General features: G+C 53.2%; 701 protein-coding genes, 5 tRNA genes, 5 pseudogenes and 2 riboswitches (1 of these 713 running past the window's edge). Of the genes and pseudogenes, 414 read left to right on the top strand and 297 right to left on the bottom strand.

Annotated elements, in window-relative coordinates:
- Positions 1 to 685 precede the first annotated feature (685 nt).
- The 3 genes from IE076_RS04740 (at position 686) to IE076_RS04725 (ending at position 3371) form a co-directional block, all read left to right on the top strand.
- Positions 686 to 1078, top strand: a complete 393-nt coding sequence (locus tag IE076_RS04740; RefSeq protein ID WP_189435556.1) for a cupin domain-containing protein — start codon at positions 686 to 688, stop codon at positions 1076 to 1078.
- A gap of 150 nt (positions 1079 to 1228) precedes the next feature.
- Positions 1229 to 1783, top strand: a complete 555-nt coding sequence (locus IE076_RS04735; RefSeq protein ID WP_209008818.1) for a GrpB family protein — start codon at positions 1229 to 1231, stop codon at positions 1781 to 1783.
- Positions 1784 to 2039: 256 nt separating this feature from the next.
- The gene (locus tag IE076_RS04725; RefSeq protein WP_189435554.1) at positions 2040 to 3371 is read left to right on the top strand and encodes an amidase family protein; all 1332 of its coding nucleotides are present in this window, start codon (positions 2040 to 2042) and stop codon (positions 3369 to 3371) included.
- 76 nt (positions 3372 to 3447) lie between these two features.
- On the opposite strand, the gene IE076_RS04720 is transcribed toward IE076_RS04725, so the two are convergent.
- The 11 genes from IE076_RS04720 to IE076_RS04670 all read right to left on the bottom strand — a co-directional run bounded on the left by IE076_RS04720 (position 3448) and on the right by IE076_RS04670 (position 13296).
- On the bottom strand, positions 3448 to 4713 hold the full coding sequence (locus tag IE076_RS04720) for an NAD(P)/FAD-dependent oxidoreductase (RefSeq protein ID WP_189435553.1): 1266 nt from the start codon (positions 4711 to 4713) through the stop codon (positions 3448 to 3450).
- A 56-nt stretch (positions 4714 to 4769) separates the two neighbouring features.
- Positions 4770 to 5480 (bottom strand): c-type cytochrome, encoded by a 711-nt coding sequence (locus IE076_RS04715; protein WP_189435552.1) that lies wholly within the window; start codon positions 5478 to 5480, stop codon positions 4770 to 4772.
- Positions 5477 to 6496, bottom strand: coding sequence for a c-type cytochrome (locus IE076_RS04710; RefSeq protein ID WP_189435551.1), 1020 nt, complete (start codon positions 6494 to 6496; stop codon positions 5477 to 5479). The genes IE076_RS04715 and IE076_RS04710 overlap by 4 nt, the downstream gene beginning before the upstream one ends.
- On the bottom strand, positions 6480 to 7745 hold the full coding sequence (soxC, locus tag IE076_RS04705; protein ID WP_189435550.1) for a sulfite dehydrogenase: 1266 nt from the start codon (positions 7743 to 7745) through the stop codon (positions 6480 to 6482). The genes IE076_RS04710 and soxC overlap by 17 nt, the downstream gene beginning before the upstream one ends.
- A gap of 39 nt (positions 7746 to 7784) precedes the next feature.
- Positions 7785 to 9467 carry a thiosulfohydrolase SoxB gene (soxB, locus tag IE076_RS04700; RefSeq protein WP_189435549.1) on the bottom strand — a complete coding sequence of 561 codons (1683 nt, stop codon included), beginning with the start codon at positions 9465 to 9467 and terminating at the stop codon, positions 7785 to 7787.
- A gap of 83 nt (positions 9468 to 9550) precedes the next feature.
- Positions 9551 to 10393, bottom strand: coding sequence for a sulfur oxidation c-type cytochrome SoxA (gene soxA / locus IE076_RS04695; RefSeq protein WP_189435548.1), 843 nt, complete (start codon positions 10391 to 10393; stop codon positions 9551 to 9553).
- A 27-nt stretch (positions 10394 to 10420) separates the two neighbouring features.
- Positions 10421 to 10750, bottom strand: a complete 330-nt coding sequence (soxZ, locus tag IE076_RS04690) for a thiosulfate oxidation carrier complex protein SoxZ (RefSeq protein ID WP_054665323.1) — start codon at positions 10748 to 10750, stop codon at positions 10421 to 10423.
- 21 nt (positions 10751 to 10771) lie between these two features.
- Complete coding sequence (soxY, locus tag IE076_RS04685) at positions 10772 to 11206, bottom strand: thiosulfate oxidation carrier protein SoxY (RefSeq protein WP_189435547.1); 435 nt, start codon at positions 11204 to 11206, stop codon at positions 10772 to 10774.
- 131 nt (positions 11207 to 11337) lie between these two features.
- A complete protein-coding gene (gene soxX, locus IE076_RS04680) occupies positions 11338 to 11796 on the bottom strand; it encodes a sulfur oxidation c-type cytochrome SoxX (protein WP_189435546.1) in 459 nt (152 codons plus the stop codon).
- 129 nt (positions 11797 to 11925) lie between these two features.
- On the bottom strand, positions 11926 to 12498 hold the full coding sequence (locus IE076_RS04675) for a thioredoxin family protein (RefSeq protein ID WP_189435545.1): 573 nt from the start codon (positions 12496 to 12498) through the stop codon (positions 11926 to 11928).
- A 60-nt stretch (positions 12499 to 12558) separates the two neighbouring features.
- Positions 12559 to 13296 (bottom strand): cytochrome c biogenesis CcdA family protein, encoded by a 738-nt coding sequence (locus tag IE076_RS04670; protein WP_189435544.1) that lies wholly within the window; start codon positions 13294 to 13296, stop codon positions 12559 to 12561.
- 78 nt (positions 13297 to 13374) lie between these two features.
- Between IE076_RS04670 and IE076_RS04665 the strand changes: the two genes are divergently transcribed.
- From IE076_RS04665 to IE076_RS04625, 9 genes are all read left to right on the top strand, one after another.
- A complete protein-coding gene (locus tag IE076_RS04665; RefSeq protein ID WP_244649589.1) occupies positions 13375 to 13743 on the top strand; it encodes a thioredoxin domain-containing protein in 369 nt (122 codons plus the stop codon).
- 55 nt (positions 13744 to 13798) lie between these two features.
- Positions 13799 to 14305 (top strand): GlcG/HbpS family heme-binding protein, encoded by a 507-nt coding sequence (locus IE076_RS04660; protein ID WP_189435542.1) that lies wholly within the window; start codon positions 13799 to 13801, stop codon positions 14303 to 14305.
- A gap of 154 nt (positions 14306 to 14459) precedes the next feature.
- Positions 14460 to 14807: an ArsR/SmtB family transcription factor gene (locus IE076_RS04655; RefSeq protein ID WP_209008817.1), complete on the top strand. Its 348-nt coding sequence runs from the start codon at positions 14460 to 14462 to the stop codon at positions 14805 to 14807.
- A 40-nt stretch (positions 14808 to 14847) separates the two neighbouring features.
- Positions 14848 to 15900 carry a YeeE/YedE family protein gene (locus IE076_RS04650; protein ID WP_189435541.1) on the top strand — a complete coding sequence of 351 codons (1053 nt, stop codon included), beginning with the start codon at positions 14848 to 14850 and terminating at the stop codon, positions 15898 to 15900.
- Positions 15901 to 16119: 219 nt separating this feature from the next.
- A complete protein-coding gene (gene pncA, locus IE076_RS04645) occupies positions 16120 to 16743 on the top strand; it encodes a bifunctional nicotinamidase/pyrazinamidase (protein WP_189435540.1) in 624 nt (207 codons plus the stop codon).
- Positions 16743 to 18035: a nicotinate phosphoribosyltransferase gene (pncB, locus tag IE076_RS04640; protein ID WP_189435539.1), complete on the top strand. Its 1293-nt coding sequence runs from the start codon at positions 16743 to 16745 to the stop codon at positions 18033 to 18035. The genes pncA and pncB overlap by 1 nt, the downstream gene beginning before the upstream one ends.
- A gap of 115 nt (positions 18036 to 18150) precedes the next feature.
- Positions 18151 to 19776, top strand: a complete 1626-nt coding sequence (locus IE076_RS04635; RefSeq protein ID WP_189435538.1) for an FAD-binding oxidoreductase — start codon at positions 18151 to 18153, stop codon at positions 19774 to 19776.
- A 122-nt stretch (positions 19777 to 19898) separates the two neighbouring features.
- Positions 19899 to 21557, top strand: a complete 1659-nt coding sequence (locus tag IE076_RS04630; protein WP_189435537.1) for a glycerol-3-phosphate dehydrogenase/oxidase — start codon at positions 19899 to 19901, stop codon at positions 21555 to 21557.
- A complete protein-coding gene (locus IE076_RS04625; RefSeq protein ID WP_189435536.1) occupies positions 21554 to 23092 on the top strand; it encodes an FGGY-family carbohydrate kinase in 1539 nt (512 codons plus the stop codon). The genes IE076_RS04630 and IE076_RS04625 overlap by 4 nt, the downstream gene beginning before the upstream one ends.
- On the opposite strand, the pseudogene IE076_RS04620 reads toward IE076_RS04625, so the two are convergent.
- Positions 23089 to 24350, bottom strand: a pseudogene (locus IE076_RS04620) (malonyl-CoA decarboxylase). The gene IE076_RS04625 and the pseudogene IE076_RS04620 overlap by 4 nt on opposite strands.
- A gap of 186 nt (positions 24351 to 24536) precedes the next feature.
- Between IE076_RS04620 and IE076_RS04615 the strand changes: the two are divergent.
- The gene (locus IE076_RS04615) at positions 24537 to 25217 is read left to right on the top strand and encodes a cupin domain-containing protein (RefSeq protein WP_189435535.1); all 681 of its coding nucleotides are present in this window, start codon (positions 24537 to 24539) and stop codon (positions 25215 to 25217) included.
- Between the two features lie 43 nt (positions 25218 to 25260).
- On the opposite strand, the gene IE076_RS04610 is transcribed toward IE076_RS04615, so the two are convergent.
- Positions 25261 to 26235 (bottom strand): alpha/beta hydrolase family protein, encoded by a 975-nt coding sequence (locus IE076_RS04610; RefSeq protein WP_189435534.1) that lies wholly within the window; start codon positions 26233 to 26235, stop codon positions 25261 to 25263.
- A 322-nt stretch (positions 26236 to 26557) separates the two neighbouring features.
- Complete coding sequence (locus IE076_RS04605) at positions 26558 to 27991, bottom strand: sterol desaturase family protein (RefSeq protein ID WP_189435533.1); 1434 nt, start codon at positions 27989 to 27991, stop codon at positions 26558 to 26560.
- 594 nt (positions 27992 to 28585) lie between these two features.
- On the opposite strand from IE076_RS04605, the gene IE076_RS04600 reads away from it, so the two are divergent.
- From IE076_RS04600 to IE076_RS04590, 3 genes are all read left to right on the top strand, one after another.
- Positions 28586 to 28756: a XapX domain-containing protein gene (locus tag IE076_RS04600; protein ID WP_054665304.1), complete on the top strand. Its 171-nt coding sequence runs from the start codon at positions 28586 to 28588 to the stop codon at positions 28754 to 28756.
- Between the two features lie 169 nt (positions 28757 to 28925).
- Complete coding sequence (locus tag IE076_RS04595; RefSeq protein WP_189435532.1) at positions 28926 to 29504, top strand: NADPH-dependent FMN reductase; 579 nt, start codon at positions 28926 to 28928, stop codon at positions 29502 to 29504.
- Positions 29505 to 30003: 499 nt separating this feature from the next.
- On the top strand, positions 30004 to 30654 hold the full coding sequence (locus tag IE076_RS04590) for a LysE family translocator (protein ID WP_209008816.1): 651 nt from the start codon (positions 30004 to 30006) through the stop codon (positions 30652 to 30654).
- 11 nt (positions 30655 to 30665) lie between these two features.
- Here the strand turns inward: IE076_RS04590 and IE076_RS04585 are convergent, their stop codons facing one another.
- Positions 30666 to 31508 (bottom strand): alpha/beta fold hydrolase, encoded by an 843-nt coding sequence (locus IE076_RS04585; RefSeq protein WP_189435531.1) that lies wholly within the window; start codon positions 31506 to 31508, stop codon positions 30666 to 30668.
- A gap of 203 nt (positions 31509 to 31711) precedes the next feature.
- Positions 31712 to 32554, bottom strand: coding sequence for an alpha/beta fold hydrolase (locus tag IE076_RS04580; RefSeq protein WP_189435530.1), 843 nt, complete (start codon positions 32552 to 32554; stop codon positions 31712 to 31714).
- Between the two features lie 542 nt (positions 32555 to 33096).
- Here IE076_RS04580 and IE076_RS04575 point away from each other — a divergent pair.
- The gene (locus IE076_RS04575) at positions 33097 to 35016 is read left to right on the top strand and encodes a beta-N-acetylhexosaminidase (RefSeq protein WP_189435529.1); all 1920 of its coding nucleotides are present in this window, start codon (positions 33097 to 33099) and stop codon (positions 35014 to 35016) included.
- 410 nt (positions 35017 to 35426) lie between these two features.
- Entirely contained in the window at positions 35427 to 35957 is a 531-nt protein-coding gene (locus IE076_RS04570; protein ID WP_189435528.1) for a DUF2799 domain-containing protein, read from the top strand.
- A gap of 165 nt (positions 35958 to 36122) precedes the next feature.
- On the opposite strand, the gene IE076_RS04565 is transcribed toward IE076_RS04570, so the two are convergent.
- Together IE076_RS04565 and IE076_RS04560 are read right to left on the bottom strand one after the other, a co-directional pair.
- On the bottom strand, positions 36123 to 36518 hold the full coding sequence (locus tag IE076_RS04565; protein ID WP_189435527.1) for a VOC family protein: 396 nt from the start codon (positions 36516 to 36518) through the stop codon (positions 36123 to 36125).
- Between the two features lie 60 nt (positions 36519 to 36578).
- Positions 36579 to 37346 (bottom strand): GntR family transcriptional regulator, encoded by a 768-nt coding sequence (locus IE076_RS04560; protein WP_189435526.1) that lies wholly within the window; start codon positions 37344 to 37346, stop codon positions 36579 to 36581.
- 363 nt (positions 37347 to 37709) lie between these two features.
- On the opposite strand from IE076_RS04560, the gene IE076_RS04555 reads away from it, so the two are divergent.
- The 9 genes from IE076_RS04555 (at position 37710) to nagA (ending at position 47530) form a co-directional block, all read left to right on the top strand.
- Complete coding sequence (locus tag IE076_RS04555; protein WP_189435639.1) at positions 37710 to 38588, top strand: carbohydrate ABC transporter permease; 879 nt, start codon at positions 37710 to 37712, stop codon at positions 38586 to 38588.
- Between the two features lies 1 nt (position 38589).
- The gene (locus IE076_RS04550) at positions 38590 to 39432 is read left to right on the top strand and encodes a carbohydrate ABC transporter permease (protein WP_189435525.1); all 843 of its coding nucleotides are present in this window, start codon (positions 38590 to 38592) and stop codon (positions 39430 to 39432) included.
- Between the two features lie 33 nt (positions 39433 to 39465).
- A complete protein-coding gene (locus IE076_RS04545; RefSeq protein WP_189435524.1) occupies positions 39466 to 40686 on the top strand; it encodes an ABC transporter substrate-binding protein in 1221 nt (406 codons plus the stop codon).
- Positions 40687 to 40749: 63 nt separating this feature from the next.
- Positions 40750 to 41850, top strand: a complete 1101-nt coding sequence (locus IE076_RS04540; protein WP_189435523.1) for an ABC transporter ATP-binding protein — start codon at positions 40750 to 40752, stop codon at positions 41848 to 41850.
- A gap of 9 nt (positions 41851 to 41859) precedes the next feature.
- Positions 41860 to 43044, top strand: a complete 1185-nt coding sequence (locus IE076_RS04535; RefSeq protein ID WP_189435522.1) for a Gfo/Idh/MocA family protein — start codon at positions 41860 to 41862, stop codon at positions 43042 to 43044.
- Positions 43044 to 44141 carry an SIS domain-containing protein gene (locus IE076_RS04530; protein WP_244649588.1) on the top strand — a complete coding sequence of 366 codons (1098 nt, stop codon included), beginning with the start codon at positions 43044 to 43046 and terminating at the stop codon, positions 44139 to 44141. The genes IE076_RS04535 and IE076_RS04530 overlap by 1 nt, the downstream gene beginning before the upstream one ends.
- A 1-nt stretch (position 44142) precedes the next feature.
- The gene (locus IE076_RS04525; RefSeq protein WP_189435521.1) at positions 44143 to 45078 is read left to right on the top strand and encodes an ROK family protein; all 936 of its coding nucleotides are present in this window, start codon (positions 44143 to 44145) and stop codon (positions 45076 to 45078) included.
- Positions 45075 to 46388: a class II D-tagatose-bisphosphate aldolase non-catalytic subunit gene (locus IE076_RS04520; RefSeq protein ID WP_189435520.1), complete on the top strand. Its 1314-nt coding sequence runs from the start codon at positions 45075 to 45077 to the stop codon at positions 46386 to 46388. Before IE076_RS04525 ends, IE076_RS04520 begins: the two co-directional genes overlap by 4 nt.
- Positions 46385 to 47530 carry an N-acetylglucosamine-6-phosphate deacetylase gene (gene nagA, locus IE076_RS04515; RefSeq protein ID WP_189435519.1) on the top strand — a complete coding sequence of 382 codons (1146 nt, stop codon included), beginning with the start codon at positions 46385 to 46387 and terminating at the stop codon, positions 47528 to 47530. The genes IE076_RS04520 and nagA overlap by 4 nt, the downstream gene beginning before the upstream one ends.
- Positions 47531 to 47553: 23 nt before the next feature.
- Here the strand turns inward: nagA and IE076_RS04510 are convergent, their stop codons facing one another.
- The 3 genes from IE076_RS04510 to IE076_RS04500 form a co-directional block, all read right to left on the bottom strand.
- On the bottom strand, positions 47554 to 48741 hold the full coding sequence (locus IE076_RS04510) for an HlyD family type I secretion periplasmic adaptor subunit (RefSeq protein ID WP_308936431.1): 1188 nt from the start codon (positions 48739 to 48741) through the stop codon (positions 47554 to 47556).
- A gap of 119 nt (positions 48742 to 48860) precedes the next feature.
- Positions 48861 to 51080 (bottom strand): type I secretion system permease/ATPase, encoded by a 2220-nt coding sequence (locus tag IE076_RS04505; protein ID WP_209008814.1) that lies wholly within the window; start codon positions 51078 to 51080, stop codon positions 48861 to 48863.
- A gap of 458 nt (positions 51081 to 51538) precedes the next feature.
- A complete protein-coding gene (locus IE076_RS04500; protein WP_189435518.1) occupies positions 51539 to 52456 on the bottom strand; it encodes a LysR family transcriptional regulator in 918 nt (305 codons plus the stop codon).
- Between the two features lie 91 nt (positions 52457 to 52547).
- Here IE076_RS04500 and IE076_RS04495 point away from each other — a divergent pair, with 91 nt between their 5' ends.
- From IE076_RS04495 to IE076_RS04475, 5 genes are all read left to right on the top strand, one after another.
- Positions 52548 to 53462: a Rossmann-fold NAD(P)-binding domain-containing protein gene (locus IE076_RS04495; protein ID WP_189435517.1), complete on the top strand. Its 915-nt coding sequence runs from the start codon at positions 52548 to 52550 to the stop codon at positions 53460 to 53462.
- A gap of 105 nt (positions 53463 to 53567) precedes the next feature.
- Entirely contained in the window at positions 53568 to 54308 is a 741-nt protein-coding gene (locus IE076_RS04490) for a glutamine amidotransferase-related protein (RefSeq protein ID WP_189435516.1), read from the top strand.
- A gap of 60 nt (positions 54309 to 54368) precedes the next feature.
- Complete coding sequence (locus IE076_RS04485; RefSeq protein WP_189435515.1) at positions 54369 to 55682, top strand: NAD(P)/FAD-dependent oxidoreductase; 1314 nt, start codon at positions 54369 to 54371, stop codon at positions 55680 to 55682.
- Between the two features lie 380 nt (positions 55683 to 56062).
- Positions 56063 to 56869 carry a 3-methyl-2-oxobutanoate hydroxymethyltransferase gene (panB, locus tag IE076_RS04480; protein WP_189435514.1) on the top strand — a complete coding sequence of 269 codons (807 nt, stop codon included), beginning with the start codon at positions 56063 to 56065 and terminating at the stop codon, positions 56867 to 56869.
- Between the two features lie 166 nt (positions 56870 to 57035).
- Complete coding sequence (locus IE076_RS04475) at positions 57036 to 57698, top strand: cysteine hydrolase family protein (RefSeq protein ID WP_209008813.1); 663 nt, start codon at positions 57036 to 57038, stop codon at positions 57696 to 57698.
- Here the strand turns inward: IE076_RS04475 and IE076_RS04470 are convergent.
- The 9 genes from IE076_RS04470 to IE076_RS04430 form a co-directional block, all read right to left on the bottom strand.
- Positions 57695 to 58513: a phosphodiesterase gene (locus IE076_RS04470; protein ID WP_189435512.1), complete on the bottom strand. Its 819-nt coding sequence runs from the start codon at positions 58511 to 58513 to the stop codon at positions 57695 to 57697. The two genes, IE076_RS04475 and IE076_RS04470, sit on opposite strands and share 4 nt — an antisense overlap.
- Positions 58514 to 59103: 590 nt before the next feature.
- Positions 59104 to 60111, bottom strand: coding sequence for a cytochrome d ubiquinol oxidase subunit II (gene cydB / locus IE076_RS04465; RefSeq protein ID WP_189435511.1), 1008 nt, complete (start codon positions 60109 to 60111; stop codon positions 59104 to 59106).
- Complete coding sequence (locus IE076_RS04460) at positions 60101 to 61510, bottom strand: cytochrome ubiquinol oxidase subunit I (protein WP_189435510.1); 1410 nt, start codon at positions 61508 to 61510, stop codon at positions 60101 to 60103. Before IE076_RS04460 ends, cydB begins: the two co-directional genes overlap by 11 nt.
- A gap of 245 nt (positions 61511 to 61755) precedes the next feature.
- Positions 61756 to 62178, bottom strand: coding sequence for a DUF805 domain-containing protein (locus tag IE076_RS04455; protein WP_209008812.1), 423 nt, complete (start codon positions 62176 to 62178; stop codon positions 61756 to 61758).
- Positions 62162 to 62545, bottom strand: a complete 384-nt coding sequence (locus IE076_RS04450) for a DUF805 domain-containing protein (RefSeq protein ID WP_189435509.1) — start codon at positions 62543 to 62545, stop codon at positions 62162 to 62164. Before IE076_RS04450 ends, IE076_RS04455 begins: the two co-directional genes overlap by 17 nt.
- A 136-nt stretch (positions 62546 to 62681) precedes the next feature.
- The gene (locus tag IE076_RS04445) at positions 62682 to 62915 is read right to left on the bottom strand and encodes a FeoC-like transcriptional regulator (RefSeq protein ID WP_189435508.1); all 234 of its coding nucleotides are present in this window, start codon (positions 62913 to 62915) and stop codon (positions 62682 to 62684) included.
- Between the two features lies 1 nt (position 62916).
- Complete coding sequence (gene feoB, locus IE076_RS04440; protein WP_189435507.1) at positions 62917 to 65259, bottom strand: ferrous iron transport protein B; 2343 nt, start codon at positions 65257 to 65259, stop codon at positions 62917 to 62919.
- Positions 65256 to 65576, bottom strand: coding sequence for a ferrous iron transport protein A (locus IE076_RS04435; RefSeq protein WP_209008811.1), 321 nt, complete (start codon positions 65574 to 65576; stop codon positions 65256 to 65258). The genes feoB and IE076_RS04435 overlap by 4 nt, the downstream gene beginning before the upstream one ends.
- A 142-nt stretch (positions 65577 to 65718) precedes the next feature.
- Positions 65719 to 67287, bottom strand: coding sequence for a bifunctional aminoglycoside phosphotransferase/ATP-binding protein (locus IE076_RS04430; RefSeq protein ID WP_189435506.1), 1569 nt, complete (start codon positions 67285 to 67287; stop codon positions 65719 to 65721).
- 303 nt (positions 67288 to 67590) lie between these two features.
- Between IE076_RS04430 and IE076_RS04425 the strand changes: the two genes are divergently transcribed.
- The gene (locus IE076_RS04425; RefSeq protein ID WP_189435505.1) at positions 67591 to 69264 is read left to right on the top strand and encodes a thiamine pyrophosphate-binding protein; all 1674 of its coding nucleotides are present in this window, start codon (positions 67591 to 67593) and stop codon (positions 69262 to 69264) included.
- A gap of 23 nt (positions 69265 to 69287) precedes the next feature.
- On the opposite strand, the gene IE076_RS04420 is transcribed toward IE076_RS04425, so the two are convergent.
- The gene (locus IE076_RS04420) at positions 69288 to 72008 is read right to left on the bottom strand and encodes a bifunctional acetate--CoA ligase family protein/GNAT family N-acetyltransferase (protein ID WP_189435504.1); all 2721 of its coding nucleotides are present in this window, start codon (positions 72006 to 72008) and stop codon (positions 69288 to 69290) included.
- 197 nt (positions 72009 to 72205) lie between these two features.
- The gene (locus IE076_RS04415; protein ID WP_189435503.1) at positions 72206 to 73036 is read right to left on the bottom strand and encodes a universal stress protein; all 831 of its coding nucleotides are present in this window, start codon (positions 73034 to 73036) and stop codon (positions 72206 to 72208) included.
- A gap of 448 nt (positions 73037 to 73484) precedes the next feature.
- On the opposite strand from IE076_RS04415, the gene IE076_RS04410 reads away from it, so the two are divergent.
- The 4 genes from IE076_RS04410 to IE076_RS04395 all read left to right on the top strand — a co-directional run bounded on the left by IE076_RS04410 (position 73485) and on the right by IE076_RS04395 (position 77672).
- Positions 73485 to 74504, top strand: a complete 1020-nt coding sequence (locus IE076_RS04410; RefSeq protein ID WP_189435502.1) for a C4-dicarboxylate TRAP transporter substrate-binding protein — start codon at positions 73485 to 73487, stop codon at positions 74502 to 74504.
- A gap of 147 nt (positions 74505 to 74651) precedes the next feature.
- The gene (locus IE076_RS04405; RefSeq protein ID WP_189435501.1) at positions 74652 to 75323 is read left to right on the top strand and encodes a TRAP transporter small permease subunit; all 672 of its coding nucleotides are present in this window, start codon (positions 74652 to 74654) and stop codon (positions 75321 to 75323) included.
- A complete protein-coding gene (locus tag IE076_RS04400; protein ID WP_189435500.1) occupies positions 75320 to 76687 on the top strand; it encodes a TRAP transporter large permease in 1368 nt (455 codons plus the stop codon). Before IE076_RS04405 ends, IE076_RS04400 begins: the two co-directional genes overlap by 4 nt.
- 94 nt (positions 76688 to 76781) lie before the next feature.
- Positions 76782 to 77672 (top strand): GNAT family N-acetyltransferase, encoded by an 891-nt coding sequence (locus IE076_RS04395; RefSeq protein ID WP_189435499.1) that lies wholly within the window; start codon positions 76782 to 76784, stop codon positions 77670 to 77672.
- Between the two features lie 367 nt (positions 77673 to 78039).
- Here the strand turns inward: IE076_RS04395 and xseA are convergent, their stop codons facing one another.
- A complete protein-coding gene (gene xseA / locus IE076_RS04390; protein ID WP_189435498.1) occupies positions 78040 to 79572 on the bottom strand; it encodes an exodeoxyribonuclease VII large subunit in 1533 nt (510 codons plus the stop codon).
- Positions 79573 to 79767: 195 nt separating this feature from the next.
- Between xseA and IE076_RS04385 the strand changes: the two genes are divergently transcribed.
- From IE076_RS04385 to IE076_RS04370, 4 genes are all read left to right on the top strand, one after another.
- The gene (locus IE076_RS04385) at positions 79768 to 80496 is read left to right on the top strand and encodes a 16S rRNA (uracil(1498)-N(3))-methyltransferase (protein WP_244649586.1); all 729 of its coding nucleotides are present in this window, start codon (positions 79768 to 79770) and stop codon (positions 80494 to 80496) included.
- 23 nt (positions 80497 to 80519) lie between these two features.
- Positions 80520 to 82355, top strand: a complete 1836-nt coding sequence (locus IE076_RS04380) for an adenylate/guanylate cyclase domain-containing protein (RefSeq protein WP_189435496.1) — start codon at positions 80520 to 80522, stop codon at positions 82353 to 82355.
- A gap of 145 nt (positions 82356 to 82500) precedes the next feature.
- A complete protein-coding gene (locus IE076_RS04375; RefSeq protein ID WP_209008810.1) occupies positions 82501 to 83346 on the top strand; it encodes a hypothetical protein in 846 nt (281 codons plus the stop codon).
- Positions 83347 to 83774: 428 nt separating this feature from the next.
- Positions 83775 to 84653, top strand: coding sequence for a LysR family transcriptional regulator (locus IE076_RS04370; RefSeq protein WP_189435495.1), 879 nt, complete (start codon positions 83775 to 83777; stop codon positions 84651 to 84653).
- Between the two features lie 135 nt (positions 84654 to 84788).
- Here the strand turns inward: IE076_RS04370 and IE076_RS04365 are convergent, their stop codons facing one another.
- The gene (locus tag IE076_RS04365; protein ID WP_189435494.1) at positions 84789 to 85112 is read right to left on the bottom strand and encodes a DUF1127 domain-containing protein; all 324 of its coding nucleotides are present in this window, start codon (positions 85110 to 85112) and stop codon (positions 84789 to 84791) included.
- 193 nt (positions 85113 to 85305) lie between these two features.
- Between IE076_RS04365 and IE076_RS04360 the strand changes: the two genes are divergently transcribed.
- Entirely contained in the window at positions 85306 to 86205 is a 900-nt protein-coding gene (locus IE076_RS04360) for a LysR substrate-binding domain-containing protein (protein WP_189435493.1), read from the top strand.
- A gap of 52 nt (positions 86206 to 86257) precedes the next feature.
- On the opposite strand, the gene IE076_RS04355 is transcribed toward IE076_RS04360, so the two are convergent.
- The 3 genes from IE076_RS04355 to IE076_RS04345 form a co-directional block, all read right to left on the bottom strand.
- Positions 86258 to 87196 carry a DMT family transporter gene (locus IE076_RS04355; protein ID WP_189435492.1) on the bottom strand — a complete coding sequence of 313 codons (939 nt, stop codon included), beginning with the start codon at positions 87194 to 87196 and terminating at the stop codon, positions 86258 to 86260.
- A 119-nt stretch (positions 87197 to 87315) separates the two neighbouring features.
- Positions 87316 to 87945 carry a hypothetical protein gene (locus tag IE076_RS04350; protein WP_189435491.1) on the bottom strand — a complete coding sequence of 210 codons (630 nt, stop codon included), beginning with the start codon at positions 87943 to 87945 and terminating at the stop codon, positions 87316 to 87318.
- A gap of 85 nt (positions 87946 to 88030) precedes the next feature.
- A complete protein-coding gene (locus IE076_RS04345) occupies positions 88031 to 89215 on the bottom strand; it encodes a Na/Pi symporter (protein ID WP_189435490.1) in 1185 nt (394 codons plus the stop codon).
- Positions 89216 to 89474: 259 nt separating this feature from the next.
- On the opposite strand from IE076_RS04345, the gene IE076_RS04340 reads away from it, so the two are divergent.
- From IE076_RS04340 to IE076_RS04320, 5 genes are all read left to right on the top strand, one after another.
- Positions 89475 to 90272, top strand: coding sequence for a transporter substrate-binding domain-containing protein (locus IE076_RS04340; RefSeq protein WP_189435633.1), 798 nt, complete (start codon positions 89475 to 89477; stop codon positions 90270 to 90272).
- Between the two features lie 176 nt (positions 90273 to 90448).
- On the top strand, positions 90449 to 91273 hold the full coding sequence (locus IE076_RS04335; RefSeq protein ID WP_189435489.1) for an amino acid ABC transporter permease: 825 nt from the start codon (positions 90449 to 90451) through the stop codon (positions 91271 to 91273).
- A gap of 152 nt (positions 91274 to 91425) precedes the next feature.
- Entirely contained in the window at positions 91426 to 92124 is a 699-nt protein-coding gene (locus tag IE076_RS04330) for a type 1 glutamine amidotransferase (RefSeq protein ID WP_189435488.1), read from the top strand.
- Positions 92125 to 92321: 197 nt separating this feature from the next.
- Positions 92322 to 93302: a DUF2332 domain-containing protein gene (locus tag IE076_RS04325; protein WP_189435487.1), complete on the top strand. Its 981-nt coding sequence runs from the start codon at positions 92322 to 92324 to the stop codon at positions 93300 to 93302.
- 272 nt (positions 93303 to 93574) lie between these two features.
- A complete protein-coding gene (locus IE076_RS04320) occupies positions 93575 to 95689 on the top strand; it encodes an acyltransferase family protein (RefSeq protein WP_189435486.1) in 2115 nt (704 codons plus the stop codon).
- A gap of 81 nt (positions 95690 to 95770) precedes the next feature.
- Here IE076_RS04320 and fbaA read toward each other — a convergent pair whose 3' ends face one another.
- Together fbaA and IE076_RS04310 are read right to left on the bottom strand one after the other, a co-directional pair.
- Complete coding sequence (gene fbaA, locus IE076_RS04315) at positions 95771 to 96841, bottom strand: class II fructose-bisphosphate aldolase (protein WP_189435485.1); 1071 nt, start codon at positions 96839 to 96841, stop codon at positions 95771 to 95773.
- Positions 96842 to 97215: 374 nt separating this feature from the next.
- A complete protein-coding gene (locus IE076_RS04310; protein WP_189435484.1) occupies positions 97216 to 98031 on the bottom strand; it encodes a heterodisulfide reductase-related iron-sulfur binding cluster in 816 nt (271 codons plus the stop codon).
- Between the two features lie 224 nt (positions 98032 to 98255).
- Here IE076_RS04310 and nfsB point away from each other — a divergent pair, with 224 nt between their 5' ends.
- Positions 98256 to 98912 (top strand): oxygen-insensitive NAD(P)H nitroreductase, encoded by a 657-nt coding sequence (gene nfsB, locus IE076_RS04305; RefSeq protein WP_189435483.1) that lies wholly within the window; start codon positions 98256 to 98258, stop codon positions 98910 to 98912.
- Between the two features lie 125 nt (positions 98913 to 99037).
- Complete coding sequence (locus tag IE076_RS04300; RefSeq protein ID WP_189435482.1) at positions 99038 to 99484, top strand: GNAT family N-acetyltransferase; 447 nt, start codon at positions 99038 to 99040, stop codon at positions 99482 to 99484.
- A gap of 55 nt (positions 99485 to 99539) precedes the next feature.
- Here IE076_RS04300 and IE076_RS04295 read toward each other — a convergent pair whose 3' ends face one another.
- Positions 99540 to 99938, bottom strand: a complete 399-nt coding sequence (locus IE076_RS04295) for a c-type cytochrome (RefSeq protein ID WP_189435481.1) — start codon at positions 99936 to 99938, stop codon at positions 99540 to 99542.
- A gap of 343 nt (positions 99939 to 100281) precedes the next feature.
- Here IE076_RS04295 and IE076_RS04290 point away from each other — a divergent pair, with 343 nt between their 5' ends.
- From IE076_RS04290 to IE076_RS04270, 5 genes are all read left to right on the top strand, one after another.
- Entirely contained in the window at positions 100282 to 101778 is a 1497-nt protein-coding gene (locus IE076_RS04290; RefSeq protein ID WP_189435480.1) for an FAD-linked oxidase C-terminal domain-containing protein, read from the top strand.
- Positions 101779 to 101807: 29 nt separating this feature from the next.
- Complete coding sequence (gene glcE / locus IE076_RS04285) at positions 101808 to 103007, top strand: glycolate oxidase subunit GlcE (protein WP_189435479.1); 1200 nt, start codon at positions 101808 to 101810, stop codon at positions 103005 to 103007.
- A 3-nt stretch (positions 103008 to 103010) separates the two neighbouring features.
- Complete coding sequence (gene glcF, locus IE076_RS04280; protein WP_189435478.1) at positions 103011 to 104330, top strand: glycolate oxidase subunit GlcF; 1320 nt, start codon at positions 103011 to 103013, stop codon at positions 104328 to 104330.
- 97 nt (positions 104331 to 104427) lie between these two features.
- Positions 104428 to 105384: an acetyl-CoA carboxylase carboxyltransferase subunit alpha gene (locus IE076_RS04275; protein WP_189435632.1), complete on the top strand. Its 957-nt coding sequence runs from the start codon at positions 104428 to 104430 to the stop codon at positions 105382 to 105384.
- A gap of 54 nt (positions 105385 to 105438) precedes the next feature.
- Positions 105439 to 105834 (top strand): VOC family protein, encoded by a 396-nt coding sequence (locus tag IE076_RS04270; RefSeq protein ID WP_189435477.1) that lies wholly within the window; start codon positions 105439 to 105441, stop codon positions 105832 to 105834.
- A 59-nt stretch (positions 105835 to 105893) separates the two neighbouring features.
- On the opposite strand, the gene hmpA is transcribed toward IE076_RS04270, so the two are convergent.
- A complete protein-coding gene (gene hmpA / locus IE076_RS04265) occupies positions 105894 to 107144 on the bottom strand; it encodes an NO-inducible flavohemoprotein (RefSeq protein WP_189435476.1) in 1251 nt (416 codons plus the stop codon).
- A 628-nt stretch (positions 107145 to 107772) separates the two neighbouring features.
- On the opposite strand from hmpA, the gene IE076_RS04255 reads away from it, so the two are divergent.
- Entirely contained in the window at positions 107773 to 108690 is a 918-nt protein-coding gene (locus tag IE076_RS04255; RefSeq protein ID WP_189435474.1) for an MBL fold metallo-hydrolase, read from the top strand.
- 82 nt (positions 108691 to 108772) lie between these two features.
- On the opposite strand, the gene IE076_RS04250 is transcribed toward IE076_RS04255, so the two are convergent.
- Complete coding sequence (locus IE076_RS04250) at positions 108773 to 109273, bottom strand: PEGA domain-containing protein (RefSeq protein ID WP_189435473.1); 501 nt, start codon at positions 109271 to 109273, stop codon at positions 108773 to 108775.
- Positions 109274 to 109514: 241 nt separating this feature from the next.
- Positions 109515 to 110225: a L,D-transpeptidase gene (locus tag IE076_RS04245; RefSeq protein WP_189435472.1), complete on the bottom strand. Its 711-nt coding sequence runs from the start codon at positions 110223 to 110225 to the stop codon at positions 109515 to 109517.
- Positions 110226 to 110674: 449 nt separating this feature from the next.
- Here IE076_RS04245 and IE076_RS04240 point away from each other — a divergent pair, with 449 nt between their 5' ends.
- The 3 genes from IE076_RS04240 to IE076_RS04230 all read left to right on the top strand — a co-directional run bounded on the left by IE076_RS04240 (position 110675) and on the right by IE076_RS04230 (position 112944).
- Positions 110675 to 111424, top strand: coding sequence for a protein phosphatase CheZ (locus tag IE076_RS04240; RefSeq protein ID WP_209008808.1), 750 nt, complete (start codon positions 110675 to 110677; stop codon positions 111422 to 111424).
- Between the two features lie 192 nt (positions 111425 to 111616).
- Complete coding sequence (locus IE076_RS04235) at positions 111617 to 112165, top strand: GNAT family N-acetyltransferase (RefSeq protein WP_189435470.1); 549 nt, start codon at positions 111617 to 111619, stop codon at positions 112163 to 112165.
- A gap of 128 nt (positions 112166 to 112293) precedes the next feature.
- Entirely contained in the window at positions 112294 to 112944 is a 651-nt protein-coding gene (locus tag IE076_RS04230; protein ID WP_244649585.1) for a DNA-3-methyladenine glycosylase I, read from the top strand.
- A 103-nt stretch (positions 112945 to 113047) separates the two neighbouring features.
- Here IE076_RS04230 and IE076_RS04225 read toward each other — a convergent pair whose 3' ends face one another.
- Positions 113048 to 113785 (bottom strand): hypothetical protein, encoded by a 738-nt coding sequence (locus tag IE076_RS04225; protein ID WP_189435469.1) that lies wholly within the window; start codon positions 113783 to 113785, stop codon positions 113048 to 113050.
- A gap of 592 nt (positions 113786 to 114377) precedes the next feature.
- Between IE076_RS04225 and IE076_RS04220 the strand changes: the two genes are divergently transcribed.
- Positions 114378 to 114572 (top strand): mannan-binding lectin, encoded by a 195-nt coding sequence (locus IE076_RS04220; protein WP_209008807.1) that lies wholly within the window; start codon positions 114378 to 114380, stop codon positions 114570 to 114572.
- A gap of 227 nt (positions 114573 to 114799) precedes the next feature.
- On the opposite strand, the gene IE076_RS04215 is transcribed toward IE076_RS04220, so the two are convergent.
- From IE076_RS04215 to hisS, 5 genes are all read right to left on the bottom strand, one after another.
- Positions 114800 to 115729 (bottom strand): reverse transcriptase family protein, encoded by a 930-nt coding sequence (locus IE076_RS04215; RefSeq protein WP_189435468.1) that lies wholly within the window; start codon positions 115727 to 115729, stop codon positions 114800 to 114802.
- Positions 115710 to 116015 carry a helix-turn-helix transcriptional regulator gene (locus IE076_RS04210; RefSeq protein WP_189435467.1) on the bottom strand — a complete coding sequence of 102 codons (306 nt, stop codon included), beginning with the start codon at positions 116013 to 116015 and terminating at the stop codon, positions 115710 to 115712. Before IE076_RS04210 ends, IE076_RS04215 begins: the two co-directional genes overlap by 20 nt.
- 681 nt (positions 116016 to 116696) lie before the next feature.
- Positions 116697 to 117662 carry an ATP phosphoribosyltransferase gene (gene hisG, locus IE076_RS04205; protein ID WP_189435466.1) on the bottom strand — a complete coding sequence of 322 codons (966 nt, stop codon included), beginning with the start codon at positions 117660 to 117662 and terminating at the stop codon, positions 116697 to 116699.
- Positions 117662 to 118783 carry an ATP phosphoribosyltransferase regulatory subunit gene (locus IE076_RS04200; protein ID WP_189435465.1) on the bottom strand — a complete coding sequence of 374 codons (1122 nt, stop codon included), beginning with the start codon at positions 118781 to 118783 and terminating at the stop codon, positions 117662 to 117664. The genes hisG and IE076_RS04200 overlap by 1 nt, the downstream gene beginning before the upstream one ends.
- Before the next feature lies 1 nt (position 118784).
- Entirely contained in the window at positions 118785 to 120308 is a 1524-nt protein-coding gene (hisS, locus tag IE076_RS04195; RefSeq protein ID WP_189435464.1) for a histidine--tRNA ligase, read from the bottom strand.
- Between the two features lie 260 nt (positions 120309 to 120568).
- Here hisS and IE076_RS04190 point away from each other — a divergent pair, with 260 nt between their 5' ends.
- The 7 genes from IE076_RS04190 (at position 120569) to IE076_RS04160 (ending at position 126561) form a co-directional block, all read left to right on the top strand.
- The gene (locus IE076_RS04190) at positions 120569 to 121717 is read left to right on the top strand and encodes a glycosyltransferase (protein ID WP_189435629.1); all 1149 of its coding nucleotides are present in this window, start codon (positions 120569 to 120571) and stop codon (positions 121715 to 121717) included.
- A gap of 85 nt (positions 121718 to 121802) precedes the next feature.
- Positions 121803 to 123308, top strand: coding sequence for a glycosyltransferase family 39 protein (locus tag IE076_RS04185; protein WP_189435463.1), 1506 nt, complete (start codon positions 121803 to 121805; stop codon positions 123306 to 123308).
- 81 nt (positions 123309 to 123389) lie between these two features.
- Positions 123390 to 124187: a ChbG/HpnK family deacetylase gene (locus IE076_RS04180; RefSeq protein ID WP_209008806.1), complete on the top strand. Its 798-nt coding sequence runs from the start codon at positions 123390 to 123392 to the stop codon at positions 124185 to 124187.
- Between the two features lie 220 nt (positions 124188 to 124407).
- A complete protein-coding gene (locus IE076_RS04175; RefSeq protein ID WP_189435461.1) occupies positions 124408 to 125097 on the top strand; it encodes a Crp/Fnr family transcriptional regulator in 690 nt (229 codons plus the stop codon).
- Positions 125098 to 125178: 81 nt separating this feature from the next.
- The gene (locus IE076_RS04170) at positions 125179 to 125592 is read left to right on the top strand and encodes a group III truncated hemoglobin (RefSeq protein WP_189435460.1); all 414 of its coding nucleotides are present in this window, start codon (positions 125179 to 125181) and stop codon (positions 125590 to 125592) included.
- A gap of 59 nt (positions 125593 to 125651) precedes the next feature.
- On the top strand, positions 125652 to 126080 hold the full coding sequence (locus IE076_RS04165) for an acyl-CoA thioesterase (RefSeq protein WP_189435459.1): 429 nt from the start codon (positions 125652 to 125654) through the stop codon (positions 126078 to 126080).
- 31 nt (positions 126081 to 126111) lie between these two features.
- Entirely contained in the window at positions 126112 to 126561 is a 450-nt protein-coding gene (locus IE076_RS04160; RefSeq protein WP_244649584.1) for a group III truncated hemoglobin, read from the top strand.
- Between the two features lie 25 nt (positions 126562 to 126586).
- On the opposite strand, the gene IE076_RS04155 is transcribed toward IE076_RS04160, so the two are convergent.
- Positions 126587 to 126967 carry a hypothetical protein gene (locus IE076_RS04155; RefSeq protein ID WP_209008805.1) on the bottom strand — a complete coding sequence of 127 codons (381 nt, stop codon included), beginning with the start codon at positions 126965 to 126967 and terminating at the stop codon, positions 126587 to 126589.
- A gap of 47 nt (positions 126968 to 127014) precedes the next feature.
- Positions 127015 to 127145: riboswitch (SAM-I-IV-variant riboswitch) on the bottom strand.
- A gap of 388 nt (positions 127146 to 127533) precedes the next feature.
- On the opposite strand from IE076_RS04155, the gene IE076_RS04150 reads away from it, so the two are divergent.
- Positions 127534 to 128775 carry a PQQ-dependent sugar dehydrogenase gene (locus tag IE076_RS04150; protein WP_189435458.1) on the top strand — a complete coding sequence of 414 codons (1242 nt, stop codon included), beginning with the start codon at positions 127534 to 127536 and terminating at the stop codon, positions 128773 to 128775.
- Positions 128776 to 128877: 102 nt separating this feature from the next.
- Here the strand turns inward: IE076_RS04150 and msrA are convergent, their stop codons facing one another.
- The 3 genes from msrA to IE076_RS04135 all read right to left on the bottom strand — a co-directional run bounded on the left by msrA (position 128878) and on the right by IE076_RS04135 (position 130599).
- Positions 128878 to 129507, bottom strand: coding sequence for a peptide-methionine (S)-S-oxide reductase MsrA (msrA, locus tag IE076_RS04145; RefSeq protein WP_189435457.1), 630 nt, complete (start codon positions 129505 to 129507; stop codon positions 128878 to 128880).
- 107 nt (positions 129508 to 129614) lie between these two features.
- On the bottom strand, positions 129615 to 130094 hold the full coding sequence (locus IE076_RS04140; protein WP_189435456.1) for a GNAT family N-acetyltransferase: 480 nt from the start codon (positions 130092 to 130094) through the stop codon (positions 129615 to 129617).
- A 34-nt stretch (positions 130095 to 130128) separates the two neighbouring features.
- A complete protein-coding gene (locus IE076_RS04135) occupies positions 130129 to 130599 on the bottom strand; it encodes a GNAT family N-acetyltransferase (RefSeq protein WP_189435455.1) in 471 nt (156 codons plus the stop codon).
- Positions 130600 to 130892: 293 nt separating this feature from the next.
- On the opposite strand from IE076_RS04135, the gene IE076_RS04130 reads away from it, so the two are divergent.
- Positions 130893 to 132269, top strand: a complete 1377-nt coding sequence (locus tag IE076_RS04130) for a sugar porter family MFS transporter (RefSeq protein ID WP_189435454.1) — start codon at positions 130893 to 130895, stop codon at positions 132267 to 132269.
- Positions 132270 to 132819: 550 nt separating this feature from the next.
- On the opposite strand, the gene IE076_RS04125 is transcribed toward IE076_RS04130, so the two are convergent.
- The 6 genes from IE076_RS04125 to IE076_RS04100 form a co-directional block, all read right to left on the bottom strand.
- A complete protein-coding gene (locus IE076_RS04125; protein WP_189435453.1) occupies positions 132820 to 133482 on the bottom strand; it encodes an NAD-dependent epimerase/dehydratase family protein in 663 nt (220 codons plus the stop codon).
- Positions 133483 to 133594: 112 nt separating this feature from the next.
- Positions 133595 to 134278, bottom strand: a complete 684-nt coding sequence (locus IE076_RS04120; RefSeq protein ID WP_189435452.1) for an HAD family hydrolase — start codon at positions 134276 to 134278, stop codon at positions 133595 to 133597.
- A gap of 123 nt (positions 134279 to 134401) precedes the next feature.
- Entirely contained in the window at positions 134402 to 136054 is a 1653-nt protein-coding gene (gene groL / locus IE076_RS04115; protein WP_189435451.1) for a chaperonin GroEL, read from the bottom strand.
- A gap of 64 nt (positions 136055 to 136118) precedes the next feature.
- Positions 136119 to 136406, bottom strand: a complete 288-nt coding sequence (gene groES, locus IE076_RS04110) for a co-chaperone GroES (RefSeq protein WP_189435450.1) — start codon at positions 136404 to 136406, stop codon at positions 136119 to 136121.
- Between the two features lie 377 nt (positions 136407 to 136783).
- On the bottom strand, positions 136784 to 137359 hold the full coding sequence (locus IE076_RS04105; RefSeq protein ID WP_189435449.1) for a hypothetical protein: 576 nt from the start codon (positions 137357 to 137359) through the stop codon (positions 136784 to 136786).
- Positions 137360 to 137532: 173 nt separating this feature from the next.
- A complete protein-coding gene (locus tag IE076_RS04100) occupies positions 137533 to 138933 on the bottom strand; it encodes a sigma-54 dependent transcriptional regulator (protein WP_189435626.1) in 1401 nt (466 codons plus the stop codon).
- A 494-nt stretch (positions 138934 to 139427) separates the two neighbouring features.
- Here IE076_RS04100 and IE076_RS04095 point away from each other — a divergent pair, with 494 nt between their 5' ends.
- Positions 139428 to 140780: an EAL domain-containing protein gene (locus IE076_RS04095; RefSeq protein ID WP_209008803.1), complete on the top strand. Its 1353-nt coding sequence runs from the start codon at positions 139428 to 139430 to the stop codon at positions 140778 to 140780.
- 42 nt (positions 140781 to 140822) lie between these two features.
- Here IE076_RS04095 and IE076_RS04090 read toward each other — a convergent pair whose 3' ends face one another.
- The 9 genes from IE076_RS04090 to IE076_RS04050 all read right to left on the bottom strand — a co-directional run bounded on the left by IE076_RS04090 (position 140823) and on the right by IE076_RS04050 (position 152415).
- A complete protein-coding gene (locus IE076_RS04090; protein WP_189435447.1) occupies positions 140823 to 142178 on the bottom strand; it encodes a M16 family metallopeptidase in 1356 nt (451 codons plus the stop codon).
- A gap of 11 nt (positions 142179 to 142189) precedes the next feature.
- Positions 142190 to 143599 carry a M16 family metallopeptidase gene (locus tag IE076_RS04085; protein ID WP_189435446.1) on the bottom strand — a complete coding sequence of 470 codons (1410 nt, stop codon included), beginning with the start codon at positions 143597 to 143599 and terminating at the stop codon, positions 142190 to 142192.
- Positions 143600 to 143785: 186 nt separating this feature from the next.
- Positions 143786 to 144526 carry a helix-turn-helix domain-containing protein gene (locus IE076_RS04080; RefSeq protein WP_209008802.1) on the bottom strand — a complete coding sequence of 247 codons (741 nt, stop codon included), beginning with the start codon at positions 144524 to 144526 and terminating at the stop codon, positions 143786 to 143788.
- 198 nt (positions 144527 to 144724) lie between these two features.
- Positions 144725 to 145231: a signal peptidase II gene (gene lspA / locus IE076_RS04075; RefSeq protein ID WP_189435444.1), complete on the bottom strand. Its 507-nt coding sequence runs from the start codon at positions 145229 to 145231 to the stop codon at positions 144725 to 144727.
- A gap of 27 nt (positions 145232 to 145258) precedes the next feature.
- Positions 145259 to 148192 carry an isoleucine--tRNA ligase gene (ileS, locus tag IE076_RS04070; RefSeq protein WP_189435443.1) on the bottom strand — a complete coding sequence of 978 codons (2934 nt, stop codon included), beginning with the start codon at positions 148190 to 148192 and terminating at the stop codon, positions 145259 to 145261.
- A gap of 340 nt (positions 148193 to 148532) precedes the next feature.
- A complete protein-coding gene (locus IE076_RS04065) occupies positions 148533 to 149507 on the bottom strand; it encodes a DMT family transporter (RefSeq protein WP_189435442.1) in 975 nt (324 codons plus the stop codon).
- A 162-nt stretch (positions 149508 to 149669) separates the two neighbouring features.
- Entirely contained in the window at positions 149670 to 150608 is a 939-nt protein-coding gene (locus IE076_RS04060; protein ID WP_189435441.1) for a DMT family transporter, read from the bottom strand.
- A gap of 124 nt (positions 150609 to 150732) precedes the next feature.
- The gene (locus tag IE076_RS04055) at positions 150733 to 151734 is read right to left on the bottom strand and encodes a bifunctional riboflavin kinase/FAD synthetase (RefSeq protein ID WP_189435440.1); all 1002 of its coding nucleotides are present in this window, start codon (positions 151732 to 151734) and stop codon (positions 150733 to 150735) included.
- 234 nt (positions 151735 to 151968) lie between these two features.
- Positions 151969 to 152415 carry a MaoC family dehydratase gene (locus IE076_RS04050; protein ID WP_189435439.1) on the bottom strand — a complete coding sequence of 149 codons (447 nt, stop codon included), beginning with the start codon at positions 152413 to 152415 and terminating at the stop codon, positions 151969 to 151971.
- A gap of 278 nt (positions 152416 to 152693) precedes the next feature.
- Between IE076_RS04050 and IE076_RS04045 the strand changes: the two genes are divergently transcribed.
- Both IE076_RS04045 and IE076_RS04040 read left to right on the top strand, forming a co-directional pair.
- Positions 152694 to 153077, top strand: coding sequence for a response regulator (locus IE076_RS04045; protein WP_054664680.1), 384 nt, complete (start codon positions 152694 to 152696; stop codon positions 153075 to 153077).
- Between the two features lie 180 nt (positions 153078 to 153257).
- The gene (locus IE076_RS04040; protein ID WP_189435438.1) at positions 153258 to 153929 is read left to right on the top strand and encodes a protein phosphatase CheZ; all 672 of its coding nucleotides are present in this window, start codon (positions 153258 to 153260) and stop codon (positions 153927 to 153929) included.
- Between the two features lie 180 nt (positions 153930 to 154109).
- Here the strand turns inward: IE076_RS04040 and IE076_RS04035 are convergent, their stop codons facing one another.
- Positions 154110 to 154964 (bottom strand): TIGR01459 family HAD-type hydrolase, encoded by an 855-nt coding sequence (locus tag IE076_RS04035; RefSeq protein WP_189435437.1) that lies wholly within the window; start codon positions 154962 to 154964, stop codon positions 154110 to 154112.
- A gap of 202 nt (positions 154965 to 155166) precedes the next feature.
- Between IE076_RS04035 and mutL the strand changes: the two genes are divergently transcribed.
- Positions 155167 to 157119, top strand: a complete 1953-nt coding sequence (gene mutL, locus IE076_RS04030; RefSeq protein ID WP_189435436.1) for a DNA mismatch repair endonuclease MutL — start codon at positions 155167 to 155169, stop codon at positions 157117 to 157119.
- A gap of 101 nt (positions 157120 to 157220) precedes the next feature.
- Here the strand turns inward: mutL and IE076_RS04025 are convergent, their stop codons facing one another.
- The 3 genes from IE076_RS04025 to IE076_RS04015 all read right to left on the bottom strand — a co-directional run bounded on the left by IE076_RS04025 (position 157221) and on the right by IE076_RS04015 (position 161831).
- A complete protein-coding gene (locus IE076_RS04025) occupies positions 157221 to 158528 on the bottom strand; it encodes a porin (RefSeq protein ID WP_189435435.1) in 1308 nt (435 codons plus the stop codon).
- A 772-nt stretch (positions 158529 to 159300) separates the two neighbouring features.
- Positions 159301 to 159861 carry a 16S rRNA (guanine(966)-N(2))-methyltransferase RsmD gene (rsmD, locus tag IE076_RS04020; protein ID WP_189435434.1) on the bottom strand — a complete coding sequence of 187 codons (561 nt, stop codon included), beginning with the start codon at positions 159859 to 159861 and terminating at the stop codon, positions 159301 to 159303.
- Positions 159858 to 161831, bottom strand: a complete 1974-nt coding sequence (locus tag IE076_RS04015; RefSeq protein ID WP_189435433.1) for a pseudouridine synthase — start codon at positions 161829 to 161831, stop codon at positions 159858 to 159860. Before IE076_RS04015 ends, rsmD begins: the two co-directional genes overlap by 4 nt.
- 511 nt (positions 161832 to 162342) lie before the next feature.
- Between IE076_RS04015 and IE076_RS04010 the strand changes: the two genes are divergently transcribed.
- From IE076_RS04010 to IE076_RS04000, 3 genes are all read left to right on the top strand, one after another.
- Positions 162343 to 162774, top strand: coding sequence for a nucleoside deaminase (locus IE076_RS04010; RefSeq protein ID WP_189435625.1), 432 nt, complete (start codon positions 162343 to 162345; stop codon positions 162772 to 162774).
- 65 nt (positions 162775 to 162839) lie between these two features.
- Positions 162840 to 164153: a tetratricopeptide repeat protein gene (locus tag IE076_RS04005; RefSeq protein ID WP_189435432.1), complete on the top strand. Its 1314-nt coding sequence runs from the start codon at positions 162840 to 162842 to the stop codon at positions 164151 to 164153.
- A 204-nt stretch (positions 164154 to 164357) separates the two neighbouring features.
- Positions 164358 to 165347, top strand: coding sequence for a tetratricopeptide repeat protein (locus IE076_RS04000; RefSeq protein ID WP_189435431.1), 990 nt, complete (start codon positions 164358 to 164360; stop codon positions 165345 to 165347).
- Positions 165348 to 165369: 22 nt separating this feature from the next.
- On the opposite strand, the gene yddG is transcribed toward IE076_RS04000, so the two are convergent.
- On the bottom strand, positions 165370 to 166260 hold the full coding sequence (gene yddG, locus IE076_RS03995) for an aromatic amino acid exporter YddG (RefSeq protein ID WP_189435430.1): 891 nt from the start codon (positions 166258 to 166260) through the stop codon (positions 165370 to 165372).
- Between the two features lie 230 nt (positions 166261 to 166490).
- Between yddG and IE076_RS03990 the strand changes: the two genes are divergently transcribed.
- Entirely contained in the window at positions 166491 to 167231 is a 741-nt protein-coding gene (locus IE076_RS03990; protein ID WP_189435429.1) for a helix-turn-helix domain-containing protein, read from the top strand.
- 148 nt (positions 167232 to 167379) lie between these two features.
- The gene (locus tag IE076_RS03985) at positions 167380 to 168576 is read left to right on the top strand and encodes a PLP-dependent cysteine synthase family protein (protein WP_244649583.1); all 1197 of its coding nucleotides are present in this window, start codon (positions 167380 to 167382) and stop codon (positions 168574 to 168576) included.
- A 64-nt stretch (positions 168577 to 168640) separates the two neighbouring features.
- Here the strand turns inward: IE076_RS03985 and IE076_RS03980 are convergent, their stop codons facing one another.
- The 4 genes from IE076_RS03980 to IE076_RS03965 all read right to left on the bottom strand — a co-directional run bounded on the left by IE076_RS03980 (position 168641) and on the right by IE076_RS03965 (position 173601).
- Entirely contained in the window at positions 168641 to 169456 is an 816-nt protein-coding gene (locus IE076_RS03980; RefSeq protein ID WP_280514288.1) for a class I SAM-dependent methyltransferase, read from the bottom strand.
- 179 nt (positions 169457 to 169635) lie between these two features.
- Complete coding sequence (locus IE076_RS03975; RefSeq protein ID WP_189435427.1) at positions 169636 to 171930, bottom strand: FdhF/YdeP family oxidoreductase; 2295 nt, start codon at positions 171928 to 171930, stop codon at positions 169636 to 169638.
- A 45-nt stretch (positions 171931 to 171975) separates the two neighbouring features.
- Complete coding sequence (fdhD, locus tag IE076_RS03970) at positions 171976 to 172728, bottom strand: formate dehydrogenase accessory sulfurtransferase FdhD (protein WP_189435426.1); 753 nt, start codon at positions 172726 to 172728, stop codon at positions 171976 to 171978.
- 27 nt (positions 172729 to 172755) lie between these two features.
- Positions 172756 to 173601 carry a patatin-like phospholipase family protein gene (locus tag IE076_RS03965; RefSeq protein WP_189435425.1) on the bottom strand — a complete coding sequence of 282 codons (846 nt, stop codon included), beginning with the start codon at positions 173599 to 173601 and terminating at the stop codon, positions 172756 to 172758.
- Between the two features lie 219 nt (positions 173602 to 173820).
- On the opposite strand from IE076_RS03965, the gene IE076_RS03960 reads away from it, so the two are divergent.
- Positions 173821 to 174588, top strand: coding sequence for a helix-turn-helix transcriptional regulator (locus IE076_RS03960; protein WP_209008801.1), 768 nt, complete (start codon positions 173821 to 173823; stop codon positions 174586 to 174588).
- A 309-nt stretch (positions 174589 to 174897) separates the two neighbouring features.
- Here the strand turns inward: IE076_RS03960 and purD are convergent, their stop codons facing one another.
- Entirely contained in the window at positions 174898 to 176178 is a 1281-nt protein-coding gene (gene purD / locus IE076_RS03955; RefSeq protein ID WP_189435424.1) for a phosphoribosylamine--glycine ligase, read from the bottom strand.
- 120 nt (positions 176179 to 176298) lie between these two features.
- Between purD and IE076_RS03950 the strand changes: the two genes are divergently transcribed.
- Together IE076_RS03950 and ubiA are read left to right on the top strand one after the other, a co-directional pair.
- Positions 176299 to 176787 (top strand): hypothetical protein, encoded by a 489-nt coding sequence (locus IE076_RS03950; RefSeq protein ID WP_189435423.1) that lies wholly within the window; start codon positions 176299 to 176301, stop codon positions 176785 to 176787.
- Between the two features lie 70 nt (positions 176788 to 176857).
- Positions 176858 to 177802 (top strand): 4-hydroxybenzoate octaprenyltransferase, encoded by a 945-nt coding sequence (ubiA, locus tag IE076_RS03945; RefSeq protein ID WP_189435622.1) that lies wholly within the window; start codon positions 176858 to 176860, stop codon positions 177800 to 177802.
- On the opposite strand, the gene IE076_RS03940 is transcribed toward ubiA, so the two are convergent.
- Positions 177799 to 178407: a DUF6101 family protein gene (locus IE076_RS03940; RefSeq protein WP_189435422.1), complete on the bottom strand. Its 609-nt coding sequence runs from the start codon at positions 178405 to 178407 to the stop codon at positions 177799 to 177801. The two genes, ubiA and IE076_RS03940, sit on opposite strands and share 4 nt — an antisense overlap.
- Positions 178408 to 178725: 318 nt before the next feature.
- Here IE076_RS03940 and IE076_RS03935 point away from each other — a divergent pair, with 318 nt between their 5' ends.
- The 6 genes from IE076_RS03935 to lpxK are packed head-to-tail and all read left to right on the top strand — an operon-like array spanning position 178726 to position 184218.
- The gene (locus IE076_RS03935) at positions 178726 to 180069 is read left to right on the top strand and encodes a TldD/PmbA family protein (protein ID WP_189435421.1); all 1344 of its coding nucleotides are present in this window, start codon (positions 178726 to 178728) and stop codon (positions 180067 to 180069) included.
- Positions 180056 to 180850, top strand: coding sequence for an inositol monophosphatase family protein (locus IE076_RS03930; RefSeq protein ID WP_189435420.1), 795 nt, complete (start codon positions 180056 to 180058; stop codon positions 180848 to 180850). Before IE076_RS03935 ends, IE076_RS03930 begins: the two co-directional genes overlap by 14 nt.
- A gap of 50 nt (positions 180851 to 180900) precedes the next feature.
- Positions 180901 to 181143 (top strand): DUF4170 domain-containing protein, encoded by a 243-nt coding sequence (locus IE076_RS03925; protein ID WP_189435419.1) that lies wholly within the window; start codon positions 180901 to 180903, stop codon positions 181141 to 181143.
- A 48-nt stretch (positions 181144 to 181191) separates the two neighbouring features.
- Positions 181192 to 181890 (top strand): lysophospholipid acyltransferase family protein, encoded by a 699-nt coding sequence (locus IE076_RS03920; RefSeq protein ID WP_189435418.1) that lies wholly within the window; start codon positions 181192 to 181194, stop codon positions 181888 to 181890.
- Positions 181891 to 181911: 21 nt separating this feature from the next.
- Positions 181912 to 183201: a 3-deoxy-D-manno-octulosonic acid transferase gene (locus IE076_RS03915; RefSeq protein WP_189435417.1), complete on the top strand. Its 1290-nt coding sequence runs from the start codon at positions 181912 to 181914 to the stop codon at positions 183199 to 183201.
- A 3-nt stretch (positions 183202 to 183204) separates the two neighbouring features.
- A complete protein-coding gene (gene lpxK / locus IE076_RS03910; RefSeq protein ID WP_189435416.1) occupies positions 183205 to 184218 on the top strand; it encodes a tetraacyldisaccharide 4'-kinase in 1014 nt (337 codons plus the stop codon).
- Here the strand turns inward: lpxK and IE076_RS03905 are convergent.
- The 5 genes from IE076_RS03905 to IE076_RS03885 all read right to left on the bottom strand — a co-directional run bounded on the left by IE076_RS03905 (position 184215) and on the right by IE076_RS03885 (position 190339).
- Positions 184215 to 184436 (bottom strand): DUF2093 domain-containing protein, encoded by a 222-nt coding sequence (locus IE076_RS03905; protein ID WP_189435415.1) that lies wholly within the window; start codon positions 184434 to 184436, stop codon positions 184215 to 184217. The two genes, lpxK and IE076_RS03905, sit on opposite strands and share 4 nt — an antisense overlap.
- A 170-nt stretch (positions 184437 to 184606) precedes the next feature.
- On the bottom strand, positions 184607 to 185971 hold the full coding sequence (locus tag IE076_RS03900) for an MATE family efflux transporter (protein ID WP_189435414.1): 1365 nt from the start codon (positions 185969 to 185971) through the stop codon (positions 184607 to 184609).
- A gap of 6 nt (positions 185972 to 185977) precedes the next feature.
- On the bottom strand, positions 185978 to 186400 hold the full coding sequence (locus IE076_RS03895; RefSeq protein WP_189435413.1) for a MerR family transcriptional regulator: 423 nt from the start codon (positions 186398 to 186400) through the stop codon (positions 185978 to 185980).
- Between the two features lie 146 nt (positions 186401 to 186546).
- A complete protein-coding gene (locus IE076_RS03890) occupies positions 186547 to 188325 on the bottom strand; it encodes a monovalent cation:proton antiporter-2 (CPA2) family protein (RefSeq protein WP_189435412.1) in 1779 nt (592 codons plus the stop codon).
- Positions 188326 to 188434: 109 nt separating this feature from the next.
- A complete protein-coding gene (locus IE076_RS03885) occupies positions 188435 to 190339 on the bottom strand; it encodes a monovalent cation:proton antiporter-2 (CPA2) family protein (protein WP_189435411.1) in 1905 nt (634 codons plus the stop codon).
- A gap of 283 nt (positions 190340 to 190622) precedes the next feature.
- On the opposite strand from IE076_RS03885, the gene IE076_RS03880 reads away from it, so the two are divergent.
- Entirely contained in the window at positions 190623 to 191372 is a 750-nt protein-coding gene (locus tag IE076_RS03880; RefSeq protein ID WP_189435410.1) for a transglutaminase-like domain-containing protein, read from the top strand.
- A 65-nt stretch (positions 191373 to 191437) separates the two neighbouring features.
- Here the strand turns inward: IE076_RS03880 and tldD are convergent, their stop codons facing one another.
- Positions 191438 to 192862: a metalloprotease TldD gene (gene tldD / locus IE076_RS03875; protein ID WP_189435409.1), complete on the bottom strand. Its 1425-nt coding sequence runs from the start codon at positions 192860 to 192862 to the stop codon at positions 191438 to 191440.
- 280 nt (positions 192863 to 193142) lie between these two features.
- Here tldD and IE076_RS03870 point away from each other — a divergent pair, with 280 nt between their 5' ends.
- Complete coding sequence (locus tag IE076_RS03870) at positions 193143 to 193721, top strand: DinB family protein (RefSeq protein ID WP_189435408.1); 579 nt, start codon at positions 193143 to 193145, stop codon at positions 193719 to 193721.
- A gap of 93 nt (positions 193722 to 193814) precedes the next feature.
- On the opposite strand, the gene IE076_RS03865 is transcribed toward IE076_RS03870, so the two are convergent.
- Positions 193815 to 194342, bottom strand: coding sequence for an invasion associated locus B family protein (locus tag IE076_RS03865; RefSeq protein WP_189435407.1), 528 nt, complete (start codon positions 194340 to 194342; stop codon positions 193815 to 193817).
- 550 nt (positions 194343 to 194892) lie between these two features.
- Between IE076_RS03865 and coxB the strand changes: the two genes are divergently transcribed.
- The 8 genes from coxB to IE076_RS03825 all read left to right on the top strand — a co-directional run bounded on the left by coxB (position 194893) and on the right by IE076_RS03825 (position 201884).
- Positions 194893 to 195786 carry a cytochrome c oxidase subunit II gene (coxB, locus tag IE076_RS03860; RefSeq protein WP_189435406.1) on the top strand — a complete coding sequence of 298 codons (894 nt, stop codon included), beginning with the start codon at positions 194893 to 194895 and terminating at the stop codon, positions 195784 to 195786.
- A gap of 83 nt (positions 195787 to 195869) precedes the next feature.
- A complete protein-coding gene (gene ctaD, locus IE076_RS03855; RefSeq protein ID WP_189435405.1) occupies positions 195870 to 197462 on the top strand; it encodes a cytochrome c oxidase subunit I in 1593 nt (530 codons plus the stop codon).
- A gap of 142 nt (positions 197463 to 197604) precedes the next feature.
- A complete protein-coding gene (locus IE076_RS03850) occupies positions 197605 to 198537 on the top strand; it encodes a heme o synthase (protein WP_189435404.1) in 933 nt (310 codons plus the stop codon).
- A gap of 23 nt (positions 198538 to 198560) precedes the next feature.
- Positions 198561 to 198716 (top strand): cytochrome c oxidase system small membrane protein, encoded by a 156-nt coding sequence (locus IE076_RS03845; protein ID WP_189435403.1) that lies wholly within the window; start codon positions 198561 to 198563, stop codon positions 198714 to 198716.
- 9 nt (positions 198717 to 198725) lie between these two features.
- Entirely contained in the window at positions 198726 to 199349 is a 624-nt protein-coding gene (locus tag IE076_RS03840) for a cytochrome c oxidase assembly protein (RefSeq protein WP_189435402.1), read from the top strand.
- A 56-nt stretch (positions 199350 to 199405) separates the two neighbouring features.
- On the top strand, positions 199406 to 200287 hold the full coding sequence (locus IE076_RS03835) for a cytochrome c oxidase subunit 3 (RefSeq protein WP_189435401.1): 882 nt from the start codon (positions 199406 to 199408) through the stop codon (positions 200285 to 200287).
- Between the two features lie 144 nt (positions 200288 to 200431).
- Positions 200432 to 200827: a DUF983 domain-containing protein gene (locus IE076_RS03830; protein WP_189435400.1), complete on the top strand. Its 396-nt coding sequence runs from the start codon at positions 200432 to 200434 to the stop codon at positions 200825 to 200827.
- Positions 200817 to 201884, top strand: coding sequence for an SURF1 family protein (locus tag IE076_RS03825; protein ID WP_189435399.1), 1068 nt, complete (start codon positions 200817 to 200819; stop codon positions 201882 to 201884). The genes IE076_RS03830 and IE076_RS03825 overlap by 11 nt, the downstream gene beginning before the upstream one ends.
- A gap of 65 nt (positions 201885 to 201949) precedes the next feature.
- Here IE076_RS03825 and IE076_RS03820 read toward each other — a convergent pair whose 3' ends face one another.
- Together IE076_RS03820 and IE076_RS03815 are read right to left on the bottom strand one after the other, a co-directional pair.
- Positions 201950 to 202435, bottom strand: a complete 486-nt coding sequence (locus IE076_RS03820; RefSeq protein WP_189435398.1) for a peroxiredoxin — start codon at positions 202433 to 202435, stop codon at positions 201950 to 201952.
- A 197-nt stretch (positions 202436 to 202632) separates the two neighbouring features.
- On the bottom strand, positions 202633 to 203493 hold the full coding sequence (locus IE076_RS03815) for a protein-disulfide reductase DsbD domain-containing protein (protein WP_189435397.1): 861 nt from the start codon (positions 203491 to 203493) through the stop codon (positions 202633 to 202635).
- Between the two features lie 191 nt (positions 203494 to 203684).
- Between IE076_RS03815 and IE076_RS03810 the strand changes: the two genes are divergently transcribed.
- The 6 genes from IE076_RS03810 (at position 203685) to IE076_RS03785 (ending at position 212096) form a co-directional block, all read left to right on the top strand.
- Positions 203685 to 204278: a YqgE/AlgH family protein gene (locus IE076_RS03810; protein WP_189435396.1), complete on the top strand. Its 594-nt coding sequence runs from the start codon at positions 203685 to 203687 to the stop codon at positions 204276 to 204278.
- Between the two features lie 191 nt (positions 204279 to 204469).
- Complete coding sequence (gene thrC / locus IE076_RS03805; protein ID WP_189435395.1) at positions 204470 to 205876, top strand: threonine synthase; 1407 nt, start codon at positions 204470 to 204472, stop codon at positions 205874 to 205876.
- Positions 205876 to 207147 carry a M16 family metallopeptidase gene (locus IE076_RS03800; RefSeq protein WP_189435394.1) on the top strand — a complete coding sequence of 424 codons (1272 nt, stop codon included), beginning with the start codon at positions 205876 to 205878 and terminating at the stop codon, positions 207145 to 207147. The genes thrC and IE076_RS03800 overlap by 1 nt, the downstream gene beginning before the upstream one ends.
- Before the next feature lie 64 nt (positions 207148 to 207211).
- The gene (locus IE076_RS03795) at positions 207212 to 207859 is read left to right on the top strand and encodes a GNAT family N-acetyltransferase (RefSeq protein WP_189435393.1); all 648 of its coding nucleotides are present in this window, start codon (positions 207212 to 207214) and stop codon (positions 207857 to 207859) included.
- Between the two features lie 72 nt (positions 207860 to 207931).
- Complete coding sequence (locus tag IE076_RS03790) at positions 207932 to 210850, top strand: EAL domain-containing protein (RefSeq protein ID WP_189435392.1); 2919 nt, start codon at positions 207932 to 207934, stop codon at positions 210848 to 210850.
- A gap of 187 nt (positions 210851 to 211037) precedes the next feature.
- Positions 211038 to 212096 carry a D-alanyl-D-alanine carboxypeptidase family protein gene (locus tag IE076_RS03785; RefSeq protein WP_189435391.1) on the top strand — a complete coding sequence of 353 codons (1059 nt, stop codon included), beginning with the start codon at positions 211038 to 211040 and terminating at the stop codon, positions 212094 to 212096.
- Positions 212097 to 212186: 90 nt separating this feature from the next.
- On the opposite strand, the gene IE076_RS03780 is transcribed toward IE076_RS03785, so the two are convergent.
- From IE076_RS03780 to ispH, 5 genes are all read right to left on the bottom strand, one after another.
- Complete coding sequence (locus IE076_RS03780; protein ID WP_189435390.1) at positions 212187 to 212471, bottom strand: PilZ domain-containing protein; 285 nt, start codon at positions 212469 to 212471, stop codon at positions 212187 to 212189.
- Positions 212472 to 212655: 184 nt separating this feature from the next.
- Complete coding sequence (locus IE076_RS03775) at positions 212656 to 213582, bottom strand: diacylglycerol/lipid kinase family protein (protein ID WP_189435389.1); 927 nt, start codon at positions 213580 to 213582, stop codon at positions 212656 to 212658.
- A 23-nt stretch (positions 213583 to 213605) separates the two neighbouring features.
- Positions 213606 to 214058 (bottom strand): ribonuclease HI, encoded by a 453-nt coding sequence (rnhA, locus tag IE076_RS03770; RefSeq protein WP_371871465.1) that lies wholly within the window; start codon positions 214056 to 214058, stop codon positions 213606 to 213608.
- Positions 214055 to 215020: a homoserine kinase gene (locus tag IE076_RS03765; protein WP_189435388.1), complete on the bottom strand. Its 966-nt coding sequence runs from the start codon at positions 215018 to 215020 to the stop codon at positions 214055 to 214057. The genes rnhA and IE076_RS03765 overlap by 4 nt, the downstream gene beginning before the upstream one ends.
- A 2-nt stretch (positions 215021 to 215022) precedes the next feature.
- A complete protein-coding gene (gene ispH / locus IE076_RS03760) occupies positions 215023 to 216018 on the bottom strand; it encodes a 4-hydroxy-3-methylbut-2-enyl diphosphate reductase (protein ID WP_189435387.1) in 996 nt (331 codons plus the stop codon).
- 30 nt (positions 216019 to 216048) lie between these two features.
- Between ispH and IE076_RS03755 the strand changes: the two genes are divergently transcribed.
- The 6 genes from IE076_RS03755 to IE076_RS03730 all read left to right on the top strand — a co-directional run bounded on the left by IE076_RS03755 (position 216049) and on the right by IE076_RS03730 (position 223335).
- Positions 216049 to 216816, top strand: a complete 768-nt coding sequence (locus IE076_RS03755) for a hypothetical protein (RefSeq protein WP_209008799.1) — start codon at positions 216049 to 216051, stop codon at positions 216814 to 216816.
- A 121-nt stretch (positions 216817 to 216937) separates the two neighbouring features.
- A riboswitch (glycine riboswitch) is annotated at positions 216938 to 217032 on the top strand.
- A gap of 197 nt (positions 217033 to 217229) precedes the next feature.
- Complete coding sequence (gcvT, locus tag IE076_RS03750) at positions 217230 to 218372, top strand: glycine cleavage system aminomethyltransferase GcvT (RefSeq protein ID WP_189435386.1); 1143 nt, start codon at positions 217230 to 217232, stop codon at positions 218370 to 218372.
- Positions 218373 to 218442: 70 nt separating this feature from the next.
- Positions 218443 to 218814 carry a glycine cleavage system protein GcvH gene (gene gcvH / locus IE076_RS03745; RefSeq protein ID WP_189435385.1) on the top strand — a complete coding sequence of 124 codons (372 nt, stop codon included), beginning with the start codon at positions 218443 to 218445 and terminating at the stop codon, positions 218812 to 218814.
- Between the two features lie 126 nt (positions 218815 to 218940).
- Positions 218941 to 220290: an aminomethyl-transferring glycine dehydrogenase subunit GcvPA gene (gene gcvPA, locus IE076_RS03740; protein ID WP_189435384.1), complete on the top strand. Its 1350-nt coding sequence runs from the start codon at positions 218941 to 218943 to the stop codon at positions 220288 to 220290.
- Positions 220287 to 221876, top strand: coding sequence for an aminomethyl-transferring glycine dehydrogenase subunit GcvPB (gene gcvPB, locus IE076_RS03735; protein WP_189435383.1), 1590 nt, complete (start codon positions 220287 to 220289; stop codon positions 221874 to 221876). The genes gcvPA and gcvPB overlap by 4 nt, the downstream gene beginning before the upstream one ends.
- A gap of 274 nt (positions 221877 to 222150) precedes the next feature.
- On the top strand, positions 222151 to 223335 hold the full coding sequence (locus tag IE076_RS03730) for a glycosyltransferase family 61 protein (protein WP_189435382.1): 1185 nt from the start codon (positions 222151 to 222153) through the stop codon (positions 223333 to 223335).
- A gap of 22 nt (positions 223336 to 223357) precedes the next feature.
- Here the strand turns inward: IE076_RS03730 and IE076_RS03725 are convergent, their stop codons facing one another.
- Positions 223358 to 224290 (bottom strand): alpha-1,2-fucosyltransferase, encoded by a 933-nt coding sequence (locus IE076_RS03725; RefSeq protein WP_189435381.1) that lies wholly within the window; start codon positions 224288 to 224290, stop codon positions 223358 to 223360.
- Between the two features lie 212 nt (positions 224291 to 224502).
- Here IE076_RS03725 and IE076_RS03720 point away from each other — a divergent pair, with 212 nt between their 5' ends.
- Together IE076_RS03720 and tyrS are read left to right on the top strand one after the other, a co-directional pair.
- Complete coding sequence (locus IE076_RS03720) at positions 224503 to 225201, top strand: HAD family hydrolase (RefSeq protein WP_189435380.1); 699 nt, start codon at positions 224503 to 224505, stop codon at positions 225199 to 225201.
- Positions 225202 to 225434: 233 nt separating this feature from the next.
- Positions 225435 to 226706: a tyrosine--tRNA ligase gene (tyrS, locus tag IE076_RS03715; protein ID WP_189435379.1), complete on the top strand. Its 1272-nt coding sequence runs from the start codon at positions 225435 to 225437 to the stop codon at positions 226704 to 226706.
- A gap of 64 nt (positions 226707 to 226770) precedes the next feature.
- Here the strand turns inward: tyrS and IE076_RS03710 are convergent, their stop codons facing one another.
- Together IE076_RS03710 and IE076_RS03705 are read right to left on the bottom strand one after the other, a co-directional pair.
- Positions 226771 to 227547 carry a hypothetical protein gene (locus IE076_RS03710; RefSeq protein WP_189435378.1) on the bottom strand — a complete coding sequence of 259 codons (777 nt, stop codon included), beginning with the start codon at positions 227545 to 227547 and terminating at the stop codon, positions 226771 to 226773.
- 211 nt (positions 227548 to 227758) lie between these two features.
- Positions 227759 to 228889, bottom strand: coding sequence for a site-specific DNA-methyltransferase (locus IE076_RS03705; protein WP_209008798.1), 1131 nt, complete (start codon positions 228887 to 228889; stop codon positions 227759 to 227761).
- A gap of 325 nt (positions 228890 to 229214) precedes the next feature.
- Between IE076_RS03705 and IE076_RS03700 the strand changes: the two genes are divergently transcribed.
- The gene (locus IE076_RS03700; RefSeq protein WP_189435377.1) at positions 229215 to 229823 is read left to right on the top strand and encodes a DJ-1/PfpI family protein; all 609 of its coding nucleotides are present in this window, start codon (positions 229215 to 229217) and stop codon (positions 229821 to 229823) included.
- A 52-nt stretch (positions 229824 to 229875) separates the two neighbouring features.
- Here the strand turns inward: IE076_RS03700 and IE076_RS03695 are convergent, their stop codons facing one another.
- Positions 229876 to 231099, bottom strand: a complete 1224-nt coding sequence (locus tag IE076_RS03695) for a glycerophosphodiester phosphodiesterase family protein (RefSeq protein ID WP_189435376.1) — start codon at positions 231097 to 231099, stop codon at positions 229876 to 229878.
- Between the two features lie 239 nt (positions 231100 to 231338).
- Between IE076_RS03695 and IE076_RS03690 the strand changes: the two genes are divergently transcribed.
- The 3 genes from IE076_RS03690 (at position 231339) to IE076_RS03680 (ending at position 234602) form a co-directional block, all read left to right on the top strand.
- Positions 231339 to 232847 (top strand): AMP nucleosidase, encoded by a 1509-nt coding sequence (locus tag IE076_RS03690; RefSeq protein ID WP_371871464.1) that lies wholly within the window; start codon positions 231339 to 231341, stop codon positions 232845 to 232847.
- 261 nt (positions 232848 to 233108) lie between these two features.
- The gene (locus IE076_RS03685; RefSeq protein WP_189435375.1) at positions 233109 to 233498 is read left to right on the top strand and encodes a tautomerase family protein; all 390 of its coding nucleotides are present in this window, start codon (positions 233109 to 233111) and stop codon (positions 233496 to 233498) included.
- A gap of 171 nt (positions 233499 to 233669) precedes the next feature.
- Positions 233670 to 234602: a DMT family transporter gene (locus tag IE076_RS03680; RefSeq protein ID WP_189435374.1), complete on the top strand. Its 933-nt coding sequence runs from the start codon at positions 233670 to 233672 to the stop codon at positions 234600 to 234602.
- A 12-nt stretch (positions 234603 to 234614) separates the two neighbouring features.
- On the opposite strand, the gene mutY is transcribed toward IE076_RS03680, so the two are convergent.
- Positions 234615 to 235670 carry an A/G-specific adenine glycosylase gene (gene mutY, locus IE076_RS03675; protein WP_189435373.1) on the bottom strand — a complete coding sequence of 352 codons (1056 nt, stop codon included), beginning with the start codon at positions 235668 to 235670 and terminating at the stop codon, positions 234615 to 234617.
- A 137-nt stretch (positions 235671 to 235807) separates the two neighbouring features.
- On the opposite strand from mutY, the gene IE076_RS03670 reads away from it, so the two are divergent.
- Positions 235808 to 236344, top strand: a complete 537-nt coding sequence (locus IE076_RS03670) for a DUF721 domain-containing protein (RefSeq protein WP_189435372.1) — start codon at positions 235808 to 235810, stop codon at positions 236342 to 236344.
- A gap of 36 nt (positions 236345 to 236380) precedes the next feature.
- Here the strand turns inward: IE076_RS03670 and IE076_RS03665 are convergent, their stop codons facing one another.
- Positions 236381 to 236866 (bottom strand): AprI/Inh family metalloprotease inhibitor, encoded by a 486-nt coding sequence (locus IE076_RS03665; protein WP_189435371.1) that lies wholly within the window; start codon positions 236864 to 236866, stop codon positions 236381 to 236383.
- A 520-nt stretch (positions 236867 to 237386) separates the two neighbouring features.
- On the opposite strand from IE076_RS03665, the gene IE076_RS03660 reads away from it, so the two are divergent.
- From IE076_RS03660 to IE076_RS03630, 7 genes are all read left to right on the top strand, one after another.
- Entirely contained in the window at positions 237387 to 238028 is a 642-nt protein-coding gene (locus IE076_RS03660; RefSeq protein WP_189435370.1) for a DsbA family protein, read from the top strand.
- A 93-nt stretch (positions 238029 to 238121) separates the two neighbouring features.
- Complete coding sequence (gene smc, locus IE076_RS03655) at positions 238122 to 241580, top strand: chromosome segregation protein SMC (RefSeq protein ID WP_189435369.1); 3459 nt, start codon at positions 238122 to 238124, stop codon at positions 241578 to 241580.
- A 197-nt stretch (positions 241581 to 241777) separates the two neighbouring features.
- Entirely contained in the window at positions 241778 to 242152 is a 375-nt protein-coding gene (locus IE076_RS03650; protein WP_244649582.1) for an AtpZ/AtpI family protein, read from the top strand.
- Positions 242153 to 242204: 52 nt separating this feature from the next.
- Positions 242205 to 242972, top strand: a complete 768-nt coding sequence (locus IE076_RS03645; protein ID WP_189435367.1) for a F0F1 ATP synthase subunit A — start codon at positions 242205 to 242207, stop codon at positions 242970 to 242972.
- A 73-nt stretch (positions 242973 to 243045) separates the two neighbouring features.
- The gene (locus tag IE076_RS03640; protein WP_054663458.1) at positions 243046 to 243273 is read left to right on the top strand and encodes a F0F1 ATP synthase subunit C; all 228 of its coding nucleotides are present in this window, start codon (positions 243046 to 243048) and stop codon (positions 243271 to 243273) included.
- A gap of 101 nt (positions 243274 to 243374) precedes the next feature.
- On the top strand, positions 243375 to 243926 hold the full coding sequence (locus tag IE076_RS03635; protein WP_189435366.1) for a F0F1 ATP synthase subunit B: 552 nt from the start codon (positions 243375 to 243377) through the stop codon (positions 243924 to 243926).
- A gap of 11 nt (positions 243927 to 243937) precedes the next feature.
- Entirely contained in the window at positions 243938 to 244423 is a 486-nt protein-coding gene (locus IE076_RS03630; protein WP_189435365.1) for a F0F1 ATP synthase subunit B family protein, read from the top strand.
- 111 nt (positions 244424 to 244534) lie between these two features.
- Here IE076_RS03630 and IE076_RS03625 read toward each other — a convergent pair whose 3' ends face one another.
- Together IE076_RS03625 and rnhB are read right to left on the bottom strand one after the other, a co-directional pair.
- Positions 244535 to 245212, bottom strand: a complete 678-nt coding sequence (locus tag IE076_RS03625) for an SDR family NAD(P)-dependent oxidoreductase (RefSeq protein WP_189435364.1) — start codon at positions 245210 to 245212, stop codon at positions 244535 to 244537.
- Positions 245213 to 245461: 249 nt separating this feature from the next.
- The gene (gene rnhB / locus IE076_RS03620; protein ID WP_189435363.1) at positions 245462 to 246115 is read right to left on the bottom strand and encodes a ribonuclease HII; all 654 of its coding nucleotides are present in this window, start codon (positions 246113 to 246115) and stop codon (positions 245462 to 245464) included.
- A gap of 1066 nt (positions 246116 to 247181) precedes the next feature.
- On the opposite strand from rnhB, the gene IE076_RS03615 reads away from it, so the two are divergent.
- Positions 247182 to 248534 carry a serine hydrolase domain-containing protein gene (locus IE076_RS03615; protein ID WP_189435362.1) on the top strand — a complete coding sequence of 451 codons (1353 nt, stop codon included), beginning with the start codon at positions 247182 to 247184 and terminating at the stop codon, positions 248532 to 248534.
- 16 nt (positions 248535 to 248550) lie between these two features.
- Here IE076_RS03615 and IE076_RS03610 read toward each other — a convergent pair whose 3' ends face one another.
- Positions 248551 to 249678 (bottom strand): PA0069 family radical SAM protein, encoded by a 1128-nt coding sequence (locus IE076_RS03610; protein ID WP_189435361.1) that lies wholly within the window; start codon positions 249676 to 249678, stop codon positions 248551 to 248553.
- A gap of 112 nt (positions 249679 to 249790) precedes the next feature.
- Here IE076_RS03610 and IE076_RS03605 point away from each other — a divergent pair, with 112 nt between their 5' ends.
- From IE076_RS03605 to IE076_RS03590, 4 genes are all read left to right on the top strand, one after another.
- The gene (locus IE076_RS03605; RefSeq protein ID WP_189435360.1) at positions 249791 to 250384 is read left to right on the top strand and encodes a glycosyltransferase; all 594 of its coding nucleotides are present in this window, start codon (positions 249791 to 249793) and stop codon (positions 250382 to 250384) included.
- 23 nt (positions 250385 to 250407) lie between these two features.
- Positions 250408 to 251106, top strand: a complete 699-nt coding sequence (locus IE076_RS03600; RefSeq protein WP_189435359.1) for a ceramidase domain-containing protein — start codon at positions 250408 to 250410, stop codon at positions 251104 to 251106.
- Positions 251107 to 251198: 92 nt separating this feature from the next.
- A complete protein-coding gene (locus IE076_RS03595) occupies positions 251199 to 253523 on the top strand; it encodes an NADP-dependent malic enzyme (RefSeq protein WP_189435358.1) in 2325 nt (774 codons plus the stop codon).
- Between the two features lie 134 nt (positions 253524 to 253657).
- Entirely contained in the window at positions 253658 to 254152 is a 495-nt protein-coding gene (locus IE076_RS03590; protein ID WP_189435357.1) for an Mpo1 family 2-hydroxy fatty acid dioxygenase, read from the top strand.
- 38 nt (positions 254153 to 254190) lie between these two features.
- Here the strand turns inward: IE076_RS03590 and IE076_RS03585 are convergent, their stop codons facing one another.
- Complete coding sequence (locus IE076_RS03585) at positions 254191 to 254361, bottom strand: hypothetical protein (RefSeq protein ID WP_189435645.1); 171 nt, start codon at positions 254359 to 254361, stop codon at positions 254191 to 254193.
- A gap of 108 nt (positions 254362 to 254469) precedes the next feature.
- On the opposite strand from IE076_RS03585, the gene IE076_RS03580 reads away from it, so the two are divergent.
- The gene (locus IE076_RS03580; RefSeq protein WP_189435356.1) at positions 254470 to 255381 is read left to right on the top strand and encodes a LysR substrate-binding domain-containing protein; all 912 of its coding nucleotides are present in this window, start codon (positions 254470 to 254472) and stop codon (positions 255379 to 255381) included.
- Between the two features lie 60 nt (positions 255382 to 255441).
- Here the strand turns inward: IE076_RS03580 and glyS are convergent, their stop codons facing one another.
- From glyS to IE076_RS03550, 6 genes are all read right to left on the bottom strand, one after another.
- The gene (gene glyS, locus IE076_RS03575) at positions 255442 to 257679 is read right to left on the bottom strand and encodes a glycine--tRNA ligase subunit beta (protein WP_189435355.1); all 2238 of its coding nucleotides are present in this window, start codon (positions 257677 to 257679) and stop codon (positions 255442 to 255444) included.
- Between the two features lie 204 nt (positions 257680 to 257883).
- Positions 257884 to 260160: a glycoside hydrolase family 3 C-terminal domain-containing protein gene (locus IE076_RS03570; protein WP_189435354.1), complete on the bottom strand. Its 2277-nt coding sequence runs from the start codon at positions 260158 to 260160 to the stop codon at positions 257884 to 257886.
- A 251-nt stretch (positions 260161 to 260411) separates the two neighbouring features.
- On the bottom strand, positions 260412 to 261368 hold the full coding sequence (locus IE076_RS03565; RefSeq protein ID WP_209008797.1) for a glycine--tRNA ligase subunit alpha: 957 nt from the start codon (positions 261366 to 261368) through the stop codon (positions 260412 to 260414).
- 356 nt (positions 261369 to 261724) lie between these two features.
- Complete coding sequence (locus IE076_RS03560) at positions 261725 to 261925, bottom strand: hypothetical protein (RefSeq protein WP_189435353.1); 201 nt, start codon at positions 261923 to 261925, stop codon at positions 261725 to 261727.
- A gap of 73 nt (positions 261926 to 261998) precedes the next feature.
- The gene (locus IE076_RS03555) at positions 261999 to 262859 is read right to left on the bottom strand and encodes a S49 family peptidase (protein ID WP_189435352.1); all 861 of its coding nucleotides are present in this window, start codon (positions 262857 to 262859) and stop codon (positions 261999 to 262001) included.
- A 194-nt stretch (positions 262860 to 263053) separates the two neighbouring features.
- Entirely contained in the window at positions 263054 to 264055 is a 1002-nt protein-coding gene (locus IE076_RS03550; protein ID WP_209008796.1) for a uracil-DNA glycosylase, read from the bottom strand.
- Between the two features lie 390 nt (positions 264056 to 264445).
- Between IE076_RS03550 and IE076_RS03545 the strand changes: the two genes are divergently transcribed.
- Complete coding sequence (locus IE076_RS03545; RefSeq protein ID WP_189435350.1) at positions 264446 to 266125, top strand: electron transfer flavoprotein-ubiquinone oxidoreductase; 1680 nt, start codon at positions 264446 to 264448, stop codon at positions 266123 to 266125.
- An 86-nt stretch (positions 266126 to 266211) separates the two neighbouring features.
- Here the strand turns inward: IE076_RS03545 and nadC are convergent, their stop codons facing one another.
- The 3 genes from nadC to nadA form a co-directional block, all read right to left on the bottom strand.
- Positions 266212 to 267075, bottom strand: coding sequence for a carboxylating nicotinate-nucleotide diphosphorylase (gene nadC, locus IE076_RS03540; RefSeq protein WP_189435349.1), 864 nt, complete (start codon positions 267073 to 267075; stop codon positions 266212 to 266214).
- A complete protein-coding gene (locus tag IE076_RS03535; protein WP_189435348.1) occupies positions 267072 to 268706 on the bottom strand; it encodes an L-aspartate oxidase in 1635 nt (544 codons plus the stop codon). The genes nadC and IE076_RS03535 overlap by 4 nt, the downstream gene beginning before the upstream one ends.
- 110 nt (positions 268707 to 268816) lie before the next feature.
- Positions 268817 to 269935 carry a quinolinate synthase NadA gene (nadA, locus tag IE076_RS03530; protein ID WP_189435347.1) on the bottom strand — a complete coding sequence of 373 codons (1119 nt, stop codon included), beginning with the start codon at positions 269933 to 269935 and terminating at the stop codon, positions 268817 to 268819.
- A 449-nt stretch (positions 269936 to 270384) separates the two neighbouring features.
- On the opposite strand from nadA, the gene IE076_RS03525 reads away from it, so the two are divergent.
- Together IE076_RS03525 and acuI are read left to right on the top strand one after the other, a co-directional pair.
- Entirely contained in the window at positions 270385 to 271647 is a 1263-nt protein-coding gene (locus IE076_RS03525) for an MFS transporter (protein ID WP_189435346.1), read from the top strand.
- Between the two features lie 130 nt (positions 271648 to 271777).
- Positions 271778 to 272773, top strand: coding sequence for an acrylyl-CoA reductase (NADPH) (gene acuI, locus IE076_RS03520; protein WP_189435345.1), 996 nt, complete (start codon positions 271778 to 271780; stop codon positions 272771 to 272773).
- Positions 272774 to 272886: 113 nt separating this feature from the next.
- Here the strand turns inward: acuI and IE076_RS03515 are convergent, their stop codons facing one another.
- From IE076_RS03515 to ygfZ, 5 genes are all read right to left on the bottom strand, one after another.
- Positions 272887 to 274044 (bottom strand): cell wall hydrolase, encoded by a 1158-nt coding sequence (locus IE076_RS03515; protein WP_189435344.1) that lies wholly within the window; start codon positions 274042 to 274044, stop codon positions 272887 to 272889.
- 505 nt (positions 274045 to 274549) lie between these two features.
- Positions 274550 to 275575, bottom strand: a complete 1026-nt coding sequence (locus IE076_RS03510) for an NUDIX hydrolase (RefSeq protein ID WP_189435616.1) — start codon at positions 275573 to 275575, stop codon at positions 274550 to 274552.
- A 20-nt stretch (positions 275576 to 275595) separates the two neighbouring features.
- Complete coding sequence (locus tag IE076_RS03505; protein WP_189435343.1) at positions 275596 to 276120, bottom strand: tyrosine phosphatase family protein; 525 nt, start codon at positions 276118 to 276120, stop codon at positions 275596 to 275598.
- Positions 276120 to 276761 (bottom strand): YfbR-like 5'-deoxynucleotidase, encoded by a 642-nt coding sequence (locus IE076_RS03500; RefSeq protein ID WP_189435342.1) that lies wholly within the window; start codon positions 276759 to 276761, stop codon positions 276120 to 276122. The genes IE076_RS03505 and IE076_RS03500 overlap by 1 nt, the downstream gene beginning before the upstream one ends.
- 49 nt (positions 276762 to 276810) lie before the next feature.
- Positions 276811 to 277653 carry a CAF17-like 4Fe-4S cluster assembly/insertion protein YgfZ gene (ygfZ, locus tag IE076_RS03495; RefSeq protein WP_189435341.1) on the bottom strand — a complete coding sequence of 281 codons (843 nt, stop codon included), beginning with the start codon at positions 277651 to 277653 and terminating at the stop codon, positions 276811 to 276813.
- A gap of 521 nt (positions 277654 to 278174) precedes the next feature.
- Here ygfZ and IE076_RS03490 point away from each other — a divergent pair.
- Entirely contained in the window at positions 278175 to 278915 is a 741-nt protein-coding gene (locus tag IE076_RS03490; RefSeq protein WP_189435340.1) for a class I SAM-dependent methyltransferase, read from the top strand.
- A 65-nt stretch (positions 278916 to 278980) separates the two neighbouring features.
- On the opposite strand, the gene IE076_RS03485 is transcribed toward IE076_RS03490, so the two are convergent.
- A complete protein-coding gene (locus tag IE076_RS03485; protein WP_209008795.1) occupies positions 278981 to 279646 on the bottom strand; it encodes a hypothetical protein in 666 nt (221 codons plus the stop codon).
- Positions 279647 to 279817: 171 nt separating this feature from the next.
- Between IE076_RS03485 and IE076_RS03480 the strand changes: the two genes are divergently transcribed.
- Positions 279818 to 280450 carry a LysE family translocator gene (locus IE076_RS03480; RefSeq protein ID WP_189435339.1) on the top strand — a complete coding sequence of 211 codons (633 nt, stop codon included), beginning with the start codon at positions 279818 to 279820 and terminating at the stop codon, positions 280448 to 280450.
- A 69-nt stretch (positions 280451 to 280519) separates the two neighbouring features.
- On the opposite strand, the gene IE076_RS03475 is transcribed toward IE076_RS03480, so the two are convergent.
- From IE076_RS03475 to IE076_RS03460, 4 genes are all read right to left on the bottom strand, one after another.
- Positions 280520 to 280795 (bottom strand): hypothetical protein, encoded by a 276-nt coding sequence (locus IE076_RS03475; protein ID WP_189435338.1) that lies wholly within the window; start codon positions 280793 to 280795, stop codon positions 280520 to 280522.
- A 262-nt stretch (positions 280796 to 281057) separates the two neighbouring features.
- Positions 281058 to 281549, bottom strand: a complete 492-nt coding sequence (locus IE076_RS22610) for a TIGR02301 family protein (protein WP_209008794.1) — start codon at positions 281547 to 281549, stop codon at positions 281058 to 281060.
- Positions 281550 to 281676: 127 nt separating this feature from the next.
- Complete coding sequence (locus IE076_RS03465; protein ID WP_189435337.1) at positions 281677 to 282090, bottom strand: NUDIX hydrolase; 414 nt, start codon at positions 282088 to 282090, stop codon at positions 281677 to 281679.
- Entirely contained in the window at positions 282087 to 282596 is a 510-nt protein-coding gene (locus IE076_RS03460) for a hypothetical protein (protein WP_189435336.1), read from the bottom strand. Before IE076_RS03460 ends, IE076_RS03465 begins: the two co-directional genes overlap by 4 nt.
- An 87-nt stretch (positions 282597 to 282683) precedes the next feature.
- Here IE076_RS03460 and IE076_RS03455 point away from each other — a divergent pair, with 87 nt between their 5' ends.
- Positions 282684 to 283451, top strand: a complete 768-nt coding sequence (locus tag IE076_RS03455) for an SOS response-associated peptidase (protein ID WP_189435335.1) — start codon at positions 282684 to 282686, stop codon at positions 283449 to 283451.
- Between the two features lie 86 nt (positions 283452 to 283537).
- Here the strand turns inward: IE076_RS03455 and IE076_RS03450 are convergent, their stop codons facing one another.
- Positions 283538 to 284950 carry an FAD-binding oxidoreductase gene (locus IE076_RS03450; RefSeq protein ID WP_189435334.1) on the bottom strand — a complete coding sequence of 471 codons (1413 nt, stop codon included), beginning with the start codon at positions 284948 to 284950 and terminating at the stop codon, positions 283538 to 283540.
- Positions 284951 to 285124: 174 nt separating this feature from the next.
- Here IE076_RS03450 and fabI point away from each other — a divergent pair, with 174 nt between their 5' ends.
- The 7 genes from fabI (at position 285125) to IE076_RS03415 (ending at position 293026) form a co-directional block, all read left to right on the top strand.
- A complete protein-coding gene (gene fabI / locus IE076_RS03445) occupies positions 285125 to 285937 on the top strand; it encodes an enoyl-ACP reductase FabI (protein WP_189435333.1) in 813 nt (270 codons plus the stop codon).
- A gap of 235 nt (positions 285938 to 286172) precedes the next feature.
- Complete coding sequence (locus IE076_RS03440; RefSeq protein WP_189435332.1) at positions 286173 to 286799, top strand: histidine phosphatase family protein; 627 nt, start codon at positions 286173 to 286175, stop codon at positions 286797 to 286799.
- Positions 286800 to 287202: 403 nt separating this feature from the next.
- Positions 287203 to 288522: an enoyl ACP reductase FabMG family protein gene (locus IE076_RS03435; protein WP_189435331.1), complete on the top strand. Its 1320-nt coding sequence runs from the start codon at positions 287203 to 287205 to the stop codon at positions 288520 to 288522.
- Between the two features lie 363 nt (positions 288523 to 288885).
- Positions 288886 to 289977 (top strand): chorismate synthase, encoded by a 1092-nt coding sequence (gene aroC / locus IE076_RS03430; RefSeq protein ID WP_189435330.1) that lies wholly within the window; start codon positions 288886 to 288888, stop codon positions 289975 to 289977.
- A gap of 247 nt (positions 289978 to 290224) precedes the next feature.
- Positions 290225 to 291544, top strand: a complete 1320-nt coding sequence (gene ribB / locus IE076_RS03425) for a 3,4-dihydroxy-2-butanone-4-phosphate synthase (protein WP_189435329.1) — start codon at positions 290225 to 290227, stop codon at positions 291542 to 291544.
- A 40-nt stretch (positions 291545 to 291584) separates the two neighbouring features.
- The gene (locus IE076_RS03420; RefSeq protein WP_189435328.1) at positions 291585 to 292133 is read left to right on the top strand and encodes a hypothetical protein; all 549 of its coding nucleotides are present in this window, start codon (positions 291585 to 291587) and stop codon (positions 292131 to 292133) included.
- Positions 292133 to 293026, top strand: a complete 894-nt coding sequence (locus tag IE076_RS03415) for a class I SAM-dependent methyltransferase (protein WP_209008793.1) — start codon at positions 292133 to 292135, stop codon at positions 293024 to 293026. The genes IE076_RS03420 and IE076_RS03415 overlap by 1 nt, the downstream gene beginning before the upstream one ends.
- Before the next feature lie 59 nt (positions 293027 to 293085).
- On the opposite strand, the gene IE076_RS03410 is transcribed toward IE076_RS03415, so the two are convergent.
- The 12 genes from IE076_RS03410 to IE076_RS03355 form a co-directional block, all read right to left on the bottom strand.
- Positions 293086 to 293376: a DUF1330 domain-containing protein gene (locus tag IE076_RS03410; protein WP_189435327.1), complete on the bottom strand. Its 291-nt coding sequence runs from the start codon at positions 293374 to 293376 to the stop codon at positions 293086 to 293088.
- A 53-nt stretch (positions 293377 to 293429) separates the two neighbouring features.
- Complete coding sequence (locus IE076_RS03405) at positions 293430 to 293693, bottom strand: hypothetical protein (protein ID WP_209008792.1); 264 nt, start codon at positions 293691 to 293693, stop codon at positions 293430 to 293432.
- A 211-nt stretch (positions 293694 to 293904) separates the two neighbouring features.
- Entirely contained in the window at positions 293905 to 295170 is a 1266-nt protein-coding gene (locus tag IE076_RS03400) for a class I SAM-dependent RNA methyltransferase (RefSeq protein ID WP_189435326.1), read from the bottom strand.
- 74 nt (positions 295171 to 295244) lie between these two features.
- Positions 295245 to 295976: a TlyA family RNA methyltransferase gene (locus tag IE076_RS03395; protein WP_189435325.1), complete on the bottom strand. Its 732-nt coding sequence runs from the start codon at positions 295974 to 295976 to the stop codon at positions 295245 to 295247.
- A gap of 228 nt (positions 295977 to 296204) precedes the next feature.
- Positions 296205 to 296807, bottom strand: coding sequence for an SCO family protein (locus IE076_RS03390; RefSeq protein ID WP_189435324.1), 603 nt, complete (start codon positions 296805 to 296807; stop codon positions 296205 to 296207).
- Positions 296808 to 296836: 29 nt separating this feature from the next.
- On the bottom strand, positions 296837 to 297310 hold the full coding sequence (locus IE076_RS03385) for a copper chaperone PCu(A)C (protein WP_209008791.1): 474 nt from the start codon (positions 297308 to 297310) through the stop codon (positions 296837 to 296839).
- A gap of 86 nt (positions 297311 to 297396) precedes the next feature.
- Positions 297397 to 297813 carry a hypothetical protein gene (locus IE076_RS03380; RefSeq protein WP_189435322.1) on the bottom strand — a complete coding sequence of 139 codons (417 nt, stop codon included), beginning with the start codon at positions 297811 to 297813 and terminating at the stop codon, positions 297397 to 297399.
- 38 nt (positions 297814 to 297851) lie between these two features.
- Complete coding sequence (locus IE076_RS03375; RefSeq protein ID WP_209008790.1) at positions 297852 to 299255, bottom strand: MFS transporter; 1404 nt, start codon at positions 299253 to 299255, stop codon at positions 297852 to 297854.
- A 111-nt stretch (positions 299256 to 299366) separates the two neighbouring features.
- Entirely contained in the window at positions 299367 to 301268 is a 1902-nt protein-coding gene (gene dxs, locus IE076_RS03370) for a 1-deoxy-D-xylulose-5-phosphate synthase (RefSeq protein ID WP_189435321.1), read from the bottom strand.
- A gap of 781 nt (positions 301269 to 302049) precedes the next feature.
- The gene (locus IE076_RS03365; RefSeq protein WP_209008789.1) at positions 302050 to 302301 is read right to left on the bottom strand and encodes an exodeoxyribonuclease VII small subunit; all 252 of its coding nucleotides are present in this window, start codon (positions 302299 to 302301) and stop codon (positions 302050 to 302052) included.
- A gap of 36 nt (positions 302302 to 302337) precedes the next feature.
- Positions 302338 to 303288, bottom strand: coding sequence for a histone deacetylase family protein (locus IE076_RS03360; RefSeq protein WP_189435319.1), 951 nt, complete (start codon positions 303286 to 303288; stop codon positions 302338 to 302340).
- A gap of 570 nt (positions 303289 to 303858) precedes the next feature.
- On the bottom strand, positions 303859 to 304848 hold the full coding sequence (locus IE076_RS03355) for an L-threonylcarbamoyladenylate synthase (protein ID WP_189435318.1): 990 nt from the start codon (positions 304846 to 304848) through the stop codon (positions 303859 to 303861).
- 267 nt (positions 304849 to 305115) lie between these two features.
- Between IE076_RS03355 and IE076_RS03350 the strand changes: the two genes are divergently transcribed.
- The 3 genes from IE076_RS03350 (at position 305116) to IE076_RS03340 (ending at position 308642) form a co-directional block, all read left to right on the top strand.
- The gene (locus IE076_RS03350; protein WP_189435317.1) at positions 305116 to 306894 is read left to right on the top strand and encodes an acyl-CoA dehydrogenase family protein; all 1779 of its coding nucleotides are present in this window, start codon (positions 305116 to 305118) and stop codon (positions 306892 to 306894) included.
- Between the two features lie 82 nt (positions 306895 to 306976).
- Entirely contained in the window at positions 306977 to 307714 is a 738-nt protein-coding gene (locus tag IE076_RS03345; protein WP_189435316.1) for a crotonase/enoyl-CoA hydratase family protein, read from the top strand.
- Positions 307715 to 307769: 55 nt separating this feature from the next.
- The gene (locus IE076_RS03340; RefSeq protein ID WP_189435315.1) at positions 307770 to 308642 is read left to right on the top strand and encodes an SDR family oxidoreductase; all 873 of its coding nucleotides are present in this window, start codon (positions 307770 to 307772) and stop codon (positions 308640 to 308642) included.
- A 104-nt stretch (positions 308643 to 308746) separates the two neighbouring features.
- Here the strand turns inward: IE076_RS03340 and IE076_RS03335 are convergent, their stop codons facing one another.
- Together IE076_RS03335 and IE076_RS03330 are read right to left on the bottom strand one after the other, a co-directional pair.
- The gene (locus tag IE076_RS03335) at positions 308747 to 309730 is read right to left on the bottom strand and encodes a DnaJ C-terminal domain-containing protein (RefSeq protein WP_189435314.1); all 984 of its coding nucleotides are present in this window, start codon (positions 309728 to 309730) and stop codon (positions 308747 to 308749) included.
- A gap of 170 nt (positions 309731 to 309900) precedes the next feature.
- On the bottom strand, positions 309901 to 310290 hold the full coding sequence (locus IE076_RS03330) for an RT0821/Lpp0805 family surface protein (protein ID WP_209008787.1): 390 nt from the start codon (positions 310288 to 310290) through the stop codon (positions 309901 to 309903).
- A 188-nt stretch (positions 310291 to 310478) separates the two neighbouring features.
- Between IE076_RS03330 and pdxH the strand changes: the two genes are divergently transcribed.
- Positions 310479 to 311105 (top strand): pyridoxamine 5'-phosphate oxidase, encoded by a 627-nt coding sequence (pdxH, locus tag IE076_RS03325; RefSeq protein WP_371871466.1) that lies wholly within the window; start codon positions 310479 to 310481, stop codon positions 311103 to 311105.
- Between the two features lie 306 nt (positions 311106 to 311411).
- On the opposite strand, the gene IE076_RS03320 is transcribed toward pdxH, so the two are convergent.
- Positions 311412 to 311582 (bottom strand): hypothetical protein, encoded by a 171-nt coding sequence (locus tag IE076_RS03320; protein ID WP_189435312.1) that lies wholly within the window; start codon positions 311580 to 311582, stop codon positions 311412 to 311414.
- 566 nt (positions 311583 to 312148) lie between these two features.
- On the opposite strand from IE076_RS03320, the gene IE076_RS03315 reads away from it, so the two are divergent.
- The gene (locus IE076_RS03315) at positions 312149 to 312874 is read left to right on the top strand and encodes an HAD family hydrolase (protein ID WP_189435311.1); all 726 of its coding nucleotides are present in this window, start codon (positions 312149 to 312151) and stop codon (positions 312872 to 312874) included.
- Between the two features lie 193 nt (positions 312875 to 313067).
- A complete protein-coding gene (locus tag IE076_RS03310; protein WP_189435310.1) occupies positions 313068 to 314000 on the top strand; it encodes a DUF1499 domain-containing protein in 933 nt (310 codons plus the stop codon).
- Between the two features lie 302 nt (positions 314001 to 314302).
- On the opposite strand, the gene IE076_RS03305 is transcribed toward IE076_RS03310, so the two are convergent.
- Positions 314303 to 315496 (bottom strand): MalY/PatB family protein, encoded by a 1194-nt coding sequence (locus IE076_RS03305; protein WP_189435309.1) that lies wholly within the window; start codon positions 315494 to 315496, stop codon positions 314303 to 314305.
- 62 nt (positions 315497 to 315558) lie between these two features.
- A complete protein-coding gene (locus IE076_RS03300) occupies positions 315559 to 316476 on the bottom strand; it encodes an MBL fold metallo-hydrolase (protein WP_189435308.1) in 918 nt (305 codons plus the stop codon).
- 339 nt (positions 316477 to 316815) lie between these two features.
- Here IE076_RS03300 and IE076_RS03295 point away from each other — a divergent pair, with 339 nt between their 5' ends.
- From IE076_RS03295 to IE076_RS03250, 10 genes are all read left to right on the top strand, one after another.
- Positions 316816 to 317784 (top strand): metal ABC transporter solute-binding protein, Zn/Mn family, encoded by a 969-nt coding sequence (locus IE076_RS03295; RefSeq protein ID WP_189435307.1) that lies wholly within the window; start codon positions 316816 to 316818, stop codon positions 317782 to 317784.
- A 1-nt stretch (position 317785) separates the two neighbouring features.
- The gene (locus IE076_RS03290) at positions 317786 to 318610 is read left to right on the top strand and encodes a metal ABC transporter ATP-binding protein (protein ID WP_280514285.1); all 825 of its coding nucleotides are present in this window, start codon (positions 317786 to 317788) and stop codon (positions 318608 to 318610) included.
- 9 nt (positions 318611 to 318619) lie between these two features.
- Positions 318620 to 319855, top strand: coding sequence for a metal ABC transporter permease (locus IE076_RS03285; RefSeq protein ID WP_189435306.1), 1236 nt, complete (start codon positions 318620 to 318622; stop codon positions 319853 to 319855).
- The gene (locus IE076_RS03280; protein WP_189435305.1) at positions 319855 to 320796 is read left to right on the top strand and encodes a metal ABC transporter permease; all 942 of its coding nucleotides are present in this window, start codon (positions 319855 to 319857) and stop codon (positions 320794 to 320796) included. The genes IE076_RS03285 and IE076_RS03280 overlap by 1 nt, the downstream gene beginning before the upstream one ends.
- A gap of 301 nt (positions 320797 to 321097) precedes the next feature.
- Positions 321098 to 322225 carry an extracellular solute-binding protein gene (locus tag IE076_RS03275; protein WP_189435304.1) on the top strand — a complete coding sequence of 376 codons (1128 nt, stop codon included), beginning with the start codon at positions 321098 to 321100 and terminating at the stop codon, positions 322223 to 322225.
- A 178-nt stretch (positions 322226 to 322403) separates the two neighbouring features.
- Positions 322404 to 323489: an ABC transporter ATP-binding protein gene (locus IE076_RS03270; protein WP_189435303.1), complete on the top strand. Its 1086-nt coding sequence runs from the start codon at positions 322404 to 322406 to the stop codon at positions 323487 to 323489.
- Positions 323482 to 324825: an ABC transporter permease gene (locus IE076_RS03265; protein WP_209008785.1), complete on the top strand. Its 1344-nt coding sequence runs from the start codon at positions 323482 to 323484 to the stop codon at positions 324823 to 324825. The genes IE076_RS03270 and IE076_RS03265 overlap by 8 nt, the downstream gene beginning before the upstream one ends.
- On the top strand, positions 324822 to 325658 hold the full coding sequence (locus tag IE076_RS03260; protein WP_189435302.1) for an ABC transporter permease: 837 nt from the start codon (positions 324822 to 324824) through the stop codon (positions 325656 to 325658). The genes IE076_RS03265 and IE076_RS03260 overlap by 4 nt, the downstream gene beginning before the upstream one ends.
- An 18-nt stretch (positions 325659 to 325676) precedes the next feature.
- Positions 325677 to 326165, top strand: a complete 489-nt coding sequence (locus tag IE076_RS03255; protein WP_189435301.1) for an SRPBCC family protein — start codon at positions 325677 to 325679, stop codon at positions 326163 to 326165.
- An 8-nt stretch (positions 326166 to 326173) separates the two neighbouring features.
- On the top strand, positions 326174 to 326890 hold the full coding sequence (locus tag IE076_RS03250; RefSeq protein ID WP_189435300.1) for a hypothetical protein: 717 nt from the start codon (positions 326174 to 326176) through the stop codon (positions 326888 to 326890).
- Positions 326891 to 326930: 40 nt separating this feature from the next.
- On the opposite strand, the gene IE076_RS03245 is transcribed toward IE076_RS03250, so the two are convergent.
- Positions 326931 to 327512, bottom strand: a complete 582-nt coding sequence (locus tag IE076_RS03245; protein ID WP_189435298.1) for a tetratricopeptide repeat protein — start codon at positions 327510 to 327512, stop codon at positions 326931 to 326933.
- A 465-nt stretch (positions 327513 to 327977) separates the two neighbouring features.
- Here IE076_RS03245 and IE076_RS03240 point away from each other — a divergent pair, with 465 nt between their 5' ends.
- The 9 genes and pseudogenes from IE076_RS03240 to IE076_RS03205 all read left to right on the top strand — a co-directional run bounded on the left by IE076_RS03240 (position 327978) and on the right by IE076_RS03205 (position 336958).
- Positions 327978 to 329345: an ATP-binding protein gene (locus tag IE076_RS03240; RefSeq protein WP_189435296.1), complete on the top strand. Its 1368-nt coding sequence runs from the start codon at positions 327978 to 327980 to the stop codon at positions 329343 to 329345.
- Between the two features lie 166 nt (positions 329346 to 329511).
- On the top strand, positions 329512 to 330531 hold the full coding sequence (locus IE076_RS03235; RefSeq protein WP_189435294.1) for a PstS family phosphate ABC transporter substrate-binding protein: 1020 nt from the start codon (positions 329512 to 329514) through the stop codon (positions 330529 to 330531).
- 138 nt (positions 330532 to 330669) lie between these two features.
- Complete coding sequence (gene pstC, locus IE076_RS03230) at positions 330670 to 332058, top strand: phosphate ABC transporter permease subunit PstC (protein ID WP_189435293.1); 1389 nt, start codon at positions 330670 to 330672, stop codon at positions 332056 to 332058.
- Positions 332051 to 332557, top strand: a pseudogene (locus IE076_RS23025) (DUF3333 domain-containing protein); the annotation flags it as partial. The gene pstC and the pseudogene IE076_RS23025, both read left to right, overlap by 8 nt.
- 630 nt (positions 332558 to 333187) lie before the next feature.
- A pseudogene (pstA, locus tag IE076_RS23020) lies at positions 333188 to 333898 on the top strand (phosphate ABC transporter permease PstA); the annotation flags it as partial.
- Positions 333899 to 334007: 109 nt separating this feature from the next.
- The gene (gene pstB / locus IE076_RS03220) at positions 334008 to 334754 is read left to right on the top strand and encodes a phosphate ABC transporter ATP-binding protein PstB (RefSeq protein ID WP_244649596.1); all 747 of its coding nucleotides are present in this window, start codon (positions 334008 to 334010) and stop codon (positions 334752 to 334754) included.
- Between the two features lie 36 nt (positions 334755 to 334790).
- The gene (gene phoU / locus IE076_RS03215) at positions 334791 to 335495 is read left to right on the top strand and encodes a phosphate signaling complex protein PhoU (RefSeq protein WP_189435289.1); all 705 of its coding nucleotides are present in this window, start codon (positions 334791 to 334793) and stop codon (positions 335493 to 335495) included.
- 130 nt (positions 335496 to 335625) lie between these two features.
- Entirely contained in the window at positions 335626 to 336321 is a 696-nt protein-coding gene (gene phoB / locus IE076_RS03210) for a phosphate regulon transcriptional regulator PhoB (RefSeq protein WP_189435288.1), read from the top strand.
- Positions 336322 to 336463: 142 nt separating this feature from the next.
- Positions 336464 to 336958, top strand: a complete 495-nt coding sequence (locus IE076_RS03205) for a hypothetical protein (RefSeq protein ID WP_189435285.1) — start codon at positions 336464 to 336466, stop codon at positions 336956 to 336958.
- An 84-nt stretch (positions 336959 to 337042) separates the two neighbouring features.
- On the opposite strand, the gene IE076_RS03200 is transcribed toward IE076_RS03205, so the two are convergent.
- Positions 337043 to 337600, bottom strand: coding sequence for a GcrA family cell cycle regulator (locus tag IE076_RS03200; RefSeq protein WP_189435283.1), 558 nt, complete (start codon positions 337598 to 337600; stop codon positions 337043 to 337045).
- 821 nt (positions 337601 to 338421) lie between these two features.
- Here IE076_RS03200 and IE076_RS03195 point away from each other — a divergent pair.
- The 3 genes from IE076_RS03195 to IE076_RS03185 all read left to right on the top strand — a co-directional run bounded on the left by IE076_RS03195 (position 338422) and on the right by IE076_RS03185 (position 341653).
- Positions 338422 to 339624 carry an aspartate aminotransferase family protein gene (locus IE076_RS03195; protein WP_189435281.1) on the top strand — a complete coding sequence of 401 codons (1203 nt, stop codon included), beginning with the start codon at positions 338422 to 338424 and terminating at the stop codon, positions 339622 to 339624.
- Positions 339621 to 340559: an ornithine carbamoyltransferase gene (gene argF, locus IE076_RS03190; protein ID WP_189435279.1), complete on the top strand. Its 939-nt coding sequence runs from the start codon at positions 339621 to 339623 to the stop codon at positions 340557 to 340559. Before IE076_RS03195 ends, argF begins: the two co-directional genes overlap by 4 nt.
- Positions 340560 to 340666: 107 nt before the next feature.
- Positions 340667 to 341653, top strand: a complete 987-nt coding sequence (locus IE076_RS03185; protein WP_189435277.1) for an Hsp33 family molecular chaperone — start codon at positions 340667 to 340669, stop codon at positions 341651 to 341653.
- Positions 341654 to 341862: 209 nt separating this feature from the next.
- Here IE076_RS03185 and IE076_RS03180 read toward each other — a convergent pair whose 3' ends face one another.
- Positions 341863 to 343227, bottom strand: a complete 1365-nt coding sequence (locus IE076_RS03180; protein WP_209008784.1) for an anti-phage deoxyguanosine triphosphatase — start codon at positions 343225 to 343227, stop codon at positions 341863 to 341865.
- 96 nt (positions 343228 to 343323) lie between these two features.
- Positions 343324 to 343974 (bottom strand): alpha/beta family hydrolase, encoded by a 651-nt coding sequence (locus IE076_RS03175; protein WP_189435274.1) that lies wholly within the window; start codon positions 343972 to 343974, stop codon positions 343324 to 343326.
- A 132-nt stretch (positions 343975 to 344106) separates the two neighbouring features.
- On the opposite strand from IE076_RS03175, the gene IE076_RS03170 reads away from it, so the two are divergent.
- The gene (locus IE076_RS03170) at positions 344107 to 344952 is read left to right on the top strand and encodes a sterol desaturase family protein (protein ID WP_189435272.1); all 846 of its coding nucleotides are present in this window, start codon (positions 344107 to 344109) and stop codon (positions 344950 to 344952) included.
- Here the strand turns inward: IE076_RS03170 and IE076_RS03165 are convergent, their stop codons facing one another.
- Positions 344953 to 345900: a transporter substrate-binding domain-containing protein gene (locus IE076_RS03165; RefSeq protein WP_209008782.1), complete on the bottom strand. Its 948-nt coding sequence runs from the start codon at positions 345898 to 345900 to the stop codon at positions 344953 to 344955. It lies immediately after the preceding gene.
- A gap of 151 nt (positions 345901 to 346051) precedes the next feature.
- Between IE076_RS03165 and IE076_RS03160 the strand changes: the two genes are divergently transcribed.
- Complete coding sequence (locus IE076_RS03160; RefSeq protein WP_189435271.1) at positions 346052 to 348121, top strand: glycosyltransferase family 2 protein; 2070 nt, start codon at positions 346052 to 346054, stop codon at positions 348119 to 348121.
- Here the strand turns inward: IE076_RS03160 and IE076_RS03155 are convergent.
- On the bottom strand, positions 348118 to 348561 hold the full coding sequence (locus IE076_RS03155) for a DUF1810 domain-containing protein (protein ID WP_189435269.1): 444 nt from the start codon (positions 348559 to 348561) through the stop codon (positions 348118 to 348120). The two genes, IE076_RS03160 and IE076_RS03155, sit on opposite strands and share 4 nt — an antisense overlap.
- A gap of 151 nt (positions 348562 to 348712) precedes the next feature.
- Positions 348713 to 348786: transfer RNA gene (locus tag IE076_RS03150), tRNA-Gly, on the bottom strand.
- A gap of 224 nt (positions 348787 to 349010) precedes the next feature.
- On the opposite strand from IE076_RS03150, the gene IE076_RS03145 reads away from it, so the two are divergent.
- The 3 genes from IE076_RS03145 (at position 349011) to apaG (ending at position 351115) form a co-directional block, all read left to right on the top strand.
- Positions 349011 to 349811, top strand: a complete 801-nt coding sequence (locus tag IE076_RS03145; RefSeq protein ID WP_189435267.1) for an ion transporter — start codon at positions 349011 to 349013, stop codon at positions 349809 to 349811.
- 176 nt (positions 349812 to 349987) lie between these two features.
- Complete coding sequence (locus IE076_RS03140; RefSeq protein ID WP_189435265.1) at positions 349988 to 350614, top strand: CDP-alcohol phosphatidyltransferase family protein; 627 nt, start codon at positions 349988 to 349990, stop codon at positions 350612 to 350614.
- 108 nt (positions 350615 to 350722) lie between these two features.
- Positions 350723 to 351115 carry a Co2+/Mg2+ efflux facilitator ApaG/CorD gene (apaG, locus tag IE076_RS03135; RefSeq protein ID WP_054663013.1) on the top strand — a complete coding sequence of 131 codons (393 nt, stop codon included), beginning with the start codon at positions 350723 to 350725 and terminating at the stop codon, positions 351113 to 351115.
- Positions 351116 to 351197: 82 nt separating this feature from the next.
- Here apaG and IE076_RS03130 read toward each other — a convergent pair whose 3' ends face one another.
- Positions 351198 to 351611, bottom strand: coding sequence for a tellurite resistance TerB family protein (locus IE076_RS03130; RefSeq protein ID WP_189435604.1), 414 nt, complete (start codon positions 351609 to 351611; stop codon positions 351198 to 351200).
- 266 nt (positions 351612 to 351877) lie between these two features.
- Between IE076_RS03130 and IE076_RS03125 the strand changes: the two genes are divergently transcribed.
- Together IE076_RS03125 and IE076_RS03120 are read left to right on the top strand one after the other, a co-directional pair.
- A complete protein-coding gene (locus IE076_RS03125) occupies positions 351878 to 353539 on the top strand; it encodes a lysine--tRNA ligase (RefSeq protein ID WP_189435263.1) in 1662 nt (553 codons plus the stop codon).
- A 33-nt stretch (positions 353540 to 353572) separates the two neighbouring features.
- The gene (locus tag IE076_RS03120) at positions 353573 to 354349 is read left to right on the top strand and encodes an SGNH/GDSL hydrolase family protein (RefSeq protein WP_189435261.1); all 777 of its coding nucleotides are present in this window, start codon (positions 353573 to 353575) and stop codon (positions 354347 to 354349) included.
- Here the strand turns inward: IE076_RS03120 and IE076_RS03115 are convergent.
- The 3 genes from IE076_RS03115 to IE076_RS03105 form a co-directional block, all read right to left on the bottom strand.
- Positions 354287 to 355360 carry a calcium:cation antiporter gene (locus IE076_RS03115; RefSeq protein WP_244649581.1) on the bottom strand — a complete coding sequence of 358 codons (1074 nt, stop codon included), beginning with the start codon at positions 355358 to 355360 and terminating at the stop codon, positions 354287 to 354289. The two genes, IE076_RS03120 and IE076_RS03115, sit on opposite strands and share 63 nt — an antisense overlap.
- 126 nt (positions 355361 to 355486) lie before the next feature.
- Positions 355487 to 356383, bottom strand: coding sequence for a thermonuclease family protein (locus IE076_RS03110; RefSeq protein WP_189435255.1), 897 nt, complete (start codon positions 356381 to 356383; stop codon positions 355487 to 355489).
- Positions 356384 to 356398: 15 nt separating this feature from the next.
- Positions 356399 to 357043 (bottom strand): S24 family peptidase, encoded by a 645-nt coding sequence (locus IE076_RS03105; protein WP_189435253.1) that lies wholly within the window; start codon positions 357041 to 357043, stop codon positions 356399 to 356401.
- Between the two features lie 300 nt (positions 357044 to 357343).
- On the opposite strand from IE076_RS03105, the gene IE076_RS03100 reads away from it, so the two are divergent.
- From IE076_RS03100 to IE076_RS03080, 5 genes are all read left to right on the top strand, one after another.
- Entirely contained in the window at positions 357344 to 357760 is a 417-nt protein-coding gene (locus tag IE076_RS03100) for a hypothetical protein (protein ID WP_189435251.1), read from the top strand.
- Between the two features lie 226 nt (positions 357761 to 357986).
- Positions 357987 to 358328 carry a DUF952 domain-containing protein gene (locus IE076_RS03095; RefSeq protein ID WP_189435249.1) on the top strand — a complete coding sequence of 114 codons (342 nt, stop codon included), beginning with the start codon at positions 357987 to 357989 and terminating at the stop codon, positions 358326 to 358328.
- Positions 358329 to 359435, top strand: a complete 1107-nt coding sequence (locus tag IE076_RS03090; protein ID WP_189435247.1) for a quinone-dependent dihydroorotate dehydrogenase — start codon at positions 358329 to 358331, stop codon at positions 359433 to 359435.
- 327 nt (positions 359436 to 359762) lie between these two features.
- Positions 359763 to 360365 carry an NAD(P)H:quinone oxidoreductase gene (gene wrbA, locus IE076_RS03085; RefSeq protein WP_189435246.1) on the top strand — a complete coding sequence of 201 codons (603 nt, stop codon included), beginning with the start codon at positions 359763 to 359765 and terminating at the stop codon, positions 360363 to 360365.
- A gap of 157 nt (positions 360366 to 360522) precedes the next feature.
- Complete coding sequence (locus tag IE076_RS03080; RefSeq protein ID WP_189435244.1) at positions 360523 to 361560, top strand: zinc-dependent alcohol dehydrogenase family protein; 1038 nt, start codon at positions 360523 to 360525, stop codon at positions 361558 to 361560.
- A gap of 69 nt (positions 361561 to 361629) precedes the next feature.
- Here IE076_RS03080 and IE076_RS03075 read toward each other — a convergent pair whose 3' ends face one another.
- On the bottom strand, positions 361630 to 362982 hold the full coding sequence (locus IE076_RS03075) for an MATE family efflux transporter (protein ID WP_189435242.1): 1353 nt from the start codon (positions 362980 to 362982) through the stop codon (positions 361630 to 361632).
- A 481-nt stretch (positions 362983 to 363463) separates the two neighbouring features.
- Here IE076_RS03075 and IE076_RS03070 point away from each other — a divergent pair, with 481 nt between their 5' ends.
- The 3 genes from IE076_RS03070 to IE076_RS03060 all read left to right on the top strand — a co-directional run bounded on the left by IE076_RS03070 (position 363464) and on the right by IE076_RS03060 (position 365660).
- The gene (locus IE076_RS03070; protein ID WP_189435241.1) at positions 363464 to 363850 is read left to right on the top strand and encodes a COG4315 family predicted lipoprotein; all 387 of its coding nucleotides are present in this window, start codon (positions 363464 to 363466) and stop codon (positions 363848 to 363850) included.
- Between the two features lie 249 nt (positions 363851 to 364099).
- On the top strand, positions 364100 to 364939 hold the full coding sequence (locus tag IE076_RS03065) for a histone deacetylase family protein (RefSeq protein WP_189435603.1): 840 nt from the start codon (positions 364100 to 364102) through the stop codon (positions 364937 to 364939).
- 157 nt (positions 364940 to 365096) lie between these two features.
- Entirely contained in the window at positions 365097 to 365660 is a 564-nt protein-coding gene (locus IE076_RS03060; RefSeq protein WP_189435239.1) for a TetR/AcrR family transcriptional regulator, read from the top strand.
- A gap of 28 nt (positions 365661 to 365688) precedes the next feature.
- On the opposite strand, the gene IE076_RS03055 is transcribed toward IE076_RS03060, so the two are convergent.
- Positions 365689 to 365961 carry a DUF6460 domain-containing protein gene (locus IE076_RS03055; protein WP_189435237.1) on the bottom strand — a complete coding sequence of 91 codons (273 nt, stop codon included), beginning with the start codon at positions 365959 to 365961 and terminating at the stop codon, positions 365689 to 365691.
- A 190-nt stretch (positions 365962 to 366151) separates the two neighbouring features.
- Between IE076_RS03055 and IE076_RS03050 the strand changes: the two genes are divergently transcribed.
- Positions 366152 to 367822 (top strand): GNAT family N-acetyltransferase, encoded by a 1671-nt coding sequence (locus IE076_RS03050; protein WP_189435235.1) that lies wholly within the window; start codon positions 366152 to 366154, stop codon positions 367820 to 367822.
- Positions 367823 to 368166: 344 nt separating this feature from the next.
- Here IE076_RS03050 and IE076_RS03045 read toward each other — a convergent pair whose 3' ends face one another.
- The 5 genes from IE076_RS03045 to IE076_RS03025 all read right to left on the bottom strand — a co-directional run bounded on the left by IE076_RS03045 (position 368167) and on the right by IE076_RS03025 (position 375084).
- Positions 368167 to 370380, bottom strand: a complete 2214-nt coding sequence (locus IE076_RS03045; protein WP_189435233.1) for a 3-hydroxyacyl-CoA dehydrogenase NAD-binding domain-containing protein — start codon at positions 370378 to 370380, stop codon at positions 368167 to 368169.
- 14 nt (positions 370381 to 370394) lie between these two features.
- Positions 370395 to 371603 carry an acetyl-CoA C-acetyltransferase gene (locus IE076_RS03040; protein ID WP_189435231.1) on the bottom strand — a complete coding sequence of 403 codons (1209 nt, stop codon included), beginning with the start codon at positions 371601 to 371603 and terminating at the stop codon, positions 370395 to 370397.
- Positions 371604 to 371624: 21 nt separating this feature from the next.
- Complete coding sequence (locus tag IE076_RS03035) at positions 371625 to 372263, bottom strand: glutathione S-transferase family protein (RefSeq protein WP_189435229.1); 639 nt, start codon at positions 372261 to 372263, stop codon at positions 371625 to 371627.
- Between the two features lie 100 nt (positions 372264 to 372363).
- A complete protein-coding gene (locus tag IE076_RS03030; protein WP_189435227.1) occupies positions 372364 to 374160 on the bottom strand; it encodes an acyl-CoA dehydrogenase C-terminal domain-containing protein in 1797 nt (598 codons plus the stop codon).
- 237 nt (positions 374161 to 374397) lie between these two features.
- Positions 374398 to 375084 carry an ArsR/SmtB family transcription factor gene (locus tag IE076_RS03025; protein WP_189435226.1) on the bottom strand — a complete coding sequence of 229 codons (687 nt, stop codon included), beginning with the start codon at positions 375082 to 375084 and terminating at the stop codon, positions 374398 to 374400.
- Between the two features lie 135 nt (positions 375085 to 375219).
- Between IE076_RS03025 and IE076_RS03020 the strand changes: the two genes are divergently transcribed.
- Together IE076_RS03020 and IE076_RS03015 are read left to right on the top strand one after the other, a co-directional pair.
- A complete protein-coding gene (locus IE076_RS03020; protein ID WP_189435224.1) occupies positions 375220 to 375540 on the top strand; it encodes an NIPSNAP family protein in 321 nt (106 codons plus the stop codon).
- A 28-nt stretch (positions 375541 to 375568) separates the two neighbouring features.
- Positions 375569 to 375877, top strand: a complete 309-nt coding sequence (locus tag IE076_RS03015; RefSeq protein WP_189435222.1) for an antibiotic biosynthesis monooxygenase family protein — start codon at positions 375569 to 375571, stop codon at positions 375875 to 375877.
- Positions 375878 to 376016: 139 nt separating this feature from the next.
- On the opposite strand, the gene IE076_RS03010 is transcribed toward IE076_RS03015, so the two are convergent.
- Entirely contained in the window at positions 376017 to 376463 is a 447-nt protein-coding gene (locus tag IE076_RS03010; RefSeq protein ID WP_189435221.1) for a MerR family transcriptional regulator, read from the bottom strand.
- A gap of 473 nt (positions 376464 to 376936) precedes the next feature.
- Between IE076_RS03010 and IE076_RS03005 the strand changes: the two genes are divergently transcribed.
- The 3 genes from IE076_RS03005 (at position 376937) to IE076_RS02995 (ending at position 383466) form a co-directional block, all read left to right on the top strand.
- Positions 376937 to 381595 (top strand): peptidoglycan-binding protein, encoded by a 4659-nt coding sequence (locus IE076_RS03005; RefSeq protein ID WP_189435219.1) that lies wholly within the window; start codon positions 376937 to 376939, stop codon positions 381593 to 381595.
- A 159-nt stretch (positions 381596 to 381754) separates the two neighbouring features.
- Positions 381755 to 382684 carry a sulfite exporter TauE/SafE family protein gene (locus IE076_RS03000; RefSeq protein ID WP_189435217.1) on the top strand — a complete coding sequence of 310 codons (930 nt, stop codon included), beginning with the start codon at positions 381755 to 381757 and terminating at the stop codon, positions 382682 to 382684.
- The gene (locus tag IE076_RS02995; protein ID WP_189435216.1) at positions 382681 to 383466 is read left to right on the top strand and encodes a TIGR02186 family protein; all 786 of its coding nucleotides are present in this window, start codon (positions 382681 to 382683) and stop codon (positions 383464 to 383466) included. The genes IE076_RS03000 and IE076_RS02995 overlap by 4 nt, the downstream gene beginning before the upstream one ends.
- A 76-nt stretch (positions 383467 to 383542) precedes the next feature.
- Here the strand turns inward: IE076_RS02995 and pdeM are convergent, their stop codons facing one another.
- Both pdeM and IE076_RS02985 read right to left on the bottom strand, forming a co-directional pair.
- Positions 383543 to 384214 (bottom strand): ligase-associated DNA damage response endonuclease PdeM, encoded by a 672-nt coding sequence (gene pdeM / locus IE076_RS02990; RefSeq protein WP_189435602.1) that lies wholly within the window; start codon positions 384212 to 384214, stop codon positions 383543 to 383545.
- Positions 384215 to 384282: 68 nt separating this feature from the next.
- Positions 384283 to 386811 carry a ligase-associated DNA damage response DEXH box helicase gene (locus IE076_RS02985; protein ID WP_189435214.1) on the bottom strand — a complete coding sequence of 843 codons (2529 nt, stop codon included), beginning with the start codon at positions 386809 to 386811 and terminating at the stop codon, positions 384283 to 384285.
- Between the two features lie 343 nt (positions 386812 to 387154).
- Between IE076_RS02985 and IE076_RS02980 the strand changes: the two genes are divergently transcribed.
- The 3 genes from IE076_RS02980 (at position 387155) to IE076_RS02970 (ending at position 389162) form a co-directional block, all read left to right on the top strand.
- A complete protein-coding gene (locus tag IE076_RS02980) occupies positions 387155 to 387547 on the top strand; it encodes a DUF6841 family protein (RefSeq protein WP_189435212.1) in 393 nt (130 codons plus the stop codon).
- Positions 387548 to 387891: 344 nt separating this feature from the next.
- Positions 387892 to 388512 (top strand): 2-hydroxychromene-2-carboxylate isomerase, encoded by a 621-nt coding sequence (locus IE076_RS02975; RefSeq protein WP_189435210.1) that lies wholly within the window; start codon positions 387892 to 387894, stop codon positions 388510 to 388512.
- Positions 388513 to 388658: 146 nt separating this feature from the next.
- Complete coding sequence (locus IE076_RS02970) at positions 388659 to 389162, top strand: hypothetical protein (protein ID WP_189435208.1); 504 nt, start codon at positions 388659 to 388661, stop codon at positions 389160 to 389162.
- Between the two features lie 83 nt (positions 389163 to 389245).
- Here the strand turns inward: IE076_RS02970 and IE076_RS02965 are convergent, their stop codons facing one another.
- Together IE076_RS02965 and IE076_RS02960 are read right to left on the bottom strand one after the other, a co-directional pair.
- Positions 389246 to 390115, bottom strand: coding sequence for an acyl-CoA thioesterase (locus IE076_RS02965; protein WP_189435206.1), 870 nt, complete (start codon positions 390113 to 390115; stop codon positions 389246 to 389248).
- Between the two features lie 69 nt (positions 390116 to 390184).
- Complete coding sequence (locus tag IE076_RS02960; RefSeq protein WP_189435204.1) at positions 390185 to 391150, bottom strand: alpha/beta hydrolase; 966 nt, start codon at positions 391148 to 391150, stop codon at positions 390185 to 390187.
- A gap of 125 nt (positions 391151 to 391275) precedes the next feature.
- Here IE076_RS02960 and IE076_RS02955 point away from each other — a divergent pair, with 125 nt between their 5' ends.
- Complete coding sequence (locus IE076_RS02955) at positions 391276 to 391758, top strand: secondary thiamine-phosphate synthase enzyme YjbQ (protein WP_189435203.1); 483 nt, start codon at positions 391276 to 391278, stop codon at positions 391756 to 391758.
- Positions 391759 to 391769: 11 nt separating this feature from the next.
- On the opposite strand, the gene IE076_RS02950 is transcribed toward IE076_RS02955, so the two are convergent.
- Both IE076_RS02950 and IE076_RS02945 read right to left on the bottom strand, forming a co-directional pair.
- The gene (locus IE076_RS02950; protein ID WP_189435200.1) at positions 391770 to 392132 is read right to left on the bottom strand and encodes a hypothetical protein; all 363 of its coding nucleotides are present in this window, start codon (positions 392130 to 392132) and stop codon (positions 391770 to 391772) included.
- Between the two features lie 147 nt (positions 392133 to 392279).
- A complete protein-coding gene (locus IE076_RS02945; RefSeq protein ID WP_189435198.1) occupies positions 392280 to 393992 on the bottom strand; it encodes a sodium:solute symporter family transporter in 1713 nt (570 codons plus the stop codon).
- 765 nt (positions 393993 to 394757) lie between these two features.
- Here IE076_RS02945 and IE076_RS02940 point away from each other — a divergent pair.
- Positions 394758 to 395432: a response regulator gene (locus tag IE076_RS02940; RefSeq protein WP_189435196.1), complete on the top strand. Its 675-nt coding sequence runs from the start codon at positions 394758 to 394760 to the stop codon at positions 395430 to 395432.
- 75 nt (positions 395433 to 395507) lie between these two features.
- Here the strand turns inward: IE076_RS02940 and IE076_RS02935 are convergent, their stop codons facing one another.
- On the bottom strand, positions 395508 to 399041 hold the full coding sequence (locus IE076_RS02935) for a PAS domain-containing hybrid sensor histidine kinase/response regulator (protein ID WP_209008779.1): 3534 nt from the start codon (positions 399039 to 399041) through the stop codon (positions 395508 to 395510).
- A 156-nt stretch (positions 399042 to 399197) separates the two neighbouring features.
- Between IE076_RS02935 and IE076_RS02930 the strand changes: the two genes are divergently transcribed.
- From IE076_RS02930 to IE076_RS02910, 5 genes are all read left to right on the top strand, one after another.
- Entirely contained in the window at positions 399198 to 399926 is a 729-nt protein-coding gene (locus IE076_RS02930; protein WP_209008778.1) for a hypothetical protein, read from the top strand.
- A gap of 533 nt (positions 399927 to 400459) precedes the next feature.
- On the top strand, positions 400460 to 401566 hold the full coding sequence (locus IE076_RS02925; RefSeq protein ID WP_189435194.1) for a two-component system sensor histidine kinase NtrB: 1107 nt from the start codon (positions 400460 to 400462) through the stop codon (positions 401564 to 401566).
- Positions 401567 to 401614: 48 nt separating this feature from the next.
- On the top strand, positions 401615 to 402223 hold the full coding sequence (locus tag IE076_RS02920; protein WP_209008777.1) for a response regulator transcription factor: 609 nt from the start codon (positions 401615 to 401617) through the stop codon (positions 402221 to 402223).
- Between the two features lie 172 nt (positions 402224 to 402395).
- The gene (locus IE076_RS02915) at positions 402396 to 402731 is read left to right on the top strand and encodes a response regulator (protein ID WP_189435192.1); all 336 of its coding nucleotides are present in this window, start codon (positions 402396 to 402398) and stop codon (positions 402729 to 402731) included.
- Between the two features lie 235 nt (positions 402732 to 402966).
- Entirely contained in the window at positions 402967 to 403689 is a 723-nt protein-coding gene (locus tag IE076_RS02910) for a Crp/Fnr family transcriptional regulator (protein WP_189435191.1), read from the top strand.
- A gap of 150 nt (positions 403690 to 403839) precedes the next feature.
- Here IE076_RS02910 and hemN read toward each other — a convergent pair whose 3' ends face one another.
- Positions 403840 to 405189, bottom strand: coding sequence for an oxygen-independent coproporphyrinogen III oxidase (gene hemN, locus IE076_RS02905; RefSeq protein WP_189435189.1), 1350 nt, complete (start codon positions 405187 to 405189; stop codon positions 403840 to 403842).
- Positions 405190 to 405403: 214 nt separating this feature from the next.
- Here hemN and IE076_RS02900 point away from each other — a divergent pair, with 214 nt between their 5' ends.
- From IE076_RS02900 to ccoS, 9 genes are all read left to right on the top strand, one after another.
- The gene (locus IE076_RS02900) at positions 405404 to 406510 is read left to right on the top strand and encodes an AbrB family transcriptional regulator (protein WP_189435187.1); all 1107 of its coding nucleotides are present in this window, start codon (positions 405404 to 405406) and stop codon (positions 406508 to 406510) included.
- Between the two features lie 353 nt (positions 406511 to 406863).
- Positions 406864 to 408519, top strand: a complete 1656-nt coding sequence (gene ccoN, locus IE076_RS02895) for a cytochrome-c oxidase, cbb3-type subunit I (RefSeq protein ID WP_189435185.1) — start codon at positions 406864 to 406866, stop codon at positions 408517 to 408519.
- Between the two features lie 14 nt (positions 408520 to 408533).
- Complete coding sequence (ccoO, locus tag IE076_RS02890) at positions 408534 to 409268, top strand: cytochrome-c oxidase, cbb3-type subunit II (RefSeq protein WP_189435183.1); 735 nt, start codon at positions 408534 to 408536, stop codon at positions 409266 to 409268.
- Between the two features lie 10 nt (positions 409269 to 409278).
- Positions 409279 to 409437: a cbb3-type cytochrome c oxidase subunit 3 gene (locus IE076_RS02885; RefSeq protein WP_189435181.1), complete on the top strand. Its 159-nt coding sequence runs from the start codon at positions 409279 to 409281 to the stop codon at positions 409435 to 409437.
- Complete coding sequence (gene ccoP, locus IE076_RS02880) at positions 409437 to 410312, top strand: cytochrome-c oxidase, cbb3-type subunit III (RefSeq protein ID WP_189435179.1); 876 nt, start codon at positions 409437 to 409439, stop codon at positions 410310 to 410312. Before IE076_RS02885 ends, ccoP begins: the two co-directional genes overlap by 1 nt.
- A gap of 172 nt (positions 410313 to 410484) precedes the next feature.
- Positions 410485 to 411885: a cytochrome c oxidase accessory protein CcoG gene (gene ccoG, locus IE076_RS02875; protein WP_189435598.1), complete on the top strand. Its 1401-nt coding sequence runs from the start codon at positions 410485 to 410487 to the stop codon at positions 411883 to 411885.
- A 121-nt stretch (positions 411886 to 412006) separates the two neighbouring features.
- Positions 412007 to 412534, top strand: a complete 528-nt coding sequence (locus IE076_RS02870) for a FixH family protein (protein WP_189435177.1) — start codon at positions 412007 to 412009, stop codon at positions 412532 to 412534.
- A 12-nt stretch (positions 412535 to 412546) separates the two neighbouring features.
- Positions 412547 to 414766 carry a cation-translocating P-type ATPase gene (locus IE076_RS02865; protein ID WP_189435175.1) on the top strand — a complete coding sequence of 740 codons (2220 nt, stop codon included), beginning with the start codon at positions 412547 to 412549 and terminating at the stop codon, positions 414764 to 414766.
- An 8-nt stretch (positions 414767 to 414774) separates the two neighbouring features.
- Entirely contained in the window at positions 414775 to 414963 is a 189-nt protein-coding gene (gene ccoS / locus IE076_RS02860) for a cbb3-type cytochrome oxidase assembly protein CcoS (RefSeq protein WP_189435173.1), read from the top strand.
- A 155-nt stretch (positions 414964 to 415118) separates the two neighbouring features.
- Here the strand turns inward: ccoS and hemA are convergent, their stop codons facing one another.
- A complete protein-coding gene (hemA, locus tag IE076_RS02855) occupies positions 415119 to 416396 on the bottom strand; it encodes a 5-aminolevulinate synthase (RefSeq protein WP_189435171.1) in 1278 nt (425 codons plus the stop codon).
- A gap of 302 nt (positions 416397 to 416698) precedes the next feature.
- Here hemA and IE076_RS02850 point away from each other — a divergent pair, with 302 nt between their 5' ends.
- Complete coding sequence (locus tag IE076_RS02850; RefSeq protein ID WP_209008774.1) at positions 416699 to 417208, top strand: response regulator; 510 nt, start codon at positions 416699 to 416701, stop codon at positions 417206 to 417208.
- An 80-nt stretch (positions 417209 to 417288) separates the two neighbouring features.
- Here the strand turns inward: IE076_RS02850 and IE076_RS02845 are convergent, their stop codons facing one another.
- From IE076_RS02845 to IE076_RS02835, 3 genes are all read right to left on the bottom strand, one after another.
- On the bottom strand, positions 417289 to 417471 hold the full coding sequence (locus IE076_RS02845; protein ID WP_189435170.1) for a hypothetical protein: 183 nt from the start codon (positions 417469 to 417471) through the stop codon (positions 417289 to 417291).
- 520 nt (positions 417472 to 417991) lie between these two features.
- Positions 417992 to 418066, bottom strand: a tRNA-Thr gene (locus IE076_RS02840).
- Between the two features lie 32 nt (positions 418067 to 418098).
- A tRNA-Thr gene (locus IE076_RS02835) sits at positions 418099 to 418173 on the bottom strand.
- Positions 418174 to 418423: 250 nt separating this feature from the next.
- Between IE076_RS02835 and IE076_RS02830 the strand changes: the two genes are divergently transcribed.
- The 8 genes from IE076_RS02830 (at position 418424) to IE076_RS02795 (ending at position 424336) form a co-directional block, all read left to right on the top strand.
- On the top strand, positions 418424 to 418579 hold the full coding sequence (locus IE076_RS02830) for a hypothetical protein (protein WP_189435644.1): 156 nt from the start codon (positions 418424 to 418426) through the stop codon (positions 418577 to 418579).
- A gap of 308 nt (positions 418580 to 418887) precedes the next feature.
- Entirely contained in the window at positions 418888 to 420177 is a 1290-nt protein-coding gene (murA, locus tag IE076_RS02825) for a UDP-N-acetylglucosamine 1-carboxyvinyltransferase (RefSeq protein ID WP_189435168.1), read from the top strand.
- Positions 420178 to 420383: 206 nt separating this feature from the next.
- Positions 420384 to 420830 carry a DUF2948 family protein gene (locus IE076_RS02820; protein ID WP_189435166.1) on the top strand — a complete coding sequence of 149 codons (447 nt, stop codon included), beginning with the start codon at positions 420384 to 420386 and terminating at the stop codon, positions 420828 to 420830.
- 126 nt (positions 420831 to 420956) lie between these two features.
- Entirely contained in the window at positions 420957 to 422252 is a 1296-nt protein-coding gene (hisD, locus tag IE076_RS02815; protein WP_189435165.1) for a histidinol dehydrogenase, read from the top strand.
- A 31-nt stretch (positions 422253 to 422283) separates the two neighbouring features.
- Positions 422284 to 422793, top strand: a complete 510-nt coding sequence (locus tag IE076_RS02810) for a UPF0262 family protein (RefSeq protein WP_189435163.1) — start codon at positions 422284 to 422286, stop codon at positions 422791 to 422793.
- A 2-nt stretch (positions 422794 to 422795) separates the two neighbouring features.
- Positions 422796 to 423227, top strand: coding sequence for an arsenate-mycothiol transferase ArsC (locus IE076_RS02805; RefSeq protein WP_209008773.1), 432 nt, complete (start codon positions 422796 to 422798; stop codon positions 423225 to 423227).
- Between the two features lie 172 nt (positions 423228 to 423399).
- Positions 423400 to 423618 (top strand): translation initiation factor IF-1, encoded by a 219-nt coding sequence (gene infA / locus IE076_RS02800; protein ID WP_008549604.1) that lies wholly within the window; start codon positions 423400 to 423402, stop codon positions 423616 to 423618.
- An 82-nt stretch (positions 423619 to 423700) separates the two neighbouring features.
- Positions 423701 to 424336: a Maf family nucleotide pyrophosphatase gene (locus IE076_RS02795; RefSeq protein ID WP_189435161.1), complete on the top strand. Its 636-nt coding sequence runs from the start codon at positions 423701 to 423703 to the stop codon at positions 424334 to 424336.
- 11 nt (positions 424337 to 424347) lie between these two features.
- On the opposite strand, the gene IE076_RS02790 is transcribed toward IE076_RS02795, so the two are convergent.
- Complete coding sequence (locus IE076_RS02790) at positions 424348 to 424707, bottom strand: hypothetical protein (protein ID WP_189435159.1); 360 nt, start codon at positions 424705 to 424707, stop codon at positions 424348 to 424350.
- A 382-nt stretch (positions 424708 to 425089) separates the two neighbouring features.
- On the opposite strand from IE076_RS02790, the gene yacG reads away from it, so the two are divergent.
- The 8 genes from yacG (at position 425090) to paaE (ending at position 432146) form a co-directional block, all read left to right on the top strand.
- Entirely contained in the window at positions 425090 to 425293 is a 204-nt protein-coding gene (yacG, locus tag IE076_RS02785) for a DNA gyrase inhibitor YacG (RefSeq protein ID WP_189435157.1), read from the top strand.
- A 346-nt stretch (positions 425294 to 425639) separates the two neighbouring features.
- A complete protein-coding gene (locus tag IE076_RS02780) occupies positions 425640 to 427238 on the top strand; it encodes a bifunctional metallophosphatase/5'-nucleotidase (protein ID WP_189435155.1) in 1599 nt (532 codons plus the stop codon).
- A gap of 178 nt (positions 427239 to 427416) precedes the next feature.
- A complete protein-coding gene (locus IE076_RS02775; protein WP_189435153.1) occupies positions 427417 to 428316 on the top strand; it encodes a PaaX family transcriptional regulator in 900 nt (299 codons plus the stop codon).
- A gap of 130 nt (positions 428317 to 428446) precedes the next feature.
- A complete protein-coding gene (paaA, locus tag IE076_RS02770) occupies positions 428447 to 429430 on the top strand; it encodes a 1,2-phenylacetyl-CoA epoxidase subunit PaaA (protein ID WP_189435151.1) in 984 nt (327 codons plus the stop codon).
- A gap of 12 nt (positions 429431 to 429442) precedes the next feature.
- Positions 429443 to 429730: a 1,2-phenylacetyl-CoA epoxidase subunit PaaB gene (gene paaB, locus IE076_RS02765; RefSeq protein ID WP_189435149.1), complete on the top strand. Its 288-nt coding sequence runs from the start codon at positions 429443 to 429445 to the stop codon at positions 429728 to 429730.
- Between the two features lie 7 nt (positions 429731 to 429737).
- Positions 429738 to 430496: a 1,2-phenylacetyl-CoA epoxidase subunit PaaC gene (gene paaC / locus IE076_RS02760; RefSeq protein WP_189435148.1), complete on the top strand. Its 759-nt coding sequence runs from the start codon at positions 429738 to 429740 to the stop codon at positions 430494 to 430496.
- A 14-nt stretch (positions 430497 to 430510) separates the two neighbouring features.
- On the top strand, positions 430511 to 431020 hold the full coding sequence (gene paaD / locus IE076_RS02755) for a 1,2-phenylacetyl-CoA epoxidase subunit PaaD (RefSeq protein WP_189435146.1): 510 nt from the start codon (positions 430511 to 430513) through the stop codon (positions 431018 to 431020).
- Between the two features lie 43 nt (positions 431021 to 431063).
- Positions 431064 to 432146: a 1,2-phenylacetyl-CoA epoxidase subunit PaaE gene (gene paaE, locus IE076_RS02750; protein ID WP_189435144.1), complete on the top strand. Its 1083-nt coding sequence runs from the start codon at positions 431064 to 431066 to the stop codon at positions 432144 to 432146.
- 94 nt (positions 432147 to 432240) lie between these two features.
- Here the strand turns inward: paaE and IE076_RS02745 are convergent, their stop codons facing one another.
- Positions 432241 to 432666, bottom strand: coding sequence for a PACE efflux transporter (locus IE076_RS02745; RefSeq protein ID WP_189435143.1), 426 nt, complete (start codon positions 432664 to 432666; stop codon positions 432241 to 432243).
- A gap of 104 nt (positions 432667 to 432770) precedes the next feature.
- On the opposite strand from IE076_RS02745, the gene IE076_RS02740 reads away from it, so the two are divergent.
- The 5 genes from IE076_RS02740 (at position 432771) to IE076_RS02720 (ending at position 438742) form a co-directional block, all read left to right on the top strand.
- Positions 432771 to 433268 (top strand): MarR family winged helix-turn-helix transcriptional regulator, encoded by a 498-nt coding sequence (locus IE076_RS02740; RefSeq protein ID WP_189435141.1) that lies wholly within the window; start codon positions 432771 to 432773, stop codon positions 433266 to 433268.
- Between the two features lie 319 nt (positions 433269 to 433587).
- Entirely contained in the window at positions 433588 to 434313 is a 726-nt protein-coding gene (locus IE076_RS02735; protein WP_189435139.1) for a hypothetical protein, read from the top strand.
- A 159-nt stretch (positions 434314 to 434472) separates the two neighbouring features.
- The gene (locus tag IE076_RS02730) at positions 434473 to 434949 is read left to right on the top strand and encodes a GNAT family N-acetyltransferase (RefSeq protein ID WP_189435137.1); all 477 of its coding nucleotides are present in this window, start codon (positions 434473 to 434475) and stop codon (positions 434947 to 434949) included.
- 375 nt (positions 434950 to 435324) lie between these two features.
- A complete protein-coding gene (locus IE076_RS02725) occupies positions 435325 to 436734 on the top strand; it encodes a bifunctional enoyl-CoA hydratase/phosphate acetyltransferase (protein ID WP_244649580.1) in 1410 nt (469 codons plus the stop codon).
- A gap of 115 nt (positions 436735 to 436849) precedes the next feature.
- The gene (locus tag IE076_RS02720) at positions 436850 to 438742 is read left to right on the top strand and encodes a PHA/PHB synthase family protein (protein ID WP_244649579.1); all 1893 of its coding nucleotides are present in this window, start codon (positions 436850 to 436852) and stop codon (positions 438740 to 438742) included.
- Between the two features lie 120 nt (positions 438743 to 438862).
- Here IE076_RS02720 and IE076_RS02715 read toward each other — a convergent pair whose 3' ends face one another.
- Entirely contained in the window at positions 438863 to 439540 is a 678-nt protein-coding gene (locus IE076_RS02715; protein WP_189435133.1) for an SDR family NAD(P)-dependent oxidoreductase, read from the bottom strand.
- A 128-nt stretch (positions 439541 to 439668) separates the two neighbouring features.
- Between IE076_RS02715 and IE076_RS02710 the strand changes: the two genes are divergently transcribed.
- Together IE076_RS02710 and IE076_RS02705 are read left to right on the top strand one after the other, a co-directional pair.
- Positions 439669 to 440415 (top strand): SDR family oxidoreductase, encoded by a 747-nt coding sequence (locus tag IE076_RS02710; RefSeq protein WP_189435131.1) that lies wholly within the window; start codon positions 439669 to 439671, stop codon positions 440413 to 440415.
- A 365-nt stretch (positions 440416 to 440780) separates the two neighbouring features.
- On the top strand, positions 440781 to 441503 hold the full coding sequence (locus IE076_RS02705) for a DNA helicase (protein ID WP_189435129.1): 723 nt from the start codon (positions 440781 to 440783) through the stop codon (positions 441501 to 441503).
- A gap of 67 nt (positions 441504 to 441570) precedes the next feature.
- Here IE076_RS02705 and IE076_RS02700 read toward each other — a convergent pair whose 3' ends face one another.
- Together IE076_RS02700 and IE076_RS02695 are read right to left on the bottom strand one after the other, a co-directional pair.
- Positions 441571 to 442194 (bottom strand): glutathione S-transferase family protein, encoded by a 624-nt coding sequence (locus IE076_RS02700; protein WP_189435127.1) that lies wholly within the window; start codon positions 442192 to 442194, stop codon positions 441571 to 441573.
- Positions 442195 to 442298: 104 nt separating this feature from the next.
- Complete coding sequence (locus tag IE076_RS02695) at positions 442299 to 443201, bottom strand: LysR family transcriptional regulator (protein WP_189435125.1); 903 nt, start codon at positions 443199 to 443201, stop codon at positions 442299 to 442301.
- A gap of 141 nt (positions 443202 to 443342) precedes the next feature.
- Between IE076_RS02695 and IE076_RS02690 the strand changes: the two genes are divergently transcribed.
- Positions 443343 to 443918, top strand: a complete 576-nt coding sequence (locus IE076_RS02690; protein WP_209008772.1) for a cytochrome b — start codon at positions 443343 to 443345, stop codon at positions 443916 to 443918.
- Positions 443919 to 443975: 57 nt separating this feature from the next.
- Here the strand turns inward: IE076_RS02690 and IE076_RS02685 are convergent, their stop codons facing one another.
- The 5 genes from IE076_RS02685 to paaG all read right to left on the bottom strand — a co-directional run bounded on the left by IE076_RS02685 (position 443976) and on the right by paaG (position 447841).
- Positions 443976 to 444524, bottom strand: a complete 549-nt coding sequence (locus tag IE076_RS02685) for a sugar O-acetyltransferase (protein ID WP_209008771.1) — start codon at positions 444522 to 444524, stop codon at positions 443976 to 443978.
- A gap of 100 nt (positions 444525 to 444624) precedes the next feature.
- The gene (locus IE076_RS02680) at positions 444625 to 445248 is read right to left on the bottom strand and encodes a TetR/AcrR family transcriptional regulator (RefSeq protein WP_189435122.1); all 624 of its coding nucleotides are present in this window, start codon (positions 445246 to 445248) and stop codon (positions 444625 to 444627) included.
- A 14-nt stretch (positions 445249 to 445262) separates the two neighbouring features.
- The gene (paaK, locus tag IE076_RS02675) at positions 445263 to 446576 is read right to left on the bottom strand and encodes a phenylacetate--CoA ligase PaaK (RefSeq protein ID WP_189435120.1); all 1314 of its coding nucleotides are present in this window, start codon (positions 446574 to 446576) and stop codon (positions 445263 to 445265) included.
- Between the two features lie 36 nt (positions 446577 to 446612).
- Entirely contained in the window at positions 446613 to 447044 is a 432-nt protein-coding gene (gene paaI / locus IE076_RS02670) for a hydroxyphenylacetyl-CoA thioesterase PaaI (RefSeq protein ID WP_189435118.1), read from the bottom strand.
- The gene (paaG, locus tag IE076_RS02665) at positions 447044 to 447841 is read right to left on the bottom strand and encodes a 2-(1,2-epoxy-1,2-dihydrophenyl)acetyl-CoA isomerase PaaG (protein WP_209008847.1); all 798 of its coding nucleotides are present in this window, start codon (positions 447839 to 447841) and stop codon (positions 447044 to 447046) included. The genes paaI and paaG overlap by 1 nt, the downstream gene beginning before the upstream one ends.
- A 385-nt stretch (positions 447842 to 448226) precedes the next feature.
- On the opposite strand from paaG, the gene paaN reads away from it, so the two are divergent.
- Positions 448227 to 449891, top strand: coding sequence for a phenylacetic acid degradation protein PaaN (gene paaN, locus IE076_RS02660; protein WP_189435115.1), 1665 nt, complete (start codon positions 448227 to 448229; stop codon positions 449889 to 449891).
- An 80-nt stretch (positions 449892 to 449971) separates the two neighbouring features.
- Here the strand turns inward: paaN and iolG are convergent, their stop codons facing one another.
- From iolG to IE076_RS02630, 6 genes are all read right to left on the bottom strand, one after another.
- Entirely contained in the window at positions 449972 to 450964 is a 993-nt protein-coding gene (gene iolG, locus IE076_RS02655) for an inositol 2-dehydrogenase (RefSeq protein ID WP_189435113.1), read from the bottom strand.
- A 109-nt stretch (positions 450965 to 451073) separates the two neighbouring features.
- Positions 451074 to 451907 carry a 5-deoxy-glucuronate isomerase gene (gene iolB, locus IE076_RS02650; protein ID WP_189435111.1) on the bottom strand — a complete coding sequence of 278 codons (834 nt, stop codon included), beginning with the start codon at positions 451905 to 451907 and terminating at the stop codon, positions 451074 to 451076.
- Positions 451904 to 452812: a myo-inosose-2 dehydratase gene (gene iolE, locus IE076_RS02645; RefSeq protein ID WP_189435110.1), complete on the bottom strand. Its 909-nt coding sequence runs from the start codon at positions 452810 to 452812 to the stop codon at positions 451904 to 451906. The genes iolB and iolE overlap by 4 nt, the downstream gene beginning before the upstream one ends.
- Positions 452813 to 452817: 5 nt before the next feature.
- Positions 452818 to 454650, bottom strand: coding sequence for a 3D-(3,5/4)-trihydroxycyclohexane-1,2-dione acylhydrolase (decyclizing) (gene iolD, locus IE076_RS02640; protein ID WP_189435108.1), 1833 nt, complete (start codon positions 454648 to 454650; stop codon positions 452818 to 452820).
- Entirely contained in the window at positions 454647 to 456587 is a 1941-nt protein-coding gene (locus IE076_RS02635; RefSeq protein ID WP_189435106.1) for a bifunctional 5-dehydro-2-deoxygluconokinase/5-dehydro-2-deoxyphosphogluconate aldolase, read from the bottom strand. The genes iolD and IE076_RS02635 overlap by 4 nt, the downstream gene beginning before the upstream one ends.
- Positions 456588 to 456705: 118 nt before the next feature.
- Positions 456706 to 457557, bottom strand: coding sequence for a MurR/RpiR family transcriptional regulator (locus IE076_RS02630; protein WP_189435105.1), 852 nt, complete (start codon positions 457555 to 457557; stop codon positions 456706 to 456708).
- Between the two features lie 367 nt (positions 457558 to 457924).
- On the opposite strand from IE076_RS02630, the gene IE076_RS02625 reads away from it, so the two are divergent.
- From IE076_RS02625 to IE076_RS02570, 12 genes are all read left to right on the top strand, one after another.
- Positions 457925 to 458851 (top strand): sugar ABC transporter substrate-binding protein, encoded by a 927-nt coding sequence (locus IE076_RS02625; RefSeq protein WP_189435103.1) that lies wholly within the window; start codon positions 457925 to 457927, stop codon positions 458849 to 458851.
- A gap of 63 nt (positions 458852 to 458914) precedes the next feature.
- Positions 458915 to 460021, top strand: coding sequence for an ABC transporter permease (locus IE076_RS02620; protein WP_189435101.1), 1107 nt, complete (start codon positions 458915 to 458917; stop codon positions 460019 to 460021).
- A 2-nt stretch (positions 460022 to 460023) separates the two neighbouring features.
- On the top strand, positions 460024 to 460803 hold the full coding sequence (locus IE076_RS02615; RefSeq protein WP_189435099.1) for an ATP-binding cassette domain-containing protein: 780 nt from the start codon (positions 460024 to 460026) through the stop codon (positions 460801 to 460803).
- Between the two features lie 117 nt (positions 460804 to 460920).
- A complete protein-coding gene (locus IE076_RS02610) occupies positions 460921 to 462033 on the top strand; it encodes a Gfo/Idh/MocA family protein (RefSeq protein ID WP_189435097.1) in 1113 nt (370 codons plus the stop codon).
- Between the two features lie 193 nt (positions 462034 to 462226).
- Positions 462227 to 462302: transfer RNA gene (locus tag IE076_RS02605), tRNA-Phe, on the top strand.
- 472 nt (positions 462303 to 462774) lie between these two features.
- Positions 462775 to 464340 (top strand): glycosyltransferase family 39 protein, encoded by a 1566-nt coding sequence (locus tag IE076_RS02600; protein WP_189435096.1) that lies wholly within the window; start codon positions 462775 to 462777, stop codon positions 464338 to 464340.
- A gap of 2 nt (positions 464341 to 464342) precedes the next feature.
- On the top strand, positions 464343 to 465326 hold the full coding sequence (locus IE076_RS02595) for a glycosyltransferase family 2 protein (protein WP_189435094.1): 984 nt from the start codon (positions 464343 to 464345) through the stop codon (positions 465324 to 465326).
- Complete coding sequence (locus tag IE076_RS02590) at positions 465310 to 466089, top strand: ChbG/HpnK family deacetylase (protein WP_189435092.1); 780 nt, start codon at positions 465310 to 465312, stop codon at positions 466087 to 466089. The genes IE076_RS02595 and IE076_RS02590 overlap by 17 nt, the downstream gene beginning before the upstream one ends.
- 97 nt (positions 466090 to 466186) lie before the next feature.
- Positions 466187 to 467080: a GNAT family N-acetyltransferase gene (locus IE076_RS02585; protein WP_209008770.1), complete on the top strand. Its 894-nt coding sequence runs from the start codon at positions 466187 to 466189 to the stop codon at positions 467078 to 467080.
- Between the two features lie 272 nt (positions 467081 to 467352).
- Positions 467353 to 467820, top strand: a complete 468-nt coding sequence (locus tag IE076_RS02580; RefSeq protein WP_189435090.1) for a nuclear transport factor 2 family protein — start codon at positions 467353 to 467355, stop codon at positions 467818 to 467820.
- 89 nt (positions 467821 to 467909) lie between these two features.
- Positions 467910 to 468695, top strand: coding sequence for a trypsin-like serine peptidase (locus IE076_RS02575; protein WP_189435089.1), 786 nt, complete (start codon positions 467910 to 467912; stop codon positions 468693 to 468695).
- A gap of 101 nt (positions 468696 to 468796) precedes the next feature.
- On the top strand, positions 468797 to 469330 hold the full coding sequence (locus tag IE076_RS02570) for a hypothetical protein (protein WP_189435087.1): 534 nt from the start codon (positions 468797 to 468799) through the stop codon (positions 469328 to 469330).
- A 41-nt stretch (positions 469331 to 469371) separates the two neighbouring features.
- Here IE076_RS02570 and IE076_RS02565 read toward each other — a convergent pair whose 3' ends face one another.
- Positions 469372 to 470046: a DUF6058 family natural product biosynthesis protein gene (locus IE076_RS02565; protein ID WP_189435086.1), complete on the bottom strand. Its 675-nt coding sequence runs from the start codon at positions 470044 to 470046 to the stop codon at positions 469372 to 469374.
- A gap of 351 nt (positions 470047 to 470397) precedes the next feature.
- Between IE076_RS02565 and IE076_RS02560 the strand changes: the two genes are divergently transcribed.
- Genes IE076_RS02560 through IE076_RS02550 form a run of 3 tightly spaced genes read left to right on the top strand, consistent with a single transcriptional unit; the run spans position 470398 to position 473788 of the window.
- Entirely contained in the window at positions 470398 to 471999 is a 1602-nt protein-coding gene (locus tag IE076_RS02560; protein ID WP_189435084.1) for a peptide chain release factor 3, read from the top strand.
- A gap of 14 nt (positions 472000 to 472013) precedes the next feature.
- Positions 472014 to 473057, top strand: a complete 1044-nt coding sequence (locus tag IE076_RS02555) for a class I SAM-dependent methyltransferase (RefSeq protein ID WP_189435082.1) — start codon at positions 472014 to 472016, stop codon at positions 473055 to 473057.
- A 29-nt stretch (positions 473058 to 473086) separates the two neighbouring features.
- A complete protein-coding gene (locus tag IE076_RS02550; protein ID WP_189435080.1) occupies positions 473087 to 473788 on the top strand; it encodes a pseudouridine synthase in 702 nt (233 codons plus the stop codon).
- A gap of 39 nt (positions 473789 to 473827) precedes the next feature.
- Here the strand turns inward: IE076_RS02550 and IE076_RS02545 are convergent, their stop codons facing one another.
- Entirely contained in the window at positions 473828 to 474718 is an 891-nt protein-coding gene (locus IE076_RS02545) for an AraC family transcriptional regulator (RefSeq protein ID WP_189435079.1), read from the bottom strand.
- A gap of 231 nt (positions 474719 to 474949) precedes the next feature.
- On the opposite strand from IE076_RS02545, the gene IE076_RS02540 reads away from it, so the two are divergent.
- Positions 474950 to 475090, top strand: coding sequence for a hypothetical protein (locus IE076_RS02540; protein ID WP_189435077.1), 141 nt, complete (start codon positions 474950 to 474952; stop codon positions 475088 to 475090).
- Between the two features lie 169 nt (positions 475091 to 475259).
- Here IE076_RS02540 and IE076_RS02535 read toward each other — a convergent pair whose 3' ends face one another.
- Entirely contained in the window at positions 475260 to 476519 is a 1260-nt protein-coding gene (locus IE076_RS02535; protein WP_189435075.1) for an AlbA family DNA-binding domain-containing protein, read from the bottom strand.
- A 313-nt stretch (positions 476520 to 476832) separates the two neighbouring features.
- On the opposite strand from IE076_RS02535, the gene IE076_RS02530 reads away from it, so the two are divergent.
- Together IE076_RS02530 and IE076_RS02525 are read left to right on the top strand one after the other, a co-directional pair.
- Positions 476833 to 477519 (top strand): potassium channel family protein, encoded by a 687-nt coding sequence (locus tag IE076_RS02530; protein ID WP_189435072.1) that lies wholly within the window; start codon positions 476833 to 476835, stop codon positions 477517 to 477519.
- A gap of 133 nt (positions 477520 to 477652) precedes the next feature.
- Positions 477653 to 477994: a carboxymuconolactone decarboxylase family protein gene (locus IE076_RS02525; RefSeq protein ID WP_189435070.1), complete on the top strand. Its 342-nt coding sequence runs from the start codon at positions 477653 to 477655 to the stop codon at positions 477992 to 477994.
- A 144-nt stretch (positions 477995 to 478138) separates the two neighbouring features.
- Here the strand turns inward: IE076_RS02525 and IE076_RS02520 are convergent, their stop codons facing one another.
- Entirely contained in the window at positions 478139 to 479959 is a 1821-nt protein-coding gene (locus IE076_RS02520) for an ABC-F family ATP-binding cassette domain-containing protein (protein ID WP_189435068.1), read from the bottom strand.
- A 384-nt stretch (positions 479960 to 480343) separates the two neighbouring features.
- Here IE076_RS02520 and IE076_RS02515 point away from each other — a divergent pair, with 384 nt between their 5' ends.
- From IE076_RS02515 to IE076_RS02500, 4 genes are all read left to right on the top strand, one after another.
- Positions 480344 to 481930 carry a peptide ABC transporter substrate-binding protein gene (locus IE076_RS02515; RefSeq protein ID WP_189435066.1) on the top strand — a complete coding sequence of 529 codons (1587 nt, stop codon included), beginning with the start codon at positions 480344 to 480346 and terminating at the stop codon, positions 481928 to 481930.
- 104 nt (positions 481931 to 482034) lie between these two features.
- The gene (gene oppB / locus IE076_RS02510) at positions 482035 to 482958 is read left to right on the top strand and encodes an oligopeptide ABC transporter permease OppB (protein WP_189435064.1); all 924 of its coding nucleotides are present in this window, start codon (positions 482035 to 482037) and stop codon (positions 482956 to 482958) included.
- Positions 482959 to 482970: 12 nt separating this feature from the next.
- Positions 482971 to 484098, top strand: coding sequence for an ABC transporter permease subunit (locus tag IE076_RS02505; RefSeq protein ID WP_189435062.1), 1128 nt, complete (start codon positions 482971 to 482973; stop codon positions 484096 to 484098).
- 9 nt (positions 484099 to 484107) lie between these two features.
- Entirely contained in the window at positions 484108 to 485733 is a 1626-nt protein-coding gene (locus tag IE076_RS02500; RefSeq protein WP_189435061.1) for an ABC transporter ATP-binding protein, read from the top strand.
- A gap of 54 nt (positions 485734 to 485787) precedes the next feature.
- On the opposite strand, the gene IE076_RS02495 is transcribed toward IE076_RS02500, so the two are convergent.
- Positions 485788 to 486855 carry a dipeptidase gene (locus IE076_RS02495; protein WP_189435059.1) on the bottom strand — a complete coding sequence of 356 codons (1068 nt, stop codon included), beginning with the start codon at positions 486853 to 486855 and terminating at the stop codon, positions 485788 to 485790.
- Between the two features lie 198 nt (positions 486856 to 487053).
- On the opposite strand from IE076_RS02495, the gene IE076_RS02490 reads away from it, so the two are divergent.
- Positions 487054 to 487368, top strand: a complete 315-nt coding sequence (locus IE076_RS02490) for a cupin domain-containing protein (RefSeq protein WP_189435057.1) — start codon at positions 487054 to 487056, stop codon at positions 487366 to 487368.
- A 58-nt stretch (positions 487369 to 487426) separates the two neighbouring features.
- On the opposite strand, the gene trhA is transcribed toward IE076_RS02490, so the two are convergent.
- Positions 487427 to 488071, bottom strand: a complete 645-nt coding sequence (gene trhA / locus IE076_RS02485) for a PAQR family membrane homeostasis protein TrhA (protein WP_189435055.1) — start codon at positions 488069 to 488071, stop codon at positions 487427 to 487429.
- A gap of 378 nt (positions 488072 to 488449) precedes the next feature.
- Between trhA and IE076_RS02480 the strand changes: the two genes are divergently transcribed.
- Positions 488450 to 489916, top strand: a complete 1467-nt coding sequence (locus IE076_RS02480; protein ID WP_189435052.1) for a helicase HerA domain-containing protein — start codon at positions 488450 to 488452, stop codon at positions 489914 to 489916.
- A 7-nt stretch (positions 489917 to 489923) separates the two neighbouring features.
- On the opposite strand, the gene IE076_RS02475 is transcribed toward IE076_RS02480, so the two are convergent.
- Positions 489924 to 490787, bottom strand: a complete 864-nt coding sequence (locus IE076_RS02475; protein ID WP_189435051.1) for a hypothetical protein — start codon at positions 490785 to 490787, stop codon at positions 489924 to 489926.
- Positions 490788 to 491011: 224 nt separating this feature from the next.
- Entirely contained in the window at positions 491012 to 491902 is an 891-nt protein-coding gene (locus tag IE076_RS02470) for a DMT family transporter (RefSeq protein ID WP_189435592.1), read from the bottom strand.
- 382 nt (positions 491903 to 492284) lie between these two features.
- On the opposite strand from IE076_RS02470, the gene IE076_RS02465 reads away from it, so the two are divergent.
- Positions 492285 to 494468, top strand: a complete 2184-nt coding sequence (locus tag IE076_RS02465; protein WP_189435049.1) for a malate synthase G — start codon at positions 492285 to 492287, stop codon at positions 494466 to 494468.
- Between the two features lie 72 nt (positions 494469 to 494540).
- On the opposite strand, the gene IE076_RS02460 is transcribed toward IE076_RS02465, so the two are convergent.
- The 3 genes from IE076_RS02460 to IE076_RS02450 form a co-directional block, all read right to left on the bottom strand.
- Entirely contained in the window at positions 494541 to 495203 is a 663-nt protein-coding gene (locus IE076_RS02460; protein ID WP_189435047.1) for a DUF1906 domain-containing protein, read from the bottom strand.
- Between the two features lie 125 nt (positions 495204 to 495328).
- Positions 495329 to 496786: an ATP-binding protein gene (locus tag IE076_RS02455; protein ID WP_189435045.1), complete on the bottom strand. Its 1458-nt coding sequence runs from the start codon at positions 496784 to 496786 to the stop codon at positions 495329 to 495331.
- The gene (locus IE076_RS02450; RefSeq protein WP_189435044.1) at positions 496783 to 497511 is read right to left on the bottom strand and encodes a response regulator; all 729 of its coding nucleotides are present in this window, start codon (positions 497509 to 497511) and stop codon (positions 496783 to 496785) included. The genes IE076_RS02455 and IE076_RS02450 overlap by 4 nt, the downstream gene beginning before the upstream one ends.
- 275 nt (positions 497512 to 497786) lie before the next feature.
- Between IE076_RS02450 and IE076_RS02445 the strand changes: the two genes are divergently transcribed.
- Entirely contained in the window at positions 497787 to 498710 is a 924-nt protein-coding gene (locus IE076_RS02445) for an EF-hand domain-containing protein (protein ID WP_189435042.1), read from the top strand.
- Between the two features lie 110 nt (positions 498711 to 498820).
- Here IE076_RS02445 and IE076_RS02440 read toward each other — a convergent pair whose 3' ends face one another.
- Together IE076_RS02440 and IE076_RS02435 are read right to left on the bottom strand one after the other, a co-directional pair.
- The gene (locus IE076_RS02440; protein WP_189435040.1) at positions 498821 to 500407 is read right to left on the bottom strand and encodes a SulP family inorganic anion transporter; all 1587 of its coding nucleotides are present in this window, start codon (positions 500405 to 500407) and stop codon (positions 498821 to 498823) included.
- A 635-nt stretch (positions 500408 to 501042) separates the two neighbouring features.
- A complete protein-coding gene (locus IE076_RS02435) occupies positions 501043 to 501888 on the bottom strand; it encodes a hypothetical protein (protein ID WP_189435038.1) in 846 nt (281 codons plus the stop codon).
- 1093 nt (positions 501889 to 502981) lie between these two features.
- On the opposite strand from IE076_RS02435, the gene IE076_RS02430 reads away from it, so the two are divergent.
- Both IE076_RS02430 and IE076_RS02425 read left to right on the top strand, forming a co-directional pair.
- Positions 502982 to 504157: an aminotransferase gene (locus IE076_RS02430; protein ID WP_189435037.1), complete on the top strand. Its 1176-nt coding sequence runs from the start codon at positions 502982 to 502984 to the stop codon at positions 504155 to 504157.
- Between the two features lie 206 nt (positions 504158 to 504363).
- Positions 504364 to 505386: an asparaginase gene (locus IE076_RS02425; protein ID WP_189435035.1), complete on the top strand. Its 1023-nt coding sequence runs from the start codon at positions 504364 to 504366 to the stop codon at positions 505384 to 505386.
- A gap of 38 nt (positions 505387 to 505424) precedes the next feature.
- Here the strand turns inward: IE076_RS02425 and IE076_RS02420 are convergent, their stop codons facing one another.
- The 7 genes from IE076_RS02420 to IE076_RS02390 form a co-directional block, all read right to left on the bottom strand.
- Positions 505425 to 506792 (bottom strand): TIGR03808 family TAT-translocated repetitive protein, encoded by a 1368-nt coding sequence (locus IE076_RS02420; RefSeq protein ID WP_189435033.1) that lies wholly within the window; start codon positions 506790 to 506792, stop codon positions 505425 to 505427.
- A 17-nt stretch (positions 506793 to 506809) separates the two neighbouring features.
- Entirely contained in the window at positions 506810 to 507808 is a 999-nt protein-coding gene (gene meaB / locus IE076_RS02415) for a methylmalonyl Co-A mutase-associated GTPase MeaB (RefSeq protein ID WP_189435031.1), read from the bottom strand.
- A gap of 160 nt (positions 507809 to 507968) precedes the next feature.
- Positions 507969 to 508289 carry a heavy metal-binding domain-containing protein gene (locus IE076_RS02410; RefSeq protein ID WP_189435029.1) on the bottom strand — a complete coding sequence of 107 codons (321 nt, stop codon included), beginning with the start codon at positions 508287 to 508289 and terminating at the stop codon, positions 507969 to 507971.
- A 167-nt stretch (positions 508290 to 508456) separates the two neighbouring features.
- Complete coding sequence (locus tag IE076_RS02405) at positions 508457 to 509218, bottom strand: potassium channel family protein (protein WP_189435027.1); 762 nt, start codon at positions 509216 to 509218, stop codon at positions 508457 to 508459.
- 154 nt (positions 509219 to 509372) lie between these two features.
- A complete protein-coding gene (locus IE076_RS02400) occupies positions 509373 to 510224 on the bottom strand; it encodes an SDR family NAD(P)-dependent oxidoreductase (RefSeq protein WP_189435025.1) in 852 nt (283 codons plus the stop codon).
- Positions 510225 to 510455: 231 nt separating this feature from the next.
- Complete coding sequence (gene scpA / locus IE076_RS02395; protein ID WP_189435024.1) at positions 510456 to 512621, bottom strand: methylmalonyl-CoA mutase; 2166 nt, start codon at positions 512619 to 512621, stop codon at positions 510456 to 510458.
- Positions 512621 to 514615, bottom strand: a complete 1995-nt coding sequence (locus IE076_RS02390) for a methylmalonyl-CoA mutase family protein (protein WP_209008768.1) — start codon at positions 514613 to 514615, stop codon at positions 512621 to 512623. The genes scpA and IE076_RS02390 overlap by 1 nt, the downstream gene beginning before the upstream one ends.
- A 762-nt stretch (positions 514616 to 515377) precedes the next feature.
- Here IE076_RS02390 and IE076_RS22785 point away from each other — a divergent pair.
- Positions 515378 to 516079, top strand: coding sequence for a LuxR C-terminal-related transcriptional regulator (locus IE076_RS22785; RefSeq protein ID WP_189435020.1), 702 nt, complete (start codon positions 515378 to 515380; stop codon positions 516077 to 516079).
- 114 nt (positions 516080 to 516193) lie between these two features.
- Here the strand turns inward: IE076_RS22785 and IE076_RS02380 are convergent, their stop codons facing one another.
- Positions 516194 to 516583 (bottom strand): hypothetical protein, encoded by a 390-nt coding sequence (locus IE076_RS02380; protein ID WP_209008767.1) that lies wholly within the window; start codon positions 516581 to 516583, stop codon positions 516194 to 516196.
- Between the two features lie 358 nt (positions 516584 to 516941).
- Here IE076_RS02380 and IE076_RS02375 point away from each other — a divergent pair, with 358 nt between their 5' ends.
- Together IE076_RS02375 and IE076_RS02370 are read left to right on the top strand one after the other, a co-directional pair.
- Positions 516942 to 518330 carry a dipeptidase gene (locus IE076_RS02375; protein ID WP_189435018.1) on the top strand — a complete coding sequence of 463 codons (1389 nt, stop codon included), beginning with the start codon at positions 516942 to 516944 and terminating at the stop codon, positions 518328 to 518330.
- Between the two features lie 94 nt (positions 518331 to 518424).
- Positions 518425 to 519006 carry an LOG family protein gene (locus tag IE076_RS02370; protein WP_189435016.1) on the top strand — a complete coding sequence of 194 codons (582 nt, stop codon included), beginning with the start codon at positions 518425 to 518427 and terminating at the stop codon, positions 519004 to 519006.
- A 35-nt stretch (positions 519007 to 519041) separates the two neighbouring features.
- Here IE076_RS02370 and IE076_RS02365 read toward each other — a convergent pair whose 3' ends face one another.
- A complete protein-coding gene (locus IE076_RS02365) occupies positions 519042 to 519905 on the bottom strand; it encodes a DMT family transporter (RefSeq protein ID WP_209008766.1) in 864 nt (287 codons plus the stop codon).
- Positions 519906 to 520125: 220 nt separating this feature from the next.
- Positions 520126 to 520788, bottom strand: a complete 663-nt coding sequence (locus IE076_RS02360; RefSeq protein WP_189435012.1) for a haloacid dehalogenase type II — start codon at positions 520786 to 520788, stop codon at positions 520126 to 520128.
- Between the two features lie 561 nt (positions 520789 to 521349).
- On the opposite strand from IE076_RS02360, the gene IE076_RS02355 reads away from it, so the two are divergent.
- Positions 521350 to 522219, top strand: a complete 870-nt coding sequence (locus IE076_RS02355) for a branched-chain amino acid aminotransferase (protein WP_189435010.1) — start codon at positions 521350 to 521352, stop codon at positions 522217 to 522219.
- Between the two features lie 55 nt (positions 522220 to 522274).
- Here the strand turns inward: IE076_RS02355 and IE076_RS02350 are convergent, their stop codons facing one another.
- Positions 522275 to 523465, bottom strand: a complete 1191-nt coding sequence (locus IE076_RS02350) for a YbfB/YjiJ family MFS transporter (protein ID WP_209008765.1) — start codon at positions 523463 to 523465, stop codon at positions 522275 to 522277.
- A 259-nt stretch (positions 523466 to 523724) separates the two neighbouring features.
- Between IE076_RS02350 and IE076_RS02345 the strand changes: the two genes are divergently transcribed.
- Positions 523725 to 524324, top strand: a complete 600-nt coding sequence (locus IE076_RS02345; RefSeq protein ID WP_189435006.1) for a superoxide dismutase — start codon at positions 523725 to 523727, stop codon at positions 524322 to 524324.
- Positions 524325 to 524391: 67 nt separating this feature from the next.
- On the opposite strand, the gene IE076_RS02340 is transcribed toward IE076_RS02345, so the two are convergent.
- From IE076_RS02340 to msrB, 5 genes are all read right to left on the bottom strand, one after another.
- Positions 524392 to 524808 carry a hypothetical protein gene (locus tag IE076_RS02340; protein ID WP_189435004.1) on the bottom strand — a complete coding sequence of 139 codons (417 nt, stop codon included), beginning with the start codon at positions 524806 to 524808 and terminating at the stop codon, positions 524392 to 524394.
- Positions 524809 to 524852: 44 nt separating this feature from the next.
- The gene (locus IE076_RS22600) at positions 524853 to 525221 is read right to left on the bottom strand and encodes a hypothetical protein (RefSeq protein ID WP_209008764.1); all 369 of its coding nucleotides are present in this window, start codon (positions 525219 to 525221) and stop codon (positions 524853 to 524855) included.
- A gap of 259 nt (positions 525222 to 525480) precedes the next feature.
- Positions 525481 to 525846 carry a hypothetical protein gene (locus IE076_RS22595; protein ID WP_209008763.1) on the bottom strand — a complete coding sequence of 122 codons (366 nt, stop codon included), beginning with the start codon at positions 525844 to 525846 and terminating at the stop codon, positions 525481 to 525483.
- Positions 525847 to 526058: 212 nt separating this feature from the next.
- The gene (locus tag IE076_RS02325) at positions 526059 to 528152 is read right to left on the bottom strand and encodes a S9 family peptidase (RefSeq protein ID WP_189435002.1); all 2094 of its coding nucleotides are present in this window, start codon (positions 528150 to 528152) and stop codon (positions 526059 to 526061) included.
- Between the two features lie 296 nt (positions 528153 to 528448).
- Complete coding sequence (gene msrB / locus IE076_RS02320; RefSeq protein ID WP_189435000.1) at positions 528449 to 528856, bottom strand: peptide-methionine (R)-S-oxide reductase MsrB; 408 nt, start codon at positions 528854 to 528856, stop codon at positions 528449 to 528451.
- Between the two features lie 255 nt (positions 528857 to 529111).
- On the opposite strand from msrB, the gene IE076_RS02315 reads away from it, so the two are divergent.
- The 8 genes from IE076_RS02315 to IE076_RS02280 all read left to right on the top strand — a co-directional run bounded on the left by IE076_RS02315 (position 529112) and on the right by IE076_RS02280 (position 535909).
- A complete protein-coding gene (locus tag IE076_RS02315; RefSeq protein WP_189434998.1) occupies positions 529112 to 531460 on the top strand; it encodes a putative monovalent cation/H+ antiporter subunit A in 2349 nt (782 codons plus the stop codon).
- Positions 531460 to 531876 (top strand): Na+/H+ antiporter subunit B, encoded by a 417-nt coding sequence (locus IE076_RS02310; protein WP_189434997.1) that lies wholly within the window; start codon positions 531460 to 531462, stop codon positions 531874 to 531876. Before IE076_RS02315 ends, IE076_RS02310 begins: the two co-directional genes overlap by 1 nt.
- Complete coding sequence (locus IE076_RS02305; protein ID WP_189434995.1) at positions 531876 to 532253, top strand: Na+/H+ antiporter subunit C; 378 nt, start codon at positions 531876 to 531878, stop codon at positions 532251 to 532253. The genes IE076_RS02310 and IE076_RS02305 overlap by 1 nt, the downstream gene beginning before the upstream one ends.
- Before the next feature lie 4 nt (positions 532254 to 532257).
- Complete coding sequence (locus IE076_RS02300; protein ID WP_189434993.1) at positions 532258 to 533844, top strand: Na+/H+ antiporter subunit D; 1587 nt, start codon at positions 532258 to 532260, stop codon at positions 533842 to 533844.
- Entirely contained in the window at positions 533841 to 534320 is a 480-nt protein-coding gene (locus IE076_RS02295) for a Na+/H+ antiporter subunit E (protein ID WP_189434992.1), read from the top strand. The genes IE076_RS02300 and IE076_RS02295 overlap by 4 nt, the downstream gene beginning before the upstream one ends.
- Positions 534317 to 534670 carry a cation:proton antiporter gene (locus IE076_RS02290; protein ID WP_189434990.1) on the top strand — a complete coding sequence of 118 codons (354 nt, stop codon included), beginning with the start codon at positions 534317 to 534319 and terminating at the stop codon, positions 534668 to 534670. The genes IE076_RS02295 and IE076_RS02290 overlap by 4 nt, the downstream gene beginning before the upstream one ends.
- A complete protein-coding gene (gene mnhG, locus IE076_RS02285) occupies positions 534667 to 535029 on the top strand; it encodes a monovalent cation/H(+) antiporter subunit G (RefSeq protein WP_189434987.1) in 363 nt (120 codons plus the stop codon). Before IE076_RS02290 ends, mnhG begins: the two co-directional genes overlap by 4 nt.
- 463 nt (positions 535030 to 535492) lie before the next feature.
- A complete protein-coding gene (locus IE076_RS02280) occupies positions 535493 to 535909 on the top strand; it encodes a Ros/MucR family transcriptional regulator (RefSeq protein WP_189434986.1) in 417 nt (138 codons plus the stop codon).
- A gap of 256 nt (positions 535910 to 536165) precedes the next feature.
- On the opposite strand, the gene IE076_RS02275 is transcribed toward IE076_RS02280, so the two are convergent.
- Positions 536166 to 536354: a hypothetical protein gene (locus tag IE076_RS02275; RefSeq protein ID WP_189434984.1), complete on the bottom strand. Its 189-nt coding sequence runs from the start codon at positions 536352 to 536354 to the stop codon at positions 536166 to 536168.
- 87 nt (positions 536355 to 536441) lie between these two features.
- Here IE076_RS02275 and IE076_RS02270 point away from each other — a divergent pair, with 87 nt between their 5' ends.
- Both IE076_RS02270 and IE076_RS02265 read left to right on the top strand, forming a co-directional pair.
- Entirely contained in the window at positions 536442 to 536810 is a 369-nt protein-coding gene (locus IE076_RS02270) for a helix-turn-helix domain-containing protein (RefSeq protein ID WP_189434982.1), read from the top strand.
- Complete coding sequence (locus IE076_RS02265; RefSeq protein ID WP_189434980.1) at positions 536794 to 537540, top strand: DUF6456 domain-containing protein; 747 nt, start codon at positions 536794 to 536796, stop codon at positions 537538 to 537540. Before IE076_RS02270 ends, IE076_RS02265 begins: the two co-directional genes overlap by 17 nt.
- Here IE076_RS02265 and IE076_RS02260 read toward each other — a convergent pair.
- A complete protein-coding gene (locus IE076_RS02260) occupies positions 537503 to 537934 on the bottom strand; it encodes a SufE family protein (RefSeq protein WP_189434979.1) in 432 nt (143 codons plus the stop codon). The two genes, IE076_RS02265 and IE076_RS02260, sit on opposite strands and share 38 nt — an antisense overlap.
- A 144-nt stretch (positions 537935 to 538078) precedes the next feature.
- Entirely contained in the window at positions 538079 to 538663 is a 585-nt protein-coding gene (locus IE076_RS02255; RefSeq protein ID WP_189434977.1) for a DUF5330 domain-containing protein, read from the bottom strand.
- A 526-nt stretch (positions 538664 to 539189) separates the two neighbouring features.
- On the opposite strand from IE076_RS02255, the gene IE076_RS02250 reads away from it, so the two are divergent.
- Together IE076_RS02250 and IE076_RS02245 are read left to right on the top strand one after the other, a co-directional pair.
- Positions 539190 to 540080, top strand: a complete 891-nt coding sequence (locus IE076_RS02250; RefSeq protein WP_189434975.1) for a peptidoglycan-binding domain-containing protein — start codon at positions 539190 to 539192, stop codon at positions 540078 to 540080.
- A gap of 33 nt (positions 540081 to 540113) precedes the next feature.
- The gene (locus tag IE076_RS02245; RefSeq protein WP_189434973.1) at positions 540114 to 540485 is read left to right on the top strand and encodes a DUF1491 family protein; all 372 of its coding nucleotides are present in this window, start codon (positions 540114 to 540116) and stop codon (positions 540483 to 540485) included.
- Here the strand turns inward: IE076_RS02245 and IE076_RS02240 are convergent.
- Positions 540474 to 541313, bottom strand: coding sequence for a hypothetical protein (locus tag IE076_RS02240; protein ID WP_209008762.1), 840 nt, complete (start codon positions 541311 to 541313; stop codon positions 540474 to 540476). The genes IE076_RS02245 and IE076_RS02240 overlap by 12 nt on opposite strands.
- Positions 541314 to 541770: 457 nt before the next feature.
- Between IE076_RS02240 and IE076_RS02235 the strand changes: the two genes are divergently transcribed.
- Complete coding sequence (locus IE076_RS02235; protein WP_189434972.1) at positions 541771 to 542673, top strand: hypothetical protein; 903 nt, start codon at positions 541771 to 541773, stop codon at positions 542671 to 542673.
- 13 nt (positions 542674 to 542686) lie between these two features.
- Here IE076_RS02235 and IE076_RS02230 read toward each other — a convergent pair whose 3' ends face one another.
- Genes IE076_RS02230 through IE076_RS02220 form a run of 3 tightly spaced genes read right to left on the bottom strand, consistent with a single transcriptional unit; the run spans position 542687 to position 546209 of the window.
- Complete coding sequence (locus IE076_RS02230) at positions 542687 to 543277, bottom strand: DUF1254 domain-containing protein (protein ID WP_189434971.1); 591 nt, start codon at positions 543275 to 543277, stop codon at positions 542687 to 542689.
- Positions 543274 to 543975: a DUF1214 domain-containing protein gene (locus tag IE076_RS02225; RefSeq protein WP_189434969.1), complete on the bottom strand. Its 702-nt coding sequence runs from the start codon at positions 543973 to 543975 to the stop codon at positions 543274 to 543276. Before IE076_RS02225 ends, IE076_RS02230 begins: the two co-directional genes overlap by 4 nt.
- Positions 543972 to 546209 carry a transglycosylase domain-containing protein gene (locus tag IE076_RS02220; RefSeq protein ID WP_189434968.1) on the bottom strand — a complete coding sequence of 746 codons (2238 nt, stop codon included), beginning with the start codon at positions 546207 to 546209 and terminating at the stop codon, positions 543972 to 543974. Before IE076_RS02220 ends, IE076_RS02225 begins: the two co-directional genes overlap by 4 nt.
- 124 nt (positions 546210 to 546333) lie before the next feature.
- On the opposite strand from IE076_RS02220, the gene IE076_RS02215 reads away from it, so the two are divergent.
- The 33 genes and pseudogenes from IE076_RS02215 (at position 546334) to IE076_RS02055 (ending at position 579369) form a co-directional block, all read left to right on the top strand.
- Positions 546334 to 546813: a YcgN family cysteine cluster protein gene (locus IE076_RS02215; RefSeq protein WP_189434966.1), complete on the top strand. Its 480-nt coding sequence runs from the start codon at positions 546334 to 546336 to the stop codon at positions 546811 to 546813.
- Positions 546814 to 547213: 400 nt separating this feature from the next.
- Positions 547214 to 547726, top strand: coding sequence for a hypothetical protein (locus IE076_RS02210; protein ID WP_189434964.1), 513 nt, complete (start codon positions 547214 to 547216; stop codon positions 547724 to 547726).
- Entirely contained in the window at positions 547659 to 548990 is a 1332-nt protein-coding gene (locus IE076_RS02205) for a DNA-packaging protein (RefSeq protein WP_189434962.1), read from the top strand. Before IE076_RS02210 ends, IE076_RS02205 begins: the two co-directional genes overlap by 68 nt.
- A gap of 181 nt (positions 548991 to 549171) precedes the next feature.
- Positions 549172 to 550350 carry a phage portal protein gene (locus IE076_RS02200; RefSeq protein WP_189434960.1) on the top strand — a complete coding sequence of 393 codons (1179 nt, stop codon included), beginning with the start codon at positions 549172 to 549174 and terminating at the stop codon, positions 550348 to 550350.
- Positions 550343 to 550531: a hypothetical protein gene (locus IE076_RS02195; RefSeq protein ID WP_189434958.1), complete on the top strand. Its 189-nt coding sequence runs from the start codon at positions 550343 to 550345 to the stop codon at positions 550529 to 550531. The genes IE076_RS02200 and IE076_RS02195 overlap by 8 nt, the downstream gene beginning before the upstream one ends.
- Positions 550532 to 550585: 54 nt before the next feature.
- Positions 550586 to 550816 carry a hypothetical protein gene (locus IE076_RS02190; RefSeq protein ID WP_189435643.1) on the top strand — a complete coding sequence of 77 codons (231 nt, stop codon included), beginning with the start codon at positions 550586 to 550588 and terminating at the stop codon, positions 550814 to 550816.
- Positions 550788 to 551213: an HK97 family phage prohead protease gene (locus IE076_RS02185; protein WP_189434956.1), complete on the top strand. Its 426-nt coding sequence runs from the start codon at positions 550788 to 550790 to the stop codon at positions 551211 to 551213. Before IE076_RS02190 ends, IE076_RS02185 begins: the two co-directional genes overlap by 29 nt.
- A gap of 85 nt (positions 551214 to 551298) precedes the next feature.
- On the top strand, positions 551299 to 552639 hold the full coding sequence (locus tag IE076_RS02180) for a phage major capsid protein (RefSeq protein WP_189434954.1): 1341 nt from the start codon (positions 551299 to 551301) through the stop codon (positions 552637 to 552639).
- Positions 552640 to 552735: 96 nt separating this feature from the next.
- Positions 552736 to 553308 carry a head-tail connector protein gene (locus IE076_RS02175; RefSeq protein ID WP_189434953.1) on the top strand — a complete coding sequence of 191 codons (573 nt, stop codon included), beginning with the start codon at positions 552736 to 552738 and terminating at the stop codon, positions 553306 to 553308.
- Positions 553305 to 553643 (top strand): phage head closure protein, encoded by a 339-nt coding sequence (locus IE076_RS02170; RefSeq protein ID WP_189434951.1) that lies wholly within the window; start codon positions 553305 to 553307, stop codon positions 553641 to 553643. Before IE076_RS02175 ends, IE076_RS02170 begins: the two co-directional genes overlap by 4 nt.
- On the top strand, positions 553630 to 554037 hold the full coding sequence (locus IE076_RS02165; RefSeq protein WP_189434949.1) for a DUF3168 domain-containing protein: 408 nt from the start codon (positions 553630 to 553632) through the stop codon (positions 554035 to 554037). Before IE076_RS02170 ends, IE076_RS02165 begins: the two co-directional genes overlap by 14 nt.
- Before the next feature lie 23 nt (positions 554038 to 554060).
- Complete coding sequence (locus IE076_RS02160) at positions 554061 to 554477, top strand: phage major tail protein, TP901-1 family (RefSeq protein ID WP_189434947.1); 417 nt, start codon at positions 554061 to 554063, stop codon at positions 554475 to 554477.
- A 10-nt stretch (positions 554478 to 554487) separates the two neighbouring features.
- Entirely contained in the window at positions 554488 to 554856 is a 369-nt protein-coding gene (locus tag IE076_RS02155; protein WP_189434945.1) for a gene transfer agent family protein, read from the top strand.
- The gene (locus IE076_RS02150) at positions 554853 to 555080 is read left to right on the top strand and encodes a phage tail assembly chaperone (protein ID WP_209008760.1); all 228 of its coding nucleotides are present in this window, start codon (positions 554853 to 554855) and stop codon (positions 555078 to 555080) included. The genes IE076_RS02155 and IE076_RS02150 overlap by 4 nt, the downstream gene beginning before the upstream one ends.
- Positions 555077 to 555622 carry a phage tail tape measure protein gene (locus IE076_RS02145; protein ID WP_189434943.1) on the top strand — a complete coding sequence of 182 codons (546 nt, stop codon included), beginning with the start codon at positions 555077 to 555079 and terminating at the stop codon, positions 555620 to 555622. Before IE076_RS02150 ends, IE076_RS02145 begins: the two co-directional genes overlap by 4 nt.
- A gap of 210 nt (positions 555623 to 555832) precedes the next feature.
- Positions 555833 to 556477, top strand: a complete 645-nt coding sequence (locus IE076_RS02140) for a DUF2460 domain-containing protein (RefSeq protein WP_189434941.1) — start codon at positions 555833 to 555835, stop codon at positions 556475 to 556477.
- A gap of 23 nt (positions 556478 to 556500) precedes the next feature.
- On the top strand, positions 556501 to 557388 hold the full coding sequence (locus tag IE076_RS02135; RefSeq protein ID WP_189434939.1) for a phage/gene transfer agent baseplate hub protein: 888 nt from the start codon (positions 556501 to 556503) through the stop codon (positions 557386 to 557388).
- A gap of 2 nt (positions 557389 to 557390) precedes the next feature.
- Positions 557391 to 557825, top strand: a complete 435-nt coding sequence (locus IE076_RS02130; protein WP_189435586.1) for a C40 family peptidase — start codon at positions 557391 to 557393, stop codon at positions 557823 to 557825.
- A gap of 17 nt (positions 557826 to 557842) precedes the next feature.
- Positions 557843 to 561727, top strand: coding sequence for a baseplate multidomain protein megatron (locus tag IE076_RS02125; protein WP_189434937.1), 3885 nt, complete (start codon positions 557843 to 557845; stop codon positions 561725 to 561727).
- Between the two features lie 137 nt (positions 561728 to 561864).
- A complete protein-coding gene (locus IE076_RS02120) occupies positions 561865 to 562158 on the top strand; it encodes a PepSY domain-containing protein (RefSeq protein WP_209008759.1) in 294 nt (97 codons plus the stop codon).
- A gap of 107 nt (positions 562159 to 562265) precedes the next feature.
- Positions 562266 to 562931 carry a response regulator transcription factor gene (locus IE076_RS02115; RefSeq protein ID WP_189434936.1) on the top strand — a complete coding sequence of 222 codons (666 nt, stop codon included), beginning with the start codon at positions 562266 to 562268 and terminating at the stop codon, positions 562929 to 562931.
- The gene (locus IE076_RS02110) at positions 562924 to 564345 is read left to right on the top strand and encodes an ATP-binding protein (protein ID WP_189434934.1); all 1422 of its coding nucleotides are present in this window, start codon (positions 562924 to 562926) and stop codon (positions 564343 to 564345) included. The genes IE076_RS02115 and IE076_RS02110 overlap by 8 nt, the downstream gene beginning before the upstream one ends.
- Positions 564346 to 564540: 195 nt before the next feature.
- Positions 564541 to 564996 carry an RT0821/Lpp0805 family surface protein gene (locus tag IE076_RS02105; RefSeq protein ID WP_189434932.1) on the top strand — a complete coding sequence of 152 codons (456 nt, stop codon included), beginning with the start codon at positions 564541 to 564543 and terminating at the stop codon, positions 564994 to 564996.
- A gap of 205 nt (positions 564997 to 565201) precedes the next feature.
- Positions 565202 to 566668, top strand: coding sequence for a hypothetical protein (locus IE076_RS02100; protein WP_189434930.1), 1467 nt, complete (start codon positions 565202 to 565204; stop codon positions 566666 to 566668).
- Positions 566669 to 566804: 136 nt separating this feature from the next.
- Complete coding sequence (ccmI, locus tag IE076_RS02095; protein ID WP_189434928.1) at positions 566805 to 567965, top strand: c-type cytochrome biogenesis protein CcmI; 1161 nt, start codon at positions 566805 to 566807, stop codon at positions 567963 to 567965.
- Between the two features lie 179 nt (positions 567966 to 568144).
- Complete coding sequence (gene ccmE / locus IE076_RS02090) at positions 568145 to 568618, top strand: cytochrome c maturation protein CcmE (protein WP_189434926.1); 474 nt, start codon at positions 568145 to 568147, stop codon at positions 568616 to 568618.
- A gap of 70 nt (positions 568619 to 568688) precedes the next feature.
- Positions 568689 to 570704: a heme lyase CcmF/NrfE family subunit gene (locus IE076_RS02085; protein ID WP_189434924.1), complete on the top strand. Its 2016-nt coding sequence runs from the start codon at positions 568689 to 568691 to the stop codon at positions 570702 to 570704.
- A 6-nt stretch (positions 570705 to 570710) separates the two neighbouring features.
- Positions 570711 to 571193 (top strand): cytochrome c-type biogenesis protein, encoded by a 483-nt coding sequence (locus IE076_RS02080; protein WP_244649578.1) that lies wholly within the window; start codon positions 570711 to 570713, stop codon positions 571191 to 571193.
- A 163-nt stretch (positions 571194 to 571356) separates the two neighbouring features.
- Positions 571357 to 572115, top strand: a pseudogene (locus IE076_RS02075) (alpha/beta hydrolase family protein); the annotation flags it as partial.
- A gap of 248 nt (positions 572116 to 572363) precedes the next feature.
- Positions 572364 to 573917: a Do family serine endopeptidase gene (locus IE076_RS02070; RefSeq protein ID WP_189434918.1), complete on the top strand. Its 1554-nt coding sequence runs from the start codon at positions 572364 to 572366 to the stop codon at positions 573915 to 573917.
- Between the two features lie 298 nt (positions 573918 to 574215).
- Positions 574216 to 574896 carry a response regulator transcription factor gene (locus IE076_RS02065; RefSeq protein WP_189434915.1) on the top strand — a complete coding sequence of 227 codons (681 nt, stop codon included), beginning with the start codon at positions 574216 to 574218 and terminating at the stop codon, positions 574894 to 574896.
- Positions 574880 to 576376, top strand: a complete 1497-nt coding sequence (locus tag IE076_RS02060; protein ID WP_189434913.1) for a HAMP domain-containing sensor histidine kinase — start codon at positions 574880 to 574882, stop codon at positions 576374 to 576376. Before IE076_RS02065 ends, IE076_RS02060 begins: the two co-directional genes overlap by 17 nt.
- Complete coding sequence (locus tag IE076_RS02055) at positions 576340 to 579369, top strand: bifunctional [glutamine synthetase] adenylyltransferase/[glutamine synthetase]-adenylyl-L-tyrosine phosphorylase (protein ID WP_189434911.1); 3030 nt, start codon at positions 576340 to 576342, stop codon at positions 579367 to 579369. Before IE076_RS02060 ends, IE076_RS02055 begins: the two co-directional genes overlap by 37 nt.
- A 70-nt stretch (positions 579370 to 579439) precedes the next feature.
- Here the strand turns inward: IE076_RS02055 and IE076_RS02050 are convergent, their stop codons facing one another.
- Both IE076_RS02050 and pepN read right to left on the bottom strand, forming a co-directional pair.
- The gene (locus IE076_RS02050; protein ID WP_189434909.1) at positions 579440 to 581815 is read right to left on the bottom strand and encodes a PAS domain-containing sensor histidine kinase; all 2376 of its coding nucleotides are present in this window, start codon (positions 581813 to 581815) and stop codon (positions 579440 to 579442) included.
- A gap of 193 nt (positions 581816 to 582008) precedes the next feature.
- The gene (pepN, locus tag IE076_RS02045; protein ID WP_189434907.1) at positions 582009 to 584645 is read right to left on the bottom strand and encodes an aminopeptidase N; all 2637 of its coding nucleotides are present in this window, start codon (positions 584643 to 584645) and stop codon (positions 582009 to 582011) included.
- A gap of 268 nt (positions 584646 to 584913) precedes the next feature.
- Here pepN and IE076_RS02040 point away from each other — a divergent pair, with 268 nt between their 5' ends.
- The 6 genes from IE076_RS02040 to IE076_RS02015 all read left to right on the top strand — a co-directional run bounded on the left by IE076_RS02040 (position 584914) and on the right by IE076_RS02015 (position 594326).
- Positions 584914 to 586089, top strand: a complete 1176-nt coding sequence (locus tag IE076_RS02040; RefSeq protein ID WP_189434906.1) for a CaiB/BaiF CoA transferase family protein — start codon at positions 584914 to 584916, stop codon at positions 586087 to 586089.
- Between the two features lie 171 nt (positions 586090 to 586260).
- Positions 586261 to 588051, top strand: a complete 1791-nt coding sequence (locus IE076_RS02035) for an adenylate/guanylate cyclase domain-containing protein (RefSeq protein WP_209008758.1) — start codon at positions 586261 to 586263, stop codon at positions 588049 to 588051.
- A gap of 137 nt (positions 588052 to 588188) precedes the next feature.
- Positions 588189 to 590090 (top strand): ABC transporter ATP-binding protein, encoded by a 1902-nt coding sequence (locus tag IE076_RS02030; protein ID WP_189434902.1) that lies wholly within the window; start codon positions 588189 to 588191, stop codon positions 590088 to 590090.
- Positions 590087 to 591994, top strand: a complete 1908-nt coding sequence (locus IE076_RS02025; protein WP_189434900.1) for an ABC transporter substrate-binding protein — start codon at positions 590087 to 590089, stop codon at positions 591992 to 591994. The genes IE076_RS02030 and IE076_RS02025 overlap by 4 nt, the downstream gene beginning before the upstream one ends.
- A gap of 134 nt (positions 591995 to 592128) precedes the next feature.
- Positions 592129 to 593157 (top strand): ABC transporter permease, encoded by a 1029-nt coding sequence (locus IE076_RS02020; protein WP_189434898.1) that lies wholly within the window; start codon positions 592129 to 592131, stop codon positions 593155 to 593157.
- Positions 593154 to 594326: an ABC transporter permease gene (locus IE076_RS02015; RefSeq protein ID WP_189434896.1), complete on the top strand. Its 1173-nt coding sequence runs from the start codon at positions 593154 to 593156 to the stop codon at positions 594324 to 594326. The genes IE076_RS02020 and IE076_RS02015 overlap by 4 nt, the downstream gene beginning before the upstream one ends.
- A gap of 124 nt (positions 594327 to 594450) precedes the next feature.
- Here IE076_RS02015 and IE076_RS02010 read toward each other — a convergent pair whose 3' ends face one another.
- The 5 genes from IE076_RS02010 to IE076_RS01990 are packed head-to-tail and all read right to left on the bottom strand — an operon-like array spanning position 594451 to position 600103.
- The gene (locus IE076_RS02010; protein WP_189434894.1) at positions 594451 to 595311 is read right to left on the bottom strand and encodes a polysaccharide deacetylase family protein; all 861 of its coding nucleotides are present in this window, start codon (positions 595309 to 595311) and stop codon (positions 594451 to 594453) included.
- Complete coding sequence (locus tag IE076_RS02005; protein ID WP_209008757.1) at positions 595292 to 596494, bottom strand: glycosyltransferase family protein; 1203 nt, start codon at positions 596492 to 596494, stop codon at positions 595292 to 595294. The genes IE076_RS02010 and IE076_RS02005 overlap by 20 nt, the downstream gene beginning before the upstream one ends.
- A complete protein-coding gene (locus tag IE076_RS02000; protein ID WP_189434892.1) occupies positions 596494 to 597621 on the bottom strand; it encodes a glycosyltransferase family 4 protein in 1128 nt (375 codons plus the stop codon). Before IE076_RS02000 ends, IE076_RS02005 begins: the two co-directional genes overlap by 1 nt.
- Positions 597618 to 598859: a glycosyltransferase family 4 protein gene (locus tag IE076_RS01995; protein WP_189435583.1), complete on the bottom strand. Its 1242-nt coding sequence runs from the start codon at positions 598857 to 598859 to the stop codon at positions 597618 to 597620. Before IE076_RS01995 ends, IE076_RS02000 begins: the two co-directional genes overlap by 4 nt.
- A 2-nt stretch (positions 598860 to 598861) precedes the next feature.
- Positions 598862 to 600103, bottom strand: a complete 1242-nt coding sequence (locus IE076_RS01990; protein WP_189434890.1) for a glycosyltransferase family protein — start codon at positions 600101 to 600103, stop codon at positions 598862 to 598864.
- Positions 600104 to 600357: 254 nt separating this feature from the next.
- Between IE076_RS01990 and IE076_RS01985 the strand changes: the two genes are divergently transcribed.
- The 8 genes from IE076_RS01985 (at position 600358) to ilvD (ending at position 611658) form a co-directional block, all read left to right on the top strand.
- Positions 600358 to 602949 (top strand): ABC transporter ATP-binding protein/permease, encoded by a 2592-nt coding sequence (locus tag IE076_RS01985; RefSeq protein WP_189434888.1) that lies wholly within the window; start codon positions 600358 to 600360, stop codon positions 602947 to 602949.
- 100 nt (positions 602950 to 603049) lie between these two features.
- On the top strand, positions 603050 to 603490 hold the full coding sequence (locus IE076_RS01980; protein ID WP_189434885.1) for a cyclic nucleotide-binding domain-containing protein: 441 nt from the start codon (positions 603050 to 603052) through the stop codon (positions 603488 to 603490).
- 26 nt (positions 603491 to 603516) lie between these two features.
- A complete protein-coding gene (locus IE076_RS01975; RefSeq protein ID WP_189434883.1) occupies positions 603517 to 604338 on the top strand; it encodes an MBL fold metallo-hydrolase in 822 nt (273 codons plus the stop codon).
- 86 nt (positions 604339 to 604424) lie between these two features.
- Positions 604425 to 605894 (top strand): adenylate/guanylate cyclase domain-containing protein, encoded by a 1470-nt coding sequence (locus IE076_RS01970; RefSeq protein WP_189434881.1) that lies wholly within the window; start codon positions 604425 to 604427, stop codon positions 605892 to 605894.
- Between the two features lie 111 nt (positions 605895 to 606005).
- Entirely contained in the window at positions 606006 to 606773 is a 768-nt protein-coding gene (locus IE076_RS01965; RefSeq protein WP_189434879.1) for an SDR family NAD(P)-dependent oxidoreductase, read from the top strand.
- A 184-nt stretch (positions 606774 to 606957) separates the two neighbouring features.
- Positions 606958 to 608298 carry an NAD(P)/FAD-dependent oxidoreductase gene (locus IE076_RS01960; RefSeq protein WP_189434877.1) on the top strand — a complete coding sequence of 447 codons (1341 nt, stop codon included), beginning with the start codon at positions 606958 to 606960 and terminating at the stop codon, positions 608296 to 608298.
- 17 nt (positions 608299 to 608315) lie between these two features.
- Positions 608316 to 609617, top strand: coding sequence for an NAD(P)/FAD-dependent oxidoreductase (locus IE076_RS01955; protein WP_189434875.1), 1302 nt, complete (start codon positions 608316 to 608318; stop codon positions 609615 to 609617).
- A 193-nt stretch (positions 609618 to 609810) separates the two neighbouring features.
- The gene (gene ilvD, locus IE076_RS01950) at positions 609811 to 611658 is read left to right on the top strand and encodes a dihydroxy-acid dehydratase (protein ID WP_189434872.1); all 1848 of its coding nucleotides are present in this window, start codon (positions 609811 to 609813) and stop codon (positions 611656 to 611658) included.
- Between the two features lie 84 nt (positions 611659 to 611742).
- Here the strand turns inward: ilvD and IE076_RS01945 are convergent, their stop codons facing one another.
- Positions 611743 to 612393 carry a peroxiredoxin gene (locus IE076_RS01945; RefSeq protein ID WP_189434870.1) on the bottom strand — a complete coding sequence of 217 codons (651 nt, stop codon included), beginning with the start codon at positions 612391 to 612393 and terminating at the stop codon, positions 611743 to 611745.
- Between the two features lie 236 nt (positions 612394 to 612629).
- On the opposite strand from IE076_RS01945, the gene IE076_RS01940 reads away from it, so the two are divergent.
- Positions 612630 to 612980, top strand: a complete 351-nt coding sequence (locus IE076_RS01940) for an ArsR/SmtB family transcription factor (protein ID WP_189434868.1) — start codon at positions 612630 to 612632, stop codon at positions 612978 to 612980.
- Positions 612940 to 613401, top strand: a complete 462-nt coding sequence (locus IE076_RS01935) for an SRPBCC family protein (RefSeq protein WP_189434866.1) — start codon at positions 612940 to 612942, stop codon at positions 613399 to 613401. Before IE076_RS01940 ends, IE076_RS01935 begins: the two co-directional genes overlap by 41 nt.
- Before the next feature lie 49 nt (positions 613402 to 613450).
- Here the strand turns inward: IE076_RS01935 and IE076_RS01930 are convergent, their stop codons facing one another.
- The 12 genes from IE076_RS01930 to IE076_RS01875 form a co-directional block, all read right to left on the bottom strand.
- Complete coding sequence (locus IE076_RS01930; RefSeq protein WP_189434864.1) at positions 613451 to 614275, bottom strand: ABC transporter permease; 825 nt, start codon at positions 614273 to 614275, stop codon at positions 613451 to 613453.
- Positions 614268 to 615035, bottom strand: a complete 768-nt coding sequence (locus IE076_RS01925; RefSeq protein WP_189434862.1) for an ABC transporter ATP-binding protein — start codon at positions 615033 to 615035, stop codon at positions 614268 to 614270. The genes IE076_RS01930 and IE076_RS01925 overlap by 8 nt, the downstream gene beginning before the upstream one ends.
- 64 nt (positions 615036 to 615099) lie before the next feature.
- Entirely contained in the window at positions 615100 to 616119 is a 1020-nt protein-coding gene (locus tag IE076_RS01920) for an ABC transporter substrate-binding protein (protein WP_189434860.1), read from the bottom strand.
- Between the two features lie 404 nt (positions 616120 to 616523).
- Positions 616524 to 618686 carry an anthranilate synthase gene (locus IE076_RS01915; protein ID WP_189434858.1) on the bottom strand — a complete coding sequence of 721 codons (2163 nt, stop codon included), beginning with the start codon at positions 618684 to 618686 and terminating at the stop codon, positions 616524 to 616526.
- A 286-nt stretch (positions 618687 to 618972) separates the two neighbouring features.
- Positions 618973 to 620127, bottom strand: coding sequence for an acetylornithine deacetylase (gene argE, locus IE076_RS01910; RefSeq protein ID WP_189434856.1), 1155 nt, complete (start codon positions 620125 to 620127; stop codon positions 618973 to 618975).
- Positions 620128 to 620199: 72 nt separating this feature from the next.
- On the bottom strand, positions 620200 to 621132 hold the full coding sequence (locus IE076_RS01905; RefSeq protein ID WP_189434854.1) for an ROK family protein: 933 nt from the start codon (positions 621130 to 621132) through the stop codon (positions 620200 to 620202).
- Between the two features lie 64 nt (positions 621133 to 621196).
- Positions 621197 to 621895, bottom strand: coding sequence for a class II aldolase/adducin family protein (locus IE076_RS01900; RefSeq protein WP_189434852.1), 699 nt, complete (start codon positions 621893 to 621895; stop codon positions 621197 to 621199).
- A gap of 72 nt (positions 621896 to 621967) precedes the next feature.
- A complete protein-coding gene (locus IE076_RS01895; protein WP_189434850.1) occupies positions 621968 to 623605 on the bottom strand; it encodes an ABC transporter ATP-binding protein in 1638 nt (545 codons plus the stop codon).
- A complete protein-coding gene (locus tag IE076_RS01890; RefSeq protein ID WP_189434849.1) occupies positions 623602 to 624486 on the bottom strand; it encodes an ABC transporter permease in 885 nt (294 codons plus the stop codon). The genes IE076_RS01895 and IE076_RS01890 overlap by 4 nt, the downstream gene beginning before the upstream one ends.
- Positions 624483 to 625430 (bottom strand): ABC transporter permease, encoded by a 948-nt coding sequence (locus tag IE076_RS01885; protein ID WP_189434848.1) that lies wholly within the window; start codon positions 625428 to 625430, stop codon positions 624483 to 624485. Before IE076_RS01885 ends, IE076_RS01890 begins: the two co-directional genes overlap by 4 nt.
- 193 nt (positions 625431 to 625623) lie before the next feature.
- Positions 625624 to 627135, bottom strand: a complete 1512-nt coding sequence (locus tag IE076_RS01880; protein ID WP_189434846.1) for an ABC transporter substrate-binding protein — start codon at positions 627133 to 627135, stop codon at positions 625624 to 625626.
- Between the two features lie 20 nt (positions 627136 to 627155).
- The gene (locus IE076_RS01875; RefSeq protein WP_189434844.1) at positions 627156 to 628469 is read right to left on the bottom strand and encodes an acetylornithine deacetylase/succinyl-diaminopimelate desuccinylase family protein; all 1314 of its coding nucleotides are present in this window, start codon (positions 628467 to 628469) and stop codon (positions 627156 to 627158) included.
- Positions 628470 to 628702: 233 nt separating this feature from the next.
- Here IE076_RS01875 and IE076_RS01870 point away from each other — a divergent pair, with 233 nt between their 5' ends.
- Together IE076_RS01870 and IE076_RS01865 are read left to right on the top strand one after the other, a co-directional pair.
- Positions 628703 to 630106, top strand: a complete 1404-nt coding sequence (locus IE076_RS01870) for a mannose-1-phosphate guanylyltransferase/mannose-6-phosphate isomerase (protein WP_189434842.1) — start codon at positions 628703 to 628705, stop codon at positions 630104 to 630106.
- Positions 630107 to 630213: 107 nt separating this feature from the next.
- A complete protein-coding gene (locus IE076_RS01865) occupies positions 630214 to 631725 on the top strand; it encodes a phosphomannomutase/phosphoglucomutase (protein ID WP_189434840.1) in 1512 nt (503 codons plus the stop codon).
- 126 nt (positions 631726 to 631851) lie between these two features.
- On the opposite strand, the gene IE076_RS01860 is transcribed toward IE076_RS01865, so the two are convergent.
- The gene (locus tag IE076_RS01860; RefSeq protein WP_189434838.1) at positions 631852 to 632742 is read right to left on the bottom strand and encodes a LysR family transcriptional regulator; all 891 of its coding nucleotides are present in this window, start codon (positions 632740 to 632742) and stop codon (positions 631852 to 631854) included.
- A gap of 190 nt (positions 632743 to 632932) precedes the next feature.
- Between IE076_RS01860 and IE076_RS01855 the strand changes: the two genes are divergently transcribed.
- Entirely contained in the window at positions 632933 to 634432 is a 1500-nt protein-coding gene (locus IE076_RS01855; RefSeq protein WP_189434837.1) for a CoA-acylating methylmalonate-semialdehyde dehydrogenase, read from the top strand.
- 48 nt (positions 634433 to 634480) lie between these two features.
- On the opposite strand, the gene IE076_RS01850 is transcribed toward IE076_RS01855, so the two are convergent.
- Positions 634481 to 634981 (bottom strand): hypothetical protein, encoded by a 501-nt coding sequence (locus tag IE076_RS01850; RefSeq protein ID WP_189434835.1) that lies wholly within the window; start codon positions 634979 to 634981, stop codon positions 634481 to 634483.
- A 444-nt stretch (positions 634982 to 635425) separates the two neighbouring features.
- Here IE076_RS01850 and cydD point away from each other — a divergent pair, with 444 nt between their 5' ends.
- Positions 635426 to 637231 carry a thiol reductant ABC exporter subunit CydD gene (gene cydD / locus IE076_RS01845; protein WP_189434833.1) on the top strand — a complete coding sequence of 602 codons (1806 nt, stop codon included), beginning with the start codon at positions 635426 to 635428 and terminating at the stop codon, positions 637229 to 637231.
- Entirely contained in the window at positions 637228 to 638967 is a 1740-nt protein-coding gene (gene cydC / locus IE076_RS01840; RefSeq protein ID WP_189434831.1) for a thiol reductant ABC exporter subunit CydC, read from the top strand. Before cydD ends, cydC begins: the two co-directional genes overlap by 4 nt.
- A 94-nt stretch (positions 638968 to 639061) precedes the next feature.
- Here cydC and IE076_RS01835 read toward each other — a convergent pair whose 3' ends face one another.
- The gene (locus IE076_RS01835) at positions 639062 to 640183 is read right to left on the bottom strand and encodes a saccharopine dehydrogenase family protein (protein ID WP_189434829.1); all 1122 of its coding nucleotides are present in this window, start codon (positions 640181 to 640183) and stop codon (positions 639062 to 639064) included.
- Positions 640184 to 640426: 243 nt separating this feature from the next.
- The gene (locus IE076_RS01830) at positions 640427 to 640906 is read right to left on the bottom strand and encodes an Lrp/AsnC family transcriptional regulator (protein WP_189434828.1); all 480 of its coding nucleotides are present in this window, start codon (positions 640904 to 640906) and stop codon (positions 640427 to 640429) included.
- 251 nt (positions 640907 to 641157) lie between these two features.
- Here IE076_RS01830 and IE076_RS01825 point away from each other — a divergent pair, with 251 nt between their 5' ends.
- Positions 641158 to 642195 carry a zinc ABC transporter substrate-binding protein gene (locus IE076_RS01825; protein ID WP_189434826.1) on the top strand — a complete coding sequence of 346 codons (1038 nt, stop codon included), beginning with the start codon at positions 641158 to 641160 and terminating at the stop codon, positions 642193 to 642195.
- A gap of 110 nt (positions 642196 to 642305) precedes the next feature.
- Here the strand turns inward: IE076_RS01825 and IE076_RS01820 are convergent, their stop codons facing one another.
- The gene (locus tag IE076_RS01820; RefSeq protein WP_189434824.1) at positions 642306 to 642956 is read right to left on the bottom strand and encodes a hypothetical protein; all 651 of its coding nucleotides are present in this window, start codon (positions 642954 to 642956) and stop codon (positions 642306 to 642308) included.
- A 287-nt stretch (positions 642957 to 643243) separates the two neighbouring features.
- Entirely contained in the window at positions 643244 to 643744 is a 501-nt protein-coding gene (locus IE076_RS01815; protein WP_189434822.1) for a MarR family winged helix-turn-helix transcriptional regulator, read from the bottom strand.
- 145 nt (positions 643745 to 643889) lie between these two features.
- On the opposite strand from IE076_RS01815, the gene IE076_RS01810 reads away from it, so the two are divergent.
- On the top strand, positions 643890 to 644768 hold the full coding sequence (locus IE076_RS01810; protein WP_189434820.1) for an EamA family transporter: 879 nt from the start codon (positions 643890 to 643892) through the stop codon (positions 644766 to 644768).
- A gap of 111 nt (positions 644769 to 644879) precedes the next feature.
- Here the strand turns inward: IE076_RS01810 and IE076_RS01805 are convergent, their stop codons facing one another.
- Positions 644880 to 645116 (bottom strand): hypothetical protein, encoded by a 237-nt coding sequence (locus tag IE076_RS01805; RefSeq protein ID WP_189434818.1) that lies wholly within the window; start codon positions 645114 to 645116, stop codon positions 644880 to 644882.
- A 421-nt stretch (positions 645117 to 645537) separates the two neighbouring features.
- A complete protein-coding gene (locus IE076_RS01800) occupies positions 645538 to 645822 on the bottom strand; it encodes a putative quinol monooxygenase (RefSeq protein WP_189434817.1) in 285 nt (94 codons plus the stop codon).
- A 111-nt stretch (positions 645823 to 645933) separates the two neighbouring features.
- On the opposite strand from IE076_RS01800, the gene IE076_RS01795 reads away from it, so the two are divergent.
- Positions 645934 to 646302 carry a winged helix-turn-helix transcriptional regulator gene (locus tag IE076_RS01795; protein ID WP_189434815.1) on the top strand — a complete coding sequence of 123 codons (369 nt, stop codon included), beginning with the start codon at positions 645934 to 645936 and terminating at the stop codon, positions 646300 to 646302.
- 81 nt (positions 646303 to 646383) lie between these two features.
- Here the strand turns inward: IE076_RS01795 and IE076_RS01790 are convergent, their stop codons facing one another.
- Positions 646384 to 646629: a hypothetical protein gene (locus IE076_RS01790; protein WP_189434813.1), complete on the bottom strand. Its 246-nt coding sequence runs from the start codon at positions 646627 to 646629 to the stop codon at positions 646384 to 646386.
- A gap of 198 nt (positions 646630 to 646827) precedes the next feature.
- Here IE076_RS01790 and IE076_RS01785 point away from each other — a divergent pair, with 198 nt between their 5' ends.
- Positions 646828 to 647859, top strand: a complete 1032-nt coding sequence (locus IE076_RS01785; RefSeq protein ID WP_189434812.1) for a phytanoyl-CoA dioxygenase family protein — start codon at positions 646828 to 646830, stop codon at positions 647857 to 647859.
- 76 nt (positions 647860 to 647935) lie between these two features.
- On the opposite strand, the gene IE076_RS01780 is transcribed toward IE076_RS01785, so the two are convergent.
- From IE076_RS01780 to IE076_RS01770, 3 genes are all read right to left on the bottom strand, one after another.
- On the bottom strand, positions 647936 to 649231 hold the full coding sequence (locus IE076_RS01780) for an MFS transporter (protein WP_189434810.1): 1296 nt from the start codon (positions 649229 to 649231) through the stop codon (positions 647936 to 647938).
- Positions 649232 to 649455: 224 nt separating this feature from the next.
- On the bottom strand, positions 649456 to 650400 hold the full coding sequence (locus IE076_RS01775; RefSeq protein ID WP_189434808.1) for an alpha/beta fold hydrolase: 945 nt from the start codon (positions 650398 to 650400) through the stop codon (positions 649456 to 649458).
- A 271-nt stretch (positions 650401 to 650671) separates the two neighbouring features.
- Positions 650672 to 651853 carry a hypothetical protein gene (locus IE076_RS01770; RefSeq protein WP_189434807.1) on the bottom strand — a complete coding sequence of 394 codons (1182 nt, stop codon included), beginning with the start codon at positions 651851 to 651853 and terminating at the stop codon, positions 650672 to 650674.
- Between the two features lie 351 nt (positions 651854 to 652204).
- On the opposite strand from IE076_RS01770, the gene IE076_RS01765 reads away from it, so the two are divergent.
- From IE076_RS01765 to IE076_RS01755, 3 genes are all read left to right on the top strand, one after another.
- A complete protein-coding gene (locus IE076_RS01765; RefSeq protein WP_189434805.1) occupies positions 652205 to 652933 on the top strand; it encodes a gamma-glutamylcyclotransferase family protein in 729 nt (242 codons plus the stop codon).
- Between the two features lie 437 nt (positions 652934 to 653370).
- Positions 653371 to 654453 (top strand): tRNA dihydrouridine(20/20a) synthase DusA, encoded by a 1083-nt coding sequence (dusA, locus tag IE076_RS01760; RefSeq protein ID WP_189434803.1) that lies wholly within the window; start codon positions 653371 to 653373, stop codon positions 654451 to 654453.
- Positions 654444 to 655265 carry a sulfite exporter TauE/SafE family protein gene (locus IE076_RS01755; RefSeq protein WP_189434801.1) on the top strand — a complete coding sequence of 274 codons (822 nt, stop codon included), beginning with the start codon at positions 654444 to 654446 and terminating at the stop codon, positions 655263 to 655265. The genes dusA and IE076_RS01755 overlap by 10 nt, the downstream gene beginning before the upstream one ends.
- 79 nt (positions 655266 to 655344) lie before the next feature.
- Here IE076_RS01755 and IE076_RS01750 read toward each other — a convergent pair whose 3' ends face one another.
- The 4 genes from IE076_RS01750 to IE076_RS01735 form a co-directional block, all read right to left on the bottom strand.
- Positions 655345 to 656043, bottom strand: coding sequence for a retropepsin-like aspartic protease family protein (locus IE076_RS01750; protein WP_189434800.1), 699 nt, complete (start codon positions 656041 to 656043; stop codon positions 655345 to 655347).
- On the bottom strand, positions 656028 to 656249 hold the full coding sequence (locus IE076_RS01745) for a DUF1289 domain-containing protein (RefSeq protein ID WP_209008756.1): 222 nt from the start codon (positions 656247 to 656249) through the stop codon (positions 656028 to 656030). The genes IE076_RS01750 and IE076_RS01745 overlap by 16 nt, the downstream gene beginning before the upstream one ends.
- 39 nt (positions 656250 to 656288) lie before the next feature.
- Positions 656289 to 657464 carry an alpha/beta hydrolase gene (locus tag IE076_RS01740; RefSeq protein ID WP_209008755.1) on the bottom strand — a complete coding sequence of 392 codons (1176 nt, stop codon included), beginning with the start codon at positions 657462 to 657464 and terminating at the stop codon, positions 656289 to 656291.
- 235 nt (positions 657465 to 657699) lie between these two features.
- Positions 657700 to 658518, bottom strand: a complete 819-nt coding sequence (locus IE076_RS01735; RefSeq protein WP_189434798.1) for an adenosylcobinamide-GDP ribazoletransferase — start codon at positions 658516 to 658518, stop codon at positions 657700 to 657702.
- Positions 658519 to 658806: 288 nt separating this feature from the next.
- Here IE076_RS01735 and cobT point away from each other — a divergent pair, with 288 nt between their 5' ends.
- Positions 658807 to 659835 (top strand): nicotinate-nucleotide--dimethylbenzimidazole phosphoribosyltransferase, encoded by a 1029-nt coding sequence (gene cobT, locus IE076_RS01730; protein WP_189434796.1) that lies wholly within the window; start codon positions 658807 to 658809, stop codon positions 659833 to 659835.
- A gap of 164 nt (positions 659836 to 659999) precedes the next feature.
- On the opposite strand, the gene IE076_RS22590 is transcribed toward cobT, so the two are convergent.
- The 3 genes from IE076_RS22590 to IE076_RS01715 form a co-directional block, all read right to left on the bottom strand.
- The gene (locus IE076_RS22590; RefSeq protein WP_209008754.1) at positions 660000 to 660356 is read right to left on the bottom strand and encodes a GFA family protein; all 357 of its coding nucleotides are present in this window, start codon (positions 660354 to 660356) and stop codon (positions 660000 to 660002) included.
- 86 nt (positions 660357 to 660442) lie between these two features.
- Complete coding sequence (locus IE076_RS22585) at positions 660443 to 660799, bottom strand: GFA family protein (protein ID WP_209008753.1); 357 nt, start codon at positions 660797 to 660799, stop codon at positions 660443 to 660445.
- Between the two features lie 50 nt (positions 660800 to 660849).
- Positions 660850 to 662373: an ATP-binding protein gene (locus IE076_RS01715; protein WP_209008752.1), complete on the bottom strand. Its 1524-nt coding sequence runs from the start codon at positions 662371 to 662373 to the stop codon at positions 660850 to 660852.
- Between the two features lie 231 nt (positions 662374 to 662604).
- Here IE076_RS01715 and IE076_RS01710 point away from each other — a divergent pair, with 231 nt between their 5' ends.
- From IE076_RS01710 to IE076_RS01700, 3 genes are all read left to right on the top strand, one after another.
- The gene (locus IE076_RS01710; RefSeq protein ID WP_189434794.1) at positions 662605 to 663249 is read left to right on the top strand and encodes a glutathione S-transferase family protein; all 645 of its coding nucleotides are present in this window, start codon (positions 662605 to 662607) and stop codon (positions 663247 to 663249) included.
- The gene (locus IE076_RS01705) at positions 663174 to 663863 is read left to right on the top strand and encodes a uracil-DNA glycosylase family protein (RefSeq protein WP_189434792.1); all 690 of its coding nucleotides are present in this window, start codon (positions 663174 to 663176) and stop codon (positions 663861 to 663863) included. The genes IE076_RS01710 and IE076_RS01705 overlap by 76 nt, the downstream gene beginning before the upstream one ends.
- Positions 663864 to 664101: 238 nt before the next feature.
- Complete coding sequence (locus IE076_RS01700; protein ID WP_209008839.1) at positions 664102 to 664590, top strand: Lrp/AsnC family transcriptional regulator; 489 nt, start codon at positions 664102 to 664104, stop codon at positions 664588 to 664590.
- Between the two features lie 67 nt (positions 664591 to 664657).
- Here the strand turns inward: IE076_RS01700 and IE076_RS01695 are convergent, their stop codons facing one another.
- The 10 genes from IE076_RS01695 to IE076_RS01650 form a co-directional block, all read right to left on the bottom strand.
- Complete coding sequence (locus IE076_RS01695) at positions 664658 to 665539, bottom strand: NAD(P)-dependent oxidoreductase (protein WP_189434788.1); 882 nt, start codon at positions 665537 to 665539, stop codon at positions 664658 to 664660.
- A gap of 145 nt (positions 665540 to 665684) precedes the next feature.
- Entirely contained in the window at positions 665685 to 666602 is a 918-nt protein-coding gene (locus IE076_RS01690; protein ID WP_189434787.1) for an ABC transporter permease, read from the bottom strand.
- On the bottom strand, positions 666599 to 667309 hold the full coding sequence (locus tag IE076_RS01685; RefSeq protein ID WP_189434785.1) for an ABC transporter permease: 711 nt from the start codon (positions 667307 to 667309) through the stop codon (positions 666599 to 666601). The genes IE076_RS01690 and IE076_RS01685 overlap by 4 nt, the downstream gene beginning before the upstream one ends.
- A gap of 78 nt (positions 667310 to 667387) precedes the next feature.
- On the bottom strand, positions 667388 to 668164 hold the full coding sequence (locus IE076_RS01680; protein WP_189434783.1) for a transporter substrate-binding domain-containing protein: 777 nt from the start codon (positions 668162 to 668164) through the stop codon (positions 667388 to 667390).
- Positions 668165 to 668419: 255 nt separating this feature from the next.
- Positions 668420 to 669196: a transporter substrate-binding domain-containing protein gene (locus IE076_RS01675; RefSeq protein WP_189434781.1), complete on the bottom strand. Its 777-nt coding sequence runs from the start codon at positions 669194 to 669196 to the stop codon at positions 668420 to 668422.
- A gap of 412 nt (positions 669197 to 669608) precedes the next feature.
- Entirely contained in the window at positions 669609 to 670385 is a 777-nt protein-coding gene (locus tag IE076_RS01670; RefSeq protein ID WP_189434780.1) for a transporter substrate-binding domain-containing protein, read from the bottom strand.
- Positions 670386 to 670647: 262 nt separating this feature from the next.
- Positions 670648 to 671892 carry a molybdopterin molybdotransferase MoeA gene (locus IE076_RS01665; protein WP_189434778.1) on the bottom strand — a complete coding sequence of 415 codons (1245 nt, stop codon included), beginning with the start codon at positions 671890 to 671892 and terminating at the stop codon, positions 670648 to 670650.
- A 106-nt stretch (positions 671893 to 671998) separates the two neighbouring features.
- Positions 671999 to 672640: a molybdenum cofactor guanylyltransferase MobA gene (gene mobA / locus IE076_RS01660; RefSeq protein WP_189434776.1), complete on the bottom strand. Its 642-nt coding sequence runs from the start codon at positions 672638 to 672640 to the stop codon at positions 671999 to 672001.
- 186 nt (positions 672641 to 672826) lie between these two features.
- A complete protein-coding gene (locus IE076_RS01655) occupies positions 672827 to 673318 on the bottom strand; it encodes a BLUF domain-containing protein (protein WP_209008751.1) in 492 nt (163 codons plus the stop codon).
- Between the two features lie 120 nt (positions 673319 to 673438).
- Positions 673439 to 675400, bottom strand: a complete 1962-nt coding sequence (locus tag IE076_RS01650) for a bifunctional 2',3'-cyclic-nucleotide 2'-phosphodiesterase/3'-nucleotidase (RefSeq protein ID WP_209008837.1) — start codon at positions 675398 to 675400, stop codon at positions 673439 to 673441.
- Between the two features lie 623 nt (positions 675401 to 676023).
- Between IE076_RS01650 and IE076_RS01645 the strand changes: the two genes are divergently transcribed.
- From IE076_RS01645 to IE076_RS01635, 3 genes are all read left to right on the top strand, one after another.
- The gene (locus IE076_RS01645) at positions 676024 to 677157 is read left to right on the top strand and encodes an Mrp/NBP35 family ATP-binding protein (RefSeq protein ID WP_189435575.1); all 1134 of its coding nucleotides are present in this window, start codon (positions 676024 to 676026) and stop codon (positions 677155 to 677157) included.
- Between the two features lie 178 nt (positions 677158 to 677335).
- Positions 677336 to 678271: a DMT family transporter gene (locus IE076_RS01640; protein ID WP_189434774.1), complete on the top strand. Its 936-nt coding sequence runs from the start codon at positions 677336 to 677338 to the stop codon at positions 678269 to 678271.
- A gap of 571 nt (positions 678272 to 678842) precedes the next feature.
- Complete coding sequence (locus tag IE076_RS01635; protein ID WP_189434772.1) at positions 678843 to 679013, top strand: Flp family type IVb pilin; 171 nt, start codon at positions 678843 to 678845, stop codon at positions 679011 to 679013.
- 76 nt (positions 679014 to 679089) lie between these two features.
- Here the strand turns inward: IE076_RS01635 and moaA are convergent, their stop codons facing one another.
- Entirely contained in the window at positions 679090 to 680124 is a 1035-nt protein-coding gene (gene moaA / locus IE076_RS01630) for a GTP 3',8-cyclase MoaA (protein ID WP_189434771.1), read from the bottom strand.
- A 189-nt stretch (positions 680125 to 680313) separates the two neighbouring features.
- Between moaA and IE076_RS01625 the strand changes: the two genes are divergently transcribed.
- The gene (locus IE076_RS01625) at positions 680314 to 680679 is read left to right on the top strand and encodes a gamma-butyrobetaine hydroxylase family protein (RefSeq protein WP_189434768.1); all 366 of its coding nucleotides are present in this window, start codon (positions 680314 to 680316) and stop codon (positions 680677 to 680679) included.
- A 33-nt stretch (positions 680680 to 680712) separates the two neighbouring features.
- Here the strand turns inward: IE076_RS01625 and IE076_RS01620 are convergent, their stop codons facing one another.
- The 8 genes from IE076_RS01620 to IE076_RS01585 form a co-directional block, all read right to left on the bottom strand.
- Positions 680713 to 681309 (bottom strand): L,D-transpeptidase, encoded by a 597-nt coding sequence (locus IE076_RS01620; RefSeq protein WP_189434766.1) that lies wholly within the window; start codon positions 681307 to 681309, stop codon positions 680713 to 680715.
- 361 nt (positions 681310 to 681670) lie between these two features.
- On the bottom strand, positions 681671 to 683305 hold the full coding sequence (locus IE076_RS01615) for a fumarate hydratase (RefSeq protein WP_189434764.1): 1635 nt from the start codon (positions 683303 to 683305) through the stop codon (positions 681671 to 681673).
- 182 nt (positions 683306 to 683487) lie between these two features.
- Complete coding sequence (locus IE076_RS01610; RefSeq protein ID WP_189434763.1) at positions 683488 to 684057, bottom strand: YceI family protein; 570 nt, start codon at positions 684055 to 684057, stop codon at positions 683488 to 683490.
- 21 nt (positions 684058 to 684078) lie between these two features.
- Positions 684079 to 684648 (bottom strand): cytochrome b, encoded by a 570-nt coding sequence (locus IE076_RS01605; RefSeq protein WP_189434761.1) that lies wholly within the window; start codon positions 684646 to 684648, stop codon positions 684079 to 684081.
- 97 nt (positions 684649 to 684745) lie between these two features.
- Positions 684746 to 685324 carry a YceI family protein gene (locus IE076_RS01600; RefSeq protein WP_189434760.1) on the bottom strand — a complete coding sequence of 193 codons (579 nt, stop codon included), beginning with the start codon at positions 685322 to 685324 and terminating at the stop codon, positions 684746 to 684748.
- Between the two features lie 316 nt (positions 685325 to 685640).
- A complete protein-coding gene (locus IE076_RS01595) occupies positions 685641 to 686144 on the bottom strand; it encodes a class I SAM-dependent methyltransferase (RefSeq protein ID WP_189434758.1) in 504 nt (167 codons plus the stop codon).
- Positions 686145 to 686237: 93 nt separating this feature from the next.
- Positions 686238 to 686786 (bottom strand): GNAT family N-acetyltransferase, encoded by a 549-nt coding sequence (locus IE076_RS01590; RefSeq protein ID WP_189434756.1) that lies wholly within the window; start codon positions 686784 to 686786, stop codon positions 686238 to 686240.
- Between the two features lie 66 nt (positions 686787 to 686852).
- Positions 686853 to 688328 (bottom strand): NAD-dependent succinate-semialdehyde dehydrogenase, encoded by a 1476-nt coding sequence (locus tag IE076_RS01585; protein ID WP_189434754.1) that lies wholly within the window; start codon positions 688326 to 688328, stop codon positions 686853 to 686855.
- A 463-nt stretch (positions 688329 to 688791) separates the two neighbouring features.
- On the opposite strand from IE076_RS01585, the gene IE076_RS01580 reads away from it, so the two are divergent.
- A complete protein-coding gene (locus IE076_RS01580) occupies positions 688792 to 689808 on the top strand; it encodes an Ldh family oxidoreductase (protein WP_189434752.1) in 1017 nt (338 codons plus the stop codon).
- Here IE076_RS01580 and IE076_RS01575 read toward each other — a convergent pair.
- From IE076_RS01575 to IE076_RS01565, 3 genes are all read right to left on the bottom strand, one after another.
- Positions 689805 to 694205 carry a translocation/assembly module TamB domain-containing protein gene (locus IE076_RS01575; protein WP_189434750.1) on the bottom strand — a complete coding sequence of 1467 codons (4401 nt, stop codon included), beginning with the start codon at positions 694203 to 694205 and terminating at the stop codon, positions 689805 to 689807. The genes IE076_RS01580 and IE076_RS01575 overlap by 4 nt on opposite strands.
- Before the next feature lie 51 nt (positions 694206 to 694256).
- The gene (locus IE076_RS01570) at positions 694257 to 696182 is read right to left on the bottom strand and encodes an autotransporter assembly complex protein TamA (RefSeq protein ID WP_209008750.1); all 1926 of its coding nucleotides are present in this window, start codon (positions 696180 to 696182) and stop codon (positions 694257 to 694259) included.
- A gap of 287 nt (positions 696183 to 696469) precedes the next feature.
- Positions 696470 to 697786, bottom strand: coding sequence for a UDP-glucose dehydrogenase family protein (locus IE076_RS01565; protein ID WP_189434748.1), 1317 nt, complete (start codon positions 697784 to 697786; stop codon positions 696470 to 696472).
- Positions 697787 to 698540: 754 nt separating this feature from the next.
- Between IE076_RS01565 and IE076_RS01560 the strand changes: the two genes are divergently transcribed.
- Positions 698541 to 699215 carry a response regulator transcription factor gene (locus IE076_RS01560; protein ID WP_189434747.1) on the top strand — a complete coding sequence of 225 codons (675 nt, stop codon included), beginning with the start codon at positions 698541 to 698543 and terminating at the stop codon, positions 699213 to 699215.
- Between the two features lie 58 nt (positions 699216 to 699273).
- On the opposite strand, the gene fliI is transcribed toward IE076_RS01560, so the two are convergent.
- The 3 genes from fliI to flgF are packed head-to-tail and all read right to left on the bottom strand — an operon-like array spanning position 699274 to position 702023.
- Positions 699274 to 700590: a flagellar protein export ATPase FliI gene (gene fliI, locus IE076_RS01555; protein WP_189434745.1), complete on the bottom strand. Its 1317-nt coding sequence runs from the start codon at positions 700588 to 700590 to the stop codon at positions 699274 to 699276.
- Between the two features lie 18 nt (positions 700591 to 700608).
- The gene (locus IE076_RS01550; protein ID WP_189434743.1) at positions 700609 to 701298 is read right to left on the bottom strand and encodes a hypothetical protein; all 690 of its coding nucleotides are present in this window, start codon (positions 701296 to 701298) and stop codon (positions 700609 to 700611) included.
- A complete protein-coding gene (gene flgF / locus IE076_RS01545) occupies positions 701298 to 702023 on the bottom strand; it encodes a flagellar basal-body rod protein FlgF (protein WP_189434741.1) in 726 nt (241 codons plus the stop codon). The genes IE076_RS01550 and flgF overlap by 1 nt, the downstream gene beginning before the upstream one ends.
- A gap of 320 nt (positions 702024 to 702343) precedes the next feature.
- Between flgF and motA the strand changes: the two genes are divergently transcribed.
- The 39 genes and pseudogenes from motA to IE076_RS01350 all read left to right on the top strand — a co-directional run bounded on the left by motA (position 702344) and on the right by IE076_RS01350 (position 734194).
- Positions 702344 to 703234 (top strand): flagellar motor stator protein MotA, encoded by an 891-nt coding sequence (gene motA / locus IE076_RS01540; protein ID WP_189434740.1) that lies wholly within the window; start codon positions 702344 to 702346, stop codon positions 703232 to 703234.
- Positions 703234 to 704199, top strand: a complete 966-nt coding sequence (locus tag IE076_RS01535; RefSeq protein WP_189434738.1) for a flagellar motor switch protein FliM — start codon at positions 703234 to 703236, stop codon at positions 704197 to 704199. Before motA ends, IE076_RS01535 begins: the two co-directional genes overlap by 1 nt.
- On the top strand, positions 704180 to 704827 hold the full coding sequence (locus tag IE076_RS01530; RefSeq protein WP_189434736.1) for a hypothetical protein: 648 nt from the start codon (positions 704180 to 704182) through the stop codon (positions 704825 to 704827). Before IE076_RS01535 ends, IE076_RS01530 begins: the two co-directional genes overlap by 20 nt.
- 158 nt (positions 704828 to 704985) lie before the next feature.
- A pseudogene (fliN, locus tag IE076_RS01525) lies at positions 704986 to 705240 on the top strand (flagellar motor switch protein FliN); the annotation flags it as partial.
- Between the two features lie 51 nt (positions 705241 to 705291).
- The gene (locus IE076_RS01520; RefSeq protein ID WP_189434732.1) at positions 705292 to 706323 is read left to right on the top strand and encodes a flagellar motor switch protein FliG; all 1032 of its coding nucleotides are present in this window, start codon (positions 705292 to 705294) and stop codon (positions 706321 to 706323) included.
- Between the two features lie 54 nt (positions 706324 to 706377).
- Complete coding sequence (gene flhB, locus IE076_RS01515) at positions 706378 to 707439, top strand: flagellar biosynthesis protein FlhB (RefSeq protein ID WP_189434730.1); 1062 nt, start codon at positions 706378 to 706380, stop codon at positions 707437 to 707439.
- Positions 707440 to 707499: 60 nt separating this feature from the next.
- Entirely contained in the window at positions 707500 to 707928 is a 429-nt protein-coding gene (locus IE076_RS01510; protein WP_209008749.1) for a BspJ family T4SS effector nucleomodulin, read from the top strand.
- A gap of 91 nt (positions 707929 to 708019) precedes the next feature.
- Entirely contained in the window at positions 708020 to 708472 is a 453-nt protein-coding gene (flgB, locus tag IE076_RS01505; RefSeq protein WP_244649577.1) for a flagellar basal body rod protein FlgB, read from the top strand.
- An 8-nt stretch (positions 708473 to 708480) separates the two neighbouring features.
- Positions 708481 to 708897: a flagellar basal body rod protein FlgC gene (flgC, locus tag IE076_RS01500; RefSeq protein WP_189435571.1), complete on the top strand. Its 417-nt coding sequence runs from the start codon at positions 708481 to 708483 to the stop codon at positions 708895 to 708897.
- The gene (gene fliE, locus IE076_RS01495; protein ID WP_189434729.1) at positions 708897 to 709253 is read left to right on the top strand and encodes a flagellar hook-basal body complex protein FliE; all 357 of its coding nucleotides are present in this window, start codon (positions 708897 to 708899) and stop codon (positions 709251 to 709253) included. The genes flgC and fliE overlap by 1 nt, the downstream gene beginning before the upstream one ends.
- A gap of 23 nt (positions 709254 to 709276) precedes the next feature.
- Complete coding sequence (flgG, locus tag IE076_RS01490) at positions 709277 to 710065, top strand: flagellar basal-body rod protein FlgG (RefSeq protein WP_189434727.1); 789 nt, start codon at positions 709277 to 709279, stop codon at positions 710063 to 710065.
- Positions 710066 to 710074: 9 nt separating this feature from the next.
- A complete protein-coding gene (gene flgA, locus IE076_RS01485) occupies positions 710075 to 710557 on the top strand; it encodes a flagellar basal body P-ring formation chaperone FlgA (RefSeq protein ID WP_189434726.1) in 483 nt (160 codons plus the stop codon).
- 4 nt (positions 710558 to 710561) lie between these two features.
- On the top strand, positions 710562 to 711686 hold the full coding sequence (flgI, locus tag IE076_RS01480; protein ID WP_189434724.1) for a flagellar basal body P-ring protein FlgI: 1125 nt from the start codon (positions 710562 to 710564) through the stop codon (positions 711684 to 711686).
- 78 nt (positions 711687 to 711764) lie between these two features.
- Positions 711765 to 712316 (top strand): MotE family protein, encoded by a 552-nt coding sequence (locus IE076_RS01475; RefSeq protein ID WP_189434722.1) that lies wholly within the window; start codon positions 711765 to 711767, stop codon positions 712314 to 712316.
- The gene (gene flgH / locus IE076_RS01470) at positions 712313 to 713023 is read left to right on the top strand and encodes a flagellar basal body L-ring protein FlgH (RefSeq protein ID WP_189434721.1); all 711 of its coding nucleotides are present in this window, start codon (positions 712313 to 712315) and stop codon (positions 713021 to 713023) included. Before IE076_RS01475 ends, flgH begins: the two co-directional genes overlap by 4 nt.
- Before the next feature lie 11 nt (positions 713024 to 713034).
- Positions 713035 to 713529 (top strand): flagellar basal body-associated FliL family protein, encoded by a 495-nt coding sequence (locus IE076_RS01465; protein WP_189434719.1) that lies wholly within the window; start codon positions 713035 to 713037, stop codon positions 713527 to 713529.
- Positions 713529 to 714284, top strand: a complete 756-nt coding sequence (gene fliP / locus IE076_RS01460; protein ID WP_189435570.1) for a flagellar type III secretion system pore protein FliP — start codon at positions 713529 to 713531, stop codon at positions 714282 to 714284. Before IE076_RS01465 ends, fliP begins: the two co-directional genes overlap by 1 nt.
- Positions 714285 to 714473: 189 nt before the next feature.
- Positions 714474 to 715700 carry a flagellin N-terminal helical domain-containing protein gene (locus IE076_RS22960; protein WP_189434718.1) on the top strand — a complete coding sequence of 409 codons (1227 nt, stop codon included), beginning with the start codon at positions 714474 to 714476 and terminating at the stop codon, positions 715698 to 715700.
- Positions 715701 to 715896: 196 nt separating this feature from the next.
- Positions 715897 to 716232: a hypothetical protein gene (locus IE076_RS01450; protein ID WP_189434716.1), complete on the top strand. Its 336-nt coding sequence runs from the start codon at positions 715897 to 715899 to the stop codon at positions 716230 to 716232.
- Positions 716233 to 716367: 135 nt separating this feature from the next.
- Positions 716368 to 718056 carry a flagellar basal-body MS-ring/collar protein FliF gene (gene fliF / locus IE076_RS01445; RefSeq protein WP_189434714.1) on the top strand — a complete coding sequence of 563 codons (1689 nt, stop codon included), beginning with the start codon at positions 716368 to 716370 and terminating at the stop codon, positions 718054 to 718056.
- The gene (locus IE076_RS01440) at positions 718053 to 718685 is read left to right on the top strand and encodes a FliH/SctL family protein (protein WP_189434712.1); all 633 of its coding nucleotides are present in this window, start codon (positions 718053 to 718055) and stop codon (positions 718683 to 718685) included. Before fliF ends, IE076_RS01440 begins: the two co-directional genes overlap by 4 nt.
- Positions 718686 to 718690: 5 nt before the next feature.
- Positions 718691 to 720391 carry a flagellar motor protein MotB gene (locus IE076_RS01435; protein WP_189434710.1) on the top strand — a complete coding sequence of 567 codons (1701 nt, stop codon included), beginning with the start codon at positions 718691 to 718693 and terminating at the stop codon, positions 720389 to 720391.
- Between the two features lie 29 nt (positions 720392 to 720420).
- Positions 720421 to 721629, top strand: a complete 1209-nt coding sequence (locus IE076_RS01430; RefSeq protein WP_189434708.1) for a MotC family chemotaxis protein — start codon at positions 720421 to 720423, stop codon at positions 721627 to 721629.
- Positions 721629 to 722960 carry a flagellar hook-length control protein FliK gene (gene fliK / locus IE076_RS01425; RefSeq protein WP_189434706.1) on the top strand — a complete coding sequence of 444 codons (1332 nt, stop codon included), beginning with the start codon at positions 721629 to 721631 and terminating at the stop codon, positions 722958 to 722960. Before IE076_RS01430 ends, fliK begins: the two co-directional genes overlap by 1 nt.
- A complete protein-coding gene (locus tag IE076_RS01420; protein WP_189434704.1) occupies positions 722917 to 723492 on the top strand; it encodes a transglycosylase SLT domain-containing protein in 576 nt (191 codons plus the stop codon). The genes fliK and IE076_RS01420 overlap by 44 nt, the downstream gene beginning before the upstream one ends.
- A gap of 89 nt (positions 723493 to 723581) precedes the next feature.
- Positions 723582 to 724847: a flagellar hook protein FlgE gene (locus tag IE076_RS01415; RefSeq protein WP_189434702.1), complete on the top strand. Its 1266-nt coding sequence runs from the start codon at positions 723582 to 723584 to the stop codon at positions 724845 to 724847.
- Between the two features lie 11 nt (positions 724848 to 724858).
- Entirely contained in the window at positions 724859 to 726298 is a 1440-nt protein-coding gene (gene flgK / locus IE076_RS01410; protein ID WP_189434701.1) for a flagellar hook-associated protein FlgK, read from the top strand.
- Positions 726299 to 726300: 2 nt separating this feature from the next.
- Complete coding sequence (locus tag IE076_RS01405; RefSeq protein WP_189434699.1) at positions 726301 to 727356, top strand: flagellin N-terminal helical domain-containing protein; 1056 nt, start codon at positions 726301 to 726303, stop codon at positions 727354 to 727356.
- 39 nt (positions 727357 to 727395) lie between these two features.
- On the top strand, positions 727396 to 727743 hold the full coding sequence (flaF, locus tag IE076_RS01400) for a flagellar biosynthesis regulator FlaF (RefSeq protein WP_054665161.1): 348 nt from the start codon (positions 727396 to 727398) through the stop codon (positions 727741 to 727743).
- A gap of 15 nt (positions 727744 to 727758) precedes the next feature.
- Positions 727759 to 728199, top strand: coding sequence for a flagellar biosynthesis repressor FlbT (locus tag IE076_RS01395; RefSeq protein WP_189434698.1), 441 nt, complete (start codon positions 727759 to 727761; stop codon positions 728197 to 728199).
- An 11-nt stretch (positions 728200 to 728210) separates the two neighbouring features.
- Positions 728211 to 728675 (top strand): flagellar hook assembly protein FlgD, encoded by a 465-nt coding sequence (gene flgD, locus IE076_RS01390; protein WP_189434696.1) that lies wholly within the window; start codon positions 728211 to 728213, stop codon positions 728673 to 728675.
- Positions 728676 to 728698: 23 nt separating this feature from the next.
- Positions 728699 to 728965 carry a flagellar biosynthesis protein FliQ gene (gene fliQ, locus IE076_RS01385; protein ID WP_189434694.1) on the top strand — a complete coding sequence of 89 codons (267 nt, stop codon included), beginning with the start codon at positions 728699 to 728701 and terminating at the stop codon, positions 728963 to 728965.
- A 132-nt stretch (positions 728966 to 729097) separates the two neighbouring features.
- The gene (gene flhA, locus IE076_RS01380) at positions 729098 to 731179 is read left to right on the top strand and encodes a flagellar biosynthesis protein FlhA (RefSeq protein WP_189434692.1); all 2082 of its coding nucleotides are present in this window, start codon (positions 729098 to 729100) and stop codon (positions 731177 to 731179) included.
- Positions 731176 to 731931 (top strand): flagellar biosynthetic protein FliR, encoded by a 756-nt coding sequence (locus IE076_RS01375; RefSeq protein WP_209008747.1) that lies wholly within the window; start codon positions 731176 to 731178, stop codon positions 731929 to 731931. The genes flhA and IE076_RS01375 overlap by 4 nt, the downstream gene beginning before the upstream one ends.
- Before the next feature lie 4 nt (positions 731932 to 731935).
- The gene (locus IE076_RS01370; RefSeq protein WP_189434690.1) at positions 731936 to 732340 is read left to right on the top strand and encodes a hypothetical protein; all 405 of its coding nucleotides are present in this window, start codon (positions 731936 to 731938) and stop codon (positions 732338 to 732340) included.
- Positions 732341 to 732402: 62 nt separating this feature from the next.
- Positions 732403 to 732897 carry a rod-binding protein gene (locus IE076_RS01365; protein ID WP_189434688.1) on the top strand — a complete coding sequence of 165 codons (495 nt, stop codon included), beginning with the start codon at positions 732403 to 732405 and terminating at the stop codon, positions 732895 to 732897.
- Entirely contained in the window at positions 732898 to 733350 is a 453-nt protein-coding gene (locus IE076_RS01360) for a hypothetical protein (protein ID WP_189434686.1), read from the top strand. It abuts the gene before it with no gap.
- A gap of 6 nt (positions 733351 to 733356) precedes the next feature.
- Positions 733357 to 733848, top strand: a complete 492-nt coding sequence (locus IE076_RS01355; RefSeq protein ID WP_189434684.1) for a hypothetical protein — start codon at positions 733357 to 733359, stop codon at positions 733846 to 733848.
- 22 nt (positions 733849 to 733870) lie between these two features.
- Complete coding sequence (locus IE076_RS01350) at positions 733871 to 734194, top strand: hypothetical protein (RefSeq protein ID WP_209008746.1); 324 nt, start codon at positions 733871 to 733873, stop codon at positions 734192 to 734194.
- A 61-nt stretch (positions 734195 to 734255) separates the two neighbouring features.
- On the opposite strand, the gene IE076_RS01345 is transcribed toward IE076_RS01350, so the two are convergent.
- Entirely contained in the window at positions 734256 to 734936 is a 681-nt protein-coding gene (locus IE076_RS01345; RefSeq protein ID WP_189434682.1) for a GntR family transcriptional regulator, read from the bottom strand.
- Positions 734937 to 735200: 264 nt separating this feature from the next.
- Positions 735201 to 735413, bottom strand: coding sequence for a SlyX family protein (locus tag IE076_RS01340; RefSeq protein WP_189434681.1), 213 nt, complete (start codon positions 735411 to 735413; stop codon positions 735201 to 735203).
- Between the two features lie 360 nt (positions 735414 to 735773).
- Between IE076_RS01340 and IE076_RS01335 the strand changes: the two genes are divergently transcribed.
- The 8 genes from IE076_RS01335 (at position 735774) to trpB (ending at position 745524) form a co-directional block, all read left to right on the top strand.
- Positions 735774 to 736217 carry a MerR family transcriptional regulator gene (locus IE076_RS01335; protein WP_189434679.1) on the top strand — a complete coding sequence of 148 codons (444 nt, stop codon included), beginning with the start codon at positions 735774 to 735776 and terminating at the stop codon, positions 736215 to 736217.
- A gap of 586 nt (positions 736218 to 736803) precedes the next feature.
- Entirely contained in the window at positions 736804 to 738393 is a 1590-nt protein-coding gene (locus IE076_RS01330) for an ABC transporter substrate-binding protein (RefSeq protein WP_280514283.1), read from the top strand.
- A gap of 128 nt (positions 738394 to 738521) precedes the next feature.
- Positions 738522 to 739532 (top strand): ABC transporter permease subunit, encoded by a 1011-nt coding sequence (locus IE076_RS01325; RefSeq protein WP_189434674.1) that lies wholly within the window; start codon positions 738522 to 738524, stop codon positions 739530 to 739532.
- A 3-nt stretch (positions 739533 to 739535) separates the two neighbouring features.
- Complete coding sequence (locus IE076_RS01320) at positions 739536 to 740435, top strand: ABC transporter permease subunit (RefSeq protein ID WP_189434672.1); 900 nt, start codon at positions 739536 to 739538, stop codon at positions 740433 to 740435.
- A gap of 2 nt (positions 740436 to 740437) precedes the next feature.
- On the top strand, positions 740438 to 741280 hold the full coding sequence (locus IE076_RS01315) for an ABC transporter ATP-binding protein (protein WP_189434670.1): 843 nt from the start codon (positions 740438 to 740440) through the stop codon (positions 741278 to 741280).
- A complete protein-coding gene (locus IE076_RS01310) occupies positions 741280 to 742107 on the top strand; it encodes a dipeptide ABC transporter ATP-binding protein (RefSeq protein WP_189434669.1) in 828 nt (275 codons plus the stop codon). The genes IE076_RS01315 and IE076_RS01310 overlap by 1 nt, the downstream gene beginning before the upstream one ends.
- Before the next feature lie 425 nt (positions 742108 to 742532).
- On the top strand, positions 742533 to 744116 hold the full coding sequence (locus tag IE076_RS01305) for an ABC transporter substrate-binding protein (RefSeq protein WP_189434667.1): 1584 nt from the start codon (positions 742533 to 742535) through the stop codon (positions 744114 to 744116).
- A gap of 190 nt (positions 744117 to 744306) precedes the next feature.
- Positions 744307 to 745524: a tryptophan synthase subunit beta gene (gene trpB / locus IE076_RS01300; RefSeq protein WP_189434665.1), complete on the top strand. Its 1218-nt coding sequence runs from the start codon at positions 744307 to 744309 to the stop codon at positions 745522 to 745524.
- A 50-nt stretch (positions 745525 to 745574) separates the two neighbouring features.
- On the opposite strand, the gene IE076_RS01295 is transcribed toward trpB, so the two are convergent.
- From IE076_RS01295 to IE076_RS01280, 4 genes are all read right to left on the bottom strand, one after another.
- On the bottom strand, positions 745575 to 745757 hold the full coding sequence (locus tag IE076_RS01295; RefSeq protein WP_189434664.1) for a hypothetical protein: 183 nt from the start codon (positions 745755 to 745757) through the stop codon (positions 745575 to 745577).
- 252 nt (positions 745758 to 746009) lie between these two features.
- A tRNA-Val gene (locus IE076_RS01290) sits at positions 746010 to 746085 on the bottom strand.
- 146 nt (positions 746086 to 746231) lie between these two features.
- Entirely contained in the window at positions 746232 to 747500 is a 1269-nt protein-coding gene (locus tag IE076_RS01285) for an MFS transporter (protein WP_189434662.1), read from the bottom strand.
- Positions 747501 to 747750: 250 nt separating this feature from the next.
- Complete coding sequence (locus IE076_RS01280) at positions 747751 to 748434, bottom strand: HAD family hydrolase (protein WP_189434660.1); 684 nt, start codon at positions 748432 to 748434, stop codon at positions 747751 to 747753.
- 238 nt (positions 748435 to 748672) lie between these two features.
- Between IE076_RS01280 and rpiA the strand changes: the two genes are divergently transcribed.
- The 9 genes from rpiA to gltX all read left to right on the top strand — a co-directional run bounded on the left by rpiA (position 748673) and on the right by gltX (position 759378).
- Positions 748673 to 749383, top strand: a complete 711-nt coding sequence (gene rpiA, locus IE076_RS01275) for a ribose-5-phosphate isomerase RpiA (protein WP_189434658.1) — start codon at positions 748673 to 748675, stop codon at positions 749381 to 749383.
- A 31-nt stretch (positions 749384 to 749414) separates the two neighbouring features.
- Complete coding sequence (locus IE076_RS01270) at positions 749415 to 749930, top strand: DUF2059 domain-containing protein (RefSeq protein ID WP_189434657.1); 516 nt, start codon at positions 749415 to 749417, stop codon at positions 749928 to 749930.
- A 164-nt stretch (positions 749931 to 750094) separates the two neighbouring features.
- The gene (gene gor / locus IE076_RS01265) at positions 750095 to 751474 is read left to right on the top strand and encodes a glutathione-disulfide reductase (RefSeq protein WP_189434655.1); all 1380 of its coding nucleotides are present in this window, start codon (positions 750095 to 750097) and stop codon (positions 751472 to 751474) included.
- A 101-nt stretch (positions 751475 to 751575) separates the two neighbouring features.
- Complete coding sequence (locus IE076_RS01260; protein WP_189434654.1) at positions 751576 to 752202, top strand: gamma-glutamylcyclotransferase family protein; 627 nt, start codon at positions 751576 to 751578, stop codon at positions 752200 to 752202.
- Between the two features lie 352 nt (positions 752203 to 752554).
- Positions 752555 to 753925, top strand: a complete 1371-nt coding sequence (locus tag IE076_RS01255) for a class II 3-deoxy-7-phosphoheptulonate synthase (protein WP_189434652.1) — start codon at positions 752555 to 752557, stop codon at positions 753923 to 753925.
- A gap of 162 nt (positions 753926 to 754087) precedes the next feature.
- Complete coding sequence (locus IE076_RS01250; RefSeq protein WP_209008745.1) at positions 754088 to 754612, top strand: response regulator; 525 nt, start codon at positions 754088 to 754090, stop codon at positions 754610 to 754612.
- A gap of 257 nt (positions 754613 to 754869) precedes the next feature.
- A complete protein-coding gene (locus IE076_RS01245; protein ID WP_189435566.1) occupies positions 754870 to 756537 on the top strand; it encodes an NAD+ synthase in 1668 nt (555 codons plus the stop codon).
- Positions 756538 to 756661: 124 nt separating this feature from the next.
- A complete protein-coding gene (locus IE076_RS01240) occupies positions 756662 to 757882 on the top strand; it encodes an MFS transporter (RefSeq protein WP_189434650.1) in 1221 nt (406 codons plus the stop codon).
- 131 nt (positions 757883 to 758013) lie between these two features.
- Entirely contained in the window at positions 758014 to 759378 is a 1365-nt protein-coding gene (gene gltX, locus IE076_RS01235; RefSeq protein WP_189434648.1) for a glutamate--tRNA ligase, read from the top strand.
- Here gltX and IE076_RS01230 read toward each other — a convergent pair.
- Complete coding sequence (locus IE076_RS01230) at positions 759341 to 760570, bottom strand: DUF2865 domain-containing protein (protein ID WP_189434647.1); 1230 nt, start codon at positions 760568 to 760570, stop codon at positions 759341 to 759343. The genes gltX and IE076_RS01230 overlap by 38 nt on opposite strands.
- Positions 760571 to 760806: 236 nt before the next feature.
- Here IE076_RS01230 and IE076_RS01225 point away from each other — a divergent pair, with 236 nt between their 5' ends.
- Positions 760807 to 761298, top strand: a complete 492-nt coding sequence (locus tag IE076_RS01225; protein WP_244649591.1) for a CreA family protein — start codon at positions 760807 to 760809, stop codon at positions 761296 to 761298.
- Positions 761299 to 762795: 1497 nt separating this feature from the next.
- Here IE076_RS01225 and IE076_RS01220 read toward each other — a convergent pair.
- Positions 762796 to 764616: a L,D-transpeptidase family protein gene (locus IE076_RS01220; protein WP_189434642.1), complete on the bottom strand. Its 1821-nt coding sequence runs from the start codon at positions 764614 to 764616 to the stop codon at positions 762796 to 762798.
- 277 nt (positions 764617 to 764893) lie between these two features.
- On the opposite strand from IE076_RS01220, the gene cysS reads away from it, so the two are divergent.
- The 3 genes from cysS (at position 764894) to rarD (ending at position 769339) form a co-directional block, all read left to right on the top strand.
- Positions 764894 to 766345: a cysteine--tRNA ligase gene (gene cysS / locus IE076_RS01215; protein WP_189434641.1), complete on the top strand. Its 1452-nt coding sequence runs from the start codon at positions 764894 to 764896 to the stop codon at positions 766343 to 766345.
- 260 nt (positions 766346 to 766605) lie between these two features.
- Positions 766606 to 768210 carry a citramalate synthase gene (cimA, locus tag IE076_RS01210; protein ID WP_189434639.1) on the top strand — a complete coding sequence of 535 codons (1605 nt, stop codon included), beginning with the start codon at positions 766606 to 766608 and terminating at the stop codon, positions 768208 to 768210.
- A gap of 187 nt (positions 768211 to 768397) precedes the next feature.
- On the top strand, positions 768398 to 769339 hold the full coding sequence (gene rarD / locus IE076_RS01205) for an EamA family transporter RarD (RefSeq protein WP_189434637.1): 942 nt from the start codon (positions 768398 to 768400) through the stop codon (positions 769337 to 769339).
- A gap of 99 nt (positions 769340 to 769438) precedes the next feature.
- Here the strand turns inward: rarD and IE076_RS01200 are convergent, their stop codons facing one another.
- Both IE076_RS01200 and IE076_RS01195 read right to left on the bottom strand, forming a co-directional pair.
- Entirely contained in the window at positions 769439 to 770332 is an 894-nt protein-coding gene (locus IE076_RS01200; RefSeq protein WP_189434635.1) for a DMT family transporter, read from the bottom strand.
- Positions 770333 to 770593: 261 nt separating this feature from the next.
- On the bottom strand, positions 770594 to 771184 hold the full coding sequence (locus IE076_RS01195; protein WP_189434633.1) for an LOG family protein: 591 nt from the start codon (positions 771182 to 771184) through the stop codon (positions 770594 to 770596).
- Between the two features lie 266 nt (positions 771185 to 771450).
- Here IE076_RS01195 and IE076_RS01190 point away from each other — a divergent pair, with 266 nt between their 5' ends.
- Together IE076_RS01190 and IE076_RS01185 are read left to right on the top strand one after the other, a co-directional pair.
- Complete coding sequence (locus tag IE076_RS01190; RefSeq protein WP_209008743.1) at positions 771451 to 772971, top strand: Ig-like domain-containing protein; 1521 nt, start codon at positions 771451 to 771453, stop codon at positions 772969 to 772971.
- Positions 772972 to 773212: 241 nt separating this feature from the next.
- Positions 773213 to 773654 carry the 5' end (the start) of an ABCB family ABC transporter ATP-binding protein/permease gene (locus tag IE076_RS01185; protein WP_189434629.1) on the top strand. The gene runs 1499 nt beyond the window's last position, so only the first 442 of its 1941 coding nucleotides appear in the window; it begins with the start codon at positions 773213 to 773215; the stop codon falls past the right edge of the window.

Genomic DNA, 773654 nt, shown 5'->3' with positions numbered 1-773654 from the left:
CATAGACGTCGCACCGAGAGCTATGAGCCGGTGTCCACAATCAGCCCCTAACATACAAGCCAGACAGATGAGCGTGGTGAAACCAATGGCACGACTTGTCAGGATTGAATGTCCAGCCTTTGCAATGCTGTAATGACGAAGCTGGACGCGAGCTCCTGTTTGGCTTTGTGTGCCGATCCGGGGCACAGTTGTTCGGGCGTTTTGGGGCTGAGAGGACCTTCAGCGCTAATCCGTCTATGCAGCGAGCTGATTGTTGGCTGGTGGCCCTGATCGGAAACCGCGTTTGCGTTGCTTTGTGGCGGTTTGCGTTCTTTGCGTGAAAATTGCGTTGGTTTGCGTTGCTATGTGCAGCTTGCGCTGCGTGGCGTGCTTGGTCGGGCTGGTTCACAGGATTGGCTGAGGGGGACATCTCTTTCCTGAGGATACTGCAGATAGATTTATCCCCGCGTTTAGACCGGTTGCCATCTGATGCCCTGTGCGGAGTTATCCTCCTGAGTGATACGCTCTTGATGGTGTGAGGTCCTGCGGGCAGTGTGTCTTGTCAGGATTGAACCTGGGCTCTTGTCGTGCTCTCTTTATGCCAACTCTCTTTTGTGAAATTTGCCGGTGAGAACGGACGCTGGAGAATTGTTTTGGCAGATCAGACTAGTGGAAGAGGGGGAATGACATTGGGAGGACGTTGGTGATGACGCTGTTGGATCATACCGGGCAGCCGCTGGAGGAGTGGCGGGATGGTGTGGTGACCAAGATGCGGGTTTCGGCAGCTGTGGGCGCACATCAGCTTTGTATCTTTGATCAGTGGTGTGATGTGGGCGCGGGGGCGCCGTTGCATTTGCATGCCGTAGAAGAACTGCTGGAGGTCATGCATGGTACCGCAGAGATCATTTGTGGCGAGGACGTTCATGTTGTCAGAGCGAACCAGAGTGTTTTGATAGCTGCTGGATGCCTGCATGGATTTAAGAATGTGGGGGATGGCAAACTACATGTGCGGGCGACGCTCGCTGCGCCGATCTTTGAAGCAAGCTATGAAGACAGTACTGAGGTTTCCCGTCGGTGGCTGCCTGAAAGCCGGTCGTGATGTGTAGGCTGTAAGTGCCTCGGCGTTCCGCAGGGAAGTTTAATAGATTCAGCTGACATCGACATTAAGCATTGACGTTTTGATATTGAGCAGTTCACTCGTGAGTGTAGCTAAACTGATTAAGAATGCTGAGTAGGAAATTCGATGAAAATGAGTTGGCGTTCTGATTTGGAAACCGGATTGATTGGTGGTCCAGAAAAGAGGGAAATCAAGATAGAGCGGTACAATCCGAGATGGCCTGAAATTTATGAGGTACATAAAGAAAAGGTATCAAAAGCGTTCTCAGGGATCGAGCATAGAACTGAACATATAGGCTCAACCTCAGTTAATGGGCTAGCTGCAAAGCCGATTGTAGATATGCTGGTCGTGATCTCAGACCCTGGTAATGAAAAGCTTTATCGTGAAGCGATGGAAAACCAAGGGTATCAACTGCGTGTCCGAGAGCCGGATTTTGATGAGCATCGTATGTTCAGGACGTTTGAGCAGGATGTACATATCCATGTATTTCCAGAGGGCTCTAAAGAAGTTGAGCGGTATCTGTTGTTTCGTGACCACCTTCGACGCCATGCAGATGTTCGAAGCGGATATGAAGCCTTGAAGCGTAAGCAAAGCGAGAAAAACTGGTCAGATATGAACGCCTATGCCGAGGCTAAAACGGAGTTTATTGAAACCATAATTTGCGAGGCCAAAAGAGGAGTCCAATAAAAGACGGCATGCAAATATATAGCATTGCTTCTCGTCTAATGGAGTATCGCTCTTCGATCAGAGCCGCCAAAGTATCGGTCATGATGAGGTTGATTTGCAATTCTGGATGATCTGCACGAAGCCCCTCTAGTCGCGGGATAAGCTGATGAAGGGCGAAGGGAACCGCAACATTGACCCTCAGTCGCTCACGAACCTCAGTCTTGCCAATATTTCTTGGTCGAATCCTTTCGCTGAAATTTGTGCAAGGAGTAGGCTCATGTCACTGGGTAACACCAAAGCTAGATGTTCCAGAGTGCTCCTGCGTGCGCAAGATCGCGTGGCAAGAAACATCGATCGTGTGATTGATATTGGTCCGGAAGAAGCCTCAAAGATTTTTACCAACTTCGATGCAGATGAGGTTGTGCGCTCCGCAGCTCGTTTGGATAAGGCTGTGCGCCGAGGCAAAGAGCGTGGTCCGTTATTTGGGACCACCATCTCCATTAAAGATCTGATTGATGAAGAGGGGAAGGTCACGACGGCTGGATGCAGCTATTACTGCGCAAATCCACCTGCTGCCAAGGATGCACCGTCTATACAACGACTAAAGGCTTCAGGTGCCGTCCTCTTCGGCAGAACCAATACCTCTCAACTGGCTTATTCCGGGATGGGCATCAATCCCGACTTCGGCACACCGGGTAACGCGATAGATCCCAGCCGCATACCTGGCGGCTCCAGTACGGGTGCGGCAGTTGGTGTTGCTCTGGGATTATTCGATGCTGGGCTGGGCAGTGACACCGGAGGATCAATCCGTATTCCCGCAGCATTTAACGGAGTGTGTGGCTTTAAGCCAACGGCCCGTACTGTGCCAATGAAAGGCCTCTTTCCGCTCTCACGGGACTATGACAGCATTGGTCCACTGGGTGGCAGCATCGAACTGTGTACTCAGATTTATCGTGTGCTGTCCGGACAAGTCCGGCCCCCAAGAAGCAACAGGAAGATCGGTGATCTTCGTTTAGCACTGATTGATCCCTACGTAACAGAAGGGCTTGATAAGCAAGTGGGGGAGGATTTTGAGAGGGTGTTGAACCGCCTTGGCGAGAAGGGAGCAAAGGTCGAGAAAGTCACGATTCCGGAAATTGTCGACGCAATTTGGGTCAACGAAATCTTCATCTATAACGATGGCTATGCCTTTCATAAAAAGCATCTTGAAGGTCTGAAGAGGTGTCTGATCCCTGAAAGTGTATCTTACTTGCTTGAGGCTCAGAAACGCACACCCGCCGAAGTTGAGGAAGCAAGGCAACTCAGAGCAAAAGCGATTGAGAGTTTTGAGCGCATCGCCCCACATTATGATGCCTTCATCTCTCCGACTTGCAGAACTGTAGCGCCGCCAATCAGCGAAGCCACAGCAGCGATGAACGCATCACACTTCGTGATCAAAGTTGCCCATAACACGATGATCGGCAACATGGTTGATGGATGTGCCGCGACCATCCCTATGCAAGAGCCAGGTAAACTCGGTACCGGGCTTATGGTTCTTGGAGCAGGTGGAAGTGATTGGGAGACCCTGGAGGTGGCAGCTCTCCTGGAGGATCTCCTGAAGTCTCACTAAGGCCATTGTCGATGATACACTTTATGTCCATAATCGCAAACGAGGCACCCCTTAAAGTGCCCCGCAACCGAAGCGCCTAGCCAAACATGTCCGCAGTCATGCCTGCGTACCACCCGAGGCTCTCCTCATAGGTCCGCCTCCGCAGAGCGTCGTCCTCGTTGTTTTGCGAGATGAAACCGTCCACCTTGGCGATCTTCTCATCTGTCGCCACGTAGCTGGCACCCACCTTGACGCCGTTGTCGGTGGAGATTAGTGACCAGCACGTGTTTGAGAACCGTGGTTTGAAGGCACGCGAGCCGGTGAGGGCATGGCGGATGGCCATGGCGGCGGCTTTGGCCTGACTGTTGGCCGAAAAACCCGACTTCGGCATGTCGCCGTTTTGGGTGGCATCGCCCAGCACATGAATGTTGTCATCCATCCGGCTCTGCAATGTGGCCGGAACGATTGGGCACCAACCCTCATCATTGGTCAGGCCTGCCTGCTGCGCAATGCCCCCAGCCTGCATGGCCGGGATCACGTTGCATACATCCGCTTTGATGGTCTCATCCTCCAGCACCACTTCCATAGTGTTAGGATCAACCCGCTGCACTCCGCCAGTAAACTCGTCTGTCAGCCAGTCCACCATGCCCGCATAGTGGTTCTCCCAGCCTTCCATGAAGAGGCCCTGCTTGGAGAACTTCTCTTTTGGATCAAGTATGAGGATCTTGGCAGTCGGGTTCCGCTGCTTCAACACGTGGGCAACCATGGAGACTCGCTCATAAGGTCCCGGTGGACAGCGATACGGGTTGGGTGGAGCGACCATAGCAAATGTTCCGCCCTCCGGCATGGCCTCGATCTGAGCTTTCAGAAGCTGTGTCTGGGTTCCGGCTTTATAGGCATGAGGCATCTTGGTCTGAGCGGTCACATCCCAGCCTTCAATCGCCTCTTTCACAAAGTCGATACCCGGTGACAGAACGAGACGATCATAGGAGATCGCATCTCCGCCTGCGAGCCGAACCTCTTTCTTCTCGCGGTCAACGGCTGAGGCCCAGTCATGGACCACGGTAACGCCATACTCACTGGCCAGCGTGCCATAAGAGTGCGCCAGTTTGGAAAGCGGCTGGAAACCGCCGATGGCCAGATTGGAGAAGAAGCAGGTGTAGTAGGTGCGGGAGGGCTCAATAAGGATCACCTCAATCGCACCAGCAGAATCCTTGGCGATGTAACGGGCCGCTGTCGCCCCGCCAGCTCCGCCGCCAATAATGACCACGCGGGGCCGCGTTTGCCCCAGCGCCACAGGGGAGGAGAGAAGTGCCGCACTTGCAGCTGCTGTCCCTAAAAAACGACGTCGGTTCAGTATCATATGCCAATTCCTCCCTAAAATGAACGTGAAGCGCGGGCCCGTAAAAGCCACAGTCTCTAATTTTGGTCCTTATAATAAGCAGCCAGCGCAGCAATCTCCTCCTCCGAGAGCCGCTTGGCGATCATCTGCATAACAGGGTGGGGCCGATGCCCCTTTTGATAGGCCCGTAGCGCAATCACAAAATCCGGCTGCGGCCATCCCGTGATGGAGGGGATGCCTTTGTCTGCTCCGCTGGATTGGTGGCAACTGGTACATTCACCAGACAGATACTCACCATATTCAGCATCGCCGTCCAGATAGGTCTCTTCGTGAAGGCTTGGGGCATCCTGTTGTAAAAGACTGGCAGACGCCTCTGGGATGTTGGCAGGGCTCACGGAGAACTGGCGTAGATACGCGAGCAGATCAGAGCGATCCTTCTCTTTTCTCATCCCCCGGTAGTTCATGCGTGTACCGGAAACGAGGTTCTTTGGGTTCTCTATGTAAATGTTTAGCGTGTCGAGCGTCCAACGCAGCCCATCCGCGCCCGCGCGCTTCATCGCCTTGGAGTACGTGGCACCGTCAACGCTGGCAGCTTTGCGGTCAAACACACCATTCAGGTGCGGACCGATGCGGTTCTTGGCGTCTTCGCCAACATCGTGGCAGCTCAGGCATGCATTAAACAAGCGTTCCCCACGCACAGCATCTTGTGCAGAGGCGACCGAAGCTGCCTCTGACAAGAAACCCAGAGCAAGAACGGCGGGTAGGAGAGCAGGTATCATGTCTCTCATTGGGAGTGGCTCTTTAGGTATTCAATGAGCGCAACGCGGTCTTTCTCCTTTTTCAGACCAGCAAACGCCATCTTGGTGCCCTTCACGAACGTCTTTGGTTTGGTGAGGAAGGCATCCAGGTTCTCATCGGACCAGACAAGGCCGTCATCATTCAGCTTTTTGAGCGCCTTGGAGTATTTGAAACCAGAGACCACAGCAGCTTGTTGACCAATGATACCATTGAGGATCGGTCCAACCCTGTTTTTTGCTTTGTCCCCCACCTGATGGCAGGCCTTGCACTTTTTAAAGACCTTCGCCCCTTTCTCAATGAGCGCATCATCAAGCGCAGCGATCACCGGTTCGGGATGTGAGACTGATGCCGATGCAGCTGAGACAGCCTCCGTTTCCGTTTCTGTCTCCTCCGGCGTCACATCCAACACCTGCGCCCGGGCGGTGATTTTCACATCTGCTTTACAGTCTGTCATGCAGACGTTGCGCTTTTTGAAGATCGGTGACGCTTCCCGGTCATCCATGTAAAAGCCGTCTTCGTTGGGCAGGCGAACGGAGGTGAAGTTCTCGTGGCTAAGCTCAAAGTCATCCTCCACCAGATCATTGGCATAGAGCAGAAACGCAGTGATGGCGTAAACTTCGTCCGGTTTCAGGGATTGGGCGTCACCAAACGGCATGGCGCGGTTCACGTAGTCAAACACGGTGGAGAGGTATGGCCAGTAAGAGCCGATGGTCTTGACTGGTCGGTCCGAGGTCAACGTATCGTCACCGCCTGAAAGAACCGGCCAGCGATCAACGCCCTCGGCAAAGTCTCCGTGGCAGACAGCGCAGCGCTCGGCAAAAATCTCGTCACCTTGCTCCACCGTGCCTCGTCCATCTGGCAGCCCCTGACCGTCCGGGCGCACATCAATATTCCACGCAGCCACTTCAGCAGGCGTTGCCGCACGCCCCAGATTGAACGAACCGGCTGTAGCAGAGCCAGTCAGCAACAATGTACCCGTTGCTAAGATACTAAGAAATTTCAACATTTTCCGCCTCCCCATTTTCGCGGAGGTGCCAGGTCTGGATTGCGTTGTTGTGGTAGATGGAGTTCTCGCCCCGAACAGCACGCAGTTCATTCTTCGTTGGCTGGATATATCCGGTGGAGTCGTGCGCCCGCGATTGCAGCAGCAGCGGCGTTCCATCCCAGTCGAACTCGAAATAGAACCGGTGCATGGACTTGTCGAAGCTCGGGCCGTCCAGTCTTGCTGCATGCCAGTTCTTTCCGCCGTCCAGCGTAATGTCCACGCGCGGAATGGTGCCGCGACCGGACCATGCCACACCGGTCAGCACCGTGTGTCCGCTTTTGTGCAGGAGAGGGGCCTGTGGGCTTGGATTGGTGATGACGGACTTGCAGTCCATCTCCCACGTAAACCGTCGCGCCTTACCGTTTGCCATCAGATCGGTGTACTTGGAGGTCTCTTCCCTGTGGTGCCACGGCTCGTCACCCACCTCGATGCGGCGCAGCCACTTGATCCACATGTTGCCTTCCCACCCCGGAACCACCAGCCGCAGCGGATAGCCTTGCTCTGGGCGCAGCGCTTCCCCGTTCATTTTGAAGGCCACAAGACAATCATCCAGAGCCTTTTCCAGCGGAATGGAGCGGGTCATGGCAGCTGCATCCGCCCCTTCCGGCATCAGCCACTTGGCGTTGGTCTTCAGGCCCGCTTCTTCGAGCAGCAGCCGAAGGGGAACGCCGGTATACATCACGTTATGGATCATGCCATGGGTGAACTGACAGCCATTGAGCTGCGCCCCGCGCCACTCCATGCCGGAGTTTGCGGCACACTCCAAAAAGTAGATACGGTTCTCACGGGGGAAGCGCATGATGTCTTCCATGGTGAACACCAGCTCCGTTTCCACCAGCCCGTTGATCATCAACCGGTGCTGAGCAGGGTCAACATGGGCCACTCCGCCATGGTGACGCTCAAAGCACAGTCCGTTGGGTGTGATGATGCCGTCCAGTTCGTGGAGCGGCGTAAAGTTGATGGAACTGATCCGGTCCGCAGTCAGCCACTCCACAGTGCGCCGCTTCACATGCGCCTCGTATTGGGAAGGCGCGCCATATGGCATGGCATCAACGCCATCACCCAGCTCCTGCATCCATGGCTGCAAGTTGGTGATAGCAGGGTCATCTGCTCGCGCCGGAACCGCAGCGCCAGTCAAGGCAGCTCCACTCAGCAAGGCCCCACCTTTCAGGAGGTTGCGGCGGGTAGGTGACTTTAGTCGTTCACTCATGTCAATTACTCGTCATCTGAAAATAGCTAAGGGTTCGCCTCACACGCCTGTAACGCGAACCGTAGAGTTGGGGTCCATGGTGATGGTGCCTTTGCGGCTGATGTAATCTTCCACCACCTGCCAGATCTCAGGGCCTTTCGTGTCCTGACCAACAGAGGCCCAGCCCGAAACCACATAGGTCTTGGCAGGATCAATGGCCTCGCCGGTCTTCAGCAGCGTCATGTTGGTAACGCGCTCGCCCACGGGCTTGGAAACGTCGATGGAGTATCCCATGCCGCCCACCCGCACCATGTCGCCGCCCTGCTGGTAGTAGGGGTCCGGATTGAACAGGTTGTCGGCCACGTCCTCTAAAATCTCATGCAGATACTGGCCGGTCATCTCCGTGCGGTATGCATTCGGGTAGGTCATACTGGTGGCGTTGTGGATGTCCTCGCGGGTGATGTTGTCACCCGGCAGCAACGACGGCCCCCAGCGGAAGCCCGGAGACAGCGCAATGTCCGCTTCCCGCTCCTCAATCAGCGCCTGACAGATTAGGTCATCCCACGTGCCGTTAAAGTTGCCTCGGCGATAAAGCAGGCTGTCCGTGGTGCCGATCACCTCTTCTAACTCTTCCCTGAAAGGCGCGCGCTCTTTCTCGATCAGTGCCGCCATCTCAGGGTCCGGCGCAATCACGTCCGCAAAAACAGGGATCAGCTTGTACGAGAAGTCCTTGATGCCGTTCTTGTCCACGTCCAGATCTAGACGCGACACAAACTTGCCGTTGGAGCCGGATGCGATGATCATAGTCTTGCCGACCTTCACCGGTTCCGGCACCGCATCGTGGGTGTGACCGCTCAGGATAACGTCAATGCCGGAGACCTGCTGAGCGACCTTACGGTCTACGTCAAAACCGTTGTGACTGAGCAGCACAACAACATCAGCGCCTTCTTGTTTGACCTGCTCAACCATCTCCTGAATGCGTGCTTCACGAATACCAAAGGAAAGGTTGGGGAACATCCAGCCCGGATTGGCAATCGGCATATACGGAAAAGCCTGTCCGATGACCGCAACCTTGGCCCCGCCACGCTCGAAAATCTTGTAGGGGTCAAACGCCGGTTCGTCCCACTCATTGTCAAAGATGTTGGCACCCAAAAACGGGAAGGGCAGTCCCTCGACGATCTCGTTCACGCGGTCAATGCCATAAGTGAACTCCCAGTGCGAAGTCATCGCATCGGGCCTCAACGCGTTCATCAGGTTGACCATGTCCTGACCTTCAGTCCGAAGCGCAGTCATGGACCCGTGCCACGTATCACCACCATCAAGGAACAGTGCATCAGGGCGTTCAGCGCGGATGGACTTCACAACGGTCGACACTCGGTCCAGCCCACCCATCTTGCCGTAGCTGCGGGCAAGTGAGACAAAGTCTTCAGAGGTGAGGGCATACGCTTGCGGTGTGCCACTCTCGTAGTTGAACGCGTTCAGCAGATCCTGACCGGTAATATGCGGCAGCAACCCTTTTTGCGCACCCACACCAATGTTCACGGAGGGTTCACGAAACCAAACGGGCTTCACCTGCGCATGACAATCCGTAAAGTGGATGATGGTCACATTGCCGGTGGTTTTAAAGTCCAGAAGTTGGTTCTGTGTCAGGGCCTGGCGCGCAGCCAAAACTGGAAAGTTACCAGCCCCATAAATAGCAGCTGCAGCGACACCAGCCTGCAAGAAATCACGGCGCGAGATCATCTCCGCACCCTCCGTAAGTTATTTCAATTTCAAAAACTGTGTTGGATGAGGAGGTTGCCGCACATCAGCAACCTCCTCATCGGTTAGTTGCGAACAGATGGTGTCTCCACGGAAAGCCCCATTCCGCGAGCTGCCACGTACGCTTCCAGAGCGATGAACTCATCACTGCCGCGCGTATAAGGGGTTGCTCGCACCTGATCCATGCAGCCTTTAAACCGGCGGTGAATGGAACCAAGCCCACCCCATTTCAGGCGGTACACAGGGAAACCGTTGACCTGCCCCTGACTCAAATGGTCAGCGCGGATCATGTTGCCGTAATTGTCTTCATGGCAGTTGGCACACGCCAGATCCAGCTGGCCAACGCGGGTGTAGTAAAGCTCTTCACCCTTCTTGATCCAGTCTGCCATCGGCCCATCGGTTTTCAGCGCAACCGGCATACCGCGTGAGGCCAGACCAATTAGCGCCGTCATCGCCAGCATCTCGGGGCTCTCCCATTTCCATGGTTCTGCGCCCTGATGTTTCTCGATGGAGGCGTTGATTAGCATTTCCAGCGTGGCAGGTTTGCCCATCTCCTCGTTCCAGCGTGGCAACTCGGCCCGCAGACCTGCAAGACTGTCAAAGCTTCCGTGACAATCCGCACAAGACTTGCTGGATGTTCCAGCAGGCTCTTCCCAAAGCTCCTCTGCATACTCAATGGCCACAAACGCAGGATTTTCAAAGTCATCCATTTGCAGGGTCTGAGTTTCAGCGGAGCGGAACCGCCAACCGGAAATAATCTCGGAGAGCGGATGGTCATCCGCCGCAGCCGTCGTTGTTGCTATGGTTTCCCCGTCGATAACAAGTTCGCGTCCGTCATCGGCAAGCGCAGCAGTGCAAAGCATGCCACCTAGAAGCCCCCCAGCGAGTAGTGAAACCGTCCTTTTCATACCCTTCTCCTCCCAAAGAATGGCCTCCTAGGCTGCCGTGATTGTCTTTTCCAGGTCGTAGACGGAGCCATCATCGTCGGTCCATTCAAAACGGACCACTCCGGTTTCCGGCACCCGCATCTGAAACTCGATGTAAGGGTTTGCAGAAACGGAGGGCTCCATGTTTGCCATGAACACCGGCTCGCCATTGAAGCTGGCAGCAAACTTATTGATGATCTTGCGCGGAATGGCCTCGCCGGTTTTCGAGTCCTTGCGCTGACCGGATTCCATTGGATGCGAGATCAGTGTCTTGATGGTTACGACCTCGTTTACGCTTGCCGTCTTAGGCACTTTGACGCGTGGTTTTACCTTTGCCATGTTGTTTGATGCCTTCTCTGATTAACCGCCACAGCCACCGATGGTGACCTTGACACTGCGCTTGGTTGTGATGGCGGACCCGTCCGGCATCTTGGCAACAGCGATAATGTCCTGCGTCTTCGCAAGGCGAATACGGGTCTTGGCTTCCTGCGCGCCGGAAAGGGCGCTGAAGTGGAACGTCGCCACACCCGGACTAGGGTTGCCGGTTGCAAGCAGCATGATGGAGGCAGCGCCCGGTGCTGACACTTCAATCGGAACAGTGTTTCCGTTCTCAGCAATTTCCGGCGCACCAATAGTAATGTCACCGTCTCCCGGCTGTGCACCACCGGTGAACTCCATAATCGCGTCTTGGAGAGCATCGCCCGCTGCAAAAGCAGGCTCGGTAAAGCGTAGTGTCGTCAGAGCGGCCACGCTTCCTACTGCCAAACCAAGCGCTTCACGTCTGGTAACAGTCATCTTTAAAAAGTCCTCCCTGGAGCGTACCTCCCACAAGGGCCGAGCGGTCTTGTGAAAGCGTACGCTTAAGCAATGGTTCTGGGCGTGCTGCACATCCGGTCAGACGCGCAGCACACGCAAGGCAAACGTGCCTACTCCTTCAACGTCACCAGATAAGCAACGATGTCTTCAACTTGTTCTGCTGAAAGAATGGTCTTTCCGGCAAACTTCTTAGCCACGCGGTTCAATCCCTCGGACTTGTAAAAAGCCGGCATGATCGTTCCATCCCCGAAGACTTCCTTCGAGTTCACAATGATCGCCCGCAATTCCGCTGGTGTGTAGGTATCCCCAACCCCGTCTAGGTAAGGCCCTATCTCTCCGTGGAATTGCTCTTTCGAAAGATCATCATTGGCGTGACAAGCAAGGCAGTTTCCCAGTTTCCGGTTGGCGAACCATTCCCGTCCCTTGGCTGGATCACCTGCCGCCCCGGTTAATGAAACCGGTACGGTTGCCTCGACAAATTGAACGTCACCTGGAGCAATCACTCCGGCAACGGCACTCCCTGAAATCAGCAGCGTTGCCGCCGCTATAGTTTTGGCAATCGCCTTCATTGCTCCCTCCCAATTACAGCGATTCAATATTTTCATGCTAATCAGATACGTAGAAACACTCAACTTAAAAATTCACATAATTGAATATGTTAATGTGTTGGCGTAGGCCTAACGAGTTGAATGACCACGCTATTCTGCTGCAGCTTTTTGTTTCAAAAACTCACGTGCATGAAATTTTTGAAAATGTTCGTCGCCCTCATAGCCCTTCTGTTTGACCCAGCGCAGCATGTTGAGGGTGGTCCATTTCCCAAATGAACCGGGCATGGTCTGCACAGAAGCAGTCCCTGCGGTTTGACCTTTTCCAACCTCTTCAGGCAAGAACAGGAAGGTGGGGGTGAACACAACGCCCCAACGACGGGCGATCTTTTTCTCGCTCTGGACTTCACCGTCAAAGTCCGTGACTTCCTCATCGCCAAATAGGTTCATCTGCACAACGAAATAGTTGTCTTCAATGTACTTGCGTACCTCCGGATCGGTGAAGACAGTCTCGTGCAATCGCTTGCAATAGATGCAGCCCCGCTGCTCGAACAAAAGCACCAGACGCTTACCTTCCTCATTGGCGCTGGCAAGGTCTTCTCTCATGTCTTTGAAGGTGAGGCGAAGCCATGGCTGTTTGTGAAGACCGTCCTCTCCGACCTCAGCAAAGCTCAGTGTCAGGCTGGCGATAACCATCGCAGCAGCAAGCAGCAGTTTCTTAAGCATCAATCCCTCCCACAACGTATCCTGCAAAATGCGGCTCTTGCTCTCCCAAGCGGATACGCGTCAGCTTAAAGATGTCAGGCCGGGTGCATACTCAATCATGAACCCGGCAATCCAGGCGATGGTGTTGGTCCCGATCAACACCGCAAAAACGATTAAAAGAACGCCCATGCCTTTTTCGATCGCTCCCAGATACTTCCGAAAACGGCCCATGAAATTCAGGAATGGTTTTGAAAAGACCGCTGCCAGAATGAAGGGCAGGGTCATTCCAACGCCATAAGCAAACAGGAGCAACATGCCTTGCGAAACATCATCACTGGCGCCAGCGGTAAATAAAATGGTTGCCAGCACCGGCCCAACGCAAGGCGTCCAGCCAAACGCAAACGCCAGCCCGACCACATAAGCGCCAACAATTCCAGCCGGAGCGGAAGAGCTGTCCAGGCGCGCCTCACGCAGAAGCATGTTCAGCCGGATGATGCCGATAAAATGCAGACCCAGCACAAAGATGACAGCCGCCGCGATGTAGCGCAAAACGTCAAACCAGTCGCGCAGCAACTGACCGAACACGGTCGCGGTCGCTCCCAGTCCAACAAAGATCGTCAGAATGCCAGCGGCAAAGAAGAACGACGTAAAAACAACACGGCGCTGGATAGCAGGTGTCACCCCGTCGCCGGAAAGTTCGTCCATTCCAATGCCGGCAATGTAGCAAAGGTAGAACGGAACAATCGGCAAAATACAGGGCGAGAGAAACGAAAGAAGCCCCGCACTTCCCGCAGCAATGAGAGTTAGATCTGGATACATATGGGCACTTGCTAAAAACATATTCTATTATTAGAATATTTAGATACGATCACTCTCAAAATGTCAATCGCGGATATTATGAAGAATTTTGGTTGGATCTCATGCGCCATTCTGGCCCTTGTTTTAAGCGCTTCTCAGGCCGCGAGTGCGGATAGGAAACTGCTCCTGGTTGAGGATGAGATTTGCCCGTGGTGTGAACGCTGGGAACAGGAAATCGGTGTGGCATACAGCAAGACGGAGGAGGGGCAACAGGCTCCTTTGCTGCGCATGGATATTGATGATGGCGTTCCAGACGGCATCACTCTCAAAAGCAAACCACGGTTCACGCCGACATTTATTCTTTTGATTGACGACACTGAGAAACAGCGGATTGAAGGCTATCCGGGTGAGGACTTTTTCTACCCCGCCCTGAACCAGATGCTTCAGTCGGCTCAGGAACCATATTGAGCCAAATTCATCTTCCCCGGTGGGGCCGGGGGCTTGTTTTATTTAGGGGAATTCCATGAAATCATTCATCACGGGAGCAGCACTACTGATGATGTCCGCGGGCTTCAGCAGCGTGCATGCACAGGACGAGACCGCCTTTGTCACCTTCAAGTCATTAAAGCCCGAAGTCGCCATGAAGCTTGCAGTTGCCACCATGGAAGCCTGCCGTGAGGGCGGCTATCAGGTCTCTGCCGTTGTGGTGGACCGCTTCGGCCAGACGCAGGCCACCATCCGCGATCGCTATGCAGGCGTTCACACTGTCAACACCGCTCGCGGCAAAGCATGGACCTCTGTCAGTTTCCGTAGTGCAACGCTGGAAATTCAGCAGGAGATCAAGGCCGGCAACCTTTCCGCTGGCTTGCGAGATATTCCCGGTGCCCTTGCATTGGGTGGCGGCCTTCCGATCGAATCCGCTGGCACGATCGTCGGCGGAATTGGTGTCTCCGGAGCACCCTCTCCAAAAATTGACGAGGAATGTGCGGAAAGCGGTCTGGAGGAAATCTCGGATTTACTCGACTTCTAAGTGGCTACTAAATGGGTGGCGCAGGCGATGGTTGAAAAACAAATGCATTCAGCGTATGCCACCACCTGATAGACGTGCTGCAGGTCAGCTTCACTTTTCCAGTGAGTGCTGATCTTGCCCAACCCGTTCGCAACGTTGTGCAGGATTTGGTTTAATGGCGATACCCATGATTGAGCGTGGGATGAAAGAAGAAGACATCGAGCGCATGCTGGGCCATGCCAAGGATGCAACTGATTTCCTGAAAGCATTGACACATGAAGGCCGATTGATGATCCTGTGTCATCTCGTTACGGGCGAAAAGTCGGTAACAGAGCTGGAGCAGCTTCTGTCGTCGCGTCAGTCTGCGGTCAGTCAACAACTTGCGCGTTTGCGCCTCGATGGTCTCGTAAACTGCCGAAGGGACGGAAAGGCAGTCTACTACAGCCTCAAGGACGAACGCGCAGCGCGGGTTCTGGACCTGCTGTTTGAATTGTTCTGCGCCGAAGACAACAACGCTTCTTAAACTAGCTGTTCCGGCATTTTGATCTTGGGGGAGGGATCAAATGTCCGAGGATATTCTGGCAACACTCGCAGGCCTTGCGGGTGGTGTTTTGCTTGGCCTTGCTGCACGTCTGGGCCGCTTCTGCACGCTTGGCGCAATCGAAGACGCCCTCTACGGCAAAGAGTGGCTGCGCATGCGCATGTGGGCCTTCGCCATCGCCACCTCCATAGCCGCAACGTTCCTGCTGGCCGATCAGGGCCTGATTACGCTCGAAGAAACCATCTACCTAACCCAAAGCTGGAACCCGCTGGCCTGTATCACTGGCGGCCTGATGTTCGGCTACGGCATGGCCATGGCAGGCTCCTGCGGCTACGGCGCACTCGCGCGCCTCGGCGGTGGTGACATGCGCTACTTCGTGCTCTCACTGGTAATCGCGATTTCCGCCGCCATGGCAGTGGGTGGCCCAACCGCATACCTGCGTGTCTTCCTGTTTCCGCCAGAAGTCTCGCAGGCCAGCGCAACCGGCATCGCGCACCTCCTTTCCGAGAAGATCGCGCTTTCCAAACTCACCATTGCTCTGATCATTGCAGGCGCTATCGCCCTGTTCGCGCTCGGCAACAAAGAGTTCCGCAACAGCCCAAAGGCGATCATCACGTCTTTGACTGTTGCACTCGCCATTATCTCCGGCTGGCTCGCAACCAGCTATCTGTTTGAAGAAAGCTTTGAGGAGATCGGCGTCGCCAGCCACTCCTTCACGGTTCCGGTTGGCGATACGCTTATGTATCTGATGACTGCATCTGGTGGTGGCCTTTCCTTTGCCGTTGGCTCAGTTGTAGGGGTCCTTGGCGGGGCTTTCCTCGGCTCGCTCATCAAAGGCCACTTCAGATGGGAAGCCTGCGACGACCCGCGTGAGCTAAGACGCCAGATCCTCGGCGGCTTCCTCATGGGCACTGGAGGCGTCATTGCCTTGGGCTGCACCATTGGGCAGGGCATCTCCGCCTTCTCCACGCTCGCGATCAGCGCACCGCTTGTCATGCTTTCTATCGTGGCAGGCGCCGCCATAGGCCTTCAGCAACTAGTCGTTGGTTTCCGCCTTGCCTTCTGGAAGCAGTAGTTAACTTATGCACATCAGCCCAACGGCAGGAACCCTATTGAGGAAATTAGCCGTCAAATAAGCCGCTTACCCTCAACCTGCCGCTCAAACCCGTATATTTTTCTTGAGTTTGCTGCAGATTATCGCAATATTCCGCGCTGGTCACTTAATGTACCAAAGCGTCTTCGCAGCGTAGCCTGTGAAACGGGCTAGACTTTTCATCGCAAACAGGAAGCAACCATGACACGACCGACAAACGAAGCTCTGATTATGATCGATATTCAGAACGATTTCTGTTCGGGCGGAGCTCTGGCTGTAGAGCGCGGTGAAGAGATCGTCCCACTGGTCAACCAGTTGCAGAACGAGTTCGCCGTCAAGGTCCTAACGCAGGACTGGCACCCGCAGGACCACAAGTCCTTTGCCGACAATCACGAGGGCAAACAGCCCTATGAGATGACTGAGATGCCCTACGGCCCTCAGGTTCTGTGGCCAAGCCACTGCGTGCAGGGCACCAATGGCGCTGCGTTCCACAAAGACCTGAAAAACGACAGCGCTGACCTCATCGTTCGCAAAGGCTTCCGTCCATACATCGACAGCTACTCGGCTTTCTTTGAAAACGACCACACCACCCCAACCGGTCTATGCGGCTACCTGCGCGAGCGCGGGGTCGATACCTTGCATATGGTGGGTCTGGCGACCGATTTTTGCGTACGTTTTTCAGCAGTAGATGCCGCCAAGCAGGGCTTCAACGTTATCGTCCATCTGGATGCCTGCCGAGCCATTGATCTGAACGGCTCTCTGAAGGAGGCGATGGATGAGATGCAAAGCCACGGGGTCACTTTTGCTGACGAGATGGTTGCATAATGATCGATATTGCCTCCCGCGTTTACAACCACAATTGGAAAATTGACCCGATTGTGCGGTCCCTTATCGACACCGACTTTTACAAGCTTCTGATGGCCCAATCGGTTTTTCTGAACAAGCCGGACACACAGGTCACCTTCAGCCTCATCAACAGAGCTCAGCACATTCCGCTGGCGAAGATCATTGATGAACAGGAGCTGCGCGATCAGCTGGATCACATCCGCACGCTCTCCCTGTCTCGTGGTGAGAGCACATGGCTGCGCGGCAACATGTTTTACGGCAAGCGCTCCATGTTCCGCGCCGAGTTTGTGGAGTGGTTCGAAAACCTGACCCTGCCGCCCTACCATCTGGAGGTCAAAGGCGACCAGTATGAGCTGACCTTCGAAGGGGACTGGCCTGCGGTGATGCTTTGGGAAGTCCCGGCGCTTGCCGTGCTGATGGAACTGCGCTCCCGCGCCGTGCTCAAAAACATGGGCCGGTTTGAGCTGCAGGTTCTCTACGCCCGCGCCATGACCAAACTCTGGCAAAAGGTCGAGCATCTGCGCACGATTGACGACTTGGCCTTAGCCGATTTCGGCACCCGCCGCCGCCATTCCTTCCTCTGGCAGGACTGGTGCGTGCAGGCAATGATGGAAGGTCTGGGCAAGAAGTTTGTCGGCACCTCCAATTGCCTGATCGCCATGCGCCGCGAGGTGGAAGCAATCGGCACCAACGCCCACGAATTACCGATGGTCTATGCCGCGCTGGCCGAAACCGATGAAGAGCTGGCCGAGGCACCTTACAATGTGCTGCGGGACTGGCAGGAAGAGCATGACGGCAACCTGCGCATTATCTTGCCCGACACATACGGCACGGAAGGCTTCCTGAATAACGCTCCGGAATGGTTGTCCTCATGGACCGGCATCCGCATCGACAGTGGCGACCCTGTCAAAGGTGCAGAAGCTGCCATCAATTGGTGGCAAGCCCACGGCGAAGATCCGACCAAAAAGCGCGTCATCTTCTCTGATGGCCTGGACGAAGATATGATCGCCCATCTGCAGCGCAAATTCCATGGCCGTGTCCGGTGTAGTTTCGGCTGGGGCACCATGCTCACCAACGACTTCCGCGGCCTTGTGCCCAATGACGCACTGGCGCCGTTTTCACTGGTCTGTAAGGCTGTTTCTGCCAACGGCAAACCAACCGTCAAGCTTTCAGACAACCCCAACAAGGCCATGGGTCAGAGCGAAGAAATCGACCGCTACAAGCGCGTATTCGGTGTCGGAGATCAAACCCGCCAGAAGGTGGTTGTGTAATCAAACGTATTTTAGATAATACTTAAAATAATCCAATGGCATAGTTTCCCCATGCGTTAACAGTGTGTACCATGCGTCAAACAAAATAGTTATACGTGTAGGGGAGCGTGCACAAATGAGAAGATGGAACGGTTGGGGCGATGACTCGCACCAGGCGCAGCTGGCCGATTTCGCAAAAGCCTTGCTTGCAGACATTTTGGGTGAGACACATCCACTCCCTGATGCGACAATGCAAGAAGCCATCAAGAACGTTCCAGAATCCCGCGCACCAGAGCATCCTCTGCTGGATAAGTCTCCTGAAACGCGCGTGAGACATGCATGTGGTCAGAGTTTCCCGGATTGGCTGGAAATGCGGAGCGGCAAGTTCGGTTCTGTCGCAGATGCAGTTGCATTCCCGGAGACCACAGAGCACGTTCGCGAACTGATGGATTGGGCGGCGGAAAAGGATCTGATCCTTGTCCCGTATGGCGGCGGAACCTCGGTCGTCGGGCATTTGGCATGTCCTCGGAGTGACAAGCCGCAGATCACCGTAGCGCTTACCCGCATGAATCGCTTGCTCGATTTCGACAAGGAAAGCCAGATCGCGACCTTCGGCGCAGGTGTGCGTGGTCCGGATTTGGAAGCCCAATTGGCAGCAATCGGCTATACTCTCGGGCATTTTCCGCAAAGCTTTGAGCTTTCTACAGTAGGCGGTTGGGTGGTCACTCGCTCCTCTGGTCAGCAATCTCTGCGTTACGGACGCATCGAACAGCTCTTTGCAGGTGGCATCGTTGAAACGCCGAAAGGCAAACTGGAAATCCCGAGCATTCCAGCTTCTTCCGCAGGCCCGGATCTGCGCGAAACCATCCTCGGCTCGGAAGGCACAATGGGCATCCTGACCGAGGTAAAAGTCCGTGTGACCCCGCTGCCGGAAGCAGAGCAGTTCTACACAGTCTTCATGCCGGATTGGGAAAGCGGTGTCGCTGCCGTTCAAGCCATCACGCAAGGGCGTATTCCGCTTTCAATGCTGCGTCTCAGCAACGCAAAAGAAACAGACATCATGCTGAAACTGGCTGTGCCTGAGAAGAAGCTCTCCAAGCTGAACATGCTCTTCAAGTTCAAGGGCCTGACCGATCAAAAATGTATGCTCACATTCGGTCTGACGGGCTCCAAGAAGCAAGTCGCAGTCAATGAGAAACTCGCAAACGTTCATCTCAAGCACCATGGCGCAAAGCGTGTCCTCTCTAAGATGCTGGGCGATAAGTGGCAAGAAAACCGTTACAAAGGCCCGTACCTGCGACATCCGCTGTGGGAGCACGGTGTGGCAGCAGACACGTTTGAGACCGCGATGGATTGGTCCGCTCTGCGCCCTTACATGAGCGAGATTGAGGATAAGGTCTGCAATGCGCTGAAAGAGCAGGGAATACCTGTGTTTGCCTACACGCACCTCTCACATGTCTATCCTCAAGGGTCCAGCGCATACACCACTTACCTGTTCCCGGTCGCCAGCTCCTATGAAGAAACCATGGAGCGCTGGAAGATCGTCAAGAAAGTTGCCTCGGAAACCGTGGTGGCCCATGGTGGTACCATCTCTCACCAGCACGGTGTCGGACGAGACCACGCTCCTTACTTGCCAGCGGAAAAAGGTGAGCTGGGCATGAGCACATTGAAAACGCTCAGCAAGCACTTCGACCCGGACGGGCGCATGAACCCGGGTGTTCTACTTGGTGACGAAGTCGCGAGTAGCACCGAACCTGCATGAAACTAAGCGTTCCTGCGAAGATCTGGGAGAGGTTTTCGCAGGAAGAGACGCGCGATAAAATGACTGGAGCAGTTGGCGTTTATGCGGAAACGCCAACTGCCTAAGGAATTTGAGGAGGGGCAATGGGAAACACGGGCCAATTCAGCAGAGAGCAAAAGCTCGCATCTGTGAAAGAGCGCAACAAGCCTTGGGATATGGTTGTTGTCGGCGGTGGCATCACCGGAGCAGGCGTTGCTCTGATGGCAGCAAGAAGTGGCCTTGATGTCCTGTTGCTAGAAAAGAAAGACTACGCGTGGGGCACGTCCAGCCGCTCCTCCAAGATGGTCCACGGCGGCCTGCGCTATCTTGCGCAAGGTGAGTTCGGACTGGCGCGCGAATCTGTACGCGAGCGCGAAAAGCTTCTGAAGGAAGCCCCCGGTCTCATCGAGAACCTGAGCTATCTCTTCCCGTTCCGCGAAAAACAATTCCCAAACCGCAGTGCCTTTTCGGTGATCTTGAATATCTACGGGTACTTCGCCAAAAAGCGCGACCACAAACATCTGGATCGCGATCAGACCATCGCAGCTCTACCCGGCCTCAAAGCTGAGGGCCTGCTTGGTTCGGCCCAGTACACCGATGCACTGACAGATGACAGTAGGCTGGTCCTGCGTGTTCTGGCTGAGGCGAGACGCTGTGGTGCAACCACGGTGAACTATGCTGCGGTGAAGACCGTAACGGCACAAGGAGAGGGCGCAAAGCAGCTTGAGATTGAGGACGCCGAAACTGGAGAGACACTGAAAATCTCCAGTAAGACCGTCGTCAATGCAACTGGCGTCTGGGCTGATAACCTGCGCGAACAACTAGGGCAGGCCAAGCGCATCCGCCCCTTGCGCGGCAGCCATATCGTCGTACCTTCCTGGCGCTTACCCGTTCACCAGTGCCTTGGCTACCTTCACCCGCAGGACAAACGCGGCGTCTTCATCTACCCGTGGATGGGCCGTACGGTCATCGGCACAACAGATCTGGACCATAAAGGTGATCTTGATCTGGAAGCTGCTATCTCGCCTGAGGAAGTGGACTATCTCCTCGATGGCGCCAACCACAACTTCCCCAGTGCAAAGCTGGCTGAAACAGATGTGATCTCCACATGGTCCGGCGTGCGGCCAATTGTTGGCGATGAAGGCGTGGACCCCAAGGAGCTGCATCCATCAAAGGCCAAACGCGATCATGTGGTGTGGGATGATAAAGGCGTCATCACAGTAACAGGCGGCAAACTCACCACCTTCCGCGTGATGGCAGGGCAGGTGCTGGAGGCGTGCACTCCCTATCTGGATGGCGCACAAACCTCAGGGCATTACGACTTTGTCTTCGACCCAAAACTGGCTGAGTTTGATGAAAAGAGCTTCCCGAACCTGTCCAGGTCAGACCTGAAGCGCCTTAGCGGCTTTTATGGCACCGATCTGCCAGCGCTTGCAGCAAACGCCTCAAAGCGTGATCTGTCACACGTCTCCGGCACAAACCGCCTCTGGGCAGAGCTGGACTGGGCTGTGCTGCATGAAGACGTTGTGCATTTGGATGACCTCCTGTTGCGCCGGACAAGAATTGGTCTGGTTCTGGCTCACGGCGGTGCGGAACTGGCGAACGAGCTTGAAACAAGGCTTCGAGAGAAGCTCGGTTGGTCCATGAATAAATGGCAGGAAGAGTGGTCGCGATACGAGCAGATCTGTCGCAAGCATTACAGCCTGCCATCTGCACGGGCCGCACAAACACAGGAATTGGCTCCTGAGGCGGTGACAGGATGACAGAAACACTTCTCGCCATTGACTGCGGCAGTCAGAGTATCCGCGCCCTGCTGTTCTCACCAGACGGCACGCTGCTCGCCAAAGTGCAAAAGCCGATCACCGAATATCGTAGTGACAACCCCGGCTGGTCAGAAATTGATCCGCTCATCCTCTGGGAACTGCTGGGCCGCTGCTGCCGTGAGCTCTGGGACGGAGGCGCCGATCCCGCTGCGGTGAAGGCGATGAGTGTCACCACCCAGCGCGGCACCCAGATCGCAGTTGATCAAAGAGGCAACCCTTTACGCCCTGCAATCACGTGGATGGACGAACGCATCGAAGACCGGCAAAAACCACTTCCGTGGCTTTGGAAAACGATCTTCGGCGTGGCGGGTCTGTCCCGTGCGATCAAAAGCGTTCGCAGTGAAGCCGAGGCCAACTGGATCGCAACGAACCAGCCGGATATTTGGAAAAAGACACACAAATTCCTGCAGGTCTCCGGCTACCTCAACTACAAACTTACTGACGTATTTCGCGATTCAACCGGCGCGCAGGTCGGCTACGTTCCCTATGACTATAAAAAACAGCAATGGGCCAGTAAAAAGCATTTCCTCTGGGACCTCTTCTCGGTCAAGCGCGACCAGTTGCCCGAGCTCATCGAGCCCGGAAAGCCCATCGGCTATGTGAGCGCTGAGGCCGCCGAGTACACAGGCTTGCCGGAAGGCTTACCGGTGATCTCTGCTGCTGCTGACAAAGCCTGTGAGGTGGTTGGCTGCGGAGCTCTGGACGCCTCCGTCGGCTGCCTGAGCTACGGTACAAGAGCCACAGCCACCATTCATTCCAAAAAGTACTTTGAGGTTGAACGCCCGCTGCCAGCTTATGCTGGCGGAATCCCGCAAATGTATACACCGGAGGCCTCCGTCATCCTGGGCTACTGGATGGTCAGCTGGTTTAAGGAAGAATTCGGGCACCCAGAGCAGGAAAAAGCCAAGGAGTTCGGCAGTCCTGTGGAGGTCTTCTTCGACGATCTGCTCAACAGCACGCCACCGGGCTCCCACGGCCTGACCTTGCTGCCGAAATGGGGCCGTGACAACGGCTCCTCCACGCCGATCAAAGGCGCAATTATCGGGTTTGGCGACAGCCACACCAGAGGCCACATCTACCGCGCGATCATCGAAGGCATCACGCTAGAACTGCATCGCGGCCTGAAGCGAATTGAACGTAAAAGCGGAGAGAAGATCAAGGTCCTGCGTGTATCCGGCGGCGGCTCCCAGTCAGATGCCATCATGCAGATCACCGCAGATGTCTTTGGCCTGCCAACCGAACGCCCACACACCTTCGAGAGCGCAGGATTGGGCGCGGCCATCGCGGCCAGTGTTGGCGTTGGCCTCTATCCGGACTTCAATCAGGCCATGAAGGCCATGACGCGGCAAAACGAAGTGTTTGAGCCAAACCCTGAAACGGTGCAGCTCTACAAGCAGCTGTTCGAGGAAGTCTATCTGGCTATGCCACGCAGACTTGCCCCGCTGAACAAGGCGCTCAGAAGGATTGTTGGCTAGGACCGTTTGTCCTTAAGCTGCGAATGTGTGTGCGTCGCTAGGGCTTTTGCCAGCGACTGCACGCGCTTTGATGCGACAATTTCTTTTTTATTCGCAAATACTTCGTGGTTCTGCGAGATCTTTTGCAGATCATAAAGGTAGTTGACCATCACGCCCGCCGATTTCCGCCTGCCATTTTCCGAGGTGTCCGCCCCCACATGCACCTCATGTACCAGCGCGCCGTTAAACAAATGAAACCGCGCCACCGGATCAAACGGCATATCATCCTCCCGCTTGGCCTCTAGCAGATAGTACGCTGCCAGCTCTTTTAACGCTCCGTCATCTTTAGGCAGATCCACTCCGTGGTGGTCCGCCCACTTGCAAAAGGTTGGCAAAGGAGAAAGCGTCACAAAGGTCTTCAACTGCCGCAGCTGACGAGAAAGATCCTGCACCACTTGCTTAATCAGCGAGTTACCAAAAGAGATACCGGCCAGTCCGCTCTGACAGTTCGAGATCGAATAGAACACCGCCGTGTCCACTTCGTCGATCGGAACAACCTCTCGCTCTTCTGCAAGCACCCGTTGAATGGAGGAGGGCACGCCTTTGGTCAGCGCCACCTCCACAAAGATCAGCGGCTCATCGGGCAGGGCAGGATGGAAAAAGGCAAAACAGCGCCGGTCTTCCGGTTGCAGTCGTCGGCGCAAATCATCCCAGCTATCAATGGCATGCACGGCCTCATGGGTGATGATCTTTTCCAAAATCTGCGCCGGACTATCCCAGTTGATCGGTCTCAATACCAGAAAACCCCGGTTGAACCACGAGTTGAACAAATGCCGAAAGTCCAGATCTGTTCTGGCAAGATCAGGTTCTTTCTTGATGAACCCCAGCAGGTCCCGGCGCATGGTCACAAGCTGATAGGTGGCTCCGGGCACCTGATTGAGGCGTCTGGCAGCTCCTGCCGCTTTGGCTCGGCAGCCCGAACAAGCTTTCTGTAGTTGGCTTCTGTTTTGGAAGCTTTATAGGCTGAAACAAGGCGTGCCAATTCCTCTGCATCAATGTCCATCTCGCTGTTTAGAAACTCGAAGAACGCCCGCTTCCCCGCAGGATTCGCGGTTGCATAGCCGTCGAGAATTTCGTGAGCAATCACGGCACCGGAAACTTCCCCCTGACTGCTCATCAAAGCCTTGCAAAGCTCGGTGAGTGGACGTTCGTCCCGCTTGCCCTTAAATACATACCGACGATCAAACAGTGGAGAAAGCAAATCTGCCAGCAAGCTCATGGTAAGGCGTCCCCTGGTTGCGCAGTGCAAAGTGCATAACTAAATTACCTCAAGCCTAGCAATCGACTGTGACAAACGGAATGCAACAAACAACTTAACGATGAAGTGATCCCTAACAGGACTCTCACATCTGTAATTGCGCAGGCAGAGTACCTAACTTGGGAGTAGTAGGCGATGGAGGGATCCATGAAGATCAACGGCGATTTTTCAAAACGAGTACTCGAATTCAGTGACGAAATTCAATGGATCGAGTCCCCTATAAAAGGCGTTGACCGCCGGCCACTTGACCGTTTAGGCGGTGAAGTTGCACGGGCGACCACTGTTGTTCGCTTTGCACCCGGCAGCCAGTTTTCTGAACATGTTCACACCGGCGGGGAAGAGTTCTTCGTTCTGGATGGAGTGTTTCAGGATGAGCATGGAGACTTCCCAAGAGGCTCCTACATCCGCAACCCGCCAGAATCCAAGCACACTCCCGCCTCACAACCCGGCTGCACCATCTTCGTGAAACTCTGGCAGTTCGACCTCCAGGATCGGACTCACGTGCGCACCGACACAAATAAACTGGGCCGCGTGAATGATGCTGAGCGTGAGGGTGTTGCCGTCTCCCCGCTGTTTCAGGACGAGCGTGAAAACGTACGCCTTGAGTACTGGCAGCCCGGCGTAAGCCATGCCGTAAACGCAAAAGGCGGTGCGGAAATCTTCGTGCTACGTGGCACAATCACAGAGGCCGGAGAAAATCTCCCCAAACACGCTTGGCTCCGCGTCCCAATCGGCTACGATCTCACCATCAAAGCAGGTGAGAAGGGAGCCAAACTCTGGATCAAGTCCGGGCACCTCCCCTATGTCACCGCGCCATTCACGGGGTAAGGGCGTCTCCCTAATCTGTCTCTAAAGCCGCGTTTTCTCGGGCCTAGTCAGGTACTTGCATACAAGGTGCTAGGCTTTCACGCGACAGCTGTTGCCCGACCCAACTGTGAGCCAGTTCCAGCACATCAGACATGCGCGATGTCCCGTCTGCATCAATCATAGAGTGATCGTAGCTGGAAAACTCTACGTAGGTGAGATTGCACCGCTTGGCATCCGCGAACCTGTCAGCAGTCATGCGAGCAGATTGAACAGCACTGGAACTATCCGCTGAACCATGGAGAAGGAGAAAGGCCGAGTTCGCCTTCAACATGTCGTCTACAGGCTTCCGATCAATTGCATCAGCCCAATAGCGGTAGCTGGATCCTGCCCATGTATCACTGCTCTCCGGATTTTCACGAGCATGGGCGAAGGCGGCATCAACAGCTGGCCATTCTGCCTCGGGAACCGAATGCCGACGCATTGTGTCCATGATGGAGTCCTGAACCATCTGACCAAACGTGACGCCGCCACCTGTAGAGATAAGGACCACCACATCAGCGTGTGATGGCTCTGCAAGGGCTGCCGCGACGCTACCGCCTTCCGAGCCTCCAATCAAAACAAGGTCGCCATCCCACCAATCGCTGGAATGCAGAGCGTTGATGATTTGCAGATAGTCGGCAATGCGTTGGGAAACACTATGCTTTGCATAGAACTCTGCCGAACACTCTTCGCTACCATCACCCGGATTTACGCCATACTTCTCAACCCTGAGTGCTGCAAAACCCGAAAAGACGGATCGCACGTGAGTAAGGTTTGCATTGTGATCAGCAGACGTACATCCAGAGCCCTGCATAAGCACAACCAATCCCACACCCTTCACAGCGGAGTCCGGAATATCCAGAATCCAATGAAGCGGACTGCCATCGGGGCGAGCAGTCGTGAACGTTTGAGCAAGTGAGACCGCCGAGGAGAGAAAAAAACCTACAGCGGAGAAAATAATAAAAGCTACGCAGTTCTTCCAAAGCGCATGGGGTTGCATCTCAATGCCTCAACAAGAATAAGTATCTATAAAACCTAATAAATCCAGTGAGCGATATGCTCTGTCTGCAATAGTTTAAACCTGAGAGAGCGACAAACTACGCATCATAAGAAGCTGCTGCGTAGAGCCCTAAACGCCTCAAGGATAGCCGCGCTTATAGTCTGATGGTTCCCTTCAACCTCGAAATTCTGCTCGCACATCGACGATAAAGACATCACTTCAGGCGCACCTGAGCCAAGGGTAGCGCACTCAAAAAAATGGGCAAACCCATGATAGTCCTCATGGGTTTGCCCTGATCGTGTTTACGGGGTAACGACCCGTCTTAAAGCTGCTTTTCCAGCCAGCTTCGGCTCCCTTCTTGCAGCGTGCTGCGCGCAGATAAGATGTTTGCAACATGCTCAGGGAAGGAGGAAAGCTCGTAGCTCAGTGTGTACTCCAGCTCGCCTTGTGTGCCATTGGTGTGCCAGGTCACGTGCTGCACAGCTGGCGTATTGCCACTCAACACAGCGGGCTTCTCAAGCCATGGAAGCGCAGAAAGCGTCGTTTCCTCAGGAACCTCAATCTGTGGAGGCGCGAGCTCCGCCAGTTCCAGTTTCTGTGAGACCTGCGTGGAAATAGGCAGCGTCCATAGTACAGTCAGGAACCAGAGCAGGGCAGGGACGCGAGCAACCTCTACAAGTCGCAGTTTGAACTTGCCCTCCAGGAACTGCGAGATCATCACCAACCCGGCTAGAATAAGCACGACCCCAAACGCCAGTTCCCGTGCGCTTAGCTGCGGGGACAGGAAGATGAACATTGTCACCAGCAACACCAGCAGCGCGAAGGATAAGCCGCAATAAAGCTTTGTCAGCGCAGATACTTCAGGATCAAATTTCGGACGGTTCTTAACCCCGGTTTTCTGCAGTTTCGTGGTTTTGCGGCGCCTGTCTTCAGGCCGCCAGCCTGTTGGCTTGAACCAAAGCCGGATTTTATCCCACCAGCTGCGGGTATGCAGGCTGTCACGAAACAGCATGGACCAATGCTGCAGATTTGCAGATACAGGGTTCCATGTTCTCAGCGGGGTTGTTGTGCCGTAGTGACAAGGATGCTCCGCTACCTCTGGTTGCCAGGTGCCAAACACACGGTCCCAAATCACCAGCGTTCCACCAAAATTCTTGTCGATGTAAATCGGGTTCTTGGCGTGGTGCACCCGGTGGCTTGATGGCGTGGAGAACACACCTTCCATCAGCGGAATACGATCAATCGCCTGCGTGTGCAGCCAGAACTGATAGGCCTTAAGCACAAGAAACTGCACAAGAAAGACCTCAGGCGGGCAGCCGAGGAACGCCAGCGGCAGGTAGAAAACCCAGGAGAAAGCATACTGAAACGCGCTCTGTCGCAGCGCAGTGGTCAGGTTATACTCCTCGCTCTGGTGATGCCCCACATGCGCGCCCCAAAGCACGTTGTAGGTGTGCGCGATGCGGTGGAACCAGTAATAACAAAAGTCCACCCCAAAGAAGAAAACGACCCATGTGAGCCAGCTCGTAGAGGCAAAATCAAACAGGCGATGGGATGACCACGCCCAGATAAATACCCCGAATGTAAAGGTTTTTAGCAGCGCATCTGAAACGAGCAGACATATGCCCATCGATAGGCTGGCAATGTTGTCGTTAAACCGGTGAAGATCCCGCCCTCTGATCCGCAGATAAGCATACTCTACCAGCATGAAAAACAGAAACAGCGGGATACCCAACGCCGTTATGTTATACTCTGCCATTTAATCCCCCCTCGCGCATTGCTGCCCAAGCCTTGGCAACCCGCGTAAAATACAACATGCATGCTTCTCAACGTCCGTCCCACTGTCGAAAAGCACAGGCAAACACAAGTAAGTAAGGCAGGTCGGCAGGATGCAGAGATAAGCCGGACCGCTCTTATGACTCATGTGTTGACTTTAACGTAAAGGCCGGTCGGCGGACTGACAACTTAAATTTATGCGTCTAGATCACAAATTGTCGCAAGATCCGAAACTGTATCCTTCAGGCTTTCAGCTGCGCTAACATGTCTGAGGATAAGATAATCTGCTGTATTCCCTAGAAGAATCAGCAATTACAGTGCGGCAACTGCGCACATTACATACAAAGTCTCTGCAAATTTTGTTTGAATTGCGCTAAGTTAATTGACAGGCAAGTAGGGGTGCCCTACTTAGCGGCCTTCAGATTTTCTACAGGGCCTACACCTGCGACTGAATTTGGTTACTCGCTTACGTACTGGGGAGTGCAAGAGTGAGTGAGTAAACTGTTCTTCGTGTGCCTGTAGTTTTGGGAATAACCGAGTTTTCTGAACAACAAAGAGATAATCACCAGGGGACCACATGACTGAGCTGCTTCTTTCAACACTTGCAGGTGTCATTATTGGCGCAATTTTCACCGCAATCAAACTGCCTATTCCAGCTCCGCCAGTTCTTTCTGGCTGTGTAGCAATTCTTGGCGTTTGGGGTGGACATCAGCTTGTGCTGCAGATTACGGAACGCTTCTTTTCCTAAAGCCCACACCCAAAAATGCCGCCGATTTTCCATCAGGAAGACGCGCATAAGGGATTTTGGGGCGAACTTTAAAAGCGGTGCTGTTTTTCAGCACCGCTTTTTTTGTGCTTGCACAATAAAGAAAGAGAAAGTTATATAAAAACAAAAATATTATTATATGGAGATTCCTATGAACATCCTTTTCATCTCTGGAAGCACCAGAGACGGCTCATTGAATAAGAGCCTGCTGGACGCTGCTGCGAAAGAGGCGCGCAAGTTGAACCACCAAACGGCCATTCTGCCGGACCAACTGGCATCTTTTCCCCTTTTTCATACAGAAATCGAAGCCGATCCCCTTATTCAGGACAGCCTCTTGGTTCTTCGCCAACAGATTGAAGCAGCTGATGTAATCCTGATCTCCTCACCAGAATACAATGGCTTCCACACCCCGCACCTTCACAACTTGTTCACCTGGGTGTCCAGACGCGCAAAAGGACAATCCCACTCTGTGCTTGAGGGAAAGATCATGGGTCTGCTTTCCGCCGCACCGGGCCAGTTTGGCGGCGTAAGAATGCTGCCGCGCCTGGCATCTTTCGCCGCTGATCACGGCTGCTGGGTGCACCCAAGATACGTGGCTGTTGGCGGTATGGCGTCCAAGACTGATGAGAACGGCCAGCTAACCTGCTCTGAAACAACCAAAAAACTGCGCAACCTGATTGATCAGCTCTGCCAGATGGCGACGCCCGCCCGCGTTGCAGAGCCAGCATAAGCATCCAGTCTACATCTGACGAAGAAGCAAACCCGTGTTGAACAAGGCCGGGTTTGCTGATGCCTGCCTGACTATCTTGCGAGCACTTTGAACAAACAATGGGCAGCAGTCTGGTTGCCATCACGAAAGCCAAAGATATTGGATAAAACTAATTTATCCATAAACGGCAATATCTTAGATATAATTAGGGGGCATCTCATCAAGTTGGCACACCCCTTGCTAAGGTACCTGCGTACATCCCTTAAAAGAAGTACGCAGCAACGAGAAAGTGCCCATATAGCGCGCGGAGAGGGGGCAGCCAAAGGAACTCACAATGCCACGTTTGGAGAGGCGGGCCTTTACCGAGGCTTAAGGCGAGTGAATTTCTGATCTGCGCGCCGGGGGGAGATGAAGCAGTAGGCATCTCCCCCTTTTCCTTTCGCAGTCTTGAATAAGTTTGCGTCGGTTTGTGCGTTGCTTTGCGTTCTTTATGTATTTCTAGCGTTGCAATGGACAAAACATGGAACTTCTCACATCTTTTGATGCTACTTTGGTGTTTGGGTTTATCGTCACCTTTATGGCGCTCAACTTCACCCCCGGTCCCGCGGTCCTGAAAGTGGTTGGTGACAGCATCTCAAACGGGATTGGTAAAACCCATGCCAGCATGGCGGGCGTGTTCGGTGCCAACCTTATGTACGCATTGCTCGCCGCTGCGGGCATGAGTGCGCTGCTGCTGTCTTTCCCGGTCCTGTTCGAGACGGTCAAATGGATTGGCGTAGCTTATCTATTGTATCTCGCATATGGCTCCTTCAAAGCAGCCCTCTCAGCCTCGCTGGGCGAAGCGAAAGAACGCAAGCCAGCTTCCGCGCTGAAACTGTTTCTCACCTCCTTCGCAATGCAGGGTGCCAACCCCAAATCGGTGCTGTCATTCGGCGCCATGCTGCCAGTATTTGCAGGGGAAGGTGAGGGCATGGCTGGGCGCATGATGGCGCTGGCCGTCTTCAATATCGCGCTGGAATATCCCGCCTTGCTATTTTACGCCTATCTGGGAACGCGCGCTTCAAAGTTTGCTGTCTCAGCCCGCTCCCGCGCGCTGATGGATGGTTTTGCTGGTACAGCTCTGACAGGGGCTGCCTACATGATCTCGAAAAGCACGCTGAAGACGCAGTAAAAACAGACGCCTCAGCTGTTCAGGAAGGCCAGTGCCTTTTCGTTGAACAGCTGGGGGTTCTCGAACATCAGGAAGTGGCTCCCACCATCGGCCTCACTGAAGACCTCAAGGGAGGCATTTGGCATAGTGTTGGCGATAAACTGTTGTGACGCCAGCGGATGCGTGCTGGTTTCACCTGTAAACAGTAAAGTGCGCTGGTGAATGTTGGGCAGAAGGGGGCGCCAGTCCTGCATCATAAGGTTCTCAATCAGAGAAGCAGCATACATTCGGGGCAACTTCAGGTTCTCCGCAGCCAGCTCACGCAAAGCAGCTTCACTGAGCTTGCTCGTGAACATCTTTCCAATAATCGCAAGGTGATCCTCAACAGTGCGTGTCTTGCGAACAGCGACCACCATTTCGTCGAGTGACTCCAAAGAGGGGTGAATAGCGCCTGCCTCTTCGATCTCTCGTTCTGTCCAGGAAGGCCGCGCCAACAAAGCAGCAGGCTCGTCAATAGAAATCAGACGACGCGGAGGACGCTCGGTCCCGAACATCGCCACATAATCCCAGAGCATCGCAACGGAAAGAGAATGCCCAACTGCATCGAAGTCGCGAAGGTCCAGCGCCTCCACTACATCAAACAGATCCTTGGCAAACCGTTCAATCCGATACCCATCTGCGGGCTTTTCCGATTCACCATGCCCCCGGTTGTCGAGCGCAATTACTGTGTGACTCTGGCAAAAGTCAGCAAACTGCCCTGCATACACGGTTGCGGTTTGACACCAACCACCCAGCAAGAGAACAGGTCGTCCATGCCCACCTGTCAGATAGGAGAGCTGCACGCCGTCACGGGTCTGTACAGTCTTGCGTTCCATGGTGGTTAGGGTCCTTCCAGCACCATCTTAAGAGGTGGCGAGGATGCTATTAGCCAACCGTTACGCATCCATGAAAAAGACCCATCAGGTGTTTTTAATAATACCTGTCCCGTCCAGTGCTCTGAACAACTGGTCCTGTATTTCACGGAGATGGCAGCTCCCCCGGTGGTACTCTCCATGAAAACCCAGTTACCTCTTGCTGCTCAGCTGTTCAGGAAGGCCAGTGCCTTTTCGTTGAACAGCTGGGGGTTCTCGAACATCATAAAGTGACTCCCCCGATCAGCTCTGCTGATTACTTCGAGTGAAGCATTGGGCATGCAACTGGCAATGAACTCCTGCGCGGCCAGCGACAAATTACTTGCTTCCCCACCGAACACCAAACTGCGCTGGTGGATGCTGGGAAGGATCGCCCGCCAGTCCTGCAACACATTGTTCTCAAGCAGATCGGCTGCGTGGTCTCGGGGAAATTTCAGGTTCTCAGCAGCCAGCGCACGCAAGTCTGTATCACTGACGGAGCTGGTGAACATTGCGCCAATGAAAGCAAGGTGATCGTCGACATTCTGTGTCCCGCGAATTACTCGTAATAGCCCGTCCAGCCCCTCCAGCGAGGGTACAAATGCGCCGGTCTCGGCAATCTCTTGCTCTGTCCAGGACGGTCGTGCCAGCATTGCACTTGGTTCGTCGATAAAGACTAACCGACGCGGAGAGCGCTCTGTATCAAACATGTCCAGATAGGCCCACATTAAAGAAACGGAGAGGGAGTGTGCCACCACGTCAAAGTCAGTCAGGTCCAGTGCCTCAATCACATCATAGAGGTCTTTGGCAAGCCGCTGCATGCGATAACCGCTCGGCGGCTTCTCAGATTCTCCGTGGCCCCGATTGTCGAGCGCATACACTCTATGGCTTTGCGTGAAGGCCTCAAACTGTCCGGCATATACTGTTGCTGCCTGCGACCAGCCGCCAAGCAAAATCACAGGGCGCCCCTGACCTCCTGTAAGATAGGAGAGCCGGACCCCATCACGGGTCTGCACGGACTTACGTTCCATGGTGGATAGGCTCCTTCCAACACCATTTCAACAAGTTGCCAGAATGCTAGTGGCCATCGGTTACGCATCCATGAAAAAGACCTGTCAGGTGGAATCGACCATACCAGTCCACCCGGAGCTCTGAATAACTGGTCCTGTTTTCTCGGAGGTCAGTGTGAGGAGGATAGCGCGGAGCCTGATGCAACACAGCCGCGAAAAATGTTCGAAAGCGAGAGCACCATGTATCCGGCAACATTGACGTTCTCTCAGGTGCTTAGCCCGCCCAAATTGTACAATATCGGGGACCCAGCTACACCCACCGGCATTTTTCAGATGAAACCATAATATGGGATAAGCGTTCCTCCAGAGGCTAATACCAATTCAAATTTCTGGATCCAGTTGTGGGCCAGAACGTTGACAGGGCAGGCCGGAAGAAAGCTATGCTCATGCTGTTTCTGATGGGGGGAAGGGGATCTTCCAACGGGGACACACAAACTCAGGCAGTCGAAGCATGCTTGGTGTGCGCACTGCAAATATCCTGAAAGTGGGGAGGAGGCGCGCCTATGGAAACTACTAACTGTGCTGATACGATAATCAGACTGGAAACATGGTGCACAGAGGACCGGCAGATCAACTGCATCCTTTCCGCGAGCGGCGATACCCTTATCTCCAACCACACCCTATGCTTCAGCATGCTCGCGCCTTGCGAGGTGGCCGAAGGTGCCAAACTGCGACGCATGACAGCAAGCTACGTTGAGCTGCACTTTGAGCAGGATGTGCTGGGAGCAGCGCAGTCACAACAGTTCTCGCTCAGATACGAGAACAATAGAACCCCCGCCAACCGCAGCTGGTTGCCCAAAGGCGCTTACCTGCGTTTGCAGGATGGCTGCATATTGCCAGTTGAAATCGTCGCGCGCGGGATCGACCCGAACTTTACCACCAAGCTACCCGAGCAACAGGCCAACCCATCGTCCCGCGATCTCATGCTGACCCCAACACCGCAAAGCTGGGAGCCCTCTGGTGATCAGCTGCATATGGGTGATGGTTACATGCTGGATGCTTCCTGGGATGCGGAGGAAGCGGCGACAAGTGTGCTGGCTGTCGAAGCTCTGGCACAGCGCAACAACATCGCCCCGTTCCTGTCGCAGAACGGCGTCCCGCTGCGCTTCATCAGAAAGCAAACTTTGGCAGAAGATGCTTATGAACTGACAATCTCACCAAAAGAGATCACCCTTGCCGCATCCACTGCTGCTGGCGTCTTTCACGGTGCAATCACACTGCTCAATCTTAAGCTGATCTGTGGCGGCACGATACCCTGCGGCCAAGTCACAGATGCCCCGCGTTTCGAATGGCGCGGTCAGCATCTGGACTGCGCTCGCCACTACTACCAGCCGGAAACACTGCTGCGCCTGCTGGACATGATGGCCTTACTCAAACTCAACCGCTTCCACTGGCACTTCTGCGATGATGAAGCCTTTCGTTTAGAGGTGGAAAGCTATCCGCAGCTCTGGCAACAATCCGGCCTGCGCGGGGAGGGCAGAGTTGTTCCGGGAGTTTTCGGTGGAACCGCTGGTCCGCAAGGGGGGACCTATTCGAAAGCCTTCGTCAAGGAACTGGTCGCCCATGCAAAACATCTGCACATCGAAATCCTGCCGGAGATCGAGGTTCCAGCCCACTCTTGGGCAGCACTTCAGATTCATCCGGAACTGAGAGATTCAGTGGATCAGAGCAACGAGGTCTCTGTTCAGGGCTACCTGAACAACACCATCAACCCAGCCCTGCCAGCAGCGTGGACCTACATGGAAGCGCTGACCAAAGAGGTTGCCGGTCTCTTCCCATTCGCCCACCTCCACTTGGGCTGTGATGAGCGTCCACCTGCTGCATGGACCAAATCTCCTGCCATCGAAAAGCTGAAAACAGAGCAGGGCTTTGCGACGGCGGATGATGTGCAAGGCTGGATGATGGACAAACTCGCTGCCTACATCCGCTCGTTGGGTGTCCGCCCTGCTGCATGGGAGGAAGCATCCAAAGGAGCAAACGGCGGCATTAACAACGATGCCATCCTGTTCTCATGGACACAGCAGGGGCCCGGACTGGAGGCCGCACGCAAAGGCTACTCCGTCGTCATGACACCTGCCGCTCATGCATATTGGGATTTAGCACCTTCTGCTGACTTCAACGAAATCGGCCTCAACTGGGCAGGCAACACCAGCCTTGCAGACAGTATCAACTGGGACCCGGTGCCAGAAAACGAACCGGAGTTGGAGCGCAAAATCATCGGCGCCCAAGGCTGTCTATGGTCAGAGGTCGTCCAACAAGATGCCAACATGGAAACCATGATGGCCCCACGCATTCTGGGCATCGCAGAAATCGGCTGGGCCACCCGCGCCAACAAACCTGATGCCGAGCAACTCACGCAAAAAGCAGCCTGCTACGCCAAGCTTTTCTCCGCCATCGGCTGGCATCAGGACGTGCGGGATTGAATAATTATGCTCCGCTCAGCACCTTGGAAGCGGGTCGTTTTCGTCTTAAGCGCTGCGCGCTCCCGCGGCGTTCCTTCATGCGATCGAGAACCTGATCCGCCAAGGCCATGGTGGCTTGGTGATCCTGATATTGAACAGGCGAGATGAAAGTATTGGGATAGCACACGACATCGTTGACTGAAGTTCCAGCACCCCTTCCCAAACAGAACTTAACAATTGAACAGGCCAAGACGCTCAAACTGATAACGAGAGGTGCAGCTGGTTGCAGTGTTTAGTAAAATATAGCGGGCAAAGATAATCTATAATTATTGTCCAGTTACTACGCGTTCTTCAACAATTCGCTTTCTGAGGGTTCATTGCTGCTACAGGAAGCTGCCTTTCTTACATACCTACAATTAAAGAGCGCACAAATGAAAACCATAATGGCTCTATCTGGCCTTGCCTTCGTTCTCGCGGCCTGTACGAGTACCTTCTCTCAAGCCGATTGCGAGGCAGGAGACTGGCGATCAATAGGCGATGCTGAAGCAGGACGTGGCCTACCCTCGGAAATCAACCGCCATATCGAGGCCTGCGCCAGATACGGCGTAACACCTGACAGGGCTGCCTATGAGCAAGGTCGGCAGTCTGGTTTGCAGCGTTACTGTACCTATAACTCGGGTATCTTTTGGGGTGAAAGAGGCGCCAAGTATAGTGGAGTATGCCCTGCGGCAACCGAAACAACCTTCCTGCAAGGGTATGCTTTTGGCACTGAATTACGCGTCGCCAATAATTACGTAAGCGACGCGGAAGATGCATTGGAGGAAGCACGCGAGAACCGGGATCGCCGTAGCGCGAGAGAAGCCCGACAAGATCTACGTGATGCACGCTTCAGACAAGATGTCCTGGAAGAACTCAACCCTCGCAATCCAACGAGCGTTTCTCCGTTTACCGGTTCTCAATAGACAGTCAGGCGAGTGCCAATACGGATATTTTTCTTTGGTTTTCGCAAAAAAATACCCACGAAAATGGCGAGTTAGAGCTTGGCGCGTGAATGCATACGAACGCACCAAGCTCTAGTGTATATGACTTGAGGAAGGTGTGGAACGCACTTAGCGAACTCCGATTTGCTATTTCTGTGCTGCGACGAACTCGACCTTTATGCGATCTGGGTCCTCAAGAAAGAGGGCATAATAATCCTCTCCGCCATTCGCAAAGGGGTACCTGTCATCGTAGAGCAAAACGACACCCTCAGCGATGCAGTGCTGCCTGATCATATCGACGTGTTCTCTGCTTTCGACTGAAAAAGCGAGATGGTTCAGCCCGACACCACAACGATGGTAGACGTGAGACTTATATTTGGGCGCGACCTGCACAAAGGTGAGATACGCATCATTCCCATTCGCAAGCGTAAACCCATCATCCCATACTGAGGTCTCTCTGTAGTTCAGATGGGAAAGAAGCTTTGACCAGAAATGCCGTGAAATGTTTTTATCAGAAACGTAAAGCTCAATATGATGCAACAAACTATGCTTCCTTTTAAATTGAAGGAAATCTCAATGGCTTTGCGCAGATATTAATAACCCCTAGGCACTACGCAATTCTGCGACAAAATCATAGATATCGCCGCGATAGACACCCGTGGTCAGCTCAATTACCCGTCCGCTGGGCAGGTAGGCGGTGCGGTCGATGTAAAGCGCTGCATCTCCGGGGGCCACTTCGAGCAGTTCAGCCTGTTCTTGCGTCAGTTTGCAGGCGGAAATACGCTGGATCGCACGAGAGGGGCGAATGCCTTGCTCAGACAAAACCTCATAAAGCGAGGTCACCACATCATCCGGGTTAGGCAAGAACTCGCTGGAGAGTGAACTGGTCTCCACGGCCATCGGAATACCATCCGCACGGCGCAAACGCTTGATGCGCACAACCTGCTCGCCGGATGCCAGACCAAGCGATACAATCTCCTCAGGTGAGGGCAGATAGGTTCCGCTTTCCAGAAGTTCAGAGGAAGACGTCATGCCGCGCCGCTGCATGTCCTCGGTAAACGAGGTCAAACGCGACAGTGATTGTTCCATGCGCTGCACCTTGGGTGCCACAAACGAACCGGACCCGCGACGCTGAATCACCAGCCCGTCTTCCACCAGCTGCCCAATCGCCTTGCGAATCGTTACCCGTGACAGGCCGGTCATCGCCGCCAGCTCTCGTTCCGCCGGCAACGTCGCTTCAGCAGGCAAATGCCCGTTTTTGATCGCAGATTCCAGATGGCGCTGCAGCTGCAAGTACCTCGGCCCTCCACTTTGATGGTGCCAGGACGTGGGAGAAAACAGCTCAGAATATTGGGTTTGGTTTATCGCCATAGTGCCAGTCAATCAAAGTTGCGCTTTGTGTTTTGATAAGACCTTTTTAAGACCAATGCAAATTTCGAAAGAGATAAAATTGCGTGAAACTCCCAATAAATCGCTGAATCCCGCCATGAAATAGGATTGAGGGTTTTGAGGTAGTAAAGTGGTAGACAAATGGATTTGTGTTGGTACTGTTTTAAGACTCGCAAAAAACGTGGTTCGTCTCCCTGGCGATAACAAGACGCAAGTGGCGAGTGACAGCCGATCACTTTTGGGAACTGGGGAGAGCGCATGACACATGCGTCTGGGGACACGCTGGCCTATCAGGGCGAGAGCCGCGGTCCATCACAAAAGCAACAAGCTAGATTGAACGGGCTGATGCGCTCGCAGGCAACCTTTGCTTGGGCTTTGATTGCACCGGCAGCACTGTATCTTATGCTCGTCGTGGCGTGGCCACTGGTGGAGACAATCCGCCTGTCGTTCACCAACGCCAATATTGGCGGTGAGGCTTATATCGGCACCGCCAACTACGAAAAACTGCTCAGCTCCCGCAAGTTCAGCCAGACGATTTCCAGAACCTTCTACTGGATGTTCCTGTCCGTCTCACTCAAGATCATTCTGGGCCTGATCGGCGCAACGCTGCTCAACGCAGCCATCCCCGGTCGCGCCCTGTTCCGCATGCTGGTCATGCCTCCATGGATTGTGCCGGTCGCCATTGGTTGTTTCGGCTGGCTGTGGCTCTACAACGGTCACTTCGGCATCATCTCCGGCGTTCTGCAATATATCGGCATTCTGGATGGACCCTTCGAGTTCCTCGCCTACAAAAACAGCGCGTTCTATGCAGCAGTAGTCACCGATGTCTGGGTCGGCCTGCCCATGGTGACCATCTTCATGCTCGCGGCCATGCAAGGTGTACCGCGTGATCTTTATGAGGCAGCCTATGTGGACGGTGCCTCCCGCTGGTACCGCTTCCGCCGCATCACCATTCCGCAAATCCTGCCAGTGATCATCACTATGTCTATCCTGTCGATCATCTGGACCTTCAACTCCTTCGAGATCATTTGGATCCTGACCGAAGGCGGACCCCGCAGCGCAACCACCACCCTGATCATCGATACCTACAAGATGGCCATCGCAAACTTCAAATTCGGGCAGGGGGCGGCACGGGCTGTCATCGTGGTGACACTGCTCAGCGTGTTCTCTCTGGTCTACCTGTTTGCGCTCCACCAGATCAAAAAACGTTTCGAGGCAGTCTGACATGATGGATCATTACTCACTGCCGCATAAGATTTTCCTCTACGTCTGCGTGGCGCTTTTCCTTGGCTTCATTCTGCTGCCATTCTTCGAGATGTTCATGACCTCCCTGCGGCCACTGGAGCATCTGTTCCGCTCACCCTACCAGTTTTGGTCCGACGACTTCTCGTTCAAAGCCTACGCCCAGATGTGGGTGACGGTGCCCATGCTGCCCCGCTACATCGCAAACAGCATGTTTATTTCCTTGTCGGTCACAGCACTGGCGCTCACGTTCATCATCCCTGCTGCCTACGCCTATGCCCGGTTTGATTTCAAAGGCAAAACGCTCAGCCTCGGCATCTTTCTGGCGGTCAACATGTTCTCAGGCGCTGTCCTGCTCATTCCGCTCTACAAGCTCCTGAGAACCTACGGCTTGCTAAACACCTACTTCGCCATGATTGTTCCGGGCGCCGCTTTTCTGGTGCCCATGGGCATCTGGCTCCTAAAATCCTATCTGGAAAAAATCCCTCGCGAACTGGAAGAGGCCGCCTTTATGGATGGCGCCAGTCGGCTTTACACCCTGCGCCGCGTGGTTCTGCCCTTGGCCGTTCCGGGCCTGATGGTGGTGGGGGTCGCCGTGTTCCTGTCTGCCTACGCACAGCAGTTCCTGTTCGCAATTACGTTCAACAGCGTCAAAGAGTTTATGCCTCTGCCAGCGGGCATTCTTGAGTTCATCGGTTTTCAGTCGGTCAAGTGGAACCAGATGATGGCAGCAAGCATTATTGGAATACTGCCCGTACTCGTAATTTTCTTATTTTTACAACGCTATCTGGTCGCCGGCCTCACAGCCGGCGCGCTTAAGGAGTGACTTTTTTTACTCTGGTTATCGGGAGGAAAAACCATGAGGAATAAATTGATTTTACTCGCAGCAGCAGGGGCTGGGGCAATGCTGGGCGCATCTGCAGCCCAATCTGCTGAGCTGCATTTCATCCGCTGCGGCGACAATGGTCTGGATCAGGACCGCCAAGTGATCGCAGAATTTGAAGCCAAGTACCCGGGCAACACCGTCAACATGGAAAGCCTGCCATGGGGAACCTGTCAGGATAAATCGTTGAAGCTCGCTGCCGCTGGTAGCCCGCCATCCGTTTCCTACATGGGCTCCCGCACGCTCAAGCAGCTGGCGGACAACGACCTCGTCGTTCCGGTTGCCATTTCCGAGGAGCAACAGCAGAGCTACCAGCCGGGTGTTCTGGGAACCGTAAGCTACCGCGACCAGTTTTGGGGCTTCCCGCGTGCATTCTCCACCAAGGGCCTCTTCCTCAACTGTGACATCTTCGAGGAAGCCGGTCTTGCCTGTGAAGCGCCGAAGACATGGGATGAGATGTATGAAACAGCTAAAATCATCAAAGACAAAACCGGAAAAGCTGGTGTGGGTCTCACGGGCAAAGACTTCGACAACACCATGCACCAGTTCCTCAACTACCTGTACTCCAACGGCGGTCAGGTGATTGATCCATCCACTAACGAAATCACGCTCAATTCCAAGAACACACTGGAAACGCTCAAGTTCTACGGCAAGCTGGTCGACGTTGCGCAGGACGGTCCAACCGCGTTCGAGCGGACACAGGTGCGTGACCTGTTCAACGACAACAAAGTCGGCATGTACATCGATGGCCCATGGGCACGCAGCCAGCATAAAGAAGGCATTAACACGATAGCTGCTGCAATTCCGGCAGGTCCAAGCGGTGTTAGCGGAACGCTCCTTATCACCGACTCCCTTGCCGTCTTCAAAGGCTCCGGCCATGAAGATCTGGCCATGGAATTCGCTCGCATGATGACCACAGGTGACTCCCAATACGAGCTGGACAGACCAGAAGGTTGGGGCCTCACCCCGATCCTGAAATACGAAGAGCTTGGCTACGAGAAGCCTTACTACATGGATGACCCATACTGGAAAGTCTTCATCGACCCGATCCCAACCGGTGGACCTGAGCCGCTGTTCGTGGACTACAAAGCGATGCAGACAACCATTAACTCCATGATTCAGGGCATCATCCTGAAGGACGACACAGCTGAAAATCTGGTGTCAATCGCCGCAGAAGAACTCGAAGAGTTCAAGTAAGCGCAACTCCGGAGAGGCTGGCTTCAGCCTCTCCCAATTCCAGACTGCGAGAAGACGAAGAGCATGGCCACGCTTCAGCTGCAAAACATAACCAAATCATTTGGACCAACACCCATATTGAAGGACGTCAACCTGTCCATCGAGGACAAGGAGTTCGTCGTTTTTGTTGGCCCGTCCGGCTGCGGAAAAACCACCTTGTTGCGCATCGTGGCAGGCTTGGAAATCGCAACAGAAGGTTCCATCATCATTGATGGAAAGGATGTGTCGAGGGACCATCCCATCGACCGTGGCATCTCCATGGTGTTCCAGAGCTACGCGCTTTATCCCCACCTCTCCGTGTTCGAAAACATCGCCTTCCCACTGCGCGTTGCCAAGCGCCCGGAAGAGGAGATCAAAGACCGCGTCCACAAGGCTGCCGCCATCCTGCAACTGGAAGAACGCCTGCAACACAAGCCCGGCCAGCTCTCCGGCGGTCAGCGCCAGCGTGTTGCCATTGGCCGCTCCATCGTGCGCAATCCCAAAGTCTTTCTGTTCGACGAACCGCTCTCAAACCTTGACGCAGCGCTGCGTGGGGACATGCGTGTGGAACTCTCAAAGCTCCACAAAAGCCTCGATACCACAATGATTTACGTAACCCACGATCAGGTGGAAGCCATGACTATGGCAGACCGCATCGTGGTGCTAAACGGCGGTGTTGTCGAACAGTGTGGCACCCCCATGGAGCTCTACCTGCACCCGCGCAACAAGTTCGTTGCTGGCTTCATCGGCCACCCACGAATGAACTTTGTGCCAGCAATGGTCAGTCGGGTGGACGACGACGGCCTCCATCTGCGGATTAATGAGCACAACACCATGTGCCTGCCCGTTGCAAGTGAGGGCATCAGGTCCGGGGACCATGTCGAACTCGGCATCCGTCCCGAACACATGCAGCTTGATGAGGAAGGGCCAATCGCCATGCATGTGGAAGTGTTGGAACGCCTTGGCGCCCACTCCATGGCCTACGGCAAGATCAACGGCTCCGACCCATTCTGCGCCTCTTTGCCAGCCATGGCAGAAGTGCGCGAGGGCACCACCGTGAGGCTCAGCATTAAACCGGAAAACGCCTACGTCTTTGATGAAAACGGGATTGCACTGCAGCGTCTGGGCGCGCTGCAACCTGCCTAGGAGAAACACATGCGTATCATTGTTGTTGGCATGGGCCTGCGCGCTGTCAGCGTTCTGGAACGACTGCAGGTCCACATGCCCGAAGCTGATGTCGTGGCCTATGTGGACCCCGAGCCCTACCAGATCGAACGCCTGAAAAACCACGAGGCAATCAACGCCTACAAAACGTTGGAAGACATGCTGGCGGGTGAGGAGGCCGACCTCTTGTTCGTCAGTTCACCAAACCATATGCATTTGGAGCACATTCGCCTCGGTCTGGAAGCAGGCATCCGCATCTTTGCCGAAAAGCCGGTGGTGATCTCCATGAGTGAGACCATTGAACTGGCAGAACTGCTCTACCGGTATGGCGCGGATCAGGTGCTTGTTGGTCTGGTGCTCCGCTACGCCCAGCACGTCAGAGACCTGCGCAAAGCACAGGCAGCCGGACAGCTCGGCTCTGTTGTCTCCATTGAGGCCAACGAACATATCGCGCCCTATCACGGTGCCTTCTTCATGCGCGATTGGCGCCGCCACTCCAAATACTCCGGTGGCTTCATGCTGGAAAAATGCTGCCATGATCTGGATATCTACAACATGGTCACCGGCTCCCGCCCATCACGTGTTGCCAGCTTCGGCGGTAGGAAATCCTTTGTCCCCGCCAACGTCCCCGACGAAGCTGCAGATACGCAGGTGTATCATGTGAAAGAGTCCATCTGGGAGGCGACTGAAGATCCATTCCGTTCCGATGGTGATATCGTCGATCATCAAACTGCGATCCTCGAATACGAGAGCGGTGCGACCATGGCCTTCCACACCAACATCAACGTACCAGACGAACACCGCCGGTTCTGCGTGATTGGCACTAAAGGTATGGCAGAGGGCGACTTCGTGCGCGGCTACCTGAAAGTTACGGACGCTCATACCCGCAGCACATTGATGGAAGAAGATTACACCAAATCCATCGACCGTCCCGGCGCCCACTACGGCGCGGACGACATGATGTGTCAGGATTTGTGCGCCTATCTGCGCGGTGAAATGGAGACCCTGCCAGTCTCCGTCGTTGATGCGCTGGAGGCAGGCGTTGCAGCCCTTGCACTTGATCAAGCGCGCACCACTGGTCAGGTCGTGGACCTGACGCCCTATTGGCAAAAGTTTGACAGTTTTAATCTGCGCAAAACCGCAGCAACAAAAACAGAAAAGACGGAATCAATATAGTGAGCAACTGGGCAACAACACGCGAAATCAAGGCGCAGCCACAAATCTGGACAAGCTGGGCGCAGGAACTTAGGGCCTCAATAGACGATCTGCGCGAGTGGGTTGCCAATTCCGGAGCCACAGAAATCTGGTTCTGCGGCGCTGGCTCATCCTCCTATCTAGGCGATATTCTTTGCAGAGCGCTGCATGTGACTTCCGTGCTGCCAATGCGTGCCATTCCCTCAACAGATCTGGTCAGCGCACCAGAAACGTTCAAACGCACAGGGGTGATCCCGCTGGTGGTGTCCTTTGGCCGTTCCGGCAACTCCACCGAGACCATCGGTACACTCGACCTGCTGGATGCACTCTTCCCGGCAGCTCCACGACTGAACATCACCTGCAACAAGGACAGTACACTGGCAACCCGCCAGCCTGCGTCAAAGGCCAGTCAGCGCGTAGTCGTATTGCCCGAAGCATGTCACGACAGCGGCTTTGCCATGACCTCCAGCTTCACCACCATGATCCTCACAGCCATGGCCGTCTTCGGGCAGGAAACACCGGAAGAATTCACCGCCAATATCCACGAGGTCAGCGAGGCTGCAACCGGCGTGCTGGCAGAAGCAGAGCAGCTGGCAGACAAACTCGATAGACCTCAGCGAGCCGTCTTCGTAGGCTCCGGCCCCCTCACTTTTGTTGCCCGCGAAAGCGCGCTTAAGGTTTTGGAACTGTCAGCCGGAAAAATCCCCTCCATCTGGGACAGCTCCCTCGGCTTCCGCCATGGACCAAAGTCCTTTGTCGAGGACCAGACCATGGTCTTCGTGTTCCTCTCCAACACCTTGCATTCCCGCCGCTACGACGAAGATCTGGCGGAAGAAGTGAAAGCGCAATTTGGTGAACGCACTGTCCTCACCATCGGCAACACCGAGGATGCAGATGTGCATATTCCATGCAAACTGTCGGACGGTTGGATGTCGGTCCTTCATGTGCTCATAGCCCAGTGGCTCGGCGTGGTTTGGTCAAACCAGCTTGGCTTGAATGTAGACAATCCGTTTGAAGGGCAGGGCACACTAACCCGCGTTGTCTCAGGCGTAAAACTCTATGACGTGAAAGAGGGGTGAAATGGTTCGGGCAGGGGGGATTGATCTGGGCGGTACCAAAATCGAAGCAACCGCCTTTGATGAAGGCTGGGCCGCCATCAAAACCAAACGCATTCCAACACCACAGGATTCCTACGAAAATCTGGTGGAGGCACTCTGCGAAATGGTCCTGTGGCTGGAAGAGACAGCAGGCTCAAAACACCTGCCGGTCGGCGTCGGCATTCCCGGCTTCCACTGCAAACGAACCGGCAAATTCCTTACCGCCAACCTGCTCGCATCAGGTCGTACCCTCCATCACGACCTGACCCAAAAACTGGACAGAGCCGTCACCTTTGAGAACGACTGCAACTGCTTCACCCTCTCCGAAGCCCTACTGGGTGCAGGGCGCGGCTATGCCAGTGTCTTCGGCCTGATCATCGGCACAGGTGTCGGCGGCGGCTACTGCTCAGGCGGCACGCTCATCTCCGGCCTTAATGGCGCCGCTGGAGAATTCGGCCACCTCGGCATTCCTTACGCTGCCATGAAGGACCTCGGTCTGGACGCGGTCCCATGCGGCTGCGGACGCACCGGCTGTTTTGAAACCTATCTCGCCGGTCCGGGAATGCGCCGCCTCGCCAAACACGTCATCGGCAAGCATGTGGATGCACAAGCCATCACCACCGCAGCAGCCGCGGGTGACCGGCAAATGCAGGAAGTCATGCATCTCTGGGCCCGCATCGCTGCAGAACTGGTCGCCACGCTCCAATGCACGGTTGACCCCGACTGCATCGTGATCGGTGGCGGCCTCTCCAGAATTCCTAATATCGACCGCATCATTGCCGAGGCGCTGCCGGGCCATCTGCTCAGCCAGACCGAGCCGCCGGATATCCGCATCGCAGACTACGGCGACAGCAGCGGTACTCGTGGGGCAGCCCTTGCTGCGCTTCAATCTCATGAGGAATTGGAGGCCGTGCCATGAGCAACCCGCTGCTCCAGGTCATCTCTGCCAACCGTGCAGGCGCCTGCGTAGCGCTCCCCTCCATCTGCTCCGCCCAGCCCGACGTCATCCTCGCCTCCGCGCTGCTCGTCGCCGAAAAAGATGCTCCCTTGTTGATTGAGGCAACCAGCAATCAGGTCAATCAGGACGGTGGCTATACAGGCATGAAGCCAGCCGAGTTCGTCACTCACGTCAAAGGTATCTGCGCTAAAGCAGGCCTGCCGGAAAGTGCCCTGATCCTCGGCGGCGACCACCTCGGTCCGCAAGCATGGCGGTCTATGCCCGCCGATCAGGCCATGGCCAAAGCCAAAGAACTGATGAAAGCCTATGTTGAGGCAGGCTTCACCAAAATCCATCTGGACTGCTCCGAAGGGTGTGCTGGGGAAGAGGCTCAGGTTGGAGATGAACTCAGTGCCAGCCGCGCGGCGCAACTTGCAGCCATCTGCGAAGAATACGCTCCGGACCCAAACCACCTCAACTACATCGTCGGTACAGAAGTGCCACCTCCCGGTGGTGCACGTGATGCCGCAGAAGCTCAGGGAGTTGAACCAACCCCGCCCGAACGAGCGGCTCAGACCTTGCAAATGCACTTCGAGAAGTTCAGCACGCTGGGCCTGCACGCCGCCAAAGAGCGGATCTGCGGTCTCGTCGTGCAGCCGGGTGTAGAGTTCTCCCCCTTCCATATTGACCACTTACCAGCGGACAGCGATACGACCTTACGTGCAGCTCTCGATCCGTTTCAGAACGTGGTGTTCGAAGCCCACAGCACAGACTATCAGCGCAGCAGTGCACTTCCCCGCTTGGCAGACATGGGCTTTGCCATCCTCAAAGTGGGTCCCGCGCTCACCTTCGCCTACAGGCAAGCGATCTACGCGCTCGACCAGATGCTCGACTGGCTGGAAGAAGACAATCGCACCGCCCCAAAACTCCCGAAGATACTGGAGGCGCAGATGCTGTCAGAGCCAAAGTACTGGCACGCTCACTATCACGGATCTGATCAGGATGTCCGCCTGCTGCGCCACTTCAGTTACGCAGATCGCATCCGCTATTACTGGCCTCAGGAAAAGGTACAGGACGCTCTTGAAACGCTCTTTTCTGCGCTTCAAACACATAGGATACCAGAGGTTCTGCAGCTTCAACTGTTTGCATCTCAAGCTGTTGAGCGTGCACAGGCTTTGCAGAGCCGTGGTTTTGGCATAGAGAAGGCGCTCGTGCTTGCTGAGATTCAGCAGGCATTGCAACCCTATTTCTTTGAAAGAGTTGAGATCCCTCAGCTTGAGGAGGCTCTATGAGCACCGCACCGGGCAATCAAGATATCTGGCTTTCGCCAGACCAGCTGTTTGACGGCCAGAACTTGCTGACCAACACCGCCGTTCATGTGGTGAACGGCGAATGCGCAGGCCTGTCGTCAACCGGAGACTTGCCCGCTGGTGCCACAGTCAAAAAGCTGTCAGGCCTCATCACTCCGGGTTTCTTTGACATTCAGGTCAACGGCGGCGGCGGCGTGCTCTACAACACCACGCCAACACCGGAAGGCTTGGCAACCATCGCGAACACCCATCGCCAGTTCGGCACCACGGCTTTGCTGCCAACGGTCATCACCGATGCTCCGCAAGTATTGGAAGACGCTGTCGAGGCCATGAAGGATGCATACGGCACCCACGGCATCAACGGCATCCACATCGAAGGCCCACACATCAGCGTGGAGCGCAAAGGCACCCACGAAGCCAGTTGGGTCCGCCCCTTTGACACCCGCACCTTGAAGCTGGTCCGCGAACTGCGTGACCGCAACATCCCGGTGCTGATCACTGTGGCACCGGAAGGTGTTGCCAAAGGGGATATTGCCACACTGGTGGAAATGGGCGTTGTGGTTTCCATCGGCCATACCAACGCTGGTGCAGCGGAGATCAAACCGGCTCTGGAAGAGGGCGCGACCCTCTTCACCCACCTGTTCAACGGTATGTCCCAGATGGTCAACCGAGAACCGGGAGCAGTCGGAACTGCCATCAACAGCACCGCCTATTGCTCGCTGATTGTAGACGGACACCACGTGGCCGACGACATGTTGCGCCTCGCTATCCGCGCACGTCCTGTCAAAGACCGCATGATCATCATAAGCGATGCCATGCCAACCGTTGGCGGACCGGATCGTTTTGATCTTTACGGACATCAGGTCTATCTGAAAGACGGTCAGCTCATCAACAAAGCCGGATCTCTGGCAGGCGCCCACATCACCATGTTGGAATCCGTGGCCCGCATGATCAATCAGCTTGAAATCCCTGCACAAGACGTGCTGCGTATGGCCATTTCCAACCCAGCTGCGCTAATGGGGCTCACTCAGTCTGTCGCCACTCTGCAATCAGCTGACCTGTCAGATCTCCTACTGATTGCACCAAGTGGCAACTCCGTCTCATTCCTCTCACAAATGCTATAGCAGGTGGGCTTAGCGCCGCTGTGTCACCGCTCCCGAAACGCCTCTGCCTTCACCTTGAGCAGCGGTTTGGCGATGTAGCTTAAAACGCTCTTCTCGCCGGTCAGAATATCAATACTGGCCGTCATGCCGGGCGTAATCGGAAGTGGGTGATTGTCTGATCCCAGATGGTTCTGCTTGGTGCGCACGATCACCTTAAAAAAGGCCTCCCCGCGTTCATCCTCTGACGTATCCGGGCTGATCCGCTCCAGGACCCCATCCAGACCGCCATAAATGGAATAGTCATAGGCTGTGATCTTCGCGCTCACATCCTGACCGGGATGAAGGAACGCAACATTCTGCGGGGGTATTTTCGCAGCAATCAGCAATGTGTCTTCCAGCGGAACAATTTCCACCAGTGGCTCACCCGCCTGAACCACCGCGCCAATGGTGCTCACATTGAGCTTGTTGATGACGCCGCGCACCGGCGCCACCAACGCACTTCGATGAACGCGGTCTTCTGCACCGCGCAGGCGCTCGTCAATGACGGCAAGCTCCGCCTTCGCCGCCGCAAGCTCCGACTGCGCATTGGTGGCAAAGGCAGTTTTAGCTGAGATGACCCGTTGCGTGACCTCTTGCTGGGCAGAGTGCGCACTTGCAAGCGTTGCCTCAAGCATTTGCCGTTCCCCATCAATGGTCGTGTACTGGCGCTTGAGACGCAGATACTCGATCTCCGGCAGAATACCGCGTTCATAAAGTCGCTGATTGATCTCCAGCTCCCGCGAAATGATGGTGAGGTTGGCAGTGAGCATGCGCGCCTTTGCGTCAAGCTGCTTCAGATCCTGCTCCTTTTGCGAAAACTGGCTCTGCAGCACAGCAACCTCGGCATCAAGTTGGTCCTGACGGGCTACGTAAACCTCCATTTCACGCCTCAGGAACGCTGCAACTTGGGAAGAGACATTTGACTGATCAAGCACAAGTTCGGCCTGATGAGCCTCAGCTGTCAGGCGTGCAAGGCGCGCTTGCAAAGCGTATTTCTTCTGCTGCAACTCCCCCAGCTGCGAAGCAAAGCCCGTGTTGTCCAGCCTGACCAGGACAGCGCCTTGCTCCACGATCTCGCCTTCATAAAACAAAACCTCAGAAACAATCCCGCGCTCCGGAGCCTGCACGATCTGCATCTGCCGTGAGGGGATCACCCGCCCATCGCCACGGGTGACTTCCTCCACATTGGCCAGTGCAGATCAGACGAACAAAAACAGCACAATACCTGCACAGGCAAGGATGAGCGTGCGGGAGCGCTTTGGGCTGTGAAACTCCGGCAGATCAAGGTGTTTGGGTGGCAGGTGAAGGGCTCTCATGCTCTGAGCCTTTCTTCAATCGGAACCTGCTGAGGGCGGGGTACATTCCGATAGCGCGGCTGCCGCATGGACTGTTTTACGTCTTCCGTGGGCCCGTCCGCGATGATGCGGCCCTGATCTAGAGCAATCAGCCGGTTGGTGAGCTTCAGCAGGGAAGGGCGATGTGTGCTGATGATGAGTGTTAGCGCTCTATTGTTGTAGTGCTGTAACCCCTGCAAAAGCCGCTGCTCAGAAGCAAGGTCCAGCTGACTGGAAGGCTCATCCAGAAACAGAATCTTTGGCTTGCGCAACAAAACCCGCGCCAGCGCAACGCACTGCCGCTGCCCACCGGAAAGTGCACTGCCATTTTCCCCCACAATCAGATTAAGCCCCGCCGGATGCCTGTTAATGAGACGGTCGAGCCCTGTCACATGGCAAACCTCATCAATCTCTTCATTGGAAAGATGCGGCAGGCCCAGACACAGATTGTCCCTCAAGGTGCCTTGAAACAGGGTGTTCTCCTGAGACAGATACCCGATGAAACCGCGCAGATCTGTCGGGTCAAACTGGCGCGTATCAATCCCGTCAATCAGCACCGCTCCCTCAGTGGGGTAACGGAGTCCGCTCATCAAGCGGCCAACCGTCGATTTGCCGGAGCCAACAGACCCCACCAGACCGATTGTATCTCCCGGCTCAATGGAGAAGTTGCAGTGGCTCAGGCTGGGTTTTTCACTCAGCGGATAAGTAAAGCTCACATTGTAAAACTGTACATCCCCCCGGCACCGCCGCAGGTTGGCCGTTGCTTTCCCCGATTGGCGCTCTGTGGGCTGGCTCAGCAAATCCTCAATCTGACGATAGCTGTGTAGCACCTGCCGAAAGCGGACCAGAGCAGCAGCGATGGAGGAGATCGGTGCCAGCACCCGCGAGGACAGCATCATGGCGGCGATAAGCCCGCCCATATTAACCGCACCCGCATCAACCCGGTACACGCCCCAGACAATGATCAGCACCGACACCATGCCCTGCACATATCCGGTCCCGACCTGAGCCAGATTGGACCAGTACCTGCTCTGCACCAGCATGTCGCTGCTGCGATCAACCGAATGTTCCCAGCGTGCTTGCATATGGGCTTCCGCATTCAAAGCGCGGATCGTTTCATGCCCGCCCAAAGTTTCCATCAGGATACTCTGCCGTTTATTCCCTTCTCGGCTGGAGGCTTGAACCGTGCGCTCAAGGGGCAACTGGGCCGCCAGATTAAGCAGGCAGACAAGGGGAACCGCGATCAATGGGATCCAGGCGATGGGGCCGACGATGAAAAACAAGATCCCGATGAAAAGCCCGACAAAGCAGAAATCGAGCAGCGCAATCAAAGCAGTTGAGCTGAAGAACTCACGCAGCTTTTCATACTCATGAACAACACCGGCATACTCCCCTGAGCTCTTGGTTTTGGCGGAAAAGTCGATGTTCAGCATCTGAGAGAAGATTCTTGAAGCAAGCCGTTGATCCGCCTGCTTGCCAACACTGTTGAGAATGGAGGACCGTGCCACCTTCAAAATGCAGTCGCCGATAAGGGCAACCACCACGCCAACCGTCAGCGCCCAGAGGGATGCCACGGCAAAATTGGGCAGGATGCGATCATAGACATTCATAATGAAGAGAGGGGAGGCCAGTGCAAGCAGATTGATCAGCAAGGTCCCCACTGCAACACTGCTATAGTCCGGCCAGAACCGGGTGAACTCGCGCCAGAACCAATGCGTGCCTTGCTCATGCACGCGTCCGCTGCCCTCCCGTGCATGAAGTGGCGAAAACAGGATCGCATAACCGGAGTAAGCCCTCTGCAGAATATCCAGACTGAGATACTGTGGTCGCTCTAGCTCTAGCGGGTCCAGCAGTTTGGCCTGTCGGGTTGTGCTGTCATAACCAATGAGCAGGCGCAGGGCTTTGTCATGAAACACCAGCAGACATGGCACGCTGCCACTTGAAATCTTGCTGAGAGAAATCTTCTGTTTTTGTGCCAGCAAACCGCAATTCTCCGAGGCCTTTTCGACCTGTGAGAACTGCAATCTCCCATTGATAAGCGGTAGTCCGGCAGTGATCGCTGTCTTGCTGAGAAAGTTACCGTGTGCGCGGGAGATGTAAGCGATGCTTTCAACCAGAGCGTCCAGCACCTCATGCATTGGATGGCTACCTTCCTCGGTGTTGAGGGCATGAGGGCTGGACAAGCGAAAATCACTCACGGTGCGCTCCCTTGTTGGACACTGACAATTTCACGTATCTTGATTTTTGAGGAGCCACGTTTAGATTGGTCTTCTAGCGAGAAGCAGAAAGACTAGGAGATACAACGCATTACAACTATCAGTCAGTCTTTCAGTTCTCGCCAGGAAGCTTTGGTGTTCCTGTAAGAACTAAGAAAACACCCTAGGTAAATTCTGGCAATCTCGGGAACTTGTACCGTCAAATAAAGGGGCAAAAATAGCAGGAGTATTTTTGCTGTAACGCTCGCTGTAAACTCCGCGCCCTTCAGGCTCAACACAAAACTATCTCGCGTTTTCCCAGCAACACACCCCTCTCATGCACCCATCCCTACTCGAAAGTGTGAGAGTGCCTGTGTGTACCGTAGGGGATAGTGGGATAATTGCCCTCGGAGCTGCTTCGCCCATGCATTCTTAGGGGCCAAACGCAGGTACAGCAGCACTCAGGGTCTGGAAGCCGCCAATTGCAACAGCTTAGGCAGGTGCTCCGCCAAAAAGTCGAAGAGCAACTTTATGCGTGGAATTTGGTTGAGAGTATGTGGAGAGGCCAGCCACACCGGCAAAGTGGGCAGGGGGACTTCCAGATTAAGGGCAATGATATCCGGATCGTCCCGGCTGATGCCCAGTTGACCAAACCCGATCCCGCAACCGGCGCGCACCATTTCCCAGTAAGCAACCTGATCGTCACAGCGAATGGAGAAGAAGTCGCGGTCAACCGCAAGCCCGGCCTCCTTCATGCCGCTCAAAATCAGGTCCGACTGGTCGTACCCGATCCAATCCAGCTCAAACAGCTCTTCTTGCATCTTGGGCATGCCAACGCGATCAATAAGCGCTCGGCTTGCGTAAAGGCCAAGTCGGGCCTCCCCAATCTTCTTGGCAACAACATCCAGCTGCGTTGGCCTAAACATGCGCACTGCAATATCGGCTTCCTGAAATAGCAAGTTTTGGGGGGTGTCCGAGGACACCAGATCAATCTGGATCTCAGGCGTGCGCTCGCGAAACGCAGCAATCAGCTTCGGCATCACATAAGTGGAGATCGTCTGACTGGCCGTGACCCGCACCGGCCCGGCACACCCACTTTGCTTGCGCTCCTCCGCGTGGATCAGAAACTGCGCTGCAGCGGCCTGCATAGCTTTAGCATGGGGCAACAGCACCTCACCATCCTGCGTTAGGCCAAGCCCGCGCTGATGGCGGTAAAATAACGAAACGCCAAGCTCCGCCTCAATGGCTTTCACCTGCCTCCCGATTGTGGGTTGGCTCTGGTTCAACCGCTGCGCCGCCGACGAAAGGCTGCCCGTCTCTGCAACAGCAACAAAGACACCGATAAGATCCCAAGAAAGATGATGGAGCACGTTATTCATAATTGAATATCATATCTGCATTTCATTCGAATTTACATAGAAAAGAATAGATCTAATATCGGATGTAATTGGTAATGAGCAGGAGCTGGATATGAGACCGATAGCTTTGATTTTGGGTGCCTCGGGAAGATTTTCGAAGAACATGACTACGCAGCTGGAAGCCGCAGGCTGGGAAACCCGCGCCTTTGACCGCGCAACCCAGAACATGAAGGAGGCAGCGTGGGACGTTGACGTCATCGTCAACGGTGCAAATCCGCGATACCCACTCTGGAAAACGGAAGTGCTTCCATTCACCCACCAAGTGATCGAAGCAGCAAAGCAGACCGGCGCCACTGTTCTCCTTCCCGGCAACAACTATTGCTTCGGGCCGGACATGCCCCCGGTGATTGGCCCGAACACACGGCAACGGGCGACCAATGAGCTTGGCCTGATCAGAATTGAAATGGAGCGCCTCTATAAAACCTCCGGCGTCCGTACTATCCTGCTGAGAGCCGGAGATTTTGTCGACACATCCGCCAGTGGAAACTGGTTTGACCTGATCATGGTCAAAAAACTGGCAAAGGGAAAACTCGTCTACCCCGGCAAAACCGATGTCCCCCACGCATGGGCTTATTTGCCCGATATGGCCCGCGCCGCCGTTCAGCTGCTGGAGATGCGTGAGAAGCTGAACACCTATGAGGACATCTCCTTCCCCGGTTACACATGGACCGGCAACCAGATGGGCAAAGCCCTCACAAGCCTGACCAACCACGAGGTGAGGATCAAGTCATTCGATTGGTGGATGATGAAGCTAAGCAAGCCGGTCTGGCCCATGGCAAAACACCTGCTGGAAATGCGCTACCTATGGGATGTGCCTCATTGGATGGAGCGGACCCGCTTTGATGAGCTGCTCCCGCACTTTCAAGCAACGCCGGAGAGCGAAGCGCTTGAGAAGGCCATCAGCCATCTGCCCGCATTACAGCCGAGCAACATAAGGCGACCAAACCCGCAGATAAGAGCGGCGTGAGAAACCGCCGCCAAGTGTTTGCAGAGGCAAAGCCGACAGGATATAACTGGGTAGTCCAACCAGACACTTTTCCGGCTTTTGCCTCTTGGAACTTTGGAGTGCTCTTTGACTTTTAAACTAGGTATTCTGGAAGTTGGCCGACCACCTGAGAACCTGCGCAACACATTCGGTGACTACCCGTCCATGTTCGAGGAGTTACTGAGGCCGCGCGGAGCCGACTGGCACTATATGTCCTATCCCGTGGTGGATGGTCAGCTGCCTCAAACCGTTCATGACTGTGACGGCTGGTTAATCACCGGCTCCAAGTATGGTGTCTATGATGACCTTGACTGGATCGGCCCGCTCAAGACTTTCTTGAAACAGGCCTATAGTGAGCATGTACCCATTGTCGGCATTTGCTTTGGACACCAGATCCTTGCAGAAGCGCTGGGCGGCAAAGCCGAAAAATCCGACAAGGGTTGGGGCTGTGGGGTCTTCACCTACTACGTCCTGCAAAGCCCGAACTGGATGCCCGAAGGTCTGACCAGCTTCTCCATTGAGGCCTACCATCAGGATCAGGTTGTGCGCTTGCCAGAAGACGGCGACGTCATCGCGTCCTCTGATTTCTGTGAGTTTGCCGCAATCGATTACAAGGGCAGGGCGCTCTCATTCCAGGGCCACCCGGAATTTTCCAGGGATTACACAGTGGCACTGTGCAACGAACGCCGCGGTGACACCCTTCCAGAAGATATTGCCGACCGTGCGATCGCCTCAAATGATGCTCCCATGCAAATCAGCGAGGTTGCGCACATGATAATAAACTTCATTCAGCAAGCAGCGGTTAGAGAGAAACAAGAGGAGCTCTAAACCCCGCTTGGGTTTACCTCTAAGGCTCGGGGCAACCTCCCGGGCCCTTCAGGATTTTATATGGCTATTTCGCGAGGCTTTTTGCACGCCAATGACAAGGCAGGCCAACACCCTGCCTCCTACTACGCAGCAACTGCAAACAAGCAGCTCTCCTTTCCCACACTGGAAGGTGAGCACAGCTGCGATGTGTGTGTGATAGGCGCTGGCTACGCGGGCCTGTCATCCGCCCTGCATCTGGCAGAGCGGGGCTATAAAGTCCATGTGCTGGAGGCGCATCGTGTCGGCTGGGGCGCATCCGGACGCAACGGCGGCCAGCTTGGCAGCGGCCAGAGGAAAGATCAGGGCGAACTGGAAAGCCTTGTTGGTCTGGAACGCGCCAGAGAACTCTGGGACCTTGCCGAGGCCGCTAAGTCTCTTGTGAAAGACCTCATCACCAAACACCAGATTGAGTGCGACCTGAAGCCCGGTGTTCTTCACGCAGATCACAAGCCATCCTATGTCAGCCACAGCAAGGCCTACGCGGAAAAGCTTGCAAAAAACTACGGCTACGAGCAGATCCGCTTTGTCGATAAAGCCGAAATCCGCGAGATGCTTGGCACGACTGCCTATCATGGCGGCACACTGGACATGGGTGCCGCCCACCTGCATCCGCTCAACTACGCGCTGGGTCTGGCGCAGGCTTGCCAGCAAGCGGGCGTTCAGATCTTTGAGAATTCAGAGGTACTGGAGAGTCACAAGGGCGAACCCGCCAGACTGATGCTCGCCAACGGACAGATCACGGCCCGTTACGTGATCTTTGCTTGCAACGGCTACATTGACAGCCTTGAAACCCGCGTAGCTGCACGGGTTATGCCCATCAACAACTACATCATTGCCACGCAGCCACTGGAGGAGGGGCTGGCAAAGTCTCTCATTGCCAATGATGTGGCCGTGGCTGATTCAAAGTTTGTGATCAACTACTACCGCCTGTCTGCAGACAATCGCCTGCTGTTCGGTGGAGGGGAAAGCTACAGCTTTCAGTTCCCGCAGGATATCAAAGCGTTTGTGCGCAAACCCATGCTGCAGATTTACCCGCAGCTTAAGGACATATCCATCGACTACGGCTGGGGCGGAACGCTGGGCATCACGCTCAACCGCATGCCGTACTTTGCAAGGCTCGCGCCCAACATGCTCAACGCCAGCGGCTTCTCCGGCCATGGTGTTGCCATGGCAACACTCGCCGGTCAGCTCATGGCAGAAACCATCGACGGACAGGCCAGTCGGTTTGATGTGATGGAAAAAGTCCCTACACACCTGTTCCCCGGCGGCCGCCACCTGCGCTGGCCGCTGATGGTCCTCGGAATGCTCTATTACAGTCTACGCGACAGGTTCTGATCCGGCCCATTGGAGCGTTTCTGCGACAGTTTAGAGATCACGGCCCTTCAACTGTGAATGGTACATACCGCACCAAAAGTCCCATTGGGTATCTCACAGTTATTTTATATTCTCAGAAAACTCTATATAAAGGCGCTGGCGCACATGTTGCACAGCGCAATCCGGATAGGCGAGTACCGGTTTTCGGAATTTAAGGCGCAAAGATAAAACTACCGCAAGCATAAGCAAAGATCGAAACTCAACAAGAATAAAGCCGACTGCAATGCAGGGCTCTACGGTCTTTTGCAAAGAGTACGCGCCATAACAAAGAATGAAAGCAGTTGGTTTGCTCCCAAGAAAGGGCCAGCTGCAAAGATTTAATATAACGGGCACCTAAAATCATGTCTCACACAGCTGCTATTCGGCGGAAAACCATTAAAGACATCATGAAGGCAAAGGGCCACCATAAGCTGGTTTGCCTGACCGCCTATACCGCACCTGTCGCGCAAATGCTGGACGAGCACTGCGACCTGCTGCTGGTTGGCGATAGCGTTGGCATGGTCCTGCACGGCTTGCCGGATACAACAGCCGTCACGCTGGATATGATGATCATGCACGGCAAAGCAGTGATGCGCGGCGCTCAAAATGCGCTTGTCGTGGTTGATATGCCGTTTGGTTCTTTTGAAGAGAGCCCTCAGGTGGCCTACCGCAATGCACTGCGTGTTATGCAGGAAACCGGCTGTCAGGCCGTCAAACTGGAGTACAACGCCGCAGCTCCGGAAACCATTCGTTTCCTCGTGGACCGCGGCATTCCGGTTGTGGCTCACATTGGCCTGCGCCCACAGTACCTGCATGTAGAAGGCGGCTACAAAGTCGCTGGCAAGAACGACGAAAGCCGCAAAGAGCAGCTTGAGTGCGCACGCAAGGTAACCGAAGCCGGCGCATTCTGCGTTGTGGTGGAAGGCACCAAGGACGAGGTCGCCCGCGAAATCTCCGACAGCGTCGCCATCCCCACCATCGGCATCGGTGCCTCTGTTGATTGCGACGGCCAGATCCTCGTCACGGACGATATGCTCGGCATGTTCGACAAGACACCCAAGTTCGTGCGCAAATACGCCCAGCTGAAATCCCAGATCGAAGCGGGTGTGAAGGCATACGCTGAGGACGTGCGCCGCGAGCAGTTCCCGGCTGAAGACGAAACCTACTAAGAACGAACAGATCCGCCGGAACCAGCAAATCCGGTTCCGGCGGATTTGCTCCTCAAAACTTGGAGATGTCAGGCTGTGACCGCTGCGTGATACTGTGCCGTTGCAGGTATCTCTGAGCTTGGGGGAGCGAGTTGTGCTTAGTCTGGTTGTAGGAGTTTTAGTGTGCGTGGCAGCCCTTGCTGCCTATACCTTTTGGGGTGTCCTTAAAATCCAGACGCCCACCAATGGACCTTCCGTCAAGTCCGAGGGACGTGCCGGCACAGCGCTGCTGATCATCGATGTCCAAAAGGACTTCACCAAGGACGTAGGATCCCGCAAGTGGGACCCGGATTATCTCCGCTCCCGCATCGAACAAATTAATGCACTGGGCGCACAGGCGCGCCGTGACAACTGGCCGATCATCGTCATTCGGCAGGTCTATGAGGGCTGGTACACCAACCTCCTCGTCCGGCTCCTTGGCGGGGGACTAGGCGCAAAAGGGTCTGATGGTCTCCAGCTGGACCCGCGCATCACCGTGGCACCCGACCTTGATCTGGAAAAATCATTAAGTGATGCCTTTGGTGAGCAGGCGCTCTCCGAGTACTTGAAAGCCAGACAAATCGATCATCTCGTCCTCACCGGTCTGGATGGCAACGCCTGTGTCAAAAACACAGCAATCGGAGCCATTAATCGCGGGTATCGTGTCGAACTCTATGACCCAGCAATCCTCGCACAAAACCAGAAAGCGTGGAAGCTGCAGAAGGAGGCCCTCCAGGAAATGGGTGCTGCTGTCTCGTGGGATCTTGTCGAGAACGAAGCGGAGGCCAGAGTTGAGAAAGACTCTGCCTAGTCAATTGGCTTGCCGTACTTGTCAAAGAAGGGGTGGCGCGGTCCATAATTGTCAGTAAAGCTCAAATGGTTGACCAGTTCACCATCGCGCCATCGGAAGATGCGCACAGCTGGCGGCTCCAGCATGAAAGTTGCTTCCCCGTCAGGTTCCAGATCAAGCGTCACCTGATGACCCGAAGCTGGACAGATGCTGACAGGAATCCCGTTCTTGAAAACCTCAATCGCCCGGTGCACATGCCCACACGCGATCTGCAGGATCTGCGGCTGGCCTGAAACCACCGGCCAGAAATCCTCGTCCGCTCGCATCAGCATCATGGCATCCATATGCAAAATACCGGTCCGGACGGGAGGATGATGCATGAACACCAAAGTAGGCTGGTCGTGGTGCGCCTCTAACTCCCCCCGCAGCCATACCTGCCGATCAACATCAAAGTGACCTTCCGGATGGCCCGGAACACTTGTGTCCAGCCCAATGATCCGGAGGCCCTCCCGCTCAATGGAAAACTGAAGCGGCCCGTCCGGCGAAACATAATCATGGTCAGAAAAAGCCGCACGCATCACATCCCGATCATCATGATTGCCAGGGATCACGTAAAACGGCATCTCCAATGGTGCAATCTCTTGCCGGAACAGCTCATACTCATCGCGCGTTCCCAGATCGACCAAATCCCCACTAATCACAACAAAATCAAGCTGCGGACGAAACGCATTCAGATGCGCAACTGCTGCCCGCAAAAAAGAGAGCGTGTCAGAATATTTGTAGGCGAACCTGCCACCAGCCTTGAGATGAATGTCGGTGAGCTGCGCGAAGATCATGAGCACTACTCCAAAAGGATGGGGTGTCTGTCACATTCAAACCATGTGACCGAATAAGCGGAGGTCAACGAGGCCGGAGCTCGGATCAATCAGGAAGGCCTCGAAGCGCATGTGAGCTTTTCATGAGAAAAGCGCACGGGCAACTCGTAAATCAAGCAGAGAAACACAAGGGTGAGGGCTGACGTGTGGCGCAACTTTGAGTTTCCCACATCTAAGCAACAGCTTGTTTCCCTTATTTTTGCCCGCATTGCGCAACAAATCGCCAAACTGCGGGTTTTGCCGCATTGAAAGGCCTCCTAAAACATATCACAGTGCACCCCTGAAATATGAGAGGCGAGTTTTCGGGAGATATTCGGCTCCAGACAAATTCGAGCCGTAGCGGAGGAGGAACCGCGAGCGGTTCATTGGGAGAAGGGCGTGCTATGGGGATAGCACGCCCTTACTGTTTCTAGCGTCCTGTCAGATGATCAGGCTTCTCAGGGCGTAAGACAGCACCGCGACGGACGCGACGCCTGCTACCCAAAGGGCCGCAAACCAAAACAAGCGCTTCCATAACGGTTGGTCGACTTCGCCGGTTTTATCAGGGCTCATTAGTGATACCCCTCCGTTGATTTGATCTTGCCGCGGAATACGTAATAGGCGTAGGCCGTGTAGGCGAGGATCATCGGGATAAGGATGACGGCTCCCACTAGCAGGAACTTAAGGCTACTATCAGGCGCAGCCGCTTCCCAAAGCGTGTAAACGCCCGGAACGATTTCCGGATAGATGTTGATCCCCAATCCCACGTAGGTCAGCAGGAAGAGCACCAACGAGGCAAGGAACGGTGTGTAATCCGAATCCCTCATCAATGCCCGCCACAAGACCAGTACAGTGATGGCAACAAGCAGCGGCACAGGGAACGTGTAAAGCAGATACGGGAAGCTAAACCACTTCACCATAATGTCCTCATTCAGGAATGGCATCCAAATGCTCACCAGCAACAGGAAGCCAACCAAGAGAATTGCAGTGTATTTGGAAAGACGGCGGAAGTGCTCTTGCGGCCTGCCTTCCAGTTTCATCACCAGCCATGTGGAACCCAGAAGGGCATAGCCTGAAACCACGGCCAATCCTGTCATGACGGAAAATGGCGACAGCCAATCCCACCAGCCGCCAGCATAGGTTCGGTCAACCACAGTGATGCCCTTCACAAGCGTGCCAAGCACCAACCCCTGGCAGAACGCGGCGACAAGAGACCCTGCGAAGAAGGACAGATCCCAGAACGGTCTGCGTTCTTCAGAGGATTTGAAGCGGAATTCAAAGGCAACGCCTCTGAAGATCAAACCGATCAACATGCCGATAATTGGTGCGTAGACCGCAGGCATGATAACCGAATAGGCCAGTGGGAACACAGCGAACAAACCACCACCGCCAAGAATGAGCCAGGTTTCGTTTCCGTCCCAGACAGGAGCCACACTGTTCATCATCAAGGTGCGTTCATCAGCATCTTTAGTGGTCGGGTACAAGATCCCGATGCCAAGATCAAAGCCATCCAGAACCACATAGGCGAAGATCGCTACTGCAATGAGAAAACCCCAGATTAGCGGATAATCAATCATCATGGGACCGATCTCCCTCGTTTGGTTGCAGGGCCTGCGCAGGTGTTATGCCTGCGGATCTGACCGGGACGCCTTCCTCAACGCCGTGACTTGTGTCAGGTGATTTGCCCATGGATCGGAAGATGTAGAAGATACCAACTCCAAAGACGACAAAGTACACGACCACGAACACGACCAGTGAGGCCCACACGGCAGGTGCTGCCACCGGCGATACCGAGTCAGCAGTCCTGAGTAATCCGTAGACAGTGTAAGGTTGACGTCCCACTTCAGTGGTTGTCCAGCCTGCGATGATAGCAATGAAACCAGTCGGCCCCATCACAATGGATGCCCGCTGAAGCCATTCGCTTTCATAGAGTCGCCCTCGGAAACGGGACCAAAGTCCCCATACGCCAACCAGCAACATCAGGACACCGATGCCAACCATGATGCGGAAGGAAACAAACACGATTGCTGCAGGTGGCCAGTCTTCCCGTGGGAAGTCGTTAAGGCCGGGAACTACACCGGTAAGGCTGTGGGTCAGAATGATACTGGAAAGATAAGGAACCTCGATCTTGTACTTTGTCTCGCCTGCTTCCATATCTGGCCATCCAAACAGAATGAGCGGGGCAGGGCCTTGCGAGTCAAAATGGCCTTCCATAGCTGCAACCTTGGCAGGCTGGTGCTCCAGAGTGTTCAGGCCGTGATAATCACCGGCAATCATCTGGATTGGTGTCACCACAATGATCATCCACATGGCCATGGAGAACATCACCTGCGCCGCCTCACTGAAGCGGTTGCGCAGCAGGTGGTAAGCGCCAACGGCAGCAACAACAAAGGCGGTCGTCAGGTAGGCAGCCAGCACCATATGAACAAGACGGAATGGGAAGGAAGGATTGAAGATGATTTCCAGCCAACTCGCTGGCACAAACTGGCCAATCTCGTTTATGGCATAGCCTGCCGGGGTCTGCATCCAGCTGTTCACTGAAAGGATCCAGAATGCGGAAAGTGCGGTGCCGATAGCAACAACCACAGTGGCGAAGAAGTGCAGCTTCTTACCCACGCGGTTCATACCAAACAGCATAATGCCAAGGAAACCAGCCTCCAGGAAGAAGGCCGTAAGCACCTCATAGCCCATGAGCGGCCCAATGACCGCCCCGGTTTTGTCTGCAAAGGCAGACCAGTTGGTGCCGAACTGATACGCCATGACGATGCCGGAAACGACCCCCATAGCGAAAGAAAGTGCGAAGATTACGAGCCAGAACTTAAAGACCCGCAAGTATACATCTCGTCCGGTCCATAGCCATAAGCCCTCAAGAACGGCGAGGAAGCTCGCCAAACCTATAGTAAAGGCGGGGAAAATGATATGGAATGCGATCGTAAAAGCAAATTGGAATCGAGCTAGATCAACTGCTATACTGTCCATGTGACCACCTGTCGATGGGATGTGCCGATTTTAGATCATGGAATTCCGTAGCGGAATACTATTAATAATTATGCTTTTTCCGCAGTCCATGACCAGTGCACCCCAAAAGATAGGGCACTTGTCTTTGATGTAGTAACTGTTTTCTTGAAAAAGTGAGTTGTATTAGGAGCTATGCACTACGCAAAGTGTCGCATAACCATTGCTTATGCCCGATCCGCTGCTGCCCTGTCCGGTTTGTATTCATTCTAATTCGAATATTCCGTCTTGCCCGGGAAGGACGGCTGCAAGAACCAGTAGATCAGCAGCAAAGCACCCAGAACCGGAACAAACACAATCAGCAACCAGTAGGCTGACCGATTAACGTCATGCAGCCGCCGCGCCGCTACAGCAACGTTCGGCAGGATCAGCGCAATGCCCATGATCGAGCTCAGCGGTGTACCATCCCGAACACTCCCGGCAGGCAATCCAAGTGCAGGTGCAACCACAAAGTAATCAATGAGGTGAGCTCCCACCATCACGATCGCGAAGAACAGCGCCCACCACCAGAACTCGGGGAGCGTTGCACGCCCCTCAAACTGTACATACTTCTCAAAGCCGGTCCTGATGGCGCGTCCAAAAGTCATCACATCCTCATAAGTTGGTTTGTTCGGCTCACTGATACTCGGCAAGCACTGTTTCCTCGGAGGGTCTCAGATGCAGGTAGAGCAGAAACAGCCAGCCAATGACCGGCACCAACCATAAGAACAGCCAGTAGCCTGAATAGTTCACGTCATGCAGTCGGCGCACTGAGACAGCGAGACCCGGCAGCAGCAGCACAATGGCAACAGCGGTGGCAAGAGGTGAAGGAATCTGCTGGCCATAAAGAGGTATGGCGCCGAAAATCAATTCGAATAGGAAGATGTCTATGCTGGTCGCCAAAGCGCTCATCAGGATGGAGAACAGCGCCCACCACCAGTACTCCGAGCGCGGCGCACGGCCATAGAATTTGGCATATTTTCTGAAGCAGGTTGTGATTGCGTCATGAAAGGTAACCACAGCACCCTCCTTTTTTGCAGAAAAGGCTAGGGCTGGGGTCCTCACCATAAAGTTGAGGAAACAGACGCAATGCAAGACAGGAGAGTAAGGAACCGGCCTTCACTCTCCTGTTTGTGTTTATTTGCTTAAGCAGATCTTATTTTTTGAGCCGATACTGAACCGTCGGCGCAAAGCTGCATCCCCCACAAGAGCTTGCACAACTGCTGGAGACGGAACTTGTAGAACACCCCACTTCTTCAATGCGCCCCAACGCTTTCAGCTGCGTGATCATGGCAAGAGCAAAATCACTCGAAATGTTCATCTGCTGCGCAATCTCGCCAACAGTAGCGCCGCCACGTTCTGCCAAAACACCTTCGACTTGGTGCAACATGTTACTCTGCCGCCTCCAATGCTGCCTGATGCGCAAGGGTGGTCTCCGCCTTCTGCCGCATGAAGATCAGCACACCGGCAATCGAGGCCAGCAACCCGATGATCCAGAGCGCCGAAGAGGTCGGATGTCGCGTAAAGGTACCAATTTGATAGGCCAGCGACGCACCTGAATAGGCCAGCAAGGTCGTCCAACCTGCTGCAAACAGCGCCCAGTTGCGACCGACCTCACGCCAGATGGTGGCCAGCGCCGCAGAGCAGGGGATGTAAAGCAGAACCGCAATCATGTAGGCAAACGCACCCACCTTGCCGTCAAAGTGCGCAGCAAGCGCCGTGAACAGACCAACCTCAACCTCTTGCTCTTCCGAGGCTGTCTCATAGCTGGATGTATCGCCAATATTGATACCAAGCGGGTCAAGCATCTGCGAGGTTAGATCCACAATACTGCTGGTAAAGGTTGCGATAGCGTCCTGTGCGGTCTCCAACGGAGCAGGAGCCCCTCCATCTTCATCCTGCGTGACATAAAGCGTCTGCAAGGTGCCAACCACTGCTTCTTTTGCAAAGATACCGGTGACAAGACCAACTGTGGCCGGCCAGTCATCCTCACTCAGTCCCATAGGCGAAAAGATCGGTGTCACTTCCTTGGAAACAACGGCCAGCACAGAGTTACCGTTGGCCTCGTTGCCAAAGTTGCCGTCGAAGTCGACAGAATTGAGAATGGTCAGAACCGCCACGACAGTAACAATGATCTTGCCTGCTCCAAACAGGAACAGCTTCAAACGGGTCCACACCAGCTTCATGACCTGCGCAAACTGTGGCATCTGATAGGTTGGCAGCTCAATAGCAAGGCTTGTGGACTGGCCTTTGTAGAACGACTTTGACAGAGCCCAGCCAGTAAAGATCGCAACACCAACGCCCAGCAGGTACAGTGCAAACACAATGTTCTGGCCATTGACCGGAAAGAACGCAGCTGCAAACAGCGCATACACCGGCAGGCGCGCACCACAGGACATGAACGGTGCCATCATGGATGTTACCACGCGCTCCCGTTCCGTCTCCAGCGTGCGCGTTGCAATAACGGCAGGCACTGTACAGCCAAAGCCCAGAATAAGCGGTAGGAATGCACGTCCCGGCAACCCGATCCGGCGCATCAACCCATCCGCGACCACCGCCGCACGGGCCATATAGCCACTTTGCTCAAGGAAAATCTGGCAGAGGAACAGCAGGCCGACGATCGGGGCGAACGTACCAACAGTCTGCAAACCTCCACCAATCGCTGTGATCAGCATTTCCAGCGCGCCGCGCTCAAGCCCGACAGCATAAAGCAGGCTCAGCGGCGCCTGAATAAACAGCGCGTCTCCCAATCCATCAAACAGGTCAATGAAGTAGGAGGAAACATTAATCGCGATGAAGAACATAACGTACATCGCGCTAAGGAAGACCACCGGCCCCGCCCACTTGGAAAGTACAAAGCGGTCAATCTTATCGGAGAAGCTTCGCACATCCTGCGGCTCAGGCAGCTCCATCAACTGGGAGAGCGAGTAGGCCCGATTGAAATAGCTCGTCGCCATCACCAGCTCGGTCGGGTCCTGCAGACGAGCAGCGCACGCCTCAGAGATATTGTGCGCTTTGGCAAGAACCGCCTCCGGCACCACTGCACGGGCCAGCTTGTCACCTTCCATCAAACGATGCGCCAAAGGCATGGACTGGGAGGAAAGCTCGGGCGCAAGGCTGGCAATCTCTTTCGCCAAGTCCTTGACCTGTTCAATCAGCTCAAAAGGATCAGTCAGCAGGCGGGAAGGGGCCTCCGGCGCACGCACCACAGTCGCCAACTCATCACGCAAGCCAGCCAAAGAATGCTCGTCGTGAACAGAAGTCGCGATAACAGGAATGGAAAGCGCAGCAGAAAGGCGGTCAGCCGCCGCTTGTAAGACACCCGCAGGCCACAGGTCCGCTTTGCTCATCACTGCAACGATAGGCACTTCAAACGCCAGCGCCTGCAGCAAAATGGCAAGCGAGCGTTCCAGCGCAATTGGATCAAGCACAACAGCCAGTGCGGCCGGGCGATCAGACAAAAGCGCCTGACGGGTGATCCGCTCGTCAATACGGTCATCTTCAGGAGAGGAAAGTGTTGCAACACCGGGCAGGTCCAGCAGCGCCAGTTGAATAGTCTGTGTTTCACAAATACCGGTCTTGCGATCAACCGTAACACCCGGCCAGTTGCCGATCACCTGACTGCGGCCAGTAAGCTTGTTAAACAGGCTGGATTTGCCGGAGTTGGCCGTGCCAAGCAAATGGACTTGTGGCTTGCCATCACAGTGGCAGGAGGAAGTACCGTGGCAGCTCATTGGCTGACCTCTTCCACCAAAATGGTGTCCGCCAGATCAACGCCTACTGCAACCCGCTGAGACCCGATGGATAGGATCCGCGCCCGCGTTCCGCAGCCTTCAAAAATTGAAACCGGGCGTTCACTGGTCAAACCAAGAGATCTCAGCTTCAAAGCATCCGCCCGGTCTTGTCCAAGGCGAACAATCTTCAGCTCAACGCCCGAGCGTGCCTCCGTCAGGCGTGTGGCCTGCACAGGTGGTATGAACGTTTCGCGGTAAGGGGCGAATGCTTCTTTATGAGGTGATTGCGCAAACGTCTCTTTGGCTAGCAAAGACATCCATGTCTCCAAAACTTTGTTTCTTGAAGACAAAAGAACTGCAATTGCGAATGACTTGCATTGACAACAATCAAATAGAAGGCAGCCTGCGGCAAATCTCAGCCGCAGCTATCACATTGTAATGATTGTAAAAAATAGGATATCAGTTAGGCGGCTGTAGCCCCGTTGCGCTACAGGCTTGTTCTAAAACAGTTTCTTTGGATTTGGCAGCATCCAGTTTCACCCAGTCGATCTCGCCCGCATCGTAAGTTTGCTGAAGGCGAACCACCTTTGCATCTGCGTCCGATGCGTCGCCGTGTCGCGACTCAACCCGGTTGATAAGCGTCTCCACGTCTGCTTCCAGCCAAAGGCCAATGAACTCCGCCCCGGTCTTTGCAGCAATCTGCTCAACTGAGTCTCTCTCTTCTTTCTTGCTGAACACCCCATCAACAATGACAGAGTGCCCGGCAGCCAGGACCAGTTCCGCGCGATGCATCAGCTCAGCATAAACCTTTGCCGAAAACTCGGGTGTGTAGCTGTCGTGACCTGCCTTCACCCTTTCCGGAATACCCAGCAACTCTTTGCGCAAAACATCCGTGCGCAGATGAACAGCCCCCGGCATCCGCCCAAGCTGCGGCGCCAGGCCTTGTGCTACAGTCGTTTTGCCGGTTCCGGAAAGCCCACCAATCACGCAGAGCACAGGCGGTGTCGGCTCAAGCGCGCGCTGGCAGATCTTGAAGTACTCCTCAGCCTGATGCTCCGTCTTGCTGCGAGTAGCCCCCTCCTGATGCAAAGAAGCAGCCGCAGCAATCTTGGCCCTGATGGCAGCGCGCATCATCAGGTAGAACCTGAGAACACGAATATCTTTCAGATGTTGTGGCTCCTGCGTCAGTTGCAGATAAGCATTGAGCACCACGTTCGCCGCCTCCGGCTCCTTCCGCTCACACAGGTCCAATAACAAGAACGCCAAATCATAAAGAACGTCGCCAGTTGCGATTGCATCGTCGAACTCGACAGCATCAAACAACATGGGCTTGCCATCAAACATCACAATGTTGGCAAGGTGTGCGTCTCCATGGGTGAGGCGAACAAGACCCAGTTCACCGCGGTTCTGGATAATGCCTTCGATAAACTGATGTTCCTTGCGGGCGGCCTTATCCAGTGCCAGTACTTCCTCAGCCGGAAAGAACTGCGGGAACTCCTGAAACGCGTCTAGGTTCTGGTTGGTATAGGCAAGCAGATCATCTATCCACGGCTGCGCTTCGCGTTGCGTCGTCCGGCTGTGCGCGTCCACCATGAGCTTGGCAAGATCAAGCGCGAGTTCCCTGCTGATCCCTTTTTCCTCAGCGATCCGGTCCAGCCCCAGATGCTCGTTGAAGCGGTTCATATGGACAACCCACTCAACCACTTCTCCCTGACCGGCCAGCTCCAGAGTTCCATCACGCTCAAGTGTAATCGGCAATGCGCTGCGATAGATCTGGGGCGCATACTGACTATTAAGGCGCATTTCTGCTTCACAGGCGCTCTTGCGTTTCTCAAGGCTGGAATAGTCGAGGAAGGGGAATTTCACATCCCGTTTCATCTTGTAGGCATCGTTCCCCACCAGAAACGCGATGTTCGCATGGGTATCAATGCGTTTGACCTCTTGCCCCCGGTGCGCAGCGGGTGAGGAGAAGAAGCGGATGATATCGCTTTGGGTCAGGGTATCCACGTCAAAACTGTCGGTGGTCATGGGTACACTCCTCGAAACTGCGCAAACCTGAATGTGTTGTGCACGCTCTTGTCGTAAATGCCAATCTATCAATCGGGCTTAGGACATATTCTGGGGCCGTGAATTTAGTATGAAGCTCCCTTAGGAAAAATGGAAAAGAACGCGAAGCGCGAAACCGCCTGATCTGTCATGCAGACCTCAATAATCACACTGCGATTTGCCCGGTTCATTCCCATTGGGAATAATAAAGGGAAATACTGCAGATTTGCACGGGCGCATAATCCGCGTATCTTCGCCCCAATTGAATTAGGACTGGAGTGAGGGATGAGCCAGACAAAACGGACCGGTGGTCAGTTAATCGTAGATGCGCTGGAAGATCAGGGCGCAGAACGTGTCTTCTGTGTGCCGGGTGAGAGTTATCTTGCAGTTCTGGACGCGCTGTACGATGCCTCTGTTCCAGTAACCTTGTGCCGTCAGGAAGGCGGCGCGGCCATGATGGCAGAAGCATGGGGCAAGATGACCGGTAAACCGGGCATCTGCATGGTCACTCGTGGCCCCGGTGCAACCAACGCATCAGCAGGCGTGCATATTGCGCAGCAGGATTCCACGCCCATGATCTTGTTTGTCGGCCAGATCGCCCGCGACATGCGTGAGCGCGACGCGTTTCAGGAAGTCAACTACCGCCAGATGTTTGGCAGCATCGCCAAATGGGTTGCCGAGATTGACCAGCCGGACCGCATTCCGGAAATGGTCTCCCGTGCCTACCACGTCGCCACATCTGGTCGTCCAGGTCCCGTCGTTCTGGCCCTACCGGAAGACATGCTGATCGAGCTGGCAGACGCACAGCGGGTTCCGGCCATGCGTCCGGTTGAAACCTATCCGTCCCCCCGTCAGATGGAAGAGTTCGGCGAGCTTCTGGAAGCCGCAGAACGCCCGTTCTTCATTCTTGGCGGCTCCCGCTGGTCAGAAGAAACCTGCGACACCTTCAAAGCCATTGCAGAAAAGAACAATCTACCGGTCGGTGCTTCCTTCCGTCGCCAGATGCTCTTTGACAATGGCCACGCCTGCTACGCAGGTGATGTCGGCATCGGCATCAACCCAAAGCTCAAGGCCCGCATCGAGAACTCGGATCTTATCGTTCTCCTCGGTGACATCCTCTCCGAGATGCCAAGCCAGTCCTATTCCATGCTGAACATCCCGGTCCCGTCCCAAAAGGTCGTGCACATTCATCCCGGCAGCGAAGAACTTGGCCGCATGTACGTGCCAACGCTGGGCATCAACGCAAGCCCCGCAGGCTTCTGTGAAGCATTGGCCGCACTTGAGGTAAAGCAGCAAGCTGGCTGGAAGGCACAGGTTGACGAAGCTCATGCTGACTATCTGGCATGGTCTGGTGCCCGCCCAACAGTGGCGGGTGATCTGCAAATGTCAGAGGTCATGGAGTGGATCGAGAACAATCTCGATGACACCACCATCTTCGCCAACGGTGCAGGTAACTACGCAACATGGGTGCACCGCTTCCACCGCTTCCGCAAATACAACACACAGCTGGCCCCAACCTGCGGCTCCATGGGCTACGGCCTGCCAGCAGCTGTTGCGGCAAAACTGAAGTTCCCGGAGCGTGATGTGGTTTGTTTTGCTGGCGACGGCTGCTTGCAGATGACTATTCAGGAACTGGGAACCGCTGTGCAGAGTGGCGCCAACATCATTGTGGTGGTCGTCGACAACGGCATTTACGGCACCATCCGTATGCATCAGGAGCGTGAATATCCGGGCCGTATCAGCGCAACCACCCTGCAAAACCCAAATTTTGCCGATGTGGCCAAGGCCTATGGCTTCCATTCAAGCACGGTGAAAACAGCTGATCAGTTCGGTCCGGCCTTTGAAGCTGCAAAAGCCAGCGGCAAACCAGCCCTGCTGCATCTGCATCTGGACCCTGAAGCGATCACACCAGTCCGCTCGCTGACGGAGATCCGTGAAGCGTCAATGGCTGCAAGTTAAACGAATATGTTGGAGGCGATGAGCTAACTCATCGTCTCCCGATCAAGGGTCGTCACATCCAAAGACACATCCGCAAGCGCATCATCATCCGGTGAGCGTTTCACGCGGAAGCCCAGATTGCGGCACATGTCCAGCATGGTGGTGTTCTCACGCAAAACCTCGCCTTTGACAGTCCGAATGCCATCCACCTTGGCGTAGCGAATAATCAGCTTCATCAGCACCCAGCCAAGTCCCATCCCCTTCAGACCAGACTGCACCATCACCGCATACTCACCCTCGGTGTGATCCGGGTTTGAGTGAAGTCGCACAACACCCAGTATATCGCCGGTCTCCGGATCAATAGCCGCAAACGCCATGGCTCGCGCGTAGTCAAGTTGCACAAGGCGGGCAAGGAACGTATGCGAAAACTCTTTGACCGGTGCAAAGAAGCGCAGCCGCAGGTCTTCAATGGAGACCTTCTCGAAGAACTTCTTCAGGATGCCTTGATCTTCAGGCCGGATTGGCCGGATCAAAATCGTCTTGCCATCCTTCAGTTGATGGGTGTGCTCCCACTCAACAGGGTAGGGCACGATAGACAGGCGTGAGGCTCCCTGCCGTCCCGGACGTTTGTCCGGAGCGCTGATTGCAACGCGCGCATCAAGCACCACAATACCATCTTCATCCACCACAACCGGATTGAGGTCCAGCTCGCGCACCTCGGGAAAATCAACCGCAATCTGAGAGAGCTTCACCAGCAGCTGCTCCACTTCAGAAACATTGGCCGATGGTCGGTTGCGGAAGCCCTTGAGCAATTTGGATGTGCTCGTGCGCGCCACCATCGCCTTGGCAAGGTTCAGGTCGATGGGCACCAGATCAATAGCCCGGTCGCCAATCACCTCAACCGATGTACCGCCTTTGCCGAAGACAACCACAGGACCAAACACCGGATCATCTGCAAGACCGGCATACGTCTCAAGACCAAACCGGCGTGTCACCATGGGCTGGATCTCAACGCCCGTAATCTCCGCATCAGGGTAAGAGTGCTGCACATTGCCCATGATCTTCTCAAAGGTCGCCTTCACACCCTCCACGCTGTCCACGCCAAGATGCACGCCGCCTACATCTGACTTGAACGTCAGATCAGGGCTGCTCACCTTCAGAACAAGCTGGTCGTGTTTGTCGAAAAGCACCTCCGCCACTTTGGCAGCCTCTTCAGCGGTTTTAACCAGATGCAGCTCCACCTGATTAATCGCATAAGCGCGCAGCAACTCTTTTGTCTGTAAAGGAGTAAGCCACTTCTGCCCGTTCGCCAGCGCCCCGCGGATTGTCTCTTGCGCCAAGCGCAGGTTCGGCTTGTAATCGCTGGGCAGACTGTCTGGCACCGCGGATAGATGGTCCTTGGCTTCCTTGTAGCGCACCAAATGCATAAAGGATCGGATCGCACCGGATGGGCTTGGATAACAGGGCACCCGCGCCTCATCCAGAACCTGTCGCGGAATATTAGAACCGCCCGCCAGCGTGGTCACAAACGCCTGATGCCTGCCAAGCCGTTTGCGGTCTTCCTTGGCAGCCTCGGCAAGCGCTTTGGCAACCAGCGAAAAGTCTTCAAACGCAGTGGGCGCTGCAATCGCCAGAACACCATCGGAGTTCGGATCCTGCAATAATGCACTGATGCCTTCTTTAAACTCCGCCGGACTTGCTGCTTCAGAAAGAACAAGCGGGTTGTCGGCACGCGCATCAGTACGGGTTAGTGAGACCAGCTTTTCTTTGGTCTTCTCACTGATGGGCGACAGCTTGCCGCCCACTTTGGCAAGACGGTCAGCGGCCAGAGTCGCCAAACTACGGCCATTCGCGATAATGGACAGGCGGCGACCTGCGGATGGAGCTACGCGGGTAATCGTCTCCGCGGCTTCAAACATCTCGTCAAGATCATAAACACGAAGCACACCGGCACGCTGCAAGGCGGCGTCATAAACAGAATCGCGCGTTGCAAGACGGCTGGAATGAGCCGTACCGGAAATATGATGTTGGTCACGGCTGGCACCACTGCGAATTACGATAACCGGCTTGGAGCGGGCCGCAGCGCGTGCAGCAGACATGAACTTGCGCGGGTTGGCAATCGTCTCAAGGTGAACAAGGATCGCTTTGGTCCGATAATCCATCGCATACCAGTCCAGCAGATCCGAGACATCCACATCCAGTCGGCGACCTAATGAGACCACACCGGAAAACCCGATGGAGTTCGCTTTGGCCCAGGACAGCGTGGTGTTGAAGATGGTGCCTGAACGGGAAATCAGCGCAAGTTCGCCTTTCAGCGCTTGCTCGCTGGTCAAAAGGGTCGAGAGCTTGGAATGGGGAGAGGCAATCCCCAGACTGCCCGGACCAAGAATTCGAATGTTGTAGGGATGCGCCGCTTTCAAGAGCGCATCAAGGTGCTCATCACTCCAGCTGTCAAAACCGCTCGCGGGAATGACCACCGCGCGCGTGCCTTGTTCGCCCAGCAGGTGAATATCGCGGGCGGCCGTTGTATGGTCCCCCAGCAAGATGCCAAGATCTGCAGTGCCATCCAGCTCTTTAATAGAGGCGACGGTCCTGAACCCGTCAGCTGTGGTACCCGGCAAGTTGACAAAGCTTTTGGGGCCCGAAAACCCGCTGTTCACAAGGCTGCCGATAAGACGCTGCAGGATCATTTCCTGTTTGCTGTTCGGACCAACAATGGCAACAGAACGTGGAGAGGTCAGGCCCTCTAGATTGCAGATTGTCATGGCACATTCCCCGTCAAACTCATTTGAGTTTTAGGTCTGTATAAAACGATGTTCAACTGAGACCAATGCCCGCATACCAGAGCTGATGGACAAGTGGTCTGAAAAAATAGAAGAGAGGTGCAGCAGTAAAGCGACACCTCTCTCCGTTTCTACGTGGGCAAGGATCGGGAGGCAAAATGGGGCGCCCGCCGATTGGATCAGTGAGCCATCAGAACCGGGATGGTCATGGAGTGCAGAATGTCGCGGGTTGCTCCCCCAATGAGGTACTCACGCATACGACTGTGGCCGTAACCACCCATCACCAGCAGATCCACTGCATTTTCTGAGACGTAGTTGAGGAGTGAATCACTGACACCGATTGGTGGGTTGTTGATCACGTCAACATTGATCTCCAGATTATGGCGAGCAAGGTAGGTTGCAATATCGGTCCCAGGCTCGCCTTCTGTTGGCTGGCCCTTGTTCACAATCACGATGGTGACCTGCTCGGCCATTTCCAGAATTGGAAGTGCTGCATGGACGGCACGGGCAGCTGTTGCGCTGCCATCCCAAGCGACGGTCACCTTCTTGGCCTGGAAGTTTCCTTTGGAAATGAAAGGAACTACCAGAGTAGGGACGCCGGATTCAAACAGCAAACCTTCGATCAGCATTTCGCGCATCGGTTCTGGCGCTTCAGGATTTTCCTGCCCAATCACAACCATGTCGCTCAAACGGCAATGCGCCATAATGGATTCTAGGCTTCCGCCAGTGACGATTTCTTCTATACGGGTTTCAGAAGAAATACCCGCCATATTGGCGTAACTTGCAAACTTATCGATAGAGGCTTTTGCCGCGTCGATGGCCTGAGTCTTTGCCACTTGCAGATAATCGGTTGGCATCGGCGCCGCCAGAAACCCCGGTACGATTGGCTCAAATGCCAATGCAAGACCAGTGGCATGTGCTCCTGCCTGACGGGCAAATTCCACAGCAACCTGAGATGCTGTTTGATCGCCGTTCAGATCAGTAATAGTGAGAATGTCCTTGATTGCCATGTGCCTGTCTCCTTGCCCTCTAATTATTAGCGGTATGGGAGGGTGTCCCTCGCAGAAATATTAGGTCGGTATTGCAGTTACTGCTTTGATCCTTGTCAACCTTAAACATTGGGATAAGGTTTTGAAAAATAATGTAGTTTCACTATTATTGTATGTTCTTGAGTGTAAGGTACCGCAGTTTCGCTTCCAATAGGTATACTTGTAGTCTTTATACTTTAGGCAAAGAAGAACGGAATGGTTTCGCAAAGGGCAGGTATTTCATAGACTTTCGTATTGTAAAGAACATTTGGACTACGAACCTGGGGGCATGTGAATATTCTTTATACTCTCGGATAACTAAGGTTTATTACTGATAATTTTATGTTATTTCTATAAACTAATAGAACTTAGGGAGGAGCTGTTTTCGTGCGCATTGCAGGGACAGCTACATATTATCGGGAGTAAATAAATGAAAAATATTAAGGTAGCGACCGCTGCACTCGCGGCAACGATGGGCTCTGCGTTCGTAGGCGAAGCTCTGGCCGCTGATGTGACCTGGAATGTCTCGTTGTGGGGGAAACGCCGTGCATTTACCGAGCACGTCGAAAAGCTCTCCGAAGAGGTGGCTGCACGCACAAACGGCAAGTTCGAAATCAAACTGCATTACGGTGGTGCGCTGTCCAAGTCCCGCGAAAACCTCGATGGCATCTCCATCGGCGCGTTTGAGATGGCTCAGTTCTGCGCGTCCTACCATGCAGACAAAAACCCGACTCTGACCACCACCGACCTGCCATTCCTCGGCGTGCCGGATCTGGCAACTCAGGTGAAGGTGGATTTTGCACTCTATGATCACCCGGCTGTTCAAAAGGATCTGGGCCGCTGGAATGCAAAGCTGCTCATGCCATCTCCAATGCCTCAGTACAACCTGCTGGGCAAAGGCGAAGCACCGACCAAACTCTCTGACTTTAAAGGCATGCGTGTACGCGCGCTCGGCGGTGTTGGCAACGCGATGAAGACTATCGGCGCTGTTCCAACCACCGTGACAGCTTCTGAAGCCTATCAGGCTATCGACTCCGGCACCGTTCAGGCCGTGGCGTTCGCGCCTCACGCCCACCTGTCCTTCAAAACGATTGAAGCAGGTAACTGGTGGACCAACAACCTGAACCCAGGCACCGTGAGCTGCCCGGTTGTTGTCAGCAAAGACGCCTACGACATGCTGTCACCTGATTTCCAAAAGGCACTGGATGAAAGTGTCGACCCTGCCATCCAGCACTATCTGGACACCTACGCAAAGGTCTACGACAAGTTCTACCCGTCGCTGGAAGAAAACGGCGTCGCGCAAATCACCTTCTCTGACGAAGAGCTTGCAAGCTTCAAGGCTGCTGCAGGTAAGCCAATCTGGGACAAGTGGGTCGAAGACATGTCTGCAAAGGGCCTTCCTGCTGCAGACCTGCTCGCGCTGGTCCAAAACACAATCGCTGGCAAGTAATTGCTTTAGCGAAGGCGCATCCAAAAAGGGGCGCGCCTTCGCCTTTTCCGGTGACCAATGCCCACTGGAAGAAAAGTTTAAGAGCCTGCTCCACAGTGATCTGCATGGGCGGGGTACAATGTTTCTCTTAAAAATCGGGCTGATAACATGTCCAAACCAAACGGCTCCACGTATCCCAAGTCGGATATGGCCTATCTCCGCTTTAATGGTGCACTGGGAAAAATCGAGAACCTGTTCAACCTCATCGCAGCTACCTCCATCCTTGTGTTGATGTTGCTGGCCGTGGTTCAGGTCGTTGGACGCAATCTGTTCAACCAGCCCGTGCCCGGCTTCATTGATATTACAGAACAGGCTATGGCCGTGTTCGCGTTCATGGGCATCGCCTATTGTCAGCGTGTTGGTGGCCACATCCGCATGGAACTAGTGGTCGGCGTGTTCAGGGGGCGTACCCAATGGATCGCCGAGTTCCTCGGAGTATTGGCAATCCTGCTTGTAGTATCCGTGCTGATCTACGGCTCCTATCTGCACTTCGACCGCGCATGGACCTTCGGCGACAGCACCATGGATATCGCGATCCCCACGTGGCCTTCTAAGTTTGTTGTGCCAGCAGCTCTGTCACTGCTCTGGCTGCGCCTTGTCTTGCAGCTCTTTGGCTACGCTCGCCTGGTCATCAACACGTCCGCATCAGTTCTCGACCTGCCACACGTGATGGACGCTGCGTCCCACGCGCAAGCCGAGATCGAGGAAACATTCCATTCCGCTGAAAACGGAGACGAGGGACCTGACTTGAACACACCTGCTCATGGAGGTGCATCATGACGCCGTTTGACATTGGCCTCATCATGACCGGGGTGCTCCTGCTCCTCGTCATCATTGGCGTCCGCGTCGCCTTCGCCGCTGCGTTCGTCGGCATTGTGGGCATGATCGCCATCTTCTCCATGCGCCTCGGGTTTGAACGTGGTTTTCTCACCGCCGCAAAAATGGCGGGCACCATCCCCCATTCCAAGTCGGTGACCTATGCGCTTTCCGTTCTGCCAACCTTCATTCTGATCGGCTTTCTGGCCTACTACGCAGGCCTGACAAAGCAGTTGTTTGAAGCCTCCAAACGCTGGCTCGGCTGGCTTCCAGGCGGACTGGCAATCGGAACAGTCTTCGCAACCGCAGGGTTTGCAGCCGTATCCGGCGCTTCAACCGCAACCTCCGCCGTATTCGCCCGTGTGGCTATTCCGGAAATGCTGGAAGCTGGATACTCCAAACGCCTCGCAGCAGCAGTGGTGGCGGCTGGCGGCACGCTGGCCTCGCTGATCCCGCCAAGCGCGATCCTCGTGATCTACGCGATTTTGGTGGAAGAGAGCGTCGGCAAGCTGCTCATGGCAGGCTTCCTGCCAGGCGTCGTTTCCGTCATCATCTACGCCGCGATTATCTATTTCATCGCTGCATGGCAGGGTGGGGCACCCGCAATCGGAACCTACAGCTGGAAACAGCGCTTTGAGTCTGTCCCCGGTACATTCCCGATCATCGGTGTGATACTGATTATCTTCTGCAGCCTCTACTTCGGCTTTGCAACACCAACCGAAGCAGGTGCCTGTGGCGCGTTTGTGGTGCTGCTGACGGCGTTCTATAAAGGCATGCGCACTAAGCAGCTTTTCCTTGCTCTTCACGAGACGGCGAAGCTGACGGTGATGATCTTTACGCTCATTTGGGGCGTGCTGGTTTACGTGCGTTTCCTCGGATTCGCTGGCCTGCCCGATGCCTTCCGTGAGTTTATCGTCGCGCTGGACTACCCGCCAATGATGATTATCGTCTGCATCCTGCTTGGTTATGCCGTGCTCGGCATGTTCATGGATGCAATCGGCATGCTGGTCCTGACCCTGCCAGTTGTCTTCCCGGCAATCATGGCACTCAATGGTGGTCTGGATGTCAGCGCTGCAGACAGCACACTCGGCATGTCTGGTGCAGCCTGTGCGATCTGGTTTGGTATCATCGTGGTAAAGATGGCAGAGCTCTGTCTGATAACACCGCCCATAGGACTGAACTGCTTCGTGGTCTCCGGTGTGCGTCCTGATATTCCGGTACAGGAAGTCTTCCGCGGTGCGACCCCGTTCTTTGTGGCGGATGTGCTGACGGTAGCAGTGTTGGTGGCTTTCCCGGCAATCATCACCTTCCTGCCATCCTTGATGTAAAACCGGGGATCAGTTGAGAGATTGGAAAACCCCGGTCGGTAGACCGGGGTTTTTTACTGCGTCATACTAAGTCATTTCAACAAAGAGCATTGCCATGAAAATTGAAAGATTATCCAGCCAACACAAACAGGCTGCCTGCCAGTTCTTGATGAACCATCCCTACAGCTCCATGTTTTTGCTGAGTAATATCGAAAAGGCGGGCCTTGAGTCCACTGGAGAGCCCTTCTCGGGAGAGTACTGGGGCGCTTTCGATGAAGCCGGCGAACTAACGGGCATTCTGGCACAGTTCTGGAATGGAAACCTCATGACACAAGCGCCGGATCCAATCGCCCTTGAGGCGCTGACTTCCCACCTCCTGCAAACCGTCGAGCGTCCGGTTGCTGGTTTGGTTGGCGAGAGCGAGCAGGCAGATTATGTCCTGAGTAAACTCAACCTCCCTGCCGATGCCTATAATACCAACCGGTGCGAAGGCCTCTATCAACTTGTGCTGAATGATCTCCAGCTGCCAATCAATGCACTAAGTGACCGGTTCAAGTTGATTGGTTCCAGCGAAGCGGACAGTTCCCTGCTGTTTGACTGGCTAAAGGAATATGAACTGGAAGCCTTTGGGCGTGCGCCTAGCGATGCGCACGACGAGCATATTCTCAACCGTGTTGCGCAAATGCAGAAAAGCGACAGTTCATGGGTCCTTTTGGATCGTGACCAGCCGGTTTCCTTGAGTGGGTTCAACGCCACACTTCCTGAGATCGTACAGGTCGGCCCTGTCTGGACTCCGCCAGAGCACCGCAACAACGGATATGCGCGCGTGATTGTGGCGCTTACTTTGCAGGCCGCACAGCAACGTGGGGTGCAAAAGTCAGTCCTGTTCACAGACAACCCTGCAGCAGCCAAAGCGTATGAGGCCATCGGCTTTAAGCAAAACGGCAGTTTCCACCTTGCTTTGCTCAAGGAGCCTATCGAGCTCACCGCCACAGCCTCGGTCTGAACACTGCACCGACGTGTGGTTGGGGCGAAAACCCCCAACTCTCTCGGATAGTGATTTCTGCCGAGGGTCGCTAGCATTCTATAACCCACCTTCTTTGCAAAGCAGCAGCGTGCGCCAGTCCACGCAATCGGAGGGATTAGGCACTCCGATCGTAGCAAAGCCTGGTGAAGGAGGTGGTAGATGGATGAAACTTGAACTCAGGTTCAAAATAGAAAAGGCACGGAACAGACTGGTCCTCTGGTTCCGCGCCATTCTAAAATAACCATCGGGAAAGGGGGCGTTTGCTCCCTTTCTCTCCCTCAATATAATCGTGATCCGTTAATCACGCAATAACTGGGATTAAGAGGGTAAACCTCCGCAACGCATCCTAGAACAAGCTGCCCTGTGTGCCTGGATCAATATCGCTCTTTTTCTTGCGTGCTGGTTTCTTGGCCTGCTTTGCCTTCGTCTGCGCCACATGCTCTTCCAGTGTTGACGCCAAAGGAGCCGCTGCAACGGTCTCAGTCGCAGGCTCTGCTACCGCTTTCACCACGCGGGGAGGCGTTGGTGTAACCCCACCGCCATCTGCAACAGCGCCAACGGTTCCGCCCTTCATCTCAAGCCGTAAAGCCTGTCCTGCCTGAACCGCCTGTGCACTTGCCAGCGGAATGCCGTTCTCATCACGCACCACCGCATACCCGCGCTCAATCACGCGCTCATAGCTTAGCGAACTCAAGAGCCCCGCTGAGTTGGAAAGACGCAAACGTTGCTGTTGCACCTGATTGGAAAATGCAGCCACTGCGCGGCCCTGCAAGGCCTGAAGACGCTCACGTCCCTGCGCAACTTGCCGTGCCAGCGTGATTGGACGTAATCCCGAGGCCACGGCTCTCAACGAGTTCCGGTGTATCTGCGTGTTCATCCGCAAGCCATGCTCAAGACGGCCAGCTACCATATCGAACCGCTGACGTGGCAAGGCAAGCAGATCACGCGGAGCTGGCAGCGCTGCACTTGCCGCGCGCAGCTCGGTCCGGCGCGATTGCACCAACCGCAATAGGCCGGTGGAAAGACGGCGAGATAGATCATCCACCTGCGCGGTCATCTCCGCCTTTACTGGGACAGCAAACTCCGCCGCACCGGTTGGCGTTGGTGCTCTTACATCAGCAGCCAGATCAATCAGCGTCCAGTCGGTCTCGTGGCCAACCGCAGAAATCAGAGGAATCTGTGACTCTGCAGCTGCCCACACCACCGCTTCATCATTAAAGCCCCAAAGGTCTTCGATAGAACCACCACCGCGTGCCACAATCAAAACGTCCGGGCGTGGAATAGCCCCATCGGCCTCAAGTGCGTTGAAACCGCGAATACCGGCAGCAACTTCAGCGCCGCAGCTTTCCCCTTGAACACGAACCGGCCATACCAGCACATGCAACGGAAAGCGGTCGCTGATGCGGTGCAAAATGTCACGAATAACAGCCCCGGTTGGGGAAGTGACAACGCCAATTACCTGCGGCATACGCGGAATGGCTACTTTGCGCTCTTCGGCAAACAATCCTTCCGCGGCCAGCTTGCGTTTGCGCTCTTCCAACAGAGCCATCAACGCACCAGCACCTGCTGGCTCAAGGCTATCAATCACCATCTGGTATTTGGACTGGCCGGGGAAGGTCGTGATCTTTCCCGTTGCGATGACTTCAAGACCCTGCTCAGGCTGTATTTTCAGGCGGGCTGCGTTGCCACGCCAGATAATGCCGGAAAGCACGGATTTATCGTCTTTTATATCCAGATAGATGTGCCCGGAGGCAGGTTTGCTCACACGGCCCAGCTCGCCCCGCACGCGGATATAGTCAAACTTGTCTTCAACGGTGCGTTTGATCTCACCGGAAATCTCGGAGACGGTATATTCAGCAATGTTGGAGCGTTCAGACAAGGTCAGGCTTCTTTCATATGCGGCAAACTCAAACCATTATCTCTTAATGTAGCCCACGACATTTGCAAAGGGGAACCGTGAGAACTGCTTCCACTTGTTGAGACATTGAGTTCTCACCAGCAAATCTTTAAGCGCAAAGTGGCATCTGCCCCGTGCTTGGCATATGGTGCGCCCATGTCACGCTATGAGTTTCGCATGCAACGTTTATTTGTCCACCCAGATCTCCGCGCTGGCCTCCATCTGGAGGCAGATCGCGCACAGGCCAACTATCTCCTCAATGTTCTTCGCATGAAGGAGGGCGGCGAGGTACTCGTCTTCAACGGCAAACATGGCGAATGGCGCGCGCAAATCCTGCCAACGGGCCGCAAGTCCTGTGAGCTGATCGTCACAGAGCAGGTGCGTGAGCAAACACCCATGCCGGATCTGGACTACCTATTTGCCCCGTTGAAACTCGCGCGGCTTGATTACATGGTTCAAAAGGCCGTGGAGATGGGAGCAGGGCGCCTGCGTCCGGTGATCACCCAGTTCACCCAGAACCCGAAGATCAAGCTTGAGCGTGTGGAAGCCAACACGCTGGAAGCCTGCGAGCAGTGTGGCGTGCTCTCCATACCGTCTGTGATGGAACCGGCCCCGCTCAAGAAACTACTTTCTACATGGGAGCAGGAAGAAGACGATCGCCAGATCATCTATTGTGATGAGGGGCACGGCTCCCATAACCCGCTCGATGCACTCAAAGATGTGCCAAAAGCCCCGCTTGCTGTACTCATCGGCCCCGAAGGTGGTTTTTCTGAAGAAGAACGTGCGCTCTTGCACAGCAAACCATTCGTGCATGACATCCCGCTAGGCCCCCGAATTTTGAGAGCAGATACCGCCGCAGTTGCAGCTTTAGCAGTTGTTCAGGCAAAATTGGGAGATTGGTTCTAAAGTATCTCCAGATGGAGGCCTGAATGGACCCAAAGAACGAGACTGCTGACTTGAAAAAGCAGCCCCAGGATGAGACCGCAGCAAACGTGGACCAGAAAAGATGGCGCTTGAAGATCTCGGCTGTCTTCAGCATTGGCGCTGCCATGCTGCTGGCCCTGATTGGCGGAACCATGCTGCTTTTTGTCTCTGACGCCACCAACCGTCAGGCCACCGCCCTGATGGGAGAAACCGGGGCTCTTATTGTCGAGCGCGGCCTGGAAGTCGTCGGAGACTTCTTTCGCAATGAAGAGCGTATGGGGTTGCTGGTGGCTGACATGCTGTCCAACCCAGTGGTCTACGCGGCCCCTGCAACGCTGCATGAGCAGTTGATTTCCATCCTGTCGCGGCAGACCAACATCAAGCGGATCTCTTATACGTTCCCAACCGGGCGCGAGATTTCCGTGCAGCTTAGTCAGGCAGATCAGCCCACCAAAGAAGACTTTGTCACCCCGCCCAATGAACGGGATATGGAAGCAGGCGACCTTCGCTGGGGTGCCCCCTATTATGATGAGGAGATCGGCGAAACATTCATGAATTTCGCCATCTACATCAGAAATCCGATCGACAACACCATCTCCAAGCTCACACTGGATTATCCCACCGCACTGCTGGGCCAGTTGATCTCGCGGATTAAATGGCGCGAGTCGCAGGTTCCCTTTATCCTGTACGGGCAGAACCTGGTGCTTGCCAGCTCGGAAGACGCGTTCAGTGATTTTGAACCAAGTGTCGCCAAACCCGTTCCCACGATCTCGGATCTTTCGGACACCCCCCTCAGCATGATTTGGGAGGAGGATGTCCAACGCAGGTCTTTGAGCACCAATTACAGCGCACACATTGATGCAACACCGTATGGCACCTACCTGTATCTCTACGATTCTCTGAGAAACGGCAGCCATCCGCCCATCGTTGTCGGTAGTTACGTGCTGGCCTCCGAGTTTAGCGAGCCCTTCGACAATCTCCATCGAATCTATATCGCAGCGACCGCCTTTTTGGCGGGTGGCGTGCTACTGATGTTCCTGATTGGCAGAAAGCTGGCCGGCCCGTTCATCGCGCTCGGCACGCAGGCCAATGCCATTCGGAACTTGCACATGGAGGGGCTGACGGCCCTGCCAAGGTCTCGCCTGAAAGAGGTGGATGAGGCCAATCAGGCGTTTAACTCTGCAGGCGTCGCGCTCAGTGCCTTCTCCAGATATGTGCCAAGAGATCTTGTAAGGGTTCTGCTGGAAAGCGAATTTGAAGGTCTGAACAGCACTGAACTGCGCGAGATGACGATCCTGTTCTCCGATATCGCAGGGTTCACAGGGGTTGCCTCCAAGTTGACGGCAGAAGAAACCACCTCTCTACTTAACACCCACTTTCAGGAGCTCGCCGACTGTATAGGTCAGACGCAGGGCACCATCGACAAATACATCGGTGATGGCTGCATGGCATTCTGGGGCGCTCCAGAGACCATGGAAAACCATGCGCAGGCCGCCATTGATGCCGTGCACCTCATCGCCAAGAGCCTGGGAGAGGAGCTTGAGAAAGAGGGTGGGGGCACAGACAAACCCCGGCTACGCATTGGAGTTCATACCGGAACCGTTGTTGTCGGTAACATTGGTGCAACCGAACGCATGAACTACACAGTCATCGGCGATGCGGTCAACGTGGCTGCCCGCCTGGAGGCACTTGGCAAAAAAGTGGACCCGGAGGCCAGAGTGATCGCCCTTGCCAGTGGCACAACCGTGATGAAGATGACCGACAACTCCAAGCCTCAGCACCTTGGTGAGTACCATTTGCGCGGGCGTGACGAGGCCGTCGATGTCTACCGGATTGTTTAGGTTTGCCCGCAGTATTGAACTCTGTTCAAACAAAAGTCTCCGCTTAGGCTTAATGCCTGCGGAATCCTACATGCAAAATTAGGGAACTGACGTTACGTCTACTGAATAATGTAACAGCCGCCAGAAGCTTGCGAGGGGAACCCTCATGTTCCAACAGTCAAATAGCAATATGTTTTCCCTTATGGAAACGCTCAGTCAGAACTATGCAAAGGCCTACAGGGACTATTGCGAAGCCACCCATGGGTTTATGCCGTTCATGCAGAAGAGTGGCAGTTCCGCGAGAAAATCCCAGGAAGACGGGGCAGATGATATGGCATTTCCATACATGAACTGGGCTGATCCCTCCATATGGAAGCAGATGCCCGGCATGCCGCAACAAGCTATGTTCTCGCAGTTTATGAATGCCTTCCCAAATGATCCAAACATGAACACGGCCATGCAGCGTCACTTTAGTCGCAAGAACATGATGAACATGGAAAGCTGGATGGAGCTCATGCCGGTTCTCATGCTGTTGGCTCAGGGCAACATGCTAAAGAACTATCTCGTCGGTCCGCAGCGCACCATGTTGGACGCTTTTCTGGAAGGATTTGCCAAGGGCAGTCCGGAACTGCATCGCGACACTGAAGAGGCCCGCAATCCGATTCTGGATGCGCAAGAAGCCTTCTGGTCTCAGATGATGGCTGCTTCAAATCCAATGATGTCCGCCACAAACCCCATGCTTGACTTCTGGACCAACGCCATGAAGGAAACAGGTACGCCGTCCGCAGCTACGAACGGGAACTCCGATAAGTCACGCGTTCAAAGAAACAGAAGCCAGAAGTCAGAGCAAGCTGCTGCCGCAAAACGAGCCAGCCAACGCTCTACCCAGTCGACAAAGAGCGAACCACACATGCCTACATTGACCGAGGGGCTGGCAGCGATGCAGCAGGCACAGGGAGAAGCGTGGCAGCAATATTGCAACGTTTTCTGGCCAACCCTCTCCCATAGGTAAGGGTTCTTCACAGATATTTGAGGATAACTTTTTGTGATGTAAATCACGAATTGAGGAAGTTGTTCCTCTGAAATTTCTCTGTCTCCATTTCCGTGGGCATGTCAGGACTAGCCTGATTGTCCACGGTGCGGCAAAATCACGTGTGTTCGTGGAGTAAACTTCCCTTTTAAGAAGAGAAATACTGGAATTGCTTTAGCCCGTACCTCCAAGTACGGCGTTTCAGCAGGATTTTTATTTGCGCTATAACGGTTTTGCAGAGTCAAAGCGAAAAATTCACTTGGATAAATTGCATTAATTATTGTGATGAATTGACGGGGACACGAGTAAACTGACCAATAACTGCGACAATAAAGTATTGTAATCACGCTCCCGGTTTCCTTTCCTCAGCTTTGCTGTATATTCATATCAAATTGTTATGGATTGGGGACATGACAGCACTACTTGATTTAGATTCCTTGCGAACTCTTGTGATGATTGCGGACACTGGGAGTTTCACAAGAGCCGCAGAAGAACTCGATAAAACGCAATCTGCAATTTCCATGCAAATGCGACGCATGGAAGATAAGCTCGAACGCACGGTCTTTCGGCGTGAGGGGCGGCATTCAAAACTGACAGAAGATGGTGAGCTGTTGCTGCGCCACGCACGTCAGATGCTCCGTCTCAATGACGAGACATTAGCTATGTTCTCGGAGCGTGAAGTAACCGGTAAAGTGCGTCTTGGTCTTGCGGAAGGCCTTGACGAAACTAGAACCGCAAAAATCATCTTCGAGTTTTCCAGAAACAACCCGAAGGCCGAGGCGTCCATCATTTGCGCGCCAGCAGCAGACCTTCGCAAAGCTCTGGATGCAGGCGAGCTTGATCTTGCGATCATTGGCAGCCTTGCTGATGATGCCGAAGAAGGTGAGGGCAGCGTGCTGTCCAGCGAACGCCTTGTCTGGGCAGCGGGAAGCAGCTTCAAACTTGCCAGCGAAAATGAACTGCCATTGGCTGTTGGTCTGGAGCAATGCCGGATTCGAAAAGCCGCTGTTGAAGCGCTGAAGGATGACGATCGTGCCTTCCGCATCCAGTACAGCTCAAGCAATCCGAGCCTTGTCGAAATGACAGCAGCAAGCGGGATGGCCATTACAATCCAGCCACGCTCGTCACTGGGCGCATCAGATGCAGGGCTGACCGAACTGGACGGCCTGCCAAATCTGCCGGATTATGTCGTGAAGCTGGTGCGCGCCAAGGAAAGTCACTTCAAAGCAGCAAATGCGCTGAGTGATCATCTGGCAAAGTCTTTTGAAAAGAACGCGGTTTCTGCTTAAGGCAAAACCATTGAACGTTTGCTTGCAAAGAAAAAAGGGCCCGCAAAACGCGAGCCCTTTTCCGTACCGGATGATGAAAATAATCTGGCGGCTCAATTAGGGGGTGAACCGCCAGCAGAGGCGTCCGGAAAAAAACTAAGCGCTTTGGCGGCGCTTCTCGATTTCAGCGCAGCGGCGTTCACTGGCACGCATACGCAGATGCCAGCTAGGGTCTTTGCCATCACCAACAGAAAGTGCACTGTGAACGTCATCGCGGGTAATGCCGATGTCGTCCAGCATGCGGTCTTCAAGGCGTACCAGCTCAAGCATAGCGCGGCGGTCCCGGTAGTGCTTCCATAGCTTCAGCGGTAATGCGGTCAGTACATGAAGGGTGTGCGCCAGTGTCAGCGGTGCAAAGGTGCCTGCATTAGCGCGGTTTGGGTTTCGGTATTCAGATGGGGTAGGGAATGCAAGCGTCATGGTACTACTCTCCCGTCAGGATAAGCGGCTCTGGCCATCCGGTGGAATTGCTATAATGGGTTGTTAAAAAAGGAACTGTTTCGTTCGGTAAAACGAATATCACCCAAAAGTTGCATCCAGACAAACGAATGTTTGCGATTGAAATACATTCAAGATCGTGATTGATTGATCGCAGTCAAATGGGAGGGGGCCCATGCCATATTCGATTGATGTGGATCAGCTAAGAACATTTCTGGCCGTAGCGGAGCTTGGGAGCTTCACCAAGGCCGGAGATGCAGTTCACAAAACCCAGTCCGCCGTTTCCATGCAGATGAAGAAACTTGAGGAACGGATCGGCCAGCCGATCTTTGTCAAAGATGGCCGCAACTCCAGAATCACCGAGCACGGCAGACGCCTCGTTGAATACGCAAGGCGTATGGTGGCCTTAAACGACGAAACCCTTTCTGCCTTCCACGAGCCGGAGATCGCCGGACGCATCCGGCTGGGACTGCCGGACGACTACGCCGAGCGGCTCTTGCCGCAGGTTCTGGCAGCGTTTAACCGGCTGAACCCTTGCATCAATCTGGATGTGGAATGCTCCAGCTCCAACGAAATTGGTCGGCGAATCCAGAAAGGCGAACTGGATGTGGGGATCGTCACGAGCGGTGATTGTACCACCGTTCCCGGCCAGATCGTGCGCCGGGAACCCCTCCAGTGGATAGGTTCTTTGGAGCATATCGTGCATGACCAGCGTCCGCTGCGGCTTGCCCTTGGGCCCGTAACGTGTTCGTGGAGGCAGCAGGCCGTCGCCGCGCTGGATCACCTGAATATTTCCCATCAGGTCGTTTACACCAGCTCCAGCGCAGCAGCCCTTGCAGGCGCCGTTAATGCCGGATTGGCAATCGCGATCCTGCCGACCAGTGCCTTGCGACAGGGCCAGCGCATTCTGGGTGAAAAGGAAGGGCTTCCGCCTTTACCGCCGTGCGACATCACCATCATCCGGTCGCAAGTGGCAATCGAGCCGGTTCATGACGCACTCTGCCACCACATCATGGCGTCTATTGGCAATGTCACGATGGAATATAACGATATGGAAGCGGAAGCCGCTGAATAAGCGGCTTCCTACATGGCTTCGTTATAAGGTCCGGTGCTTTAAAACGCCGGACCTATTTTTTCGCAGAGCGGCTAAGCACAATCCAGTTGCCACCCAGTGCAAACATTAGGCCAAGGATGGAGGTCACAGTCCATGTGTAGCCTTCCATCACCGTGGAAACGCCAAGCGCTACAACCGGGAACATCACAGTTGCGTAGCCCGCCCGCGCTGACCCGATCCGGCCCAGCAAGGTCAGATAGGCGCCAAACGCCACGATAGACCCGATGACAACCATATAGAGCAAGCTCCAGATGAACTCCGGCGTGTACGGAATCTGAAAGCTCACGCCTTGCGCCAGACCATTTGCACCAAGCAACAGCGTGCCATACACCATGCCCCACGCACTGGCGGAAATAACAGAGATCTTCTGTGCGCTCGCCTTGGCCGAGACAATGTTACCAAAACAAAAGCTCAGCGTGCCCAAGGCACAAAGACCCAGTCCGGCCAATGCTGCCAGATTCCAAGTGCTGCCCGAGATTTCCGGATAGAACATCAGGCAGATTCCGGAGAAGCCAAGAACGGCGCCCACCGCAAGCGTCCGGCTCACCTTTTGGCCAAACAGCACAAACCCAAGCACAATGTTAAACACTGAGGCAAGGGAGAACACCACGGACAGCAGCCCGGAAGGTATCTCCCGTGACCCGTGGTAAAACAGCAGGAAGTTGGTGGAGAACAACAACAAGCCAAGCGCTGCAAAGCTTGCATGGGCGCGCAGTGGGAAGTTCATCTTGTGACCGCGAAGGATTGCCCATCCCCACATTAGCACGGTGGCAAACAGGAAGCGCCAGAACAGCGCAATCTCAGGCGTGATCACTGCCTGTAACTTCAATGCGTACCAACTAAACCCCCAGGCAAGCACGGTGACGCCGTACAGCACCAAATCAAACAAACTAAGTGCCTGGGGCCGCTGAGAGATCGCCGTGCCTGCATCAATATCGCTCGCACTCGCCATGAAAACGTCCTATTATTTAAAAATTATCTAAGTTACGTCCTGCATGAAATCTGAAGTTCAAACAAATGAATAAACGTCATCAATTCATTTAAAAAACGAATGAATTGACCGCTCATATGTCAGCGTGATGAGTGAAAGGGACCCCAGCGCGGGCGATAACCATCCCGCAAAATCGCGATAATCTGCACCGGCGTAACCAGACTCACGCGCTCGGGCAGGGCAGTGGCCGCAGGCGTATACCCGTCAAAACTCCAGGACCACCAGCGCTGGTCTTTGAGTGCGATGAACCGCTCTCCATCTTGCACCAGTGTGCCCTCGGGCCAGTCATCACGCGGATCAATCAGCGGAAGCGGGCAGGGCGATGATTTGTGACCGCAGCGCTGCCCGTGCAACACGAGATCCATTTCATCAGAACTCGGGGCCCGCTCCAATCCCTCGCAGGTCTTCCAGTGTTCGGCAAAACGCCGTGCATCATCTCTGCGGCACAAAAAGCAAGGCCGATGACCAGCTGCTAGTGCAGTGACCTCGTCAAAGAAGAACAACTCCGTATAAGACTTGCCCCAAACATCCCGGTGCCAGTCCTTATAGGTGGTGGTGCAGCATATCCATCTGCGAGAGGCATGTGTTCGCCCAGTCAGCTTTTGCGTTTCTGGATCATGAATACGCCCGCCCCGATTGCCCATGAACATGCCACGGGCAGGAACAGCACACAGTTCACCATTGGGAGCAACACGGTTTTGCAAAGGCATAGCAACACACAATCTGGCAAAGAAATATCAGCTGCAGCCACCCCAAAAATACAGGACTGCAAGAGGAATGAAGTTTTAAGCCAGACTATCTGCTGAGCAGGAAGATGCCAAGAGCGGGGATCAGAAAGAAGATGCTCACCACATAGCTTGTCGCTACAACAAACCGGCGTGCACCCAAGTCTCCTACATATTCTGCTAGGCGCACAGGTAGATACCGCGTGAACGGGATGGAATAGATCAAAACCACACCCAGCACGTTATAAACAAGGTGTACGATCGCAATCTCTAAGGCCAGTTCCCGCTGCCCAGTCACCGCAAACGCCGCAAGAATAGCAGTCAGACAGGTGCCGATATTCGCGCCAAGCGTAAACGGATAAACCTGCTTGGTCGTCAGAACGCCGGACCCCGCCAAGGGCACAATCAGGCTTGTGGTGGTAGAGGAGGATTGCAACAACAACGTCGCAACCAATCCGGTGAAGATGCCGGAGGAGGGAGCAGCCGACGACACCTTCTCAGCCAACCGCCGCGCATGACCAGCAAGCAGTAGCTTGAGCAGCTGGCTTACAAATGTGATGCTGACAAGGAGCATCACAAACCCGATTGCTGCAATAGCAAGCCCATTCCATGGCTGAGCCAACCCAAAGGCCAGCTCGCGGATCTCGTCAATGAGAGGCTCTGTCAGGTAGTTGATGAAGTTGAAGTCAGCAGTCAACAGATTGTCAGCTGGATCTACGTCCATGAACAGATCACCAACCGCTGTTGCGGTCTTCTGCAAGAAACCAAATGCTAGCTCCAGGGGAAGGAAGATCAGAAGGCAAATCAGGTTAAACGCATCATGCACCGTGGCTGCACTAAAGGCTCGTTTGAAATCACTCCGGTCCCGCGCATACCCAAGGCTGACGAAGGTATTGGTGAGCGTGGTGCCAAAGTTGGCGCCAATCACTATGGGAATGGCAATAGAGATCGGCATGCCCGCTGCAACCAAACCAACCACGATAGAAGTCGTCACCGAGGAACTCTGCACCAGCGATGTGGTGAGAATGCCAACAAGCACCCCCGCAATCGGATTGGTGGCATAAGAGAAAATCCGCTCGGCAGTCTGATGACCAACCGCAATAAAGCCCGCTTCAATCAGGCCAACGGCGCAAAGAAGAAAATAAATCAGGAATCCGACGGAGATCCAGTTGAGCAAACTGATGCCCAAAGGCATGTGCTGCTCATCCTCAAGATAAGGCTCGTCGTTGTTCAGGGGATCTTTTTGCACCGACATATCCGTCTATAAAAGTTCACCACGACATTTCGCCGTATCTTCTGGTATCAGGTCATTCAGCCTAGGAAAGTACCAAGGCTTTCGTTGACCACGACTGCCTTTGCAGAGTAAATAACCCCGCCAACACCGGCATTTTACAGGTCAAACACCCGCATCCTATTGCTCACAGATCGGCTTGCTGTCAACATCCGTCGTGTGTGATTCTGCCATAATTTTCTGCGCGGTGACCAAATTTTGCTTGGAGGGGACAGGCTCGATGATGAAGAAATTTAAACTAGCAATAGCAACTCTTGCAGTTTCTGTCGGCTTTGGGGCAGCAGCTTCAGCAGCAGAACTGCCTGATCTGCAAGGCCGCACTGTTGTTGCTGTGACCGAAAATGCATACGCACCTTTGAACTTTGCAGACCCGAAAACCGGTGAGGGCATCGGCTGGGAATATGACGCGTTTAACGAAATCGCAAAACGGCTCAATATCAAAGTCGACTGGCGTCTGGCGTCATGGGACAGCATGATCGAAGCCGTGCGTCAGGGGCAGTTTGATGTGGGGATGGACGGCATCACCATCAACGATGAACGCGAAAAGCAGATTGATTTCAGCGATCCCTACATGACCTCCGAAATGTTCATGCTGGTGCGTGCTGATGAAGACCGTTTTGAAGATCCAAAAGCGTTCGCGGATGATCCGGACCTGCTAGTTGGCGCACAGCCGGGCACCACAAACTTCTACACAGCCGTTTACTCGGTTCTTGATGGAGACGAAAACAACCAGCGTATCCAGCTGTTTGAAACCTTCGGTGCCTCCGTTCAGGCGCTGCGGGCTGAAGATGTAGACATGGTGCTGATGGATGCAACCGCCGCAGCTGGCTACATGGGTGCTTCTCCGGACAGCTTCAAAATTGTTGGTGGACCAATTGGTTCAGAAGACTTTGGCTTCATCCTGACACCGGGCTCGGAGCTGCGCGAACCAATCAACGCTGCCCTTAACTCCATGCGCGAAGACGGCACCATTGATGCCTTGAACCAAAAATGGTTCTTCGACTATAAGTCCCAGCACTAAGAGACGGTCGATTGATCCTGGCGGGCACCCTGTGTCCGCTATTTTCTTTCAGGCAGGTGGCAGGCGTTCTCCGGCTTTGCAGTAATAAGAAGCCAGCCACACACACAGCCTCTGGCATGACGACGGGTTTCCACATCTCACCCGGAAACCCCAAAACGAGATTTAAAGGAAACGCGATGGGCAAGCGGTCTGCCACAAAGTCCAGAATGGACAAGCTTCCATGGTGGTTGCTCGCAGCATTTGTTCTTGCGGTTTTCTTTCTCTGGCTCATTGCTGCCGACGGTGACTACCGCCAGATTTTTGAGACCCTCTTCAGAGGCGTCGGCATTACCCTTTTCGTCACATTCGTTTCCTTCTTCATCGCCAGCATATTCGGGCTCATCATCGCCCTGGGCCGCGGCTCCAAGCACCGCGTGATCCGTGAGATGAGTTCGTTCTATACGGAGATCATGCGCGGCGTTCCCATGCTGGTGCTGCTGTTTTACATCGCCTTTGTCGGCGCCCCGCAAATGGTGGCGGCCTACAACTGGATTATGAGCCCGCTGATCGACTGGGAGATCATCGACAAGCTGCGCGTGCGGGACCTTTCCATGATGTGGCGCGCGATCATCGCGTTGTCCCTCGGCTACTCAGCCTTCATCGCAGAGATATTTCGCGCGGGCATTGAAAGCGTGGATGACGGCCAGTTGGAAGCAGGCCGTGCGCTGGGGCTTTCCCGCTGGCACACCTTCCGTTTCATCATCTGGCCGCAAGCCTTCAAGAACATCCTGCCGCCACTGGGCAATGACTTCATCGCGCTCATCAAGGAAAGTGCGCTGGTCTCCGTGCTTGGCGTGCAGGACATCACCCAGCTCGGCAAGATTTATTCGGCCTCCACCTTCCAGTTTTTCGAAACCTATAACGTGGTAGCCTACCTCTATCTGATCATGACAGTTTCGCTGTCTCTGGTGGTCCGCGGTCTGGAACGCCGGATGAAACGAGGCTATGAGAACGAAGCTTAGCGCGCATCTTTGAGCAGCACTCACAGGTGTCTGAAGAAATACAGTAGAAGCAGTTACTGGGTCGGTCGCGAAAAAGTCGAAATAATATCCAATCAGTGCTCTCGGAACCAAAGCCAAGCGCAGCAGGCAGCTGCACATAACAGGAAACTGGAATGACAGTTCTCGTCGTTGAAAACTGCGAAGGCGTAACGCTCGGGCTCTTGGGAGAAGCTCTTAGCGAGGCGAAAATGCCGACCGATCTGCGGGTCATGGCAGACGGCCATGCGCTGCCATCGGACATCTCAAAGTTCAAAGGCCTTGTTGTGCTGGGCGGCATTCAACATGCCAGAGCGGATGAGGAACTCCCATTCCTGAAGAATGTCTGCGATACAATTATTGCATTCGAAGACGCCGACAAGCCTGTGATGGGCATCTGCCTCGGCAGCCAGCTGATCGCCAGAGCCTTTGGTGGTGACAATATTCTGGGCAATCCAGTCGAAGCAGGTTGGTTACCGCTGCATCTTACAGACCAAGGCAGGCAAGACCCGGTCCTCTCAGCCCTTGGCGAAAATGATCGCATTTTCAGCCTGCATACCGACACCTTCACCCTCCCAGAAGGGGCAGTCCATCTGGCTTCCAGCGAGATGACACCCAATCAGGCCTTCAAAATGGGCCGGGCCACCTATGCAATGCAGTTTCACTTCGAGGCCTCTGTTGATTTGGTCAAGCATTGGGATGACCGTTTCAATGATGAAATCAGTGATTTGGTGCCAAACTGGCAAGAGATTATCAACGAGCAAGGTTCCCAACACGGCCCCAAAGCTGATGCCCTTGGCTTAGAAATCTCCCGTCGCTGGATCGCTCTCCTCTGACACCCGTTTGAAGCCACACCCGCCTGTATCAGGCCGAAATCCAAGCACATTGACCTACAAGTACGACTTATACTTCCGTCCTTTGAACTGTTGGGGTAGGGGCAGGAGCAGGACGAAGAAAAGCTGGTAATTAGTTGTATTTGTAAATTACAAACAACCTGAGGTAAGCTTCCCTTATATTTAACTGAGGGAATTGAATGACTGTATTATCTGAGAGACTTGAAGATCGTTATCTGGGTTTTGCTTCCTATGAGGCCAAAGACAATTCACCAACCTATGAACGATGGGCACACCGTGTCGCCGCGTCTCCAGAGTATCACGAATTCCTCGAAGCCTTGCCGCAATCCAAGCAACAACCCAACTTGCTCTTCGCCGCAATCAGATGGGTGACAGGCCGCGTTCCTGATACAGGCGAGCTAGAGGAGATCCTGCGCAATCATGCCCCTGCAATCCGGCAGGAAATGATGAACCGCAGCACGCAGACCAACGAAGCTGGTCGCTGTGCGATCCTTCTGCCACTGCTCGCTCGTCTGCCACAACCGATTGCCCTGATCGAAGTTGGCGCCTCTGCCGGTCTTTGCCTTTATCCCGATCATTACGCATATGACTACAACAGTGGCGCCCATCGGCTCGGCCAGGACCCTGCGATGCCTGATACGCCAGTGTTGCACTGCGCTGTGTCCGGAAACGCGCCTTTGCCAACACAGCGACCAGATGTGGTCTGGCGTGCCGGGCTGGAACTAAACCCATTAGACGTTCAGGATGACGACACTGTCCAATGGCTACAAACGCTCGTCTGGCCGGGGCAGGAGGCGCGCCTGAACCGCTTGCAAAAAGCAATCGGGGTCGCCAAGCAACACTCACCCCAGCTCATCAGAGGCGATTTGCTCGACGACCTACCAGCCTTGCTGGAGCAAGTTCCCACCGGTGCCACGCCCGTCGTCTTCCATAGCGCCGTCCTCGTCTATGTCGCCGACACCGACAAACGCGACGCCTTCGCCAACATGATGCTGGAATCAAACGCCCATTGGATCTCCAACGAAGCTCGCAGCGTTTTTCCCCGCTTCGCCGCAAAGGTCAACGAACCCCACCCCGCAGGCCGCTTCCTCCTCTGCGAAAACGGCGAGCCCCGCGCCTGGACAGGCCCCCACGGTCAGTCCATCGAGTGGATCGACTGAGGATACATTCCAGCTCATGAGCGCACAAAAAAAGCCCGGCACACATGTATCGGGCTCTTTTATCTCATAGAAGCTGGTCGGCTTATTGGTATAGGCTCCGGATGACGCAAAAACATCAACCGGCCTAGGTATCATGGCACAAGATACCCCACTTCCTTCCGAAATCTCAAATAACAGTAGCGGCATGCCGTTGCGCCAAAACCCTTCCATGATCGGCGGGCGAGCAGGCTCTGACTACCCAGTTCCCAGTCATTACTTAGGGTTTAAAGTTTGTGTCTGAGGGAACAAAATATCCGCACGAAACTCAAACTTCTGCGGGTACATCTGCCGAAATGTTAGATCAAAAGTCGACCGCCTTTAGAGCCGATATTGAAGGATTGAGAGGAATTGCCGTACTTCTGGTCGTTCTATTTCATTTTGATTTATTAGGATTGCAGTCTGGCTTCATTGGCGTCGATATCTTCTTCGTTATTTCCGGCTTCTTAATGATGCAGATACTGACAAATCCAAATTTCGTTTGGTTACCTACTGGGATTTTCGCCTTCTATACGAGGAGGTTTTGGAGAATAGCGCCCACATACTACGTCGTACTAATATGCATTCTAGGCCTGATAATTGCTCTTCCTACGGAACTGGATTTCGAAAAAATATCCACGAGACTAATTTTTGCTTCCCTATTTTCCTACAATATTTATGCTCCATCAGACACTGGTTACTTTGGAACAGAAGCTATCTTTAATCCGTTCCTTCATCTTTGGTCATTAGGAGTGGAAATTCAATATTACATAACGTGGCCGATTATTATTTTTCTTGTGCGCAATCAGCCAAGTATAATAAAAATTCTAACCGTTGTTGCCGTGGTGTTCATATCATTCATCATAGCGCAGATATTAATTATCAAAGACCCGGATGTCGCTTACTACTCATTCCCAACACGCCTTTGGCAGTTTGGATTTGGTGCTCTCGCTGCAATTGTAGCTACAAGAATACGCCTCGATGTAACGTCATTCTCTTCATCTGCAATACAACTTGGTTCTCTTGCGATTATTGGAGGTTTTGCATGGCTTGCTCCATCATCACTGCCATGGCCCGGATTGTATGCAATAATACCAACGCTTGCGTGTGCAGTTCTTTTAGTAGTTGGGAAGCAACCAGTTACATTTTCGGGGAATTTGCTAAATAGAGGCCCAGTTCGATTTCTCGGCGTTGTCTCATACAGTCTGTATCTGGTGCATTGGCCGGTCGTTGTTTATGGCAATACGCTGTTTGAAGATTTCGAAACTAGCCATTTAGTACGCACCGCTGGTGTTGCAATCTCGGTGGCGTTTGCATGCTTGTTTTATCTCATGATTGAGAAGCCGTTTAGAGCAATTGGTAAAAATGATTTTTCTCGATGGAGACCAGCTATTCCCATAGGAAGCCACGTTGTTATATTCGTATTTTCCTATGTGATTTCAAACGATAAGCTAATCACACTGATTATCCCTGAAAAGCTCGCCGCCGCTAGTCAAATGGACAAGGAGTATAAAGCGACCCTAAATAAGATATGCGACAATGCCGATACTGAACCGTGTCATTTTGGGGTGAAATCCAAATCTCCAACAGTCATCCTTTGGGGAGATTCGCATGCTCGTCATTTAGTATATGGTTTGGACAAAAAGTTTAAAGAAGAAGGTGTAGGCGCACTTCTTATTTCCAGCGCGGGCTGCGCACCGCTGATAGATGTTATTGTCCACAATAGAACTCCTTTTGAGTGTCGCCAAAGTAATAACCTAGCACTTACATACTTTGAGAATTCCCCAAAGTTTAAGACTGTGATTCTGGCTGCAAGATGGGACTACTATTCTTCGGCTGACGGATTTCGATTAACTAAAGGTATGGACGATGCTTCTGGCACTTCAGGCAACGACCTGAGTGTTTTTGCGCAACTAGCCTCTACAATTAAAAAAATAGAAGACCTCCAAAAAGATATAGTTCTCGTAACAGAGGTTCCAATTTTCCCTAATTACCGTGCGTATTTTGAATGTCGAAAGAGCTTTATACTTGGATTGCGAGGGCAAAACCGAAAATGCCGCATAGATTTCTCGAAACAACTTGAGACAGATAATAAGCTCAGAGCTATATCCGACCACTATGAAGCGGTAGACGTAATCAATCTTAAGCTCGCATTATGTATTGAGACTGCTTGTAGGGCTACGAATAAGAAAACGCTATATTATGCTGACGACAATCATTTGAACCTTGCAGGATCTGAATATGTGGTCCGAACTTCGTTTCGTGACATACAGACAGCAGCCAGTTTCTCTGATGTTGGGGCGGGATCGTTCATCAGAGAAATGGAGCCTGAGCAGGGGGGGCACGGTCAGGCGATAGAGGCGATCGACTGAGGTTACACTCCGGCTCTTAAGCGCACAAAAAAGCCCGGCACACCAGTACCGGGCTCTTCAATCTCATAGTAGCTATTCAGCTTACTGGCACAGGCTCTTGCCAACGCACTGAAGGTCTTCGCAAGCTTCCTTCAGGCGCTCAACAATGCCCAGCTCGCCCTCACGCAGCCACTTGCGTGGGTCGTACTGCTTCTTGGTTGGCGCACCGGTTTCTGGGTCGATCTGGTATTTGAACGCATTTGCGTTCGCTTCCACATACGCACCAACTTTTTCGGAGAACGCGAACTGTGTGTCGGTGTCGATGTTCATTTTGAACACACCATAGTTCAGGCTTTCTGTGATCTTGGATTTCTCAGAACCAGAACCACCATGGAATACCAGTGCCAGTGGGTTTTCACCCAGACCGTGAGTTTCGCTCACCAGCTTCTGGCTTTCGCGCAGAATCTCAGGGCGAAGCTTCACGTTGCCCGGCTTGTAAACGCCGTGAACGTTACCGAAGGATGCCGCCACGGAGAAGTGGCCGAGTGGGTTCAGGCGGTCATAGGCCTGCAGAACGTCTTCTGGCTGGGTGTAAAGCTTAGGATTGTCCGCGCCGATGTCTTCATCAGAACCGATACCGTCTTCTTCACCACCGGTCACGCCCAGTTCAATCTCAAGGCTCATTTCCAGCGGAGCCATCAACTTCAACAGGCGCTCGCTTTCAGACAGGTTGAACTCGATGTCTTCTGCAGAAAGGTCCAGCATGTGAGAGGAGAACAACGGCTTGCCAGTCGCCTTGTAGAACTCTTCGCCGTGCTTGATGAGCTCTTCCAGCCACGGGATCAGGCTCTTGTCTGCGTGGTCGGTGTGCAGCACAACGCCAACACCATAATGCTCTGCCAGAAGGTGCACGTGCTTAGCAGCGGCAACTGCGCCAAGCACTTTTGCCTTAAAGCTGTCCTTGATGCCTTTACCGGCATAGAACTGCGCACCACCGTTGGAGAGCTGAACGATAATATCTGTCTTATTAACAGCTGCTGCTTCAAGAACTGCGTTGATGGAGTCCGTTCCAACAACGTTTACCGCAGGCAATGCGTACTTGCCTGTCCGGCATGCTTCAATCAGGGTTTTGTAGTCTTCACCAAAGATGACGCCCGGCTTGAGCTTTCCCATGTTTATAGGCTCCTGTTTAACAGCAGATACTGCGCATTCCCGAAAAGTGGACACCGGTTCGCGGTCAAGAATACGCAAATCAAAACGCTTGAAGGGAGGTTAAGCACCTCTCTCTGTGAACTGGCAACAAAGCCGGACCGTGGCCTTGCCCAGTTGCCGCGCACACTACTCAGCTATAAGCCGAACTACAACATTTCTAAGGGCATTCTGAGGAATTAAATGGATTAAAGCGGTAAATAGCTGGCGTTTCGCCAAAAATCCGTTCCTGCGAAATTCGGTTTTTTCACAAGCTGGCTCCCTAGGCACAAGCTCAACTCATGGTTCAGCACGACCCTAGGGAATCGCAGGCCCTAGGGAATCACAAGACACGGGAATCACAGAACCGAGTGCCCCGCCATCGCACGGGCGCTCAGGCCAATCGGCATGGACTGCACATCTCCCGCCAGCACCTCAAGCACAGGCCGCAGCTCCATGGCAGAACCGTATCTGCGCAGCTGCGTTGAAAGCTCCATCAAAAGTGCCAGATCCGTGGAAACCAATGTACCGGCACCGCAAGAGCGAACTGCATGCAACAGACTGCTCAGATCGCCCCGTCCCAGTTCCGGAGAGATCGTCCCCTCCGGCGCACCTTTCACCTGAAAAGCACAGATCTGTGGCAGGTCCACAACGCTTACATGCTCCAGTTGCCCAAGCAGGACCCGTGAGGCAGCCTGACTGCCAAACAGGTTCGGCGCATCAGCAACATCAAGAAATGCAACCTTGCCCGCAAATCCCGGAAGGGTCTGCGGCAACTCAGGCGCGGCAAGCAGCAATTCGGAAACCTCAAAACATCTACGTGAGAAGTTTTGGGTGATCTTCGCCAGCTCCTCGGACTGCTCGCAAAGCAATGGTGTGTAGGCGTTCTCAAACACCTTGGCGCAAAACGGCGACAGCACCGCCACAAAATCATAATGACCAAACTGCGAAATCACCTGCTTGGCCAGATCCCGCGCATCCTCTGGCTCGTTGGAGCGCAGTGACAAAAGCCCGCAACAACTTTGAATGGTCGGTGCTTCAACGTCATAGCCCGCCTTTTCCAGCAGATGAACAGCAGCTTTGATGAGGGAAGGGCGGAAGAGATTTGTGGTGCAGGAAACAAACAGGCCGACCCGCGCATGTTTTTTGTATCTGGGGCGTCGTTGTCGGGCCATGAAAAGTGCGGTCCTGCAGGTTGTGAGCAATGCGTAAAACAAATCACTAAATTCTGCGTGCCACAATTTGAGGGGGACTTCAATGCACTCTATTGGGCAAGGGTCGCAGCGTTCATAGTATCATTTTTGTGCCTATGGGTAATTAATGTGCGTACTTGCCAAAGAAAAACTATTCGCTATGTTTCGCTTAAATAATGCTTAAAACAAGAACAAGGACATATAAAATGAACTTGAAGAACGTTGCACTGAGCCGCTACTCCACCAAAGCCTTTGACCCTTCAAAAAAGGTCACCGCAGAACAGTTTGATCATATTAAATCTCTGCTGCGCTTTAGTCCATCAAGCGTAAATACGCAGCCATGGCACTTTATCATTGCAGACACCGCTGAAGGACGTGAGCGTGTTTCCAAGGGTACACAGGGCATGTTCTCCTTCAACAACGAGAAGGTTCTCAACTCCTCCCACGTCATCGTATTCTGCGTTAAGACTGATATCTCCGACAAATATCTGGACCGTGTTCTGGAAGCCGAAGAAGAAGACAAACGCTTCGCTGATCCGGCCGTCAAAGAAACCGTCAGAAACGGTCGAGCAACCTTTGTAGGCATGCACCGCGACCAGCTGAAAGATGCTGACCACTGGATGGAAAAGCAGGTCTACCTGAACATGGGCACCGTTCTTCTGGGTGCGGGCGCAATGGGCATTGACGCTGTGCCGATTGAAGGTGTGGACGCGCAGGCGCTGAACGAAGAGTTCGGCCTGACTGAAAAAGGCTACCGTGCAGTTACGCTGATCGCACTCGGCCACCGTGACGAAAACGACTTCAACGCCGCCCTTCCAAAATCCCGTCTGCCAGAAGCCGAGCTCTTCACCGAACTGGCTTAAGCTGCTTGAAACGAAATGCCAAAAGGGGATGCATAATGCGTCCCCTTTTTTGCCTAAAATGCAATGCATCCTGCGGTTGAATATGATTCGCCCAGACTGACCAATACTTTTTCCAACGAGACAAAATGACCATCAGACCCTACTGCGATAAAGACTTCCCCGTAATTCTAGATATCTACGCAGCATGCAAATTGGATGAGCTGCGCTATGAGGAAAGCAGCTTCCAGTTGCTGCCGCTTGATCAGGACCCAAGGCGCTTAACGGGCTTTCGCACTTCTACAGTGCTGATCTATGAACAGGACCAGATCCTTGGCTATGCCGCCTACGATGGATCAGAGATAACAGCCCTGTTCGTGCACCCAAACGGGCGCGGCGCGGGCATCGGCCAAACGCTGCTACGAGACATGCTGGACAGGATTGAAGGGGAGGTCGTGCTTTATGTTGCCAAATCAAACCACCCGGCGAAACGGCTCTATGAGCGTCACGGGTTTGCGGTGACCGGGGAGTTCACGACCGATTATAACGGCACACCGGTTCAGGCAAACGAGATGCTGCGCAAGCTCCCAAAATAGACATCGCGCAGCAATAAGGGCCGCAAAATTGCGACCCTGATCTGCATGGTTCCAATTATTTCGTGGAGCCGTCTTTGTTGAACTGAGCAAGGTACGCAATTACGTCCTGACGCTGATCTTCTTTTCTAAGACCTGCAAAAGCCATCTTACCTTTAGGGATAACATTCTTTGGCTTTGTCAGGTAAGCATCAAGAGTTGCTGCATCCCAGGACTTGCCTTCTTCTTTACCTGCCAGAAGAGGCTTAGAGTACTTGTAGCCCGCAACTTCGCCCCAGCCAGCATCAACGACGCCGTTCAGAGTAGGGCCCACCTTGTTCTTTGCGTTCTCGCCTACAGCATGGCAAGCCTTACATTTTTTAAAAATCTTTTCGCCCTTAGCAACATCGCCTTGAGCGTATGCCACACCTGAACTCACCAGCAATGCAAGCGCTGCAACGACGCCAAACTGCTTCATATTATTATCCTTCCCACTAACTCACACAGATAACCGCGATTAAGAGAACAACATAGTATATCTCTTGGGGGAGTTCCCCCAGATTCGAAGTCACCTTCGTAGATATTGTTATGGCATATTGTCGCGGATATGAACGATGATAACGATAAACGACTGAAAATAATTTGTTTTGAGTCAAACTCCAGAAGAAACTGAATCTGCCCTTTTTCCTGGCTGCAATAGACTATATGCGGCTTTCCTCACTCACTGAAGTATGAGAGGCTTTCTTCACGTATTCGGTAAAAACGGTTAAGTTCGCGGCCCGGAGATAGCACTCCGAAACACGATGCAGGAGGGAGGCCTGATGGCAGCGATTGCGATGCCAAAACCGTCACAGGAGACACTCGAGAAGCGCTCGAAGATCGTGGCCGATTTGCAAAAAATCGTGCCCGGAGAAGGTGTTATTTGTGACCAGATAGAAATGCGCCCCTATGAGACGGATGCCTTTACAGCGTACCGCCAACTGCCTCTTGTGGTGGTCCTTCCGGAAACCGTTGATCAGGTATCAAAGGTCCTCAAATACTGCTACGACAATGATGTGAAGGTGGTGCCGCGCGGTGCCGGAACCTCTCTGTCCGGAGGTGCGTTGCCGCTGGAAGATGGCGTTTTGCTGTCTATGATGAAGTTTAATCGCATTTTGGAAATTGACCTGCAAAACCGCGCAGTTGTGACACAGCCGGGCGTGACTAACCTGGGGATTACCACCGCCGTGCAGGCCGACGGCTTCTATTATGCCCCCGATCCATCCTCCCAGATCGCCTGTTCCATCGGTGGTAACATCGCAGAAAATTCAGGTGGAGTGCACTCACTCAAATACGGTTTGACCACCAACAATCTGCTCGGATTAGAGATCGTTCTCATCACCGGGGAGGTCATCCGCCTTGGCGGCAAACACCTTGATTCGGAGGCCTACGATTTGCTGGCCCTGCTCACCGGTTCCGAAGGTCTGCTGGCAGTTGTCACGGAAGTCACCGTCCGCATTCTGCAAAAACCGGAGACCGCCCGCGCCGCACTGATTGGTTTTCCAACCTCGGAGACAGCAGGCAAGTGCGTCGCCGATATCATTGGCGCTGGCATCATTCCCGGTGGCATGGAACTCATGGACAAGCTCGCCATTGATGCCGCCGAAGACTTCGTTCACGCTGGCTACCCGCTGGATGTGGAAGCCCTGATGATCGTAGAGCTAGACGGCCCGGAAGCGGAAGTTGACGACCTGCTCAAACGTGTCAGCGCCATTGCAGAAGACAACGGCTCGTCCTATCTGCGCGTCTCGCAGTCAGAGGAAGAGCGCAATACTTTCTGGGCCGGGCGCAAGGCTGCATTCCCTGCAGTGGGCCGTATCTCGCCGGACTATTTGTGCATGGATGGCACCATCCCGCGCGCAGCACTCCCGCAAGTTTTGCAGGAGATGCAAAAGCTGAGCGAGAAGCACGGATTACGCGTGGCTAACGTGTTCCACGCAGGCGATGGAAACCTGCACCCGCTCATCCTCTACGATGCAAACCAGCCGGGAGAACTGGCCGCAGCAGAAGAGTTTGGCGCAGACATCCTGCGCCTCTGCGTTAAAGTGGGCGGTGTTCTTACCGGAGAACATGGCGTCGGCATCGAGAAACGCGATCTCATGCCGGAAATGTTCTCAGAGGATGATCTGAAACAGCAGCAGCGCATCAAATGCGCGTTCGATGAGAAGCAGCTTCTCAATCCGGGCAAGATGTTCCCGGTCCTGCACCGCTGTGCAGAGCTCGGTTTCATGCACGTGCATCGCGGCCAATTGCCATTCCCCGATATTCCGCGCTTTTAATTTGTGCGCCAGAAGAACAGGACGAAACCATGGGAGAGGGTTTCCACCCAACATCAGCTGAGGAGCTGGAGGCGGTCGTCAAATGGGCCGCCGCCGAGCGCACCCCGCTGGAAGTGATCGGCAGCGGCTCCAAGCGTAACTGGGGCAGGGCGGTGCAGTCCGCGCATACCCTGCGCACCGATGGCATCACTGGCATCATCGACTATGAACCGGCAGAACTGGTCCTCACGGTAAAAGCAGGCACACCCCTGCAAGAGGTTGAGAACCTGCTGAAAGACCACAATCAGGAACTGCCGTTTGAGCCAGCCAACCTTGGCAGTGTTCTAGGGGCCACCGCTCAGGCAGGCACCATCGGCGGTGTTCTGGCAACAAACCTCTCCGGCCCCCGCCGCCTGAAGGCAGGCGCAGCGCGTGACCATGTGCTTGGACTGGAAGCTGTCTCCGGCAGAGGCGAGATCTTCAAGGCAGGTGGGCGCGTGGTCAAAAACGTAACTGGCTACGACCTCGCCCGCGGCTTCTGTTCTTCGTGGGGTACACTAGCCATTGCAACGGCCTTTTCCATCAAGGTCCTCCCACGAGCTGCCAAGGAATGCAACTTTGTCCTGCTTGGGCTGACTGCGCAACAAGCATCCGAGGCTATGACAGAGGCCATGGGATCATCCGCAGAAGTCTCCTCCGCAGCCCACCTGCCTCAAGGCTTCTGCTCTCTTTCGCAAGAACACGCCATGACCCTGCTCAGACTGGAAGGCATCCCCGTTTCCATCGAGTACCGATTGGAAAAACTGCGCAGCATCCTGAAGCGCTTCCCATCGCAGGAACTCATCGAAGGTGAGGCCTCCCGCAAAACGTGGGGCGACGTGCGCGACCTCATCGGATTTGCAGGCAGCGACAAACCACTCTGGAAAGTCTCGGTTAGCCCAACAGCCGGACATCAGGTCATTGCCGAGTTGGAAAAACAGTTTGCCATCCGTTGGATGATGGATTGGGCCGGTGGCCTCGTCTGGGTGGAAATGCAAGGCGGAGAACCGCACGACGTTCCACTGCGCCAGATCATTTCCGAAAACGGCGGCGGCCATGCCACGCTCTTAAGAGCCAGCGGGGAGATGCGTGCGAGCATCGATGTCTTCCAGCCTCAGGCGGAGACCTTGATGGGCCTTTCCAAACGCTTGAAAGCCCAGTTTGATCCGCATAACATCCTCAACCCCGGCCGCATGTACGTGGGGATCTAGCTCATGCAAACCAACTTTACGCCAGACCAACTCAAAGACAGCGCCACTGCGGTTTCCGAACAGATCCTGCGCAAATGTGTGCATTGCGGGTTTTGTACCGCAACCTGCCCAACCTTCGTACTTCTGGGAGATGAGCTCGACAGCCCCCGTGGCCGCATCTATCTTATCAAGGACATGCTGGAAAACGACAGGCCTGCGGATGCCAAAACCGTCAAGCACATCGACCGCTGCCTGTCGTGCCTGTCCTGCATGACCACCTGTCCGTCTGGTGTAAATTACATGCATCTGGTTGACCATGCCCGCGTCCATATCGAACGCACTTACAAACGCCCGTTGCATGATCGCCTGCTCAGATCCGTGCTAGAGGCAGTCCTGCCCAATCCTGGCCGCTTCCGCTTCGCCATTGCTGCCGCGTTCTACGGTCGCCCGCTGGCTGGCCTCATGAAGAAATGCGGCGGAACGCTTGCCCGACTGGGCACCATGCTCGCACTCGCCCCAACAAAGGCAGCACTGCCGTCTCAGTTCGCTGATCAGACAACCGTCGCCCCAGAAACGCAACGGAAGGGCCGCGTCGCCATCCTCAAAGGCTGCGCCCAAAGCGTGCTCGCCCCCTCCATCAACGATGCCACCACCCGCTTACTCACCCGCCTCGGCTATGAGGTCGTCTTCCCAAAAGGGGAGGGCTGTTGCGGCGCGCTCGTCCACCACATGGGAAAAGAGGAAGCCTCCAACCAGCAGGCCAAAACCAATATCGATGTGTGGACCAAGGAGATGGAAGGTGAGGGGCTCGATGCCGTCATCATCACCACATCCGGCTGCGGCACCACTATCAAAGACTACGGCTTCATGCTGCGTGAAGACCCGAACTACGCTGAAAAAGCTCAGAAAATCTCGGAGATGGCCAAAGACATTACCGAGTTCCTGATTGAGCAGGACCTTGGCGAACCCCAGCTTGCGGAAGAACTCACCGTCGCCTACCACTCGGCTTGCTCCATGCAGCACGGCCAGCAGATCACATGGCAGCCCAAGAAACTGCTGCAGAACGCAGGCTTCACTGTCAAAGAGCCGCTGGAAGGCCACCTCTGTTGCGGCTCGGCAGGCACCTACAACATCCTGCAGCCCAAAATCGCAACAGCTCTACGCGACCGCAAAGTCGGCAATCTGGAAGCCACAAAACCTGACCTCGTCGCCACCGGCAACATCGGGTGCATCACCCAAATCTCGGGCGGCACCCAACTCCCGATCATCCACAGCATCGAACTCCTCGACTGGGCCTACGGCGGCCCAAGGCCAACGCAGCTGAATGAGTCCCGCAAGACGTAGAGATTCACGACACATCCCCTATATCCTTAGTGCTCGTTTAGATTGCAGATGCATAGTTGATCTGTTATCGAAGTGACTATTGCCGCTACGTAGGGTCATAATGTTTTACCTCGATTTTGAACAAAAGATTGCTAGTCTGGAAGGGCGCTTGACAGAGCTAACCCGAGTTCTGGATCAGGAACTCGCACCAGTTTCATCCGAGGCTGTTGCGCAGTTGGAGCGCGAGATTAAGGAAACAACGGATCAGCTCTATTCGAACCTAACACCTGCGCAAATTATCCAAGTGGCTAGGCATCCGCAAAGACCTCACGCGCTTGAATATATCAATTCTCTTTTTGATGACTTTACCCTACTGGCTGGTGATCGCGGATATGGAGACGATCGAGCTGTAATTGCAGGACTTGGTCGTTTTCGCGGATCATCGGTTGCAATCTTAGGGCAGGAGAAGGGGGCTGATACGGAAACGAGATTGCTTCACAATTTTGGAATGCCGATGCCAGAAGGGTATCGCAAAGCTATCAGAATAATGGAGCTTGCTGATCGTTTTGGATTGCCGGTTATAAGTTTTATTGATACCGCCGGAGCATTTCCAGGTGTAGAAGCAGAAGCCAGAGGTCAGGCTCAGGCGATCGCATCTTCAATTTCTGCTTGCTTGGATCTGAAGGTACCTAGCATCGCAGTGATAATTGGCGAGGCGATGTCGGGAGGAGCCATGGCAGTTGCCGCGATGAGCCGCGTCTATATGTTGCAATATGCAGTCTACAATGTGATTTCGCCGGAAGGCGCTGCATCGATCTTATGGCGCGACTCAACAAAAGCGCAGGATGCGGCAGAGGCAATGCAATTTACTGCGGACTCACTATTGAAGCTCAAAGTGATCGATCAAATAATTCCTGAATCTCTCGGCGGCGCGCACCGACATCCCAAAGAAGCAATTGCGTCCGTGGGTGACATCATTGAGGCAGGCCTACGAGAAATGTCTAATCTTTCACCGGACCAGATACATGCTGAAAAGCGTAATCGTTTCTTAGACATTGGTCGTGAGCTGGGGTGATTTAGCAACTTCAGTCAGGCGTTTCATAAGAGAGTCCTCAAAAGGAGCGTTTGCATGAATGAAGTCATTAAAAGCGAAATTGGTGCGGTATTCATTCCGGTGAGTGACATCGAAGCGTCACGGGATTGGTACTGTCGGCTGTTGAACCAACCCGTACATGGAGAAATCTTGTTCGGGCACCTTTTTGTAATCCCGATGCAGTCCGGGCCCGCGTTGGTTCTGGATAGCAAGAACTTTACTGGCCCACAGAACAGTAAGCCACTTTTCCATTTTAACTCCGACAGCATAGAGACAGCGCATGCCCATCTGTTGGCCATCGGTGCAAAGGACACCTCGCAGATACAAGAAGGTGGGTTCGTCACCTTCAAAGACCCGGATCACAACCTCCTGATGATTGCAGATGTTCCCCCTGCTGAACCTTACAAAGCGAAGGCGGTTGAAGCCGTCTGAGCGATGCCCCCGAGGTATCACTGCAGTAACCCCGGAGGCCAACTTGGTGTTTTAGCAGGCTACTGAGCTGCTTGTTTTATTGCTTCAAGTTCCTCGCGAGGACCAAAGAACTCAAAGTGGATTTGACTTTCCGGGACACGGCGGTTGTGCAACTCCCGAATGATCTCTGTCATAAAGGGGCTCGGACCGCAGAAGTAGTAGTCCGCATCAAAACCCCCAACCACAGATTCAAGCAGCGGTCCGTCTACGAAGCCAGTGCTTATTTCTTTTGAAAGAATCCGTTCCACGCCATCAGGTACAGGGTCGCTATAGCAATAGTGCACTTTTAGGTTAGGAGTGGCCTTGGCTAATTCATCTATAGTTTTTCCAAATGCGTGGCGTAACTCATGCAAATTGGCATGGATGAAGTAAGTTTTGCGATCCGGATTCGCTTCCGTCACTGCAAGCAACATGCTGAGAATTGGGGTTATGCCAACACCTGCGGCGAGCAATACAAGTGGGCGCTCGGATTTCTCAGCGGGATCAATAAAAAACTCACCGCATGGGGGCGCAAGCTCTACCACATCCCCCACATCGATAGAATTATGGAGCAGGTTCGATACGTAGCCGCTAGGTGTGCCTTCGACAGAGCCATCCTCACGCTTTACGCTAATTCGAAAGTAATCGCTGCCGGGTTTATTAGAAAGACTGTAATTGCGCATAGTGGTGCTGCCATTGGCGGTAGGAACGCGAACAGTAATGTATTGACCTGGCTTAAAGGTCGGGACGCTACCACCATCCTCTGGCTTGAAATAGAAAGACGTTATGACGTCACTTTCTTTTTCTTTTTTGATGACTTTGAATTTTTTGAAGTCTTCCCAACCACCTTCTGCATTTAATTGCTCACTATAGATTGTAGCTTCACGCTTTATGAGGATATCTGCAAGAAAATCATAGGCTTGCCCCCAAGCGTCTAGAACCTCAGGCGTCGCCACATCGCCCAGGACTTCCTTAATCGAGGCCAGAAGATTCTCGCCAACTATAGGATAGTGTTCCGGCTTAATACGCAATGACACATGCTTTTGTGCGATGAGTTCGACAGCACTGCCCAGAGCTTCGAGATTGTCGATGTTTGCTGCATAAGCACAAATCGCACCAGCCAAAGCTTTCTGTTGGTGTCCTGTCGCCTGATGCGCTGGGTTGAACAGGGTTAGAACCTCAGGATTGTGCGAGAACATCCGTTTATAGAAGTGCTGTGTTAATGCTTCGCCACCAGTTTGCAGAAGGGGAACGGTTGCTTTTATCGTAGCTATGGTTTTCTCGCTGACCATTATGATGTCCTGGCTGCTATAAGATGTAGGTCATATGCATGATTTAAATTACTCAGAGGTCAGGGAGGAAAATATGCGTCTAACAACATTCACAGATTACTCACTATGCACTCTGATAACTCTCACCACGCATGAGGAAAGACTTTGCACAGTCAAAGAAATGTCGACACAGTTTGGCGTAAATCAACACCATATGATGAAGGTAGCGCCTGATTGAGCCAAACACGGCAACAGGATCAGTAAAGGGGGCTAAAGTGGCGGAAATGCGCTATCTTTTGAGCCTGAATTGATGAATATCAGGGCAATTATGCGTCAGTTAGAAGTGGTTTCTGAGCTTGTCGAGTGCTTCAGTCGAGAATGACCTGACCGGCTCTACTCATCCCATCGGAACAAGAGATAGGGTGGCTCACAGGTTCAATGCTCCCGAGTGCCTTGGAAGTTTTATCTGACCGCAGGTTTTGGACAAAGCAAGAGCGGTTTCCAGATCCGAAGCCCCCGCACGCCTCACCGCCTCAGTCTTCGCGGTTCGCTGGTGTGCGTGTTAATACTGACATTAAAGATCCTTATTGGATCCCTATGTATCATCTGGTCTGATGATTGGTTTATATAAGATTATTTGGAGTATCTCGTGTCCTCACCAAACAAACCACATGGGCCAATCGCCCGCTTTGAACATCAAGTTCCGGGTATGCATCGCTTTAATTTGGGCAATTTCCAGATCACAGCGATACTTGACGCGCATACGACCCTAAAACGCGAAACTTTAATCAGCTATGATGGGAAGCAAGCGCAAGAAGCGCTCGGGAAATTATTTAGACCACTTCCCACCGATGGCTTCGTTATTCCCGTACACTGCTTTGTGATTAATACCGGTGAGAAACTGGTCTTGATTGACACAGGTGGGGGCGAGGGCTTTTCTTCCTCACCTTATTCATTGCACGACAACTTGGACCGCTCCGGATTTAAAGCGGACGATATTGACGTCATCATTTTAACGCACCTGCACGGAGACCATTTTGGCGGATTGACCACCAAAACCGGTGAGGCACGTTTCCCGAATGCAACTGTAAAGCTTCACAGGCTGGAATACGATTTCTGGCATGATGATAGTGAAAAAGAAAAGGCCTCTGACACGCCCTATGGCAGCAACTTTGACGCAGCCCGCAGTGCCATAGCACCCTACACAAAGCAGGCTGAGCTGCTGGAACAGGATGGCGAAATCCTGCCGGGTATTGAAACAATCCTTCTGCCGGGGCACACCCCCGGCCACATGGGCGTCATGCTGCGATCTGAAGGGAAGGAAGTCCTGATGTGGGCAGACCTCGTCCACCACACGGTGTTGCAACTCGCCAATCCCGATTGGTCAATGGCGTTTGATACCGATCCGGACCTGTCCCGTCAGACACGTAATAAAATCCTCGACAAAGTCTCCAGAGAACGCATAGCAGTACTCGGATCTCACCTCGATTTTCCGGGTTTTGGCCACGTAGCAAAAGAAGGAAAAGGCTACAGGTTCTACCCAGTCCCTTGGCAATACACTCTTTGATCACTGAGGTCTGCGGCCAATATCTACAACACTCCACCCGCAACTTTCCCTCTCAAGTCATCATGAGAGGGAAAGGCAGGCCTCATACACCGCCACCCCGCTCCATGACGTTGTCCTGATGTGATTTCTGAAGGTCCGCATAGCGTTGTTTGACCTGCGAAAGATCGCCCACCGGTGTTTCGGGATTTTCGGGGTTTTCTGGCTTAAGCTCAACGAGAACCGGATTGGGGTTGTGATTGAGCATTGCACCGGTGTATGCGTCCACACCGGCGCCAATAATGCCGCCAACCAGAACGTTGCCAGCCATCGAGGCAACCCCGGTACCGGCAACCTCTGTGCTCACATTTACCTTCTCGGTTTTGTAGCCTTCCTTGGAAACGGTCACGGCAAACTCCGTTTTGCGCGGAACCTTCAAGGTGCACGGTGAGGACGGGCAGCTCATGCCGATATTGGTTGCGATCTGTGCATCCTCCGGTGAGGCATAGACCTTAACGGTTTCGCTCGTTCCTCTGGTGACACTGCCGCATCCCGAAAGGATGAAGCCCGCGATAAGAAGCGATGCAATCAAGAAAAAATTCTTCATCTCGATAATTCCCACCTTTGCAAACAGAACCGATACCCTCGGCATCGTAGCGGGCATGCAATACTTACAAATCAAACTCTCACTGCATGTGTGACATTGATTGTGCGCTGTTTGCAGTCTCTGGCAATTACTGAAAATAAAGAAGTTAACACGACGACTTTAGGGGCAAAAATCCCTAGAGAGTGTTGCCCGCCCATCTTGCCGGTCAATCACAGACCGGCTCACATCCTCACAGGCACACTTAGCGCACATAAACCTTCGCGCCCACCGGAACCATGTTGTACAGCTCCGCCACATCTTCGTTGCGCATGCGAATGCAGCCGGAGGAGACAGCCTGACCGATGGTCCATGGCTCGTTGGACCCGTGAATGCGGTAGAGCGTGGAGCCGAGGTATAGAGCACGCGCGCCCAACGGGTTGCGCGGTCCACCGGGCATATAGCGCGGCAGGTTTGGCTGACGTTTCAGCATCTCTGCAGGCGGACGCCAGTCCGGCCATTCCCGTTTGCGGGTTACTTTGTGAACGCCCGCCCACTCAAAACCCGGACGCCCCACACCCACGCCATAACGCCGGGCTGTACCGTTGGATTGCACCAGATAGAGATACCGTGACGTGGTATCAATGATCACAGTGCCGGGGGCATGAGAGGTGGAGTAGGGGACCGTGGTCGGTAAGTACTGATTTGGAATGCGCCGGCTGTAGCGGTTCGATGTGGTGCGCGACCGCTTTTTCTTCTTGGCTGATCGCTTGATGTTCTGAACAGCCTTTGCCTGCGAGCGCGGGATCTTCATAACCCACGGATTGGAAAGGTCAGGGCTAAGCACAAGCGGCGGTGCGGACGCCCGTGGCTTATACTCCGCCTGTGCACCGGTTCCGAACGTACAAACCAGCCCACCCACACTCAATAAAGTCACAAGCCGGTTCGCTCTGCTTTTTGCTGATGCCCCAAACATTCCACGCTCCTTTGGACCTTGCCAACGCCCCCAATACCTGCCGAAAAAACTAGGAGTTGCAGCTCTAGCAATAGTTAAAATTATCAATGTAATTTATGCAAGTCAGATCTAGGGTTAATCAATTGTTACGGAGTTGGGCGCCTACATCCGCAGAACTCCCAATAAAATCAATGAGAAGAAATCTAAGGTAATAATTAACACTCTAGGAAGTATGTGAGTACTGGTCGGCGTGCAAAACCGCGAATCGTGACCATCAAAAAGATGGCTGCGAACGCGTCTTTTGCCACCGGAATTGCGTTTTATATCTGCAATTTAAAGCCTGCTTTCGTGAGCCCGTGCCAGTTTGCGAAGCAGCGGCGGAATACAAAAAAGAGCACATCGCCGGACAGGAGAAACGACGGTGTGTCCTTCATTAGGAAGCAGTTTTGCTTCAAGGGTTCGGGGTTCGGATGTCAGTTGTAAGAAAAACCTTTCGTGCAGAGACTCAGTTCGGAGCGCGCGGCGCACGTGGCGACGCAGGCGCTCCCATTCAGGACAATGGCGGAGAGTTGCGTCACCAACAGGTCATGGAAGAAATCGCCAGCCTGAAAGAGATGCTCTCCTCACCGGGAACCGACCCGCAGGAACTGTCCAGACGTGTTGCCGAGGAACTGCGTGAGGAAATCGGCGAGGCAGCCAAGCTTAAACGTGAGCTTGATGCCATTTATGAGGCCATCGCCGAAACCAAAACCGAAATCGCAGCCCTGCACAGCAAAGCCAGCGTTGACAATGACGAGCGTGGCCGCGTGACCATGGAGCTGGGCGCAATCGTATCGGGCACCGAAGGCGCGACAGAGCAGATCCTGACCGCAGCCGAGCTCATTGATCAGAACGCGGCAACTGTGATGCCCATGGTCCCAACTGAACATGAAGGGCTGGTGGGCGACATTCAGGAACAGGTGGTCTCCATCTTCGAAGCCTGTAACTTCCAGGACCTGACCGGTCAGCGCATCAGCAAAGTGGTCAACACACTGTCCTTCGTCGAAGAGCGCATCATCCGCATGATCGAGATCTGGGGCGGTATCGAAAGCTTCAAGGAAATCAGCGAACGTGTTGCAGCAGAAAGAGCCGATGATGCGTCAGCTCTGCTTCACGGCCCTGCGCTGGACGTGGAAGCGGGCACCGTCACACAGGACGACATCGACGCACTGTTCGACTGATCTTTTTCAACCAACAGACCTGCAAATGGCTTGCTATTCCGGCGAGCCAATGATTCATGGCTCAAATGAAATTACGTTAGATGATCTTCTTGAAAAGTTTGAGGATCGCTTAAAGGAAAGAAGCGACAACCCCGCTCGTGTAATTGACCTTGGTTGAGTTAGTATCCGCCGCAGATGCTTCGGGATAAGGCTATGGATAATCTTGATTTGGAACTTGAGCCGCTAAACTCTGATCATGCTCAGTCGATGTTTCAGGGTTTGAGTGACCCAGCTTTGTATACATATACAGACGACAGTCCGCCCGAGAGTGTTGATGCCCTTCGCGAAACATATAGGCGGCGGGAGTGTGGGATATCACCCGACGGTAGACAGCATTGGCTTAATTGGATCATAAAATCTCAAATCAGCGGGCAGTGTCTAGGATATGTCCAAGCGACTATTGATCATGAAGATGACAGAACCGAAATTGCCTATGTGGTTTTTCGGAAATACTGGAACCAAAATATTGCCAAACGCGCTGTAGCAATGATGCTGGAGCTGTTGAGACAGGATTGGCGACTGCGCCGTGTTGTAGCAGTAATAGATTCGCGTAACCACCCTTCGGTTCGTGTTGCGCGTGCCCTAGGATTTGCTCCCATTTCACGGAAATCTCCACAAGCTTCCAAATATGATGTCATCTACGAGCTATTGCCATGTCAGCACGAGCTCAAACATCTGGAAAGGTCATCGGATGTCGGGTGATCTTTTTCAACCAACAGACCTGCAAATGGCTTGCTATTTCGGCAAGCCAATGCTTTACATGAGAACATAACGTAAACATTTTCAGCGGAACCAACCCGCAAAGCAGATTGATCGAAAAGGGCAGGGCAATGGAGCAAAGTTCACCACCCATCGCTGAGGGACTCATTCGCGGCGAAGACGGAAAAGACCGCTGCTACTGGCATGGCGGAGACCCGTTCTACCAAGCCTATCACGACAATGAGTGGGGCCACCCTGTCACCAACGATATCCGCCTCTTCGAGAAAATTTGCCTCGAAGGCTTCCAGTCTGGCCTGTCATGGCTCACCATCCTGCGTAAACGCGAAAACTTCCGCGCCGCCTTTGCTGGCTTTGACTTTGAGAAGGTCGCCAAGTTCACGCAGGACGATATCGAGCGCCTTGTGCAGGACGCTGGCATCATCCGCCACCGTGGCAAAATCAATTCCACCATCAACAACGCCAACCGCGCTCTGGAAATGCGCGACGAGTTCGGCTCCCTCGCAGCCTATTTCTGGAAGTGGGAACCAACCCCGGACCAGCGACCGGAAGTATGCGACTGGGCAAGCCTGCGCCAGCTCGGCAAAACAGAGATCTCCACCGCCATCTCCAAAGACCTGAAAAAACGCGGCTGGTCCTTCGTCGGCCCAACCACCGTCTACGCCTTCATGCAAGCCATGGGAATGGTCAACGACCACGTAGAAGGCTGCTGCTGCCGCGAAGTGGTAGAGGCAAAACGAGAGGCATTGGTGAGGCCTGTATAGGGGGATACGCTTGGGCGCTGCGAAGCTGCAACAGCAACGAGGCAGTATCATTGCCACCTCGTTGCCTGCCTTGGAAATACCTTCAAATTTGCGGCTATCAAGACTAATTGTCTTGAGCGTTCGTGAGTTGCTCACGTTCTACACCGGCTCGAACTGCCACCTCGTACAAGATGAAATTGGCGGCATCGCGTGTCCATGGTTGGCCGGAGTCTGCGTCGTAATTATGGGGCATGGGGTATCCTTCAGGGCCAAAGGCGTTAATCCCCAAAGCGCGAGAGGTTTCAACAGTACGCAGATGATGTTCGTAAAAACCGACTACAACGGCGGTTCCCAAATTATCCGCCCCGCCTACATGCTGAACGACCTCTTCGGCAACACCTCTGGTACTCAGGTAAACCACGTCGCCATTATCGTTGATCAGCGGCTCAATTGAGACCAAATCTGCCGCTGGAATACGGTCACCAATTTCCTCGGCAATCTCCCACTGTGCATATACTGGCTTGTGGATCTCATTATAAATATCGACAACAACATCTGCCAGTTGCTGGTTCATCGGACCCGGTAAGCGATTGCCGTGGGCATCAAGGCGGTTTCCAAAGGCGTATGCGATAATGCTGTCTGCATCATCAATGTTGGTTACTGCCGGTTTCCACGTCAAAACCTCGCGCATCAAGAAATCGCTCAGTCTTGTCGCCTCTTCTGCACTTCCCAGTTGATCTGTCAGGCGGCTCTGGATTGCAGCTTCGAGTTGTTGGTCGGTGAGATTCATGTCCTCGGCATAGGCTGTGCCGACTATGGATACGGCGAGTAAGCTGCCGATGATCCAACTATTCCTCTGCATTCTCATTTTCCCTCACGGCCACTAAGTGGCTCTCACTTTAATCAGAATTACACTGGCCCGCTGCCCTGCCAACCAAAACCCTTTTATGGCTGCCCCTCTGCCGGGTTCCTCTAACGACCCGTCATAGGATTGAACAAGCGGCCCATTTGCCAGAAACCCCTAGATATCAATAAGTGAATCCGAGATATATGAGTGATAACCATTAGGGTTAGGGGATCTTTGAGGATTCAGGTAAGGCTCAGACAAATAACCAGCAAGAGACAGCAGCCACCAGACCGAGCGCGGCTAGAACGCCCATAGCACTCCGGTCACACCTGATCGCCATCCTCCGCCAAGTGGACGAAACAGAAATCTCCACCGCCAGCTCCCAAGACCAACCATGCGCTACCTTTCAACTGGGCCTTTTAATGGGGGGCGCTCATAACATAAATGTAACCTGCATTTGTTCGCGTTTGTGCCTGCATTCAGTTGAACTTCAGTTCTGATTGCACATCTAATTTGGGTGCGTATCTGTGCCTAGGAGTTCTAAACGACCTACCAAAAAGCCAACAAGAAAAGACCTCTGTTCATTGCTGCTGGTGTCGCCGCCGTTTTGTATGCTGGTCAGGCGTTTGCCTATACGGAAGATGTTGAGGCTGGTCCAATTTGGAATCAACTTGATGCCGAGGAAAAGTGCCCGCAGGTAGCGGCAGAGGCTGGAGGTACTTGGAACGGCCAATGGACGACAACAATACCCGGAGAGATGTCTGTTTGCGGCGTTGATTTCCCTGATGATCCTGATGATTAAACAGGCCGACGGCTCTTCTCAGTCTCCGCATCCAAGCCCCCACCAAGGGCAAAGGCTCTCCTTTTTAAAAGGTATCCACGCTCCACTTAATATGAGGGACGGACCGTCTGCCAATGAAGCGTTGCAGGTCTGCTAATTAGCCCCAAAGTAATGTGCATTCTGTTCGCGATCTGATCCTCAAGATGCCTGAAAATGCCATTGGGTGCTTATTAGGCCAGCTACAAACGCTACACTCGTTCCACCTGCCTCCGTTGCCCAAGTCTGCCTGATATTTGGTTATCCAAAACGGCTTGCGATGCCGGGTTTTTGGTGTGGGCGCGTTCCTTCTTTAACTCTGCAAGTCGCTTGAGTTGACGGTTAGGTAGGTGTGTTTTTCCTTGTTTCACAATGACGCCGGTTATGTCGGCAGGCGCATGAATCAGACTGATCTCTTTTGAGGGCTTTAAGAGAAAACCGTTAGCATGAATGATCTTCTTGATCTTCCAAATGAGCTCTTTTTTTATGATCGGACCAGATATGGTTATGTCATCGGCATAAAGGCTAAACTTACACGAATAAGAGGCAACCAAATCGGCGACCTTGAGCCACATATGACTGTTACCATAGTAGGCTAATATAGGACTGCTCGGAGACCCCTGTGGGAGACACTTGTTAAGAGTGGTTAGAGCAACCAAGATAGCAGTTACATCTCTTGAACATTCGAGATCTCGTCTAAAAAATCTCGCGACATTATTGGCTTTGCAGTTTGGGAAATAGTCAGCAACATCTAGCGACCAAAAAGCGGTTCCTTCAACGTGGTGAGATGCGTTTTCAACGTAGGATCGCCCCTTCACTGGGCTAAAAAGAAAGTCTGGAGCTTGGACTCGTGAAAGTAGGTCTGAAATCCGATTTTGCGTTGCTTTCAGTTTTGGTATCGGAATATCAATCGGCCTATATTCATCAGCATTCTCTGGAATATAGTTTTTCCAAGCATCAACCTCCTTATCTTTTTTTGTCTTATGCTTCCAGCGTCGGGTGTAAAGGTCTTGGCTTGTTGATAACGCCTTTAAAGTTTCCTCCGAAACTCTAAGAAGGGTACTAAGTTTTTTACGATTTGCGAGTCGAAAGAAGGGACTATCTCTCAGTTGATAGCCGTCCTTAAGCTGCGTCTTTCTCATTAGCTCTCCTTTCAACGAACCGCAAAATCTTGATAACTTTCCCTGCTATTTTTGATCGAGCTTTATCTCCGCTCTTGGCATTAGGCAGTTCTTCCGCAAAGAACATTATTGAAGAAACTGGTAAGTTGAATGTCTGAGCGTATCTTTCAATCAAATCGAGAGATGGCTTTTTATTGCCATTCTCAATCTCAGAGATATGTGATTTAGAGATACCCAATCGATTAGCCAGTTCGGTTTGTTTCAAATCATGAAACACTCGAATGAGTCTCAATGCCTCGTTGATCATGGCTAAGTCCTATCTTGTTTTAGACGTTAGGAGAGCGGCAGCTACCCGGACAACCAGATTATAAACCTGGCAATTTTATGGATAATAAAAGCCACTTTAAATGTGACTTTCAAAAAACGAGGATTGAGGAATTTCTTCCAAAACCTCTTCTGCCGCTGTCGCCGGTGTGTAATATCTGAAAGGGCCATAAGCCCTCCTTTCTGCTGGCCTCGGTGCAATACTCGGAATGAGCATTACTTGCCGAGGGTCCTCCCCAACAGAAAACGGAATCCGACGACTTATCCTAAAGCCTAGACCTGTTAGGGTCCTCCCTAACAGGTCTGCTTCCCACGCTCCCGTCCCGTCGTCCCATCGGGGGCTCCCGTCCGTCTGCGCTGGAAGTGGTAGAGAGATAACTCTCCGCGCTCAAACAATCTTAAGCTAGGTATGAGGACCTTCTTCCGTTTAACACCATAAGTAGATAGTTATTGATCATGTACTTTCAAGGGAAAAAGTTCGCTATGAGCGAACTTTTTTGAAAAAAGAGTTTAGGTGGGCGCATCCGCAAGGTCTCTCATGAGGCTAGAGTGGATAGAATCCCATACCAACGCAGAGAATCACCTAAAAAACGCAAACCAGCTCAATAAAAAACGCACTCTGGAGTGGAGTGCGTTTTTGTGTATTTTATCAGTGACTTAAGTCTTACTTGGCGACTTTTGCGGCCAGAGGCTCAAAAAGGGGATTAGCGGTGTGGAACACGTAGTCCAGCGGAGTGACCGTGACCATTTGTGCCCCTTCGGCGCGCAACTTATCCGCACATTCGGGAACCCTTGAGGACGGGCAGTGCAGTACCAGAGAAGAGCCTTCCACGCCAAACGGGGCGACGCATCCAAGCGCTGAAACCTTCTCCAGCACGCTGGCAGGATCGGCAACCACAGTTCGCATTTCTTTGAAGTTGTGGGCGTTGTCCTGTGCGGTGATACGGTCCAGCATCAGGCGCGCAGCCTGCAAGGCTTTCTCATCCCAATTGGCCGTCGTAGACGCCACAAGGTGAGCCTGAGAGCGGGCAATCACACCATCCTCGGGGATCTTCAGGTTGTTGGCCTTCAGCGTGGAACCGGTTGAGGTGATGTCCACCACCAGCTCCGCAGAACCAGCCGCAGGCGCCCCTTCTGTTGCACCAGCACTCTCCACGATGCGGTAATCCGCAATGCCTTTTTCCGCAAAGAACTGCCGCGTATGGTTCACATACTTGGTTGCAATGCGCAGACGGCGACCGTGCCGCGCCCGAAAATCGGAAGCAACATCAGCAAGATCCGCCATGGTGGTCACATCAATCCACGCGGTAGGCACCGCAATCACAACATCCGCATGGCCAAAACCAAGAGCGGTGATGATATGCGTCTTTTCCTCCGGGCGGTCGATGTTCTCGTTGACCAGATCCGTTCCGGTAATGCCGAAGTGAACGCTGCCAGCAGCAATCTCGCGGGCGATCTCGGAAGCAGACAGGAAGGCGATCTCAACGCCGTCCACGCCCTTCAAAGTGCCGCGATAGTTCCGATCGCCACCTGGACGCTTCACTTTCAAACCAGCACGCGCGAAGAACGCGTGGGTCATCTCCTGCAAGCGACCCTTGGAAGGAATAGCAAGAATAAGATTAGAGCTCATCAGTTTGCTCCCTCGCCAGCACGGTCCAGCCAGATAGTAAAGCCAACAGCAGGAACGGACTTTGGCGCGCCAAGGCGTTCAACCAGCTTGTTGTAGCGACCACCACCGATCACCTGTCCCAGATGTGCACTGGATTCATGGTGAATTTCAAAGACAAAGTCGGTGTAGTAATCAAGACGGCGACCAAAATCACCGGAGTACTCAAGCGTTGAAATGTCAATGCCACGCTCCGCCATCAGGTCGGTGCGCTTGGCAAGACGCTCAATGGAAGCATCCAGATCAAGGCCGGTTTCCTTGGCAAACCCGTGCAAGGTCTCAACCGCTTTTGCAGGGGGAGGACCGGAGACGTTCAGATACTCGGTGAGCCGCGCAATCACGTCCTTGTCGATGCCGGACCCGGCAGAAAGCGCAGCCTGCTCCATAAAGCGCTCCGCAATCTCGTGCGCGGTGCGTCCGCCCACAGCAGAGATGCCGGCAAGGGACAGGATGTCCTCAACAGCTGCCACAGCCGCTTCAGGATCACGGCCCTCAAGCGCCGCAAGGAAGCCCAGCTTCGCATCCGGTTTGGCTTCAGATCCGCCCATGCGCCCGATCACCTGATCCAGCCGATCTCGCTCGCCGAACACATCACGCAGACGGCGCTGCCAGACCGCAGGAATTTCAAGCGCTTGCAAAACAGCGGTGAACAGGCCCTCATCCCCCACACGAATGCGCGGGGAGGAAAGGCTAAGGCTGGAACACGCCTCAAGAGCAAGCGCCAGCATATCGGCGTCCGCCTGTTCCTGATCCGTGCGGCCAATGGATTCAACACCGGCCTGCATGGTCTCACCCAGCTGTCCGGGACGATGCCGGAAGATCTGTCCAACATAAGAGAACGCCGCAGTGCGACCCGGCTCACCTGTCTCCAGATAATGTCGGGCAATCGGAATGGTAAAGTCCGGACGCAAGCAAAGCTCTTGCCCGTCTTCCCCAGTGGTTAGAAAAAGACGCCGCCGTAGGTCTTCACCAGCCAGATCCAAAAAGATATCGGCTGGCTGCAAGATTGGCGGGGTCGCCTCTTCATAACCCGCATTCCGAAATAGCTGGCTCAATGCCAAACTGCGGTTATCCCCCAAGGTCATCTTAGTTATTCTCGCTCTGCTTTTTGCGATCATCTTCCTGCGCGGCGAGGAGTTTTGCAACTTCCGCTACCAAATCACCCCTCTTCACCGCAAACTGCGCAGGACGACTTTCACGCCAGGTTTTATTATCCTCAATCTCGGCAGAAAGGCGTTTACCTTCAATGAGATCCTTGATTTGCACTTCGCCTTCTTCACGCTCCTGAGAGCCCTGAATAATGGCACATGGTGAGTTGCGTCGGTCCGCATACTGCAACTGCTTGCCAAACTGTTTTGGATTACCCTGATACATTTCTGCACGGATACCTGCAGTGCGCAGCTCCTGCACCATGGCCTGATAATGTGCAATAGAGTCGATATCCTTGTCCATCACACAAACAACCACAGGACCAGCAATCTCGTCCTGACCCAGCTTACCAAGCGTGGTCAGTGCTGCCATCAGGCGGGAAACACCAACGGAAAACCCGGTAGAAGGCACTGGCTGGCTCATGAAGCGGGAAACAAGACCGTCATAACGGCCACCGCCACCAACTGAGCCAAAGCGCACTGGGCGACCTTTTTCGTCTTTCACTTCAAAGGTCAGCTCGGCTTCATAAACAGGGCCGGTGTAGTATTCCAACCCGCGCACAACCGATGGGTCGATCAGAACACGGCCATCGGTATAGCCAGCTGCATCAAACAGCTTGCCCATGGTCGCCAGCTCTTCAACGCCCTCTGCGCCCGATTTGCTGTCTGCAACCAAACCGCGAAGGTTCTCAATGGTTTGGTCGGTGGTTTCACCACCAGCTTCCACGAAGGCAATAACCTTTTCCGCTTCAGCATCACCAAGGCCAGCGCCCTTTGTAAAGTCACCGGAAGCATCCTTGCGGCCTTCACCAAGCAGCGCTTTCACGCCTTCAACACCAAGCCTGTCCAGCTTATCCACCGCACGCAGCACTGTCAGGCGTGTTTCAGCGTGTTCGTCACCGGCAAGGCCGATCACTTCCATCACACCGTCCAGCACCTTGCGGTTATTCACGCGGATCACATAGTCACCACGAGAGATACCAAGGCGCTCCATGGTGTCCGAGGCCATCATGCAGATCTCGGCATCGGAAGAAACGGAAGGCGCACCAATTGTATCCGCATCAAACTGCATGAACTGACGGAAACGACCTGGTCCAGGCTTTTCGTTGCGGAACACATAACCAGCGCGGTAGCTGCGGTAAGGCTTTGGAAGACTTTCGAAATTCTCGGCCACATGACGGGCGAGGGGCGCGGTCAGGTCATACCGCAGGCTCATCCATTGCTCGTCATCGTCCTGAAGCGAAAACACGCCAGCGTTCGGACGATCCTGATCCGGCAAAAATTTGCCAAGTGCATCAGTGTACTCGAACATTGGAGTTTCCACGGGCTCAAAGCCATACAGCTCATAGGTCTGCCTGATAACGGAGAGCATCTGCTCCATTGCCTGCAGTTCAGCTGGTCCGCGATCCACAAATCCGCGCGGTAAACGAGCTTTGAGCTTGGCACTTTTCTTTTTTGCCATGAGGCCGTCTCATCCATGAAATAAAAGGGTTGTTGCAAATGCTTCCCGCAGTCGGTCCCCAGAACGCGGCAAGGGAAGCATGCTGTTGCAAGTCTCCTAGCCCATTGAGCAGGGGAGAGCAAGGCGCGAAGCGGGTGCAATCCGGCGCAAATTTCCCAATCAATACTTGCAATAGTGTCAAGAGCGGCTAAGGTCGCCCGAAAAAATGGAAGGACCATTCCCATATGCAGGGGCAGGAAGGTCTGAACACTGGAGAAATGATGGTGTCAAACACCAATACTGAACAATCTGAAATCAGTAAGTCCGATAGCCGTGTCACCGGACCGGCAGAACTGACAGTTGTATTGCCAACTTATAACGAGAGCGAAAACGTTCCTATCGTGGTTGAGCTGCTCGATAAAGCGCTCGCTGGCGTCGCTTGGGAAGTTATTGTTGTTGATGATAATTCTCCGGATGGAACCTCGAAAGTAACTGCCGACATCGCACAAAGAGACCCGCGCGTGCGCATCATTCAGCGCATTGGTCGCCGGGGTCTGTCCGGTGCATGTATCGAAGGTATGCTGGCCTCCAGTTCCAAATTCGTGGCTGTGATGGATGCTGACCTTCAGCACGATGAAAGCTTGCTCCCTAAGATGCTCGAAGCGCTGCGTTCCGAGAACTACGACATCTGTGTGGCCTCCCGCCATGTGGAAGGCGGAGACGTGGGAGCCGGCTTATCCTCCATCCGTGCATGGGGCTCCAACCTAGCAAACAACCTGGCACGCAAGTTCCTCAAGGTGGAACTGTCCGACCCGATGAGCGGCTTCTTCATGCTGCGCCGGGACCGGTTTGTCGAACTCGCCCCGCACTTATCCGCGCAGGGCTTCAAAATTATGCTCGATATTGTCGCCAGCGGAAAAGGCGCCCTGCGCATCAACGAACTCCCCTTCATCTTCCGCGAACGCCAACACGGTGAAAGCAAACTCGATACCTTGGTAACCATGGACTACCTTGGTCTGCTGGTCTCCAAGATCTTTGACGACAAGATCTCTGTCCGCTTTCTCATGTACTCCATGGTAGGCGCAACCGGGGTCGTTGTGCACCTCATTGCCCTTAAGATGTTGCTGACCATAGTCGGAATGCCATTTGGCATTTCCCAGTTGGTCGCAACCTTCGTTGCGATGACCTCCAACTTTTTCCTCAACAACCGCCTGACTTACCGTGATCGCCGCCTGAAAGGCCTTGCCTGGGTCAGAGGCTTGTTCAGCTTCTATGTAATCTGTAGCTTTGGTATCTTGGCAAACGTTGGTGTTGCCGAGTTGATCTACACAAACCAGCCGATCTGGTGGTTTGCAGGGGCCGCAGGTGCTGTTATGGGTGCAGTTTGGAACTATGTTGTTTCCAACGCGCTGACCTGGCGCAAAGACTAGCGGAAAACGCCGGAAAAGTGGAAGTTGGTTTTCAGATGAACTAGGCTGGAAACCGAGGTTAAAGCCCTCAGAGGAAAGAACTTAAATGCAGGGAACTACCGCGGGAAAGCAGCTGGGCTTCTGGCTGCGCCCAACCAACCTTATTCTGATTGTGGCTGTGTTATCGTTGGCACGGCTGGCAACAGGCATGAATATCGATCTGGTTGAGGATGAAGCCTATTACCGTTTGTGGGGCCTTTATCCTGCGTTGGGATACTACGACCACCCGCCAATGGTTGCCTACTGGATCTGGCTGGGACAGGCTCTGTTTGGCGACACCGCGCTGGGTGTGCGTTTCATCTCCATCCTATCTTCTGCAATCGGCTCGCTCGTTCTCTGGCGCACAGCGAAAATCCTTTTTGACATGCGCGTTGCTGGCTGGGCAGTCCTGTTCCTCAACGCCAGCTTGCTGATTGGCGTCGGCTCACTGCTCGCCACACCAGATGCGCCCTCGGTGTTCTTCTGGGGCCTTGCGCTTTGGGGAATGGCTGAGCTGTCGGTTTCCAAAAACGCAAACTGGTGGATACTGGTTGGCATCTTCGCTGGATTGGGTCTGCTCGCCAAATATTCTGTGCTGTTTCTTGGCGCCGGAATTGTCCTCTGGCTGCTGTGGGTGCCTGAAAACCGCAGATACCTCCTGTCATGGCAGTTGTGGCTTGGCGGTGTATTGGCAATCGCGATCTTCTCGCCGGTCCTGTACTGGAACGAGCAGCACGAGTGGATTTCATTCGTAAAGCAGTTCGGTCGCTCCGTGCCAGAAAGCTATTCGGTCAAATATGTCGGTGAGTTCATCGGCGCAGTTGCAGGCCTGCTAAACCCACTTGTCTTTATCATTGCAATGGTTGGCCTCTGGCGCCTTCTCAAGCAAACGGTCAAGCAGGACAGTACCGCAAGCCTGTTGATACTAACCATTGTGCCGTTCCTGATCTATCTGTTCTTCCATTCCCTGCATTCACGCGTGCAGGGCAATTGGCCTGCACCGATTTACCCGACGCTTGCCATCTACGCAGCCGTCGCTGCCGCTTACCCTCCTGAGAATATTGGCCGCTGGTTCAAAGCGCTTGCACCAACGGCTGTTGTGCTTGGCTTCGTTATAACTGGCTTGGTCTATGTCCACGCATACACACCGCTCAACACCTCGCTGGGCCGCAAAGACCCGACGCATCAGATGCGCGGCTGGCAGGAAATTGGCGATGAAGTAGCCCGTTTGGCGCAGGCAAATAACATAGATTGGATTGCCACAACCAGCTACGGGATGACCGGTCGAGCCTCGAACATGCTCAAAGATACGGACCTTATGGTCTACGGAATTCCGGAGCGAATGCGCTACGCAATGATTCCCGATAATCTTCAAAACCCTGAATACAGCGATATGCTGTACGTAGCGGAAGAAAGAAGAGATCGCTCACAAAGTCTGGCGGAGAACTTCAATCAGGTTGAACTTCTGGAAACTATCCCCCGAGAGAATAAGGGATTATTCGGAAAAACGACCATTGAGAATATACGGATCTATCGGTTGTCAGGGCCCAAAGAGCCCCTGAAATCCAACTGAAACAGCTGAGATTCCGTTGCGTTAAATTTGCAGGCTTTGTTAAATGTACTCCTGAACCTTTGGGATTGGGAGATACGCGCGATGAAGCGCATCCTCTTGACGAGCTTGGAATTTGGGCAAAGCTACGGAGTTGACCGTGCGATCTGCGATCTGATCATCGCAGGCCGGCTGTCTGCCGTCGGCTGTGTTGTCACCGGCGAGATGTGGTCAAGGGAGTTCTATCAGCTGCGGGACGTGGTGGCATGGGCAGAGCATGAAACCATGGTCGGCCTGACTGTGACTCTCACAAAACCCGCAGGCCCGCTGACAGATTTTGGCCGCACCGTATTCGGAGACGTTTTCCCGGCCTCGTGGTGGTACTCAATCCGCAGTCCCATGAAGATGCTTCCGGAAGAAGCAATCGCCGCTGAGATCGCGGCACAGGTCGATTTGTTTGAAGAGGTCTACGCCCGTCCGCCAGCCTTTGTCGCCATTCAGGGCAACCTTGCGAAGCATCCTGCAGTCCATTCAGCACTGATCACCGTCCTGACCATGATGAAAGGGCGCGAGCCTGCACTGGTATTACCTGCCGGGGGAAGCCGTACAAGCAACTCCATTGCCAAACGCGCCTCAAGAGCGGGCTTGAAAGCAATCGCCTGCGGACCAGACTTGCCCATGGCCGATGAAGATACAGATCTGAGGGATTTTTTCTGGCACGGAATCAACGAGGCCCAGGATTCAGCAATGGTCCTGTGCCGTCCCTCCTATCCTGAAGAGCAGGCCAAACCAGTGAAAAAGAAAAGCGTGCGGCAAAGTTCGTCCCGGGAAAACCAGCTAAAGTTCCTCATTAGCGAGGAGTTTCCGTTTCTTTTGATGGAAAAAGATATCTTCTTATTCTAAGAACGATCTCTTCCTGCGGTTGAAGAGATCGTTCCTATTGAAATTGCCATAAACGTTGGGGTATTTATGATCACCCATAATTTGCCTAAAACCAAAGAATATCTCTGTGATCCCGGTCACAAAATGGCCGCATCGTAGATCTAATTAAAATCCTCAATTATATTGATGCAGCTTAAACTAAAAAACATCAATCAACGGTGCGTCAGGACCAAGTGGCAAGATGACCAAGTTCAAAGAACTCCTTCAAAACAGCTTCTCACTGTCTGGCTTGGCAGAGGAGCATGCGCATGGTCTCTCAGAGATCGCACAGCCCATGTCCTTGAAATCCGGCGCGGTTCTTTTCAAAGCTGGAGACCCAGGCAACGGTTGTTATGCAATCATTGAAGGCAGTATGAAGGTCTCGGTGGTGTCCGTAGATGGCAGCGAGCAGCTGCTCGCCGTACTCGGGCAGGGGTCCTTGGTTGGTGAAATTGCGCTGCTCGATGGCAGTGAGCGTTCTGCGACTGTTACAGCACTGAAGCCAAGCCAGCTCGCGTTTATCTCCAAAGCTGCATTCTATCGCTATGCCGATGAAAACCCGGCGGTCTACCGCCACATGCTCCAGATCGTAGCAACCCGCCTGCGTCGCTCCAACGATGCGCTCGCCGCGCGTTCGTTCTTGCCTCTCAATGGCCGTGTTGCCCAGACGCTTCTGCAACTCTCTGAAACCTTTGGCAAACAGGTCGATAACCACAAGATCCTGGTGCACTACAAAATTTCTCAGGCTGAGATCGCAAATATGGCTGGTGGCGCACGTGAGAACGTCAGCCGCGTCCTCAATGTCTGGAAACGGGAAGGCGTAATCAGCCGCCTCTCTGGATACTACTGCCTCGAAAAGCCGGAGGTGCTGCGCGCTGCTGCAGAGCTCTAGTTTCGGTTTTTGAGCACAAGCGACCAAAAACAACAAAAAAGGGCATGGGTCTTGTTTCGGCAGGGCTCCTGAAACACTGTGATGACCTATCAGCATTTTGACATTCGCCCACAGGATGAAGCCACACCAGTTCATCCTGACCTGACACATGCGCAAGTTCGTGCATTGATCGCCAGTCATTCAGAAAAACTGCGTCAGAGTGAAAAGCTTGCTGGCATCGTCCAGAATAATCTGAACTACGATTGGGATGATTACGAAGCTCAGGCAGTTCGGTTCTGGAGTTCTGCGCTTATGAAGGACATGAGCTATTCTGGCCGTCCAATCAGTGCATATCGTGATGCTGCAACGCAGGTATGCAGCGAAGATATTGCCAGTTGGCTGAATTTATTCGAAAGTGCTGTCGAAGAATGCGTTGCTGAGACCGCCAGGGCCAATACGATGAAATGTGCGACTCAGGTTGTTGATTGCTTTCATATGGCGATGATCCCTGCTTGAGTGATTATGCTTCGCCATGCATAGCATTTGGTTTGATGGATGGACGGAGCACTTAAGTTATGACTGATACACCGCAGGCTGCTGCAGAAGAGCAGCCGACTGGCGAGTTGACCACCCGCACTATGGCCATGCCGGCAGACACAAATGCCTCCGGAGATATCTTCGGCGGCTGGGTTGTCTCTCAAATGGATATTGCTGCCGGCATCGCCGCCAGTCAGTGCACCATGGAGCGTGTTGTAACGGTTGCGATAGACAGCATGACCTTTATCCGCCCCGTAAAAGTAGGCGATGTGATGTGCGTGTACACACGTGTGCTTCGCATCGGCAGAACCTCTGTCACGCTTGCCATTGAAGCCTGGGCACTGCGTCATCGCTTTGGCATCCGCGAAAAAGTAACAAACGCTCAGTTTACCTTTGTCGCTGTTGATGATGATGGCAAACCCATCGAAATTGCCGAGGAACAGCGGGCGAAGCTCAACAACGCATAACTGTGTCACAGAACAAAAAGAGGGAAACGCTGTGTCATCAAAAATTTCTGTTATGCCAGCACGCGAACGAACACCACTTGATCACTCAATCACACCAGCTCAGATCAACCAGCTGGTGGAGAGTTTTTACGGCAAGATCCGTCATCACGAAACGCTGGGGCCGATCTTTCTAAGAGAGATGGGTGACGATTGGGGACCTCATCTGGAAAAGATGAAGCATTTCTGGGCATCTGTATTGCTAAAGACCGGAAGTTACAAGGGCAAGCCTGTTCCAGCGCACACACGGATTGAAGGTGTCACCACCGAGAACTTCCATGAATGGATGGACCTGTTTGAAGGCGAAGTGAATTCGATCTTTGCTCCTGAGGCTGCTCCGCTCCTGATGGCAACAGCGCAGCGTATTGCTCAGAGCCTTTGGCTCGCAATGTTTGCAGACCCGTTCGCCAAGCCTCCTGCCAAATTCGGCAATCAGGCAGCCTGAACGCGGCCTTGAGTAGCTAACTCACTCAGCTTGGACTGCGCTTCTTTGCGCGCAAGGCATTCTGCCTGAAGTAGTCACGAAGTGCTTCCAGCTCCTGAGGGCGTCTGCGCACGGTATCCGCAAACAGACGCTCATCAACAACCGTATGACAGCCTTCCGCCCATAGCCGCAGCAGCGTTGCAAACCGGTCAGTGCGCTCGTCAGTGGAAAGGGGTGTATGAGCCTGGCGCGTACAGTTGGAAAGCAGGCGGCTCCGCAGCCCTTTTTCTAAGATCAGACAATCCAGCAAATAGGCAGCATTAAACTCGTCGGCCAGATGTTCGACGGCTTCCCTCAAAGATTGAGGCACATATTCAGATACATACGATTGCCATGCAGACTGTGGCTGACTAGCAAGATCAAACATTAAATCCTCCATCGGTTTCCCGAGGAGGACTGGCGCAAAATCCATAGAAACTACCGCTTGGTTGTTGCGAACGATGAAGACAATGTCCTCACTTCGAAACCACATCCCTTTTGGCGGAGACCACCTTGCCCGGTTCGGCAGGTTGGCGAGGGCGCCAGCCCTTCTCTTGATGATGCGTAGGATGTGGCACGAAAATGAGGCAATTTCAAGTGAGCACCTTTCTAAAGTTGTTTGTCCACACTTTCAAATTTCCATAGTGACGTATTCTAGCACCACAAAACGCAGCTTCCGCTAAGTGATTACCTTCAATTTTTGTGGTTGTATAAACCGAATTCCCGTCATATCTGGGTATTCTCCTCAGACTTTGAATGAGCGCATTATGGCGGCTCACACATGCAGATAATTCGGAATAATCTGATACGTTTTCTCAGTCAAATTTCATCGTGCATTCTTGCAAAAGTGAATGCTGGATTTCCGAAAAAAGATGCAGGAAAAGCGAAAGACTTGAGCGGCCCCGGAATATCTTTCTAACAAGGGGAGGCTCGGCCGGTGAAGGAGGAAAGTCCATGTGCTCCACGAAACCAGCGCTCTACGGGGTCCTGACAGGGTGCGCCTATGCCATGCTGCTCACCACATCGCTGGCCGCAACAATCACCGAAACGGTTGATGGGGTGCCCACTCAGTTTGAGGAGCAAACTGAAGATGGAATGGCCGCCCTTGGCAGTGTCGCTGACATTATCGTGATGCCGGATGGCTTCCACATCGAGCCGTATGCCCTTGTTCCAGATGCCCGTCATATGGCCGTTGCCGCCGATGGAAAAACTGTTTTTGTTGGAACCACCACGGACCAGGTCTGGGTCATCACGCAAGATGAAAACACCATGAAGGCTGCAGAAGTTCGCGAGTTCGCACCAAGCCAGTCTTTCATCCTCCCCAATGGCGTGTGTTTCACAGATGATGGCTCACTCGTTGTTGCAGAGCAGAACCGCGTTGTCAGTTTCCCCAATGCGCTGGAGAACAAGGAGCAGGGCGACCCAGAGGTGAAAATACTGGTCGGGCAGGGGATGCTTATCCCGCCTTCTGAAGAAAGCTTCAACCACTCCTCCCGCGTATGTGATCAGGGCCCGGATGGCCGCATCTATATTTCGCTTGGTCAGCCGTACAATGTGCCACCAAAAGAGAAGCTGAAACTCTACGACAGTCTGGGCATTGGCGGCATCATTTCCATCGATACAGAAGGTCTGGACCGTCAGGTCTACGCCACGGGCATCCGCAACTCGGTTGGTCTGGAGTTCAATCCAAACTCCGGCAATCTCTGGTTCACGGACAATCAGGTAGACGGCATGGGAGATGACATCCCGCCTGAAGAGCTCAACAAAGTCACCGAGCCCGGCAAAAACTACGGCTTTCCATGGTATGGCGGCGGAACTGTCCGCACGCACGAATATATCGATGAGCCTATCCCAGAAGGCGTCGTAGACCCGGAAGTTGAACTGGACGCCCACGCAGCCAGCCTTGGTATGATGTTCTATCAGGGCGATATGTTCCCTGAAGAGTACAAGGGCGGCATTTTCATCGCACAGCATGGGTCATGGGACAGGTCAGTCCCAATCGGCGCGCGCGTCGTGTTTGTGCCCATCAATGAGCAGGAAGAAGCAGGGGTGCCCAGCATTGTTGCCACCGGCTGGATTGACGCCAACGAGGCCTACCTTGGCCGTCCTGTTGATGTGGTGGAACTAGGAGATGGTTCGCTGCTGATCTCTGACGACTCCGCAGGCGCTATCTACCGTATGTACTATGAAGATTAGAGCGGCCCGAAGAGCGGCGCCAGCTCAATGCCGGAATAACTAACCTGCAATGTAATAGACCAGAGGAAACCCTCTGGTCTATTCAAACTCTATCATAAGCCCTTAGTGCTCGCCGGGAATACCTTTGTAAGCGTTAGGTCCCCAAACCTGCTTCACGCGCTGATCGCGGCCACAGCGATAGCGGTAGTACTTGTAGCGCAGCGGGTTCTTCTCATAATAGTCCTGATGATAATCTTCAGCGTCATAGAACGTGCTCGCAGCACGAATTGGTGTCACGATCTGCGCACGAAGCTCACCGGACTTTGCAAGCGCCGCCTTCGAGGCCTTCGCTTCTTTCAACTGTTCCGGCGTGGTTGCAAAGATGGTGGTTTGGTAGCTCTCACCACGATCGCAAAACTGGCCACCGGCGTCGGTCGGGTCCACTGAATGCCAAAAGGCCGTCAGTAGCTCTTCATAGGAAACCTTTGCCGGATCAAACGTCACTTCCAGCGCTTCTATATGCCCTGTACCGCCTGCCGAAACCTGCTTGTAGGTCGGGTTCTCGGTCCGGCCTCCGGTGTAGCCAGAGGTGGTTTCAAGTACGCCATCAATCTTGTCAAAGTCGGATTCGATGCACCAAAAGCATCCCCCTGCAAAAACCGCAGTCTCGGTCTCAGCAGCTTGCGCAGGCTGGCTGACAGCATAAAGCAAGGGCAGAATGGCAAGGGCCTTTGCAGCTCTACGTGCACTCATCTCAAATCCTTAAATCAGGTAATGGGTTGAAACTGATTAAAATTTAACAGGGATCGACACTGGGCCGAAATGAAGTCAGTTCAACTAAACGTCAAACCGCGCGAGCTTTATAGCCGCTTATCGAACACATCCAATCCATCTACATCTTCCTCTATGCAGACCCAACCTCTCGACTCGTAAAATTGTCTTAGCGGGCGTATCGCACAAAGATAAAGTCTATCGATGCCGCTGTTTTTTGCAAAGGTCTCCAACTCAGTAACCAGACGTGTCGCAACCCCTTTGCTCCGTTGTTCTGGTTGCACCAGCAATGCGGCAACCCATGGAGTGTATTGTGGGCGAGATTCGAGGTCATTCGAGATTAACGCAACAGAGCCCCAAAACTCTTCGCCCTCATGAGCGATAAAAGTTGATGGTACGGAAGTATGGTCAAGAGACTCTCGCGTCCTGTTGAGGATATGCGTCTGGGAAACGCCCTTGGCTTGCCACCCTTCCAGCCAAATACAATCAGCGGCAGTCTCCAAAAACTGGGGCTTCTCACTCAGCTCTGAAATAGCAAAACGCTCAGGGCGTAGATGGGTAACACTCATTAAATATATCCTAGTATCAAGCTTTAGTCCGCTCCTACAACAGATCCGCAGACATGTTCCAGCCAGTGACGTTAAAGCCAGCTTTGTCGTAGGCACGGATGGCCGCGTGATTGTCAGGGGCAACGCGAAGGCCAACGCGCGTCAGTCCCTCTGCTTTGAGCGTGCTTTTCAACGCCTCAAGCGCCTTGGACGCATATCCCTTTCCGCGATGGTCCGCATACACCATGAAGTCCATGATGAAGGCGGAGCCGTCATCGTGAAGCGCGTACCACAAAGAACCGATAGCTATGTCGCCAGCCTCAGTCTTGTTTACGATGCTGAGCAGCTTGTTCTGTTCAGTACTTTTCCCCTCAGGAAAGGCCTTTGACAAACCCTCACTGGCCAATCTGCGCGCAACCTGCTCATCCATCCTGCGATTTGCCACCAGATCCAGAGCATATTCAGAGATGGAAACTGCCTGAAACTCGTCAAAGCGGTCTGCGGGGAAGTCCTGAAGAACAATCATAGTAAGTCCTGAGTGATAAAGGGCGCGCGCTGCAAAATACCCTGCGCATAAGTATAGCTGGAAAGCTTAGTTGAAGGATAAGCCCTCGCAAAGCTTAGAGCAGTAATTTCCAACAAGCATAGCGCACGGCCCCCATCCCGTTGAAATGACTGGAAACAGGTATGAGACCTTTCTGGAAGGTGGCGAACCGTTAGTGGGGTCTTTTTAAAAACACTTCAATTCAAAGTGGTGTGTCCTCTGGTTGGTTAGAGCCCTGCGCCTATACTTTTCTTCAGGTCTAGAAAGGATTGCGCATGATTGTCCTTCTGGCAGGCATCGCGGTGCTATGCGGAATGCTCTACGGTTACAACGAGGGGGTCATCGCTGGCGCTTATGAACCAATTCAGGCGCAGTTTCACTTTTCTGCCTATTGGGGCGGCCTGCTGGTTGCCTCCCTGTCCATCGGTGGATTGATCGGCGCGTACCTCAGCGCCTATCTCAGCGATGCCTATGGCAGGCGGGTAACCGTCATCATCGCCGCCCTGCTGTTCATCACAGGAGCCGGATTATCTGGCATCGCGCATGACCTTTACCTGCTTACGTTCGCCCGCTCTCTCATCGGCATGGGAATTGGCTTGTCCTCAATGGCCGGCCCTCAATATGTCTCAGAAATAGCACCCCGTAAAATCCGCGGACGCTTGCTCGGGGCGTTCCAGTTCATGATTTCCTTCGGCATTCTGATTGGCTACCTGACCAACCTGATCACGCTGGATCTTGGTTATAGCGCTGAGACCATCAACCGTTGGCAGTTCATGTTCCTGCTCTCTGCCATTCCCGGCGCGCTCTTGCTCTACGGCATCTGGAGTGCACCAGAAAGCCCCCGTTGGCTCGTCATGGCCAACCGCTCGGACGAAGCCAGAGCAGTCTTTAAAAAGATTGAACCCAAACAGCCGCAGGACTGGGCCAAGGGCAACGTTAAAAGGATTGAAGAGGATCTCGCGGAAGTGGCGGACCAAAAAGGCGGCTGGCTGGACCTGATCAATTCTAGAAATCGCCCAATCACAAGCTTTACGGTCATAACCTTTCTTTTCCAGCAACTGAGCGGCATCAATGCGGTCATCCTCTACGCGCCGGAGTTGTTCGGCGATCTGGGTTTTTCCGAGGAGGCAAGCAGGCTCTCCGCCACCGTTGGTCTGGGCTCCGCACTGGCACTGGCCGCCGCTGCCAGCCTGTTTCTGATTGACCGTGTTGGCCGCCGCCCACTGATGGTCTACGGTTTGCCCGCCTGCGCGCTCTCCCAGTTCCTGATTGTCGGTGGTTTCTTAATGGAAAGCGAAATTGGCACCGCTCTTTCGGTGGCCGGTCTGTGCCTTTATGCGGTTTCCTACTCCCTCTCTATGGGGCCTCTGCCATGGGTATACATGTCAGAGGTATTCCCGAACTATCTGAGGGCCAAGGGAATGGTGATTGCAGTAACGGTCAACTGGGTTTTCACATTCATCGTGGTCTTCGGCTTCCCAAGACTGAACGAGCTCTTCACCATCAACGAGATCTTCCTGTTCTTCGCCATATGCTGCTGCATCGGAACCGTCTACGCCATCCGGCGCGCGCCGGAGACCAAAGACGTCTCACTGGAAGACATCTACGTTCTGTTCCACAAGAATGACGGAAAACCAGAGGCTCGCAATTAAGACGTCCAAGCACCAAATGCACCACATGGACGGCCATGTGGTGTTGAAGCTGGGTTCCCGAAAGTCGGGATGAGCAAGGCGAGCAGGCAACACCTGCGCTACTTGTTAGATATGTTTTTTCGGCATTGGCTGTCGCCTTGCCCGGGTTTTCTTTTGGTGAACTACGTCGCCTCTTTTGCCTATAAGGCACGATAGCCGGTTTCCCGGAAGGATAGTGGCTTATCCCGGCACGTTTCCGCCCCAAAACAGTTCCGCCGTCCTTGGCAAACTTGGCTGAGGCAAGAGGTTTCCCTCTTACAACACCCGCATTTGCCACCGCGTGATACCCTATATTCCTGGGCCCTTCCCCTCAAACCATGCGGTCACGTTTGAAGTTCGGTCACACCGGACCGCCGAAAGGTTCGTTACCTCTTCCGGCAGCCCCACCCAGCCCACGACACACTGACGGCCGGTCCGCCAGCAACCCGTCACGTGGGCATATGAAAAGCATAGAGGCGCTGCTGCCAAGGGGAATAAGTTTTCTGCAATTGTTGTGCGAGCGCCAATACCCTTAGACAGCTTTCGCTGCAATCTCATGGCTCTCCAGAACGCGAAATCCTGGCCTCTGCTCATCAGCATAAGCCACAAGTGCCCGCGCAACAGCTTTCCCCTCGATAGGGCGGTACTTGCGAAGTGCCCCTATCAGCAGAATCGAAAGACGCGGCAACACCGCTCCGGCAAGGCTTTCAGCAAAGCGATGCTCTGGCCGCTCCCCAAGCAGCACGGAGGGCCGCAGGATACTTGTGCTGGAGAAGGAAAGGGAGCGAACAGCCTCTTCAAGCTCACCTTTGACTTTCAGATAATAACTGGAACTGTTTGCAGCTGCTCCGATCGAAGAGATCATCAACAGCTGCTCCGCACCTGCCTCACGCGCCATGCGGATCAGATCAAACGTCAGCTGAAAATCGATCGCGTAAAACGCCTCTTTCGACCCCGCCTTTTTCTGCGTGGTTCCCAAACAGCAAAAGACATCCGTTACATTGCTTGGTAGCTGAAGAGAGGAAAGGTCTCTGAAATCGGTCAAGTGCACATGCAGCTTCTCATCGCCCCAACCAAGCTCCCGGCGCACAAGCACATGAACCTCGCTGTAAGACGCATCCGCAACAAGCAGTTTCACGACTTCCGAGCCGACAAGCCCGGTTGCTCCAAATACCAAAGCTACGCGATCTGTCATCCAACACCCCTCCAATTTCCAGCGGCCGCAGCATGGCAGAAGAACCTACGCTTTAAAAGGGGCAACCCGAGCTTCCCTGTGATCAGCAAAATTGGTGGGCTGCTTCATGCACTCAAGCTGATTGGCAGACTTCAATCAAATGCCACTGTAGATCTTTGAGTGAATGAATCACGAGCTCTGGCCTAAATTCTGTCTCTGCAGAAAGTAGAGCCCCATTATCGAACCAGGCAGCTTTGAGACCAGCTTTCTGAGCACCCAGAACATCAGCTTCGGGACTATCGCCAACAAATAGGCACTCCTGAGCTTCTACACTGAGTTGATCCAGAGCACGCTGAAAGATAGCGGTATCTGGCTTGCGCAATCCCTCACTCTCGGAAATCAGATAGGTGTCCACCATGCGGTCCAGATTGAGCGCCAGCAGGCTGCGCAGCTGAATATGCGTCTGGCCGTTGGTTATGATGCCGGTTTTTATGCCCAGTTTTGACATGGTGGCAAACAGAGTATCCATACCATCAAAGGCTTTCGCGTGCCGCCAGAAATGGCTCTCATAATCGTAGGCAAGTGCTTCAGCTGAGAACTTTGTGCTAGCCAAAAGCTCTTTGAGCAGTTGGCGATAGACCTCAACTTTCAAAACACGGCCTCGTTGATCCAATTCCAAAAACCTTAGAAGTGCCTGCTCAACGCCACAAGAATAGTTGAGTTCCAATCGCATAGCTTGGGCTCGGAAGAAGTCCCTCAAGGAACTGGTTCGGTCGAGGAGGGTTTCATCAAGGTCAAATACTATGGCTTTGTACATTGCTCAATCACGGGCTGGAAACTCAAAAAGACAAATAGAGGAAACTACTTAGCACGAGTTTAGACAACAAAAAAGGGCACCTCAAAAGGTGCCCTAATTCGTTTAAGCGTTAGTTGGCTTGGCTTAGAAGCCCATGCCGCCCATGCCGCCCATGCCGCCGTCCATTGGAGGCATTGCAGGGCCAGCGTCTTTCTTAGGCAGTTCAGCAACCATTGCTTCAGTAGTGATCAGCAGGCCAGCTACAGATGCAGCGTCCTGAAGAGCAGTACGAACAACCTTAGTTGGGTCGATGATACCAGCTTCAATCATGTTGACGTATTCTTCGGTCTGAGCGTTGAAGCCGAAGGTTTCGTCAGTAATGTTGTCCTGGATCTTGCCAACAACGATGGAGCCTTCAACACCAGAGTTTTCAGAGATCTGGCGAATTGGAGCTTCAAGAGCGCGCAGAACGATCTTGATACCAGCTTCAATGTCAACGTTCTCGGAAGATACTTTCTCAACAGCAGCTTTTGCACGCAGCAGAGCAGTACCACCACCTGGTACGATACCTTCTTCAACAGCAGCGCGTGTTGCGTTCAGGGCATCGTCGATGCGGTCTTTTTTCTCTTTAACTTCTACTTCGGTTGCACCGCCAACGCGGATAACTGCAACACCGCCAGCAAGCTTAGCAAGACGTTCCTGCAGCTTTTCACGGTCGTAGTCAGAAGAGGTTTCTTCGATCTGAGCTTTGATCTGGGAAACACGTGCTTCGATGTCTGCTTTGTCACCAGCACCATCAACAATGGTGGTGGTTTCCTTGGTGATGTTCACCTTGTCAGCAGTACCGAGCATGTCGATGGTTACGTTTTCCAGCTTGATGCCGAGATCTTCAGAGATCACAGTACCACCAGTCAGGATAGCGATGTCTTCGAGCATTGCCTTACGACGGTCACCGAAGCCAGGAGCTTTAACAGCAGCAATTTTCAGGCCACCGCGCAGCTTGTTCACTACGAGAGTAGCAAGTGCTTCACCTTCAACATCTTCAGCGATGATGATGAGTGGGCGGGAAGACTGAACAGCGCTTTCCAGGATTGGAAGCATTGGCTGCAGGTTGGAAAGCTTCTTCTCGTGCAGGAGAATGAGTGGCTTTTCAAGGTCAGCAATCATCTTCTCAGCGTTGGTGACGAAGTATGGAGAAAGGTAACCGCGGTCGAACTGCATACCTTCAACAACTTCAAGCTCGGTCTCAAGAGACTTAGCTTCTTCAACGGTGATAACACCTTCGTTGCCAACGCGCTGCATTGCTTCAGCAATGTCTTCACCGATCTGGGTGTCGCCGTTAGCGGAGATGGTGCCAACCTGTGCAACTTCTTCAGAAGAAGAGATGGACTTGGAACGTGCAGTCAGGTCTGCAACAGCAGCAGCAGTTGCCATGTCAACGCCGCGCTTCAGGTCCATTGGGTTCATGCCAGCAGCAACGAACTTTGCACCTTCTTTAACGATAGCCTGCGCCAGAACTGTCGCAGTTGTTGTACCGTCACCAGCAATGTCGTTGGTTTTGGAAGCAACTTCACGCACCATCTGTGCGCCCATGTTTTCGAACTTGTCTTCAAGTTCGATTTCCTTCGCAACAGAAACACCGTCTTTGGTGATGCGTGGTGCGCCGAATGCTTTATCCAGAACAACGTTACGACCTTTAGGGCCGAGTGTTACTTTTACTGCGTTTGCAAGGATGTCGACGCCTTTCAGCATCTTCTCGCGGGCGTCAGAACCGAACTTGACTTCTTTTGCAGCCATTTGTTTGTCTCACTTAATTCTTGAATTACAGAAGGGATCTAAGGGTCTCAACAGTGGCTTGGAATTAAGCCAGGATACCCATGATGTCGGATTCCTTCATGATCAACAGGTCTTCGCCATCGATCTTGACTTCAGTACCGGACCATTTGCCGAACAGAACGCGGTCACCAGCTTTAACGTCGATGGCAATCAGCTCACCGTTGTCTTTGCGTGCGCCTGCGCCAACAGCAACAACTTCACCTTCCTGAGGCTTTTCTTTTGCTGTGTCAGGGATGATGATGCCACCAGCAGTCTTTTCTTCAGACTCGATACGGCGAACGACAACACGGTCGTGTAGCGGACGAAACTTCATAATAGGCTCTTCCTCTCATACGCGAGCGCCCCTTTTAGGCAACGCCCGGACGCGAAGGTTAAAAACTTTGAGAGTGGGTGAAACCTCACGGCCCCACAATCATTAGCACTCCCAAAGGCAGAGTGCTAACAACCGGGAAATGATGTAGTTTCACCCTCTGATTTAGTCAAGGAGAGAGCGGCAAAAAAATTTTCTGAACTGCGAAAAATAGTAGAATACCGCGAGAAATTGGGGGAACCAGAAGGTGCTTTCAACTCAGATTAGACAAATGGACGGCCTGTGCTCTCTGCACATAATTTGTCTGTACCAAGACATAAGAAAAGCTGGCCTTAATATTAAAGCCAGCCTTTTATCTTTTAGAGCAAATTCATGCCCGGTCAGTTTTGAAGAGGAGACTCTTTCATCGAAAACGGAAGCTCGAAGCTACCCAATTTATCCGAGTTCTCGTCGTTGAACTGAACCTTCAGCACATACTCACCAGCTTGCAGCCCCTGCAGATTGAAGCTCAAGGAGGTCTGGTACTCACGGATCTGATTGAAGCTTTCCGAATGCAGTACAGTAAACCCGTCCTGAGATGCCAGCACCTGACCGGTGGTGTTGCGCAGCTCAAAGTCAACACTCAGATCAATCGCATACTTGTCGCCCATCTCCTTATGGGAGAAGCCAACCGGCTCGGCGTAGACCGTCAGCGGATCACCACTTTGGAACTCGGCAACCTCCAATGGCGTGTAAGAGCCGTAGCTGTCCGCTGGCAATGCGATGAATTTTGCAGCTGTGAAAGCGAGTGGTTGCTGCTGCCATGCAACGGCAGAAGCGGTCTGTGCAGCTGTAAAGTCAGCGCTCAGCACAGGCATATCTTCAGCAGATGCGACGCCGCCCAATAAAGCAGTCGCAAAAATGGAACAGGCTGCGGCTCTTGCGGAAGCCGACATCCCTCTCATTGTAAATGGCATTCTTAGCCCCCTAGAGCCTGCGGGTATAACATCCGCGGCACTCACCTGATTCTTGGCGGTGGTATAGCTGCTAAATCTAAGGGACACAATACTGCCTCATTTTCTGAGGCAGTAAAGCGACGTGTTGTGAAGGTATTCCTCTTGCAATGGTTAAGTATTTACCACGCAGAGTATTAGGCGCTGGCCCGTTCAGCCCAGGATTGCTTCTTCCGGTAGATCGTGGAGGGGCTGATTTCCAGAGCAGCTGCCGCCAGAGCAATGTTCCCGTCAAAAGTTTCCAGTGTTGTCTCGATGATTTGCTTTTCCTGAAACCACAATGGCTCGATTGAGCGGCCCAACGAAGGCGCTGCTTCTCTCTCGGTAAATGTAATGTCTGACAGAACCGGAACCGTTTGCTCACGCAGCAATGGGGAGAGCATGAGTTCAGTCACTTCCTCTCCGTCATTCATGACCACGAGTTGACGAATGACGTTCTCTAGTTCGCGCACATTGCCCGGCCAACTGTGCTGCAACAAAAGTGCTTCCGCATAAGTTGAAAAGCGCTTGAAACTGCGATTTTCCTCCGCCGCATACCTCTCAAGGAAGGTCTGGGCGAGCGCAGGTATGTCTTCGCGGCGCTCCCGAAGTGCCGGTAGTCGGATCGGCAGGACATGAAGGCGATAAAACAAATCCTCACGGAAGCGGCCAGCGGTAATCTCGGTCTTTGGATCTCTGTTGGTGGCACAAACTACGCGCAGGTCCAGCGAGCGCTGCTTGTGTTCTCCAACCCGCTGGATCGAGCCCGTTTGTAGGAAGCGCAGCAGCTTACTCTGCAGACAAAGTTCCATTTCGCCGATTTCATCAAGAAACAGAGTGCCGCCATCGGCAAGTTCCGCTGCACCCGCTCGCGCTTCATCCGCTCCGGTGAACGCACCACGGACGTGACCGAAGATTTCCGACTCCATCAAATTGGCGGGAATCGCTCCACAGTTGATTGCAACAAAAGGACCATTTTTTCGCGCTGATCTGTTGTGCAACGCCTGCGCGCAGAGTTCCTTTCCGGTGCCCGATTCTCCGGTAATGAACGCCGGTGCGCTGGATGTGGCCATCCGGTTGATCTGCGCATAAACGCTCTGCATACGGCTGGAAGACCCCACCAAACCTTCAAACTGAGTAGGGGCCTTTGCAGGCTTTGAGCCCTGAGCAACCTCAGGTTTCGCCGAAGCCGTTCGCGATGGCGTGGCTTTCTTGAAAACACCAAGGTGCGATTCAAGCTTCTCCAACAACATCTCGCTGGTGTACGGCTTGGTCAAAAAGTCATGTGCGCCATTGCGCATGGCATTCATGGCCCGACTAACAGACCCCTTGGCGCTGACCGCGATCATCACCGCATGCGGAGCAGCAGCAACAAGATCAGCAAGTTCAGCGTCGCCGCCTATGCATTCAAGGTCGACAATGATGATATTGATCGAGGTATGCCGCAAAAAGGCGACGGCATGATCCTTGCTGGCAAGGACATGCGCAGGTTGTCCGCAAGTGACATGCTTTGACAAAGCATTGCTGGTTTTACGAGCCTCTGCACGGTTGGTGTCCACGACACAGGCGTTCAAAAACCTATCGTTAGTTTTGGGGGATCCCATTGGCAGGCAACCTCAAAAATCAATACATCAGGCCGAAGTGCTTCGACACCTGCGAGTTTGTGCAAACAGGGTAAACAAACTCTTTTCGTTTTGAATCTTGATTGCATTATGCAGTTATTTTCTCCGCTTCAGAACGCGTTTAAGAGCTTTTCTGCCTAATAAAATGTCGGGGGAGTTCGATTTGTGTGTTCAACTTCTGCAGCGGACTATCGCAAAAATACAGCGCATCGAGGATATGGGCACCTTTATAGGCATTCATGCGGGGACAACAGGGGTTTTCCCTAGAAATATGATGGGTATAGGGTTCGAAGACCATCAGTAAATGCGGCAAAATTCAGGTATGTTTCTGGTGATTCGGACCAATAGGTACTCTTGAGGACATGACGCGTTTGGCGAACATTTCCATTTTGTTTTCTATTTCGGCCATTGCTGCCTCTTTGGGCACCGTAATGGTCTATCTTTTTGCGCGTCCGGTTGGTGAAGCCTTCACCGTTTCCTTGACGGCGATGTGCACCATGATCTTCATCCATTTCATGTTGACCCGCTCTCAGGAAAAGTCAGCGATGTCTGATGCGGTCGATCGCCTGGAAGAGCGCATAGCCGTCATTGATGATGATGTGGGCAATCTGGAAGGCCGTCTCACCGGTGTTGAGCACAACATCCCGCGCCGGACCCGTGAAGAGATTGATCCGCTGTTTGCCGAGGTGGAAGTCATCGGCTCCCTCGTAAAACAGATGGCAGAAGCCATGGCCGACATGGAAACCCGGATCGAGGATCAGGGCCTTGCCATTGAGGACCAGCGCGCCCAACAAGCCAAGCTCCAGCCGCAACCCGCACAGCGCCTGTCCGCACCGCAAGCGGCGAGGGAATCAGCTGCGGGCCGTGTGCGGCAGCCAGAGCCAGCGTTTGCGCCTGCTGCAGAGCAGCCCATGGCCTATGCTCAGGAACCATTCACTCAGCCACGCGCTCCGGAGATGAAGCGCCCGGCAGCCCCGCGCATGCACCATCCCAATGCAGCGCTGGCCGAGGAAATCCGCTCAAGCATCGAAGCGGGCAGGGTGGATCTCTACCTCCAGCCCATCGTGACACTGCCACAGCGCCGCGTGCGCTACTACGAAGCGCTGACCCGTCTGCGTAAAGCCAATGGCGATTCACTGGAGCCCATCGAGTTTCTGCAGGAAGCCGACCGCACTGGCCAGATGCCTGCCATCGACAATATCCTGCTGTTCCGCTCCCTCCAGATTCTCAAACGCTTGGCAACCCGCAACAGAGAAGCAGGTCTGTTCTGCAACCTGTCGCCAAGCACGCTGATGGACGAGAACTTCTTTCCCGGCTTCCTCGAGTTTGTGCGCGCCAACGATACTTACTCTGACCTGTTGATCTTTGAATTTTCACAGGCTGATGTGGCTGTCATGAGCGCGATTGAATATGAAAGTTTGGCAGCACTCGCGGAGCTTGGCTTCCGCTTCTCGGTGGACCGTATCACCGATCTGCGCATGGACTTCCGCACCTTGGCAGACCGTGGCTTCCGCTTTGCAAAACTGCATGCGTCCCGCCTGTTGCAGCATGAAGATGATCTGGCAAAGAGCAACATCCACCCTGCTGATTTTGGCAGCTTGTTGCAGCGCTACGGTATAGAGCTGATCGTGGATCATGTGGAAAGTGAAAGCGCCGTTCTTGAGCTTCTTGATATGGACATTCGCTGCGCACAGGGCTTCCTGTTCTCACCGCCGCGTCCGGTCCGCGCAGATGTGCTGCAAGGCGCACCAAACCCACGCTCTGTAAAAAGAGAGGCGAGCTGATTACCTCAACTCGCCTCCTTGATCTTTCGTTTTAGCTGGGAGCTAGCTCTCTGGTTCGCCGACCGTTACAAAGGTTGGCTCAATGCCATCAAACAGATCCTTGGCGACTTCCTGAACCTGTTCCAGTGTCACCGCTTCAACCATTCCATTGCGGTTGTCGATGTAATCGATACCCAGTTCTTGAACCTGAATACCGGTCAACTGACGTGCAATGCTACTGGAACTGTCAAAGTTGAGGGCATAGGAGCCTGTCAGGTAAGACTTTGCTTCCTCAAGCTCGGCAGGAGTCGGTCCACTATCTGCCATACGATGCATCTGTTGATTGATGATATCAACTGCTTCAGCCGCTCTGTCTGGCCGGGTGCCTGTCGACCCCATAAGCAGTGCTGTGTGCTCGTAAGGGATCAGATGGGAACCAACCGAGTAGGCCAGACCACGCTGCTCGCGGATCTCGTCATAAAGCCAGGACGAGAACGTACCCCCGCCGAAAATGTGGTTCATCACAAATGCAGGCATGAACTTTGGATCGTGACGCTCATAACCCGGCAAAGCGAACTGAATGGATGTTTGCGGGCTATCAAAATCAACATGAACGTCTTGATCAGTGGCTGGTTCAACATTCGGGATGTCAACTAGATCACCGGTCTCAGGCAAATCTGAGAAGACCTTATCCAACACCTCAGCCAGCTCATCAGCACTGATTGCACCAACAACACCAATCTTCAGATTGTCTTTCGCAAAGATCTTGGCACGCTGCGCTTTCAGATCATCCGATGTGAGCGCGGCAACCGTATCTTCCGTTCCCCGACTTGGCCGGCCATACGGGTGGTCAGGAAACAGCGTCTTGGACAGGGTCAGGCCAGCAAGAGCGTCCGGACGCAGCAGACTGCGGCGAATGCTTGCAACGGTCTGCGCCTTCATGCGCTCCAGCGGCCCTTCATCAAAACGTGGTTCATTGAGCGCAAGGCGAAGCATTTCAAAGGTATGTTCTTTGTTGCTCTGCAGGCTCTGGAACGAGCCATAGAAGAAGTCACGTCCGCTCTGGAAAGAAAGGCTCATGGTCAGATCTTCAAGGCGCGCCTGAAAAGCTTCTGAGTCGAGATCGCCCGCACCTTCGTCAAGCATGGTGCTCAGCAAATTGGTGACGCCCAGCTTGTCATCAGCGTCCTGAGAGCTGCCACCGGCAAACGCAAAGTTCAGTGCGATGATTGGAACAGTGTAGTCTTCCACCAGCCATGCAGTGATCCCATTGGGGCTTTCGACTTCCTGAATCTCAATGGCCTGACTGGTTTGAGCAAAGCCAGCAACAAACAAGAGTGTCAGCGCAAACAAGGCCAGCAGGCTTGCTGTCAAACGGGAAGCAGATGCAGGCGCTACGGTAAGTACTTTAGCATTCATGGAGTAGCCCCTTACTCTACGGTTTCTGGTGTCGCAGCAGGCATGAGATAGCTCGCCACACTTGTTTCACTAAGGTATTTTTGAGCAACGGCACGCACCTGATCAGGTGTCACCTGCGCAACCCGTGCAGGCCACGTCTGGACTTGCTCGACCGACCCTCCGGTGGTCAAAGCCGTTCCGAATATACGCGCCAGAACGTCCTGCTTGTCCTGCGCATAGATCGCGGAGGCCAGCATTGAGCGTTTGGAGCGGTCCACTTCTTCAGCGGTCACGCCGTTTTCAAGTACGTCATTCACGATTGCAAGAGCCTTGCCTTCCAGCTCTTCCAGTGCAACGCCATCTTTGGGAGCTGCATAGAGAATGAAGCGGGTGTCATCCAGCGCGGTGGATTGGTACCAGGCACCTGCACTGGTTGCCACGCCGTCATCAACCACCAGCGCTCTGTAGAGTCGGCTGTTGGCACCGCCACCCAGAATGTCTGAGAGAACTTCCAGCGCCTCGGCTTCATGGGGCAGTGCTGTCGTGGTGCTTGGGACCACCCAGCCATGCTGTAGTCTTGCCTGAGCTACCTGATCGCTTTGCAGGCTCACTTCCCGATCACCCGGCACGATCTGGACATGCGGACGATCACGGGAACCCGGATCCGCACGCTGTTCCACCTTGCCATAAGTCTCGTTCGCAAGCCTGAGTACATCGTCGGCGCTCACATCACCAGCCACAATCAGGATGGCATTGTTTGGTGTGTAGTACGTATCGTAAAAGGCGATTGCATCGTCTTTGTCCAGTTCTTGGATTTCATCCTTCCAGCCAATAACCGGCGTCCCATAAGGGCTGTTTGGAAACAGCACCTGATCGAAGGTTTCAGAAAGACGTGCCGACGGGTTGCGATCAACGCGCTGTGAGCGCTCTTCAAGCACCACGTCCCGCTCCGGGTTGATTTGTTCGTCGGTGAGGATCAGGTTGGCCATCCGATCGGCTTCATAGCCCATCACCATTTCCAGATGCTCTTTGGCGACCTGCTGATAGTAAGCCGTGTAGTCCTGCGAGGTGAACGCGTTCTCCTGCCCGCCTACCTGCGCAACCATGTTGGAGAACTCACCCTCTGGTGTATTTTTAGTTCCCTTGAACATGAGATGTTCGAGAAAATGCGCCAGACCCGATTTACCCGGATCTTCATCCGCAGCGCCAACGCGATACCACACCATATGCGTGACAATTGGAGCGCGTCTGTCCGGGATGACAACCACCTGAAGGCCATTGTCGAGCGTGGTTTGCGAAACTTCTGCTCCACCAATGAGGATTTTTGAAAAGTCTTCGATTGAAGCTTTGCCTGTCGTATCCGCAGCCACGGGCAATACTGGGCTTGCGAAAACAACGAGACCTAAAGCAAGGGCTTTAAGCGTGAGAGATCGACCAGTCACGTAGGGGCTCCCTTTAAAATGAGCAAGGACACAGCTCCCTTATGTATAGCGCGACTGTGGTTAATCTCCTCGTGAATTATTCGTAATCTCTTGCCGCTATAATGAAAAAAGTGCGAACACCGTCGCACCTTTTTCATGGTTTTTTAGGCATTTAAGAAAGCATAAGCTCCCGTTGAGCGGGTATTCTTAATACTTGCTCATATCAATGCGAGCGCCATCTTCAATCGCAGCAGCTTCACGTTTTTTGCGGACAATTTCGTCTTCGTCCACCTCCGGGGTCGCAAACGCAACGCCTTCAACAGGAGTGGAGTAGTCAACTGGTGGTTCGGTCAGATACTTGCGTGTTGGCGTACAGGTAGGATCTCCTGGGGCGCAGACCGGAGAGTCCGTTTGTTTGCCGCCACCAAGAAGTTTCTTCGCTTCCTGATATCTTTTGCCAAGGGCTGATAGCTCGCTTGGGGTCAGCTTGTCACCGTCAAGCAGCTGTTGCTCACGTTTTTCTGCTTCAAAATTGCGAGGACGTGCGGAAGCCTTCGCCACAGAAGGATGCCCGCGCATCTGTTCAATGCTCAGCGGCTCGCCCGGTTCAACTTTATAGAACGCGCGAATTTCTTCCAGCTCTTCCTTGGAGCGATCGACTGGCCAGTTGCTGGCGACCTCGGAAAGACTACGGGTATCAGGCTTTGGCAGGTTCCCACCCTGCGTCGGCATAACAAGTGGAGCGCGCTCTTTGTACTCGATATCAGGGTTCTTCTGAGATTCCAGTCCAACGGCGCTCATAACACCAGCCATCAAGCTTACATCGGTGGCTTCGGTATCTTCACTGAACTCACCATTGCCTGTCATGCAGGCAGACAGTGCCAAAGAGAGCCCGCAAACGAAAGTGGCCCGAACAACGAATTTTTTGCTACGGCTTTGCAATTTCATTACCCTTGTTTCCCGATCACCATCAATATGGTGTTTGACAGGCTTCACGGGTCATATGACAGCCTGCGAAATCTGTAGTCCTCATGAACGAGTGATTCCACCTTAAAACAGGAATCACAAAACCATGAAGGCCCTTAGTGTGTAGTTATGCCCAGAAGTACCCGATCGTCCCCACATATAATTGGAAATCGGGCGGTTCTAGGGCCGACTATCCTTATTTTTGCCAAGAAATAAAGTGTCGAACAGCAACCCGGCAGCGCCAATCACAATCCATGCATCAGCAAGATTGAAGACGTACCAAGAAAAATCCCCCACGTGGAAATAGATATAATCGACGACTTGGCCATAATAGAGGCGGTCGAAGCCATTGCTCAGAGCGCCCGATAAAACCAGCGCAAGGCAGAAGGCTTCCAGGCGGTTAGTCACCCGCGCACTCCAGAACCAGATAAAAATTGAAGCAAGCAAAGTAAAGACGGCTAGTCCCCAGCGTCCAATCTCGCTCGTCTGCTGGAAAAGGCCGTAGGAAACACCTTTGTTCCAGACCAGCACCAGATCAATAAACGGGCCCACCGAAATCGAAGGAACCCCGCCAATTGAAAAGTGACCAACGGCCCAGAACTTGGCGATCTGATCGACAACCAGACCGATGATCGCAATAAGCAGGACGAGGGAACTGTGATGTCCCCAGAACTTCAGTTTCTTCAAGGCTAATTCCCTCGTCACAGTGTTTGCTTAGACAGCAGTGCTGTCCAGTTCACGCATAGCATTTGCATCGCGCAAGGTCAGCTCTGGATATTCAGCATCCGTGCCAACTTCTGGAAGGATCTTCCAGGAGCGCGCGCACTTGTTACCCTCAGCCAGGCCCGGCACAACGCCTACACCAGCCACATCTTCCAGAGTGAACGCACCTTCCGGCGCACTGTCAGAAGACAGGTTCAACTGGGAGGTGATGCTGATTTCCGCCATGTCCAGACCATTCAGAGCAGCCATCAGGTCCGCGTCGGAAACGTAAACCGTTGGATGGGCTTCTAAGGAAGAACCAATCCGCTTTTCACGCCGTTCAATTTCCAGAGCACCCGTGATCACACGGCGAACCGCACGAACCTTGCTCCATTTCGCTGCCAGTTCGTCGTTTCTCCATGCAGAGGAAACTTCAGGGAACTGCTGCAGATGAACCGAGGTTGCTTGTTCACCATATCGGTAGGACCAGCTTTCTTCCATGGTGAATGGCAGGATTGGAGCCAGCCACATGGTCAAGTGACGGAACAACTGCTCAAGCACATAAAGAGAGGCTTTGCGTTTCTTGGAAGAAGGCGCATCGCAATACAGCGCATCCTTACGGATGTCGAAGTAGAACGCTGATAGCTCAACAATCATGAAGTTGAACAGGGTGGAGAAGATGCGTTTACTGTCGAACGCATTATATGCGTCACGAACCAGTACATCCAGCTCAGCCAGACGATGCAGGATCAGCTGTTCCAGCTCATCCATATCTTCAAGAGCAACTTCCTCACCTTCATAGTGGGCAAGAGAGCCGAGCATGAAGCGGAGCGTGTTGCGCATCTTGCGGTAAGCATCAACATTGGTCTTGATGATCTCAGGGCCAAGGCGCTGATCTTCCGCATAGTCAACAGAACCAACCCACAGACGCAGGATATCGGCACCGTACTGCTTGATGACGTCCTGAGGCGCAACAGTGTTGCCCAAAGACTTGGACATCTTGCGACCCTGCTCATCCATGGTGAAACCATGAGTGATCACAGCATCGTACGGTGCATGACCGCGTGTGCCACAGCTTTCCAGCAGGGAAGAGTGGAACCAGCCACGGTGCTGATCAGTGCCTTCCATGTATAGAACGTAGTCTTCGCCACCCAGACCCTTACGGTGTGGGTTCAGGTCTTCGCGGCGCTCCATACAGAATGCGTGGGTAGAACCGGAATCGAACCAGACGTCGAGGATGTCCGTCACTTTTTCGAAGTTGGCAGCATCATATGCATCACCAAGGAAGCGTTGTGTTGCGCCTTCTTCAAACCATGCGTCTGCGCCTTCCTTCTGGAAAGCGTCAAAGATGCGCTGGTTGACGGCCTCGTCTTTGAGAACCTCGCCGGTCTCCTTGTTCACAAACACGGTGATCGGCACACCCCAGGCACGCTGACGGGAAAGTACCCAGTCAGGGCGGGTTTCGATCATCGCGTTCAGGCGGTTCTGGCCGGTGGCAGGGACAAAGCGTGTCTCGGAGATCGCCTTCAGAGCGCGGGCGCGCAGAGTGTCGCCTTTTGCTTCTTCAGACAGTTCCTTGTCCATGTAAACAAACCACTGCGGTGTGTTCCGGAAGATCAAAGGAGCTTTAGAGCGCCAGGAGTGCGGGTAGGAGTGCTTTACGCGGCCACGCGCCATCAGCCCGCCAACCTCGGCCAGCTTTTCGATAACTGCCTTGTTGGTGGAGCCTTCCTTGCCTTTGCGGTCAAGGATGTACTTATCTTCAAACAGCGGCACATGCGGGTAGTAAGACCCGTCCGGCTGAACGGTCATCGGAACCTGCTCGGTGCCAGCTTTTGCAAACGCTTCACGGTGTTCCAGGAACATCTGGAAATCTTCCTGACCATGACCCGGCGCCGTATGCACAAAGCCTGTACCGGCGTCGTCAGTCACATGCTCACCAGGAAGCATAGGCACGTTGAAGTCGAAGTAATCGCCAGCACCTTCAGCACCGCGCAACGGGTGCGCACAGTACTCGATTGTGCTCACATCGACGTCAGAAACACGCTCATAAGCATCAACGCGGGACGCTCCAAAGACAGACTCAGCCAGCTTGTCAGCAATGATGAATTCTTCGCCAACCTTCGCCCAGTTGTCCTCAGCAGCCTCGGTCACCTTGTAGATGCCATAGCTGATGTCATGAGAGAAGGAGATCGCGCGGTTTGCAGGGATGGTCCAAGGAGTGGTTGTCCAGATCACCACCTTCTTGCCGATCAACGCTTCATTGCCGGAAACAACCGGGAAGGTCACCCAGATGGTGTGGGAGGTATGATCTTCATACTCCACTTCCGCTTCAGCCAGCGCGGTCTTTTCAACGATGGACCACATAACCGGCTTGGAACCACGATACAGCTGACCGCTGGTCGCAAACTTCATCAGTTCGTTCGCGATCACAGCTTCACTGTCGTAGCGCATGGTCAGGTATGGGTTATCCCAGTCACCTTCAATGCCCAGACGTTTGAATTCCTCGCGCTGAACATCAACCCATTTATCCGCAAACTCGCGGCATTCCCTGCGGAACTCGTTGATTGGAACAGCGTCTTTGTTTTTGCCTTTTTTGCGGTACTGCTCTTCAATCTTCCATTCGATCGGCAGACCATGACAATCCCAGCCAGGAACATAGTTCGCATCAAAGCCCTGCATCTGCATGGAGCGGTTGATGATGTCCTTCAAGGTCTTGTTCAGCGCATGGCCGATATGGATGTTGCCGTTCGCATAGGGAGGGCCATCATGCAAAATGAACTTTGGGCGGCCTGCGGATTGCTCACGCAGCGCCTTGTAAAGGTCCTGATCTGCCCATTTGGCAAGGATCTTGGGTTCATTCTTTGGAAGGCCCGCCCGCATTGGGAAATCGGTTTGAGGCAGGTTGAGCGTTTTCGAATAATCGCGGCTCATAGTATCGGTCATTTGGCAGTCCGCTTATGTGGGCATCTGTTTGCCCATAGGCATCTGGTAAAGCGCAAGAAATTGCGCAAGCTTGAAAAACCCGCCGCCTCTGCGACGGTTGGAGGTCTCCCGGTACTTCAGGGCGCCGACGGGCGTCTCAACTGAAGGCCGGGCCAATAATTCGAAATTGGCACACCTTGAAAGAGGTCAAAGGAGCAGTCCTGTTATTTTCAAACTTGGCTAACATAATGAGTGCTTTTAGCAGCGGTCATGCAAGGAATAAAGGGGCTCTGACAACAAAGCTCAATATTATCAGGGCCAGAAGCAATTATTCAGAAGGCCGGCAGGCGCCTCTTAAGCCTCAGTAATGTCGCTTCGGTGAATTCTCGACAAGCTCTTCGCTCAGCGCCTGGCGCTTTGTGGCGGTCCGCTCCCGATGCGCAATGTAAAGCCCGCCGCCTGCAATCAGAGCAACACCCAGCCATACAAACATGTCAGGAATGTCCCCAAACAGAACATAGCCAACGATTGTGGCGCTGATGATCTCGATGTAGCCGAGCGGAGCAAGGACGGATGCAGGCGCACGGTCAAACGCCTGAACAATAAAGCCATGCGCGAAGAACGAGATAATGCCCATCAGAATGAACAATGGCAGGTGAGATAGTTCCGGTGTGGTCCACGATGCACCCTCAAATCCCAGAAAGCTGGCAAGAACCACCAATGGCGTGAGCGTCAATACGCCAGCAATGCCAGCTGCAAGCTGGGTGCCAAGCAGAGAAACGCTGCCTGAAAGTTTGCGCGTCAAAACAAGGTAGACAGCAAAAGACGTTGCCGCCGCCAGTGGCAACAGGGCAGGCCACCCCAACGCGCTTGATCCTGGGCGAATGATGATCAGCGCACCAATCATCCCGACCACAACAGCAGCCCACCTGCGAACGCCCACCTTCTCTTTCAATACAACAGCGGATAGTACTGTCAAAATCATCGGCTGTACGAAGAAGATCGCAATTGCGTCGGCAAGCGGCATGTACTTAAGAGAGCTGAAAAAGAAGATCGAACAGACCGCCAGACATGCTCCGCGCACCAGTTGAATGCGGTTGACTTCCTTAATCAGAGAGCCAAAGGAGCGCCCCATGAAACCAGCAACCAAAAGAACAATCAGGGCCTGACAGAAAAAACGCCCGAGAGAGACCTCGACTGGTGAAATGAACGCGCTGAGGTATTTGGCTGTACCGTCCATCAAAGGCGCCAGCGACATGCCGGCAATCATAAACAGGATGCCATGCAATCCGGCATTGGAGGTATGACTGTCTGTCGAGACCGTTGTTGTCGTCATGTTGTTCTCGAAATCTGGGGGCACGCTGACATATCAGAGCCAGAGCTACGGGTAGGTGTCCATATTGACGCACTTGCTATCGTTTCGTGCAACCAAAACAATCCGTTGGCCTGAAGCTATTCAGTGCGGTTATCTAAAGAATACCTGTTCTGCCCCTCAACATTATGTGCGAGACGGCTTTCGCTCCGCATGCGCCAGTATCAGGCCACTACAAATCAGCAGGCCAACTCCCAACCAAACAAACTCATCCGGGATCTCGTTGAAGACCAGGTACCCGATGATTGTTGCAGAGATAATCTCCACGTAATTGATCGGCGCAAGAACCGAAGCAGGCGCTCTTTCAAAGGCTTTGACCAATAGAACATGCGCAAACAGACCGGCTCCGCCAAGGCAAAACAGAAACAAAACAGGCAATGTGAAACTGGCAGTTTGATCTGCAATGATCAGATCGCCGCCAAAGCCACTCAGCCCCGCGTAGATGATGATCGGCAGGATCAGGATGGTCCCGGCAAACCCGGTCGCAAACTGGATCGCCAGCTGCGAGGCTTGCCCGGAGAGCTTCCGCGTCAAAATGAGATAGCAGGCAAATGTGAACGCGGCTGCCAGCATGAGCAGGCTCGCCGGATGGAACACACCTGTGCCCGGCCGCATGATGACAACAACACCCGCAAAGCCGATCAAAACTGCTAACCAGCGTTTCGGACCAACCCGTTCCTTCAGGAGGACGGCAGACAACACCACCAGAATGACCGGCTGCACAAAAAAGATAGCTAGCGCATCTGTCAGCGGCAGAAACTTCAGGGCAAAGACGACAAAGACTGATCCCAGCGCCAACAGCAATCCGCGGCAGAACAGCGGAAGGGTGGTTTCTTTGAGTAGGCTGTACCAGCTGCGTTTCTGAAACAGTGCAATCACCAGAATGATGAAAAGCTGCACGGAAAATCGAAAAAAGGAGATGGTTAATGGTGAGAAAAACTCGGAAAGATACTTCACCACCCCATCAGTGCTCGAAAGAATGAGCAACCCGAACACCATCAACAACACGCCATGCAACACACTATCGGAGCCGCCTGTCCCGCCCCGTATGGTCACTGATGTCATGATGTCTCTTTCTGGGTTCTGGACCGAAGAGCACCCCGCACTTTGATTGTTCATTGTTGGGGGGTGTTCAGTAAATTGCGATTCAGGAGAGCATTACAGCGGCTTCGTTGACTGCCGCAACGCTCTAGGAATCGGTGTTAAGCATCTGATCCAGATGTGAAAGCGGTCGCATGGAAGCAATCATCGCGCGCGCTTCTGCACTATCCTGATCCATCTGGCTAATTAAGCCTTCAATGCCGTCAAATTTAAGTTCGGCCCGGATAAAGCCGATAAAGCAGACGGTGACCAGCTTTTCATACAAATCGCCGCTAAAGTCAAACACATGCACTTCAAGCAGTGGTGCGCCATCATCAAAGGTCGGGCGGCGACCAAAGCTCGCCACACCGTCATGCATCAGACCGTCAATCTTGACCTGAACCGCGTAAACGCCTTCCATCAACTCGCAATTATCAGCAAGCTTCAGGTTGGCAGTCGGATACCCCAACTCACGGCCACGCTTTTCGCCATGCTGAACGGTCGCCTCAACAAAATAGCGGTATCCCAGCAAACCATTCGCCGTCGCCAGATCACCCTTCGCAAGAGCCTCACGAATGCGGCTTGAGGAAATCACCTCGCCGCCTTCATCGCCTTCTGCTCCAACAATGGTCACCGTAAACCCATTGGTCTCACCAGCTTCGCGCAAAAACTCAGGCGTTCCCTGACGGCCTTTGCCAAAGTGGAAATCATATCCGGTGATGCTCTGCGAAATTCCCAGACGCTCAACCAGAATATTCTTCACAAAATCCTCCGCAGGCATACTGGCGAACTCTTTCGTAAAAGGCAGCTCAATCACACCATCCAGATGTTCCGCTTCAAGGATCTCTGCTTTGATGTGGCTTGGCGTCAACCGAAACACCGGCTGATCTGGCCGGAAGAACGTCCGCGGATGCGGCTCAAACGTCATGGCAAGGGCAGGGACGCCGCGCTTGGCAGCCTCATCCCGCGCTAAATCAAGTACAGCCCGGTGCCCGCGATGCACACCATCAAAATTCCCGATTGCGACAACACCGCCGCGCAGTTTGTCAGGAAACTGCGCTAGGTCGGTAATATGCTGAAAAGAATGCGCCTGTTTGACCGGCTCACCCATGAACTGTACTTCCCGCTAGAGCGTACTCCCGAAAGGCGGTTCCGGTTTTCGGATAAGAATACGCGTGAAAATGAAGATCCAGAGTCTGGTGCACAAATGCTTAGAGCGCAACATACTCTAAATTTCTAGAATTTTGCGAGACGGTGCCGTGTGGAGCCCGCCCCGTCAAGCTCTTCAGAGAAGGTTTGCTGGACCGGACACAAGAAACTGCAAGTTCTTCGCAGGAAATTTCAATTAAAGGGGGATATCCATTTCTGCCTGAGCAGGGACTTTCACCATTGCTTCCCCTTCCAGAACCACCTTGCCGTCCACCAGACATTTGCAATCCAGCCGCGCGCGGCAGCCCTTATCAATCAGCTCTGCAACGCTCACCCGAACCTCGATATCGTCGCCGATATACACAGGCGCGCGGAAATTTAAAGATTGAGACAAATAAATTGCACCTGGGCCCGGAAGCCGTGTGCCAAGTACGGCTGAGATAAGGCTCGCGGTATAAAGGCCGTGAGCAATACGAGTTTTGAATGGGGTTTTGGCCGCAAAGTGCTCTGACAGGTGGATCGGGTTTCGATCACCCGAAACCTCCGCGAAACCGACAATGTCCTGAGAGCTGACGTGCTTAACAAAAACTTCGGTCATGCCGACGGAAAGGTCTTCATAGGCAAGCGGACGGAGGCTGAGCATGGTGTTTCCTCGGATTAACCACAGGCATTATTGCCTGTAAAACGCGGAGAAAAGCTAGTAACCAGGCCCATAAAAAACAATTAGGCTTTTAGCATTATTGAAATCGTATTAGAGAAATTAACCTAACTATAACGTAGCGCGGTTAATTTCGCGAAGTTGAATTGGTGGGGACCCCTTTTTTGGAAGGACACCTGCGTCCGGTGTGACCGAACAATGTCGTGGTCGCCGTGAGTATAGCAGAGAGGCAACGGCAGCCTCTTGAGAATATGGAGTTGTACATGGCCCTTGATCTTCAGATGCCAATTTTGGTCGTCGATGATTATAAGACCATGATTCGAATCATTCGTAACCTGTTGAAGCAACTGGGCTTTACGGACATCGATGATGCGGCTGATGGCACTGAGGCCTACGAGAAGATGAAGCAGCGTCGCTATGGCCTGATTATCTCGGATTGGAACATGGAACCGATGACTGGCTACGAGCTGCTTAAGCAGGTCAGACAGGATGCGGCTCTGACGAAGACGCCATTCATCATGGTTACAGCTGAGTCTAAAACGGAAAACGTGATCGCTGCGAAAAAGGCAGGGGTTAACAACTACATCGTTAAGCCGTTTAACGCGCAAACGCTTAAGGGCAAAATCGAAGCGGTTTTCGCTGACTAATTTGCCTTGCGCACAATTTGAAGAACACGGGCTGGGGTGAGGACGCCTTATGGAATGCGCCCCAACCCTTCTGTGCACCCAACTGACCGATTTACAAGGTCGGGTAGAGCTCTGAACTGGCGGACAAGTTAGCTTGCTGGCGGAGACGTTCCCTACTTAGGTAAAGGGAAGAGTGTTGTTTTGAGCAAAATTGATATTCAGCAACTCATAGACTTTTTGGAAGAAAGCCGTGAGAAATCGAGCGAAGTTACACTCACTGATGTGATGGGTCTTGCCGAGGTTATGACAGGGTCAATGGGGGACATCATTGAACACGTCCAACCTGCGGTGACCTTGGAACTGGCAGAAATCGGCGCAGAAATTGCTCGGATGAAAGCCGAGATCAGCAAGCTTCGTGTCGCGGATATGAGAGATAACCATATACCTGAAGCTGGCCGGGAGCTGGATGCTATTGTTTCCTCAACCGAGGAGGCAACGCACACAATCATGGAAGCAGCTGAAGCCATCATGGCTGCTGACCCGGACGATACCCAAGCCTATCAGGACACCGTCAACAATCAGGTGATGGAGATCTTTCAGGCCTGTGCCTTTCAGGACATCACTGGTCAGCGCATCTCCAAGGTGGTTAATACGCTGAACACAATTGACGAGCGTGTGTCTAACTTTGTTGAGCGCTTGCGCCTCAAGCAGGAAATTGAAGATAGCCCTCTTGAAGAAACCGAGGAAGAGCGCCGCAAGCGTGAACTGATTCTTCACGGGCCTCAGCAAAAGGGCGAAGGTGTCTCTCAGGATGAGATCGACGCAATGCTCGGAGACGTACAGCAAGACGACATCGACAAGCTGTTCGCCTAACTTGATCGCGCTCGGCGAGTGGGCAACATCAGCCCTCAATAAAGAGGCAAAAGCAGTTTGCTCACTCAGAAAAGACGCAGACTGCTTTGCAATATATCCGGTAAGTTGATGCCGGCCTTCTCACAAGGCTCGATTAAAATCAAAAATCTGGTTCAGTTCCAAGCTAAAACCGCCGCACGATCACCAGTTCAGACGTTCCATAAAGCTGTGCACCTGCAGCCCTTCGTTCTTGAGCATAGTGCCAACCGTATTGGCACCACTAGACAGATCTGCTGCATGAATACCACCGGTTAGAAACAACGCGCTAATGCCCTGTGCGTTTGCGCCTCTGATGTCTGTCGGCAGACCATCTCCAATCGCTAGAACTTCGGATTTCTCAAGCGCTCTGCCCGCATGTGCATTAAGCTTGGAACACGCCATATCGTAGATCGGATGGTGGGGTTTGCCTGTAATAATGACCCGTCCGCCCATTTCCTCATAAAGCTTTGCCAGAGCGCCAGCACACCAGACCAACTTGTCGCCTTGTTCGGCAACAATGTCTGGGTTGGCACAAATGAGAGCCAGATCAAGCTTCAAAAGCTCCTCAAAATGGGAGCGGTAGTCCTCCGGCTCTTCCACCCGCCTGTCGTTCAGGCCTGAGCAAACAACAACATCCGCAGCCTCAGGCGCCACAAAGTCAAAGCTGCTGCCGTGAAACAAGTTATGATTCTTTTCCGGACCGATATGATAGACTTTTGCATGGTCCATGGCCCGAAGATCCGCCTGAACCACATCTCCTGACGAGACAATCGAATCGTAACAGGTTTCAGGAACACCCAAGCCCCGCAGGTGCTCTGCAATCTCATTGGCAGGACGGGGCGCATTGGTAATCAGCACGACAGGTCCGTTATAATGGGCCTTATACGTCTCAAGCGCTTCAATTGCTGCAGGATAAGAGCTCACCCCATTATGTAAAACACCCCAGACATCACATAGAATGCCATTGAATTGATCTGCGATCTGGCCAAGGCCGGTGATTGGGGATTGCTGCTTCATATGAGGTTCTCTTGGAGGAAACTTGGATACGCTCTTGAAAAAAGAGTAGACTTGAGCCAAATCCTCATAGCTTGAGCTGGCGGCGGCGGCAAGTAGATATCATCACCGCACCCCGCATTGATACTGGACGCAAATCTCTGTCACAAATTTGATTTGGATGCGCCATGTATTAAGCATGACAATGTTTTAAGACGGAGCGGTTATGGCGGTAAGACAACTTAGCGATACGACGATCAACAGAATTGCCGCTGGTGAAGTGATTGAGCGGCCAGCAAGTGTCGTCAAGGAGCTGGTTGAAAACGCGGTCGATGCCGGGGCTACGCGCATCGAAATCGTAACAGCCTCCGGTGGCAAAAGCCTGTTGCGCATAACGGACAATGGCGCCGGTATGACGAAGGAAGACCTGCAACTGGCAGTCCGACGCCATTGCACGTCAAAACTGCCTGAAGATGACCTCATGGACATCCGCACCATGGGTTTTCGCGGAGAAGCGCTGCCCTCCATTGGCGCGATCTCGCGGCTTGAAATCACAACACGCCATGTCTCCGAACCACACGCCTGGAAGATTGAGGTTGAAGGCGGTCAGAATCACGACATTGAACCGGCAGCCCTGAACTCCGGAACGCGAGTAGAAGTAAAGGATATCTTCTTCTCCGTGCCAGCACGTCTGAAGTTCCTGAAATCCGACCGCGCCGAAGCAACCGCAATCACAGAAATCATTAAGCGCATCGCCCTTGCCAACCCAACAGTGCGCTTCACACTCTCCGGTTCCGATCGCCGCCAGCTGGAGCTGCCAGCCTGTACGGGAGATGACGCAGATCTGGCCCGTATCGGCCAAATCCTCGGGGCCGAGTTCACAAAGAACGCCATGGAGATCGAGGCATTGAGAGAAGGTGTCCATCTTTACGGTTATGCAGGCCTGCCAACCTTCCATCGCGCCAACTCCCAGCACCAGTTTTTCTTCGTCAATGGCCGTCCCGTTCGAGATAAGTTGCTCTTAGGCTCCCTGAAGGCAGCCTATTCTGATGTGCTTTCACGGGACCGCCATCCAATTGTCGTGCTGAACATCGATCTCGACCCGCATCAAGTGGATGTGAACGTTCACCCGGCTAAAGCAGACGTGCGCTTCAGAGACGGCCAGCTCGTTCGCGGACTAATGATCGGTGCGCTTAAAAATGCCTTCGTACAATCCGGTTTCCGCGCCTCCACAGCTAACACCCAATCTGCCATCAACGCGATTCGCCCAATGGGCCAGAGCGCAGGCTTCAATATTCATTCAGGTGCATCAGTACATACACCCCAAGGCCACCGGGAAGCGCCACAAAACTATTCCTGGGAGCAATCCTCCTATCGGCCTGAGCAGCAGATGACAGGAGCTTGGAGTGCTACCGATATTCCAGAAGCTGGATCGAGCGAAACACAGCTAGGCCTGATGGAAGCAACAGCAACCTATACGGCTCCACCCGAGCATGGACTTGCACAGCCATCGGTAGGTGCACCAACTTACCATCAGGTTGATGCTCCTTCAGCTGATTCACGAGCTCACGTGCATGAGCTTCCCGAGGATCGCGAGAGTTTCCCGCTTGGAGCTGCAAGAGCACAGATCCACGAAACCTACATTGTCTCGCAAACCAAAGACGGGCTGGTGATCGTAGATCAGCACGCCGCGCATGAGCGTCTTGTCTATGAGCAACTCAAAGAGGATCTGGCAAAACGCGATGTATCGCGCCAAATGCTCCTCATCCCGGAGATTGTAGACCTGCCTGAAGAAGATGTCGCGCGTCTGGAAGAACGAGCACCCGAATTGGAAGAGGTCGGCCTTGTCCTGGAACGATTTGGTCCGGGGGCAATTGCGGTCCGAGAAACTCCGTCAATGCTCAGGCGGTTGAACATCAAGGCGCTGGTGCAAGACCTGGCGGATGACTTTGCAGAGTATGATAGCTCGACTCGCATTCGGGAAAAGCTGGATCTAGTGGCTGCAACGATGGCCTGCCACGGCTCAATTAGAGCGGGACGGAGAATGCGTCCGGAAGAAATGGACAATCTGCTTCGTGACATGGAAGCAACGCCAAAGTCCGGTCAATGCAATCACGGCAGACCAACATGGATTGAGCTGAAGCTCTCCGATATCGAGCGCCTGTTTGGACGGCACTAATTTTTAAAGCAAAAAAACCAGAAGGGGCGGATCAATGATCCGCCCCTTCCAGTTCGTATTCTCGACTACACTAGGTAATCGATGGGTTCTGACATGTGGCCTCAGAAGTCCCGTTGAACACGGAGTAGGATTGCAATGATGTTTTGGCCACCAAACTCATCAACTGGGACATCTTCAAACTGGTTAAAGTCCTCCTGGAAGATGAAGCCCCTATCAACGTTCCGGTAGGCAACCTCAGTACCAATTTCGAAGCCGCTTACAGGTACCCAACCGATCTTACCAACAACATCCCATTGGTCCTGGTTCGGCAGGAATTTCTGGTTAGCATGAGCGAAGGAAGCCTGAATTGCTGCATTCCACTCTGGAGTGAAGTCAGCTCGGAAGCCACCGGCAATGGACCAACCGGTAGCAAGGCCGTCCCCATCGGTAGTCAGATCTGTTCCGTCAAAGAGAATGTTCTGCCAGTCACTGTTAACGTAACCAAGTGCACCTTGCGCCCAGGTTGCCTGAATAACACCCTGGAAGCCGGAGAACCAGTTGGTGGTGAACCATGGAATATCAAATTCCACACCACCACCGACGGCCCATCCAAGTTTACCAGATGGGAAGGCTTCAAGAAAACGAACCTCGGTCAATGCACCCATGATCTGTGCTGAGCCCCAACCCTGATCAAGTCGGATGTTTCCAACAAGGCTTGGGAAGCGCATACCGCCGTAACCCTGGAAGAAGAAGCGTGGGTCTTGATATTCACCAACAAAGAGGTCTTGCTGACGAGCAGTCCTGTCTTCCACAGATATGCTGGAGGACAAGCCGTTACCCAGATCGAAGGTATAACCGCCGAGCCAGAGGTTTCGGTCAGAATACGCAACGGTAGTGATCGCACCATATGCATAACCGGTCCAGAAGTCATAGAAGGACTGTGCACGACCAATGGTCATACCGCCAAACTGCACGAACGCAAAGTCAAGCGTCGGAACAGTGTTATCCTGCTGAACTCCAAACGAACCGACCGGGTTATTCACGTTCGGATCTGAGCTGTCGGTTTGTATAAAGCCTGGCGTATCCACTGTCGCGAAGAAATCAATGTACGCGCGAAGCAGACCATATTCTGTTTGAGTGCGAGCATCGAAGCGGAGGTAACCACGTGCACGAGTGGATGTGTCATTTCTTGTCCGGTCAGACCAGTCACTTGGGCTGTCCCCAAAGTTATTGAAGCGGTATTCAGCACGAACACGACCTCGGATTCTCAAACAGGTATCAGTGCCTGGAATAAAGAAATATCCAATACCGTAGGCGTCACATATCTGGACGTATTCTACGGGCTCCGGCGCAACGGGAAGATCGGCTGCAAGGACCGGAGTGGCACTCATCATAAGCGCTGCTGCGGCGCTAGTTGTAAAGTGGCGCATAATTCGACTCCTATCGGGTTGAAACCCACTCCTCAAACAAGGTTAATAGACAAAACTACTTAAGGCGGCCCAGTGCTGCCTAAGCAAAACTGATTTTATTTTTGTGTACGCGAATTCCCTGCAGCAATTGATGCCAGTACATCCTTATAGATGCAACAATAACTCTCAAAATAACGTAGAGTTATCAAGCTAATCGAAACTGCTGTTTCATTCCTGCAACGCTTTTCCCCCTAAATAGGTAGATGTTACAAACTAAATATAGGGGTACATTTTAGCGAATTAAGTACCTGTTATTGTTCATTAAAAAGCCGCTACATAGATTCCAAAGGCACTCTTATATGCAACCTGCGTCTCTCGAATCAAAGCCTAGAGTGCGGCCAGTATCAGGATAAAGCCAAATTCCCTGATAAGTATAGTGGTAGTATTAGCAAGTATTAGTGGTAATTGGCTTGTTTGCGCTGTTTTGGGGAATTCTGCGTTCTTTTGAGGTTTGACGCGTTCCTATGTGAAGTGTGAGCCGCGCTCGCGTAGATCCTCACATTTCACGTCGCAGGTACCACTTCAGACCCGATCCGCCACAAACACCCCAGCCTCAGCCCGCCCGCCCGCTCCTCGCAGTACGACTCGGCCCAGAAGTGGCGCTGTTCACCGCCCCAACAAACCGGCACCACAGGGGGGGCGGGGAGGAGGACCATCAGCCCAACAAAAAAGGCCTTCCCGAAACCGTACCGGGAAGGCCTTTTGTTACTCATTATATATATGGCCCTCTGGCCTACATGCCGGTGTACCGCACAACGAGGATCTGACTGTCGCCTGCATGGCGCGCATCCAAGCCCTCAAATCCATCGGGGATCACCGGCGAAACACTTGCATCCTCTTCCCAGATGCAAAGCGCGCCTGCGTTGAGCCAGCCACCTGCCGCAGCACTCGCCAGAGCCTTCTCGCCCAGCTCGTTGCGGTAAGGAGGATCCAGAAACACCAGATCGAACGGTGCCATGGTGCCCACCTGACCGAGCGAGGTCGCATCCCGTCGTAGAATTTTTGTGGCGCCCATCAAACCTGTGGTCTCCACATTCCGGCGGATCAAACCACGCGGCTCAACTGCGTCCTCAACAAACACGCAGTACTTCCCGCCGCGGCTCATGGCCTCCAGACCAAGCGCGCCGGTCCCTGCAAACAGGTCCAGAACGCGAGCGTCCTGAACCGGATTGCCGTAGGAATGAGCGAGCACATTGAAAATGGTCTCTCTCATCCGGTCACTGGTAGGCCGTGTATTTTGTGTCTTGGGCGTAGCGAGTGCAGTTCCCCGGAAGCGTCCAGCAACAATTCTCACGATCTCTTGCCACCCTTGTTTCCGCGAGGTGCGCCAGAACGATCACCACCTGGGCGACCACCGCGCGCTTTATCTCCACCAAAGTTCTTACCAGAACGTGGGCCTTTGCTGAAGCCCGGCTTGCCACCATCACGGCCACCTTCGCGCGGACCTTTGCTGAAGCCACGCTTGTCGCCATCACGGCCACCTTCGCGTGGACCTTTGCTGAAGCCACGCTTGTCGCCATCACGGCCACCCTCGCGTGGACCTTTGCTGAAGCCCGGCTTGCCGCCATCACGGCCACCCTCGCGTGGTCCTTTGCTAAAGCCGCGCTTGTCGCCATCACGGCCACCTTCACGTGGACCTTTGCTGAAGCCACGCTTATCGCCGTCACGACCACCGTCACGCTTATCGCCGCGAGGTCCCTTATTGAAGCCGCCGCGCTTTTCATCGGAGGGCGCATCATCGCGGGAGCGACGGTTTGAGAAGCGACGCTCACCTGGTGTTGGACCGGTATCGCCGGAATAGCGCGCATTGTCTGCCGGGTTGAAGCCACCACCGCGACGGTCGTCACGTTTTGGAGCATCTGCCTCAGCCGTGCGTTTTTTGCCGCCATGGGCAACGTCGAAATCACCGCGTTTGGTGCGGGTGCCAAAACGACGCTCTTCTGGCTTGCGCTTTGCAGCGCTCTGCCTGCTATCGTCTTCGTCAAAACTTGGAGTGTAGGTATCTACGCTGCCATCAGCACTGAAGACACGGCGAGGTTTGCCGTATGAACCACGTTCGTTGCTGCCATAACGCGATGGGCCAGCCTGACGATCACGATCACCGAACGACTTACGCTCACCGCGATCCCGGTCGCCAAATGACTTACGCTCGCCGCGGTCACGGTCACCGAATGACTTGCGCTCGCCAAAGGTTGGCTTCACGCCAACGCGCTTGCGGCCACCAAACGGGTTCTGCTCAGAGCCCTCGCCATCCTTCTTGTCTCTGTCCTGACGCACGGGTTTTGTTTTGTTCTTGGCAAGAACAGCCGCCGCATCCTTGGCGCTGATCCAGCCAGCACCAGCTCCGCCAGAAGACTTTCTCTTTTTCTTCTGTTCGGCTTGCTTGCTCGTACGGGTATCCATCTGGTTGACGATAGGTGCGTCAAAGTCCAGATCGGCTTCAGAAACAAGGCGTTCGCCCAGCTGATCGCGCAGCACGCGGCCACGGATTTCCTGTACCTCGCTGTCACCAAGGTCGCCCAGCTGGAACGGGCCAAAGGAGATACGGATCAAGCGGTTCACGGAAAGATCAAGGTGTTCAAGAATACGCTTAACTTCGCGGTTCTTACCTTCGCGCAGGCCAATGGTCAGCCAAACATTGTCACCCTTTTCAGTGTCCAGCGTCGCTTCAATAGCGCCATAAAGAACACCGTCAATAGCAACACCGTCTTTCAGTGCATCCAGCTGCTCTTGAGTCACCTTGCCATAAGCGCGCACACGGTAGCGGCGCAGCCAGCCAGTGGCAGGCAATTCAATCACACGGGAAAGACCACCGTCATTGGTCAACAGCAGCAGACCTTCGGTGTTGATGTCCAGACGGCCAACAGTAACGACACGCGGCATGTCAGCTGGCAGAATGTCAAAGACAGTCTTACGGCCCTCAGGGTCTTTGTTGGTGGTGACCGTGCCCCGTGGTTTATGGAAGAGCCACAGACGGGTTCGTTCGCGGGTCGGCAAAGGCTTGCCGTCAACGATAACCTTGTCCTTCTGGGTCACGGTAACAGCTGGGGTGTCCAGCACTTTGCCATTCACGCTGACACGGCCTGCTTCAATCCAGGTTTCAGCTTCACGGCGAGAGCACAGACCAGCACGTGCCATTGCCTTGGCAATGCGTTCGCCCGAAACGGTCACTGTCTGGTTCTGTTTTTTTTCGCCGGAGGATTTCTTGGTCTGCTCGCCGGATTTGCGGGGGGAGCTAGTTGGTTTTTTACCGCTGTTTTTCATTGGCTCTTGCCCGGCGAACCGGGGCCTTTAACTTTCTACACTCTGCACAGATACACTGGATAAGCACACATAGGCGTCACCGCCTTGGCTGGCCAGCAGTCTGTCAGATGCCACACAATATTCGAATGTCGTTAGAGCGCATTCGGTTTGATTGGATCCAATCAGACGACAAGAATTCGCTCAAAAGAAAAGAAGTCGGACCACGCCGCGTGAATACATTCAAAACGCGGGCGTGTTCTAGGCACGGTCATAACCTAACCGGCGCCCGTTGGCAAAGGGGCAAAAGCAGATGATGGTTTTTTTTTCAATTTTGCGAAATCAACCACTCAGCCTCATTGACAAACGATCTTGGGTTGGGGGCAGAACAAAAAGCGGCTGGCTGGCAAACTGAGCGTGATGCACCACGTTATCTTTGGTTTTGCGGGTCTTTCTCGCAAAAACTGGCTTCCACTTCTCCGCCAGACGCACTAGCTTGACGCACATGAAGACACCCACATTGAAGTCCGACTATATGGATCTGGCGCTGGAGGAAGCCCGCGCAGCAGAAACGCGCGGCGAAGTTCCCATTGGCTGCGTTGTCGTCAAGGATGGAGAAGTTCTCTCATCTGCTGGCAACCGCACGCTGGAGCTGAACGACCCGACCGCCCATGCAGAGGTGCTGGCTATTCGCGAAGCGGGAAAGCAGCTCGGCTCCCAGCGACTGGAAGGCTGCGATCTTTACGTGACGCTGGAACCATGCCCAATGTGTGCAGCTGCAATTTCCTTTGCCCGCATCCGCAGGCTCTATTACGGGGCAGGGGACGCCAAAGGCGGCGGCGTAGACCACGGCGTCCGCTTCTACTCCTCCCCCACCTGCCACCACACCCCCGACGTCTACTCCGGTCTAGCCGAAACCGATGCAGCCGCAATGCTGAAGACGTTCTTTCAGGGAAAGAGGGATTAAATGGAGCCCGCGCCTTAACTGAGTTATGCTTTGAATCATTAGTTGAGGTTTAGAGTATTAGAATTATGCATTTCCGTTATCAAAAAATCATAATGCAGGCATGGCTCGTCTTCATTGTATGCCTCCATTCTTCTCACGTCTTTGCCGGTAACTTTGAAACTACCTTGGCATTGGCCAAGGGTGGGGGGGCTGATTCCCAAGTACGGCTTGGCGAGATGTATTTTGATGGGAAGGAAGTCCCAAAAGACTATGCTAAGGCGTTAAAGTGGTTTCGGTTGGCTGCAGATCAGGGAAATGCTAGTGCCCAGTTCAGTTTGGGGACGATGTACAAGAATGGTCAGGGAGTTCCTCAAGACTACACACAAGCAATTGCGTGGTATCGCCTAGCTGCTGAACAACAAAACGGTTTTGCACAAAACAACCTAGGTACCATGTATGAAGTTGGACAAGGTGTGCCGCAAGATTACGGTGAAGCTGTAAAGTGGTACCGGTTGGCAGCTGATGCCGGAGAGATGGCTGCGTGGTACAATCTGGGAAAAATGTACTACCTTGCGCAGGGCGTCCCGCAGAACTTGGAGACTGCAAGAGAGTTGTGGTTTCTAGCTGCAGCACAAGGACACATCGTTGCTCAACATAATCTCGGGTTACTTTACAACTACGGCATCGGTGTACCCGAAGATAAGAACGAAGCAATCAAATGGTACCGCCTTGCGGCGGATAATGGGTATGCTGACGCGCAGGTGAACCTTGGTGTGATGTATGATCATGGCGAAGGCGTACCAAAGAGTTATGCTGATGCAATGAAATGGTGGCGCCTTGCTGCTGCGCAAAGTCATAGATATGCCCAGTTTAATCTTGGACGCAAATATCTGTATGGAGAGGGTGTTGCAAAAGATGATGTTAAGGCAGTGAATTTGTTTCGTCTTGCAGCAGAACAGGGTTTAGCCGAAGCGCAGTTTCACCTTGGGATGATGTATGATGACGGTCGCGGAATCCACAAGGACCAAGTCAAAGCAAACGAATGGTATCTGCTTGCTGCTGAGCAAAACCACGCTGGTGCGCTCTATAATCTTGGGAAGTCATTTGCTGACGGTCAAGGTGTTCCTCAGAGTGACGCAGAAGCGCAAAAGTTTTGGTGGCTTGCAGCAGAGCGAGGCGACTTCAAAGCACAAAATGCTCTGGGAATACTATTTGTACAAGGCAGGATTGTGCAACAGGACTTTAAGCGTGCATACGTTTGGTTCTCAATCGCTGCAGCGAGCGGAAGCGATAACGCTCTGCAAAATATGAACAAAATCGCACAGGAACTTACATTACAGGAGTTTAACGAAGCTAAGCAGGAAGCAGCAGAATTTCTTGCTAAGATGAAAAGCGAATGAGGCTCTAGCTTCGTTACGTCCTTTAAGTTCCTGCCTTCATCAAACGCTGTGTTAGAAAAGACCTTCTTCCAGGGAAAGAGGGATTAACAATGTAAAATTCTGCCCTGCCTTTCCTCCGATAGCGCTTATATCTGCTGTGTTTACTATTGCTCTTGTTGAGTCTGAGTCTGGTTGCATTTCAAATGTTTGATTCAGGAAGAAAACATGCAGCGCGCCTATCTGATAATGGTATTGGGTGCCATTTTAGCCTCTGTACTGGGGCTTTCGGTATTCCATGTACCTGAACCTCACCTGCAAAGGGTGGAGGAGGAGATGCGGCGTGCGCAGGTCGACTTCTATTTCCTCATGGGGAGTTTGTACGCACGTGGCGTGGTTTTTGAGAAGAACCTCGCTGAAGCTGTTGAGTGGTATCGTCTTGCAGCAGACGAGGGCCACGCGAGAGCACAAAACACCTTAGGAGCTATGAACTTCCTCGGGGTTGACGGACAGCAGGATTATGAAAGAGCTGCAAATTGGTATCGCTTGGCGGCGGAGCAGGGGTTAGCCGAGGCACAATATAATCTCGGCCTCATGCACGAAAAGGGATTTGGCTTTCCGCAGAACTATGCTGAGGCAGTTAGATACTATCATTTGGCAGCCAAGCAAGGTGATGTGGCTGCGCAGACCAATCTTGGAACTATGTATGCCGAGGGCCGCGGAGTGCTACAAAACTACCGCGAGGCAGCAAACTTTTATCGCCTCGCTGCCGAACAAGGTTTTGAGGTTGCTCAACTTAATCTGGGTTTCTTGTACCAGAAGGGCAACGGTGTGCAGCAGGATTTCACCGAAGCTGCAAGATGGTACCGGCTATCAGCAGAACAAGGCAATGCGACCAGCCAGCTTAATCTTGGCATCATGCTCGCCAATGGGCAGGGTGTAGAGCAAGACTATCTCGAAGCCGCAATATGGTTGCGCATGGCAGCGACGCAGGGGCATGTTCCCGCGCAGATCAATCTGGGGGCCCTCCATGCAACCGGCATGGGAATGCCGCAGGATTACAAATCCGCATATGCCTGGCTTTCGCTGGCGGCAACATCTGGCAGCGCAACGGCACTACAAAGACGAGAGGAAGTGGCAAAAGTGCTGACTACAGAGCAGCTGAACCTCGCCAAGATAGAAGCTGCAACACTGATCATAAAGATGAAAAACAAATGAGGCACTTGCTTTACAGCCCCTCCTAAGCCGTCCGCTTCGCCGCAATCAGTGAACCACCTGCAATAGCAAGCGCAGCGACCACAATATTGGCTGCAAGAGTCCCTTCACCAAACACGATCAGCAGCAGTGTCGAGATCAGTGGTGCCCCATAGGCCAGCACGCCGAGCAGCTGAACATTGCCGTGCTTGACCCCAAAATCCCACGTATAAAACGCGATCCCGACTGGCCCCAAACCTAAGCCAATCACAGCAATGACCTGAGTCAGATTGGCAGGAACAGCTGTTGTCTCCCAGAGGAAATGCGAGAGCCAGCCCAATACGGAGGTCAAAGCGCAATAGCCGATCACCGCATCAGAGGAGGTGCTCTTGATCAAACGGCTCAGCACGGAGTAGCTGGACCAGATCAACGCGCACCCCGCAGCGGCCATATAACCGACCATATACTCCCACTGTAGATTGCCCGCAGTAGTGCCCCAGCCCAGCAGAACCCAATAGCCAGCCAGCGCAATAAATGCCCCCGAAATATGCCGTTTACTGATCATTTCACCGGGCAAAAACGCGGAAAAGAGTACGATGAGAAGCGGCCAGATATACGCAATCAACCCGGCTTCAACCGCAGGCGCATTCTGCAATGCAACGAAATAAAGCGCATGAAACCCAAACAATCCCCCCACACCCAGCAGCCAGGCGGAGAATGGTATCTTGAAGGCCGAACGCAGATCAGCCCTCCCGCTCAGCAACTTACCGGAGAGTATGAGCGTGGCGACCGTAAACGTCATAGCCAACAGCTGGAACGGAGGAAACTGATCCCCCGTAAGTTTCGTGAGGACCGCAAGAGTACCCCATAAGATAACAGAGATGCTCCCAATCATAGTCGCAGCGTTTGTCTTGCCTGCTCTCTGGTTCTGTAACATGTAATAATTCCGCCTGCACAAACGAGGGGCCAGTTGCCCCAAAAGATTCCACTGCCGTTCTGAAGCTCCCGGCAGAGCAGCGCAGATCATGCCCCATCACCGACCATTTACACTTAGGCAAATCAGGAAATTGATTTTCTTTTTGAGATTTGTGGGCCTACGCTGTATCCCTTATGGAGCTGTCAGCGTAACAAGCACCCGCACGATGAGTTGAGATCTGGAAGCAGAACATGTCGTTTCAAGCTGTTATCCGCGAATATGACCGGTTGGAACTCGGGCACCGCCACGCGTTCGCACAGGCCGTTATTCCGCTTCACGGCGAGATGAATATCGAGATTGGAGGCCGCTTCAGGGAGCTGAAGGTCGGCTCTGTCGGCCTCATCGCACCTGAAACCTTGCACGATAGCGAAACCACTTCCGGCAGCCGTTTCCTCATCATCGACGTGAGCGACAAAGCTGCCGTCTCCCGCTTCTTTCGCAATGCCCACGACAGCCAGCTTGATCTGTCCCCCCTCGCGCTCAACTACCTGAACTTTGTTGCGTCACTCACTGATACGTTCAAGTCCGACGCTGTTGGCGCCTCGTCTATCCTAAACACCGCCCTCGAACTGGCAACAGGCAGAGGAACAGAAGCAACTGCAGCTGGCGAAAGACTACACAGCGTCAAAGAACAGCTCACCGCACGCACAAAAATCTCGGAGCTTGCGAGGGAGGAAGGGTACTCGGTCAGCAGCCTGCAAAAGAAACTGAAAGCATCCTTCGGCAAATCCCCAAAACAGCTGCAACTGGAAATGCGGCTGGACAAAGCGCTGGACCTGCTTCGCTCCTCCAATCAATCCATCACCTCCATCAGCTTTCAGGTCGGCTACGAAAACGCATCCTCCTTCACGAACATCTTCAAAAAACACGTCGGCCTGACACCCTCACAATACAGAGCCCAATACCGCGCCTCCCTGACAAGCCACAACTGAAGCGCTCGCCGTCACAGCATAGCCTTTCTTTTACGTAAATCCTCCCATTTGCACCCTCCGCTTTACTCTCTGTTTTGTAACGGAAAGATCGATCCAACCCACTGGCAACGCAGCGGGTATACTTGCTGTGAGAAAGGTCTCCCGAAACATGGAGAGGGACCAAAGCAACGGCGGATCAGGTATCTATATGCTGGAATTCAACAGCCACACCAATCACCCCAAACCCTCAGAGCGAGAATGGGCGCTGCAGGCCATCAAGAACATCGAGGCTGACTACCGCCGCTCCGCCGACACCCACCTGATCAAGCTGAATATCCCCAAGCTCACCAAAGCGGGTATTGATCTCTACCTCAAAGACGAGAGCACCCACCCAAGCGGTAGCCTCAAACACAGGCTGGCGCGCTCGCTTGTCCTCTACGGTATCTGTAACGGCTGGATTAGGGAGGGTATGCCAATTGTTGAAGCCTCCTCTGGCTCAACGGCGATCTCGGAGGCCTACTTCGCGCAGCTTATCGGCAATCCGTTCGTCGCCATCGCCCCGAAGGCAACCGCTACCGGTAAGATCCGCGAGATTGAAGCGCTGGGCGGGGAGGTCCATCTGGTGGAGCCCCGCCAGATCTACAGGGAAGCGGAACGGCTCGCGGCAGAACTAGGCGGTCATTACGTGGACCAGTTCACCTATGCCGAGCGCGCCACCGATTGGCGCGGCAACAACAACATAGCGCAAAGTCTTTTTTCGCAAATGAAACTTGAGCGCTTTCCGGCCCCCAGATGGGTTGTTATGAGCGCCGGCACAGGTGGCACCACGGCCACCATTGGTCGTTACATCAGGCTCCATACGGAAGACTACGCCAACACCCAGCTCTGCGTGGTCGATCCGGAAAACTCGGTATTTCATGAGTTCTATCGCAATAGAGATCACAGCATCACCAGAAGCAAACCCTCACTCATTGAGGGGATCGGCAGACCAAGAGTGGAACCTTCCTTCCTACCGGATGTGATTGATCGCATGCTCGATATCCCCGATGCCGCAAGCATTGCAACAATCAGATGGTTGGAAGGCGTTATTCTGCGCAAATGTGGAGGGTCAACAGGAACGAACCTTTATGGGGCACTGGCGCTGGCAAAAGAGATGATGCAAAACGAAGAAGACGGCTCGATCGTTACCCTGCTTTGCGACAGCGGAGAACGCTATCTGGACACACTCTACAATGACGAATGGGTCGCCAGCAAAAAGCTTGATATCCTGCCTTATATGCAGAAACTGATTGATTTTACTGAGGTTGATGGGCACGCCAAAATCATAGGAACTTCTGCCCATTCATGCACGCCTCCTCTACGATGACCTGTGGGATGTAGCGGGCAATTCCTCCACATTATCTGATGTGTTTGTGTAACACGGAGCTGATCTATGGTTTGCGGCCAAAAACCTGCGGTATGTTTAGTGCCTGCTGGGACATTGAAGTATCAACGTTTTGGAATATGTCCTGCAAGTCTTCAATTTGCTGTTCACTTGCGATCCCTTTTTCCAGAAGACCAGACCGCAGCTCCTTGGAAAGCGCCAGATAAATCATCTCGAAATACTTTTTTTGGTTGGGCGTAAATACATAATTCTCCGCTCGAATGTTCCGAAAGCCAATTGACTCCATACTGGCGGGTAGACGGTGCCGCGTATAATACGGGTGCCCACCTGCTGCACGCACAAGTAACCATATCCAAATCGCAAATCGCTTTTGCCAACATTCAGTGTCTGTTCCGCGAACAGGTGTATATTCTTCTTCTACAAACAACCACCCAGAAGGCTTAAGTGCTTCAAAGAGTTTGGAAACTATAAAAGTTGGATCACTTAAATGCTTAAGTACGCAGCGAGCATGAATAAGATCATATTGCTCTGGTGAATAATCGAAATCAAAGGCATCGGTGCAAATAAAGCTGATATTCTGGATGTTGCGTGACTTGGCTTGCTCAGGCCCAAAGGCTAAAAGTTCCTCCGCAACATCAAAGGCGGTGACGTGTCCGTCGGGAAAGACTTCCTGAGCAAAGTAACAGGCGGTATCGCCAATGCCGCAGCCAACTTCTAGAACCTCCATGTCCGGCCTCAACGGTAACTCCGATAAGCCATGTTCCGTCGCTGGCTGCAAAACGTCGTTGAATAGCCTGTAACGCCAGTAAGAGCTTTTATCGCTCCCATGTGTGTAATGCGTAGGGGAAGCGGATAATGACATTTGCTAGTCCTATCGAAGCTTTTCTTTTTCATTTCTCGATAGATAGGTATTTTGGCGAGCCTAAGTCGGAAATACTATAAGAGCGACTTAGTCAAACGAACTTAGTTTGAATCTCGTCGGATGCCAGCTCTCTTGCTTCTTTCTCCTTCAATGGGCGAAACACTACACCTCCTGCAAAATCACGCCCGCCTGAGGGATTTTGAAATAGAAACAGGAACAGCCTTGCTGGTGGGCGTACCTGATTGGTCACCGGTTGAAGAGACCGGAACCAGAACATTCACCTCCGGAAAGTAGGAGGCAACACACCCCTCCGGTATGTCATAGGGCACCACCTGAAACCCTAGGGCCTGACGGGTCCGACCATCTTCGTTCATCCCGCGCAAATCTACCCTGTCACCCTTGGAAATGCCCGCCCGGCGCATATCAATCGGGTTCATGAAAACTACTTGCCGCCCACCGGAAATGCCCCTGTAGGGATCGTTGGACGTGTAAATGGAGGTGTTGAACTGGTCGTTGGCGCGCAAGCTTTGCAAGGTGAATGTAAGTTTTGAGGCTTTTGCGGTCTGCTGGGCTGAGGTCGCAAGTGGTAAAGAGCTGGCGGAAAACTCCGCCTTACCGGAAGCAGTCGCCCACCGCCGCCCCGCAATCGGGTTGCTCAGAGAAAAGCCACCGGGGGTTCGTACCCAGCCGTCAAATCCGGCAAACACGGGTAGAACCTCTTCGATCTTCTCTCGTATCTGGTCATAGTCATTTATGAGCTGGCTCCAGTTGATCTTCTGCGAGCCGAGCGTTGCTCTGGCAAGTCCGGCAACAATTGCCAGTTCTGACATCAGGAGATCAGAGGCCGGCGGATTGACACCAGAGGAGCTGCGCACTCTGGAAAAGATGTCTTCAATAGTCACCATCTGCTCCCCGGAACGTTGCTCATCACGCTCGCTGCGTCCAAGGCACGGCAGAATGTAAGACAGAGCACCAGTCATCAAATGGCTGCGGTTCAACTTGGTCGCAATGTTCACCGTCAATCGGCACTTCCGCAGTGCTTCTTCAGTCAGATCTGTATCCGGCGCCGAACGGGCAAAATTGCCTCCAAGACCAATGAAAACGCGCAGTTTGCGGTCATGCATCTGTTTGATGGTGTCCACCACATCCGTTCCGCGGTCGCTGGGCGGGTCAAAGGTGAACGCTTGTTTCAGAGCATCGAGGAGGTCCGCGCTGGGGCGAGAGGTTAGGCCCATACGTCGGATGCCCTGTGTATTCAAATGGCCCGGCATCGGACAGGCCCCGGCACCGGCCTTGCCCACATTGCCGCATAAGAACAATAGGTTCATGATCTCACGAATGGTCGCAACCGAGTGTTTATGCTGGGTAAGGCCTGTGCCCCAGGTGATGATGGGTTTGTCAGATTGCAGATAAATCAGTGCAGCTCTCTCAATCTGATCACGGGAAAGGCCGGACTGGTCCTCAATCTCTTTCCACGGCGTTAATTCCAGTGCCTTCTCATAGGCCTCGAAACCAGCGCAATGCTCATCAATAAAGACCCGATCGATCAGGCTGTGCGTGAGAATGCGCTCATAATCCCAGGCAAGAATGGCTTTCACCATGCCGCGCACCGCCGCCATGTCACCGCCAAGCTTGGGGGTAAAGAAGTGGCTCGCCACAGGGGAGGAGCCAAGCCGCATCATCTCAAGTGGGTTTTTTGGATCGGCAAATCGCTCCAGCCCACGCTCTTTAAACGGGTTAAAGGAAACAACATGGGCACCGCGCCGGGTGGCTGCGCGCAGCACAGGCAGCATACGCGGATCGTTTGCACCCGGATTGTGTCCAAACACAAAGATGGCATCGGCTTTGCCGAAGTCTTCCAGACTGACGCTCCCGCAGCTGCTGCCGATTGCTTCCTCCAGTGCAATGCAGCTGGCCTCATGGCACATGTTGGAGCTGGAGGGAAAGTTGGTGGTCCCGTAAAGACGACCAAAGAGCTGGTAGAGGAACGCCGCTTCATTGCTGGCCCGTCCGGAAGCGTAAAACACCGCCTGTTTCGGATCCTTCAGGGCGCGCAACTCAGCACCAATTTCCTTAAAGGCTTCCGCCCATGTAATTTCGCTGTAGCGATCAGTAAGTCTGTTGTACCGCAGTGGCGCGGTGAGGCGTCCCAGATCCTCAAGCTCAAAGTCAGAGAGTGTCCGCAGCTGGGAGACCGTGTAGTCCTGAAGCAGCGCTTCGGTGACCTTTTTGTCGGTCATCTCCGCAGCCACGGCTTTAACGCCGCTTTCGCAAAATTCGATGGAGGAGGTTTTTTCAGGGGCAGTCCAAGCACTGCCCGGGCCAACAAACCCGTCTGGCTGGTTGATTTGCCGAACGCTCTGCAAGGCCGGAAACAGCGAAGTGTTTTGCATCAAAGCCTGACCGCAACGCCACACTGCACCCCAGCCACCAACGGGAGCTGTTGATTTCTTTGCAATAATACTGTCGGACACCCCGGACTCCTCAGGCTCTTAAAACGCCATGAACTTGATGAGTCGTTAGCTATAGCGGGTGAAGCTGTATCCACGGTTGCAGCTAAATAGGTTTAAACAGTTCTCTTGTGCCAATTTGACCGCAAGATCGCTTGGCGTTGCCATAACCGCAAGGGTGCCTACACGGGCACTGACGGCCTTTTGCACCAGATCGGAGCTGCAACGGCTTGTTGTGATCACCAGATCAACCGGTTCACCGCTGCGGGCACCGGCACCAAGGGCCTTGTCCATGGCGTTGTGCCGGCCAATATCTTCCCGCACCGCCAGAATTTGATCCCCGCAGCACACGGCGGATGCATGCAGGCCCCCACCGTAAATACCATTGAGCGTCTGTTCGGCCTGCATAGCCTCAAACGTGGTGCTGATGCTCTCCGTCTTAGGCGCAGGTTGTGGAGAAAGCGGCGTAAGCGTGCGCAACGCAGCGCGGATGCTGTCAAGGCCGCATAGGCCGCAGCCGGAGGTACCCGTCAGCAGGCGCTTACGCTTGATGGCGGTGAAAAACGGTTCATCATCGATATCCAGATTGACACTGATCCCTTCCTCACCATGCTCGTGCAAGGTGAGGCCGTGAACCTCCTGAATGCCTGAAACAATTGTCTCGCTAATGGCAAAACCAACGGCGAAGTCCTCTAGATCTCTGGGGGTTGCCATAAACACGGCAAAGCCTTCTCCGTTCAGTGTCACCGCAACCGGCACTTCGGGAGGAAGCTTTCTGCTATCAGCAATTGATGCTTGCCTCTCAGGGTCCAGAATAGACAACCCAGGCTCCACTTCTTTCTGTTCTTTCTAGGAGATTAGGTAGTTCTCGATCTTCCGGTCAAGCTCAACCTTTACTTCTTCACGAAGCCCCGCGCTATCTTCGAGGATCTCACGCGCCTTCAAAAAATCAAGTACCTGATATTGCTTAATATTCGGGAAAATTGAGAGATCAGGTGGTCGCATTTTCAGTTTTTCCTGAGAAATGGTCTGCATCAGGATCTGAGTTGCACCGAATACACTCTCGGTTGCGCTGGGCGACTTGCGCTTTTCGGGTTTTCGGGGGGTGCCCACCACATCCACCGCAATGACAATGTCACAATCATCGGGCAGCACATCAAAGGGCAACGGGTTTACGACACCGCCATCAATGAGGACCGTGTCGTTGAGATGTACCGGCTTGAAGACAAAAGGAATGGCAATACTTGCAGCAACCGCATCAACCAGACTGCCTTTTGAAAAACGCACTTCCTCGGCTTTGTAGTAGTCAGCGGCAATCGCCTGAAACGGGATGGAGAGCTCCGAAAAGTCGTTCTTCAGCACTTCACCCACAAAGACTTCAAGCACACGTTTGGAGTTGAACTGACCGAAAGTGCTGCCAGCACCCAGCAAATCTGCAAAGCGCTTGGGCATACTCACTTCAACCAGCTTGCCCAGAACCTTCTTCCACTCGCCAAGCGTTTCCAGCGTGTAGGCCTCCAGCTGGTCACCACTCATCCCGCCCGCATATCCGGCACCAACCAAGGCGCCAATAGAGGTGCCGGTAATGGCGTGCGGAGTCAGCCCCATGTCATCAAGCGCTTGCAAGACAACAATATGGGAGAGGCCACGGGCACCTCCGCCGCCAAGGGCGAGACCTATCTTGGGAGTGCTCATCGAAGGTGTGTTCCTTGAATTGCTATCATTCGAAAATATAGGTTCTCTCCCTTGCTTTCCAATTGAAAATTGGAAGAAATACAACGATAATCATAGGCGACGTATATAGATAAACGATAGATGGGCGTTGGGGCAAACATATCGAATGTTTTGGTGCTGACAGTTAAACGTGCGGTTTAATTGGCTGATATGCTGCACTGCTCCAATCTTGCGGTGTAAATGATGAACTATTCTATGGGCTATCCGGCAGGCTTTGACCGAAACTTACTTCAGTTTTCTCAAGAGCTATGGAACTGTTCCACCGTGCAAGCCCGCTGGGAAGAGCTGACACTCTTTGCCGAAACGCTGGGCTTTGAAAAAGGCGCCTACATCATCGTGCCCAAAATTGAGGGCCGTGTGGAGGACCGTCAGCCAATCTGCCTGTCCAACCATGCGCGTGACTGGGTAGACCACTACAACACCAACCGCTATTACTTCAAAGACCCGGGTATGAGCCATCTGCTCAGCGGCAACCCGATAGATCAGCTTTGGACCGATTACACCATTAATCCAACTGATCTGGTTGATGACGAGTTCTTCAACGATGTTAGATCAGCGGGTCTGAAGTTCGGCGTGACCATTCCGCTCGATTGCTCCAACACGCAACTTGTCGGCGGCGCAAGCTTCGCCTCGTGCGAACGCACACAAGCCGCCTTTGATGCGCAGATGGCCGAGAGCTATGCAACCCTGAAGGGCGCAGTGCAGCTGTTCCATTCCCATGTGCAGGAGCCAGAAACTCTGGGTGAGTTCTTTGGGTTTACGCCTCGAGAGCATGAATGTCTGCTCTGGTTGACGGCGGGTAGGGCAAACAAAGAGATCGCGCACATACTCAATCTTTCTGAAAAGACCGTAGAGCACCACATCAAGCGCGCCTGCCAACGACTGCGAGTGACCAACCGCACGCATGCAGTCGCCCGCGCAATGACCTTTCAGCTGCTTTCGCCTTAAGCTCATGCGACTAAACGCCATGAGGGAAAATCCCCAATTGTTCTAAGCTAAGCATCTATGCATACTTAACGTCGCTGGAGGTTGCACTTTAGCCCCTGCATGACATCCATTGCGCTTCATGCAGTTGTTTGTGGTAGTTTATCGATTTGATCTGTTGGTTGGGTACAGGCTGTCGTGGCCCGACCGAATAGTGTAGATAAATTCAACTCCTCCGAAGCTTGCTTCGGAGGATTTTTTTTCACCTAGAGTCCCTGGTGAAACAAAAAGAGCGGCCATGTAAGCCGCTCTTCGTAAACTCAGCTAATTTGCTTAGCCCTGCTTCTCACGCTCAACAGCACGCCAGCCGATGTCTTGGCGGTAAAACCCTTCCGGCCAGTCGATTTTCTCAATGGCCGCGTAAGCTTTGTCGCGCGCTTCAGAAACCGTTGGTGCCCGTGCGGTGATGTTCAAGACACGCCCGCCGTTTGACAGCAGCTTGTCCTCAGCAGAAACCGTTCCTGCATGAAAAATCTCCACATCAGGATCAGCCGCAGCCTCTTCCAATCCTTTGATCTCGGTTAGTTTCTCATAGGAGCCCGGATAGCCCTTGGACGCCATAACAACCGTGATCGCAGGATCTTTGTACCACTCTGCATCAACCTGATCCAAAGTCCCCTCAGCACAGCCAAGCAGAATAGGAAGCAGATCGGTTTTAAGACGCATCATCAGGACCTGACATTCAGGATCGCCAAAGCGCACGTTGTATTCAATCAGCTTCGGCCCACCCTTGGTGATCATCAGACCAGCGTAAAACACGCCTTTGAACGGATGGCCCTGTGCCTTCATATCCGCGATGGTTGGGTGGATGATCTCCTTCATCACCCGCTCTTCCATCTCGCGGGTCATGACAGGCGCTGGAGAGTAAGCCCCCATGCCACCTGTATTTGGTCCTTCATCACCATCAAACGCCCGTTTGTGGTCCTGAGCGGTCGCCAGCGGCAGAGCATGTACACCGTCGGAAAGAACAAAGAAGCTTGCTTCTTCACCCACAAGAAACTCTTCAACAACAACCTCGGCGCCAGCATCCCCAAAGGCCCCGTCAAAGCAGCTGTCGACAGCATCAAGCGCTTCCTGCTCGGTCATGGCCATGATCACGCCTTTACCAGCTGCAAGCCCGTCAGCTTTGACAACAATCGGTGCGCCTTGTTCGCGAACATAGGCCTTTGCGGCCTCCGCATTGTCAAACCGGCCATATGCAGCGGTCGGCACGTTGGCCCGTGCGCACATGTCCTTGGTAAAGCCTTTGGAACCTTCCAGCTGCGCCGCGGCAGCAGAAGGACCGAACACGCGAATATCAGCATGTTCAATGCTGTCAGCCAGGCCATCAACCAGTGGCGCCTCTGGACCGACCACAACAAAATGGATGTCATGCAAACGGCAGAACTCGACAATACTGCGGTGATCTGTTGGATCTAGTGCAACACACTTGGCAAACTGTTCTATGCCCGCGTTGCCCGGAGCAACAAACAGCTCGTTGAGCACAGGAGATTTCGCCAAAGACCATGCCAGCGCATGCTCACGCCCGCCAGAACCGATCAGCAGAATATTCATTGAAGTAGACCCTGAAAATAAGAAGGGAACAGGTTCCCAGGTTGTGCGTCTAGAGTGTGATGCAGCCTGTAACATGAGTCACCCTGACAGTAAACGAACAACCGCCCCGGAGAGACCAAAATGCCCCGTCCATCAGTAGAACTCTTGCTGATCACCCCAATGTTCATGAATGAGTTCTTCGGGCTGCTCGCAAAGTGGGGGGAGCAGGACACGCTCTCTGAGCCGGTCCACTCACTGGAAGAAACCGCCCGTCGTCTGTTGGTTGACCCAAGCGCCGGGCAAGCATGGTTGATCAGGAGTGGAAGAAAAAGCTGCGGCTTTGTCCTTGTGAGCTATCGTTATAGCGTGCGGGCAGGGGGCAAAGTTGGCTTCATTGAACAGGTAGCGCTCGCTCCCGTGGAGGGGATTGAACGGCTTTTACCCTCGGTCCTACACGAACTGGAGGACGATCTGGCACGCAAATCCGTGGTGAAAATGGAAGTTTCTTTGAAGAGACCGGAGGGCAAGACCAGAAAACGGTTCTTCGAGGAGTTTGGCTTCTTGACGCAAAGTGTCGATCTGTTGGAAAAGACAATTCCATATGAGGAGGAATTTCCTCTCAGTTTCTAGAGCCAGTCTGGAGCCAGCGGCGAAAATGCGAATGAACGCAGCCAAGCTTCAGAACAACGGTGAGGTGGTAATGTTCAAGACCAAAGACACTGGACCAGTTGCAGATGCGGTAAAGCGTCATTGGGTTGATACGCGCCTGCCTGCGGGACTGCGCCCCTTTGCCCGTCTGGCAAGGTGGGAGCGGCCAATCGGCTGGTACCTGCTCATGTGGCCGTGTCTGTGGTCTCTGGCGCTTGCCTCCAATGTGGCAGGCTCTGCGATCCTCAATATCTGGTACGCGGTGCTGATGTTTATTGGCGCAGTGGCAATGCGCGGTGCTGGCTGCACTTATAACGACCTTGTCGACAAGGACATTGATGACAAGGTCGAGCGTACTCGTTCACGCCCGATTCCATCAGGTCAGGTCACCAGTAGACAAGCCAAGGTCTTTATGGTGTTGCAGGCGCTTGTGGGGTTTGTTGTGCTGCTGCAGTTCAACACCTTCACGATTATCTTGGGCATCTCTTCGCTTGTGATTGTAGCTGCGTATCCGTTTATGAAGCGCATCACCGACTGGCCACAGTTAGTGCTGGGTCTGGCGTTCTCCTGGGGTGCTTTGATGGGCTGGGCCGCAGTCTTTGGCAGCCTGTCACTAACGCCAGTGCTCCTCTATTGCGGCGGTATCCTCTGGACAATTGGCTACGACACCATTTACGCCCATCAGGACAAAGAGGACGACGCTCTGGTCGGCGTGCGCTCAACGGCGCGTTTGTTTGGCGAAAAAACCCGTCAGGCACTGGTCATACTTTATGGGGCAACCGTGCTTCTGTTTGCTGGTGCCTTCATGCTTGCAGGCAGCGGTCCACTTGCCTATGCGGGACTGGCGCTTGGCGCCTTCCATTTGCTCAAGCAGATCCGCACTCTTGATATCGATGATGGCGATCAGTGCCTTGAACTCTTCAAGTCAAACTCCACCTTCGGCCTGATCCTGTTTGTTGGACTGGTTCTGGATGGCCTCGCCACCTACTACATTTAGGTATTCCGGCGCCGCAAGGATGTGAAGCGACGGGAGCTGGCAAGAAATTTTTGCAAGGGTGTCGGCTTACCTGTTTTGCGCACAACAAGAAAACGCGGGCGCCGTTCTGTAAGCGCACGCAGCTTTCTGCGTGGTAGCGCCTCGCCTTGAGAGCAAGCGCTCAGCCCAAGGCGGGCCAGCTTGCAGGTACCATCGTCGTCTAGGGTCAACAGCGGAAGCGCGAGCGCATTTGACCACGCCTCCCAGTGATCTGCCGTGAGATCCATATCTGTATTCAGATAAAGGGGGATACTCAAGGCATGGTCGCGGTGTAGCAAAATGATCTGATAATCAAGTTCACCACTCATTTCATTTACGCTCACCTTGGCGGCGATACCTGAATAAGAGCCTAGCGGCACCGTTAGGGTGAGCGGAAGTCCGCCCATGTCCCGGCGGATCAGGACCTTGTCCGCATCAATGCGGATATCCGACCTGTTAACACCCGGAGTTTCAAGAAGATCATCAGGCAGGTTCGCTTGCATGCGAAACGGCAAAGACATACGCACACGATTAAGGCGGTTGTCGTTACTCGCATCTCCCGGAAACTGCGATTTGTAGTTGATCACGGAACTGCCCCTCCCTCCACAAAATGCGAAAGTTTCAAGTCATTTTCTCTTTAAACTAGATGAAAAATACAGTGTAAAATCTGCGTAACTTCTTAACTCGAATGGTTAAGAAACCCAGTTTTTTAAAAGGCTTAGCGAATCTCTGCTGAACTAGATAAAATTCTAACTATCATTATGCGGGCGCATTTGTCGGTCACGTTCGATCAGTCCAAGCACTGCAATTTCTGCGTACAGCCCTGCGATTCTTGGCGGGTATACTTGCTCTCAAGACAGGCACCCCCTAAACACAAAGGGCAAGACAACAGGAGGTCCGTGCGAATGTCTGATGCTATTGCCAACCCGAAGCTTGAAGAGCAGGCACTAAGCTTGGTGGAAGCCGCAAAAGCAGCGGGCGCCGATGCTGCTGATGCGATAGCAGTCACGGGCATGTCATTGTCTGCGTCCGTGCGCGAAGGCAAGGTAGAAGGCACTGATCGTGCAGAGGGCAACGAAGTCACATTGCGCGTATTCCTCGGCAAGCAAGTTGCCAGCATCTCTTCCAACGCAAGCGATGATCCAGCTGAACTTGCGGCCCGTGCGGTTGAAATGGCGAAAGTCACACCGGAAGACCCATATGCCGGTCTTGCTGAGCCAGAACGCCTCCTGAATGAGATCCCTCAGCTGGACCTGATTGATCCGCGCGACGTTAGCGCAGATGAGTTGACCAGAACAGCGCTGGAAGCTGAAGCTGCGGCAATGGCCGTGGACGGCGTCTCCAAGTCTGGTGGAGCCGGGGCAAGCTGGGGCCTCTCTGGTATTGTGCTTGCCACAAGTCACGGCTTTGTTGGTGCCTACCAGCGCTCCCGCTCCGGGTTCTCCATGACGGCTATTGCCGGGGAGGGCACCGGCATGGAGCGCGATTACGAATTCGATTCCCGAACCTACTGGGATGACCTGATGTCGGCGGAAGAAGTGGGTCGGCTTGCCGGTGAACGCACAGTACGCCGCCTCAATCCACGCCAACTAGAGACCCGCAAGGCACCAGTGGTTTATGAACCTCGCACCGCACGCTCCTTGCTTGGCCACTTTGCCGGTGCAATCAACGGCGCATCCATTGCCCGTGGTACAAGCTTCCTAAAAGACAAAATGGGCAAGCAGGTGTTTGGCAATGGGATCACCATCTCCGACGATCCCTTCAAAGCCCGTGGCGGTGGAACCGCGCCGTTTGATGCGGAGGGCACTGGTGCCGAGTACCTCAACATGATTGAGGATGGTATCTTGGGTCATTGGTTCCTGGATGGATACTCCGCCCGAGAACTCGGCCTGTCCTCCAATGGCCGCGCGCGCCGGTCCGGATCAACCACCTCGCCAGGCGCAACCAACCTGACCCTTCACGCCGGAGAGAAAACACCTGAAGAGATCTTGAAGGATATCGGCGAAGGTCTGCTGGTAACCGATCTGATCGGTCACGGAGCAAATGGTGTAACAGGTGACTACTCCCGTGGTGCCTCCGGCTACTGGGTCGAGAACGGCGAAATTGCCTACCCGGTTAGCGAAATCACCATTGCAGGCAACCTCAAGGACATGTTCCTGAATCTGACCCCCGCATCTGATCTGGATGAGCGATACGCAGTGGCTACACCAACCGTGGTTATCGAAGGACTGACGATTGCCGGAAGCTAATACATATAGCCTGCAAGAAGACCTGGAGCTGCTGGTAGCAGCAGCTCAACAGGGCGCCAAGATCGCTCTGTCTTATTTTGGAAACTCACCAAAAAGCTGGACCAAAGAAGGCGACACCCCGGTGTCAGTGGCAGATATCGAAGTCGATCAGTTCCTTGCCTCCAAGCTGCGCAACGCACGCCCCGAATACGGCTGGCTCTCCGAAGAAACCGAGGATGATCTCACACGTAAGGACCATGAAACGGTGTTTATCATTGATCCAATTGACGGAACACGTGCGTTTTTGAATGGTCGCGATGAATGGTGCCTTTCATTAGCGGTGGTGAAAAATGGTCGCCCGACTGTCGGTGTAATTTTTTGCCCTGTTCGCGATGAGCTCTACACAGCGCAAAAGGGTGGAGGAAGTTTCCTTAATCAGGAAAAAATTGCTATTTCAGATCGCTCAGACGTGACCGGAGCGTACATTGCAGGCCCCACCAGCTTTCTTGGAAAGGAAGGCGTAAAGCGTGAGCAGATTCGCTTTAGCCCTTATCTGGGCTCATTGGCCTATCGTTTTGCACTGGTCGCCTGTGGGAAATTGGACGCCGGTCTGGCACGTGCCAGAGCGCGGGACTGGGATCTTGCCGCAGCGGATTTAATAATCAGCGAGGCAGGTGGCCAATTGGTAGACCTGTCCGGATCAACGCTCTACTACAATAAAACGAAAACAAATCACCCCGGACTAGTGGCATCTTCTGCCAAATTGTTTAAAAGGCTTCAGGGAATCTCCGTAGGGGGCTAATCCCTATCGGGTTCCGGTCGGACTGTTTGTGAAGAAGGTGAGCGAACACCATGAGTGCTCAAGAAGAAAATCAACAGCTACTTCATCTCGTGTTTGGTGGCGAATTAGAAGATATCAGCAATGTTCGCTTCAAGGATCTTAAAGATCTGGACATTGTAGGGATTTACCCGAACTATGCAGAAGCACATGCTGCGTGGAAAGCAAAGGCACAAGGCACCGTTGATAATGCTCTGATGCGGTACTTTATCGTGCACATGCACCGCTTGCTTGATCCTTGCTCAGAAAACAAGTAAGTACTGCGCCTCTCGGCGGCTATGCCCGCGACAATATGGGCCTATGAAATGTTGAAAAAACTCGGCAAAAACCCGCTTGTAATTAAGCTGGTGGGTTATGCCATGGCGTATTACCTGCTTCTTGTGCGTAAAACGAGTAGTTTCACGCAGGACCCTCCTAATTACGTTCAGGACACCAAGGATCAGGTTCCGTACATCGTGTCTATGTGGCACGGTCAGCATTTCATGTGCCCCTTTGGCGTCCCCAAAGGCTGGGATGTGCGGGTGATGATTTCCCGCAGTGCCGATGGTGACATGCAGGCAATCTGCGTAAAGAAACTGGGGATCGGTCTGATCCGCGCCTCCGGTGCGCAACGTGCCTCACAGATTAGAAAGCGTGGAGGCATGCGCGGGTTCATGGAAGCGATGCGGGCACTCAAAGAAGGCGCCTGCGTCGCACTGACCGCAGATGTTCCAAAAGGTCCTGCGCGCAAGGTCGGAAAAGGGATTATTCAGCTGGCCAAGCACTCCGGTCGGCCAATTCTACCGTCAGCAGTCGCCACGAGTCGTCATTATGACCTTGATACTTGGGATAGGGCTTCTATCAATTTGCCGTTCAGCCGGATTGCGGTATGTTTAGGTGATTTTATAACAGTACCGCCTGATGCGGACGATGAAAAGCTTGAGGAACTTCGTCAGCTTCTGGAAGACCGGATGAACGAAGTGACTGAAAGAGCTTACGCAGTCGCCAAATCAGGCAAAAAATAAACACTGGCAGAACTGGGTCCCATGAGTTCAGTGATCTTCAGAGTCTATCAGGGTCTCGGTCGTCTGGCTGCGCCGCTGCTTGTTGGTTTGTACAAGCTACGCGCGCGCCAGGGCAAAGAAGATCAAAGCCGCAAGGGCGAACGGTTCGGGGTCTCCTCCAAAGCACGTCCTGCCGGAAATCTGATCTGGATTCATGCTGCAAGTGTGGGAGAGGCCAATGCCGTCCTGCCACTGGCACAGCAAGTGGTCGATGCTGGTTCAAAAGTCCTTTTGACAACAGCCACATTAACGTCCGCGCAGGTTGTTGAAGCGTCAGCCCCTGACGGTGTGATCCACCAATTTCTGCCCTACGACACCCGTGGCAACATCAAACGATTTTTGAACCACTGGACCCCGTGTCTGGCGATCACGGTGGAATCCGAAATCTGGCCCGCAACATTCCACGAGCTGGAAAAGCGCCAGATCCCGTTGATTATCGTCAACGGACGCATGTCCGAAAGCTCTTATGCAAACTGGAACCGAGTGCCGTCTTTCGCACGCTCTGTATTCGGAACCGTTGATTGTGTTTTGGCACAGTCTGATGAGGATGCACTACGGTTCAAGCAACTGGGCGCTGTGCGTGTCAGGGCCACAGGCAACATCAAATTCGACGGTAACATCCCGAGCTGTGATCCGTTAGAACTCGCTGCTTTCAAAAATCAGCTCGAAGGGCGCCCAAGATGGCTGGCAGCCAGCACCCACCCGGAGGAAGAGGCAGAGATTGCCAAGGCTCACAAAGAGCTGAAGCAGAAATTCGATCGCCTACTCACAATCATAGTCCCCAGACATCCAGTCCGCGCTAAGGAAATCCGCAGTGAGTTGGAGCAAATGGGGCTTGTTTGCGCGCAACGCTCCAAAAATGAAGCCCTGACCAACACCACCGACATCTATATCGCCGATACGCTTGGCGAGCTGGGATTGTTCTACCGCGTGGCACCAATTGTGTTCATGGGTGGCTCCTTCACCGCGGTTGGCGGGCACAACCTTCTGGAACCAGCTCAGGTCGGCTGTGCAATTCTCTCTGGTGTTCACACCCATAACTTTGCATGGATCTATCGCCATTTCGCGAAAGAAGGCGGCGTACTTCTAGTGCACAATGCCGCGGAGCTTGCAGCTCAGATTGAAACCTTGCTGATTAATCCAGATGAAGTTCAAAAACGCGCCGATGCTGCAAAAGCGCTAGTGGAATCCGGTCGTGGGGCACTGGCCGCTACCCAGCTTGAGCTGCAGCAATATCTGCCCGTAGCCCGCGCTGAAGTCGGGGAGGAGTGATCCATGAACGCTCCTGACTTCTGGTGGACTCAAGACGGAACATGGCAATCCAGACTTCTGAGCCCATTTGGCGCCCTTTATGGCTACTTGGCAACGAGGCGCTTCAAATACATCCCAAGGTACAAAGCACGCAAGCCTGTCATCTGCATCGGCAATTTCACTGCCGGCGGTACCGGCAAAACGCCTTTTGCGCTCGCGCTGAACACACTGCTGAAGGATGCAGGGCATAAACCCGGCTTTCTCCTGCGCGGGTATGGAGGAACCCACAAAGGCCCGCTGCTTGTTGAACCGGCCAAACATGCCGCCATGGAAGTTGGTGACGAGGCCCTATTGCTTGCACGCCGCGGCCCGACAGTGATCTCCGCTGACCGCACAGCTGGCGCTAAACTACTGGAGCAGCAGGACATCTCTGTCATCATCATGGATGATGGCTTCCAGAACCCGTCCCTGCACAAGGATTTCTCCATCGTCCTGCTGGACGCCAAGACCGGTGTTGGCAATTCCAGGTGCATTCCCGCAGGTCCTTTGAGGATGCCCTTTAAAAAGCAGTTGCAGCGGGTTGGTCTGTTGATGGTGGTCGGGGACGGAGAGGCGAGTGCTAAGCAGCAAGAGCAAGCTCAAAAAGCTGGTATTGATCTGATGCACGCAGCAATCCGGCCTGTCTCAGCAGATGCTCTGGAAGGAGAACGTGTTTTGGCGTTTGCAGGTATTGGACGGCCGGAAAAACTCTTCGCCAGTCTGAAGGAGGCCGGAGCAACAGTCGTGGAAACCATGGCCTTCCCGGATCATCACTATTTCACCAAGGATGATGCGCGCCTGATCCTGCGTGTTGCAGAGGAACAAGACCTGCTGCCAATCACCACCACCAAGGATTACGTACGCCTCAATGGCCGCGAAGAGCAGTCCATATCAAGGCTTGCAAATGTGGCAAGTGTTCTTGAAGTGGAAATGAAGATCGCGGATCCAGACGCTCTGCTCGAGCGCCTGACACATGTGCTTGAAACGGTGAAGGCTTAAGCCATCTGCCCGTTGTTCTCATAGGCTTTGAGGGCAGCTTCCGCGTCCACATAAGCTTCCTGACGCGATACACTCCAGTACTTGAGCTCTTCAAGCATGATCGTTTTGCCAGTGATCGCACACTTTACGAAGTTACCGGGTGATTTCACCTGATAATCACCATCCATGTAGCGGATACGTGCTTCTGTTGGAACGCGCGGTTGTTCAAAACGGTTCATTAGTTCTGCATCCAGAGTTGTTTCATTTTTTCCTTCTTACCGTCCAAACGCTAAAAAGGCTACTGCATATCATCGAAAAGTGGAAAGCGATTTTCCGTCAGAAAAGCGCCTCCCAAAATCTCTGTAATGCCAAGATTGGCTATCTTATCCGGTAAAACGCCGGGGGAGAATTAAGCAACGGCCAGCTTTTCTTGGCGGATTTTCTCAATCGTACGCCAGCACACATATTGTGCGAGAAAAGCAAAGACAACGCCGCCTATAGCCTGACCTGCCAACACACCATTTGCCTGATAAAAATACGCACCAACAATCGTGAAGGGGATCGTGCCCAGTGTCGCTCTGCCCCAGTTAAACAGCATGGAGTAAACCGGGAAACCCAGATTGTTAAAGACAGCGTTGGTAACGAACAGCGCCGCATTGAACAAAAAGCCTGCCGCTGCGAATGTGCAGAAGAAGAAGATCAGAGAAGCGCTGTCCCCTTCCGCGTTGAAAAACTGTACCAATTGTTCTTGCAAAACAAATAGTAAGCCCCAGGCTGCTAGTGTGTAGATCACGATCAGTACCAATGAATCCCTCACCACCTTGCCCAGTCGGTCAAATTCGAGAGCGCCAAAGTTCTGGCCAATAATTGGGCCAACCGCGCCGGAAAGTGCAAAGAGCGCACCAAAGGCAACTGGAATAATCCGTCCCACGATCGCAAAGCCAGCAACGGCACCATCACCAAACTGGGCCATTTCGGAGATGATCCAAGCACTCCCGGCAGGCGTGGCAAGGTTGGTCAACATGGCTGGGACTGCGACCTTGAACAGATCAACCGTATCTTTGACAGTCTTTGAGATCTCCGGCTTGCCGAACATACGGTGTTTGACAATCAGCAGGTAAAATCCTGCCACAACCATCACCACACGCGAGGTTACCGAAGCAAACGCAGCTCCGGTAAGCCCCATGTCAAATCCAAAAATGAGGATCGGATCAAGGATTGCTGTCACAAATCCACTGGAGAGCGTGACAAACATCGCCCCGCGTGCATCGCCAACTGATCTCAGCAAGGCGGAAAGCACCATGGCACCCACAAGGAACGGCATGGAGGGCACGACGATGTAAAGGAAGTGCACAGTGTATTCTAATGTGCGCCCAGTTGCACCAAGCAGCCGCGCAAAATCTTCGACGAATGCCAGACTGCCCGCGACAACCACAAAAGAGATTAGGGTCGAGATAATCAGGGACATGCTGGCAAGGCGGTACGCTGCCTTCGTATCACCTTGCCCAATGCGCCGGGAAACCGACGCACTCGCCGCGATGGAAAGCCCAATGCCGATTGCGGAGTTGAAGAACATGACCGTACCGGCGTAACCAATAGCAGCCGCCAGCTCTTCGATGCCTAACTGGGCGATGTAAAAAAGGTTTGCAAAATCAACGAGGAAAATGGCAATCAATCCGACAGAGCCGGTAGACGTCATCACCAGAACATGGCGCATGGTCGAGCCATAGGTGAACTTCGCATCGCGCGTGCCGGCAGTAGTTGTTCTGGACATAGAAACTCACTTTTTGCGATGCTGGTAGCAATCGCAGGAGAGGGCCTCAATGACCCTGCAATCATGTATCTTTCCGCTGGAACAATGTACCAGCATCTTTTTGAGCTCGGTTTGCAGGCTTTTCAGACGCAAAATTTTGTCTTCCACCTGGGCAAGATGAGCCCGCGCAATTTGGTCTGCACCCGCACAATCGTCTTCGGGGTGTTCCTTGAGAAGCATAAGGCTCTCAATCATCTCCAAAGAAAACCCTAGGTCGCGGCCATGGCGGATGAAGGACAATCGGTTCAGGTGCTCTTCGCTGTAACGACGCTGGCCGCCGCCCGTCCGTGGAGGTTCAGGAAGCAGCTTCTTCTGTTCGTAAAAGCGAATGGTCTGGACTTTAACGCCAGCCTTCACCGCAAGATCACCGATTGAGTATTCACCAGCCATGTGGAACCATTTGATTTAAAGTGGAACAGGCACGAAAGCAGTGCCGTAAATCACGAAATATGTAAAAGGAGGGTGGGCACACCCTTCGCATTACATGTGCTTCAAATGAGTTCTCGTCAAGTCTGCCGCCCCACGTCCTGATCTGCTTAGTCAGGATTGTCTGGTTTGTCTTTGTCGCGCGGGGTGCGTTGAAGCAGCATGTCAGAGCCTGCCATTTCGCCGCCAGCCAGCTGCATTGCAAGGCGTTCGTCGTCCCGCTTGCGAACATCACTCTCAACTTCATCAATGCGGTCAGCAGGCAGTCCGAGATATTCAAGAGCTTTACGCCCAAAGGTCAGGCTGGATTCAAACGTCTCGCGGATCTGGTAATCAACACCCAGTCGGGTAAGGTCCAGCGCATGCGCACGGTCGGTTGCACGGCAATAAAGAGCAGCGTTTGGAAACGCGGATCTGATTTGCAGGATTGCCTGCTTCATCACCTGATCATTCTCGATACAAAGGGCAATCAGCGTCGCGTTGTCGCCGCCAGCTGCTTTCAACACGTCAGGCCGCGTCGCATCTCCATAATAAACCTTGTATCCGTACTGCTGTGCCCGTTTGATGCGTTCCGGGTTGTTGTCGAGCGCTGTCACGGAAACACCTTCGGAGATGAGCATCTGACTGGCCGTTTGTCCGAAGCGTCCAAACCCGATGATCAATACACTTGGACAGGCGTCTTCAAAACTCTCGATCTTATTGCTCGTATCACCGCGCTTCTTCATACGCTCTGCGATGAAGTCGAGGCCAACTGCACCAAGAGGCGTCAGAAGCATAGTCAAGATAACAACCGCACTTAGGATGTTTGCAGTCTCTTGAGGCAGGATCGACGCTGCCGTCGCCGTAGCGAACAGCACAAAGGCAAATTCACCACCTTGCGGAAGTGTAACAGCAACGCGAAGCGCATCGGAATTTGAAGAGCCAAATAACCGGGAAAGACCCCATAGCAGCACGCCTTTGGCAAGCATCAGGACCACAACAGCCACCACAACGCGCTGCCAGTTTGCAACGATCAGATCCAGCTCCAGTTCCATACCCACGGTCATGAAAAACAGTCCCATGAGCATGGAGCGGAACGGCTCGATGTCCGCTTCCAGTGTGTGGCGATAGCTGGATTCTGCTAGCATCACGCCAGACAGGAAGGCCCCAAGCGCCATGGAGAGCCCAACCAGACTCATAAGGCCCGCACTGCCCAAAGCAACAAGCAAGGCAGCTGCAATCATTAGTTCGCGACCACCTGATGCGGTTAAGAGCCGGAACAAGGGAGAAAGCAGATAACGTCCGGCAAAGATCACAAAGCCAACCGCTGCAATCACTGTAACCACTTGGATGGCGATGGAAGTCCCTTGCACATCTGCATCAGCAGGGGCCAGAATGCTGACCATCGCAAGCAGTGGTACAATGGCAATGTCCTGAAGCAGCAGAATTCCGAAAGCCCGTTGGCCATATTTGGTGCTCAGGTGTCCACGCTCTTGTAGCATCTGCAACGCAAAAGCCGTCGAAGACAAGGCCAGACCAAGACCGGCGATCAGTGCCACCTGCCAGGTCATACCAAACAGCATGGCGCACAGGGTTAGCACGAAACCGGATATGAGGACCTGGGCCGTCCCCAGACCGAAAATGTCTCGCCGCATGATCCATAATCGAGCTGGTTCCAGTTCCAGCCCAATCACAAACAGCAGCAGTACGACACCCAGTTCGGCAAAGCCCAATATGCGTTCAGGTTCGTTGAAGAAGCCGATACCATAAGGCCCAATGGCAACACCGGCGGCGAGAAAGCCCACCACAGCGCCCAAACCAATCCGCTTGGTAATTGGCACAGCAATTACGGCCGCAGAAAGGACCACAATAGTTTCGATAAAGAACGGGGGGATGTGAGCTTCTGCCATTGATACCTGAAACGAAATTCAAATCACCAAAGAAATTTTTGCTGATTTACATCGACTCTGAGGGAAATACCTTAATTGTCCCTGAGAGGAAACAAGTTTTCCTGAAAACCTAGTCGGAACTGCGTTTGGATGTTGAATGTTTGTCAGAACTGTCAGCTTGCTCCTTCGCAGCCTGCCTGTCCGCTTCGGCCAAACGACGCGCTGGCTCGTTCAGTGCGGTCGATTCTGCCTTTGGCTTCCTCAGCGGTTTCACAGGTACATCCGGCAGCTTGAATTTCTTGTAACCGGAATAAAGCCCACCAACCTGCTGCAGTGCCAAAAGCTCAGCATCTCTGCGGCGCACATCCTTCAATATGTCGTGGGTCCGGTCCTCATCCTCCCCAAGTTCCTCCAGAATTTCCCGACCGAACTGAAAGGCGGACTCCAACGTTTCGCGCAACTGATAGTCCGCCCCAACGGTCACAAGCTGGATAGCATGACGGCGATCATGAGCGCGGGCAAAGATCTTCGCCAGCGGGAACTGTGTTTTTGCCATCCGTACGATCTGGCTGGTGGTCGCTGCCCGTTCGGTACACACCGCAATCACACTGGCATTATCCGCGCCCGCCGCCCGTAACACGTTCAAGCGCCGTCCGTCTCCGTAGAAAATCCGATAGCCAAACCGGGAGGCCTCCCGAATGTGCTGTGGGTCGGTATCAAGAACGGTCACGGTTGAGCCCTGCTCGATCAGCATCTGACAGGCCGTTTGTCCAAAACGCCCGAATCCGATCACCAGCACATTGGTGCGCTCGCCCCCCGAATTGGGAATATCCGGCTTAACGGGCTCAGGCGTAAGCTTGGCACCGAACCATTGCGTGAGACGGACGCTCAGGAGGGTTAGGGCCATGGTCAGAGAGATGATCGCAGAAAGTAGGCTGTTCTGGTGCTGGTTGAGCAGATCAACGGCGACAGAAGCCGAAAAGATCACGAACCCGAACTCTCCAGCCTGCGCCAGCAACCCACCGATTTGGAGACTGTTGTCAGACGTATGACCGGAAAGCCGCGCAACCGAGAACACGCTCAGGCACTTTACAAGCATGAGGCCAAGGCTGCAGGCCAGTACAGTCACCCAGTTTTGAGTGACAAAGTCCAGATCAATGGACATACCTACCGTGATAAAGAAGAAACCCAGCAGCAGTCCACGAAACGGCTCCAGATCCGCCTCAAGCTCATGCCGGAACGAACTTTCCGCCAGCATGACGCCCGCAATAAATGCTCCCAATGCGCTGGAAAGCCCAACCGCTTTCATCAGCGCAGCGGCCCCCAGAACGGTGAGCAGGGCGGAGGCCGTCATCATTTCCCTGGCCCCGATACGGGCAAATATGCGAAAGAGTGGCGTCAGCAGGAAGCGCCCGACGGCAACCAGCAGCAACACCGTCGAAGCCATAATCAGCGCTGTTTCCCAGCCCGCTCTGTGTCCGATCTCAATGGAGATGGGAGCAACAATGGCCATCAGCGCAAGGATTGGAACAATCATCATGTCCTGAAACAGCAGGATCGCCACGGAAGTTTGCCCCATCGGCGTAGTTCGATCGCCGCGCCCCTGCAGGATGCGCAGGGCAAGAGCAGTTGAAGACAGCGCTAAAGTGAGACCAATAATGAGGGACTTCTGCCAGGAGAGTCCAACCAGATAGATTGTCCCTCCGATCAGAAGAGCGGAGAACGCCACCTGTGCAGCACCAGAGCCAAAAATCTCCTTGCGCAACGACCAAAGTCGGCTGGGATTAAGCTCAAGCCCGATCAGAAACAGCAGCATAACAACGCCCAGCTCGCCTATTGGACGAAGCTCATCCGGTGTGCTGAACGGACTGCCAAGATACTGTCCAAATCCCCATGGCCCCAGGATTACACCAGCAATCAAATACCCCACAATCGTTCCAACGCGGATCAGCTTGGCAAATGGAACCACCAGGATCGCCATGCTTAGAAACAGCATAATGTCTGTCACAAAATCCAGTTCGTGGAGTGTGATCATGAAAGAATATGGCTCATTCTTGTTTCTCGCAGCGTATCTCCGAAGAGTGGAACTTGGCGTTGGAAACGGGATACGCGCGGCAATTCATGAAAAGAGAAGCTACAGACCCACCGTAAAATCGGCTTGAACGCATTAAGAACAAGCTATGTCAAATCGTCAGGACTCAAAACCTACAGGATTCAATAGAGGCGTGAGGTTACAGGAAAACAAAGGAAAAATTAGCACTTGAACCTACAGTGACTAGAGCCTTTACAGTCGATTCATTCTCGATTGGAGGCACAAAATGCTGGATCAACCCAACACACAATTAGAGTTCCTGCTTAAAGAAACCCCGCTGCTGGACTTCCACGCGCCGAGTATCCGGCAACTGGTGGACGAGCGTAAATGGATGGACTTGCCGGTCTTTGATCGCGCCGGCGCTGTCTATGACTTCGTGAGCAATGAGATAAAGTTCGGCTACAACAAAGCAGATAATATCCCGGCAAGTCAGGTACTTGCCGATGGAATAGGGCAGTGCAACACTAAGGGAACCCTGCTCATGGCGTTGATGAGAGCGGTCCAGATTCCCTGCCGCTTGCACGGCTTCACCATCCGTAAGGAGCTGCAGCGCGGTGTTGTGCCAGAACTGGCCTACCAAATCGCGCCAGAAGATATCCTGCACTCTTGGGTCGAGATCTACCTTGAGGACCGTTGGATCAATCTGGAAGGCTTTATTCTCGATGAGCCGTTCCTCTCAGCGTTGCAAAAGGAATTTGCCCTAAACCGTCAATCCCTGTGCGGCTATGGCGTTGGCACAACCTGCCTCAGCGCGCCTCAGGTCAACTGGCAAGGGCAGGATACCTACATCCAGAAGACCGGCATCAACAACGACTTCGGAACCTACAACAGCCCTGATGATTTCTACGCAGAGCACATGCAGGCCTTCTCGCTGCTAACAAAGCTGCTTTATGAAAACGTGATCCGTCACGTGATGAATCGGCGCACTGACCGCATACGCGCGGGCAAAGTCCCGAAAATCCCGCTGTCAGACTAAGCGCACCCAACAAAAAAGGGGCATCGCTGCCCCTTTGGAAAATCTGCAATAAAGAATGAGGCCAATCAGGTCGCCGTTCCGCCAATGGTCATCTCGTTGATGCGCATAGTTGGCTGTCCAACTCCGACCGGCACGCCCTGACCAGCCTTGCCGCAAGTTCCGATACCCGGATCCAGCTTCATGTCATTGCCAATCATAGTTACGCGAGTGAGCGCATCCGGACCGTTGCCAATCAACATCGCCCCTTTCACAGGAGCGCCAATCTTGCCGTTCTGTACCCGATACGCTTCCGTACAGGAGAACACAAACTTGCCGGAAGTAATGTCCACCTGACCACCACCAAAGGAAACAGCATAAATACCATCTTCAAGGCTCTCGATAATCTCATTTGGATCATCATTGCCCGCCTCCATGATGGTGTTGGTCATGCGCGGCAGTGGCTGGTGTGAAAAGGATTCGCGCCGACCGTTTCCGGTTGGCTCAACGCCCATCAAACGTGCGTTCTGACGGTCCTGCATGTAGCCAACAAGAATACCGTCTTCGATCAGAGTGGTGCGACCCGTCGGCGTGCCTTCATCATCAACGGAAAGAGAGCCGCGTCGCTTGGAGATTGTGCCATCATCAACAATGGTCACGCCTTTAGCCGCAACTTGCTGGCCCATGAGACCTGCAAATGCAGAGGTTTTCTTGCGGTTGAAGTCACCCTCAAGACCATGACCCACAGCCTCATGAAGCAAAATACCCGGCCAGCCATTGCCCAGCACGACATCAAATGTACCAGCGGGGGCAGGGATTGCTTCCAGATTGACCAGAGCCTGACGCAGCGCTTCATCAACCGCATGCTGCCAGCTGGTTTCAGCAACAAACTCACCAAATCCTTCGCGGCCACCTGAGCCATACGAGCCGCTTTCCTGCTTGTCGCCATCACCGGCAACAATGGAAACGTTAAGGCGTACAAGCGGGCGCACGTCCCGGATGCGGTGCCCGTCAGCGCGCAGAATATCGACCGTCTTCCAGCTGCCTGCCAGCGAAACTGTCACCTGCTGAACGCGCGTATCTTTCGCTCGAGCATAGGCATCAATCTCTTGCAGCAGTTGTACTTTCTCCGCAAAGCTCGGGCTTCCAATCGGATTTTCATCCGTATAGAGCTTCTGATTGGTGCGCGCTGGCGGCGCTGCATAGGTGCCGGAATGCCCACTCTGCACGGAGGCCACAGCGTCAGCAGCACGCTTAAGCGCAGTCTCGGAGATATCGTCTGAATGAGCGTAACCGGAAGCTTCTCCCACAACAGCGCGCAGGCCAAAGCCCTGACCGGTGCTGAAACTGGAGGATTTCAAGCGTCCATTATCAAACACCAATCCTTCGTTCTGGCTGTATTCCAGATAAAGTTCCCCATCATCGGCGCCTTTCAGCGCTGCCGCAGTAATCTGGCGCGCTGTCTCCTCGTCCAGTCCTGATGTCTGGAGAAGATCAATCGGTTTGTCGCTCATGGGTAAAACTCCGAAATAATGGATTTACCCTGTTGTGGCGAACAATCAGTGCAGTTTCAAGGCTTACTATTCAATAAAGGGGAGGGAAGGGCCATCGCTCCCAACAAATTGAGGGACAAGCTAGGTTGGAAAACTACGCTCTATTGCAAGCAGGATCTGCCTTCACAATATACCCACTTCCCATGTAGATTATGAAATCCGCGATGTGTCTCCACCCTTTAATCCATTGGGAGAGAACAGTTGGCGCAGTCTATCGAATTTCTAGTAATAAGATAATGTAATGACCATACTTCAATACTTTAGCGCACAGGCCAGAAACAATGCCTGGGCAAATTTCCGGCTTCTAACCAGCTGCCAAAGTCTCTCAAAGGAAGAACTGATCGCAGAGCGAACAAGTTTCTTTCCCACGATCTTGATGACCCTGAACCACAACATTACCGTGGATTGGTTCTACACTAGTGCTTTGGAAGGCAAGCCACTTGGCATCAATGCGTTTGAGCCTGAATACCCCTTTGAGGACCTTGCATCTCTCTTTGACGCTCAAAGAAAGAGTGACGCTAAGCTGGTCAAGCTTGTCGAAAGTTGGAAACCAGAAGACCTGTCTACTTTACGCACGCTACGAGATGACAAACCATGGCGAGAGCAAACTGATAGAATTCTGATGCACCTCTTTCAGCATCAAATCCACCACCGTGGACAGGTGCATGCCATGCTGAGTGGAACCTCTGTCAAACCGCCACAGTTGGATGACTTCTATTTGGGAAATGAGAGGGACCAAGCAGCGCGCAAGGATGATTTTGCGGCTCTGGGCTTTTCAGAGACCGACATCTGGCCTCAGCGTGAGTGGCAGGACAGCTAGGCAGTAAGAGTGACGGTCTGCCGAGACAAAAAAAGCCGAAGCGACTCACATCACATCGGCTTTCAATTCATGCTCTAAGAGAAGCTGAAGGGCTTATGGAAGAGCCGCCATCGCATCTTTCAAACCTGTCAGAGAAATCGGAATACCAATCCCTTCCTCCGGGGTTTCAAAGATGATGAAGGTCGCGGTCTCGCCATTTGTCAGCTGTTCGATCAGATCTGCTTCCAGGATCGCTTCGGAAACACAGCCGCTTGGCGCTGGCAGACAGCGCACGAATGGCATTCTGCCCACATCCTTGCCATCAACATTCAGGCCAAGCTGCATCGGCAGCAAAACGCCAAGTGGAGCAAGAACACGCAAAACAGTCGCCTGTTCGTCTGCCGTCTTCAGGATAATTGCTGTCAGGCCAACGGTCTCACGCGCAGAATCTGTCACACTTTGAATAAGAGCACACTGCTCCACGTTCGATCCGGGAGATGTGGCGCAACGCTGCTGCCAGTCACCATACTCGCCAGTGAGCTCGCCCAGTGCCTGTTGTGCATAGCTTGCTCCGGAAAATCCAGCGGTGCCCACCACTGTCGTCGCAACTGTTAAAACCAGTGCGCGTAAAAACTGCTTCAAAAACCCTTCCTCCAGTTCACCAGCTGTACAGGACCTGTTGTTATCCCGAGGAGCCAGCGTGGGGTGTTACCCTAATTATTGGAATACCGCTCCTGATGTCAAAGCGCAAACTGGCATTATTCGCTGTCCACGTCGCTGACGACGAAGGAGGGATTCGACTCACTATATTTACGACCAGTTAACGCTGTTTTTGGCCCATAAAACGGCAATTTGATGTGTGAATTTAGGCCGAAGCATAGAAATAATCGATTTTTGATATAAGGGAAAGTAACTAGGTGAAAACACCCCTAATGGTCGAAAATCCAATTGCATATGCGGATTTCTTATGTTTTTTGTCCACCACATTGATTCAAGTCAAATGATACTGCGACTTATAGTCGCTATAACCTAAGGTGAATCGCGTAGAAACCCGTATTGGGTTATTATGTCGCAGGTTTTCACGCAAGTGTGAGGATTGGTCGGACGGGCCAACGCGGGCACTCCACGTGTGTGGACAAGAAGAGGATTGCCGTTTCGGCGGCATTAAGAGGGACAGGGAGCGCAAGACGTGATGAAGCTCTTGAAGCATCACCTGGCGACCGTTGCCGCAATTGTGGCAATTGGGTTGGTAGGTTTTATGGCAGGTGCAGCCAGTGCAGCACAGCCAACGCCGTGGCAAATGGGCATGCAGCCTGCGGCGACGACAGTGATGGAAGATATTCGCTGGTTTAACGATTTTACCCTGGTAATTATGACCGGAGTTACGATTTTGGTGGCAGGATTGCTGCTCTTCGTGATCTTCCGGTTCCGCAAGAAGGCAAATCCAACGCCATCTCGCACGTCGCACAACACCACAATTGAGGTTGTCTGGACAGTAGTTCCGATCCTCATTCTGGTAATGATCTCAGTTCCATCTTTCCGTTTGCTCTTCAAGCAGCTTGATATCCCTGAATACGAAATGACCATCAAAGCGACTGGCTACCAGTGGTATTGGGGTTATGAGTATGCGGATGAGGGCATGGAAGATGTCGCGTTCGACGCTCTTATGATTCAAAACGATGAGCGTCCGGAAATCATGGCTGAAAAAGGCCTGACAGACGCTGAACTTCCTCGCCTTCTTGCGACGGATTACAATGTTGTTGTTCCAGTCGACACGACTGTGCGTGTTCAGGTAACAGCAGCAGACGTGATCCACTCATTTGCCGTTCCTGCATTTGGCATCAAGATCGACGCCGTTCCATACCGCCTCAACGAAACCTGGTTCCGTGCTGATAACACCGGCATGTTCTACGGCCAGTGTTCTGAGCTTTGCGGTAGAGACCATGCGTTCATGCCAATCGCCGTGCAGGTCGTGACCAAAGAGCAGTATGCGGCCTGGGCCGAAGCTGCGAAGACTGACGTCGACGACGCAAATACACTTCTCGCGAAAATGATTGCTGATGAGAAGAAGGTTGCATCCCGCTAAGCGGGGCCACTGATTTAGCCGCGTATGCGCGCGCCAAGGGCTGCTGCGCATATGAAGCAAGAAATATACGAGGGAGCACAACTATGGCTGCGTCTGAAACGCATGCACATGACCATCCAACCGGATGGGTGCGGTGGGTCTACTCCACCAACCACAAGGATATCGGTATCCTTTACCTGATCTTCGCGATCATGGCTGGCATCATCGGCGGTCTTCTGTCCATCGCAATGCGTATGGAACTGCAAGAGCCGGGAATGCAGTACTTCTCCGACCCGCACATGTTCAACGTCTTCACCACAGCGCATGCGCTGATCATGATCTTCTTCATGGTTATGCCAGCGCTCATCGGTGGTTTCGCGAACTATTTCGTTCCGATCATGATCGGCGCGCCTGACATGGCGTTCCCACGCATGAACAACATTTCCTTCTGGCTCCTGCCACCTGCGTTCATTCTGTTGATCCTGTCACTGTTCGTGCCGGGTCCTCCAGGTGCAAACGGTGTCGGCGGCGGCTGGACCATCTATCCTCCGCTGTCCACTTCCGGTCAGCCCGGTCCGGCTATGGACTTTGCAATTCTGGCGCTGCACGTTGCCGGTGCATCTTCCATTCTCGGTGCCATCAACTTCATCACCACCATCTTCAACATGCGCGCGCCTGGCATGACCATGCACAAGATGCCGCTGTTCGTTTGGTCCGTGCTGGTAACTGTTTTCCTGCTACTGATCTCCCTGCCTGTTTTGGCTGGCGCGATCACCATGCTGCTGACAGACCGTAACTTCGGCACCACTTTCTTTGAAGCTGCCGGTGGCGGTGACCCGATCCTGTTCCAGCACTTGTTCTGGTTCTTCGGTCACCCTGAAGTGTACATTCTGATCCTGCCGGCATTTGGCATCATCTCCCACATCATCTCCACCTTCTCGCACAAGCCAGTGTTCGGTTACATCGGCATGGCCTACGCAATGGTGGCAATTGGTGTTGTTGGCTTCGTCGTGTGGGCGCACCACATGTTCACCGTTGGTCTGTCTGCAGACACCCAGGCGTACTTCCTGTTCGCGACCATGGTGATTGCGGTTCCAACCGGCATTAAGATCTTCTCATGGATCGCAACCATGTGGGGCGGTTCCATCGAGTTCCGTACACCGATGATCTGGGCGATTGGCTTCGTATTCCTGTTCACCGTTGGTGGTGTGACTGGCGTACAGTTGGCAAACGCAGGCCTCGACCGCGCGCTGCATGACACCTACTACGTTGTGGCCCACTTCCACTACGTTCTGTCTCTGGGTGCTGTGTTCGCGATCTTTGCGGCCTGGTACTACTGGTTCCCTAAGATCTCCGGTTACATGTACTCCGAGTTCCTTGGTAACCTGCACTTTGCGCTCATGTTCATCGGCGTGAACCTCGTGTTCTTCCCGCAGCACTTCCTTGGTCTTGCTGGTATGCCACGTCGTTACGCTGACTATCCTGATGCCTATGCAGGCTGGAACATGGTCTCCTCTTACGGCTCCTACCTTTCTGGTTTTGCTGTGCTCATCTTCCTGTGGTGTGTCATCGACGCATTCGCAAAGAAGCGTGTGGCTGGCGATAACCCATGGGGTCAGGGCGCAACCACTCTGGAATGGACACTGTCTTCACCTCCTCCATTCCACCAGTTCGAGATCCTTCCAAAGATCAAGTAACTGAATGCGATTGACCGGGGGCGTGAATGCGCCCTCGGTTCCAGCCGAAGCACAAGACCCGGAAGTGCTCCATGTTCCGGGAATGAAACCAAGAAACGTAATACAACGACACCGGTTTCAATATCGCGATAGAGGTACAGGCATGACAATGCTGGATCAGACACAAGGGCTTCATGAAAACGCAACCGACCTGGGAGGTCGGGGAAGCGTTTCTGATTACATCGCGCTGCTCAAGCCGCGCGTCATGTCCCTTGTTGTGTTCACAGCAGCCGTCGGTCTGGTTATGGCGCCGGGCAACCAGCATCCGTTCCTCAGCTTTATTTCTATTCTCTGCATCGCCGTTGGCGGTGGTGCATCCGGCGCGCTGAATATGTGGTGGGATGCTGACATCGACGCTGTCATGTCCCGTACCAAAAAGCGCCCGATCCCGGCAGGCAAAATCACGCGTCAGGAAGCCTTTGCATTCGGTATGGTGCTTTCCTTCGGTTCCGTCCTCACACTTGGTCTGGTCGCGAACTGGGTGGCAGCTGGCCTGCTTGCATTCACCATCTTCTTCTACGTCGTCATCTACACAATGTGGCTCAAGCGCAGCACACCGCAGAACATCGTTATTGGTGGTGCTGCCGGCGCGCTCCCGCCAATGGTTGGCTGGGCAGCTGTCACTGGCGACGTCACTCTGGTCAGCATCGCGCTGTTCATGATCACTTTCACCTGGACACCGCCGCACTTCTGGGCACTGGCGCTGGTTAAAAACGGCGACTATCAGGATGCGGGCGTACCCATGCTACCGGTTGTTGCCGGAGAGACCGCGACCCGCCATCAGATTGTCCTGTACTCCCTGCTATTACTGCCGGTCGGTATGGCACCTTACTTCCTCGGCTTCGCCACTGCCTTCTACGGCGTCGGCTCTGCCATTCTTGGTCTGGTGTTTCTTGCCTATGCAATCCGTGTCTGGAAAGTTCGCGAAGGCGATGCTGCCAGAAAAGCAGCCATGTCTCTCTTCAAGTTCTCGCTGTTCTACCTCATGCTGATTTTCGCCGGGTTGCTCGCTGAGAATGTGATCGGTCTGGTCTAACGTAAAACTGGAAAGAGTAGAAAATGAACAAACACAACGAAGTTCTTTCTGAAGAGCATACTAAGACCCGCCGGGGACGTTCAGTGGCTCTCGCAGTCACACTGGGTGTTCTGGTTGCGATGTTTTACGTCATCACCATCGTGAAGCTCGGTCCGGGCGTCATCGATCGTCCAATGTAAGAGACGCAAATGACTGATCAAAAGCCTGAGACAACAGAACAGCGCGGAACAAAGCGCAGCAACGCAACAGTTGCTGTGATCTGTACCGGCGTGTTCTTTGGAATGGTCGGATTGTCCTTCGCAGCTGTCCCGCTCTACGAGCTTTTCTGTCAGGTGACAGGCTATGGCGGCACAACACAGCGTGCGGAAGAGGCTTCCGACACAATCCTCGATCGCGAGATCATCGTGAGCTTTGATGCCAACGTCGCTCCGGGTCTGGATTGGGATTTCAAACCGAAACAAAAGAAAGTCCGCGTGAAGCTGGGTCAGATGACCGAGATCATGTACGAGGCCCAGAGCCTTGCCAAACAGGTCTCCACCGGAACTTCAACATTCAACGTAGCGCCCTTCGAAGTAGGGGGCTACTTCAACAAAATTGACTGCTTCTGCTTTACCGAGCAACCGCTGGAGTCTGGAGAGTCAATCGATATGCCGGTCGTGTTTTTCATCGATCCGGAAATGGACAAGGACGAGAGCCTGAAGAATATCAAGGAAATTACCTTGTCCTACACATTCTTTGAGATGCCGAAAGACGGCGAAGAAGAAACAGCTGCAGTGGCTACTCCAAGCGACGCGGCCACTGATAAGCTTTAGGTCGCGAGACGGATCTGCCTCGGCAGAAGCGACCTTTTTGAAATGGGGAGAAAGATATGGCTGGTTCGAAAAACCACGATTATCACATTATCGAGCCAAGCCCGTGGCCATTTATCGGGTCAGTCGGGGCATTTATTCTGGCAATCGGCACAATTGCGTTTATGCGCGCCAGCAATGGCGAAGAGCTTGGCTTCTTGCCATACACCAACTCTGAGGGGCAGCTGGTTTATGGTATTGACCTAACCGGTTGGGGGCTGTTTGCCATCGGCCTGGCAATCGTGCTGTACACCATGTTCATGTGGTGGCGTGACACGGTGAAGGAGTCTCATGAAGGCCACCACACCCGCGTCGTGTCCTTGCACCTGCGCTACGGCATGCTGCTGTTCATCCTGTCCGAAGTTATGTTCTTTGTTGCATGGTTCTGGGCTTTCTTTGACGCGTCGCTGTTCGCTGGCGAAGCCGCGCAGTTTGGCCGTGTCGAGCACACAGGCGGCGTCTGGCCTCCGCAAGGCATCGAAACCTTCGATCCGTGGCACCTGCCACTGCTGAACACGCTGATCCTGCTGCTCTCCGGCACCACGGTGACTTGGGCGCACCACGCAATGGTTCACGGTGACCGTGAAGGCGTCAAGTGGGGTCTGATTGCAACCGTTGTTCTCGGTGTCATCTTCACCATTTGTCAGGCCTACGAGTATTCCCATGCTGCATTCGGGTTCTCTGACAACATTTACGGCGCCACCTTCTTTATGGCCACTGGGTTCCATGGCTTCCACGTGATCGTGGGCACCATCTTCCTGGCTGTATGTTTGTTCCGCGCACTGGCTGGCCACTTCTCCACCACTAAGCACTTTGGCTTCGAAGCTGCTGCTTGGTACTGGCACTTTGTGGATGTGGTCTGGCTGTTCCTGTTTGCAGCAGTTTACATCTGGGGCGGCTAAGCGCACTGGCATTCGCCGGAAGCGGGTCTGCAACCCGGACCAGAAAAGCGAAAAAGATAAGGGCGGCGCAAGCCGCCTTTTCTATATGTGCGACCAAGGTGCCGTGTAAGTGTTTCAAAGACACCTGTGTATACGAGGCTCCACATGCGTGAGAAGAAAAAGACAAAGCCCTATCTGGGTCTGACAGCCAATCCATTTTCCGCTGGTCTGCGCGGAAAATGTCCCAGGTGCGGGAAGGGGCCTTTGTTCCAGGGCCTGCTGAAGCTGCGCAAATCATGCTCCAACTGCGGTCTGGCCTATGACTTTGCAGATTCGGGAGATGGTCCAGCTGTCTTTAGCACTCTTATTCTGGGGTTTCTTCTTCTTGGTGGTGTTCTGTTAGTTGAGTTTAGATATGAACCGCCACTCTGGCTGCATTTGGTTATTTGGGTGCCCGTTACCGTTGTGTTCAGTGTCGCACTCCTGCGTGTCCTGAAAGGCCTTTTGATCGCACTGCAGTACTGGAACAATGCAGCGCCAGGAGAACTTGATGATCTCTGAAAGGCAGATTGCTGAGGCTTTACTTGATACAACGCCTGTGCACGAGCATGATGTCCAGTGGCGTAGCGATTCGGACCCGGCTCCCGAAGAGAACCCTCTCAATATTCGAACAGATAAAGATAATGTCGTGACTGATGATCAAACAGAACAGGAAGACGCTGGAGAAGCAAACGCAGCGAAGTCCGGGCTGATAGCATTCCTCAAGCGCTTTTGGCTTCTGCACCTCTGTGCTGCCGTGGGTCTGGCTATCTTGGTCAATCTGAGCTTGTGGCAGTTCAGTCGTCTGGACGAGAAGCTGGCGCTGATCGAACGCGCCGACGTGCGCGCCAATGAGCCGCCTGCTGCCGCTCCTAGGCCAGCTACATGGGAAGATCTCTCCAGTGACGAAATCGACTACATGCCTGTCGAGATCACTGGTCAGTTCATTATGGGTGAGTTGTTTTACTTCGACACCCTGACCCAGCCGAGAGGCCAGCTGGGTGGGCAAGGATACTTTGTCTACTCACCTTTCATCACCGATGAGGGGTGGAGTGTCTTGGTCAATCGCGGGTTTATTCCAATTGACCGTAAAGACTTCAGTACGCGCCTAGGGTCAGCCCCGCCACGCGGACACATAACCATCACCGGCCTTGCACGCCGCGCTGAAGTGGCAAGTGTGTTCTCTGCAGATGCGAACCTGGAGACCAATGAATGGTACGTACGCGAGCCAAAGGCCATGGCGGATGCTCTGGGCTTACCGACAGATCAGGCTGCACCCTACACAATCGATCTTCAGCAAACACTGAGCGTTGCCGGTAACCTGCCGCAGGCGGGGGAGACGCGTATGACATTCTCCAACAATCATTTGCAGTATGCATTCACATGGGCAGGTCTTGCTATCACGCTGGTCGGTGTCTACTTCGCCTTCCTGATCAAGGCATGGCGTGATCAGGGCAAAGTCACCTCTGGCATAGAAGGCGACGAGGAAGATGACGATGACTATGATGCTGAAGAAGAAAAGCGCAAAGCAGATCGCTTTAAGAGAATCTCCGATGCTGCCCGCTCAAAACACCGATAACCCTTATCGGTAATCGATAAAAAAGGGGAGCATGGCTCCCCTCAAATGTCTTTGGAAAGACCGTCTTAAAGCTGAGAAAGGATATTCTCTGCTGAGGAGATTGTTGCTTCTCCTGGGGACTCTTCAATGTTCAGCGAAGTTAACACGCCGTCCTTGACGATCATGGAGTAGCGCTTGGAGCGGATGCCCATTCCAAAGGCGCTCGCATCAAGCTCTAGGCCGATGGCCTTCGTAAATTCAGCGCTGCCGTCCGCAAGGAACTGAATCTTATCATCCGCACGTGAGTCCCGCGCCCAGGCTCCCATCACGAATGCATCATTTACAGAAACAACGGCAATCGTATCAACGCCCTTCGCCTTGATAGCCTCCGCATTGTCGATGAAGCCCGGCAGGTGGTTCAGGTGACAGGTTGGCGTAAAAGCTCCTGGAACAGCAAACAGTACCACGGTCTTGCCTTCAAACAGTTCGTCACTACTGACATTGACGGGTCCGTCTATACTTAGGGACTTGAATGTGGCAGATGGCAGTTTGTCGCCGACTTGAATTCCCATAGAAAATCTCCCCAATTCTCTTGCCTGTTGCGTATCTCCGAAGGTCCTGAGCGATGTTCGAAGTGAAACGCACGCATTACTCTGGATGACTGCATAGCAGAAGTCACGGGCTAACGTCAGCACCTTACAAGAAACGGGCTCTGGTTGCAGCTAGCGCTCTCGCATTAGCAAAGCAACCTGAGCCCTTAAATCTAATCCTACTGTGAAGGATCGGCTGGAGGAACCGGAACATTCTGGGTTTCCTCAAAAGCACCATCTTTGGTCACCAGCGTCAGGCGAAGCTCAAGGGTGCTCACATCATCCGGTAGTCCGTTGTAAGGCATGGTCCAATGAGCCTGACCATCCTTCACGCCCGTCAGCTTTGGTACGCCGTGATAGGAACCGGCCGGGCCCTCAATAAAGAGCTCTGGCGCTCCGTCGTCGGAAGCGACACTTGCGCTGACATTGACTTCGCGGTCCTTGCCTTCTCCAACAATTTCTATCTCTGGAAATAGGCTCGGCAAATTGCTTTGCGCAACGGGAACGGCTGCAAATGCATCGTTGATCAGTTCGTCTGCAACCTTATCCTCCAGTGTTGTGGAGGTTGGAAAGACGAGAGACACCTCAGCCTCTCCGGGAATGCAGATGTCCTTACAAATGCCAAAGGTCAGATGTGCATTCAAGATGGCAGGGCGACCGTCATTATCGCGCTTGACCAGCAGCGGCAGGACCACCTTCTCCGAGTAAATCACAGAAGTGGAAAATCCGTCGAAGTAAGCCTTTGGCGCTGGGAAGATCAGCTCTGCACTTTCCACGTTGACTGAATCGGTAAAGCTCGCTTCAGTTGGGATGCCGGCTTCCCCCGGATATCTCCAGTAGGTATGCCAGCCTTCTTCAAGGCGAAACTCAACGCCCGCACGATAGAGACCATCGGCGGAGGGCTCGCTTGCACGTATAAGGCGGACAGCGCCACCTTGAACAATGACCCATTCAGACACATTTGAAGACAAGGCGCTTGAAATGGAGGCTGACAGCACCGCAACAGCGATGAGGGTGGTTTTGAAGAATCTAGAAATCATAGGGTCTATTTAAACGGTCCCTTTTCAAATTCCCATTAAGATTGTCCCGTAGGCTATCAATGTTCCGTGAACAATCTCAGGTATTTTTCATTGAACATTGATCCTCGGAAAAATCCGTGAGTACTTATAATTTAATTGCCCCTACACTAACTGGCGGCAATCCGTTTGAAGCATGAGGAGCGCGCCCCAACATGTCTGGTGAAAATCCGGGTTACATTGACGGACAATATCTCATTGCCATGCCCACAATGGAGGATGGTCGGTTCGCCCATTCCGTAATCTACGTGTGCGCTCACTCGGAAGAGGGTGCAATGGGAATTGTACTCAACCAGCCGGCGCCTAACATCACATTTGGGCAACTTCTGGGCCAATTGAATATCATCGATGATGAGAACGACGACCAGGTGTCAATCGATATCGCTGACCGAAAGGTCTATCGCGGTGGTCCGGTTGATGCTGGGCGGGGCTTTGTTCTGCATTCCGATGATTATTTTCTGGAGGAAACCAGCCTCAAGATTGAGGATGGCGTTGTCCTGACCGCCACCGTGGAAGTCTTGCGTGCCATCGCTGCAGGCAAAGGCCCCAAAAAGGCTCTTTTGGCCCTCGGCTATGCCGGCTGGGCTCCGGGGCAGCTGGAGGCGGAACTGCAGGCAAACGGTTGGCTCACCTGTCAGACAGATCCCTCCCTGATCTTTGAAGGCGAGGGCGATCAGAAGTGGCATAATGCGCTTGATATTCTTGGCATCGATCCGGGAATGCTCTCCAGCGATATCGGTCACGCATGATCTTACGTGCCTAAACGACATTTCGCCGTGCAACTTCCTACAAATTCTGCTATTTCCCTGTGCGCACTTGAAATGCAAATGCGACAGTTTTGGGAATCTGCTTTCGGATTCCAGCTAAAAAACCTGAGTAATACCAAAGGGCTATAGCACAAAAATACCCTGATTCAGGTTGAGCGAGAAGGGATGTAACGGTGAGATATGTAAGTACGCGCGGCAATGCACCAGAACTCGATTTTTCTGAAGTGCTGCTCACGGGATTGGCACGCGACGGCGGTTTGTATCTACCAAAAGAGTTCCCACAATTATCTACTGAGGAAATTTCAGGATTTGCAGGGAAGCCTTACAGCGAAGTGGCGCTCAAGGTTATTGCACCTTTTGTCGGCGACTCTATTCCGCAAGACGACCTGAAACAGATGATCGACGAAGCCTATGCCAGCTTTGCGCATAAGGCCGTCACACCGCTTGTTCAAACCGCTCCAAACACATATGTGCTGGAACTCTTCCACGGCCCAACACTGGCCTTTAAAGACGTTGCCATGCAGCTTCTGGGCCGCTTGATGGATTATGTTCTGGCCAAGAAGGGCGCCCGCGCCACCATCGTTGGCGCCACATCTGGCGACACTGGCGGCGCTGCCATCGAGGCATTCCGTGGCCGCGAGCGCACTGACGTCTTTATCCTGTTCCCTGAAGGACGTGTCTCTCCTGTTCAGCAACGTCAGATGACCACGTCAACGGAAGCAAACATCCATGCGCTCGCGATCAAAGGTAACTTTGATGACTGTCAGGGCATTTTGAAAGACCTGTTCAATGACTTCTCGTTCCGCGAGCGTGTTGGCCTGTCCGGTGTAAACTCCATCAACTGGGCTCGCATCGTTGCGCAGGTGGTCTACTATTTCACCTCTGCCGTCTCTCTGGGTGCACCCCACCGTAAAGTTTCATTCACCGTTCCAACCGGAAACTTTGGCGATGTGTTTGCAGGCTACGTGGCCTCTCAGATGGGCCTGCCCATTGAGAAACTCGTAATTGCAACCAACACCAACGATATTCTGGCACGTACCCTGGAAACAGGCCGCTATGAAACACGCGGCGTTGTCGCCACCACGGCCCCGTCTATGGACATTCAGGTCTCCTCCAACTTCGAGCGCCTGCTGTTTGCAGCGAACGACAAGGACAGCGCCGCAGTGAAGGGACAGATGGACAGCCTCAAGCAGTCCGGTGGCTTCACTCTCTCGGAAAAAGCGCTCGGCTTTATCAAAGAGAAGTTCTCTGCAGGGCGCGCAAGCGAAGACGAAACAGCTCAGACCATCACTGACACGCTCAAAGAAAGTGGTTACCTATGCGACCCTCACACAGCGGTCGCACTCCACGTTTCCAAGCAGCACAATGATGGTGTTACCCCGATGATCGTGCTGTCCACAGCACATCCGGCTAAATTCCCGGCGGCAGTAGAAAGTGCATCAGGTATTCACCCTGAGCTGCCAGCTCATCTTGCTGATTTGATGGAACGCGAAGAGAAATTCTCCGTTCTGCCAGCAGATGCGCAGGAAATTGCGAAATTTGTTGAAGGCAATGCACGTGCCGTGAAAGCAGGCGTTTAATGGCGGTCAAACTAACAAAATTAGAAAATGGCCTGACTGTAGTTACTGATCAAATGGAATACCTCAAGACAACAGCTCTTGGGGTATGGGTTAAAGCTGGGTCCCGCTCCGAAGGCGAAAAGGAAAACGGGATTACCCATCTGTTGGAACACATGGCGTTCAAAGGCACCACCAGACGTAACGCGCGCGAAATCGCCGAGGAAATCGAAGCCGTTGGTGGCGAGATGAACGCTTCCACAAGTGTTGAGCATACAAATTACTACGTGCGTACGCTGGCCGATGATACCCCTTTGGGTCTGGATATCCTCTCCGACATCCTGCAGGATTCCATCATTGATGCAGACGAGCTCGTTCGCGAAAAACACGTTATTCTTCAGGAGATTGGTGCTGCGAAAGATGCCCCTGATGACCAGGTGTTCGACATTCTGCTCGAAACCGCATGGCCAAATCAGCCTCTGGGTCGGCCCATTCTGGGAACACCGGAAACAGTCACCAGCTTCTCCGTAGATGCGATCCGGCAGTATGTCGCCCGCAAATACACCGCTTCTGACATGGTACTCGCCGCTGCAGGTGCTGTGGACCATGAGGCACTTGTAGATCTGGCAAAAGCCAACTTCTCCAAACTGTCCAATGCCGCACCCGACAACGATTACACTGCCCAATATGTCGGCGGTGAGGGGGCTATCGCGCGCGACCTGCAGGAATTGCAGGTCATTCTTGGCTTCGAGGGCCTGCCTTACGAGCACGAGGACTATTACGCCGTTCAGGTGCTGGCCTCCATCTTGGGCGGCGGTATGTCATCCCGCCTCTTCCAGGAAGTGCGTGAAAAGCGCGGCCTTTGTTATTCCGTCTACGCCTTCCATTGGGCTTTCGCTGATACCGGCTTGTTTGGTGTGCATGCAGCCACCGGTCCTGAAGATGCAGCTGAACTGACTGAAGTTCTGGTGGAGCAGCTTAAGGAAATCATCAAGGGCGTGAGCGAAAAGGAAGTCTCCCGCGCGAAGGCTCAGCTGCGTGCCGGGTTGATGATGGCACTGGAGAGCCCGGCAGCTCGTGCAGGACAGCTGGCGCGTCAGGTTATGATCTACGGTCATCCGGTTGAATTGGCAGAACTGGAGCGCCGCCTGAACGCAGTAACTGCAGATCGTTTGAAGGTGCTCGCAAAAAGGCTATTTTCCTCGGATAATCCTACACTTGTTAAGGTTGGACCTGAGGCTCCTATGCTGAATTATACTGAGCTCAAAGAGCGTCTGGCAGGTATCGACGCATAAGCCTGTTGCAATTTCGGCGATGCTTTCGCCATAATAGCGCTGAAACAGAAAGGGGAGAGAAGCTGTGTCATTTTTTAGAGCAAGCACATCTCCCCAATCCCTTGCCACATTGACCACCCGCCGCCTCTATCTGCGCGCGCCAAACATGGCAGACTTCGCGCAGTGGGCCGATCTGCGGGCTCGCAGTCGCGATTTCCTACAGCCATGGGAACCCACGTGGCCCGCAGATGATCTCACCAAAACCTCCTTCCGCAAGCGCATGAGGCGCTATAACCAGAATATCCGCGAAGGCTCCCATTATCCGTTCTTTCTATTTAATCGAGATACAGACGAGCTGATGGGCGGCCTGAATCTGTCCAACGTGCGCCGCGGCGTCGCGCAGGCGACCTCTCTGGGCTATTGGATGGGGGAATCTTTTGCGGGAAACGGATTTATGAAAGAGGCTGTTGAGCGCATCTGTTGCTTCAGCTTCAACGACTTGCACCTACACCGGATCGAAGCCGCCTGCTTGCCAACCAATGCAGCCTCCAGAGCTTTGCTGACAAAGGTTGGATTCTCCGAGTTGGGCTACGCGCCCTCGTATCTTTACATTAATGGAATGTGGCAAGACCATATTTTGTTTGGCAAAATTCGGGATTTCACCCCTGCGCCTGCCCAAGTCTCGCCACAATCAGAGGCAGATGGGGATAAAATGCCTCTAACACATGCTTGAACCATGAAACTGACGCCTTGACGATGTAAGGATCTTGCTTAGGAATTCAGTTAATTTTGTGCTATCGTGGAGATGCCGGTGCAAGGGACTTGTTGTCAGCGCGTGCAGAACGTTATTCAGGCTGTTCTGTTAAGCGCTCTCCTGCTTATTGTGGCTGCATCGCAAGCCTTGGCTTTGGACGCAATTGTCGTTCCAGAAAATATTGATGCACTCGATCTGACCAGCTCCGTCGACATCTATCCCAACACCAGCACAAGCATTCAGGTCTCCACCGCACCCGACTCTGACGGCATCGTACGCCGCATTGAAGTGCGTTCCATTGATGACACCGCCAGTTCTTGGGCAGTCTTCGCACTCTCCAATCCGGGAGAGGAGCAGATCGACCGTCTGCTTGTGGCTCCTTACTACAAAATGACCGGTGGCGGCGTTCTGGCTCCAGATCTGGGCCAGCGCCGCATTGTGTCCCTGACACCAAGTCAGGGCATCCCACCAATTCGCGAGCGCAGCACAGAAGCCGATATCTACCGCATTACGCTGGATCCGGGTGCAAACGTAACCTTCATCGCGGAACTGAAGTCACCAAGCCTGCCGGAAATCCGTCTCTGGAAGCCGGAAGCTTACAAAGACAACATCAACGCCTACACGCTCTACCGTGGCATCGTACTCGGCATTGCAGGTCTACTGGCGCTGTTCCTCACCATCCTGTTTGTGGTGAAGGGCACGGTTCTTTTCCCTGCAACAGCAGCGCTGGCATGGGCGGTTCTGGTCTACTTGTGTATCGATTTTGGTTTCTGGAATTTGGTCTTCGGGCGAACGCTTGGAGATGACCAGCTCTATCGAGCCATGGCGGAGATAAGTCTCACGGCCGCGCTTGTCGTCTTCCTTTACGCCTATCTCGGTCTCAACCGATGGCACATTCATTACACCCATCTCGCCATCGGCCTGTTTGTCGTCGTCCTTAGTCTGTTTGGTTTGGCACTCTGGGACCCAACCATCGCAGCAGGCATCTCACGTGTTCTGATGGCTGGTGTGGCGCTCTCCGGTTTCGGGATAATCGTGATGCTTACCATCCGCAGGTTCGAGCGGGCGATTATGCTGCTGCCAACATGGTTCTTATTCCTTGCGTGGCTGTTCGCAGCCTGGATGGCAACCTCCGGCATTTTGCAAAGCGATCTGGTGCAGCCCGCTCTCGCAGGTGGTCTTGTCCTGTTCGTGTTGCTGCTCGGCTTCACCGTCATGCAGCACGCCTTTGCTGGCTCAGGCCTGTCACACAGCATCGTGGGTGACGTTGAGCGCCGTGCGCTCGCGCTCACCGGCTCTGGCGATATCATCTGGGATTGGGATGTAGACCGTGACAAGATCCACACCAGTGGCGGTCTTGAAGAAGCTTTGGGCATCAAACCCGGCCTGCTTGATGGTCCTGCTCGCCTGTGGCTGGAAATTCTCCACCCGCAAGACCGCGACCTGTTTCGTGGCACATTGGATGCGGTGATTGATCATCGCCGTGGCCGGGTCAATCAGGCATTCCGTCTACGTGGTGAAGATGGTCATTACCGCTGGTTCAAGATGCGCGCTCGTCCGGTGCTCGGCTCTGATGGCGAAGTGGTCCGCTGCGTTGGTACACTGCTGGACATTACCTCTCAGAAAACCGCCGAAGAGCGTTTGATGCACGACGCGGTGCACGATAACCTGACCGGCCTGCCAAACCGCGAACTGTTCATGGACCGCCTCGTGGCCGCGCTGGCACGTTCAAGAGCAGAAGGCAACGGGAACCCAACCGTCATCCTGATCGATCTGGACCGCTTCAAGCAGGTCAACGACAGCATCGGCCAGACCGCTGGCGACTCCATGCTGCTTACCGCAGCGCGCCGTCTGTCCCGTCTGATCAAGCCGCAAGACTCCCTATCGCGCATCACCGCAGATACCTTTGCAGTTCTGATGATCTCGGAGCAGGATGCAACCCGCATTGCAGCCTTTGCCGATGAACTGCGCAAGTCACTGCGCACACCTGTGACCTTCGGCGATCAGGACGTATTCCTGACCGCCTCGATCGGTGCCTCCATATACGACGGTGGTCTGGAAAAGGCGACGGACCTGATGCGCGACGCCGAGATTGCCCTCAACCACGCCAAGCGCCTTGGTGGTGATCGCATTGAGATCTTCCGCCCAACGCTCAAGCCTGTGGCCAGTAACACCCTTGCGCTCGACAATGACCTGCGCTCTGCGCTTGAAAAAGACGAGATCAAGGTCTTCTTCCAGCCCATCGTACGTCTCTCGGATAAAACCACGGCTGGCTTTGAAGCACTTGCACGCTGGGAGCACCCGACCCGTGGCCTGATCCCACCATCCGAATTCATTCCAGTCGCTGAACAAAGCGGCCTGATCAATGAACTTGGCCTGCGTGTGATGGAAAAGGGTGCTCGCCAGCTGGCGCAATGGCAGCGCGAGTTCAAACATGCGATGCCGCTGTTTGTGTCGGTCAACATCTCGTCCCGCCAGCTCCTGAAACCGGATCTTATCAACGACGTTAAAGCCGTTCTAGCTCGTACTGCGCTGACGCCGGGTTCATTGAAGCTGGAGCTGACTGAATCGTTGGTTATGCAGAACCCGGAATTCTCTGTTCAGGTTCTTGAGCGCTTGAAAGGCCTCGGGGCAGGTCTTTCACTGGATGACTTCGGTACAGGATACTCGTCCCTCAGTTACCTTCAGCGTTTCCAGTTCGACACCATCAAGATCGACCAGTCTTTCGTCCGCCCAAGCGGGCAGAGCGCTCGCCCGGTCATTCTGCGTACCATCGTGGCCCTTGGTCATGATCTTGGTATGGAAGTGGTTGCAGAAGGCGCTGAGACTGAATCTGATGCACTGGAGCTCTTCCAGCTTGGATGCGAATACGTTCAGGGCTTCCACTTCGGCCAGCCAATGCGCGCCGCTGAGGCAGGCCGCATGCTCAAAGAACAGTTCGCCCAACAGGACCGCAGCACTCAGAGCTGATAGAAAAAATGAATTGAGATTAGAGACTGGGGATCTTCACAAAAGATCCCCGTTTTTCTGCCTCGGTGCACGCTCTGATCAATCAGTTTCGTATTCCACTGTTTAATTCATCCGGTGACATATTCGCGGCATTTTTCTGAGGGTATCTGCGCAGACTTTCCTTTGCCAGTCTGAGACCCATATCCGTATGTTTTGCTTTCGTAATGCCCTTCGAAAATTCCCGGCCGCGCTTGGTCTGACCCTTATTACTTCTGCATATGCAGTGCCAGCTGCGGCTACGCCATCACTGGTGGTGAATCTGGACACCCAGCAAGTCCTTTATGCTGAAGATGCTGGCCACCCATGGTACCCGGCCTCGGTGACCAAGTTGATGACCGCTCTCGTCACCTTTGAAGCTCTTGCGAACGAAGAAGTTACTCTCAAATCGCCAGTGGTGATGTCACCAAGAGCGATGAGTCAACAGTCTTTGAAATCCGGCCTGAAGGTTGGAAGCACCATGACCCTTCAGGATGCGCTCTACGCCATGCTCGTCGGTTCAGCCAATGATGTTGCAGTGGCGCTTGCTGAAAGGGTTGCGAGTACTGAAGAGGCTTTTGTGATGCGCATGAATGCGCAGGCACAGCGCCTCGGAATGACTGCAAGCCACTTCGTCAACGCCAATGGCTTGTTCGATCCCGCTCAGCAAACTTCAGCCCGCGACCTCGCCATTCTGGCGCGTGAAGTCTACCTGCGTTTCCCGCAGTACCATGAGGTGTTCGCCACGTCAGAAGTCTTCATTGATAGGGAAGACCTCACCTCCAACAATGACTTGCTCACCCGTCTCCCCGGCACTGTCGGCATGAAGACCGGATTTGTATGTCCCTCTGGCCGCAATATCGTCGCGCTGACCGATAGAGATGGGCAGCGTTTGATGGCCGTTGTCCTTGGTGCAACAACCGGGCGGGAGCGCAGTGAGCGGGCAGCCAAGCTCTTAACCGAAGCAATGAATGGCGATCTAAGCCCGAATGGCAGCAACCTTCAAGACATGGTCAATGACCTGCAGAAGCAGCCCGAAGATATGCGCATGCGCGTGTGCAGTAACCAAAGTGCTGCCTATGAAGCAGAGCAAAACAAGCGCTATCCAATGGGAATAGGAAGAAACAAGAGTTATCTGACGGCATCGCTGGAACCCCAAAGGCACAGCATCCGCACTTGGCAAGCTTCTTTCGGTTTCCAGGCACCGCTACCACGCGCCAAGCCGGAATAATACCGTCCAAAACACCCAGTCATTGATTGAGAGTTTGCCGGAGGCTCATGTCGGAGCAAGCGACAGGCCTGTCTGAGCAGTAAGGCCCACTCAGAGTTTTGCAGGCTTCGAGGTGAACTTGATGCCTGCTTCATCACAGCGAAGCCAGACCACCTTGCCGACGAAGGACAGCTGGCGGGGCGGCACCTGAATTTTCACAATATCATTGGCAGTGAGCTTGCCCGTATTGATATGCAACCGGCAACCACTATTGCTGATGTCTTCAATCACACAGGATCGGCTGAAGTTCTCCGCAAACAGAACAGCAGGCCACCGACAGCCATGCCGCTTGTGGTCTCTGTTTTCTATCTCTAACAATTTCGGTCGAGGTATCATAAGACCATCGGCATTTACGTGGACGTGTGATTACTAGAACCGATAGTTTGGAAATAGCTGACTGTATTGTCAATTGAATTATGCGCAGATGTGTACAATCAGGCACGCAAATGCCTAGGCTAAGCGCTTCACATATCAACGCTAATGATTAAATAGGTGCGAAAGGAGTAATCCGGCTGTCTGCTCAGCCGGAGATGACAGTCAGCTCGCAATCACCGACAGACACTTCCAGCGGTGTGCCGCCAAACGGTTCTCCATCAATCTGAACCGCTGCTGCCCGGTACGCCTCAATGCGGGCAGTCTTGATGTTTCGGCACTCAACATTCGGCGATTTAGATACAGTGCCCGTAAGCAACCGGCAGGCGTATTTAAAGAGTGCCCAGGCACTGTCATCTTTAAAGGTGAGCAGATGTAGCTGCTTTTCCAGGATGGAGGCATGGGGCACCACGCGATGGGTCCCGGCATAGTATTGACTATTGGTGATCAGAGCCATGGCACAGTTCAGCTCTTCACCATCCGCTTGCACCTTGAAGTTCCCTTTACGCCGGGAAAAGGCAAGCTGTGCTGCAATGAAGAGATAGGCAAGCCGCCCATAGCGGCGCTTCAGGCGCAACGGGACCACATGCACCATTTCTGCATCGAACCCCGTTGAGGTAGACAGGAAGAACGGCCGCCCATTGGCGTAGCCGTTGTGCAGTTTTTGTGTCTTTCCTGCAATGATGGTCTTGGCAATCTCTTGGGGTGTCCGTGGTACATTCAATTCATGCGCAAGTATATTGGCAGTCCCGGACGGAATAATCGCCAGATGCGGCTTCATACCCCGGGCCAGCAGGGTGGAAGCGGCATCACTGACGGAGGCATCCCCGCCTGCAACCGCAAGAATGTCACTGTTAAGATCAGGATCGGCGCAGGTCTCGGCAATTTCACTTGCCCGTTCCGTCAGTTTCAGCTCCACCTTCATCCCCGCCGCCTCCAGACACGTCACAATCTCTGTGATGTTCTGCATACGGAATGATGTGGCGGTGGGATTGGCAAGAATAAGCACACGCTTGGCCTTGCGTGGCTTCGTTCTGGCCTCATCCAGTGGGGAAGGGGAAAGCGGTTTGTCCATAAACCTGTTCTGACCTTCCTGGCTTAAATGGACTTTTTGAAGGGCTGCATACCCTTACGTGCAAGTTCATCCGCACGTTCGTTTTCATCGTGCCCGGCATGGCCTTTAACCCAGTGCCAGGAAACATCATGACGTTTGGCAGCCTCATCTAACTGTTGCCAAAGATCGGCGTTTTTGACCGGAGAGTTAGAGGCCGTCCGCCAGCCTTTGCGTTTCCAGTTGTGCATCCACTGCGTGATGCCGTTTTTCACATAAGAGCTGTCCGTATAAAGATCGACGGCGCAGGAGCGCTTCAGGGAATCGAGCGCCTGAATCGCTGCCATCAACTCCATGCGGTTATTGGTTGTGTCAGACTCGCCCCCACACAGTTCTTTCTCATGCTCGCCAAAGCGCAGCAGCACGCCCCAGCCACCGGGACCGGGGTTGCCGGAACAGGCTCCGTCCGTCCAGGTCTCTACTCGTTTGATATCACTCATTTATCCAGCCCGTATGCGGTTGCATTGGATACCCCACGATGGAACCTGAGTTTGCGCAGGTATTCAAGTGGGTCTTTAGGGACGACCAGCGCACCTTCCGGCACAGACAGCCAATCGTAAAGACGGGTCAGCAGGAAGCGCAGCGCAGCACCACGGCACAGCAAAGGTAGATTGTCGAATTCCAGTTCACTGAAAGGACGCACACTACGGTAGCCTTCCAGTAGTGCCCGTGCCTTAGTCACGTTGAACATGCCATCCGGCTCAAAGCACCAGGCATTGATGCAGATCGCAACGTCATAGGCAAACGCATCATTACAGGCAAAGTAGAAATCGATCAGACCGGAGAGCTCCTTGCCCAGATAAAACACGTTATCGGGGAAAAGGTCCGCATGGATCACACCGCTTGGTAGCTCTTTTGGCCACAGCGCTTGTAGCTCGGCCAACTCTTCTGTCAGCTCTTCAGCAAGACCCGGCTTCACCTCGTACGCACGATCACGGCTTGCCTCCAGCAAAGGTGCCCAGCCATCAACACTGAGGGAGTTTGGCCGCTTAATCTCAAAGTCAGCGCCAGCCAAATGCATTTGCGCCATGCCTTTGCCCAGTTCAGCGCAATGCGCGAGCTGCGGCTTGCGTACCCACATGCCCTCAAGAAAGGTGACCATCGCAGCAGGACGTCCAGCAAGCTCGCCAAGCATCTGTCCGTCGCGGTCGATAAGCGGGGTAGGGCAGTTGAAGCCCTTGGCGGCAAGATGCTGCATCAGCCCAAGGAAAAACGGCAGATCATCCGGATTAACCCGTTTTTCGTAGAGCGTCAGGATGTAATGACCCGTCTCCGTATGAACCAGATAGTTGGAGTTCTCAACGCCCTCAGCAATGCCCTTATAAGAGAGCAGGTTGCCAATGTCGAAACGGTCGATGAAGGCGCCCAGCTCTTCATCGGAAACATCGGTGTATACAGCCATGACTATTGCGCCGAACTCGCTCCGCTAGGTGCGGGATTGGTCCGTAACTCTTTCGGTAGATTAAATGAAATGTTCTCTTCAGCGGTTGTAACGGTTTCCAGCGTCACATCAAAATGCTCACGGAAAGCGTCAACAATTTCTTCAACAAGGACTTCCGGAGCAGAGGCACCAGCGGTAATGCCAAGCGAGCGCACACCCTTAAAATCATCCCAGGAGATCTCTGCGGCTCTTTGGATAAGGACAGCCTTGTTGCAGCCCGCTCTCTCTCCAACTTCGCGCAGACGTTTGGAGTTGGAGGAATTTGGCGCCCCAACCACAATCATTGCCTCACACTGCGGCGCGATTTGCTTCACCGCATGCTGGCGGTTTGTGGTGGCATAGCAGATGTCATCCTTGTGCGGCTTCGCAATTGTTGGGAAACGCTCCTCAAGGATCTCGACGATTTCCTCGGTATCATCAACAGAAAGCGTCGTTTGTGATATCCACGCCAATTGTCTGTTTGTTTTCGGTTCAAACTGACGAGCATCTTCAGCGGTCTCAATCAGTGATACACGTCCGGCAGGCAGCTGGCCCATGGTGCCGACAACTTCCGGATGGCCTTTATGGCCGATTAGCAGAATTTCCCGCTCGCGCCGGTCGTGCAAAATTGCTTCTTTGTGTACCTTGGAAACCAGAGGGCAGGTCGCATCAAGGAAGAACAGATTACGCAGCCGCGCAGCTTCTGGAACAGACTTCGGTACACCGTGAGCTGAGAAAATAACCGGGCGGTCATCCACGGGAATTTCGTCCAATTCCTCAACAAAAACAGCGCCTTTGTTGCGCAATGACTCCACCACAAACTTGTTGTGAACGATCTCGTGACGCACATAAACAGGGGCGCCGTATTTCTCCAGGGCGAGGTCGACGATCTGGATCGCGCGATCAACACCGGCGCAAAAGCCGCGTGGAGCGCAAAGAAGAATTTTGATCGGTGCCTTGGGGGCCGGCGTAACCTGCATAGCGTATTCCTGAGTTTTGACTTTGAGCAATTGAAGGATGTTGACTGCTGCTGTCAAGAAAAAGAGTTTTTAATCGTGCACCATGAGCCGATTTTCTCCAAGATTCAGCCCATCAGCTTCCCCTACCGTGTTTCCGGGGACGGATGCATCTCGCCATTTGCGTTTTCGGCTGTTATAGAAACAAAAACTGCAGTTACATTTGGGATTCGTATGGTGGGCAATTTATTGGCTAAGACGCTGCTCAAAAACACAGGACGACTAATACTTCTGACAGGAATAGGCGCAACTCTGGCGGGTTGTGGAAGCTTTGGTTCATCAGATGCTGATCTGGAGGCCTCGTCAGCAAATCCGCCTGCTACTGAGAATACTTTTGACTTGTCAGTGCTTCAGGCGCCTGCCATCTGCCCCTCCTTGCAGGAACTTTCCGGAACAACCATTCTGGCCGTATATCCACGCGGACAGGAAAGAGCACCGGAGAACTTAAGCTATCAGGCAATCATCACGGATTCGGCGCGCACCTGTAACAAGTCCGGCGAAAACTCAGCAATGAAGCTGGGCATTGCAGGTAGCATCACACCAGGTCCAACCTGGCAAGGTGGCGAAGTTCTGCTGCCGATCCGTGTGGCCGTCACACACGATGTGGATGGCGAAGACAAGACGATCTACTCCAAACTCTTTAGCGTACCTGTCACCCTAGGCGCCGGTTCACCGTCAGCCACATGGGCATTTGTGGAAGAAGATATTATTCTTCCGAATGAACCGGGACAAAATGTCGTCTTTGGATTCGACGAAAAATAAAAAGTAGGGTAGTAAGACTTTACAGCTTGGCGTCACAGTGTCGCGCCAGCCTTTCTCGCTGTCACGTTGCAGCCAGCGAGAAAGAATACATTCGCCGGGTCTGAGGAGGGCTGGCGAATGACAGGGCTGTGCGGGAGAGAATAAGCCCAAACTGGATTTATCGCCGAAGGAGCAACCGCCCCGGAAACTCTCAGGCAAAAGGACCGCACAGTAAGCAACACTCTGGAAAGCAGTGCGCAGCGCCGCAGTCTTAAAGGATCGCGCGTTACGTTACTCACCGAAGGAGTAATCTCATTGGCCTGTGACGGCCAGTGGGGGAAATCTCTCAGGTTCTCGAGACAGAGGGGGCGTACGCGATCATTCCGTGAACAGGGATGGTCTTTGACGTGTACGCCACTGTCTGAGGGGACCTAATGGCTGATACTGCAGACCTGCTAAGAACACCGCTTTTTGATCTTCACACCGAGCTTGGCGCCAAACTGGTACCATTCGCGGGCTATGAGATGCCTGTACAATATCCGCTCGGCGTTTTGAAAGAACACCTCTTCACCCGTGAAAGCGCAGGCCTCTTTGATGTTTCCCACATGGGGCAGGCCTGGCTTGTCGGTCCGGACCACGCAACCACCGCAGCTGCACTGGAAGCACTCGTTCCTTCCAATATGAAGGAACTGAAGCCGGGTAAGCAGCGCTACACGGTTCTGCTCAACGACAACGGTGGTATCATCGACGACCTTATGGTCTCCCGCCCTCTGGCGGCAGAAGATGACGGACGCCTCATGATCGTCGTCAACGCTGCTTGTAAAGACAACGACTACAAAGTCATCGCAGCAGCTCTTCCTGAAAACGTAAAGCTTGAGATCGTAGAAGACCGCGCATTGATCGCTCTTCAGGGCCCAAAAGCCGCGGAAGTGATGGCGCTGCACGCGCCCGAAGCTGCGCAGATGGGTTTCATGGAAGCCCGACCGCTCGAGTTTGACGGTATCTCCGTTATCGCCTCCCGCTCCGGCTACACCGGAGAAGACGGCTACGAGATCTCCGTCCCTGCAGGTGCTGCCGAAGCCGTGGCAAAAGCACTGCTCGCAGATGAGCGTGTCAAACCAATCGGCCTTGGCGCCCGCGACAGCCTGCGCCTTGAGGCTGGTCTTTGCCTTTACGGTCACGACATTGACGAGAACACCACACCTGTTGAAGGCAACATTACCTTCTGCATGCAAAAGCGTCGCAAAGAAGCCGGAGACTTTCCCGGTGGGGACCGCGTGCTCAAGCAGCTCGCAGAAGGAACCGAAAATCTTCGCGTAGGTCTGCTTTTGGATGGCCGCGCTCCGGCGCGCGAAGGTGCGGAAATCCGCGTGCCAGGTACAGAAGAAATCGTTGGCCGCGTCACTTCTGGTGGCTTTGGCCCAACCCTGGGTGCACCGCTCGCCATGGGCTACGTCCCGTCCAGATTGGCAGCAATTGGCACCGAGCTGGAGATTCTGGTTCGTGGCCGCGCGCTCAAAGCCAAGGTTGCCGAGATGCCGTTTGTAGCGCAGCGCTACTACCGCAAACCGAAATAAGTCCGGCGCGGGCACCAAGCCCGCCCCATTCAAAGTTCAATCGACAAACGACAGTGTAGGGAACACTTAAATGAGCACATATTTCACAAAAGACCACGAGTGGCTGAAGGTTGAGGGAGACGTGGCCACAGTTGGTATCACTGACTTCGCGCAGAACCAGCTGGGTGATGTTGTGTATGTCGAACTTCCGGAGAACGGCAAAAGCGTTTCTCAGGACGATGAAGTTGCAGTTGTGGAATCTGTGAAGGCTGCCTCTGAAGTCTACGCACCAGTAGATGGCGAAATCGTTGAAGGCAATGAACTTCTCGTGGATGAGCCTGCAAAAGTGAATGAAGAGGCTGAAGGTGCTGCTTGGTTCTTCAAAATCAAGCTTGGCAATGCATCTCAGCTTGAAGGGCTGATGAGCGAAGCTGACTACAAGGCATTTGTAGAAACGCTTTAAGGCAAACACGCAAGCAACCAAACGCCGTTCGTCACCTGTCACGCCGAAAGCCGCGTGGCAGGAAATGGCAGAAGCTCTGATTGCTTTTGCCTCAACGTGCATCAGACAATCTGATGGAGAGGGAACATGCGGTATCTTCCGCTTTCAGACAACGACCGCGCCGACATGCTGGCGCGTATCGGCGTAGAGTCAATTGACGAGCTATTTGCCGATATTCCAGAGGCCGTTCGCCTTGAAGAACTGACAACCTTGCCCCGTCGCAAGACTGAATTGCAGGTCGAGCGTCAGCTCGGTGCAATGGCTAACAAAAATGTCAGTGCCGGATCACTCCCGTTCTTCGTCGGGGCAGGGGCCTACAAACACCATGTCCCAGCGACTGTTGATCATCTGATCCAGCGTTCCGAATTTCTAACCAGCTATACGCCGTATCAGCCAGAAATTACACAAGGTACGCTTCAGGCACTCTTCGAGTTCCAGACGCAGGTGGCAAACCTGACCGGAATGGAAGTTGCCAACGCCTCAATGTACGATGGATCCACCGGCACTGCCGAAGCCGTGCTGATGGCGCACCGTGTGACCCGCAAGAAAAAAGCGGTGCTCTCCGGCGGTCTGCATCCTCAGTACCGTGAAGTGGTTGAAGGCGTTTCCGCCAAACTTCCGGGTGCTTCTGTTGTGGCGCTCCCTGCTGATCCAACGGGTACAGAAGACATTCTGGCGCAGATTGATGACGAAACCTCCTGTGTGGTGGTCCAGTCTCCATCCTTCTACGGCCAACTGATTGATCTGAAGCCGATCGCAGAAAAAGCTCACGCCCACAAAGCGCTGCTGATTGCTGTGTTCACCGAAGTTGTCTCCCTTGGTCTTCTGGAAAGCCCAGGTGCTCAGGGTGCGGACATCGTGGTTGGCGAAGGCCAGTCCATCGGTAATCCGCTCACCTTCGGTGGTCCATACGTCGGCCTGTTTGCAACCCGTCAGAAGTACATCCGCAACATGCCGGGCCGTCTTTGCGGGGAAACAGTGGATGCAGAAGGCAAGCGCGGTTTCGTGCTCACGCTGTCCACCCGCGAGCAGCACATTCGCCGCGACAAAGCGACTTCCAACATCTGCACCAACTCTGGTCTGTGTTCTCTGGCATTCACCATCCACATGACCATGCTTGGCGGCAACGGCCTCGCGCGCCTCGCCCGCGTCAACCACATGAATGCAGTTGCTCTGGCAGATGCCCTTGCGGCGATTGATGGCGTTGAAGTTCTGAATTCCGCATTCTTCAACGAATTCACCATCCGTACGCCAAAGAACGCACACGACGTGATCGAAGCACTTGCAGAAAAAGGTGTTCTGGGCGGTGTTCCTGTCTGCCGTCTGGATAAATCCGGCGGAGATCTGGACAACCTGATCGTTGTAGCGAGCACCGAAGTGAACACCGATGAGGACCGTGCAGCCTATGCACAAGCTCTCAAGGAGGTATTGGCATGACTATGAACACTCAGGGACGTCCGACACGCTCTGGCGAAGCAAGCGAGCCAATGCCGCATCAGACCTTTACCGGCAACCGCGCACTGGATATGGAAGAGCCGCTCATCTTTGAGATCGGCCACATGGATAACTGTGGTGTGGATCTGGACGAGCCGGAAAACTTCACCCCGCGCCTTGGCAACCATATGCGCAGCGAAGTGGTGGACCTTCCAGCTCTCTCCGAGCCGGAAACCATGCGCCACTACGTGCGCCTGTCCCGCAACAACTACGCCATTGATGCAGGTCTGTACCCGCTGGGCTCCTGCACCATGAAGCACAACCCGCGCCTCAACGAAAAGATGGCGCGTCTGCCGGGCTTCGCCGACATTCACCCGCTCCAGCCAATCTCCACCGTTCCTGGTGCGTTCGAGTTGATCTCCGAGCTGGCCGACTGGCTGATGGAACTCACCGGCACGAACGCTGTGGCCATGAGCCCGAAAGCAGGCGCCCACGGTGAACAGTGCGGTATGATGGCGATCAAGCATGCCATCGCAGCCAAAGGTGAAGAACGCTCCATCGTTCTGGTTCCTGAAAGTGCCCACGGCACCAACCCTGCAACCGCAGCTCTGGTCGGTTACAAGGTTGTCTCAATCCCGGCGCGTGAAGACGGCACCGTCAGCGTGGATGCAGTGATCGAAAAGATCGAAGCCCACGAAGGTCAGGTGGCTGCTTTGATGCTCACCAACCCGAATACCTGTGGCCTGTTTGAGCCGGAAGTGATCGAGATTGCAAAAGCAATCCATGATGCTGGCGGTTACTTCTACTGTGATGGCGCAAACTTCAACGCCATTGTGGGCAAGGCAAAACCGGGTGATCTGGGCATCGATGCCATGCACATCAACCTGCACAAAACCTTCTCCACACCGCATGGCGGTGGTGGGCCAGGTTCTGGTCCGGTTGTGCTCTCAGATCGTCTGGCACCTTACGCTCCGCTTCCATTCATCCGTAAAAACGGAGAAGAGCTGGAAGTAGTTGAGACTACAGACCAGCTCAAGGGCGGTGAGCAACCATTTGGCCGTATGACCGCATTCTTCGGTCAGATGGGCATGTATGTGCGCGCCCTGTCCTACATGCTCTCCCACGGCTCCGACGGTCTGAAACAGGCATCTGAGGATGCCGTTCTGAACGCAAACTACGTGCGCGTTGGCCTGCAGGATCTCATGACGCTGCCATTTGGCGAAAACCCATGCATGCACGAAGTCCTGTTCGACGACAGCTTCCTGAAGGATACTGGCGTCTCCACGCTGGACTTCGCAAAAGCCATGATCGACGAAGGCTATCACCCAATGACCATGTACTTCCCGCTGGTCGTAAGTGGTGCAATGCTGATCGAGCCAACCGAAAGCGAAAGCCGCGCCTCTCTGGACCTGTTCGTTGCAACCATGCGCGATCTGGTCATGAGTGCAAAAGCTGGCAAAAAAGAGCGCTTTGAGGGAGCTCCCTTCCTGGCTCCGCGTCGCCGCCTTGATGAAACGGCCGCAGCGCGTAAACCAGTGCTGAAATGGGTCGCTCCGGAACCAACCAAAGTGGCACCAGAACTGGCCTGATAGCGCCGGTTTCGCAAAACCTTTAAGCCCGGCTCTTGCAAAAGCAGCCGGGCTTTCTCTTTGAACCCCCGAGATCACTCTCTACAGAAATTGATCTACCAGAATACGAGGATATTGGCAGGGTCCCTCGGGGTATACGTTCATTTGTGCGTTTGGTGCGTATTTCCGAAAATACCTCCAGTTTTCGGAGAAGATTATACGTGAAGAAGCGATAGAACTTTCTGCGGAAGTGCTGATGAACGTAGCAGCCTAGAGATGAACGGGTGAGGTAAGGATGCGCAAAGCACCGCGATGGCGTAGCTGGTTGCCAACGAGCCGGCAGCTTCGGTTCTCAATGCAAGCAGCCATTGCCAAGAACTTTCCGGCCATTGGTTACAAGTACAATTATTTCCCGGATAAGGCGATCCTCGATCAGCCCCCAAATGAGCTTCTGCTAACCGCAGACGAACGCAGCAAGCACGACCTGCCAAAAGACATCCTAACGTTCTTCAAAGAACATGGCGCGCTCGAACAGAAACGATCTGCTGGTCCACTCCCACCAGCAGGCCTCACGCGGCTCTTGCTTCACAAGCTCGTTGATACCATGGTTCTTGGCAGTACGGGCTCAACAGTCATAAAGGCCCAGAACCGTCAGGTGGAAGCCGCTGCGCCGAACAACATGCGCTTTGCCCAGCTAACGGACCGTACAATTGAAACGGCAGCCATCAACATGCTTGGTATGGCAGTTGGCCATCGCCACTACTACCACTTTCTGGCTGACGCGGCCTATCCGCTTATGTTCCTGCTGGAGCATCTGGAACCACGCACTTTCCCGCTCACACTTCTGGTGCGCGAAAACCTGCCCGAGTTTCAAAGAGCGTTCTACAGGCACCTGCTAAAAAAGACACCCCTGCTCCAACTGGAAGAGTGCAAAGCAAATGAGCGCATCCATTGCCAGACACTGTACCACTGCTTAGCGCAGATGAACTCCGAATTCCGTGTTCCACCAAGTGAGCAGGCGGCCTCCATGATCGCCGCTCATTATCTGTCGGCCTATAATTTACAAGCGGTAAGCGAGCCCACCCTGAAGCTGTACATCGCCCGCGATGACGCAAAAACGCGCAAAATCCTGAACGAGAAATTCCTCAAAGACCAGCTTGAGGCGCGCGGCTTCCATTCCATAATACCCGGAACTCTGGGCCACGAAGATCAGGTACAGCTGTTCAATGAGGCCAAGATCATTGTGGGAACCCACGGTGCCGGCCTGACAAATCTGCTGTTTTCCCAAGCGGGCGGTAAGGTGATCGAGATCTTCCCGGCGGACTACATCCAAAGCGCTTATGCATGGATCGCGCATCTGCGCGGATTAAGTTACGCCCCCGTGATTGGCGAGGAGAGCGGCGCACACCAGCATTTCTCTTTGTCTCAAAAGGCAATCGGGCAGATTCTGGACGAAATAGACGCCCACGGGTCGGTCTAGTCCCATCTACGGAAAGGAGACGTCATAACCGCTGCCAGCTGGGTGGAACAATCAGGCTGTCGTCCAGATTGGGGTTCTTGAACCATTTGAGCGGTGCAATCACATGCTTATCTTCGTTTCCATTGAGGAAAGCCGCCCACCAGCTAAAGGTGCTGTTCGCTGTAACAATATGATCGCAGGAGGACATAACCAGCAGGTCTTCGTGATCTTTTCCATCCTGCATCGGGTCAACAAAAACCACATTGTCCTGCTGTGGAACCACCTCCCGCGCTCGCTCCGGACTGTCGGAGAATACATAGAAGGTTAGCCCGGGAATACGTTCGCAAAGGAAATCCATCGCGCCTTTGTAATAACCAGCAGAGCACAATCCAAAGTTGCGCAAATTATGAGCCTGACTATAGTCGCCGTACCGCACATGCAGCGCAGCAGACGGGCCGGCGTTAATCCGCTGCTGTAGTTTCAATCGCTCCAGCACCATTGGCTGCTTTAATGTGATCTCGTCACGCAGCGGTTCTAGTATCGAAAACGGGATTTTCCATTTCTGCCAATACCCATCCAGATAGGCACTACTCTGCGTCAACACAGGAGCCTCGCCATCGCGAAGAAGCTCATCCTCGCGAATGTATCGCCGTTGATAAAACGGGTAGAACTTACGGCACAGTTTGACCGTTCGCCCAAAGGCGTGTGCAGGCCAAAGTACTGCGGACTTCTCGGATTCTGTGGCAGACAAACCCTGTATTTTTAACTGGTTAAGGCAATAGGAGCGATTGAAGTAGCGATCATACTCACTGTGGTCAAATCGGAGTTTCATCCCGGTTTCAAGAGCGATCTTTCGCCCCAGCGCATATTGAAAGAGCTGATTGCCAATGCCGCCGCGGATGCGGACAATCAAAGTGGGTTTGAGCTTGCGTCGCCCCGCAGCTCCAGACCTTCGTACCTGAGAATCAACTGACATACGTCCCCCGCTACACAAATCAGCTCATTTACCCCTCAGCCTAACGGAGCTTTGGCAAAGGCTCACTACTAGGTTTTTGGGAGTAAATCTTAGAGAGAGCTGCGAGATTACCTCGAGTTTACAAGAATAAGTTGTGGCGCAAGTCGAAATTATCATGAAAATGCCATGCTTGTCGGAAACTCTGTGACCGACCTAACCAACTGGATTTATTCATGAACTACGAATTGCTTATTTGGGATTGTGATGGCTGCCTGATCGACAGCGAGTGGATTGGCTGCAAGGTGGAGGCCGAAAGCTTCACGAAGGCGGGCTACCCGATCTCGACCGAAGATATGATTGCACGCTTCTGCGGAGTGTCCGCCGCTGAGGTCTTCGGACAGGTGAAAGCAGAGACTGGCCGCGATATTCGCCATCATGACGCTCTTTTAAATCAGGATGAGGCACTCAAAGCTGCCTTCGAGAAAGACTTGCTGCCAATCGCTGGCATCTACGACACATTGCATGAGTTGGACACATCATTCCCAAACCTGCAAATGTGCATTGGGTCCGGCAGTTCCATGGAACGTTTGGAATACACGCTCAAGCTGACCAACCTGCATGATCGCTTCGAGAACAAGTACTTCTCGGCAGATCTGGTGGAGAAGGGCAAACCTGCGCCGGATGTCTTCCTCAAAGCAGCAAGCGAGATGGGCGTCGCTCCGGAAAAATGTATCGTCATCGAAGACAGCCACCTCGGCCTTCAGGCCGCTCGCGCCGCTGGAATGGACGCTCTGGGCTTCACTGGCGCCACCCATGCCGACCAGAATTTGCACAACCGGCTGGAACAACAAGAGCCTCTGGCAATCTTCAATGATATGAAAGAGTTAGTGCGCCTCCTGAAGCAGCTGAATCTGCTTAATACCCCTGCCTGAAATCGGGTAATGAGCACAATCTGCTAAAATTTTCTTGACACAGACAGTCAGTTGCAGTCATACACTTGGGCATGAGCAAGAACCTGACCATCATTTCTGCAGTTTATTATTATGCGACCGACATATCGGCGGCCGCGTTCCTATAAACTCATGTAAAATTGAGGTCAGAACCAAAAGCCGCCGCGTAGGCGGCTTTCGTGTTTTAGCTCTCCTGCGCGGCGCAGGAGAGAATTATGAAACACACAGTCGTTGATACCACCCGTTGTTTTCGTCCTAAATCCGAAGCCCTTCAGCTGCTGATTGATCGCGGCTTCCTGCATCAATGCACCGATCTGGAAGCGCTGGACGAAAAACTGCAAGCAGGTCCCATCACCGCATACGCTGGGTTCGATGCAACAGGTGACAGTTTGCATGCTGGTCATTTGGTGCCGCTCATGGCCATGCGCTGGCTCCAAAAAAACGGTCACAGACCAATCGTTCTGATTGGCGGTGGCACGACGCGCGTGGGTGATCCAAGCTTCCGCACTGAAAGCCGCCCACTGTTGGATGATGAGCAGATTTCCCATAACCTTGCGGGCATCCGCGCAACTGTAGAGCGTCTCTTTGATCTTTCCGATGGGCAGGGCAAAGTCGTCAACAATGCTGAGTGGTTGGACGAGTTTCGCTTCCTTGAGTTCCTCCGGGACTTCGGTACCCACTTCACCGTCAATCGCATGATGACCTTCGACAGTGTCCGCTCCCGCCTTGAAGAACAGCAGCCACTTTCCGTGCTTGAGTTCTGCTACATGATGCTGCAAGCCGTTGACTTTGTTGAGCTTAACCAACGCTTCGGCTGTACATTACAGCTTGGCGGTTCCGATCAATGGGGCAACATTGTCAATGGCGTTGACTTAGGTCGCAGGTCCGGAAAGCATCTCTTCGGCTTCACCCAGCCGCTGCTGACAACGGCATCCGGCAGCAAGATGGGAAAAACCGCAGAAGGCGCGGTGTGGCTCAACCCGTCCCGCCTCTCCAGCTTCGGCTTCTGGCAGTTCTGGCGCAATGTGGATGATGCGGACGTTTCCCGCTTCCTCAAGTTGTTCACGGACCTGCCACTGGGTGAAATTGACCGCCTGTCCTCCCTGAAGGGGCAGGAACTCAACGAGGCCAAGAAGATACTGGCAACGCAGGTCACCGGCATCGTCCACGGTCTGGCCGCAGCCGAAGCTGCTCTCCAGCAGGGTGAAGCTTTGTTCGGCGGTCAGCAGGAGCTTACCCAGCCAACCCATGAGCTCCCATTGGCACTCCTGGCAAAGCCACTTGGCCTGTTGGATTTGCTGGTGAAGATCGGTTTTGCCGAAACCAACGGCGAAGCCCGCCGCCTCATCCGTGGCGGCGGCATCCGCCTGAACTCATCCATCGTTTTGGAAGAAACCCGGATGATCTCTGAAGGCGACCTAAAACCCGGCGAACGCCTGACCATCGCTGCTGGAAAGCGCCGTAAGGCCTTGGTGGAGTTTGTGTAATCGAAATGAAGATGGGGCAGTCACTGGTTAGTAGACCGCCCCAAACTATGGTGTGAGTAATTGATCAAACGAAACTGTTTACGAGTGCAACGATTGCTTGTCGCTGATCCGCTCCGGTTGCAAACTCATTGCGTTGGAAATATTCAACGTTAGTGCGGATCGGGATGTTTTGAATGAGATCGCCGACCTGAACATTATATGATTGTGCATGCTGCCCAAGAAGCATCAGTTTATCCAAGAAGCCGGGATAGTGTTCATCGTAGTAATTGATGATCCCATTACGGTGCACAATGGAATGACCGTTGTGGTGATACCCGTTTGGCGGACCTTGTTCATCTCGTTCGTCAAGAGGTTGGCCGTTGCGCGGATTCGACATCGCGGCTTCATTTGCATACCAGACAAATACTCCATTGTTTTTCTTGTCAACAATGCCGACCGGAGCGTTACCGTCTGCTAAGAGCATAAGGCTGTGTCTTACTGCATCGCCGGTGTTTCCGAGATTTTGCTCAAATTGACCGGGAACTCGAGCGAAGACACTCGCATGATCTGCTTCGAAGACAGCGAAACCACTTGGATGAAGGACCCTAAGGCGTACGAATATGCCGTTTCCGTCCATAAAATAGAGGCTCGGCAGCTGTCCAGGAATGAGATCTAAGTTTACATCAAGAGCCGCTGTTCCGAAGATGATGTTCTCTTCAGAAATAACTGCGCGAGGCATGTCGTGATGCGGCATGTTAAGTTCATGTGGCACGTCTTGTTCTCCGTTTCTTTGTTCTTGTTTGGAGAACGCCCGTCGCCGTTGCTTGATCATGTGCATCAGGAGTAAGCTATTGAGAGTCATGATGTCTCCTTCGAACGTTCTCGCTCAAAGGGACGGATGGGATTTCCATCTGTGATCGGGGAGGGCCTTCAGATCGGCATCATCCTTAACCAAACCATAAAAAAGCCCCCGCCGGTGAGGGCAGGGGCTAAGTTCATATGGATAAGAAGCAGGATCTGTGACAAACCCTGTGAGCCGCGAGGCAAGGTCGCCGCAGGAACTGTTGTGAACGCTACTTCGGCATCTGAGAGCGAACGACTTCCCGAAGGGCGTCGACCGGCTCAAGAGACTTGCCGCGTTTGATGTGCCAGAAGGTCCAGCCGTTGCAGGCTTGCTGACCTTGAACAAGCGCACCCACCTTATGGATGGAGCCGGAATGCTCGCCGCAGATCAGGGAACCATCGGCGCGAACCGTCGCCTTGAAGCGTCCACGGGCGTCGGTCAGTTCCGCACCCGGTGTCAGTAATCCGGTCTCCAACAGGTTGCCAAACGGAACTCGTGGAAGAGCGCGTTTACCTTGCGTCATTGCCAGGAAATCATCGTTGGCAGGTGTCACCCGGTCAATCCGTTCAGACGCTGCCTTGATGTAAGAGTCTTCACGCTCACATCCCACAAAGTGGCGGCCCAGCTTCTTGGCAACGGCGCCAGTGGTGCCTGTGCCAAAGAACGGATCGAGGATCACATCGCCCTGATTGGAAGTGGAAAGCAGCACGCGGTAAAGCAGGCTCTCCGGCTTCTGGGTTGGATGCACTTTGTCGCCGTTGTCGTCCTTCAAACGCTCATGACCAGTGCAGATAGGCAGCACCCAGTCAGACCGCATCTGAAGGTCGTCGTTAAACGTCTTCATAGCATCGTAGTTGAAGGTTGGCTTGCTCTCTTGTGAAGGGCACGCCCAGATGAGCGTCTCATGAGCATTTGTAAAACGTTTGCCACGGAAGTTCGGCATCGGGTTTGTCTTCAGCCAAACCACATCATTGTTGATCCAGAACCCAAGGTCCTGCATCACCGCACCTACGCGGAAAATGTTGTGATAAGAGCCAATAACCCAGATGGACCCGTTTGGCTTGAGCACGCGACGAACCGCCGTGAGCCATGCACGAGTGAACTCATCATAAGCTTTAAAGCTGGAGAACTGATCCCAATGATCATCACAGGCATCCACTTTGGAGTGGTCTGGTCTGTGCAGGTCTCCGCCCAGCTGCAGGTTATAAGGGGGATCGGCGAAAACCACATCCACGCTGTTATCCGGAAGCTTGTTCAAAGCCTCGACACAGTCGCCCTTGATAATCGTATCAAGCCAGTCTGGCTTGGAGGAAATATGGGGTGCCGTAACAGACACCCCTTCTTTACGCTGTACTCTCATTGCGACGCATCACCTCACGCAATTCATGAGTGCTATGGTTACTCACTATGGTAAACCAGAGGTTAATAGTGGATATGTTTTATTCTTTAAGAATCAACGCTTTATTTACAGATTCGCATATTCGCCCCGAAGTTAACTCCCATTAACATTTACCCGAGGATTCCCTTGGGTCAGTGGTTTATGAGGAGTTAAAATGGCGAAATTAGCGGGGCAAAATATTTTTCTGAGAGTCAAGCTTTTTCGCTAGTCAAAAGACCCTAGGTAAATTCAATGCGGGGACAGCGGGTAAATCGGTTAATCATTGTGGCAGGTCAGGAGGGGCAACATGAAGACGATTGGGGCAGTGATCTTTGAGGGCTTTGAGCTCCTCGACCTTTATGGTCCGCTGGAGATGTTCGCTCTGGCCGGCAAAGACCTCCAGATCCAGCTCCTCAGCCACGAGGAAGGCACGGTAAAAAGCGCTCAGGGACCAACGGCTCTGCCAGATGCAATGCTGACTAACCAGAGTGCCTACGACATCTTATTGGTGCCAGGAGGACCGGGAACGCGGGCGCTGGTGTCAGATACCTCATTTCTTGAGTTGATCCAAAAGGCAGCGGGCAGGGCAGAGCTGGTGCTCAGCGTTTGTACAGGCGCTGCACTTCTGGCCAAGGCTGGCCTGCTTGATGGACACACGGCTACAACAAACAAATACGCTTGGAGCTGGGCTATATCGCAGTCAGACAATGTGCGCTGGCAACGCAAAGCGCGCTGGGTTGAAGATGGAAAGTTCTTCACCTCATCAGGCGTGTCCGCAGGTATAGATATGAGTCTTGCGGTGATTGTGCGGCTTTATGGCAGGCAAACAGCAGAAAAAGCAGCGCTGTTTGCTGAGTATGTCTGGTCGGATGACCCGCACAATGACCCGTTTGCGCAAGCTCATGGCCTGATATGAAACGAAAGGCGCTCATAGGAGCACCCTCCTGGTGCCTGTGAATGTTGCGAGATCACTCAATGCCCATGCAGTTGGCGTAAAAGGTCACCGTGGCTGGCCAGTCAGAGAATACACCGCTCACCTTCACATCTTTTACAAGCACGTCCAGCAACTCGTAAACACTGCCTTCGTTGGTGATCGCCTCATTGATGCTGCTGTAGTACCAACCGCCTCCGTCATGTGAAAGCAGGCCAGAGCGCTCCATAGTCCAGGTAAAGATCTTCAGACCCGCCTCATTAGCTGCTTCTGCATAAGCAGAGGGCACGATATGCCCGTCTTCCAGTGTGACGAGCTTCCAAAGGGGAGGGCCGATATAGTTTACGCCCAGCTCTTTCAACTCGGTCATGGAGGGCTCAAAGGTTGCCGGGTTAGAGGTGTCGAACCCCGCCTGAGTGTACCGGCCATCAAGAAACACTGCTTGCGCACCAAACTCAGGCTCATTCTCAATCCAGTAAAGCACGTCATCCAGCCCGAAGGATTGCGGGAAGACGTCAGAAGGTGGAACACCAGCTGCTTTGTATTCATCAATCAGTTTTTGGGCAAAGTCCTCCCGCGAGAAACCATCAAACGGCATCTCAACGACTGGATCTTTCAGCTCTGGCGTAAACTTGACACCTTCCCCCTTGAATCGCTCAATCACCTCAGCATGTGTCATCACAGTGCCGCCAGCACCTGCGCCAGCATAAAGGTCTGTGCGCCAGTCAGCTGTGCCTTTCAGGAAGGCCTCAGGGGTTGTTGCCCGCGGGTTATGAGCACCCATCTTGCCATGCAAGCTTTTAAAATCGTCAAGCGTGATCTCGGAGGTTCGGCACTCGGCGGTCGCGTTCTCGCCGTCGGTCGCAGGCGCAAACGGCGTCACGCAGGTACCAGCAAGCGCAGTTGTGATGATATTGGTCGTTGTCGCCAGATCATTTTGCGCATGACGACAAACCAGCTCCTTGTCCTTGGTGAAGGTGACATCGCACTCCAGCTTACCCGCACCCATCAAAACGGCAGCACTAAAGGATTCAACCGTATGCTCAGGAAACTGGAGGGGAGCCCCCCGGTGCCCGATGGAAAGGCTGGAGGGTCTGGCGGGCTCATTGATACAGGCACGCAGCTGCGCTTTCAGCGGACTGTCGTTCATCTGCTCCACAAGGAAAGCGGGGCGTGGTCCCAGTTCGGCTGCAGCATTTGCACCAACACTAAGACACGCACTGGCGACAAAGCCAAGCGCGGCAGGACGAAGAAAGTGCATGAGAAAAAAGCCCTCCAGATCGCTGAATGCTTCTGCACGACGATTTTGCAGAGCAAGCGGAAGGTTCCAAGTGACTTTACCCCGTTAGGAATTGCAACTCTCTGCGCTGAGTTAGGGTTGATATAAGATGAAAATATCATCAGTCGCTAAAAAAATACTCGAATTTATATCTTGTTTGTCTTGACCATGTCGTAAACATTCCTCAAATATGTAGTGACACGAAAAAGGAGAAACCGAACGTGTCGACTATATCCGATAGCGACGTTGGGGTGGAAAGCCGTTCCATCCGTACGCCTGAAGCAATTGCCCCAAAGTCCTTTAAAGACGCCACAGAAGCTGTCAACCACCTGATCTATCTGTTTGATCGGGCGACTAGTTTTCTGCGCGATAATTTTAAATCCGCTGCCCGTGAACGCATGCCGGAAAATCGTGTCAGAGCATTTTATCCAGAACTGAGGTTTAATGTTTCCAGCCACTCTCGAGTGGATACACGTCTGTCCTATGGCTTCGTAGCCAGACCTGGCAAATATAAGACAACAATCACACGGCCTAAACTCTTCCGGCACTATCTGGAACACCAGATTGACCTGCTGATCAAAAATCATGATCTGGAAGTTGTGATTGCTGAGAGCGATCAGCCAATCCCGCTGCACTTTGCGTTCTATAACGGTGCGAATGTGGAAGACGCGATCCCGTCTCACGAAGAGCGTCCACTGCGCGATGTGTTTGATGTCCCTGATCTTGCTGTAATGGACGATGCCATTTCCAATGGCACCTACCGCGCAAAAGATGGCTTTGAGCCACTGGCACCGTTTACCGCGCCGCGCGTTGACTATTCGCTGCATCGCTTACAGCACTACACGGCAACCGAACCGCGTTACTTCCAGAACTTCGTACTCTTCACAAACTATCAGTTCTACATTGATGGTTTCGCGCAAATGGCGAAGCAACTGATCAATGACCCGAGCAGCGGTTACACCGCGTTTGTGGAGCCGGGCAACCTCATTACCTATGCAGGTGATAGAGAGCCCCGCGAAGGTGTAGCGCCTCCACGTCTGCCGCAAATGCCCGCTTATCACCTGCTGCGTGAAGATGGCTCCGGTATCACCATGGTGAATATCGGCGTTGGCCCGTCCAATGCTAAAACCATTACGGACCACATCGCCGTGCTTCGCCCTCATGCCTGGCTGATGCTTGGTCACTGTGCTGGCTTGCGAAGCAGTCAGCAGCTTGGTGACTACGTGCTGGCCCATGGTTATGTGCGCGAGGACAAGGTGCTTGATGCGGATCTGCCAACATGGGTCCCAATCCCGCCACTGGCGGAAGTGCAAGTTGCGCTGGAAGAAGCCGTTGAGAAAACCACCGGCTACACAGGTTATGACCTAAAGCGCGTCATGCGCACAGGCACCGTGGCTTCCATCGACAACCGCAACTGGGAACTGCGCGACCACCGCGAGCCGGTGCAGCGTTTCTCCCAGTCCCGTGCCATTGCACTGGACATGGAATCCGCAACCATCGCCGCCAACGGCTTCCGCTTCCGCGTTCCTTATGGAACCTTGCTTTGTGTTTCAGACAAGCCATTACACGGTGAGCTGAAACTACCGGGCATGGCAACGGATTTCTACCGAAAACAGGTAGATCAGCACTTGGAAATCGGCGTGAAGACCATGGAAATTCTGAGAGAGATGCCACTGGATCGCCTCCACTCTCGAAAACTCCGCAGCTTCATGGAAACCGCTTTCCAGTAAACGTCTGCTGTGACTTATAAGAACAAGAAAAGCCGGGTTTAAGCCCGGCTTTTTTGATTGAGGGTGTTGTTGACTTAGAAGAAGCATGCTGACAAAATTACCTAATGCTAATTCAGAATAAGCATCTAACTCCAAAAATCTAATCGTTATAATCTCTTCCTTGTGAGTAGTAGATCTGGCGTTCGCGTGCTTGCAATCAAGTGGTCTCGCTGCTGTTCTGCATCAAACTCATTCTGCCAAGATACTAGGAAAATTATCCGCATGCCATTTAACAAGATTCATGTTCCAAAAGCACTTCCGAGTGCAATGTGCCGTGCAATAAACGACCAATTACATCAAAGCTTAGTCACGACATGCGGTGTAAATCCCAGTGATGATTTTTGTTTGGTTTCTCGTTATGAGCCAGAAGACATGATGTTTCATCCAACCTTTCTTGGTGAAAGAGACCCTGCAGCAACCATTGTTATTGAGATTGCATTGTTGGGAGGCCGTTCAGAACAGCAAAAAGAGGCGCTTTATAAAGATATGCGTAAACGTCTCGGAGGGATTGGCTTTGATCCGAACAATTCTATTATGTTTCTTATCGAGAATAACGCTGTTGACTGGTCATTCAGCGAAGCAGGCTCTGTTAAATCTGTCTTAGGCCTTTAAGGCGTAACTCCGGTAAGAGAAAACGACTTCAACTCCGCTAACCAATAAGAGCTGGTTGGCAACTGGAAGAATAAAAAAGCCGGGTTTTAGCCCGGCTTTTTTGAGGCCTACTCAAGGTTGACAAATAGACCCGCGCTCTTCGATGCTGGCATGCAATTTGGGGGAAACAATATGCAGCGCGTGGCAATAGCAACTGAGCGGAACGATAACATCCCGCTTGCAGTTGCAACGATTATCTTCACCGTGTTGGTGCTGTCTTTGGGGGACGCTTTAATCAAGTTTTCCAGCCGGAATTTTGTGATCTGGCAGATCTTTGTTTTGCGCTCGCTGCTGGTCTTGCCTGTGCTTCTTGTTTACATGCGTCTGCGCAGTCCTGAGATCCTCACGATCCCGCCTGCGTTGGGTTGGGCGGTTTTGCGCAGCTTGCTGCTTGTGGGCATGTGGGTTGCCTACTATGTTGCTCTGCCGAATTTAGATCTTTCTATTGCTGCTGCTGCCTACTACACCCTGCCGATCTTCATAGTGCTCTTCTCCGCTATTCTGGTTGGCGACAAGATAAGCATTCTGGGCTGGCTTGCAGTTATTCTGGGGTTTGTTGGAGTGCTCCTCATACTCAGACCAAAAGCAGAGAACTTCAATCTGCATGCGTTACTACCACTTGTCTCCGCTGTGCTCTACGCCTTAGCTATGATCTTGACACGCACAAAGTGCCGAGCAGTGAACCCGGTGATGCTCTCTGTCATGCTCAATTGTTGTTTCATTGTCGTCGGGGCGCTGGCAGCCATCACAATCGTAATCTTCATGCCCGAGCCTCGTGAAGGATTCTTGCTGGCTCCTTGGACGCAAATGGCGAGTTCTGAATGGCTGTCTATTTCGTTGATGGCGATTGCAATTCTGGTGGGAAGCGTCGGAGCTGCAATAGCCTACCAAGCTGGCCCGTCTTCGGTCATAGGAACCTTTGACTTCGCGTATGTTGGCTTCGCACTCCTCTGGGGAGTGATCTTCTTCGCTGAAATGCCCGACGTCCTGTCTATCTTCGGCATGCTGCTGATCGTCGGGGCAGGGGGCTTGTCGCTTCGCCAATCAAAGGCAAGGACAACCTGACCCCGCGGCCAATCACGAAATCAACCCACCCACCTTAAGCGCCTTTTTCATTACCGTGGGCAGAGCCTCGCCTTCAAGCTCATGCTGCTCTGACCACCAATAGCCCTCGGGTTCTTCGTAGGTGGCAGGAGCCTGTGCTTGCCAGACGCTCATTTCCAGATGGAAGTGCGTGAAGGTGTGCTTCACATCCTTCTCCGTCCGCACCCAGTCCGCCTGAATTGGTGCAGCGGTCAGGTCTTCCAGCGCCGCATCGTCTGCCCAGTGCGTGGTGATGGGCTCGCTCATACCCGCAAGCAGGCCTTTATCCGCGCGCTTGCGCAAAAGAATGCGGCCACTCTCATCACTGAGCAGGAACGCCATACCCCGACGTGTCGGCTTCATCTTCTTAGGAGCCTTGCGCGGCAGCGTGTCGGCAATGCCTTGCTTGCGGCCCTCACAAACCTCCAACCACGGACAGATCCCGCAAGCTGGAGACTTGGGCGTGCAAACCGTCGCGCCAAGATCCATCATGGCCTGCGCAAAGTCTCCGGGGCGATCATGTGGCGTCATCTCCCCCATTAACGGCTTTACCTCCGCCTTGAGGGCAGGGAGCGTCGTGAGTAGCCCGTAGCGACGGGATAACACCCGTTCCACATTGCCATCCACCACCGCAGCATGCCGTCCAAAGGCAATGGTGGAGATCGCCGCAGCGGTGTAAGGACCGATGCCGGGGAGCTTCAAAAGCCGCTCTTCTTCCTCGGGAAAACGTCCATTATGATGCAATTGGACAAATTGTGCACACTTATACAGATTTCGTGCACGGGAATAATAACCCAGCCCCGCCCACGCTTTCAGGATGTCTTCTTCCTCTGCATTGGCCATGTCAGCAAGTGTCGGCCATGTCTTTATGAAGAGTTCAAAGTAACCTTTTACCGCTGCCACAGTAGTCTGCTGCAACATGATTTCGGATAGCCAGACATAGTAAGGGTCTGGTTTTACACCGGAAAGTATATCAGAAGGGGCGGTTCGCCATGGTAGTTGGCGAGAATTTCTGTCATACCAGTAAAGAAGAGCTAGAGTATCTTGCATGGTCTTGTGGGTTAACCTTGGTTTTGCTCCCCAAGTAATTGGGGTTCCCTTGGTAATTCATGGTACCGCGAAAAACGGGACTAATTTAAAACTACTATAAAGCAACGGTCATATATGTGCCTTAATCTCATGGCGTGATGAAGACGATGAAAGCAACTGCGCAAAATCGGGCTCCCAGAAGATCAAACCATCAGCTAAGCGAGCTGATCGGTAAGACTATGCACCCTGTTGCGCGTAAGCGTGGATTTGCCAGTGCTGATCTTCTCGCTGCTTGGCCTGAACTTGTCGGCAAGCAGTATCACGGAAAGGTACAGCCCGGTAGACTTATCTGGCCAAGAACCAAAAGCACCGATGGTGAGCCTGTAGCCGAACCGGCAACTCTTCTTGTCCATACCGATGGCGCCACTGCTTTATTCTTCACCCACGAAGCTCCTCAGCTACGAGACCGTATCAACGCCTTTCTCGGCTGGAATGCAGTAGGTCGTATCAAGGTCGTACAGCGTCCCGTCCTCCGTTCAAAAAAGACTACCCCCAAGCCACTTCGCGAGCTTTCCGAGATCGAAAACCGACGCATCGAGCAAAAGGTTGCAGATGTTTCTGATGAGCGGTTGAAGAGTGCGCTGGAAAAGCTGGGTAAGTGCATTGTTGCCCGCTCTCCGGCAGGCAACACCTGATCTTCCCATAATCTTCGAAAAAGCCCTGAGAAAAGCTTACTGGCTGACCACCAGATCGTGGCCCTTTGCAGTATAGCCCAGCAGCAAGTCAGGGCGTTCCATCAAAAGGTAGGCAGTAGTTGTTTCCTGTGCATCGCGCAGCTCAATGGTGTCCCCATTCACAGCCCACGCCGTCACACTGCTCAATTCTTCATTCATGCAGCCACTTGTTGCAGCCATTCCGTTAGGAAGGCCACGTGCTGCCGCTGCGGTGGAAGCCGCTGATGCTGTTTTGCTGAATTGAACGCGACACGACGCAGAGCTGCCACCGCTGCCTTCGCTCACCACCCATCGTGTGGAGGTCAGTGCACTGAGGTCGGCTGTGCCAGTATAGATTCCAATGTGCGTCGCAGGTATAGCGGCTACATCCGCTGTCGATTCCTGAGTAGTACTAGGTATAGCTTCGACGAAATCTTCAGATACAGAGGCTTGGCAGGCTATCAGTGGAGTGCTGAGAAGCATTAGTGCAGTCAAGCGCTTCATGGTATGTCCGTATATCTTGTTTCTGATTTCTATAAATCTTTAATAACTCAATAATGAGGCAAAAACAAAACAACTAATAAAATAATTGATGTTTTCCATGCATAATTCTTGTGGGTATGTAATGAGCCCAATGATTTAGACTAGGCTTAAATGTCAGGTCTGATCGCGTAGGAGAGTCCACTACAAGGAACCAAAGAGCGCAGGGCCACCTCGTATTTTTCGGTTAGCCTAAATCCCCCACCGCGAGCCTGTCAGAACGGCGACTTAACAAAATTTTGTATAAGTACGCACTATATTCTGTAGCTTCCAACAACTATTTGCCATAGTTTCCTGAATACCAAGTGTTGCTGGAAATCGAGCTGTGGGCAGGTAATGGTTTGCATGATTGTTCACCAGCTTGTGATCAGAGGTTCCTGACTCAAAAGGGTTATACTCGCAGCCAATCTCTGGCTGCCACTCGTGGATAACCGTGCTGGGTCAGCAGACAGGGCAACATCGATTTAAACTGGGATAGAAAAACGTGACACTCTCTCGCCGTAAGTTTCTTGAGCGCACCAGTGCTCTCACTGCTGCTTCTCTTGCATTCGCTGCCATGCCGACCGTTGCCTCTGCTCAGACCTATTCTGAAGCACAGCTGGACAAGGTCGGTCCATTGCCTGAACAGGCGATTGGCTCTCCGGACGCACCGGTAACAGTCATCGAATATGCGTCTTTGACGTGTGGTCACTGTGCGAACTTCCACAACACCACCTATAAAGAGCTGAAGAGAGAATACATCGACACTGGCAAAGTGCGTTTCATCTTCCGTGAATTCCCACTGGATACAGTCGCCGCAGCTGGCTTTATGCTTGCGCGCTGTGCACCAGAAGACAAATACTTCGACATTGTAGACCTGATGTTTGAAGAGCAGCGTAACTGGGCCTTCACCAATGACCCGTACAACGCCCTGTTGAGCATGGGTAAGCAGCTTGGTTTCACAGAAGATAGCGTGAAGGCTTGCTTGACGAATCAGGAAATACTAGACGGAGTAACGGAAGTTCGTGACTATGGCTCCAACACTCTGGGCGTAGATTCGACACCGACCTTCTTTATCAACGGTGAAAAGGTAAGCGGGGCACTCTCGTTTGACGAGTTCAAAACGTACGTGGACAAGAATCTGTAAAAGCAGCGGGCAGCCCCTTGGGCTGACGAACCTGCTCGCAGATCCATGCGCGTATGAACGCTTGCACCCTGTTGTAAGAGTAGGGGGCGCTCAATGAAGTTTCAGCGCCTCCGTATCCTCGGGTTCAAATCCTTTGTTGAGCCCATGGAGTTTGTCATTGAAGACGGCCTGACCGGTATTGTCGGGCCCAATGGCTGCGGTAAATCCAATCTGGTAGAAGCTCTGCGCTGGGTAATGGGAGAGAACTCCTATAAGAACATGCGCGCTTCCGGCATGGATGACGTAATCTTTTCCGGCAGCCTCAACCGGCCTGCCAGAAATACCGCAGAAGTCACCCTGTTCCTGGACAACTCAGACCGCACCGCTCCCTCAGGCTATAATGACAGCGACATGCTGGAAGTCACGCGCCGCATCGAGCGCGAGGCCGGCTCGGTCTACAAGATCAACGGCAAGGACGCTCGTGCAAGAGATGTGCAGCTCCTGTTTGCTGACGCCTCCACCGGTGCGCGCTCACCAGCCATGGTGCGTCAGGGACAGATCGGCGAGCTGATCTCCGCCAAGCCAACCTCACGCCGGAAAATTCTGGAGGAAGCAGCAGGCATCTCCGGCCTGCATAGCCGTCGCAAAGAAGCAGAGATCCGCCTGCGCGCTGCTGAAACCAATCTGGAACGTCTGGAAGATGTGGTCCTGCAGATTGAGGGACAGCTCGACGGCCTGAAACGGCAGGCCCGTCAGGCCACCCGCTACCGCAATCTCTCCTCCGAAATTCGCAAGGCCGAAGCAACGATCCTGTACCTGCGCTGGCAGGAGGCCTCCGCCGCGCTGGAAGCAGCCCGTAAACAATACGCCGAAGCCGAGATCGGCATGCGCGATATTGCAGGATTGCAAGCCTCCACAGCCAAAGAGCAGGCACTTGCAGCCCATGAGATTCCAAAGCTCCGAGAAGCAGCAGGCGGTGCCGCCGCCGCGCTCCAGCACCTGATCATCGCAAAGAACGATCTGGACTCTGAAGACCGCCGCATCAAGGAAAAGCTGACAGACCTCCAAGCCCGCCTTGCCCAGATGGAGCAGGATATCGAGCGCGAGGCCCGCCTTGCCAGCGAAAACACCAGTCATCTGGAAGAGCTGGAGGAGGAAAAACAGGAACTCCTCGAAGCAGCCGAAACCTTGGACGAGCGTGCGGAACATGCTGAAGAACTGGTGTTGATTGCCGAAGACAATCTCGATGCCAGTGAGATGAAGCACTCACGCATCACGCAGGATCACGCCAGCCTCCTCGCAACCCACAATCAGTTGGAAGGTCAGATCTCCGGCATCCGCCAAAAGAGCGCCCGCTTCAAGGAAGAAGCAGATCGCTTTAAAGCACAGCTGCAAGCTGTTGAGGGTGATATCAAAGCCGCCAGTGGACCGGGTGATAAGCGCGAAGAGCTGGAGATGGCTCTGGAAGAATTGGCAGAGGCGGAAGAAACCGCAGTTCAGGCTGAAGAAGCACTGGCTGCGGCTCGTGAGGCAGAGAGCAACTGTCGCGCCCCATTAAATGAAGCGGATTCAGCTCTCTCCAGATATGAGACGGAAGCCAAAACCTTGCAGGCCGTTCTGTCCGCAGGCCAAACCGGCGACTGGACGCCCGCCGTAGACAAGATGAGTGTCAGTCCGGGTCTGGAAACCGCCCTCGGTGCGGCTTTGGGCGAAGACCTTGATGCAGCAATGGAACCGGAAGCTCCTGTGCACTGGAGCCTGAGCGCAGGGCAGGGGGCTGACCCTGATCTACCAGCCGGTGCAACGCCTCTGTCTGACTATGTAAAGGCGCCCAGTGAACTGGCCCGCCGTCTGGCTCAGGTTGGTCTTGTTGATGCTGAGCAGGGTTTAACCTTGCGGAAAGAGCTGAAGGTTGGTCAGCGACTGGTCAGCAAGCAGGGTGATCTCTGGCGCTGGGATGGTTTGGTCATTGCAGCCGACGCGCCAACACCAGCAGCACAGCGCCTCGCTCAACGAAATCGCCTTGCCGAGCTTGAAGAACTCGTTGATCAGACAAGAGAGCTGGTCAGCGAGAAAAAACAAGCCCTCGAAACCGCAGCAGAACACAGGCGGCAGGCGGAAACGGCTGAGCAGGACATGCGCCAGAAGCTCCGCCTAGAACAATCTCGCATCATTGCATTGCGTGAAGAGCTCGCCGCAGCGGAGCGCGCCTTAACGGAACTCTCCGTGCGCAAGACAACACTCGAAGAGCAGCTCCGCCGCGCCAATGAGGATTTTGAGGAAACAGCCGCCTCACTGGAAGAAGCAGAAGCTGCCCTCGAAGAATTGCAGGACATTGAAGGTGTCTCAGCCGAGTTGGAAGCCGCGACCAAGGAAGTTTCCCAGTGTCGCAGTAAGCTCGCAGAAGCAAAAGGCGCCACGGATGCCTTGAAGCGCGAAGCCGAGCTACGGGCCAAGCGCCTCGAAACCATTGAGCGCGACCGCCAGAACTGGGTGCAGCGCGTGCAAAACGCCGACAGGCAGATCTCAGTCTTGCGCCAGCGCCGCGATGAAGCCGCCGAAGAGCGCATGATCCTTCTGGAAAGCCCTGAGGAAATTGAACTCAAGCGTCAGGATCTGCTCACCAGCCTCGCAAATGCGGAAGAAGCCCGCAAGGCAGCTGACGACAAACTGGCCGAAGGCGAAAAGCGTCAACTGATCGCCGACCAAAAGGCCCGCGAAGCCATGGAAGACCTCTCCGGAGCACGCGAACGGAAGGTTCGCGCTGAGGAACGCCTCGAAGCCGCAAAAGAACGCCGCGCAGAAATTGAGCGCCGGGTGGATGAGACACTGGAAGTCGCTGTCTCCCGCCTCCATGAGATGACCGGCCTCTCGCAGGACGCTCCACTACCGGATGCCGAAGCAGCTGAACGCAAGCTCGACCGCCTCAAGGCCGAGCGCGAACGTCTGGGCGGGGTGAATCTGCGTGCTGATGAAGAAATGCAGGAAATAACCGAGCAGCGCGACACGCTCATAAGCGAAAGAGACGACCTGATTGAGGCTATCAGGAAGTTGCGCACAGGAATTATGAATCTGAACAAGGAAGCACGGGAACGTCTGCTGAGCTCCTTCGATCAGGTCAACGACCACTTCAGACGCCTCTTCACGCACCTGTTCGGCGGAGGTACTGCAGAGCTGAAACTGGTGGATGCAGAAGACCCCCTTGATGCGGGTTTGGAGATCTTCGCACGCCCTCCCGGCAAGAAGCCTCAGACCATGACATTGCTCTCGGGCGGCGAGCAGGCGCTTACTGCTATGGCGCTTATATTCGCAGTTTTCCTTACAAATCCGGCCCCGATCTGCGTTCTGGACGAAGTGGATGCCCCGTTGGATGATGCCAACGTAGAACGTTATTGCGCGTTGCTGGAGAATATGACGCAAAACACCGAGACGCGATTCACGGTCATTACACACAACCCGATTACCATGGCGCGCATGTCCAGATTGTTTGGAGTGACCATGGCAGAAAGAGGGGTCTCTCAGCTGGTTTCAGTGGATCTTGAGATGGCTGAACGATTCACAGAGACGGCCTAAAATAGGGTACAATACGCCCTTGAATGCATCCTTTATACGTATTACCTGTTAGAAACTTCGAAAACATATTAAATATCAGGTATTTAGCTTAAGTGGCTCTAGCCTTGACACTGCACATCACGAGCATTATGGTGCCCCCGACTTTCAGGGGTCTACAGGGTCTTTGAGTTATCTGCAGCTATCTAGGAAGAATGAAGATGTCTCCCGAAGAGAACAAGCAGAGAAAACAAGGCATGAAAGAAACTGATCGTCACCTGTCTGAGCGGCTAGAAAAGCTCGGCAAAACGCTGGATACACACCTGGAAGAAACCTCTGTTAAAGAGGAGCCGAACAGGACCAGCGCAATGTCAGGTTTGTCACAGGCTTGGAAGATGTCTTCCGAGTTTATCGCTGCGATCTTCGTCGGGGGGGCACTCGGCTGGATGGCAGATAGCTGGCTCGGAACCAAGCCGTGGGGAATGATAATTCTCCTTATGCTTGGCTTTGCAGCGGGAGTATTAAACGTACTTCGGGAGGCGGGTAAAGTCGCCGGTCCTGAGAGACGGATGAACTCCGGCAAGAAGCAGGACTAACTAATTCATCGCGCTCTTGCGCTCGTAAATTGGCACTTCAGGGGTACTACCTGTGGCTGGAAATTCAGGCAACGCGATCGATCCGATCCACCAGTTTCATATCTCCAAGATTGTATCTATGGAGATTGGCGGTGTTGATTTCTCCTTCACCAACGCTTCCTTGTTCATGGTTCTGACCGTCGCTGTAGCGACCTTGTTCCTCGTTCTGTCTACCAACAGACGTGGCCTGGTCCCCAGCCGTGCTCAGCTCATGGCGGAAATGTCCTACGAGTTTGTTGCTGCCACCTTGCGAGGCTCAGCAGGCAATGACGGCATGCGGTTCTTCCCGCTCGTCTTTTCCCTGTTCATGTTCGTTTTCATGGCAAACATGCTCGGGATGTTCCCATACTTCTTCACCGTTACAAGCCAGATCATCGTGACCTTTGCGCTCGCAATGCTCGTGATTGGCACCGTAACGATCTACGGTTTCTACAAGCACGGCGCAGGCTTCCTTAAGCTGTTCGTCCCAAGTGGCGTTCCGGCAGGGGTTGTTCCTCTCGTTTCCGTGATTGAAGTTATCTCTTTCCTTTCCCGTCCAGTTAGCTTGTCCGTACGTCTGTTCGCAAACATGCTTGCTGGTCACATCACCCTGAAGGTTTTCGCAGGCTTCGTCGTAATGCTCACCGGTCTCGGTGCAGCAGGTGTCGCAGCTGCGGTCTTGCCGCTGTTACTCACGATTGCCATTACGGCTCTTGAGTTCCTGGTCTCCTTCCTTCAGGCCTACGTCTTTACCGTTCTTACGTGCATGTATCTTGCAGATGCGCTCCATCCGAGCCACTAAGTAACGTGTAGAATCCGGGTATTAAGCCCAAAACTAAGTCATAGACGAAATTTGCTAATTAGGAGCACTTGTCATGGACGCAGAAGCAGCAAAATACATTGGTGCCGGTATCGCCTGCCTTGGTATGGGTGGTGCAGCTCTCGGTCTCGGTAACATCTTCGGCAACTTCCTTGCCGGCGCACTGCGCAACCCATCTGCTGCAGATGGACAGTTCGGCCGCCTCATCCTCGGCTTTGCTGTGACCGAAGCTCTCGGCATCTTCTCCCTTCTCGTCGCACTTCTGCTGCTGTTCGCAGTATAATCGACGAAAACGATTAGAGCGTTTTATGCGTGACGGTCCTTACTCGTTAAGGGCCGTCTCCAAATCATAAAGCGTTACGAAGAGCGTTCACGGAGAAGTTGATGTCGAATACTCAAGGAAACCTGAATACAACTGCCGAAGTCGGCATTGTAGAGGACAGCGGTAGCTTTCCTCCATTCGACAGCTCGACTTACCCGTCTCAGCTGTTGTGGTTGGTTCTTTCCTTCGGCGTTTTCTACTGGGTAATGTCGAAAGTGGTTCTGCCACGCATCGGCGGTATTCTTGAAGATCGTCGCGATCGCATCGCAGGTGACATGGCAGAAGCATCCCGTCTCAAACAAGAGACAGATGAAGCCATCGCATCCTACGAAAGTGCTCTTGCCGACGCGCGCACCAAGGCCACTAACCTGGCTCATGAGGCACGCTCAAAGGTAAAAGCAGAGACAGAAAGCGCCCGCGCAGCGGCTGAAGAGCAGTTGGCAGCTAAGCTTTCCGAATCTGAACAGAGCATCTCCAGGATCACAGCTGAAAGCCTGACTCACGTTGGCGAAATCGCCTCCGAGACAACAGGCGAGCTTGTGAAGGCACTTATCGGCGGTCGTGCTCCAGCAAAAGCTGAAGTCACCAAAGCCGTTGATGCTGCACTTAAGTAAGGGGTGACAGAATGTTCGATGCAAGCCTTTGGGCACTCGTTGGTCTCATCCTCTTCTTTGTTTTGCTTTGGTACCTCAAAGTTCCGGGCAAAGTAGGTGCAATGCTTGACCAGCAAGCGGACAACATCAAGCAAGAGCTTGAAGGCGCCCGTAAGCTGCGTGAAGAAGCTCAGGCTCTGATGGCCGAGTACCAGCGCAAGCGTAAAGAGGCTGAAGCCGAAGCAGAACAGATCGTTGCTGACGCAAAAGTTGAAGCGGATCGTCTGGCTGAAGAAGCCAAGGTAGCTCTCGAAGAGATGATTGCACGTCGCACCAAAGCAGCTGAAGCGAAAATCGCTCAGGCTGAAACAAATGCGATTGCAGAAGTTCGCTCCCGCGCTGCAGATGTTGCAGCACAGGCAGCTGAAACCATCGTCGCTTCCAGCGTTGCCAAAGCGGAAGTTCAGGACAAGGTGCTCACAGAGAGCATCAAACAGGTTTCTGACAACCTGAATTGATCCTCAGAATTTCTGAAAAGAACATCAAAAAGGCTTCCGAACTTCGGGAGCCTTTTTTGTTTGGGTATATGAGCGGTCTGGCCGCAAGCACAGATCAATCTTCAGCAGTGCTCACTCCTCATAGATCATCTTGCGCGTCATGCCGCCGTCAATCGTCAGTGTCTGGCCTGTCATGAACCCGGCCCCACTCAGATAAAGCACCGCCTCGGCAATGTCCTCGGGCCGACCGACGCGCCCGACCGGATGTTGCGCATGGTCGCCTTCGCTCAAGTCAGCTCCATCTGAGATCCACCCCGGAGCAATCGCATTCACTCGCACCTTGGGCCCAAGAGAAATTGCCAGCGCTTGCGTGAGCGAAATGATACCGCCCTTGGCAGCCGCATAAATGAAGTCTCCCGGTTCGGACATGAAGGCACGCGTGGAGGCCATGTTCACAATGCAGGAACCCTCCGGCATCAACGGCAAGGCACGCCGGCTCATGAGAAATGTAGCTGTCAGATAGCTGTCCAGCGTCTTGCGCCAGTCATCCATGGTCGCTTCTTGCAGCTCCAACTGCAGACTGGTCGCCTGTCCGCCATTGTTGACCAGCAAGTCCACCTGCGGCCACCCAAGGTAGGCAAACGCTTCATCAACCGCCCGCTCATCGCTGATGTCACAGAGGACACCCACGGCATTGGTCTGGCCAACCTTAAGATCAAAACTGGCAACCTCCCAGCCCTCTGCAAGAAGGGCCTGACAGATACCCGTCCCAATCAAACCAGCCCCACCAGTAACAATCGCGCGTTTCATGGCCTACTCCAACTCTTGCATCAGCTCCCTCGTAGTCAGCCCAATACTTGGCGATAATAAGGGACATATGAAGGTGAAAGAGGCTCGGAACTATAAAAGGGGATGTGCTGTGGTCGTGGAATGATGCTTGCTGTAGGAACCCGAAGGGTACAATGCAAGAACGAAGTCCCGCTGCTCAAACCAGCAGGAACTCTTGGAACTTCGATCAGCGTCTGGGGAGAGCGTTCGCGCAAGGACCCGCAAATCGCCTCAACCCTCAATCATCTCCCGAATAGGCCGGAAGGAGCAGCGGTGGAGGGGGGTGACGCCGTGGGCTGCCAGTGCTTCCTGATGCTGCTTGGTGCCGTAGCCCTTGTGCTTGGCAAAACCGTATGCCGGATAATACTTGTCCATTTTCACCATCAGTCGGTCACGTGTCACCTTGGCGACGATGGAAGCAGCGGAAATAGCAAGGCAGCGGCCATCACCCTTGATCATGGCTTGCCCTTCCTGCGGCAGATGGTGTGGCACGTCTTTGCCATCGATGAAGAACCGTTTTACCGGAACAGTGAGCGAGCGGGCGCAGGTGCGCATGCCTTGCAGCGTTGCCTCGCGGATGTTGATCCGGTCAATGGTCCGCGCACTTTGCACGCAAACACTCACATCAGCCATCTCAAGGATCTGCTCAAAAAGCTCCTCGCGTTTGGCCTCTGTCAGCTTCTTGGAATCGTTCAGCCCCTCTGGCAGATTGTCGTAATCAAGACTGGCGGCAGCTATAACAACGGGACCGGCCCATGGTCCACGTCCTGCTTCATCTATACCAGCAAAACGCCCTTGCAGATCTTGCTCTACAGAGCGCTCAAAGCGCAGGTTAGGAGCATCAGGAAAGGCGATATCAAAGAGGGAATTTGCAAAATACGACATGCCCCTCTTTGCCACGCCGTCCATGAGCTTTCAACCATAACAACGAGGTCCGTCTACAGCGAGGAAAACGCATGAAAATTAAAGCCCGACGATTTGGGCATGCCGTCGTTCTTCCGGGCTGCTGCTTTTCTTTGCGCTGTAGGGAGGGAAGATGTTAGCTGCGCTCCTTGTTACAAGTGGCTGCTAATAGGGGGCTGTTATTGAGTCCCCATTTGATAAGGTGCCCAGAATAGAACCACCCCCTGCAATATAGCTTCCTGAAGTACCGTCCGCACAATTAATAAAACCGCCGCTGGCAAGACAAGCCGATCCTGCGGAGTTAATTACGGATATGGCGCCAGTTGGTTCGTCATTCACTCCCGTATCGCTATCATCATCTCTGTATTTGTGTCTGTTCTCAGCAGATACCTGCTGATAATTCGCATAGCCTCCGTTCTTTGCAATCACATACGCGGGGGCAACGGCTCCAGCGACACACCCAGATAATAGGACTAGAGAAGAAAACATTATTCCTTTTGATAGGACGTATTTAAGCACTGATGCTTGCTCCTCTTTTCTCGAAGGCCTAACTTCGCGGGAAATTACTTGGAAATGAACCAATTTCGATGACTAAGAGGGGTCTTATTCCCATCAGAACAGACCCAATGAAGGTCATTTGCTCAGCATTACTTTAGAAACATGCCGCGAGCATCTATATGGCTCTGTCACCTTAACAGGCAGTTCTTTTGTTCATGTCAATTAAAGACAATCCTCCTCGGTTTAGACTTCCGAGGCGGTGAAATTCTGAGCTCTGTGCTGATGGAAGGCAGTGTTGCGATCCAAAGAACGCGCCGAACTTGTTAGATTAAGTCGAAGACCTGGCTCCTAAATTTCCCGCTGATAGTGATTTGGTGTGGACCACATAGAGTTGAACGCCATCTCGCATCCCATTCAAAAGAACTTGGAGGTCCTCGAAGCAATCTTCAGAAAGCTAAAGCGGTTTGAGTGTATTGTACAAAGTATATTTACATACACTTGAGAGCTGAGATGAATAATGCCGCATGCTATAACGAGAATAGAGGGCACAATGTTCATTGCTTATCTTAGAAAGTCTAAGCATGGGTTCTGGTTTAGTCTCACGCTCTCTATTCTGACCTTGGGATCAATGCAGTCAATGAAGCCGGTAATTGCAGACGAATATGCGACAGCCGAAGAACTGGAACTGATGCAAGGTTTTCCTCCTCCGGTAGATAAGCGCGTCGATCGTTCAAATGCTCTGTTTACATCTCCCTATAATCGCTGGTCCTACCAAAACATGCGTAGCATTTACCCAACCGCTGGGATTAGGAATGCTGAGGTAGCCGTACCCGTGAAAACGGAAATCGATGCAGGCATTGAACACCTCAAAGTCATCAATCCGGATACCGGTAAGCCAGTGGACATGGAGATCTACTTTAAGGAAACCTACACGGATGCTTTTGTTGTTATCAAAGGAGACACAATTGTCTTTGAGGAGTTCTTAAATGGCATGACCGCTGATCAGGAACACCAGATGATGTCGGTCACAAAGTCGTTTGCCGGTCTGTTTGGCCTAATGGCTGCAGCAGAAGGCAAACTCAACGAAGATGATCTGGTAGTAAAGTATGTGCCGGAACTGGAACAATCGGGTGCTTTCGCAAACGCGACTGTTGGTCAGGTTTTAGATATGACCAATTCTCTGGATTTTTCCGAAGACTACGCCGACCCCACTTCAGGTATCGTCCAATACGCAAAAGTTCTGGGATTCATTGAAGCGACGGACGACGAGAGCCTCGCTGATAATATCTATGACTACCTGGCGTCTCTTCCCAAAGATTTCGACCATGAGCATGGCGATATTTTTCACTATCAAACACCCAAGACAGATGTGGTCAATTGGGTAACAAACCGAGCGACTGGGCGCTCCTTTCAGCAAGACCTCTATGACAAGTTATGGTCCAAGCTAGGAACCGACGGGAGTACATATGTTCTGTTAGATAAAAGCGGCACCCTATTTGCTGGCGGTGGGTTAAACGCAACGCCAAAGGACTTGGCAAGGTTTGCAATAATGATGCTCAATCAAGGGGAATTTAATGGGCAACAAGTGGTTCCTGCTGCTGTGGTGAGAGAGCTTGCAGAGGGAGGCAGTATTGAGGCCTTCTCGAACGGTACTGAATCCAAGGGGGTGATGGGTAATAAAGACTGGAGTTACCGGGCGCAGTGGTGGGTACGCCATACTCCAGGACATGAGGCTTTCATGGCCATCGGGGTCAACGGGCAATGGATTTACATTGATCCAACACGAAACATTGCGATTATCAAGCAGTCATCGCAGCCGGTATCCTCGGATAACTTCTACGACGAATACAATATCAATGCCTTTGATGCTGTCATAACTTATCTTAACCACGGTCAAGAGTGACCTTCCTGCCGCACGTCTACAACAATGAAAGCTGTACGCCACCGCAGGTTGGCTTGATGAAATGGTCACAGGACAGTTTTAGAGAGCGCGGGGAAAGGCCCTTGCTCTTGCAGGCCAGCTGAAAACGCTTCGCCAGTTGATCTGCATAAGGCCCTTTGCCTTTGAAACGCTGTGTCCATTGAGCATCGTAGTCTTTCCCGTCACGCATGGATCGAAGAAGACTAAGGACGCGCCGATAACTGCCCGGAGCCTCCCGCAAAAGCCATTCCTTGAACAGCTCCGAAACCTCACGCGGCAAGCGCAGGAGAATATAGTTGGCCTCGCTCGCCCCATGCTCCTTGCAGACCTCCAAAATACCCTCAAGCTCATGATCCGTCAGGCCGGGAATGATAGGCGCCGCTAAAACCGCCGTTGGAATACCCGCATCAGACAGAGCCTTGATCGCCTGCAGCCGCCGCGTTGGCGTAGAGGCGCGCGGTTCAAGACTGCGTGCAATCTTCCGGTCCAGCGTTGTCACAGAGATTGCCACCTTAGCCAGATTGCGCTCGGCCATCTCAGACAGAATGTCGATGTCTCGCATGACCAGCGCAGACTTGGTAACAATTGTCACCGGATGCCCTGTCTTGTTCAGCACCTCCAGAATACCGCGCATGATTTTCTGCGTGCGTTCAATGGGCTGGTACGGATCGGTATTGGTTCCAATCGCAATCGGTTTGGCTTGATAGGAAGGCGCACCCAGCTCCCGCTCCAAAACCTGCGCCGCATTGGGCTTGGCAAACAACCGGCTTTCAAAATCCAGTCCCGGCGAAAGCCCCATATAGGCATGGGTTGGCCGCGCAAAACAGTAAATGCAGCCGTGCTCACATCCTCGATACGGATTGATAGAGCGATCAAAAGGCAGGTCAGGCGAAGAGTTCTTGGTTATCACATGCCGCGCAACTTCTGTCTGTACTTCGGTCTTGACGGGTGGAAGTTCATCAATTGTTCCCCAGCCGTCATCCACCAGTTCCCGGCTTTCCGACTCAAACCGTCCTGCCTTGTTGGAATGCGCAGCCCGTCCGCGGCCTGTCATGTTAACCGGAAGGGCAGACCCTGAGGGATCAGGAGCCTCCGCATCAGTCTTTTGATTTTGTGCAGTTGGCATGGGGCGTGCACTTCCGTCTTCCGTAAGAACATAGAGAGAACATTGCTCAGATTATTGGGATTTGCAAGCCTTTACTTTCCGAATATTAGGCAAATCACTGTAAACTGCCGGAATGATTAGCGCACTTATTCCCGCCCACAACAGCGAGCAGCTGCTGGTTCTCACCTTGTCCGCCCTTGTCCCTGCCTCTGCAGAAGGCATCTTGAAAGAAGTCATCATTGCCGATGAAGGCTCAACGGATGGCACCAGCGTCGTCGCAGACGCCTGCGGTGCCCACTTTGTGACCAACGCAGCCAACTCCGGCTCAGTTCTGACCGAGGGCGCCCAACAATGCACCCGCGCCAACTGGATCCTGCTCATCCAGCCCGGCGCCATCTTGCAAGTTGGTTGGCAAGCAGAAGCTGCCGCTTTCATAGAACGCGCGGAACGGACCAACTCCGCAAGCAATCTCATTGGCGTTTATAGAAGCCGAACTGAAGAATTCGGCCCATCCGCGCAGATTAAGGAAAGACTCGCCAATGCAAAGAACCGTTTGTTGAAGTCCTCCTGCTATCAACTTCCCCTGCTGATGCAAAAACAGCATCTGCAGCAAGCACTGCTGAGTGCACCAAATGCAAACAGGCGGCAACAACTCAAGAAAGTATTGAGCGCAAGCCGTATTCATTGGTTGAACGGTACCGTGGTCTTTCAAAACCCGATGAGGTGACACGGGACCAACCGGGAGGTCTCATGGACTGGAATCAACAACTGAACCAATACTGTGAAAGAACCTCCGCCGCATTCTGGTCCGAGCCTCTCAATGCGGTGAGTAACATCGCCTTCATCATCGCCGCGCTGATAGCCCTTCAAATCTGGAAAAACGCACGTAGCAACGCAAAAAATACCGATTCAACGCAAACCATCTCACAAGATAACGCAGCACTCCTGCTCATCCTTTTGGTCGTCATTATCGGGATAGGCTCTTTCCTGTTTCACACCTTCGCGACCTACTGGGCTTTGCTGGCAGATTCCATCCCGATCGCGGCCTTTATGCTGGCCTACTTCTATCTGGCAACACGGCGCTACCTCGGCGCTAACATACTGATATCACTTATTGTGACGGTGATCTTTTATGCGGCCTTGGAGTATCTTCCGCCACTGTTTCAGGGTCTGATGGGCTCTACCGCAGGCTACTTCCCGGCACTGCTCGCGATACTCCTGTTCGCAGCACTTACCCGCTGGAAACATAAGCCAACCTCCAATGCTTTGTTCCTGGGAGGTCTCGTATTCGCAGTATCGATGATTTTCAGAATGCTCGATCAGCCGCTTTGTCCAATATTACCAACAGGCACACATTACTTGTGGCATATTTTAAATGCAGCGCTTTTGCTTATTCTAATCCGCGCATTTATACGCTTTAAGACGTATAAAGACAGTGCAGAATCCTAGGCGATGGTCTAGGTTTTGCCATATCTGATCCGGAAGTCACACTGATTCCCGGTGGCGAGCTGCTCATTCACAAGGTCAGGCAAGAACATACAATGACGGACAAAAAGCGCCCTACCTCCGGCGAACTCGATCAACAAGCCCTCTTTTACCACGAGTATCCACGCCCTGGTAAATTGGAAATTCAGGCAACTAAACTTTTGGGAAACCAGCGAGATTTAGCACTCGCCTACTCGCCGGGTGTTGCTGCGCCATGTTTGGAAATCCATAAGGAGCCGTCAAAAGCTGCCGATTACACTGCTCGCCAGAACCTGGTCGCCGTAATCTCCAACGGAACCGCCGTACTGGGACTTGGTGCCATCGGTCCTCTCGCCTCCAAGCCGGTCATGGAAGGGAAGGCAGTTCTCTTCAAAAAGTTTGCAGGCATCGACGTATTCGACATCGAGGTTGACGAAACCAAGGTTGATAAGTTTGTAGATGCAGTCTCCGTTCTTGAGCCAACCTTCGGCGGCATCAACCTGGAAGATATCAAAGCGCCTGAGTGTTTCCAGATTGAAGACCGCCTGCGCGAAAAGATGAATATCCCGGTTTTCCATGATGACCAGCACGGAACCGCAATCATCGTAGCCGCCGCTGTCCATAACGGTATGGAACTCTCCGGCAAAAAGCTGGAGGACATCAAGGTTGTTGCATCCGGTGCGGGTGCTGCGGCGCTTGCCTGTCTCAACCTGCTCGTTGCCTCTGGCGTAAAACGCGAAAACATCTGGGTTTCCGACATTGAAGGCGTTGTCTATGAAGGCCGCGAAGCCCTTATGGATGAATGGAAATCCGTTTTTGCCCAAAAGACCGACAAGCGCACGCTTGATGATATCATCGAAGGCGCGGACGTCTTTATCGGCCTGTCCGCAGCTGGCGTTCTGAAACCGGAAATGGTCGCCAAGATGGCCAAGCGTCCACTTGTGATGGCCCTTGCCAACCCGAACCCGGAAATCATGCCGGAAGACGCGCTTGCTGTACGTGATGATGTTGTCATGTGTACCGGTCGTTCGGACTTCCCGAACCAAGTGAATAACGTTCTCTGCTTCCCGTACATCTTCCGCGGTGCGCTGGACGTTGGTGCAACGGCCATCAACGAGGAAATGAAACTGGCAGCTGTTGAAGCAATCGCAGCTCTGGCACGGGAAGAACCGACCGACGTGGTCGCCAAAGCCTATGGCGGCGTCATTCATACATTCGGCCCAAACTATCTCATCCCGTCCCCATTCGATAACCGTCTGATCCTGCGCATTGCACCAGCTGTTGCAAAAGCGGCCATGGAAACGGGCGTCGCAACGCGCCCAATTGAAGACTTCGACGCCTACATGGACAAGCTGAACCGGTTCGTGTTCCGCTCCGGTATGGTGATGAAGCCGATCATCGCGCAGGCAAAAGAAGACAAGCAACGCGTCATCTACGCAGATGGTGAAGACGAACGCGTACTGCGCGCCGCACAGGTGGTGATTGAAGAAGGTCTTGCAACACCGATCCTGATTGGCCGTCCACAGGTTCTGGAAAACCGCTGTGAGCGCTTCGGCCTGCGCATCCGTCCGGGCACAGACTTCGAATTTGTAAACCCGGAAGACGATCCACGTTACCGCTCCTACGTGGACACACTGGTCCAACTTGTTGGCCGCAAAGGCGTAACACCGGAAGCGGCTAGAACTGTCGTCCGTACCAACACAACCGTTATTGGTGCACTGGCGTTGCATAGAGGCGAAGCTGATGCGCTTATCACTGGCCTTGAGGGCCGCTTCGATAAGCACCTGCGCGATATCTCCAATATCATTGGATGTTCCGACGAAGTCACTGACTTCTCAACCCTGTCGCTGCTGATCAACTCAAGCGGCGCCTACTTCCTGGCAGACACTTATGTGACCGAGTGCCCATCCGCTGAGGAAATCGCCGAGATCACTCATCTGGCATCCGAACAGATCAAACGCTTCGGGATCACCCCACGCGTTGCCCTATTGTCGCACTCCAACTTCGGCTCCCGCCCATCCGTAACCTCCAACAAGATGCGTGAAGCCCTGCAGATGGTCTGGAAGCAGATGCCTGATCTGGAGGCTGAAGGCGAAATGCATGGTGATGCAGCCCTGAAGCCGGATATCCTGGAGCGCTACATGCCGGATGCACATATCTCTGGCCCTGCAAATCTGCTCGTGTTCCCAACATTGGATGCCGCCAACATTGCCATGAACCTCATTAAGGCAATGACAGACGCACTCCATGTTGGCCCAATCTTGCTGGGTGCAAAGAAACCCGCGCATATTATCACGCCATCTGTGACATCACGCGGCATCGTTAACATGACAGCTCTGTCCGCTGTTGATGCACAATGCAGAAAGCGCAATGCTGCAAGCATAACAGCAGGCATTGCGTAGCACCTGCTAGGTAAAACAACGCCTTCGGCGGGCATGGGGTATTATGCCCGCCGAAGTTTTGTCAGCTTGAAAATAACTTCCCTTTACGGCATGCTAGTCGCATTCGTGCAGCTTGTTATTACGGGGAGGGTAATATGAGCCTATCTGAAGCGACCGGGCGTCGCATCGACCGCCTGCTTGGCGAGTATGGCGAAAGCCATCAGGATCATAAAAACAAAGCAATTCACTGGATCTGTGTACCCGTCATTTCCTGGACGGTAACCGCACTGCTGTGGTCTATCCCAACACCCATTGTTTTCTCGAGTATCTCACCATTGCTGAACTGGTGCACAATCGGGCTTGGGTTAGCGGTTCTTTACTATCTGTCACTGTCCTTTACGCTGGCAATTGGCATGGCCGTTGCTTCAGCGCTGCTGGTTTGGATCAATATGACCTACGAGCAGTTCGGGCTTGGCATTCCGCTCTGGCAGACGGCTCTGGCGGTGTTTGTAATCGCTTGGGTTGGCCAGTTTATCGGCCATTATATTGAGGGGAAAAAACCCTCGTTCTTCAAGGACCTGCAGTTCTTACTTGTTGGGCCTGCCTGGATCTTGCACTTCATCTATAAAAAGGTAGGCATCCCGTATTGAGGGACGAAATCTGATGGAAAGAATAAAAAACGCTGCTGTTAAGGCAGCGTTTTTTCTGGGTTGATGTAAACATCACCAATTTCGCGAGTATCCATGCGCTGAAGGGCAGGGTGCGCAAGCGGATCAGCACAATAAGGCTTGGAGCCTGCTGGTGCTTTAGATTTACGCTGGGATTTTCCGCGCAACAGATCTTTAAAAAGATTTCGCATTGTCATTTCCTTTGTGACTTGATGAAGCGACAATGCGCCCATTGTGTTGCAAGCGCTATCTGGAATAACTAAACCCCGGTTTAGATTTACTGCTCGGAACTATTCTCGATGAAAAACCTCAATCAAGTCAGCCTAGCCGGTCTTCGTGTTGTTGAAGCCGTAGGGCGCTTGGGATCTTTAAAAAATGCAGCTGAAGAACTGGGGATCACCTCCGGTGCTGTCAGCCAGCAACTGCACAAAACCGAGCACCAGCTGGGGCGCCCGCTCTTCTCCCGTGAACCGAGCGGACTAAAGCTGACAAGGCTCGGCGCCGAAATCTGCCGCGAACTCACATCGGGTCTTAAACAGATCTCCGAGGCAGTGGCGCTGGCAGACCGTGACAGGGAGGAGAGCCTCTTCCTGTCCGTTGCTCCTCTGCTGGCTGAAAAGTGGCTGGTCTGGCGTTTAAGCAGCTTCATGAGCGCAAACCCGGATATCAACCTCCGGCTGGATGCGAATGATCAAGTAGTGAACCTCAACCACTCCGATGTTGATGCCTGCGTCCGCGTCCACAAACGCGCACCGGATGACGTTTACTCGGAACGCCTGTGCGAACACTTCATCTACCCGGTATGCTCTCCTGAGGTCGCAGAACGGCTCAAGGAGCCGCAGGACCTGCTCAATGAGGTGATTATCCGTGACTACAATTCCTATTACCGCTGGAGTGATTGGCTCTCAGCCTTCGGCATGAAGGAAAGCCATCTTCCCAAAGGCCATGGCTTTTCCAACGCGTCTTTATGCATGGATGCAGCAATCGCAGGACACGGCGTCTTTTTGGGCTGGGACACGCTCGTGGCCAACGCCATCAAACAAGGTCAGCTGAAGATCCCGTTTGAGCACCGATGCTCGACAGGCCGGTCCTACTGGTTCATCTGCCGCGAAGGCGCGTTGCGAAGCCCGAGCGTTCGCAAACTGCGGGACTGGCTGAAAGAAGAGATCGCCCAGACAGCAGTGGAATACGAGAAAGCCGTCAAGGCCTAGGCAGAAAAAAGCCCTGCCTTCAAGGGAGGGCAGGGCTTTCAAATGTCTTATAAGACCAGCTTAGCCAGCGATCTTTGAAAAATCTGCAACTTCATGAACAGCAGCACGAATGCCAGCGAGGATTTTCAGGCGGTTCTCACGCACTGCAGCGTCTTCAGCATTCACGTGGATGTTGTCGAAGAAGCCATCAACCGGACCGCGCAATTTGGCAAGAGCAGCCATTGCGCCGGAAAAGTCTGCAGCATCAAGCAGCGGTCGGATCTCAATCAGAACGCTATCCAAAGTAGACGCAAGGTCCTTTTCTGCCTGTTCTTCCAGCAGAGCAGCATCAGGCTTGCCTGCAAAAGCTTTGCCCTCTTTCTTCTCTTCCGCACGCAAAATGTTTGCAGCACGCTTATAGCCAGCCAGCAGGTTGATACCGTCTTCGGTGCCCAACAGCGCAGCAAGAGCTTCTGCCTGCTTCACGATCAGGAGGATATCGTCCTGACCACCACGAGCCAGCACGGCGTCAATCAGGTCATGACGCACGCCCTTGTCTTTCAGAACCACCTTCATGCGGTCTGCAAAGAACGCAAGCAAATCGTCAATCAGACCGGATTCCAGCGAGGTCTCAGGGATCTTGTCGGAAACGTTTGCCAGCACCACGTCAGCAGCTTTGGAAACCATGGAGAAGATGTCTTTAACAACGCCTTCGCCGGTCTGGCCTTTTCCGATGAACGGAAGATCAGATAGCGCGCTTTCACCGCGGGTAGCAGCAATGTCTGCAAGGTTACGGCGCAGGCTCTGTACCAGTACATCACGCATTGGCAGGCGCAGGTCGTTTTCCAGCACAAGACGGATAACGCCAAGGGCCGCCCGGCGCAGCGCAAACGGATCTTTGGAGCCGGTTGGCTTTTCGTCAACCGCCCAAAAGCCAGCCAGAATGTCCAGCTTGTCAGCAAGCGCAACTGCGATCGAAACTGGCGATGTTGGTACATCGTCAGAAGCGCCGGCAGGCTTGTAGTGATCTTCAATCGCCTGAGACACAGCAGGGTCTTCACCCTGTGCTTCCGCATAGTAACGACCCATCAGGCCCTGAAGCTCAGGGAATTCAAAGACCATTGCAGACACAAGATCGGCTTTCGCCAGACGTGCCGCCCGCTTGGTCTTCTCCACATCAGCGCCAACAAGCGGAGCAATTTCCGCAGCAAGGCGCTCAAGACGGTCAACACGCGCAGCAACACTGCCCAGCTTCTCGTGGAACACAATGTCCTGAAGCTTGGAAACATTGCTCTCAAGCTTGGTCTTCAGGTCTGTTTCCCAGAAGAACTTAGCGTCTGCCAAACGCGCAGAAACAACCTTTTCGTTACCGGAAATGATCTTGGCACCGCCGTCTTTAGCAACGATGTTCGCGGTCAGCGCAAACTTGTTGGTAAGACGGGAAGTGGCAGGATCGCGCAGCACGAAGTTTTTCTGGTTCACCTTGATGGTGAGCTGAGTGACTTCATCCGGAAGCTCAAGGAAGCTTTCATCGTAAGATCCGATAAGAACAGTTGGCCACTCGTTAAGGCCAGCCACCTCTTCAAGCAGGCCAGCATCTTCAACCAGTTCAAGCCCAAGCGCCATCGCAGCGTTCTTTGCGTCTGCATCAATGATGTCTTTGCGGCGGTCCGCATCAAGCACAACCTTGGCAGCTTCCAGCTTCGCCATGTAGTCGCTGAGCCGGCGCACTTCGATGGCCTCAGGCGCCATAAAGCGGTGACCGTAAGTGGTCTGTCCGGATTTGATGCCATCGACTTCAAACGGAATGACTTCCGGCTCTTCCGTCTCAGGACCGAAGGTGCAAACGATAGAGTGCAGCGGACGAACCCAGCGCAAGCTACCCGTACCCCAGCGTTGTGACTTAGGCCAAGGGAAGTTGCGAATGATGTCTGGCATCACATCAGCAACAATATCCTCGGTCTTGCGGCCAGGCTTTTCGATGACAGCGACGTAAAAATCACCCTTCTTTGGGTCATTGTGAACTGCAGCTTCGTCAATCGAAGATAAGCCTGCGCCACGCAGGAAGCCAGCCAATGCTTTTTCAGGCGCGCCAACGCGCGGACCCTTCCGCTCTTCACGGGTTGCTTTGGAACCAGCAGGCAAACCGGCAATGTGCAGAGCCAGGCGGCGAGGAGTGGCATAAGCCTTCGCGCCTTCATAGGTCACACCTGCATCAACAAGAGCATTGGTAAGGAGGGATTTCAAATCCTCAGCCGCACGACGCTGCATGCGGGCAGGAATTTCCTCGCTAAAGAGTTCGAGGAGAAGATCTGGCATTGGTGAACGACGCCTTTAACTGGTCAATCAATCGCGAATTTCTAAGGTGCGTAGTGCCTAGCAATACTCAAGGGGCTTGTCACCCCCAATAGGCGGCGCAGAAGGGTTATTGAGCAAAAAACTTGAGGCGAATGTGACCAATCAACAGGGGTGTGAACAGCTGCCCGTACCAGACGTTGATCCATTGGAGAGAACAGTCGGCGTTTATGCTGGTTCCTCAGTAGCTTCGTCAGGTTCAGCAAACAGGTCCAGCTCTACGCGCAAGCTGTTCGGGTCCTGACTGAAACTCCCGACAATCACGTCATAGGTGATACGCTCAACCACCATCTGATTGCGCTCACTGTCAAAAATGGCGAGCTCCTCAATGGGTACGGTAACAGATACCCGCTGGCTTTCGCCAGCTGGAATACTGACCCGCTGAAACCCTTTCAGCTCCAGCTTGGCGCGGTCCACGGCAGACCCCTTCGGCGCGATGTAAACTTGCGCAACCTCATCTGCTGCATAATGACCCGTATTGGCAACAGAAAATTGCACCTGAATGCCGCCGGTCCTGAGCTCGTCTGGCGGCGTGACAACAAGCTCTGAATACTGGAACTGCGTGTAGCTCAAACCAAACCCGAATGGATACGCTGGTGTCACATCATCTTTGTCCAGCTTCCTGTAACCGTGCCAAAGATCATAGATCACCTTGCGGGCATTGCGGTCAAAGTCCGGCAAATCGGCTTCCCGCCGGGGAATAACAAACGGCAACTTGCCACTGGGTGATATTTCTCCGGATAGGATACGCGCAAGAGCGGTGCCGCCCGCCATACCCGGATACCAATGCAGCAAAATGGCAGCAGGCAGGTCTTCCCACTCGTTCATCAGGATCGTACCGCCGCCCATAACGACAACAACGCAATTTGGATTGACTGCGCAGACCCTCTTGATCAACTCAACATCATGTGGGGGCAGACGCAGGCTCTCGCGATCTCCCGAGCCGTACCCGTCTTCGCCGCTGTGATCTGTCAGCTGATTGCCCGCCGAGCCACCACCACCAAATGACCGGAGAAACTGCGAGGCAATCTGGGCTTCTTCACGATTGCGCGGCTGCGGCAAGACCTCATGAAACTGTGCTGCCAGCGCCGAGGAGACCCATTCCCCCTCGCAGCTATGGTCATTGCCGACCACCAGAACCACTGCATCCGCCTGATTTGCGATCTGTAGCGCCCGATTGATGTTCTGGCCCCGCTCTTGCCAGATGTCGATCTTGTGTTTGTAGTAGGCGCGCAGGCCTGCAAGCGGCGTGATAACATGTGTCGGCTGTGTTTCACTTGTTCCTCTGTCTCCCGTATTGGCAACGCTTGCCAAACGACCGATAACGCCAATGTTCTGGATGTCTTTCAGGGGCAGGAACCCACCCTTATTCTTCAAAAGAACAGCGGACTTCTCAGCCGCCTCCTGCGCGACAGCCCGAAACTCCGCGCAGCCAACCTTCTCTTTCTCATAGCTGCCTTTGCGCAGCACCCTGAGCTGTTGCAGGATCAGCCGATAACACGCTTCATCCAAAGACGCTTCGCTGACTTCACCCTCATCAATCAGGTCTGGTAGGCTCTGCTGATAGTGCAGCTGAAATGGCATCTCCAAGTCTACACCGGCAAGTGCTGCATCTTTTGCATTGCGAATGCCAAAGATGAAGTCGCTCAACACAAACCCTTGAAAGCCCCAGTCTGTTTTAAGCAGTTGGGTCAATAGCTCCTTATTATGACCACACAGGTCTCCATTGATGGAGCTGTAGGAAGTCATGACAGCAGCAGCCCCAGCCTCAACTGCTTTACGAAAGTGAGGCAGGTACACCTCATAGAGTGCCCGCTGTCCGATTGTGACATCCAAACTCAGCTTGGAATGTTCCATGGAAGCCAGTGCGAAGTTCTTCACGCAGGCCATCCCATGCTGTTGAACGCCGCGCACAAGAGCGCTGCCCATCGCGCCAATCAAGAAACTGTCTTCACCGTAGGATTCCTGCGCACGTCCCCAGGCCGGATGCCGCATCAGATTGAGCGGAATCCCGCCAAATAAAGTGCCGCCAAACGCCCGCATTTCGTAACCGATGACCGCACCAATCCGCTCCTCCAAATCAGGATCAAACGTCGCAGCCCGCGCTATAACCACCGGAAATGTGGTCGCCCCCTTCAGCACAACCCCGCGTGATCCCTCCGTGTAATGGATACCGGGCAGGTGGTGCTCAGGCAAAACACCAGCGGCCCATGGTCCGGACTGAGAGCCGCTTACCATCATGTCGCGAATACCCGGCCAGAAGGCCTGATCACCATCCCGCATGGCCAGTTTGTCATCCCGGCTGAGCCGCGAAACAATGGCGCTGGCGATCTGCTCATCTGTTAGGTTCTTTGTTGGGGATGGTTGAACGGCCACCTCAGGTGAGGGATCGGAAGAGGCAGCTGCATTGCGCTCTTCATACGCCTCTGTGCTTTCAACAGTCATGGAATACAAAACTCCGCGAATGCACCCCAATTTGGATCAGCGCAGAGATACGCAGGCAGCTGGAAACAGGGGAGTGACTTGCAAATCAAACAGGATACCGATCTTGAAAATATCTGTTTAATTGCAGTCCTGAAAACCTACTGATTATCAGCAGGTATCTTTCAAGGAGTCGTAGCGCAGAGCGGGGCGACAACAAAAAATGCCGAAGCATTTCTGCCCCGGCACTAAAGCATTGATCATTTGGGCTGGGACTAGCCTTTGTAGCCCACGCCACCCGCTTCGGTCTGCAGGAAGGCTGCACCGCAAGCTTTGGAAAGTTCACGTACACGCAGAATGTAGCTCTGCCGCTCGGTCACAGAAATCACGCCGCGTGCATCAAGCAGGTTGAACACGTGGGAGCATTTAAGCGCTTGGTCATAAGCAGGCATAACAACCTTCTGCAGGCCATCGCCAGCTTTCTCCATCGCTTCTGCACTTGCTGCCAGCAGACGCTTGCACTCACGCTCATGGTCCGCAAAGTGGCGGAACAGCATTTCTGTATCGGAATGCTCGAAGTTATGACGGGAATATTCCTGCTCGGCCTGCAGGAACACATCGCCGTAAGTGACCTTCTCGTCGCCTTCAAGTCCGTTGAAGTTCAGGTCGTAAACATTGTCGACGCCCTGAACATACATGGCAATGCGCTCAAGGCCGTAAGTTAATTCACCAGCAACAGGCTTACATTCAAAACCTGCTACCTGTTGGAAGTAGGTGAACTGAGAAACTTCCATGCCATCACACCAGCATTCCCAACCAAGACCCCACGCGCCGAGTGTCGGGTTCTCCCAGTCATCCTCAACAAAGCGGATGTCATGGATGTCCGTATCAATGCCGATTGCGCGCAAGGAAGCCAGATATAGCTCCTGAAGGTTCTCAGGAGACGGCTTCAGCATAACCTGAAACTGATAGTAGTGCTGCAAGCGCATTGGGTTTTCACCATAGCGACCATCGGTAGGACGGCGAGACGGCTGCACATACGCAACTTTCCATGGACGCGGTCCGAGCGAACGCAGTGTTGTTGATGGATGGGACGTGCCCGCGCCGACTTCCATGTCATACGGCTGCACAATAACGCAGCCCTGATCGGCCCAGAATCTCTGGAGAGTCATAAGGAGACCCTGAAAGGACTTGGTTGGCTGCATATGTGCCGGAACGGCTTCACTAGACATGGGAGTGTTTCCTGAAAATCCAAAATGTACTGCACCGAAACGGCGCAAAATCCAAGTTGGGGCACAGGTGCCACGTCAAACAGGGAAGGTCAAGCATTCCTGAAAAATCAAAGATATTTTGTGAAAAAGACGGGGAGTAAGGCGGAATATTCTTCTCGCTACCAACGCCCCATTTGCAGCTCTGTTTTCCTGTCATGTCTCACCACAGAAACTCAGGAGCCGGAAAAGACGCAGCCGCTCGCGAGCTCGCTGTCTATTCGTCTTAGATATGGAATGCTGGAAAAATCACGAGGCTATGAGCCCGCAGATCCAATGTCATGCGGGCGCCTCAAGCAACTGCAAAAGAGCAGGGGCGCTTAGTAGTTGCTGGCAGGACGGTATTTACCGGTAGCCGGGTCTTGAACCAGACGGGTATAAGCCGGGTCAACTGTGCGCTTGCGAGCAGTTGCATAAGCTGGTTGCTTCTTCATCGCCATATTGGAAATTTCTTTCTTTACGGCTTTGTAGAGTGCATATCCGCCTGCAATCAAAGCAACAGTTCCCAATACCTCAGTCATTTGAATTTTCCTTCCATCACGTATGAGGAGAATTGTTTTTGAAGGCTAAATTTGTCAATCCTATGAAGATTACTTAAAGTCCAAACTTTGCCCAAAGGCTTCTTTCCTCAAGGGTTTCAAGCGCAGCAGCAGGTAGCACGCCAGCAGCTTCGCTTAGGTTTCCCTGAAGGTTTGCACCGGGAATAAAGCGGCTGAGAAAGCGCTTTTTGGTGCCGACAACTTTTACTTTTGTGTCCTTGCCGTATCGTTCCTGAATGGTGGAGTGCAGGTCGCCGATACTATCAACAAGGCCGAGATCACGTGCCTTTGCTCCGGTCCAGAACAAGCCAGAGAACAGATCATCATCGTCACTCAGCACATCGCCGCGACGGCTTTTCACCATGTCGATAAATGTCTCATGGATTTCGTGCTGCAGCGATTTGAGGTGTTCAATGTCCTCTTCCACTTCCGGCGAAAACGGGTCCAGCGTTACTTTCTTCTTGCCGCTGGTATAAACACGGCGCTGTACGCCAGCTTTTTCCAGAAGCTCTGTAAAACCAAAACCAGCCGACACAACACCGATAGAGCCGACGATTGATGATGGATCAACGATGATATCATCGCCAGCCAGAGCAATCATATAGCCGCCGGAGGCCGCAACATCTTCTACGAAAACAAGAATCTGCTTGTTGTTCTGGTCCGCCAACTGGCGAATGCGCTTGTAAATGAGATGTGACTGAACAGGAGAACCGCCAGGTGAGTTGATAGAAAAAGCAACAGCAGGTGCTTCTTTGAAGCTGAATGCTGTTTGCAGCGCGTCTTCAACACTGTTCAGGTTCAAACCTGATTTCAATGGAGATGCAGCTCCGATAGCACCACTCAAACGGACGACTGGAACGACGGGTTTTGACTTGCCCCATTTGCCCGGCAGGTAGCTGCGCAGCTTGTTCAACAACTCTAAATTCTCCTTTACACCGATAACTTGTATGTCGCTGGGTCAACCAGTTCCAAACAATATAAGCAGCATTTGTCAGGAGAGAAGGGCGAGAGCTGAAAGAAACGGCAAAAACCCAAATAAAACGCAACTGTGTGATCTCAATAACAAATCCACTCCCTTAGAACTCAGAGAGTGCAGTAAAACAGCGGGGATTATTCGGTTGTTTCAAGCTCCGCACGAATCTGAAGCATGTCACGCCACGCATATCGTTTCTCCGCAGGGCTGCGCAGAAGATAGGCAGGGTGATAGGTCGCAATCGCCTTGCGTTGAGTGCCTTCACCGTTATACGTGAGCCACTTGCCGCGCAGTCTGCGAATACCGTCACGAGCGCCGCTTAATGTCTTGGCCGAAGCTGCTCCCAGAAAAACAACGATTTCAGGATCAACCAGCTCGATCTGACGCTGAATAAACGGACGGCAGATCTCGGTTTCATGCGGTGTAGGAGTGCGATTGCCCGGCGGGCGCCATGGCACAACATTGGCAATGTAAACAAGCGATCGGTCAAGTCCGGCAGACTTCAGCATCCGGTCCAAAAGGTGACCGGATCGTCCCACAAACGGAACGCCCTGAATGTCTTCCTCGCGCCCTGGCGCTTCCCCGATAAACATAATCTGCGCTTTAGCGCTGCCGTTTCCAAACACCAGATTCTTGGCTGTCAGGCGCAAATTACAGCCCTCAAAGCCAGCAAGAATGCGCTGCAGCTCCTCAAGAGACTGTGCTTTGCTTGCCGCGCTTCTGGCTGAATTGACTGTCTCTGCATTTGGAATAACGGCATTACTGTCAGGTGCAGCATTGGGCATAACGGTTTGAACAGCGGCTTCCTTAGCTGCGCGTTGCCGCTCCAGTATCTTCTTTGCTTCCTGCTTGGCATCTGCTGAGACACCGTTCTCGCGCAGGTTCCGAGCCATCTCAGCAGGTGAAACGCTGAGGTTCTTGGATTGCGACCGCGATGGTTCCGATACGCCGGTGGAACTGGGTGGGGCAAAATTCTGCTGTGGGGCAGAGCGAGCCTGCGTTTGCTGCGCCATCTGCTCCTGCGTTTGCGCAAAGCGATCCACTGGAGCATCTTCCAGCGCACAATCGACACCGACAGCGCTCAAATACTCCAGATACGCCTCCAGCTGGGCGGCATTTGCGACAGGAACTTCAGACATAGCCATTTACTAGTTGTGGCACACAGGTCGGTACAGGCGAAAGGGAAGAACTCTTTTGCAATGCACCATGGTTGGGCAGCGGCCCGACCCGCCCTATATTCTATATGAAGGCGCAACTGTCCAATAGAAAAAGGAGATTGCGCCAACTCTATTGGTAACAGTGCAAAGTTCCGCACGTAGACTTGGGGAAATCACAATAATTCCGTAGGATGCACCAAGATTTTTTGATGGGCGACCTGACGGAATGCACCTTAAAACGCATTGCACAACATTATCTGGTCAATTACACAGAAACTAAATAAAATTTTGACACTTGAGGTGCGGGAAAATAGTGCGCTGCCACATCGTTTGACGTGAAATGAAGTGGATAAAGTGTAGAGGGAGAATAAAATGTCTGAAGGGGAAACTCTGGCAGAACGCGAATCCATGGAGTTTGACGTTGTCATCGTAGGTGGTGGCCCTGCCGGTCTGTCCGCAGCGATCCGGATTAAGCAGCAGGCTGAGGAAAAGGGAGAGGATATCTCCGTCGTTGTTCTGGAAAAGGGATCTGAGATCGGTGCTCATATCCTGTCCGGCGCTGTGATCGACCCGATTGGTCTTGATCGCCTGCTCCCTGACTGGCGCAAAGACGAGACCGCTCCGATCAAGACGCCTGTCACAGACGATCATTTCAACCTGTTCGGACCTGCCGGTTCCATTCGTCTGCCAAACTTCCTGATGCCTAAGTTGATGAACAACCATGGCAACTACATTGTGTCTTTGGGCAATGTCTGTCGCTGGCTTGCAGAAAAAGCAGAAGCGCTCGGCGTGGAAATCTATCCAGGCTTCGCAGCTGCTGAAGTGCTTTACGATGACGCGGGCAAAGTGATCGGTGTTGCGACTGGTGACATGGGTATTGCGCGAGATGGCACGCACAAAGACGGCTACATGCGCGGCATGGCTCTGCTGGGCAAATACACGCTGATCTCAGAAGGTGTTCGCGGCTCGCTTGCCAAGACCCTCATTGATAAATTCGACCTTGACCGCGACTGCGATCATCCGAAATTCGGCATTGGAATCAAAGAACTGTGGGAAGTAGAACCGTCCAAGCACAAGCCTGGTCTGGTACAGCACTCTATGGGCTGGCCACTGGACGACAAGACACAGGGCGGCTCTTTCCTCTATCATCTGGAAGACAATCAGGTCGCAGTTGGGTTTGTGGTGAACCTCAACTACCAGAACCCGTATCTATCTCCGTTCGACGAGTTCCAGCGCTTCAAAACCCATGCAGGTGTGAAAGAGATCTTCGAAGGTGGCAAGCGTATTTCTTATGGCGCGCGTGCAATCACAGAAGGGGGATATCAGTCCGTACCTAAGCTGTCTTTTCCCGGTGGTCTCATCATCGGTTGCTCCGCTGGCTTCGTGAATGTGCCGCGCATCAAGGGCTCCCACAACGCAATGCTCTCCGGCATCTTGGCGGCTGAGGCTGTTGTTGAATCGCTTGGCCGTGGTGAAGCAAATGAAGAGCTGGACCAGTTTGATGCCGCATGGCGCAAGTCCGAAATCGGTAAGGATCTCTGGAAGGTACGCAATGTGAAGCCATTGCAGACCAAGTTCGGCAGCTTGCTGGGTATGGTTTTCGGCGGCTTCGACATGTGGACCAACGAGCTGATGGGCTTCTCCCTCTTCGGCACCATGAAGCACGGAAAAACAGACGCAGCGAGCTTGAAGCCTGCCAAAGACTGCAAGAAGATCGACTACCCAAAACCAGACGGGAAGATCTCTTTCGACAAACTGTCCTCCGTCTTCCTCTCCAACACTAACCACGAGGAAGACCAGCCGATCCATCTCAAGGTGCGTGACGAAACCTTGCAGAAGCTTTCTGAGCACGATGTGTACGATGGACCGTCGAACCGTTATTGTCCCGCTGGTGTGTATGAGTGGGTGGAGGAAAACGGGGAGCCACCACGCTTCCAGATCAACGCCCAAAACTGCGTTCACTGTAAGACCTGTGACATCAAAGACCCGAACGGCAACATCACATGGACCGTTCCGGAAGGCACAGGCGGACCGAACTATCCAAACATGTAAAGTGTTGGATAAGATCAGAACAAGAAAAAGGCCCGGTCATTCGATCGGGCCTTTTCCGTTTAACTCTATGAGGCAGTGAAAGAGCTCTACCCGATCTCGATATCCAGACCCAGGTCCAGAATTGGCGCAGAGTGCGTGATCCAGCCTGAAGAGATGATGTCCACGCCGCTTTCCGCAATCGCCTGAACGGTGGAAAGGGTAATCGTACCAGAAGCTTCCAGCACAGCCTGACCTTTGTTGATCTCAACTGCCTGTTTCAGCAGATCAGGGCCCATATTATCCAGCATGACCACATCCGGCTTAACGCTCAGTGCTTCCTTCAGCTGGTCAAGGGTATCCACTTCAACCTCAATGCGCACAAGGTGGCCGACAAAGGCACGGGCGCGTTTAATCGCGGGGATAACACCACCAGCAACGGCAATGTGGTTGTCTTTGATCAGCACCGCATCATCCAGACCAAAACGGTGGTTCATACCGCCGCCACAGCGCACCGCATACTTCTCGAAACTACGTAGCCCAGGCGTAGTTTTGCGGGTGCAGACGATTGTTGCGTTGGTATGAGCTATTTTGCGTTGAAATGCGTTGGTAGCGCTCGCAACACCGGAAAGGTGGCTCAAAAAGTTCAGCGCCACACGTTCTGCTGACAACAGTGCACGAGCAGGGCCGTGGATGCGGGCAATCAGCTTGCCCGGCTCCAACTTATCCCCGTCCTGCGCCAGCACGGTAACATCGAGAGATGGATCAACCAGACGAAATGCAGAAAGGGCCAGATCAATGCCAGCCAGCACACCTTCTTGACGAGCTGCAATCACGCCAGTTGCAGAAGCATCCGCCGGAATGGTCGCCTGCGAGGTGATGTCTCCTGCACGACCAAAGTCCTCAAGCAAAGCTGCTTTGACCACGTCGTCGACCATGATCATCGAAAGTTCTGGCAAGGGTGAAGCACTCATAGCATGTCTTCCTTTTCAACGGCCTGCTGGCCAATGTCACTGGCAGCGGCCTGTTTTGCGAGGCTCTCGATCTGTGCAAGCTTGACGAACGAGCGTTTTGCTTCCGCCGCCTTCTGCGGGAAGTCAGTGCGGAAATGACCGCCACGGCTTTCTTCGCGCAGCAGAGCAGAGCCGGTGATCAGCTTGGCTGCAATCACCATGTTCAAAATTGAATCGCGTCGGCACAGCTTTTCAGCGTTCTGCAGGCGCGCAAGTGTGGTGGTCAAACCTTCTGCATCACGCGCCACACCAACATGGCGGGACATGGCAGAGCGAACCAGAGACACAACCGCACGCTCCTGCGGGTTACGCTTTGAGGCCTGATCATCCTGATCATCAATCTCCGCCCATGCATGCACACGGTGATGCGGCATCAGAGCCTGAATGTCTTCCGCAATGCGAGCGGCAAACACAACGGCTTCCAGCAGGGAGTTGGAGGCCAGACGGTTGGCACCATGCGCGCCAGTTGCCGCAACTTCACCAGCAGCCCACAAATTATCGACAGAGGTGCGGCCAGAAGCATCCGTTAGGACACCGCCCATGTGGTAGTGCGCTGCCGGAGCGACAGGAATGAGACCGTTGATCGGATCAATGCCAGACTTTTCGCAGGCTGCAAAAACACGGGTGAAGTGTTCAGGGAAACTTGCGCCGATAGCCTCACGGCAATCAAGGAACGCCCCACGCCCCGCAGCAATCTCACTATGGATTGCACGGGCAACAATATCACGTGGTGCCAGCTCCAGATCAGGATGCACACCTTCCATAAACCGGTGCCCATCCTTGTTCACCAGTAACGCGCCATCTCCCCGGATGGCTTCACTGGCAAGCGGGGCAGGGTCCTGATCAACATCCAGAGCTGTTGGATGGAACTGCACAAACTCCGCATCGGAAATCAGCGCTCCGGCCCGTGCCGCCATGGCAAGGCCGTGACCGTTCGCTTCACCCGGATTGGTGGTGGTGGAATATAGGTGGCCAACACCGCCAGAGGCGAGCACAACAGCCTTGGCCGGAATGGTAATGCGCTGCGTACCACCACGCCGACGCGCGGTGATGCCGGTGACGTAGCGGCCTTCTGTGATCAGCTGACAGCCGATGTAACCTTCGATAATACGAATGGATGGTGTCTTGTAAGCTGCGTCAACGAGTGCCTGCATGATAGCTTCACCAGCCATGTCACCACGCACGCGCACCACACGGTGGCTTGAGTGGGCCGCTTCGCGCGATAGAGCCAGTTTGCCCGCAAGGTCTTTGTCAAACGGCACACCATAATCCAGCAGATCATGAATGCGGTCCGCTGCTTCGCGCGTCATACCTTCAACAATGGCTTCTTCACAAATGCCATCGCCGGCAGTCAGCGTGTCTTGTGTATGAGCCGAGTAATTGTCACCTTCGGCAACAGCGGCTGCAATACCCCCTTGCGCCCAGGCAGAGGAGCTACCGCCACCAATGGGAGCGTTGCTCACAATGGTCACCGGCCTTGGCGCTAGTTTGAGCGCACAAAAAAGGCCAGCAAGACCTCCACCTAAGATCACAACATCATCTACGCCGTTCAGAGCAACAGCAGGGGCGAGAGAAGAACCGAACCGAGACATTTCAGAGATTATTCCAGACTAAAGGGGACCTGATAGCAAAAAGACCTGCTGCCCTATCAGGCAGCAGGATGCGCTGAAGACTTTTCAGTACGCCAGCTACACGAAAGCCTCTAGTTCTTCAAGTTGATCATGCGTTCCACGGAGGCGCGCGCGCGATCAGCCACACCTTCATCAACAATCACTTCACCGGACATGTCGAGAAGACAATCCAGAATTTTGGCAAGGGTGATACGCTTCATGTGCGGGCACAAGTTGCAAGGACGGATGTAGTTGACGCCCGGAGTGGAGGAGGCAACATTGTCAGCCATGGAGCACTCGGTGATCATCATCACCTTCTCGGGGTTATTGTTCTTTACCCAGTCGATCATGTGAGAGGTCGAACCCGCGAAGTCAGCTTCTGCAACAACTTCCGGCGGACATTCAGGGTGAGCGATGATTTTCACATCCGGATCAACAGCACGGTAATCGCGCAGCTCTTCAGCCGTAAAGCGCTCATGCACCTCGCACGAACCGGCATAGGTCAGTACTTCCACATCGGTCTGGTTGTTCACATTAGCTGCAAGATACTGATCAGGGATCAGAAGAACCTTGTCAGTGCCCATTGCTTCCACAACTTGCACCGCGTTGGAAGAAGTACAGCAAATATCGCATTCTGCCTTCACATCGGCGGATGTGTTCACATATGTGATGATCGGCACACCGGGATTTGCCTCACGCAGCTTGCGCACATCTTCCCCGGTGATGGATTCTGCCAAGGAACAGCCAGCGTCCATATCAGGGATCAGAACGATCTTTTCAGGAGACAGGATCTTTGAGGTCTCGGCCATGAAGTGCACGCCGCACTGGACAATAACCTGAGATTCAGTTTTCGCAGCTTCCTTGGCCAGCTGCAGGCTGTCACCAACAATGTCAGCTACACCGTGGAAGATATCCGGCGTCATATAATTGTGCGCCAGAATGACAGCGTCGCGCTCTTTCTTCACCTTGTTGATCGCATGGATCAAAGGCGCAAGCGCAGCCCACTCAATAGCTGGAATGAAATCCTTCACCTTCTCATAGGCCTCCGCCGTCGCTTCCGCGACTTCTGGCGTGTAGGAAAGGTCAGGACGCTCCAATGGTGCGTATTGCTTTTGAGCCGGGGACCCGCTCTGAGCAGCACCGCCAATGCCGGCAGCAATTTCATTGACGGCAGAGCCGTCGGTCTCAGCGTATGTAGTCATGGAGGACATGCGCTATCCTTTATTCTGCCGGTCCTTAGCCGGGATATACTCAGTGTGAGTATAAAGGGTCTATAAAAAAACACGGCTACAAAGCCGATACGACCCCTTATGCTCATTTTGAGTTTTTATAGACCTCTTGCCTGCTGACGACAACCTATTCTTTTGCCCGATGCATAAATGCGGCGCTGAAGCTGGGTTTACGCTTAATGTTTAACCACTTAATTTCCTAAATTTGTTGGGTACAAACAAGAGCAGCCCGCCAACCGACGCGGGCCTCGCAAAGTGCAGCTGTAACCAGCACTCATTACAATTGCTGATAGATGACCTCAGTAATATTCATTATTGCGGGGAGCAGATTTAGATTAGTCTCAGCGGCTCTGCGCTAATCAGCGAAAAAAGTGACCTCATTACTCCGGCATCTGGCGGCCTCCCGCTCGGGTGCAGGAAAGGAATTTGCCATGTCCCAAGCGACCCAAGTCGAGAACCAGTCCTCTGTCCGGTGGGGCCACAGTATCCCTCTCATCATCATCAGTGGCTGTATCATCGCCGTTCTGTCGTTTGGGCCACGTTCCACGCTAGGGCTGTTCCTGACCCCCATGTCCTCCGAGTTCGGTTGGGGCAGGGACGTATTTGCCTTTGCGCTGGCAATCCAGAACCTTATCTGGGGCGTTGCCCAACCCTTCGCGGGCATGATGGCAGACAAGTACGGCACCGGCAAAACACTGGTGCTGGGCGCGATCATCTACGCCGTAGGCCTATACCTCATGAGCATGTCGGGAACACCACTCTTGCTGCAGGTCTCTGCAGGTGTGCTGATCGGGCTGGGCATTGCCTTCACTTCATTCTCTATTGTTCTGGCAGCATTCGCCCGCTCCGTTCAGCCCAAATACCACGGTATTGCCTTTGGTCTGGGTACTGCGGCCAGCTCATTCGGCCAGTTCCTGTTTGCACCACTCGGGCTTGGTCTGATCGAGATGTTCGGATGGTCCAGCGCATTGGCCTATATGGCTGCCCTCGTGGCAATCGTACCTTTATTCGCCTATGTCCTGCGTGGTCGTGCTGCTGCACAAGCAACCGGCAGCGCCGCGACACTGCAAGACACTATGACCATGTCCCAAACATTGGCATTGGCCTTTAAAACCAGAGACTACATTCTTCTGGTCTTTGGCTTCTTCGTCTGCGGATTCCACGTGGCCTTTATTACGGTTCATATGCCCACCTTTATTGTAGATCAGGGATTTGATGTTTCTGTTGGTGCATGGGCGCTGGCCTTGATCGGCCTGTTCAATATCGTTGGGTCCATGTCTTCCGGCGTGCTGGGCTCACGTTTCCCAAAGCAGTACTTACTGTCCTTCATCTACCTTGCCCGCGCCGTCGCCATCACGCTTTACATCCTGCTGCCCATCTCGGTGGTATCCACGCTCATCTTCGCCGCCACAATGGGCATTCTCTGGCTCTCCACCGTGCCACCGACCTCGGGTCTGGTTGCGGTTATGTTTGGGCCACGCTTCATGGCAACGCTGTTTGGTATCGTATTTCTCTTTCACCAGATCGGGTCGTTCCTCGGCGTTTATCTGGGCGGGCTGTTGTATGAGCAAACCGGGAACTACGATGTCATCTGGTGGCTGGGAATTGCGCTGGGCATTTTCGCAGCCGCGGTGCACTGGCCTATCCGCGAGCAATCCGCCACCGCCGGACGTCTGGTGGCCAGACCGGCGTGAGAGGACCAGCTGGTGAACTAGTTAAACTTTTCAGTGAGTTATAGCGGAGTAGTGCCTGGCGATATTTGCTTGCCTTATAGCATTTCTTCTGCCAGCCTCCCGCGATCTGAACAGGAATGGAGAATAGGTCATGCGAGAGTTTGATGCCCTATGGATTGAAGCAGACAAAGACAGCGGTGCTCCGCTGCCTGCTAAATGGAACAAGATCACTGTCGATCAACTCTCACCGGGGGATGTGACAGTCAGGGTTACCCACACAACCATCAACTATAAGGATGGTCTCGCCCTGGCAGGTAACCCGGCTGTCACCCGCAAGTTTCCAATGGTGCCGGGCATTGACGTTGTTGGTGAAGTGCTCATCAGCGAAAGCGACCGCTTCAAACCCGGCGATCAGGTCATCCTCAACGGATATGGCCTTGGCGAAGTGCATACCGGGGCCTATGCGCAGATTGCCCGCCTGAAATCCGAGTGGCTTCTGCACCGCCCGCCAGAGATCTCCGCCCCGCGTGCCGCTGCCATCGGCACTGCAGGCTACACCGCCATGCTTTGTGTAATGGCGCTGGAGCGGCACGGCATCACCCCAGAGCACGGCCAGATTGCTGTCACCGGTTCGTCAGGCGGTGTGGGCTCCGTTGCCATAAGCCTGCTTTCCAAACTGGGCTATGAAACAGTTGCCTTCACAGGCCGTATGGAAGAAGCCGACTTCCTCAAGAGCCTCGGCGCAACCGAAGTCCTCAACCGTTCTGAGCTTGGAGGTGAGGGCAAGCCTTTGGGGCAGGAACGTTGGGCCGGAGGCGTGGATGTGGCAGGCAGCCATACGCTGGTAAACTTGATCTCGCAAACCAAGTACGGCGGAGCCGTAGCTGCTTGCGGTCTTGCACAGGGAATGGACATTCCTGGCAATGTTATGCCGTTCATCCTGCGCAGTGTGGCGCTGCTGGGTGTGGATTCAGTATTGGTGCCAATGCCGCTCCGCGAACAGGCCTACCGCCGTCTGGTACAGGATCTTGACCTTGCCAAACTGGACAGCCTTTCGGAAACCGTCAAACTGGCAGATGTTCCGGAACGTGCTGCCAAAATACTAAAAGGGCAGGTCCGCGGCCGCACCATCGTGGAAGTCGACTAGCCCAAGCTTACAATTGAACAAAATGAAACCCCGCATCAGCTCATGGCTACTGCGGGGTTTTTTATTTGGAAGCGGTCAGGCTACCAACTGACCTTCAAAAACCGCGAAGCCTGTTAGCTCCACCCGCCTTTGTAGGTCTTGTAGAAGATGTGCTTACCAATGCGCTTTTTACGCTGCATGGTCGGGGCCCAGTTCGGGCGTACATATGTGGCATGGTAGTGGGTGGACGCATCCACAGCTGGAATGCTCGCTTCACCATCAACCACCTGCTGCGCGATTTTCTTCGCGCGCGCCCACGGAGCTGGCTCAGTGATGCGCTCTGGAATTCCGTCACAGGCAAATGAGAACTGGCAAGCGTTCCGCATGCTCTTGTTCTGATAAACCACACCACACACGGTGCTTGGATAGGCTGGGTTTTTCAGACGGTTGAGTACCACCTGTGCCACAGCAATCTGGCCGTCGCGTGGTTCACTGCGCGCTTCAAAATAGATTGCTTCAGCCAGACATTGCATTTCCTTCTTGGAATGCTTCACGGAAGTCGGCAGCTCGCGCATGTACCACCAGTGTGGATTGGTTGCGGAGAACGATGCCAGCTCTCTTTCTGTAAGGTGAGGCTTACCCGATGGCGTAACGGAAACTTTTGGCTTGCTCAGCAATGCATCAAACGGCGCTTCGTCTGTCTGTGGCAGTGCCGGTGCATAGGCTGTTGCCATTGCAAGATCATTCTGCTTGGCAATGGAAATCGGGAGTGGCTTCACATTGCGCTGTGCAATCTGCTTGCGAGCCGCCAACGCTGCGCGGCGCGCGGCTTTGGCAAGAGGCGTGTCATCCGCCTTGGTTTTGTCAGCTGAAAGACCCGCGAGCGTCTCACCGCCAAAGTGACCATTGAAAGCCATCTGCGGTAGCTGGGATACGAACCGGTCTGTACTCTTGGGCTTGCCTGCATTCTGGATGAAGGCAACAACGCGTCTAGGCAATGTGGTGACTTGCATATCACCTTTGCCGCTGCGGTTTATTGCCTGACGTTGTGGCTTCGATTGCTGGAATGCTGCAAAGTAGTTCGCAAGTTTCTCGCTGTCATGTTTAGAGCCATACTGCATCCAGCGTGGTAATTCATCATCAAGCACGCCGGTAAGCGCAGGAATATCCTGAAACGCAACCGGAGAGGCAGTAATGCTACCAACTACAAGTCCTGCAGCAAGAATAGGGTATTTAAAGTACATCAAGACTGTACGGCGTCCTTCGTTCTTCTTGGTCCTATGGCTCGACATACGCAATAAACTCCATATCAACGCTCAAATATCCAGCGCCTCACGGGTCCCTAAAAAGGAACCTTAAATTCTGAGATCGACAGGAAGGAAAAGCCCGATAACACCCGAACCCGTCATTTTTGCGGATGGTTGCATCTTTCACTTTTAACCTTGATATAAAGTTAAGCCCCCAAAAACCCCAGTTTTTCTGCCACAGTCCACGCCGTTAACAGCTAGCATATGGTTAATATGCAAAGAGGGTACTCACCAAAAACTAGGGCTATTTCATGTCTGGGTGGGTAATTTTGCGGGCCAAAAACCATAGGAAACAAAAGGCGTCATACAGAAAATGACACAGATGATCTGTTGGTGTGGCAGTAGGACATCAACACAATCAAAATCTTAACAAGACGAACCGCAAGCTTTTCTGTGGAATCCACAACTCGGTTCTTCCTATGAATTTTTGCAGAGGAAGGAATCAAAATTCCTGTAGATAACCCAGCGTCACTTAAGGCGAAAATGTGAATCAGAGCAGGCTGACGCGCAAGCCAGGGGCAGGGCGCTCTTTCAAAATGTCTCTTCTGAACCGGTAAAGCGCGGCAGGGCGGCCACCAGTCGCGGTTGAGGTTCTGCCCGTTTGCTCAACCAGTTGCCCGGTTTCCACCAGACGGCGGAAGTTCTGCTTATGTAGATGCCGGCCAGAAATTGCCTCTACCGTCTGCTGCAGATCGGTCAGCGTAAACTCCGGTGGCATCAATTCGAACACAACAGGCCGGTATTTCAGCTTGGCCCGTAGCCGCGAAAGTGCGGTCGCCAGAATACGGCGGTGATCATGGGCAAGCCCCTCGCCGAGAGCAGGTTGGGTACCACGCTCCAATGCAGTGGGTTGACCGTCCCGTAGCGCTTCATACATGAGGCCTGAGCCATAAAGCAGCTCGTAGCGGTCCAGTACACGTTCCTCATCCCACTTCAATGAGCCCACCCCAAAGGCAAGCTGGTAGCGGTCTTTCCGGCTCAGTTCCTGATAGGTCCGCGCATCCTCGTCCGGTGTCCTGCTGAAGGCTTCCATACTGGGATGAATAATCTCCTCCAGCATCTTCGGCTGTCCGCCGCGCCAGTCTTCCCACGGAAAGAAATCATACCAAGGCCGCCACCGTGCACCTTGCCGGGCAAGCAGCCTTTCAGATTCAGGCGTTTGGCGGGTCAAGGCCAGATAGCCCACAGAGACCATATGCGGTTCGCCAGCTTTCGCCAGAGAGTACCTGCCACGGTCACCGAAAGTGTAAAGCTGCTCCACATGCCCAATGTGAAGCGCGGTCTGTTCTTCAACAAAGGCCCGCAAGCCCAGCTCGAAGGTGCGGTGAACCCGTGGATCGAAAGGGCCGGAAGGCAGGCCGGAGAGTTCATCCGGCACCCGTTGTGGCACGGTCAACACAAACGGGACCTTGTCTTTAACGGAAACGATGACAGCGTTCAGACCAATGCCAAGCTCGACAGGCTCCATGTCAGCACCCTCTGGGGCCGCACTTCCTGTTTTCACCGCATTACTCATCAAGGTCTGCTCCGTCTTTGTCATGTCAGCTCAACAAGCGCGGTAGGGTCCAGTGAGAACCGGTTGCCCTCAAACGTGTCCGCGCCGCGACCAATGTCTTTGATCGATTGTACCATGCGCCCATTACGCTGCAAAAGAGTGTCTGCCAATGAGACAAGCAGTGGGTTAGGTGAAGCAACAGGAGAAACGCTGCGCAAGTGCTGCGCAAGTTTGCGCTCACCAACCTCGGGCAATGCTGCGCACATGATAATGTAGGCGGCAGCTGTCGACCGGCTGACACCCGCCCAGCAGTGCACTAACAAGGAGCCGGTACGCGCGACAGGACGGGCAAAATCCAGCAGCCGTTCCACATGCTCTGGTTTAGGCGCCAACAGCCCGGCGCGTTCCTCCGCAATATCATTGAACTCTAGCACCAGATGATGGGCAGGCTTGGGGTCCACCGGCAAGTTCACCTCTGTGCCCGGCGAGACAAGAGAAAGCACATGGCTGGGACCAGCTGAAACCAATGTGTCTTCCAGTTTAGAAAGAGGGCACACATGCAGCATCAACGACCTCCATTGGCCTTGCGGGCCTGATCCAGCTCTGCAAACCGCGCCAGAAATTGCACCTGCGCATCCTTGGTTGGCAGCGGCTTGATGCTCTGCGCCAATACCTCCAGCTGTTCAGTGCTGACTTTGGCTGGCTTTCCAAAAATCTTGTCAGCTTCTTCCTTGCTAAAGCCTGCCAGATGAGTAGCTTCCAGATAAGCGCTGATAATGTCTGCTTTCTTTGCAAGCTTGGTAATGCTGACGGGCAGGTCTGCGGGAAGATCAAAGGCGCGGTGAATGGCATGGTGAAGCCGCTCCTCAACCGCCTTGTAGGTACCGCCCATCACGTTCTTAAAAGGCGAGATCATATCCCCGATCACATACTCAGGGGCATCATGCAAAAGGATCGCCATGCGCCACTGAACATCCAGATCGGGTTTCAGCATCAAAGCAATCTCTTCCACCAGCACACAGTGCTGCGCCACGGAAAACGCATGATCCCCGATCGTTTGACCGTTCCAACGCGCTACACGTGCGAGACCATGGGCAATGTCGGAAAGTTCCACATCCAGCGGAGAAGGATCAAGCAGATTAAGCCGCCTGCCGGAAAGCATCCGTTGCCAGGCCCGTGGAGAAGATGAGGAAAGCTCTGCGCACATGTGTCAATCAAGCCAGTCGTCAGGGTTAGTCGGTCACAAAGAGTATCGCTTAATCCGAGGAAGGCCAGTCGAAAACTGCCCATTCCTGAATGGAAGGGGTCAGCACTACCCCCTCACAGGTCAGCGGCACACCAGCATCCATTGCCGTCTTGGCACGGTCAAGCCGCAACAATGCCAGTCCTGTGGTGCCATCTGACGAGCCCAAAGAACCAACACTCTTTTCACCCGCCAGAACATCGCTTCCAGCCGCTGGAAGGGCGGCCTCTGCGCGTACCTTGATGAGCCGCTTGCGGGCGGTCCCACGGTGCTTCATTCGCGAAACAACTTCCTGCCCGATAAAGCAGCCCTTGGAAAAGGCAACACCATTGAGGCTATCCATATCAGTGTCATGCGGGAACACATCTGCCAGCTTAAAGTCCAGCCCACTCTGAGGAATGCCAAGGCCGATACGGTGTGCATGATAGTCAGCTTCTGACGCTGTCTGCGCTATCGCACCAGAGGCAACATAGCGAACACCCATCTCCGCAAGGCGTGGGTCCAGCGGTTTATCCGCAGGCAAGTCCGCTCCCCATGCTGCAACAACATGGGTGTCTTCATCTGCATGTTCGACCGTAACTTTGGCGCGCAGCTTGTAAAACGCCAGACGCTTGGCAAACGCCTCCAGCTCATCCGCGCTCACATCCAACAGGAAACCGCCAGTCTGCTCATCTGCAAACACAAAGAAATCCCAGAGAATTTTGCCCTGCGGCGTAAGCAGAGCACCAAACGCGCTGGAGGTGGCGCCGAGGTCACTTACATCACAGCTGACAAGATTTTGCAGGAACTCGTTGGCATCGTCGCCAAAAACCTTCACGAGCCGACGTGACTGGAGAATGGTGCAATGAGATGCCATGGGTGGTCCCTCCAATGAATAAAACAACAAGAGTGTTTCATAACCTATCAGCCATGCGCGCACCATGGGAAAAGAATTGTTTCTGTGGGTGAACTGGGGTGTTTGTTGGGGCGCACTGCACTCTCCATCCCGGCGGATTCCTGAAAAGATAAGTGAGGGTATCGCCTATGCAAATGCCTCGAGGATGCGAAGGGATTGAAACCCGCCATCACCCCGAAACCATAGCGTGTCGGGTCGGCTGAGATGGACCCGCAAGGGACTGTAAACACATTCCCCCTACCTGATGCCTGAGTACTTCCCGCAAAACCGCAAAAGTGCCGCCCATATGCGCGTTGTTAATCGCTCTTTCACGGAGCATTTGGATAATCAGGTTGCTGAACAAACTTTGGGCAGGAATATCCCGAACGGCATGACAACGAGCGCGCGTTATTCTCAACACGCTGGATCGCTCCGCAAAGAATTTGGTGGTTTCCACCTCTGCATCAATAACTAAACAAGAATAAGTATGTTAGGGAAGTGAAATGACGAGAGAGAAGTCCTCAGCCTCACTGATGGATAAAATCTATAAGAACCAACGCCATTATTATGATCTGACCAGAAAGCATTACCTTCTTGGCCGTGATCATCTGATCAAGCAGTTGTCAGCGCCGCGCGGCAGCACACTGCTGGAAATCGGCTGTGGTACGGGACGTAACCTCATTGAAGCTGCAAAAGCCTATCCGACCTGCCAGTTTTTCGGCGTGGATATTTCCTCCCAGATGCTGAAGAGCGCAGAAGCAAACGTTCACAAAGCGAACCTCTCTCACCGCATTCATCTGGCACAAGGAGACGCTACAAAGTTTGATCCGTTCGAAAAGTTCGGGATCGACACCTTTGACCGGGTGTTCCTGTCCTACTGTGTCTCCATGGTCCCGCACTGGGAAGAGGCATTGGACAACAGCGCCAGGCTTCTGACAGAAGGTGGCCAGCTCTCCATTGTTGACTTTGGTCAGCAGGAACGACTTCCCCGCCTGTTCAAGCTGATGCTGCGAAAGTGGCTAGGTCAATCTCATAGCTTGCCCTGCGAAAACTTTCGTGAGGTCATGGAACATCTGGCGGAAGAAAACCGAGCCAAACTGCGCGTCCAGCCGCTTTATCGGGGCTATGCCTATTACGCGGAACTGGATGGTAGCTTCTACACCCGCTTTATGGAAAAGCCGGAACAAATGGATCTGCTGCACGCGGGAAACGAAAGCCGCCGCGAAGTTCGCAAGGCCGGGTGATAAACCCGGCAGAACTCCGCGGCAGAGCACTACCCGGGATTTTAGATAGTGGTCATTGCAGAGCCTTAATCTCCGGCAATAAAGCTTTGTACATCTCCATCCTTGGAGATCCCGAGGCGGTAGAAGGTCCAGGCACCATAGTCCAGCATTTGGAAGTAATCGGCAGCTGTAACGATCTGGTACATTTCAACCTTTTGAGGAGGGGTCAGATCGTGCAATGGATAATGGGCGAAGTAGGGCCAGATATAGGTCTCTTCATCTGTTCCCTCATTCAGCCGCAGATACCCAGCTTCCGCAATATCCAGCAGGATCGCGAGGATCTCGAGTCCTTCACCATCACCGGAGCTATCTTTCAAAAACCGGACCGGATCGCGTACCGGTGTGAATGAAAGTTCCGGTTGCCGTTCCTGTTTGGCAAAAAAAGGTCCTAAAGCCGATACATCTCCACTGCGGGCGATCTTCATGAGTGTCGCGCGCGTCGCCCGCACAGCTTCAGGCAGAATTCCTTCATCATACAACACCTCCAGTTTAGGCAGAGGTGGCTCATCTGCGAGCATATCGTCCAGCGCATCTTCCAGACTGGTATCTCTGTTGAAACCTTCGTTGAGAAGGGGAAATTGCTGGGCCTTGGGTCGTTGAATGCGAATCGTTTCGGTTGGGATTGCCTGGGTCGCGGCCAAAGTTGGAGTCGTGGCGCAAAGTAACCCTATGAAGAGTAGGCGAAAATACATTAAGTGCTCCGAAACGGAAGAAGGGCGTGTGTTTTGCCTACCAGTTTAAGGGCTTGTTGGGGATCTAGGAAGAAACGAAGCAGGGCCTATGCACAATCTAAAGGCTCTTTAGAGAATTTATAAGAATATCTGACAGGTCTCCTCCGCAATCAAGAAGCTTGGAAAAAGCCTTTGAACACTGAACTTTTCATAACAGGATTGATTGTCGGGTTGGTCACATCAGCGCCGATCGGCCCTGTAAACGTGTTGGCGATCAGAAGATCAGTCCACTACGGTTTCTTTCCCGGCCTTACTGCCGGACTGGGAGCTGTGCTGGCCGATGGTGTCTTTGCGACCGCCGCAGCGTTCGGTGTCACCACAATTGCTGACTTTGTTGTAGAATACGAACATTACATCCAGACCGTAGGTGGGTGTCTGCTGATTATCTTTGGTACTGTCGTCTTCAACTCCCAGCCGCATCTTAAAGGGGCGAGCAACGGAGGGACGAGCGCCTGGCATGGAATGGCTGTTTCCTTCGCCATGACTGTGACCAATCCGGGAACGATCCTGGGTTTCATCGCAATCTTCGGTTCACTGGGAGATCTTGCACCCGGAGAAGGGGAATATCTCAGCGCATTGGCGTTGGTGATTGGTGTCTTATGTGGAGCGCTCTTGTGGTGGGCCTGCCTGTCAGCTGTTGTTTCCAAGTTGCGCAATCGTATGAACGACAACTGGCTCTCTGCGATCAACCGTGGTGCAGGTGTCATCCTATGGGCCTTCGCCGTGGTTATCCTCGTCATAGTTGCGAGTGAAGTGTTGTTGTAAAACGCCGCGCCCTGAATCAAAAAAGCTCCGATCAATCGGAGCTTCCTGAAAAGGTCAGCGGTGCTGCACTTAGTGCAGGCGGCGCTCGAGGGAATAGTCACCACGCTCAACGCGTTCTGGTATTTCCTGCGCAAATTTGGAAACAGCTTCCTCTCCGTAAAGAGAAACTAAATCCATCATGGCAGAGAACAGCGCCGCGTGTGCAAGTGCTGTACTGTCGATACCGTGAGAAAGACCATCCTCCCATGCTTCCTGAATGAAGCTTAGAGCCAGTCGGCGGATGTCTGCATCAGATGCATCGACTTCTTCGGTGAATTCGCCGGCGATAGCGTCGTCCTTGATCATGCTGGCTCCATGCCCCTCTATGTGTTGCTTCTTGTTATTTGCCGTTACATGTAACGAGCAAAAGAAAACAAATGAAGCATCGCTTGCCTTATCTGTTAAGGGGAAGTTAACACGCAAACCCGCAGGAACAACCGACTCACTGATGTTTTGGTAAACTCGTCCAGAGCTTCTGCAAGTTATGGTTAATATTTGTGGCAGGGCCGAGTTATCCAAAAAACACGCAAAAATTGTTTGTGGAAAATGAATACAACCTAATTTTCGATCAGTCGCGACTGTACTTACCCGTAACTTCTTGGGTGATGATCAACCCTTCATCCGCGAATCTGCGAGAGGCTTCAATAGCCGCAGGAGTGCAGGTTTGATACACTGAGGCGAACCCGCGATAGCTCTGGTTAAACCGCTCGACCAACCGCCGACGCCTCAGCTCATTCTGCACTTCTGCACCCAGCAACGAATACATGCGCTGGCGCCATTCATCCACTTCATCATGACCGCACAGCGGGCGCAGATAATGAAGCGCCCCTAGAATCTCAGAGAGGCGAATGAGCTGGGGTTCGTATGGAGGCTCTTTCAGCTCTGGCTGAGCTGGCTGTTCAGGCTCTTCCGGCGTGCTTTGTGCCAGGGCTGCAGGCGTCGTACTCGAAAGCATCAGTGCAAGACAAAACACGTGGGCGCTTAAACGCGCAGGTTTCGCAAAGCGTTGCCTCCAACCATTAAGTCTCGGCCGGTCGTTATGTCTTTCAATGTCAGTCAAGCCACATCCCACAGCATTTGGTTGCCCTAGATTCTGTAAGGATGGCTGTCTCCCGGCAGTCTGTCCACCATGGAACCTTGGGGATTTCCGGTTTTCCCGTGTTACTCCGCCAGAGGTCAGCGCGAGGCTACTTGCCTCTCAGGAGATCAAAAATGTGTTGCTGCATGCCCGGTGCTAACGGAAGGTGCTGCGTTTCTTCCCAAGTGTACCAGCCCAGCTCTGACGCATCAGAACCGGCCTTTGCATCGCCCTCAACCTGCGTGCAGGTAAAGACGTTAATGCGGTACTGTACCTGACTGTCTTTGGGGGAAGGGGAGGAGACTCTCCAGTTCTTCAGGTCTACTGCGCTTAAAGATGTCTCTTCTTTTAACTCGCGCCGAGCAGCGTCTTCCAGTCTTTCACCTACGAGGACTTTACCGCCCGGAAAACTCCAAAGCCCCTTAGCAGGCGCATGAGCCCGTTTGACCAGTAGAACTCTGTTGTCCTGAATACAGGCAACACTGGTCGCCTCGATATACTGCGGAGAACTTGTGCTGCTCATGAAAACAACGCATCGACATCCGCTTGCGTGCTCTCCGCACTGCTGACGGTCTCATCCGGCAGATGCCCGTGGATGATCGAACCTGCCCGGGACAGCAGTGGCCGTATGACCGTAACCGCTTTCTCCTGAACGATCTGCAGCAACTCACGAGAGGCATCACCGTAACCGAGCATCATTTGCAAGGAAATCACTTCCTGATCGATCTCTGCAATGCACTTCTCAAGCGCGGTTCGCAGCTGGTCGTCAACAGCTCCATAGGCGCGAATTGCCAGTTCTTTTGCAGAAAACTTAGACGCACGAAAATGTGTGATATAATCTGCTGGTTCCCATGCAAGAACATCTTCTGCGCACTCGGGAATGTCAGGAAGCATTTCAAGGAGCATAACCACTTCGTTGAAATGATTAAGATAGTCAGTTGCAAGGCCGGTGGATGGATTAATGTTTGCATGCGTCAAAAATTCTGGAGCAAGATCTCCGTCACCAATTTTATCGCAGTACAAATCCATTGTGCCCTCCCAGCTTCTTATCTCTAGTTCGGAACCTATCTCTCGATTGGTTGCAACTTTACTAAAAATGCGAACAGAGTAATCTGCATGTGTGGTAGATATAGCCTGTCAGCGTCTCCGGAAGAAGTCAAAGCGTTGTTTGATTACGTCGAGCAACCGAATTTTCCACCGAGATACAACATAGCACCGACTCAGCCTATTGCACTCGTAAAGCACGGAAATGGCGGGCGCCACTTTGGGTTAGCCCGATGGGGGCTGGTGCCCTCATGGGTCAAAGACCCAGCCAGTTTTACGCTTTTGCTTAATGCAAGAGCCGAAACTCTTGAGCAAAAGCCCTCGTTTCGGGCAGCCGTTCGCCACCGTAGATGTCTCATCCCCGCAAATGGTTTTTATGAGTGGCAACGCAAAGGTGCGGCAAAGCAGCCCTATTGGGTTGCCCCGGCTGATGGACGCCTTCTGGCCTTCGCTGGCCTGTGGGAAACCTACTCCCATCCGGAAGGTGGGGATATTGATACTGCTGCGGTGATCACCGTCGAAGCTAACAGCACGATGAAACCAATTCATCACCGTATGCCTGCAATCCTTGCTTCGGAGCAATTCAGCGACTGGCTGAACACCGGCACGATCATGGCCCGCGATGCCGTAAAGCTTCTGCAACCGGCCGATAATGATCTGTTGGTCGCAACGCCCGTCTCGACTCGCGTGAACAGCGTTGCAAATGATGACCCGTCTTTGTGGGACCGGGAAGTTATTCCAATGCCCGCCCAACCAACCCGGGAAGCCGCAGAGCCAAAACCGCGCAAGAAAGCTGCAAACAGCTCTTCAAAAGACAACGGGCAGATGGATTTATTCTAGCCGTTTTCTCGGCGGGTGTGTTTGTAAAGATCGCGGATGCAAGGTAGGTGCTCCTGCAAGCTTGGGGAGCACCCGACGCTATGTGGTTAGAGAATGCGGCCCGGATTGAACATGTTGGTCGGATCAAGTGCGGCTTTAATGGAGCGCATCATATGCATCTCAGTGGCGCTCTTCACTTCCGCCAGTAAATCCCGCTTCAGGATGCCAATGCCGTGCTCTGCAGAAATGGAGCCATTGTAGCTGGCAACAATGCCGTGCACCACGCGGTTCACTTCATCCCACTTGGCAAGGTACTCGGCCTTATCAGCATCTTTAGGCTGGGTGATGTTAAAGTGGATATTGCCATCTCCCATGTGCCCGAATGGCACTGGACGACACCCCGGCACAGCCTCTTTGACGGCGGCAATAGCTTCCTCAAGAAATGCAGGCACCTTCGCCACTGGTACGGACACATCATGCTTGATGGACCCACCCTCAAACTTCTGCGCCTCAGAAAGCGCGTGACGCAGTCGCCAGAAGTCAGCAGCCTGCGCTTTGCTCTGAGCCAGTAGCCCATCACGCAGCAGATCCGCCTCGAACGCCTCCGTAAAGATCGTCTCTGTGAGCTTGGTAATATCGATGTCTTTGGTACCCGCCGAGATCTCCATGAGCACATACCAAGGATGCTGTGCCTCAAACGGATAACGTGATTGCTCCATGTGCTCACAGACGAACTGCATGCCGGTTTCCGGCATCAATTCAAAACCGGTAAGCATGTTCCCTGCGTGGCTTTTCGCCAATGAAAACAGTGAGAGTGCCTTGGCAGGCGAATCTAGGGCAACAAGAGCAACCTCGACCGACGCCGGAGCTGGGTATAACTTGAGGCTGGCACCCGTAATGATCCCCAATGTGCCCTCTGAGCCGATAAATATTTGTTTCAAATCGTAACCGGTGTTGTCTTTGCGCAGGGTCCGAAGCCCTTCCCAGATCTCACCGTTTGCAAGCACTACCTCAAGCCCGAGAACGAGGTCGCGCGTGTTGCCGTAAGACAGGACCGCGGTTCCACCGGCATTGGTTGCAATGTTGCCGCCGATCTCACAGGAGCCCTGCGAGGCAAGTGTTAACGGAAACAGTCGGCCATGCTTTTCAGCTGCGTCATGGATGGCCTGCAATGTGATGCCCGCATCCGCTACCATCGTATAGCCTTCCGCATCGACGTGGCGAATTTTGTTTAATCTGGAAAGGGATAGCACGATTTCGCTACCATCCGGATTGGGAATCTGCCCCCCGACAAGACCGGTGTTGCCGCCCTGTGGAACCACCTTCAGATCATGCTGTGCCGCAAGCTTGACACACTCTGCAACTTCGTAGGTTGAACCAGGCCGCAACACCATGGGTGTGGCGCCTCTGAATTTGTCTCGCCACTCAACGAGAAAAGGGGCCTTGTCATCGTCGCCGACAAGCACATTTGCGTCCCCGATAATCCTCTGAAACGCACTCACCAAATTTGGAACAGTCATTTTTCAATCGCAGTGTTGGAAGTTGATCTGGTTCTTACTATCAGATAATGGGGGCGCAATAACACGTCCATGTTGGATTGGACTTTTTTCGACGGCTTGAAGCCAAGTGAACAGTGTGCCATAGCACCTTAAATCTGTTCACTAAATCAAGTGATATTCACTCAGGAGAAAAACATGGCAGAAGCGCAAGGATTGATGGCCGGTAAACGTGGTCTCATTATGGGACTGGCCAATAATCGGTCCATCGCTTGGGGTATTGCGACAGCACTACACGATGCCGGAGCTGAAATTGCGCTGACTTATCAGGGTGAAGCGCTGAAGAAGCGCGTTGAACCATTGGCAGAAAAGCTCGACGCAATTGTTGTAGGTGATTGTGACGTTACTGACGAAGCAAGCATCGATGCAGCATTTGAGGTTTTGGAGCAAAAATGGGGTAAGATCGACTTTGTAGTGCACGCAGTTGCGTTCTCCGACAAAGAAGAGCTGACTGGTCGTTATGTGGACACCAGCCCTGAGAACTTCGCCAAGACAATGCAGATTTCCTGCTACTCGCTTGCATCAGTTACGCGCCGCGCGGAGAAGCTGATGACTGACGGTGGTTCCGTTATTACGCTCACCTACTACGGTGCCGAAAAGGTAATGCCAAACTACAACGTCATGGGCGTTGCAAAAGCTGCACTGGAAGCAAGTGTTAAGTATCTGGCAGTCGATCTGGGCCCGAAGAAAATCCGCGTCAACGCGATTTCCGCAGGGCCGATCAAGACGCTGGCTGCCGCAGGTATCGGCGACTTCCGTTACATCCTCAAGTGGAACGAGTACAACGCACCCCTGCGTGAGACCGTAAGCATTGATGATGTTGGAAACTCTGCTTTGTACCTGGCATCCGACCTGTCCCGCTCTGTTACAGGTGAGACGCACCACGTTGACAGTGGCTACCATGTAGTGGGAATGAAGGCGGTTGATGCACCGGATATCTCTGTCGTCTAAACTGTTGCTTCGCGCCCCGAAAAGGAACAGGCGCAAAAGCAACAGCAGAACAAGTTGACAAAAAGGCGCTCCATGAAGCGCCTTTTTCGTATCAGCGGTATAACTAAGGGCACGTCTCATTGTGCTTAAGAAAGTGTGTATAACTGTTGCCTTCTAACGAAGTATGACACAAGTACCTTCTAAGAAGCCGCTACAAATCGGAACCCGATAATACTAACGCCAAAGGCCCTCTGGAATGACAGGTTCGTTGATGCCCCTCGCGAAGACTATGCCAACCCCGCTGCTCTACGTGCGTCACGGACAAACCGACTGGAATCTGGTTGGTCGTATGCAAGGCGGTCAGGACATCCCGCTCAACGAAACAGGCCGCAGTCAGGCCCGCCGCAATGGCATGGTCATGAAGGACTTCCTGGTTGATCTGGGCAAAACCTCAGATGACTTTGTCTTTGTCAGTTCTCCCATGGTCCGCGCGCGCGAAACCATGGAGATCCTGCGCAAGGAAATGGGCCTGGTGCCTGACGAATACAAAGTGGACGAAAGACTTCGCGAAATCACCTTCGGTGAGGTGGAAGGAATGACCGTTCCTGAAATGAAGGTCGATCGCCCGGAAGTCGTCCGCATGCGCCGCGAAGACAAATGGGGGTATGTCCACCCCGGCGGCGAAAGCTACAAGATGGTCTCTGAACGCGTTGCCCAATGGATGGCCGAGCAACAAGACCCGATGATCATCGTCGCTCATGGTGTGGTCATGCGTGTCCTGCGTGGATTGCTCTGTGGATATGCACCGGCAGAAGTTCCTGACCTGGACACCCCGCAAGACAAGTTCCTGCTCTGGCGCGACGGTTCTGAAGCGTGGGTCTGAAGCTCAACGCTCAGCGGATCCGATGAGAACGAATGGGAAAGATACGTTCAATTCACCCCTTAAATAGTGAGTGAATACATGAAGTTCGAAAGGGGGGGCTGTTCCACCTGCCGATGCTGAATGGTTAATATCCTTCGCTGGACAACGCTTCTGGGGTGGGGGCTCACTTCGCATTTTCCCATTAAGATTTGGGTCACTTTTTTGCGGCAGTGATGCAATCTGACACACAAAGTGAATAGGAAAACACTGGCAGTCGACGATATTTTGAAGTCTCTTACTGCCATCTGCGAAAAGGTCCGCTAAAAGACTGCGGAACTTATTTGTACCTCGTTGCTGTCAGGCCCCAAGCGTTTGGCACTCAACTATCAAATCTCGAACCACATAAACTTTTTGGAAGATCTGGATGACGAAGTCTCGACCACTTAAGGCAATCAGTGGCAATACCGTTTTTGGCGAGGGCGACGTTTTCGTACTCTTCGGCGAACTTTTTGGGCGCGGATATGCGACCGGCCTGATCGAACAGGCAAAGGCAGCCGGGATGACTGTGATCGGCATTACTGTCGGTCGTCCGGACGAAAACAATAAGCCACGCAAGCTCACCGCAGAAGAACTCGCTGAAGCCGAAGCCAATCTGGGCGGCAAAATCATCAACGTGCCTCTCCGTGCAGGTTTTGAGCTTGACGCGCCAGAAGGTGCTGCAACCCCGACCGATCTGGTCAACGAGATGAGCATCAAAGGTTGGCAGGAGCATGAACTCGATTGGGATCATGTTGCAGCTTGCCGCGAAATTGGCTCTACCCGCTTTAAGAATGCTCTGTCCGAGGTGATGGAACAGATTGATGCTATGATCCCGGCGGGAAAGAATGTCTTTTTCGCCCACACAATGGCTGGTGGCATTCCGCGTGCAAAAGTGTTCATGGCGATCGCAAACCGCATCTATAAAGGTCGCGGTGCACGGTACATGCCGTCTCAATCTCTTCTCGACAGCGATCTGGGTAAACTGATCTTGCAGAACTTCGAGGAAGTGACTGCAAGCAGCTTTGGCCATCTGCTAGAGGCCAGTAAAGCGTTCCGTGACCGCATCGAAGCTGCGGGCGGCGAAGTGCGCTACACTGCCTATGGCTATCACGGCACCCGCATCCTGATCGAGGATGAGTATCGCTGGCAGACCTACACCAACTACACGCAGGGCTACGCCAAAATGGAGCTGGAGAGACATGCCGAAAATGCCTGGAAAGAAGGCGTAAAGGCAACGGTCTTCAATTGCCCGGAAATCCGCACCAACTCTTCAGACGTGTTCTCAGGAATCGAGCTGTCCCTCTTGCCTCTGTTGCAGGCTTTCAAGAAAGAAGGCGGCGGCGACTGGGCTGATGCGCTCTGGCAGAAGTGTCAGGACATGCTCAAGCCGGAAGCCTCTCTTGACGATATCCTGCAAACCGTGACCGAGTATCAGACCAGCGAGGCCATGCAGCCGTTCTATGACTTTCAGGCTTGGCCAATGCCAAACTCTGCGGAGCAGGTAGACAAGACTGTTGGCACCTCGCAGGAAATCGTAGAGCTGCACGATGATCGCTCTGCCCTGATCAGCGATGAGCTCAGCCAGCACGTTGTTGCAGCAACAGGAATGCTCATCTTTGGTGAAGCAAGCGAGCCGACAGGTCCTGTCCTGTGGCTTGATCATGATCTGGTTGCAAAACGCCTTATTCAGGAATACAGCGCCTGATCCTTCAAGAAAGATTCCTGACCTGAGTGAAACTACATTTAGGTCTGACTGATTGAGAAAACCCGGGCACGTGAAACCACGTCGTCCGGGCTTTTGCTATGTACCCGAGGCGAGCACCTGCAGATTGGGCGTCACTACACGCAATTTTTGATGCTTGGGATCCCATTTACAGGCCTGATTTAGGCAGTAACTGCCAAATTCATGAGTTCTTTTGGGAAATTGGCCCAAGTGCTGCAAGCCTCTCAATTGACCTCTTGCAAGAACCCACTTAAAACCACTTTAACTCCCAGAGTACGCTCCGTTCGCTTGAAAAGAGTCGGCGAATGCGGTCGTGCTCATGCTCTAAAAGTGAACCATTAGAACATGTCCCACAACACCTTCGGTCATCTGTTTCGCGTAACGACTTGGGGCGAGAGCCATGGACCGGCGCTTGGCTGCGTCGTCGATGGCTGTCCGCCGCTTCTCCCAATTACAGCAGAAGAGATTCAGGTGTATCTGGACCAGCGCAAGCCGGGGCAAAACAAGTTTACGACCCAGCGCCGCGAACCGGATCAGGTCAAAATCCTCTCTGGTGTGATGACAGATGAAGACGGCGTGCAACGCACCACCGGCACGCCTGTCTCGCTGATGATCGAAAACACCGACCAGCGCTCCAAAGATTACTCCGAGATCAAAGAGCGCTACCGGCCAGGCCATGCAGACTATTCCTACGATGCAAAATACGGCATTCGTGACTATCGCGGCGGCGGTCGTTCGTCCGCACGCGAAACAGCTGCACGCGTTGCAGCCGGTGGTTTGGCACGCAAAGTCATCCCGAATATTCTGATCCGTGCCGCATTGGTGCAGATGGGACCGCACAAGATCAATCGCGACAATTGGGATTGGAACGAAGTGCACAACAATCCGTTCTTTTGCCCGGATGCTGAAGCAGCAAAGTTCTATGAGGAGTACCTTGATGGTATCCGCAAAGCAGGCTCTTCCATCGGTGCGGTAATCGAAGTGGTTGCCGACCACGTTCCTGCTGGACTGGGAGCACCGCTCTACGGCAAACTGGATCAGGACCTTGCTTCAGCCATGATGTCTATCAACGCAGTCAAGGGTGTGGAGATCGGCAACGGCTTTGAAGCAGCCTCATTGAGCGGAGAAGACAACGCTGATCAGATGCGTATCGGAGAAGATGGCAAGCCCGAGTTCCTCTCCAACCACGCCGGCGGCGTGTTGGGCGGTATCTCTTCCGGGGCTCCGCTCGTGGTCCGCTTCGCTGTAAAGCCAACCTCTTCTATTCTGACCCCGCGCAAATCCATCACCCGCGGTGGGGATGAGGTGGATGTGATGACCAAGGGCCGTCACGACCCATGCGTCGGCATCCGTGCGGTACCGGTTGGCGAAGCTATGATGGCGTGCGTTCTGGCAGATCATGTCCTGCGTGACAGAGGCCAGACCGGGGAGCGCTAGGCTCGTAGACCTCCAAGATTTATTAGGATTGAAAAGGTGCTGGTCTACCCGGCGCCTTTTTTGTTGGGCGGAACACGGGACACTTCGAACAGGTTCTGAGCCACGAACCGTTTTTTCACCTCAATGTCACCCATAAATACAACCTAGGTAGAAAGAGGCCTCCTTTTCTCAGATTGCCTCTTGATTTCCGATCAGAAAAGTATGATTTCAGTATCACTGAAAATTGTGACTCCGAGGAATAAGAAGTATGCGCTTGACCGAATGGTTAGAAGGCTCTGGTGAAAGCAGAAGTGCATTTGCACGGCGTGCAGGTCTGTCTCCTGCATCTGTAACCGCGCTGTGCAATGACCCAAGCGCATGGATCTCTCGGGATATGGCCCAGAAAATCGCGGAAGCAACGGACCATAAGGTGACACCTAACGATTTTCTCGGTTTAAAAGAAAACAAGGAGTACGTCGTGTCTCAAACAAGAGTTGCCGAAGCCCTGCGTGCCTTCGAAAACGGCGAGATGGTTGTTGTAACCGACGATGATGATCGCGAAAACGAAGGTGATCTTATTGTTGCAGCCAGCATGATTACCCCGGAGCAAATGGCATTCATCATCCGCCACACCTCCGGCATTGTCTGTGCTCCAATGACGCTCAAGGAAGCAAAGCGCCTTCACCTTGAGCCAATGGTCGCCAACAACGACGCTCCACTGGCAACGGCATTCACCGTCTCCGTTGATTACGCACCGGGCCTGACCACCGGCATTTCTGCTGAGCAGCGCTGTGCTACAGTACACGGGCTTGCTAACCCCAACGCAGGGGCAGCTGACTTCGTGCGTCCCGGCCACATCTTCCCGCTGGTAGCAAAAGAGGGCGGTGTCCTCATGCGCTCCGGTCACACTGAAGCTGCTGTTGACCTGTGCAAGCTCTCCGGGCTGCCGGAAGTTGGCGTCATCAGTGAGCTGGTGAACGACGACGGCACCGTAAAACGCGGCGAACAGGTCGAAGCTTTTGCAAACGAGCACAACCTGAAAATGGTGTCCGTGGCCGATCTCATCGCATGGCGCCAACGTCACGAGAACCTTGTCAGCCGCATAGACGAGTTCGACGTGGAGACAACCGCAGGCAAGGCGCGGGCCATCGCGTACTCAACTCCATTCGACGAAGTTAGCCACCTGGCACTGGTCTTTGGAGACATCCGTGATGGTCAGGACATTCCTGTCAGACTGCATCTGGGAAATGTTCTCGATGATGTCTTTGGTCAGACCAAACCTCTCGAAGCAATCATGGAAGACTTTGCGGAACGAGGCCGAGGTATTATTGTTTACCTGCGCGAAGGTGCGGTAGGTGTTGCAAGCAAGTCCAACCGCCATCGCGATAATCTGGAGGCTGCTGAACATGAGCAGCACGAGTCAGCGCAAGGCCGGTCGGAAGATTGGCGCGAAGTCGGTCTTGGGGCGCAGATTCTAAAGGATCTGGGGGCAACTTCTATCCGGGTAATCGCATCGCGTGAGCGCCACTATGTTGGCCTTGAAGGCTTTGGCCTGAAAGTGGAAGCAACGGAAACGCCTGCGGACTAAAACACTAGCCCCCGGCGCAATAAAGGAGAGTGGCGGGGGTATGTCACAGTTTGATCTTGACCCATGGCAGGAAGATAAAGGCTCAGCTGAGCCATTTTCGCTCGGGTATAAAAAGGGAACTGGTGAACCAGTTCTCTACGGCAGTCTGCTGCTGGGCGCAGCACTTGTCGCTGCGGGTATTGTAAGCGGCTCAGCGATCCCCATACTGGCCTCTCTTCCTGTCTTTCTCAGCGTCTACTGGCACTATCCCCTCATCGATAAACGCGCTCAACTCGCCGCCAACAAAAACGGACTCTATCTGGAGCGCCTCGGCGTTTTGCGCTGGTCAGCGATGAAAGACCTCTCCATCTATTCAACAGCTGTACGCACCATGGAGTTCAGCCAACTGCACATTCAGCTGAATGGCCCACTGGAAGATTGTTTGGTCGAAAAGGAGCCCAAATCGCTGCTACGCATGGCCATGCGAAAGAACTGGCGCTTGAAGCAGGCCAAATCCAAAGCACCGGTTATTGAGGTGGATTTGAATTTGCTCGCATGCAAGCCAGAGCTTCTATTGGAAAGAACTAGGCAGTTTTGGCGAGCAAACTGATGTTTCTCTGCAACATCGATCCGCAAACAATCACTGAGGAGAATAAATACCTCAAATTTCTTCGTTTCGGCGAAAATCCCGGTATCCTGTTATACGACGTTAACATTCTTAATCTAGCTTTTATGAAGAAGGACAGCATCTGGAAGGCAATTATCATGCAGCTGAACCGCACGGACACAAGGGGCACCACATGCAGCTTCACTAGTCTGGACAAGGATTGGGGGGCAGATGATGATTATCTTTTCAAGTTCGCGTGCGAACCGGGCGGAAGTGTGCTGCAAATTGCCTGCGGCACCGGAGCTCTTTCAGACGCGCTGTCCCGGCACGGGGTAAACACCGTTGGTGTTGACCGCAATCCGGAGAAAATTGCACAGGCTGTCAAACGTTCTGATACGGTCACATGGTTGGAAGCAGATGCGCGAACCGTCCATCTCAATCAAAAGTTCGACCGCATCATTATCACTGGAAATGCTTTTCAGGCCTTCGCAACCAACACCGATCAGATCCTCGTTCTCCAAACCATCGCTACCCACCTGAAACCAAATGGCAAGTTCGCATTCGGCATGGAAAACCCGAAAGCACGCCCGTGGGAGAAGTGGGGTCAGAAGGGCAAACCAATTCAGGTACGCTCTGTAAAAGGCCAGCGGGTATCCCTGTGGCAGGACACATCAGGGCCGGATAAGAACGGGTTCGTCTCCATGCAGACCCACTACGACAGCAACGGCCAGCACTACTCAAAAAACAACATGCGCCGCTTTGTGCATCGTGATCATATCTGCGTTCTGCTGGAAGCCGTCGGCTTGCAGGCAACCGCCTCCTACGGTGATTGGTCTGCAGTCAATATGAACGAGACAGCACCTTACATCATCGTCAGCGGTGGCCTGAACAACTAAAGCGTACTCCCGATTTTTGGACAAGTACCTTCGTGTGAGCGACGCGGGACCTGCGGCCCTTACATCCCATCAATAATGGTCAGGCTGCACTTTGCTGCGCTGTGGCGGATCTTGGCAACCGGCGCATATTCCGGGCTGTTCAAAAACGCCTGTGCACGTTCCATACTCGGAAACTCCACGATCACCAGTCGGTGCGGCTCCCATAGATCACTCTCAACCACATCCATCGTCCCGCCGCGTGCTCTATAGACACCGCCATAGCTTTCCGCAATCGGGCGCGCCTGTGCCTTGTAGTCCTCATAGGTGACAGGATCTTCAATTCTGGTGTCGACAACAATATAGGCTGGCATGCTCTTCTCCTCTAACTGGAAGAGAGCCTATCTGATTTGAAGTACCTACGAAATCAGGCAGCAGATTTTGTGGGATTATCTTTAGGTGGATAGGGCCCTTTGCCTTGCTGCTTGCGGAAATAGCGTGGACGGGTCCTGCGAAGGATCTTCATAAATCGGCCGCTTGAACGTTCCTCGATCCAGTGCAGTGCCCGATTGAGCCAACCAAAATTCTTCCGGTGCCGGCGCACAAACTTCGCAAATGTGCGACTGGCCGCAATCAGCAGAACGATCCCAAGCGCAACGAGTGGTACGCCGGTGGGAAGAGGTGTCCACACCGTCAGCACCCCTAGCAGAATGCAAACAATGGCAGCGAAAATTGAAAGGGCCTTGATCAATGGCTCGACCACCTTCTCTCACTAAGACAATTGTAAGTATACGCAAGGGGTGTGAAGCTTCTGTAACAGGAGCTTTCAAACTTAGGACAAAAATTGAAAATTCAAAGAAAAGGCGATGATGCACCTGCAATCACCGCCTCTGAAAATGCATTTAAGCGCTACGTTCCAAAAGGGCAACCACCTCAACGTGAGGCGAGTGAAGGAACTGATCAATCGGTACCACCCGCTTGATCTCGTAGCCACCGTCCAGCAGCTCCCTCAGATCGCGTGCAAAGCTGGCCGGGCTGCAGGAAACCGCAACAATCTTCTTTACAGGGGACTTGGCCAACTCCTGAGCTTGTGCATGGGCCCCAGCACGCGGCGGATCAAACACCACGCCATCGTAACCCTTGCCGAAGTTGTCCAGATCCTTGGCAACGATTGGACGACGGAACAGATCCCGCCGTTCTGTGGTGACCTTCTTAAGGCCTTTTGCGCGACGCAAGCCAAGATCAAGGGCTTTCAATGAAGACGCATCACCTTCCACCGCATGCACATTGGCAAACTGGGCAATTCTGAAGGTCAGCGTACCCGCGCCGCAGAACAAATCGGCCACACGCTTACAGCCGCTCAGCCCTTCTGCCAGTAGCTCACCCATGGTCGTCTCGGCGCTCAGCGCCGCCTGAATAAATCCACCAGCTGGAATTGGAACCGCAGTACCGCTCATGTCCAGCAAAGGCGACCGGATCTCGATAATCGTCTCACCGTCCACAGTCAGGCGCGCAAAGTCGTTCTCAACGGCTGCCTGCGATAACTCGAGGTAATGTTTGTCTTTGGTCTTGCCCAGACCACCAATGGCAACATCAAGCCCGCTTTGGGTGGTGGTGACGGTAAACTTCAACTCACCTTTGCGCGGCAAGATCACGCCCGCAAGCTTGCGAAGCCCCGGCACCGCTTTCATGATCTCAGGGGCGATGACCGGACATTCCTCAATGTCTACGAGACGATTGGATTTGGCAGTGTGGTAGCCAAACAGAACCTTGTGCCCCGCCAACACCGCTGCAAACACAGCACGGCGACGACTGCCTTTACCGCAGACCACCACATCGTCAACCGGAGTTTCAATACCGCGTGATGACAGTGCATCAATGACCTGTTGCCGCTTGAAGTCCTTGTAGGACGCTTCATCCATATGCTGCAAAGAACAACCGCCGCAAACACCATAGTGCTTACACACCGGTGCGACACGATCTGGGCTTGGCTCGACGATCTCTTTAAGTTCCGCACGCGCTCCCTGCACGCTGGCGCTCACAAGCTCGCCTTCAAGGGTGTAGGGAACAAAGACTTGTCCGGCATCGGTCTCGGCAACGCCGTCCCCTTTGTGGGCAAGGCGTGTGATACGGACGGTTTTTACAGTGGCTTCAGGCTTCTTAGACATGGCTCAGGCTTTACAGCGCTGACCTCATTCATGCAATCGCTTTCCTGCATTTATGAGAGGTACCCGTGGATCGCTCAGCCTGTCTTCTGGCAAGCCATCAGATATTCGCCGTTCCCGTCTCCACCTTTGATAGGGGATGTGGTGACACCCAGAACCGACCAACCCGGCTGCGCATTCATCCAGTCCTGAAGCTCAACGGAAATTAGCTCCGCGATCTCAGGTGCAACAAGTCCGCCCCTACCAATCCGTTCGCGGCCAGCCTCAAACTGTGGTTTCACAAGAAAGATGCCTAAGGCGCCCGCCACAGCAAGCTCAAGGGCAGGGGGCAACGCAAGCTTTAGAGAAATGAAGCTCACATCGGAAACCAGAAACTCCGGATGCTGGCCCTCAAGATGTTCAAGCGTCAGCGCCCGTGCATTCAGCCCATCCTTGCGCTGAACACGCGGATGAGTGGAGATTTTGTCTGCCAGCTGATCATGGCCTACATCAATGGCATGAACAACCTTCGCGCCATTCTCAAGCAAAACCTGAGTAAAGCCCCCGGTAGAAGCGCCAATGTCCAGACAGATCTTGTCGGTAGGATCGAGCTCGAAAAACTCCAGCCCCTTAATGAGCTTCAATGCCGCGCGTGACACATATGCAGAAGCTGGATCGTCGATGGAGACCTGCATTGTCGCGGCAATCTTCTGCGATGGTTTTTTGGCAGGGGCGCCGTCCACCATGACCGTATTACGCAAGATCGCATCACGGGCGCGGGCACGCGTTTCGAAAAAGCCATGTTCGACGAGGTATTGATCAAGCCGCATAGGTCACCTGACTGGAGGAAAATGGATCGATCTAAAGACCGAAGCAACCAGCCAGTGCATTTAACAGTTTGTCCGAGAAAAGCAAATTGCCATACCGCATCCATAAAAAGGCGGTGGCTATGATCAGCAGAACTCCAACGGCGCTCGCGCCTACATACAAAGCTGCATGATCTTTCATATCTTCATCCAAAAAAGGGTGCCCGAATTCACAGACACCCTAAACTTGAATTAGCTACCAAGCAACTTTCTGATTTTAGGAAGCGCTGTGTTCTCCGGTTCCTGATAGCTGATGGTTCCCACGAAATCCTGATCACCATCCAGCAGGTAAATCGCTGCGGTGTGGTCCATGGTGTAGTCACCGTCTTCCAGTGGCACTTTTCTCGCGTAAACGCGGTAGTCTTTGATGACTTGATTAACCTGGTCGACGGAGCCAGTTAGTGGAACAACGCGCGAGTCAAACGCAGCAACATAGTCTGCAATCACGTCTGGCGTATCACGCTCTGGATCAACGCTCACGAAAACGAAGTTCAGATCGTCTGCCTGTGGGCCCAGATTCTCGATCCAGCCCTGCATATCAGAAAGGGTTGTTGGGCAAACATCAGGGCAATACGTGAAGCCAAAGAACATCAGGGTTGGTTTGCCATTGAGGTTCTCTTCCGTAAAGACCTGCCCTGTGCCGTCAACCAGCTCAAACGGTCCACCGATTGTAACGGTAGCTGCCTGTTCGACATCCTCATCAAGAAACTTCGTCACTGTTACAGCAGAAACAGCGGCAACGAGTACTACGACTGCAGCCCACGCTCCATATCGAATTGTTTTCGCAACGTTCATGTTATTCCATCCGTGCACAGTTCAATTGGTTAGTCGGAGGTATTAGCCGATTTTGCGCCCATTTTCAAAACAGGGAATGTCACGTCAACCGGACCGGCGTTTTCAAACTCCAGAGTGACCTTGAGCTCTTCGTCCATTTTGAACGGTTGCTTCAGGCCCATGAACATGACGTGGTAGCCGCCCGGCTTGAGCTCAACCGTTTCACCAGCAGGTATAACAACGCCATCATCCGCCTTGCGCATCTGCATAACGCCGTCATTCATCGACATCTGATGAATCTCGGTGCGCATGGCATAATCGGAAGCAGCACCGGTCAGGCGCGCATCTTCGCTGCCGTTGTTGGTGATGGATACAAAAGCGCCGCCGCCCTTTGCTTTCGGAGGGGTTGCGCGCGTCCAGGCGTCTTTAATGGTCAGATTGCCATGTTCAATGGTTTCCGCCAGGCTGGCAGAAGAAGTAAACGCAACAAGAGCAGCTGCAACAAGTAGAGCACGTGTTTTCATAATGTTCATCCAGGAAAGAGCTCTCAACCTGTAAACCGAGGTCGTAGAGAACTGTCAAATCAGGTTTTGTTGATCAAGAAGAAAACCTAGACGAGCGGAGGGGCCCGGATGAGGAAATTATGACCGCGGAGGCTTCCCGGATTTATAAGAGCACTTTCAAGGGATAGAGAACCGACCACGACAAGGGACGGCGTTTGCCAGCTCTCCGGCTCTATGGATAAATAGGTCGCCTGTTTGGACGTATGCGGGCACATGTGCGTGCAATCGCAGCCTATTCCCAACGGATTTTCGGTGTGGGTTGAGCCTTCAACCTTCGCAATGTGCGGGCCTCCCGAAGGGGCGCACAATTGCATGAGCGCAGCAGCTGCAGGATCAGCAGAAGCGGCGCTGGAAAAACTCAGTGCAAGCAGGAGAACCCGAGCCAGCATGGCGATGCTGGCAAGCAAAGCAAGCGGATGCCGCTCGCCTTTCAGGACCTGTAATGTTGTACCCTGCTTAAACATAAGTCTTTCTTAGTTGCTTCCGCTAAAACTGTCTACACTCAGTCAGGTGGCAATCGGGAATTATCCTGACCCTCACCATTTATAGGTGGGTCGCTGTCATCATCATTGCGATAAGGCAAATCTCCAACTTCTTCCTCAGCGATACCCTCATCCTGCTCATATGCAGGAAACTCCTCAGGCGGAATAACGTAAGGATCTTCAACGTCTAGCGGATCAGGCGTAAGCACTGCACCCATGTTGGATGTGGCACCATATTCGAACTCTGTCTTCTCCAGCCCTTCTTCTGCTGGGCGAATGAGAAGCCGACTGACAACGAAGAACGCCAGCGCTAGTTCTACAACGGCAACCCAGACAAAAAGACCTGCTGGCCCGACGCTGAACATGAGACCTGCAGCAACGGTCGGCCCAATCATAGCCCCGATCCCATTTGACATCAAAACACCAGAAGATGTCTCGACATAGTCTTCTGCTTCCACATGGTCAAAAGCGTGCGCAGCAACAATTGCATAGGTCGGTTGACTAGCCATCCCAAGCACCAAAAAGATGCTAAAGGTCGCCCAGAAGTTTCCGCTCTCCATCGAAAAAAGTGCAAGCGCTGCAACAGCAGCACTAAAGCCAAGAAGCACAATAATGAAGCGTCGGTCAATGCGGTCAGAAACACGACCAATCGGCCACTGAGTGATAGCGCCTCCCAAAACAATTGCCGCCGCAAACAAGGCAGCTTCATTGGTGCTGTAGCCAACCTGGGTGGCATAAAGCGGAGCGAGCGCCCACATGGAACTGTTGGCAAGCCCAATAAAGAGACAACCGATCAGCGCCACAGCAGATGTCTGGTAAAGCTTGACGGGCCTGAAGCGGACCAGCGTAATCGGCGCCGGCTGGGCAGCCTTGGTAAGCGTCACCGGAACTACAGCCACACTAACCAGAATAGAGGCGATGGCAAAGGGCACGAAGGTCGCAACATCAAACCCGAGGATCATCAGCTGGCCACCCATGGTCGCCGCAAGGTAGCAGATGATGTAAAGTGACATCACGGTGCCGCGGTTCTCATTTGTAGCCCGATCATTGAGCCAGCTCTCCACAACTAGATTGATGCCAGCAAAACACACGCCGGTAATGGCGCGAAACAAAGACCATGCCAAGGGGTCCACCAGAATGGGGTGGAGTAGGGCGGCGCCGGACATCAAGGACACCAGCGCTGCAAACGTACGGATATGCCCCGCCCGCATTATGAGAAACGGGCCAAAAATACACCCGATCACGAAGCCAACGTAAAAACTGGAGGAGATCAGACCAATCTGAAGGTCGGCAAAACCAGCCAAATCGGCTCTGAGTGGGATAAGTGTCGAGGAAAGTCCATGACCGGCCAGAATGAGGACGGTGGACAGCATCAAGGACGCAAAGGTTGCAAGCAGCAGGATCATGCGCGTACCAGCCAACAATGTGAAACTGGCTTCAGATTACATGTCATCCGCAAAAAAGAAATGGGGGAGGGCAGCGAACGCTGTCCCTCACGCGATCTTCTACTCAGTTATGAACACAAATGCAGTGCTCTAAACCAGTCTTAACGGCAAATCTTCAGCTTTACCAAGGGTTTCAAAGACGCGATGTACAATCCCTGAGGCATCCAGGCCCGCATCTTTATACATCTGATCTGGCTTGGCGTGGTCCTGGAAAACGTCCGGAAGAACCATGCAGCGAACCTTGAGTGAGCCATCAATAAGGCCGTTATCAGAAAGGAACTGCATCACCTGACTGCCAAAGCCACCGATGGAACCTTCTTCGATGGTGATCAGCACATCATGCTCTTTTGCAAGGCGGCCAATCATCTCGGTATCCAGAGGTTTGGCAAAGCGCGCATCCGCGACAGTGGTGGAAAGACCCGCTGCATCAAGTGTTTCAGCTGCTTTGAGTGCTTCCTGCAAGCGACCACCCAGAGAGACCAATGCAACCCGGGTTCCCTCTTTCACGATGCGGCCCTTGCCGATTTCCAACGGCATTCCAACTTCCGGCAGCTCAATGCCAATGCCTTCACCGCGCGGATAACGGAAGGCAATAGGGCCCTCATCATATGCGGCAGCAGTCGAAACCATATGCACCAGCTCCGCTTCATCACCCGGAGACATGATAACCATGCCCGGTAAGCAGGAGAGGAAGGCAGTGTCAAATGATCCGGCATGGGTCGCGCCATCAGCTCCGACCAGACCTGCGCGGTCAATCGGGAAGCGCACAGGTAGCTTCTGGATTGCCACGTCATGGACAACCTGATCATAACCGCGCTGAAGGAAGGTAGAGTAAATTGCGCAGAATGGCTTGAAGCCTTCAGAGGCAAGGCCAGCAGCAAAGGTCACCGCATGCTGTTCGGCAATCCCCACATCGAACATGCGGGTCGGGTGCACCTTTTCAAAGACATCCAGACCCGTTCCATCAGGCATGGCGGCGGTAATGCCGACAATCTTGTCGTCTTTGTTGGCCTCTTCAATCAGCGCATTGGCAAACACACGAGTATAAGCAGGTGCATTTGGCTTAGGCTTGGACTGCTCGCCGGTCACAACGTCAAACTTGGCAACTGCGTGATACTTGTTGCTGGCGTTCTCTGCTGGCAGGTAGCCTTTACCCTTCTGCGTCACCACATGAACGAGGATCGGACCTTCTTTGGAATCGCGCACATTCTTAAGGACGGGCAGCAGGTGGTCCAGATTGTGACCATCAACGGGCCCCACATAATAAAAGCCCAGCTCTTCAAACAGCGTGCCGCCAGTAAAGAAGCTGCGGGCAAATTCTTCTGCCTGCGCTGCTTTTTCTTGAAGCGGCTTTGGTAACGCACTGGCAACCTGCTTGGCAGCCTCGCGGAAACCTGTGTAGGTCTTGCCAGAAACAAGACGCGCAAGGCTCGCGGAAAGGGCACCAACAGGGGGCGCAATCGACATATCATTGTCGTTCAGAATAACGATAAGACGGGAGTTCAACGCACCCGCATTGTTCATGGCCTCATAGGCCATGCCGGCAGACATCGCACCATCGCCAATAACAGCAATCACGTTGTTGTCGCCGCCCGCAAGGTCGCGGGCCACGGCCATGCCAAGACCAGCAGAAATAGAAGTAGAAGAGTGACCGGCACCAAACGGGTCGTATTCACTTTCCGCGCGCTTGGTAAATCCGCTCAGCCCACCGCCCTGACGTATTGAGCGCATGCGCTCCTTACGCTCGGTCAGGATTTTGTGCGGGTAGCACTGGTGCCCCACATCCCAGATTAAACGGTCTTTAGGGGTATCAAAGACATGGTGCAGCGCAACAGTGAGTTCTACAACACCCAGGCCAGCTCCTAAATGCCCCCCTGTGACAGAAACCGCATCAACCATTTCTTCACGCAACTCTTCAGCAACTTGGTGAAGGCGGTCCTCCGGGACCTTCTTGAGATCAGATGGGTTATGAATTTGATCTAGCAGGGACATCTGGGTCTTCTTAAGTCTTTTGACTATTGGGCAGCTTAACACAGATCGATCCGACCATGGCATATGATCCAAATTATGGCCGATGCGACTGTCTTCGTAATTGACCACGAATATAGCAAGGCCGCCCACTGTGCAATTGCCTGCCGTGAATTATTGATTGTTTATACTAGGTCCTTTTGTAGGAGGATCTCCCGAAATACTCTGTCAATAGGGGAGGACCCCCTATTTTTTTTCATTTGCTCCTATTAATTGCCCCTTTATCACCCCATGGGGTGATGCAATCTGCGACGAAACGTCCTATGTCGAATATGTGGTCGATGGGGCCACGTGCACAGTGATCGACTTGGGGCTACGGTTTTCGTAGCCCCCTTTTTTTTATCTGTGCCAATATCCAGCGAAAAATGAAGAATACTTGCCGGTTTAGACTGGGGGCAGGGTCCGTTAATACGGTATCGCCAGAAATTTGTATTCTCTGCTCGAAAATAATATTCTGTGAAATATCTCATGATAAGTATTGTTTGGACTAAGACTTAACTCCGATCCAAGTAATAACTGCTGTGTAAAATTATCAGTAAGTTAGATCAATTTTGCTTAGCAAGCTAAGAAGTTAGCTATCGTGGAATTTTTGTCAGCCAAGCAAAGTGATTTTCGCAATGTTTCATACGCAAACAAAAACCCCGCACGAGGCGGGGCTTGTGAAAAAATGAACGCGTGTACCATAGGTTGAATTCTATCGGATGTCCTTCAATTAGAACTCTGCACATGGAATTGACGGCAGGTTCTACTCGTCCAGCGCTTCTGTACCAACTGCGGTGCCTGCATTGTTCATCTGGATTTTTTCCACCTTTTCTTCGGCGGCTTTGAGCAGGCCATCACACTTCTCACGCAAAGCTTCTCCGCGCGCATAAAGCTCAATGCTCTTTTCCAGTGGCACGTTGCCTTGTTCCAGGTTGCGCACGATGGTTTCCAGTTCAGCCAACGCTTGCTCAAAGCTAAGATCTTCAATGGAACTGGTTGCTTTATCTGTCACCAAACTGTCCTCGCTCAGCCGGGAGCTGGCCGCTCCCAATTAGTAATCCATCAATGTCATTACATGAGCTGCAGCAGATCGCGCAAGGCCCTCCAGATCATACCCACCTTCTAATAGGGAGACGACCCGCCCCTCACAACGTTCATCTGCAATCTCGACCAGTTTGCGCGTCGCCCAGGCAAAATCCAGCTCTGTAAGACGCAGCCCACCAAGCGGATCACGCTCATGCGCATCAAATCCGGCGGATATGATGATTAGATCCGGTGAGAAATCGCGGATACGCGGCAGGATCGAATAATCCATCGCTTCGCGGAACTGGGTTCCATCGTCACCGGCCGACAGAGGCGCGTTGACAATGTTGTTGTGCTCACCCGTCTCATTCACCGCACCTGTACCCGGAAACAGAGGCATCTGATGGGTGGAAGTGTACATCACCGTAGGATCGTTCCAGAAAATCTCCTGTGTCCCGTTCCCGTGGTGAACATCAAAATCCATAATTGCCACACGCTCCAGACCATAAGCCTCCTGAGCGTAACGAGCCGCAATCGCTGCGTTGTTGAACAGGCAAAAGCCGGAGGTCACCGCTGTCTCAGCGTGGTGCCCCGGAGGTCTGCTGGCGGCAAAGGCGTTGGAAACCCGCTTGCTCATCACCTCATCCACACAGCGCGTCGCCCCGCCTACGCCCCGCATGGCAGCTTCCCAGCTGCCCGGTGATAGGCTGGTGTCAGGGGCAAAATCAATGAGCCCCTCCTCGGGGTTCATATTGTGGATCGAGTTGATGTAGTCGGAAGTGTGGACCCGGGCAATATCCTGAAAGGTTCCGAACGGCGCGATATCGCGATCCAGCATGTGGAATCTCTCATTCTCAAGCAGGCGGTCTATAGCACGTAAGCGGTCGGGCCGCTCCGGATGACCAAGTGGAGTGAGGTGATTTAAAAAAGCCTGATGGTGCAGAAGCAAAGTACTCAAGATATTGAACCCGTGAAACATGGAGTATGGTGCGCAACAAAAAGCCGAGTTGAATGTGAAGCCACCTAAATCCAATCCTGCGAAAAACTGGGCGAATTAGGTATACCAGTCCACAATGCTGGGTGCTCTGTCAATTGCACACACCATTAGTTTATCTCGGCAATTGGGATGAGGTGCGGCCAAATCCGATTTTTCTGGCCCCTTGGAACATGCGGGGTGCCAAGTGAAGAGACAAGAAAAATCCGGGAGTGCGTGTATAACACGCAGCCCCGGACTAAAGGTGCGAGCAATCCGTGTTGCTCGTGGGGGAGGTCCGCTGCATCTCTAAGAATTACGTAACTGTAATATTGAGCTAATTCTTGAAATTTGCACGCCCAATATTCTCGTACTCCTTGAATTCATACTGAGTGGAAAGAGAAAAGGTTAAGACCTATTCTTTTGGTGTTGCATAAATACCAAAATTCTTGCAATAAACCCAAAGTATTCAGGGAGAGTTATCCTGTGCTCTCAAAGGGTTGCAGCGCAGCAAATTTGGAAGAATACAAAGAATAGTCGCGAGCGCCGCAAGGCTGCAGCGCTCAAGCGGGGGCGCTAGCAGCGCGGGGCAGCAGCACGGGCAAGTCTGTCATTAATGGCTTCCCCCAACCCGGCGTGCGGGATCGGCATAACGGCGATGCGCCCGTTTTCACCCAGATCCGCTTGCCGTAACGCCGTAAACAGACGAGCGGCCGCCTCTGTTAGGTCTTTTGAGTCGCTCAGCGGCACAAGTTTGGCAGCCTTGTCCGCACCGTCAGGCAGGTCCGTACCGAACGTGATCAGCGCTTCGCCTTCATCGACGTGTTCTGCATTCAGACGAATGTGGGAGTTGGGGGCATAATGGGAGGTCATCATGCCCGGCGCCATTGGCGCACTGTCATCCGTTCCGGCCCGTACCAACTTCTCGCCAAGTACCGCTTCAATGTCTTCACGAGCGACGCCGCCCGGACGCAGGAGTGTCGCGCGCTCACCTGAAAGAGACACAATCGTTGATTCAAGCCCCACGGGGGTCGCTCCGGAATCGATGATGTACGACAAGTGATCTTTTAGATCGTTGATAACATCTTCCGCAGTGGTTCCGCTGATCCGGCCCGAAAGGTTCGCTGAAGGAGCCGCCAGTGGGCGTCTAATACTCTTGCACAGCGCCCGCATCACAGCTGAGCGTGGCACCCGCAGAGCAATGGTCTCAAGGCCCGCCACAGTCAGGTCGGAAACAGGGCTGGTCGGTAGCTTTGGCAACACAAGGGTCAGTGGTCCCGGCCAGAACGCCTTAGCCAGTTTGAGAGCCCTATCATCGAAAAAAGCGTGCGTTTGTGCCGCTTCCAGGCTGTCGATATGCGAGATGAGCGGGTTGAAGCTTGGTCGACCCTTCGCCGCATAGATACCAGCACAGGCCTGTCCATTGGTTGCATCAGCAGCCAGTCCATAAACCGTCTCGGTAGGGATCGCGACGAGCTTTCCGTCGCTCAGCGCACCGCAAATATCCTTGAAAATTTGCGTGTCTTCCAACTGAGTGTGAGATGGGTCCAGGCGCCAGATCTTCATACCTTTTCTTTCTTACTTATACGAATGTAGGGGGCCATCTGCCTTTAAGAGATGCTTGACGTATAGGTTAATCACAGTACTGTCCCAAACAGGAAAAATTCTGTAGCGGACTTTTGATGGGCAAATCCCAATTCGTCAAGTCGCTAGAGCGTGGTCCTGAAAATTGCCCGCCAGTTTTCAGATAATGGCTACGTGGAAATACATCTCTGATGCGGTCTGTCAGCTCGATCCGGGAGGCAAACGACGTCAGAGGGGAGGAAAGATAAAATGTATCGTGCACCACTAAGTGAAATCATGTTCACGCTGAAAGAAGTAGCTGGCCTGAAGCAGCTGCAGGAGCAACTGGGACAGGAAGAGCTTTCTGACGATCTGATTGAAGCTATTCTGGGGGAAGCTGCCAAGTTCGCTGAGGAAGAGATCGCACCTCTCAACAGGGTTGGAGACGAAAATCCAGCGCAGTTGATTGACGGAAGCGTCAAAACCTCTCCGGGCTGGAAAGAAGTCTACACCCGTTGGCGCGAAGGTGGCTGGAACGCGTTGACCGGCGATCCGGAGTTTGGCGGTCAGGGCTTGCCAAACCTGCTACATACCGCAGTTTTCGAGATGTGGAACGCTGGAAGCATGGCGTTCACCTTGTGTCCGACTCTGACCATTGGCGCCGTTGAAGCTATTGAAAAGCACGGCGCTCCAGAGCTTAAAGCGAAATACCTCGAAAAACTCATCAGTGGTGAGTGGACAGGTACGATGAACCTGACCGAACCGCAGGCTGGTTCTGACCTCAACGCTCTTCGCGCAAAAGCAGAGCCCGTGGGCGATGGGTCCTACAAAATCTCTGGCCAGAAGATCTTCATTACCTATGGCGATCACGACATGACGGACAACCTTGTCCATCTGGTGCTGGCACGCCTGCCAGATGCACCAGCAGGTACACGGGGCATTTCGCTGTTCGCGGTTCCAAAGTATTTCGTCAACGACGATGGCAGCCTTGGTGACAAGAATGACGTCACTGTCGCAGGCGTTGAGCACAAGCTTGGCATCCACGGTTCTCCAACTTGTACCTTGTCCTTTGGCGACAACGGTGGCGCCATCGGTTGGCTCATTGGCGAAGAGAACAAAGGCCTCGCGTGCATGTTCACCATGATGAACAACGCGCGCCTCGCTGTTGGGGTTCAGGGGCTTGGCATCTCAGAGCGTGCATTTCAGGAGGCACTGGCGTACTCACTGGATCGCAAGCAGGGCCGCGGTGTTGGATCAAAGACCGATGGCATGGATCCAATTGCGGTTCATCCAGACATCAAGCGCACGCTGCTTTCCATGAAGTCGCAAACACAGGTTGCCCGCGCCATCTGCTATGCCTGTGCACATGCCTTGGATATGGCAAAGATCTCAACAGACGCTGATCAGAAGAAATTCTGGGCAGAGCGCGCTGGTTTGCTGACACCAATTGCGAAGGCACTTTCCACGGATATCGGTGTTGATGTCGCCTCTCTTGGTATCCAGATCCACGGTGGCATGGGTTTCATTGAAGAAACCGGTGCGGCACAGCATCTGCGTGACGCCCGCATCGCTCCGATCTATGAAGGCACCAACGGCATTCAGTCCATCGATCTGGTAATGCGCAAGCTGCCTATGTCCGGTGGCGGTCAGGTCCGCAGCCTGATCACAGAGATTAAGGAAATTGCCGCAAGCGTGAATGCCGACAACACCGGTGAGCTGGGTGATCTGGGCACCAAGCTGGATGCAGCTGTTGCTGATTTGGAAACCGCCACCGAATGGCTGCTCGCCGCACAGGCAGACGGCAAAGTCTCGGAAGCTCTTGCAGGCGCAACCCCATATCTACGTCTGGCTGGCATCACACTGGGCGCAGGGCTCTTGGCAAAGGGTGCTCTGGCATCCAAGAGTGCACCTGAAGCCCTGAAGAAGCCGCGTTACCTGATGGCACGCAGCTTTGCAGAAACCGTTTTGGGTGAAAGCGCTCCATTAAAAGACGACGTTACCCGCGCAGCTGAAACAATCTTGGCATTTGATGCAGCGGAACTTGCCTAACTAAATGCGCAAGTAACCCCTATTAGAAATACGCAAAATGGTGAGGCTCATAGGCCTCACCCAACCAGTTGGGAAGGGACACATGATCAGCATTGAACGGGACGGGGCAGTCCAGATCATCCGCATGGACCGCGTTGAAAAGAAGAACGCGCTGACACAGGCCATGTACATGGGCTTGGCAGAAGCACTCCAGACAGAAGATGAGAGCATCCGCTGCAATGTGGTGCTTGGTCATCCAGGGGTGTTTACAGCAGGCAACGACATCGCAGATTTCCTGCAGGCCGCAATGTCCAAGGACGGTCTGGAGGCAGGTGCTGTCGGCAAATTCCTCGGCGCGCTGCATCAGCCAACAAAGCCGGTAATTGCAGGTGTTGATGGCCCGGCAATCGGCGTGGGTGTGACCATGCTCTTCCATTTTGAGATGGTGTTCGCCACGGAAAATGCGCTCTTCAAAACGCCATTCACCGATCTTGGTATCATCCCGGAAGCCGGGTCCACCATGATTGGCCCGGAGATAATGGGCTACCACAAAGCCTTTGAACTGCTGGCACTGGGTGAGCCATATACCGCGCAGATGGCAAAGGAAGCAGGCTTTGTAAATCACGTGGTCGCTCCTGAAGAGCTGGAAGCACGTACGCTTGAAATGGCACACAAGGTTGCATCCAAGCCTCAAAACGCACTGCGCATCTCCAGAGAGCTGATGCGCGGCAAGCGGGAAGAGCTTGATAAGCGCATCTACGAGGAAATTGGTCTCTTTGGTCAGCTACTCAAGTCTGATGAAGCGCGCGAAGCCTTCATGAAGTTCATGAGCAAAGCATAACTATTTCGAAGGCGGTGCCAGACGCCGCCTCACATTTCAGGAATTTGGAGGAAACATGGGTACTCTGAAGGGTAAAACGCTGTTCATTTCCGGCGCATCTCGCGGAATTGGCCTCGCCATTGGTAAGCGCGCAGCACAGGACGGCGCCAACGTTGTTATTGCAGCAAAGACCGGCGAACCGCATCCAAAGCTGGAAGGTACAATCTACACAGCAGCCAAGGAAATCGAGGATGCTGGCGGTCAGGCACTCCCGATCGTTGTTGATGTGCGCAGCGAAGAGAGCGTTGATAACGCTATGAAAGCTGCTGCGGAAAAGTTTGGCGGTATCGACATCCTCGTCAACAACGCAAGCGCGATCAACCTGACACCGGTTCAACAGATCGACATGAAGCGTTTTGATCTGATGCACCAGATCAACACCCGTGGCACGTTGCTGTGCTCCAAGCTGGCAATTCCATATCTGAAGCAGTCAGAGAACCCGCATATCCTCATGCTCTCTCCGCCGCTGGATATGCAGGAAAAATGGTTCAAGAACCATACCCCGTATTCCATAGCAAAATACGGCATGAGCCTTGTGGTTCTGGGACTGGCAGGCGAGTTGCGCTCCAAAAAGATTGGTGTGAATGCCCTGTGGCCACGCACCACAATCGCGACTGCTGCGGTTCAGAACTTGCTCGGCGGTGACATGATGGTTCAGGCCAGCCGTACACCGGACATTCTGGCCGATGCTGCACACTTGATCTTCACCAAGCCTGCTACGGACACCACCGGCAACTTCTTCATCGACGATACGCTGCTTGCAGAAAACGGCATGATTGACTTCGATAAGTACCGGGTGAACCCGAAGGTTGACCTGCAGCTCGACTTCTTTGTTCCGGACGACAGTGTCGCACCAGCAAGTCTGGCAGCGCTGGAAGCTGAAGGATAAGAACTTCCGCCTGAACGTCAGGATAAGCAAAATAAAAGGCGGGGTAACCCGCCTTTTTCATTGAGCCGATCAATGCAGTGAGCCCCGCCTCTTAGGTGCAAGGATCATTCGAATTCGGGACCACGCGCCGTGTAAGGCTTCACTTCTTTCCAGGACTTCATTAGGTTCGTAAGCTCTTCATCGCTCTGCTCTGGCAGAACAATCTCAAGACTCACAAGAAGATCACCGTGGTCACCTTCCTTCTTCGGAAGACCCTTGCCCTTCAGGCGCATGGTCTTGCCGCTGCTGGTATTCTCAGGGATCGTCAGGTTTACGGCGCCGCTCAGCGTTGGGATGCGAACCTTGCCGCCAAGCACCGCTTCATAAAGGGTGAGGGGAACCTCTACACGAATATCCGCACCGTCCACCTTAAAGAGCTTGTGAGGGGTGATGCGTACTTCCACAAGTGCATCCCCGGCCTGCCCGCTCTTAGCAGAAGCAAACCCTTGCCCTTTGAGGCGGATCTTGTCGCCGCTCTGTGTGCCAGCCGGAATTTTCACATTCACGGTCTTGCCGCTTGGTAGCTTCACCTGAACCTTGCCGTGATTGGTAAGATCTTCAAGCGTAACGCGCGCAATTAGATTGGCATCTGCGCCCTTGGTTGGACCGGCATGAAATTGCGCTCCACCGCCCGCACTGCGACGCTTGCCGCCACCAAAGCCACCTAGAATGTCGTTGAGGATATCGTCGAAGCCACCCGCGTCCTGCGGGCCGCCGGGACCACCACCTTGCTCAAAACGAAAGCCGCCACGACGTCCCGCATTGCGGAAACCCGAGAAGCCTTCAAAGCCAGCACCGCCACCGCCAGGGCCGCCGTAGAACTTGGGCTTGCCTTCCGCGTCTATCTCGCCGCGATCAAACTGCCCGCGTTTATCTTTGTCGCCCAAAATCTCATAGGCTTGGTTCGCTTCGGAAAAGCGCTCCTTAGCCTTTGGATTATCTGCATTCTGGTCCGGGTGGTATTCTTTGGCCAGTTTGCGGAATGCTTTCTTGATCTCTGCCTCACTGGCATTTTTGGTAACACCAAGAACAGAATAGGGATCTCTCATTGTCATCCATCAAATAGAATTTGGGGCAGTTTACAACTCACCCATTACATAACCGTGCAACGGACGGCGCGCAAGCAGCCCTTGCCGAACTTAGCTAATCATACGTGAGTATTTCAGTGGTTTTAGCGTGTTGGACGACAACGCTTTTGCGAAGCTTGTGCTGCTGCGACTTATTCAGGCCTTGCAGCGTCAGTCCTTAGCGGAGCAAGTCGAACAATTCTCATTTTCTGATTGTTGTCCGGGCAGCTGCGTCCCTGATAGGCTGTGATCCCGCCAACAGTATTGGCACTGGTAACGAAATCCGTGCACCCTGCAGTGCTGCCGGATCTGTCAATGGACATGAGAGCCGTGATCGTCCCACTGTTGCCGCTGACCGGGTTTCTCCACGCCATCGGCGCAAACCCACCCTGACCCGCATTCAAAGCTTCCTCAATGGTATCTGTAATAGCTGTGCGGTCGGTGCGGTCGATTTGGTTATCTGCGACGTTTTGCGCAGGACCAACCCCCTCTGTCAGGTTGAGAGGCTCTTGAGACTCACCCTGATTAACAGATATGGACATCTGAGTGCAGGCAGAAAAGGCCAGCAAGAGCACAGCCGGAACAAAACATGACTGGCCTAAACGGGTTATCTTGCTATACAAAACTGCCATATTACTACTAGAGCCTCAGGTTGAATCCGTTATCGAACGAATTCTGGTTCATCCACACTAAGAAGGCCCAAAAGGGACTATTAACTATGAATGGTGACATCCAAAATCTGGAAGAAAAGTTTACAAATAGTTACTCTGAAAGCGTAGAGGTTCCTTTTCAACTATTCGGCGAATGGTTCACGCTCGCAGAAAATAGCGAGCCCAATGACCCCAATGCCATGTCAGTTGCCACTGTAGACGAAAATGGCATGCCAAATGTACGGATGTTACTCCTAAAAGATTACAGTCCACAGGGTTTTGTGTTTTATACGAACTTCGAAAGTACTAAAGGAAGAGAAATTCTTGCTCATCCGAAAGTTGCTCTATGCTTCCACTGGAAAAGCTTGCGTAGGCAGGTGCGAATACGTGGAAATATTGTTCGTGTAACTGACGATCAGGCAGACGAATACTACAACTCCCGCCCGAGAAAAAGCCGCATCGGGGCCTGGGCATCCAAGCAGTCCCGTCCGCTAGAAAGCCGTTTTGCGCTCGAAAAGGAAGTTGCCAAATACGCAGCCAAGTACGCGGTCGGCGAAATCCCCCGTCCTGAGTATTGGAGCGGATGCATTTTGCAACCGCTGGAAATCGAATTCTGGCACGACCGCGCCTTCCGTTTGCACGACCGGTTCGTCTTCAAAAGAGACAGCGTGGATGCCAAGTGGGACAAGGTGCGCCTGTACCCTTGATGCAGGCTCAGTTACCTGTTCGCGTTACTGCGTCCAAGTCTGATAGACGGTGAGGGACCGGGCAGGGCAACACAGACAAAAGATAAGGCGGCTCGCAAACCTGCGGGTCGCCTTCTTTTGATTGAGGACCAAATGCTCGTATAGACCATCTAGTCGGCGTGCGGCTGGGTCGGAAATAGACGCAGCCCCGCGTTGAAGCAGTCATCTGTGTGACCGGAATGCGCAATCAGGCACTTTGGTTTGCGAAGGCCAAGCCGGTTTTTTTTAAGAATAGCCCGGACGTCCTGACTTGCAGTCCCTGACGCATCAATCAGTAGGAAGTGGATATTCTTCCTGAACCTTAGGCTGGGATGCCTTTTTTTGTTTGCCACCGCAGCAGTTTGCAGCATTGACAGCCTGAATACCGACTGGACGATACAGTTTGTCCAGATCAGGTTTCGCGTTTTTCTTTTCTTGCTCAGTCGTTCCGAAGGCCATTATGGTCCGTCCCCTTGGGACAAGTTGTGTTGCAGACATTGCGATAATTACCCGAAGTAAGTCCCCGGATAACCCTATTTAAGCGTCAGCTTATATGTAGAAGTGATACTTAATTCGGGCATGATTATGTTAGCGCGAAAAAATGAAGAAATGCCATTCTAATTTGGAAGGGTAATTTGCTAATAAACTCAGTAATTTGAATGTATGAGACATAACGTTAACTATCTGCCAAAACATCGCTCAGGAAATTTTCTTTATTATACAAAAGGATAGGATTTTGCTATGCGAGAGGCGACGGCGTAAGGCGACCGACCCATTAATGTATCACGGTATTTTAGGTGACATTTGGCCGCAATTTTTGTGCCTGAGGACCTATCAAAAAACTGTGTATTTGTTGCGCTAGTAATGTCCGGGCTAGGAGAATGGCTTCGATCACAATGATTTGTGCTCGCGCTTGCTTGTAGAACTGCGTATATTGAGCCGGTTGAAAAACACCTTATGTATTCGGGCAAACCCCGAGGACGGTCTCTCGCATATGCCGTCACTTGCGCTGAAGGACAATAATAATGAACGTGCGCGCCGTACTATTTGACCGCGATGGAACCCTGATTGATCTCCATAAGACATGGGGCGCAGTGCTCCAGCATGTTCTGTTGGATCTGGCAGGCGGGGATGAGATGGTGGCCATCGAGTTGGGTGCCCTCGTTCTCTTTGATTATAAACGCTGCGCGTGCGAGCCCGGCAGCCCGATTATGACCAGTCCGCCAAGCGGCTACTCAGAGCCGTGGGCAACCCATCTGGGCGTTGACTATAATAGCGCCTTCCTAGAACGCATCGAAAGCCTCCTGTTGGCTCGCGCGACGCAGTGCGTTTCCGTCTTTGAGGACACCACGTCCTCCATCAAGGCACTGGCTGATGCAGGTGTGCCGATCGGTCTGGCGACCAATGGAACCGAAGCAAGCGCAATTGCCCAGCTCAAGCACCTCGGTATCTTCGACTACTTCACCTTCGTCGTTGGCTATGACAGTGGTCACGGCGAGAAGCCGGATCCGGGCCAGCTGTTCGGATTTGCGCAGCACACCGGCATTGAGCCGCACGACATTGCCATGGTGGGAGACAGCCTGCACGACATGCACGCCGCAAAGAACGCAGGTATGCTGCGTGTTGCCGTCACCACTGGTGCACAAACAGCTGAAGAGCTGCAAGACCACTGCGATCATCTTCTCGACAGCCTGACAGAGCTCGTAAACCTTATGGGTCTCTCGCCCGCAGGTGAGGGTGCTGCAGCCTGATCATGTAGTCTGAGAGCGGCGGATCATTCGCCGCATTCACCCCACCTCAAAGCCAGGAATTGAAATTCTAGGGCATTCAACCCTCGGTAATTCTGAACTGCTATAATCTGCTATCGCAAAGTCATGAGCTGTATCCTTCACAGGGAACGGCTAAGCTAAACACTGAGCTGCAGATTGAAGAGAGTGGGATAGAATGACCCTGCAACTGCCCTTAAGACATTCTCGCACTGCCATGCGCGGTCGTCGCATCGGCGCAATTGCAATTCCATTCGTGCTCCTCTCAGTTGCAGGCCATTATCTGGAGCTCTACAGCACAGAAGTCCTAATCCTGCTGTTGGTCCTTGGGTTCTTCATGGGCGCGGCAGCCATAGTGACAGCAAGCATCGCGGTGGTCGACCTATGGAACGAGGGCGGCAAAGGCTTCACCGACTGCTTCTTTGGCACCCTCTACGGCTCCATCGTTCTGGCGCCTTTGTTCCTGGCGGCTTTGGGCCTTTACCTGTTCCCACCACTCAGTGATGTCTCGACGGATTTGGAAGAACCACCGGGGCTCATTGCGGGAGATCGCGATGACCAACCAATCGGGCCGGACAAGCAGCTGATGCAAAAGGCAAGCTATCCGGATATCGTCCCACGCCGTTTCCGCCTTCCTCCGCGCGAGTTGCACTATGCTGTTGCCAGTGTGGTCTCCAACCTGGGATGGGAGGTCCTGTACGAGCTGCAAGCAAGTGCTCCCGACGAGCCGAGCTATTTGCTTCTGGAAGCGCGCATGCCTTACTTCTCGCTGAAAGATGATGTGGTCATCCGCATTCAGCCGGACAGGGTGGGGTCGCTTTTGGACATCCGTTCCGCCTCTCGTTTTGGCAGCCATGATTTTGGAACCAACGCACGCCGGATTAGAGGCTTTCTGACAAGTTTGGATCAGGTGCTGCTGCGCAACTACGGCACCACAGCGCACGTTGATGCGCCTGAGCCGGTTCGCTATGACGGAAGTGCACTCTCCAGAGCTCGCCTGCCTGAGACCATACCGCCGCTGGAAGTATCGCTGACCGATCAAGCCTCTATCTCATATACCTTGAGAAAACGCGGGTCTGTTCCAATCCCACCAAAGAAGCCGGCGCAGTAAATCAATACCACAGCCTCACCCGCATTGTGGTTGGCTCTGCGTTGAAGACGCGGGAAAAGAGGCCCTGAAATGACATAACCAGCGCCGGGGGAGCGCTGGTCATGAAAGCTTGTGTGAGCAATGAGTACCGCATGAAGGCTATCGCGAAACTCGATGAGTTCTTAGGCCGGGGGAGCCGTCGAACTCAGTAAAACTAATATGACTCACTTTATAGCATACGTGTGTGATTATTGTCACTCTTTCATAAAAAAATACGCCCAGTAACGGGCGTATTTTGGACAATGTAAAATATCACATGAAAATCAAACGTTTGCTTGAACCCGAAGGTCTGCAAAAACATCTTCCAGCCGTTTGATTGCCTCTTCAACAGTCGATCTTGGGCAGGCAATATTGAACCGCAGGAACGTTTCGCCACCTTTTCCAAACGTCTTGCCAAGGTTGACTGCAATCTTCGCCTGCTTCTGGATTCGCCGTACGATCTCGTCAAACGGCAGGTCGACATCCTTAAAATCAACCCACTGCAGATACGTGCTCGCCATGCGCATCACCTTGGCTCCCGGAATGGCAGCCTCCAGTCCCTCAATCAGCAGCTCCTGATTGCCACCAAGATACTCGCAAAGCTCGGCCAGCCATTCCTCGCCGTGATTGTAGGCCTCCATGGTCGCCTTTGACCCCAGCGGCGTTGAATCCACACTGCACGCCGTACTGACCTTTCTGTACTGGTCACGCAGCTCCTTGTTGCTGATGATGCACGCGGCTGTCGCAAACCCTGCCAGATTGAAGGTCTTGGAAGCAGAGGTGAACGTTACAGTGCGCTCCGCAATAGCGTCCGACAAGGTTGCCGTCACCACATGCTTGGAACCGTCCAGAATAAGGTCGTGGTGGATTTCGTCAGAGATGATCAGGATGTTGTGCTTGAGGCAGAATTCGCAGATGCGTGTCAGCTCTTCTTTGGTCCACACGCGCCCACCCGGGTTATGCGGGCTGCACAGAAGTAGGATCTTGGTGCGCTCGTCAATCTGGTCCTCCAGATTGTCAAAGTCCATATAATAGGCGCCATCACGTTCAATTAGCGGGCTCTCAACAAGGCGGCGGTTGTTGTTGCGTATTGCGCGGCCAAACGCATGGTAGACCGGAGAGAACACCAGCACCCCATCGCCTTCCTCGGAGAACGCCTGAATAGCCAGCGAGTACCCGGCCACAACGCCCGGAACCGTGGTGATCCATTCAGGGGACACATCAAACTGGTGGCGACGCTTCATCCAGGAAACAACGGCATCCTTATAAGGCGCATCATTGCCGTAATAGCCGTGAATGCCGTGTTCGGCAGCCCGCGCAACCATGTCATTCACCGCTTGCGGAGGGCGGAAATCCATATCTGCAACCCACATCGGTAAGCCGTCGTCAGGACTGATGCCATAGCGACTTTCCATCTCATCCCATTTCAGAGAATGAGTGTTTCTGCGATCGATCTTCTGGTCAAAAATACTGGTCATTACGTCTCGAAGTGTTGGAGAGGCGGATGTCTCTGTTGTGTCCTGAGCGTGTGTTAGCTGAACTAGGCCAACTCACGCAACGTGAATTTTGCGGAAAGTGTAACCTTACCATTGCACATGACAACCCCTTGCGCGATCAGGTCATCCAGTTGTGCAAGAACATTGAGCGCCGCTGCGCCATGGAGCTTGGGGTCCACATCCGTGTAAATGGCTTTCACCATGGTCATGACGTCATCATCGCCCGCCCGTAAGCGCGCAACAATGGCATCGGAGCGCATCTGCCGATGCTGCTTCAGCTGGGCAAGAAAGACCTTGGGGTTGTTCACCTCGCCGCCATGAGAAGGAAAGTACCGCGTCTCGCTACGCGCCATCAGCTTGTCCAGCGACTTCATGTAGGCGTTCATGGAACCATCGGGAGGCGCCACAATCGTCGTGGACCACGCCATCACATGGTCGCCGGGCAGCATCACTCCTTGCTCGGGAAGGGCAAATGCAAGGTGATTCTCCGTGTGCCCCGGGGTCGCAACCACCTCGATCACCAGTCCATCAACAGAGATTTGCGCGCCGTCCACGAGCTCTTCGTCGGGCACAAAGTCCTTCTGTGAGCTGGCATCCATAGGTGTTTCGTCCATGTTGGCAAAGGAGGCCGCACGTCGGTGAGGACCGCAGCCCATGATCGGCGCACCGGTCTTTTCCTTCAAAGGGCCAGCAAGCGGGGAGTGGTCCACGTGGGTATGGCTTACAAGAATGGCCTTCACGGGCCGGCCATCGATGGCCGTTATCAACGCGTCCAGATGCTCCAGATCCATAGGACCCGGATCAATCACAACCACCTCGTCTTGGCCCACCAGAAACGTGTTAGTGCCTGCAAACGTTAGGGCACCGGGATTATTGCAGGTCACGCGCGACAGCTTCTCGGTGATCTTTACAAGCTTTCCGTGCCGTGCCTCAAATTCTCGATTAAAATCCATCTTGCTCATCTCAGGTCCCTCCCATTGCGCATATAAATAAGCCTTTGGCAAATAAGAGGCAATGGCAACTGGGCCGGATTATTGGTCAACTTTCTGCGCAAGCCATCCGTCCGTTTGCAATGGATCCGAACGAGCTGATTTCCGAAATCTTCATTTTTTTATTGCAATTAAGAATGAGTTGCAACTAGACTATCTGAAGAAACTGGATGTCCGCCAAAAGATGATGGTATCCATATATAAAGAGCTCAGGGCGAAGATAGGGCCAGTGGTCAGACCGGCCCCGATTGGAGAACTGCGAAAGATGATTCACCGCAAGGTTGGCTCATATCGTATTGGAAAGTTGGATTTATGCGCGACTTAAAGGCAATTATATTTGCAGTGATAACAATGATTTTCGCAGGCTTTGCCCTCGTGCCCACAGCGCTTGCCAAAACCCCGATTAACACAGTTGCCACGGTCGGCATGGTCGCCGATGCGGTGCGCGCGGTTGGCGGTGATAATGTCACCGTTGAAGCGCTCATGGGAACCGGCATCGATCCGCACTCCTACCGCCAGACCCGCTCTGACGTTGTAAAGCTGGGTCGAGCAGATGCGATTTTTGCAAATGGCTTGTTTCTGGAAGCGCAGATGGAAGATCTGCTGCTGAAGTTGCAAGAGCGCAAACCCGTCTTCTTTGTCGGGGAATCCATCGATTCCGCGAAACTGGAAGGCTCAACCGCCTATTCAGGCCGCTATGACCCACACGTCTGGATGAGCCCAACCCTATGGAAAGGCGCAGTGGATGGCGTGACTGAAGCTCTCGTGTCCATTGATCCAGAAAATGAGCAGGAGTACCGCGATAACGCCGCCGCTTACGAGCTAGAGATGGAAAAACTGGCGGAGTATGGCGACACGGTTCTGCAAACCGTTCCGCAGGAGCACCGTGTATTGGTAACCGCGCACGATGCATTCACCTATCTGGGACGTGATTTTGATCTGGAGGTTGTTGGCATTCAGGGAATCTCGACCAACTCTGAAGCGGGCCTCCAACGCATCGAAACGCTGGTTGACCTTCTCGTGGACAGAAAAGTCACAGCCGTCTTCGTAGAATCGTCAGTATCAGAGCGCAATGTGCGTGCGCTGGTTGAAGGTGCAGCGGCCAAAGGTCACAAAGTAGAGGTCGGCGGCGAGCTCTTCTCAGATGCGATGGGTCAGTCCGATACCTATGAAGGTACGTATATAGGTATGATCGACCATAACATGACGTCAATCGCGCGTGCGCTGGGCGGAGATGCCCCCGCGCAGGGCATGCAAGGCAAACTTGGAGCAGGTCACTAAGATGCACGATAGAAGCCCCTCTGGTCTGCACCTGTTGCACGACACCGATGCCACAAAGAGCGTAAGCCCTGCCGATCTGCCCTTCACCGTGCAGGGCATGACGGTCGCCTACCACCATAAACCCGTGCTCTGGGGCGTGTCCTACTCCGCCCCGAAAGGTTGCCTCACAGCCATAATCGGGCCCAATGGGGCAGGCAAATCCACCTTCCTGAAAGCGGCTCTTGGTCTGATCCCCAAACTTTCTGGCGAAACCAGAATCTTTGGCGACCCGATCGAAAAGGGGCTTAAACGCATCGCCTATGTGCCGCAGCGCTCGGCAGTCGACTGGGACTTCCCTGCGACCGCAATTGATGTCGTACTGATGGGCCTTTATGGCCAGATCGGATGGTTTCGCTGGCCATCACGCAAACATCGCCAAACCGCGCTGGACTGCCTGAAATCCGTTGGCATGCAGGATTTTGCTAACCGGCAGATCGGCCAGCTTTCCGGCGGCCAGCAGCAGCGCGTGTTCCTTGCAAGAGCACTGGCGCAAAATGCGGAAGTCTATCTTATGGACGAGCCGTTCGCTGGTGTGGATGCGGCAACGGAAAAGGCCATCGTGACGGTGCTTCGCCAACTGGTGGCCGAGGGTCGGACCGTTCTTGTGGTCCACCATGACCTTGAAACGGTGCGTGACTATTACTCCCACATCTTGCTGCTCAACGGTCAGCATGTGGCAGATGGTCCAGTCGAAACCACCTTTACCTCTGAGAACCTGCAAAAAGCCTATGGCGGACGCCTCGCCAGCACACAGCTGGATGGCCTCTCTCAGGCCTCAGGCGCGTAAGGCTAACTCATGGAACAGTTCTTTGCCGCCCTTACTCTGTCCGCAGGCTACAACACCGCACTGGTCTGCATCGGTGCAGCCCTTCTGGGCGCGGCCAGCGGCGCAATCGGCGTTTTTGTTCTCTTGCGAAAACGAACACTGATCTCGGACGCCGTCAGTCACGCAACCCTTCCCGGTGTCGCCCTCGCATTTATCATTGCGCAGATTTACTTTGATGCTGGCCGCTCTTTGCCTGTTCTCCTGTTCGGTGCGGCCCTGTCCGCTGGCATTGGTGTTCTGGCGGTCGATTGGATCAAAGCCCACACCCGCCTGACAGAAGATGCTGCCATTGGCACGGTGTTATCGACGTTCTTTGCAGTCGGGATGGTGTTGTTGACCGTCATTCAGTCCTTGTCTTTGACCGGACAGGCGGGGCTGGAAGGCTTCCTGCTTGGCGCGACCTCCGGTATGCTCAGGTCTGAAGCGCTGACCATCGCCGTGGCCGCAGCTCTTGTCGGCTTCGCTGTGGTGCTGCGCATGAAAGAGTTCTCCCTGTTGTGCTTCGACGAGGCTTTTGCCGCCGCCAGCGGGTACAATGTACGTTGGCTGGACCGCACACTGCTCCTGCTTCTGCTTGGCATCGTGGTGATTGGCCTGAAAACTGTCGGTCTTGTTCTTATTATCGCTTTGGCGATTATCCCGCCTGTGGCCGCCCGTTTCTGGACAGATCGCGTACCCGTACTGGTCGCAATCGCAGCAGGAATCGGGGCTTCGGGAAGTTATATCGGAGCTGCTCTGTCAGCCAGCGCCCCGAACATGCCTACAGGCGGTTTGATTGTGCTGGTGCTCTTCGGCTTCTTCGTGGTTTCCCTGCTTATATCACCGGTTCGGGGCATTCTGGCCGCAGCGCTCAAGCACTACCGCTTCCAACGCATCGTCCACCTGCGACAAGGCCTGCTTGCCATTGCGCACGAAGAGCCCGTTCTGGAACCGCTCACCCGCTCTATCCTACGGCGCGGTGGTTTCATGAGCGGCGACGGCCAGCCCACTGTGAAAGGTCAGTCAGAAGCACGTCTTATCGAGCGCGACCAGAAACTATGGAACCTCTACCGCGAAATGCATCCTGAAGAGTCTCACGCACTGACAGACTGGTCTTTAAAGCCAATTGGTGAAGTCCTTCCGGCAGATACCGTCAAAGTACTGGAGCAAGAACTCTGTCCGCAATTTGCGCGCACGGATGAAACGGGCAACGGAGGAACAAACTGATGGATATCTTCCTGCAATTTGACCTCCCCAGCATTCTGCTTGGCTCACTGGCAGCTCTTGCCTGCGGCTTGCTCGGCAACTTCCTTGTTCTGCGCAAACAAGCGCTAATGGGCGATGCAATCTCCCATGTGGTTCTGCCCGGTATTGTGCTTGGCTTCCTGTTCTCCCACAGCACTGGCTCCTGGGCGATGATGCTCGGGGCAGGGGCCGCCGCTATCTTTGCTGTACTGCTGATTGAGTTGATCCGCCGCGTCGGCAATGTGGAGCCCGGTGCTGCGATGGGCGTGGTCTTCACCACCATGTTTGCCGCAGGTGTTGTCATTCTGGAACGCACCGGCACCGCTGGCGTCCACTTGGATGTGGAACACGCCCTTTACGGCAATCTGGAAAGTGCCATCTGGCTGGATGCTTACTCCCTTTCCGACCTGTGGAACTGGCAGGCTCTTTCCACCCTGCCGGAAAGCATACAGCAGCTGTTTGTGGTTAACCTGCTGATCATCGCGTTCATCGTGCTGTTCTTTAAAGAACTGAAAATCTCCAGCTTTGACCCGCTGCTCTCCGCAAGCCTTGGCTTCTCTCCAAAGTGGCTTGGTCTGGCACTCATTGTGATGGTTGCCGTAGCTGCGGTTGCTGCCTTCAGTGCAGTTGGCTCAATCCTTGTGATTGCCATGTTCATCTGCCCCGCTGCCACTGCCCGTATGCTGACCGACAACCTTAAGGTCCAGCTCGTCCTGTCCGGCATCGCCTCTCTGTCAGCGGGCCTGTTTGGCTACCTTTTGGCAGCGTTCGGCCCCGGCCTGCTGGGCTATGAATTCTCCGTCTCGGCTGCGGGTATGATTGCTGTGGTTGCCGGTCTGCAGCAGCTGCTGGCCATGCTGTTTGCCCCCCATTACGGCGTGATCATGCGGCGGCGACGGCAAAAGAAACATGCTGTCGCTTGAGGCGGAGTAAACGTTTGTTATTGCAAGGGAGTACCAGAAAAGGTGCTCCCTTTTTGCGTCTTCAATCAAATAATATATTGAAATTACTTAAAATTATTTGTTTTAATTAGAGAAGTTAAAATCTAATATTGCGCAGCTCGCTAAGAATGAGCTACGCTTTATAGGTTAACAAATATAACTTGTCATGGCGCTGTCACAGGCTGCGGTTAACCGCTCTGGTGATGGTACCGGAGTAGTACCGAATCTCTTTGCTGCAAGTCGGTTACTATCTAAGTATTCTTAGTCTCTTGAGGGCCCGTTAATGTCTATTACACGTCGTTCAGTACTTAAAGGCACCGCTGCTGCCTCTGCCGCAGCCGTTGCTGCTCCTGCAATCTTGAAAGCTTCCGATGCACTCGCATCGTCAGGTCAGGTGAATGTATTCGCGTGGGGCGATTACATTCAGGAAAACATGATCACCAAGTTTGAAGGTGACACCGGTATCAAGATCAACCTGTCCACCTTCGGCTCCAATGATGAAGCAGAGCAGAAGCTCAAAGCTGCTGGCGGCAAAGGCTTCGACGTTATCTTCCCGTCCATCACCAATGGCACCAACTACTACGGTGAAGACCTGCTGGCGCCACTGGATGAGAGCCGCCTCAATGTGAGCGCGATTGTTCCATCCATGATGCGCGACAGTGTAAGACTGGGCGGCACCTACCGCGGCCGCCGCATGCTGCTGCCATTCGACTGGGGCACAGAGGCAATCACCTTCGACAGCTCCGTATTCCCACTGGCAGATGACGAGGTATCCTACGGCTCGCTCTGGACACCGGACGCAGTTGGCAAGGCCACCTTCCGCCAAAAATCTGGCATGATCGGTGTGGGCCTGTATTTGGAAACCACTGGCGCCCTTCAGGCCAACCGCATGCTCGATGTTTATAAGTCAGAAGAAGATGCGCACCGCATCTGGGGCCAGATTGCCAACTTCATCATTGAGCACAAGCAAAACATCGCTGCGTTCTGGAACAACGGCACCGAAGCCACCAACGCCTTCAAACAGGCCGGTGCGAGCGTCGGCCAGTCCTGGGATACAACCGGTCTTCTGCTCAGCCGTGAAGATCCAAAGTGGAAATACCGCATGCCAAAAGAAGGCGGCATGACCTGGATGGATTCCATTGGTATTCCAAGCGGTGCGGAAAACACTCAGCAGGCCTACGCGTTCATCAATGCCATGCTTGATCCGCAAATGGCAGGTATGTTCAGCGCAAACACCGGCTACAACTCGGCGGTTGTCGGGGCTGCAAACCATGCGGGCGAAACCTACAAGAACCAGTTCCTCGAAATCTATAACGACGATACTCTTGCCAATCTGTGGTGGTACCCCGCTGATACGCCGTGGTTTGCTACGCTGCGTCAGGAATACGTTGAACGGATCACCAACGCCTAAGTGCGGTGGCAGCAAAGCGCGGCACATGCCGCGCTTTGCATTTCAGCTCGCGAAGCTCTCTCAAAAAATAAAAAACTGCTTTGCTGAGCAGGAGTTGCGCTCCTAAAAAGGCAACGGGCATCTGGAAACCAACGACGGTCCAGCCCCTGAATATTGAAATCAGAACAATAGGCATTTCATGCGTGGCAATGATGTAATCCTCGAAAACCTCTCCATGAGTTTTGGCGACTTTGTCGCTGTGCGGCCCACTGACCTCAAGATCAACGCTGGTGAGTTTTTCTCTATCCTCGGTCCATCCGGCTGCGGAAAAACAACCATCTTGCGCATGATCTCGGGGTTCCTCAATCCCACCCACGGACGCGTGGTCATTGGTGATAAGGACATGTCCGGCATTCGTGCCAACGCCAGACCAACCGCGCTGATCTTCCAGAACCTTGCGCTGTTCCCGCTTATGAGCGTGCGCGACAACATCGCCTTCGGTCTGGAAGCGCGCGGCATCTCCAAAAAAGTCCGCCATCAGAAGGCCGAGGAGCTTCTGGATCTGGTCGCACTGGACGGGCAGGGTGATAAACTGCCGACAGCCTTATCAGGCGGACAGCGCCAACGCGTCGCCATCGCCCGCGCCCTTGCAGTTGAGCCCTCCGTGCTCCTGCTGGATGAACCACTTTCCGCGCTCGATTTGAAGCTGCGCCAGCACATGCGCGCCGAGCTGAAAGACCTGCAGCGCAAAACCGGCGTCACCTTCATCTACATCACCCACGATCAGGGCGAAGCGCTGACCATGTCTGATCGTGTGGCCGTCATGAACAAGGGCGTGGTGGAACAGGTCGCCACCTCCGATGAGATCTACGCTCATCCCAAAACACCGTTTGTAGCGAGCTTTGTTGGCGAGCAGAACATCTTCAAAGGCAAGGTCGTTGGCAAAGAAAACGGCTACGCCATTTTGGAGACATCTCAGGGCAAACTGTTCGGCCAGAACGCACACGGCCTGAACGAGGGGGAGGAGGCGATCCTCTTTGTCCGTCCTGAACGCATGTCCCTTGAAGAAAAGCAGGGCCAGCAAAACGGTCTGTCCGCAGTTCTGGAACGCCGCGATATGGAAGGCCCCTTTGTAAATCTGCACATGCGGGCAGGGGACCAGTCCATCGCCATCCACGTAACTAATGTGGAGCAGACCCATCAACCATTGGGCGCCGACCAGAAACTCTGGTTTGCCGCGCAAGACGCTGTTGTGATGCGTCCGGGAGAGCTGGCCAGTGAATAGTCTGATCAAGAGCTATGGAAAGGGCCTGACCTCCATCTTTTTGGGCCTGACCGCAATCTGGATTGTTGTGCTGATTGTATTGCCTCAGCTGTCCATGATCGACCGTGCCTTCACCTTTGAAGACAGAGGCGGCGCAGCTGCAACATTGGCGGTGGAGATCGATCGCGCCTATGAGCAAGTATTCCAGATCAACATAAGACTGGATGAACTGCAGGCAGAAAAAGACGATCTGATCGCGGGCACATCTTCAGCAGGCCAGCAGGACGGGGCGTCCTCGCTCAATCCGTTCGCTGCACCCACACCAGCACCTTCTGGCGGCTCCTCTGGCCTCAATCCGTTCGCCGAACCTGCACCAGCACCATCTGGCGGCTCTTCAGACCTTAACCCGTTTGCTGCGTCACCCGCCCCGCAGGCCAATGACAGATCTGACCTCAACCCGTTTGGAGCTCCCTCCGCAGGAAGCGCAAACACAGTAAGCCGCACCCTTGCGGAAATCGAGGCTGAAGAAACCCCTCTGTTGTCAGAAAAGGGCGAACTGGAAGAACGGATCGCCACGCTGGAAGCTGAAGAACAGGCCACTTCAGACACGGTCGGAGTAGATAAGTCCTACTCGCTCAAGAACTTCACCATGATGAGTTCTGTGCACCTTCAGGTCTTCCTTGCCACCATCGGCTACGCGCTCTGCGTCACTATTCTGGCGTTTGCGTTGTGTTATCCGGTGGCCTACGCGGTCGCAACCACCACCAACGGCAACAAAGTCGCGATCCTTATGCTGGGTCTGTTGATCCCCTATGCAATCAACGAGCTGCTCAGAATTTTCTCATGGATCATGATCCTGGAAAAACAGGGGATCTTGAACGGTTTCCTTGATTTGCTCGGCATCATCAATATGGAAGCTGGCGAAGGATTCCGCTTCGTGGCCTCCAACGGCGCGGTGTTCACGGTGATGGTCTACGCCTACGTGCTCTTCATGGTCTTCCCGATCTACAACACCATTGATACGCTGGATAAAAACCAGATCGAAGCGGCGAAGGATCTGGGTGCATCCACCTGGCGTATTCACTGGCGCGTGGTTCTCCCGCACGCCAAGCCCGGCATCGCCGTGGGTGCCATCATGACCTTCATGCTTTCCGCAGGTTCCATCGCGGTGCCAAGCACCGTGGGGCGTGGCCTGCACCCCGACTGGTTCTCTCAGGTGATCTATCGCCGCTTCTTTGAGGCGGATAACTGGAACCAGGGCGCAGCCTACTCACTGGCCCTTCTGGTGGCCTGTATCATCTTTATTATGTTCAATATGTGGGTCTTCCGCGTCGGTATTCGGGACATCGCCAAATGACAGCAACACTCGCAAACCACACCGAGACTGCACAGAGAAAATCTCCCATCGATTGGGCCGCTGCGATCCTCAATGGCTATCTGCTGATTTTCTTCGCCTATATGTTCCTGCCAATGATCTTTATGGTGGTGGCCGCGTTCAACGCATCGCCAACGCCTTCGGTTATCGACTGGCAGGGCTTCACGCTGGAATGGTTCCGCGCTTTGCCGCAGGATCAGCGTTTTATTGATGGGTTAATTCACTCTCTCATTATTGCGCTGGGCGTCATTGTCATCTCAATCCCGCTTGGGCTGGCCGGTGCCTTGCTGCTCACACGCTTGCAGTCTCAGGCCACCACGTTCCTGTATACCGTGCTTGTTTCCCCCATGCTCACACCGGGCATCGTGCTGGGTGCAACCACACTCATCTTTTGGCGCGATGCCTTTGGCGTAGAGGGCGGGCTGCTGACCGCAACCATCGCCCAGTCAAGCTTCATCGCGTCCTATTGCATGCTCATGTTCATGGCACGCTTGCAGCGTCAGGATATTGTACAGGAAGAAGCTGCGCTCGATCTGGGTGCCTCATCCTTCCTCGTGTTCCGCCGGATCACCCTACCATTCCTCATGCCAACCATTCTCACAGCGGCTGCAATCGCTTTCTTGCAGTCCATTGAGAACTACAACACCACCTTCTTTGCCATTGGTCCAAGCTGGACCCTTGTCACAGAAATTGGCTCCCGCATGCGCTTTGGCATTTCCCCTGTCATCAATGTCATCGGTGTTCTCTTTGTAGCAATTACCATAATTGCTGCTACAGTCTACGTGATGGCAAGCCGCAGGAAAGGGCGCGCGTGATTGTATTAGGGGGATGCGATGACATCAGGTGAAACAGGCGTTTTGGAGCAATTTTCATTATGCAAGGCGGAGATTGTGCTGCCTGCATCCGCCCAAAGCGCCTATGCCTTCTTTCTTGAGAGTATCGATGTTTGGTGGCCTGCAGAATACAGGTTCTCCTCCGAAGGTGTGCTCGGCATTGAGCCGCTGATTGGCGGCTCATGCTTTGAAGACGTGGAAGACGGAAGGCGCCTGCAATGGGGCACCATTCAGGAGCTGGAGGAGGGCGCCAAAATCGTCCTCGCCTGGCAAATCTCACCCAAACGCCTGCTCATCGAAGATCCGCGAAAAGCTGGAATCGTCACCCTCCAGTTTTCAGATACTGAGCATGGGGCACAGCTCCAGCTGGTGCACAGCCACTTTGAGCGATATGGAGAGGGGTGGCGCGAATACCTGCGCGCCATGAACTCCAGCGCAGGCTGGACCTATTGTCTGAGCGCACTGAAAACCGCTATTGGAAAATTCTAGGGGACCCCATGAAACTCAAGTTTCGCTGCCTTCCGGAGCTGCACGGGCACATCCCGGAGCCAGTAGAAGCCAAAGCCGCGCTTCCCGACTGGCTGAAGGATGTTCCTTCAACCGTCCAGAGCGAGCTACTCGGCAACGAGCAGGTGCGTACGCTCAAGCACTGTCCACCAATCATCGACGGCTTCTCTACGGGCATTCTCTTCAGGCTGCCGTGTGATGTGACCATGAAAGACGGCGAGCTGTCATGGGACTGGCCCAAACCCGTCTCGCCCAAAGCGCAGCAGACCAGATCACCCATCGGCCTGCACGTGCCGGAACAGGCAACCGGCGCCCCATTGGGCACCCGTCCGGGAGATTTCATCATTAAGCTCAACAATTTCTGGAGTATTGAGGCCCCCGAAGGCGTTTCCCTGCTGTTTACCCATCCGCTAAACCGCGAGGAATTGCCATTCAGAACGCTCTCTGGTGTAGTTGACTGTGACCGCTTTAAAGGCGGGTTTGTGCACTTCCCAGCGCTCTGGAAGGATGCGAAGTTCGAAGGCACGCTGAAAGCCGGAACACCTATCGCGCAAGGCTTCCCGTTCAAGCGCGAGGCATTGCAGTTGGACTGTGCGCCCATGGATGAAGCAGAGTTCGAAACTTATCTGGACACACAAAACAAACTGCAGGCAGAACCCGGCCACTACCGCAAATCCGTCCGCGCTAAGCGATCCGTAGACGCCTGAGGCGCGGGGCCATAGCCGCTGTCAGGCCGGAGAGGCGCTCTTAAGGCAAAATAGCCTTTGAGCTGAGTGGCACACGGCCATGGGAGCTCTGACTCATAATCTTCAGCAGTTCAGGCCGTACCGCCGGGTTGTTGGCAAACAGCCGACGCAGCATGCTGATGCCTTGTTCATCGCCCATCATCTGCATGGCTTCAGCTGCACCAAGAATGTTCTCTGCATCATTCTCCATTCCAGCCCGTTTCTGGAAGGCTTGCAGGGCAAGCTCCGGAACCTCCATGTGCAGCGCAATGCGGGCAAGGTTCAGCAGTCCGTCACTGTCATCCGGATAGGCGGCTGTAAACTCGGCAAAATCATTGAGTGCGGCGTTAAAGTTCTCAAGATCAAGATGGGCAGCAGCCCGTTCAAACATCGCTCCCTTATGATGAGGCGCAAGTTCAAGCGTCCTCGCAAAATCCTCAAGGGCCTGCGCATTGTTGCCGGAGCGGCGCCGGACAAGGCCAAGATTGTACCACAGGCTCGGGTTGGTCTGGTCGCCGTCCAGCAACAGCAAAATGCGCCTCTCCGCCTCGGGCCAGTTCTCCTGCGAAATCGCAGTCTCCAGTTTCTCCAGAGTATTGTCCATCTCTCACCCTTCGTTACGCACCGCAACCGCTGGTCCCATGTCCTGCTCCAAGGTCCAATTGCCCGAACTATTTAAAGGAGCACGCCTTCCAAATACAACTGCTAAAGGTAAGTGAGACAGTACACCTGACTGTCAGGGATTGGTAACACCTGATCTGAACAAGAAGAAGACTTGCGGTTCCATTATTTTTTCTAAGCTGCTCTTCGGCTTGATTTCGTGAACCTGCTAAAGATATAACCCCAACAACCCTGCGGATATATCTGCGCGGCTTGACATTACTTGCTGATTTGGCCAGACCTCCCTAATGCCTGGTTTCGCTACGTCTTCAAGGACTTCCCATTTGGGGAAACTGACGAATTGACGAACCTCCGTCGCGAGAATGTCATGCTGGCCTTGTTTAACTATTGGTCAGTCTTGAGTGAAAAAGCAATATAAGCGCAAAGCGGCGTTTAGAGAGTGGCATGTATGTCCGTGGATACTGACAAGGAAGAAAAGCAGATCGGTCAGGAACCTTTGAGGCTGGGTCTCAACAGGCAAGCGATCTATCGCAAAACCGTGGACGTGCGCTGGATCCTTCTGGCTGCCGCGGGCATCTTCGCAGTCTTCACCTTTGCCTTTCAGGTACCGCTATGGGCGTCGTTTTTTGCTTACGCGCTTATCTTTGTGCTGGTCATCGGCGGCGGCGTCAAAAGCCGCACCAAGGTCAAGGCCCCCAGCGGAGTCAGCCGCAGGGAAGCCAGTCAGATCGTTGATCGTGGCATGAAGTCCGCCGTCAACGCTCTGCCGGACCCGTGCTTCGTGGTGGACTACCGCGGCACAACCCAATACGTGAACCTCGCAGCACAACGCCGCTTCGGCACCATTGCCGTGGGTGATCCGCTCTCCTTCCGCATCCGCGCACCATCCTTGCTGGAAGCACTGGACCGCGTCTCTAATGGCGGCTCAACAGAAGTCATCGACTGGACCGAGAAAGTGCCCATGGAGCTCTGGCTGGAAGCGCACATCGCGCCGCTGCGCTCCATCTCCAACGCCAACCTCGCCGTTCCGCGTGGCCGTCCGGGCCTGATCCTCGTCGTCATCCGCGACCTGACCGAGGCGCGTCGTCTGGAGCGCATGCGTGCCGACTTCGTCGCCAACGCCTCCCACGAGCTACGCACGCCACTGGCATCCCTGACCGGGTTCATCGAAACCTTGCAAGGGCCAGCCAAGAACGATCCCAAGGCGCAGGACCAGTTCCTTGACATCATGTTGCATCAGGCCGAGCGCATGCGCCGCCTTATTGACGACCTGCTGTCCTTGTCTCGCATCGAGATGAAAGTCCACGTCCAGCCTGAGGCCCTCGTGGATCTGGGAGAGATCATGCATCACTCCGTGGAAACGCTGCTGCCGGTAGCAAAAGAATCCGGCGTTAAGATCAATCTGTCTCTTCCCGACGAACCCGTCGAGATTCGCGGTGAGAACGATGAGCTGGTGCAGGTCTTCAGCAATCTGGTGGAAAACGCCTTGAAATACGGCTCCAGTGGTGGCCGGGTCGATGTGACCTGCCGTCCCGACACTGAGTCCACCGAGACACCTCAATGGATCGCTGAGGTCCGCGACTACGGACCCGGCATCGATCCGGAACACCTGCCGCGGTTGACCGAGCGTTTCTATAGGGTTGACGTTGTCACCTCTCGCCAGATGAAGGGCACCGGCCTAGGTCTGGCCATCGTCAAACACATTCTGACTCGCCACCGCGCCCGCCTCGAAATTGAGAGCAAACCCAATGAAGGCGCTTGTTTCCGCGTGTTCATACCCGGTGCCGTCATTTATGACGAAAACGACATCGATTAAAATAAACAAATAAATTCAAATACTTGCAATGTCATAAAACTGATACGTAACGTTCATATAACCATCACAGCCAAACGCTAGGTTACAGCCATCGCACAGCAGGGGCGCCGTGTGATGAACGTTATCAATCAGTTTTTTTAAACCAGGACTCCCAAGGAGACTTCAGGTGAAAATCAAGGCATTTGCAAGCGTCGCGGCGCTCGCTCTCGCAGGAACCATTGCTGCAGGTTCCGCACAGGCTCGTGATCAGATTCAGATCGTTGGTTCCTCCACTGTTTTCCCATTTGCGACAGCTGTTGCTGAACAGTTTGGTCAGAAAACAAGCTTCAAGACGCCGGTTGTTGAATCCACTGGTTCCGGTGGCGGCATCAAGCTTTTCTGTGAAGGCGTCGGCGCCAATACCCCTGACATCACCAATGCGTCCCGCCGTATGAAGGCGAAGGAACTGGTCAAGTGTAACGAAGCTGGCGTGACCCCGGTTGAAGTGACCGTTGGCTTTGACGGCATCGTTCTTGCCAACTCCAAGGCCGGTTCCCAGCTCGATCTGACACTGGCGCAGATCTTCCTTGCTCTGGCAAAAGAAGTTCCTGTTGACGGCAAGCTGGTAGCAAACCCATACCAGAACTGGTCGGACATCGATCCTTCCCTGCCAAACGCCAAGATCGAAGTTCTCGGTCCTCCACCAACCTCCGGCACCCGCGATGCATTTGTTGAGCTGGCAATGGAAGGCGGCTGTAAGATGGTGCCGGGTGCGGCAGACCTAGGTCTGAATAAGAAAGCCTGTCACGAAATCCGTGAAGACGGTGCTTACATCGAAGCTGGCGAAAACGATAACCTGATCGTTCAAAAGCTCGACGCAAATCCGAACGCACTGGGCATTTTCGGCTTCTCCTTCCTCGATCAGAACGCTGACAAAATGCAGGGCACTCACATCTCTGGTGTTGCGCCAACGTTTGAAGCGATCGCAGACGGCGACTACCCTGTCTCCCGCTCGCTCTTCTTCTACATCAAGAAAGAGCATGTTGGCGTTATCCCGGGCATTGCCGAATACCTGGCTGAGTTCACCCATGAAGACACATGGGGCGACGAAGGATACCTGACAGACAAAGGTCTGATCCCGCTGCCAACAAGTGACCGTGAAGCAGTCTCCAAGTCTGCCTCAGCACTGACACCACTCGTTTTCTAAATGCAACAAGGGAACGGTCAACATTCCGGTTGACCGTTCCTGATTATTCGAAAAATGGTCACTCCTGCCACTCGGGTGTTTTGAGCAAACATCCGAATTATGCTGCGGCAGGAGAGCCCGATAAGGCGACACAAACAAATGTTCTGGACTTACGCCGCCCTTCTTCTATTGGTTTTCGTAACCGCGAATGTCTACGGGCGCTTCCGGGCAATGCAGATGGCAGGCAATCAACTGTCAGCCCTTCATTCCCGTCCAAGTTATCATGGTGGGTATCTGGCCATTCTGGCCGTGCTGCCAGCATCTGTCCTTCTGATTGTATGGGCAGTCATCGAGCCGCGACTGCTTAATACCCTGGTCATCAATGCAAACGCGCAACTCGTTGAAGGACTGTACAAACCAGAACTTCAGGCCTTTCTGCGCGACGCGCGCGCCATCGCGTTCGGCGGCATTGTAGGGTTCTCCGACGCTGGCAAAGAGCAGGCCGCAGAAGTGTTCGCCTCGCTCGCCAGGATTTCCTTTTACCTGAAGACAACGCTGATCCTCGCTCTGGTTGCTGGTGGTCTGTGGTACGGAAACCGCTCCATCCACCCGGCCATGCGGGCTCGTCACTTTGTAGAGCGCACCGTCATGGGATTGCTGATCCTGTGTTCTGCTGTTGCGATCTTCACCACCATCGGCATCGTGCTTTCGCTCATCTTCGAAAGCCTGATGTTCTTCCGCAAGATCCCGATTATGGACTTCGTCTTCGGCACCCACTGGAGCCCGCAAAGCGCGTTTGAAGGTGCAGGCGCAGACCACGGCGAAACCAACACCAAGATCTTCGGTGCGATCCCGCTTCTTGTGGGCACCATGCTCATCACGTTTATCGCGATCATGGTAGCTGCTCCGATCGGTTTGCTCTCTGCAATCTACCTCTCCGATTACGCAAGCACACCGGTCCGGGCCATTGCAAAGCCGGTTCTGGAAATTCTGGCGGGTATCCCAACAGTGGTCTACGGCTTCTTCGCAGCCCTAACAGTGGCACCCTTCATCCGTGGATGGGGCGAAAGCATTGGCCTGTCGGTCAGCTCTGAATCCGCATTGGCCGCCGGCCTTGTTATGGGCATCATGATTATCCCGTTCGTCTCCTCCCTGTCGGACGACGTGATCAACGCAGTGCCACAGTCCTTGCGCGATGGCTCCGCCGGTTTGGGGGCAACCAAATCCGAAACAATCCGCCGGGTTGTTCTGCCTGCCGCGCTGCCGGGCATTGTCTCCGCGCTCATCCTAGCCATCTCCCGCGCCATTGGTGAAACCATGATAGTGGTGATGGCAGCGGGTCTTGCGGCCAACATGACAGTGAACCCGCTGGAAGCTGTAACAACCGTGACCGTGCAAATCGTCACTCTGCTGGTCGGTGACCAGGAGTTCGACAGTGCAAAAACACTTGCCGCATTTGCGCTTGGTCTTCTCCTCTTCTGCATCACTCTTGCTCTGAACATCTTCGCACTGCGCGTCGTGAAGAAATATAGGGAACAGTATGACTGATATCGCTCAGGACACTGCCGGTTCCGCCATTGGTGGACGTGTCAAAGGCATTTCTCCCGGCGTCCATACGACAGACGAAGCTCGCAAGCGCCTGAAAAAGCGCTACAGCATGGAAGCGCGCTTCAAGGCCTACGGCATTGGAGCCATCGCTCTGGCTGCAACGTTTCTGGTTCTGCTGCTCTTCACGATTGTCGGCTCCGGTCTGCCCGCCTTCACCTATAACTACGTGAATGTGCCGCTTGACCTGAGTGCCGAAAAGGTCGATCCGGCCAATCCGGCAGGCGCAAGCTATAACAAGATCATTCGTGATGGCCTGAAGGCTGAACTGCCGTTCGCCTCTGACCGCAAAAACCGCCGTGTGCTCTATTCGCTGGTCTCCTCCGGCGCCAACGTCATCTTGCAAAAGCAGGTGACGAATGATCCTTCATTGCTTGGCGATAAAGGTCCGGTCGCAGTCCCACTTTCTGATTTTGCTGACCTTTATGTCAAAGGCCTGATCACGGAGCAAACTAAGACCCTCCCATCAAGCGCCGCAACAGTGTCCGGCACAGAAGGTCTGGTGACCGTCACAGCTGAACAACCTGAGTTCACCAAAATTCTGGCATCCCTCAAGACCTACTACGAGCGCGAGATTGAACTGCTTGCAGGCAAGATTGAAGCCCGTGGCCGCTCCGATGCCAGCGTGACCTCCAAAATCACAGGCCTTGAAACCCGTCTGGCTGGCGAAAAAGACCCGCTGGTCGCACAGCGCCTGACCACCGAGATTGAGGGCAACAAAGCCGCGCTGGACAAGATTAAGGCAGCGCTGGAAAAGCAGAAGGCCGAACTGGCTACCCTGCAGGGCCACTTTGACAATGTCGGCAAGGGCGGTACGCTCAACGCTAACATGCCAAGCTTCTTTATCGAGGTGAATGGCGGCACCATCAAAGCGGAAAAAGTGACACCAACCAGCGTCACCGGTACAGCCTTTATCCCGCTGGCCTCACAGGCTGCCGTTGCAGCGGGCCAATGGGGCATCAAAGAGCTGGAAACACCAGAAAGCTTCCGCAAATTCTCTGACAAAGAGATCGCCTACACCGACTATCTGGTTGCCAAAGGCAGCGTGGAAAATGAATGGAACTCCATCTTCTTCAGCGCCGGTGCAAGCCGTGAGGCTGAAATGGCAGGCATCTGGGGCGCTGCTGTCGGGTCCTTCTGGACCATGCTGGTCACGCTTTCCCTATCATTCCCCATCGGTGTATCCGCTGCCATTTACTTGGAAGAGTTTGCGCCAAAGAACCGCTGGACCCAGCTGATTGAGGTCAACATCAACAACCTGGCAGCCGTTCCGTCCATTGTGTTTGGTCTACTCGGTCTGGCCGTGTTCCTCAATGTCTTTGGACTGCCACGATCGGCGCCGCTTGTCGGCGGTATGGTGCTGGCGTTAATGACGCTGCCAACCATCATCATCGCCTCCCGTGCAGCCCTTCAGGCCGTGCCGCCAAGCATCCGCGAAGCCGCACTGGGCGTTGGCGCCTCCCGCTTGCAGGCCGTGTTCCATCATGTACTGCCACTGGCAATGCCGGGCATCCTGACGGGTACCATCATCGGCATGGCGCAGGCACTCGGCGAAACCGCTCCTCTTCTCATGATTGGCATGGTAGCCTTCATCGTAGACATCCCGGCAAGCCCGGTTGATCCCTCTACCGTGCTGCCAGTGCAGATCTTTATGTGGGCTGACTTCCCGGAACCAGCCTTCCAGCAGAAAACCTCTGCCGCGATCATGGTGCTGCTCGGCTTCCTGATCTCGATGAATGCATTCGCAATCATCCTTCGTAAACGTTTTGAGCGCCGCTGGTGATTTGAAAGGCAAGATCATGGCATTAGAAATGACCACAGACACCTTGAGTGCAGTAGATACAACAGTGAGCGCCCCACCGGCGGTCTCACCTGACGGCGAAACGCTGAAAATGCGGGGCCGTGACGTAAAAGTGTTTTACGGCGATAAGCAGGCGCTTCACGGCGTGGATCTGGACGTACGCAAAAACCGTGTGACCGCATTGATTGGTCCATCCGGCTGCGGCAAGTCCACCTTCCTGCGCTGTTTGAACCGCATGAACGACACCATCGATATCTGCCGCGTGAAAGGCGATATCCTGCTCGACAACGACGATATTTATGATCCACGCATCGATGTAGTGGAACTGCGCGCACGTGTCGGTATGGTGTTCCAAAAGCCCAACCCGTTCCCGAAATCCATTTTCGAGAACGTGGCTTACGGCGCTCGCATCCACGGTCTGGCCCAAAGCAAAACTGATCTGGAAGCAATCGTCGCAAGTTCTTTGCAACGTGCAGGCCTGTTTGAAGAAGTCAAAGACCGCCTTGATGAGCCGGGAACGGGCCTTTCCGGCGGTCAGCAGCAGCGCCTGTGCATTGCCCGGGCCATTGCAGTGTCTCCCGAAGTTATCCTGATGGATGAGCCATGCTCGGCGCTCGACCCGATTGCCACCGCAAAAGTGGAAGAGCTGATCGACGAGCTGCGCCAGAACTACACCATCGTCATCGTGACCCACTCCATGCAGCAGGCCGCGCGTGTCTCCCAGCACACTGCGTTCTTCCATCTGGGCAATCTGGTGGAGGAGGGGCTCACCAACGACATCTTCACCAATCCGAAAGACCAGCGCACGCAGGATTACATCACAGGCCGTTTCGGTTAATAATAGAAAAACGTGGTTCTCCAAGGAGATCATCCGATGAAAGATCATATCGTCTCTTCCTTTAACGAAGAGCTGAAAGAAGTGGCCGGACGTGTCGTCGAAATGGGCGGGTTCGCGGAAACTCTCGTCAATGATGCAGTCACCGCACTGCTGCGGCAGGATCGCGAACTGGCAATCCGCACCAAGGAGGCAGACCAGCGTCTGGACAATATGCAGGCCGAGCTGGAAGAGCTGTGCATCTCCGTAATCGCCCGCCGCCAGCCAATGGCCAGCGACCTGCGCGGTATCATCGCCGCCATGCGCATCTCCAACGACCTGGAGCGCGTCGGCGACATGGCAAAGAACATCGCCAAGCGCACATTGGCCATTGAGAGCGAATTCAACAACAAACAACTCGCTGTTGGTGTGGAGCACATGTCCGACATGGCTCTGGAACAGCTCAAGGCCATTTTGGACGCCTACACCTCAGGTGATCTGGAAGTGGTGCGCCGCGTACATCAGCGTGATGACGAGATCGACGCTCTGTACACGTCCCTGTTCCGCCAGCTGCTCACCTACATGATGGAAGACCCGCGCTCCATCACCATGTGCGCCCACCTGCTGTTCTGCGCCAAGAACATCGAGCGCATTGGCGACCACGCCACAAACATTGCTGAAAACATCTACTACATGACCACCGGAAGCCAGCTCCCGGCAGATCGCCCGAAGACGGACGAACTGGAAGATAGCGCCTCGACTTGAGCATATCCTGCAAAAGTGGGTGCCGGTTGGGATGAGAACAAACGCAACTGCAATAGGTTAAAGCAGTTTACATGCACACACGTGTCGGTAAACTGCTCGACAACAGAAGGTGCAAAGAGAGCACTTGGGTATGCCAAAGATACTGATTGTAGAAGACGAAGAACCACTCAGCCTGCTGCTCCGCTATAATCTGGAAGCAGAAGGCTACACTGTGGACGTGTGCGCAAGAGGAGATGAGGCCGAACTCCTTCTTCAGGAAAGCCAGCCAGACCTCCTGCTGCTCGACTGGATGCTTCCGGGCCTCTCAGGCATCGAGCTCTGCCGCCGCCTGCGGGCCCGTTCGGAAACCGAACGCATGCCCATCATCATGCTCACCGCCCGCGGCGAAGAATCCGAGCGCATTCGTGGACTGGCGACAGGCGCCGATGATTACGTGGTCAAACCGTTTTCCGTTCCGGAACTCATGGCCCGCGTTCGTGCGATCTTCCGCCGTGCGTTACCGGAGGTCGTCTCCACAATGCTCAAGTCCGGAGATATAGAGCTCGACCGCGAGACCCACCGCGTCCGCAGAACAGGCCACGAGATCCACCTCGGCCCAACCGAGTTCCGCCTGCTGGAGTTCCTCATGAGCGCTCCAGGCCGCGTCTACTCCCGCGAACAACTGCTCGACGCCGTCTGGGGCCATGACGTGTACGTGGACGAACGCACAGTAGACGTACACGTAGGCCGCCTGCGCAAGGCCATCAACAAAGGCCGCATGAAAGACCCGATCCGCACCGTCCGAGGCGCCGGCTACGCCTTCAACGACCAGTTTGCCACTGGGTAATTGGTATAGGTATCTAACGGATCGAAGAACCGCCGAGAGGCGGTTTTTTTTATGCTCACTGGGCTCTAACATATGGAATCTGGGAAGACGAAATTTATCGCTTAGGTAGCTGTTGTCCCAATGATTTATAAGGTTTTTCAATATGATAGTTAAGTCATTGAAAGTCGTGTTTAGTATTGTCTTTATGGCCCTGACCAGCATGATGGCTACAGGAACGACCTTCGTTGTTCCAGAAATATTCTCCTCAAAAGGCCCGCTACCGATCAGCTTGGCCGAGGCACCAAAACTTTTTAAGCAGTGCTCACGCATTGCACCCAAACCTGTTGGCCCTTATTGGCTTCCTTCCTTCAGTGTCATTGCCAAGCTAGAAGGGCAACTTACAGAACATCTGATCCAAGCTGGATTTGAGCGGTGGTCTGACCCCCGCTGGCATTCAGGGCCCTACCGAGGTCAGTATGTTGGTTTCATGCAAGAGAGAAAGAAGCTCATCTATGCATCTTACTCAAGGGAGTACGTTGAAGATCACGTTAACGGAGGACAAGCGATCATCATGTGTGATGGAGGACCTTCTTTGTGGGGCATTGTTTACAATCTGGAGAAGGAAGAATTCTTCGACCTTCAAACAAATGGTCGATGAACTGCGCAGTCACTGAGCACCCACTCCCAAACAGCAATAAGCCGGGAACAAGCCCCGGCTCAAAACTTGATCTGTCAGCCTGCTCTAGCTTGCGCGGCGACGACGGTCGCTGACGGGCTGATAGGCGATACTGCGGTGGTGAGCGCAGTAAGGTGTGCCTGCATCTGACTGACGACCACAGAAGTAGAAGTCCTCGGCCCCCGGATCACCAATCGGCCACTTACAGGTACGTTCATTCAATGTCAGGATGGAAGCGCGCTCGGAAACAGGAATGAAGATGTCGGCGGCAGGAAGAGGAGCGATCTCGGTTTCGATCGTTTCAATTGGCTCAACTTTAAGAGCGTTGGCGCCGGACACGGTAGGTTGAATTTGTCGGGGGGTAGGGGTCGGAATAGCTGCCGTAACAGCTTCAGTCGGGGTTGGCTTGGTGAAGGTGGCTGCCTTTGCCGTAGGGGCAGGTGCCTTTCTCGTTTTGGTTGCGCCGCCTCCCGATTTGGCGCGTCCCGAAAGTCCAAGCCGGTGAACCTTCCCGATCACGGCGTTTCGGGTGACATTGCCAAGCTCCCCCGCAATTTGGCTGGCGCTTAATCCGTCCGCCCATAATTTGGTTAATAACTCTACACGTTCTGCTGTCCAGCTCATTAAAGGCCCCCGTCTTCCTTCAGTGGCGCGCAAAACAGCATTCGCTCAGCTCGGACGTATCCGACAGTGCCGCTTACCTGAGCTTGTGTGCTTGCAGCGTTCAGTAACTACGAGATGGTGTATAACTCTTATCGTACAGTACTATATGGGCGCTCATACGAGCAATAACCTTAAAGAATTGAGGTGGGGAAGAAACCGGTTTTCCCCAGAATTGCCGTACTACTACTTACCTATAACAGCCTTCTTGTGGTGGGAGAAGATTATCAAGCTAAAGAATAGGAGCTGTTTGTTAAACCAAGTTCTACTGCATTCTTTCTAGCTCAAAGTAAGAGCTGCTAGTGTTACCCCGTCACTATTATATACCTATAGGCCTCCCTAAAAAACAACTGGCCAAAAGCAGTAATAAACTACAAATAGCCGTAGGGGGCGCGGGTCCATATGAGCGCTCAGATAGGTAAATACACGCTAAAGGTGTATTGAATAAACCTTAAGGACCGTGGAAAAAAACTGGACATAGAACAGGGGATTTCCCCTCTACTCCATTACTCAAAAATGTCACAATGCGCCCTTCTTCACGTGCAACCTGTTTGTGATGCACCAGAAGCAACAGCGGGGGATCGACAAAGAATTCCTGAGCAGGAGTAACCGATTGCTGGCAATACGTGTTATTGACTGCCCTCAGGGAACGCAGTTTATAAGTCGCCTCCCTTAAAACCGGAGCACCTTAGGTGTCACACAAAAGCGCCAGATGGCGTTTTTTGTTTTTAAACAAGCAAGATTTTTGAGCAAACCGAGAAAGCTCAATCCATGAGGAGTAAGAAATGACGACTTCGTCGCTAATGCAGACTTATGCACGCTCAGACCTCGCGTTCGAGCGTGGGGAAGGTGTCTGGCTGATTGCGGCTGATGGTCGACGATATATGGATTGTGCCTCCGGTATTGCCGTCTCCGGCTTGGGTCACGCCCATCCCAAGCTCGTCGAGGCCCTCAAGTCGCAGGCTGAAAAGCTTTGGCACGTCACCAACCTCTACACCATTCCAGAGGGTGAGAAGCTGGCCAGACAGCTCACTGACAACACGTTTGCTGACGTAGTGTTCTTTACCAACTCTGGTACAGAAGCAACCGAAGGCGCCATGAAGGCTGCCCGCCGCTACCACTTTGCCAAGGGCAACCCGCAAAAGAACCGCATCATCACCTTTGAAAATGCATTCCACGGCAGAACCATGGCTGCACTCGCAGCAGGCGGCCAGCAAAAGTATCTGGAAGGCTTCGGCCCTGCGCCGGAAGGATTTGATCAGGTCCCAGCAGGAGATCTGCAAGCCGTCAAGAAGATCGTCGGCCCCGAAACCGCAGCCATCATGCTGGAGCCTGTTCAGGGCGAGGGCGGCATTCGCACAATGGACCCTGCGTTCCTGAAAGGCCTGCGCGACATCTGTGATGAGAACGACCTGCTGCTGATCTATGACGAGATCCAGACTGGTGTAGGCCGGACCGGCAAGCTGTTTGCCCATGAATGGGCAGGGGTGGAACCAGACCTGATGGCCGTTGCAAAAGGCATCGGCGGCGGCTTCCCAATGGGGGCATTCCTTGCAACCAATGAAGCGGCAAGCGGCATGGTGCCCGGCGTTCACGGCACAACGTTTGGCGGCAACCCGCTGGCAATGGCCGTTGGCAACGCTGTTCTGGAAGTTGTTCTGGAGCCGGGCTTTTTGGAAGCTGTTCGGGAAAAAGGGCTGCAGCTGAAGCAAAAGCTGGCCTGTGTGGTCGATCAGCACAGCGACGTGTTTGAGTTGGTGCGCGGCGAAGGCCTGATGCTTGGCCTCAAATGCAAGGTGCCAAACACCCAATTGCTGACGCACATGCGCAACAACGGCCTGCTGCCTGTGGGTGCAGGAGACAACGTGCTCCGTATTATGCCGCCAATGACTATTACCTCCGAAGAAATTGACATCCTCGTTGAAAAGATTGAAGCCGCTGCTGTGGCCATGGAAAACGAGCTGAAAACCGCCGAGATTGCCAAATGAACATTATGACCAACCAACAACACTTTCTCGATATCAGTGATTTTTCTGGCGATGACCTGCGCTTGATTTTGGAAGGCGCCAAGCAGATCAAGTCCACCCGCAACGGCGTACATCGCGGGCAGGGCCCACTGGCTGGCAAAGTGCTCGCCATGATCTTTGAGCAGCCTTCCACCAGAACCCGCATCTCCTTTGATGTGGGCATGCGCGAGCTTGGCGGTGAAACGCTTATGTTGACCGGCGCAGAGATGCAGCTTGGCCGTGGTGAATCCATTGCCGACACCGCCCGTGTGCTGTCCCGTTTCGTGGACCTGATCATGATCCGTATGCTCGATCATGATGCGGTCAGAGAACTGGCCGAGTACGCAACCGTGCCCGTCATCAATGGTCTGACAAAGGTTTCCCATCCCTGCCAGATCATGGCAGACATTATGACCTTCGAAGAACACCGTGGAAGCATCAAGGGAAAAACCGTTTCCTGGGTCGGTGATAGCAACAACGTTCTTTACTCCTGGATCGATGCCGCCTCCAAATTTGACTTCAAAATTAACGTGGCCGCACCCAATGAACTGACGGTACCCCTTGACTGGATCGAAAAGGCGCATACATGCGGAGCTGAACTCGTCGTAACCGACGACCCGTTTGCTGCTGTAAAAAACAGTGATTGTGTTATCACCGATTGTTGGGTTTCCATGGGTGACGATAATGCCGAGACTCGTCACAACATGCTGGCACCTTATCAGGTCAATCAACGCCTGATGAGTGAAGCCAACGAGTCAGCTCTGTTCATGCACTGCCTGCCTGCACATCGTGGGGAAGAAGTGACAAATGAGGTGATCGACGGCCCGCATTCTGTGGTATTCGACGAGGCAGAAAATCGTCTCCACGCGCAAAAAGGCATTATGGCGTGGTGCATGGATGCTTTGCCTGAAAGATAGAGCATAGCTGCGAAAACCGATTGCCGGTTTTCGCAGAAGATGCGTTTAAGAATAAAGGATAGAGCCTGCCGCGCGCACGAATTGAGCGCGGAGGCTCTAGGAAAAAAATGACAAATACACCTGCTCAACCGACCGCCGCTGGCGTTGACGCTGTCGTTCCATTTGCTGTTGAAGCACTGGACGTACGCGGTCGGATCGTAAATATGGGGCCGGTGCTGAACAGTATGTTGGCGCGGCACAAATACCCTGCGCCGGTCAACAAGCTGCTGTCAGAGGCAATCGTCCTGACCGCACTGCTTGGCAGTACCCTCAAGTTTGAAGGTCGCCTGACTCTGCAAGCGCAGACCGACGGTGCCGTCTCCATGCTCGTTGTTGATTTCAACGCGCCTGACGGGCTGCGCGCAATGGCGCAGTTCAATGCAGACAAGGTTGCTGAAGTTGCTGCGCAAGATGGGTTCAAGCCGGACCACCTGCTCGGCAAAGGCCATCTGGCCTTCACAATCGATCAGGGCGCACACACCAGCCGCTATCAGGGCATCGTGGTTCTCAACGGCACCTCTTTGGAAGAGGCGGCCCACGAGTACTTCCAGAAGTCTGAACAGATCCCGACCTTCGTCCGTCTTGGCGTTGCAGAAATGCTGACCAAGTCCGAAGACGGTGGTGCTGAGCATTCCTGGCTCGCTGGCGGCATCATGGTTCAGTTCCTGCCGCAGTCTCTGGACCGTCTGAAACAGGCTGACATCCATCCGGGCGACGCCCCGGAAGGACACGAAGCCCATCAGGTTGAGGAAGACGACGCATGGGTCGAAGCCCGCTCGCTGGTCGAGACTGTGAAAGATGATGAACTCATCGATCCAAGCCTCACTGTGGAAGGCCTGCTCTATCGTTTGTTCCACGAACGTGGTGCATCCGTCTACTCCCCGCAGCCAATGGCGGACAAGTGCACCTGCTCGGAAAAAAAGATCACTGCCATGATGCAGAATTTTTCTGATGCAGACAAAGCCGAGATGAAAGCAGAAGGCATAGTGCACATCAAGTGCGACTTCTGCTCCAAAGATTATGAACTGGACGCCAACGAGGTGTTCAAGGACTAATGCGTGTTCTGCTTGATTGGAGACAATCAAGCGACAAGAATTCGCTCTGCAAAAAAGTTGGATCTGGCCGCGCGAGTAAAAAGGCGTGCTGCGTGACCCAATAGCTCACGAAAAGCGTAAATAACGCAAACCGACGCACAAAAAAACGCTGTCAGAGAACCTCTGGCAGCGTTTTTCGTTAAGGTGTTGAAGATAAAGAGAAATCGCAACTACACACGGTCAAAAATAGATCCCATGCGCGGGCTGAACAGCCGGTCATAGGTTTTCAGCAGCATCATATCCGTCATGCTCGCCACATAGTCACAGACAACCCGTGAACCGTCTTCAGTATTTTTGAAGTCCAAGTAGACTTCTTCCGGCAAGAACGCCTCTGGTTCACTCATCAGAGTTTCAAAGACAGCAACCACCATGGTCTGCCCTTTGAACTCCAGATGCTGCACATTGGGCGCCTGAATAACCCGTTTAAAGACAAAGCCTTTCAGCGCATCAAGCACTTTGGAGTGCCCCTCTGGTAGAGCAGCTTTGTACTTCAGTAATGGCTCGGAGAAAGCCTCGTTCTGCTTGATCTGCACTGCAACGATAAAGAAGTGAACCAGCTTTCCGATGAACTGTTTTCTCCGATTAGGGTCGCCAAACAGGCCGGAAATCATCTGCTCATAAGCATTGCCCGAATATTTCTCCCGATTGCTTTCAATCAGATCATCCAGAAATGCCGTACAGTCTTCCGCCGAGATATCCTCCCGAAACTGCTCCTCCCGAACCAGCCCTAATGCAATTGCATCCTCAAAGTCATGGACCCCGTATGCAATGTCATCTGCCAGATCCATGATGGAGCAATCCCATGATTTAAAAAGGGACTTCCCATGCTTGGCGTCTTTGCTCTCAAAGCTGCAAAACAAGGACCTATCCCTTTCACTGAGCGGCTCAAGCACCCAGTCCACGACCTCTTGTTCCCCATCCATATAGCATTTGGGCGGAGCGGAGCGTTCCCGGTCAATTAGGCGCACTGTAGAGGTGTTGGCAGCAAGTTGTGGGGATAGCTCCGGATTATGCACCCGTGAGAACGCCACCGGATACTTCATCATCCCAAGTAATGCCCGCCGCGTCAGATCCGCCCCATGTCTGGCAGACATCTTCTCAAGCTTTGAAACGATCCGAAGAGTCTGGCCATTGCCCTCATATCCACCTGCATCGCGCATACAATAATTCAGCGCAACTTCGCCCCCGTGACCAAACGGCGGATGCCCGATGTCGTGGCAATAACTAATTGTATTTACGAGGCTTTCATCTGGAATGTAGGCGTAAGCCGGATGGTCCATAAAGAACGTCCGGATTTGCCGCGTAATGCCAGAGGCAATCTGCGCCACTTCCAAAGTGTGTGTCAGGCGGGTGCGATAAAAGTCACTGTCACCCAGATTGAGGATCTGGGTTTTCCCCTGCAGGCGTCGGAAGGCATGAGAATGAACGATGCGGGCATAGTCCACATCATAAGGCGTGCGCGCATCATCCGGCTTGGGGACCCAGGCACTTTGACGAGCGGTCCAAACAGCATCACTCACGTCAATACTCCGCATCTGGCGCATCCGAAGAACCGCAGGCTTTCAGTTCAGCTGCGCAAAACCTACAAAGAAAATTGCCCCGCACAGTCAAAGTGCGAGGCATAAAAAAGCTTAAGGCATCAGGCGCTTAAGGAACTCTGCGGTCTTTTGCGCAGACTGTTCAATATTGCCATTCCACGTTGCCGGAGAGGCGCCCCGAGGGGCCAGATCATGGTTCCCGTCCTCCAGCCAATCAATGCTGATTGTTTCAGGAAGATCAACGACTTCCACCTCACTCCGGCTTCCCATCTGATCCCGGTCCCCTTGCGCAATGAAGATCGGACGCTGCGCATTCTGCAGTTGGTCCAAACGCCAGTTGTCCAGATCAGATTTACCAATAGGATGAAAAGGATAGCCCAGACAGACCACGCCAGAAACCCGCTTGGGAAGGCTCTCGCCACCTGCTAGAGCCGCCGCAACACGCCCACCCATGGACTTGCCGCCAATCAGGATCGGCCCTTCAACTTCATCCAGAACCAACTGCACAGCCTTCTGGTATTCACCAATCAGCTTATCAGCCCGCGGCGGAGGCGATTTCTTCCCTGTTTCCCGACGCTTAGCCATATAATCAAACTCAAACCGCGCCACTGCAATACCATGTTCAGCCGCAGCTTCCGCAAACCGGTTCATAAAATTGGAATCCATAGGCGCACCCGCACCATGGGCCAACACAAGAGTGCCAAGGCACTCACCTTCAGGACGTGTCCATAAAATCTCAGTCATAGCGGTATTTTATAGCCTGTTTCACGGCACAGGTGACAGGAAATTTACTTGTCCCCGGCTTCAATTAGACCCATATTCATAATAACTAATATAAATATGCGGCCAACGAGCCGAAATAAAACGGAATACATCATGGAAGAAGGCGTCATCCGTCTGGGAATATTTGCGGGCGCATTTCTGCTCTTCGCACTTCTGGAGATTTGCATCCCTCGGCGTTCAGAGAGCCAGGAACGCCCACGGCGCTGGTCAACCAACCTTCTCCTGTCAGTGATCAACACCTTGATGCTGCGGTTTGCCCTGCCTTTTGCTGCTGTTTCAACGGCTTACTGGGCACAAGTGCAGGGCTTTGGTCTCGCGCATTGGCTATCAGTCGATCCGGTCATCGCTGGCGTTGTCGCGTTTTTTGTGCTCGATTTTGCTGTCTGGGCCATGCATGTGGCCAGCCACAAGATCCCGTTCCTATGGCATATGCATAAGGTGCATCACACGGATCCACGCTTTGATGTCACAACCGCTTTGCGCTTTCACCCGCTCGAAATAGCAGTCTCCATGCTCTGGAAAGTGGTCATCGTCGCCCTCCTTGGCGCCCCAGTCCTCTCAGTCGTTATCTTCGAGGTGGTTCTCAACGCAGCTGCCATGTTCAACCACGCAAACATCAAGCTCCCTGAAAAGGCAGACCGTATCTTGCGCTGGATTATCGTAACGCCGGACATGCATCGCATCCACCATTCGACCCACCCAAAAGAAACCGACAGCAACTACGGCTTCAACTTCCCCTGGTGGGATAGGCTATTCTTTACATATGTGCATGATCCGAAAGGTGGTCAGGAGGGCATAACATTTGGATTAAAGGAATTTCGGGGCAAGGAACCACGCCAGCTGGCCTGGGTTTTAATCTTGCCTTTCAAGGCGTTGATGCATGTTCGCGGCTGGATCTCCAGCCGTGTCGACAAAGACGGAACGCCCAAAGCCGGGTAATTAGAAGAAGCCGCGTGGGAAATATCTGAGATACAACTCTCCAAGCCGACCATTAGATTGAAGGCGGGTAAGACCGAGGTTGATAGCGTTCAGCATCTTGGTGTCGCCTGCCTTTGTTGCAATCGTCAACCCGCCACTGAAGTAGCTTGGATCCAGCCACGGACCGCCAGCAAACTTGCAGCATCCATCAGCAGCGCGCGTATCCAGCCAGAAGGATAGGCGCATCCCGTCACCAAACAGCGCGTCAACTTCTGATCGTTTCACGGCGTTGCGGGCAAGTTCCTCGGTCTCAAAAGGAACTGCGATTGCATCTGTAAAGAACCGCTCCAAGAATGCCTCATGCCGCGAGCCTTCTACAACAGCAATCCGCTTGCCGCTCAGTGTTTCCGGTAGTGGGTCAAGCGTGCTGTTCTTGCCAACAATAAAGCGCCCCGGAAAGCGCATGTACATCTGTGAAAATGAGAGCTTTTCCAGGTTTTCCGGTGTCATGCTGACCCCAGCAATCACCGCGTCGGCCTCACCATTAAAAACCGTATTTGCCAGATGGTTGAAGGGCAGGATCTTCAGGCTGCACGCAGCTTTCAGGCTCTGGCAGATCTCGCGGGCAAGGTCCACGTTGTAGCCCATCAGTCGCTGCTCGCTATCGCGAAAGATAAAGGGCGGAAAGTTGTCGGCAGCAATAAACCGGATGCGTTCCGGCGCTTTGCCGGTCGTTGCAATGCCGGACTGACCACCGGAAAACAGCGGAATGGTCACGGACGACGGCGCCTTGCGGGCTCGCACTCCAATATCAGCACCAGTGTTTTCCGTTCCCTGCAAAGGGGAGCTCTGGGAAACCTCCCAGGTATCAGAGCCATTTGCAATCTGTGCTACGGCATTTGAAGTCGCGAAAATGAGCGGCTGGGCACTGCAGAAGATCAGCGATAGTAAGAATAGAGAGAAACGCAAGAGCCATCCAATCCAGTTTGCAACAGAGCATAAGCTTAACGGGAAATTCTCAAGGAGATACTAAGTGAATGTCTGCGAGAGGGGAAGACCTGTCACCGGAAAACAGCCTCATGAATTAACAGGGGCGCGGCGGGAATACTCCGAGTTTTCAATGGGTAACGACCTGCCACTCTCAGCGCAACAGGCCAACACCCTGCGCTCGCTCGCCCTCTCCATTGGCCGCATCGACAACCTGCGCACCGCTGAAGCGGGGCAGGCGCTTCGAAGTCGTATGACAACCCTTATCCCTCTTGAGTGCCCCACCGATAAGAAATCCGGCCACGAGTCCCAAAGGCAAGACCACCAAAGCAGACAAACAACTACAGAAGAAGAGAGCTTAGACCCTGAGGCTCACACCATAAAAAATAGTTTGGAACGGGAAATCCTTCTGCAATGCAATTGCTCGGAAGCCTTGATCGAGTTTGCTGTCTCCCGCAGCTCGGAAGCAGATGAGTGCATCAGTAATTATTTGATAGAGCAAGGCTTTCTGGATGCCTCGGTGTTTTATTGGGGGGTTTCGGGAAGGTTGAGTATCCGCTACGCATCAGACGGCAGTCTGTCCGCCATAGCCCCCATCGCCAAAACGCTAAAGCCCTTTGAGACCGAGGGTATTCTGTTCGTCCCAGCGTTGGATCTGAACCGGAAGGTCGTCTTCGCTGCGGCTCCGCTTGGCCATCAACTGGAGGCGTTCGAACGAGCACTGGGCTATTTTGATGAAGCTGCCAGCAAGATTGTTGTCGTCACACCAGAGTACCAGAAGGCGCTAACCGTCACTACCGCAAGCTCCAACGCCTTGGCGCAGGACAATCTCACACTGTCAGCGGTTCACCGTTTCCTTCCCTCGCAACGGAAGCTTCTCACAATTTCCCCCATCGTTTTCATTGCGGCACTGAGCTTTTCGTTCAATGCCGTCATTTGGAGCTTGTTTATTCTACTGACTCTGTCGCTTGGAACCATCGGTCTGCTCCGCCTTGCATCGTTCTTTACCTATTCCGACCGACTGGACGTGGCAGTCCCCGAGCTGGAGAACTGGCCGCACTACACCGTCCTTGTTCCGCTTTACAAAGAATCCGCGATCTGTCGCCAGCTTGTTGAGGCTCTGGATGCTCTTGATTACCCGAAGGAGGCGCTCGATATTATCTTCCTTGTTGAGCAGGATGACGAGCTCACACAAGGCAACCTCCGTAGGCTACTCAAAAAATCTATGAGGATGATCATTCTGCCTCCCGGAAAACCGCAGACCAAGCCGCGCGCACTGTCAGTCGGCCTTGCGGCAACAAAGGGAGATTTCGTCACGGTCTTTGATGCGGAGGACCGGCCAGAGCCACAGCAACTCAAAAAGGCAATCTGCCGGTTTGCACTGGAAGGCCATGACGTTGCTTGCTTGCAGGCCGCACTCTCCATCGACCATGCTGAAGAAAACTGGCTGGTGCGCCAGTTTGCCTTCGAGTACGCCGCGCTGTTTGATGTATTTCTCCCGTTCCTTTCCCGCAAAAATCTCCTGCTCCCACTGGGCGGCACCTCCAACCATTTCCGCGTAGATGCGCTCAGAAAAGTTGGCGGATGGGATCCGTTTAATGTGACAGAGGACGCTGATCTGGCCGTTAGATTTGCGCGCCACGGCTTCAAGACACGCACATTGAACAGCTCCACCTATGAAGAAGCCCCCCTGACCTTAAATGCCTGGCTGCATCAGAGAACGCGCTGGCACAAGGGCTGGATTCAAACGCTGGCTGTTCACTTGCGCAACCCGGCACTGACCTTCAGGCAACTCGGCGTGACAAACTTTGCCCTGCTTCTCATCACATTCCTTGGTGGTATGCTGTGTCTTTGGGCTGCTCCGCTGACCGCGCTGATGTTGGGTAAAGTTAGTCTGGACGTTTACAGAACCGGTTGGCAGGCGCTTGATGCCTTCAGTATCTACGCGATGTTCTGCTTTCTCTTTGGCCTCGGTGGCACTGTGGTCACTGTTCTGCAGGGGAGTGCAAAACGAGGCTTTCACCCGCGTCTCTGGGAGGTTGCCAGCATTCCACTTTACTGGGTGCTAGGCTGCATCGCTTCCTACAAAGCCCTGTTCGAGTTCATGATAAAACCGCACTACTGGCGCAAAACCGAGCATGGCATTGTCCGGCATAGGGGCAATGTTAAGCCAGAAAACAAGCCGGTTGTTTCAGGGCATTAGGTTTTCCAGGCGATACCCAACGCCTCCACCGTGAGGGGGCACGGCTGCCCGGCATAGAACTGATCGAGTATCTGCTGAAACGCTGTTGGATCCTCCGCCGCATAAGCAAAAAGCGTCGCGCAGCTGCGCACCTTCATGCTGTCGACCTCTCCGAGGATCTCCCGTGATGTCAGTCCTTCATGCTCAAGCAGCAGCTTACAGCAACCACGCAGCCGCGAGGCAAGCAGGGGGTAGGCAAGATAACTTTGTGCTTCGTCAAGGTCCTCTATGCCAAAGAAGTGCGCGGTGGAGGAGCGCCCAAGCTGGCGAAGCTGCGGAAAGATGAACCAGATCCAGTGAGAGGTTTTGTGCCCCTGAGCCAGTTCCTGAACCACCTCCTGAAACACGGCTTCCTGTGCAATCACAAATCTGGTGATATCGTCTTTGGTTGTTCTTACCATTGGATGTCTCCGTGCCCGCTCTCATGTGCCAGAGCGGCTTTGTCTTTGCCGTCCAGAAGTTGCAAAGCCCCTCATACGATGCATAGAGCTTCGCGGTGCAATTAATATGACAGGAAAGTTGGAACTGGAGGGGATCGGCCAAGAGCGGTCCTGGAGCGGATGAAGGGAATCGAACCCTCGTCTTAAGCTTGGGAAGCTTCTGCTCTACCATTGAGCTACACCCGCGACCTCAGCAAGATCGAAGCAAATTTATGCTGGTTATTTCGAATAGGGTCAAGCCTTTGAAAACTATATCTCAAACTCACTAGTGTTATTTTGGCTCTCCTGCGTGTTGCACTCGGAATCTTCTTCATTTATGCATGTCAGATTCCAGGGTCCCTTACAACATTAAGCCTTCAGACAGGCACTTAAGGTGACCCCAATTCCATCCTATAAGGTCAAGTAGAAAAATGCGGGCGAAGTTACGATCCATCATTGAAAGCCGCCAATGGGAATACACGATTATAGGCGTAATCGTGCTAAACGCAGTAGTACTCGGTTTGGAGACAAACCAAGCGCTCGTTAGTCACTATGGACCAGTCCTAAGCTTTCTTGACGAATTGGCTCTGTTCATTTTTGTTATTGAACTCACCCTGCGCATCTTTGCATTTGGCCCAAGTTTTTTCAGAGGCCCATGGAACCTCTTTGATTTCATTATTGTCTCTATCGCCCTTGTTCCTGCAGCTGGACCTGCAACCATCCTTCGGTCTCTGAGAATCCTTAGGGTCTTGAGGCTTATTTCGGTGATCCCGTCTTTGCGAAACGTCGTAGGCGGGCTTGTCCGCGCACTGCCGGGTATGGGCTCAATCGTCCTGTTAATGGCGCTGGTGTTTTACGTCTTTTCGGTCATGGCAACCGGACTCTACGGGGCAGCATTTCCTGAATGGTTTGGCTCTATCAGCAGATCTACCTATACACTATTCCAAGTCATGACATTGGAAAGCTGGAGTATGGGGATTGTGAGACCGGTTATGGAGGTGTACCCCCTTGCATGGTTGTTCTTCATACCCTTTATTTTGTGCACCGCCTTCACCGTCCTGAACCTGTTTATCGGTATCATCGTGTCAGCCATGCAGCAGGAGCACGACAAAGACCTTGAAGCTGATCGCCTCGAAGTGCACGAGGAAACTCGGCTCATTTTAAACGAGTTGAAAGGCCTTAGAGCGGATCTGATCAAAGAATTGGAAAAACACCGCATAAACGGTGACTGAAGCAGCTCTCATACCGGTTGAAGGAAAGGCTGAAGTGAATGAAGGCTGCAGCCATACACATTATCAAGGGTCATTGAAGTATTAGTGATCATCGTGCGTGTGGATTGGGTACCGGCAATGATAGGCACCTGCGAAAAAAAGGCCTAAGAGGAAATGCATATCTGATAGGATACGATATGTTTGATGCGAAACTCCGCGGCTATATAGACCCGCCACTCAACAAGATGGGCAAAGCACTGGCAGATCTTGGATTTACTGCAACGGCAGTAAGCACGGTCGGGCTTGGGTTTGGCCTTGCAGCGGCAGCAGCGATTGCAGCCGGGCACTTTGGCATGGCACTGCTGTTTATCCTGCTCAACCGCTTCGCTGATGGGTTGGATGGTGCGGTCGCCAGGGCGGCAGGATCAACCCAGCTTGGCGGGTTTTACGACATCACCTTTGACTTCATCTTTTACGGCGCGATCCCGCTGGCCTTTGCCTTTGTCGCACCGGAGCAAAATGCACTCGCTGCTGCGGCTCTGCTTTTCAGTTTTTACATCAACGGGTCCACTTTCCTCGCATTCGCGACTCTGGCGCAAAAGCTGGGCATGGAAACATCACTGCGCGGAAAGAAGTCCTTTTATTACCTTGGAGGGCTGGCTGAGGGCTTTGAAACCATAGGTGTCTTTGTCATTTTCTGTCTCTTCCCCACTTATTTCTCATGGGTTGCATGGACTTTTGCAGCAATCTGCACACTTTCGGCAATTTCTCGCGTTTTCATGGTTCGGCATATGGTTTTGAACCACCCAGATCCTTCGGTGTAAGATCGTTGCTCTTGCGAAGACCAGGGTGTAAAGGCTAGACTTATTACAAATAGGATGCGTACTGCTGTTGTATTTGCAGCGGAATTTTCCTGAAAGTTGGGTTGTGCTATGTATCGTGCCGTTACCCGAGATATACAGATCACTGTAGAACCGTATTATCTTGCCGAGGAGTCGACCCCGGAGGATGAGCAGTTCTTTTGGGCCTATACTGTCTCGATTGAAAACATGAGTGGCGAAACCGTCCAGCTTAGGTCGCGGCACTGGTATATAATCGATGCAAACGGCAACACACAGGAAGTCAATGGGGCAGGGGTCGTCGGTGAGGAGCCAGTCATTGAACCGGGGGGCTCGTTCCAATATACATCCGGATGCCCGCTGAACACGTCCTCAGGCATTATGACAGGCAATTATCGGATGCAAACGGATAAAGGCGAGTTCTTTGCTGTAAAAATCCCGGCTTTCTCGCTAGACCTGCCAGATATGGTCAAAACCGTCCATTAGAAGCTTCGGCAAAGCTCATAGCGGATCAAGCATAGAACTTGTGGGCAGTGCAACACCGCCCGCCAAGCACGGATAATTGAAGTTACTGTGTGCGGAAACGGGCCTGCGCACCGCGCTCAATTGCAGCAATGGTCAGCTTGTCCAGCTTCAGGTGATTACGCAGCAATTGCAGCATGCGCACTTCTTCAGGGCTCACCCGCAAATCAGCCGCAGCAATCTCAACCCCAAGTGCGTAAGCTGTGTCGTGCAGTTTGGTTGGCAGGGAGTCCGCCACAAGCTCCAGCGTTTTGTTCATGCCGTTTTCGCCGGAAAGACGCTCGGCGCACTGCTGGGTAATCTTGATCAGATTATTGTCGTCAAAGTCTTTGAAGACAGGAAGAATGCCCACAATATCGCCAAGCTGACGGAGCTCTGCATCGCTCATCGCACTATCAGCGGCCGAAACCATCACCATCACATGAATAAGAGCTTCTTCTACGCTCAGTAATCTATCTATTGTACCCATATCTCCCCACAGCAAATAGCTTTGCTTCTTGGTTGGCCTTGAAAATCTACTCTGCCAAATCGTCTGGCAGCGCTTAATGACTGCAAAGGTAAGTTGGGTTATTGCCTCATACAAGGGGGTAGCGCCGAAAACCCGAGAACTTGCATTGACGTGGGCGCAAGTTTTACATAAGTTCGCGCAGCTTTCCGGCATCAAATCCCGCCGCAGAAAGCCAAACTCAACCACAGTTTTATCTCCAATTACGGATCTCAAAATCCATGTCTACGAACAGTTTGCCTCAACTCGATCTCAGCCCAGAACTTATCGAGGCGGCGCAGGTATCTAAAGCCTGGCCGTTTGAAGAAGCACGCAAACTGGTTAAACGGCTGGAGAAGAAACCCAAGACCGGGCCGGTCTTGTTCCAGACTGGCTATGGTCCATCTGGCTTGCCTCACATGGGCACCTTTGGCGAAGTTGCACGCACCACAATGGTCCGCACCGCCTTCCGGCTGCTCACGCAGGACAAGATCCCGACCAAGCTGATTTGCTTTTCAGATGATATGGACGGCTTCCGCAAGGTGCCAACCAATGTTCCTAATCAGGAAATGATGGCGTCTTTCCTTGGCAAGCCGCTGACCAGCGTGCCCGACCCGTTCTCCAACGAATACCCGAGCTTTGCAGCCGCAAACAACGCAAAGCTCATGGCATTCCTCGACAAGTTCGGCTTCGAGTACGAGTTTGTGTCCTCCACCGATTACTACAAGTCCGGTGTGTTCGACAAAGCCCTGCTGCGCATGCTGGAAGTCTACGACAAGATCATGGCAATCATCCTCCCAACTCTGGGGGAAGAGCGTCAGGCCACGTATTCTCCGTTCCTGCCAGTGTGCCCTCGCACGGGCATTGTATTGCAGGTGCCAATGGTAGACCGCGATGTCGAGAAAGGCACTGTGACCTACATTGACCCGGAAACCGAAGAACGCGTGGAGCTGCCGGTCACCGGTGGTCACGTCAAGTGTCAGTGGAAAGCTGACTGGGCGTTGCGTTGGTATGCGCTGGGCATTGACTATGAGATGGCCGGTAAAGACCTCATCGATAGTGTGAATTTGTCTGGCAAAATCTGTAAGGCTTTGGGCGCACCAGCTCCCGAAGGCTTCAACTATGAGCTTTTCCTGGATGAAAAGGGCCAGAAAATCTCCAAGTCCAAAGGCAACGGCCTGACCATGGAGGAGTGGCTGAACTACGCCTCGCAGGAGAGCCTGTCCCTGTTCAACTTCCAAAAGCCTAAGACTGCGAAGAAACTGTATTTTGACGTCATCCCGAAAGCGGTTGATGAGTACTGCACCTTCCTGTCCAAGTTTGAGAAAATGGATGCTCAGCAAAAGCTGATGAACCCTGTCTGGCATATCCATTATGGCAATCCGCCGAAGGAAGAAATGCCGGTTCCGTTTGCTATGCTGCTCAATCTCGTGTCGGCATCCAATGCCGTCAACAAGGACGTTTTGTGGGCATTCATCTCTCGCTATGCACCAGGTACATCTGCTCAGACGCACAAGATGCTGGACGAGCTGGTCGGCTACGCAATCCGTTACTACGATGATTTTGTAAAACCGATGAAGCAGTTCAGAGCGCCTGATGATGTTGAGAGGGAAATGCTCACCAAACTGGACGAAGTACTTGCTGGCCTGCCAGCTGATACTGATGGTGGTGATATCCAGAACGCAATGTACGACATTGGTCGCAATATTGAGCGTTACCAGAACACTGCAAAGCTGAATCCAGATGGTCGTCCAGGTGTTTCGCAGACATTCTTTTCAGCGATTTATCAAGTACTTCTGGGTCAGGAGAAGGGGCCACGGTTCGGGTCTTTCGTAGCCCTCTATGGCATCCCGGAGACCCGGGCCCTGATTGCAAAAGCACTTGCAGGAGAGCTTGCAGCGTGATGAATTAGCCCCCTCAAACGAGGGGGCTTTTTTATGTCTTTTCCTAGCTGGCTTACTTGGGCACTTTTGCCTGTCTACATTGTTGAGGGCTTGCGGGCGCGTGCCAGGTCCATTCGCCTTGCACCCGCTACCGGTCCGCTTTCAGGAACCATTGAGGGGCATGGCGAGCTGATTAACATGCTCGTTGTTGGGGATTCGTCAGTTGCCGCTATTGGCCTTGAGCACACGACCCGTGGTTTGACCTACACCATGGCAAAGAAACTGGCCGAAGTCAGCGGCCAGCCTGTCAAATGGCGTGCGGCAGGCAACAACTCTGCCACAGCTACGCAACTGCGCGATGTGGTCGTTCCCAATCTTCCATATGATGACTACACGCATGTTTTCATAAGCATTGGCATGAATGACCTGAAGAACTTCCATTCCAGCAGAGCCTGGAAGAAGGACTTCGGCGAGCTGATCTACGCGCTGCGCACCAAATACCCGAATGCGCGCATCTACTGGCCCAACCTGATGTCACTTCAATACGTTCCTGCCCTATCCAACGGACTGGCATGGGTGCTGGAACCGCGGCGTCACATGATCAACCGCATTGGCGCTCAGCTTTGTCACGAGCGCGGTGTGATCGCGTCCTCCGCTATCGCTGAAGCCTCTCGAGAGGCCTTCTGTGAAGACGGTATGCACGCAACAGCACTCGGCAACCAGCTTTGGGTCAATCACTCAGTTGCCGAACTTCTGGAACGCGGTCTCCTAGGGTTGGAACAGAAGGATGAAGTAGAAGATAAACAGCACGAGATGCACAGCGCCCTGTAGGGCGTTTGTCCGTGTGCCTGTAAAGGTGATCACGCTCAAGATAAGGGTCAGAAGGAGCAGGATCATATCTGTATCCTTCACACCGAGCACGATGTGAATGTCAAAGATCCCGGCTGCGATCAAAACAGCCGGGACTGTCAGCCCGATTGTTGCAAGGGCCGAACCAAGACAGATATTGACGGAACGCTGCAACCGGTTTGAAAGCGCTGCACGGAAGCTACCCAGCCCCTCAGGTGTCAGAACCAGAAGCGCAACCAGCACACCGGTGACGGCCACTGGCATGTGGAAACTTGAAATCCCATAGTCCACGAGCACAGCGAACTTCTTTGATAGCAGCACAATCGGGAGCATGGTCAGGATCAGGAAAGTGGCATGGTAGCCGGTCGAAAAGATCTCCAGATCGTGATCATCATCGTCATGAGTACTCTGGTCGTCATCCGCTTCATCCTTCGCCATCAGGAACGACAGGGCAACGCCTGAATGGGCTTTGGGTTGAATGAAGAACGATCTGTGCCGGATACTTTGGGTGGCAAGGAAGATCAAATAAAGCAATCCGATCATCACTGCAAAAGAGATCTGCTGTCCGGTAGAGAGGGAAGGATCAGCGGTTGAAGTGGTGTAACGGGGGAGAATGAGAGAGATAGTGACAAGCGGGATAAGAACAGAAAGGAAAGAGCGGGCCCCTTGAGTGTTAAAGGGCTGCTCCCCGTACTTGAGGCCGCCCAGAAGCAAACTGACGCCCACCATGCCGTTCAACACAATATGAAGTACCGCCAGCATGGTATCACGCGCCAGTGGCTCGTTGGTGCCCCCTGTCAGCATGATGGAAACGATCAGTGAAACCTCAATGCCAATTACTGAGAGCGTAAGGATCAGCGTTCCGTAAGGTTCCCCAAGGATCGCGGCTAGACAGTCCGCATGGCGCACCACACCAAAGGCGCACCACAACATGACGCCAAAAAGCCAGAGAAAACAGATCATCTGCACCAAAAAGCCGGCTGAAGGCTGCAATAAATCAGCTCCCGCCAAAAAGAAGAAGGCGGTAGTTGCAGCTCCTGCAAAAAAACAGGCCTCACGCTTAACAGTAGTCCCAAACCCTGACATTATTTTTTTATTCCTTAAGGCCCTGTATAAGGTTTATTTTCTCGCAGAGGTCTCTGCAGTCAAATCATTGCGCGGACGCCAGATAATGGCGGGCTCCCCCTCCATCATCAATGTTGAGGTCGAGGTGCTGTCATCGTCCAGCTCCTCCCAGGAGTTCACCAGCGTCGCGGTTTCATCCTTATTTAGGTGCACCATTTTCGAACGCCAGATGCCTTTCTCTGATTGTCGAGCTCGTTCTGCAATTTTTTTCAATGTATTAGGCGCATCGCTTCCCGCCTTTGCCCATCCATTCTTGATGAGCCAAGTGGCAAGATCATGATTGCCAACACTACAAGTGGCAGTGAGTTTATCATCATGCACGGCTTTTAGATCGGAGCAGGTGACACGTTTTTGTCGAATGAAAGCACGTAAAGCTGTTCTTGCTCGAACGCCACACTGCCACCTTTCACCATCTTCACTGATGCAAGTTGCGCGTAGTGGCACAGGCCGGATGTGATTGAGAGAAATCCACTTCGTTTTATCACGTAAGGTTGCACCGTCAACCGCCACTGCACGGTAAAGGATCAGTTCTTTCGGAAGTGGCTGATTGGACCTGCGCAGCTCCTTCACATAGGCAACCCGCTCAAGCGGTCCGGTGACCGGTGGAGGGGGCGTACGCGTGCCTCCTACGTTGCGCAGTGTTTGGGGATGTTTCGGTGGCGCTTGGGGGATCCGCCCCTCCGCCACTCTGCGGGTAGCCTCCAACGCTGCAAGTTCCCGCTTCCGTTCTTCATCAGATGAGCGATGCTCGATCGGGAATGAGGATGGGCGATACAGAGTCCGCGCATTCCCAGGTGGGGTGGTTTGTGAGTTGTGCTGGATGAGTGCGAAGAGGCCTGCACCCAGAAGTGATGCTCCAATAAGAAAACACGTGGTCTTGGTAATCCGCATAGGGGCCCTGTTTGATTATTGGCTCACCCATGACACCCTTGCCGTCCAGACCAGATCTGCAACCTGAAACACCCGTGGTTTGTCTTCAGGGGTGTCCCGTCGAAACTCAATGCGCTCGTTCGTTTGCCGCTGCAAAGCACCGCAATGAAGATCTCCGGTTGTAGTTGCAATCAAAACATGGTCATTGCGCCGTAAAGAAGTCTCGGGAGAGACGATTATAATTTGTCCTTCCCTGTAGTATGGTTCAAAACTATTACTCGAAACTTCAAGCGCGAAGAATTTATCACTCTGAGAACTGGGAAAAATGAAGCTATCGCAGAATTTGTCCAGCTGAAAATCAGAGAGATCCTCCAAATCAACCTCACTTAACTCGTCACTGGTGCAAAGATAAGCGGGAAATGATCTGAAGTGCGTGTTGGAGCTCTCCGGCTTCTCTTGCAGCAAAGAGGCAAAGTCCATGAAGGTCATCTGCGTGACTTCCAGCACTTTTGCAAGCGACTCGGTAGAGGGCCAGCGCGGACGCCCATCTGATGCAAATCGCTTTGATGGATTGAAGGAGGTCGGGTCTAGTCCAGCTCTGCGTGCAAGCCCCGAAGGCGTCAGCTGATGCCGAACCGCCAGTTTGTCCAGTGCGGCCCAAAGGCGCTCATGATCCAACATAGGTCCTCCTGCGGTGAAGATAAGAGTGCTGAAACAAAATGGTTGGACCTTGGTTCTAGGTATGCCTGTTGAATACGTCAAACAAACACAACCAAAAATGGGTTTGTTGTAGCTCATTAAATCGTTATGCGATCAGATCATGCATTTAATGAGCTAAGGGAGAGAGCTATCTAGGAAATTGAACGATAGACGGCAATGCTTCGCGGAATCGATGAAATGTAAAGGATTGGCGATTAGACCAAATAATATCAAGATACCTGCACGCTATAAGTATAGGCGGGCAATTAGGAACTCCAGTGAATGCAATCAAGGTTTTGCGCAACCAAGGCAATCCTTACAATTGCCAGTATGATCGCGATCATCGCTCTCCTTCTTGTTTCCGTCAGATCTATTCACAAACCTCCCGCTCTTGCATTGCTGATAGCCAAGGAACTCCCATCACTGAAGTTAACTGCATGGGAGCCTAAGTCGATAAAAACATGGCTTTTGGAAATCTATGGCGATGAAGAAAAGATATTCTTGGAAGTATTACATCTGAGTGGAAAATCTTGGTTTTATGATTCTGGTGAATGTAGCTGCAGAGTTCTGATTATGGATGTTCCCGTTAACGCATTGGGCTACGGATTTTTGCCAGAGCAGACAGTTAGGTTTGTTTTTAGCCCGAAAAGAGACAGAATTGAATTGTTGGATGCAGTCATAACTCGCGAGATGATATAGGAAAAAAGTAGCTCAGTAAGTTTGAACAGGTGAGCAAAGAGAGTGCTGAAACAGGCGCAGGAATGCCCCCATATAAGCAAGCCTAAACGCTTCAATATAATCCTGTTTGTGGTGAATAAATTCCTATTGCAAGCTTTAGTCGCAATTGGGGGTTGTCAGTCCCTGATTTGTCGATGTATGAGCATGACTTCAGTTGAGTAGTCGTCTCTCCTGAAAGGCAAACCCAATGTCCCTTATATTCAAGATCGCCCCCAAGGCGCTTTGGCAGGAAGCTGAAGCCGCCGGTTTTTTCGCGGGTGCACCGATCGACCTGGCCGATGGTTTCATCCATTTCTCCGGCGCGGAAACTGTAAAAGAAACAGCAGCGCTGTACTTCGCGGGACAAACCGATTTGCTACTGATTGCCGTTGAAAGCGAAGACTTTCCTGAAGAGCAAATGAAGTGGGAGGCCTCCCGCGGTGGAACACTCTTTCCGCACCTGTATGGCAAGTTTTCTGTTTCCAAAGCAAAATGGGTCACACCGCTTCCGCTGGATGCTAATGGCAATCACGAGTTTCCGGAGCTATAAATGTCGATTGAAAACCTGATCAACAAAGTCGGAATCCGGGCGCTGCATTGTCTGGACCCTGAGACCTCGCACAACGCAACCATCAAAATGCTTTCCACGGGTCTGGCCCCGTCCTTTGGCCAGATCAAGGACAAGGCGCTGGAATACAAGTGGGGCGACCTGACCTTCAAGAACCCGGTGGGCATGGCTGCTGGATTCGACAAGAACGCTCAGGCAATCACTCCCTTGATGAAACTCGGCTTCGGCCACGTCGAGGTTGGAACGGTGACGCCCTTGCCGCAGGAAGGCAACCCAAAGCCAAGGAACTTCCGCCTCAGCGCCGACCGTGCGGTGATCAACCGCTACGGCTTCAACAATGATGGCCACGACGTCGTTTATGAGCGCATCCGCAAAGTTGGGCGCACACCGGGTGTTCTGGGCATTAACATCGGTGCAAACAAGCTTTCCGAAGACCGTGTCGCCGACTATGTGCTAGGCGTAAAGCGGTTCGCTGAGCTGGCCGACTACCTGACTGCCAATATCTCGTCCCCAAATACACCGGGCCTGAGAGACCTTCAGGAGAAAGACGCATTAGCCTACCTCCTTTCGGCCATTATGGACGCGCGCAACGAGCAGGAAGATCGTCTGGGCCGCAAGGTGCCGGTAATGCTCAAGATCGCCCCTGACGTCACCGAAGAAGCGATCAAGGAGATCGCGGAGGTTGTCATGACCGAAAAGGTCGATGGCATGATCGTCTCCAACACCACCATCGCCCGCCCGTCCGCGCTTAAGGACAAGGTGCAGGCCAAGGAAGCCGGCGGCCTGTCAGGCGCGCCGCTGTTCGAGCGCTCCACCATCGCTCTGGCCAAAACAAGACGAGCAGTGGGACCGGACCTGCCGCTCTTCGGCGTCGGCGGCGTCGATACACCAGAGAAAGCGGCTGCCAAGATCTTTGCAGGTGCAAACCAGATCCAGCTCTATTCTGGGATGGTCTATGAAGGGCAGGGGCTGGTGAAGAAGATCAACCACCATCTGTCCCGTCTGGTCGCGCTGCGCGATGTCTCCAACCTGCAGGATCTGGTGGGGATCGACAATGACCTTTGGGCGGACAAACCGCTCGATCTCTAGGCACGAACAAATTTTTTGCAAAAAGGCTGGGTCTGATAAAAGTCCCGGCCTTTTTTGTAGCGCACGCCAATAAAATCCGCAGCACTTGTAGCACTACAAAAGTCACGCGCTGGCGCAGCAAAAAGGGCCCGTTTACCTGTAAAACGGCGGTCGAACCGAAGTCTGCCAAAACTTTAAACTGAAGCTCCGATTGCACTGCACCCACCCTGCCAAAATCTGCCTCTTGTTATTGTCAACTTCTAATAAACAGACAGTCTACCAAGTGAAGAATTGTTCATGCGCCTCGTTGCTATACCTTTGTAAACATAACAACACAAAGGAATGATCATGACAAAGGTTCTTGTTTTATATTACTCCAGCTACGGCCACATCGAAACCATGGCAGACGCCATCCGCGAGGGTGCTCAGGACGTGGAAGGAACGGAAGTTGTGGTCAAGCGCGTTCCTGAACTTGTTCCTGAGGATGTAGCTCGCAACAACCATTTTAAGGTTGACCAGAAAGCACCAGTTGCGGAGCCTGCCGAGCTGGCGGACTACGACGCCATCATTTTTGGAACGCCCACCCGCTTCGGCAATATGGCAGCACAAATGCGCAACTTTCTTGATCAGACCGGCGCTCTGTGGTTCGGCGGTCAGCTGATCGGCAAAGTTGGTTCTGTGTTCACCTCAACTGGTACCGGTGGCGGCAATGAAACAACCATCACCAGCTTCTGGTCAACGCTGGCTCACCACGGCATGGTGATTGCGGGCCTGCCGTATTCAAGCCCGGAACTGAGCAAAATCTCCGAGGTCCGCGGTGGTTCACCTTACGGTGCCAGCACCATTGCCGGTCCCGATGGCTCACGCCAGCCGACTGAAGATGAGCTGAAGCTTGCCCGCGATCAGGGGCGGCACGTAGCCGGAATTGCAAAGAAACTTGCTAAGGCCTAAACGGCCCCAAAACCTCTCGATATTTTTCAAAAACAACTTAATTGCCTGCGCGATGTGATCTGAAACACAACCTGTCGTTTGTGGGGTTGCGCAGGCAATAATGCATACGTATACCTTTGTACACAATTTAACGCAAATACATACAAGAGACATTTAAATGACTGACCAAATCACATTGCAAAACGAAAATCAGGCTGTCGTTGTAAACGGCGAAACCTTAAGCTCGCAAACCTTTCCGGTTGAAACCCCAGGGCCATTCGACGTTCAGGTTCGCCTGCACGCCGCAAGCTTGAATGCGCGCGATCAGATGATCCGCAAAGGTCAGTACGGCGAAATGCCGGCAGACCTTGTCGCACTCTCCGATGGGGCAGGTGAAGTGATCGCCGTTGGCGAGAAGGTAACCAAATGGTCCGTTGGCGACCGGGTCATGCCAACTTTCTTTCAACAGTGGCTCGAAGGGCCGTTTGTCCCCCATATGCTCGGCTCTGCGCTGAGCTCCGCCGAATACCCAGGCATCCTTAGAGAGCAGGCCAATTTCCATGAGGATACGCTGGTTCGTATCCCTGACCACCTAAGCTTCCAGGAAGCGGCCACACTGCCGTGCGCAGGCGTAACCGCGTGGCACGCGCTGTTTGAACAGCACCGCACATTGAAGAAGGACGACCTCGTCCTGATACAAGGCACAGGCGGCGTCGCAATCTTTGCGCTACAGCTCGTAAAAGCATTCGGCGCCCGCGTCGCGCTCATCAGCTCCTCAAATGAAAAGCTGGCAAAAGCAAAGGAACTGGGCGCAGACATCACCATCAACTACAAAGAGGTCCCAGACTGGGATGCAGAACTGCACCAGCTGACCGACGGACACGGCGCAGACGTGGTTCTGGAACTGGGTGGTAAGGACACATTGGAACGCTCCATTCGTGCCGTTGCACCTCACGGACTAATCTCTCAGGTGGGCGTCTTGACAGGCTGGGCACATGCACCGGAAAACATCAGTGATCTGGTCCTGAAGAACGGGTCTTTGGCTGGCGTTCTGGTTGGTTCACGCACCTACTTTGAGCACCTGTCCGTGTTTGTCGCCAAACACCAGATCAAGCCGCTCGTAGAAAAAGACTTCACTATGTCCGAGGTTGAAGCTGCTTATGACTACATGGAAAAAGCCCAGCACATGGGCAAAGTCACAATAAGCATCGCTTAGTAGTTATCACCTAAGAGTGATACTGCCTGCCTTGCCCGGCAATCCCCCTCCGGGCAAGGCAATTCTTCTTCAGGTGCTCAGACCTTCAGCCTCAGCCTTCTGCAGCCCATCAAAGTGCTGTCGCTCGCGAATGTAGCACATAAAGCTCAAGCTCAGCCCACGTGCCCCGAAGAACACCAGCAGGGAGAACCACAAGCCGTGGTTTCCATAAATTGGATAAAGCAGGTAGTAGCTTGCAAGGAATAGGATGGTGGAGACCACCACCGAGTTCCGCATATCCTGAGACCAAGTTGCCCCAATAAATATCCCATCCATCTGGAAGGCCAATGTGCCGATGATCGGTGTCAGAACGGCCCAGATCATAAAGGTCCGGGCGGTCTCACGTACCTCCGCATGGGTGGTCAGCAAGTCAATTACGGCTCCGCCTGCCAGCCACAGCACAACAGCTGCGCCAAAGGAAAGCCCAAATCCCCAGCCCACAGAAAGGCGCAGGGCCTTGCGGAAGGCCGTGCGCTGCTTTGCACCAATGGCTTGCCCAACAACCTGTTCAGCAGCCGAGGCCGTTCCATCCAGAAAGAAGGCGGCAACCAGAATGAATTTTTCAAGCACAGCATTGGCCGCAAGCACCACTTCTCCCTGCGCCGCACTGCGCGAGGTGAAGAAGCCAAACGCAAACAACATCACCATGGACCGGATCATGATGTCCCGGTTCAGCGCCAGCATGGGCTTTAGCTTTTCCCAAATGATGATCTGCGAGAAGGTAGGCAGCGGCGCACCGTTCAGCTCCCGTTTGATCAGGTAAAGGCCAAGGCCGAATGTTAGCGCCTCTGCAATGAAGGTGGCAATGGCTACGCCGGGAATGCCCCAGTTAAAGCCCAGCACAAACACAACTGAGAGCACCATATTGGTCACATTCAGGAAGGTCTGGATAAGCAGCCCGATACCAGCTTTGCTCAGGCCCAGATACCAGCCCAAAATGGAGTAGTTGGCCAGAACAAACGGCGCGGAAAACGCACGGATCGCAAAATAGGTGGCAGCCGCTTCCTGAACAGCCTCTGTGCCGCCGATAATTGGAAGACCAAACTGCAAAATAGGCCATTGCAGGAAGATAACAACAACCCCGCCAATGATGCCCAGCAACAACGCACGCGCCAGCACAGCCCGTAATTCTGGCCCATTGTTAGCACCAAGTGACTGGGCAGCAAGACCGGTTGTGCCTGCCCGCAAGAAATAGAAAAACGCACCAATCACATCAAACAGGATGGTACCAACAGCCAGACCACCCAAAAGGGCGGCATCGTGTAACTGCCCGATCACTGCCGTATCCACCAGTCCCAGCAAGGGAGTGGAGATGTAGGCCAATGTCATAGGAACAGCGAGCGCCAGAAAAGAGCGGTTCGTCACCTTAAAACTTGTAGACACGCAAAAAACCTTCGAACGCACGAGCGCCAGAAAAACAGGCAGCTCAAAATGGATTGCATAATCAGAGTATCCTTCGCTCTTATTGGTTTGTTCCTTGTTTGTCCATACACATTACGGAGGGCCTAGGGAAATCGTAGTGTGCCCAAATTTGGAGGCAGATCCATGCAAAGAGCACGCGCGGAAAGCACGCGCAAACAAACAATAGCAAAACGCTCTACCTGAAGCACTAGGCCAGCTGTTCAGGAAGCAGGTTGATTAAAGATAAGAGTTAAATCGCCAAGGTTTGTGGAGTAAAGGTAGATCTATTTTTCGATGTTATTTATTGGATACTTAATATGCATGTATTGACTATGTAAATCTTTTAGTTGTTCTTTGTTTGAGTAAGAATAGTGCCTTAATATCGCCCATTTGCTAGTGGTAGAAATATTGGTTTCAGTAATGGAAAAGCGATCAAGTCACCTCATTACAAGGAAAAAAGTAGATGCCTAGACTACTATTGAGTGCAGCCGTTCTAGTTCTCTTCTCCGCAGCCAGTGCCTTTGCAGCCCCTCCACCGCAGGTTGGCGACACAAGTAAAGGTCAAACCCTGACAGACGACAGCGGTATGACCCTGTATATCTATTCTGACGACCCAAGCGGACAGTCAACTTGTGACCACCTCTGCGCGTTCCTTTGGCCTCCATATGAGGCTGATGAAGGTGCATCTGCAGAAGGTGATTACAGCCTCGTGACTCGCAGTGACGGAACGCAGCAATGGGCCTATGACGGCAAACCACTCTATACATACCGTCTTGATACAGCTCCGGGCGATATCTCCGGTGATGGTGTATTGAACGAGTGGTCTGTTGCACAGCCTTCCGGCTCATAATCTGTATTAGCTCGCCATCGCGCAGGCTGGCAGATTCCAATCTTGAGCTTGCGACAGCGACTGCTGTAAGAAGAAGACAACTGAAACCGTGGTCCAGATGTCTTCTTTGAGCAAAATAGCAAATACAGAACTCGCAATACCGATGATAGTCAGCGGCGCACCTTCACAAAAGGTGGTGCCGCTGTGAAGCTACCAATCGTGCATCATCCCGCCTACACGGCAGATATTCCCGAAAACCACCGCTTCCCGATGCGCAAGTATGCCGGCGTGGCTCAGTGGTTGAAAGAAACCGACCCGCACGGCGGGCTCTATGAGTTTCACGAGCCCACACCAATCTCCAGAGAGAACCTGCTGCGCGTTCATGCTAAGGACTATGTCGATCAGGTCCTCTGCTGTCAGGTCCCCCGCGCCATTGCCCGCGAGATCGGCTTTCCAATGAACGAGAGCGTGTCCTTTCGTGCGCAATGCGCTACAGGAGGCTCTCTGCTCACCGCAATGCTGGCTTTGGAGCACGGTATTGCCTGCAACACCGCAGGCGGCTCACACCACGCTCGAATTGCACAAGGCGCAGGCTTTTGCGTGTTTAATGACGTGGCTGTTGCCGTTAGGACCGTGCAAACCATGCGCATGGCATCCCGCGTGCTCATTATCGATCTAGATGTCCATCAGGGTGACGGCACTGCCGACATCTTCGCCCATGACGCCAGCGTCTTCACGCTCTCCATTCACTCAGAAAAGAACTACCCGGTCCGCAAGAGAGCCTCCACGCTCGATGTGCCTCTGCGGGATGGTATGGAAGATGACGAGTACCTGACGATCCTTGAGGAGACACTTAAATCGGTCCTCGCCACCTTCAAAGCCGATCTGGTGTTCTTCAACGCTGGCGTTGATCCGCACCATGAGGACAGGTTAGGACGTCTCGCCCTTTCGGACGATGGCCTGCGTAAAAGAGAGGATCTGGTCTTCAGGATGGTAAGGAATGCAGGTATCCCAATGGCAGGTGTCCTAGGGGGAGGGTATTCCTTCGATCTAGGACTATTGGTTAGTCGTCATGCAATTTTGTACCAGACCGCCGCGAAGTACCTATGATGTAAAACTAAGTTCTTTTGCATAGAATTTAAGTAAAATTTGAGGCATTACCCTCAAGAATTAGTGGGGTAAATGTGCCTTGCCATTTTCTGAAAAATGCGCAGTATCCCCTTCGTAAGCTGTAAGAAGAAGAGCCTCGTAAGCCTGGGAGACAAGTATGGGTGTTGTGCTCACCGATAGAAGCGTCGTACTGGACACGGCCGATTATATGATCCGCGAAAGTGGCCTGTTGGGCTTGGATGTAAATCAACTTGCCAGCACCACCGGAGCGAGCAAACAGGACATCTCAAGAATGTTCCCCTCGAAGAACGGGGTGGAACGGGCTGTGCTGGAACGGTACATCGACCGCTTCCTGCAAATTTTGGGTGACCCCGTCATGCAAACGCTCCACTTCCGCAGAGCGTTGGACACCTACATTGCAGCCTTTCAGGCAGGTATGACAGATGGTGGCGAGCTGTTCCTTTCAGCCGTGCTCGGGGACAAGGACGATGATTTGCCCGAAGACCTTCAGCAGCTGGCCGCAACCTTCGCCCGCCGCAACCGCCTCTGGCTGGCAGATCTCTTGGAATACAGCGGTGACTGGTCCTCTGAAGAAGCGCTCGTGAAATCAGATTTTGTACTTGCTGCTCTGGAAGTTGCCGTCCTGATGGGCAACACCAGCGAAGATCCGGAGATCTTCGACAACCTCTCCGTCAACATCCACAATATCTGCATGCAGTAAATGGGCCTGTCCCAATGGGCTGGCGCTGTTAGCGCCCGCGCCAGTTCATGAGCCGGGAGATAAACCAGAGCGGTACCACCACCATGGCGCCAAGCAGGAAGTAAGAGCCAAAGCGCTCAATTGCAGAGAAGCCCATATTCCAGATCCTGACAAAGAACTCCTGCACGGAGTAGATCAGCGTCAGCGGCGAAAAGTCCAGCGCAGCCAGGATAATTCCGACAATCAGGGACAGAAAAATCAGCCGAAAGAGAACCCGTGCTGGCGAGTCTCCAAGAAAACGGTTGAACTTATCGTCTGACATCAAGATCTCCGCTGTACCAAAGCGTATCCCATAAAAATAAAGCCGATCACCGGCAGGAATACGCGCAAAAATTGAAAGCCAAGGCAGTTTGACTGCTCTAGGTTAAAAGCATATTGCTTAAGATTGATTTCTATATAGGAAGCCCGAGGGATATTGCATAGATGCAAATCCACTTTGTGCCCCTCCCATATTGCCGAAAGTTATTGGTGTGCCGTTTATTACCTACGCTGCGGAACCTGACGACGCAGACCTCCTAGCAAACATATACGTAACCTCCACGCACGACAGCCGCAAAGCGTTGGGGCATTCAAACCCCGATGGGTTACGCCGTAGCTTCTTGCAAAGCTTTAATCCTGCACAGACGTTCAAGCTGGTGCGCGGATGTAAAACAATCGGGTTCTACACGCTGCTCGAGCAGCTTGATCACGTGGAGCGGGGCCAACTCTGGTTATTGCCAGAAGAGCAAGGGGAAGATGTTGGGACAGCCGCTATCAAGCAGGCGTTATCCTTCATTCTGAAACGCGCTGAACCGGAAGATATCGAACAACTCGCTGACCTTCGCGATGAGGCTATGAAAGATGAATGGGCGGCAAACGGCCTGACCGACTATGCCCTTGCTCGCAGACATTTCTTTGAAGACTACAAGCCCGAGGCAACATGGAAGATTGAGCAAGATGGGGAACTGCTCGGCTTTGCGGCCATCCATGAGTATGATGAGTTTATCCATCTGGACATGATCTACCTACTGCCGGCCGCACAAGGGCAGGGGATCGGCTCACAAATCCTTCAAAACCTCAAGGAGCACGCACAGCAGGTCGGCAAACCAATCCGTTTAGGAGCGCTCCGCATCAGCAACTCCAACAGGTTCTACAAGTCCCACGGCTTCCACTTCACGCACAACGTGGATTTCAACAATTACTATGAATATGCTCCGCAAGTCCCTTCCGAGCGAGCCTCCGGGCGCTTGGAGCAGGCGAAAGCTGAGGACTTTGATCTGCTAGCAGACCTGCGCCAGCACGCCATGAAGGACAATATGGAAGCCAATGGCCTGTTCGACCATGCGCTCTACCGCCAATACTTCAAAAACAGCTTCGACCCGGCCTCCACATGGAAGATCACCGAAAACGAAGAAGTCCTTGGCTTCTACGTACTCTGGAACAAACCTGACCACCTCTATCTGGAACGCCTCTACTTCCTGCCCAAAGCACAGGGCCGTGGCATCGGGGCAGAAGTCCTAACCCACCTGAAACAACAGGCCACACAGCAAAACAAACCCATCAAACTCGAAGTCCTCCCCAAAAGCCGCGCCAACGCCTTCTACCAGCACAACGGCTTCACACTGCTTGAGGAGCGGGAGGACGAGAATGTCTATGAATGGAAGCTGTCGCAGCTCACGGATACTTGTGGCGACTTCGCGGTGGATGCTGCCGACAAGTCTGACTTCAATCTGCTTGCCGATATTAGGCAAGAGGCTATGCAAGAAGAGTGGGCAGCGAACGGAATGTTTGATCACTCCGCTTATGGGAGAGAATTCGAGAAGACGTTTGATCCTGCTTTCACACGCAAAATTACGCTACAGGGCAAAACGGTAGGCTTCTATGTTTTGTGGGAGCGTGACGACCACCTCTATTTGGAGCGACTCTATATTCAAGTCAACGTCCAGAGCCGTGGGATTGGAAGCGGCGTTCTGACCTATTTGAAGAAATACGCCGAAGAGCAGCGTAAATCAATTACGTTGGAAACCTTCCCAGAAAGCTGGGTGAATGATTTTTATCTTAGAAACGGTTTCCGATTGATCAAGGCCAGTTCCAACGAAAAACGCTACGACTTCGTACCTGCATCTGTAGAAGCACCAGCCTAATAAGAACCTAATATGAGGCCAACTCATCAATGCCGTTAGTTCTATCTGGATAGCTTCGCAACGGAGCGTAGGTATGAGTAGCTGCGGCTCGTGGTCCTTCCATACTCCAATGTTGAAAGCGCGCTTGTCAGCTGACACCTTTCTCGTCATCCCGCACAAGCGAAGCGCGATGCGGGATCCATGCCTTGGATGCTGAAGTGTTGAGTTTGTCGCTCTGGATCCCGCATCAAGTGCGGGATGACCGGGCCTGAAACTCCTCAATAAAAAACGCCGGCGAGACCTCTCCCACCGGCGCTTCCAACTCTAACTAGGCGGCTGGGCTCATATGCCCAGCCGATCCCGTATTACTCAGCAGCTTCTGCAATAGCTTCTACAGGGGAGAACTTACCGTAGTAGGTCTCGCCAGCTTCTGCCATTGCGCGCAGCTGTTTGTTTGGTGCGAAGCGGTCGCCGTACTTGGCAGCCAGCTTGTCACAGCGTTCCACGAACTCTTTGGTGCCGATGCCGTCGATGTAAGACAGCGTGCCACCGGAGAATGGTGCAAAGCCGAAGCCAAGGATGGAACCAACGTCTGCTTCACGAACGTCTGTCAGACAGTTCTCTTCAAACACGCGAGCGGTTTCAAGAGCCTGAATGCCCAGCAAGCGATCTTTCAGTTCTTCAACGTCAAACTCATCAGCGGACTTGGATGGACCAGTGATCTCGGTGATACCAGGCCACAGAGCCTTGTCCTTGCCTTTGTAGTCGTAAAAGCCCTTGGAGTTCTTACGGCCAAAGCGCTCGTTCTTAACAACCATCGCATCAAGAATGGTGTCAAAACCGCTGGAAGGATAAGCATCGCCAAGGTCTTTCTTGGTTGCTTCTTTAATCTTCCAGGCAAGGTCCAGAGCAACTTCATCACCCAGAGAAAGCGGACCAACAGGCATGCCTGCCATCTTGCCAGCGTTCTCGATCATGGCTGCCGGTACACCATCGGAAAGCATCATGATGCCTTCGCGAACATAGGTGCCAACCACGCGGGAGGTGTAAAAGCCTCGGCTGTCGTTTACAACAATCGGGGTCTTCTTGATTGCCTTCACGTAGTCCAGAGCAACAGCAGTTGCCTTGTCCTCGGTCTTCTCACCCAGAATGATCTCAACAAGCATCATCTTGTCCACTGGGGAGAAGAAGTGAATGCCGATAAAGTCAGCTGGACGGGAAGAAGCTTCTGCCAGAGAGGTGATCGGAAGGGTAGAGGTGTTGGACGCGTAGACTGCAGAAGCTGGCATCGCCGCTTCAGCTTTCTCGGTTACAACACGCTTCACTTCACGGTCTTCGAACACAGCTTCAATCACCAGATCCACATCGCTCAGAGCGCTGTAGTCGGTGGTTGCGGTGATCAGGCCGAGCAGCTTTTCTTTCTTCTCAGCTGTAGACTTGCCGCGCTTGATCGCTTTGTCCATCAGGCCTTCAGAGTAAGACTTACCCTTGTCAGCAGCTTCCTGAGATTGGTCGATCAGAACAACCTCAAGGCCAGCTTTCGCTGTCACGTAAGCAATACCTGCACCCATCATGCCTGCGCCAAGAACGCCAACCTTCTTCAGGTTGCTTTCCGGTACGCCAGCTGGACGGCGAGCACCTTTGTTCAGCTCCTGCATGGAACCAAACAGGGAGCGAACCATGGCAGCTGCTTCCTTGCTCTGCAGAACATGCGCAAAGTAGCGGCTCTCGATGGTCAGACCAGCGTCGATTGGAACCATCAGACCTTCAACAACAGAGTGCAGCATGTAGCGTGCGCCCGGATAGTTGTCATAGGTGTTCTGACGGTAGATCGCGTTCGCTGCTGGCCAGAACTGCATGCCCGCTGGGGAATAAACCTTACCAGTCGGGATTTTGAAGCCCTTCTTGTCCCAAGGTGCAACAGGGTCAACACCTTCTGAGAGCATCTTCTTGGCAGCGTCAATCAGGTCAGCCTCAGGCGCAACAGCGTCGATCAGCTTCAGGCGCATGGCCTTCTTCGCATCAAGGTTCTGACCGGTCATCAGGAACTGCAAGCCGCCCTGAAGGTCAGGAACCAGACGCATAACACGCTGTGTACCACCAGCACCTGGGAACAGACCCACCTTAACTTCAGGCAGAGCCATCTTCAGGGTGTCTTCAGCACCAACACGCTTGTGACAGGCCAGTGCCAGCTCGGTACCACCGCCCATGGCAACACCATTGACAGCAGCCACATATGGCTTACCGGAGGTTTCCAGCTTGCGTAGGATGAGAGAAAGCTTACGTGTGCCTTCAAACAGTTCCTTTGCAGCACCTTCCGCATCAACGCCCTGACGCTTCTTATAAGTCGCAAGTGCCTTGCCGATCATGGAAAGGTCAGCACCAGCGGAGAACGCTTTCTTGCCGGAAGCTACAACAACACCTTTGATAGCGTCGTCGGCAGTGATGTCGTCGATCACTTTGTCCAGCTCGTTAATGACGGAATCGTCAAAAACGTTCATCGGCTTTTCAGGTGAGTCCCATTTCAGGACTGCAAAACCGTCTGCATCGGTTTCAAGGGTAAAGTGTGTGTAAGTCATGTCTATCTCTCCCCTTAAACGCGCTCAATGATGGTTGCTGTACCCATGCCTGCACCAATACACAGGGTCACGAGAGCTGTGTTTTTGTCCTGGCGCTCCAGCTCGTCAAGAACTGTACCAAGGATCATTGCGCCAGTTGCACCCAGTGGGTGACCCATCGCAATAGCACCGCCATTCACGTTCATCTTGGAGTGGTCTATTTCAAACGCCTGCATGTAGCGCAGAACAACAGCAGCAAATGCTTCGTTCAGCTCAAACAGGTCGATATCGCCAATTTCCATGCCGGAGTTTTTCAAAAGCTTCTCGGTCACATCAACCGGACCGGTCAGCATCAGAGCAGGGTCAGAACCGATGTTTGCGAAAGCCTTGATGCGTGCACGTGCTTTCAGGCCATAAGCTTCACCAGCTTCTTTGGAACCCATCAGCACAGCCGCTGCACCATCCACGATACCGGAGGAGTTACCAGCATGGTGCATGTGGTTGATCTTTTCGATCTCAGGGTGTGCCTGAATGCCAACAGCGTTAAAGCCGCCCATGTTGCCCATCATCTCGAAGGATGGGTTCAGACCTGCAAGAGACTGCATGTCTGTTTCAGGACGCATATGCTCGTCATGGTCCAGAATGGTCAGGCCGTTGATGTCGCGCACAGGAACAACAGAGTTCTTGAAGCGGCCTTCATCCCATGCCTTTTTCGCACGGCGCTGGCTCTCTACAGAGTAAGCATCCACATCGTCACGGGTGAAACCGTATTTGGTGGAGATCAGGTCTGCAGAAACGCCCTGAGGCATAAAGTAGGCAGGAATAGCAACCTGCGGCTCTGCAGGCCATGGACCGCCTGAAGCACCAAGACCAACACGGCTCATCGCTTCCACACCGCCGGAAATCACCAGCTTGTTCTGGCCGGACATGATTTGGGAAGCACCCATGTTCACCGCATCAAGACCGGATGCGCAGAAACGGTTGATCTGCATACCTGGAACAGAGCGGTCATAGCCTGCTGCAAAAACAGCAGCACGTGCAATGTCAGAGCCTGCATCGCCTACCGGGTCAACACAGCCAAGCACAACGTCGTCTACAAGCTTGGTGTCAAGCTCATTGCGGTCTCTGATGGCTTCAAGAGCGTTCGCCGCAAGGCGTGCTGTCGAAACTTCATGCAAAGAGCCGTCTTTCTTGCCGCGCCCACGTGGGGTGCGAACATGATCGAATATAAGGGCGTCTGCCATATTGTCCTCCGCAAAAATTGGTCAGGCTGGTGTAGGCATAGGGTGGCCGGGCATAAGGTCATAAGGGGCTACCCAACCGGGCAGGGCCTTAATTCGCTCAAGCCATGCATTCACATTTGAAAAAGGGCCGAAGTCCACACCAATCTCTTCTGGCCAAAACAGGTATCCGCATACCGAAAGGTCTGCGATTGTTGGGCGATTTGCAACAAGGAAGGTATGATCCGCAAGGCGCTTATCCAGAACCTTGAGGGCTGCGATGGCCCGACCTTCAAAAAAGCGGGTCACATCCGTCTCACCGGTTTTTACCATGGCGCGCAGGAAGCGCAGGGTAGCCACATAGCCAGTCAGCTTGTGGTTATCCCAGAACAGCCAGCGCAGGATTTCCCGGCGTTCTTCCTCGTTCTCCCAGCCAAACGTGCCAAGCTGCTGGGAAAGGTATTCCAGTATCACGGCAGACTGTGTCAGCCGTGTTTCCCCGTGCACAAGCACAGGAATTTCACCCATCTCGTTCTGTTCGCTACGAAACTCAGGATCGCGGGTTGCACCATTGAAAAAATCGACCCACTCAGGGGTCCATGATGCCTTTGACAGCTCCAGCATCAGCGCAACCTTGTAGGCATTGCCACTCTGCGCAAAACACTGAAGTTTATATTCCGCCATATCGCACTCCTAAAATCTGTTAGCTTAATATATCAGATCGAGACTAGGGCAGGACAAGAGCCCGGGAAAGGTCCCGGGCCCCTGAATTGCGATAATTTGATCAGAACGCTTCCGCGTCCAGGCTCATCATGGTGTCAGCACCGGTGGAGATGCGTGCCAGATGCGTAGAAGATTCTGGCATCACGCGTTCCATGAAGAACGTACCAAGGGTCAACTTTGTTTTCAGCCAGTCTTCCTGACCGTTTGCGCCCTCTTTGATCTTGCGGTTCGCAGCAATTGCGATCTTGGTCCACATGTAACCAAGAGCCACCAGACCGAACAGGTGCATGTAGTCGTTGGAACCAGCGCCAGCATTGTCCGGGTTCTTCATTGCATTCTGCATGAACCACATGGTCGCTGCCTGAAGGTCGTTCAGGGACTGCTTCAGACCCTTCATGTAAACGCCAAGCTCTTCGTCGCCTTCATGTTCTTTAATGAACGCGCCGACTTCTTTGAACCACGCCTGAACCGCACGACCGCCGTTTGCAGGCAGCTTACGGCCAACAAGGTCAAGCGCCTGAACGCCGTTCGCACCTTCGTAGATCATGGCGATACGCGCATCACGCACGAACTGGTCCATACCCCATTCCTGGATATAGCCGTGACCACCAAAGACCTGCTGAGCCATAACGGTGTTGTCAAAGCCTTTGTCCGTCAGAACGCCTTTTACGACCGGGGTCAGCAGACCCATGATGTCGTCGGAAGTCTGCCGTTCAGTATCGTCCTGGGACAGGTGGGATACGTCGCCATGCAGCGAGGTCCACATGTAAAGAGCGCGAGCCGCTTCGTTGAAGGAGCGGATGGTCATCAGGACACGGCGGATATCCGGGTGAACGATGATCGGGTCAGCTGGCTTATCCGGGTTCTTAGGTCCGGTGAGGGAACGACCCTGAAGACGGTCCTTCGCGTAAGCCAGAGCGTTCTGGTAAGCCACTTCAGACTGAGCCAGACCCTGAATACCAACGCCAAGGCGTGCTTCGTTCATCATGACGAACATGGCACGCATGCCTTTGTGCTCTTCACCAACGAGATAGCCGACGGATTCGTCATAGTTCATGACACATGTGGAGTTGGCGTGGATACCCATCTTCTCTTCGATGGCACCAACACTCACGTTGTTTGACTCAGCTGGATTTCCGTCTGCATCGAGCTTCTTCTTAGGCACGACGAACAGGGAAATACCCTTGATACCTTCAGGAGCACCTTCAATACGTGCCAGAACAAGGTGGACAATGTTCTCAGCAAGGTCGTGGTCACCAGCGGAGATGAAGATCTTCGTGCCGGAAATCTTGTAGCTGCCGTCGCCCTGTGGAACAGCCTTTGTGCGCATCATGCCAAGGTCGGTACCGCAATGTGGCTCGGTCAGGTTCATGGTACCTGTCCATTCGCCACTTGCCATCTTCGGCAGGTAGGTGTCTTTAATTTCGTCGTTTGCGTGAACAAGCAGAGCTGCCATCGCACCGGCGGTCAGGCCCGGATACATCGCAAACGCCTGGTTTGCGGAACACAGGTACTCATTCAAGATAACAGAAAGGGTCGCAGGCATGCCCTGGCCGCCATACTGCTCAGGAATGGAAAGACCACCCCAGCCGCCTTCCGCATAAGCCTTGTAAGCTTCTTTGAAACCCGCAGGTGTTGTCACTGTTCCGTCTTCATGGCGGGTACAGCCAGCCTTGTCGCCGCTCAGGTTCAGAGGCTGCAGGATCTCTTCAGAGTACTTTGCGCCTTCTTTCAAGATAGCTTCTACAAGATCAGGAGTTGCCTCGGAGAACCCAGGCAGGTTTGAATGTTTTTCGTAACCCAGAACATCTTTGAGCAAAAAGAGTGTATCTTCAACGGGAGCACTATAACTCGGCATAGCAATTTTTCCTTCCGACCAACCGAAGAGGCGCGACATAACGTTTGCGTAAACGTCAACTTGTGACGGAATATAGAACGGCCTCGCGCTCACGGCAAGTTATACCCAAGTGTAATTTCTTAGGGTCAAGTACATATCCGCGGAATCCTGCGGGGTTTCATGGGGGAACTTCCCTGTGAAATCTCACGGTGCCGTACTTGTACACTATGAAACCAAAGGTAAATCCGTGTCTGGCACTCAATCTTGAAGGGAAAATGTGGCATGAAAGCGAGAATCGCCTTCTCGCGAAAATGTGATGATCCGGCTTCCGTCAACGCGCTTCGCCCAGCCCTGATCCAGAAAGAAAGAGAGCAGGGCTGTTCCAGCGATGCCCGCCAGATGTGAGCGTCGTGCACTCCAGTCCAGACAGGATTTGCATAAGGGCCGCCTTTTGTTTTCCTTCTCCGGCAGCACAACACCCAGCTCACTCAGAAAGCCCCGTCCATCTCCGGTCAGATGCAACTGCTCGCCATCTTCCACGAGGAAGCCCCGCGTCAGCAAACTGTCGTAAGCCTGAACACCATACTCACCAGCCAGATGGTTGTAGCAGATACGCGACCTGCGCAGCGCAGGCTCTTTGGGTCCGGTCCTCACACGCGTCATCCCTGCGCGCATGGCAATTCCGCTCATGGCCTCTAGCAGCTCGGCAACATCACTATCTGCAAGGCTGTAATACTTGTGCCGTCCCTGCCTGCGTAATTTGATAAGCCCGGCCTCCGCCAATCGTCCCAGATGAAAGCTGGAGGTTTGCGGCGTAACGCCCGCTTCCTGCGCCAGCTCGCTTGCGGTCAGAGCAACACCGGTCATAAGCGCCTGCAACATGTTCGCCCGCGCCGGATCTCCAATGAGCGCGGCAATCCCGGCAATGTTCGGTCCTTCTTTCATGGCAGTTCCATCCTCCCTGACTGTGGACGGACTTATAGCACACACACAGAATTGATTGTTCGATCACGATCGAAACAATCGCTCTCACCCGCTTGCTAGACCCAGAGCATCGAAAAACCAAACCGGAGGAGTATCATGCTCACTTGTGTCATCCGCTATCAAATTGACCCGACGAAAAAGGCTGAATTCCAGCAATATGCCCGCAACTGGGGACAGGCCATTCCGCGCTGCGGAGCCGACCTCATTGGCTACTACGCCCCCCATGAAGGTTCTACAACACTGGCCTATGGCATCTACAACGTGCGCAGTCTGGCCCACTACGAAGAGTACAGAGCCACCCTTGCAAAAGACCCGCTTGGTCGTGAAAACTACGAGTTCGCCATGCAAGAGAAGTTCATCCTGAGAGAAGACAGAACCTTCCTCAAGCTTGCCTCTCACCCGCATGCAAAACCGTGACTGCCAGCCAACCACCGAAAGCCATAGAATGATTGCCGTTATCTTTGAAGTTGAGCCTTACCCACACCACAAAGCCAGCTATCTGGAGGTAGCCGCTGCGATTAAGCCGGAATTGGAAAAAATTCCCGGCTTCATCTCAGTTGAGCGATTTCAGAGCCTCACAAATCCGGACAAAATTTTGTCACTGTCATTTTTTGAAGATGAGGAAGCCGTGAAGCGCTGGCGTACTCAGGAAAAGCATCAGGAGGCGCAGCAGCTCGGAAAAAGTGAATATTTTCAAAAATATCGCATCCGTGTGTCGAGCGTTTTGCGAGATTATGGGTTGGATAACACCTGACCGAAGACTGTCAGCGAGAAACACCCCAGATTTATAGGTGAAAAGTATTGAATCTAGAATTTTGGGATAAAGCACAGATCCAAACAGAAGCTACAAAACAAAAAGGTGGGCTAAACTCCCACCTTTTAAAACCAGTGAGTTAGCTGGTTTTCTCTTTCAGCATACCCTCAACGATACTAACGGTGCGCTGCAGATCTTCAATCGCTTCATCGATATTGGCACGCTGGCCTTCGAGCACCTGGATCTGTTCCTGAAACCGTCCCAATGCCACTTCAAGTTGTGTCACCTGCCCATCGCGCAGGTCATACAAGTCCAGCATGTCGCGGATTTCAGAAAGAGAAAACCCAACACGTTTGCCCATCAAAACCAGCTTTAAGCGAGCCCGGTCCCGCCGGTTGTAAACTCGGTTAAGCCCGTCACGCTTAGGATTCAGGAGGCCTTTGTCCTCATAAAACCGAAGAGTGCGGAGCGTGATGTCAAATTCCTTTGCCAGATCGCCAATGGAAAACTGCGTTTTTTTTCCCTGACCCAATTCATTGGCAACAACATCAACAATCATCTCATTGATATGTAGGGCTTCGCTCATCTGCTTGACCTATTCTTCTTTGCTTGCGCGACACTGCCGGTAATCTGCGACCCGTGTGCAGGAGTGCATGCTAATGATGCGACGCGTAACTTCTATCAAGTTTATACATTGGCAGCATCACGTAGGTCCACCGTAGGCCACGGGATTACCCATAATTCGCTTAGTATCTAACGCGAAATTATTTCATCATTTTGGTCATGTTCTGTGAAATGAGACGGTATTCGCCCCATTATTGCCGTAATTCACATGGTAGCGGCGATCTACACGCAGAATTTGCGCTATTAACCCACTATTTACCCTAAGGATTAAAAAATGGATCCAGAAGTTTTGAAATCGGTGCAAAACCGCAAAGTGATTCGTTTCTTGACCAATTCATGGGCTGCGTAAGGCGGTTGACGTGTATTTTTTAAAATTGAATTGAGCAATTGCAAGCGACATGCGCGGACCGGAAAGTTTTATGGGGCCCTTTAGGCATGTCTTGGAAAAAACCAGAATTTGGAAAATCCGCAGCAGACACGCCCATGACTGAGGGGCTGGATGCAGACCACATTAAGTGGTTGGAGGAAAGTGGAATGGCGCGACAAAACCCTGCAGCAGCACACCGCGCGGACCACTCTTCTTATTCAGATGAATATGCGCATGCCGACCAGCAACCACGCAGACAACATTCAAGCTCGCAGGAAGCGGCCATGAATGAGGTCGCCGAGGCTTTAGGCCGCCTGATGCAAGCCGAACAGGGCCGTCCACCCAAAGCCCCGCGTGATCGTCGCACAGGTGATCGCTTCGCGCAGACGCCGCAGCCACACGCTCCACGATCACATGAACCGTATCCACACGAGCCTCGCTCGCGTGACCCGCATATGCATGACCCTCGTCTGCACGATCCCCACTACACTGATCCTCGGGACCCATGGCACCGCGCTGACTTGAGAGCAGGGCTGGACGAGTCCACCAGCCCGTATGCCTATGAAGACCGCTATGATCCGGCCATGGATCAGCGCCGTGACATCCGTGATGGTTTCTCGCGCGACCCGTATAGGCACCCGCGCTCACCGATGATGCCCGAACACATGACACCCGGACACATGGCGCCCGCACATGAACAAGCATCACATCGTCCTGCACCGCAGGCGCCTGCCGCACCCACGCCGCCGCGCCATCGTGAGCCGTATGCTGAGCGTGCACCCATGCAGCCGTCTGCACTGCAATCTTTCGCTGCTCCTGCAGATCCTGCGCCGCAGGAGAGAAAACAGTGGGCGGCACCTGCTGCTGGTCGCGAAGAGACACAAGAGGCTGTGCATTCCAAAGTCCAGCGCATTACCTCCGTGCTGGATGCGCTGAACGCCCTTGATGCACGCCTCGACTCCCTTGCGCACAATGAGAATGAAAAAGGCAAGGGCATTCCGCCAAAGCATCAGCCTGAACAGCCAGAACAAAGCCGGACATTCGCCACGCCTGAGAGCGCCTATCCACCAATTACCCAAATGGAGCCGCGCTTTGATACCGGCGTAAGGCCGCACGGTGTGGAGGCAACACCTGAACAACCAGCAAAATCCGGTAATTACACCGAACTGAACACAATGATCGACGGCCACTTCAAGCAGTTGGCCGCAAAGCTTGATACCTTGCGAGAGCCGGATGAAGAGCGGATTGAGCAGTTGCATGATGGCATGCAAACCCAGCTCAACAGCCTGCGCGATGAAATGATGGATCGCACCACCGACAACCGCACGCAGCTTTCAGAGATCATTGGCCGCCTGCGTGATGAAGAGGGCAACGGCCTGCTGCTGAAAGAACTGCGCCACGAACTGGAGCAGATGAAAGCGGCTCTGTCGCGCTCAGACATCGAAGACAGCCTCAAAGCCTTGGGCCTCGCCCACGAGTCTATTCAGTCCCGCCTGCAGGAACTCTCCGAAAAGCACGTTGATCCGGCAATTTACGAGAGCCTCTCCGAGCGCATGGCCGAAGTGGAAGCGCAAATCCGCCAGTTGCCACGGGTAGATCAGCTCAATTCTCTGGAAAGCCGCTTGTCTTCCATGGGTGATCGGCTGGAAGATGTTTTGCACCGCTCAGGCGCCGCCGGTCTTGAGGTTGTGCGTGAAGATGTTGCACAGTTGAGAACGGTGATTGATCGTCTGGATTCAGGCCGCATGATCCATGATGTGGACCAACGCATCCGTTTCCTCACCGCCCGTATGGATGAGCTTGACCATTTCTCCGCAATCCAGCGCGATATCCAGTCTCGTCTCACCAGCGTTGAAACACGCATGCCCGATGAGGGTGAGATTGATCGCTTGCACGGACGCTTGGACTCCATCTCCAACATTCTGGCAGAAGGCCCTGAACACGCTGGCAACAATGAACAGCTCAAGCGCATGGAAGAGCGCCTTGCTACCATCGGTGAGCAGCTGCAGCGTATGGAGCGCAGCCCGGAAACCGCAACCGGACTTGAGCAAGCATTTTCCTCAATCGAAGGCCGACTTGAACACCTGTGTACCAAGGTTGATGACATCGAAGTCCGTCTGACGGAAACCGCCTTCGAAGTTGCGTTGAACGAGAATGAAAGCGCCGCGCTTGCCCGACTTGAGCAGCGTGTGATGACGCTGACCCAGATGGTGGAAGACAGTGCCCACGGTGGCTCCTCCGACAGGGCCATGTCCATGATCCGCGCTGAGATCGGTGAACTGCGCGGCCATATCGGTGCTCTGGCAACCACCGGCGATATTGAAAGCCAGCTGCAGGAACTGGCAACAACAATTGCCAGCCCTACCGGTCTGTCCTCTGATGTTGAGCTGGACCGGTTGGAGCAGCAGATTGCGGGCCTTTCCCAAAAGCTGGATATGTCCAAGACCCAGTTCGCCTCTATCGGTGAGTTGGAAAACAGCTTCGGCTCCATTGAGCAGGAACTGAAGGGCCTGCACTCCGACATGGCCAATAAGGCGCAGCAGATCGCACAGGATGCGGTAAAGGCGGCCACCGACAAACTTGCACTTGGCAATGGCGCAGAGCAGGGTGAAGCCGTTGAAGCTGCCATCTCTGCATTGCGCCTTGATCTGCAATCCCTGCTGGAAGCCTCTGGTCAGAAAGACGATGCCGACCAGCACGCCTTGCAAGACCTGCGAAATGTTCTGGGCACCATTTCCAACCGTTTGGAAAATCTGGAAAGCATCCGCAACGCCATCGGCAAGACCGAGATCTCCAGAGAACATCAGAAGCTGGTGGGTGACAAACAGCTCGGCAATATCCTGAGCGCCTTTTCTATGGGCCGCAAAGGCAGCATGGAGGAGCAGAGAGCTGATGAGCCGGAAGGCCCACGCAACCGCAAAGCAGATTTCATCGCGGCAGCCCGCCGCGCTGCAAAAGCAGCGGCCATGGAAGCAACAGAAACCAGCAAAGCGGATGAAAAACCCGCCGCCGCCAAGAGCAAAGCTCCTGAACGGGCGCGCCGCCTGCGCGATTACATCAGCCCCAACAGCGCCGCTGAGGAGAACGCACCAGAAAGCCTGCGCGCCGAAAAGGCAGCGGCCACTGCACAGGTGCTCAGCAAGCTTCAGGTTGCTGAAGAGCCAATCGCCCTGAGCGAAGAGGACATGCTCCCGCAAAACCCGGAGCCAGAAACCAAAAAGCTGGCCCGAGAACCAATCAACCTGTCCGCCGCACCGGTGGAGCTGGGCAAAACCGAAAAGCCTGCCAAAGCCGGAAAAGCGAAAAAGGCCAAGAAGCCCACAAAAGGTAAAAAAGCAGAAAGCAAATCCAGCCGCCGCCGCGCCATCATGCTGGCCGCAGCAGCACTGTTGCTGACCATTGGCACCCTGCAGGTATTCGACACAGGCCTGCTCTCCGGTGAAGATGGGGTCGATACTGCTGGCTCAACCAACCCGCCAAGCATCATGGCACCCGATGCCGTAATGCCGGGTCACGACAACTCCTCTATGCTGAGCGAAGAACTGGATGCCATCGCAGCTCCTGAATATGTCGCCAGCACACCTGCTGTGCAGCCAGAGCCAGCGGTTCCATCACCCGTCAGCGCTCAAAGTATCTGGCAGTCCGGTTCTGCAACTACGCGCTCTGAACCAACCAAAGAGGTGATCTTTGGCCAGACAACTGGCATTGGCTCAGCACAAGCTAACCAGAAAGTAGCCTCCTCCGAGGCAGCAGACCCGCTCACAACCGCAAGCGTACCAACCACAACGGCGAGCACCTCTGTGTTTGGCGATATCCAGATGCCGGTCATCCCCAAGGAGCCTGTCCAGCAGGTCACCCCTGAGCAGACCGCCTATGACCTGCCATACGCCATCGGACCGATTGCTCTGCGCTCCGCAGCAGCAGCAGGTGCCGCAGAAGCACAGTTTGAAGTGGCCCGCCGCTACACTGAAGGTAATTTGGTCCCGGCAAATCTGGGCGTCGCCGCAGACTGGTATCGCAAAGCCGCGTCACAAGGTCTGGCACCAGCACAATATCGCCTTGGCAGTCTTTACGAGAAGGGCCGCGGCGTTCCAAGAGACCTGACCTTGGCACGGGACTGGTATTCACTGGCAGCTGCGCAAGGCAACATCAAAGCCATGCACAATCTGGCCGTTCTGTTTGTTGAAGGCATAGATGGCAACCCCGACTACGCCTCCGCCGTGAAATGGTTCCGCATCGCAGCCGATTACGGTGTTGCAGACAGCGAGTTCAACCTTGCAATCCTCGCCGCCCGAGGTCTGGGCATGGAGCAGGATCTGGTGGAAAGTTATAAGTGGTTTGCGCTTGCCGCCATGCAGGGCGATGCCGATGCCGCTGCCAAACGTGATGAGGTTGCAGCCAAGCTGACCAACAGGCAGCACACCCAGGCATTGCAAGCCGTAGCGGCCTTCAAGATGAAGTCGGTTGATCCGGATGCAAACAATGTGGAAATCGATAGCAGGTGGACTGATAAGCAGAAAACCACCGTTTCACAAACAGGTTCCCCATCTGTGAAGAAAATACAACAAGCCTTGCTCAATATGGGGTTTGATCCGGGCAGTCCGGATGGTGTAATGGGACCAAACACAAGGCGCGCAATCAAGAGTTTGCAAGCGCGTCTGGGAATGGAAGCAACGGGCGAACCTGACAAGCGTCTAATGATGGCGTTGGCATCTGAGACCATATAATTTCACGTTACTAGGGGATTTCTGGTTAGATTTGCACTTGCTGCTCCGCGTAGATTGACAGAGCGTCTGGAATGGCGCTTAACACTCTACAATGATGTTGGATGAAAGGTGACTTAACGCACGCAAGGGCAGGTCACCTGTGTTACCCGCGGTGCTATTTTGCAGATCTATCTACCCATCGCAGAACTGCCGATTAATGTTTTTATGATCTTCGCCATGGGCGGAACTGTCGGGTTCCTCTCAGGGCTTTTCGGCATTGGAGGCGGCTTTCTTCTCACGCCGTTGCTCATCTTCTCCGGAATCCCCCCGGCTGTGTCCGTTGCCACCGTCACCACACAGATTGTAGCCTCCTCCGCATCCGGCGTTCTGTCCTATTGGCGCAAGGCCGGTATTGATTTCAAACTCGCCGGTGTTCTGCTGTGTTCAGGTATTGTCGGTTCGGCCCTAGGCGTCTGGATTTTTGGCATTCTGCAAAGCCTCGGCCAGCTGGATCTGGTGATCTCCCTGTCCTACGTCACCTTCCTCGGCACCATTGGCGTGCTGATGCTGGGTGAATCCGTAAAAGCCATCATGCGCCGCAAAAATGGTGAAGCCCCGACCGGCCGCAGACCCGGACAGCACAACTGGGTGCACGGCCTGCCGTTCAAGATCCGCTTCCGCCGCTCCAAACTATATGTCAGTGTAATCCCAATCTTCGGCATCGGCAGCTCCATCGGTTTCCTCGGCTCGGTCCTCGGCATTGGCGGCGGCTTCATGATGGTGCCCGCGCTCATCTATCTTCTACGCGTCCCGGCCCACATCGTAATTGGCACCTCGCTGCTGCAGATCCTCGGCACCATGGCCGTGGCAACGTTCCTGCACTCCATCAACACCCAGTCCGTTGATATTGTGCTGGCACTCACGCTTATGATCGGCGGCGTGATCGGCGCCCAGTTTGGTGCTCAGGTGGGGCAGGGCATGCGTGGTGAACACCTGCGCCTCGGCCTCGGCCTGCTCGTGCTCCTTGTCGGCCTGCGCTTTGCCTACAACCTCATAGTGGAACCCGACGATCTCTATTCCGTCACCGTGATTGAGGAGCCGGTCAGATGAGGTACATCACCCACTCCCTGCTCACAGTCCTGACACTCAGCCTGCTCGCCCTCACATCGCTCACACCTGCACTGGCTGAACGGCTCGTATCGGCAATCTCCTCCTCCCAGGTTGCAATCACCTCCAACTTCACCGGAACTCAGATTCTCGTCTATGGCGAGATTGTACGGGATGCAGAAACCGTCCCACGCAGTGGTGACCAGGATCTGGTGGTCGTGGTGGAAGGTCCGCTAGAGCGTGTCACCACATGGCGCAAGGATCGTATACTGGGTGTCTGGATCAACGCCACATCGCAAACCTACATAGCGGTCCCAAGCTTCTATGCGGTGCACACCACCGATGACCTGCGCAACATCGCCTCTGAAAACTGGCTAAAGCAATACCGCATCGGGCTGGATAACCTGCCGCTCGCAGCGCTGGGCTCACGTGCACCTGCCGCTGAACGTCTTGCCTTTAAGGAAGCGTTTCTGCGCGCCCGTGTTCAAAATGGCCTTTATACGCAGGTCTCCAGATCCATCAATTTCCTGAGCCCCACGCTTTTCTCGACAACAGTCGACCTGCCAGCCAACATCCCCACAGGGGAATACAAGATCACCACCTTCCTCTTCAGCGGAGGCGTGCTGCTCGACCAGCAAGAGCAGGTGCTGACAGTGGCAAAAACCGGCTTTGAACAGGTGACCTTCTCACTCTCGCGCCAGCACCCTGCGGTATACGGCGCGCTTGCTGTCATGCTGGCCCTGTTCACAGGCTGGGTCGCAGGCGTGATCTTCAAGAAAGATTAGAGGGTGAGCTTGCCCGACAAGCAGCTCATAGCCAGCCGTTAGACAAAGAAAAAGCCCTCAACGAGGGCTTTTTTTATTAGTCGCTTATCAGCTTGGAGGCAGTGAATGGGAACAAGCGCCCGTTCCCCAGCATGAAGACCGAGAACCGCCGCTCCGCAAACACCTTTGAGAACGCGTTGTCCATCACATTCAGGCCCCCGGTAAGGGCCCCAAAGGCGGGCAGCATCAGCCGGTTGCCGTTGGTCGCAAAACAGGCCCTACGCACGGTCCGGCCCATGCGGCGCACCTTGGCTGCGGGATGCAGGTGCCCGCAGATCTCGCCGCAATCTGCATCTTCATTCGGCTCATGGCGGAAACACAGAGAGCTGATTGACAGCTCCTCAAAGCGCTCCCCGCAAACGCTCGGCGCAATCTCCGGGTCATGGTTGCCTGTAATCCAGATCCACTCACGCCCCAGCTGCATTGTCGCCAGCATGGCCCGATAGGCCGCTGGCATGCGCGCAGAGCTTTCGCTGTCGTGGAAGCTGTCGCCAAGACAGATCACACGACGCGGGCTGAAAAGGTCAATCAACGCTGCTAGTTTTTCAAGGGTCGCTGCAGTGTCATACGGCGGCAACATAACGCCCTTAGTCTTTGCAATGCTGGCGGCTTTCTCCAAATGGAGATCAGAGACCACAAGGGTCTGCTCCTCTGGCCACCACAGGCCTCCGCTATCGTGCAGTCCGACTAGTTCTTGTCCAAGAGACAAGTCGTGACAGACAGGTACGGGTTGGCGATAACTCGGTTCTACTCGTGGCTGCAACTGACGATTCACGCTCACAATTGGGCCTCCAGTAACAAATCATCTGCTGCATCTGCGAGCAGCTCCTCCGTCGCGCTTCCAAAGATTGGCTCTTTCCCAATTTCCAGTAGAACCGGAACAGCCAATGGCGAAACGCGACTCAACGCACTATGCGTGATTCTTTTATCGATACGAGAAAGAAAGTGACCTAACCGAGAGATATCCAAAAGTCCTGTTGCCGCATCAGTCCATGTTGCTTGTAAAAGTAGGTGATCCGGCTCGTGTTCGTGCAGTACGTTATAAATAAGATCCGTATTTATAGTTATCTGTCGCCCCGTTTTCTCTTTGCCGGGGTGGCGTCTTTCAACAAGACCAGAGATCATGGCACAATTTCTAAAGGTACGTTTCATCAAACTACTTTCAGAAAGCCATGCTTCCAGATCATCGCCAAGCATGTCTTCTTCGAACAATTCATCCAGCCGGAGCCGCCCGCTGGTGATCGCGAGCCCCAAGTCTCGCAGCCCCCAAAGCGCCAATGAATACTCTGTGGCCACAAACCCGAGGGGGTGCAGACCAGCGCGCTCAAGTCGTCGGGTCAGCAACATACCCAATGTCTGGTGCGCCAGCCGACCTTCAAACGGATAGCACACCAGATAGTGTTTATCGTTCCGCGGAAAGGTCTCAACAAGAAGACGCTCGTACTCGGGTAATTGTGATTTTTCTTTCTGAAGTTCCAACCATTCACGAACCTGACCTGGCAAGGAAGACCAACTGTGCGGATCAGAGGCAAAGCTGCGCACACCTTCAGCAAGGTAGGTGCTGAGCGGAAACTTGCCGCCCTGATAGCTCGGAATCTTCGGGTCCTGCGAGGCGCTGCGCGACACATAAGCCTCGCTTTCCTTCAGTCCCTCAAACTTCAACACCTGACCGGCAAACACGAAGGTGTCGCCCACCGCCAGCTGCTCGATGAACCACTCTTCAATCTCACCCAGCATCTTGCCGCCAAAGCCAAGCGGACGCTTGCTGTTTGGTCCGCGCGGCTTCACCTGCCGCACCTTCAGCGTGGCTGCATCTAATATGGTGCCGGAATTGAGACGGTATTGCTGGGCAAACTGAGGATGGGAAACCCGGTAAAGGCCCTCCTTGGTGGGCCGCAACTTGGCGTACCGGTCATAGGCTTTGAGCGCATAACCGCCCGTCGCCACAAACTCCACCGCCTTCACAAATAGATCATACTCCAGATGTCGATAGGACTGGCTGCTGATCACTTCTTCATAAAGCTTTTCCGGCTCAAAGGGAGCCGCACAGGCAACGCACATAATGTGCTGGGCCAGAACATCCAGTCCGCCCTGACGAAGCGGTGGCGTATCTTGCACACCCGCCTCGGAGGCTTCCAGTGCCGCCTGACACTCCAGCACCTCAAACCGATTGGAGGGCACCAGAATAGCTTTGGAGGCCTCATTCATGCGGTGATTGGCGCGTCCGATACGCTGTGCCAACCGGCTCGCCCCTTTAGGAGCGCCCACATTGATCACCAGATCGATATCGCCCCAGTCAATGCCAAGGTCCAGCGAGGAGGTACACACCACCGCCTTCAGCTGTCCCGCCGCCATATGCGCTTCCACCTTGCGCCGTTGCCCCACGTCCAGTGAGCCATGGTGAAGCGCGATCGGCAGCGTTTCCTCATTGATGCGCCACAGCTCCTGAAACAGCCGTTCTGCTTGGGAGCGTGTATTTACAAACACCAGTGTGGTGGTATGCGCTTTGATCTCCTCATAGATCTCCGGTAGTGCATAAATGCAGGAGTGCCCGGACCACGGCAGACGCTCTTTTGTTTCCAGTATGCTGATATGCGGCTTGGCTCCGCCCTTGGCCTGCACAATCTCCGCAAGGTTCACCTGCTGCGACAGCGGTTGCTCCACCAAATAGGCCCGCAAGTCATCAGGGTGCGCAATGGTGGCTGAAAGCCCGATGCAGCGTAGGTTGGGCGCCAGCTTGCGCAAACGTGTCAACGCCAAAGCCAGCAGATCCCCGCGTTTGGACGTCACCAGCTCATGCAGCTCATCCAAAATCACAAACTGAAGATCAGCAAACAGCCGCGCGGCATTCTTGTCAGAAAGCAGCAGTGAGATCTGCTCCGGCGTCGTCAGCAGAATATCAGGCGGAAGGCGCTTCTGGCGCTGCTTCTTATGGCTCGGCGTATCACCGGAGCGGGTCTCCAGCTTGATGGAAAGACCCATCTCTTCAATGGGCACCTCAAGGTTGCGGTGAATATCCGTTGCCAATGCCTTGAGCGGAGACATGTAGAGCGTGTGAAGCCCACTGGAGCCGGATGAGACGGCAGCACCTGCCTTGCGCTTGTCTGCTGCGCTGCGTTGATGAAGATCCACCAGACTTGGCAAGAAGCCTGCCAGCGTCTTACCGCCGCCTGTTGGCGCAATTAAAAGCGCAGAGTTACCCGCCCGCACATTTGCAAACAGCTCTAGCTGGTGCGCACGCGGTGCCCAGTTGCGGCTTTCAAACCAGTTGGTGAAGACAGCAGGTAGGTGAGGGGTGTCTGGCAATGACGAATGGTCCGATCCGGAAAACAAGTGAGCGCACTTTGCCACCAATGATCGCATGTGCCAATCATAAACGGGGCAAACCAAGAACATTTTAGCTTGCGCACGTCCCAAGGGGAACAAACCAATTTGCTCAGCCTTTTTCTGTCAAACCATGAGATTTATTCTGTGAGTGGTTGGGATAGCTGCATAAAAAGCGGAGAATACCCATGAAATTTGTTTTCTTCTGAAAAAAGGACTAGAAAACTGCGCTCTATGCGCGGCATATAAGCGGTAAGAGGCTTAAAAGCTTGATCTTTGTGAGGAATGCTGGCTCATTAAAAAGCTGGAAAAAGAGGCTGTCACTATGAGTGTTCAGGATGAAACGGAACTAATGCTCTCCGAGCTGTTTGATAGCTATGCAGATGGCTATGAAGATTATGATGCGGCACGGATTTCTGACTGTTTTGCCTTCCCCTGTGTCGTATGGCAATTGGATGCGGGCCACGTCTTCAAAGACAAGACAGAACTCATCGAGAATATCGATGCGCTGCTCGAAGTTCATCGTGAGCACTATGTGACCGCTTCTATCTACGAAGTGGTCTCTTCACACATCTCCGGCTCCACTGCCAGCGTCAGCCTTGATTGGCAGCAGGAAGATGATGAAGGCGAAGTTGTCTTCGACTTCACTTGCCACTACTTGCTCATCAACATCGAGGGCGCGTGGAAGATTGCAAGCATCGTGAACGAACCCTCCTGAGGAAGATCTGTTTGCCACGCACCGGTACGCTCAAAGGAGCGTAGATCGCTCAGCTGAGTTGTTCATGGTGTAATGCCTGAATGAGACGGACCACAGCTGGGGTCCGCTCCGTCCACTGCGAGAAGATGAAGCTCCCGACGCATGAGTTTGGGAGCTTTTTGCTTTCAGCTCAAAAAACACGTGATCAACGCAAACCAACGCACAAAATCGCGCAAACGGAAAATCAAGATCTACGAAAAGCATACGCTCAGCGCGTTTTTGTGAACGACAACAAGCAGATGGCCCATTGAAATAAGATGATTTTTGCCGGAGGATAGCGCATAAACAGCCGGTAGGGATCACACATGACTGCACAGATTGATTACTTCTATACGCACCTGTCACCATGGGCATATCTGGGTCATCAGGAGTTTCGGCGCATTGCGGATAAGTACGGCGTTACCGTCACCTTCAGGCCGGTTAACCTCGGCGTCGTGTTCCCGCTCACCGGTGGCCTGCCTTTGGGTAAGCGCCATCCTGCACGCCAGCGCTACCGCTTCATAGAACTCCAACGCTGGGCAGAAAAGCGCGGTATTTCAATCAACTACAAACCCGCCCACTTCCCGACCAACATCGCACTGGCAGACACCATCGCAATCCAGCTACAGGAGGAGGGCGGACCGGTCGCCACTTATTCCCAAAAAGTGTTCGAAGCAGTCTGGCAAAACGACCTGGACGCCGCCGACGAACAAGTCCTAGCCGCCATCCTGAACGGGCTCGACCTCGACGCGGATAACCTGATCGCCGCAGCCAAGTCCGAGAGACTGCAAGAGGCCTACACAGCAAATTCCCACATGGCCGAAAAAGCCGACTCCATCGGTTCTCCAACATATCTGCTCAACGCCGAGCCATTTTGGGGACAAGACCGCCTCGACCTTCTGGAAGATGCGTTGAAATCTGGCAGGGGCCCCTACCAAAGCCTCTGATAATCCCCATCTCACTACTGTATCTGATTGGATAGTCAAAGGGCGGTGATTGCTGGTAAGATGGAAGCCGTACCTGAGGGCAGGTATGGTGCTGCAACCTTCTGCCGCTGTAAGTCATTGACGAATAAGAGAGATGGGAAGAAACCGTGAAACAGTCTTTTCTGGCTAGTGGAATCCTGGCGGCTGCGATCGCAATGGGAGCCCAAAGCGCATTCGCCGAAAGTGAGCAGGAAGTTCCCGTTCGCTTTGAAATGCAGCAGACAGATAAGGGGGTGGTACGGCTAGACACCCGCACGGGGATAGTTTCTCTGTGCACCCACAAAGGAGACAAGCTCGTATGCCAGCCCTCAATCGACGGTATCAAGGTTTATGAGGAAGAAATTACCCGTCTGGAAACAGAAAACAGCACGATGCGTCAGGAGCTTAGGGATATCTCCGAAGCACTTGCCACCCTCACCGAAGACGCCAGCGTAGCCGCTATCAAACCAAAACCCGGCCTCGACCTTTCCCTCGCAAAACCAAAAGACGAAGGCTGGTTTGGTGAAGAAGAAGAAGAAAAACTAAACGATGCCTTGCAATTCACCGAAAACGCAATGCGCCGGTTTTTCTCTGTTGTCGAAGAAATGAAAGACGATTTTCAAAAAGAATGATGGTGACGCACCAGCCAGATAGGCTAGGGCATAAAAAAACCGCCTTCAGCTGAAGGCGGTTTTTAACATATTGATTTAACAGCTTATTGGCTCTGCAGTGCCACCAGCGCAGTGCGGATTTCTTCGGTCATCGGAACAGTCTTACGGCTGTCCAGATCCATGCTGATGGACACCTGATCACACACCGCAGCCAAACGCTTGGTACGGCTTTCAAACAGATGATGACGGATTGTGAACGTTTTATCCTGAACACCGGTAATCGTTGAGATCACCTGAACCATGTCACCGACCTTCAGCGGACTGATCCACGAAAGCTTCTGCTCCAGCGCAACACGGCCATATTCGTTCTTGTCCAGCCACGCAGTGTTCATCGGAGTCCGCTCCCACACATGCGCAGCCGCGTCGGAGAAGCAGGAAAGCGCAAACGCGTCTTCAGCTTTCTGCTCGGCGTTCAGATTCCGTGGCAGAACGGTTGACCGACCGGTCACTTGCGCGCCGCTCTTCATCAGATCATCAATGGTAGGCTTGCCGGAAAACGGGCTTGGAGAAATGCCGCGCGGCACAGCAGCCTTGGAGATATTCTCTTCAACTTCTTTAAAGCGAGTACGCAACTGCTTGGCAGAACTAGGGTTTGGCGTATACCCGTCGATGGCTGTTGCACAGACTTCTCCGGTGGAGCCCTCAATCATTTCATGCACAACAGAGAACATGTGCGGCCCGTCAAAGGCCACATAGGACTTGACGGTAATCAGGGATGCAGCAACCAGTTCCACATGGTAGCGCACGTGGCGAACCCGCCGCGCCCCAACCAACGCTTCGCTAAATCCGGTCATCATTCTAAATTGACGGTCAGCTTCTTCAAACTTGGAGAAGTAAAACTGCACGTTCAGATGGTCGTTCTCGTCGCATTCCCATGTATTCACAAACGAGAGAAGTGTTTCTAAGCTTGCCATATCCAACCCTTTGTGCAGCCTTGGTCCATAAGCGCTACTGCGATACCTAACCAATTGTTAACAACTGGCTCAGGTCGAACCGAATTTCGTCCGAAAAAAACTATCTATCCTTTGGGTGCTCAGCTTGGCAAGAGCAATATCAAAACTTTGAAAAACATGACATCCATGGGGATAAACCTCCACTGAAGTGTCCACCTCAGCAGATTTCAACCTTGAGGCGAGGAAATAAGTGTCGTCCTGAAGAGGGTCTGCTGTACCCACGCTCAGCAGAGTTGGCGGTAGCCCTTCAAGGCGAGCATAAAGGGGGGATATGTCCGGAGCTTCCGGGTGCTCCTCACCAAGAAGGTAATGGCGCACATACATCTGCAGGTCGCGGGTGGTGGGGAAAAGCAAGCCCTCACCCCATAAACGGGCGGAGGGCGTCAGTCCCAAATCATACCAGCCTGCTGTTAAAACCATGGCCTTGAACGGGATCATCCCGTGTTTGTCGCGCAGGCGTATAGCACTGGTCAGCGCAAGACATGCCCCCGCACTTTCGCCTGTCAGAGCAAAGTCACTCCAGCCGTACTGGCTTGAACCTTCATTTAAAACCCAGTGGCAGGCCGCTTCGCAATCATCCGGGCCCTGCGGAAAAGGGTGTTCCGGTGCAAGGCGATACTCCACGGAAATTACGTCCAGACCTGTGTTTTTTGCCATCCCTTCCAGATAGGGGTCCTGAAACGATGCAGAACCAAAAACAAAGCCGCCCCCATGAAAATGAATGATCACGCCCTTGGTGGGATTGTCATCAGCCTTGAACAGGCGCAGCGGGATGGGCCCATTGGGCCCTTCAATCTCAAGCTCCTCCGCATTTTCCGAATAAGTCGGAATAGGAAACGCTCCTAGCCCCTCTAGGCGTCGGTCTCGGGTGACAGAGGGGGGGAAACTCCAAGGATCGGGCAGGGCGCGTAGCTGCTCGGTCATTTCCTTATTAAACGCTTTTGCTTCAGCAAGTGCCTCTTGACTTATCGACACAGGAGCGAAATTCTCAGCCATGTAGTTTCTCCGAAACCTACAATAAGATGTTGCCAATATTTCTGTTATAGAAGTTGTCGCGTAATCTTGCGTCAATGGCAACGACACGATCTTAACTAACGAACAATAAGGGATATGTTTTTACCATGTCGGGTTGGTCAAAAACAAAGAAGAGCTGCGAGGTCTGGACCATCGACAGCGGTCACACGCAGCTCACTCAGTCAATGGGGCGACTGGTTTTCATGACCGAGGGGCTAGGCTTTTACGAAGTTACCAATGAGATCCGGGATTGGAGTAAGTCACTCCAGCTCAAAGACGGTCTGCTCACCCTGTTCATTCGCCACACGTCCGCTTCGATCACCATTCAGGAGAACGCCGACCCAACCGTACAGCAGGACCTGCAAAAGGCCCTGGCGAACGTGGCACCGGAAGATGGTGGCTGGCTCCACTCCTATGAAGGCCCGGACGATATGCCTGCACATATCAAAACTATGCTAACCGGCGTGTCCCTTCAAATTCCGGTCGTCGATGGCGAACTTGATTTAGGCACATGGCAGGGCATCTATCTGATTGAGCATAGAAAAGCACCCCATCGCCGCTCAATGACCCTGCATTACCTTGGCTCGTAAGGAGCCGTAGCTTAGTCAGACAAACTCGCGACAACACTCACAAACCAAAGCGCCAGTGCAACAGCCATCGCCTTTTTGGAATACTCATGATAGGCGACGCGCAAAGCATCACTATGCAATCTGTTTGGGTCTCGTGAACCGTTCTCTTGATCTTTGATCAAAGCCCAAGCATCATCGCCGTCGTTCTTGCCATCCGGCATAATCCAGGCCTTGTAAATCAGCGCGGCGCTCAGAGCGATAATAAGCAGAGCCCCGGCACGGAATGAACTAGCCGGATCAAAGCTGAGCGCTGCCATAATGAAGAGCACTCCAACGCAATAAAATCCACAAATACGTGCAACGCTGGCTCGGGCAGCGCGTTGTAAAGCGTCCATAGGTTTCTCCTAGGCTTCTATAGGAGATAGAATATAAGCGCAGAACTATTGAATTCGACTTATCGTAAGTTGTAAATTTGAAACGGCGTAAATGGACTGCAAACGGACACTGGTAGTTGTAATAGTTTAATTATAATTTTATGAGAATTACACCTTAACTTCCGCAAGTTCTTCTTCTTTATCATTGTCAGAATTATCAGATAGGTCGGACGAGAGATCTTTTTCACTTGGTTGCTCAAGCAAACCAGCCAGATAAATATGTTTCTTACCTTCAGAAAAACCAACAAAACTTAATGAGATTCCGACAGTAAACCCAAGGAAAACACCAAAGAACCCGCCCATCTCAGCTGGAAAGCCAAACCAGAAACCGGTCCAACCGTTGCTGACAGCAAGAGCATAAAGCAGTGTCGATACTGCTCCGGTCAACATGGCGCTATACGCCGCTACGGCATGAAGTTTGCTCCACCAGCAGGAAAGAACCAGCACCGGAAAGAATGCAGCCGCTGTCAGCGAGATGGAAAGCACCAGCGTGTCCAGAAACAGCAGACGTTGGCTATAAGCAAGGTAAGTGACCAGAGCAAAAACGGTGAGGACAACAACACGTGCCAAAACCAGTTTCTGGTTCATGGACGCCCGCGGTAGAGCGAAGGCCTCGATAAGATCCCGGGAAACGCATGTTGATAGCGCCGTCAAAAGTGCTGAACTGGCCGCAAGTGCTGCCGCTACAATCCCGGACCTGATCAGCGCAGCGATCAGTCCGCTTTGATATCCCTGATCAAGCGCATTGGGTCCAAGGAGGCTTTGAAGACGTTCGTCTGCCAGGAAGAGGAAATAAGCTGATCCAACCACCGTAAGCAGCAAAAGGAAAGACAGTGAATACCCTGCAGCACGGCGCGAGGCTGACGCACTTGATGTTCCCTGCAACTTACTCAAAAGATGCGGCAGACTGGCCATGCCAACTGCAAAGAACAGAGCGGTCCCGATCAAAGGCCAGACCCCGCCAGCATAAGGCCCCTGTGTCAAGAACCAGCCAACGCTCGTGTTTTCAATGTCGATGATGGCAGAGAGTTGCTCGGTAAGAGAGGTGCCGACCACAGGTGTGAACCCGAAGCCGTCGGTAAGAGCAGGGGACGTCAGTTGATCAAGCCCCAGCAAGAGCAATGGTGAAAGGCAGGCAAAGATCATCAGCACACCCTGCAGCGCCTGTGTCCATATTGCCCCACTGAAACCGCCAAGGATAACCGAAACCAGCAAGACAATTGAGAACAGAAGAACGCCTGTGGTTGCGGAGGAGCTGAGCGATGTGGCTAGCACCTGACCGCCAACCAGTATCTCGGTGCATAACAGCGGAACCCCAACAAGGATGAGGAGTCCGCTGGCAACCACCCGAACCGTACTGCTTTGCAGACGTACGCCTAAAAATTCCGGAATGGTTACTGACCCAAACTTCCTGATCGGCGAAGCAAACAACACCGTACACAAAACCAGACTGCTCGCGCAGCCAAGCAGGATTGGAAAGCTGGCATACTCAGGCAGGAAGGTGAGGGACAGAAAGAGCGGAAACAAACTGCCCCCGACAAAACAGGCTGCCAGCGTCACGCCGGTCAGGCCCGCAGGAGCATTTTTGCCCCCCCATTGAAACTGGGAAAGCTTCATGGTGCGGGCAAGTATCCCCGCCGCAGCAAAAACGAACAGCGGCAGTAGCGCCATCAAGGCTTCAATAAGTATCTCAACCACGCCAGCTTTTTCCATCATGGCAAGGAGGCCGATCAGCAAAAAAAGCGCCAATGTGAACATGGAGAGTGCGAGCGGAAGACGGTTATACTGCGATTTATGCGGATCAAGGCTGGAGAGTGTCATGACTTGCTCTCCCGTCGTAGTGTCGAACTTGTACTGCCTTCGTCAAGCCTGTCCTGCGCTCCGCAAAACCATGAGGTCAGAACACTGGCGACAAAAAACAGTAGGCAGCCCCAAACATAACTATGAGACAGAGACCCCAAGAGGCCTCCAAGCTCGTTTTGGGAGGAGCTGGGATCTGAACCGGGAGTTCCGTAATAGAAAGCCAAGCTAAAGAAGACCAACCAGAGAGTGAGCGTAGCAGCCAGGAGTGCACGCGTTTTGGCCCAATAGGCGACTCTATTTGGTGTACGCACTCCCACCCCCAGTAATGATGCCCAACCTCCTAACACTCTACAGGCCACAGAGCGAACCGCTAGACTAAAATTCTACTACCCGATTACTAATCCCCAAACCTCACTGCTCCCGCCAACTAAAAAGCACAAATCTTGCGAGCCATACTTTGGGTGCAACTCTTGAGATCTGTATAGGCCTCCTCGCAATATCTTGATGATTACTGGCCGTTTTGCGAAGAAACAGCGTGAGATAGGTGAAAACAATCAACTTCATGCTTGCCAGCCCCTCCATGTTTCGCATAATGCTTTTGGATAGGGGGATGCGACCGGGTGTGACTCTGCGGAGTTCTATGGTTGTAATAGATCTATCGTGGCGTTTTGGGAGAGCTGCGAAACCTTCGTTTACGCTCCCGAGGCGTCGAAAACTGTAAATCTGATGATCTTATTTCGATGAGACGGATCGAAGACCATTGGAAGCAGTCCACGACAAGAAATGGAGGAGCACAGCGTGCAAAACGCGGTCCACCGCTTTATTATCGCTGATGACCACCCGCTGTTCCGTGGTGCAATGCGTCAAACAATCGAGAAGCAATTCGCATCGGTAAAGATTATCGAGGCCGGAAGCCTTGATGAAGTCACCGCTGCTCTCGATCGGGAAGAAGACGTAGACATGATCCTTCTGGATCTGTCCATGCCGGGCATGCGAGGGTTCTCTGGTTTAATGTACTTGCGTGCTCAATATGTGGGTGTGCCAATTGTGGTCGTATCCGGAACTGAGGATCCGACAACAATTCGCAGTGCCATTGAGTTTGGTGCGTCTGGGTATATTCCAAAGTCACTTGGAATTGATGTTATTCAGGATGGTGTTTCTGTTGTTCTGGAGGGAGGCGTTTGGATTCCACCGGACGTTGACCTGAATACAGTTGACGAAGCAACAAAAATGGCGCAGCGACTCGCCTCTTTAACACCGCAGCAGGTGCGCGTATTGATGATGCTGTCGCAAGGTTTGCTCAACAAGCAGATCGCCTATGAATTGTCCGTATCTGAAGCAACCGTAAAAGCACACGTTTCTGCCATCTTGCAGAAGCTGGGTGTTGAAAGCCGGACACAGGCAGTGATTGCGGCTGCCAAGATCGAAGCTGGCCAATGGCAAAGCATTGCTGGCTAGGCATCGTTTAGGTGACCAACAAAAAAGGCGCTCAAACGAGCGCCTTTTTTGTTGGTACTACCGATATGGTTTCCGTCAACCTTCATCAAGAGAGGCTTTGCAGCGCATCAGATGAGCTCTGAGAACCGCAGGTTTCAAAGGCTTATGGATCATCTCCATGTCCTTCTCTCTTGCTGAAGCCCGAACCTCAGCAGTCCGATCTGCTGTGATCAGCATTGCAGGGAAATGTACGCCAAACTTCCAGCGCAGGTGCACCACCGCTTCAATGCCGGTCCCCTGGGACAGATGGTAATCTGCAAGAATGATATCTGGCTGTGTCTTGCTGGCAAAAATCACCTTGGCCGCTTCTTGGGCATTAGCAGCCGTCAGCACATTACATTTCCATGTGCGCAGTAAGGACTCCATACCCTCCAGAATCTGTGGTTCATTATCAATCGCTAGCACATTGAGCCCCGCCAACTGACTGACAATGGCCCGTGGTTGAGATTGCTTTTCCGCAACAGGCACGCTCATCGCTTCTTTAATGGCAACAGAGAACCGCGAACCTTTTCCATCCTGAGATCTAAGAGCAACATTGAGGGCCAGTACTTTGCTGATGCGCTCGACGATAGAAAGCCCGAGCCCAAGGCCAGAGGCAATTCGTGCGCCATCATCAAGACGGCGGAACTCCTTGAAGATCAGTTCCTGCTGCTTTTCTGGAACACCGATCCCGCTATCATACACTTCGATGTTGGCCATGTTGTTCTTCGTGCGACGCACGCCCACAACCACGCCGCCCTTGGTGGTGTACTTCAATCCGTTCGAAATCAGGTTCTGCAACAACCGGCGCAGTAACCGTCGATCAGAACGCACGCAAACATCCGTCCCGCGAATTTTAAGCTTCAAGCCCTTTTCCTTGGCGATCGGCGTAAATTCCACGCGCAGCGGATTAAGAACGTCATCAAGGCGGAAAGTCGTTATCTCCGGCTTGAACGTACGCGTGTCGAGGCGGGAAATATCAAGAACGGCGCCGATGATCTCCTCAACCGACTCCAAAGATGCTTCAATATTGCTCACAAGCTTGCGGTCCTCCGGATCTCCATCCAGAAAACGGTCGGTGAGGGTGGAAGAGTACAGCCGCGCCGCATTCAAAGGCTGCAAGATGTCATGGCTTGCAGAGGCAAGGAAGCGGGTTTTGTCCTGATAGGCTAGTTCCGCAGTCTTTTTTGCCGCCTCCAGCTGCTCATTCACTTTTGTCAGTTCTTCAGTGCGGTCGCGAACACGCTGCTCCAGCGTCTCGTTGGCACGCGCCAGAGCCTCTTCAGCAAAGACGCGTTCTGTAATGTCCGTGTAGCTCGTCACCAGCCCGCCATAAGGCATCGGACTGGTGCGTACTTCGAGCACCGTTCCAGTGCTGGTCAGATGCTCCTGATAAGTGTCCTGCCGGTTGATGAAGTTGTGCATGCGCAGGCCCACGATTTCATCGACGTCCCCATCCCCGAAATCGCCTGCCTCTGCAATATGGCGCATCATCTCCTCAAGGGAGGTGCCGACCTGTCCGTATCTTGCAGGCAGCATCAGCATCTCGCGGAACTGCCGGTTCCAGCAGATCAGCCGCAGATCCTTATCGTAAACCGAAATACCCTGCCGTACCTGATCCAGCGCGATTTGCAATAGATCTCGGTTATACTGAATAGCTTCTGTGGCATCATCCAGCAGCTTGATGGCTTCCTGTGTGCCTGGATCCCTCCGCTTGAGCAGCAGGGAAAGCACCAGACGAGCCGACGCCGAGCCAATCGCACTGGCAAGTAGCTGCTCGGAAAATCTCAGGATAACAGCATCTGCTTCTTCGCTGCTGTCGATCGTGATGCGGTGTTCCGCAGCATAAGTATCAAAAGAACGCTGGGTCCGTTCCTCTCCCACGTACCGCGAGATGGTTGCTTGCAAATCACCAACGGTCACGGTCGTGCGCAGTTTACGAAGGGCAGGGGCCTGCGCGATGCCTGTTGGCACAAAGGTGTTGGCCTGAATGCGCTCAATGGCCGTCGGCTGGCGTATCAGGGAAAAGACGATGAAGAACAGCAAGCCTGACAGAAGGCTCCAGAGTACCCCGTGCACGAACGGGTCCAGATTAAGGTACAGCAGAGCTTCGGGTTTCAGCGCCTCGATACCAAACGGGCCTTGGTTCAAAATGTTGGTGCCAAAGATGTTCTCTCGCGCAAATACCGGCAGCAGCAGCGTATAGAACCAGATCCCAAACCCGGCAATCATGCTGGCAATTGCGCCCCGTGCCGTCGCCCGGCGCCAGACAAGCCCGCCGATAAAAGCTGGCGCAAATTGGGCAATCGCAGCAAACGACAATAAGCCGATGCTGGAAAGAGCTGCGCTGTCGCCTGTCACACGGTAGTAGATATAGCTCCCCAAGATAACGAGAAAGATCGACATGCGCCGGATACCCAGAACCAACTGGCTCATATCCTGACCAGAGGTCGAGATAAGCTCGTCTTCGCTACGTCGGCGCAAGATGATTGGCATCACCAGATCATTGGAGACCATGATGGCCAGCGCAACCGTGGTGACGATCACCATGGCTGTTGCAGCCGAAAGGCCGCCGATGAACACGAGTAGCGCTAGCCAGTCTGCCTCATACGCACGAGGCAACGCCAATACGAACATATCCGGATCAACTGTGTTGCCCAAGATGGTCAGACCAGCCAGCGCGATTGGCACCACGAACAGGTTGATGGCCACCAGATAGCTTGGAAACAGCCAGCGCGCCCGCTTCAGCTCCGCCTCACTATTGTACTCCGTCACCGTCACATGGAACTGGCGTGGCAAAAGCACAATCGAAAACATGGAAAGCAGCGTGATGACTGCCCATTTGCTGGCATTAATGTTTGTGAAGAGATCTTGAGAACTGTTGGTGTTCGCAAACGAGGCGTGAAGCAGGTCCCACGGTCCGTCAAACAGCATAAAGGTGACCCAGACGCCAATCGCGAGGAACGCCACGAGCTTGACCACGGCCTCCGTCGCAATCGACAACATCAGGCCTTCCTGATGCTCGGTCGCATCAATATGGCGGGTGCCGAACAACCACGTGAACACGGCCATAAAAATGGCGATCAGCAGGGTTTCATCACCAAAAATCGAGATTTCTGTATCATCAAGAGACAACAGTGGATGCAGCACAATCGTTCCGACCGAAAGGTCCAGTGCCTTCAATTGCAGGGCGATATAGGGGATCATTCCAATGAAAGCGATCAGCGTCACAATCGCGCCCACCATGGGATTTTTCCCGTAGCGTGCAGCAATAAAGTCGGCAATGGATGTAATCTTCTCAGCCTTTGCCAGCTGAATTACCCGTAGGATCAGGGGAGTGCCAAAGGCAAACAGAATGATTGGCCCGAGATAGATGGCAATAAATTCGAAACCATTTCTCGAAGCAGATCCAACCGATCCAAAAAATGTCCATGATGTGCAGTAGACGGAGAGGGAGAGAGCATAGATGAGTGGACGCCCTCTTGTCTTCTTAACGCGGTTTTTGGCAAGTTTGTCACCGTAACTCGCAATAACAAACAAGAGTAGTATGTATGCCAAAGCGACAAGGACTACGATCCAACCTTGAAGCATGCTTCCCCCGCCGGACTGTTAAGTCCGTTACTTCCATTAAATGTTTTTTGTTTCTCGATATTGCACAGTTGACCGAACTTTTGTGAAAGGCAAGAGTTCTCTCCGAGTTATTGCGTCTTTGTAACGGTAGATTTTCCGACCACGATGAAAGGCTAAGTGTTGGGACAACAGCGCAATTCGACAAAAGCGAACCTGCTAGGGGCTTTTGAAAATATCGAGAGTGTATCTCTGGATGGTCCAAGTTGGCTGAAGCGCACCTATGCCTTTTTCTTCTATAGATCTGACCTTGATACCCTCGATAAGCTAAAGCGTTATCTGGGACGAAGTGCGGCTTATCTCACCCACAAGAACGTGCTGGAATACTCGCGCTCGCGCGCTGGCGTGCACTGGAATGCCCTACTTGATGAGGAGGACTTTCTGGAGGCGTTAGAGGCTTCCCGCTGGAGCTCCTTCTCAACCACTGTCGAACTGGTTGGAGAAATGTCGCTGATCGTCCTGCGCCACAAGACCAGAACAGATCCGCAGGATCTTGCAGGCATGATCGGCCAGCTTCTAAAGGAAATCCTGATGGAGCATCAGGAAGCATCCGTCTGTCCTGCGCAGGAATGGAACGCAGCCGCGCAAAACCTGCCAACTAAAATGCGCACAGGTGCTCTGGTGCCAGCCAGAAGCGTTGCCGATCTTGCAGCAGTGCACGTCTCTAAGATCTTTTGTAGCCTCCCAGTCCACAAACGCCTGCGCGGCCACGACGAACTGCTGTTGCTGAACGGACTGCGCCTGAACTTGCTGCAACTGCAGCATGAGTTCACTATTCGTGCAAATTGCAAAGCGCTGTCGGCTCTGGCACGCAACCACCAGATCCGCTCCCCTGATCCGGATTTGTAATACGGAGAATATTATTTCAGCGCACGTCTGCAAGACCAAATGGACCAACCTGAGTCTTGCAAAGTTCCAGCAAAAAGGGGCGCATCGGTGGAAAAGCAGGGGTGAGAGAAAGATATTTCCTGCGACAAATACGCGCCATATACGTGAACATGCCTACTACTTTTGGTTCATGCAATTTAGTCTTATTCTAACTATAGCAAGGGTTTTGCGCTCCAGCCGAAGATCCGTAAAATAATATTCTCCTTAAATTTACCTAAGGGTTCTCTAGGTTTTTAACAATCGAGAGACATGATCCGGCAGTTTGTTCTTTAAAATTTTGAGCAGCGCCCAAGTTACGAATACACGCATAGATTTCATGAACGCAGTTCTGTCGTCTAATATATCAATAAGTTTGAGAGACTTACTGCTAAATCCGTCGCAGGTCAGGTGATTGACCTAGCTGAGGCCATGGGATAGCTGATTAGTCAAAATACCCATCTAGATACCCGTTTTGATAAACCTATGGGTGCGCAAACAACAACCGGGAAGTGACTATGGTCTCCACTTCATGCTTGCACAGTGTTCTGGATACTGCCGTTAATGGCATCATTGTGATTGATGATAACGGAACGGTCCTGATTTTTAACCGTGCTTGCGAGAACCTGTTTGGCTACAAGAGCGCTGAGGTGGTTGGCAAGAATGTCACAATGCTGATGCCGCCCGCCATTGCCGAAAAGCATGCCGAGTACATCAGGAACTACCTGAGAACTGGCATTGCAAAAGTCGTCGGCATCGGTCGGGAAGTGGTCGGCCGCCATAGAGATGGCACTGAAATTCCGATTGAGCTGTCCGTGGGCGAAGCGCAAACAGAAAGCGGCCACCAGTTCACTGGCGTCCTGAAGGATCTTCGGGCGACCAAAGAATATGAAGAGCGCCTGCGCGTGCTTCAGTCTAATCTGGTGACCATGACCAGAGTGAATGCGCTTGACGAAATGGGCGCAGCGATTGCCCACGAAGTTAACCAGCCACTCACCGCCCTCATGCTCTACCTGCAAACGGCTGCTCGGCGCGCCCGATCAGCCGGTGACCCAGATGATATGATGATCAATCTGATGGACAAAGCAGTTGCAGAAGCTGAGCGGGCCGGCCAGATCATTCAGCGCATGCGCAACTTTGTTGAGCGCCAGGCACCGCAATGCATCGGCACCGGGCTGGCAGAGCTTATTGACGATTGTCTGGAGCTGGTCCGCGTAGGCCATGAAGCAGACGACGTTGAGTTCCATTCTACTTTCGTGGACTACGATTACCAGCTGGAGTTGGACTCCGTCCAGATACAACAAATTCTTGTCAATTTGATCCGAAATGCGGGAGAAGCTGTAAAGGATCAGCCTGTTAAGCAAGTAGTTGTGTCTGTAGAACGCGACGATAGCAATGTGTTCATAAAGGTTACTGACACCGGGCCAGGGCTGAGCGAGGAAGCAGTGTCGCACCTTTTCAAGGCCTTTACTGGGACAAAGCGGCGCGGTTTGGGTATTGGACTTGCGATTTCACGTAGTATAGCTCAAAACCATGGTGGCGATTTACTTGTAGAACCGTATGAAGAAGGCAAAGGTGCAACCTTCACTTTGCGGCTGCCGGTAAAACAAGAAACAAAGAGCTGAGCTGAAGCTCCTTTGTTTGCAAAAACAAGAATAAGGACCTGAGCAATCATGACAATGCCGTCTGTGATCCATATTGTTGACGATGACCCAGCGGTTCGCGACGCACTTTCTCTGCTGTTTGAAACAGAAGGGTTTCGCGTAAAATCCTTTGCGAATGCTGAAGAGTTTCTTGGTGGGGTAGAAGAAGAAACGCCAAACTGTGTTCTTCTCGACGTTCATATGCCAGGGCGGTCAGGTATTGATATCCTCAAAAGCCTGAACGGAGAGAATTTCCCCGCTCCAATCTTTATCATCTCCGGTCAGGGCGATATCCCTATGGCTGTTGAGGCGATCAAGTCTGGTGCCTACGATTTCATCGAAAAGCCGTTTGACGTTGAATCCATAATCGCGCGCGTTCGGGAAGCTGTTTCCAGAACAACGCAGGCGAACAATGGAAATGCGATGGTTTTCCCGGGCTCAGAAACACTGACCCCTCGCGAGCGTCAGGTTCTGACCGAAATCACTGCAGGCTCCTCCAACAAGGAAGCTGGCAGAAATCTTAAGATTTCTCCACGCACCGTTGAAGTTCACCGTGCTCGCATCATGGAAAAACTCGGTGCACGCAATGCGGCAGATCTCGTCCGCATCGTCCTGACAGGTGAACCTCCTGCTGCTTAAACCCATGTGAATTCATAGGGAATGACTCGCTAGACTTTCGGCCAATCTTGTCATTCACGCGTGTTACTACGCATTACAAGACCCCAGCGCTTGTTTAAGGTGGCTGGTGAGGCAAAGTGCTGCACCTTCGCATTTTGTCTCATTAGCTACGAGAACAACGTTGGGGTTTGTTGTGATCTATATCGTCGAAGATGATGTGTCTGTGCGTGACGCGATTTCCAGAATGTTTGAGAGTCTGGATCTGTATTGCACTGCGTTTGCAGATGGAGAATCGTTTCTCTCCCATGCGTCACCACGTGTAGATGACATTGTTTTTGTTGACCTGCACCTGCCTGGCCTCGCCGGATCTGACCTGATTGAGAAGATGGCCGCTCTGGATGAGGCGCCACAAATTGTCGCAATCAGCGGACAGCCACTTTGGAAGATTGAGCGCGATCTACCAAAAATAAGTCCAACACCAGTCGTTCGTAAGCCATTGAAAGAGCAAGATTTATTAGCGTACGTGTAAACTTGACCTAACGCAAAAATCCGATTGTTCCAAATCAAATTGCTGAATTATGAAGCAGCTCTGTAAGTTTTGATGCGTATTTTGACGTTGCAATCCAGTCATTAAATCTGCATCAACAAGTCAGGCAAGTAATGACGGATGCTTGCCATGGCAAAACGGCATTTAGAGAATAGCCAAATAGTTCTCGCCACTTGCCCATCTACGGTATTTGCGGAGGGGTCCGCGAGGAGGGATTATGGTATCGGCCACATTGACAAAGCATAGCGACCTTGATGGGCAGGCACCATTTAAAGGTTGTCAAGAAAACTTCAAACAGCCGGAAGGGCTGGTAGGAAAGAACCCAGGTCGTAAGCAGCGCTTGTCTGCACACGACGTGCTTTTCTATGAAGGGGACAAGGCAGAGCGCCTCTATGAAGTCGTGCGTGGCGTGATGATGCTCTACAAGCTGCTTCCCGATGGGCGCCGTCAGGTTGTCTATATCCTGCGTGAAGGCGATATGCTTGGGTTCTCCAATCGCGATTTCTTCGACTGCACCGCTGAGGCGCTAACTGAAGTTGAGTTGCAGGTGTTTGAGGGTCGTGAGATTTCCACCTCTCCAATGATGCAGCACTATGTGAACCGTTGCCTGCTCTCGCAGATGGAAAACCTCCACGAACATACAGTCCTTCTGGGCCGGAAATCCGCTCTTGAGCGCGTTTCTACCTTCCTCATGGGCTTGGTGCCAAACCGGGGTGGACACGGCTGCGAAGGCCCGCTTGAAGAAGGTCAGCCAGACACTAGAACCGTTGAACTTTCCATGACCCGCCAGGAAATCGCTGACTATCTTGGCCTGACCATTGAAACTGTAAGCCGCGTTATCTCTCAGCTGAAACGCCGCGGTCTCATTAAGGTAGAAAAGCAGGACAGCATCCACATCTCCAATATCTGCGGCATCTGCCAGCTCACCGGAATGCATTAAGCTAGGTTGAATGCAGAGGTGCCTGTAAAGGGCATCTTCGATCCTTCAACGAGTAAGACAGGCGCTGAGATTTCGGCGCCTTTTTTGTTGGCAACACAAAAGAAAAGCGGCCCGCAAAGGCCGCTTCTTTCATCAACTATCGAACTCGGATCAGACCGCCACAGAGTGCCGTGCTTGCTGAGTTGCAAGGTAAGTATCAAATGCAGCAGCAACAACGCGTACATAGCGACGCCCCGCATCTGTGACCGTAACCACAGTACCTTCAAGCGTCGCAATGCCGTCCGCAATCATCTCTTGCATATCAGCTGCAATACTGTTGAACTCACTGACCGGCAGCCCATGCTTTGCGGCGGTTTGCGCATAATCCACCTGATAGTAGGTCATCAGCTGCATGATGATTTCAGAGCGGCACAGGTCCACTTTATCGACCGCAATACCCTTCTTGATCGGCAGAACATCATCAACCACCATACGCTCCCATTCACGAGCTGAAGGGGTTGTCTGGACATAGCCCTGCGGAAGGAACCCGATGGAGCTGCACCCGAAACCGATAAGCGTATCAGCGGTGTCTGTTGTGTAGCCTTGGAAGTTTCGCCGCAAACGACCTTCTTTCAGTGCAATCGCCATTTCGTCTGTCGGTAGCGCAAAATGGTCAAGACCGATCACTTCATACCCGGCTTCAACAAGCGCATCGCGAGAGACATCGGAAAGGCGGATGCGCTCGTTTGTGCCCGGCAGGTTTTCCTCTTTGATGAGCTGCTGGTGCTTCTTGAACCATGGCACATGCGCATACCCAAACAGAGCAACGCGGCCCGGGGCAAGTTCCTTGGTGTATTCCACGGTCTCACGGATCGTCTGTTCTGACTGCCCCGGCAAACCGTACATCAGATCAAAATTGATATCGTTCAGCCCCACATTGCGAAGCGCAGTTACTGCTTTCTTCACTGTCTTAAAGGGCTGAATACGACCGATCTGTTTTTGAACATCCTCATCAAAGTCCTGAACGCCCAGACTTGTCCGTGTGATGCCAGCCATCTTCAGCGTTTCCGCTAGATAGTCACCAACAGTTCTTGGATCAAGCTCAATGGCGTGCTCAATGTCCTCAGCGAAAACAAAGTTGGCTTTCAGTTTCTCGACGATCTTCAGGAAGGCTTCACGAGGAACAAGGCTCGGCGTCCCGCCACCCCAATGGATGTGGTGAACCAAGCGGCCTGTTCCAAGGCGCTTCAGCACAAGGTCGATTTCTTTGAGCATCAGCTCCACATACGCAAGCACCGGCGCAATCTTGCGGGTCGCCTTGGTGTTACATCCACAATAGTGGCACATTTCCTGACAGAACGGCACATGCAGATAAAGCGAGAGCGGAGTGTCGCGAGGAAGTCCCTCCAGCCACTCTCCATAGAGAGAAGGCGTTACTGCATCACTGAAATGAGGAGCAGTTGGATAGGAGGTATAACGAGGTACGTTCAAAGACGCATATTTTTGCTCAAGATGGGTCATGGCGCTACCATACGCAATTGAACCAATCGAACTTTGATCCCTGTCAACATCATGGAATTTTTCAAAAACCTAAGCCTATTCAAGTAATTCGATCCGTTTGCCTTCATGTCTGAGTGTACCGACAAAATTATATATTGATTGGTTCTATCAAGATTGATCATATATATACGAGCCTGTACCTCTTTCTGGGTAATGAACGAGATGAGGTAAGGCTGTGCGCGGAAAAGATATTCTGACTTTACTTGGAATTTTGGCAGTTGGCGGGGCAGGGGCCGTCACGTTTGAGGCGCTGTCGTTGCCCGCGGGTTTCCTTGCAGGGCCGATGGTTGCGGTCGTGCTCGCCAAATCTCTCTCGCTCCCATTATTAGCGGACCAGAGCTTCGAATTCCCCAAGCAGCTGGTTTCCATAAACTACATCCTGATCGGGGCAGTCATGGGCTCAGCAGTCTCGCCGGATTTCTGGCAAGGCGCCGCCTTATGGCCGCTCTCCATGCTGGCACTGGTTGCGGTTGTTGGCGGTATTACCTCGGCAGTCTATTTCTATGCTTATAAGAGATGTCGCTGGAGCCGCGATGAAGCGTTCTTTGCGGGCCTGCCCGGTGCCTTGGGCATAACCGCTGCGCTTGCGCAGGAGCGCGGGGCACCAATGGACCGCATTATGGTTGTCCAGCTTGTCCGCCTCTTCCTGCTAATTGCCGTGCTCCCCTTTATCATCACAAACGTCGTTGATGTTGGGGACACGGTTGTACCGGCAGCGGGGTATGCGATGCCTGTCATGGGAGCAGTTGAACTCGTAGCTGCGCTTCTCATCTGTGCGGTGTTTGGATACGCGGCGCAGAAACTAAAGGCACCAGCAGGAATGCTCACCGGTGCGTTCTTTGCCAGCGCTGCGCTCAACTCAACCGGCTTGCTGGAGTTTGCACTACCGCTCTGGCTCGCCACACCCTGCTACATACTGATGGGCACCAATGTTGGCCTTTATATCGGAAAGATGGAGCGCAGCACGCTTAAGCCCATGCTAGGCACATCGCTTGTGGTATTTGCCATAAGCCTGTCAGTCGCATTGATCGGTGCGCTCATGACCTCGTGGGCACTGGATGTTTCCTTCGAAAAAGTGTTTCTCGCCTTTGCGCCCGGAGGTATGGAGGCAATGCTCCTCATCTCCATTCTGCTTGATATTGATCCGGTCTTCGTTGCAACACATCAGCTCGCCCGTTTCATGGGATTGCTCGCCTTCATGCCGGTTGTAACCAAATATATTCTTGGTCCGGTATCCCTGCAAAAGCCAACTGGAGCGAAGAGGCAAACGGACCTGCAGTGAGTGTGTTGCGGGGGACACTTTGTGCGCTGCATCATAGCAATTAGAACTCACCCCCCGTTTTCATGATTCCATATGGACAACCCCCAAGGTTTTCCCAGCAAACGTGCCTGTTTCTCCAGTACCCGCCAAACCTGTGTTGGCCTGCGCCAAAACAACGCATCCGAGTATAAAATCCTGTAATATATGAGGAAACTCCAAAATTAGGGGATCTAGTTACGAATTAGAGTAATTTTATTTTTTTTGTTCGAGTTTTTTTTGACATGCATCAAGGGCGGGGGTATTTGCCACCCATAGAACTACGGTCAGGTAGTCCTATTTGGACGAACTTGTTTACTTTATATGGGGCGAACATCATGGGTGAGCGGAAAGTCAGATATCTGTCGCTCGAAGAAGGAGGATTTTCCCTTCTTCTTCTGGCGGCGGCGATTTTCTGTCTGGTCATTGCAGGGAAAACCTGGGATCAGGTCTTGGCATTTCATACCGCATTGATTGCACTAGCATCATTGACCGGTATTTTCTTTATTTTTCGCAGATACTTCGACGGAAACAACACACCTGCACCGCTGGAAATTAACGGCAAGCCTAACTACAATATGGGCCCTGTTAAGTTCACAACGTGGGCAGCAGTTTTCTGGGGTATCGCGGGCTTCCTGGTAGGCGTGATCATCGCATCTCAGCTGGCATTCCCAGCTTTGAACTTTGACCTGCCATGGATCAACTTCGGGCGTCTTCGTCCGCTGCATACATCTGCAGTGATTTTTGCGTTTGGCGGTAACGTGCTGATCGCATCATCATTCTACGTTGTGCAGCGCACCTGTCAGGCCCGGTTGCCTGGTACAATTGCCCCATGGTTCGTAGTCCTCGGCTACAACCTCTTCATCGTTGTTGCAGGTACAGGTTACCTCCTCGGTGTGACTCAGGGTAAAGAATACGCTGAGCCAGAGTGGTACGCAGACTGGCTGCTGACTGTTGTTTGGGTTGCCTACCTGCTGACGTTCCTGGGCTCCATTTGGCGTCGGAAAGAGTCACATATCTATGTGGCAAACTGGTTCTACCTTGCGTTCATCGTAACAATTGCAGTGCTGCACCTGTTCAACAACGCATCCGTGCCAGTAAGCATCTACTCCTCCAAGTCCTATATTGTATGGTCTGGTGTGCAGGATGCGATGGTACAGTGGTGGTATGGTCACAACGCAGTGGGCTTCTTCCTGACCGCTGGCTTCCTGGCGATCATGTACTACTTCATTCCAAAGCGTGCTGAGCGTCCGGTATATTCATACCGCCTGTCAATCGTTCACTTCTGGGCACTGATCTTCATCTACATCTGGGCTGGTCCTCACCATTTGCACTACACCTCACTGCCACAGTGGGCGTCTACTCTTGGTATGACCTTCTCCATCATCCTCTGGATGCCGTCCTGGGGTGGTATGATCAACGGTCTGATGACCCTGTCCGGCGCTTGGGACAAGCTGCGTACTGACCCTGTTCTGCGTATGATGGTTGTTTCCGTTGCATTCTACGGCATGGCGACCTTCGAAGGTCCGCTCATGTCCATCCGCGCTGTAAACGGCCTGTCACACTACACTGACTGGACCATTGGTCACGTGCACGCTGGTGCGCTTGGTTGGGTTGGTTACATCTCCTTTGGTGCGCTCTACTGTCTGGTTCCATGGCTCTACAACAAGAAGTCTCTGTACTCCTTGCGCCTTGTTAACTGGCACTTCTGGATTTCTACTCTGGGTATCGTGTTCTACATCTGTGCAATGTGGGTCTCCGGTATCATGCAGGGCTTGATGTGGCGTGCATACGACAGCCTCGGCTTCCTCGAGTACTCCTTCATCGAAACAGTTGATGCGATGTATCCGTTCTACGTCATGCGTGCATTCGGTGGTCTTCTCTTCCTTGCAGGTGCAATCATCATGGCTTACAACCTCGTGATGACAGTTCGTGTAGGTGAAGAAGTCGAAAGCGAAGCTGCAGGTCAGCCTGCATTGGCGCCAGCGGAATAATCGGGAGAGCACGAATGTCTGCTTGGAAAAAACACCAAATCTTCGAGAAAAACTCGCTGATCCTGATTGTTGGCATCGTCATCATGATCTCAATCGGCGGTCTCGTTGAAATCGTTCCTCTTTACTACCTGAAGAGCACGATCGAAAAAACCGAGGGTATGCGCCCTTACACCCCGCTTGAGCTTGCTGGTCGTAACATCTATGTGCGCGAAGGCTGTTATGCCTGTCACTCACAGCAGATCCGTCCAATGCGTGACGAACTGGAGCGTTATGGCAACTACTCACTGGCCGCGGAGTCCATGTACGATCGCCCATTCCAGTGGGGCTCAAAGCGTACCGGTCCTGACCTCGCTCGCGTAGGCGGTAAGTACTCTGATGAGTGGCAGCGTGATCACCTGATCGATCCACGCTCTGTGTCTCCGACCTCCGTGATGCCTGGCTATCCGTTCCTGATGGATGCCAAGATCTCTCCAATCGAGATCGAGAATCACCTGAAGGTGAACGCACTCTACGGTGTTCCTTACACCGAAGAGCAGATCAAATACGCAAAAGCGGATCTCATGGCTCAGGCTCAGCCTGACAGTGATGCAGCAGAGGGGTTCGCAGAGCGTTATCCTGACGTTCTCATCCGCGACTTTGATGGCAATGCCAAAGAAGTCACCGAGATGGATGCACTTGTTGCTTATCTTCAGATGCTTGGCACGCTCGTAGACTTTAGCCTCTACGACGAAAAAGCCAACTTGCGCTAAGGAGGGGATGATGGACGCTACTTACACAGCTCTCGCAAACTTCGCGCAAACCGGCGGTCTGCTCTATTTCATGGCTATTTTTGCAGGCGTAGTTCTTTACGCCTGCTGGCCAAGCAATGGGGAGCGCTTTAACGAAGCTTCACAGATCCCGCTTCGGGAGGACGATTAATGGCTGAGCATAAGAAGGAAATTGACCAGGTAACGGGTGTCGAAACCACTGGTCATGAATGGGACGGCCTGAAAGAACTCAATCACCCGCTCCCTAAGTGGTGGCTCTACATGTTTTACGGTTCCATCGTATGGGCCGTGATCTACTGGATCCTTATGCCAAGCTGGCCACTGGTCAACGGCTATACCAAGGGTCTTCTGGATTACAGCCAGCGTGCGGTCGTAACCGAAGAGTTTAATGCTGCAGCAGCCGAACGTGCGGAAACCGGCAAGATGCTTCTTGAAGCCTCTCTTGACGAAATCCAGAACACGCCAGAACTGCTCGAGTACGCAATGGCTCAGGGTAAGGTGGCATTTGGTGACAACTGCGCAGCTTGTCATGGTGTTGGTGCGACTGGCTTTGAAGGCTATCCAAACCTTCAGGACGACAGCTGGATCTGGGGCGGCGATCTGGAAACTCTGGCGACCACCATCGCTTACGGTGTTCGTGCAGATAATGACGAGACCCGCTATGCAGAAATGCCTGCGTTTGGCCGTGATGAACTTCTGGAAAAAGAACAGATCGTTCAGGTTGCAAACTACGTTGGCTCTCTGGCAGGTATTCCGACACAGGACGGCGTAGATCTTGAAGCTGGTAAAGTGGTCTATGAAGAGAACTGTGCAGCCTGTCACATGGATAATGGTAAGGGCGACATGGAAATGGGCGCACCAAACCTGACTGCACCAAACTATCTCTATGACAGATCAATCAAGGGTATCGAGGCTCAGATAAACACACCACGTCATGGTGTAATGCCTGCATGGATCGACCGTCTGGGTGAAACCACAGTGAAATCACTGGCTGTGTACGTTCACTCCCGTGGCGGCGGACAATAATATCTCTGAGTTTTCTATCAGATGACAACATAAGCGAGGACGCGCAAGTGCCCTCGCTTCACTTGCACAAAGCGCATCGCCAACTAAGGAAGACATTATGTCTAGCCAAGTTGATCCCATCGATAAAGAAGAGGATGAATCCTGGTTTGCGTCAGCGGCAAAAATTTACCCGATGGAGGTAAAAGGCCGTTTCCGTAAGATCAAATGGGCCATTCTTTTTATTACCCTTGGAATTTATTACTTTACTCCCTTCATTCGCTGGGACAGGGGACCTCTGCTCCCTGACCAGGCTGTCCTCATCGATTTCGAGAGGAAAAGAGGCTACTTCTTCTTCTTGGAGATTTGGCCGCAGGAAGTTTACTACCTCGCCGGATTGCTCATTATTGCATCCGTAGCCCTGTTTTTGATGAACGCGATCGCAGGTCGTCTCTGGTGCGGTTATCTTTGCCCGCAGACGGTCTGGACTGATCTGTTCTTCCGCGTTGAAAGCATGATTGAAGGCGATCGCCGCAAGCGGATCGCACTGGACAAGCAGCCATGGAATGCTGAAAAGATTCTCAAAAAGGGAACCAAGCATTTCCTCTGGTTGATGATTGCCTGGTGGACCGGCGGTGCGTGGGTGCTTTACTTCGCAGACGCGCCAACCCTTGTTTACGATCTTGCCACCGGTCAAGCTGCATTGTCTGCGTACGTCTGGATCGGCATTCTGACCTTCACCACCTATTCGCTGGCTGGTCACATGCGTGAGCAGGTCTGCGTATACATGTGCCCGTGGCCACGTATTCAGGCAGCGCTCACCGATGAGCACGCTCTCAACGTGACCTACCGCTTTGACCGCGGCGAGCCACGTGCACACCTTAAGGAGAGTAAAAAGCTTTCCGCAGATGGGCTTCCGGCAGGCGATTGTATCGACTGTAATCAGTGTGTGTATGCTTGCCCGACCGGCGTAGACATTCGAAAGGGTGCACAGCTGGATTGTATTCAGTGCGGCTTGTGTATTGATGCCTGTGATACAGTCATGACCAAGGTCGGTCGGCCAACTGGTCTGATTGCGTACGACACCGACATGAACATCGAGCGCCGTGAAAAAGGGGAGACCCCGGTCTATCGCCTGATCCGCCCGCGTACTGTCATCTACACCGTGATCATTGCTTTGATTGCAGGTGTGATGCTCTATGCACAGCTCAACCGTTCCATGACCAGCTTCTCTGTGGTTCACGACCGCAACCCGCTTTACGTTCAGCAAAGTGATGGTTCCTTCAGAAACGGTTATTCGCTCCGTCTTCTGAACAAGCATAACAACGAGCAGTCCTTCACACTCAGTGTTGAGGATATGCCAGCAGGAACCACTCTTGAAGTTGTAGGCGTTCACAAAGATGCTGCCAATGTTGCAAAGGACACTCAGCTGAACCTGACGGTCGAGGCTGACACCACACGCTCTGTGCGTGCACTCGTGTTCTCTCCGGCAGGCGTTGATCTACCAGGATCAAAACCGATGAGCTTTAAGCTGATCGACCATCAAACTGGTGAGACCACAGTTGTCCATGACTTCTTCCGGACACCCGGCAACTGACGTCATGTGAGGTAAAATACCTTTTGAAACTTCGTGATGAGGGGTACGCCCCTTATCACCCTATAGATCATAATGGCGAAGCTCACCCCCATCCTTTGAGCCGCCAAAAAGGAGCTAAGATATGACAATGGCTGTAGACCAAAAGTCTCCGCGCAAACCTCGGCAGATCACTGGCCGAATGGTTCTGTTCAGCCTCTTAGGGTTCTTCGGCGTCGTTGCCGCTGTGAATGCTGTTATGATCTATGTTGCACTCGACACCTTCCCGGGACTGGAAGTGGACAGCTCCTACAAGGTAAGCCAGCGCTACAATAAAGAAATTGCAAAAGCAAAAGCGCAGGCTGCACTCAACTGGAGCGTTGACGCAGCGATTGAGCGCAATGGCGATGGTTCTGCACACATCCGCGTTGTTGCAACTGACAAAACCGGAGCGCCAATTACCGGCGAAATGGTCTCAGTGAAACTGCACCGCCCTACAATCACCACAGCTGATCAGGATATTCTTCTGTCTGAGCGCACCGCTGGTGAATACGTGGCCAACACCACGGATGTTGGCGCAGGGAACTGGAACGTGGTGGTCGAAATCTCCGAGCGGAGCGATGAGGAATTTCCGATCTTCCGCTCCAAGAATAAGATTTTCTTTGCTGAGTAAGGCGGTATGAGCATGTCTACGCCTGAAAGGGACTGGGCTGCATTCGTAACAGATACCGATGACGGCAGGGCCCACATGGACCTTGCTGTGGACGGTATTACCTGTGCAGCATGTATGTATGAAATTGAGCGTGGCCTCCAGAAACTGGAGGGCGTCGAAAAAGCACGCGTGAACCTGTCATCTCATCGTCTCTCTGTGGATTGGGATCAGAAAAAAACCAATCCGTCTCCTATTGTCGACCTGCTGCAAAAGCTTGGCTACAAGGCCTATCCTTTTGATCCGGCTCAAGTAAAGTCACGGGGTGATGTAGCGGGGAAGGAGATCCTGCGCGCGCTGGCCGTTTCCGGATTCGCAGCTATGAATATCATGCTGCTATCTATCTCCGTCTGGTCCGGCAACGCGTCGGATATCGATAATGAGACACGTGCGTTCTTCCATTGGATCTCGGCCCTGATCGCCCTGCCGACTGTCGCTTATTCTGGACGTATCTTCTTCCGAAGCGCCTACATGGCAGTCAAGACCAAGCGCCTGAATATGGATGTGCCGATTACGATCGGTGTACTTCTGGCAACCGGTTTGTCGCTATGGCAAACCATTCAGGAGGCAAAACATGCTTACTTCGACAGCGCGGTCATGTTGCTGTTCTTCCTGTTGGTTGGACGTTACTTCGATCACCTCATGCGCAGGAAGACGCGCGCATTTGCCGAGAACCTCGCAACCCTGAAAGCAGAGAGTGCTGCTAAGATACTGGAAGACGGCACTACACTCGACGTGCCTCTCTCCAAGCTGACTGTGGGCGACCGCGTCTTGGTTAGGGCAGGGGAACGTATCTCTGTGGATGGCAGGATTGCAGCTGGCTCCTCCGAAGTGGATCAGAGCTTGGTAACTGGCGAAACTCTACTGCAGTTTGTTGCAAAAGGGGATCTTGTCTACGCTGGCACCATGAATGCCGATGGAGTGCTCGAGATTGAGGTCACAGCTGCTGCTAAAGGCACCTTGCTGGATGAGGTGAACCGGCTTTTAGAAACGGCTATGGAAGGCCGGTCCCGGTACGTCCATATCGCTGACCGTGCTTCACAGCTCTACGCTCCTGTTGTTCATGCAGCAGCGTTGCTTACGCTCGTCGGCTGGATCATGCTCGGTATGGCATGGCAACCTGCGCTGGTTATCGCAATCTCCGTTCTCATCATCACTTGCCCTTGCGCTCTGGGGCTTGCCATTCCTGCCGTGCAGGTAGTCGCCAGTGGTCTGTTCTTTAACGAACGCGTGCTGCTTAACGCAGGTGATGCCATCGAACGTCTGGCAGGCGTCGATACCATCGTCTTTGATAAGACCGGCACGCTGACGCTGCCTGAGGCCTCTCTTTCCAAAGATCATGGGTTGTCTCCCGAGCAGCTCGATCTGGCTGGTCGCCTGGCCTTGTCGTCCTCCCACCCCTTGTCTCAGGCGATTGCCAGAGCAACAGGGGCCCAGCAAATTCTGCCAGACGCAAAAGAGGTCACTGGCAAGGGTGTTGAAGCCATTGTCGATGGCACACAGGTAAAACTCGGATCTCCAGCCTTCTGCGGTGTCGCTGATGCAAAGCTGGTGCAAGCAAGAGACCGGCAACCAGACGCCTCCTTCGTTGCGTTCCAGCTAGGTGAGGCAGATGCACATTTGCTTCCGGTTGGTCAGTTCATGAGGGAAGGGGCGACGGAAACCATCCAAAAGCTCAAGGACGCAGGGTTCTCCATTGAGATTTTGAGCGGCGACCATGCAGGTGCGGTCAAGCACGCAGCAGATGTTTTGGGCGTGGATTGCTGGAAAGCAGGTCTGAAGCCGCAAGATAAAATCAATCGAATTGAAGAGTTGAAGGCGCAGGGTAAGAATGTGCTGATGGTCGGGGATGGTCTCAATGATGCCCCGTCGCTTGCAGCTGCAAACGTTTCAATCTCGCCGGTTTCCGCCGTTCATGTCAGTCAGGCAGCGGCAGATGCAGTCTTTTTGGGAGATAGCCTCGCCCCTGTGATGAGTGCACTCACAATCTCGCAAAAAGCACGCGGCTTGATGAACCAGAACCTGGCTCTCTCGGTAATCTACAATCTGATTGCAGTGCCGTTCGCGGTGCTTGGTTTTGTCACACCTCTCGTTGCAGCCTTGGCTATGTCGGGTTCTTCCATTATCGTGACGCTCAATGCGGTGCGGCTGAGAATGATTGCAGGAACAACGACCCAGCCCGATCAGGAGGCCTGAACAAAACTATGGAAGTCTTAATCTACCTCATCCCGATTGCGTTGGTTCTTGGGGGCGCTGGTCTGGTGGCATTCCTATGGTCCCTGCGCTCCGGTCAGTATGATGACATGGAAGGTCCCAAATGGCGCATTCTGGATGATGGTGACCTGCAGGAAAACACCGAACCAGTTGAAGCAGCAAAGCGCAAGGTTTCTTGATCTCCAGATCTGGAATAACTGCCCTTAGCTGAACCATTTGACCTACAAAAAGGCTTGTCAGCAATCCGCTGCAAGCCTTTCTTTATGTGTCATCTCACGGCAACAAAAAAGGCCGGCAACAGTGCCGGCCTTTTTGCGTTCGGATATGCTGGCGATTAGCCACCAGCGAATTGATAAACAGCCTGTCCCTGAGGCGTCTCCAGCTTTTCTTCAGCTGGAGCGGTCGTGAATGGCAACTCAAGTGTCTGCCATACATCCACCAGAGCATCGCGCAGATGATCAATCAAAGCGTCAGTGTGAACTGGGCCCGGAGTGATGCGCAGACGTTCTGTACCGCGTGGAACGGTTGGATAGTTGATTGGCTGAATGTAGATGCCATGCTTTTCAAGCAGCATGTCGCTGGCCTGTTTACATAAATCAGGATCTGCAACAAGCACTGGGATGATGTGTGTTTCGGAAGTCATCACAGGAAGGCCTGCTGCTTCCAGAACATCTTTCGTACGCTGCGCCTGACGTTGCTGGCCTTCACGCTCTTCACTGGATGTTTTCAGGTGTTTGATGGAGGCAGTCGCCGCCGCAGCAAGCCCCGGAGGAATTGCAGTAGTGAAGATGAAGCCAGGTGCGTAGGAACGAACCGCATCAATGATTGTCTGGGAAGCCGTAATGTAACCGCCCATCACACCAAATGCTTTTGCCATGGTGCCTTCGATGATGTCGACGCGGTCCAACAGACCATCACGCTCACAGATGCCTGCACCACGTGGACCGTACATGCCAACCGCATGCACTTCGTCGATGTAGGTCATCGCATTATATTTGTCAGCAAGGTCACAAATGCGTTCGATCGGTGCGATATCGCCATCCATGGAATACACGGATTCAAACACGATCAGCTTTGCGCGCTCGTTGCCAGCAGACTTGAGCAGATCTTCCAGATGCTCAAGATCATTGTGGCGCCAAACCTTCTTGGAAGTTCCCGCGCCGCGAACACCCGCAATCATGGAAGCGTGGTTCAGCTGGTCAGACAGGATCAAACAATCAGGGAGCAGTTTAGCAATTGTAGAAATGGATGCTTCGTTGGAAACAAAACCACTGGAGAAAACCAGAGCGCCTTCTTTGCCGTGCAGATCAGCGAGTTCTTCCTCAAGCTGGACCAGCGGGTAGTTTGTGCCAGAGATGTTACGCGTACCGCCTGCGCCAGCTCCCATGCGCTGAACGGTCTCCGTCATGGCATTAATAACCTTAGGGTGTTGCCCCATCCCTAGGTAGTCGTTTGAACACCAAATAACGACTTCACGAAGATTTTGATTTTCTTTGCGCCAGAGAGCGTGTGGGTGACGCCCTGCAATGCGTTCGAGATTAGCAAATACGCGGTACCGTTTCTCATCCTTCAAAGAAGCAATCGCCTCATTGAAGATATTTTGGTAGTCCATTTTTTGCCCCTTATACTGCGGCGGTATTATTTCGGCGATACTTTAGAGTTAGCCTAAACTTAGCGATAATCCGTAGTCCTGTCGCAGGACACATTGACGCGGTCCTGTTTTTTGCGGATTTATCAAAGGATATTTTCACCTAACGCATATCAGCCTATATATATCGTAGAGATCGTCTTTGACATAGAACTATAATTGCGCAGTCTTGCAATTTGTTATGTTCTCTGCCACACCTTGTAATTAATAATTGAATTTCTGTTCTAATTGAATTGGGTTGCGTTGAGTGACCGGGGCCTTATTGCGTGAGTATAGATCTCTCATCCCTATCATTTCTTGTGGTTGAAGACAGTGCCTACATGCGTACCATCTTGCGCACCATGTTGCAGGGCTTTGGAGCGCGAAAAATCGTTGAGGCAGAAGACGGTGCATCAGGCCTCGAAGCCATGGAACGTGCAAATCCCGATATTCTGATTCTTGACTGGGTCATGCCAATTCTCGACGGCGCAGACATGGTCCGTATGATCCGTACTCAGAATAATCCTTACGCTTACATCCCTATTATTATGGTTACCGCTCACACAGAACGCAGCAGGATTATCGAGGCCAGAAAACTGGGCATCCATGAGTTGCTGTGCAAGCCGATTTCCGCAAAGGCGCTTTACCAGCGCATTGCATCGATCATTTTGCAACCAAGAGATTTTGTGAAGACTGCGGGTTACTTCGGTCCGGCACCGCGCGAAATTCGTGGCCACAAGAAAAACTGGGATGGTAATGGGCTTCTCAACCAAGCCCGCTCCGCCACAATGATCTGATCACATCACCAGAACATCAGTGTAATTCAAAACCGCCTCGGAGGCTCCAGAGCGCCTCCAAGGTGGATGACCCTCATTGCTTAAAGGGAGGTCAGACTTTCAATCGCCTTTTCCCATTTTTCCGGTGGTAGGCTAGACGCCAGTCGGATGAGCTGGGCAAACTCGGCTTCTTCGAGCTGGTAGCGGAGCATCTGCAGCTCTGCCTCGGAAAATTTTCCGGTTGCTGCCGTTGGAATATCCGCATCGATTGCTGCCTGATCCATTTTAACCTCCTGAAACTCCAACAAAATGAATATCAGCGCACATCAGCATAAGAGCTCGTGCAAGTGCGCCTGGGGGGCATACCCTCTTCCCCGGTACCGCAAAGCGACTGGTTGGAAAACTACCCCAATACGCCCCCAAGACCTAAGAAAGGTCGCAGGACTTCCCTCTTATGTAAACCAACCCAAAGATGAAATTTGGTGAAATTGTGGCACGTTGTAGCTGAGACACAGTGCCGTTAAGGCAATGAAAGCTGGGCGTGTTGCGTAGCAACTTTATTACGTCACTGTGAAACTTAAGCGATCTTAGTCAAATTGAATCTTTCGTGCGTTCTCCGGGTGCCCGTTGAAAACTATGAGTACCTAAGGCGAAACAGCAAAATTGTAGCTCTTTATCTCACGGCAGAGTTGCAAGCTATTCTAAAACTGGAAGGTTTTTGAAAAACAGATTGGACCGAAACGTGAAACACGAAATCAATGCGCACTGTTTCAGGCCGAAGGCATCTATAATGTTTAAGGAGAATGGTGCTGCCGGAGAGATTTGAACTCTCGACCTCTCCCTTACCAAGGGAGTGCTCTACCCCTGAGCTACGGCAGCCTGCCGAATTTTGTGCATCGCTTTTGAAAGAATGGTGCTGCCGGAGAGATTTGAACTCTCGGCCTCTCCCTTACCAAGGGAGTGCTCTACCCCTGAGCTACGGCAGCATCGCATAAATCTGAAGCAGTTAAGTGCTTCCAATGTCTTTCAAACCAGCGTTCTTTGCAACGAGGTAAGTGCTCCGTGGGCGCTGCCCTCGGAACGAGGAGGCTTATGTCATAACCTTTTTAAACCTGCAAGGGGTTTTCGCGGCAGTTCTGTGGAAACTGAATAACACCGCGAAATGAGAGTATTGCCATGCACTTGTAGGTTACTGAGGGACTTGGCTTCATTCCCTTCCTCGTGTACGTGTTGGCCATGACAGATTCAAAGAAAACCGAAAGTGTAGATAAGACCTCCAAGTCTGCGTCACCGGCCAAAAGCGATCCCAAAGCAGATCGTTTGGCAGAAGCCTTGCGTGCAAACCTGCGCCGCAGAAAGCAGGCTGCCAAGAAAAGCGCCGGGAACGACTAAAAGAGGCTGCTGAACGAGCTGTAGTGAGCAACAAGCTGCGTTAAGCAAAAATCTAGCATTTTTCGCTAAGTTAGAGTGACATGAAAAATCCGCTGGAAGCTGAAAGGCTTGAGCGAGAAAAGGTACTGCAGCGCAGATGGATCCGGTGACCTATGAAGTATACGTAGGATCTATTGGGGAAAAACGTTGGTGACACATCCAGGTCATGGAGGCGCCTTGCTTCTGCCATGGCGCTGATGTTAGTGGGCACCGTCAATTCTTAATAAAATTGTGTTTCCCGCTGCGGGCTTGATTGGGGTTATGAAAATATGGACAAAATTCGTATTGTTGGTGGTAATCAGCTGAATGGTGTTATTCCGATCTCGGGCGCGAAGAATGCTGCGCTGCCTTTGATGATTGCGTCATTGCTTTGTGATGACACACTGACCCTTGAGAATGTGCCGCGACTGCGTGACGTCGCGCTTCTCACCCAGATTCTTTCTAACCACGGCGTTGATTACTCCGTCGATGGTAAGCGCGCTGGTCAGGATACAATGACCGGCCAGACCATTCATCTGAACGCGAGCAATATTGTTGATACCACCGCTCCATATGAGCTGGTCTCCAAGATGCGCGCAAGCTTCTGGGTCATTGGTCCATTGCTGGCACGTATGCACACCGCCCGCGTTTCTCTGCCAGGTGGCTGCGCAATCGGCACCCGTCCGGTGGACTACTTCATTAATGGCCTGAAGGCTCTGGGCGCAGATATCGAGATGGATCGTGGTTATGTTCAGGCAGACGCCAAAGGAGGTCTCAAGGGTGGCCGTGTGGTCTTGCCGGGTGTTTCTGTTGGCGCAACCCACACAGTCATGATGGCGGCAACTCTGGCAAAAGGCGAGAGCGTAATTGAAAACGCTGCGCAGGAGCCAGAAGTGACCGATCTTGCCAATTGCCTTATTGGCATGGGTGCAAAAATCGAAGGTGCCGGCACAGACACCATCCGTATACAGGGTGTGGAAAGCCTTGGCGCGCATCGTCATCCGGTTATTCCTGATCGTATCGAAACCGGCACCTACGCAATGGCTGTTGCCATGACCGGTGGTGACGTCACGTTGGAAGGTGCGCGCGGCGATCTGCTTGACAGTGCACTGGATATCCTGCGCCAGACTGGTACAGAAATTACTGAAACCAATATGGGTCTCAAAATCTGCCGCAATGGCGCTGGTATCAACCCAGTCGACATTTCGACAGAGCCATTCCCAGGCTTCCCGACAGACTTGCAGGCGCAGTTCATGGCACTCATGACCCGCTCCAAGGGTGTCAGCAAAATCACCGAGAACATCTTTGAAAACCGCTTCATGCACGTTCAGGAACTGGCCCGCCTCGGCGCCAAGATCACATTGGATGGTCAGGTTGCATCCGTTGAAGGTGTTGAAACCCTGCGCGGCGCTCAGGTGATGGCAACAGACCTTCGCGCCTCCGTCTCACTTGTCATCGCTGGTCTGGCTGCAGAAGGTGAGACCACGGTCAGCCGTGTCTACCACCTTGATCGTGGTTTCGAACGACTGGAAGACAAACTCTCCCGCTGTGGTGCGGTGATTGAGCGCATTTCAGCCTGATACCAACACATTGATTGTTAGAACCCGGCCTGTTTGTCAGGCCGGGTTTTTTCGTGGATCTTTTCGCAAAGATACTGGAGCGTATCTCCATGCTTGAAATCCCCTGTGGTCATTCATAGATATTTTTCTGTAAATTGTTGTAATAGGAAGAATGTCCCGCGCTTATGTACCGTGTGCGGGACAAAGTAATTCTGCAAGGGACCAATATGGAACAGGCAAAACCGATGAAGCTGATGGCGCTGGATAAGGAAGATTTGCAGATTATCTCTTCCATGGTTCAGGACAGTGTCCTGAAGCTGGCTGATATCAAGTACTTACCTGCCGAGCGTCGTCTGGTTCTGACAATGAATCGATATCTTTGGGAAACAGACGCCAACAACCAGAAGCAAAAAATGCGCGCCCGCTCCGTTCTTTCCATCTCCCGGGTGGACGCAGTCAAAGCGCAAAAAATCAATCAGACCAATAAGGACATGGTCCTCTCTTTGCTCTGTGTCTTGTTTGAAGAGACAAATGCACCAGCGGGTCAGTTGAAGCTTGAGTTTTCCGGTGGGGCTGCTATTGCAGCAAATATCGAGTGCATCGAAGCGCAGCTGGCGGACCTAGGCGCTGTATGGGAAACCGATAACAGACCTGAACATCATCTGGAAGGCTAGTTGGAAAGCGCGGGATAGTTACGTAAAATACCCGCACAACCTGAAGGCTTGGATCATCTATCGAATATTCTAACATAATCTCGGGAAGGCCTTACCCGGGAAACAAAATAAATTGGGAATGATAACGTGGCGATAAAGCTCTCCTCAAAGTCTGAAGGTTTCGAAGACGAAATTCGTGCCCTGCTTGGTAGTAAGCGGGAAACTTCAGAGGACGTGGACCATATCGTGCGCGACATTCTTCGGGATGTCGAAACGCGCGGTGATGCAGCCGTGCTCGATTACACCAATAAATTTGACCGCATGTCGGCCAAATCTATGGACGAGCTGAAAGTAACCGAAGCTGAAATCGAGGCAGCTGTTGCACAGATTCCGGCTGAAACACTGGAAGCATTGCAGCTTGCTCACGATCGTATTCGTTCCCACCATCAAAAGCAGCTACCGGAAAGCTACACCTATAAAGATGCAATCGGCGTAGAGCTCGGAGCAATCTGGACCGCAGTTGAAGCTGTCGGAGTCTATGTCCCCGGTGGTCTTGCCAGCTATCCATCCTCCGTTCTGATGAATGTCGTCCCGGCTAAAGTGGCCGGTGTTGAACGGATCGTGATGGTTGTTCCAAGCCCGGACAATGTACTCAACCCGCTAGTACTTGCAGCCGCCAAAATGTCCGGTGTTTCAGAGATTTACCGTATCGGTGGCGCTCAGGCTGTGGGTGCACTGGCCTACGGTACGCAAACAATTGAGCCGGTCTCCAAGATTGTTGGCCCGGGCAATGCATTCGTATCTGCTGCAAAGCGCCGTGTATTCGGAACCGTCGGCATCGACATGATCGCTGGTCCCTCCGAAATCCTTGTTGTCGCTGACAAAAACAACAATCCGGACTGGGTTGCTGTCGATCTGCTCTCCCAGGCCGAGCACGATCCGGTCGCCCAATCCATCCTCATCACAGACAGTGAGGAGTTGGCTGATGCCGTTGAAGAGGCTGTCGAGCGCCAGCTGACCACATTGCCGCGTGCAGAGGTGGCCCGTCAGAGCTGGAATGACTTCGGCGCCATCATCACAGTCGCTAATCTGGATGAGGGAATGGTGCTTTCAAACCGCTTTGCTCCGGAACACCTGGAGTTGTGTGTCGATGACCCGGACGCACTCCTGCCGAAAATGAGAAACGCTGGCGCTGTCTTTGTAGGGCGTTATACGCCAGAGGCAATCGGCGACTATGTGGGCGGCTCCAACCACGTCCTGCCAACAGCCCGTTCAGCCCGCTTCTCCTCAGGTCTGTCAACGCTGGAATTCGTCAAGAGAACCTCGCTTTTGCGCTGTAATCCTGAGAATTTGGCACAGATCGGTCCGGCTGCCGTCACCTTGGCAGAGGTGGAGGGCTTGCAGGCTCACGGCCGTTCGGTATCCATTCGTTTAAACCGCTAACCACTTGATCCAGTACGGAAAAGATCGTTCGATGAATAAGGAAGTCCCTGTAAGCGAAGAGCAGAGACAAAAAGGAGGAGAACGCCTCTTTGAGGTGGTCCTTGATCCTGATTCAATTATCCGCGCCGACAAAGACGTCGAGCGCGAACGGAAGATTGCGATCTTTGATCTGGTTGAGGAAAATTTGTTTTCTCCGGTCGGGCCCGATCAGGGCCCGTACCGACTGGATCTGGCTATGATCAAGCGCAAGCTTGTACTGGGAGTTCGGGATGAAATGGGGAGCGAAATTGCAACCCATATCCTCTCGCTAACCCCTTTCCGGAAGATCATCAAAGATTACTTCATGATCTGCGAGAGCTACTACGATGCAATTCGAAGCGCCTCTCCCAAACAGATCGAAGCGATCGATATGGGGCGTCGCGGACTACATGACGACGGCGCCTGCATATTGGAAGAACGCCTGAAAGGGAAAATCACTATCGACCATCAAACCGCTCGACGCCTGTTTACGCTTATTTGTGCTTTGCAACACCGGGGGTAGGCATGGCCGAGATAATGTCACGGCCAAGTTCCATTCTGTTTATCTGCAGAATGAACGCGGTTCGCTCTCCGATGGCAGAGGGTTTGACCAATCTGCTCTTTCCCAAACAGGTCTACACGCGCTCCTGTGGTGTTTTTGCAGGCGAACGGGACCCGTTCGTCGACTCTGTCATGGATGAGCTTGGTGTGGATCTGGGCAATCACCAGCCAAAAACCTTTGAGGATTTGGCGGAGGAGGGGTTCGACCTGGTCGTAACCCTTGCCCCGGAAGCTCACCATATGGCATTGGAGCAGACACGTACCCAACACGTTGATGTCGAATATTGGCCGACAATTGATCCTACAGTGGCAACCGGCAGCCGTGCGCAGATCATGGATGCCTACAGAATGGTGCGTGACACACTGAAGCGAAAAATTGAACAGCGCATGCAATAAGCTGCTGAAAACGCTATCTCCGCAGCTTCAGAATGTGTTTTCCACCCTAAAACAGGGAATATGCGGTAAAACTCGCCAAACTGCCCTCCAAGAAATGGTGGTAGCCTGTTCACATTTGGCGAGTTATCCGGTAGGTTCCGCGAAAATTCCATTTAACAAATCAGGAATCCTAATGGCTAAAGAAGAAATGCTGGAGTTTCCAGGCGTCGTCGTCGAACTCCTTCCTAATGCGACTTTTCGTGTGAAGCTTGAAAACGATCACGAAATTATCGCTCATACTGCTGGTCGTATGCGGAAAAACCGTATTCGTGTTCTGGCTGGCGATAAAGTGCTCGTGGAAATGACACCATATGACCTGACGAAGGGTCGTATCACTTATCGTTACAAATAAATGATCCACTGAGCGCGGGTTCAATACGACGAACCTGCCTTGGTTGTGCTCTGGTCTGAAATTCTATCGGGGAACTGGCAAAATGACCAAAGAACTGCCGCTGGTATTGGCCTCCGGGTCACCACGTCGTCTGGCGTTACTTCAGCAGATTGGTATTGAACCGGATTTCCTCTTGCCAGCAGACATTGATGAGACGCCTGTGCGTGGGGAAAGCCCGCGTGCACTGGCGCAAAGGCTTGCTCGCGGTAAAGCTGCCGCAGCACGTATTCTGGTCGACAGGGATGATGATAAAGCAAATGCCATCATCCTGGGGTCTGATACGGTTGTTGCAGTTGGCCGCCGTGTTCTGCCCAAAGCTGAAAGTAAAGAACAGGCCAGCGTTTGCCTTCAGCTGCTTTCCGGGCGTATGCACAAGGTTTACACCGGCGTCTGCGTGAATATGCCTGACGGTGTGGTCCGCACAAAGCTGGTTGAAACCCGCGTCCGTTTCCGCCGTCTGTCCACACAAGACACAGATAAGTACCTCGCTTCGGGCGAGTGGCGCGGTAAAGCAGGCGGATACGCTATTCAGGGCCTTGCTGGCGCGTTTATCGCGCGCGTGATTGGGTCATACCCAAGCGTGGTCGGTTTGCCGCTCCTGGAGACCGCAAACCTCCTGCACTCTGCAGGCTACCCAATTCAAAAGACCTGGGACGAAGACGCTGTGCCAGCTGCCTGAGCCTTCAGGCGCTAGCGCGCAAACCCACCAACAGTTTGCAAATACCGTGGTGACAGGCTCGCTATTGCGTTGCGCAGCTCCTGTGTCGGCTTGCCATAAACAGTCATTCCCGTCGGACGTAGCGTGTCCATGAACTGTTTGGCATAGGTGTTTGCGAACCACGTCATATGCGAAATAGCCGCATCGCTATTCTCAAAGCTTGCAAAAATTTCGCTCGATTGCCCGTCCTCACTAAGGTACCACACATAAGCGATCGCACCGGCCTGCGTCTGCTGTACAGCTTTCGCCATCTCAACCATCAGGTCCTCAAAGGCCTTGGGCTGAGTGGTCACCAGGCGCGATGTGAGGATCCAAGAAACTTCATTGCTCATTATTCGCTACCTTAGCTTGCAAAATCTACTAAAACTCATAGTGAACTCTGGCGGCCCCTTAGATGATGCCTGTTCTCCGCAATATCTGCCCCAAGAGTGCTTAGCCCTAAGATCTCTTCCTGAGTAATCTTAGTATGAACTTTATTCGCTGCAAAGTTGTTTGCACTTAAACTGATTAACACCTTAGATTTAGGAAATAATTTTGAGTTGTGAAGTGCAGGGGTGCACTTTGAACCCAAAACTGAGCGGATCCGAAAAATGATCCGACATTATGACTTGATGTCCTGCAGATTTCTGGCTAGAGGCACAGGTGAATGCTATGCCGGACCGGATAGGAAGCCAACCTATCTGCCAGGACCAAACCCAGCTGTTGAGAGATCCGATGACGAAGCCATCAGCCAAGCCGGGCAAATGCCCGATCTGCAATAAGCCGACACAAGAAGCAACAAAACCGTTTTGCTCGGTAAGGTGTAAACAGGTCGATCTCAATAAATGGTTGAGTGGCAGCTATTCAGTGCCAGCAGTTGAAGAAGAATTCTCCGAAACTGATATGTCAGACCTAGAGAATCCACGTAATATGCATTGAGCATTTGGGGATAAATATTTCGAGAAATTGAAGAATTTACGAATAATTTTCACCAAATTTGCGCATTTTGAAGCCCTTGAATTATTGAGCCAACAATTTGATATATTAACGAAAATCTCAATAAGGCAACCTGTTGAAGTAGAGGGCAAAACGGGTCGCGACAAAAAAGTCAGGCTCTGAATTTTTTTTCAAATAGGTAGTAAATTTTATCGAGTTTAGTCTTGTGCCTGTCCCTGTTATGGGCAATTGTACCGAGCGTGTTCTTGGGAGGTTTGCGCGGATAAAGAGATTATCGCGTAGCCGTCTCGTTAAAATTGCTTGGGGCAATTGGATAAAGGCAAGACCTATGAAAAAGCATCTCTTGGGCGCATCTGCGCTATTGTTGTCTTTGGGCGTTTCCGCGCCAGCGATGGCAGAATTTAATCTGACCATTCTGCACACAAATGACTTCCATTCCCGCATTGAGCCAATCAACAAGTATGACTCTAATTGTTCTGAAAAGGATGATGCAGCAGGCAAGTGTTTGGGTGGCACTGCTCGTTTGGAAACTGCAATCAAAGAGCGCCGCGCATCTGCGGAAAATTCTATCCTCGTTGACGGTGGTGACCAGTTCCAAGGTTCTCTGTTCTACACTTACTACAAGGGTAAGGCTGCAGCAGAATTCATGAACACTCTCGGTTACGACGCAATGACTGTCGGCAACCACGAGTTCGACGATGGCCCGGAAGTTCTGCGTGGCTTCATGGACATCGTAAACTTCCCTGTTCTGCTCGCGAACGCTGACTTCTCCAAAGAAGGCAAGCTTATCGGCGTCTTGAAGCCAACTTCTATTGTTGAGCGCGGCGGCGAGAAAATCGGTTTCATCGGCCTGACACCAGATGATACTCACGAGCTGTCCAGCCCGGGCAAGAACGTTTCCTTCTACGACCCAATTGAAGCTGCAACCAAGCACGTTGCTGAGCTTCAGGAGCAGGGCGTGAACAAGATTGTTGTTCTGTCTCACTCCGGTTACGACGTCGACAAGAAAATCGCAGCGGCTGTTTCTGGCATTGACGTAATTGTTGGCGGTCACACCAATACCTACCTGTCCAACACCTCTGACCGTGCTGAAGGTCCATACCCAACTTGGATTGAAGGTCCGGACGGGAAGAAAGCTGCAATCGTATCTGCATACGCTTACGGCAAGTTCCTCGGTGAGCTGAACGTGAAGTTTGACGACAACGGCGACGTGATCGAAGCTTCCGGTGAGCCAATCATCATGGACAAGAACGTTGCAGAAAACGAAGCTATCAAGGCTCGCGTTGCAGAACTTGCTGGTCCGCTTGATGAGATCCGTACAGAAGTGATCGGTGCAACCACCGCCGCTGTAGATGGTGACCGCAAGTCCTGTCGTGCACGTGAGTGTGAAATGGGTGTTCTCGTAGCTGACGCTATGCTTGCAGCAACCAAGGATCAGGGCGTTGAGATCGCAATCACTAATGGTGGTGGTCTGCGCGCTTCCATCGACGCTGGCGAAGTAACCATGGGCGAAGCTCTGGCAGTTCTTCCATTCCAGAACACTCTGGCGACATTCGACCTTCAGGGCAAGTTCATCAAAGACGCTCTGGAATCCGGTCTGTCCCAGATTGAAGAAGGCGCTGGCCGCTTCCCACAGGTTGCTGGCCTGAAGTTCACCTTCGACGCTTCCAAGCCTGCTGGTGAGCGTGTGGTTGAAGTAACCTTGGCAGACGGCTCTGCAATCGACGCAGACAAGGTCTACAAGCTCGCAACCAACAACTACGTTCGTAATGGTGGTGACGGTTACAAGATCTTTGCTGCTGAAGGCAAAAACGCATACGACTACGGTCCAGGCCTTGAGTTCGTACTTGCTGATTACCTGAAAGCACAGGGTGGTGCATACCAGCCGAAGCTTGACGGTCGCATCACCGATGCAACTGCAAAATAAACTCACTCACCAGAGTAAGTGAACAAGAGCCGGAGGCAGCTGCCTCCGGCTTTTTTATTGTGATCATCCCATCAGCCAAAAGTGATTGTGCGATTACTGTTTTCAACCAGAGACTTGCACTTGGCTGCATACACCCCTTACAAAGATGCAGCTTCCAAATTCGAAAAGGCGTGGCACCGTGAGCATTCTTGAAACCGAGCAAAAACGGCTCCTTGATCGCTTTCACGCGCAAAAACCAATACGCTCATGGTCCATGATCATCTCCATCTTCGGAGATTGCGTTGCCCCGCGTGGCGGCGAGCTCTGGATGGGAAACATCACCCAGATCATGCAGATGATCGGCATCAACTCCGGTGTGGTGCGCACCGCCATGTCACGGCTGGCTTCCGACGGCTGGCTGGAGCGAACCCGCATTGGCCGCAACTCCTTCTATCGCCTCACAGACATGGGGAAAGAGGCATTCGATCAGGCAACCCCGCGCATTTATGCCCGCGGCCCGGCCAAAGGCAATGGATGCTGGATCACAGCCATCCTGAACGAGGGCGAGGACAGAGCCGAGCGCCGCGAGCACCTGATAGGGCAGGGCTTTGGCGCCATCGCCCCCAACGTTCTGATCAAGCCGGATAGTGGCCAGATACCGCCGCCCCGGTCCTGCGATAAGATCGTCTACATGCAATCCAAAGCCCCTGCAGACAAGACTGCACAATTGGCACAGCAGGCATGGAACCTCGAAAGCCTTCAGCAAGGCTACAGCGAGTTTATAGCGACCTATCGCGGCCTTCACGATCTCCTTGAAGGCAATGCCGCCAGTGACCTGCACATCTCCTCAGAGACGGCGTTAATCCTGCGTATCATGCTCATCCATGACCTTAGACGACTGGTGCTGAAAGACCCGGAGCTGCCGTTGCAAGCCTTGCCCGAGAATTGGGCCGGGAGCATTGCCCGCGAACTTGCCGCAAGCATCTACAACGCACTTAAGAACCGTGGCGAGGCTTGGCTTGATTCTAACGCCAAGAATGCCGCTGGCACTTTGCCGCCTCCTGAGCCCGCTTTTTTTGAACGGTTCCAACCTCTGTAATCATTAGTGAATTTTAGAATTCTCCTAAAATGGACCCGTAAATGTTACGGAAAGTACTTGTTATAATGTTATTCTGTGACATATTGAAGCGCAGATGAACATTGGTGTGCTCTTGGGAGGGACGTGACCTATGTACACGCAAGCACTGAACAACCCCGCGGTTGAAACCGGCATTGAGGACGAAGAAAAGCTCGCCGCTTTTCAGGCTCGCATTGACCGTGAAGAGAAGATTGAGCCTAACGACTGGATGCCAGCAGCCTACCGCAAAACGCTGGTCCGGCAGATCTCTCAACATGCCCATTCCGAAGTTGTCGGCATGCTGCCAGAAGGAAACTGGGTTACACGCGCTCCGTCGTTAAAGCGCAAAGCAATCCTTCTTGCGAAGATTCAGGACGAGGGCGGACACGGCCTCTACCTCTATTCAGCCGCAGAAACACTGGGTGTTTCCCGCGAAGAGCTGGTTGATCAGCTGCTGACCGGAAAAGCCAAATACTCTTCCATCTTCAACTACCCAACTCTGAATTGGGCCGATGTGGGCGCTGTTGGTTGGCTGGTAGATGGCGCCGCGATTATGAACCAGATTCCGCTCTGCCGCTGCTCTTACGGCCCGTATTCCCGCGCCATGATCCGCATCTGTAAGGAAGAAAGCTTCCACCAGCGTCAGGGCTACGATCTGCTCGTTGCCATGATGAAGGGCACAGCAGAGCAGCAGGAGATGGTTCAGGACGCGGTTAATCGCCTCTGGTGGCCTTCATTGATGATGTTTGGTCCCTCGGACAAAGATAGCAAGCACTCAGCCGCCAGCATGAAGTGGAAGATTAAGCGCTTCACCAATGATGAACTGCGCCAGAAGTTCGTGGATGCCACTGTGCTTCAGGCAAAGGTACTGGGCATCACGCTGCCGGACCCGGACCTCAAGTTCAACGAGGAAACAGGGCACTGGGAGCACGGTCAGCCGGACTGGGACGAGTTTTACAACACCATTCAAGGCAATGGCATCTGCAACAAGCAGCGGATGAAAGACCGCATCAAGGCGCATGAGAATGGTGCCTGGGTGCGTGAGGCTGCGCAGGCGTATGCTGCAAAGCAAGCCGCAAAGAAATCAGCTGCTTAAGGGAGGGATCAGATGAGCGAACAAGCAACACCACTTTGGGAAGTTTTCATCAGAGCACGCAATGGCATGTCTCACCGTCATGCCGGATCTGTCCATGCCACCGATGCTGAAATGGCCTTGCAGGCAGCGCGCGATGTCTACACACGCCGCGGGGAAGGGCTCTCGATTTGGGTCGTACCATCCGTTGCAATCGTAGCGAACGATCCGGATGAGAAGGGCGAGATGTTTGAACCAACAGCCTCAAAAATCTATCGCCATCCGACGTTCTACGAATTGCCCGACGAAGTTGCGAATATGTGAGGGGGCCATGATGAAAGATCCGGCATTATTTACATATTGCATGCGGTTGGCAGACGATTCCGCAATCCTGAGCCAGCGACTGGGCGAGTGGTGTGGTCATGCTTCCCACTTGGAAGAAGACATCGCACTCACCAACGTCGCGCTTGATCTGATCGGCCATGCCCGTGAGCTTTACACCTATGCAGGGCAAATCGAAGGCAAAGGTCGCGACGAAGATGCCCTGTGTTTCCATAGGGTTGAGCGCGAGTTCACCAACCTTCTATTGGTCGAACAACCCAATGATGACTTTGCCTATGCCATCATGCGCCAGTTCCTCTTCTCCGCGTTCATGCATCCCTTCTGGGAAGCTATGATGAACTCAAAAGACGAGCTGCTGGCAGGTCTGGCAGCAAAGGCGGAGAAGGAAGCAGCCTACCACCTGCGCCATTCTGCGGAGTGGGTGATCCGTCTTGGCGATGGCACCGAGGAAAGCCACAACCGCACCAACGATGCGTTGGAGTTTCTTTGGATGTACACCGGCGAAATGTTCGAGTGTGACGATGTTGTATCATCATTGGTTGCCAAGGAAGTCGCCATAGACCCTATGTCTATCAAGCACTTATGGGACGAGACGGTGAACAGTGTATTGGCCCGAGCCAATCTGGAACGCCCAGCTGAGAGCTGGATGCAGACCGGTGGCCGTAAGGGCGAGCACAGCGAGCATCTGGGGCATATCCTGTCCCCAATGCAGTACCTGCAGCGCTCGTTCCCGCAAGCCCAGTGGTAATCGGGAGCTAACCCATGGCAGTTGCGGCGAAAATTCTGAGAACTGAGTTGGACCAAAAGGCTTGGGATGCGGTGCGTAACGTGCCCGATCCAGAGGTGCCTGTGCTCACAATCGAGGACCTTGGCGTTCTACGTGATGTGCATGTGAGCGAAGACGGCGTGGTGGCAGTGACCATAACACCAACCTACACCGGTTGTCCGGCTATGAGCATGTTTGCCTTCGATATCGAAGCAGCTTTGCTTAACGCTGGTTTTGAGAAGGTGGAGGTCAAAACCGTCCTTACTCCAGCCTGGACCACCGATTGGCTCTCAGAGAAAGCGCGTGAAAAGCTAAGGGCTTACGGCATTGCCCCTCCAAACGGCAGGGCTTCACGTCGGGCCTTGTTCGGGGAAGAGCAAGTCCGCTGCCCAAAGTGCAACTCTGCCAACACCAGTCGTATTTCCGAATTTGGCTCAACAGCTTGCAAGGCCCTTTACCGCTGCAACGATTGCTCCGAGCCGTTTGATTATTTCAAGTGCATCTGATCCGCTCGCTTAAAAGGCACCGGCAGATGTAAGGGAGGAAACCATGTCGCCACGGTTTCATAGATTGAAGATCAAGTCAGTCCATCAGGAAACAGAGGAGGCGGTCTCGATCGCCTTTGAGATTCCAGATGACCTGAAGGAAGATTATTCTTTTATTCCAGGGCAGTATCTCACCCTGCGCGAGTTCATAAACGGTGAAGACACCCGCCGTTCCTACTCCATTTGCTCTTCGCCTAAGGATGACGACATCCGCGTCGCCATCAAAAAAGTGGAGGGCGGTCGCTTCTCCAGCTTCGCTCTGGGCCACGTGGCCGTTGGCGACGAGATCGACGTGATGACCCCGATGGGCCGCTTCAATTTACCACGAAAAACAACAGGAGACGCAAGGGTTTACGCCGCTTTCGCCGCAGGTTCCGGCATCACGCCGATCATGTCCATGGTTCAGGCGGTGCTGGAAGACGAACCGAACAGCCAGTTCTTCCTGTTCTACGGAAACAAGAATTCCCAGAGCGTGATCTTCAAGGATGAGCTAGATGACCTGAAAGATCGCTTCCTCGATCGCCTTAGTGTCTATCATGTTCTGTCCCGCGAAGAGCAGGAACTGAGCCTCTTCAATGGTCGCTTAACTGCTGAAAAGGTTGATGAATTTATCACGAAGACCATCGGTGAAAACACTATCGACCATGTCTTCCTCTGCGGTCCGGGCGATATGATCGAAGCTGCAAAGCAGACCTGCCAAAACCACGGCATCCCGCTGGAGCATATCCATAACGAGCTCTTTGTGCCCGCCGATGGCAGCGACCCGCATGCAGCTCATAAAGCCAAGGATTCCAAGGCTGTAGACCACGCCTCCAAAGTCTCGATGATCGTAGATGGCGCCCGTCACGAAGTCACCCTACAGCCGGGCGAAACCATCATCGATGGAGCGCTGCGAATGGGAATTGAAGCACCATTCTCCTGTAAGGGAGGAATGTGCTGCACCTGCCGTGCTAAGGTTGTGTCTGGCGAAGTTGACATGGCCGTCAACTATTCACTGGAACCTTGGGAGATTGAGGCTGGCTATGTGCTTACCTGCCAGTCCAGACCAAAAACAGATGATGTAACAGTAGATTACGACGACATCTGATCTGTCAGAACACCAGTTTGCGTTGGTTTGAGACGAAAAGCCGGAATTTGCGTTATTCCGGCTTTTTTTGCGTTCATATGTCTGCTGCGCTCACTCAGGCAGCTTTGGTGCTTGGAACTGGGAAAACCACATCGTAAACCCAGTTGTAGACGAAGGCGTAGACTAGGAAGAACGTCGCATAGCCGATATCCAGCAGCAGCGCATCCACGAAGCCCAGTTGCAACCACCACATGATCAGAAGAATGCCAACGCCGAGCAATCCGCCTTCAAACAGGACTGCATGCATAATACGTATTGGAACGGTTCTCGGCTTGCTACCACGACTGCTGATGTACCATTTGTCGAAGAACCAGTTGTAAACAAGGTTCCAACCCATGGCGATCAGAGACAGTGCCAAACCAATCGCGCCAATTTCCTGTAGCGAGTGACCTGTCAGCCAACTTCCAAACACGGCAACGATGGAAAGCGCGATCGTTTCAAACATCACTGTGTGCCGGATTCTGTCCCAGAAGCTTCTCATTGTCTTCACCTATCTTTCTAAATAGCTTGCTGGATAGATATATTCGAACTATCTTTCTGGCAAGCTTTAATTTACAAAAACATGAAAACTGTGATGAGGATCTCATGTCAAAAGCCTACCCGATGGGACGTGCCCTTGACCTAATGCGGCAAAACTGGCCGGAAGCAGTCTCTGTTGAGACCGAATTGTTCTTGAGCATGAACCGGTTTAGCGAGATCCTTGATAAGAACTGCTCAAAAGAGGTGGAAGCGTACGGCCTGACAAATGGCTCGTTCGAGGTGCTCGTCGCGCTGCGGTCTCAGCCTGAGAACGGAGAGATGTCCCCCAGCGACCTTTACCAATCCTTGCTGATGACCTCCGGCGGCATGACCAAAATCCTCAAACAGCTGGAAGCTGACGGACTAGTAGAGCGCATTGACCACGAAACCGACAAGCGTAGCAAAATGGTGCGGCTAACCCCGCTGGGAAAATCCACCGTCGAGAAAGCCATGGAAAGCGTCATGGCAGGCGACCGCCGCGTGATCTACCAGAACCTCACCAAAGAAGAAGTCCAATCCCTCCGCAACACCTTGCTTGAGGTCGTTTTGAAACTCGGCGTTTAGGAGACGGAAGGGCAAAGGATCAGACAACACTGTCACCTTGCCGAGTCGGATTTCGCTGGTGAAACCGAGCTTCTCCAACTCGCTGGAGCAACAGCCATAAAGAGCGGCGCCCCCACATCAGCATCGCGCGCTGGCCCCATGGCAATATCATCAACTGTCAAATAGTGAACGAGAACAGAGCTAATTTATAGCTACGGAGACTTCGGGGACCAATTCACAGCCAATAATAAGTTCTGGGTTGAGTTGCTGTGTTTTGAGCGTTTTCATAATGAGACTAGCCGGAACTATGATTGGCTAGTCAATTAGCGGGTTCTATCTCATGTGGCGAATTGGTCTTGCTTGGATAAGTCTTATTTTTGTCGTTGCGATGGGTATTGGAATTGCCAATGCTGATGAGTGCGACGATGCAGATGTCAGACATTTTCGGCAAATGGTTGATACAAGTGATTATTTAACTGCATTCGATGCAATAACCGACGGTATCGGTGACGTTGATCAGAAAAACTACCAAAAAAAAGGTCGAGACGATAGTTATGTATTGCTTAAGTTTTCTTGTGGCGAGGTGGAGGAAACAGGTGAAGAGCATGCCTTTTTATTTGAGAGATCCAGTACTGGGAAATTAATAGACGCAGAATATCATTTTCTTCTCGTAGGTGAGTTCTTTCCAGATAAACACGAGTTCAATGCTGGAATATTTCTATCATCTAAAGACGCGGAAAAAGCACTTGCAAGTTACCTAAGTGACCTTCCGGGCCGGCACCCAGATGAGGTAATCTTAGATCTTACACAACGTGGTTTTTTTGTTCACACAGATGATATTAATGATGAAGGTCAGAGGGAAGTTGTATTCCTGAAAAAGCCCTATCCTTTAAAATCACTTGTTGCAAGGATCGGAGGTAACGCGTCCCCTGACGCCCCTACAGGCTTGTGTTTAAGATTCATTGATGGGGATTCTAGTATGCCGAAAATATTAGGAACCAGAGACTGCACTTTTGATTGGATGGAGTATATTCAACAAGCTAGGGAGATTTTGGCGGGAGGATAACCTAGGCGGCCAATCCCCCAAAGAATTGATCGAGTTTAATGGTAGAGATATCGTTGCCTCATAGTGAGGGCTGATTTTTAAAGAAATCTCACTTCAGAGATTGCACGACACTTTCCCTAGGTTGTACTCAAACCGGGCGTCTATGCGAGGGAAGAGTATATGATTACACAACGCTGCCGCCTTGTTAGGCCGAGCCTTTCTGACAAAGTCGACCTCATTAAGCTGTTTTCGAACGAGCACACAAGACGGTTTCTTGGCGGCAAACAGAGTGACGAAGCTATCAAGGCGCGGTGCAGCACACTCTTTTTAGATACGAAAGGGTATCATGCATCAGTTCGCTCCAGACAAACCAATGAGTTCCTCGGTCTTCTGGGTGTGAGTCCATACCATGATGCGAGCCAATTCGAGCTCTCCTACGAATTCCTCCCCGAGCATTGGGGGCGGGGATACGCTGAAGAAACGCTCCGAACCTTCCTGCCAACAGCAATGCAGAAACTTGGCATTTCGTCGGTGCTCGCCGAAACCCAACTCCAAAACACTCGCTCCACCAATCTGCTCAAAAAGCTCGGCATGAAGCCCCTCCGCGAGCTTGAGCGCTTTGGTGTAAGACAGGTTATCTATCGATTTGACGGCTGACTAACCCCTCTGGGCAAAACCACCGTCGAAAAAGCCATGGAAAGCGTCATGGCAGGCGACCGCCGCGTGATCTACCAAAACCTCACGAAAGAAGAAGTCCAATCCCTCCGCAACACCTTGCTTGAGGTCGTTCTGAAACTCGGCGTGTAGGAGAGCTGAACTTCGTCCCCGATTCCACACATCAAGACAGAGTTAGGTTGATCGCCACTTTTGGGGGTTCAAACCACGAGGCTGGCGAACGATGATACTTGTCGCCTTTGCATTTAAGAGGTGATCAAAAGAGTTAATATACGATGTTATGTTACGCGGACACCAACTGAGCAAAACCCCCGCCAGGCCTTGATGCTGGCTATTCATAGTTTAGGAGGGCAGTCAGTGAACGGATACATCGAAAACAAAACGTTTGATGAAATCAAAATTGGTGACACAGCCCAGGTCCAACACACACTTACGCAGCAAGATATCCAGATATTTGCTGTGATGTCGGGAGACGTGAACCCCGCACATGTTGATGAAGACTATGCCAAGAGTGACATGTTCCATAAAATTATCGCTCACGGTATGTGGGGGGGCTCACTCGTCTCAACTGTATTAGGTACTGAACTTCCCGGGCCTGGGACAATATATCTGAGCCAGACATTTCGCTTCCAAAAACCAGTAGCGGTGGGTGACACTATTTCTGCAAGGGTTACGGTCACGGAAAAGGATGAAGAGAAGAAACGGCTTACGCTTGACTGTGTTTGTTCTAATCAACACGGGGAACCTATTATTGTTGGCGTGGCTGAAGTCCTCGCCCCAACAAAAAAAGTAAGGCGTAAGCGCATAAAACTTCCCAAATTGGCTTTGAAAGAAGAGCGGTGCAGTTGTTATGAGCAACTTATTGCATTGCAGGAACACTATAAGCCTCTAAAGACCGCCGTAGTTCACCCTGTCGATGCAAACTCGCTCGGTGGCGCTATCGATGCGGCGCAAGAGGGGTTAATTGACCCTGTGCTGGTCGGGCCTGAAGATAAAATCCGACGCGTTGCCGACGCAGAAAACTTTGACCTGTCGCCCTATAAAATCATCTCCACCGTGCACAGCCACGCTGCTGCTGATAAAGCGGTCGAGCTGGTTCATCAGGGCTCAGTTGAAGCCATCATGAAAGGCAAAATCCATACGCAAGAATTAATGAAGCCAATCGTTGCCACTGCAACAGGGCTAAGGACGGGCCGACGGATGAGCCATGTCTTTATGGTGGACGCGCCCACCTATCATAAACCATTGTTCCTGACTGATGCTGCCATCAATATCCGACCAAACCTGGCTCAGAAAAAGGATATCGTTCAGAACGCGATCGATCTATTCCTGAGCTTGGGCATGGGAGAGCCAAAAGTAGCAATTGTTTCTGCTGTTGAGACCGTAGATGAAAATATTCCCTCAACTCTGGATGCTACAGCGCTCTGCAAAATGGCCGAGCGGGACCAAATCACCGGCGGTGTTCTTGATGGCCCTCTAGCTTTTGACAATGCAATTTCGACCGAAGCAGCAACAGCCAAAGACATCAAATCTCCGGTTGCTGGTGATGCCGATATCATTGTCGTTCCGGATGTTGAGTCCGGCAATATGCTATACAAGCAAATGTCTTACCTGTTCGAAATTGAATCTGCGGGCATTGTTGTTGGTGGTCGCGTTCCGGTTATCTTAACCAGTAGAGCAGCAGGAATTGGTATAACGCGCAAAGCATCTTGCGCACTTGCTTTACTATATGTGCGTCGCAAAAATGAGTTTGTCAGCAGTACCTGATATCATTCTTGCCAAGAACTCAACCAATCATATGGAGTGACACCCGGAGCTTCGCATTATCGGCCTACAAAAAACCTAAACCAAGCCGTCTTTCCAATGAGAGGGAGATACCGTTTTGGCAAACGAACAAGCAAACGTGCGTAAATCGGGCAAAAGCTCTGATGGTGTGCATTCGAAACGAGCCAAACAATCAAAGGTTCCCCACGGAGCAATCGAGACGAACGGTACACTGGAAATAACCGGTGCTCATAAACCACTACCAACTGACGTTCAGCGCATTAAGCACTCCCACCCTCTGGATCGGCTTATCCATGCATGGCTCGGCAAGGCAACATTCGGGCTCTCGCCTATTTCGTTGAACATGGCTTTGTTTGATTGGGCTGCCCACCTAAGTATTTATCCTTCCAAGCAGACTGAATTGAGTGAGAGTGCACTCCAAAAACTAGCTCTCCTATCTATCTATTGGGCAAAGGTCACAGGTCCCTCGCAAGAGGAAATAGAGCCAGTGGCTAAACCTCGACCACAGGATTACCGTTTCACAGATGCTGCATGGAACGAATGGCCGTTTAATGCCTACTATCAGGGCTTTCTTTTGGCAGAGTCCTGGGTAGATCAATCAACACGCGATATTCAGGGTGTGTCCCGCCACCATACAGAAATCGTCAACTTCTACACGCGGCAGCTCCTCGATGTCTTCTCTCCCTCAAACAGCCTCTGGACAAACCCTGAGGTTGTCCGCAAGACAGTACAAGATGGCGGCGCGAACCTTCTCAATGGGGTCGAAAATTATCTTGAAGATTTCACCCGTATCTTGACTGAGGCTCCAGTTCCCGGAACTGAGAAATTTCGCAAGGGCATAGAAGTAGCCTGTACTCCCGGTAAGGTGATTTACCGGAACCACCTGATGGAATTGATCCAGTATAGCCCGACGACAGAGCAAACCCATCCGGAACCGATCCTCATCGTCCCAGCTTGGATCATGAAATATTACATTCTTGACCTTTCGCCAGACAATTCTCTAGTTAAATATCTGGTTGATCACGGCCATACCGTCTTCATGATTTCCTGGAGAAATCCAGATGCTGACGATTGGAATCTAGGTCTTGATAATTATTTGAAGCTGGGTGTGTTGGATGCTCTGAAGGTGATCCAATCAATTGTTTCCGGACAGAAGATCCACGCGACCGGATATTGTCTTGGGGGCACACTCCTATCCATAGCGACAGCCTATCTGGCACGCGAAAAATCCGATATCTTGAAAACTGTAACGCTTTTTGCAGCACAAACCGACTTTGAAGAGGCGGGCGAGCTGATGCTGTTTGTTGATGAGAGCCAACTGGCAGCTATCGAGGATTCTATGTGGCAACAAGGTTTTCTTGATAAAGGGCAGATGGCCGGTGCCTTCAATATGCTGCGTTCCAATGATCTGGTTTGGTCCCGGATAATCCATGACTATCTGATTGGGGAACGAAGACCCCTCAACGACTTGATGGCATGGAACGCAGATGCTACCCGTCTGCCTTTTAGAATGCACTCGGAGTATTTACGGAAGCTGTACCTGAATAATGAACTGACGGAAGGCCACTATAAAGTTGATGGAAGATCGGTGGCCCTAACAGATATCAAGGTGCCCATATTTGCAGTGGGAACCCAGCGAGATCACGTCGCACCTTGGCGTTCGGTCTACAAACTCAATCTGTATATGAATACTGAAGTTACTTTTGTTTTGACGTCCGGTGGCCACAACGCGGGAATTGTTAGTGAACCCGGGCATAAAGGGCGCAGATATCAAAAATACTGTAGAAAGTGTCAGGGCAGCAAGAGCTACATGGCCCCGGAGAATTGGATCGAAACTGCCCCCTGTTACGAAGGCTCGTGGTGGCCAGCTTGGCAACAATGGTTACTAGAACAATCTTCGGAGAAAACGTCCCCCCCACCGCTCGGTTGTCCTAAAGCCGGCTATAGTCCACTTTGCGATGCACCGGGAAAGTATATCTTGCAGGAGTGAGTACTCAAATGCCCAATAAAATTCGTGGGCCTCTCCAGATAGCTTGAAACAGCTATCTATTTAGATAGTGAAACGTGAATGTTTGTTGTGCGCCCAGTGGCACAAGGCTCTTACTTTGAGCTAGTACGGAACCTTGCGACCTGCATAATTCTCAAAGACTCCGGTGTTTTTCATCGAAAGCGCTTCAAACCGATCCATCAGGCGTTTCGCAACCTCGCTTGGGGAAAGTTCTGCACCTGGTTTTTTGCCGTACATATCCGTTTGCACGCTCCCCGGATCGTATGCGCCCACCGCTATGCCTTTTTCTGCTAGTTCGACCGCGAGGTTGGTTGCAATATTGGTTACCGCTGCTTTGGAGGCGCGGTAGATATAGCGATCCCCTGTACATTTAATCGTGTTTGATGCGCTGAAAGACGAGATAACTGCAACCTTGCCACCCGGACTAGTCAGGTAGGACAAAAACGCTCGCGCAGTAAAAAACACTCCAGCCACGTTGGTCATGAGAACTTCTTGAAACGCCTCCGGAGTATATGCCGGATCTTCAATCCCCCAACGGCCAATGAAACGGCCCGCGTTGGCTACCACCAGATCGAGCGGGCCAAAAGATTGAGCGGCATTGTTCAGGGCGATCGGGTCGCGCACATCAGCGAGTGCAACACTGACCTGGCTTAAGCCTTCAACTGCCGTCGTATTTTCTTCAGAGCGGATACAGGCGAGCGTTTCACATCCACGTTGGGTGGCCTCTTTCACGAGTGCAAGACCTATCCCTCGGTTTGCTCCGGTAACTGCAAGTTTCATGGGAAGCCTCCTTATCGGGAGTGCCTTCATTAGCACAAACTCTTCAAACAATACTGCTTGCTAATAGAATGTGGCGGTACCCTCAATACACGTATTATTTGGCCCGCCTGACTATTAGGAGCCAGTTCGTGGGCGATCTATTTTCATTGAAAAACAAAACTGCGCTCGTTACGGGTGCATCTATGGGCATAGGTCAGGCGATAAGTATTGGTTTGGCTCATGCCGGGGCACACGTGATTTGTGCCGATTGCGCCTCCCTTGATACGACGATTGATCAGATCAGGCAGGCGGGCGGTTCTGCCCGTGACCTGAAACTGGATTTAAGAGATTCCATTTTGGCAGCACGCAGCGCTTCTGAGGTGATGCCAGTCGATATCTTGGTGAACAGTGCGGGCATAAACTGTCGTAACGCAGCTGTAGATTTCTCAGAGCCAGACTGGGATGATGTACTGGATGTTGACCTAAAAAGCAGTTTCTTCTTGTGCCGAGAATTTGCACAAAGTGCATTCGACTCTGGCAGAAAAGGAAAGATCATAAATATTTCTTCGATTGTAGCATATCAGGGTGGCCCACAAGGAGTTTCCTACACAGTCGCAAAATCTGGCGTTGTTGGTATGACGCGTTCTCTGGCAAATGAGTGGGGTGCGAAAGGCATCCTGGTTAATGCCATAGCGCCGGGGTTTGTCGAAACAAATATGACCCAACCGCTGGTAGAAGACCCCAAACTCCATAATGAAATCGCTGCGCGTATCCCGCTCGGAAGGTGGGGCAAACCTGAAGATATGGTTGGCGCCGCTATTTTTTTAGCATCAAGCGCATCGGATTATGTAAATGGATCAGTATTGACCGTCGATGGAGGATGGCTGGTTCATTGATGCCTTCATTCTGAAGGTCATCACCACCATTCAGACCGCATCACCTATGGATTGACCTGTCTGAATATCCGCTTCTGCCCAAATGCGTCAGCGTTGGCTTCATGTTGACCTTGCTTTCCGTACTGAAGTGAGTGGTCGGTATATCCCGCACCAAACCTGAAAACACCCACCCCGCATGTTGAAAAGCGTAACCCGCACTTGATTGTCATGCCTCGGATTTCTATCCTTGTTGCAAGGCTAAGTCCGGGCCTCCGCCCTCCATTCGGGAAGCAGTGCACATGCAGGACGTAAGAAACTGAACCACACTGTTCGAGCAAGCGCATAAGGAGGGGTTGCAAGGTATGCTCTGAAGAGAGGGTTCTTTCATGAGGCTATCTAGCCCAATCTATAAGCTGAAACGGCAAGCAAAACTGGCGGCCCGCGACAGCGGTATTCCGTTGCACGCCGCCTTGGACCAGCTGGCGCAAAAAGAAGGCTACAAGAGCTGGAGCCATCTGTCGTCAGCCACGTCGCCATCAGGCCACGCCCGTAACCTGCTAAAACAACTGCAACCCGGTGATCTGGTGTTGATCGCAGCGCGGCCAGGGCAAGGCAAAACCCTGTTTGGGCTGGAGCTGGCCCTGCAAGCCAACCAGTCTGGATGGCAGAGCCACTTCTTCACGCTGGAATACACGCCAGCCGATGTCCTCAACCGCATCACTCAGCTCGGCAGAAAACCCGAAGAGATCAGCAGTTCATTCAATCTGGACTGTTCAGATGAGATATGCGCCAGCTATGTCTTAGACCAGCTGCACCACACGCAGCAAAAGGCGCTGGTTGTCATTGACTACCTCCAGCTGCTGGACCAGAAACGCAAAAATCCAGAGCTTACAGAGCAGTTGTCAGAGCTGAAGGACTTTACAAGAAACACTGGCCATATAATCCTCATGATCTCGCAGGTTCACAGGAACTTTGATCTTGCTGCGAAACCATTGCCAGACCTATCAGATATCCGCCTGCCAAACTCGGTTGACCTGACCACCTTCACCAAAACTTGCTTCCTGCATAAAGGAGAGATCGAATTCAGGGCAGTGAACCAAAGCCAGTAGCCGGAAGCTCCGGTATATTACCAGCAGCTGCCCCTGAAGTTTCGGGACAGCTGCCTCCGCATTAATCCTAAGCCTGGACCAGTATGGCGGCGGCTTTAACTGCCTTCACAGAGTTCCGCTCTTCCATGAGCCGCTGAAACGCATGGAACTTGGGGAACTGGCGGATGTCAACACTGTCACCCTCAAGCCATGTGCTGACCGCATACAGATAGGCGTCTGCAACGCTGAAGGTTTCACCCAGCACGTAGGGGCCGGTGAGCAGGTTTTCTTCCACATAGGCACAGCTGGCACTCATGGTTTCCGGCACCTTGGCGCGCATATCATCCCAGCTTTCCTGCTTGTCGGCCCAACGGTGGCCGCGCAGCCTGTGGGCATGGTTCACATGCATGGTGGAGGCCAGATAGTACATGGCCTCGCGCATCTTGGCAGCTTTGAAAGGGTCATCCGGCTTCAGGCTGCCTTCAGGCGCAAGATCGGCAATGTAGTCGAGCAGGGCACCCGTTTCCGTCAATATGCCGTGATCCGTTACGAGCACCGGAACCCGCCCCTTCGGGTTCACGCCCAAGAGCTGCGGGCGGCTGACCTCCGGGTTCCTGAAATCGATCTTATGACGGGCGTAAGACACACCGGATTCTTCAAGGGCAATGGCAACTGCAATAGAGATGGTGCCGGGAGCGTAATATAATTTCATCGGTAACCTGATTTGCTGGAAGAGGCTGATTCCCCAGTAGATTAGATGCAGCGTTACCAGCCTGCAATTGAGCTTATTGTGATCTGGACTGAAGCTGGCGCGGACTAACGGCGGAAAAGCTCGCCTTGCATATCGCGCCGCATGTCCATGAGAGCACCTGCCAGAAAATCAACAAAGCGGCGCACGCGCACGGTCTTGCGCAAATCTGCATGAAGCACAATCCAAAGTGACTGCCCCAGTTCGAGCTTCGTCCCGGGCACGCGGCACAGATCAGGAAAGAACTGCTCGAAAACCACAGGGAGATAGGAGATGCCGCAATTCTCTCGCAACAGCCTCAAACGCATGTAACCGTCAGACACCATGTGGCGCATATCCGCGTGAGGGAACGGAGATTGAGAGATCATGTTGCTGTACTGGGCACTATCAGGAAAGCCGATCCACGAAAGGCCAGCGCCTTGCGGTCCGGCCTTTGCAAACGTGGTGTCGATATAGCTCTTGCTGGCATAGATGCCCACCGCCATCGGGTAGAGCTTGCGTGCTACCACGTCCCCACTGACGTCATAGGCAGCGCGTAGAGACACATCCGTCTCGTCCTTGTTTATGTTCTCAACCGCAGTCGTAAGCCTCAGCTCCACCTGAATATCAGGGTAAGCCTCCTGAAAGCGACTGATGATCGGCGTGATCACATCATAGGCAAAGGTGGGAGTGACGGAAAACCGGAGCGTCCCCGCTTCGGTTTTGTCCAATCCCTCAACACGTTTGCGCGCGTTGATGATCACGTCTTCGGCCTGTTCAGCAAACGGTAGCAGCGCTTCGCCCGCCTCCGTTAGCGTGAAGCCTTTGTGTGAGCGCAAAAACAAAGCTACACCATAACTCGCTTCAAGAGACTGAATATTACGGTTCACAGTGCCATAGTTGGTGTGAAGCAGATCTGCACCGGCCCGTAAACTACCCGCCCGCGCAACAGCAAGAAAAGATGGCAGAAGCTCCCAGTCCAGTGATCTCATTATGTCCCTCCTGTTACATCACAGTAATGCATTGTTCCAAATCACGGCATTCTTGTTCTTTTCATGTAACGTAAAATGCACTCCAGATGCAATCAGGAACCCAACCTCGGTTCCTCGGAAGGTTGATGAATGGAGCGCCCGATGACAACACGCTATCACCCGGTTTTAGTTGCCTTGCACTGGATCCTTGCACTTATGATATTCATGGCGCTGATCGTAGGCGGACCCAGTTTAGCGGCAATGGATAATGCCGATCCTGAAAAGCTCACCGGTATGACAGGGCATATGATCTGGGGCATGACCATCGGCGCATTGCTTGTCCTGCGGCTCATCACCCGCTTCATCACTCAAAAACCAGCGAAGGCAGACACAGGAAAAGCCGCGCTCAACACGCTGGCCGGGCTCACCCACTGGGCTATTTATGCGTTGATAGCAGGCATGGTGTTCTCCGGCCTGATAATGGCGAGCAGTGCAGACCTCTTCGCAATAACACTGGGTGGTTCAGGAAGTCCGCTCCCAGCGGATCTCACGATCTACCCGGCGCGCGTTGTACACGGGATTATCGCCAACGCGCTTACAGCATTGCTCTTGCTACATATTGGCGGCTGGGCCTTCCATCAGTTTGTCCTACGTGATCGCCTCATCAGCAGAATGTCGTTCGGAAAACGGAAACCGGCCCCGCAAACGCAGGCAAAGCAGCAACTGTTGGAAAACTGATCTTGGCAACTGTGGCTGCATGGGGAACCCTGCAGCCACTTTCAAGGGTTCAGAGCGCTACCCCGTAATGCGGGCCGGGTTGCCCACCACGGTGGCCCCGGCAGGCACATCTTTGGTCACCACACTGCCAGCGCCCACTATGGCGTCATCTCCAACGGTAACGCCGGGCATTAAGATGGCCGCACCGCCAATCCAGACCCGCTTGCCGATGGTCACCGGTTTGGCGGTCTCCAGCCCCGCACAGCGCTTTTCTGCGTCTTTGTGGTGCTGGGCGCAGTAAATCTGCACATTCGGCCCCAGCATGGTCTGAGCCCCAATCCGTACAGGCGCACTATCCAAAATGGTGCAGCCTGCATTGAGAAAGACGTTTTCTTCCAGATGGATGTTGATGCCATAGGAGCAGTGAAACGGCGCCTCAATGAGGGTGCTCTCCGTCGTGCTACCAAGCAAGGCCCGCAGGGCAGGGCTGATCCGGCCACGTTCGCTCGGGTGCAGAGTGCGATGTTCATGCACAGCGTGGTAGGCAGCGCGCCGCAGCATATCCAGCTCGTCATCCACGCAGGTGTACCACTCACCCGCTTCCATCTTTTCGCGTTCAGTTTTCATGATGGGTTCTTCCTTGGCTTGTCGCGCAACTCTCGGAGAAAGAGACGGGCTTTGCAAGCTGGATTTAGCTCGTACCGCGCAAAACTGAAACCGCTGCGATCTATCGGCTGCTGCCAGAAAAGTCGCCGCCGTGAATAGACCGTGAGCCATTGAGCAACAGCTCCACCACCAGCTCAGCATAACCCTCACGGGTCAGATCTCCATCCGGCTTGAACCACAGATAGGACCAGTTGAGCATCCCGAACAGGCTCATGGTGACAGGTTTGACCAGCGTGCTGCCATCCCCGAACTGCGGATTGGTTGCCGCAACCGCCTTGGCAAAGATCGAAACCAGCTTCCGTTCCAGCTCAATGATGCCCTGTTTCTTCTCGACGGGAAGGTAGGAAAGCTCGTTGATCTGCAGCTTATGCTCAGAATCCGCATCCTCATAGGCCAGCATCAACGCACGGCAAAGACTGCGCAGCTGCTCCAACGGGGATTGGTCCTCCTCCGCGGCGGTCTCCACGGCATCAACCAGCTCTTCAAGGTGGGCGCTGATAATATCAATCAGCAACGTCTCTTTGTTCTCATAGTAGTGGTAGAGCAAGGCCTTGGAGAAGCCGCAGATCTTGGCGATCTGCGCCATGGAGGTTTTGTCATAGCCATGCTGCGCGAAGGCGCGCGCCGATAACTTTAAGATGGATTTGCGTTTGTCGTCATAATCCGCTGCTCTGGTGCGCGCCATGCTTTTTATTTCCGCTAGTTTTCTTTAGGCCGCAGGTCCACAACCCGCTTGGCCTTGCCTTGGCTTCGTTCTATGGAATTGGGCGGGCCCACGTCTACCCCAACCGAAATTCCAATGTTGTTTTTCACATGAACCGCCAGCTCTTTAGCGCTCGCCTGACGATCAGCATCAGACGCCGCATGAGCGGCCGCTTCCACCTTGACCATCAGCTGATCCATACGCCCTTTGCGTACAAGTTCAATCTGGTAGTGAGGGGAGAGCCCGTCACAGCGCAGCATCTGCTCCTCAATCTGGCTCGGGAAAACATTCACACCGCGCACGATCATCATGTCATCAGAACGACCGGTCACTTTCTCCATCCGCCGCATGGCACGAGCTGTACCCGGCATCAAACGGGTCAGATCGCGGGTACGATACCGGATGATAGGCAGCCCTTCCTTGGTCAGCGTGGTGAACACCAATTCACCCTTAGAGCCATCGGGCAGAACCTCACCACTCACCGGATCAATGATCTCGGGGTAGAAGTGATCCTCCCAGATGTGCAAGCCATCCTTCGTCTCCACGCACTCCTGCGCCACACCCGGACCCATCACCTCGGATAGCCCGTAGATATCAACCGCATGCATATCAAAGGCTTGCTCAATCTCCTCGCGCATGGAGTTGGTCCACGGCTCAGCCCCAAAGATGCCAATCTTGATGGAACTCTTGCGGGGGTCGAGACCCTCCTTGCGGTACTCATCCAGAATGGAGAGCATGTAAGACGGGGTGACCATGATGATCTCAGGCTTGAAGTCCTCAATCAGCCGCACCTGTCGCTCTGTCATGCCGCCGGACATGGGAATAACCGTACAGCCAAGCGCTTCGGCTCCATAGTGCGCACCCAGACCTCCCGTAAACAGCCCATAGCCATAAGCGATATGCACTTTATCACCGGGCTTTCCGCCCGCTGCACGAATGGAGCGGGCAACCACACCGGCCCAGGTCTCAATGTCCTTCTTAGTGTAGCCCACAACAGTCGGCTTACCAGTGGTGCCGGAGGAGGCATGAACGCGGCAGATCTCCTCTTCAGGAACGGCAAACATCCCAAAAGGGTAGTTGTCGCGCAAATCCTGCTTGGTGGTGAACGGAAACTTCGCCAGATCACTAAGGCTCTTCAGGTCATCGGGATGAACCCCCGCTGCATCAAAGCTGTCTTTGTAAAACGCCACATTCTCATAGGCGTGTCGCAATGACCACCGCATACACTCCAATTGCAGCGCTTGCAACTCTTCTCGTCCGGCGGTTTCAATAGGCTCCAGATCCGACCTGCGTTCTCTAACCTCCAACATTTTCTCCTCCTCAAATGCTGGTAATCAATCAATAAATCAACTGCTTAACTCGATATGTTTTCCTTTGATTGTTCTCGAGTTTCCGCGAAATTCCGCAATGCGTGTGCCATCCTGATTGCACACATGAACGTCATAGACGCCTGACCGGCCCTGCACGGTGATCTCTTCGGCAGTTGCCGTCAGAACATCCCCCTCAAAGGCCGGCGCGAGGTAAGTGATGGAACATTGAAACGCCACAACACGCTGGTTGTGGCTGTTGCAGGCAAAAGCAAACGTGCTGTCCGCAAGGGTGAAAATATACCCGCCGTGACACGTCTTGTGTCCGTTGGTCATACGCCCCTGTATGCTCATGGAGATGACAGCACGCCCCGGCGCAATCTGGTCCAGCGTCATACCAAGGGCTTGTGTTGCCTCGTCTTCATCCCACATGGAGGCCGCAACGGCCTCCGCCAATTCCTGCTTGTCCATCAGCGCTTGCCTGAATATTTCGGAACGCGCTTATCCATAAAGGCGGTTACACCCTCCAGATAATCCGACGTGCGCCCCGCTTCGCCCTGATAATCGCGCTCCAGATCAAGCTGCTCATCCAGCGAATTGCCCTCAGAAGCATTGAGCGCCTGCTTGATGAGACCAAGCCCGACGGTTGGCCCCACAGCAAGCTCCTCCACCATGGCAGTCGCTTCCTTAAGGAACGTTTCAGCAGAAGAGCATTTCCAGATCATGCCCCATTCTTCAGCCTGAGCAGCGGTAATCGGTGTGCCCAGCATAGCAAGACCACGCGCACGGGCGGAACCCACAAGGCGTGGCAGGAAGTAGGTGCCACCAGAATCTGGCACCAGACCAATCTTGGCAAATGCCTGAATGAACTTTGCTTTCTCAGAGGCAATCACGATGTCACAGGCCATAGCAATGTTGGCACCAGCCCCCGCAGCCACACCATTGACGGCACATACAACTGGCACGTTGATCGCCTTCAGTTTGCGGATGAGTGGATTATAGAAGTCACCAATCGTCTGGGTCAGATCCGGCGGAGGGGCGTCCGGTGTCGGCTTCACGCGGTCGCCCAGATCCTGTCCCGCACAAAACCCTTTGCCCGCAGCGGTTAGCAAGATAGCGCGGCAATTCTCGTCCGCATCTGCTGCCTCCAGCGCAGCATAAAGCGCGCGGTGCATCTCGTCATTGAACGAGTTCAGCTTGTCAGGACGGTTCAGTGTAATCACGTGGTAGGTGTCTTTCACATCCACCAAAATGCTCTGCTCGGACATGACGCTCGTCTCGCTCATGGTCTCTCCCTCCAAATAGGTCGGTCATCAAACCCCAGTGAACCTCATTTGCTCCCGATGAACACCCAAATTCATGAGGAGAGGCCTCTGGAAAACCTAATCACTTCGTAGGCTGGTCGATGGTTCTAGCAGTTTTTGCTTGAAATGACTGACCGGTCGGTAAATTATTGTCTGGAAGTGAAACCGCTGTCAATTGGAATTCAAAGCGTATTGCCCAAAAGTGGAAGCCGGTTTTGGGAAGAAAATACGCAGGAAACGAAAGACCTTTAAAGTGTTCGCACGATCTGGAGTAATCGTAGAACACTTTAAAAGTCACACATTGGTCGAGGAAACGCTGCGGCAGTCGCAGGTTTTTCGAGGAGGAACAATGAGTAACTTTTTTGAAGCGCATAAAGAAACGCTCTTTAAGGCAGTAAAGACAAGTAAATCAAGAGATTACTGGTCCGCTTATCCAGAGATTGCCTCGGGCAAGATCTACGGTGAAACTGCAAAAGACGATCAGGCAGCCGAGTTTGAGGGAATGCTCGGCAAGCCATTTGCGCTGGGCCAACCAACCAACGGTAACTGGGTTGGTGCCGAAGCATCGCCCTACGGCAAAGAGCTGGGAGTCACCTACGAAGACGCTGACCCTGCCGAGCTGATCAAAGCAGCAACTGAAGCAGGAAAGAGCTGGGCCAAAGCAACGGTTGAAGAGCGTGTTGGCGTTGCGCTGGAAATGCTCGCCCGCATCAACAAAAAGTCCTTCCTCATCGCCAATGCGGTCATGCACACGTCCGGTCAGGCGTTCATGATGGCGTTTCAGGCTGGCGGCCCGCACGCACAGGACAGGGGACTGGAAGCCGTCGCCTACGCTTACGACGCAATGACCCAGACCCCAACTGAGGTCACATGGACAAAGCCGCAGGGCAAGCATGATCCAATCGTGCTCGATAAGAAGTTCCGCGTTGTGCCACGCGGCGTCGCGCTGGTCATCGGCTGCGCCACCTTCCCAACCTGGAACACCTATCCGGGCATGTTCGCAAGCCTCGTCACCGGTAACCCGGTCATCATCAAGCCGCATCCAATGGCGATCCTGCCAATGGCCATTTCCATCCAGATTGGCCGTGAAGTGCTGAAAGAAGCAGGCTTCGATCCAAACGTCCTGCTGCTCGCTGCTGATACAGTAGACGCGCCAAAGACCAAGGAATTTGTCACTGCGGACGCTGTGAAGATCATCGACTTCACCGGCTCCAACGCATTCGGCAAGTGGGTCCGCGAAAACGCAGGCGATGCACTGGTCTACACAGAAGAAGCCGGCGTCAACGCGATCACCATCGATTCCACCGACAACCTGCGCGGTATGGCCAGCAACATCGCGTTCTCCCTGTCGCTCTACTCCGGCCAGATGTGCACCACACCACAAAACATCTTCATTCCCCGTGATGGTATTGAAACCAACGACGGCAAGAAGAGCTTTGAGGAAGTGGCCGAAGCCATCAAGATCTCACTGGACAAACTCCTCGGAGATCCTGCCCGTGCCGCCGCCATCCTCGGCGCCGTACAAAACCCGGCCACGCTGGAGCGTATTGAGACAGTAGGCAAGCTCGGTAAGGTAGTCCGTCAGTCTGCACAGGTCGAAGGCATGAACGGCGCTCGCTCTGCAACGCCAACAGTGGTTGCGGTCGATTCCAAAGAGGAAGAAGCCTATATGCAGGAGCGTTTTGGCCCGATCTCCTTCATCATTGCTTGTGACGATATTGACGACGCCATTGCCCGCGCAGCAGGCTCCGCAAAGAGCCACGGCGCAATCACCGCCGCGCTGTATTCCACCGATGAAGCTGTGATCGACAAAGCCGTAGACGCCTATGCCTGGGCAGGAGCGCCGCTCTCTGTCAATCTCACTGGCAACATCTACGTGAACCAGTCAGCAGCCTATTCTGACTTCCACGTCACAGGCGCCAACCCCGCAGGCAACGCCAGCCTCACCGACGGCGCCTACGTAGCCAACCGCTTCCGCATCGCCACCGTGCGGCGGCAGGCAGCCATGGCATAAGGCGAGGCAGACGCAACAGACAAAAAAGAAGGGCCGGTGCAATGCATCGGCCCTTTTCGTATTCTTATTTCTAGACCAGCTTAAGCCTTTGCCGTCTCACGTGCTTTCGCAACTTCGGTGGTAGCAGTTTCCGCCAGCTCAAGAGCTTTCAAACCGTCGATGCCGCTTGGAGACATGGCTGTGCCCTCGGTCAGAGCTTTCACGAAAGTCTCCAGCTCGATGCGATAGGCATCAACATAGCGCTCCATGAAGAAGTCCATCAAAGGTTCCGCCGTGTATCCGTTCTCGTTGGCGACGGTCACTGTGGTCGTACGTTTGTTTTCAGCAGAAACAAGTCCTTTAGAGCCATGCACTTCCACACGCTGGTCGTAGCCATACGTGGCGCGGCGGGAGTTGGTGATCACTGCAATTTTGCCGCTTGCTGTCTTCAGCATCACAGTCGCGGTGTCCACGTCGCCAGCCTCGCCGATAGCCGGATCTACGATGCTGCTGCCCATTGCAGAAATATCGACAACCTCTTCCCCAAGCAGGAAGCGGGCCATGTCAAAGTCATGGATCATCATGTCCTTGAACAGACCACCAGAACGCGCTGCGTACTCTGCTGGTGGCGGGGAGGGGTCGCGGGAGGTGATCTGAACCAGCTCAACCTCACCAACAGCGCCAGCTTCGATCTGACGTTTGACTTCAGCAAAGTTCGGGTCAAACCGGCGGTTAAACCCAACCATCAGCTTGGCGTCGGTCTCTTCAACAACCTTCAGGCAGTCCCGCACACGATCACCGTCCAGATGGATCGGCTTCTCGCAGAAGATTGCCTTGCCCGCACGCGCGGCCTGTTCAATCTGCTCTGCATGCAGATCAGTCGGCGTTGCGATGATCACAGCGTCAATAGCAGGATCGTTCATGATCGCATCGAGGCTATCAATGCGCGCACCGGTTTGAGCCGCAATCTCCTTGGCAGCCTCTTCAAACGGATCGTACACAGCAGCCAGCTTTGCACTCTCAAGCTGGCTTACGGCTTTTGCGTGGGTTTTGCCAATACGGCCAGCTCCCAAAAGACCAATCGAAACAGTCATAGCTTTTCTTTCACAACAACGTTGATCGCGGGCAGTCCCGCGGATTTCGAAGATATGGAATCAAGTCAAACGATGTTCCCGGCAAAGACGCACCGGGAACATGCGCCTATCAAATGTCAATCGCGCCGGCAGGTTGCGCGTCGCGCTGCGCTATCCAGTCATGGTCCGGATGGTTCTGGAAACGCCATTTACGCTTCGGACCCGCCATCACATTCAGGTAGTACATCTCGTAGCCATACGGCGCGCCACACGGGTGATACCCTTTTGGAACAAGCACAACATCGCCGCTCGAAACTGCCATGGTTTCGTCCAGTTCGCCATCATCCGTGTAAACGCGCTGGAAGCCGAAACCCTGTTCCGGATTGAGACGGTGGTAATAGGTCTCTTCCAGATAGGTTATATCAGGGAAGTGGTCTTCATCATGACGATGCGGAGGATAAGACGACCAGTTGCCCTGAGGGGTGTAAACCTCGGTAACCAGCAGGCTTTCTGCAAAGTCCTGCTCTTCCATGGCAATGGGGTGAATGTAGCGGGTGTTGGCACCAATACCGCGCTCAACGCTTGGAATGTCATCGGGGCCAATCACACGGGCAGGGTAGCTGCCATCAGTTGCAGGCGCCGTGCACACAGCCAGTGTCAGCTTGGTCACCGCCGTCGCGCTCCATTCAGCCCCGGCCGGAACATAAACACACCACGGCTTAATGCGCTCAAAGACGTTCTTACGTTCACCCAGAGTGCCAAAGTCCTGCCCATCCGAGGTGATGCTTGCTTTGCCTTCAACGATCACCAGAATGGCTTCCCGGCCCACCATCAGCTCCTTGGCGCTTGCGCCCGGCTCCAGATGGTAAAGACCAAAGCCAACGTAGCCCCAATTGGCAGTTTCAGGTGTGATGTCATGCACCTTACCCTCAGTGCCCGAGGGTTTTACGAGAAGCTTGCTCATACGACTACCTTCTTATCAAGACCAGCGCTGAGAGCCATCTGGCGCAGCGCCTTCAGGCCCATGCTTTGGTATGTAAACGGATTGCGCTGATCAGGGTCCTGCTCTGCTTCAATCACCAGCCAGCCTTCATAGCCATGCTCGGCTGCAATCTTCAGTACAGGCTCAAAATCAACCCCGCCTTCTTTATCGCCAGGAACGGTAAACACACCGCGGCGCACACCTTCCAGAAAGCTCAGGCGCTCGCCCTCAACCTGCTCACGAATGGCAGGACGAACGTTCTTCGCATGCAAATGCCGCACGCGGGCCATATGCTTTTGGGCGACCTCTACCGGATCCGCACCACCAAACCATGCATGGCCGGTGTCCAGCAGCAGGTAGGTGTTCGGGCCGGTCACATCCATAAACTGATCGATCTCTTCGCCAGTCTGGACCACGGTGCCCATGTGGTGGTGGTAAACGAGGGAGATACCTTGCTCAGCGCAGTAAGTGGCAATCGCCTCAACATCAGCCCCAAACTTTGCCCACTGTTCCTCAGCAAGCACAGGCTTCTCGGCGAGCGGCGTATCATCCGCACCATGGATCGCATTAGAAGTCTCGCAGACGATGCAAACCGTGCAGCCCATGGCTTTCAGCAGGTCGAGGTGTGGCTGGATTGCTTTCTTCTCCTCCTCAACACTGTGTGCAAGAAGGTTGAGAGAATGCCAGCCGGAAACAAAAGCCAGACCATGCGGTTCGAGCGCTGCTTTCAACGCAGCAGGCTCGGTGGGCATTTTATGACCCTTTTCAATGCCGTCAAAGCCGATCTCACCGGCCTCACGCAGGCACTGCTCAAGCGAAATGTGCGCACCCAGTGTACGATCGTCGTCATTGCTCCACGCAATTGGGTTGGTTCCGTAACGGATCATTGGCTTTAGTCTCCCAGACGCTGGTCAGCCAGCGCATTCTCATAGCCCTTGCGAGCTTCATTGACCTCTTTTCGTGAAGATACTTCCGGCACAGCCACATCCCACCAATGACCACCCGCTTCAGTGCTTGGCAGCGGATCAGTGTCGATCACAACGCAGTAGGACTTGCTGCTCGCCTTGGCACGTTCCAAAGCCTCTCCCAGCTCTTCAATGCTTGATACATGTTCGGAGGTTGCCCCCATGGCACCGGCATGGGCCGCAAAATCAATCTGGGATGGTTCTGTGTGGTATGCGTCATCCAACAGGTTGTTGAAGTTGTCGCCACCTGTCGCCATCTGCAACCGGTTGATGCAGCCGAAACCGCGATTATCCAGCAGCACCACGATGATCTTCTGGCCCATCATAACAGAGGTCGCCAGCTCCGAATTCATCATCATGTAGCTGCCATCGCCAACCATGACGATAACTTCGCTGTCTGGCTTGGCCATCTTCACGCCAAGACCACCGGCAATCTCGTAACCCATGCAGGAATAGCCGTATTCCAGATGATATCCACCCGGCTTGTCAGTCTTCCAAAGCTTATGCAGCTCGCCCGGCAATCCGCCGGCAGCACACACAACCGTGGTGTCTGCGTCGGACGCGCGCTGAACTGCGCCAATCACCTGCGCATCCGTTGGAAGCTCATTGCCACCCTCCGGCGCTGCAGTCGCTTTATCGAGCGCAGATAACCATTCGGCGCGGAAAGAGGCCCCGTCCGTGGCAGCTTTCCAGCCACCCAGTTTCTGCGTAAGAGCTTGAAGACCAACCCGCGCATCACACACCAGCGGCAACGCATTGTGCTTGCCGCTGTCGTAAGACGCCGCGTTCAGCTGCAAAATCCGCCGCTCAGGGTTCTTAAAGAGCGCCCACGAACCCGTGGTGAAGTCCTGCAGGCGTGTGCCCACCGCGATGATCAGATCAGCCTCTTCCGCAACAGCGTTTGCCGCAGAAGAACCGGTCACACCAACACTGCCCAGATTGAGTTCGTGATCCCACGGCAATGCGGACTTACCCGCCTGCGTTTCGGCAACAGGAACGTTATGTGCCTCAGCAAAGCTTTTCAGCTCATCCGTTGCCAGAGAGTAGTGAACACCACCACCAGCAATAATCATCGGCTTCTTGGCTGCCTGAATCGCAGCAACCGCCGTTGCAAGCTCATCAGCATCAGGGGCAGGGCGGCGGAAATGCAGAGTGCGTTCCTTGAAGAAGCTTACAGGCCAGTCGTATGCTTCGGCCTGCACATCCTGACACATGGCCAGCGTTACCGGGCCACACTCCACCGGATCAGTCAGAACCGCCATCGCGCGTGGCAATGCGGTTAGCAGCTGCTCAGGACGCTGGATGCGGTCAAAATAACGGCTCACAGGGCGGAAAGTGTCGTTGACACTGACCGTGCCATCCTGAAAGTCTTCGACCTGCTGCAGCACCGGATCTGGTGCACGGGTTGAAAACACATCGCCTGGAAGCAGCAGAACGGGCAGGCGGTTTACATGAGCCAGCGCAGCGGCGGTCACCATGTTGGTGGCGCCCGGTCCAATGGACGAAGTCACGGCCATGGCACGGCGGCGGTTGCTGGCTTTGGCATAGGCAATCGCTGCGTGGGCCATGCCTTGCTCGTTATGACCACGGTAGGTCGGCAGCGTGTCCTGTGCGTGATAAAGCGCTTCTCCAAGACCCGCCACGTTGCCGTGACCGAAAATAGCCCAGACGCCAGCAATAAAGCTGTCTCCCTCAGGTGTCTTCTGGGCTGCCAGATAGCGAACCAGAGCCTGTGCGGCTGTTAATCTGATCGTGCTCATGCAACTTCTTTCTTACTTGCTCGGGCCTGCTCCCAGACAGACCCAAGACCTTCAAACTTTGCAGCCATATTAGCAATGGCTTCTTCATCAGAAATGCGTCCAGCCAGCCACTTCTCGGCAGCTTCAGCAAAAATGGTACGCCCTACAGCAAAGCCCTTCACAAGGTCATGCTTGCCTGCAACCTCAAAACTCGCGGAAAGCTCGCTGGCAGGCGCATCAAGACCAAGAACAACAATGCCCCTGCACCACGGATCATTTGCCTTGATCGCATCGCACGCATTCTGCCAGCCAGCATCCGTCTTCAATGGCTCCAACTTCCACCAGTCAGGGTAGACACCCAGCTCGTAAAAGCGCTTGATGATGGCCGCAGTGGTGTCATCATTAACGGGCCCAACCTTGGATGGAATGACTTCCAGCAGCATTTCCAGATTGTTCTCACGGCTGGCATGGGCAAGCCGTATGACCGTCTCTTCCTGAACTGCTTTCATATGATCGTTGTCATCCGGGTGGTAAAAGCACAGCACCTTGACCACATGCTCAACCGGCCATTCCGCCAGCTGCGTGCCAAGGTCAGGACCAATCTCCAGATCGAGCGGCCGCGAGCCCGGCACTTCTACAGGGCGGCCAATCCAAAGGCCCGTACCGGTGGCCCTGAACAAAGCCTCTTCCCCAAGACGGCCATCACATAAAATGCCGTAGTGATCACGACCAGCACGAACCTGCTGAGCAGCTTTAAGACAAAGCTCTTTAAATTCAGGGATCTTGTCTTCCGGCGCGCCAACTTTGGCAGCCATGTCTTCCAGCTGGGAGCGGTGGTCAAAGGCAAACACCTTCATCTCCGACCAATCACCCTTGCGGTTGGTCGCCCAGTGGATCTGCTCCAGCTTCTTGTCCTTTCGCAAAGCATGCTCGGTGGAACCATTTTTCAGGAACCACTGCAACTCCTCCCAGCTTGGATATGCCGGAGCACAGCCGTGACGGGAAACCGCAAACGCACCACACGCATTGGCGTAGGTGAGGGTGGTCTCCCAGCTCTCGTCTTTCAGCCAGCCGCGCAGCAGACCGGACATGAAACCGTCGCCAGCGCCAAGCACGTTAAACACCTCAATGGGAAAGCCCGGACCGGACTTACCTTCATCAAGGCTCGCGCCAATCTCATTCTCAAACACCACAGCACCCATCGGCCCGCGTTTGCACACAAGAGCAGCCTTGCTGACCTTGCGCACCGCGTTCAGCGCAGCAAGCGTATCGGTGGTGCCACCGGCAATGTGGAATTCTTCTTCTGTGCCCACAATCAGGTCAAACAGATGCAGGTGCTTTTGCAGCTCGGCTGTTACCTTCTCAGAGGCGATAAAGCGCTCTTCACCAGCGCCGTGGCCCGCAAGACCCCAAAGGTTGGGCCGGTAATCGATGTCGAGAGCCGTGCGCGCACCGTTTTCACGCGCAAGACGTAGCGCTTTTAAAACAGCAGCTTCGGTGCGCGGATGTGAAAGGTGTGTGCCTGTCACCGTCACACAGCCAGCTCGCGCAATAAACTCAGGGTCAATGTCATCTTCACACAGCGCCATGTCCGCGCAATCTTCGCGGTAAAAGATCAGCGGAAACTGTTCCTTGTCGCGAATGCCAAGCAGAACAAGAGCCGTCAGGCGTTCCTTGTCTGTCACAAGCCCATCAACGCAAACGCCTTCTTTAACCAGCTGCTCACGAATGAAACGCCCCATATGCTCATCCCCAACACGGGAGATCAGCGCAGATTTCAGGCCAAGGCGCGCCGTTCCCACGGACATGTTGGTTGGTGAGCCGCCGACGTATTTTTTGAACGAAGACATGTCTTCAAGTCGGCTGCCGACCTGTGTTCCATACAAGTCAACCGAGGACCGGCCGATTGTAATGACATCGAGTGGTTTCAACGGAGTCTCCCAATCACGTAAAAACATTTGCCAAAAGATTGCATATTCCAAAAATAACTACAAGTAGAATGTTTATTCAAAAATGTAGAAACTCCATTCCAAAATGAATCAATGGCGACGCGCCTGTGCTTCAATTGGGAAGGCTTTAGGAAAGAGACGTCCATTTCCGTGCATCGCCAACGGCAACGGCAAGAGATGTTGCAAGGCACATCGTAGTGGAAAGTGACCTGAAGGCACCGTGTTCCGCCTCATGAACTTCCAGAACAGTGGAGGAAACGCGCGCAATCGGAGACAGAACGCTGTCAGTCAAAGACAATACCTTCACGCCGCGGCCAAACGCCTTGCTGGCAAACTCCACTACCTCTGGAGAGTAGGGGCTAAACGTTGCCACAAACAAAGCATCGTTCTCATTGATGAACTGAACCCGCTCCTCAAGAATACCGCCGGTGAACTCCAGAAGATTGGTCCGCACACGCATTTTGCCCAATGTATAGTGTAAGTAGCTGACCACCGGAAATGCACGCCTAAGTCCCAAAAGGTGTATGGTCTCTGCCGTTGCCAGAGCTTCGATGGTTTTATCAAGCGCGATCGTGTCCACCTGCATAAGCAACTCGTCGAGCGACTGCTTGGAGCTGGCAATGAAGTTGCCCAAAATGCTGGCCGGTGTATTCGTGCCGCTTTCGTGGATCTTGTTCAGGCGCTCCGTGTATTCATTGCTGCGCCCAACCAGCTGCCCCTGAAAGATCTGCTGCATCTGAGAGAAGCCATCAAATCCCAGTGTCTGGGCAAAGCGCACCAGAGTAGAGGGTTGCACCCCAGCTGCACTAGCAATCTCTGCAGTGGTCCCAAGCGCGATCCTGTCTGGGTTCGCCAGCGCGTATTTTGCGCACTGCAAAAGCCGCTTCGGCATGTTGTCCGAAAGCACGCCAATACGCGCCTTTAGGCTCTCGTAGTCTGTCGGAGTATCCGTGCTGAGTGCGTCTAAGTTCTGTGTCATGAAATGATCTTATTCTAAATCTATAAGCCCTGCAATATTTGTTCTACGGAGACAGAGTGAATTTTCTGAGTTGATCAAATTTGGATGAATTCTACGATCACAGGGTCGGCAAAAACGCTCTATCCATCGACCTCACTTATAGTGCTTATCTGGCCCGGGTTCACCACGAGAAAGGCCTGCGCCAAAACTGAAAGCAGCCTTGCCTCACTACAAGGAGAAGATGGAAGCTCCCGTCCACGGGTAGGCGGGATTTAAGAAGAATTGCGCGAAGCGCATTCATAGTTTGGTGTTCCTATTAAAATGAACACCGCACTTCTGGGGGAAGACGTGACAAATAATTGGCATTCGCCAACCTTCGGAGGCTCATATGAGAACCACCTTAAGAGCGTTCGTAGCAGCTGCTGCGATTGTGATTGCACCGTCTGCCATGGCAACAGACATCATTGTCATCACCCACGGACAGGCAATTGATCCACAATGGTCTGTTGTTAAAAACGGTGTAGACGAAGCCGCAAAAGAGACCGGCATAAACGTTACCTATCGCGCACCTGAAACGTTCGATATGATCGCCATGAAGCAGCTCATTGAAGCGGCAATCATTCAGGAACCCGACGGAATTGTTGTCTCTATTCCCGATAGCGACGCGCTTGGGCCATCCATCTTAAGAGCAGTAAACGCTGGCATTCCGGTGATCTCCATGAACTCCGGTGCTGAAATTTCCGCAACCCTCGGCGCTCGGCTGCATGTTGGGCAGGACGAGTATGAAGCCGGGAAGGTCGCCGGTGAGGAGCTGGCCGCAATGGGCGGCACGGTCGCCATCTGCGTGAATCAGGAAGTGGGCAATGTCGCCCTTGATCACCGTTGTGATGGCTTTGCTGAAGGTTTTGGCGGTGAAGTTACTGTTGTTCCAACCAACACAGACCCCTCCGAAGTTGAAGCTAAGATCAAGGCAACTCTGGAAGCCAATCCGGACATTGACACCATCATTGGCCTTGTTGCCTCTCTTGTCGGAGAACCGGCAGTACGGGCCGTTGACTCGGTTGGCCGGACCGGTGAAATCAATGTTGCATCCTTCGATGTTTCCGCAGGGTTTCTTGAAGACGTTGCCGAGGGGAAAGCCGCTTTTGCAGTTGACCAGCAGCAGTTCTTGCAGGGCTACCTGCCGGTCATGTTCCTTGCACTGAATGCAAAGTATGGACTTCTTCCAAGTGGTGACGTGCCATCCGGTCCAAACCTAATCACCGCTGAGACCGCCCAGGATGCTATCGAGCTATCCGCGCGAGGTTACCGGTAACGGGCTTCGCTTTGAGAGGGAGGCTCGCGTCCCTCTCATCCTTTCAAAATTGAGGGAGTTAGAATGGCAGAACTTCATGTTGAGAGCTCGGACGAAAGAGTAAAGGAGATCTCACTCCTATCTCAGCTGATGAAGCGTCCTGAACTGGGCGCAATTGCTGGACTTGTTCTTGTTACAATTTTCTTTCTTTTCACAGCTGACCCCGTCATGTTCTCGCTCGCAGGGATCATGAACTTCATGACACCTGCTGCTCAGCTCGGCATTTTGGCGATCGGGGCAGCGCTTCTTATGATCGGCGGCGAGTTTGACCTCTCCGTTGGTTCCATGGTTGCGTTCACAGGGATGATTTTTGGGGCAGCAATGGTCACCTTTGGCCTGCCGCTCTACGCAGCAATCATCGTTACCTTCATGGCCGCCGCTGCCATGGGCGCCGTCAACGGACAGATCGTGATCCGTACCGGCCTGCCCTCGTTCATTGTAACACTGGCATTCCTGTTCATTTTGCGCGGGTTGTCTCTGGTCGGCCTCAAGGCAGCAACCGGCGGCTCCACCCAGCTGCGCGGCATTCGTGCTGAGTATGAAGGGAGCTGGGTGGCTATGTTCTTCAGCGGAGACGCGTTCACCCCGTTGTTTCATTGGTTGGCTGAAATCGGCTGGCTCGATACTTTCGAAAACGGTGTGCCAAAAGTCGATGGTATCCCTGTTGATATTATCTGGTTCGTCCTGATCGCACTTGTAGCAACTTGGGTGCTCCTGCGCTCGCCGTTTGGTAGCTGGATCTTTGCAGCAGGGGGCGACAGCAATGCCGCGAGCAACTCCGGTGTGCCCGTGCGCAAAGTCAAAATGTGCCTGTTCATGCTTACCGCATGCTGTGCAGCTCTGGTCGGAATTCTCACTGTGATGGATGCCGGCTCCACTGACGCCCGGCGCGGCTTCCAAAAGGAGTTTGAGGCCATCATCGCAGCGGTGATAGGCGGCTGCTTGCTCACAGGTGGCTACGGCTCGGCAATCGGAGCCTTCTTCGGCTCCATCATCTTCGGTATGGTCTTGATCGGTTTGAGCTACACCAACATTGATCAGGATTGGTATCAGGTCTTCCTTGGCGGCATGCTGCTGATTGCAGTGTTGTTCAACAACATGATCCGCAAGCGCGCCACAGGAGAACTTTGATCATGACCAAACCCATTGTTGAGATGAAAAACATCGAAAAACACTTCGGCTCAGTCATCGCGTTGGCCGGTGTGTCCTTCTCTGTCATGCCCGGCGAAGTTCACTGCCTGCTTGGAGACAATGGCGCAGGAAAATCCACTTTCATCAAAACTATGTCTGGTGTGCATAAGCCAAGCAGCGGCAAGGTTTTCGTGGATGGTCAAAGGATGGATTTTGAAAGCCCGCGCGACGCAATCAATGTAGGCATCGCAACTGTGCATCAGGATTTGGCCATGATCCCGCTCATGTCCATAACACGCAACTTCTGGCTTGGTCGCGAACCGATCAAAAAGTTTGGGCCAATCCCGTATTTCGATCATAAGTATGCGAACGAAGTCACCATGGTGGAAATGCGAAAAATGGGGATCAACCTGCGTGAGCCGGATCAGGCAGTCGGCACATTGTCCGGTGGTGAGCGTCAGACGGTTGCGATCTCCCGCGCAGTCTACTTCGGCGCAAAAGTACTGATCCTTGATGAACCCACCTCCGCATTGGGTGTCCGCCAGACAGCAAAAGTGCTGTCGACAGTGGACAAGGCCCGCAAGAAGGGCGTCGGTGTGGTGTTTATTTCGCACAATGTACGTCACGCCATTGCGGTCGGTGATCGCTTCACAGTGCTGAACCGGGGCAAAACCCTGGGCACAGCCAGCAAAGGCGAGATCACCAGTGAGGAGCTGCAGGATCTCATGGCAGGTGGGCAGGAGCTCGCCAATCTGGAAGAATCTCTGGGCGGTTCGGTCTGATAAAACGTGCCAAATTGAAAGCCTGCTGCCTGTGAGTGCAGGCAAGGTGACATCGTGAGATTGGGAGTTCGCCGCGTACGTTCACCAAGCATGAAAAGTTCTTTTAGGATGACTGTGATGGAAAAAATCGGAGTAGGTTTGATTGGAACCGGATACATGGGCAAATGCCATGCTCTGGCATGGAATGCTGTCCAAGGTGTGTTTGGTGGCAAGCTCAAACCGGAATTGGTCATGCTGGCGACTGCGAATGAAGAACTGGCAGCAGCACGGGCAAAAGACTTTGGCTTTGCAAAATCGACAGGCAACTGGCGTGATATGCTCGCTGATCCTGATGTTCACATCATCTCCATCACAACGCCCAACGAATTCCACCCGGAAATGGCAATTGCAGCCCTGCAAGCTGGCAAGCACGTTTACTGCGAAAAGCCTATGGCACCGTCCTTTGCAGAGGCTAAGAACATGCTGGAAGCCGCCCGCAAATCCGGCAAGCAAACCTTCCTCGGCTACAACTATATCCAGAACCCGATGATGCGCCGCATCCGCACGCTGCTGGATGCTGGTGAGATTGGTGATGTGCTTCAGGTCCGTCTTGAAATGGATGAAGACTTTATGGCCAATCCAGCAGATGAGTGGAGCATCAGAAGCGGAGCTGCCTCCGGCTTTGGTGCGCTGGATGACTTTGGCGTACATACCATGTCGCTGCTCATGGCGCTGAATCTGCGCATGGCGAAGGTCCTCTGCCAGATGAGTAAACCCTACGAGACTCGTAAGGACGCAAATGGCAACAAAAAGCCGGTCGAAACCTACGATATGGCAACTGTGCTGATCGAGCTTGCTAACGGCGGGAATGGCACAATTCAGCTCAACCGCTCCGCATGGGGCCGCAAAGGCCGCATCGCCCTGCAGGTCTTCGGCTCCAAAGGCTCTATTGTTTATGATCAGGAACGCATGAACGAACTCAATGTTTATAAGGCCGAAGGTGATCCTGCTGCTCAAGGCTACACGACCATTCTGGCTGGCCCCGCGCACCCGCCATATGATCGTTTCATCCCCGCCCCGGGCCACAGCCTCGGCTTTAATGACTTGAAGGTGATCGAGGTGAGCGAAATCCTCAAAAGCTTGCAAGGTGAAGAAGCCAGCCTGATCGACTTCGAAGAAGGTATCGTCATTGAAGGCCTCGTTCAGTCCATGGCAAAATCCCACGAAAAGGCCTGCTGGATCACCGTTTAAGCCAGCATCTAGCCCCTACATTGCAAAAGCGGACCTTTTCTCCGCAGGAATGCGCCCGCACAAGCAGCATCAGAAAGAAAAAAGTTTTAACCCCCTAAAAGCCCTTGGGAAAACTCATTGAGGTGCTGGACAGACAAACTTTCCCACCCTATAAGACCCTCACCTCAGCGGGGCACAACGCCCAACGCGACAGGCCCGGATAGCTCAGTTGGTAGAGCAGCGGATTGAAAATCCGCGTGTCGGTGGTTCGAATCCGCCTCCGGGCACCACTCTTCTCTTTGATATTACTAGATAATCAGCAGGCATCTGTTCTGTCTCTGTAATGTTTCGCGACTCTCAGACGGGTTTGCATTGCGCATTACAAATTTCCATATGGAACCTGCGCAAACAGCAACGGCAATTCACATGTGCCTTAAGCAAGCGGCATAAGATTGCTTCCGCATGTGCCCGCTCACGAGCATCAATCAGTAGCTCTCCCTGCTGTTGCAGTCTTGCGCACAGACACGCTCATACCCAAACAATCCGATCCGTCCACAAATCGCCTAATTCGTCCATATGGTGTCGGTGACGTATAGATATCAAAAAATACACAAAGATCGGTGACTTGGCCAATGATCCACTCAGTTTTTCAAAAGGAGTAGGGGCCAGCGCGTCTTTGTTAGTTGTGCTCACTTGAAATGTAGATCCTGAGATGAACTGAGGAGTAGGTGAGGTTCTGTCGTAAATTGCTGAACCTTTTTGATGGTTATGGACGCGCACTCCCTAAAGTTAGAAGCTGCTTCAAACCGAAGTATCTTTGCTCAAATTGATGTTGGATCGGTTTGGCTCGTTTTGGCGGTCCTTGCCACGCATCTTGTGCTTTACACTGCCATACCATCGATTTTTGCCAGCAATCTCCCACTGGATGCAATTGAAGCGCTGTATTGGGGTAAAGAGTGGCAGCTTGGATATTTCAAGCATCCACCAATGTCCGCATGGATGATTGAGTCTGTTGTACAGCTCTTCGGTCGTTCCGATTGGTTGATATTTGCAAGCGCGCAGGTCTGCATCATTTTGGCGGTTCTGCCGATCTTGCTCATCGTTCACGAGCGCTATGGGATGAGAGCAAGCGGGTATACCGCTCTTGCAGTGTTCCTGACGCACTTCACCACGCTGACCTCTGTTGAATACAACGTAAATATCGGCTTCCTGCCCTTTTGGAGCTGGATGGTTTTTTCCTTCCTGAAAGCTGAGGAGACCGACCGCCTTGTCTGGTGGTCTCTGTTTGGATTAGTCAGCGCGGGCGGTATGTACGGCAAGTACATCGCCGGTGTGTTTCTGATAAGCGCGGCACTGTGGGTCCTCCTCAAACGTAAAGATCTGCTCCTGAGACCAGGTCCATATCTGGCCGCTGCAATCTTCGCGATTGCATTCGCTCCGCATGTGGTCTGGCTGGTAAACTCAGGTTTTCTTCCAATTGAATACGCGATGAGCCGGACGGAAGACGCATCTTCGGCGTGGTATCAGCATATAGTGATGCCAATCATTTATCTGGTTGAGTTCCTCTATTCGGTTGCTCCGATGCTGGTAGCACTGGCAATCGCGGCAGGGTGGGGGCGGATCAGAACCATCTCGCGTCTTAAGGTTAAATCGCTCACAAAACTTGTCTGGACTGATCCTTTTGTTTTTGCCGTTATTGGCCCCATAGGCGTGATCGCAGCAATCTCCATGGTACTTGGCGCGCCTATCAAAACCGCATGGTCGATCCCGCTTGGGGTAGTGTTTGCAGGACTGATTGGAATATCCGCCAGTGTTTTGGAAAGAGAGGCAGGGTCCTTCAAACAACGTTTTCTGGGATCTTGGGTAGTGTTGTATGGAACGCTGCTTCTTGTTTTGCTTGGTATCTTTGCATTTGCACCCATGGTGAAAAGCAAACCTGCCCGCATGCAATATGACGGCCCGGCGCTGACCCGTCTCGTCGAGAATTATTGGTACAGTCACAAAACAGAACCCTTTGAGTATACCGTTGGCAGTCGCTGGCCCGGCGGAACAGTCTCATGGTATGCGGCACAGCGCCCAACGCTTTTTGAAAACGCAAGCCTGCAGCAGTCGCCCTGGATCAATATCGAGGACCTGCAAAGCAAAGGCGCGCTCTACGTCGACTATAATGAACCCGCTGCAAAAATCGCAGGCATGTGTGTCTCAGACCCTCAAAAGGTCCTGTGGCCCATGCCAGATGGTCGAACCTACGAGAGACACCCGGAAGTCTGGATTGCAGTGTTAGAACCTGCTTCAGGCCCTTCTGCTGTTTCATGCGAGGGGGAGTAATAATGAAAAAAAATACCCTCACACTTGCAATCCCGGTCTTCAACGAGGCTGAATCGCTGGAAATCTTCCACCAGCGCCTTGGAAAGGTTGCCGAGCAACTGATTGACCAGTTCGGTCTGACTATAGAAATACTCTACATCGATGATGGAAGTTCTGACGGCAGCGCCGAGATCATGAACCACTTCTCAAGTGGGCGCTACAGCATCAAAACCATCTGCTTCAGCCGAAACTTCGGCAAGGAAGCTGCTTTGGTCGCGGCAACCGAGTGCTGTCAGAAGGGGGCTATCGTCTTTCTCGACAGCGATGGACAGCACCCGCCTGAAATACTGCCAGAGTTTGTCCGCCGTTGGAAAGAAGAAGGCAATGACGTTGTTTATGCGGTGCATCACAAACGTCAGGATCATCCGATCAAGCAAAGGATGGTTGGCTTGTTCTATCGTTTTATCAACGCAGGGAGCAGCATTGAAATCCCGCCAAATGCAGCAGATTACAAGCTCCTGTCCCCCCGTGCACTGGAAGCACTAAAGGCCTGTCAGGAACGCATACGCTTCTTCAAAGGTCTGTCCACATGGATCGGCTTTAAGCAAAGTGCCATCGAGTATGAGCCGGAAGAGCGCATCTCCGGCACGACCAAATGGAACATGCTGGGACTGCTGAACTTGTCATCTGAGGGGGTGATTTCCTTCTCAACGGCGCCTTTACGAGCCACCATTCTCCTGGGTGTCGGGATCGCCATACCAGCCATGCTCTACGGATTCTGGATCTTGTTCTCGTCGCTCCTGCTCGGAAACGATGTGTCTGTGTACGCCGCCCTGTTCACCGTAACGGTCTTCATGGGGGGGCTTCAGCTTATGTTGCTTGGTCTTGTCGGAGAATATGTCGGGCACATGATGCGCGAGCTAAAGCAGCGCCCGATATACATTATTGCTGAAGAACACAGCCAGAAGGCCAAAACATCAGAGGCGTCCGATGCTTTTGGTGGCTGACGACTACGCTTACACTTCGGAAATCAGCGAGAGTATCTTGTGGTTGCTTGAAAACGACAAGATACAGGGCACCTCCTGCATGGTGGTTACGCAGGCCTGGCCCAAAGACGTTGGTGCACTCAAGGACTTGAGCAAGCGCAGACCTGATATCCAGATCGGGCTTCACATCACGTTGACAGGAGACTGGCTCAAACCATCCGCGGCCTCTTCAAAATGGCAGAGGTTCCCCAGGATGCCAGTACTTTTGCTCAAGTCACACCTGCACCTGCTGGATGGTGACATGATCGAACACGAGATCGCCTCGCAGGTTGCAAAGTTCCGGCGTGACTTTGGCAGACTTCCCGATTTTGTCGACGGTCATGAGCACGTCCATTTGTTTCCTCAAATCCGCAAGGCTTGCAACAGGGCTCTGCATGCCGCTGGTTTTAAAGGATGGGTCCGTCAATGCGGCGGGCCACTGAAAGGACTTTTGAAGCGCCCTTACCGCGTCAAGTCATTGTTCCTGAACTACCTCAGTTGGTCCTTCAAGCGTCAGGCGGATTACTACGGCATTCGCTATAATAATGACTTTGCGGGGATCTACGATTTTTCAATGGAGAGCGATTTCGGCACACTGCTGGAAACCTGGCGGCAGACCTGCGCGGAAGACGGTGTTTGCATGTGTCATCCCGGCGTTGCACAGTCTCGCTCAGGCACGCCAGATCCCATTGCCCATTCGCGTGAACGTGAACTGCGTATACTCTCACAGACGAAGCGAAGATAAACCTCACTGCGCGCACGCTGCGTGCCCTACTTGTAAAAGGGGTATTTATCTATAGGTTTACGGCCCTGAACGATTTTCTTTCGTAAAGGGTTTCCAATTGATCTTATTTCATAAAGCCTCTGCCTTTTCCATGGAGCAGCTGCATCAGGTTATGAGCTCAGCTTTCTCCGACTATGTTATCCAGATGAACATGCCACTTGCCGATTTTGAGAGAATGATTACAGCCCGTGGTTTTGATCCAGAGCTCTCCTGGGTTGCTGTTGAAGACGGGAAGCTGGTTGGCTTCTGGTTCATTGGCAAGCAGGAGGCCTTCCCCAACACCATCTACGCAGTTTCAACCGGCACAGTCCCCGAAGCGCGTGGTAAGGGTATAGCCAGCAAACTCTTCGCGCAGCTGCAAGGCCACGTAGCCGGGAAAGGCTACAACCAGATTCGGCTGGAAGTCATCACCAGCAACACAGCCGCTGTGAAAGCCTATGAGAAGCTGGGCTTTACAATCAAACGTAACTTCCAGTGCTTCAAGCTGCTAAAATCTGAAGTTGCAGACAGAGCAATCACACCAACACCTTTGACCGCACCATGGGCGGACATAGAGCAGAAAGCGGCAGGCCTTTGGGAAAGCCCTCCAAGTTGGCAGAACTCGGCATACGCTGTTCGCGCAATTGGTGATGAGGCCACCACCTACAAGATTGAGCAGGACGGTGAACTGGCCGCTTATATCGTTGTAACCCGCACAACCGGCTCCGTCATGCAAATTGCTGTGGCTCCACACCATCGCCGCCGCGGCTTTGCCACCGCGTTGCTGGCCACTGCCTGTGCCGATCTGGGAAAAGACAGCCTCACCTTCATTAACGTAGATGAAGGTGACGAAACCATCATGCAGACGCTGTCAAAGCTGGGAGCGAAGAAGACACTGCAGCAGTACGAGATGGAAAGAGCATTACAAACAAGCGCCTCCTCTGCTGAACAGAAAATGCAGCCCGCCACCTGATAGCAACCAGCTATAAGCAAACTGCACGGTTCTAAAGGTTCGCTCTTAGCTGGTTCTGCATCAATTATGGCGGAAATGTGTTTGCCTATTATACCTATGACAACCATAGAGCCAGAAGTGGGTCCCCAACTCCTGACGTTACCGCTATATTCCTCAGGTCTCTGCTGCGGGAAAATACGTTAGTCTCTCCGTAGCGTGACACTGTTTGGTTAAGCACGAAAACACGTAGTCAGCGCCGCTGTCGGTGCGGTGACTGAACTTGGAGTAGATAAATGGACACTATTGGGCCAATCCATAATCGCGTAAGCCGTTTCTTCATTGATGTCGACGCCGGAAACTGGGAGTCTGTCGAAGCCTTAATGACTGAGCGTGTCCATTTGGATTATTCTTCGTTTGGTGCAGGAGAACCTGTCGATCTTACACCAAAAGAGGTGACAGGTGCATGGAGGGAACTGTTGCCCGGTTTTGACCAGACCCATCACCAAATCGGCAATCTACTTGTAGAATCCAAGGAGCAAAAGGCCTGCGTCAAAGTGCATGCCACGGTGACTCATTTCATCGACGGTGCAGAAGGGGGAGAACTCTGGATTGTCTATGGCTCCTACAACATTGCGCTGGTGCATGAGGGTGGGGCGTGGATGATCAACAGCATCCAGTTCAATTTCAAATTTCAGGCCGGTAATCAGGATCTGCCGGTGCTGGCACAAACCCGCGCTGACGCCAAAAACAAATCTGGCTAGTGCATCAGGATTTGCGCTGGGCGAAAGCCGTTATTGCGCCTATAACAGCAGCTGTGAAAGTGCCGTGACCGGCGAGTCAGGACCTTCTTATGCTGCTGCATCTTTCCTACAAACGCCTTTGGGCTGTTGTTCTTCTGCTCACTATGCACGCAGCAACTGCGCTTGCGCAGGATAGTGCGGACTTAACTGCACGTGTGTTCCCCGGCATTATCGGTAAGGATGACCGGCAGATCATCGACAGCTGGGCCAGGCCGTGGAATGCAATCGGACGCGTCAACGTTGCTGGCTTCAAAACGCGCTCCATGTGCTCTGGAACGCTCATCTCGGACCGCATGGTCATCACTGCGGCACACTGCTTGTTTGATGCACGCACCGGCAAACCCCATGTGCCCTCAAAAATCCACTTCGTGGCCGGTGTGCGCCGCGACAAGTTCATCGCGCACACCAAAGCTGCCTGTACCCATCTGCTGGATGGATACACCTTCATCGCTCACCCCACACTAAAGCACACAGCAACCGATGTGGGCGTGATCGTTCTCAAAAATGCGCTGGATGTGGCGCCCATGCAGGTCGCCAGCAAGCCCATACAACGACCCTGGAGGCAGAACCTAACCAGCGCCGGATATGCGCTGGATCGCCCCTTTCTGCTGGCAGCAGATAAAAACTGCAAGCTGCTCAAAAACCACAGCAATCTCTGGCTCACAACCTGCGATACCAATTATGGCGGCTCCGGTGGTCCTGTGATGGTCAAAGAAGGCGGCACCCTCAAACTCACCGCCATCATGGTGGCCTCCGCCCAAAACAAATTCTCCATCGCCGTGCCCAACAAGGCCTGGTCCCACCTGCTGGAGAAAACCAGCTGTGACACCCCCTAGTTAAGCCCGCTTTTACCCTAAAAGCCACGGAACCTCACAGGTACCAAGCCCACCGGTCCTGTCCCTTGTTGCCAAGAAAAACAACAGGAAGGGACATACCCATGAGATTTCTAAGTATCCTCGCCGGACTGGTCGCGTTTGTGGCTATTTCAGCCGACGCAAATGCTGCTCTTCAAGCCTGTCGAACAATCCCTAGTGTGATTTCCTCGTCTGAGCTGGACACAAATCGGGATCAGGGTGGCCATATTGCCAAACATGTGATCAATGAAGGTATCTACAGCAGTGATGCAGACGCACAAGCAAAGCAAACTGATACGTTTTTTGAAGATGAAGACCAATATGAAAGTGTTGCTGCCGTCTTTCTTGCCAGTGGTGCTGGGAACTGCGAAACCACCGGTGCTGTCGACAACGTTGTGATTGATTTGAAGCAGGCTGACTTTGTAGGCGATCCTGCTGCCTACACCGGATATAATTGCAAGGCTGCTTCAATCGCGACCGACGTCAATCCATTTGCTGCTGGCCCACGCATCTATTGTAGTCAGGCCGGAACGTCTTTTACCCCAGCTCAAATTCGTTTTGTTTTGAAATGGACTGGCGAGAAGTGGATTATTCGTACAGCATTTCCAATGCCATAATAGGAATAGGCGCAGCACAATGCTGCGCCTTTCATCGTTACCTACGCCACACAGTAAGCATCCTCAGCCAGATACTGTTCCCGCACATCAAGGATACAGCGCTGTCTTGAAGACTGCGGCACATCGTGAGGTGCAAACTCAGAGACCACACCATCCAGAAAATCAACGGTTTGCTGCAAAAGCTGCAGCTGATCAGCTGGAAAGAGGTGAGGGGGAATCTCGGTCATCTTCTCAACAAACCGCACACCAGCCTGCTTGCGGAAGATGGTGTCTGGTTGCCCGTCGCGTGTGCAAATGCCATAGGTGCCGTTCAAAAAATGAACCCAGGTACGCTCTTCCAGATCACCGTTGAAAGCGGCAAGCACATCTGGATATAGGTCATGCAAACGGCCACCCAGCTCTCCATCAAGAAAAGCAGTTTTGGCGTTGCGAAAGCGGGAAAGAAAAAACGCCTTGGCTGCTTGTTCTTGCGTCAGGCCAAAACATTGCAGGTCTTCAAACCAGCGCCGATGGCTTTTCAGGTGGAAATGAGATTGCTCCCGTACCTGATGCTCACCAAGGAAGGAGCTGCACAGCGTGCGGCTGGAGAGCTGGTAGGAAGCAGCTGGCATCAGCCGCCGCTCCTGCAGGCTTAGCCAATCAGAAGGACAAAGGCCAAGCAGAGTAAGGAACACCTGTTCCTCGTAGAACTGTGAGTATAGATAGCGAAGCAGCAAAACACGCCCCTGAAGTAAGAGATGGAACACCCACCTCAAGCTCTACCAAACCTCACACTCCCGATGTTTCCATAGGGATCGAACTAAGCGTGTATGCTGTTACCCCGTCCGAACCTGCTGCAAAAACGCCTGCATTGCCTCGGAAAAAGTTCCGCCAAGGGCTGGCATTGCGCAGGCACATTCTGTAAGACCCAAACCGACAAAAGTTTCAGCAGATTTTGCGCGTGCCAGGTGTTCTCCATTAGGGGCGGTCACAGACCGGAAAGAGCATTTTTGAGCAGTGCGTTAGATGGTTACCCTCAAATCTGCTTTTCAAGAATATGCAGGAGTTTGCCTGCAAAAGGAGGCTCTATGAGCACAGCAGGCATGGAAGCCTTTAAGGCGCGCCGCACATTCGCGATCATTTCTCACCCGGATGCCGGTAAAACCACACTCACTGAGAAGTTGCTTCTGGGCGGTGGTGCGATCCGTGCCGCAGGTCAGGTCCGTGCCCGTGGTGAACGTCGCCGCGCTCGTTCTGACTGGATGAAGATCGAACAGGAACGCGGTATCTCCGTTTCAAGTTCCGTGATGACCTTCGAGCGTAATGGCATCATCTACAACCTGCTTGATACTCCGGGCCACGAAGACTTCTCTGAAGACACCTACCGCACGCTGACAGCAGTGGACGCGGCGATCATGGTCATCGATGCTGCGAAAGGTATCGAGAGCCAGACCCGCAAACTGTTTGAGGTTTGCCGTCTGCGCGACATTCCAATCATCACCTTCGTCAACAAGATCGACCGCGAAGGCCGCCACGCACTGGAAATTCTCGACGAGATTCAGGAAGCGCTGGCGCTGGACGTAACCCCGATGAGCTGGCCAGTGGGCATGGGCTCTGACTTCTTCGGCGTCTACGATCACCTCGGCAACCGCTTCTTCACCTCTACCGAAGGCCGCGGCGGCCCGCTCGACACCATCAAAGACGTAAAGGGCCTCGAAGACCCTGAGCTGATTGGCGAACTGTTCGACAACATCCGTGACGAGTTGGAAGAGAATGTGGAGCTGGGCGGTGCAGGTTATTCCGAGTTCGATCAGGAAAGCTTCCTCGAAGGCCACCTGACACCGGTCTTCTTCGGTTCTGCGCTACGTGACTACGGTATCGACCAGATCCTCGACTTCATCGCAGCCCACGCGCCGTCCCCGCACTCCCAGCCAGCAACCGGTGGCCGCACCATTAAGCCGGAAGAAAACAAGGTCACAGGCTTTGTCTTCAAGGTGCAGGCCAACATGGACCCCAAACACCGCGACCGCATCGCCTTCGTGCGTCTCTGTTCGGGCACCTTCAAGCGCGGCATGAAGCTCAAACACGTGCGCGCAGGCAAGCCAATCACCGTTTCCGCGCCAATCTTCTTCTTTGCAGAAGAGCGTGAGATTGCAGAAAAAGCCTATCCAGGCGATGTAATCGGCGTGCCAAACCACGGCCAGCTCCGCGTGGGGGATACCCTGTCCGAGGGCGAAGAAATCCACGTCACCGGCCTGCCAGCGTTCGCACCGGAAATCCTGCGCCGCGTCCGCCTGACAGACACCATGCGCGTTAAGCAGATGCGCCGCGGCCTGGAAGATCTGGCGGAAGAAGGTCTGGTGCAGATCTTTAAGCCCGCTATCGGCACCAACTGGATTGTCGGCGTGGTCGGCGTGCTCCAGCTCGACGTTGTGGTCGACCGCCTCAAGGCAGAATACCAGACCGAGATCGGCTTCGAACCAGTCATGTACAACACCGCCCGCTGGGCCGAAGGTACGGACCCGCTCAAGCTGGACAAGTTCCTTGAGACCAACCGCGCCCACGTGGCCTTGGACCGCGACGACAAGCCGGTTTACCTCTTTAAAAATGCCTGGGAAGTCACCTATGTCGGTGAAAAGAACCCGGACATCAGCTTCCGCGAAACCCGCGAAATCGTACACACCGCTTAAAGGCAGATCGTCTCATGAAAGACCCGGCTCTCGACACGCTCCTTCTGCCTTTCGAAAATGGCAGCATCGACTTTTTTGAAGAAGGCAGCGCTGACCAAAAGGCCCTGTTCCTGCGCGCTCGCATGGGCTTCGCCATGAACGCGCTGGACAAGGCCCGCGTGGTCTGCCAGCAAACCTTCGCCAGCGACAAGGATAATCTGGAACGCGCTGGCTTCACGGTCACGCCAGACGCCTCCGGCACCTATCCGGTGGTCATGGTCCTGCCTCCACGCCAGCGCGACGAAGCCCGTGCCCTCATGGCACAGGCCGTTAAAAGCGCAGGAGAAGGCGGCATTGTCATCGCCAGCGCCTCCAACACCGAAGGCGCAAAAACAGCTGAAAGCGATCTGACCAAATTGGCAGGTAACACCGGCAAACTTTCCAAAAACAAATGCCGCGTGTTCTGGACGGAAATCTCAAACGACACCATCGACCAGCAGCTGCTGGAAGAGTGGAGCCAGCTCGATGCACCACGGGACATTCTGGAGGGCCGCTTTGTCAGCCGTCCGGGTGTGTTCGCATGGGACCACATCGACAAAGCCTCGCAGCTTCTGGTCAAAACCCTGCCGGACCGCCTTCCGGGCCGTGGTGCTGATCTGGGCTCCGGCTTCGGCTACCTGAGCTCAGAAGTGGTGAAGGTGAGCAAGGTCAAAGCGGTTGATCTGTATGAAGCAGAAAAACGTGCGCTGGATCTGGCGGAGAAGAACTTGAAGGGCAAAACGGGCGAAGTCGCAACAGACTTCATCTGGCAGGACGTCACCAAGGGCCTCAATCGCACCTATGACTTCGTTGTCATGAACCCGCCGTTCCACGCAGGTGGCAAGCAGGATCGTGCGGACATCGGGCAGGGCTTCATCAAGGCAGCAGCCAAAGCGCTTCGCCCGTCCGGTCACCTCTGGATGGTCGCCAACCGCCATCTGCCTTACGAGGCAACGCTCGACAAGGTGTTCGCCTCCTACGAGATCATGGCAGATCAGGGTGGTTACAAAGTCATTCGGGCCATCAAGGCGAACAAGTAAGCCACCGGGCATTGAGTTAGGAACTGAGCATGAGACTCGTGAAGCTACTTGCAAATCTGGGATACGGCAGCCGCAAAGAGATGCAGGCTGCCATCCGCAATGGTTGGGTCACCGATAAAGACGGAAACGCGATCAAAGCCGATAGCAAGCTGCCTCATGAAGAGATCCTGTTTGATGACGAGCCGCTGGACCCACCGGAGGGCTCCGTCATCCTGCTCAACAAACCCCTCGGCTACACCTGTTCCATGAAGGATCGCGGTCGCCTCGTGTTTGACCTGCTGCCGGACCGTTACCGTGTACGCAAACCAGCCCTGTCCTTTGTAGGCAGACTGGACAAGGACACCACCGGCCTGCTGCTGTTCACCGACGACGGCAAACTTCTGCACCGGATCATTTCGCCTAAGGCAGATGTCGCCAAAATCTACGAAGTTGAGCTCGACCGCCCGATGACAGGCGGGGAAGGGGACCTGTTCGCATCCGGTGAAATGATGCTGGACAATGAGACCAACCCGCTCAAACCAGCGGAACTGGAAGTGCTTTCCGAGACAACAGCGCGCCTCACCCTCCACGAGGGCCGCTACCATCAGGTCCGCCGCATGTTCGCCGCCACTGGCAATCACGTCACCAAACTCCACCGCGCCCAGCTTGGCGGGCTCACTCTGGATGGCGTTGAAGAGGGCACATGGAAACTGCTCACGCAGACTGATATCGACAAAATCTTCGGCAAATAAAACCACAAGCGGCGCAGAACACCGCCCAGACTTGCCAGCTCAGCAGAGCCGCCGCACAGGAATGCAGATAACGACCTCCTGAGGCCCCATCTCGCCGGTCATACAGGGGTAAAGCTGGAAGACCGGAATGTTCTCCGGCTCATACCCACTGCTGGGCAGCCACTCGCCGAACATATATTCCCACGCCGCCTGAGACTGATCGTGGGTAATGACAAAGTGCCCGCAGGCATAGAGCCCGCCAGCGACCTCCATCTTCCCCACTTCTCCCTGAGTATCTGCAGGCGCGTTCAACGTCAGGCAGGAGCTGAAACGCATCTGCTCCACATCAGTGACCTGCGGATCATCATGAAACAGGCACATCATCTCCGCCCCGTGTGCCAGACCTTGCGGACCCGCCCACGCCATCAGCGTCCCAAACGCCTCGCCGAAAATCTCGGGTCGCTCCTGAAAATTGCCTGTCCGACGCACATAAGCCACCATGCGTGGCTCCAACTTAACAACCTCCGCCTTGTTCGCGACCAGTCCAGAAGAAGGCCGCTCCAGAACCATGGTCTCACCGGCAAGTTCGTCTTCAGAGCTGCTCGCATCCCGTCGCCATTGGCTGGCTGTCATGCCAAACCGAGCCTGAAACGACCGCGCAAAGGTGGAGGGTGAGGCAAACCCCATATCCAGCGCCGCCTCCGTAATGGAAATACCCGGGTTCTGCATGAGCCGCCGCGCCGCCTTCTCGACCCGCAGCCGACAGGTAAACTGGTTCACCGTCTCACCCGTCATCCCTTTGAAGATACGGTGAAAGTGGTAGGGCGAAAAACAGGCAGCCTCCGCAATTTGAGTAAGAGACAGATCCTCACAAATATTCTGCTCGATGTAATCCATCGCCCGGTTAATCCGCTGCGTATAGATATCCCTCTGCACCCTCTCGTGCCGCATCACCAATCCCCCATACCCGAACGAAGCCTACAACATTCCCATCAAAAGAGGAGCCCGATTTCTAAGAGGCAGCAGCGGAAACCCTTCAGGGCAAGCAATCTGCAATACATCAAGGACATAGCTCACTCATAAACAAAATATTGCCCCAACCTACGCCGCAGCCTCCCTCCAATCTTTGCAATTCTTGCTATTTTGGTGTTCCAAAAGAATGCGGAGTGGGAGACAGACACATTGCCTTTCACCGGTCCTAAACTGGATCCCGGCTCAAAGGCCGGGATGACGCCGGGGCTGGGCGTAGTGATGGCGGTTCCCTACACCGTCATCCCGCACAAGCGAAGCGCGATGCGGGACCCAGAGCGGCAAGGAACGTAATCTACATTGTTGGAGCGGAGCAGCACATACGAGAAAATCTCGACGTCATGTTCTCCGGCATTACCGCCGGAGCGCGTGACACCATCAAGCCTCTCCTTGGGAAAAGGTTAGTATTGTACTTCCTGTGAGACGCTTGGTGTTTTCAGCTCAGGTTTGAATGCGGAATAATTTATGTTTTCCTGAGTGCATCCACGAGATAATTAACTGCTTCATTCTTGTAACGACTGGTAATACTCGTAGGTAGAACACCGGTATCTTTGTACCTTTTTAGATGCGCGTCGTTTGTGAAAATAAAGCTAGAGTAACTCTCATTATGCTTCATTTTACTTTTTGTAATTTCGCGATTGATCGTATTATTATTTATCTTACCGATCTTAGATTTTATATCTTTGATGAGTTGTTTGTAAGACAAAGGGTACTCTTTAAGTAAGTCTCTCTTCCGGTAAGCGATATGCCCTTCTGTAGCTTCAACTTCTCCAACAAGTTTCAAAGTGGGCTTGCCTGAGGACTCTTGAAACTCGCCTTCTTTGATAAAACGGAGTTTTGGTAGAAGTGCCTTCTCGATACAAAATTTGCCTGACTTTCCATCTACTTCTCCTGTTTCAAGGTTCATGATTGCAGCGTTCTCAATTCCGACTTTCAGGATATTCGATAGGTGTTTATTCAGGACGCTTGAAGCCAACTGTGATACGCGATCTTCAATTATTTTGCTCAAGTCTGTTGGCGTAATTAATCGATCTTCACCTATGTACCTGAAGTATATCTGGCCTTCCGAGACGTCTCCATTTTGCTTGGACAATATGACTGGACGAGTATGAGCTCGACTTACGTAAAAGACTTCTACAATCTTACCAGCAAATTCCATTGTTCTACGCGATACTTCAAGACCGATGCCCAAGTTCGATCTGATGAGCTGGTTAAGTTGGTTGAAGTCGAATTTCTCACTCTTCTTCGATGAGACACCTACTATTTCCCATGTTTCGTTTTTGACGCCCAGAACCAGATAACCACCTTTATTGTTAGCGAAAGCAGCTATTGTTTTAATTGGGAGATTGAAGCCTTCCTTACATTCAATGATATCTGTTTCACTTATGACTAGCCTATTGGGAGTGTGCTTACTTGTCCTCAGTAGTGCGCTGAGTGTTGCATCTGAAAGGGGCCCATCGTGTCCCTCTCTTGCGGGCTTAACATTATAAGATGACAAAAATTCTTGGACATCCTCATCTGATGCTGGCTCGATCGGAATGTATTTTTGAATATCGCCATTCTTGATGTTAGAGATGCGGCCCGTGCTGATATCTTTCTCAGGATCGCCTCTAAACCTATTTATCATTCCAGAAATTTCTTGATTCTGATGGTTTCCCGTATCCAGAAGTTTCTTGATGATTGATACTTCATATTCAGAGAGGGAATTACGTTTTTTTGGCATTCCGTCTGCAACCCTTATGAAAGTCTTCGATTGAGTAATCTAAGTATTAAAATCCTTGATTGTGAAGTAGGTATATTGACGGACGTACGCAGAGACGGTTTACTTTTGTCTCTTTAGCTTCCGGACTGAAAAAAGGCCCGCCTCTGGGCGCCCGGGATAACTTTAGAAGGGGAAGTTACGAACGAAATTCCTCCCCATTCGGCACTCCGCACCCTCCCAAAAATCATGGGCCAACCAGCCTTACAGATTTTCCATTCCTTAGCCTTCCCCTGCGAAAATTGGTTGAAAGTGAACGGTTAGGCTGGAGTGCGGTGTGCATTCAAGGCGAGTGGAAGTGCTGTTTGAGTATCGGGTTGAGGTGTTTCTCTTCAGCCAGTTCTTGCTGCTGTTCGGGTCGCTGATCCTGCCGGGGCAAACGCTCGACGCGTATGTCTTTAGCCTGTTTTACAGCTTCAACATCGCAACTGGTATGCTGGTCACCTTAAAGAAGAAGGTGCACTTTAGGTTGATCACCGTGCTACTGGCCTGTTCGATTTTGCTTTTCCTGCTCGACACGCCCCTTTTTCCCAACGTGGGCCGTCTTGTTCCGCAACTGGTGATCTACTTCATCTTTCATGCCATCGTGGCGCTTGTGCTCATCGAAGAGATGCTGTTTGCACAAGAGAAAAACTATCGCGTCGTGCTGGGTGTTCTCAGCGGGTACATCTCCATCGGCATGGTCTCGTTCTTCCTTTTTGTTCTCATAGAGCACATGTATCCCGGCTCATTCAAAGGCCTGCCCGTTGAAGACATGGAAACCCACTCGCAGGAGGAGGCGATCTTGTATGTTGCCTTCATTACGCTGATGACCATCGGCTACGGAGACATCGTGCCCGTTGCGCCCCTCGCACGCAAAGCCGCTATTATCGTGGGTCTTGCAGGCCAGTTCTATATGGTCGTGCTCACCGCCATCATTGTTGGCAAGTTCTTGCATATGAAGACCACAGAAAAGAAAGACTGAACAGCCAACCCGCTCAAATTTTTCTAAAGCGGATCGAACGATCCAGCTTAAAGGCAAGCTTCTTTTGTCGCCTGTTGTTAAGTGCTGGCTGCTTAAATGACCGCCAAACCCCGAACATACCGGAGGGGCGCCCATGCCAATGTTCACCATGGATAATATGCGCAAGCTGAAGCGGTTCAGTTCGTTGGCGCATGGCAAAACCTGGCAGATGTTCGTCGCCTTCAACTCCGAGGCGATGGCAGACGGTGCAATCTCCCAAAAGCACAAGCAGCTCATCTCGCTGGCCGTCGCTCTGACCACCCAGTGTCCGTATTCTATCGAGATCCATCGCGAAAATGCCAAGGCCTGCGGGGCAACTGATGAAGAGCTTGCCGAGGTGGTCTTCATTACCGCCGCCATCCGCGCCAGCAGCGCCATCACCCACGGGACACACCTGATCCACGAGGAGGAAGAGCAGGACGGGGAGGGGGAATAAGGCCGCAAGACGAGCAATGCGGGCAAGACTTAAAAAACGCAGAGATACTCTAAAAAACGCAAATCAACGCACATTTCAACGCAAACGAAAAGGGCTCCGGAGTATCTCCGAAGCCCTCTTGAAAAGTTGAGCATTAATAGATGGTTAGCTCTCGTCTGCAAGCATTTCCAGCTCCAGCCATTCCTCTTCCAGTGCAGCAAGCTCTTCATGCAGCTTGCCAACCGCAGTCATGACCTTGTTAAAACGATCCGGATTTGAGCTGAATAGGTTCGGATCTTCTAACTCTTTCTGACCTTTGGCGATTTTTGCTTCCAGTTTTTCAACTTCACCCGGAATGGCCTCCAGGCGGTGCTTTTGCGTAAAGTTGAGGCCGGATTTCTTATTCTCCTTCTTCGCAGCCGGTGCTGGGGACTTATCCTCCTTTGCGCCGCCAGAAGATTTGACTGCCTTGGCAGCTTTACGCGCCTGTACACCTTCGCCGCGCTGACGGACCATGTCTGTGTAGCCACCAGCATATTCACCCCATGTGCCGCTCTCATCTTCCATCGTAATGATGCTGGTACAAATGCGATCCAGAAAATCACGATCGTGGCTTACAAGCAGGACAGTGCCGGGATAGTCAGAAATGAGCTCCTGCAACAGATCAAGTGTTTCAAGATCCAGATCGTTGGTCGGCTCATCAAGCACCATCAGGTTCGAGGGTGCAGCCAGAGCACGTGCCAGCAGCAAACGTCCCCGTTCACCACCGGAAAGCACTCGCACTGGGGTACGCGCTTGTTCTGGCTTAAACAGGAAGTCCTTGAGATAACTCATGACATGCTTGGAGGTATCCCCCAGAATAACCATATCCCCGCTGCCGCCAGTCATGGCATTGACGAGCGTGTCGTTGGGGTCCAGCTTCTCGCGCTTCTGGTCCAGGGTGATCATCTGCAGGTTGGCACCCAGGCGAATGCTGCCAGTATCTGGAGCAAGCTCGCCAGTGAGCATTTTGAGCAAGGTAGTCTTACCAGCGCCGTTCGGCCCCACAAAACCAATCCGGTCACCACGCAAAATGCGAGTGGAGAAATCCTTGACGATCGGACGGTCGTCGTAGGTCTTTCCGATGTGCTTGGCTTCAGAGACAAGCTTGCCGGAGATATCCCCTTCAGTGGCAGCCATCTTAACCGTGCCCTGCGGCCCCTTATGCTCCTTGCGTTTCTGACGCAGCTCAGCCAATTCCCGCACACGGCGCATATTCCGCTTACGGCGCGCAGTCACGCCATAAACCATCCAATGCTCTTCCTGCCGGATCTTCTCGTTCAGCCGCGCCTGCTCTTTTTCCTCTTCCTCAAAAACCTTGTCCCGCCACTCTTCGAATTTGGCGAAGCCCTGATCCATGCGGCGGGAAATGCCTCTGTCAATCCAGTAGGTTACGCGGGAAAGGTTCTCCAGAAAACGCCGGTCGTGCGAAATCAGAACGATCGCAGACTTCATCTGCTTAAGCTCAGATTCCAGCCATTCAATCACCGGAAGGTCCAGATGGTTGGTCGGCTCGTCCAACAGCAAAATGTCCGGCTCCGGTGCCAACGCCCGGGCAATAGCCGCTCGTTTAGCCTCACCGCCCGAAAGCGTTGCCGGATCTTCCTCACCGGTTAAGCCTAGAATTTCTAATAGGTATTTTGCCCGATATTGATCATCACCGGGTGCCAGCCCACCTTCAGCGTAGGCAAGCACTGTTGGATATCCTGAAAGATCAGGCTCCTGCGGCAGGTATCGGATTGTCCGTCCCGGCTGCAGGAAATACTCGCCCTTATCCGGCTCCGCTAATCCCGCAGCGATTTTCAGCAGTGTTGACTTGCCAGACCCGTTTCGACCGACCAGACAGATCCGCTCGCCTTCGCCCACTTGCAGTTCTGCACCAGTCAGAAGAGGGGTCGTCCCAAAGTTAAGATGTACGTCTCGCACATGAAGAAGCGGTGGTGCCATTAAGCTTGTCTTTCCAGATTCCCAAAACAGCGCATTTCAACGCTAGGGGTAGATGTCTTGGTAGTGCTCTACCACAAATGAGCCAAGGTTAAAGTTTTTTGCCGCCCCTGTGAAAAAGCGGAGGCACCTGCACCAAGCGTCATAGTGACGCGATTGCAAAAGGAACGGTAACGTCATTTGAAATAAATGAATCAATTTTTGTTTAATTTGGGAATAATACTTCGTAAATTTCTTATAATTTAAATAGGAGTTTAAATTAGACTCCAAATATGAGGAAAATTTGATCTCTCGACACTTGCTATAATTACCCAACAGTGAAATGTTGCGGGGAACTGCCAGTCTCCAAAACTGGCGGAATGTAACTTGAGGAGAGGGGAGATCTGTATGATCAAGTCCATTCGTATGTCAGCGCTGGCTGCAGCACTTGTTGCTGCGACATCGCTATCTGCGGCGGCGGAAACCGTTTATAACCGTGGTAACTCTGCTGACCCGGAAACACTTGACCAGCATAAGACATCTACAACCTACGAAGCTCACATCCTGCGTGATCTTTACGAAGGTCTTGTTGCTTACAGCGCGAAGGGTGAAATCATCCCTGGCGCAGCTGAAAGCTGGACTGTTTCTGACGATGGTCTGACATACACGTTCAAGATGCGTGACGACGCAAAGTGGTCTAACGGCGATCCGGTTCTGGCTGGTGACTTCGTTTACTCCCTGCGCCGCATCATGAACCCGATGACCGGTGCGAAATACGCAAACGTTCTCTACCCGATCCTGAACTCCGAAGCTGTCAACAAAGGCGAATTGGAGCTTGAGGACCTCGGCGTTAAGGCACTTGATGACAAGACCCTTGAAATCAAGCTGAACGCTCCAACTCCTTACTTCATCCAGCTTCTGGCGCACCAGTCCGGTCTTCCGGTACACCCTGCTTCCGTTGAAAAGTATGGTTCTGACTTCGTTAAGCCAGAAAACATCGTCACCAACGGTGCATTTGTACTGGCCAGCTTCATTCCTAACGATGCTGTGACCGCAATCAAGAACCCATACTTCCATGATGCAGACAATGTTGCTCTGGATAAAGTTAAGTTCTACCCGACTGAAGACCGTGGTGCTGCTCTTCGCCGCTTCCAGGCTGGCGAACTGAACACCAACAACGACGCTCCACTGGAGCAGATCGACTTCATTCGCAGCGAACTGGGTGATCAGTTCAAGGTATCTCCATACCTGGGCAACTACTACTACGCGCTGAACCACGAATCCGAAGCAATGAAAGACCCTGAAGTTCGTCAGGCTCTGTCCATGGCTATCGACCGTGAGTTCCTTGCCGAGGACATCTGGGGCGGCACAATGGTTGCTGCATACTCCCTCGTGCCTCCGGGAATCGACAACTACGGTGAGCCTGCATACGCTGAGTGGAAAGACATGGATCTGCTCGATCGTGAAGAAAAAGCGCTAGAGATCCTTGAATCCAAAGGTTATAATGAGAGCAACCCTCTGAAGGTTGAAATCCGTTACAATACCTCTGAAAACCACAAGAACACAGCTGTTGCGATTGCTGACATGTGGAAGCCTCTTGGCGTTGAAGTGTCCATGCTGAACACTGACACCAAGACCCACTACGCACACCTGCGTGACCGTGGCGACTTCGACGTTGCTCGTGCTGGCTGGATCGGTGACTACTCCGACCCGCAGAACTTCCTGTTCATGACAGAAAGCGACAACGACGGTTTCAACTACGCGCGCTACGAAAACCCTGAGTACGATGCACTCATGGATGAAGCAGCAGAAACCATCGATCTGGAGAAGCGTGCCGCGATCCTGAAGAAGGTTGAAACCATCTTCATGCGCGACCTGCCATTCATGCCTTTGATGTACTACGGCTCCAAAAACCTTGTTTCCGATAAGGTTTCTGGTTTCGAAACCAACCTGCTGGACGTGCATCCAAGCCGCTTCGTCAAGATTAGCAAGTAATCTTTGATGTGACAGAAAATGCCAGTCATGCAGGGTAACTCATGACTGGTATTTTTTTGAACTATCGGCCAATGAAACCATAATAAACTGGAGAAGCAAGGCCCATGTTACGCTATGTCCTGAGCAGATTGCTCAGCGCGATACCGACCTTGTTCTTGATCATTACCATCTCCTTCTTCCTCATGCGCGTTGCGCCGGGAGGTCCGTTCGATCTGGAACGCCCGCTGGAAGCAAAGGTCATGGAGAATCTGAACAAGATCTACAATTTGGACAAATCGCTTTGGGAACAGTACCTCATTTATCTCAAGAGCGTATTGTCCGGTGATTTTGGTCCAAGTTTCTTCTTCCGAGATTTCTCGATCAATGAACTATTCGCCCAAAGTCTTCCAATTTCCATGCAGCTCGGTCTTTCCGCACTGGCGCTTGCCCTGGCTGTTGGTGGGTTCTTGGGGGTTGTCGCAGCTTTGCGCCAGAACAAAGGCGTTGACTACTCTGTGATGGCTGTTGCGACCCTCGGGGTCACCATCCCGAACTTTGTGGTCGCCCCAATTCTGACACTCATTATGGGCGTTCACTATGGCTGGCTTCCTGTTGGGGGCTGGGGTGGAGGTGCCTTCGTCAACATGGTCCTGCCTGTGGTTACACTGGCCCTTCCGCAGGTTGCCGTTGTTGCCCGTCTGACCCGTGGTTCCATGATTGAAGCTCTGCGCTCCAACCACGTCCGTACTGCCCGCGCATATGGCCTTTCCGGATACACCGTTGTCGTCGTTCACGCTCTGCGTGGTGCGATCCTGCCGGTTGTCTCCTATCTCGGCCCTGCAGCTGCAGCTCTGCTGACCGGTTCTGTGGTTATCGAAACCATCTTCGGTATCCCGGGTATTGGCCGCTACTTCGTACAGGGCGCTCTTAACCGTGACTACACACTCGTCATGGGTACCGTTGTGGTCGTCGCCTGTTTCGTCATTATCTTCAACCTCATCGTGGATCTGCTTTACGCAATGCTTGATCCTCGTGTGCGTTTTGACTGAGGACTCGAGTTTATGAGTGTTACCTCCGACCAGCTGAATGAAGCCCCGAAAATGGGCCGCTCGCTGTGGGATGACGCCCGTGATCGTCTTCTCGCAAACAAAGCAGCAGTGACCTCTTTGATCGTGCTGGCAGTGATCACACTGCTGTCCGTCGTCGGGCCAATGCTGACCCCGCACCCTTATGATCAGGTGTATCGCGATTACGTAAAGCAACCAGCAAGCTTGGAAGCTTATCCAAAACAGGATGAGATCCAGCCTACCTTTGCAAAGATTGCCAAGCGCGCTCGCATGACCGTTGACAGCTACGAGCTGAACGATGGCAAGGTGACTGCGACCGTAACCTCCAGCCGCAAGCTGGATGAGCGTTATGCACGCTACTTCGATCGCTCTGACCTGTTTGAAAATGCGGCAATCGCCAACATCTCCGCCGACCAGAAGAATGCGACTGTAACGGCAGACGTGCAGTACATGCACTTCTACTTCGGCACAGATGCAAACGGCCGTGACATGCTCACCCGTACGCTGATTGCGGGCCGCGTGTCCCTGACCATCGGCCTGCTGGCAACCTTCGTTGCAATCAGCATCGGTGTGTTCTGGGGCGCAGCTTCCGGTTACTTCGGCGGCAAGGTCGATCTGGTGATGATGCGTGTTGTAGATATTCTCTACTCACTGCCCTTCATCTTCTTCGTGATTATGCTTGTTGTGTTCTTTGGCCGAAACTTCGTCCTGATGTTTATCGCCGTAGGTGCCGTTGAATGGCTGGATATGGCGCGTATTGTGCGCGGTCAGACCCTGTCCATCAAACGCCAGGAATACGTACAGGCTGCCGAAGCAATGGGTGTTGAAGGCGGCGGAATTCTTAAACGCCACATCATTCCAAACACGCTTGGTCCGGTTGTGATCTACATGACCCTGTTGGTGCCAAAAGTGATCCTGCTGGAAAGCTTCCTGTCCTTCCTGGGCCTTGGCGTTCAGGAACCAATGACCTCTTGGGGTGTGTTGATCTCCGAAGGTGCGCGTAACCTGCAAGGTGCGGCATGGATGCTGGTGTTCCCGGCAATCTTCCTCACCTCCACATTGTTCGCGCTGAACTTCATCGGCGACGGTCTGCGCGACGCGCTTGACCCTAAGGATCGATAAGAGGGCAGAATGAGTAAGATTAACGAAAACACTGTTCTTGAGATCGACAACCTAAAAGTTGATTTCCAAACAAACACCGGCATGGTTCACGCAGTAAAAGGCGTGAACATCCACGTGGACTCCGGCGAGACAGTCGCGATTGTGGGCGAGTCTGGCTCTGGTAAATCCCAGACCATGATGGCAGCCATGGGTCTTCTTGCAGGCAACGGCATCACGCACGGTGAAGTCCGTTACCGCGGCCAGAACATCCTTGGCTCTTCCATACGCGAGCTCAACACGATCCGCGGTAAGAAGGTCACCATGATCTTCCAGGAGCCGATGACCTCTCTGGACCCGCTCTACACTATCGAGCGCCAGCTCTGCGAGCCAATGGTTGAACATGGGGAATATTCCTGGGCAACCGCAAAGAAGCGCGCTGTAGAGCTTCTGGAACTGGTGGGCATCCCTGAGCCAGCACGCAAAGTGAAGGCGTTCCCCTATGAGATGTCCGGCGGCCAGCGACAGCGTGTCATGATTGCAATGGCACTCGCCAACAATCCGGATATCCTGATTGCCGACGAGCCAACCACAGCATTGGACGTGACCACGCAGGCTCAGATCCTTGAGCTGATGGCAGACCTTCAAAAGCGTCTGGGCATGGCTGTTGTGTTCATCACCCACGATCTGGGTATCGTTGAGCGCATCTCCGACCGTGTGTACGTGATGAAGTCTGGTGAAGTGGTTGAAGAGGGCAACACCAAAGAGATCTTTGGCAATCCTCAGCACGACTACACCAAGATGCTTCTGGATGCAGAGCCAACCGGGTCCAAGGCCGTCGTGCCGGAAACCAACCCGATTGTGCTGGATGCAAAGGACGTTCGCGTTGAGTTTGAAACCGAAACCGGTTTCCTCAAACCCAACCACGTTCTGCGTGCTGTAAACGACATTTCCATGGAAGTGCGTGAGGGCCAGACCCTCGGCATCGTGGGTGAATCCGGTTCCGGTAAGTCAACACTGGGCCGCGCTGTGCTCCAGCTCCTGCCAACCGCAGGTGGCCGTGTTGTTTACCTCGGTAACGACATCACTGGCGCCAGCAAGAAGAAGATGCAGCCGCTTCGCAAAGAAATGCAGCTCATCTTCCAGGATCCATTCGGCTCTCTGTCCCCGCGTATGACTGTGGGCCAGATCATCACCGAAGGTCTGTTGGTGCATGAGCCTCAGCTCTCCGCCAAGGAACGTGATTTGCGGGCAATCCAGGCGCTTGAAGAAGTGTCCATGGACCCGGCCATGCGCAACCGCTACCCCCATGAGTTCTCAGGTGGTCAGCGTCAGCGTATCGCTATTGCACGCACCATGATCCTCAACCCTAAGCTTGTTGTTCTGGACGAACCAACCTCCGCGTTGGACCGGACCGTTCAAAAGCAGGTGGTTGAGCTGCTGCGCAACTTGCAAAAAGAGCATGGACTGACCTATCTGTTCATCTCTCACGATCTGGCAGTGGTTCGCGCCATGTCCGATACAGTGATGGTGATGCAGAAAGGTGAAGTGGTTGAAAAGGGCTTGGCAGAAGAAATCTTCTCCAACCCAAGAGAAGCCTACACCAAAGAGCTGCTCGCAGCCGCCGCCTTGAAGCCAGCCGCAACAGCAGCTGCTTAACAGCATAGAAAACCCCGGAGCATCCTCCGGGGTTTTTTATTGCCAGTACGGCTCTTAGATCCCAGCCCGCTCCAGTACACTGATCCAGTTCTTATGTGCGATCTTGGCAATCAATTCCTCACCAAAGTCAGCCTTACGGAACGCCTCAATCAGGTTCGCCAGACCAGCCACATCCTTGATGTCTTTGGCAACCAGACATCCGTCATAGTCTGACCCCAGTGCAACGCCGTCTTCACCCAGTTTGTTGATCAGATAGTCCGCATGACGCAGGATCACGTCCAACGGCATGTCTGAGTTCAGCTGACCATCAGGACGCAGGAAGAAGACCGCAAAGTTGATGCCCACCAGCCCCTTGGACTCCGCAATGGCATCAAGCTGTTTGTCGGTCAGATTCCGGCTCATTGGACAGATCTTGTAGACGTTGGAATGGCTCGCCACGATCGGCTTGTCAGTAAGCTTTGCCAGATCCCAGAAGCCTTTCTCATTCAGATGAGACACGTCCAGCTGGATGCCGCGATGGTTACACTGGCGCACGAGCTCTTTGCCCAGTTCGGTCAGACCCGGTCCAATGTCCGGCCCATGCTCGAACTTCATCGGTACGCCATGCCCGAAGATGGTCTCCCGGCTCCAGACCGGTCCGATAGAGCGTAGCCCGCGGTTATACAGCATTTCCAAGGCCTCAAAGTCCTTGTCGATGCACTCTGCGCCTTCCACATGCAACATCATCGCCAGTTGCTCGGCTGCCATTGCCTCTTTGATCGCCGCTGTTGAACGGCAGATCTTCACTTCACCATTCCCCTTGGCTTCAAGGTCCTCTGCGATCTCCAGCAGCTTCATTGTATAGTCCAGCGCGACCGGCTGTGTAATGCGTGCGAAGTGCTCAGGGCTTTTGAAATCAACCTCTTTGCCTTCCTTCGGCTTTTCTCTGACCGATGGAGTGAACATGGCAAACAATCCGCCCGCAAAGCCGCCTTTGCGCGCCCGGGGCAGATCAATGTGATCATAATCAGCTTCATCAAAGAAACTGCGTTCCTTAGGGGTCTTAGACCGTCGCTCCAGTGAAAGTAGGGTGTCGTTGTGGCCATCAAAGACCTGAACCAGATGGGGGGCTGTATCTGTCATAAAGAACTCCGAACAAAAGCAATGGGACTATAAAAATGGCTAATGGGAAAAAGCAATGGGAATTGACGCAAAGCCCGAAACCGCTGGCATGAAGCGAGGTCACATTGGCGGGATCTGAAACTACACTCTTTCTTATTATGCCTCTAAAATCAATAGGATCAGTCGATTTTCCGGCTAATCTTCTAAGGGGTAGACGCGATGGCGACAGTAATCAGAAGTTCAAACTTTACCGCTGACAAAGCTTGGGGAGCGCAGCAAATTGCCAATATGAATGGCATCACCACCCGTCTGCATTGGACAGACAAGCCTTACAAATGGCACGTCAATGAGGGTGAAGAGGTCTTTGTTGTGCTGCAGGGGCAGGTTGAGATGAAGTACCGCAGCGACGGAGAGGAGCACTCGGCCCTCCTCAAATCAGGAGATGTCTTTTATGCCGCAATCGGGACCGAACATGTGGCCCATCCCCATGGAGAAGCGCGTGTGTTGGTGGTTGAAGCTGAGGGGAGTGTGTGAAGAGGCAGCCAGACTGGGAAGGGGAGTTCATCCCCATCCGCAGTGTATGATGCATCAATTAGGCGAGGCCCGGCAGAGCCACATCCACCATGATCATCGCAAAGTGACAGGCAGCAGCCGATAGCACAAAACCATGCCAGATTGCGTTCTGGAACGGCAGGCTCTTCCAGATGTAAAACAACGTCCCGACCGAATAAAGAGCACCACCCGTGAGCAGCAGCGTAAAGCCGGCAACGGAAAGCTGGTTAAAGATTGGAACGACGGCGAGGAAGCTGGCCCAGCCCATGGCCAGATAGATCGGCACAGCCAACTTGTCCAACTGCTTCATGCGGAAGATTTTGATGGCGGCTCCGGCAATGGCACAAGCCCAAATTCCAATCAGCATGGAGTAACCAAGCCAGCCGCGTAGAACCATCAGACAGAGCGGCGTGTAGGTGCCAGCAATCAGGAAATAGATCGCAGAATGGTCCAGACGACGTAAAAGACCGAACTTGTTGTCTTTCTGCAAGATGTTGTAAGTGGCCGAGCAAGTCAGCATGGCCATCAGCGTTGCAGCGTAGATATAGATGCTGATTTGCCGCGCGTAGTCATCGGCGGCCCATAAGACCATCACAATGGCAGTTGTGGCTGCAGCACCAAACGCAATCCCCAAAACGTGGATTACACCATCCGCTACTCTTTCAGCATAGGTTTCCATTCTCATGCGATGGCTTTCCCCCAAGTTTGCCCGAACTACGTTCTTTTACATAATGCCGTCCTTAGCATCTCATTTCAACTCACGCTACTACGGAAACTGGTCAATATAAGGGTAATTGTTAGAGCAAGCGATGTTGCCCCTTGGAAATCGGGCATATCCAATTGCCAGTTTCCCTCATTTATGGCATTTGCACTCATGGCTTTGGCCTTCAGGAGCGTACTGGTTTGATGGTCACGCCGCGCGCTTGTGGGAAAGCAAAGGAACGCGCCTGCCGACTTTGCTATTTCCGCAAGAATCAGCAAGTTTGCGTGAACCTCCCAGCTATCAGATATTGCCGGCCCCCCGGTTATCACTGCCTTGATAGGGCACAACAAGAGACTTTGAATGACGGTCAGCATCGAAATGGGTGTCACCCCCCATGGTACTCCCTCTGTTGTCGATCTTGAGGAATTGCTTGCAACGCGTTTGCTGGTTCAGGGCAACTCCGGCTCGGGTAAATCACATTTGTTGCGACGCCTCATGGAGCAGAGCGCTCCGTGGGTTCAGCAGGTCGTGATTGATCCGGAAGGTGACTTTGTCTCACTGGCCGATGAGTTTGGCCATGTGGTGATCGAAGCGACCATGAATGATCGCGAACTTACCATGATCGCCGCCCGCGTGCGCCAGCACCGCATTTCTGTCGTGCTCAATCTGGAGCATCTGGAACCGGACAAACAGCTCAAGGCGGCAGCTGCCTTTATGAACGGCCTGTTCGATTCTGATCGCCAGTACTGGTATCCCGTGCTCGTCGTTGTGGATGAAGCACAGCTGTTTGCTCCCGCCGCATCCGGCGATTACGGCGAAGAAGCCCGCCGCCTTTCCTTGATGGCCATGACCAACCTCATGTGTCGCGGTCGTAAGCGTGGTCTGGCTGGCATCATCGCAACCCAGCGTCTGGCAAAGCTTGCCAAGAACGTGGCGGCGGAAGCCTCCAACTTCCTGATGGGCCGTACCTTCCTTGACATCGATATGGCCCGCGCCTCGGATTTGCTGGGTATGGACCGCCGTCAGGCAGAACAGTTCCGTAATCTGGAGCGTGGTCAGTTCATCTCTCTCGGTCCTGCTATGACCCGCCGCCCACAAAAAGTGGTCATCGGCGACGTTGTCACCGGCAGCCGCGGAGGTTCGCCAAAATTGATGCCGCTACCCGATCAACCGGTTGAAACTGCAGCGGAACTGATCTTTACCGCAACCGAGAATGACCCGGTTTTGAACAACAACCGCGTGGCAGCGCCTTCCGCAAAAGACGTAATGATGCAGCTGTCGCAAACCGCAGCCAGCAACATGCAGGCGCAGCATAAGGAAGTTGTTGAAGCCGAGCCGGAAGACCTCTTCAATCTGGAAGAGAAGAACCAGCAGTATCAGGAAATTATCGCCAAAATCCTCGAAGACCCGGAAGCTGCCTTTGCGCCAGTCTCCCAGCTCTATCAGGATTTTCAGGTCCGCTGCCGAATTGAGCGCCTGAAGTCTCAGGATCTTGCCAAGTTCCGCAAGCTCCTGTCTGTCGCCCGCGCAGGCGTCGACAAGAAGGAAGTCGAAGCAGGCGACTGGCAACAGGCAGAAGTGATCGCAGGTCAGCTGCCAGAAGAAATGCGCGGCGTCTATCTGCTGCTGGCAAAAGCTGCGTTTGCAGGTGATCCTTGCCCGGAAGATCTGGAGATTGCCAAGGCCTACGGCACCCGCTCACCCGGCAGAGCGCGCTGGCTGCTCACCCATATGGAAGAGCAGGGCTTCATCATCTGTGCCAGCGACTTGCGCGGCAACCGGATCGTGACCCTGCCGGATATTGGCAAGCAAACCGCCACCAAATAAGCCTCAGTTAGCGGCCATCGGGCAACGAATGGCCGCCCACTGGCCCTTTGACCTCATCAAAGAATGTGGTCTGCGTGCTCCGCGAACAGGTGGAGCACAAATGCGGCTTGGAGGGCAGGGCGTATTTCAGGCAGCAGGCCTTGCGCCTCGGGGCATACTCAATCTGCCCTGCAAGTTCGCGCTGCCGCCATACAATCCCGTCATTGATCTTCTTGCCAAGGCTCGCCAGATAAGCCCGCATCACGCTGGCAACCTCCGGTGGCTTGGCCCCATGACGGCGTAGCACCAAGAACGGCGATGTGATTGAGACAGCAACCGTGGAATAAAACACAGAAGGCGCCACCTTCCGCCGCCCCAGCTCACGGTGGAAGACCTGAATGATATCGTCAAAGCAAATGGAAAGCGCAAACAGCTCGGCAGGCCCCTGATCGGGATTAAGCTCAAAATCTTCAAGACTAAGCCGCGGATCATAGAAAAGCTCCACCCAGGGGGCCTTTTCATGCAGCACAAACCGCAGTTCATCCAGACGTGGCGCACGGCCAGAAAGAAGATAGGTCACAGAGATCCGGTTCAGAACTGCCTGACAAATCGTCTTCAAGGCAAGGCTTGCGCCAATCTTGGCCGTCGGCGCTTCGCGAACCTCTTTGGCATGTTCGATCATATGCTTGGCAACAATGCCAAAGTTTGCCTCAAAGCCGGAAAACTCCCGTAGTTCCGCTGCCACCACATGCCTAGCGGGAGATCCAATCATCCGCCCTGATACCAAAGCCCCACCATCAGGATGGGCTGCAGCAACAAGGCCGGAGAACCGTGCGGGAATGCCCACCGTTTCAGAAGCGGGAATATCTGGAAGCGATAGACCGATGGACACTGCCTGCAAAACCTCCGGATCTACAACTGCGCATAACTGAAATGAGAGATCAGCCTCCAAAACAGAGTATGCTCAAACTTATTCTCACACGGCGTACATGTCTGGCTGAGGTTTGGCTGAACACGACACAACAACACTTGCGCGTTACATAGCACAAAAACAAAGTCTACCGGAATGGTAGACTTTAAACCCTGTGAGTAATGCAGCTCTCTGTTGTGTAAATATCAGGCCTCTACCTTCTTGAGCCGTTTCTCCCAGGCAAACTTCTCGGCGATCCAGATCCCGCCAAGCACCAGTGCAAGCGCAGCTCCATGATACAGTGCAAACTCCTCACCCAGCAGGATAATCGCCATGGCAGCGGAAAACACCGGCACCAGATTGACAAAAACGCCAGCCCGGTTCGGCCCAATCATCTCCACACCGCGCATAAAGAAAATCTGCGCAAGGAAAGAGGGGCAAAGTGCAATATAAAAAATAACCAGCCAACCCTGCACAGTAGGCCACACCAGCGTCTCCTGAGAGTACTCAACTGCCAGCATGGGCAGGGAGACTAGAGCGGCCACAAATGCCATCACGGCAAAGAAGGCAAGTGCCGGAACCTTGGGCCGGTTCCGTAAAGCCAGCGTGTAACCGGCGTAAAACAACGCGGCAACCAACATCAAAGCATCACCCGGATTGATCTGCAGGTTTAAGAGAACCTGCCAGCTGCCTTGGCTCGCAACTAGAAAAACTCCAAGCAAAGTCAACAGGATGCCGAGGAACTGAACCAACGTCACCCGAACGCCAAACAGGAAATACGCCCCGACCACAACGATCATGGGGATCGAACCCTGCAAAATGCCGATATTCACCGCCGTGGTGTTATGTGCCGCCAGATAAAATAAGCCGTTAAACCCAGAAAACCCGAAAGCGGCCATCAGCGCAATGCTCACAAGGTGAGGGCGGATTGCATCCCAGGAGGCAACAAGCTCGCGCCACGCAATCAGGCTCATAAGCCCTGCCACAATCATCCAGCGCAAAAACACAATCACCATTGGCGAGACATGCCCCACAGCAAGCTTACTGGCTACGGCGTTACCGCTCCACATGAGCGTGGTCAGCACCAGAAGCAGCATCGGTCTGCTGTACAAAGATCGAAGAAGAGGCATGTAGTTTGTCCGTAAATAAGCGAGTGGGAGACACCGCAGGTAAGGCCGGGTCACCCTTCACGGTCCCCTCATTAAATGCAAGGGTAATTTACGCAATCGCTCTAGAGGTTTCATCAAGTATGCCGCGTACCCAGCGGCAGCCTGCGATAACTTACAGGAAATACTGGCAAAAATCAGGCTTCTCCTGAGCCGGCATAATCTATCCAGTCAATCACCTGTGTTTTGAAACAACTGATAACGAATTGATGCATTGAAACTTGAGATTGAATTTGCAAGGGTTTGCTTTGAAAAAACGAAGCAGCAGGACCTGACGGCAAGTCTCCTGCAAAACGATAAGATGAGGGGACCCATGTCGCAAAGAGTGAATGTTGCATCGCTTCAGGTTTCACCGGAACTCCACGACTTCATCGAGAAAGAAGCGCTTCCGGGGACCGGAGTTGCATCCGATCAGTTCTGGGAAGGTTTTGCTCAGGTGATCCGGGATCTGACGCCCAAAAATCGTGAACTGCTCCAAATTCGTGAAGATATCCAGACAAAGATTGATGCATGGCACAAAGCCAACCCCGGCACCATCAATCTGGAGGCCTATCGGGCCTTCCTCGAGGAGCTGGGCTATCTTTTGCCTGAGCGCGACAGCTTCGAGGTCGATACCGCCAACGTTGATCCTGAAATCGCTGAGATTGCAGGCCCACAGCTTGTTGTCCCTGTCATGAATGCGCGTTACGCCCTCAACGCCGCCAATGCGCGCTGGGGCTCTCTGTATGATGCGCTCTACGGCACCGATGCCATGGGCACCACCCCGCAGGCGGGCGGCTACGATCCAAAGCGCGGTGCAGAAGTGATCACCTATGCGCGCAAGAAGCTGGATGAAGCCCTGCCGCTGGACGAAGGCAGCTGGGCTGATGTTACAGAGTTCGCCATCATGGGCGGGTCTCTGGCGCTGACTCTTGAAAACGAGGATATGGCTGGCCTTCAGGATCCGCTTGGCTTTGTTGGCTACTCTGGCGATAAAGACGAGCCAACCTCGATCCTGCTTCAAAAGAATGGCCTGCACTTTGACCTTCTGTTTGACCGCACCAGCCCAATCGGTGCAGTGGACAAAGCGGGCATCAGCGACATCATTTTAGAATCTGCCATCTCCACCATCATGGACTGCGAGGATTCCGTTGCAGCCGTGGACGGTGAGGACAAGACACTGGCCTACCGTAACTGGCTGGGCTTGATGAATGGTGACTTGAAGGAAGAGGTCACCAAAGGCGACAAAACCTTCACCCGCGCTTTGAATGCTGACCGCACCTACATAGACGCGCAGGGCGACCCGTTGGCGCTGAAGGGCCGCTCCCTCATGCTGGTGCGCAACGTCGGCCATCTCATGACCAATCCGGCGATCCTTGATCAGGACGGTAACGAGGTGTTTGAAGGCATTATGGATGCCATGGTCACATCCCTTTGCGCCATTCATGACATCGGAATGCGCGAGGGTGCTACAGCGCGCAACATGAACTCCGTATCTGGCTCCGTCTACATCGTGAAGCCGAAGATGCACGGACCGGACGAAGTTGCCTTCGCAAATGAGCTGTTTGGCCGTGTCGAAGACGTGCTGGAACTGCCGCGCAACACGCTGAAAATGGGCATCATGGACGAGGAACGCCGCACCACGGTCAACCTCAAGGAGTGCATCCGCGCGGCTAAGTCCCGTGTCTGCTTCATCAACACCGGCTTCCTTGACCGTACCGGCGATGAGATTCACACCTCCATGGAGGCAGGCCCAATGATCCGCAAGGCGGACATGAAGCAAGCAAACTGGATCAGCGCCTACGAGGATCATAACGTGGATACCGGCCTTGCCTGTGGTTTGCGCGAACATGCGCAAATCGGCAAGGGCATGTGGGCCATGCCGGACCTTATGCACGACATGCTGGAGCAAAAGATCGGCCATCCAAAAGCCGGTGCAAACACTGCATGGGTTCCCTCGCCAACCGCAGCAACCTTGCATGCCATGCATTACCATCAGGTCTGCGTGCCAGCGGTGCAAGACGAACTTGCCAACCGCGAGCCTGCGAAACTGGATGATATCCTTTCCATTCCGGTTGCCACCAATCCAAACTGGACACCGGAAGACATTCAGGCTGAAATTGAAAACAATGCCCAGGGCATCCTTGGCTATGTTGTGCGCTGGGTAGAGCAGGGCGTTGGCTGTTCCAAAGTGCCGGATATCCATAACGTGGCGTTGATGGAAGACCGCGCCACCTGCCGCATCTCCTCCCAGCACATCGCCAACTGGCTGCATCACAATGTCTGCTCAAAAGAGCAGGTAATGGAGACCATGAAGCGTATGGCCGCTGTTGTGGATGAGCAGAATGCGGGCGATCCGGCCTACAGCAATATGGCACCGGATTTCGATAACTCCGTCGCCTTCCAGGCTGCATGTGATCTGGTGTTCAAGGGGCGCATTCAGCCAAGCGGGTATACTGAACCGGTGCTGCACAAGCGCCGTCTGGAAGCAAAAGCAAGGCACACTGCCTCTGTCTGACATAACAAGGCCTTGCGCAGTCCGTGGTGACTGTGCAAGGCCATGCTTTCCCGTCGCCTCAAACGGGGCAGGTTAACTGTCTGTCGCTGGAACAAGGTGCGTAAACCCGCCAAAATTGCCATTGGTCAGATTGACAGTGTCGCTGTCAAAGTCTGTGCCGGAGATCTGAACGTTGTCTCCTTGCAGGATGTTCCACTTCCGGCTGTCGCGAAACTTTTGATAGTCGTGGAACCCTTTGGACTGGCTGAGCCATGTAAGTTCCACCAGACCATCCTGAAGCGCTTTCTCGCAGATCAAACCACTTCCATAAACGCCAATCTTGTAGGGATCACCGGCCTCTTTAAAGACAGCCTGCACGGCCTTGAAGTACGGGGAGATAAAATTGACGTAGTCGTAATAAGAGGCGTCATAATCAACGGCAAAATAGATGCCTGAGCCTTTGGGTTGTCTGATAACGTTCTGCGCCAGATGCAAGGCCTGTGTCGCCTGTTGAGTTCCCGTTGCACCCGTAAAGGACGAGGCTCGGTCGTTGCTGTCCTGATAAACGGTGATGATAGAAAGGCCCGCAGCAATCAGCTGCTGGGCCTCAGTTGGCTTCAACTGCTTCCACTTGGAAAACGAATAGTAGCGCCCAATGGCTTTGTATCCCTTTTTGGCGATGGCACTGGCCAGCACCTCTACAGTTGCTGCTGTATCAACAGCAGGTTCGGTCTTAATGCCCAGTTCTTCTGTCATTGTTGCTCTGCTTTTTGTTGTTATGCAGAGCGATGACGAACCTGAGCGCACCGCCGTGAGAAAAGGCGTGCGCTTAGGGTAACGGAACTCTTAAACTCGCTGGTATCAGGGAGAGCGCCGCGCGGCTAGAGCGGCAGTCTCACAATCGCAACAAGGCCTTTTTCCGCGCCATTTTCAAGGCGAATGGTACCACCTTGCGCGTGGATAATGCTGCGGGTGATCGCAAGGCCCAGACCGATGCCTCCCGTCTGTTCATTACGAGATTCCTCAAGACGAACAAACGGCTCAAACACGTCCTCAAGACGGTGTCTCGGAATGCCGGGGCCCTTGTCAGTTATGCGAACTTCAGCATAGCCCTCATCAATCCGGAACGTCACCTCAGCTTCCTCACCATAGCGGATAGCATTGCCAATCAGGTTCTGGAACGCACGCTTCAAAGAGCCCGGACGACATTTCAGCACGACCCGGTGATGGGCCTCAACCCTCACATGGTTGCCCATGTCCTCCTGATCATTGGCGATGCTTTCCAGCAAGCCACCAAGATCAACAGAACGCAGTTCCTCCTGTCTGGAATCCTCACGGGTAAAGGCAAGGGTTTCCTCCACCATGGCCTGCATTTCATCCAGCGTGGCAATCATCCGCTCACGGTCTTCATCATCATCAATGAACTCCGCACGAATACGCAAGGATGTGATCGGCGTGCGCAAATCATGACTGATGGCCGCCAGCATGCGTGTTCTGTCGGAGATGAAGCGGGTCAGACGTTCCTGCATTTGGTTGAAGGAGTGCGTTACAGCCCGCACCTCCGCAGGTCCCACCTCTTTCAAAGGCTTCGCATCTGCACCACGACCCAGATTATTGGCAGCCGTTTCCAACGTCCGTAATGGCTTTGTCAAACGGTACACCGAGGCCCAGATGATCACGATCGTCAGCAAGGCCATGATGAAGATTGGCAGCAGCATGGGCAGGATCGAGGGCTGCGGGAGCCTGAAGTTGCTCTCAATGTTGAGCCACCTGCCGTTCACCAGCTCAATGGAGGCAAACAGTTGCACCCCTTTGAGCGAGAACAAGCGGTACTGCTGTAAAAACTCTTCCCGGCGCATTTGCCGCGCCAGCATAGCACTATGCGGGGTGTGTTCCCGTGCCTCAGGCGGCCTGAAGCGATCAGGGGCAGGCCGGTCCATCACATCTGGCTCGTGGCGATCATCGTAGACAACGGATACCCGTGCCTGTCTTTCATGATCCAGACGGCGCTCAAGATAATTGGCAAGCAAAGCTTCCATTCTTGCATCACCGCCACTTTCATCCACGATCGGGCTCGTTCCAATCGAATAGCGCGTGCGTGGACTGGAAACCGTGCGCAGCACCTGCCGTCGCAGATCAGGAGGCGTGGCCTCAAGCAGTTCCACAACATTGGCAGTGCGCGAGAGGGCGTTATCGCGTGCCAGATTTGCCAATGCATACTGTCGCTCCCGGCCCAGGAAGACAAAGCTGAGCGCCTGCGAAAAGATCAGTGCTGCGAGCAGCAGCAGGATCAGCTGGGGCGCAAGACGGCGCGGGATCAGGTACTTGAGAAACTTCATGCGGTGCCTTCTTTAACCTCACCGGTAAAGGTGTAACCGCCCCCCCAGACAGTCTTGATGAGCTCGGGGTTCTTGGGATCAGGCTCGATTTTCCGGCGCAAACGGGAAACCTGATTGTCGATGGACCGATCAAACACACCCAGTGATCGGCCAGAGGTCAGATCAAGCAGCTGCTCGCGCGATAGCACCACACGAGGGCGCTTCAGAAATGCCAGCAGCAGCTGAAATTCGCCAGAAGACAAAGGCACGCTGACCTCTTCAGGATCAATCAGCTCGCGCCGGGCCGTATCCAGCAGCCAACCGTTGAAGGCCAGCTTTTCGGTCTCGATGGGATCACGTTCACGCGGAACACTGGTTGCACGGCGCAGCACAGCACGAATGCGGGCCAGAAGCTCACGCGGATTGAACGGCTTGGTTACATAGTCATCCGCCCCAATCTCGAGCCCTACAACGCGGTCCGTATCCTCCGCCATGGCAGTCAGCAGGATGACGGGCGCCTGATTGGTCTCCACCAGATGCCGGCACAGGGACAAGCCATCTTCGCCCGGCATCATGATGTCCAGCACCACCAGATCAATGGAAGAGTTCTTCAAAGCCTTGCGCGCAGCAGCTGCACTTTCTGCAGTGGTCGTACGCATATTATTCTTCGTCAGATACCGGGCAAGGGTCTCCCGGATATCACGATGGTCGTCGACGATAAGAATATGTGCTGTACTATGAGACATGCGTCCTCGCTTTAAGTCGCTCCTCTGATCACTGGGGAAAGACTATATATACACTATGCTATGCCTAACATATGCCGCATTCCCGGCACCAGCGAAAGACACCCAATTTTCAAAAATGTATCAAACTGTCACAACCGGCGACTCTGGCAAATACTGAGACAAAACAAGGCATTTTCTGATGTAGTTCTGCGACAGATACTTCCTACATTCTGCTCATCGAAGCTCATTCACACAACCGCCCCTTTATCGAGGCTTTGATACTAGGAGAATTAGATATGTTGAATTTCAAAACGATTTTAGCTGGCTCTGTAGCTGCACTGATTGCTGGCACCGCTCTGACACCTGCTATGGCTGCTCCCGGATTTGCCGGTAAGTCAGGAAAGCAGATGTCTTCCCGCTTCTTTGAGACTTACGACACCAACAACGATGGTGTTGTCACCACAGCCGACATCGAAACCAAGCGCAAGGCAGACTTTACTAAAGCAGACACCAATGGCGATGGCACGATCTCGCTGGAAGAATGGAAAGTCTTCGCCGCTGAGCGCGCAGCCGAACGCGGCAAAGACCGCACCGTGCGCATGTTCCAGCGTTTTGATACAAACGGCGACGGTCAGGTCACCCGCGAAGATTTCCTAGCCCAGGCCGAACGCATGACAGCGCGCATGGATAAGATGCAACAACGCAAGAGCGAGCGAATGGCCAAGATGCGTGACGGCAAGGGTCCGAACAGTGAGGGCAAACAAGGCAAAGGAAGCTGGAATGATGGACCTCGCAAGCAAGGCATGATGGCTGGCAAGCACCACGGAAAAGGCATGCGCGGCGAAATGATGCGCGGAATGTTTGCGCAAGTTGATCTGGACAGCGACGGCAAGATCTCCCAGGAAGAACTTGGCAAACTTGCCGACAAACTCTTCGCCAACGGCCCGCTTGATCTGGACGGCTTCAGAGCTGTGACCGCCGAGTTTAGAGAGCCAATGTACGTCCGCTCCTTCCAGCGTCTGGACACCAACGGTGACCTGAAAATCAATTTTGATGAGTTCATGGCACCGACTGCGAAAATGATCCAGCGTCTCGACCGCAATCATGATGGCGTAATCACCAAGGCAGACTTCCAGAAAATGAGAAAGGACTGGCGCAAAGGCCATAAGGGCCAAAAAGGTGGCCGCGGTGATCAGGGACAAGGTCCACGCGCACAATAATTGCCGTCAGAGTATGGGACGCGATTGTATTTAAAAGCGACCTGCTTTGACAAACGAAAAAGGCGGAGCCAATGCCTCCGCCTTTTTTGTATCAACTTGTCAGACCAGCATCAGCTGGTCGCTGGCTTTGTCTCTTGCATTTCAGCGTCATAGTCCACCGCAACACCGTAATGCGGATCTTCCATAACGGCGACTTCCACCATATTGCCCGCTTTGTGCAGCAGGTCCTTACAGTCCGGGGACAGGTGACGCAGATGCAGGGTTTTGCCCGCCTGCTCATAACGGGTTGCCAATGCATCAATAGCCTGCAGACCGGAGTGATCCACCACGCGGGAGTTGATGAAGTCAACAATCACGTCATCCGGATCGGAATGCGGATCAAAGATCTCCTGGAAACCAGCGGCAGAACCGAAGAACAGCGGTCCTTCCAGCTTGTAGATCTTCTGGCCTTCAGAGTTGGTTGTTGTGTGTGCATCAATACGCTTGGACGCATTCCATGCATACGCAAGAGCAGAAACAATCACACCAACCACAACAGCAACAGCAAGGTCAGAATACACGGTCACGCCGGTCACCAGCGCAATCACGATTGCATCGGTGCGCGGGATTTTGTGCAGGATCTTGAAGGTGTTCCACGCAAAGGTGCCAATCACCACCATGAACATCACACCAACCAGCGCCGCCAGTGGGATCTGCTCAATTAGTGGAGAGGCGAACAAAATGAAACTCAGCAGGAACAGCGACGCTGCAATCGCAGCAAGACGTGTCCGGCCACCGGACTTCACGTTGATCATGGACTGACCAATCATGGCACAGCCACCCATGCCGCCGAAGAAACCGGTCACAACGTTCGCAGCACCCTGCGCCAGACATTCCTTGGAGGCACCACCGCGTGTGTTTGTCATTTCAGCAACGAGGTTCAGTGTCAAAAGGCTTTCAATCAGCCCAATCGCCGCAAGAATAAGAGAGTACGGCAGAATGATCATCAGCGTGTCAAGGTTCAGCGGAACCATTGGGATGTGAAACTCAGGCAGACCACCAGCAATCGGAGCCAGATCACCAACCGTCTGCACATCCAGACCGAGGCCGATCACAAGGATGGAAACCACCAGAATGCCTGCCAGTGGAGCTGGAATAGCGTTAGTCAGCTTCGGCAGGTACCAGATCACACCCATGGTCAGAGCAACAAGCCCGAGCATCAGCGTCAGGTCCATGCCTGCCAGCCAGCTGGAAGCACCAGTTACAGGATCAACACTCTGGAACTGCCCCATCTGGGCAAGGAAGATCACGATCGCCAGACCGTTCACAAAGCCGAGCATCACTGGATGCGGCACCATGCGAATAAACTTGCCCCAGCGCATAATGCCGAAGAAGACCTGCAAAATGCCCATCAGTACAACAGCGGCAAACAGATATTCAACGCCGTGCTGCACAACGAGAGAAACCATCACAACAGCCAGCGCGCCAGTCGCGCCGGAGATCATGCCAGGTCGGCCACCAAAGACAGCAGTAATGATGCCAACAATGAATGCTGCATAAAGACCAACGAGTGGCTCAACCTGCGCAACAAATGCGAATGCAACCGCCTCCGGCACCAGCGCAAGCGCAACGGTAAGACCAGAAAGCAGTTCAACTTTAATCCTATTGGCCGAAAAGCCGGGTTTTGTAGGCGCAAGCGCCTCCGTGGACGAATGCAAGGAGCACCTCCAATGGGGTTATCTCTAGTTTTTTGAATGTGGGGCGAATCCTAGTCACGCACTTTGAAGTCCGTGTGAAACCAACGATTTCCGTTAAGGACAAGAGCTTAAAAGCTAGGACACCGCTAAAATTTGCGCGGCATTTGTCTCCCTTTTGACGCGCTTATAAGCGAAATCCGCCAAAAACACCATCCCCCCAACGCATAATAGCTATAGGGAGGGGCGAGCGCGCCTTGAAACCTTGATACTCCCAACCGCCGTCATCCCGGACGAAGCGTAGCGCAGATCCGGGATCCATGATCACCTAACAGTCGCCATAAAGCTCGCGTTATGCCGTGATGCAAGATGGATCCCGGCTCGGGGGCCGGGATGACGTCGGAGGAGGGCTTGTATGGCAGAGCGCAAGAAAACGTATCCCCCACACCAAAACAAGCGGCATACTTACCCAATGCCCACGTGATGGACTGCTGGCGGAGCCTCACACTATGGCATTGCACCAGATTCATTGTTGTTGTTTTCGCTCACTGTAAACGGAAACAGATTGGTCTCTTAACTACCTAATGTATGCTAACTCTATTCTTGACTATCGAATAGTGATGGCTGATCTTGCGCGGGGGAGAAGTCAGAGTAATCCCCTAGGATTGCCTTGATTGAGTAGATGTTAGCGGCTCCGCTAACTTATCACCGTTGAACTCTAGGACACGCAGAACGCGACGGTTCTTAGCTTTTCCATTGATGAGTTGCCGAGCCCATTGCACTTTGAGATTATCCAACACCCCAACGTGTAGGTTCTTTTTTTTGACCAATTGCCAGAACTCAGAATCTTCAATCACAAAGGAACAATCACGGCGAGTTTGATCTTTACCTTTCCATTGGCGTGCTTTTTGGTCTTCTTGGTCCCAATTAGGGGAAGTGACATAGATACTCTCAATTGAGATCTGCCAATTTGGCGGCTCCTCGTCCTTTTCTCTTCGTTCGGGCTTCTGGGCTCGCTCGGGGAAGGACGTCCTTGGGATTGGGAAATCATCGTCTGGTGTGAAGCCAATACGTTTAACGTTTTGGTTATCAATACAAGCAGCATAGAAATCAGCTCGCGCCTCTAATGCGTCAGGAAGATTTCCAATGTCCATACCTATCTTGTTTAGTTCGTTTGTGTCTTTTTCAAGTAAACCACGAGCCATTGAAGTTACCAGTCGCGCGGCGGTTTTGCAGGATGTCTCATCGTCTAAGGTTGCAAGGATTTTGTCGGGCATAGGCTCGGCTGCGTTTGCCTGATCGGTGGCCATTTGCTCTGCAATCCATTCCGCACCTTCTCGAAGCTCATAACCGGCTTGCTCAAACCAAAATGATGGAGTTTCCCCTGTGAGACCCTTTGTAAAGGCTGCTCCGGGTTCAGTGCATAAAAAGGCAAACACTGTACTAACAGAGGAGAACACGTAGATGCCTAGCTTCGAGAGAAAACTTCCATCTTCCGGCGGCAAGATGATCAGGTCATATTGTAAAGAACCTTGGAAGAATGTTTCGTCTAACGCATCAATGACACTTCGAGCACTTTCTGCTGTCTGAATAAAGGTGTCGAGATTAAGAAATGGTCTTTAACGTCAAAATGGATAAATAGATGATCCGACCGGCCTTCAAACTCTGAAAGCAAAAATTCTGTCATTGAAGACGTCTCCGCAACTATAGAGCGCAAATTCTAAACTAACCACCTTAGTCTGAGCAAGGAAATCTTTTGAAAACCAAAAGGTTGTGTGGTGATTTAGCATCGCTTGCTTGCACTTCAAGTTCAGAAAAAGCCTGAGAGCGAGTTATCAAATCTGCTTGCACCATCATCGTCATCCCTGACAAGCATGAGCTTGATCAGGGATCCAGAGCCAAATGCACAGTTCTCCCTGACTTTGACTGAAGGGCCCAAGCATATGTCGGCAGTTCACCCGAAAAATCTTATTCCCCCTATCAAACTACCCCACATACTAATCCCATGCCCACGTGACGGGCTGCTGGCGGAGCGACCGTCAGTGTGGCGTGGGTTGGGTGGGGCTGTTGGAAGACGTAACGCACCTTCTGGTGGTCCGGTGAACCGATCTTCAAACGTGGCCGCATGGTTTGAGGGGAAGGGCCCAGGAATATAGGGTATCACGCGGTGGCAAATGTGGGTGTCGCAATGGGGAAACCTTTTGTGTCAGCCAACTTTGCCAAAGTCGGAGGAACTGTTCGCTCAGGGAAACCTGACTGGATAAGCCACTGTCTTTCCGGGAAACCGGCTATCGTGCCTTATAGGCAAAAGAGGCGACGTTGTTCATCAAAAGAAAGCCCGGGCAAGGCAAGCAGCCAATGCCGAAGAAACATATCTAACAAGTAGCGCAGGCACTGCCTGCTTGTCTTGCTCATCCCGTATCTCGGGAAACTTCGCTCCACCACTGCATGGCATCCTATGTGGTGCTTTTGGCACATCTCCAATTCCTATGTGGAAACACGCAGAATAACGTCCCCCTGCAGACTTTGCAGGTGATGGGTAAATCGTTTACTTGTCCTCCTGAGAATAAAAAGAATGCGTCAGGTAGGGATATCCAGATGAAACCGACAAACACAGTATTTACCGGATTAGAAACAACGGTATTTGAGCGCATGTCGCGTCTGGCTTCGGAACATAAGGCCATCAATCTGGGGCAGGGGTTTCCGGATGTGGATGGCCCGCAGGATGTGCGGCAGGTTGCAGCCGATGCCCTGATGCAGGACCCCAACCAATACCCGCCCATGCTCGGTGTGCCAGCCCTTCGGCAGGCCGTGGCGGACAACAACAAACGCTTTTACGATCTGGATATCGATTGGCAGAGCGAAGTGCTGGTAACCTCCGGCGCCACCGAAGCGCTCGCAGACAGCATCTTTGCGCTGGTCGAGCCGGGTGATGAGGTCATCCTCATCGAGCCGCTCTACGATTGTTATCTCTCGCTAGTCAAACGAGCAGGCGCAACGCCGGTCTTTGTTCAGGTAACCCCGCCTAATTGGGAGCTGCACGAAGATCAGCTGCGCAAAGCCTTCTCCAGCAAGACCAAAGCCATCCTGATCAACAACCCAATGAACCCGAACGCAAAGGTCTTTCATAAGGATGAGCTGCAACTTATCGCAGATCTTTGCCTTGAGTATGATTGCTACGCCATTTGTGACGAGGTTTACGAGCACATTGTGTTTTCCGAGGCAAAGCACAAACCGCTCATGACCCTTCCGGGTATGCGTGATCGTTGCGTACGTATCGGTTCAGCAGGCAAAACCTTCTCGCTCACCGGCTGGAAAATTGGTTACATCACAGCGCCTCACAATCTGCTGGAACCAATCGCGAAGGCCCACCAGTTCGTCACCTTCACCACCCCGCCAAACCTGCAAAAAGCCGTCGCCTATGGCTTGAATAAAGACGACGACTACTACGTCTCCTTCGAAAAAGAGCTGGAAGCCAAGCGCGACCTGATCTCCGGACCTCTGGCCGACATGGGTTTCAGCGTATTGCAGTGTGAGGGCACATACTTTGTGACCTGCGATTTCTCTCCGCTTGGATTTAACGGCACTGACGTGGAGTTCTGCCAGAAGATGGTCGAGGAAGCCGGTGTCGCAGCTGTGCCGATCTCTGCATTTTACGGCACACACGAAGGCCCAAAGACACTGGTGCGCTTCTGCTTCTGTAAGAAAGATGAAGTCCTGCATGAGGCATTGAGCCGCCTGCGCACATGGATGGGTGCAATGGCAGTCTCGTAACGCCGGTTTTGCGCTGTAAGGGGCCACTAGTCGCGCATTAAAGGGCGTAAAACACGGGCATAATCGCAAAAGTAGCCGCTTGCACAAAAATAGGTTATGAACACACCAACACGCCGAAGCGTAGGGTCCGGCAAGGACAACTTGTAGCTTCAGCCCCAAAAAAGACTGGCCTGCAAAGCCTCATTGAACCCTGGAAGATAGTGTGAATGGATAATCCCGTACTCGTCGAAGTAACACGAGGCAACATTGTTGAGAGCCGTCACCGTGGCTCTATTGCGATCGTAGATGCTGATGGCAAACTGGCGTTCAGTGCAGGTGATGTGGAGCAGGGCATCTTTGCACGCTCCGCGATCAAGGCTCTTCAGGCAATTCCAATGGTGGAATCCGGCGCTGCGGAAGCCCTTGACTACGATGATGCAGAACTGGCACTGGCCTGCGCCTCTCACAACGGGGAGCACGTGCACGCCAGCTCTGCGCGCATGATGCTGTTCAAAGCTGGTCTGAGTGAAGAAAACCTCATGTGCGGCCCGCAATGGCCAAAGCACATGGAGGATTGCGTGAGCCTCATTAAAGCCGACGAGACCCCATGCCAGCTGCACAACAACTGCTCTGGCAAGCACGCCGGCTTTCTGGCCATGGCAAAAACCCTCGGTATCCCAACCGAGAACTACATTGACTTTGATCACCCGGTTCAGGCGGAAATCCGCAATGTAATCGAACAGATGAGCGGCGGTATTCTGGGCCGGGATGTATGCGGTACGGACGGGTGCTCCATTCCAACCTACGCCATGGAGCAGCATAAAACAGCATTGGCCTTTGCCCGCTTTGGAACAGGTGTCGGGCTTGATCAGGAACGCTCAAAAGCTGCTGAAGTGCTTTATGAGGCCTGTGTCAACGAACCTTACATGGTTGCCGGAAAGCAGCGGTTCTGCACCGAGGTCATGGATATTTTTCGTGGCCGTGTGTTTGCGAAGACTGGCGCCGAAGGCGTGTTCTGCGCAGCCCTGCCCGAACTGGGCTTTGGCATAACCCTGAAGTGTGATGATGGCACTGATCGTGGCGCAGAAGTCATGATGGCATCCATCATCAGATCGCTCCTGCCCCTTTCTGATGAAGAAGAAAAGGGCCTGCGTTCCTGGGAGCACCAGCAGCTCAAGAACCGCCGCGATATTCTCGTCGGTGAAGTTCGCCCGGTCGAAGACTTCAAGCGTCTCTTGAAAACAATGTAATTGAGGGGGGCAGGGGAGCGATCTCCTGCCGTACTGCTCTAAACAGCACTGACAAGATTGTCCGCCACACGAATTGATCGTGGCACGTCCTCTGCTGAAAGCGCCAGATCGCCGCTCACCTGTTCATCCCAGCGGAAGCCAGCGATATTCACGGTGCAGCCTGAGATGATATTCTGGGAAATAAGCGCTGTTGCCTCATCTGCCGCAAAGCTTACAGCAATGCCGACGGGCACTGATCGTACACTGTTCTGAGCCGCGATCAGATTACGCATATACGGCCCCCAACCCAGATTGATGCCAGTCACCCGCGCATCTTCCACTATGTTGCCCGTTACGCTGGTATCCGCTTCAACAGATATGCCGACACCAAAGGTCGGGTTGTCCTGCGCATAAGGCCCCGTGCCGGTGATATCCCGCAGCACGTTGTTGGAGCACACCGCTAAGCGCCCGCCATCATTGAAGTTGGTGATGGAAATGCCGTTGGCAGCTGTCTCAATCAGGTTATTGCTGACGATTGCGCCCTGAAACCCGAACTCGACAAATAAAGCCACTTCACCAGAGCGGTGACAGGTATTGCCGAGGATCTGAACATTGGATGCCGCATTGGCACGAATAGCAGAAAACGTACAGTCACTGACCTTGTTGTTGGAGATCGTAACATTATCAGCACGAAATACGTTGATGCCATTACCGTTCTGACCGGTCCCGCCGCTTTGGGCCGCAATCCTGGAGACCCGATTCCCCGTGATGATTGTTCCATCAGCACCTTCTGACCAGCGATAAACCAAAATGCCGCCATCACCGCAGTCAGACACAATATTCCCCTCAATCCGTAAGGCTGTAGCATTGTAACTGAGAACAGCAATATCCTGTAGCTCATGCATATGGTTGCTGGCGATGACACCCGAGCACTGCTCCAGAACCAGACCGGACTTTGCACTGCCAGTGATCTCACAGGAGGTAAGGGCAAGCTGCTCACATCGCGACAGCCACAGCAAAGCAGAGACATCCTCAGCAAGCGGCAGGTGCCCACCATCAAAGATGATTTGGCTGAGGCATACACGATCCGCCCCACTGCCTTTAAGAAGAGGCCCATCTCCATCAAGCAACAAACGCGTGTGCCCCGGCACACCGTGCAAGGTCAGGCCGCTGGGAAGCGACAAGTCAGAGCAGGAATAGGTGCCAGCACCAAGCTGCAGTATATGCCCGTTTTCAGCAGCCCTGTTCATGGCCGCTTGTAAGGCCACAGACACATCTCGCTGAGACTGAGGGGCGGGAAACTCAACAATCACGGGCGTTGTAGGCGCCGCCTGCGCATCTTGCGAGGCTATAAGCGTTCCAGCCCCCGCCGCAACACCAGCACCAAGCAGGGCGCGTCTTGAAAGTATCTCCTGATCGTTGCTCATCTCGCCCCTCGTTTTGTTCAGATCCCGAAAAGGCGTGCCAACTGGCTGGCGGCAGCTGTTGCGGGCAAATTACCCGACTTCACCGCCCGCTCCACCTCCGGCAGGGCGGATTTGATATCCGGATTTGCCATCAGCGCCGCCTGAAGTTGCTCGTTAAGCAGCCCCCACATCCAAGCCAGCTGCTGCTCCGCGCGCTTGCTCTCCCAGTCCCCGCTGGCCTGCATGCGCTCTTTAAAGATGCCCAGCTGGGCCCACAAATCATCAAGGCCCTCGTTAGCAAGGCCGGAAACCGTCAGAACAGGAGGCGACCAATGCTTGGAACGCGGCGCAAGAATGTTCAGGGCCGCACGGTATTCAGAGGCCGCCGAGCGCGCCCGCATCTGCCCGTCGCCCTCGGCTTTATTGACAGCAATAAGGTCCGCGATCTCCAGCACACCCTTCTTAATGCCCTGCAGCTCATCACCTGCACCCGGCAGCATCAAAACCAGAAAGATATCAACCATCTGCGCAACAGTGGTCTCGGACTGGCCAATGCCAACGGTCTCAACAAGGATCACATCAAACCCAGCTGCTTCGCACAAAAGCATGCTCTCACGGGTCTTGGCCGCAACACCGCCAAGCGTACCGGCTGAGGGGGAGGGACGGATGTATGCATTGGGGTCCACTGCCAGCTGTGCCATGCGGGTTTTATCACCCAAAATGGAGCCGCCGGTGCGTGTGGAAGACGGATCAACAGCCAACACCGCCACCTTGTGCCCGGCAGCAGTCAGGTTGGAGCCGAATGTGTCGATCATCGTGGATTTGCCTACCCCCGGCACGCCGGTAACACCAATGCGGAAGGCGTTTCCGGTTGCACCCATCACCTTGGTCAGCAGCTCTTCGGCCTGGCTCCGGTGTGCTGGCTTCTTGGATTCAACAAGCGTTATGCCGCGCGCAAGCGCTGCCCGCTGCCCGTTCAGCAGCCGCTCGGCAAGCTCATCTACATTGTCTCTGGAAGAAGCGGGGCGTGCAGTCATTAAGGTCAGTCCGTTCAGAAGAATCTCTTCTGCCAACCTCGAACAGATGAGGCGCCTTTGCAAGTCGGCGACTTGGAGAAGTTGTGGGGCAGGGCGGTTCCCTGCACCAGCATTGCAGCGCGGTCTGGGTGTCCGGGGAGAAGGCGCCCGGAAAGCCCGTTTAGCGATAGCTGACAGCTGTCCCCGTTGCGGTCACCATCAGCATGGACCCATTACTGCCAACAGTCTCATAATCAATGTCGATGCCGATAACGGCGTTAGCCCCATACCGCGCAGCTTCCTCAGTCATTTCATGAATAGCAATCTGGCGAGCTTTCTTCAGCTCATCCTCATAGGCACCGGAACGACCACCGACAATATCGCGAATACCCGCAAACAGGTCTTTAAAGACATTCGCACCAAGGATCGCTTCACCGTGCACGATGCCTTTGTACTCGGAAATCTCTTTGTTCTGAATGGTGTTCGTCGTCGTGGTAAGCATGTGTCATCCTCAAATTTGCGTCATGGCCAGCTGCCAGACGCACATCAAATCTCTCGGTCAAAAACATCAAACTGTGATCGAAGTGCCCGAGCCCCCATCACCCTCATGAAACGTATGGGCGCTCATTTCATGTAGGAATGCCGCTGCAAAATGCCAGAGGTGAAACGTTAGTCCGGCGCGCCAAGTGCCCTTTGTTTTTGTAACTCACGACGCATCTCGGCCAGCTCAACATGAAGCGCATCAAGCTTCGTCTCCAGAACGTTCAGTTCCTGGTTTCCTTTTTGCTCTTCCACGTTAATGAAGAGGTTTGCAACGATCGTTCCTGTCAAAGTAGCAAACAGGCCAACGCCAACAGTCATCAAAAAGGCAGCAATCACGCGTCCTTCTAACGAGACCGGATAAAAATCACCGTAACCAACTGTTGTGATTGTAACAAACGCCCACCATACAGCGTCACGCAGATGGAGGATATTGGCGCCGTCTATGTTCTTCTCCACCTGAAGAACAGCAATGGCAGCAAGAATAATCATCAGGGTGGAACTGAGGAGCACAAGCGTCAGAACGCTGTTTGTCCTCTTGTTAAAAACGTACCTTACAATCGTATGGGAGGCGCGTAAGGCCCTTATGATCCTGAAGAGCCTGATGATACGGCCGTATCTCAGTGGATCCACAAGGGGAATGCTCGCAAGAAGGTCAATCCAGCCCCATTTCAAAAACGCAAGCTTCTTTTCGGCCCGCATAAAGCGGACAAGAAACTCGATAAAGAAGACCCCACAAATTGCAGTATCCGCATAAATCAGCAGCGTGATCGTGTCCTGATCAAGATACATGGTCTCCTGAATGACGAGCGCAGCTATCACGTAGATGGAAAGAGCGAGAATGAAGAGGTCGAAAAGATGATTTGAAGTATCTGAGTAGCGCAGGTGCATTACAAAAGAAGCCTAAAGTGAAATTCCAAGGCTAACCTAATGGGAATGATAGCTACACTCCAAGCAGTTTACAGCACATGCCCCCAGCTAAAAGCTGAGGGCATGTAAAACTCACGAATGCCACTGGAAAATAGTTGAGGCCATCAAGTGAAACCTATGAGAGTTTTCCGGTCCTCTGGTAATTGGCAAATGCCTCGGCATAATCTGGATGCCAACGTGACAGAGCCGGACGATTTTCGATTATGTCATGGGCAGCCCAATTAACCCGTAGATTGTCGGTTTTAGAATCCACCGCGTTGTCCGGGCAAAGGATATAAAAGTCATCCTTGGACAAACGCTCAAGGAAGTAATCAACCGTCTGCTCACTGGTCCAGGCGTCCTCGGGCTTTTCCGGGTATTGGGCGATATTAATGCCCGTATGCGTAAAGCCCGGCACGAAGAGATGTGCTGAAATCGGCGCATCCACCGCTTGCAAGTCGTGGCTGAGTTGCTCGGTGATCACTTTCACACCGGCCTTGGTCATATTATAGGCCGGATTACCGGGCGGCGTCGTGATCCCTTGCTTGGAGCCGGTATTGACCACAACCGCCGCACGGTTTGCTGCTACCATATGCGGCAAGAACGCATGGACGCCGTGGATCACTCCAAAGAGGTTGATTGAGATGAGCCGGCGCCAGTTATCCATCTCACCCCAGCTGGAAGAGGGGATCTCGACACCCGCATTGTTCATGAGGACTGCAACTTCACCCGCATCGAAGGCCTTGTCGGCCAGGGCTCTGACCTGGGCCTCATCCGACACATCTGTCGCAACGCCGAGCACAGTCGCCGATTTGGAGGCGACCGACCGAACGTCCTCCACGGCTTCCTCAAGGCGAGCTCCGGGAAGGTCAGCAAGGATCACACCAAGCCCACGCTGCGCAAATCGTTTTGCAGCTGCTCTGCCAACACCACTTGCGGCCCCTGTCACAACGGCCAAACCACCTAGATCAATAGCTTTTTCATACATTGTTATGCGCCTGATTTCTGGGAGTTTTGAAAGGGAACGAGAATAACTTCGTTCACCGCTAATATATTAGCATCATTCGCCAAATGTACAATGCACCGCATCCCGGCTGCTCAGGCTGGGCAGAAGGAGTGGGCGTGAAGGCAATAGCAGCTGCATCGCCGTCACGCTTTGAGAAAGTGCCAATCAATGGTGCCACTCATAATCATCGGCTTTAGATCCAGTGATGGAACGTTACTCAGCCGCTTGCTTGGGCTCGTACCCCAGCTTTTCGTTGAGCTCCTGTATGAGCCCTTCAGCAGCTTTGGAAATAACCGTGCCCGGAGGGAAGATTGCAGAGGCACCAGAGGCATAAAGCTCATCATAATCCTGAGGAGGCACAACGCCGCCCACAACGATCATGATGTCCTCACGGCCCTCATCAGCCAGCGCCTTCTTCAACGCCGGAACAAGCGTCAGATGGCCCGCAGCAAGAGAGGAAACGCCAACAATATGAACATCGTTCTCCACGGCTTGGCGGGCAGCCTCTTCCGGGGTTGCGAACAACGGCCCGATGTCAACGTCAAACCCAAGGTCGGCAAAGGCAGAGGCGATCACTTTCTGTCCACGGTCATGACCATCCTGCCCCATCTTGGCAACAAGGATACGTGGACGTCGACCGTCGTTTTCTTCAAATGCCTCAACCAACCGTTCAATCTTGGAGATGCTCTCGGACATTTCACCTACCTCGCGCTTGTAAACGCCAGCAATGGATTTGATCTCGGCCTTATGACGGCCAAACGCATTTTCCATCGCCAGAGACATTTCGCCGACGGAAGCTTTTACACGGGCCGCCTTCACGCAAAGATCCAGAAGATTGCCGTTCCCGGAGCGAGCTGCCTCTTCCAGCGCCTTCAGAGCCGCTTGTGTCTCCTCTTCGTTGCGTTCAGCACGCAGACGTTCGAGTTTTTCAATCTGCTTGGCACGAACATCTTCGTTGTCCACTTTCAGAACTTCAAGTTCCTCTTCGCGGTCAGGACGGAACTTGTTCACGCCAACAACAGTCTGATGACCACTATCGATACGGGCCTGTGTCTTGGCTGCAGCTTCCTCAATACGAAGCTTCGGAATGCCTTTTTCAATGGCCTTTGCCATCCCGCCAAGGCTTTCGATCTCTTCAATATGCTCAAGGGCTTTGGCAGCAAGATCAGCTGTCAGACGCTCAACATAATAAGAGCCACCCCACGGATCGATCGTTTTGGTGGTCCCGCTTTCCTGCTGCAGGAACAGCTGGGTGTTACGGGCAATGCGAGCGGAGAAGTCGGTCGGCAACGCCAACGCTTCATCCAGCGCATTGGTATGCAGAGACTGCGTGTGCCCCTGTGTCGCTGCCATCGCTTCCACAGTAGTGCGGATTACATTGTTAAACACATCCTGCGCCGTCAAAGACCAGCCAGAGGTCTGCGAATGGGTGCGCAGCGACAGGCTCTTCGGGTTCTTGGGCTGGAAGTTCTCCTGCATCAGCTTGGCCCAGATCAGGCGCGCTGCCCGCAGTTTGGCAACTTCCATAAAGAAGTTCATGCCAATCGCCCAAAAGAACGAAAGGCGAGGGGCAAATGCATCAATATCAAGACCAGCTGCCACACCTGCACGGGCATATTCAATGCCATCTGCGATGGTGAACGCCAGCTCCAGATCAGCCGTCGCCCCCGCTTCCTGCATGTGGTAGCCGGAAATGGAGATGGAGTTGAACTTCGGCATATGCGTCGAGGTGTAATCGAAGATATCCGAGATAATCCGCATAGAAGGCGCAGGCGGGTAAATATAGGTGTTGCGAACCATGAACTCCTTCAGAATGTCATTCTGAATGGTCCCCGACAGCTTTTCCGAAGAAACGCCTTGCTCTTCGGCTGCAACAATATAAAGCGCCATGACAGGCAGAACAGCACCATTCATGGTCATGGAAACGCTCATCTTGTCCAGCGGAATGCCGGAAAAGAGCGTGCGCATGTCATAAATGGAATCTATGGCAACACCGGCCATGCCCACGTCACCGGCAACACGCGGGTGGTCACTGTCGTACCCACGGTGGGTTGCCAGATCAAACGCGATGGAAAGACCCTTCTGCCCCGCCGCCAGATTGCGTCGATAGAAAGCGTTGGAATCTTCTGCGGTCGAAAAACCGGCATACTGGCGCACGGTCCACGGCTGCTGCACATACATGGTGGGATAGGGCCCGCGCATGTAAGGCGGCAGTCCCGGCCAGGTATTCAGATGTGCAAGCCCCTCAAGATCATGAGGACCATAGGCAGGTTTAACTGCAATACCTTCCGGCGTTTCCCATGTTGCTGGCATGTCAGAGGAAGCAGATGCTGCGCAGGCTTTGTAATCCACGCGGGTGTAGTCAGGAAACAAGCTCATCAAATTGCCTCCACTTGGTCAGAGAGCGAAACGCCTACCACTTCAAAACACGCCTTCAATTCAACCAGCATATCACAGCCCTGGTATATGGTCCCATCAAGGCCATTTTCGACCAGATCCGCAAGCAGATCCTTTGGACGACCAGCTAGCGTAACGCGCTCGGCGCCAGCTGTCTTCAGCCGTTTGAGAACATCAAGCGCTTGTTCTGCGTAGACTTTGTCGGAGGAACAGATGCAGGCAACCTTGGCACCGCTGATCTGGAAGCAGGAAACCAGTTCGTCAATGTTTTCAAACAGCTTGCCGCCGTCACTGGCAAACCCACCGGCCGCATAAAAATTGCTAGCAAACGTGGAGCGGGCAGTATACTGAGCGACAGGGCCAAGCGTGGCCAGAAAGACTTGCGGCAGAGCGCCTTGAGCCTCTTTGAAGGAATCAGCTTTGTCTCGCAGGATCTCGAAAGGTGCAGCCAGACGGGTAAGCGGGAGCTTCTGACATTCATTACTGCCCACTTGCTGCCGGCTGGCCTGAATATCAACAAGACCAGCACCATTAACCAGCGCCTTGGCGACTGCTTCAATCAATTGGCCGTCGCTGTTAGGTTCCGGCAGTTCTATCCGGGTCGCAATCTCGCCGATCTCGTCCGTATCAGCTTTCAGAACCTCAACATCAAGCTCTCCGAGGTTCGGGAAGGCGCTGGTTCCGGTCAGCGGGTGACGCCCCGTGGCAACCAACTTATCCTCTTCCTGTTTTGCTGCGGTAACATCAGCGTAAACAGCACCAGAGGTCAGCGCTCCAAGGATACCGCCATCCTGTTCGATCTTCTGGAAATAGGTCCACGCGGCATTGGCAAGCTCTTGCGTGCGCTCTTCGACCAGACCGCTACCTGCTGCCGGGTCGCTGACCTGTGTCAGATTGCTTTCCTCGCTGAGAATGAGCTGCGTGTTGCGTGCAACTCGGCGCGCAAAGGAATTCGGCAAACCAAGGGGGCTTGTGAACGGTAGAACCGCCACACTATCAGCGCCGCCGATACCGGCTGCAAACGCCGCAACGGTCGTGCGCAGCATGTTCACCCAAGGATCGCGCTTGGTCATCATCCGCCAGCTTGTCTCCATATGAAGGTGGAGCGGCTGGGCAGGAAGTTGCGCTGCGTCCAGCAGACGGGCCCATAAATGACGCATCGCACGGGCCTTAACAATGGTCCCGAATTGGTCAGCACTGGCACTCAGGCTGGCAGAAACATATTTTGGAAGGTCTTCGGCTGGCAGATTTACTGCTTCCAGCGTGCGCATATGGTAGAGCAGGCTGGCAAGTGTAAGCCCAAGCTCTTGAATACTGTTGGCGCCAGCATCGTGATAGCAGCGCCCGTCAGCACGTAGCAGAGTCCCTTGAATACCGTTGTTGCGCGCATATCCCACAAGGTCCTGCGCGCGCAGGGCCAGCCGTTCAAAGGAGTTGCGCACGTGGCCGGAGTTGACGAACACAGCCAGCGGGTCAAACACGCCTTGCACGGTCAACTGGTCGGCATCAACACCCATGCGCTTGCAGGTCTCAACCAGCAGCGCGAGCGTTGCACTGCCTTCATAGCCACAGTCGAGGCGGAAGTCGATGAGATCAGGCTTGACGCCATCAAGCAGTTTCATCATGCCTTCGATGCGCTGAACGCTCAGCCCACCAGCGAAAACACGAGGGGAGGCAGGCAAAACCAGCTCGACACCGTCGGCACCTCCCTCAAGGTCCTCAAGCATCTGGGCATTGGCTTGGGAAATAGCGGGATGATCACTACGTTGAATGATCTTCCAAGGGCGAGCGCACTCCCTCAATTGCAGTGGAGCACTGTCAGTGTGACCTTGGTATAATGGCTTAATCTCGAGGCCACCGGCAATTGGTGTGTTTAGTCCATCCAGTGCTGCGCCTTTGAGGGCACGCAGGGCAGATGCTTCCCAGTCGCTTTGCGAAGCTTCTAGGAAGTTGCTTGGAAAATCAATGTTTTGCATGTCCATCCCATGTCCTTCTGACAACTTTATACGAAGGAACCTTCCACGGTTTCAAGCTATGCGTTAGGACGAGGTTGGATAACAATCGGCCAAAACACTGCGTTAATTGCAGAACTACTGATGTGACAATGGTTGGATAGTTTTCGCATTAGCTTAATTTATCCTAAACTTGTCGCAATTGACCCTAGGGCATGTAACGCTGTTACTATTGCCGAGAGCTGAGCAGTAGTCTCGTACTCTTACTATATATATTTCGGACTTATTGCGAAATAGCTCATGGATAAAGCCGTTATAGTTACGGGTTTTATGGGGCAACAGTGAGAGTATTGTTTGTCAGTACTCTGAATACTTGGAGGTCAGTTGATCTATCTCCGAAAATCGGAATGACCGTATTGCCGAGATTGCTGGAAGAGCGCGTGGTCTGAGTGCAATGCAAAACAAATGCAGAAATACAAGAGATGGTTACATCTTGCACAAGCGAGGCAACATGAAGAAACAGCCCGCAGACTGCAAAAACAGAGCGTTTAACAGGCGTGCGATAGCATTTAATGAGTGAGAGACAGGCCCAGGCCATGCTCCACCGTGTCACCGCCTTGCGCTGAATAGCCATCCAGGACTGAGAGTTTTCGGATTTACCTGCGCAAACCACTGGTTTGCGAAATTGAGTTGGCATGCCTTCGGTATGTCAGGTGGGCAAGTGCGTCTTCAATCCAGCAGCACAAGAGCGAGTGCCACGAGGATAGAAACGGGAAAGCAGGGCAAATGAACGATACTTCAGATATCGATGCGAAGGTAAGAGCGATTGCAGAAGCACGGGCAGCAAAACCCGTTCTGGACATTGTTGAATCCTACCTGAGGCGACTGGGAGCATCCCATATCCTCATCACGGGACTTCCTATGCCAAACCGTACAATTGACAGTTTGGTCCATAGGTTCCGCTGGCCTGACGAGCGAAATGGCGGCGTCGAGCGGACAGCACTAAGTGCAGGCGATAGCGCACTTATGCTGGGACTATCGGGCAATCGCCCGGTGATTTGGCCTGTTTCTAATGCAGATACAGGCAACTCCGAGCTCTTTGCAGCAATCGGAGAAGGCGCTCGGGTCATGGTGATCCCGGTGGATGCGCTTCATCCATTCCAGGCGATGGTTGTAGGAGCAGGACACCAGATTGCGGCAGAAGCCTATGATCTGGCTTCGCTGGAGATCGTTTGCTCTGCAGCGTTCAGACGGTTGTTTGAATTGGGGGTTATCTCCGACCAAAGACCAGGAGATCTATCCGCTCGTGAGCGCAGGGTTCTGGAGCTGACCGCGCTGGGCAAGACCGCCCATGAGATTGCCGAACTTTTGGAGATTTCACAAAGAACGGTTCACGCGCACCTGCAAAACGCAAGTGCCAAGCTCAATGCCTCCAACAAAACACATACAGTGGTTGAAGCGTTGCGTTACGGTCAGATCAAGATCTGACCAGACGTCTCTTAAAACTCACACAAAAGGCAGACACATTCTCAATGTGTCTGCCTTTTGTGTGGTAGTGCGCCTCGTCTTGGGAGTTAAGGCTATTATATTTCACTGTGATTTCTAGGTTATTTCAGCAAGCCCGGGGACGCGAGCCACAATCTCATCGGTCATTTCTGGCCCTACCTTCTCGCGGGTGTAATCAAGAGTTTCCCTGGCAACCTTATGGATCTCCTCCACTGAAAGCCCGAGGCTTGTCATCTCATTCAAGGCAGCCAGTACGCCGACGCTTGCATTCATCTTACTGGCAAGACCACCTAATAAGCCTTTATTCTCAGTAGTTTCATCAATTGCAAGAAAACCCTCAGCAGCAGGGAAAGCGTTGAGTAAAGCCTCAAGTTCCGCCTGCGTGCTATTTTTGGCAATGAAGTTCAGTATGATCCCCACAGCAGGTTTCACCTTTTCAGGGTCCAACCCGGTTTTGTCGTAAATGCGATCAACAAGTATGTGCATCGTAATCTCCAGTCCTAATAAAACTCATATAGGGATTATTAGGTGCAATGTTAGAGATAGCAGAAAAGGCATTTAGCGACGCTACAGCTGCCACCACCTGAAGCTCAGGCCCAATTCCGCTTCGCATGGCATCTTGTGTGCCTTCATTTTTAAAAGTATCGCTCACGCCTCTTAAAAGAGTTTAACCGATCTGATTAAACAGTGAGACGGAATTAAAAGTGGTTAGAAAGACAAGGCCATAGCGTTCGCTTCGAAAACCATGTTAGAGCTTCTAACAGCCTCATATCTACGCAGTAACCTGCGTACTTTCCCATCCTACAGGTGATAAACACGAGCCTGCCCTATAAAGGAATGAAGCATGTCGAAACTTGACAAAGTCCTTGAACGTATTGATCAAAATCTGGATCAGAGTCTCGACCGTTTGTTTGAATTACTGCGTATCAAAAGTATTTCTACCGACCCTGAGTATAAGGGCGATTGCCGCCAGGCTGCTGAATGGATGGCCCGCGAACTAACCGCGATTGGCATTCCATCTGAAGTCAGAGACACGACTGGCCATCCAATGGTTGTTGGTCACCGCGTTGCTGATGGAAAGCCGGGTCCTCATGTCCTGTTTTACGGTCACTACGATGTGCAACCGGTTGATCCTATTGAACTTTGGAACGCAGATCCGTTTGATCCGCAAATTGTGACCCGTGAAGATGGTTCCAAAATGATCGTTGCCCGCGGTGCAAATGATGACAAAGGTCAGTTGATGACGTTTGTCGAAGCCGTTCGTGCCTGGATTGAAGAAGCCGGGGATGTTCCAATTAACATTTCTGTTTTGCTGGAAGGTGAAGAAGAAAGCGGATCGCCATCCCTTCAGCCGTTCCTTGATGCAAACAAAGAGGAGCTCTCCAAAGATCTGGCGCTCGTTTGTGATACCTCCATGTGGGACAAGGACACTCCTGCAATCTCGGTCATGCTGCGTGGTTTGGTTGGTGAAGAGATCACCCTGAAAGGCCCAAGTAAAGACCTGCATTCCGGCATGTATGGAGGCGCCGCACGCAACCCGCTTCATGTTCTTTCTGACATGATTGCAGGTCTGCGTGATGAAGATGGTCGCATCACCCTTCCTGGGTTCTATGATGGCGTTCTGGAACTGCCGGAAGACGTCAAGGAGATGTGGCAGAACCTCGGCTTCTCTACCGAAGAATTCCTTGGTGGCATTGGGCTGAAAGATCTGGGCGGCGAAAAAGATCGCTCTGGTTTGGAGCAGCTTTGGGCGCGTCCAACCTGCGAAGTCAACGGCATGTGGGGTGGTTACACCGGAGCAGGCTTCAAAACCGTTATCCCGGCAGAAGCGCACGCAAAAGTCTCCTTCCGTTTGGTTGGCGATCAGGACCCAGAAAAAATCAGAGAGGCCTTCCACGCCTATCTGAAGTCCAAAACACCCGCAGATTTCGAGCTGGAACTGCACCCGCACGGCGGGGACCGGGCCCTGCGCATGGACTTTGATGCGCCTGCTCTGGCAAAAGGCCGTGCTGCGCTTTCAGCTGAGTGGGATAAACCAGCGGCACTGGTGGGTTGCGGCGGCTCCATTCCTATTGTCGGTAGCTTCAAGCGCACGCTCAACATGGATAGTCTGCTGATCGGTTTTGGTCTGGATGAGGATCAGATCCATTCGCCAAATGAAAAATACGAGCTGAAGAGCTTCCATAAGGGGATTCGCTCTTGGGCACGTGTTTTAGAGGAACTGGCAAAGTAATTTGCTTTTGAAAATTGCTGACTCCGGAGTATTGGGTTTCGGGGTCAGTACCTTTTGAATTAATTATTTCTGCGCTGCCCACTGGAGATTTGAAATGGGATCAATCTGCGTTTTTTGCGGATCATCAACCGGGAAACGCCCGGAATACGAAACTGCAGCCCGCCTTTTGGGCACCGAGATTGCCAAGCGCGGTAATCGTCTGGTTTATGGCGGTGCAGAAGTTGGGCTGATGGGCATTGTTGCAGATGCCGCGTTGGAAGCTGGTGGTGAAGTTGTCGGCGTCCTGCCGGAAGCGCTGGCGGTAAAGGAGTTGGCTCATAAATCCCTGACCAGTCTTCATATCGTCGGCTCCATGCATGAGCGCAAAGCCATGATGGCCGACATGTCTGACGCATTCGTGGCTCTTCCGGGTGGCCTCGGCACTATGGAAGAACTCTTCGAAGTTTGGACGTGGGGACAGCTGGGCTATCATAAAAAGCCATGTGCTCTGTACAACGCCAACGGGTTTTACGGACGCATGCTGGCCTATCTGGACTTTATCCAGGAAGAAGCCTTCATGAAAAAGACCCACCGCGACATGCTGGTGGTTGGTGACAATCCGGCTCAACTGCTTGATCAGATTGAAACCTATGAGGCACCATCGCGTTATAAGTGGATCACCCGCGCAGAAACCTGATACCAAAAGATACCGCAGGGCTGATGACCTAGTGATCAGTCCTGCAAATATCTGGGAAGCCGGGAAGGCTCGTGGCTCAGGTAAAGCGCACCAAGCAAAAATGTAAAACCAAGCGCTTGTCCGATCCCCAATGGCTCTGCAAAGACCAGATAGCCGGTGAGGATCGCAAGACCAAATTCAATGAAGCCAGTTGTGTATGCGGTCTTCCTGCCAGACTGGTCCGAACTGCCATAGGCAAGGAGAAACTGGGGCAACAACCCTGCAATTAGTGCCAGTCCCAGAATGGGCAGTATTACCGGTGCAGTGCCTGTTCCTTGCCAATACTTCAGCTCTATCAGCGCAAACGGAACTGTGATGGCTAGAGCGCCTGCAAAGATGCATGCAGCAATTGCAAGGGACGGGAGGTAACTCGGCGTTTTACGGCTGACCAACTGTAGGCCACCATAAGATAATGGCCCAATCAGACCAATTGCAACGGCAGTCAGATCAACATCAGACAATGGCGTCAATGCGATGATGATCAGTAGCGCACTGAAGACCAACCCGAGCGTAAGCCAATCGCTGTTGCGTAGCTTTGCGCCGCCGATCGCTCTTAAGATCACCAATAGTGCCGGGTAGGAAAAGAACAGGCTTGATGCCAGATAAACCGGCAACTCGCTCAGAGCGTAAAAGTAACTCCACGCCCCCAGCCCCATGATCATGCCAAACAAAACATATTGCCGACTGCTTGGACCAGATTTGAGCGCCTGTAGCAAATAGGGCGCAAGTAAAACAGCAGGCAGAATATAGCGTAGGAGAACAGCGGCCCCCGGCGAGATGCCAGCGGCAAAGCCCACCTTTGCAAAATATGGGATGCTCCCGAAACACGCAGCGCCTAGCGCCAGGGCAATCAGTCTCATTAAGCCGTGGCCCGCGCCCTTACTTTTAAATCCATGAAACATGAAACCCAGGTGATGCCAATTACTTATACTCTCTAAAATTGCTGATTCCAAATATGAAACCTGCACGGGATAAGAGCAAGTATGTTTGCCAAGCCATGTGAGATTAAGCTCACATGGCCACAGAAAACAGGCTTACAAAGGCGAAATGATTTGAATTTCTAAAAGCAAATCTCAAGTTTCACCCAAGAGCAGGAAGCCCGCTTAGATCTTTAAGGACAGCATATGGCGACAGATCCATGTATTCATCAGGCTTCTGTGCTCGATTCACCCAGACGGTCCGCATGCCGTACTTGGTCGCACCAGCAATATCCCAGCGGTTGCTGGACTGGAATGAAATCGCTTCGGGATAAAGACGGAAATGGGTTGTGACCAGATCATAAACCTCAGGATTTGGCTTATAGGTCTGCACCGGATCAACCGAGAAGACCTCGTCAAAGGAATCCGTGATGCCTGCGTTCTTCAGGGCACCATCCATCATCTTCATAGGGGCGTTGGAAAGGATCGCAAGCTTGGAACCCCGCGCACGCAGATCTTTCAAAAGCTGCGGAACTTCAGGGTAGCAATCCAGCTCCCAATATGCGGCCAAAAGATCATCACGCGCTGCTCTGTTGGCTTCCGGAACCAGCGCAAAAGCAGTGTCCAATGCTTGGATGGTCAGTTCCCAGAAGTCCACATACTGGCCCATCAGGGCGCGTACCCAGGAATACTCAAGTTGCTTCTCTCTCCAGATGTTTGAGAGTTTTTCGCCTTCAGGCCCCACTGCGCCCATGTGCTTTCTGGCGGCGGCATGCACGTCAAAAAGCGTTCCATAGGCGTCAAAAACAAAAACCGAGTGGCTCATCTCTACTCTCCGGCTGCGCACTAAGCGTCAATACTGGCAATTCCAATACCCCTAAAAAAGCGATGTTATGGGGTTTCGTCAAGGCATGGGAAATACGTGTGCCTTATGCTTTTGGTGAAATAAATTAACATTCTTTTCCAAATCGTGCGAATTAGCTGAAAATTGCTGACCTGCATCCCAAACACCAGAATTTTTAGCCAGCTCGCTCAATGGTTGCAGCAATCTCAAAAGTTGCGGCAGCCATAATGCGTTAAACCTGTGCAAAATAACAATGAAGAAGCATCAGTTCTGTGAAATATAAGTAAGTTGCATGTTGGCAGGTAATTGCGCAATCTTGCATAATGAACGCCTGCTGCGGCATTTAGTTGCGTTTTGGTCCTAATATTCCTTCAAGACATAACTTTGAGAGCTTCCCTATTGGGCAGGAGAAGCGCGCTTTAATGCTTTCTCTTCTTTGTCGAGAGTATGGTTGACCTTATTTGAATTCTCGGGTCGACTTGTAAAAGGTGAAGGGGTGGGGCCTTTCTGGCGCACATACCGACTTTTGAGGAGATAATAAATATGGCCGAAATGTCGAAGACTCGCACATGGGTTGATGGCAAATGGTACGAGGGCAATCCACCACTGATCGGCCCGCGTACACACTCATTTTGGTTGGGTTCAAATGTTTTTGATGGGGCGCGTGGATTTGAAGGTGTAATGCCGGATCTTGATTTGCATTGTGAACGTCTGAACCGCTCTGCTGTGAACCTTGGCATGAAGCCGACCATGCGCTTTGAAGAAATGGTTGAGCTTGCCACAGAAGGCATGGAGAAGTTCGAGGCTGATGAAGCTGTCTACATCCGCCCCATGTACTGGGCAGAACATGACGGTCCGGCCATCATTGACGCTGATCCGGAATCAACACGGTTCTGCATGTGCTTGTTTGAAACGCCAATGCCTCCAATGGGTGCGTCCACAAGCCTGACACTGTCTCCATACCGTCGGCCAACAATGGAGACCATGCCAGTCAACGCGAAAGCCGGTTGTTTGTATCCAAACAATGCCCGTGCTTCCCGCGAGGCAAAGTCGCGAGGTTTCGACAATGCGCTCATGTTGGACGCACTGGGCAACGTGGCAGAGCTGACCTCCGCCAACATCTTCATGGTCAAGGACGGTGAGGTTTTGACACCGTTCTGGAACGGCACATTCCTCAATGGCATTACACGCCAGCGCGTCATCAAGCTGCTCACTGGCGTTGGCTACAGAGTCCATGAGACCACACTGACCTATCAGGACTTCCTGGAAGCGGACGAGATCTTCTCAACCGGCAACTACAGCAAGGTTCTGCCAGTTCATAAGCTGGATGATCACAGAATGGACCATGGACCGGTTACAAAGAAAGCACGAGAGCTGTATTGGGAATTTGCCCACGCAAAAGTACCTGCCTAATCAGTCACGATCAGAACATTCTGAAGTTTTTAAAGGGGGGCAGATGCCTCCCTTTTTATGTCGGGATGAAGCGTTTAAGCGTGAGCAGCGCTGCCAGTATCAGCATCCCGGCTGCAACGAGCGATGCCAGCATGAAATTGCCGTTGAGCTCGTAAAGATAACCAGCGAAACTTGGCCCCAACATCTGGCCAACTCCAAACGCAGCGGTCATCAAACCAACAATCTGCCGAGGGTTGGAGCCAGCAATCCGCCGCGCCTCGATAAGACCGATTGAGGTGATCCCGACAAACGTCCCGCCAAGCAGGATTGAGGCCATAGACAGGCCAGCCACCGTCGGCACCAGAACGCTGAGTGCCACACCCATGGCTTCCAGTGTGCAGGCGATCGCGATCGCAATACCATAGCCGATACGTGCAGCCAGCTTCTCCCAAAAGAAGACCGAAGGAATAACGGCAAGTCCCACCAGCAGCCAACCTAAGGATTTCATTGGTGCCAGCTCAGGTGTTGAGTTCGCCAGGGCACCAAAGAACGTGGCCGTAATGACGTACCCAAACCCGAAACAGCCATAGGCGATGATAAGTCGCCACGCACTCAGGTTCAGTGGCTTTGTGGATGTTGTTGGTGGTGCGGATGTCTGCACAGCTTTGGATGGGAGTTCGTTTTTAGGCGGCAGCAGCAGCGGAACGCAAATAGTAAGGAGCAAACTGAGGACGCCACCTGCGATCCAGAGCTGGGCGGACGTGTTTAAACTCGCCCCCAACCATTCAATCATAAGCGAAGAGCCCGCAATCCCGATGCCAACCCCCGTAAAGTGGATCGGAAAGAGATGCAGGCTGCGCGTCTCCGCCAGACGCTGCATGACGATGTTGGCGACCAGCACAAACGCATAGGCACTCGCCAAGCCTGCTAAAAATCGAATAATAACATACCAGTAGAGGCCAAGGTTAAAGGCCATAAGAAAGGTGACGACCGTGCTCGCGATCAACGCAATCATGAAGATCCGATAGGGACTACCGGGCAGGGGAGCGCGGGCAGCCATCAGGGCGCCAATCAGATAGCCAAGATAGTTGGAGGAAGCCACGAAACCGGCATCCACTTCGTTCAGGACGCCCTCCTGCAACATAAACGGGAGCAACGGAGTATACGCAAATCTTCCAATACCCATGATTGCAGCCATCGCAAGACAACCGCCCACCGCAGAACGCAACGCATAGCTGTCTTTTTCAGGATTGGTGGACGTTTTCATGAGTCTTTCTGAGGCATTTGTCACAGATTGTTTCCTTATAACCCGCAGAAAACAGTCGTTTTAATGGTCTCCAAGCCTCTGCGTTCCTAAACCTAGAGGTTCTGCCTCTAAAAAAACAAGAAAAATATTTGCAAATTATGCTTCTCACCCGTTGCCCATACGCAAAAACATCACTATTTTGCACCATGAGTTGCAGAGCTGGTCGGTTGGAAGACTGGGGAGCCTGCGCCCAAAGTTTCCTTTCCCATGGAGGTATACCATGTCTTTTGCTCTTGAAGACCTGCCATACGCATACGACGCTCTGGCCCCTTATATGTCTGCTGAAACCCTCGAGTATCACCACGACAAGCACCATCAGGCTTATGTCACCAACGGCAACAAGCTGCTTGAAGGTTCAGGCCTTGAAGGCAAAAGCCTCGAAGAGATCGTCAAGGAAAGCTACGGCACCAATGCAGGTCTGTTCAACAACGCTGGCCAGCACCTCAACCACCTGCATTTCTGGAAGTGGATGAAGCCAAATGGTGGCGGCTCTTCTCTGCCGGGCGTTCTTGCAAAGAAAGTTGACGAAGAGCTGGGCGGCTTCGATAAGTTCCGCGCGGACTTCATCAACGCTGGTGTAACCCAGTTCGGTTCCGGTTGGGCATGGCTGGCTGTGAAAGACGGCAAACTGGTTGTTATGAAAACACCTAACGGCGAAAACCCGATCGTACACGGCGCTACCCCAATTCTGGGCTGCGATGTTTGGGAACACTCCTACTACATCGACTACCGCAACGCGCGTCCTAAGTATCTGGAAGCATTCGTTGATAACCTGATTAACTGGGAATACGTAGAAGAGCTGTACTCTAAAGCTGTTTAATCCCAACGACATATTATGATCAAGGCGGCCATAGGCCGCCTTTTTTGTGCCACCCGCTGTCAGCCCATCACGCCGGAGTTTTCTGCTCAGGGCCCGTGTATTGCAACCCGAAGAGCCTGTTGAGGAAATTGGTTTGATACCCGAACTGGCAACGGGATGTGATAATCTGTTCCAGTCTGCCGTTCATGAGATAGAGGAAGGCTTCGCACTCGTTTTGAGTTGTAAAGCAAGCCTCCGTCGCAACGTTGTACGGCCGGTTGTCGCTTAACACACGCCCGCCCACATTCGCCTGCCAGACATTGGCAGCGCCGTACTCTGCGGCCGCGATGTTGCAGTCATATTGGGTGCCTCTCACCTCTGGGATGATGGGCGGAGTGCGGGGAATAAGCTGGCGCTCCAGATAGTTCGTGCTAGGTGGCTGACTACAGCTGCCAAGAAAAAGAGATGCCGCTGCAATGCTGGCGATAGGGGCAATTATCTTCATTTATTCAATACCTTCGGGCCTTAACAGCCTCTTCTGTGATTATTTTACCAAAGCCAGCCAAAAAGCCCTTTGTAATAGCCATGCTGACAACTGGCACTGCGTGTGAGCTCCAGATACCCGCGCATGAAATTCAGGTAAGCTTGGCATTTCTCCATGGTCCGGAAGCAGGCAACACTGGAAACGTTGCGACTGGGATCGCTAAAGTACCCATTCACAAAGGCCTGATAGACATTCTCCGGCCCATCTTCCTTCACCCTAATCCGGCAGTCATACTGGGAACCATAAATCCGCGGAGCCGACCGCAAATCGTTGGGAAGTAGGTAGTTAAACGGGTAGAGCTTGTTGTTGACCTGCGCGGACGTCGAACCCACAGACAAGAAAAGCGTCACGATAAAAACAATCAAAAAACGCAAGAGTTCGCTCCCTTGTCATTGTGTTTGCTTGACTTCATTATGAAACATGAATGGTTTTGGAAAATATAAAGACGATATTTCGCTTGTTTTTAAGGTTAATGAATTTGCGATGAGCGAACAGGCCCAGGCTGGCGGACCGGAGGTTCGCTGCAAGGCTTGCTGACCCACCATAAAAAAGGCGCCTCCTTCAGAGACGCCTTTCACGCCTTCGTATATCCAACACTTTTAAAGTTTTTAGTCTCTCCGCAAGCGGCGCCTGTTAGAAATGGCTGAGCGGCCCGTCGTAATAGCCGTGCTGGCAGCTTGCAGTGCGCGTCGTGGTTAGATACCCGCGCATGAAATTCAAATAAGCATCGCACATCTGTGCGCTTTGAAAGCAGGCAACACTGGAGATGTTGCGGATCGGGTCGCTAAAGGAACCGCCCACGAAGGCTTGGTAAACATTCTCGGCCCCATCTGCTCTCACCCTGATCTGACAGTCGTACTGGGTTCCCCTGATCATCGGCGGTGATCGCAGGTCATTAGGAAGCAGGGAGTTGAACGGGTATTCCTGATTATTGACTTGAGCAAAAGATTGACCAGGAACGATAGCGAAAAGGAAGAGGGTGATCAGAACGGCACGCACGGTATTTTCCAGACTTTTTTGTTGTTGTTAACTTGGGCGGTCAGAGACGTGTTTAGCGTCCCGTTTGACTGGAAAATCGTAGCGGTCCGGTGGTTATTGCAAATTTAATCTAGCAGTGCGAACTAGGAACAAGCTTAAGGTAAACTTACAGGTGTCTTTAATTAGAAAAAGGCGCCCCGAAAAGGCGCCTTTATAGTTCTCAAGGGGTTATGTCATGCTTTGCCAGTTTGTTTCAAGGCGAAGGCATAGACCAATGCCACCTCTTTCAGTCGATCAAATCTTCCTGAAGCGCCGCCATGGCCCGCATCCATGTTGGTGCGCAGCATAACAAGGCTGTCGTTTGTCTTCTTCTCGCGCAGCGTTGCGACCCACTTGGCCGGCTCCCAATATGTCACTCGTGGATCAGTGAGGCCACCAAGCGCAAAGATGGCTGGATAAGCCTTTTCTTCCACATTGTCGATGGGTGAGTAAGACGCAATATAACCATATGCGCTCTTGTCACGGATCGGATCACCCCATTCCGGCCATTCAATCGGCGTCAGCGGTAGGCTGTCATCCAACATCGTGGTCAGAACGTCCACAAATGGCACTTCTGCAATCATGGCGGCAAAGGCTTCAGGCGCCATGTTGGCGCACGCCCCCATCAACATGCCACCAGCAGACCCACCATGCGCAACGATCCTGTCGTGAGCAGTAAAGCCCTCCCTGACAAGGAACTCAGCCGAGGCGATGAAGTCATGGAAGGTGTTCTTTTTGAACTCCCGGCGACCGTTCTTATACCACGCATAGCCCTTGTCTTTACCGCCGCGGATATGAGCGATTGCGTAAACAAAGCCACGATCCACCAATGACAGAGCATTGGTTGAAAAGCTGGCTGGAATGGCGATGCCATAGGAGCCATAGCCATAAAGCAAACACGGCGCAGTTCCATCCAGCACCGTGGATCGCTTGTACAGCAACGTCACCGGAACAAGCGCTCCGTCAAGCGAAGGTGCCATCAGGCGCCGCGTGATGTACTCAGATGCATCATGGCCAGAGGGCACTTCCTGCCGCTTGCGCAGCACACGCTCACGTGTTGCAACATCGTAGTCGTACACCTCGCTTGGCGTCGTCATGGAAGAGTAGCTGAAGCGGATCGTGGTGGTGTCATACTCAAAACTGCCAGAAAGCCCAAGGCTGTAGGCTTCTTCATTAAACTCGATAGTGTGGGCGATGTTGTCAATGAAGCGATGCACGACAATGCGTGGCAGTCCGTCAACACGCTCCAGCCACACCATGTAATCCTTGTAAACGTCGTGAGACAGGATCAATCGGCCCGGCTTATGGGGGACTAGGTCAACCCAGTGGGCTTTCCCAGGCAAGGCCAGTTGAGCAACCAATGGTACGCTCACAATCTTGAAGTCTTCAGCACCGCCCGCATTTGTCAAAATCAGCAGCCGGTCACCATTGTCTTCAACGGTGTATTCGACGCCGGTTTCCCGTTTCGCCACAAGCACAGGCTCTGTCAAAGGTTCTTCGGCAGGAATGAGCCAGACCTCGGTTGTTTCATGGTCGCCGGACCCAATACAAATGAAGCGGCCTGACTGGGTTCTGCCCAGCCCGACAAAGAAGCTGGTGTCTTCTTCTTCATAGACCAAAGCATCTTCGGAAACAGGAGTTCCAAGCTTATGGCGGAACAGCTTGGAGGGGCGATGATTCTCATCGACCTGAACATAGAATAGATACTGCCCGTCGCTGGACCACACCCCACCAGCACCGGTATCGGGAATACTGTCTTCCAAATCCTTGCCAGTCGCGGTCTCACGGACCTTGAGTGTGTAATACTCTGAGCCCTTGTCATCATAGGCCCAGGCAAGATATTTGTGATCGTCGCTGTGGGAGGCGCCACCAAACTTGAAGAAGGCTTTGCCCTCCGCTTCAAGGTCGCCATCAACCAGAACCACAGGATCGCTGCCATCGCGCTTGCTGCGGACAAATTTCGGGTGCTGTCCGCCTTCAACAAACTTGGTTGCGTAGGCATAGTCCCCATCAGGAGCAGGGACCGAACTGTCATCTTCCTTGATGCGCCCTTTCATCTCCGCAAAAAGCGCGCTTTGCAGTTCTTCAGTCTCCGCCATCTCGCTTTTTGTGTAAGCATTTTCAGCTTCCAGATATGAGCGGATTTCAGAATCAAGCAGCCCCGGATCCCGCATAACCTCTTGCCAGTTGTCTGCGCGCAGCCAGGCATAAGGCTCGTTACGTGTAAAACCGTGATGACTGGTCTCATGAGTGCGCATTTGTGCGCGAGGTGGAACTGGTTTTTTCATTATACCTGACTGTGTTTTCTGTAATGATTTTGAAACTGTAGCCTGTTGCCTCGGCATTTTATGCGAGAACTGACATAAAGCCAGTTCCCGATTAAACCTTATCCCTCAGAAGATGTGTGTACTGCCGAAGGTATAAATTTGAGTACCAAGCTTTTTACACCGAAAAATTTCATGCTCATACGTCTTTCGAGAGGAGTTGATAATATTGTTTCAGTGTAGTTTGAGTTCTTCTTCCACAGCTTCAAATCGTCGCTCTTTTCACTCGCCATAACACTTAAGATTAGCGACAACTAAAACTACTTTTCTGTCTTAAATGTCATCGAAGTACCATTCATGCAGTAGCGAAGTCCTGTTGGCGGTGGGCCGTCAGGGAAAACGTGTCCAAGGTGGCCACCACAATTTGCACAACATATCTCTGTACGCACCATGCCAAGCGTGGTGTCGCTGTGCTCCGTAACAACGTCCGGAGCAACGGGTTCAAAGAAACTTGGCCAGCCACACCCTGCATCGAATTTAGTGTCTGATTTGAATAACTTAGATCCACATGCCGTGCAGCTATACGTGCCGGTTTCAAAGGTGTTCCAGTAAGGGCCGGTAAACGATCGTTCCGTACCTTTTTCACGAAGGATACGATATTGCTCAGGGGTCAGTTGCTCCCGCCAGTCCGCCTCGGTCATGTCCTTAGGTGATTTTTTGTTCAACATGATAGAAATCCTTATTCAACGCGTTCAATGGTAGGGCCATGTTAAGTTTACCAAGACATAAACAACCGCAGATGTCCAAATGGCAAACTACAAATAGGTGAGGTCGGAGTTTTTTGAAACCTGACAAAACTAGAATGTGATGAACTTGCCCCGGATGGGTAGGCAGATTATGTCTTGAGAGTGGTCGGGGGAGCGTGTTTGGCAAATTCGACTCGAACTAAGGTTCAACCACACTAATAATTTACGGAGTGCTAAATGCCTTTATTCGGTGTCGAGGCAACGTTCTGGGCGTTATTGGGCCCGTTTGTTGCCGCTGCGCTTAGTCCTATTCTGGCAAAGACTCTGAAACACAATGCGTCATGGCTCCTTGCTATCATTCCCGCATTAGCTTTCTTGCAGTTTCTCTCGTTCGTGCCGGGTATTGCCGCAGGGCAGACCTTCCGGGCCAGTCTGGAGTGGGTCCCCACTTTTAACGTCAATTTCTCGATCTATCTGGATGGCCTGTCTGTCGTATTTGCGCTCCTGATTTCAGGAATCGGAACGCTAATAACGCTTTACTCAGGCGGATACCTGAAAGGCCACCAGAACCTAGGGCAGTTCCTGTCCTACCTGTTCCTGTTCATGGGCGCCATGCTCGGTGTTGTTCTTGCAGATAACATCATCACACTCTTTGTTTATTGGGAACTGACGTCAATCACGTCCTTCCTTCTTATCGGCTTTGATCACCTGCGCCGTGCCTCGCGCCGCGCTGCTGTGCAGGCACTTGTTGTGACAGGCGGCGGCGGTCTTGCGCTGATGGCTGGTCTGATCCTTGCCGGGTATCAGGGCGGCAGTTTCGAGATGAGTGAGCTGCTCAACTCCGGCGATATTCTGCGTGAAAGCCCGTATTACACCGCGATCTTCGTGCTTGTTATACTGGGCGCCTTCACCAAGTCTGCTCAGTTCCCATTCCATTTCTGGCTTCCAAATGCCATGGAAGCCCCGACGCCGGTCTCCGCATACTTGCACTCAGCAACCATGGTGAAAGCCGGTGTTTACTTGCTTATGCGAATGCAGCCGGCTCTTGGCGGAACAGAACTCTGGATGACTATCCTGCCAATCTTCGGCGGCATTACGTTGCTTGTCGGAACCATCCTCGGCATTCGCCAGACAGACCTGAAACTGGTTCTGGCCTACACAACCGTGGCTTCTCTCGGCTTGCTCGTGATGTTGACAGGCACATCCGACCCAATCGCCATTCAAGGCGCCGTTATCTACCTGTTTGCCCACTCACTCTTTAAGGGCTCACTGTTCATGGTGGTCGGAACCGTCGACCATGAAGCAGGCACGCGCGACCTGAACAGGGTAGGGGGCTTGTTTTCGCTCATGCCAATCACCGGCGTCGCAGCAGTGCTTTCGGCACTCTCGATGGCAGGTCTGCCGCCTCTCATCGGCTTTGTTGCAAAAGAGGTTCTCTATGATGGCACTTGGCACGCCGTGAATGGTGGTCTTTGGACTGGCTTCGCTCTGCTTGGAAATGCCATGATGTTTGCTCTGGCAGCAACCGTTGCCATCAAGCCGTTCTTCGGGTCCAAAGTGAAAACCCCGAAAGCAGCTCATGAAGGATCGATCCTGCTGTATGCCGGATCAATCACGCTCGCCGTTCTGGGGCTGGTGACCGGTTTGTTCATCGTCTCTGTCGGACATCAGATCCTGTCGCCCATGACCTCTGCAATTCTGGGCACGCCGTTTGATGAAGAGTTGCACCTGTTCCCGACTTACCTGTCCCCGGCGCTTTACCTGTCCATGGCGACAGTCGCTCTGGGTATCATTATCTTCATGTACCTCGATAAGCTGCGTCTCATTATTGCAGAAATCTTGCGCACCATTGGGTGGGGACCGGATAAGGGCTTTGATCAGACCATTGAAGGGATTGTCCGTTTCGCAGGCACGCTGTCCAACACGATCCAAACCGGCAGCATGGTCCGCTACATGCGCGCCACCTTCGTTGTGATTGCGTTCGTGTTGTATGTGCCAATGATCCTCACGGGAAACTGGCCCAAACTGGAAGGATTCGGCAGTCTGTATGTGTATGAGTGGTTCATCGCAGCAATCGCTGTGATCGGCGTCTACGCCGTGGTGACCGCACGATATCGTGTGACCGCGATCGTCCTGCTCGGTATCCAGGGCTTTGCAGTGGCGCTGATCTTCCTGCTGTTCGGAGCACCAGATCTGTCATTCACCCAGTTTATGGTTGAAACCCTTTCCGTGGTGATCCTTGCATTGGTTATGACCCGTCTGAACCTCAAGCCGACCGATGCGCGCTCGTCCCGCGCAAAACTCTTTGATACCAGCCTGGCGCTACTATGCGGTGCGGGTATCAGCATGTTGCTCATGTCCATTGTCCAGTTACCGTTTGATCCGACACTCTCTGAGTTCTTCACTCAGTATAGCCGGACAATCGCTCATGGCCGAAACATCGTGAACGTAATTCTCGTAGATTTCCGTGGCTTTGATACCCTCGGTGAGATCGCCGTTGTGATGGTAACTGGCCTTGCGGTGCTTGCACTTATCAGGGTGCGACCTAAATCAGAGGGAAACTCGAAGTCGGAGAATAATCGCTAATGAATACGCTCATATTCAGAACGGTCGCTCCGTATCTCTCTGCCCTGATGATGCTCTTTTCAGTCTTCGTGCTGCTGCGCGGGCACAATGAGCCAGGAGGTGGTTTTATCGGAGGTCTGATCGCCGTATCAGCTTTTGCGATCTACGGTATCGCTTGTGGTGTGTCTGCTGTGCGCCGGGCAATGAAATATCATCCTATGTCCATCGCCGCATCTGGCTTGCTCCTTGCTGTCTTATCCGTCCTGCCAAGCATCTTTTACAGGCAGCCAGCAATGACCAGCCAGTGGTTGGAGATGCCCTTTCTGGGCACTGTGATCGATCTTTCAACGCCGCTTTTCTTTGACATTGGGGTTTATCTGGTTGTGGTAGGTGCAATTTCTTCTATCGCACTTTCGCTGGAAGAAAGGGCCGACTAATGGAAACGCTTTTTGCTGTTTTAATCGGGATCCTTTTTGCCGGTTCCATCTATCTGTTGCTCTCACGCAAACTGGTGAGAATTCTGATTGGTATCGCCATTCTCGGCAACGCCGTGAATCTTTTGATCTTCACCGCAGGCCGGCTGACACGGGATGTGCCACCAATCATTCCAGAGAATAGCTACTTTCCTTTGGAAGCGACCGCGAACCCATTGCCGCAGGCATTGGTGTTGACCGCGATCGTAATCTCATTTTCGTTTCTGGCATTCTTTCTGGTCCTCGGGTATCGGACCTATCAGGAGCTGGGAACCGATGACCTGCTGGAGATGCGCGTCGCAGAACCAAAAGAACACTCTGAACCGCCGCAGGGGTACTAATTAGATGGCTGTAACACAAACAACCGTTGACACCGCAGCGGCAATGGTAACTGAGGCAGTTCCGCTAGCGGACTGGCTTCTGGTTGCACCTGTCCTGCTCACCATGGCTGGCGGTGCAACCGCGATTATTTTCCGTAAGAAATCCTTTGTTCAGCCATGGATTGCGATCGCCACAATATCACTGGTTATCCTGTCAAATATTGGCTTGCTCAATCATGTGCTTACCAACGGCGTCGTGACCATGGTCATGGGCAGCTGGTTGCCACCGTTTGGCATTGCATTCACCGCAGATCCTCTGGGAGCCCTGCTAGCTCTGACAGCGTCAATTGCCACCCTTTGCGTTGCTATCTTTGCAATAAATTCAATTGCTGAAAACGAACGGCGCTACGGCTTCTATCCGTTTCTGCTGATGCTGTTGTGTGGCGTGAGCGGATCGTTCCTAACGGGTGACGTCTTCAATCTCTATGTCTGGTTTGAAGTGTTGTTGATCTCGTCCTTTGGCATGCAGATCCTCGGAAACGAAAAAATCCAGATCGACGGTGCAGTCAAATATGCCGTGCTGAACCTGATTGCGACAACGCTTTTACTGACGACAACCGGATTGCTTTATGGCCTGGTTGGTACGTTGAACATGGCAGATATCGCAGGCAAGATAAAAGCCCTCGACAGCTCAGGTCCAGTGCTGGCAATTGCAGCTTTGTACTTCCTCGCCTTTGCGATGAAAGCAGCAGCATTCCCGGTCAACTTCTGGCTCCCGGCCTCCTACCATACACCGCGGCTGGTGGTTGCAGCCATCTTCGCAGGTCTGCTCACAAAAGTCGGTGTTTATGCCCTGCTCAGAGTAATGGTTCTTCTCATGCCAGAAGGCCGTGATTGGCTTGCCTCACTGATTGGACTGGTCGCCATTGCAACTATGCTGACTGGCTCTCTGGGCGCTCTGGCGCAGACAGATATCCGCCGGTTGATGGGATATCTTGTTATCGCAGGGATTGGCGCCATGTTGGCTGGGATCGCAGTTGGTAATGAAGTTGCCATCTCAGGCGCAATCTTCTACGCCATGCACTCTGTCCTCATCATGACCGCTCTTTATCTTCTTGTCGCGTTTATGTTCCAGATGAGTGGTACATTTTCCCTTCGTGACATCGGAGGGCTGTATATCCGTACGCCTTTGGGAGCTGCAATCGGTTTGGTTCTGTTACTTGCAGTCGCCGGATTGCCGCCATTTACCGGGTTCTGGGCCAAGTTGCTCCTCGTCGCTGGTGCATTGGAAGCTGATCGCGGCTGGGTTGCCGCCGGCGTTCTGGTCTCAGGCTTGCTAACCACGATCGCCATAGGACGCCTCTGGATCTTCGCATTCTGGAGGGGAGGCAACGAACATACGATGGATGGCATTCAGGCCCTTCCTATCGCAGGCAGTTCTGACGCCTCCGAAATATCCTGGAGCATTTGGTTGCCATTGCTGGCATTAACAGCGCTGATCGTCCTGATTGGCGTCATGCCGGAGGCTCTGATGTCCATATCTGATAATGGAGCGAGAACGCTGCTTGATCCGACAGAATATATCCGTTCCGTATTTGGAGGCATCCGATGAAGAACATGGTCTTGCTCATGAACCTGCTGCTGGCAGTGGCATGGGGTGCTGTTACCGGCTCATTCACACCGCTCAACCTGGTCTTCGGGTTTATCCTTGCCAGCATTGCGCTGTTCCTGATCCGTGAGCAAATCGCCTCTCGGGAATACTTCCAAAAGGCAGGCAAAGTGGCCATCCTTGCAGGCAGCTTTTTCCTGGAACTGGTGATCTCCTCATGGCGGGTGCTGATGATTGTCATTAGGCCAAAGATCAGCCTCCGTCCCGGCATCATCGCGGTGCCACTCACCGTCACGGAAGATTACGAGATCACGATGCTGGCAAACATGGTCACCCTAACGCCGGGCACGCTCTCTGTGGACGTGTCAGAAGACCGGAAAGTCCTGTTCGTCCATTGTCTCGACGTTCCTGACCCGGATGAACAGATAGATAGTATCAAGAATGGTTTTGAACGTCAGATTATGGAGGCGTTTCGATGAGCGGATTTGAAGCTTTTGCGGCGAGTTTTCTATACGTCTGTGTGAGCATCGCGCTCATCATCTTGGGTGTGACGTTCCTTATGATTGTGTACCGCATCATCAAGGGACCAACCCTGCCTGATCGTATTGTCGGGCTGGACCTGCTGGTCGTGGTTGCCATCGGTCTGATTGCCACTGTGGGCGTCGGTTCCAGCTATACACTGTATATCGACATTTCGCTGGCTCTCGGCCTTGTCGGGTTCCTGGCAACTGTCGCCTTCGCCCGCTTCATCCTGAACAGGGGACAGGCGAAAGACTTCATCATTATGCAGGAAGTCAAAAACTCTCAATGTCAGGAGGAGCAGAAATGATTTCAGGAATTATCGCTATCCTGACAGGCATCATGCTTATCATCGGAGCAATCTTTGCCGCTGGTGCAGCTTTGGGTATCAACCGCCTTCCAGATGTTTACATGCGCATGCATGCGGCGGCAAAGGCAGGCACGCTCGGATCTGGCTTGATGGTTCTTGCGTTGGGGATTTACTCGCAGCAGTGGGATGACTTTATACGCGCGATAGCAACCGTAAGCTTCTTTCTGTTGACGGCGCCGGTTTCTTCACACCTCATTGCAAGAGCTGCCTATGTCGTGGGCTATAAACCTTGTAGAGAGACCCAGTTGGATGCGTTAAGCGTGACAAAAAAAACTGCGGACCCTGAGACGCCGCAGTAATATGTCAGCTTCAGCCAAGGTTTCTGGGCTTTAGTGCTGCAAGAGCCCAGAAATAATCGACAATGCCCGTTGGGAAGGTGATTGACTAGGAAACTAAGTTTCCATCCAGATCGCGTTGCCAAAAGCTGGCCACATAGTACAGTCACATTCTTTTGCCTGTACACTAGGGCGACCAGTTTATCTAGTTTACTTCTTTGATTTCTCAAGTTTGTTGGAAGTCTGTAAGGTCCTTCTAAATCACAATGCACAAAAAACCATAGTAAATCTGCCTTTAAGGGTTGAATTTAACTTGTTATCCTTATTTCATGTCTCTATAAAAGCTCCCTATGGTTTTTACTTGTTTAGAGTCGAAACTCGGCTGAGATAAGTATGGATTGAACCTTTAATTTTCGAATTGAAGTATTGGTCCTGTAATAAACAAGTACACCTACGAAATTTAGATCCACAAGATGACAGGTTTGAGATGAGCGAGATCCCTGCAGACAACAATTTGATGGAACTGACTGCTGATATCGTGTCGGCCTATGTTGGTAATAACACTGTGGCTTCCGCTGATTTGCCTGTGCTGATCAACGACGTCTATGTGGCTCTGCAGAAAACTGGCGGCGACCGTTCCGAGCCAGAGCCAGAGCCACTGCGTCCAGCTGTTGCAGTTAAGAAATCAGTCACGAACGACTACATCGTCTGCCTCGAAGACGGTAAGAAGTTTAAGTCCCTGAAGCGTCACCTTCGCACGCACTACGATATGACTCCTGAAGAATATCGTGAGAAATGGGGCCTGCCTGCAGATTACCCAATGGTTGCACCTCATTACGCAGCAGCTCGTTCCGAGCTTGCTAAGAAAATGGGTCTCGGTCAGCAGCGTAAACGCGCTAAGTAATCACAGGATATATCCTGTTAAGAAACCAACCTCATCTGAGGTTGGTTTTTTTTATTCCCCTTCCATCAATTTTTATCCCCCATTTATCAGTGAATTTCGCTTAGGAATGCGCGTCTGCTGCAGATACTTTATGCACGTCTGGCGTAAACCTTCCGAAGGGCAAGTTTGTCTCATGTATGAGTAGAGTTGGTATTCTATTTGTACTGGGGCTGCCTAGATTCTGATTTCCAAATCTCAGCAAGCTTTCAGAGTTAGTTCAAAAATTTAAGTTGAGCTGGATTTTTCCTGCGCGAATGAAAGGCAGGAGCAGTGTTTTAAACTGGCGTATCTCCCTTAATCGTTTAGAGGAGCTCATGTTTGGAGCGCGTGCGACTTCAATCTTATCCTCCCCGAGTTCCGGCAGGACAACAATCAACTGTTCTTTGACGATAAACGACCAGTTCATTGGAGTATTGAAATGCCGAGATTTTCTGAGGGGGAGAAAGACGAAAGGTGCCGGGGTATACACTCGGAATCTTCGCATCATTCCATAGTGCTGAATAAGCCTCTTTCCGCAGTCGATTGGATGGCGACCGGTCGTGTTGCACTCGCATTTGGGTTGAAACCCGAAGAACTGCACTCGGCGTCCCGTGGCTATGCAAAAGCAGCAAAAGCACGGCAGGTCTCCATGTACATCCTTCACGTGTCCATGGGTAGAACGCTCTCGCAAGCTGCTGCTGTCTTTGGCCGTGACAGGACCACTGCTGCCCATGCCTGTAAAGTGGTGGAGGACCTCAGAGAGAACCCCAGATTTGATGCAGTCCTGTCAGAAATTGAGGGGCAGCTCTCGGCGTCGGTCGCCAGCGCTCGCATGCATTACCCTTTGGAAGCAGGAGGGTTGTTAGATGCGTGCACAGCCTGAGTTCAACACCCACGATGAGCCTTTGATTAAACTGTGCAGGCACCTCGCCGGCACCCGCCAAAAGATAAGTGAGTCAGTTGGAGCGGAGGCAACAGTTGCGCGCGCAGTCTCTCTGGGGTTTGTGAATGTTGGCACTGAAGGATATCAGTTAACAAAAGAAGGACGGGTATGGCTGAAGAAGCGACTGAGTGAAGGGGGGCTTGAGGCCGTGCCTCGGTCAAAAGGTCGACCAGTTCATACAGATCGTTCGGAAAGTCCACTTGCCTGGCTAAAGAAGCGCAAAGATAAAACCGGCAAAACCCATATCTCGGCTCAGCAATTCGAGGCTGGAGAGCGTTTACGAGAGGATTTCACCTACGCGCAGCTCTGGGGTACGGTGAAATCAAACTGGCGCAGCGAACGCTCATCCAAGTCGAGTAAGAGTATAGATGACGTGTCCGACAGCGTTTACGATGCCAGACAGCGTCTTCAAAACGCGCTCTCCGCCGTGGGTCCCGAGCTCTCCGGGATCCTTTTGGATGTCTGCTGTTTTCTGAAATCCCTGAAGGACATCGAGGTGGAACGCCAATGGCCACAACGGACGGCAAAAATCGTGTTGGGTCTGGCGCTCGACCGCCTTGCCGCTCATTATGGATCTTCACGCAGCTGCGCAGTCGTCCCTGATGTGGCGCAAATGGCCAGCTGGACAGCTCCTAGTTCAGAGCCAGCGCAGCAGACGCATCATCTTTGATGCGTTGAACCATGGAGCTCAAACCATTGGAGCGCTGTGGTGTCAGATGTTCTTTGAGGCCGATTTTGTTGAATATACCCTCAATATCGGTCTCAAGGATCTCCTGAGCCGATACGCCGGAGTACTGCGCAAGCACGATGGCAACAAGACCGCGAACAATATGAGCGTCACTGTCACCTTTATAATATAGGATCGGTCCTTTATCAGAATCTTTCCGGATGCTCTTTGAAAGCCAAACCTGAGAAACACAGCCATGCACGCGGTTTTCCTCACTGCGTTCATCATCGGTCAGTGGCTCGAGTTCTCTACCCAGTTCGATCACATAACGATAGCGATCTTCCCAGTCTTCGAGGAATTCAAATCCTTCTAGAATATCGGCGATCGCAGTGGTCATAGGTCTGTTCTTTCACTCATGGTTTTGACGAGTTTTTATCGCGCCAGCTGGTCTGGGGCAATATGATTAGATTCAAAATATAAAACGACCCACACTCAAGTAAGAGTATGGGCCGGAAAAGCTGATTGAACCAGCGAGTTATTCTCAATTGGCGCCATAATGCAGCGGATTGGGCCGCGGCAAGGGAACGGGTAAAACAGGCGTTCCGTAGGTCGGGCGAACTTCAGCAAATAATCCCCGTTCTGTGGACTTTTGCGACGCAGGACGCCCGCTTGCCTGATTGCCTTTCAGCTGCCACGGGATATCCAGATCCGCCGAGCTAAGTGTGCCGGAGTGAGCAGGTTCGTCCGAGGTACTCCCGAAGCTTGGCAGCAACTGTCCCGCCGCAACCTCGTCAAACGGAAGAGTTTCAATCAGATCCTGAGCGGAAGGCAGAGCGGTAGAATTTACTGGCTGCAAATCGTCTGTTTCACTATCGTTAAGATAATCATAGACAAGCCGAGCCGCTTCTTTCGCCTTTAACCCCACCAACGTGACTACGGAGCTCCCCATCTCGCAGGCATTGGGGTTACGCTCGCAAAAGCCACCCAGATCCTGCAGAGTGGACTGAGCTGCGAGATAAACCTGGACGATCCCAATAGAGGGAGCATCCTCATCACTCCCGGTTCCGATGGGTAGTAGAAGGAGGACAAGGCCGATCCAGAATGCAGTTCTAAGCAGAAAGAACATTGATCTCGCTCATGGGTATCAGTCATGCCGAACACTCGGCAACTTTTAAATAGTCGATTAACCTATTGAAACCATAGGCTTTACACTCAAATATAACATATCTTGTTCTCATTAAATTTGAGTCAAATTTTATCAGAAATGAGAAGCCTATGAGATGTATGGCATTTTGCCGCTCCTCACAGTTTTCAGGATGGTCAGACATGGTGAACAGAGTGTAAAGGAAAGATCCAAAAGGCCGATGTCGGCGAAAGAAAAATGCATTTGACATCTGTTTTGGCCTCAATCCGCAGCTGCAGATAAGGCTTTTTTTAAGTATACCTTGGTACAACCGGGTGATCTGGAAAACAGAGACACCCCCTGATTTTACCCAAGGAATTTGGAGGTTCTCGGTGGGCAGTGGTCTATTCAAAGTGGACTTGATCAGAGGAGGGCGATATCTCTAACCTCCTCAGGAAGACACCAGCTTGGCTTGGTAATGGCTGGTACTCGGGTAACATATAGTTTGCAGTAAAAGAGGTAGTGCTTGATGGTGGGGCGGAAGCCAAACGGCAAAAATGCGAGAAAAGCTGGAACCCGCTCGGGTTCTGCGAAAGCTCGGCCTGATGGCGATTACCAACTGCATGTGCACTACGATGACGACGGCGTGTTCTACGAGGACGGCGAAGTCGACCATGCAGCTGTTGCGCAAGCCGCTTCCAAGAAATCATCTGGCCTGAGCAAACGTTTCACTTTGGTGCTGCTCGGCTTCGGGGCAATGTCTTCGCTCATCGCAGTCAATGCCGCCTTCTTGCAGGACAGCAAACACCCATCACCAATTCTCGCCACGCGGACCTCACAGGACCAGCTGGATAGTTCAGCACTCGTCAGAGCAACACAGCGCTTGAAGCGTCAGGAACTGGTTGCTGAGGTGCAAAACGAGCTGCGTCGCTTGGGCGTATACCCTGGCAGCCTTGACGGTCAGTTTGGACCGGCGACGGAACGGGCCGTACGCGCTTATCAAAGACAGCGCGGCATGAGTGAGACCGGGCAGGTGACAGAAGCCTTGTTGGCGCGCCTCACCATGGACTTTGAGGCCTTTGCAGCTCCGACCAATACAGCTTCGGTTGCACGAGCCGAGGTTCCCATCCCGCGGGCAAGCCCTGAGGAGATTGAAGCACTCACCCAGCGCGCCTCAAACCTCACTAAGGTTTCCGGTCAGACGGGCACCCAAACAGCTGTAATGACAGAGCGCATCAAGCGATTGCAGAAGACACTGGCTGATCTGGGATACGGCCCTTTGACCATTGATGGTATTCCCGGCGGTCAGACAGCTTCTGCAATTGCCGCATTTCAGCGTGATAATGCGTTGAAAGTGGACGGACAAATGAGCGAAGCACTGTTTTCAAGGCTCGCCGTTATCAGTGGCACCCGGATATGAGTGCACAATAATTTCTGTAAGAAAGATAGTAGGATGCGAGTAACCTCCGAATTCTGGGTCGCCGCTTATACACGCCGCTGCTTTGCAGAGGGCGCGTTTGCAGGCATACGCCGCAAGGGTGCTCAAGAGGCAGGCGCCATATTCATCATTGTTGATCGGCTGGACTCGACCTACGATTTTTATGGCCCTGCACCCCAATCCTTTTTCGACGAAGAAAAGCCGCTGGATCGGGAATTTGAGTGTCTTTTGGAAAAGGCGTCCCGTGAGGACATCGAAGCCAAGCTTACCCGAGAAGAGCGCATGGACCCTGACTTCTGGGTGGTTGAGGTCGAAGATAAAGATGCTCGAAGCTTCCTGTCTCTTCCAAAAGAGCCGGGTCCAGAGGATCTATTCTCACGCTTTTAACGTTGCCAGTTCCGCATGATTATGTGTCGGCCGTGTGAGAGAGGCACCCTGTGTCTTCAGGTCACGTGTTGCAGTCTCTGTCCTCTCAAAAACACTGCGATAACTGGCTTGTACTGCCGTCTTGCTCCAATGGCGGATCAATTGACCAGCGACCTTCCGGTCAATGCCAGCTGCCGACTGTTGCAAGTCCCTCATGCTGTTTAGATCGATGAGAGTACCCCAAAAACGCACCAGCAATTGATCCACAAACCGCGCTGGAACACCAAGCCCAACGAGCAGAACGATGAACCCATCCGGAGAGGCGTGGGCGCAGCACTGATGAACCTGATCCGCCGTCAGCCCGCAAGCCTGTGCCAGCTGGTCAATCATACTAGTGTGCCCGTATTTCAGACCACGGCGCACAAGCTCCTGGATTTCATTCTGGGCAAGAGTTTCTACTGCGTCTTCTGATGCAGAAGGTCCCGTCAAACTTGCAGCAAGATCCAAGTTGGAAGAAATTGGCGCACTCTCCAAGAAGTGTCTCACTAAATCACTTTGGGACTGCTCCAAATGACTGGCGCGGAGTTGAGATGCACTATGGCTCTTGAAATTGGAACTCACGTAGTCACCGATGTTCTGGTCATGGTCATTTGCAAGTGCTTTCAACACGGCCTCCGGAGCATAGGTGATCGGACATAGCAACTGCGCGACCTTCAGCCGGCTGGCTGCCGATACCAACGACAGCTGCTGCAGTGCCAACTCCTCATACATATGAGAGCTTGCGTGAGAGTGGCGAGACTGAGCAAAAGCCTCCGTTGCTGCAATTAGTAGTTGAGACCTGTCTTCCATAACTGAAGGAACCTGTGTACGCAAAATGAGCCATTGATGGTGCGTGTTCTTGCCAGAAATAGAGGCGGTGCATCTGACATCGAGCAGAATTACTAGTTAGATTTAAGAGTAAATGCTTTACATCTCATTAACCGAAACTCAGCTTAACTGTGGGGGAGAGGAGCCAGAAAATTGACCAGCAAATGCACCAGAGGACGGAACGATGGGTACACTTCATGATCTTGTGACTGAGCGGTCACGAAGGCAGCCAATACAGATACGCCGCGCTTATGATCGACAGGCTCCATCGGCGCAAATTCACATGTTCCCGGGGGTCCAGCACCTACCTACAGGAAGAGTCTCCCACAATCGTATTGGTATTATTCGCGTTGTAGAAGAATACTCGGAATACGAGAGGGACTAGCATCCTGCGTTCAATGCCTGTATTCCCAGTACTGAGGTAATGGGATTGAGAGTCATGGGCGAAGTCAGGAAATCAGGCTTGATCGACAAAGGTGATGCCTTTGCGCGCACAACACGCGATGGATCCTGGTCTGCAGCAAGGTCCAGCTCAAAACCATCCTTGATGGTGTCTCTTCTCGTCGTCTCCTCAACCGCTATCCTGCTCGGCGCCTGTTCCAGGCCGACCGGAGATTTTGGGCGGGCCGCGCCCAATGTCCTGCATGACCGCGTTGCGGAAGATGCGGGGATGCTCTATCGCTATTCCCAAAAGCAGAATGTCTCCAATCTCAACCAGACCGATCAGGAAAAAGAGCTGAGAGATCGCGGGTGGACCCTTGTTGTTCCGCCCAACTCTGAAGATTGGGTTGGCGCTAGTAAGGCTCAGCTGAAACGGCAGGGGCTTCTGAAAGATCCATACGCGACCATAAACCCTTCAATCTATTATATTTATCTACGCTCAGATAAATACCGCTCCAGCGAAACGCGCTATAATCGCTTAATCAACGACATGAAGTCGGATGAAAAGCTGCTACTGCCATTTTGTAAGATTGCGCAGCAGGTGCTGATTACGGACCAAGAACGTCAGGCTGCTCTTGCGCGCCAACAGGACGTTAATCCGCAGTTTGCAACGGGAGTAAAGGCGAGAGTGAACGAGAATAAGTCCTTTGTGGACTGGGTTCTGGGCGCAACAGGACGCCGCCTGCAAGCCTACCAGATTGCACTCAACGCCCTGGAAGTGGAGACCCCGTCAGCGCGGCGACAGTGGGACGCAGCCAAGGCCTATGAACAGCTCCGCCGGACCTATGAAGAGCTGCCCTCAAAGTGTTATGCGCCTGAGAAACCTCGCGAAGAACAGATCGCCAAAACATCACGCATCTTCACAGGATGGGGACTGGAAAGACCAGCGCCGCAAAAATAGGGGGAAGTTTGCTCTAGATCCGTGGCAGGTCGGAACAAGTCGCTGAGTGCAAAGCCTGCGAGATTTGTGGCAGATACGCGTTGGATGGCACAAAAGCTCTGAACAACGCAAAGCCCTTCAGTTCATCCGTCTCCACAACAATCATCTCTTCCAGATCATCAGGCGGGTTCTCGCGTAAGATGGAAAGCTGCTGCGGCGTCAGTACCAGCATACGCACAGCTTCGCCCTCCGAAGTCTTGTCATTAAGGCTGTAAGTCACCTGCCCATTTTCATTAAATAGTCCCAGCGACCAGAACGGCGAGGGGGCATACGTGTTGATGATCAACGGGCCGTTCTCAAGGGAATAACGGCAGATCGCATGGCGCATAGATGGATCAAGATCAGGCAGCGGTTCACTTCGTGGAAGGATTGGTGGAAGCACCTGAAAATTCCGGTCCGCACCAAAACCGCCAACCCTGTCATAGGGCGAGTCAGGAACATAGCCTGGAACGCTTAAGACGATCGACACATGAATTATCCCCGCGACCAGCAATCCGCCGATGCCCCACAAAATCCATCGAGGCGAGATGTAAAAGTCCTGCAGTTTTTTGAGGAGGTCGTTCATTTGCAGCCCACCAATTCAACGGCAGGCATCACAGGCGCGCTTAAACCGGCACCGGTCGTATAGGGAATATCATAGAGCCGCATGGCAAACACCAGTCCGCTATTCCCCCCGGTTGGCAGCCAGTTTCCCGGACGCGCTTCAGGAGCAACGTCTATCGAAAATGTCCCTGTGTGATCCATGAGCATACCATGGCTGTGCAGCGAGGCTCGTCCCGCATCCGTTGCAAGCAGTTCCAATGCATTGTTCAGTGCAGTGATCGTCCAAAGCCGTGTGGAAGGCACTCTGCCGGAAATTCTGTAATGACATTGGGGATCTAGCACCCGTCCGCTGTCATCAAAAGCGGCGTAGAACGCAATGCCTTCACCGCTCCCCAGCGGAACACGGCCCGTGCGTGCAAAGATCGCTGTACTGTAAGGGTCGCTGTCAATCGTTCCCGCATGTGGATGCCCAACCCAGACGCCGCTCTCAAGCGCGCTGAACGGAGAACCACGGTTCAGCGAAAGATAGGCACTGCCTATCCCCACAATCAACGCAATGACGATAGAGAGTACAAAAGGCCAAAACGAGAAAAACGGCGCTTTGTAAAGCAATGGCGAAATACGCGGCCAAGGCTTTTGCCAGGAGGTCTCTCCGTCATAAATCTGGGTGGTTTCCGGTTCAGGAACAGCCACCAAAGGCATGTGCGGGGTATGTGTCATCGGGTATAAGTCATATCCGCCTGAGCGTCAGAACCCAAACGGGCCTGTACGTTTGACTGAGAAAAATTGTTGAATGGAAGCGAACGCAGCCGTTTCCCAAGCGCTTCCAGAACTTGCTGTGAGGTCTTGTTGAGCTGCTCCGGCGGCCCTGTCTCTTCGTGATCCGTAAGCCCGTTGGCGGCAATAACGTCCTTGCCTGGAGGCGCCTCCACACCGGGCATAGCCTTCAGCTCCAATCCTTGGTGTGCCACCTTCATGAAGTTGCCCCAGGTCATTGCGGGCAGGCTACCACCGGTCATGCGGCGCGTGGACGTAAAGTCATCGTTGCCAAACCAGACCGCAGCGGCCAGATTGCCCGTATAACCCACATACCATGCATCCCGGTAGGCCTGTGTTGTGCCCGTCTTGCCCGCTGCCGTAATACCCTCCAGTTGGGCGCGGCGGCCCGTGCCACGTTCCACCACATTGACCAGAATATCGTTCATCATTGCCACCTTATCAAATGGCAGGATCCTCAGGGCTGGCCCCGCATCACGGTCATGACTATATAACAATTCGCCTTTTGAATTGCGCAGCTCCAGAACAGCGTATGGATCAACCTTTATCCCCCCGGAGGCAAACGAGGCATAGGAGCTTGTCATATCAAGCACCGTCACCTCACCAACCCCAAGAGGCATGGCACGGGTGATCTTCAGTTCGCTGTTGATGCCCATCATATAGGCAGTGGTCGCAATTTTATCACGCCCGATTGCCTGCGCCAGCTGCACGGGAATGGTGTTGATTGACTTTGTAAGCGCCGTCTTTAGGGTCACCGGACCAGCATAGCCACGGGTATAATTGCGCGGGCTCCAGCCGCCAATGTTGATGGGCCGATCACGAACAACACTCTCGGTCTCATAGCCGTTCAGGAAGGCGGTCATGTAAACGAATGGCTTAAAGGATGAGCCTGGTTGGCGTAGCGCATCGGTCGCACGGTTGAACTGGCTTTCATCATAGTCACGTCCACCCACCATGGCGCGAACAGCGCCGTCGATGGTGATAACTGTCATGGCCGCTTCTTCAACACCGTAGCGGCTGCCGTATTGGCGCAACGTGCTTTCAACCTGTTCAACCGCTTCCCGCTGCAACCCGGGATCAAGGGTGGTGCGAACAGATATTACCCTGTCGGTACTAAGCTCCGGGTATTGCGCGGCAAGTTCCTTCACCTTTTCGTAGGCCCAGTCGAGATAATGATCCGGCGCCTGGCTTTTTGTCCGGTCAATGGGGTCTGCCGGATTACGCCGCGCGCCAATAACTTGTCCTTCGGTCATGAAGCCAGCCTGCACGATATTCGTCAGTACTTCATTGGCACGGGCACGGGCGGCAGGCAGGTTTTTGTGCGGGGCGTACTTGGAAGGTGCCTTGTAAAGCCCTGCTAGCATTGCAGCTTCTGCAAGCGAAATTTCGCGAACGTCTTTGCCGAAGTAAAATTCAGAGGCAGCCGCCACGCCAAATGTCCCCGCGCCCATGTAGGCGCGATCAAGGTACAATTTGAGGATTTCTCGCTTCGAAAGGTTCATCTCAAGCCACAGGGCGAGATAAGCTTCCTTGATTTTGCGTTGTAATGTGCGTTCGTTTGAAAGGAACAGGTTTTTTGCGAGCTGCTGTGTAATTGACGAGCCACCCTGCACAACAGAGCGCGCTTTCACGTTCTCCACCATCGCGCGAAAGGTACCAACAAAGTCAATTCCCAGGTGAAGAAAGAACCGTCTGTCTTCGGTCGCAAGGGTGGCCTGGATCACGTGGTCAGGAATCTCGTCCAGCGGAATTTTGTCGTTCAGCAAGATGCCACGTTTGCCGATCGGGTTTCCGAACCGGTCAAAAAAGCTCACAGAGAAGTCGGAGGTCGTTTTCCAGTCTGAGCGCTCCGTCTCCTTAAAGGCAGGCTGCGCGAAGGCTAGCAGGATCAGGAACCCGAAGGCGCAATAGGTCAACCCCTCGGAAGCCAGTCCCGCAATGAACTTGGTAGCCCCGCGCGGTGCAAACCGGCGCATGAAGGCAGAGTATTCGCGAAAGAAGGCGCCAAGCCACTGTGACGTGTGAAAGAGCGCAGAATCCAGCCATGCATCGGTTGCAAGCATGCGCTGAGATAGATCATGGAGCGAAAAAGATCGCCCCTTACCCTTTTTTTTCACAGTATCGGCAGAATTTTCCGTGACATTCTGCTTTTCGCTGTTATCAGAGTTCTCTTCCAAACTGATTACCCGTAGTACCGGTCACACCCCTGATGACACAGGGGGGAACTATGAACCAAACCGAAAAACTTGCAACGACCCACTCGCGATATTCCCATCGGATTTTGCAATGAGAACGACATAAATGGTATCCGTAAACTCTGAGAGTCACCGCCCTTTTTGGCAGACGAAAACCCTTGAAGAGATGACCCCCGAAGAATGGGAGTCCCTCTGCGATGGTTGTGGACGCTGCTGCCTGAACAAGCTGGAAGATTGGGACACTGGCGCAATCTACTGGACAAGCGTCGCGTGCACTCTGCTCGATGGAACCACATGTAGGTGCAAAAACTATGAACGGCGCTTTGAAACTGTGCCCGATTGCGTTCAGCTTTCGCCAGAAACAGTAAGAACTTTGAAATGGTTACCGCCAACATGCGCGTATCGTTTGATCCGTGAAGGCAAGGACCTGTACTGGTGGCATCCTCTTGTCTCAAAAGATCCGCAAAGCGTTCATGACGCCGGAATCTCCGCAAAAGACAAAACCATCAGTGAAGATGGTATGGAGCCAGAGGACTACGAAAACTACCTCGTCGACTGGCCGGATGAAGAATATACCAAGGACTGATCCTGCAAATTACGTTTAATCTCAGGAACTTCTCCACAAGGGGGAAGCGGGTATAACTCAAAACTTTAAAAGCAACACAACCAGCGCAGGGCCACATCGCTCTGCGCGTTTTGAGTGTCCCATCAAAGCTTTACTTCTTTCTTTATTCAAAATTGAATTACACGCAATCCTAGCGCGGAACGGGGATAAGTGTCCATGCGTCTTTGGGTACCAAGCGCTAGGAATATAATCTTGACATCGCAGCGCTGCTTTGCTAGTGTTTTGGCATGCTAGAGAAAGTGTGAGTGAGCCGCTAAAGGCAACTTTTCACTTTCTAACCGCACAACATTTTAAGATCTCTGACCAGCTGTCCCTTGTTTCAACGGGCAGCTTTTTTTGTGCCTGAGTGACAGGAGGGGAGATGTCAGAACAGCAAGACCCCGAGCAGGAAGATGAGCAGGCCACACGGCTGCGTGTGCCCACCGAAGTCTGGCAAGTCGTCCGCCGCATGGTGGAAGAAGAGCCGTTTTCCATTGCCGAGATTGCCCGCCGAACGGGCCTGCCGGCAAGTACAATCTCCACCAAGATCAATCGTGAAGGCTGGCTGCGCAAATGGCAACTGGCACAGGAGCTCGCCAGCTCTCGGCCCGAAGAGCGCAAGCGTATGATTGCCCGCCTTTACGCCGCCTTTGAAAAACAGATCAGTGCGCTGGAGGCCAGACTGAAAAAGCTGAGCGGTGATCCGCAGTCCGCAGCAGGGGAGATGGATGCGACCGCCAAGGCCATCACCAGTCTCGCCAAGACACTGGATATGCTGATCGAGCTGCAGGACACCCACACTGCGGCTAATTCAGAAGAGGTGAGTGATGACCAGATGCGACAACAGCTTTCGCAGCGCATTGCAAGCCTGTGTAGCGCAGGGCAAACTGAATGACTTCATCGCGTCGCTGACGAAAGAAGAGTTGAGATTTATTCAACATAACTGGCAGCTGTTTGCGCACGCTCATCAGCGCGCGCCTGTCGGAAACTGGGCCACGTGGCTGCTCATGGGCGGGCGCGGTGCAGGCAAAACCAGAGCAGGGGCAGAGTGGGTCCGCAGCAAGGTGAACGGGGAGGGGTGGGCAGGCCCCGCAGCGGGCAATATTGCACTGGTCGGGCAAACCTACGCCGATGTGCGAGAGGTGATGATTGAGGGCATTTCCGGCCTGCTCGCGGTCCATCCGTCCGGACAAAAACCGCAGTGGAACCCATCACGTCGCCGTCTGGAGTGGCCCAACGGAGCGGTGGCGCGCGCGTTCTCCTCTGAGGATCCGGAGGCACTGCGCGGACCACAGTTTGATGCCGCTTGGTGTGATGAAGCAGGTAAGTGGAGCAACGCCATAGAGACCTTTGATATGCTCCAGTTTGGCCTGCGCCTCGGCAGCCGCCCGCAGCAACTTGTAACCACGACACCCAAGTCCACACCGCTCCTGAAGCTGCTGTTGCAGGACAAAAGGACCGTCGTGACAAAGGCCGGTACCAAAGCCAATGCCGCCTTTCTGGCAGAGGCTTTTCTGGAGCAAATGGCTGAGCGATATGGCGGCACCAGATTGGGCCGTCAGGAGCTTGATGGCGAGCTGATTGAAGACCGTGAGGATGCCCTGTTTGCTCGCAAATGGTTCGAGGCTGGCAGGCTGCGACAGGTGCCTGACTTAAAGCGCATCGTGGTTGCTATCGATCCGCCCGCCACATCCGGCAAGTCCGCAGATGCGTGTGGCATCATTGCGGTCGGGATCAATGAGACAGCGGAAATGTTTGTCTTAAGAGACCGAACCGCACAGGGCCTGCGCCCGGCGTTATGGGCCGAGCAGGCCATCAAACTCTATCACGAATTGGAGGCCAACTGCCTTCTGGCGGAAGTCAATCAGGGTGGCGAAATGGTGCGTGAGGTCATCGAAAGTGTGGACGCCAGCGTGCCAGTAAAATCGGTCCACGCAACAAGAAGCAAGCGACGTAGGGCAGAGCCCGTTGCACTACTTTACGAGCAGGGCCGCGTCCATCACTGCGGGGTGTTTCCGGAGCTGGAAGACGAGCTGGCCGACTTCGGAGCTGGTGGTTTGAGTAGTGGCAAATCACCCGACCGGCTCGATGCGCTGGTCTGGGCCATCACCGAACTCAACCGGCGGCCAGCGGGCAAACCACGCCTGCGCAAACTTTAAAACGAAGAATCCTCCTGCAATTTTAGGTCGAAGGAATAAATTCCTAGATACCTATAATTGCCAAAAACCTTTTAGTGTCAAAGGTTACGCCGCAAACCTTAAGTTGTTTGTGAGGATAGCCGCTGCGCGACATAAAGCTTGAGTCTGAACATTAAGTTGAAGCAAGAAGGGTAATGATCTCATGAGGTTAAGGCAACTTCTTGATACAGTTTTCTCACCAATTGCCGAGCGCAAAGCCTCACGAGCCAAATCCGTCGCCTTCATGCGGTTTGGCGAGGGAGCCGTCTGGACTCCGCGCAACTATGAGTCCTTGATAAATCAAGGATATTTGCGAAACACGATCGCCTACCGATGTGTACGCCTAATCTCCGAGGCCGCCGCCAACGTCTCTATCATTCTGAAGGTTGGCGAACAGGAGTTGGAAGCCCATCCCCTGCTGGAGTTGCTCAACCAACCCACCCAAATCCAAACGCGGCGCTCGTTTCTGGAGGAAGTCTATGGCTACCTGCTGGTCTCCGGCAACGCCTATGTGGAGGCGGTCTCGCTGGACGGTGTTCCACAAGAACTCCACGCACTGCGACCGGACCGCATGAAGGTGCTGGTGGATGATGGAGGCTGGGTGGAGGCCTACGAGTATCAGGTGGCCGGTCGCAAGGTGGAGCTACGCAAGAACGCCAGCGATAAGATCCAGCCCGTGCTCCACATCAAGCTCTTCAACCCGCTCAACGACCACTACGGTTTCGCACCCATCGAGGCCGCACAAATCGCCCTCGACATTCACAACGCCGCTGGCGAGTGGAACAAGTCTCTGCTCGACAACGCCGCCTGCCCAACCGGTGCACTGGTCTACGGCACAAGTGATGCCATGAACATGACCGACGATCAGTTCCACCGCCTGAAGGAGGAGCTGGAGAGTTCCTATCAGGGAGCGAGAAATGCAGGCCGTCCCATGTTGCTGGAAGGTGGTCTGGACTGGAAGCAAATGGGCATGTCGCCAAAGGACATGGACTTCATCGAACTGAAGAACGTCGCCGCCCGTGAAATCGCTCTGGCGTTCGGGGTGCCACCCATGCTGCTCGGCATTCCCGGAGACAACACCTACGCCAATTATCAGGAAGCCAACCGCGCCTTCTGGCGCCTCACCGTGGTGCCGCTTGCGGCACGGGTTCTTTCTGAACTTTCCAGCTGGCTCTCTGCCGCCTATGGCGAGCAGCTCAGGTTGGAACTGGACCTTGATTCCGTGGAAGCGTTGGCACAGGAGCGCAAGGCTCTATGGGATCGCATCACCGCCGCCGACTTCCTCTCCCGCGATGAAAAGCGCATCGCCGTTGGTTACGGAGCGGAGGGCAATGATGACTGAGTTGATGGCGACGCTCGCGGCAAATGGAGACCTCGCCCACGTGGCGCTTGGTGCCTGGGCAGGCACCTCCACCTCCATGCTTTTATGGGCCTTAAAGCAGGTCATCCGCTTCAATCGCCGTTTTGAAGAGTTCATGTGCGAGCTGGAAAAACTGAACAGCTTGCTGCGATTGGAAGCCTGAATTAGGCACTTTTAAAATATTGAGAAAAATTGAAATGTCCGGAGTAAGGTGGTGATGAGAGAATTCAAAAAGAAACCAGCGCTCGAGGAGTGTAAAAAGCAGTTCTCCGAAAAGCGCAGAGAACCACCGGCCCACACCTTCGCCAACTTCACCCAGGCACTTGCCGGGGCTTTAAGCGAGCGCCGCAGCGCCAAGGAGGAGGTGCCAAACTCCGGCAGTAAGACCAAATCCCAGCTGAAAGAGGGAGGCACTCAATTTGAATACAGATCACCCCATCGTCATTGAAGGCTACGCCAGCCGATTTGAACTGAGCGATCAGGGCGGCGATGTCATGCGCAAAGGAGCTTTCCAAAGCTCACTGCAACAGCAAAAACTCACCGACGTCAAAATGCTCTGGCAGCACGATCCGGCAAATCCCATCGGCAAATGGCTGCACATTCAGGAGGACGGGATCGGCCTCTTTGTAAAGGGCCTGCTGTTTCCCGGCATCGCCCAGGGTCGGCAAGCCATCGCAATGGTGCAGGCAGGCATTCTTGATGGACTGTCTATCGGCTTTAAAACCCGCCGTGCAAGTCGCAATGCCAAAACCGGACGCCGGGATGTGCTGGCAGTTGATCTCTGGGAGATCTCGCTGGTCACGTTCCCCCTGTTGCCGTCAGCTCGCCTGACCGTGGTCTCCTGAGGAACCAGACAACCTGACTTTATCTGCCTGTGGTGTCCCGGTGGTGCCGCAGTTTTTTTATGTGCGCATTAAGGAAAATAATCCTATGAAAAACACATGTAATCCAACATTGGAAACCAAAGACTTCGCCAGAGAAGCTGCAAGCTCCGCGGCTCAATCTCCAGTAACCGGAGTTGCGACAGCACAATTTTCGCCTGCCATGAACACGCCGGAGGCCTTTAACAGCTTTGGTGAGCTCAACCACGCTTACGTCGAGTACACCCAGACGAACGATACCCGCCTGTCGGAGCTGGAGCAAAAATCAAGTTCAGATGTGCTGCTCGATGAGAAGCTTTCCCGCCTGGATGAGATCATCGACGGACAACTGCGCCACCTGACCGAGCTCCAGCTCAAATCCCAGCGCCTGCCGCGCTCAACCTCGGAAGCTGCGGGCGAACCCACGACCGATGTGGAACATAAATCTGCGTTTGATACCTATATGCGTGAGGGGCAGGAAGCGCGCCTGAAACTGCTGGAACAAAAAGCCATGTCCTCCGGCACGCCTGCTGATGGGGGGTATCTGGTGCCGCAGCAGCTGGAAACTGATATCCTGCGCCGCATCACCGCTTTGTCTCCCATTCGCTCCATCGCCGCAAATCGCAAGATCTCCGGCTCCTCCTACCGCCGCCCTGTGGTTTTGATTAATCCCGCGACTGACTGGGAGGGAGAAACCGATCCGCGTGACACCCCCACCAATCCCATGAAGTTTGCCCTGCGCGACGTGAAGATCTTCGAGCTCTCCGCTCTGCCTGCAGTCACCCAGACCCTGCTGGATGATGCGGCGGTCAATATCGGGGAAATTCTTGCAGAAGAAGTAGAAACTATGTTTGCGGAAAAGGAATCTGCTGCCTTCATCAACGGCAATGGCACCACCCAGCCGCAGGGCCTGCTGACAGGCCCGGTTCACGAGAGCCTTGAGGATACGGGCATGTCCATCGGGTCCATCAAAACGGGATACGATGGTGCCTTTCCATCCGAAAACGGTGGCGACCTGCTCATCTCGCTGATCTATGGCGTCACAACCGCAATCCGCCGCAACGCCCGCTTCCTATTCAACCGCAGAACACAGGCAGCAATCCGCAAGCTTAAAGACGGGCAGGGCAACTACCTCTGGCAGCCGCCTGTCTCAGCCGGTGCCGACCCAAGCCTCATGGGCTTCCCGGTCACAGAAGCGGAACACATGCCGGATATGTCCGATGGCTCTGCCCCCTATGCCGTGGCGTTTGGCGACTTCCATCGCGGCTACATGGTGGTGGATCGCGTCGGCATCTCCGTTCTGCGTGACCCGTACACCAGCAAACCGAATGTGCTGTTTTACATCACCAAGCGCGTCGGCGGCGGCATCATGGATTACGACGCCTACAAGCTGCTCGACTTCAGCGCCTAAAGCGGCCCTGCGAGGGCAGCTCAGCTGATCCCGCCGGAAACCTGAGCTGCTTTCCATCGCACACAACCAACATCAATCATGAGAGGAGGGGCCGCCGTGACGGCTATACTCACAGTGCCACCGGCTCTGGAGCCGGTTTCGCTCGCCCAGGCGCATGCGCAGCTCAGAGTGTCCCACACCCACGAGGATGCTCTGCTCGAGCGCCTGATCAAAGCCGCGCGTGAACAGGTGGAAACACTCACACGGCGCGCGCTCATAGATCAGCAATGGCGACTGCTACTTGATGAGCTGCCGCCAGACCGCCTGATCCGCCTGCCCGTGGCCCCTGTGGCTGAGATCCTGCAGGTCTACACCTATGATCTGGATGGCAATCAGCGTCAGCTGAATGAGACGGACTATCAGGTGGATCTGGCAGGCAACCCCGCGCGCCTGCGCTTCAAGGCTGGTGTCATTGGTCCCTTGCGGGATCTCAATGGCATCGAGATCGACTTCAAAGCAGGCTATGGGCCGGAAGCAAGTTCGGTCCCCGCTGGCCTGCAAACGGCAATCCTCATGCTCGTCGGCTTCTGGTACGAGCGCCGCACCATGCTGGAAGAAACCCGCCTCACAGGCCTCATGCCCCACGGCTTGGAGGCCGCGCTCTCTCCATACAAGGTACTCAGAATATGAGGGCGGCTGGCACACTGAGTGAACCCCTGCTGCTGCTGCGCCCGGATATCCACCATGCAACAGATGGTTCCACCACCAAAAGCTATGCGCAAGTCGCGCTGGTGTGGGGGCAGGTGCGCCCATCAACTGGCACCGAGTCCATGGCAGCAGGCCGCATCGCCAGCACCTACCCACTCACCATCACTATCCGCCGCCGCACAGATGTGGCGGAAGGCTGGCGGATTGAGCGGGATGGGCAAAGCCTGAGAGTAAGGGCAGTTATACCGCACGCCGGGCAAGACCCTTTCATGCAGATCCTTTGCGAGCACGAGGAGGGGGATGATGGGGGAACTTGAATTCCGCAAAGCCCTGTTTGCGGCCGCGCACGCCAAGCCAGCCCTGAAACCCTATCTGGGCGACCCACTGCGCCTGTTTGACGGTGTCCCGCGCGGCGCAGCTCTGCCCTATGCCACGCTGGAAGCAGTCAGCACACAGTTGCTGACCGGGCACTTGGAGGAGGGCGGAAGGCTCATCGGTTCCATTGGAATCTACTCCCGCCACGCCGACCGCGCGCAAACGCTGGAGATCCTGCAAATCTTCAACGAGCTTCTGGAAGTGGGCGTGACCCCGTCTGCTGAGACGGAAGTGGCTGGCCTTACTATGACAGAGACCAGCTGCAGGCGCTTGAGCGATGGGCGCACATGGTACGGACGCATCAAGTTCTCCGTCCTGCTCCAAAACACTGCGTAAGATGAACCCCGAAAGGAAATCAGATGGTCGCACAGGCCGGAAAGGACCTGCTTTTGAAATTGGACGAAGCAGGCACAGGAACCTTTGAAAGCGTGGCGGGGCTGCGCAGTCGGCGCCTTGCCCTCAACGCAACGCCAATTGACATCACCGACGCGGAGAGCACAGGTCGCTGGCGCGAGCTGCTGGCAGGTGCAGCCACCCGTCACGCCTCCCTGTCAGGCAGCGGCCTGTTTCGCGACAAGGCCTCAGCAGAAAAAGTCCGCGCAGCCTTCTTTGCGGGCGAGCTGCGCAACTGGCAGATCATCCTGCCCGCCTTCGGCACGCTGGAAGGCCCTTTCCACCTATCGGCGCTGGAATACGCCGGTGACTACCGATCCGAAGTCACCTTCGAGATTTCGCTGGAATCTGCCGGTGCGCTCACCTTTACACCGCTGAACTGAGAGAACTGACATGACAGCAACAACCTTCACGCGTTGCGCAAACCGCCAACGCGGTGAAATCCTCGCAGACTTGGGCGGCCAAAAGCACATTTTGGTGCTCACCCTCGGCGCGCTGGCTGAACTTGAGGAGGCGCTGACCTGCAACAATCTGCACGACCTGACCGAGCGGTTCTCCTCCGGCCAGTTGAGTGCCTCCGATATTATCAGGGTGCTCGGTGCAGGTCTGCGCGGTGGCGGCCTTATCATCGAAAATGAGGAGGTTGCCGAACTCTCTCACGATGGCGGAGTTGCAGCCCTCGCCAAACTGGCTGGCGAGCTGCTCGTCGCAACGTTTTCCCCCCAGCAGGAAAGCGTCAAACCGGAGCATGATGGTCCGTGAAAGAGCAGCAAACCGCACGTGGTTCCTTTCCCTGGCATGACCTGATGCACAAAGCCTGCCGGGAACTCGGCTGGTCGCCTCGCTCCTTTTGGCAAGCAACCCCAAAGGAACTGCAAATGGCTCTGAACCCGACAGGCAGCCCTGCCAAACACGCCTTTTCACGCAGCACTCTGGATGACCTGCTGCGCCGGTTTCCAGACCAACAGGAGCCACCAACCCCATGACCGATGATTTCAATGAGTCGCTCAACGTGGAACAGGCACGTGCTTTGGAGGTGACCATGCAAGAGGTCAACTCCCTTGCCAGAGAGTTCTCATCAGAACTCAGCAAGGGCCTGCAAAGTGCCGTCACCTCCGGCAAAGACCTGCAATCAATCCTCTCTCAGGTCGCCCTGAGCCTCTCAAGCGCCGCATTCTCCAGCGCCATGAAACCGCTGGAACAACTCATCTCAACAGGCATCTCCTCTGCGGTGGGTGGGATGACTGGCGTTACCCCCTTTGCAAAGGGCGGTGTGGTGGGCAGTCCGACCCTGTTTGCAACGGGCGGTTCCGGTCTGGGTTTGATGGGAGAGGCAGGGGCTGAAGCAATCTTGCCCTTGCAGCGCGGTGCAGATGGACGCCTCGGTGTAGCAGCGAATGCAGGCAGCACGCAGCCGAACGTGACCATCAATGTTGCTACACAGGATGTGCGCAGCTTTGAAAGATCCCAGGGGCAGATTGCGATGATAATGGCCCGCGCCACCGGACGGGGGCGACGCGGGCTATGACGTCGGCATTGAAGAGGAGGGACTCAAGGGCCGACGTGGCTTTGCTACCGGACGGTGGTAGCAAACTTTTTGAGAAAAACCGTTGCCGTGCAAAGAGGGAGGAGCATGAACAACGGGCCTGCAAAAATTACGCAAACATCTTTCCCATGTCACACCTATTAGAGACTTCAGGCCCCCGCAGCCTTGAGACAAATCAAACAGGAGAGGGAAATGACGCCATGTTTTGTTGATGAATCGTTCCCACTTGGAATTTCCCTAGGGGCTTCTGTCAGGGTAGAAAAACGTAGTCAGGTCACGCGGTTACTCAATGGCGCCGAAACGCGCAACGCTATCTGGAGGGGAACGCGACGGCACTTTGACGTAGGCACCGGCTTGCGCTCCTCCGCCGACCTGCACCGCGTGCTCAACTTCTTCGAAAAAGTCGGCGGTCGCCTCTGTGGGTTTCGCTTTCGTGACCCAATGGACCATAAATCTTGTGCATTCGACCAAACGCCGACGGTAACTGATGTGCTGCTGGGAACCGGAGACGGCAGTACCGCATCGTTCCAGCTCATCAAACCTGTGGGCACCGTAGGCGTAGCGTGGCAGCGCAAGATTACAAAACCAGTTGCGGGAACTGTTTCCGTTGCCGTTGACGGACAGGAAAAAACCGTCGGCAGCCACGTCTTGCTGGATCCGGCAACCGGTCTGCTTGAGTTTCAGGCGGGGCACATCCCATCAAACAATCAGCAGGTCACAGCCGGGTTCTTGTTTGATACGCCGACCCGCTTTGAAAGCGACCATCTGGAAATCAACCTGCTTCATTTTGAAGCCGGTCAGGTGCCGTCCATCCCTCTCCTTGAACTTTTGATCTGACGATAATCTAAGAAAGCAAATCCATGTTCAACGCTGCTTTGCAACAACACCTGAACGGTGAAGGGACAACTGTGGCCTATTGCTGGCGTCTGACTGCACCCTCCGGCCTCAGCCTTGGCTTCACCACCCACGATCACGCCATCACGCTGCTTGGCAAAACCTATGAGCCGGGCATCGGGCTGGACGGCACCCAGGCCATGGCACAATCCAATTTTCAGGCAGGGCAGGAGGAGGCGCTGGGCTTCCTCTCCTCTGACAGTCTGGAGGAAGAAGAGCTTGCCGCTGGCCTCTGGGACAATGCCGAGGTTGAGGTCTTTCTGGTCAACTGGCAAGAGCCGGAGCAACACGAGCTTTTAAGACGTGGCTCGCTGGGGGAGGTGAGCCGCGACCGCAATGTGTTCCGCGCCGAATTCCGCTCACTGGCCGCCCGCCTCTCCGAGCCCAAGGGCAGAGAACTCTCCCACCAATGCCATGCGGATCTGGGAGATACAAAATGTAGTGTCGACCTGAATGACCCCGCCTATGCGCGGCGAGTAGATGTCGTAAGGCAAGAGGCAGGCAACCGGCTGGTTATTGAGGACAACACTGATGTCAGTGCAGGCTGGTGGTCCTTCGGCAGGCTCACCTTTCACACCGGCCCCTACACCAATCAGCCCCTGCACATCGCCGGTCATATTCAGGAGCAGGGCGAAGACAAGATCACTCTGTGGTCACCCTTGATAATGGAGCTGGACTATCCTCTTGATGCCACCATCACCACTGGCTGCGATAAGAAGTGGGGCACCTGTCAGGGTAAATTCCAGAACAGCCAGAATTTCCGTGGCTTCCCCCACATCCCCGGCAACGACTTCATTCTTGCCGGACCCGACGCTCAATCTGCCGCCAATAACGGCGGAAAGCTGGTGGGGTGATGATGGAACAGACCCCTGAGGCGCTTCTGGCAGAAGCACGCAGCTGGATCGGCACACCCTATAAACATCAAGCCTCCCGTAAAGGCGCTGGCTGTGATTGTCTCGGTCTCATCCGCGGCCTCTATCGTTTCCTGCACAACCGGGAACCTGCAATCCCCGCCAACTACGCGCCTGAATGGGCGGATTTGAACAATGAGGATCAGCTGCTCATCGCTGCACGTCAGTACCTTGATGAAGTGCCTGAAACCTCACCAAAGCCTGCACAGGTGCTCCTGTTTCGCTGGGCACCTCATTACCCTTGCAAGCATCTCGGCCTCATGAGTGCACAAGACCGCTTCATCCATGCCTATGAGGCGGTGGGTGTGGTGGAAAGCCCGCTGGTGCCCATGTGGCGCAACAAGATTGCCGGGTGTTTCTCCTTCTTTCCAACCGATTGACCTAAAAGGACAAGACCATGGCCACAATGGTACTTTCAAGCGTGGGCGCAGCTGTTGGGGGTGCCATCGGCGGCCCAGTTGGCGCCATCGCAGGGCAAGCACTCGGCGCCCTGGCCGGAGCGTGGATCGACCAGCAGATCTTTGGCGAAACACGAGAGGTCTCTGTCGGCAAACTGGGCGATTTGCAATTGCAAACCGCAGCAGAAGGCGCCTCGCTCCCCTTTGTTTATGGCCGCGTGCGTGTCACCGGCAACATCATCTGGGCGACGCGGCTGGAAGAAGTGGTCTCCGAGGAGAAGCAAGGCGGCAAGGCTACCGGCTCCTCCACGACCGTCACCAGCCACAGCTACTTCGCCAACTTCGCCGTCGCCTTGTGCGAAGGTCCCATCACCGCGGTACGCCGCGTCTGGGCCAACGGTAAGGAACTGGATGTCAGCGTACTCAATATGCGCGTCTATCTGGGCAATGAGGACCAGCAGGCTGATCCCCTGATCGAAGCCAAGCAAAGTACAGCCCCCGCCTATAAGGGAACCGGCTATGTTGTGTTTGAGCGTTTGCCACTGGCTGAATTTGGTAACCGCATCCCGCAACTTGCGTTCGAGGTGCTGCGCGCCATAGAGCCGCTGGAACAACAGATCAAAGCCGTCACCCTCATCCCCGGTGCAGGAGAGTTCGCCTACCATCCGCAGGAGATCATCGAAGACATCTCCCCCGGCAACACCCGCAGCGTCAACCGCCACGGCAAAGGTGAGGAAACGGATCTTGTCCGCTCGCTGGACGAGCTTCAGGCCCTGTGCCCCAACTTGCAAAGCGTCGCCCTTGTGGTCTCATGGTTTGGTGATGACCTGCGCGCCTCCCAATGCTCCATCAGGCCAAAGGTTACCTACCAGACCACCCAGCACCTGCCGGAAAACTGGAGTGTGGCCGGCCTGAACCGGAGCGAGGTTCCCGAGGTCTCCCGCGTCAACGACAGACCAGCCTACGGGGGCACCCCATCGGACGCATCGGTCATCGCCGCTATCAAGGAGCTCAAACGCCGTGGCCTGAAGGTGATGTTCTATCCCTTCGTGATGATGGATATCCCCGAGACCAACCAGCTGCCTGACCCCTATGGCGCAGCGCGGCAGCCCAGCTACCCATGGCGTGGCCGCATCACCTCGGATATTGCCGCAGGCCAGCCCGGATCACAGCAGGGAACGAGCGCCATCGCCCACCAGATTGATGCCTTCCTCGGCACCGGCACAGACTGGAGGTTCCGCCGGTTCATCCTGCACTACGCCGATCTGGTGCAGGAAGCAGGCGGTGTGGAGGCCTTCCTCATCGGCTCAGAAATGCGTGGCCTCACCCGATGCTGGGCAGGTGCAGGTATGTTCCCGTTTGTCGACCACCTGAAAACGCTCGCATCCGACGTCCGCCAGATCGTCGGCAGCCAGACAAAACTCTCCTACGCCGCAGATTGGAGTGAGTATGCGGGTTACACGCCCCGCTCCGGTGACCTTCGCTTCCCGCTCGATCCGTTATGGGCTCTTGATGAGATTGATTTTGTCGGCATCGACAACTACCTGCCCATAACCGACCTGCGCGACGACGATGACCCGCAAGCCGCCTATGATCTGGAAGAACTGCGTGAAGGAATAGCCTCTGGTGAATATCATGACTGGTACTATGCAAGCTCAGAGGACCGCAGTGCAAAGAACCGCAGTCCGATTACCGATGGAGCCTACAACAAGCCATGGGTGTTCCGCCAAAAGGACCTGAAGAACTGGTGGCAGAACCAGCACTTCGAGCGGGTCTCGAATACCGAGCAAAGCACGGCCACCCCATGGGTACCACAATCCAAGCCCATCTGGTTCACCGAGCTGGGCTTTCCGGCTGTCGATAAGGGCGCAAACCAGCCCAACGTGTTTGTGGATCCCAAATCCGCCGAAAGCGCGCTTCCGCACTTTTCCAATGGACAACAGGACGATCTCGTCCAGCGTCGTGCTCTGGAAGCCAGTCTTAGTTATTGGGGAACCGATCATCCCGACTGGCCACAGGGAGACAACCCCGCCTCGTCGCACTATCAAGGCACCATGGTGGACTCCGACAACACGTTTTTATGGACATGGGACGCCCGCCCGTTCCCCGAATTTCCGACCTATACCGACGTCTGGTCAGATGGCCAGAACTGGCAGTTTGGCCACTGGCTCACCGGCCGCCTCGGCGAATTGTCAGTCTCCGGCCTCATCCGCGCCATGCGCGATGACTTTGGTCACACCCAGGAGCTCACCCAGATTGCAGAACTGGGAGAAACCATTGAAGGCTTGATTGTAAACGGCCCAACCTCCCTCCGCGCCGCGCTCTCGCCCATCCTGCAACTAACAGGCGGCATTGCGGTGGATCGTGGAACCCATCTGGCGGTCCTGCCCAAATACGCTGCGGTGGGAGAGCAAGGAAAACTCGACCTAGCGGACCTGCTGGAAGCAGATGAGGAGACTGAGAGCTATATCACCATCAGCCGAAATGACGGCAGCGATCTGCCAGCTGAGCTGCGCCTACGCGGAATGGACCCCAGCAATCGCTATGAGGCCCTAATGGTCTCCTCGCGGCGTCTGGACGGAATGGACCGCCGCACCGCAACCCTTCAGCTTCCCATCACCACATCGCTGCCTCTTGCCAAAAAACTGGTCCAGAAAATGCACCAGTCCCTCTGGCTGGATCGGGAGACGATCCAGTTCCGACTAGCCTTAGGCAGCATCCACCTGAAGCCGGGAGACGTGATCGAACTACCGGAAGACCTCTTGAAAGAGGAGGGCACCCCGATACTGTGCCGGATCGATCAGATCTCCTCCGGTGCGCATATGGAAGTTTTGGCAACACGCTTATACGGACTGCCGGTCTCCGCCGGACTGGCAATCTCTGACCAGTCCTCGCAGCCTTCATACAACGACACCACGCTCGGCCCTCCGGTTGTCCGCATTCTGGACTTACCACGCTTCCATAGCGAGGGCGCAGATGACGGCAGTCCGGCTATCGCGGTCTATGGCGCAAACTGGCCGGGCGCCTATCAGGTCTATGCCTCCAGCTCAGGAGAGGAATTTACCCCGTTATTGCAGGTGCCAGAACCAACGATCATGGGCAGCCTGCTAGAGCCGCTCGCCGCAGGCCCGCTCTGGCGTTGGGATGATGGCTCCCGTATCGCCGTCAACCTCCACGGCGGCCAACTGCAAAGCCGCAAGCTGCTCGACGTGCTTTCCGGTGCCAACGCTTGTGCCGTGCGCAAAGAGGATCAATGGGAAGTGATACAGTTTTGTAACGCAGAACTGATAGCACCCCAGACCTATCAACTAACCAAGTTGCTTAGAGGCCAATTGGGAACCGAACACCTCGTTGATATGGCAGCTCCCGCAGACGCAGAGTTTCTCCTGCTCAATCAGTCGCTTCTCAAACTGCCGTGGTCCAGTGACAAAGCAGGTGTCTCTCTTTCTTATCGTGTGGTGCCCGCAGGCAAGCCGCTGGGCTATAAATGGGCGGTCGATCTCAGCCATACGGGAGCGCAAACCTCACTCAAACCCCATGCACCTGTTTCCCTGAAAGCCACTGTGAAAACCAATGGAGACCTTGAGCTGACATGGACCCGAAGAACCAGATGGGAGGGCGACAGTTGGGCGGTGCAGGATATCCCGCTGCATGAGGACAACCTCCAGTATGCGGTGCGGTTGCATCATCTGCCTGAGGGCGAATCTGTACCGATTTTCCTGCAAGTCTTTGAAGCCGTAGAGGAACAATTGCTCATCCAGCGCAATAAACTTTTGCAGCTACTTGGTACAGGTACCCATGTTCTGATCTGCCAAGTCGCTCAAAAATCGACTAAATTCGGCTTGGGGACAACTTCAGATTGTCAGGTGAGTGTAACACTTTGAAAAGTGGTTTTGGAGGATTATCCATTAGGTAAACCATGAAACATCACAGGCCCAAAAGAATCTGCTAGGTCTTTGTTTTGACGTTCATAACACCTCGTTCATGTGAGGTTCAGCCAGTGCCGGGTAGAAGACAGCTTATGAGACACCAACTCCACAACCTCATATTCCGCTCAGGGATGGCTTTGGCTTTGGCGCTGACAGTTTTCACATGGTCTGCCCCTGCGCATGCCGCGTGTTTGTCATCCAGCCAGACCCGGCAGGCGGTTGCCAACGGTCAGGCGCGGCCATTGGGCTCGCTGAGGGTGAACGGGCAGATCCTCTCTGCCAAACTATGCGAGCAGGGTGGTGGATTGGTCTACGTGCTTTCCGTGCTTAACAACGGCAATGTCTCCCAAGTGACATTGGATGCACGAACAGGGCGGCGCAGGTGACCGCTTTAATAAGAACTTTTATTGATATGACTTTTGCCTGAATTTGAACGAATTTTTAAAGTGATATTAGGCAACAAAAAGCCTGAACGCTGTACGGGGTATATTTTATGCGAATGTTGGTCGTCGAAGATGATCGCGATTTGAACAGACAATTATGTGAAGCACTGGAAGATGCCGGCTACGTTGTCGATAAAGCATATGACGGCGAGGAAGGCCATTTCCTCGGCGATACCGAACCTTATGATGCTGTGATCCTCGACCTAGGCCTGCCGCAGATGGACGGACTGAGCGTCCTTGAACGCTGGCGCCGCGACGGACACGCAACCCCGGTGCTCATTCTCACCGCCCGCGATCGCTGGAGCGACAAGGTCGCCGGTATTGATGCAGGTGCTGATGACTACGTGGCCAAACCATTCCACATGGAAGAAGTCCTGGCACGGGTGAGGGCGCTTGTGCGCCGCGCTGCGGGCCTCGCCTCCAATGAAATCTCCATCGGTGAAATCGTTCTGGACACCAAGGCAGGCAAGGTGACCAAAAACGGAATGTCCGTAAAGCTCACATCCCACGAATTCCGCCTGCTGTCTTATCTCATGCACCACAAGGGCCGGGTGATCTCCCGAACCGAATTGGTAGAGCATCTTTATGATCAGGACTTCGACCGCGACTCAAACACCATCGAGGTCTTCGTTGGCCGCCTGCGCAAAAAGTTTGGCAGTGCGCTAATTGAGACTGTGCGTGGCTTGGGCTACCGGCTACAGGAAGAAAATGCCTGATAAAACCAGCTCAGACAGGAGCAGCACTGGGGATTCATCAAGGTGGAACCTCATAGGCTTCATTCGCAGAAAGCAACAGGCGTCATTGGCATGGCGTCTGATCTTTGTTGCTATGCTCTGGGCATTGGTGAGTCTGGTGTTTGCCGGCGCAATTCTGGTGGCCCTGTTTCGCGAGGCTGGCGTCAATGCGCTGGATGATCGCCTGGAAGTCCATATGACCGCAATTGTAAGCGCACTTGCAGCCGAAGGCGATCAGCAAGACCTTGCCCTTCGCGGTATCGGCGATCCCCGCTTCAGCATGCCGCTCTCCGGCTGGTATTGGACCGTGCAACGCAACGACAATATCCTGTTTGAGAGTGAATCCCTTTTTGGCGATAAGCTGAAACTTGAGCCCATGCGGGGTGCGCGGGAACTCAAGCGAGATATTGTTGGCCCCGCAGGGCGTGACCTGCGTGTCCTGCAACGCCGAATCCTGTTCAGCGGTCTTCAGTCCGTAACAATCGCCGTGGCCGGAAGCACCCGCGAAGTTGGTGAAAGTACCGCCTCCTTTGCATGGCAGGCTGCCATCACCTTGGGAGCCCTCGGGCTCGGTCTTGTAGCTGCCATCTTCCTGCAAGTCCGCTTTGGCTTGCGCCCGTTGAACGAGCTTCAGGAAAGCCTTGGCCGTGTCCGGCAGGGTAAGGAAGAAGAAGTACAGGAAAAACTGCCGAAAGAACTGAAGCCGCTGGCTGTCGAGCTCAACGCACTCATCCACTCCAACAGAGAAGTGGTCGAACACTCCAGAACGCAGGTTGGTAACCTTGCCCATGCGCTGAAAACGCCTCTTTCGGTCATCTCCAACGAGGCGCGCAGCTCAGACGACCCGCTTGCCCAGAAGGTGTCCGAGCAGGCCGACCTGATGAAGGGGCAAGTTCAGCACTATCTGGAGAAGGCACGCATGGCCGCACAGCGCCGCGTGATTGGCGTGTCGTGTGAAGCCGCTCCCGTAGTCACGCGCATGGCGCGCGCCATGGAAAAAATCCACCGCGACAAAGAGCCGGACATCTCAGTTGAGATGGATGAGGCCCTTTTGTTCCGCGGAGAGCAGCAGGACCTAGAAGAAATCCTTGGGAATTTGTTGGATAACGCCTGTAAATGGTGTGATAAAAAAGTGTCAGTGACACTGAAAAACAACAATTCCGCTACGTCATTTATGTGCCTGATCGTGGAAGACGATGGCCCCGGATTAGGGGCAGAAGAGAAAAAACGCGCGCTGCGCAGGGGGCAAAGACTGGATGAAACCGTCCCGGGTACGGGGCTGGGTCTATCCATAATCGTTGACATTGCAGGTATTTACGGTGGTTCATTTGAACTCTGTGACAGCGAGTTGGGCGGCTTGAAAGCGACTGTGATCCTGCCGTCTTTGACAATCTAGGCCGTGTTTGGGCCGGGGTTGCATCTGTCCCTAACAGCCATGATAGTAATTGTAACTGTGTTTTGAGGGGTTGCTCAGCTGAGCTGTTTTCAAGCTAATGACGCTGCTCTGGCGTGGGGTATCGAGCGGCCCGGGGGAAGGGGACAGTGGTTCTTCCCAAAAACTGATAAGTCGCCAAAGCGACAAAGAGGATGCATGTTGCTGCGAAACTGGAAAAAACTGATGGTCTTGCCTGTTGTTATCGGAAGTATAGCCGGCTGCGCGTCTGACCCAACCACCAGTACTGAAACCGAGAGTTCATCCTCGTCCATGTTTGGATTCTGGTCCTCCGAAAGCGAGCAGAATGATGCCGCTCATGCAGCTATCGACAGCGCCACAGAAGGCGAGTTGAAGCAGCTGCTCAGAAGTGGTGATCTGGACACCGTCTACAAAGCGCAAAGCACGGCACTGAACGCGTCGGACGCTGGCAACAAGGTTGTCTGGCGTAATCGATTCTCCGGAGCGCAAGGCACAGTAAAGTCTGGCCCTGTCTACTACGTGAATGACCGCCGCTGCCGTGACTTCCAGCATACCATCGCTTACGATGAAAAAACCCAGCTCATCAAGGGCGCTGCATGTAAAGACGGAGAGCGCTGGGCCGCCCTGAACTAACCTGCATCTCGGAGTAAAAGCAGTTTTGTCGAAGGAAACCGGTCTTTCGCTAGCGGAAAGTTCTGCTCATCAAGATTTGATTAAGCAATTACGCCGATAGTTTTAATCAACCTATTACAATTTGAGCAGGTGTTGTCTGCTGTGTTTTGAAGGTTGAGCGTGTAATGGCTCAATTTGAGTAAAGCTGAGTACCAGAGAGATTTGGATGCACGAGGTCAACCATAAAGCGTTGCAAATGGAGAAGGTGCTAGGCGCCTTGTCTGGTACTGCTTTGCGGATGTTGGAACGCTCTGTCAAAGAGACGGTCCAACGCGGCCGCTCCATTCCAAACGCTGACCTCATGCTGCTGACCCTTCGCCGCCTGCTGGGTGAGGCCTCACCCGGTCACGAAAACAGGCTCTCGCTGGAAACTCCACTCAAACGTGCAATCCTGAGCCCGCTTCAGCCCTTCATTGTCCCATTGCCGCTGAATACCCCCCATCAGGGTCGCATCGATGCAGCCGTGATGGACGAGCTATGGAAATACCTGCGTCAGGATCTGCTCGCCATAGAGTTTAAAGAGACACTGGCAACACTGGAGGATCTGCGTCAGCAGCAGGACCTGCCTGTCACCCATGAGACTATTCAAAAAGCGCTGATGACTTGCGCCGAAGGCCTGCGTTTGCGTTTGGTTGCAGCGGCGCAAAAGGAACTGGCGGCGGCTGATAAGGATAGCCAGACCAAGGCAAACCTGCGCCGTAAGGTCGGTGGCCACGCCAATTTCGATTTCCTGCGTGAAGCGCTGGTTATCCTGGACAGAGCCCCCGCATGGGAACAAGTGATGGCCAACACCCCTCCATTTGCGGAAAATGTGCTGTCCATGGCTGAGACTGAGCACCTAAGGGCCATTCGCGATCATGTCGAGCAGTACGACGGAGAAGCCAACTATCTGGCCACACTCGTTTTCCTGCGTCTGGATGAAACCCCGGTCGAACTAATGAAACTGGCGCAGGCTCTCGCCGCAGTGCCAGCGCTGAAAGATGTCGCCGACACACCTTATGCCACCTTCGTAGAACTCGCGTTGTCGTCTCTGGACCAAAGTGTCTCTGTGGTTGAGGCATGGCGCATGGAAGGGGAGGCCATTATCGGACTGCCCGAGGCTGCCAATGCCTGCCTGCTCCATTTCGACGAACTTGAAGAGCTGGAGGGCTTTAACGACTGCGACCAGTGGTACCAGAGCGCTGCCGAGCTTAAAAACCGTCTGCGCGCTCTTCTGCGTGATGAACTGAGCAATCTGCCTGCACTACTAGAAGAGGCAATCGCCTCGGAAGAAAAACCTGAAATTGCAGTTTCGAGAGCTGGTGACCGTCTGGAACAGATTCAGCGCGCCTATCACAAATGTTTGAGGGGATTAAAACTGGCCAAACTGGCATCCCAATATGCTGGTGTTCTTGGTCTGCATGAGTTGCATAGCTCAACCCGAGATCATGTTGAGCGCTTCATTGACCGCAACTCAGAGAAGCTCCTGGCGACGCCCGATCACGGGCAAACCGCTACGGAAAATCCACGAATTTATGGCGAAATTTCGCGAAAATTGAGCCGTTTGATCTCCATGAGCGAGATCTCGCAGGAGCCGGAAGACACCGCCAACCTCATTCGCAGACAGAAGACATTTTTGAAAGACGCCGCCTAACCCCAAGCAGCGCCTGCGTCTTTTGGAAAATAAGTGCAACTTCCTAGGTATTTTGTGGGTATATAGCTTCTGCGACCGCCCGTCGCAGGGGCCACCTGTTGCCTTTCACAATTAGAACCTGTCTATTTGGGCCACTATGACATTCTGGTTAGTTCTCGCAATTTTGACGGCGGCGGTCGCATTGACCGTACTCGTTCCATTGGCTCGCTCTCACAAGGTCCACCCTGAAGAGCGCAATGATGAAGCTGTGTTTCGCGCCCAGCTCGAAGAAATACAAAAAGATCTTGAGCGCGGTGTTATCGCGCCAGACATGGCAGAAGCCGCCAAAATTGAAGTATCGCGCCGCTTGTTAGCAGCACATAAAGAACATCAGGGCGATGACCGGTCAGCGCCTTCCAAAATGCGACTGCGCAGCGTACAGCTGACAGCCGTTGTTTTGGTGCCGCTGGCAGCTCTAAGTCTTTATCTGCAATTCGGTTCTCCGGAAATCCCGGATCAGCCAAGAGCCATGCGACTGGCTCAACCAGCTGGCGAGGCAGATCTTGATATCCTGATCGCCAGAACCGAGGATCACTTGAAGGAAAATCCGACTGACGGGCAGGGCTGGGCCGTGATCGCGCCAGTCTATATGCGTACCGGTCAGTTTGATAAAGCCCGCCGGGCCTTTGCAAACGCTTTGAACCAGTTCCCTGAAAACCTTGAGTTGATGGCCGGTTGGGCAGAAGCGACCATTTTTGAGAATGACGGCAAGGTTACCGAAGAAGCTGAAAAAGTTTTGCGCCGCGTCAATCTCGCCAAGCCTGAAATGTTGCAACCTTATTATTATCTGGCAATGGCTCTGGGCCAGAAGGGTCAGATAAACGAAGCGCTGGGTGCCTGGAATACTCTGCTTAAGAGCGCCGATCCAAGTGCGCCTTGGCTAGAAGCTGCAAAGGCACAGCGAGACGAGCTGATTGCGAAAGGTGCTGTGATGGAGGGCGACGCGCAGCCGATCCCGGCAGTTGGGCAGCCCAAAGGACCTTCTGCTGAGGATATGGAAGCAGCAGCTCAGATGAGCGTTGAAGATCGTAATGCGATGATCAGCCAGATGGTCCTGACGCTGGATGAGCGCCTGAACGAACAAGGTGGTTCGTTTGACGAGTGGGGACGATTGATCCAGGCCCGCATCATTCTTGGGGAGCAGGCGGAAGCTGCAGAAGCCATCGCACGCGCCAGAGAGAACCTGAAGGATGACACAGCCGCACTTGAACGGATTGATCAGCTGGCTGCACGTTTGAACCTGGCACCTGCCCAATAAAGCAGGTGCACAAGCATACCGCCGAAACGGGCCCGATGGTTTTCGGAAAGGACGGTATGCAAAAGACAAAGACGAGAGCATCAATTCCGATGTGGGTTCATCGCTCGATGCTCAAATGTGCTGCAAAGCATGAACGCCGTAAGGCATGAGTTGGCAACGTATCGACGGAATTGCGAAGTATGACACGTAAACAAAAAAGACTCGGGCTTATTGGTCTTGCCGGAATTGTGCTGGGGGCAGCTGTCGGCTTGGTTCTTTATGGACTTTCCAGCAGCGTGACTTATTTTCAAAGCCCAACGGATATCGTCGCACAGCAAATTGAAGCAGGGCAACGCATCCGTCTTGGCGGTCTGGTGGAAGATGACTCTCTTGATAAGAGCGGAGGCTCCGTGATCAAGTTCCGCGTGACCGATCAGGCAGAAGCTATTCCCGTTTCCTATAAAGGCATTCTGCCAGATCTGTTCCGCGAAGGGCAGGGCATTATCGCTGAAGGCTACATGGACGGAAACGGCGTCTTTATTGCTGATACAGTTCTGGCCAAGCATGATGAAAGCTACATGCCTAAAGAGGTCTACGAGACCCTGAAGGAAGATGGTCACTGGATGGAAGAAGAACAAGCCGCTGCTGCAGAGCAAAGCTCGAACGTAAACTAAAAGGTAGAAAGAACCGGCTCTAACCAAGAGGGCCGGTTACCCAGCGCCGTATGCATACTAGGATATCGCAATGATAATTGAACTTGGCCACTATGCGCTCATTCTGGCATTGGTCGTCGCGGCTGTTCAGTCGGTCTTTCCAGTGTGGGGGGCATTAAAATCAGACCACCGTCTGATGGGGATGGCACCTGGCCTTGCCGTATTGATGTTCCTTTTGACCTGCGTTGCCTTTGCTGCACTGACCTGGGCATACCTGACCTCTGATTTCTCTCTGTTAAACACCTACCAGAACTCGCATAGCGATAAACCGCTGCTCTATAAATTCTCTGGTGTTTGGGGCAACCACGAAGGCTCGATCCTTCTCTGGGTCCTTATTCTGGTACTGTTTGGCGCGCTGGTTGCAGTGTTTTCTCGCAACGTTCCTCAACAGCTGCGAGCCGCAACGCTCGGAGCGCAGGGTTGGGTTTCCTTTGCCTTCCTTCTGTTTGTCATCGTTGCCTCCAACCCGTTTGAGCGTATCAGTCCAGCGCCGTTGCAGGGCTCCGGCCTGAACCCAATGCTGCAGGATGTGGGATTGGCGATCCACCCGCCACTACTGTACATCGGCTATGTTGGCTTCTCTATCGTCTTCGCCTTTGCAGCCGCCGCTCTCATGCTTGGCAAACTGGATGCTGCCTGGGCACGCTGGGTACGCCCATGGATCCTGGTAAGCTGGATCTTCCTAACCCTCGGTATCGCAATTGGCTCTTACTGGGCTTACTATGAGCTCGGCTGGGGTGGCTGGTGGTTCTGGGATCCGGTCGAAAACGCATCCTTTATGCCTTGGCTCACCGGTACCGCATTGCTGCACTCCGCAATCGTGATGGAACGCCGCGACGCGCTTAAGGTCTGGACCGTGTTCCTCGCCCTGCTGACATTCTCCTTGTCGCTGCTTGGAACCTTCCTCGTCCGTTCCGGTGTTCTGACCTCCGTGCACGCATTCGCAGTTGATCCGGCCCGTGGTCTCTTCATCCTTGCGATCCTGCTGATCTTCGTAGGCGGCTCGCTCACACTTTTTGCATGGCGCGCACCGCTGCTGCGTCAGGGTGGCCTGTTTGCACCGATCAGCCGTGAAGGCTCTTTGGTTCTGAACAACCTGTTCCTCACAACAGCTTGTGCTGCAGTGTTTGTTGGTACGCTCTACCCACTGGTTCTGGAAGCCTTCTCTGGTGACAAGATCTCCGTGGGCGAACCATTCTTCAACCTCACATTCGGTCCTATCATGGTGCCGGTGCTTATCCTGATCCCATTCGGTCAGCTTCTTGCATGGAAGCGCGGTGACATCTGGGGTGTTGCGCAGCGTCTGACCTCTGCCTTCGTGCTCGCCATACTGGCGACTGCCGGACTGGTCTGGTTCATGGGTGCAAGCACAACAAGCATCATGACAGCCTTCGGCTTCGGTCTGGCATTCTGGGCAATCTTCGGCTCCCTCTGGGAAATCGTCGACCGCTCTCAGGTGTTCAAAATCGGCTTTGCGCGCGCCATGGCCCGTGTCAAAGGCTTCCCGCCAACTGTCTGGTCCACGGTCCTTGGCCACGCAGGTTTGGGCATTACCGTCTTGGGTATCGTCACAACACTGGCTTTTGAATCCGAGCACGTTGAAGTAATGCATCCGGGTGAGACACTGGAGCAGAACGGCTATCACATCACCTATGAGAACAGCTGGACCCGCAACGGCGCGAACTATCAGGAGCTAGTCTCTCAGTATACACTTCGCAAAGGCGGTAATGTTGTCGGCATCATGGAACCTGCCAAACGGGCCTATGTGTCCAGCGGTATGCCAATGAGTGAAACGTCCATCGCCACCTTCGGCTTCTCTCAGGTCTACTTTGCAACAGGTGACACGGACGAGAACGGTGGTATTGTGACACGCATCTACTTCAAACCACTGATCACGCTGATCTGGATCGGCACACTGATTATGTCGTTGGGTGGAGTTATTGCATTGTTGGACCGCCGCCTGCGTGTTGGTGCTCCTGTCTCTGCACGCAAACGCAAAGCTGCGAAAAGTGCTATTGCATCAGCAGCTCCAACGCCGGCGGAGTAAATGACCATGAAGATGAAGTTCGTACTGGTATTGATCTCCTCCATTCTACTGGGAGCGCCGCTTGCCTACGCAGTTAACCCGGATGAAGTCCTGCAGGACCCTGTTCTGGAAGAGCGTGCCCGCGTGATCTCTAAGGAAGTGCGCTGCGTGGTCTGTCAGAATCAGTCCATCGACGATTCCAACGCCAAACTGGCAAGGGATCTGCGTCTACTGGTACGCGAACGTCTGGTGGAAGGCGATAGCAATCAGGAAGTTCTCGACTATCTGGTTGCCCGCTACGGCGAGTTCGTGTTGCTCAAACCACGCTTTGCATTGCACACCCTGTTCCTGTGGGGTGGCGGGCCACTTGCGTTGGTGATCGGAAGCTTCTTCCTGTGGCGCGCTTCCAAAAAGAAAAAGTACGCGCCGCTCGCAACCAGCACTGCGGGCGTCAAACCGCTCACGCCAGAAGAACAGGCCGAGCTTGATAAGCTGATGTCTTCCAAATAAAACTGTCTGTAGAGCCCCGCAAACCCCGTTTGCGGGGCTCACCTTTAATCACATCTTCTTGCAACCAGTTGAATTGTAAAGATGCGCGTAAGCGCACACTAGATACCTGTCTCTTAAAATATGATTTGAATGTGCCAGCTGCACAAAAGACAGGACAGTTTGAATGGCAGACGATCCCATCAAGTTGGAATTTGAAGGCTCACAGGGCGCCGAACTTGCCGCGCGTTTGGACAAGCCCGACGGCGACCCAAAAGCGTATGCGTTGTTCGCGCATTGCTTTACTTGTTCGAAGGATCTTTCCGCAGCCCGCCGCATCGCGGCAGCGCTCACCAAAGATGGCATAGCTGTGCTGCGTTTTGACTTCACGGGCCTGGGCAACAGCGGCGGTGATTTCGCCTCCACCAACTTTTCTTCCAATCTTCAGGACCTCGTTCTGGCAGCCGATTACATGCGCGAGCATTACGACGCACCCAAACTGCTCGTTGGCCATTCTCTTGGCGGTGCTGCCGTGCTTGCAGCCGCCTCCGAAGTGCCAGAGGTCAAAGCCGTTGCCACCATCGGCGCTCCCTCTTCAGCCGATCATGTGATTCATAACTTCCGCGCGTCACTGGACGAGATCAAAGAGAACGGTGAAGCAACCGTTCAACTGGGTGAACGCTCGTTTAAGATCAAACGTCAGTTTATCGATGATCTTGAGGCACAGGATGTGCGATCACGGGTTGCAATGCTAAAAAAAGCGGTGCTGGTCCTTCACTCTCCCATTGACGCAACCGTTGGCATCGAGAATGCTGCGCAAATCTTCGAGGCTGCTAAGCACCCGAAATCATTTGTGTCTTTGGATGATGCTGACCATCTGCTCTTCAAATACAAAGATGCAGATTACGCCGCTCGCGTGATTGCAGCCTGGGCAGCGCGCTACATGAACGGCTAAGAAAACGTCAACTGGCGTCAGCACTGTGGTTTTCCCATCATTACAGAAGATTAATGTAGCAGATAGGTGTTTGTAAGGTTCGCTCTGCCATAGTCAGGCTCAACGAAATGCAAACACCTGCCTTCCCCAGAGTGTGTTCGGTTTGATTGGCTCCAGTCAAGCGCATGAGCTCGCTCCGGCGTAGTCGGGCCCCAATTGATCTCCGATTGACCCCAGATTGACTAATGGAGTTGAACCAAATGAAGTTGACTAAGAACGCAGGTTCCAACGTTGTGTCCCTGTTTGCTGCAAAATCCTCTTCTAAACGTCGTTCCCGTCTTCTCAATGGTACCATGGCACTGGCACTCGCAGGTGCGATGGTCGCTCCCCTGACACTGGTCCCGAGCACCTCACAGGCCGCGCCGGTAAGTGTAAATGGACCGGCTTTGCCAAACTTTGTTGGTCTTGTAGAAGCTGTTCAGCCCACCGTTGTCTCCGTACGTGTGCGCTCCGAGGTTCAGGAAGATGACCGCCTGAGTGGCATCCCACCCATGTTCCGCGATATGCCGGAGGATCACCCGCTCCAGAAATTCTTCCGCGAATTTGGTGGCCCGGGTAGAGACAACAGCCAAAACAATGCACCGCCTCGCAGACGTTTTGATCAGTCACAGGGCTCCGGCTTCTTCATCTCTGAAGATGGCTACGTTGTAACCAACGAACACGTAGTTGAAGGTGGCACAGAATTTACCGTCGTCACCAGTGAGGGCGAAGAGCTGGACGCAACTCTGGTTGGTTCCGACAAACGCTCCGATCTGGCACTCCTGAAAGTGGACGGGGATGACGACTTTGCTTATGTCGCATTTTCCGAGGACCCGCCATTGGTTGGTGAATGGGTCGTTGCAGTAGGTAACCCATTCGGACTGGGCGGCACCGTTACAGCTGGTATCGTCTCCGCACGTGGCCGTGATATCGGTGCGGGCATTTACGACGACTTCCTCCAGATCGATGCGTCCGTAAACCGCGGTAACTCCGGTGGTCCGGCCTTCAACGTGAAAGGCGAAGTAATCGGCGTGAACTCCGCAATCGTCTCTCCAAGCGGGGGCAACGTGGGTATTGCATTCGCGATCCCCGGCGAAACCGCAAAACAGATCATTGATGACCTGAGAGAACACGGTGCAGTCACCCGCGGTTGGCTTGGCGTGCAGATTCAACCGGTGACCGAAGACATTGCAGACTCTCTTGGTCTCGACAGCGAAAACGGCACACTGGTTGCTGAAGTTCAGCCAAACACCCCGGCACAGGCTGCGGGCTTCCAGGCTGGTGATATCATCCTCAGTGTTGACGGCGAAGCAGTGAACGGACCGCGCGAACTGGCCCGTGTGATTGCTGGCTATTCACCAGATACTCAGGTTGAGATCGAATTCTGGCGTGATGGCGAAATCAGCACCACAACAGTGGAGCTTGGCACCATTCCTGAAGAGGAAGAGCAAGCTACCCTCAACAGGGATCAGGACACAAACACAGCCCTGATTGCGAGCCTCGGTCTTGGGCTGGCAACTGCAGATCAGGCAGGTGTAGATGAAGAAGGCGTTGTTATCACCAGCGTGGCACCTGACGGCCCTGCTGCAGACAAAGGCCTTGCACCCGGTGCGATCATCACAGAGGTCGCTGGCGTCAGGGTGACAACCCCGGCAGAAGTTGCTGAGCAGGTGCAAAATGCCCGCGAACAGGGCCGCCGCGCAGTTCTGCTTCGTGTTACCCGCGGTGACAACACACTCTTTGTCGCGATCCCAATCGAAAATACCGAGGATTAAGCCGCTTTCAAGAATGTGGATCACGGGAATTGCCCCTTCCGTGATCCCTTATCGGAGCACAAGTCAGTCTCTCAAATGTGCTTCGATTGTTTGCGGGTCTGATAGCAGGAGTAGCCCTCAACTTGATATCAGTCCCTCTGACCAATGCTGGAAGAAAAGGCAGGGATCCAATCATCTGCCGACTTCACTTATAAAACTTATGCAAATGCTGAGGGTTACCCCCAACAGCATTTGCATTTTTTTTTCGTTTCCCGTCATTGTGAGGAAACGACCAATGCCTTGCTCTGGGAACGAGAAAATGAGAATCCTGGTTATTGAAGATGATCGCGAAGCAGCAGACTACTTGCTCAAAGCACTAAAGGAAGCAGGGCACTCTCCTGATCATGCCGACAATGGCGAAGACGGCCTTGAGCTTGCAATTTCCAACACTTGGGATGTGCTCGTCATTGACCGAATGCTGCCCAAGCGTGATGGCCTCTCTATCATCGAAACACTGCGCGCATCCGGTGATGAAACGCCTGTTTTGATCCTGTCAGCCCTGTCTCAGGTCGACGACCGCGTAAAAGGCCTGCGCGCAGGTGGGGACGATTACCTGTCCAAGCCCTACGCCTTCTCTGAGTTGCTGGCGCGTGTTGAAGTGCTCAGCCGCCGCAAGGCAGGACCACAAGTGGAAACAAAACTGCAAACCGCTGATCTTGTCCTGGACCGCCTTGCCCACTCCGTGAGCCGCGCAGGGCAAGAGATTGTGCTGCAGCCCCGCGAGTTCCGGCTGCTGGAATACCTCATGAAACATGCCGGACAGGTGGTGACCCGCACCATGCTGCTGGAGAACGTCTGGGACTATCATTTCGATCCGCAGACCAACGTGATTGACGTCCACATCTCAAGGCTCCGCTCGAAGATCGACAAAGGCTTTGATTTTCCATTGCTTCATACGGTTCGTGGTGCAGGATATTCCATCCGTGACAGCTCTCACTAGAATTCTCTCCACCACCGCCTTCAAGCTGGCAGCCATTTATCTGACGTCGTTTACGGCGCTTTCGGTATTTCTGTTCATCTTCATTTCCAACAACACAGATGATTTGATGAACAAGCAGGTCGTGCAGACGGTTGATGCGGAGATTCAGGGCCTTGCCGAGCAGTATGCGCAAAACGGCATCAACGGGCTTGTGGTGGGCGTGGAGCGTCGGGTCAGAAGCCCTAACTCAAATCTCTATCTCATTCTGGATTATGCCGGAAACTTCATTACCGGCAACATTGCCTACCTGCCGGAAAAGGTGCTCTCGGAATCCGATGGCAGAATTCAGGTCGTCACTTACACTCCGTTAGGCCTTCCCGAAACGGATGAGAACAAAGCACGGGCCATCGTCAGGATCTTCGAGCTGCCCGGCAACTTCAAACTGCTGGTCGGGCGGGATCTGGAAGATCAGGTCCATCTGAAGAGTCTGCTCGGAGACGCGCTCACCCTTTGGCTCGTTGGTATGATCGTGTTGGCCGGCATCACATGGTTCTTCCTCAATCGCCGTATTCTCAAGCGCATCGACAACTTGTCCATGAGCTCGCGGCAGATCATGGAAGGGGATCTGGCCGGACGTCTGGATGTGACCGGAAATGGTGATGAGTTCGACCGGCTTGCGAGCAATCTCAATGTGATGCTGGACCGCATTGAAGAGCTGATGCAGGGCTTGAAGGAAGTTTCCGACAACATTGCCCACGACCTTAAAACACCGCTCACACGCATGCGGGGACGTGTTGAAGCGGCCTTGCGTCAAGATATGAGTGCGGATGATGGCCGCAAGTGTCTTGAAGACACGCTTGTTGAAACAGACGAGCTGATCAACACCTTCAACGCGCTATTGCGCATCGCGCGCGTAGAAGCCGGATCAACCGGCGCGCAGCTCAAGCCTCTCAAGCTGAGTGATATCGTCAGAGACGTCTGTGAGCTCTATGAACCGGTGGCCGAAGATGACGGCGTCGAATTCTCTGTCCAAATTGAAGATGAGCCGGTTATCGATGGGGATCGCGAGCTTTTGGCTCAGGCACTCGCGAATTTGATTGAAAACGCCCTCAAATACGGTCGTCCACCCCAAGACACTGCTAAACCCCTGATCAAAGTCGTACTGTCTGCAACCAAAGAGCAGGCTATACTCCGCGTGGAAGACAACGGAGCTGGAATCGCAGAGGCTGACCGTGAGCGGGTGTGCAATCGTTTTGTGCGGCTTGATGGCTCCCGCCATGCGCCCGGTTCCGGGCTTGGATTGTCACTGATCAAGGCGGTGGTAACCCTTCATCAGGGAGAATTGCAGCTCATATCAGCCGGTTCTGAAAATGATTCTGGAAGTAAGGGACAATCTGGTCTATGTGCCCGGGTTGTTCTGCCCCGCAACAAGGGGCAAAGAGGTGAGGGAGAGGGCAACGAAGCATGGGACAAGGCTCAGAAGAAGAACGCCACCAGCTAATCAGCAGCACCGAAAAGCATAAACACCGGAAAGGGACGCTTGCCCCAATGTTTCAGCGTTTGGAGCGTCAGCCCGTGTGCGCGGATGAGGATCTTGGTGACCGGCATCTTCAAGACCTGATAGAAAAGCTCGAACGCAAAGACCTTATGTCCGTGTTTGAGCAGCAGTGCGAACAGACACCAGAACTTCCTACCTTCATCAAAGGCATTATGGTCAATGCGCCATTCCTGAGGGAGATTATCCTGCGCGATGCGTCGCGCTTCCTGCGCATTTTAGGAACGCCGCCTGAAGAAACCGTCTCAACCCTCCTGCATAATTGCCTGACTACCAAACCGACGAGCGAAGCAGAACTCATGCAGTCGCTGCGCCTGGCCAAGCAAGAGCTGGCGCTCACCGTCGCACTGGCCGATATCGCAGGTGCATGGCATCTGGAGAGTGTGACAGGCGCACTCACCAGGTTCGCCGATGCCTCCCTGACAGCCAGTCTACGCTTCAGCCTGCGTGAACTGGAAGCCAGAGGAAAGTTTGATCCCGTTGATCCGGAAGAGCCTGAAAAGGAAGCTGGCTTCTTCATTCTTGCCATGGGCAAGCATGGAGCAGGGGAACTGAATTACTCCTCCGACATTGATCTTATCGTTCTGTATGATCCTGAGCGCTGTCGTCTCACTGGCGGCGCAGAAGCACCTGTCGAGTTCGTTCGCATCACCCGCCGCATGGTAAAACTCATGAACGAGCGTACTGGTGATGGCTATGTCTTCAGAACCGACCTGCGCCTTCGTCCGGACCCCGGCGCAACGCCACTGGCAATCTCCGTTCCCGCCGCATTGGTTTACTATGAGAGCCTGGGCCAGAACTGGGAACGCGCCGCGCTCATCAAAGCTCGCCCTTGTGTAGGTGATATCAAAGCAGGCGAACTCTTTCTGGAGGAGATCCGACCGTTCGTCTGGCGCAAGTATCTGGACTACGCCGCAATCTCGGACGTGCATTCTATTAAACGTCAGATCCACGCCCACAAAGGCTTCAGCAAGATCACCGTCGCAGGACACAACGTAAAGCTGGGTCGCGGCGGCATACGGGAAGTTGAGTTTTTTGCGCAGACCCAGCAGCTCATCGCCGGCGGCCGCAATCCGCAGCTTCGTGATCGGCGCACGCTGATCACCCTGGAACGGCTGGCCGATTGTGGTTGGATCGATGAAGCCGCTGCCACTGAAATGGAAGAAGCTTACCGCTACCTGCGTGAGGTTGAGCACCGCATCCAGATGATCAATGACGAGCAGACCCATATCCTGCCCAAGGATGATGAAGCCCTCGCGCGCGTCTATCATCTGATGGGCACAAAGGAGCGCGCGGAGTTTGCCGACGAGATCCGCAGCAAGTTTGAGCTGGTGCAAAAACACTATTCTGGCCTGTTTGAAGACGAACCAGAGCTGGCACTCGACCTTGGCAATCTGGTCTTTACAGGTGATGACGAAGATCCGAATACGCTGGAAACCCTTATGCAGCTTGGCTTCCAGCGCCCAGTGGACGCCATCCGGACTATCCGCCAATGGCATTACGGCAGGTACCCGGCGGTGCGTGCGACTAAGGCTCGCCAACGCTTGACCGAGTTCACGCCAACTCTGCTGGATGCACTGGCCCGTACCGAGAATGCCGATCAGGCCCTGCTCACATTCGATACATTCCTCTCTAAATTGCCCATGGGCGTTCAGTTGTTTGGATTGCTGAAGTCCAATCCACACCTGCTCAAACTTCTAACCATGATCATGGGCAACGCCCCACGCATGGCAGAGATCGTCTCCAAACGTGTACATGTGCTGGATGCGCTGCTCGATCCCGCCTTCTTCGGCGGAGCACCAACTGCAGAGCAGATTGAGACTGCACTGGAGGTCACTCTGGATCAGGCAGGGTACTACGAGGATGCATTGGACCGAGCCCGTATCTTCGTACAGGAGCAACAATTTCTGCTGGGCCTGCGTCTGATCACGGGAACGATTTCTGCAGCAGAGTTAGGGCAGGGACTTTCAACGCTGGCCGATGCTGTGCTTTGCCAGCTGCTCCCGCGCGTTCAGCAAGAGCTGGAAGAGGCGCACGGCAAGATCCCGGGCTCTGAACTGGCGCTCATCGCCATGGGCAAGCTTGGCGGACGTGAAATCACCTGCGCCTCTGATCTGGATTTGATCCTGCTCTATGATTTTCCCGAGGATGTGGTGCAAAGCGACGGCAAACGCCCACTGGCACCAAGCCAGTACTACAGCCGCCTCACGCAGCGCCTTGTGTCCGCGCTAACAGCACCAACGGCAGAAGGTGTTCTTTACGAGGTGGACTTCCGCTTGCGGCCCTCTGGCAACTCTGGCCCGCTTGCGACGCGCTTTGCCGCCTTCAAGGACTATCAGGCCAACAAGGCATGGACATGGGAGCACATGGCTCTCACACGTGCGCGTGTCATCACCAGTTCCAGCTCAGACTTCAGCACGCAGATTGGCAGCGCCATCTCGCAGCTGCTTCAGCAAAAGAGAGATATTGATAAGTTGGCGCTGGATGTGAGTGAAATGCGCGCGCGCATCCAGAAGGAGAAACCAGCTAAAAGCCCATGGCAGGTCAAAGGTATTCCAGGTGGCTTAGTCGATATCGAGTTTATCGCTCAATTCTTGCAGTTGGCTCACGGTGCGGTATATCCCGAAATCCTCCAGACCCGCACTGAGGATGCTTTGCTAAAAGCACGTGAAGCAGGTCTGCTCAGTGAGGAAGATGCTGATACGCTCATTCCCACGCTGCGCATCTATGATGATCTCAGGCAGATCCTCAAACTTACGCTGAACGTACGCTTCGATCCGACAACCGCCCCCAATGGTCTTCTCGACCTATTGGTCAGTACTGGTGGGGAGCCAGACTTTGAGCGTTTGACCGTCTATCTGCAAGACCAGCAGACAAGGGTGCGCCAATCCTTCGAAAAACTGATCGGAGAAGTGGCGCCCGCTGATAAGAGCAGTTGATGGGGGAATATCTGAGACAACAAAAAAGGCCACTTAGGAAGCGGCCTTTTCTTGTTGCTTAACTGTGGTGTCAGGCTGCGTTCAAACTGTTGATGCCTGTCAGACGGCTCTTATCACGCGACTTGGCTTTCAAAGGCAGTTTGATCGTAACCTCTGTGCCTTTGCCAACTTCGGACTCGATCTCCATATAGCCGCCATGCAGCTCGCTAAGAGAGCGTGCAATGGCAAGGCCAAGGCCAGACCCCTTGTGCGTCTTGGTGAACTGGTTTTCCACCTGAACGAACGGCTTGGCCAGACGGTCGATGTCTTTCTTGGAAATGCCGATGCCGTTGTCTGTGATCTTGAGTTCCGCAAACGCCCCGGCTTTGCGAGCCGAAACGCGAACCTCACCGTTTTCAGGGGTGAACTTAACAGAGTTGGCAAGCAGGTTAAGCAGGATCTGTTTAACAGCACGCCTATCCGCCTGCAGATGCATGTGCGGCAGGTTTTCGCTGACAATCTTGATCTTTTTATCCGAAGCGGTTGCCGAGATAATACGGGCTGCGTCCTGAACGGTCTGTTTGATCTGCACTTCTTCAACTGAAAGCTCAATCCGGCCTGCTTCAATCTTCGACATATCCAGAATGTCATTGATCACATTCAGCAGGTAGTTGCCGGAGGAGTGGATGTCCTTGCAGTATTCCTTGTACTTGTCAGACCCCAGATCACCGAACATGCCTTGATCCATGATGTCGGAGAAGCCAATGATCGCGTTTAGTGGCGTGCGCAGCTCGTGGGAGATGTTAGCAAGGAACTCGGACTTGGCCTGGTTTGCATCTTCGGCGCGGGTCTTCTCATCCGCATATTTCTCTGTCAGTTCCACCAGCTGCTGCGCTTGCAGCTCAAGTTTCTGACGGGATTGGCGCAGATCGGCAATAGTCGCCATATGGCCGCGCTCCGATTCAAGCAGCTTTTCCTCTTTTCGCTTCAGCTCCGTAATGTCGGTGCCAACGGAAACGAAACCACCATCCTTGGTGCGGCGCTCAGAAACCTGCAGCCAGCGGCCACCTTCCATCTCAACCTTGTAGGAGCTTTCCATATCACTATCGATATGGTCGCCTTCCTCAGGCTCAGAAATGATTGGCTGGCTGGCAGAGGACATAACAGTGGCGTAAGGCGTGCCCGACTGAACAACATGATCTGGTAACTGGTGCAGTTTGCGATAGTTGGAGTTGCACATCACCAGATGATTGTCTGCATCCCAAAGAACAAATGCCTCGGAAATGTTCTCGATCGCATCCCGAAGACGTAAATCAGCGGTGCGGCTCTGCTCTGCAAGCTTCTTCTGCTCGGTCACATCCATACAAATGCCGATCAGGTGCGGTTCGTTGGTGCCCGCATCGGTCTGGACTTCGGCGCGCACCCGCAACCACACCCAAGATCCATCAATATGACGCATCCGCCATTGGCGATCCACGTTGCTTTTGCCCGTATCAAGCAGGCTCTTGGCAAGGTCATAAAGGTCCACATCATCAGGATGGGTCAGGGACTGGATCTCTGCAAAGCCCATAATGTCATTTCGCGGGTCCATGCCCAGCATTTCATATAGCGAGGCGGACCAGAAAACGCGGCCACGAGACAGGTCCCAGTCAAATAGACCGCAACGCCCCCGATTAAGGGCTGCGTCGATACGGGAACGCGTGGCAGAGTAGATGCCATCCGCCTGCTGTGCACGGGTTGCCTGCGCAAAATAGGCGTAGATGATCACCAGCAACACCATGGAGGTGGCTACAAAGATCGTCACATTGGCCGAAAGCTCCGCGCGCCAAGGGGCGAAAATCGCTTTTTCTGGCTGCATAATAGCAACCATGCCAAGCTTATTTGAAAGATGGTGAACCGTTGCGCGTGTCGCGTCTTTAGTGCCTTCGTTGATCGTCAGGACGCCAGCCCGTTTGCCGAAGAACGTCATGGGCTGAGTATCACCGAGAAAACTGGTGATCTTCAGTCCTTCCATATCAGGACGGGTTGGAGCGCTGGCAACAATAGTGCCGTTTGGATCAGCCAGAAGAATTTGACGGCTTTGGCTGGTGGCGCGAGGAGGTAGAGCCTCGGAAAGTGCACGCTGCAAAGCAGAGGCCAGACCCACGCTGCCTTTTTCTTGTTCTGTAATGTCGATGCTGGCCGTCAGCGCAGTCGCAATAAGCGTGAGATCGTCCTGAGCCTTCTGGCTGACGCTCTCATAATTGTAAGCAATCTCTAGCCCGCGAAAAATGGCGGTGCACGCAATGAAGATAATGCACAAAGCAGGAATAATTCGGCGCATCATCGGTTCAGTGGTCAAGAGACGTTGGTAAGCAGGTTGGGCAAGCAATTTGATATGCCCGGTCAAGGCATCTTTTTTGCCTGCCCGTTTGGTCGAATTCAACAGTCGTCGAGCGGTCGCGCCCCCAGCAAAGGCTCGTGCCATGAATGCCCCCATGTGTCAGATCCCGCCGCAAATAACTCGGGTTGCAATTCACCCGAATCACCTTCATTTGAATCTATCCGAATCAACTTGTCCAGAGTCTGGGTACAAAAAAATGGTTAACGGCAGCGTTTTTTGCTGCCGTTAATTCATTTAGGACTCTCAGAGACTTCGCTGGGGTGCAGTGTAGACTGTCTTAGTCTAGGCACAGCTCAACTATTTCTTTCACGTCAGTTGACAGTTGCTGGTCCGCCTCAAGAATACCTTGCAAAGCGGCTTTCGCCTTTTCTCTGCGTTCTGCATTCATATTTTTCCAGTTACCAAAGCTTTTGACCATTCTGGAAGCAACCTGAGGATTGGTCTTGTCCAATTGCAGCGTGATTTCAGCAAGATAATTATATCCTGAGCCATCAGCTGCATGAAAGCCGCGTGTATTGCCTCCCAGGAAGCCTCCGATCAGCGCATAGATGCGATTTGGATTTTCCCAAGAAAATGCCGGATGCTCGGTAAGAGTGCGTATGGCTGCAACCGAATCCTCACTTGGTGCACGAGCAGCTATGCTCAACCACTTATCCATGGCAAGCGCAGTGTCCTTATGGCGCTCTTCAAACGCCTTAAGAGCTTCCTGCGCCCCCGCAAGTTGCCAGATCACAAGGATCGTTAAGGCGCCCATGCGGTCGCTCATATTGTCCGCATTGTCAAAATGGGTTTTTGCCAGGGCCGCACTTTCTTCAGTTTGCGCAGCGCCCAGATAGGACAGACAGCGGAGCTTCAAAGCACGCTTACCAGCTGATATGGCGTCCGGACTAAAGGCTGCTGGCATGTCCAGTTCATTGTAAAGGCGCTTGAAGGTATCATAGAGTGTCACGCCGATTTCCTTGGAGAAGGCATCACGCGCATCGCCAATGGCATCCGTGTCAACGTCCGCACCAATCTCCAGAGCAATCGCTTGCTCACTCGGTAGCATTAGCCCAAAGCCGCGGAAGGCATGATCAAGGCTCTCATCTTCCGCCATATGACCCAAAGCCTCGATAAAGGCCTCTTTGCCTGCTGGTTCCTCGCCTCTGGTCAGCTCGATCAGCAGCTCGGTCATCAGCGTCTGAGCTGCCTGCCAGCGGTTGAAGGGGTCAACATCATGGCGCATCAGGAAGATCTGATCCTCGCGGGAAAGCCCGGTTTCCAGTTTCACAGGTGCTGAGAACTCACGCAGCAGGGAAGGGACAGGCTTACTGCCAATGCCATGAAACACAACAGTGTGCTTGTCTTCGCTAAGGCACAGCAGATCGCCATTAACCTGAGCGCCTTCTACGCTGGAATAGGAAAGGTCATCGCCATTGGGGCCGACTAGGCCAAAGCGAACAGGAATGAAGAATGGTTTCTTCTCAGTTTGCCCCGGTGTCGGTGCATTAATCTGCGCAAGGTCCAGTGTGTAAGTCTTGGCAGCAGCGTCATAAGACCCGCGCGCCTTGACCACAGGCGTGCCGGATTGGTGGTACCACCGGCTAAACTGCGTCAGATCCAGTGCATTTGCATCTTCAAAGCACTTAATGAAGTCTTCGATTGTCGACGCATCCCCGTCATGACGCTCAAAGTAAAGGTCCATACCTTTCCTGAAACCATCCGCACCAAGAATGGTCTTGATCATGCGCACCAGCTCAGCGCCCTTGTCATAGACAGTCGCCGTATAGAAGTTGTTGATCTCTTTGTATTCTGTTGGGCGTACCGGATGGGAGAGGGGACCCTGATCCTCTGGGAACTGTCGGGATTTCAAGCGGATCACGTCAGCAATACGCTTCACAGGACGGGAGCGCTCATCAGAAGAAAATTCCTGATCACGGAACACCGTCAGGCCCTCTTTCAGACACAGCTGGAACCATTCGCGGCAGGTAATGCGGTTGCCGGTCCAGTTATGGAAGTACTCATGCGCAACAACAGTCTCAATGCCTTCATAATCCGTGTCAGTTGCTGTGTCGCTGTCCGCAAGAATGTACTTATCGTTGAAGATGTTAAGGCCCTTGTTCTCCATTGCGCCCATGTTGAACGCAGAAACAGCCACGATGTTGAACACATCCAGATCGTACTCGCGCCCAAACACCTTCTCGTCCCAGCGCATGGAACGGATCAGGCTGTCCATGGACCAGTCCGTACGATCCTCATTCCCCTTCTCTACGAAGATGTTCAGATCTACTGGTTTGCCGGAAGCGGTGGTGTACTTTTCTGAGGTGCAGGCAAGATCACCGGCCACCAGCGCAAAAAGGTAGGCAGGCTTTGGATGCGGATCATGCCACACCGCAAAATGACGGTTGGTGCCCTCAATATCGCCAGTTTCCTGCGGGTTGCCGTTGCTCAAAAGGATCGGGTTGCTTGCCTTGTCTGCTTCTACACGTGTGGTGAACACGGAAAGCACATCCGGGCGATCATAGTAATAGGTGATCCTGCGGAAGCCTTCGGCCTCACACTGGGTGCAATAGATGCCTTTTGAAAGGTACAGGCCTTCGAGCTTGGTGTTCGCAGTTGGATTGACCTTCGTCACGACTTCCAGCTGGAACGTATCTGCAGGAGGGTTGTGAATGATCAGCTTGGTTGCTGAGGCCTGATAAGCTTCCTGCGCCAAAGCAACACCATCAACCGCCACTGAAACCAGTGTGAGTTCATCACCATCCAGCTCAAGGAGAGTGCCAGCTTCTGTACCATCGCGTCTGGAAAGGGTGAGGGTGGAGACAACTTCAGTTGCTTCCGGCTTAAGCTTGAAGACCAGTGAGACACTGTCGATTGCGTAGGGGGTTTCTTTGTAGTCTTGCAGTTTGATGAGCTGAGCAGTCTCAGATCGCATGCTGTTCTCCCAGGAAGTGTTGAAGCAGCTTTTCGCCCCTTGGCGCAGCGCTTTCGAAAATTATGTAGATCAGCGGTACCTTTGCAAACGGTACCGGTCAAATGTAGGAATTAAAAACCACTGCACTTTTGCACCCAAATAACAAAATTATCAAGCACGGGAAGGACTGGAACGAGTTCATGACAGATCCTCGCAGGACCTCCTGTCAAAAAACAGGTAGCACTGTGCTCCTGAGACGAACTTGCACAAAAAGACTGAGGTTGCTTCCGTGACGGCCCCCCTGGAAAATATAAGAGTTTTGGAACTGGCGCGCATTCTAGCTGGGCCATGGATTGGGCAAACCCTTGCCGATCTGGGGGCGGATGTCATCAAGGTGGAAAGCCCGCGCGGTGACGATACACGGACCTGGGGCCCTCCCTTCATCGAAGAAGAAGGCGGCAGTAAAAGCGCGGCCTACTTCCACGCCTGCAACCGTGGCAAACGCTCCATCACAGCAGACTTCTCAAAACAGGAAGACCTTGAGCTGATCCACGATCTTGTGCGTCAAAGCGATGTGTTGATCGAGAATTTCAAGGTCGGCGGTCTTGCTAAGTACGGCCTCGACTATGAAAGCTTGCAAAAGATCAACCCCAAACTGATCTACTGCTCTGTCACAGGATTTGGTCAGGACGGGCCTTATGCGCACCGTGCCGGATACGACTTCATGATCCAGGGGATGGGCGGTATTATGGATCTGACCGGCCCTAAAGGCGGAGAACCGCAAAAAGTAGGTGTCGCTTTTGCAGATATCTTTACCGGCCTATATGGCGTGATCGGCATTCAGGCCGCGCTGCGCCGCCGTGACCTGACCGGGGAAGGCGAGTGGATCGACATGGCCTTGCTCGACGCCCAGGTGGGTGTTCTTGCCAATCAGGCCATGAACTACCTCAGCAGCGGAAACGTTCCCACGCGCATGGGCAATGCCCATCCAAACATCGTTCCCTATCAGGTGTTTGAGGTGCAGGATGGTCACCTGATCGTGGCGGTCGGAAATGACACCCAGTTCGCTAACTTCTGTAAGCTCCTTGGTAAACCAGCGCTCTCTGAAGACCAGCGCTACGCCACCAACCCCTCCCGTGTGAAGCACCGCGAACAATTGACCGAAGAACTCCAAACACTGGTCTTGAGTTTTACCCGTGATGAGCTCCTGGCAAAAATGGAAGAATATGGCGTTCCGGCAGGCCCGATCAACTCAGTGGCGGATGTTTTGCAGGATCCGCAAATTGAACACCGCCAGCTGAAAGTCACCCTGCCAACGGGCTCAAAAGAGGGTGTGGAGCAAACATATGTACGCACACCAATCCAATTTACGAATACCAAGCTGAAGATCGAACGCGGTGCTCCGGTGCTCGATGAGCACCGAAAAGAGATTTTAAGAGAATTGGGCAAGGAAGTAGTAGAATAAACACTAGCTGCGCCAGTTTGAGGAAGGCAGTTTGACGCTCGGTCCAGTGAGTGGTTTAACGGGCTGAAATTCCTCACACAGGTGGGACACGGTTTGAAGCTTTGGAATAGGATTAGGCGAAAGGGAGTAGGGGCCGGGCGCTTCTCTTACCAGCTCTCCCTGACGTGGTTGGTGAGCCTGACCTTTGTGACCGTGGTGACGTTGTGTGGCGGCATCGTGCTCTACATGTCGGTTCATACCAACCTCGTAAATACACGCAGTCTCATCGAAAAAGCGTCGATCATGTCGACCGAGGCAATTAACAACGCCTTGGGCGCTTACATCACGCCCGCCTTTTATTCCGTTAACGCCATCAAGGTGTATGCCGAAGAACAGCCCACGCCCCAAAGCGCTCTTTTTCGTGCGCGCCAGACATTTCGCGGGGTCTTGTTCAGCGTCCAAAGCATTGATGGATTAGTGCTTTCTTTGCCCAATGGAGCCGTGTGGGGGTTGCGTCAGGCTGACAACAGTCAGGACGTTGTTATCTTTAACCCCCAGCAGACTCTCTTTGAATTCTCCCGCTTAGAAAGCATTCAGGCACAACGAAGTCAGGACCCGTTTTGGGGAGATTTCTATGCCTCCGGCGAGGACCCATTTGCGACCGTTACAAGCTCCATTGAATTTGAAGGCGAAATCATCGGTTACATTTCCGCAGTCATCACGATGGAGGGAGTTGGTTCGGTGTTAGCCGCTTCCAATGGAGATGGACTGGGCTATCAGGTCGACGGTGAGAACCCCACGACCCGGTTTATTTTGACTGACGAAGACCGGGTGCTTGCCTACGCGTCTCCAGAATACAACCTACAGGGTAACCTCCTGTCACCTTTGACAGAGTTCGGTGATCCTATCCTCGCCAAATTCGAGGAGAGCGAGCCACAGCCCTCTAGTTCGCTCGCGCGTGACCGAGGTGTGGAACTTCACATGATCAACTATGATGATGATATGTACCTGATGGTTCTGCAAAAACTGGTCTCACCGGACGGTGAAGTCTATCTGGTTGGTGAATATCAGCCCGCAAACTCCCGTTACGATGAAGTTGCAAGGTTGATCAATTCGGTTTTTGCTGGCGTAGCAATCGTATTTCTATCAGCACTTATTGCGATCTTCCTCGCGCGTCGCTTGTCTTCCCCGCTCAAAGGCATTGCAGCACGTGCGCAAAAGTTTGGAGCGCTGGAGTTTGAACATCTCGAACCGCTCCCGGGCAGCCATATACGCGAAGTAGACCAGATCACCTCTGCCATGAATGCCAGTACCACTGGCTTGCAGAGCATGAGCCGGTACATCCCAAAATCCCTATACGCCAAACTGATGGCGTCCGGGATTGATCAGGCAGCCAAAGCAAAAGAAGCCGAGCTGACGATCCTGTTCACGGACATCGAAGGCTTCACCTCATTGTCTGAAAATAGGAGTGCAGGTGAGGTGGCCGATTTGCTTAACGACCACTTTAAGCAGCTGGTTTCTGCAGTGGAGGCCCATCAGGGCACAGTCGACAAGTTTGTCGGTGACGGTATGCTGGCGTTCTGGGGCGCGCCTAACGAGATTGAAAACCACGCTCAGTGCGCCATTTCAGCTGCTGAAGATATGGTCGCAGCCATCCAGAAGGCTAACGAGGCCGCGCCAGAAAACGCGCTGCGTGTGCGCATCGCAATCCACACTGGACGTGTAATTGTTGGTAATGTGGGCGCTGTGGAGCGTTGGAACTACACTATTGTTGGTGACGCGGTGAATGTGTGTAGTCGTCTGCAAGCCGTCGGTGGCACCTTGTCGTCCATTAAGGGAGTTTGCGTGGTTTTGAGCGGTGAGACCGTTGAAAAAGCCGGGCACACAAACAATATCACTCACCTTGGCAGTCACGCAATTCGTGGGCGCACGGGTAAGGTCGAAGTGTGGCAGCTCAACTCCACCATCAACGGTGTGCATTAATTCTGCCGCTATCTTCTAGTTTACTTTAAGTGTGCTGAGAAACCCAACCTCTTTGAAAGGAAGCCCTGTTGTAGTGAAGAGGCCGAAAACCTCGGTTTTTCAGGCAGTCTCAACGGATCAGTAAGGAAGGAACGCACGTGAGCCTTCTTGATATCAAAGGGTTAACGGTAGAGTTTCGTGGAGATGAAGGACATCAGGAAGTCGTCCGCGATGTGTCTTTTAGCGTGCCAGAAAACAAATCCGTTGCTTTGGTAGGAGAGTCAGGCTCTGGCAAGACTGTAATCTCCAAAGCGATCATGGGTATCCTTCCAGCAAAGTCGCACATAACCTCCGGACAAATCCTGTTTCGTGACAATCGACGAAACGGCAAACTGATTGACATCGCAAAACTTCCCCCAGCTGGACCAGCGATGCGCGCCATGCGCGGCGATCAGATCGCCATGATCTTTCAGGAGCCCATGGTCTCGCTTTCGCCCTTGCACACAATCGGAGACCAGATCAGCGAAGGCGCAAGACTGCATCGACTTGTTGGTAGAAGAGAAGCGCTGGAACTGACAAAGGACATGCTGCGGCTTGTTCACTTTCCAGATCCTGAAAGAGCCATCCGCGCTTATCCCTTCGAACTGTCAGGCGGCCTGCGACAACGCGCTCTCATTGCCATGGCATTGATCTGCCGCCCGTCGCTCCTCATTGCAGATGAACCGACCACTGCGTTGGATGTCACTATTCAGGCCGAAATTCTGAAGTTGATCAAAGAGGTGCAGTCCGAATTGAACATGACCTTGCTCATGATCACTCATGACTTTGGTGTAGTGACGAACATGGCTGATGAAGTGGTTGTGGTTTACAATGGCGAGATCATGGAAAAGGGCAGCGTCGAGGACTTGTTCCTGACCCCACAACACCCCTACCTGAAAGCACTGCTCAACGCTGTACCCTCGCTCTCCATGGAACCGGAAGAGCGGCTGGTACCGATCCGGCCCATTAAACCGCGCACCCACCAGACTGATGGGCATCCTCATCATGCCGTCAACGCTCACGAGTTCCGTGGAACCACACTCGTCGAGCTTGATAAGGTTTGTAAGACTTTCATGTTCAAGAAACTGCGTGGCAAAAAGCGCAAAAGTATCACCACGGCGCTCGACAATGTATCTTTGACAGTCCGCAGAGGTGAATGCCTCGGCATTGTGGGAGAGTCAGGCTCCGGCAAAACAACTGCAGCCCTTGCCATGCTTCGGGCCTTCCCGTTGACGGACGGAAAGATCTTCTATGCCACAGAAGACGGACCACGTGATATTCAGGGGTTCTCAGACAAAGAGCTCTTCAAATTCAGGGAACGAGCTCAGATCATCTTTCAGGACCCGTTCTCGTCGTTAAACCCACGCCGCACGCTCAATGAGATCCTGATGGAGCCGCTGGTCATCCACCAAATTGGGGACAATCACAGCAAAGCAGCCCGCATAAGAGAGCTGACCGACCTCGTTGGCCTGTCGCAACGGTATCTACGCCGCTATCCTCACTCCTTCTCCGGCGGGCAAAGGCAGCGGATTGGCATTGCACGCGCTTTAGCCCTCAACCCGGAGTTCCTGATCTGCGACGAACCAACCTCGGCGCTTGATGTGTCTGTGCAGGCCCAAATCCTGAATCTGCTTAAAGACCTGAAGGATGAGCTGGGCCTAACTTATGTCTTCGTCAGTCACAATCTTGCCGTGGTTGACTACATTTCAGATCGTGTAGCCGTGATGTGTAAAGGTAAGGTTGTTGAGCTTGGCCCAACGCGAAACATCATTGATAACCCCATTCACCCCTATACGCGCGCGCTTCTCAAAGCAGTGCCGGAACCGTCGCTGGACCACAAGCTGGACTTTTCTTCTCTGGACGGAGCCGCAACCTCCGATCCCATGCAATGGCCCGCACCATACCGCATGGGGTACTCAACAGTGCCATATTTGGTTGAGATAGAGACAGATCACTGGGTTTGTGCTCCGGGGATGGACGCCATGCATGATACCGTCGGATTGGGAGGCAGTCACATATGAGAAGATTTGACCTGCTGACCGCTTATGTCATAGCTGCAAGCCTCGTACTGCCCAATGCTGCAGTTGCACTGGTCCTGAAAGAAACACCGGGGCTGCCACCTGACTTGCCCCCCATAGAAGAGCGCTTGCCCTCAGAACCACTTGTAACGAACCCTGAAGACCTTGGTAGGGTGGTTGGTGTACAAGGTGGCTCGCTGCACACGCTCATTGCTCGGCCCAAGGATGTCCGCCTTATCAATGTCTGGGGCTACGCCCGACTGGTGGGCTATGACGAGGATCTTGAACTCAATCCGGATATTCTGGAAAGCGTTGAAAATGAGAACGACAGGGTCATCACGCTGCACCTGCGCGAAGGTCATAAATGGTCCGACGGCACCCCGTTCACTTCAGAAGACTTCCGCTTCTGGTTTGAAGATATTGCTCTGAACAAGCAGCTCAATCCCATCGGTCTGCCCAGCTTCATGCTGGTGGATGGGGAGGGCCCCCAGTTTACCGTTCTCGATGAAACCGCAGTGCGCTTTGAGTGGAATGCGCCTAACCCTATGTTTTTGCAAGAGCTTGCAAAAGCTCGCCCGCCATTCATTTACAGACCCGCTCAATATCTGAAACAGTTTCATCAGGACTATGGCAACCCGGAGTTTATCTCCCAAATCGCACGCCTTGAAAAAGTGCGCGGCTGGGCACCGTTGTTCAATCGTATGGATGATATGTACGATGCATCCAATCCGTTCATTCCCACACTGCAGCCATGGGTCCCTCGCAGTGCCTCCGGTGAGCGCCGTGCTGTTATGGAACGCAATCCGTTCTTCCACCGCGTGGACAGCACTGGCCAGCAGCTGCCGTACATTGATCGTGTCATCATGGATGTGGTCGATAGCAATCTGATACCCGCCAAGACTTTAGCCGGTGAAAGCGACCTTCAGGCCCGTGGGCTGGGGTTTGGCGATATCTCCGTTCTGAAACGGGGTGAGCAACTGCGTGATTATGATACGCGTCTCTGGCTCAACTCAAAAGGCTCGGAAATCTCGATCCTTCCCAATCTCAGCGTCGAAGATCCCACGTGGCGAAAACTCATGCAGGATCGTCGCTTCCGCCATGCACTTTCTTTGGGGATCGATCGGGAGCTCATCAACAAGGTACTCTATTTTGGACTGGGCCGTGCCGGCAACGACACTGTTCTTGATGTCTCACCGTTGTACCAACCAGACTTTCAAATAGCATGGGCAGAATTTGACCCCGACCTTGCCAACGAGTTGCTTGATGAGATTGGCCTGACCGACAGACGCGGTGACGGGATCCGCTTGCTGGAAGATGGACGCCCACTTCAGCTCATCATCGAACTAACGGGAGAAAGCTCAGAACAGAATGATGCACTGGAACTAGTCGCTGAAACCTGGAAGGAAATCGGAGTATCTGCGTTCATCCGTCCAAGTCAGCGCGATACGATCCGCGCCCGTGCCATCGCTGGTTCTTTGATGATGTCGGTCTGGTCCGGCTTTGAAAATGGAGTGCCTACTGCCGGTATGCCGCCAATCGATTATGCCCCCACACGTGAAGACTTCCTCTCTTGGGCGCGTTGGGGCAATTACTACGAGACTGACGGCCACTCTGGTACTAAACCAGATTGGCCACCTGCTGTGCGTCTGATCGAGCTGTTCGATCAATGGCTGGTAAGCGCCAGCTTCGAAGAGCGCGATGTGATCTGGGAGCAAATGCTGCAGATCCATGCAGAAGAAACCATCCATATTGGACTGGTCAACGGTGTACGCCAACCTGTCGTTGTCAAAGGTTTGCTCAACGTTCCTGAAACGGGAATTTATGGCTGGGACCCCGGTGCGCAGTTTGGGATACACCGCATGGATCTCTTCTTCTTTGAGAACCTTCTGCCCGACGAAGACCAATGAAAATACAGCCAGATCCGGTTGTCTTAAGCAAGTGCTAATGCCCCCCTTTAAACCTGATTAGATATACTCAGACAAAGCCAAGGGAGCTCCTTTAGTGTTCCCGCAAGAATGGCGCAGAGAAGAAAGGGAAGCGGGTGCTCAATTACATCCTGCGGCGGCTTTTGATTATGATACCGACGCTTGCCGCTATCAGTTTTCTGATCTTCCTTATTATCGAATTGCCGGAAGGAGATTATATCTCCAATCAGATTTCCATGCTGCGCTCTACCGGCGAAAGTGCATCCATCGGTAGGCTGGAGTTTCTGCGTAGTGAGTTCGCATTGGACCGACCGTTCATTGAGCGCTACGGCATATGGGTTGGCGTTTGGCCCGGTCCCAATGGATTTGACGGGCTTATTCAAGGCAATTGGGGCTGGTCTTTTGAGTACGACCAGCCGGTCGACGAAGTGGTTGGCCCAACACTACCGCTCACAATTGCTCTCAACCTTGCAACAATCCTCTTCATTTACTGTGTTGCCTTTCCAATCGGTATTTACTCAGCGACCCACCAATACTCGGTGGGAGACTACACCTTCACGCTCATAGGGTATCTCGGCCTTGCCACCCCAAACTTTCTGCTGGCTTTGGTTTTGATTTATCTGGCTAATACTTGGTTTGGGTTGTCTGTAGGCGGGCTAATGGAAGAACAGTTTATCGGCGCACCCATGAGCGGTGGCAAGGTTTTGTCCATTCTCGCGCACCTTGTCGTCCCGGTCATTGTGATCGGAACCGCTGGCACTGCTGCCATGATCAGAAGGCTGCGAGCAAACCTTTTGGACGAGCTCTACAAGCAATATGTCACGACCGCTCGCTCAAAAGGCATGCGCGAAAGCAAGCTCCTCGTCAAATACCCTTTGCGTGTCGCCCTTAACCCATTCATTGCTGATATTGGTAACCTTATACCCTCGCTCGTCTCGGGCTCAGTGATTGTTTCCGTTGTTTTGAACCTGCCCACCGTTGGGCCGATTTTGTTAGGCGCGCTTCAATCTCAAGACCAGTTTCTTGCTGGATTTATCTTACTTTTTGTCTCCCTGCTTACACTCATCGGCATGCTAATCTCGGATATCCTACTCGGCTATCTGGACCCACGCATTCGCCTTGGAAAAGAAGGCGCGAGACAATGAGCCCAGATAGCCGCCGCGATGAAAAACCAGAACATTACGTCAATCCGAAAGGATTTGACCCACAGGACGTGGAGACCCTGACTAAAGAGCAGGAGCGGTACTATCAGGCGGCCCAATGGAAAATCATCTGGTGGAAATTCCGCAAACACAAACTGGCAGTGGTGTCGGTCGTTGTTCTCTTCTTCTTCTATCTCTGTGTGCCATTTGCAGAAATAATCGCACCTTACCCAGTCGCTAAGCGCAACGTAGACTTTCTCTACGCGCCACCTCAAAGTATTCATCTGTTCCATGAAGGAAGATTGGTTGGCCCCTTCGTCTACGGCATAACCCCGTCAGTTGATCTGGAAAACCTACGATGGGTGTATGAGACAGACAGAACGGACGTGCAGAAATTGCGGTTCTTCTGCGAAGGCGAGCCCTACCAATTCTGGGGCCTGTTTCCTGCCAGCTTTCACATCATCTGCCCCGCTGAAGAGGGAACCCTGTTTATCGCCGGAACGGATCGGTTAGGACGGGATCAATACTCTGGCTTGGTCTACGGGGCACGCCTGTCTCTTACCATCGGCCTTGTCGGAGTAACCATCTCCATGGTGCTTGGTGTTTTGCTGGGTGGCATGGCAGGGTTCTTTGGAGGGTGGATTGATAGCTCCGTGCAACGGGTTATCGAGGTCATGCGATCACTGCCGGAGCTTCCCCTCTGGATGGCCTTGTCTGCAGCTCTGCCTATTACATGGTCGCCAGTCTGGATCTACTTCGGCCTGACGGTCATTCTTGGTCTTCTGGACTGGCCAGGTCTGGCGCGCGCCGTGAGGTCCAAATTGTTGTCGCTGCGCGAAGAAGAGTACGCCAAAGCCGCCACACTCATGGGCGCCAAGCCAAGCCGCGTCATTGTTAAGCATCTGTTGCCCGGATTCACGAGCCACCTTGTTGCCTCCGCAACCCTATCGGTGCCTGCGATGATCCTCGGCGAAACCGCGCTCTCCTTCCTGAACCTTGGCCTCAGGCGACCGGCGGTGTCATGGGGCGTTCTCCTCAACGAGGCCCAAAACATCGCTGTTGTAACTATCTACCCATGGCTGATGGCGCCGGTCATTCCAATCATCGTCGTGGTGCTTGCTTTCAACTTCATGGGAGACGGCCTGCGCGATGCGGCTGACCCCTACAAGTGAGAGAGGGCGTGCTGGAGACCTTACAAGCGATCGACAGCGATCAGCAGCCGAACAAATGTAGGCCGATGCTGATTGATTTTTAACGTAGCTTGTTTCAATGAAAGCGAGGTCCGACCCACGTCGCTTAGCTAACTTCGGAAGCCTGATTGAAATTCTTTCTCGCCTCATTAAGAAGCTCTTTAGAACTCAGCCATCGTACAGCGGGATGGTCTGAGGTGAGTTTGAAGAACACCTCAAGAAAGTTCGAGCAGCCGTTGCCGTGGTCCAGGTGATGGGACAGTAATCCAATAGGATCGGTTGAGTTTGTTCGGCGCCTGCACAGTTCCAAGTCCAACCTCTTGCGGGCACAGTCCCAACCAATGAAGTGTTTGTCCTTCCTCCATTCGATAATATCGACATGGCTTTGCACGTGAGGCATGCGAAAGTGATTCATCCACGTGAAGGCTGAAAGGCCATAACCACCTTGCTGCTGGAGAAGATGTACCGCTGGCGGTGCAATCCGGTTCCAGGGAGGCACAAACAGCGGCACAAAGCGCGACCCGAACAATTCCTGTAAGGTCTGTTTGCCCTCGACAAGTTCTCTTGTTAGGTCCTGAGCAGACCGACGCCATCCAAATTCGCTGGATTTCTCCTCGCGTGATTTATCCTGATAGTTCTTATGTTGCCACCCATGATGCAGTACATGAACGGCTGATGTGCTCTTGAGCCGCCGGGCCAGTTCTTCTTCCGCATATTTTGGAATGACGGAGAGGGATAGAGGGATACCAAATTCCTCTGAAAGGTTGAGCAATGTCTCAAGCGCGGGCGTGGGCGCGACCGCATCATCGTCACGCCACCAGAATCTGACCTGACGGCCGCGCTCGTGGAACCAGTTAAGGTGCGAAATAAGTTGCTCTTCAAAGTGCTGGCGGCTTGTCGTGGAATGTAGGCTTTGATCTGAAACAGGTGCAACGACTAATTCAGAGTTAGAGGTCACGCGAAACATTCCTTTCCCAAATGATCCCGAATGAAGTATCTGTGGGCGTCTCCATCCCAAGGTCCGCAGCAAGGACTTGAGCAGCAACCTCCGCTCCATTAAGAGCGACACGTAAGTCCGGTGCTGGAAGGGAAAGAGCCTTCTCAGCAGCTTGAGCCAGCGTTTTGGCGCTAAGGACCTTTTCAGGAACAGCGACTGCCCGATGGTGCTTCATCAAACTAAGTGCACGTTGGGTTTGCTCTGTCTCTGCTTCCTGGGCAAATGGCACCAGAACCGACGGAACACCTGCGCGCAGAATATCAACCACGGTGTTATAGCCAGCTTGCGAAATGGAGAGCTTGGCATTCTTCAAAAGTGCCGGAAAATCTTTTCGTGCCCGTTCGATCACAAACTTGGACGACGAGTACCGCAACAGCTTTTGAAACTCAGCTTCGGGAAGACCCTGTCCCACAAGCACACGCCATTTATCCGTAAGGCCCGGCGGCATATGGTTGCGTGCAGAAAGTGCAGCCTGCAACAGCGCTGAGCCAACAGCGCCACCCCCGCAAGAAACAATGACCTCATCTTCACCGTCGGATGATGTAGCCAACGTGGACCGATCATCTCTGATATAGCCTGTATAGCGAATATGTGAGTTCACACGCTTGGTGAATGGAAAGCTATCATCAAACGTAATGAGACGCGGGTCTGAGTGGACGAGAATCCGGTCATAAAACGCGCTCGCCTGTGAGGCCATCCACTCCTCTTTCCAGGCTTCGTCCTTGCGCACCAGAATATCGCGCACTGAGCACACCACCCAAGGCGGAGAAACCATACTGCCAGCACACTCAAGAAGACGTGTCATCTCCGCAGCGAACATTCTGCGCCCAAAGGGATACGTCTCGGTGATCAGCAGATCAAATTGCTCTGATGTGAAGGCAGCAAGCGTTGCAGCAATGCGTTTCTCCCACCATGCCTCGTCAACCGGCCTGTCATCCGCGTCAAGCAAAACATCGAATTTGGCATCCGCAGCACGCACGATTGGCAACTGGACCACAGTCAGACCATCGCAATTAACGGTTGCTGGTACCCGGTTGCCGGTTGCCAGCGTCACTGTAAACCCCTGACGCGCCAGAGCTTTGGCCAGCGCGACTGCACGTACAATATGGCCAGAACCCAGCAGATGTTGAACATGGATGAAGGCTTTCATCATCAGCCCCCTTGTACTCTCCGTTTAAACCGATGGTGGTCAATCGCGGCCTTTAGCACTTTGTCGAGCCCTCTCGCTCCAGCTTCCAGACTATGGTTTTCGTGAATGTTCTCGACAGCTGCAAGACCCATTTCTTCGCGCTTGTCTGTGTTATTAATGAGATATGCTATATTCTTTGCCAAGGCTGAGGCATCACCTTCATCAGAGAGTAAGCCGGTCCTGCCTTCATCAACAATGTCTGGCACACCAAAAACGCGTCCGCCAACGACGGGTAGTCCGCAGCATTGCGCTTCCAGAAATACGAAACCAAACGCCTCCCGAACGGCAGGCCAAACGAATACGTCGTGAGACCGATAGAGCTTCGGCATCTCCTGCCACGGGATGAGCCCGACAAAGTCGATGCGCTCTCGGTCAAACAGCGGTTCGATCTCTCCGCGTGCAGGCCCGTCGCCAGCAATGGTTAACCGCCATGGCAAATCGGCAATCTGCTTCAGTGCAGCAGCAAGAACCATGTAAGAAAACTGCTTATCACCTTCACGCATCATTCCGGCACAAAGAAGTCGGATCTTGCCATCTGCCGAGCCTTTAGTGACGCTGTGACTAACCTCAAACTTCGCTGTTTCCACAAACGGAGGAAGCACGGTTAGAACATCTTCGTTCAATACCTCTTTCAGACACAGCGCATCCGAGTTGGTGAGCGCCACCACTTGGCTCGCCTGAGCGAGAGCGGCATCAGCAGCATTGAAACCGAGCGCCCAGTTGCCGGACTGCCGCTTCGGCGCACGGCTGGCCTCAACCACCACATAAGGAATGTTGAACTTGGCACACAGATACGGCCCAATCCAATCCGGCGCCTTATGGTAAAGGTGGTAAGTGAGAAACACATCCGGCACATCACCGCGTTCAATCCACTGTTCGGCAATTGTTTTTGCCTCTGCGAGTGCAAGCTCCTTCACTTCGCGTGTGACGTCCTCGCCCCCGTGGGCGCGCCAGCTGCGAAACGACGATGCGACTTCGACCTCATGGCCAGCCAGTCTCAAAGCTCGCACAATTAACCGTCCCATCGTCCGGTCCCCGGAAGGTACAGGATGGTCGATTGGTTTCATGGGAGCTGTAAAGGCTACTTTCATGAACAAAGCTCCAGGCTTCTCGAAAATTTTTCTTCCAGAAAATCGAACCCGGGGGAGGCACTGAAACGCTGATGCACGCTTTCAAATGCATTGCGTCCGATCCTCTCTCGCTCAGCGGGTTGCGTAATCAAAGACCGCAGGGCCTCAGCAACTGATCCTACATCCTCCGAAGGACACAGCAGACCCGTCCTGCCATCTTCAATGATTTCAGGCAGAGCGGACACGTCAGTTGAAACACACGGCAATGACATGGCTTGTGCTTCCATCACAACATTGGGCAACCCGTCCCGGTCACCGGTTTGGGTAACACGGCAGGCAAGAGCAAAGATGTCAGCCTTTTCCATCTCCTGCAACACCTTGGTTCTGGGCTGCGCCCCCAACCATGAGATACGGTCGTTCAATCCAAGTTTGGCCGCAAGCTCCTCAAGGCTCAGCGACAGCTCACCTCCGCCGATCTGTGTAAAATGCCAGTTAAGGCCCTTGGGTAACTGACTGAGTGCACGCAACAAGATGTCATAGCCCTTTTTTGCGACCAGCCGCCCAACAGAGATGATCTGTACGCAGTCCGGGCCCGTTCCATCACGTAACCTCGCAGGACGCGGAGCCTCAGGAAATCCGCAAAAATCTAGACCATGATATACAAGATTAATCTTCTCCGGATTAGCGCAAAGGGAGCGAAGATAGGCGAGGTTGGCCTTGGTACAGGTTACACCCCAGTCAGCATCGGCGAGCTTTGTCTCAAGCTCCCATCGCTCTGTGGTCCAGATGTCCTTTGCATGGGCTGAAAATGACCAGCGCCGACCTGATAGCATGGCCGCATAACGGGCAACGGTGCACGGGCTGTGCAGATAATGCGTGTGGATCCAATTAACATCCGCGGGCAGCTCATGGGCCATCACGCACGCTTGCCCCCAGCGACGAAACCGTTCTGCATTCCGCTTGTGTTTCAGATCAGCCTCAAAACGGGCTCTGGCTGCCCCATAAGTTGGCTGCTTCTTTGCCCATATCACCGCTTGCTTCACACGGGGCGGGTCATCCTTCAGATATTCGGTGAGATACAGGACTTCTGCCGTGATCTTCTTATGAACCTCATGAATGTAAGGATCATAAGGGTGGCGCAAAGCAACAATCAGCTGTCCAATGCCGCGTTCCTGAAGACCAAATATTTCCTGAGCAATAAAGGTCTCGGACAAGCGCGGATACCCTTTGACAACAACTGCAATACGACCAGTGTTCATCATTACCTCGCACTGCGCTTCAGTTTTACACCCTCAGGTGGTTGGAACTGCTTAGAAAGATGTTGCGCGTCTATGCCAAGAATTTCAGCGGTCCTGTGATTGATTACATCAAGCCCGCCAAGATAGTTCTCAGAGTGGGCATGGGAGGGTGGGGCGATGAACGGCAGGTTGGCAAGGGCCTTCACCATCAGTTCCACGCTCGGATAGGAATCGATCGGAAGCATCTGCGCAAGACCAAGCTTCTGGGCTTGCTCAGCGCGGATAGCCTGCTCTCTGCGCGGCACAACACGCGGCACCAACAAAGCCGGATTATCAAACGACAGGACTTCACAGAAGGTGTTGTATCCGCCCATGCCAATGACTGCCGTGGCATTAGCCATGTACGGCTCAAGTTGGGGTGTAAATCGTATGATTTCCACATCCCGCAAATGCGATGCACGCGTTGTGAATGCCTCCATATCCACCTTGCCCATGAACGGCCCGAGCACGATGAGTGCAGGGAACAACGGCCGCATCCGTGCCTCATAGGCTCTCATAACCCAATCGACCAGCTCCACGCCGTCTCCGCCACCACCGGGTGTCACAAGCACATATGGTGTGCCGTCAAACGGGGAGGTGAAGTCCTGAACTGAGCTTGGCATTGAACGGCGCAGGTATCCGGTGAACATCGTCTTATCCATCACAGATTGGTCAAAGCCAAGCCCATCCAGCGGGTTGTTCATCACTGAAGGGCCGTATATCCAAATCTCGTCGTAAAGATCATTAAGTGCAGGAAAGGCGCGCTTGCGCAGCCACTCTTCCTTCAAAACATGTGGGTCATCCATCACATCACGAAGGCCCAGAACCATATGTGTTTTTTGCCCCTTAAGATATTGGAGGGTGGGTAGAACCTCACCGCGCAGTCCCAACGGCTCCTTATCAACGATGAAGATATCAGGTTTAAACACCTTGGCCGTATGCTCGATGATGGAGGAACGGATAGCAATCGTCTCATTGATGTGCAGCTGCAAGGAAAGCGACGTGTATTCGCCGCTGCGCAGCTTGATCACCCCGGGAATGCGGACAAAATCAACGCGGGAGCGAAACTCAAAGCTGCCAATGATGGGAGAACCGGAAAGGATAAGAACGGACATCTCTGGAAAAGCACCGACAAGAGATTGGGCAATTGTCCGGCACCGTCGCAAATGGCCCAGGCCAAAGGTGTCGTGGCTATAGATCAGAACTTTTGGCGTCTTTATCGTCATGCGCTTCTTATTCCATCTGCTGCATATAGATCCAGGCGACAAATCACTCTGGCGAAGAAGATCAACCAGCAAACGGCCAAAACTGCATTTCTGCATCTAAACTCAAGGAAAAACCCCAAAAATCCAAGGGATATGAGTCGTTTCGTGCCATTTTTTTTAAGATCTTGAAGCCTAATGTTTCCTTGCGTCAGTTAGAGCTCAAATTGCATCGCCTCGGTTCGAGTGAAACTGGCCTGAACTTAATCGGAGTGGACATGGAAAAAACGCTTTTCCAATTCATCTGGAAGAACTCGGCCCGCTATCAAGTGGCGATTCTTCTAGTCACCTTATTGTCCTATCCGGTGAGTTACATCCTGCTGGATCTACCTAAGAAAATTACCAATGAGGCAATTCAGGGTAGCGATTTTCCAGTAGAACTCTTTGGTATTCAGCTCGGGCAGATTCAATATCTGGCGGTGCTGTGCATGTTGTTTTTGCTTCTTGTTGTTGTGAGCAACTGCATCAAGCTCTACCTCAATGTCTATAAGGGTAGACTGGGTGAGAGGATGCTACGCCAGTTGCGGTTTGAGCTGTTTCAGCGCGTCCTTCGCTTCCGCCTTCCTCACTTTAAGAAAGTCAGCTCGGGGGAGATCATACCAATGATTACCGCCGAGGTCGAGGATGTTGGCGGTTTCGTCGGTGAGGCCTTCGCACTGCCTGCCTATCAGGGCGGCATGTTGGTGGTTCAAGTGGGCTTTATTTTCGTACAGGATCCTTTGCTTGGACTGGCGGCCATCTCCCTCTATCCGGTGCAGGGCTACATCATCCCAAAACTCCAGCAAAAGGTCGTGCGCCTGTCCCGCCAGCGTGTCAAGAACGTGCGGGTCATTGCAGATAAGGTTGGCGAGAGCATTTCCGGTATCTCCGAGATCCATGCCAACGACACCTCTGCCTGGCACTCGGCGGATCTTTCCGACAAACTCTACCGCAACTTCCGAATTCGCTTCGATATCTATAACCGCAAGTACTTCATCAAGTTCATCAATAACTTCATGAACCAGCTGACGCCGTTCTTCTTCTACTTTATCGGTGGCTATCTGGTCATCAAAGGCCAGCTTAGCATCGGTGCGTTGATTGCGGTGATTGCGGCCTACAAGGATCTGGCGGGTCCTTGGAAAGAGCTTCTCACTTATTATCAGATGACTGCGGACGTCTCAGTCAAATACCAGACTGTGGTTGAGAACTTCGATCCACCCGACCTTTACGACAAAGAGCGGCTTCTGGATAATGAAGCCATCACGCTCTCCGGTAGGCTAAAATTCGACCAGCTGCGCCTGTCAGGGCTGGGTACAGGGCAGGAGGTGCATGGCGCCTCGTTCACGGTTGATCCTGGTAAGCCCCTTGTTGTCTCTGGTGTTGACGGGTCCGGGCGTGCGGAACTCTTGCAGATGGCAGCTGGGCTGTTAAGCCCCACATCGGGCTCGGTCTCCATCAATGGAACCAATTACGAGAGCCTTTCAGAAGCCACATTGGGCCGACAGATTGCCTACGTCGGAGGGCACTTGCATGTCTGGACAGGAACAATTCGTGACAACTTGTTTTATGGCCTGCGCCACCGGCCTCAGGAGCAATTAGACTACGAAGGGAGTGACCTGAAAAAGCGGCAACGCCAACTGCGCGAAGCGGACATGACCAGAAATCCCACCTACGATGTGAAAGCGCGTTGGGAGGATTACAAGAAGGCTAACACCAGCTCCATGCACGAACTGGAAGAAAAAGCCCTCGAACTCTGCCAACTGGCGGGCTTCTCGCGCGATCTTTATCTTCTTGGTGTTGAGACAGTCATTGATCCAAATGGCGCAGGTGAGTTAACCGACGACTTGATGCTGGAGTTGGTCGAGGCGCGAAAAGCACTGCGTGAGAGGATCGAAACTGATACTGCGCTGCAGAACCTCGTGGAGTTCTGGGATCCGGAGAAGTTCAACCAATCTGCCACTCTGGCGCAGAACCTTTTCTTCGCCAGCCCCAAAGAACACTTCATGACGATCGAGCATATCCCCGAAGATCCGCAGATCTCCGCCTTCCTAGCAAAAACCGGGTTTGATGTGCTTTTGACCAAGATGGGACTGGAGATCGCAACAACAATGGTCGAGTTGTTTGCTGATGTGAGCGCAGATAGCGACTTGTTGAACAGTTACTCCTTCATCAGCCGTGAGGACCTGCCGCACTTCTCGCGCATCGTGAACGAGCAAAAACTGAACCAACGAGGCAGAAAACTGAAGGATGTAGACAGATACCGCTTAATTGCACTGGCACTCAAGCTCATTCCAGCTAAACACCGACTTGGCGTTCTGGATGACGAAACTCGCGACAAGTTTGTCGCCGCCCGGGCTCAGTTTAGGGAAACGGTGGGACAGGACAGTGACCGCTTTGAGTTCTTTGATCCGGACAAGTATCTCACCACCTTGTGCATTGAAGACAATTTGATCTTTGGTCACGCAAGGCTTGACCGACGCGACGCGCGCCAGAAGATACAACAGGTCTTGCAGGAGATCGTGCTTGAAAAAGACCTTATTGTACCGGTACGCCGCGCAGCCTTTGATTATCATGTCGGCGTTGCTGGTGCGAAGTTGTCCATGCATCAGCGCCGCTTGATCTGCCTTGTGCGCGCGCTTTTGAAGAATGCATATATCTACGTTCTCGATGAAACAGCAAATAGTGCGACACCAGCCGACAAGATCTTAAGAGATGAACTGAAAAAGATGATGTCTGACAAAATTCTTTTGTTTGGTGTAAGTAACGAAAGTGTTGCTGAGGAATTTGAAAGGAAGCTTCACTTAGAAAATGGGAGGATTATTGGGAGATAATCATGGCAAATATCGTGGAACAAAGGCGAGATGATGTGAGCTGTAGCACAGTTTGCTACTACGAGTTCAACTATGTTGATCAAGCTGTTGGGAGGGAAATGTGACAATTGATGCGGAAGTTCAAGCTTTAAGCCGCGTCCCCCTCTTTGAAGGACTGGAGCCGAGCAAACTGCGTCTTCTTGCTTTTATCAGCGACCGGATGGAGTTCCAGGACGGCGAGCTACTGTGTCATCAAGGTGATGACGGTGACAGCGCCTTTGTCGTTCTTTCCGGTGAAGTTGCTGTGTTTGTTGATGAAAATGAAGTTGCGCGGGTTGGGCAATATGCCATCATTGGTGAAATTGCAATTTTATGTGATGTTCCCCGCACCGCGACCTTGCAGTCAATTGGTACAACATACGTTCTTGCAATTTCGAAAGGTGACTTTCTGAAGCTTATTGCAGAGTTTCCGAAGGTTTCACTGGAAATCATGCGCGTGTTGGCGTTGCGATTGGAAAAAACGACTAGAGAACTTGCGCAGGCACGTCCTGCATCGACTTAAAGCATTGACTTGAAAGGCCAGATTACTTGAACGAGTTTTCGCTAAAAATTTGGGGTGTTCGCGGTTCAACGGCTGCAGCTGGTCCCGAGACCCTTAGATACGGCGGAGAAACGACCTGCTTTGAAGTTTGGGCAGGCGACGTTCTGTTGATGGTCGATTGCGGCTCAGGTGCCCGAAATCTCGGGGCTCAGATTATGAAGGGGAATAACAGGGATATTGACCTGCTCTTCACCCACACGCACCTGGACCACATTTGTGGACTTCCATTTTTCGAACCCGCATACGATCCGAACTTCTGCATCAGGGCAATGGCGGGCCATTTTAATGACCCCTTTGATTTAAGGGATACCATCTGCCGGATCATGTCACCCCCTATTTTTCCAGTGGGTGCGAACACGCTAAGTGCTGTTTCCTTTAAAAGTTTCAGGGCAGGTGACACCCTGAAGAAAGACAATGGACTGATAATCAAAACTGTTGCGCTAAACCATCCAGGTGGTGCCTGTGGCTACCGGATGGAGTACAATGGTAAGTCCATGTGCATCATCACAGATCACGAAATGGGGAGCGCACCTCACGATGCAGCTGTCCTTGAGTTTATCCGTGATGCTGATGTTGTGATCCAGGATGGGATGTACACCACAGCCGAATACCCTAAATATAAGGGCTGGGGACATTCCACATGGGAGCATGTGGTCGAAATATGCCAGCGCGCCAACGTGAAGACGCCCGTGATCTTTCATCATGATCCACGGCGCACGGATGATGAACTGGACGAAATTGGTCTGGCTGCCCAGCAGATACACCCACGCACAATCGTGGCAGCTGAAGGGATGGTGCTCAGACCATAAGCTCAATCATTCGTTGCGCATAAGTGATCGGAAGAGATCGCGTGCAAACCAGAACCGCCACAGCCGTGGTGGGACGGGAGACGAGTGTGGCAGTTGGAAGTGGTCCGGAAAATTTTGATCCTTCGAAAAAGCGCGGCTTTGACAAAAAGCCGAATGTGGACCTGAGCGAAAAATTCCATGGCATCTCATATCAGGAAAAGCCAAAAGCAAGCTTCTATGAGCAGCTAAAGAATGCGATCCTGGGGCCCAAGGCGCCAGAAGGTGAGTTGCCATTGCGTGTTCGGCGCGAAGTTGCGCGTCAGGAAGCCGCTTCCGAGCGCTTGATCGGTATCGTGCAGCTTGGTGTCATCATCTTCTTTGCCATTTTATACGCCATTGCTCCGCGTGCTGAGGGATCCACGGGATTCAATTTCGTACCTCTGGCTTTGTCCTGTTATCTGGTCTTTACCCTCGTTCGAATCTACGTCTCCTTCAAAACCATGCTGCCGGTCTGGTATCTCGTCCTGTCGATCCTGGCGGACGTTGCCTTGCTGGTTGGGCTCATATTCTCCTTCCATATCCAGTATGACCAGCATCCTGCCTTCTACCTCAAGGCTCCGACCTTGATGTACCTGTTCCTGTTTATCGCCTTACGTGCCCTGCGCTTTGACCCAAGATATGTGATCCTGACCGGTGTTTTCGGAGCATTGGGTTGGCTGGGGCTGGTGTACTACGCACTCATGTACGATGGTGGCACAACGGTAGTCACCCGCAACTACGTCGAGTACCTCACGGGGGAAGCCGTCCTCATTGGAGCTGAACTGGACAAGCTGATCATCATCCTTTCTGTGACCGCTCTGCTTGCTCTTTCGATCCTCCGTGCGCGCCGCACCTTCTTTTCTGCCATCCGCCAGAAGAACGCGGTAAAAGACTTAAGCCGCTTCTTTACACCGGAAGTTGCCAACTCCATCGTGGAGTCTGAAAGCAGCCTCAGCGCCGGAACCGGAGAGATCAGAGATGTGGCGGTCCTCCTCGTCGACATCAGGTCCTTTACAAAAACCGCCGCCAAACTGCCTCCCGAAGCCACCATGCGCGTGTTGAGCCTCTATCAGCAAAAAGCCGCCAAGGTGATTTTGGGTGAGGGCGGTAAGATCGACAAGTTCCTTGGAGATGGCATCCTAGCCACCTTTGGCGCGGTATCTGACAGTGAGACCTACGCCGCTGATGCGCTACGTGCGGGCGTTGAGCTTGCCCACATTCTGGAGGAGGAGAGCGCTGATCTTGAAGCAGCAGGTTGGCCCATGAAGTTTGAGATCGGAGTGGGGGTAGCCGCTGGGCCGGTAAGCGTGGGCGTTGTTGGCGTGCGTGACCGTCTGGAATTCACCGTGATTGGAGATGCGGTCAACCGTGCAGCAAAGCTGGAAGCGGCCAATAAAGTGCAAGCCACCCGGTTCCTCACAGACGGGGCAACTTATTCCATGGCCCTACGACAAGGGTATAAGGGAAATATGTTAGATTTAAAGTCTGAGTGTGTTGCAGGAATCAATGGAAAAGTAGACCTTGTGGCTTTGGCGTGAGAGCTATTTTCTCGCGCCGACCCGCAGATCAGCGTAACGCTGCTTTCAAAGAATTTTGGCGGGAGCTTTGAAAGAGCGCGGGGCAAACAAAATGAATCGGGATGGGATTCCATGCTACTTAATAATAAAATCGCAGCCGTAGTAACCGGCGGTTCCTCAGGTCTTGGCGCGGCAACCGCACGCAGATTAGCTAGCCACGGCGTAAAAGTAACCCTTTTTGATGTCAACGAAGACGCTGGCAAAGCCGTCGCTGATGAGATCGGTGGTCACTTCGTAAAAGTGGATGTCACCAGCGATGACAGTGTGACAGCAGGTCTGGATGCAGCTGAAGCAGCGCACGGCCCAACACGTATCCTTGTTAACTGCGCAGGCATCGCACCTGTTGCAAAGACCACATCTCGTGGTGAACCGCACCCAATGGACATGTTCCAAACGGTCATCAACGTCAACCTCGTTGGCTCATTCCGCTGTACCTCCTTTGCAGGAACACGCATGGCGACACTTGATCCGCTGACAGAAGACGGCGAGCGCGGCGTGATTGTATCCACCGCCTCCGTAGCAGCGTTTGACGGCCAGATCGGTCAGGCAGCGTATGCAGCCTCCAAAGGCGGCATTGCAGCCCTGACACTGCCAGTGGCGCGCGACCTGTCCAAGTCCGGCATTCGTGTCACAACTGTTGCACCGGGTATCTTCGAAACCCCGATGCTTCGCGGCCTCTCTCAGGAAGTGCAGGACTCCCTTGGCCAGCAAGTACCGTTCCCATCCCGTCTGGGTCGTGGGGAAGAGTATGCCCAGCTGGTCGAAGCCATCTGCACCAACCCGATGCTGAATGGTGAAACCATCCGTCTCGACGGCGCCATCCGTATGGCTCCACGGTAGAAGATATTCTGGCTTGAGAGCGAGAAACTCTCAAGCCAGTTTCCGGTTGACGCACAATCTAACCTGCCAATATGGTCTAATCCAACGGTCGACGAAGTGTTTAGGTACTGGCTCGTGCAGTGATATTCAGGTCCTGCTAAGCTCAACCTGTCGTAAACTGCAGATCTGACCCTATGAGGCTGTCATGGCGACTTACACCAGTTCCACGCCCAAACAGTTCTTCGGCGAACTTCCTGAGCAAACTGATATTCTGATCATCGGTGGCGGTGTCGTAGGCACCTGCACAGCCTATTGGCTTGCGCAACGGGGTGTGAACGTTACTCTCTGCGAAAAAGGCCGTGTTGCAGGAGAGCAGTCCAGCCGCAACTGGGGCTGGGTACGCCAGCAGGGCAGGGATGCAGCTGAACTTCCAATCAGCATGGAAAGCAATCACTTATGGCAGCAACTGATGCAGGAGACGGGCGAGGATCTGGGCTTCCGCCAGCATGGTGTCTACTTTCTGGCCGAAAAGGAAGCAGACCTCAAAGAATACGAGACCTTTCTTGACCTTGCCAAACAACACCAACTGGACACCAGACTGCTGAGCAAGGACGAAGTCTACGCCCGCATTCCGGGCCGCGAAGGCAAATGGATTGGCGGCATGGTCACGCCAAGCGATGGCCGTGCCGAACCATGGATTGCCGTGCCTGCTATTGGCCGCGCAGCCGAACGCAGCGGCGCAGTGATCGTTGAAGACTGTGCCGTAAGGACGCTTGAGTTTGAAGGCGGTCAGCTCTCAGGAGCTGTCACTGAGAAAGGTGCAATTAGAGCAAATCGTGTATTGATTGCAGCAGGGGCCTGGTCCTCTTTATTCGCACAAAACCTCGGCGTCTCCATGCCTCAACTCTGCGTCCGGGCAACCGTTGCAGCCACAAGGCCAGCACCGGATATCTTCGATGGTAACGCAGTTGATAACCTGTTTGCCCTGCGCAAAAGAATGGATGGCGGCTACACGCTGGCAATCAGCGATATTCATGATCATTACATCGGTAAAGATTCCTTTCGCCACCTCCTCAAATGGCTTCCCGCAGTCAAAGCCTCGTACTCCGGTATATCCTTTGGCATGAATCCGCCAAAGAATTACCCTGATGCTTGGGGGCATAAGCGTCGCTGGTCTGGTAATGAAATAACGCCGTTTGAGACCTGCCGTGTGCTCAACCCCACCCCAAGTGCCCAGGCGTTGAAGTTGATCCAGGAGCGTCTGGTCGATCGTTTCCCGCAGCTTGAAGGTCTGAAACTGCACGAGAGTTGGGCAGGGATGATCGATGCAATGCCGGACTTTGTTCCGATCATGGACGAGGTGCCTACACAAAAGGGTGTCTTCATCGCCACAGGATTTTCCGGCCACGGGTTCGGGATTGGCCCCGCTGCTGGTCGCATCATGGCAGACCTGTTACAGGGCAAATCGGCTGGCCATAATCTGACGCGCTTCAGATTTGGACGTTTCACTGACGGCTCGCGGTTAGAGCTGGGCCCGTTTATTTAGTTCTTCGAGTTAGTAACGTGATTTATTCAGAAAAAACACCGCAGCAGTTCCACGGCCAGCTTCCGGCAGAAACGAGCGTGCTCATTATTGGCGGCGGCATCATCGGGGTTTGCACGGCCTACTACCTTGCCAAACAAGGTGCCAAAGTCACCCTCTGCGAGAAAGGCCGCGTGGCAGGGGAACAATCTAGCCGTAACTGGGGCTGGATCCGCCAGCAAGGGCGTGACGAACCAGAAATTCCGCTTTCCATTGAAGCGCGCCACCTATGGGAAAAACTGAGCAAAGAGACTGATGAGGATCTTGGTTACAGCGCCACCGGCGTCTACTATCTTGCTGAAAAGCGGGGGGATCTGGAGGACTTTGAGAAGTTTGTCGAGCTTGGACGTAAATATGATCTTGGCACCAGCATGATCTCCAGCGCGCAAGTGCATGAAGCCATCAAGGGCAAACAAGGCCGCTGGATTGGTGGCATGCATACCGCCAGTGACGGGCGGGCTGAGCCAGGTCAGGCAACCCTCGGCATCGCCAGAGCAGCAGAACGCCTTGGCGCAACCATCTGCGAAAACACAGCTGTCCGCACACTGGTAAAGTCTGGCGGCAACGTTGTTGGAGCAGTGACCGAGCACGGGGAGATCAAAGCCGAACAAATTGTTCTTGCTGGTGGCGCTTGGTCATCCCTGTTTGCCGCTAACGCTGGCCTCAAGCTTCCACAGCTTGCCGTTGAGCTGACGGTTGCAGCAACACAGGCCGTGCCTGATGTCTTTCCCGCTAACGCATCTGACAACACATTTGCCATGCGCCGTCGTCAGGATGGCGGCTACACGATTGCCCTCAAGAACAACCAGACCCATCATCTCGGCCCAGATTCCTTCCGCTATTTGCGGGAATGGCTGCCAAACATGGTCCAAAACCTCAAAGGCACTAGGATAAAGCCATGGTCACCAAAGAACTATCCGGATCAATGGATGCAAAACCGACGCTGGACCGATGCGGACACAAGCCCGTTTGAAGTCATGCGCGTACTCAACTCCAAGCCAAACCAAAAGGAACTGGCCGCACTGACAACTGCGTTTGCTGACAGGTTCCCTCAGTTAAAAGGCACAAAACTGAGCCATGCATGGGGCGGGCTTATCGACGCCATGCCAGACTTTCTTCCCGTCATCGACCGCGCTCCTGCGGACGAAAACCTGCATATCGTCACCGGCTTTTCTGGCCATGGATTTGGTATCGGCCCGTCCATTGGGCGCCTCATGGCAGATGTGCTTGCGGGAAAACAGGCTGGTCATGACCTCTCCAGTTTCGCCTTCAACCGCTTCTGAGCACCACAAGACTTGAGCCACCTACAGATAACACCCGAGAAAACCTCAAGCTAACACGCATAAGTGATGCGTACCGCCGGGTACTCTTTTCCCGTTGAGTGTTGTAAGCTGCAGAAAAGTTGCCAAGTTGATTTATAGGTACTAACTATACGGCAATAAGTAAAAGAACATAGTCGCCAGATTGGGGTTTCCAATGCCAAACTATCGCTCGCGCACATCAACACACGGCCGCAACATGGCAGGCGCCAGAGGCCTGTGGCGTGCAACCGGTGTTAAGGAAAATGACTTCGGTAAGCCAATTATTGCAATCGTCAACTCCTTCACCCAGTTCGTGCCTGGTCACGTGCATTTGAAAGACCTCGGTCAGCTCGTCGCCCGTGAGGTTGAGCAAGCCGGTGGCATTGCCAAGGAGTTTAACACCATTGCAGTCGACGACGGCATCGCAATGGGCCACGACGGCATGCTTTACTCTCTGCCGTCCCGCGAGCTGATCGCGGACTCCGTTGAATACATGGTCAACGCCCACTGCGCCGATGCCATGGTTTGTATCTCCAACTGTGACAAGATCACCCCGGGCATGTTGATGGCGTCCTTGCGCCTGAACATCCCGACCGTGTTCGTATCCGGTGGTCCGATGGAAGCGGGCAAAGTTGTGCTTGCGAACGGTGAAAAACGCAAAATCGACCTTGTCGACGCAATGATCGCCGCAGCCGATGACAACGTTTCTGACAGTGATGTGGAAAGCATTGAGCGCAGCGCATGCCCAACCTGTGGTTCTTGCTCCGGTATGTTCACCGCAAACTCCATGAACTGCCTGACGGAAGCTCTCGGTCTGGCTCTTCCGGGCAACGGCACAACGCTGGCAACCCACTCAGACCGCAAACGTCTGTTTGTTGAAGCCGGTCACTTGATCGTGGATCTGGCAAAACGCTATTATGAGCAGGAAGACGAAAGCGTTCTGCCGCGCAACGTTGCCAACTTCAAAGCCTTTGAAAATGCAATGATCATGGATATTGCAATGGGCGGCTCCACCAATACCGTTCTGCACCTGCTGGCTGCAGCGCAGGAAGGTAAAGTGGACTTCACCATGGAAGACATTGACCGCCTGTCACGTCTTGTACCCGTGCTGTGTAAGGTGGCACCGTCTATCGAAAACGTGCACATGGAAGACATCCATCGCGCTGGTGGCATTCTCGGTATTCTGGGCGAGCTGGATCGCGCAGGCCTGCTCGATACCTCGGTAAAATCCGTTCATGCTAAAGATCTGGCAGAGGCACTTGAACGCTGGGACATCAAACGCACCAACAGCGCAAGCGTTCGTGAGTTCTTCACCGCCGCACCAGGTGGCGTCCCGACGCAGGTCGCTTTCTCTCAAAGCTCCCGCTACGCGGAAGGTGTTGATGACGACCGCGAAAACGGAGTGATCCGTAACAAAGAGCATGCGTTCTCGCAGGATGGCGGACTGGCCGTGCTTTATGGCAACCTAGCCGAAGACGGCTGTATCGTGAAAACGGCTGGCGTGGATGAAAGCATCCTCAAGTTCTCCGGCCCGGCGCGTATCTTTGAATCTCAGGACACAGCTGTAAGCGCGATCCTGACCGGCAAGGTGAAAGAGGGCGATATCGTACTCATTCGCTACGAAGGCCCACGCGGTGGTCCGGGCATGCAGGAAATGCTGTACCCAACCAGCTACCTCAAGTCCAAAGGCCTCGGCAAAGCTTGCGCGCTGGTTACTGATGGCCGCTTCTCAGGTGGATCTTCTGGCCTGTCCATCGGCCACGTCTCGCCGGAAGCCGCTGAAGGCGGCAACATCGCTCTGGTTCACGAAGGCGATATCATCGATATCGACATTCCAAACCGCAAGATCGAAGTGCGCCTTTCTGATGAAGATTTTTCCCATCGCCGTGCTGCGATGGAAGCAAAAGGCGATCAGGCCTGGAAGCCATCTGAAAAGCGCAGCCGTAAGGTCTCTACCGCACTGAAAGCTTACGCAGCTATGACAACCAGCGCCTCCAAAGGTGCCGTCCGTAAGGTTGACTAAGTCTCAGTGAAATAACAAATGAGAAAAGCCCCGCGAAGATCATCTTCGCGGGGCTTTTTATTGGCGGAACGCGCTCAGGAGCTACTAGCTCGGTGCGTGTACATAGCGAAGATAAGGCAGAACCGTTTTTACAGTGCCGAACTTGCTCTCAGCATCTTCTGTAGTCACCGCCGGGGGTACGATCACATCTTCGCCAACAGTCCAGTCGGCTGGCGTTGCAACGCCTTTAGCGGACATTTGTAATCCATCTAATGCGCGCAGGATCTCCGCAAAGTTGCGACCCACTGTCATGGGGTAGGTCATCATCAGCTTCACTTGTTTATCTGGTCCAATGATGAACACGGAACGCACGGTGGCGGAATCAGCAGGTGTGCGGCCATCCGGCAGGACATACTCGGCTGGCAACATGTCGAAGGCTTTTGCCATCTCCAATCCGGCATCTGCGACAATCGCGAACTCAGGTTTCGCCCCGCCGACAGACTCAATATCGACCTTCCACTTTTTATGGTCCTCAACACCATCCACCGAGACACCGAGAACCTTGGTGTTTCGCTTAGCCCATTCCTGACCCAACTGGGCAACAGCGCCAAATTCTGTGGTGCAAACCGGTGTGAAATCTTTAGGATGAGAAAAAATGATGGCCCAGCCGTCCCCAACCCAATCATGCAGATTTATCTCTCCATGATCAGTCGAAACGGTTAAATTAGGGATCGTATCGTTTATGCGCAAAACCATGACAAGTCCTCTTCTGATAAAAGGCATCAGGACTGAGATAAGGCCGCAATATGCCTTTTTCCTGCCCACTACCATCCTTGTTTAATAATGAGTTCCGCGAAACAATAGAGCTAAACCATAAGCGCAGGCCAGCTATAATTTTTGGCGGGAGTAGTTCAAGGTCCAACTGACAGCACAATCTTGTAACCCTATGAACTGGTATTTGACAAAGTGTAAGTATAAACTTACCGTAAGTTATGGCTTACGAAGAGATTCTTCACGCATTGGCAGATGACACACGACGTAAGATCTTTGAGGATCTTCGAGCAGGTCCAAAGAATGTCAAAGCGTTGTCTGAAACAAAAGGCGTCAGCAGACCAGCAGTCTCGCAGCATCTGAAGGTGTTGCAGCGCGCTGGCTTGGTGGAAGTACACCAACGCGGAACCTCGAGGTATTACGCAGTAAGGCGTGACGGCATTACGCCACTGCGTGATTACCTTGATCAGTTCTGGGAGGATGTCCTGAACGCTTTTGCAAATGAAATTGCCGACCAACAGGAGATGGGGAATGATCACACCAGTGGTGAAGATGATCAAAGTGGACTGTAGCCCGGAAAAGGCCTTCAAAGTCTTCGTAGAGGACCTGAGCAAATGGTGGCCAACACAAACCCACTCAGTATCCGCACTGGATAGCGGCGTGCTGCCTGATGTCTTCTGCGAGCAGCAGCAGGGCGGCAAGCTCTATGAAGTCGCAAAGGATGGCGCCCGCTATGACTGGGGCACCATTAAGCTCTACCAGCCGCCCAAAGCCCTCTCCATTCTCTGGCACATCAACAATCCGGAGAGCATGGCAACCTGCGTTGATGTGACCTTTGAGAAGGATGGGGAGGGCACAAAGGTGGTCCTGAGCCACCATGATTGGGAAAAACTCGGTGAAGTGGGCTCCGCAATGCGTGAGAGTTACAACAACGGCTGGGTAAGCGTGTTTGAGGTGCATTTCAAGGATGCGTGTAACGCCAGCGTTGCCTAGTATTCTAACCCTCGAAGATTTGCTCTGCGAGGGTTAGTTCTCTGCGAATTCAGCCGCGCCAGTTCAAAAGGGCTTTCTCAGCCCGGCCAATCAGCCAGCTGACGCAGAGCCCCAAAACAGAGAGCATGGCAACGCCGACGATCAGCTGATCTGTGGCAAATAACGATCCTGCCATCAGTACATAAGCGCCAATGCCATACTCTGCGCCAATCATCTCAGCAGCAACAAGCAGGATAATCGCAATGCTCGCAGAGATGCGGGCACCAGAAAGTATGGCAGGCAACGCGCCGGGCAAAATGATCTTGCGCACGATAGAAAGCCAGCTCATGCCAAAGGATTGCCCCATACGGATCAACCCGCGCTCCACATTATCAACACCCCCATAGGTGGCGATCACGGTTGGAAAGAAGGTCCCAAACAGGATTGTTGCGACCTTAGACCCTTCGCCAATGCCAAACCAGATGATGAAAAGCGGCAGTAGCGCAATCTTCGGGATCGGAAAGAACGCAGACGTCAGCGGCAAAAGGCTTGCACGGGCCAGCGAAAATAGGCCGATCAGCAAACCAACCATAATGCCGAGTGCTGTGCCGATGCTCCATCCAAAGACCAGCCGGTAAAGACTTGTGCTCACATGCTTCCACAACAAGCCCGACTGAAAAAGCTCCACAAAGGCCCGGTAAGCCTCGGAAGGTGCAGGTAAAACCAGATTGCTGATGACGCCGGTTTGTGACCCGAGTTCCCAGAAAAGAATAAGTGCAAGAAATACAAGTGGAGCCACAAACCGTATTGGGCGCGGCTTAAACCCGCCGCCGCGAAACGGAACCTTCTGCCGTTTTACCTGCGCAGTCTCTGCAGGTTCCAATAGATCAGACATTGGCAAGCTCCCTATCAGCGGCAAGAGCCTCTTCGCGCATCATCTGCCACAGCTTCTGTTGCACATCTTCAAGCTCTGCAGCACGCTCACGTCGCTCTTCAAGCGGCATGCGGATGTCCACAACACCACGAACTTTGCCCGGACGACGAGACAGAACGATTACCTTGTGGCCAAGGCGAACAGCCTCAGAAAGGTTGTGGGTCACGTAACAGGCTGAGAACCGCTCACGCGCCCAAAGATCCACCAGATCATCCATCAAAAGCTCACGCGTCTGACTATCGAGCGCCGACAGCGGCTCATCCATCAGCAAAAAGGCAGGCCGAACCGCCAACGCACGTGCAATGGCCACACGCTGCTTCATGCCGCCGGAAAGCTGCCGGGGCAGCGCATCATGAAACTCGGAAAGATTGGTGCGATCTAGCACATCAGCGATGATAGCCTCGCTCTGGCTTTTGGAAAGATTATGATCTTCCAGCACCAGCGAGATGTTACCCGCAACTGAACGCCACGGCAGCAAGGCAAAATCCTGAAAAATGTAGGTGAGGGGGTTTAAACACCCATCAGGCACATCGCCTGCAAGATAGGATGCACCTTGGTTCGGTTCTTCAAGACCGCCCATTAGCCGCAGGAGTGTGGATTTTCCGCAGCCTGAGGGACCGATAATCACAGCGATCTCGCCGGGTTCAAAGGTCAGGTTGATGTCACTCAACACCTCGACAGAGCCGTAGGCATGGGAAAGGTTTTCAATGGAAATTTGCATGTAATCCAACCGGATATTGAGAGGACGCATTGCCCGTCAGCAACGGGCAATGCGCGGTGTTGGATTAGAAAGTCTCGACGAACCTGGCATCAACCAGCTTGTCGAGAGTGACACCGGCTGGCACTAGCTTCTCGCTTTTGAACCAGTTGAGTTGGTCTTCCACGCTGGTCATGTTCAAAGCTGCCTGAGCATTCAGACGCATGGCACCATTGCGAATGGATGGTGCTGCTTTCTCAAAGGGGCGGTCAGCATAAACGTACTTGTGAATGAGCTTCACCATGTCCTCAGCTGCCGTATCACCTGCAGACTGGTCAACCAGCGCGGCGTTGAAGTCAGCAGCACCCTTTGAGTATGCATCAAGGAAGGTCTTGACCAGCTCTGGGTTGTCGCTGGTGTTCTTTGTGGAGGTGAAGACAGTGGTCACCTGATAGTTCGGAACGTAATCAGAGACCTTGCCGATCATCTCCACCTGAGGCGAGGCAACGAGACCCTTGGCAATATGCGGAACGATGGACCATGCATCAATCTGACCGCTCTTAAGCGCACCGATCACAGCCCCTACCTTCTGTAACGGGCGGATCTTGATGTCTTTGCGGTCAAAGCCTTCTTTATCCGCAATCTTGTGCGCCATGTAGTGGAAGGACGAACCAGCGGTGGTCACACCAAAGCTTTTGCCAGCCAGATCAGCGGGAGTCTTCAGGCCCGCATCAAATGCAGCTTTGGAGGCAAGGATTATCTGGCCATCAACGCCATCTTCTTCCTGCAGCGCGCCGCCAATCACCTTGATAGCGCCTTTGTCTGCAAGGCTGATCAAACCGCCAGAAATCGCAGTCAGACCGAAGTCCACATCACCGGAGGCAATAGCAAGCGCCATGGGTTGTGCGGCCTGAAAGAACTTGAACTCAACGTCCAGACCCGCGTCTTTGAAATAACCTTTCTCAAATGCAACAAAATTCGCCGCATGAGACGTGAAGCGCAGCGCCCCCACAGTTATCTTCTCTGCTGCTGACACTGTGGTCGCAAAAGTCCCGGTCATAACCGCTGCGCCCATCAAAACGCCGCTTAAAATACTGCGTACCGTCATCTCTATCCTCTTAAGTGAACCTTGAGAGCGAACTCTCGAAAATCAAAGTGCAGTCTTGAAAAATAGGTGTTGGTCCTCGGGCAAAACGCCGGGGAACTGCCATTGCAGCCCATCGCCCCCCATGGAAAAAAACTGCGCCACTCAACTCAATCGTGCATTGATTAGTCATATAACGCAACCTAAAGCATTAATGACTTGCAATAATCTCAATCAGCGCAGGTGGGGCTCAGTCGCGCTGCGCAGTGATCTGCTGCGCGGCGCTGCAGATTTGATGAAAAATGCTTCTAGAGTGCTTATCGATAGATCATCTACGCAAAATTCCACAAAAAAGGCCAGGAACGATCGCTCGTTCCCGGCCTCTGAATGCGTCTAATTGATGAGGACAATTTGGCTAATTCGCCAAGTCAGCGCTTCGCGAGAAGCTTCTCCATCACGTTTTCAATGATCCTATGGCCACCATCCTGATCAAGCGACATGATCGATTCAGGGTGAAACTGAACAGCAGCAATTGGCTCGCTCTTATGCTCAATAGCCATAATCACACCATCCTCGGTCTCTGAGGTCACGTCAAAGCAATCCGGCAGCACATCCCGTTTCGCAAACAAGGAGTGGTACCGGCCAACGCTTACTGGTGAACTCAACCCATCAAAGAGAAGAGAGTCAGACGTAAAGGAGATGTTGGACGGTTTGCCGTGCACCGGCACATCAAGCTGATCCAGCTCTCCACCAAAGGCTTCTGTCAGCGCCTGTAGGCCAAGACACACGCCAAAGATCGGTAGTTTACGCGCCCTTGCCCGTTCAATGGTAGCCGCACAATCAAAGTCCTTTGGAGAGCCCGGGCCGGGGGAGAGCACGACCAGATCCGGTTTAACATGTTCAAACACCTCATCCAGCACCGGACTGCGGTAGGTCACAACCTCGGCTCCAGTCTGGCGGAGGTAGTTTGCAAGCGTATGAACGAAGCTATCCTCATGGTCTACTAGCAAGATCTTCTTGCCCTCGCCGGGTTGTGCTTTAACCACTCCTTCCTCGGAGTTGAACGACAGGCCAGCCTCGCGAACCGCTGCGATCACCGCAGATGCTTTCAGCTCGGTCTCTGCTTCTTCATCTTCAGGGACACTATCATAGAGCAGGGTCGCACCGGCACGGATCTGCGCCACGCCATCCTTGATGCGTACGGTGCGCAAGGTCAGTCCGGTGTTCATGTCGCCATTAAACAGAACTGCCCCAATCGCGCCGCCATACCATGCGCGCGGGCTCTTTTCATGGTCCTCAATAAACTGCATGGCCCAACGCTTCGGCGCACCTGTCACCGTCACCGCCCATGCGTGGGAAAGGAACGCATCCAGCGCATCCTTGCCATCAAGCAGCGTGCCTTCAACATGGTCCACCGTATGGATCAGGCGCGAATACATCTCGATCTGCCGGCGACCAATCACGCGCACGGATTCAGGCACGCAGATACGGCTCTTATCATTGCGGTCCACATCGGTGCACATGGTCAGCTCTGCTTCATCCTTAGCGGAGTTCAGCAGCTTACGGATCTGAGCTTCATCCTCAATGGCGTTTTTGCCACGGCGGATCGTACCGGAAATCGGGCAGGTTTCCACACGTCGGCCACCAGTCACCCGCACATACATCTCGGGCGAAGCGCCGACCAGATATTCGGAATTGCCCAGATTAAAGAAGAAGGAATAAGGCGACGGATTGATCTGCTGCAAACGGCGGGAAACCGCTGATGGCGGGTTTTCGCAAGGCTCATAGAACACCTGTCCCGGAACCGTCTCGAACAGATCACCGCGCTTGAAGTACTCAACCGCAGAGCGCACCAGCTCCGCATATTCACCCGGCTCACGGTCACCACGGCCCGGTGTCTCACTGGCAGGCTTGTACGGTGTTTCCTCACCATCGCGCGGCAGGCCATCGGTGGTTTTTGCGTTGAACTCAAAATCGTATTCCAGCACATGCGCCTTGCGGCCATAGTGGTCAACGATCAGGATTTCATCGGGCAAAAACAGCACCATATCGCGCTGGTCATCAGGACGTTGAAGCTTCAGATCAATCGGCTCAAACTGGAAGGTCAGGTCGTAGCCAAACGCCCCGTAAAGACCAAGCTGATCATCATCACAGGAAAACAGATCAACCAGCGCACGGACAACGGAGAACGTGGAGGGCTGGCGGGAGCGCTCTTCCTCGGAAAAGGCGCGGTCAGGTTTCTTCACCGTCAGATCAATGCGGTACTCACTTGCCACAAATTCTGCGATGTCTTCGTGACCCTCCAGTGCACCCTTCACAGCAGGCATCAAAACATGCCCACGCTCGTTCAGCGCTTGAATAGTGATTTTGCGATCATTGGATTCGATCAGCAGCGGCGGATTGGCCAGTGCCATATCCCAGCGTGTATACCGGCCCGGATATTCGTAGGAAGAAGACAGCACCGCCCCGCGTTGACGGTCCAGTTTGTCCATCCATTCACTTGTACCAGCGGCATAATCAGCATTGCGGCTTTTACGGCGGATAATTACCCCGCCTTTGCTCTTGTAAGTCCGTTCTGCCGTAATCGGCATGGTCAATCCTCCGGGTCGTGCACACCTGTTTCCGATGTTTGCGAGGCGTTAGATACAACAAAACCGCCTGCATGGAATGCGGCGGCTTGGAAATTACAAGTCAACAAGACATGCGCGATCAGCCACCGTTACCGGCGCCACCACCACAGCATGTTTTGCGCTTGCATAGTCATCATGCGGTTCTCATAACCCAAGCTGCGACTGGGTGCAACTCCTGAAACAAGAATACACCCAGCAATGCAATCATGAGCCCTCCACCCTATCGTGAAAGGCACCCTAAACCGCCTTACACACAAGCATGCTGGATCAGGCGGTCGAGGAAACCGTCGCACTTGTCCAGTTCGGTTTTCTTGATGAACTCATCTGGTTTGTGGGCCTGCTCGATGCTGCCCGGGCCACATACCACGGTAGGAACCTTCAATATGGTCTGGACCAGACCAGCCTCAGTGCCATAAGCAACTTTTGCGTGATCGTTGCGGCCAGCAAGTTTCTTGGCCAGCACGGTTACATCCGCTTCCACATCAGTGTTTAGTCCCGGAATCTCCGAATGCGGCAGGAACTCAATGTTCGCCTCTGGATAGACTTTGCGCATCTCTGGCAGCAGTTCCTCCATTGCGTAGCGCGTAATCTCATCCATGCAAGCCTGAAGGCTTTCGGTTGGCAGAACGCGGAATTCAAAAACCACTTCGCAGTGCTCAGGCACAATGTTAAGTGCTGTTCCGCCCTTTATGACCCCCGTGTGCGCAGTCGAAAACGGAAGGTCAAACAAGTCATCACGAGGCCCGGCTGCCAGTTCCCGGGCCATCTCTTCCAGTTTTGTAACAAACCGCGCAGCATAGTGAACCGCATTGACGCCTTGTGGGGCGAGGGAGGAGTGGCAGGAAAGACCGGTAAACACAGCGCGGTATGAACCCTTGGACTTGTGCGCAACCACCACCTGCATCTCGGTTGGCTCCCCAACGAAACATGCTTCCGCCTGAAAACCTTCACCCGCCAGCTTGTAAAGCACCGGCTGAACACCGGTACAGCCGGTCTCTTCATCATAAGAGAACATCAGGTGAAACGGCTTCTTAAGTGGTGCCTTGAGCATCTCCGGCACTTTTGCCAGACAGCAAGCGACAAAGCCCTTCATATCGCAGGAGCCACGACCATAAAGCAGGCCGTCATCTTCTCGCAGCGAGAATGGATTGCTGGTCCAGTCCTGTCCCTCAACCGGCACAACATCCGTATGACCTGAAAGAACGTATCCGTCGGTTCCCTCACCACCGATCGTCGCAAACAAGCTCGCCTTCTCACCGCTTTCGTCCGGCAGCAGAGAGGACGAAACCCCCAGACCACTAAGATACTCTTCGATCCACTTGATCAGGGGGAGATTGGATTTTGCGCTGACCGTGTCAAAGCTGACCAGCTTTGCAAGGATTTCTTGGCTTGTCATTGTCATGGAAATTTCTTTCAGGAAATCAGAATCGGAAGGTCTGACTATAGAAAGAGAAGTGCATGAGGAAAAGGACGTTCACGAGCTTTCGTTTACATATCCTTGCGTTGTCTCACCTTTACCCCACAGCCACGCAGCCCCGCGTACACCGGAGCTGTCGCCATGTTTCGCCTTGCGGATATCAAATTCATAACCATCCGAGAAGATGTAGGGACGCATGACAGCCGGAAGATCCTTATAAATCTCATCCACGTTGGACATGCCGCCAGCAAGCACAAAACAATCCGGGTCCAGAATATTTGCTGCCATGGCAAGGGCGCGGCCCAGTCGGCTCACATACCGTTGATAGGTCCCCGTTGCGGCTTCATCACCAGCACGCATCAGCTCAATGATTTCCCGGCCTTTCAAGGCCTTGCCGGTGGCATTCTCATAGTCCCACTGAAAGCCAGTGCCAGAGCACAGCAGGTCAATAGTTCCATGGTGTCCGGTCCAGTTGAGCGGACCGGGAAACTCGCCTTCCTGCATCCATGGCACGGTGACGTTCCCCCATTCACCACCAATGCCATTGGCGCCCTTGTGAGGGCGGCCATTGATGGCGATACCAGAGCCGCAGCCTGTGCCGATAATAATCCCGTGCACCACCCCGCAACCTGCTCCAGCCCCGTCGATTGATTCCGAGACCGCCATACAGTTTGCATCGTTCTGAATGCGCACTTCGCGGCCAAGCACCTCGCTCAGGTCTTTGTCCAGCGGTTTGCCGTTCATCCAAGTGGAATTTGCGTTTTTCACCAGTCCAGTGCTTGGTGAGATGGAACCGGGAATGCCAATACCAACCGTACCCGCCTGGCCCGTGGCTGCTTCGGTCGCCGTGACCAGCTCTTTAACAGCGACAATGCAGCCATCATAATCATTCTTGGGGGTCTGAACGCGCTTGCGAAACAGTTCCTCACCTTCATTAGAAAGTGCCAGCGCTTCAATCTTAGTGCCACCCCAATCAAGTCCAATCCGCATCTTCCAACCATTCCCATTATATGTCTTTAAGGCGTAAGCCTTTGTATGTTTGCTGTTCTTTGGATCAGTCGCGCCGTTCGGGCATCTCAAAAGCGCCCGCGTCGTCATCCTCTAAGGCATCCAGTTGCTTGCCGTAGCTTTTGAATTTCCTCAGGATCTCTTTCATCTCGGTCGGAGAAAGAGGTGCTGGTTCTCCCAAAACCAACGCAGAAAGATACTGGTCCGCCAGCGCTTCAACCTCACCGGCAAGCCCGAATGCCTTTTCCAAGGAAGGACCATAGGTAATTTGTCCGTGATGCGCCAGTAGGCACGCTCTGCGATCCCCCAAAGCCGCAATCATCGCCTCGGACAGTGCCTTAGTGCCAAACGTTGCGTAGTCCGCACACTTAATCTCATCGCCGCCCGCAACTGCAACCATATAGTGAAATGCCGGAATGCCTTTGTTATGCGTTGAAAGAGCCGTCGCCCGCGGCGAGTGACAATGCACAACTGCTTGGGCATCGGGATACCTGCGATAAATGTCCAAATGCATGCGCCATTCGGAGGAGGGCAGGTAATCGCCATAGTAGCCGCCAGAAAGGTCCATGAAGACGAGCTTCTCGATTGAAAGATCTGCGTAAGCGATCCCGGAGGGGGTGATCAGCAGTCCGTCTTTGTGCCGCACACTCACATTGCCAGAGGTGCCATGCGTCAAACCTGTGCTTTGCAAGGCACTTGCCGTTTTGATGATTTTGCGGCGAAGCTGGTTCTCGGATGTTGTCATAACACATCTCCAATGGCTGCGGCCCTGACCCTAACAAAGCTGGCTACAAGAGGTCGTCTCAGGCAATAAGATTCACTGCGTATCTTTGTTCTCTTTTTTTCTGCGTTTGCGCAAGGCTTCATTGAGGTCCGGCACAGCAGAAACGAGCATACGTGTGTAAGGATGCTTGGGATTGGAAAAGACCTCCCCAGTCGGTCCTTCTTCCACAATGCGGCCCGCATTCATCACAATCACACGGTCCGTAATCGCCTGCACCACAGAAAGATCATGGGAAATGAACAAATATGCCATGCCCAGCCTGTCGCGCAGATCCGCAAACAGATCCAGAATCTGTGCTCTGATCGAAACATCAAGCGCAGAGACAGGCTCATCGGCCACAATCAGACTTGGGTTGGTGACCAAAGCCCGCGCAATGGCAATGCGCTGCCGCTGTCCGCCGGAAAACTCGTGCGGATATTTGTTTGCATCTGCAGAAGCAAGCCCGACACTCTCCAGCACTTCATGAACCCGCTTTCTGCGCTGCTCGCGCGACAGGTCACTACGCATCAGATGCAAAGGCTCGCTGACTGTGCGCTCTACCGTATGCCGCGGATCAAAGCTTCCATAAGGGTCCTGAAACACCGCCTGCATACCAAGCTGTAGGTCCCGCCGGTCATTTCGCGAGACAGCAAAAGGGTCTTTACCCAGAAACTGAATACTGCCTCCGTCCGGGGGCGTCAGACCCAAAATGGTGCGGGCAAGCGTGGACTTGCCACAGCCACTTTCGCCCACCAGCCCAAGGCTTTGGCGCGGAGCCACACTGAAGGAAACATGTTGCACGGCCCGGTGCCATTGACGGCGTGTAAAGATGCTGGCACGTGACAGCGGGTACTGCCTGAGCACATTACTCACCTTTAAGAGCGGCTGTGCCCTTTCATCAACTGGCTCTTGGCGGGGCACCGGCACATGGTTGGAAGCTTCAAACAGTTTTTGGGAGTAGGGGTGGGACAGGTTGTCAAACAGCTCGCCGGTTGGGCCATCTTCAACAATCACCCCATCCTTCATGATAGCAACGGTATCAGCCATCTCAGCCACCACAGCCAGATCGTGTGAAATGAGCAGCATAGCCATCTGCTCTTTCTTCACGATGTCCTTCAGCAGCGTCAGGATCTGCGCCTGAACGGTTACATCAAGAGCGGTAGTGGGTTCATCCGCAATCAGCACTTTAGGCTGACAGGCAATGGCAATGGCGATCACCACACGCTGCCTCTGCCCGCCTGATAGCTGATGAGGAAACCGGTCCATCAGACCGTATTCAGGACCCAGCCCAACTCGCTCCAGAACGTCAATGGTCTGCTCCCACGCCTCCTTGCGCGAGATCCTCAGATGCCAGCGCAAACCCTCAGCAACCTGATCACCAATGGTGCGGATCGGATTTAGGGCCGTCATGGGCTCCTGAAAAACCATGGAAATGTCTTTGCCACGTATGTGGGTCATTTCCGGATCGGAAGCACGTGTGAGGTTTTTGCCCTCAAAACTCAGCTCACCGCTCTGGCTTGCCCCTTCAGGCAGAAGCTGCATGGCAGATAGTGCGCTCATGGACTTACCGGACCCGCTTTCCCCCACAAGACCAAGGATCTTGCCGCGTTCAAGATCAAAGTCCACATCGCGCAGGATCTGCTTGCCGTTGATGGAAACGCACAGGTCTCTGGCAGAAAAGATAGCGCTCATGCCACTCTCCTCCGCATTTTAGGATCCAGCAGATCGCGCAGGCCATCGCCGAGTAGATTAAAACCCAGCACAGAAAAGATAATCGCAAATCCCGGATAGAGTGCCAGCTGCGGTGCAAAGGCAACCATGGTCTGCGCTTCATAAAGCATGCGGCCCCAGCTCGCCATCGGGGGCTGGGTGCCAAGGCCAAGATAGGACAGCCCGGCTTCCGCAAGGATCGCCAGAGAGAGTTGAATGGAGGCCTGCACAATCAACAGATTGGCAATATTGGGAATAACGTGTTCCACGGTAATCAGAAATGTACTCTTGCCGGAAAGACGCGCGGCTAGCAAAAACTCACGCCCTGAAAGTGCAAGCGCCCCGCCGCGTGCCACACGGGCGAAAACCGGAATATTGAAGATACCGATTGCAATTACCGCGTTGATGGTCCCTGGACCAAAAATGGAGGTGATAAGGACTGCTGACAGCAAAGACGGAAACGCAAAAATCAGATCATTGGTGCGCATCACCATCTCTTCAAGCAGGCCCCTTTGGGCTGCTGCAAGAAGCCCCAGAGGGACGCCGATCAGCATGCCTATACCCACAGCAATCAGCGCCACAATGATCGAAGTGCGAGCACCCGCCATCAGCATGGAAAGGATATCGCGCCCATACTGATCCGTCCCAAACAAGTACTGAGAACTCATCGGCTGCAAACGCTGGGAAACATCCAACACGTCAATCGCGTAAGGCGTCCAGAAAATCGAGGTAACGCCCGCAATCAAGACAAAAAGTGCAAGCACAGCACCAATCACAAAGGAGCGGCTGCGCAGCGCCTTCCTCCAGATGGATATCGCGTCATACTTAGCTGGCGGCGGATAACTCGGGAGTTCTTGGTTCATGCGCGCCGCCTTAATCTTGGATCAATGGCTGCATAGGCGATATCGACCAGAAACGTGACGAAAATAGTAAGCGCAACCAGCAACATGACGCTGCTTCGCACTACGATGAGGTCCCGCTGTGTAATGCCCTGAAAGATGAGCCGACCCAAGCCCGGCAAGTAAAACAGGTTCTCAATAATCACAGTCCCGGCAATCAAAAAGGAGAACTGAAGCCCCAAAATGGTCAGGACTGGAATAAGCGCATTGCGCACCCCATGCCTCCAGAGAGTGGCTTTGTTGGAAAGCCCTTTGGCCCGTGCTGTGCGGATATAGTCCTCATGCAACACGTCCAGCAGCGCTGATCGCATCACCCGCGCCAGAATGCTGGCTTGCGGCAGAGCAAGCGCAACTACCGGGAGCAACAGTGCCTGCAGAGACCCAAGCACACTCACATCCCAACCCGGAAACCCGCCAGATGGCAAGATGCGCAAGACAATGGCAAAGACATAGACCAGCAGGATCGCAATCCAGAAATTGGGCACCGCTATGCCGATCTGCGCAACGCTCATGATGCCCGTATCAATGATCTTGCCGTGATGCCGGGCGGAATAAACGCCAACCGGTATTGCAATCAAAGTAGAAAGGATCAACGAGCCTGCAGCCAAAGGAAGGCTCACTTGAATGCGTTCGCTGATCAGCTCTGAAACAGGCACGGAGTAGGTGTAGCTTATCCCGAAATCACCTTGGAACATGCCCAGAATCCAGGAGACATACCGGGTTGTGACAGGAGCGTTCAGGCCAAGCTCAGCACGCAAAGCTGCCAATGTATCAGGCTGCGCATTCAGCCCAAGCATCACTTCAGCCGGATCGCCGGGAAGAACTTCAAGCACAACAAAAATGACGAGGCTTGCGGCCAGAAGAGTTGTCAGCAGGCCTATGAGGCGAAGAAACGCAAACCAGAGCATAGGACAAATCCGCAAACCAATCCAACTTGCGTGGCGCAAGCAAATTGCACAATGAGAAAAAAGGATTACCCCTAAGGTAACTCAGTCCGGCAACCGCTTAAACCAAATAATCCGGAATAGCAATTGAGAAGGGCTGCGATAGCGGTTGTAATCGCAGCCCTGTGCAAATATCTGGTGTATTTGCGAGGTGCTTTTAGTTATCTGTCCAATAGACCTGTGACAAGTCATTGGCAGGCGTCGGCGCGTTATGCCAAAGGCCCTTCACGTTGGCGTTCCACACACCAGTCTTCGCCAGCTGGAACAGGTAGACGTTCACAGCATCCTCGGATATGGATTGCTGTGCCTGCTTCAAAAGCTCAGTGCGCTTATCTTCATCAACAGTCACGTTCAACTCATCAATTAGCGTCTTGAACTGGTCACTGCTGTAGTTGAAGTAGTATTTGTCCCGCGCATAGATACCAATATCCATTGGCTCTACATGAGAGACGATCGTGAAGTCGTAGTTGGTTTCTTTGAAGACTTCAGAAAGCCACTGCGCCCACTCAACCGGTACGATCTTCAGATCAATGCCAACCTTCTTCAGATCAGACGCAATCAGCTCACCGCCACGGCGGGCGTAAGTTGGCGGCGGCAGTTTGAGCGTCGCGCTGAAGCCTTCCGCATAACCTGCCTGTGCCAGAAGCTCTTTTGCTTTGGCAGGATCGTAAGGGTAAAGCCCTGTCAGATCATTGTATGCCGGATGGTGCGGCGCAAAGTGTGTTCCAATCGGCGTGCCAAGACCGAACATGGCGCCATCAATTAAAGCCTGCTTGTTGATCGCATGGGAGATCGCCTGACGCACAAGCTTGTTTTTCAGTGGACCACGGGTGTTGTTCATTGCCAAAATGGTCTCACCCTCGGTGGTGCCAATAGCAACTTCAAAACGTGGGTCGGCTTCAAACTGAACAATGGTTTCTGGCGCGGAATACACTGGGAACGCGTCCAAATCACCCGAGATCATAGCAGCAAATGCCGCATTTGGATCAGAAATGAAACGGAAGGACGCTGTGTCCAACTGAGGTTGTTCACCCCAATACCCGTCAAAGCGTGAAATCCGGATTTCCTGGCCCTTCATCCAGCGGTCAAACTTGAAAGGTCCGGTGCCTACTGGTTTGGTTTTATTGGTCTCCGCCGTCTTTGGCGAAACGATAACGGCATCACCCCATGCGAGGTTGTAAGCAAGGTTTCCGCTTGGGCTGGTCAGTTTGATGTCAACCGTCTGCGGATCAACAACAACGACTTCAGAAATCCCGTCAAACAATGGCTTTTGCGCATTTACGCTGTCATCCGCGCGTGCACGGTCCAGTGAAAACTTCACATCATCGGCAGAAAAAGGTGTTCCGTCATGAAAAACAACGCCGTTCTGCAGGTGGAAGCGATAGGTCAGGCCGTCATCGCTTACATCCCACGATTTAGCCAGTGACGGCAAAACGCTGCCATCTGGGCCAATGCGTGTCAGACCTTGAAAGATATTCTGGTAAACCACGCCATCAATCGCAGCCGCCGCTCCCGCAGTTGCGTCAAGATGAGGTGGTTCAAGCGCCATTCCCAATGACAAAGAAGACTTGGCATCAGCAGAAGTGTGCGCACCTGTCAGTGCAGCAACCGCGAGCGCCGCGCCTCCGGCAAAGCCAAGCAGCCGACTTTTTAATGATTTTGCATGCATTCCATTTCATCCCCTATACTTCAAGAGTGCACATGTCCAGGCAGTGTTGTGGTTGTTTGTTTTGTTGTTGGCTCTGTCAGAAGAGAGTACGCAGCCAGCGCCATTACCTTTGCACTGTCAACAAGATCCTCAATCCCAACAAATTCATCCGGCCTGTGTGCCATCTCAAGTTCGCCCGGGCCATATGCAATGCAATCGTGCAAGTGGCCAAGCCGTGTAATGTGCTTCTGATCATAGGTTCCCGGAGAAACCACATATGACGCATCCTTCTGAAGCACGTCCCGAATGCCGCCTGCAACCGCGCGGGCGACTGGAGAGTCTTTCTCCGCCATCACCGGGAGAACTTCAAGGAGATCCTTTAGCTCATAGTCGAAATTTTCACGTGTTTTACGCAGGTTTTCTAATATTTCAACTATCTCTTGCTTAACGTCTTGCAAAGGCTCCTCAATCAGGAAGCGACGATCCAGAACGATACGGCAGCTATCTGCAACACATGGGGAGGGCAGACCATGGTGTCCTTCATCCTGCCCGCCATGTAACGAGTTGATATTTAAGGTAGACGAACGGGCGCCGGGAGGAATAACCGGCATTTGTGTTTGTTTTTTGCTGAGCGCGGGATAAAGCTCCGTTTCAAGCTCGTGCAGGAAAGCACTCATGTGACGAATTGCGCTGTCACCCAGAAACGGCATGGACCCATGCGCAATGGATCCACGAGTCTCAACTTCGCTCCACCACACACCCCTGTGACCAAGGCAGATCTGGTCTTTGTGAAGCGGTTCGGGGATGATTACGTGATCCACACGCGGTTTGGAAAAATAGCCATGCCGAGCAAGATAGGCGACACCGCCCAGCCCGCCAGATTCCTCATCAACCGTACCGGAGATCTCGATCGCCCCGCAAAACTCGGGAAAGCACTCAATCAGGGTTTCCGCCGCAATGATGGAAGCCGCCAGCCCCCCTTTCATATCACAGGCACCACGCCCAAAGACTTTTCCGTCTTTCACCACACCCGCAAATGGATCAACCGTCCAGCCATGCCCAACCTCAACAACATCGATATGTGAGTTAAAATGGATGCAAGGGCCAGGGCCACGCCCTTCATAACGGCAAATCACATTGATACGCGGGTACTGTTCACAGTCGCCGGGTGTACCGTCAGCTCTCACATACTCAACTGAAAAGCCCTTACGCTTCAGACGCTCACCAATGAACTCTGCACAAGGACGATAAGCTTCTCCAGGTGGATTGATTGTCGGAAACGCAATCAGATCACGGGTCAGAGCAACAAGCTCCTCCTCTTTATCCTCGATAGTCCGCCCCAGTTCCTCCCGCATCTTCCCCCCAGAACAAATGCTTAATAAATTCAAGGGTATCGTGACCCGTCGAAAATGCACTGAATACCCCTGAAAAATAAGGGGAACTTTAGGGCCATATTGACGGTAATACGCTTCAGGATTGTCCACGAGAAGGTGTGGAACATTGAAACCCTACGTGTTTTGAGGGTTTTGACCTGCCGCATCTGCGTCTACCAATAGTCTGTTCCTTGTTTGAAAGTGATCCAGAATATATGAGCGGCAATAATACAAGAAAAATCACGCCCGTGATTCTATCGGGCGGGTTTGGTTCTCGCCTCTGGCCTCTGTCCCGTAGAGAAAGGCCAAAACAGTTCTTGCCTATCTTTTCAGGTCAAAGCCTCTTTCAAAAAACATGCGAGCGCGTCAGCTCAAATCAGTTCCGTGCACCGCTCGTCATCTCCAATCAGGACCACCGCTTCCTGATCGGAGAGCAGATGGCCGAGATGGGGATTAAACCGCAAGCCATTGTGCTTGAACCATGCGGACGCAACACGGCAGCGCCGGCGGCCCTTGCAGCGCTAATGGCGTTGCAAACGGACGAAAACGCAATTGTGTTGCTCCTGCCATCTGACCATTTGGTTGCAGATGAAGAAGAGTTCCAGTTAGCGGTAGAAGCCGCGCAAACCGCTGCTGAAGCCGGTCAGATCGTTACGTTTGGTATTGAACCTAGCGAACCCAACACAGGCTACGGCTACATCAGGCTCTGTGCTGGCAGTGAACCTGTGCGCAAAGTGGACGCCTTTGTCGAAAAGCCGGATTTGGCAACCGCTGAACAGTTCCTCAAACACGGCAATTACCTCTGGAATGCTGGCATTTTCATGTATTCCGCTGCGACCATGCGCGATGCCTTCCTAAAACACGCACCCGATATCTGGGAGCAAGTCTCCGAAGCCTCCAAGAACGCCCGTCACGATCTGGATTTCCTCCGCCTTGAAGAAGGCGCCTTTGCAAAGGTGCGCAATATCTCTTTTGATTATGCGATTATGGAAAATGAGGAGAACGTCGCCTGCGTCCCAACCGATCCGGGCTGGAGCGATCTCGGTTCCTGGCCAGCTATCTGGGAGTCCATGGCCAAGAATGATGAGGGAAACTCCGCTTTAGGGGAGGCGATCTTCGAACAGTCCAAAAATTGCCTCGTTTATTCTGAAGATGCGCTTGTCAGCGTTGTTGGCCTTCAGGACGTCATGGTCGTGAACACCAAGGACGCGCTCCTCGTTGCTGCAAAAGATAAGGCGCAGGACGTCAAGAAGGTGGTGGAGCAATTGGACAGCGCCAATCGTTCTGAAACCGTTCAGCACCGCCGTGTCTACCGCCCGTGGGGTTGGAGCGAGCGCATCTCTGAGGGTGAGCGCTTCCGCGTGCAGTCCATGATGATCAAGCCGGGCATGGGCCTGACCCTGCAGCGCCACATCCACCGCGCAGAGCACTGGGTAGTTGTCAGCGGAACGCTGGAGGTCACGATTGACGGAAAAAATGAGTTGATTTCGGAAAATCAATCTGTCTTTGTCCCTCTGGGAGCACGGCATAAACTACAAAATCCGGGAAAAATTCCGGTCCGCATGATCGAGGTCCAGTCAGGCGCATATATCGCGGAGGACGACATCCTGCGCGTATAACCTGAATTTGAATACCGTTTCGGGCACACGCTCATTTCAGAACGGACAATAATAAGAGCCTCACGTCTCAGTATTTCCCGTGACCTGAGGCTTATCTAGGAGAAACTATGTCAATTATTCCGGTTTCACAGCTAACACCAAACACCTTGGCCTATGAAACAACACCATTGGTCAAACCGACCGGTTTTCGCGAGTATGATGCACGCTGGCTGTTTGAAGAAGAGATCAACCTGAAGGGCATTCAGGCGCTGGGCGAAGGGCTTGGCACTCTTATTCATGAGCTAAGCGTCCGCCCCGAGATCGTCACAGGCCATGATTTTCGTGGCTACTCTGCATCCATCAAAATGGCATTGATCACTGGCTTGATGTCAGCTGGCATCAAGGTACATGACATCGGCCTCGCCATGTCTCCAATGGCGTACTATGCCCAGTTCGATCTGGATGTGCCATGCGTGGCCATGGTCACCGCCTCCCACAATGACAACGGCTGGACTGGCGTGAAGATGGGGGCAAACCGCCCACTCACCTTCGGGCCGGAAGAAATGACCCGCCTGAAAGAGATTGTGATGGCAGGCGCAAGCGACCTGCGCGGCGGGGGCTCCTATGAATATCATCCGGATTTAGCAGATCGTTACATCGCTGACCTGACTGAGCGCGAAAAGCTGAAGCGACCGATCAAAGCTGTTGTCGCCTGTGGCAACGGTACTGCTGGCGCATTTGCGCCGCGTATTCTGGAAGCGCTGGGCGTTGATGTCATTCCGCTCGATTGCGAACTGGATCACACCTTCCCCAACTACAACCCGAACCCGGAAGACATGAAGATGCTTCATGCAATCCGAGACAAGGTTCTGGAAACCGGCGCAGAGGTGGGTCTGGGCTTTGATGGCGACGGCGATCGCTGTGGTGTGGTCGATAACGAAGGCGAAGAGATCTTTGCAGATAAAGTGGGCGTCATGCTTGCCCGCGATATTTCCGCGCTCCACCCGGAAAGCCAGTTTGTGGTTGATGTGAAGTCAACCGGCCTGTTCCACACAGATCCGGTGCTCAAGGCAAATGGTGCAAAGACCGACTACTTCAAAACCGGTCACTCCTACATCAAGCGCCGCGTCACCGAGCTGGGTGCGGTCGCTGGCTTCGAAAAGTCCGGCCACTACTTCTTCAACCCGCCAATCGGTCGCGGATATGATGATGGTGCCGTCTCCGCAATCGCTGTCCTGGACATGATGGACCGCAACCCGGACAAGTCCATGGCTGACTTGCGCCGCGATCTGCCCAAGACCTGGGGCTCCCCAACCATGGCCGCCAAATGTGCCGATGAGATCAAATACGACGTAGTTGATCGAGTGGTTGCGCGTTTCAAGTCCCTGCAGGAAGAGGGCGCGCAAGTGGCCGGTCAGGATATCGCTGACCTGATTACCGTCAACGGCGTGCGTGTGGTATGCGCTGATGGAACATGGGGCCTCGTCCGTGCCTCTTCCAATAAGCCTGAGCTGGTAGTTGTGGTGGAAAGCCCTGTCTCCGAAGTACGCCTGCACGAGATGTTCAAAGCGGTAGACGCGGTTCTGCGTGAAAACCCTGAAGTGGGTGCTTATAACCAGACACTGCCTGAACTCGCATAAGTTCATCTGAAAATCAGAGAACAAGAAACGCCGGCCAGTTGGACCGGCGTTTTTTATTGGCATCTGATCGAGACAGGGAAGTCGAGCTGGCTAACGCTGAGACCATTTCACTACGAAATGCATGCCCTATTGCTGGTTCATAAAAAGATCTTTCTCCTGTTTGACCAGGTCAAAGATGAAATCAGAGACAGCTTTGATACGTCGTAAATGTCGGGCGCTTTCATGGGTGACCAGATAGTAACTACGCGAAATGCGTTTTTCTGGGAGCACAGGCACAAAGTCATCATTTCCATCGGCAATGAACCCGTGAAGAATGCCAATCCCACTGCCCGCCCGCACAGCTTCCGTCTGTCCCAGAGCACTGGCGCATTCCAGCCGGGACTGCCAATCCTTGGAGAACTCAGCACAGTAGTTGAGGGAAGGGGCGTAGATTAGGTCATCCACATATCCAATCAGGCGATGTTGTTTCAGCTCTTCTTCGCTCTGCGGTAAGCCGTAACGTTCTGCATAGGTGCGTGATGCATAAAGACCCAGTGTGTAGTCGGTCAGCTTACGGCTCACAAGTCGGCCATGGTCTGGCTGCCCAACCGTCACCGCCAGATCAGCTTCGCGCTTGGAAAGCGAAAAGGCGCGGTGCAGCGGAACCAGCTGGAGAGTAAGGTCTGGATAACGTTCATTGAGCGCACCCAGACGCGGCGCAAGAAAGGCAACGCCAAACCCATCTGGTGTACCAATCCGCACAGCGCCGGAAAGCTCCACATCGGTCCCGCCGATCTCTGCCCGCGCTGAAAGCATCTCGGTTTCCATGCTCTCCGCGAACTCAAAGAAGCGCTCGCCCTCACTGGTGAGAGCACAGCCGGTGGTCCGCCGGTCAATCAGCTTAGCCTGCAACGCCGCCTCAAGCGCGGAAATACGCCGCGCAACCGTGGCATGGTTCAAACTGAGCCGTTGCGCCGCCCCCAGTATTTGGCCGGAGCGGGCCACTGCCAGAAACACCCTTGCATCATCCCAGTTCATGATCTCTCCCACGTCTGCGTTCCGTCGTGTTTGGGATTTAAATTTCGCACAACGGTTTTGGAAATTATCGCATTGATACGCGAAAAATATAGTTCATGCTAGGACTATACAGAAATTCGCCCGCAAACCCGCAAAAGCAACGCGGTGGTGCGCTAGAACAATCAGAAACATTTAGAGGGAGGACCTCACCGTGGAAGAGATTGGTCATTTTATCAACGGTAAGCGTGTAGCAGGCAAATCTGGCCGCACAGCAGACGTATTCAATCCAGCAACGGGCGAAGTAACAGCAAAAGTTGCTCTGGCAAGCGCAGCTGAACTGCAAGAGGCGGTTGCCATCGCGGAAAAAGCGCAGATCGGTTGGGGAGCAACCAACCCACAGCGCCGTGCGCGTGTGATGATGAAGTTCGTTTCCCTGCTTCACCGCGACATGGACAAGTTGGCATCCAAACTGTCTGCTGAACACGGCAAAACCTTCCCGGATGCAAAAGGTGATGTCATCCGCGGCTTGGAAGTGGCAGAATTCTGCATCGGTGCACCGCACATGATGAAGGGCGAGTACACCGAAGGTGCAGGTCCTGGCATCGACATGTACTCCATGCGACAGCCTCTGGGCGTAGCGGCAGGTATCACCCCATTCAACTTCCCAGCCATGATCCCAATGTGGAAATTCTGCGTTGCAATCGCAGCCGGAAACTCTTTCATCCTCAAGCCATCAGAGCGTGATCCGTCCGTGCCAATGATGCTTGCAGAACTCATGCAGGAAGCAGGCCTTCCAGATGGTGTCCTGAACGTCGTCAACGGCGATAAGGAAGCCGTAGACGCGATCCTCGACGATCCAATCATTCAGGCCGTTGGCTTCGTGGGGTCCACCGCAATCGCTGAATACGTTTACACCCGTGGCACAGCCTCCGGCAAACGCGTCCAGTGCTTCGGCGGCGCGAAAAACCACATGCTCATCATGCCAGATGCGGATCTGGATCAGGCAGCAGATGCTCTTGTCGGCGCTGGCTTTGGCGCTGCTGGCGAACGCTGCATGGCAATCTCCGTTGCTGTGCCTGTTGGGCAGGAAACTGCAGACCGCCTCATCGAAAAGCTGATCCCGCGTGTAGAGAGCCTCAAAGTTGGCCCATACACTGCTGGTGATGACGTTGACTTTGGTCCTGTTATCACACCGCAGGCCCGCGAGCGTATCCTTGGGCTGGTAAACTCTGGAGTAGAGCAGGGCGCGAACCTTGTTGTTGATGGTCGTGACTTCAAACTGCAGGGCTACGAAAACGGCAACTTCATCGGTCCTTGTCTGTTCGATAACGCAACCAAAGACATGGACATCTACAAAGAAGAGATCTTTGGTCCTGTTCTCACCGTTGTACGCGCAGCAACCTATGAAGACGCAATCCAGCTGCCAATGGAACATGAATATGGCAATGGTACTGCGATCTTCACCCGTGATGGTGATACGGCGCGCGACTTTACCAACCGTATCAACATCGGCATGGTTGGCGTCAACGTACCAATCCCTGTGCCGCTGGCATACCACACCTTCGGCGGCTGGAAGCGCTCCGGCTTTGGGGATCTGAACCAGCACGGCCCTGATGGCTTCAAGTTCTACACCCGTACCAAGACAGTCACATCCCGCTGGCCGTCCGGTGTGAAGGAAGGCGCAGAATTCTCTATCCCGACAATGGGATAAGCCTTTACTGGGAAGAATTTTAAAGAGGCGCTCTTCGGAGCGCCTTTTTTATAGGTTGCTGCCTAAAGGGTAGGCACAGGGCGTGGAATCCACATCACGGCACGGCTCATAATAGGCGATATCGCTCTTGCTATCGTCATCCCAGGTCAGTTGCACCGCAAGAGCCTGCACCGTTCCGCCATCAAATTCGATGATATAAGGCTGGTGGATGCTGTCCGGCTCCACCTGGAAAGGATACTCACGATCGCATTCAGGGATAGGAAAGCTCTGATCCAGATCTTTTGAATCCACGGAATACCGGATCTCCTTGAGTCTGCATCTCAGGGACATGATCGGCGCAAAGCTGACAATCTGCTTGCCATCCAGCTCCTGAAAGGTGATCCAGCCATCAGGCTGCAGATCGCTGGCCATTGTCTTAAAAATGTCCAATGGCGGAATAACATCGTCCCGCTCCTGAGAAAAACCGCTTTTTGCGGAGGTTATAGCAAAGAAGACAAGGCCAAGGCCCCAGGCTGCCGTCAGGCAAACACGACGAAAAGAGCAAAACATGTCAGGTTCTCTCCCTTTATTGTTATTCAGCAATATGAACTCAATCGCTCTATGTAGGCTGAGACGCACAAGACAACGCGGGGACCCTAGCGGAAAGCCGTTAATTTTCCCGAAAATGGGGAATCCATGAGCCGGATTGATTTTTGTCGTGGCAGCTTCTCGGTAAAACCCCGTAAAGCTCGGGAAAGCAAGAGGTTCCGGGCACCGAAGATTTCGCAGGGCACACCTGTGCGCTTATGTCCCATGCTAAATGGGGTATCTTCGCCCCTGAGTTGATTGCGATTTATTAAAAAACTGGAGTAATTCTAACGAGCGTGTTGCAATCATGGACCGTGTAGGTCAATCCATTGCACAAGCAAGTGCAGGCAATTGAAGAGTTATTTCGGAAATTGACTGAAAGAGTTACAGGCAGATGCCCCGGCAAGAGGGAACCGGAAAAGCGGAATGACTGAAAACCTAGCAGATATTACAGAGTTATCTGACGAAGATGTAGCGCAGGCCAGCGCCCATGCGAAAAAGCGCGGGCGCAAAAAGTCCGCCGGTCAGATATGGCTGCAGGATGCTGTTCGCCCGGAAATGAAACTGGTCAAGCGCGGTGCAATGCTGCAAGGCATCTCTGAGCTTCTCTGGATACCGCAAGCAGCACTTCTCGCTCTGGCAATCGCGGGCCTGATTGATCCTAAAGGACCGGGCCTTGATCCATTTTACGCAACAGCTTCCATATTGCTCCTTGCCGTCATTCGCCACTTTCTGCGGGTGAAAGGGGGCGGGATCGCGGTTCGCGCAGCTTCCAAGGCGCGCCACAGGCTGGAAACCAGTTTGCTGAGCAACCTGACCAACCTGTCACCGGCAACCGAACTGCCCGCCAGCGGAAAAATCGCCTCAATCGCGGTAGACCACATTCAGGCCATTGGTCCGTACCTTGGCCGCTTTCTCCCAATCCAGTCGCGCCTTTCACTCGTCCCTCTCGTATTACTTGCCTCAGTCGCCTATGTCAGCTGGTTTGCAGCCTTGTGCCTGCTGGTGTTTGGACCGCTCGTACCTGTCTTCATGGCCATCGTTGGTATCCGCGCTAAAAAAGCCAGCGATCAGCAGCTGGGTGTGCTCGCCGATATGGGCGGCCTGCTACTTGATCGCCTCAGAGGTATGGAAACTCTGCGCTTGTTCGGCGCCGTTAAACGCTCTGAAGATGATATCCGCAAACTAGGCGGCGAGTTCCGCATGTCCACCATGCGCGTGCTCCGCATCGCATTCCTCTCAAGCACCGCGCTCGAACTGTTCAGTGCCGCAGCAATCGCCCTCACCGCCATCTATGTAGGCTTCTCACTGCTTGGTGACTGGAGCTTCGGCACTTATGGTTCTCCGCTGACACTGGCGGGAGGCCTGTTTGTGCTGATGATCGTTCCTGAGTATTTTGCGCCGCTCCGCGCCTATGCCGCCGCCTATCATGACCGCGCAGCAGGACTTGCCGCCGCCGATCATATCGTTGAACTGCAAAAGCAGCTTGAAAACGATGAGCAAAAGGCAAGCGTGGCTGAGGGCATGCACATTGTTCCCCTGCCAGCCACCGGTGCCTTGACCATTCGCAATCTCAGCGTTTCCCGTGGCCAGCGCTCAATCCTGACAGACGTCAACCTGGCCCTCGGTGAACCCGAGCTGGTGGTTGTTAAAGGCCCAAGTGGAACCGGTAAATCAACCCTGATGGATTGCATCCTGGGCTTCCTGCCAGCAGATCAGGGCCAGATCGCCTATGGCGGCCTGCCCATCTCCTCCTACGGCCTGACCAACTGGCAACAATCCATCTCCGTGCTCTCGCAAAATCCGGAGCTGTTCCACGGCACGCTGCGGGCAAACCTGCGCCGTGCCGGAGAATCTGCCGACGATGCAACACTAACCGAAGCCCTGAAGCTGGCCGCGGTTGATGAGCTGCTTGCGAAAATTCCCGGAGGCCTATCGGGTCAGATCGGCGAAGACGGCAAAGGCCTGTCATTGGGCGAGCGTCGCCGCTTTGCACTGGCCCGCGCCGCCCTGCGCAAAGATGCACGGTTGATCATCGCAGACGAACCAACCGCAGATCTGGACGGAACAACCGCGCAAAAGGTTGTAACAGCCCTGAAGACGCTGGCCCGGAACAAGCCCGTTCTGGTCGCAACCCACGACCCGCGTGTCGTTGGTTCTGCCGACCGTGTGCTGACCCTGAAAGAGGGTGTGCTGGTTGAAGTAAGTGAACGCGAAGGAGAACAGCAATGAGATCGTCCCTTCGCATAATCTGGCTGCTGCAAAAAGAAGAACCGCTTGCCTTCTGGGGTGGTCTGATCCTCGCATTTATTCCAGCTATCGCAGGCATCGCCCTGATGGCTGTCTCCGGCTACTTCATCACCGCAACCGCCCTTGCTGGCCTGTCAGCAGGCGCGATTGTCTATAGCACCTCCGCTGCCTCCAACAGCATTCGCCTTTATGCGTTCATGCGCATCTTCGGTCGCTATGTGGAACGCGTAATCACCCACGACGCCACCTTCCGTTTTCTGGCAAACCTGCGCTCCGGCGTCTTCCGTGGCCTTGTTGCCCGCGAAGGTAATGGTACGTCAAGCCAACGCTCCGCCACCGCATTGTCCCGCGTGGTTAGTGACGTGGACCAGCTCGACGGTCTGTTCCTGCGTCTGGTGGTGCCGCTCAGCTCCGCAACCATCATCACCGGTCTGACCCTTGTCATTCTGTGGGACTATTCCCCAATGGCCTCCATCGCCCTTGGCGCCGTGCAGGCCGCTGGCCTGACCGTACTGGCACGCTCCGGCGGTCATCGCCAAAAGGCGCAGGCCCGCAAGCTTAACACTGCCCGTGACGCTCTGCGCGTTCGCGTGTCTGATCTTGTGCGTGGTCGCCGTGACCTTTCCGTCTTTGGCGGTCTGGAACAGCAGCGCCTGTCGGCACTGAAAGCCGTCAACCAGCTGGATGAGGTGCAGGAGCAAAACGAACTCACTGAAATGCGCAACCAGGCAGTCATCAGCACCATGAGCCAAGTGATGGTGGCAGTCACCTTCCTGTTCGCAGCTTATTCCTATCAGCAAGGACAGATGGAACTGCAGCACATCGCCTTGTTTGCCTTCGTCGCACTGGCCCTGCCAGAACTGCTGATCTCCCTTGCCAACAGCGCAGGCAGTTGGAGCAAGATGTCTGGCGCTGCCGACCGTGTGCGCTCTCTACTCACATCCGGGCAGGATAGTGAAGCGCTGCAAAGCGCACGTAGTGGGTCTGAGGCCCCAGTGTTTGAAGCTGGCAAAGACGCGCTCAGCCTCAAGGATATCCGCTTTGCCTACACACCCAAGGCAGCTGCTATTCTGGAAGGCGTAGACCTTGCCCTGCCAACGGGCAGCCGCACAGTAATCATCGGCCCAAGTGGTGCAGGCAAATCGACGCTCGCTGCCATCGTTGCCCGCCTGCAAACACCGCAGAACGGCTCAGTGCAGATCGGTGGCGTTGAGTTGAACTGTCTCGCCGAAGATAAACTGCGCGCAGCCCTGACTGTTGTTGGCCAGCGCACGCAGATCTTCCACAGCACCATTGCCGAAAACCTGCGCATTGCCCGCGAAGACGCAAGCGATGCAGACCTGTGGGAGGCTCTCTCCCATGCTGGCCTCAAAGAGCTGGTGGAAAGCAGACAGGAAAAGCTGGAAACCCGCTTGGGCGAGGGCGGTCTGGGCCTATCTGGTGGCGAAGGACGCCGTCTGGCGCTGGCCCGTGCCTACCTGCGCGATCCTGAAATCTGGGTGGCGGACGAGCTCACCGAGGGGCTAGATCATGCAACAGCAGACACGGTGCTCGCCTCCTTCCGCGCCATGACCAGAGGCAAAACCGTCCTTATGGTCTCTCACCGCGCCAGCGAGCTGGAATGTGCTGACCGCGTCTTGGTGCTGGAAGACGGCAAGCTGACTGAAGTCACGCTGCCATTGTCCGATGAGATCAAAGACCGTCTGCGCGACGACTGATCGGTAATACTGAATGCCATATCAAAAGCGCAGCCTCCGTAAGGAAGCTGCGCTTTTTGTTTTTTGTGATCACACTAGAAGGCGGTCAGGTGCCTTAAGCTGCGATCTGGCGTCCTGGGGTTTGCTCATCAGACCCGCCATTGTTGTAAAGTCCGCCAAAGCGGTTGGCGAGGAAGTCCTGCAGGCTAATGCTCTCCTGCTTCACAAAGCCCTTGGCGGTCAACGTGCCATCCATCAACAGATCCAGCGTGGCGCAAATACTGGCCGCCGTGGTGATCTGGATACCGCTCCAGTGCTTACCCATGATCTCGCGGTCATTGACTACATGAGAGTAGGACATTTGCTGGAAGCGCCCGTCCTTCATGCCCGTGGCTGTGATGAAGATGAGCACACGGTCCTGCATGGTCACAGGAATGGAATCTTCCATCACTTCCTTCAGGAGTTCGCGCTTATTGATGAAGCCAAGATCCTTGAGCAACAACTCCATGATATCCCGGTGACCCGGATAGCGAATGGAAAGATAGCGCAGGCTTTGTACTTTTCCCTTCAGCGTGTCGGACAAAGAGCCCAGACCGCCAGAGGTGTTGAACGCCTCATAATCAACGCCGTCCAGCGAGAAATGTTGTAGGCCCGCAAGTGCCGGAACCTTGGTCAGCTCGCCACCTTCAATGGCAAGGCAAGGATTACAGTACTCGTTAATCAAGCCGTCCGTAGACCATGTCAGATTGTACTTGAGTTTGTTGGTCGGGTAGCGGGGCAGTGCGCCCACACGCAGGTGCAGGTCTTCCAGACTGTCAAACTGCTTTGCAAGATCATATCCGGCAATGGAGACAAAACCGGGCGCGAGGCCGCACTGCGGAGCAAATGCCTTATTGGCACCTTCAGCAATCTTCTCCACTTCAGCAGTGCTGGCCACATCTTCGGTCAGGTCAAGATAGTGGCAATCTGCATCTTTGGCTGCCTGTGCAATGACAGGTGTCAGGAAGAATGGCGCAGCTGAAATAACCGCGTCGCAGCCCTTCAGAGCGTCCGTGAGCTTGCCCAGGTCACTTACATCCAGTGCTTCTGTGGTCACGTGCGGCACGTCCAGCGCACTCAGCGCATCCGCACTCTGGTCCAGCACCTTGATCTGGTAATCACCTGAACCTTGCAACAGCGCAGCGATCATCCCACCGATCTTACCTGCACCCACAACAGCAACATGATGTCGGCTCATAAGCCCCTCCAAGCTTGTTTCAACTATCAATCAGTTTAAGCGAAAACACTGCCGAAGTTTACGGGGCAACCTGCCGAAATGACGTTTTATTTCGGCATAATAGCGGTTATTATGTCATATTGACATATATTGAGTAAAATTAACGGGTCTCGGGTGCCTTGCTCATATGATTCGTATCACTAAAAGTACCCGTGCGGGCACCAGCTAAATCATGCAGGCAAATTGTGCGGAGATGAAGAAACCTTAGTTCTCAAGACTATAGACGTTTTGCGGCATGAAAGGCCGCTGTCGCTCAAACTTCTTGGTCAGCACAATCGACGAACGGGTGCGCTCCACCCCCGGAATGGCTGCAATTTCGTCCAGCACGGCGTCCAGATCCTCCAAACGGTCAGGCTCAACAATCAAGCAAAGATCAAACTCACCGGAGATCGTCAGACAGCTTCGGATTTCAGGGTAGGATTCCAGTTGGGTAATCAGCTCGCGGGAGCGCTGCTGGGCCACAGAGAGCATGACAAGTGCTTGAACGCGCTTATGATCCTGATCATCACCAAGGATAGCCGTATAGCCAATAATGATGCCTTTCCGCTCAAGACGGGCAATACGCTCCTGAACCGTCGAACGAGCCACATCCAGCCGGCGGGCGATCGAAGATACTGGTTCCCTAGCATTACCCTGCAAGATAGCAATTAGCTTGCGGTCCAACTCATCCTTAATCTCTGCCATAAAGTATCCTTGTGTATTTTTGGGCAATATAACAGCTCTCTTGGCAATTTGGCAGCAAGATCAGGCAAAACCAACAGGTAATAAGGCAATGACCTATATAACCTTCTGAAATTAAATCGATTTTTTCTCCGTTAATTCGAGATTTCCAAAAACTGCATAAATCAGAGGAAAGCCCGTTGCACTCCAAAATATGTGACGTTATAAAGTAACGAAATCAGATGTAATAGTATAACAAAAGGGGTGTGGTGCGTATGAGGCATCTCCTGAGTTCAATCAGTATTCTTAGTATTCTGGCGGGCAGTGTGACGTTTCCGGCATTGGCTCAGGCGCAGATCAACGTGGTGGCCTCCATCAAACCGGTCCATTCTCTGGTGGCCAGCGTGATGGAAGGCGTCGGCACCCCCGATCTGGTGGTCGAAGGGGTAGGCTCACCACACTCCTACAGCCTGCGCCCATCAACGGCCCGCAAGATCGCCAATGCGGATGTTGTGTTCTGGGTCGGCCCCCAGATGGAAAGCTTCCTGCAAAACCCGCTGGAGAACCTCGCGGACGACGCCACCATCGCAACACTGAGTGAGGCAGATGGCCTAACCCTGCTCAGCTTCCGCGAAGGCGGCGAGTTTGAAGGCCATGAGCACGACGATCATGCTGGTGAAACCGCGAGCGAGCACGCCGAGCACGCTGATGAAGCTCATGATGACCATGACGAGGCGGATAATCATGATGAGCATGACGACCATGCTGCCCATGAAGACCATGGCGAGGAAGCCGTGGACATGCACATCTGGCTGGACCCGCAAAACGCCATCGCCATGCTGAACGAAATTGAGAGAACTCTTTCAGAAGCTGATCCGGAAAACGCCGCGCAATATGCTGCCAACGCAAAGGCTGAGGCTGACGAGATTAATGCTGCTTCCGAAATACTGAAGGCAGAGCTGCAAAACCAACAGAACAAGCCGTTCGTGGTGTTCCACGATGCCTACCGTTACTTCGAAGAGGCCTATGACCTCAACGCGGTCGGCTCTGTGACCGTAAGTCCGGAAGTTCTGCCCGGTGCCAGACGCATTTCGGAAGTGCGGGAAAAGCTGGAACACCTTGGCGTGGCCTGTGTCTTCTCCGAGGCTCAGTTCAACCCGAGAATGGTTGAGGTCTTGAAGGAAGGCACCAACGTGAACTCTGCAGAACTGGACCCGCTGGGATCCACATTGGACGACGGTCCGCAGCTGTACACCAACTTGCTCAAGCAAATGGGCGGCGCGTTCTCAGCCTGCTTGTCCGGTAACTCCTGAGCCAAGTAATAATCATGAAAATCAGCCGGAACTGACAAAACCGCTCAAGCAGGCACCGTCAGTTCCGCTCGCCCCATACAGGGCCATTTGCGCAATATACGTACGCAGGATCAATCCTCAGGGCAACGACCTCTGATGGTTTTGCCGTTCCTAACCCGACCTGTTACAGATGAGCGCCGATCTTCCAGATAGACACGCCCCTTCACGCCAGAAAAGGTCACACTCGCGACCTGAGTTTTACCGTCAAGGCAAAGATAGGGTCTGCCAGATTTCTTCCCAGTGTATCGGATCGTTACGTGCTCAGCGGTGGTTCTGTTGGACAGCTTGTTGCTTCCACCGTTGATTTTAAGACCACCAAACTCTGTTTTCGATGCGCTCACCGGTCCGGTTACAGAAACCAATTTCTTGAATTCCGACCTCATTGAATTGAAAGGCCCGATTACAGAAACCTTCGACTGAAAGACTGAGGTTTTGGTGGTTGCCGGTCCGGTGACAGAGACTTGGGACCTATATCGGGAAGCAGTGGAGTGAAAAGGCCCAACAACAGAAACGTTGGAACGAAACTTGGAACCTTTGAAGTTGGTCGGTCCCACAATCCGCAAGGCTCCTTTGGCTGTGGTTCCCTGAACGCTGGTCGGGCCAAACCATGTACGTTCATGATCAATTGTCTGGTTTGAAATATTGACAGGTCCGGCTGCAGCAGAACCACACATGACAATTGAAAATAGCAGCACGGCTGTAGAAATCTTTCTCTTGGACATATCATTCCTGAATAGTAGGTGTGCAAATCTATTGGTAACAGCGCCAATCAGTGGATTGGCCACGTCACCCATCATGGATAAATCAACTTTTGCTAGGATCTGAGCTTCCTACATCTTCAGATGGGGAACTGATTTCTAAAAACAACCTGTGATTTTAGGAAAAACAACTGCGTTAAGGGGGCTGGCAAGTTGGTACAACTCCTAGCGATTTTGCGGACCTCAAGAAACAAAGCGAGGTCTTGCAAAGGTGCCCAAGCAACCGGCTGGCAGCAGTTCTGAAGGATAAGTTACATTGTCCCGTCTGTTTCCAGCTTGTGGCTCCAGCGCTCCAAAATGCCCGCAAGTGCCTCACGGTCCTCCGGCGATAGAGCCTTGAGCATCTCGGCTTCAAGCTCAAAGTGCTTACCTGCGACTTTCTCGACCAGAGTTCGCCCCGCATCGGTCAGGTGGATCATCAATGCACGCCGGTCATTCGGGTTCGCCTCCCGCCGGACCAGACCCAGTCTCTCCAGTTTGTCCAGACGGCTCGTCATGGTGCCAGACGTCAGCATACTCGACCGAGTTAGCTCGGTTGGGCGTAGCGCATAAGGCGTACCACTGCGCCGCAGTGTGGCCAGAACATCAAAGTCACCTGTTGCCAAACCAAACTTGCCAAAATTGGCAGAAAGTGTCTTGTTGATCTGCGTGCTCAGCCGCATCATCCGGGCCAGCACATACATCGGGCTGGCATCAACCTCGGAGTATTCGCTTTTCCATTGGTTCACAACGCGGGCAACATGATCAGTCATGGTCACTCTCAATAATCTGGTTCTCGGCAATGTGCCCATATATTGCAGATGAATTACTTGATATCAAGATACTTGACGTTTCTGCGTACATATCTTAAACATCACCTCAAATAGTTTGAAATCAAAATAATTGAGGTCGAAGTATATGTTGATTCAACTGCGCACCGCGCTCACGCCCGCCATTTGGGGCACCACATACGCCGTCACCACACTGCTGCTGCCTGCAGATCATCCTGTCTGGATGGTGGTCTATCGCTTGCTGCCCGCAGGCCTGCTGCTGCTGGCATTGTCTCCCGGCCTGCTTAAAGGCCCATGGGTAAAGCGTGCCATGACGATCGGCCTGACAAACCTATCCATGATCTTCTTTGTCTTCATCGCCGCCTTCCGTCTGCCAAGCGGGATGGCCGGAACGCTCATGGCAACGCTTCCTTTGCAGATCATCTTCTACATCTGGATTTTGGACGGGAAAAAGCCCGTTGCCCGCCAGCTCATGGCCGCGCTTCTTGGCTTAACCGGCGTGGGCTTGTTGCTGCTTGGCGCTGTTGAACTGGACTGGATGGGCATTGCAGCGGCAATGGCCGCGTGTTTGAGCACGTTTACGGGCGTTTATCTCAGTGGCAAATGGGGTAAGCCTGATGTGAGCATGGTCACCTACACCGGCTGGCACGTCACCCTGGGTGGCCTTTATGCGGTGCCCATCGCCCTTATGCTGGAAGGCGCTGCCCCCATGCCGGATCTGAACATGGCATTGGCATTCTTCTGGATTGGCATCTTGGGAATGGGTCTGGCGTCCGTTAACTGGATGAAGGGGATCGTTCAACTCAACCCAACAACGATCGGCTTCCTGTCACTGGTCAATCCGGTCACCGCTGTTCTGTGCGGTCTGTTGTTGATCGGAGAGGAGTTTGGCCTCCGCCAGTGGGTCGGAATTGTGATCGTGCTTGGCAGCATTGTCTATGCGCTGACAACACCGGATGCCTCAAAAAGAACAGTGCAACCCAAGCCAGCCGCAGCAACCAGATAAAATTCGCTCTGCAAATGGGGAAGGGGAGAGAAGGCAGATTCAATCAATGAGCCTGCCGCAAGCTTGAATGATCAAAGGCTTAAAGCATACCCGCCTAAAACGGAACAAAGATCAGCGCAGGTAAGCGATGTAGGCATCCTGCGCTTTTCGCATGGCTTCAACCTTGTCGTTGACGTCGCCTTTGCACACAACACCATTATGATGCAGCTCCCACCGCCATGGTTTGCGGGTCGTGTCACTTTCTTCGCGATGCACCCGCATACTCATTTCAGTATTGAGAACGCCCGTACCTACCGTGTAATCAGGAACGTTCCGCCAAAGCTGTCGCCACTGAAACTTCTTGGACATAGTAATCTCGCACCCGATGTTCTTTCTATGTTCTCTTTGTGGGATGATTCCATTAATTTTCTCCTAATATCTGTGATGTGTTACAGGCCACGCCACGCACAAACAGCCCAACCACATGGCCGGGCTGTTCAATTTTTGCCTGAGATTTTCTGTTATCAAACGCCGCGGCCAAACCGGGGGAGGCCAACACCGGCGAATATTACAAACCCGGCTTAGGTTGTTTGGGCGGTTCCGGAGCCTTTATCCTGCCGTCAGGTTCCACTTTCGCCAGTTCAGGACCCTATGAAACACAGCGAGATTTCCATCATCGTCTGGTGCAGTCATACCTAGGCAGGCGGCCGTCTACGAACCATAGCACTCCGCAACTTTTGCAGTGTCTTCACCAAAATGAGAAGCCACCGCAGAGCAGGAGTGACACCCGTTAGATGCGCGTCATTTCGTTTACAGTATATCTATCAACGGCACCCTCTGTGGCGACGATGTATGCTGTTAGATGTGGCATATTCATGTGGTCTTGCCACAATGCGCGGCTTTCCCATTGTTCAAAAAATAAAAAGTGAGTGGGATCATCATTGTCCACGTGCAGGTCGTATTGCAGACAACCGGCATCTGCGCGACTCACGTCAATCAACTTCTCAAGCTCTGCCTTAAGCAGGTCTTCCTTGCCTTTAACAGCGTGGATATTGGCAACGATAGTCAACGTCATTGTTTGATCCTCTCTTTTGTTTTCTGGCAAGGAACCTATATAGTCGCTATATCGGGAACAAGTACGCACAAATTGGGCCGATAGGTACAACAAGTATACTATGGAGATAATATGAATGATAAAAGTCAACGCTTCGAACAGTACAATTGCAGTCAGGGGTGCCCGGTAGAAGCTGCACTGGAGCTGATTGGCGGCAAATGGAAGGGCGTCATCCTCTACCACCTGATGGAAGGTACCCAGCGCTTCGGTGAGTTGAAAAAGCAAGTCGGATCAGTCACCCAGCGCATGTTGACCAAACAGCTGCGTGAGCTTGAAAATGATGGTCTGGTTGCCCGCAAAGTCTATGCTGTAGTCCCGCCCCACGTGGAGTACTCGCTCACCCCAAAGGGAGAAACCCTGCGCCCGATCATCACCGCACTGCGCGATTGGGGCAATGAGCATGCGGTGAGACAAGTGGTGCAGGAAAAAGAAGAAGCTTAAGGGTATGAGTGTGTGCTTATGATGCAGCTGCGGGCATCTGGATACGTTTGGACGCACGAAATCAAAGCATGTGTGAGCTAGTCAATGTTCCTCCCCGAACGGCCATGAAAAGGGCCAGAAGAACGGCCCAAGCCCAACCGTGCAGAAAAACAGGAAGTAAGCACTCACCATACCGATCAGATCCAGCTCATAAAGCGCCAGCGCTGCTTCAATAAGGACGTAGGCACTAAACACCATAAACCCAAGCCCCAGCACCACCCTTACAGCTACTATCACCAGATCCTGAAAAGACCGGGAACTCTCCGGCTGCATCGCACCACTGCCCATAGCTCACTCCCTTTCTCCTCTAGTCTCACAAATAATACCTACTAAACCCCTTCATTCATCACTCCTTGAATTGGTGGGTGATAGGAGCAATTAACGCTGCGTACCCATAACCTTGCCCTCGAAGCCTTTGAATTGTCACGGTATAGGAATAAAACTTAGAGTTGCTATAATGCAATTCCTCAGTTTTAGGACGCCGCGATGACACCTCTGAAAATGCTCAAGAGCCCGCTATGGGTTGCCGATATTGCTCTGGGCGGAAAGTCGTTTCGCGATAACCCGATTATCGGCAGTCGCTCCCTCAATGAGAGAGGTTTTCATATCCGGCGGATGGCGTTTGCCGAACGTATGGCGGACATGCGTCGCCGGCAAATGGAGCATCTCCTGCCAGCTGACGATCGAAAGTTCTTCCATGAAAACGGGTATGTTGTGCGCCACAATGTATTGCCTGCCGATGTCTTTAAAGCGGTGCAGGAGGAACTGGAACAGAACGAGTTTGCAGCGCGTGAGATGAAACAAGGGCGTACCGTCACCCGTTTCATTGGTCTGACGCCCGCTATACTGAAAAAATTACCTGGCCTGAAAGCCGCTGTCGGTGCTGATATTTTCCAACAAGGCTTGCGCTACGTCGCCTCCAACAATGCTGATCCGCTCGTGTATCTGCACACTGTCCTTTGGGATCTGGATCAAAAACGCAAAGACCCGCAAACCAACTTTCATTCAGATACCTTTCACTCCACGGCGAAAGCTTGGCTCTTTCTGAAGGATGTTGAGCTTGCAGATGGGCCTTTTCAGTATGTGTCGGGGTCTCACAGGTTAAATGAGGTGCGAACAAAATGGGAGTATGAGCAAAGCCTCACAGCTGCCACTTCCCGCGATTCAAATCACGCAGTTGGTTCGTTCCGCATCAGCGAAGACCAAATGCAACAGATGGGATTTGAAAAACCTGTGTCCTTCGCAGTTCCCGCAAATACGCTCGTCATCGCAGATACCCACGGGTTCCATGCACGGGGCATCGCAACCCGTCCGGGACTGAGGGTAGGGCTGTATGGTTCCGTGCGCCGCTCCCCGTTCTTGCCGTGGGCCGGTGGCGACGTAAGATCGCTCCCCGGCATCAAAGGCTACCAAACTGAAATCTTTGGCGCTTATCTTGACTGGCGCAGCAAAAAGGGCCGCGGTGTGTCCCACGTGGATGTGGGCAAAGTCAAAGCGACAGATCCCGCCGTGCGGTAGCCAATTGTCAATGGCTAACAATGACATGGTCTAAGGAACGCTGGGCCCTCATGACGAAGCGGCTGAGATAGCACCTTCACTCCGAGGCATCCTTCAAAAAAGTGGTATTGTCAGATCTACTTACAAGTTGCTTAAGCTTTGGAAGTCGCAGGATCACAACTTGCGAGAGCACCGAGGCGACGAGTACGTAGTAAATCGGCATGTAATCGTCACCACTTCGAGTGACGAGATACGTGACCAGTACCGGCGTTGTCCCGCCAAATAGAGCCATGCATGTATTATAGCCCAGTGCCACAACGCTGCACCTGACAGCAGCAGGCGATATCTCGATTAAGAGGCTTATGGAGACAGCCCAACCAACGGCATTGATGATTGAAAATCCCATTTGCCCAAGAAAGACGAGCGGCAAGCGGCCACTGTGCATCAACTCCCAAAGCGGCCAGGCAAACAGCATCATTGCCAAGGTAGCAATAAACAGCATGCGCGCTCTGCCTATCCGATCTGACAACCATCCAAACAGGAGCGCAGAGATCGCAATAATGAATAAGTTTGCGGTAGAGATATCCAACGCTTGAGCTGAGGTAACCGAGCCACTCTCAGCCAGATAGGAAGCAGCGTAAACGAATATCACAAAGTACAAGATAGCTGTCGGCAACAGCAGCGTGATGATTTGAAGGATGAGCGGCCAATAGTGCACAACTGCGACAACAACCGGAAACCGGACAGTTTCAGCCTCGCTCCGCGTTTCAACAAGGTGATACCGTAAAATAAAGCTCGTAACGGCAACGACGCTCCCGAGCAAAAAGGGAATGCGCCAACCCCATGCCTTCATGTCAGTTTCTGTTAGCAAGGAACTCACAATCGCAGGCACGCCAGCCCCCAGCATACACCCCAGAGCCATGGCAAAGACGATCCACGATCCCGCAAGTCCTTTCGCATTTTCTGGCGCAGCCTCCACCAATAAAACCCCTGCTGCGGGATATTCGCCAGCAACGGATATACCTTGAATCAAGCGCATGATAATGAGGAGAATGGGCGCGAGAATGCCAATCTGGGAGTAACCTGGCAGTAACCCGATGACCAACGACCCTCCGCCCATCAAAAAGACAGAAAGCATCAAGACAGGAATCCGGCCAATTCGGTCCCCCATATGGCCGAACAATACGCTTCCAAGGGGTCTGGCAGCGTAGCCGACGGCCAACACCCCAAAGGCATAAAGAAGTGAAGCCGTTGAACCGTCTTCGGGGAAAAATGCAAAAGCAATAAACGGTGCTAGAAATCCATAGACTGTGAAGTCATACCATTCCGAAACATTCCCGCTTATGGCAGCAAGCACCGCTCGCGGCTTCATGTTCGACTGACTGGCGTTCACTGCGAGCTCCAAATCAAGTTATGTCGCACAATCAGCCCTTCTGAGCCAGTTGCCAAGCCTTGGAATGATGGAGATCGAAGTTCTGGTAACGCGATACTATCGGAGGTCCGGGTTTTATCCGCCAGCCCGCAAATAAACGCCCATCCTCTAGCCCGCAGACGTTTCCAATCGGCAAACCACTCTTTTCCTTTGATGTCTCACGACACCCAGCAGCGATTGGGAGCCTAATAAGCGCTCTGCTCCTCCAGCCAGTTTAGGATCGCTTCGTTTGTTTCCTCCGGCCTTTCCTGTTGGATCCAATGACCGCAATCCAGATTGACCACGTCCACATTGGGCACAAACTCTTCCAGCCTTTTGGACTTCGGGACTATGTCCCGGTCGCCATAAATCATCAATGTAGGCTGCTGGATGACTGGGTTGGCGCCCGCTAAAAGGTGCCAGTTTCGATCAAAGTTTCTGTACCAGTTCAGGCCTGCAGTGAACCCTGAAGTTTCGAAAGCAGACACGAACACAGCAAGATCGCTATCGCTCATTAAGGGATCACCACGTGGTATTTCCGATTTAGCCAGATTGATCAGCGCCATACCCGGCTCATGCGCACTGGGGGGCACGTTCTTCCTGTACATGTTGCGAAGGAACTGGAATGTATGTTCTTCAAATACCGCGTCTGCGACACCGGGCTGCCGATTGAAGTGGACAATATAGAAGTCGCCGCCGAGCATATCTTCCATAAACTCGACCCACGGTTTCGGGCCGCGTTCGAGATAAGGCACGCTCAGGTTAATCACCTTATCGACGCGTTCCGGATGCAGCAAAGCCAATCCCCAGACGACAAGCGCACCCCAATCGTGCCCCACAAAGATCGCGTCGTCGTATCCATAGTGGTCAAGCAGTGCGGTTAGATCACCTGCCAAATGCTCAATGTCATAGTCTGCTACCTCACTCGGGCGGGACGAGTTGCCATAGCCTCGCTGGTTCGGGATAATGACATGGTAGCCCGCTGCCACCAGCGCGGGCACCTGATAACGCCACGAAAAAGCATGCTCCGGCCAGCCGTGGCACAGGACAATAGGATTGCCTGCGTTTTGCTGGCCTGCTTCGAATACTTCAAGCTCCACACCACTGACTGAAACAAGAGTAGGCTTGGGAAAAACAATTGAATCTAGCATTGGAGTGCCTCTTTTGCTTCTCGGGGGTGATCAAAGAACGCCATCTGATACGGGCGTGGTCAATTTTCGTGGGCCACTGATTCTTCTTAGTAAACAGGTCGTAAGTTAGCAAACCATTTCCAGATAGGTGTTTCTTATTCAATCGAACTATCTGACGACAAATGATAATTTCGTTTGCCTGAGCTACATGAAAAGGCGGCTTTATTTGTCCCTTTGTTGGATCATTCAACTTTATGGAATGTTACCAAAGCGGCGCACCAACAGGTAATTCTTAATTTAGATAATTCATCAATATACTTGTTATTATAACGGAGATTAGATCCAGCGTTACGAACCCGGCGACTAGCATCTTCGGCAAAAACCAATCCAGAAGAAACTTGTACTCTTCCTCGGTGCTAGAAGCCCCTTTGGCTGCTTCCTCTGCCAGAAGGTAAGTGCCGGGAAACCCGTAAAGAGCTGTAAGGCCAACAGTTACCGCCATGTGCGGCGATACTTTCAAGATCCTGGCAATGATCAAGCTTCCCAGTATTAAGCCAACTGACCCAAGCGCAATCGTTCCCACAACAGGAACCAGAATCTGTCCGAGGCTCTCAGGCGTTAGACTATGCAGGCTCGTGATCAGGTAGGCGACAATGATGAACAGGGCGAGGCCAAACGAATTTCCCTCTGTCAGGGGCGCTCTTTTAATCCAGCCAAGTTGGGCAGCCAACATGCCAAAGATCAAGCAAAACACGGCTGGATGAATACGAACCCAAGCATCTGCCAGATCACTTAAGAAAATCGCCAGCAAGGCAACACAGGAAACTCTCAGTAAGTGCACCGCAGCGGTCTCATAGCCCTTTGGTAGTTGTGGTATGAGATACTTTCTCGTTGCTTTAACATTTGCTTTTGGAGAAGCCGACTCAGGTTCGCCGGCAGGAAAGCGGTCTTGTAAAACCTTTTTGGCTTCCCGCCGCAATAAGATGGCCGAGAGCGGGTAGCCTACGAATCCTTGCGTTATGATTATGAGCGTTGCGATCAGGCCCAGATCAGGCAGACCAATGGAAGTTGCCTTTTCATTCACGATCAGCGCTGAAATTATTCCCCCGGTGATGGGCCCAGCTCCGGCAACCGCAGTCTGAAACCCCAGGAGGGGTATGCCGAGAGCGAGCACAAATATAGTTGCACCGACCATCGCCCCCAGAGAGATCAGGATAGTAACCCATTGCCGCGACAGTTCCCGCAAGTCAAGCAACGAGCCAAGGTGGACATAGGCTAGATATAAAACCACAGGTGCAATTGAACTTAAGCCAGCTGCTTCAAATATCTCTTGGGGAATTATGAACCAAAACCCGAGTAAGATCAGTAAGCTGGCAAAGAATAATGACGGGATCGCACCTTTGGTTTTTGTCGCCACCATGTCACCGGCAGCAACGATCAAGGCAAGCACTGCGAATGCCAATATTGAATTCATGAAACGACCAACTCTAGCCCGCTTAGAACAATTGCTTTGGATAAAAGTTGGGCCTTCTTCAAGCAGCCCAAAGTATCTTGGTCTGTAAAACGGGTGGAGTTGCGTTAGAATTGTACTATTTTAGTGGCAGCCTGAAAGCCACGGATAGCTTCATAAGAGATTAGGATCAAAAGCGATAGGTGAATGGACTGTCTATTTTGCGGGCCTTAAGTGCAACAGGTGCATGCGCACGCGAAAAACCTAATTCCGCCGTTATCTCCCTTCGTTATAGGCATTGAAGCAGCGGACTGAAAAAGTCCGTTCAGGAAAACCCGTAGTTTTGGCACCGAGTTTGGCCATCCCGAGAAGAAAATGACGAAGATAGCCCTTTCAGTTCTAGCGCTGGCCTTCGGATCTGCCACTGGAGCCGCAGCAGAGGAATGTCATCCTGAAATTGACGCCAGCCGACCGCAAATGGTTGTTGCTTATGGCAGCCTCATGGAAACAGAATCCAAACAGCACACGGCACCGGATACAACTGATAACCTACCTGTACTGGTCTCTGGTTTCCAGCGAGCTTGGAATGCAACTGCCCCGTTTGTAGGATACTCAACGACCTATCTCGGGGTAATAGAAACTGAGGGTGCGCAAATGAACGCAGCAATTTATCAAGCCCTCAACACGGACGAAATCGCAGCGACTGATAGCCGTGAAGTGCTCTACTGCCGCCGACCCGTGCCCACAAATAGTGTGACTATGCTGGATGGTTCCAACTTAGACGACACTGCCCAGATTTGGATCTATGAAACCAAACCTGAATTTTTGGGTACCCCAACGAGCGAATTGCCAATCACGCAGAGCTATGTCGATACGTTCCTCACTGGATGCCTTGCGTTGGATGACGCTGTAACTACAGATGACCTTGGAGACATGACCTTCTCCCAAACCTGTATCACAACAACAGGGTCCTGGTCGGAAAACTGGGTCAACGATCGCATCCTGCCAAGACGACCATACATTCACCAGGATAACGCCTACCACATCGACAGGCTTCTTCACGATCAAATCCCGGAACAATTCGAAGCCATTCAAATTGAATAATCACTGTGGTCACTTAGCCAACATCGTCTGGCAACGGTTATCTGTCGACGAACAGAGGTTCGCGGTTCGAACAGTGCAGTCCGGTTAATGCCGCATCATCCGTGAAGACTTGTGTCGGTATCATCTCCAGTACCCGTGCGTTCCTGCTCCCAATTTCTTGGTTGTGATCTTGAAGGTAACGCTTTATGACGTCTCCTAAAGTCTTCGAAGGTTTTTGGGCGCGTTTCATCCCGCTCGGAAGCGACAACTCAGTTTCTCGTTTGTTGAGCCAAGTCTGGGCCGCCTGCTTGCGTTAGAATACCTTGCTTTCTCGGTAAACGATTTTGCCATTTCGCTTTATCAGTATCTGCGCGCAATAAGAGATACTGCCGTCTTGGCGAGGCTTTGAGACTACGGTGCCCATCGGGACGAATTAGGCAGGGTTTCAGGAATACTAAATGACTGATAAAAAGAAAAAACTCTATGATATCAATAAGCCGGTGTTTGCAGTCGCACCGATGTTGGATTGGACGGACAGGCATTGCCGTGCTTTTCACCGTGTCCTTTCCATGAACTCGCTGCTTTACACCGAGATGGTCACCACTGGCGCCTTGATTCATGGCGACAGGGACCGTCATTTGCGGTTTTCTAAACAAGAACAGCCGGTTGCCTGCCAGTTGGGCGGTTCCGATCCAAAAGCGCTGGCAGACTGCGCAAAGATGGTCGAGGACTGGGGCTATGATGAAGTCAATCTCAACGTGGGCTGCCCGTCAGACCGCGTCCAGTCCGGCAAATTCGGCGCTTGCCTCATGCAGGAGCCGGATCTGGTGGCCGACTGCATAGCGGCCATGAAGGATGTGGTCTCCATTCCGGTCACCACCAAGTGCCGCATCGGCGTGGATGATCAGGAGCCGGAAGAAGCCCTCAACGCGCTGGCAGATAAAGTCATCGCTGCGGGTACAGATGCCCTTTGGGTGCACGCCCGTAAAGCATGGCTCAAAGGCCTCAGCCCCAAGGAAAACCGAGATGTGCCACCGCTGGACTATGAACTGGTCTACCGCCTGAAACAGCGACTGCCGGGAGTCTTCATCGGCATCAACGGCGGCGTGGCAACGCTTGAAGAGACCTCTGCACATCTGGAAAAGCTCAACGGTGTCATGGTGGGCCGTGCAGCCTATCAAAACCCGATGTTGCTGGCCGACGTTGATCGCGTGGTCTACGGAGAAGACCGAGAAGCGCTCTCATCGGTAGAAGCGATGAACATCTACCGCGCGTATATTGAGGGTGAGCTTAGCGCGGGAACCAAACTGGCATCGATCACGCGCCACATCCTTGGCACCTATCAGGGTGTTCCCGGCGCTCGCCACTTCCGCCGCATCATGACGGTGGAAGCCAACAAGGCAGGCGCTGGCATTGAAGTGCTGGAAGATGCACTGGCAGCGGTCTCACGTCATCAAGCTGACATGCGCGAAGCCCGCGAACAAAAGGAGCAACGCTCGTTGGAAACCATTGGAATTGAGGAGGGCGCAGCATGGACATGATTTCGCTGTCGATGCTGGGGTTCGGGGCGGCACTGATTGCTTCCGGCGCACTGGCAGGTTTCTTGGCAGGATTGTTTGGCATCGGCGGCGGCGCGATCCTTGTGCCCATCCTTGTCACCGTCTTAACGCATGTCGGCGTTGATACCACCAATGTGGTTCAGATCTCAGTGGCATCCTCTCTGGGGGTGATTGGCCCAACGTCCCTGCGCTCCTTCTTCGCACACAAGAAGAGGGGGGCCGTAGACCTGGCCCTGCTGAAAAGCTGGATTATTCCTGTACCGCTTGGCGTGTTCTTGGCTTCTTACGTGGCCGCAATCGTTTCCGGCGAAACGCTTAAGGCCATCTTTGCAGGCATCGCTTTTGTGGTCGCGATGAGCATGCTGTTCAACCGCGAAAGTTGGAAGCTGGGCAATGATATTCCCGGCAATCCCACACGTTCATTTATCGGTGTGCTGGTTGGTTTTTTCTCAACATTGATGGGCATCGGCGGTGGCGTCCTGAACAATACGTTCATGACGCTGTTTGGTCGTTCAATCCATCAGGCAGTGGCCACATCCTCAGGGGTCGGCGTACTCATTTCCATTCCTGCGATCATTGGGATGGTCGCGGCGGGCTGGGGCGCACCCAACCTGCCTCCGTTCTCTGTCGGCTACATTAACCTGCTGGCCGTGGCACTTATTATCCCGATCTCCACCTACATGGCACCCATGGGCGCGCAGTTCGCGCATAATCTGTCACGGCGCAAGCTGGAGATTGCGTTCGGCATCTTCCTGCTGATCGCCGCTGGCCAGTTCATCTACAGTCTGCTTTAAGGCTGGCTACAAGCCCAGAAAACAAAAGCCGCTGACATCTGTGTCGGCGGCTTTTTTTATCTCATAGCGTCAGGCGGGTTTAACGCGCTCGCAGGATCAACTGATTGCCTTCCACCCGCCAGCTGGCAAACGTGTTCAGGGCACTCATACCCAGTAAGCTGGTGCCGAGCATTTCATCTTGCGCCACAAACGCTGGCACACTGTTCAGGTGCCAGTTCCCGATTTGCAGCTCCGGCAAGCGTACCCGCGCCACATACCCCATACCGTTGGCCGTGGAGACGGGCGTACTGTAGGACAGGTTTTCCGTATCAATGCCAATGCGGCTCGCATCCCCATGGGTGAGCGTAATGTGAGAGGCTCCTGTATCAACCAGCATGTCGACGGTAACGCCATCCACCTCCGCATCAACAAAGAACTGATGATTGGACCCGCGCGAGATCACCAGCTCACCATTTGCACTCTGGCTAATGGAGCCGGGGAACAACTCAGACATGACACGGTCGCGAACGGTCATCAGCTCAAAGCGGAACGAGTAGCCAATAACCAGCAACAGGGCCAGACCACCCCAGAAAACCACTGCGCCAACAACCTCGGGAATGCGCGGACGGCGGCTCAATACGCCCATTCCGATGACAATACCCATAGCCAGCAGGGCAACAAGGCGCGGCCCTTCCTCCTGAAACGCATCGCCCATAAAGGATGGTGTTCCAATGTAACCGGTTACAACGCCGATCACCATGGCGGTGATGACGATGACAAGACCTATCGTCCAGCGCATTGAGCATCCTCCATTTGATGAGCTAGAAAATTAGCCTTGCGCGTAGGGAGTTTTGCAATAATGTCCTGTTGCGCGCGGGCAGACAAGGAACCCCAGCCTGCAATCTCGCTCAGTAATCTCCAGCAGCTCACACACATTTTTTGTTCTGGATCCAGCTTACACAGTTTTAAACACGGGCTGGCTGGTCGTTCTAGAGTGCCTGACAAAGTACTTTCCTACAAAACATCGGTTTTATGCCACCATCATCAACGCGTTGAGCCAACAGTTCCCGGGGTGCTGATAACGACATTCGCTGTATTACCCAAAAACTCGTTAAAACTACGGCCAGCGGTGCCCAGACGCCCACCAATACTTTGCTTGCTCCGGGCCTTGGTGCCCCGTTGCAGCGCAGCGATCAGTTGCGGCCCGAACTGGGCAAGCTGCGTATACTTATCATGGTTGCTACCATCCTGACCTTCTACATTGGACAGGTCAATGACCACAACGCCCAGATTTGTCAGCTCCTCATCGTTCTCGATGCCGCCAACACGGTCTTTACCACCGGCGATACGACGGGAGAAACGCAAGGCACGGTCGTCGCGTGAGACCAGCACAAACACAGGATGTGCCCTGTACCCTAATGAAGTAATCATTGTTTTGAAAACATCAATATCGATGTCCGGCGACGCCATTAAAATCGTGATCTTCTTGTTCTTTAAAAGACCGTTTCCTTTAAGCTCCATTTGCCGCAACGTTTCCAGCAGCAACAGGTTACCAAGAGAGTGCGCAAGAATGGTGACACGCTTTGCATCAGAATTAGCAAGATCAATTAAAACCCGCTCCAACCCGTCCCGTGCAATCGTCACGCTGTTGGTGTCATAGATGTAATTGGTCAGCTTACCCGAAGAGGCCCACGTAAACAGAACCGGCAGGCGGCGAGCTTTGGAATCCGCTGCGATCTGCGCAAGACGGAAAACCCCTTCAGAAAAGCGGGTGTTGTAGCCGTGAATGAACAGCAAAGCATCACGCCGCTCCGGCGAACGTTTTGCAATCTCGCTGTTGATCTGCTGCCTGAAGGCCGCCTCGCCATCGATGTAGGAGGCCTGCCGCACGACAAAATCCGTATTGGGGTCACCCGGAGGCGAGGACGCCCATTGAATCTTACCCGGCTCATGGGTTGGTGGAATGGAAATCGTAGTGGAGGCAAAGTCCAGTTCCTGACTGCGCTCAGAAGAGAAAAGTGCATGCGGAGTATCCGTGCGTGCGCGTGTGGTCGCAATCAGCAGATGCACATCGCTGGTACCTTGTCCTTCTTCAAGCGAAACCTGAAGGGCATCCGGTCCGGGTCTGGAGGAGCAGGCAGCAAGCACAGCAGCGGCCAGCGCCAGAAGCATGGCGCGCTTCATTGTTAAAAAGGCATGAGCAGTTGATAGCTTCATCATGTCTTGGTCCCGAGAACCCAAATGAGCCCCACGCGCGTTGTCAGGTAAATAATGCGCTTACAATAAAGCTAAAATGCTAGCAAAAGATTGCGGTAAGGCCGTCAGGTCGGGCTGAACGCAGCAAGAATACCCCTGATTTTTAAGGAAGAATGCGCCCGAGGAAACGCGCATCCCCTTAAATGTCGCCCCTGATTATCAGGCGCGCCGATACATCGGCAAAGCATATCGGATCACTCTAAAGCGAGAGCGCGCCCAGAAGGAAACCGAGGGAACCGATCTGCTGTGCAGCGCCCAGAACGTCACCGGTAACGCCCTTAATCTTGGCGTACGAGAGTTTTGCCAACGCCCACACCAGAACAAGGCTGATCAGGCCACCAAAGACTACCTGCCAGAGGCTCAGATAGAACAGGCTGATGACAACAAACGGCAGGCCAAACAATGCTGCCTGATAAAGCGCGGTCTTTGTTGGTATCCCGAAGCGGGTCGACAAGCCGCCTTGGTAAGCCGCCGGCATTGTATGCCAGATCCAGACCATCCCGGTCCGGCCCGCAGTCTCGGCTGCCAGATAACCCAAAGCTGCACCCAACCCGCCAAAGGCCTCCAGCAAGGAAGAGAGCAACAGCCAGCGCAAGCTGAGCGAGAGTACAAGCGCCACCGTGCCGAAAGCACCAATCCGGCTATCCTTCATAATCTCAAGACGCCGTTCTGCCGTATGCCCGCCAAAGAACCCGTCAACCACATCTGACAGGCCATCTTCATGTAAACAGCCCTGAACCGCAGCAACCACGGCAATCGCCAGCAGCGCGACAACCCCGGAAGAAAGCGCGCTTTGTGAGAGCACAAGCAGCACCACAATGCTTGGCAGTGATATCACTGCGCCCGCCAGCGGAATGCTGCGCGCCCGTAACCGAAAATCAGGCGCCGTGTTCAGATCATCCCACTTGCCAAACTTGGGCAGCGGGATGCGGGAGAAGAAGCGCACCAGCTCTGCAACCTCTGCCAAAATAAAGGAGGAAGAGGGCAGGGAATCTTCGCGGTTATGATCATCGGACATAATGGGTCTCGCTGAAATGAAACAGGTATCAAAAGCAGTTGGGATGGCTTTGACGCGTTCCATCCGATTGCTTCAATCAAATGGCAGAGAATCGCTCAAAGACAAAAAAACAGAGCACAGCGTGTGAATGTCATTAGCTCTAAATCAACAATTTGTAGTTTGCAAAGCCGTGGAAACTACAAATAGTTGATAAGTCTCATTTGTATTCTGCCACCAGTGGCTTATAGATCTGCGCAAACAACAACCCGCAAAGGTCATTTTGCGGATCAACTCAGCTCGGAGAAACGTATGTCTCTTGCAACGACGGCACTGCCATTTGATGATATCAGAAATCTGGTGGGCGAAATGCCCGGCCCAAGCCTTGAAGCAGTTGAGGCGGTTAGAAAACGTGATGCGCAGCTGACAAAGCCAGCAGGCTCTCTTGGGCGTCTGGAAGATCTGGTAGAATGGCTTGCCGCATGGCAGGGCATGCCAATGCCAAAAGTGAACCGCCCGCTGGTTGCTGTCTTTGCCGCAAACCACGGCGTTGCCGACAAAGGCGTCTCAGCTTTCCCAAAAGAAGTAACCGCTCAGATGGTCTCCAACTTTGCAGCTGGCGGCGCAGCCGTAAACCAGCTCTGCATCGCTTATGACCTTGGCCTGAAAGTGTTCGAACTCGCATTGGAAATGCCAACCCCGGACATCTCCGAGGAAGACGCTTTCGAGGAATCTGAATGCGCCGCAACCATGGCGTTTGGCATGGAAGCTATCTCCGGCGGCACTGATCTGCTCTGCATCGGCGAAATGGGTATCGCCAACACCACCGTTGCAGCCGCCATCTTCTACGCGCTGTTTGGCGGCACCGCAGAAGAATGGGTTGGTCCGGGCTCCGGCGTTCAAGGTGATACTCTGACAAAGAAGGTCGCCGTGGTTGAGCAGGCCGTACAGCGTATCGGTGGTCCGGGCAAAGTCGAACCTCTGGAAGTTCTGCGCCGTATCGGTGGCCGCGAAATCGCAGCAATGGCGGGTGTTATTCTGGCAGCACGCATGCAGCAGGTTCCTGTTGTTATCGATGGCTTCGTTACATCCGCAGCAGCTGCCATCCTTTATAAGATGGACAACACCGCGTTGCAGCACTGTGTCTTCTCTCACGCCTCTGCTGAGCCTGCACATCGCCGTGCCCTGGCCGAGATGGGCGGCAAGCCTCTGCTCGACCTTGGCATGCGCCTTGGCGAAGGTTCCGGCGCAGCAATCGCAGCCGGCATCATCAAAGCAGCAGCAGCAACACACTCCGGCATGGCGACCTTTGCTGATGCAGGTGTTGCAGGTCAGGACTAATCTAACTCTACCCTCTCATTCAGGGAGGGGGATAAATTAAGAAAGGCCGCCTCACTCAGACGAGTTGAGGCGGCCTTATGTGTTTTTGACAATCCAACGCATAAAAAACGCTTATCGCTCAAACCGACGCACAAACCAACGTAAACCCGGTTTGATGAGCAAACTTAATCCACGAAGCGCCATGTATCAGCACCATCAAAGTGGCGCACACGTATGTCCTTCACATCTTCAGCTGGCACCAAACGCGTATTGACCGCCATTCTATCCCCGTTCGGGTCAGTAGGTGCCCAATGGGTTGTGTTTCCGCAAGTCTTGCAGGTATGGAACTCAAGATCCTTGTCGCCCCACACATACCGGAAGGTCGCGTCCGGATCACTTTTGACGGTCACATTCTCCGGCGACCCGTGCGCCCACACGGTGCCGTAACGACGACACGCAGAGCAATTGCACTCTGTCAGCCACTCTGGTTTTTCACGAAATTCAAACTTAACCGCACCGCAATGGCATGACCCACGAAGCATGCATTCCCCCTAAAAAACAGTTTGAGCACGGCCCTGAAGAGCAAACAAAGTGATCTCGCCGGAGCGCGCAGAGTAAAGAGTTTAGTTCAATCCAGAAAACGCCCTGTATCGGCCCCGTCAAAATGACGGATCGGTATGTCTTTCACATCCTTAAAAGGTACAAGACGCGTGTTGACCGCCATGCGGTCATAGTCCGCATCCAGATCAGACCAGTGTGTGGTGTTTCCGCAGGTCCGACAGGTGTGGAACTCGATCATCTGATCACCCCAGATATACGCAGATGTTGCATCCGGGGCTTTCTCGATGGAAATGTTCTTCGGTGACCCATGCGCCCAGATCGTGCCGTAACGACGACACGCAGAGCAATTGCACTCTGTCAGCCACTCTGGTTTTTCACGAAATTCAAACTTAACCGCACCACAATGGCAGGAACCACGAAGCATGCATTTGCCTCCCAACAAACACGCCTGGAACAAATTGGGAACGTACACGCTTATCCTGCACGAAGCAAGGGGGCTCTCGTTTTGCGTGCATTGGGGTCCGGGGTCGGGATTGGATCGGTGTGGTTCAATATGCGCTTGGCAGGCAGGGAAATGGTCGCCTGTGTTCCCTTACCGAGCTCGGAGGTAAGCTTGAACTCACCCTCATGCATTTGCGCGAGCGCCTGAACAATGGAAAGCCCAAGGCCTGTGCCTTGCTCGGCACCCTGAATAGCCTGCGTGCCTTGACCAAAGGCCTGCAACACAACAGGGATCTCTTCCTCCGGAATACCAGCACCCGTGTCGTGCACGCTGATGTACTGACCGCCAGAACCGTCAATACCCACATGAATGGAGATCTCCCCACCCGCAGGTGTGAATTTGATGGCATTGGCCAGCAGGTTCAAAACCATCTGACGCAGAGCTTTCTCATCGGCCCAAACCTTGTTCAGGCCTTCCTCGTAACTCTCATGGACCTCTATGTTCTTTGCCGCCGCCCGCATATGCATCATATGCTTACAGGCCGCTGCAACATCACGAAGGCACACCGGCTCCTCCTGCAACTCATAGCGACCTGCCTCAATGCGCGATAGATCGAGGATCTCGTTGATCAGGTTGAGTAGGTGTTCGCCCGACTGGTTGATGTCACGGGAGTAATCCACGTAGGTCTTGTTCTGCATCGGACCAAGAACTTCGTCCTTCATCACCTCGGAAAAGCCGAGGATCGCGTTCAAAGGCGTACGCAGCTCGTGGCTCATTGTTGCGAGAAAACGGGTCTTGGCGAGGTTTGCATCTTCCGCTCTGCGCCGCGCTTCCTGAGAAATTGCATTCACCTGTTCCATTTCGGAGATCAGATGATCCTTCTCCGCCCGGTACTCCAGCAAGGTCAAGGCTGAGTTATGTAGCTGCTTGCTCAGGACAAAGAAAAAAACTTGTGCCCCAATGGCCATCAGCCCCATCGCATAGTGGTGCATACCGTCAAACTGCCAGAAGCTGAAGAGCAGTGCTGCTGTGATCGGGGTTGTGGCCGCCAGTAAGGCGCCGGGGAGGGGAGAGGACAGCATAGTCGCCATAGCAATGACGATCAGCATGGTTGCAAACTGGAAAACATCGAAGCTGTAATCAGTCGCAAATTGCAGCCCGCTGATGAAAAACGCGGCCCAAACAAGCCCATAAAGCATATCGCCCGCAAACAACACTCTGCGGATGGAACGCAGTTTGCCTTCCTGAGCAAGGCTTTTCTCCATGCGTTTGGTGGAGAAGATAACAAGTGAGTGCGCAAGCAGCATGACCACAAGCCAGCCGATGGCCAAATTTACCGGAACCCAGTAGGTTGAGACGGTCGCGGCAACAGTGGCGATCATCGGCGTGGCATAGGCCACTGACAATCTATTCTTCACGAACATCAAGATAAGATCAGCTTCAAAGCTGGGACGAACACCCTCAACCGTACCAAGTCGTTCGCGGGCGTCCTTTACGGTACGTGCAACTTCTCGCCGGCGGTTTGCTCTGGCGTGATTAATAGTTGTCTTGTCCATACTATTCTGCGACGATCCGTTGTTCATGTATTCTCGGCCTCGTTGTGCCAATAGATTGATTGGATACTTGCCCTTTTGACCAGAATGAACATGATCTCTTAAGATTGCTCTGACTCATAGGGTTAACATCAGGTATACGAGTGACTGAAAATGCTGGAAGAATGCCCAGGTTTGGGACAGTTTCACCCGTAGATTGTAAGGGCAACAGCTTATGGTTGTTGGGAGGCACCATTGAAACTATATAGCCACAGGCAAGCGCCTAATCCTTTTCGCGTTACCTTATTCCTCGCTGAGAAGGGTATTAAGGTTAACACCACCTACGTAGATTTCATGCATGGCGAATTGAAGGCAGACGAGTTTAAAGCGATAAATCCTTTTCAGCGATTACCCGTGCTTATACTCGATGATGGTACCGCAATCGCAGAAAGCTGCGCCATCTGCCGTTATTTCGAAGAAATGAACCCTCTCATGCCCTTACTCGGCCAAACGGCCAAGGAAAGAGCGCTGATCGAGATGTGGAACCGGCGTGGCGATCTGGGGCTGTTATATCAGATTGCTCAGGTGTTCCGCCACACCAATCCCGCCATGGCACCACTTGAACAGCCGCAGATTAAGGAGTGGGGGGAGGCGAACCGGCCCAAAGTGATGGAAACACTTGCCATTTTCGACGCGCAATTGGCAAACAACCAGTTTGTGGCCGGAGATCGGTATTCCATTGCTGACATTACGTTATTTGTAGCATTAAACTTTGCCCGCGTAATTAAGCTGCAAGTTCCTGAGGAACTTGGTAATCTGCACCGATGGTATGCAATGATGACAGAGCGTCCCGCAGTGCAGGCAGCACTACAGGTGATGAAAGAAAAATCCAAGACTTAAGAGAACGCATCGCTGCGTGCAGGGTCTGTGTGGAGCATCCAATCCGCCAGCCCCTGCCGCATGAGCCGCGGCCCGTCGTCGTGCTGTCGTCAACCGCGCGCATCGCCATTTGCGGACAGGCACCGGGAACCCGCGTCCACGCATCAGGTATACCATTCACGGACCCCTCCGGAGACCGCCTGCGCGCCTGGATGGGGGTAGATAGCGAGACCTTCTACGACCGCGACAAACTTGCAATTATCCCCATGGGCTTCTGTTTCCCCGGTTTGGACTCCAAAGGTGGAGACAAGCCCCCAAGGCCCGAATGCAAAAAGACTTGGCATCAAGAAGTTTTCAGCAATATGCCTCAGCTTGAAACACTGCTTGCAATAGGTGGCTATGCGCAGGCCTACCACATGCCCGACTTCACCAAAAAACGTCTCTGGGAAACAATCGAGGACTTCCAGAAAATTTGGGAGGTCACATCACAGCGCCACGCAGACGGTCTCGGCCCTCGCGTTCTCCCCCTTCCTCACCCCTCTTGGCGCAACAACCACCACATAAAAAAACATCCGTGGTTCGAAAGTGAGCTGCTCCCGCTCCTGAAAGAAGAAGTCAGACGCCTTATGGGTTGAATTGAGAGATTCTTTTTTTGTCAGCCCATGTATATGGGATCTGTTTTCTTTGGCCCCTGTAGATTGCCGTATCCATGAAAATAAATTTCATGTTCTTAAGGTGTCGTAGAACGAAAACCTATATTACTGCAAATAACTTGGCGTTTTGAGCTGGAATACCATTCCACATGATCGTATGCTTCGTGCAATGATTTTGCGCCAAAGAATAAGTTCCGGTGGGAGATAGGGGTATAATATGATCGATAGGATCGACCGTCGCATTCTGTCCATTCTACAAGAAGACAGCACCGTTCCGGTAGCTGAAATTGGCCGCCGCGTTGGTTTGTCAACCACCCCATGCTGGCGCCGTATCCAGAAGATGGAAGAAGACGGGGTCATCACCCGCCGCGTTGCAGTGCTTGACCCAAAGAAGGTCAACGCCAAAGTCACCGCCTTCGTAGCCATCACCACCAACCAGCACACAGACGACTGGCTACGCAAATTCGCAGACGTGATCCGTGAGTTTCCAGAGGTGGTGGAATTTTACCGCATGGCAGGTCAGGTGGACTACCTTCTGCGCGTCGCCGTGCCAGATATTGATGCCTATGACGACTTCTATAAGCGGCTGATTGCAAAGGTAGATATTGCGGACGTTTCCACGACCTTCGCCATGGAGCAGATCAAGTACACTACTGAACTGCCGCTATCTTATATCATCGCCGAAAAGCCAAAAGCGAACATGTCATAGGACTGTTTGCTAAAGTCAAAAAAATAAAAGCCCCGGTCATCTGATCGGGGCTTTGTGCTGGAAGTGATTACTTCTTTTCAGCGTTGTTCAGCCGGGCAAGCAGGCTGGAGGTATCCCAGCGGTTGCCGCCCATCCCCTGAACTTCTGCGTAGAACTGATCCACCAGCGCGGTCGCAGGAAGGCGAGCGCCAACCTCGTCAGCCGCTTCAAGGCACATCTTCAGATCCTTGCGCATCCAGTCCACAGCAAAACCGTGATCGAACTCACCATCACGCATGGTCTCCCAGCGATTTTCCATCTGCCAGGACTGTGCAGCTCCGCCGCGCACAGCGGAAATCGCCTTATCAATATCAAGGCCGGCCTTTTGCGCAAAGTGGATCGCCTCGGAAAGGCCCTGCACCAGACTAGCGATGCAGATCTGGTTGACCATTTTGGTTTGTTGACCCGCACCCACAGCCCCCATCAGGCCTGCAAATTTCGCAAAGCAATCTATGAAAGGTTTGGCGCGGTTAAAGACCTCTTCCTCACCGCCGATCATAACGGTCAGAACACCTTTCTCAGCGCCAGCCTGTCCACCAGATACGGGAGCGTCAAGGAATGAAAATCCGCCAGCCCGTGCTTTTTCGTCCAGCTCACGGGCAACCTTCGGAGAGGCTGTGGTGTGATCCACGAAGATCGACCCTGGCTTCATGCCGTGAAAGGCGCCATTCTCGCCGATCGTGACAGTGCGCAGGTCGTCATCGTTACCAACACACGCAAAAACAACGTCACAGCCCTCAGCGGCTTCCTGAGGGGTCTTGGCGAAGGAACCAATATGCTCTTTCGTCCACGCCTCTGCTTTGGCTGTTGTCCGGTTATACACGGTAACGTCATGACCGCCACGTGAGACGAGATGACCAGCCATTGGGAACCCCATGACACCCAAACCAATAAACGCGACCTTTGCCATCCGACTTTCCTTGTATTCTTGAATCAAAACGCCGCCACACTACCAGCTTCGCGCTGAGATACCACGCAAAATCATTGGGTGCGTTAACGAAAAAAGCGCAGGCTTCAGAACCTGCGCTTTCAAGTATTCGTCTCTGTTAAATAGCTTACCGTTTCAGGTGACGCGTTAATCGATCCTCTATACGATCCCACGCCCGGCGCAGTGTCTCCACCATCACCAAATAAGCAATCGCCGCCCACACATAAGCCTGGAAGTCATAGGTCCGTGAGAATGCACGGCGTGTCTCACCCATCAAGTCGTAGATGGTGATGATCGCCACGATCGCGGAGCCTTTGATCATGAGAATAATCTCGTTGCCATATGGCCGCAGAGATACGATCAGAGCTTGTGGGAGAATGATCTTCCAGAAAGTCAGCCATTTCGGAAGCCCCAGTGCGTCTGCAGCTTCCCACTGGCCTTTAGGCATGCTCTCGATCGAACCACGCAGAATCTCTACCTGGTAGGCAGCTGTATTTAGCGTGAAGGCGAGAATCGCACAGTTCCACGCATCACGGAAGAACCACCATAAATCGACGGACTGTAGGGGCTCGCGGAAAGAACCAGCGCCATAGTAAAGCAGGAAAACCTGCGCCAACAGCGGCGTGCCGCGGAAGAAATACACATAGGCATACGCAATGCCACCCAGAATGCGGCTCTTGCTCATGCGCATGATGGTCAGCGGAATGGAGAGCAGTACACCCAACAGCATGGAAACGCTGACAAGCTGCAAAGTGACAAAGAAGCCGGAAATGAACTTCTCGCCATACCTGCTTAAAAATGTTGCGTTGTGCGTGATGGATACAGGCAACAAGCCTTCACCACCGAACACCAGTGCAACATGGTTCGAGTTGAGCAGGAACCAGATAATACCCAGACCAGCGGCAATCCAGAGAGTCAGCCAGGTTGTGCCTACTACACGCGTAGATGTCCACGGACGATGTTTTGGCGCAGGTGGTGGTGTTTGCGGCTCAATTGTCTTCGGTTGCACGTAGCTTTGCTGAGAGGGCAGAGAAACATCATTCATTTGTGAGCTTCTCCGCGTTTAGCCCAGGCATCAAGGCGGGAAATGCCGCCGGAAGAAATGATTGCTAAAACAAGATAGATTGCACAGGCAACCGAGAAGAACAGGAACGGCTCTTTAGTGGTACGCGCTGCCATATTGGAATAACGGATGATGTCCGCCAGACCGATGATGGAAACCAGAGAAGTCTCTTTCAGCAAGATGAGCCACAGGTTGCTCAGCGCAGGCAAAGCAAGGCGAACAAGCTGCGGCAGAATTACCAGACGCATGGTCTGTCCGTATCCCAGACCCAGCGCAGCAGCACCCTCGTACTGCCCCTTGTTGATCGCGCGGAATGCAGAGAGAAAGGCTTCTGATGCATAGGAAGAGAACACAAGTGACAGGGCAATCATGCCTGCAAGGAACGCGTTCACCTCAAAGTAGACATCCCCAAACAGCGAAAGCACTTGCTGAATGAGGATCTGGCCGCCGTAATAGACGAGAAACAAGGTGAGGAGCTCTGGAAGCCCCCGGAAAATTGTTGTGTAAACATTGGCAGCTGCGCGCAAGGAAGGCTCTTCGGACTTCTTTGCAAGGGCGAGCAGAAAACCCAAAAGCAAGCCAATGGGGAGGCTTGCCAGTGCAAGAGAGACGGTTGTAACAACACCAAGTGCTATCTCATCGCCCCAGCCCATGTCCCCAAAGGACAAGAGTGTTAAAGCTTCATTCATTACGGGGATTGCCCCTATTCTTCTTTAGAACGGCGGGAAAAAAGTCCCGCCGCCTGAGTGTACCGAAGTTTGACGCCATCACTCTCCGTAGGCGTCAAATTCGAAATATTTGTCGTTGATCTCTTTGTACGTTCCATTCTCCCTCAAAGCAATAACCGCTTTGGAGAATAGGTCTGCTAAGTCTTGATCATTCTTGCTAACACCGACACCAACGCCTTCGCCGTGTATCTCTGGAATAGCGGCCATCGTACCGAGAAGTTTACAGCAATTTCCGTCTTCTGAATTCAGCCATTCCGACAGAACTACTACGTCATCAACTGCTGCATCCAGTCTACCGCTCTCCAGATCAAGTTTATACTCATCAGCAGTAGGGTACAAAGACACGTCTGACTCAGTGAAAACTTCTTCAGCAAATATCGCGTGTGTTGCGCCGGACTGTGCACCTACAAGTGCACCCGCCATCCCTTCAACGGTGGCTTCGGTGATTGGGCTGTCTTTTGGTACCGCCACACCTGGAGGGGTCTGGTAGTACTTTTCAGAGAACTCAATGCGCTCTTTCCGCTCTGGGGTAATGGACATAGAGGCCATGATCGCATCGTACTTGCCTGCAACCAGTCCCGGGATCAATCCATCCCAATCAACAGGCATCCATTCACACTCGACCTTCATTTCGGCGCACAATGCGTTGCCCAAATCAATCTCAAAACCAGCCAGCTGTCCATCAGAGGTGGTGTATGCAAATGGGGGGTAGGAGGCCTCGGTACCAATCCGGACTTTGGTCCATTCCTCTGCCTGCACCTGAGAAGAAGCAAGAACTGCGAATGTGGCCACTGTGGCGAAGCGCTTGAAGCTCATTTGAATTCCCCTTTGTATGTTCTTGACAGGGGAAATCACAAAGGCTCCCTGCACAGCCGGGGCGCATGTTTAAATGGATGAAATCAGATTTCAACCTGTTTGATTAGGTGTGTCGGCAGAAAAATGCCAATTCAATCCATCTTGAGAGGAGGAAGTTTCCAATCTGACCAGTTTTGAGTGTTTCTATTCCTCAAAACGGTGATGCATCACAGAAACTTCCCTCAATCTTGGACCTTGCCTCGTACTTACACGGCTCTATTCGCCAAAAGCGTCCTGAGAGAAGTACTTGTCGTTGATGGTCTTATAAGTGCCGTTTGCACGGATGGCGAGAATGGCTTCTGAGAAGCGCTCTGCCAGTTCTTCCTGTCCTTTACGAACGCCAACACCAATGCCTTGTCCATGTAGCTCTGGCTGGATCGGCAACGAGCCAATGATTTTACAGCAGGAACCCTCATCGGAATCAATCCAACTCTGGAGAACCCCGAGATCATCAATCACGGCATCCAGACGGCCATTTTCGATATCCAGCTTGTATTCCTCAGAGGTTGGGTACAGCGACACATCAGAGTCGGAGTAGATCTCTTCTGCCACAACAGAGTGTGTTGTACCGCCTTGGGCACCAATCAGCAGGCCGTCCAGCGCTTCCGGAGTGATTTCAGTCACCGGAGAGTCCTTTGGAACAGCAACGGTGGATGGCGTGTTGTAGTAGCTGCGGGAGAATGAGATGCGCTCAAGACGCTCGTCTGTAATGGACATGCTTGCGATGATCGCATCGTACTTGCCCGCCACGAGACCCGGGATCATTCCATCCCATTCCTGAGTACCCCATTCACATTCAACTTTCATCTCGGCGCAAAGTGCATTGCCGATCTCAACGTCAAAACCGGTAAGTACACCATCGGATCCGGTGTAGTTGAATGGAGGGTAGGCGCCTTCGGTCGCAATACGTAGTTTGGTGATTTCCTCTGCCTGAAGTGCTGAAACAGCAGTGAAGCTCATGAGTGTGGCCAGCGCCATGCGGGCAAACGACATCCGTGTATCCTTGTTCTTGTTGGCAGAGTGTTCATTTTTGATTGTGCTCTGCATTTGCTGCAAAGGACACTATAAAAAATACTCAAAAATTCAACTGAAATAACGGAGCCCATGGGAAGAAATACGCGAAATGCCGTTAGTATGGAGTAATATCCGTTAATTTAACGGGTTGCATTATCTAATTATTTCTACCTATGACGAGGTTCAGTGAAAATATTTTTGCTTCGCGACCGAGTGCGGAAATTGAGCCATGAGCGATACCGGCGCCCTTTGGCAGTTTGAACTATAAGGCCTTCCAATCTGATGAGTTGGCATCATGATCGATACGATTGGCAAAACAAAACCCCCGGAAGAGCGATCTCCCGGGGGCAAAAAGCATCAGCTGACAAGTCAGCTTATCGTCAAGCTACTCTTATTCGCCGTAAACGTCGAAAGTGAAGTACTTGTCGTTGATCTCTTTGTATTTGCCGTTCGCGCGCAGAGCTGCGATGCCCTTGCTGAACAGAGCTGCAAGGTCTTCGTCGCCCTGACGTACGCCGATACCAGCACCTTGACCGTGGATCTCTTCAATGGACTGCATTGTGCCAAGGATCTTACAGCAAGCGCCCTGATCAGAGTTAACCCACTCGGTCAGAACCATTACGTCATCAACAGCCGCATCGATACGGCCATTTTCCAGATCCAGCTTGTACTCTTCAGAAGTTGGGTAAAGAGCAACGTCAGAACCGCTCAAAACTTCCTCAGCAAACTGCGAGTGCGTGGTGCTGCCCTGTGCGCCAAGACGAACGCCTTCCAAACCAGCAGCAGACGCCTCGGTCAGTTCAGAATCCTTGCGTACTGCAATACCTGGAGGAGTGTTATAGTACTTCTCTGAGAAGGAGATCTTTTCCATGCGCTCTGGAGTGATGGACATGGAAGCAAGAATTGTGTCGTACTTGCCAGCAATCAGACCAGGGATAATGCCGTCCCAGTCCTGAGTAACCCATGTACATTCAAGCTTCAGCTCATCACAAAGAGCATTACCAATTTCGATATCAAAGCCGGTCAGTGTTCCGTCAGCGGTGGTGTAGTTGAATGGAGGGTAAGCCCCCTCAGTACCCATGCGAACTTTTGTCCATTCTTTTGCTTCCGCGCCAGAAACTGCTGCCAAAGCAATCGCTGCTACTGCTGCCAAACGCATAATACGCATATTATGTCCCCGAATTAATTATCTTGGCAGGGCTTCTTTAGGTAGGCCCCTGCATAACCGGGTCTCATGTTTCACTAAAAGTATCCGTAGATCAACCTATATAGCGAGCATATTAGGCTAATTATCTGCAAACTTATGATAGTTATCGGCAATATCTTGCATTTTTTCGCAGCTTTGAGGGCAAACTTATTAAAATTGCAACTATAGATCTAAACGTGGAAAAATGACCGCTCCGCGATTCTGAAAACACAAGCAGGTAGAGTTAGCTAAGGCCAATTTCCGCAAAACTGATGAACGGCACCAGATCGCCTTTGCTGACGGTCGCAACATCTTCCTTCAACTCAATGAAGCCATCAGCAAATGTGAGGGAGGATAAGAGGGCTGACCCGTCACTGTGGTACTTGGTCAGTTTGAGAGCACCGTTCTCAACCACGCGCCGCCCACGCAAAAACTCGCGCCGGCCCATCTTACGGTTCGCGATCTCAAAGTCAGCGCGAATGTATTGCCGTGGTGCAGTCTTAAAGCCAGAACCAGCCAGTGCTTCAATTAGCGGTCGCGCAAGAAACGCAAAGGCCACTGTCGCCGCCACCGGATTGCCCGGCAAACCTATAAAGACACAATTCGGCAATTCACCAACCATGAACGGACGACCCGGCTTGACCGCCAGATGCCAGAAACTGGTCTTTCCCAGCTTGGAAAGGGTCGCCGATACAAAATCCTTATCGCCGCTGCCAGCCCCACCGGAGGTCAGAATGACATCACACTCCGCGGATGCAGCTTCCAGCGCAGCTTCAACAGCCTCGCACTGATCTGCCAGAATACCCAGATCAACCAATTCGACCGGCAAATTGGCAAGCATACCGCGCAGCAGGAAGTGGTTGGCGTCAAAGATCTGTCCATCCTTGTGCGTCGTTCCTGGACGGATCAACTCGTTGCCAGTCGAAAATACACCCACCTTCAGGCGCCGATATGTCTTAAGTGTCCCATGTCCAATAGAAGCAGCCGCAGCGATCTCCTGCGGACGCAGTATAGTGCCCGCACTCACAATCGGCATGCCTTTGCGCTGATCTTCACTCTTGCGGCGGATGTTACATCCCGCTGCGTAGGTTCGTGAGACAACCACAGCACGCCGTCCACCGGTCTCAGTCACCCTGCAATCTTCTTGTGGAACCACAAAGTTTGCGCCTTCCGGCACTGGTGCACCTGTGAAAATGCGGGCGGCTTCTCCCGGTTTGAGCGGTGCTTCCGGCATGGAGCCTGCATAGATCTCCATTACGACAGGAAAGGCAGTTTCGTCACTTTGGTCATCGGACAGGGAGATGGCATAGCCATCCATCGCAGAATTATCCAGACGCGGCAGGTCGCAGGTGGCAATGATATCTTCGGCAAGAACACGCCCATAAGCCTCGTACAGCGATGTCTCTTCTGCAGTGACTTTGCAGTGACCTAATTCACGCAAATGAGAAAGGGCTTCGTCAAAGCTGAGCAAAGGCGTTTTCGTGTTCATGTTCATTCCAAAAAACTTAAGTGGGCGTTCTTCTTTATTTACCAGAGTCACGCACAAGGATTTGGCAAAAATCAAAGATGCCACAAGCATCTGATAGATTTTCCCGTTATTGCACCCGTAAACGAGCCAGATGCTCCAGCGCCACTGGAATATCCTCCGGCGTATTGATGTTGAAGAACGGATCAACCGCACGCTGATGGCCAAATGCCACAATGACAGGCGGATGAGACTGAAAGAAGCCTTTGATACTGCGGCCACCATTCAGGAGATACTCTTTCAGCGGACCCGCCAGCGCAACAGGCCACAACCCAAGCGCAAAATGGTCACGCTCACCGCTGGAACAGGTGATCGGTCGATCAATATGAGCCTCTCGGTGGGATAAAAGCGTCTCAACCACATCTGTCGGGAAAAACGGCGTATCAACGGCCACCGTCATCACATCGTTTGTGTCTGGCGCGTGTTTCTCGACCCAGCTCAACGCAGCATGAATACCAGCCAGCGGTCCAAGGTGCCCGCTAAGTTCATCAGCCAGCAAAGGCAGCCCCAGTCGTGTGTGGAGATCACTTGGCTGGTTCACGCTCACAATGACCTGTTGCACCTGACTTTGTAGCCGTGTGCTGACATGCTCCAGCAGCGACACGCCATCGAAGATCAGCAATGCCTTGTCAGCGCCACCCATGCGACGGGACTTTCCCCCACAAAGCACGCAACCGACCACTTTGTTTTGCGCAACTGGCTCAACTGACATGCTTGAGTTCCAACTTCAATCTCTGAATTAAATTATTGGAGTACTTGTGAAACAGGATAGAGCAGGGTGCAAAGCCTCTTCCATCCCAAACCACAAAAAAAAGGCTCCTAAAGGCAAAGGAGGAGAGTTGCCTTTAGGAGCGTGAGGGAGCGGTGGCCAAGCCACCTCAGGAGGAGTAGACACGCGTTACATGAGAGCAAGACGGTTGGTCAGCTGGTTTTCACTCATATTCATCGAGAGCAGGAGAAGCAGCTCCATCACCTCTTCACCGCATGTCCGGTCAGGGTGAGCAAGCAGATTGCCGAGGAAACCCGGGTGAGCCCGGTCAGCATCTTCGCGAAGGTCGCAAAAATGCATCCAGCTGTTGTGAAAGAGCCTGAAATCCTGCTCTTCATTGGAAAGAACAGTCAGATCGGAGTGGCGTTTGTCTTCAAGAACACACTCAAACGTGCGCTTGACGGACGGCCACGGTCCTTCCAGCAACTGAAAAACGTGATTATCTGTCAGGATAAGTGCGCCGGTGACACCAGCCATGGAGTTGATGCGCCGAATGCGCGTCAGCGAACGCTCAACTTCCTCATCAAGGCCATACCGAAGTGCAGGCCAATGAATGCGGCTGCGGTAACATAACTGCGTAACACTCATTGTCAGATCCTCCTGCTCAGGGAAGTCTGACATCAAATTCTTCTAAAAATGTAAAATACAGTGTTTAAAACACTGAAATCGCTCGCTTTTTGCGAAAATAGAAAAGCGGAGCACAAGGCCCCGCTTCCCAGAAGTTGCGTAAGTCACTCAGACTTAAAGCGTAATGCGGTACAGTGCAAAACCGTCTTTGCCTTCACCAGCAGCTTCAATCTGCACACCCTTAACATCTTTCAGATGTTTCTCTCCAGCAGGGCCGGTTTCGAACAGAACAGTGGTGTCTGCAACAGGCTTGAAGTGCCAGTTCGCGTCAGCGGTTGGGTTGATGGTACCCTGATCCACAATGTAGCGAACAATCACGTCGCGGTTTGTATCCGGACCAACAAAGATGGTTACATCATCATTGATGCCCGGGAAGTTGCCGCCGCCACCAGCGCGGTAGTTGTTGGTTGCCACAACAAACTTCTGATCCATATCGATTGGCTTGCCTTCAAACTGAAGGTTCACGATACGGTTTGCATCTGGATGCGCAACATTGCCTTTGCCGTCGTACTTGGAAGGCTGGGTCAGATCGATTTCGTATGTTACGCCATCAATCACATCGAAGTTGTAAGAGCGGAACTCAGGGTCCAGAAGCACCTGATCCTTCTGGCCTGCTTCGATCTGGTTGAACATACCAGCAGAACGCTCAAGCCATTCTTTCACGTCTTTACCGGTGATCAGCACGGCACGCGTGGTGTTCGGGTAAAGGTAAAGGTCAGCAACGTTCTTGATCGCGATATCGCCCGCAGCAACGTCCGTGTAGTAGTCCGCACCACCACGGCCACCAGCTTTAAACGGAGCAGCAGCAGAAAGGACAGGCAGAGCGGCCCACTCAGTGTCCTTAAGCATCTCCTTGGTGTACCAGGTCTGTGCTTTGGAAACGATCTGAACGGATGGATCATCAGCAACCAGAGCGAAGTAGGAGTGCAGCGGAGCAGAGGTTTTGCCAACAGCGCGGCGCACGTAGGAAAGCGTCTTGCTGTGATCGTCTTCAATCGCTGCCAGTACTTCTTCATCACTGGAGACAAGAGGAATACTCTTGCGGCCTTCTTTCTTATAGATAGAAGGTACATCCGTGGTGAAGTTTGCAATGCGCCAGCCATTGTTGCCGTCGCGCTCGATCATCAGGTCAATTACGCCAAGGTGAGAACCCCAGAAGCCGCCCATAGCTGCTGGCTTACCCTGCAAGGTACCTTTGGTAGCATCAACGCCAGGAATGCCTTCATAGTTAGGGCCTGGGAAGACATCGTGTTGGTGACCTGTAAACAGCGCATCAATGCCTTCAACGCCTGCAATGTGCAGTGCGGTGTTTGCAGCACCTTCTTCATGGCTACCACCAGCGATACCGCCATGGCAGAGCGCGATGATGAGATCGCAGCCCTGTTCCTTCATTTCCGGAACCCATGCGCGCGCAGCATCCACCATGTCTCGGGTGTTTGCTTTACCAACTAGGTGACGGGAGTCCCAGTTCATGATCATTGGAGGAACGAAACCGACGAAGCCCACTTTGATAGTGTGTTCAACGCCAGCACCGTCTTTAATCTTCTTCTCAACGATTGTGTATGGCTTCAGGAACAGATCATCTTTACGGCCATTGGAAGCAAGAGTCGTGCCCTTGGAAACGTTGGAGGAAACAACCGGGAAGTTTGCGCCGGCAAGAACCTTCATCATGAAGTCCAGACCGTAGTTGAACTCGTGGTTGCCCAGAGTACCAGCGTCATAACCCAGAACGTTCATGCCTTTGATGACCGGGTGCAGGTCACCTTCGCGCATGCCGCGCTCATAGGCAATGTAGTCACCCATTGGGTTACCCTGCAGGAAGTCACCATTGTCCACCAGCATGGAGTTGGTTGCTTCAGAGCGCAGCTTTTTGATGATGCTTGCAGTGCGTGCAAGGCCAGCCGTGTCCATTGGACGGTCAGCATAGTAATCGTATGGTGCAACATGGACGTGAAGGTCCGTTGTCTCCATCAAGCGCAAGTGCGCTGTATTCTCTTTTGCAAGAACAGAATATGGATGCACCATTGCAATGGCACCGGTAGCGGCCATGCCTCCCAGCACGCTACGACGATTCATCAAAATAGGATTAGACACGATTGCCTCCTAGCTCGTGGAAAATGCAGAACAAAGATGTCAGCATGAATTTCGCCCGTTTCTCCCGCTCCCGTGCGCAGCAGCAAGAGAGTTGGTTAGCCCTGAATACCACGCCTTCCCCTGTGTTTGCTGTACTAATGTATCAAGAACAGGAAGCTGGTTCCCTCGCGCGTAAGGCCGATCCCTTAGGGGAGTGACTAATCCTCAGAAGACGCTAGGTTTTATTTGCAATGAAATTTTTTTCGTACATTGAAATATCTGTGAATTTTTGTTGGTTATCTCAACTTTTAGCCAATTTAGTTCAACTGAAAAACGCAGGTTTGGCCGTTTACGTTGCGAATGCGCAAAGGTCACGGGCCGTCAATGATGAATTCTGTATTGCTCTCTTCCTCCCGAGAAGTATACCAAGGAACATAAAGAACCGCTGGCGAGAGCTTGCAGATTTAAATTGCAGGCATATCTGTTTCCTAAATCAAATTTTCTCTCTGCTCGCGTAGAAGATTCATAGGCTGTGCACGATGACCAACAATAAACCTAAAGGAATGTGGGGACGCCTCAAAGGCGGTTTCGCATCAGGCAAAGACCAAAAGGAAACCGGAGAGACGATGGCTGGGTTGACGCAGGAACGCGTTCTTGAAGTACTTAAACAGGTGAAGTCACCTGATGGCAAAAGCAACATTGTTGATCAGGATTTGGTGGCGGATCTTTTTGTTTCTGGTGGGAAGGTCGTCTTTTCAATCAGGGTCCCTGCAGAGCGTGCCTCCGGGTTGGAAGGCCTGCGTCAGGCTGCTGAGAAAGTTGTTTCTGTTCTCCCTGGTGCCGAAACCGTACTGGTTGCGCTCACCGCAGAAAAACAGCCAGGCTCGCCATCAACGCCCCCACCAACTATGGGCAAAGCTCCTCCCAAAGGCCCGCCAATGCCGGGAAAACAAGGGGTGCCGGGTGTAAAACACATCATCGCCGTTGCTTCCGGAAAAGGCGGTGTAGGCAAATCTACAACATCAGCAAACGTCGCCCTTGCTCTTTCAGCAATGGGGCTGAAAGTTGGGCTGTTGGATGCGGATATCTACGGTCCATCCATTCCCAAGCTTATGGGCGCTTCCGGCCAGCCGGAAGTTCTTGAAAACAGAATTATGAAGCCACTGGAAGCCCATGGGATCAAACTCATGTCCATCGGCTTTTTGGTAGAAGAAAACACAGCCATGATTTGGCGTGGACCAATGGTGGTGTCCGCTCTCAACCAGATGCTGCGTGAAGTGGATTGGGGGGAGCTGGATGTTCTCATTGTTGATCTGCCACCGGGAACCGGCGATGTTCAGCTCACCATGGCTCAAAAGGTGCCGCTGTCAGGAGCCTTGATTGTCTCAACACCGCAGGATCTTGCCCTTTTGGATGCCCGTCGCGGCGTCGCTATGTTTGAAAAAGTAGCCATCCCTGTGCTCGGTGTGGTCGAAAACATGAGCCACTTCATCTGTCCCGATTGTGGTGGAACCCATGACATCTTTGGTCATGGCGGCGCAAAAGCTGAAGCGGAAAAGATGAAAGTCCCATTCCTCGGTGAAGTGCCCCTGACCATGGAAATCAGAGAACAGTCTGACACCGGAACGCCGATCACTGTGAGCAATCCAGACAGCCCAGTCTCAAAGGCCTATGGTGTAATCGCCTCAGGTCTTTGGCAAGGTGTTCTTCAGCCAACCGGTGATGCAACAAGATCAGCTCCGAACATTGTTATTGGCTGATATATAACTAGCTGATATTTCAAGTATATTTCTACTTAAGCGGCAGAATGTCACCTCGTTGCATCCTGCCGCTTATTATATGGTGGCTCCAACGCTTGAGAGGCTGTTACCGTCGTAACCCAAAGGCCACGACCTTGGTACACCCTCAGACACTCTTCAAACCCGGAGCCCGAAGCAAATGCTTGCCAAGGAGAATGGCCGCGCGATTGTGGCTATGTTTCTGTCTACAGCCTTTTTCATGTTCAACGATGCGCTGCTCAAATACACAGCGCAGTCCATGCCGCTGGGAGAGATTATCTTCCTTCGCGGTCTGGTCACAACATCAATCATGGCAATGTGGTGCTGGTTCTCCGGGGCTTTTCGAAATGCCGGTCGGTTGTTGCATCCGGTGGTATTAGGCCGCTCTGTGCTGGAGATTATCGGCTCCTTTATGTACCTGACAGCGCTGACCCAAATGCCAATCGCAAATGCGACCGCCATGTTGCAGGCCATGCCTCTGGCTGTGACCGCTGGCGCTGCAATCATTTACGGAGAGGTTGTTGGCTGGCGCAGGTGGTCCGCAATCGCCTTCGGGTTTGCGGGCGTTATCCTTATCATCCGTCCCGGCATGGATGGTTTCGACGCCTGGGCACTCCTCGCCATCGCCGCCGTCTTCTTCATGGCCCTCCGCGATCTGGTCACCAAGTCCATGCCAAAGGAAATGCCATCTTCTGGCGTGTGCTTCGTAGTCTGCCTAGCCGTCACCTTGATGGGGGCAGGTATGGGAACAGGCGAAGAATGGATTGCAGTAGATACCAGCCACCTACTACCACTCCTGGGTGTCTCCGCATTTCTGATTGGTGCCTATTACTTCGCAATCACCGCAACAAGAATAGGGGACATGAGTGTCGTCTCCCCCATGCGCTACACCGGCCTGTTATGGGCAACCGGTATCGGCATTGTCGTCTGGGGCCAAATCCCCGACACAATCACCATCACCGGCATGCTAATCGTCGTCGGCTCCGGCCTCTACACAGTCCACCGCGAGCGCGTACGCCAGAGAGAACTCAAAGCCAGCGGGCAGGAACCACAGATCATGTTGCGTGCAAAAGGTCGCTTGGCTCCGGCAGAATGATGGTTCAGCAAGAAGCGAAGGGCTCATTAAGCTCTGCCTTTCTCCTTGGCATAGCGAAGTGCCCAAGCCAACAATTCTGTCGTGAGCGGTTGCTGTGACACTCGGAACAATAGGCTTGGTGATGAGCGTCATAGGTGGACAGAGCATACCGCTCCTTAGCTCAAACCCAATGCACTCTGCGAACGTTTGATACTTCGAGCGCCTTTATATTTTAGGGATTCTAGAAAGAGGCCATGCAAGCGTTGAGCAAGAAGATCAGCGAGAATTACTGGAGCTTGCTATTTAAAAGTAGTGGGAAATATGACAATTAAAAGGCAAGGTTAATAATTAGTAACTTTAATAAATACAATTTAAATCAAAAATAACACTAAATAAATCAATTAGTTAATTGGTATAAGTGTATCCAGTATTCGTGAGCATCAGCAAATGGCTCTGATAATGCTGCATACCTCGAACCAACCTAAATTACGCGGCGAATTTGATTCACAAATTGGCAAGAAATGACGGCATAATTGGTCCGCAGTCCCGTTGAGGAGTGGGGCATGCAGGATTCAAAACGGAGTTTAAAATTATGTTCGCTAAGTTTCTTAAGGACGAGTCAGGAGCAACAGCAATTGAATATGGTCTGATTGCCGGACTCATTTCTGTTGTAATTATTGGCGGAGTTACAACAGCTGGTGAAGAAGTGAGTGCTCTATTTACAACCATTAAGACTGCACTTACTGGTGTCGGTACTACATAATATCTAATTCGAAAAAACCCGGTTGTATAACAACCGGGTTTTTTCCTGCCTTTATCTTGTCTGATCAACGTTGCAATCACCCACCCGTCATACTCATATGACGCGTTCCAGTCGCTGACTTGCTATCCCGGTCGATAATAAAATCATGCCCCTTTGGCTTTCGTGCAATCGCTGATTCAATCGCTTCGGAAAGCACTTCATTTCCTTCAGAGGCACGCAGTGCTGCGCGCAGGTCTTTCTGATCTTCCTGACCAAGACACATGAACAGTTGTCCGGTGCACGTTACCCGCACGCGATTACAGCTTTCACAGAAGTTATGTGTCAGCGGTGTAATGAAGCCAAGACGGCCACCGGTTTCTTCAACGCGCATGTAGCGGGCAGGGCCGCCGGTCTTATAAGGAATGTCCGTCAGCGTGTACTTGGCGGAAAGCATTTTGCGCACATCGCTTAAAGGCAGATGCTGCTCAACCCGATCACCCTCAATCTCGCCAAGCGGCATCGCTTCGATAAACGTCAGATCGTGACCACGTGCATGCGCCCACTCGAACAACGGAATGAGTTCGTCCTCGTTGAAGTTCCTCAGCGCAACGGCATTCAGCTTAATCTTGAGGCCAGCTTTCTGCGCAGCTTCAATCCCGTTGAAGACCTTTTGAATGTCGCCCCAGCGCGTAACATCCTTGAACTTATCTGCATCCAGCGTGTCGATGGAAACGTTGATACGGCGCACACCCGCTTCATAAAGCTCGTCAGCAAAACGCTCAAGCTGCGTGCCGTTGGTGGTGATGGTCACTTCATCAAGCGCACCGCTGTCGAGATGCCGCTTCAGACCGTGAATGAGGCTCATGACGTTCTTGCGAACCAAGGGCTCGCCGCCTGTCAGACGAATTCTGCGCACGCCTTTTTCAATAAACACCGTGCACAGACGATCCAGTTCTTCCAGTGAAAGAACGTCCTTCTTGGGAAGGAACGTCATGTGCTCAGACATGCAATAGACGCAGCGTAAATCACAGCGATCCGTCACAGAAACGCGAAGATACGTCACGGCGCGGCCGAACGGGTCAATCAATGCTGGGTGTGTACCCTGCTGTTTGTCCTCGGCATGCTGCGCCATGGAAACCTCCACTCACGTATCTGTTTAGGTGACGAATTTAACAATTCCAATGTAGTGCGCAACAAGTTAGCGTCAATCCATCAGGTAGGAGTTCCGGTGGATTTACCTAGGAAAATATCTTAGAACCACATGTATAATTCCTGACACATCAATACTGAGTTCCATGAAGTTGGGCAAGGATAAAAAAACATGACGGAAACACGTTGGCCTGAGCAGATCCACCTGAAGAATGAGGGTTCAACTCTTGAAATTACTTTTGATGATGGCCTCAAGGTTGCGTTTACCGCAGAATTTCTACGGGTCATGTCTCCATCAGCAGAAGTACAGGGGCATTCTCCAGATCAACGGAAAGTGGTTCCAGGAAAGAAAGGCGTGACCATTATCGGCGTCGATCCCGTTGGCAATTACGCCGTGAAACTGACGTTTGATGACATGCACAATACTGGGATCTTCACGTGGAGGTACTTCCAGGAAATGAATGATGAAAAAGATCTGCTGTGGAAACGCTATCTGAGCGAATTGAAAGAACGCGGCCTGAGCCGGGAACTGAAGTAAAGGGGGCCGGCTGAGAGCCCACCCCCTTTAAATTTAGCGCAGCACAACAACCTTCGTGCCGACGCGTACGTTGTTATAAAGGTGAATGACGTCTTCGTTGGCCAGTCTGATGCAACCAGACGAAACAGCAGAACCAATCGTCCATGGTTCGTTGGAACCATGAATTCGGTAGATCGTGTTACCGATGTACAAAGCACGTGCACCAAGTGGATTATTCGGACCACCTTCCATGTAGGTTGGCAAGATGCGGCCTTTACGGCGCTCACGGGCAATCATAACTGCTGGTGGTGACCAACTTGGCCACTCAGCTTTCCGCGTGACGCGGTGGGTACCAGACCACTGGAAGCCATCGCGACCGACACCAACACCATACACCATTGCAGTGCCATCACCTCGAATGTGATAAAGGCGCCTTTCTTTGGTGCTGATAACAATCGTATTGGGGCCGTAAGAGCCATTGTAACGCACCTGTTTGCGTTTGATAGGCGACTTGCCCGGGTGAGCGGGACCATAGGTGACCCATTTCTTGGATGCATGGTCAAAGAATTTTCCAGAAGTGTTGGCGTTAGCCGGCGTTCCGGTAAAGAGTGCCGCCATGAAAAGAGCAACACTCGCGATAAGTATGCGCATTGAATACCCCCTGGGATATTGTTGTTTGTTTTATCTCGGTTGCATGAGGGAACTTATGCAACGAGTGGGGAGACGCTCGCAGCTTAGAATGTCAAATCTATTAATTGTTGAAGTAATAGAGACTACAACTTCCGCTATATGCTTCTTATGGCAAAAGAATTTTCATAGTATCAACTCTAAGATGAATTACATTAGCCTAGAGCTTAATTTGCATCTACCTAAAACACTAATTAATATGCTCGAGATCGAATGAGCAATTCTAATTTAAATTGTGATTTATTGAAATTGTATGGATCTGACCCAATGAAAAAGGGCCCTCCGAAGAGCGCCCTTCAAGTTCTCAAACCGAAGCAGCGTTGCGTCAGCTCAGGTTCAGCTCTTTAAAGAAGTCATTGCCTTTGTCATCGACAACGATAAAGGCAGGGAAGTCCTCAACTTCAATCTTCCAGACTGCTTCCATACCCAGCTCTTCATACTCAAGAACCTCAACGCTTTTGATGCAGTCTTGAGCAAGGCGGGCTGCAGGGCCACCGATGGAGCCCAGATAGAAGCCTCCGTGCGCCTGACAGGCACGGCGTACGCCTGCAGAACGGTTACCCTTTGCAAGCATCACCATGGAGCCGCCAGCTGCCTGGAACTGGTCCACATACGCATCCATACGGCCAGCCGTTGTTGGACCAAAGGAACCCGATGGCATCCCTTCCGGTGTCTTGGCCGGGCCTGCATAATAAACCGGGTGGTTCTTGATATAGTCAGGCAAAGGCTCACCCGCCTCTAGTCGATCACGCAATTTGGAGTGCGCAAGGTCACGCGCCACGATCAAAGGACCGGACAGAGACAAACGTGTTTTTGTCGGGTACTTGGTCAGCTCACCAAGGATCTCGCTCATTGGACGGGTGAGATCAATCTTCACAACGTCATCAGACAGGTCCGTATCGGTCACCTCTGGCATGTAGACTTCCGGATTGCGCTCAAGGTCCTCAAGGAAAATACCGTCCTTGGTGATCTTGCCAGTGGCCTGACGGTCTGCGGAGCAGGAAACACCCAGACCAATCGGAAGGGATGCGCCGTGGCGCGGTAGGCGGATCACACGCACATCGTGACAGAAGTACTTGCCGCCAAATTGCGCGCCAACACCGCTAGCTTGGGTCAGCTTATGAATTTCCGCTTCCATTTCCAGATCACGGAATGCATGACCGGCCTCAGAGCCCTCGGTTGGCAACTCGTCAAGATAACGGGCAGAGGCGAGCTTCACGGTCTTCAGGTTGAGTTCGGCGGACGTACCTCCAATAACAATCGATAGATGGTATGGAGGACAAGCCGCTGTACCCAGAGTAAGGATCTTCTCCTTCAGGAAGTCGATCATCCGATCATGTGTCAGGAGACTTGGAGTGCCCTGGAATAGGAAGGTCTTGTTGGCAGACCCACCGCCTTTTGCCATGAACAGGAACTTGTAGGCATCATCGCCTTCAGAATAAAGCTCAATCTGCGCCGGCATGTTGTTCTTGGTGTTCTTCTCCTCAAACATGGAAAGCGGTGCCAGCTGAGAGTAGCGCAGATTCTTTTTGAAGTAGGCATCCCGTGCCCCTTCACCAAGCGCAGCTTCGTCATTGCCATTGGTCCAGACCTTGCGCCCCTTCTTACCCATTACAATCGCTGTACCGGTGTCCTGACACATCGGCAAAACGCCTGCAGCGGAAATATTGGCATTCTTCATCAGGTCAAAGGCAACGAACTTGTCGTTTGCAGTGGCTTCCGGGTCGTCCAGGATCTTGCGCAGCTGCTTAAGGTGGGAAGGGCGCAGATAGTGGTTGATGTCCTTAAATGCTTCTTCGGCAAGCAAACGCAGGCCTTCTTGGTCCACTTTAAGAACCGTCTCACCGTCAAACTCAACTTCACTCACAAAATCGGAGGTCAGCTTGCGATACGGGGTTTGGTCCTTACCCAATGGAAAAAGAGAGGTGTGAACGTACTCGGGAGCAAGTGTATCAGACATCTTGGGACTCTCTGGCTATTTTGGTGTACAGCCGTACACTGTTGAATTGCTGAACGCCGTTTTATAGAGAAAAAGCCGAGGGGCAAAGCCCCTCAGCCGTCAAAAATCGTCATATCTATTAGATTACGCCGAATTGACGAGCGACCTGGTGGATAATACAGGCCTCTTGTCAGATTGGGGCGTCAGCGCGTGGCGTAAAGATCAAGCGTAACAGTAACGTTGTCGCCGACTGTGCTCTCTGGCACACCATCGCCAATATTAAAGTCACTGCGCGAAAGCTTGGCCTCACCAACAGCATGGGCTGTATCACCTTCAATGGTAAGCGTGAACGGGAGGAACACTGCGATCTTGGCACCTCTGAGTTCCAACGTACCCGCAGCTTCATAAAGGTCGCCGCCAGCAGGCACCACATTATCAACGCGGAAGACGGCGTCCGGATAGCTGGAGATATCCAGCCACTGAGCAGTGGTAATGGCACCAGCTGCCTGAGCGTCCTCAGTCTGCACGCTTCCGGTGATGATGGTTGCCTGAATTTGCGTGCTCTCAAGGTCTTGGTCATCGAACAGGATCTTCGCATCCCAGGTGCCAAATGTACCCGTAACAGTATTGCCGTTATTGATCACTTCAAACCCAAGCGTACTCCTATTGCGATCCACCTGCCATTCATCTGCGGAGGCAGTGGAAGCTGCGGCGAGCATGACAAACCCAAAAAAAACGCTGGCCTTAGAGAATAATTTGGTCATTGATCTCATAGTTTTCTCCGGATACTCAGACTAGTCCTGTAATGACAGCATGCGCTGTAAGACTTTGTTCTTGTAAATAAAGTAGTGCTTAAGAGCAGCTCCGACATGCACAAGGATAACCGCTATAAATGCATACGCAGCCCAGCCATGTACTTCTGTAAAAAACTCGGACATCTCTGCTTTTTGCCCCAAAAACTCCGGAACTGGTAGATGCGGAATTTCAAAGAGGTTAAAGAAAACTGACGGAAGGCCAAGCGGGCTTGTTGAAACCAGAAGCCATCCTGTCAGTGGCATGATCAACATCAGAGCATAAAGACTGACGTGTCCCAGATATGCGGCAATCCTTTCCCACCTAGGCGTATTATCCGGTAAATCCGGCGTAATACCCGTAATTTTCCATAGAAGACGCAGGGCAACCAACGCCAGAACAACAAAGCCAACCGACTTGTGAAGCTGGTAGAGAGTGTAGGTTGCAGGCTCGAAGATCGGCAGCGTAACCATATAAAGGCCAAAGCCCAGCATACCGATGATAAGTGCAGCTATGGTCCAGTGCAGATAAATCGTGACGTATCCATAAGCTGATCGGGTGTTTCTGATCATGGACAGCCCCTTTGATCAAGGGAAGGGACGGGCACGCCCCTTCGCCAAAGTCGATCAGGTTGTCAGAGCAATGCATGCACCTGACAGACCAGAACTATTACTGTACGGTCGCTTCAAAGCTGATGTTGATGTTCACATCATCAGACACGTAAGGAAGAGCCATGGTCATGCCGTAGTCAGAGCGCTTGATGGTTGTGGAAGCATCCAGACCAACAGCCTTCTTCTTGGCCATTGGATGCTCAGCCAGCTGGTTGACGACAACGTGCAAAACGGTTGGCTTAGTGATGTCGCGAATGGTCAGGTCACCGGTAACTTCCAGTTCGTTATCGCCAACCTTCTCAACCTTGGTGGATGTGAATGTCGCGGTTGGGAACTGTTCAGCATCGAAGAAGTCTGGGCTCTTAAGGTGATTGTCGCGTGCTTCCCAGAAGGTGTTCAGGGAGGTGACGTCAATCTCCACGTCCACTTTGGAATTGGCAGGGACCTCTTCATCAATGATCAGGGTAGGGGTCCATGCAGCGAACCGACCATCGGTGGTGGAGTAACCCAAGTGGTTGTAGTCAAACGCAAGGTTAGCGTGGGACATGTCAACGTCGTAGGCCACTGGCTCAGCCACTGCTGCCGTAGCCATGAAAGAAGCTGCAACTGCAAGCATTCCGAAGCGAACTGATTTCATCGTAATCTCCAATAAAGTTGAACTGTAAATTTCAAGCTTGGCAAACAATTGGCAGATGTGCCGAAAATTGCAATTAAACGCATTGTTCAACATAGGTGGACAATCGCGCGAAACCCAGCAATATCGCTAAATTTGGAAAACATTGCTGTAAAAATGAGTTGCTACTGTGGCAACATAATGGAGATTGCAAAACTGGCCGATACAACTGCAAAACCATAAGGGTTTTACATCACGTTTTTGTGTGTGGGTATCGGCTGGAAATAGACTTCATGGAAAGTAGGGAAGGGAGGCACAGGTCCGCGCCTCCAACGCTGCGTCATGGCTTGTAGGTAAATAGGATGCCGTTTTTGTCGCGCAGAACCTCGAATTTTTCTTTCTTCAAAGTATCGCGCAGATTTGGTAGAACGCTTTTATCATCAGCAATCAGCATATATCCACCCACGCGCAGGTGACCGAGCATGCGCTGCAAAAGCTTAACGCGCGCCGTCCTTGGAACCTCGTGGAAAAAGCGGTCAGCAATAATCGCATCAAGATCCTGAGGTGGGGTGTAGCCTAAGGCATCGGCATGCACAATTTCAATAGGCAGGTTGTCAGCTTCAACGCGCTCCTGCAACTGATCCAGCCCCACTTTGGAACTGTCCAGAGCAATCACATTGTAACCGCGCTTTGCAAGAAAGATCGCGTCACGCCCCTGTCCCGCACCCAGATCTAAAATGGTTCCGGTGTCAAAGTCCAGGTTCGAGAACAGCGTCGTAAACTGCTTGGAGGTATGGCCGAAGTAACTTTCGTCCTTGGCGTAGATTTTATCGTATTTTTGCATAAGTCTGCCTGCATGGATCTTTAGGCCAAGCATATACAGGATCGCAGAAAATGAACAAGCCCAACCAGACTATTGCTGCTTGGGCCTGCTTTCTTAGGCGAAGCTCTGCTTCATGAAAACTGTCGGTTCCCCCATATAGACCCCGTCAGTGTATTTCTTGAAGCCAACACGCTCCGCAAGACCGATGCTGGATGTGTTTTCTGGTGCAATAATGCAATGAACCTCAGGAAAGCGTCTCGACCTTTTCAACCAAGACAGGCTCAGCTCAACAGCCTCTCTCGCATAACCTTTGCCATGAAACTTGGGAGAGGTCACCCAGCCAGCCTCTGCAAATCCCTCCAGACTGGGGCTGATTTCACGTTTGAAGTCGGCAAATCCGATGTCGCCGATCAGCGCACCGCTATTTTTCTCGATCACCGCCCAATACCCAAATCCGGAAAGGCTCCAGTGACCTGCATATTTAAGGAGCCGGCCCCAGGTATCCGATCGGCTGGAAGGCTTGCCTGAAATGTAGCGAACCACCTCAGGCTCTGCCCACAACTCGCAGCATGCATCAAAGTCTGATGGTTGGTGAGCACGCATAATGATGCGCTCGCCCTCAAGTGTTGGAGCGGTTGTACAACGTTCTTCTTCTATAATCACAAAAGTAATCCCCAAAAAAAGCCGGAGAGATAAACACTCCGGCTCCCCCAATATTCAAAGTAAGCTTTAAATGCCAAGGCCACCAATGCAAGAGTATTTGATGTTGATGTAATCATCGATGCCGTACTTGGAACCTTCATTCCCCATACCGCTGTCTTTGTAGCCGCCAAACGGCGCGTACTCAGTCGTGATCACGCCTTCGTTCACGCCTACAAGGCCATATTCCAGCGCTTCCATCACACGGAAGGTCTGTCCCAGATCCTGACTATAGAAGTAGCAGGCAAGGCCATATTCGGTATCATTGGCCATCCTGATCGCGTCATCTTCACTCTCGAACTTGAAGACAGGTGCGAACGGACCAAATGTTTCTTCCTTTGCAACCTTCATGTCCGGTGTCGCATTCAAGAGCAACGTTGGCTCAAAGAAACTGCCGCCTTGCGCATCACGCTTCCCGCCACTAACGACGGTGCCGCCTTTCTCTACGGCATCGGTGATCAGCTCTTCCACTTTGGCAACTGCATGCTCATCAATCAGTGGACCCTGATTAACATCGGGCTCAAGACCGTCACCAACACGAAGCTGCTCGTCAATTGCCGCCTTCAGCTTTGCGGAAAACTCCTCATAAATACCAGCCTGAGCGTAGATGCGGTTCGCACACACACAGGTCTGCCCAGAGTTCCTGAACTTGGACGCAATTGCTCCTTCAACCGCCTTATCAATATCAGCCGAGTCAAACACGATAAACGGCGCATTCCCGCCAAGCTCCATGGAGACCTTCTTCATGTTGGCCAAAGCTTTGGAGGCAAGCTGTTTGCCGACCGGTGTCGAACCAGTGAAGGTGATCTTACGAACTTTCTCGTTTTCACACATTTCATCGGCAATTTGCGCAGCAGAACCGGTGATAATGTTGATCACGCCTACTGGGATGCCTGCTTTCTCGGCAAGTTCACCAAGGATCAAAGCAGAATAAGGTGTCTGGCTTGCTGGCTTGGCAACAACCGTACAGCCGGACCCCAGCGCAGCTGCCAGCTTGCGTCCCAGCATGGAGCTTGGGAAGTTCCACGGCGTAATGGCACCAACAACACCCAAAGGCTCTTTGGTCACCATGATACGGCGGTCCTTCCACGGGGAAGGGATCACGTCGCCATAAACTCGCTTGCCTTCTTCAGCAAAGAAGCGAATGTAGTTGGCCGTAATTGCCACTTCGCCCATGGACTCAGCCAGAGGCTTGCCCATTTCGATGGTCAGCAACCGGGCAAGGTCATGCTGGTTTTCACTAATCAGATCTGCCCAGGCCAGCATCAAATTGCAGCGCTCTACAGCTGTCATCTTGGACCAGATTTTAAACGCAGCGTGAGCAGCACTAATCGCTTCTGCTGTCTCAGGCCGCCCGAACCGGGGGACGCGTCCGATGATGGCTCCGGTGGCCGGGTTGTTCACCGAGATCGAATTACTCTCGTCTCCGCTGACCCACTTTCCTCCTATGAGGCAGGCTTCACGAAGGAGCGGAATATCTTTGGTTGGTGAGACTGTGGAAGTCATGAGTATCTCCTGATGAAGTAAAATCCCGCGAGGCAATGGGGAGAGATTGGGAAGCAAGACGTGAGAATGGCGTTATCTAATCTACACATATAAGTGGCAGATCCGGGAATAACACCTGTTTCCGATAGGATTTGCAAAGATTGAGCCATTCTGCAATGCAATTTGAACGTTCGATTAATTGTCTCTTTCTCAACCGTTCGCGATGAGAACAAAAACTGGCGCAGTTATAAGCCTTTACGGGAGCTCCCGCACAGATGTGGAGACCGGAAAAATCTGGAATGATGTCATTCCGGTAAACGCGCACGAACTCCAATTCCTGTCGAAAAAGCGGATCCCTGAGCCCCCCAAATATTGCGCCCATAAATATCGCCGACAATTAGCATCACATAGCAATTGTGCCGACCTGTAAAATATGTCAGGAGCGACCTGCTGAAAAACAACTCGAATTGCGAAGGATACCCCCATGTCAGACACGGTCAATCTCTCCTTAGAAGAAGCACGTAAACTCACCATCGATGCCTTGTCTGCAAACAAAACCGATCCCGCAAATGCACAGATTGTTGCTCAGGCGCTGGTAAATGCGGAAGCTGATGGTCAGGCAGGGCACGGCCTGTCCAGAATTCCGTCCTACACCGCGCAAACCAGATCTGGGAAAGTGGACGGTTTTGCCAAACCGGAAGCGCGGTGCATCACACCGGTTGTTCAACGTGTCGATGCCAAATTTGGGTTTGCCTATCCTGCAATTGAAGTTGCTATGCCGTTCCTGAAGGAGGCCTCCGGGCAAAACGGACTGGCCCTCAGTGCAATCTGCCATTCCCACCATTTCGGGCAGGCTGGTGCCCATTGCGAACGGCTGGCACGGGAAGGAAAGATCGCTCTGGTCTTTGGCAATGCCCCAAAGGCCATTGCTGCATTTGGCGGCAAGAACCCCATGTTCGGCACCAACCCAATCGCCTTTGCAGCGCCCAATGGAGACGCTGATCCGCTTGTGATTGATCTGGCTCTTTCTCGTGTTGCCCGCGGAAAGATCATGGCCGCACAGCGTGCTGGCAAATCCATTCCGGAAGGTTGGTCGTTGGATAAAGAAGGACAACCGACTACAGACGCGGATGCAGCTCTTGAGGGAACCATGATCCCGATTGGCGAGGCGAAAGGCGCCGCTCTGGCAATGATGATCGAGATCCTTGCCGCAGGCCTGTGCGGCTCGGCTTTCGGATTTGAAGCCTCAAGCCTGTTCTCCGGGGAGGGCGATGCCCCTGATCTCGGTCAGGTTATTCTCGCAATCGATGCCAATCTGGTCTCTGGTGGAGGCTTTTCTGAGCGGATGCATACCTTGGTTAGCGCCATTGAATCGGAGCAGGGCGCACGCCTGCCGGGAACATCCCGCCTAATAGCGCGCGCCAAAGCAAAACAGTCTGGCATCAATCTGCCTCGTCCAATCTATCAGGAAGCGATGCGGCTGGCTGGGCTGCCGGTTTAATCGTACTCACGCTCGTAATAAAAACCGGCTTTGGCATCCCCGTCAGAGCCGGCTTGTCCGCGAAGCTTCAAGAACTTGGTCACATCAATATCAACGGCCGCTGAGTTGTCACCGGTCGTTGCCTCTTGCGTGACGCCCAGATATACCCTCTCACTTACATAACCACCGACAGCTAGTTCCGGGTTTCCGGCGGCATCAAAGTTGATGTCAATGTCGCTAACACCCAAAAGATTGCGCAGGGTGCCCAACGGTCCCTCAATACCGGTTCCGCCTGTGAGCGTCGAAATCGCGCTGGCAAGGTTTGCCAACTGAAATGGTGAAAGGTCATCGACAGACTCCCCAAATAACAGCTGTGAGAGCACTTCGTCACTCGGCAAACTTGGCACAGAGGTGAAGTCGACCGATGGCATATCGGCAGGTCCACTCACCAAAACAGTTATTTCCGTAGTGCCAGAGGTTGTCGTTGCTGCAAAATCAAGCCGGGGGACGAGCGGTCCGCTGAATGTTACATTGCCGCGACTGAGCGTTAGCCGTTTTGAGAGAATGTCAATCCGCCCGCGCACCAGTGAAAAGGCGCCAACGGTCCTGACATCGCTGAGTGTGCCACCAATATTCAAAGAGCCACCAGCCTCTGCATTAACGCCCCGTCCGCGTATGAAGATTTTGCCATCAGCTTCCACATCCACATTCAGATTGGCCATCATAAGAGCGCTTGGTTGCTCGTTCTCTTGTTCCGTATCTCGCCCTTCATCCTGAGCTAGGATTTCGGCTTGCTCAAGCACAGGTTTAGGTGCGTTCAGATGGCGCACAATCACTGGATTGATGCTGGAGTTAAACGAACTCGGTATCTCGATATCAGCCTGATTGATGGTTACATTGCCTTCAATGGAAGGTGGTGACCCAGCATCTGCAAGAGACCCCTGCAAACGAAGGTCTGCATCAATCAACGCGCTGATAAATGTCCCGTCAATATAGCGCCCGCCGTCGATAGTCAGCTCTATCTGAGCAGGCAGACCTGCGCCCAGACCCAGTGTGCCATTAAGGTTCAATGTGCCGTTGTTACTGAACTTAGCTTCCAATGCATCAATCACGATCTCCTGACGCGTGATCCGAATAGCCCCGGCATAATCAGTGAGGGTCATACCTGTCGAGAACTGGGTGGTCACCAGATCGACTGGACGAATCTCAATGGCAACTTGTGGATCTCTAAGTGGACCAGAAACGGTTCCATCGAGACTGAACCCACCGCTACCACCCAGATTCTGCTCAATCAGTTTGGCGCCCACCACTTCCAGTGGAATAGTACCGGTTGTCGTCAAGGACAACTCCTGAGCTCCAGTCAGATTGATGGTTCCCGAACTCTGGACATTCAGGCCCGATCCGTTGCTCACAATTGTCTGCTGGTCAATCTGGTTTGCGGCAAAGGAGCCCGAGTTTTCAATCTGAATCGGGAGAATGCGATTATCGGCAAGCGGTTTTGCCGAAAAGCCATCAAGAACAATCTGCCAGTTGGCCTGAGGCGCCTCTTTTGTTCCGGACACGCGCGCAGATCCATTCAGCGTTCCCGCCAGGTCAAGATCAGAGACAAAAGCATTTGCAAGCGAAAGTGGCAGCTGCATCATTTCCGCACTGATATCCAGTTCACCAGTGTTGCTCCCGGTAACCCGCAGTGTACCATTGCCCAGTGCCAGTTCAAAAGGAGTGACAGAAGTTCGGTCTTCAAGCAAAGAGATCGTAGCTGGCTGCCTCAGATTTGTCTGTATGCCTTTGTAGATGCCCTCTAGAGTGCTCAGTGTCAGAACGACGCCATCCGGAACGGCTTGCACCATCCCTGTACTTTGTATCTTGTCGTTATTCTCAGCAAAGTCAGCTTCAATAGAAAACCCCGTAGCCACGGCATTGGCTGTGTTGCCCTCAACCGGCGTGGCATTCATGGTCAAAGATCGCAGGTTCATACCTTCAATCTCAACACCATCAAGAGTGATATTCGCGTTAGCCGCTGGCCGCATGAAGGGCTTGTCGATCCAGCCTTCAGCAACAAATGAGCTAATGGAACTTTGCTCAAAACGCAGCCCGTCTGCAGTCAGATCAAACTTGATCCGCGCATCCCCGCCATCCTGCTGAATGTCAAGGTGCCCCTGAGCAGAGCCGTCGATCTCTGTCAAAACCAAGGGTGAGAGCGTACTCAGATCATTGGCCTCAATGGTGAACTGCCCGACAAGACCTTCCGGAAGCTGCGCAATCTCAGGGATCTGGGCATGACCGGTGAGCGAGTTCCCGCCAAACTCAAAATCCAGTGTGGGGATCGATAGCTTATCGGCCTCGCTAACCAGCTTGAACTTGCCGATAAGCGCTTGACCTTCAAACATGCCAGAAAGATCAATATCCGCATTAGGAGTGGTTTCAGAAAGCGTTCCGTCAGCCGAAAGCTGCAACTGCTCCAATGGCGTGCCATCCATCTCAACGCGGTCAGCCCGCACCTTCAACGTTACATCCGGGGCAGAGACATCACCGGAGACCGTGCCACTGGCATTTAACGCACCAACCACTCGGGGATCCAGTAGATCCAGCCGCTCGACCTGCGCGGTAAGAGCCCCGTCCACCTGACGATCCTGCAACGTGCCATGAGCTTCAATCTGTCCAAAGGTGTTATCGAAAGTGAGCCTGTCCAGATGACCTGTTGAGGAAAGAAGGTCAGATGTATCCACCGTCGCCGAAAGTTTCGCTGAGAACTGGCTCAATGAACCAAGGACTCGATCAACACTCTCATTTTGCAGGCTCACGCGATTGCTGGACCCAGATAGGTCGATCTCACCAGACATTTGATCAAAATCTGCAAGGAGCGAGAAACTGGTCTCAACAGAACCACTAAGTTCGTACCCGACTAAGGCAGACAGAACGCTCAGGTCTGACAAGGAAAGTTCACCCTTTGCGCGCCCGTTTTCAGGCGAGATTTCAATCATATCAAAGTGTGCTCTCGCCCCGTCACTTTCCAGATGAAGCTCAGAAAAGTCTAGTTCCTTCCGGATTGGGAAGGCTGTCCCTTGAAGGGAGAGAGTTGCAGTATCGATGCGCTGATCTTCAGCAGAGGAAGGTATGTCAATCCCACTCACCCGAAGGTTAACCTCCATCGGGACAGACATGTCCTGATCCGAAAATTGCGCGCCTTCACCCCTTGCTGAAAGGTTTATGTCATCCACATCGACGTCGTGCGTCTCCACTTGGCTGAACTGCGCAGATAAATCCCAGTCCAGGTTCTCGAGAGGGCCGGAGGCTGAAGCATTGATCGTCAGCGCACCAAGTTGAACAATTTGAGTGCCGCCCCGCAGAACAAGTGGCTCGCTGTTGTTTGCAACCGTCTGAATCTGTGCCTTTGCGTCTAGAACCTTACCGTCAACAGCGTAGGTGTTTTCCAGCTGGGCGGTGATCGCTCCCGTTGAAAGCCTCGCATTAGCTGTGAGCGGGACATAGTTCTCATTGAGCGAAGCACTTGCAAACCATAGGGTTTGTCCAGAAAAGAGGCTCGTAACCGAGGCAGGGAGAAACTGGTCCAGCTCACCTGACAGACGGGTGGTCAGAAACTTCTGTGCTCCGGATTGTGAAAGAGTAACATCGCCATCAATCGCCCGGACATCATTCAGGTCAACCTGTAGTGAGGAAGACCAGTTTGAGAGTGGTCCGCCACCTTCCATCTGCAGTGTAAAACTGGGGGCGTCCTCAAGCTCAAGAAGATTTGCCACAAGTCCATTGGCCGCTTCAGAGACCATGGCCCGGAAATTGACCACACCATCCGTTGGATCAAAATCCACCTCAAGATTTGCCGATCCTTGAACCGCGCCAGACCGAGTGACGTTGAGGGCACCTGAAATTGTGTCGGGCGAACTTGAATAACTTGCTGTTCCGGTGACAGAAAACTGCGCAGGCATCCCTGCAAGTGAAGCGGGCAGCGCCACTTCTTCGATGTTCAGTTGTTGCAGCTGGATTGAACTGAAAGGAAGCGCAAGTCCCGTTGCACTGGTATCGTCTGGCTCTGGACTTTCAGCTGATGCGGGCAAGCGGCTAAGACCAACTCGCTGCGCTGATAACTCCTGGACATTAAGCGACCTGGTTATGAGCGCAAGTGGTGACCACCGAACAGCTGCATCATGAATCTCGAGCCAGGAGCCACCCTGATCAGACAGATAAATGCCTTTCGCAAGCAAATTGCCTGAAACAGTAAGACGGGGCTGTTCGATTGTAACATCTGGCAGAAGTGAGCTAAGTGTTGTCCCAAGTAGCTGGCGACCTTGATTAAAGCTACTGGCCACAACCAGCCCCGCATAGATCACCAGCACCAGCACAAGAAGAAGGGCCAGTACCTTGCCAAGGATCGTAGTGATGCGTCGAACCAGTTGCATTCGCTCGATAATCTTTCTCTGCGTATCGGCGGCTCATGAAGGCCGCACAAATTAGAAGGCCTGACTTAAACCAATATAGAGCGCCAAGGGCGGGTCATTTCGCTTAGGCTGAAGTGGTACACCTACATCCAGTCGCAATGGGCCAACAGGTGTGAAATAGCGCACTCCACCGCCAACACCCACACTGAGAGGCAAATCGAAGTTGGGGAACTGCGTTAGATACGCAGCGCCTGCATCGATAAAGCCGACAAGACCAATGTTTTCGGTAATTCTTGTCCTGACTTCGCCGTTGAGCAAGAAGAAACTGCGCCCGCCTGTAACTTCGTCATCGATGCGTGGGCCAACATTCTTATAAGCATAGCCACGAATGGTTCCGCCGCCGCCCAGGAAAAAACGCCGTGCAGCAGGCACAGCCGGTACAGATGGAGCGATGATGGCGCCCGCAGACACACGGCCTGCCAACACGACACGATCATCACCAGCAATAGGGTAGTAACTGGCAATGGAACCACGGGAGTACAGGTTCTCGGTGTTCCCAAGAGCATCATAGGCCGGTTCGAAAAACAGCCTTGCCCACACGCCGTTGGTCGGGTTCAAAGTGTCTTCACGACTGTCGTATGTCATGTCAGCCGGTATTCCGAGGAGGAAGTAATCGTTGCGGCCAAACACATCCCGCTCATTGGCAAAATAGACTTCTGCGCCGATCCTCGCTTCCAGATTTTTGGTAAACTCCCGCGAAAGGTAGGCATCATAGGAAAGGGAGGTACTACGAAAGTTGTCCGGATTCTCCTGAACGGCCGCAACGCTGGTCGTAAACGCGGTTAAAGGACCAATGACCCCCGGCTTTTCGAAGGAGAGGCGTGCAGCATACTCGATCTGCTCATTGTCGACTGCATTCAGCTGACCAACTGAACCCGTGAGAGAAAGTCGTTCTGCTTTGCCAAAAAGATTGCGATGTCGCCAATACCCATCAACACCGATACCCTCGTTGCTGGAGTAATTGGCGCCGAAACCAAAAACCTTCTTCGGTCTCTCAGCCACGATGATCGTAATCGGCAACTCACCGTTCGGGTCGATCTCACCCGCAGGTTCAAAGCGAATACTGGAGAAAACTTCCAAATCGCGCAGTCTTTTTTGCGCCCGTGAAATAACTTTTGCATCCCACTGCTCGCCGCGCGGAAGGTTTGCATAGGTGCGAACAAAGTCCGGATCCATTTCTTCCGTGCCTGTCACAGAAACAGGCCCGAAAAGCGCATAGGCGCCGCTGACAATATCTAGTTTGACTTTAAGGGTCTGGCTGGCGTGATTAGCTAACAATTGCCTGTTGCTAACCCGCGCAAATGGGTAGCCGTTGTCCTTTAGAAAATCGACAGCATTACTCTCCGCGTCCAGCACTTTAGCTGATAGCGCGGGTTCCCCTTCTATGAGACCAAGTTTCTCCGCGGTCGGTAGGTCAAGCCCATTGTTCGTCGCCGGGCCCTCATAGGTTACGTCCGCCGCGCCAAAAGTAAACTGGGGCCCTTGGGTGATCTCTACTGTGATAGGAATAGGACGTTCGGTGATTTTTTCAGGATGCACAATAACCTGATTGAGGGGCATACCTTCTACGGCGATCTGAACCAAAGCACCGTAATAGCCATCTTCATATAGCTTGCCGATCAGGCGCTGAAAGTCCTGCGTTGCGCGGGCAAGTGTGCCACTGGCTCCCGAGGGGAGATCATCGATATCTTGCACCAGAAGGCTTACGGATTGCAGCTCTTTCTCGATCTTGCTCGGACGCTTGTCATCTTCACCCACAACATGGAAATCAACGCGATAAGGTGTGGGATCTGGTACACCGGCAAGAGTATCCTCTGTATCCTCGGATTTTTCACCCCAAAGGTGATAGCCAAACAGCTCGAATGCATGAACTTTGGAGACAGTGGCAACCGAGAAAAACAGGCACACGAGCAAGGCAAGAGCGCGCGGAACCTTCACAGTCCACGGGCACCCAGAGGCAACGTAGTCTTGTTTACATTTCTGCTTGTGAAGCAACTGAAAATGGCTCCCACAATCCTCAAAAACGCGGTCGGTTCTCGGCGAAGAGAGCTCCTGGGATTAGCCCTGAGAGAATCTGCCCACGTCATACTTAAAATTCGCATGACTTGCACGCCAAAAGCAAACCGCAATTATCACCTCTACGGTGACATCACCCAAAAACTTGTTATGGAGTGCGGGAGGCGGAAAAAACCCGGCAAAAGAAATCGTTACCGGGCCTTTATCAACTATATTTCCTGATCAGGACGGCCTACGCAAGTATAGGAGAAGCCATATTTGGCAACCTCATCTTTACCGTAGATATTGCGTAGATCCACAAGGACAGGGGCAGCCATATCTTTCTTCAGACGGCCAAAATCGAGTGCGCGGAATGCATTCCATTCTGTAATGATCACTAGAGCATGCGCATCCTTTGCAATCTCATAGGCGTCACTGCCAAATGTAACATGCTCCGTGAGTTGCGCAGCCGAGTCCATACCTTCCGGGTCGTAGGCGTGGATTTCAGCCCCTTTATCTTGAAGAGCCTGGATAATGGAAAGGGCAGGGCTGTCGCGCATGTCGTCCGTGTTTGGCTTGAAGGTTAAACCCAACACCGCGATTTTTTTACCGCGCACGTCGCCACCAACAGCTTCCGCAACTTTCTTGGACATGGAGCGTTTGCGTTGATCATTGATGGAACAAGTGGTCTCGATCAGGCGGACCGGGCTGGAATGGTCTTGAGCGGTCTTAACAAGGGCAAGAGTGTCCTTCGGGAAACAGGAACCACCATAACCCGGGCCTGCATTGAGGAACTTCGCACCAATACGGTTATCAAGTCCGATACCGCGTGCAACATCCTGAACATCCGCACCAACAGCTTCACTGAGATCGGCAAGCTCATTGATGAAGGTGATCTTCATGGCCAAAAAAGCATTTCCGGCATATTTGATGAGTTCAGAGGTACGACGGCTGGTGAATACGAGTGGAGCACGGTTGAGATACAAAGGACGATAGACTTCTGTCATCACCGACTTCGCCCGCTCATCGGTCAAGCCTACAACGATACGATCGGGACGTTTGAAGTCATTGATCGCCGCTCCTTCTCGCAAAAACTCAGGGTTTGAAACAACCTCGAAGTCTGCGTCAGGATTGGTTTCACGAATAATACGTTCCACTTCATCCCCGGTGCCTACCGGAACCGTTGATTTAGTGACAACAACTGTGAAACCATCAAGCGAAGCAGCAATCTCTTTTGCGGCGGCATACACATAGCTCAAGTCAGCATGCCCGTCGCCTCGGCGAGAAGGGGTACCAACAGCAATGAAAACAACATCAGCCGTGCGAACAGCATCAGACAGCTCAGTTGTGAAACTTAAACGGCCCGCTTTTACATTGCTGGCCACCAGCTCTTCCAGCCCCGGCTCGTAAATTGGGATCTGGCCGCCCTTGAGTTTCTCAATCTTGTCTTCTGCTTTATCAACGCAGATGACGTCGTGTCCAAAGTCAGCAAAACACGTGCCTGAAACCAATCCAACGTAGCCGCTGCCTATTACCGTGATTAACATTGTGTCTCCTGCACGAGCCGATTTCTTTTGGATGTGCAAATAGGTTTATTTGGGTCGAAACGCAATAGTACATAACCTGAGATGAAACTCATCCAAAAGTTAAATATGTCCACCTGTTAGCTGCAGATCTGATCCTAAGAAGAGAAGCAGTTTGCGCGCATATTGGAACCCGAGTGCGATCAGTATTAGAGAGTATTGCAATCTTAATTATCTAAAGTTCTAGGAGAATTAATTCAATTTTGAAGTAGGTAAATGATGCCTACTAAGAATTGATTGGTTAACGGAGCATATTCCATAAATCCACATCGGAACTACAATTGCATTCGTACGTAATAATACGCGATGTTTTCTCCGATTTAAGACCTTTTTTCGATTCTACTCCTTGCAGCGTCATGAGCAAACTTAAAACTGCAAATAGTTTATCCCAAGGAATTTTCGCGCTTAACGCGAACTTATTTGTGGTGAATATGTGGCAAAAATATGCCCTTAAAATATCACGGTATGAAAAATCGAGGTATTGAAAATAGAGTTTCGCATCTCGCAGAATTCGAAAAATGGCAGTTTTTAGCACCCGTAATTTGCATTAAATTAAAATTCAAAGTAAAATTTATTTTTATTTTCTATTATAATTACTATAGTTTGTCTTATGCTTTTACTTGGTCTGGACTGTAAAAAAACTTTATGAGAAATTGACAGGAAGCGTTTCTCTGATTTACCAGCAGTGTATTCATTTTGGAATGAATAGGTTGGGGTGATGTATTTAATTGTTGATGAACAACGGCTTGTGACCGATGGGTATGCATCAGGATTTGAGCGAGAAGGTATTTCGACAAGTGGCTTTAGCCCGGATGATTTTCGGGATTGGTTAAATACTGCGCCTGAGACTGAATTTGAGGCCGTCGAGGCAATTTTGATCGGCGAGATTGGAGAGAGGGAAAACTTCCCGCAGATCATACGCCGCAGGTGCACTCAAAAGCCGGTATTGGTTCTCAATAGCAGCCCGGCTCTTGAGCAGACGCTGAAACTTTTTGCTGCTGGCGTAGATGATGTTGTTCGAAAGCCAGTACATCCGCAAGAAATACTTGCGCGTGTAAACGCAATTAAGCGGAGAACAACAAACCAGAGCATCAATGTCGAGCTTGGTGGTTTAACTGTGTTTTTCGATGGGAGGGATCCCGAAATAAACGGGAAGACATTGGCGCTGCCGCGCAGAGAGCGTCGTATTCTTGAGTATCTTGCACAAAACAATGGCCGACGTCTTACAAAGACTCAGATCTACAACTTCGTCTACGGTATATTTGAGAGCGAAGTTGACGAGAATGTCATTGAAAGCCACATAAGTAAGCTGAGGAAAAAGCTGCGTAGTCAAATGGGGTACGACCCCATCGATTCAAAACGCTACCTTGGCTACATTATCAATTCGCTGTAACAACAAAAAAGGCTGCTTATGCAGCCTTTTTTGTTGTTTGACGCTCTCCGGCCCCACCTCACAAAAGCTGTGCAAGTTCAGCGAAGGCGTCCTGACTTGAAGGTGCGTCCAACCCCTGGACAAGCGCATTGTATACCTTGGGGGAAATCTCGATAGCCTGATCAAGGAACGGATCGACGCCTTCCTTATATCCGCCCATAGTGCGCAGGTCCTTGGTATCCTCAAATTTCGCGATCATCGCCTTAAGCTTCATAATGAGATCACGCTCCTGAGGCGACCAGCAACTCTGTGCAAGGCGCGAGATCGAGCCCAACACGTTCACAGCAGGATAACGACCTTCCTCGGCAATATGCCGGTCCAGAACCACGTGGCCGTCCAGAAGACCTCGGATATTGTCAGCAACCGGATCGTTATGGTCATCGCCGTCAACCAGCACCGAGAAGATGGCAGTCATCATGCCGCTACCTTCAACGCCGGGACCAGCACGCTCCAGCAGCAGAGGAAGTTCAGAAAAAACGCTTGGAGGATAGCCACGCGAAAGGGCTGGTTCTCCCGCTGCTAGTGCAACATCGCGCAGGGCGTGAGCGTATCGTGTAACGCTATCAACGACCAGCAACACGGATTGTCCCTGATCTCGGAAGTGTTCCGCCACCGTCATCGCTGTCTTGGGTGCAAGTCGACGCATCATCGGGCTTTCATCGCCAGTCGCGACCACCACCACGGACTTGGAGAGTTGATCACCAAGTGTCTCTTCCACAAATTCTCGTACCTCGCGGCCGCGCTCACCAATCAGACCAATCACAACTGTATCGAAAGAGTTACTTCGTGCGATCATGGAGAGCAGCGTTGATTTTCCAACACCAGAGCCCGCGAAAATACCAAGGCGCTGCCCATGGCAGATCGGGGTAAAGAGATCAAGAACCCGGACCCCGGTCAAAGCAGTATCTTTGACACGGGCACGATGCACGGGGGGAGGGGGAAGTCTGTCGAAAGAGGCAGCCGCGGGCCCTTCTGCCATAGGTCCAAGGTTGTCGATAGGGTGCCCAAAAGCGTTGATGATCCGACCGCGCCAGGAATTGTCGGGATAAAAACTCAGCTCCCCACAGCGCTTAACCTTGATGCCAAGTCCAACGTCTGATCTGGAGGCATAAGGCTTCACAAGCACGCTATTGGGCTCAATGCGGATGACCTCCGCGAATTCTTCGCCGTTGTTGCTCTTGTAGGAGACCTGGTCGCCCAGATTGACGCCGCCGGAAAGCCCCTTAACGCGAAGGTGGTTAGGAGTGACCTCGCAGAGGGTTCCGCTGATCTCAATATTCCACGAACTGGTTGGAATTTGGGTGGTAAGTTCTTGAATGCGCTCAAGGGCGGTCATAAACAACCTTTTGAAGTATTAGCTGTGTGCAATTGTCTTGCGATGCCGCTCTTGTAACTGCTTGAGAAGGTCCTCAGACAGTAGGTTTCGTGCATCCAGAGAGAGCTTCTCAACGTTTGGCAAGGTTGCGGTGTCATCGTCAGCCTCAGTCACCTCATTGCGCTCGCTGTGACTAGACAGAGCTTCGAGAAACATGTCTTCTTGCCCCATGGAGATCCCTTGATGAGATGCAACATTTCCAAACAGCGGTGGGATATCTCCAGATTGCACCGGCAGGATTGGTATGCCTCGTTGTAAAGAAGAGGCCATATCCGCTGCAGGCTCTGGCAAGTGGGGTGCCGGGCTGATCTTTCGCTCAATAATGTTCACTGCTGTTGAGCTTTCAGTCTGTGCCTTTTCCGCATCCAGCACACCAGAGATCTTCATCTCTGCAAGGTTACCGGCAACAAGTCCGGCCATTCCCAAGGGCCCGCCAACCATCCCGTACAAAGAACTCCCTGCCACACGGGAGCGAACGGAAGCTTCATCACCTGTGATTGCGCGGTAGAGTGTATTGACACCGGGGATGTGCTGCAGCGGGTTCACGATATCCAGCAGCTCCCCGAGGCTAAACGGCTCAGCGGTAGAGGTCTTTGCGTTGCTGGACGCACCGTGGGTACGGTTCTGTTCAGAGCCACCAGAAATTGATTGAACTGGATTGACTGCCATCAGCTCTCTCCGAGCTTACGAATTGTCTGCTGGCGAATGCTCTCCACGCTCTGCATCATCGAGTTTGTGCTTTCAAATGCGCGCGTGATGGTAATGAGCTTGGTGATTTCCGAGATTGGATTGATATTGGATCCCTCAACAAATCCCTGAACAAAGCCGTTCTCTGCAAAATCCTGCACCGGTTCTGCCAATGCATCAGGTATGACCGCTGAATTGCCTGCCCGGCTTAGTTTTGCATCTTCAGGAATGGAGAAGAGGCCGAGAACCCCAACTTGGCGATCTTCCTGATAGATTGAGCCGTCCTTGGCAATCTCTGGTGCACCACCTAGTGGGTCGAGGATTATGGGAGCATTGCCACTGTCGAGGATTGGGTTGCCTTCGATACTTCTGAGAATACCGTCGGTTCCGATCTGGAAGCGACCATCACGAGTATAGGCTACGCCATTTCCGGTTTGCACCCCCAGCCAGCCCTTGCCTTCAATCGCTACATCAAGCGAGTTGCCGGTTTGTTTGACGGCTCCTGCTTCTCTTGAGATGTAGGTTTCTCCAGTCGATGCAAAGGACACCGGATCTTGCCCCGGGCGTTTTACAAGACTGTCGAACTTGACCTCATCCGCGCGATAACCCGCAGTTTCCATATTGGCTACATTTCGTGCAACGGTATCAAGTCTGCGTTCCAGCGCCATCTGCCCGGAAAGGGAGACGTAAAGAGAAGATACAATCATGTTTATGCTCCAGGTCCGAACGACTTGTTGGTGAAGGTTTGTTGCTCAAAACGGAGTGCTCGGCAGGTGACCAGATGATCCATGGCTGAGTATCTCGCGGAGGTACTCAGGCTATGGTGGACATAGCGTACTGCACTGTTGTGTCGATCATAACAAACTTGTCTACACTCAAATACGACAAGAGAATGCTTCAGATGGCTTGTCTGAACCTGTAGCTGGATATGTGGCGATCTGAATTTCTTCACGCCAGTTTCGGACAAGTAAGCCTCGCTACCACAAACTAGGAAAAGTGCTTGTCCAATAAGTGTGTGGAGCGCAAATTGAATATTCTAGTCGGTCTGGTGATCGTTATTGGATCCATCATTGGTGGTTATGTTGCTATGGGTGGCTATATGAAGGTGCTGTGGCAACCTTTTGAGCTGCTGATTGTTGGGGGCGCTGCCTTTGGTACGTTCGTGGTGGCAAACACCTTCAAAACGATTAAGGATACCGGACGTGGTATTCAGGAGGCGTTGCTGAACGCAAAGCCTACAAAGCGTGACCATCTGGATACGCTTAGTGTGCTTTATGGGCTTATGAGAACCCTTCGTGCAAAAGGGCGTAACGACGTTGAGCAAATTATTGACAGGCCGGAAGAGGCTGAATTGTTTCAGCGTTTTCCGCGGGTTCTTGCCAATGTCTCACTGACAAGTTTCATCTGCGATTACTTCCGTCTCATTATCATTGGAAATGTTCGCCCTCATGAGATTGAGGCGCTGATGGATGAAGAGCTGCACACGCTTGGTCGTGAAGAGATGAAGCCTTATCAGGCTTTGAGTATTGTGGCTGAAACTCTGCCCGCTCTTGGCATTGTCGCTGCTGTGCTTGGTATTATTAAGGCTATGGGAGCGATTGATCAGGAGCCGGAGATACTTGGTAACCTGATTGGTGCTGCACTCGTTGGTACATTCCTTGGAATTTTCTTGTCCTACGGCATTGTTAGCCCAATTGCGGTCAAGATCAAGGCCGTCCGCGAACAGCGCTACCGTCTCTATATCGAGGTGAAGCAAACGCTGCTTGCCTTTATGAATGGCGCAGCGCCGCAGATTGCTCTGGAGCATGGTCGCAAAACCATCGGTGCAGATGATCGTCCGACAATTGATGAAGTTGAGGTGGAAACAATGACTGCTGGTCCTGCTGTGGCCGCTGCTGCCGCGGAAGGTGAGGCGTAATGGATCCGCAAGAAATGGAAATGAGCGAAGAGATGATTGCCGCTCAGGGTGCCAAGATGGATCTTCCTTCTCGCCTGCTGGACGCGGCGGGTCTTGGTGTTGATCGTCTCCCCATGCTGCACGTGGTCTTTGACCGGATGGCGCGTCAGTACATTGATACGCTCCGCCAGATGGCTGCAACTGCGCCGTATCTGGCTGTAGAGTCAGTCTCCAACGAGCGCATCGGTGATGCACTTGAGCAGTATGAGGATCGCGCTGTTGTTGCTGTTCTTCATGCGCAGGAGTGGGACGCGCGTATCTTGCTCGGTTTTGACCGTGCCTTCATCTTCTCCATGGTTGAGGTTCTTCTCGGTGGCGATGGTGAGGAAGAAGCGTTCTTGGAAGATCGCGCCTTGACCAACGTAGAGCAGCGGCTCGCCTATCGAATGTTTCAGGAAGCAGCGACGGCGCTGGAGACCGCGTTTGAGGCTATCGCCGATACGTCGCTGAAAGTCGAGCGCCTCGAAAACCGAATGGAATTTGCGCAGACCGGGCGGAAAAGTAATCCGTGCGTACTTGCGAAGATGACAGCGGAGATCATTGGTCGTGAAGGTGAGATATTCATCATCATTCCTCAGTCGGTGCTCAATCCACTGCGCGAGAACCTGACACAGGTGCTTTCCGGCGAAGTTGCAGGTCGCGATACCCGTTGGACGAAACAGTTCCAGCAGGAAGTTCAGCGCACCGAAGTCCAGCTTACCGCCATTCTCGAAGAGCAGCGCATGACGCTGGAAGAAGTGGCGCAGTTCGAGGTTGGGCTTGTTCTTGAATTGAATGCCACACCAAAGACTGCCGTCCAGCTCGAATGCAACGGCCAGCCCTTGTTTAACTGCCGTCTCGGTCAGGTCGCAGGGTCGTACACCGTCCGCGTAGAAGAGTTGATCGAGCAGGAAGGGGAACTTCTGGATGATATCTTATCTAATTGACGGGTTTTTACTCTTCGCTCTTCTGATTACCACCTGGCGTGTGGTTGTCATGTATCGGCAGCTGCAAAAGTTGTCTGGCTATCATGAGGACTATCAAAGGATCTTCGATCAAACCTCCGAAGCGATGGACAATGTTGGTTTGTCCTTGCAGGAAATCCGCGTACGCGGAGAGGAAATTCTCACTAGCCTTGGTCAGCGGATTGATGAAGCCCGTGAAACCACGGTCGATATCTCAGGTGTAATCCTACAGGCGCAAACAGAAATGAAGGCGCTTCAGGAGCATATCGAATGGCTGAGCAAAAAGAGCGATGAAGTCGGAATCAGTTTGAGCGATGCGCCGCCAAGGCCTGGCGGAGACCGTGGACGCCGTTCTGGTGGAGCGTTGAAATCTGGTGGTCGGTCAAAGAAGAAGACCACAACAGCTGGTTTGTCCAATGCAGCTGCATTGCTGCTTGCGACCGGGGTTGCCAAGCCACCTGTGTCAGACAGCGAGGAAGGCACCGCAGTCTCTGCAATCGATAATCAGAATGTCAGAGTTAGAAAAGTTTCTTTCGGCCAGAGCGCCACATTCAGATCTGTAAATGTAAAGGACGAGGAAAGTCCTGAGAAGGAGAATGATCCGCAATGAGCAGCTCAAATGAAATGAGTGACGAAGCCCTCGCATTACAATGGGAAGCAGCTGCTTCTGAGGCTGAGATGGATATGGACATGGCAGCGCCTGCGTCTACCCCGCAGTCCACCGCAGCGCAGCCCGAAAAAGGCGTGAGCAACGAAAATGTTGACCGCAATCTGGATGCTGTTCTGGGCATCCCGGTCGATATGCAGGTCGTCCTTGGATCCGCAACCATGCCAGTGGCCAGCTTGCTTAAGCTCGGCCGAGGAGCGGTGATACCGCTGGACCACCGTGTGGGTGAGCCGGTTGATATCGTTGTTAATGGCCGCACAGTGGCGCGCGGCGAAATCGTGGTTGTTGAGGATGATAACTCACGGTTTGGTGTGTCTTTGACTGAGATCGTTGGCGCAAAAGGCAGCTACAACTAGCCGCACATGAGCTGTGCTTGATTTAATATGTGTATCCGAGGCGCGTAGAGAATGAACAGTGTTGTTCCAGCTGAAATGGGAAGCGTCATTTCCAGAAAGAATGGCCATCAGAAAGCGGCGGCCCTGCTGTTGGCTATGGGAAGTGATAAGGCAACCCGTGTTCTGAAGCATTTCGACAACGACGAAATGCGGATGATCATCCGGGCAGCCGCAGATCTGGGCACAGTTCCTGCGAGTGAACTCGATGAACTGATTGAAGAGTTTATCGAGCTCTTCTCAGGCGGTGTGAACCTGTTCGGTACCGCCGAAGGTGCAGAGAGTCTTTTGAAGGGGATTCTTCCGGAAGATCAGGTTGCCGAAATCATGTCGGACGTTATGGGGTATTCCAAGCGTTCGATCTGGGACAAGGTTTCACAGATCTCAGAGCATGTTTTGTCCACCTATCTGCAAAAAGAGCATCCGCAAACCGCTGCCGTCATTCTCTCCAAGATTTCAGCCAGTGGCGCAGCCCGCGTGATTTCCCAGATCCCGCGCAGAAAGCGCAACCAGATCGTTCGCCGTATGCTGACGCTCAAGCCAATTGTTGAGGATGTCATGGAAGAGGTGCAGAAGACCCTGCACGAAGACTTCATGGTGAACTTCGCCCGAACTGTAGGCACAGATTCCCACGTTCGTATGGCTGATATCCTCAATAAGATGGAGCGCGACGATCTTGAAGATACGCTGAGCAACCTGCGCGAGGCTCTGCCTAGATCCGCAGAGCAGCTTGATGCATTGCTCTTCACCTTTGACGATATTCAGAATCTGGATCTGCGCACCAGAACCGCCATCTTTGACGATGTTCCTAGTGAGGTTGTCACTGCTGCCCTCAAGGGCACACCGCCGGAGTTCCGACAGGCTATTCTTGCAAGCATGGCTTCCCGTGCACGTAGGATTGTTGAGAACGATCTTGCTTCCGGAGAGCCTATGACACAGCGTGAAGTGATGGATGCGCGCAGAGAGATCACCGATCTTGCACTTGAGAAAGCCAATGCCGGTGAAATCGATCTTGAGATTGGTCGTGGAGAGGAAGTCTACGTCTAAGCTTCGGCATGACTTTGAGAGTCTGTCAAACCATCTTGAGAAGCGGCAGGTTGCATGTCAGAAGACCAGGATCCCGATAGTAAGACACAGGAGCCCACGGAGAAAAAGGTCCGTGATGCCTTGGAGAAGGGGAATATTCCCGTCTCCAAGGAGGCGTCCGTGCTTGCCTCCATGGTCGCCCTGCTGCTCGTGCTGTCCTTCGTTGCAGTCGATAAAGCCCAAGGACTGGTCCACTTTCTCAAGTGGTTCCTAGATAACCCCGGAGAAATCAGCTTCGTAAGTGCAGCTGAACCCGTTCAGTTAATGTCCGCTGTATCGCTTGAACTCGTCTGGTTTCTTGGGCCAATTGTTGCCCTCTTGATCTTCTTTGGTCTGGCGTCCTCCTTCATGCAGAACACACCGCGGCTTGTGTTGGATAGAATTGAGCCCAAGCTCAATAAGATCTCCATAAAAAAGGGGCTTGGAAGGCTCTTCAGTGTCAATGGGGCCATGGAGTTTGTAAAGTCATTGTTCAAGCTTGTAACGGTGGTCGTGGTCGCTGCATTGGTTCTGAAATCGCAACAAGCAGTTGCCTTCACTGCAATGTACAATGACCCTAGCCAGTTGCCGCAGCTTATCTTGTCTGTGGCGATGACGCTGCTCTCCGGAATTTGTGTTGCAACCATCTTCCTTGTTGGCTTTGATCTGGTGCTGGCTAGATTTCAATGGCGCAAGAACCTGCGTATGTCACATCAGGAACTCAAGGACGAGTTCAAGCAAGCTGAAGGCGATCCACTCGTAAAGGCGCGTTTGCGCTCTCTTGCGCGTGACAGAGCCCGCAAGCGCATGATGTCATCGGTGCAGGATGCCGCCGTTGTAATTGCAAACCCAACCCACTTCGCCGTTGCGCTCCAGTATGAGCGTGATGGTGATCAGGCACCACGTGTTGTTGCAAAGGGGCAGGATCTTGTCGCGCTGAAGATCAAAGAGCTGGCTTATATTCATGATGTTCCAGTTATAGAAGATCGACAACTTGCGCGTTCACTTTACGCCGCCGTAGAAATAGATCAGAGTATTCCAGAGGAATATTATCGTGCGGTAGCAGAAATCATTTCATATGTTTATCTAAAGCGCTAATAACTTAGTTTAAGCATGTTTCTGCCTTGCGAGGGTTAATTGTCCATAAAGACCGAACTGATGAAAACTGATCTTTCTGCAGCGTCAGAAGATGTTTTACGCGAGGCGCTGATCGCAAATGCAATGAAGCCAATCGCTGCCGAATTGCGGTTGTGTGACCTGTCTTCCTTGGCACGCCATATCCTCTCAAACGAGGACGCAAACCTGACTGATCTGCTGGAATCTTCATCTGAGCTTCATTTCAAACCCGACACGCTGACCTATGCCGGCACTTCATCGATTGACTTGAACTGGAATGGCGATGTCACCGTTTGCCTGCACATGAAGTTTGCCAACAATGGCGTCAACGTCATATTCCATCTGTTCTTGCTCTCTTTAAACTCGGCAATTGATGTGAAATTCATCTCATTCGAGCAGCCTTGTGAGGACGCTCATGAGAACACAAAACAGCTCGAAGCTGCGCTTTCCGATGCATGCGTCTCGCGGTAGTTTTCATTTTAACATTTTGTTAATATAAAATTTTAAATTAAAGATAAATACTTGACTAACTCAGTAAATCTCTTTGGTTTTTGAGAGAAAGTTGATTCCACCAGCTACGGACAAGATTGCACTGCTATCAAATTCGGGCAGTTTTTGTAGCGGAGTGGATTTTTTGGAGCCCGTATATCTTTTTAGTTTGGTTTCGCGGCAGAATTCTTGGTTGTCCGTGCGGCAATCAACAATTTCCGAAAATATTGCAAACGTCGATACTCCTGGCTATGCGAGTAAGGATGTTGAGCCTTTCAAGGACATTTTGGACAAGACCAGCATCCGCATGGCGGCGACTCAGTCAGGGCACATCAGTGAGGATGGTACAAATTCTCGCCGTGTGCGCGTAAATGATGGTGACGCTTGGCAAGTCACTGTCTCTGATAACTCCGTTTCCCTGGAACAAGAACTGATTAAATCGGGTGAGGTTGCTAGGCAGCATTCTCTCAACACCCAACTTGTTGGGTCCTTCTACGGTTTGATGAAGTCCAGCTTAGGGAGATAGGGATAATGATTGATCCACTCGCAGCATCTTTGAAGATTTCGTCCTCAGGCTTGAGGGTGCAGTCGCAGCGTATGCGTATCGTCTCAGAGAACTTGGCGAACGTGCAATCGACGGGCGACACCCCCGGCGCCAATCCGTACCAGCGCAAGACAATTACTTTTAAATCTGAAGTTGATCGTGCGCTTGGTGCCAATCTCGTTGAAGTAAAAAGTGTCGGTACGGACAAAGGTGATTACCGTATCGAATTTGATCCTTCGCACCCGGCAGCGGACGAGAACGGCAACGTAAAATACCCAAATGTGAATACTCTGCTTGAGCTTGCTGATATGCGTGAAGCCTCCCGTTCTTACGAGGCTGGTCTGCAGATGATGGTCAAGTCCAGAGAAATGATTACTCGTACAATTGATTTGCTGAGGAGTAGGTAATGGCGGATTTTTCGGCGCTGAGTGCGGTCTCGCGCGTGTCAACATTTACCAGTGGGGTAAATGATGTCTCTTCCGTCTCCCATACTCGCCAGTACCTGGTTGGCGGTGCGCAGGATACCCAGCAAACACAAGGGGTTCAGGGTAGTTTTGCTGACACTATGGCGGACGTGGCGCGTGAAACCGCAGGCGATCTGAAAGCCGCAGAAGCAACGTCAGTTGCAGCGGTGCGCGGCGAAGTATCTGCTCAAAGAGTGGTTGAAGCTGTGATGAAGGCGGAGCTTTCCTTGAAGAGCGCAGTTGCTGTGCGTGATAAGGTCGTTGAGGCCTATCAAGAATTTTCTCGTATGAGTATCTAATTGATTGAAAGAAGGTTTTCCTCATGAAGGCTCTTGCTATTGCCGCAACGGGTATGTCTGCTCAGCAGAAGAACCTCGAAGTTATTTCCAATAACATCGCGAACATGAACACCACCGCTTTTAAAGCCTCACGTGCAGAATTTTCTGATTTGCTCTATCAGGTGGATCGCGCCGCAGGTGTTTCTAATCGTGGTGGCGCTGCCCCGGTTCCCGAAGGTGTTCAGCAAGGTCTTGGTGTGAAAACCGCCGCAGTGCGTAAGTTGCATTCGCAAGGGGCGCTCGCGCAAACCAACAATGCGTTTGATCTGGCAATTGATGGGCAAGGTTGGTTCGAGATTGTTGGGCCCGATGGGGAGGCTCTTTACACCCGTGCTGGCGCATTCAATGTGAACGGCGAAGGGGATCTCGTAACGCTTGATGGGTATGAGGTTCAGCCTGGCATCGCCGTGCCTATTGAAGCGGTGAAGGTGACCGTCAATGAAAGTGGTGAAGTCTTCGCCTCCTTCGCAGACGGAACTCCAGCAACCAGCATCGGCCAGCTCAATCTGACCAGCTTCGTCAATGACGCGGGCCTCAAGGCAATCGGTGGCAATCTGTTCCGCGAAACGGAGGCCTCAGGCGCGCCTAACACTGGTATTGCTGGCGAAGGATCATTCGGCGTTATTCGTCAGGGCTATCTTGAAGCCGCCAACGTGGATCCAGTCAAGGAAATCACAAGCCTGATCAGTGCGCAGCGCGGATACGAGATGAATTCCAAAGTCATTCAGGCTGCCGATGATATGGCTGGAACCGTATCCAAGGGCATTCGCTAGGGCGCGGTTATGAGTGCTTCTAAGCGACTGCAAAGCCTGATCCTTTTGATCTTGTTTCTGCCGGTGTGTGTTACGCCGGCATCAGCGGCAAGCCGGCGCGAAGTTGTAAAGCTTCCTGTACCGGCCATGATGATTTATCCGGGCGACAAGATCGAAGAAGGAATGCTTCGTGAGCACGGATTCATCAAATCAACGGTGGCGCAGCTTTCCATAGCAAATCGAATGGACGACGTGGTCGGCCTTGAGGCGCGAAGGACTCTTTTTCCCGGAAAACCTATCCCGATAAATGCAGTGCAGGACCCGGTTGTGGTGCAGCGCGGTTCTTCAGTACTGCTGGTTTTTAAGGAAGAAGGGTTGGAGATCCGCGCCATCGTTGAAGCGCAGGAATCCGGTGCCGTTGGCACAAACATCAGGGCGCGAAACCCTGATACTGGTTTAAGTGTTATGGGCAAAGTGCAGGACGATGGATCTTTGCTGGCTGAAGGAGAGTAAAGTCGTGCGTGTTAAAAGCCGTTCTCTGCGGGCAATCTTCTTTGCTTTTCTTGCGTTGTTTTTGAGCATTGAGACTGCATCTGCGCTGGTTCGTATCAAGGATATAGCTGACCTGCGCGGCATGCGCTCAAACCAGCTTGTCGGCTACGGTATCGTAATTGGCCTGAACGGCTCCGGCGATACAATGCGCAACTCTCCTTTCACCGAACAATCCCTGCAATCCATGCTTGAGCGTATGGGGGTCAACGTTCGTGAATCCAATCTAAGATCACGAAATGTCGCGGCTGTTGTTGTAACCGCTGAGCTGCCTCCCTTTATTGGCAACGGTTCACGCATCGATGTCTCCGTAGGTTCTCTTGGAGATGCATCCTCCCTGCAAGGCGGTACGCTGCTCGTCACGCCGTTGATGGGCGCAGATGGAAACGTCTACGCCGTGGCACAAGGCTCCGTGTCAGTTTCTGGTTTTCTGGCGGAAGGTGATGCTGGTAGCCTGACGCAGGGCGTACCAACCGCAGGCAGTGTTCCCAATGGCGCGCTGATCGAAAAGACGTTGCCAGACTATTTCTCGTCTCTGCCGCAACTGGTTCTGGAACTCAAAAACCCGGACTTTAAGACAGCAATACGCGTCACAGATGCAATCAACGCCTTCTCCCTCAATCGCTATGGCATGAAGCTGGCCAGCGAACTGGACTATCGCTCCGTGCAAGTCCAGCGCCCCGCAGGCATCAGCTCTGTCCGCTTCATCTCGCAGATTGAAGGCTTGATGGTTCAGCCAGACACACCAGCAAGAGTCGTGGTAGATGAGCGTACCGGAACAGTCGTTATTGGCCAGAACGTGCGCATTTCTACAGTGGCTGTAACCCACGGCAACCTGACAGTCCGCGTTTCCGAGCGCCCTGAAGTGTCCCAGCCAGCTCCGTTTTCTCAGCAAGGAGAAACCACTGTTGTGCCACGCACAGATATCGATGTGCAGCAAGAAGAAGGGCAGCTCCAGCTGCTTGGGGGAACTGATTTGCAAACTCTGGTCAGAGGCTTGAACCGTATCGGTCTAAAGCCGAGCGGCATCATTGCAATCCTCCAGGCGATTAAACAGGCGGGGGCTCTACAGGCAACTCTCGTGGTCAAATAACAGGACACGGCACTTGGATAAGCCACGGGCAAGCTTGTGGCTTCAATGTACCGCTAAACCTATTGGAACTGAGTTGTAATGCCTCTCCTAAAGCTTTCTAAGAAGAAATTCTTTCCGCTGAAGTGTGCAGTGGTATCTCTCGGTTTGTGCGTGTCGCTTGCAACTGCAAGCGCTCAGACAAGCGAAGAAGAGACACAAGATCTGAGCGCTGCGATCGAGCAGGCCAGAAATTACTGTGAAGCGATTGCTGATCAGGCAAAAGACACTCGAATTGCTTGGCAGATGCGGGCTTTGTTTGATGTCGAACATCAGATGACATCCAAGATTTCCGAGCTCGACGCAAAAATCGCAGAGCTACGCAGCTGGGTCAAACGCCGCGATGACATCCTGCGTCGTGCAGAGGGGCATGTGGTTGATATATATGCCAATATGCGACCGGATGCAGCCGCACAGCAGCTCACCGCGCTGGATGATGAAACCGCAGTTTCAATTCTCTTGCAGATGAAAGCCCGCAAAGCCGGTTCGGTCTTGGCTGAGCTGTCTGCGGACCGTGCTGCATACCTCACAGACATGATGGCAGAACTTACAGCTCGACAAGCCGCAAAACAGAGTATGGGAGACACACAGTGAAGCGCACTTTGGTATGCATTTTCGCCGCAATTACGCTAACTGGCTGTAGTTCCATGAAAAACGTTGGTCAGGAGCCTCAGTTAACCCCGCTAGGGCAGGGGCTTCAGCCAAACGTTGCAGCTCTTCCAGCGGCTCCGGCGAAGAACAGTGGCCGCACCAATCGTGCTTATCACGGGCTTTGGGCGGATGGTGAGCAGGATTTCTTCCGTGATCCGCGTGCAAAGCAAGTGGGTGACGTGCTGACGGTCGCGATCAAAATCAACGACAAGGCAAAACTGGACAATTCCAGTGAGCGAAAACGGGACTCATCGCGTTCAACCAGCTTGCGCGGGGCGTTCTCCTGGGGTGAGGTAGATTCAGGTGAAGCAGATGTAAGTGTTTCCGGCTCTGGTGCAACAAGCAGCAAGGGGCAGGGCGCAATCGATCGGAGTGAGGAAATCAATCTTTCCATCGCAGCCGTGGTCACCAAAGTGCTCCCAAACGGCAACCTTATCATCTCCGGACAGCAGGAAGTGCGCGTCAACTACGAGGTTCGTGTCCTGTCTGTCGCGGGCATTGTGCGTCCTGAAGACATCACCGGTCGCAACACGATTCAGTATGACAAGATCGCTGAAGCACGCGTGTCCTATGGTGGCCGCGGACGTGTAACCGAAATGCAGCAACCCAGCATAGGGCAGCAAGTCATTGATATCATTAGTCCGCTCTAAGGGAGGCTTCAATGGCTCTTAAACCGCAATTGCTAACCTCCGAAAATTCCTGGCCCGGTATCGCAGTGGCAGCTGTTATTGTAACAGCAGTTGCCGGCGCAGGCGGCGTGGGAATAGGCTCAACACTGGTTGATCAGGTTCACAGTAAATATCTGGCAGAACAAAAGACAACCAGCGGCGCTTTGATCAATCCCGAATACACGCAGCACAGTCAGATCGTCTCCCTAAAACCCATTGTGACTAACCTGCTGTCCTCGTCCAAAAACTGGATCCGCATCGAAGCCTCTGTGGTGCTTATGCAAAATGCAATTGAAGAACAGGATCAATCCTTGCTGGTCAAGCAGATTGAGCAAGATCTGCTGCTCTACGCCCGCACCTTAGGTCCGCGTCAGCTGGAAGGCACTCGAGGCCTGCTACGTTTGCGTGATGATCTCAACGAACGCGCCAAGATGAGAGGCGGAAAATTCGTCAAAGAACTCGTCCTGGAATCCGTGGTAATTCAATGATGCGTTGGTTTGCGTTATTTGCGTCTTTTTTGAGCTTTTTCGCATTATTTTGCGTTGCTCCTGCATCAGCTCAGGATGTAAACCTGAGTGATCTGCTCCCGGCAGGTCAGGCTTCAGCAAGCGGTCGGATCATCCAGTATGTGATGATCCTGACAGTGCTCTCATTGGCACCGGGCATCCTGATCATGGTGACCAGCTTCACCCGCTTCGTCGTGGCGCTGTCTTTCTTGCGCTCCGGTATCGGTCTTCAAACTACTCCTGCAAATATTATCCTCATCTCCCTTGCTCTGTTCATGACCTTCTACGTCATGGCACCCACTTTTGACGCAGCTTGGAAGAATGGCCTCCAGCCGTTGATCAAGGAAGAGATCTCCGAGGAAGTCGCCTACAAGGAAATGACAAAGCCATTCCGGGAGTTCATGTTGGATAACGTGCGCGAAAAAGATCTGGTTCTTTTCGACGATCTGGCAGTGAGTGCCTTCAACTACGAGAAGGATGCCCCTTTGGACGAACTGGACCTGCGTGTCCTAATTCCAGCCTTTATGATTTCAGAACTCCGCCGAGGCTTCGAAATCGGCTTCCTGATTGCGTTGCCCTTCGTCGTCATTGACATGATCGTCGCGACCCTGACAATGTCCATGGGCATGATGATGCTCCCCCCAACAGTCATCTCTCTCCCCTTCAAGGTGTTGTTCTTCGTCTTGATTGATGGGTGGTATCTGCTGACCGGTGGCCTGATAAGGTCCTTCACTTAGCTTCGAAGTTGAAAGCCCCGTTTCGGGGCTTTTTTCTTGCCTTAGGCTCTGAGTCAGGTTGGCGTAAGTTTCATGAGTCATCGTGAAGCTCTGTTACAGGCTTTGAACCTCAAAGTGCATGATGCTATTCTGTAACTCCGGCATTTAGATCCGGAATGTCCCATTTCTTCTAAACAAGGGACAAAAATTATGTCTTCTCTTTTGACCAACACCTCCGCCATGGTCGCTCTTCAGACTCTGAAGGGCATCAACAACGACATGGCAACCACTCAGAACCGCATCTCCACCGGTATGCGCGTTTCTGATGCGTCTGACAACGCGGCGTACTGGTCCATTGCAACAACGATGGAATCTGACAATACAGCGTTGAGCGCCGTTGAAGATGCCTTGGGTCTTGGTGCTGCGACTGTTGATGTTGCTTTTACCGCGATGGACAAGGCTGTTGAAGTTGTTGATCAGATCAAAGCTAAGCTGACCACCGCTAAAGATGGTACCGTCGATCGTGAAAAGATCCAGGCTGATATTGACCAGCTCCAGGAGCAGCTGAAAACAATCGCGTCTTCCGCGAACTTCTCTGGTGAAAACTGGCTGCAGCAGGACAAGTCCACCGATAACCTGATGAAGGAAATCGTTGGCTCCTTTACGCGTACAGCGGAGGGACAGGTCGAGATTCAGAACATTGAAGTGGATACAGGTTCTATTGTTCTGGTTGATACCAACGGCGATGCCGCCGCTAATAGTGGCATTCTCTCTTCGCAGTTGGGTGCTATTGATATCGGAGACGATGTTGATATCGACAACCTTACCATAGTGGTTGGTGGTGATGTTAACAATGTAACAGTCACTTTCCAGGACGGCAGTGGTAATGATCTCACTGGCATCGAAGCGGATGCATTGGCAGCGATGGTCACGGAGCACTACGTCAATAACGTTCCAGCCACACTGCCAACTGCAACTAATGTAGAGGACTTGTTCGATGCGGCTGTGGCCGGGCCTCCAGCTGTACCTGCGGGGGCTTTGAGAGCGGATGCAGACCAGTTGCAGACTGACCTGACCGCTGCGACTGATACTCTTTCTAAGAGTACTATCCTGGATTTTGATATTGGCGGTCTGACCAACTCTGTTTTGGATAAGGCTCTATTGACTGCGGTTGTGGCAAAGGTCGATGCAACGTTTCAGGCTATGACTGATGCAGCGACTGACCTTGGTTCCGCAAAGGCACGTGTTGATATGCAAAAGCAGTTCGCAAGCGATCTGTCTGATGCGATTGAGCGTGGTGTTGGCCAGCTGGTTGATGCCGACATGAACGAAGAGTCTACTCGTTTGAAAGCTCTTCAGACCCAGCAGCAGCTCGGTATTCAGGCTCTGTCCATCGCGAACTCTGGTTCCGAGAACATCCTCAGCCTGTTCCGTTAATCCGGAAAACTCTGAGAGCACTGAAAGCTTTAAGGTCCCGGCTCATTGCCGGGGCCTTTCTTTGTACTTCCGATAAAATTTTAGATAAAATTGTATTAAGTCAGGTTTAGGCAAGTTCGACTAAATATATTTGTAAATGTAACAAGGGTTCATGAAACTTTCTCCTGTTGGTTTGCTGTAGGCGGAGCACTGTTTGATGTTGGGTGATCAGTTAAATTTCTCCGCTGCGGAGGAAATGGAAGCAAGGAAGCCGGACGTTTCCGCGCGCGCCTCAGGTCGCTTCTCGGGAGATTTGATAAGTGTGCTGCGTGGCGGCGAGCAATGCTGGTGTTCGGTTGCCGGATTGGCGCAGGATGCGCTTCTAGATCAGGCAGGGCCGTCTTTGCAAAATGTTTGCGGTATTAGCGCGATTATCGCGATCAATGCCACAGCCGACCGTGTTAGTCGCGACCTGAAAGGGCTGTCCCTAGGCTTGTCTGTCAGCGGATTACCGAGCATTCAGCGCGTTGCCTACGCTGGTGCATATACTTGATCCCGTTGATTTTCTCTCGAATTATTTGCCAAGCCTTCGAGAAACCGTGGATTTTCGCATAATGCCAATCCAGATCACGTTCGCGCAAGGTTGAAAAGCGAAGGTAGCGCCATTGATACACCTGCAGAGGTCGCAATGGCAGCTCGTGAAAACGCCGAAAAAATCTATAGTAATCTTGCTGAGTTAGGTGCAAAGCGCCTGATCGTGCTCGCACTTGTTGGGCTATTTACGTTTGTTGCAATTGGCACAGCAGCATTTCTCTTGTCTCGTCCGGAGCAGGAGGTTCTCTATGCAAATCTGGAGCGGGACGATGTTACGCAAATCGGCATGGCGCTGCAGGCCAGCGGTATTCCGTTTGACGTCAACGCAGATGGCTCGTCGATCTCGGTAGGCGTGGGCGCAACGGCCCGCGCACGCATGCTGCTGGCGGAAAAGGGCCTGCCGCGTGGCTCTGGCGCTGGTTATGAGCTCTTTGATGAAATGGGCTCCCTTGGTCTGACCTCCTTTATGCAGAGCGTGACAAAAGTTCGTGCGCTTGAAGGCGAGATTGCCCGTTCTATTCAAAGCATGCAGGGCGTGAAAGCCGCGCGCGTGCATCTGGTGTTGCCTGAAAAAGCAACGTTCCGCCGCGAAAATCAGAAGCCAACTGCATCCGTTCTTATTCGCACAGAAGGTGTGCAGACCAGCACTGTCGCGCAATCCATCCGTTACCTTGTTGCCGCCGCTGTTCCCGGTCTTACCGCTGAGGGCGTGACCGTACTTGATACAGAAGGCCAGCTGCTTGCAGCAGGTGAGGATGCGCAAAGCGCTTCCACCGGGCGCAAGGCGATGCTGGAATCCGATCTTTCCTCGCGTAAAGAAAATGCGATCCGTCAGGCTCTGGCTCCGTATCTCGGCGTGAACAACTTCGAGGTCAGCGTCTCAACGGCGGTGAATACCGACAATCAGCGCGTCTCTGAAACCTCGTATGATCCGGAAACACGGGTCGAACGCTCCTTCCGTGTTGTGCGTGAAAATGCCAGCACTCAGAACGCAAGTCTCGAAAACCCGACCACTGTTGAGCAGAACCTGCCTGAAGAAGCTGTGTCCTCGCAGTCCGGCGAGCGCTCCTCGGAAGAAAACGAGCGCCGTGAAGAGCTGACCAACTACGAAATTTCATCCCGAACAGTCGAAACGATTTTTGACGATTATCGCATCGAGCGCATGAGTGTGGCGGTGCTTGTTAATCGCGATCGTCTTGTTCAGGAAATGACGCGCCGCATTGGCGGGCAAAAAGGCGATGCAGTCGTTGCAGGGGCAGCGCCGGATCTGAGCGATAAAATCACCGAGATTGAAGAGATCATCGCAACCGCCGCAGGTGTCGATCCAGCGCGCGGCGATAAGGTCTCCGTCTCCGCCGTGAACTTTATGTTGGCAGGCGATCAGCTCGCCGCCATCCCGGAGCGGACCTGGCAAGATGTGCTGATGCGCAACATGGGCTCTGTGGTCAATGCGGCTGCAATCCTCATTGTGACCTTGATGATCATCTGGTTCGGCCTGCGCCCCGCGGTTGCATTCCTTATTCCAAAATCAGAGAAACCAGCGGAAGGATTTGCACTTGGAGCGAACTCCAACACCGAAGGAGTGCATGAGGGCGAGTTCGAAGGCGAAAATGGCCAATTGCCCGATATGAGCAATGGTGACGGCATGGCCGGTGGCAGCGTGGACACAACCGTAGTGAACCGCGATAACCTCCGCAAGCTCGAGCGTGCTGTTGAAATGGACGACATGCAGGCGGCAATCATTCTCAAGCAGTGGATGTATGACCGGGAGCGTGCCGTATGACGAACGGCATCAGCGATTTTCTAGCCGACTTTACCAAGGATACAGGCGTTACCACCAAAGACCTGCAGGATATGCAGGAAGTAATCTCCATGCTGCCGAAAGGCTATGGAGAAGGCGGCGACTGGGTCAACCGCGTCTTTGAGGCTTATGAAAACGGGTTTTCGGAAGGCGAGGAGGCTGCAAAGGCCAGCGCAGATGAGCGCATCAAAAAGATGCGCGAGGAGCTGGAAATCGAACTTGCTGAGCGCGAGGCTGCGTTCAAGGCAGGTGAGGGCGAAAAGCTGAAACAAGCTTTTCAGCAGTCCTTGGTCGAGATCGAAGAGCGTCTATCAAAAACCACATCTGAAATTCTGGTCCCATTTATTGAAGAGCGCGCACGGGACCGCGCCGTGGCCTCGCTGGTGCAAGTGTTGCGCCGCCAGCTCTCTGAAACCCCTGAGGTGCTGGTTGAAGTCTCAGGCCCACAACATCTTTTTGATCTGTTCGGTGATAAGGCCGGCGAACTTTCAAACACCATTCAATTTTCTGAAAACTCCAGCGCTGATCTTGAGGTGAAGGTGTCCGACATGACGCTGTCCACCGGCTTGAAGGAATGGTGCGAGGAGCTTCGCAATACGCTGGGAGAGTAGTAGCCATGGCGTTGGAACCGCAAGAACTGATTATCGTTCGCAGGCGTCATAGCGACATGGGTGTCACACCTAAGTCAGGTGTTTGGAAGATTGCTTATGCAGATTTTGCAACAGCAATGATGGCATTCTTCCTGCTCATGTGGCTGGTGAATGCATCTGACGAAGCGTCCCAGCGCAGCATTGCAGGCTACTTTAATCCCATCAAACTCGTTGATACCACAGCCAATCCCAAAGGCATCCGCGACTCGAAAGAAGTTCAGTCGCGAAGTAAAAGCGACGAGGGGGTCGACAACGGCAAGCCCGTTGGCTCTGGCGGCACGGAAAAGAACGGCCCTGTCTCCGGCGGTGGCGCAGATAAACCGGAGCCTGTTTCTGAGCTGGAATCTGGCGAAAACTCCGAGTTTGCAGGTGCTGATGCGGAGGTTGGTAGTGGAAAGCGAACCGGCGTCACCAGTCGCGCGTATGAGCGTGAGGCAAATTATTCAGAAGATCAGCTCTTCGATAACCCCTACGCCATCCTTGCCGCACTTGCAGCAGAGGCTGAAGCCACTGTCAAAACAGATGGCTCGCCGGGCACAGGCGGCATCGGTGCGTTGAAGATGGCAAAAACGCCCGTTCTGTTTGCTCTTCCCAACCGTGATCCCGACGGGCAGGGCCTCGCCGACGGCACTAGCTTCCGCGATCCGTTCGACCCATCCGGCTGGCAAAAGGATGAGCTGCCCGGCAATGCACCTCTACTTGCCCAGATCCCGATCCTCCATGAAAGGGAAGAGGGCATCGCAGCCAATGAATTGACTGTCGAGCAGATCAAGATCTTGGAAGAAGCGTCGGACCTGGCGCGTGGTGGCAAGGTCCTGCCTGCCGTGTCCGGTGAGGCTTCAGCCGACAACTCTGTGATTGTGATCGGTGACGGGCCGGAGGAACAGGGCGAGAAGTTTGCCGAAGGCGAAATCCTGAACCAGCTTGCCCAAACTCAGGCGGAGACTGGAGGCAAAGACGCCGTAATGACACGCCTCGTTTTCGCTGAGGCAAAACGGAACGCCCCAGCCGGCAAGACGGAAACCTCCGATACGCCATCGCTCATCGAGGATGCGGAAGAAATCTATAAGACCTCTGCGATGGAGGCTGAAGAGCCGAAGGTTGAGCCAATCAAGGTTGTTAGCGCTGAGCCTGAAGCTGCGCCTGTGACGCCACTCGCAAAGCCTGCGGAAACGCAAAAGGGCGATGGGTCCGATGATGAAGAAGGCAACAAGCAGCTGGTGACACTGGCCAACGCGGTAGGTGAGGCGCTGGAGGGCGTCAATACCGGCGCCAGTATCGAGTTTACCCACTCAGCTGACGGTGTCCTGATCCGTATCATGGACAACGACGACTTCGGTATGTTTGCCGTTGGATCCTCTGAGCCTCATCCAGCTGTGGTCAAGGCAATGGAAAAAATCGCGACGGTTCTGGAAGATGAAAAAGGCGAAATCATTATTCGCGGGCATACTGATGCGCGTCCCTTCAAATCCAAGAAGAATGACAACTGGCGCCTCTCAACCGCCCGCGCTCACATGGCCTACTTCATGCTTGTCCGCGGCGGTTTGGATGAAAACCGTATCATCGGAATTGAAGGGTATGCCGATCGTCGGCTGAAGGAAGTGGACGACCCGTATGCGCCTCAAAACCGCCGCATCGAAATCATGCTGATGGAAGGGCAGGCCTGATGCCGGTTGGGATTGCAAGACGAGCTGGAATGTCTTTCCTGAAATCTGCACTGCTTTGCACGGGGCTGATGGTGGCTGCGGCCCCAGTTGTAATGACAACGCAACCAGCCTCTGCGCAGATGGTCTCAACGGCGGACCCGGACCTGATGGTTCTGGAACTGCAAATCCTGCAGGATGAGATCATCAAGGGGAACCTTGAAGCCTATAACCTGCTCCAGCCCTCCCTTATTGTCATTGGCCGCCGCTTCCTCCGTCTGGATCCCGAGATCTGGAAACAGGAGCGCAACTCACGAGCGGCCATTGCATTCATGTTAAGCGGTGGCTCTGGATCGGTTTTTCAGGAGCTTGCGGCACAGGGCGTTGTCTTCAATGCGGACCCTAACCTGTTTGCCGGTGCTATGGCTTATTCGCAGGGCAATCGCAAAATGGCGTTGAGTTTGCTGCGTAAGGTTGACCCCATTGGTCTGCCGGTTGCAATTGCAGGGCAGGTGGCTCTGGCACAGGCAATTTTGATCTCCAACGACGATCCGGCAGGGGCGCAGCGTTACTTTGATCTCGCACGTCTGATGATGCCCGGCACCCTTGTTGAAGAAAGTGCCCTGCGCCGACAAGCTCCGATGATTGCAAAACTCGGTGATACGCCAAAGTTCGAGCGGCTGTCCCGCCGCTATCTCTTTCAGTACAGCAATTCCGTTTTCTCATCCGAGTTTCGCGACACGGTGGCAGATGTGATCAGCGGGTCTGACTATCTGACGAAAGAGGATGAATGGGTCCGCGTCTTCCAACTCATTTCTGAGTTTGATGAGGAGTCGCAAAGCATCCTTTTGCTGCGCTTGGCAAAAGCTGCACTCGTCAACGGAAATACTGCGTTTGCGCAACAGGGCAGCACTGCATTCCTGAAGCTTGGTTCCCAAAACACTGAATGGATCAATGAGGCAAAGCTGTATCTGGCCGCCTCCAAAGCATCCAGTGAAGACTGGAAAGCAGCGATTTCCAGGCTGGTTGCAATAAAATCACCAGACCTAAGCAGGGAAAATCAGCTGATCCAGGCCGTTGCAATCACAATGGCAAACTCGATCCGCGAATGGCCGCAGCCAGACCTGTACCCGGCATCTGAGTTTGTCCCTTATGTTCCTAAAGTCGGGTTGAAGAAGAAGCTCTACGACCCGGCGGTGTTCACTCCCTTTGAAAATGCACTGAACGATGCTGATAAAGCTCTGAAAGAGGCCGAGTTTTGATGAATCCCACTCTTCCTAACGTAGATCGTGGTGCCCCTGTTAAAGATCCTGCAAAACCAGTTAAGGACGCAGCATCCTCCGAGAAAGATGCGCGCAAAAACGGGTTTGAGGAAGTGATCGACAAGGTCAGGGATGAAAAAAAGATCCCGGATCGGAAGGATGTTTCCAAGAAGAGCCAGAAGCCTGACACAGCAAATGCTTCTGCGCACTCGGGCGATCAAGAGACTGAAACGAGCAAGACTCTGAATGATCTCCTGAAAATGGCCGGTGCGCTTCCAAAGGAGACTGGTGAAGCCATCGGAACCGCGACAAAAACCGATGATGCGGGCCAGAACGCGCTGAGCGCGGATGATCTTGCGCTGCTCGCGGCAAACATGCAGACAATCAATTCAGCAATGACCGCCGAGCAAAAAACTGCAATGCAATTGAGCTCTGTAACAGGACTTGCAAATGAAGTGGCCGCAACCAGCTCTGGCCGGGGCAGCACCATGGCAGAGGTGCTCAATGCATTGAATGCAAAGGACCTGAAGGGGCTACGCAGTGAGGCTGGTGGCAGCGCTAAGCCTGATAAGACTGCATCTGGTGATGTGAAAACTCCGGCTGCGGGGACGAAACTGGACGGCAGCCCGGCGATCAATCTGCCACAATCTGACGGAAAGTCTTCTGCAGCAAAGCAAGCGGTAACCGATTTCCTTGCAAAGCAGAACATGGCTCAGTCAGATCCGGCAGCAAGTCAAACCGCTGGCAAACCTTCTTCCGGCGGTGAAGTAAAGGTTGTGAGTGTCGAAACACACCTGCCGCCAGCTGACTTGGGACGTCCGGCGCAGCAGGTCGCCAATGCGCTGACAAAGCAAGTTCCCGCCGCAGCAGCAGCCAGAGCCGCAGAAGATCTGGCAGCCCAGACGGCGGACAAGCAAGCGGTCAAGCCAATCAAGGCGTTGGAAATTCAGCTGCGCCCGGATAACCTCGGCGTGGTCCGTGCAAACATCCAGATGCGTGGCGGTGAGTTGGAAATCTCTCTCACGGCAAGCACTCGCGAAGCTGCTGATATGCTGAAGGGCGACCGTCAAGCGCTCGCCCGCGTCCTGCAGGATGCCGGATACCGAACAGAAACCCAAAACATTACGATCAATTTCAAAGACGAGATGGCAGGCCAGATGCGCCAGCTTGGGCAAAATCAGGAGCGCTTTGGTCAGGGCAATAACCCGGAAGGAAGTACGGGAGAGGGCGGGGCTCAACACCATCAAAATGAGCAGCCGCAAACCGATTATGCCGGAGCAGGGCAGAATGAAGCGGACAATCAAGATATTCGCAGCGGCATCTATCTGTAGCCTGATTGCAGTCTCCGCACATGCGGCCGGTACTAAGAAAGCAGTGCGCCTGTGCGAACGCCAGATGCAGCAAGCCGCACAACGGTATGATGTCCCGCTCGGCATCCTTTACGCAGTTGGTCTGACTGAGACTGGCCGGAAGGATTCCCTGCATCCGTACGCATTAAATATCGCAGGCAAACCGTACTTCGCACAGAACGCTTCTCAAGCATTGGCTGCAATCAAAAGCTCACAAAAGCGGGGAATAAAGCTCATCGATGTTGGCTGTATGCAGATCAATGTCCATTACCACCGCGACAAGTTTGCAAGCCTAAAAGCCATGCTCGATCCTGCACAAAATGTAAGATACGCAGCGCGGTTCCTTGCTGAGCTGAAGCAGCGCGAAAAAAGCTGGACAATGGCTGTTGCCAGATATCACGCAGGGCCGGACAACGACCCGGCGCAAAAGCGCTATGTATGCCGCGTGATCAATAACATCGTCGCCGCCGGTTATGGTCGCTGGACGCCGAATTCGTTAAAATTTTGCAAATAATTCAACGGCTTTAGGGTCAGGCTCAGACAAGATTAACAAGCTTTACTGGCGGGAGTTAATTTTGCAATTGATGTAGCCAGGAGCTGATTATGGGCCTCTACGGAATTATGAATACCAGCGTGTCAGGTATGAACGCGCAGTCGAATAAACTCTCAACTGTTGCCGACAATATCTCCAACGCAAACACCGTAGGCTACAAGCGCTATAAAACTGCATTCTCCTCGCTGGTCGGCTCAGGCGGCGGATCCGGACACGAATCCGGTATTGTAAACACATCCGTCGTTCAGACAGTACGCCAGCAAGGCGCCTTCAACTTCACCTCTCGCGGAACAGACCTCGCGATCAACGGCAACGGCTTCTTTCAGGTGGAAGATGCCGATGGTGGCCAGTACTACACTCGAGCAGGTGACTTTGTTCTCGACAAAAACGGCCAGATGGTAAACTCCGGCGGCTACAAGTTGCTGTCACAGGGCGGTTCTCCGGTAACTGTCGATCTCAATACTCCAGTCTGGCAGGCGAGTACTCAAGGTGAGCTCGGTGTGAACTTGGCATCTAATACCGTTGCACCTGAGATCCTGGACGAGACAGGTGCCGTTGTTTCTGGTGGCCGACCAACGTCGGGCCTACCAACTGGTTATGATTACAAGACATCAATTAGTACGTTTGATCAGAACGGTAATGCTGTGAAGATAGACGTCGTCTATACGAAACTTTCAGAAACGCAGCATTCGACGACAGGCGATATCTTGGGTTCTGAGTGGCTTGTAGAGGCGGTCGACGAGAATGGTACGAAAATTAAAGCAACGTTACCTCCGCTTGCGACAGCATCTGGTGAGGTGACGCTTGAGTTTGACGGCGATGGAAAATTGGCGGCCGGCTCACCAACGGATTTCTTGTTTAAGGTGCCAAACGGCGAGGTTGTTACGCTCGATCTAAGCAAAACAGTGACAGCTGGCGAGAAATTCAGCGTCAACAAAGTTGATGTGGATGGGTATCAGCCATCAACGATCCAGAACATTCGCGTCGAATCTGATGGGCGCGTGTTTGGTGTGTACGGCAGCAGCGCAGAAAAGCTTCTCGATCAGATTCAGATCGTGAATTTCTCAAACCCGGACGGACTGCAGGCCAAGAGTGGTAATATTTATGCCGCAACCGATGCCTCTGGAGATCCAGCAGTAGGGTTTCCTGGCGATAGTGGGTTTGGTTCTTTGTTTTCAGGAGCGGTTGAAGGATCCAACGTGGATCTGGCTGCTGAGCTAACCGAGATGGTTCAGGCGCAGCGCACATACAGCGCAAACACGAAAGTGTTCAACGCGAGCTCCGAATTGCTCCAAGAGCTGAATAACCTACGCTAAGGGCGGGCAGAATGTCTCTTACTTCAGCAATGCTCACGGCGCAGTCTTCCATCGCAGCTCGTTCAGCTGAGATGGCGATTGCGTCGCGCAATGTCGCAAATGCCAATAATCCCAACTACACGCGCGTTGAAGCAAGTGTTCAGAACATTGTCACGGACACTGGCTCCGTTGTCTATGTGTCTCATGCATCGCGGATGGTCAATCAGGCAGCGTTTAAAGCGACTTTGAAGTCGGGAAGTGCGGCGATCGCATCAGGCTCCTATGCCAAGATGCTCGACCAGCTTAATCCATCCGGACAGGTCCCATTCGGAACAAGTACGGCATCAGGTATCGGCTTGCTTAATGAAAGTCTGGTTGCTTATGCCAATGACCCATCCAATCAGGTAATGGGGCAGTCGGTGATCAACGCCGCAAATGGCCTGGTCGATGACTTGAAGCAATCTGCGCAGACCTTGATCGATGCGCGAATGGAAGCGGACGCTGCAATGGGACGCGCCGTTGACAACATCAATAAGATCCTTTCTGACCTTGAAGGCGTGAACGACAAGATTGTGTCCGGCTCGGCTGCTGGAAACGACGTCAACGGCCTTATGGATCAGCGCGATGAAATGCTGAAAGTCCTCTCAGAGGAAATTGGCATTGAGGTCCTTGAGCAGGACAACAATGGCGTTGCGATCTACACAGATAGCGGTGTCACGCTCTTTGAAAAGTCTGCTCGCGAAGTATCATTTGACCGCTCGCTTTCTCTGGGGGCAGGAGACGTTGGCAAGAATGTACTTGTTGACGGCATCGCTGTTGCAGGTCCCGGCGCGTCTGCTCCGGTGACCGGCGGCGCAATCGCTGGCTATGCAAGAGGCCGCGATGAAGCGCTCGTGACAATGCAAACGCAGCTCGAGGAGGCTGCTGATGCACTTGTCGAGGCATTTATGGAGACAAAGCCGGGTGGCGCTGATCCAAAACACGGGTTGTTCGATTTAGAATCCGGCACAGGCGACTTGGTGAGCCGATTGAAAGTGAACGACGCGGTCAACCCAGCCGAGAATGGCGACATAAACCTGCTACGTGACGGCGGAATTAATGGTGTAGGTTACAAGCACAACACCACAGGCAGCGTGGGTTACTCTGAGCTGCTGAGGGGCTATGAAACTGCACTCAACGCGGACCGCTCTTTTGATCAGGCTGCAGCCGTGAATACGAATTCGACCTTGGCGGATTTTGCAGCCAACACAGTGAGTTGGTTCAGTGCAGAACGTAAAATGGCGGCCGAAAATTCCACGCTTGATGCCTCTGCATTCAGTTCCAATGCGCAAATGCTTTCAAACGATACCGGCGTCAACATCGACACCGAAATGCAACGTCTGCTGACGATAGAAACGGCTTATTCTGCGTCTGCCCGTTTGATGACAGCCGTTGACAAAATGTTCCAGGAACTGCTGGGGGCAGTGAGATAATTATGGTTTATTCGGTTTCGACACTAACAAGTTCACTTCGCCTGACAAATTATCTCATCGACAATCGTGCGCGCTTAGACAATGCCGTGATCGAAAACGCATCTAAGAAGCACGCTGATATGGGCCTCGCTCTAGGTGCTCAGACAGGAACAACCACATCCTTTCGCACCGAGTTTTCGCAGCTCGAGAGCCAGCTAGATACCAACAAACAGCTTGTGACCCGGCTGGAGGTCATGAACACTGCGCTGGACAATGTGCACACCGGAAGCTCCGATTTTCGCTCTGATCTTTTGGCACTGCAGAGTAACTCTGATAGCCTTAAGACAGCCTCCAATCTTGCCTATACCGAGCTGAGCAAACTCACGAATGCCCTCAATACCAATGTCAGTGGTGTTTATGTGTTTGGTGGACTGAACACTGGCACCGCGCCTGTTACTGATTTTAAGAATGGCCCCGAAGCGCAAATCGAGGCAGTTTTTAATAACTACTTTTCGCCTACTAACATCGGTGATGCGGCAACAGCGTCAATTCCAGTCTCTGGCGACGCGAACGGCAAGGATTGGGAGACCTTTCTGCAAAGCACTGGCTTCAACGATCTTTTTGATGCTGGCTGGACACCTCTTTGGTCATCCGCAACCGATGGTAAAATGACCACCACCATTGAAGCAGGCGTGACGACAGATGGCTCGGGATCTGCCAATGAAAAAGCGTTTGGTCAATTGGCTAAAGGCCTCGCCATTGTCGCTGTTTTCGGCAAGTTGGATCTCAGTGTTGAAGCCGAGAAGTTTATCACCAATCAAGCGGTCAATAGCCTGAACGAAGGTGTCGATGGAACCATCGCGGTTGAAGCCCAAAATGGCGCGATCAAGACCAATGTTGAGCGCACAAACACAAGCATTATCGCAAAGCAAGATGTTCTCAACATGCGCATCATTGACCTCGAGAACATCGATGAAAACCGGGCTGCGATCGAACTGAGTCTGGCTCAAACGCAATTGGAAGCCACGTACGCTATCACCGCAAAGATCCAGAACCTGAATATTATGAAGTATTTGTAGGTGTCTAGAAAATTGGTTGGAACACACTGGGAGTACTGAATGTATCAAATGTCTTATGCCGAAACGCTTGAGGACTCTGCTGAGGACAGAAGGGGGCAGGAGCGTGAACTGTTTTCTTTGGTTATCGCACAGCTGCAGGCGGCAAAAGAGGCTGGAACCAGCTCGGGCGAAGCCGCTCAGGCGCTCGTATCAGTCCATCGGCTCTGGAGCATATTGATTGACGACCTTGGAAACTCGGAAAATGCGCTTCCTGCAGCACTAAGAGCAGACCTGATTTCCATCGGGATCTGGTGCGTGAAGCAGGCAGATGCAATTCGCCTCGGCAACTCCGACGACTTCCAGAGCCTTATCGAGATCAATGAGCTCGTTCGCGACGGTCTGAGCTAAGCAAGGGGAAGTTGCATGCGTTTACACCTAAAAGCAGGTGAAAAGGTTTTCATCAACGGCGCTGTTCTGTCATTTGAACAGAAGACGTCGGTGAAGCTCCTAAATGACGCGAGCTTTCTTCTTGAGGCTTATGTCATGCAGCCCGAAGCAGCAACCTCGCCTCTCAGGCAGTTGTATTTTTACATCCAAAACGCATTGATCGACCCCAAAACAGAGCTGGACAGTCTGGAACGGGCACTTCTGATGCTGGCCTCGATCCGGCAGGCACTGCGTAATGCCGAGATCCTTGAGGGCCTTGAGGATGTGGAGATGAAGGTCAAGAAGAAACGCTACTTCGACGCCCTTCGCACCTTGAAGAAGCTATTCGAAGCCGAAAAGACAATTCTATCTGAGACCGCAGATGAAGACACCGACGCCGTGGTAACTCCCCTTGCGCGTGCGGTTGGAGAGAACTAGAGGACTGAATTATGAGTGTTGACCCAGTAGCCTCCGCAAACACTACTTCAATCAACGAGCCGGTCTTCAAGGCGCAGGGCAGCGAGCAGTCCTATCTGGATTACGAAGCCTTCCTGAAGCTTTTCATGGAATCGTTGAAGAGTCAGGATCCCACAGCCCCTCTGGATACCGCCGAATATATGGGGCAGTTGGCGCAGTTCTCGGCGGTGGAGCAGTCTACGAAGACGAACCAAAATCTAACCGCAATGCTTCAGCAGCATTCTATCAATCAGGCCAACAACCTGATTGGTGCTACGTTGGAGGTGCAAAACGCAGATGGAACAGAGACCACGACGGGGGTGATCGAGTCGGTCAGAATCCTCGGCGACGGGTCCATCGCCACACTGGAGGACGGAACTGAGGTGGCTCTTGTACCGGGTATCCATATATCGCGGCCGGAGCCTGAACCTGAGCCAGAACCTGATGCAGACGTTTAAGTTGATCGCGAGATGATCCGGAAATGAATGAGGCAGATGCACTTGATATTGCACGCACCGCAGTTTGGACTGTCATAGCAGCAACAGGACCGGCGGTCGGGGCGGCCATGTTTGTTGGTTTGATTATCGCCTTGTTCCAGGCTCTCACGCAAATTCAGGAAATGACGCTCACGTTCATTCCCAAGATTGTCGTAATTTTTATCCTGGTCGCCATGACCGGGCCTTACATTGGCTCCCAGATCTTCTCGCTAACCGAGCTGGTTTACGGGCGCATAGAGTACGGCTTCTAAGCCTATTCGATCTACAAGTGAGGAGGGGATAGCATCCGCTCAGGCCCCTCCTGACCACCCTCACACAAGCTTCCTTCTTCAATGTCACGGCCTAAGTAGCTCAGTATACTTATACCGATTTGAAGGGTGCGAATGTCTCAGACAGCGACGGGGATTGCTGCTCCAAACAGCAAACGTGATATTGGATTTGCAGTCGGAATTATCTTCATTCTGTCTGTACTGTTTCTCCCCATGCCGACGTTCATGATCGACTTCGGCCTCGCAATCTCAGTCGCTTTTTCCGTTCTGATTTTGATGGTGTCGCTCTGGATTCAGCGCCCGCTGGAGTTCTCCTCCTTCCCGACTATTCTGCTCATCGCAACCATGCTGCGGCTGGCGCTCAACATTGCGACAACCCGCGTTATTCTTGCAAACGGTCATGAAGGCCCTCTAGCCGCCGGGTATGTGATCAACGGCTTCTCGCAGTTTGTCATGAGCGGTGACTTTGTCATCGGCCTGATCGTCTTTGCCATCCTTGTGACAGTGAACTTCCTCGTAATCACGAAGGGTGCCAGCCGTATCGCGGAAGTGGGCGCCCGTTTTACTCTCGACGGTATTCCCGGCAAGCAAATGGCAATCGACGCCGATCTTTCCGCAGGCATGATCGACGATAAGGAAGCTCAGCGCAGACGCGCGGAACTGGAAGAAGAAAGCTCCTTCTTTGGCGCCATGGATGGTGCTTCAAAGTTTGTGCGCGGTGATGCTGTCGCGGGCTTGATCATCACCGTGGTCAACGTGCTGGGTGGCATCATCATCGGTGTTACACGCTATGATATGGATCTGGGCGAAGCTGCCGACGTCTTCACCAAACTCTCCGTGGGTGACGGCCTTGTCTCGCAGATCCCGGCCCTGATCGTTTCTCTGGCAGCAGGTTTGCTTGTCTCCAAGGGCGGAACCAGAGGTTCAACAGATCAGGCAGTGATCGGGCAGTTGGCCGGATACCCGCGCGCGCTTGCTGTTGCCTCCTTGATGCTGTTGCTCTTGTCGCTGCTACCGGGTCTTCCGTTTCTACCATTTGTATTGCTCAGTGGTGTCCTTGGCTTTTCCGCCTACATCATCCCGATCAAGGCGCAGGAGGCTAAGGATGAGCAGGCCAAAGCTGCGCTTCAGAAAGTTGAAATGGAGAAGGAGGTCAAGAAAGAGTCCGTAAAAGACAGTCTTGATCTTGCTGAAATTGAAATGCGTTTGGGCAAACAGCTCACCGCACGTCTTTTGGCTGCCAAGCCTGAGATCGGAAACCGCATCAACAAGATGCGCAAAAAGTTCGCAGAGCAGTACGGCTTTGTCGTTCCAGAGATCAAAGTCACCGACAACCTCAATCTGGAGCCCAAAAGCTACGAGTTCCGTATCCACGGCACTATTGTCGCCTCCGAAAACATCAAGGTTGGCGAGCTGATGGTGATTGGTGGCAACCGGGATCTTCCTGCGCTCCCAGGCACAGAGACACGTGAACCGGCCTTTGGCATGCAGGCTATGTGGATCCCGACAGCGTTTGAACATGAGGTTAAACGACAGGGTTACACAACAGTCGATAACCTCTCCGTTGTCCTGACCCACTTGTCTGAGGTGATCCGAAACAACCTCTCCCAGCTGCTCTCATATAAAGATATGCGCAAGCTGTTGGAGCGTCTGGACCCGGCCTATACGCGCCTGATTGATGATATCTGCCCGCAGCACATTTCCTATTCTGGCCTGCAGGCGGTCCTGAAGCTGCTGCTGGCGGAGCGCATCTCCATCCGAAATCTTTCCCTGATCATGGAAGCCATCGCCGAGATCGCGCCGCACGCTCGCCGACCAGAGCAAATCACCGATCACGTGCGCATTCGCATGGCCACCCAGATCTGTGGCGACATTGCAGGTGAGGGGAGCTTTAAGGTTCTGCGCCTTGGCAACCGTTGGGATCTTGCATTCCATCAGGCCCTTCGCCGCGACACAAATGGCGAAGTCATTGAGTTTGATATGGAGCCAAAGCAGGTCGAAGAGTTTGCCAAGGAAAGCTCAGAGATCATTCGCGACCTTATCTCCTCAGGTCACCGCTTTGCTGTAGTGGTTGCGCCCGAAGCGCGCCAATACGTGCGCATGATTACAGAACGTATGTTCCCTGCATTGCCAATCCTCTCCCATCTGGAAGTGGCGCGTGGTGTTGATATTGAGGCATTGGGAACAATCTCGTGACACTGGAAAATGCCCCGGAAGCCATACTCAGCGTCTTCGTGGTCTTCTGCCGCGTAGGAGCCTGCCTTATGGCGATGCCGGGCTTTTCATCGCCGCGTGTCATGATCCGTGTCCGGTTGTTCATCGCCATATCCGCCACATTGGCAATCTCGCCGCTCATTCTTGTGGTGGTCCAGCCTATCATCGCGGCGGCACCCGTAGATGAACTGCTGCGCATCATCCTGGTGGAGATTTTGATTGGGTTTCTGATCGCGGCATTCGGACGGGCTTTCTTCGGGATGCTGCAAATGATGGCAGGAGCGGCGGCAAACGCCTCCAGCTTCAACCAGCCGGTTGCCATCGTGGAAGAATTTCAGCAGTTACCGCCCATGGCTGGGTTGATCACGCTCTCGGCAACCGCAATGCTGTTCATCACTGGTGCTCATGCTGATGTTTTTATCGGACTGGCCGAGAGCTACCGGACCATTCCGGTGGGCGGTGACTTTGTCCCCGCTGCTGCCCTTGATCAGTTCTCCACCAAGCTCATGCAGGCCATGTTGCTTGCGTTGAGGATCACCAGCCCGTTCCTGATCTACGGAATCGTGGTCAACCTCACGCTGGGTCTCACCAACCGGCTTATGCCGCAAATGCCGGTGTACTTTGTTGCCCTTCCAGCAGTTATGATGGGCGGACTTTTCATTCTCTGGCAGGTCATTGCCGAGCTCTTGCGGTTGTTCTACGCCGGTTTGGGCGATTGGTTGGTATTGCAGTAAGCCCATGGATAAAGCACGTGTCACACGCCTCCGGCGCATCCTGAAAGTTCAGGAACAAAAAGAACAGATGATCAAATATGACATCGCGGTTCTTGAAAGCGAAATTCAGCGCTGCCTGGAAGAGGATGAGGAACTCATCAGTCACTGGGGGCAGCACGAGGGGGAGCTGCGCGAAGTGATGAACCGCGCCATCTCCCGCCGCCTTGACGCAAACAACCGCAATAAGTCTCTCAAGGAGACCCGTAAATCCGAGCTGCTCAACAAACTGCTCGACCAAAAGCGCCAAACCTCCATGACCGAAAAGCATCATGACAAGGCGCAGGTGTCCTTCCAGCGCTCCGAAGAAAAGAAACTTCTTCAGGAAATTGCAGAGCTCCAGGCTGTTCCCGGTAAGGTCAGGTCCAGATAAGTCTGAGAAATTAGGGTCTCTTCGAAGAGATATGCCCTTTTTTGAGAGTAATGGGAGTGCTTATGGCCATTCAGCCTGTCAGCGACCTTGTTCTGGACGTTATAAATCAAGCGGACCCATCCGAAGTCAGAGCGGCAACGCGTGCACTAAAAGCGCCTGCAGTCGTTTCAAAGGACCTGCCTGTTTCCGGGCCGTCCTGGGCGTCAAACAGTTTCTCACGATTTATGGCAGAAGCGGAAACCGCAGCCGGAACTGTAAAGGCAGCAGGGCAGGAGGGCGCCGGGCAGGTAACCTCAATGGCCAACCGCTACTCTCGCGAAATGGAGAGTGCTGACCTTGGCGAAAAACTTGAAGCTGCAGTCCTGCAGAGTTTCGTGAAATCCATGCTGCCGAAAAACACGGAAACAGTCTACGGCGGCGGAACGGCAGGCTCCATGTGGCAGGGCCTGATGGCCGAACAGCTTGCCAATCAGCTTGCAAAATCCGGTTCTGTTGGTCTGGCGGAAATGCTGCTACCGGACACCATTCGTCCAACTCTTCCCAAACAAGAGGCGTAAATGTCTGAGATGATCGACAACCAGAACACTGAACTTGTTCTGCACGATGAAAAACCGGTAGCTCAGGACAGCGGGCGCCGCGAAGGGGCTGACGATTATATCCTGCCGCAAGACTATCTGGCTCTGTCCAGAAGCATCGCGCGCGTTGAAGGTCTGCTTGATGCAGAAAACGAAGCGCTGGTCGGTAAGGGCACCATCGATTTTGAAGAGAGCGCCTACCTGAAAGGCCGCGCCATGCTGGATCTTGATCTGGCAGGCAAAGCTGTTGGCGCTGAAAACCTGCCGAGCGAGATCGTGGTCCGCCTTCAGGCACTTCAGGAAAAACTCTCCGTCAATATGAAACTGCTGTCGACCCAGCTCAATGCTGTCAAAGAGGTGTCTGGCCTTCTGCTCAATGTGATGAAGGAGCACGACTCCGACGGCACCTATGAATCAACCATTGGAAGCTGGTAAGAGCCTATGTTGAAAGTTCTCGTAACCGGAGTTTGGATCTGTATCGTCACCGTAGGTGCAGCCTATTTCACTGCACAGTACAAGACGGAATATGATCCGATGCTGCAAAAGAATGCGCATCTGGAAGGTCTTGATTACCAAAGCACACCAGCCATCAACGTGCCGGTGCTCGAAGATGGCAAGATCTACGGTTACATCGTGGCGCAGTTTGTGTTCACCGTTGACAGCGAGCTCCTGTCAAAGCTGGCAGTTCCGCCACATGCATTCATCGTGGACGAAGCCTTTCGTCTGATCTACAGCAAGGCCGATAAGAAGTTCGCGCAGCTCAAGAAAGCCGATCTGAAGGATTTGACGGAAGAGGTCCGCGACCGGGTCAACAAACGCTTCGCCGCCGATATCGTGCAAGACGTGCTCATCCAGGACTTCACCTTCCATGTGCCTTCAAGCATGAGAGACAACATTGTCGAGAATGCTGCAAAGCAGGCAGCCGCGTCCTGATGGGTAGACCACGACCATTCAAATGAATTGTCAGTACAAGATATTGCACCGCGCTTTCGGCAGTGTTGATGTGCCAGATGAAGGACGCGATATAAGAGCAAACGCTGTGGTGGTCATGCGTCCCGCCGCAGCCCCGCCGTCCTACGAGATCCTCTACGGTCCTGTAAAGTTCTCACAACTGGCAGCAGGGATGTTCTCCGGCATGACACCTCATGGCGAGATCCGCGTGCGCCTCTCGGGCGTGTACGGTGCAAAGCGCCCGGCAATCGAACCAAACCAGCCCTATCTGCTCCTGCTCGGAGCAAGCGGCCGTAACGCACGCATAGATAGTTTCAAAACCCCATAGAGCGAACAACAAAAAAGCGGAGCACTGGCCCCGCTTTTTGCGTCTCAAATGAGGCGCCTTATCAGGCGTCGCTCTCGGTCTTCTCAGCTTGCTTCACAGCAAAGCTTGTGAGGTGATCCATCATCTCAATGGTTGCAGCCTCGGCTCTTTCTGTATCGTTATTGGCCACCGCTTCAGCAAGCTTGTGGTGGCGAATAGCAGAGTCTTCCAGCTTCTCCGCACCGCGGAACGCACTCCACGCACGGCGGCTCATGGTCTGCAGCGGAGCAACAGCGCGTGCCGTGAACGGGTTACGGGACACTGCACAAAGCACTTCATCAAAGACCTTATCTGCACGTAGATAGCCCTTCACATCCCCTGCACGGGCCTGTGCGAGGATTTCTTCGGCACACTCATGCAGCGCTGCTCGTTCTTCAGGTGTTGCACGCTGGACTGCAGAAGCAACAAGCAGCTGCTCCAGCGGCTTTCTGGTTTCCAGCACCAGAACATACTCAGAGGTCTCAATCTCGGAGACGAACAGGCCCTTGCGCGGGCGAATAACGATCAGCCCTTCAGTTGAAAGGCGTTTGATCGCCTCGCGCACAGGGGTCCGGCCAATGCCGGTCCGTTCGCACAGGTCGCCTTCCGTCAGCGCCATACCAGGCGCAAGGTCAAGATTGACAATTAACTCTTCAATCAGACGATAAGCCTTATCAGCAAGGCTCTCCTTTTTATGGGTCGCCAGAATCTGCTCAATAGCCATTGGGTTTCTTTCTCATCCAGGCTTTTTTGTTCCCAGGTGCTGCACAGAACGTACAGCAGTGGCAGCCCTTATAGGCGGCGGAACAGAAAATTGTATTCTTCACTCTCTTACCGTTGAGTGATCCACGAAAAAAGGGCCTGCGTCAAAGCAACAGCAGACCTGTCTTCCATTTAATATCAGGTTTCCCCTTACCTGAGTATACCTATCTTTGCTGATGCTCAGCAGTCAATAGGCTCCTCTTATAACAGGAGATCACCTTCACGCTCAGTAATGCGGAGGTTTCTGGTTTGCCGGTGCTTGGTCAACCAGCTCCTGAATATCCATCAGGTGGTCCTTCATCTGGCCCAAAGTCGAAACCAGCCGGTCAATTACCTGCGCCTGATTGGATACCACATCATTGAGCGTTTCGATCGTTTCATGCTGGTGTGCCACATGCACCTCCAGATCATCGACCCGCTCTTCAAGACTTTTACTCATATCTCATCCTGCTAGGGCTTCGTGGAGGCAGGGGTCGTCCAAATCCTCAAAATTGTCAAGTAGAGGGGAGGCCACCACGCAATTAAACTTCAAAATTGCCCGCTATTCTGAAGTTCTCTAACCCATTTCGCCGGGTTATCCCGCACTTTTTCTCGAAGCGCGTTCGATAGTTTGCAATATTATCTATCTGGCTAGTTGCAATTCCACAGAATTTCTGATGGTTATCCTATAGGTAAAGTTTAGGTATGAAACGAAACTTCGTAAGCCTGCTGACAGTTTAGTGATGCCGTTTGGTTAAACCGGCAAAGCTTTACGATGACATAAGGTAACGTCAGTTAGATTTTCTCAAAAGGGGGATGCATGTCTGAAGAAAGAGAAGAAACGCTAAACCCTCTCGAGGAAGCGGAAAGAGCATCTGGTCGTGCTGATCAGGAGCTGTTTGGAATTGGTGACCTGGCTGAGGAGTTCGAGATCTCCACTCGGTCCATTCGCTTTTACGAAAGCAAGGGGCTGATCTCACCACAACGCGTCAACGGCGTACGCATCTATAACCGCAAGGACAGAGCGCGTCTCGCCCTGATCCTGCGCGGCAAGGCAATCGGATCTTCGCTCTCCGAAATCAAGCACTTTCTCGACCTCTATGGTCAACACGGGGAAGGGCACCGCCAGCAATTGGAATACCTCGCCTCCCGCACCGGAGAAGTCCTCACGGAACTGAGTGCCAGAAAAGAGGCTCTGGAGGTTACCATCTCTGAGATCCAGGCCATTCATAATGAATGCATGGCCAAGCTCTCTGAAGGCTAAGGCCTCTTCTAACTCCTTTCCTCACTATCTGAAGTAATTGAGCTATCCGGCATGCATCAGCGTGCCGGACCCCTCGCACCGGCTCGACTTCCATGCGCTACTTATAAAACTAAATTAAATATTTACAGGTGCTGAGAAGTACAACTCTGCCGCCCAATAAGAAATTATCTGTAATTTTTGGTCAGTAACAAGAAATAAAACACCCTTAAAGCACAGGGTTAGGTAGTCACACCGATTAGACACTGCTTCTGAAATTTTTAATTATTTCGGAAGCTAGAAACGAAACTTAATGCATTAAATTTGGCTCTGAAGGAATTAATCGCACGTCACTGTGCGATCTCGTTGATTTTGGTTCGAGCTTTAAGTGAGATGTCCCTTCGTGGACCTACGTGAAAACCGCAAGAATCAACCAGAAGGATGTGCTTGCTAGTGTTAATGCATGGCATGCCTTCGCGTTGAGAAAACGGAGCGCTGGTTGCCTGCTATTGCTCGCGGCTCGTACCACGAAAATCTCTGAGAAAAGCTTCAGCAATGAGCAGTAGTGAAGAACAATCAAACAAACAACAAAAACGGAATGAGAATGCCAATGTCCTTGAAGAAAAGCCTCCTGTTTGGCACAAGCCTTTTCGCAGCTGCAGTTGTCGCTGGTCCTGTTATGGCAAAAACACTGGTGTATTGTTCTGAAGGCTCTCCTGAGGGCTTCACGCCGTCTCTCTACACCACAGGAACCACTTTTGATGCCAGTTCTATCCCAGTTTACAACAGGCTGGTAGAATTTGTGCCAGGAACGACTGACATTGTTCCGGCACTGGCCGAAAGCTGGGAGGTTTCTGAGGATGGTAAGGAATACACCTTCCATCTTCGTCAGGGTGTGAAGTTTCACACCACAAGCTGGTTTACACCAACCCGTGACTTTAATGCGGATGACGTGATCTTCTCTTTCGACCGACAGGGCAATCCACAAAATCCATACCATAATGTGTCAGGTGGTACTTATGAGTACTACAACGCGATGGATCTTCCGACCCTGATCGACAGCATTGAGAAAATCGATGATTATACGGTCAAGTTTATCCTGACCCGACCCGAGTCACCGATGATTGCAAACCTTGCCATGGACTTTGCATCGATTCAGTCTGCAGAATACGCAGATGCGATGATGAACAACAAGAATGCTTTCGATCAACAACCAGTTGGCACCGGTCCGTTCCAGCTAGTTGCGTATCGCAGAGATGCTCAGATCCGCTACACAGCGAACCCGGACTATTGGGACGGTAAAGCGCCAATTGACAACCTTATCTTTGCAATCACGCCGGACGCATCCGTGCGCTATCAGAAGCTAGTGGCCGGGGAATGTCATGTTATGGCTTTCCCAAATCCGGCTGATCTGGAAGAAATGTCTAGGGATCCCAACATTACCCTCCTGCAGCAGGAAGGATTGAATGTTGGCTACATGGCTTACAACACCACGCAAACTCCCTTTGATAATCCGAAAGTGCGTACAGCGCTCAATATGGCGATTAACAAGCAGGCGATCATAGATGCTGTGTTCCAGGGTGAGGGCCAGGTCGCCAAAAACCCGATTCCGCCGACCATGTGGTCCTATAACAACGAAGTTGTAGATGATCCCTACGACCCTGATGCAGCAAGAACGATGCTGGAAGAGGAAGGCGTTACCAATCTGAGTATGAAGATTTGGGCAATGCCTGTTCAGCGTCCATACAACCCGAATGCCCGTCGTATGGCAGAAATTATACAGGCTGACTTCGCAAGAGTTGGCGTAGATGTGGATATTATCACCTACGAGTGGGGAGAGTACCTACAGCGTTCTTCAGACCCCAACCGTGACGGTGCTGCGCTGTTCGGTTGGACTGGTGATAACGGTGATCCGGACAATTTCCTTGGAGTTCTGTTATCATGTGAAGGTGTGGGCGGCGCAAACCGTGCCCAGTGGTGCAATGAAGAGTTTGATAACCTGATAGAACAGGCAAGACAATCATCTGACGTAGATGAGCGTACTAGGCTTTATGAGGAAGCTCAGGTAATTTTCAAACGTGAGGCCCCTTGGGCAACTATCGCGCATTCTATTGTTTCTGAGCCGATAAGTGTTCGTGTTGAAAACTATAAGATTGATCCACTTGGTAAACATAACTTCTATGGTGTAGATCTTAACTAGAAAAAATTTTCCGCTGGACATTGTGTATCCCGGCGATGTATTCGCCGGGATACTTTTTTTGGAAAGTCTTCCATACCGCAGGGGGGGGCCCTGCGGACGAACAATCCTCTGATTGGTGTGACTGAAGTATGCTTCGTCTCATATTAAAAAAACTGGGGTTGCTGATCCCGACCTTTATCGGGGTTACGCTAACCTCGTTTTTCTTCATTCGCCTGCTGCCAGGCGATCCTATTTTGCTCTTGGCTGGTGAACGTGGCGTCAGCCCTGAGCGTTATAACGAACTGATGATTCAGTTCGGTTATAACGACCCAATTTGGCAACAGTATCTCACGTATTTAGGCAATCTGTTTCAAGGTGACCTCGGTGCATCCATCGTCACCAAGCAGCCGGTACTTCAAGAGTTTATGACACTGTTCCCGGCAACCGTAGAGCTTGGTGTCTGTGCTATGCTCTTTGCGGTGATTGTAGGTCTGCCTGCTGGAATCATTGCAGCAGTTAAACGCGGTAAGACGCTGGACCACACTGTGATGACAACAGCGCTGGCTGGTTATTCCATGCCGATCTTCTGGTGGGGGCTGCTGCTGATCATCTTATTCTCCGGTATGTTGGGGTGGACACCGGTGTCTGGTCGTATTTCGTTCATGTACTGGATTGAGCCTGTCACGGGCTTCATGCTGATCGATACGTTGCTCTCAGATGAGCCGGGTGCATTTGGCTCTGCTGTTAGCCACTTGATTCTCCCGACCATCGTTCTTGGCACGATTCCATTGGCTGTGATTGCACGTCAGACACGCTCTGCCATGCTGGAAGTTCTGGACGAAGATTATGTGCGTACCGCACGTGCAAAAGGTCTCTCCAACTTCCGCGTGATTGGCATTCATGCTCTGCGCAACGCACTTATTCCCGTTATCACCATCATCGGTTTGCAGATCGGCGTTCTGTTCGCTGGCGCAATTCTGACAGAAAGCATCTTCTCCTGGCCAGGTGTCGGCAAATGGATGGTTGATAGTATTTTCCGCCGTGACTATCCGGTCGTACAGGGTGGCCTCTTGATGATCGCTGTAATCGTCATGATCGTGAACCTGATTGTGGACCTGATGTATGGTCTGATTAACCCGAAAATTCGGCATACGGAGTAAATCATGGCTGACGTGACACAAAATTCCGCGCCGGATACCCGGTTCGAGCTTATAGTTAACTTCTGGAGACATTTCCGCACCAACAGAGGAGCTGTTGCGGGTCTGATCTTCTTCATTGCACTGGTTATCATCGCTCTTGGCGCATGGTTCATTGCACCCCATTCCCCGATCGAGCAGTACCGCGATGCACTGCTTCTGCCACCAGCGTGGCAGGAAGGGGGAGACTGGTCCTACGTTCTTGGTACGGATGCAGTGGGCCGTGACTTGCTCTCCCGCCTGATCTACGGCAGTCAGTACTCGCTGTTCATTGGTGTAGTAGTTGTTTCCGTAGCGCTTGTGGTCGGCGTGTGCCTCGGTTTGGTGGCCGGTACGTTTGGTGGGTGGATTGATACCTTCATCATGCGTATCATGGACATCATTCTGGCATTCCCGTCCTTGCTGCTCGCTTTGGTGCTTGTTGCTATCCTCGGCCCATCTCTGCTTAACGCGATGATCGCAATTGCGGTCGTGCAGCAGCCTTACTACGTGCGCCTGACCCGCGCATCGGTGATGTCCGAAATGAGCCGCGAGTACGTAATGGCGGCTCGTGTGTCCGGTGTTCGCACGCTGCGCCTGATGTTCGTGACCGTGCTGCCAAACTGTATGGCTCCGCTGATCGTTCAGGCGGCTCTGTCCTTCTCCACAGCGATCCTTGATGCAGCAGCTCTGGGCTTCCTGGGTATGGGTGCACAGCCTCCGACGCCGGAGTGGGGCACGATGCTTGCTGAATCCCGCGAGTTCATCCTGCGCGCGCCATGGGTTGTGACCTTCCCGGGTCTTGCAATCCTGACCACTGTGCTGGCAATCAATCTGATCGGTGATGGTCTGCGTGACGCACTCGATCCAAAGCTGAAGAGGAGCTGATAATGGCCCTTCTTGAAATTGAAAACCTCACAGTTGAATTCGACACCGTTGATGGACGTTTTCGTGCTCTGGATGGTGTGAGTTATTCCATCGATGCTGGCGAAGTGCTGGCAGTCGTGGGTGAGAGTGGCTCCGGTAAATCCGTAGCAATGCTCGCAGTGATGGGCCTTCTGGCAAACAATGGGCACCTGTGGGCGGACAAGCTGGAGTTTGAAGGCTATGACCTTCTGACAATGTCCGCAAAACAGCGCCGGGATATCATTGGTAAAGACATTTCCATGATCTTCCAGGAGCCAATTGCGAGCTTGAACCCATGCTTCACTGTGGGCGCTCAGATTGATGAGACCCTGAAAGAGCACACGGAGATGAGCCGCGGTGAACGTAAAGCGCGCGCGATCGAACTGCTTGATTCTGTTGGGATGCCTGACTCTGCAAAGGCCTTGAAAAAGTACCCGCACCAGATGTCAGGTGGTCAGTGCCAGCGTGTGATGATCGCAATGGCGATTGCCTGTAAGCCAAAGCTGTTGATCGCGGACGAGCCAACCACAGCGCTCGACGTAACCATTCAGAAGCAGATCCTCGACCTGCTGCTGGATCTTCAGCACGAAAGCGGCATGGGCCTGATCATGATCACCCACGATATGGCTGTTGTGGCTGAAACCGCAGACCGTGTTGTTGTGCAGTACAAGGGCAAGAAGATGGAAGAGGCCGATGTCTTGTCTCTCTTCGAAAGCCCGCAGAACTCATACACAAAAGCCCTGCTGTCAGCGCTTCCTGAAAATGCGACAGGAGATCGTTTGCCGACGGTATCTGATTTCCACCTTGGTGATGGAGGTGCTGCATAATGGCTGACGATATTATCCTTGAAGCGCGCAATCTGGTGCGCGAATACCGGACAAAAGAAGGCCTGTTTGGCAAAGAGCACGTCAACCGTGCACTGAAGGGCATCAGCTTTAGTCTGGAACGTGGCAAGACCCTTGCCGTGGTTGGGGAATCAGGCTGCGGCAAGTCCACACTTGCCCGTATTCTGACCTTGATCGATCCGGCAACGGACGGCGAGCTCCTGATCGAAGGCAACCGGATCGACATCTCCAAGGAAAAGCTTTCCAGAGAGATGCGCTCCAAAGTGCAAATCGTGTTCCAGAACCCTTATGGATCTCTGAACCCGCGCCAGCGTATCGGTGACGTTCTCACTGAGCCGCTCATGATCAACACCGACATGCCACCAGCAGAACGTCGGGACAAAGCGATGGAAATGCTGGTCAAGGTTGGCCTTGGTCCTGAGCACTTCAATCGCTACCCGCACATGTTCTCGGGCGGTCAGCGCCAGCGTGTTGCCATTGGCCGGTCCTTGATGCTCAACCCGTCTCTGCTCATTCTTGATGAGCCGGTTTCAGCGTTGGACCTGTCCGTTCAGGCACAGATCCTCAATCTGCTCGCTGATTTGCAGGACGAGTTCAACCTGACTTACCTGTTCATCTCCCACGATCTGTCAGTGGTGCGTTATATCGCAGACAAGGTCATGGTGATGTATTTCGGTGAAGTGGTGGAATACGGAACGCGCGACGAAGTGTTTGGGAATCCTCAGCATGAGTACACCCAGACATTGTTTAACGCGACACCACGGGCAGATGTAGCACACATCAAAGCGCGTCTGGCTGCATCTCGCTAAGCTGATTTGACAGTTGAAAAAATGAAAGGGCGGTTCCCTTAAGGGAGCTGCCCTTTGTCGTTTCATTAACTATTTTCCCCAATCCATGCAATGTTGAAACAAATTCTTTGAAAAATTCGCAATTTAGAGGAGATTTTACCGAAAATTACGTATAAGGTATCCCCGTTTGTAGCTGTTGCGTAACAGGTGTGCTGGGGAGGACACAACGCAGCGGAGGGGGGGACCAATCTTGTGCTCTGTCCGCGCTATCTCTTCCTGACACGATCCTGACTACGGCCCCTCCCAAGGGAAGGGGTTCATAGGCTTGAGGTGAGTCTTTGGCACGTGCTGCAAAATCCTATGAGAAGAACTGCACTAAGCAGCTTCAACAAATGATCAAAAGCTCCGGCTTTTGCATTCACTTTAGGTGATTGGGGACACGAGAAATGAAAAAATCAATTCTTATGGGCAGTGTCATGGCTGCAACAATGGCATTTGCTGCACCAACCATGGCTAAAACGCTTGTGTACTGCTCAGAAGGTTCTCCTGAGGGCTTTACGCCAGCTCTTTACACAGCAGGCACAACATTTGACGCCTCTTCCCGCCAGATTTTCAACAAACTGGTTGAATTCGAGCGCGGCACAACAAAAATTGTTCCTGGCCTTGCTGAGAGCTGGGAAGTGTCCGAAGATGGCAAGGAATACACCTTCCACCTTCGCAAAGGCGTGAAATTCCACACCACAAAGAACTTCGCTCCTACGCGTGATTTCAACGCAGATGACGTGATCTTCTCGTTCGACCGTCAGGGCAACAAAGAAAATCCGTATTTCAGCGTTTCCGGCGGTAACTACGAATACTTCAACGCAATGTCCATGCCTGATCTCATCACAGAGATGGTGAAGGTTGACGACTACACAGTGAAGTTCGTTCTGTCCCGTCCTGAAGCTCCGATGATCGCAAACCTTGCGATGGACTTTGCTTCCATCCACTCTGCAGAATACGCAGATGCGATGATGGACAATAAGGACGCATTCGATCAGAATCCTGTAGGTACCGGCCCATTCCAGCTGGTTGGCTATCAGAAAGATGCGATGATCCGCTATAAAGCCAACCCGGACTACTGGGCAGGCAAGGCACCAATCGATAATCTGGTTTTCGCGATCACGCCTGATGCGTCTGTTCGCTATCAGAAGCTGAAAGCAGGCGAATGTCATGTAATGCCATTCCCGAATCCAGCAGACATTGAAGCAATGAAGGAAGATCCAGCGGTCAACCTCATGCAGCAGGAAGGTCTGAACGTTGGGTATCTGGCATACAACACCCAGCAGGCTCCGTATGATAACCCGAAAGTGCGTAAAGCGCTGAACATGGCTATCGACAAGCAGGCTATCCTTGGTGCGGTGTTCCAGGGCGCAGGTAAAGCTGCATCCAACCCGATCCCACCAACCATCTGGTCCTACAATGCTGACCTGCAGGACGATCCATATGATCCGGTTGCAGCAAAAGCAGCTCTGGAAGCAGAAGGCGTTAAAGATCTGAAGATGAAGATCTGGGCAATGCCTGTTCAGCGTCCATACAACCCGAACGCACGTCGTATGGCTGAAGTTATTCAGGGCGACTTTGCAAAGGTTGGCGTTGACGTTGAGATCGTTTCCTACGAGTGGGGTGAGTACCTGAAGCGCTCCAAGGAACTGGATCGCGATGGTGCTGTTCTTCTCGGCTGGACCGGTGATAATGGTGACCCGGACAACTTCCTCGCAGTTCTTCTCGGTTGTGACGGCGTTGGCGGTTCCAACCGCGCTCAGTGGTGTAACGCTGAGTTTGAAGACCTGATCCAGAAAGCGAAAGTAACAGCTGATGTTGCTGAGCGTACCAAGCTCTATGAGCAGGCACAGGTGGTCTTCAAGCGTGAAGCTCCATGGGCAACCATCGCTCACTCTGTTGTTTCTGAGCCAGTCTCTGTCAACGTAAAAGACTACAAGATCGACCCATTCGGCGGTCACATCTTCTACGGCGTTGACCTGAAGTAATTCGGGTTCAAACCTGAAATGAGAAAAGCCCCGGTCTCGTGCTGGGGCTTTTTTTATGGGGTGCGCACGGGTGCGTCCCAGTTTTGCCAAGAAACCGGTGGTTAGTTCCAATTGTCAGATGGATTGGCCAACAAAGCCTAAGGTAGCATCACGGCTATAAACCAAGAGCATGGGATGGGAGTGTAAGCAGATGGACAATTATCTAAAAGAGTTTCCGAACAAGGAAGGATATTTCGGAGAATATGGCGGTGCCTTTTTACCTCCAGAACTCGTACCTCAGTTTGAAGAGATCGCGAAAGCCTACGACAATATCTCCGGCGACGCTTCCTACATCAACGAGCTGCGCTACATCCGCAAACACTTTCAGGGGCGTCCAACCCCTGTCTCTCATGCCCGTAATCTGTCCAACCGGATCGGGTCTGGCGCCAACATCTACCTTAAGCGCGAAGACCTGAACCACTCAGGCGCCCACAAGCTCAACCACTGCATGGCAGAGGCGCTCCTTGCAAAGCACATGGGCAAAAAGAAGCTCATCGCCGAAACCGGGGCAGGGCAGCATGGTGTGGCGCTGGCAACCGCTGCAGCCTACTTCGAGCTTGAGTGCGAAATTCATATGGGCGAAGTGGATATCGAAAAAGAGCATCCTAATGTTGTCCGCATGCAGCTGCTGGGCGCAACGCTCGTTCCGGTAGGCTTTGGTGGTCGTACACTCAAAGAAGCCGTGGACTCTGCCTTCACCTCCTATCTGAAGCAGGCTGATGAGGCTCTGTTCGCAATTGGCTCTGTGGTTGGCCCACACCCGTTCCCGCGGATGGTGCGCGACTTCCAGCAGATCGTTGGAATCGAGGCCCGTGAGCAGTTCACCGAAATGACCGGCGGCCTGCCGGATCACGCAGTGGCGTGTGTCGGTGGAGGCTCCAACGCAATGGGTCTTTTCTCTGGCTTCATTCAGGACAAAGCCGTCAAGCTGCATGGTGTTGAGCCAATGGGTAAAGGACCGGAGCTTGGTCAGCACGCCGCAACAATGACCTTCGGGAAGCCCGGCATGCTCCACGGCTTCAAATGTCGCGTTCTGGAAGACGCTGACGGCAATCCGGCACCGGTGCACTCAATTGCATCTGGGCTAGATTATCCAGGCGTTGGTCCGGAGCACTCTTACCTGCATGATATCGGCAAGGTGCACTACACCTCAGCCACCGATGATGAAACCCTGCAGGCGTTCTGGGCTCTGTCCCGTTATGAGGGCATCATCCCTGCACTGGAAAGCTCCCACGCCGTTGCTTATGCCATGAAACTGGCCAAGGAATGTCCGGGAGAGACCATTCTGGTCAACCTGTCCGGGCGCGGAGATAAGGATCTGGATTATGTTGCCGATAACTTCGGTACAGGCGATGACCTGAAGATCTAATCATAAAAGGGAGCTTCGGCTCCCTTTTTCATGTCAGTATCAAAGCTGGGTCAGGTGTTCTTGCTACGGATCGCGACAAAAGAGGTGTAGGAAACGCCGCCGGCACCTGAAATAAAGGCTGCCACATCACGCGCTGGTCCGCCATACATGACCGTCTGAAACACGACAACGAAAAAGAAGAGCATCACTGATGCTGCAAAGGTTTTGCCAATAAACAAAAATATGCGGTTCATGAATGTGATCCCGATCTTTAAAGCCGCCCAAATTCAAGAGGCCCGCCCCCTAAAAGCAACGTTGCTCTTCAAAGACAGTTTGCCTCGACAAAGAGTTGCAGCAGCCGGTGCCAAAATACAAATGGTGCTGTCTCTTTGATGTCCCTCTGAGCCAATATGGGGTGGCAAGCTGATCGTGCAAGGAAATTGAGGGAAGAAAATAAAAAAGCCTCCGCGAATACTCGGGAGACTGAATGCCTTCTTAAGAAGGAATGGTGGGCGATGAGAGACTCGAACTCCCGACATCTTCGGTGTAAACGAAGCGCTCTACCAACTGAGCTAATCGCCCCCGCTAGGGTGGTACGCCGTGTGGCGTGAGGAGGTGTTTAGGGCCTTTGACGGGTTCCCGCAAGCCCCTGCCGAAACTTTTCCCAAAAGAATTGAAAATAAAATGAAGGAGGCACCCGACCGTAACCGAATGCCTCCCCGTAACCGTTATTTTTCAGTGGCTTGAGCACGGTGATAGCTTGTGTAAGGCATATCACCGGCTGCAGGAAATAGTTTGACCGAAGATTGGCGGGTCCCAAAGAACTTCGCAACGTAAAGCCTGTACCCGGTGAACAGAGCCAAAGAGCCGCTCAGGCCAATCAGGACCAGATCTGGCGTCTTGGAGCCAAGCACAGGCGCCATCAAACTGATGAACATTGGGCCTGCAACACTGCCTGCCGCCCAAATGAAAAGTAGGTAGGTAGACAATGCCACGCTGCTCTCCGGCCTGCGCTCAAAAGCATGAGCCACACAGATTGACTGCAGCGGGAAGGAGAGGCCTCCCAGAATGACCAGAATTAGGCCCAGCATGGTCAAAAGACGATAGTTATGTAGGAAACCGGAGTTCCAGCCAGTAAACGGATCTGCAATCCACAAGCTCACGACAATCACCGCAATCAGCGAGGATGAGCCGAGGATCAGCCATCTGCGGTCCATGCGGTCTGCAAGGGAGCCGAGCGGCCATTGGAACATCAGGCGGCCAATATAAAGCATGGCGATCAGAAGAGCCGTGGTACTGGCACCAACGCCCGCTTTTGAGAGTGAAAACGGTACAATCGTCAAAAGGCTGGTGATTATGGCCCCGGAGGCAAATGCACCAAGCACAGCAACCGGAGACCGTGTCCACAACTCTCTAAACTTGATGCGCTTGGACTCATAAGTGCGCGGCGGCACAGATCGGGTCAGACATAGCAGGACCACAGCTGCCAGCAATATGGCACTCAGAATTTCAAGCATCCGCAAAGGAACATCCGTGAAACGGGCAATGAAAATCTGCGAAAGAATTGCCATTGCACCAATAACAATGGAGTTCACCGCAAGAACCCGGCCCCGCACTTCATCTTTTACAGTCTCATTCAGCCACGCATCAGCAGTGGCAAACAGAATCGCAAATGCAGCCCCCATGAAGAACCGTAGGGTTGTCCAGAAGACGATACTTTCTGTGTTTTTGAATAATAATACCAGCAGAGCTGTCAAACCAGCTGCCCCGGCGAACGCCCGGATGTGTCCGATCCGGTTGATCATAGGCACACCGCGCATACACCCGGCCATAAAGCCAAGGGAATAAGCCCCCGCCACCAGACCGGCTTGTGAAGCAGATCCACCAAGACCGGCAATCTGAAGTGGCAAGCTTGTCAACAGTGCAGAGCTTGCCAATTGCGCAAGCGCACTCGCAAAAATGATTGCAAATAGCGAAATCAGTGATGCTCTAACCATGCAATTATAAACCCACGCCCTAAATGGCGCCATTTCCGTGTTGATTTAATCTTATGGAAAAAATGAGCTTTCCACGGCTACTTGTGTCGCAAGGGAATGTGACTGTATTGAGCGAAAATTTCTACCAAGACGTGATTTTATGATGAGGTTTGCATGGGCGAATTGAGGCGGCTTTGTGACCCTGTGAAAAAAAACTGCCGCCCGCTGAGGTCTCAGGGGCGGCAGAAGTTCTTATCAATATAGCAAAGAGTTAGGAAAGTGCGTTCTCTTTGCTCAACTCTTTGACCGCCCCTTCAAGCTGGCTGTAGTGAGAGATCACAACATCAGGGCCCAATTCGCGAACCGGTATCTCTGTGTACCCGAAGTCAACAGCAATCACCGGAAGGCCCGCATTGCGCGCCGCATTGATATCTGCCTTGGAATCGCCCACAAAAATAGAGCCTGCGCGAGAGCCGCCGGCCATGTCGATCGCACCGAATACCGGCATCGCATCCGGCTTGTTTTTGGAGAAGGTGTCGCCGCCCACAACAGCGTCGAAAAGACGCTCCATGTCCATGGCGCGTACCAGCGGTTTGGCTAGCTTCTCTAACTTATTCGTACAGATAGCAGTTTTCCAGCCAGCTTTGCGCAGCTTCGCAACTGTTTCCAGCGCCTGCGGAAACGGATGGCTGTGGTCCGCAATATGTGTTTCGTAGTAGCGAATAAACTTGGCCAACAGCGGTTCCAGAACTTCGTCTGTCACTTCAATCTTGTTCGCTTCAAGCCCACGGCTCATCAACACTTTTACGCCAGCACCGACCATTTTTCTTACCCGTTCAGGCTCAATGGCTTCAAAACCGGCTTCTACCAAGACATGATTCATCGACGCTGTGAGGTCTCCCATGGTCTCCAGGAGAGTGCCATCTAGGTCGAAGACCAGAACTGGTGTTGTCATATTTAGGCTCGTTTCTGTTGAGAAAATCCGCGCCACCCTAACGAAAATCGCACTTAAGTCAAATTCGAGCGATAACCTATAGCGCGTTGGGTCGATTGCTGCTTGGCGGGGAACACACCTCATGGTAATCAGCAGGAGTTATGTCAGAGTAGACCCAAGCACGATAACTGGGCAGAATTGCCCTTTCAGGTGATTGTTTCCCAACACGCTTCGGGTCCGGGGAAGAGAAATAAGTCAGATGGCAATGAGTTTGAAGGCGCAGGCCGCAGCTGCAGCACTCAAGGAAGTTAAGCCCGGTATGAAGCTGGGGATAGGTTCTGGATCAACCGTCAACGAAATGATCCGCCTTCTGGCCGAAATGGTGAAGGATGGCTTTGAGATCATTGGCGTACCAGCCTCATCCTACTCACAGGCTCTTTGTGATGAACTGGGCGTGCCATTGACCACACTGGATGAAACACCGGTGCTGGATCTGGTGATTGATGGGGCAGATGAGATTGATCCACAATTAAACCTCATCAAGGGCGGCGGAGCTGCACTTCTCCGCGAAAAAATTATTGCTGCTGCCTCTGGGCGTATGCTTGTCATTGCTGACGAAAGCAAAACTGTTGATACTCTTGGAAAGTTTCCGCTTCCCGTGGAGGTTGTTCCATTCGGGCTTGAGGCAACCCGGCAGATGATGCAAAACAGCTTCGACGCTGAGGGGCTGCAAGGCGAAATGATCCTGCGTCTGGCAGGCGATAAGCCGCTTGTAACCGACAACGGCAACTACATTCTTGATTGTCATCTGAAGGCAATCGCCGACCCGAAGTCACTGGCAAAACGCTTGGAGGTTATTCCAGGTGTCGTTGAGCACGGGTTGTTTATTGATATGGCGGTGCGGGCTTATGTCGCCGGTACTGATGAAATTCTTGTCTTGGAACCGAAAGCTGTCCCGACAGTCTCTTAAGACAGCTGATCAAATATGGGGGAGCCATTTTATGCTCACTAAGTTCAAGTCTGCAGCAATTGCAGGTGTGGCATCACTGGTTGTCGCTGGTACGCTGCTTTCCAGCCCGGTAATGGCTCAGGATACATCCATTTCTGAAAGTCACATCGAAGCTGCAAAAGCTGCTGTCCGTGCAACAAGGTCTATCGAGAACTTCGACAATATTCTTCCAGATGTTGCTGAACGGACCCGTACTTTGTTCATCCGCTCCAACCCGGCCATGAGCGCGGAGATTGACACCGCTGTAAATGAAGCTGCTGTTGAACTTATCGCACGCCGTAAGGAGCTGGACCGTGTGATTTACGAAGTATGGGCACGTCGCTTCTCCGAAGCAGAGCTCAATGAAATCTCGGCCTTCTACAACTCCGAAACAGGTCAGCATCTGGCGAATATGTCCGGTACACTTTCAGCACTGACCATCGGTGCCGCAAAGCAGTGGAGCGACGTCATCAGCACCGATATGGTTGCGATTTCGCGCAAGAAACTCGCAGAAGCAGGCGCTCAATAAGCGATCACGAAATCGCAAACCAAAATGAACAGTTAGATCAGATGCGCCCCTTGAAATTCGGGCGCATCTGGCCCAAGTCTGTGCCTAACTTTTATAAAATAAGACCTTAGGGCGTAACGAAGCGTCGCTGCATAAGGGTCTATTGCAAACAAAGGTGGGCTGTTATGACTAATTTCGACTACGATCTCTTCGTTATTGGGGCCGGTTCTGGCGGTGTACGCGCCGCGCGCATCGCTGCGACCCATGGTGCCCGTGTTGGTATTGCCGAAGAGTTTCGCTACGGCGGAACCTGCGTCATCCGCGGTTGTGTTCCCAAAAAACTCTTTGTCTATGCCTCCAAGTTCACAGAGGAATTTGCAAATGCTGATGGGTATGGCTGGAGCCTGAACGGCACGCCAACTTTTGATTTCGGCAAGCTTGTTGAGAACAAAGACAAGGAAATTACCCGTCTGGAAGGCATCTACCGCCGCAATCTCGACAACACCGGTGTGGAACTGCACGACAGCCGCGCTGTCATCGAAGGCCCAAACTCCGTTCGTCTGCTGTCCACCGGTCAGCTCATCACAGCTGAGCGTATTCTCGTAGCTGTTGGCGCCACACCAAACGTCGATGCTGGCATGATCGGTTGTGAGCACGCCATCACATCCAACGAAGCCTTCCATCTTTCCGAGTTGCCAAAACGCATCGTGGTTGTAGGTGGCGGTTACATTGCCGTTGAGTTTGCAGGCATTTTCAATGGAATGGGCTCTCAAACCACGCTGCTTTATCGCGGAGAAGAAATCCTTCGCGGTTTCGACATGGACCTGCGCACCAACCTCCATGAGCAGATGGAAGAAAAGGGCATCACGGTCAAAACCAAGTCCACCATCTCCTCCATCGTGAAGCATGAGGGCGGCCTGACGGTCACCACCCATGCAGGTGAAGTGATCGAAGCCGATCAGGTGCTGTACGCCATCGGTCGCCGTCCGAATACCGCCGGTCTTGGACTGGAAGAAGCAGGTGTTGAGCTCGATAAAGTAGGTGCCATTGTGGTTACCCCGCAAAGCCAGAGCTCTGTACCAAGCATCTTTGCTGTGGGTGACGTGACCAATCGCGCGAACCTGACACCGGTTGCGATCCGCGAAGGCCATGCGTTTGCTGACAGCACTTATGGCAAGAAGGAATGGCATGTGGATCACTCCTTGATCCCGACGGCTGTGTTCTCGCAGCCTGAGATTGGGACCGCAGGACTGACACAGGAAGAAGCTGAGGCGCGTTTCGACAACATTGATGTCTACACCTCCTCCTTCCGCCCGATGAAGAACACGCTCTCCGGAAAGCCGGGCAAAATGTTCCTCAAAATGCTGGTGAACGCGGACAATGACAAGATCCTTGGTGTTCACATCATGGGCCCGGACTCCGGTGAGCTGATCCAGATTATCGGTGTCACGCTGACAATGGGGGCAACCAAGGCGGATTATGACCGCACGATTGCCGTCCACCCAACGGCTGCTGAAGAGCTGGTGACAATGCGCGAACCATCCGAGCGGATCCGCAAGAATTAAATCTGAAACCATTTTCTTGAAAGAGCTGTCGGCACCCGCTGGCAGCTTTTTTCTTTGTGGTGTATAACCCTCGCCATCCCAAGAGTTTAATAGGAAGACCCGTGACTGATCTCTCCACCGACCAGATTTGCTACTTTGGCTATGGTTCACTCGTAAATGAAGAAACCTTGCCTGCTGGAACAACAGTTATTGCCGGGCAACTGAGTGGATGGAAACGGGAATGGCGCGCTTGCTCAAAAGGCAAAGCAGGTCATGATGGCTTTGCTGGAATGAGCAAGTGTGCACTGGGCGTACGGCGCGATGAGGACTCCGTGATCCGTGGCGCCATGGTGCTGGACACAAAAGCGAACCTGCCAGCTCTGGACAAACGCGAGTGGCACTATTCGCGAAAGTCATTGCAGGAGGACAGGTTCCTGCCGGACTGCGGCAGGCAGATGCCCTCAGATACCTTCCTCTATCAGGCGCAGGATCAGCATGCCTACTGGGGAGATGAAGAGCACCCGATCCTGCAAAGCTACGTGGATTGCGTCATGGCAGGCTTTCATCGGTTATGGGGGCAGGAGGGGCTGGAGCACTTCGTTGAAACTACCGATGGCTGGGACCGTGTACCAATACTAACCGACCGCGCAGAGCCGGTTTACCCGCGTGCAGTTGTTCTCTCCCAAACGCTTACTGCTACCATCGATGATCTGCTCAAATCAGTGAATGCTCAATATTTAACGCGCTGAAACAAGGTTCGTTTTGGCTGCCTGTGAAGGCATCATGTATCTTTGCACAAGTCTTCATCAGCGCATTGAAATTGCGGCTCGAAATATTTATCTAAATTTGTTGGGCAAGTTGGAATATAGTAGCGCCCCAGATGTGTGCTTTGATGGATTGTCATAGGAACCAAAAAAACTGAGGTGTCCTCAACCGACAACGATAAATCAACGTATACGTACCCCTAGTCAGATAAACAGGTGGCGTGTATAAGCCTTTCTGGGCGTTTGTCTGAAAATGAAAACGGCTCGAACGAATAAACGCTGCGATTGTAAGCGCATAGGGCGCGCTCGCAGCATCCCGTACTAATGGAGTTACAAAATGGCGGAGAAATGGACACCGGATTCCTGGCGGTCACAACCGATCGCGCAGGTACCGGACTATCCAGATAAGGAAGCATTGGCTGACGTTGAAAGTCGCCTCGCATCTTATCCGCCGCTCGTGTTTGCAGGTGAGGCGCGCAAGTTGAAAGCGCAGCTCGCTGATGTTGCCGAGGGGCGTGGATTCCTCTTGCAAGGTGGTGATTGTGCGGAGAGCTTTGCAGAGCATCACGCTGATCACATCCGCGACTTTTTTAGGGTCTTCCTGCAAATGGCTGTTGCGCTCACCTATGGTGCACAGCAACCAGTTGTAAAAGTTGGCCGTATCGCTGGTCAGTTCGCCAAGCCTCGTTCTTCCAATATCGAGAAGATCGACGGTGTTGAGCTGCCAAGCTACCGCGGTGACATCATCAACGGCATTGAGTTCTCTGAAAAGTCGCGTATTCCTGATCCTGAACGTCAGGCGAAGGCATACCGTCAGTCAGCAGCAACGCTCAATCTGATCCGCGCGTTCGCACAAGGTGGATTTGCTAATCTGGATCACGTGCATCAATGGATGCTCGGTTTCGTGAAAGACAGCCCGCAGGCGCACCGCTATCAGGAAATGGCAGATCGCATCTCTGACGCGCTCTCCTTCATGCGCGCATGCGGTATCGACCCGGATAACACACCGCAGCTGCGGTCCACCGAGTTCTTCACCAGCCACGAAGCACTGCTTTTGGGCTACGAACAGGCTATGACCCGCGTCGATTCGACCACTGGCGAATACTATGCAACATCCGGCCACATGCTCTGGATCGGTGACCGCACACGCCAGATCGATCACGCACACGTTGAGTTCTTCCGTGGCATCAAGAACCCGATCGGCCTCAAGTGTGGCCCATCTCTTGATCCTGAAGAGCTGATCAAGCTGATTGACGTTCTCAACCCAGAGAACGAACCAGGTCGTCTGACACTGATCACCCGCTTCGGCCACGACAAGGTGTTCCAGCACCTGCCGGCCATGATCCGTGCGGTTGAACGTGAAGGTAAGAAAGTGGTCTGGTCCTGTGATCCGATGCACGGCAACACCATCACCGCAAACGGTTATAAAACCCGCCCGTTTGAACGCATTCTGGGTGAAGTGGAAGCATTCTTCGCGGTTCATCGCGCTGAAGGCACACACGCAGGTGGCGTCCACGTCGAAATGACAGGCCGCAACGTGACTGAATGTACCGGTGGCGCGCGTGCACTGTCAGCAGATCAGCTTGGCGACCGTTACCACACCCATTGTGATCCACGTTTGAACGCGGATCAGGCTCTGGAACTTGCGTTTACAATCGCAGAGAATCTCAGAAAAGAATCTGACTCTCGCGTTGCAGTAAACGCATAATTCTATCTAGAGTATTCAAATTGAGAGTAGGGGTTGCACATTGTGCGACCCCTATTTTTTTGATAGAAACCCGTATGTGAAGCACACAGAAATTGTAACAGTGTGCTCCCGTTTTCAGGACCTCGATGTGTTTCTAGGGTTGGCGCCCTCAGGGAGAGTTTGTTGCTTCAGAGCGATTCATTGTTGTCTGGCTATTCCATCCTCATTGTGGATGACAACAACTTCATGCGTTCCATTCTGCGCACCATGGTCTCCGGCTTTGGCGTGCGCTCGATCTATGAGGCCGCCGATGGTGCCGACGCCATCGCAATCCTGCTCGACCGCAGACCGGACATCGTCCTGTGCGACTGGATCATGCGCCCAATCGACGGCAACGATTTCCTGCGCATCGTGCGGCAGGACGAAGATTCCGATATCGCCAAGACTCCCGTGATCGTCATCACCGCAGATGCCCGCCGGTCGGTGGTTGTTGCCGCCCGCAATGCCGGTGTGAACTATTTCCTCGCTAAGCCAATTGCCCCGGCAATCCTTTATGACCGCCTCAAGGCCATCGTCATGCAGGGTGATGAACCCATTCAGGCCAGAGACATGGCTCAGATACCAATGGGTACACGGCTGCAGCAACATCTGGATGTTATGGCAAAAGCAAAAGATTCCGGTGCAGTGAAGAAGAGATCTTCTGACTGAGACGGCGTCTGTGAATCCTTTCCTGCAAGGCGCCACTATGTGACAGACCGGCTTTTCTCGGGCGAAAAAACGCTGTACATGAGAAGCACAGAGATTCAAGCTCGAAACAATTGGGGCCACCCCTTTCACCCAGTGCGTATCCTCGACAAGCCATTTCGGTTCTCGGAGCAGGATGCGCATTCAAATTGATATTTAGAGCGTGGGGCGTAAATAGAAAATGAGCGCAATACGCACTAAAAGCCTTTGAAGTTTATATGATGATTAAAGACCAGTTCCGCCTGGCCGTTGTTCAGGCCAACCCTTGCCTTGGTGATATCTCCGGTAACGCTGAAAAAATCCGGCACCACAGAAAGCTGGCTGCCGAGCAAGGCGCTGATCTGGTCTTGTACTCCGAACTATTTCTGGCTGGCTATCCGCCAGAGGATCTGGTTTTGAAACCATCCTTTGTTGAGGCGTGCAAGCGTGAACTGGAAGCGCTGGCCAGCGAAACCGCAGATGGCGGTCCCGCACTCCTTGTTGGCCTGCCATGGGCAGAAGCCGGGAAACTCTACAACGCAGTTGCATTGCTCGATAACGGCAAAGTCGAAGGCGTGCGCTGCAAGGTCGACCTGCCAAACTACGGCGTCTTCGACGAAAAACGCGTCTTCGATGCAGGCCCAAATCCTGGCCCAATGGGTTTCCGCGGTGTGCGCATCGGCGTTCCGATCTGTGAAGATACCTGGACGGATGAAGTCTGCGAGTGTCTTGCAGAGACCGGTGCCGAGATCCTTATGGTACCAAACGCATCTCCTTATCACCGCGACAAGATGGACGAGCGCATGCAACTCATGCTCACCCGGGTTGTCGAAACCGGCCTGCCACTCGTTTATTGCAATCAGGTCGGCGGCCAGGATGAGCTTGTCTTTGATGGTGCCTCCTTCGTGCTCAATCATGACCGCTCACTGGCCATGCAGCTAGGGCAATTCATCGAGGATACCGAATACCTCGATTTCAAGAGGGACGCAGACGAAAACTGGTTTGCAAAGCCAACTCGCATCGCTCCAATGCCAGACACACAGGAAGCGGACTGGCTTGCTTGCGTCCTTGGCCTCAAAGACTATGTAAACAAAAACGGCTTCCCCGGCGTGGTTTTGGGCCTGTCCGGCGGTATTGACAGCGCCATCTGTGCTGCAATGGCCGTTGATGCGCTGGGTGCAGATCGTGTCCATTGCATCATGCTACCATACCGCTACACCTCCGAGGAAAGCATCAAGGACGCGAAAGCCTGCGCCGATGCTCTTGGCGTGCAGTACGACACCATTCCAATCGCCGAACCCGTTGAGGGCTTCCAGAAGACGCTGGCCGGTGTATTTGCAGGCACCGAAAGCGGTGTCACCGAGGAAAACCTCCAGTCCCGGTCCCGTGGTGTGATCCTGATGGCAGTCTCCAACAAGTTTGGCGCCATGGTCGTGACCACGGGCAACAAGTCAGAAATGTCAGTCGGCTATGCCACCCTCTACGGCGATATGAACGGCGGCTTCAACCCCATCAAGGACCTTTACAAAACCGAGGTCTACCGCCTGTCAGACTGGCGCAACAAACACCATCCGGCAGGTGTTACGGGCCCGGCAGGTGAGGTGATCCCCAACAACATCATCGTCAAAGCTCCTACTGCAGAGCTACGCGAAAACCAGACCGATCAGGACAGCTTGCCTGAATATGATGTTCTGGATGATATCCTCCACTGTCTGGTGGAGCAGGAGTTGAGCCTTGACGAAATCAAGAAGCGCGGCCACTCTGTAGAAACCATCCACCGAGTCGAAAACCTTCTTTACGTTGCGGAGTACAAACGTCGTCAGGCTGCGCCGGGCGTCAAGATCACACTTAAAAACTTCGGGCGTGATCGTCGCTACCCAATCACCAACCGTTTCCGGGATCGAACCTAGAGTGACGCGCGGCTTGAGATCTTACTTTAAGAACCAGCAAGCCGCACGCTGGACTTGATCTCTCGTGTTCAGGCAAGCACACCGCCTTGCCTGAATCGCTTTCTACACTTTTTAGGTTAAGTCTATGACTTTGTTTGATTTTATCCAGCGCAACCTGCGCTGGGTCGCGGGCGGGTTTCTGCTCGGCTTTGGCTCCAGCTTTGGCCAGACGTTCTTCATTGCACAATTTTCCTCCCAGATCCGCGAGACCTATAACCTCTCTCATGGTGACTTCGGCTCCATTTATATGTTTGCCACGCTGGCAAGTGCCGCCACGCTGATCTATCTGGGCAGAGTGGTCGATTATTATCGCCCCGTAGTCGTCGGCTGCGCTGCAATAGTCATTCTTGCCGGTTTCAGTTTCTTAATGAGCTGGCATAACTCCCTTATATTACTGGCTATTTGCCTCTACGGTTTGCGCTTGTTCGGGCAGGGGATGCTGCCGCATACCTCTCTCACTGCCATGTCCCGCTGGTTCCATGGCTCACGCGGCAAAGCTTTGAGCCTCGCCTCATTTGGCAACATGGCTGGCGAAGCACTGCTTCCACTGGCAGCTGTTTCCCTGATGGCCGTGTTGTCATGGCGAGACCTGTGGTCCGCAGCAGGCATCACGCTTCTTGTGTGTTTTCTTCCTCTGGCCTACCTGACACTCAGGAAAGACCGCACGCCCGAAAATCCGCTTGAATCGTCTCGATCAAAAGGCCCTGCAGTTAGCTGGACCATAAAGCAGGTCATGGCCGACTGGCGCTTCTGGGTGGTCATGGTCGCAGTGCTTGCTGTCCCGTTCCTTGTCACTGGCCTTATGTTCCATCAGGTCCATTTCATGGAAGCCAAGGGCTGGGAGCGCACCGTCCTTCCGTCCTATCTGCCACTCTATGCAGCTGCTGGTGCTGTGTTTTCCATGCTTGCCGGTATGCTGATTGACCGCTTCTCCGCAGTCTCCTTACTCCCGCTCTCGGTTGTGCCTCTGGGCGTTAGCGTGCTTGTGTTCGCCTTTGCCGGTGAGGAGTATTTCGTGCCGGTTGCGTTCGCCATCCTTGCCATGACCGTTGGGTCCTGGGGCGCTATTGCCTCCGCTGTCATGGCAGAGCTGTATGGAACGGCCCATCTGGGCTCCATTCGTGCCGTCTTCTCCGCCATGATGGTGTTCGCCTCCGCACTGGCTCCCGGCCTCATGGGCGTCCTGTTGGATCACGGCATTGATCTGGACACCCAGTTTGCCTTCTCCAGCGTCTATTGCTTTGGCCTTGGCTTGGTTTTGCTTGCCGTAAAGCCGCAATTGATGCTGGTGCGCTCTCCGGCCTGACACTAACAAGAGCCGTTAGGTCAAAACAAAACCCGAGATATTCCGTAGGTATTCCAGATTGGCTGGTTGACCCGTACCTGCCAACGCGATACCCGAGTGTCAAACTTGTTTATTGATGAGAAGGCTCAGCCATGAGTGTTACTGTTCGCTTCGCGCCATCTCCGACTGGTCACATCCATATCGGCAATGTGCGCCCGGCGCTTTTCAACTATCTCTTTGCTAAAAAGCAGGGCGGCAACTTCGTTCTGCGTTACGACGATACCGACATTCAGCGCTCTAAAGAAGAGTATGCTCTGGGCATCGCAGAAGATCTGAAGTGGCTGGGCATCAACCCTGATCGCGTGGAAAAGCAATCCGCGCGGTTTGCCCTCTATGATGCAGCTGCTGCCAAGCTGAAAGAAGCTGGCCTCCTTTACCCGTGTTATGAAACACCTGAGGAACTTGAGCGCCGCCGCAACCGCGCCCGTGCTCTGGGGCGTCCCCCTGTTTATGACCGTGCTGGCCTGAAGCTCACTGACGAGCAGATCGCCGCGTATGAATCAGAAGGCCGCAAACCACATTGGCGCTTCAAACTGCCAAACCACGCGGAAAATGATGCATTCTCCTTCGTCAGAACCGAAGTTCACTGGGACGATGTAATCCGTGGTCGTCAGACTGTTGATCTTGCCTCCCTGTCTGATCCGGTTCTGGTCCGCGCAGACGGCACATACCTTTATACCCTGCCATCCATCGTGGATGATGCGGATATGGGCATCACCCACGTAATTCGCGGCGAAGACCATATTGCCAACACCGGTGTACAGATTGCCATATTCCAAGCACTGGGGGCACAAGTTCCTGAGTTCGGTCACCACAACCTGCTGACCACCGCCTCAGGCGAGGGCTTATCCAAACGCTCAGGCGCACTCTCCATCCGCTCCTTGCGTGAAGAGGGCTACGAGCCAATGGCTGTTTGCTCCCTTGCCGTGCTCACAGGCACTAGCCACGCAGTTGAACCAGCGCCGACCATGGAAGCTCTGGCAGACATGCTCGACTTCTCCGGCATCTCTAAGTCTGCTGCCAAGTTTGACCCGGAAGATGTGGGTCACCTGACCGCAAAACTTGTGCACTCCATGAGCTTTGCTGATGTTGCCGCGCGTTTGCAGGCCGATGGTGTTGAAGGGGATGCAGCGTTCTGGGAAGCGGTAAAAGAAAACTGCTCTACTGTCAGTGATGCTAAGAAGTGGTGGGAGCTGGTAGTGGGCTCAGTCACCCCGGACATTGCCGAGGAAGACAAGGAGTTCATCACTCAGGCCAAAGATCTGCTGCCGCAAGAGCCGTGGAGCGAAGCCACATGGGGGGAGTGGACCAAGGCCGTGAAGGGTGAGACTGGCCGCAAAGGTAAAGGCCTGTTTATGCCACTGCGTAAGGCAATCACAGGTCTGGCCCACGGACCAGACCTGAAGAACATGCTACCGCTTATCGGTCGGGAAAGAACTTTGGACCGACTTTCCTGATAGGACCTGTACGAGGCTCAACCTCGTGAGGCACAAATTTCTGTTGCACAAGTGGAGGCTCAGAGTTGTCACTCTGGGCCTCTATTGCATCTGCAGTCTGGCGCCGCTCACTCTCCAGTGGAATAGCAGGATAGGTCGCAGTTGCGCCCGGTGTCAGGTCTTCCAGATCACTGCCCGGGATCGCCTGATCCAGAGATGGCAAGGCAGTTGCGGGCAACTGGCCGCCGGGCTGCCCACCTGCTGCGTCACAAGAACAAGCCGGGTTGCTCTGCTGCCGGAACTCATAGGCGTTGGCAAGCGAGGTGTAAGGTGCACCAGCCAAGGAGCGCATCTGTGCGGGAGTTTCCTGAGGAACCTGAAACACGTAAAGCTCGGTGTCCTGAGTTGGACACAGCGCCTGACAAATCTCCTCATCTTCCGCCAGATCGTCAGCACTGGAATTTGGATTGATCGGGAAATAATATCCGTCACATTTCCGAACACACATGGTCGCGTACTGTTGACCGCCACTGGTCACGCCCGCGCTTGAGCGAGGCTCCAGCTGCAACGGTTGATTGGCTTGCGCTGGTGGAGGTGTCTGTTGCTGAAACTGCTGATCGGCTTGACCTGGCACCGGTGCTTGCGGCTGAAATTGCTGGTTGGGCTGACCTGGCACTGGTGCTTGCGGCTGAAACTGCTGATTGGGCTGACCTGGCACCGGTGCTTGTGGCTGAAATTGCTGATTGGCTTGTCCCGGTGGAGGCGTCTGCTGTTGGATCTGACCGTTCGGGATGCCCGCGCAGTTCAGGTCTGTGAGTGCCTGTTCGACTTCCCGAAGCCTGTTCTGCTGTGCGCCGGAATAAAGTTCCTGCTGCCTCTGGCTATCAAGATAGATCAGATTTTCGTTCATCTGTTGCAGCGAACCATTCAGCTGCTGGCATTGTGGTGGACCAAAAGACCCGTCACAGCCAAAGTTGAACATCTGGGATTCCACATTCTGGATATGCATCAGCTGTTCGTTATAAGCGTTCTGCCAGCTGTTATCGGAAGCGCCACTGTTTTCCAGCTGCTGCGAAAGCTCAACAAATTCCGTTTCCAGTTGATCACACACCAACGGGCGCGCAAAGGCAGTCTCGGTCCATACAGCGGATGCACCAAGGGCAAAAGCCGCCACTGCGCATGATTGAGCGAAAGAAAGTCTGGAAATGGTCATAGCCCGCAATACTAGGTTTAGTCAGAGTTGTCATAGAGATAAGGTATTCTATGGCCTTATTGGGGCAAAACCAATGGTTTCCGTTAGGTTTTGCAAATTTCTCCTCTTCTATTGCTGGCAGCGATCAAAAAACAGCTTATATCGACTGTGATTCAAATTGTTTCTTTGCAAAGGGAGGGGCCTTGCACATGTCGACGTTCGGAAAGTCAGTTCTTAAATCGGTGGGCACCGCATGTATGGCGCTTGGAATAGCGCTCGGAGCGCTGGGAACAGTTGCGCATGCTCAGTCCCCGGATCTGATCTTCAAAAAATCCACCGTCTGGAAGTTCATGAGCCCGGACCACAAGCTGGCAACCTACGCACTGGATGACCCGGAAGTCGAAGGCGTGGCCTGTCATTTCACCGTACCGGAAAAGGGCGGCTTCTCCGGCTGGCTCGGACTGGAAGAAGAAACCTCCGACATCTCGTTGGCGTGCCGTCAGGTAGGCCCGATCAAGTTCAAAGAAAAATTCGAGCAGGGCGATGAAGTCTACCGTCAAAGTCGCTCCCTGTTCTTCAAAAAAATGCGCATCGTCCGCGGCTGTGATGCCAAGCGAAACGTGCTGGTCTATCTGGTCTACTCCGACAAACTGGTTGAAGGCAGCCCAAAGAACTCCACCTCCACGGTTCCAATCATGCCATGGGGCAATCAGGCACCGGAAAAATGTGCTGACTATCTGGAGGACTAATACGCCTGCCGGATGCGTGGTGTTCGTTTCTTCGGCAAGGTAAGTGTTTCGGCCGTCAGCCACTCAACCACCTGTAGCACCGCTGGGCAATCCCGGCGGTGTTTGCGTTAAACTTCCGAGAAAACGGGTGGAGCAAGGCAAGCAGGCAGTGCCTGCGCTACTTGTTAGATATGAGTCTTCGGCATTGGCTGCTCGCCTCGCCCGGGCCTTTTATCATGAACGCGCGGGTTCCTTCTCGAACAGACGTGACTGACACATTGCTGTGCCATTGGCAGTTTCCTGCCACCGCCGGACGCCCTTCGGAACGATCTCATTCCCCCTATACCACTGCGGTCTCAAAAGGGGACGCTTCACCGGACCTCCCGACACGATACGTTACCTCATGCCGGTAGCCCAACCCCACCCACGCCGAGGGACGGACGGTCCATCCCTGCCCGAATGCGTGGGCACGGGATTCAGAATAGGGGCGGATTGGGGTGAGGGGGATAAGTTTTTCGAAAAATCTCAGGCTTGTTGAATTAGTGACCCTGTTGCTCCCGCACCCAACTGATATACTCTTGTACTTCCTTGCTAAATTTCTCACTGTAGAAATTATTCCAAGGGAAAGGATTTTTTCGAGCGCGTATTGCCACTGTAAATAGCTCAATAGACAAAGCTCCGCTCCACAAGAATACTGGAGCTATAAACACTAGAAAGAGAGTGTTGCTAAGCGCAAAATTGGAATCGATGTCGTAGAATATCGAGATGAGTATTGATATGATCCACGCGTAGGCAACGGCCAATGCAAACACGCAGAATTTTGCAAGCATCCCATGTAGAATTCCACGGGAAGCAAATTGTAAGACAATTGCATAAACACCCCAGAGTTTCAGCGCACTTATCACTTTGTAATAAAAAGTTTTTTTTACGAACCAGCGCCAGAACATTGACTGTGTTTCCATTCCATAAAGGTACATTGAAGTGGAGCTAAGATTGCAATGAGAAGCCGATACGGCAGACCGTCGCAACACGATGGAGACTAGTGCAATGCAATCTCAAATTGATAAAATTACGTATTTGTATTCACAATAAAGTTTGTAGTTGAAAGTTGGTTCGCCCTAGTATTCGTAAATATGAGCAGTCTGCACGGAAAAGCACAATTGCATCTTCGTCCAGTTGTCAGCGGGTCAACTAAGAGAATTTCTCCTGCGTTACGAAATTCACGCGAAGAAAAAGGCAGCACAAAGGGCGCACCTACGCATTCCGAAACTCTCAGTTTTTCAGAACCACCAGATAGGGTGGACTGGTACTCACAAGGAGTTCATAGACAAGTATACCGCAAGGAAAAGGATCGGGCTTGAAATAACGCTTGCCACGATCATTGCACCCATAGTCTGCTTCAGCATAATTGATCCCCATGCCAATTAGGAAACACTACTCGATGGGGGATATATTAGCACAGTTGATTCAATTATGCACTATTAGGCAAAGCCCTGATTAAGTACGTGGCAATTACTGCTAGTTTTCAGAAGGGTAGCCTGCAGCCATTCTCACCCTTGCCGAATGTTGTAGCGTCATCAGTGCATCATAGATGATTTTGTCTTGCCTGTAGATGTCCTCACGAAACTGCAGATCCCCGTCAGCTCCGGCAAAGGCTGTGTAGTAACGCAGGTGGATCGGAACCGTTTCGCTCAAATCAAGCCGCACCGTTTTGCCACGGGCATGCAACTTCTCCATCTTCGCCCGGCTGTGACCGGAAGGAGCAAGCAGAACCTCGCCAAAGGTGAAAGGATCCTGTACGCGGATACAGCCATGGCTGAAAGCGCGTTGATCCTCATTGAACAATCGCTTGGACGGGGTATCGTGCAAATAGATGTTGTGTTTGTTCGGGAACATGAACTTCACAGCACCCAGAGCATTCTTGCGTCCCGCTTTCTGACGCAGCCGGTAGCTGAACTGACGCTTGCTGACCGCGTTCCAGTTGACCGTCACCGGATCGATCTGCCTGCCATTCTTGTAAATATTAATGCCTGTGCCCGACAAAGCTGCGGGGTTATTGCGCAGTTTCGGCAGATATTCGTTGGTGGCAATGGACCACGGTACGCCCCAGGTCGGATTGATCTCCGCATACTCAAACGTGTCTGAGAAAAGCGGCGTCGCATTTTTAGGCTGGCCCACCACACTACGTGTTTCATAAAGCACTTGCGTGCCTTCCATGACCCGTACCATCTGTTCCGCCACATTCACTTTCACATAGCGGCCTGCGGAGACCGGATCATCCCAGCGCATCCGCTCCAGATTGACGATGATCTGATTGCGCCGCTCCAGCAGGGAGACATTAAGCGCCGCCCGTGTCTTCTTGCCAACAACACCATCGCTGTCCAGTCCATGACGTTTCTGAAAACGCTTGACCACCTCCTGCATGTCACTGTTGTAAAACAGTGGCGGGGCTTCCAGTTCAATTGCTCCTGAATAGCCATGGTGGAAAGACGTATACCCTTCCGCGATCAGTCGCTTTTCAAGTTGAGCAACCCGCTCCCCCTTATCGCCAAACTCGATGTTGGGACCGTCGTTAAGATAGACAGGGAGATCTGAAGTCAGCGCCTCGTTGTACCGGACCAACTGCTCCTTCAGTATAGCATAGGAGGGGGCCTCCGGCTCCAGCGTGGTGAAGAACTCTTCAACCGAGCCGCGCTCTTCCAGCTGTGCGAGCATCTCTTTCAGCGCTGGTACATGGGGTGAGATATAAACATCATCCAGCAGCGTGTCTGGCGTCAATACACCGCCTGCAAGATGCCCACCAAAGGTGGCAAAGGCCCGTGTGAGCTGCAGTTCCACAATCGCAATTTCATAGAGGCTGGCGGAGGTGTTGGAACGCTCCATGTCGTATAAACTGGAAGCCAGCTGCCGCACACCATAAGCTTGCGGATCAAGCCCATGGTCAGATGCTTTGCCAAGCTCGTCAATCAGGTGCTTGGCCAAAGGTGTCAGGGACTGGTCCTCAAACCAGACTGGGCGGAAGGTGCGCAAAGCATAAGCCCGCGCCAGCTCCTCCACGTGCGCGCCTCTGAAACCCGCTTTTGCCATCGCATTTCTTGAAAAGACCAGTTCCCGAATGGTCTGTTCCAGCTCCGACAAAACTCGAGCAGGCAGCAAAACTTGCCCTGCCGGTCCGGTCAGGCCAGGGGTATCAGGGGGAGGGGGAGCCATAAATTCGCTATAGTTTGACGGCTCTCTCAGGATCACAGAGAGGGTTACGTTCACGGTTGCGCCGACCGGTGAACTCAATCCAACCAAACTTGCAGCGAGAACGGCGGCACAGATACTCTTGTGAGGCACGTGTAACTTCCCTGTTTTTCTTGTCTTTCCCTTAGAATTGCATCTTCAGGTAGAAATTTTGTATTTAACTTAGTTAGAAATGTGGGTGATCTGGTGAGACTAAGACTTGACCTGTTCGCCACAATCGGCGAAAAGCTACATATGAGAACGGCGATGCACACTTCTTCTTGCACCATCATTATTTGCAGCTAGCGACAACGCTGGCTGTGGCCGTTCAATCCTGCTTGTATTCTGCGTGTGATGAACGCCCGGCCAGCTGGCCAGGAGACGAACCACTATGAGCGCAGACACCGCCCACGGCGATAAGGGACTTCTGCTCACCAATACTTTGACACGCACAAAAGAAGCTTTTGTGCCAATGGATGCATCCAACGTGCGCATGTATGTGTGTGGTCCCACCGTGTATGACTACGCCCATATCGGTAATGCGCGCCCAGTCGTCGTTTTTGATGTTCTGGCCAGATTGCTGCGCCGCCTCTACGGCAAAGAGCATGTCAAATACGTACGAAACATCACCGACGTAGACGACAAGATCAACGAACGAGCGGCAAACGAAGGCATCTCCATTCGGGAGCTGACTGAAAAAACCGCAGCCCAGTATCATGCGGATATGGCGGCTCTGGGCGCGGAAGCTCCGGACATTGAGCCACGGGCAACCGAGCACATCGAAGAGATGAAGGCGATGATCGAAACTCTCGTCGCCAAAGGCAATGCCTATGTGGCCGACGAGCACGTCCTCTTCCACGTGCCAAGCATGCCGGAATACGGCCAGCTCTCCAACCGCACCCTTGACGAGATGATCTCCGGTGCACGTGTGGAAGTGGCCTCCTACAAAAAAGACCCGACCGACTTCGTTCTGTGGAAGCCATCCAAAGAGAACGAACCGGGCTGGGAAAGCCCATGCGCTATTAAAACACCGGGCCGTCCGGGCTGGCACATCGAATGTTCTGCAATGTCAGAAAAGCATCTGGGCGAAGTCTTCGATATTCATGGCGGCGGGATCGATCTGACCTTCCCGCACCATGAAAACGAAATTGCCCAGTCCAGATGTGCTCACGGCACAAATGCCATGGCAAACGTGTGGATGCACAACGGCTTCCTGCAGGTGGAAGGCGAGAAGATGTCCAAGTCTTTGGGCAACTTCTTCACTGTGCACCAGCTGCTGGACACCGAAGAAGGCGGCGGACGCAAATGGTCTGGTCAGGCCATCCGCTACGCACTGCTTCAGACCCAGTATCGCCAGCCAATCGACTTTACCTTCAAAAGTCTGGCGGAAGGCGAAAAGCAGCTCACTCGCTGGGCGGAACTTCTGAAGAAGAACGGTGTTACCGCAGAGGATGAGGGAGCCGTGGATAAGGGCGTTCTGGAAGGTCTTAAAGACGACCTGAACACCCCGCGCGCCTTCGCCGCTCTTCATAAGCTAGCCCGTGATGCTCGTGGTGGAGACAAAGCCGCTGCACAGAAATTGGCTAATTCTATCAAGTTCTTGGGCATTGATCTTGAATCATTTTCCCAAGCACAGACGCTGGAAAAAGCTGAAGCAGAGGTGTCTCCAGAGCTAAAAGCCAAAGTGGAAGAGCTGATCGCAAAACGTCTGGAAGCCCGCAAGGCCAAAGACTTTGCAGAAGGCGACCGCATCCGCGACGAGCTGGCCGCTGACGGCATTGTGCTTAAAGACATGAAAAACAAGGAAACAGGTGAAATCGAAACCACCTGGTCCTGCGCTTAACCCCGGACGGGACCCTGAACAACGCAGTTACCACAAGGAAACTTGAAGTCTGCTCCATGGTTCTGTCCGGCATAACCCGTTAGGGTTGCTGAGTTTTCTCAAGGCGCGTGTAGGACGCGCCTTGAGAACCAACACTGAGTTGAAAAGCGTGTTCCCGGAAAGTGGGAACCAATCTTCATCGCAGAGTACACGGGAAAAACTTCTGTCACATGAGGGGAGCCTGAGATTAAGCTCAGGCCAATAAGCAGGGTAGGCATATTATGACGAAAGAGCGTCTGTATCTTTTCGACACGACACTGCGGGATGGCGCACAGACATCCGGTATTGATTTCTCCGTGGACGAAAAAATTGCCATTACCGCCCTGCTGGAAAGACTGGGTGTCGACTACATCGAAGGCGGCTATCCCGGTGCAAACCCGACTGACACGCAGTTTTTCTCCCAAAAGAGAACAAAGAAGGCGACCTTTACAGCCTTCGGCATGACCAAACGCGCCGGACGTTCCATTGGCAACGACCCCGGCGTCCAGATGGTCCTACAGTCCGCAGCAGATGCCACATGTTACGTGGCCAAGAGCTGGGATTATCACGTTGATGTTGCACTCAAGTGCACCAACGAAGAAAATTTGGAAAGCATCGCAGACACCGTCAAAGCCTCAATCGCTGCTGGCAAGGAAGCCATGATTGATTGTGAGCACTTTTTTGATGGCTACAAGGCAAACCCGGATTATGCACTTGCCTGCGCACAGACCGCGTTTGAAGCTGGTGCACGCTGGGTGGTCCTGTGCGACACCAATGGCGGCACGCTCCCCAATGAAGTGACCGAAATCGTCACTGCGGTGAAACAGGTGGTGCCAGGTGCACATCTTGGAATCCATGCCCACGATGACACCGGCCATGCAGTGGCAAACACCCTTGCCGCCGTGGTTGCCGGCGTGCGCCAGGTGCAAGGCACGCTGAACGGCATCGGCGAGCGCTGCGGCAATGCGAACATGATCACTCTGATCCCGAACATGCTGCTGAAAAAGCCGTATTGCAATTTGGTCGAGCTGGGCATCAAGGTTGAAGACCTGACGGAATTGACTGCAATATCAAGGGGTTTTGACGAGATCTTGAATCGATCTTCGAACGTCCATGCCCCGTATGTTGGTGCAAATGCATTTGCTACCAAAGCAGGCATCCATGCCTCTGCAATCCTGAAGAACCCGGACACTTACGAGCATATTCCACCAGAGCTCGTCGGCAACCAGCGCCGTGTGCTTGTCTCCGATCAGGCAGGTAAATCCAACCTGGTCAACGAACTCAAGCGCCTTGGTGTTGAAGCCGATAAGGCCGATCCGCGTCTGGACCGTTTGCTGGCCGAGGTTAAAGAACTGGAAGCACAGGGCTTTGCCTATGAAGCAGCAGATGCCTCCTTTGAGCTGCTTGCACGCAGACGTCTCCACTCCGTACCGGATTATTTCGACGTCCTGTCTTTCCGTACAGGCGTTGAGCGCCGCTATAACGCTCTGGGTGAGCGCGTAACGGTCTCGGATGCGGTTGTGAAGGTCGAAGTCGATGGCGAGACCATTATGTCCGTGGCAGAAGGAAATGGTCCCGTGAACGCACTGGATCTGGCTCTGCGCAAAGACCTGGGCAAGTACCAGAGCCTGATAGCTGATCTGGAACTGATCGACTATAAGGTGCGCATCTTGAATGGCGGGACCAGCGCGATCACCCGCGTTCTGATCGAAAGCCAGAACACAAAAACCGGTAAACGCTGGTTTACGGTTGGCGTTTCTGAAAATATTGTAGATGCTTCCTTCCAGGCACTGGTCGATTCCATTCGCTATTGCATTTTCAAAGCAAATGAGTTGGAAACCGTTTGATCCTGTGCCATTGGGGTCGCGCACTCGAATGGCAAGACTGTTTAATTCAATGCTTGAGCGTGGCTCGTCGCTGTACACAAAGATGGGCACGCCCTGCAAGATATAGGGCTGACACACTCAGACCACCTTTTTTTCTTTTCATCGCGTCAGGGTCTCTGGCGCGTTTTGTTTGTACTATGGGGATTATATGAGCCAGTCAGCATCCGCTGCTGATCAGCTAAACACGCCTGAGGCGTTCAAGGCTGGTCTGATTGCAGCAATTTCTGCTTACTTGATGTGGGGCTTTGCGCCCATGTACTACAAGCTGACAGCAGACATGCCGGCAATCATCGTGATTTGTTATCGGGTCTTTGGCTCCGTCCTGTTCCTTGGTGCCTTTTTGTTTATGACAAACTTGCGCAAGGAACTCTTCGGCATACTGGGTGACTTCTCGCGCCTCAGATACCTTATCGTCTCCGCATTTCTGATCAGTATCAACTGGACCATCTTCATTTGGGCCGTTGAAACGGGCAGGGTACTTGACGCGAGCCTTGGGTATTTCATCAATCCTTTGGTAAGTGTCGGTCTCGGTGTCGTGCTGCTTTCTGAACGACTAACCAAGGCCCAGTTTGTGGCTCTGGCAGTGACCATCTTTGCTGTGTGCTATAAAACGTTTCAGGTGGGCGAGCTTCCGTGGGTTTCCGTGGTTCTTGCACTCAGTTTCGCGCTCTATGCATTTGTGCGCAAGAAAGCACCTGTAGGCGCTGTTGCGGGCCAGCTTGTGGAAGTTCTGCTTGTGACGCCCTTTGCGCTTGGCGCCATCTCGTACTTTGCCCAAGTTGGCTCCGGTGGCATCTATCCGGCAATCCCAACCGAACATCCCTGGTTCCTGGCTCTATTGCTGTTCACCGGCGTCATCACCGCTGTGCCTTTGGTCGTCTTCGCGTTTGCAGCCCGTCGGTTACCTCTGGTCTATATTGGCTTCCTGCAATACATCGCGCCATCTCTGCACTTCATCAGCGCAGTCTGGCTCTTTGAAGAAGAGCTCTCATCGGACGGACTGTTTGCATTTGCAATGATTTGGTTCTCACTCGCCATTTTCACCGTAGACGGCATGATTACCAAACGGCGAGTAGCAAAACTGGCCTAGGTATACCTCAGGACAAAAAAATGGCCGCTGACAATCCAGCGGCCATTTCTTTTACGTAGCTTTCAGATCAGGCTGCTCGATTTAGTCGCCTCTTATCTTTCACCTCAGACATGACCGCATAAAGCGGGTCAGCTGATGTTCTGAAAAGAGCGCCCACAGGCTCACTATTACGATTATTATGCCGAGAAACTCAAACCACGTTAAGCTTAGACCAAATATGGGATAGGCAAGTATCATTACTGCGATAGGTGATCCGGCTCTTAAGGCACTAACCCCGAAAAAATCCATATATCTTGCTGAGATATTGTAGACATAAAGGGAGCTGGTAAAGAAAAGCGCCGCTAAAAAAGCTGGGAGATTTACCATACTACCGGCGACATCACTGATGGTACTTCCTGTATAAATGTATAGGCTGGGAACAAGCATTACGCTGGATAAAAAGAGGGCCGAAAACACAGAAGCGCCTCCCGGCATTGCTCGCAGCAAAGCGGAGTAGACCGCAAACATGAGGGCGGCAAAGCTAGTGATTGCTGCGGCCATCCACCTCAGCGGATCGGGGCTATCTGGCCACGCGCACAGGATTGTTCCAAGAACGCATAATAGACCAAGCGTAGCTCTAAAGCCGGTCAGTTTCTCACCCAAAAACAGAACCGAGATCAGCATGCCGTAGATAACGTAGCTGCGCACAATCAGGGAGTGTGATGCAGGGTCCAGGTGCTGAAGGCCGTAATAATAGGCAAGGTTGCTGATCACAATTGCAGCGACAACGCCAATACCACATTTGTTGGCAAGAAATCTCCAAAGAGATCCACGCGTGATAAAGAACGCTGTGAGGATTAAAATCCAGGCTTGATAAACGATCAGGAAGCTAAGCTGGTCCATCCCTCCAAGCGCGACTTTGGCAGCCACAACAGAAAGAGCGTTTAACGTGAGTGACGAGACTTGCCCAGTAATGCCGTAGGCTTTTTCTGATATTTGTTGTGCTTGCGTCAAATCTTTCGCCGACGATTAATCTCGTACTTGGGGATCAAATCTGATCTTGAAGAAAAGAATTTTGCCGCACTGTCATAATAACTCATGGCGATATTAGGGCTTTGATGCAGAAGGCCGTTTCTTTGCGGGCTGACAATAGTTGATTTTCGTTCGCCATATTTACGATAGACCACGTGATCACCAAACGGCGAGTTGCAAGGCTGGCCTAAGCGTATCTCAGAACAAAATAGAAATGGCCACTGTGTTTGCAGCGGCCATTTTTTACATCGCATTCAAATCAGGGTTTTCAATCTTGCAGCCCTCTATGGCTCTGCAAAGAATATCGACGCTTTGCGCAACATCCTCGGTGATCTCGTAATTGATGTCTCTGTCCGGGTGAATGAAACCCAAATCTCTCATGTGGTCCAGCAGTTCCACCAATGGTGTCCAGAACTGGCCGAGGTTGAGCAGCAACATCGGCTTATCGTGCCGCCCAAGCTGTGCCCAGGTCAGCATCTCCACAAGTTCCTCTAGGGTACCGATCCCGCCGGGCAGGGCAATAAACGCATCAGCTTTTTCAAACATGGTGCGCTTGCGCTCATGCATGTCCCGCGTGACGATCAGTTCATGAGCCTCCTCCAGCATCACTTCCCGTTCTTTCAGAAAGTCCGGAATGACGCCGGTGACTTCACCTCCATTTTGCAAAACAGTCTTTGCAAGAGCCCCCATAAGTCCAATGGACCCGCCGCCATAAACGAGCCGAATCCCTTCACGTGCTAACAATTCGCCAAGTTGAATAGCTGCTTTCTCAAACAGCGGCTGGCTCCCGGCGTTGGAACCGCAATATACGCAGATGCTTTTCAAGGTTTTCATAGGTATTCTGTCGCATTAGGCTGGAGTGAACGTCAAGCAAGGCTCGCAAAATGAGGTTAACTTCACCTCACGCACAACTTGCCTGACATGGTGCACCTTGCCCCTTGGGTTAAACAAGTATAACAAACACGATTAAAGTCTGTCCTTATTGCTAAGTTATAGGCAAAAGAGACAGCCGGATAAACTGATATCCGGAAAATCTGTTATTATTTCAAAGCAGGCCGTGTCGAGTGAAGGCTGGGCTGCTTCAGGAGCAATTGAGAACCATGTCGAAATTGGGGATGAACTGGTTGCTGACAGTTGCTGTAACTGTTGCTGCGGGCGCAATCGGTGCGGGGGCGTACTACCTGAGCAAAGAAGACACGTCGGTTGTGGCAGAAGCGGAAAAAGCCGTTGCAAAGCTGGAGGCAGCTGCAAACGGCAAAGTCCAGCTTGGTACATCAGGCGCACAAAATGCTGAGGCTGTTGCTGATCCGGCGTCCGGTACCACCACCGAGCTTGAGACAGCTGGTGTCGCAGTGGATGATGCTCCAAGTTTTGATGTCATGCGCGTTGAGCCATCAGGGGACGCGGTCGTCGCAGGCCGCGCTGAAGCTGGCTCCATTGTCGCGCTTATCTCCAACGGGGATGTGGTCGGCAAAGGCATCGCGAACAGCCGTGGTGAGTTCGCTATCGTGCTTGACCAGCCGCTCAAGCCGGGCGACCACGACGTGAGCCTTGAGGCCACCAATCAGGAAACACAGGAAACCAACGATTCCCAGGAACACATCGCAGTCTCCGTCCCTGAAGACGAAACTGGCGAGGTTCTGGTTGTCCTCAACGCACCAAACGAACCCTCCAAAATCCTCCAGCTGCCAGAAACGCCTGTGACCGCAGAACCGGTGACAATAGTACCGGCAGATGAGCCAGCACCTGCTGCGCCTGCTAAAGTTGCCGTAGCTCCGGAAATCGGCGCAAAACCAATGGCCACTGCCCCGGTTGAAGCTGCTGCTGAAGCACCAACGCAAGCGCCAGCCGTGACACCTGCTGAAACGCAGGTTGCTGTCAATGAGACACCGGTAGAAACAAAGGTCGTCGTCAATCAGACGCCAACTCCTGTAGGTGAGTCTGCTGTTCCGGCACCAACAATGCCACAAGCAGCTACACCAGCTGCGCCTGCACCAGTTCAGATGCCGACCCAGACCGCCACGCAGACCCAGACACCAACGCAAGTTCAGGCTCCGGTAACAGCCGCCGCGCCGCAAGCGCAAGATCCAGCTCTTACTGTGAAAGCAGTTGAAACAGAGCAGGGCAAGGTCTTTGTTGCCGGTGAAAGTGAGCCAGGCGCGCAGGTGCGTGTTTATGTTGGCGAAGACTTTGTCGGTGAAGCAAAAGCTGGCAACAAAGGCCGTTGGCTCGTTGAGGCAGAAAAAACAATTCCTGCTGGCAATGTTGAGATCAGAGCAGACAAAGTCGAAAACGCCGAGGGCAAAGTTGAAGCCCGCGCTCAGGTCGTCTTCACCAAAGGCGAAAAAGATGTGGCCATGATCCCTGTTCGCCTCGTTGCGGAAGGGTCCGGGTCCAAAGGCGCCTCAGCATCTGTCGGTATCGGAGAACTACCAAATGTAATTATCCGCCGTGGTGATAACCTCTGGAGCATTTCCCGCCGCCTTTATGGCAAGGGTACTCGATACACCACCATCTATCAGGCAAACAGCCAGCAGATCCACAATCCGGACCTGATCTTCCCGGGACAAGTGTTTATGCTGCCTGTGGCGGACCTGAATTGGAAAACAATTAATAACTGATCTGGATTCTTCTCTTCGAACGTCCTATTTAAGAAGAGAAAGCTTTCCAGATTGACCCTTAGGAAAGCGCTGGATGAAAATCCGGCGCTTTCTCTGGTCTGCAATCTACAAACAGGGTTCGCAGCCCTTTCCAATCTGATGGCAATGGCCTCTTCAAGGCGCTGCTTTTCTGATATGACATTCCAAATTCGCCAAACCGCTTCTTTGTCTCAAGAAGCGTGCCGGGCAACAAGGCACTAGCATGACTGCAACAAGCAAAAAACGGCAGGAAAAATCCGCTCCTGCTTTGGATGCAGACGATAAAGGCTTATTTCGTTCACTTAAAACTCTTTGGGTTTACATGTGGCCGGATGCAAGACCGGAGCTGAAAAAGCGTGTCGTTCTGGCTCTAGCCGCGTTGATTATCGCAAAAATCATTACCGTTTTCGCACCCTATCTTTATGCATGGGCAACAGATGCGCTCACCGACAACGGTGTACTGCCAGACTGGCTGCCCCCAATACTCATTGCGCCAGTTATGCTGGTGATCGCCTACAACTTGGCCAGAACAATGGCTGTCGGCTTCAACCAGATTCGCGATGCGATCTTTTCAAGCGTTGGCCTGCATGCGGTTCGTGAACTTGCCAACCTGACATTCCAGCACCTGCACGCTCTGTCTCTGCGCTACCACCTGTCCCGCCGGA

The sequence above is a fragment of the Pseudovibrio japonicus genome (genome assembly GCF_014651595.1).
In the GTDB taxonomy this organism is placed as follows: domain Bacteria; phylum Pseudomonadota; class Alphaproteobacteria; order Rhizobiales; family Stappiaceae; genus Pseudovibrio; species Pseudovibrio japonicus.
Note: the sequence above shows the minus strand (reverse complement) of the source record. Positions and strands in the feature narration are given on the sequence as shown.

What these genes read in the sequence shown, in the direction of transcription:
- IE076_RS02180 (WP_189434954.1), top strand. Translation starts at nt 551,299, where the DNA reads ATGAAAAACACATGTAATCCAACATTGGAAACCAAAGACTTCGCCAGA.
- IE076_RS02305 (WP_189434995.1), top strand. Translation starts at nt 531,876, where the DNA reads ATGGAAACGCTTTTTGCTGTTTTAATCGGGATCCTTTTTGCCGGTTCC.
- IE076_RS03240 (WP_189435296.1), top strand. Translation starts at nt 327,978, where the DNA reads ATGTCCGTGGATACTGACAAGGAAGAAAAGCAGATCGGTCAGGAACCT.
- IE076_RS04355 (WP_189435492.1), bottom strand. Translation starts at nt 87,196, where the DNA reads ATGGCGAGTGCGAGCGATATTGATGCAGGCACGGCGATCTCTCAGCGG.
- fliE (WP_189434729.1), top strand. Translation starts at nt 708,897, where the DNA reads ATGGCGGATTTTTCGGCGCTGAGTGCGGTCTCGCGCGTGTCAACATTT.
- IE076_RS01345 (WP_189434682.1), bottom strand. Translation starts at nt 734,936, where the DNA reads ATGGCTATTGAGCAGATTCTGGCGACCCATAAAAAGGAGAGCCTTGCT.
- IE076_RS01755 (WP_189434801.1), top strand. Translation starts at nt 654,444, where the DNA reads ATGGACATGATTTCGCTGTCGATGCTGGGGTTCGGGGCGGCACTGATT.
- IE076_RS04380 (WP_189435496.1), top strand. Translation starts at nt 80,520, where the DNA reads ATGGACCCAAAGAACGAGACTGCTGACTTGAAAAAGCAGCCCCAGGAT.
- IE076_RS04435 (WP_209008811.1), bottom strand. Translation starts at nt 65,576, where the DNA reads ATGTCTTTGCTAGCCAAAGAGACGTTTGCGCAATCACCTCATAAAGAA.
- IE076_RS04095 (WP_209008803.1), top strand. Translation starts at nt 139,428, where the DNA reads ATGGTCTATCTTTTTGCGCGTCCGGTTGGTGAAGCCTTCACCGTTTCC.
- flgD (WP_189434696.1), top strand. Translation starts at nt 728,211, where the DNA reads ATGAGTGTTGACCCAGTAGCCTCCGCAAACACTACTTCAATCAACGAG.
- IE076_RS03290 (WP_280514285.1), top strand. Translation starts at nt 317,786, where the DNA reads ATGCACGATAGAAGCCCCTCTGGTCTGCACCTGTTGCACGACACCGAT.
- IE076_RS02740 (WP_189435141.1), top strand. Translation starts at nt 432,771, where the DNA reads ATGTCAAAAGCCTACCCGATGGGACGTGCCCTTGACCTAATGCGGCAA.
- IE076_RS03585 (WP_189435645.1), bottom strand. Translation starts at nt 254,361, where the DNA reads ATGCGAAATCTTTTTAAAGATCTGTTGCGCGGAAAATCCCAGCGTAAA.
- IE076_RS03170 (WP_189435272.1), top strand. Translation starts at nt 344,107, where the DNA reads ATGGAAGAAGGCGTCATCCGTCTGGGAATATTTGCGGGCGCATTTCTG.
- IE076_RS01395 (WP_189434698.1), top strand. Translation starts at nt 727,759, where the DNA reads ATGCGTTTACACCTAAAAGCAGGTGAAAAGGTTTTCATCAACGGCGCT.
- IE076_RS04570 (WP_189435528.1), top strand. Translation starts at nt 35,427, where the DNA reads ATGAAAACCATAATGGCTCTATCTGGCCTTGCCTTCGTTCTCGCGGCC.
- IE076_RS03490 (WP_189435340.1), top strand. Translation starts at nt 278,175, where the DNA reads ATGACGAGAGAGAAGTCCTCAGCCTCACTGATGGATAAAATCTATAAG.
- IE076_RS02390 (WP_209008768.1), bottom strand. Translation starts at nt 514,615, where the DNA reads ATGCAAAACATTGATTTTCCAAGCAACTTCCTAGAAGCTTCGCAAAGC.
- groL (WP_189435451.1), bottom strand. Translation starts at nt 136,054, where the DNA reads ATGGCTGCAAAAGAAGTCAAGTTCGGTTCTGACGCCCGCGAGAAGATG.
- IE076_RS03205 (WP_189435285.1), top strand. Translation starts at nt 336,464, where the DNA reads ATGATAGTTAAGTCATTGAAAGTCGTGTTTAGTATTGTCTTTATGGCC.
- IE076_RS02295 (WP_189434992.1), top strand. Translation starts at nt 533,841, where the DNA reads ATGAAGAACATGGTCTTGCTCATGAACCTGCTGCTGGCAGTGGCATGG.
- IE076_RS04165 (WP_189435459.1), top strand. Translation starts at nt 125,652, where the DNA reads ATGACTGATACACCGCAGGCTGCTGCAGAAGAGCAGCCGACTGGCGAG.
- IE076_RS03250 (WP_189435300.1), top strand. Translation starts at nt 326,174, where the DNA reads ATGAAACTCAAGTTTCGCTGCCTTCCGGAGCTGCACGGGCACATCCCG.
- IE076_RS02910 (WP_189435191.1), top strand. Translation starts at nt 402,967, where the DNA reads ATGGTATCGGCCACATTGACAAAGCATAGCGACCTTGATGGGCAGGCA.
- IE076_RS02225 (WP_189434969.1), bottom strand. Translation starts at nt 543,975, where the DNA reads ATGACACATACCCCGCACATGCCTTTGGTGGCTGTTCCTGAACCGGAA.
- IE076_RS03925 (WP_189435419.1), top strand. Translation starts at nt 180,901, where the DNA reads ATGAGTGCTCAAGAAGAAAATCAACAGCTACTTCATCTCGTGTTTGGT.
- IE076_RS04405 (WP_189435501.1), top strand. Translation starts at nt 74,652, where the DNA reads ATGTCCAAACCAAACGGCTCCACGTATCCCAAGTCGGATATGGCCTAT.
- IE076_RS02455 (WP_189435045.1), bottom strand. Translation starts at nt 496,786, where the DNA reads ATGAAGTTTCTCAAGTACCTGATCCCGCGCCGTCTTGCGCCCCAGCTG.
- IE076_RS02465 (WP_189435049.1), top strand. Translation starts at nt 492,285, where the DNA reads ATGTCGCAAAGAGTGAATGTTGCATCGCTTCAGGTTTCACCGGAACTC.
- IE076_RS01940 (WP_189434868.1), top strand. Translation starts at nt 612,630, where the DNA reads ATGGCTTACGAAGAGATTCTTCACGCATTGGCAGATGACACACGACGT.
- IE076_RS03800 (WP_189435394.1), top strand. Translation starts at nt 205,876, where the DNA reads ATGGCGGTCAAACTAACAAAATTAGAAAATGGCCTGACTGTAGTTACT.
- paaK (WP_189435120.1), bottom strand. Translation starts at nt 446,576, where the DNA reads ATGTTGGAGGTTAGAGAACGCAGGTCGGATCTGGAGCCTATTGAAACC.
- IE076_RS03545 (WP_189435350.1), top strand. Translation starts at nt 264,446, where the DNA reads ATGTCTGAAGGGGAAACTCTGGCAGAACGCGAATCCATGGAGTTTGAC.
- IE076_RS01640 (WP_189434774.1), top strand. Translation starts at nt 677,336, where the DNA reads ATGCTTGCCAAGGAGAATGGCCGCGCGATTGTGGCTATGTTTCTGTCT.
- IE076_RS04660 (WP_189435542.1), top strand. Translation starts at nt 13,799, where the DNA reads ATGAAATCATTCATCACGGGAGCAGCACTACTGATGATGTCCGCGGGC.
- IE076_RS01785 (WP_189434812.1), top strand. Translation starts at nt 646,828, where the DNA reads ATGACACCTCTGAAAATGCTCAAGAGCCCGCTATGGGTTGCCGATATT.
- IE076_RS03320 (WP_189435312.1), bottom strand. Translation starts at nt 311,582, where the DNA reads ATGGCCTTCGGAACGACTGAGCAAGAAAAGAAAAACGCGAAACCTGAT.
- IE076_RS01915 (WP_189434858.1), bottom strand. Translation starts at nt 618,686, where the DNA reads ATGCCGATTACGGCAGAACGGACTTACAAGAGCAAAGGCGGGGTAATT.
- IE076_RS04720 (WP_189435553.1), bottom strand. Translation starts at nt 4,713, where the DNA reads ATGATACTGAACCGACGTCGTTTTTTAGGGACAGCAGCTGCAAGTGCG.
- IE076_RS03635 (WP_189435366.1), top strand. Translation starts at nt 243,375, where the DNA reads ATGTCGAATACTCAAGGAAACCTGAATACAACTGCCGAAGTCGGCATT.
- hemA (WP_189435171.1), bottom strand. Translation starts at nt 416,396, where the DNA reads ATGGACTACCAAAATATCTTCAATGAGGCGATTGCTTCTTTGAAGGAT.
- flgK (WP_189434701.1), top strand. Translation starts at nt 724,859, where the DNA reads ATGTCTCTTACTTCAGCAATGCTCACGGCGCAGTCTTCCATCGCAGCT.
- IE076_RS02940 (WP_189435196.1), top strand. Translation starts at nt 394,758, where the DNA reads ATGGAGGAGCACAGCGTGCAAAACGCGGTCCACCGCTTTATTATCGCT.
- IE076_RS03310 (WP_189435310.1), top strand. Translation starts at nt 313,068, where the DNA reads ATGACCCTGCAACTGCCCTTAAGACATTCTCGCACTGCCATGCGCGGT.
- IE076_RS02105 (WP_189434932.1), top strand. Translation starts at nt 564,541, where the DNA reads ATGTTGCTGCGAAACTGGAAAAAACTGATGGTCTTGCCTGTTGTTATC.
- IE076_RS02695 (WP_189435125.1), bottom strand. Translation starts at nt 443,201, where the DNA reads ATGAGATCACTGGACTGGGAGCTTCTGCCATCTTTTCTTGCTGTTGCG.
- IE076_RS03560 (WP_189435353.1), bottom strand. Translation starts at nt 261,925, where the DNA reads ATGACTGAGGTATTGGGAACTGTTGCTTTGATTGCAGGCGGATATGCA.
- IE076_RS01705 (WP_189434792.1), top strand. Translation starts at nt 663,174, where the DNA reads ATGGTATGCAATGATGACAGAGCGTCCCGCAGTGCAGGCAGCACTACA.
- IE076_RS04385 (WP_244649586.1), top strand. Translation starts at nt 79,768, where the DNA reads ATGCAACGTTTATTTGTCCACCCAGATCTCCGCGCTGGCCTCCATCTG.
- phoU (WP_189435289.1), top strand. Translation starts at nt 334,791, where the DNA reads ATGAAAGATCATATCGTCTCTTCCTTTAACGAAGAGCTGAAAGAAGTG.
- glyS (WP_189435355.1), bottom strand. Translation starts at nt 257,679, where the DNA reads ATGCCAGATCTTCTCCTCGAACTCTTTAGCGAGGAAATTCCTGCCCGC.
- IE076_RS01695 (WP_189434788.1), bottom strand. Translation starts at nt 665,539, where the DNA reads ATGGCAAAGGTCGCGTTTATTGGTTTGGGTGTCATGGGGTTCCCAATG.
- IE076_RS03110 (WP_189435255.1), bottom strand. Translation starts at nt 356,383, where the DNA reads ATGCGGATTACCAAGACCACGTGTTTTCTTATTGGAGCATCACTTCTG.
- apaG (WP_054663013.1), top strand. Translation starts at nt 350,723, where the DNA reads ATGTATCGTGCCGTTACCCGAGATATACAGATCACTGTAGAACCGTAT.
- IE076_RS03120 (WP_189435261.1), top strand. Translation starts at nt 353,573, where the DNA reads ATGTCTTTTCCTAGCTGGCTTACTTGGGCACTTTTGCCTGTCTACATT.
- IE076_RS02500 (WP_189435061.1), top strand. Translation starts at nt 484,108, where the DNA reads ATGAGTAAGATTAACGAAAACACTGTTCTTGAGATCGACAACCTAAAA.
- IE076_RS02410 (WP_189435029.1), bottom strand. Translation starts at nt 508,289, where the DNA reads ATGCTTACCACGACGACGAACACCATTCAGAACAAAGAGATTTCCGAG.
- IE076_RS02480 (WP_189435052.1), top strand. Translation starts at nt 488,450, where the DNA reads ATGACGGTCAGCATCGAAATGGGTGTCACCCCCCATGGTACTCCCTCT.
- IE076_RS03810 (WP_189435396.1), top strand. Translation starts at nt 203,685, where the DNA reads ATGTCTGGTGAAAATCCGGGTTACATTGACGGACAATATCTCATTGCC.
- IE076_RS02260 (WP_189434979.1), bottom strand. Translation starts at nt 537,934, where the DNA reads ATGACCACTGCGATCGCCGATATTCTAGAAGGATTTGAATTCCTCGAA.
- ygfZ (WP_189435341.1), bottom strand. Translation starts at nt 277,653, where the DNA reads ATGGCATCTCATTGCACCATTCTCCAGTCACGTCGGCTCGTGAAGGTT.
- IE076_RS03935 (WP_189435421.1), top strand. Translation starts at nt 178,726, where the DNA reads ATGTCTGATGCTATTGCCAACCCGAAGCTTGAAGAGCAGGCACTAAGC.
- paaE (WP_189435144.1), top strand. Translation starts at nt 431,064, where the DNA reads ATGTCGCCACGGTTTCATAGATTGAAGATCAAGTCAGTCCATCAGGAA.
- IE076_RS02360 (WP_189435012.1), bottom strand. Translation starts at nt 520,788, where the DNA reads ATGAGCCACTCGGTTTTTGTTTTTGACGCCTATGGAACGCTTTTTGAC.
- IE076_RS04090 (WP_189435447.1), bottom strand. Translation starts at nt 142,178, where the DNA reads ATGAATGCTAAAGTACTTACCGTAGCGCCTGCATCTGCTTCCCGTTTG.
- iolB (WP_189435111.1), bottom strand. Translation starts at nt 451,907, where the DNA reads ATGAGCAAGCTTCTCGTAAAACCCTCGGGCACTGAGGGTAAGGTGCAT.
- IE076_RS02545 (WP_189435079.1), bottom strand. Translation starts at nt 474,718, where the DNA reads ATGCGGCACGAGAGGGTGCAGAGGGATATCTATACGCAGCGGATTAAC.
- glcF (WP_189435478.1), top strand. Translation starts at nt 103,011, where the DNA reads ATGCAAACCAACTTTACGCCAGACCAACTCAAAGACAGCGCCACTGCG.
- IE076_RS01880 (WP_189434846.1), bottom strand. Translation starts at nt 627,135, where the DNA reads ATGCATGCAAAATCATTAAAAAGTCGGCTGCTTGGCTTTGCCGGAGGC.
- IE076_RS22960 (WP_189434718.1), top strand. Translation starts at nt 714,474, where the DNA reads ATGTCTTCTCTTTTGACCAACACCTCCGCCATGGTCGCTCTTCAGACT.
- IE076_RS03100 (WP_189435251.1), top strand. Translation starts at nt 357,344, where the DNA reads ATGCAATCAAGGTTTTGCGCAACCAAGGCAATCCTTACAATTGCCAGT.
- ribB (WP_189435329.1), top strand. Translation starts at nt 290,225, where the DNA reads ATGCGCTTGACCGAATGGTTAGAAGGCTCTGGTGAAAGCAGAAGTGCA.
- IE076_RS03720 (WP_189435380.1), top strand. Translation starts at nt 224,503, where the DNA reads ATGAACTACGAATTGCTTATTTGGGATTGTGATGGCTGCCTGATCGAC.
- IE076_RS02005 (WP_209008757.1), bottom strand. Translation starts at nt 596,494, where the DNA reads ATGATGAAAGCCTTCATCCATGTTCAACATCTGCTGGGTTCTGGCCAT.
- IE076_RS04630 (WP_189435537.1), top strand. Translation starts at nt 19,899, where the DNA reads ATGGGAAACACGGGCCAATTCAGCAGAGAGCAAAAGCTCGCATCTGTG.
- IE076_RS03270 (WP_189435303.1), top strand. Translation starts at nt 322,404, where the DNA reads ATGCGTGGCAATGATGTAATCCTCGAAAACCTCTCCATGAGTTTTGGC.
- gcvT (WP_189435386.1), top strand. Translation starts at nt 217,230, where the DNA reads ATGGCTGATACTGCAGACCTGCTAAGAACACCGCTTTTTGATCTTCAC.
- IE076_RS04035 (WP_189435437.1), bottom strand. Translation starts at nt 154,964, where the DNA reads ATGAAGCAGCAATCCCCAATCACCGGCCTTGGCCAGATCGCAGATCAA.
- IE076_RS04460 (WP_189435510.1), bottom strand. Translation starts at nt 61,510, where the DNA reads ATGGACAGTATAGCAGTTGATCTAGCTCGATTCCAATTTGCTTTTACG.
- IE076_RS03140 (WP_189435265.1), top strand. Translation starts at nt 349,988, where the DNA reads ATGTTTGATGCGAAACTCCGCGGCTATATAGACCCGCCACTCAACAAG.
- IE076_RS03640 (WP_054663458.1), top strand. Translation starts at nt 243,046, where the DNA reads ATGGACGCAGAAGCAGCAAAATACATTGGTGCCGGTATCGCCTGCCTT.
- IE076_RS02290 (WP_189434990.1), top strand. Translation starts at nt 534,317, where the DNA reads ATGAGCGGATTTGAAGCTTTTGCGGCGAGTTTTCTATACGTCTGTGTG.
- IE076_RS01895 (WP_189434850.1), bottom strand. Translation starts at nt 623,605, where the DNA reads ATGAGCGCTATCTTTTCTGCCAGAGACCTGTGCGTTTCCATCAACGGC.
- IE076_RS01685 (WP_189434785.1), bottom strand. Translation starts at nt 667,309, where the DNA reads ATGAATGAAGCTTTAACACTCTTGTCCTTTGGGGACATGGGCTGGGGC.
- IE076_RS04545 (WP_189435524.1), top strand. Translation starts at nt 39,466, where the DNA reads ATGAGGAATAAATTGATTTTACTCGCAGCAGCAGGGGCTGGGGCAATG.
- IE076_RS01905 (WP_189434854.1), bottom strand. Translation starts at nt 621,132, where the DNA reads ATGCGGATTGGACTTGATTGGGGTGGCACTAAGATTGAAGCGCTGGCA.
- meaB (WP_189435031.1), bottom strand. Translation starts at nt 507,808, where the DNA reads ATGACTGCACGCCCCGCTTCTTCCAGAGACAATGTAGATGAGCTTGCC.
- gcvH (WP_189435385.1), top strand. Translation starts at nt 218,443, where the DNA reads ATGAGCACATATTTCACAAAAGACCACGAGTGGCTGAAGGTTGAGGGA.
- IE076_RS01835 (WP_189434829.1), bottom strand. Translation starts at nt 640,183, where the DNA reads ATGAGCCGACATCATGTTGCTGTTGTGGGTGCAGGTAAGATCGGTGGG.
- IE076_RS01560 (WP_189434747.1), top strand. Translation starts at nt 698,541, where the DNA reads ATGTATTTAATTGTTGATGAACAACGGCTTGTGACCGATGGGTATGCA.
- IE076_RS04215 (WP_189435468.1), bottom strand. Translation starts at nt 115,729, where the DNA reads ATGAGAAAGACGCAGCTTAAGGACGGCTATCAACTGAGAGATAGTCCC.
- IE076_RS02380 (WP_209008767.1), bottom strand. Translation starts at nt 516,583, where the DNA reads ATGCACATACTTGTTGATCGCATTTACGACAAAACCGGGTTGGACCCT.
- IE076_RS02315 (WP_189434998.1), top strand. Translation starts at nt 529,112, where the DNA reads ATGCCTTTATTCGGTGTCGAGGCAACGTTCTGGGCGTTATTGGGCCCG.
- IE076_RS02580 (WP_189435090.1), top strand. Translation starts at nt 467,353, where the DNA reads ATGGACACTATTGGGCCAATCCATAATCGCGTAAGCCGTTTCTTCATT.
- IE076_RS04710 (WP_189435551.1), bottom strand. Translation starts at nt 6,496, where the DNA reads ATGTTGAAATTTCTTAGTATCTTAGCAACGGGTACATTGTTGCTGACT.
- IE076_RS03680 (WP_189435374.1), top strand. Translation starts at nt 233,670, where the DNA reads ATGCAGCGCGTGGCAATAGCAACTGAGCGGAACGATAACATCCCGCTT.
- IE076_RS01355 (WP_189434684.1), top strand. Translation starts at nt 733,357, where the DNA reads ATGTTGAAAGTTCTCGTAACCGGAGTTTGGATCTGTATCGTCACCGTA.
- IE076_RS04625 (WP_189435536.1), top strand. Translation starts at nt 21,554, where the DNA reads ATGACAGAAACACTTCTCGCCATTGACTGCGGCAGTCAGAGTATCCGC.
- IE076_RS01430 (WP_189434708.1), top strand. Translation starts at nt 720,421, where the DNA reads ATGTCTTTCCTGAAATCTGCACTGCTTTGCACGGGGCTGATGGTGGCT.
- IE076_RS03415 (WP_209008793.1), top strand. Translation starts at nt 292,133, where the DNA reads ATGTTTCTCTGCAACATCGATCCGCAAACAATCACTGAGGAGAATAAA.
- IE076_RS01790 (WP_189434813.1), bottom strand. Translation starts at nt 646,629, where the DNA reads ATGGGCAGTGGTGCGATGCAGCCGGAGAGTTCCCGGTCTTTTCAGGAT.
- IE076_RS04230 (WP_244649585.1), top strand. Translation starts at nt 112,294, where the DNA reads ATGGAGCAAAGTTCACCACCCATCGCTGAGGGACTCATTCGCGGCGAA.
- pstB (WP_244649596.1), top strand. Translation starts at nt 334,008, where the DNA reads ATGCGGGGCCGTGACGTAAAAGTGTTTTACGGCGATAAGCAGGCGCTT.
- ccmE (WP_189434926.1), top strand. Translation starts at nt 568,145, where the DNA reads ATGACACGTAAACAAAAAAGACTCGGGCTTATTGGTCTTGCCGGAATT.
- purD (WP_189435424.1), bottom strand. Translation starts at nt 176,178, where the DNA reads ATGAATATTCTGCTGATCGGTTCTGGCGGGCGTGAGCATGCGCTGGCA.
- IE076_RS02635 (WP_189435106.1), bottom strand. Translation starts at nt 456,587, where the DNA reads ATGTTTTTACGTGATTGGGAGACTCCGTTGAAACCACTCGATGTCATT.
- IE076_RS02325 (WP_189435002.1), bottom strand. Translation starts at nt 528,152, where the DNA reads ATGAAAAAACCAGTTCCACCTCGCGCACAAATGCGCACTCATGAGACC.
- IE076_RS02310 (WP_189434997.1), top strand. Translation starts at nt 531,460, where the DNA reads ATGAATACGCTCATATTCAGAACGGTCGCTCCGTATCTCTCTGCCCTG.
- paaD (WP_189435146.1), top strand. Translation starts at nt 430,511, where the DNA reads ATGGCAGTTGCGGCGAAAATTCTGAGAACTGAGTTGGACCAAAAGGCT.
- IE076_RS04670 (WP_189435544.1), bottom strand. Translation starts at nt 13,296, where the DNA reads ATGTATCCAGATCTAACTCTCATTGCTGCGGGAAGTGCGGGGCTTCTT.
- IE076_RS03465 (WP_189435337.1), bottom strand. Translation starts at nt 282,090, where the DNA reads ATGAGCAGCACAAGTTCTCCGCAGTATATCGAGGCGACCAGTGTTGCC.
- pepN (WP_189434907.1), bottom strand. Translation starts at nt 584,645, where the DNA reads ATGCGATCTGAGACTGCTCAGCTCATCAAACTGCAAGACTACAAAGAA.
- IE076_RS01195 (WP_189434633.1), bottom strand. Translation starts at nt 771,184, where the DNA reads ATGAAAACCTTGAAAAGCATCTGCGTATATTGCGGTTCCAACGCCGGG.
- IE076_RS03045 (WP_189435233.1), bottom strand. Translation starts at nt 370,380, where the DNA reads ATGACTTACACACACTTTACCCTTGAAACCGATGCAGACGGTTTTGCA.
- IE076_RS02610 (WP_189435097.1), top strand. Translation starts at nt 460,921, where the DNA reads ATGGAAAAAATCGGAGTAGGTTTGATTGGAACCGGATACATGGGCAAA.
- IE076_RS02630 (WP_189435105.1), bottom strand. Translation starts at nt 457,557, where the DNA reads ATGACACAGAACTTAGACGCACTCAGCACGGATACTCCGACAGACTAC.
- cydB (WP_189435511.1), bottom strand. Translation starts at nt 60,111, where the DNA reads ATGATGATTGATTATCCGCTAATCTGGGGTTTTCTCATTGCAGTAGCG.
- IE076_RS02140 (WP_189434941.1), top strand. Translation starts at nt 555,833, where the DNA reads ATGACGCCATGTTTTGTTGATGAATCGTTCCCACTTGGAATTTCCCTA.
- IE076_RS02190 (WP_189435643.1), top strand. Translation starts at nt 550,586, where the DNA reads ATGAGAGAATTCAAAAAGAAACCAGCGCTCGAGGAGTGTAAAAAGCAG.
- IE076_RS01645 (WP_189435575.1), top strand. Translation starts at nt 676,024, where the DNA reads ATGGCTGGGTTGACGCAGGAACGCGTTCTTGAAGTACTTAAACAGGTG.
- yddG (WP_189435430.1), bottom strand. Translation starts at nt 166,260, where the DNA reads ATGTTACAGAACCAGAGAGCAGGCAAGACAAACGCTGCGACTATGATT.
- IE076_RS04245 (WP_189435472.1), bottom strand. Translation starts at nt 110,225, where the DNA reads ATGTTTGGGGCATCAGCAAAAAGCAGAGCGAACCGGCTTGTGACTTTA.
- IE076_RS03155 (WP_189435269.1), bottom strand. Translation starts at nt 348,561, where the DNA reads ATGGTAAGAACAACCAAAGACGATATCACCAGATTTGTGATTGCACAG.
- IE076_RS01715 (WP_209008752.1), bottom strand. Translation starts at nt 662,373, where the DNA reads ATGGACAAGACAACTATTAATCACGCCAGAGCAAACCGCCGGCGAGAA.
- IE076_RS01370 (WP_189434690.1), top strand. Translation starts at nt 731,936, where the DNA reads ATGGATAAAGCACGTGTCACACGCCTCCGGCGCATCCTGAAAGTTCAG.
- IE076_RS03295 (WP_189435307.1), top strand. Translation starts at nt 316,816, where the DNA reads ATGCGCGACTTAAAGGCAATTATATTTGCAGTGATAACAATGATTTTC.
- IE076_RS04370 (WP_189435495.1), top strand. Translation starts at nt 83,775, where the DNA reads ATGACAGCACTACTTGATTTAGATTCCTTGCGAACTCTTGTGATGATT.
- IE076_RS01925 (WP_189434862.1), bottom strand. Translation starts at nt 615,035, where the DNA reads ATGCAAATTTCCATTGAAAACCTTTCCCATGCCTACGGCTCTGTCGAG.
- IE076_RS01295 (WP_189434664.1), bottom strand. Translation starts at nt 745,757, where the DNA reads ATGAACCGCATATTTTTGTTTATTGGCAAAACCTTTGCAGCATCAGTG.
- IE076_RS03065 (WP_189435603.1), top strand. Translation starts at nt 364,100, where the DNA reads ATGCGCAAGTATGCCGGCGTGGCTCAGTGGTTGAAAGAAACCGACCCG.
- IE076_RS03895 (WP_189435413.1), bottom strand. Translation starts at nt 186,400, where the DNA reads ATGGCTGGTGAATACTCAATCGGTGATCTTGCGGTGAAGGCTGGCGTT.
- IE076_RS02920 (WP_209008777.1), top strand. Translation starts at nt 401,615, where the DNA reads ATGACAATGCCGTCTGTGATCCATATTGTTGACGATGACCCAGCGGTT.
- IE076_RS01865 (WP_189434840.1), top strand. Translation starts at nt 630,214, where the DNA reads ATGTCAATTATTCCGGTTTCACAGCTAACACCAAACACCTTGGCCTAT.
- IE076_RS02625 (WP_189435103.1), top strand. Translation starts at nt 457,925, where the DNA reads ATGAGAACCACCTTAAGAGCGTTCGTAGCAGCTGCTGCGATTGTGATT.
- IE076_RS04005 (WP_189435432.1), top strand. Translation starts at nt 162,840, where the DNA reads ATGCATTTCCGTTATCAAAAAATCATAATGCAGGCATGGCTCGTCTTC.
- IE076_RS02100 (WP_189434930.1), top strand. Translation starts at nt 565,202, where the DNA reads ATGCACGAGGTCAACCATAAAGCGTTGCAAATGGAGAAGGTGCTAGGC.
- IE076_RS03280 (WP_189435305.1), top strand. Translation starts at nt 319,855, where the DNA reads ATGGATATCTTCCTGCAATTTGACCTCCCCAGCATTCTGCTTGGCTCA.
- IE076_RS01405 (WP_189434699.1), top strand. Translation starts at nt 726,301, where the DNA reads ATGGTTTATTCGGTTTCGACACTAACAAGTTCACTTCGCCTGACAAAT.
- IE076_RS01230 (WP_189434647.1), bottom strand. Translation starts at nt 760,570, where the DNA reads ATGACCATTTCCAGACTTTCTTTCGCTCAATCATGCGCAGTGGCGGCT.
- IE076_RS02070 (WP_189434918.1), top strand. Translation starts at nt 572,364, where the DNA reads ATGAAGTTGACTAAGAACGCAGGTTCCAACGTTGTGTCCCTGTTTGCT.
- IE076_RS01860 (WP_189434838.1), bottom strand. Translation starts at nt 632,742, where the DNA reads ATGAACTGGGATGATGCAAGGGTGTTTCTGGCAGTGGCCCGCTCCGGC.
- mutY (WP_189435373.1), bottom strand. Translation starts at nt 235,670, where the DNA reads ATGCAAGATACTCTAGCTCTTCTTTACTGGTATGACAGAAATTCTCGC.
- IE076_RS04430 (WP_189435506.1), bottom strand. Translation starts at nt 67,287, where the DNA reads ATGACCACCGACAGTTTTGACGTGGATACCCTGACCCAAAGCGATATC.
- IE076_RS04395 (WP_189435499.1), top strand. Translation starts at nt 76,782, where the DNA reads ATGAAAATTGAAAGATTATCCAGCCAACACAAACAGGCTGCCTGCCAG.
- IE076_RS03670 (WP_189435372.1), top strand. Translation starts at nt 235,808, where the DNA reads ATGAAGACGATGAAAGCAACTGCGCAAAATCGGGCTCCCAGAAGATCA.
- IE076_RS02450 (WP_189435044.1), bottom strand. Translation starts at nt 497,511, where the DNA reads ATGTCTCATAGTACAGCACATATTCTTATCGTCGACGACCATCGTGAT.
- ubiA (WP_189435622.1), top strand. Translation starts at nt 176,858, where the DNA reads ATGTTCAAGACCAAAGACACTGGACCAGTTGCAGATGCGGTAAAGCGT.
- IE076_RS04055 (WP_189435440.1), bottom strand. Translation starts at nt 151,734, where the DNA reads ATGGGTGAGCCGGTCAAACAGGCGCATTCTTTTCAGCATATTACCGAC.
- IE076_RS02830 (WP_189435644.1), top strand. Translation starts at nt 418,424, where the DNA reads ATGACAGATTCAAAGAAAACCGAAAGTGTAGATAAGACCTCCAAGTCT.
- IE076_RS02120 (WP_209008759.1), top strand. Translation starts at nt 561,865, where the DNA reads ATGAGACACCAACTCCACAACCTCATATTCCGCTCAGGGATGGCTTTG.
- IE076_RS03300 (WP_189435308.1), bottom strand. Translation starts at nt 316,476, where the DNA reads ATGAGCAAGATGGATTTTAATCGAGAATTTGAGGCACGGCACGGAAAG.
- hisS (WP_189435464.1), bottom strand. Translation starts at nt 120,308, where the DNA reads ATGGCAAAAAAGAAAAGTGCCAAGCTCAAAGCTCGTTTACCGCGCGGA.
- IE076_RS01650 (WP_209008837.1), bottom strand. Translation starts at nt 675,400, where the DNA reads ATGAATCGTCGTAGCGTGCTGGGAGGCATGGCCGCTACCGGTGCCATT.
- IE076_RS02980 (WP_189435212.1), top strand. Translation starts at nt 387,155, where the DNA reads ATGAGTGTTCAGGATGAAACGGAACTAATGCTCTCCGAGCTGTTTGAT.
- IE076_RS04235 (WP_189435470.1), top strand. Translation starts at nt 111,617, where the DNA reads ATGGATAATCTTGATTTGGAACTTGAGCCGCTAAACTCTGATCATGCT.
- IE076_RS02615 (WP_189435099.1), top strand. Translation starts at nt 460,024, where the DNA reads ATGACCAAACCCATTGTTGAGATGAAAAACATCGAAAAACACTTCGGC.
- IE076_RS02255 (WP_189434977.1), bottom strand. Translation starts at nt 538,663, where the DNA reads ATGTTCTTTCTGCTTAGAACTGCATTCTGGATCGGCCTTGTCCTCCTT.
- IE076_RS03485 (WP_209008795.1), bottom strand. Translation starts at nt 279,646, where the DNA reads ATGTATTTTCGCCTACTCTTCATAGGGTTACTTTGCGCCACGACTCCA.
- IE076_RS04540 (WP_189435523.1), top strand. Translation starts at nt 40,750, where the DNA reads ATGGCCACGCTTCAGCTGCAAAACATAACCAAATCATTTGGACCAACA.
- IE076_RS04615 (WP_189435535.1), top strand. Translation starts at nt 24,537, where the DNA reads ATGAAGATCAACGGCGATTTTTCAAAACGAGTACTCGAATTCAGTGAC.
- IE076_RS03420 (WP_189435328.1), top strand. Translation starts at nt 291,585, where the DNA reads ATGTCACAGTTTGATCTTGACCCATGGCAGGAAGATAAAGGCTCAGCT.
- IE076_RS03605 (WP_189435360.1), top strand. Translation starts at nt 249,791, where the DNA reads ATGATTAGCGCACTTATTCCCGCCCACAACAGCGAGCAGCTGCTGGTT.
- IE076_RS01245 (WP_189435566.1), top strand. Translation starts at nt 754,870, where the DNA reads ATGATTAAAGACCAGTTCCGCCTGGCCGTTGTTCAGGCCAACCCTTGC.
- IE076_RS03775 (WP_189435389.1), bottom strand. Translation starts at nt 213,582, where the DNA reads ATGGACAAACCGCTTTCCCCTTCCCCACTGGATGAGGCCAGAACGAAG.
- IE076_RS04590 (WP_209008816.1), top strand. Translation starts at nt 30,004, where the DNA reads ATGGAACTTCTCACATCTTTTGATGCTACTTTGGTGTTTGGGTTTATC.
- IE076_RS03145 (WP_189435267.1), top strand. Translation starts at nt 349,011, where the DNA reads ATGCGGGCGAAGTTACGATCCATCATTGAAAGCCGCCAATGGGAATAC.
- pstC (WP_189435293.1), top strand. Translation starts at nt 330,670, where the DNA reads ATGTTCTGGACTTACGCCGCCCTTCTTCTATTGGTTTTCGTAACCGCG.
- IE076_RS04210 (WP_189435467.1), bottom strand. Translation starts at nt 116,015, where the DNA reads ATGATCAACGAGGCATTGAGACTCATTCGAGTGTTTCATGATTTGAAA.
- IE076_RS03710 (WP_189435378.1), bottom strand. Translation starts at nt 227,547, where the DNA reads ATGACTCTCAATAGCTTACTCCTGATGCACATGATCAAGCAACGGCGA.
- IE076_RS01450 (WP_189434716.1), top strand. Translation starts at nt 715,897, where the DNA reads ATGTTGGGTGATCAGTTAAATTTCTCCGCTGCGGAGGAAATGGAAGCA.
- IE076_RS02505 (WP_189435062.1), top strand. Translation starts at nt 482,971, where the DNA reads ATGAGTGTTACCTCCGACCAGCTGAATGAAGCCCCGAAAATGGGCCGC.
- IE076_RS04150 (WP_189435458.1), top strand. Translation starts at nt 127,534, where the DNA reads ATGTGCTCCACGAAACCAGCGCTCTACGGGGTCCTGACAGGGTGCGCC.
- IE076_RS02115 (WP_189434936.1), top strand. Translation starts at nt 562,266, where the DNA reads ATGCGAATGTTGGTCGTCGAAGATGATCGCGATTTGAACAGACAATTA.
- IE076_RS04300 (WP_189435482.1), top strand. Translation starts at nt 99,038, where the DNA reads ATGACCATCAGACCCTACTGCGATAAAGACTTCCCCGTAATTCTAGAT.
- IE076_RS01440 (WP_189434712.1), top strand. Translation starts at nt 718,053, where the DNA reads ATGACGAACGGCATCAGCGATTTTCTAGCCGACTTTACCAAGGATACA.
- IE076_RS04375 (WP_209008810.1), top strand. Translation starts at nt 82,501, where the DNA reads ATGTTCCAACAGTCAAATAGCAATATGTTTTCCCTTATGGAAACGCTC.
- panB (WP_189435514.1), top strand. Translation starts at nt 56,063, where the DNA reads ATGTCTCACACAGCTGCTATTCGGCGGAAAACCATTAAAGACATCATG.
- fliF (WP_189434714.1), top strand. Translation starts at nt 716,368, where the DNA reads ATGGCAGCTCGTGAAAACGCCGAAAAAATCTATAGTAATCTTGCTGAG.
- IE076_RS02015 (WP_189434896.1), top strand. Translation starts at nt 593,154, where the DNA reads ATGAGCCCAGATAGCCGCCGCGATGAAAAACCAGAACATTACGTCAAT.
- IE076_RS03900 (WP_189435414.1), bottom strand. Translation starts at nt 185,971, where the DNA reads ATGTCCAGAACAACTACTGCCGGCACGCGCGATGCGAAGTTCACCTAT.
- IE076_RS03590 (WP_189435357.1), top strand. Translation starts at nt 253,658, where the DNA reads ATGAGCCTATCTGAAGCGACCGGGCGTCGCATCGACCGCCTGCTTGGC.
- IE076_RS04330 (WP_189435488.1), top strand. Translation starts at nt 91,426, where the DNA reads ATGACAGTTCTCGTCGTTGAAAACTGCGAAGGCGTAACGCTCGGGCTC.
- IE076_RS02550 (WP_189435080.1), top strand. Translation starts at nt 473,087, where the DNA reads ATGAGACTCGTGAAGCTACTTGCAAATCTGGGATACGGCAGCCGCAAA.
- ccoO (WP_189435183.1), top strand. Translation starts at nt 408,534, where the DNA reads ATGTCTGCTTGGAAAAAACACCAAATCTTCGAGAAAAACTCGCTGATC.
- IE076_RS02845 (WP_189435170.1), bottom strand. Translation starts at nt 417,471, where the DNA reads ATGGATCAGGCAGCAATCGATGCGGATATTCCAACGGCAGCAACCGGA.
- IE076_RS02025 (WP_189434900.1), top strand. Translation starts at nt 590,087, where the DNA reads ATGAGAAGATTTGACCTGCTGACCGCTTATGTCATAGCTGCAAGCCTC.
- IE076_RS02570 (WP_189435087.1), top strand. Translation starts at nt 468,797, where the DNA reads ATGAGATTTCTAAGTATCCTCGCCGGACTGGTCGCGTTTGTGGCTATT.
- IE076_RS04295 (WP_189435481.1), bottom strand. Translation starts at nt 99,938, where the DNA reads ATGAAGCAGTTTGGCGTCGTTGCAGCGCTTGCATTGCTGGTGAGTTCA.
- IE076_RS03475 (WP_189435338.1), bottom strand. Translation starts at nt 280,795, where the DNA reads ATGATCAAGGACGACGCTATCGCCGGCGAATTCACCGAAGAAGTCGAT.
- hisG (WP_189435466.1), bottom strand. Translation starts at nt 117,662, where the DNA reads ATGAGCTCTAATCTTATTCTTGCTATTCCTTCCAAGGGTCGCTTGCAG.
- IE076_RS02685 (WP_209008771.1), bottom strand. Translation starts at nt 444,524, where the DNA reads ATGAAAACTGAACGCGAAAAGATGGAAGCGGGTGAGTGGTACACCTGC.
- IE076_RS04045 (WP_054664680.1), top strand. Translation starts at nt 152,694, where the DNA reads ATGGCCCTTGATCTTCAGATGCCAATTTTGGTCGTCGATGATTATAAG.
- IE076_RS03765 (WP_189435388.1), bottom strand. Translation starts at nt 215,020, where the DNA reads ATGGCTGTATACACCGATGTTTCCGATGAAGAGCTGGGCGCCTTCATC.
- IE076_RS04485 (WP_189435515.1), top strand. Translation starts at nt 54,369, where the DNA reads ATGGCTATTTCGCGAGGCTTTTTGCACGCCAATGACAAGGCAGGCCAA.
- IE076_RS04250 (WP_189435473.1), bottom strand. Translation starts at nt 109,273, where the DNA reads ATGAAGAATTTTTTCTTGATTGCATCGCTTCTTATCGCGGGCTTCATC.
- msrB (WP_189435000.1), bottom strand. Translation starts at nt 528,856, where the DNA reads ATGTTGAACAAAAAATCACCTAAGGACATGACCGAGGCGGACTGGCGG.
- IE076_RS03440 (WP_189435332.1), top strand. Translation starts at nt 286,173, where the DNA reads ATGACAGGTTCGTTGATGCCCCTCGCGAAGACTATGCCAACCCCGCTG.
- IE076_RS03535 (WP_189435348.1), bottom strand. Translation starts at nt 268,706, where the DNA reads ATGTCTCGGTTCGGTTCTTCTCTCGCCCCTGCTGTTGCTCTGAACGGC.
- paaN (WP_189435115.1), top strand. Translation starts at nt 448,227, where the DNA reads ATGAGTAACTTTTTTGAAGCGCATAAAGAAACGCTCTTTAAGGCAGTA.
- IE076_RS01770 (WP_189434807.1), bottom strand. Translation starts at nt 651,853, where the DNA reads ATGAATTCAATATTGGCATTCGCAGTGCTTGCCTTGATCGTTGCTGCC.
- IE076_RS01890 (WP_189434849.1), bottom strand. Translation starts at nt 624,486, where the DNA reads ATGAACCAAGAACTCCCGAGTTATCCGCCGCCAGCTAAGTATGACGCG.
- nagA (WP_189435519.1), top strand. Translation starts at nt 46,385, where the DNA reads ATGAGCACCGCACCGGGCAATCAAGATATCTGGCTTTCGCCAGACCAG.
- IE076_RS02085 (WP_189434924.1), top strand. Translation starts at nt 568,689, where the DNA reads ATGATAATTGAACTTGGCCACTATGCGCTCATTCTGGCATTGGTCGTC.
- cydD (WP_189434833.1), top strand. Translation starts at nt 635,426, where the DNA reads ATGACTGAAAACCTAGCAGATATTACAGAGTTATCTGACGAAGATGTA.
- IE076_RS04015 (WP_189435433.1), bottom strand. Translation starts at nt 161,831, where the DNA reads ATGAAAAACAGCGGTAAAAAACCAACTAGCTCCCCCCGCAAATCCGGC.
- ccoS (WP_189435173.1), top strand. Translation starts at nt 414,775, where the DNA reads ATGGAAGTCTTAATCTACCTCATCCCGATTGCGTTGGTTCTTGGGGGC.
- fbaA (WP_189435485.1), bottom strand. Translation starts at nt 96,841, where the DNA reads ATGGGAAAGCTCAAGCCGGGCGTCATCTTTGGTGAAGACTACAAAACC.
- IE076_RS03435 (WP_189435331.1), top strand. Translation starts at nt 287,203, where the DNA reads ATGACGAAGTCTCGACCACTTAAGGCAATCAGTGGCAATACCGTTTTT.
- nadC (WP_189435349.1), bottom strand. Translation starts at nt 267,075, where the DNA reads ATGAGTGCTTCACCCTTGCCAGAACTTTCGATGATCATGGTCGACGAC.
- IE076_RS03960 (WP_209008801.1), top strand. Translation starts at nt 173,821, where the DNA reads ATGATGAACTATTCTATGGGCTATCCGGCAGGCTTTGACCGAAACTTA.
- aroC (WP_189435330.1), top strand. Translation starts at nt 288,886, where the DNA reads ATGTCCCACAACACCTTCGGTCATCTGTTTCGCGTAACGACTTGGGGC.
- IE076_RS02110 (WP_189434934.1), top strand. Translation starts at nt 562,924, where the DNA reads ATGCCTGATAAAACCAGCTCAGACAGGAGCAGCACTGGGGATTCATCA.
- flhA (WP_189434692.1), top strand. Translation starts at nt 729,098, where the DNA reads ATGTCTCAGACAGCGACGGGGATTGCTGCTCCAAACAGCAAACGTGAT.
- IE076_RS04575 (WP_189435529.1), top strand. Translation starts at nt 33,097, where the DNA reads ATGGAAACTACTAACTGTGCTGATACGATAATCAGACTGGAAACATGG.
- IE076_RS03105 (WP_189435253.1), bottom strand. Translation starts at nt 357,043, where the DNA reads ATGTTGGATCATGAGCGCCTTTGGGCCGCACTGGACAAACTGGCGGTT.
- pncB (WP_189435539.1), top strand. Translation starts at nt 16,743, where the DNA reads ATGATCGATATTGCCTCCCGCGTTTACAACCACAATTGGAAAATTGAC.
- IE076_RS02935 (WP_209008779.1), bottom strand. Translation starts at nt 399,041, where the DNA reads ATGCTTCAAGGTTGGATCGTAGTCCTTGTCGCTTTGGCATACATACTA.
- IE076_RS03915 (WP_189435417.1), top strand. Translation starts at nt 181,912, where the DNA reads ATGAGTTCAGTGATCTTCAGAGTCTATCAGGGTCTCGGTCGTCTGGCT.
- IE076_RS03500 (WP_189435342.1), bottom strand. Translation starts at nt 276,761, where the DNA reads ATGTGCGCAGAGCTTTCCTCATCTTCTCCACGGGCCTGGCAACGGATG.
- IE076_RS03305 (WP_189435309.1), bottom strand. Translation starts at nt 315,496, where the DNA reads ATGACCAGTATTTTTGACCAGAAGATCGATCGCAGAAACACTCATTCT.
- IE076_RS03175 (WP_189435274.1), bottom strand. Translation starts at nt 343,974, where the DNA reads ATGACTGAGATTTTATGGACACGTCCTGAAGGTGAGTGCCTTGGCACT.
- IE076_RS04595 (WP_189435532.1), top strand. Translation starts at nt 28,926, where the DNA reads ATGAACATCCTTTTCATCTCTGGAAGCACCAGAGACGGCTCATTGAAT.
- IE076_RS01805 (WP_189434818.1), bottom strand. Translation starts at nt 645,116, where the DNA reads ATGTCCAAGAAGTTTCAGTGGCGACAGCTTTGGCGGAACGTTCCTGAT.
- IE076_RS02265 (WP_189434980.1), top strand. Translation starts at nt 536,794, where the DNA reads ATGCGTGCACAGCCTGAGTTCAACACCCACGATGAGCCTTTGATTAAA.
- IE076_RS02245 (WP_189434973.1), top strand. Translation starts at nt 540,114, where the DNA reads ATGCGAGTAACCTCCGAATTCTGGGTCGCCGCTTATACACGCCGCTGC.
- IE076_RS02430 (WP_189435037.1), top strand. Translation starts at nt 502,982, where the DNA reads ATGAAACCGACAAACACAGTATTTACCGGATTAGAAACAACGGTATTT.
- IE076_RS03125 (WP_189435263.1), top strand. Translation starts at nt 351,878, where the DNA reads ATGTCTACGAACAGTTTGCCTCAACTCGATCTCAGCCCAGAACTTATC.
- IE076_RS04155 (WP_209008805.1), bottom strand. Translation starts at nt 126,967, where the DNA reads ATGTTTGATCTTGCTAGTCAGCCACAGTCTGCATGGCAATCGTATGTA.
- IE076_RS02460 (WP_189435047.1), bottom strand. Translation starts at nt 495,203, where the DNA reads ATGACAGAAGAACTGGGCATTAAGACCGAACCTGCTGTTGATACAGCA.
- smc (WP_189435369.1), top strand. Translation starts at nt 238,122, where the DNA reads ATGAAGTTTCAGCGCCTCCGTATCCTCGGGTTCAAATCCTTTGTTGAG.
- IE076_RS01240 (WP_189434650.1), top strand. Translation starts at nt 756,662, where the DNA reads ATGACTTTGTTTGATTTTATCCAGCGCAACCTGCGCTGGGTCGCGGGC.
- IE076_RS04185 (WP_189435463.1), top strand. Translation starts at nt 121,803, where the DNA reads ATGCAGGGAACTACCGCGGGAAAGCAGCTGGGCTTCTGGCTGCGCCCA.
- IE076_RS02945 (WP_189435198.1), bottom strand. Translation starts at nt 393,992, where the DNA reads ATGACACTCTCCAGCCTTGATCCGCATAAATCGCAGTATAACCGTCTT.
- IE076_RS01420 (WP_189434704.1), top strand. Translation starts at nt 722,917, where the DNA reads ATGAAGCGGACAATCAAGATATTCGCAGCGGCATCTATCTGTAGCCTG.
- IE076_RS03505 (WP_189435343.1), bottom strand. Translation starts at nt 276,120, where the DNA reads ATGCTGCATGTGTGCCCTCTTTCTAAACTGGAAGACACATTGGTTTCA.
- IE076_RS04605 (WP_189435533.1), bottom strand. Translation starts at nt 27,991, where the DNA reads ATGGCAGAGTATAACATAACGGCGTTGGGTATCCCGCTGTTTCTGTTT.
- IE076_RS01935 (WP_189434866.1), top strand. Translation starts at nt 612,940, where the DNA reads ATGATCACACCAGTGGTGAAGATGATCAAAGTGGACTGTAGCCCGGAA.
- mutL (WP_189435436.1), top strand. Translation starts at nt 155,167, where the DNA reads ATGGCGGTAAGACAACTTAGCGATACGACGATCAACAGAATTGCCGCT.
- IE076_RS01990 (WP_189434890.1), bottom strand. Translation starts at nt 600,103, where the DNA reads ATGACGATAAAGACGCCAAAAGTTCTGATCTATAGCCACGACACCTTT.
- IE076_RS02000 (WP_189434892.1), bottom strand. Translation starts at nt 597,621, where the DNA reads ATGAAAGTAGCCTTTACAGCTCCCATGAAACCAATCGACCATCCTGTA.
- IE076_RS01530 (WP_189434736.1), top strand. Translation starts at nt 704,180, where the DNA reads ATGATATCTTATCTAATTGACGGGTTTTTACTCTTCGCTCTTCTGATT.
- IE076_RS01985 (WP_189434888.1), top strand. Translation starts at nt 600,358, where the DNA reads ATGGAAAAAACGCTTTTCCAATTCATCTGGAAGAACTCGGCCCGCTAT.
- paaB (WP_189435149.1), top strand. Translation starts at nt 429,443, where the DNA reads ATGAGCGAACAAGCAACACCACTTTGGGAAGTTTTCATCAGAGCACGC.
- IE076_RS01435 (WP_189434710.1), top strand. Translation starts at nt 718,691, where the DNA reads ATGGCGTTGGAACCGCAAGAACTGATTATCGTTCGCAGGCGTCATAGC.
- ileS (WP_189435443.1), bottom strand. Translation starts at nt 148,192, where the DNA reads ATGACCGATACTATGAGCCGCGATTATTCGAAAACGCTCAACCTGCCT.
- IE076_RS01535 (WP_189434738.1), top strand. Translation starts at nt 703,234, where the DNA reads ATGGATCCGCAAGAAATGGAAATGAGCGAAGAGATGATTGCCGCTCAG.
- coxB (WP_189435406.1), top strand. Translation starts at nt 194,893, where the DNA reads ATGAAGCTCTTGAAGCATCACCTGGCGACCGTTGCCGCAATTGTGGCA.
- IE076_RS04535 (WP_189435522.1), top strand. Translation starts at nt 41,860, where the DNA reads ATGCGTATCATTGTTGTTGGCATGGGCCTGCGCGCTGTCAGCGTTCTG.
- IE076_RS03335 (WP_189435314.1), bottom strand. Translation starts at nt 309,730, where the DNA reads ATGAGAGATCCCTATTCTGTTCTTGGTGTTACCAAAAATGCCAGTGAG.
- fliK (WP_189434706.1), top strand. Translation starts at nt 721,629, where the DNA reads ATGAATCCCACTCTTCCTAACGTAGATCGTGGTGCCCCTGTTAAAGAT.
- IE076_RS03880 (WP_189435410.1), top strand. Translation starts at nt 190,623, where the DNA reads ATGCTGGATCAACCCAACACACAATTAGAGTTCCTGCTTAAAGAAACC.
- IE076_RS04010 (WP_189435625.1), top strand. Translation starts at nt 162,343, where the DNA reads ATGGATCTGGCGCTGGAGGAAGCCCGCGCAGCAGAAACGCGCGGCGAA.
- IE076_RS03665 (WP_189435371.1), bottom strand. Translation starts at nt 236,866, where the DNA reads ATGAAGCGCTTGACTGCACTAATGCTTCTCAGCACTCCACTGATAGCC.
- IE076_RS01190 (WP_209008743.1), top strand. Translation starts at nt 771,451, where the DNA reads ATGTCGAAATTGGGGATGAACTGGTTGCTGACAGTTGCTGTAACTGTT.
- IE076_RS04000 (WP_189435431.1), top strand. Translation starts at nt 164,358, where the DNA reads ATGCAGCGCGCCTATCTGATAATGGTATTGGGTGCCATTTTAGCCTCT.
- IE076_RS02805 (WP_209008773.1), top strand. Translation starts at nt 422,796, where the DNA reads ATGGCCGAGATAATGTCACGGCCAAGTTCCATTCTGTTTATCTGCAGA.
- IE076_RS02950 (WP_189435200.1), bottom strand. Translation starts at nt 392,132, where the DNA reads ATGGACGCTTTACAACGCGCTGCCCGAGCCAGCGTTGCACGTATTTGT.
- IE076_RS04735 (WP_209008818.1), top strand. Translation starts at nt 1,229, where the DNA reads ATGAGTTGGCGTTCTGATTTGGAAACCGGATTGATTGGTGGTCCAGAA.
- IE076_RS02235 (WP_189434972.1), top strand. Translation starts at nt 541,771, where the DNA reads ATGGGCGAAGTCAGGAAATCAGGCTTGATCGACAAAGGTGATGCCTTT.
- IE076_RS03785 (WP_189435391.1), top strand. Translation starts at nt 211,038, where the DNA reads ATGTTTTGCTTTCGTAATGCCCTTCGAAAATTCCCGGCCGCGCTTGGT.
- argE (WP_189434856.1), bottom strand. Translation starts at nt 620,127, where the DNA reads ATGACAATGACAAGCCAAGAAATCCTTGCAAAGCTGGTCAGCTTTGAC.
- IE076_RS02365 (WP_209008766.1), bottom strand. Translation starts at nt 519,905, where the DNA reads ATGAGACTGATTGCCCTGGCGCTAGGCGCTGCGTGTTTCGGGAGCATC.
- paaG (WP_209008847.1), bottom strand. Translation starts at nt 447,841, where the DNA reads ATGTCCGAGCAGAGCATTTTGGTGGATGTGAAAGACACCTACCACGTG.
- IE076_RS03850 (WP_189435404.1), top strand. Translation starts at nt 197,605, where the DNA reads ATGACAATGCTGGATCAGACACAAGGGCTTCATGAAAACGCAACCGAC.
- IE076_RS03885 (WP_189435411.1), bottom strand. Translation starts at nt 190,339, where the DNA reads ATGATCACACTCCACGAACTGGATTTTGTGACAGACATTATGCTGTTT.
- nfsB (WP_189435483.1), top strand. Translation starts at nt 98,256, where the DNA reads ATGAACTTGAAGAACGTTGCACTGAGCCGCTACTCCACCAAAGCCTTT.
- IE076_RS03990 (WP_189435429.1), top strand. Translation starts at nt 166,491, where the DNA reads ATGTCGTTTCAAGCTGTTATCCGCGAATATGACCGGTTGGAACTCGGG.
- IE076_RS01605 (WP_189434761.1), bottom strand. Translation starts at nt 684,648, where the DNA reads ATGATCAGAAACACCCGATCAGCTTATGGATACGTCACGATTTATCTG.
- IE076_RS02345 (WP_189435006.1), top strand. Translation starts at nt 523,725, where the DNA reads ATGTCTTTTGCTCTTGAAGACCTGCCATACGCATACGACGCTCTGGCC.
- IE076_RS01595 (WP_189434758.1), bottom strand. Translation starts at nt 686,144, where the DNA reads ATGCAAAAATACGATAAAATCTACGCCAAGGACGAAAGTTACTTCGGC.
- IE076_RS04610 (WP_189435534.1), bottom strand. Translation starts at nt 26,235, where the DNA reads ATGCAACCCCATGCGCTTTGGAAGAACTGCGTAGCTTTTATTATTTTC.
- IE076_RS02350 (WP_209008765.1), bottom strand. Translation starts at nt 523,465, where the DNA reads ATGAAAACGTCCACCAATCCTGAAAAAGACAGCTATGCGTTGCGTTCT.
- IE076_RS04470 (WP_189435512.1), bottom strand. Translation starts at nt 58,513, where the DNA reads ATGATCTTCGCGCAGCTCACCGACATTCATCTCAAGGCTGGTGGCAGG.
- IE076_RS01930 (WP_189434864.1), bottom strand. Translation starts at nt 614,275, where the DNA reads ATGTCTGATCTATTGGAACCTGCAGAGACTGCGCAGGTAAAACGGCAG.
- phoB (WP_189435288.1), top strand. Translation starts at nt 335,626, where the DNA reads ATGCCAAAGATACTGATTGTAGAAGACGAAGAACCACTCAGCCTGCTG.
- IE076_RS02975 (WP_189435210.1), top strand. Translation starts at nt 387,892, where the DNA reads ATGACTGCACAGATTGATTACTTCTATACGCACCTGTCACCATGGGCA.
- IE076_RS01510 (WP_209008749.1), top strand. Translation starts at nt 707,500, where the DNA reads ATGAAAACTGATCTTTCTGCAGCGTCAGAAGATGTTTTACGCGAGGCG.
- IE076_RS03315 (WP_189435311.1), top strand. Translation starts at nt 312,149, where the DNA reads ATGAACGTGCGCGCCGTACTATTTGACCGCGATGGAACCCTGATTGAT.
- IE076_RS01690 (WP_189434787.1), bottom strand. Translation starts at nt 666,602, where the DNA reads ATGAATGATGTTTCTCTGCCCTCTCAGCAAAGCTACGTGCAACCGAAG.
- IE076_RS02520 (WP_189435068.1), bottom strand. Translation starts at nt 479,959, where the DNA reads ATGGCACCACCGCTTCTTCATGTGCGAGACGTACATCTTAACTTTGGG.
- IE076_RS02705 (WP_189435129.1), top strand. Translation starts at nt 440,781, where the DNA reads ATGAGGCTATCTAGCCCAATCTATAAGCTGAAACGGCAAGCAAAACTG.
- IE076_RS01850 (WP_189434835.1), bottom strand. Translation starts at nt 634,981, where the DNA reads ATGTTTTGCTCTTTTCGTCGTGTTTGCCTGACGGCAGCCTGGGGCCTT.
- IE076_RS01675 (WP_189434781.1), bottom strand. Translation starts at nt 669,196, where the DNA reads ATGTCGTTTGCCCGCATGGCGCTGGCCACACTCATGAGCTTCACTGCT.
- IE076_RS01965 (WP_189434879.1), top strand. Translation starts at nt 606,006, where the DNA reads ATGCTACTTAATAATAAAATCGCAGCCGTAGTAACCGGCGGTTCCTCA.
- IE076_RS02955 (WP_189435203.1), top strand. Translation starts at nt 391,276, where the DNA reads ATGTCGGGTTGGTCAAAAACAAAGAAGAGCTGCGAGGTCTGGACCATC.
- soxY (WP_189435547.1), bottom strand. Translation starts at nt 11,206, where the DNA reads ATGACTGTTACCAGACGTGAAGCGCTTGGTTTGGCAGTAGGAAGCGTG.
- IE076_RS04065 (WP_189435442.1), bottom strand. Translation starts at nt 149,507, where the DNA reads ATGACGACAACAACGGTCTCGACAGACAGTCATACCTCCAATGCCGGA.
- IE076_RS02495 (WP_189435059.1), bottom strand. Translation starts at nt 486,855, where the DNA reads ATGACAGATACAGCCCCCCATCTGGTTCAGGTCTTTGATGGCCACAAC.
- IE076_RS01565 (WP_189434748.1), bottom strand. Translation starts at nt 697,786, where the DNA reads ATGTTAATCACGGTAATAGGCAGCGGCTACGTTGGATTGGTTTCAGGC.
- IE076_RS01765 (WP_189434805.1), top strand. Translation starts at nt 652,205, where the DNA reads ATGACGAAGATAGCCCTTTCAGTTCTAGCGCTGGCCTTCGGATCTGCC.
- IE076_RS04050 (WP_189435439.1), bottom strand. Translation starts at nt 152,415, where the DNA reads ATGCTCAGCCTCCGTCCGCTTGCCTATGAAGACCTTTCCGTCGGCATG.
- IE076_RS01635 (WP_189434772.1), top strand. Translation starts at nt 678,843, where the DNA reads ATGTTCGCTAAGTTTCTTAAGGACGAGTCAGGAGCAACAGCAATTGAA.
- IE076_RS03515 (WP_189435344.1), bottom strand. Translation starts at nt 274,044, where the DNA reads ATGTCGAGCCATAGGACCAAGAAGAACGAAGGACGCCGTACAGTCTTG.
- IE076_RS03525 (WP_189435346.1), top strand. Translation starts at nt 270,385, where the DNA reads ATGTCCCAAGCGACCCAAGTCGAGAACCAGTCCTCTGTCCGGTGGGGC.
- IE076_RS02735 (WP_189435139.1), top strand. Translation starts at nt 433,588, where the DNA reads ATGTGGCGAATTGGTCTTGCTTGGATAAGTCTTATTTTTGTCGTTGCG.
- IE076_RS04350 (WP_189435491.1), bottom strand. Translation starts at nt 87,945, where the DNA reads ATGCCTTTGCAAAACCGTGTTGCTCCCAATGGTGAACTGTGTGCTGTT.
- IE076_RS02690 (WP_209008772.1), top strand. Translation starts at nt 443,343, where the DNA reads ATGACAACACGCTATCACCCGGTTTTAGTTGCCTTGCACTGGATCCTT.
- IE076_RS02575 (WP_189435089.1), top strand. Translation starts at nt 467,910, where the DNA reads ATGCTGCTGCATCTTTCCTACAAACGCCTTTGGGCTGTTGTTCTTCTG.
- IE076_RS02700 (WP_189435127.1), bottom strand. Translation starts at nt 442,194, where the DNA reads ATGAAATTATATTACGCTCCCGGCACCATCTCTATTGCAGTTGCCATT.
- IE076_RS02405 (WP_189435027.1), bottom strand. Translation starts at nt 509,218, where the DNA reads ATGCACCTGCGCTACTCAGATACTTCAAATCATCTTTTCGACCTCTTC.
- soxZ (WP_054665323.1), bottom strand. Translation starts at nt 10,750, where the DNA reads ATGGCAAAGGTAAAACCACGCGTCAAAGTGCCTAAGACGGCAAGCGTA.
- IE076_RS02810 (WP_189435163.1), top strand. Translation starts at nt 422,284, where the DNA reads ATGAATAAGGAAGTCCCTGTAAGCGAAGAGCAGAGACAAAAAGGAGGA.
- IE076_RS03070 (WP_189435241.1), top strand. Translation starts at nt 363,464, where the DNA reads ATGCCTAGACTACTATTGAGTGCAGCCGTTCTAGTTCTCTTCTCCGCA.
- IE076_RS02065 (WP_189434915.1), top strand. Translation starts at nt 574,216, where the DNA reads ATGAGAATCCTGGTTATTGAAGATGATCGCGAAGCAGCAGACTACTTG.
- IE076_RS03685 (WP_189435375.1), top strand. Translation starts at nt 233,109, where the DNA reads ATGCCATTTAACAAGATTCATGTTCCAAAAGCACTTCCGAGTGCAATG.
- IE076_RS01655 (WP_209008751.1), bottom strand. Translation starts at nt 673,318, where the DNA reads ATGTCAGACTTCCCTGAGCAGGAGGATCTGACAATGAGTGTTACGCAG.
- flaF (WP_054665161.1), top strand. Translation starts at nt 727,396, where the DNA reads ATGTATCAAATGTCTTATGCCGAAACGCTTGAGGACTCTGCTGAGGAC.
- IE076_RS03060 (WP_189435239.1), top strand. Translation starts at nt 365,097, where the DNA reads ATGGGTGTTGTGCTCACCGATAGAAGCGTCGTACTGGACACGGCCGAT.
- IE076_RS03385 (WP_209008791.1), bottom strand. Translation starts at nt 297,310, where the DNA reads ATGAAAACACGTGCTCTACTTGTTGCAGCTGCTCTTGTTGCGTTTACT.
- IE076_RS02515 (WP_189435066.1), top strand. Translation starts at nt 480,344, where the DNA reads ATGATCAAGTCCATTCGTATGTCAGCGCTGGCTGCAGCACTTGTTGCT.
- IE076_RS01575 (WP_189434750.1), bottom strand. Translation starts at nt 694,205, where the DNA reads ATGCAACTGGTTCGACGCATCACTACGATCCTTGGCAAGGTACTGGCC.
- IE076_RS04310 (WP_189435484.1), bottom strand. Translation starts at nt 98,031, where the DNA reads ATGGCCCGACAACGACGCCCCAGATACAAAAAACATGCGCGGGTCGGC.
- IE076_RS01610 (WP_189434763.1), bottom strand. Translation starts at nt 684,057, where the DNA reads ATGAGATCAATGACCAAATTATTCTCTAAGGCCAGCGTTTTTTTTGGG.
- wrbA (WP_189435246.1), top strand. Translation starts at nt 359,763, where the DNA reads ATGACAAAGGTTCTTGTTTTATATTACTCCAGCTACGGCCACATCGAA.
- IE076_RS02595 (WP_189435094.1), top strand. Translation starts at nt 464,343, where the DNA reads ATGAAAAAAAATACCCTCACACTTGCAATCCCGGTCTTCAACGAGGCT.
- IE076_RS01255 (WP_189434652.1), top strand. Translation starts at nt 752,555, where the DNA reads ATGGCGGAGAAATGGACACCGGATTCCTGGCGGTCACAACCGATCGCG.
- paaI (WP_189435118.1), bottom strand. Translation starts at nt 447,044, where the DNA reads ATGGACAAGCAGGAATTGGCGGAGGCCGTTGCGGCCTCCATGTGGGAT.
- IE076_RS04420 (WP_189435504.1), bottom strand. Translation starts at nt 72,008, where the DNA reads ATGACAATCTGCAATCTAGAGGGCCTGACCTCTCCACGTTCTGTTGCC.
- IE076_RS03830 (WP_189435400.1), top strand. Translation starts at nt 200,432, where the DNA reads ATGCGTGAGAAGAAAAAGACAAAGCCCTATCTGGGTCTGACAGCCAAT.
- dusA (WP_189434803.1), top strand. Translation starts at nt 653,371, where the DNA reads ATGACTGATAAAAAGAAAAAACTCTATGATATCAATAAGCCGGTGTTT.
- IE076_RS01335 (WP_189434679.1), top strand. Translation starts at nt 735,774, where the DNA reads ATGTCTGAAGAAAGAGAAGAAACGCTAAACCCTCTCGAGGAAGCGGAA.
- IE076_RS02355 (WP_189435010.1), top strand. Translation starts at nt 521,350, where the DNA reads ATGGCCGAAATGTCGAAGACTCGCACATGGGTTGATGGCAAATGGTAC.
- IE076_RS02535 (WP_189435075.1), bottom strand. Translation starts at nt 476,519, where the DNA reads ATGCCAAAAAAACGTAATTCCCTCTCTGAATATGAAGTATCAATCATC.
- IE076_RS01665 (WP_189434778.1), bottom strand. Translation starts at nt 671,892, where the DNA reads ATGAACACGAAAACGCCTTTGCTCAGCTTTGACGAAGCCCTTTCTCAT.
- IE076_RS01520 (WP_189434732.1), top strand. Translation starts at nt 705,292, where the DNA reads ATGAACAGTGTTGTTCCAGCTGAAATGGGAAGCGTCATTTCCAGAAAG.
- IE076_RS02230 (WP_189434971.1), bottom strand. Translation starts at nt 543,277, where the DNA reads ATGAACGACCTCCTCAAAAAACTGCAGGACTTTTACATCTCGCCTCGA.
- ctaD (WP_189435405.1), top strand. Translation starts at nt 195,870, where the DNA reads ATGGCTGCGTCTGAAACGCATGCACATGACCATCCAACCGGATGGGTG.
- trhA (WP_189435055.1), bottom strand. Translation starts at nt 488,071, where the DNA reads ATGAGAATGGAAACCTATGCTGAAAGAGTAGCGGATGGTGTAATCCAC.
- IE076_RS04725 (WP_189435554.1), top strand. Translation starts at nt 2,040, where the DNA reads ATGTCACTGGGTAACACCAAAGCTAGATGTTCCAGAGTGCTCCTGCGT.
- IE076_RS03610 (WP_189435361.1), bottom strand. Translation starts at nt 249,678, where the DNA reads ATGCCAACTGCACAAAATCAAAAGACTGATGCGGAGGCTCCTGATCCC.
- fabI (WP_189435333.1), top strand. Translation starts at nt 285,125, where the DNA reads ATGGCAGAAGCGCAAGGATTGATGGCCGGTAAACGTGGTCTCATTATG.
- IE076_RS01310 (WP_189434669.1), top strand. Translation starts at nt 741,280, where the DNA reads ATGGCTGACGATATTATCCTTGAAGCGCGCAATCTGGTGCGCGAATAC.
- IE076_RS01900 (WP_189434852.1), bottom strand. Translation starts at nt 621,895, where the DNA reads ATGACAACATCCGAGAACCAGCTTCGCCGCAAAATCATCAAAACGGCA.
- IE076_RS04130 (WP_189435454.1), top strand. Translation starts at nt 130,893, where the DNA reads ATGATTGTCCTTCTGGCAGGCATCGCGGTGCTATGCGGAATGCTCTAC.
- IE076_RS03920 (WP_189435418.1), top strand. Translation starts at nt 181,192, where the DNA reads ATGTTGAAAAAACTCGGCAAAAACCCGCTTGTAATTAAGCTGGTGGGT.
- IE076_RS04135 (WP_189435455.1), bottom strand. Translation starts at nt 130,599, where the DNA reads ATGATTGTTCTTCAGGACTTCCCCGCAGACCGCTTTGACGAGTTTCAG.
- IE076_RS02280 (WP_189434986.1), top strand. Translation starts at nt 535,493, where the DNA reads ATGAGCGAGATCCCTGCAGACAACAATTTGATGGAACTGACTGCTGAT.
- IE076_RS02965 (WP_189435206.1), bottom strand. Translation starts at nt 390,115, where the DNA reads ATGGCAAGCTTAGAAACACTTCTCTCGTTTGTGAATACATGGGAATGC.
- IE076_RS02210 (WP_189434964.1), top strand. Translation starts at nt 547,214, where the DNA reads ATGTCAGAACAGCAAGACCCCGAGCAGGAAGATGAGCAGGCCACACGG.
- IE076_RS04270 (WP_189435477.1), top strand. Translation starts at nt 105,439, where the DNA reads ATGAATGAAGTCATTAAAAGCGAAATTGGTGCGGTATTCATTCCGGTG.
- ilvD (WP_189434872.1), top strand. Translation starts at nt 609,811, where the DNA reads ATGCCAAACTATCGCTCGCGCACATCAACACACGGCCGCAACATGGCA.
- IE076_RS03345 (WP_189435316.1), top strand. Translation starts at nt 306,977, where the DNA reads ATGATCAGCATTGAACGGGACGGGGCAGTCCAGATCATCCGCATGGAC.
- cobT (WP_189434796.1), top strand. Translation starts at nt 658,807, where the DNA reads ATGTCTCTTGCAACGACGGCACTGCCATTTGATGATATCAGAAATCTG.
- IE076_RS03980 (WP_280514288.1), bottom strand. Translation starts at nt 169,456, where the DNA reads ATGTCATTATCCGCTTCCCCTACGCATTACACACATGGGAGCGATAAA.
- IE076_RS02795 (WP_189435161.1), top strand. Translation starts at nt 423,701, where the DNA reads ATGACCAAAGAACTGCCGCTGGTATTGGCCTCCGGGTCACCACGTCGT.
- IE076_RS04425 (WP_189435505.1), top strand. Translation starts at nt 67,591, where the DNA reads ATGAGCCAGACAAAACGGACCGGTGGTCAGTTAATCGTAGATGCGCTG.
- IE076_RS02555 (WP_189435082.1), top strand. Translation starts at nt 472,014, where the DNA reads ATGAAAGACCCGGCTCTCGACACGCTCCTTCTGCCTTTCGAAAATGGC.
- scpA (WP_189435024.1), bottom strand. Translation starts at nt 512,621, where the DNA reads ATGAGCTTGTTTCCTGACTACACCCGCGTGGATTACAAAGCCTGCGCA.
- iolG (WP_189435113.1), bottom strand. Translation starts at nt 450,964, where the DNA reads ATGACTGTTTCGATTGGTCTTTTGGGAGCTGGCCGTATTGGCAAAACC.
- rpiA (WP_189434658.1), top strand. Translation starts at nt 748,673, where the DNA reads ATGGCAATGAGTTTGAAGGCGCAGGCCGCAGCTGCAGCACTCAAGGAA.
- pncA (WP_189435540.1), top strand. Translation starts at nt 16,120, where the DNA reads ATGACACGACCGACAAACGAAGCTCTGATTATGATCGATATTCAGAAC.
- IE076_RS04080 (WP_209008802.1), bottom strand. Translation starts at nt 144,526, where the DNA reads ATGAAATTGCAAAGCCGTAGCAAAAAATTCGTTGTTCGGGCCACTTTC.
- IE076_RS03035 (WP_189435229.1), bottom strand. Translation starts at nt 372,263, where the DNA reads ATGGCGGAATATAAACTTCAGTGTTTTGCGCAGAGTGGCAATGCCTAC.
- IE076_RS04555 (WP_189435639.1), top strand. Translation starts at nt 37,710, where the DNA reads ATGCGCTCGCAGGCAACCTTTGCTTGGGCTTTGATTGCACCGGCAGCA.
- IE076_RS03570 (WP_189435354.1), bottom strand. Translation starts at nt 260,160, where the DNA reads ATGACTGTTGAAAGCACAGAGGCGTATGAAGAGCGCAATGCAGCTGCC.
- IE076_RS04290 (WP_189435480.1), top strand. Translation starts at nt 100,282, where the DNA reads ATGGCAGCGATTGCGATGCCAAAACCGTCACAGGAGACACTCGAGAAG.
- IE076_RS04125 (WP_189435453.1), bottom strand. Translation starts at nt 133,482, where the DNA reads ATGACAGATCGCGTAGCTTTGGTATTTGGAGCAACCGGGCTTGTCGGC.
- oppB (WP_189435064.1), top strand. Translation starts at nt 482,035, where the DNA reads ATGTTACGCTATGTCCTGAGCAGATTGCTCAGCGCGATACCGACCTTG.
- IE076_RS03790 (WP_189435392.1), top strand. Translation starts at nt 207,932, where the DNA reads ATGCCGGTGCAAGGGACTTGTTGTCAGCGCGTGCAGAACGTTATTCAG.
- IE076_RS01945 (WP_189434870.1), bottom strand. Translation starts at nt 612,393, where the DNA reads ATGGTTTTGCGCATAAACGATACGATCCCTAATTTAACCGTTTCGACT.
- IE076_RS01775 (WP_189434808.1), bottom strand. Translation starts at nt 650,400, where the DNA reads ATGCTAGATTCAATTGTTTTTCCCAAGCCTACTCTTGTTTCAGTCAGT.
- IE076_RS03400 (WP_189435326.1), bottom strand. Translation starts at nt 295,170, where the DNA reads ATGTCTAAGAAGCCTGAAGCCACTGTAAAAACCGTCCGTATCACACGC.
- IE076_RS01795 (WP_189434815.1), top strand. Translation starts at nt 645,934, where the DNA reads ATGAATGATAAAAGTCAACGCTTCGAACAGTACAATTGCAGTCAGGGG.
- IE076_RS04200 (WP_189435465.1), bottom strand. Translation starts at nt 118,783, where the DNA reads ATGACCTTGGGGGATAACCGCAGTTTGGCATTGAGCCAGCTATTTCGG.
- paaA (WP_189435151.1), top strand. Translation starts at nt 428,447, where the DNA reads ATGTACACGCAAGCACTGAACAACCCCGCGGTTGAAACCGGCATTGAG.
- IE076_RS01625 (WP_189434768.1), top strand. Translation starts at nt 680,314, where the DNA reads ATGACGGAAACACGTTGGCCTGAGCAGATCCACCTGAAGAATGAGGGT.
- IE076_RS03550 (WP_209008796.1), bottom strand. Translation starts at nt 264,055, where the DNA reads ATGTCTGAAGTTCCTGTCGCAAATGCCGCCCAGCTGGAGGCGTATCTG.
- groES (WP_189435450.1), bottom strand. Translation starts at nt 136,406, where the DNA reads ATGAAGTTTCGTCCGCTACACGACCGTGTTGTCGTTCGCCGTATCGAG.
- IE076_RS02960 (WP_189435204.1), bottom strand. Translation starts at nt 391,150, where the DNA reads ATGGCTGAGAATTTCGCTCCTGTGTCGATAAGTCAAGAGGCACTTGCT.
- IE076_RS01995 (WP_189435583.1), bottom strand. Translation starts at nt 598,859, where the DNA reads ATGAACACTGGTCGTATTGCAGTTGTTGTCAAAGGGTATCCGCGCTTG.
- IE076_RS01670 (WP_189434780.1), bottom strand. Translation starts at nt 670,385, where the DNA reads ATGCGTATTATGCGTTTGGCAGCAGTAGCAGCGATTGCTTTGGCAGCA.
- rarD (WP_189434637.1), top strand. Translation starts at nt 768,398, where the DNA reads ATGAGCCAGTCAGCATCCGCTGCTGATCAGCTAAACACGCCTGAGGCG.
- IE076_RS03630 (WP_189435365.1), top strand. Translation starts at nt 243,938, where the DNA reads ATGTTCGATGCAAGCCTTTGGGCACTCGTTGGTCTCATCCTCTTCTTT.
- IE076_RS03015 (WP_189435222.1), top strand. Translation starts at nt 375,569, where the DNA reads ATGATTGCCGTTATCTTTGAAGTTGAGCCTTACCCACACCACAAAGCC.
- IE076_RS01550 (WP_189434743.1), bottom strand. Translation starts at nt 701,298, where the DNA reads ATGGCAGTCAATCCAGTTCAATCAATTTCTGGTGGCTCTGAACAGAAC.
- fliQ (WP_189434694.1), top strand. Translation starts at nt 728,699, where the DNA reads ATGAATGAGGCAGATGCACTTGATATTGCACGCACCGCAGTTTGGACT.
- IE076_RS22590 (WP_209008754.1), bottom strand. Translation starts at nt 660,356, where the DNA reads ATGCTTCGTGGGTCATGCCATTGCGGTGCGGTTAAGTTTGAATTTCGT.
- paaC (WP_189435148.1), top strand. Translation starts at nt 429,738, where the DNA reads ATGATGAAAGATCCGGCATTATTTACATATTGCATGCGGTTGGCAGAC.
- IE076_RS03245 (WP_189435298.1), bottom strand. Translation starts at nt 327,512, where the DNA reads ATGGACAATACTCTGGAGAAACTGGAGACTGCGATTTCGCAGGAGAAC.
- IE076_RS02205 (WP_189434962.1), top strand. Translation starts at nt 547,659, where the DNA reads ATGACCAGATGCGACAACAGCTTTCGCAGCGCATTGCAAGCCTGTGTA.
- IE076_RS04675 (WP_189435545.1), bottom strand. Translation starts at nt 12,498, where the DNA reads ATGCTTAAGAAACTGCTGCTTGCTGCTGCGATGGTTATCGCCAGCCTG.
- IE076_RS04550 (WP_189435525.1), top strand. Translation starts at nt 38,590, where the DNA reads ATGATGGATCATTACTCACTGCCGCATAAGATTTTCCTCTACGTCTGC.
- cysS (WP_189434641.1), top strand. Translation starts at nt 764,894, where the DNA reads ATGAGCGCAGACACCGCCCACGGCGATAAGGGACTTCTGCTCACCAAT.
- IE076_RS03650 (WP_244649582.1), top strand. Translation starts at nt 241,778, where the DNA reads ATGTCTCCCGAAGAGAACAAGCAGAGAAAACAAGGCATGAAAGAAACT.
- IE076_RS02165 (WP_189434949.1), top strand. Translation starts at nt 553,630, where the DNA reads ATGGGGGAACTTGAATTCCGCAAAGCCCTGTTTGCGGCCGCGCACGCC.
- IE076_RS02400 (WP_189435025.1), bottom strand. Translation starts at nt 510,224, where the DNA reads ATGTATGAAAAAGCTATTGATCTAGGTGGTTTGGCCGTTGTGACAGGG.
- infA (WP_008549604.1), top strand. Translation starts at nt 423,400, where the DNA reads ATGGCTAAAGAAGAAATGCTGGAGTTTCCAGGCGTCGTCGTCGAACTC.
- IE076_RS03275 (WP_189435304.1), top strand. Translation starts at nt 321,098, where the DNA reads ATGTCTATTACACGTCGTTCAGTACTTAAAGGCACCGCTGCTGCCTCT.
- IE076_RS02790 (WP_189435159.1), bottom strand. Translation starts at nt 424,707, where the DNA reads ATGAGCAATGAAGTTTCTTGGATCCTCACATCGCGCCTGGTGACCACT.
- rnhA (WP_371871465.1), bottom strand. Translation starts at nt 214,058, where the DNA reads ATGAGTGATATCAAACGAGTAGAGACCTGGACGGACGGAGCCTGTTCC.
- IE076_RS01475 (WP_189434722.1), top strand. Translation starts at nt 711,765, where the DNA reads ATGCCTCTCCTAAAGCTTTCTAAGAAGAAATTCTTTCCGCTGAAGTGT.
- gor (WP_189434655.1), top strand. Translation starts at nt 750,095, where the DNA reads ATGACTAATTTCGACTACGATCTCTTCGTTATTGGGGCCGGTTCTGGC.
- IE076_RS04495 (WP_189435517.1), top strand. Translation starts at nt 52,548, where the DNA reads ATGAGACCGATAGCTTTGATTTTGGGTGCCTCGGGAAGATTTTCGAAG.
- IE076_RS04120 (WP_189435452.1), bottom strand. Translation starts at nt 134,278, where the DNA reads ATGTACAAAGCCATAGTATTTGACCTTGATGAAACCCTCCTCGACCGA.
- trpB (WP_189434665.1), top strand. Translation starts at nt 744,307, where the DNA reads ATGGACAATTATCTAAAAGAGTTTCCGAACAAGGAAGGATATTTCGGA.
- IE076_RS03005 (WP_189435219.1), top strand. Translation starts at nt 376,937, where the DNA reads ATGTCTTGGAAAAAACCAGAATTTGGAAAATCCGCAGCAGACACGCCC.
- IE076_RS03025 (WP_189435226.1), bottom strand. Translation starts at nt 375,084, where the DNA reads ATGAAAGAAGGACCGAACATTGCCGGGATTGCCGCGCTCATTGGAGAT.
- IE076_RS02870 (WP_189435177.1), top strand. Translation starts at nt 412,007, where the DNA reads ATGACAATGGCTGTAGACCAAAAGTCTCCGCGCAAACCTCGGCAGATC.
- IE076_RS01350 (WP_209008746.1), top strand. Translation starts at nt 733,871, where the DNA reads ATGAATTGTCAGTACAAGATATTGCACCGCGCTTTCGGCAGTGTTGAT.
- IE076_RS04180 (WP_209008806.1), top strand. Translation starts at nt 123,390, where the DNA reads ATGAAGCGCATCCTCTTGACGAGCTTGGAATTTGGGCAAAGCTACGGA.
- IE076_RS04190 (WP_189435629.1), top strand. Translation starts at nt 120,569, where the DNA reads ATGGTGTCAAACACCAATACTGAACAATCTGAAATCAGTAAGTCCGAT.
- IE076_RS03395 (WP_189435325.1), bottom strand. Translation starts at nt 295,976, where the DNA reads ATGCGGCTTGATCAATACCTCGTCGAACATGGCTTTTTCGAAACGCGT.
- iolD (WP_189435108.1), bottom strand. Translation starts at nt 454,650, where the DNA reads ATGAGCACGATCAGATTAACAGCCGCACAGGCTCTGGTTCGCTATCTG.
- IE076_RS04715 (WP_189435552.1), bottom strand. Translation starts at nt 5,480, where the DNA reads ATGAGAGACATGATACCTGCTCTCCTACCCGCCGTTCTTGCTCTGGGT.
- IE076_RS01225 (WP_244649591.1), top strand. Translation starts at nt 760,807, where the DNA reads ATGGCGCTTGGAATAGCGCTCGGAGCGCTGGGAACAGTTGCGCATGCT.
- IE076_RS01315 (WP_189434670.1), top strand. Translation starts at nt 740,438, where the DNA reads ATGGCCCTTCTTGAAATTGAAAACCTCACAGTTGAATTCGACACCGTT.
- IE076_RS02240 (WP_209008762.1), bottom strand. Translation starts at nt 541,313, where the DNA reads ATGGAAGACAGGTCTCAACTACTAATTGCAGCAACGGAGGCTTTTGCT.
- soxB (WP_189435549.1), bottom strand. Translation starts at nt 9,467, where the DNA reads ATGATCTCGCGCCGTGATTTCTTGCAGGCTGGTGTCGCTGCAGCTGCT.
- ccoN (WP_189435185.1), top strand. Translation starts at nt 406,864, where the DNA reads ATGGGTGAGCGGAAAGTCAGATATCTGTCGCTCGAAGAAGGAGGATTT.
- IE076_RS03185 (WP_189435277.1), top strand. Translation starts at nt 340,667, where the DNA reads ATGACAAATACACCTGCTCAACCGACCGCCGCTGGCGTTGACGCTGTC.
- IE076_RS04665 (WP_244649589.1), top strand. Translation starts at nt 13,375, where the DNA reads ATGAAGAATTTTGGTTGGATCTCATGCGCCATTCTGGCCCTTGTTTTA.
- IE076_RS02865 (WP_189435175.1), top strand. Translation starts at nt 412,547, where the DNA reads ATGTCTACGCCTGAAAGGGACTGGGCTGCATTCGTAACAGATACCGAT.
- IE076_RS02525 (WP_189435070.1), top strand. Translation starts at nt 477,653, where the DNA reads ATGCCAATGTTCACCATGGATAATATGCGCAAGCTGAAGCGGTTCAGT.
- IE076_RS03985 (WP_244649583.1), top strand. Translation starts at nt 167,380, where the DNA reads ATGGAGAGGGACCAAAGCAACGGCGGATCAGGTATCTATATGCTGGAA.
- IE076_RS04445 (WP_189435508.1), bottom strand. Translation starts at nt 62,915, where the DNA reads ATGTTGCACCAAGTCGAAGGTGTTTTGGCAGAACGTGGCGGCGCTACT.
- dxs (WP_189435321.1), bottom strand. Translation starts at nt 301,268, where the DNA reads ATGTCCCTGCTAGATCAAATTCATAACCCATCTGATCTCAAGAAGGTC.
- IE076_RS03330 (WP_209008787.1), bottom strand. Translation starts at nt 310,290, where the DNA reads ATGTCCATATCTGTTAATCAGGGTGAGTCTCAAGAGCCTCTCAACCTG.
- IE076_RS01740 (WP_209008755.1), bottom strand. Translation starts at nt 657,464, where the DNA reads ATGATGAAGCTATCAACTGCTCATGCCTTTTTAACAATGAAGCGCGCC.
- soxA (WP_189435548.1), bottom strand. Translation starts at nt 10,393, where the DNA reads ATGAAAAGGACGGTTTCACTACTCGCTGGGGGGCTTCTAGGTGGCATG.
- flgF (WP_189434741.1), bottom strand. Translation starts at nt 702,023, where the DNA reads ATGATTGTATCTTCTCTTTACGTCTCCCTTTCCGGGCAGATGGCGCTG.
- IE076_RS03705 (WP_209008798.1), bottom strand. Translation starts at nt 228,889, where the DNA reads ATGAGAGTACAGCGTAAAGAAGGGGTGTCTGTTACGGCACCCCATATT.
- IE076_RS02195 (WP_189434958.1), top strand. Translation starts at nt 550,343, where the DNA reads ATGACTGAGTTGATGGCGACGCTCGCGGCAAATGGAGACCTCGCCCAC.
- IE076_RS04585 (WP_189435531.1), bottom strand. Translation starts at nt 31,508, where the DNA reads ATGGAACGCAAGACTGTACAGACCCGTGACGGCGTGCAGCTCTCCTAT.
- IE076_RS03090 (WP_189435247.1), top strand. Translation starts at nt 358,329, where the DNA reads ATGTCGATTGAAAACCTGATCAACAAAGTCGGAATCCGGGCGCTGCAT.
- IE076_RS02050 (WP_189434909.1), bottom strand. Translation starts at nt 581,815, where the DNA reads ATGGCACGAGCCTTTGCTGGGGGCGCGACCGCTCGACGACTGTTGAAT.
- IE076_RS03780 (WP_189435390.1), bottom strand. Translation starts at nt 212,471, where the DNA reads ATGATACCTCGACCGAAATTGTTAGAGATAGAAAACAGAGACCACAAG.
- IE076_RS04140 (WP_189435456.1), bottom strand. Translation starts at nt 130,094, where the DNA reads ATGAGTGTTACCCATCTACGCCCTGAGCGTTTTGCTATTTCAGAGCTG.
- IE076_RS22785 (WP_189435020.1), top strand. Translation starts at nt 515,378, where the DNA reads ATGAACGATACTTCAGATATCGATGCGAAGGTAAGAGCGATTGCAGAA.
- IE076_RS04520 (WP_189435520.1), top strand. Translation starts at nt 45,075, where the DNA reads ATGAGCAACCCGCTGCTCCAGGTCATCTCTGCCAACCGTGCAGGCGCC.
- IE076_RS02470 (WP_189435592.1), bottom strand. Translation starts at nt 491,902, where the DNA reads ATGCTGCTTCTGGTGCTGACCACGCTCATGTGGAGCGGTAACGCCGTA.
- IE076_RS01330 (WP_280514283.1), top strand. Translation starts at nt 736,804, where the DNA reads ATGTCCTTGAAGAAAAGCCTCCTGTTTGGCACAAGCCTTTTCGCAGCT.
- IE076_RS01415 (WP_189434702.1), top strand. Translation starts at nt 723,582, where the DNA reads ATGGGCCTCTACGGAATTATGAATACCAGCGTGTCAGGTATGAACGCG.
- IE076_RS03700 (WP_189435377.1), top strand. Translation starts at nt 229,215, where the DNA reads ATGAAGACGATTGGGGCAGTGATCTTTGAGGGCTTTGAGCTCCTCGAC.
- IE076_RS01820 (WP_189434824.1), bottom strand. Translation starts at nt 642,956, where the DNA reads ATGTCCAAGAGAAAGATTTCTACAGCCGTGCTGCTATTTTCAATTGTC.
- IE076_RS02125 (WP_189434937.1), top strand. Translation starts at nt 557,843, where the DNA reads ATGGCCACAATGGTACTTTCAAGCGTGGGCGCAGCTGTTGGGGGTGCC.
- IE076_RS03340 (WP_189435315.1), top strand. Translation starts at nt 307,770, where the DNA reads ATGGGTACTCTGAAGGGTAAAACGCTGTTCATTTCCGGCGCATCTCGC.
- IE076_RS04400 (WP_189435500.1), top strand. Translation starts at nt 75,320, where the DNA reads ATGACGCCGTTTGACATTGGCCTCATCATGACCGGGGTGCTCCTGCTC.
- IE076_RS03260 (WP_189435302.1), top strand. Translation starts at nt 324,822, where the DNA reads ATGACAGCAACACTCGCAAACCACACCGAGACTGCACAGAGAAAATCT.
- IE076_RS03255 (WP_189435301.1), top strand. Translation starts at nt 325,677, where the DNA reads ATGACATCAGGTGAAACAGGCGTTTTGGAGCAATTTTCATTATGCAAG.
- IE076_RS04025 (WP_189435435.1), bottom strand. Translation starts at nt 158,528, where the DNA reads ATGCGCCACTTTACAACTAGCGCCGCAGCAGCGCTTATGATGAGTGCC.
- IE076_RS03350 (WP_189435317.1), top strand. Translation starts at nt 305,116, where the DNA reads ATGTATCGTGCACCACTAAGTGAAATCATGTTCACGCTGAAAGAAGTA.
- IE076_RS01620 (WP_189434766.1), bottom strand. Translation starts at nt 681,309, where the DNA reads ATGCGCATACTTATCGCGAGTGTTGCTCTTTTCATGGCGGCACTCTTT.
- IE076_RS02250 (WP_189434975.1), top strand. Translation starts at nt 539,190, where the DNA reads ATGGTGGGGCGGAAGCCAAACGGCAAAAATGCGAGAAAAGCTGGAACC.
- IE076_RS03625 (WP_189435364.1), bottom strand. Translation starts at nt 245,212, where the DNA reads ATGAAACGCGCGATTGTTACTGGTGGGGCTGGTTTGATTGGGACGGGT.
- IE076_RS03615 (WP_189435362.1), top strand. Translation starts at nt 247,182, where the DNA reads ATGTTCATTGCTTATCTTAGAAAGTCTAAGCATGGGTTCTGGTTTAGT.
- IE076_RS02995 (WP_189435216.1), top strand. Translation starts at nt 382,681, where the DNA reads ATGAGGTACATCACCCACTCCCTGCTCACAGTCCTGACACTCAGCCTG.
- IE076_RS02130 (WP_189435586.1), top strand. Translation starts at nt 557,391, where the DNA reads ATGGAACAGACCCCTGAGGCGCTTCTGGCAGAAGCACGCAGCTGGATC.
- IE076_RS04525 (WP_189435521.1), top strand. Translation starts at nt 44,143, where the DNA reads ATGGTTCGGGCAGGGGGGATTGATCTGGGCGGTACCAAAATCGAAGCA.
- IE076_RS03890 (WP_189435412.1), bottom strand. Translation starts at nt 188,325, where the DNA reads ATGGCAGAAGCTCACATCCCCCCGTTCTTTATCGAAACTATTGTGGTC.
- IE076_RS03030 (WP_189435227.1), bottom strand. Translation starts at nt 374,160, where the DNA reads ATGCCGAGTTATAGTGCTCCCGTTGAAGATACACTCTTTTTGCTCAAA.
- IE076_RS03965 (WP_189435425.1), bottom strand. Translation starts at nt 173,601, where the DNA reads ATGAGCACTCCCAAGATAGGTCTCGCCCTTGGCGGCGGAGGTGCCCGT.
- IE076_RS02160 (WP_189434947.1), top strand. Translation starts at nt 554,061, where the DNA reads ATGGTCGCACAGGCCGGAAAGGACCTGCTTTTGAAATTGGACGAAGCA.
- IE076_RS04410 (WP_189435502.1), top strand. Translation starts at nt 73,485, where the DNA reads ATGAAAAATATTAAGGTAGCGACCGCTGCACTCGCGGCAACGATGGGC.
- IE076_RS01320 (WP_189434672.1), top strand. Translation starts at nt 739,536, where the DNA reads ATGGCTGACGTGACACAAAATTCCGCGCCGGATACCCGGTTCGAGCTT.
- IE076_RS02275 (WP_189434984.1), bottom strand. Translation starts at nt 536,354, where the DNA reads ATGAACTGGTCGTTTATCGTCAAAGAACAGTTGATTGTTGTCCTGCCG.
- IE076_RS02925 (WP_189435194.1), top strand. Translation starts at nt 400,460, where the DNA reads ATGGTCTCCACTTCATGCTTGCACAGTGTTCTGGATACTGCCGTTAAT.
- soxC (WP_189435550.1), bottom strand. Translation starts at nt 7,745, where the DNA reads ATGAGTGAACGACTAAAGTCACCTACCCGCCGCAACCTCCTGAAAGGT.
- ispH (WP_189435387.1), bottom strand. Translation starts at nt 216,018, where the DNA reads ATGCAGGTTACGCCGGCCCCCAAGGCACCGATCAAAATTCTTCTTTGC.
- IE076_RS01870 (WP_189434842.1), top strand. Translation starts at nt 628,703, where the DNA reads ATGAGCGGCAATAATACAAGAAAAATCACGCCCGTGATTCTATCGGGC.
- IE076_RS01680 (WP_189434783.1), bottom strand. Translation starts at nt 668,164, where the DNA reads ATGAGCTTCAAGCGCTTCGCCACAGTGGCCACATTCGCAGTTCTTGCT.
- IE076_RS04635 (WP_189435538.1), top strand. Translation starts at nt 18,151, where the DNA reads ATGAGAAGATGGAACGGTTGGGGCGATGACTCGCACCAGGCGCAGCTG.
- IE076_RS03095 (WP_189435249.1), top strand. Translation starts at nt 357,987, where the DNA reads ATGTCCCTTATATTCAAGATCGCCCCCAAGGCGCTTTGGCAGGAAGCT.
- yacG (WP_189435157.1), top strand. Translation starts at nt 425,090, where the DNA reads ATGACGAAGCCATCAGCCAAGCCGGGCAAATGCCCGATCTGCAATAAG.
- IE076_RS01325 (WP_189434674.1), top strand. Translation starts at nt 738,522, where the DNA reads ATGCTTCGTCTCATATTAAAAAAACTGGGGTTGCTGATCCCGACCTTT.
- IE076_RS03510 (WP_189435616.1), bottom strand. Translation starts at nt 275,575, where the DNA reads ATGAGTAATGCGGTGAAAACAGGAAGTGCGGCCCCAGAGGGTGCTGAC.
- IE076_RS04560 (WP_189435526.1), bottom strand. Translation starts at nt 37,346, where the DNA reads ATGGCGATAAACCAAACCCAATATTCTGAGCTGTTTTCTCCCACGTCC.
- IE076_RS02370 (WP_189435016.1), top strand. Translation starts at nt 518,425, where the DNA reads ATGGGATCAATCTGCGTTTTTTGCGGATCATCAACCGGGAAACGCCCG.
- IE076_RS03565 (WP_209008797.1), bottom strand. Translation starts at nt 261,368, where the DNA reads ATGTCTAGTGAAGCCGTTCCGGCACATATGCAGCCAACCAAGTCCTTT.
- IE076_RS03840 (WP_189435402.1), top strand. Translation starts at nt 198,726, where the DNA reads ATGACTGATCAAAAGCCTGAGACAACAGAACAGCGCGGAACAAAGCGC.
- tyrS (WP_189435379.1), top strand. Translation starts at nt 225,435, where the DNA reads ATGAAACACACAGTCGTTGATACCACCCGTTGTTTTCGTCCTAAATCC.
- IE076_RS02780 (WP_189435155.1), top strand. Translation starts at nt 425,640, where the DNA reads ATGAAAAAGCATCTCTTGGGCGCATCTGCGCTATTGTTGTCTTTGGGC.
- IE076_RS03870 (WP_189435408.1), top strand. Translation starts at nt 193,143, where the DNA reads ATGACCATACTTCAATACTTTAGCGCACAGGCCAGAAACAATGCCTGG.
- IE076_RS03455 (WP_189435335.1), top strand. Translation starts at nt 282,684, where the DNA reads ATGTGTGGTAGATATAGCCTGTCAGCGTCTCCGGAAGAAGTCAAAGCG.
- gltX (WP_189434648.1), top strand. Translation starts at nt 758,014, where the DNA reads ATGAGTGTTACTGTTCGCTTCGCGCCATCTCCGACTGGTCACATCCAT.
- IE076_RS01825 (WP_189434826.1), top strand. Translation starts at nt 641,158, where the DNA reads ATGAGGCATCTCCTGAGTTCAATCAGTATTCTTAGTATTCTGGCGGGC.
- iolE (WP_189435110.1), bottom strand. Translation starts at nt 452,812, where the DNA reads ATGATCCGTTACGGAACCAACCCAATTGCGTGGAGCAATGACGACGAT.
- IE076_RS01285 (WP_189434662.1), bottom strand. Translation starts at nt 747,500, where the DNA reads ATGGTTAGAGCATCACTGATTTCGCTATTTGCAATCATTTTTGCGAGT.
- IE076_RS02200 (WP_189434960.1), top strand. Translation starts at nt 549,172, where the DNA reads ATGAGGTTAAGGCAACTTCTTGATACAGTTTTCTCACCAATTGCCGAG.
- ccoG (WP_189435598.1), top strand. Translation starts at nt 410,485, where the DNA reads ATGGAGGTAAAAGGCCGTTTCCGTAAGATCAAATGGGCCATTCTTTTT.
- IE076_RS03055 (WP_189435237.1), bottom strand. Translation starts at nt 365,961, where the DNA reads ATGTCAGACGATAAGTTCAACCGTTTTCTTGGAGACTCGCCAGCACGG.
- feoB (WP_189435507.1), bottom strand. Translation starts at nt 65,259, where the DNA reads ATGAGCTGCCACGGTACTTCCTCCTGCCACTGTGATGGCAAGCCACAA.
- ccmI (WP_189434928.1), top strand. Translation starts at nt 566,805, where the DNA reads ATGACATTCTGGTTAGTTCTCGCAATTTTGACGGCGGCGGTCGCATTG.
- mobA (WP_189434776.1), bottom strand. Translation starts at nt 672,640, where the DNA reads ATGTCAGTTGAGCCAGTTGCGCAAAACAAAGTGGTCGGTTGCGTGCTT.
- acuI (WP_189435345.1), top strand. Translation starts at nt 271,778, where the DNA reads ATGCGAGAGTTTGATGCCCTATGGATTGAAGCAGACAAAGACAGCGGT.
- IE076_RS02300 (WP_189434993.1), top strand. Translation starts at nt 532,258, where the DNA reads ATGGCTGTAACACAAACAACCGTTGACACCGCAGCGGCAATGGTAACT.
- IE076_RS03195 (WP_189435281.1), top strand. Translation starts at nt 338,422, where the DNA reads ATGACGACTTCGTCGCTAATGCAGACTTATGCACGCTCAGACCTCGCG.
- fliP (WP_189435570.1), top strand. Translation starts at nt 713,529, where the DNA reads ATGCGTTGGTTTGCGTTATTTGCGTCTTTTTTGAGCTTTTTCGCATTA.
- IE076_RS01600 (WP_189434760.1), bottom strand. Translation starts at nt 685,324, where the DNA reads ATGAAATCAGTTCGCTTCGGAATGCTTGCAGTTGCAGCTTCTTTCATG.
- IE076_RS03010 (WP_189435221.1), bottom strand. Translation starts at nt 376,463, where the DNA reads ATGAGCGAAGCCCTACATATCAATGAGATGATTGTTGATGTTGTTGCC.
- IE076_RS02680 (WP_189435122.1), bottom strand. Translation starts at nt 445,248, where the DNA reads ATGGCGCGCACCAGAGCAGCGGATTATGACGACAAACGCAAATCCATC.
- IE076_RS02490 (WP_189435057.1), top strand. Translation starts at nt 487,054, where the DNA reads ATGGCGACAGTAATCAGAAGTTCAAACTTTACCGCTGACAAAGCTTGG.
- IE076_RS04360 (WP_189435493.1), top strand. Translation starts at nt 85,306, where the DNA reads ATGCCATATTCGATTGATGTGGATCAGCTAAGAACATTTCTGGCCGTA.
- IE076_RS03160 (WP_189435271.1), top strand. Translation starts at nt 346,052, where the DNA reads ATGGGTAACGACCTGCCACTCTCAGCGCAACAGGCCAACACCCTGCGC.
- lpxK (WP_189435416.1), top strand. Translation starts at nt 183,205, where the DNA reads ATGAACGCTCCTGACTTCTGGTGGACTCAAGACGGAACATGGCAATCC.
- IE076_RS04655 (WP_209008817.1), top strand. Translation starts at nt 14,460, where the DNA reads ATGGCGATACCCATGATTGAGCGTGGGATGAAAGAAGAAGACATCGAG.
- cydC (WP_189434831.1), top strand. Translation starts at nt 637,228, where the DNA reads ATGAGATCGTCCCTTCGCATAATCTGGCTGCTGCAAAAAGAAGAACCG.
- IE076_RS03950 (WP_189435423.1), top strand. Translation starts at nt 176,299, where the DNA reads ATGCCCCGTCCATCAGTAGAACTCTTGCTGATCACCCCAATGTTCATG.
- IE076_RS01750 (WP_189434800.1), bottom strand. Translation starts at nt 656,043, where the DNA reads ATGCGCTGGACGATAGGTCTTGTCATCGTCATCACCGCCATGGTGATC.
- soxX (WP_189435546.1), bottom strand. Translation starts at nt 11,796, where the DNA reads ATGAAGGCGATTGCCAAAACTATAGCGGCGGCAACGCTGCTGATTTCA.
- IE076_RS04335 (WP_189435489.1), top strand. Translation starts at nt 90,449, where the DNA reads ATGGGCAAGCGGTCTGCCACAAAGTCCAGAATGGACAAGCTTCCATGG.
- IE076_RS01340 (WP_189434681.1), bottom strand. Translation starts at nt 735,413, where the DNA reads ATGAGTAAAAGTCTTGAAGAGCGGGTCGATGATCTGGAGGTGCATGTG.
- IE076_RS04325 (WP_189435487.1), top strand. Translation starts at nt 92,322, where the DNA reads ATGACTGTATTATCTGAGAGACTTGAAGATCGTTATCTGGGTTTTGCT.
- fliI (WP_189434745.1), bottom strand. Translation starts at nt 700,590, where the DNA reads ATGACCGCCCTTGAGCGCATTCAAGAACTTACCACCCAAATTCCAACC.
- flgA (WP_189434726.1), top strand. Translation starts at nt 710,075, where the DNA reads ATGAGTGCTTCTAAGCGACTGCAAAGCCTGATCCTTTTGATCTTGTTT.
- IE076_RS04365 (WP_189435494.1), bottom strand. Translation starts at nt 85,112, where the DNA reads ATGACGCTTGCATTCCCTACCCCATCTGAATACCGAAACCCAAACCGC.
- IE076_RS04650 (WP_189435541.1), top strand. Translation starts at nt 14,848, where the DNA reads ATGTCCGAGGATATTCTGGCAACACTCGCAGGCCTTGCGGGTGGTGTT.
- IE076_RS03820 (WP_189435398.1), bottom strand. Translation starts at nt 202,435, where the DNA reads ATGGGAATTCAAGTCGGCGACAAACTGCCATCTGCCACATTCAAGTCC.
- msrA (WP_189435457.1), bottom strand. Translation starts at nt 129,507, where the DNA reads ATGAGTGCACGTAGAGCTGCAAAGGCCCTTGCCATTCTGCCCTTGCTT.
- IE076_RS02010 (WP_189434894.1), bottom strand. Translation starts at nt 595,311, where the DNA reads ATGTTTCGCGTGACCTCTAACTCTGAATTAGTCGTTGCACCTGTTTCA.
- IE076_RS01920 (WP_189434860.1), bottom strand. Translation starts at nt 616,119, where the DNA reads ATGACGGTACGCAGTATTTTAAGCGGCGTTTTGATGGGCGCAGCGGTT.
- IE076_RS03410 (WP_189435327.1), bottom strand. Translation starts at nt 293,376, where the DNA reads ATGCCAGCCTATATTGTTGTCGACACCAGAATTGAAGATCCTGTCACC.
- IE076_RS02215 (WP_189434966.1), top strand. Translation starts at nt 546,334, where the DNA reads ATGGTATCCGTAAACTCTGAGAGTCACCGCCCTTTTTGGCAGACGAAA.
- cimA (WP_189434639.1), top strand. Translation starts at nt 766,606, where the DNA reads ATGACGAAAGAGCGTCTGTATCTTTTCGACACGACACTGCGGGATGGC.
- IE076_RS02590 (WP_189435092.1), top strand. Translation starts at nt 465,310, where the DNA reads ATGCTTTTGGTGGCTGACGACTACGCTTACACTTCGGAAATCAGCGAG.
- moaA (WP_189434771.1), bottom strand. Translation starts at nt 680,124, where the DNA reads ATGGCGCAGCATGCCGAGGACAAACAGCAGGGTACACACCCAGCATTG.
- IE076_RS01465 (WP_189434719.1), top strand. Translation starts at nt 713,035, where the DNA reads ATGGCTCTTAAACCGCAATTGCTAACCTCCGAAAATTCCTGGCCCGGT.
- IE076_RS01580 (WP_189434752.1), top strand. Translation starts at nt 688,792, where the DNA reads ATGTCAGACACGGTCAATCTCTCCTTAGAAGAAGCACGTAAACTCACC.
- rnhB (WP_189435363.1), bottom strand. Translation starts at nt 246,115, where the DNA reads ATGTCGTATTTTGCAAATTCCCTCTTTGATATCGCCTTTCCTGATGCT.
- IE076_RS03380 (WP_189435322.1), bottom strand. Translation starts at nt 297,813, where the DNA reads ATGTTTAAGCAGGGTACAACATTACAGGTCCTGAAAGGCGAGCGGCAT.
- IE076_RS03040 (WP_189435231.1), bottom strand. Translation starts at nt 371,603, where the DNA reads ATGGCAGACGCCCTTATATTCGATCATGTTCGCACCCCACGTGGGCGC.
- IE076_RS03180 (WP_209008784.1), bottom strand. Translation starts at nt 343,227, where the DNA reads ATGCGGAGTATTGACGTGAGTGATGCTGTTTGGACCGCTCGTCAAAGT.
- glcE (WP_189435479.1), top strand. Translation starts at nt 101,808, where the DNA reads ATGGGAGAGGGTTTCCACCCAACATCAGCTGAGGAGCTGGAGGCGGTC.
- flgG (WP_189434727.1), top strand. Translation starts at nt 709,277, where the DNA reads ATGAAGGCTCTTGCTATTGCCGCAACGGGTATGTCTGCTCAGCAGAAG.
- IE076_RS02080 (WP_244649578.1), top strand. Translation starts at nt 570,711, where the DNA reads ATGAAGATGAAGTTCGTACTGGTATTGATCTCCTCCATTCTACTGGGA.
- IE076_RS01270 (WP_189434657.1), top strand. Translation starts at nt 749,415, where the DNA reads ATGCTCACTAAGTTCAAGTCTGCAGCAATTGCAGGTGTGGCATCACTG.
- IE076_RS03460 (WP_189435336.1), bottom strand. Translation starts at nt 282,596, where the DNA reads ATGGATTTGTACTGCGATAAAATTGGTGACGGAGATCTTGCTCCAGAA.
- IE076_RS01875 (WP_189434844.1), bottom strand. Translation starts at nt 628,469, where the DNA reads ATGCGGGAGGAACTGGGGCGGACTATCGAGGATAAAGAGGAGGAGCTT.
- IE076_RS01615 (WP_189434764.1), bottom strand. Translation starts at nt 683,305, where the DNA reads ATGTCTGATACACTTGCTCCCGAGTACGTTCACACCTCTCTTTTTCCA.
- IE076_RS02055 (WP_189434911.1), top strand. Translation starts at nt 576,340, where the DNA reads ATGGGACAAGGCTCAGAAGAAGAACGCCACCAGCTAATCAGCAGCACC.
- IE076_RS03200 (WP_189435283.1), bottom strand. Translation starts at nt 337,600, where the DNA reads ATGAGCTGGACAGCAGAACGTGTAGAGTTATTAACCAAATTATGGGCG.
- IE076_RS04740 (WP_189435556.1), top strand. Translation starts at nt 686, where the DNA reads ATGACGCTGTTGGATCATACCGGGCAGCCGCTGGAGGAGTGGCGGGAT.
- IE076_RS02145 (WP_189434943.1), top strand. Translation starts at nt 555,077, where the DNA reads ATGACCGATGATTTCAATGAGTCGCTCAACGTGGAACAGGCACGTGCT.
- IE076_RS04500 (WP_189435518.1), bottom strand. Translation starts at nt 52,456, where the DNA reads ATGAATAACGTGCTCCATCATCTTTCTTGGGATCTTATCGGTGTCTTT.
- IE076_RS02620 (WP_189435101.1), top strand. Translation starts at nt 458,915, where the DNA reads ATGGCAGAACTTCATGTTGAGAGCTCGGACGAAAGAGTAAAGGAGATC.
- IE076_RS04345 (WP_189435490.1), bottom strand. Translation starts at nt 89,215, where the DNA reads ATGTCGGTGCAAAAAGATCCCCTGAACAACGACGAGCCTTATCTTGAG.
- IE076_RS04340 (WP_189435633.1), top strand. Translation starts at nt 89,475, where the DNA reads ATGAAGAAATTTAAACTAGCAATAGCAACTCTTGCAGTTTCTGTCGGC.
- ccoP (WP_189435179.1), top strand. Translation starts at nt 409,437, where the DNA reads ATGGCTGAGCATAAGAAGGAAATTGACCAGGTAACGGGTGTCGAAACC.
- IE076_RS04170 (WP_189435460.1), top strand. Translation starts at nt 125,179, where the DNA reads ATGACCTATCAGCATTTTGACATTCGCCCACAGGATGAAGCCACACCA.
- gcvPB (WP_189435383.1), top strand. Translation starts at nt 220,287, where the DNA reads ATGACTATGAACACTCAGGGACGTCCGACACGCTCTGGCGAAGCAAGC.
- gcvPA (WP_189435384.1), top strand. Translation starts at nt 218,941, where the DNA reads ATGCGGTATCTTCCGCTTTCAGACAACGACCGCGCCGACATGCTGGCG.
- IE076_RS02445 (WP_189435042.1), top strand. Translation starts at nt 497,787, where the DNA reads ATGTTGAATTTCAAAACGATTTTAGCTGGCTCTGTAGCTGCACTGATT.
- IE076_RS01815 (WP_189434822.1), bottom strand. Translation starts at nt 643,744, where the DNA reads ATGACTGATCATGTTGCCCGCGTTGTGAACCAATGGAAAAGCGAATAC.
- IE076_RS03360 (WP_189435319.1), bottom strand. Translation starts at nt 303,288, where the DNA reads ATGTTTCACGGGTTCAATATCTTGAGTACTTTGCTTCTGCACCATCAG.
- IE076_RS02715 (WP_189435133.1), bottom strand. Translation starts at nt 439,540, where the DNA reads ATGAAACTTGCAGTTACCGGAGCAAACCGAGGGATAGGTCTTGCACTC.
- murA (WP_189435168.1), top strand. Translation starts at nt 418,888, where the DNA reads ATGGACAAAATTCGTATTGTTGGTGGTAATCAGCTGAATGGTGTTATT.
- IE076_RS03020 (WP_189435224.1), top strand. Translation starts at nt 375,220, where the DNA reads ATGCTCACTTGTGTCATCCGCTATCAAATTGACCCGACGAAAAAGGCT.
- IE076_RS03815 (WP_189435397.1), bottom strand. Translation starts at nt 203,493, where the DNA reads ATGATTTCTAGATTCTTCAAAACCACCCTCATCGCTGTTGCGGTGCTG.
- flhB (WP_189434730.1), top strand. Translation starts at nt 706,378, where the DNA reads ATGTCAGAAGACCAGGATCCCGATAGTAAGACACAGGAGCCCACGGAG.
- IE076_RS02560 (WP_189435084.1), top strand. Translation starts at nt 470,398, where the DNA reads ATGAGCACAGCAGGCATGGAAGCCTTTAAGGCGCGCCGCACATTCGCG.
- IE076_RS01800 (WP_189434817.1), bottom strand. Translation starts at nt 645,822, where the DNA reads ATGACGTTGACTATCGTTGCCAATATCCACGCTGTTAAAGGCAAGGAA.
- IE076_RS04105 (WP_189435449.1), bottom strand. Translation starts at nt 137,359, where the DNA reads ATGCCATTTACAATGAGAGGGATGTCGGCTTCCGCAAGAGCCGCAGCC.
- nadA (WP_189435347.1), bottom strand. Translation starts at nt 269,935, where the DNA reads ATGTCCTCCATGACTACATACGCTGAGACCGACGGCTCTGCCGTCAAT.
- IE076_RS04415 (WP_189435503.1), bottom strand. Translation starts at nt 73,036, where the DNA reads ATGGCAATCAAGGACATTCTCACTATTACTGATCTGAACGGCGATCAA.
- IE076_RS03905 (WP_189435415.1), bottom strand. Translation starts at nt 184,436, where the DNA reads ATGAACCGTTTTGAACAACCGCGCGTTCCAACAGAAGCACGTATCCGC.
- IE076_RS03730 (WP_189435382.1), top strand. Translation starts at nt 222,151, where the DNA reads ATGCGCAAAGCACCGCGATGGCGTAGCTGGTTGCCAACGAGCCGGCAG.
- IE076_RS02885 (WP_189435181.1), top strand. Translation starts at nt 409,279, where the DNA reads ATGGACGCTACTTACACAGCTCTCGCAAACTTCGCGCAAACCGGCGGT.
- IE076_RS03725 (WP_189435381.1), bottom strand. Translation starts at nt 224,290, where the DNA reads ATGTCAGTTGATTCTCAGGTACGAAGGTCTGGAGCTGCGGGGCGACGC.
- IE076_RS03825 (WP_189435399.1), top strand. Translation starts at nt 200,817, where the DNA reads ATGATCTCTGAAAGGCAGATTGCTGAGGCTTTACTTGATACAACGCCT.
- argF (WP_189435279.1), top strand. Translation starts at nt 339,621, where the DNA reads ATGAACATTATGACCAACCAACAACACTTTCTCGATATCAGTGATTTT.
- IE076_RS01585 (WP_189434754.1), bottom strand. Translation starts at nt 688,328, where the DNA reads ATGACTTCCACAGTCTCACCAACCAAAGATATTCCGCTCCTTCGTGAA.
- IE076_RS03355 (WP_189435318.1), bottom strand. Translation starts at nt 304,848, where the DNA reads ATGAAGATCTGGCGCCTGGACCCATCTCACACTCAGTTGGAAGACACG.
- IE076_RS01735 (WP_189434798.1), bottom strand. Translation starts at nt 658,518, where the DNA reads ATGTCCGATGATCATAACCGCGAAGATTCCCTGCCCTCTTCCTCCTTT.
- IE076_RS03845 (WP_189435403.1), top strand. Translation starts at nt 198,561, where the DNA reads ATGAACAAACACAACGAAGTTCTTTCTGAAGAGCATACTAAGACCCGC.
- IE076_RS02375 (WP_189435018.1), top strand. Translation starts at nt 516,942, where the DNA reads ATGTCGAAACTTGACAAAGTCCTTGAACGTATTGATCAAAATCTGGAT.
- IE076_RS01280 (WP_189434660.1), bottom strand. Translation starts at nt 748,434, where the DNA reads ATGACAACACCAGTTCTGGTCTTCGACCTAGATGGCACTCTCCTGGAG.
- IE076_RS02155 (WP_189434945.1), top strand. Translation starts at nt 554,488, where the DNA reads ATGACAGCAACAACCTTCACGCGTTGCGCAAACCGCCAACGCGGTGAA.
- IE076_RS03450 (WP_189435334.1), bottom strand. Translation starts at nt 284,950, where the DNA reads ATGACTGTTCCAAATTTGGTGAGTGCGTTTCAGAGGATTATCGGGGAC.
- IE076_RS02425 (WP_189435035.1), top strand. Translation starts at nt 504,364, where the DNA reads ATGGATAATCCCGTACTCGTCGAAGTAACACGAGGCAACATTGTTGAG.
- IE076_RS02745 (WP_189435143.1), bottom strand. Translation starts at nt 432,666, where the DNA reads ATGAGAAGCTTCTGGGACAGAATCCGGCACACAGTGATGTTTGAAACG.
- IE076_RS01365 (WP_189434688.1), top strand. Translation starts at nt 732,403, where the DNA reads ATGGCCATTCAGCCTGTCAGCGACCTTGTTCTGGACGTTATAAATCAA.
- hmpA (WP_189435476.1), bottom strand. Translation starts at nt 107,144, where the DNA reads ATGGTCAGCGAGAAAACCATAGCTACGATAAAAGCAACCGTTCCCCTT.
- IE076_RS04175 (WP_189435461.1), top strand. Translation starts at nt 124,408, where the DNA reads ATGACCAAGTTCAAAGAACTCCTTCAAAACAGCTTCTCACTGTCTGGC.
- IE076_RS03390 (WP_189435324.1), bottom strand. Translation starts at nt 296,807, where the DNA reads ATGAACGTTGCGAAAACAATTCGATATGGAGCGTGGGCTGCAGTCGTA.
- IE076_RS02420 (WP_189435033.1), bottom strand. Translation starts at nt 506,792, where the DNA reads ATGAGCAACGATCAGGAGATACTTTCAAGACGCGCCCTGCTTGGTGCT.
- IE076_RS02730 (WP_189435137.1), top strand. Translation starts at nt 434,473, where the DNA reads ATGATTACACAACGCTGCCGCCTTGTTAGGCCGAGCCTTTCTGACAAA.
- IE076_RS03600 (WP_189435359.1), top strand. Translation starts at nt 250,408, where the DNA reads ATGGACTGGAATCAACAACTGAACCAATACTGTGAAAGAACCTCCGCC.
- mnhG (WP_189434987.1), top strand. Translation starts at nt 534,667, where the DNA reads ATGATTTCAGGAATTATCGCTATCCTGACAGGCATCATGCTTATCATC.
- IE076_RS22585 (WP_209008753.1), bottom strand. Translation starts at nt 660,799, where the DNA reads ATGCTTCGTGGTTCCTGCCATTGTGGTGCGGTTAAGTTTGAATTTCGT.
- IE076_RS04240 (WP_209008808.1), top strand. Translation starts at nt 110,675, where the DNA reads ATGTCAGTTGTAAGAAAAACCTTTCGTGCAGAGACTCAGTTCGGAGCG.
- IE076_RS02600 (WP_189435096.1), top strand. Translation starts at nt 462,775, where the DNA reads ATGGTTATGGACGCGCACTCCCTAAAGTTAGAAGCTGCTTCAAACCGA.
- IE076_RS02170 (WP_189434951.1), top strand. Translation starts at nt 553,305, where the DNA reads ATGAGGGCGGCTGGCACACTGAGTGAACCCCTGCTGCTGCTGCGCCCG.
- IE076_RS01810 (WP_189434820.1), top strand. Translation starts at nt 643,890, where the DNA reads ATGTTGATTCAACTGCGCACCGCGCTCACGCCCGCCATTTGGGGCACC.
- IE076_RS04580 (WP_189435530.1), bottom strand. Translation starts at nt 32,554, where the DNA reads ATGGAACGTAAGTCCGTGCAGACCCGTGATGGGGTCCGGCTCTCCTAT.
- IE076_RS04225 (WP_189435469.1), bottom strand. Translation starts at nt 113,785, where the DNA reads ATGCAGAGGAATAGTTGGATCATCGGCAGCTTACTCGCCGTATCCATA.
- IE076_RS03695 (WP_189435376.1), bottom strand. Translation starts at nt 231,099, where the DNA reads ATGCACTTTCTTCGTCCTGCCGCGCTTGGCTTTGTCGCCAGTGCGTGT.
- IE076_RS03835 (WP_189435401.1), top strand. Translation starts at nt 199,406, where the DNA reads ATGGCTGGTTCGAAAAACCACGATTATCACATTATCGAGCCAAGCCCG.
- IE076_RS01960 (WP_189434877.1), top strand. Translation starts at nt 606,958, where the DNA reads ATGGCGACTTACACCAGTTCCACGCCCAAACAGTTCTTCGGCGAACTT.
- IE076_RS04600 (WP_054665304.1), top strand. Translation starts at nt 28,586, where the DNA reads ATGACTGAGCTGCTTCTTTCAACACTTGCAGGTGTCATTATTGGCGCA.
- IE076_RS01360 (WP_189434686.1), top strand. Translation starts at nt 732,898, where the DNA reads ATGTCTGAGATGATCGACAACCAGAACACTGAACTTGTTCTGCACGAT.
- tldD (WP_189435409.1), bottom strand. Translation starts at nt 192,862, where the DNA reads ATGAGCGACAAACCGATTGATCTTCTCCAGACATCAGGACTGGACGAG.
- IE076_RS01885 (WP_189434848.1), bottom strand. Translation starts at nt 625,430, where the DNA reads ATGCTCTGGTTTGCGTTTCTTCGCCTCATAGGCCTGCTGACAACTCTT.
- IE076_RS01830 (WP_189434828.1), bottom strand. Translation starts at nt 640,906, where the DNA reads ATGGCAGAGATTAAGGATGAGTTGGACCGCAAGCTAATTGCTATCTTG.
- IE076_RS03580 (WP_189435356.1), top strand. Translation starts at nt 254,470, where the DNA reads ATGAAAAACCTCAATCAAGTCAGCCTAGCCGGTCTTCGTGTTGTTGAA.
- IE076_RS03595 (WP_189435358.1), top strand. Translation starts at nt 251,199, where the DNA reads ATGACGGACAAAAAGCGCCCTACCTCCGGCGAACTCGATCAACAAGCC.
- IE076_RS01305 (WP_189434667.1), top strand. Translation starts at nt 742,533, where the DNA reads ATGAAAAAATCAATTCTTATGGGCAGTGTCATGGCTGCAACAATGGCA.
- IE076_RS02135 (WP_189434939.1), top strand. Translation starts at nt 556,501, where the DNA reads ATGTTCAACGCTGCTTTGCAACAACACCTGAACGGTGAAGGGACAACT.
- IE076_RS04060 (WP_189435441.1), bottom strand. Translation starts at nt 150,608, where the DNA reads ATGACATCAGTGACCATACGGGGCGGGACAGGCGGCTCCGATAGTGTG.
- IE076_RS02340 (WP_189435004.1), bottom strand. Translation starts at nt 524,808, where the DNA reads ATGAAGATAATTGCCCCTATCGCCAGCATTGCAGCGGCATCTCTTTTT.
- IE076_RS03080 (WP_189435244.1), top strand. Translation starts at nt 360,523, where the DNA reads ATGACTGACCAAATCACATTGCAAAACGAAAATCAGGCTGTCGTTGTA.
- IE076_RS03285 (WP_189435306.1), top strand. Translation starts at nt 318,620, where the DNA reads ATGGAACAGTTCTTTGCCGCCCTTACTCTGTCCGCAGGCTACAACACC.
- IE076_RS02820 (WP_189435166.1), top strand. Translation starts at nt 420,384, where the DNA reads ATGGAACAGGCAAAACCGATGAAGCTGATGGCGCTGGATAAGGAAGAT.
- hemN (WP_189435189.1), bottom strand. Translation starts at nt 405,189, where the DNA reads ATGACCCATCTTGAGCAAAAATATGCGTCTTTGAACGTACCTCGTTAT.